Below are 724,584 nucleotides of genomic sequence, written 5' to 3'. Positions count from 1 at the left end.
ACGAAGCCGCCCACGACTCCGCCGACGAAGCCGCCCACGACTCCGCCGACGAAGCCGCCCACGACTCCGCCGACGACTCCGCCGACCACCCCGCCGACCGACAAGCCCGAGCTCCCCGAGACGGGTAGCGACCCCGCCCTCTGGGGGGCGGCCGCGGTCAGCGCCGCCCTCATCATCGGCGGTGCCGTAGTCCAGCTCCGGGGCGGCCGCCTCGTCCGGAGCCGGCGCCACTGACGTACACGTCCGCCTGACGTGACGTCAACGGAGGCCCCCGCCCTCACCGGCGGGGGCCTCCCGCGTTGCTGCACATGGGGGAACCCCGCGCGACGTTTCGGCCGAGTGCCTCGTTCACCCGGCATGACTCTGCGCTCTCACGCCGGCATGGGACTCCTCATGACCGCGCTCGCCTCCGCCGCCATGGCCGCCCCGGCCGCCGCCGTCGAGGCCCCGGTGATCGTCCCCCTCCAGGGACTGGAGCCGGTCCTCCCGATGGACGCCCCGACCGTCGCGACCGGCGTGCCGGTGCCGATCCCCGGCGCCCCCACCGGTTTCCAGAAGGGCTTCGGCGCGCTGCCCGACGTGACCCTGCCGTCCGTCCCGCTCACCGGCACCCTCCCCGAGACCGTCGTGGACGCCCCGCTCCCCGAGCTCCTGAAGGGCAGCGAGCCGGGCCGGGCCCTCCTCGCCTCCCCGCACTCCGAGATGAACGCCGCGACCCCCGGCGCCACCCTCGGCCACCCGGTCGAGGCGCCCCGGGGCAACGGCCTCGCCGGACTGCCCAAGCTCGCCGACCCCAAGCTCGGCCTCATCGCCCCGACGCTCAGCGGCGCCCTCGACTCCCAGCTCGGCCTCGCCCCCCAGCGCGGCTGACCCTTTCCCCTCCCTCTTCCGGAATTGCGTTCGACTTCATTCCGCGCGAGTGAAGACACGATTCTTCCCCGCTACCACAAGGGCCTTTCCTCGTTGCACCGGAAGGCTCGTCGCATGGCCGCGGCCCGCGGCCCGGGGCGTCGCCCCTCGTATCCGACGGGGGGCGGTCTCCGGGCCGCGGGCCACCTTTTCGGCCCAATGCCCGTGACCCTCTCCGTGGTACGCCGTTGAACGCACGTGACGGCCGTGATCCCTGCGGTCGCTCGACCCATTCAAGGAGTTCTGATGTCTCGCATCGCGAAGGCTGCCGCCGTTCTGGCCGGCACCGGTGCCGTCGCCCTCAGCGGAGCCGGCCTGGCCGTCGCCGACTCGGGCGCCGAGGCCGTCGCCGCCAACTCGCCCGGCGTCGCCTCCGGCAACGTCGTCCAGGTTCCGGTCCACGTGCCGATCAACCTCTGCGGCAACACCGTCAACGTCATCGGTCTGCTGAACCCGGCCTTCGGCAACCAGTGCGCCAACGTCAGCAGCCCGGACGACGACGGCCACGGCCACGGCGACGGTGGCTACGGCGGCTGACCGTCCCGCTTTCCCCGAGCGTCCCCCCGGTCCCGCCAGGGCCGGGGGGACGCCCGCGTCCGGGCCCGTCCCGTCAGGCGTACCGGTAGACGGCGCTGTGGTCGAACATCTCGGCCGGCGTCACGCCCCACGGCGCCATCGGCTGGTGCCTCGCCACCACCTTCCGGTACTGCGCGTCGCCCGGCGGCGGCGGCTCCGCCGGCAGATACGCGGCCTGCGGATTGCGCTGCTGCCACCGTGACCACACCAGGTCCACGAAGGAGTGGTGCAGCCAGAACACCGGGTCGTTCACCGAGCCGCCGCCGAGCATCAGACCGCCCACCCAGCGGTGCACCCGGTTGTGGATCCGGAACCGCTCGTTGCCCGAGCCCTGCGCCCACCCCTCCAGACGGTTGCGGAAGCCGTACGGGCTGGTTGAGTTCCACGGGGCCGTGTCGTACGTCCGCTCCCGCATCACCTCCTCCAGCTGGGCCGCCGTCGGCAGCGCCACGGGATCGCGCGGACGGCCGAAGTCCCTGGTCAGGAAGGAGATCTCGGTCATCGCGTGCTTCACCGTCCACTTCCCCTTGGCGTAGGCGAAGGGCCCGGTGGTCACCTGGAGGTCCGAGCGGCGGCCGTTGCCGCCCATGAAGTCCTCCGCCCAGAGCGAGGCCGCCGGGGTCGAGTCCCGGGTCCAGTCCCAGTACGGGACCGTCACCGTCGCGTCGATCCGGCGCAGCGCCCGCTCGAACTCCAGGAGGAACTTCCGGTGCCAGGGCAGGAAGCTCGGCGCCATGTGGGCGGTCCGCAGCCGGCCGGCGCCGTCGGCGACGTAGTGGTCGATGTGCGTCCGGACGAACTCGTCGTACGTGCCGCGGCGCTTCAGTTCGAGCACCGCGGCGACGAACCGGCGGCGCTCGGCCGTCGTCAGGTCGCGCTGGTTCTTACGCGTGTACACCACGCGGGTTCCCTCCCGTCGGGTCGGAGTGGAGGCCGTGCCCCGCCGCGTACCGGGAGAGCGGGGCCGACCCCGCCGCGTCCACGGCCGCGCGGGTGGCGGCGAGCGGGCTCGGGCAGGACTCGTAGTGGTCCAGCGGGGTCACCCAGCCGCCGTCGGCGCAGCGCATCAGGTGCAGCGGGCGCCCGTCGACCAGCGCCACCGGCTCGCCCCCCGGTCCGGTGAGGCCGCGGATCCGGCGGCCCGCGTACATCTCGTCGAAGGCGTACGGGTCCGGGTCCGCTCCCGTGTCCGGCGGGCGGGCGGCGATCCGGCCGAGGGTCCCGCCGGTGGCGGCGGTGACGGCCAGGGCGAACAGCGACCGGAGGGCGACACGGCGCGGGAAGGGCATCGGCGATCTCCTGGTGTCGACAAGGGGCCTCAGGGCACAACGATGAAAACCCGCGTTCGTTGCGGCCGGGAGTTCGAGCGGGGGAATGTGGGCCGGATGAGTGAATTCGGTACGGGGAAAGGGTGGTTGCCCCACTAGCATCCCGTTCCATGACCACTCCCCCCGTCCTTTCCCAGGCGCGCAGCGTCTCTCCGCTCGGCACGCTCACGGTGATTCCGTGGTCCAGTGAAGTCACCGAGGACTCCGCCGGAACGCCTTTCCTGATGGCGTATTCGCTCGGCGACGGCCGGGACGGACCGGAGGCGGGGCAGCAGGCCATGCGGGCCGCCCTGGAGTCGATGGGCCTCTCGGTCGGCGACCGGCTCTTCGACCTGGAGCAGGACGCGGGGATCAGCGCCTCGCTGCTGGTCGAGGCCGGCACGGCGGTCCTCACCCTGCCCTTCCTCAAGGTGCAGTGCCCGGTGCCCGCCGAGTGGCAGGCCGCCGCCCGCGAGACCGGCAAGGTCTACTTCCTCTGCTCGGTGCGCCCGTGGGCCGAGGCGGTCCCCGGGCAGCCCGTGGACGAGGACCGGCTGCGCGCCTTCGTCTCCGACGAGGGGACGCTCGCGGAGTGCGCCCACGTCATGCTGCCGGTCCGGCGCGTGCAGGTCTGAGCGGAAGGGGCGGCGCGATGACGACGCTCGGGGTACGGAGCGGGCTCCCGGAGCAGCGGCGGGAGGGCCGCGCGGCGGAGGCCGGGCGGCGGGAGGACGGCACGGTCGGCGCGGGACGGGGGCTCGGCCTGCTCCTCGTGATCACCGGCGCGGCCGGGATCCTGGCCGCGTGGGTGATCACGATCGACAAGTTCAAGCTCCTGGAGGACCCGGGCTTCCAGCCGGGGTGCAGCCTGAACCCGGTCGTGTCCTGCGGGAACATCATGAAGAGCGAGCAGGCGGCGGTCTTCGGCTTCCCCAACCCGATGCTCGGCCTCGTCACCTACGGCGTCGTCGTCGCGATCGGCGCCGGGCTGCTGGCGGGGGCCCGGTACCGGGGATGGTTCTGGCTCGGGCTGAACGGCGGGACGCTGTTCGGCGTCGGCTTCTGCACCTGGCTGATGCAGCAGTCGCTGTACGAGATCAACGCGCTCTGCCTGTGGTGCTGCCTCGCCTGGGCGGCGACCGTCACCATGTTCTGGTACGTCACCGCGCACAACGTGCGGACCGGGGTGCTGCCCGCCCCGGCCGCGGTGCGGGGTTTCCTCGGGGACTTCGCCTTCGCGCCGCCCGTGCTGCACCTCGGGATCATCGGGATGCTGATCCTGACCCGCTGGTGGGAGTTCTGGACCAGCTGACGTGCGTCCTCCCCGCCCCCGCCCCCGGCCGCGGGCCGCACTCCTGGTGCTGCTCGCGGCCGTCGCCGCGCTCGTGCTGATGCCCGGGCTCATCGGCCGGCTCGCGCCGGGCGAGCGGCACTCCGGGACCGCGACGGCGCCCGAGCCCCCGCCGCTGCCGGGGGTGCCGTCCGGCTTCTTCACCGGCTCCGACGCGGAGGGGGTGCGGCGGATCGCCGGGGCGCAGGCCTGGCTCGGCGGCGGGGAGCTGACCGTCGGACACACCTATCTGCCGGGCGACCGCTGGTCCAACATCGAGGGGCACCCGGAGCTCTTCGCGCCGTGGGCGCGGTGGAAGGCCGAGCGGCCGGGTCGGCTCTTCGTGCTCAACGTGCCGATGATGGACCGGAACGAGGCGGGGCTGGGCGACGCCGAGGTACGGGACGGGCTGCGGCGCGGGGCGGCCGGCGCCTTCGACGCGCACTTCGAGGCGCTGGGCGAGGGGCTGGTGGAGCACGGGCTGGAGGACGCGGTCCTGGTGCTCGGCTGGGAGATGAACGGCACCACGTACGGGCACCGCTGCGGGCCGGACCCGGCGGCCTGGAAGGCGTACTGGCGACAGGTGGTGGGGGTCCTGCGCGCGGTCGAGGGGCAGCGGTTCCGCTTCGACTTCACGCCGAGCCGGGGCCGGGACGCGGTGCCGTGGCCGGAGTGCTACCCGGGGGACGACGTCGTCGACATCATCGGGATGGACGCCTACGACCAGCCCGAGGGTGTCTCCTTCGAGGAGCAGGTGAGCGAGGAGTACGGGCTCGCGCACCACGTGGCCTTCGCGAAGGAGCGCGGCAAGCCCGTCTCGTACCCCGAGTGGGGGCTCTTCCGGAACGGGGACAACCCGGCGTACGTACGGGGGATGCTCGAATGGTTCGCCCTCCACCGGCCGGTCTACCAGACGGTGACCGACTACTGCCCGCACGGGGTGTGGGGGTGCGCGGACAATCCGCGCTCGGCCGAGGTGGTCAGGGGCGCGCTGGGAGCGTTGGGCCGGTCCTGAGGGTGTCGAGGGTGCGGTGCAGCAGCGCCGTGAGGTCCTCGGCGAGGCCGCGTTCTGCCCAGTAGAGGACGGCCTCGCGCAGCGCGCCGAGCACGGCGGCGGCGAAGACCCGGACCTCCAGGTCGTCGGGGGCGCGGCCGGTGCGGTCGGCGAGGGCGCGGGCGAGCCGGCGGCCGGTCTCGGCGGTGGTCTCGGTGAACCGGGCGCGGACGGCGGGGGTGTCGGCCATCAGCCGGGCGCGGACCCGGAGCTCCTCCGGGTCGGCGGCCAGGGCCGCGCCGATGGCCTCGACGGTGACGGCGCGGAGGGATTCGAGGGGTTCCTCGCCGGCCGGGCGGGCGCGCAGCAGGGCTTCGAGGTGCTCGTCGTTCTCGTCGGTGAGGAGGATGTCCTCGCGGACGGGGAAGTAGCGGACGACGGTGGAGGGGGAGACCTCGGCCTCGGCGGCGATGCGCTCGATGGTGGCCGCCTCCCAGCCGTGGGCGGCGGCGATCCGTCGTCCGGCCCGGCGGATCGCCGCGCGGGTCTTCTGCTTCTTGCGTTCCCTCAGACCGCTGTCCATGGGGTCGTTCTCCCGTGTCATGCCCGGTCAGGACTGGTAGGCGACCAGCGAGATGCCGACGTAGTGGACGATGAAGGCGGCGAGGGTGAGGGAGTGGAACACCTCGTGGAAGCCGAACCAGCGGGGGGACGGGTTCGGGCGCTTGATGCCGTAGATGACGCCGCCGGCGCTGTAGAGCAGGCCGCCGACGACGACCAGGACCAGGACGGCGATGCCGCCGGTCCGCATGAAGTCGGGGAGGAAGAAGACGGCGGCCCAGCCCATGGCGATGTAGCAGGGGGTGTAGAGCCAGCGGGGGGCGCCGACCCAGAAGACGCGGAAGGCGATGCCGGCGGCCGCGGCGGCCCAGACCGCCCACATGAGCGGCTTCGCGGTGGAGTCCGGGAGCAGCAGCAGGGTGAGCGGGGTGTAGGTGCCCGCGATGATCAGGAAGATGTTCGCGTGGTCGAGGCGGCGCAGGACGGCCTCGCCGCGCGGGCCCCAGTCGCCCCGGTGGTAGAGCGCGCTGATGCCGAAGAGCAGACAGGCGGTGAGGGCGTAGATCCCGCAGGCGATCCGGGCGCGCGGGGAGTCGGCGAGAGCGACGAGGACCAGGCCCGCGACGATCACGGCCGGGAACATGCCCGCGTGCAACCAGCCCCTGAGCACGGGCTTCAGGGGGAGCGACGGGGCGTGGGCGATCGGTTCGGGCTCGACCGGGGTCACTTCCGGCGTGGCTGCAGTCATGACACCGAATCGTACCTACGCGCCCGTAGGTCTCGGATATGAGTGGCGATGCTCACGTGTGCACCCCCCTGGACATATGGGCGTTTCCAGCGGATGATCAAATGAGTGCGGTCGGCACCGGATGAGCAGCTACGACGCATCCGGGTCGCGGCCCCCACGGGGCATACAGCGGAATACACCCCTCTACAAGGAGCAATCGTGGCGCGCGAAAACGCGGCTCCCCTTCCCACCCAGCACCAGGAGCTCGTCTCCTGGGTGAACGAGATCGCCGAGATCACGCAGCCGGACCGCATCGTCTGGTGCGACGGCTCGGAGGCCGAGTACGAGCGCCTGTGCGAGGAGCTCGTGGCCAAGGGCACGTTCACGAAGCTCGACCCGGTGAAGCGCCCGAACTCGTACTACGCCGCCTCCGACCCGACCGACGTCGCCCGCGTCGAGGACCGGACCTTCATCTGCTCCGAGAAGGAGGAGGACGCCGGCCCGACCAACCACTGGAAGGCCCCGGCGGAGATGAAGGAGCTCTTCGCGGGCTCCGAGGGCATCTTCCGCGGCTCCATGAAGGGCCGCACCATGTACGTGGTCCCCTTCTGCATGGGCCCCGTCGGCTCCCCGCTCTCCGCGATCGGCGTCGAGATCACCGACTCCGCCTACGTCGCGGTCTCCATGCGCACCATGACCCGCATGGGCCAGGCCGTCCTCGACGAGCTCGGCACCGACGGCTTCTTCGTGAAGGCCGTCCACACCCTCGGCGCCCCCCTCGCGGAGGGCCAGGAGGACGTGCCGTGGCCCTGCAACTCCACCAAGTACATCTCGCACTTCCCGGAGACCCGCGAGATCTGGTCCTACGGCTCCGGCTACGGCGGCAACGCGCTCCTCGGCAAGAAGTGCTACGCCCTGCGCATCGCCTCCGTCATGGCCCGTGACGAGGGCTGGCTCGCCGAGCACATGCTCATCCTGAAGCTGACCCCGCCGCAGGGCGAGGCGAAGTACGTGGCCGCCGCCTTCCCGTCGGCCTGCGGCAAGACCAACCTCGCCATGCTGGAGCCGACCATCCCCGGCTGGACCGTGGAGACCATCGGCGACGACATCGCCTGGATGCGCTTCGGCGAGGACGGCCGCCTCTACGCCATCAACCCCGAGGCCGGCTTCTTCGGCGTCGCCCCCGGCACCGGCGAGCACACCAACGCCAACGCCATGAAGACCCTCTGGGGCAACTCCGTCTTCACCAACGTCGCGCTCACCGACGACGGCGACGTGTGGTGGGAGGGCATGACCGAGACGGCGCCCGCGCACCTCACGGACTGGAAGGGCAACGACTGGACGCCCGCGTCCGACACGCCCGCCGCCCACCCGAACGCCCGCTTCACCGTCCCGGCCGCCCAGTGCCCGACGATCGCCCCCGAGTGGGAGGACCCCAAGGGGGTCCCGATCTCCGCGATCCTCTTCGGCGGCCGCCGCGCCTCCGCCGTCCCGCTGGTCACCGAGTCCTTCGACTGGAACCACGGCGTCTTCCTCGGCGCCAACGTGGCCTCCGAGAAGACCGCCGCCGCCGAGGGCAAGGTCGGCGAGCTGCGCCGCGACCCCTTCGCCATGCTGCCGTTCTGCGGCTACAACATGGGCGACTACATGGCCCACTGGGTCAAGGTCGGCGCCTCCGCCGACGCGGCGAAGCTGCCGAAGATCTACTACGTGAACTGGTTCCGCAAGAACGACGCCGGCAAGTTCGTCTGGCCCGGTTTCGGCGAGAACAGCCGCGTCCTCAAGTGGATCGTCGAGCGCCTCGACGGCAAGGCCGAGGGCGTCGAGACCCCGATCGGCGTCCTGCCGACCCGCCAGGCCCTGGACACCGACGGCCTCGACCTGGCCGACGAGGACCTGGACTTCCTGCTCACCGTCGACAAGGACGTCTGGCGCGAGGAGGCCGCCCTGGTCCCGGCGCACCTGGAGACCTTCGGCGAGCACACCCCGAAGGAGCTGTGGGACGAGTACCGCGCGCTGGTCGAGCGCCTGGGCTGATCCCGTAGCAGTATCGAGACTCGTGGTGGGCTGCCCCGACATACCGCCCTGACCAGTGGGGTCACGACGGTCCATCACGACGCATCCGGCCCCGGAGCCCCCTCAGGCTCCGGGGCCGGCGCATCTCCCCGTGCGGGGATCAGTCACCCCGGTCCTCCAGGTAGCGGGTGTGCGCCCGCTGACGGAGCTCCTCCGCCTCCTGGAGGGCCGCGGCGATCCGGCCGGCCTCCTCGCGCAGGGCGGCCAGCTGCCGCTCCAGATGACGCTCGGGAGGCTCGGAACCCGGGTTCACCCGGGTCCACCAGCGGGTGCGGACGAAGGCGTCGACCGCCTCCGGCACGTCCTGGCGGACCGCGCGGGCCAGCACGTGCAGATGCTCCGGGTCGTCGACCCACCCCGGTTCGAGCAGCGCCTCGAAGAGCGCGTCCAGCTCGTCGAGCCGCTTCCGGGACTCCTCCGGCAGCTCCACCTCGGCGAGGTACTCCCGCAGGGTGGCGTGGTCCGCGCGCAGCGACTCCAGCTGCTCGTCGGCGCTCGGGAAGGCCGGGGCGTCCGGCCGCTCCGGCGGGGCGATCAGCGCGCCCGCGCCGTACAGGCCGAGCACCACCAGCGGCCACAGGCCGCCGGCGGCGCCGGTGAGACCGATGCCGAGTCCGGCCAGGCCGCACAGGCAGCCCGTCAGGTTCTTGCGGGACTCCGCGTACCGGAGCACCCGGTCACTGGTAGCCACGGATCTCCTCGAAGGCGCCCTCCAGGGAGCCCGTCGTCGCGTCGAAGAGCTTGCCGCCGGTCAGCTCCGCGATGTGGTCGAGCTCGCTCCGGTCGGAGTCGCCGAAGAGGACCGGGAAGACCGGGGTGTGCCGCTGCTCGGCGGGCAGCTCCCGGAAGAAGGCGTCGAAGTCGGCGGCCTTCATCCCGTCGGTGTTCTCCCCGTCCGTCATGAGCACGACCGAGGTGAAGGTGTCGCGGGGAGCGGCGCCCAGGCTGCGGTAGGCCTCGCTCAGGCTGGAGTAGATCGCGGTGCCGCCGGAGGCGGACAGCCGTCCGGCGTCGGCGCGGATCGCGTCCCTGGCCTTCGCCGGGTCCGCCGGGTCGACCGTGTACGTGCGTACCTCGGCGCCCTTCACCGCGGAGCCGAAGGGCATCAGGGTGACCTCCTCGCGGTCCCGGAAGTCCTCGGTGAGCTCGGCGATCGCCTCCTTGAGGCGGGTCAGCCGCTCGCCGCTCATCGAGCCCGAGGTGTCCAGGACGTAGACCGTGCGGGAGGGCCGGCGCAGCGTGTTGTCGTACGCGTCGAGCAGCCCGTCCGCGACCGAGCGGCTGCCGGGGAACGGCAGTTCGCGCCGCAGGCCGCGGTCGAGCCGGGGCGCCGGGTCGACACCGGCGACGACCGGGCGGCGCAGGGTGGTCTCGGTGATCCGGCGCTGTGCCTCCGGGGTGCGGAGGTAGGTGGTGAGCCGCTGGGCCGACTCCTTGGCGGCGGCGGGGGCGGCGGTGAGCAGGGTGAGCGGGTAGTCGGCGGTGACGACGCCGTCGGCGGGGCGGATCACCGTGAGCGAGCCGGGTGTGGAGAGCAGCACCGACTCGTAGTTGACCAGCGCGTCGACGTCGGTGCGGCGGCCGTAGGCGGTGGCGAGCCAGCCGGAGGAGCCGGAGGTCAGCTTCTGGCCGGTGAAGAACTCGCGGAGCTTCGGGGTCGCCTTCGCCACGTCGCCGTCGCTCAGCGCGGACTGGGCTCCGGAGAGCCCGGAGGCGACCGAGACCAGCGCGGAGAAACCGGAGTGGGAGCGCTTGGGGTCGGTCATGCCGTACGTGAGCCTGCCGGCGGCGACGGCCTGGTGGAGCTGGGACCAGGTGACCTTCGCCGGGTCCCAGCCGAGCCGGGCGACGGCCTCGGGGCGGACGCCGAGCGCCACCGGGGAGGTCATCACCGGGGTCTCGTTGGTGATCCGTCCGGCGGTGTCCGGGCGCAGCCGCAGGTAGTCGTTGGAGGAGAGCCAGACGGCGTCGTACTCCTTCTCGGCCCGGCCCGAGGCGATCTGCTCGACGGCGTCGAGGGTGCCGGTGTAGGTGGCGCGGACGGTGACGCCGGTGGCCTTGCGGGCGTCCTCCAGGACCGGTGCCATGTCGGACAGTTCGGAGGAGGCGAGGACGCGGAGGGTGCCGGGCCCGGCGGCCGTGGTGTCGGTCCTGTCGCGCTGCTCGCCGGTGCCGCCGACCGAGTTGTCGATCGTGCCGCACGAGCCGGCGGTGGCCGTGAGGAGCAGGGTGAGCGCGAGGCCCGTCAGGAGGCGGGGGAGGACGCGGGGGCTCATGCCGAGGGCCCGCCTTCCAGCGCGCTCGTGCGGCGGCTTCGGTCCAGGTGCGCGCTCGCTTCCCGGAGTTCGCCCGTGAGGGAGGAGACGGTCGCCGCCATCGCCTCGGTCGCCTGGACCTTGTACGTGTCGATGGCGTCGAGCGTGCGGTAGATCTGCTGGAAGGCGGCGCGCAGGGTCTCGGCGCCGACCGCCGGGTCGGCGGCGATCCGCTGGATCTCGCCGGCCTGGGTGGAGAGCATTTCGGCGTTGCCGCGGATGAGGTCCTCGGTGGTCGAGCGGAGCACGTTCACCTGCTCGGTGACCTTGCGCTGGTTCTCCAGGGCGGAGGCGAGCATGACCGCGATGCGCAGTGCCGACAGGGTCGTCGTCGCGGCCCGGTCCACGCCCTTGATCAGTTCGTCGTTGTTCCGCCTGACCACGTCCATGGCGAGGTACCCCTGGGCGCAGACGGCGAGCTGGGTGAGCAGGTCCTGGTGCTTCTGGCGGACGGGGAAGAGGACGTCGGCGCGGAGCGCGTCCGCCTGGGCCGGGTCGGGGGTGGCCGCGATCCGCTGTGCGACGGCCGCGTCGAGGGCCTCGGTGAGGACGGCGAACTCCTGGAGCTTGCCCATGGTCTCCCAGAGCCGGGTCCGTTCGGTCTGCAGGGCGGCGTTGTCGCGCCGCAGCTCGTCCTGGCCGCTTCGGAGCGCGCCGACGATGCGGTGGAGCGTCGCCTGCGAGGAGGCGTACCGGGCGACGTGGTCGCGGAACCGGTTGCCGCCGGGCAGCTTGGCGAGGAGGCCCTTGAGGCCCTTGCCGGGGGTGTCCCTGGGGTCGAGGTCCTCGACGGTGCGACGGAGCTCGACGAGCGAGGAGCCGACGCGGGCGGAGGCGTCGCCGCCGCCCCGGCCGAGGGAGCGGACCGTGCGGTCCAGCATCCGGTTCGACTGCTGGGCGGCGGCCCGCATCTCGCCGGAGCCGAGCGCCGCGATCTCGCCGATGCGGGCCGCGAACTCCGGGGAGCGCGGGTCGAGTCCGGTGAGGGAGCCGACGTACTCCTCGGCCCGCCGGGCCGTCTCGGCGCGCACCGAGTCGTCGAGCGGCACCAGGCCGGTGGCCTGCTCGGCGCGGATCGCGGGAGCCGGGGCGGGCGGGGTGAGGACGAGCGGGGCGTCCTGCTCGGGCGGGGTCAGCAGGAAGGTGGCCTCGGGGGGGCCCGCGTAGGGGTTGCGGGGTCCGTCGGAGGCGCGCGGGTCGTTCGGTCCGGTCATGCGGTGCTGCCCCCCTGGTCACGGGCCCGCCGCGCCATGTCGCGCAGCACCGCGCCGGTGGGCACGGGCGCCTGGCGGACTCCGGTGAGTGTCTGGTTGAGGTATTCGCCGTAGGCGTTGGTGGCCTCGGTGAACTCGGCCGCGGCGCCCTGCGGCCGGAAGCCGTGCCGGACGGCGAGCCGGCGCAGCTCCGGGTCCTCGGCGAGCAGCCGGCCCAGCTCCTTGCCGCCCTCGGTGAGCGGTACGAGGGTGTGGTCGCTGTTCACCGTGGTGTCCGGGTAGAGCACGACGAGGTCGCCCATGGGCCGGCCGGCGAGGAGCTGGGCGGCGACCTGGGACTCGTACACGAGGACGAGGGGGTTGCCGACGCCGCTCACGAAGTCCCGGAAGGGGGCGTCGGAGCTGGTCTGCTGGGCGCCCTGCACCTGGGTGAGCTTGCGGAGGAGCGGGGCGGTGCGGGTGACGGCCTCCTTGCCGTCGGCGACCCGGCCGCCGTCGGCGACGTAGCTCGCGGCGGCGAGGTAGAGGGCGCCGGAGTTGGAGGCCACCGGGTCGGTGGAGGTGATGAAGAGCGTCCCGCTCAGCTCGGCGTGCTTGTCGGCGCCCTTGAGCTGGCGCCAGCCCCGGTCGGCGCGGACGGCGGCCAGGTAGGCGTCCATCCTCAGGATGCCGCTGGTGCCGCGGGCGCCGAGGGTGGCCAGGCCGTTGCCGGCGAGGACCCGGGCGGCGTTGCTGTGCGCGACCACCACCAGGGGCGAGTAGAACGGGCGCAGCGGCGCGGCGGCGGCCTTGTCGGGGGCCTTGGCGCGCAGCTCGTCGGCCGGTCCCTTCGAGGACGGGAACGCGAAGTCGTACCCCTGGAGGGGGAGTTGCTCCATGTCCCAGGACCCGGAGGTCTCGGTGCTCACGGTGAGGCCCTTGGCGGACAGGGCCTTCACGACGTCGGGGTCGGAGAAGAACTCGCTCTTCTCCGAGCCGATGACTCCTCGCACGGTCTTCGTTGCCGTGCCCTTGTCCTTTTCGCCGCCCGTCACGAGGACGACGGCCACGCCGCCGAGGAGCAGGACGGCAAGGACGATTCCGAGAATGCGTCTCACGCGGGCAGAGTGCTCGCGGAAACCCACATTCCGGAGGGAGTCGGGTGGACGGCGGGTGAAGGGGCGATCCCGGATGGGAACCGGAGGGGTGACCGCCGGATGGCGTCCGGGGGAGCACCGCGGGGGTGTGGGGCGGGGTGGGGTGTGGTGGTACGGGTGGGCGTGGACCCGGGGTGGATGGCTCCCGGGCCGGGCGGTTCGTGCCGCGCGGCCCGGGGCCGACTAGGGGGCGGCGGTGAGGGCCGCGGTGTGGGTGTCCATGCGGGTGGCCGCGAGGATGGCGGCGGAGGTGTCGGCGCGGGACGCGGCGACGAGCAGGGCCCGGCCGGCGAGGGCGTGGGCCTTGCGGTGGAGCGCCTCGCGGGAGGCGCCGCTCAGGGCGGCGTGCCGGGCGGGGGGTGCGCCGCGGAGCCGGGCCACCTGGCGGGCGATCTGCTCGCCGCCCTCGCCGTCACCGAGCTCGTCGGTGACCGCGAGCAGGGCGGCGAGGTGGCCGGCGAGCTGGATGTCGAGCTCCTCCTCGCGGGAACGGTGCGGGATGGTGCCGGACTCGCCGGCCGTCGTGTGGACCGACTTGGTGCGGATCGGTTCGTACATGGGGACGGCCTCCTCACTGCTCGGAGACCAGCCTACCTTAGATCTCGTCTAAAGTTGATTTTGGTCCGATTCAAGGGTGGGTCAAGGAAAGGGGGCGCCGCGCGGCGGGCCCCTCCGGGCCACGACGGCCGGTTCAGTGCTGGCTGTAGCCGTCCAGGAAGCGGCCGATCCGCGTCACCGCGTCCGTGAGGTCCGCGACCGACGGCAGCGTGACGATCCGGAAGTGGTCGGGCTCGTGCCAGTTGAAGCCCGTCCCGTGCACCACCATGATCTTCTCGGCCCGCAGCAGGTCCAGGACCATCTGCCGGTCGTCCTTGACCTTGTAGACGTTCGGGTCGAGCCGCGGGAAGAGGTACAGGGCCCCCTTCGGCTTCACGCAGGTCACGCCCGGGATCGAGGTCAGCAGCTCGTACGCGGTGTTCCGCTGCTCCAGGAGCCGTCCGCCCGGCAGCACCAGGTCCTCGATCGACTGCCGTCCCTGGAGGGCGGCGGCCACCGCGTGCTGGGCCGGCATGTTCGCGCACAGCCGCATGTTCGCGAGGATCGTCAGCCCCTCGATGTACGAGGAGGCGTGGTGCTTCGGGCCGCAGACCGCGAGCCAGCCGGAGCGGAAACCGGCCACCCGGTAGTTCTTGCTCATGCCGTTGAAGGTGAGGCAGAGCAGGTCGGGGGCGATCGCGGCGGTCGGGGTGTGGGTGGCGCCGTCGTAGAGGATCTTGTCGTAGATCTCGTCCGAGCAGACCACGAGGTCGTGGCGGCGGGCCAGGTCGGTCAGCGCGCGGAGCATCTCGTCGTCGTAGACGGCGCCCGTGGGGTTGTTCGGGTTGATGATCACGATCGCCTTGGTGCGGTCGGTGATCTTCCGCTCGATGTCGGCGAGGTCCGGCATCCAGTCCGCCTGCTCGTCGCAGCGGTAGTGCACCGCCGTACCGCCCGCCAGGGAGACGGACGCCGTCCACAGCGGGTAGTCGGGGGCCGGGACCAGCACCTCGTCGCCGTCGTCGAGCAGCGCCTGCATCGCCATCTGGATCAGCTCGGAGACGCCGTTGCCGAGGTAGATGTCCTCGACGGAGAGGTGGATGCCCTTGGTCTCGTAGTGGCTCATCACCGCGCGGCGGGCGGCCAGCAGGCCCTTCGCGTCGCCGTAGCCGTGCGCCTCGGACAGGTTCCGGAGGACGTCCTCCAGGATCGCGGGCGGGCACTCGAAGCCGAAGGCGGCCGGGTTTCCGGTGTTGAGCTTGAGGATGCGATGACCCGCGGCTTCGAGCCGCATCGCCTCTTCGAGCACCGGGCCCCGGATTTCGTAACAGACGTTGGCGAGCTTCGTGGACTGGATCACCTGCATGACGAGAGCTTACGGCGGGTGGGGGCGGGGCGCGTGGTGTTCTCGGACACGTCGGGCGGACTCGTCGGGCGGCGACGTGCCCGCTCCGGGTGATCACCGCCCTCCCTAGAATGCCGGGCCATGAGCTTCGAGGACCCTGAGAGACCCGCGCGCCGCCGGCACGCCTCCGCCCGGCGCGGGCGCGGGGCGCTGTGGCTGGTCGCCGTCGGCGGGGCCGCGGTGCTCGGCCTCGGCGCGGTGGCGCTGACCGGCGGCGGGGCGAAGCGTCCGGCCGAACGGGACGCCGACGGCGGCGGCGGCGGGCTGCCCGCGCTGATCCAGCCGGACCCGGACCGGAGCGGCGGCACGGCTCCGACCCCGTCGGCCTCGTCCTCGCCGGCGGCGAGCCGCGTCGCGAGCCGGCCGGAGAGCCCCGTGGCGTCGGCGGAGCCCGGGACGTCCGCCACCGCCTCCGCCGGGTCGTCCGCCGCGGCGGCGCCGTCGGCGGAGGCCGGGACGCCGACCGCGACGCCCGGCGCCGCCGTGGCGACCGGCAAGCCGGGCCGGGGGCGGGGCAACGGCAGGGGACGGCGCTGAGACGCCCCCGGCGGGGCGTCGGCCCACCGCGGGGGCGGTAGGTTTGCAGCTCATGTGGGTCGTGAGTGCTTCCGGGTGTCGGTGGCTGGGTGCGGGCGGGTCGCTCGCCGTGGCCGTCGGCGGGTACGCGGCCGGGGCGCTGCCCGTGGTCGGCGGCGGAGCCCTGTGGGCGCCGCGGGAAGGCGCCGTCGAGACCGTCGGGGCCGTCGTCGCGGCGGTCGGGCTGACCCTGCTCGTCGCGGCCTGGTGGCGGTACGGCGTGCTGCTCGCCCGAGGCGTCCGGGACCGGGTGCCGGTCACGCTCGCCGCGTGGGCCGCCCCGCTGCTGGCCGCCCCGCCGCTGCACAGCGCCGACGTCTACAGCTACATCGCGCAGGGCGCGATGGTCCTGGAGGGGTACGACGTCTACGGCGCCGGGCCCTCCGTGCTCGGGCCGGGACAGCTCGGGGCCGACGCGGCCGCGAGCGTCGGCGGGAACTGGACCGACACCCCGGCGCCGTACGGGCCCGTCTTCCTGCTCCTCGCGGAGGGCGTGGTGAAGCTGACCGGCGGGGCCGTCGTCCCCGCCGTCCTGCTGCTGCGGCTCGTCGCCGTCGGCGCGCTCGCCCTGACCGTCTGGGCGGTGCGCGGCTTCGGGCGCGGGGACGGGGCCCTGTGGCTGGCCGTGCTCAACCCGCTCTACCTGATCCACGTCGTCGGCGGGGCCCACAACGACGGGCTCATGATCGGGCTGATGCTCGGCGGGGTGCTGCTCGCCGTGCGCGGCCGGTGGGTCCTCGGCAGCGTGCTCGTCGGCTGCGCCGTGATGGTGAAGTCGCCGGCGGCCGTCGCGCTCCTCTTCGTCGCCGTGGTCGTCGCCCGGCGCGGCGGGCTCGTCAAGGGGCTGCTGCTTCCGCCGGCCGTCGCCGGCGCGGTGGCCGCCGGGGCGAGCCTCGTCTCCGGGACCGGCTTCGGCTGGCTGGGGACCCAGTCCGTCGCCGGGGCCATCCACACCCCGCTCTCGCTCACCAGCGACCTCGGCCTGGCGCTCGGCACGCTGGTCGCCGACGACCCCGAGCCCGTCAAGGCGGTCGTGCAGAAGCTGGGGCTGCTCGCCGCCGCCGCGGTCGTCGCGGCCCTCGCGTGGCGGGCGTACCGTGGGCGGATCGATCCCGTCCTCGGACTCGGGTACGGGCTCGTCGCGCTGGTCGCCCTCTCCCCGATGGTGCAGCCCTGGTACCTGCTATGGGGCACGGCCGCCGTCGCGGCCGCGGCGTGGCACAGCCGGGGTGGGCAGGTCCTCGCCGTCCTCTCGGCGGCCCTCGTGTACGAGACGCAGCCCTCCGGCCACACCCCCTGGTACGGCTTCGTCGCGGCGGGGCTCGTTCTCGCCCTGGGCCTGCTGTGGCTCCGGCGCGACCGCTGGCCCGCCGGCGCCGGGACCGCGGCGGAGCCCGGCGCGCCCGCTCAGGCCGGGTAGGCCGTCCGGCGGATCGCGCGCCCCGCGAGGGCGTCCGTCCGCCGGCCGTCCTCGATGACGAAGCGGCCGGCGACCAGGACGTGCGGGATGCCGACGGGGAGGGTGCGGGGGGCCTCGTAGGTGGCGCCCGCCGCGACCGTCACCGGGTCGAAGAGCACCAGGTCCGCCACGTACCCCTCCTTGACGAGGCCCCGGTCCGGCAGCCCGAGCCGGGCCGCCGGGCGCGAGGTCAGATGGGCCACGCACTCCTCCAGGGACAGGACGCCCTCCTCGCGCACGTAGCGCCCCAGGTACTCGGGGAAGGTGCCGTAGGCGCGGGGGTGCGGCTTCGCGCCCTGGAGGATGCCGTCCGAACCGCCCGTGTGGACCCGGTGGCGCATGATCGCCCGCACGTTCTCCTCGTGGCCCACGTGCTGGAGGACCGTCGTGCCGAGCCGGTCGCCGAGGAGCAGCGCCCGCGCCTCCTCCCAGGTGGTGAGCCGCCGGCCCACCCGGTCCGCGAGCGCCGGGTCCGTGACGCCCGAGACCTCCACCGTCCGCCAGTCGACCGGCACCCCGTGGCAGCCGTCCGAACCGGTCACCTCCAGGTCGTACCGGATCCGCTCCGCCGCCGCCCCGTCCGCGAGGCGCGCCAAGACCGCCTCCGGGCCGCCCTCCTGCGCCCACGAGGGGAGCAGCGCGAGCAGCGTCGTGCAGCCGGCGGTGTACGGGTACGTGTCGAGGCTGAGGTCGGCGCCCGCGTCGAGGGCCCGGTCGAGGAGGGCGAGGAGCTCGGGGGCGCGGCCCTCGTTCCCGGCGAAGTTCAGCGTGGCGTGCGCGAGGTGGAGGGCGCAGCCCGCCTCCCGGGACAGCGCGATCATCTCCTCGTACGCGCGCAGCGCTCCCGCCCCGTAACTGCGGTGGTGGGGGCAGTAGTAGCCGCCGTACGCGGCCACCACCCGGCAGAGCTCGGTCAGTTCGGCGTCGGGGGCGTACATGCCGGGGGTGTAGGTGAGGCCGGAGGACATGCCGACCGCGCCCTGCTCCAGGCCCTCGGCGACGAGCCGCCGCATCCGGTCGAGTTCGGCGGCGGTCGCGGGCCGGTTCTCCCAGCCCATCGCGTACATCCGGACGGTGCCCTGCGGGACGAGGTAGGCGGCGTTCACCGCGATGCCCTCGCCGCCGTGCGCGGAGTCGAGCCGGTCCAGGTACTCGCCGACCGTCCGCCAGTCGAGGTCCACGGCGGTGTCGTCCGGGCCGCCCCCGTTCCACCCGGCGATCGCCCGCCGCACCTCCTCGCGGGTGCGGTCGTCCACCGGCGCGTACGACAGCCCGTCCTGGCCGAGGACTTCGAGCGTCACGCCCTGCGCGGCCTTCGCGGTGTGCTCCGGGTCGCGGAGCAGCGCGAGGTCGCTGTGGGCGTGCATGTCGACGAAGCCGGGGGCCAGGACCAGGCCCTCCGCGTCGACGATCCGGGTGGCCGTCGGCCGCTGGCAGCCGGCCGCCGCGGCCTCCTTCACGATCGAGACGATCCGGCCGTCCTCGACCGCCACGTCGGCCCGGTAGGAGGGCGCGCCGGAACCGTCGACGACCTCGGCGTCCCGCAGGACCAGATCCCTCATCCCCGTCACCGGCCCCGGCTCAGAAGAAGGTGCGGACGTAGTCGACGACCGTGCCGTCCGCCTCGACCAGCGGGATCAGCTGCCACTTGTCGAAGGAGGTGCACGGGTGCGACAGGCCCATCCCGACCCAGTCGCCGACCTCCACGGCCGCGCCGTCCTCGGTGCGCAGCCAGGCGTGCTGGTCGGACAGGGCGGTCACGGTGATCCCGTCGGCGGGCCGGAGCTCGCCGGTCACGGCGTCCCGCACCACCTGCGCCTCCGGCAGGTGGAGGTCGTGCGCGGCGTCCCGCTTGCCCGCGTTGGTGAACGCCTGCCCGGCGGACGGCCGCGACACCACCTGCGACCAGAGGCGGAACGCCGGCTGGAGGGCGCCCTCCTCGGGGATCCGGTTGAACGGCGTCTTCTCGCGGTACTGGCCGTCGTCGTGCGAGACGTACGCGCCGGAGCGCAGCAACTTCAGGACGGGGAGGGAGAGTTCGGGGATCTCCGCGAAGACGTCGGCGACCGCGTCGAACCAGGCGCTGCCGCCGGCGCTCACCACGATCTCACCGGCGGCCGGGTCGAAGCGGCCGTCCTCGTCGAAGGCGACGGCGAGCCCGGTGAGCCGGCGCAGCCACGCGCGGACCGACTCCCCGTCGGCGCCGGGCACCTCGGCCTCGTAGCCGGCGACGCCGACGAGCCGCAGGGTGGCGGTCGCGGCGACCGCGTCGGCGACGGCCGCGCACTCCGCCTCCGTACGGGCTCCGGTGCGGGCCCCCTCGCCGGCGCCCAGCTCCACCACCACGTCCAGCGGGCGCCGGGCCCCGGCCGCGCGCAGCGCCGCGTCCATCAGCCCGACCCCCCGCACCGAGTCGACGTAGCAGACCAGCCGGAAGTCCGGGTGGGCGTCCAGCTCGGCGGAGAGCCAGCGCAGCGCCGCCGGGTCGACGACCTCGTTGGCGAGGAAGACCCGGTCGACGCCGTACGCCCGGCAGACCCGGACCTGGTGCGGGACGGCGGCGGTGATGCCCCAGGCGCCGTGCTCGATCTGGCGGTGGAAGAGGACCGGCGCCATCGAGGTCTTGCCGTGCGGGGCGAAGGCCAGGCCGTGGCGCTCGGCGTACGCCTCCAGGGCGCGGAGGTTGTGTTCGACCGACTCGGCGGAGAGGGCGAGGACCGGGGTGGTGAAGCCGCCGGTGAAGAGGGAGCGGCGCTGGGCGGCCAGCTCGCCGACCGTGAGGCCCTCGGCGTCCGGCGGGAGGCCCTTGAAGCGGTGGTCGACGCGCTCGCCCGCCAGGTCGGTCGGCATGGATCCCTCCTCCAGGGCGTTGCGTCATGTGCAACGTCCATTGCGTATATCGCTCACCGCTGTCTAACATCCGGGCCGAGGCCGGGTCAATGGACCGGACCCGGATGACCCGCAGGAGCGTGACCGTGACCGGACCACTCGTGGACGCCGTCTGCGTGGGCGAGTCCATGGTGACCTTCCTGCCCACCCGGCCGGGCCGACTCGCCGACGTCCCCGCCTTCACCCGCGCCGTCGGCGGCGCCGAGTCCAACGTCGCCTGCGCGCTCGCCGCCGCCGGACACCGCGCCCGCTGGGTCGGCCGGGTCGGCGCCGACGGCTTCGGCGACCACCTGCTCTCCACGATCACGGCGTACGGAGTCGACACCGCCGCCGTCCGCCGCGACCCGCACCGGCCCACCGGCGTCTACTTCCGCACCGACGCCGACCGCTCCACCGACGCGCACGAGGTCGTCTACTACCGGGCCGGCTCGGCCGCCTCGGCGATGTCGCCGGAGACCGTCCCGTACGACACCGTCGCCGACACCCGCATCCTCCACCTCACCGGCATCACGGCGGCCCTCTCACCCGGCTGCCGGGCCCTGCTGTACGAGCTGACCGAACCCCGCCCCGGCCGCCCGCTGATCTCCTTCGACGTCAACCACCGCCCCGCCCTCTGGCGGGACGGCGAGGCGCCGGAGGTGCTGCGGGAGCTCGCGAACCGGGCGGACGTGGTCTTCGTGGGCGCCGACGAGGCGCGGACGCTGTGGGGCGCGCACGGCTTCCGGGACGTCGCCGACCTCATCGACCGGCCCCGGACGCTCGTCGTCAAGCTCGGCGAGGACGGCGCCCGCGCCGCCGACCGGCGCCCCGGATCCCCCGCGCGCACCGAGGACGCCGACGCCGACGGCGCGGCCCCGGCGCAGCGACCGCCGCGCGTCGACGTCGTCTCCGCCGTCGGCGCCGGGGACGCGTTCGCCGCCGGGTTCCTCTCCGCCACCCTGCGCGGCCTCCCGCTGCGCGACCGCCTGCGCCACGGCCACCTCGGCGCCGCCGCCGCGCTCACCGTCCCCGGGGACCTCGCCCCGCCCCCCGGGCGCGCCCGCGCCGACCGGCTCGCCGCACTCGACGACGACGCCTGGGGGAGACTGCACCTCGGCCCCGGGTGGACGACCGCCGGCACGGAGGCCGACGAGGAGGTACGTACCCGATGAGCCAGACCGTCGACCGCGCGCTCAGCATCCTGCCGCTGCTCGCCCAGGGCCCCGCCGACCTCGGCCAGGTCGCCGACCGGCTCGGCGTCCACAAGTCCACCGCCCTGCGGCTCCTGCGCACCCTCCACGAGCACGGCCTCGTCTACCGGCAGCAGGACCAGCGCTACCGCCTCGGTGCCCGTCTCTTCGCCCTCGCCCAGGAGGCCGTCGAGAACCTCGACGTGCGCGAGATCGCCCACCCCCACCTCGTCGCGCTCAACGAACGCACCGGCCACACCGTCCACCTCGCCGTCCACGAGGACGGCGAGGTGCTCTACATCGACAAGGTCGAGAGCCGCTACCCCGTCCGCATGTACTCGCGGATCGGCAAGCCCGTCGCGATCACCGTCGCCGCCGTCGCCAAACTCCTCCTCGCCGACCTGCCCGAGCCCGAACGCCGCGCCCTCGCCGCCAAGCTCGACTACCCCCGCTACACGCCCCGGTCCACCCCCGACGCCGCCGCCTTCCTCCAGGAGCTGGCGGCCGTGCGCGCCCAGGGCTGGGCCACCGACCTGGGCGGCCACGAGGAGTCCATCAACTGCGTCGCCGCCCCGGTCCGCGGCGCCGACGGGCGCGTCGTCGCCGCGATGTCCGTCTCCGCGCCCAACGTGGTGGTCACGGCCGAGGAACTCCTCGCCCTGCTGCCGCTCGTGCGCCGCACGGCGGAGGCGATCAGCCACGACTACTCGGGAACCACCCCACCGAAGGAAGCAGAGGCCACCGACGATGACTGAGAAGACCGCGCTCACCCCCGCGACCCACACCACCCCGCCCGCGACGTTCTCGCACGGCGTGCGGAAGGGGAACATCCTCCAGGTCGCCGGCCAGGTCGGCTTCCTCCCGGCCGTCGCGGGACAGCCGCCGACGCCGGCCGGACCGACCCTGCGCGAGCAGACCCTCCAGACCTTCGCCAACGTCAAGGCGATCCTGGAGGAGGGCGGTGCGAGCTGGGACGACGTGATGATGATGCGCGTCTACCTCACGGACGTGGACCACTTCGCCGAGATGAACGCCCTGTACGACCAGTACTTCGAGGAGCAGGACCTCAAGGCCCCGCCGGCCGCCCGCACCACCGTCTACGTCGGCCTGCCGAAGGGCCTCCTCATCGAGATCGACGCGCTCGCCGTCCTCGGCTGACCCCTGTATGGGCCCTTCACAGCGGCGTCGGCCATACTGCCGCCGTGGAGCAGAGCAACGGACCCATACAGCAGCCCCTGCACGCCGCTTCGGCCGACCCGGCGTTCGTCCCCGGCCTCACGGGGGTCGTGGCGCCCCCCGCCGACGCGCCCGAGCCCGGGGACGCGCCCCGGGACACGGTCGCGGACGAGGCCGCGGACGCCGTCGAGGACGGCGCGGCCCCGGACGGCGTCGACGAGGACGCGGCTCCGGCGGCCGTCCCCGCCGACGGGCCCGTCTTCGAGGCCGCCGACCGGCGGGGGCGGATCGTCGCCGACGCCGGCGGCGTGCGGCTGAGCTACGACGAGGAGGCGTGCGAGTTCCACTGGGACGAGATCGCCGCCGTCGAGAGCGAGAAGGCCCGCTTCGGCAAGCGGTTCACCGTCACCGTGCACACCCCTGACCGGCGCTGGTACCCGATCGAGCTCATCGCGCCGGACAGGGGGCACATCGCGGGCTGGGAGACCGAGCTGGACGCGGTCCTGGACGCCTACTTCGACGAGACGTCCTGACGCCCGGCCGGCTCGCGGTCAGCTCGCGCAGTACTGCGCCTGCTTGCCGATGGAGCGGTACATGCAGTCCGCGTTCTCCAGGAGCTGGAGGACGGCGTCGCGGTTGCGGCTCGTCTCCCGCTCGATGACCTCGTCGGGCGGGTAGAAGCCGCCGTTCCAGGACGACGTCGGGTACATCTCGAAGGTGTACCCGAAGATCTTGTGGACGCCCCACAGGTAGTCGTCGATCGAGCCGTCCGTGATGTAGAGGTCGCTGGACTGCTCGGCGGTGTAGCCGTTGCTGGCGGCCATCTTGCCGCCGACGGTGGCGAAAGCGTCGCGGTCGTCCTGGGTCATGCCGGGGGCGGTGTCGGCGTTGGTCCAGCCGAACGGCCAGAGGACGAGTTCGCTGTAGGTGTGGAAGTCGACGCCGGCCTTGATCTGCTGCTTGCCGCCCACCACGCGGGAGCGGACGAAGTCGGCGACGACCTTCACCTCGGGGGCGGACTCGGGGGCGGCGCCCCGGTACGTCTCCGAGCTCTTGGAGCCGGAGGAGCCGCCGCAGCAGCCCCACTTGTAGTCCCAGTTCCGGTTCATGTCGGTGCCGACGTACGAGGAGCCGGCGTTGGGCTGCCGGTTCTTGCGCCAGCTGCGGTAGGAGCCGGAGGCGATGTCGTACTCGCCGCCGTCCGGGTTGAGGTCCGGCACGATCCAGATCTCGCGCTCGTTCACCATCTTCGTCACGCGGGCGTCGGAGCCGTATCCGGCGCCCAGCTCGCGCAGCAGGTACAGCGCCATCTCGACGGTGAGGTGCTCGCGGGCGTGCTGGTGGTGGGTGAAGAGGACCTCCGGCTCGTTCTCGTCCGCGGCCACGTTGTCGCTGATCTTGATGGCGACGATGTCGCGGCCCTGGTAGCTCTTGCCGATGACCCGCTTGCTCATGATCGACGGGTACGCGGCGAGCCGCTGGTCGATCTCCGCCGTCATCTCGGCGTGGTTGTGGTACTTCGCGTCGGCGGAGGGGAAGTCGAGCGGGCCGAGCGCGGAACGGCCGGCCTCGCCCCGGTCGGGCGGGCCGGGCAGGGCGACCGGCTCGTAGCCGAGGGCCCTGAGCCGGGCGAGCTCGCCCGCGTCGGCGCTGACCACCACCGACCGGGCGTCGACCTCGTCGATCGAGACGCCGGTGGCGGTGAGCGCGGAGCGGGCGGCCGGGGTGGCGGGTCCGGTGATCTCGTACTGCCGGATCACGTCCCGGTCGGTCCGTGCGGTCGTGGCCGGGTCGGCGCCGGCGGGTGAGGAGAGGGCGGAGAGGGGCGCCGCGAGGGCGAGCGCCACGAGGGCCGCGAGGGTGGCGGACCTTCTGCCGCTTCGGGGACGTCGCATGGTGTCTCCTGGGTGGGGAGTGTGGGGGAGTGCGACAACAGGTGCGGGTGTCCGGGGCACATCGTGACCCCGTGTCATGGACGGGTCAAGAGGGCGAGTTCGGCCATGGTCGGCCCACGGTAGGCGGCCCCGCCCGCAGACGCGCCGAGGCGCCGCCGGAGTGCCGGCGACGCCTCGGAGGAAGGGGCTGGACGGGTTACGGCAGGCCGTGGACGTGCGGGCCGACCGCGTTCGACCAGGCGTTGCCGGCCGTCGCGTCCCAGTTGGTGGACCAGGTCATCGCGCCCCGCAGGGTGGGCCAGGCCTGGGCGGGCTTGAAGGTGCCGCAGCCGGTCAGCTTGGTCAGGCAGTCGATCGCGCTGTTCACGACCGACGGGGCGACGTAGCCGCTGCCCGCGCCCCGCGTGGAGGCGGGGACGCCCAGGCCGACCTGGGACGGGTCGAGGCCGCCCTGGATCTGGATGCAGGCGAGCGCGGTGAGGAAGTCCACCGAACCCTGGCTGTACACCTTGCCGTCGCAGCCGAGCATCGAACCGCTGTTGTAGTACTGGGTGTTGACCACCGTGAGGATGTCCTTCACGGCGAGCGCGGTCTTGAAGTACTCGGTGCCGGTCGACTGCATGTCGATGGTCTGCGGGGCCATCGTCAGGACCATCTTCGGCCCGGCGAGGGCGGACAGCTGACGCAGCGCCTTCGTCAGGTACGTGGAGTTGATGCCGTGTTCGAGGTCGATGTCGATCCCGTTGAAGCCGTACTCCTGGAAGAGCGCGTAGGCGCTGTTCGCGAAGGCGGTGGCGCTGGCGTCGCTGTTGATCGTGACGTTGCCCTTCTCGCCGCCGACCGAGATGATCACCGACTTGCCGGCCGCCTTCTTGGCCGCGATGTCGGCCTTGAAGTCGGCGACCGAGGTGTAGCCGACGGCCGGGTCGAGATTGAAGACGATCTGGCCGGGCGTGGCCGTCGAGTCCGCGAAGGAGACGGCGATGATGTCGTAGGCGTTCTGGACGTCGCGGAGCTTCTGCTTGGCGGCGCCGTTGTCGAAGTTCTGCCAGTAGCCGGTGACCGCGTGCTTCGGGACGGCCGGGTTGTCGCCGCCGCCCCCGCCGGTCTTGGCCGTACGGGCGGTCACGGCGGCCGACTTGGCGGACTCGCCCGCCGCGTTGGCGGCCGCGACCTGGAAGGAGTACGCGGTGTCGGCGGTGAGGCCGGTGACCGTGGTGGCGGTGCCCGTCACGGTCGCGGCGAGGACGCCGTCACGGTAGACCTTGTAGCCCGTCGCGCCGGAGACCGCGTTCCAGCTCAGCGGGACCGCGCTGGCGGTCGGCGTGCCGGCGGCGAGCCCGGCCGGGGTGGCGGGGACGACCGGGTCGGGGTCCTGCGTGCCGCCGCCGTCGGGGCCGAAGACGCTCACGTCGTCCACGTGGTAGGCGGCGGTGCCGTACCACCCGTGGGTGAAGATCTCGACCGAGGTGGTCGAGGCGCCGGTGGTAAAGGTGGTGGTCAGCTGCTTCCAGGACGGGGAGTCGGGCGTCCAGGTGGAGACCGTGCCGGTGCCGGTCCCGGTGCCGCTCGCGCCGAGGTAGGCGTAGCCGCCCTGGACCCAGGCGCTCAGCGCGTAGGTGGAGTTGGGTCTCACGGCCACGGTCTGCACGCACTTGGCGTTGTCGAGACCGGCGGGGGTGGCCTTGAGGGCGCCGGCGCCGGTGCGGGTCGGGGTGGCGACGGCGGTGCCGCTGCCGGCCGAACACGACCAGTTGGCGAGGCCGTTCTCGAAGCCCGCGTTCCTGGCGTTGTTGACGTCGGCGGCGTAGGCGGTGCCGACGCCGCCGGCCAGGGCGAGGCCGGACCCGACGGCGAGCGCGAGGGCGCTGCCGAGCAGGCGGCGGCCGACGGGCCGGGAGGTGGTGGTGCGGTCCACGTGCGTCCTCCGGTGGGGGAGATCGGGGGGATCGGGGATCGGGGGAACAGGGATCAGGAGAGCGGCGCGATCGGGGATCGCGGGATCGGGCGTGATCGCGGAGTCGGTGTGATCGCGGGCTCGGTGTGATCGGGGAGGGATCCGGGGGATCGGGTTCTCGGGAGGTGGCCACCGCCGTCGTCGCACCAAGTTGGTCCAGACCAATTGCGTTGTCAAGACCTCTGACAACCGGAACTCGCGGGTCCGGCAGTCGAAATGGGGGGTGGGACTTGATGGATTGTGTGTTCACCACCCCGGTCCCCGTGGATAAGGTGCAGAACAGTCATGACGTGCGCCCCGAGGGGAAGGGGGTACGCGAAGACGGGGGGTCCGACGTGCCGACAGCGATCGTGGTCACCGGCGCCGACCTCGTGCTGCCGCCCACCGATCCCGCGACCCCCAACGCCGCCGTGCTCGCCGACCCCGCGGCCCGCACCCTCGACGACTCCGTCACCGAACTCCGGCGACTCGTCGACCGGTTCGGACACGTCCTCGTCGTCTGCCCGACCTCCGCGCCGCCCGCCGTCGCCCACCGCCTCCACACCGTCCGCGGCCTCCTGGAGAGCGACCGGATCGCGCTGGTCAGGACCGACCTGCCGCCGCTCGGCGCCGCCGTCCTCGTCCGCCAGCTCCGGCAACTCTCCACCTGCGACTTCAGCCCCGGAGTCCTCGCCTCCGCCGCCCGGCTCCTCGCCCACTACATCTACGCGGGCGCCGTCCTCGGCTCCGTCTCCCGTCTCGACCGCGTCCCCGTCACCCTCGGCTCCCACCTCAAGAGCTGGCTCCCCGGCGCCCACTTCGCCGTCCTCGCCGGACCCACCCCCCGCATCGTCCGCGTCGGCGCCGACGAGTCCGGCTTCACCGGGCCCGAGTTCGCCACCCGCCTCCTGATCGCCCGCGGCCAGCTCGCCACCGAATGGCCGACCACCGCCCTCGCCCCCCGCTGGGCCGTCGCCGGCCCCGTCGAGGAGACCGCCCTCCCCGCCTCCTCGCCCGCCTGGTGGGGCACCCCCAAACTCACCGAGTTCGCCGCCCACCTCCCCGACCTGCCCGTCCTCCACCGACTCGTCGCCTCGGTCCGCCGCGAGACCTGCCACTGGTGCGGCATGGAGCTCATCGGCGACCGCTGCGGCTTCTGCGCGGCCCCCCTGGCCGGCCCCACCGCGCCAGCCCAGGCGGGCCGCTGACCCGATGAACGGCGACCCGATGAACGAGGAAACCCGATGAACTCCCGCCAGCGCCGCGGCGTCATCCTGCTGCTGCTCTCCGTCCTGTGCGCCCTCGGCGCCTTCGCCGGCGTCCTCGCGGTCATCAGCGACGTCAACGCCAAGGTCGGACCGGAGACCACCGCCTACCGGGTCAAGAACGACATCAAGCCGTACGTCCGCCTGAAGGCCGGCGACTTCGAGAAGGTCTCCATGCCGGAGCGCTGGCTCTCCGGCACCGCCGTCACCGACCTCGCCCAGGTCGACGGCAAGATCGCCGTCACCACCCTCAAGGCCGGCTCGCTCCTCCAGAAGGACATGATCGTCGCCCGCCCCGCGCTGAAGCCCGGAGAGCAGGAGATCGCCATCATGATCGACGCCGCCACCGGCGTCGCCGGCAAGATCAACCCCGGTGCCACGGTCAACATCTACGCCACCTTCGCCGGCGACAAGAAGGGCGAGCCCGACCAGTCCCGCCTCCTCGTCGCCGCCGCCCGCGTCATCGACGTCGGCAAGCTGACCTCCATCGACACCAGGAGCAACCGCGTCAACCGCGACACCGAGGCCGTCCCCATCACCTTCGCCCTCTCCGCCCAGGACACCCAGCGCGTCGCCTACGCCGAGTCCTTCGCGGAGCACGTACGCCTCGCCCTCGTCGCCCCCTCGGCCGACGGCGCCCCCGCCGGGCCCGCCCCGGGCGACCGCACCTACACGCTCGACAAAGACAAGTGAGGCCCGGCCATGCCCACCAGGATCCTGCCGGCCGTCGGTGACCCCGACGCCGCCCGGGCCGTCGCCACCCTCCTCGGCCAGCTCCCCGACGCCGAACCCGCCCCGCCCGTCCCCGACTCCACCCAGCTCGTCGACGCCCTCGCCCGGCTCGCCGCCGAATCCCTCGACGCGCTCCCGGAGGTCGTCCTCGTCCACGAGCGGATCGGCCCCGTCCCCGCGCTCGACCTCGTCCGCGAGGTCGCCCTCCGCTTCCCCGCCGTCGGCGTCGTCCTCATCACCGCCGACTCCGGCCCCGGCCTCCTCTCCGCCGCCATGGACTCCGGCGCCCGCGGCCTCGTCTCCCTCCCGCTCGGCTACGAGGAACTGGCCGGCCGCGTCCAGGCCGCCGCCCAGTGGTCCGCCGGCTTCCGCCGCCACCTCGGCGGCGGCGCCGCCGAACTCCTCGCGGGCCCCGGCGGCACCGTCGTGACCGTCAGCGGCGCCAAGGGCGGCGTCGGCACCACCCTCACCGCCGTCCAGCTCGCCCTCGCCGCCCGCGCCTCCGGCCGCACCGTCGCCCTCCTCGACCTCGACCTCCAGAGCGGCGACCTCGCCTCCTACCTCGACGTCCAGTTCCGCCGCTCCGCCGCCGACCTCGCCGCCATCAACGACATCTCGCCCCGCGTCCTCCAGGACGCCGTCTACGTCCACGAGACCGGCCTCTCCCTCCTCCTCGCCCCCGCCGAGGGCGAACGCGGCGAGGAGGTCACCGACCGCGCCGCCCGCCAGATCGTCAGCGCCCTGCGCGGTCGCCACGACGTCGTCGTCGTCGACTGCGGCGCCCGCCTCGACAGCGCCAACGCCGCCGCCGTCGAGATGGCCGACACCGCCCTGCTCGTCACCACCCCCGACGTCATCGCCGTCCGCGCCGCCAAGCGGACCGTACGCATGTGGGAACGGCTCCAGGTCCGCAAGGCGGAGGAAACCGTCTCCGTCGTCAACCGCCACTCCCGCGGCAGTGAGATCCAGCCACCCCTGGTGCAGAAGATCACCGGCACCCGCATCGCCGGCGTCACCGTCCCCGCCGCCTACAAGGAACTCCAGGCCGTCGTCGACGCCGGCCGCCTCCACGAACTCGACGCCCGCTCCACCGTCAAGCAGGCCCTGTGGACCCTCGCCGCCGAACTGGGCCTCACCGGCCCCCCGGCCGACGCGCCCGCCACCCCCGGGAAGCAGCTCGCCCGCGCCGGCGACCGCGGCTCGCTGGGGCTGCGGCGGCGCGGCGGAGGGCGCTGAGCCATGGACGGGCAGCGGGGACGCGGTGACCGGGGCCAGGTGGCGGTGGAGTTCACCGGCATGGTTCCGGTCATCCTGCTCACCCTCGCCCTGCTGTGGCAGGTCGTGCTCGTCGGGTACTCCTACACCCTCGCCGCCAACGCGGCGGACGAGGCGGCGCGGGCCGCGGCGGTGGGCGACGACTGCGAACCTGCGGGGTCCCGGCACCTGGACGGCGCCTGGGCGGGGGATGTGCACTGCGGCCTTCCGGCGAACGGCATGGTCACCGTCACCGTCTCCGTCGACACCCCGATCCTCTTCCCCGGCTTCGGCGGCTTCCCCGGCGTGAAGGCGACGGCCGGCGCCGTGTACGAGGGGGAGGAGGCGGACCGATGAGGCGTACGGGACGGCCGCAAGTACGGCGCGGCGCCGGCGGCCCGGGTGCGGGCCCCGCCCAGGAGGCGGGTGCGCGTGACCCGGGGAGACGTGCGGAGAGGCGTGGGGGCACCGTCCGGGCGGCCGGTGCCGTCGGGGGCCGGGGCGGTGCGCCGCGGGACGGTGCCCGGCGGCCGGACGACGGCCCTCGGAGCCGTACAGGATCCCGTCCTCGGGTCCGCGACCGCGGTCAGGCGGCCATCGAGTACCTCGGCTTCCTGCCCATCCTGCTCCTCGTCGGGCTCGCCGGGCTCCAGCTCGGCCTCGCCGCGTACGCCGCGCAGCAGGCGGGGACGGCGGCGCGGGCCGCCGCGCGGGCTGCGACCAGCGACGAGGAGGACGCGCCCAGCCCCGAGGCGGCGGCAGCGGCGGCCGTCTCCGGATGGATCGAGACCGGCGTGGAACGGTTCGAGGGCGACGGCGAGGTCACCGTCACCGTGACCGTGCGCGTCCCCAAGGTCGTCCCCTTCTGGACCTTCGAACCGGTCAAGAGGTCCGCCACCATGCCCGACACCCCGCAGGAGGACGAGATCCCGTGAGCCTGCGCGCCCGCATCCACCACACCGGCGACGACCCGCGTGCCCTCGGGCCCGGAGGGGACCGGGAGGACGGCCACCTCGTGGCCTCCTTCCGGGCGAAACTCCTGGAGGAGATCGACCTCACCGAGATGTCCGCGCTCGCGGCGGCCGAACGCCGGGCCCGCCTCGAACGCGTCCTCGGCCACATCATCAGCCGCGAGGGCCCCGTCCTCTCCACCGCCGAACGCGGCCGGCTGATCCGCCGCGTCGTCGACGAGGCCCTCGGCCTCGGCGTCCTCGAACCGCTCCTCGAAGACGCCTCCATCACCGAGATCATGGTCAACGGCCCCGACCAGATCTACATCGAGCGCGCCGGCCGCGTGGAGCTCCTCCCGCTCCGCTTCGCCTCCCACGACCAGCTGATGCAGACCATCGAGCGGATCGTCTCCACCGTCAACCGCCGCGTCGACGAGTCCAACCCCATGGTCGACGCCCGCCTGCCCTCCGGCGAGCGCGTCAACGTCATCATCCCGCCGCTCTCCCTCACCGGCGCCACCCTCACCATCCGCCGCTTCCCCCGCGCCTACACCCTCCACGAGATGATCGGCCTCGGCTCCCTCGACGAGCAGATGCTGATGCTCCTCTCCGGCCTGGTCCAGGCGAAGTTCAACATCATCGTCTCCGGCGCCACCGGCACCGGGAAGACCACCCTCCTCAACGCCCTCTCCGGCCTCGTCCCCGAGGGCGAACGCATCATCACCATCGAGGACTCCGCCGAACTCCAGCTCCAGCAGTCCCACGTCATCCGCCTCGAAGCCCGTCCCCCGAACATCGAGGGCCGCGGCCAGGTCACCATCCGCGACCTCGTCCGCAACTCGCTCCGCATGCGCCCCGACCGGATCATCGTCGGCGAGGTCCGCGGCGGGGAGACCCTCGACATGCTCCAGGCCATGTCCACCGGCCACGACGGCTCCCTCGCCACCGTCCACGCCAACTCCGCCGAGGACGCCCTGATGCGGCTCCAGACCCTCGCCTCCATGTCCGAGGTCAAGGTCCCCTTCGAGGCGCTGCGCGACCAGATCAACAGCGCCGTCGACGTCCTCGTCCAGCTCACCCGCCACCCCGACGGCACCCGCCGCGTCACCGAGATCGCGATCCTCGCCTCCCACGGCCGCGAACGCTTCCTCCTCGCCACCGTCTGCCACTTCCGGGCCGAACCCCTCGCCGCCGACGGCCGCGTCCACGGCCACTACGTCCACCACCCGCTCCCGCGCCGCGTCGCCGAACGCCTCTACATGGCCGGCCAGCCCGTCCCGCCCGCCTTCGGCGTCGCCGCCGACGACGCCGCCCTCGCCGTCCGGGAAGCGACCTAGGAGCGCCGATGACCGACCCCTTCTGGCTGACGACCGCCGTCGCGCTGCTCGCCTGCGTCCTCGGCGTCACCGGCGTCCAGGTGTACGCGAACGGGGCCCGCCGCCACGCCGCGCTCGTCGCCCGCCTCGACGACACCGCCGCGCCCGAGGCGACCGGCCGCCGCAGGCGCCGCTTCCCGGCCCTGGACCGGCGGGTCAGGGCCACCGCCCTCGGCCGGAACCTGGAGCGCCGGATCGCCGCCACCGGACTCGACGTGACACCGGGCGAGTTCGTCGTCGGCCTGACGGTCACCGTCGCCGTCCTCTGGACGGTCGGCCAGGCGGCGCTCTCCCCCTTCTTCGGCCCGATCTGCGGCCTGCTGGGCGTCTGGGTGGCCCTCGGCTACCTCAACTGGCAGCGCCAGAAGCGCATCGAGCGCTTCATCAACCAGCTCCCCGAGCTCTCCCGGATCCTCGCCAACGCCACCCAGGCGGGCCTCGCCCTCCGCATGGCGATCAGCCTGGCGGCGGACGAGATGGAGTCCCCGGCCGGCGACGAACTGGAGAAGGTCGCGCAGCAACTGGCCGTCGGCACCCCGCTCGACGACGCCCTCGCCGAACTCGCGGAACGCCTCCCGTCCCGCGAACTGGTCGTCCTGGTGACGACCCTGGTCCTCGCCAACCGCGCCGGCGGCACCGTCGTCTCCTCGCTCCGCAACCTCACCGAAACCCTGGAACAGCGCAAGGAGACCCGGCGCGAGGTCCGCACCCAGCTCTCCCAGGTGAGCATGACGGCGTACGCGGTCCCCGTCATCGGCTTCGGCTCGCTGCTGCTGATCGACAACATGCAGCCGGGCGCGCTGGACCGCATGACCGGCTCGCCGCTGGGCCAGGGCGCGGTGGTGGTGGCGTGCGCGCTGTACGTCCTCGGCTTCGCGGTCATCCGCCGCTTCTCGAAGATCGACGTGTAAGGGCGGTTGCGACCGATGATCCTGGAACTCGCCCTCGCCCTCCTCGCGGGCCTCGCCGTCGCGGGCTTCGCCTACGGGCTCCGCCTCTACCGCGCCGACGCCCGCCTCCCCGACGACCTCCGCCTCGCCCTGGAGGTCGGCGCGACCCGCACCGGCGCCGTCGACTCCGCCGTCGACCGGCTCGGCATGCGCTGGTCCCCCACGGTCCTGCGCTGGATGGGCCCGAAGCGGGTCGGGGCGGTCCGCCGCCGCATCGACCTGGCGGGCAACCCCGGCGGTCTGACCATCGACCGCTACGGCGCGCGGCGCGCGGTGTACGGCTTCCTGGGAGGCCTGGGCGGCCTGCTGATGCTGAGCCGCGATGCGTACGTGACGGCGGCCCTCCTCTTCGCCTTCGGCGCGTTCTGGACGGAGGTGGGCATCTGGTCGGCCGTCCGCATCCGCAAGGACCAGATCGAACGCACCCTCCCGGACTTCCTCGACGTGCTCGCCGTCGTCGTCTCGGCGGGCCTGGGCTTCCGCCAGGCCCTGGAACGCGTCGCGGAGAGGTACGAGGGCCCCTGGTCCGACGAACTCCGGATCACCCTGCGCCAGATGGACATGGGCGTCCCCCGCCGCCAGGCCTTCGACGAACTCCGCCGCCGCAACGACTCCGAACAGGTGGCCCAGTTCGTGACCGCGCTCCAGCAGGGCGAGGAGCTCGGCGCGCCCATCGTCGACACGCTGATCCAGATCGCGGAGGACATGCGCCGCACGGACGCGCAGAACGCCCGCCGCAAGGCGGCGAAGGCGGTCCCCAAGGCGACCATGGTCATCACCACCCTGATGGTCCCCGCGACCATGATCCTGCTCGGCGCGGGCCTGTTCCTCGGCACGGGCACGGACCTCGGCTCGATCGCGGGGGAGTGAGCGCGGTGCGACGACGCATGAAACTTCCCCCAACTCCCCACGGAGCCCCCGCCCCAGGCCATACCCTGCCGGAGTGCACGGCCCCGCCCGAACCCGGAGCTGACGAACGACCCAGGCTCCCCTGTCCACCACAGGCCCCCCGGGCGTACCGTGCCACCACCGCACGAGCGTCAGACCTCGGAGGGGAGCACGATGTACGACGCCATGCTGAAGGCCCTGACCAGAGCCCGACTCCACACCACGTCCCGGGACGACCGGGGGCAGACGGCGGTGGAGTATCTGGGGATCATTGTGGTGGTGGTGGCGATCATCATCGCGATCACGGGGACGGACATCGGTACTTCCATCCTGAATGCGATTCGCGACAAGATCAGCGACATCACTGGTGGCGGTGGAGGGTAAGGCGCGTCCTGACGGATCGGGGCCAAGCGTTTCCCGCCTACGTGACAGTGATAGCGGGGTTGCTGTTCCTGGCCTTCGTCTATTTCGCCGTCGGACAGGCCGCAGTGCTGCGCAATGGCGCTCAGACAGCCGCTGACGCAGCGGCCCTCGGGGCTGCCCAGGACGCCCGTGACCAGCTTCGGGAGGGTTGGCTCGAAGTGATAGGCGACCCAACGCAGTGGTCTGGGTTCATCCGGGGTGAGGGGTATGTCGTGGAACGGGCCTGTCTCAGGGCCGGGGAACTTGCCGCTCGGAACGACGCCGCGCTCGTGCCCAGGGGCTGCGTATCGCTTGACTTCGGCTTCACGGTGACCGTACAGAGCGAGGGCACGGTCGGGGAATCGATCGTCCCGGATACGGCCGGCCGGCAAGCGACAGCGTCTGCCTCCGCCGTGATCGAACCGCTCTGCAGGTTCGTTCCGCCCGAACCGAGCACCGAGCCGAGTACCGAGCCCAGCGCAGAGCCGACCAATGAACCCGATCCGTCCAGCACTCCGCCTGAGGGACCTGAAGAGGAGGAGCCGGTTCAGATCGTGGTACTCACCTGTGACGGCGAGGACTGGGAGATCGACCCCGAAGAGCCCGTGCTCCCTGGTGTCGACGACCTCTTCCGCATCCGACTGACCGGCGACGACGAGTAAAGGAAACGCTCTTCATGAACGTCTCGTATGTGAGAGGGGGGTTTATCGCCCTCGCGGTAACCGCCTCCTTGACCGTTGCCGGCTGTGGCGCTGACGCCGAACCCAAGGCATCGCCGAAGCCGCCCACGGCGACTCAGTCCTCTCAGCAGTCCGCTCCTTCCCAGGAGGAACCGGCCACCGGAACGCCTACGGAGGCAGCAGAGCCGCTGCTGGTCGCCAAGGGGCGGAAGGGTGTCGAGCTGGCCATCGAGTCAGCGGAGCGGGACGCGGGCGGCTTCCTGACTATCAAGGGACGCCTTTCGAACCCGTCCGGCTCCTCGGTCGTCCTGCCGGGTGAAATGAGGGGGAATGAGACGGAGGTCGTGAAGCACGGGCTGTCCCTGGGCGGAGCGTCCCTCATCGACCCCGTCGGCAAGAAGCGCTACTACGTCCTCCGCGATACGGATGGCCGCCCCCTCACCACCACCGGTCTCGACAGCCTCGGTGCCGGCAAGTCCACCGCCGTCTTCATGCAATTCCCTGCACCCCCCGCCTCCACCACCGAGGTCTCGTTCCAGCTGCCCACCTTCGAACCCGCCACGCTCAAGCTCTCCTGAGGCGACGCCATGATGACGACGACAGGACGACGACGCAGGGTGGCCGCGCTGGTGGTCGTGGCGATGGTGGGATGGTCGGGGACGGCCGGCTCCGTGGCGTACGCCGACGACCCGCCCGGCAGCACCTCCACATCCCCGCCCCCCGCCATCGACACCAACTCCCCGAACCTGATGCTCCCCGACGGCGCCACGCTCGCGCCCGCGAAGGTGCTCGACATCAAGCAGATCGTCGAGGAGGAGGGCGGCGAGCAGCGCCGCGAGGACACGAACGTGGACGTGACGTTCGCGCTGCAGGCGGAGGTGCTGTTCCCGAAGGACAGCGCCAAGCTCAGCCCCGCCGCCGCGGCACGCATCCGCGCCATCGCGGCGGAGGTGCGGACGCAGGGGTCCGGGAAGGTGCGCGTCTTCGGCTTCACCGACAACCTCGGGACGTACGAGCACGGCCTGAAGCTCTCCAAGGAGCGGGCCGTCGCCGTGCAGCAGGTGCTGGCGCGCGAGCTGGACCCGGGGACCTCGTACGAGATCCGCGGCTACAGCGAGGACTACCCGATCGCCGACAACGGCACCGAGGAGGGCCGCAAGAAGAACCGCCGCGTCGAGGTCTCCTTCCCCCGCACCGCGCCACCCCCGCCCCAGTCCGCCACTCCCTGAGCACCCGCCGGTCCGGGCCGGCATCACTCGGGGCGAGGCGTTCCCGGAACTGTCTCGCCGCAGCGCCGGAAGAGCGCCGGCCCCGCGCGCGCCGCGGCGAGTTCCTCGTAGCGCCGGGTCCGGGCGAGCGGTCGCGGGTGGCCCACCAGCCCGGAGCCTCCAGCCCCGGCGGCGCCGTGTCGATGTCGAGCCGCGTCGCCCGGGCCGCACGCCCCCGACCGCCCCCGACGCCCCGCACGAGCCGTGCGCCGCCCCCTCCACACGAGCTCCCCGGTGCGTCAGGTCGATCGCGGGCCACCGTCCTTCCCGGCGGACAGGTCCGCCAGCGAGTTCGCGATCGTCGCCGTCATCCTCCCCGGCTCCGTGAAGACCTCTCTCGCCGTGAAGCGCAGCACGCGGCGGATCTCCGGGCAGGACTGGAGGGCGTTGAAGCGGGCGACGTCCCGTTCGTGGGCGCGGGGTGTGCCGTGGTACGCGTATCCCTCGACCTCCACCGCCAGGCCCGCGGACCGGAAGAGGAAGTCCGGGCGCAGGGTCCGGCCCCGCGGGGTGCGCAACGGCGGCTGGCACTCGGGGTGCAGGGAGGCGTCGGCCATGCGCAGGCGGGCCACCGTCTCCGCGGGGGAGCCGGACGCCGGCCGGCTGAGGGCGAGCCAGGCGCGGGCGCGCGGTGCTCCGGGGCGGCGGACCGCGAGCTGGGCGGCCAGGTCCTCGTAGCGCACCAGCGGGTCCCTGCGGACGCCTTCGACCACCCGGCGGGAGAGGGCCGAGTCCGCCGTCACCACCGCCGCCTCCCTGCTCCCGGCGGCCCGTATCAGGTCGGCGACCGTCCGCGCGGCCGTCGTCACCCGCAGGCCCCGGCGCAGGCAGACGTCCTCCGGCGGGAGGGAGGACCGGGAGGCCTCGGGCGGCGGCGGGCCCGTCAGGAGCTCGATGCGGTGGACGCGGGCCGCCGTGGCGTGGCGGCAGACCCGCCGCGGGCGCAGCAGTTGCAGCGCGGTCTCCCGGACCCGCCAGTCCGTCTCCTTGCCCGGCACCGCCCACGCGCCCGGGCAGATCCGCTGCCAGCCGTCCCGCCGCAGGCGCGCGGCGAGCCGGCCCGGCGTCCAGCCCGCGGCGAGCGCCCAGACCGTGAGGAGTACCCCGCCCCTCGCGAGGATCGCCAACTCGTACATACGCCCAACGATCCACGGAAGAGCGACACTTCGCACCCCCTGTGGAAAACCCCCCGAAAGTTATCCCCAGGAAAGCGTAAATGTGTCGGGACGGAGAGGCCGGGGAGGAGCATTCTGGACCGAAACACCACAACACCTCCGGGGCAGGCCACCGATGCCGCACTCCGCCACTCCTCAGACCGGCACTCCTCAGACCGTCACTCCTCAGACCGGCACTCCTCAGGCCGTCACTCCTCAGGCCGTCACTCCTCAGGCCCTCAGTGTCCAGACCGCTCCTGCGCAGACCCCCACTGTTCAGGCCGTCGATCCGCAGACCGTCACCTCTCAGGCCGTCACCTCTCAGACCGCCGCCCCGCCAACCGCCACCCCTCAGACCGTCACCGCGCCGCACGTCGCTCCTCTGGCCGATGCCCGCGCGTCCGGCGTGCGGCTCGTCCGCGACCTCGTCGCCCACGTGCCCTCGTTCCAGGGCGCCTACGACAGCCACGTCTTCCGGCAGGGCGACGTCCTGCCGCACGTCTTCTTCTGGGACGTCGTGCAGGGGACCGTCCGCTCCTACCTCGCGGAGGGGGAGGCGGCCGACTGGCGTCGCATCCTCGACTTGCTGGAGGAGCGGTGCGGGCGCGGCGACGCCGCCGTCGACGAGGTGATCGTGACCTCCTTCCTCGGCGACCTGCCGTCCCCGCACGAGCCGGGCCACGGCATCGTCCTGCAGCTCGGCCCCGTCCTGGCCGCTCGGTTCGGGCGGATGAGACCCCGAGGATGAGCCCCCGCGGGTGAGCACCTGCGGCCCGGCGGTCCGGTCGCGCAACCGTCCGGTCGTCCAGCGTCGGGTCAACCCAGGGCGCCCCCGGGGCGATCCGACCGCCCCCCGATAATCGAGCGCATGTCCCCGCCCTCGCGTCGCCCCTCCCCCCTCCTGCTCGCCCTCGGCGGGTACGCCGTCACCCGGGTGGTCGGGCTCGCCGTCCTCGCCGTCGTCGCCGCCGCGACCGGCAAGGACGGCTTCCACCGGCTCAGCGGGCGCTGGGACTCCGTCTGGTACGTGCGGATCGCCGAGCACGGATACGGGTACGAGACCACGCTCCCGAACGGCGACGTCCACTCCGACCTGGCGTTCTTCCCGCTCCTCCCCGCCCTCGAGCGGGGCCTCTCCGCCGTCCTCCCGCTCGACGCGGCCGGCGCCGGGCTCCTCGTCTCCTGGACCGCCTCGCTCGCCGCCGCCTGGGGGATCTTCCGCTGCGGCGAACACGTCGTCTCGGCGCGCGCCGGTGTCGTGCTCGCCGTGCTGTGGGGGGTGTACCCGACCGCGTTCGTGCAGTCGATGGCGTACACGGAGACGCTCTTCACCGCGCTCGCCGCCTGGTCGCTGTACGGGGTGCTGCGCGGGCGCTGGATCCTCGCCGGGTTCCTGTGCGCGCTCGCCGGGCTGACCCGGCCCACCGCCGCCGCGCTGATCGCCGCCCTCGCCGTCACGGCCGCCGTGACCCTCGTACGGGACCGGCGGCTGCCGCTCCGGACCCTTGCCGGGGTGCTGCTCGCGCCGCTCGGCTGGCTCGGGTACGTGGCGTACGTTGGCGTCCGCGAGTCGAGCGCCACCGCCTACTTCGACGTGCAAGCGGCGTGGGGGAACTCCATCGACGGCGGCGTCGCCCTCGCCCGCTTCATCGCCTCCCTGCCCCGGCCCGCCGCGCTCGGCCTCTGCGCCGCCCTCGCGCTCCTCGCCTGGCTGGTGGTGCTGTGCGTCCGGCAGCGGCAGCCGTTGCCGCTGCTCGTGTACACGGTGGGGGTGGTCGTGGTGTCCCTGGTCGGCGCCGCGTACTTCGGCTCCCGGCCGCGCCTGATGATGCCCGCCTTCGGGCTGCTGCTGCCGCCCGCCGTCGCGCTCGCCCGGCTCCGCACCGGCCGCGCGGCCGTGGTTCTCGCCGGGTTGGCGCTCGCCTCCGCCGGGTACGGGGCGTTCACGCTCCTGGGGGCGGGTCCGCCGTGAGCGTCAGCCGCGTGCCCGGCCGGACGCCCCACCGTGCCATCGCGCCGGCCTCGGCCTCCAGGACGTGCCGGGCGCGCGGCCGGGGAAGGCCGAGGCGGCCCGGGCGCATGGTGACGACGGCGAGCACCCGCAGCCGCCGGTCCAGGTAGGCCACGTCGATCGGGAAGCGCATGCCGAGGGTGTGGACGCTGTTCGCCGGGGTCAGCATCATCGCCCCCGCGATCCCGTCCCGGCCGAGCAGCCCGCGCCGCCGCGCCCGGTACGAGGCCGCGACCTCGACGGGGACCGCAGGTCCCTCCGGCACCGCGAGCGTTCCCGTCCCGTCCCGCCGACTCCGCCCCATGCGCCCGACCTTAGACCTAAGGTCGGGCCGTGTCCGCCTCGCCGATCGTCCTCGTCGTCCTCGCCGCCCTGTGGGGCGCCGCCGCCGGGCTGCTCGTGCCGCGGGCCGCGTACCGGCTGTCCGTGGCGCCCGAGGAGCCGTGGCGGGAGCGGTGTCCGGCGGGGCACGCCCTCACCGGCCCGGCGGGCGGCTGGCTCGGCGGTCCCGGCCGGGCCGCGTGCGCGACGACGCCGGCCCCGCTCGCCGCGCCGCTGCTGACCGCCGCGGTCTGCGCGCTGCTCGCCGCGGCCGCCGGAGGCCCCCGGCCGGAGCTCGCGGTGTGGCTGCTCGCGGCGCCCTTCGGGGTGCTGCTCGCCTGCGTCGACGTACGGGTGCAGCGGCTGCCGGACGGGCTGACGCTGCCGCTCGCGCTCGCCGTGCCGCTGCTCCTCGGGGCCGCCGAGCTCCTCCCGTACGACGCCGGGTCCTGGCCGTCGGCCCTGCTCGGGGCCCTGGCGCTCGGCGGCGGCTATCTCGCCCTGCACCTGGTCAACCCGCGGGGCCTCGGCTTCGGCGACGTGAAGCTGGCACTGCCGCTGGGCGCCGCGCTCGGCTGGTACGGCTGGGGCGTCCTCTTCACCGGCGCGTTCCTGGGCTTCCTGCTGGGCGCCGGATACGGCTTCGGGCGGGTCCTCCTCGGCCGCGCGGGCCGCTCCTCCGCGATCCCCTTCGGGCCCTTCATGCTCGCGGGCGCCCTGCTGGGGATCGCGCTCGGCGCCTTCACCGCCGTGCCCTGACGGGGGGCGACGTCAACGGGGGAGCGGCGGGGGGCGTTCCCCCGTCGGAGGGACGGAAGTCCGCCGCCACGCCGGGGCACAAAACCGCCACAGGGCCCCGGAACCCTTGCGGCGCCTGGGATCCGGGGAAATCCGCGCCGATCGTTCGGCGCACGTGGCGCGCAGCCCGACTATTGAAGGGTTATGGTGGAACCCCCCCCTCGGGCCGGTCCGTATCCCCCCCACGGACCGGCCCGTTTTTCTTCTCCCGCGCACCCCCGCCCCCCCCCGGCGCACCCGGGAGCCTCGGGTCAGCTCCGGCCGGCCCAGATGTTGGTGCCCTCGGTGTCGACGGCGAAGGAGTCGATCTCCTTCAGCTCCGCGTCCGTGAGCGGCGCGGAGGCCAGCGCCGCCACGTTCTCCTCCAGCTGCCCGACGCTCGACGCGCCGATCAGGGCCGAGGTCATCCGCGGATCGCGCAGCACCCACTTCAGCGCCAGCTGGGCCAGCGACTGCCCGCGCCGCTCGGCGATGGCCGCGAGGCCGGTCAGCCGGCGCAGCACCTCCTCGGAGAGCAGGTTCGGGTCGAGGGACTTGCCCTGGGTGGCGCGGGAGCCCTCCGGGATGCCCTTCAGGTACTTGCCGGTGAGCAGGCCCTGGGCGAGCGGCACGAAGGAGATGCAGCCCATGCCGGCCGTCTCCAGCGTGTCGAGCAGCCGGTCGTCCTCGATCCAGCGGTTGATCATCGAGTACGAGGGCTGGTGGATCAGGGCCGGGACGCCCATCTCCCGCAGGAGCCGCGCGGCCTCGGCGGTCTGCTCCGCGTTGTACGAGGAGACGCCGACGTACAGCGCCTTGCCCTGCTGCACCGCGGAGGCGAGCGCCCCCATGGTCTCCTCCAGCGGGGTCTCCGGGTCGAAGCGGTGGGAGTAGAAGATGTCGACGTGGTCGAGGCCCATCCGGCGCAGGGAGGCGTCGAGCGAGGACAGCAGGTACTTGCGGGAGCCCCACTCGCCGTACGGCCCGGGGTGCATCAGGTAGCCGGCCTTCGTCGAGACGATCAGCTCGTCCCGGTAGGGCGCGAAGTCCTGGGCGAAGATCTTGCCGAAGTTCAGCTCGGCGGAGCCGGGCGGCGGGCCGTAGTTGTTCGCCAGGTCGAAGTGGGTGACGCCGAGGTCGAAGGCGCGGCGCAGGATCGCGCGCTGCGAGTCGAGCGTGCGGTCGTCGCCGAAGTTGTGCCAGAGCCCGAGGGAGATGGCGGGGAGCTTGAGCCCGCTGCGGCCCGAGCGGCGGTACTCCATCGAGTCGTAGCGCTCCGCGGCGGCGCGGTAGAGGGGGGATTCAGTCACGTATCCCTGCTTATCACGGACTTGTGACAGTTCCGTGGGCGGTTGTGACACGCCCGGGCTGGGAGCCTTCACCCGACGGCAGTAGTGTGGCGGCTTGCGAACCGCCCGCCCATGGAGGGGTAAAGAACAGTGAACCTGCGCGACCTGGTGTACGGGCTCTACGCACGCCGGGTGGAAGGCCGTCTCGACCACGATCAGGTGCCCAAGCACATCGGGGTCATCCTCGACGGCAACCGGCGCTGGGCCAAGGCCTCCGGCGGCACTCCCGAGCAGGGACACAAGGCCGGCGCGGACAAGATCCGGGAGCTGCTCGGCTGGTGCGGCGAGACGGACGTCGAGGTCGTCACGCTCTGGATGCTCTCCACGGACAACCTGAGCCGTCCCGAGGAGCAGCTGGTGCCGCTGCTCGGGATCATCGAGGACGCGGTGAAGGCGCTGGCCTCGGACGGCCGCTGGCGGGTGCACCACGTCGGCACCATGGACCTGCTGCCCGCCAGGACCCAGACGGTCCTCAAGGAGGCCGAGGAGTCCACGCGGGGCAACGCCGGGATACTCGTCAACGTCGCCGTCGGCTACGGCGGCCGCCAGGAGATCGCGGACGCGGTCCGCTCCCTCCTCCTGGACCACGCCGAGCGCGGCACCAGCTTCGAGGAGCTGGCCGAGACCGTCTCCATCGACCTCATCTCGGAGCACCTGTACACCCGCGGCCAGCCCGATCCCGACCTGGTGATCCGCACCAGCGGCGAGCAGCGCCTCTCCGGCTTCATGCTGTGGCAGAGCGCGCACTCGGAGTACTACTTCTGCGAGGTCCACTGGCCGGCCTTCCGCAAGGTCGACTTCCTGCGCGCGCTGCGCGACTACGCGGCCCGGCACCGGCGCTACGGCGCCTGAGCCCCCGCACCCCCTCGGGCCCCGGGGGAGTCACCGGACGTTCACGAACACGCCGTCATATGCCGTGGCATGGCGAGGAGTGTTCGAGGGAATAAGCCTGGTGAAGTGAGCGGCACGGAGACCGCCACCCGGGAGGCCCCTTGCACCAGGACGACCGTGCGGGACACGCACGGGAGACGCGGAGGGCCGGCGTTCGGCCCGCGCTGGGCGGTCCGATCCCGGTCCCATTCCGCCGCGACACCGGTTGTTCCGTCGCACCCCGGCCTCATACGGGTCTTCAGAGGGGGTCAGTCCTTCCGTGGTGACCAGCACGAAGCGCCGCCTTTCCGACCGGCGCACCTATGTACTCGACACCAGCGTCCTGCTCGCCGACCCCAAGGCGATGTCCCGCTTCGAGGAGCACGAGGTCGTGCTCCCCATCGTGGTGGTGACCGAGCTGGAGGCGAAGAGGCACCACCCCGAGCTCGGCTACTTCGCCCGGCAGGCGCTGCGCCTGCTCGACGACTTCCGGGTCCGGTACGGCCGCCTTGACGCGCCGCTCCCGATCGGGGACCTCGGCGGCACGCTGCGGGTCGAGCTCAACCACTCCGACCCCTCCGTCCTGCCGGCCGGCTACCGGCTGGGCGACAACGACTCCCGGATCCTCGCGGTCGCGCGCAACCTCCAGGCGGAGGGGTACGACGTCACCGTCGTCTCCAAGGACCTGCCGCTGCGCATCAAGGCGTCCTCGGTGGGCCTGCTCGCCGAGGAGTACCGCGCGGAGCTCGCCATCACGGACGCCAACGGCTGGACCGGGATGTCCGAGCTGGCCCTCTCCGCCGAGCAGATCGACCTCCTCTACGACGAGGAGCGGCTGTACGTGCCCGAGGCGGCCGAGCTGCCCGTCCACACCGGCCTGGTGCTCCAGTCGGAGCGCGGCAAGGCCCTCGGCCGGGTCGGCGCGGACGGGAACGTGCGGCTGGTCCGCGGCGACCGGGAGGCCTTCGGGATCCGCGGCCGCAGCGCCGAGCAGCGCGTCGCCCTCGACCTGCTGCTCGACCCGGACGTCGGGATCATCTCGATGGGAGGCCGGGCCGGCACCGGCAAGTCGGCGCTCGCGCTCTGCGCGGGCCTGGAGGCGGTCCTGGAGCGCCGGCAGCACCAGAAGGTGATGGTCTTCCGTCCGCTGTACGCGGTCGGCGGCCAGGACCTCGGCTATCTGCCGGGCAGCGAGTCCGAGAAGATGAGCCCGTGGGCGCAGGCGGTCTTCGACACGCTCTCGTCGGTCGCGGGCCGCGAGGTGATCGAGGAGGTGCTGTCCCGGGGAATGCTGGAGGTCTTGCCGCTCACCCACATCCGGGGCCGCTCGCTCCACGACGCCTTCGTCATCGTCGACGAGGCCCAGTCCCTGGAGCGAAACGTCCTGTTGACCGTTCTGTCCCGTATCGGCGCGAATTCGCGGGTGGTGCTCACCCATGACGTCGCCCAGCGGGACAACCTCCGGGTGGGGCGGTACGACGGAGTCGTGGCCGTGGTCGAGAAGCTGAAGGGGCATCCGCTCTTCGCGCACGTCACCCTGACCCGTTCCGAGCGCTCCCCGATCGCGGCCCTGGTGACCGAGATGCTGGAGGACAGTCACCTGTAGTCCGATTCATACCGTTTGGCTCCCGTACGGGAGTTGGCGCCGCCCGGCGAAGCGCAGGAGCTTAGCCGGGCGGCGCCCCGCTGTCCGCAACATCCGTCAAAACACCTGCGTCCAATGAGGTGTGAGCTTTCACACGCAACACGGAATTGCCTTGCGGCGTCCGCGTCCGGCAAAGTCTTGCTTCCGTCAGGCCCCGCATACGGCACCCGTGCATCCTCGATCCCTTCGAGCGCACACCGCACCACCGCACAACTCCACAGACGTCGCCGTATGCCGCCCACAGCACCACGGGCCCGTGTCTTCTGTGACCGGTACGACGAAGACCAGCGCCAGGGGCACGATTTCGCCCGCGAGGTCACCACTGCGGGTGATGCTGGAAGGAAACCGTGTGAGCCGGATCTCGGTCCGGGGATTCGCGGTGGCATCTGCCACTGCGGTCACCACCGTCGGCGCCGTCGTCGGCGTCGCCACGGGCAACGCAGCCCAGGCCACCTCCGACGACAACTTCGAGGCCACCGCGGCCGACAGTACGCTGCTCGCGGACATTCCCGCGGGTGCCCAGGCCCAGGTCCAGGTCGCCTCCCTCGCGGAGCAGGCCGACGTCCAGGCCGCCGCCGCGGACGCCACCGCGCGCAAGGACGCCGAGGAGGCCGCCCGCCTCAAGGCCGCCCAGGACGCGGAGGCGAAGAAGAAGGCCGCCGACGAGAAGGCCGAGCGCGAGAAGAAGGAGCGCGAGGAGCGCGAGGCGCGGGAGGCCCGCGAGAAGGCCGAGGCCGAGCGCGCCAGCCGCGACGCCGTCCGCGACGCGTCCAGCTTCGCCGCCCAGGGCTCGTACTCCGTCTCCGAGGTCAAGGCGATCGCCCGCCAGATGGTCCCGGCCGCGCAGTTCCAGTGCTTCAGCAACATCGTGGACCACGAGTCCAGCTGGAACTACCGGGCGCAGAACCCTTCCTCCGGTGCCTACGGCCTCGTCCAGGCGCTGCCGGGCTCCAAGATGTCCTCGGCCGGCGCCGACTGGCAGACCAACCCCGCCACCCAGATCAAGTGGGGCCTCAGCTACATGAACGGCCGCTACGGCAGCCCCTGCGGCGCCTGGTCGTTCTGGCAGGCCAACCGCTGGTACTAGGCCGGCACCCGCTCAACCCCGGGAAGCCCCGCACCGTCCTACGGTGCGGGGCTTCCTGCGTGTAGGTTGCCAGGGACCGAACGGGGGGAAGAGGAACGAGATGTCGAGACTGCCAGGATGGCTGAGCCGACTGCGCGAGGGCATCAGCCGGGTGGGAGCGGAGCTGGACGCCCGACGCGCGGAGGCTGCCGAGGACACGGAGCACCACCGGCCGGCCGGACACGCCGGACCGGCCGACGGACCGGCGCCGGGGCGCCCGCCGACCGGGGAGAAACCTTCCGGTGAGGCCGCCGCCGAGCCGTCGGCCGGCGGGGACTCCGCCGTCGCCGTGACCGCCACCGTGCCCGCGCCGCCGGCGTACGCGCCCGCCGTCCCCGCCCGCCCCGACCCGGTCTCCGCCATCCCGTGGGGACTGCGGGTCGCCGGCGAGGCCGGCTGGCGGCTGCTCGTGCTCGCCGGAACCGTCTGGGTCCTGATGCGGGTCATCAGCTCCGTCCAGCTCGTCGTCCTCGCCTTCGTCGCCGCCCTCCTGGTGACCGCGCTGCTCCAGCCCACCGTGGCCCGGCTGCGCACCATGGGAGTGCCGCGCGGGCTCGCCACCGCCATCACCGCCATCTCCGGCTTCGTCGTCATGGGGCTGGTCGGCTGGTTCGTGGTGTGGCAGGTGATGGACAACATCGACAACCTCACCGACCGGGTCAGGGACGGCATCGAGGAGCTCAAGCGCTGGCTCCTCGACAGCCCCTTCCACGTGACCGAGCGTCAGATCAACGACATCGCGAAGAACCTCAGCGACACCATCGGCGCCAACGCCGAACAGATCACCTCCGCCGGCCTCCAGGGCGTGACCGTCGTCGTCGAGACCATGACCGGCATCCTGCTCGCCATGTTCTCCACCCTCTTCCTGCTCTACGACGGGAAGAGGGTCTGGGAGTGGACGCTGAAGCTCGTCCCCGCGCAGGCGCGGCCCGGGGTCGCTGGCGCCGGTCCGCGCGCCTGGCGGACCCTCACCGCCTATGTGCGCGGCACCGTCCTGGTCGCCCTCATCGACGCGGTCTTCATCGGCCTCGGCCTGTACTTCCTTGAAGTGCCGATGGCGGTCCCGCTCGCCGTCTTCATCTTCCTCTTCGCCTTCATCCCGCTCGTCGGCGCCGTCATCTCCGGCGCCCTCGCGGTGCTGGTCGCCCTCGTCACCAACGGCGTGTTCACCGCGCTGATGGTGCTTGTGGTGGTCCTCGCCGTGCAGCAGATCGAGGGCCACGTCCTCCAGCCGTTCATCCTCGGCCGGGCCGTCCGCGTCCACCCGCTCGCCGTGGTCCTCGCGGTCGCCGCGGGCGGGCTCACCGCCGGCATCGGCGGCGCCGTCGTCGCGGTCCCGCTCGTCGCGGTCGCCAACACCGTCGTCGGCTACCTGAAGGCGTGGAGCCAGGAGCCGGCGCTGCTCACCTCGCCCGAGCCGCGCGGCGCCACCGCCTTCGAGGTGGCCCCGACACCGGCGCCGGGTTCCGCCGACCGGAAGGGCCCGGCGTGATATCCGAACCCGAACTGGAGGGCGGCGCCCCCTTCGAGACGGCAGAGGTGCTGACCGAGGAGCGGGCCCCGCGCCCCCCGCGCCCGCGACGGGGCCGTATGCCCTGGCTGTGGGCGCTCGGCGGCGCTGCGATCGCCTCGGCGGTGTGGGGCGCCGGGCTGTACGCGTTCGCCGGGCGGCAGCCGGAGGGCGTGGACCTGCGGGGGTACACGTCGGTCGAGGACCTGTGCGCGCGGGCCGAACTGAAGAGCCTGGAAGCCGTGCTCGGCGACCGGAGCGGCTCCGGGGCGGGCCCGTACCTGGACGAGCCGACGCTGAGCGAGAGCTCCTGCTCGGTGAACTTCGGCAAGGGGGAGCGCGAGCAGGACGTCCAGATCACCTACACCCTGCACAAGCAGATCGATCCGGGGCCCGAGTTCGCCGCGCGGGCGAAGCAGGTCGACCTGATCGAGCCGGTCGGGGGCGTCGGCGAACAGGCGTTCTTCAGCGGCAGCGAGGACGGTGGAACGCTGCGGGTGCTCGACGGGCAGGCCGTCCTGGAGTTCTCCCTCTACCGCACCTACATCGAGAACGAGAAGGGCCAGACGGTCGAGCGCGGGGCGCCCGACCTCTCCGGGCTCGACGTCCCGCTGACCCAGGACGCCCTCGCGCTGCTCGCGGCGCTCCGGAAGTGACAGCGGGAAGGGCCCCGGAGCACGCATGCTCCGGGGCCCTTCCCGTACATCCAAGGCGTCCTACTCGGCGAGGACGGCCTCCGCGTCCAGGGTGACGGCGACCGCCTGGATCACCGCGGCGATCTTGAACGCCTCCTGGATCGTCTCGCGGTCGACGCCGGCCTTGCGCAGGACCTGCTCGTGCGAGTCCAGGCACTGGCCGCAGCCGTTGATCGCGGAGACGGCGAGCGACCAGAGCTCGAAGTCGACCTTCTCGACGCCCGGGTTGCCGATGACGTTCATCCGCAGGCCGGCCCGCATCGTCCCGTACTCGGGGTCCGACAGCAGGTGCCGGGTCCGGTAGAAGACGTTGTTCATCGCCATGATGGCGGCGGCGGACTTGGCGGCCTGGTACGCCTCGGGCTTCAGGTTCGCCTGGGCCTCGGGCTCCAGCTCCTTCAGCACCTTCGGCGAGCGCGAGGCGATCGCGCAGGCGAGGACGGTGCCCCACAGCTGCTGCTGCGGGAGCTCGCTGTTGCCGATGACCGAGCCGAGGTTCAGCTTCAGGTCCTTGGCGAAGTCCGGTATGGCGGCCTTCAGCTCATCGAGGGCCATGCTCACTCACCGGCCAGGAGCTTGCCGGCGTCGAGGGTGTCCTCGCCCTTGTTCCAGTTGCACGGGCAGAGCTCGTCGGTCTGGAGGGCGTCGAGGACCCGCAGGACCTCCTTGGGGTTACGGCCCACGGAACCGGCGGTCACCATGGTGAACTGGATCTCGTTGTTCGGGTCCACGATGAAGACCGCGCGCTGGGCGAAGCCGTCCTCGCCGCGGACGCCGCAGTCGCTCATGAGCTCGTGCTTCGAGTCGGCGAGCATCGGGAAGGGCAGGTCACGCAGGTCGGCGTGGTCCTTGCGCCAGGCGTGGTGGACGAACTCGGAGTCGCCGGAGACGCCGAGGATCTGGGCGTCGCGGTCGGCGAACTCGTCGTTCAGCTTGCCGAACGCGGCGATCTCGGTCGGGCAGACGAAGGTGAAGTCCTTCGGCCAGAAGAACACCACGCGCCACTTGCCCTCGTAGGACTTGTGGTCGATCTGCTCGAACTCCTTGCCGCTCTCCAGCGACACACAGGCGGTCAGGTCGTAGGTGGGGAACTGGTCACCGACAGTGAGCACGCGCTCTCCTTGCACAGGTCGGAAGCATCCCTTTTGAGCGCTTCCGTGAGGGGTTGGACGTCTCACATACTGGCACGGAGTGCATTGATCAGTGAAATAGCTAGAGTGGGTCGTGTTGATCGAAGGTGGTTATCAGTGGTTCCCGTCCGACGCGTGAAGCAACCCAGCCTGTCCCAGCTCAGAGCCTTCGCGGCGGTCGCGGAGCACTTGCACTTCCGGGACGCCGCGGCGGCGATCGGGATGAGCCAGCCGGCTCTTTCGGGCGCGGTTTCGGCTCTCGAAGAGGCACTCGGTGTCCAGCTCCTGGAGCGTACGACACGGAGAGTGCTGCTCTCGCCCGCCGGGGAACGGCTCGCGGCCCGGGCCCACGTGGTGCTCGACGCCGTCGGGGAGCTGATGGAGGAGGCCGAGGCCGCGCAGGCGCCGTTCACCGGGGTGCTGCGGCTCGGCGTGATCCCGACGGTCGCGCCCTATCTGCTGCCGACCGTGCTGCGGCTCGTCCACACCCGCTACCCGCAACTCGACCTCCAGGTCCACGAGGAGCAGACCGCGTCCCTCCTGGAGGGGCTCGCCGCCGGCCGGCTCGACCTGCTGCTCCTCGCCGTACCGCTCGGGGTGCCCGGTGTCGTCGAGCTCCCGCTGTTCGACGAGGACTTCGTCCTGGTGGCGCCCGAGGGGCACCCGCTGGCCGGCCGGGACGACATCCCGCGCGAGGCCCTCAGGGAGCTGCGGCTGCTCCTCCTCGACGAGGGGCACTGCCTGCGCGACCAGGCGCTCGACATCTGCCGCGAGGCCGGGCGGGAGGACGGCGCCGAGGTCACCACCACGGCCGCCGGCCTGTCGACCCTGGTCCAACTGGTGGCCGGCGGGCTCGGCGTGACGCTGCTGCCGCGCACCGCGGTCACCGTCGAGACCGCCCGCAACACGGCCCTGAGCACCGGCTCCTTCACCGCCCCGGCGCCCACCCGCCGGATCGCCCTCGCGATGCGGGCCGGCGCGGCCCGGCACTCCGAGTTCGAGGAGCTGGCGGGGGCGTTGCGCGAGGAGCTGGCGGCGCTGCCGGTACGGGTGCTGGGCGCGGATTCCTGAGACGCGCGGGGCGGGCTCCCGAGAGCCCCCTTCCCGAGACGCGCGGGCGCGGGCTCCCGAAACCCCCCGGTATCGGGAACCCGCGCCCTCTCCCTCGTACATCCGACCGAGGGGTCACTCCGTGCGCAGGCCGTCCGCGCGCATCAGCCGCCACAGCGGTGGCAGGCTCAGCAGCGTCACGGTCGCGATCAGCCCGAGGCCGATCCCGACGACGGGCAGGAACGCCCACCAGTCCCGCACCTGCTGGCCGCCGAGGCGCAGCAGGACGACCCCGAGGGCGAGGCCGCCCGCCACGGCGAGCGCGAGCCCGAGGAGGATCGGCACCGCAGTCTGCCACAGCACCGACCAGCTCAGGGTGGAGCGCCGGGTGCCGAAGGCGACGAGCGAGGACAGCAGCCGCTTGCGGTCCCGGAGTTGCTCCAGGGTCGAGACCAGGAGCGAGGCCGCCACCAGGAGCATCGTCAGGGTGGAGCCGACGAGGATGCCGGTGCGGACGCTGGAGAAGGCCGCGTCCCGCTCGGTGTCCTTCAGGTCGTGGACGTAGGACGTCGGGTCGATGTCCGCCGCCGTGTTCCGCACGAGCTCGGCGGCGTCGGGCACGGACGGGTCGAGCCGGACCATGACCTGCGCGTCGGGTTCGTCGAGGACGGCCGTGCCGAGCGCGGACGGGGTGGCGAGCACGCCGTACTCGTACATGCCCGTGGGGGCCGGCCGGGAGTCGACGACCCGGGCGTCGGCGGGGATCCGCCACAGCGGCGGGGCGCCGGCGGGGCGCTTCGGCGCGTCCGGGTGGGGGTGCGGGTCGCGCAGGGCGACCGTGGCGCCGGGCCGGGCGGCCCGGGTGACGTGGGAGTCGTCCGGGTTGCCCTGCGCGCCGTGCGCGAGGAAGACGAAGACGTCTCCGTCCTCGCAGGACGGCAGCGTGGCGTACTCCCGCAGGGAGGCGCAGTCGCCGACCCGGAGCGAGGTCATGGGGGCGAACTCCTCGCCCTTCTTGAGCGGTCCGGGCCGCCATACGTTCGACTGGACGGTGCCGATCACTCCGGCGACGCCCTGGGTCCGCGCGACGCGGTCGATGACCGCGCGGGCCTCCGCCGCGGTCTCCGCGTCGGTGCCGAACACGATCTGGGCGCGGGACGAGTCCTCGCCGGTGAGCTGGGTGAAGTCGCTCTCCATCGCCTGGAAGAGCATCTGGAGCGCGATCGCCCCGGTGGCCGCGACGACGATGCCGCTGACCGCGCGGGCCGCCGTGCCGGAGCTCAGCTGGAGCCTGCGGACCGCGAGCTGCCAGGCGACGGGACCCGTGCCCAGCCGTTTGACGCCCGCCTCGACGAGCCACGGCAGGAGCGTGGTGAGGCCGATCAGGGCGAGCGTGGTGCCGGTGACGACGCCCACGGTGTCGAGGTCGGTCCGGGTCACCTCCACGTCGCCCATGAGCGGGACGAGGAAGGCGGCGCCGGCCGCGAGGAGCAGCAGCCGCCACCACAGTCGGCGGCGGCGCGGGGCGGAGGCGCGGACGACGCCGAGCGGCTCGACCACCACGCCCCGCATGGCGAAGAGGGTGACCACGACGGAGGCGACCGGGACGACGACGAGGACGAGCGCGGCGAGCGCGGGCATCGGCACGACGTCGCCCGGGTAGGCGTTGACGTCCCAGATGGTGAAGGCGCCCGCGAACTGCCGGGCCGCCGCGAAGAGTCCGAGGCCCACCAGGAGGCCGAGCAGCGCGCCGGCGAGGGATTCGCCGGCCGCGATCCGCCGGGTCGAGGCGGTGTCGGCGCCGATCAGCCGGAGCGCCGCGAGCCGCCGGTCGCGCTGCTCGCCGCCGAAGCGGACGGCGGTCGCGACGAAGACGAGCACCGGGAGGAGGAGTACGACGCAGGCGACGACGACGAGGAGGATCAGGAACGCGTTCATCGGTTCCTCGGGCACCGACCAGCCGTAGCGGGTGCCGCGCCCGTCGAGGTCGTCGGCGTCCAGGAAGGCGGCGTGGGCGACGTACCGCAGTTCGGCGGGGCCGATGAGGCCGGCCTCGCCGATCGTCCCGGCGACCCGGAACGGCAGCCGTTCCCTGAGGAGGGCGCCCTCGGGGGAGTCGAGCAGTTCGCCGAGCGCGGGGGAGACCAGCATCTCGCCGGCCTTCGGGAAGGCGTCGGCGCCCGGTGGGACCGGGGGCGCGTCGCCCTCGGGGCGCAGCAGCAGTCCGCTGACCACGTCGTCGCGGTAGACCGTGGTCCGCGAGAGGTGGAGGAAGGAGTCGGGCCGGGGCGAGGTGACCTGTTCGCTGCCGTCGACGGCGCGGACCGACTCCCGCACCTCCCGCTGGAAGAGCATGTTCGGGAAGGAGGCGGCGAGCAGCAGCAGCGCCACGCCGAAGCCGACGCCGGCCGCGGTGAGCAGCGTGCGGAGCACGCCCGAGCGGCCGCCGGAGGCGGCGAAGCGGGCGCCGAGGGCGAGGTCGCGGGCCCAGAGGCGGGGGCTCACGCGGCCCACTCCGTGGACCGGACCGCGCCGTCGCGGACGACGACCTCGCGGTCGGACCAGGCGGCGACGCGGGCCTCGTGGGTGACGAGGACGACGGCGGCGCCGGTGTCCCGGGACGCGTCGGTGAGCAGCCGCATCACCCGCTCGCCGTTGAGGGAGTCGAGGGCGCCGGTCGGTTCGTCGGCGAAGATCACGCGCGGGGCGGTGACGAGGGCGCGGGCGACGGCGACCCGCTGACCCTGGCCGCCGGATATCTCGCCGGGGCGCTTGGCGGCGGTGTCGTCGACCTCCAGGCGGGCGAGCCACTCGGTGGCCCGGGCCTCGGCGGCCTTGCGCCGCTCGCCGTTCAGCCGGAGCGGCAGGGCGACGTTCTCCACGCAGCTGAGCTCGGGGACGAGCTGGCCGAACTGGAAGACGAAGCCGAAGTCGGTGCGGCGCAGGGCGCTGCGGGCGCCGTCGGAGAGGGCGGTGAGGTCGCGCCCGTCGTAGGTGAGGGTGCCCGCGTCGGGGCGGACGATGCCCGCGAGGCAGTGCAGCAGGGTGGACTTGCCGGAGCCGGACGGGCCCATGACGGCGACGACCTCGCCGGCGCGCAGGGCGAAGTCGGCTCCGGAGAGGGCGGTGGTGGGGCCGTACGCCTTGGTCAGGCCCTCGGCACGGAGGAGGGTCACCGGCGGACCTCCTCGGCGAGCCGGTCGAGGCGGGCGGCGGTGAGTTCGAGCCAGCGCAGGTCGGCCTCCAGGTGGAAGAGGGCGTGGTCGCAGATGAGCTGGTCGGCGAGGTCGCCGTCCCTCTTGCGGCGGGTCAGCTCGCGCATCAGGCGCAGGTGCTCGGCGCGCTGGGTGTCGAGCAGCTCGGCAGCCCCGCGGCCGGTCATCAGGGCGAGGACGACCTTGGTGTAGAGCGTGGACTGGAGGTACGGCTCCGGCTTCTCGGGGGTCGCGAGCCAGGTGGCGACGTCGGTGATGCCGGCGTCGGTGATCGCGTACCGCTTGCGTTCGGGGCCGCCGCCGGCCTCGATGCCGTCGACGACGACGAGGCCGTTCTTCAGGAGGCGGGACATCGTCGAGTAGACCTGGCCGTAGTGGAGCGGCCGGTCGTGGCCGAACCGCTCGTCGAAGGCGCGCTTGAGGTCGTAGCCGTGGCGCGGTCCCGATTCGAGGAGTCCGAGGAGGGTGTGACCGATGGACATGGCGTCACTCTACACGGCGTGTATACGCGCGATGTATAGCCGGGTGGAGGGGTGTCGTCGGCGCCCGCGCGGGAAGACGGAGCCCCGGTGGAGCGGCAGGGGATCCGGAGGGGGAGTCGGCGGAGCGTGGAGGCGTCACCGAAGCGGAGTCATTCCTTCACGCAACCATCACCTCCGCCCGGGCGTCGGTTCCCCTGGGAGTGGGTGCTGATTCTCACGTCCCGAAAAGGCGTGATCGGTTGCCCTTTGTCCGCAGTGTCGGTGTTAGCTTGCTGAGCTGATCCGGCGCGCCGGACGATCGGGACGACGGGACACACGACGAGCGGAGCGACACACGACATGGGCCGACCGGACGCGAAGGCGAAGAAACGGGGCATACGCCGCCTCTTCACCTGGAAGAAGCTGCTGGGCACCTTCTTCCTGCTCTGCCTCATCGGTGTCGGCGGCCTCTACACCGTCTACCTCCTGGTCCCCGTGCCCACGGCCAACGCCGAGGCGACCATGCAGAGCAACATCTACAAGTACTCCAACGGCAAGATCCTCGCCCGCACCGGCGAGATAAACCGCGAGATCGTGGGCCTGGAGAAGATCCCGCTCCCCGTCCAGCGGGCCTTCGTCGCCGCCGAGAACAAGACCTTCTACAAGGACAACGGCGTCGACATCAAGGGCACCACCCGCGCCGCCTGGAACACCCTCACCGGCCAGGGCAAGCAGGGCGGCTCCACGATCACCCAGCAGTACGTCAAGAACTTCTACCTGAGCCAGGACCAGACGGCGACCCGCAAGCTCAAGGAAATGGTCATCGCCGTCAAGGTCGACGAGGAGATGTCCAAGTCCGACATCCTCGCCGGGTACATGAACACCAGCTACTACGGCCGCTCCGCCTACGGCATCCAGGCCGCCGCCCGCTCGTACTACGGCACCGACGCCTCCCGCCTCACCACCGCCCAGGGCGCCTACCTCGCCTCACTGCTCCAGGCCCCCAACCAGTACGACTGGACCTCCGCCAACGCCACCGGCCGCAAGCTCGTCGAGGAGCGCTGGAACTACGTCCTCGACAACATGGTCGAGATGGGCTGGCTCCCCGCCGCCGAGCGCGCCGGACTGAAGTTCCCCGTCCCGCGGGCCCCCAAGCCGCTCCCCGGCATGGAGGGCCAGACCGGCTACATCGTCGAGGCCGCCAACCAGGAGCTGATGCGCCAGGGCGTCAGCGAGGAGGACATCAAGGCCGGCGGCTGGACCATCACCCTCACCATCGACGAGGACAAGCAGAAGGACCTCGTCGCCGCGGTCGACAAGGAGCTGGAGTCCAAGCTCGACCGCAAGGGCGACAAGAAGGCCGCCACCGTCCAGGCCGGCGCCACCTCCGTCGACCCGAGGACCGGCGCGGTCGTCGCGATGTACGGCGGCGTCGGCGCCACCGAGCACTGGATGTCCAACGCCACCCGGCGCGACTTCCAGCCCGCCTCCACCTTCAAGCCGATCGTCCTCGCCTCCGCCCTCGACAACGAGGCCACCACCCAGGACGGACGCGAGATAGGCCTCGGCACGATCTACGACGGCGACTCCCGGCGCCCGGTCGTCGGCAGCAAGATCCCCTACGCCCCCGAGAACCAGGGCGACTACTCGTACGGCCCCGTCACCGTCCAGCGGGCCACCGACAAGTCCATCAACTCGGTCTACGCCCAGATGATCGTCGACGTCGGCGCCGAGAAGACCAAGAAGACCGCCCTCGACCTCGGCATGAAGGACGGCCAGGACTTCGCCCCCACCCCGGCCATGGCGCTCGGCACGATGGGCGCCTCCACCCTCGACATGGCCGGCGCCTACGCCACCCTTGACAACCACGGCCGGAAGGTCACCCCGTCCCTCGTCAAGGCGGCCCAGCACCGCGACCGCCGGGTCGCGACCGTCCGGCAGACCGGCGAGCAGGTCATCAGCCGCCGGGCCGCCGACACCGTCACCAAGGCCATGCGGGGCGTCGTCGAGAACGGCTCCGGCTTCCGCGCCGCCGGTGACTACGAGGCCGCCGGCAAGACCGGCACCTCCGAGAACAACCGCGCCGCCTGGTTCGTCGGCTACACCCCCGAACTGGTCACCGCCGTCGCCCTCTTCGGCGAGGACACCTCCGGCAAGATCGCCGAGCAGGTCACCCTCACCGACACCATCGAGCCCGGCCGCGCCAACGGCGGCGGTTTCCCGGCCAAGATCTGGGGCGCCTACACCGAGCGCGCCCTGAACGGCGGCTCCGACGCCGAGTTCGACCTGGAGACCGACGGCGGCTGGGACGGCGACAGCCGCCTGCCGACCGGGACGAGCTCGCCGACCGCGACCGAGGAGCCCACCGAGGAGCCGACGGAGACGGCCACGACCCCGCCGGCCCGCACCCCCACCGCGCCGACCACCCCGCCCACGACGCCGCCGACGACCCGGCCGACGCCCACCCGGACGCCCACCACCACCCCGCCGGACCCGACCCGCGAGCCCACCGGCGAGCCGACCAACACGGCGACCGTCCAACCCCCGGACGGCGGCGGCCCGGACGGCGACGAGGGCACCGTCCGGCCCGACCGCACCACCCAGCAGCCCCGCTGACGTACGCGATTTCCGTACGCGACTTCCGTACGCGACGAAGGCCGGCCCCCACCACGGGGGCCGGCCTTCGTCGCGTACGGCGGTCAGACGCGCGTCGACAGCTCGAACCAGACGACCTTGCCGCCCGACAGCCGGGTCGCGCCCCAGCGCCGCGCCAGCCGGTTCACCAGGAACAGGCCGCGCCCGCCCTCGTCCGTATCGCGGGCCCGCCGCTGCCGTGGCAACTGCGGGGAGTCGTCGCCGACCTCGCAGCGCAGCACGTCCGTCCGCAGCAGCCGCAGGGTCACCGGCCGCTCCGCGTACCGCACCGCGTTCGTCACCACCTCGCTGATCAGCAGCTCCACCGAGTCCGTCAGCTCCTCCAGGTCCCACCGGGCCAGCGCCCGGCGGGCGAGCCGGCGGGCCCGGCCCGGGGCCGCGTCCTCCGGATCCAGGAACCAGTACGCCACGTCGCTCGGCGCGATCCCGTCGAAGCGGGCCGCGAGCAACGCGATGTCGTCGTCCCGGTCGCCGGGACCCAGCATGTCGAGCACGTCGTCGCAGAGCGCCTCCAGCGGCGGCGCGTGGTCGGGCCCGGTCAGCTGGGCCGCCGCCGTCAGCCGCTCCCGCAACAGCTCGATGCCGGTCCACACGTCCCGCAGCCGGGACTCCACCAGACCGTCCGTGTACAGCAGCAGCGTCGCACCGGCCGGGGCGTCCAGCTCGACCGCCTCGAAGTCCACGCCACCGACCCCGATCGGCGCGCCCGCGGGCACCCGCAGCACCTCCGCGTGCCCGTCCAGATGGAGCAGTATCGGCGGCGGATGACCGGCGTTGGCGACCGTGATCCGGTGCGAGACCGGGTCGTACACCGCGTACATGCAGGTCGCCATCCGGTTCTCGCCTAGCCGCTGGGCCTGCTCGTCGAGGTGGTGCAGCACCTCCTGCGGCGGCAGGTCGAGCCCGGCCAGGGTCTGCGCGGTGGTGCGCAACTGGCCCATGATCGCCGCCGACGTCATGGAGTGGCCCATGACGTCCCCGACGACCAGGGCGACCCGGCTGCCGGGCAGCGGGATCGCGTCGTACCAGTCGCCGCCCACCCGGGCCGTCTCGGCCGCCGGCAGGTAGCGGGAGGCGAGCTTCACGCCGGTCGGCTGCGGCAGCGAGTCCGGCAGCATGGTGCGCTGGAGCTCGTCCGCGATGTACGCCTCCCGGCCGTACAGCACCGCCTTGTCGATGCCGAGCGCGGTGTGGGTGGCCAACTGGGCGCCGACCAGCAGGTCGTCCGGGTCGAAGGCGGGCTGCTCGGAGCGGCGCAGGAAGACGGCCGCGCCGATCACCCGGCGGCGGCCGCGCAGCGGCGCCAGTATGGCCCGAAGGCCGCGCGGCAGCGGATGGTCGGGTCCCAGGAGCTCGCCGAGCGCGGCCCGGGCGGCCGCGGAGTCGCCGAAGACCGGCCGGACCCCGCGGAGCACCTCGGCCAGGGCGCTGCCGGAGCGCACCTCGCAGAGCTCGGCCGCGGGCGTCGGGTCGGGATCGGGCACGAGGACGAGCTCGTCGCCCTCCAGGTCCGTTAACCGCAGCCGGTCCGTGCGGCGCAGCCGCAGCACGAAGGGTGCCACCGGCCGCTCGTCGCCGACCGGCAGCGGATCGCGGAGGTAGACGAGGATCTCGTCGGAGAAGGCCGGCACGGTGGCGCGGCACAGGCCGAGGACGATCTCGTCGGGATCGAGGCCGCGGGCGATCCGCCGGGTCGCGGCGCCGACGAAGCGCAGCCGGTCGCCCTCGCGCCGCCCGGCCGGTTCCGCCCCCTTGGGGGAGACGGCGACGGCGACCGCGGGCGCCGAAGGGCCCGGCACCGACGGGGGCTCCGGCGGCTGCGCCGGCTGCTGCGCGGGGAGGTCGGAGGGCAGGCCGGCGGGCGCGGCCTCCTGGCGAGGCCGCGTCTGTTCCTGGGGCCGGTCGGCCAGCGGCTGCCGGCCTTCGTGGGAGGTGGGATGCTCCGTCACGCGTGGGATTCCGTCCGTCCGGGCCGGTGGTGCGATGCACTCGCTCTTCTCGCCGATGCCGCGCCTCCGGCGGGGATAAACCCTCCGGCGGCGGTGTTCGCGGTGGATACGGACGATCCGCGGACCGCGGCAGGGGCGGGGGGAGTGCGACCCGGGCACAGCTCCGGCACTGCTCCTCCCCCTCATCGATGACGTGCGGTGACGTGTGGTCAGTTGCTGCGCTGCGTTCGGTCGGTGACGTGGTGTCCGCCCGTTGTCGGCCGTGCGGAGGACGATCCTACGTTTCGACCCGGGGGGCGCGGCAAGGGTCTCATGGAGCGGTGTGCGCCGGGGTGCGATCCCAGTCCGCCGGCAGGGCGGGGACGGTCCAGGAGGGATCGGGCCGCCACTCCTCCCAGCCGTCCCGGAAGGGGGTTCCCCAGCTTTCCACCAGCCGTACGGCCGCCGCGCCGGCCTCCCGCACCCGGGCGGCGGCGGCCGGGTCCATGAGCCCGGCGCGCTGCGCCTGCTCGAACTCGTCCTCGTCCCGCCAGAGCCAGCTGCGGTCGGGGTAGACGGAGATGTCGAGGAAGTGGTCCTCGGAGTCGACGCCGCCGGCCCAGCGGCGGCGCGGCTCCTCCAGGTTGACGTACCAGCTGCGGAAGCGCCAGCCGCGCTCCCAGAAGAGCCAGACCGACCACGGGTCGCCGGGGCGCGCCAGTTTGAGGACCCCACTGCCGGCCCAGCGGGCGCGCTCGGTGGTGCGGGGCGCGGTGTAGCGGGTGGCGAGCGGCTCGTCGTGGACGGAGGTGCCGTCGGCGAGGACCGGCCGGACGCACTCGGTGCCGGGCGCCATCCACACGGCGAGCAGGTCTGGGGTGTCGCGGACCACGGTCACCGGCCGGCAGATGTGCACCTCGTCGGTGCCGACGCCACGGTAGCGCCACAGGATGTGCTCCCCGGGCGCCCAGCGCCGGATGTCGTCGTCCGAACCGTCCGCTCCTGTCATGCGCAGATCTTAGGGGCGCGCTCCCACCGGCGCTGCGGTACAGGTCACGCTTGAGTCACCCGGGGGCGGCCCCGGGTTCGGACCGGGGACACCTCCGGGTCATGTCGGGGTCACGGCCGGGTCATGCGCAGGACGTCGAGGGCCTCGTCGAGCTGGGCGAGGGTGAGGTCGCCGCGGTCCACGTAGCCGGACTCCAGGACGACCTCGCGGATGGTCTTCCGCTCGGCCAGCGACCGCTTGGCGACCTTCGCGGCCTCCTCGTAGCCGATGTACTTGTTGAGCGGAGTGACGACGGAGGGGGAGGACTCGGCGTACTCGCGGGCGCGTTCGACGTTGGCCGTGATGCCGTCGACGGTGCGGTCGGCGAGCAGCCGGGAGGCGTTGGCCAGGAGTCGTACGGACTCGAGGAGGTTCTTGGCCATCACCGGGAGCATCACGTTGAGCTCGAAGTTCCCGGCCGCGCCGGCCACGGCGACGGTGGTGTCGTTGCCGGTGACCTGGGCGGCGACCATGAGGACGGCCTCGGGGATCACCGGGTTGACCTTGCCGGGCATGATCGAGGAGCCGGGCTGGAGGTCGGGGAGGTTGATCTCGGCCAGTCCGGTGCGGGGGCCGCTGGACATCCACCGCAGATCGTTGGCGATCTTCGTGAGGGAGACGGCGATGGTCCTGAGGTGGCCGGACGTCTCCACCAGGCCGTCCCGGGCGCCCTGCGCCTCGAAGTGGTCGCGGGCCTCGGTGAAGGGCAGGCCGGTGGTGCGGGCGAGCTCGGCGACGACGGCGGCCGAGAAACCGGGCGGGGTGTTGATCCCGGTGCCCACGGCCGTGCCCCCGAGGGGGAGTTCGGCGAGCCGGGGGAGGGCGGAGCGCAGCCGTTCGATCCCGTACCTGACCTGGGCCGCGTAGCCGCCGAACTCCTGGCCCAGGGTGACCGGGGTGGCGTCCATCAGATGCGTACGACCCGACTTCACGACCGTCGCGAATTCGGCCGATTTTCGCTCCAGGGCGGCGGCCAGGTGGTCGAGCGCCGGGATGAGGTCGTGGGTGACGGCGGCGGTGGCGGCGATGTGGATGGAGGAGGGGAAGACGTCGTTGGACGACTGCGAGGCGTTCACGTGGTCGTTGGGGTGGACGGCCCGGTCGGCCGGCAGCCGCTCACCGGCCAGGGTGGCGAGGACCTCGTTGGTGTTCATGTTGGAGGAGGTGCCGGAGCCCGTCTGGAAGACGTCGACCGGGAAGTGGTCGTCCCAGCGGCCCTCGGCGACCTCCGCGGCGGCGGCCGCGATGGCCTCCGCGCGGTCCCGGTCGATCACCCCGAGCTCGGCGTTGACGGTGGCGGCGGCGGCCTTGACGCGGGCCAGCGCCTCGATGTGGGCGCGCTCCAGGCGCTGCCCGGAGACCGGGAAGTTCTCCACCGCGCGCTGGGTCTGCGCCCGCCACTTGGCGTGCGCGGGGACCCGTACCTCGCCCATGGAGTCGTGCTCGGTCCGGTAACCGTCTTCGTTGCTCATGATCCGTCAACCTCCTGGCCGTGTTCACCGGGGGGCGACCGCCGAAACCCCCGAAAAACTTGAGCACTTGTCTTGTTCGATGTATTCCCAAGGCGTCTACCGGCCAGTAAAAACCGTGGGTAACCCCACTTCCAGGAGGCGCAATGACGCGCACCAGGTACAGACTCCGGTGGCCCATCGCCGCCGTCGCCGCGGCGGCCGCCGCCCTCGGCTCCCTGACCGCCGCCCCCGCCGGAGCGGCCGACACCGGTACGAGGGCCGCCGTCGCCTCCGTACCCCTCCCGCCCGAGCTGGAGGCGATCCGGGCGGCCGAGGCCACCAAGATCTACGGCAGCCCCGAGGAACGCCCGATCGACCAGCGCAAGACCGGCCTGATCTCGCTCGGCGACAGCGAGATCTCCGGCGAGGGCGTGGGCAGCTACGAGCCTCCCACCAACGGCCCCACCAACTGGTGCCACCGCTCGCCCGACGCCGCCATCCACCGCACCGGCATCCCCGCGGACCTCACCTTCAACGTCTCCTGCTCCGGCGCCTACACCGGCAACATCCGGATCGGCGGGAGCAAGCAGTACGCGGACGAGCTGGTCCAGAGCGACAACCTCGCCGTCAAGGCCCGCAACACCCGGATCAAGATGGTCCTCCTGGTCGCCGGCGCCAACGACGACCTGCAGTTCGGACCCGTCATGACCGACTGCGTCACCCGCTTCGTCCTCAGCCAGGGCGCCTGCGAGCCCAAGTACGCCCCCGGCTGGCAGTCCCGCGTCGACGCCCTCGTCCCCAAGGTCGAGCAGACCGTCCGCGACCTGAAGTCGGTGATGCGGGACGCCGGGTACGCCGACGGCGACTACAAGCTCGTCGTCATGGGCTACCCCAGCCCCATCGGCCCCGACTTCTACGACAACCCGAACTTCTCCGGCAAGCTGGCCTGCGGCGGCATGGGCTACGACTCCGACACCAAGTGGGGCCGCAACACCGCCGTGCCCGCCTTCGAGCGCGGCATGCGCAAGGTGGCCGCCGCCACCGGCGCCGTCTACCTCGACAACTCGCGGCTCTTCCACGGCCACGAGGTCTGCATGGAGGACACCTGGGCCCGGGGCCTGTACATCGACCTCTCCAAGCCCGGCGGCATCGACGAGAACTCCACCCGCCAGTCCTTCCACCCCAACAAGGGCGGCCACGCCGCCTTCGCCTCCTGCCTGACCCAGCTCTACGGCTCCGGCCTGCGCGAGGCGAGCTGCGCCGACGTGAACTCCTCCGGCACCCCGACGCTCTTCCCGTTCGCCTGGGACGACGTCTACAAGCCGCTGCGGAACGGTGCCACCGGCGACTGCCTCGACGTGAACGCAGCCGAGTCCGCCAACGGCACCGCCGTCCTCGGCTGGGACTGCCACGGCGGACGCAACCAGGGCTGGTGGTACGACTCCGCCCGCAAGACCCTGCACACCGAACTCACCCAGGACCGCTGCCTGGACGTGCCCGGCGCCGCCTACCAGGCCGGCAAGGCGCTCATCGTCTGGAACTGCAGCGGCGCCGCCAACCAGAGGTTCGTCCGCGACGGCGCCACGATCCGGCCCGCCGCCGCGACCGGCCTCTGCCTCACGCAGGGCGCCGCGAAGGAGCCGGTGCGGCTCCAGACCTGCGACGGCTCGACGAACCAGCGGTTCGCCTAGCCCCCGGAACGCCGTGGCCCCCGTCCGGTGCGGGACGGGGGGCACGGCTTTTGTGTGTGCGGGGGTGGGGGGCAGGGCTTTTGCGGGTGGTGGGACGGGGTCGTGGGTCTGTCCACGCCGGGACGGGGTCCGGGGGTCTGCCCCCTGTCGCCTCAGGTGAGCTTGAGCGTCGACTTCGCCAGTTCGTACGCGGCGACCACCGCGTCCTCCTCCGCGTCCAGGCCCCCGAGCTCCACGATCACGACCGTGCCCTTCGGGGCCGCCACCGCGAAGGAACGCCCGTCCCGCCAGGCCTCGTCGAGCGCGCTGTACACCGAGTAGCGGGCCTCCACGGCGGGCACCGCGCCCGCCTTCACGTCGGTGAGGACGAGCTCCTTGCTCTCGTCCTCCTCGACGAAGGCCTTCAGCGCGCCCCGGACCGGCCCCTTCGGCGCCGTCCACACCCGCACGAAACCGATGTCCGGGGTCCCCTCCGACTTCGCCTCGCACACGATCGTGGCCGGCCCCTGCTCCACCAGCGCGGCGAAGTCCGGGTCGTCGGGCTTCTCGACCGTCTCCGGCTCCCAGCCCTCCATGAGGGAGAAGGAGACGGGCAGCGCGCAGGCGGTGCCGGGCCCGCCGACCGACACGGCGGCCTTCGGCGAAGGCGTCGCCGCCGGCGACTTCGCCGCGGTCGTCGGGGCCGCCGCCGGCGCGACCGCCTCCGGGGTCGTCCCGCAGGCGGTCAGCAGGGCCGCCGCGAGCAGGGCGGTACGCAGAAGGGGGGCTCTACCTGGCATGGCCCCATCATCCACGACGGCGTGCGTCACCCGGACGGCGGCAGCACAATGTGAGGACGGCCCGAAGGGGGGAAGTCCACACCCCGCCAGGGAGGCAGTCCATGAGCCGGAGCTTCAGGAGGATCGGCGCCCTCGGCGCCGCGACGGTCGCGGCCGTCACCTTCGCGTCCGCCGCACCGGTCGCGGCCGCACCCGCCGTGCCCGCCGACGGGTACGAGTTCACCCTGTACGCCAAGGAGGTCCCGGGCGACGACGGAGGACCCGGCTCGTCACCCGAGGTCGGCGACTCCTTCGCCTTCGCCGACGACCTCTCCCGCACCAAGGGCGGGGAGAAGATCGGCCGGGACGGCGTGGGCTGCACCGTGGTCCGCACCGGCGACCCGATGGACGTGCTCTGCGTCGGCACCTTCGTCCTGAACGGCGGTCCCGGCGGCCAGCTCACCGGGCAGACCCTGCTCTCCGTCGACCCCTCGGACCAGGCTCCGGCCGCGTTCGACATCGCGGTCACCGGGGGCACCGGCGACTTCGAGAACGCCCGCGGCTGGATCCGCTCGACCCCGGACGGGGACTACTCGCGCCTGGAGTTCCACCTCACCCGGTAGGGGTTGCACCGGTACCCGGTCGGGGTTCCAGCTCACCCGGTGGGGGCGTCCCGTGGCGTGGGACGTCCCCCCGGGTGCTCCCGGGTCCGGCGCGACCGGGTGAGTCCCGCGCGACCGGGTGAGCCCGGCGGGTTCAGGAGAGCTTGCCGTAGTCCGGCAGCTTGAAGGCGCGCTCGGCGTGGCCGCCGACGATGTCGGTCGTGTTGTTCCCGATGTTCGCGATGATCGTGTAGCCCTTGGCCTCGATCTCGGCGCGCTTCTCCGTCTTGTAGGCGCTCACCTCGGCGAAGAGGTCGGGCAGCGAGCGCACGTACAGGCCGTCGACGGGGTAGCCGACCTGCTTGAGGTTCCACTCGGTGAGGGAGTGGATGATCCCCGGCCGCGCGGTCACGAAGAAGACCTTCACCCCGCGCGCGTGCGCGTCCCGGACCAGCGAGTGGATCTCGGGGATGGCCGGCGTCGGCAGCTCCCAGAACGGGTGGAAGTCCGTCTCCAGGGAGCTGTTGTCGATGTCGAGGACGATCGCCTGCTTCTCCGTGCCGGCGTCCTCGGCGCGCTCCTCGATGTACGGGCGGGCCTGGGCGACCACCGCGGCCACGTCCCGGCGCCAGGTCGTGTAGTCCACGCCCTCGATCGCGGCGGCGGAGGTGAGGTGGGTGTCGGGATCGGCGGCGGAGGCGGCGGGCGCGGGCCCGACGACGAGGAGCGCGGTGAGGCCGAAGAGGCCGGTGGCGGTGGCCGCGGACCTGGCGGAACGCGGGGAGGGCGTGGAGGGCATGGGGGGCTCCCGAGTGGTCGACCGTCTCAGTGGTTGACATGCTCGCGACCCATACTGACCAGTAAGTGGCCGGCTGACTACCAGTCGGTAGCGACTTTCGGAGCGGGACGTGACGGCGCCCCCGGTCCCTCCGCGCGGGGGACCGGGGGCGCCGACGTGCCACAGGGGGCAGGGAGCCCGGAGGGTTACGACAGCTGGGAGCCCTGGCGCACCGGGATGTGGGTGAACGTCGGCTCCGGCGCCGGGTTCTGGAAGAAGTCGTTGCCCTTGTCGTCGACGACGACGAACGCCGGGAAGTCCTCGACCTCGATCTTCCAGACGGCCTCCATGCCGTCCTCCTCGTTGTCCAGGACCTCGATCTTCTTGATGCAGTCCTGGGCGAGGCGGGCGGCGGGGCCACCGATGGAGCCCAGGTAGAAACCGCCGTGCGTGCCGCACGCGTCCGTGACCTGCTGCGAGCGGTTGCCCTTGGCGAGCATCACCATCGAGCCGCCCGCCGCCTGGAACTGCTCCACGTAACTGTCCATGCGGCCGGCCGTCGTCGGGCCGAAGGAACCGGAGGCGTACCCCTCGGGCGTCTTCGCCGGGCCCGCGTAGTAGACCGGGTGGTCCTTCATGTACTGCGGCATGTCCTCGCCCGCGTCGAGCCGCGCCTTGATCTTGGCGTGCGCGATGTCACGGGCGACGACCAGCGGGCCGGTGAGCGCGAGGCGCGTCTTGACCGGGTACTTGGTCAGCTCGGCCAGGATCTGGTCCATCGGCTGGTTCAGGTCGATCTTCACCACGTCGCCGTCCTCGGCGAGGTGCTCGTCCGTGGTGTCCGGCAGGAAGCGCGCCGGGTCGGTCTCCAGCTGCTCCAGGAAGACGCCCTCGGCGGTGATCTTCGCGACGGCCTGGCGGTCGGCCGAGCAGGAGACGGCGATCGCGACGGGCAGCGAGGCGCCGTGGCGGGGGAGGCGGACCACGCGCACGTCGTGGCAGAAGTACTTGCCGCCGAACTGCGCGCCGATGCCGATCTTCTGCGTCAGCTCGAAGACCTTCTCCTCCAGCTCCTTGTCCCGGAAGCCGTGGCCGGTGGCGGCGTCGCCCTCGGTCGGCAGCTCGTCGAGGTAGTGCGCGGAGGCGTACTTCGCGGTCTTCAGCGCGAACTCGGCGGACGTGCCGCCGACCACGATCGCCAGGTGGTACGGCGGGCAGGCCGCCGTGCCCAGCGAACGGATCTTCTCCTCCAGGAACTTCATCATGGACGCCTCGTTGAGGACGGCCTTCGTCTCCTGGTAGAGGAACGACTTGTTGGCCGAGCCGCCGCCCTTGGCCATGAAGAGGAACTTGTACGCGCCGCCGTCCGTCGCGTACAGCTCGATCTGCGCGGGCAGGTTCGAGCCGGTGTTCTTCTCCTCCCACATGGTGACCGGGGCCATCTGCGAGTACCGGAGGTTGAGCTTGGTGTACGCGTCGTAGATGCCCTTCGACAGGGCCTCCTCGTCGCGGCCCCGCGTCAGCACGTTCTGACCGCGCTTGCCCATGACGATCGCGGTGCCGGTGTCCTGGCACATGGGGAGCACGCCGGCGGCGGCGATGTTCGCGTTCTTCAGCAGGTCGAGCGCGACGAACTTGTCGTTCGCCGACGCCTCCGGGTCGTCGATGATCTTCCGCAGCTGGGCCAGGTGGGCCGGGCGCAGGAAGTGCTGGATGTCGTGGATGGCCTCGGCGGCCAGCTTGCGCAGCGCCTCCGGCTCGACCTTGAGGAACGTACGGCCGTCGGCCTCGAAGGTGGAGACGCCCTCGGCGGTCACCAGGCGGTAGGGCGTGGTGTCCTCTCCGACGGGGAGCAGATCGGAGTACGCAAACTCTGGCATGACGGCAGCCATTCCTCACTCGGCAGACAGCAGCGCGCGCCTCCGTTGGCGGGCGCGCCCTCCAGCGTAGAACGCGGGCGCGACACCGATCCTGTGAGGTAAGGCTCACCCGGCACCGGGAACACGCCGAAGTGGAGTCTTCCGCGAGGGGAAGGCCCGCCGACAGGTTTCCGGGGGGAGGCGATCCGTTCTCGGCAAGTCCGGGTTGGGGGCGCTCGGTTTGGGCGGGGGCGACAGGGAGCGGCTCCTCCCGGGGGCGACGGGCTGGATCGGGCCGGGGCCGGGGCCGGGGCCGGGGCCGGGTACGGGTACGGGTCTGGGGTCCCGGGTCTGGATCGCGGGTCTCGGGTACGGGTCCCCGTGCGGTGCGGGTACGGGTTGGGGGCCCTGGGCCCGGTCCCCGTGCGGTGCGGGAGCGGTTTCGGGTCCCGGTGCGGGGCGGGGCAAGTCGTGTCCCCTAGGGGAGAGATGGGGGGTCGGATCCCTGGTCGCGACCTATCGCGTGTGCCAGGGTGGATGCGTGGACCTCGAAAAGCAGCCCGACCCCGCGCGGCCGTCCGACCCCGCGCAGCCACCCGCCGCGCCGGAAGCCCCCGCCGCCCCGACACCTCCCACCGCCCCGGCCGCACCGGAGGCCCCCGCCGCTCCCGAGGCGCCCGTGGCGCCCGCCGTTCCGGCTGCTCCCACTCCTCCCGCCGCGCCGACCGCTCCCGCCCGGCCCGCCGCACCGGCGGCTCCGGCACCGGCGGCTCCCGCACCGCAGGGGTACGCCGATCCGCAGGGGTCGCTCCGAGCCTCCGACGCCGACCGGGACCGGGTCGCCGACATCCTCGCCGAGGCGCTCGCGCAGGGGCGGCTCGACGCGGAGGAGCACGCGGATCGGGTCGAGGCGGTGTACCGGGCCAAGACCGTGGGCGAGCTGGAGCCGATCGTGCGGGACCTGCCGGCCGCCGACGGCGGACCGTCCGGCGCGCGGCCGGCCCCGGCCCCGGCCGCCTACGGCCCGGAGGACGCGGAGGGGAACGCGGACCAGCTGTTCGCCGTCTTCTCCAGCACCACCCGCAAGGGCCGCTGGCGGGTCGCCCGCCGCACCAACGCCTTCGCGATCTTCGGAAACGTGGAGATCGACCTGACGGAGGCGATCTTCACCCAGCCCCTCACCACCATCAACGCCACCTCGATCTTCGGGAACATCGAGGTCCGCGTCCCGGAGAACATCAGCCTGCGCGGCTCCGGCGCCGGCATCCTCGGGAACTTCGAGGTCACGACCCTGGAGGGGGTCGACCCGCAGGCGCCGCTGGTGGTCGTCAACGGCTACGCGGTGCTCGGGAACGTGGAGGCGAGACCCAAGCGCGGCAAGTGGGTCACCGACCTCCAGACCAAGGTCCGCAAGCACCTCGGGCACTGACGGGCCCGAGCCCGACGAGCCGCGCTCGGCGCCCCGCAACCGGCTCAAGCACGGGGCAAGGGCCCGCCCCGCGCCCGATCCCCGCCCCGGCCGACCCGCTCCCAGCTCGGGCCGGCCTGCGGGCGAGCCCCAGGCGATACCTGGCCGGTCCGCGCCCGACCCACGGGCGGTCCCCGGCCGCCCCGCGGCCGAACCTTCGTCGGCCCGCGGTCGATCCCCGGCCGCCCCGCGCCCAATCCCGGCCGATCCTCCGTCGGCCCGTGCCCGCGCCCCGGCCGACCCGCTTCCAGCTCGGGCCGGCCTGTGGGCGAGCCCAAGCGATCCCTGGCCGGTCCGCGCCCGAGCCCTGGGCGATCCCAAACCAGCCTGCGGTCGGGCTTCGGGTGAGCCCCGACCGCCCCCGGCCACCTCGCGCTCGGCCCGGGGCCGATCCTCGACCGCCCCGGCCGAATCCCCGACCGCCCGGCCGAATCCCCGACCGGCCCGCGGCCGATGCCCGGCCGGCCCGCGCCCGAGCCCCGGGCGATCCCCGGCCGCCCCGCGCCCCCGACCCCGGCCCCGGCCCGGCCGATCCTCCGTCGGCCTGCGCCCGCGCCCGGGCCGACCTCCGCCCCGCGCCTCCCGCCCCGCCCGCCCCCGGTCGCTCGACACCCACTCCACGGCCACCCCGCCGATCACCCGTCAGGTATCGGCCAGAAAACTGACCGGAATGCGTCGTCGGGGCTCCGGACTCCGGATGGGGGGCGCACGGAGTGCATAGGCGCGCGCACAGCGGGTAGGGCTGGTGCATCGCTGCTCGCTCGCGAAGCCGTCGTCAGGAGTAGACCGTGCTGGAACTGCCGCCTCAGCCCCTCCAGGTAGCCCCCGTGCCGCCCCAGCGTGCTCCGGCGCGGCAGGACGAGGACGGTCCCTGGCATGCGGACGCGGTGTGCCGCCGCGACGAGGCCGGGCTCTTCTTCGCCCCCTCCAAGGAGCCGACCGCCGCGCGGCTGGCGCGCGAGGAGGCGGCCAAGCGGGTCTGCGCGCGCTGCCCCGTGATGGTCGACTGCCGCGAGCACGCGCTGCTGCAGCCGGAGCCGTACGGCGTCTGGGGTGGGCTCACCGCCGCCGAGCGCCGCGTGGTGCTGGCCCGGCGCCGCCGCCGCGAGGTCGAGCTCCGCAAGGCCGCCGCGGCCGAGCGCGTCGCCCAGGCCGGCTGACGGGCGGACCGCCGGGGCCGACGGCTCCGGTGCCCGAGCCGCGTCCCGTACTCCGTGATCCGGACCCGTCGGAACGGAAAGGGGCGCCCCCACCGCACATGGGGGCGCCCCTCTTCGCTGCCGTCGCCGGACCGGGGTCAGTTCGCCCGGTCGAAGTCGATCTGGCTGTAGGCGCGCAGCTTCGCGAGCCGGTGCGTGGAGTCGATCTGGCGGATCGTGCCGGACTTCGAGCGCATGACGAGCGACTGGGTGGTCGCGGTCTCGGAGCGGTAGCGCACCCCGCGCAGCAGCTCGCCGTCGGTGATGCCGGTGGCGACGAAGAAGACGTTCTCACCGGCGACCAGGTCGGTCGTGGTGAGGACGCGGTCCAGGTCGTGGCCCGCGTCGAGGGCCTTCTGGCGCTCGGCCTCGTCCTTCGGCCACAGCTTGCCCTGGATCACACCGCCCAGGCACTTGATGGCGCAGGCCGAGATGATGCCCTCGGGGGTGCCGCCGATGCCCATGAGGAGGTCGACGCCGGTGCCCTCGCGGGCGGCCATGATCGAGCCGGCGACGTCGCCGTCGGAGATGAACTTGATGCGGGCGCCGGTCTCCCGGATCTCTTTGACGATGCCCTCGTGGCGGGGGCGGTCCAGGATGACGACGGTGACGTCCTCGGCGTTCATGCCCTTCGCCTTGGCGACCCGGCGGATGTTGACCGACACGGGCGCGTTGATGTCGACGAAGTCGGCGGCCTCGGGGCCGGTGACCAGCTTGTCCATGTAGAAGACCGCGGACGGGTCGAACATGGAGCCGCGGTCGGCGGCGGCGAGCACGGCGATGGCGTTCGGCATGCCCTTGGCGTTCAGGGTCGTGCCGTCGATGGGGTCCACGGCGATGTCGACCTCGGCGCCGGTGCCGTCGCCGACCCGCTCGCCGTTGAAGAGCATCGGCGCCTCGTCCTTCTCGCCTTCACCGATGACGACGACGCCGTTCATCGACACGGTCGAGATGAGGGTCCGCATCGCGTTGACCGCGGCGCCGTCCGCGCCGATCTTGTCGCCGCGGCCGACCCAGCGGCCGGCGGCCATGGCGGCGGCCTCGGTCACGCGGACCAGTTCGAGCGCCAGGTTGCGGTCGGGGGCCTCGGGGGAGACCTCGAGCTCGGGGGGCAGGTGGTGCTCGGTCATCGGAGCGCACCTTTCTGTACGACGACGGCCGGAAATAAGGAGGGTGCTGTGACTCTATCGCCAGGTCGACAAATTGAGCAGAGGGGCCCACGTATGAGCGCGGGACCCGGATGCGACCATATGGGGCGTGGCAGCTAAGCGAGGCAGGCAGACGGTACGCGGGATGTTCCAGTCCCTCGGGGTGATCATGGTCGCCGCGGGGGTCATGTATCTCTTCATCCCGCACGACGAGGACGCGGAGCCGGTCAAGGCCAAGGACTACCGCGTCGAGCTGGTCACGGCCCAGCGTGCGGCGCCCTACCCGGTGCTGGCGCCCGAGGGCCTCGGCGCGGACTGGAAGGCGACGGTGGTCTCGTACAAGCGCGAGCAGGGCAACGCCTGGCAGCTCGGTTTCCTCTCCCCGGACACCCAGTACGTCTCGGTCAACCAGTCGACCACCGAGCCGAAGAAGTTCGTGCCCAAGGTCACGCACTCGGCCAAGAACACGGGCCGGACGCAGACGGTGGCCGGGCAGGAGTGGCAGCGCTGGGAGGGTCCCAAGTACGACGCGCTGGTGCGCACCGAGGGCGGGGCGACCACGGTCGTGACGGGGACGGCGTCCTTCGACACGCTCGCGGAGATGGCCGCCGCGCTCCGGTCGAAGCAGGCCTGACCCGCCTCCGCGTACGACGAAGCCCCCGGTGCCTCGGCACCGGGGGCTTCGTCGTACGCGGAGGTCTGGCTCAGACGGTGGTGATGACGTCGTCGTAGGCCAGGCGCGGGGAGCGCGGGAACCAGGCGTCCTCGCCCGGCTTGCCGATGTTGATGACCATCAGCGGGGTGTGGTCGGCGTCCAGGAACTCCTTCTGCACGCCGCCGAAGTCCAGGCCGGTCATCGGGCCGGCGGCCAGGCCGGCGGCGCGGATGCCGACGATGAAGTACGCGGCCTGGAGGGCGGCGTTCAGCAGCGCGGAGCCCTCGCGGACCGGGCGCTCCGAGAAGAACATGTCCTTGGCCTGCGGGAAGTGCGGCAGCAGCTCCGGGAGCTCCTCGTGGAACTCGTTGTCGGCGGAGAGGATCGCGACGAGCGGCGCGGTGCGGGTCTTGGCCTGGTTGCCCTCGGCCATGTGCTTCACGAGGCGCTCGCGGGCCTCCTCGGAGCGGACCAGCGTGATGCGCAGCGGCGTCTGGTTGAAGGCGGTGGGGCCGTACTTCACCAGGTCGTAGATCGCCTGGACCTGCTCGTCGGTCACCGGCTCGTCGGTGAACGTGTTGGCGGTGCGGGCCTCACGGAAGAGGAGGTCCTGGGCGGCGGTGTCGAGAACGAGGGACATGCTGCGTACCTTCCGGACTGCAAGGGGACGTGCCCGGCGGGGAATGCGGGCGAGGTCTCGACAGTACGCCCGCGATTGGTGAAAATTCAACTATCCGATCCGGATAGTGATCCGTTTCACTTCGTCAGTGTAGCCCGGGCCCCGCCGGCCCCGCTCGGTTTTCCCTCACTCGGTTCTCCCTCGCTCTTCCCGGTCCCCTCGGTCCCCTCGCTCCTCCCGTTCGCCCTCGTGCCTTCCGGCCCTCCCGGTCTTCCCCCTCCTCCCCCCGGTTCTCTCAGTCCTCGGACTCCTCCGCCTCGCGCTCGGCCGCCAGCGAGGCGTCGAGCCGGGCGCGGGCGCCCTCCAGCCAGCGACGGCAGACCTTCGCGAGCTCCTCGCCGCGCTCCCACAGCGCCAGCGACTCCTCCAGGGTCGTCCCGCCCGCCTCCAGGCGCCGGACGACCTCGATCAGCTCGTCGCGCGCCTCCTCGTACCCGAGCGCCGCACCCGTCTCCGTACCGCTTGCCATGTCTTCTCCGTCCTCCGTGCCTTCTCGTGTCGCCGTCCCGCGCGCGCCCGTCACGCCCGCCGCACCGTGAACTCTCCTTCGGCCACCCGGGCCCGCAGCTCCTCGCCCTCCGCGACCTCGTCGGCCGCGCGGACCACGGAACCGTCCGCCTTCTGGAGCACCGCGTAGCCGCGCTCCAGGGTCGCGGCGGGGGAGAGGGCCCGCACCCGGGCGCGGGTGTGCGCCAGCTCCGACTCCGCCCGGTCCAGGAGGTGCCCGAGGACCCGCCGGCTCCGCGCCAGCAGGGCGTCCAGCTCGTCCTCCCTGACCTCCACCATCCGCTGCGGATGCTCCATCACCGGCCGGGCCAGCGCGTGCGCCAGTCCCCGCTCCTCGCGCTCCAGGAGCCCCCGGACCGTCCGCAGCGCGCGGTCGCGGAGCCCCCGTACCCGCTCCAGCTCCTCGCCCACGTCCGGGACGATCTTCTTCGCCGCGTCCGTCGGCGTGGAGGCGCGCAGGTCCGCCACCAGGTCGAGCAGCGGGGAGTCCGGCTCGTGCCCGATCGCGGACACCACCGGCGTCCGGCACGCGGCCACCGCGCGGACCAGCTGCTCGTCCGAGAACGGCAGCAGATCCTCCACGCTGCCGCCGCCCCGCGCCACCACGATCACGTCCACGTCCTCGTGCGCGTCCAGTTCCCGCACCGCCTGGATCACCTGCGGCACCGCCTTCACGCCCTGCACCGGCACGTTCCGCACCTCGAAGCGGACGGCGGGCCATCTGCGCCGCGCGTTCTCCAGGACGTCCCGCTCGGCCGCCGACGCCCGGCCGCAGACCAGGCCGATCAGCTGCGGCAGGAACGGCAGCGGTTTCTTCCGGTCGAGCGCGAACAGCCCCTCGGCCGCGAGCCCCCGCTTCAGCTGTTCCAGCCGGGCCAGCAGCTCGCCGATCCCGACCGGCTTGATCTCCACCGCCCGCAGCGACAGCTGCCCGCGCGGCGCGTACCACTCCGGCTTCGCGTGCACGACGACGCGCGCGCCCTCCGACACGATGTCGGCCACCGCGTCGAAGACCTGCCGGTAGCAGGTCACCCCGATGGAGATGTCGTACGAGGGATCCCGCAGCGTCAGGAAGACGACCCCGGCACCGGGGCGTCGCGAGAGCTGCGTGATCTGCCCCTCGACCCAGATCGCCCCCAGCCGGTCGATCCACCCCCCGATCATCCGGGAGACCTCACCGACGGGAAGCGGCGCTTCGGCGGACGTAGTCAGACCCATGCACCGAGCGTAACGGCGCCCTCCGACAACGTCACCGCCAGCCTCCGCCCACTGCCCGCCGCCCGCCGCTCCGGGAGCGACGCGCCTTCGTGCCTGGCTGCCCTACGGTGCCCGTCCGGCCCCCGGACCGGCGTCCTCCCCGCGTCGTCTCACCGCCGCCCGGTTCCCCCGGCCGGTCCCCGCCCCGCCCCCTGGACCGCGAGGACGACGAGGCCGATGCCCAGCCAGATCACACCGACCACCTGGGCGGCCACCGCGGCCTCCACGATCACGGCGATCAGGATCACCGCGCCGAGGGCGGGCAGGACGACGTGGCGCAGCCAGTGCGGCGGGCCTTCCGCGCGCTGGACGGCGAACCAGCCGATCACGCTCGCGTGCAGCAGCACGAAGGCGGTCAGCGCGCCGACGTCGACCACCGACACCAGGTGGTCCAGGCCGTCGTCCCGGCGCGCCGCCCACAGCGCCGCGATCATCGTCACCGTGGCGGACACGAGGAGCGCCACCCGGGGCACCCCCGAGTCGGTGCGCGCGAGCGCGTGCGGCAGCCGCCCCTCGCGGCCCATCGCGAAGAGCAGCCGCCCGCCGGCGGCCTGCCCGGCCAGCGCCGCGAACGCCGCGCCGATCGCCTTCGACACCGCGACCAGATCGTGCAGCCAGTCGCCGACCGAGACGTCGACGGCGTCGTAGAAAGCGGAACCCTGCTTCCCCGGATCGGCCGCGAGCTCCGCGGAGGAGACCGGTTCGAGGAGCGCGACCAGCCAGGTCTGGGCGACGAACAGGACACCGGCGAGCACCAGGCAGAAGAGCAGCGCCCGCGCCACCTTCGCCGAACCGCCGGTGACCTCCTCCGCGAAGGCCGCGATCGCGTCGAAGCCCAGGTACGACAGGACGGCCACCGAGACCGCGCCGATCACCGCCGCGAGCGAGAAGGTCCCGTCGCCGGTGAGCGGCGACCACCAGTCGCGCTGCGCCCCGTCCCGTACGAGCACGACGAGCGCCGACACCACGAACACCAGCAGCACCACGATCTCCATCGCGAGCACCGCGAAGCCGACCCGGGCGGCGGCCCGCACCCCCCACAGGTTGAGCAGGGTGGTCACCACCACCGCGATCCCGGTCCACACCCACCGGTGCACCTCCGGCACCAGCGCCTCCATCGCGATCCCGGCGAAGAGGTACGCGACGGCCGGGATCAGCAGGTAGTCCAGCATCGCCATCCAGCCGGCGATGAAGCCGGGCCCCTCACCGAGCCCCTTGCGGGCGTACGCGAAGACCGAGCCGGCCTGCGGTGCGACCCGGACCATCTGGGCGTAGCTGAAGGCCGTGAACGCCATGGCCACGGTCGCCACGACGTACACCAGTGCGACGGCCCCGTGAGACTTCGCGTCGAGCGTGCCGAAGACGCCGACCGGCGCCATCGGCGCGATGAACAGCAGCCCGTACACGACCAGATCGCGGAAGCCGAGCGTCCGCCGCAGCCCCGTGTGGTCCGGCCGCCCGCCCGTCTCCCCGTGCGCCGCCTGCGCGTCCTCAGCCATGGCGTCAGTTTCGGCCACGGCCGCCCCCGGACCGCTCACCGACGCGCCCCGTCCGCCGAACGCCCCGCGCACCACCACGGCCCCGGCCCGACCCCGACGCGCCCCCACCGGCGCGCCCCTCCCTCCCCCAGCGACCCACCCCCCCCCGACCCACCGACAGGCCCTCTCTCCCCCCCCACCGCCGCGCCGCTCCCGCCCGCCCGGCGTGCGACGGCCGTCCGCCGGCCCGGCCTTACGATGGGAGGCATGACTGCAACGCCCGCGACCAACCGCCCGAAGCGTGTCCTGCTCGCCGCTCCCCGCGGCTACTGCGCGGGCGTGGACCGTGCCGTGATCGCCGTCGAGAAGGCCCTGGAGCAGTACGGGGCCCCCGTCTACGTGCGCCACGAGATCGTCCACAACAAGTACGTCGTCCAGACCCTGGAGCGGAAGGGCGCGATCTTCGTCGACCAGGCCACCGAGGTCCCGCCGGGCAACATCGTGATGTTCTCCGCGCACGGCGTCGCCCCGACCGTCCACGAGGAGGCCCGCCAGGGCCGGCTCGCGACGATCGACGCGACCTGCCCGCTGGTCACCAAGGTCCACAAGGAGGCCATCCGGTACGCCAAGGAGGACTTCGACATCCTCCTCATCGGCCACGAGGGCCACGAGGAGGTCATCGGCACCTCCGGCGAGGCCCCCGACCACATCCAGCTCGTCGACGGCCCCGAGGACGTCGCCAAGGTCGAGGTCCGCGACCCCTCCCGGGTCGTCTGGCTCTCCCAGACCACGCTCTCCGTCGACGAGACGATGGAGACGGTCGACGCGCTCAAGGACAAGTTCCCGCAGCTGGTCTCCCCGCCGTCGGACGACATCTGCTACGCCACGCAGAACCGGCAGACCGCGATCAAGGAGCTGGCCGGCCAGGCCGAGCTCGTCATCGTCGTGGGCTCCAAGAACTCCTCCAACTCGATCCGCATGGTCGAGGTCGCCAAGCAGGCCGGCGTTCCCGCCGCGTACCTGGTGGACTTCGCGAGCGAGATCGACGAGGCGTGGCTGGAGGGCGTGACCTCGGTCGGCCTCTCCTCCGGCGCCTCCGTCCCCGACGTGCTGGTCCAGGAGGTCCTGGAGTGGCTGTCGCAGCGCGGCTACGTCGACGTGGAGATCGTCAAGACCGCCGACGAGCACCTCACCTTCTCGCTCCCCAAGGAGCTCCGCCGCGACCTGCGCGCCGAGGCCTCCGCACTCGTCGAGGAGTAGGACCCGGCCCGCCCGGTTAGCTTGAGTCCATGAACGTCTTCGGAGTGGACATCGGCGGCTCGGGCATCAAGGGTGCACCCGTGGATCTGAAACGGGGCGCCCTCGTCGAGGAGCGGTACAAGATCCTCACCCCGCAGCCCGCGACACCCGGTGATGTCGCGGGCAGCGTCGCGGAGGTCGTGGCGCACTTCGGCTGGACCGGCCCCATCGGCGTCACCTTCCCGGGCGTCGTGACCGGCAGCACGATCCGTACCGCCGCGAACGTCGACCCGTCCTGGGTCGACACCGACGCCGGCGCGCTGATCGGCGAGGCCGTCGGAGGCCTCCCGGTCACCGTCCTCAACGACGCCGACGCGGCCGGCCTCGCCGAGATGACCTTCGGCGCCGGCCGGGGCCGCACCGGCACCGTCATCATGCTGACCCTCGGCACCGGCATCGGCTCCGCCGTCTTCACCGACGGCCGCCTCGTCCCCAACACCGAGCTCGGCCACCTGGAGCTCAAGGGCCACGACGCCGAGAAGCGCGCCTCCTCCAAGGCGCGCGAGGACGAGGAACTGACCTGGGAGCACTGGGCCGGCAAGCGGCTCCGCAAGTACCTCGCCCACGTGGAGATGCTCTTCTCCCCGGAGCTGTTCATCCTCGGCGGCGGAGTGAGCCGCAAGGCCGACAAATTCCTCCCGTACCTGGACGGCATCCGCGCCGAGATCGTCCCCGCCGAACTGCGGAACGACGCCGGCATCGTCGGCGCGGCCATGGCCGCGAGCACGACACCCCCCGCCTGACGGCCCACCCGAGAGAGCTACGCCCTCGGGCCCGACCGACCACCGGGCGCGGTCGGCTCTCCGAGCCGAGCTCCTGCGCGGCTACGCCACCGGTCACCGGGCGCGGTCGGGTCTCCGAGCCGAGCCCCGCGGGGTCACGGCTCCGGGGCAGGCCGTGGGACAGGGCTACGGTTTCAGCCTGGCAGACCGGCGGGGCACGGCTCCAGACTCTGGCCGCTCGGCGGGGGTACGGCGTCCGGCACCGGCAGGCGCCGGACCCGGCCCACCTGCCGCCGGGCCCGTTACGGCATGGGTCCGGAAGACCGACCGGATTACGGCCCCAGGACCGGCCACGCCCAGAGGCAGGGCCCACGGCCCCCGCCCAGACGTAAGGCTCCCGGCCCCGCCGCCCGCCCGCGTCCGGCACAGGCAGCGCTACGGCGTGGGGCGTCGGTCCCGTCCTGGGGGCTGGGTGCCCCGGGCGGAGGCCTGACCGCTTTCCCGGGGGGAGGGCTGCCCCGCGGCTGCTCCCCGCCCGGGCGTCTGACCGCCCCGTACGGGCCCGGCGGCGCCCGCGACGCGGGGCGGGCGTTCTGCTCGTACGGGGTTCGCCGGGGCCGAGGGAACCGGGCGACCCCGGCGGCGGCCCATGTCGCGCACCTTGCGGACGCTCGCGATGAGGCCGGCGATCAGCGTGCCCCCGTACAGCCACCCGGCGTGCACGGCGAGCGCGGTGATCACGGCCATGGCCTGGCCGCCGAAGCCCCCGCTGCCGCCGGCGATCGGCACGACGCCGACGGCGAAGGCGATCGGGACGGCGATCGGCGCGGTGACCAGGTCGGCGGGGCGCACCCACAGCGCGGTGAGCGCGCTCACCGGCAGGAACAGCAGGCCGAACGCCAGCGGCGAGCCGTCCAGGACCAGCCAGTCGAGGAACCCGACGACCAGCATCGCCGCCGAGGCGAAGAGCCCCGCGCCGAGCCCGGTGAGCCGGGGCGAGGGCAGCCGCCGCAGGGCCTGCACCACGGGAGGCGCGGGCCGCCGGGCCGCCGTCGGCGCACCGACCCGGTAGACGGTGGCCGCCCCGGCCCCGGCGGCGGCCCCTTCCACCTCCACGAGCGGGCCGGGCGGCGGGAGGGGCGTCTGCGGCCGTCGGCGGCCTCGCGGCTGACTTGTCCTGTGCTGCTCCACCTCACCAACGTAGGTCGGGACACGGCGGGAGGGGCCCGGGACACGCCCTTCGGGTGACCTTGTGGCCACAGTTCGACCGATCCCGACCGTAGGTGGCCGGGAGGCGGTCCGGGCCGCGGCCCCTGCGGACGGCGAGGGCCCGCGCCGGGCGCCCGTAAACTGGGGGGATCGACCCACCGTCCGCCCCCCATCCGTATCTAGGGAAGTCGCCACCGTGTCGCTCACGATCGGAATCGTCGGCCTGCCGAATGTCGGCAAGTCGACCCTGTTCAACGCCCTGACCAAGAACGACGTGCTGGCGGCCAACTACCCGTTCGCCACGATCGAGCCGAACGTGGGCGTCGTCGGCGTCCCCGACCCGCGCCTGACGAAGCTCGCCGAGATCTTCGGCTCGCAGCGCGTGCTCCCCGCCACCGTCGACTTCGTCGACATCGCCGGCATCGTGCGCGGCGCGAGCGAGGGCGAGGGCCTGGGCAACAAGTTCCTGGCGAACATCCGCGAGTCCGACGCGATCTGCCAGGTCATCCGCGCCTTCAAGGACGAGAACGTCGTCCACGTCGACGGCAAGGTCTCGCCCAAGGACGACATCGAGACGATCAACACCGAGCTGATCCTCGCCGACCTCCAGACCATCGAGAAGGTCCTCCCGCGCCTCCAGAAGGAGATGCGGATCAAGAAGGACACGGCGCCCAAGGTCGCCGCCGTCGAGGCCGCCCAGGCGATCCTGGAGAAGGGCGACACCCTCTTCTCCCAGGGCATCGTCCAGGGCTCGGAGAAGGCGGAGCTCCTCCACGACCTCCACCTCCTCACCACCAAGCCCTTCCTCTACGTCTTCAACGTCGACGAGGACGAGCTGACCGACGACGCCTTCAAGGACGAGCAGCGCGCCCTGGTCGCCCCCGCCGAGGCGATCTTCCTCAACGCCAAGCTGGAGCAGGACCTCGCCGAGCTCGACGAGGAGGACGCCATGGAGCTCCTCCAGTCCGTCGGCGCCGAGGAGCCCGGCCTCGCCACCCTCGCCCGCGTCGGCTTCGACACCCTCGGCCTCCAGACCTACCTGACGGCCGGCCCCAAGGAGTCCCGCGCCTGGACGATCAAGAAGGGCGCCACGGCCCCCGAGGCGGCCGGTGTCATCCACACCGACTTCCAGAAGGGCTTCATCAAGGCCGAGGTCATCTCCTTCGCCGACCTGGTGGAAACGGGCTCGGTCACCGAAGCCCGCGCCAAGGGCAAGGCCCGCATGGAGGGCAAGGAGTACGTCATGCAGGACGGCGACGTCGTGGAGTTCCGCTTCAACGTGTGACGTCTCGTCAAGAACTGTGCCCGACCCGCCTGTTGGCAGGTCGGGCACAGGTGTCTGTCCGCGTGGAGTCCTTGCCCTGTGACGTGGGGCGGCGGCAGGTCCGGTCGGCGTCAGGCTGCCTCAGACCTTGACGACTTCCACGGAAGGGCCGCACAGGAGTGTCAGGTCCTCGGGGTCAGAGGTGAGGACAGTGACCGGCTGGGGCGCGTTGCGGGCGATGGCGGCGAGAGCGGCGTCGATGGCGTACTTGTGACCGTGAAGGTGATGGGTGCGAAGGAGGACGGCGGCCTGGTCGGTGATCTCCTTGGTGACGTCGTGAACGTCGATGCGGGAGAGGACCCACTTGATGCGGGCCGGGTGGATGCGCTCGTAGTCGGCCTCAAGCGTGGTCATGGCGCTGGTGGCGACGCGGACGCCCTCTTCCGAGGCCGCTTGGACCAGGGCCACGACGGTGCGGTCCTTGCGGTAGAGCTTCGAGAGTCCTTCGCTGTCGAGCAGGAGGGTGCCGGGCATCAGGCGGCGGCCCCGCCGGCCTGCCGGTGGTCGTGGCGCAGCAGCGCCCGGGCGGCCTCGACCTCCTCGCGGGTGAGAGCTTCGTTGTCGGTCTCGAAGTCGGTGACGATCTCCCGCAGCTTGTCCATGGCGACCCTCTGTTCGAGTGCCTCGGCGACATAGGCGGAGAAACCGCCGGGCCCGACATGGGCGCGTACGGCCTCGGCGAGATCCTCGGGCAGGCTGATCGAATACTTCCTACTACCGCTCATGGTGCCGATCCTACCGGCGGTCGTAAGACTTGGGGCGTGAATGACTGACCGGGGGTCGGCCATCCGCAGGGAGCAGCGAACGTCCGTCGAGGCCCGGTGTGGGCGGTGGGAAGACGTGGGGAGGGCCGGAGAGGGGCGGGAAGCGTGGGGCGTGGCGAGCGGGACACAGTCGCGAGGGGAGCGCGACTCTACGAGGCGGCGCAGGCCGTGGTCGGTGACCACGGAAGGGCAGTGGAGGCGGTACGGGCGGCACTGAAGCCCATCCACGATGCGGCGGTGAAGCGGGAGCTCGACGCCATTCCCGTCGGCCGTCTGCAGGATGTCACCGAAGGGCGGCTGCGGCTGGGGAGCGTCGAGAAGAGCGGACTGCGCACCCTGGGCAGTGTTCTCGAAGCAGGCCCCTACCGGCTGCGGCAGATTCCCGGTGTGGGCCAGCGCACCGTCGACCAGATGCTTGCCGCCGCCCGCCGGCTCTCCGAGGCTGTGCACGAGACCGTGGCCGTCCACATCGACGTGGACCGGCCGGAACCGCGAACCACCGCGCTCGTCATGGCCCTGCATGTCCTGGTGGAGGCCGGCCCGGACGCCCGGCGTGCGGTCGACAAGGCCACCGTCCTGGCGGAACGACTCGGTCCGTTACTGGTCGACGCCAGGCCCGCCGCCGGAAGGGTACGGATGCTTCTGGCCGGCCGGGAGAAGAAGGCTCGTGCGTGGGCGGCGGTCGCCGAGACCCGTTCACTGGTGGACGAGGCGGTGCAGGCCGGCCTGCCCGAGCTGCTGGCCCAGGCGTCGGTGGACCTGCTTCGGGGGCAATCGTCCGACGTCGCGGCCTGGGTGGACTTCGAACTCCGCTCAGCCGAGTACTACAGCCTGCTCGCCGAGATCTCCGGGCGGATGCCGGACGCGGCTGCCGCAGAGGGCTTTCTGCCGGACGAGATTGCGGAGCGGGTACGGACCCAGCACCTCGACGACACGCACCGGCGAGTCTCCCTGCGCGGTTACCAGGCGTTCGGCGCGCGGTTCGCGCTTGCGCAGCGGAAGGTGATACTCGGGGACGAGATGGGTCTCGGGAAGACCATCCAGGCGATCGCCGTGCTGGCACACCTGGCCGCCGAGGGGCAGAGCCACTTCATGGTCGTCTGCCCGGCGAGCGTTCTCGTGAACTGGACTCGGGAGATCGAGGCCCGCAGCGCCCTGCGCGTGATGGTGCTCCATGGTCCCGACCGGCGTGACGCGTTCGCCGACTGGAATGGGCGGGGCGGCGTCGGGGTGACCACGTTCGACGCGCTGCGCGGCTTTCCCGCACCCGGCGGCGGGGAGGTCGGGCTGCTGGTGGTCGACGAAGCGCACTCCGTGAAGAACCCGAAGGCCAAGCGGTCCCAAGCGGTCGGCCTGTGGGCGGAGCGTTGTGAGCGCACCCTCTTCATGACCGGAACTCCGATGGAGAACAGGGTCGTGGAGTTCCGCAACTTGGTCCAGATGCTCGACGGTGACGTCGCGGACTCCCTCGGTGAACGGGACGCGTTGGCCGGATCGGTCGCCTTCCGCAAGGCTGTGGCCCCGGTCTACCTGCGGCGCAACCAGGAGGACGTGCTGACGGAACTCCCGAGCCTTCAGCAGACCGACGGATGGGAGGAGCTGAGCGCTTCGGACGAGGAGGCGTACCGCGAAGCCGTGCGCGCGGGCAACTTCATGGCCATGCGCAGGGCCGCGTACATGCGCCCCGAGAAGTCGGCCAAGCTGGACCGGCTCCGGGAGATCGTTCAGGAGGCCGGCGAGAACGGGCAGAAGACGGTGGTCTTCTCCAACTTCAAGGACGTACTGGGCGTGGTGAAGGAGGCCCTCGCGGCCGGAACCGCCGGGGACGCTCCAGTGTTCGGTCCGCTGACCGGCGGTGTCCCGGCCCAGCGTCGCCAGGAGATCGTCGACGACTTCGCCGGTGTGCAGGGCCCGGCGGTGCTCCTGGGGCAGATCCAGGCAGCGGGCGTGGGCCTCAACATGCAGGCCGCCTCCGTCGTCGTCATCTGCGAACCCCAGATCAAGCCGACCATCGAACATCAGGCGGTGGCTCGGGCGCATCGTATGGGCCAGGTCAGGCCGGTTCGCGTGCACCGCCTCCTCGCCACCGGAGGCGTGGACGAACGCATGGTGAAGATGCTGGAAACCAAGACGCGCCTGTTCGATGCCTATGCCCGCCGCAGCGCCGTGGCCGAAGCCACCCCGGACGCGGTCGACGTGTCGGACACCGAATTGGCACGTCGGATCGTCGAGGAGGAACAGGCTCGTCTGGGTATGACGGGCGGGACACTCATGGCACCCGAGTGAGGGGTGGCCGGCCTTGGTCGGTGGCCCGGGCGGTCGGGGGTCCGGGGTCGTCGGCGGCGTGCGCGTGGCTCGGTTCGCTGGGACTCGGCCGGGAGCGCCGGGGCTCGTTCCGCTCGCCGTGCGATCCGGGGGGGCGAGGACCGGGGCCGTGGCCCTTCGCGCGTCGGTTTCGGCCGAAAACCTGGTTCCCGGGGGGATCGGTGCAGGTCGGGGGTGCGGAGCCGCGTATCCTCGGCTGCCGGGGGCAGCGGGGGAATCGGACGCGGAGGTACGGGTGGAGTTCCGGCTGCTCGGATCCGTCGCGGTCGTGACGGAGGGCGGCGACGTCGCCCCGGGGCCGGCCAAGCGCACCAGCCTGCTGGCCGCGCTGCTGCTGCGCCCCAACACGGCCGTGAACGTGACCGGGCTGATGGACGCGCTGTGGGAGGACGAGCCCCCGACGCACGCCAAGACGGTGCTCCAGGGGCACGTCTCCCGGCTGCGGGCGCTGCTCGCCGCGCACGGCGCCGAGGCGTACGGCGTGGAGCTCACCACGCAGGGTTCCGCCTATCTGCTGCGGATGCCCGAATCGCTGGTCGACGCCCACCGGTTCGAGGAGCTGGTCGGGCTCGCGGGCGCGCAGCGGAACGCCGCCGACACCGTACGGATGCTCCGCGAGGCGCTGTCGTACTGGCAGGGGCCCGCGCTGACCGGCACCGTCCCGAGCGGACCCCTGGAGGCCGCCGCGACCGCCCTGGAGGAGCTGCGGCTCTCCTCCGTGGAGGCGCTGGCGGAGGCGTACGGGAAACTGGGCGAGCACGGCCGGGCCGCCGCCGTCCTGCGGACCGAGGCCGTCGCGCACCCGCTCCGCGAATCGCTGGCCGCCGCCCTCATGACGGCCCTCGCCCGGGCCGGGCGCCGCTCGGACGCCCTCGACTGGTACCACCGCACCCGCCGGCTGCTCGCCGAGGAGCTGGGCGTCGACCCGGGTGCCGCGCTCGCCGACACGTACGCGGGGCTGCTGCGGGACGCGGGGGCGGTCCTCGTCCCGGCGCCCGCCCCGGCCCCGCCGCCGGCCGACCCGCCGGTGCCCGAGCCCGTCCTCGTACCGGAACTGCTGCCCCGGGCCCCGCGCGGCTTCACCGGGCGGGAGGCCGAGGCCGTGCTGCTCGACCGGGCGGCCGGTGACGGCGACGCGCCGGTCTGCCTGGTCACCGGGCCCGCCGGGGTCGGCAAGACCGCCTTCGCCGTGGACTGGGCGCACCGGCGGCGGGCCGCCTTCCCCGACGGGCGGCTCTTCGCCGACCTGCGCGGCTTCAGCGACACCCCGGCGCCCGAGACCGGCGTCGTGCTCCGCGAGTTCCTGCTCGCGCTCGGCGTGCCGCAGCAGCGCGTGCCGGAGACGGCGGTCGGGCGAGGGGCGCTCTTCCGCAGCCTCACCGCCGGCCGCCGGATGCTCGTCGTCCTCGACAACGCCCGCTCCTCGGAGCAGGTCAGGCCGCTGCTGCCGGGCGGCGACGGGTGCGTGACCGTGGTGACCAGCCGGGACCGGCTCGGCGGGCTCATCGCCTCCGACGCGGCCCGGCCCGTGCCGCTCCGGCAGCTGCCGCCCGCCGCCGCGACCGCGCTCCTCGCGACCGTGCTCGGCGAGGAGCGGGTCGCCGCGGAGCCGGACGCCGCCGAGCGGCTCGCCGGGCTCTGCGACGGGCTGCCGCTCGCGCTGCGGGTGACGGCCGCCCGGCTCGCCGAACGCCCGGGCCGCCTCCTCGGCGAGATGGTCGGCGAACTCGCCTGTGAGCAGGGACGCCTCGCGCTCCTCGACGTCGAGGACGTCGGCGTCTCCGCCGCGCTGCGTCTCACCGTGCAGCAGCTCCCCGAGTCCGCCGCCCGCGCCTTCCGCGCCCTCGGCCTGCACACCGGCTCCGACCTGGACCACTTCGCCGCCGCCGCGCTCACCGGCACCACCCCCGGCCGGGCCGCCGCCGACCTCGAACGGCTCGCCGCCGCCCACCTCCTCACCGAGGCGGTGCCCGGCCGCTGGACCCCGCACGACCTCGTACGCCTCTACGCCCGCGGCCTCGCCCCGCAGGCCGACCCGGAGGGGCTGCGCCGCCTCCTCGACCACTACCTGTACGCGGGCCTCGCCGCCGACGCCGCCGCCGAACCCGGCTCGCAGCCCTGCTACGCCCTGCCCGCCGACGCGCGCAGGCCCGCCGCGATCCCGGAGTTCGAGGGCCGTACCGCCGCCCTCGACTGGTACGCCGCCGAGCGCCCCGCCCTGGAGGGGGCCGTGGCCGCCTCCGCCGCCCTCGGCCTGCACGACCGGGCGTGGCGGCTCGCGCTCGTCGCCTGGCCGCTGATGCTGATGCGGCTCCAGGACGGCTGGACCCCGCTCCTGGAAGCCGGGCTCGCCTCCGCAGAGGCGGTCGGCGACCCCGACGCGCAGTCCCGGACGCGGGCACTGCTCGGCTGGATCCTCCACGAGGAGGGTCGGGACGAGGAGGCGCTGGTCCACCTGGAGCGGGCGCCCGACCTCGCCGCCCTGGCGGGTGACCCGATCAGCGAGGCCATCGCCGTCGTCAACCACGCGGCCGTCCTCGACGCCACCGGCGCGTACGCCCGGGCCCGGACGCTCATGGCGCGGGCGGTCGCGCTCGCCGACCGGACCGGGCACCCGTCGACCCAGGTGCTCGCCCTCCAGCACCTCGCGGGGCACTGCCTGCGAGCGGGGGAGTACGAGGAGGCGCTGGCGCACGTGCTGCGCGCGGGGGAGCTCGTCGCGCCCGACGCCGTCGTCGTCCAGGCCGAGCTGCGGATCGTACGGGGCGAGGCGCTGGCCGGCATCGGCCGGGTCGAGGAGGCCGCTCACCAGCTGGAACGCGCCGCGGCCGACGCGGAGGCGGCCGGTTTCACGGCGGGTTCGGCGCGGGCGGCGGAGCGCCTCGCGCGCCTCGCGGCGGGGCGTTAGCGGTACGCAAGCGGGACGGCAGTGCGCGGCGGGAGGGTGGACACCGCACCACCGACCGTTCGACGCACCACGCTTCACCGACCACGGGGGAACTCCGACATGCGTACCACCACCACCAGCAGCAGGACCGCCCTTCTCGTCGCCGCCGTCGCGGCCGTCTCGCTCGGCCTGACGGCCTGCGGCGCGGACGAGGGCGTCAAGGACGCCGGCAGCGCGAAGACCTCGGCCGGCGCACCGGCGGCGACGGCGACCGCCGGGACCGCGGGCGCGACCGGGGCGACCGGCGCGGCCGGGGCGACGGAGAGCGCGGCGCCCGCCGCCTCGGCCGGTTCCTCGGCGGGCTCCTCCGCCGGCTCCGGCTCCTCGGCCGCTCCCGCCGCCGGGAAGGGCACGGCGGGCGCCGCCGCGCAGGCCACTCCGGCCGCCGCCGGCTCCGATGCCGCCGCCAAGGCCGCGGTCTGCGCCCACGGCGACGTCAGGATCACCGCGGAGAAGGCCGACGAGGTGCCCACCGAGCACATCGTCCTCACCGCCACCAACACCTCGGGCCGCACCTGCCGCCTCCTCGGCCACCCGCTCATCGCCTTCGGCGAGATCCAGACGGCCAAGGACGTCCCGGCCGTCCCGGCGAGCAAGCCGGCCGCCCCGGTGGTCCTGGTGCCGGGCGCGCCCGCGTACGCCAACGTGCGGGTGTCCAACGGCGGGGTCCACGAGGACAACAAGGTGGTGAAGGAGTTCAACGTGAACCTCTTCGCCGCCGACGGTCCGGCCGAGGGCAGCGTCGTGGTGACCGCCCCGGCGGGCGGGATCGCCGTCGACGAGGCCGTGGCCAAGACGGGGTACTGGACGCCCGAACTCCGCAACGGCGCCGACGAGTTCTGAGCGGTTCGCGGATCCAGGCCCGAGGTACGCGGATCGCGGATCGAGGTCTGAGGTCTGAGGGTCTGGAGGTCCGGAGGCCCGAGATCCGAGATCCGAGATCCGAGATCCGAGGTTCGCGGTTCGCCGCGTGCCGGCCGGTTCCGAAGGGTCCGCGGTTCGCCGCGGACGACGGGCCCGTCTCCCGGGGATCGGGGACGGGCCCGTTCCGCGTGCGCCGGCTGTGTCGGCACTGTGAATTCCCCGTCTCCAGAAGGCGGTCGGCGGATGGCGGCCGGGTGGGGGAGGTTCGCAGGTGGGGGCGGTCGAGCCCGCGTCCGGGAAGCTACTGATCGGTCATGTCGGGCCTGTGGCAGGGGAGTTGCGGGCACGCACGTCCTCTTGCGGGATTCCTATGGATCGGTCAATCTTTCGGCGACGGCAGGGCGGCCGGGGTTCGTGAGGTTCCGCGTCGGACCGCACGAGTACTTGTCATGTCCCTGTCGTGATGCAGGACATCGGGCTCCCTCCCCACGGGAGCACCCCCCACCAGGAGGACACCTCACATGGCAGTGATGCGCGCATCGCGTCGCCGGATCAGCACCGCCGCGGCCATAGCCGTCACGGCGCTGGCCCTCGGTTCGCTCTCCGCCCTCCCCGCCACGGCCGCGCCGGCCGCCGCGGAGGGCGTCATCGAGAACGCCGGAGCCGCGGGCACCATCCCGGGCAGCTACATCGTCACCCTCGAAGAGTCCGCCCAGGCCGAGACCGCCGAGGGCCGCGCGGTCCCCGGCAAGTTCGGTGCCAAGATCAAGCGCACGTACACCTCGGCGGTGAACGGCTACGCCATCGAGGTCTCCGAGGCGCAGGCGAAGAAGCTCGCCGCCGACCCGGCCGTGAAGTCCGTCGTCCAGAACCGCGTCTTCACCATCGACGCCACCCAGCCGTCCCCGCCGTCCTGGGGTCTGGACCGCGTCGACCAGAGGGCCCTCCCGCTGAACCAGAGCTACACGTACCCGGACAGCGCGGGCCAGGGCGTCACGGCGTACATCATCGACACCGGTGTCCGCATCAGCCACAGCGACTTCGGCGGCCGCGCCGTCAACGGCTACGACGCCATCGACAACGACAACACCGCACAGGACGGCCACGGCCACGGCACCCACGTCGCCGGCACGGTCGGCGGCACCGCCCACGGCGTCGCCAAGAAGGCGAAGATCGTCGGCGTCCGCGTCCTCGACAACAACGGCTCCGGCACCACCGACCAGGTCGTCGCCGGCATCGACTGGGTGACCCGGAACGCCGTGAAGCCGGCCGTCGCCAACATGAGCCTCGGCGGCGGCGTCGACTCCGTCCTCGACCAGGCCGTCCGCAACTCCATCGCCGCCGGCATCACCTACGCGGTCGCGGCAGGCAACGACAACTCCAACGCCTCCAACTACTCCCCGGCGCGCGTCACCGAGGCGATCACGGTCGGCTCCACGACCAGCACCGACGCCCGCTCCAGCTTCTCCAACTACGGCAGCGTCCTGGACATCTTCGCCCCGGGCTCCTCCATCAAGTCGTCCTGGAACACCAGCGACACCGCCACCAACACCATCTCCGGCACCTCGATGGCCGCCCCGCACGTGGCCGGCGCCGCCGCCGTCTACCTGGCCGACAACCCGACCGCCACCCCGGCGCAGGTCTCCACGGCCCTCACCACCGCCGCCACGCCGAACGTGGTCACCAGCCCCGGCACCGGCTCGCCGAACAAGCTCCTCTTCGTCGGCGGGGGCGGCACCACCCCGCCGCCCGGCCCGAAGTTCGAGAACACCGCCGACTTCGCCATCGCCGACAACGCGACCGTCGAGTCCCCGGTCACCGTCAGCGGCGTCACCGGCAACGCCCCCTCGGCCCTCCAGGTCCCGGTGAACATCGTCCACACCTACATCGGTGACCTCCAGGTCCAGCTGATCGCCCCCGACGGCAGCGCGTACACGCTGAAGGCCTTCGGCACCGGCGGCAGCGCCGACAACATCAACACCACCTACACCGTCAACGCCTCCTCCGAGGTCGCCAACGGCACCTGGAAGCTCCGCGTGACGGACAACGCCAACGCCGACACCGGCAAGATCGACTCCTGGGCCCTGCAGTTCTGATCCGCACCTGAGGCCCTGAGCAGGTCAGGGGCGGCCACCGGCGGGTGGCCGCCCCTTCCGCGTGCCTACTCCCAGCCGTCGTCCTCATCGTCGTCGCCCTCGCCGTCGTCGCCGGGGTACGGCTCGTAGGCGTACTCCACCGGGTCGGCGACCCAGCCCGCCGACAGCACGAGGCGGGAGGTGCGGTGCACGGCGAGGAAGCCGAACGGCCGGTCCACCTCCAGCTCCACGCGGCGGACCCGGTACCGCGGGCGTGGCACGGCCGCGCCTCCGGGAATCCCGAGGAACGCGGTCACCGACGCCGCCTCGAAACCGTCCCGGGTGAAGCGGGCCGTCCCCGCCTGCGCCGCCCGGCCGATCGCCAGGGGGCCGTCGCTGACCCCGGGGAAGTGGCCGGCGTCGGCGTCGGTCGCGGCGGCCAGGCCGAACACCCCGGGAGAGGCCAGCAGGTCGTGCTCGGCGGAGAGGTCGAACGGCGAGGTGACGACCTGGAGTTGGTGGTCGCGCTCCGTGCTGAGCGTCCGGCCCGCGCGCAGACCCGGCCCCGCCTCGCCGAGCGGCAGCACGTCACCGGTCACCACGGGGTGCGCCCCGCCGGCCACCCCGACCCCGGCGGCGAGCACCGCGCCGGGCGCGGCACCCTCCTCGCCGAGCAGGAGGTGGACGTCGACGCCGGTGTCGCCCAGCACCCGCAGGACCGTCAGCGGCCCGGCGGGCGTCTCCGCGACGCCGACCCGGTCCAGGAGCGCGGTCAGGCGCCTCAGCCCCGACAGGTGACGGCCCGCCCAGGGGCCGCTCTCCGGGGCCAGCTCGTACTCCCGGAAGGGCTGCAGCCACCGGGTCCGCAGCGTCTGGGCCGCCGCGAGCACCAGCAGGGCGTCCTCGTCGACGCGCACCGGCATCGCCGGGACCAGTCCGCCGGTCCGCTCCGCCGCCCAGGCGTCCAGCGCCGCCTTGTCCGCCGCGTCGTCCCCGGTGAAGCGGCCGAACGCGGCGGCCGGCAGTCCGGCCACCCACCGCTCGCGCAGCGGCAGCCCGGGCCGGGCCCACAGACCGATCGCGGCCGACGAGCCGCGGATGCGGTCCAGCGCGTCCAGCAGCCCGCGCGCCGCCTCTCCGGCCCGGTCCCCCGGCATGCCGAGGGCGTCCTCCAGCTCGGCCCGCGCCGGGCCCGCCGCGCCCTCAGCGAGGAAGGCGAGCAGGGGCCAGACGGTGGCGGCGGACAGGACGGTGCCGCGCGGGGCGGCGGGGAGCGCGGCGGCCCAGCGCGCGGTGAGCCGGTTCACCGCGCGGACCGTCCCGCCGGGAACCGACGGCGTCCGGCTCACCCGCCCCGCCGGGACCGTCACGGCCGCGACCGAAGCGCTCCGGCCCGCCGCCCCCGCCGCCACGGACGCGCGGTCCGTCCTCCCCGTGCCCCGCATGGCCGCCCCCGCCCCCGGACCGCGTACGATGCGCGCCCGATCGTCTGTTCGTCCCGCCCCGACAGGAGCACCGTACCCGTGGAGCCGACCCAGCCGCCCCAGCCGCCCGAGCCGGGGGCGTCCGCCGCGCAGGGCACGCCCGTGCCGGCCGCGTACCCCCCGCCCGGCGCGCGGCCGGGAGCCGGTCCGTACGGGGCGTCCGGACCGTACGCGGCGCCGGGGCCATACACCTCGCCCGGGATGCCGTACGCGGGCGTGCCGGGCCCCTACGGGCCGTACGCGCCGCCGGTGGCGACCACCAACGGGCTCGCCGTCGGCTCGCTCGTCAGCGGCGTCGTCTGCTGCCTCCCGCCGCTCGGACTCGTCCTCGGGATCTTCTCGCTGCGCCAGATCAAGAAGCGCGGCCAGGGCGGCAAGGCCATGGCGGTCGCCGGCATGGCGCTCTCCGCGCTCAGCACGCTCCTCGTCCTCGTCGGCCTGATCACCGGTCAGATCCAGGACGGGTTCAAGGCGTTCAACGAGGGGATGCGGGAGGCTGCCTCCGCCCGCATGCCGATGGAGCTGCGCACCGGCGAGTGCTTCGTCGACGAGGCCGGACAGGGCGACTACACCCTCGGCGTCCGGGTCGTCGACTGCGACCAGCCCCACGACGGCGAGATCACCGGGCGGTTCGAGGCCACCGGCTTCGACGGCTGGCCCGGCGAGCGCGCGCTCACCGCCCTCGGCGAGAAGCGCTGCGAGACCATGGCCGCCGCCTACACGCGGGACACCTGGGCGCTGACCGCCGACACCCTCAGCCTGTACTACACCCCGGACCGTCGGGCCTGGCGCGGCGGCGAGCACCGCATCGCCTGCGGCATCGGCGGCTCGGAGCGCCTCACCGGCTCGCTGCGCTCCGACGCGACCACCCTCGACCCGGGCCAGCTGGCCTTCCTCGGTCACGTCAACCCCATCGAGGACGCCCTCTACGCGGAGCCGGAGGAGGACCCGGAGGACGACCTCCAGGCCAACCTCGCCTGGGCCGCCGAGGTGCACTCCGCCATCGACTCGGCGCGCACGGGGCTGGCGGGGCGCACCTGGGAGCCGTCCCGGCGCACCGCCGTGGACGGCTACCGGAAGAGCCTGGACGCCGCGTCGAAGCAGTGGGCGAAGCTGGCGCGCGCCGAGGACGCGGCGGAGTTCTGGGAGGCGTACGACCGCGCCTGGGAACTGGTGCCGGACGACGCGAGCGTCGAGGTCCGCAAGGCCCTCGGCCTCACCCACACGCCCCCGGACGGCTCCGGAGGGCACGGCGCCGCCTGAGTCCCCGGGTGGACGGTCGCGGGTACGCGGACGGGGCCGGGTCTCCGCGGGGGAGACCCGGCCCCGTCGTGTGCGGACCGGCGCCGGGCCGGCGGGCGGCCGGCGGGGCGGGGACGGCGGCCCGTGACCAGCCGCCGTCCCGCGCCCCGGGCGCGCCGTCGCCGGCGGCCCGGTCCGTGCCCCGCGGCGGCCGCCGCGGGGCGGCTCCGGGGGAGCGGGTGGTTCAGCGGCGGGTGAGGCCGCGGTCGATCGCGTGGATCAGTTCGCCGTCGGCGGTGTCGCCGTCGAGCGACCAGACCATGGCGCCGCCGAGGCCGTGCGTACGGACCCAGTTCGCCTTGGTGCGGAGCACGGACGGGTCGTCGTAGGTCCACAGGGTGGTGCCGTCGAAGAGCCAGGCGTGACCGTTCCGGTGGCCCCGGTAGAGCGTGTACGTGCCGGACGCGGCGAGCTTCTTGAGGTTCTTGTAGTCCTCGGAGCCGGGCGCCCAGGTCGCGGGGGCGGGGCCCGCGGCGGGCTGTCCGAGGCCGTCGCCGCCGCCGGTGACGCCGGTCCAGCCCTGGCCGTAGAACGGCATGCCGACCACGAGCTTGTGGGCGGGGGCGCCGCGCCGCAGCCAGGACCTGACGGTTCCCTCGACGCTCCAGTCGTTCTTCGCGAAGAGCGCGGACTGCTGGTCGGCGGTGGCCTCGCCGGAGACGTGGAAGTCGTAGCCCTGGAGGTTCACGAAGTCGAAGTCGCGCATGATCCTGGCGACCTCGAAGCCCGCGTCGATCTTGGCGGGGGCGGTGGGCACGTACGCGCTGAGCTCGTAGTGCCTCCGCTGCGGCAGGGAGCGCCCGTAGGCGTCGAGCTGGGTGCGGAACTCCCGTACGAGGGCGGTGAAGTTGACCTTGTCCTCGGGGCGGATGACGTTGCCCGGGTTGCCCTCGGAGCCGGGCCACTCCCAGTCGAGGTCGATGCCGTCGAAGAGGCCGGCGGCCGCTCCGGCGCCGCCGCGTGCGCCGTCCTGCGGCAGGTCGCCCTTGATGTAGAGGTCGATGCAGGAGGAGACGAGGGCCTTGCGGGACGCGGGGGTGCGCACGGCGTCGGAGAAGTACGCCGATCCGCTCCAGCCGCCCAGCGAGATCATGAGCTTGAGGTGGGGGTGCTTGGCCTTCAGCTCGCGCAGCTGGTTGAAGTTGCCGGCCAGCGGCTGCTCGGCCGTGTCGGCGGTGCCGTCCACGGAGGTGGCGGCGTCGACCGGGCGGACGTAGTCGGCCCAGGGGTCGGAGCCGGGGACGGGGCCGATGACGCACTTGCCGGCCTTGTCGACGATGCCGAAGGCGTAGTTGATGTGGCTCAGCCTGGCCGCGGAGCCGCTCGTGTCCAGGTCCTTGACCTGGTAGTTCCGCCCGTAGATGCCCCATTGGGTGAAGTAGCCGACCCGCTTGAGGGCGTGCTCGGCGGCGGGCGGGCGGTGGTCGGGGCGCGGGTGGGCGTCGGCGGCGGGGGCCAGGGTGGCGAGGAGGCCGAGGGCGGCGGCCGCGGCGGTGCCGAAGGTCAGCTTGGTCAGGGCTCTGGGACGCATGGGCTCGTTCCTGTGCGAGGCGGGTTGGAGCGTGGGCGCGCAGCCAGGAAGTTATTGGTCCAGACCAATAGGGGTCAAGGGGTCGGGAGGTGGCGATTCACCTTCATCACTTCGGGTGAAACTCTGGCCCATGCTTGCGGATGGCCACAATCGGTTGTCAGTCTGTAGCTGTCTGTCAACCTGAGGGGAGTGTCCAGTGACGTTCGGTGAGCAGCCCGCCTACTTGCGCGTGGCGAGCGATCTGAGGGAGAAGATCGCGAACGGCTCGCTCCCCCCGCACACCCGCCTCCCCTCGCAGGCGCGCATCCGCGAGGAGTACGGGGTGTCGGACACGGTCGCGCTGGAGGCCCGCAAGGTGCTCATGGCCGAAGGGCTCGTCGAGGGCCGCTCCGGCTCGGGGACGTACGTGCGGGAGCGTCCGGTGCCCCGGCGCGTCGCCCGCTCCGGCTACCGCCCCGCCACCGGCGCCACCCCCTTCCGCCAGGAGCAGGCGGCGGAGGGCGCGCGCGGCACCTGGGAGGCGAGCAGCGAGCAGGAGGCGGCGAGCGCCCCGGTCGCCGCGCGCCTCGGCATCGAGCCCGGCGACCGCGTGATGCGCACGCGGTACGTCTACCGGGACGGCGGCGAGGCCATGATGGTCGCCACCTCCTGGGAGCCGCTCGCCGTCACCGGCCGCACCCCCGTGATGCTCCCCGAGGAGGGGCCGCTCGGCGGCTGCGGCGTGGTCGAGCGGATGGCGGCGATCGACATCGTCGTGGACAACGTGGTGGAGGAGGTCGGCGCCCGCCCCGGCCTCGCCGAGGAGCTCCTCGTCCTCGGCGGCGTCCCCGGCCACGTCGTCATGGTCGTCGAGCGCACCTTCTACGCCTCCGGCCTCGCCGTCGAGACCGCCGACGTCGTCGTCCCCGCCGACCGCTACCGCCTCTCGTACCACCTCCCGGTCCGCTGACCGGGCCCCTGCCCGAACCCGCGCGCCCTCGAACCCCCGCCCGGCCCGTCCGGGGGTGCCCCGCCTTCCTCCGCGCCCGACCGGATCACCCGCTCCCGCTTCCGCCGCCGAACGCCGGACGGGTTTCGCGCCGCTGTAGTCGCGGTCCGGCCGCGTCCGGGCCCGCCCCGCCCCGTCCAGCCCGGGCCCGCCCCGCTCTGCCCCGCCCTGCCCCGTCCAGCCGGGGTCCGGCCCGGACCGGGCCGGACCCGCTCGCCGCGTCCGTCCCCATGTCGGGACCTGGTGTTCCCGGGGTGGCGCCCGGCATGGGTGGTTCGGCCGCCTTCCGTCGGTTCCTGGCCGTTCCGTATCTCTTGGTGAAAACCCGTATCCGGTGTGTGAAGGTCAGGCGTAGGCTCAGGCATATGCACATTGCGGTTTCCTGGAGATCCAGGGTGACGCCTGGCCCGGCGGAGGGAGAAGCCTGATGACCGACAGCGGCCCCGTCCATCCGTGGCTCGTTATACGGCAGGACGACAACGGCAACCGCTACCGGGTGGGCCGGTACGCGACCCAGGACGAAGCGCAGAAGGTCGCGGACACGCTCGACTCCCGCGGCCACAAGCAGCTCTACTGGGTGGAGCGCGTCGCTCCGACGCCCTGACGCCCCCGATACCCTCGCGGGCATGACCTCACGCACCCCGCACCACGGCACCGGAACCGACCTCGGGACCGGTGCCGTGGTCGTCGTCGCGGCCGCCCTCCTCGACGGCGGCCGCCTGCTCGCCGCCCGCCGCAGCGCCCCCGCCGAACTCGCCGGCCGCTGGGAACTCCCCGGCGGCAAGGTCGAGCCCGGCGAGCGCCCCGAGGACGCCCTCGTCCGCGAACTGCGCGAGGAGCTCGGCGTCGAGGCCGAGCCCGGCGAGCGGATCCCCGGCGAATGGCCCCTCAAGCCCGGCTACGTCCTCCGGGTCTGGACCGCCCGCCTGCTCTCCGGCGAACCCCGCCCGCTGGAGGACCACGACGCGCTCCGCTGGCTCGCCCGCGACGAACTCGACACCGTGGACTGGCTCGACCAGGACCGCCCGGCGGTCGCGGAGGCGGCGCGCAGACTCCCCGTCACGCGCCCCTGAACCGGGCGCGCGTCCCGCTCCCTACGCCGTTCGTGCCCCTGTGCGCCCGTGCCCGCCCCCAGTGGGATATTTCGCGAGTAATTACGGGTATGTCCCCTTTGATCCCTCGGGAGAGGGTGATCCTCTTCCTGCTGCACCGTGCCTGGGGAAGTGATCGCGTGTGATCGACACCGACGGCGCCCGCGCCGAGTGGAACTTCCCGGCGGAGGCCGACGCGGTGCGCAGCGCCCGCCACGCCGTACGCGAGACGCTCCGCACCTGGAAGGTCGACGCGGCCGTGGGGGACATCGCCGTCCTGCTGGTCAGCGAGCTGGTCACCAACTCCCTCCGGTACGCCTCCGGGCCGATCGGCGTGCGGATCCTGCGGGCCGAGGGCACCGCCACCGACCCGCCCCGGCACTCCGCGCTCCTCGTGGAGGTCTCCGATCCGCTTCCGGATCCGCCCACCGAACGGCCCGCGGGACCCGACGACGAGGGCGGCCGGGGGCTCGGTCTCGTCGCCTGCTCCGCGCGCCGCTGGGGCACCCGGCAGGGCGACACCGGGAAAACCGTATGGTTCGAGCTGGCTCTCCCTGGTGAGTAAAGAGAGAGGGACGACGATCACCGGAGCGAGTCGCGAGCCGACCGAGACCACCCTGTGATCGTGGACGTCGTGCCGCCGGGGCCCGCGTGCTGAATACTGCGGGGATGGCCGGTCCGGTGCGGTGAGCTGGAGGGGACGGTCGCGTGAGCGAGATATCCGAGACGGCGGGTGGCGTCGTGTGGCAGAGCAGCCCGCCCGGTTCGATCTACGACTACATCCGGGTCGCCTCCTTCTCGCTCGGGCCCGACGGGCGGGTCGACCAGTGGAGCCGCCGGGCCGCGGACCTCTTCGGCGTCGACGCCCGGGACGCACGCGGCAAGGACCCGGTCGAGGTCTTCATGCCCCCCGAGCTGCGGGAACGCGGCCACCGGCAGGTCAAGGAGGTCCTCGACGGGCGCGAGTGGACCGGCCTCGTCCCCTTCCGCATACCCGGCCAGGCCGGTCCTCCCGGACAGGACGGGGCGCACGGCGTCGCCGAGCTGTACGTCATGCCCAGCGAGACCGACACCGGCGAGCGGGCCGCGCTCTGTATCGTCGTCGACGTCCGCGCCCTGCGGAGGATCGAGACCGACCTCGCCGCCTCCCAGGCCATTTTCGGCCAATCGCCCTTCGGCTTCCTCCTCTTCGGCACCGACCTCACCGTCAAGCGCGCCAACCAGCGCTTCGCGTCCGTCTTCGGCGGCGACGCCGACGACCACCGCGGCCGGAGCGTCCACGACTACCTCGCCAAGCCCGAGGCCGACCGGATGACCGCCGCCCTCCGCCGCGTCCTGGAGACCGGCGAGTCCGTCACCGACCTCCGCATCACCGGCGCCGCCCCCGGCGCCCGGATCCGCCGCCACTGGTCCATCAACCTCTACCGGGTGCACAGCGGCTCCGGCCGCCCGATCGGCGTCGCCGGCCTCGGCGTCGACGTCACCCGCCGGCAGAACGCCGCCCGCGAGGCCGCCAGCGCCCGCCGCAACCTCGCCCTCCTCAACGAGGCCGGAGCCCGCATCGGGAACTCCCTCGACCTGGAGGCCACCGCCCGCGAACTCCTCGACGTCGCCGTCCCCGGCTTCTGCGACCTCGCCTCCGTCGACCTCTACCAGGGGCTCCTCACCGGCGACGAGGCCCCGCCCGGCCGCTGGGGCAGCTCCCACGACGTCGGCTACGGCGCGGGCAGCGCCGAACTGCGCCGGGTCGCCTTCGCCTCCGCCGTCTCCGACACCCCGCTCAGGACCGACGAGGGCCACGGACCGGCCGGCGACGGCGGCGCGCCCTTCCCCGTCGAGGTCGGCGCCGTCCACCGCTACCCCTTCCACTCGCCCCCCGCCGGAGCCCTGCGCACCGCCCGGGTCCGCACCGTGGCCGGCGGCGAGGGCGACCTCGTCCACTCCACCCTCGCCGTCCCGATGGTCGCCCACGACACCGTCGTCGGCCTCGTGCAGTTCTCCCGCACCAAGGGCAGCGAGCCCTTCGGGGACCGCGACCGCGCGCTCGCCGTCGAACTCGCCGCCCGCGCCGCCGTCTGCATCGACAACGCCCGCCTCTACCGCCGCGAGCACGAGCGCGCCCTCATCCTCCAGCGCAGCCTGCTCCCGCCCGGCGACCCCCAGGCCGCCGGCCTCGACATCGCCTGCCGCTACCTCCCCGGCACCGACGCCACCGAGGTCGGCGGCGACTGGTTCGACGTCATCGAACTGCCCGGCCACCGCACCGCCCTGGTCATCGGCGACGTCATGGGCCGCGGTCTGCGCGCCGCCGTCGCCATGGGCGAACTGCGCACCGCCGTCCGCACCCTCGCCCAGCTCGACCTGGAACCCGCCGAGGTCCTCTCCCACCTCGACGAGATCGCCCGCGGCCTCGGCGCCCCCATCGGCGCCCAGCAGTCCCGGGCGAACAAGAACCGCGGCCCCGAACTCGCCGAGGTCTACCTCGCCACCTGCGTCTACGCCGTCTACGACCCGGTGACCAGACGCTGCGTCTTCGCCAGCGCCGGCCACCTGCCGCCCGTCCTCGTCGCCCCCGGCGAGGAGGCCGTCCTCCTCGACGTACCCCCGGGGATGCCGCTGGGCGTCGGCGGCGAGCCCTTCGAGGAGGTCGAGGTCGAACTCCCCGAGGGCTCCCTCCTCGCGCTCTACACCGACGGGCTCGTCGAGTCCCGCGACCACCCCATGGAGGAGGGCCTCAGCGCCTTCCGGCGGGCCCTCGCCGACCGGGCCCGCCCCCTGGAGGACGTCTGCGACCGGGTCCTCGGCACCCTCGACACCGGCCACGGCGAGGACGACATCGCCCTCCTGATGGCCCGTATCCAGGGACTGCCCGCCGAGGCGGTCGGGGACTGGCGGCTGCCCCGCGAGCCCCGCTCCGTCGGCCGCGCCCGGGAACTCGCCCGCGGCCGGCTCACCGCCTGGGGACTCGACGCGCTCGTGGACACCGTCGAACTCCTCGTCAGCGAACTCGTGACCAACGCGCTCCGGTACGGCGAGGGCGAGATACGGCTCCGGCTGCTGCGCGACCGCACCCTGGTCTGCGAGGTCTGGGACGCCGGCCTCGTCCAGCCGCGCCGCCGCCGCGCCAAGGACACCGACGAGGGCGGCCGCGGCCTCCAGCTCGTCGGCCTGCTCTCCGCCTCCTGGGGCTCGCGCCGCACCCCGCGCGGCAAGACCGTCTGGTTCGAGCTGGCGCTGCCCGACGGCGGGTCCACGGCGGAACCCACCGTGGACCAGCTCCTCAGCATGTTCTAGTCAGGACGCCTCCGGCAGGACTCCCCGTCCGGACGCCTCCGGCAGGACGCCTCCGGCAGGACGTTCCCGATGGGATGTTCCCGATCGGGTGTTCCCGTCCGGACGTTCTCCTCAGGCGGTCTTGAGGGCGGCCAGGCGCGCCGCGATCTCCGCCTCGTCGCCCGCCGCGTCCAGCTGCTCGAACTGCGCGTCGAGCGAGGACGCGGCCAGCTCCTGCTTGCCCAGGGCCCGCGCCTCCTCCCGGCGCACCTTGTCCTCGAAGCGGCTCAGTTCGCTCGTCGGGTCCAGCACGTCGATGCTCTTCACCGCGTCCATCATCGTGTTCTGCGCCTGCGCCGACTTCGCGCGGGCGACCAGCTCGTCCCGCTTCGCCCCGAGCTCCGTCAGCTTCGCCCTCATCCGGTCGAGCCCCGAGGTCAGCTTGGCCACGACCTCCGTCTGCGCCGCGATCGTGGGCTCGGCCGTCCGCGCCTCCTTCTCCGACTGCAGCTGCCGGCCCAGCGCCACCTTGGCGAGGTTGTCGAAGCGGTCCGCCTCCGCCGCCTGCCCGCCGGCCCGCAGCTCGTCCGCCTTCCGGCTCGCGGCCAGCGCCTTCCCGCCCCACTCGGCCGCCGCCGCCACGTCCTCCGCGTGGTCCTGCTCCATCAGCCGCAGATTGCCGATGGTCGTCGCCACGGCCTCCTCCGCCTCCGCGATGTTCGCCGTGTAGTCGCGGATCAGCTGGTCCAGCATCTTCTGCGGATCCTCCGCCTGGTCCAGGAGGGCGTGGATGTTCGCCTTCGCCAGCTGGGTGACCCGGCCGAGGACGGTCTGCTTGCTGCTCATGCGCTGCTCCTTGAAGAGTCGTACGGGAGGAGGTCGGAGGGAGTTCGGGAGGTAGGGGCGGAGTCGTACGGGGCGGGGCCAGGGACGGGGGGACGCAGCCGGGACGCGGGGCCCGGGGGCCCGGGGAGTCAGAAGCGGCCGCCGCCGCCCCGCCGGCCACGCGTGCCGCCGCCGCCGAAGCTGCCCGGCCCGCCGCCCAGGCCGCCGCCCCCGAAACCGCCGCCGCCTCTGCCGGAGCCCCCGCCGAACAACCCGCCGAGGATGATGCCGCCGAGCACCGCCCCGCCGAGTCCGCCGCCCCCGCTCCCGCCCATGCCCGTCACTCCGCCCAGGCCGTTCGGGTTCCCGTACCGGCGCACGTCCTGCTCCGCCAGCTCCTGCGCCCGCCGGGCCAGCGCGTCCGCCTGCTGCGCCTCCGCCAGCGCCGCCTGCGGCTCGTCCGCCGCCAGCGCCCGCGCCCGCTCCAGGCGCCGCTGCGCCTCCGCCAGCCGGGTCCTCGCCTCGCTGCCCACCGCGCCCCGGTGCGTCCGTACGTAGTCCGAGGCCGCCCCCAGCTCCGCACGGGCCGTCAGCAGTGCCTGTTCCAGGAGCGTCCGGGCCCGCGCGTCCCCGGACTCGCGCTCCCGCGCCCCGGCGAGCGCGCCGTCCAGGGCCGCGTCCGCCTCCTCGACCCGGCGCAGCGCGTCCAGGGGGTCGTACCGTCCCGCCTCCACCGCCCGCCGCACCTCCGCCGCCACCGCCTCCGCCCGGGCGATCCGGCCCCGCAGATCGCCCGTCGAGGCACCCTCGGCGGTCCCTTCGAGGAGCCCCCGGGCCTCGGCGAGGTCGGCGTCCGTCTCGGTGAGCGCGCCCGGCAGCCGGTCGGCCGCCTCGTCCAGCTCCCGCGCGCGCCGGTCCACCGCCTCGATCAGCCGGGCGGCCTGGTCGACCGCGCCCTCGGCGGCCCGCACGTGCACCGCCGCCGCGCCGTTGTCGCCGCCGTCGACGGCCTGGCGGGCCTGGTTGACGCGTGCGGTGGCGAAGACCAGCCGGTCCTTCGCCTGCTCGACGCCGCCGGCGACCGGCGCGGCCGCCGACTCCGCGTACCGCTCCCGCATGGTCGCGAGGGCCGCCTCGGCGCCGCCGACCCGGCCGGTCTGCTCCCGGAACGCCGCCTCGACCTCGGCCAGCGCCGCCGGGGCGGTCCGCTCCAGGGCCCGCAGCCGGTCGAAGTCCTCGGTCTCCGCGTCGAGCCGGGCGTTCGCCTCGGCGCAGCGGCGCAGGATCTCGTCGAGCAGGGAGCGCCGGGTGGCGTCGTCCTCCGGGAAGGAGTCGTCGAGCTTCTGCCGCAGCCGGAAGGAGGCGGTCAGCTGCTCCTCGGCGAAGGCCACGGCCTCCTCGAAGGGCCGGGTGGCCTCCTCGCCGAACTGGGCGGTGGCGAAGCCGAGTTCCTCCTGGCTGGTGCGGACGGCGTCGTCGGTGGCGACCAGCGTCCGCCGCGCCTCACCGTCCAGCTCCTCCAGGGAGGGCGGCGCGGGCTGCCCCCAGCCCCGCCCGCCGCCGGGGGTGGTGCGGGTGGTGCTCCGCCGGCGCCTGCGGGCGTACGCGTACGCCGCCACCGCGCCGGCGCCCCCGACCAGGGCGATCGGGAGGACCAGGTCGCTGCCGGACGGCGAACCGGACCCGGAGCCGCCGGGGTCGGCGGGGCCGGGGGTGATCGCGGGGGAGGGGACGGGCCGGCCGGCGAGGACGGCGGAGTAGCCGTCCGCCGCGCCGATCGCGGCGCCCGCCCAGTCGTTCTGCCGCAGCGCCGGCTCGATCACGGTCCTCGCCACGTCGTCGAGCTGGTCCTGGGTGAGGCGGGAGTCGGGGTCGGCGGAGTAGCCGTACCGCCGGTCGTGGGTGGCGACGGCGAGCAGCACGTCGTCGACGCCGAGGCCGTTGCGGGCGGCGGTGGCGTCGGCCCAGTCCTGGCCGGAGCGGCCGGAGAAGTCCCGTACGTAGACCACGAAGAGCTGGACCCGACGGTCGTCGTAGAGCCGGTCGAGGGCCGCGGCGACCTCCGGGCGCCGGTCGCGCAGCGCGCCCACCCGGTCGAGGATCTGCCCGTCGGAGGGGAGGACGACGGGGTCGTCGGCGCGGGCGCCGGCCGCGGCGGGCGCGACCAGCCACCACGCCGCCACCAGCATCGCGAGGAGGGCTCGGGTGGCTGTTCGGGTCACAGAAGGGAGGCTATGGGCGGTTTCGCGCCCCCGCGACCGGACGGCCGCCGCGGAAACCGACCGGTGGGGGAGGGGCGTCCCCGTGAGGGCTGATCATCTCCGCGACGCTCTGGGGGCTCGGATGGACGGACGACTGAGGCGGATGTGGCGCAGGGGGCGCTGGTGGGTCCTGGGGCTGGTCCTCGTCCTGGTCGTGCCGCCGCTCTTCGGCGCGCTCGCGCTGCGGGTCGGTTACGCGGGCGACCTGCGCGACGACGCGCGCACGCGGGGGAGGGACGCGTACTGGATCGGGCACGCGTGGGTGGACGGCCGGAAGAAGGACGCCGACCTGCGGGTGCTGGCCGACCGGCTGAGGGGCACCGGCGTCAAGGACCTGTACGTGCACGCCGGGCCGCTCGAACACGACGGCACGCTGCCGGCGGCGCGGCACCCGCGGGCCCGGTGGCTGACCGACGGGATCCACCGGGTGCTGCCGGGGATCCGCGTCCAGGCCTGGCTCGGCGACGTCCTCGCCAACGACGGGCCGGTCGGCCTGCGGCTCTCCGACCCCGCGTCCCGGGCGGCCGTCACGGCCTCCGCCCGGCAGGTCCTGGACGCGGGCTTCGACGGAGTCCACTTCGACCTCGAACCCCTCCAGTCCGGCGACCCGCACTACCTGACGCTCCTCGACGACCTGGGGCGCCTGACCCGCGCCCGGAAGGCGCCGCTCTCCGTCGCCGCGCACCAGATCGACCCGCTGCCCGGTGCGCACTCCGCGCTCCGCGTCTTCTCCGACCAGGGCAAGTGGTGGTCGCAGGAGTACTTCGGGGAGGTGGCGCGGCGGGTCGACCAGATCGCGGTGATGTCGTACGACACGTGGATGCCGCTGGAGAGTCTGTACGGCGGGTACGTCGCCCAGCAGACCTCGCTGGCCCTGGAGGTGACTCCGGAGAGCACCGACCTGCTGATGGGGCTGCCCTTCTTCCACGAGGACGACCTGGGGCACCACGAGAACGCGGAGACGGTGGCGGCGGGGGTGCGGGGCGTGCGGCTCGGTCTGGGCCGCACCGATCCCACGCGCGAGCGCTTCGGCGTGGCCCTCTACGTCGACTTCGCCGAACGCCCCGAGGACTGGACCGCCTACCGCGCCTCCTGGTCCCGCCCGTAGCCGGACGCCTGCCCGCACGGGGAGCGGCCGGTCGGTTGGGCCGCACGGGTGGGTTCGGCGGGGGGCGTCGCCGTGTCGGCCCGGCCCCGTTCCGCGCGTGCCGTTCAGTGGGATGACCAATAGGTCTGATCATCTCCAAATGGCATGAAAACGGACGAAGGGGTAGAAGCATGTCCCAGGTCGGCGCCCCCCAGGGAAGGACATGGCCCGGTCCGGCCACGACCCCCCGCTCCCGGACCCTCCGCTCCGTCGCCACCCTCACCACCGCGGCCCTCGCCGTCACCGTCCTCGCCGGCTGCAGCTCCGACGAGGACGCCACCGGCCCCGCCGCCGCCCAGGACAACGCGCCCACCGCGCGCGCCCTCGTCGACGACGGCGGCACCCTCCGCTGGGCGGTCGACGCGCTCCCCGCCACCTTCAACGCCTTCCAGGCCGACGCCGACGCGGCCACCAGCCGGGTCGCCGGCGCCGTCCTGCCCGCCCTGCACACCCTGGACGAGCGCGGCCGGCCCCGGCTCAACCCCGACTACCTGGAGACCGCCGAGGTCGTCGAGACCGAGCCCCGCCAGGTCGTCCTCTACAAGCTCCACCAGCAGGCCGTGTGGAGCGACGGCCGCGAGATCGGCGCCGCCGACTTCGTCGCCCAGTGGCGCGCCCTCAGCGGCCGCGACACCGCCTACTGGACCGCCCGCAACGCCGGTTACGAGCGCATCGAGAAGATCGAGAAGGGCAAGAACGACCTGGAGGTGCGGGTCACCTTCGCCAAGCCCTACGCCGACTGGCGCGCCCTGTTCACCCCGCTCTACCCGAAGCAGGTGATGGGCTCCCCGAACTCCTTCAACGACGGCGCCCGCACCACCCTCAAGGCCACCGCCGGACCGTTCCTGCTGAGCAAGGTGGACCGGAAGACCGGCGACCTCACCCTCACCCGCAACCCCCGCTGGTGGGGCAGGCCCGCCAAGCTCGACAGCCTCGTCCTGCGCGCCGTCCCGCGCGCCGACCGGGAGGCCGCCCTCGCCGGCGGGAAGCTCGACCTCGCCGAGATCGACCGCTCCACCGCCGAGCGGATCGCCCTCGCCCTCAAGGACGCCGACGCGGGCCGCGGGGGCGCCGAGGCCGCCCGGCTGCACGGCCCCGGCTCCGCCGTCACCCCCGGCAAGGCCCTCAGGTCCTGGGCCCTCGCCCACGGCGAGGACGAGGAGCTGGCCGCGGAGATCAGGGCCGCCCGCGCCCAGAACGAGGCGGCCGTCGCCCGCTACGCCGCCGCCCAGGACACCCTCGCCGGCTACGTCGTCCGCAAGTCCCTGGAGCCCGCCTACACCCAGCTCTCCCTCAACGGCGAGTCCGGGCCGCTCGCCGACGAGCGGGTCCGCCGCGCGGTCGCCCGCGCCATCGACCGCCGGGAGATCGCCGAATCCGTGCTCAAGCCCCTCGGCCTCCCCTCCGAGCCGCCCGGCAGCCACCTGGCCCTGGCCGGCCAGCCCGCCTACGCCGACAGCAGCGACGCCCTCGGCGACCAGGACACCAAGGAGGCCCGCGCCCTCCTCGCCGACGCCGGCTGGGTCCCGGGCGGCGCCCAGAAGAAGCCGGCCGGCACCAAGGCGGGCTCGGAGGCGGAGAAGAAGGCGGAGGGGACGGCCGGGAAGGCGGCCGAGGGGGCCGGCTCCGAGAAGCGGGCCGAGCAGAGCGACACCGCCTCCGACGACGGCCTGTACATCGTCGGCGACGACAAGCCCGGCGGGACCGCCGCCGACGACAAGCCCGGCGAGCTCCGGGCCGGCCCCCGCATCGGCCCCGGCGGCCCCGAGGCCGGCACCCGGGTCCTCGCCCCGGCCCCCGCCGCCGCCCGCGAGAGCGCCGCCCTCCTTGCCCGCGCCGAGGCCCTCGACACCGGCACCCGCGCCGCCGCGGCGGCCGCCGCGCCCGCGAACGCCAAGCCGGACAAGGGCGTCGCCGGCGCCTACGCCCCCCTGGGCAGCGCCGCCCCGGCCGCCGCCCCCGCCGCCTCCCGGGCCCTCGGCAAGGACGGCAAGGCCCTCAGCCTCCGCTTCGTCCTGCCCTCGGGCCCCGGCTCGGAGACGCTGCGGGCGGTCGGCGACCGGATCGTGCGGATGCTGGACGCGGTGGGGATCCGCACCGAGGTGACCAAGGTCTCCGACGACAGCTTCTTCAAGGACCACATCGCCTCGGGCGACTACGACCTGGCCCTCTACTCCTGGCCCGCCTCCGCCTACCCGGCGACCGACGCCCGGCCGATCTTCGCCAAGCCCGAGCCCGCCTCGGACGGCTCCCTGCTCGTCGAGCAGAACTACTCGCGCGTCGGCACGGACCGCATCGACCAGCTCTTCGACCAGGCGGCCGGCACCCTCGACGAGGAGGAGGCGGGCGAGCTGATCCGCCAGGCCGACGCCCGGATCTGGGCCGCGGCCGGATCCATCCCCCTGTACCAGCGTCCCCAGCTGGTCGCCGCCCGGCAGGACGTGGTGAACGCCGGCGCCTGGGGCTTCGCCGCCCCCCAGTACCAGGACATCGGTTTCAAGAAGAGCGAAACGACCAAGGGTAACCCGTCGAAACACTGAAACCGCAGGCCACAACCTCAGAACCAGCTCAAGTTCCTTGCCCGCCGGGCCTCCCGGCGGGCAGGATCGCGTCGGCCCCTTGACCCGGACCGCATGATCTTCCCCACACCCTGAGACCCGCTCTGAAACGTCCCAGTAGACCCTCTCGGATCCCTCCGGGGAAGCCCCTTGCACGCCAGCCCCGTACCATAGGACATAGCCGTGGCGCGTCCGCCCGGCGGGCGTAAGAGGAACTGACGCCGATTCCCACGATCCGAGAGAAGCGCAAGCCACCCATGCCCACGCGCCACGACATCCGTAACGTCGCCATCGTCGCCCACGTCGACCACGGCAAGACGACCATCGTCGACGCCATGCTCAAGCAGGCCGGTGCCTTCGCCGCCCACCAGCAGCTCGACGACCGCATGATGGACTCGAACGACCTGGAGCGTGAGAAGGGCATCACGATCCTCGCCAAGAACACGGCGGTGAAGTACCACCCCAAGGACGGCGGGGCCCCGATCACGATCAACATCATCGACACCCCCGGTCACGCCGACTTCGGTGGCGAGGTCGAGCGCGGTCTGTCGATGGTCGACGCCGTCGTCCTCCTGGTGGACGCCTCCGAGGGCCCGCTCCCGCAGACCCGCTTCGTGCTGCGCAAGGCCCTCCAGCAGCGCAAGCCCGTCATCCTCTGCATCAACAAGACGGACCGCCCCGACTCCCGGATCGACGAGGTCGTCAACGAGACCTACGACCTCTTCCTGGACCTGGACGCCGACGAGGACCAGATCGAGTTCCCGATCGTCTACGCCTGCGGCCGCGACGGCATCGCCTCGCTGACCAAGCCCGAGGACGGCACGGTCCCGCAGGACTCCGACAGCCTGGAGCCGTTCTTCTCCACCATCCTGGAGCACGTCCCGGCCCCGTCGTACGAGGAGGACGCGCCGCTCCAGGCCCACGTCACCAACCTCGACGCCGACAACTTCCTCGGCCGCATCGCGCTGCTCCGCGTCGAGCAGGGCGAGCTGCGCAAGGGCCAGACGGTCGCGTGGATCAAGCGCGACGGCACGATCTCGAACGTCCGCATCACCGAGCTGATGATGACCGAGGCGCTCACCCGCAAGCCGGCCGAGGTCGCCGGCCCCGGTGACATCTGCGCCGTCGCCGGCATCCCCGACATCATGATCGGCGAGACCCTGGCCGACCCGGAGAACCCGGTCGCCCTCCCGCTGATCACGGTCGACCAGCCGGCGATCTCCATGACGATCGGCACGAACACCTCGCCGCTCGTCGGCCGCGGCGGCACCGGCAAGGGCGCGGACGCCAAGTCCGCGGTCAAGGACCGCAAGGTCACCGCCCGCCAGGTGAAGGACCGCCTCGACCGCGAGCTCATCGGCAACGTCTCGCTCCGCGTCCTGGAGACCGAGCGCCCCGACGCCTGGGAGGTCCAGGGCCGCGGTGAGCTCGCGCTCGCCATCCTGGTCGAGCAGATGCGCCGCGAGGGCTTCGAGCTCACCATCGGCAAGCCGCAGGTCGTCACCAAGGAGGTCGACGGCAAGATCCACGAGCCCGTCGAGCGCCTCACGGTCGACGTCCCCGAGGAGCACATGGGCGCCGTCACGCAGCTCATGGGCGTCCGCAAGGGCCGCATGGACAACATGTCGAACCACGGCTCCGGCTGGGTCCGCATGGAGTTCGTCGTCCCGTCCCGCGGCCTGATCGGCTTCCGCACGGAGTTCCTCACCCAGACCCGCGGCACCGGCATCGCCCACTCGATCCACGAGGGCCACGAGCCGTGGTTCGGCCCGCTCCAGACCCGTAACAACGGTTCGCTGGTCGCCGACCGCGCCGGTGCCGTCACCGCCTTCGCGATGACCAACCTCCAGGAGCGCGGCGTCCTGTTCACCGAGCCCGGCACCGAGGTGTACGAGGGCATGATCGTCGGCGAGAACTCGCGCTCCGACGACATGGACGTGAACATCACCAAGGAGAAGAAGCTCACGAACATGCGGTCCTCGTCGGCCGACTCGTTCGAGGCGATCGTCCCGCCGCGCAAGCTCTCCCTGGAGCAGTCCCTGGAGTTCTGCCGCGACGACGAGTGCGTCGAGGTGACCCCGGAGGCCGTCCGCATCCGCAAGGTCGTCCTGGACCAGAAGGAGCGCGCCCGCTCCGCCTCGCGCGCCAAGAACGCCTGAGCCGCGCCCGGCGCCGCAGCCGGGAGCAGCCGCGCCGAGAACGGCTGAGCCGCATCTCACACGAAGGGCCTGGCCACTCGCACACTGTGCGAGTGGCCAGGCCTTTTTCGTCAAACGCATTGCCCGGGGAGGGCGTCCGGATTCCGGTCATCGCTCTCCGGTACGTGTGTTAACGGTCCGTTTCGCGGGTGTCTGTCTGTGCTCAGTTTGTCCGGATTTCGGTATCTGGGGCCTTGGTGATGTTGTCAAAACGAGACCACTTAAGTGTGGTTTACAGCCCGGGCGTACTTAATAGTTGGCTCCATTGAGCTCGGGTCAATGGGTCACGCACTGTGGGGAGTGCCGACTCACGAGCACACTCGGGGTACCGGGGGATCAACGCCGTCAGGGGTGTCGGCAGGTCTCGAAGTGCCCTTCTTGTAGTGACAAGTGGACTCATGAGGAGGAAACCCATGCGCGGTGCCAAGAGCGCCAAGTGGGTAGCGGGCGCGATCATCGTCGCCCTGGCTGCCACCGCCTGCGGCGGGGGCAAGGACGACAAGGGCACGGACGCCGGGGGCAAGGTCGACCCGAACGGCATCTTCTCCATCGAGGTCGGTGAGCCGGAGAAGCCGCTGCTCACCGGTGACACGATGGAGTCCAACGGCTCGATCGTCATGGCCGGTCTGTTCTCGACGCTCGTCGACTACAAGGCCGACGGCTCGCTCGAGATGATCAACGCCGAGTCGGTCTCCACGACCGACTCGAAGCTGTGGACCGTCAAGCTCAAGAAGGGCTGGAAGTTCCACGACGGCACCCCGGTCACCGCCAAGTCCTACGTGGACGCGTGGAACTGGAACGCCAACGTCGAGAACGCCCAGGGCCTCGCCTCCTGGTACGCGGACATCGCGGGCTTCGAGAAGGTCCACCCCGAGGCGGAGGGCGCCAAGCCCACCTCGAAGACCCTCGACGGTCTGAAGGTCGTCGACGAGAACACCTTCACCATCGAGCTCGCGAAGCCGGTTCCGTACTTCGCCCACAAGCTCGCCTACATCTCCTTCGCTCCGCTTCCGGAGTCCTTCTTCAAGGACCCGAAGGCCGGCGGCGAGAAGCCGGTCGGCAACGGTCCCTACAAGTTCAAGAGCTGGGACCACAAGAAGCAGATCGAGATCGTCCGTTACGACGACTACCAGGGCCCGAACAAGGCGAAGAACGGTGGTGTGATCTTCAAGAACTACACCACCCTCGAGGCCGCGTACGAGGACCTGAAGTCCGGCAACGTCGACGTCCTGCGTCAGATCGCCCCGAAGGACCTGCCGGTCTACCGCCAGGACCTCGGCGACCGCGCCGTGGACCAGCCGTACTCCTCGATCCAGACCCTGGCCATCGCCTTCTACGCCGACCAGTGGAAGAAGCCGAAGCCGGTCGACCCGAAGGTCATCCAGGGCCTGTCGATGGCGATCGACCGCGCCACGATCACCAAGACGGTGCTCAACGGCACCCGCGAGCCCGCCACCGGCTGGGTCGCCAAGGGCGTGCTCGGCTACCAGCCGAACGCGGTCGAGATCACCAAGTTCGACCCGGCGAAGGCCAAGGAGCTCATCCAGGCCGGCGGTGGCGTCCCGAACAACAAGATCTCCATCCAGTTCAACGCCGACGGTGGCCACAAGGAGTGGGTGGACGCGGTCTGCAACTCCATCACCCAGGCCACCGGCGTCGAGTGTGTCGGCGACAGCAAGCCGGACTTCCAGGCCGACCTGACGGCTCGTAAGAACCAGCAGGTCAAGTCCCTGTACCGTTCCGGCTGGGTGCTCGACTACCCGGTGAACGCCAACTTCATCTCGGACCTGTTCCGCACGGGTGCGGGCGGCAACCAGGGCGGCTTCTCCAACAAGGAGCTGGACGCCAAGATCGCCAAGGCCGACTCCGCCAAGACCCTTGAGGAGTCCGTCAAGGAGTACCAGGCGATCGAGAAGGACCTGGTGAACTACATGCCGTCCATCCCGCTCTGGTACTACAAGGTCAACGCGGGCTTCTCGGAGAAGGTCTCCGGCGTCGCCTACGGCCAGGACGGCGACCCGATCCTGACCGGCGTCGAGGTCAAGAAGTAATCACCCGAGCGTAGTCCGCATGCCGTCACGGGACTGACGGAACGTCAGTCCCGTGTGCGGTGCCTTACGCAGTGGCTGGGGGGCCCTTCCGTGGCATCACGCTGTCCGAAAGCGGGCAGCCATGCCGTGGGAGGGCCCGTCGGCTGCGGCCGTCACATCTCAACGGAGGCATGATGGGGCGCTATGTCGCACGACGACTGCTCCAGATGATCCCGGTCTTCTTCGGGACAACCCTGCTGATCTTCCTCATGGTCTACAGCCTGCCCGGCGACCCCGTGGCCGGTCTGTTCGGCGACAAGGGCGCCAGCCCGTCGACCATCGAGGCGATCAGACACAAGCTCGGTCTGGACCAGCCACTGTGGAAGCAGTACTGGGATTACATGAGCGGCATCATCCTGCACTTCGACTTCGGGACGCAGATCCGCAACGATCGCCCCGTGACCGAAGTGCTGGGCGACGCGTTCCCGGTCACGCTCCAGCTGGCCACCATGGCCTTCGTGTTCGAGCTGATCTTCGGCATCGGCCTCGGCATCGTCGCCGGCCTCCGTGCCGGCCGCCTGGCGGACAACGCCGTTCTCCTCTTCACCCTGCTGATCATCTCGATCCCGGTCTTCGTCCTGGGCTTCTTCATCAAGATGATCTTCGCGGACAACCTGGGCTGGATCGCACCCAACGTCAGCAATGACAACCTGTGGACAGAGATGATCGCGCCGGCCGTGGTGCTCGGTGGTCTCTCACTCGCCTACGTGGCCCGGCTCACCCGCACCTCCATGGCGGAGAACCTGCGCGCCGACTACATGCGTACGGCGATCGCGAAGGGCCTCCCGAAGCGCCGCGTCATCGGCGTCCACCTCATGCGCAACTCGATGATCCCGGTCGTCACCTTCCTCGGCACCGACATCGGCGCCCTCATGGGCGGCGCGATCGTCACCGAGCGCATCTTCAACGTGAAGGGCGTGGGTGGTCTGATCGCCGAGTCGATCACCCGGCGCGAGGGCACGACCCTGGTCGGCCTCGTGACCGTCCTGGTGCTCGTCTACCTCGCCACCAGCCTGCTCATCGACCTGCTGTACGCGGTCCTGGACCCGAGGATCCGGTATGCCTGACGTGACCAAGACCGCCGCTTCCGTCGACGACGCCGTCGCGTCCCCCTCGGTGACGGAGCCGAAGGAGGCGCCGAAGCAGGAGAAGGCCCGCTCCCTCTGGGGCGACGCCTGGGCGGACCTCCGCCGCAACCCGTACTTCCTCGTCTCGTCGGTGCTGATCGCCTTCCTGCTCCTGATCGCCGCCTGGCCCACCCTCTTCACGAGCGCCTCGCCCACCGCGGGCGACCTGGTGAAGCACTTCCTGGGCAAGCCGGAGCTGGGGAACATCGGTTCCGAGGGCTGGTTCGGCTACGACCAGCAGGGCCGTTCCGTCTACGCCCGCCTGATCCACGGCACGCGTGCCTCGATCATCGTCGGCATCTGCGTCACCGCCATCGTCACCGTCCTCGGCGGCCTGATGGGCATGATCGCCGGCTACTTCGGCGGCGTCTGGGACGCGGTCCTCTCCCGGATCACCGACATCTTCTTCGGCATCCCGTTCCTGCTCGGCGCCATGGTCGTCCTGCAGTCCTTCACCGAGCGCACCGTCTGGGTCGTCGTCGGCGCCCTGGCCTTCCTCGGCTGGACGCAGATGGCCCGCGTCATGCGCGGTGCCGTGATCACGGTCAAGCAGGCCGACTACGTCCACGCGGCGAAGGCGCTCGGCGCCGGCACCAGCCGGATCCTCTTCCGGCACATCCTGCCGAACGCCATGGCACCGCTGATCGTCGTCGCCACCATCGCCCTCGGCGGCTACATCTCGGCCGAGGCGACCCTGTCCTACCTGGGCCTCGGTCTCGCCGCCCCGACCGTCTCGTGGGGTGTCGACGTCTCCACCGCGGTCGACCAGATCCGCGTCGCTCCGCACGTCCTGCTCTGGCCGTCGATCATGCTGAGCATCACCGTCCTGGCGTTCATCATGCTCGGCGAAGCCGTTCGCAACGCCCTCGACCCCAAGCTGCGCTGAGGAGGGCGTAAAACGTGAGCACCATCAACAAGACCGCGTCCGTCCCGACGCCGCGCGAGAGCGCAGAGCACAACGGGCCGCTGCTCGAAGTCAAGGACCTGCACGTCGAGTTCCACACCCGCGACGGTGTGGCCAAGGCGGTCAACGGAGTCAACTACTCGGTGAGCGCCGGCGAGACCCTCGCCGTCCTCGGCGAGTCCGGCTCCGGCAAGTCCGTCACCGCCCAGGCCATCATGGGCATCCTCGACATGCCGCCCGGCCGGATCCCCAAGGGTGAGATCCTCTTCCGCGGCGAGGACATGCTCAAGATGGCGGACGAGGAGCGCCGGAAGATCCGCGGCCGCAAGATCGCGATGATCTTCCAGGACGCGCTCTCCTCCCTGAACCCGGTCCTCACCGTCGGCTACCAGCTCGGCGAGATGTTCCGCGTCCACCAGGGCATGTCCAAGAAGGACGCCAAGCTCAAGGCCATCGAGCTGATGGACAGGGTCAAGATCCCCGCCGCCAAGGCGCGGGTCGGCGACTACCCCCACCAGTTCTCCGGAGGTATGCGCCAGCGCATCATGATCGCCATGGCGCTCGCCCTGGAGCCGGACCTGATCATCGCCGACGAGCCGACCACGGCCCTCGACGTGACGGTCCAGGCCCAGGTCATGGACCTGCTCGCGGAGCTCCAGCGCGAGTACAACATGGGCCTGATCCTGATCACCCACGACCTCGGCGTCGTCGCCGACGTCGCGGACAAGATCGCCGTGATGTACGCCGGCCGGATCGTCGAGCAGGCGCCCGTCCACGAGCTGTACGCGCGCCCGGCCCACCCGTACACCCGGGGTCTGCTCGACTCGATCCCGCGCCTGGACCAGAAGGGCCAGGAGCTGTACGCGATCAAGGGTCTGCCGCCCAACCTGCTCAAGGTCCCCACGGGCTGCGCCTTCAACCCGCGCTGCCCCAGGGCCACCGACCTCTGCCGTACGGAGATCCCGGCCCTGGTGCCGGTCACCGAGCAGGACGGCGCCGATCTGCCGGGCCGCAAGAGCGCCTGCCACTTCTGGAAGGAGACGATCCATGGCTGACCTCAGCAAGAACGACGAGGCCGTGGCCGCCGCCCTGGACGTCCCCGTCCAGCGTGGGGAGCCGATCCTCCAGGTGCGCAACCTGCAGAAGCACTTCCCGCTGACGCAGGGCATCCTCTTCAAGAAGCACGTCGGCGCGGTCAAGGCCGTGGACGGGGTCTCCTTCGACCTCTACCAGGGCGAGACCCTCGGCATCGTGGGCGAGTCCGGCTGCGGCAAGTCCACGGTCGCCAAGCTCCTGATGAACCTGGAGCGGGCCACCGCGGGCGAGGTCTTCTACAAGGGCCAGGACATCACCAAGCTGTCCGGGCGCGCGCTGAAGGCGGTCCGCCGCAACATCCAGATGGTGTTCCAGGACCCGTACACCTCGCTGAACCCGCGCATGACGGTCGGCGACATCATCGGCGAGACCTTCGACATCCACCCCGAGGTGGCCCCGAAGGGCGACCGGCGCCGCAAGGTGCAGGAGCTCCTCGACGTCGTCGGTCTGAACCCGGAGTACATCAACCGGTACCCGCACCAGTTCTCCGGCGGTCAGCGCCAGCGCATCGGCATCGCCCGGGGCCTCGCGCTCAACCCCGAGATCATCATCTGCGACGAGCCGGTCTCGGCCCTGGACGTCTCCGTCCAGGCGCAGGTCATCAACCTGATGGAGAAGCTCCAGGACGAGTTCAACCTGTCCTACATCTTCATCGCGCACGACCTGTCGATCGTCCGGCACATCTCGGACCGCGTGGGCGTCATGTACCTCGGCAAGCTCGCCGAGATCGGTACGGACTCGGAGATCTACGACCACCCCACGCACCCGTACACCCAGGCGCTGCTCTCCGCCGTGCCGGTGCCGGACCCGCAGGCCCGTGCCAACCGCGACCGGATCATCCTCACGGGCGACGTGCCCTCGCCGGCGAACCCGCCGTCGGGCTGCCGCTTCCGCACCCGGTGCTGGAAGGCCCAGGAGAAGTGCTCCACCGACGTGCCGGTCCTGGCGATCCCGGAGCGCTTCCGGGGCCAGGACACCCTCGCGGCCCACGAGTCGGCGTGCCACTTCGCCGAGGAGCGGGACGTCGTCCACGCGGGCTGAACGGCCGTGACGGTCCGCAGGACGGACCCGTAGGACCAGGGCCCCTCGCACCCCCGCCGGGTGCGGGGGGCCCTTTCCGTGCCGCCCTCTCCTCCCGGGTCCGGCCGTGCACTCCCTTGGGCGCCATGAAAGTGCACAACCGTCAATATGAGGTGATATTGGGCCCTAAGTCACGCTTAGGACAATCGGGAGGCACTCCATGCGCGGAGCCACGCACGCCAAGTGGGCCGCACTGGCCACCGCCGTCGCCCTCGCGGCGACCGCCTGCGGCGGCGGTGACGACAGTGGCGGCGGAGGGGCCGACGGCATCGTGAGCTCCTCCTGGGGCGACCCGCAGAACCCGCTGGAGCCGGCGAACACCAACGAGGTCCAGGGCGGCAAGGTCCTGTCGATGATCTTCCGCGGGCTCAAGCAGTACGACCCCAAGACCGGCGAGGCCAAGGACATGCTCGCCGAGAAGATCGAGACGACCGACTCGACCAACTTCACCATCACCGTCAAGGACGGCTGGACCTTCTCCAACGGCGAGAAGGTCACCGCCCAGTCCTTCGTCGACGCCTGGAACTACGGCGCCCACCTGAAGAACAACCAGAAGAACGCCTACTTCTTTGGCTACATCGAGGGCTACGACAAGGTCCACCCGGACGAGGGCGAGGCAAGCGCCGACACCATGTCCGGCCTCAAGGTCACCGGTCCGCGGACCTTCACGGTGAAGCTCACCCAGAAGTTCTCGACCTTCCCCGACACCCTCGGCTACGCGGCCTTCGCCCCGCTCCCGAAGGCCTTCTTCGACGACCACGCCGGCTGGCTCTCGAAGCCCGTCGGCAACGGCCCGTACACCGTCGACTCGTACTCCAAGGGCTCCCAGATGGAGCTCAAGCGCTGGGACGACTACCCCGGTGACGACAAGGCCCAGAACGGCGGCATCACCCTCAAGGTCTACACGGACAACAACACCGCGTACACCGACCTGATCGCCGGCAACCTCGACCTCGTCGACGACGTCCCCGCCGCCCAGCTCAAGAACGTCTCCGCCGACCTCGGCGACCGGTACATCAACACCCCCGCCGGCATCATTCAGACCCTCTCCTTCCCGTTCTACGACGATGCGTGGAACAAGCCGGGCCAGGAGAAGCTCCGCCAGGGCCTGTCGATGGCCATCGACCGCGAGCAGATCACCGAGACGATCTTCCAGAAGACCCGCACCCCCGCCGTCGACTGGACCTCCCCGGTCCTCGGCGAGGAGGGCGGCTTCAAGGACGTCTGCGGCGACTTCTGCAAGTACGACGCCGCCCAGGCGAAGAAGCTGGTCGCCGAGGGCGGCGGCATCCCCGGCGGCACGATGAAGATCTCGTACAACGCCGACACCGGCTCCCACAAGGAGTGGGTGGACGCCGTCTGCAACTCCATCAACCGGGCCCTCGGCGACAACAAGGCCTGCGTCGGCAACCCCATCGGCACCTTCGCCGACTACCGCAACCAGGTCACCACGCAGAAGCTCGACGGCCCCTTCCGGGCCGGCTGGCAGATGGACTACCCGCTGATCCAGAACTTCCTGCAGCCGCTGTACTACACCAACGCCTCGTCCAACGACGGCAAGTACTCCAGTGCCGAGTTCGACAAGCTGGTCGACCGGGCCAACGCCGAGACCGACACCAAGAAGGCCGTCGAGCTCTTCCAGCAGGCCGAGGAAGTCCTCCGCGACGACATGGGCGCGATCGCGCTCTGGTACCAGAACGGCAGCGCCGGCTACTCCGACCGGGTCGAGAACGTCACCCTCAACCCGTTCAGCGTCCCGGTCTACGACCAGATCAAGCTCAAGTGACGTCGTCGTAGGCCGGTGGCGCACGGCCCGGCACGCGGACCCCCGCGCCGGGCCGTACGCCTTTCCCCCTCCCTGGAGGTCCCCGTGGGTCGATATGTGCTCCGGCGGCTGCTGCAGATGATCCCGGTCTTCTTCGGCGCCACGCTGTTGATCTTCCTGATGGTGAACGTGATGGGCGATCCCATCGCCGGGCTCTGCGGCGACCGGGCCTGCGACCCGGCGACCGCCGCCCGGCTGAGGCAGGAGTTCGGCCTCGACAAGCCCGTCTGGCAGCAATACCTGACCTACATGGGCAACGTCTTCACCGGCGACTTCGGCACCGCCTTCAACGGGCAGCCGGTCACCGAACTGATGGCCAACGCCTTCCCCGTCACCATCCGGCTCACCATCGTCGCCATCCTCTTCGAGATCGTCATCGGCATCAGCCTCGGCGTCGTCACCGGCCTCAAGCGCGGCCGCCCCGTCGACACCACCGTCCTGCTGCTGACCCTGGTCGTCCTCTCCGTCCCCACCTTCGTCACCGGCCTGCTCGTCCAGCTGCTGCTCGGCGTGAAGTGGGGCTGGATCGACCCGGCCGTCTCACCCGCCGCCACCTTCGACGAGCTGATCGTCCCCGGCCTGGTCCTCGCCTCGGTCTCGCTCGCGTACGTCACCCGGCTCACCCGCACCTCGATCGCCGAGAACAAACGCGCCGACTACGTCCGCACCGCCATCGCCAAGGGCCTCCCGCGCCGCCGGGTCATCAGCCGCCACCTGCTGCGCAACAGCCTCATCCCGGTGGTCACCTTCATCGGCGCCGACGTCGGCGCGCTCATGGGCGGCGCCATCGTCACCGAACGGATCTTCAACATCCACGGCGTCGGCTACCAGCTCTACCAGGGCATCGTCCGGCAGAACACCCAGACCGTGGTCGGCTTCGTGACGATCCTCGTCCTGATCTTCCTGCTGGCCAACCTCCTGGTGGACCTCCTGTACGCCGTCCTTGACCCGAGGATTCGCTATGCCTGAGCCGCTCGAACCGCTGGAAGAGGGTCGCTCGATCGCCGCGACCGGCGCCGGTGGAGCCACCGACCTCGCCATGGACGAGGCCGAGACCCTGGAGAAGAACCCCGTCGGCCCCCGGGGCACCGGACCCGACAACAAGCCCCGCTCCCTCTGGTCCGACGCCTGGCACGACCTGCGCCGCAACCCGATCTTCATCATCTCCGGCCTGATCATCCTCTTCCTGGTCGTCATCGCGATCTGGCCGTCCCTGATCGCCTCCGGCGACCCCCTCGACTGCGACCTCTCCAAGGCGCAGGAGGGCTCCCAGCCCGGCCACCCCTTCGGCTTCAACGGACAGGGCTGCGACGTCTACACCCGCACCGTCTACGGGGCCAGGGCCTCCATCCAGGTCGGCGTCCTCGCCACCCTCGGCGTGACCCTGCTCGGCGCCGTCCTCGGCGGTCTCGCCGGCTTCTTCGGCGGCGCCTGGGACGGCTTCCTCTCCCGGATCACCGACATCTTCTTCGCCATCCCCGTCGTCCTCGGCGGCCTGGTCCTGCTCTCCGTCGTCAGCAACAACACCGTCTGGCCCGTCATCGGCTTCATGGTGCTGCTCGGCTGGCCGCAGCTCTCCCGCATCGCCCGCGGCTCGGTGATCACCGCCAAACAGAACGACTACGTGCAGGCCGCCCGCGCGCTCGGCGCCTCCAACTCCCGGATGCTGCTCCGGCACATCACGCCCAACGCCCTCGCGCCCGTCATCGTCGTCGCCACCATCGCCCTCGGCACCTACATCGCCCTGGAGGCGACCCTGTCCTTCCTCGGCGTCGGCCTGAAGCCGCCGACGGTCTCCTGGGGCATCGACATCTCCTCGGCCTCGCCGTACGTCCGCAACGCGCCGCACATGCTGCTCTGGCCCTCCGGCGCCCTCGCGATCACGGTGCTCGCCTTCATCATGCTCGGCGACGCCGTCCGCGACGCCCTCGACCCGAAGCTGAGGTAGGCACCCATGCTGCTCGAAGTACGCGACCTGCACGTGGAGTTCCACACCCGCGACGGGATCGCCAAGGCGGTCAACGGAGTGAACTACTCCGTCGACTCCGGGGAGACCCTCGCCGTCCTCGGCGAGTCCGGCTCCGGCAAGTCCGTCACCGCCCAGGCCGTCATGGGCATCCTCGACATGCCCCCCGGGAAGATCACCGGCGGCGAGATCCTCTTCCAGGGCCAGGACCTGCTCACCCTCAAGGAGGAGGAGCGCAGGAAGGTCCGCGGCGCCAAGATGGCGATGATCTTCCAGGACGCGCTCTCCTCCCTCAACCCCGTCCTCAGCGTCGGCGAACAGCTCGGCGAGATGTTCGTCGTCCACAAGGGGATGAGCAAGAAGGACGCGCGCGCCCAGGCCGTCGAGCTGATGGACCGGGTCCGCATCCCCGCCGCCAAGGAACGCGTCGGCCAGTACCCCCACCAGTTCTCCGGCGGCATGCGCCAGCGGATCATGATCGCCATGGCGCTCGCCCTCGAACCCGAGCTGATCATCGCCGACGAGCCCACCACCGCCCTCGACGTCACCGTCCAGGCCCAGGTCATGGACCTGCTCGCGGAGCTCCAGCGCGAGTACAACATGGGGCTCATCCTCATCACCCACGACCTCGGCGTCGTCGCCGACGTCGCCGACACCATCGCCGTCATGTACGCCGGCCGGATCGTCGAGAAGGCCCCCGTCCACGAGATCTACAAGGCACCCGCCCACCCCTACACCCGCGGCCTGCTCGACTCCATCCCGCGCCTGGACCAGAAGGGCCAGGAGCTGTACGCGATCAAGGGCCTGCCGCCCAACCTGCTGGCCATCCCGCCCGGCTGCGCCTTCAACCCGCGCTGCCCGATGGCCCAGGACGTCTGCCGCACCGACGTGCCCCCGCTGTACCAGGTCACCGACTCGCCCGCCCCGCGCTCCAGCGCCTGCCACTTCTGGAAGGAGTGCCTCCATGGCTGAGGCGATTCTCGAGGTCCGGGACCTGCACAAGCACTACCCGCTGACCCAGGGCGTCCTCTTCAAGAAGCAGGTCGGCGCGGTCAGGGCCGTCGACGGCGTCGACTTCGACCTCGCCGCCGGCGAGACCCTCGGGATCGTCGGCGAGTCCGGCTGCGGCAAGTCGACCGTCGCGAAGATGCTGGTCAACCTGGAGAGGCCGACCTCCGGGTCGATCAAGTACAAGGGCGAGGACCTCACCAAGCTCTCCCCGCGCGCCCTCAAGGCCGTCCGCCGCAACATCCAGATGGTCTTCCAGGACCCGTACACCTCGCTCAACCCGCGGATGACGGTCGGCGACATCATCGGCGAGCCGTACGAGATCCACCCCGAGGTCGCGCCCAAGGGCGACCGGCGCCGCAAGGTCCAGGACCTGCTCGACGTCGTCGGCCTCAACCCCGAGTACATCAACCGCTATCCGCACCAGTTCTCCGGCGGTCAGCGCCAGCGCATCGGCATCGCCCGCGGCCTCGCCCTCCAGCCCGAGATCATCGTCGCCGACGAGCCGGTCTCCGCCCTCGACGTCTCCGTCCAGGCCCAGGTCGTCAACCTGCTCGACCGGCTCCAGTCCGAGTTCTCCCTCTCGTACGTCTTCATCGCCCACGACCTGTCGATCGTGCGGCACATCTCGGACCGGGTCGGCGTCATGTACCTCGGCCGGATCGTGGAGATCGGCACCGGCGCGCAGATCTACGACCACCCCACCCACCCCTACACGCAGGCGCTGCTCTCCGCGGTGCCCGTGCCGGACCCCGAGGCCCGCGCCCACCGCGAGCGGATCATCCTCACCGGCGACGTGCCGTCCCCGGCCGACATCCCCTCCGGCTGCCGCTTCCGCACCCGCTGCTGGAAGGCGCGGGAGCGGTGCGAGCTGGAGGTCCCGCTGCTCGCCGTCCCGGCCGTCTTCCGCCTCACCGACAGCCCCGCCCACCACCCCTCCGCCTGCCACTTCGCGGAGGAGAAGCGGGTCGTCCCGCCGGAGGACTCCCTGATCCACCCGGACCCCCTGGCGGACGGCCCGGCCCCGCTGGAGGCGACCCGGGAGGCCCGGGCCCCGGAGGGACCGGGACCGGAGAGGCGGGGACCGGAGGGACGGGGTCCTGAGGGGCCGGGACCCGGGGGACCGCCGCCGGAGGGGCCGCCCGAGGAGCCGGGAAGTCCGAAGACCCTCTGACGCCGGGGCCCGACGCGGGCCGGATGCGGAGGCTGACGCGGGCCGGAGGCCGGGGCCTGACGCGGGGTCCGTCGCCGGGGTGTTTAACGCCTCGGCAATCACCGAGTATCGGATCCGATATACGAATACTGGATCCTGTCGGACATGCGGCCCGTGCGGGTGCCGTCGACCGGCGGGGGCTCCCCGAGCCCCCGCCGGGACACCGTTCCGCCGAACCGCTTGTCCCCGCCGCCCCTGACCGTGAGTATCGGCCCCGTGACTGTGACACGACCGGCACGTCTCACCGGCGGGGCGCTCGCCGCCGTCCTCGCGCTCGTCCCCTTCGTCTGGATCCTGTGCGACCTCGCCGCCCTCGGCTCGCCCGAGGACCTGTTCCGGTCCTGGGCCGGCCACCGCTTCCGCCCCGGCCCCGCCCGGGCGGCCACCACCCTGCTCGACCCGCTGCTCTGCCTCGCCGCCGCCGGCACCGCCCTCGCGGCCCTCCGGTCCCGGCACGCCGCCGCCGCGCTCGCCGCCACCGGCGCCGTCACCCTCGCCGTACGGCTCCCCGGCCTCTGGGCCCACGGCACCGGCCCCCTCGTCACCGCGCTCGCCGAAACCGCCCTGGGCGCCGGACTCCTCCTCACCGCCCTCGTCGGCCGCCGCCCGCCCGCGGGCCCCGGGGAACCGGTCCCCACCCGGCCCCGCCCCGCGCCGGCCGCCGCCGCGGGCGTCCTGCTCGCCGTCGCCGCCGTCGTCCTGCTGACCGGGGAGGTCGACCGGGTCACCGGCCTCGACCTCCGCCTCGCCGTCGACCGCTTCACCGGCGGCCGCTCCGCCCTCGGCCCCGCGCTCGGCGTGCCGCCCGGCTGGCTCGCCGCGGTCCTCGTCGCCCTCCACCTGACGGCCGCCGTCTCCGCCTTCACCACCGCCCGGCACACCCGCCCCCTCGGCCTCCTCGCCGGCGGCCTCCTCCTCGGCACCGGCCTCGCCGAACTCACCCGCCTCGCCCGCCTCCACCTCGGCGACGACATCCGCTACGTCACGGCCCCCGAACCCGACCTCGCCGCCCTCGCCACCGCCCTCTACTGCGCGCTCGCCGGGGCCGCCGTCCTCGCCCTCCTGGCCGGGCGCGGCGCCCCCGACGCCGCACCCGCACCGCGCCCGGCGGCGGCGACCCCGCCGCCCCCCTACCCGCGCCCGCCCGGCTGGTGATCCCGGAAGCCGCCCAGCGACCGCTTGAGGAAGTCGACCTGGAGCAGCAGCAGGTTCTCCGCCACCTGCTCCTGCGGGGTCATGTGCGTCACCCCCGACAGCGGCAGCACCTCGTGCGGGCGGCCCGCCGCCAGCAGCGCCGACGACAGCCGCAGCGCGTGCGCCACCACCACGTTGTCGTCCGCGAGACCGTGCACGATCATCATCGGCCGGGCCGGCTCCTCGGGCGCCGACAGGCCGTCGTCGCCGAGCAGCGACTGCGCCGCGTACACCTCGGGCTCCGCCTCCGGGGCGCCCAGGTACCGCTCCGTGTAGTGGGTGTCGTACAGCCGCCAGTCCGTCACCGGCGCCCCCACCACCGCCGCGTGGAAGACGTCGGGCCGCCGCAGCACCGCGAGCCCCGCCAGGTAGCCGCCGAACGACCAGCCCCGCACCGCGACCCGGTCCAGGTCCAGCGGGAACCGCTCCGCGAGCGCCCGCACCGCGTCCACCTGGTCCTCCAGGGTCACCGCGAAGTCCCGCAGCACCGCCTTCTCCCACGCGGGGGAGCGCCACGGCGTCCCCCGGCCGTCCGCCACCACCACCGCGAAGCCCTGCTCGGCGAACCACCGGGAGGTCAGGTGCGCGTTGTGCGCGGCCACCACCCGGGGCCCGTGCGGGCCGCCGTACGGATCCATCAGAACCGGCAGCGGCCCGTGCCCCTCCTCGTACCAGGACGGCAGCAGCACCGCGCAGGGGATGCGCCGCTCGCCGGCCTCCGTGAGCACCGGCCTGGCCCGCAGCGGCGGTTCGGCCGCGTACGAACCCACCACCGCCACCTGCCGGCCGGCGCGCAGCACCCGTGCCACCGAACCCGGCGCGTCCGGCCGGGAGGAGACCAGCACGGTCACCTCGCCGCCGCGCACCGCCCCGTGCCAGCCCACGCCCTCCGAGACCCGCTCCACGCCGGCCGCCGACACCCGGTACACGTGCGTCTCGCCCGTCTCCGGGGCCTCGGCCGCCTCGCCCGCGGACGCCGACACCAGCACGTCGTCCTCGCCGACGTCGAGCACCGCCCGCACGTGCAGCGAGGCGTCCGTCAGCCGCTCCCCGCCGACCGACAGGGCCCGTGCCCCGCTCTCGTCGCCGATCCGCACCAGCTCCCCGGCCGGCGACCAGCACGGCACCCCCGGCAGCAGCTCCAGCCAGGCCGGGTCCGTGTCCTCCCGAACGGTCGTCGTCGCGCCCGAGGCCGGGTCCACCGCGAGCACCCGCTGGCTGCGCTGGTCCCGGGTCTGGACGAGGAGCAGCGGCGCGCCCGCCGGGGACCAGTGGACGCGCGCGAGGTAGGGGAACCGCTCCCGGTCCCACACCACTTCGGCGCGGGAGCCGTCGAGGCCGAGGCGGAAGAGCCGCACCTCCGCGTTCGGAGTGCCCGCCGCCGGGTAGGCGACCCGTTGCGGCTCCCGGTCGGGGTGCGCCGGGTCCGCGATGTACCACCGGCGCACCTCGCGGTCGTCCGCGCGGGCCACCAGGAGGGCGTCCGACTCGGGGGACCACCAGAATCCGCGGTCGCGCCCCATTTCCTCCGAGGCGATGAATTCGGCCAATCCGTAGGTGGTGTTCGCGTCCTCCGGAACCGCCAGTTCCCGATCACCGGAACCATCGGCTCCGACCACCCGCAGGGCCCCGCCCGACACATACGCCACGAGGCGTCCGTCCGGCGACGGGCGCGGGTCGATCACCGGCCCCGGCACCGGCAGCTCCCGCGACGTCCCGGCTCGCAGCTCGGCCGTGAACAGCCGTCCGGACAGGGCGAACGCCGCCAGCTCCACCGCCGCGTCCACCGCGTAGCCGACGATCCCCGCCGACCCCTCGCGACTGCGCTCGCGCCGCGCCCGCTCCTCGGCCGACAGCTCCTCCTCGGCCCCCGCGAGCAGCGCGGACGGCTCCGCGGCGACCCGCTCCACCGGCTCCCCGCCGTCCGCCGGCAGGTCGAGCACCATCAGTGCGTGCGTCCGGTCCGTGCCCGAGGCGGAGCGGACGAAGGCCACCCGCCGTCCGTCGGGGGAGACCGAGAATCCGCGCGGCAGCCCGAGCGTGAACCGCTGGGTCCGGGCGTGCAGGCGCGGGAAGGAGAGCCCCACGGGTGGGGCGGCAGAGTGCTGCTGAGACAAGGTCATACGGCCGAAAGTAGCGCTGTACGCCCCCTCGCGCGCCTGTACGCCGATCAATGCGCGGGTACGGATAGTTATGATCCGTAGCGCTTGGTGGGTACCCCGCCGTGGGTATGCACTCGCGTGGGGTCCTCGGGCACATGCCCGAGGCCCGCACCGACCGCACGAGGCACGGGCACCCGCCCGGGCGCACCACCCGCACGCAACCGCACGCACGAACCGCTCGAACAACCGACCGAAGGTGGAGGTGAACCGCCGTGGCACTCTCGCTCTCGATCTCCGTGGTGGTGCTGCTGGCGATCGTCGTCTTCCTGCTGATCCGGAAATCCGGACTCAAAGCCGGACACGCCGTGGTCTGCGCGCTCCTGGGCTTCTACCTCGCCAGCTCCTCCCTCTCCGACTCGATCACCACCCTCACCACCAACGTGGCGAGCATGATCGCGGGGCTCAAGTTCTGACCCGGGCGGTCGGCGGCGGCCCCGCCTCGTAGGCTGGGGCCATGACCGATCTCCCCGCCCGTCGTCTGCTCCTCGTGCACGCGCACCCGGACGACGAGTCGATCAACAACGGCGCCACCATGGCCAGGTACGCGGCCGAAGGCGCCCTGGTCACCCTGGTCACCTGCACCCTGGGCGAGGAGGGCGAGGTCATCCCGCCCGAGCTCGCCCACCTCGCCCCCGACCGCGAGGACCGCCTCGGCCCCCACCGCGTCGGCGAACTCGCCGCCGCCATGGCCGCCCTCGGCGTCACCGACCACCGCTTCCTCGGCGGCGAGGGCCGCTTCCGCGACTCCGGCATGATGGGCGTCCCCCAGAACGAGCGTGCGAACGCCTTCTGGAACACCGACGTCGACACCGCCGCCGCCCTCCTCGTCGAAGTGATCCGCGAGACCCGCCCCCAGGTCCTCGTCACCTACGACCCCGACGGCGGCTACGGCCACCCGGACCACATCCAGGCCCACCGCGTCGCCATGCGCGCCGCCGACCTCGCCGCGGACCCCGCGTACCGCCCCGACCTCGGCCCCGCCCACGCCATCGCCAAGATCTACTGGAACCGGGTGCCCCGTCCCGTCGCCGAGGCCGGCTTCGCCCGCCTCGCCGCCGAGGGCTCCGCCTTCCCGAAGGACGCCGCCGTCGACGACCTCCCCGGAGTCGTCGACGAGGACCGGATCACCGCCGAGATCGCCGGCGGCGACCTCGCCGAGCCCGGCTCGTACGCGGCCCGCAAGAGCGCCGCCATGGCCGCCCACGCCACCCAGGTCGCCGTCGACGGACCCTGGTTCGCCCTCTCCAACGACCTCGGCCAACCCCTCCTCGCCACCGAGTACTACGAACTCGTCCGCGGCACCCCGGGCGCCCCGGCCGGCGAGCGCGAGACCGACCTCTTCGCGGGCCTCCCCGCCGGGGGCGAGGTGGCGGGCCGATGAACACCCCCGTCACCCGGTACGCCGCCTACGCCGGACTCCTCGTCCTCGGCGCCCTCGTCGGCACCGCCGGCGCCCTCGTGCAGGCCGCCTGGCTGCCCGTCGGGCTGCTCCTCGCCCTGCTCGCCACCGCCGCCCTCTTCTACGGCGGCATGCGCGCCACCGGCAACCAGGTCGGCCTCGCCGCGGCGGGCGGCGGCTGGCTCCTCGCCGTCATCCTGCTGAGCCTCGGCCGCCCCGAGGGCGACGGGCTCTTCGGCGGCGGCCTCGGCGAGCTGGTCTTCCTCTTCGGCGGCATGGGTGCCGCTGTGATCTGCGCCACCGTCAGCAGGCTGCCGCAGAACACCCCGTGACCCCCCGGAGAACCACCCGTGAGCTGCGGGACTTCCCACCGGGCGGATAACCTGCGGCGCCGGACAGTATGGTGGTGCGCGCCGCCGAACCGCCCGGGACCGTACGAGCATCAGCAAGAGCGGGCGGCGGAGCCAACCGGGAGATCCTGCTTTGAGTCGTGAAACTGGTCGAGAGACCGACAGTTCGTCCTCCGGCGCCCAGGGGCGCGGCGGGGCCGCCTACCCGTCGGGAACCCAGCCCTATGGATCCCGCGAGTATCCGCCGCTCCACCCGGCGCAGGACGCGCCGGCGGAGGCCTCCGCCGCGCCCGCGCCGCCGGAGGAGCCGAAGACCGAGACCACCCTGACGACCCGGATCCGCATCAACATTCCGGGTTCGCGGCCCATCCCGCCCGTCGTGGTCCGCACGCCCGTCGCGGAGGCCGAAGCCGCCCCGGTCGCACCGGAGCGGCCCGCCCCCGCGCCCGAGCCCGCGCCGGCCCCCGAGCCGGCCGCGCCCGAGCCGCCGCAGGCCGGCGAGGCTCCCCAGGGCAAGGAGACCAGCGACTGGTTCGCCCCCCGCAAGAACGCGGGCCCGGCGCCCACCGCCCCCACGAGCGGGCCCGCGACGCCCGCTCCGAAGGCCCCCGGCGGCCCGCAGACCTCCGGCACCGGCTTCGCGGGCTCCGCGACCGCGGGCGTGCCCACGGTCGGCAGCACGCCCTCCAGCCGCCCCGTGAGCAACCCGCTGTACGACACCGGCACCCTTCCCGGATACGAGGGCACTCCCGCCGCGGGCGTCCCCCTCTACGACGGGCCCCGTCCCGACGCCACCCCGGCCGAGGGCACCCCGCGGTACGACGGCACGCCCCCGGCCGGCACCCCCCGCTACGACGGCCAGCCCACCGGCCCCACCACCGGACCGGCCTCCGGCCTCGCCGACCTCGGCGGCGGCCAGGGCCCGCGCCCGCCGATGCCGCAGCGCCCCGGCGCCCCCCGCCCCGGCGCCCCCCGTGCGGGCGGTCCGCTCGCGGGCGCCCCGACGGCCGGCGGCGCCGGTGCCGGCGCACCGCGCATGTCCGACGACACCGCGATCCTGACGCCGCAGCAGCTCGGCTCCCTGCGCGGTCCCGGCGGCCAGGGCGGTCCGGGCGGCCAAGGCGGTCCCGGCGGCGGCCAGGGCGGTCCCGGCGGTGCGGCCGGCGGCGGCCGGATCTCCGGTGACACCCTCACCAGCGGCATCCCGGTCGTCCCCCCGGCCGGCGGCCGCCCCGACCCCGCCCCGCGGGCCGACGGCCACCGGGCACCGTCCCCGGCGGCGAGCCGGCAGCCGGCGCCGGGCCTCACGCCCGTGCCCAAGCCCGCCCCCGCCCAGGCCCCGGCCAAGAAGGGCCGCTCCAAGCTGGTCCTCGCCGCCGTCGGCCTCGTCGCCGTCGCGGGCGTCGCCTACGGCGCCGGGCTCCTCCTGAACCACTCCGACGTCCCCAAAAACACCACCGTCCTCGGCGTCGACATCGGCGGCGGCACGAAGGAGGAGGCCGTCGCCAAGCTGGAGGCGAGCCTCGGCAAGCGCGCCGCGACCCCGCTCCAGCTCACCGTCGGCGGCAAGAAGGTCCAGCTCGCCCCCGACAAGGCCGGGCTCGCCCTCGACAGCCAGGAGACCGTCCGGGGCGCCGCGGGCAGCGACTACAACCCCGTCTCGGTGATCGGCTCGCTCTTCGGCGGCGAGCGCGTCGCCAAGCCGGTCTTCCCGGTCGACGACGAGAAGCTCGCCGTCGCCCTGCGGGACCTCGCGGGCACCTCGTCCTCGGCGACCGAGGCGACGATCCTCTTCGCCCCGAACAAGGTCACCGCCGTGGAGGGCAAGCCCGGCCAGGGCCTCGACGTCCAGCGTTCGATGATCTCGGTCAAGGACGCCTTCCGCGCCCAGGTCGAGACCGGCGTGAACAAGGTCGTCGAACTCCCGGTCAGCGTCCGCCGGCCCACCGTCACCAAGGCCGAACTGGACCGGGCGATGAAGGAGTTCGCCGAGCCCGCCATGTCCGACCGGATCACCATCCGCGCCGGCGGCAGGTCCATCGACTTCGGCCCGGCCCGCTCGCTGCCGCAGATCCTCTCCATGAAGGCCGTCGACGGCCACCTGGTGGAGGTCTACGACAAGAAGGCGATCACCCGCCTCCTCGAAGGCACCTTCGACGGCGTCATGGTCACCAAGGGCGACGGCTCGAAGCACGAGGTCTCCGCCGACGACGTCGCCTTCGTCATGCGCGACGCCCTCCGGGGCAGGACCAAGGCGGAGCGCACCGCCACGATCGACCTCTCGGGCAACGGCTGACCCCCGGCGCGGCGCCCGCGCGAACGGCCCCCGTCCTCGTCCGAGGACGGGGGCCGTCCCCGTGCGGCCCGGCGCCCTCAGCCGGCGACCAGCACGGCGGACAGCGCCAGCGCCCCGGGCAGCGCCTGGGCGAAGAGGATCCGCCGGTTGGCGGTGGCGGCCCCGTACACCCCCGCGATCACGACGCACGACAGGAAGAACACCCGCACCCCGAAGCCGGTGGGATCGTCCGCGATCAGACCCCACACCAGCCCGGCGGCGATGAACCCGTTGTAGAGCCCCTGGTTGGCGGCCATGGCGGCGGTCTCCCGGGCGAGCCGCGCGTCGAACCCGGAGAACCGCCGCCCGGTGTCCTTCTCCCACAGGAACATCTCCATCACGAGGATGTAAAGGTGGAGCAGCGCGATCAGGGCGACGAGGATGTCCGCGGTCAGAGGCATGCCCCCATTGTGGGCGGGGGAGCGCCGGGGAGACGGCTGCGACGCGGCGTGGACGACCTCCACCGGGGAGGCGCCCCCCCTGGCCCGCCGACCGGTCCCGAGGGAACGCACGGACCCGAGAGGCCGGCCCACCGGAGGCCCCTCGCCGTCGCTCCACGCGCCGCCCGAAACCGTGTTGCCCCGCCCCAGGGGCCGCTCCTAGACTCGGCGGCCGGGGGAGCGGGGTCGTAGCACAGAGGTAATGCGCCGCGATGGCATCTCGGAGGACGCCGGTTCGAATCCGGTCGCCCCGCTCCCTCTTCGCGGCCCCACCGCCTACGCTCGGCCCATGATCGAGATCAGCCTCTCCGACGCCGAAGTCGCCGCCCTCGCCGCCCGCGTGGGGGCCGGAGTCGTACGGGACGCCTACGGGCGCGAACTCGAACGGATCGACAAGGGCGCGGGGGACTTCGCCACCGCCGCCGACCTCGCCGCCGAGCGGGCCATCCTCGACGTGCTGCGCGGAGCCCGGCCCGAGGACGGCGTCCTCGGCGAGGAGGGCGGCGCGCAGGGGCCCGGGGGCACCCGGCGCCAGTGGCTCGTGGATCCGCTCTGCGGCACCCTCAATCACGCCGTGGGGAACAAGCTCGTCGCCGTCAACGTCGCCCTGCGCGGCGGGGCGGCCGCCGTGGCCGACCCCTTCGCGGGCGAGGACGGCGAGGTGTTCCGCACCGACGGGAAGACCGCCTGGGGCGACGACGGCACGGTCCTGGCGCCCACCGCCGCCACCGGACTCGTGGACGTGAACCTCGATCCGCCGTTCCCCTCGGCGCCCGGCTTCCGGGCCGTCGAACTGCTCGCCCACCCCGACTTCGTCGCCGGCTTCCGGCCCCGGGTCGTCTCCACCTCGCTCGCCCTCGCCTGGGTGGCGACCGGGAAGCGGGCCGCGTACGTCACCGACGGCGGCGACCTCGCCGACAGCGTCCACTTCGCCGCCGGCATCGCCCTCTGCCGCGCGGCCGGCTGCGTCGTCACCGGCCTCGACGGCACCCCGATCGGCCAGGGGCCGGCCCGCGGCCTCGTGGCCGCCGCCGACGCGGAGACCCACGCCCGCCTCGTGGCGATGATCCGGAAGACGCCCTAGTTGAGGCGGGCCCTGGCCGCCCGGGCGCGGTGGCGGATCGCGGCGGCCGACTCCGGGTCGACCGCGTCCATGATCTCCGCGTACGCCTCCATCTCCGCCGCCCCGGCGAGGAAGTCGCCGCGCTGGACGAGGAGTTCGGCGCGTTCGTAGCGCAGGCGGGCCGGGTGGGAGGGGAGCAGCAGGGCCAGGTCCACCGCCCACAGGGCGACGTCGGAGCGTTCGGGGCGCGGGGTCGCCCAGGCGCGGATGTTGCCGAGGATGCGGAGCACGATGGCGCCGGGCTCGGCCGGTCGGAGCATCGAGCGGTCGAGGGCCTCGCCGGTCGCGCTCGCCACGAGCAGTTCGGCGTCCTCGGCGGTCATCGCGCGGCCGCCCGCGAAGGGGTCGACGAGGTCGAGGTCGGCCGGGTCGCCGAAGCCGACGACGAAGTGGCCGGGGAGGCCGAGCCCGTACACGGGGGCGCCGGCGCGCCGGGCGACCTCCATCCACACCACGGAGAGCAGGATGGGCAGGCCGCGGCGGCGCCGCAGCACCTCGTGGAGGAGCGAGGACTCCAGGCGCTGGTAGTCGGCGGGGACGCCCTCGAAGCCCTCGCGGACGCCGAGGAGCGCCGCCAGCTCCTCCTTCCAGGCACCGGTCCACCGGGTGCCGTACGGGACGAGTCCGGCGAGCCGGTCGAGTTCGACGTCCGCCTCGACGAGGTCGTGTTCGGTGACGGTCGGGTCGGCCACCGCGCAGATCAGCAGGCAGAGCCGGGCGAGGTCGGGCCGCTCGGCCCGGGCCTCCTCCGCGAACTCCCGCCGCCGGTCGGGCGACGGGTCCGGCGGTCGTCTCAGGGGGTCCTCCGCGCTCACGCCGCGCTCACGCCTCCGGCTGCCGGTAGTGGTGGTAGTGGTGGTGCACCGCGAAGTCCATCCCCTCGTACAGCGCCCGCGCGCCGTCGTTGTCGGCCTCGACCTGGAGCCAGGCCGCCGAGGCGCCCTCGTCGAGCGCCTGCCGGGCGAGCGCGGCCATCACCGCGGTGGCCAGGCCCCGCCGCCGCAGCGCCGGGTCGACCTCCACCGCCATGAACCCGGCCCAGCGGCCGTCCACGACGCAGCGGCCGATGGCCGCCGGCACCTCTCCCGTGCCCGCGACGGACGCGAACCACACACTCGGGCCGGACGAGAGCACGTGCCGCACCGCCGGGCCCGCCCCGGTGAACCGCTGGTAGCGGCGCAGCCACGGCTCGTCGAGCGTCCGCGACAGTCGCACCTCCGCGGGCCCCGGCTCGCGGTCGGCGAGCGGCGCGAGCGCGGCGATCCGCAGTTCGGCGGTGACCTCGCGCCGCCAGCCCAGCCGCTCCAGGTCGGCGCAGAGCAGCTCCTGGGCGGACTCGGCGCCGGTGCCGGCCTGGACGTAGGCGGGCAGCCCCCGGTCCGCGTACCACTTCCGCACCGCCTCCAGGGCCTCGGCGACCGGCCGGCCGGGATCGCCGTCCGGCAGGGCCGAGTTGGCGCGGCGGGTGAAGCCCACCCGCCGGCCCGCCACCGCCCCGCCGGGCCCGTCCGCCGGACTCCGCCCGGCGGGACCCGCGTCGCCCGGCTCCTCCACGATCGCCGCCCGCAGGGTCCACCCGCCGAGCGGCTCGCTCTCGACCGGCTGCCAGGCGCGCGCGGCGACCCGGGAGAGCTCCGGGAAGGTGGCGGCGGGGCCGCGTCGGCGGGCGGGCGCCGCGGGGACCACTTTGCCCGCTGCCAGGCGGAGTTCCGGGATGCGGACGGCTTCGCCGCTCTTTCGTGTGATCGTCAGCACACCGGCGTCCCAGGATGTGAGCACGCCGACCGCGTCGGAGAACCGCCCGCCCGGCGCGCCAGAGTCCGTCACGTACCGAACGGAGACACGTTTTCCCACGTCAGCCCTGGTGAGACGGACCTCGAGCCGCCCTCCGCCGATGATTTCCACAGCTTCTCCGCCCCTCCTGTTCGGATCGCCCCCGAGAACGGAGATACTAGGTGCGGGCATCGACGACACCGCGCTCCCGCGCAGACCAGCCCTACCGAGGAGGAACGACAGCGTGACCTACGTCATCGCGCAGCCTTGTGTCGACGTCAAGGACAAGGCTTGCATCGAGGAGTGCCCCGTCGACTGCATCTACGAGGGCAAGCGATCTCTCTACATCCACCCGGACGAGTGCGTCGACTGTGGAGCCTGTGAGCCGGTCTGCCCGGTCGAGGCGATCTTCTACGAGGACGACACCCCGGAGGAGTGGAAGGACTACTACAAGGCGAACGTCGAGTTCTTCGACGAGCTCGGTTCGCCCGGTGGCGCGTCCAAGCTCGGCGAGATCGAGCGCGACCACCCCTTCATCGCCGCCCTGCCGCCGCAGAACGGCTGATCTTTCGTTGCACCCGCTCTCGGTCCCGTACGGCTCCGCCGCCGTACGGGACCGACGCGTATCCGACGCGTACGCGTACGTACTGAGGAAGTGAGCCAACCCGTGAGCGCAGTCTCTTCGCGCCTGCCCGTCTTCCCCTGGGACAAGCTGGAGCCGTACAAGCAGACGGCCCTGGCCCACCCGGACGGGATCGTGGACCTGTCGGTCGGCACGCCGGTCGACCCGGTGCCCGCGCTGATCCAGGAGGCCCTGGTGGCCGCCGCGGACTCGCCCGGCTATCCGACGGTCTGGGGCACGCCGGAGCTGCGGGACGCGCTCACCGGATGGTGCGAGCGGCGCCTCGGCGCGGTCGGCTTCGCCCACGGGAACGTGCTGCCGGTCGTCGGCTCCAAGGAGCTCGTCGCCTGGCTGCCGACCCAGCTGGGGCTCGGCGCCGGCGACAAGGTGGCCTACCCGCGGCTCGCGTACCCCACGTACGAGGTCGGAGCCCGGCTCTGCGGCGCGGAGGCCGTCGTCTACGACGACCCGACGGAGCTCGACCCGGCCGGCCTGAAGCTGCTCTGGCTCAACTCCCCGTCGAACCCGACCGGCGAGGTCCTCCCGAAGGAGGACCTCGTCCGGATCGTCGCCTGGGCGCGCGAGCACGGCGTCCTCGTCCTCTCCGACGAGTGCTACCTCGAACTGGGCTGGGAGGCCGACCCGGTGTCGGTCCTGCACCCGGACGTCTGCGGCGGCTCGTACGAGGGGATCGTCGCCGTCCACTCGCTCTCCAAGCGGTCCAACCTGGCCGGGTACCGGGCGGCGTTCATCGCCGGTGACGCGGCGGTCCTCGGCGAGCTGCTCCAGATCCGCAAGCACGGCGGCATGATGACGGCGGCGCCGGTCCAGGCGGCGACCGTGGCCGCGCTCGGCGACGACGCGCACGTCGCGGAGCAGCGGGCGCGGTACGCGGCCCGGCGCGAGGCCCTGAAGACGGCCCTGGTGGCCCACGGCTTCCGCATCGAGCACTCCGAGGCCAGCCTCTACCTGTGGGCGACCCGCGACGAGCCGTGCTGGGACACCGTGGCGTACCTCGCGGAGAAGGGCGTCCTGGTGGCCCCCGGCGACTTCTACGGCGAGGCGGGCGCGCGACACGTCCGGGTCGCCTTCACCGCGACGGACGAGCGCGTGGCGGCGGCGGTCAAGCGCCTCGGCTGAGACCGCGGCGCGGCAACGCGGGACGTGGAAGGGCCCGGGCGCGTGGTGCGCCCGGGCCCTTCCGTCGTGGCGTCGGACCGTCAGCCGATCGGCAGACCGCCGAGCATCTGGCCGGCCGGGGCGCCGCCCAGCGCGCCGCCGGCCGGGGTGCCGCCGGCGCTGTCGGTGGCGGCACCGGCGGTCTCGCCGAGTGCCTCGCCCGCGCTGCCGGCGGTCTCGCCGGCGATCTTCTGGGCCGCCGGGGTGGCGGTCTTGCCGGCCGTGCCCACGGCCTTGCCGGCCGCCGGGACGGCCGTGCCGACGGCCTCGCCGCCGGTCGCCCCGGCGACTCCGGTCGCGGTCTGCGCGGCACCGTCGACGGCCGAGCCCGCGTTCGCCGCGTCGACGGCGGTCAGGCCGCCGAGGGCGCCGGCCGGCGCGAGGCTGTGGTCCAGGGCGCTCGCGGAGCCGGCCGCACCGACCACGGGGGCTGCGCCGGCCGCGACGATCAGGGCGGCGCGGGCGATCCGGCGGGTCAGGGGGAGGGACATGGTGCTCCTTCGACGAGGGGAGACGGTGGGACGTTGCCTTTGCGGGCTGCACAACCGAGGCGGGGGCGGGGGAGGTTGCGGGCGGCGCGGGTAAAGGCTGGGTAATGCGTCGTATTGTCGGGTGGGGAGGAAAGCGGACGAACGGCGCCGGACGTCATGCTCTGCCGAACCGTCTCTTCCCTTGCGCCCCAAGCCCCCCGCGTGCCCCCGCCGCATCCGGATTCCCGGCGCCCCCGTCCCCCTCCCGATCCCCTTCCCGAGCGACCCCTCGCACGCACGTCCATCCCCTGATCCCCCGTGTGGGCGGGGCGTACGCGGGAGCGGACGGGGCGCCGGCCCGGCGAGTGGGCGTCGGACCGCGGCGGCGGGGACGGTCGGTCAGGGGGTGAGGCGGAGACGGACCGTCGGGGTGCCGGAGGCGCCGGTGCCGGACGCCGTCGACCAGCCGCCCCCGGAGTCGTCCGCCCGCCACACCTTCCCCCCGTACGACACCTCCGCGACCCGCAGCGTCGCCGCCCGCGCGACCGCCCACTGCGCCAGCTCCCAGCCGCGCCGGGCGGAGCCGTCGCCGACGGGGACGACCAGGACGGCCGGTTCCGCCGCCGAGCGCCCCGCGCTGGCGCCGCCGGAGACGGAGGTGGGCGCCGCGGACTCGCCGAAGGCCCGTACCAGCTCCGCACGGACGAAGGCCGGATCGCCCGGGCGCCCGTCCTTGAGGTCCGCCGTGCACGACAGGGAGGCCGGGGCCCGGCCCGTCAGCGCCGCCGACAGCAGCGTCGCGTCCGGCTCGTGCTTGGCGTACGCCTGCGGGAAGCCGCTCTTCTGCACCTTCTGCGCCGCCACCGTCAGCGGCATCCGCGAGTAGCCGGGGACCTTCTCCAGGCCCTCGTAGAACTTCCCGGCCGAGTACACCGGGTCCATGATCTGCTCCGGCGTGCCCCAGCCCATGGACGGCCGCTGCTGGAAGAGGCCGAGCGAGTCCCGGTCGCCGTGCTCGATGTTCCGCAGCGCCGACTCCTGGAGCGCGGTAGCGAGCGCGATCGTGACGGCCCGCTCCGGCAGGCCGCGGGAGGTGCCGACCGCCGCGATCGTCGCCGCGTTCGACGCCTGCTCGGGAGTGAACTCGTACCGCTGGTCCCCACTGCCCACGGCGCACCGCGGCGCGCCTTTGCTGCCGGTCATCTGGTGGATCGCGATGTACGACGCGAGGCCGCACAGGACGGCGAGGGCGGCGGCCGAACGGGCGAGTCGGCCACGACGGGCGGGGCGGGGGGAGTCGGACACGGGGCCCACCGTACTGGAGGCCGGGTTAGGGTCGGCATATGGCTGACATCACCCCGCAGGAGACTGCTCAGGAGACCTCGCTCGACCTCGCCGGGGACGGGGCCGCGCTCACCGCCGACCTCGTCGACTTCGCGTCCGTCAGCGGGACCGAGAAGCCGCTCGCCGACGCCATCGAGCAGGCCCTGCGCGCCCTGCCCCACCTCTCCGTCGACCGGTACGGCAACAACGTCGTCGCCCGCACGCACCTCGGTCGCGCCGAGCGGGTCGTCCTCGCCGGCCACATCGACACCGTGCCGATCGCCGACAACGTCCCGTCCCGGCTCGACGCGGACGGCGTCCTGTGGGGCTGCGGCACCTCCGACATGAAGTCCGGTGTCGCCGTGCAGCTGCGGATCGCCGCGACGGTGCCGGAGCCCAACCGCGACCTGACCTTCGTCTTCTACGACAACGAGGAGGTCGCCGCCGACCTCAACGGCCTCGGGAAGATCGCCGCCGCCCATCCCGACTGGCTGGAAGGGGACTTCGCGGTCCTCCTGGAGCCCTCCGACGGGCAGGTCGAGGGCGGCTGCCAGGGCACCCTCCGCGTCATCCTGCGCACGGCCGGCGAGCGCGCCCACTCCGCCCGCTCCTGGATGGGTTCCAACGCCATCCACACCGCCGCGCCGATCCTCGCCCGCCTCGCCGCGTACGAGCCGCGCAGGCCGGTCATCGACGGCCTGGAGTACCACGAGGGCCTCAACGCGGTCGCGATCGAGGGCGGCGTCGCCACCAACGTGATCCCCGACGCCTGCTCGGTCACGGTCAACTACCGGTACGCCCCCGACCGCTCGCCGGCCGAGGCGCTCGCGCACGTCCGCGAGGTCTTCGCCGAGTGCGACATCGCCGAGTTCGTCGTCGACGACGAGAGCCCCGGCGCGCTGCCCGGCCTCTCCCACCCGGCGGCCGAGGCCTTCATGAAGGCGGTCGGCGGCACCGCGATGCCGAAGTTCGGCTGGACCGACGTCTCCCGCTTCAGCGCGCTCGGCGTGCCCGCGGTCAACTACGGCCCGGGGGACCCGATCTACGCGCACAAGCGGGACGAGCACGTGCACGTGGACCGCATCCACCACTGCGAGGCGCGGCTCCGCGACTGGCTGACCGCCCGTCTCCCGTAATTTCGCGTTTCGTCACCTCAGTGGTCCTACCCTGACCCAACAGAGATCGTGGAACGGCGGAGGGAGCAGGCCATGGGCATTCCCGAGGGAATGGCGAAGCCGGAGGAGCAGCGGCTGGGTCCGGTGCTGAGGCGGAGGGACCAGGTCCAGCCCGGCACGACGGACCAGCGGCTGCTCGACACCGAGGGCGACTCGGAGTGGGTGCACACCGACCCCTGGCGGGTCATGCGCATCCAGTCCGAGTTCGTCGAGGGCTTCGGCGCGCTCGCCGAACTGCCGAGCGCGATCAGCGTCTTCGGCTCGGCCCGCACGAAGCCGGACTCGCCCGAGTACGAGGCGGGCGTGCGCATCGGCCGGGCGCTCGTGGAGGCCGGGTTCGCGGTCATCACGGGTGGCGGCCCGGGCGCCATGGAGGCGGCCAACAAGGGGGCCCGGGAGGCCCATGGCATCTCGGTCGGCCTCGGCATCGAGCTCCCCTTCGAGCAGGGGCTCAACCCGCACGTCGACATCGGCGTGAACTTCCGCTACTTCTTCGTCCGCAAGACGATGTTCGTGAAGTACGCGCAGGGCTTCGTCGTCCTGCCCGGCGGCCTGGGCACCCTCGACGAGCTCTTCGAGGCGCTCACCCTGGTGCAGACCCGCAAGGTGACCCGCTTCCCGATCGTGCTCTTCGGCACGGAGTACTGGAAGGGCCTCGTGGACTGGCTGCGCGACTCGGTCGTCGCAGGCGGCAAGGCGAGCGAGCGCGACCTGCTCCTCTTCCACGTCACGGACGACGTGGAGGAGGCGGTCACGCTCGTCACCAAGGAGGTCGGCCGCTAGACGGTGTCCCGGTGTCCCGGTGTCCTCGAAGGATGATCGCCGGTGGTTCATGGTGACGTGAGTCCTCACCCTGAACCCTCCGGTGCCGGTGGGAGTCGTGGGGGGGGCGCCCCCCCCCCCCGGGGGGGGGGGGGGGGGGGGGGCCGCCCCCCGCGGCGGGGGGGGGGGGGGCCCCCCCCCCCCCGACTCCCGGGGCCGACGGATCACTCGTACAACCTTTCGGCCTCGACGGTGGTCCCACAGAGCGGCGCGACAAGATCAGGCGTCGACCCGCTGCGCAGGAGGAACCTTGCTGTCTCGATTCACGTCCCGTCGGAGTGTGGCCGCAGCTGTCACCACAGTCCTCGCGGTCACGCTCGGCGCAGGCGCCCTGGCCGCCCCGGCCGGCGCGACCCCGCTGCCCACGGCCGTGACGGCCGAAGCGGCGGCGCCCGTCCCGTACGCGGCGGGCGACGACCTCCCCGTCGCGGTGGGGAACACCGGCTTCCTGACCCGCGCGCGGCTGGACGGCAAGCCGGCGCTCCAGTGGACCCGGTTCGCGGACGGCAAGGTCACCACGATCGACGCCCCGGTGGGCGACTCCACCGGGACCGACGTGATCATGACGGGGCGCGGGTCGTCCCCCAGCCGCTCTCTGGTGCTGCAGCTGCGCGACATGGCTCCCGGCGGTGGCACGGTCACGATGGACCTCCGCCCGCTGAACGCCACGTACGTCAAGGCCGTCTCCAAGGACACGATCCTGGCGAAGGTGACGAAGACGGACGGCACCATGGAGCTGCGCCTGGTCACCAGCACCGGCGGTGCCCTCACCCAGCGGAAGGTCGAGGGCGTCCCGGCCACGGCCCAGTCCCTCGTCTCCACGCCGGCGCGCGACGGATCGGTCCTGCTCACGTACTCCCTGCAGGAGGGGACGACGTGGGAGCGCGAGCTCGCCATGGTGGACCTCGCCGCCGCCAAGGCCGTCCCCGTCCGCCGGCTCGCCTACTACCCGGGCTCCCCCGCGTTCTCCGCCACGCACCTGGTCTGGGAGGACGACATGGCCGGGGGCAAGGTCTACGCCCGGGACCGCGCCACCGGCGCGGAGACCGTGATCGACTTCGGTCTCGACGAGGACCAGGGCGCGATCGTCGGCCTGCTGGACTCGTGGCAGCTGTACGGGACCTGGGCGAGCCTGGAGGGTGACGGGACGGGCGACTCAAGGCCGCACGTCCCCTTCACCGCAAAGTCCCTCATCACCGGACAGACCGTCAAGCTCCTCGACTACGCCTACGGGCCGGTCATGCCGGGCCCCGACAACACGGCGTTCGTGCGCGGCGGCACCGTCGAGCAGGGCGACGGGCTCTACCGGATCTCGCTCGGCGCCGACGGCAGTCCCGCCGCCCAGGCGGTCGCCGTCACCGGGAAGCCGGTGGCGCTGCGCTACCTCGGGGCGCAGATACCCCAGCCGTTCGACCTCTCCTCCCCCGTCCCGCTCAAGTGGAAGCTGTCGCGGGAGAACGCGAACGTCGACCTGCGGATCACCCACCGGGCGACGGGCACGACGTTCTGGAAGACGTTGCACCTCTACAGCGAGTCCGCCGGCAGCCCGTACTACTACGGCGACGGCGTCTTCGGTATCACCTGGAAGCAGATCGCGGCCGAGTCCCGGCTGGGCAGGGACGCCGCGGCTGGGGTCTACGACTGGTCGTTCACGGCCCACTCGCAGAACGGCGTCGGACCGGATCTGGAGGCGTCCGGCAGCTTCACCGCCGCCAAGAGCGTCTCCTCCCCGCACGACCTCGACTGGGACGGTGCCCCCGACCTGCTGGCCCGTGACACCGCGGGCGCGCTGTGGCAGCTCGACAGCCGGTACGACGGCACCAGGAAGACCCTGGTGCCGCACTACTCGCCCTCCAAGATCGGACCCGGCTGGCAGACCTACGACCGGATCGAGACCATCGGCGGCATCGGCGGCGGCGCCGCCGACTTCGTCGCCCGGGACAAGAGCGGCTACCTGTGGCTGTACGACGTCACCGGCACCGGCTACACGAGCACGATCGCGGCCCGGAAGCGGATCGGCGGTGGCTGGAACACCTACACCCACCTCGCCGGCGGCAGCGACCTGGACGGCGACGGCCGCCTCGACCTGCTCGGTGTCGACAAGGCCGGCGCCCTGTGGTTCTACAAGAACACCGGGAACGTCGCCGCTCCGTTCGCCGCCCGCAAGAAGATCGGCACCGGCGGCTGGGGGATCTACAACCAGATCACCGCCACCGGCAACATCGGCGGTGCCGGAGCCGGCGACCTCGTCGCCCGCGACAAGGACGGCGTCCTCTGGCTCTACCTCGGCAAGGGCGACGGCACCTTCGCCGCCCGCAAGCAGATCGGCGGCGGCTGGGGCGCCTACACCGACACCATCGGCATCGGCGACGCCGACTACGACGGCCGCCCCGACCTGTTCGCGTACGGGCCGAACAAGACCGCGTACTTCTACGCCGGCACCGGCGACTACCGCAAGCCCTTCGGCCCCCGCGTCGCCAGCCCCGTCCTGACCGACCAGCCCCCCTACAACCACGTGTCCTGACCCGCCCCGCCCCCTGACGAAGGGGGCGGGCCCCGGCGGCGCCCGGGGTTCAGGCCAGGCCGCGCCGGGCCACCGCCGGCGGGCGGTGGCCCGCGATGGTCGCGACCATGTCCAGGACCTGCTTCGTCTCGGCGACCTCGTGGACCCGGTACACCCGGGCGCCCAGCCAGGCCGAGACGGCGGTGGTCGCCAGCGTCCCGAGGACCCGCTCCTTGACCGGGCGGTCCAGGGTCTCGCCGACGAAGTCCTTGTTGGACAGGGAGACGAGGACGGGCCACCCCGTCTCCGTCATCTCGCCGAGGCGGCGGGTCGCCTCCAGGCTGTGCCGGGTGTTCTTCCCGAAGTCGTGGCCCGGGTCGATCATGATCGCGTCGCGCCGCACGCCCAGCGCGGCGGCCCGCTCGGCCAGGCCGACGGTGACCCGCAGGATGTCGGCCATCACGTCCTCGTACTCGACCCGGTGCGGCCGGGTCCGCGGCTCGGCGCCGCCCGCGTGGGTGCAGACGAGGCCGGCGCCGTACTTCGCGGCGACCTCCGCGAGCCGGGGGTCGACGCCGCCCCACGCGTCGTTCAGCACGTCCGCGCCGGCCTCGCAGACCGCCTCGCCGACGTCCGCCCGCCAGGTGTCCACGCTGATGACCACGTCGGGATGGCGGCGGCGGACCTCCGCGACGAAGCCGACCGTGCGGCGGGCCTCCTCCTCGGCCGTGACCTCCTCGCCGGGGCCGGCCTTGACCCCGCCGATGTCGATGATCGCGGCGCCCTCGGCGACCGCCCGCTCGACGCGCGCGAGCGCCGGCTCGTCGCGGAAGGTCGCCCCCTGGTCGTAGAAGGAGTCCGGCGTCCGGTTCACGATCGCCATGATCACCGGCTCGTGCGGCCCGAACTCACGCCGTCCCAAGCGCAGCATCCCTTATGTCCTCCCTCGCCGCCGGTCACCTGCTCGTCTGTGACCCTAACCGTCGGTGGCACGTGGCACGATCGGCACGGGACGTTTTCCACTCCGGGGAGAGGCGCGCTGGTGTTCTGGTTTCTGCTCATCACGATGGTCGTGGTCGTCGCGGCGGTGACGCTCGCCGTCGTCGGCGGCGGCGACAGCGAGGTGCTGCCCGAGGTGGCCCCCGAGCAGCTGGTGGACCCGCTGCCGCTGAGCCGCCCGGTCGACGGCGCGGACGTCGAGGCGCTCCGGCTCCCGGTCGCCGCCCGCGGCTACCGCATGGAGGACGTCGACGACGTCCTGGACCGGCTCTCGGCCGAGCTCGCCGAGCGCGACGCCCGGATCGCGGAGCTGGAGGCGGCCCTCGCCGGCGCGCGGACGGGCGGCGGGGCGGCAGAGGGCGAGGAGCGATGAGCGGGGCGATCCCCGGCCCGGACGGGGTGGTGCGCTGCCCCTGGGGCCTCTCCGCGGAGGACTACACCGCCTACCACGACGAGGAGTGGGGACGCCCGGTCCGGGGCGACGACGCCCTCTTCGAGCGGCTCTGTCTGGAGGCCTTCCAGTCGGGCCTGTCCTGGATCACCATCCTGCGCCGCCGCGAGGGCTTCCGGCGCGCCTTCAAGGGGTTCCGCATCGCCTCCGTCGCCGCCTTCGGGGACGCCGACCGCGAGCGGCTCCTCGCCGACGAGGGCATCATCCGCAACCGCGCCAAGATCGACGCGACCCTCGCCAACGCGAAGCTGCTCGCCGACTGGTCGCCGGGCGACCTGGACGCCCTGATCTGGTCGTACGCCCCCGATCCGGCGAGCCGCCCGGCTCCGCGCACCCTCGCGGAGGTCCCGGCCATCACCGACGAGTCGACGGCCCTGTCGAAGGCCCTCAAGAAGAAGGGCGTCCGCTTCGTCGGTCCGACGACGGCGTACGCCCTCATGCAGGCCTGCGGCCTGGTCGACGACCACCTCGCGGACTGCGCGTCCCGGGGCGGGGAGTCGCACCCGCCCCGGTCGCGCGGGGATCAGAAGACGAGCACGCGCGGGGCGTAGTCCCAGCCCATGTCGGACTCCGGGGCGGTCACGCCGCCCCGGCCGGTGCCCGGGTAGAGGTACAGCTGCCCCCGGATGGGCCGCATCAGGTCCGGGCGGCCGTCGCCGGTCACGTCCCCGGTGGCGAGCACCGGTTCGTCCGAGGGCCAGGCGTACGGCATCCGGACCCGGCTGCCGAAGGCGCCCCGGCCGTTGCCCGGGTAGAGCCACAGCGTGCGCGAGCCGTCCCGGGCGACCAGGTCCGACCTGCCGTCCCCGTTCATGTCCCCGGGGGCGGCGAGCGCGGTCATCGCGTTCCAGCCGCCGCCGACCTTCTTGCGGGCGGCGAAGCCGCCGCGGCCGGTGCCGGGGTAGGTCCACAGCACGCCGGCGGTGTCCCGGGCGAGCAGGTCCCGCCGGCCGTCGCCGGTGAGGTCGCCGGCCGCCTCGATCTCCCGCATGGAGTTCCAGCCGCCGCCGACCGCGATGCGCGGCTTCAGGCCGCCGCGCCCGGTGCCGGGGTAGAACCAGAGGACGCCGGAGCGGTCCCGGGCGTAGACGTCCTCGGTGCCGTCGCCGTTGTGGTCGCCGTGGCGGACGAGCTGGGTCATCGCGTTCCAGCCGCCGCCGATCAGCAAGCCCGTGGTCCGGCCTTCGGCGTCGTACCTGCCGTTCAGGAGCCACAGCTTGCCGTCGTCGGCGCGTTCGAGCAGGTCGGCGATGCCGTCGGCGTTCATGTCGCCGAACCGGGAGACGGCCGGGAGGCCGGCCGGGCGGGGCCGGTGCATGGACGTCCAGTCCATCCAGCCGTAGCCGTAGTCGGCCTCCCAGGCGGTGCTGCCGAGCCGGATGGAGCTGATGGTGTTGTCGAGTTCGCCCTCGTAGCCGTGCCAGCCCAGGTCCTCGTTGCCGTAGTCCTGGTGGGGGTCGATCTGGATGCTGCTGTTGCCGGTGTAGTGGGCGTCGGTGTGCGCGACCACCCACTTGTCGCTGCGGTTGATGAAGGACGAGATGGAGTTGTTCCAGACGCCCAGGGTCGGCTGGCTCGACGAGATGATCTTCATCTGGCCGCCGAAGTTCGCGTACTGGAAGACGCAGAAGCTGCCCCGGGGGCAGCGGGAGGCGTCCGCGGAGGCGGAGGGCGCGGTGGTCAGCAGGGTGGCCAGGGAGGCCGCCGTGGTCACGACGGCCGCCAGGGCACGCCGGAGCCCGGTGGTGCGCTTCATGCGCGGGGTTCCCTTCGGGACGGGTCAGAAGACGAAGGTGGTGGACCGGAGCTGGCCGAGGTCGCGGGGAGCCCGGAGGCGGCCGTCGGCGGTGCCGGGATAGACGCGCAGGCCGTACGTCCACGAGGCGGAGGCGGTGCCGAGGTGGGCGACCAGGTCGGGGCGGCCGTCGCCGGTGACGTCGCCGAGGCCGGCGAGCTCCCGGTGGGCGTTCCAGCCGCCGTCGCCGAGGAGCTTGCGGGTGCCGAAGGCGCCGCGTCCGGTGCCCGGGTAGAGCCAGAGCCTCCCGGTGGTGTCGCGGGCGGCGAGGTCGGCCTTGCGGTCGGAGTTCATGTCCCCGGCGCCGACCAGCTCGTTGATCGCCTTCCAGCCGCCGCCGACCTTCTTGCGGGCGGTGAAGCCGCCGCGGCCGGTGCCGGGGTAGGTCCACAGGACGCCGTCGCGGTCGGAGGCGAGCAGGTCGCCCCGGCCGTCGCCGGTGAGGTCGCCGGCCGCGGCCAGGTCGCGCATGGAGTTCCAGCCGCCGCCGACCTGGCGGCGCGGCTTGAAGGCGCCGCGGCCGTCGCCGGGGTAGAGCCAGAGCACGCCGGCGCGGTCCCGGGCGTACGCGTCCTCCTTGCCGTCGCCGTCCTGGTCGCCGTGGCGGGTCAGCGCGGTCATCGCGTTCCAGCCGCCGCCGACGAGCCGGGTCGTGCCCGGGGTGTCGTAGGCGTGGGACGTCCAGAGCTGGCCCAGCATGTTGCGGCCGGCGACGTCGGCGCGGCCGTCGCCGTTCAGGTCGCCGAAGCGGCCCTCGGCGGGAAGCGTGGCGGGCCGGGTGCCCACGTAGTCGTAGAGGATCGGGTAGCGGCTCTCGCTCCCGCAGAAGTCGTCCGCCTCGGGGCCGATGTCGAGGGAGCTGACCGCCCGGTCGAGCTGCGGGTAGGGGCTCTGGTCGAACGAGTCGCCGGAGTAGAAGTGGACCGAACCCTCGGGGTCCAGCCCGGGGTTCGGATAGAAGCAGATGGCGTCGGAGTAGCCCCGCAGCTTGTTCGCGAAGGACCGGATGCGGTTGTCCCAGGCTCCGAGCGACGCCATCGGCCCCCGGACGACGAGCATGTCGCCCCGGTACAGGGGCTCGCTGAAGACGCAGACCGTGCCCTCGGGACAGCGGTCGTAGCCGTCCGCCGCCGAGGCGGGAGAGGACAGGGCCGTCGCGGGCAGGCCGAGGGCCAGACCCGCGACGAGGAGACCGCGCGACAGGCGCGCGGAAGGAGAAGGACGCACGGAACCCCCCAGGTGTGTGCGTACGAAGGTGGCCGGATCCTAGTGGGCCGGGCCACCCGCGCACGAACCGGGGCGCGCCCCTCCGTCACCTGCCGAGGTACTTCGGCTTCTCCTTCGCCAGGAAGGCGCGGACGGCGATGGTGTGGTCCTCGGAGGCGCCGGCGAGGGTCTGGAGTTCGTCCTCCTTGTCCAGGGCCTCGTCGAGGGAGTGGTCGGCGCCGTAGGCGACGGACGCCTTGAGGGCCGCGTACGCCACGGTCGGGCCCTCGGCGAGCTTCCGGGCCAGCTTCAGCGCCTCGGCGGGCAGGTCGGCGGCGGGGACCAGGCGGTTCACGATGCCCAGGTCGTACGCCTCCTGCGCGGTGAGCGTGCGCGGGAAGAACAGCAGGTCGGAGGCGCGGCTCTGGCCGATGAGGCGGGGGAGCGTCCAGGACACGCCGGAGTCGGCGGTGAGCGCGACGCCCGCGAACGAGGTGTTGAACGAGGCGGTGTCGGCGACGATCCGGTAGTCGGCGGCGAGCGCGAAGCCGAAACCGGCGCCGGCGGCGACGCCGTTGACGGCGGCGATCACGGGCTTCTTCATGCCGGTGATCGCGCGGACGATCGGGTTGTAGTGGTCCCGGACCGTGGTCATCGTGGCATTGGTGCCCGACTCCTGGTCCTGGAGCAGCAGGCCGACGTGCTCCTTCAGGTCCTGGCCGACGCAGAACGCCCGGTCGCCCGCGGAGGTCAGCAGCACCGCGCGGACCGCCGGGTCGGCGGCGGCCGCCTCGGCCGCGTCCCGGAGCGCCACCTTGGCGGCGATGTTCAGCGCGTTCATGGCCTCCGGCCGGTTGAGCGTGATGGTGGCGAGTCCGTCGCTCACTTCGTACAGGACCGTGTCGGCCATCGGGACCCCTTCGTCTCTGGGATGGGCTGATCAGCCCAGCATGACGGAGATCACCCGTACCGCCCATGTGAGCTGCGTCAAAGATTCCGGGTCCGCGGAGCGAGCCGCGGCGGCGAAGTATCGCAGGCCCGACGCCGAAATGTGGGGTTTTGAGAGAGCGCGTTGCGCAAGCGATGCCGATCGATGTTGGTCATCGGGTCCTGTGATGCGGGATAATGACCTGGAAGCAATGTGTTCGAAGCCGGTGACGCGTGCTCCACGCTATGGAGCTGCCCGGCTGAAGATGAGCTGGTTTCAGGAAGGGGAACGAGCATGGCGGCCATGAAGCCGCGGACGGGTGACGGCCCGCTCGAGGTGACCAAGGAGGGGCGGGGCATCGTCATGCGCGTTCCGCTCGAAGGCGGCGGTCGGCTCGTGGTCGAGCTGACCCCGGACGAGGCCGAGGCGCTCGGTGATGCCCTGAAGAAGGTCGTCGGCTGACCCTCCCTTATTCCTGACCCACCGCCCCGGTACGGCCCCGCCGCACCGGGGCGGTGGCGTATCCGGGGGAGAGAGACCGGGGGATCGGGGCGCAGACGGTCGGGGGAGAGAGTCCGGGCAGACCGGGGGGAAGAGGGGAAGCCAGGATCCGGGGGAGGGGCTCAGCCGCGCCGGACCGCGCACAGCAGGCCGTCGCCCACCGGCAGCAGGGTCGGCAGCAGCTGGGAGCTCTCCCGGACCGTGCGCAGCAGCTCCCTGACCCGCTGCACCTCGGCGGGCTGCGCCCCGGAGTCGACCGTCCGGCCGTCCGCGAAGACGCCCTCGAAGCAGACGAGACCCCCAGGTCGGAGCAGGCGCAACGATTCAGCGAGATAGTCCGGGTACTCGCCGCGGTCGCCGTCGCAGAAGACGAGGTCGTACCCGCCGTCCGCGAGCCGCGGCAGCACGTCGAGCGCCCGGCCCGGGATGAACCGCGCGCGGTTGCCGGCGAAGCCCGCCGCCCGGAACGCCGTCTTGGCGAACTGCTGGTGCTCCGGCTGCACGTCCACCGTGGTGAGGGTGCCGTCGGGGCGCATCCCCAGCAGCAGGTAGATGCCCGACACGCCCGTGCCCGTACCGATCTCGGCCACCGCCTTGGCGTCCGCGGACGCGGCCAGCAGACGCAGCGCCGCGCCCGTGCCCGGCGACACCGAGGGCAGCCCTGCCTCACGGGCCCTCTCGCGGGCCCAGCGCAGCGCTTCGTCCTCGGCGACAAAGGCGTCGGCGAACGCCCAGTTCGTCTGCCGGTTGGCGGTAATGGCCCTCTCCTGTCCCCATAGTTGGCGCAACGGTGACTGTATCCGCTGTCAGCGGGAACCCGCAGATGGGACCGGGCGTTCACCAGGGGAGGGACGAGCGCGGGAGCGGCCGACGACGCCGGTTCAAAAGCTCGTAAAGATTCTTATCCGGAGCTAACGGGCGAGGTGGCTATGGTAGGGGCTCCACTGGACACCACCAGAGCCGATAGGGGAGGTGCGGCTGCGCCTGTGGATCGGAGAGGGGCGCTGCGTCGCCTCCTCAGGTCGGCGGGTGAGCCGAAATCCGTGACCGACACCGCTGACCAGCTCCACACCACCGACGCCGCACCGACCACCGCGACCTTCGCCTCGGATGCGGAATCGCAGGCGTGGACTCCGCCCACCTGGGAGGAGATCGTCAGCACGCACAGCGGTCGCGTCTACCGACTCGCCTACCGTCTGACCGGAAACCAGCACGACGCCGAGGACCTCACCCAGGAGGTCTTCGTCCGTGTCTTCCGCTCGCTGTCGACGTACACCCCGGGCACCTTCGAGGGCTGGCTCCACCGCATCACCACCAACCTGTTCCTCGACATGGTCCGCCGCAAGCAGCGCATCCGCTTCGACGCGCTCGCCGACGACGCCGCCGAGCGGCTCCCCAGCCGGGAGCCCTCCCCCCAGCAGGTGTTCAACGACACCCACTTCGACGCCGACGTCCAGCAGGCCCTCGACACCCTGGCGCCCGAGTTCCGCGCCGCCGTCGTCCTCTGCGACATCGAGGGGCTGTCGTACGAGGAGATCGCCGCGACCCTCGGCGTGAAGCTCGGCACCGTCCGCAGCCGCATCCACCGGGGCCGCTCCCACCTCCGCAAGGCGCTCAAGCACCGTTCGCCCGAGGCCCGCGCCGAGCGCGCCCTGGCCACCGTCGGATGGGAGGCCGGGACAGCGTGAGCGGCACCCGTCCCCCGTCCCCGAGCCCCGCCGAGCACCACCTCGGGGACCGGCTCGCCGCGCTCGTCGACGGCGAGCTCGGCCACGACACCCGCGAGCGGGTCCTCGCCCACCTCGCCACCTGCGCCCGCTGCAAGGCCGAGGCCGACGCGCAGCGCGCCCTGAAGAACGTCTTCGCGTCGAGCGGCGCCCCCCAGCCCTCCGAAGGCTTCCTCGCCCGCCTCCAGGGACTCCCCGGCGGTCCCGGCGATCCCGGGCGCTCCCCGCTGGAACAGCTCCTCGAAGCACGGGGCGTGAAGAGCGACGGGTTCGCCACCGCGCCCCCCGCCAGGCCCGACACGGGCACCGGCTTCCGGGTCCACTCCGTCACCACCCCCGCGGGACGCGGCCGGCGCTTCGCCGTCGCCGCGGCCGGGGCCGTGTCCTTCGCGGCCATCGCGCTCGGCGGCGCCGTCCCCGCCGAGAGCTCCCTCACCGCCGCCGCGCGCGGCGGGCAGGGCACCGGCACCGCGGTCACCCCGCTGCGCGCGGGCGCCTCCGCGGCCCCCGGCACGGGCTCCGGTTCCGTCACCGCGCGTTCGGACCGCTCCGAGCGTTCCCCGGGCGGTGCCCAGTCCATCGCCGGCGCCCCGCTGGTCCCCGGCGGCACCGTCCCCTCGGGTGCGGTCCCGGTGGACGTGGACCGTGCGGGACCGGTGACGGCGGTGCGGTTCCGGGCGGCAGTGCAGGCGCAGTCGCTCCTCGCCCTCTCGCCGTTCGTACGACCGACGGCCCCCGCGCTCCAGCTGGCCCTCGGCCCGGCGCCCAGCCCGGCACCGAGCCCGCCCGGCACCCCGCCGGGCTCCCCCCGCTGACCTCCGACCTGGTTGAATCCTGGGTCAGGGCGCCCGAACGACCGGGCGCCCACGGGTCAGCGGTTGCGGGGAGAGCATGAACGACGGGAAGCCGAACTGGTGGAGCCGGCCCTCGACGCCCCCGGAGGCGGCGCGGATACCCACGCCGCCCCCGGCGGAACCGGAGGACTTCCCCCTCCAGGCCCCGGATCCGGCCGAGCCCGTGACGCCCGGGCGGACGCCGGAGGCGGCCGCCGAGGCGCCCGCCGCGCCCAGGGTCGACATGACGAAGGAGCCGGCGCCCGGCCACGCCTCCGCGCCCGCCCCCGCGGCCCCCGAAGCCGCGCCCGTCGAGCTCCCCGAGACCCCGGCGACGCCCGAACCGGCGCCCGCCCCGGTGGAGCCCGTACGCGACGAGGCGCCCGCCCCGGTGGAGCCCGTACGCGACGAGGCGCCCGCCCCGGTGGAGCCCGTACGCGACGAGGCCGCCGCCCCGCAGCCGCTGCACGCGCCCGACGAGTACCGGACGCCGCCCTACGGCGAGCCCGGGCCGTGGGCGCCCGCCCCGCCGGTGCAGCTGCCCGCCGCGCCCCTGCCCGCCCCGCAGGGCGCCGTCCCGCCGCCGCAGGGACCGGTGCCGCCGCAGGCCTGGGGCCAGTACGACCCCTGGGGCGCCGGCCGCCCGGCCGACGCCCCGCCCGCGCGGAAGAAGTCCCGGCGCGGCCTCGCCCTCGTCGGAGCCCTCCTCTTCGCCCTCGTCACCGGCGTCATCGGCGGCGGAGTCGGCGCCTACATCGAGCGCAACGGCAGCATCGACCTCGGCGCCGTCGAACTCCCGCAGTCCGGCGCCGGGACCACCGACCGCGCGCCCGACAGCGTCGCCGGCATCGCCGCCGCCGCCCTGCCCGGCGTCGTCACCCTGCACGTCAGCGGCGGCGGCTCGGCCGGCACCGGCACCGGCTTCGTGCTCGACAACCGCGGCCACATCCTCACCAACAACCACGTCGTCGACGCCGCCGCCACCTCCGGCGACATCACCGTCACCTTCTCCAGCGGCGAGACCGCCTCCGCCAAGCTCATCGGCAAGGACACCGGCTACGACCTCGCCGTCGTCCGGGTCACCGGCGTCACCGGCCTCAAGCCGCTCCCGCTCGGCAACTCCGACGACGTCCGCGTCGGCGACCCCGTCGTCGCCATCGGCGCCCCCTTCGACCTCTCCAACACGGTCACCTCCGGCATCATCAGCGCCAAGGAGCGCCCCATCACCGCCGGCGGCGAGAAGGGCGACGGCAGCGACATCTCCTACGTCGACGCCCTCCAGACCGACGCGCCCATCAACCCCGGCAACTCCGGCGGCCCCCTCCTCGACGGCAAGGGCCGCGTCATCGGCATCAACAGCGCCATCCGCGCCGCGGGCGGCGGCTCCGGCGAAGGGGACGGCGGCAGCGGCGGCCAGGCCGGGTCCATCGGCCTCGGCTTCGCCATCCCGGTCAACCAGGGCAAGCGGGTCGCCGAGGAGCTCATCAACACCGGCAAGGCCACCCACCCGGTGATCGGCGTCAGCCTCGACATGCAGTTCAACGGCGACGGCGCCCGCGTCGGCGACAAGGGCAAGGACGGCACGCCGGCCGTCACCCCCGACGGCCCCGCCGCCAAGGCGGGCCTGCGCCCCGGCGACGTCATCACCAAGGTCGACGGCCAGCGGGTGCACAACGGCGAGGAGCTGATCGTGAAGATCCGCGCCCACCGCCCCGGCGACGCCCTCGCCCTCACGCTGACCCGCGACGGCCGCGAACTCACCCGGACCGTCACGCTCGGTTCCGCCCAGGGCACCTGAGGACCTGCCCGAGTACATGTGGCGGACATCGCAAGGTACCCGTCCGGCAGCCCGGGCGGGTACCGTGGACCGGGCCGTCCTGGTCCGGCGTGAAGGAGCTATTAGGTGTTCAGCGACATAGGCGCACTCGAGCTGGTGACGCTCATCGTCCTCGCCGTGCTCGTTTTCGGGCCGGACAAGCTGCCGAAGGTCGTCCAGGACGTCTCGCGCTTCATCCGCAAGGTCCGGGAGTTCTCCGACAGCGCGAAGGAGGACATCCGCAGCGAGCTGGGGCCGGAGTTCAAGGACTTCGAGTTCGAGGACCTCAACCCGAAGACCTTCATCCGCAAGCAGCTCGACGGCAACGAGGACCTCGGCGAGCTCAAGGAGCTCCGCTCCACCTTCGACCTCCGCAAGGAGATGAACGAGGTCGCCGACGCGGTGAACGGCCGCGAGAGCACCCCCGCCCCCTCGCCCGCCGCCGCCCCCGCCGCGGCCCCGGCGGCGGTCAACGGCTCCGCACCCGACCTGATGAAGAAGCAGGACCAGTCGGCCGCTCCCGAGCGGCCGCCGTACGACTCCGACGCGACCTGACACGGGGTGTCACCGGCCGGTCGCTATCCTCCTTGAGTTGACGCAACGAGGAGGCGCCGGAATGAAGACGACGAGTCGGGTGGAAGCCGAGGGGTTTCTGCGCGCGCCCTTCGCCTGGTACGGGCTCGACGAGGCGTTCACCGGGCCCCGCAGGCTGATGCAGATCGGTACGGCGGCGGACGGCACCGTCCAGCACGGCTCGGTGGGCCACGGTGACGAGCCGTCGATAAAGTCCGAGGTCGCCGGCACGGACAAGGAGCGGTTCGCCGTCGTCGTGACGGTCGCCGCGAACCCGGTGCGGCGCACCGGCGACGGCACGGGCGTCCTCGACGCCACCACGGTCTCCTCCGCGGCCTGGCTGGCCGGCTCCGGGCTGCTCGCCCACACCTGGCCCGCGTCGCTCGACCACGCGCTGCGGGACCACTGGCTCGACCAGCAGACCGAGACGGCCTTCGAGCTCGCGGACGACCTCGACGGGCCCGCCTGGACCGCGCTGTCTCTGCCCGTCGACGGGGTGCCGGTGCCCTTCCACTACCGCGAGTCCGAGTTCGGCTGGGTGCTGGCCGGCTCCGCCGGGGACGTGCACCTGGGGGCGTACGGGCGGGGCATGAGCGCGTACGGGCTCGGCTTCGCGCAGATCAAGGACCTGGGGCTGTATGCCTGAGCCCCCGGGTACGGCGAAGGGCGCCCCGCGCGGGGCGCCCTTCGCCGTACCCGGAACCGGTGCGGTGTCTCAGAACTTGTTGCGCGGGGTGATGCCCAGGCTCAGGCCCGAGAGGCCGCGCTGCCGCCCGCCGAGCTTGCCGGCGATGGCGCGCAGGGCGGAGCCCGCGGGGGAGTCGGGGTCGGAGAGGACGACCGGCTTGCCGTTGTCCCCGCCCTCGCGCAGGCGCACGTCGATCGGGATCTGACCGAGGACCGGGACGGTGGCACCGGTGGTCTTCGTCAGGCCTTCCGCGACCAGCTGGCCGCCGCCCGTGCCGAAGACGTCGACCATCTCGTCGCAGTGCGGGCACGGCAGGCCCGACATGTTCTCGACGACGCCGACGATCTTCTGATGGGTCTGCACGGCGATCGAGCCGGCCCGCTCGGCGACCTCGGCCGCCGCCTGCTGCGGGGTCGTGACGACCAGGATCTCCGCGTTCGGCACCAGCTGCGCGACGGAGATCGCGATGTCGCCGGTGCCCGGGGGCAGGTCGAGCAGGAGGACGTCCAGGTCGCCCCAGTACACGTCCGCGAGGAACTGCTGGAGCGCGCGGTGCAGCATCGGGCCGCGCCACACCACGGGCGCGTTGCCCGGGGTGAACATGCCGATGGAGATGACCTTCACGCCGTTCGCCGAGGGGGGCATGATCATGTTCTCGACCTGGGTCGGACGGCCGTCCGCGCCCAGCATGCGGGGCACGCTGTGGCCGTAGATGTCGGCGTCGACGACACCGACCTTCAGGCCGTCCGCGGCCATCGCCGCCGCCAGGTTCACGGTCACCGACGACTTGCCGACGCCGCCCTTGCCGGACGCCACCGCGTAGACCCGGGTCAGCGAGCCCGGCTTCGCGAACGGCACCTCGCGCTCGGCGGTGGTGCCGCGCAGTGCCGCCGCCAGCTCCTTGCGCTGCTCGTCGCTCATCACGTCGAGCGTGACGTCGACACCGGTGACGCCCTCGACCCGCGCGACGGCCTCGGTGACGCGTTGCGTGATGGTGTCGCGCATCGGGCAGCCGGAGACCGTCAGGTAGACCGTCACCGCGACCCTGCCGTCCGGTCCGATCTCCACCGACTTGACCATGCCGAGTTCCGTGATCGGACGATTGATCTCGGGGTCGTTCACCGTCGCCAGTGCTTCAAGCACCGCGTCTTCCGTAGCCATGGGTCCGATGGTACGGGGACGACCACCTCGCTATGAAAGGGCTGTCAACGGTCGGGTACGTCACTCCGCCGCTCGCCGTCCGGCGGGAATAGATCACGTTCCTGTCCGCGCTCCTCCAGCTCCCTCACCAGATCCTGGAGTTCGGAGCGGATCCAGTCGCGGGTGGCGACCTCGCCCAGGCCCATCCGGAGCGCCGCGATCTCCCGCGTCAGGTACTCGGTGTCGGCGATCGAGCGCTCGTTCTGCTTGCGGTCCTGCTCCAGGTTGACCCGGTCCCGGTCGTCCTGCCGGTTCTGCGCGAGCAGGATCAGCGGAGCCGCGTACGAGGCCTGGAGAGAGAGCATCAGGGTCAGGAAGATGAACGGGTACTCGTCGAACTTCAGGGACGCCGGGGCGAAGATGTTCCACACCACCCAGGCGATGATGATCACCGTCATCCAGGCGATGAACCGGCCCGTGCCGAGGAAGCGGGCGATCCGCTCGGACATCCGTCCGAAGGCCTCGGGGTCGTACTCCGGCAGCAGCCGGGCACGGCGCATCCGCGGCTGGTCGAGCCGGATGCGGGGGAGCCGGGGCTGGTCCCGCTCCCGCTCCCGCTCGCGGTCCCGGTCCTGTGCCCGCTCAGCCACCCCGCACCCCCTCCTCGTGGAACTCCGTCTCCCGCCAGTCGTCCGGCAGCAGGTGGTCGAGGACGTCGTCGACGGTGACCGCGCCGAGCAGCGAACCGCTCTCGTCCACGACCGGCGCCGCCACCAGGTTGTACGCGGCGAAGTAGCTGGTCACCGCGGGCAGCGCGGTGTCCGGGCCGAGCGGCGGCAGATCGCTGTCGACCAGGGAGCCGACCAGGGTGAACGGCGGGTCCCGCAGCAGCCGCTGGAAGTGCACCGTGCCCAGGTACTTCCCGGTCGGCGTCTCGTCCGGCGGCCGGCACACGTACACCTGCGCCGCCAGCGCCGGCGACAGGTCCTGCTGCCGTACGCGGGCGAGCGCGTCGGCCACCGTGGCGTCCGGGCGCAGCACGATCGGCTCGGTCGTCATCAGGCCGCCCGCCGTCCGCTCCTCGTACGACATCAGTCGGCGCACGTCGGCCGCCTCGTCCGGCCGCATGAGGGTGAGCAATCGTTCCTTCTCCTCCTCGGGCAGCTCGTTGAGGAGGTCGGCGGCGTCGTCGGGATCCATCGCCTCCAGGACGTCGGCGGCCCGCTCCTCCTTCAGCTTGCCGAGGATCTCCACCTGGTCGTCCTCGGGCAGCTCCTCCAGGACGTCGGCGAGCCGGTCGTCGTCGAGGGCGGCGGCGACCTCGACGCGCCGCTTGGGGGAGAGGTGGTGCAGCGCGTTGGCGAGGTCGGCCGGGCGCAGCCTCTCGAAGGTGGCGACCAGGCTCTCGGCGCCCTGCCCGTGCTCCTCCAGGGAGAAGCCGGTGACGGCCGACCACTCCACGGTCAGCGTCTCCCCCTTGCGGCGCAGCGCCCCTGCCTTGCCCCGGCGGACGAAGACCCGGTCGATCTCCCAGTCGCGGCGGGCCGGGAGCTGCTGGATGGCGACGTCGAGGACGGTGACCTCCTCGCCGGTCTCGACGAGCGTCACCCGGCGGTCGAGGAGTTCGCCGAGGACGAGCCGCTCGGTGGGCCGCTGCTCGAAGCGCCGCATGTTGACCACGCCGGTGGTGATGACCTGCCCGGACTCGACGCCGGTGATGCGGGTCATCGGGACGAAGACCCGGCGCCGGCTCAGCACCTCGACGACCATGCCGAGCAGCCGGGGCGGGCGGCGGCCGACGCGGAGCATCGCCACCAGGTCGCTGACCCGGCCGACCTGGTCGCCGACGGGGTCGAAGACGGCGACGCCGGCGAGGTGGGAGACGAAGATCCGGGGGGCGCCTGCCGCCATGCCTCGGGCCTCCTCGGTGCCGCGCGATCCGGGTCGCCGCGCCGCCCCGGGGGGGCTTCACGGCCTTTGCGGCGTCCTGTGGCGACTCCGCAGGGTTCAGGCTAGCCCGTGGTGTTCCTCCCCGCTCCGGCAGCGCCGCCGTCCGGCTGCCTGCGGGGGCGCCGGGCCCGCACGGGTACGCTGCGGTCTGCCGCCCCCCACCGGCACCGGCCGGCCCGTCCGGCCGACCCCGGCGGCCCCTCCCCGCCGTGCGCGTGCGGCCGGGGCCCCGTCCCCCCGCACCGCAGAACGAGAGGCAGCGCAGGTGGCCGTCCGCACCCCGTCATCGCGTATCCCGTCCGTGCCGTCGGCACGCGCCCGCACGTCCCCCGCGGGCCGGTTCCGCAGGGCGGCCGTGCCGCTGGCGCTGTGCGCGGGGCTGACGGTGGGTCTGACGGCCTGCGGACCGGATCCCGACGAGGGGACGAACGGGGTGGGGAAGCTGTCGGCGCCGGAGATCGAGCGGGAGGCCCGCACGGCGGCGGACGCCGCGAAGGCGGTACGGCTCGCGGGCACCCTGGTCAGCAAGGGCGGCACCTTCAAGCTGGACATGCGGCTGAAGCAGAACGGTGCCACCGGCTCGGTGACCACGAAGAACAGCACCTTCGAGCTGCTGCGGGTCGGCGACGCGCTCTACCTCAAGGCCGACGCCGGCTTCTGGTCGCACGAGGAGGAGGGCGACGGCAAGCCGACCGAGGCGGACGCGGAGGCCGCCGACAAGCTCGACGACAAGTACGTGAAGGTGCCGAGCGACGACCCCTCCTACAAGCAGCTGCGCGGCTTCACGGAGATGGACCAGTTGCTGCGCGGGCTCATCGGGCTGCACGGCGAGGTCGTCAAGGGCGACCGGGACCAGATCGGCGGGGTCCGCACGGTGAAGGTGAAGGGCGGCGCGGAAGGCCAGGGCGGCATCCTCGACGTGGCCCTGGAGGGATCGCCGTACCCGCTCAAGTTCGCCCGCGGCGGCGGCGCGGGCCTGGTCGTCCTCTCCGAGTGGGACAAGGACTTCCCGCTCGCCGAGCCGGACCGCGAGGAGACCCTCGACTACGGCCGCCAGCTGCCCCGGGCCTGACCGGGCTCAGCCGGCCGCCGCGCCCCAGTCCCACAGCGCCTGGAGCACCGGCCCCAGCTCCCGGCCGCGCCGCGTGAGCGCGTACCGCACGGTCGGGGGCCAGCCCGGGTGCCGTACCCGCGTGACCACGCCCGCCTCGGCGAGCTGCGCCAGCCGCTCCGACAGCACCTTGTCGGAGAGCCTCGGCAGCGCCTCCCGCAGCTCGCTGTAGCCGCGCTCGCCGCCGAGGAGCTCCCGGACGACGAGGGTGGTCCAGCGGCCGCGCAGGGCCGCGAGGGCGATCTCCACCGGGCAGTCGGGAGCGGGCGCGTCGACGCGGGCACGGGGGTCGTCGTCCGGGAGGCCCGGCACGCGGCCAACCGTTCGGTGAGTCACGAGGCGGCCTCCTAGCGTGTCGGGAGTCCGATTCTCCCCGCACGGAAGGATCTCCGTCGACCATGCCCGAAAACCCGTCCGAAGCCCTGTCCGCAGCCCCGCCCGGCGCTCTGCCCGGCCTCCCGACCCGGCCCGAGGACGTGCCCGCCGTCTTCGCGGCCCGTTTCGACAGCGGCGACCCGGCGGCCCTCGCCGAGCTCTACGAGGAGGGCGCGCTCCTCGCCGCGGGCCCGGGCGGCGCCCCGCTCACCGGGTCCGCGCTGCACGCCGCCAACGCGCGGCTCCAGGCGCTGGGCGTGCCGATCGAGGTCCGCCCGCGCGCGGTGTACGCCACCGGCGACCTGGCGCTGCTCGTGGTGGACTGGCTGATGGAGGGGACGGACCCCGACGGCCGTCCGGTACGCGTCGGGGGCACCGCCACCGACGTCGCCCGGCGGGGTGCGGACGGGCGGTGGCGCTACGCGATCGACAGCCCGTTCGGCACGGCCCCGGCCGGGCTGCCCGAGGGCTGAGGGGCCGCTAGGGCCTGTCGTCACACTCCCGCCTGCCCCACGACGCCATGCACGCACTCTCGCCGCACCGGGCACAGGGCCGAGTACGTCCCGTACGAGGCCTCGCGCCCGGCACGCCGAGAGCACGCACCTGACGCCGCGGGGCCGCCCTCCGGGCGACGGCGGGAGTTCGACGACAGGCCCTTGGCTCGGTGCCGCTTCCGTCAGCGCTTCTTCCCGCGGCGGAAGAGCAGCTTCGGCAGGGCGGCCGGGACCGGCCGGCGGGTGGTCGCGGGGGACGGCAGGGGGACGGCGGCGAGCGAGCCGTCGGGCAGCGCGGTGGTGGCGGCGCGCGGGTCGAGGCGCAGCACGCGGCACTCGCGCGCCCACCGCTCGGGCATCGCCTCGCCGTCGGGGGCGTTGAGCCGCTTGCCCTTCAGCTCGGCGACGGCCGCGTCCCACTCCTCGGTGCCGGGGATGAGCTGGTGCACGGCGGCCGTCCAGGAGACGATCCGGCCGCCCTTGTCCTTGCTGCGGACGGTGACCTCGGCGGTGGCGCCGTCGGCGAGGCCGGGCAGCGGCTGCTCGCCGGGGCCGTCGCCGACCACGTGGGCGGCGCCGTCGTGCCAGACGTGCCAGAGCGCCCGGGCGGGCCCGGTGCCCCGGACCCACACGAGGCCGGACTTCTTGGTGGCCTCCTCGACGAGGAACAGCTCTTCAGTCATGGCCCGCAGCCTATCGGCAGGCCCCTCAGAGCCAGCCGTTGCGCTTCAGCGTGCGGTGGATCGCGAAGCAGATGGCGGCGATGCCGCCGAGGACCATCGGGTAGCCGTACTTCCAGTGCAGCTCCGGCATGTGGTCGAAGTTCATGCCGTAGACCCCGCAGACCGCCGTGGGGACGGCGACGATCGCCGCCCACGAGGTGATCTTGCGCATGTCCTCGTTCTGCGCGACGGTCGCCTGCGCCAGGTTGGCCTGGAGGATCGAGTTCAGCAGCTCGTCGAAGCCGACGACCTGCTCCTGCACGCGGGCCAGGTGGTCGGCGACGTCCCGGAAGTACTTCTGGATGTCGGGGTCGACCAGGCGCATGGGCCGCTCGGAGAGCAGCTGCATCGGGCGCAGCAGCGGGGTGACGGCCCGCTTGAACTCCAGTACCTCGCGCTTGAGCTGGTAGATCCGACCGGTGTCGGTGCCGCGCGTGGAGCCCTTCGCGGCGGGCGAGAAGACATCGATCTCCAGCTGGTCGATGTCGAGTTCGACGGCGTCGGCGACCGCGATGTACCCGTCGACGACGTGGTCGGCGAGGGCGTGCAGCACGGACGAGGGTCCCTTGGCGAGGAGTTCGGGCTCGCCCTCGAGGCGGTGGCGGAGGTTGCGCAGCGAGCCCTGGCCGCCGTGCCGGACGGTGATGACGAAGTCCGGGCCGGTGAAGCACATCACCTCGCCGGTCTCCACCACCTCGCTGGTGGCGGTGAGTTCGGCGTGCTCCACGTAGTGGATCGTCTTGAAGACGGTGAAGAGGGTGTCGTCGTACCGCTCCAGCTTGGGCCGCTGGTGGGCGTGGACGGCGTCCTCGACGGCGAGCGGGTGGAGCCCGAACTCGGCCGCGATGCCGGCGAATTCGGCTTCGGTCGGCTCGTGCAGACCGATCCAGGCGAAGCCTCCGGACTCCCGCACCTGCGACATCGCGCCGCGCGGGGTGAGGCAGGCGCGGTCGTCGACGCGCCGGCCGTCGCGGTAGACCGCGCAGTCGACGATGGCGCTGGAGGCCGTGTGGTCGCGGGTCGGGTCGTAGTTCGTGTACGTGGTCGGGGTCTTGCGCAGGCTCGGACGCAGGCTGGGCCGAACGGCGGCGCGCAGGTCACGGATCATCGACATGGGCGTGCTCCTTCACGGACAGGCCGTCGGCGAGCGTGGCGCAACCCGGAATGAGGACGGGAGAGGACGTCGTCCACAAAGCGGGCGGCACCGGAGGATCGCGGTGACGGCGTTCGCAACTCAGACAGGCAAAGAGGGGATGCTCTTCCGTCGTACGCGATGCCGGGGAAGGGGGGTCCGCGGTTCAGGGACCCGGTGTCACCGGAGGGGGGAACGCACCGGGCTCGGGTGCGGTGCGGCGGAAGAGCGGCTGGTACTGCCCGACCGACTTCGGTCCATCGCAGTCCCACCTCCTCCGGCCGGTCCCCCGTGAGGGATGACGTGTGACGCACAGTCGGGAAACCCGACCAGTGGCCAACACTATCAGCCGACCGAGGGTCAATCCCTTACTTTGCCCCTTCCATACGCGATCTATGCTCGCGGCATGGGAGAAGTTCTTGCACTGGTCGAGGCCCGGCTGCGTACGGCCCTGGGCGAACCGGACGCGCGGGCCGCGGTGACCTTCCTCGGCACCGACCGGATCGAGGTGCTCCGCTTCGTCGACGCGGACGCCGGGCTCGTCCGCTACGCCACCCTCGGCATGTCCGCCGCCCCGATGGCCGACCCGACCGCCGCCCTCGCCGACCCCGTCAAGGGCCCGCGCGCCGAGCTCGTCCTCACCGTCCGCCTCGGGCGCGCCGACACCGACAAGGTGCTGCGCCCGCTCGCGGTGCTCGCCGCCACCCCGCAGGTGGAGGGGGTGGTCGTGGCCCCCGGCGCCTCGCTGGACCTCGGCGAGCCGCTCTGGCCGGGGGCCGGCTTCAGCTCGGTGCTCGTCGCCGAGTCCGGCGGGCTCGTGGAGGACCTGGAGCTCGACGAGCCGATGGACCCGGTGCGCTTCCTGCCGCTGCTGCCGATGACGCCGAACGAGGCCGCCTGGAAGCGGGTGCACGGCGCGCAGGCGCTGGAGGAGCGCTGGCTCGCGAAGGGCACCGATCTGCGCGACCCGCTGCGCGGCTCCGTCGCCCTGGACTGAGGGGCGGCGCGCGCCGGGGTGAACGCTCCCGGCCGGACGGGTGATCGAACGCGGCCGTCCTTGACGGGAGGCGCGCGCGGGAGGACCGTTGAGCCCTATGAGGGGCGAACCCAGTTGTCCGAAGTGCGGTGGGCGGGTCAGGGCGCCCGGTCTCTTCTCCGACTCCTGGCAGTGCGACGTTCACGGACCCGTGCACCCGCTCCAGCCGGTGATCCCGCCCAGCATCGAGGGCCTCGGCGTCGTCGTGCACCGCTCCCAGGTGCCCGTCTGGATGCCCTGGCCGCTGCCCGTCGGCTGGCTCTTCACCGGCGTCGCGTACGCCGGTGACGACCGCAGCGGAGGCCGCGCCACCGCCGTCGCCTGTTCCGGTCCCGGCCCGCTCGGCGGGATCGGCGAGCTGCTGCTCGTCGCCGAGGAGCTGGGCGTCGGCCTCGGCGCCCGGTACGCGGGCATCGACGGCCCCGACCCCGGCTCCGGCATGGCCATCGACAAGCCGCCCGCGGCCAAGGTCCTCGCGGCGGGCCGCCCCGCCCCCCTCTGGCACGTCACCGGCACCCCCCACGACCGTGCGGTCTTCGCGGGCGAGGCCCGCGGACTCTGGCTCTGGGCCATCGTCTGGCCCGAGCAGTCCGGCCTCCTCATGTACGACGAACTGGTCCTCACCGACCTGCGCGACGCGGGCTCCGAGGTCGACCTCCTGCCCTGCGGCGCCCTGACCCCCCGCCTGCTCGGCTGACGACCCGGGCCCCCCGCGGGCCCGCTTGCCAGTGGGTAATGGGCGCCCGCTGGTTGGGATCCGTACAGCAGGGGGCGTATCGCCCGTTATGCTGGAGCGTCACCTGTCCGTGCCGAGCCCCTGGAGAACCGCGTCGTGCGCATCGACCTGCACACCCACTCCACGGCCTCCGACGGCACCGACACCCCCGCCGAGCTGGTGCGCCGCGCCGCCGCGGCCGGGCTCGACGTCGTCGCGCTCACCGACCACGACACCACCCGCGGGCACGCCGAGGCGATCGCCGCCGCGCCCGAGGGGCTGACCGTCGTCCCCGGCGCCGAGCTCTCCTGCCGCCTCGACGGCATCGGCCTGCACATGCTGGCCTACCTCTTCGACCCCGCCGAGCCCGCCCTCCTCGCCGAGCGCGAGCTGGTCCGCGACGACCGGGTGCCCCGCGCCCGGGCCATGGTCGCCCGGCTCCAGGAGCTCGGCGTCCCCGTCACATGGGAGCGGGTCGAGCGGATCGCCGGAGACGGCTCCGTGGGCCGCCCGCACGTGGCCGAGGCCCTGGTCGAGCTGGGCGTCGTCCCCGACGTCTCCGGGGCCTTCACCACCGAGTGGCTCGCCGACGGCGGCCGCGCGCACGTGCAGAAGCACGAACTGGACCCGGTGGACGCGATCCGGCTCGTGAAGGCGGCCGGCGGCGTCACCGTCTTCGCCCACCCGGGCGCCGTCAAGCGCGGCCGGGTCGTGCCCGAGTCCGCGATCGCGGCGCTCGCCGAGGCCGGGCTCGACGGCATCGAGGTGGACCACATGGACCACGACGAGCCCACCCGCGCGCGGCTGCGCGGGCTCGCGAAGGAGCTGGGCCTGCTGGTCACCGGCTCCAGCGACTACCACGGCAGCCGCAAGACCTGCCGGCTCGGCGAGTACACCACCGACCCCGAGATCTACGGCGAGATCACCCGCCGCGCGACCGGTGCCTTCCCCGTCCCCGGCGCCGGCGGAGCGCTCGCCGGCTAGACCGGGACCGGATCGCCCCGGGAGCCCGCCCCGCCCGCGGCCTCGTGCCGCGCCGGGCCCGTGTGCCGTCGTACCGGGCCGTCCCGCACCGACCCGTGCCGTGACGGCGCTGGGCACCCGCCCGCTCCGGCCCTCCTCGTACCGCCCCCGTGGCCCCGCGCGTCCGCCGCGCGGGGGCGGGGCACTCCTGCCCCGGCGCCGGAATCACTGATTCCGGTCCGGTGCCCCACACCCCACCGTTCGACCCTCACCGCAAGGCACCCCACCGTGTTCGACGTCGCCGTCTTCGGCTCGCTCTTCCTCACCCTCTTCGTGATCATGGACCCGCCCGGCATCACGCCGATCTTCCTCGCGCTGACCTCCGGCCGCCCGGCCAAGGTCCAGCGCCGGATGGCGTGGCAGGCCGTCGCCGTCGCCTTCGGCGTCATCACCGTCTTCGGCATCCTCGGCCAGCAGATCCTGGCCTATCTGCACGTCTCCGTCCCCGCCCTGATGATCGCGGGCGGCCTCCTGCTGCTGCTCATCGCGCTCGACCTGCTCACCGGCAAGACCGACGAGCCGAAGCAGACCAAGGACGTCAACGTCGCCCTCGTCCCGCTCGGCATGCCGCTGCTCGCCGGGCCCGGCGCCATCGTCTCGGTCATCCTCGCCGTCCAGCACGCCGACAGCGCCGCCGCGCAGGTCTCCGTCTGGACCGCCATCGCCGCCATGCACGTCGTGCTCTGGCTGGCCATGCGCTTCTCGCTGGGCATCATCCGCGTCATCAAGGACGGCGGCGTCGTCCTCGTCACCCGGCTCGCCGGCATGATGCTCTCCGCGATCGCCGTGCAGCAGATCATCAACGGCGTGACCCAGGTGATCCGGGGCGCCTGACCCGGGCCCGGACACCACTGCGCCCCCGTGCGGATTCCGCCTGAGCGGAGTCCGCGCGGGGGCGCGGTGCTGTCGTGTGGACCTGCCCCGTTACGAGGCGGAGGTCTCTGCGGGGCGGATCCAGATGCGCTGGCCGATCGATGCGGCCTGCTGCACGATCCGGTTGACGGAGGCGGCGTCCACGACGGTCGAGTCGACGGGCGTGCCGTCGACGTCGTCGAGTCGCAGAATTTCGAAGCGCATGGCTTCTCCCTTCGTCCGAGTTGATCCTCCACAAGGAGAACTGAGTACTGGCGTACCTCTGTGTCCAACAGAGGAACCATCGAGAACATTCCTTACGCTAAGGAAAATTTTCGGATGGCTAACTACTGGCGGGTAGCGCAGCCGACGACGGACAATGAGGGCTGATGAACGACGCCATGAACCCAGAACCGCCCACCGCCGCCCTCGCCGCCCTCGACGCCCGCCTGGAGCGCACCAACGAGCTCCTGCTGCGGATGCTGGCCGAGGTCGCGAAGACCCCGTCCACCCACGCCATCTTCGTCGACGCGGGTTACGTCCATGCTTCCGCCGGGTTGCTGGTGACCGGCACCGAGGACCGGCGCTCCTACGACCTCGACGCCGAGGGACTCATCGAGGCGTTCATCGACACCGCCCGCACGATCTTCGCCGACAGCCGACTGCTCCGCGTCTACTGGTACGACGGCGCCCGCCGCCGCATCCACACCCCCGAGCAGCAGTCCATCGCCGAGCTCCCCGACGTCAAGGTCCGCCTCGGCAACCTCAACGCCAACAACCAGCAGAAGGGCGTCGACTCCCTCATCCGCTCCGACCTGGAGTCCCTCGCCCGTCACCGCGCCATCAGCGACGCCGCCCTCATCGGCGGCGACGAGGACCTGGTCTCCGCCGTCGAGGCCGCCCAAGGCTACGGCGCCCGCGTCCACCTCTGGGGCATCGAGGCCGCCGACGGCCCCAACCAGGCCGAGGCGCTGCTCTGGGAGGTCGACAGCCAGCGCACCTTCGACCTCGACTTCTGCCGGCCGTACGTCACCCGCCGCCCGGTCACCCTGTACGAGAACGACGCCGAGCCGCCGCCCTCCCGCGACGAGGTCCGCTTCGTCGGCGCCCAGATCGCCGCCACCTGGCTCGGCGAACGCGGCCGCGACCGGCTCGCAGAACTCCTCCCCGGCGACCCGTACCTCCCCGCCGCCTACGACCAGGACCTCCTCGTCGAGGCCGAGTCCCGGCTCAGCCGCTCCCTGCGCGGCCACGGCGCCCTCCGCCGCGCCCTGCGCGACGGCTTCTGGCAGCACCTCAGGGCGCAGTACTGAGCGGGACCTCCCGGCGCGCCGGGGCGTCCACCCGCTGCCAGAAGGCGACGAGCCGCTCGGCCAGCTCGCGCGGGTGCGAGACGTTGGGGGAGTGACCGGCGCCCTCCACCACCGTGTGGTGCGCGCCGGTACGGGCGGCGACCGCCGCCAGCTCGGCCGGCGGCCAGACCATCTCCTCGGAGCCGTACGCCAGGTGCACGGGCATCGCCAGGCCGGCCAGCTCCGTCGCGCCGTCCGGGTCGCGCAGCAGCAGCCGTCCCGTGCCGGACAGCTGGGCGACCTTCGTCAGCATCCAGCGGCGCCGCAGGAAGCCCAGCACCTCCTCCGAGTCGAGGATCCCGTCCGGTGCCTCGCCCCGGCTGTCCAGCCAGCGCGTCGCCCGCCACACCCGGTCCTTCGCCAGCAGCGCGTGCCCGGCCCGCAGCGCCCGGATCCGGACCCGCTGCGGGCGGGCGACCCGGCCGGGACCGGAGGAGAGCAGCGTCAGCGAGCGGAAGGCGCGCGGGGCGAGGACCGCGGCCGAGCGGGCGACGATCCCGCCGAAGGAGTGTCCGAGCAGGTGCACCGGCCCGTCGCCCAGCGCGAGGGCCTGCGCGACCGCGTCCAGGGCGAGCGCCCGGCGGCTGTAGGCGGCGCGGCCCCGGGGACCGTACGACTCGTTCTGACCGCGCCCGTCGACGGCGACGGCGCGGTACCCGGCCTCGACCAGCGGGCCGAGCAGCGCCAGGAAGTCCTCCTTGCTGCCCGTGTACCCCGGCAGCATCAGGACCGTCCCCCGCCGCTCGCCGGCCGGCGCCGCGTCGAGCACGGCGAACGCGCCGCGCACGGTGTCGAGGCGGCGGGCGCGGGTGCCCGGCGGGAGGTCCAGGGAGCGGGGCTTGCTCATGCAAGGACTGTAACCGGAGGGCGGTCGCCGGTACGACGACGGCGGCCCGGCCCCTGGTGGGGGCCGGGCCGCCGTCATGCCCGGAGGTCCGGGCGGAGCGTCACGCCTCCGGCTGGGCCGGGGCGGCCTTCTTCGCGGCGCGCTTGCGCGGCGCCTTGGGCGCCTCCTCGGCCGGGGCCTCGGTGGTGGCCTCGGTCGTGGCCTTCTTGACCGTGCGCCGACGGGTCGTCGTCGCGGTCTGCGGCTCGGACGCGTCCGGCGCCACGGCGGCGGCGGTCTTCCTGGCGGCGCGCTTCCGGGGAGCCTTGGGGGCCTCCTCGGCGGGGGTGGCGGTGGCCTCGGCCTCGGCGGCCGGGGTGGCCTTCTTGGCGGTGGCGCGCTTGCGGGGGGCCTTGGGGGCTTCCTCGGCGGCCGGTGCCTCGGTGGCGGCCGGAGCCGCCTTCTTGGCGGCGGCGCGCTTCCGGGGAGCCTTGGGGGCCTCCTCGGCGGGGGTGGCGGTGGCCTCGGCCTCGGCGGCCGGGGTGGCCTTCTTGGCGGTGGCGCGCTTGCGGGGGGCCTTGGGGGCTTCCTCGGCGGCCGGTGCCTCGGTGGCGGCCGGAGCCGCCTTCTTGGCCGCGGCGCGCTTCCGCGGAGCCTTCGGGGCATCCGCCTGCGCGGCGACGTCGGCGGCGGGGGCCGCGGCCGGGGTCCGCTCGGCCACCGGGGCCGGGATGACCACGACGGCCTCGGCGGGGGCCGTGGTCGTCACCGGGCTGGACGCCTTGCGGACGGCGCGGCGGCGCGGGCGCGCGGCCGACTCATCCGCGACCGGGGCCTCGGGCGCCTCGGGGGCCTCGACGACGGCCGGAGCCGCCTCGACGACGGCACCCGGGGTGGTGGCCGGACGGGTCGCCCGGCGCCGGGCGCGCGGCGGCGCGGCCACGGCCTGCGCCGGGACGGCGGCCGGAGCGGCCTGGGCGGGAGCGGCCTGGGCCGGGGCCTCGGCGGCCGGGGCGGCCTTGACCGGGGCGGTGGCCGGGCGGGACGCCGGGCGAGCCTCCACGGCCTGGGCCGGCACCGCGGCGGACCGCTTGCGGGCGGCGGCCAGCTCGGCGGCGGCGGTCTCCACCGTCTGGAAGCTCACGGTGTCCTCGGCGCGCGGCCGGACCCGCCGCTTGCGCGGCGTGAAGGCCGGGGCCGGAGCGGCGGCGGGGGCGGCGGGAGCCGCCTTGGCGACCGGCGCCTGCACCCTCTCCGCGGTCTCCGTGCGACCGCCGCGGCCACGGCGGCGGCGCGGGGCGGCCGACTCCTCGGCCGGGGTCTCGACGGGCGCGGCCGGAGCGGCGGCCCGGACGGGCTCGGCCTTCTCGACCGCGGGGGTCTCGACGACGGCCTGGGCCGTCTCCGTACGACCTCCGCGGCCACGGCGGCGGCGCGGGGCGGCCGACTCCTCGGCGGGGGTGTCGACGGGCGTGACGGGCTCGGCGGGAGCCTCGGCGTGCGTGGCCGGGGTCTCGACGGGCGCGGCGGGCGCCTCGGCGGGGACCACCGGGGTGGCGCCGGCCACCGGGATGCCACCGGTCGACGGGCCGGTGCCGCGGGTGCGGCGGCGGCGCGGACGGCGGGGGCCGTCGACGGCCTCGGGGGCCTCGGCGGTCTCCGGGGCGGCGGTCGCCTGCGCGGCCTCGGCCTCGGCCTCCGTGCCACCACGGGTGCGGCGGCGCTGGCGCGGGGTGCGGGTGCGGTCGGGGCGCTCCTCGGCCGGGGCCTCGGTGCGGCCGCCGCGGCCACGACGGCCGCCGGGCTCGCCCAGGTCCTCCAGCTCCTCCGCGGCGAGACCCGCGCGGGTCCGCTCGGAGCGCGGCAGGATGCCCTTGGTGCCCTCGGGGATGTCGAGCTCGGCGTAGAGGTGCGGGGAGCTGGAGTACGTCTCCACCGGGTCGGCGAAGTCGAGTTCCAGCGCCTTGTTGATCAGCTGCCAGCGCGGGATGTCGTCCCAGTCGACCAGGGTGATCGCCGTACCGGTGTTGCCCGCGCGGCCGGTGCGGCCGGTGCGGTGCAGGTACGTCTTCTCGTCCTCGGGCGTCTGGTAGTTGATGACGTGGGTGACGCCCTCGACGTCGATGCCGCGCGCGGCGACGTCGGTGCAGACGAGGACGTCGACCTTGCCGTTGCGGAAGGCGCGCAGCGCCTGCTCGCGGGCGCCCTGGCCGAGGTCGCCGTGGACGGCGCCGGAGGCGAAGCCGCGCCGCTGGAGCTGCTCGGCGATGTCGGCGGCCGTGCGCTTCGTGCGGCAGAAGATCATGGCGAGTCCGCGGCCGCGGGCCTGGAGGATCCGCGCGACCATCTCGGGCTTGTCCATGTTGTGCGCCCGGTACACGCGCTGCGTGATGTTCGCGTGGGTCACGCCCTCGTTGTCGGGCGAGGTGGCGCGGATGTGCGTGGGCCGCGACATGTAGCGGCGGGCCAGGCCGATGACGGCGCCCGGCATGGTGGCCGAGAACAGCATGGTCTGGCGCTTCGCCGGAAGCATGTTGATGATCTTCTCGACGTCGGGCAGGAAGCCCAGGTCGAGCATCTCGTCTGCCTCGTCGAGGACGAGGGTCTTGACGTGCGACAGGTCGAGCTTGCGCTGGCCCGCCAGGTCGAGCAGGCGGCCGGGGGTGCCGACGACGACGTCGACGCCCTTCTGCAGCGCCTCGACCTGCGGTTCGTAGGCCCGGCCGCCGTAGATGGCGAGGACGCGCACGTTGCGCACCTTGCCGGCGGTCAGGAGGTCGTTGGTGACCTGCTGGCACAGCTCGCGGGTCGGCACGACGACGAGGGCCTGCGGGGCCTCGGTCAGCTGCTCGGGCGTGGCGCGGCCGGCCTCGACGTCGGCGGGGACGGTGACGCGCTCCAGGATCGGCAGGCCGAAACCGAGGGTCTTGCCCGTGCCGGTCTTGGCCTGGCCGATGACGTCGGTGCCGGTGAGGGCGACCGGAAGGGTCATCTCCTGGATGGGGAAGGGATTCACGATGCCGACGGCTTCAAGCGCTTCGGCGGTCTCGGGAAGGATTCCGAGCTCTCGGAACGTAGTCAGGGTGCTGCCTCTTCTGTGAGACGCGGTGCGAGGCGAACGAAGGGGGTCTCATCGTGCCGGGCTCTTCCCGCGGGATCCTGGGGAAGATCACCGCCGGGTGGCACGGGACCACTGCCGTCGCTCGAGCGTCGTACCGCTTGAGGGACCCTTCGGCAGGGCGCCGGAAGGGCTGTCGGGCCGGAGCCGATCGGGCCACCGACCGGGCATCCTCATTCATGCGTCGGCCCACCGGATACGTCCGAACGTGCGAAAGCATGTCCGCATACTCGGCAGGCGCAATATCACTGTACCCCGGAATCGCGCATGTGTGTCGGGGGAAATGGCGATGAGGGCACGGTCACACTCACTGACCAGCCCGGTCGGGGTGCGGAGGGCGGGCTATTGTGCCGTGCATGGAGACGCCTGACAACGCCACGCCCGCCGACGGGACCGACGCCGACACCAGCCCCACCGGCATCGCCGCCGAGGACTGGGCCACGGCCTCCGCCGAGCCGCAGTACCGCGCCGCCGTGATCGACCTCCTCGGGGCCCTCGCCTACGGCGAGCTCGCGGCCTTCGAGCGGCTCGCCGAGGACGCCAAGCTCGCCCCGTCCCTGGAGGACAAGGCGGAGCTGGCGAAGATGGCCTCCGCGGAGTTCCACCACTTCGAGCGGCTGCGCGACCGGCTGGCCGCCGTGGAGGCCGAGCCGACCGCCGCGATGGAGCCCTTCGCGAAGGCGCTGGACGACTTCCACCGCCAGACCGCCCCGTCGGACTGGCTGGAGGGTCTGGTCAAGGCGTACGTGGGCGACTCGATCGCCAGCGACTTCTACCGCGAGGTCGCGGCCCGCCTCGACTCCGACACCCGCGCCCTGGTCCTCGCGGTGCTCGACGACACCGGCCACGGCAACTTCGCCGTGGAGAAGGTCCGCGCGGCGATCGACGCCGACCCGCGCGTCGGCGGCCGGCTCGCGCTGTGGGCCCGCCGGCTGATGGGCGAGGCGCTCTCGCAGGCGCAGCGGGTGGTGGCGGAGCGGGACGCGCTCTCCACGATGCTCGTCGGCGGGGTCGCCGACGGGTTCGACCTGGCGGAGGTGGGCCGGATGTTCTCCCGGATCACCGAGGCGCACACCAAGCGGATGGCGGCGCTGGGCCTGGCGGCCTGACCCCTTCGTGCGACGGCCGCGTGGCCCGGACCCGACCGGGTCCGGGCCACGCGACCGTTCGCGCTCGCCCGCTCAGCAGGCGGCGGAGGATGATCGGCGCAGCCGGCGGGCGGCCGGGCGCACCAGGAGCGAGAGGAGCACCGCCGCCACGGCGACGGCCCCGACGAGGGTGGCGAGGAAGTGACCGGGGCCCAGCGCCCCGTGGGTGACGAGCGCCCCGAAGACGGCGCCGAGCGCACCGGTGACGAGGACGGTCCTCCGGGCGGGGAGGCGGTCGGGCAGGCGATGCGCGGCGGCCCAGGCCAGGGCGAGTCCGAGCAGGGCGGAACCCAGGGCTTCCAGGAACACGGTGGATCACCTCGCGAGGGGTGCGGGGCGGCAGGTGCGGTCAGCCCGTTCCTACCCCGGGCCACCGGAACGCAACCCTCCCGCCGCCCTGGTGGGAGGCCCCGTCCACGCGTCGGCCGCGGCCGGAACCCGAGGCCGGAGCACCCCCGGCGCGGGCCCTCGGCGCCACCCGGACGGACGCGCGGGACGGCCGTTCCCGGGCGTTCGGGAGGCGGCGGTTCCGGGCGCGGGCGCGGGCGCGAGACGGCGGCACCCGGAGCGTCCGCGCGAGGACGGGGCGGGCCGCACATGAGGGGAGGCCCGGAAGGACGGGTGTCCTTCCGGGCCTCCTCGGTGCCTCAGGGGCGCGAGCCGGGGCTCAGAGCGTGCCGAAGCCCACGCGGCGCACCGCGGCCTCGCCCAGCTCGACATACGCGATCTTGTCCGACGGGACGAGGACCCGGCGGCCCTTCTCGTCCTCCAGGCTGAGCAGCGGTGCCTTGCCGGACAGCGCGTCGGCGACGGCGCGCTCCACGTCCTCGGCGGACTGCCCGCTCTCCAGAACGATCTCCCGGGGTGCGTGCTGCACGCCGATCTTGACCTCCACGGCTATGTCCCTCCGAACGGTCAGCCATGCGCGATGAACCCGCGCCGTACGCTGCACACATTAGCCCGGTGAGGGGACGCGCACGGCTCAGCGGCGGCACGCCAGGAGCGAACAGCCCCCGGGAACAAAGCGGCGCTCAGTGGCCCTCGGCGCTCAGCTGGCCCTCCACGGCGTGCAGCGGGAAGCCCGCGATGCCGCGCCACGCCAGCGAGGTGAGCAGGGAGACCGCCGTGTCGCGGGGGATCGGGGACTCGCTGGACAGCCAGTAGCGGGCCACGACCTGCGACACCCCGCCGAGGCCCACCGCGAGCAGCATCGACTCGTCCTTGGACAGACCCGTGTCCTCGGCGATGACCTCGGAGATCGCCTCGGCGCACTGGAGGCTCACCCGGTCGACCCGCTCGCGCACGGCCGGCTCGTTGGTGAGGTCGGACTCGAAGACGAGCCGGAAGGCGCCGCCCTCGTCCTCGACGTAGGCGAAGTAGGCGTCCATCGTGGCCGCGACCCGGAGCTTGTTGTCCGAGGTGGAGGCGAGGGCCGTGCGCACGGACTGGAGCAGGGACTCGCAGTGCTGGTCGAGCAGGGCCAGGTAGAGCTCCAGCTTGCCGGGGAAGTGCTGGTACAGCACCGGCTTGCTGACCCCGGCCCGCTCGGCGATGTCGTCCATGGCCGCCGAGTGGTAGCCCTGGGCGACGAAGACCTCCTGGGCCGCGCCGAGCAGCTGGTTCCGCCGGGCACGGCGCGGCAGCCGCGTACCGCGAGGGCGTGCTGCCTCTGTCTGCTCGATGGCGCTCACGCGGCCTCCCAAGAATTCGATCCAGTGCGCTGACGCGCCGCGCGGCCATCGTACTTTTGGGTAACCCGGGTGTGCGCGGTGCGGACGCAGAATTTCACGGACCGGACGCCTGGGTCGACAGGCGATTCAAGATTAAACCGAACAAATCAACGATAGTCGTCGATCGAATGTCGATGAGGGTCCGGCCCTTCCGGCCGTCACGGGTCTTCGGCGGTCGCGCGCCGGCGTCGCGGTTCTTCCGCTGCCGCGCGACCGCCGGAGACGAGGGACCGCGTCAGCGGTAGTCGTCCTCGTCCAGCGGGACGACGCGCGCCTGCTCGGAGGCGTCGCCCTCGTCCGCCGCCACGTGGGTGCTGTCACTGAGCGGCTCGTCCTCCCCCGGGCGCAGTTCGGTCTGCTGCTCGGCAGCGTCGGCCTCCGGAACTTCCTCGTCGAGCACGGTTTCCTCCTCCTCGGGGAACGTGTCCGGCTCGGACGGATCGACAGTCATGGGGTTCCTTCCCGTCCTCCCCGCGCGTGGGCGGCCGCCCACGCGGATGAACTCCACCTCCGAGCGTAGGAGGAGTGGCGCCCGTCCGCACCCGAGCCGCCGCCGCGGGGAGGTGGACGGGCCCCGCGGGCGGGCGCCCGGCGGCTTGTGACCGCACCCACACGCGGGCCCGCGTGATCGTCTCGTAATATTGCGCCATGTCCTCGACCGAGCTGCCGGAAACCCGGTCCGCCGACACCGCTCCGGCGTCGCCGCCCCGGCGCGCCGTCCGGGTCGCCGAGGGCGAGGAGCTCCGCTCCGTCGCGCTCCCCGGCCTCACCCTCACCGTGCGCTCCCGGCCCGGCGTCCGCGAGGACCTGCCGCCCGCCCTCTACGTGCACGGCCTCGGCGGCTCCTCGCAGAACTGGTCCGCCCTGATGCCGCTCCTGGCCGACGTCGTCGACGGCGCGGCCGTCGACCTGCCCGGCTTCGGCGACTCCCCGCCGCCCGACGACGGCAACTACTCGGTCACGGGGCACGCCCGGGCCGTCATCCGGCTGCTCGACGCCTCCGGGCGCGGCCCGGTCCACCTCTTCGGCAACTCGCTGGGCGGCGCCGTCGCCACCCGGGTCGCCGCCGTCCGGCCCGACCTGGTCAGGACGCTGACCCTCGTCTCGCCGGCCCTGCCCGAGCTGCGCGCCCAGCGCACCGCCTGGCCGACGGCGCTGCTCGCCGTCCCCGGCGTCGCCGGGCTGTTCGCCCGCCTCTCGCGCGACTGGACCGCCGAGCAACGCGTCCGCGGCGTCCTCGCGCTCTGTTACGGGGACCCGGGCCTGGTCACCGACGAGGGCCTTCGGCACGCCGTCGAGGAGATGGAGCGCCGGCTCGAACTCCCCTATTTCTGGGACGTCATGGCCAGGTCCTCGCGCGGGATCGTCGACGCCTATACGCTCGGCGGCCAGCACGGCCTGTGGCGGCAGGCGGAGCGGGTCCTCGCGCCCACCCTCCTGATCTACGGCGGCCGTGACCGGCTCGTCTCGTACCGGATGGCCCGCAGGGCCGCCGCGGCCTTCCGGGGTTCGCGGCTGCTGAGCCTGCCCGACGCCGGACACGTGGCGATGATGGAGTACCCCGAGACGGTCGCCGCGGCCGCGCGGGAGCTGATCGCGGACCACGACGCGCGGCACGACGGGAGCTGAACCCGGGGTGGGACGACATAGCCGCAAGGGGCCCGCGCCCACGGCGGGCGACACGGGACGGGCGCCGGCGGGGGACGCCGGACGCGCTCCGGCGGCGGACACCGGACGCCCGCCCGCGGGGGACACCGGGCGCCCGCCGGCAGGAGACGCCGGGCGCCCGCCCGCAGGGGACCCCGGCGCCGGCACGGGACGCCGCCGCAGGGCCGCCGACGCACCGGAGCCGTACCCCGCGGCCCGTGCCACCGCCCGCACCCACGGCCCCTTCCACGGCCAGGGCACACCCGCCCAGGGCGCCCCGCCTCAGGGCGCCCCCGGACGCGGCGCCTCCGGCCAGGGCGCTTCCGCGCGCGGCGCCGGCCCCCAGGGGGCGCCCGCGTACGGGTTCCCCGCGCACGGCACGCCCGCGCACGGCACGCCCGCGCACGGCACGCCCGCGTACGGGGCCCCGGCTCACGGTGCTCCCGGGCGCGGTGTCGGTGCTCAGGGCGCTCCGGCGCACGGGGTGGCGGGAAGCGGGGCGCGGGGGCGCGGCGGGGTCGGGCACGGAGCTCCGGACACGCCCGCGTACGGCATTCCGGCCCGCGGGGGGCACCCCGCGGACGAGGAGACCGGGCGCCCGGCGCCCGAACGGTACGGGCCCGCCACCGGCGCCGCTCCGGTGATCCCCGGGCCCCGCAGGGCCCCCGCGGCCCCGCCGGTCGAGGCCGAAGCCGATACCGGGGCCGGGACCGTCGCGGGCCGCGGCGGCAAGGGCTGGGCGCTCACCGGGATCGCGGCCGCCGCCGTCACCACCTGCCTCGCCATCGTCGTGGCCGGACAGGTCGCCGACGGCGACGGAGGCGCGCCGTCCGCGCACGCCGCGCAGAAGCCCGCCGAGCGGGCCTCGGACGGTTCGGCCTCGCGCTCCGACGAGCGCCTCGCGCCGTCGAGCCCGGCCCCCGTGACGCAGGCCGCGCCCACGTACGAGCAATTGATGACCCGTCAGTTCCCGATCGATCCGCGCCTCACCGGCTCCGGTGAGTTCGAGGCCGTGGCCGGGCTCGACAAGGCGCCGGGTTCGGGGCGGAAGTACCGCTACCGGGTGGACGTCGAGAAGGGGCTCGACCTCGACGCCAAGCTGTTCGCGCGGGCCGTCCAGGAGACGCTCAACGACAGTCGCAGCTGGGCCGGTCGGGGCGCCATGACCTTCGAGCGGATCTCCAGCGGCCAGCCCGACTTCGTCATCACCCTCGCCAGCCCCGGCACCACCGGCACCTGGTGCGCCAAGTCGGGGCTCGACACCACCATCGACAACGTCTCCTGCGACTCCGCCTCCACCGAGCGCGTGATGATCAACGCCTTCCGCTGGGCGCAGGGATCGGAGACCTTCGGTCCGAAGGCGATGCACGCGTACCGGCAGATGCTGATCAACCACGAGGTCGGACACCGGCTCGGACACAACCACGTGTCGTGCCGGACCCCCGGCGCTCTGGCGCCGGTGATGCAGCAGCAGACGAAGTCCCTGGATGTCGACGGAATCAGGTGCAAGCCCAACCCCTGGGTGCATCCCGGGAGTTGATCCCGCCGTCGGGTGATTTCGGCCGGGGGCGCATTCGCCGCCTCCGGCCGTCGGCGTTTCGCCATTCCGGCTCTCCCGCGCGCGCTGCGGAATTCGCCTTTCCCGCCCGGTTTCCCGGCGGGTTTCCCGCCCCGTGACGTACTCCGGGCGAACGCGACCGGTCCCGGAAAGTCACGCGCATTCACCCCTTCCGGTGGTGCGGCGGACAACCGTCCGTCGCACCACCGGCCGCTGCGCTTACGTTCATCCCGCTGTGGGATTTCCGGCCCGGGAATCCCCGTCGACGACGACCGGGGGTGTGGACTCGTGCGGATCGGACTGCTCACGGAGGGTGGCGCGCCGAGCGCCACCGGTGACACCGGGGTCTGGTGGCGGCGGCTCGTCCGCGGCCTCGCCCCCCACGACTTCGACGTGTACGCCGTCGGCGGCCCCCTCCCTGCCATCCCGCTGCCCCCCAACACCCGGCCCGTCCCCGCCACCGGCGAAGGCGCCCCCGTGGCCGCCCCGCCCGAGCGCGCGGGCCGCCGCGCCTACGGCCGCCGGGACCGCCGCCGCTTCGCCGAGGGCTTCCACGCCCTCGCCACCGGCCTCACCGCCGAGGCCGCCCCCGGCACTGCGGAGGACGGGCCCGCGCGGGCCTTCGCCGACGGCCTCGGCGCCCTCGCCGACCTCGCCCGCGACAGCGGCGGAGTACCCGGCGCGCTCCGCTCCGACGAGGCCGTCCGCCTCCTGGAGGCCGCCTGCCGCGCGCCCGGCGCCCACCGCGCCGCCGCCGCGGCCGGCCTCCGCGACCACCTCGCCTTCGCCGACCACCTGGAGCGGGCCCTGCGTCCCCTCTCCCTCGACTGGTACGACGAGACCGCCCTCGGCGCCGCCGACCTCTGCCACGCCACCGCCGGCGGGTCCGTCGCCCTCCCCGGCCTCCTGGCCAAACGCTTCTTCGGCACCCCCCTCCTCGTCACCGAGTACGGCGTCGGCCTGCGCTCCCACTACCTCGACGGGGGCGCCGCCGACCGCTCCACCCCGCTGCGCACCCTGCTGGCCGCCCTCCACCGCCGCCTCGCCGGGGAGACGTACCGTGAGGCCGCCCTCCTCACCCCCGGGAACGCGCACGCCCGCCGCTGGCAGGAGCGCCTCGGCGCCGACCGGGACCGGGTCCGCACCATCCACCCCGGCATGCCCGCCGAGCGCTTCGCCGAGGTCGGCGAGGACGAGGAGAGCGGCGAGCCCGGCACCCTCGTCTGGATCGGCCGGGTCGAGCCCGCCAAGGACCTCGTGGGCCTCCTCCACGCCTTCGCCGAGGTCCGCGCCCGGCAGCCCGACACCCGGCTGCGGATCGTCTCCGTCCCCGCCGAGCGGGGCGAGGCCGACCACTGCGCCTACCTCGCGCAGTGCGCCGCGCTCGCCGCGCAGCTCTTCCCCGACGAGGCGGCCGGCGCCCACGCCGTCGGGGAGAACCCCGTCTCCTTCGAGGAACTCGGCGGACCCGAGGCGCCCACCCTGGAGGACGTCTACGCCTCCGCCGCCGTCGTCGTCCTCTCCAGCACCGTGGAGGGCTTCCCCGCGAGCCTCGTCGAGGCCATGTTCTGCGCCCGCGCCACCGTCTCCACCGACGTCGGCGCGGTCGTCGAGATCATCGGAGGGACCGGGCTCGTCGTGCCCCCGCGCAACCCCCGGGCGCTCGCCGACGCGTGCCTCGCGCTGCTGCGCGACCCCGAGCGCCGGCACCGGCTCGGCGCGGCCGCCCGCGCCCGCGCGCTCGAACTCTTCACGGTCGACCAGAACCTCGCCGCGTTCCGCGGCATCTACCTGGAACTCCTCTCCCACGCGCCGGCCCGCCACCACGCCGGGTCCGACGTGCCCTTCGCCCACCCCGCCGAGGCCCACCTCCCCGGCAGCTGGGCGCCGAAGGCCGTCCCCGCGGGCACTGGAGCCCCCGATGCCTGAAGGAGGCACCCCCATGCGCGGCTCCGCCGCCCCGACGAGCCCCGGAGCCTGGGACGCCCGCTCCGAGGCACTCCTCGGCGCTCCCGCGGTGGATGCGGGACCCATGCCCACGCCGTCCGGCATAGCCCGGGGGGCCGCCGGGGCGCTCCCCACCCTCGACCTCCACGCGGACCCCGCTCCCGTCCCCGGCGGGGAGACCGCTCTCGACGACCTCCTCTCCGCCTTCGGTCCGCCCCGCCCGACCCCGCACCCGCGCGTGCCCGCGGCCGAGGTGGAGACGGAAAGGGAGACCGAGGGCGGTGCCGCAGAGGCCGCGCCCGAGCCGGAGACCGGGGCCGGTGCCGGGAAGGCCGCCCCCAAGCGCACGCCCGTACCCGAGCCGGAGACCGTAACCGATCGGGAGGCCGTACCGGAGCCGGAGCCGGAGCCCGAGCCCGGGCCGGAGCCCGCGGCTGGTGCCGCGGAGGCCGCCCCCGAGCCCACCCCCGTGGCCGAGCCGGAGGCCGTATCCGTACCCGAGCCGAAGGCCGTGCCCGAGCCGAAGGCCGTGCCCGACCCGAAGGCCGTGCCCGAGCCGGAGCCCGTCCCCGCACCCCTTCCCGCGCCGGGCGGTGCCGTCGCGCCCGGGCCCGGGGTGGCCTGGGGCGAGCCGCCCGCCCCCGTCGCCGTGTCCGTCCCCGCGTCCGCGGCCGCCGGGAAGGCGCGTCGCGGTGGCGGGGATCCCGTCAAGGTGCTCCTGCACCGGCACCGGGAGCTGTGCGAGCGGGCCATCGACCCGCTGGAGGTGGCCGCCGGACTCGAAGCGCTGGGGTTCACCGACCGGACCGCCGCCCGCTACCGGCACCGGGACGTCTTCTCCCTCGCCGAGGAGCTCTACGCGCGCGTGCCGCGCGTGCACCGGGAGACCCCGCACGACGAGGACGCCGAGGCGCCCCGCGCCCCCTGGGCGCTCGCCGCGTGCGCCCCCGGGGCCGCCGCCGCGCTGCTCGTGCCCGCGCTGCTCCACCTCGACGGCGCCGCCCGCCTCCTCACCGGGACCGCCGGGGCGGTCGGCCTCGCCGCCGCGCTCGTGCTCGCCGTCCGGCGCGGCCCCCTGCACGCGCCCGCCACCGCGCCCGCCGCCCGCGTCTGGACCCTCTGGCTGCTCGCGTACGCCGTCGCCGGCGACGGGCTCCTGGAGGAGGTGCTCCGCGGCGGACCCGACGGAGCCTGGCGCCTCGACCCCGCCCCGCTCCTCGGCCTCGCGCTCGCCGTCGCTCCCGCCGCCTGGTGCGCCCACCTCTTCGCGGGCCGGGCCCGGCGGCGCATCGCCGAGAGCCGGGGCCTCGCCGACTTCGCCACCGCCACGCGCGCGTGGCTGCTGGCCGCCGTGCTCCTGCACCTCGCCGCCCTCGCCGCCCTGCTCGTGCTCACCGGTCCCAGCGCCGGGGCACTTGCCCTCGGCGCCCTCCTCCTGACCGCCCGGCTGCTCGCCGTCCACGGACACGGCGAGACCGCCGCCGCCGCACTCGCCGCCGCCTGCGCCGCCGAAGCCCTCGGCCTCGCGAGCGTGCTGGCCGCCCGGCTCCCGCTGCCCGGCTTCGACGCGCTCGCCGTCCCCGTACGGACCGCCGTCGACGCCTGGGGCGCCGGCGCCCTCCCCGCGCTCGTCTGCGGCGCCGCCGCGCTCGGCCTGCTGGCCCACGCGACCGGCGTCCTCGCCCGGGCCTCCGCCCACACCACCCCCTGACCCGTCGCACCCGCGGAGCCGACGCCGCGGGCGCGCGGCCCGACTCACCACCCGCAAGGAGAAACCAGACCATGACCCCTCACTCCCCAGCACCGGCCGGTCGGCACGAAGGGGCCGCACGATGAGGGTGCTACTGCTCGGAGCCAACGGCTTCATCGGCCGCTTCGTCGCCGACCGGCTGCTCGCCGACCCGGCGGTCCACCTCACCGCCCTCGGCCGCGGCGACGACGCCGACGTCCGCTTCGACCTCGCCACCGGCAGCCCCGGCGCGCTCACCCGCTTCCTGGACGCCGTCCACCCCGGCGTGGTCGTCAACTGCGCCGGCGCCACCCGCGGCGGCGCCCGCGACCTCACCCGGCACAACACCGTCGCCGTCGCCACCGTCTGCGAGGCGCTGCGCCGCAGCGGCTGCGGCGCCCGGCTCGTCCAGGTCGGCTGCGCCTCCGAGTACGGGCCCAGCCAGCCCGGCTCCTCCACCGCCGAGGACGCCGTGCCGCGCCCGGGAGGCCCGTACGGCGTCTCCAAGCTCGCCGCCACCGAACTGGTCCTCGGCTCCGGCCTCGACGCCGTCGTCCTGAGGGTCTTCTCGCCCGTCGGCCCCGGCACCCCGGCCGGCTCCCCGCTCGGCCGGCTCGCCGAGGCCATGCGCCGCGCCATGCAGGCCGGGGACGGCGAGCTCAAGCTCAGCGGCCTCGGCGTGCAGCGGGACTTCGTCGACGTCCGGGACGTGGCCCGGGCCGTCCACGCCGCCTCCCTCTCCGCAGCCCAGGGCGTCGTCAACATCGGGACGGGACGGGCCGTCCGGCTCCGCGACGCCGCCGCCGTCCTCGCCCGGGTCGCCGGCTACGCCGGCAACCTCCACGAGGTCGACGCCCCGCACGGCGTCCCGCAGCGGCCCGTCATCGGCGCCCCGCGCACCGAGGCGACCATCGCCGAACAGCTGGCCGCGGCCCCCTTCCCGTACCCCGACGGCTGCGGGCCCTGGCAGCAGGCCGACGTCCGCACCGCCCGCGACCGGCTCGGCTGGCGCCCCCGCATCAACCTGGAGGAGTCGCTCGCCGACATCTGGATGGAGGCGGCGTGTCGCATCTGACGCGCACCGGCACCGCGACCGGCACCGTCCGGACGCTCGGCGTCGGCGCCCCCGGCTACGCCCACCCGCTGCTCGCCCCCGTCGAGTGGGCCGAGCTGACCCGCCCCGGCACGCCCGTGCACTGGGCGGTGCTCAACGTCGCCGACGGCCCCGGCTCCCGCCCCGACCCGCACTGCCTGGAGACCGCCGGACGGCTGCGGCACGCGGGCGTGCGCGTGCTCGGGCACCTGGACCTGGCGCACGGCTCGCGGCCCTTCGGGGAGCTCGTCTCGCAGGCCCAGCGCCACCTCGACTGGTACCGCGTCGGCGGCTTCTACCTGGACCGCTGTCCCACGGACCGGACGGACCTGCCCGGAGTGCGGAGGGTCACCTCGACGCTCTCGGCGCTCCTCGGGGGCGACGCCCACCTCGTCCTCGGCCACGGCGTCCACCCCCACCCCGGCTACGCGGAGGCGGCCGACCAGCTGGTCACCTTCTCCGGGTCCTGGGTGGACTACCGCTGGTCGCAGGTGGCCGAGTGGACCGCGGACCACCCGGAGGGCAGGTTCGCCCACTTCGTCCACGGGGTGCCCCGCACCCACCTCGACGAGGCGCTGCGGATCGCCCGCTGGCAGGGCGCCGGGACGATCTTCTTCACCGACCGCGTGGCGGCCCCGGGACAGAACAGCCCATTTCACTCGCTGCCCGGCTACTGGGACGAAATCGTCTCGCGTATCGGACCGGGTGTCTCGGAATGAGGAGGGGCGTGGCAGTGTTACGGGGAGAACAACCGTACTGACATACCGACCAACGGAGTCCCCGTGTCGCTGCCACCCCTGGTCGAGCCGGCTGCCGAGCTCACCGTAGACGAGGTCCGCAGGTACTCCCGCCACCTGATCATCCCCGACGTGGGGATGGACGGGCAGAAGCGGCTGAAGAACGCGAAGGTGCTGGCCGTGGGCGCCGGTGGCCTCGGCTCGCCGGCCCTCATGTACCTGGCCGCGGCCGGTGTCGGCACGCTCGGCATCGTGGAGTTCGACGAGGTCGACGAGTCGAACCTTCAGCGCCAGATCATCCACAGCCAGGCCGACATCGGCCGCTCCAAGGCGGAGTCGGCGCGCGACAGCGTGCTCGGCATCAACCCGTACGTGAACGTGGTCCTGCACGAGGAGCGGCTCGAAGCCGACAACGTGATGGACATCTTCAGCCAGTACGACCTGATCGTCGACGGCACCGACAACTTCGCCACCCGCTACCTGGTGAACGACGCCTGCGTGCTGCTGAACAAGCCGTACGTCTGGGGCTCCATCTACCGCTTCGACGGCCAGGCCTCCGTCTTCTGGTCCGAGCACGGCCCCTGCTACCGCTGCCTCTACCCGGAGCCCCCGCCGCCGGGCATGGTCCCCTCCTGCGCCGAGGGCGGCGTCCTGGGCGTGCTCTGCGCGTCCATCGGCTCCATCCAGGTCAACGAGGCCATCAAGCTCCTCGCCGGCATCGGCGAGCCGCTGGTCGGCCGGCTGATGATCTACGACGCCCTGGAGATGCAGTACCGCCAGGTCAAGGTCCGCAAGGACCCGAACTGCGCGGTCTGCGGCGAGAACCCGACCGTCACCGAGCTCATCGACTACGAGGCCTTCTGCGGCGTCGTGTCCGAAGAGGCCCAGGAGGCGGCGCTCGGCTCCACGATCACTCCGAAGCAGCTCAAGGAGTGGATCGACGAGGGCGAGAACATCGACATCATCGACGTCCGCGAGGTCAACGAGTACGAGATCGTCTCGATCCCGGGCGCCCGCCTGATCCCGAAGAACGAGTTCCTGATGGGCAACGCCCTCCAGGACCTCCCGCAGGACAAGAAGATCGTCCTGCACTGCAAGACGGGTGTCCGCAGTGCGGAAGTCCTCGCCGTGCTCAAGTCCGCGGGCTTCGCGGACGCGGTGCACGTCGGCGGCGGCGTGATCGGCTGGGTCCACCAGATCGAGCCCGAGAAGCCCGTCTACTAGCCGGCACCACCGAAAGGCCCCGGACCGCACGGGCGGTTTCTAGGGGTCGGGGCCTTTCGCGCGCCCGCGCTAACCGCAGGTCGTGCCGTACGCGGGCACCTCGCCGTCGAGCAGGTACGCGTCGACCGTCCGCGTCACGCACGGGGAGGTGCCGTACGCGCCGTGGCCCTCGCCCTTGTTGGTGACCAGGACGCCGACGCCCTCGCCCAGCTCCGCCGCCATCCGCTCCGCGCCCTCGTAGGGGGTGGCCGGGTCGCCCGTCGTGCCCACCACGAGCACCGGGTCCGCGCCCGGGGCGGAGGCCGCCGGGGTCCTCGCCTCGCCCTTCACCGGCCAGCCGGCGCACCAGCCGGCCGTGTCCCAGGCGAGGAGGGCGCCGAAGACGGGGGAGAGCCGGCGGAACTCCGGCAGCAGCGCCTTCGCCCGCGCGGCCGTCGGGCGCTCGCTGGAGTCGGCGCAGGAGATCGCCCGCTGGGAGTGCGACTGGGTGGCGTAACGTCCCTGCTCGTCGCGGTCGTTGTAGGCGTCGGCGAGCCGCAGCAGCCCGCTGCCGTCTCCGGCCTCGGCCGCCTCCAGGGCCTCGGTGAGCAGCGGCCAGCTCGACTCGGCGTAGAGGGTGACCGCGATGCCGGTGGTCGCCAGGCCCTCGGTGAGCAGCCGGTCGCCGACCTTCAGGGGCCGCCGGTCGAGCGAGGCGAGCAGCGCGGTGATCCGCGCGGTGCCGGCTCGTGGGGTCTGCCCGGTGGACCTCAGGTAGTTGTCCAGGGCCCGCTGGAAGCCGACGGTCTGGTGCCGGGCGTGGCCCGCGGCGTCGGCCGTCGGGTCGACCACCGCGTCCAGGACCAGCCGGCCCACCCGGCGGGGGAAGAGGTGGGCGTACGTGCCGCCGAGCTGGGTGCCGTACGAGATGCCGAAGTAGTGCAGCTTCTCGTCGCCGAGGGCCCGGCGGATCACGTCCAGGTCGCGGGCGGTGGCGGAGGTGGTGGTGTACGGGATCACCGTGCCGGAGCGGCGGGCGCAGCCGGCCCCGAAGTCGGCGGCGTCCTTCAGATAGGCGGCCTCCTCGGCGGGCGTGTCCGGGGTGGAGTCGACCGCGGCCTCCGCGGCGGCCTGCTCGGCGTCGTCCCGGCAGACCACTCCGGAGCTGCGGCCGACCCCGCGCGGGTCGAAGCCCACCAGGTCGTACCGCTCGCCCAGCGAGGCGTACTCCCCGGCCAGCTGCGGCAGCATCTCCACCCCGGAGGCGCCCGGCCCGCCGAAGTTGAAGAGCAGCGATCCGATCCGCCGCTTCCGGTCGGTCGCCTCCTTGCGGATCAGGGCGACGTCCAGGGTGGCCCCGGCCGGCTTCGCGTGGTCCAGCGGGACCCGTACGGTGGCGCAGCGCCACTCGGCGCCGGCGTCGTCGCAGCGCTTCCAGTCGAGGCGCTGGGAGGCGGGGGAGCCCGGGGAGGTGGGGGAGCCGGTGGAGGTGGGGGAGGCGGAGGATCCGGTGGCGCCGGAGGAGGGCGCCGGGGTGTCCGTGGCCGTGCAGCCGGCGGCCAGCAGCCCGCCGGCGGCGAGCACCGCCAGACGCCTGCGGAGCGACCGGACGGAACGTATGGACCGCGGGGTCCGTAGGGAACGCGTGGACAAGGAGGACCCCCCGGGTTCGGGCCGAGACTGGCCGTCATCCTAGGGGGCCCGGTGGCGGCTACTTGCAGACGGTGCCCGAGGCCGGGACCTTGCCGTCGAGGAGGTAGCCGTCGACGGCCTTCTTCACGCAGGCGCTGCCGCCGTTGTACGCGCCGTGCCCCTCGCCCTCGTACGTCAGCTCCACGCCGACCCCCTTGCCGAGGGCCTGGACCATGGCGCGGGCGCCCTCGTACGGGGTCGCGGGGTCGCCGGTGTTGCCGACCACCAGGATCGGCGCGGAGCCGGGCGCGGAGACGTCCGGGTGCTCCCAGCCGCCCGGCACCGGCCACTGCGAGCAGGAGGAGAGGGCCCAGCCCATGAAGTCGCCGAAGACGGGGGAGGCCTCGCGGAACTGCGGGAGGCGCTCCTTGGCCTGGCCGAGCGTGTAGCGCTCCTTGAAGTCCACGCAGTTGATGGCGGCGTTCGCGGCCTGGATGTTGCTGTAGCTGCCGTTCTCGCCGCGGCCGTTCATCGAGTCGGAGAGGGCCAGGAGGAGGGCGCCGTCGCCGCCGTCCGCGGCCTCCAGGCCCTGCTCCAGGTACGGCCAGAACTCCTTCGAGTACAGCGACTGGGCGATGCCGTTGGTCGCCTGGGTCTGCGTCAGCTTCCGGCTGCCGATGCCGGCGATCGGCTTCTTGTCGAGCGCGGTGAGGAGATCGGTGACGCCCTCCTCGATCTCGGCGACCGTCGAGCCCGGCAGCGCGCACTCGTCGCCCCGGTCCACGCAGTCCTGCGCGAAGTTGTCCAGCGCCAGCTGGAAGCCCTTCGCCTGGCCGAGGGCGCCCTCCTCGACGCCCGCGTCCGGGTCCACGACCGCGTCGAAGACGGCCCGGCCGACGCGCTCGGGGAACAGGTGGGCGTAGACGCCGCCGAGCTCCGTGCCGTACGAGATGCCGAAGTAGTGCAGCTTGTCGTCGCCGAGGACCTGGCGGAGGAGGTCCAGGTCGCGGGCCGCGCTCTCCGTGCCCACGTGCGGGAGGACCGGCCCGGCGTCGGCTTCGCAGCCCGCGGCGTACTTCTTCTGCGCGTCGGACAGCGTCCGCTCCTCGGCCCGGTCGTCCGGGGTGAAGTCGAGGGCGTAGTACGCGTCCAGCTCCTTGTCCGTGGCGCACTCCACCGGCTCGCTGCGGCCGACGCCGCGCGGGTCGAAGGAGACCAGGTCGTAGCGGGAGCGGAGGGACTCGTAGTCGTTCGCGAAGCCCGGCAGGCCGGTGACGCCGGAGCCTCCGGGGCCGCCGAAGTTGAAGACCAGGGAGCCGATGCGGCGGGAGTTGTCCCTGGCCCGCGCGCGGATCAGGGCCAGCTCGATCGTCTCGCCCTCCGGCCGGGACCAGTCCAGCGGGGTGCGCAGGAAGGCGCACTCCCACGGGGTGCCGCCGGGGAGGGGGGTCGGGGCCGAGCCGCCGCCCTCCGCCGGGGACGGCGGCGGGCAGGTGTCCCATTCGAGCTGCTGGCTCGTGAGGGAGGAGAGGCCGTCGGTGCCGGTGGGGCGGGCCTGGGCGGCCTCGTCGCCGTCGTCCGAGCAGCCGGTCAGGCAGAGGAGGGTGCTGGCGGTGAGGAGGGCGGCGGCGCGCCGGCCGGCGGAGAAGGGCATGACCCCATGCTCGTCGCCCCCGCCGCGGCCCGCCCGTGGCGCACCCCCAAGCGGGTGCCCCGGCTCGGCGCGGCGCGCCGGCGAGCGCCGGGCCCCGACCGCCGGGCGGCTACAGCGCTTCCCGCCGCGTCAGCCAGTTGAAGCAGAGCCAGCCCGGCAGGACCGGCAGCCACAGGGTCAGCAGACGGTAGAGGAGGACCGCGGGGGTGGCGACCTCGACGGGCAGGCCCACCGCGACCAGGCCGCCGATGAGCGCGCCCTCGACCGCGCCGACACCACCGGGCGTCGGGGCCGCCGAGCCGATCGCGTTGCCCGCGAGGAAGACCACGGCCACGCTCGCGTAGCTGATGGACGCGGTCCCGTGTCCGAAGGCGCGGATCGAGGCGTCCAGGCAGAGGACGAAGGTGCCGGTGATCAGCAGCATCCCGCCGATGCCCGTCGCCAGCTTCAGCGGCCGCTGGAGCACGTCCAGCATGCGCGGCACCACGCCCGCGAAGAGCGAGCGCAGCCGGGTCGAGACGAACTTCCGCATGAACGGGATCGCCGTCACCACCAGGACCAGCACCGCGACCGTCAGCAGACCCGCGATGACCGTCCTCGACGGGGTGAACGACTGCGACTTCTCGGTGCCCGTCAGGTAGCCGAAGGAGAGCAGCAGCAGGATGTGCGCCCCGAGCCCGAAGAGCTGCGAGGCGCCGACGCTCGCCACCGCGAGCCCCGGGCGCACGCCCGCGCGCTGCAGGAAGCGGGTGTTGAGGGCGACGCCGCCGACCGCCGCGGGGGCGACGATCTTCACGAACGAGCCGGCGATCTGCGCCACCACCGTCCGCCAGAAGCCGACCCGCTCCGGCACGAAACCGAGCAGGCTCATCGCCGCCGCCACGTAGCTGAGCGCGGAGAACAGCACGGCCGCCGCCACCCACCGCCAGTCCGCCTCGCTCACCGTGGACAGCGGCGTCCGGGTGATCTGCGACAGCAGGAAGTACGCGGCGACGGCGCCCGCGATCAGCGAGATCAGCGTCCGCGGCTTGATCCGCTCCAGCCGGACCGGCTCCACCGGAGCCTGCGGCCGGATCAGCAGCACCTGCCGGCGGATCTGCGCGAGCAGGTCCTCCTCGCGGGCCTCGTCCAGGGCCTCGTCGAGCGCCCGCTTCTCCGCCTTCTTGTCCGCCCGCTTCTCGGCCTTCTCGGCCTTGGGGTCGGCGTCCGGCGCGGGCAGCCCCGCGTGGGCGGCCGCCTTGGCCCGCTCCCGCTCCCGCTTCGCCTCCTCCGAGGCGGCCAGGACCGCGTCCCGCTCGCGCTGCGAGCGCTCCCGCGCCAGCTTCCGCAGGGTCGCCCGGGTCGAACGGCTCAGCGCGATCGGCTGGAGCAGCGGCAGACAGTCCGCCACCGCGTCCGGGCCGAGGACGTCCACGGCCGCCGCCACCGCCCGCTCCGCCCCGACCCGCAGGCCCAGGGTGGTCAGGAACTGGGCGATGTCCATCCGCAGCACCAGGTCGCCGGCCGCGATCTCCCCGCCGCGCAGATCCGTCAGGAACACCCTGCCGGAACGATCCACCAGGATCGCGTCCCCCGACAGCCTGCGGTGCGCGATCCGGCGCGACTGCAGCGCCCGCACCTGCCGCCAGGCGCTGCGCACCAGCTCGTCCGTGATCTCGTCGTCGTCGAGCGAGTCCAGGCTCCGCCCGCCGATGTGCTCGTACACGAGCATCACCGCGTCGGGCCCCAGCTCGGAGGTGGCGATCAGCTTCGGCGCGTTCGCGCCCGCCGCGATCGCCGCGTACGCGAGGAGCGCCTCCTGCTCCAGCGCCTGCCGGAGGGAGACGATCGAACGGCGGGTCGTCACCGTCCGCAGGGTGATCCGCCGCCACAGCCGGTAGAAGAAGCCGTGCGCCTGCTGCTCCCGGTCGACGACCGTGACGTCCAGCGGCGGCCCTTCCTCCAGGGTCACGAGGTACCGGCGGCCCCGGTCCCCGCTCTCCGCGGTCTCCGGCACCTCCTCCGCGCGCAGCGCGGTCACCGGCCGGAAGCCGACCCGGCGCAGGCCCGCGAGGAGGGTCTGGCCGGTCGGCCGGACGTTCGGCGAGCCGACCGCGTACAGGGTGCCGTACGCCACCGTCCAGCCGATGAGGACGGTGAGGATGATCGAGAAGGCGGTGGTGTAGCCGGCCACCAGCATGGTGAAGGCGTCGAGCAGCAGCACCGTCCACAGCGAGAACCGCCAGCGCGGTCTTCGGGCCATCCCGACGGCCGTCATGTACGCGATCACCGGCGCGAGGTAGTTGTGCACCGGGTCGGTCAGCCCGCCGCCGCCCGCCGGCTGGGTCAGCGCGTCCTGGATGGTGTCCGGCGCCGCCTTGGCCACCCACAGGTCGATCGCCAGCGTGACGCCGTGCGCGAGCACCGCAGCGAGCACGCCGTCCGCGATCCGGAGCCCGTCCCGTTTCACCAGCCGCTCGATGGCGAACGCCACCGGCAGCACGAGGATCGCGATCGACGAGACCAGGCCGGCGATCTTGACGAAGACGTCGGAGGCGCCGACCGCCCCCTTGTTGATGTCCTGCTCCAGGCCGGACGTGGTGCCGTGGGCGAAGGCGGCGATGGCGAGGACGACGGCGATGGCGAGCGTCCCGGCGAGCAGGCGCATCAGGTCGGAGGGCCGGTGGACGCGCGCGGCGAGCAGCGGCTCGTCGCCGGAGACCCGTTCGGGCATGTCGGGCCGAGCCTCACCTGGAGGCTGTGTGTCCTGACCCATCACCATGTCCGTCTCTGCGTGTACTGCCGCTTGCGTCTGTCGCTGTCGATCTCGTATCACCGGTCACCGCCCGGACGATGGTGGCACGAAGAGCAGCCCGGCGGAGGCATCAGGGCCATGTCGGTGGGGTGAGGCAGGATGGCACGGACGAGCATGGAGGGACCCGTGGGACGGACCGGAGCGAGCGGAGCGGAAGGCTCCGGAGCGGCCGACGAGCTGCCCCCGTACGCGGAGGCGGTGCTCGACGCCGCCGACCGGATCCCACCGGGCCGGGTGATGACCTACGGGGACGTCGCCGAGTGGCTCGGCCAGGGCGGCCCCCGCCAGGTCGGCCGCGTCATGGCCCTCTACGGCGGCGGCGCCCCGTGGTGGCGGGTCGTCCGCGCCGACGGCACCCTGCTCCCCGGCCACGAGCTGCGCGCCCTCGACCACTACCGCGACGAGGGCACCCCGCTCCGCGAGCGCGGCCCGGCGGCCGAGGGGCACGTGCCGAGGATCGACATGCGCCGGGCCCGCTGGGACGGCGTCGAAGCGGAACCCGACGGCGAAGCGGAATGACCGGCGCGACGCGCGGCCCGGCCGGCGCGTGCGGGATCTCACACGCGCCCCCGGCACCCCCGTGGCGCCCGGGCCCCCGCCCGTCCGGTCCCGGAGACACGGGCCCGCGAGCGCCCGGTTTCGCGTAACGTCGACGGGCACGCCGCCGACGGCGCCGGACCCGGCACCGGATCCGACACCGGACGCGGCGGAGCCACGGAGAGCGGTACGGAGAGAGGTACGGGCCCCGGCACGCGCGCGTGCGCGCCCCCGGACCCGCACCCGTCCGCGTACCGCTCCCCGCGCCTCCGCCGCCGTCACCGCGCGCACCACCCGCACCGCACGCGTCACCTCACCACCGACCAGGACCGGCCCACCACGTGAGTTCCTCCTCCACCACCCGGCCGACGCCGCCGCACCAGGGACAGCCGTACCCGGGCGCGGGCAGGCAGCGGACCCCCGGCTCGTACCGGCTGGTGCGCACGGCGCCGGCCCCGGTGGATCCCCCTCAGCTGGACGCAGCCCAGCGGGCGGTGGTTGAGCACGACCGGGGACCCCTCCTCGTCCTCGCCGGACCCGGCACCGGGAAGACGACGACGCTGGTGGAGGCCGTCGCGACCCGCGTGGAACGCGGCGCCGACCCCGAGCGGATCCTCGTCCTCACCTTCAGCCGCAAGGCCGCCGTCGAGCTCCGCGACCGGATGGCCACCCGGCTCGGCGGCCGCCGCCCGCCCCAGGCCACCACCTTCCACTCGTACTGCTACGCCCTCATCCGCGCCCACCAGGACGCCGAACTCTTCGCCGAGCCCCTCCGGCTCCTGTCGGGACCCGAGCAGGACCTCGCCGTCCGCGAGCTCCTCGCCGGCCAGATCGACCTCGAACGGACCGGCCTCGGCGGCGTCCGCTGGCCCGACGAACTCCGCGCCTGCCTCACCACCCGCGGCTTCGCCGACGAGGTCCGCGCCGTCCTCGCCCGCTCCCGCGAACTCGGCCTCGGCCCCGACGCGCTGCGCCGCTTCGCCGACCGCGTCGGCCGCCCCGACTGGAAGGCCGCCGCCGGCTTCCTCGCCGAATACCTCGACGTCCTCGACCTCCAGGGCGTCCTCGACTACACCGAGCTCGTCCACCGGGCCGTGCTGCTCGCCGAAGAGATCACCCTCCCCGCGTACGACGCCGTGTACGTCGACGAGTACCAGGACACCGACCCCGCCCAGGTCCGGCTCCTCACCGCGCTCACCGGCGGCGGCCGGACCACGGTCGTCGCCTTCGGCGACCCCGACCAGTCCATCTACGCCTTCCGCGGCGCCGACGTGAACGGCATCCTCGACTTCCCCGCGGCCTTCGGCGGAGCCCCCGTCCGCGTCCTCGGCACCTCCCGCAGGGCCGGCGCCGACCTCCTCGCCGCCACCCGCCGGCTCACCGCGCGCATGCCGCTCACCCGGCTGCCCGCCGCCGCCGTGCGCGCTCACCGCGACCTCGCGCCGGTACGCGACGGAGGCCGGGCCGAGGCGTACACGTACCCCACCGCCTCCGCCGAGTCCGAGAACATCGCCGACCTGCTGCGCCGCGCCCACCTGGAGGACGGCGTCCCCTGGCACGACATGGCCGTCCTCACCCGCGCCGCCGCCCCCCTCACCTCCCTCCGCCGCGCCCTCACCTCGGCCGGCGTCCCCGTGGAGACGGACACGGCCGACACCCCCCTCCGCCACGAACCCGCGGTGGCGCCCCTGCTCCTGGCGCTGAGGGCGGTAGCCGCCCCGGCCGCGAGCGGACGCGCCGCGGGGACGGCAGAGACGGAAGGGGTGGAAGGGACGGCCGGGCCGGAAGCGGCGGCAGGGCCGGAAGAGCCGGAAGCTGCGGCAGGGGCGGTCGCCACCGACCCAGGCGCCGCGCCGGCCTCCGGGGCCGGCCCCGTACGAGCCACGGAGGCCGCTCCCGTACGCGGCTCGGAGTCCGGTGGCGTACGGGCTTCGGAGTCCGTTGCCGTACGGGGTTCGCAGGCCGACCCCGTACGGGCTCCGCAGCCCGCTCCCCAGCCGACGGCGGAGGCCGCGTCTTCGGAGGTCGCGCCCTCCGACCCCGCGTCCTCCGACCCCGCCCCGCACGAGCCCGCGCCGGAAGGCGGCTGGCTCGGCGTGGAGACCGCGCTCGAACTCCTGGCCTCGCCCCTCGGCGGCGTCGACCCGGCCGACCTGCGCAGGCTCGGCCGCGCCCTCCGTGAGGAGCACCGCGCCGCCGGCGACCGGCTCCCGCCCCCCTCCGACGTCCTCCTCGCCCGCGCCCTCGCCGAACCCGAGCGCCTCGCCGCCCACGACCCCGCCTACGCCCGCGGCGCCCAGCGTCTCGGCCGCCTCCTCCAGGAGGCCCGCGCCCTCCTCGCCGCCGGCGGCACCGCCGAGGAGGTCCTCTGGCTCCTCTGGAACGGCACCCCCTGGCCCGGCCGCCTGGAGCGCGCCGCCCTCCGCGGCGGCCCGGCCGGCCGCAACGCCGACCGCGACCTCGACGCCGTCTGCGCCCTCTTCGAGACCGCCGCCCGCGCCGAGGAGCGGCTCGGCGGCCGCGGCGTCCTCAACTTCCTGGAGGAGCTCGACGCCCAGGACATCGCCGCCGACACCCTGACCCGCCGCCACACCCGCCCCGACGCCGTCCGGCTGATGACCGCCCACCGCTCCAAGGGCCTGGAGTGGGGCCTCGTCGTCGTCGCCGGCGTCCAGGAGGGCCTCTGGCCCGACCTGCGTCGCCGCGGCTCCCTCCTCGAAGCCGACCGCATCGGCCGCGACGGCCTCGCCGAACCCCTCACCGCGGGCGCCCTCCTCGCCGAGGAGCGCCGCCTCTTCTACGTGGCCGCCACCCGCGCCCGCGAACGGCTCGTCGTCACCGCCGTGAAGGCACCCGCCGAGGACGGCGACCAGCCCTCCCGCTTCCTCGCCGAGCTGGGCGCCGAACCGAAGGACGTCCCCGGACGGCCCCGCCGCCCGCTCGCCGTCTCCGCGCTCGTCGCCGAGCTGCGCGCCACCACCGTCGACCCGGACGCCTCGCCCGCGCTCCGCGACGCCGCCGCCCGCCGCCTCGCCTCCCTCGCCTCCCTCGCCGACGAGGACGGGCAGCCGATGGTCCCGGCCGCCCACCCGGACCGCTGGTGGGGGCTGCACGAGCCCACCCGCGGCGAGGTGCCGCTGCGCGACCGGGACCGGCCCGTCGCGCTCTCCCCGAGCGCCCTGGAGAACCTCGCCGCCACCTGCTCCCTCCAGTGGTTCCTCGGCCGCGAGGTGAAGGCCGCCGAACCGGCCACCGCCGCGCAGGGCTTCGGCAACGTCGTCCACGTCCTCGCCGACGAGGTGGCCTCCGGCCGCACCCCCGCCGACCTGGACGTCCTCATGGCCCGTCTCGACACCGTGTGGGACGCCCTCGCCTTCGACGCCCCCTGGAAGTCCGCGCAGGAGAAGGAGCACGCGCGCGTGGCGCTCGAACGCTTCCTGCGCTGGCACGTGATGGACCGCGGCGGCCGCACCCCCGCCGCCTCCGAGCACGGCTTCGACGTCACCCTGGAGGCGGGGGAGTACCAGGTCCGCATCCGCGGCTCCATGGACCGCGTCGAGACGGACGCCGAGGGCCGCGCGTACGTCGTCGACTTCAAGACCGGCAAGTCCGCGCCCACCCGGGACGAGGTCGCCCACCACCCGCAGCTCGCCGTCTACCAGCTCGCCGTCCGCGAAGGGGCCCTGGACGAGGTCTTCGACGGCCGCCGCCCCGAACCCGGCGGCGCCGAACTCGTCCAGCTGCGCCAGGCCGCCCCCAAGAAGGAGGGCGGCGACGCCCTGCCCAAGGTGCAGGCCCAGGGTCCGCCGGAGGGCGAGTGGGTCGGGGAACTGCTCGCCACCGCCGCGGGCCGGGTTCTCGACGAGCGCTTCACCCCGACCGCCGGGCAGCACTGCGCGAACTGCTCCTTCCGCGCCGCGTGCAGTGCCCGACCGGAAGGCCGCCAGGTCGTCGACTGAGCGGGAGTGACGGGAGTCACCTTCCCGTCCGTGCATCCTTCGGCGACCCCGGCTTGTCATTCTCTGGGCGGCACCGCATAAGGTCGCCGTCAAGAAAAGCTGTGAATCTTCGCTTTCGAACACGCCGAAAGCACCACCAAGCACGCTGAGGAGTACGCGCATGAGGGCCAACCGGAAGCTCTGGGCCACCGCGGCGATCTGTCTGACCGTCGTCGCCGGTGTCACCGGCTGCGGCAAGGGCGACGACAAGCCCGCCGACCCCTTCGCGGGCCTCTCCGCCGACGACATCGCCAAGAAGGCCGTCGAGACGACCAAGGCCGTCACCTCCGTCCACATGAAGGGCGAGGGCAAGGAAGACGGCAAGGACATGAAGCTCGACTTCTCGGTCGACGACAAGGGCACCTGCCAGGGCTCGATGTCCATGGGCGAGGGCGGCAAGGCCGAGGTCATGCGCACCGGCGGCTTCACCTACATGAAGGGCGACGACGCCTTCTACAAGGGCACCGCGGGCGAGGACGGCTCCTCGGCCGAGGAGGCCGGCGCCATCGCGACCCTGCTCAACGGCCGCTGGATGAAGCTCCCCGCCGACGACGCCGACTCCAACGACCTCGGCGAGTTCTGCGACCTGAAGGCGCTCTTCGCCGACATGGACAAGGAGACCGAGACCACCGGTCTCACCCGCGAGGCCGACGCCGACGTCGACGGCGCCGCCGCCGTCGTCCTCAAGAGCAAGGCCGACAAGAAGGGCGAGACCACCACGCTGTACGTGGCCAAGGACTCCGCCAAGCCGTACATCCTCCGCTCCGTCACCGCCGGCGGCGACGACCCGGGCACGGTCACCCTCAGCGACTTCGACAAGCCGCTGAAGGTCACCGCCCCGCCGGCCGACCAGGTCATGGACATGGAGGCGCTCATGAAGGCCGGCGCCGGCAGCTGACCCCCGGCACCGAGTAGCGGCCACGCGCGCGTGGGGCGACCCTGGTGACAGGGTCCGGGGGGACGAGGAGGCTCGTATGCGGTACCGGTCCAGCCACCGGAGGCTCCGCGCCGCGGCCGTCGTCTGCGCCGTGGTCGCCGTCGCCGCCCCCGCTCCGGCGGGGGCCTGGGCGGCGACGGCGACGACGGCCCCCGCCGCCGCGGCCCCGACCCCGGATCCCTTCGACGGGCTCACCCCCGCCGAGATCGCCGACCGGGCCGTCGACGCCACCCGGTCCGCCGACTCCCTGCGCATGACCGGGCAGCTCGTGTCCGAAGGGCAGGACCTCGACATCGACTTCACCGTCGACGACCGGGGCTCCTGCCGGGGCCGCATCGGCGTCGACGAGGGCGACGCCGAACTCCGCCGGCTCGACGGCGTCACCTACCTGAAGGGCGACGCGGCCTTCTGGCGGATCTCCATGGCCACCCAGGGAGTCCCCGAGAACCGGATCGGGCCGGTCATCGAACTCGTCCAGGACCGCTGGCTCAAGATCGGCCCCGGTCAGGCCGGCAGCGCCGACCTCGGCGAGATCTGCGACCTGGACTCCCTCCTCGACGACCTCGGCGAGGACCGGGACGGCCGCGCGGGCCTCCGCCGCGGCCCCGACCGCGAGGTCGACGGCACCCCCGTCGCGACCCTCGTGGAGAAGGAGTCCCGCACGACCACCACCGTCTCCGTCGCCCAGGAGGGCAAGCCGTACATCCGCCAGGTCGTCAGGACCGGCGGCGACGAACCCGGCTCGATGACCCTCTCCGAGTTCGACCGCCCGGTGGGCGTCACCGCCCCGCCCGCCGACGAGACCGTCGACCTCTCCCGGCTCGACCCCGGCACCCGCGCCTGACCCCCGGGGCCGCCCCGACGGAGAAACCGCAGGCGGTACGGGCGGAGGACGGGAATGTCCGACCGCCCGGTTAGCCTCTTCAAGGTGACCGCACGCATCACCGACCCCGAGCAGCTCAAGGAGCTCCTCGGCATCCCCTTCACGCCGGAGCAGACGGCCTGCATCACCGCGCCGCCCGCCCCGCAGGTCATCGTGGCCGGAGCCGGCTCCGGGAAGACGACGGTGATGGCGGCCCGCGTCGTGTGGCTGGTCGGCACCGGGCAGGTCGCCCCCGAGCAGGTCCTCGGCCTCACCTTCACCAACAAGGCCGCCGGCGAACTCGCCGAGCGCGTCCGCACCGCCCTCGTCCGCGCCGGCGTCACCGACCCCGACCCGGTCGACCCCGAGAACCCTCCCGGCGAGCCCCGCATCTCCACCTACCACGCCTTCGCCGGGCAGCTCCTCACCGACCACGGCCTGCGCATCGGCCTCGAACCGACCTCCCGGCTCCTCGCCGACGCCACCCGCTACCAGCTCGCCGCGCGCGTGCTCCGCGAGGCCCCCGGCCCGTACCCCGCGCTCACCAAGTCCTTCCCGACCCTCGTCGAGAACCTGCTCGCGCTCGACGCCGAACTGGCCGAGCACCTCGTCGATCCCGAGGACCTCCTCGCGTACGACGCCGAGCTCCTCACCGCCCTCGCCGAGGCGAAGCTCACCAACGACGACCTGCGCAAGCTCCCCGAGACGGCCACCGCCCGCCGCGAGCTCGCCGGACTCGTCATCCGCTACCGCGCCGCCAAGCGCTCCCGCGACCTCCTCGACTTCGGCGACCAGATCGCCCTCTCCGCGCGCCTGGCCACCACCCGCCCCGAGGTGGGCGCGATCCTCCGCGACGAGTACCGGGTCGTCCTCCTCGACGAGTACCAGGACACCTCCGTCGCCCAGCGGCTCCTCCTCTCCGGCCTCTTCGGCCACGGCACCGGCCACCCGGTCACCGCCGTCGGCGACCCCTGCCAGGCCATCTACGGCTGGCGCGGCGCCTCCGTCGCCAACCTCGACGACTTCCCCGCCCACTTCCCGCACGCCGACGGCACCCACGCGAGCCGCCAGTCCCTCTCCGAGAACCGGCGCAGCGGCGGCCGCCTGCTCGACCTCGCCAACGACCTCGCGACCCCGCTGCGCGCCCTGCACGCGGGCGTGGAGGCGCTCCGCCCCGCGCCGGGGGCAGAGGCCGACGGCACCGTCCGCGTCGCCCTCCTCCCGACCCACGCGGAGGAGCTCGACTGGCTCGCCGACTCCCTCGCCCACCTCGTCCGCACCGGTCGCGAGCCCGGCTCCATGGCCGTCCTGTGCCGCACCGCCGGCGACTTCCCCGCCATCCAGGCGGCGCTCGTCGCCCGCGGCGTCCCCGTCGAGGTCGTCGGCCTCTCCGGCCTCCTCCACCTCCCCGAGGTCGCCGACCTCGTCGCCGTCTGCGAGGTCCTCCAGGACCCGGGGGCCAACGCCTCCCTGGTCCGCCTCCTCACCGGTCCCCGCTGGCGCATCGGCCCGCGCGACCTCGCCCTCCTCGGCCGCCGCGCCCGCCTCCTCGTCCACCACGGCGCCCCCGGCCCCGACCCGGAGCGGCGGCTCGCCGCCGCCGTCGAGGGCGTCGACCCCGCCGAGGTGACGTCGCTCGCCGACGCCCTCGACACCTTTCTCGACTCCGGCGGGCACCCCGACGACGGCCTGCCGTTCTCCGCCGAGGCCCGGGTCCGTTTCGCGCACCTCGCCGCCGAGCTGCGCTCGCTCCGCGCCTCCCTCGCCGACCCCCTCATGGACGTCCTGCACCGGATCCTGTCCGTCACCGGCCTGGAGGTCGAACTCTCCGCCTCCCCGCACGCCCTCGCCGCCCGCCGCCGCGAGACACTCGGCAACTTCCTGGACGTGGCCGCCGGCTTCGCCTCCCTCGACGGCGAGGCCAGTCTCCTCGCCTTCCTCGGCTTCCTGCGCACCGCCGTCCAGTTCGAGAAGGGCCTGGACAACGCCCTGCCGGGCGGCGAGAACACGGTGAAGGTCCTCACCGCCCACAAGTCCAAGGGCCTGGAGTGGGACGTCGTCGCCGTCCCGGGGCTGGTCGCCGGCCAGTTCCCGTCCGCACGCGCGCGCGAGTCCTGGACCTCCCAGCCCCAGGTCCTCCCGCACGCCCTGCGCGGCGACGCGGCGACCCTCCCGGACCTCGACACCTGGGACGCCGCCGCCATGAAGTCCTTCAAGGCGGCGATGGCGGACCACCAGCACACCGAGGAGCTCCGCCTCGGCTACGTCACCTTCACCCGCCCCCGCACCCTCCTCCTCGCCTCCGCCCACTGGTGGGGCCCCTCCCAGAAGAAGCCCCGGGGCCCCTCGGCCTTCATGGAGGCCCTGTACGAGCACTGCGCGCAGGGCCACGGCGACATCGAGGCGTGGGCGGAAGCCCCCGAGAAGGGCGCGGAGAACCCGCTCCTGGCGGAGGCGACCGGCGACCTCCCCTGGCCGCTCCCGCTCGACGCGGAGGCCCTGGCCCGCCGCCGGCAGGCGGCGGAGCACGTCAGGGCCGCCCTCCGGGCCCTCCCCCCGCAGGACGTCCGCGCCACCCGGCCGGGCCCCGCCGCCCCGGCCCTCCCGGGCCCGCCCGCCCCGGACGGCTCCGCCGAGGAGCTCTGGCTCCCCGGCGACCTCGCGGAGGAACCCCCGCACGAACCCGGGGACACCCCGTACGACGAGCCCCCGTACGAGCCCGGCGCCGCCCCGTACGCCTACGAGCCGGAGGAGGCTCCGACCCACGAACCCCCGGGCACCCGGACCGCGGTCGGCGCGCCCCCGCACGGCACCGTCCCGGCCGACGCGATCCCGCACCCCCGGGAGGCCTCGCTCACCCCGGAGGAGCTCCGCACCATCGCCTCCTGGGACAGGGACCTCACCGCCCTCACGGCGGAGCTGCACCGCACGCGCGCCACCACCCGGGACGTCCTCCTCCCCGCCTACCTCTCCGCCTCCCAGGTGATCCGCCTCGCCGAGGACCCGGACGCCTTCGCGCAGGAGCTGGCCAGACCCATGCCCAAGCGCCCGCAGCCCGCGGCCCGCCGCGGCACCCGCTTCCACGCCTGGGTGGAGTCCCGCTTCGAGGAGCTGCCGCTGCCGTTCCTCGCCCCGGACGAGCTCCCCGGCGGCGAGGACTTCGCGGGCGAGCCGGAGATCGTCGACGAACGGGACCTGGAGACCCTCAAGGAGGCCTTCGCCCGCACCCCGTACGCCCACCGCGCCCCGTACCGCGTGGAGGTCCCCGTCCACCTCACGCTGGCGGGCCGGGTGGTGCGGGGCCGGATCGACGCCGTCTACCGGGACCCGGACTCGGGGGCGTACGAGATCGTCGACTGGAAGACCAGCCGGCACCGCACCGCCGACCCCCTCCAGCTGGCGCTGTACCGGCTCGCCTGGGCCGAGCAGCACGGCCTCGACCCGGAGGAGGTGGCCGCCGCCTTCGTCTACGTACGGACGGGTGAGGTGGCCCGGCCGGCCCGGCTGCCCGGGCGGGCCGAGCTGGAGGCGATCCTGCTGGGCGGGGCACCCTCCGGCGCCGGATAGGCTCGGGACCATGAGCGAGACCCCGGACAGCGCCGTCCACCCCGTACGCGCCTACATCGAGCAGCACCGCGCCGCCTTCCTCGGCGACCTCGCCGAGTGGCTGCGGATCCCGTCCGTGTCGGCGCAGCCGGAGCGCGCCGGGGACGTGCGGCGCAGCGCCGACTGGCTCGCCGGCGCCCTGAAGGACACCGGGTTCACCACGGTCGAGGTGTGGGAGACGGCCGGGGCCCCCGCGGTGTTCGCCGAGTGGCCGTCCGCCGACCCGGACGCGCCGACGGTCCTGGTCTACGGACACCACGACGTCCAGCCGGCGGCCCGCGAGGACGGCTGGGACACCGACCCGTTCGAGCCGACCGTCGTCGGCGGGCGGATGTACGCGCGCGGGGCGGCCGACGACAAGGGCCAGGTCTTCTTCCACACGCTCGGCGTCCGCGCCCACCTCGCCGCGACCGGCCGCACGACGCCGGCCGTCCATCTGAAGCTGCTGGTGGAGGGCGAGGAGGAGTCGGGTTCGCCGCACTTCCGCGCGCTCGTCGAGGAGCACGCCGACCGGCTCGCCGCCGACGCCGTGATCGTCTCCGACACCGGCATGTGGTCCGAGACGACCCCGACGGTCTGCACCGGCATGCGCGGGGTCGCCGACTGCGAGATCGACCTGTACGGCCCCGACCAGGACATCCACTCCGGTTCCTTCGGCGGCGCCGTGCCCAACCCGGCGACCGTCGCCGGCCGGATCGTCGCCGCCCTCCACGACGCCGACGAGCGGGTCGCGATCCCCGGCTTCTACGACGGGGTGGCCGAGCTCACCGAGGCCGAGCGTCGGCTCGTCGCCGAGCTGCCCTTCGACGAGGCGGCCTGGCTGCGCACCGCCAAGTCCCACGGCACCCTCGGCGAGGCCGGGCACTCCACCCTGGAGCGGGTCTGGGCCCGCCCGACGGCCGAGGTCAACGGCATCGGCGGCGGCTACCAGGGCCCCGGCGGCAAGACGATCGTGCCCGCCTCCGCCCACATCAAGCTGTCGTTCCGGCTGGTCGCCGGACAGGACCCGGACCGCGTCGAGACGCTGGTGCGCCGGTGGCTGGCCGGACTCGTGCCCGCCGGGATCCGGTACGACGTCGTCTTCGGCGCCCCCACCCGCCCCTGCCTCACCCCGCTCGGCCACCCGGCCCTCACGGCGGTGGCCGGGGCGATGAGCCGCGCCTTCGACGGGGCCACCGTCCGCTACACCCGCGAGGGCGGCTCGGGACCGGCCGCCGACCTCCAGGACGTCCTGGACGCGCCCGTGCTCTTCCTGGGCATCTCGGTCCCGTCCGACGGCTGGCACGCGCCGAACGAGAAGATCGAACTCGACCTCCTCATGAAGGGCGTCGAGACGACCGCCTACCTGTGGGGCGACCTCCCGGCCGCCCTGCGGGCCGGGCGCTGAGGCGCGGAGCCGCAGCCGTAATGACCGACACCGAACCGGGGGAGTAGGAAAACACCTGTGAGCACCCTGAGCAACGCGTTCGCGGACCACCCGATCTCGCTCACCGCCCCGAGCGGGATCGACCGCGCCGCCCACCACCGCCTCGACGAGGCGTGGCTGGCGGCCGCCTGGAGCCACCCGACCACCCGTGTCTTCGTGGTCTCCGGCGGCCAGGTGCTGATCGACGACCGGCCCGACGGCACCACCGAGCTGGTGATGACCCCGGCGTTCGAGGCGCCGATGACCGAGACGCACCGCTACTTCCTCGGCACCGACGCCGACGGGGTCTCCTACTTCGCGCTCCAGAAGGACTCGCTCCCCGGCCGCATGGACCAGTCGGCGCGCCCGGCGGGCCTGCGCGAGGCGGGTCTGCTGCTCTCGCCGCGCGACGCGGGTCTGATGACCCACGCGGTGGCCCTGGAGAACTGGCAGCGGCTGCACCGCTTCTGCTCGCGCTGCGGCGACCGCACGGTGATCGCCGCAGCGGGGCACATCCGCCGCTGCCAGACCTGCGGCGCCGAGCACTACCCGCGGACCGACCCGGCCGTGATCATGCTGGTCACCGACGACCAGGACCGGGCACTCCTCGGCCGCCAGGTGCACTGGCCGGAGGGCCGCTTCTCCACCCTCGCCGGCTTCGTCGAGCCGGGCGAGGCGATCGAGGCGGCGGTGGTCCGGGAGGTCTTCGAGGAGGCCGGCGTCACCGTCGGCGAGGTCTCCTACGTGGCCAGCCAGCCGTGGCCCTTCCCGTCCAGCCTGATGCTCGGCTTCTTCGCCCGGGCCACCTCCCCGGAGATCGAGGTCGACGGCGAGGAGATCCACGAGGCCCGCTGGTTCTCCCGCGAGGACCTGGAGGCCGGTTTCGCCTCGGGCGAGATCCTCCCGCCGTACGGCATCTCGATCGCCTCCCGCCTCATCGAGCTCTGGTACGGCAAGCCCCTGCCGAAGCCCGGCGACGTCATCTGACCCGCCCCGGCCCCGCCGTCCCCGCGGCGGGCGCAGGCCCCCACACCGACGAAAGGGCCCCCGGCCAGGTGCGGCCGGGGGCCCTTCGCGCGGGCGGCGGAGGCGCTGTCAGGCGCCGAGCGCCTGCTTGACCTGGGCCAGGCTCGGGTTCGTCATGACGACCTCGGCGGCGCCGGAGGCGGGCACCACGCGGACGGTCGGCACGGTCTGGTTCCCGCCGTTGGCCTGCTCGACGAAGGCGGCCGACGCCGGGTCCAGCTCGATGTTGATCTCGGTGTAGGCGATGCCCTCGCGGTCCAGCTGGCCCTTCAGCCGGCGGCAGTAGCCGCACCACTCGGTGCTGTACATCGTCACGGTGCCCTGCATGGCCAGGTGCTCCTCTGGGGTCGGGGTCGGCGGTCGGTGCCGAAGGAAGAACGTACGCCACCGGGCCGGCCATTCCCGTACGCCGGGTGACCCGCGCCGCTTCCCGGGCGCCCCGGCCAGGGTGATCATGCGACGGTACGACCGCACGGCCGGGCCTGTGGACGACGTGCCGCACCGGCCCGCCCGACCTGGCAGCATGGCGGAGTGACAGCAGCAACGCACTCCCCTCTCTTCCCGCGGGTCCCGGAGACCGCGGACGCGGTGCTCGACGGGCTCGACCCGGAGCAGCGCGAGGTGGCCCTGGCCCTGCACGGACCGGTCTGCGTCCTCGCGGGCGCCGGCACGGGCAAGACGCGGGCGATCACCCACCGGATCGCCTACGGGGTGCGGGCCGGTGTGCTGGCCCCCGCGAGCGTGCTCGCCGTCACCTTCACCAACCGTGCCGCGGGCGAGATGCGCGGCCGGCTCCGCCAGCTCGGCGCGGGCGGGGTGCAGGCCCGCACCTTCCACTCGGCGGCCCTCCGGCAGCTCCAGTTCTTCTGGCCGAAAGCGATCGGTGGCCCGCTGCCCCGGCTCGTCGAGCGGAAGGCCCAGCTCGTCGCCGAGGCGGCGGCCCGCTGCCGGGTCCGGCTCGACCGCAGCGAGCTGCGGGACGTCACCGCGGAGATCGAGTGGGCCAAGGTCACCCAGACCGTGCCCGCCGACTACCCGGCGGCCGTCGCCCGCGCCCGGCGCGACGCACCCCGCGACCCGGCCGAGATCGGCCAGCTCTACGCGATGTACGAGCAGCTCAAGGGCGAGCGCTCGGTGATCGACTTCGAGGACGTGCTGCTGCTCACCGTCGGCATCCTCCAGGACCGACACGACATCGCCGAGCAGATCCGCGGCCAGTACCAGCACTTCGTCGTCGACGAGTACCAGGACGTCTCCCCGCTCCAGCAGCGCCTCCTGGAGCTGTGGCTGGGGGAGCGGGACAGCCTCTGCGTGGTCGGCGACGCCAGCCAGACCATCTACTCCTTCACCGGCGCCACCCCCGACCACCTGCTGGACTTCCGCCTCCGCCACCCACACGCCACCGTGGTCAAGCTGGTCCGCGACTACCGCTCCACCCCCCAGGTCGTCCACCTCGCCAACGGCCTGCTCAACCAGGCCAGCGGCCGGGCCGCCGACCACCGCCTGGAGCTGATCTCCCAGCGCGAGGCCGGGCCCGAGCCGGTCTACGCCGAGTACGGCGACGAGCCCGCCGAGGCCGAGGGCACCGCGCGCCGGGTCCGCGACCTGATCGCCGCCGGCGTCCCCGCCGGCGAGATCGCCGTCCTCTACCGGATCAACGCCCAGTCGGAGGTCTACGAGCAGGCCCTCGCCGACGCCGGCGTCCCCTACCAGCTGCGCGGCGCCGAGCGCTTCTTCGAGCGCCAGGAGGTCAGGGAGGCGGGCGCGGCCCTGCGCGGCGCGGCCCGCTTCGGGGCGAACGACTCGCTCCTCGACGGCGCCGACGACCTCCCCGCCCAGGTGCGAGCGGTGCTTTCCGGCCAAGGCTGGTCCAGCGAACCGCCGACCGGCTCCGGTGCCGTCCGCGACCGCTGGGAATCGCTCGCCGCGCTCGCCCGGCTCGCCGACGACTTCGCCGCCGCCCGCCCCGGCGCCACCCTCGCCGACCTCGTCGCCGAGCTCGACGAGCGGGCCGCCGCCCAGCACGCCCCCACCGTCCAGGGCGTCACCCTCGCCTCGCTGCACGCCGCCAAGGGCCTGGAGTGGGACGCGGTCTTCCTCGTCGGCCTCACCGACGGCATGCTGCCGATCACCTACGCCAAGACGGACGAGCAGATCGAGGAGGAGCGCCGGCTGCTGTACGTGGGCGTCACCCGCGCCCGCGTCCACCTCACGCTCTCCTGGGCCCTCTCCCGCTCCCCGGGCGGCCGCGCCTCCCGTGTCCCGAGCCGCTTCCTCAAGGGACTGCGCCCCGGCTCCGGCAGCCGGGCCGGCGGGTACGCCGCGGCCGGCGGCATCGAGCGGGGCGGCGCGGGCGGCCCGGCCGGCGCGGGCACCCGCCGCCGCCCCCGGGGCCCGGTCCGCTGCCGGGTCTGCGGCACCACCCTCACCGAGGCCGGCGCCATGAAGCTGCTCCGCTGCGAGGACTGCCCCTCGGACATGGACGAGGGCCTGTACGAGCGGCTGCACGCCTGGCGGGGCGAGCGGGCCCGGGAGCTCGGCCAGCCCGCCTATTGCGTCTTCACCGACAAGACGCTCATGGCGATCGCCGAGCGCGTCCCGTCCTCCGGCGGCGAGCTCGCCATGATCGCCGGGGTCGGCACCCGCAAGCTGGACCGCTTCGGAGCCGATGTCCTGGCCATCTGCGCAGGTGAAGAGCGTGCGACGGAGCCGGAGGAAGACTGATCGAAACTCGTGGGAAAAATAGTTTGCGCCCGCCCCGTCAAGCCCCATAGGTTCTTAACCACGCAGCAGCGGCTTCATATGAAGCACTGCCTCGTGCTGTACTTGTCCAAATGAACATCGAGAGCCCGGCTCACCCCCGAGCTCTCCGAGACGCCGAGAGGAGGCGATTCCAGTGATCAGCAACATCAAGAGCACCACCGTCATCAACGACACCGTCGTCAGCACCGCCAAAATGACCGATCGCTCGGTCGTCTCCACCTGCTCGCTCGGCGTCTCCGCCGTCGCGCTCCTTGGCAGTGGTCTGCCCGTCGCCGGTCTGCCGGTCGCCGGTCCGGCCCTCGCCGGTCTGCCCGTCGCCGGTCTCTCCGGCCGTGGCATGTCCGTCATCGAGCGCGACGAGCGACCGACCAAGGCACGGGTGGCTGAAGAGACCAAGGCCGGATTCACGGCCTATGGCTTTGCGGCGGCCGGTGCCGGCAAGCAGCAGACGACGACGCACCACCACATGATGTGGGCCTTCCGTGGGCTCGAACCCTGGAGTGATCCAGCCTGATTCGATCAGGCCGGCGCCTTCAGGGCCGCGGAACCCCACCCGGGATCCGCGGCCCTTCTGTTTGTCCCCGAACGGGGACGACGGAGCGAAGGGGCCTCGGGACGACACACCCGGTACCAGCCGAAGACCCGGCCGACCGGCCGGAACGACCAGACGAGGAAAGACACCCGTGCAACTCGAAGCGCACGCCCCGTCCGTACCGCCTTCCGAAACGATCCCCCCGTCCGGCCTCACGGAGGACCACGCCTTGACCCCCCTGACATCGCTCACCGCGCTCGACGACGCCATCGAGAACCTCGGCGTCCCGGTTCCCTGCCGGGCCTACGACCCGGAGGTCTTCTTCGCCGAGTCCCCGGCCGACGTCGAGTACGCCAAGTCCCTCTGCAAGACCTGCCCGCTGGTCGCGGCCTGTCTCGCCGGCGCCAAGGAGCGCCGTGAGCCCTGGGGTGTCTGGGGCGGCGAGCTCTTCGTCCAGGGCGTGGTCGTCGCCCGCAAGCGGCCCCGTGGCCGCCCGCGCAAGAACCCGGTCGCGGCATGACCGCCCTCACCTGGGACGCCGTACCCCACAAGGCCCCCAGGCGCACCGGAACGATCGACCACCCCCTCACGCACGATCCCCAGAAGCAGGCCCCGATGACCACGTCCGCCTTCGAGCCCAGCCGCTCCGCTACCCCCGACTTCTCCACCGCCGGCGCCCCCGCGTCGCGTCAGAACAGGACCCGTGACATGCAACTCATCCCAGAAGCCCTGGCCCGTGCCCATATGCGCGAGCGCCGGCATGAGGCCGAGGCGGAACGTCAGGCCGCGCGCCTGATCGCCGCCCGGCGCATGCAGCGCCGCGCCGAGCGCGCCTCGCTGCGCGCCCGCCGCGCGCTGGCCATGGCCGTCATGAACTGAGCGCCCCACAGGCGTCCCGCGGGGGCCGGTCCGAACGGACCGGCCCCCGCGGTGCGTTGCACCGCCGCGGCCGCTCCGCCGGGCTATCGTCACGAGGATGAACGAGCCCCGCGCCACGGAGGAGCCCGTGGCCTGCGCACGCTGCGGCAGGACCGCCGACCCCCTCCCGATCACCTGGACCTGCTCCGTCGAGAACGGCCGCCGCGAGTACTTCTGCGAGGAGTGCGCCCGCGCCAACATCCGGGCCATCGAGGGCCGCCTCGACTCCTCCTGGTGGTGAGCCCTCCTCAGGCCGCCGGGTCGAAACCGGGCAGCCACGCCGTCAGCTCGTCCCGCAGCCGCACCTCCGCGTTCAGCTGACAGAGCACCCCGATCGTCGACAGCGTCACCCGGTGGATCAGCAGGTACGACGGCGGCAGGTTCAACTGCCGTCCCAGCTGGTGCGCGGGGGAACGGGGGTCGGCGATCCGCGCCGCCTGCGTCCGCAACCAGCCCCGGGTGAAGACGAAGGAGTCCGCCTGCGCCGGCTCGATGATCGGCAGCAGGTACTCCAGGACCTCCTCCGGATCGAGCGCCACCGACTCCTTCACGAAGCCCTCGGACCGCAGCAGCCCGTAGACCGTCTCGGCCTCGCCGGCCAGCGTCATCCGCAGACACGTCCCGATCGTCTCCGGCAGCCCGCCCGGCAGCCGGTCCACCGTGCCGAAGTCCAGCACCCCGAGCCGCCACCCACCAGGACCGTCCGCCCCGCCGGCGCCGGCGGCCGGCAGCAGCCGGAAGTTCCCCGGATGCGGATCGGCGTGCAGCAGCCCCGTCCGTGCCGGCCCGGAGAAGAGGAAGCGGGCGAGCAACTGCCCGGCCGCGTCCCGCTGCTCCTGATCGCCCTCCGCGATCACCTCCGCGAGCGGGATCCCGTCCATCCACTCGGTCACGAGGACCTGCTCCGCCTGGTGCACCACCTCCGGCACCACCACGTCCGGATCGTCCGCGAAGACCTCGGCGTGCTCCCGCTGCGCCCGCGCCTCCAGGGCGTAGTCCAACTCCTCCGAGACCCGCTCGCGCAACTCCGCGATGAGCGGCTTCACCTCGATCCCCGGCACCAGCGGCCCGAGCAGCCGGGCGAACCTCCCCAGCTGCGCCAGGTCCGAGAGCAGCGCCTCACCGGCGCCCGGGTACTGCACCTTGACGGCGACCTCGCGGCCGTCGTGCCAGACCGCCCGGTGCACCTGACCGATCGACGCGGCCGCCGCCGGCTTGTCCTCGAACTCCAGGAACAGCTCCCGCCATCCGTCCCCGAGCCCCTCCTCCAGCACCCCGTGCACGGTCTTCACCGGCATGGGAGGCGCCGCCTCCTGAAGCTTCGTCAGCGCCGCCCGGTAGGGCCCGGCGACCTCCTCCGGCAGCGCCGACTCGAAGACCGACAGCGCCTGGCCGAACTTCATGGCCCCGCCCTTGAGTTCACCGAGCACCTTGAACAACTGCTCCGCCGTGCGCTCCTGGAGCTCCCGGGCCACGAACTCCGCGGACTTGCCGCCGATCCGCTTGCCGAGCCCCCACGTCGCCCGGCCCGCGAAGCCCAGCGGCAACGCGGCCAACTTGGCGGTCCGGGTGACCGCCTTCCGGGGAAGATCAGACATGCGCCCCTCCAATTCCCAGACTGCCGTGCCGCGCAGGGCTGTGCCCCGCCATTGTGGACCCAGCCTCCCCGGCTCCCGAGGTGCGCACCCCCACCCTGCCCCGGGCGGCCCCGCAAGGACAGGCCGGGTGCGGCGCCAGCCGCTCGGACCGCCACCCCAGCGAGGGCATCGCCGCCTCCCACCGGGTCCCGGTGCTCGCCGGCAACTCCCCGTCCAGGAAGGCGAGGGCGTGCCCCGCGGCCAGCCCCGCCACCGCCGTCGCCAGCGCGACGTCACAGGCCGGCAGCGGATGCGGCGCCCCCGAACGCCACTGCGCGAGCAACCGCGGCCACGCCGGGTCCCGGTCCGTCGCCTCCTCCTGGAGGCACCGGGCGCACGCCGTCCCGCCCGGCAGCACCAGCGGCCCCACCACCCCGGTCGCCTCCAGCACCCCCGCGTACAGATGGGGGACCCCGGCCGCCATCCACGGCTCCGCCGGCACCGGATCCGGCACCCGCACCCCGAGCCCGTCCCGGTCCGTCACCACCACGAGGGACACCGCCGCCCGGCCGCCCCCGTCACCCGGCGCGGCCCGCCGCCCCGTCCCCCGCACCGCCACCGGCCCGCGCGACCAGCGCCCCACGAGGCGCCGGGCCGCCGCCACCCGCCGCTCGCCGACCGCCTCGGCGGGCAGTCCGCCGGGCGCCGTCTCCCACGGCTCGACCCGGCCGCCGTCCACCACCTCGACCGCGCCGACCCCGGCCGCCGCGAGGAGCGCCGCCACCGCCGAGCCCACCCGCCCGGCACCCCGCACCCGCACCCGCCGCTCCCGCCGGGCCGCGAGCGTCCCCAGGGCGCGCTCCGGCTCCGGACACACCACCGACAGCGCGGCCAGGTCCGCCCGCAGCGGATCGAGCGCCGTGTCCACCGCACCGGCCTCCGGCCCCGCCCGCCCCGGCCGCCCGGCGGCGGCCTCCACGAGCAGTCCCACCGCCGAGAGCCGCCCGAGCAGCGCGTCGAGCCGCCCCTCCGGCAGCCCCAGAGCCGCCGCCTCCGCCCGCAACAGTGCCGTCCCGCGCGTCCCGTCCATCAGCCCGAGCAACCGGCCCGTCGCCGCGTCCACCGGATCCAGCACCACCGCGTGCGCCGGCGCCACCCCGTACTGCACACAGGTGAGGCTCCGCCACGCCCGGCGCAGTGCCGGCTTCACCATCGGATGCATCCCCGCCCCCGTCCTCGGCCTCCGCGGTCCCTCCGCGATCCGTGACCAGACTGCCCACCGCCGCCTCGTCGCGCCGAAAGTTGTCCACAGGACCGCTCGAAAGTCACATGAATGGAAGGTCGCACCGGCCGCGTGGAGGGGAATCCGTCGAGCCCGCCGGGTACCGTCGAGGGCGTGTCAGTCGAGATCCGCAGGAGCGCCCGCCGCACCCGATCCGTCTCCGCCTATCGCGAGGGGGACCGGACGATCGTCCTCATCCCGGCGCGGATGTCGGAGGCCGAGGAGCGCCGCTGGGTCGGCGTGATGCTGGAGAAGCTCGACGCCAAGGACCGGGACAAGGAGCGCCGCGCGACCCGCGGCGACGCCGAGCTCGCCGAGCGGGCGGCCCGGCTCTCGCAGCGCTACCTCGACGGCCGGGCCCGGCCCGCCTCGGTCCGCTGGGTCACCAACCAGAACGGCCGCTGGGGCTCCTGCACCCCCGCCGAGGGCACCATCCGGCTCTCCCACCGCCTCCAGCAGATGCCCGAGTACGTCGTCGACTACGTCCTCCTGCACGAGCTCGCCCACCTCCTCGTGCCCGGACACGGCCCCGACTTCTGGCGGCTCCTGGAGGCGTACCCCCGTACCGAGCGGGCCCGCGGGTACCTCGAAGGGGTGGTCGCGGCGGACCGCCTTCCCGGGTCGCCGGGCACGGAGCCCGCGTCCTGAGGCCCTTTTTCCCGATTCGGTACCGGTTCGGACCTCCGCTGTCTCAATGTCGTCCCCAGCGGTTAGCCTGGCGCGAGTCATTCGCCATCGGGATGGGGGACGGTCGTTACGCATGGCCAGGGAATTCCAACGCGGCCACAAGGCCAAGATCAGTGATCTGACCGCGGGCACCGATCTGTACGTGGGCGTGCAGATCTCCGCTCCCGGGCTCACCTTCGACATCAGCTGCTTCGGCCTCGACGCCGACGAGCGGCTGTCCGACGACCGGTACTTCGTCTTCTTCAACCAGCCGAAGTCGCCCGAGGAGTCCATCCAGCAGCTCGGGGCGCAGGCCGGGGACACCGAGTCCTTCCGCGTCACCCTCGACCGGATCCCCCCGCAGATCCACAAGCTCGCCTTCACCGCCACCATCGACGGCGACGGCCAGATGTCGCAGATCGGCCCCGGCTGGATCCGGATCGTCGCCGGCGGCGAGGAGGTCGCCCGCTACGCCTTCACGGGAGCGGAGTTCTCCACCGAGCGCGCGGTCATGCTCGGCGACTTCTACCTGAAGGACGTGTGGCGCTTCGCCGCCGTCGGCCAGGGCTTCGACGGCGGCCTGGAAGCGCTGCTGCGGAACTTCGGCGGAGAGGTCCTGGAAGAGGAGCCCGCCGCCCAGCAGCCCGCCGCCCCCCAGCAGGCCGCCCCCGGTTTCGCCGCCCCCGCCCAGGCCGCGGCCCCGCCCGCCTTCGGCGCCCCGGCCGCCCCTGCCCCGGCTCCGGCCGCCCCGGCCTTCGGCGCCCCGCAGCCCGGCTACGGAGCCCAGCCGCCCACGCCGCCGCCGGCCCCGCAGCCGGTGCACACCCAGCCCACGATGGTCGCGCCGCTCGCCCCCGCGCCCGTGCCGCCCCCGCCCCCGGCACCCGGCGCCTACGGCCAGCAGCCCCCGCAGGCCCCCTACGGGCAGGTCCCCGGCCAGACCCCGCCGCACGGCGCCCCCTACGGGCAGCCGCCGCAGACGCCGTACGGCCAGCAGCCCGGCTACGGCCAGCCCGCCCCGTACGGTCAGCAGCCCGGCATGCCGCCCCAGGGCATGCCGCCCCAGGGCATGCCGCAGGGCGCGCCCGCGCCCGGCGCCGGGCTGGCGGCCGCGCTCGCCCCGTTCAAGGAGACCGCCACCGGCGCCCGCTGGACCCCGCAGAACCAGCAGCTCATGCGGGTCGACCTCAGCATGGGCGGCACCCCCGTCCTCGCCCGCCAGGGATCGATGGTCATGTACCAGGGCAAGGTCGACTTCTCCTACAAGGGCGCGGGCTTCGCGGGCCGGATCGTCGGCAACGCCACCGGCCAGGAGATGCAGCTGATGCGCTGCACCGGCCGCGGCCAGGTCTTCCTCGCCGAGAACGGCGCCCATCTGCACCCGATCGAGCTCCAGGGCGACGCCATCTGCGTCTCCGCGGAGAACGTGCTCGCCTTCGACGAGTCCCTCCAGTACGAGGTCCGCCGCATCGAAGGCCACGGCATCCCCGGCGGCGCCCTGTTCACCATGCAGTTCCAGGGCACCGGCACCGTGATCGTCAAGACCCACGGCGTCCCCGTGGTCCTGCCCGTCACCCCGACGACCTTCGCGGACTGCAACGCGGTCGTCGCCTGGTCGGCCGCCTCACAGGTCATCCTCTCCAGCCAGGTCCGGCTCCGGCGCAACGCCTACCCCGGCCACAGCGGCGAGACGGTGAACCTGCAGTTCCGGGGCGCCCCCGGAAACTTCATCGTCGTCCAGCCGTACGAGGTCTGAGGGAGCCCGACACCATGAACCAGCAGCTCGCGGGCTACGCCCCGACCCCCATCGCGGCCCGCATGGGGAACCACGGCCGTACCATGCTCAAGGTCGCCATGGCCACCGGCCAGGACCTCTACGCCCGGGCCGGCTCGATGGTCGCCTACGAGGGCTTCATCAGCTACGAGCCCAACCCGCCGGCCGTCCGCCAGGTCGCCAGGGAATGGGCCACCGGCGAAGGCGCGCCGATCATGAAGTGCACCGGCGACGGCCTGCTCTACCTCGCCGACTACGGCGCCGACGTCGTCGTGATCAACCTCCAGAACGACTCGATCTCCGTCAACGGCACCAACCTCCTCGCCTTTGACGCGCACCTCCAGTGGGGCGTCGAGCGGGTCAAGGGCCTTGCCAAGTTCGCCGGACAGGGCCTGTTCAACGTGCAGATCTCCGGCACCGGCTGGGTCGCGCTCACCTCGCGCGGCACCCCGATCGTCGTCGACTGCGGCCGCGGCGAGGACGAGACGTACGTCGACCCCGACGCGCTCGTGGCCTGGTCCCCGACGCTCAAGGTCAAGGGCAAGCGCAGCTTCAAGGCGTCCTCCCTCATCGGGCGGGGCAGCGGCGAGGCATACCAGATGGCCTTCTCGGGCCAGGGCATCGTCGTCGTACAGCCCAGCGAGGACAGCAGCGACCGGCTTCGGGTCCGGGGCTGAGGGGGAGCGAGAACACATCATGCAGAGCCCGCTTTTCAACCACGCAGAACAGCAGAGCCAGGAGCGATACGTCGTCCAGAACCCGCAGCTGCTGCGGGTCAGCCTCACCGGCCACGACGACATCCTCGCCCGCAAGGGCGCCATGGTCGCCTACCAGGGCCTCGTCGACTTCGACGGCGAGTACCAGAACGCCAACCAGCGGCGGGCCCGCGCCCGCACCGGCGAGGGCCTCGACCTGATGCGCTGCTCCGGGCAGGGCACGGTGTACTTCGCCAACCTGGCGCAGTACATCCACGTCGTCGAGGTCGAGCAGGAGGGCCTCACCGTCGACAGCTCCTACGTCCTGGCGCTCGACACCAGCCTGCACACCGAGGTCATCGCCGTCGACAGCCAGTACGGCGTCTCCGGCACCGGCAAGTACCAGCTCAACATCACCGGCCGCGGCAAGGTCGCCCTCATGACCTCGGGCCAGCCGCTGATGCTCCAGGTCACCCCCGACAAGTACGTGAGCGCCGACGCGGACGCCATCGTCGCCTGGTCCACCTCGCTGCGGGTCCAGATGCAGGCGCAGACGCACAACAGCAGCGTCCGCAGCCGCCGCGGCAGCACCGGCGAGGGCTGGGAGCTCAGCTTCCTCGGCCAAGGCTTCGCCCTCGTCCAGCCGAGCGAGGTCCTGCCCCCGCAGAACGCCGCCATCGGACAGGGCGTCGCCGCCCAGTTCGGCGTGGGCCAGCAGGGCGCCCACGGCCAGAACCAGAACAACGCCTGGAACTGAGCGCACGGACCGCGCACGACGAAGGGCCCCCGGAGAGACCGGGGGCCCTTCGCCGTGCCGCCGCCCCGCTCACAGGCGGGCCAGCGTCGCCTCCGTCAGCCGCACCACCGAGGTGTCCGCCACGCCGGCCACCTCGTCGTACGCGAACCACTTCAGGTCCAGCGACTCCTCGCTGATCCGGGCCACCGCCTCGGCCGGGGCCAGCGCCGCGTACTGCACGTCCAGGTGCCAGTTGCAGGGCGCGGGGATCGGATGCCGGTCCAGTCGCACCGGGCCGCCGGGCAGCAGCGTGAGCCCCGGGATCCCCGACTCCTCGGCGGCCTCGCGCAGCGCCACCGCCTCCAGCCTCGGATCGCCCTCCTCGCAGTGGCCGCCCATCTGGAGCCAGAGGCCGAGCTTCTTGTGCAGGGTCAGCAGCACCCGCCCGCGCGCGGGGTCGACCACCAGCGCGCTGCCGGTGAGGTGCCCCGCCGAGCAGGGCTTGTACATGCCGTCCGGATGCGCGGCCAGGTGCTCCAGGTAGAGCTCGCGGAGCTCCGGCTGGTCCTCGTACCCCTTCAGGACGAGGACCGCGTCGTCGTGCAGCGTCACTTGGCGTCGTCCCCGTCCTCGGGCGTGTCGCCCTTGGCCGCGTCGCCGAGCAGCTTGTCCAGCTCGGAGAAGTCCAGGTGCTCGCGGTGGACGAAGCCGTCCGGGTCGTCGAGGTCGGTCGCCGTCGGCAGCATGTCGGGGTGCTCCCACAGCCCGTCGCGGCCGTCGACCCCGCGCGCGTCGGTGAGCGAGGCCCACAGCCGGGAGGCGTCCCGCAGCCGGCGAGGCCGCAGCTCCAGACCGATCAGGGTGGCGAAGGTCTGCTCGGCCGGACCACCGGTGGCCCGACGCCGCCGCAGCGTCTCGCGCAGCGCGTCCGCCGAGGTCAGCCGGGACTTGGCCGCCTCGTGGACCACCGCGTCCACCCAGCCCTCGACCAGCGCGAGCGCCGTCTCCAGCCGGGCCAGGGCCGCCTTCTGCTCGGGCGTGTCCTGCGGCTGGAACATGCCGGACTGGAGCGCCTCCTGGAGCTGCTCCGGGTGGGTCGGGTCGAGCTGGGAGACGGCCTCCTCCAGCTTCGACGTGTCGACCTTGATCCCGCGCGCGTACGACTCGACCGCGCCGAAGAGGTGCGCCCGCAGCCACGGCACGTGAGCGAAGAGCCGCTGGTGGGCGGCCTCGCGCAGGGCCAGGTAGAGCCGCACCTCGTCGGAGGGGACGCTCAGGTCCTTGCCGAACGCCGCCACGTTCAGCGGGAGCAGCGCCGCCCGGCCGGCCGGGCCGAGCGGCAGGCCGACGTCGGTCGAGCCGACGACCTCACCCGCGAGCGCGCCGATGGCCTGCCCGATCTGCTGGCCGAACATGGCGCCGCCCATCGACCGCATCATGCCGATCAGCGGACCCGCCATGGCCTGCATCTCCTGCGGCAGCACATCGCCCATGGCGGTGCCGACCCGCTCGGCGACCGGGTCCACCAGCGCCTTCCACGCCGGGAGGGTCGCCTCGACCCACTCGGCGCGGCTCCACGCCACCGCCGTGTTCGCCCCGGAGGGCAGCGAGGTGACCTGGTCCAGCCACAGGTCGGCGAGGCGGACCGCCTCCTCGACCGCGGACTTCTCGGCCGGGCCCACGCTGGCGTCCTTGACGCCGTCGGCGGTGCCCTGGGCGACCGCCTGGCGGGCGATCTGCTTGGCCATGTCCCAGTTCACGGGACCGCCCTCGTAGCTCAGCATCTGGCCGAGCTGCTGGAAGGCCGCGCCCAGGTCCGTCGGGTTCATCGACCCGAACATCGCCGCGAACGGGTTGTCCGCGCCGCCCTGGCCGCCGCCCATGCCGGGGAAGCCGAATCCGAACGGGTTCGCCCCGAACGGATTGCCGCCCTGGCCGCCGGACCCCTGGCCACCTCCGGCGGGGTCCTTCTTCTTGCCTTCGTCGCCGTCCTCCGGCTCCTCCGGCGGAAGGCCGAATCCGAATGGGGTGTCACTCACAGGTTTCCTCGGCTCCTCGGGCCACCGGCTCTCTGCCGGCGGCGACTGCCCGCTGCACAACACCAGCGTAGACATCCGGGTCGGATATGGGCTCATGTCTCCGCCGGGCCGTGCCCTGCGGCAGGATGGACGCCACCTGGTACGTACGCGTCATCCCCGTACGTACTGAAGACAACCACTGGAGTCGGTCGGTGAGTTCCCCAGATCCGCAGGTTCGCGGAGCGCGAAACCACTCAACCCGGTCCGCCGCGCGCGGTCCCGTCGTCGCGGTCACCGGCGCCGCCACCGGCGTCGGAGCCCTCCTGACCAGGCGTCTCGCCGATTCGGAGGAGGTCAGGCGGGTCATCGCCGTCGACGAGCGGCGCGGTGAGGTGGCCGAGGCGACCTGGCACGTCCTCGACGTGCGCGATCCGGCCATCGCGGAGAAGCTCCGCGGCGCCGACGTCGTCGTGCACCTCGCCGTCGACCTCGACCTGGAGACCGACCCCGCGGCCCGGTCGGCGTACAACGTGCGCGGCACCCAGACGGTCCTCACCGCCGCCGCGGCGGCCGGCGTCCACCGGGTCGTCCTGTGCACCTCGACCATGGTCTACGGCGCCCTCCCCGACAACGACATCCCGCTCTCCGAGGACGCCGAGCTGCGGGCCACCGCGGAGGCCACGGGCGTCGGCGACCTCCTGGAGATCGAACGGCTCGGCCGCCGCGGCTCCCGGGCCCACCCCGGCCTCAACGTGACCGTGGTCCGCCCGGCCGTCCTCGTCGGCGGTACGGACACGGCGCTGACCCGCTACTTCGAGTCGCCCCGGCTGCTCGTCGTCGCCGGGTCCCGCCCCACCTGGCAGTTCTGCCACGTGGAGGACTTGGTCAGCGCCCTGGAGTACGCGGCCCTGGAGAAGGTCGACGGCGAGTTCGCGGTCGGCTGCGAAGGCTGGCTGGAGCAGGAGGAGGTCGAGGAGCTGTCCGGCATCCGCCGCATGGAGCTGCCCTCGGCGGTCGCCCTGGGCGCCGCGGCCCGACTGCACCGGATCGGTCTCACCCCGTCCCCGGCCGGCGACCTCGCCTACACCATGCACCCCTGGGTGGTGAGCGTCGGTCGCCTCCACGACGCGGGCTGGCGCCCCCGCTGGACCAACGAGGAGGTCCTCGCGGCGCTCCTGGAGGAGGTCCAGGGCCGGCACACGGTCGCGGGCCGCCGCCTCGGCCGCAAGGACGCCACGGCGGCGGGCGCGGCGGGCGCCACGGTGGCCCTCCTGGGCACCGCGGCCCTGGTGCGGCAGATGAGGAAGCGGCGCGGCCTGTAGGACCCTCCTACGGAGGGTCCCGGTCCACCGGTCGAAAACGCTATTCCGGGATGTCGGAGGGGTGCGGCACCATGGACGGCATGACGACCACGCACGACCACCCCGGTGAGCAGGCCGCGGACGACCCGATCAAGCTGCTCGCGATCCGCGACACCCCGCTCTCGGTCGACGAGGTCTTCCGGGCCGTCGGCGACGACGCGGCGGGCGGCACGACCCTCTTCGTCGGCACCGTGCGCAACCACGACGGCGGCGCCGACGTCGACGCGCTGGGCTACTCCTGCCACCCGAGCGCCGAGGCGGAGCTGCGCCGGGTCGCCGAGAAGGTCGTCGCGAACTACCCGGTGCGCGCCCTGGCCGCGGTCCACCGCGTGGGCGATCTGAGGGTCGGCGACCTGGCGGTCGTCGTCGCCGTCTCCTGCCCCCACCGCGGCGAGGCCTTCGAGGCCTGCCGCAAGCTGATCGACGACCTCAAGCACGAGGTCCCGATCTGGAAGCACCAGACCTTCTCCGACGGCACCGAGGAGTGGGTGGGCGCCTGCTGAGCCTTCGCCCCGAGATTGGGGGTCCCCCCGGACGAAGTCTGGGGGAGGGTGGGCGCCTGCTGAGCCATCGCCCCCAGTCTCGACGGAGCCGTGCAAGCAGGCGCGCCGACACGGCGTAGCCGAACGCCCGATTTGCGTAACCGCCCCCCAGGCCCGAGCGTTGGTGGCACAGATGAATAATCTGCTGATCAACACACTGGGGATGGGAGGTCGGGATGGCAGTGCTGGCCTGGTTGCTGATTCCGCTTTTCGCAGTCGTCGGCGCGGCGATATGGGGAAGCTGGGTCCAGAGGAACAAGACGATAGGTGACGTGGCCGAGCTCGCCGGCTACGCCCGTTTCAGGGACGCCATGGAGCGTTCCCACCCCACGGCACCCGATTCCGCTCCGTTCCGGCACGCGGCCGAGCCGACCCCCGCGGAGTCCTGACCGCCGTCCTCCGGGCGAGGGCCGGTGGCGTCCCGGACGGACCGCCCCAGGGGTGCGCGCACAGGCGAGTCCCGTACTGTCGTTCCATGCCACGCCGCACCGCGACGATGCTCGCCTCCACCCTGGTTTTGATCTGCCTGCTCATCGCCGGCGTCCTGATCCCGGTGCCGTACTCGGAGATGAGCCCCGGCCCCACGGTCAACACCCTCGGCGAGGCGCGCGGCGAGCCGGTCCTCCGGATCTCCGGTCGCAAGACCTACCCGACCGACGGCCACCTCAACATGACCACGGTCAGGGTCACCAGCGCGGACTACAAGATGAACGCCGTCGAGGCGGTCTACGGCTGGCTGGCGCACGACAACGTGGTGGTGCCCCACGACACCCTCTACCCGGACGGGAAGACGGAGGAGGAGTCGAGCCAGGAGAACGCGGAGGAGTTCTCCCAGTCGCAGGAGAGCGCCAAGGTCGCCGCCCTCGACGAGCTGGGCATCCCCTTCACCACCCGGGTCGTCGTCGCCTCCGTGGTCAAGGACTCCCCGGCGGAGGGCACCCTGCACGCCGGGGACGTGATCAAGGCCGTCGACGGAGTGAAGGTGACGAAGCCGGCCGACGTCGCCGCGCAGGTGACCAAGCGCCGACCGGGCCAGAAGGTCGAGTTCACCATCGTCCCGGCCAAGGAGGCGGCCGCCGCCGAGAAGGCGCGCAAGGAGGCCACCGTCACCCGGAAGGTCGTCCTCACCACCGCGAAGTCCGAGGAGGGCGACCGGGCGATCGTCGGCATCCAGGCCGGCACCGACCACGTCTTCCCGTTCACCATCGACATCAAGCTCGCCGACGTCGGCGGCCCCAGCGCGGGTCTGATGTTCGCGCTCGGCATCGTCGACAAGCTGACCCCGGAGAGCCTCACCGGAGGGAAGTTCGTCGCGGGCACCGGCACCATCGACGACGACGGCAAGGTCGGCCCGATCGGCGGCATCCAGATGAAGCTGGTCGGCGCGCGGAACGCGGGCGCCGAGTACTTCCTCACCCCGGCCGACAACTGCGCGGCCGCGGCCGACGACACGCCCGAGGGGCTCACCCTCGTCAAGGTCGACACCATCGACGACGCCACGAAGTCGCTGGAGAAGCTCCGCAAGGGCGACACGGCGGGCCTCCCGAGCTGCTCGAAGGGCTGAAACCGGTACGGGGCCCCAGCGGGGCCCCGTACCCGTACCACTCAGCCCTCGAAGGTCGCCGCGAGCGCGTCGGCGAGCCCCGGCACCAGGTCCGGGCCGGTCAGCACCTCGGTGGGCGAGTCCTTCTCGCGCAGCCGGATCGCCGCCTCCCGGGCGCCGGTCCGCAGCACGGCCACCGTCATCCGGACCTCCTGGCGGTCCGGGTGCGCGGCCACCCACTTGTTCAGCTTGGCGCCGCTCAGGTCCTTGGGGACCTGGGCCTCCGCCGACGGCGGCAGCATCAGCCGCTCCACCGTGAGGGCGCAGCCGGCCACGGTCTCCGGCCACGCGATGGTGCCGAGGAACTCGTCGAGCGGCTTGCCCTTGGGGATCTCCTCCTGCTCGATGGGGGTGTAGGCGGTCGTGTCCTCGCCGAGCTTCAGCGAGGGCGCCTGGGCGCGCAGCCGGGCGGTGTCGACGAGGGCGAAGAGGCGGGCGGGCCGGTCCCAGCCGAGGCCCGAGGCGTACTCGTCGATCTCGAGCACCGCACGGGTGAGGGGACTGGAGGCCATCGGCGGGCCCGAGGGGGAAAGGTTGGACATGACCAATATCCTGCCTCCTCTTCCCCCGGAGACGGGAACTAGGTAAAGCGTCAGTAAGTTGCACCAGTGGGCTCTACGATCGCGGGGCCCGCTTTCCGACGCATCAACACCGAGGGGCGCACGTTGGCTTTCCAGATGCCGGACCGTGGCGGCAGCCCGTCCGGGCCAAGGATCAGAGTCGGCCGGCCGTCCCGGCGGGCCCGCACCCTGCTGATGACACTGGGCGTCCTGGCCGTCCTGGCCATGGCGTTCGTGATGTTCGCCGGGTTCTGGACGGACTGGCTCTGGTACCGCTCGGTCCACTACTCGTCCGTCTTCACCACCACCCTGTGGACCAAGATCGGCCTGTTCGCGGTCTTCGGGCTGCTGATGGGCCTCGCCGTCGGCCTGAACATCTGGCTGGCGTACCGGCTCCGCCCGCCGCTGAGCGCGATGTCGCTCGAACAGCAGAGCCTCGACCGGTACCGGATGGGCGTCGCCCCCTTCAAGAAGTGGGTGCTGCTCGCGATCACCGCCCTGGTGGGGCTGATCGCCGGCGCCTCCGCCTCCGGCCAGTGGCGCACCTGGCTCATGTGGGTCAACGGCGTCGACTTCGGCGAGAAGGACGTCCAGTTCGGCAAGGACGTCTCCTTCTACGCCTTCGACCTGCCCTGGTTCCGCTTCCTGCTGGCCTTCGGCTTCGCCGCCGTGGTGCTGTCGCTGATCGCCGCGGCGATCACCCACTACCTGTACGGCGGGCTGCGGGTCACCAGCCCCGGCGCCCGCGCGACCGCCGCCGCCACGGGCCACCTTTCGGTGCTGCTCGGCGTGTTCGTCGCGCTGAAGGCCGTGGCGTACTGGCTCGACCGGTACGGCCTGGCGGTGAAGTCCAGCGACTTCAAGGCCACCGGCAACTGGACGGGCCTCAGGTACGTCGACGCCAACGCCTACCTGCCGGCGAAGACGATCCTCTTCTGCATCGCCGTCATCTGCGCCGTGCTCTTCTTCGCCACCCTGTGGCGCCGCACCTGGCAGCTGCCGGTCATCGGCTTCGGCCTGATGGTGCTCTCCGCCGTCCTCATCGGCGGGCTGTACCCGGCCATCGTGCAGAAGTTCCAGGTCCAGCCGAACGAGCAGGCCAAGGAAGCCCCGTACATCCAGAACAACATCGACGCGACCCGCAAGGCGTACGCGATCGACGGCACCAAGCTGGAGAACTACTCCGGCAAGTCGACGGTGAAGGCCAAGGACAAGCTCCGCACGGACGCCGACACGGCGGCCGCGTACCGCATCCTCGACCCGAACATCGTCTCGCCGACGTTCCAGCAGCTGGAGCAGAAGCGGAAGTACTACCAGTTCCCGACGACGCTCGATGTGGACCGCTACAAGGGCCAGGACGTCGTCATCGGTCTGCGCGAGCTGAACATCCGCGGCATCCCGAAGCGGAACTGGATCAACGACCACTTCACCTACACGCACGGCTACGGCGCCATCATGGCCCGCGGCACGCAGACCGACGCCAACGGCTCCCCGGTCTTCACCGAGTCGGGCCTGCCGACCAGCGGTGAGCTCGGCAAGTACCAGCAGAAGATCTACTACGGCGAGAAGACGGACCAGTACTCGATCGTGGGCGGCCCCCAGAAGGAGCTGGACTACGAGGAGAACGGCGAGAAGACCACCAGCTACGAGGGCAACAGCGGCGTCAGCCTGGAGAGCGCCTTCAACCGCGCGGCCTACGCGGTGGCCTTCAGCGAGCCGCAGATCCTCTACTCCGGGGCCATCGGCGACGGTTCGCGGATCCTGTACAACCGCACGCCCAAGCAGCGCGTGGAGGCCGTCGCCCCCTGGCTGACCATCGACGGCGACGCCTACCCGGCGGTCGTCGAGGGCAAGATCCAGTGGATCGTCGACGCGTACACCACCAGCAACGGCTACCCGTACGCCTCGCGGACCACGCTCGGCGACACCACCGCCGACTCGCTGACCGTCGGCAACCAGCAGCGCGCGGTCGTCGCCCAGCAGAACCAGGTCAACTACATCCGCAACTCGGTGAAGGCGACCGTCGACGCCTACGACGGCACGGTCACCCTCTACCAGTGGGACACCGAGGACCCGGTCCTGAAGACCTGGATGAAGGCCTTCCCCGGCACGGTGAAGCCCAAGGCCGAGGTGAAGGGCGACCTCCTGGAGCACCTGCGCTACCCGCAGGACATGTTCAAGGTCCAGCGCGAGCTGCTGACCCGGTACCACGTCACCGACCCGGCCCAGTTCTACAGCGGCTCGGACGCCTGGCAGGTGCCGAACGACCCGACCAACAAGGACAACGTGGCGGTGCCGCCGTACTACCTGAGCATGAAGATGCCCGGGGACACGGAGCAGCGCTTCTCGCTGACCACGACGTTCACCCCGAACGGGCGGCCCAACCTGGGCGGCTTCATGGCGGTCGACGCCGACGCCACCAGCAAGGAGTACGGCCGTCTGAGGCTCCTGCGGGTCACCGAGGACGTGCCGGGCCCGGCGCAGGTCCAGAGCAAGCTCAACAGCCTCCCCGACGTCGCCACCTTCGTCCGCGACATGCGGGGCGCCGACTCGGACATCCAGTACGGCAACCTGCTCACCGTGCCGCTCGACGGCGGGTTCCTGTACGTGGAGCCGGTCTACGCACAGGGACGGAACGCGCTCTACCCGCTCCTGAAGAAGGTCGCGGTGTCGTACGTGGACGCCGACCAGCCGGGCGGTGACACCACCAAGGACACCACGGTGTTCGAGAACACCCTCACGGAGGCGCTCAACGCGGTCTTCGGCGTGGAGGGCACCACCCCGCCCCCCACCCCGCCGGGCACCGAGCAGCCGCCGACCACCCCGCAGCCGCCGGCCTCGGCGGACGCGGCGCTGAAGCAGGCCATCGCCGACGCCCAGAAGGCGTACGACGAGGGCGAGGCGGCGCTCGCGAAGCAGGACTGGGCGGCCTACGGCAAGGCGCAGGAGGCCCTCCAGGACGCCCTGGAGAAGGCCGCCGAGGCCGGCGCCAAGCTCCAGCCGTCCGGTGCCGGTGGCGCCGAGAAGCCGGCCGAGGGCAGCTGACCTGCGTGATTCACCCCGCGTCGTGATAGTGTTACTTCATCGACGCGGGGTGGAGCAGCTCGGTAGCTCGCTGGGCTCATAACCCAGAGGTCGCAGGTTCAAATCCTGTCCCCGCTACTGACACGAGGGCTCGGATCCATAAGGATCCGGGCCCTCGTCGCGTGTCGGCATGACGGAGGCCATCGAAGGGCGGTACGGAAGGGGCGAGTTGGGGCCTGACGTGTTTGACTTGTCTCTCTGTGGGCATGTCGACAAAACGCTGAGGTGACCTCACGGGCTGCGGTATACCGGCTGTGCGCGGGTTGCGGGTGGTGCGACGATGGTATTTATGGGGGACAGGGCAACTCTGTTGGAGACAGGGCGGTTTGTGCAGCGGCACGCCAGAAACGCCGCGGACGAGATCATCGAGGCCGTACCGGCCGTCGATGCGGTCGTCGTCGACAGCACCACCCCCCGAGCCGGAGCCCTCCCGGACGCCGGACCGGACACCGAGGCCGAGACCGAGGCCGAGACCGAGGGCCGGCACCGCAGGGCCGCCGAGCGCGGTGACACCGACGCCATGAGCGCCCTCGGCGCCCTCCTCCTCCGCCGCGGCGACCTCGACGGCGCCGAGCCCTTCCTGCGCGCCGCCACCGCCGAGGGCGACCGCGCCGCCGCCAACAACCTCGGCGTCCTCCTGCACCAGCGCGGCTACCCCGACGAGGCCGCCGGCTGGTGGCGGGTCGCCGCCGTCGCCGGCTCCGCGCCGGCCGCCCATGCCCTCGGCCGCCACCACCGCGAGCGCGGCGACGAGCCCGCCGCCGAGTACTGGCTCCGCCAGGCCGCCGAACAGGGCCACGCCCTGGGCGCTTACGCCCTCGCCGAACTCCTGGAGCACCGCAGCGACGTCGGCGCCGAGCGCTGGCTGCGCGCCGCCGCCGAGCAGGGCCACCGCGAAGCCGCGTACCGCCTCGCCCTCGCCCTGGAGCGGCGCGCCACCGAGACCCTCCGCGGCCCGCACGCCTACGGCCCCGCCCCCGCCGCGGGCCGCGCCGGTCACGCCTACGACACCGCCGGCCGCCTCCGCGCGGCCGATCCGGCGCGCCCCGGCGAAGACCGGCCGTCCGCCCCCGCCCCGCCCACGACCGGGGAGACCGGCGGCGCCGGGCCCCTCGCCGAGGCCGAGCAGTGGTTCCGGCAGGCGGCCGCCCGGGGACACCGGCGGGCCGCGCTGCACCTCGGAGCCATCCTGGAACAGCGCGGCGAGCTGAAGGAGGCCGGCCGCTGGTACCTCAGCTCGGCCAAGGAGGGCGAGGCCAAGGCCGCCTGCGCCCTCGGCTTCCTGCTGCGCGACGCCGGCGACGAGGAGAGCGCCGCCGTCTGGTGGCTGCGCGCCGCCCAGGATGGCGACGGGAACGCCGCCAACGCGCTCGGCGCCCTGCACGCCGCCCGCGGCGAGCAGCAGACCGCCGAGCGCTGGTACCGGGCCGCCATGGACGCCGGGGACGTCAACGGCGCCTACAACCTCGGCCTGCTCTGCGCCGCCCAGGACCGCCTCCCGCAGGCCGAGCAGTGGTACCGCCGCGCCGCCTACGCGGGCCACCGCGAGGCCGCCAACGCGCTCGCCGTCCTGCTCCTCCAGGCCGGGGACCCGGGCGGCGCCGAGCCCTGGTTCTCCAAGGCCGCCGAGGCCGGCTCCGTGGACGCCGCCTTCAACCTCGGCATCATCCACGCCGGCCGAGACGAGGACCGCTCCGCGCTCGCCTGGTACGAGCGGGCCGCCGCCGCCGGACACACCGAGGCCGCCCTCCAGGTCGGCATCGCCGCCCTGCGCGACGGCGACGAGCAGACCGCCGAGCGCCACCTGCGCTGCGCGGCGGGCGGCGGGAGCGCCGAGGCCGCCTTCCGGCTCGCCACCCTCCTCGACGCCCGCCGCCCCGAGCCCGGCCCGGTGGTCCTCGGCGCGCCCGTGGACCAGAAGACCGAGTGCGAGGAGTGGTACGAGCGGGCCGCCCAGCAGGGCCACCGGCGCGCCCAGGTCCGGGTCGGGATGCTCGCCGCCGACCGGGGCGACCTCGCCGGGGCCGCCCGCTGGTACCGGGAGGCCGCCGAGGCCGGCAGCCGCAACGGCGCCTTCAACCTCGGCCTGCTCCTCGCCCGCGAGGGCAGCGAGCGCGAGGCCGCCCTCTGGTGGACCCGGGCCGCCCGGGCCGGGCACGGCCGCGCCGCCCTCCGCCTCGCGCTGCTCGCCGCCCGCCGGGGCGAGCTCTCCGAGGGCCGCAAGTGGTGCGCCCGCGCCGTGGAGCTGGGCCCGGCCGAGGTCGCCGAGCGGGCGGCCCGGCTCAGCGAGGCGCTGCACCAGGAGCTCACGGCGTAGAAGCGATTTGCTCCTGTCACCGCACTCCCGTAGGGTGGTGTTTACCGACGCGGGGTGGAGCAGCTCGGTAGCTCGCTGGGCTCATAACCCAGAGGTCGCAGGTTCAAATCCTGTCCCCGCTACTCAGTAGCACGAAGGCCCGGACCACATGGTCCGGGCCTTCGGCGTTTCCGCGCGTCGTGGGCACGTGAGCGGAAGCGGGCGCGAAAAAGGGACGCCCCCATGGGGCGCCCCTCTTCGGTGTGCTGCTAGGCCGCCGCGCAGTTCGGGCAGAGGCCGCGGTAGGTGACCTCGACGTCCGAGATGGTGAAGCCGAAGCGCTCGGCGTCCGGCAGGTCCCGCAGCGGGTCGCCCGCCGGGTGGACGTCCCGGATCGCTCCGCAGCCCGCGCAGACCAGGTGCTGGTGCGGCCGGTGGGCGTTGGGGTCGTACCGCTTGGCGCGGCCGTCGGTGGCCACCTCGATGACCTCGCCGAGCGTCACCATCTCGCCCAGCGTGTTGTAGACGGTGGCACGGGAGATCTCGGGCAGGCGCTCGACGGCGCGGGCGTGCACCTCGTCGGCGGTGAGATGCACGTGGTCGCCGTCGAGGACCTCGGCGACGACACGGCGCTGCGCGGTCATCCGCCAGCCGCGTCCGCGCAGTCGTTCCAAAAGGTCGCTCATGAGGGCCAGGGTAACAGCGGGGGATAAATCACTCGGCAACGCTGTGGGCCGGGAGCCAGCAGCGGATGATGTCGCGGACCGAGACCATGCCGACCGGACCCAGGTCGTCGAGGACCACGAGGTGGCGGAAGCCGCCTCGGGTCATCGCCTCGGCCGCCTCCTGGAGGGTCCAGCCGGGGGCGGCGAAGACCACGTCGCGGGTGGTGTGGGAGCCGGCCGGCTCCCGGTCGGGGTCCTCGCCCCGGCCTATCGAGTTGAGGATGTCGCGCTCGGTGAGGATGCCGAGCCCGGCGTCGCCGTCCAGGACGACGGCCGCGCCGACCCGGCGGGCCGACATCAGCCGGGCGGCCTGCCGGAGGGTATGGGCGGGTCCGATGGTGAGGACGACCGTGCTCATGGCGTCACGGACGAGCATGGATGGAGCCACCTCCTCGGCGAACCGCCGCACGGCGGTTCACAAATGCACAAGTGGGGGCTCCAGAGTTGCACCGGGAAGTGGGTCCGACAAGGGGGCGTGCACGCATCCGCCGGGGCGGACGGGGGCGCGTTCAGGCGCCCGGCGTCCCCGCGGACCCCAGCCGGCCGAGCAGTTCCCCGTGCAGCAGGCCGTTGGAGGCCGCCGCGTTCCCGCTGTGCGGGCCGGGCTGCCCGTCGAGTCCGGTGTACGAGCCGCCGGCCTCCTGCACCACGATCGCCACCGCCGCCATGTCCCAGAGCGACAGCTCCGGCTCCGCGCACAGGTCCACTGTGCCCTCGGCCACCATCATGTACGGCCAGAAGTCGCCGTACGCCCGGGTCCGCCAGCACGCGCGCGTGAGGTCCAGGAAGGCGTCCAGCTTCCCGCGCTCCTCCCAGCCGCTCAGCGAGGAGTACGCGAACGAGGCGTCGGCGAGCGAGGCCACCTGTGACACCCCGATCCGGGTCCCCGCGTCCGGGCCGGTGCCGGTGAAGGCGCCGAGGCCCTTCGCCGCCCACCAGCGGCGGCCGAGCGCGGGCGCCGACACCACGCCGACCACCGGCTGGAAGCCGGTCTTGCCCTCCTCCATCAGCGCGATCAGGGTCGCCCAGACCGGCACCCCGCGCACGTAGTTCTTGGTGCCGTCGATCGGGTCGATCACCCAGCGGCGCGGGCCGGTGCCCTCGACGCCGTACTCCTCGCCGAGGATCGCGTCCCCGGGCCGCTCGTCCTGGAGCCCGGCCCGGATCAGCTCCTCGGCGGCGCGGTCCGCCTCGCTCACCGGGGTCATGTCGGGCTTGGTCTCGACCTTGAGGTCGAGGGCCCGGAAGCGGGCCATGGTGGCCGCGTCGGCGGCATCCGCGAGGGCATGGGCAAGACGCAGGTCATCGTGGTAATCGGCCATGTCCGGCACTCTAGCGCCGCCCGGACGCCCCCCGCCGACCCGTCTCGCGCCCCCGGCCGACCCGTCTGGCGCCCGCCCGCCGACCCGTCTCGCACGTCCGGCCGACCGGTATCGCCCGCCCCGCCGACCCGCCTGGCACGCCCGGGCAACCCGCCCGGCACGCCCCGCCGACCCGTCCCGCACGCCCCCGACCCGTCCCGCACGCCCCCGACCCGTCCCGCACGCCCCGCCGGCCCGTCCCGCACCCGCCCGTCGACCCTCTCGCGCCACCCGTCGAACCGATGCGCCCCTGCCCGGAGCCCGGTCCGGCGCCCCCGGTCCCTTGACAGCGCCCGTACGGCTTGTCGACGCTGGGGTGCCACCGTCCCGGTCCGGAGGCGCGCCCATGCCGACCGCCCGCGAGGCCCTCCTCGACGCCGCTCTCGCCGCCCTGTCGCGGCAGCCCTGGTCCGCCGTCCGAATGGCCGACCTCGCCGTCGCCGCACGGGTCTCCCGGCAGACCCTCTACAACGAGTTCGGCAGCAAGGAGGGGCTGGCCCGTGCCCTTGTCCGGCGGGAGGCCGACTCGTACCTCGACGGCGTCCGCCGGATCCTGACCGCTTCCGCGCCGCCCGGCCAGGGCCCGGACGCTCCCGGAACGCCCGGCCAGGGCGCGGACGCCCCCGGGCCGTCCGCGCGGACCCTCGCCGCCCTCGCCGAGTGGACCGTCGCCAGGGCCGGCGACCGGCCGATACTCCGCGCGCTGCTCACCGGCGCCTGGACCGAGGGCCTGCCCCGGCCGCGGCCCGCCCGGCCGGGCGCCCGCCCCGCCCCCGTACCGGCGCAGCGCAGGGCGGACACCGGGCCGCCGGCGCCCGGCGAGCTGCTCGCCACGACGGCGCTGTGCGCGGGGGAGCGGTGGGCGGCCCGCTGCGAGCTGGCCCTGCGGCTCGCCGTCAGCCATGTGGTGGCCCCGGAGCTGCCGCCGGAGGGTCAGTGCGCGGAGCCGGACAGCTGGAGGCCGATGACCCCCGCGATGACCAGCGTGATCGAGACGATCTTGAGCGTGGAGACCACGTCACCGAGGAAGACCATGCCGTAGATGGCGGTGCCGGCCGCCCCGATCCCGGTCCACACCGCGTACGCCGGTCCCACGTCGAGCTTCCGCAGGGCGAGGGTCAGCAGCCCGAAGCTGCCGAGGGCGAAACAGGCGAAGGCGATCGTCGGCCAGAGCCGGGTGAAACCGTGGGAGAGCTTCAGGCAGACCGCGAACCCCGTCTCCAGGATCCCGGCGACCACCACGAGCAGCCACGCCATCGCTCCCGCCTCCCACCCGGTCGGATTCATCGCACTTGTGCGGTTATGTCCATACCGGCCTGGGGGCGGGCGTAAACACCGGCCGGAAGCGTCAGTCGCCCTCGTGGCGCTCCCGGGTGGCGAGCAGCCGGCGCAGCGAGAAGAGCCGCGCCGGATCCGCGTGCCCCTCCGCCACCCAGGCGTCCAGGGCGCATTCCGGCTCGTCGTGGCTGCACGCGCGCGGGCAGTCCGCCGTACCGGGCTCCAGGTCGGGGAAGGCGTGGATGACCCGGGCCGGGTCGACGTGGTGCAGGCCGAAGGAGCGCACGCCCGGGGTGTCGATGACCCAGCCCTCGGCGGCGTCCAGGGGCAGCGCGAGGGCCGAGGTCGTGGTGTGCCGGCCGCGGCCCGTCACCGCGTTCACATGGCCGGTGATCCGCCGCTTCTCCACGGGCACCAGCGCGTTCACCAGCGTCGTCTTGCCGACGCCGGAGTGGCCGACGAAGGCGGTGACCCGCCCGTCCAGGTACTCCCGCACCCGGTCCGCCGCGCCGCCGTCGTACAGCTCCTCGCGGTTCACCACCACGTACGGGATGTCCAGGTCGCCGTAGAGCTCCAGGAGCTTCTCGGGGGGAGCCAGGTCCGACTTCGTCATCACCAGGAACGGCTCCAGGCCGCCGTCGAACGCGGCCACCAGGCAGCGGTCGATCAGCCGGGGGCGCGGCTCGGGGTCGGCGAGCGCGGTGACGATCGCCAACTGGTCGGCGTTGGCGACGACCACCCGCTCGTACGGGTCGTCGTCGTCGGCCGTGCGGCGCAGCACCGAGTCCCGCTCCGCGATCCGCACGATCCGGGCCAGGGTGTCCTTCTCACCGGAGAGGTCGCCCACCAGGGAGACCCGGTCGCCGACGACCGCCGCCTTGCGGCCCAGCTCGCGGGCCTTCATCGCGAGCACGGTCCGGTCCTCGACCAGACAGGTCAGCCGGCCGCGGTCCACGGTGAGGACCATGCCCTCGACGGCGTCCTCATGCTTGGGGCGGATGGAGGTCCGGGGCCGGGTGCCCTTGCGGTTGGGCCGCTGGCGGATGTCGTCCTCGTCGGTGTTCTTCCCGTAGCGCCGCATCGTTCAGGCTCCGAGCATTTCGGTCCACATCCCCGCGAAGTCCGGCAAGGTCTTGGCCGTTGTCGCCACGTCCTCGATCTCCACGCCCTTCACGGCCAGGCCGATGATCGCGCCCGCGGTCGCCATCCGGTGGTCGTGGTACGTGTGGAAGACGCCGCCGCGCAACGGGCGCGGGCGGATGTGGAGGCCGTCCTCGGTCTCCGTGACGTCGCCGCCGAGGCCGTTGATCTCCCGGGTGAGCGCCGCGAGGCGGTCGGTCTCGTGGAGCCGCAGGTGCGCCACCCCGCGCAGGGTCGAGGGGGAGTCCGCGAGGGCGGCGACGGCCGCGATCCCGGGGGTCAGCTCGCCGACCTCGCCGAGGTCCACGTCGATGCCGTGGACGCGGCCCGTGCCGGTGAAGGTGAGGCCGGCGTCCGTCAGCTCGCAGGCGCCGCCCATCTCGGTGAAGATCCGGCGCAGCTCGTCGCCCGGCTGGGTGGTGCGGGCGGGCCAGTCGGGGACGGTGACCCGGCCGCCGGTGATGAGCGCCGCCGCCAAGAAGGGCTGCGCGTTCGACAGGTCCGGTTCGACGACCAGGTCACGGCCGCGCAGCGCCGACGGGGCCACCCGCCACACGTCCGGCGCGCCGCCGTGCTCCGGCTCGTCGACCTTCGCGCCCACCGCGCGGAGCATGTCGACGGTCATCCGGATGTGCGGCATCGACGGCAGCCGGCCGCCGACGTGCCGGACCTCGACACCCTGGTTGAAGCGGGCGGCGGAGAGCAGCAGCGCGCTGACGAACTGGGAGGACGAGGAGGCGTCGATCTCCACGACGCCGCCCTCCAGGCCGCCGGTGCCGTGCACGGTCATCGGGAGGGCGCCGCGGCCCTCGTCGTCGATCCGGGCGCCGAGCGCGCGCAGCGCGTCGATCACGCCGTGCAGCGGGCGCTCGTGGGAGCGGGGGTCGCCGTCGAAGCGGACGGCGCCGTCGGCGAGCGCGGCGAGCGGCGGCAGGAAGCGCATGACCGTGCCGGCGTTGCCGACGTCGACCGTCGCGGGGCCGCGCAGCGGGGCGGGGATGATCCGCCAGGCCTCGCCGCTGCCGTCCGGGCCCACGCCCTCGTCGATCTTCACGCCCAGGGTCCGCAGCCCCTCGGCCATCAGGAGGGTGTCGCGGGAGCGCAGCGGGCGGCGCACCCAGCCGGGCTCGGCGGCGAGCGCGGCGAGCACCAGGGCGCGGTTGGTGACCGACTTCGAGCCGGGCACGGTCACGGTCGCGTCGACGGGGCCGCCCGCGTACGGGGCGGGCCACAGGTCCTGGGCTGCGGAGCGCGACGGATCGGGGTACGCGGAGGAAGCTGCGGTCATGCCCTCACTGTACGGGGGTGTCAGAGACCGAGAAGCCAGGTGGCGCCGCCGATCAGGCAGCTGAGCGACACGACGTGGAAGAAGGCCAGCCACACCCCGGCGGGCACATGGGTGAGCCGGGAGAGCTGGTCGGCGTCCGAGTCGGGGGCCCCGCCGCGCCGGCGCGCGGACTGGAGCTCGAAGGGCGGCCGCACCCCGCCCAGGAGCAGGAACCAGACCACCGCGTACGCGAACGCCGCCTGGACGTCCGGCGCGGCCAGCCAGGACACCAGGACGAAGAGCCCGCCGGTGAGGACGACGCTGAGGATCCCGTACGCGTTGCGGACCATGACCAGGACCGCGAGGAGCAGGGCGGTCGCCGCCCACAGCAGCACCGCGACCCGGCCCGCGCCGAGCAGTGCCGCCCCGCCGAGGCCGAGCAGCGGGGCCGCTGTGTAGCCGGCGGCCAGGGTGAGGACGACGCCGAGGCCGGTCGGGCGGCCCCGGGTGACGGTGAGGCCGCTGGTGTCCGAGTGGAGCCGTATCGCCTGGAGCCGGCGGCGGCAGGCGAGCGCGACCAGGGCGTGGCCGCCCTCGTGGGCGATGGTGATCGCGTTCCGCGCGAGCAGCCAGATCCGGCGGGGCACGGTGACGGCGAGCGCGGCGACGCCGGTGGCGATCACCAGCCACTCGGGCGGGGTGGCCTGCGGGCTGAAGAGGTCCATCCTTCGGTCCGCTCCTCTCGGGCTGGGGGATCGTGGCAGTGTGGCACGCATGTGCGGACGTTTTGCGGCCGGCCGGCGGCCCGAGGACCTCGTGGAGACCTTCGGGATCGAGAAGTGGGAGCCGGCGGAGACCCTGGAACAGGACTGGAACGTGGCCCCGACCAAGGAGGTCCACGTCGTTCTCGAACGCCCTCTGAAGGACGCCGCGAGCCGGCGTCCGGTTCGCCAGCTGCGCGCGTTGAAGTGGGGACTGGTGCCGTCCTGGTCGTCGTCGCCGGAGGGCGCGGCCCGGATGATCAACGCCAGGGCCGAGACCCTCCACGAGAAGCCCTCCTTCAAGAGCGCGTTCCGGTCCCGCCGCTGCATCCTGCCCGCCGACGGCTATTACGAGTGGGTGACCGGCGCCGCCGAGCGCGACCTGGAGGTCGAGGGGAAGAAGAAGCGGCCCCGCAAGCAGCCGTACTTCGTGACCCCCGCCGACGGCTCCGTCATGGCCCTGGCGGGCCTGTACGAGTTCTGGCGCGACCCGGCGCTGCCGCCCGAGCACCCGCACGCCTGGTGGGCCACCTGCTCGGTGATCACCACCGAGGCGGAGACCGCGCCGCTCGGCGTGGCGCCCGCCGAGGGCCCCGGCTCGCTCGCCGAGATCCACCCCCGGATGCCGCTGATGCTCACCGAGGACCGCTGGGACGCCTGGCTGGACCCGGCCACCACCGGCCTCGACGAGCTGCGCGCCCTGCTCGCCCCGCCGCCGGAGGGCCTGATGCGGGCCTTCCCGGTCGCCACCGCCGTCAGCAACGTCCGCAACAACGGGCCCGAGCTGCTCGCCGAGCTCGCGGGACCGGAGCTCGGCACGCTGTTCTGAACGTCCTCCTGGGCCGCCCGGGGTCGCCGGCGCGCGTTCCCGGGGGCGGGTTCGCTGCCGGGCCGCGTTCCGGGGGCCCGTTCCGAAGGCCCTTTTCGAGGCGCGCCGCTCCGAACGGCCCTCCGCGCCGCCGCCGGGGGCAGGATGGGGACGTGACGAAGATCGAGACCGTGCCCACCGACGCCGGTGAGGCCCGTATCACCTGGCACCCCGCCCGCGAGGCCCACCGGGTCCTCGCCCTCGGCCACGGCGCCGGCGGCGGAATCGAGGCCCGCGACCTCGCCGCGCTCGCCGCCGCCCTGCCCGCCCGAGGCGTCACCGTCGCCCTGGTCGAGCAGCCCTGGCGGGTCGCGGGCAAGAAGGTCGCGCCCGCGCCGAAGACCCTCGACACCGGCTGGCGCGGCCTCTGGCCGGCCCTCGCCAAGCCCGGCCTGCCGGTGGTCGCCGGCGGCCGCAGCGCCGGCGCCCGGGTCGCCTGCCGCACCGGCGCCGAGCTCGGCGCCGCCGCCGTCCTCGCCCTGAGCTTCCCGCTCCACCCGCCGGGCAGGCCGGAGAGCTCCCGGGCCGCGGAACTCCTCTCGGCCGCGGCGGACCTCCCCACCCTCGTCGTCCAGGGCGGCAACGACCCCTTCGGCAAGCCCGCCGAGTTCCCGTCCGGAGGCACCTACGAACTCGTCGAGATCCCGTACGGCGACCACGGCTTCGCCGTCCCCCGGCGCGCCCCGCTCGACCAGGACGAGGCCGTCCGACGGATCGTCGGAGCCGTCGCCGACTGGCTCGCCGCACCGCGCTGAACCCCACCGCGGGCCCGGGAATGCCGGGGTCCGGGGCGCTGTTGTGGAGAGCGTCGGTGTGAGAAGCGAGAGAGGGAGTCCGTCGCATGGGTACGACCATCTGCCCGGAGCGGGCCAGGTCCGCGGAGCTCGACTGGACCGTGCTGCCCGCCCCCAAGGCCGCCCCCGTTCGGGCGGCGGGCGGAGCCGTTCCTCGTCTATCCTCCGAAACGAGCGGGTCCGGCACCGGCCCCGTCACCGCGCTGGAGGAGGTGGGTCCGGTCACTGGGACCGACACAGGGACCGACGACGGCCCCGAGGAGACGACCGAGGAGCGCAACGCGCGCTTCGAGCGGGACGCCCTCGGCTACCTCGACCAGATGTACTCCGCCGCGCTGCGGATGACGCGCAACCCCGCGGACGCCGAGGACCTGGTGCAGGAGACCTACGCGAAGGCGTACGGCTCCTTCCACCAGTTCCGCGAGGGCACCAACCTCAAGGCGTGGCTGTACCGCATCCTCACCAACACCTTCATCAACTCGTACCGCAAGAAGCAGCGCGAGCCCCAGCGCAGCGCCGCCGAGGAGATCGAGGACTGGCAGCTCGCCCGCGCCGAGTCGCACATGTCGACCGGACTGCGCTCCGCCGAGTCGCAGGCCCTCGACCACCTCCCCGACTCGGACGTGAAGGCCGCGCTCCAGGCGATCCCCGAGGAGTTCCGTATCGCGGTCTACCTCGCCGACGTCGAGGGCTTTGCCTACAAGGAGATCGCCGACATCATGGGGACCCCCATCGGTACGGTGATGTCCCGCCTGCACCGGGGCCGCCGCCAGCTCCGCGGCATGCTCGAGGACTACGCCCGCGAGCGCGGCCTCGTCCCCGCCGGCGCCGGAGAGTCGTCCAAGGATCTGAAAGGCGCGGACTCATGAGCTGCGGAGACCCGCACGAGACGGACTGCTCGGAAGTCCTCGACCACCTCTACGAGTTCCTCGACCGGGAGATGCCCGACGGCGAGTGCACCAAGTTCGAGGTGCACTTCGAGGAGTGCTCCCCGTGCCTGGAGAAGTACGGCCTGGAGCAGGCGGTGAAGAAGCTCGTCAAGCGCTGCTGCGGCAGCGACGAGGTCCCCACCGACCTGCGCGCCAAGGTCATGGGCCGGATCGACCTGATCCGCGCCGGACACGTGGTGCCCGACCAGGACGCGGTCGCGCCCGAGGCGCAGACGCCGCAGACGCCGGCCGTCCAGGAGTGACCGGACGCGTGTGCGGGCCCCCCGCCGCGCATCCGTCAGCTTGTATCACCCGATGGTAGGAATCGACGGCGGCCCGCCTTGAGCGGCCGCCGTCCTCGCTAGCGTGCACCGCGTGACGGTCGTGAAGCCCCTCCCGCGAACGGCCCGCGCGTACATCGTCTGCGCCGCCCTCGGCGCCGGAGCGTGCGCCCTGCCCGCGTTCCTCCCCCCGTCGCCCACCCCCTGGGCGACCGCCGGCCTCCTCGCCGCCCTGTACGCGCTCTGCGAGCTGCCCGCCCGCTGCCGCCTCCTCGGCCGCTCCGCCGGCGTCCCCGTCCGCGTGGGCACCGGCACCTTCTACCCGGTGCTCCTCGCCGCCGCCCTGCTGCTGTCGCCGGCCGCCGCCGCGCTCACCGCCCTCCCCGGCGGCCTCCTCGCCCGCGTCGACGAACCCCCCGCCCGCTGGCGCCGCACCTGGCGCGCCGCCGCCACCGCCCTCGCCGTCTGGGCCGCCGCCCACACCGCCGCCGCCCTCGGCGCCCCCGCCGCCGCGCTGCCCCACGCGCTCCTCCCCGCCCTCGGCGCCGCCCTCGTCTTCTGCATCGTCCTCACCGCCCTCGACGGCGGCATCCGCGCCACCGCCGACGGCCTCCCGCCCCGCACCGCCTGGCGCGGCCTCCTCGGCCGCGCCCTCGCCCCGCACCTCGTCCACGGCCTCGCCGGACTCATGATGGCCGTCCTCTGGCGCAGCCCCCACGGCCCCGCCGCCGCCCTCCTCGTCCTGCTCCCCATGTACCTCTCCTGCTGGGTCTTCGCCCAGTACCACCACGAGCGCGCCGCCCACCAGGCCACCATCCGCGCCCTCGTCCAGGCCGTCGACCTCAAGGACAGCTACACCCGCGGCCACAGTGAACGCGTCGGCCACGCCTCCGTCCTGATCGCCCGTGAGCTCGGCATGGACGGCGACCGGCTCGACACCGTCCGCTTCGCCGGCATCCTCCACGACGTCGGCAAGCTCGGCGTCCCCACCCGCGTCCTGCGCAAGGACGGCCCGCTCACCCCCGAGGAACGCCGGATCATCGAACTCCACCCCGAGTACGGCCACGAGATGGTCCGCGGCATCGGCTTCCTCGGCGAGGCCCGCGCCGCCGTCCTCCACCACCACGAGCGGATCGACGGCACCGGCTACCCCTACGGCCTGCGCGGCGAGGAGATCCCCGAATGCGCCCGGGTCGTCGCCGTCGCCGACGCCTTCGACGCCATGACCTCCACCCGCTCCTACAGCCGCGCCCGGCCCGTCGCCGCCGCCCTCGCAGAACTGGAGCGGTGCGCCGGCAGCCACTTCGACCCCCGGATGGTCGCCGCCCTGGCCCGCGCGCTCGACCGCTGGGGCTGGCGGCCCGCCGTGACCGCCGACGAGGCCGGTACGCAGGTGCCCGCGCCCCGTGCCCGGGGAGCGCTCGCGCCCCGGACCAGGGAGTCCGCATGAGACCGGGCGCCGTCACCGTCGGCGCCGTCCGCGCCGCCGCCCTCCTCCTCGGCGCGGCCGGCCTCGCCGCCACGCTCTGGCACGGCCTCGCCGAACCCGGCAACGCCCTCGCCTTCGGCACCCTCATCGCCCTCGGCGAGCTGGCCCGCCGGGACGCCCGCCCCGGCCCGTGGGCACCTCCCGTGCCCGCAGCGCCGCGGGGGAGGGAACCCGCCCCCGTCGCCGCGGCCGCCGCCCTCGCCTACGCCCTGCTCGGCGCCGACGCCGGCACCCCCACCACCCACGGGGTCCTCCAGATCACCGCCGTCGTCTGCGCCGGCGGCCTCGCCGGGATCGTGCCCCACATCGCCCGCGGCCGGGCGCGCGGCGGCGACCGGGGCCCCGACCCCGACCACCTCGCCCGCCGGGTCCTCACCGTCGGCTTCGCCGCCCTCTGCTTCCAGCCGCTCTACAACACCGGCGCCCTCACCGGTCACCTCGGCACCGGCGCCCCCTACGTCCTCTTCCTCCTCCTCGTCCTCGTCCTCACCGGCCTCTGCGACGCCGTCCTCGCCGCCCTGCTGCTCCGCGCCCGCACCGCCTACCCGTACGGCCCCCTCCTCCGCGACGAACTGCGCGGACTCCTCGGCATCGGCTCCGCCGTCTGCGCCACCGGCGTCGTCATGGCCCTCGGCGTCGCCGCCGCCGGACTCTGGGCGCTGCCCGTCCTCGCCGTGCCGCTGCTGCTCACCCAGGTCTCGTACCGCCGGTACGAGACCGTCCGTACCGTCAACCGGCAGACCATCGCCTCCCTCGCCCGGGCGACCGAGATCGCCGGCTGCACCCCTCCGGGCCACGCCCGCCGGGTCGCCGCCCTGGCCACCGCCGTCGGCCGCGAGCTGGGCCTCGGCGGCTCCGAGCTGACCGTGCTGGAGTACGCCGCCCTCATGCACGACATCGGCCAGCTCTCCCTCGTCGACCCCGTCCCCGGCGGCGCCACCGCGCCGCTGCCCGCCGAGGACCAGCGCCGGATCGCCCTGCTCGGCGGCGAGGTGGTCCGGATGACCGGCGCCCCCGCCGCCGTCGCCCACGTCGTCGAGCGGCAGGCCGACCCGTACCGCGAGCAACCGCTCCCGGCCCGGATCGTCCGCACGGTGAACGCCTACGACGACCTCGCGGGCGAGGGAGCCGGCGCCGCCCTGGAGGCCCTGGAGACGCTCAGGCTCGGCACCGCCCGCGACCACCACCCCGAGGTCGTGGCCGGCCTGGCCCGGGTCCTGGCCCGTGACGGACTGCCGGGGGTGACCTCCGTCCCCACGGGGTAACCGATGGGTAATGAGCGCGCGTCCGACCCGGCATGGTTGGATGCGAACAAGAGGGTGAAGCGACCGGCAGGCGGGAATCGTGAGGATCTTCGGGAAGGTACGGCATCGGCCCTCCGCCTCGTGGCGGCAGGCCACCGACCGCGCGTTCACGCTGATCGGCGACGGCCGGTACGAGGACGCGGGCGCGCTGCTCACGCGGGCGGCCGATCTGGAGCCCTGGCTCTCCGAGTCCTGGTTCAACCTCGCGCTGCTGCACAAGTTCCGGCACGACTGGGAGCAGGCCCGCGCCGCGGGACTGCGGGCCGTCGCGCTGCTCGACAAGGAGACCGGCGCCCCCGACTGGTGGAACGTCGGCATCGCCGCCACCGCCCTCCAGGACTGGCCGCTCGCCCGCCGTGCCTGGCAGGCGTACGGCCTGAAGGTGCCCGGCGCCTCCTCCGCCACCGGCGAGCCCGCCGGCATGGAACTCGGCAGCGCCGCCGTGCGGCTCTCGCCCGAGGGCGAGGCCGAGGTCGTCTGGGGCCGTCGGCTCGACCCGGCCCGCATCGAGGTCCTCTCCATCCCGCTGCCGTCCTCCGGCCGCCGCTGGGGCGAGGTCGTCCTCCACGACGGCGTCCCCAACGGCGAGCGGACCACCACCGCCGGCCCCTCCTACCCGGTCTTCGACGAGATCGAGCTGTGGGCGCCGTCCCCCGTCCCCACCTGGGTCGTCCTCCTGGAGGCCGCTACCGAGGCCGACCGGGACGCCCTGGAGCAGCTCGCCGCCGAAGCGGGCTTCGCCGCCGAGGACTGGTCCTCGTCGGTACGGCTCCTGTGCCGCGCCTGCTCCGAGTCGACCATGCCCAGCGCCGAGGGCGAGGGCGACCACGTCGACCCGCACGACCACAGTGAGCCCGGCCACCCCGGACCGCTCGGCCACCGCACGCCCGGCGAGCTGTGGGTGCCCGAGCGCGAGTGCGGCATCGCCGCCCCGGCCGACCTCGTCCGCGGACTCCTCGACGGCTGGGTCGCCGACAGCCCCGACAGCCGGGAATGGCGCGATCTCGAAGAGGTCTGCTGAGCCTTCCGCCCCGGCCCCGTAGGCTGTCCTCGACGGAATCGGGTTTTCAGGAAGGCGCGGCGGCACATGGCGCAGCAGGACACGGGCGAGCAGATCTTCACGGGCTACGCCCTGGACGACGACGGCTACATCGTGGACACCGAGGACTGCGAGGCGCGGGAGCTCGCCCACCGCGAGCGGGGCACCTCCCGTCCCATCACGGTCGTCGGCAACCCGGTGCTGCACCACGAGTGCGCGGACGTCACCGAGTTCGGCCCCGAACTGGCCGCCCTGGTCGACGACATGTTCGCCAGCCAGAAGACCGCCGAGGGCGTCGGCCTCGCCGCCAACCAGATCGGCGTCGGCCTCAAGGTCTTCGTCTACGACTGCCCCGACGACGACGGCGTCCGCCACACCGGCCACGTGGTCAACCCCGTGCTCCAGGAGCTGCCGGCCGACCGCCGCCACCTCGACGACTCCAACGAGGGCTGCCTCTCGGTCCCCACCGCCTACGCGGAGCTGGCCCGCCCGGACTTCGCCGAGGTCCACGGCCAGGACCTGCTGGGCAACCCCATCAAGGTCCGGGGCACCGGCTACTTCGCCCGCTGCCTCCAGCACGAGACGGACCACCTCTACGGCTTCCTCTACATCGACAAGCTCTCCAAGCGCGACCGCAAGGACGCGCTGCGCCAGATGGAAGAGGGCACCCCGCGCTACCCGGTCGTCGCCAACGACTGACCCTGCGCCGCCACGCCGAAGGGCCCCGCACTCCACGCGTGCGGGGCCCTTCGGCGTACGACCGACGACTCAGAAGTCCTCGTCCAGGTCGACCGTGCCCTCGACCGCCACCTGGTAGGCGGAGGGGCGGCGCTCGAAGAAGTTGGTGAGTTCCTGGACGCCCTGGAGCTCCATGAAGGAGAACGGGTTCTCGGAGCCGTAGACCGGGGCGAAGCCGAGGCGGACCAGGCGCTGGTCGGCGACGCACTGGAGGTACTCGCGCATGGACTCGGTGTTCATGCCGGGCAGACCGTCGCCGCACAGGTCGCGGCCGAACTGGAGCTCCGCCTCGACGGCCTCCTTCAGCATGTCCGTGACCTGCTGCCGCAGCTCGTCGTCGAAGAGCTCCGGCTCCTCCTCGCGGACCGTGTCCACGACCTCGAACGCGAAGTTCATGTGCATGGTCTCGTCACGGAACACCCAGTTGGTGCCGGTCGCCAGGCCGTGCAGCAGGCCGCGAGAGCGGAACCAGTACACGTAGGCGAAGGCCCCGTAGAAGAACAGGCCCTCGATGCAGGCGGCGAAGCAGATCAGGTTGAGGAGGAAGCGGCGGCGGTCCGCCCGCGTCTCCAGCCGGTCGATCTTCTCCACCGAGTCCATCCAGCGGAAGCAGAACTGCGCCTTCTCACGGATGGACGGGATGTTCTCCACCGCCGCGAACGCCGCCGCGCGGTCCTCCGGATCGGGCAGGTACGTGTCCAGGAGGGTCAGGTAGAACTGGACGTGCACGGCCTCCTCGAAGAGCTGGCGGCTCAGGTAGAGGCGCGCCTCCGGAGAGTTGATGTGCTTGTAGAGCGTCAGCACCAGGTTGTTCGCCACGATCGAGTCGCCGGTCGCGAAGAACGCGACGAGGCGGCCGATCATGTGCTGCTCGCCCGGGGTGAGCTTGGCGAGGTCGGCGACGTCCGAGTGGAGGTCGACCTCCTCGACGGTCCAGGTGTTCTTGATGGCGTCCCGGTAGCGCTCGTAGAAGTCGGGGTAGCGCATCGGGCGGAGCGTCAGCTCGAAGCCCGGGTCCAGGAGGTTGTGCGTACGGGTGGTCATCACTGGCAGGCCTCGCAGGACTCGGGGTTCTCCAGGGAGCAGGCGACCGCGTCGGGGTCGGCGACCTGCTGGACGGGGAGGGGGGCGGTGGTGGTCGCGGACGCCTGGGCGGCGCGGGCGATCCTCGTCGCCGGGCGCGAGCGCAGGTAGTACGTGGTCTTCAGGCCGCGCTTCCAGGCGTACGCGTACATCGACGACAGCTTGCCGATGGTCGGCGTCTCCATGAAGAGGTTCAGGGACTGGGACTGGTCGAGGAAGGGCGTGCGGTCCGCGGCCATGTCGATCAGGCCGCGCTGCGGGATCTCCCACGCCGTCCGGTACAGCTCGCGGACCTCGGCCGGCACCCAGGAGAAGCCCTGCACGGAGCCGTTGGACTCGCGCAGCGCCTCGCGGGTCTGCGCGTCCCAGACGCCGAGCCGCTTCAGCTCCTGGACGAGGTACGAGTTGACCTGGAGGAACTCGCCGGAGAGCGTCTCGCGCTTGAAGAGGTTGGAGACCTGCGGCTCGATGCACTCGTAGACGCCGGCGATCGAGGCGATGGTCGCCGTCGGGGCGATGGCGAGGAGGAGGGAGTTGCGCATGCCGACCGCGGCGATCCGCTCGCGCAGCGCCGCCCAGCGCTCCGGCCAGGCGAGCTCGACGTCGTAGTGGTCCGGGTGCAGCACGCCCCGGGCGGTACGGGTCCGCTCCCAGGCCGGCAGCGGGCCGCTGCGCTCCGCGAGGTCCGCGGAGGCCTCGTAGGCCGCCAGCATGATCCGCTCGGCGATCTTCGCGGACAGCGCCTTCGCCTCGGGGGAGTCGAAGGGCAGCCGCAGCTTGAAGAAGACGTCCTGGAGGCCCATCGCGCCCAGGCCCACCGGGCGCCACTCGGCGTTGGACCTCCCGGCCTGCTCGGTCGGGTAGAAGTTGATGTCGACGACCCGGTCGAGGAAGGTGACGGCGGTGCGGACCGTGTCGTCCAGGCGGGCCCAGTCGATGCCCTGGATCTCGGGGTGGACGAAGGCGCCCAGGTTGATCGAGCCGAGGTTGCAGACGGCCGTCTCGCCGTCGTTCGTCACCTCGATGATCTCGGTGCAGAGGTTGGAGGAGTGGACGACCGCGCCGGGCTCGGCGGTCTGGTTGGCCGTCCTGTTCGAGGCGTCCTTGAAGGTCATCCAGCCGTTGCCGGTCTGCGCCAGGGTCCGCATCATCCGGCCGTACAGGTCGCGGGCCGGGATCGTGCGGCGGGCCAGGCCCTTCGCCTCGGCGGCGCGGTAGGCGGCGTCGAACTCCTCGCCCCACAGGTCGACCAGCTCGGGGACGTCGGCGGGGGAGAAGAGCGACCACTCGGCGTCCGCGTTCACCCGGCGCATGAACTCGTCCGGGATCCAGTGGGCGAGGTTCAGGTTGTGGGTGCGGCGGGCGTCCTCGCCGGTGTTGTCGCGGAGCTCCAGGAACTCCTCGATGTCCGCGTGCCAGGTCTCCAGGTAGACGGCGGCGGCGCCCTTGCGGCGGCCGCCCTGGTTCACGGCGGCGACCGAGGCGTCCAGCGTCTTCAGGAAGGGCACGATGCCGTTGGAGTGGCCGTTGGTGCCGCGGATCAGCGAACCGCGCGAGCGGATCCGGGAGTACGACAGGCCGATGCCGCCGGCGTGCTTCGACAGGCGGGCGACCTGGTGGTAGCGGTCGTAGATCGAGTCCAGCTCGTCCTGCGGGGAGTCCAGGAGGTAGCAGGAGGACATCTGCGGGTGACGGGTGCCGGAGTTGAAGAGCGTGGGCGAGGACGGCAGGTAGTCCAGGCGGCTCATCAGGCCGTACAGCGCCGCCACCTCGTCCAGGGCGCGGACGCTGTCGTCCTCGGCGAGGCCCGCGGCGACCCGGAGCATGAAGTGCTGCGGGGTCTCGATGACCTTGCGGGTGATCGGGTGGCGCAGCAGGTAGCGCGAGTACAGGGTCCGCAGGCCGAAGTAGCCGAAGCGGTCGTCGGCGGCCGGGTCGACGAGCGCGTCCAGGCGGTCCGCGTGCAGGGCCGTGAAGGCGGCGGTGCGGTCGGCGATCAGGCCCTCGCGGTGGCCGGTGGCGACCGAGGCCGAGAAGGAGACGGCGCCCTGGGAGACGGCCTCCTCGGCGATGGTGCGGGTGAGCAGGCGGGCGGCGAGCCGGGAGTAGGCGGGGTCCTCGGAGATGAGTCCGGCCGCCGCCTCGGTGGCCAGTTCGCGCAGCTCCGCCTCGTCCGAGCCGGCGTGCCGGCCGCGCAGCGCGGCGGCGGCGACCCGGCCGGGGTCGGTGTCGGCGAGGTCGGCGGTGAGGTCGGTCAGGGTCCGCAGCAGTACGGTCCCGGGGCCGTCGGTCGCGGCGGCCTCGGCAGCTGACGGACCCGCAGGCGCGATGGTCACGTGGGGGCTCTCCCTCGCTCGGCCCGGGTCAGGGCGGCGGGAGGCGGGCGGGCAGGCCTCCGCACGCGCGGAAGCGCCCGCGTCCACCGGCCCATTCCGCGAGGCCCGGACGTCGTCGGCACCCGGAACGGACGGACCGGGCGCACCGTCGGCAGGTCATCGGACTCCCTCCGCACGAAAGCGCACGGAGTACACCGTTGCGGGACAGTTCCGGATTCGCACCGGATTCCCCTGCGGCGACAGCGAGGTCGAGCATACATGTGGGGGGCGCCCCTCTCGGCACCCCCCACATGTTGTGTCCCGTCGTTCAGATGTCCAGGGAGAACGCCCACAGGGGCGAAAGGCCGGGCACCGGGGACCAGTCCCGCTCGGGGACCCGGACGAAGCCCAGGCGGCGGTAGATCCGGTGGGCGGTCGTCATCCGGTCCTGGGTGGAGAGCACCAGCCGGACGCAGCCGTCGAGGGACCGCGCCCGGTCGACGCAGGTCCGCACGAGCGCCTCGCCGACGCCCCGGCCGCGGGCGGGGCGCGCCACCGCGAGGAGCCGGAACTCGGCCTCGCCGGGGCCGGCGATGTCCGCCCACTCCCCGCCGCCAGCCGTGAAGGTGACCGCGCCGAGTACCGTCCCGTCGTGGTCCGCGGCGACCAGCACCTCGGCCTCGGCGGCCCGCCGGGCGACGTCCCGCATCAGCGGGAGGTAGTCGTCGTCCTCCCCGAAGGTGAGGTGCCCGTCGTCGAGGTAGGCGCGGGCGGTGAGCTCGCCGACCTCCTCGTACTCCTCCGGCCGTACGGCCCTGATCGTGAAGTCCATGCCCGCAGTGTGCCGTGCTCAGCCGCCGACGCCCACCGAGTTGTCGGGCGCCCCGTCGCCGACCGGCGGCAGGTCACCGCGCTCCACCGGGCCGTCCGGCCCGGTGGACTTCGGCAGGACGGCGTCGAGTTCGGCGTCGTCGGCCCGGTGGGCCTTCGCGGCGGCCCGCTTCAGCAGGTCGCGGGGGACGGCGAGCGGGGCGGCGACCTCGACGCGCAGGCCGTTCTCGTTGCGCAGGTAGGCGTGCCGGTCGCCGGTGCGGCGGTACCAGCCGTCGCCCTCGGTCTCGCAGCCGTCGCCGTCCGGGGGGCCGGCCACGCACTCCTCGGCGCGGAAGGGCCGCCGTTCGGCGCTGAGCGTGACGCTGCCGCCGTCCTTGTTCACGTACACGATCCGGAAGCCGTCGTCGCCGGCGACGACGGCGGACTGGAGCGCCGGCGCGTAGCCCTCGGCCTCGGTGACGTAGACGTGCTCGACGCGGGTCTGGGCGTACCGGGCGCGGGCCTCCAGGGCGGCGCGGTCGGGGGCGGGCGGGTCGGCGGCCGTCACGGTGCCGCAGCCGGTGAGCGCGGCCAGGCCGACGGCGAGGAGGAGCAGCTGCGGGGGAGTGGTCCGCGGTCGCATGGGGGCCCTTCGGTGGTGGGGACGCGGCAGGCCGCCCGGCCTGGGAGGCGGGCGGCCTGCGGGAGGGGCGGGACGGCTCAGTGGCCGGCGCCGACCTTCGGGAGGGGACGGACGCCGGCGTCGCCGGCGTCGGCCGTGTAGTCCGACGGCGAGGTCTCGTCGACGCCCTCGGGGGCCTTGACGGCCTTGAGGACGAAGGTGAGGACGACCGTGACCACGACGTTGAGCACGAAGGCGGTGAGGCCGATGTAGCCGATCTCGCCGATGCCGGGGATCTCGGCGGAGGAGCCGCCGAAGTGCTTCTGCTTCGGCGTCGACACGTTGTACGCGGCGATCGTTCCGTACACCATGCCGACGGCCCAGCCGGCGAGCAGCGCCCAGCGGTGGAACCAGCGGGTGAACAGGCCGCCGACCAGGGCGGGGAAGGTCTGGAGGATCCAGATGCCGCCGAGGAGCTGGAAGTTGATGGCGACCGTCTTGTCCATGGTGAGGACGAAGGCGAGGGCGCCGACCTTCACCAGGAGGGACACCAGCTTGGAGACCTTGGTCTCCTGCTCGGGGGTGGCCTCGGGCTTGATGAAGTCCTTGTAGATGTTCCGGGTGAAGAGGTTGGCCGCGGCGATCGACATGATCGCGGCCGGCACGAGCGCGCCGATGCCGATGGCGGCGAAGGCCACGCCCGCGAACCAGGCGGGGAACATGTCCTCGAAGAGCTGCGGGATGGCGAGCTGGCCGTTCTGGACCTTGATCCCGGCGGCGATCGCCATGAAGCCGAGCAGCGCGAGCAGGCCCAGCATCAGCGAGTACAGCGGCAGGATCGTGGTGTTGCGGCGGATGACCTCGCGGCTCTTGGACGACAGGGTCGCCGTGATGGAGTGCGGGTACATGAAGAGCGCCAGCGCGGAGCCGAGGGCGAGCGTCGCGTACGTCCACTGTCCGGCCTCGCCGGGCACGAGCGCGCCGGCCTTGGCGGTGGTGAACTTCTCGTCGGCGGCGGCGAAGATCTCGCCGAAGCCGCCCAGCTTGATCGGGATGTAGATGATCGCCACCGCGATGACGATGTAGATCAGGGTGTCCTTGACGAAGGCGATGAGCGCCGGGGCGCGCAGACCCGAGGAGTAGGTGTACGCGGCGAGCACGCCGAAGGCGATGAGCAGCGGCAGGTCCTTGATGAACCAGTGGGTGTTCTCGCCGCCGCCGACGCCCATCACGTCCAGGACGGCCTGGATGCCGACGAGCTGGAGGGCGATGTACGGCATGGTGGCGAGGATGCCGGTGACCGCCACCGCGAGCGAGAGGCCCTTGGAGCCGAAGCGGCCGCGGACGAAGTCGGAGGTGGTGACGTAGCCGTGCTTGTGCGACACCGACCAGAGGCGCGGCAGGAAGGTGAAGATCAGTGGGTAGACCAGGATGGTGTAGGGGACGGCGAAGAATCCGGCCGCGCCCGCCGCGTAGATGGCCGCCGGGACGGCGACGAAGGTGTACGCGGTGTAGAGGTCTCCGCCGAGCAGGAACCAGGTCACCCAGGTGCCGAAGGAGCGGCCGCCCAGGCCCCATTCGTCGAGGCTGTTCTCGTTCTCCGCCTTCCGCCACTTCGCGGCGAGGAAGCCCATGACCGTGACGGCCAGGAAGAAGAACACGAACACGCCGAGCGCGACGCCGTTGACGTCCTTCATCGCTGCTCACCACCCGCACGGCCGTGACGGGCGCGCTGGTCGCGCTGCCAGAGCTTGTACGCGACGACGGTGAGCCCGGTCGCGATCAGCACCCACAGCATCTGGTACCAGTAGAAGAACGGGATGCCGGCGAGCTGGGGATCGACCTTCGCGTAGGAACCGACCCAGAGCATCGCCACGAACGGGGCGAAAAGACAGAGGGCGATGACGACCCTGGCCGGTGTGACGACCGGTTGTTTCCCGGTTCCGGTTTCTGACATGGTGAAAGAAGTCCCCTCGCTGATCACCGGCTGATGCCGTGGAAATCTAGGGGACCGTCCAGGCCTTGGGAACCCTGGTCCGAATAACGGACTTGTATCGGGAAGGACATTCGAGCGAAACCCGATGTCCTCCGAGTTCTGGCCGAAAGAGACGTACCCCGACACATCACACGGATGCGCCGGGGTACCGGTTCAGATCGATTTTCGGCCGTTCAGCCGTTCGGTCGCTGGAGCCTCGCGACGAACTTGTAGCGGTCGCCGCGGTAGACCGAGCGGACCCACTCCACCGGCTCGCCCTGGGCGTCCAGGGAGTGCCGGGAGAGCATCAGCATCGGCAGGCCGACGTCGGTGCCGAGCAATCCCGCCTCGCGCGGGGTGGCGAGGGAGGTCTCGATGGTCTCCTCGGCCTCGGCGAGGTGGACGTCGTAGACCTCGGCGAGCGCGGTGTAGAGCGAGGTGTACTTGACCAGCGAACGGCGCAGCGCGGGGAAGCGCTTGGCCGAGAGGTGGGTGGTCTCGATCGCCATCGGCTCGCCGTTCGCGAGGCGCAGGCGCTCGATCCGCAGCACCCGGCCGCCGGCCGTGATGTCGAGCAGTCCGGCGAGGGTGTCGTCGGCGGTGACGTAGCCGATGTCGAGGAGCTGCGAGGTGGGTTCGAGGCCCTGGGCGCGCATGTCCTCGGTGTACGAGGTCAGCTGGAGGGACTGGGAGACCTTGGGCTTCGCCACGAAGGTGCCCTTGCCCTGGATGCGCTCCAGGCGGCCCTCGACGACCAGCTCCTGGAGGGCCTGGCGCACGGTGGTGCGCGAGGTGTCGAACTCGGCCGCGAGCGTCCGCTCGGGCGGTACCGGGGTACCGGGCGGCAGGGTCTCCGTCATGTCGAGGAGGTGCCTTTTCAGCCGGTAGTACTTGGGCACGCGCGCGGTGCGGGTCGCCGCCCCGCCCTCTGTCTCCGTGCTGCCCGCCTCCGTGGCCATGGCCTGCCTTCCCGACTGTGCTGCTGCCGTCACCGGCTCCTCCGTCTGTCGCGGCTCACATGGTGGCACGGACCGGTCACGGGTCGTCGGCCTCCCTCAGGTGTCGGTCCGATAACGGACGCGACTGCCCTTCTTATACACCCTTGACACCCCTAAAGGTCTAGGCCAAGCTCCGGGTACTGGTCTAAACCATTAAAGGCCAGGTCCCAGCCCCACGAGCACTACCTGACGTATGTCTTCGCGCGGTGGGCAGGGGTTGCAGGCATCCCTGAGGAGGGTGGCGTGAAGCGCAAGCTCATCGCGGCGATCGGCGTCGCGGGCATGATGGTCTCTATTGCCGCGTGTGGTGGTTCCGACAGCGGTGACAAGAAGGACAAGGCCGAGGGCGGCGACAAGTCGCTCACCGTCTGGGTCATGGACGGTTCCGCTCCCAAGGAGTGGATCGACGGCGTCAACAAGGAGTTCGAGACCGCCCACCCCGGCGTCAAGGTCAACGTCGAGGTCCAGCAGTGGACCGACATCCAGACCAAGGTCACCACGGCCCTCTCCGAGGACACCCCGCCGGACGTCCTGGAGCTCGGCAACACCCAGACCACGGGCTACGCCGTCACCGGCGGCCTCGCCGACCTCACCGGTGAGAAGGACAAGCTCGGGTACAACAACTGGAGCAAGGGCATGCTGCCCTCGGCCGAGCTGGACGGCAAGCTCTACGCCGCTCCGTGGTGGGCCGCCAGCCGCGTCGTGATCTACGACAAGGCCGCCTTCAAGAAGGCCGGCGTCACCCCGCCGAAGACCCGCGACGAGTGGATCGACGGCCTGAAGAAGCTCAAGGCCTCCGACGCCAAGTCGCAGCCCATCTACCTCCCGGGCCAGAGCTGGTACGTCCTCGCCGGCTTCCTGTGGGACGAGGGCGGCGAGCTCGCGGTCAAGGACGGCGACAAGTGGAAGGGCGGCCTGGCCACCCCGCAGGCCGCCGCCGCCATGAACTTCTACAAGGAGCTGCAGTCCTTCTCGACCGCTCCGAAGGACAAGGACGAGGCCACCCCGCAGCAGTCCGTCGACGTCGTCCCCAAGGGCGGCGTCGCCTCCTGGATCGGTCTCGGCTGGGAGGCCGGCGGCGCGGTCGCCGCCATCGAGAAGGCCGGCAAGAAGGCCGACTTCGGCTACTTCCCGATCCCGGGCAAGACGGCCGACAAGCCGGGCTCCGTCTTCTTCGGCGGCTCGAACCTCGCCGTCGCCGAGCGCTCCAAGAACCAGGAGCTCGCGAAGGAGTGGCTGGCCTTCGTCACGAACAAGAAGCAGCTCCAGTCGTACGGCACCGCCAACAAGGGCGGCATCATCCCCGTCGACACCTCCGCGCAGGTCACCCCCGAGGCCGGCTCCTTCGCCGAGGCCATGGTGAAGGTCGCCGAGGTCGGTCGCATCACGCCGATCACCGGCGGCTGGGCGAACGTCGAGACCGAGCCCAACCCGATCAAGGGCTACATGACCAAGGTCCTGAAGGGCGAGGACCCGCAGAAGGCCGGCGAAGAGGCCGACAAGGTCATCGCCGAGCGCATCAACCAGCAGTGATCCCCCGGTGGCGTGGCCGGTTCCCCCCGGCCACGCCACCTGGGCGTCGCAGTGATGTGCGGCCCGTTCGCCCGGGCCGCGTCCCGGTGGGCGCGGGAGCCCCAGAACCGCGAGGAAGAAGACCATGACCGTGGACTCCCAGGGGACGGCGACCGCCGGTTCCCAGGACGCGCCCGGGAGGGCGGCAGGGAAGTCGCAGACTCCGCCACCCCCTTCCGGCGCGAAGGAAGCCCTTCAGCCCTCGCGCGGCAGGCGTTCGCTGCCCGGTGGGCTACTGCCGTACCTGCTCGTCACGCCCGCCCTGCTGTCCATGGCGGTGCTGCTGCTCTACCCCCTGATCAGCAACCTGATCCTCTCCTTCCAGTCGGTCAACCGGCGTGAGCTGATCCGCCGCGAGACACCCTGGGTCGGCTTCGACAACTACGCGGAGCTCCTCGGGAACTCCGAGTTCTGGACCGTCGTCCTCCGCTCGGTCGCCTTCACCGCCGCCAACGTGGCCCTGATCATGGCCATCGGCACCGGCATCGGCCTGCTGCTCAACCGCCTCGGCAAGAAGATGCGCCTGGTGCTCTCGCTCGCGCTCGCCTTCGCCTGGGCCATGCCGATCGTCGCCTCCGTCACCGTCTTCCAGTGGCTCTTCGACGAGCAGTTCGGCGTCGCCAACTGGGTGATGCGCACGCTCGGCTTCTCCGGCTACGACCAGCACAACTGGTTCGAGACCGGCTTCTCCGCCTTCGTGATCATCACGGCCCTCGTCGTCTGGGGCTCCGTCCCCTTCGTCGCCCTCAACATGTACGCCGGCCTCACCACGGTGGGCAGCGAGCTCTACGAGGCGGCCCGCATGGACGGCGCGAGCGGCTGGCGGACCTTCTGGTCCGTCGTCTTCCCGAACCTGAAGCCCTTCTTCATGATCACCACCTTCCTGGAGATCATCTGGGTCTTCAAGGCGTTCACCCAGGTCTACGCCATGAACGAGGGCGGCCCCGACCGCGCCACCGAGACCCTTCCCGTCTTCGCGTACATCGAAGGCATGAGCCAGCAGCACTACGGCGTCGCGGCGGCCATCTCGATCCTCACCATCGTGATGCTCCTCGTGGCCATGTCCTTCTACTTCCGCCTGATCCTGAAGCAGGAGGACGAGCAGTGAGCACCACCGCACAGACCCCCGAGGCCCCGGCCCCGCAGAAGCTGCGCACCCGCAAGCCGCTGACCGTCGGAGTCGTCGCGAAGAACGCCGCCGCGCTCGTCCTGGCCGTGATCTTCGTCTTCCCGGTCTACTGGATGTTCTCGTCCTCGCTGAAGCCGCAGAGCGAGATCCTCAGCAAGGACCCGGTCTTCTTCTTCACGCCCACCTTCGAGAACTACGGCACCGCCACCGGCGTCGACCTCTTCTGGACGTACGTCACCAACAGCCTGATCGTCACGGTCGGCGCCGTCCTCCTGGCCCTGCTCGTCGCCCTCGCCGCGAGCTTCGCGATCGCCCGCATGAAGTTCAAGGGCCGCAAGGGCATCGTCCTCGTCGTGATGATGGCCCAGATGGCCCCCTGGGAGGTCATGGTCATCGCGATGTACATGATCGCCCGCGACAACGAGATGCTGAACAGCATCCCGCTGCTCACCGCGATCTACTTCGTGATGGTCCTGCCCTTCACCATCTGGACCCTGCGCGGCTTCATCGCCGCGGTCCCGGTGGAACTGGAGGAGGCCGCCCAGATCGACGGCTGCACCCGCGGCCAGGCCTTCCGCAAGGTCATCTTCCCGCTGCTCGCCCCGGGACTGATGTCCACCTCGCTCTTCGGCTTCATCACGGCCTGGAACGAGTTCGCCATGGTCCTCGTGCTCAACAAGGACAAGACGAACCAGACCCTGACGCTCTGGCTCACCCAGTTCCAGACCGCGTTCGGCGACGACTGGGGCGCCACCATGGCCGCCTCCACGCTCTTCGCCCTCCCCGTCCTCATCGTCTTCCTCTTCCTCCAGCGCAAGGCCGTCGGCGGCATGACCGCCGGCGCGGTGAAGGGATAACGGCGCCCCATGACCACACTGGTACACGGCTCGGACACGCTGACCCGTGACGCGCTCACGGTGCTCCAGCCCGGCTTCGTCGGCACCACCGCCCCCGACTGGCTGCTCCGCCGCATCGGCGAGGGCCTGTCGTCCGTCGGCCTCTTCGGGCGCAACGTCGCGGACCCCGAGCAGCTCGCCCGGCTCACCGCGCGGCTGCGCGCCGAGCGGGACGACGTCCTCGTCGCCATCGACGAGGAGGGCGGCGACGTCACCCGCCTGGAGGTCAACGAGGGTTCGTCCTTCCCGGGCAACTACGCCCTGGGCCGGGTCGACGACGTCGAGCTGACCCGGGCCGTCGCCCGCGAACTCGGCCGCCGGCTCGTCGCCTGCGGGATCGACCTCAACTGGGCCCCCTCGGCCGACGTCAACTCCGACGCCGAGAACCCGGTCATCGGCGTCCGTTCCTTCGGACCCGACCCGGACCTGGTCGCCCGGCACACCGTGGCGTACGTCGACGGCCTCCAGGCCGTCGGGGTCGCCGCCTGCACCAAGCACTTCCCCGGCCACGGCGACACCAACGTCGACTCGCACGACGCGCTGCCCCGGATCGATGTGGATCTCGCCACACTGCACGCCCGTGAGCTGGTGCCTTTCCGGGCGGCCGTCGCCGCGGGTACCAAAGCCGTCATGAGCGCGCATATCCTGCTCTCCGCGCTCGACACCGAACGTCCGGCCACCCTGAGCCCGCAGATCCTCACCGGTCTGCTCCGCCAGGAGCTGGGCTTCGACGGCCTGATCGTCACCGACGGCATGGAGATGCAGGCCGTCGCGGCGACGTACGGCATCGAGCGCGGATCCGTCCTCGCCATCGCCGCGGGCGCCGACGCCATCTGCGTCGGCGGCGGGCTGTGCGACGAGGACACCGTCCTGCGGCTGCGCGACGCGCTGGTCTCCGCGGTACGGGCCGGTGAACTGCCCGAGGAGCGGCTGGCCGACGCCGCGGCGCGCGTGCGCGCCCTGGCGGCCTGGACCCAGGCGCACCGGGCGAGGGGGGCTGGATCGGTGCCGGGCGCGGCAGTGCAGGAGGGGACCGCGCCCGGCGCCGACATCGGACTCGTGGCGGCCCGCAGGGCCCTGCGGATCACCAGGGGGAACGGGCTCTACACCCCCGTGTCGCGCGCTCCCTTCGTCGCCTCCTTCACCCCGGTCGCCAACTTCGCGGTCGGCGACGAGACCCCGTGGGGCGTCGCGGCCGAGCTGGACCGGCTGCTGCCGGGCACCCGCTCCGGCTCCTTCGGCGCCGAGGCCACGGTCGACTCCGTGCTCGCGGCGGCGGGGGAGCGGCGGATCGTCGCGGTCGTCCGCGACCTCCACCGCCACCCGTGGATGACGGCGGCCCTGGACGGCCTGGTCGCCACCCGCCCGGACACGGTCGTCGTCGAGATGGGCCTCGACGAGGCGGAGCCGCGCGGTGCCCTGCACATCGCCACGTACGGCGCCGCCCGGGTCTGCGGTCGCGCGGCGGCCGAGGCCGTGGTCGGCACCGGCGCCTGAGGCACGCACGGCGAGGGGCCCGGCACCTGATCCAGGTGCCGGGCCCCTCGGCGTCTGCCGGTGAGTGGTCCGGGGATCAGATGCCCTGCCAGGAGGGCTTGCTCGCGTACGTGTGGCGGAAGTAGTCGGCGAGCTTCAGCTTGGAGGCGGCGGCCTCGTCCACGACCACCGTGGCGTGCGGGTGGAGCTGGAGCGCGGAGGCCGGCACGACCGCCGCGACGGGGCCCTCGACGGTCTGCGCGACGGCATCGGCCTTGCCCTCGCCGGTGGCGAGCAGCACCAGGTGACGGGCCTCCAGGATGGTGCCGATGCCCTGGGTGATGACGTGGTGCGGGACCTGCTCGATGTCGTCGTCGAAGAAGCGGGCGTTGTCCACCCGGGTCTGCTCGGTGAGCGTCTTGATCCGGGTGCGGGAGGCGAGCGAGGAGCAGGGCTCGTTGAAGCCGATGTGGCCGTCGGTGCCGATGCCGAGGATCTGGAGGTCCACCCCGCCGGCGTCGACCAGCGCCTTGTCGTACGCCTCGCAGGCCGCCTGGACGTCCTTGGCGGAACCGTCGGGGCCCATGAAGTGGTCGTGGGGGAGCCCGAGCGGCTCGACGACCTGGCGCAGCACGGTCGAGCGGTACGACTCCGGGTGCCCCGCCGGCAGCCCGACGTACTCGTCCAGCTGGGCGATGCGGGCCCGGGAGGCGTCCACGGCGCCGGCCCGGACCTGGGAGATCAGGGCGTCGTAGATCGGGATCGGGGTCGAGCCCGTGGCCACGCCGAGCAGCGCGTCGGGCTTGCGGCGCAGGAGGTCGGCGATGCCGTCCGCGATGAGCTCTCCGCCCGCCTTGGCGTCCTTGACGATGACAACTTCCACGCTGTGCCTGCCGATCTGGTGAGGGGCTAGGGAGGGGCCGTGTGGTATAGACCAATCAAGGACCCAATCTAGCAGAGGGAGGCCCGCCTCCTCATGCCGTTCCGCACCCCGGACGGCCCGCGCCTCCCGGCCCCTCCATCGTCATCCGCCCGCCACACCCCAGCCACTCGGACCCCACGCTCACCCCCCTCGCCTACGCCTCCTGGTGTGGCCGCCGCGCCCCGCCGCCACGGCCCCTCGCGTACGCCTCCTCGTACGTCTCCTGGTGCGGCTGCCACGCCTCGCCGCCGCGTCCCTCGCCTACCCCCTGGTGCGGCCGCCCCGTCCCGCCGCCGAGCATCGTGACCGCGTCCCGGGGTCCTTCCCCCACGCTCCCGCCGGGGCGGCCCGACCCCCGTCCGGGCCGCCCCGGCTCGCCGCCGCCTCAGGTCAGCGAACCGCCCGTCGCGTCGATCCACGACCCGGTCACCCAGCGGGCGTCGTCCGAGGCGAGGAAGGCCACCACGTCGGCTATGTCGGCGGTGCTCCCGATCCGGCCCAGCGCCGAGTACGCCGCCACCCGCGCCTGGGCCTCCTCGTCGCCCTCCAGCCAGGCCGTGTTGTCGGTGGCCACGACGCCCGGCGCCACCGAGTTGACCGTGATCCCGCGGGGGCCCAGCAGCTTCGACAGATCGCGGGTGAAGACGTCCAGCGCCGCCTTCGACATCGAGTACGCGATCAGGTCCGGCATCAGCGCCGTCCTGCTCAGCCCCGTCGACACGTTCACGATCCGGCCGCCGTCGCGCAGCCGCTCCGCGCCCGACCGCACCAGGAAGAACGGCGCCTTCGCGTTCACCGCGAAGATCCGGTCGTACTCCGCCTCCTCGATGGAGGCGAAGGGGCTCGACGCTCCGATCCCCGCGTTGTTCACGAGGATGTCCAGCCCATCGGCCCGTGCGTCGAAGGCCGCCCACAGCGCCTCGACGTCCCCCGGCACCCCCAGCTCCTGGCCGATCGCGAAGGCCTCGCCGCCGGCCGCCTCGATCGCGGCGACCGTCTCCTTGGCCGCCGCCTCGTTCCTCCCGTAGTGGACCGCGACCCGCGCCCCGTCCCGGCCCAGCCGCTCGGCGATCCCGCGCCCGATGCCCCGGCTCGCGCCCGTGACCAGTGCCGTCCTGCCCGTGAGCACGCCCATGGCGACGCCCCCCTCATTTACTAGCGGTCGTTACAGAAAGACCGTACCCCACGATCCGTAACGCGCGCTATAGAATTCACCCCATGGCGACGAAACAGCGAGGCCGCCCCCGCTCCTTCGACCGGCCGACGGCCCTGGAGCAGGCGACGATGGCCTTCTGGGAGCACGGCTACGAGACGACCTCGGTCTCCGACCTCACCCGGGCCATGGGCATCAGCGCCCCGAGCCTCTACGCGGCCTTCGGCGACAAGCGGACCCTCTTCGAGGAGGTCGTGGCGGCCTACACGCTCTCGCACGGCGCCTTCGGCACCCGCGCCTTCGAGGAGGAGCCGACCGCCCGCGAGGCCGTCGCGCGCATGCTCCGGGAGGCCGCCGTCGCCTACACGGAGCCGGGCCACCCGCCGGGCTGCCTGGTGATCTCCGCCGCCGTCAACTGCTCCACCCCGGAGGTGGAGGAGGCCCTGCGGGACCGGCGCAACGCGAATCTGGCAGCCATCGAGAAGCGGATCCGCCGGGACGTGGAGGCCGGCGCGCTGCCCGCCGACACCGACCCCGGCACTCTCGCCCGCCTGAGCGGCGCCGTGCTCCAGGGCATGTCCGTGCAGGCCCGCGACGGGGCGACGGAGGAGGAGCTGGCGGCGGTGGCCGAGGCGGCGATGAGATTCTGGCCCCGGTCGGAGCCGCGGGCCGGGGCGCGAGGTCCGAGGTGACGGGCCGCGGCTCAAGACCCTAGAGCCGGCCGGCAGGCCCGAGGCCCAGTCGGCAGACCCGAGGTCCGGCCTTCCCGGCCGGCCTGAGGCCCACTGCCAACCGCAACCGCAACCGCAACCGCAACCGCAACCGCGCACCGCCCGCGGCCCACCGCCCCGGCGCCCCGACCCCGGAAAAGACCGCGGGCCGCGGCGCCCGGCGGGACCCTCAACCCGCCCGGCACCGCAGCCCGGGTGTGCTCGGCCGGGGGTGTGCGGTCCCGCGGCCGTGATGGGAGGTCTCGACGCAGTCAGGGCAGAGAGCGTCGGGAACCTCGTCCATCCTCCTGTGCGGGGAGGATGGAGGCTGTATGAAGTTCGATGCGTTCATTGTGGACTAGACCATTCTTGTCTGTCCATCCGCCTGAACGCAGTCTTTCCGGGGCCATCCTCCAACACGAAGCCCCGAAGAGCCAGGTTCACCGCCCGTTAATTCCGCGGGTACGCTCGCACCGTGCCCTCCATGAACGACCTCGTCCGCCAGCACACCGCCCTGAGCGACTCCGATCTGGAGTGGCTCCACCTGCTGGTGTCGGAGTGGCAGCTGCTCTCCGACCTCTCCTTCGCCGACCTCGTCCTGTGGGTCCCCACCCTCGACGGCACCCGGTACGTCTCCGTCGCCCAGATGCGGCCCAACACGGGCCCCACCTCCTACCAGGACGACATGGTCGGGCACCTGGTCCCGCGCGGCCGCCGCCCCCTGCTGGACGCCGCCCTCGACGAGGGCCGGATCGTCCGCGAGGGCGACCCCGAGTGGCGCGAGGAGGTCCCGGTCCGGGTCGAGTCCATCCCGGTGCGCCGCGACGGCAGGGTCCTCGGCGTGATCGCCCGGAACACCAACCTGCTGACCGTCCGCACCCCCTCCCGGCTGGAGCTCACCTACCTCCAGTCGGCCTCCGACCTCGCCCAGATGATCGCGGCCGGCTCCTTCCCCTACCCCGGCGAGCAGTCCGACATGGACTCGCTGCCGCGGGCCGGCGACGGCCTGGTCCGCCTGGACGCCGACGGCATGGTCCAGTACGCCTCGCCCAACGCCCTCTCCGCCTACCACCGGCTCGGCCTCGCCGCCGATCTGGTCGGCCAGCACCTCGGCCAGATCACCGCCGAACTGGCCCCCTCCCGCGGCCCGGTCGACGAGGCGCTGGTCAAACTCGCCTCCGGCTACGCCCCGAGGAACTTCGAGGTGGAGGGCAGCGGCGGGGTCATCCAGCTGCGCTCCATCCCGCTCAAGCCCAAGGGCAGCCGGATCGGCTCCCTCGTCCTCCTCCGGGACGTCACCGAACTCCGTCGGCGCGAGCGCGAGTTGATCACCAAGGACGCCACCATCCGGGAGATCCACCACCGGGTGAAGAACAACCTCCAGACGGTGGCCGCCCTGTTGCGGCTCCAGGCCCGCCGGATGGATTCCGACCGCGGCCGGGAGGCGCTCAACGAGGCGGTCCGCCGCGTCGGTTCGATCGCCATCGTCCACGAGACGCTGTCCCAGAACCTGGACGAGCGGGTGGAGTTCGACGAGATCGCCGACCGGGTCATCGCGATGGTCGCCGAGATCTCCCCGGGCAAGGTCACCTGCCGGCGCAACGGCCGCTTCGGCATCCTGGACGCCGAGGTCGCCACGCCGCTCTCCATGGTGCTCACCGAGATCCTGCAGAACGCCCTGGAGCACGCCTTCGCCCCCGGCGAGCACGGCACGGTCGAGGTCAGCGCGGTCCGCGGCGAGCCCCGCCCCGACTCCCGCCTCCTCATCACCGTCCGCGACGACGGCCGGGGCCTGCCCGAGGGCTTCGACCCGCAGACGGCCGGCAATCTGGGGCTGCAGATCGTACGCACCCTGGTGGAGGGGGAGTTGGGCGGCACGTTCGACATGCGGCCCGGCGGCGAGGGCGGCACCAAGGTGGTCCTGGACATCCCGGTGCGCCCGCAGAAGTGAACTGCCCCCGTGGTCCGTACCTTTGACCGCGCACAGCAGCGAGCCCCGGACCGAAGTGAATCGGTCCGGGGCTCGAATGCTGTGGGGTACTGCTTACTGCTGCGCGCTGCGGCTCGGGGGGCGGTGAATGCGTACACGGTGTACGCGCCGCGTGCCTCAGGCTGTGCAGGTGGCTCAGGCGCTGGCGTTGCGCGCCCGGTTGCGGGCGGCGCGGCGCTTCATCGCGCGGCGCTCGTCCTCGCTGAGGCCACCCCAGACGCCGGAGTCCTGGCCGGACTCGAGCGCCCACTGCAGGCACTGCTCCATGACGGGGCAGCGGCGGCAGACGGCCTTGGCTTCCTCGATCTGCAGCAGCGCAGGACCGGTGTTGCCGATGGGGAAGAACAGCTCGGGGTCTTCCTCACGACAAACGGCGTTGTGACGCCAGTCCATGGCTGCTACCTCTCTTGGTTATTACGTGCAAGTTGCTTGTGAATGTGAACGCTTTCACGAATCCCTCAACAAGTGAAGGGCCGACTGCCGGATGAACCGGTGTGGTCCGTGATTTGAGGAGGGGTTCTGGCTCTCAGTGGAGGCCGGTCTTGCGGGCCGTCCCGATCGCCAAGAAGAGACTCGCAAACCTCGGCAGCGGATACAACCCCTTCTGGAAAGTTTTTTTTGATTCCTCGGTGTCGGCTAGGTCACAGCCGTACTTCTAAGGGGTGGATGCGCGCCTAAACGTTCGAGTGCAAGGACTTTGGGCCCTTCCACTCACACAATCACACGCAGTGCACGGCGAACGCCTGTGAACGTCACGCTCGTACGCAGTCCGAGGTGGTCTCCGTCCATCTGGAGCGGGAGGGGAACCTTCGAATGCAAGGTGAAGTCGGTCAGGTCGTGCAGGGTCGTCGCATGCTTGCCGCGGGGGCCCCGTTCGGGGCTGGAAGTGAGCAGCTGGGTGGCGTAGCGGGCCACCGCCGGGGTGGAGAGCCGGCTCAGTCCGAGCACGTCGAGCGCGGTCTCGAAGGACGCCTCCGGGGACGCGTACACCGGGCGATTGCCCAGGTAGGTCCAGGGGGAGGTGTTGCAGATTATGGAGAGGACCAGATCCTCGACCGGCTCGGCGCCGGGCCGCTCCAGGGTGATCGTCCCGTGCCGCCGGTTCGGTTCCTCCAGGAACTGGCGGAACACCTGGCGCAGATACAGCGCGTGCGTGGACCGTTTCCCGCGCTCGCGCTGTTGTTCGACACGGCCGATCACGCTCGCGTCGAAGCCGAGACCCGCGCAGAAGGTGAACCAGCGGGCCGGCACCTCCTCGTCCGGGGTGCCCGGCGTCCCCGAGGCGAGACCCAGGCTCACCGTCCGGGCGCTCCGCTCGCGCAGCGCGTCGAGGAGGGCGCCGGTCGCCTCCACGGCGTCGTTCGGCAGTCCGAGCGCGCGGGCGAAGACATTGGTCGAGCCGCCCGGCACCACCGCCAGGCCCGGCAGCCGGTCCGGATCGGGCCCGCCGTGCAGCAGGCCGTTCACGACCTCGTTGACCGTGCCGTCGCCGCCGAGCGCCACGACCAGGTCGATCTCGCCCGACTCGGCGGCCCGCCGTCCGAGGTCCCGGGCGTGCCCGCGGTACTCGGTGCTGACGGCCTCCAGCTTCATCTCGCTCGCCAGCGCGTGGATCAGCACGTCACGGGTGCGGGCACTGGTGGTGGTGGCTGCCGGGTTGACCACGAGAAGTGCGCGCATGACCGCCAGCGTACCTACCCGGTGGTACCGATCCCACTCCCGCCCGGTCCCCGGACACCCCCGCCCGCCCCGTACGCTGCCTTGCATGAGCAGTACGGAGCAGACCCCCCGTCCCTCCCGCCTGGCCGCCGCCGCGGGCGTGGCCCTCGTCGAGGCCCTCGGGCTCCTCGCCGGCGGCGTCTACATGCTGGTGCGGACGCTGACCGACGGTGGGGACCTCACCGGCGGGGCGACCGGCGCGGTGACGATGATCGCGCTCGGACTGATCCCGCTCGCCGCCGCCCGGGGCCTGTGGAGGATGCGCTCCTGGAGCCGGGGCCCGGCCGTCATCACCCAGATCCTCGCCCTGCCCGTCGCCTGGCAGATGCTCCAGTCCGAGGGCGTGATCCCGTACGGGATCGTGCTCGCCGGCCTCGCCGTGACCGGGCTCGTCCTCCTGGTGAACCCGGCCACGACCGAGGCGCTCGGCATCCGGCGCCCCGGCCAGGACGCCTCCTGAGCCTCACTCCTCCACGAGGAGCTTCTCCCGGAGCTGCGCCAGGGTCCTGGCGAGCAGCCGGGAGACGTGCATCTGCGAGATGCCGACCTCCTGGGCGATCTGCGACTGGGTCATGTTCCCGAAGAAGCGAAGGAGCAGGATCCGCTTCTCCCGGGGCGGCAGGCCCTCCAGGAGCGGCTTGAGCGACTCCCGGTACTCGACCCCCTCCAGGGCCTCGTCCTCCGCGCCCAGCGTGTCCGCGACCGCCGGCGACTCGTCGTCGGTGTCGGGGACGTCCAGGGAGAGCGTCGAGTAGGCGTTGGCCGACTCCAGGCCCTCCAGGACCTCCTCCTCGGAGATCCCGAGCCGCTCGGCCAGCTCGTGCACGGTCGGCGAGCGCCCGTGCTGCTGGGACAGCTCCGCCGTCGCCGTCGTCAGCGAGAGCCGCAGTTCCTGGAGGCGGCGGGGGACCCGTACCGCCCATCCCTTGTCGCGGAAGTGGCGCTTGATCTCGCCGACCACCGTCGGCGTCGCGTACGTGGAGAACTCCACGCCCCGCTCCGGGTCGAAGCGGTCGACGGACTTGATCAGGCCGATCGTCGCCACCTGCGTCAGGTCGTCCAGCGGCTCGCCGCGGTTGCGGAAGCGCCGTGCCAGGTGCTCGACCAGCGGCAGGTGCATCCGCACCAGGCGATTGCGGAGCTCGGCCTTCTCCGGGGACCCCTCGGGCAGCGACCGCAGCTCCACGAAGAGCGCACGGGCGCCGCTGCGGTCCTGCGGGTGGTGACCCCGTACCGCCTCGTCACCCTCGGTCACGACCGCTTCCGGGAGCGCCGCCCCGGGGAGCGGTCCGTCCGACGGCGCCCCGTCCGTGGGCGTGCCCTCCGGGGGCGGGGCCGGTGCCGGGGGAGCCTCGTCGTGCTGCTGCTCGTGCTCGCTCATCTGGTCCGCCTGCTGCTCCGTAGCGACCTCGTGCGGCCCTGCCGCCTGCTGGCCGGGGATGCCGGCCGTCGCGTCCCCGCTCCTCACGCCGGGCCTGGCCCCGCGCCGCGCTGTTTGTACAGGCTGATCGAGACCGTGTTGTCGTCCGCGACCGAGGACTCGACCTTGCCGGCCAGCGCCGACAGCACCGTCCAGGCGAAGGTGTCCCGCTCGGGGGCCCGGCCGTCCGTCGTCGGCGCGGACACGGTCACGTCGAGGGAGTCGTCCACGAGCCGGAAGACGCAGCTCAGGACCGAGCCGGGCACCGCCTGCTGGAGCAGGATCGCGCACGCCTCGTCCACCGCGATCCGCAAGTCCTCGATCTCGTCGAGGGTGAAGTCCAAGCGCGCCGCGAGGCCGGCCGTGGCCGTACGCAGCACGGACAGATAGGCACCCGCAGCGGGCAGCCGGACTTCCACGAAGTCCTGGGTCCCGGGCTCGCCTGCGATCTGGGACACCCTCACCTCCAAGGTGGCACAAGCTCAATCGGGGTCCGGGGGGAGAGACCCCCGGACCTGCGGTCACGCAGGGCTGCGCGGTCCGCGGTGACGCTATCGCGATCCATCCTGCCGTGTCGCCGCAGGCCCCCGGGCCCCCGATCCCGGCCCGTCACTCATGGTAGGCCCATGGGCGCGGACCGTGGCCAGGGGTGTGCGGGGCCGAAATGCAACGGTGACCGGCGGAGGGGTGACGTACCCAACGGCCCGCCCCTCGAACCGCCCCGTCCCCAAGAGACCGTCCCTTCCTCGCGGGACCGACCCGGGCCCGGGGCCCGGGTCGGGGCGGCGGGACCGTCCGCCGCCCGCGGTACCGTCCGGGGACGGCGGCACCCACGGCCGCCCGCGGGACCCTCCCGGGGTGGCCGGAGGCCTCAGACCAGCGCCTCGTCCACGAAGCACCAGCGCCAGGCCTCGCCCGGCTCGAAGGTCCGCATCACCGGGTGCCCCGTCGCGTCGAAGTGCCCGGTCGCGTGCCGCCCCTGCGACGAGTCGCAGCAGCCCACGTGCCCGCAGGTCAGGCAGAGTCGCAGCTGCACCGGGCTCGTCCCGTCGGCCAGGCACTCGGGGCAGGTCTCGTGGAGCGGGGCCGGCTCGGGGCGCGGCATGTCTGCTACGTGCGGGCACTCGATCATGATGGCCAGGGTACGTGGCGGACGCCCCGGACCGGAGGGCCCGACGGGTCCCGCACCGGCCGGCGCACGGGACCGGCGCGTACCGGACGAACGGCGACACGGGACGGTGGAGGGGCGGCATGGACGCACTGCGACTGGTGGCACTGGTGGCGGCGAGCGCGGCGGTGGCGGGGCTCGCCCGCCGCACCCCCGTACCCGCCCCGCTCCTCCTCGTGGCGGTCGGTCTGGCCGCCTCGTACGTCCCCGGCGTCCCCGACTACACCCTCGACCCGCACATCGTGCTGCCGCTGATCCTGCCGCCGCTGCTCTACACGGCCGCCGTCGAGTCCTCCTACCTGGACCTGCGGGCCAACATCCGGCCGGTGGCGCTGCTCTCCGTCGGATACGTCCTCTTCGCCACCGTGGCCGTCGGCTGGCTCGCGTACGTCCTCGTCCCCGACCTGCCGCTCACCGCGGCGCTCGTCCTCGGCGCCGTGATCGCCCCGCCGGACGCGGTGGCCGCCACCGCCATCGCCCGCCGGCTCGGCCTGCCGCACCGGATCACCACGATCCTCCAGGGCGAGTCCCTGGTGAACGACGCGACCGCCATCACCGCCTTCAAGGTCGCCCTCGCCGCCGCCGTCGGCGAGGGCGTCAGCTGGGCCGGCGGGCTCGGCGAGTTCGCCCTCGCCGCGGTCGGCGGCGTCGGCGTGGGCCTGGTCCTCATGGTGCCGATCCACTGGCTGCGGACCCGGCTCACCGAACCGCTGCTCCAGAACACCCTCTCCCTGCTCATCCCCTTCATCGCCTACGCGGCGGCCGAGGAGGTGCACGCCTCCGGGGTGCTCGCCGTCGTCGTGGTCGGCCTCTTCCTCGGGCACAAGGCGTGGAAGGTCGACTTCGCCACCCGCCTCCAGGAGGAGGCCGTGTGGAAGATGGTCGCCTTCGTCCTGGAGTCGGCCGTCTTCGCCCTCATCGGCCTCCAGCTGCCCTACGTCGTCCAGGGCCTCGGCCCGTACGGCGTCGGGGAAGCGCTCTGGTACGCCTTCGGGGTCTTCGTCTTCGTGGTCGTGGTCCGCTTCGTCTGGGTCTTCCCCGCCACCTTCCTGCCCCGCCGGTTCTCCGCCAAGGTCCGGGAGCGCGAGCCCGGTGTCGACTGGAAGGCGCCGGTGGTGGTCGGCTGGGCGGGCATGCGCGGGGTGGTCTCCCTCGCCATCGCCTTCTCCATCCCGGTCGTCACGGACGGCGTCGAGTTCCCCGCCCGCAACCTCGTCCTCTTCCTCACCTTCACCACCGTCATCTCCACCCTCGTCGTCCAGGGACTCACCCTGCCCCCGCTGATCCGGGCCCTGAAGCTGCCCGGCCGTGACCGCTACCAGGAGACGCTGGCCGAGGCACAGGCCCAGAGCGAGGCCTCCCGCGCCGCCGAGGCCCGCCTCGACGAACTCCTCGCGGACGAGCGCAACACCCTGCCCGGCCCGCTCGCCGACCGCCTCCGCACGGTCCTGGAGCGCCGCCGCAACAGCGTCTGGGAGCGGCTCGGTGCGGTCAGCGAGCTCACCGGCGAGACCGCCGACGACACCTATCGCCGCCTCTCGCGCGAGATGATCGAGGCCGAGCGGGAGGTCTTCGTCCGACTCCGCGACGAGCGCCGCATCGACGACGAGATGATGCGCACCCTGCTGCGCCGCCTCGACCTGGAGGAGGCCGCCGCCTACCGCGAGGAGCTCGGCTGATCCCCGGGCCCGGGGCCGCCCGTGACCACCGCCGCGACCCTGCTCCCGGGCGGGAAGGCGCCCTCCTCGGCGAGGGACACCAGTGCGAGGAGCATTTTGGCGACATACAGCTGCTCGATGGCGAGTTCATGCCGCGCCTCGAAATCCAGTGCGAACGCGGTGAGTTCCGGGGTCGTCCGGCCGTAGCCGCCGCAGTGGAAGCGCTCGTCCAGCCACCAGTCGCCGCGCGGACCGCCGAAGGCCGCCTCCTGGAGGCTTCGGACCTCGCCGCCGAGGAAACCGCCCTTCAGCACCGGCACGCCCAGCGCCCGGCCGCCGAAACCGGCCGCCAGGCCCGCCAGGGTGCCGCCCGTGCCACACGCCACCGCCGCCACGTCCGCCTGCCCGGCCAGCTCCCGGCCGAGCGTCACGCACCCCTCCACCGCGAGCGCGTTGCTGCCGCCCTCGGGGACCACGTACGTCCCCTCGGGGGCCCGCTCCAGGAGCCCGGCGAGCACCTCCGGCTCGTGCTTCGCACGGTACGTGGCGCGGTCCACGAACACCAGGCGCATCCCGTCCGCCGCGCACCGCGCCAGCGAGGGGTTCAGCGGACGCCCGGCCAGCTCGTCGCCGCGCACGACCCCGATCGTGGGGAAGCCGAGCAGGCGGCCGGCGGCCGCGGTGGCCCGCAGGTGGTTGGAGTACGCGCCCCCGAAGGTCAGCACCGGCCGCCCGTCCGCCGCCCGCAGGTTGAGCGCGAGCTTGCGCCACTTGTTGCCGGGCAGGTCGGGATGGATGAGGTCGTCCCGCTTCAGCAGCAGCGTCAGTCCGCGCCGGGTGAACCGCTCGTCCGCCACCGGCTCCAGGGGGGACGGGAGCCGGGGCCGCAGGGCGGAGAGGTCGTACGTGTCCACCCGGCCATTCTCCCGGGCCACGCGCGCGGGGCGGGGGCGGGTACCGGGCCCGCCGGTACGCGCGCGTGGTCCGGGAACCGCGCCGGCGGGATCAGCGCAGCAGGTCGGCGATCCGCTCGCGCATCGCCGCCATCCCGAAGCCGCGCGGGTCCACCTTCCCCGGCTGCCACTCGCGGTGGCCGATCACCGAGCGGTGGGTCCAGCCGTGCGCCCGGCAGAGCGCCGCCGACGCCTTGGCGATCGCGTCCAGCTGCACCTTGGGCCAGGGGTCCTCGCCGTCGCCGAGGTTCTCGCACTCGAAGCCGTAGAAGTGGCGGTTGCCGTCGGTGGTGGCCTCGTCGTCCACCGGCAGGGCGTGCTCGGCGATCACGGCCCGCAGCACCTCGTCGTCGCCGAGCCCGGCGTGGTTGGCGCGCCCGTGGCCGACCAGATGGACCGTGCCGTCCTTGGCGATGACGCCGTGGCACAGCGGGCCCGGCAGCCCGGCGTAACCGTCCCGGCAGACGCGGACCGTGTGCGCGGTGCCCTGGGTGACGGTGTGGTGGATCATCACCCCGTGCACCGGCCCCCAGGGGCCCTTGTGGTTCCTGTTGTGGGTGGTCCAGTCTCCGACCTCGACGACCGAGAGGCCCTCGCCGCGCAGTGCGGAGAGGACCCTGCTCGCGGACAGCGGAACGGCCATGGCGTGCTCCTTCCAGAGGGAGGACGAACTTCCGGAATACCGGACTCCGCTCCTCCGCTGCCATCCGTTCGAGCCGCGTGCGAGCCGAACCGGACAACCCGGCCGAGTCACACGCTCCGCCGTCCGGCCGGAAAACGGCCGACATGCCCCGAAGATCACCGAACAGTCCCACCCGATTGTGTAATGGCGGCGGCACGCTCCGTGCTGAAAGGCTTCCTTCGCAGACCAGACGCACGAGAGGGAGTTCCATGTCCGTTGGTTCGGTTGATGACGAGGTCCTCGCGGAGCAGGCCCCCCGGCAGAGTCTGGGCACCGCCGCCGCGCGGAACCTCGCCTCGACCACCAAGTCGGCCCCGCAGATGCAGGAGATCACCTCCCGCTGGCTGCTGCGGACGCTGCCCTGGGTCGAAGCCAAGGGCGGTGCCTACCGGGTCAACCGGCGGCTCAGCTACGCGGTGGGCGACGGCCGGGTCACCTTCGTGCAGACCGGCGACCGGGTCGCGGTGATCCCCGCCGAGCTCGGCGAGCTGCCCGCCCTGCGCGGATACGAGGACGCGGCCGCCCTTGCCGAGCTCGCGTCCCGCTGCGTCCAGCGCGAGGTCCCCGCCGGCGAGGTCATCGCCGCCGCCGGCGCTCCGGCGGACCGCGTCTACCTCCTCGCGCACGGCCGCGTCGAGCAGCTCGGCGAAGGCCCCTACGGCGACGAGGCGGTGCTCGGCGTCCTCGCCGACGGCTCCTACTTCGGCGACGCCGCCCTCCTCGACGGGGCCGCCACCTGGGAGTGGACCGCCCGCGCCGCCACCGCCTGCACGGTCCTGGAGCTCACCCGCGCCGACCTGACTGCGCTCGCCGCCCGCGCCGGCTCCCTCGCCTCGCACCTCGCGGGCGTCGCGGGCCGCCGGGACCAGGCCGTCAACGCCTACGGCGAGGCCGCCATCGACCTCTCGGCCGGGCACGTCGGCGAGGCCGTCGTCCCGCACACCTTCGTGGACTACGAGCCCGCCCCGCGCGAGTACGAGCTGAGCCTCGCCCAGACCGTGCTCAAGGTCCACACGCGCGTGGCGGACCTCTACAACCACCCGATGAACCAGACCGAGCACCAGCTGCGGCTCACCGTCGAGGCCCTGCGCGAGCGCCAGGAGCACGAGCTGGTCAACAACCGGGAGTTCGGCCTCCTCGCCAACTGCGACTACGGGCAGCGGATCCAGCCGCACGACGGCGTCCCCGGCCCCGACGACCTCGACGAACTGCTCTCCCGCCGCCGCGGCTCCAAGCTCTTCCTCGCCCACCCGAAGGCCATCGCCGCGATCGGCCGCGAGTTCAACCGGCGGGGCCTGGTGCCCGACACCGTCGACGTCGCCGGCACCCGGATCACGACCTGGCGCGGGGTCCCGATCTACCCCTGCGACAAGATCCCGGTCACCTCCGCCGGCACCAGCTCCATCATCTGCATGCGTACCGGCGAGTCCGACCAGGGCGTCATCGGCCTGCACCAGACCGGCCTCCCCGACGAGGTGGAGCCCGGCCTGTCCGTCCGCTTCATGGGCATCGACGAGCAGGCGATCACCTCCTACCTGGTCACGACCTACTACTCCGCCGCGGTCCTCGTGCCCGACGCCCTCGGCGTCCTGGAGAACGTCGAGATCAGCCGCCGCCGTTGAACCCCGGGCGGGCCGGGGCCCCACCCCCGGCCCGCCCGGCTCCCGACGAGCCCCCGGCCGGCGCCGTGCCCCCGCGAGAGGCGGCACGCCCGCAGGGCCTGTCGTCGAACTCCCGCCTGCCCCACGACGCCCTGCACGCACTCTCGCCGCACCGGGCACAAGGCCGAGTACGTCCCGTACGAGGCCTCGCGCCCGGCACGCCGAGAGCACGCACCTGACGCCGCGGGGCCGCCCTCCGGGCGACGCCGGGAGTTCGACGACAGGCCCTAGCGGCCTCCGAGATGTGACAAGGCCGACGCCCGGCCGCCGTGGACGCGGTCGGCTGTGAAGAAGGACGACCAGACGTGACCTTGACGAGCGCGCCCCCCGTCACCGACGGGCCGGGCGCCGCGGCGCTCCTCGACCGTACGAGGACCGCCGTGGACCCCCAGATCCGCTCCACCGTCGAGACCCTGCCGGGCTCGATACGCCGTGTGGCGATGTACCACTTCGGGTGGGAGGAGGCCGACGGCACCCCCGCCTCCGGCCAGGCGGGCAAGGCGATCCGCCCCGCCCTGGTCCTCGCCGCCGCCCGCGCGCTCGGCGCGGAGGAGAGCCTCGCCGTGAAGGCCGCGGCGGCCGTCGAGCTGGCCCACAACTTCACCCTGCTCCACGACGACATCGTCGACGAGGACCCGACCCGCCGTCACCGGCCCACCGCCTGGACCGTCTTCGGCATCCCCGACGCCCTCATGGCAGGCGACGCCATGAGCGCGCTCGCGCTCCGGCTGCTCGCCGAGGACCCGCACCCCGCCTCCGCCGCGGCCACCGCCCGCCTCGCCGCCTGCGTCATCGAGCTCTGCGCCGGCCAGCAGGCCGACTGCGCCTTCGAGGCGCGCGGCCCCCGCGAGGTCTCCCTCGACGAGTGCCTCGCCATGGCCACGGCCAAGACCGGCGCCCTGCTCGGCTGTGCCTGCGCCCTCGGCGCGCTCTACGCGGGCGCGGGGGAGGAGGAGGTCACGGCTCTCGACTCCTTCGGCCGCGAGGCCGGGCTCGCCTTCCAGCTGATCGACGACCTCATCGGCATCTGGGGCGATCCCGAACGGACCGGCAAGCCGGCCGGCGCCGACCTGGCCGCGCGCAAGAAGTCGCTGCCGGTCGTCGCCGCGCTCACCTCCGGCACCGCCACCGGGGAGGAGCTGGCCGCGCTGTACTCCCGTACGACCCTGGACGACCGTGCCGTGCGGGCGGCGGCCGCCGCCGTCGAGCGGGCCGGCGGCCGGGACTGGGCGCAGGCCCAGGCGGCCGAGCGGATGGGACGCGCCGTCGAGCACCTGGCCCGAGCCGTGCCGGACCTGGCGGCGGCCGAAGATCTGCTGGCCCTCGCGGAGTTCGTCACCCGCAGGAACCGCTGACGGGGAGGCGTCACCGCGCACCCGTCGACGGGGTCCCGCGGACGGAGGGCGCGAATGAGGGTTGCGCTACCACTACAGATGAAGCACTATGTCTGTCGTGGTCGTGCTCGCGGTCACGCCTCCGACAGAATCAGGACCCGGTTTGCGCAAGCTGACGTACTACATCGCCTGCTCCATCGACGGCTTCATCGGTGACCCGCAGGGCGACGCCTCGTCCATGTACTCCTTCGTGAACGCGGAGTACCAGGCGTGGATGAACGCCGAGTACCCCGAGACCATCCCCACCCACCTGCGGGAAGCGCTCGGGATCGACGCGGACCACAAGCACTTCGACACGGTGGTCCAGGGCCTGGCCTCCTACCGCATCGCCCTGGACGCCGGCATCACCAGCCCGTTCGGCCACCTCCGCGAACTCGTCGCGACCCGCTCGCTCACCGAGTCGCCCGACCCGAACGTCGAGCTCATCGCCGACGACCTCGTCGGCCGCGTCCGGGAGCTCAAGGCCGAGGAGGGCGGGCTCGGCATCTGGCTCTGCGGCGGCTCCACCATCGCCGGCGCCCTCGTCGACGAGATCGACGAGCTGGTCATCAAGACGTACCCGCAGGTGTACGGCTCCGGCATGCCGATGTTCGGCGCCGGCTTCGAGCCCCGCGACTTCACGCTCGGCTCCGTCCGCGCCTTCGGCAACGGCGTACTGGTCCGCACATACACCAGGAAGCGGTAGCGGGCGCACCGCGGCGGGGCGGCCTACCCTGAAGCCATGGGTGACGAGACGCCCCGTACGACCCGGGACCCGCTGGCCGCGCCGAAGTGCCCGGCCTGCGGGCAGCCGCGCACCACCGTCGCCACCCGGCACAAGGTCCTCGGGGCCTGGGTGCCCGAGTGGGAGGCGCAGCCCTGCCGGAACACCCGGTGCGCGCTCCACGAACCCGTGGATCCCGACGGCACGGAAGCCACTACCACGCAGGTCACCGGCAAGAACGGCGAGAACGGGAGAAGTCCGGCCCCTGGGTGACCGGCCGCGCGCCGGAGCCGGTCATACCGCTACAGTCCGCGCATGTCATCGGAGTCGACAGAAGTCTGGACCGGTTGGTACCGGGACCGCCGTGGCGCGGAAGCGATCGTCATCACGGCCGACGGCGGGCACGTCACCGTCCGCGTCAGGGGAATCGAGTACACGGGCGCGGGATTCGCCGCACTCACCGCCGCGGGAGAGGGCGGGGAGGTCCTCACCGGCTGCGTCCTGGAGTGGGACCTGCCCCTCCCCGTCGTCGCCGGCGGCACCACCCAGGACGCCACCCTCGGCTGCCTGCTCACCCTCGGCGAGCGCGCCGACCTCAGCCTGACCCTGCACTACGGCGGCACCGCCTTCGAGGCGGTCGTCGCCGGCGGCGACTTCGAGGGAGCGCTGGCCCGGCTGCGCGGACAGCTCCCCGAGGGCGCCGACTTCGGCCGGCGCGTCCTGTCGGCCGCGTGACGACGGCGCCCCGAGCGGCGCCGGGCGGACCGGTCGGGGTGTGACGGCGGCGGGCCCGGCGACGCCGGACGGGTCGGTCGGCCTTCGGAGGCCGACCGGCCCGCCCTCGGAGCCCGTCAGCCCTTGAAGGCGGAAGCGAGCCCGTAGCGCCACAACTGGTCGACGCGGGAACGCTCCTGGGCGTTCGGCGTGGCGTTCTGGCAGGAGGTGCCGGGGCCGCCGCCCGACATCAGCTCGCTGCACGGCCCGCTGTAGTGGTCCGGGAGGCCGAGCACGTGCCCGGTCTCGTGGGCCGTCACGCGGGTCGAGTTGTACTGCTGGTTCTGCCGGTAGTCGAGGAAGATGTAGCCGCTGCCGTGCCCGTCGGTGCTCGCGTACGAGCCACGGGAGTCGTTCCCCTCGTAGTAGCGGAAGTCCGGGTTGGAACCCTCGACGAGCCGCACGTTCACCACCGAGCTGTTCCATATCTGCGTGGAGCGGGCGATCTGGGTGCGGAAGGTGGGGGCGTTGGCGGCGCTGTAGACGACGGTGACGGCCGCGGTGGCGCTCGGGTTCGCGGCCCGCTTCTTCGCCACCGACTTCATGACGGCGTCGAAGAACGCCTGATTGGCCTTGGCCTCCTCGGCCGAACCCGCGTAACCGGCGTAGGCGGCGGGGGCGTTGGCGGGAGCGGCGGTGTCGGGCGCGGCACCGGCCGGCGCGGCGGCACCGAGCGAGACCGCGAGACCGAGGCCGAGGGCGGCGGTCAGGGTACGGGTGAGGACCTTGGGGTGGCGCATGGGGGGCTCCTCCTGATCGGGGTCGGGAGAGAGTCTCGGCGCGCGCGGACCCGCGGGGAAGAATGCCACTCCCCGATAACACGACCGCATCACCGGCCCAGGAGACTCACCAATTGACGCCAGTTTCATGGGGGTTGAGCCGATCCGGACGTCTGGTGCGAGGCCGGAATCCCGTCCTACGCTCGGCTCCATGGAGCTGGAGGTGAGACACCTGCGGGCGCTCTGTGCCATCGCGGACACCGGCAGCCTGCACAAGGCCGCGCGCCAACTCGGCGTGAGCCAGCCCTCCTTGACCACCCAGCTGCGCCGCATCGAGAACGCGCTCGGCGCCGAGCTCTTCGCCCGCGGCCGCACCGGCTGCCGCCCCACCGCACTCGGCCGCTCCGTCCTCAGCCGGGCCCGCCCCCTCGTCGACGGCATGGCGGCGCTCGTCACCGAGACCCGCGCCGAGGCGGCCCGCGCCGACGGCCCCCGGCTCCGCGTCGGCTCCACCGCCAGCCGGGCCCTCCCGGGCTGGCTGCGGCGGCTGCGCGCCCGCTTCCCCGGCACGGACGTCGGCCTGCGCGTCGACGTCTCCGCGCGGACGCTGCTGCGCGAGGTGGCGGCCGGCCGCCTCGACGTGGCCTTCGTCCACGAGGTCGAGGGCAGCCCCCTCCCCGTGCCCGACGGCCTGGACCACCGCGTCCTCGTCGCCCGCGAGCCGCAGTTCGTCTCGCTCTCCCCGACCCATCCGGCCGCCGCCGACCCCGTGGTGGACCTCGCGGACCTGGCCGGCGACCACTGGATGGTCGACCCGGCCGTGGACGGGGAATGGGACGGGCTGCGCCGCGTCCTGACGGCGGCCGGGATCGACCCGCCGCTCCTCCACGGCGACTACCACACGGCCGCCTCCCTCATCGCGCTCGGCGAGGCGGTGGCTCCCTGCCAGCCGACCTCGGTCCCCCGCGAGGACCTGGCGGTCCGCCCCCTCCGCGGCGACCCCCTCGCCGTCCGCCTCCTCCTCTACGCCCGCCCCACCACCCCGCTGGCCCCCCTCCACGCCACCCTCGCCGACGCCTACCGCGAGGCCGCCCACCGCGCACCCCCCTACCGCGCCTGGCTGGCCGCCGGCGGCACGGCACCCCCCTGCCTACCCGCCCCCTGACGTCCCCTCCTCCCGCAGCCCCCGCACACGGCAACGGCCCGCGCCGGGGTGTCCGGGCGGGCCGTTCCGTCGTCCTCTGGCCTGCGGTGGGCAGGGGGAGGGAAAGCCTGGGTCAGGCCTTCTTGGTCTCCCAGAAGATGCGGTCGATCTCGGCGATGAGCTCGAGGGCCTTCTCGCCGGTCTTCGGGTCGGTGGACGCCTTGGCGGCCGAGAGGGCCTTCAGGGTGTCGTTGACCAGCTGGTTGAGCTCGGGGTACTTCTCGAAGTGCGGGGCCTTGAAGTAGTCGCTCCACAGGACCGAGACGTGGTGCTTGGCGAGCTCCGCGCGCTGCTCCTTGATGACCGTGGCGCGGGCCCGGAAGTGCGGGTCCTCGTTCGCCTGGTACTTCTCCTGGACAGCCTTGACGGACTCGGCCTCGATGCGGGCCTGGGCCGGGTCGTACACGCCGCAGGGGAGGTCGCAGTGGGCGCTGACCTTGACCTTGGGGGCAAACAGGCGGGAGAGCATTGAGCCGTCCTTCCTCGTGATCGTCTTCTCAGATGGGAGATTACTCGGTGAGAAGGGCGTTTTCGCGAGCGCCCCTGGAGCTTAGGGCAAAAGTCCGGGGTCAGGATGGGACTCGTGTACGAGTGGACGAGTCGACGAGGGGAGTGGGAGTGGAGCGCGAAGCCACCGCGGCGGCCGAGGCGCCGTTCGGGATCGCCGAGGTGACGGGGGTGTCGATGGTGCCCACGCTGCTGCACGGCGATCGGCTGTTCGTGCGGTACGGGGGGCGGGTCGGTGCCGGGGACGTCGTGGTGCTGAAGCATCCGCTCCAGCAGGATCTGCTCGTGGTGAAGCGGCTGGCCGAGCGGCGGGACGCCGGGTGGTGGGTGCTGGGGGACAACCCGGACGCCGAGGGGGACAGCCGGGTCTTCGGGGCCGTGCCGCCCGAGCTGGTGCTCGGGCGGGTGCTGGGCCGGTACCGGCCGGTGACGCCGGGGCGTCAGCGCTCGGCCGGGGTGGTGCTCTCCTGGCTGTTCTCGGCGGTGCGGCCGGTGAGGTCGGCCCGCTCGGCCTCCAGGCGCTTGCGGGCCCGGTAGGCGGCCACGTTGGCGCGGGTGGCGCAGCGGTCGGAGCAGTAGCGCCGGGAGCGGTTGGTGGAGGTGTCGAGGTAGGCGTTGCGGCAGGGCGGGGCCTGGCAGAGGCCCAGCCGGTCGGCGCCGAACTCCGTCAGGTGGAAGGCGAGGCCCATCGCGGAGATCGCCGCGTACCCGGCCGTGGCGTTGGACGAGTGGTCGGCGAGGTGCATGTGCCAGCGGGGCCGGCCCTCGTCGTCGAGGTGGTCGTGGCCGGAGATCTGCGGGCTCACCGGGAACTCCAGGAGGAGCGAGTTCAGGAGGTCGACCGCGCCGGTGTGGTCGCCCTCGTCCGCCGCCGCGAAGACGGCCCGCAGCCGGGTCCTGATCGAGCGGAAGCGGGGCAGGTCGGCCTCGGTGACCCGGCGGGCCATCTGGCCGGAGGGGCCGAACAGTTCCTTGACCGCTTCGACGGTGGTGAGGCTGTCCCTGCCGCGGGCCGGCTCCTCGGTGTTGACGAGACGCACGGCGTAATCCGAGTAATAGGCCAGTTCCACTTGTAGTCCTTACGGTGGCGGGCTAGGGTCGGCGTCGAGGGGGTAACCGGTGTTTCCCCTCTGAGGGTATTACGTTCTCGGGTTTTCTGTGGCGACGACGACGGAGGGTACGGGCATGGGCGACACCGACTGGGCGGGCTGGCAGCGGAGCTGGGACCGCCAGCAGGAGTGGTACATGCCGGACCGCGAGGAGCGGTTCCGCGTCATGCTCGACATGGTCGAGGCGCTCGTGGGGCCGAAGCCCCGCGTCCTCGACCTCGCCTGCGGTACGGGAAGTATCACGGACAGGCTCCTCCGGAGGTTCCCCGGCGCCGTCTCCACCGGCGTCGACCTCGACCCGGCGCTCCTCGCCATCGCCCGCGGCACCTTCGAGGGCGACGAGCGCGTCTCCTTCGTGACGGCGGACCTCAAGGACCCCGCGTGGACGCGGGCGCTGCCGTACGACACGTACGACGCCGTCCTGACCGCCACCGCCCTGCACTGGCTCCGCAGCGAGCCGCTGGCCGCCCTCTACGGGCAGATCGCCGGGCTCGTGCGGGAGGACGGGGTCTTCATGAACGCCGACCACATGATCGACCCGGCCACCCCGCGGATCAACGCCGCCGAGCGCGCCCAGCGGCACGCCCGGATGGACGCGGAGAAGGCCGCCGGTGTCCTCGACTGGGCCGACTGGTGGGCGCTCGCCGCGAAGGACCCGGTCCTCGCCGAGCCCACCGCCCGCCGCTTCGAGATCTACGGCGAGCACGCCGACGGCGACATGCCGTCGGTCGGCTGGCACGCCGACACCCTGCGGGCGGCCGGCTTCGGCGAGGCCCGGCCGGTGTGGTGCTCGCCCTCCGACACGCTGCTCCTCGCCGTGAAGTAGCCGCGGGGCATACACCCGTCGTACGCGGCGGCGGGGGACAGACGGAGGGGGCGGTACGGGCTTCGTGCCCGTACCGCCCCCTCGCGTGTCGTCCGCTACAGCACCTTCGACAGGAACGCCTTCGTCCGGTCGTGCTGCGGGTTCGTCAGGACGTCCCTCGGGTGACCAGACTCGACCACCACGCCGCCGTCCATGAAGACCAGCGAGTCGCCGACCTCCCGGGCGAAGCCCATCTCGTGGGTGACGACGATCATCGTCATGCCCGACTCGGCCAGGTCCCGCATGACGTCGAGGACGTCACCGACGAGCTCCGGGTCGAGCGCCGAGGTCGGCTCGTCGAAGAGCATCAGCTTCGGCTCCATCGCCAGCGCGCGGGCGATGGCCACGCGCTGCTGCTGGCCGCCGGAGAGCTGGGAGGGGTAGTTCCCCATCCGGTCGCTCAGGCCGACCCGGTCGAGCAGGCGCTCGGCCCGCTCGCGGGCGACGGCCTTCGACTCGCCCTTCACCTGGATGGGCGCCTCCATCACGTTGGCCAGGGCCGTCATGTGGGGGAACAGGTTGAAGCGCTGGAAGACCATGCCGATGTCCCGGCGCTGGGCCGCGACCTCGCTGTCCTTCAGCTCGTAGAGCTTGTCGCCCTTCTGGCGGTAGCCGACCAGATGGCCGTCGACCGAGAGCCGGCCGCCGTCGATCCGCTCCAGGTGGTTGATGCAGCGCAGGAAGGTCGACTTGCCGGAGCCGGACGGGCCGACCAGGCAGAACACCTCTCCGCTGCGGACCTCCAGGTCGATGCCGCGGAGGATGTGGGCGGCGCCGTAGGACTTGTGGACGCCCTCCGCCTTGACCATGAGCTCGCCGGTCATGCCGATGCCTCCGGGGAACGCTTGAACGTGGTGAGGTTCGTCTTGACCCGCTGCCAGGGGGTGGGCGGCAGGTTACGGGTCGAACCGCGGGCGAAACGACGCTCCAGGTAGTACTGGCCGACGCTGAAGACGCTGGTCAGCGCCAGGTACCAGATGGACGCCACGAAGAGCATCTCCATCACGGCGCCGGCGGTGGAGCCGATGTTCGAGGAGGCGCGGAGCAGCTCCGTGTACTGCACGGCCGAGACCAGCGACGAGGTCTTCAGCATGTTGATGAACTCGTTGCCCGTCGGCGGCACGATCACGCGCATCGCCTGCGGCAGGACGATCCGGCGCATGGTCTTCGTCTGGGACATGCCGAGCGCGTGCGCCGCCTCGGTCTGGCCCTCGTCGACCGACTGGATGCCGGCGCGGACGATCTCCGCCATGTACGCGCCCTCGTTCAGGCCCAGGCCCAGGAGGGCCACCATGAACGGGGTGAGGACCTGCGAGGTCTCGTCCTTGTAGATCGGACCGAGGTTGATGTACTCGAAGATCAGCGCCAGGTTGAACCAGACGAGCAGCTGGACGTAGACCGGCGTGCCGCGGAAGAACCAGATGTAGAGCCAGGAGACGGCCCCGGTGACCGGGTTCTTCGACAGCCGCATCACGGCGAAGACGATGCCGAGCACGAGACCGAGCGCCATCGCGGAGACGCTGATGAGGACGGTCTTCCAGAGACCGGAGAGGACGGACGGGTCGAAGAGCTTGTCTCCGACCGTCGCCCAGATGATGTTGCCCTGGGAGAAGGCGTAGACGAGCCAGCCGAGGAGGGCCACGACCACGACGCCGCTGACCCAGCGGCCGTAGTGCCGGACCGGGACGGCCTTGATCGCCTCGTACGGCGTGCCCGAGGGGGCGGACCCGGCCGGCGTGGCGGCCGGGCCCTTGCTGATCTTGTCAGTCATCACGACTGCCCTTCAGTGGTGCGAGGGGGAGCGAGCGGGTCACTTGCCGGCGTTGATGGTGGCCGACTTGACCGCGCTGCCCTCGACGTCCCACTTCTTCAGCGCCTCGGCGTAGCTGCCGTCCTTGATGCTGGCGTCGAGCGCCTCCTTGATGGCGTCGCGCAGCTGGGTCTTGTCCTTGGAGACGGCGATGCCCATGAGGCCGACGTCCGTCTGGTTGCCGACGACCTCGAAGTCCTTGCCGCCACCGGAGGTCTTCGCGATGTACGCGGCGACCGGGTAGTCGTTCAGGTCGGCGACCGCGCCGCCGGCCTTCACGCGGGTCTGGGCCTCGGCGTCGGTGTCGAACGCCTGGATCGTGAGCTTGTTCGCGCCGCACTTCTCGGCCTGGGCCTTGAAGGTGTCCTCGTAGATCGTGCCGCGCTGGACGGCGACCGTCTTGCCACAGAGGTCGTCGAGCGAGTTCACGCCCTGCGGGTTGCCCTTCTTGACCAGCAGGGAGACGCCGGAGGAGAAGTAGTCGACGAAGTCGACGCCCTTGCCGATCTTCTTCCCGTTGTCGTCCAGGCCCTCCTGGCGCTTCTTGTTGTCCGTCATGGAGGACATGACGATGTCCTGGCGGCCGGTCTCCAGGGAGGTGATCAGGCCGTCGAAGGTGCCCGAGGTGAACTCGAACTTCACGCCGAGCTGCTTGGAGAGGGCGGCGGCGATGTCGGGGTCGACGCCGACGATCTTGCCGTTCTCGGTGAACTCCATCGGCGCGTACGAGGCGTCCGTGCCGACCTTGATGACGCCGGCCTTCTGGATGTCGGCGGGCAGCTTGGAGAAGAGCGGGGCGGAGTTGGCCGCGGTGCCGCCCTCCTTCGTGGAGCCGCCGTCGGTCTGATCGCCGCAGGCGGTCAGCAGCATCGAGCCGGCGACCGCGATGGCGGCGACCGCGGCAAGACGGGAGGTGCGGGTCTTGGCGGCGGTCGTCCAGCGCGTGGAGCGTGCGGTCATGGTCGGGATCCTCCGGCGTGTGAGGGAGTTGCCATAGGCGTTGCCAATGGGCCGCGTACGCATCTTCGAGTGTCGCGACCTCGTGTGATTACGGCATCTTGCCATTCGGACCGCCTCAAACCGACGGCCACGGATGTCAAAATCGGGTAACGGGTCGCGCCCGAATCCCGACAGGCCGGTACATCAAGGCCGGACCTTCTTTCGTAGCCCTACCCGTTCACCGAAGAATCTGCGGTCGATCTCGCCATTCGGACGGCACGAACAGAGCCAAACGGACGCCGTCGGCATCTTTCCTGATATCGAGTGACGAGTCGTTCTCCGTCCGCGTCCGTGAGCACCCGGTATGAGTCGCGTCACCGACCGGATACGGACTCGTCTGCGGTGCCGTCCGTCCGGTAAGAAGGATCCTTACACCCCTCATCCGGGGCTCAGGGCGCGTTGTGCGGCGCGCCCGCGCGGCTGCCCGACACGGCGGCCGCGGGACCCGCCCACCGCTCCACACCAGGAGCGGAAACCCTCGAACAACAGACATAAGGGGTCTCACCCACATGGCAGCGGAGATCGTCAATCCTCTCAGCGAGAGCGCTACCGAAGGAGCTCCCGAGGAGCTCTTCGACCCGGCTTTCGCTCTTCACCGCGGTGGCAAGATGGCCATTCAGGCCACCGTCCCCGTCCGCGACAAGGACGACCTGTCCCTCGCGTACACGCCTGGCGTCGCCAAGGTGTGCACCGCCATCGCCGAGCAGCCCGAGCTGGTCCACGACTACACGTGGAAGTCCCAGGTCGTCGCCGTCGTCACCGACGGCACCGCCGTGCTCGGCCTCGGCGACATCGGCCCGGAGGCCTCCCTCCCGGTCATGGAGGGCAAGGCGATCCTCTTCAAGCAGTTCGGCGGCGTCGACGCCGTCCCGATCGCCCTCGCGACCACCGACACCGACGAGATCGTCGACACCGTCGTCCGGCTCGCCCCGTCCTTCGGTGGAGTGAACCTGGAGGACATCTCGGCGCCCCGGTGCTTCGAGATCGAGCGCAAGCTCCAGGAGCGGCTCGACATCCCGGTCTTCCACGACGACCAGCACGGCACCGCCATCGTCACCCTCGCCGCCCTGCGGAACGCGGCGAAGCTGACCGGCCGGACCCTCGGCGACCTGCGCGCCGTGATCTCCGGCGCCGGCGCGGCCGGTGTGGCCATCGCGAAGTTCCTCCTGTCGGCCGGCATCGGCGACGTCTGCGTCGCCGACCGCAAGGGCATCGTCAGCAGCGACCGCGAGGACCTCACCGACGTCAAGCGCGAGATCGCCGGCCTCACCAACAAGGCGGGCCTCACCGGCTCCCTGGAGACCGCCCTCGCCGGCGCCGACGTCTTCATCGGCGTCTCCGGCGGCACGGTCCCCGAGGCGGCCGTCGCCGCCATGGCCAAGGACGCCTTCGTCTTCGCGATGGCCAACCCGAACCCCGAGGTCCACCCCGACGTCGCGCACAAGTACGCGGCGGTCGTGGCCACCGGCCGTTCGGACTACCCCAACCAGATCAACAACGTCCTCGCGTTCCCCGGCATCTTCGCCGGCGCGCTCCAGGTCCGGGCCTCCCAGATCACCGAGGGCATGAAGATCGCCGCCGCCGACGCCATCGCCGGCGTCGTCGGTGACGAGCTCAGCGCGGACTGCGTCATCCCGTCGCCGTTTGACGACCGGGTCGCCCCGGCCGTCGCGGCCGCGGTCGCCGCCGCCGCCCGCGCCGAGGGCGTCGCCCGCCGCTGACCCCGTCCGCGGAAGGGTCCCCGAGAGGGCCCCTCCCCGGTCCGCCGCATCGGACCGGGGAGGGGCCCTTTCTTGTGCCCGGGGGGGAGTGGGCCCGTGCTCGTTGGCCGGGAGCGGGAGCCGGAGGGGAGAAGGGAAGGGGCGAGCGGGAGCCACTGGGCCCGCAGTGCGGGACGTGCGTCACACCGGAGTGAGGTTCCGTGCGCTCTCCGTCGCCCCTAGGGTCGGGGCCATGTTCGCTGCCTACGCCGCCCGAATCGACCGCGACCAGCCTCTGAACGGCCTCGAACTGGGCGAACGCCCCGAGCCCGAGGTGCGTCCCGGCTGGACCACCGTCACCGTCAAGGCCGCTTCCCTCAACCACCACGACCTCTGGTCGCTGCGTGGGGTCGGCCTGCCCGAGGAGAAGCTGCCGATGATCCTCGGCTGCGACGCCGCCGGGATCGACGAGGACGGCAACGAGGTCGTCCTGCACTCCGTGATCGGCCAGACCGGCCACGGCGTCGGACCCGACGAGCCCCGCTCCATCCTCACCGAGCACTACCAGGGCACCTTCGCCGAGCGCGTCGCCGTCCCCCGCTGGAACGTGCTGCCCAAGCCGAAGGAGCTCTCCTTCGCCGAGGCCGCCTGCCTCCCCACCGCCTGGCTGACCGCCTACCGGATGCTCTTCACCAACGCCGGGGTCCGCCCCGGCGACTCGATCCTCGTACAGGGCGCGGGCGGCGGCGTCGCCACCGCCGCGATCGTCCTCGGCAAGGCCGCCGGCCTGCGGGTCTTCGCCACCAGCCGGGACGAGGCCAAGCGGAAGCGGGCCGTGGAGCTCGGCGCCGTCGAGGCGTACGAGCCCGGGGCCCGGCTGCCGTACCGGGTGGACGCCGTCATCGAGACCGTCGGCGCCGCGACCTGGTCGCACTCGGTGAAGTCCCTGCGCCCCGGCGGCACCCTGGTGATCTCCGGCGCCACCAGCGGCGACCGCCCCTCGCACGCCGAACTGACCCGGATCTTCTTCCTGGAGCTGAAGGTGGTCGGCTCCACCATGGGCTCCAAGGACGAGCTGGAGGACCTCCTCTCCTTCTGCGCCGCCACCGGGGTCCGTCCGGTGATCGACGAGGTGCTGCCGCTGGACCGGGCCCGCGAGGGCTTCGTGAAGATGGCCTCCGGCGAACTCTTCGGAAAGATCGTGCTGGCGACCTCTTGATACGGGTCGGTCGACCTGATGGGATCTCCGGCACCGGAAAGGTGAACAACGCTCACTTCCTCGTGCCGGAGGTCCCCTTGCTGCGCACCACCCTTCTGACGGCCGCCCTCGCGGCCTCCCTGCTCGCCCCGACCTCCGCGTACGCGGGGACAGGAACCACCGGAGGCCCCGGGGGCGACCGGATCCCCGGGGGCGACCGGAGCTCCGCCCTCACCGACATCCCCGCCCTCACCGACTCCCGCGGCCGTGTCCTCACCCTGCGCGGCTGGAACGTGGAGGACAAGGCCAACCGCGGTGACGCCGCCCTCTCCGCCGTGACCGAGCGGCACTTCCGCGACATGCGCGCCAAGGGCTTCAACTTCGCCCGCCTCCTCGTCTTCTGGGACGACCTGGAGCCGCAGCCGGGCCGCTACAGCCAGGCCTATCTGCGGAAGATCGAACGGATCCTGGACTGGGCCGAGAAGTACGACGTCAAGGTCCTGATCGACGCTCACCAGGACGTCTTCGGCCCCGCCTTCGGACACCGCGGCATCCCCGCCTGGGCCACCCGCACCGACGGACTGCCCTTCACCCCCCGCCCCGACGACTGGTTCTCCGAGTACTTCGAGCCCGCCGTCCAGCGCGCCTTCACCCACCTCTACGAGGACGAGGACCTCCGCCGCGCCCAGGCCCGGATGTGGCAGGTGCTCGCCGCGCGCTTCCACGACCACCCGGCCGTCCTCGGCTACGACCCCATCAACGAGCCGATGGGCGAGATCCGCGAGGGCGAGGACCTGCCCACCGCCGCCCGCCGCATCGAGCGCGAGCAGCTCACCCCCCTGTACGACCGGATCGCCGACGCCATCCGCACGGCCGACCGGGACGCCTGGATCTTCGTCGAACCCACCCCGATCGTCGGCGAAGGGGTCCCCACCGGACTCGGCCGGATCGACGACCCGAAGATCGTCTACGCCCCGCACTTCTACAACACGGGCATGGAAGCCGGCGCCGACTACGACCCCGCCGCCGGCTGGATCGAGAGCTACGAGCAGGCCGTGACCCGCTATCCCAAGGAGCACAAGGTCCCCGTGGTGGTGGGGGAGTGGGGTCCGCTCAACAACTCCCTGCCGAACATGAACCGCTTCTACCGCGACGCCATGGCCTCCCTCGGCCGCTACACCTCAGGCTGGGCCGGCTACGTCTGGTGCTACGGCGGCGGCTACTGCGCCGTCGACTCCGCCGGTGCCTTCCGTACCAACAAGGAGCTGACCGCCGAGCCCTACGCGGAGGCCGTCGCCGGCCGCGTCCGCACCTCCGCCTACGACCCGGCGGCCGGTGTCTACCGCCTGGAGTACGACGCCGCCGGCCGCCGCGGCTCCCGCGTCACCGAACTGGCCCTGCCGCCCGGCGCCTGGAAGATCACCGCCCGCGGGGCCCTCGTCCTCCGCGACCAGGGCGGCGGCGCAGGGCACGGCCGCGGGTACGAACGGGTCCGCGTCCTCGCCGCCCCCGACGCCCGCGTCACCGTCACCGTGACCCGCACCGGCCCGGGGGCCCGCTGACCCGGCGCCGGCCCCCGGCGCGGGCCTGAGCGCCATCCCTGCCATCCCGGCCGGGGATGGCCGGGTCCCGTATCCGGGTCCCGTATCCGGGTCCCGTATCCGGGTCCCGTATCCGGGTCCCGTATCCGGGTCCCGTAACCGGGCCCCGTGGCCGGGCCCCCTCAGGACTTCGCGCGCGGGCGCAGTATCCCGGTGATCCGGGTCGCCGCCGTGGCCAGGTGGGCGCGGGCCTCGGTGAGCTGGGCGTCCGTGACGCCGTGGTCCCGGGCCGCGTCCCGCACCTCGTCCCGGAAGCGGTCGAGCAGCCGGTCCAGGTCACGGGCCGGGTCACCGGAGCCGGCGTCCTCCCGGGCCCACTCCGGGACCAGGGCCTCGCCGTCCGCGCCCGGCATCGACACGTCCACCGGGGCACCGCCCGCCGGAGGGGCACCCGCCGAAGGGGCGCTCCCCGCGCCCGCGCGGCCCTTGGTCTGGCCCGAGACCAGGTCGCTCAGCTGGGCGGTGATCCCCGAGAGCCCCTCCCGGACGGCCTGCGGCCACTCGCCCCTCGCGAAGCGGTTCTGGACCTCGTCCTGGACCTGCTGGGCGATCCGCTGGAACTCCTTCGCCTGCCGGGCCTGCTCCTTCCACTCCCGCCTGGCCTTGCGGAGCTCCTCCTTCACATCGGCGAAGGAGCCCTCCTCCGCCGTCCGGGCCCGGCCGGCGGCCGCGCGCATCTCGCTGCGCACGCGGCCGGCCGCGCCGCGCACGTCCTCCCGGATCTCGGAGGCGAGCGCCGCGACGGAGTCCCGGATCTCCCGCTCCAGGGCATCGAGCTCGGCCTCCCGGCCGGCCAGCTCGGCCCGGCCCGCGTCGGTCAGCGAGTAGACCTTCCGGCCGCCCTCGCTGGTGTGGGTGACGAGGCCCTCGGCCTCCAGCTTGGCCAGCCGGGGGTAGACCGTGCCTGCCGAGGGGGCGTAGAGCCCCTGGAAGCGTTCCTCCAGGAGCCTGATGACCTCGTAGCCGTGCCGGGGGGCCTCGTCGAGGAGCTTGAGGAGGTAGAGGCGGAGTCGGCCGTGGGCGAAGACGGGGGGCATGTCAGAGCACCTTTCCGGACGCGGGGGCGGAGGGCGTGGAGGGCGTTTCGGGCGCGGCGGGTGCGGGCTCCGGGGCCTCGGCGGGGTCCGGGCGACGCAGCAGGGCGATCGAGCCGGAGACCGTGGTCGCCTTGAGCGTGCCGCTGCCCGCGCCGAGCGTGCCGGTGATGGACTTGGTGCCCCACTCGCCGCCCACCCGCAGGTCCTCGAAGGCGTTCGACACCGCGCCGCTCGTGGTGCTCGCCTCGATCCGGGCGTCCGCCGGGTGCGGCAGCCGCACGGCGACCTCGCCGGAGACGCTGGTGAGCCGGATGTCGGCCGGCGGGGCCCCGGCCGGAGCCGGGTCCAGATCCAGGACCAGATCACCGCTGACGGTCTCCGCCCGCACCGCCGAGCCGGAGCCCTCGATCACCGTGACGTCACCGGTCACCGAGGCGACCCTCAGGGCACCGGTCACCGACTGGGCCTCCAGGGCGCCCGAGACGGTCTCGGCGCGGACCGGGCCGGAGAGCCCGACCAGCGTCGTCCCCCCGGTCACTCCGCGGACCTCGGTGCGGCCCCGCAGGCCCGAGATCACCGTGTCCGCCGACACCGCGCCCACCTCGACCTCGGCACCGGCCGGGACGGCGACCGAGACCACCGCGCGCCGCCGGTGGGCCTTGCTGTCGAGCCACTTGAGGACGCCCTTCCAGTGGAGGTCCTCGTAGGTCACGGTCAGGGTGGAGCCCTCCTGGGTGACGATCAGGGGCGGGCCCTCGATCTCGGAGATCTCCAGCCGGGCCGTGCTCTCCTCCGTGCCCACCACGTTCACCGCGCCGCCCACGACACGGACGCGCAGCCGTGTCACGGGGTCGGCGGGCGCGAGTTTCACCGGTTCGGTGACGGACCACTCGGTCATGGTGCTGTCCTCCCGCATCCTCGACACATCGCGACTCGACATATCGCGACTTCCGAGATTCACGATATATCGCAGTGAGGCCGAGTCAACCCTGAATCAACCCTGACAGGGTCGAGCCGAACACCTCCGTACACGGACAAACTGGCCTAGGTTGGAGGCCATGAACGCGACTTCCGGACCCAGCCCCGCCGGGGCGCTGCTGCTGTGCCGAGCCGATCCCCCCACGGTCCGGCCGCCCGCCCAGCTCCTGCGCGAGCCGCTGCTCCTCGCCCCCGCCGGAGACGGCTGGAGCGTCCTCGTACCGGAGGGAAAGCCCTGGCAGGACGGCGGGGAGCCGGTCGAGCGGGTCGTCACCGGCTGGGCCACGGCCCTCGCCGTCTCCGCCGCCGGCTGGCCCGTCCTCGCCCTCTGGTGGGACGCGGACCGCGCCGGGACCACCCTGGCCGCCGGCTTCCGCCGCACCGTCGGCTACACGTGGCTCGCCGCCGGCACCCCGGCGGGCGAGGACGAGGCCATGCGGACCCTCGCCGACCGCCTCGCCCTCGATCCCGTCCTCGACGTCCAGGCGCTGGAGCCGCTCACCCTCCCCGACCCCGAGGCCGACTCCCGTACCCGCCTCCTCGGCCTCGTCGCGGTCCTCGCCCGCACCGGCCTGGCCCTGCCCATCGGCCTCGATCCCGGCGAGGCCCCCGACCGGCTCCGCGCGGCCGCCCTCGCCGCCGGCGCCGAGCAGCTGGAGTGGCCCGGCTGGCGCGAGGCCGTCCTCGACGAGCTCGACGTGGTGGAGGAGGGCCCGCTCGGCCCGTACGTGCGCGGGCCCAGAGCGCGCTTCCTCGGCGGCGTCCAGCTCGCCGCGGGCGTGCCGCTGCTCCTGTGGGGCCTCGGCCGGCGCAGCGGCGGCTGGGCCACGGCGGGAGCCCTCCTCGTCGCCCACGGCGCCCTCGGCCTCGCCTACGACCGGCTGCGCGAGCGCTGACGGCCCCCGACGTGACGGCCCCCGACGTGACGGTGCCCCCCTCCGTGTCCGCACGGAAGGGGGCACCGCCAGGGGTCGGGCCTACTCGTCGTCGTCCTCGTCGTCCAGACGGGCCAGCCAGGTCGCGAGGCGCTCGACCGGCACCTCGAAGTCGGGGTTGAGATCGACGAAGGTCCGCAGCTGCTCGGCGAGCCACTCGAAGGTGACCTCCTCCTCGCCGCGCCGCTTCTCCAGTTCCTCGATGCCACGGTCGGTGAAGTACATGCGATCCAGGATAGGCCCGCCCGGACACGCCGGAGGCCCGGCACCCCTCGGGATCGAGGGGTGCCGGGCCTCCGCGCGAGGCGCCGACGTCAGGCGTCGAAGACCTCGTTGACCAGCTGCTGCTGCTCGGCCTGGTGACGCTTGGCAGAGCCGACCGCCGGGGACGAGGAGTGCGGGCGGGAGATCCGGCGCAGGCGCTCGCCCGCCGGGATGTCCGCGCCGACCGCCAGGTCGAGGTGGTCGATCAGGTTGAGCGCGATGAACGGCCACGCACCCTGGTTCGCCGGCTCCTCCTGCGCCCAGATGTACTTCGCCGCGTTCGGGTACTTGGCGATCTCGGCCTGGAGCTCGGCACCCGGCAGCGGGTACAGGCGCTCCAGACGGATGATCGCGGTCTCCGTGTCGCCGCGCTTCTGACGCTCGGCCTCCAGGTCGTAGTAGACCTTGCCGGCGCAGAAGACGACCTTGCGGACGTCGGCCGGGTTGGCCGTCGCGTCGCCGATGACGGGGCGGAAGCCGCCGGAGGTGAACTCCTCCACCTTGGACGCCGCGGCCTTCAGACGCAGCATCGACTTCGGGGTGAAGACGATGAGCGGCTTGTGGTGCGGGTTGTGCACCTGCCAGCGCAGGAGGTGGAAGTAGTTCGACGGCAGCGTCGGCATGGCGACCGTCATGTTGTCCTGGGCGCACATCTGGAGGAAGCGCTCCGGGCGGGCGGACGAGTGGTCCGGGCCCTGGCCCTCGTAGCCGTGCGGGAGGAGCAGGGTGACGCCGGAGGTCTGGCCCCACTTCTGCTCGGCCGAGGAGATGAACTCGTCGACGACGGTCTGCGCGCCGTTGACGAAGTCGCCGAACTGCGCCTCCCAGACCACCAGCGAGCTCGGGCGGGCCAGCGAGTAGCCGTACTCGAAGCCCATCGCCGCGTACTCGCTGAGCAGCGAGTCGTAGACGTTGAAGTGGGCCTGGTCCTCGGCCAGGTAGAGCAGCGGGGTGTAGTCCTCGCCGGTCTCCTGGTCGACCAGGACCGCGTGGCGCTGGCCGAAGGTGCCGCGGCGGGAGTCCTGGCCCGACAGGCGGACCGGGGTGCCCTCCATCAGCAGGGAGCCGATGGCGAGGGTCTCGCCGAAGCCCCAGTCGATGGTGCCGTCGTCGATCGAGGCCGCGCGACGCTGCATCTGCGGCATCAGACGGGGGTGGACCGTGATCCGCTCCGGGATGTTGACCTGCGACTCGGCGATCCGCTTCACGACCTCCTGGGAGACCGCGGTGGTGACGGCGACCGGGAACTCGGCCTGCGCGTCCGGCACGTGGGCCGGCGCCGGGGCGGCGGTGGCCTCGCGGACCTCCGCGAAGACCTTCTCCAGCTGGCCCTGGAAGTCCTGGAGCGCCTGCTCCGCCTCCTCCAGGGTGATGTCGCCGCGACCGATGAGCGACTCGGTGTACAGCTTGCGCACCGAGCGCTTCTTGTCGATCAGGTTGTACATCTGCGGGTTGGTGAACTGCGGGTTGTCGCCCTCGTTGTGACCGCGGCGGCGGTAGCAGATGAGGTCGATCACGACGTCCTTGTTGAACGTCTGGCGGAACTCGAAGGCGAGCCGCGCGACGCGGACCACGGCCTCCGGGTCGTCGCCGTTCACGTGGAAGATCGGCGCCTCGATCATGCGGGCCACGTCGGTGGCGTACATGGAGGAGCGGGACGACTCGGGAGCCGCCGTGAAGCCGACCTGGTTGTTGATGACGATGTGGACCGTGCCGCCGGTGCGGTAGCCGCGCAGCTGCGACATGTTCAGGGTCTCGGCCACCACGCCCTGGCCCGCGAAGGCCGCGTCGCCGTGGAGGGCGACGGGCAGGACGGTGAAGTCCGTGCCGCCCTTGTTGATGACGTCCTGCTTGGCGCGGACGACACCCTCCAGGACCGGGTCGACCGCCTCCAGGTGGGAGGGGTTGGCGACCAGGGAGACCTTGATCTCCTCGCCGTCGAGACCGGTGAAGGTGCCCTCGGCGCCCAGGTGGTACTTGACGTCGCCGGAGCCGTGCATCGACTTCGGGTCGAGGTTGCCCTCGAACTCGCGGAAGATCTGCGCGTACGACTTGCCGACGATGTTCGCGAGGACGTTGAGGCGGCCGCGGTGGGCCATGCCGATGACGACCTCGTCCAGGCGGGACTCGGCGGCGGAGTCGATGACCGCGTCGAGCAGCGGGATGACGGACTCGCCGCCCTCCAGGGAGAAGCGCTTCTGGCCGACGTACTTCGTCTGCAGGAAGGTCTCGAAGGCCTCGGCGGCGTTCAGGCGGCGGAGGATGCGGAGCTGCTCCTCGCGCTCCACGCGCGCGTGGGGACGCTCGACGCGGTCCTGAATCCACTTGCGCTGCTTCGGGTCCTGGATGTGCATGAACTCGATGCCGGTGGTGCGGCAGTACGAGTCGCGCAGCACGCCGAGGATGTCGCGGAGCTTCATCATCGACTTGCCGGCGAAGCCGCCGACCGCGAACTCCCGCTCCAGGTCCCACAGGGTGAGGCCGTGCTCGGTGATGTCCAGGTCGGGGTGCTTGCGCTGCTTGTACTCCAGCGGGTCGGTGTCGGCCATGACGTGGCCGCGGACCCGGTAGGAGTGGATGAGCTCGAAGACGCGGGCGGCCTTGGTGACGTCGTCGTCGTGCGAGGCGTCGATGTCCTTGAGCCAGCGGACCGGCTCGTAGGGGATCCGCAGCGACTTGAAGATGTCGTCGTAGAAGCCCTGCTCGCCGAGGAGGAAGTTGGCGACGATGCGCAGGAACTCGCCGGACGCGGCGCCCTGGATGACCCGGTGGTCGTAGGTCGACGTCAGGGTCATGACCTTGGAGATGCCGAGCTTGTTCAGGGTGTCCTGGGAGGTGCCCTGGAACTCCGCCGGGTAGTCCATCGAGCCGACGCCCATGATGACCGACTGTCCGGGCATCAGGCGGGGGACGGAGTGGACGGTGCCGAGGCCGCCGGGGTTGGTCAGCGAGACCGTGACGCCGGTGAAGTCCTCCATCGTCAGCTTGCCCACGCGGGCGCGCTTCACGATGTCCTCGTACGCCTGCCAGAACTCGAAGAAGTTGAGCGTCTCCGCCTTCTTGATGCCGGCGACGACGAGCTGGCGGTCGCCGTTCGGCTTCACCAGGTCGATGGCGAGACCGAAGTTCACGTGCTCCGGCTTGACCAGGGTCGGCTTGCCGTCCTTCTCCGCGAAGGAGTAGTTCATCGACGGCATGGCCTTGATGGCCTGCACCATGGCGTAGCCGATGAGGTGGGTGAAGGAGATCTTCCCGCCCCGGGCGCGCTTCAGGTGGTTGTTGATGACGATCCGGTTGTCGAAGAGCAGCTTCACCGGGACGGCGCGGACGGACGTGGCCGTCGGCATCTCCAGCGAGGCGTTCATGTTCTTCGCGACGGCGGCGGCCGGGCCGCGGAGCGTGATCAGCTCGGGGCCGGCGGGCGCCTCGGCGGCCGGGGCGGGCGCGGCGGCCGGGGCCGGCTTCGCGGCTGCCGGAGCGGCCGCGGCGGGCTTCGCCGGGGCAGCGGCGGCGGGAGCCGGGGCGGCGGCCGGAGCCGGAGCGGCCGGAGCGGCCGGGGCGGGCACGGCGGCGGCCTGAGCGGCAGGTGCGGCCTGTGCGGGGCCCGCCTGCGGCGCCGAGGGCGCGGCCGTGGTGGTGGCGGCCGGGGCGGACGGGGTCTCCGCCGCACCCGGCTTGTAGTCGGCGAAGAAGTCCCACCAGGCACGATCGACCGAATTCGGGTCCTGGAGGTACTGCTGGTAGATCTCGTCGACGAGCCACTCATTGGCGCCGAAGGCGGCTGCGGGGCTCACGCCACGCCCGTCTTGGTCGGCCGGGGAGCTCGGGGTACTGGGGGACTGAGACGACACGGCGGCAACCGCCCTCTTCCGCTTCGCAAGGTGATGGACAGCGGAAATAAAGGCTACGCCTGTCCGGCCGGGACGTGCAGGCCGGGCACTCCAACGTCGTGCAAGTCACACTTGACGGCGTGTTTCGATGCCATGAATGGCGGGAAACAACCGTGGTTCCGCTTCTGTGAGGGTACGGAAAAGCCCGGGCTGCGGCCTCCTTCGGCCGCTCCCTGACCACGTCTGCCCGTGAACACGCAGAACGTTCGCTTCCGGTTCGAACCCTACGTCAATCGAGAAGGGGAAGGCTGCCTGGAAGAGTGACCCGGATCCGGCATCCACGTGAGGATTCGGCCACGCCGATCCCGCCACCGTGGAGATCCACCGCCCAGCGCGCGATCGCCAGGCCGAGCCCCGTGCCGCCGTCGCTCCCCGGCCCCTGCCGGTCCGGCGCCGTGCCCCGGTTGAACCGCTCGAAGACCTTGTGCCGCTCCGACTCCGGGATGCCGGGACCCTCGTCCTCCACCAGCAGCTCCAGCGACTCCGGGTACGGGCCGCGCCGGGCCCGCACCGTCACGCGACCGTGCGGCGGCGAGTGCTTCACCGCGTTGTCGATCAGGTTCGCCATCACCTGGTGCAGCCGCTCCACGTCCGCGCACGCCGTCAGGTCGGACGGCGACACGTCCAGGTGCAGGTGCACGTCCGTGCGCCGGTGCAGACCGGACGTCGACGGCAGCCCGCGCTGAGCGGCGGCCAGGTTCGCCTCCCGCAGGACCCCGGACAGATAGGGCCACACCTCGAAACGGCGCGCCCGCAGCTGGACGACACCGTTGTCGAGCCGCGACAGGTCGAGCAGCGTCTCCACGAGCCGGCCCAGCCGCTCCGTCTGCTTCAGCGCCGAGCGCATCGTCTCCGGATCGGCCTCCGAGACCCCGTCGACCACGTTCTCGAGGACGGCCCGCAGTGCCGCGATCGGCGTGCGCAGCTCGTGCGAGACATTGGCGACCAGCTCCTTGCGGTGCCGGTCCACCGCCTCCAGGTCGTCCGCCATGCGGTTGATCGTCGAGGCCAGGTCGCCCAGCTCGTCGCGCCGGTCGGCGCCCCGCACCCGCCGCGAGAAGTCGCCCCGCGAGATCGACCCCGCCACCGTGTTCATCTCGTCCAGCGGCGCCGTCAGCGACTGCGCCACGAACTGGGTGATGAGCAGCGTCGCGATCATCGCGAAGATCGTGATGTACCGGAACTCGGTGGACGTGCGGATCGCCACCAGGGCCAGTCCCGAGGTCAGCAGCACCGCCCCGACGACCAGCGCCCCCAGCTTCGTCTTGATCGAGATCGCGATCCGGCGCCTGGACCCCCCCGGGCGCCGCGCCGGCCGGTTCACGACGCCGGGGTCTCCAGCGCGTATCCGACACCGTGCACCGTGCGGATCCGCTCGGCGCCGATCTTCCGGCGCAGGGCCTTGATGTGGCTGTCCACGGTCCGGGTGCCGGAGGCGTCCGCCCAGTCCCACACCTCGGCGAGCAGCTGCTCCCGGGAGAGCACCGCGCGGGGGGTGCCGGCGAGACAGACCAGCAGGTCGAACTCGGTCGGGGTGAGGTGCACGTCCTCGGTCCGCACCCGCACCCGGCGCTGCGCGTGGTCGATCTCCAGGTCGCCCAGGCGCAGGGTCCCGCTGCGGGGGGTCACGGCGGCGAGCGCCGCCCGCTCCACCCGGCGCAGCAGCACGTGGACCCGGGCGGCCAGCTCGCGCATGGAGAAAGGCTTCGTCATGTAGTCGTCGGCGCCGACGCCGAGCCCGACCAGCATGTCGGTCTCGTCGTCCCGGGCGGTGAGCATCAGCACCGGCACCGGGCGCCGGGCCTGCACGCGCCGGCAGACCTCCAGGCCGTCGAAGCCGGGCAGCATCACGTCGAGGACCATCAGGTCCGGCTGCCAGGCCTCGGCGGCCTCCACGGCCGCGGGGCCGTCGGTGGCCGTCTGCACCAGGAAGCCCTCGGCGCGCAGCCGGGCGGAGACCGCCTCCACGATCGTCGCGTCGTCCTCGACGACCAGGACGCGCCGCTGGGCCCCCGGAGTGGCCGCACCCTGATGACCGGTGTGTGTCTGCTCCATTGCCCCGCCTCGCGTCGCCGATGTCGGTGCAGCAGCCTAGAGGTAGCCGCGGCGTCCCGGCTACGCAGGCCTGATGCCGAGGTGGACCACGTCGGGGACGCCCCGGGCAACCGCGACCTCTTCGGTCCGTACCCCGCTGAATCCGGCATTCCGCAAGGACTCCTCGAAATCGGCGGACGGCCGCGCCGACCACACGGCGAGCACGCCGCCGGGGTTCAGACGGGCGGCGCAGAACGCCAAACCCCATGAGCCGTAAAGGGATTCGTTGTCCTGGGTGACGGTCCAGTCCGGGCCGTTGTCGATGTCCAGGCAGAGCGCGTCGTAGGTGTCGGCGGTGGTCTCCAGGTACGTCACGAGGTCCGTGTGCAGGATCACGGTCCGCTCGTCGGCGAGCGCGCGGCCGGACAGCGAGGCGAGCGGGCCGCCGCGGTGCCAGTCGATGATCGCGTCCTCCCGCTCCACCACCGCGATCCGGCCCCAGCGCGGGTCGGCGGCGGCGTGCGCCAGCGAGAAGCCGACGCCGAGCCCGCCGATCAGGACGGACGCGCCCACGCGCGCGTGCTCGGGCAGCGCCGCCATGGCCGCGTCCACGAGCAGCCGCTCCGAGCGCCCGTCGGAGGTGTCCATCAGGAACGTGCCGTTGGCGATGATCTCGAAGTCGGTGCGGTCCCCGGTGTCGCGGCGCCGCAGGACGACTTCGCCGTACGGACCCTCGCGGCGGTCGAGGGTGACGGGGGTGTTCATGGGCGGTCACTCCGCTTCTCGTCGTGTCGGTACGGGGCGTCCCGGCCATCCTCGCGGAGCACGGGCGCGCGGGACAAACACGTTGTGGAGTCACGGGGTGACGCTGGGGTGGGCGGACGAGGGCGCCGCGGGCGGGCGCCGCGCGGCTCAGGGCGCCGTGGGCGGGCCGCCCTCCGGGAGGGCGTCGAAGACGCGCTGGAGGGCGGCGGGGCGCTCGCCGTCGCCCGCGACGACCGTCCGGTCGTGGTACGTCACCGTGTACTGGAAGCCGTCGAAGACCGGCCGCTCGCTCGGCCGCTCGGGCACGCGCGCGTAGGCGGGGTCCTCCAGTGCGGCCCGCAGCCCGGCGAGCCCTGCGGCGTCCATCCGCCCCGTCCGTGGCTCCCCGCCCCGGGAGCGCAGGGTCCACGACCCGTCCTCCCGCACCGTGAGCCGGTTGTCCACGCCGGCGAATCCGCCGCTCACCGCGACCTCCACCAGGACGGCCCCGGAGCGCGGCTCGGTCGTCCGGGCCGAGGGGTCCGTGCTCGACCCGCTCTTCCCGCCGCCCGGCTCCGGCGGCACGTCGGCGTCCGCGCACCCGCCCACGCCCAGCACCAGCGCCGCCACGACCCCCGGCACCGCGCCCCACACCCGTCGCCGCCTCACCGCATGCTCCATGCGCCGAGCATGCCCGTCCCCGGCCCCCGCCGCAGCCGGAACACGCCACGCACCGGCCCCACGGGGCGGAGCCTCCGCGGCGCCATCCGTCCCACCGGCGGATTCGGCGCTCCCACGTGCGGCGATCCGGTGATCGCTCACAGCGAACAAGACGCGGGGAACATTCGCGGGCTCACATGCATTGAGTCGGCATAACTCAACTTGACTGCCGAAGGGGAGATCATGGCTTCTGAGTCCAAGCCGTCCGCACCGCTGACGCTGCCCGTGCTGCCGCTCGACGACGAGGTCGTGCTGCCCGGGATGGTGGTTCCGCTCGACCTCTCCGACAACGACGTGCGGGCCGCGGTCGAGGCCGCGCAGGCCGCGGCCAAGGGCAGCGGCGTGAAGCCGCGGGTGCTGCTGGTGCCGCGCGTGGACGGGACGTACGCCGGGACCGGCGTGCTCGGGATCGTCGAGCAGGTCGGCCGGCTGTCCGACGGCGACCCGGGGGCGCTCATCCGCGGCATCGGACGGGTGCGGATCGGGGCCGGGACGACCGGGCCCGGCGGGGCGCTGTGGGTCGAGGGGACCGTCGTCGAGGAGACCGTGCCCGACCCGCTGCCCGGCGCCGTGACCGAGCTGGTCACCGAGTACAAGGCGCTCGCCACCACCTGGCTCAAGAAGCGCGGCGCCTGGCAGGTCGTGGACCGGGTGCAGCAGATCGACGGCGTCGGCGCGCTCGCCGACAACTCCGGGTACTCGCCCTTCCTCACCGTCGAGCAGAAGGTGGCGCTCCTGGAGACCACCGACCCCGTCGCCCGCCTCAAGCTCGCCACCGCCCAGCTCCGCGAGCACCTCGCCGAGCAGGAGGTCGCCGAGACCATCGCCAAGGACGTCCAGGAGGGCGTCGACAAGCAGCAGCGCGAGTTCCTGCTCCGCCGCCAGCTCGAAGCCGTCCGCAAGGAGCTGCGCGAGCTCAACGGCGAGAAGGAGGGCGAGGAGTCCGACGACTACCGCGCCCGCGTCGAGGCCGCGGACCTCCCCGAGTCCGTCCGCGAGGCCGCCCTCAAGGAGGTCGACAAGCTGGAGCGGTCCAGCGACCAGTCGCCCGAGGGCTCCTGGATCCGGACATGGCTCGACACCGTCCTCGAACTGCCGTGGAACGAGCGGACCGAGGACCGCTACGACATCCAGGGCGCCAAGGACGTCCTGGACGCCGAGCACGCCGGCCTGGAGGACGTGAAGGAACGCATCACCGAGTACCTGGCCGTCCGCAAGCGGCGCGCCGAGCGCGGGCTCGGCGTCGTCGGCGGCCGCCGCGGCGGAGCCGTCCTCGCCCTCGTCGGGCCGCCCGGCGTCGGCAAGACCAGCCTCGGCGAGTCCGTCGCCCACGCCATGGGCCGGAAGTTCGTGCGCGTCGCCCTCGGCGGCGTCCGCGACGAGGCCGAGATCCGCGGCCACCGGCGCACCTACGTCGGCGCCCTGCCCGGCCGGATCGTCCGCGCGATCAAGGAGGCCGGGTCCATGAACCCCGTCGTCCTCCTCGACGAGATCGACAAGGTCGGCTCCGACTTCCGCGGCGACCCCGCCGCGGCCCTCCTCGAAGTCCTCGACCCGGCGCAGAACCACACCTTCCGCGACCACTACCTGGAGGTCGAGCTCGACCTCAGCGACGTGGTCTTCCTCGCCACCGCCAACGTGCTCGAAGCCATCCCCGAGGCCCTGCTCGACCGCATGGAGCTGGTCCGCCTCGACGGCTACACCGAGGACGAGAAGGTCGTCATCGCCCGCGACCACCTGCTGCCCCGGCAGCTGGAGCGGGCCGGCCTGGAGACCGGCGAGGTGACGATCGACGAGGCCGCGCTGCGCAAGCTGGCCGGCGAGTACACCCGCGAGGCCGGCGTCCGCACCCTGGAGCGGGCCGTCGCCCGGCTGCTCCGCAAGGTGACGGCCCAGCACGAACTCGGCGACCGCGAGCTGCCGTTCACGGTCACGCCCGAGGACCTGCGGGACCTCATCGGGCGCCCGCACCACGTGCCCGAGTCCGCCCAGGACCCGTCCGAGCGGCGCACCGCCGTCCCCGGCGTGGCCACCGGACTCGCGGTGACCGGCGCAGGCGGCGACGTCCTCTTCGTGGAGGCGTCCCTCGCCGACCCGGAGACCGGCGGCGCCGGGCTGACCCTCACCGGCCAGCTGGGCGACGTGATGAAGGAGTCCGCGCAGATCGCGCTCTCCTTCCTCCGCTCGCACGGCGCGGAGCTGGAGCTGCCCGTCACCGGCCTCAAGGACCGGAGCGTGCACATCCACTTCCCGGCGGGCGCGGTCCCGAAGGACGGCCCGAGCGCGGGCATCACGATGACGACCGCGCTGGCGTCGCTGCTCAGCGGCCGGCTCGTCCGCACCGACGTGGCCATGACCGGCGAGGTCTCCCTCACCGGCCGGGTGCTGCCGATCGGCGGCCTGAAGCAGAAGCTGCTCGCAGCGCACCGGGCGGGCATCACCACCGTGGTCATCCCCAAGCGGAACGAGGCCGACCTGGACGACGTCCCGGCCGAGGTCCTGGAGAAGCTGGAGGTCCACCCGGTGACCGACGTCCGCCAGGTCCTGGAGATCGCCCTGGCCCCGGCGGAGGTCCCGGTCCCGGTGGCCGCCTGATCCACCCCGGCCCCGCCGAGGCCCCCGGTACGCGCGCGTACCGGGGGCCTCCGGCGTCCACGGCCGGGGCGGTACGGCCCTTCACGGCCGGCGCCGTGCAGGCCCGTTCCCGCGTGGGGGGCGTACGGTCGCCACGACCCAGCGCCGTCCGACCGTTCCGGCCCGGGGGCCGTACGACCGTTCCGACCCGGGGGCCGTACGACCGTTCCGACCCAAGGGCCGTACGGCTGTTCCTGCCTGGAGGGCCGTACGGCTGTCTACGACCCCGACGCCGTACGACCGTTTCCCCGTGGGGCCCTAAGGCCGTCGCGCCCCCGGTGCCGTAGGCCGTTCCCGCCCGGGGCCCGTACGGCCGTCCACGACCCCGGGCGCGTGCGGACGCTCACGCCGGGGTCGTGCGGCGGACGGCTTCGACGATCACCGAGGCCAGGGTCGGGTCCCCGGCGCGGGCGGCCCGTTGGAGGTCCGCGCCGGTGCCTCGGGCGAGGAGGCGCGCCACGCCCGCCTCGGCGCGCTCCCGGTCGCCCGCGTCCTCCAGGGCGGGGCGCACGTGGTCGAGCAGCGCGTGCAGGACCTCGCCGGCCGGGCGCGGCCGCCAGCTGCGCGGGTCGAGCAGCTCGCCGCCGAGGCCGTACCGGCTGGCCCGCCAGGCCGCGAGCCGCAGCACGACCGTCGAGACCGGGTCGGGGAGCCGGCCCCGCCGCCACTCCCGGGCCGCGGTCTCGACCAGCGCGCGGCTCAGCACCGCGAGCAGGACCGTGTCCTCCAGGTCCAGGCAGACGTCGCCGACCCGGATCTCCACGGTCGGGTAGCGACGGGAGAGCCGGGCGTCGAAGTAGACCATGTGGTCGTCGATCAGCACGTCGCTGGCGAGCATCTCGCGCGTGGTCCGCTCGTACGCCTCCACGTCCCCGTACAGCTCGCTCGGGCCGGACATCGGCCAGCGCTGCCACAGCTGGTGGCGCCAGCTGGCGTATCCGGTGTCGACGCCCTGGAAGTAGGGGGAGTTGGCGCTGAGCGCGAGGAGCGGGGCGAGCCAGGGGCGGATCCGGTCCAGGACGCCCACGCCCTCCTCGGCCGAGGCGAGGTGGACGTGGACGTGGCAGGCGCAGGCGAACTCCTCGTCGACGAGGTGGGCGTACCGGTCGTGGATCCGGCGGTACCGCTCGTCGGGGGTGAGCAGCGGACCGAAGTCCATGGGCGCGGTGGCGAGGGCCGCGACCGCCACCCCGGCCTCCTCGGCGGCGGCCGCGGCCGCGCGCCTGGCCCGGCGCAGCTGGTCGGCGAGCTGGGCGGTGGTGGTGCAGGGGGTCGTGCCGATCTCCAGCTGCTCGGCGTACAGCTCGGGCTTCGCCGGTTCCGGTGCCTCGCCGCGGCGGGGCCCGGCGTCGGCGTGCCAGGCGGCGATCTCGGTGACGGTGCCGGAGAGGGGCTGGGGGAGTCCGGTGTCGGGATCGACCAGGAGGAGCTCCTCCTCCACCCCGAACGTGCGCAGCCCTTCCCCGCGGTGGTAGACCCACCGCTGCTGGTTCCGCATGGAGCGCTCTCCTTCACGGGCGGACGGTGGTGCGGACGGCCGTTCGAACAGAGCTTTCACCAAGGCTGTCCACGAACGTCCCGTCTTCCACCCGTCCCGGTGCAGATGGCGCGAAAACGCCCCCCGGAGCGGGCTCCGGGGGGCGGGGCGGGAGGGGGGCGAGCAACCCTCGGGGGCCGGGGCCTTCCCCGGGGGCCGCCGGAGGGGCGGGGCGGCCCCGTGCCGCGCCCGCCTCCCGCCGGGCCTCCGGCTCCTAGGAGCCGGAGGAGCCGGAGGAGCCGCGGCGGCGGCCCAGGAGGAGGCTGCCCGCGCCGAAGACGGCGAGCGCGCCGGCGCCGGCCAGGGCCATCGGCAGCGGGGAGGCGGGTGCGGCGGAGGCCTCGGCGGAGAGCGCCGGGGGCAGCTCGTCGCCGCCGTGTCCGGCGTGGCTGACCGTGGACAGCTCGGCACCGGCGGCCAGCTCGGCCTCGGTGGGCGCCTCGGCCCTGGCGGCCGTGGCCGCGGCGGCCGTGCCGAAGGTGACGTCCGAGCAGCTGTAGAAGGCCTCGGGGCTGTCGTTGCGCTGCCACACCATGTAGACGACGTGCCGGCCGGTGCGCGCGGGCAGGTTGCCGGTGAAGGAGTAGTAGCCGTCGGTGGCCGTGCGGGTGGTGGGGTACACGGCCGCCGGGGTGGCGTCGAGGTCCGACCACTTCAGCGGCTGGGTCGGGTCGAAGCCGGCCTTGGTGATGTACAGGGTCATCGTGCCGGAGTGGGCGGCGGTGGCGCGGATCCTGAAGTCGAAGGGGCCGGCCTTCACGGGGGTGGCCGCCCAGTCGGTGCGCGCCCAGTCCAGGGCCCGGTACTTCTCGCGGTTCGCCGAGCAGAGCTTGCCGTCCGGGATGACCGCCTTGTGGTTGCCGTCCGCGTTCGCGATGTTGACCTCGTTCCAGTCGTAGAGCGGCTGGGTGCCGGAGTCGGCGACGAGGTCCTTGCAGACCTGCGAGTCGGGGCTCTCGGGGCCCTCGGCGAAACAGGCGGCGATCCGGCTCACGGGGGTGAACACGGCTCCGTGGGCGGCGGCGGTCGTCGGGGTGAGGCCGACGAGGGCCGCGGCGGCGGACAGGGCGGCGACGCCGGCGGCGGTACGGCGGGAGGACGGCATGCGGGGGGCTCTCTCTCGTGCGTGGGGGAGTACGGAACGAGCAACGCGCGCGGGGCGCACGGAAGTTGAATCCCGTGCGGCCGGGTAGAGACTCGCATTGGTCCATACCAATCGGCAAGAGGGTGCACCGAAAAAGCCCCGGGCACGGGAACGGCGGTCCCGGGCGCCGCCGCGCCCCTGGACCGCCGTTCTCCGCGCCGGCGTCAGCCGTTGGCGAGCGCCTGGACGCGGGAGAGGTCGCCGTTGAAGTGGTTGTGGTCGCCGACCGTCGGGCCGGACGAGGTGTACTGCCACATCGTGTAGTACGGCCAGCCGGCGGGGAGTTCGCCGACCTCGGAGGCGTACCGCGCGATCCACAGCGGGTTGGTCGAGGCGAAGCCGGAGTAGTTGCCGGTGCACTGCTTCCACCAGCTGGTCGCCGTGTAGATGACGGCGTCGCGGCCGGTGCGGGCCTTGTACCGGTTGAGGAAGTCGCGGATCCAGGTGACCATCCCGGACTGGGTCTTGCCGTAGCAGGTGGCGCCGTACGGGTTCCACTCGATGTCGAGCACGCCGGGCAGGGTCTTGCCGTCCTTGGACCAGCCGCCGCCGTTGTTGACGAAGTAGTCGGCCTGGGCGGTGCCGGTGGTCGTGTCCGGGGTGGCGAAGTGGTACGTGCCGCGGATCATGCCGACGTTGTACGAGCCGGTGTACTGCTGCGTGAAGTAGGTGTTCTTGTAGTACGTGCCCTCCGTCGCCTTCACGTAGGCCCACTTGACGCCGCTGTTCCAGAGGGTCGACCAGGCGACGTTGCCCTGGTGGCTGGAGACGTCGACGCCCTCCGTCCAGGTGGCGAGGGCGGAGACGCCGCCGGAGGGGGCCGCGCCGCGGCCGTCGTGCTTGAGGACGCCCATGCCCATGTGGGCGGTGCCGCGCGCGGGGACGGCGGCGCGGGCACCGGGGTCGGCGGCGCCCGCCGGACCGGCGAGGGGCAGGACGAGGGCGGTGGCCGCGAGGCCGGCGAGCAGGGAGAGGGGGACGGATCTGCGCACACGCATGGCGTGACTCCCGGAGGTGGAAGTGGTGTGGACATGTCAGTCACGTGCTCGACGGCGACTCTACGCACGTAGACAGGGCGGTGGAAGAGGCCCCGGGTTCCGCCGTTGGTCTACTCCTGCGAAATACTGAAGGAGCTGCGGCGATGCCCGGGGCGACGGGAAACTTTCAGTCCACGAAACACGCGCGGGAGGTGCGGGGTGCACGCAGGCGGCACGACCGGCGAAGACGACACCGCGCCGGCCCCGGTCCCCGGCACGACCCGGCCCGGAGGCGACGCTCCCGACGCGGGGAAGTCCTCCGGCGCGGGGGCCACTCCGGGAGCGGCCGCGGGAGCAGGAGCGGCTTCCGGTGCGGGGGCCACTCCTGAGGCGGGGGCGGCTTCCGTCCCCGAGGCGAGCCCCGATGCGGGGAGGACCACGGCCGCGGGGGCGGGCCTGGATGCCGGGGCGGGCCCCGATGCGGGGACGCCCTCAGACGCGGGGGCGGGCCCCGGTGCCGCGACGAGCCCCGGTGCCGGGTCAGACCTCGATGCCGGCACGAACCGCGATGCCGGCACGAGCCGCGATGCCGGCACGAGCCGCGATGCCGGCACGAGCCGCGATGCCGGCACGAGCCCCGACGCCGGGACGAGCCCCCGTGCCGCGTCAGGCCCAGGTGCCGGGTCAGACCTCGATGCCGGCACGAACCGCGATGCCGGCACGAACCGCGATGCCGGCACGAGTCCCGACGCCGGAACGAGCCCCGATACCGGGTCAGGCCCCGATACCGAGTCAGGCCCCGATACCGGGTCAGGCCCCGATGCCGGGGCGGCCCCCGGCGTCCGCGCCGCTTCCCGTGCCGGACGGGGCCGGGCGTACGCGTCCGGCTTCGGCGAGGCGTCCGGGCGGCCGCCCGGGGGCGGGGCGGCCGAGCGGGAGTTCCTCGCCCTGGAGCGGGAGCTCGCGGTGTTCCTGCGGCGAGCACGGGCCCAGTCGGGGGAGATGGCGCGGGAGGTGCACCCGGAGCTGGAGCCGTCCGCGTACGGCCTGTTCGTACGGCTCGACGACGCCGGGCCGCAGCGGGCCACCGAGCTCTCCGCCTACTTCGGCGTCGGCAAGGCCACCATGAGCCGCCAGCTGCGCGCCCTCGAACAGCTCGGCCTGGTCGCCCGCGACCCCGACCCCGCCGACGGCCGCGCCTCCCTGGTGCGGCTCACCGACGAGGGCCGCGACCGCTTCCGGCACGTCCGGGACGCCCGCCGCGAGCGGTACGTCCGCAAGCTCGCCGACTGGGACCGCGCCGAGGTCGCCGAACTGGCCCGGCTGCTCCACCACTTCAACCAGCGCTCCGAGGGCTGACCCGCACCCGCCTCAGAACTCCACGTACACGGCCGTCGCGTCGTCGTGGCGCTTTCCGCGGCGCCCGCCGGGGTCCGCCCCCTCCAGGAGCCGGACCCGCCGGAGCAGCCCCGCCGGGCCCTCCTCGGCGAGGACGCCCGCGCACTCCGCCCAGTCGCCCGCGCCGAACCGCTCGACCCATCGGCTCGCCCCGTCCGTGAGCGCCGCGAGCGCCCGCACCTCCGCCAGCGGGGTCGTACCGGTCACCGCCCGCTCCGCGACCGACGGGTCCGCGGCCGCCGTGAAGAAGCCGCCCTCGCGGTTGCGCAGCCGGTCCGCCGCCTCGTGCGTGCGCAGCGCCTCCCGGGGGATCCGGTCCAGCCGGTCGTCCCGCACCGCCCGGACCGCGCCGTCCGGCGCCCGGAGCAGCAGCACCGCGTCGGAGAGGACCAGGTGCTCGACCGCGGCCGCGTCCCACCGCGCGAGGACCACGGTCGCCTGAGGCGTACGTACGTGAGAAAGGTCACAGGTGTCCGCGTGGAGCTCCGCGGTGCGCCGGATTGCCCGCGCCAGGATCTCGGACAGCGTCAGATCGGCCCGGGAAGCGGACAGTTCGGTCAAAGCGCCGCCCAGTCGCGCGGTGAACCAGGGCACCGTGTGCACACAGCCCGCCCCGCCCGCCGGGGGCGTGACGCCGTCCAGCAGGACCAGCGTCCCGCCGCCGCCCGACGCGGGCAGAGCTGCGGCGGCCCAGTCCTCGTTGGGCCGTTCGGGACTGCCCGGAAGGGTGGCGACCTCGCTGCGCATGATGTCCAGTGTGCCCGGCTCGCGCAGTCCCTTCGCAACACCTGCAAAGGGCCGAAAATGGCCTGTACCAACCGGCCATGGCCGTCCCGACAGGCGGAATCGCGAGCTCCGGCGAGCTGCGGGCGGGCATCCTGCCAAAGCCCGCCCCGAAGATCCAGCCGGGGGCGGTCGCGACCCGCCGCCGACGCCCCCCGGAAGTTGTTCGCCAACTCCGGATTGTTGTTCACTCGTTCGGGTGGCGGAGCGGCCGATGCCCGTCCCCTGCCGAGAAGCGCTGGAATGGTCGGAAGCCGTACCAGGGGTGGGGGCGGGACCTCATGACCGGCCGTCACCTCTGCTGTGTGGGCGGACGAGTCAAGAATGCGAGCACCGGTGCAGAAGAAGCGGCCTCGGAGCATGAACGGCGCGCGGAGCCAGACCCCCGGTGAGCCGCCGACCCCCGGCACCGCGCCGACCACCCCCGGCGCCCCGCCGAGCGCCCCCGGCACCGGCACCCCGTCGAACCCGGGAAGCACCCCCGCGGCCGCGCCCGCCGGAGCCTCCGCGCCGACCCCCGGCGGCCGTTCCAAGCGCGTCCGCACCCGCCTCGTCGCAGGCGTCGCCCTCGTCGGCGCCATCGTCCTCGGCGCCGGCGCCCCCGCCGTCCTCACCGCCTCCCGCGAGCTCAACGAGTCCCGGCGCCTGGTCACCCTCGCCGAGCTCGACCGGCAGGCCGTCACCCTCGCCCACTCCCTCGCCGACGAGCGCGACGAGGTCGTGGCCTTCGTCGCCGCCGGCCGCGAGGAGCAGACCGGCCCCAAGAAGAACCGGCGGGTCCTCACCCCCGCCAAGTCGGCCCGCGTCGACCGGCAGATCGACGAGATCCGCCCCACCGCCTCCGACGCGCTGCGCCGCGAGCTCGCCGGCGTCGCCTCCGTCCGCCGCGCCGCCGTCACCGGCAAGGGCACGGCCCTGGAGGCCCACAAGGCGTACAGCGACGTCATCGCCTCCCTCCAGGGACTCGCCGACGAGCTCGCCGAGCGCACCCCGCCGCGCGCCACCGACCCCGGCGTCACCGGCACAACCCGCGCCCCCGCCGACCTCGGCCGCGCCGTCGAACAGGCCTCCTCCACCCGGGGCCTGCTCATCGCCGCGCTCGTCACCCCGCAGCCCGAGGCCACCGGCGAGCTCCGCTACGACGCCACCACCGGCACCTACGTCGCCGAGGAGCCCGAGGGCAAGGAGGAGGCCGAGCGCGCCCGCGACCAGCTCAGCGCCGCCGCCCAGCAGGCCCGGGTCCGCGAACTCGCCGCCCTCGGCGACTTCGACCGCTCCGCCGGACCCGCCGCCCGCGACTCCCTCGCCGAGACCGTCACGGGACCCGAGGTCAAGACCGCCGAACTGGCCCTCGGCCGGCTCACCGACCAGCCCGCCCTCACCGAGGCCGAGACCCGCACCTCGCCGCCCGCCCTGGACGCCGCGCTTTCCGCCCGGATCGAGCAGATGCGCGGCGTCGAGTCCTCCCTCGCCGCCAAGCGGGTCGAGCGGCTCACCGCCCTGCGCGACGACGACGTCACCGCGCTCGAACTGCGCCTCGCCCTCCTCGGCGGCTGCCTGATCCTCGCCGTCGGCGTCTCCACCTACGTCGCCCGCAGCCTCACCCGGCCGCTCGCCGTGCTCCGCCGGGGCGCCGCCCGGCTCGCCGCCGCGCCCGACCCGGCCACCGAGGAAGCCGTCCGCTTCACCGGCCGCAACGACGAGTTCGCGCAGGCCGTCCGCTCCCTCAACACCCTCCACGGCCGGCTCGCCGCCCTCTCCGCGCACACCGGCCGGCTCACCGGCGAGCGGGCCGGCCTGGTCGCCGCCCAGGAAGCCGCCGAGGCCGAACTCGCCGCCCAGCGCGCCGAGCTCCAGGGCCGGATCGCCGTCCTCACCGCCGACCTCGAACGGCTCCGGGACACCGTCCACCACACCTTCGTCAACCTCTCGCTGCGCAGCCTCGGCCTCGTCGACCGCCAGCTCGCCGTCATCGAGAAGCTGGAGGAGCGGGAGCAGGACCCGGACCGTCTCGCCACCCTCTTCAAGCTCGACCACATGGCGACCGTCATGCGCCGCCACAGCGAGAACCTGCTGGTCCTCGGCGGCCACGAGCACGTCCACGGCCACGCGGGCCCGGTCCCGCTCGTCGACGTGCTGCGCGCCGCCGTCAGCGAGATCGAGCGGTACGAGCGGGTCACCATCCAGTCGCTGCCGCCGCACGCCCAGCTCGCCGGCTTCGCCGCCGACGACCTGAGCCACCTCGTCGCCGAACTCCTGGAGAACGCCACCTCGTTCTCCCCGCCGGACGCCGAGGTCCAGCTCTCCGGCTGGCTCCTGGAGACCGGCGAGGTCATGCTCTCCGTCCAGGACTCCGGCATCGGGATCCCCGAGCACCGCCGCGCCGACCTCAACGCCCGCCTCGCCGCCGCCGACCCGGAGGCCTTCGAGGGCGAGGGCCTCGGCATGCGGGTCGTCTCCCTGCTCGCCGCCCGCCACGGCGTCGGCGTCGAGCTGCGCGAGCAGAAGCCGGGCGGCACGGCCGCCGTCGTGGTGCTGCCGCTGCCGCTGCTGCCCACCGCGCCGCCGGCCGCCGTCGCCGAGCCGGTACGGGTCCCCGGCACCGGCCCCGTACCGGTCCTCCACCTTCCCGGCTCCGAGGCCGAGGCCAACTCCAACACCCTTCCGTCCCGCGCCCGCGACCCGCTCGTCGAGGCGGCGGAACGCGCCTTCCAGCAGACGCGGCCCGAGCCGGCGACGACGGAGCCCGCGCCCGAGCCGGAGCAGGCCCACGAGCCCGCGCCGGAGCCGGCGTACCAGCCCGAACCCGCCCCGGCGTATGAGCCCGCGCAGGCCTCCGCCCCGGCGTACGAGCCCGAGCCCACGCCCGCGTACCAGTCCGCGTCCGCCCCGGCGTACGAGTCCGCGACGCCCGACCCGGAGCCGTACGAGCACGTCGGGACCGCCGAGCGGCAGCCCGTCGAGTCCGTGTCGGAGACGACCCTCCAGGTCCGGCTCCCCGACCCGCCGCCCGAGCCGGACAGCCACGAGCGGACCGCCGAGACGCCCGTCGCGGCCGTGCCGGGGCAGGCCGGACCGGCCGACGAGGCCCAGGTGCCGGGGCCGCGCCCCGCGCAGTGGGAGCGGGTCACCGACAAGGGCCTGCCCAAGCGCACCCCCCAGGTGGTCCGGGCGCCGTCCGCGCCGTCCGCGCCCCGGCGGGGCTCCGTCGACGCCGAGGCGCTCCGCCGCCGGCTCGGAGGCTTCCACCAGGGCGCCGTGGCCGGACGCCGGGACGTCGAGGCGGAGATAGCCGCCGAGAGCACCACGCGTACAGAGGAGATGACGGGGGACACAGTCGAGGAGGCACGCAGTTGACCGCCACGGGAACGAGCACCACGAGCACGACCGCGCCGGCCGGCGCCTACGGATTGAGCACGGAGGCCCGCAACCTGCAATGGCTGCTGGGCAACCTCGTGGAGGAGGTGCCCGGCGTCCGCTCGGTCGCCGTCGTCTCCTCCGACGGGCTCCTGCTGCTCTCCTCCGACCCGGACGAGGGGCTCGGAGCCGCCGACGACGGGCCCGTCCGCCCCCGCGGCCCGCGCGGCTCCAGCGCCGACCTCGCCACCATCGTCTCCGGCATCGGCAGCCTCACCGTCGGCGCCGCCCGCCTGATGGAGGGCGGCGGGGTGAAGCAGACGATGGTCGCCATGGAGGAGGGCAGCGTCTTCGTCATGTCGATCAGCGACGGCTCGCTGCTCGGCGTGCACGCCGAACCCGACTGCGACATGAGCGTCGTCGCCTACCACATGGCGCTCTTCGTGGGCCGGGCCGGACACGTCCTCACCCCCGAAGTCCGCAGTGAACTGCGCAAGTCGATGGAGGGCCCCCGGTGACCTCGCTGACCGCCGCGGGCCACCGCCTGCCGGTACGCGGCGAAGGACGGCGCCCCGCGCGCGTGCGCCCGTACTCGCTCACCGGCGGCCGCACCCGCTTCGGACACGTGCTGCTCGTCGAGACCTTCGTGGCCGCCCTGGAGGCGCCGCTCGCCCGCAAGGTCCTCACCGACGGCGGCCCCGGCGCGCGCGGGCTCATGCCCGAGATGCGCGCCATCGTCGAGATATGCCGCCGGATGCGGACGGTGGCGGAGATCTCGGCCCTCCTCAAGATGCCGTTGGGCGTCGTCCGGGTGCTGCTCAGCGACCTGGCCGACCAGGGAAAGATCCGCGTGTACGGGACCGGTCACGACACCGGCCAGCCCGACCGCGCGCTCCTCGAAAGGGTGCTGAGTGGACTCCGCCGTCTCTGACGCCACCGCCGTCGACACCCCCGCCGCCGCTCCGGCGGAGGCCGTGCCCGCCGCCGCGATCCCCGCCCAGCCCGGGCCCGTCGGGGAGTCCGGGCAGGCCGGCCCGGAGAAACCCGACTCCGCCGCGGAGCCGGATCCCGAGGACGGCGCGCAGGACTGGCAGCTCGACCACTCCCGCGCCCCGATCGCGACGAAGATCGTGGTCGCGGGCGGCTTCGGCGTCGGCAAGACCACCTTCGTCCGCGCGGTCTCGGAGATCACCCCGCTCCAGACCGAGGCGCTGATGACCCGGGCCAGCGAGGAGACCGACGACCTCACCGCCACCCCGGACAAGCTCACCACCACCGTGGCGATGGACTTCGGCCGGATCACCCTCGACAACGACCTGGTCCTGTACGTCTTCGGCACGCCGGGGCAGCAGCGCTTCTGGTTCATGTGGGACGACCTGGTGCGCGGCGCGATCGGCGCGATCGTGCTCGCCGACACCCGCCGGCTCACCGACTGCTTCCCCGCGCTCGACTACTTCGAGAGCTGCGGCCTGCCGTACGTCGTCGCCGTCAACCACTTCGAGGGCACCGAGCGGTTCGAGCCGGAGGACGTCAGGGAGGCCCTGACGATCACCGCCGAGGTCCCCGTGGTGATCATGGACGCGCGCAAGCGCTACAGCGTCGTCGAGACGCTCCTCGCCATGGTCGAGCACGCCCTCTCCGCCACACCCGAATAGCCGCGCGCACAGCCACACCCGAACAACAGGCCGCGCCCGAACAGCCACGCCTGAGCAGCCGTGCCGAGGGGCGGCTCCCGGACCGCCCCGGGCAGCCGCCCCGCCGTCCCCGTGCGGCCCCCGGCAACCCCCGAGCAGTCACACCCGGGACGCCGCCCCGCCGCCCCCTCCCCCCCCGTTCTCGCCAGGAGCACCACCCATGCGGAAGATCCTCATAGTCGGCGCCGGACAGTCCGGTCTTCAGCTCGCCCTCGGCCTCCAGTCGCGCGGGTACGAGGTCACCCTGATGTCGAACCGGACGGCGGACGAGATCCGCTCCGGCCGCGTCATGTCCACGCAGTGCATGTTCGACACCGCGCTCCAGCACGAGCGCGACCTCGGCCTCAACTTCTGGGAGTCCCAGGCCCCGCGGATCCAGGGCCTCGGAGTCTCCGTCGCCGGCCCGGAGTCGGCCCGGATCATCGACTGGGTCGGGAAGCTCGACGGCTACGCCCAGTCCGTCGACCAGCGCGTGAAGATGGCCGGCTGGATGGAGACCTTCGCCCAGCGCGGCGGACAGCTCGTCATCCACGGCGTGGCCGTCGGCGACCTCGACTTCTTCGCCCGCCGCTACGACCTGGTGCTCGTCGCCGCGGGCAAGGGCGAGCTGGTCTCCATGTTCGGCCGGGACGCCGCGCGCTCCCCGCACACCGAGCCGCAGCGCGCCCTCGCCGTCGCGTACGTCAACGGCCTCGGCCCGCGCCCCGAGCACCCCGACTTCGACGCGGTCCGCTGCAACCTCGTGCCCGGGGTCGGCGAGCTCTTCGTGATGCCGACGCTCACCACCGGCGGCCGTGCCGACATCCTCTTCTGGGAGGGGATCCCCGGCGGTCCCGTCGACGCCTTCCGCGGCGTCAAGGACCCCTCCGAGCACCTGGCGCTCACGCTGGAGCTGATGGAGAAGTACACCCCCTGGGAGTACGCGCGCGCCACCAAGGTCGAACTCACCGACGCCTGCGGCACCCTGGCCGGCCGTTACGCCCCCACCGTCCGCAACCCCGTCGGCCGGCTGCCCGGCGGCGGCCTGGTCCTCGGCGTCGCGGACGTCGTCGTCGCCAACGACCCGATCACCGGTCAGGGCTCCAACTCCGCCGCCAAGTGCGCCGCGGCCTACCTCGACGCCATCGTCGAGCACGGCGACCGGCCCTTCGACGAGGCGTGGATGCGCTCCGCCTTCGACCGCTACTGGCGGACCGCCGAGCCCGTCACCAAGTGGACCAACGCCATGCTGGCGCCGCCGCCGGAGCACGTCCTGAACCTGATCGGCGCGGCCGGGGAGCTCCAGCCGATCGCCGACCGCTTCGCCAACGGCTTCAACGACCCGGCCGACTTCGAGAACTTCTTCTTCGACCCGGAGAAGGCCTCCGCCTACCTGGCCTCGGTGGCTTCCGGCGCCTGATCCGGGGCCACCCCCTCACCGTCGTACCCCTCGTCCGAACCCTCCCGAGCACCGTCCGGGAGGACGGGCGGGGTGTACGACTCCAGGGGCGTCCCGCCCGGGTCCGGCCGTACGGCCCCGAGCAGCGGGTTCGCGGCGACCGGGGACACCTTCACCCGGGCCCCGGGGCGCGGGGCCTGCACGACCAGGCCCTCGCCGAGGTAGAGGGCCACATGGGTGGCGCCGGGGAAGTACACCACCAGGTCCCCGGGCCGCAGCTCGTCCAGGGCCACCCGGGGCAGCTCCGCCCACTGCTCCTGGCTGGTCCGCGGGATCTCCCGGCCGGCCGCAGCCCAGGCCCGCTGGGTGAGCCCCGAGCAGTCGTACGCCTCCGGCCCCTCGGCCCCCCACTCGTACGGCTTTCCGAGCTGATCGACCGCGAAGCGCAGCGCCTCCGCGCCTGCCCGGGACGGGGTGCGGGCGGGGCCGAGGGCGCCGGAGTCGAGGAGTTCGCGCTGCGCGCCCGCCGTCTGCTGCCGCTCCAGCTCGGTGAGGCGCGCCAGCTGCTCGGGGGTGAGGGCGGCGAGCAGCGCCTCGACCTCCGCGAGCTTCTTCCGCACCTCGTCCCGGCGGGTCCGCTGCCGTGCCGCGAGGGTCCGCTGCCGGTCGAGGGCGGTCCGCGAGGCGTCGGCGAGGCCGGCGGCCCGCCGCTCGGCGGCGCGCAGCCGGGGGAGCGCGGAGGCCCGGTCGCGGGCCGTCCGGTCGAGGAGGTGCCGGGCGTCGAGCGCCGACTGCGGGTCGGGGGCGAAGAGCAGCCGCAGCGGCGAGGCGTACGAGGTGCGCCCCTGGTACTGCTCCCGGGCGAGCCGCCCCGCCTCGGCCCGCCCGCGCGCGAGTGCGGTGCGGGCGGTCTCCAGGTCCGCGGTGAGCCGCCGGGTGTCGGCCTGCTGGACCTTCAGCGCCTCCTCGGCGGCGTTGTACCGCTCCGTGGCCTCCTCCGCCTCCCGGTAGAGGGTGCGGAGCCGGGCGAGCAGGGTGGCGACGGAGCCCCCGCCGGCGGGGGGCAGGGCGGCGGCGTCGTCCTCGTCGACCGGGGGAGCCTCGGCCTCGGCACTCCTGCCCCCGGTCTCCTCGGCCTCGGTCTCCTGCGTCTCCCCGATCTCAGGGGTTCCCCCGGTCTCCGCGGTCCCCGGTGCCTCTGTGGCGGCCGGTCCGGGATCCGCGGCCGCCACGCTGTCCGGGTCCACCGGCCCGACGGGCTCCGCGGCGGGGTCCGCCAGGGCGAGGGGCGCGAGGGGTGCCGGTGGCTCGGGGGGTGCGGGGGCGGCCACCGCCGGGCCGGTCAGGGCCGTCAGGGCGGCCAGGGCTCCCGTACAGACCGGGCGCAGCAGCCTTCGCGACACGTCACCACCACCTCCAGAGCGGGCTCCGGAGGCATCATGGCGCGTCGGTTCATCCGATTACCGTACGAATCGGGGCGCGGCGCCCCGCATCACCCGTTCGGCTTGGACCACGGCCACTTCAGCTCGCGCCGCTCCCGCCCCTCGGGCGCGTACTCGTAGACCCAGCCGCGCTGGAGCCCGAGCCGCCGGGTGTGGCCGGCCGGTTCGCGGCGGTACGTGTGGAGCACGGCCGGCCGGCCGTCATGGGCCGGGACCGGCACCTCGTACCACTTCGGCGGGTGTCCGGTCATGCCGAGCAGGATGGGCAGCACCCGCCCGTCGAGGGGGCCGCCGCGGAAGGGGGTGTTCTCGCTTCTCACCCCACCAGTCTCTCCCGGCCACGTCCGTCGCGGGAGGTCACAGCAGGTGCGCGGCCGCGCCGGCGAGCGGCACGAGCCGCCCGGCCAGCTCGGCGACGGGCCCCTCGGCCCGCTCCTGGGCGAGCAGCCGCCGGACGACCCCGGCGGTCTCGGGGTCGCGGGCGGACCCGGCCGCCAGGACGGCGACCAGGTGGTCGACGAGCCAGTCGCGCAGCTCGTCGGCGGGCGGCCGCTTGCCGTCGTCCAGCCAGATGAGCGAGGCCGCCTCGACCGCCGCGATCCAGGAGCGGACCAGCATCGCGAGCCGCGGGCCCGGCCGCTCCGCGCCGAGGTGCAGGAAGATCTGCCCGGCGGCGGCCCGCCGCACCTCGTCCACGATCGACGTGGTGTTGGAGGTCGCGACGACGCTGCCGCCGCGCAGCAGTGCGCTGAAGCCGGCGTCGTGGCCGTCCACGAAGGCGAGGTAGCGGTCCAGGACCCGGCCGAGCCGCTCCGTGGGCGGCCCGTCCTCGGGCTCCGCGAAGCACCGGTTCAGGGCGTCGGCGGAGGAGCGCAGCGCGGCCTCGTACAGCTGCTGCTTGCCGCCGGGGAAGTAGCGGTAGACCAGCGGCCGGGAGACCCCGGCCGCCTCGGCGACGTCGTCGAGCGACACGTCCTCGGGGGCCCGGTGCGCGAAGAGCCCCAGCGCGGCCTCCAGGAGCTGGCCGCGCCGCTCCTCGACGCTGAGCCGGCGGTACGCGGGAGAGGCGGCGCTCGTCATGTCGGCAGCGTAACCCCGGGGCCTCCCGCTCCGGATCCCCTTCCGGCCCCCCGGCCCGAGGGGGGGACGCCCCTCAGGCCAGGAGGCCCGAGGAGCGCCAGAGGCGGCGGCCGGGGCCGCGCAGGACGCCGATGTCGTCGAGAAAGTCGGTCAGGCGCCGGGCGCCGGCCTGCATGACCTCCCGGCGGTGGCCGCTCGCCCGGACCTCGGCGACCGCCTGCCGGCGGTCCAGGCCCACCGCCTCGTACACGGCGGGGTTGACGAAGCAGGTGGAGAAGACCCGGGCGGCCTCGCCGCAGCTCAGCCGGGTGAACTCCCGCTCCCAGCGGGGCGCCGTCACCATCTGGCGGCGCAGCTCCTCGCGGGCGTACCGGACGTGCCGCGCCTCCTCGACCACGTGGATCCTGGTCACCCCGCGCACCAGCGGCTGGACCCGCTCGTCCGGGAAGGTCAGCCGCTGCATCCAGTCCAGGATCTCCTCGCCGAGGAGGGTCGCGGCGAAGGACCCGGGGGTGGTGGAGACGGTCTTCAGGACGCGGGCGAGGTTGTGGTAGACCCGCGGCACCGGGTACTCGCCGGTCCCGCTCTTCCGGATCAGCCGGGCGAACATCATCGAGTGCCGGCACTCGTCCGCGATCTCGGTGAGCGCGTAGCTCACGTGACGGCTGGTCAGCGGCTTGTCGTAGACGTGCCGGACGAGCAGCTGCATCAGGATGATCTCGAACCAGACGCCGAGCGAGGCGAGCGACGCGGCCTCGTGGCGGGAGAGGTCGATCCGCTGCTCCTCGGACATCCGGTGCCACAGCGGGGTGTCGTAGAGGGAGACCAGCTCCGGCGGCCAGTACCAGTGGCCGGGTTCGAAGGGGGCGTCCCAGTCGAGCTCGGTGTCGGGGTCGTACGAGTGCTTGCGGGAGGCCTCCAGGAGCCGTTCGGCGAGCCGCTCGCGGTCGCGGAGCGGCCCGAGCGCGTCCCGCAGCCGGGTGAAGTCGGGCTCGGTGAAGGGGCTCATGGCGGGACACCTCGCTGGCCTCGAACGCGGAGTTACCGTCGTCACTTGCTATCAGACTGCCCGTCAGCAAGCCCGTCAATCCCCTGTGCGCGACTTGTTGACGCTTCGTACAGCAACGTGTGAGCCTGCTGAAGGCGGCAGGACGCCGGTGGCCGAAGGAGTGGTCGATGTCGACGCACGAGCTCTACGTGAACCCCCCGTCCGGACCCGGCCGGCAGATCCCGGCGACCGGCGACGCCCGCTTCTCCTGGGAGTACGACATGGCCGACGCCGGCCGTGAACGGCTCCTCGCCCTCTACCAGAAGGGCAAGGACAAGCAGTGGGACGGCACCCGCCGGATCGACTGGGACCTGGAGGTCGACCCGTACGACCCGCTCGGCACGCCCGACGAGGCGCTCGCCCTGCACGGCACCCGGCACTGGGCGAAGCTCACCGAGAAGGACAAGGGCGACCTGCGCCGCCACTACGCGGCCTGGAACTTCAGCCAGTTCCTCCACGGCGAACAGGGGGCCATGGTCTGCGCCGCGCGGATCGTCGAGTCCGCGCCCGACCTCGACGCGAAGTTCTACTCCGCGACCCAGACGATGGACGAGGCCCGGCACGCCGAGATCTACGGCCGCTTCCTCCACGACAAGATCGGAATGCTGTATCCGATCAACGGCGACCTCCAGACCCTCCTCGACGACACGCTCCGCGACTCCCGCTGGGACATGCCGTACCTCGGCATGCAGGTGCTCATCGAAGGCCTGGCCCTCGCCGCCTTCGGCATGATCCGCGACACCACCGACAAGCCGCTGCCGAAGCAGATCCTGGCGTACGTCATGCAGGACGAGGCCCGGCACGTCGCCTTCGGGCGGATGGCCCTGCGCGACCACTACAAACAGCTCACCGACGCGGAGCTGCGCGAGCGCGAGGAGTTCGTCATCGAGGGCTGCCACCTCATGCGCGACCGGCTGCGCGGGGTCGAGGTCCTGGAGAACTTCGGGGTGTCGCGCAGGGAGGCCGAGGAGTTCAGCGAGCGGAACGAGTTCCTGCACCTCTTCCGGAAGCTCCTCTTCAGCCGGATCGTCCCCTGCGTCAAGGACATCGGCCTCTGGGGCGAACGCCTCCAGAAGGCCTACCTCGACATGGGCGTCTTCGACCTCGGTGACTCCAACCTCGACCTCCTCATGACCCAGGACGAGGAGATCGCCGAACGGCTCGACGCCGAGCGCTTCGCCGCCGAGGAACACGCCCGGGTCGCCGAGGTGGCGGAGGCGATCGCGGACGGCGCGAAGGAGTGACGGCACCGGGGTCCCCGGAGGCGCCCCCGGACACGGGGCCGCCCGGAAGTCAGTCCGACCCGTGGGTCCGGGGCGCGGAGCCCGGAGCGCCGCGCGGGCGGGCGGCCGGCACGTCCCCGGACGGCGAGGGCGTCACCGCCGGGGTACGGGCGCCCGGGGCGCCGCGCGGGCGGGCCGGGGGCATCGCCTCGGAGGCGCGGGGCGCACCGAACACTGCCGGTGCGCCCGGCACAGCGCGCGCCTCGGCCTCCAGGCGGAGGGCCTCGCGCATGACGTCGCGGGCGATCGGGGCCGCGCTGCCGCCGCCGCTGATGTCGGCGCGGGCCGCCTCCGCGTCCTCGACGACGACGGCCACCGCGACCGCGGGCCGGGCCGAGTCCTCCGCCTGGGCCCAGGCGATGAACCAGGCGTACGGGGTCCCCGTGTTGCCGAAGCCGTGCTGCGCCGTGCCGGTCTTGCCGCCGACCCGCGCCCCGGGGATCGCCGCGTTCGCCCCCGTGCCCTCCTCCACCGCCCGCACCATCAGCCGCTGGAGCTGGAGCGCCGTCGAGGGGTTCATCGCCTGCCGGTAGGGGCGGCGCGGGGTCCGGTCCACCGTGGTCCCGCGGGAGGTGGTCGTCCGGTCGACCAGGTACGGCCGCGCGATCTCCCCGGTGTTGGCGACGGCCGCCGCCACCATCGCCATCTGGAGCGGCGTCGCCGTCGTGTCGAACTGCCCGATCGAGGACAGCGCCAGCTGGTCCGGGCTCATGTCCCGGTCGAAGTGGGACTTCGCCACCCACGACGGCACCCGCAGTGAGGGGTCGTCGAAGCCGAACCGCTCCGCCGCGCCGACCATGCCCGCCAGGCCGACGTCCACGCCGAGCCCGGCCATCACCGTGTTGCAGGACCACTGGAGGGCGTACGCGAGCGAGGCGTCCTCGCAGCCCCGGGCCTCGTTCGGCAGCACCTGCCGGGTGCCGGGCAGCACGAAGGGGTCGGGGGTGTCCGTCGGCGCGTCCACGTCCCGTACGACCCCGGAGTCCAGCGCCGCCGCCGCCGTCACGATCTTGAAGGTGGAGCCGGGCGGATAGGTCTGCCGCAGCGCCCGGTTGAGCAGGGGCTGGTTCGGGGAGGTGGTCAGCCGGGCCCAGGCGTCCTTCACGTCCGCCCCGGTGCCGGAGAGCACGCCGGGCTCGTACGAGGGGGAGGAGACGAGCGCCAGGATCCGGCCGCTCGACGGTTCGAGCGCGACGACCGCGCCGCGCTTCCCGTCGAGCCCCCGGTAGGCCGCCTCCTGCATCGAGGCCCGGACGGTCGTCACCACGTCGCCGCCGGGGGAGCGGCCCCGGGTGAGGTCGTTCCAGAGCGGCAGCGGGGCGAGGATCGGGTCGGTGCCGGCGAGCAGCGCGTCCTCGGCGTGTTCGAGCAGGGTGGTGCCGTACGTCTGGGAGGCGTAGCCGGTCACCGGTGCGTACAGGGGGCCCCGGCGGTAGGTCCGTTCCCAGCGCAGCTGCTGTCCGCTGTCCCGGGAGCCGGTCACCGGCCTCCCGTCGACGACGATGTCGCCGCGCGGCTCGGCCCAGTGGGCGATGGCGCTCCGGCGGTTGGCCGGATTCGCGTCCAGCTCCTCGGCCTCGACGAGCATCACCCGCACCGCGTTCACCAGCAGCGCGGCGAGCAGCAGGAGGCAGAGCGCGGCGGCCCGCCGGATGTACCGGATCACCGGCCCGCCTCCACCCGCACCGGCTCCCCGGCGTCCGCGGTCTCCGGCTGCGGCGCCCGCGCCGAGTCGCTGACGCGCACCAGGAGGGCGACGATCACCCAGTTGGTCACCACCGACGAACCGCCCTGCGCCAGGAACGGCATCGCCATGCCCGTCAGCGGGATCAGCCCCATCACCCCGCCCGCGATCACGAAGACCTGGAGCGCCACGATCGACGCCAGCCCGACCGCGAGCAGCCGCCCGAAGGGGTCCCGCAGCGAGAGCCCGGCGCGGTAGCCGCGCGCCACGAAGAGCGCGTACAGCAGGAAGAGCGCGGTCAGCCCGACGAAGCCGAGCTCCTCGCCGGCCGTCGCCAGGATGAAGTCCGACTTGGTGGCGAAGCCGATGAGCACCGAGTGCCCGAGGCCGAGCCCGGTGCCGAGCATCCCGCCGGCGGCGAAGGCGAAGAGCGACTGGGCGAGCTGCCCCGGCCCGTCGCCGGCCCGGATGGAGGCGTACGGATCCAGCCAGTCCTGCACCCGGCTGTGCACGTGCGGCTCGACGGATCCGATGAGGAAGGCCCCGGCGGCGGCGAGCAGCAGCCCGATCGCGATCCAGCCGGTGCGGCCGGTCGCCACGTACAGCATGATCACGAAGAGGCCGAAGAAGAGCAGCGAGGTGCCGAGGTCCCGTTCCAGGACGAGGACGCCGACGCTCAGCAGCCAGATCGCCACGATCGGCCCGAGCACCCGCCAGGTCGGGAACTGGAACCTCCAGATCCGGCGTCCGGCGTAGGCGAGCGCGCTGAGGTTGGCCGAGAGGTACGCGGCGAAGAAGACCGCCAGCAGGATCTTCGCGAACTCCCCCGGCTGGAAGGAGAGCCCGCCGACCCGGATCCAGATCCTGGCTCCGTTCACCGCCGGGAAGAAGATCGGCAGGATCATCAGCGCCAGCGCGGCGGCCACGCAGACGTACGCGTACCCCTGGAGCGCGCGGTGGTCCCGCAGCAGCAGCACGACCACGATGAAGAGCGCGACCCCGAGCGTCGACCACACCAGCTGGGTGGTCGCCGCCTGGTCGCGGGGCGTCTCCAGGTCGAGCCGGTAGATCAGCACCAGGCCGAGCCCGTTGAGCAGCACGGCGATCGGCAGCAGGAGGGGGTCCGCGTACGGCGCCCGGAACCGTACGGCGAGGTGCGCGAGCAGCGCGAGGAGGCCGAGCCCCGCCCCGTACCGCGCGGCGTCCGGCGGCACGGCCCCGTCGTGGGCCAGGCCCACCTCGGCGTAGCCGCAGACGGAGATCAGGACGGCGCCCAGGAGCAGGACCAGCTCCACCCCGCGCCGTTTCGGGCCCCGGACACCGGGCGGCGACACGGCCGGGGACGCGTCCCGGATCCGAGGTGCGGTCATGGTCGGCAACGTAGCAAGCCGTATGCCCTATGTCCCTTTTGTGTGACGGTGTGCCGTGAGGGGCGTTCCCGCCGCCCGGCCGTCGCGTGCCTCCGTCCGCGGCGGGCCGGGGCCCTCCGGGGTCGTTCACGCCTCCGGCGGGCCACGACTCCGGGTCGTTCCCGCCTGGGGCGGGGTCACGTCTCCCGGGCGTTTTGCTCATGGCTCCGGCGGGGTCACGTCTCCGGGTCGTTTCGTTCGTGCCTCCGGTGGGGTCACGTCTCCGGGTCGTCGTCCGTCGCGAACCGTACGTACTCCGGCAGCCGGATCCGGGCCTCCGCGCCGCCGCCGTCCGGGACGTTCTCGAAGACCAGCTCCGCGCCGATCACCTCCGCCTGCCCGGCCGCGATCGTCAGGCCCAGGCCGTGCCCCTTGCCGCCGCTCTCGGTGCGGAAGCGCTGCGGGCCGGAGCTCAGGAGGTACTCCGGATAGCCGGGCCCGTGGTCCCGCACCGCCACCGTCGCCCCGTCCACGGTCACCACCACCGGCGGCCGGCCGTGATGGTGGGCGTTGGCGACCAGGTTGCCGAGGACCCGTTCGAGGCGCCGCCGGTCCGTCTCCACCGTCGCGTCCCGCACGATCCGCACCTCCGTCGCCGTGCCCGAGGCGCGCACCGACCGCTCCACCACCGGCCCGAGTTCGTGCACGGCCAGGTCGACCGTCTCGTTGCGGGCGTCGAGCCGGGAGATCTCCAGCAGGTCCTCGGTCAGCCCGCGCATCGCCCGCACCCGGTCCCGTACGAGCTCCGCCGGCCTGCCCTCCGGCAGCAGCTCGGCGGCGGCCGACAGGCCGGTCAGCGGGGTGCGCAGCTCATGGGCCACGTCCGCGGTGAACCGCTGCTCGCTCTGCAGCTTGCGCTGCAGCGAGGAGGCCATCGTGTCGAGGGCTCCGGAGACCGTCGCCACCTCGTCCTGCGGGCGCTTCGGGTCCTTCGTCCGGGGGTCGTCCACCCGCGCGTCCAGGTCCCCGGCGGTGATCCGGCGGGCCACCTGCGCGGTGGCGTGGAGCCGTCGGGTGACCCGGGTGACGGCGGCGACGCCGACGGCCAGGGTGGCCGCGATGGCCAGGACGGAGGAGCCGACGATCGACCGGTCGAGCGCGTCGATCGTCCCGGCGCCCACGCTGTGGTCGACGCGGACCGCGAGCGCGTGACCGTCCGCCGGGCCCGCCGCCCACATCGTCGGCCGGCCCTCGTGATCGGTGATCATCGTGCCGCGCTCGCCCCGCGCGGTCAGCCGCCGCAGCGGCTCCGGCAGCCCGGCCGGGTCGAGCCCGGCGAACGGCGGCAGCGGCTCGCCCGCCTCGTACGCCCGGGTGACCCCGGCCAGCCGCGACAGTGCCTTCTCCCGAGCGTCCCGCACGGTCTGCCCGGTCACGGAGACGTGCACGAGGGTGCCGAGCAGGGCGGCGAGCGCGCAGCACATCACGGCGATGAAGACGGCGGCCTTCCAGGTGAGCGTCGCGGTCCAGGCGGGCGGGCGGGGCCGGCGCGCACGGCGCGGCGTCACGACGCGGCCCCCGAGCCGCGGGAGGCCGCCTCCGGGGAGACCGGTGGCGACGGGCGGGGCGTTCCCGGTGCCGTACGCGGCGGGTCCGAGGCGCCGCCCCCTCGTACGGGGACGATCTCGTCCCGGGCCGGCAGCATGCTGTGCTGCCGCTCGTCCCACGACCAGGCGGTGCGGTACTCGTACCCCGGGATCCCCGCGGACACGGCCCGCACGATCAGGTCGCGCCCGGCCAGCTCCACGCCGACCACCTGCTCCACCGTCGACATGACCCGGGTGAGGCCGCCGTCCTCGGCGAGGTACACCCGCACGGCGACCTGCTGCTCCGGCAGCCGGATCCCGACGATCAGCTCCTCCCGGCCGTTCCCCGTGAGGTCCCGGTAGTACGGCGGGAGCACCGGGCACTTGGCCGGCGCGGTGCCGCAGGCGAGCACCGCCCGGGAGGTCTCCTCGTACAGCCCGTCCGCCCCGGTGTACGTGTCGGGGTGCGCCGCCACCTCGGCCCGCACCACCGCGACCGGGTCGACGGTCCGCACGTCGGCCCCCCGCACGGTGATCCCCGGCACCCGCTCGGTGTCGGTCTCGCCGTAGTCGACGGGCGGATCCGAGGCGGGCGGCAGGTCGGGCCAGAGCCGTACGGGCCCCTCCGCCACCTCCGCCGGCCCGTCGCTCACGAGCCCGCCCTGCCCGGCGCACCCGGCGAGCACCGGAAGGGCGGCAAGCGCGAGGACGGCGGCGAGGCGGGCGGTACGGGGTCTCACGCTGCTCCTCGAACGACGGACGGCGACCGTTGATGCACGGATAGTGCACTGAACGATAAGGATTGTCCTTTATCGATCGTTTGTCGCCATTAGCGTCATTGTCGGTTGTGGTTCGGGAGCGTCGGCAGGGCCCCACCGTCGGTCACGACGGAACCGCCCGTCGCCGCCCCTGGCCGCCCCTGCTCCCCAGCCCGCTCAGCGGTCCTGGTTCCCCCGGTTCCCCTGGTTCTCCCGGAGGCCCCGCAGCTCCATGCGGGACAGGGCGGCCCGGCAGAGAGTCAGGAGCTTCTCGTCGTGGTGGACGTCGTGACTGCCGGAGGCACCCTCCCGGGCGTTGTGCCGCCGGCGCCGGGTCAGCTCGGTGAGGATCGGCAGCTGTGCCGCCGACGCGGCCGGGCCCATCTCGGCGAAGCACTCCACGATCTCCACGCGCGCGTGCCGGTTCTCCTCCCAGGCCGCGAGCAGCACCGGAAGCGTCCGCTCCGTCTCCCCGGACACCCGCCACAGCGCCGTCGCGCACCGCACCCGCTCCCACAGGTCCCGGGACGTCAGACCGGGCCGCAGTGCCCGCGCCGCCTCGGCCGCCGCCGGGCCGATCGCCCCCAGGGCCTGGGCCGCCGCGCACCGGTCCGTCCCCGAGGAGCCGGGCCGCAGCCAGCGCAGCAGGACCGGCACCACCGCGTCCGCGTCACCCTCGACCGCCCACAGGGCGCGCGCCGCCGCGGCCGAGACCGCCGCCGTGCCCGAGCCGAGCAGGCCCCGCAGCTCCGGTACGGCCTCCCGGGCCGCGGGCCCGAACGAGCCGAGGGTCCGCGCCGCCGCCTCCCGCACGCACTCCCGCCGGTACTCCGGCGCCCCGCGCAGCACCCGCAGCACCTCCGGCAGCGCCTGGCTGCCGCGCACCGCGGCCAGCGCGTGCAGCAGCGGGCCGGCCCGGTCGTACAGGTCCTCGTCCAGCTCCACCGCCGCGAGCCGCCGCCGCAGCAGCGGCGCGAGGCCCACCGCCGCCGGACCGAGCCCACCGAGCGTGTACAGCAGCTCGCGCCGCACCTCGCCCGGCCCTTCGAGCGCCCGCGCGAGCAGCGGCACCGCCCGACTGTCACCGGACCGCGCGAGGGCGAGCAGCGCGCCGTCCCGCCCGGTCCGGCCCGTCGACCGCCCGAGCCCGCCGGGGGCGATCGCCGCCCCCGCGGGCCGGGCCGCGAGGGCGGCCGCGAGCGCGTCGGCGGCCGGGGCGCCCAGTTCGAAGAGACGCTCCAGGAAGGAGGTGGCCGCGTCCCGCAGCCGGGCGTCCGGATCGGCGAGCTGCGCGCCGACGAGCGCCACGACCTCCTCGTACCGCCCGCGCCAGAGCCGTATCAGCCCCCCGCACAGCCAGATCGCGTCCGACCGCTGCCCCGGGTCGGGGCTGCGCAACTGCGCCAGGATCAGCGCGATCCGGTCGTCCACCCGGTCGTCGAGCGCGCCGTGCAGGGTGCGCAGCAACTCCTCCGTCCACGGCGTCCGCCGCCCCGCCACCTGGTCCTCCAGGAGTTCCCGCACGTGGCCGACCAGGGTCGCCGGCATCCGCGCGGCCCCCGCCTCGCAGCCCATGTCCTCGGGCTCCGGGCGCGGCGCCGTCCGGATCTCCTCCAGGAGCTCGGTCACCCACCGCACGATGTCCTGCGGGATCCGCCCCGGCGCGCAGCGCGCGAGCTGCGCCAGGGCCGCGAGCCGCAGCCCCGGGTCCTGCGCCGCGCGCGCCAGCCACGCCAGCCAGTCGACGGTCTCCGCGCGGAGCGAGGCGTGCCGCAGCGCGATCCGCCCCACCGCGGCGACCAGCGCCAGCCGCACCTCCGTGTCCGGCTCCGTGGTGAGCCGCTCCCGCAGCAGGGTCAGGACGAGCGCCGGGTCCGGGTGCAGCGACGCCAGCGCCACGGGCGCGGCCAGCCGCGCCTCGGGATCGGGGCCGTCGAGCAGCCCGAGGAAGACGTCGGCGCCGGCGGCGACGGCGGCGGCGGCCATCGCGAAGTTGGCGGCCGGGACGAACTCGGCGTCGCCCGGCCCCGGTCCCGCCGGCCCGTCGAGGTCGTCGTCCTCGTCGTCGAGCTCGATCCCGCCGATACTGGTGAGGAGTTCGACGATGGCGCCGCGGTCCTGCACGGCGGGGTCGGCGACGAGTTCCAGGAGGAAGGGGATGCAGGCGAGGGTGGAGTCGTAGACGTCGCCCTGGTGGTGGACCGTGCCGTACATGCCGTCGAGGGCCGCCTCGCGCTCCGCGGGGTCGGGCGAGGCGAGACCGCGCAGCAGCTCCGGCACGTCGTCCGCCGGGCCGTAGGCGTGCCCCAACGACGCCCAGTCGACCTCCTCGATCCCCGTCAGCATGGCCAGGCCGCCTTCCCCGTGTGCGCTACCAGGGAGCAAGTGTGCACCAAGGGAAGGACAACGAAGCCGAACAGACGTCACGCACCGTTCCGGGGGCTGACGTTGCGCTCGGTTTGCGCCATGTACACGCCGTGGTCCGGCCGTTGCGGACGGTGCGCGCGTGAATCCGGGGTGACGGACGGTACAAGCGCGGGGGCGGTGGTGACGCGCTGTACGCGCGCGTGGGCCGGTCGAGGGCGTTCGGCACGCGCAAGGGGCGCGAGGGGACGTCGTGCGGGTTCCGCGCGGCGACCGAACGGCTCCGGCGGGCACGCGCGCGTGCGGCGAGGTGACGCAAAGCAGAGCCTTCGTGTCACACGCGAGATTCCTTGGATTGCGCTTCTAGGCGGGGGTTCGGGGAGGTCGGTGAGTCGCTGTTGGGGGCCGGGGCCGGGGCCGGGGTCGGGGTCGGGGTCGGGGTCGGGGTTCGGATCCCTCCCGGTGGGGCACGTCCCGTCGGGTCCCCTCCCGGGTCACACCCCCTCCCCCCGGAACCGTACGAACGCCGGAGTCCCGTGCCGTCCCGCCACCTGCCGCAGCTCCACCGTCGCCGGCCGGGCGATCCGCAGCACCGGCCCGTGCTCGGGATCCGTCTCCGCCGTCACGCCGCCACCGCTCGCGGCGACCGCGGTGGCGACCTCCCGGGCCTGCGCCGGGGTGAGCCGGGGCGTGGTCGTCAGGGTGCGCCCGTCCGCGAGCCGCACGAGCAGCGCCCGGGGCCGGTCGGCCGGCCCGACGAGCCCGATCAGCTGGGCGTCCACCGTGTCCGCGTGCCGGACCTTCCGCCAGGACCAGGTGGAGCCGGAGCGGTACGCCGAGTCCAGGCGCTTGGCGACGATCCCCTCCACGCCCGCCTCCCGCAGGTCGCGGAACCAGCCGTGCGCCGTCTCCTCGTCCTCGGTCGCCAGCACCCGCTGGAGCGGCGGGTCCGCCTCGCTCAGCGCCGTACCGAGCAGCTCCCAGCGGTCGCGCAGGGGCAGTGCCCGGACGTCCCGGCCGGGCACGGCGAGCAGGTCGAAGGCGATGTACGAGACCGGCACCCGGCCCCGTACCCGGTCGGCGTGCGAGCGCAGCAGGTCGGTGAAGCTGATCCGCCCCTCGCGGTACGCGCACAGCTCGCCGTCGAGCACGAGCCCGGGCGGCAATTGCCCGGCCAGCGCCGCCGCGATGTCCGGGAACTCGGGGGAGAGGTCGCGCCGGGACCGCGACTGGAGCACCACCCGCCCGCCCTCCAGGACGAAGGCGAGCGCCCGGAACCCGTCGAGCTTGAGGGAGTACTGGAGCTCCCGCGGCGCCGGTGCCTGCGGGGGGATCGCGTCGGCGGACCGCGGCCGCATGACGTCCACGGGCGGCACGAGCACGACCCCGCCGTCGGCGTGGCCGTCACCACTCCGGTCATCGGCCACCGCCCCGCCGCCTCGCCGGGCGACCCCGCCGCTGCGGCCGCTCCCGCCACCACGACGGGCGCTCCCGCCACCACGACGGCCGCTTCCGCCACCTCGATGGGCGCCCTCGCCACCACGGCGGGCGACCCCGTCCGCACCCCGACCGTCCCGCCCGTCCGCACCCCGGCCGTCGCTCCCGCCCCCACCCCGGCCGTCACTCCCGCCTCCGCTTCCGCTTCGGCCTCCGCTTCGGCCCCCGCCTCGCCTTCCGGCTCCGTCGCGGCCCGCGGCCCCGCTTCCGCCGCGGCCCACGACGCCCTCCGGGCGGTCGCCGCCCTCCCCGCCCGTGACGCTCACGGCACCTCCCCCGCCCGTCCGGCGTCGAAGAGGGGCCCGAGCAGCTCTCCGTACCGCTCCAGACGTGGCGCGATGTCGCCCATCACGAAGACGAGGTCGTCGGGGGCGGCGCAGGCCTCGATCTCCTCCCAGGTGATCGGCGCGGAGACGGTGGGCCGGGCGCGGGCGCGGAGGGTGTAGGGGGTGGCGGTGGTCTTGGCGGCGGCGTTCTGGCTGTGGTCGACGAAGACCTTCCCGGGGCGCAGGGCCTTCGTCATCCGGTGCGTGACGAGCCGCGGCAGCTCCGCCTCCGCCTCGACGGCGAGCCGCTTCGCGTAGGCCGAGACCGTCTCGGAAGGCGTCGGCACCACCGGGACGAGCAGGTGGAGCCCCTTCGCGCCGGAGGTCTTGGCGAAGGCCTCCAGGCCGTCCGCGGCGAGCCGCTCCCGCAGGTGGAGCGCGACCCGGCAGCACTCGACGACCGTCGCGGGCGCCCCCGGGTCGAGGTCGAGCACGAGCCGGTCGGCGACGGCGGGGGAGGAGGCCCGCCACTGCGGGGTGTGGAACTCCGGGACCAGGTTCGACGCCCACACCAGCGACGGCAGGTCCTGGATCATCACCTGCCGGGCCCGCGGGTCCTCGGTGCGCGGCACGGGGGTGGTGGCCACCCAGGCGGGCGTACCGGGCGGCGGATTCTTGGTGAAGAAGAGCTGGCCCCCGGGTCCGTCCGGATAGCGCAGGAAGGAGACGGGCCGGTCGCGCAGATGCGGCAGGATCACGGCCTCGACGGTGGCGTAGTAGTGCAGCAGCTCGCCCTTGGTGGTGCCGGTGGCCGGGTGGATGACCTTGCCGAGGTTACTGAGCGTGATGCGGCGCCCCGCCACCTCTGTGATGGGCGTCATACGATGAGACTCCCATGTTTCCCGTCATATCGGTACGAAGGGGATGAACCGTGCGATCGATCTGGAACGGCGCCATATCCTTCGGGCTCGTCAGCATCCCGATCAAGCTCGTGAACGCCACCGAGAGCCGTTCCGTCTCCTTCCGGCAGATCCACGTCGAGGACGGGGGCCGGATCCGCTATCGGAAGGTGTGCGAGCTGGACGGCGAGGAGGTCGCGCCGGCCGAGATCGGCAAGGCGTACGAGGACGCCGACGGGACCATGATCCCGATCACGGACGAGGACCTGGCCTCGCTGCCGCTGCCCACGGCCAAGACGATCGAGATCGTCGCCTTCGTCCCGGCGGGTGACATCGACCCGCTCCAGATGGACGCCGCGTACTACCTCTCCGCCAACGGCGTGCCGGCCGCCAAGCCGTACACCCTCCTGCGCGAGGCGCTGAAGCGCAGCGACAAGGTGGCGGTGGCGAAGTTCGCCCTGCGGGGCCGCGAACGCCTGGGCATGCTGCGGGTGGTGGACGACGTCATCGCCATGCACGGGCTGCTCTGGCCCGATGAGATCCGCGCACCGGAGGGCGTCGCCCCCGAGTCGCCGGTGACGGTCCGTGACGCCGAACTCGATCTGGCGGACGCCTTGATGGCCACCCTCGGCGAGGTCGACATCAGCAGCCTCCACGACGACTACCGCGAGGCGGTCGAGGAGATGATCGCGGCGAAGGCGGCGGGCGGCGAGGGCGTGGCGCCCCCGGAACCGGGCGAGGAGGGCGGCGGCGGTCAGGTGATCGACCTGATGGCGGCCCTGGAGAAGAGCGTCCGCGAGGCGAAGGAGGCCCGGGGCGAGCCGGCGGAGGTCACGGACATCAAGAGCCGCCCGGCGAAGAAGGCGCCGGAAGGGAAGGCGTCGGAGGAGGCGGCGCCGGACGAGGAGGCGACGCCGACCAAGAGAACCGCGCCGGCCAGGAAGGCGACGACGGCGAAGAAGGCCGCGTCCGAGAAGAAGGCGGCGACGACGGCGAAGAAGACCGCGTCCGAGAAGACGGCGACGAAGAAGGCCGCGACGGCGAAGAGGTCCTCATCCTCATCGCCATCCTCCTCGTCCTCGTCCGGGAAGGCGACGGCGAAGAAGACCGCACCCAAGAAGGCGGCCGCACCGAAGCGGAAGAGTGCCTGACTTCTCGTCACCAATCCCTCTACACAAGGCGTTTGCCCTACCCCTGAAGGCCCTCCAGCCGGCCTCACTGAACGGGCCCCCTCTCCTCCGAGGGGGCCCGTTCGGCATGCCGCATAGCGGACAGCTCTCGTCGTCCTTCGGACAACAGATGGTCAAATTCTTGTTGCATACCTGTCAAAAACCCGTTCTGGCTGGCACGCTCCCCTCCGCGTCACCCCCCACATGACCCCCACGCGTTTCAGCGAAGGAGCCCGCGTGATCCGCCAGCAGTCCTCGCACCGCCGGACCGCCGTCCGCACCGCCGCCCTCGTCGCCACGGCCGCCATGGTCGTCGTCGGCGTCCAGACCGGAACGGCCGGAGCCACGGTCGTCAACGAGACCGGCACCGAGGCGGCGGCCACCGCCGTCGTCCTCAGCGCCCCGCAGCGCGCGGCCGCGATCCGCCAGGCCCAGGCCTCGGCCCCCGAGACGGCGAAGGCGATCGGCCTCTCCGCCCGGGAGGCCCTGGTCGCCCGCGATGTCGTCAAGGACGCGGACGGCACCGTCCACACCCGCTACGAGCGGACCTACGAAGGCCTCCCGGTCCTCGGCGGCGACCTCGTCGTCCACCACAAGAAGAACGGCACCCGCACCACCACCAAGGCGACGAAGGCCCGCATCGCGGTCCCGACCACGACCACGGCCGGGGACAGGACCCGCGAGGGCGCCCGCAAGGTGATCTGGGCGGCCGACGGCAAGCCGGTCCTCGCCTGGGAGACCGTCGAGAAGGGCCTCCAGCACGACGGCACGCCGAGCGAGCGCCACGTCGTCACGGACGCTGCCACCGGCAAGGAGCTCCACTCCTACGAGGCGATCGAGACGGGCGTCGGCAACACCCAGTACAGCGGCCAGGTCACCCTCGGCACCTCCGCCGGCTTCACCCTCACCGACGCCGCCCGCGGCGGCCACAAGACGTACGACCTCAAGGGCGCCACGAGCGGCACCGGCACCCTCTTCACCAACTCCACCGACACCTGGGGCAACGGCCTCGCGAGCAACCGCGAGACCGCCGCCGCCGACGCCCACTACGGCGCGGCCGTCACCTGGGACTTCTACAAGAACGAGCTCGGCCGCAACGGCATCCGTGGCGACGGCGTCGCCGCCTACTCCCGCGTCCACTACGGCAACGCGTACGTCAACGCCTTCTGGTCCGACTCCTGCTTCTGCATGACGTACGGCGACGGCGCCGGCAACGCCAAGCCGCTGACCTCCCTCGACGTCGCCGGCCACGAGATGACCCACGGCCTCACGGCCTCCACGGCGAACCTCCGCTACAGCAAGGAGTCCGGCGGCCTCAACGAGGCCACCTCCGACATCCTCGGCACCTCGGTCGAGTTCTACGCGAACAACGCGACCGACGCCGGCGACTACCTCATCGGCGAGAAGATCGACATCCGCGGCAACGGCACGCCGCTCCGCTACATGGACAAGCCCAGCAAGGACGGCAACTCCGCCGACTACTGGTCCAGCAGCCTCGGCCGCCTCGACGTCCACTACTCCTCGGGCCCGGCCAACCACTTCTTCTACCTCCTGGCCGAGGGCAGCGGCACCAAGACGATCAACGGAGTCACCCACAGCTCCCCGACGTACGACAACTCCACCCTCACCGGCATAGGCCGCGAGAAGGCCTACCGGATCTGGTACAAGGCCCTCACCACCTACATGACCTCCTCCACCACCTACACCGGCGCCCGCACCGCCACCCTCTCCGCGGCCTCGGACCTCTACGGCGCCACCTCCCCCGAATACAACGCCGTCAACGCCGCCTGGAAGGCGGTCAACGTCAACTAGCCCTCCGAGAAGCCGCCCGGCACTCTCGCCGGGCGCTTACGGTGGACAAGCGAAGACACGTGAAACAAGGAGACCCCGCCGACAGCTTGCGCTGCGAGCGGGGTCTCTTGGCCGTTCTCCCGAAGCGCCCGGGCAGGATGCGAACCTGCGCATACGGCTCCCGAGGCCGTGATGAGCTTGCTCGTTTCCCCAGGTCACGGGGCTATGCTCGGCGCAGGGCCTACGGGTGCGCATCGGCTGAGGGGAGTCTTGCCCGAACCGCTTCTACCCCTCTGCCGTATCGGGTGCCCTGTGCTGCCGCAGTTGGGCTTGCTGGGTCGTCTCACAACCGACAGTTCTACTCCAAAGCCACTCGAACCAGCTCACCATGATCGACCACAGTCTCCGTAGTTGCCCCCTGCGCCGAGGAGGCTGCCCCCGCTCTTGCAGTCGACGCGGGCGTCCGTGGCGTACGACTTGGGTGCGAAGTCTCGGCGCGCGGGCACCCCAGCCCCCACCATGCAGATGACATAACCCGTTCCATTCAGCGCGATTCCGACAGACCGCTCCTCTTCTGGTGACTCCACCGCAGCGCCCCATGCGCAGAGGGGATCAGGAACCGGCCGATACGTCTCAATTTTGTATCCAGGAACCCACCGCTTTAGGAGAGAGGGAGGGTGGGGCTACACCTGACCTGCCCAGGTGTAGCGGGAGCTGAGCCACGCCCCACAGCCCGATCACGTCCGTCGTTCCCCGTGGTTCCCCGCACGATCTGGCACGGATCTGGCACGGTCTTTGCCCGCCGTCTATCAGTGCCTCGGGGTGTTGGCCGCGCACGCTTTTCAGCTGTGGTGCCGGCCTACGTACCGGGGGTAGCCAGGGGCCGCGGTGCTGGCGAGGGTGTTGGCCCGAGGGCTGGGCATGGTCGACAGATTGGAAAGCAGGGACCGGGGCCTTGTTGGCCCAGCCGTGACGTTGATGTGCGCTTGGGGGCGGATCAGCGATGACTTCTAGCCAAAGTTGGCCCCACAGCATTCGACGGCCGCCTTGCTGTGTGATCATCTTCGGGTTCATCAAACGCCCGAAGCTCAACAAAAAGGATTCTGGTGAAATCGTTTAAGGCTGGACGAGTCGCTGCGGCTATGGGAGTGGCCGCTTTTGCAACCCTCGGCCCCATTGCGGCGGCTACGCCGGCGTCAGCTATGTACTCCGGCTGCATCAACTACGTGAAGAGTAATGGATACGTGGTGGGCCCTAAGGTGTACAACGCCTGCTCAAAGCAGGCTCTGCGCGGCGGGATGTTTTGGATCCCTAACCCGGGTTGCATTGCCGACCTGGTCGCGATTCGGGTGAGGCAGAGCGTCGCTGCGGAAGCGTGCACCCGCGCCCACGGCTGACGCATCCTGCGCACCGCTCTGACGGCGGCGCCTTGCCGACACCGACCTCAACTCCCGTCCCGTCTGCCGTCGACCCATTCACCGTGTCTGCTCGGCTCTGTCTGGGGCGACGGCAGACGGGACGGGAGTCCCCACCGCTACACCCCACCGGTCGGCAACCGCCGGCGGGCCCCTCCCATCCCGGAGCCCGAGCGCCCCCGCCGGAGGCATGTCGGTGACCTTGGGGAACCGGCGGCCGTCGGCTCGGGCTCATGCCTTGGGGCCTCTCCCGTCTTGCAGGGGCGGGCGTCAGCGCAGCGGGCCGACGGCAGGAGCGGCGCCCCGGCGGAGCCGGAAGCCCGCCCGGCGGAGCGGAGCATCCTTACAACGCTGTGGATTAATACACCTAGGGCTAACTGGGTCGGCCGCTCAGCATTTCACGTAGTGCGGCCTTCATCTCTCGTTCGCTTTCTTTCAGCCCGATTCTGCGAAAGATTCGAATGGCTTCCTCGTAGTATGTCTTTGCTTGATCGGTGTCTCCCGACATCCACTCCGCAGCCCCTAGCAGCCCGAGTGAATTAGCCTCGAAATGATGACGTGAGGTGCTCTGGAAAAATCGGAGTGCTCGATGTAGGGAGCCTCGCGCCTCCTTGATTTTTCCGGATTTGAGTTGCGTATGCGCCAAGTTCATGTAGTTGAGATGGATTCCTGCTTCATCCTGCACTTCCCTGTATGCGGTAAATGCCTCCTGGAAACACTCTTCGGATTTCTCTTGCTGGCCTAGCTGGCCGAGGGCTACCCCCAGCCCGGCGTGTGCGGATGCTTCCTGTCTCCGGTTTCCCGAGGCGCGATGGTATGGAATTGATGAGCTGAGAGCTGCCACTGCCTGGTGCAGGAGGCCGGATTCGCGGTATGCAGAGCCAAGGTTGGTTAGAGACGCCCCGATATCGTTTGGGTCTCGATTCTCTCTTGAGAGTTTCACGGCTTCGATCAAGATCGGGATAGCCGCTCTAGGGCTGACGTGTTGGCGAACTGCCGCGCCAAGGCTGACTGCTGCGTCACATTGCCCATCCAGGAAACCGATCCTTTCTGCAATGGCGGCTGCCTTTTTGAGGGTTCGAATGGCGTCTTCCAGCCTGCCCTGGGAGGTGAGGTTGATTCCAATGTTATTGAGAGCTCTGACCTGCCGTTCGGCGTCACGCTCTTTGCGTGCCGCCTCGTAGGCGATTTGCGCCGACTGAAGGCCTTCGGCGACGCGCCCCCTTAGGTCGAGGTAGACGATGAGGTGCATCGAAATAGCGTAAGCCTGTCCGGTTAGATCGATGTCGCGAGCGGCCCGCGCTGAAGCCTGCAGATTTGCGCACTCTAGATCAAGCCAGTTCAGGGCTTCGGTAGTCGAATGGAACTGTGGCGGATTCCCTTCGGGGGTGCCGCGCAGCGTGAGGTCTGCGTTTAGTGAAGCCTGGCAATACACCTCGGTTAGGCGGCTGAAGGCTTGTTGGCGATCACTGGCAGAGATCGTTGTTTCACACTGCTCGGCAGCGAATAGATGGACAAGATCATGCATCCGCCATCGCGAGGCGGCGGAGCCGCGGGAGATGAGGCTGGCATGACTGAGCCGGCGCAGGAGTGAGCGAGTCTGTGGGACAGATACTCCGAGAACTGCCGAAGCTGCCTGTTCCGACATCTCGCTGCCCGGATGGATGGAGAGTCGGCAAAAGGGATCCCTCATGGCGCGATCGAGGCGAGTGAGCGAGACCTGAAGGGCTGCCCTTACGGCGGTGTCCCCAAAGTGCAGGACATCGAGCCGGCTCTTCTCTTCGCTCAGTTCGGCCAGTAGATCGTCGATCGTGAGGTCGGCGTCGTCTTTCAGGATCGCTGCCGAGATGCTAAGCGCCAGCGGAAGATGGCCACACAGGGTGCACAGATCGCGGATCGGGCCGGGGGTGTGGAGACGCTGATCCCCTGACCCCAAGATCTGAGTGAGCAGGACGCCTGACTCCTCCGGGCTGAGACAGTCGAGGTTGATCCTCTCGATTCCTTCAAGCACTCCCAACCTGCTACGAGAGGTCAGTACCGCGCCATGGGCCTCTCCCCTGGGGAGCAATTCGGCGACCTGAGAGAGCTCGGCTACGTTGTCGAACACCATCAACACCGGGTTGCCAGAGGCGTCGAGGGCGTCGAGCGTTCGGTGGTAGAGCGCAGCCTGACCTTCTGCGGTACGCGGGATCTCGTCACCCGGCACACCAAGAACTGACAGGAGAGGTCCATACGCGATTCCGGGGCGGGCCATGCGCGTGCGATGCGCCGAGAACCCGTGCATGTCTGCGACGATCACGCCGCCAGAGAACACCGTAGACACATCGTGGTGCCTGACCACTTGGTCCACCAAGGACGTCTTGCCGACACCGGCCATCCCTGAGACCAGGACTCGACGTCCCCCGGCGGTGGTCAGCATGTCCCTGATCGCCTGCTGCTCTTGCTTCCGACCTACGAACCGGGGGGAGGCGCTGAAGGTTCCTGACAGCCGAGTGACGTGCAGTGATGACTCTTCGATGCGTCCTTGTGAACGAGCCTCAACGAACTTGTGGGTCAGGGCCAGGAACGACTGGATCGTGTCCTCGTTCAGTTCCTGCTCCCGCGGTACTGCGATCCAGCTGGGCGCCTCCTCAGAAGACTCAAGGCACTCTGTGAGGTTCGCCCAGAACAACTTCCTTGTCGCTACGTCGAACACGACGCCCAGGACAGGCAGCAGGCCGTTCTTCCAGTCGTTCGCATGTCCGTCGACAGGGATCGCGTAACCATGCGCCCGCTTGTACTTGTCGCCGCTCTTCACCTGGATGGCGATCGCGACACCAGTTCGCTCGCCGTCCTTGGTGAGCATGACGAACAGGTCTTCCCCGTAGTCGTTGCCGCCGTCGATCTCCTGGACGATCTGATCGTGATCTTCGAGGAGTGTGCGTAGAGCGTTAACTCCCGCCCGCTCGATCCTTCTGCTCTGGGTGACCCTTGCCGGCACCGTTCCCCCAAGTCACTGGCCAGTCGATAGCTCGATCTTCGGCGAGGCTATCGGTGGTCTTGCGCCCGAGGAGGGGCTTTCGGACGCGATCGCGCCTCACGCACCACTCACGCGTGACCGGTGACAGACAACGACGAAGGGCCGGACTCAGTGAGACTGAGGCCGACCCTTCATCTTCGGCACTTCAGCAGGTCAGCGGCTTGATCACGCTGTCCGAGCTGGAGTGCCCCCGGCAGGATTCGAACCTGCGCACACGGCTCCGGAGGCCGCGTGAGCTAGGGGTATATCGGCAGCTCACCGGCTTGCAGCGGGCTGTACGAGGTCACCTGGTCCACAAATAGGCCGCGCTGCCCCGGTACCTACTCCAGCAGGATTTCCTCCGGTCGGCGGTTGGTGACCGCGGTCTCGCGGACACGCAGTATGTGTTCGATGCAGGCTTCGAGATCTCCGCCATGATCGTCCCGGGCCATGCTCCTGAGCTCCCGCGCCAGGTCCAGCCCGTTTACCAGAACGATCGGGTATTGGTCCTCGACCATCTCTGTTTGCGCCGGCACGGAGTAGGCCCCCGTCGTCACATAGACGCCGATCCAGCCACGACGGAGGCGGGCTACGACACGAGCAATCTGGTCGGCGGAGACAACGTGGTCGAGCCGGACGCACTTCGCCTGACCGAGGACGACGAGGCTGGTGCCGGCGAGTCCGCTGCCGATGTCGAGCCTGCCGACGAAGTCAGCCCCTCCGTCACCGGACCGCTGGGTCAACCAGCCTTCGAGGTAGCTGTTCCCGGCACCCCGTAGAACGCGCGCGGCGACCGCGGAGGCCACGGCCTCGAAGTCGTGTTTGCGCCCGTCGAAGTACTTGTAGATCAGCTCCAGGTCCTTGGCCTCGGGCGTACCCGGCTTCGGCCGCTGCTCGGGCACCTTGGTCACCTTGGCGCGCGCGACCCTCCGGCGGAGACGTGGAAGCTCGGAGCTGCCGTTCTTGGCCCACTCCCGCCACGCCCGCGGAGCTAGCGCGAGCGTCTCCGCGTCGCTTAGATCCTTGTTCCTGCGGGCGTGGATCCACTCCCAAGAGACCTTGTCATCCTCGTCGGCGAGATCGAGCAGGGCGATGTCGTAGACGTAATTAGTGAATGTGGTGTGGTCACTGCCACCCCACTGCACCAGCCGTTCGGCCCGCTCGATGATGCCGAGTCCGCAGAACTCGACGTGTCCCTTCACCCTCCCGCTGCGCGACACGGCCCGGAAGAGCAACAAGGGGACGGCGACAGCTCGTTCCTCAGGCGTGTGCCCCTGATGTCCCGCGAAGGCATCGAGCAGAGCGGCATTCCCGATGGTCTTGCCCGGCTCAGCTTGGGTTGTGGGCTTGTGGTCGCCAAAGTAGCGAACGTGCCCGTTGTCCATGTCGAACACGTCGTGCCAGGGGGTCTGCTCGGTCCCGGCCTTCCACGGGCTTGACCGTACGAGGATCACTGGTCGCCGTTCCCCGTTCGGCGTGGGCACCTTACGCATGCCGTTGATGCCTGCCTCTAGCAGCGCTCGTGGCAAACCGAGGGAATGGGTCACGTGATGAAAGTTGGGGTATCCCTCCAGCTCGACAGGCCCTGGGTCCTTCCCCGTGGCGTACCGATAGACCTGGCCAACACGCAACTGCCCACCCATGCGCCCCCCTGCTGCAGCTTCCGGACGATCGCCCTGACCTGAAGGTAGCGGATCCCGCTGACAATGGGACGGGCCAGACGCGGCAAGAGAGATGAGGCGGCTGGCATGTCTGTCTTCTTGCTATAGGGCATGGTCCATGCCGGAGGGGCCTCGTGCTACTCAGGCCTAAAACTCAGAATCTCCTGACAGAGTGGCAACGTCTCGTCGAAGATTCCAGCATGGAAGAGTGGAAGTTCACACTGCTCAACGGCGCCATATCGACCGCCGGAGCTGTCCTAGTTGGCCTGTTCGCCCTCTATGGGGTGTTGCGGCAATCGGCCAAGGCGTACGACAGTGCATCCAAGCAGGCTGTAGCCCTACTACAGCAAGTCGAGAAATCTGCCGAGGCTGCCAGAGAGCAGACTAAGTGGCAGCTCAGGCGCGATACTTTTGCTGAAATGTTGATCGCTTGCGAGAGGTATGAGGACGCTGTCGATAGGTGTGGATCCTTTCTGTCCGACCAGTATGACGAGCAAGGTAGGGTCATTTCTAATTTCAGTTCAGAGGAGGCGGAAGCGGTAACATCTGCACTCGATTCAATCCGGACGCGTGTTTTCATTCTTCGCCTGGAGGGGCCTAAGGAGCTTGATCCGCACATTAAAGAATTCCTGAAAGCTGCCAGTGGAATGTATCAAACGCTGCATACCTGGGCTGGCCTTCTTCAGGAAGGTAGAGATTCTGACTACAGCGATAACTGGGTTTTTCCGCAGGGTGATCTCATAGAGGCTCGGGAGCAGCTTTTCCAGGCGATGTACCTTGTGCTCCATGAGGATCATTAATGAATTCCCTGTTTGCTGCCTGCTGACGCTTTGTAACCACGCTTTCTATCGAGGGTGGTTACGCGCCTCAAGCGTCCCCTCAGACTCCCATCCCGTCTGCCGTCGACCCACACACCGTGGAGCAGGCGCGGTGCCGGGCGTCCAGGTGGAGCGCCCCGCTGGACGAACGACCTGGACGCCCGGTGCCGTGTCTGCTCGGCTCTGCCTGGGTCGACGGCAGGCGGGATGGGAGTTCCCCACCGCTACACCCCACCGGCCGGCACCCGCCCGCGGGCCCCTCCCATCCCGGAGCCTGAGCGCCCCCGCCGGAGGCATGTCGGTAACCTGAGGAACCGGCGGCCGTTGGGGCTCGGACTCATGCTCTTGGGCCTATCCCGTCTTGCAGGGGCGGGCGTCGGCGCAGCGGGGGCGGAGCGGGCCGAAGGCAGGAGCGGCGCCCCGAGCGGAGCCGGGAAGCCCGCCCGGCGGAGCGGAGCGCAGCCGGGTGCTTGATGAGGTAGAGAAACCTGTAACAGCTCCCCAGGAACGGGCGCTCTTGTGGGCGTAGTCGGCAGGTGCTGCCATAGGCATGGGGATCTGTCTGCAGGGGGGGCGACGGGTGAGTAGTGGTCTCACGGTGAAGTCGTGGAAGCGGCACGGCAGGGATCGGCTGTACGTGAATCTCCCGAACGGGACTGCGGTGGCCTGGGCGGATCGCGCGACCGGAGCCGTGACGATCAAGGTGAGGCAGTATCAGGAGGAAGCACTGGCCCTGCTTCGGGCGCAACTTGGCGATGGGCTCACTGTCGACACGGCTGGTTCGGCAACCTCGGCTTCGCCTGCCGCTGCACCACGCCAGGTACTCCCTCCTCCACACCGTGCGGCGCCGCCGGCCTCTCTCCCGCCCCTCACCCCCAGCGAAGATCTCGCCAGAAACCTGCCGGGCGCTCGGCTCATCGGGCTCATGGCTGAGCGGGGGCCGTCCGCTGTGCAGCGACTCCGTTCGAAACTGCTGCGGCAACCTTCGGAGTGGGACAGCTTCTACACCGGGCTCAAGGGAGAGAAGAAGGTCGGTCGGGAGCTCGCTCGCTTATCCCGTTCGGGCTGGTACGCGCTGCACGGGATCCAGAAGGGCAACGGCGGAGACATCGACCATTTGCTGATCGGGCCGGGCGGGGTGTTCACGATCAACACCAAGACCCACCGCGGGGCGACGGTCTGGGTGGGCGACACGATGGTCAAGGTGAACGGGGGCCCTCCTCGCCCCTACGCTGCCGCGAGCAGGACCGAGGCGGACTTCGTTCGGCGAGCCCTTCAGCGGTACTGCGACTTCGCCGTGTCGGTCGAGCCCATGCTGGTCTTCGTGGGCGTGGAGTCCCTGCATCAGTCGAACCCTCAGAGCGCGGTCCGCGTCTGTCAAGAGCGGGAGATAGCCGCGCTGGGGCCACTGGCCGGGCGTCTCACCGCTGAACAGGTCGAGGCCGTCTATGCGGTGGCTCGTCACCGCCGGGTCTGGCTGAGGGGCTGACCCTGATCGTCGCGGAGAAGGCGGCTGGTGAATCCGGCGTCGCGCAGACGTTCATACGCCGCGGCCACCTCTGCCGGCACCGGCTGGCTGATCATGAATCCCTGCTCCGGGTAGATGAGGAGCCGCTGCAGGGCGCCTACCAGCATGTCGATCACCAAGCGGGGGTCACCGATCGAGTCGACGTAGCCCTGGAGCGTCATCGGGCTTGAGGCGCTCACGATCTCGACATCGGGCCACACCTTCTTGGCTGTGGCGTAAGCGCGGCGCTCCTCGTACGGCTTGCTGATCAGCAGGACGGAGGACACCTCGACGCCGGCCTCGGAGAGGAGGTCCCGCGAGAACCGGATGTTCTCCCCGGTGTTCCGAGCACGTGGTTCCACGAGCACGGCCGATGCCGGGACGCCGAGTTCGAGGGCCCGCTCGCGGTAGTGGACGGCTTCGCCGCGGGGCATGCGCTCCCGTGTCGTGGGGCTGGTGGCTCCGGTGAAGACGAGAAGGGGAGCCAGGCCACGCCGGTACAGGTCGACTGCGGTGTCGGCTACGCCGAGGTCGTGGCTGCCGAGGCCGATCGCCACCGAGCAGGGCCGGGGGACGTGCCCCATCTGGTGGTACTCCCAGAGGAGCCGTGTGTCAGCCCAGTCCTGCGTCGAGATCACTGCTGGTCCTCCTGGAGCTGTGCCGAGTCGGGCACCTTGAAGTCGTACTCCCACGCGAAGCGCGAAGCTGCGTGTACCCCGATCGCGAACTCGACCACTGTGCCGGCGGCCGTGTACGTCGTGCGGTGGAGCTCGACCACGGGTTCGCCGGGGGGAAGCTGAAGCATCCGCGCTTCCTCCGCCGTCGGAACGCGGGCGAACAGGGATTCCTTCATGTGGTCGATCTCGTATCCGGCGTCGTAGAGAACGCGGAACCCGCCACCCCTGCCCGCCGGCCCCGGAGTCGGGTCGACCAAGCGGGTGCCCTCGACGTGCTCGGGGCGGTAATAGCTGGTCAGCGAATGCGTCGGCTGGTCGCCTTCCTTGACGAGCCGGGCCCGTGCGTAGACCGGTGCGCCCGGCTCCAGGCCGTGGGCGGACGCCACGACTGGCGGCGCCTCGACAAGGCTGACGGTCTGAGTCTGCTCGTTCCTGCGGTACGCCCGGCCTGAGGCGACGCGATCCGCGATGAAGGCGACTTCGTCTCCGTCACGCCATTTGGCCTTGTCGTACCGGGCGATGCCGAGCCGCTTGAGCGGTACGCGTTCGCGGACGACGGTCCCGTGGCCCCGGGAAGAGGTGACAAGCCCTTCGGACTCCAGTGCCTTGTAGGCGGCGTGGACCGTGGCCTTAGAGCCCTCTCCCGCCTCGACCAAGTCCCTGATCTGCGGCAACCGTTGACCGGGCTCGTACTCACCCCTCCGGATCTGCTCAGCCAGCTTGTCTGCCAGCTCCCGCCACTTGGGCGCCATCTCGAACCCCTCTCAACAGGAACCAGTCAAACACAGTCCTAGGACTGTTGACAGTCCTAGGACTGCTGGGCACTATCTATTCAAGCGCTCGCAGTCCTAGGACAGCGAGCATCGGCGGTCTCATTTGGGCTGCCCCACAACGTAGGAGTGCTGATGCCGTCCTTCAAGATCGACCTTTCTAGCGCTGTCGTGTTCGTCGCGACCGCTCCCACGCCGAAGCTCGTGAGCAAGCAGACCGGTGAGAGGGCGGTGGACCGGGAGACCGGGGCCGGGCTCTCGACGGTGGGCCTGCTGATCTCGGACGAGGGGGAGGGCAACCTCTACCAGGTGACGGTCCCGGAGACCGGTCTCCCGGACGGGCTCGCCCCGGGTATGCCGGTGACGGTCATCGGGCTCAAGGCCCGGGACTGGGAGAACACGTTCAACGGCCAGACCCGCCACGGCATCTCCTTCCGCGCCGTCGCGGTCACCCCGATGGGCGCCTGACCATGGCTGACATCTCGACCTTATGGGAGGTCGGCCTCCCGCTCGCCACAACCGCCGGCGGCCTCGGATACGCCAAGGCTCGAGCGCCCCGGGTGTTCTGGTCGCTGGTGGGTCTGCCGGTCACGCGGGTGCGGTTCGCGGTGAACTACCACGCGACGATGGACGTGTGCGGGCTGACGGTCCAGCCGTCCCGCCTGCGGGCGTTCATGGTCCGCAACGTCGCCCGCCGCTCCGAGGTGCAGCCCATTCCGCCGAAGGTCCGCCGCGTGCGGGGCACTTCGACCGGGATGCGGGTCACCCTGCGACTCCCGGCCGGTCTGGAGCCCGCCGACGTGATGACGGCCTCCGAACGGCTGCGGCACGCCTGGGGCGTCCACTCCGTGAACGTCGTGGAGACCAAGCCCGGCTTCGTGGAACTGCGGATGACCGGCTACGACGTTCTGCGCCGGGTCCGGATGCCGCGCTCCCGACGTCGCCCGTCCGGTTCGTTGGCGGTGCCGGTCGCGCTGCGGGAGGACGGTTCGGCGTTCGTACGGGACTACCTGAAGGTCCCGCACGCGCTGACCCTCGGCGCGAACCAGTCCGGCAAGTCGATGTATCAGCGCAACCTGATTGCCCAGCTCGCCCGCCTCGACGTGGCCCTGGTCGGCATCGACTGCAAGCGGGGTGTGGAACAGCGCGGGTACGCGCCCCGGCTGTCGGGGTTCGCCACCACCCCCGAGGAAGCGTCCGGCCTGCTGGACGCCCTGGTCGGGGAGATGGAAGCCCGCTTCGACCTGCTGAGCTTCGCCGGGGTCGCCGACATCTGGGCCCTGCCCGAGACCGCCCGCCCGGTCCCGGTGGTGGTCCTGGTGGACGAGGTCGCGGAGCTGTTCCTCGTCACGGGGAAGAAGGACGAGGAGCGCCGGGACCGGATGGTCATGCAGATGATCCGGCTCGGGCAGATGGCCCGCGCGGCCGGCATCTACCTGGAGGTGTGCGGGCAGCGCTTCGGCTCCGACCTCGGCCGCGGCGCGACCACCCTGCGGGCCCAGCTCACCGGCCGGGTCGTGCACCGGGTCAACGACAAGCAGACCGCCGATATGGGCCTGGGGGACATCGCCCCGGACGCGGTGGTGGCGGTGACCGCGATCCCGCCGGATCGGCCCGGCGTCGCGGTGGCCGGTGACACCTCCGGCGGCTGGACCCGCATCCGCACCCCCGAACTGTCCGCCGCCGAGGTCGCCGACATCTGCACCGCACACGCCGACCTCACCCCGGACCTTCCCGCCCTCGCTGCCTACCGCCCGGCCCTCCCGGACGACCCCAGCGCCGATCCGGCGTCGGCCCCGCTGGTAAAGCCGAACCCGGCCACCGCGTAACACCCCCACCCTCTCGGTCGGCGTGACCGTCTCACGCCAGGTCCCTACCCGACCCATGCCCGAAAGGAGACGGCCGCGTGTTCCGCCCCTTCCGTCTCGACGCCGTCCTGATCCAGGCCGTCATCGCCGGGGCCCTGTCCTTCGCCCACCTGCACGACCTGGCCGTAGCGGCCGGGCAGGACGGATGGAAGGCGTGGGCCTACCCGGTCTCCGTCGACCTCCTCCTGGTCGCCGCCTGGCGCCGGATGCGCACCGACAGCAGCAACCGGGACGCCTGGCTCTGGTTCGCCATCGCCCTGATCGCCTCCCTCGGCGCCAACGTCGCCACCGCCGGCCTCCTCGACATGACCAATGTCCCGGCCTGGCTGCGCATCCTCGTCGCCGGATGGCCCGCCATCGCCTTCCTCGGCGGCACCCTCCTCGCCCACACCCACCCCGCCCCCGCCGAACCCACCCACACCCCGGAACCTGTACCGGCCCCGGACCCGGTCGCCGAAGTGACCGTGGAACGGGCCCCGGAACCGGCTCCCGAACTCCCGCCGGCCGAACCCGAACCGGCGGAGATCCAGCCGGAACCCGCCGCGCAGGAAGAACAGCCCGCCCCCGCCCCCGTGCCTGCTGTGGTGGTGCCGCCCGCGCTGATGGCTCACGCCCAGAAGATCGCGGACGCGCACCGGGCCCAGACCGGTCGGCCGATCGACGCGGAAACCCTCCGCACCCGCCACGGCATGCCCCCGGCCCTCGCCGACTCCATCGCCCTCCAGCTCGCCTGACCCAGGAAGGAGGTAAGACCCGTGCGACCCAACCGCTTCCACAACGTCATCAAGATCGGCCCGGTGCAGGTCGGCACCCATCGCGACGGCCGCGGCCGGACCAAGCACACCGCCGTGTGCACGGCCCCCGGCTGCGACTTCTCCGCCGACTACAACACCCGCGCCGCCGCCGAGCTCGCCGCCCGCACCCACCGCTGCCAGCCCCGCTGAACCCGAAGGAGCCCGTCCCGTGGACGTTCCGCTCTGGCTCGCCCTGATCGTCATCGGCGGCCTCGGAATCAAGCTCATCCGCCCGCCCTGGTGGCTCGTCGCCGCCCTCCTCCTCGGCGGCTACCTCCTCGCCGACAGCCTCCTCACCCCGCTCATCGACCCCATCGCCAAGTAGGGAGACCTGCGTCATGCTCCAGCCCCGCATCCCGGTCAACCCGCTCCCGCCCGGCCACCCCGCCCCCAGGGCCCGAACCGAACCGGTCACCGCCCCGGCTTCGGTCGTGGTTCCGGCTTCCGCCCCCGTCCCGTCCCCCGCGCCTCGGGGCTCGGTCCAGCTCACCCCGGGCAGCGCGGTCGCCCTCGCCGCCGGCGGTGGCGCCGTCGTCCTGGTCGTCGGCGCCGTCCTGGTCTCCATGCTCCTCGCCGTCGCCATCAGCGCCGCGTCCATCGCCGTCGTCGCGATCGTCCTCCGCCTCCTGATCCGCGACATGCAGAAGGGCCGGTAGCTCCCGTGGACACGCAGACGATCGCCGCCGCGGGCTTACCGGCCCTGGGCTGGGCCCTGCACGGCGGACTGCTCTGGCGCCGCCTGGCCACCGCCCGCCGCGACCCGTTGACCGGCCTGCACACCCGCGCCGGATGGACCACCCGCGCCGAACACCTCATGGCCAAGCACCCGAACGCGCTCGTGGTCCTGGTCGACCTGGACGACTTCAAGGCCATCAACGACACCCACGGCCACGCCGCCGGAGACACGGTCCTCACCGAGACCGCAGCCAGGCTCACCGCCTGGTGTGGCCGGCAGGGAATCGCCGCCCGCCTCGGCGGGGACGAGTTCGCCGCCATCGTCACCGACCCCGCCCGTACGGCCGGCCTCGCCGAACTCCGGGCCGCGCTGGACGAGCCGGTCACCCACCGCGGGCACGTCCTGTCGGTCTCCGCCTCGGTCGGCCACTACCACCGCGACCAGCTGCCGGTCCCGGTCCTGACCGACGCCCTGTCGGCCGCCGACGCGTCGATGTACGCGGTCAAGGGCCACGGCAGGCGCAACACCCGCTAGCGGCCCCCGGGGCGGCTCTCTCGCCAAAGACCGCCGCCCCGGGCGCCTTCACCCCATCCAGATCCACCGGACCCGAAAGGGAGCACTCATCATGCCCGAGAACACCCACGCCCAGCGCGTCTGCCGCCACTGCGACGGCTTCCCCGTCGTCCACATCACCACCGGCACCACCACCCCGGAGGGCCGGCCCCGCACCCTCGCCGCCACCTGCCCGGCCTGCAAGGGCACCGGCACCCGCACCACCTCCGTCGCCCTCGCCCGTGCCGGGAAGTGACCGTGATGGCCAAGCTCACGCCCTCGCAGGACAGGCCCGGCCTGCACGTCAGCAAGCCGTCCCCGTCCGAGCCGGCCACCGCCTCCGCTGTCTGCCACTGCGGCGCCACCGCCACCGCCGAGGGAGACGCCCAGGTCGGCGCCCTGGTCGCCGGATGGAACACGAACCACGGCTCCGCCCACAGCCGAGGAGGCGCCGCGTGAACGCCCTGCCCCGGGTCCTGGACCTGTTCTCCTGCGCTGGCGGTGCCGCCATGGGCTACCACCTCGCCGGATTCGCGGTCGACGGTTGCGACATCGCCCACCGACCCAACTACCCCTTCGCCTATCACCACGGCGACGCCCTCGACTACCTCACCCACCTGATCACCAGCGGCGAGATCGAGCGCTACACCCTCGTCCACGCTTCCCCGCCCTGCCAGGCCGGCTGCGCCATCACCGTCGGCACCAACGCTTCCCAGGGCTGGGGCAACGCCCACGTCGACCTCGTCGCCCCGACCCGCGAACTCCTCGACGCCTGCGGCCTGCCGTATGTGATCGAGCAGCCCAACGGCCGGGCCGCGATCCGCAAGGACCTCACCCTGTGCGGCGAGATGTTCGGCCTTGGCGTCCTGCGGCACCGCAACTTCGAACTCGGCCGCTGGTCCACCCCCAAGCCCGCCCACCCGCGCCACCGCGGCTACGTACGCGGACACCGCCACGGCGTCCGCCGTGAGGGCCCCTACGTCGCCGCGTACGGCAAGGGCGGCGGCAAAGCCACCGTGCCCGAGATGCAGCAGGCGATGGGCATCACCTGGACCGACGTCCACGCCGAGCTGACCGAAGCGATCCCCCCGGCCTACACCCGCTGGATCGCCACCGCCTTCCTCACCGTCCGGCAGGAGGTCCTGGCGTGACCAACGCCGCCCTTGCGGCGGGCCTGGACCCGGCTACCCTGAGCGATCTGCTTCGGGTGGCCGGGTCCCCCGGCTTCGACCGCCTCACCGAACAACTCCGCCGCACCGGCGGCTGCACCGCCCCCATCCGCTTGACCGGCGGAACCAAGCTCCTCGACCCCGCCACCAAGACCGTCGTCCACGCCTACACCACCGACGCCGAACCCGGCGGCGTCCTCCGAGTCGCCTGCGGCAACCGCCGCGCCTCCCGCTGCCCGGCCTGCGCCTGGACCTACGCTGGCGACACCTACCACCTCATCCGCGCCGGACTCACCGGCGACCCCGACAAGGGCACCCCCGAGACGATCCGCGAACACCCCCGGGTCTTCGCCACCCTCACCGCCCCGTCCTTCGGCCCCGTCCACAACCGCCCCGGCACCCGCCCCTGCCGCTGCGGCACCCAGCACCCCGAGGACGCGCCCGAACTCGGCACCCCGCTCGACCCGGCCACCTACGACTACGCGGCCGCCGTGCTGTGGAACAACCACGCCTCCGAGCTGTGGCGGTACTTCACCATCTACCTCCGCCGTGAGATCGCCGCCCGCGCCGGCCTCACCCAGAAAGCCGCCCGCGAACAGTCCCGGGTCTCCTTCGGCAAGGTCGCCGAGTACCAAAAACGCGGCGCCGTCCACTTCCACGCCGTCATCCGCTTCGACGGCCCCGACGGACCGCACACCCCGCCCCCGCACTGGGCCACCCTCGACCTCCTCACCGACGCCATCCACGCGGCCGCCGCCCGCGTCCGCGTCACCGTCGACGCCGCCCCCGCCCACGGCATCGCCCAGGATCTGACGCTCACCTGGGGCACCCAGCTCGACGTCCAGCCCATCGGCGCCTTCGGCCAGGGCGAGGAGCTGACCGAACAGGCCGTTGCCGCCTACGTCGCGAAGTACGCCACGAAGGCCGCCGAGACCACCGGCACCGTCGACCACCCCGTCGGCAACAAGGAAGCCCTCATCCTCCTCGACGTCCCCGACCACCCCCGGCGGCTGATGGAAGCCTGCATGGACCTCGAAGCCGCCTACCCGGACCGCCGCCTGCGCGCCTGGGCCCACATGCTCGGCTTCCGCGGCCACTTCTCCACCAAGTCCCGCGCCTACTCCACCACCCTCGGCGCCTTACGCCAGGTCCGCGCCGACTACCGCGCCGCCCAGCAACGCACCGCCCTCGGCCTGCCCGACCCCGACGAACACCCCGAGTCCACCCTCCTCGTCGTCGCCCACTGGGCCTACGCCGGCCACGGCCACACCCCCGGTGAATCCTGGCTCGCCGCCAACATCCGCCGCGACATCCAGCACAACCGCGAACACGCCCGAGAGATCCGAACCGAACTTGAAGCTCAGGGGGATGAGTTGCTGTGAAGGACGAGCTGATGACTGTGCCGCAGATCCTTACCGAGTTGGGCGGGGTGTCGCGGCGGACCTTTTACCGGTGGCGTGAGCTGGGGCTGGGGCCGAACGCCTTCAAGCTGCCGAACGGGGAGCTTCGCGTCTGGCGCTCGGACTTCTCCGCCTGGCTCCGGGGCCTCGAAGGAGCCGCCGCGTGAAGTCGACCGATGTGCGAGTCTGGTCGATTCGCGCCAAGCAAGGAGCGCGGCCGTCCTATGAGGTTCGGTGGAAGGTGGCTGGCGAACCGTTCTCTCAGACGCGGAAGACCAAAGCGCTTGCCGACAGCTTCCGCTCGAAGCTGCTTCGAGCCGCGCGCGATGGCGAGGAATTCGACACCGAATCCGGACTTCCCGACTCGATGGCGGAGAAGAAAGCCACGCTGAGCTGGTACGAATTCGCCTTGAAGTACCTGGCCATGAAGTGGCCGCACGCCGCCCCCAACACCCGTGACGGCATCAACGAGTCGTTGACCGCCGTGACGATCGCGCTCCTGGAGGACCGGCCCGGTCGGCCCTCGGACGACATCCTTCGCAAGACGCTGCGGACGTGGGCCTTCGTGCTTCCCGCCCCGGGGGACAGGGAACTGCCCGTGGATGTCGGCAACACGCTCCACTGGGTCGCGAAGGCGTCTCGGCCCATGGCCGTCCTTGCCGACCCTGTGGTCGGACGGGCCGTCCTCGACTCCCTGAAACTCAAACTGGACGGCACCGCTGCGGCTGCCGAGACCGTACGGCGGAAGCGCCGCACTCTGGTCAACGCGCTGAATTACGCGGTCGATCTCGGGGAGTTCTCCGAGAATCCGCTGACCTCTGTCCGCTGGCAGAAGCCGAAAGTCTCCAGCGAAGTAGATCCGCGAGTCGTGGCCAATCCCGAGCAAGCCCGGTCGCTCCTCCACGCCGTCTCGTACATCGGCGGCTACCGGCGGGCCCGCGGCCGGCGCCTGGTCGGACTCTTCGCCGGGATGTACTTCGGGGGCTTCCGGCCTGCCGAAGCGGTCGGCCTGACCGAGCAGGACCTCACCCTCCCCGAATCTGGCTGGGGGACCGCCCTTCTCCACCGGACCCGCCCCAGCGTCGGCAAGCAGTGGACCGACTCCGGGGAGAGCCACGACGACCGCGGCCTCAAGAACCGGCCCGTGGAGGATGTCCGGCGGGTGCCGATCCCGCCCCAGCTCGTGCGGATCTTCCGGGAGCACGTCGAGACCTTCGGCACCGCGGACGACGGGCGGCTGTTCTTCAGCGAGAACGGGGGAGTGGTGTCCTCCTCCACCTACTACCGGGCTTGGCAGGAAGCCCGGGAGCTCGCGCTCCCGCCGGCCGTTGTGGCCTCGCCGCTCGCCCGGCGGCCGTACGACCTTCGGCACTCCGCGCTCTCCACGTGGCTCAACGCGGGCGTGGACGCCACCGAGGTCGCCGAACGCGCCGGCAACAGCGTGGAGGTGCTGCTGTCCCGGTACGCGAAGTGCCTCGACGGCCGCCAGGAGGTGGCCAACAGGCGCATCGAGGATCTACTGCGCGAGTACGAGTGACCGGCGAGTGAAGCACGCGTGAGGCCCTGGGACCCGTCCCGGGGCCTTCCTCGTTTTCAGGCTCCCACCTGGGACGATGCGCTGCGGCCCAGGCCGCGAATAGGCCGCGACCCCTGTCATACGGCTGCCCACCCCGGCACACGCCTGCGCATACAACAAGACCCCGCTCTCAGCGTTTCCGCTGATCACGGGGTCTGTGTGGCACTTCTGCGAAGTGCCCCCGGCAGGATTCGAACCTGCGCACACGGCTCCGGAGGCCGTTGCTCTATCCCCTGAGCTACGGGGGCTTCGTCGCTGCTTGGCGGCGACGGGTGAAACCTTACCAGGCGTCGCGGGGTGCCTGTGAACAGGTATTTCCGGGGCGTCACCTCGGGGGTGTTCGCTCGCACGGGTCGGAAGTGGGCAAAACCCGGACGCAGCCCCTCGGGGCGCCCTACTCTCGTTCATGTGTCAGGCATGTCCGGGCGGGTGCTCGTTGTCGACGACAACAAGGTCATCCGGCAGTTGATCAGGGTCAATCTCGAACTCGAGGGGTTCGAGGTCGTGACCGCGGCCGATGGTGCCGAGTGTCTGGACGTCGTGCATCACGTGCGGCCCGATGTCGTGACGCTCGACGTCGTCATGCCGCGGCTCGACGGGATCAAGACCGCCCAGCGGCTGCGGGAGGATCCGCGGACCCGGCATCTGCCGGTGGCGATCATCAGTGCCGGCGGAGAGGGCGAGGCGGCCCCGGCCGCGGACGCGTTCCTCGCGAAGCCCTTCGAGCCGGCGGAGCTCGTACGGGTGGTCCGGCAGCTTCTGCACCGCGAGCCCCGGGAGCGGCGTCAGGCCGGCGGGGCCGACGCGGGAGAGGAGCCCTCCGCAGGGGACGGCTCCCCCGAGAGACCCGCCCCCGGGGAACACACCCCGGAGAGACTCGCCGCCGAAGGGCCCGCCGTATAGCCGTATGGAGGATGGTTCTCGGTAGGTCGGTTGCCGAGGGACCTGCGGACGAGCTTCTCGCCGTCGGGAGGTCCGCGCCCGGACGTCTGCCGCCAAGACCCCCGCCGCCACGAGCTTCCGCCCGGGGGTGAACCCCTCGGGCGGATGCGCTTCTAACGCTCGTGATCAATACAGCTAGGGCCAGGGCCAAGGTCAGGTCCAGAAGCAAGGCCAAGATGCCGAGCCCCTTCCCCTCCCCCTGAGCCGCCCGCATCGCCCGTACCCGGCGCGCTGAACCCGCCCACGTTCCGCACCGCCCCGACCTCCCCCATCCCCCTCCCCGCCCCCACCAGTGCCCGTATGGCGAAACCGGTTCGCGTTCCTGCCCCCCTCCTCCCCTAGGCTGGGACCGTGACCCCCGCGGACCTCTCCCTCACCGTGCAGCACGCCGTGCGCCGTGCGGTCGACGACGGTGCGCTGCGGGTCGACGTTCCCTCGCGCGTGAAGGTCGAGAAGGCGCGGCCGGGAGGGGTGGGGGAGTACGCCAGCAGTGTGGCGCTGTCGCTCGCGCGGCCGGCCGGGCGGGCCGCCCTCGACGTCGCGTCCGTGCTGAAGGAGCGGCTCGACGGGGCCGACGGGATCCTCGCCGTGGACATCACCGGTCCCGGATTCCTCAACTTCACCCTGCGCCCCGGCGGCGGGGCCGGGCTCGTGGCGGCCGTGCGCGCCGCCGGGCTCTCGTACGGGCACGGGGACGGGCTCGCCGGGGAGGTCGTGCGGTTCGAGGCCGTCCGCGAGGAGCGGGCCGTCGTCGTCGTGGAGTGCCTCGTCCGGCTGCTGCGCGCGCAGGGCGGTGACGCCGGGGTCGCGGACGGGGGCGAGCGGGTGCACGTGCACCCGGGGACGTACGACGAGGGGGCGCTCGGGAGCGACGCCGCCCGGTGGCGGCTGCTGCGCGCCGCGCCCCACGACCGGCCCCTCGACGGAGCCCCGCTCCTCGTGCGGCACGAGCGGAACGCGCTCTTCCGGGTCCAGTACGCCCACTCCCGCGCCCGCCGGCTGCTCGTCAACGGCCGGCAGCTCGACGTCCTCCCCGAGTACGAGACGGATGTCAAGGATCCGCTGCTCGGGCTGGTCCGCGACCACCCCGCCGTGCTCCTCGCCGCCGCCCGCCACCGCGCCCCCGACCGGGTCGCACGGCACCTCGAAGCCGTCGCCGACGCGCTGCTCGGCTTCCAGCACACCGTTCTGCCGCTCGGCGACGAGAAACCCTCGGCCGCCCACCGCTCCCGGCTCGCGCTCGCCGAAGCCGCCGGGACGGTGCTCGCCGGCGGCCTCTCCGTGCTCGGCATCAGCGCACCCGACCGGATCTGAAAGAGCTGACCAGACATGAGCCGTTCCGCCCACCCCGCAGGCCCCCGCCACGCCGACGTCCTCCCCGAGGGCCACTACACCGCCCCGCCCGCCGACCTGAACACGCTCGACCCCAAGGTGTGGGCGCGGACCGTGGACCGGGACGAGCAGGGCGTCGCGACCGTCGGCGGGCTGCGCGTCACCGACCTCGCCGAGGAGTTCGGAACCCCCGCCTACTTCCTCGACGAGACCGACTTCCGCGCCCGCTGCCGCGCCTGGGCCGAGGCCTTCGGCACCGACGCCGACGTGTTCTACGCCGGCAAGGCCTTCCTTTCTCGCGCGATCGTCCGCTGGCTGCACGAGGAGGGCCTCAACCTCGACGTGTGCTCCGGCGGCGAGCTCGCCACCGCGCTCTCCGCGGGGATGCCCGCCGAGCGGATCGCCTTCCACGGCAACAACAAGAGCGAGGACGAGATCCGGCGGGCCGTCGAGGTCGGCGTCGGGCGGATCGTCCTCGACTCCTTCCAGGAGATCGTCCGGGTCGCCCACATCGCCCAGTCCCTCGGCAAGCGGCAGCGCGTGCAGATCCGGGTGACCGTGGGCGTGGAGGCGCACACCCACGAGTTCATCGCCACCGCCCACGAGGACCAGAAGTTCGGCATCGCGCTCGCCGGCGGGCAGGCCGCCGAGGCCGTGCGCCGGGCGCTGAAGCTCGACGGCCTGGAGCTCATCGGCATCCACTCGCACATCGGCTCGCAGATCTTCGACATGGCCGGCTTCGAGGTCTCGGCCCGCCGGGTCGTCCAGCTCCTCGCCGAGGTGCGCGACGAGCACGGCGTCGAGCTGCCCGAGATCGACCTCGGCGGCGGCCTCGGCATCGCGTACACCTCCGAGGACGACCCGCGCGAGCCGCACGAGATCGCCAAGGCGCTCGGCGAGATCGTGACGAGGGAGTGCGAGGCCGCCGGGCTGCGCACGCCGCGGATCTCCGTGGAGCCGGGGCGGGCCATCGTCGGGCCGACGGCCTTCACGCTCTACCGGGTCGGCACGATCAAGCCGCTCGACGGGCTGCGCACGTACGTGAGCGTCGACGGCGGCATGTCGGACAACATCCGCACCGCCCTGTACGACGCCGAGTACAGCGTCAGCCTGGTCTCCCGCGTCAGCGACGCCGAACCGATGCTCTCCCGGGTCGTCGGCAAGCACTGCGAGAGCGGCGACATCGTCGTCCGCGACGCGTTCCTCCCCGCCGACGTGGCCCCCGGCGACCTGATCGCCGTGCCCGCCACCGGCGCCTACTGCCGCTCCATGGCGAGCAACTACAACCACGCCCTCCGGCCGCCCGTGGTGGCGGTCCGGGACGGCGAAGCAAGGGTCATCGTCCGCCGTGAGACGGAGGAAGATCTCCTGCGTCTCGACGTCGGCTGATGAAATAGTCGGGTGGTGGAATAGATGTCTCAGGATCCGGACGGGCGGCGGAATCCGCCGTCCGGTGAGTGAGACTTGTTCCACCCCCGTGTGTTGTTCCCACCCCCGGTGTGAACCCGCAAGACCGTAGAGATACGAATCAGAAGTACGAGAGACGAGGTCGGATGATGCGTACGCGTCCGCTGAAGGTGGCGCTGCTGGGCTGTGGAGTTGTCGGCTCCGAGGTGGCGCGCATCATGACGACGCACGCCGACGACCTCGCCGCGCGCATCGGCGCGCCGGTCGAGCTCGCCGGCGTCGCCGTCCGCCGTCCCGACAAGGTCCGCGGCGGCATCGACCCCGCCCTGATCACCACCGACGCGACCGCCCTGGTCAAACGCGGGGACATCGACGTCGTCGTCGAGGTCATCGGCGGGATCGAGCCGGCCCGCACCCTCATCACCACCGCGTTCGAGCACGGCGCCTCCGTGGTCTCCGCCAACAAGGCGCTGCTCGCCCAGGACGGCGCGAACCTCTACGCCGCCGCCGAGCAGCACGGGCAGGACCTCTACTACGAGGCCGCCGTCGCGGGCGCCATCCCGCTGATCCGCCCGCTGCGCGAGTCCCTCGCCGGCGACAAGATCAACCGGGTCATGGGCATCGTCAACGGCACCACGAACTTCATCCTCGACAAGATGGACTCGACCGGCGCCGGCTACCAGGAGGCCTTGGACGAGGCCACCGCGCTCGGTTACGCCGAGGCCGACCCGACCGCCGACGTCGAGGGCTTCGACGCCGCCGCCAAGGCCGCCATCCTCGCCGGCATCGCCTTCCACACGCGCGTGCGCCTCGACGACGTCTACCGCGAGGGCATGACCGAGGTCACCGCCGCCGACTTCGCCTCCGCCAAGGAGATGGGCTGCACCATCAAGCTGCTCGCGATCTGCGAGCGGGCCGCCGACGGCGAGTCCGTCACCGCGCGCGTGCACCCGGCGATGATCCCCCTGAGCCACCCGCTGGCCTCCGTCCGCGAGGCGTACAACGCGGTCTTCGTCGAGGCGGAGGCCGCCGGCCGGCTCATGTTCTACGGCCCCGGGGCGGGCGGCGCGCCGACCGCCTCGGCCGTTCTCGGCGACGTCGTCGCCGTCTGCCGCAACCGTCTCAACGAGGCGACGGGCCCCGGCGAGTCCGCGTACACCCAGCTGCCCGTGAGCCCCATGGGCGACGTGGTGACGCGGTACCACATCAGTCTCGACGTGGCCGACAAGCCGGGCGTCCTCGCCCAGGTCGCGACGGTCTTCGCCGAGCACGGCGTATCGATCGACACCGTGCGCCAGCACGGTCGACAGGACGGCGGCGGCGAGGCTTCGCTCGTCGTCGTCACCCACCGCGCGGCCGACGCCGCCCTCTCCGGGACGGTCGAGGCGCTGCGCAAGCTCGACACCGTGCGCGGTGTCGCCAGCATCATGCGTGTTGAAGGGGAGTAAGGACCCATGACCCACAAGGGCACCCACCAGTGGCGCGGCATCATCGAGGAGTACCGGGACCGCCTGCCGGTCACGGACGCGACGCCCGTCGTCACGCTCCGTGAGGGCGGTACGCCGCTCGTCCCGGCCCAGGTCCTCTCCGAGCGCACGGGCTGCGAGGTGCACCTCAAGGTCGAGGGCGCCAACCCCACCGGTTCCTTCAAGGACCGGGGCATGACCATGGCCATCACCCGGGCGAAGGAGGAGGGCGCCAAGGCCGTCATCTGCGCCTCCACTGGCAACACCTCCGCCTCCGCCGCCGCGTACGCGGTGCGGGCCGGGATGGTCTCCGCGGTCCTGGTGCCCCAGGGCAAGATCGCGCTCGGCAAGATGGGCCAGGCCCTCGTGCACGGCGCGAAGATCCTCCAGGTGGACGGCAACTTCGACGACTGCCTGGACCTGGCCCGCGCGCTCTCCGACAACTACCCGGTCGCGCTGGTCAATTCGGTCAACCCGGTCCGCATCGAGGGCCAGAAGACCGCCGCGTTCGAGATCGTGGACATGCTGGGCGACGCCCCTGACATCCACGTCCTCCCGGTGGGCAACGCGGGCAACATCACCGCGTACTGGAAGGGGTACCGCGAGTACGCCGCGGACGGCCTCGCCACCCACCGCCCGCGCATGTGGGGTTTCCAGGCCTCCGGCTCGGCCCCGCTGGTGCGCGGTGAGGTCGTCAAGGACCCGTCCACCATCGCCACCGCGATCCGCATCGGCAACCCGGCCTCCTGGGACTACGCGATCGCCGCGCGCGACGAGTCGGGCGGCTTCATTGACGAGGTGACGGACCGTGAGATCCTGCGCGCCTACCGTCTGTTGGCCGCGCAGGAGGGCGTCTTCGTGGAGCCCGCCTCGGCCGCGTCGGTCGCCGGTCTGCTGAAGGCCGCCGAGCAGGGCAAGGTCGACCCGGGCCAGCGGATCGTCTGCACGGTGACCGGAAACGGCCTGAAGGACCCCGACTGGGCCGTCGCCGGCGCCCCGCAGCCGGTCACCGTCCCGGTGGACGCCGCGGCCGCCGCGCAGCGGCTCGGCCTGGCCTGAAATCGTTCCAGGTACGGAGATTCCTGATCGGCCGAAACCCGATCAGGAACCTACATAGATGCACAGGTTGGCGCGCGACACGCATCGTGCGCCTCCCGTGCGCCCTATGTCGCCGCAGAACCTTCCTTCGATAGGCTGTACCGAACCCGCCACGACGCATATGCGTGGTGCCGATGCCGTTGTCGCCTCCCCGCGACCGAAACGGCCGAAACGGTACTCCGGGTTCCCCCAGCACTTTCTTGAACACCACGTCGCCGCAGTCAAGGAGAGTCATCGAGCGATGGCCGGTCCCGCGTTCCGCGCCGCCGCCGTACGGGTGCGCGTCCCCGCCACCAGCGCCAACCTCGGCCCGGGCTTCGACGCCTTCGGCCTGTCGCTGGGCCTCTACGACGACGTCGTCGTCCGGGTGGCCGACTCCGGGCTGCACGTCGACATCGCCGGAGAGGGCGCCGAGACGCTCCCGCGCGACGAGAGGCACCTCCTCGTACGCTCCCTGCGCACCGCCTTCGACCTGCTCGGCGGGCAGCCGCGCGGCCTGGAGGTCGTCTGCGCCAACCGCATCCCGCACGGCCGGGGCCTCGGCTCCTCCTCCGCCGCCATCTGCGCCGGCATCGTCGCCGCCCGCGCCGTGACCATAGGCGGGGACGCCAAGCTCGACGAGGCCGCCCTCCTGGAGCTGGCCACCGAGATCGAGGGCCACCCCGACAACGTCGCCGCCTGTCTGCTCGGCGGCTTCACCCTCGCCTGGACCGAATCCGGCGCCGCGCGGGCCATCAGGATGGACCCCTCGGATTCCATCGTTCCGGTGGTTTTCGTCCCCGGGAAGCCGGTCCTGACCGAGACCGCCCGCGGTCTGCTGCCGCGCACCGTCCCGCACGTGGACGCCGCCGCCAACGCCGGGCGCGCCGCCCTCCTCGTCGAGGCACTGACCCGCCGCCCCGAACTGCTGCTCGCCGCCACCGAGGACCGGCTCCACCAGGAGTACCGGGCCCCCGCGATGCCGGAGAGCCTCGCGCTGGTCAACCGACTGCGGGCCGACGGCGTGCCCGCCGTCATCTCCGGCGCGGGCCCCACGGTCCTCGCGCTGGCCGACGAGAAGACCGCCGACAAGGTCGCCCTGCTGGCGGGCGAGGGCTGGGCCGCGAACCGGCTCGACCTCGACGCGCCGGGAGCGAGCGTGCTGCCGCTGGCGCCCTGAGGTGCGGCGGCGGGCGGTGCGGGGACGCCGGGCGCGTCCTGGACACGCGATTGCCGGTGAGTGAGAGGGGGAATGTTTGTTGGAGCCGGTAGTGTTAATCTCAAGTCTGCACCCGACCTCTTTGTGGAGCGGTGCGGAGTGTCCCCTCAGGGACCACACATTCTTCCGGGAGCCTCCCCAACTGCCTGCGCAGCCTGCCTGAGCAGTTTCGAGCACGCTCCGGAACCGGCACGACACCCCTCGCTCATTCCACGCGAGGGCCGAGCAGTGGGGCGCTCGGGCCGGACCCACAGCACGTTATCTCTCCTCTCGCCGCATCCCGGCGGGACCACCGCCCCGGACACGGTCCACCAACCAGGACCGCTGCCGGACAGCACAACCGGTCGCCGAGCCACAGGGCCGACGTCCGCTCCAGGGAAGGACCCTTCGTGAGCGACACCACCGATCTGATGGGCGTGCCTGCCGACAGCACTGTCGACGCCGCCGCGCCCGCCGCAGGTGCTGCCAGCGGCACCACACGGCGCCGCCGCTCCGGCACCGGCCTCGAGGGCATGGTCCTGGCCGAGCTGCAGCAGGTCGCGTCCGGCCTCGGCATCAGGGGCACCGCGCGGATGCGCAAGAGCCAGCTGATCGAGGTCATCAAGGAGGCGCAGGCCGGTTCCGGCTCCGCCGCCCCCGCCAAGACCGAGGCCGCCGCCGAGACCAAGCCGAAGCGCCGCGCCACCTCCAAGGCCCGGACGGGCGAGTCCGCCGAGGCCGCCGAGCCGAAGGCGGAGAAGGCCGAGCAGGCCCCCGCCCAGCAGCAGATCGACATCCCGGGCCAGCCGTCGAAGTCGGCCGGTGCCGACCAGGGCGACGAGCAGCCGGCCGGCGAGCGCCGCCGCCGCCGTGCCACCGCCCCCGCCGGTTCGCCCGAGGGCGCCGAGGGCGCGCAGGCCGTGAAGACCGAGGCCCGCACCGAGGTGCGCGCCGAGGCCAAGGGCGAGCAGGGCGACAGGGCCGAGGCCGCCGTGGACGGCGCCGAGGGCCGCACCCGCCGTGACCGCCGGGACCGCCGCGACCGCCAGCGCGAGCGCGGCAAGGGCGACGACCAGCAGCAGGGCGGCGGCCAGCGCAAGGACCAGCAGCGCCAGGGCCAGGGCCAGGGCGGCCAGGGCCAGCAGCAGGGTCAGGGCCACGGCCAGGGCCCGCAGGGCGGTCCGCAGGACGACGACGACTTCGACGGCGGCCGTCGTGGCCGTCGCGGCCGCTACCGCGACCGCCGCGGCCGTCGCGGGCGCGACGAGTTCGCCGCCGGCGAGCCGCAGGTCTCCGACGACGACGTCCTGATCCCCGTCGCGGGCATCCTGGACATCCTCGACAACTACGCGTTCATCCGGACCTCCGGCTACCTGCCCGGTCCGAACGACGTGTACGTCTCCCTCGCCCAGGTCCGCAAGAGCGGTCTGCGCAAGGGCGACCACCTCACCGGCGCGGTCCGCCAGCCCAAGGAGGGCGAGCGCCGCGAGAAGTTCAACGCGCTGGTCCGCCTGGACTCGACCAACGGCATGGCGCCGGACTCCGGCCGCGGCCGCCCCGAGTTCAACAAGCTGACCCCGCTGTACCCCCAGGACCGGCTCCGTCTGGAGTCCGACCCGGGCGTGCTGACCACCCGGATCATCGACCTCGTGTCGCCGATCGGCAAGGGCCAGCGCGGTCTGATCGTGGCCCCGCCGAAGACCGGCAAGACCATGATCATGCAGGCGATCGCCAACGCGATCACCCACAACAACCCCGAGTGCCACCTGATGGTCGTCCTGGTCGACGAGCGTCCGGAAGAGGTCACCGACATGCAGCGGTCGGTGAAGGGCGAGGTCATCTCCTCGACCTTCGACCGCCCGGCCGAGGACCACACCACCGTCGCCGAGCTGGCCATCGAGCGCGCCAAGCGCCTCGTCGAGCTGGGTCACGACGTGGTCGTCCTGCTGGACTCCATCACCCGCCTGGGCCGCGCGTACAACCTCGCGGCGCCCGCCTCCGGCCGCATCCTGTCCGGTGGTGTCGACTCGACCGCGCTCTACCCGCCGAAGCGCTTCTTCGGTGCCGCGCGCAACATCGAGGACGGCGGCTCGCTGACCATCCTGGCCACCGCGCTGGTCGACACCGGCTCGCGCATGGACGAGGTGATCTTCGAGGAGTTCAAGGGCACCGGCAACATGGAGCTGAAGCTCGACCGGAAGCTCGCCGACAAGCGGATCTTCCCGGCCGTCGACGTCGACGCCTCGGGCACCCGCAAGGAGGAGATCCTCCTCGGCAGCGACGAGCTCGCCATCACCTGGAAGCTCCGCCGCGTGCTGCATGCGCTCGACCAGCAGCAGGCCATCGAGCTGCTCCTGGACAAGCTCAAGCAGACGAAGTCGAACGCCGAGTTCCTGCTGCAGATCCAGAAGACGACGCCGGGCGCCAACAACGACTGACGCCGTCGGTGACGCGGGGAGACCCGCGTCACACCGCGGGTGACGGCCTCGGAGCCGTAACCCCTTCGTGACCTGCGCGAACACTGTGCCCACCGCTCCCCGAGCGGTGGGCACAGTGCGTGCGGGGCGGCTCGCTCATCGAAACCTCACAGAACGCCGTGCAACCCTTTCGGATGCTTCGCCGTCACAAAAGGTGAACCATAGGCCAGAGGGAAGACGATGACCGAGCAGACCAAGAGCGGGCGCGCACGCGGAGGCGCCACCGGACGCCGCCGCAAACCGACCGCCACACGCCGCCGCCGGATCGCCATCACCGCGTCCGGCGCCACCGCCGTGCTCGTCCTGGCCGGCGCCGGACTCGGCTACGCGTACCTCAAGCTCGACGGCAACATCGAGGGCGTCGACATCAACGCCCGGCTCGGCACCGACCGCCCCAAGAACGTCGACGACGGCTCGATGGACATCCTCGTCCTCGGCTCCGACTCCCGCTCCGGCGACAACGGCGCCTACGGCAAGGACGAGGGCGGCGCCCGCTCCGACACCGCGATGGTGCTCCACGTCTACGAGGGCCACAAGAAGGCCAGCGTCGTCTCCATCCCCCGCGACACCCTCATAGAACGCCCCGCCTGCACCGACGAGCGGGGCGACGAGGTCGCGGGCCGGAGCAACGCCATGTTCAACACGGCGTACGAGGTCGGCGGCCCCGCCTGCGCCGTCAAGACCGTCGAGTCCCTGTCCGGCATCCGCATGGACCACTACATCGAGGTCGACTTCACCGGCTTCAAGAAGCTCATCGACACCCTCGGCGGCGTCGAGATCACCACCACGCGGGCCATCAAGGACTCCAAGAGCCACCTCGACCTGGAGCCCGGCACCCACACCCTCGACGGCGAGCAGTCCCTCGGCCTCGTCCGCACCCGCAAGAGCGTCGGCGACGGCAGCGACCTCGGCCGCATCCAGCTCCAGCAGGCCTTCATGAAGGCCTTCATCAAGCAGGTCAAGGACGTCGGCGCCGGTACCAACCCCAAGAAGCTCCTCGACCTCGCCGACGCCGCCACCAAGGCCATCACCCCCGACTCCGAGCTCGACTCCGTCCAGGAACTCATGGGCTTCGCCCAGGGCCTGTCCGGGCTCGGCACCGACGACGTCGACATGATCACGATGCCGGTCGAGTACGCCGCCTGGGACCGCAACCGCGTGGTGCCGCTCGAAGCCCAGGCCGCACAGGTCTGGAAGGCCCTCAGGGCCGACCGCCCCATCCCCGCCTCCGCCACGAGCGACACGGCCTCCGGCAAGGCGGAGGGCGTGATCGGCTAGCCCGGGGAATACCGCCGCACCCACCCCGGTTTGGGGAGATGCGGCCAGTCCTGGCAGACTGGTACGTCGGCCCCGGTTCACGTCCACCGCAACCCGCGGTGACGACCCGGTGCCCTCCCGGAACTAGGAGACACCTTGAAGCGCGAGATCCACCCCGAGTACGTCGAGACCCAGGTCAGCTGCACCTGCGGCGCGTCGTTCACCACCCGCAGCACCCTGACCGACGGCACCATCCGTGCCGAGGTCTGCTCCGAGTGCCACCCGTTCTACACGGGCAAGCAGAAGATCCTCGACACCGGCGGCCGCGTGGCCCGCTTCGAGGCCCGCTTCGGCAAGGCCGCCGGCTCCGCCGCGAAGTAGCGAGCCCCCGCGCCGGTCACCGGACGCCCCCGCGCGGGGCGGCCGGGACCGGCGCTTTGGCGTCCCCGTAGCAACAGACGAAACCAGGAGCCCGAAGATGTTCGAGGCGGTCGAGGAACTGGTCGGCGAGCACGCCGACCTCGAGAAGAAGCTCGCCGACCCGTCGGTCCACGCCGACCAGGCCAACGCGCGCAAGCTGAACAAGCGCTACGCCGAGCTGACCCCGATCGTCGGCACGTACCGCTCCTGGAAGCAGACCGGGGACGACATCGAGACCGCGCGCGAGTTCGCGCACGACGACCCCGACTTCGCCGCCGAGGTCAAGGAGCTGGAGAAGCAGCGCGAGGAGCTCACCGAGAAGCTCCGCCTCCTGCTCGTCCCCCGCGACCCCAGCGACGACAAGGACGTCATCCTGGAGATCAAGGCCGGCGCCGGCGGCGACGAGTCCGCCCTCTTCGCCGGTGACCTGCTCCGGATGTACCTCCGCTACGCCGAGCGCGTCGGCTGGAAGACCGAGATCATCGACGCCACCGAGTCCGAGCTCGGCGGCTACAAGGACGTCCAGGTCGCCGTGAAGACCAAGGGCGGCAACGGCGCCACCGAGCCCGGCCAGGGCGTCTGGGCCCGCCTCAAGTACGAGGGCGGCGTCCACCGCGTGCAGCGCGTGCCCGCCACCGAGTCGCAGGGCCGCATCCACACCTCCGCCGCCGGCGTGCTCGTCACGCCCGAGGCCGAGGAGGTGGACGTCGAGATCCACGCCAACGACCTGCGCATCGACGTCTACCGCTCCTCCGGCCCCGGCGGCCAGTCGGTCAACACCACCGACTCCGCGGTCCGCATCACCCACCTGCCGACCGGCATCGTCGCCTCCTGCCAGAACGAGAAGAGCCAGCTCCAGAACAAGGAGCAGGCCATGCGCATCCTGCGCTCCCGCCTCCTCGCCGCCGCCCAGGAGAAGGCCGAGGCCGAGGCCGCCGACGCCCGCCGCAGCCAGGTCCGCACCGTCGACCGCTCCGAGAAGATCCGCACGTACAACTACCCGGAGAACCGCATCTCCGACCACCGCGTCGGCTTCAAGGCGTACAACCTGGACCAGGTCCTCGACGGCGAGCTCGACGCCGTCATCCAGGCCTGCGTCGACGCCGACTCCGCGGCCAAGCTCGCCGCGACCTGACCGGCCCGAGGCACCTCTCCCCGCCCCACCCCGCACCACGGAGGACCAGCGTGAACCTGCTGCTTGCCGAGGTGGCCCAGGCCACCCAGCGGCTGGCCGACGCCGGCGTTCCCTCACCGCGTTTCGACGCCGAGGAGCTCGCCGCGTTCGTGCACGGCGTCAAGCGGGGGGAGCTGCACAACGTCAAGGACGCGGACTTCGACGCCCGCTACTGGGAGGCCATCGCCCGCCGCGAGGCGCGCGAGCCGCTCCAGCACATCACCGGCCGGGCGTTCTTCCGCTACCTGGAGCTCCAGGTCGGCCCCGGGGTCTTCGTGCCCCGCCCGGAGACCGAGTCCGTGGTCGGCTGGGCCATAGACGCCGTCCGCGCGATGGACGTCGTCGAGCCGCTCATCGTCGACCTCTGCACCGGCTCCGGCGCCATCGCCCTCGCCATGGCGCAGGAGGTGCCGCGCTCGCGCGTCCACGCCGTCGAGCTCTCCGACGACGCGCTCGTCTGGACCCGCAAGAACGCCGCCGGCTCCCGCGTCACCGTCCACCAGGGCGACGCGCTCACCGCCCTCCCGGAGCTCAACGGCCAGGTCGACCTGGTGATCTCCAACCCGCCGTACATCCCCCTCACCGAGTGGGAGTACGTCGCCCCCGAGGCCCGCGACCACGACCCCGAGATGGCGCTCTTCTCCGGCGAGGACGGCCTCGACACCATCCGTGGCATCGAGCGCACCGCGCACCGGCTGCTCCGCCCCGGCGGCCTCGTCGTCATCGAGCACGCCGACACCCAGGGCGGCCAGGTGCCGTGGATCTTCAACGAGGAGGCCGGCTGGGCGGACGCCGCCGACCACCCCGACCTGAACAACCGGCCGCGCTTCGCGACCGCCCGCAAGGCGATGCCGTGAGCCGGCACCGCACCACCACGACTGAGGAGGAGCGCGACTGATGGCACGCCGATACGACTGCAACGAGGCGACCGACCGCGCGACCGGCCTGCGCGAAGCCGCGTCGGCGGTCCGCCGCGGCGAACTCGTCGTGCTCCCCACCGACACGGTGTACGGCATCGGCGCGGACGCCTTCGGCAGCGAGGCCGTCGCCGAGCTGCTGGCCGCCAAGGGCCGGGGCCGCGGCATGCCCACCCCCGTCCTCATCGGCTCCCCGAACACCCTGCACGGCCTCGTCACCGACTTCTCCGAGCAGGCGTGGGAGCTCGTCGACGCCTTCTGGCCCGGCGCGCTCACCCTGGTCGCCCGCCACCAGCCGTCCCTCCAGTGGGACCTCGGCGACACCCGCGGCACCGTCGCCATCCGCATGCCGCTGCACCCGGTCGCCATCGAGCTGCTCACCGAGGTCGGCCCGATGGCCGTCACCTCCGCCAACCTCTCCGGGCACCCGGCGCCCGAGGACTGCGACGCCGCCCAGCAGATGCTCGGCGACTCCGTCTCCGTCTACCTCGACGGCGGTCCGACGCCCGGCAACGTCCCCTCCTCCATCGTCGACGTCACGGGCAAGGTCCCGGTGCTCCTGCGCGAGGGCGCGCTGTCGGCGGAGGAGCTCCGCAAGGTCGTACCCGACCTCGAGGTGGCCAGTTGACCGCCCCTGAGGGGCGTGGCATAGCGGGGTACGAGCACGACACCACCTTCCGCATCCTCCACGTCAGCACCGGCAACGTCTGCCGCTCGCCCATCACCGAGCGGCTGACCCGCCACGCCCTGCTCCAGCGGCTCGGCGACGGGCTCGGCCGGGGCCTCATCGTGGAGAGCGCCGGCACCTGGGGCCACGAGGGCGCCCCCATGGAGACCAACGCGGAGCTGGTCCTCGCCGACTTCGGCGCCGACCACAGCGGCTTCGTCGGGCGCGAACTCCTCGACGAGCACGTCATCCGCGCCGACCTCGTCCTCACCGCGACCCGCGACCACCGCGCGCAGGTCATCTCGATGGGCCACTCGGCCGGACTGCGCACCTTCACCCTGAAGGAGTTCACCCGCCTGGTCCGCGCCATCGACCCCGCCACCCTGCCGGACCCGCGCGACGGGGTGGTCGAACGCGCCCGCGCCCTGGTCCGCGCGGCCGCCGCTCTACGCGGGTGGCTCCTGGCCCCCTCCGCCGAAGCGGACGAGGTCAACGACCCCTACGGCGCCCCCATCACCGTCTTCCGCTCCATCGGCGACGAGATCCAGGAGGCCCTGGACCCGGTCGTCACGGCCCTGACGGGCGTCCCGACGCGGCGCTGAGGCGACACCGTCGGCGGTCGGAGGCCGCCGCAGCGGCCCGAAGTGACATGTGCGGCTCCGCCGCGTGGCCGTAAGGCCCCCAGGGCCGAGCGGCGCGAGGGGTGCGTCGGGGAGGGGCTCCAGGAGGCCCTGGACCCGGTCGTCACGGCCCTGACGGGCGTGCCTACACGGCGCTGAGGGGGGTGAGGGCCCGGCGGCGCTCCGGGGGCGGGGGCGGGGGTGCGCGCCTACATTGGTGCTACGTCCCCCAGGCCCGGAGTGAGCCATGTCGGTCAGCGCGCCCCCAGAAGAGGTCCTCGACGTCCTGCGGCGGCAGGATCCGCAGATCGCCGACGTGCTGGCGGGGGAGGCGCGACGACAGGCCGAGACGCTCCAGCTGATCGCGGCGGAGAACTTCACCTCGCCCGCGGTGCTCGCGACGCTGGGTTCGGCGCTCGCGAACAAGTACGCAGAGGGGTATCCCGGCGCCCGGTACCACGGCGGCTGCGCGTACGCCGACGCGGCCGAGCGGATCGCCGTGGAACGGGCCACCGCGCTCTTCGGAGCCGACCACGCCAACGTCCAGCCGCACTCGGGCTCCGCGGCCGTCCTGGCGGCGTACGCGGCCCTTCTCAGGCCCGGTGACACGGTCCTCGCCATGGGCCTGGACCACGGCGGGCACCTCACGCACGGTTCGCCCGCGAACTTCTCCGGCCGCTGGTTCGACTTCGTCCCGTACGGCGTCGACGCCGAGACCGGGCTCATCGACTACGAGCAGCTCGCCGCCCTGGCCCGCCACCACCGGCCCACGGCGATCGTCTGCGGCTCGATCTCCTACCCCCGCCACCCCGACTACGCGCTCTTCCGGGCCGTCGCCGACGAGGTCGGGGCCTACCTCATCGCCGACGCCGCCCACCCCATCGGCCTCGTCGCCGGCGGGGCGGCGCCGAACCCGGTCCCGTACGCCGACGTCGTCTGCGCCACCACCCACAAGGTACTGCGCGGTCCGCGCGGCGGGATGGTGCTGTGCACGGCCGAGCTGGCCGCGCGGATCGACCGGGCGGTCTTCCCGTTCACTCAGGGCGGCGCCCAGATGCACACCATCGCGGCGAAGGCGGTCGCCCTGGGGGAGGCGTCGACCCCGGCCTTCACCGCGTACGCCCATCGGGTGGTCGAGCACGCGCGCGTGCTCGCGGCGGCGCTGGCCGCCGAGGGCTTCGCGGTGACCACCGGCGGCACCGACACCCACCTCATCACCGCCGACCCCGCCCCGCTCGGTGTCGACGGGCGCACCGCCCGCGCCCGGCTCGCCGCCGCCGGCATGGTCCTGGACACCTGCGCCCTGCCCCACGGGGACGGGCGCGGCATCCGGCTCGGCACCGCCGCGGTCACCACGCAGGGGATGGGCGCCCCGGAGATGGCCAGGATCGCCGCGCTCTTCACCTCGGCATTGCGCGACGAACCGGAGGAAACGGCTCGGGTACGTGCCGAAGTACGGGAGCTGACCAGCGGATTTCCCCCGTATGGACGGTGAACGGAAGAAGACCGGGGGCGGTCCGCAACCGTTCCGGGGCCCGGGGTGTCTCCAAGCACATGGACGGCACGGCTAGGGTGTGGGGCTGAGATGGCCAGCGATTCCTGTGGGGACAGCCCGTGCGTGATTACCTGCTGACGCTCTGTGTCACGGCCGCGGTGACCTATCTGCTGACCGGTCCGGTGCGGAAGTTCGCCATCGCGACCGGCGCGATGCCGGAGATCCGCGCGCGCGACGTGCACCGAGAACCGACTCCGAGGCTCGGTGGCATCGCCATGTTCTTCGGGCTGTGCGCCGGACTGCTCGTCGCCGACCACCTGCAGAACCTCAACAGCGTCTTCGACCAGTCGAACGAGCCCCGCGCGCTGCTCTCCGGCGCCGCCCTGATCTGGCTGATCGGCGTCCTGGACGACAAGTTCGAGCTGGACGCGCTGATCAAGCTCGGCGCCCAGATGATCTCGGCCGGCGTGATGGTGGCGCAGGGCCTGACGATCCTGTGGCTGCCCATCCCGGGCGTCGGCACGGTCGCGCTCACCCAGTGGCAGGGCACCCTCCTGACGGTCGCCCTGGTCGTCCTCACCATCAACGCGGTCAACTTCGTCGACGGCCTCGACGGCCTCGCCGCCGGCATGGTCTGCATCGCCACCGGCGCCTTCTTCCTGTACGCGTACCGCCTCTGGTACGGCTACACGATCGAGGCGGCCGCCCCCGCGACGCTCTTCGCCGCCATCCTCATGGGCATGTGCCTGGGCTTCCTGCCGCACAACATGCACCCGGCGCGGATCTTCATGGGCGACTCGGGCTCGATGCTGATCGGCCTGATCCTCGCCGCCTCCGCCATCTCGATCACCGGCCAGGTGGACCCGGACACCCTGAAGATCTTCGAGGGCTCGACCCGGCAGGCGACCCACGCGGCGCTGCCCGTCTTCATCCCGCTGATCCTGCCGCTGACCATCATCGCGATCCCGATGACCGACCTGGTCCTGGCGATCGTGCGGCGGACCTGGAAGGGCCAGTCGCCCTTCGCCGCCGACCGCGGCCACCTGCACCACCGGCTCCTGGAGATCGGCCACTCGCACAGCCGGGCCGTGCTGATCATGTACTTCTGGTCGGCGCTGATCGCCTTCGGCACGCTCGCGTACTCGGTCCACTCGGCGTCGATGTGGATCGTCCTCGCCATCACCGTGCTGAGCGCCCTCGGTCTGGTGCTGCTCCTGATGCCGCGCTTCTCGCCGCGGGCGCCCCGCTGGGCGGAGGCCGTGGTCCCGCCGCGGTACCGGCGCCGGAGCCGGGTCGTCGAGCCGGAGCCGGAGCAGGGGGCGACGGCGGAGGAGGAGCGGGTCCCGGTCCCGGCGGGGTTGCACGGCTCGACGGCCATCGGTCACCGTTCGCGCTTCACCGACCGGAGGAAGGCCGGAACGCCGAGTTGACGCCGCGTCAGCGGCGGTCGGCGAAAGCCTCAACGGGGGCCAATACCAGACAAGGTGCCCGGTTGTCGCGCACAATCGCGCGTTGTAACCCTCATGTGTGACAGTTGGCACACCCCCTGAGTAAAGACCTATTCAAATAGTTTGTGATACGGTTCACGAGACCCGGCGACAGTGCCGAAAGACCGTAGTGCGACGGTCTGTTGGCCCCGAGACCCACCTCGGACCGGGCTTACGCTCGTCCCAGACGACACCATCGCCCCCTCCATCACAGCGGAGACACCGCCATGCCTTCCAGCGACGCACGCCTCCTTCTCTCGGCCGTCGTACCCACTGCCGCCGTCGGCGCCATCGCCACGGTGATCAGCGGCATCGTCGCCGGCGGGAAGGGCGCGATCGGCGCCGCCCTCGGCACCCTGGTCGTCCTCCTCTTCATGGGCATCGGGATGCTGGTGCTGCAGCGGACGGCAAAGAAGCTTCCGCAGCTGTTCCAGGCCATGGGGCTCTTGCTCTACACGACCCAGCTGCTGGTTCTCTTCGTCTTCCTGGCCTTGCTGAAGGGCACCACGGTGTTCGACTTCAAGGCCTTCGCCTTCACGCTGCTCGCGGCGACCGTGGTGTGGGTCGCGGCCCAGGCCCGTGCCTACATGAAGGCCAAGATCGCGTACGTCGAGCCCGAGAAAACGGGTTCGAAGTCGTGAAGGGTAGGGCCGGGATAAAGGCGCGTTCGGCTTCCTGCTATCGTCCGGTGCCAACTGCGGCATTGCGGGCGCGGGCATCCGAAGCGGCGCCTGTCCCAGCGCGAGGCTCGAAGCCGACCCGCCGCCCCCCTATCCGTAAGACCAGTCCAGTGCCGACCCGCGGCTGCGTGCCGCGCCGACACAACGAGGTTGCCGTACCTATGCGCCACGCTGAAGGAGCCCGCGGTGAGTGCTGACCAGACGCTTGCCTTCGACCCGGATTGCCACATCTTCACCGGATGCGGCTTCCCGGCTCCGGGCCTGCACACGTTCATCTACGAGCCGATCGCGACGTGGGGCGGCTTCGAGCTGACCAAGCCCATGCTGCTCGCGGTCCTGAGCTCCCTCGTGGTGGTCGGTTTCTTCTGGGCGGCCTTCCGCAAGCCGAAGCTGGTCCCCGGCAAGATGCAGATGGTCGGCGAGGCCGGTTACGACTTCGTGCGCCGCGGCATCGTCTACGAGATCATCGGCAAGAAGGACGGCGAGAAGTACGTCCCCTTCATGGTCTCCATGTTCTTCCTCGTCTGGATGATGAACCTCTGGTCCATCATCCCGCTGGCCCAGTTCCCGGTCACCTCGCTGATCGCCTTCCCGGCGGCCCTCGCGCTGATCGTCTACGTGCTCTGGGTGACGCTGACCTTCAAGAAGCACGGCTTCGTCGGCGGCTGGAAGAACATCGTCGGCTGGGACAAGTCCCTCGGCCCGATCCTGCCGCTGGTCGTCGTCCTCGAGTTCTTCTCGAACCTGATCATCCGGCCCTTCACGCACGCGGTCCGACTGTTCGCGAACATGTTCGCCGGTCACCTGCTGATCGTGATGTTCTCGCTGGCCTCCTGGTACCTGCTCAACGGCATCGGCATCGTCTACGCGGGCACGTCCTTCGTGATGGTCCTCGTGATGACCGCCTTCGAGCTCTTCATCCAGGCCGTCCAGGCGTACGTCTTCGTGCTCCTGGCCTGCAGCTACGTCCAGGGCGCGCTCTCCGAGCACCACTGAGCCCCCTGCCACGGACCAGCTCCACCACCCACCCCGCAGTCTCCGGTGGCCAACCCCCACCGGGTCCTTGAAAGAGAAGGAAGAACCGGCATGTCCGCTCTCCAGACCCTTGCTGCTGTCGAAGGCAACGTCGCCGCCATCGGTTACGGCCTCGCCGCGATCGGCCCCGGCGTCGGCGTCGGCATCATCTTCGGTAACGGCACCCAGGCCCTCGCGCGCCAGCCCGAGGCGGCCGGCCTGATCCGTACCAACCAGATCATGGGTTTCGCCTTCTGTGAGGCGCTCGCCCTCATCGGCATCGTCATGGGCTTCGTCTACTAAGCCTGCTTCTCGACGACAGCCACATTTTCACGGAAGGCACTGATGTGAACGCTCTGCTTCTTGCGGCCGAGGGGGAGCCCCAGCCCCCCCTCCTCCCGCATCTTGACGAGCTCGTCATCGGCCTGATCGCCTTCGTCATCGTCTTCGGCTTCCTCGCCAAGAAGCTCCTCCCGAACATCAACAAGGTTCTGGTGGAGCGCCGCGAGGCCATCGAGGGTGGCATCGAGAAGGCCGAGTCGGCCCAGATCGAGGCTCAGAGTGTGCTGGAGCAGTACAAGGCACAGCTTGCCGAGGCCCGCCACGAGGCCGCGCGTCTCCGCCAGGAGGCGACGGAGCAGGGCACCGCGATCATCCAGGAGATGAAGGCGGAGGGCCAGCGCCAGCGCGAGGAGATCATCGCCGCCGGACACACGCAGATCGAGGCCGACCGCAAGGCCGCCGCCTCCTCCCTGCGTCAGGACGTCGGCAAGCTCGCCACGGACCTGGCCGGCAAGCTGGTCGGCGAGTCCCTCCAGGACGTCGCCCGCCAGAGCCGCACGATCGACCGCTTCCTCGACGAGCTCGAGGAGAAGGCTGAGGCCGTCCGATGAACGGAGCGAGCCGTGAGGCACTGGCCGCCGCCCGCGAGGCACTCGACGCGCTGACCGACAACACCTCGGTCGACGCGGCGAAGCTCGCGGACGAGCTGGCCGCAGTCACCGCCCTGTTCGACCGCGAGGTGTCGCTGCGCCGGGTCCTGACCGACCCCGCCCAGTCGGGCGAGGCCAAGGCCGCGCTCGCGCAGCGACTCCTGACCGGTCAGGTGGGCGGCGAGACCGTCGACCTGGTGTCCGGCATGGTCCGGTCCCGCTGGTCGCGCTCCCGCGACCTCGTCGACGCGGCCGAGGAGCTGGCGAACACCGCCGACCTCACCGCGGCCCAGAAGACGGGCGCCCTCGACGACGTCGAGGACGAGCTGTTCCGCTTCGGCCGGATCGTGACCTCCAGCACCGAGCTCCGCTCGGCGCTGACGGACAAGACCGCGAAGCCCGCCGCCAAGGGCGAGCTGCTGCGCACGCTGCTCGGCGGCAAGGCCAACGCCACCACCGAGCGCCTGGTCGTCCGTCTGGTGACCCAGCCCCGGGGACGTAGCCTGGAGGGGGGACTCGAGTCCCTGTCCAAGCTCGCCGCGGCGCGCCGGGACCGGATGGTCGCCGTCGTCACCTCGGCGGTGCCGCTGTCCGACCAGCAGAAGCAGCGCCTCGGCGCCGTACTGGCGAAGCTGTACGGCCGCGCGATGCACCTGAACCTGGACGTGGACCCCGCGGTCCTCGGCGGGATCTCGGTGCGGGTCGGCGACGAGGTCATCGACGGCACGGTCTCCGAGCGCCTCGGCGAGGCGAAGCGGCGGCTGGCCGGCTGACGGCTCACGCCGCCGGCAACACAACACGCATCACAGCGGCCCGGTTGGGCCGTGCAGAGATTGCAGAAGATTCCTGGGGGTCGGCCCCCAGACCCCTTAAGAACTTCGGGCCCAACAAGGAGAGCAGGGAACCCAGATGGCGGAGCTCACGATCCGGCCGGAGGAGATCCGGGACGCGCTGGAGACCTTCGTCCAGTCGTACCAGCCGGACGCGGCCTCGCGCGAGGAGGTCGGCACGGTCAGCCTGGCCGGTGACGGCATCGCGAAGGTCGAGGGTCTTCCCTCGGCCATGGCGAACGAGCTGCTGAAGTTCGAGGACGGCACCCTCGGTCTCGCGCTGAACCTCGAAGAGCGCGAGATCGGTGCGATCGTTCTCGGTGAGTTCAGCGGCATCGAGGAGGGACAGTCGGTGCAGCGCACCGGCGAGGTCCTCTCCGTCGGCGTCGGTGAGGGATACCTGGGTCGCGTCGTCGACCCGCTCGGCAACCCGATCGACGGTCTCGGCGAGATCGCGACCGAGGGCCGCCGCGCCCTCGAGCTGCAGGCCCCGGGCGTCATGGCCCGTAAGTCGGTCCACGAGCCCATGGAGACCGGCTACAAGGCCGTCGACGCCATGACGCCGGTCGGCCGCGGTCAGCGTCAGCTGATCATCGGCGACCGCCAGACGGGCAAGACCGCCCTGGCCGTCGACACGATCATCAACCAGCGCGACAACTGGCGCTCGGGCGACGTGAACAAGCAGGTCCGCTGCATCTACGTCGCCGTCGGCCAGAAGGGCTCCACCATCGCGTCCGTGCGCGGCGCGCTTGAGGAGGCCGGTGCGCTCGAGTACACGACGATCGTCGCGGCCCCGGCGTCCGACCCGGCCGGCTTCAAGTACCTCGCCCCGTACACCGGCTCGGCCATCGGCCAGCACTGGATGTACCAGGGCAAGCACGTCCTGATCGTCTTCGACGACCTGTCGAAGCAGGCCGACGCCTACCGCGCCGTGTCGCTGCTGCTGCGCCGCCCGCCGGGCCGTGAGGCCTACCCGGGTGACGTCTTCTACCTGCACTCCCGCCTCCTGGAGCGTTGCGCCAAGCTCTCGGACGAGCTGGGTGCCGGCTCGATGACCGGTCTGCCGATCGTCGAGACCAAGGCGAACGACGTCTCGGCGTTCATCCCGACCAACGTCATCTCCATCACCGACGGCCAGTGCTTCCTGGAGTCCGACCTGTTCAACGCCGGCCAGCGTCCGGCCCTGAACGTCGGTATCTCGGTCTCCCGAGTCGGTGGCTCCGCCCAGCACCCGGCCATGAAGCAGATCGCCGGTCGCCTCCGCGTGGACCTCGCCCAGTTCCGTGAGCTGGAGGCCTTCGCGGCCTTCGGTTCCGACCTGGACGCGGCCTCGAAGGCGCAGCTGGAGCGCGGTCAGCGCATGGTCGAGCTGCTCAAGCAGGCTCAGTACCAGCCGATGCCGACCGAGAACCAGGTCGTCTCCGTCTGGGCCGGCACGACCGGCAAGATGGACGACGTCCCGGTCGCCGACATCCGTCGCTTCGAGGCCGAGCTCCTGGCGTACCTCCGCCAGAACCACTCCGGTCTCATGACCTCCATCCGTGAGGGCAAGAAGATGTCGGACGACACCCTGACGGCCGTCGCCGACGCCATCGCGGAGTTCAAGAAGCAGTTCGAGACCTCTGACGGCAAGCTGCTCGGCGAAGACGCCCCGGCCGCCGTCAACGTCTCGAAGTGACGACGGAAGGGACCTGACTCATGGGAGCGCAGCTCCGGGTCTACAAGCGTCGCATCAAATCCGTCACCGCGACGAAGAAGATCACCAAGGCGATGGAGATGATCGCCGCCTCGCGCGTGGTCAAGGCTCAGCGCAAGGTGCAGTCCTCGACCCCGTACGCCACCGAGCTCACCCGCGCGGTGACCGCGGTGGCCACGGGTGCGAACGACAAGCACCCGCTGACCACGGAGGCCGAGAACCCGACCCGTGCCGCGGTACTGCTCCTCGCGAGCGACCGCGGTCTGGCCGGCGCCTTCAACTCCAACGCCATCAAGGCGGCGGAGCAGCTCATCAAGCGCCTGGAGGGCGAGGGCAAGGAGGTCGACGTCTACGCCGTCGGCCGCCGTGGCATCGCGCACTTCAACTTCCGTGAGCGCAAGCTGGCCGGCTCGTGGGCCGGCTTCACGGACGAGCCGACGTACGCGGACGCCAAGAAGATCGGCGCGCCGCTGATCGAGGCGATCGAGAAGGACACGGCCGAGGGTGGTGTGGACGAGCTCCACATCGTCTACACCGAGTTCGTCTCGATGATGACGCAGACGGCGGTCGAGGCCCGGCTGCTGCCCCTCAGCCTCGACGAGGTCGCGAAGGAGGCCGGCGCGTCGGACACGCTCCGCCCGCTGTACGACTTCGAGCCGTCGGCGGAGGACGTCCTGGACGCCCTTCTGCCGCGCTACGTCGAGAGCCGCATCTACAACGCGCTGCTCCAGTCGTCGGCGTCGAAGCACGCCGCGACGCGGCGCGCGATGAAGTCGGCGACCGACAACGCGGGAGACTTGATCAACAACCTCTCCCGACTTGCCAACGCGGCCCGCCAGGCCGAAATCACCCAGGAAATCAGCGAGATCGTCGGTGGCACCGCAGCCCTGGCCGACGCGACCGCGGGGAGTGACAAGTAATGACGACCACTGTTGAGACGGCCGCCGCCACGGGCCGCGTCGCCCGGGTCATCGGCCCGGTCGTCGACGTGGAGTTCCCCGTCGACGCGATGCCGGAGATCTACAACGCCCTCCACGTCGAGGTCGCCGACCCGGCCGAGGACGGCGCCAAGAAGACGCTGACGCTGGAGGTCGCGCAGCACCTCGGCGACGGCGTCGTCCGCGCCATCTCCATGCAGCCCACCGACGGCCTGGTCCGCCAGGCCCCCGTGGTGGACACCGGCGACGGCATCACCGTGCCCGTCGGCGACGTCACCAAGGGCCGCGTGTTCAACACGCTGGGTCAGATCCTGAACGAGCCCGAGGCGGAGTCGGAGGTCAGCGAGCGCTGGTCCATCCACCGCAAGGCCCCGGCGTTCGACCAGCTCGAGTCGAAGACCGAGATGTTCGAGACCGGCCTGAAGGTCGTCGACCTTCTCACCCCGTACGTCAAGGGTGGAAAGATCGGTCTGTTCGGTGGTGCCGGTGTCGGCAAGACCGTTCTGATCCAGGAAATGATCATGCGTGTGGCGAAGCTGCACGACGGTGTCTCCGTGTTCGCCGGTGTCGGTGAGCGCACCCGTGAGGGCAACGACCTCATCCAGGAGATGGAGGAGTCCGGCGTTCTGGACAAGACCGCCCTGGTCTTCGGCCAGATGGACGAGCCCCCGGGCACCCGTCTCCGTGTGGCCCTCGCCGGTCTGACCATGGCGGAGTACTTCCGCGATGTGCAGAAGCAGGACGTGCTGTTCTTCATCGACAACATCTTCCGCTTCACCCAGGCCGGTTCCGAGGTGTCGACCCTGCTCGGCCGCATGCCCTCCGCGGTGGGTTACCAGCCGAACCTGGCCGACGAGATGGGTCTCCTCCAGGAGCGCATCACCTCGACCCGTGGTCACTCGATCACCTCGATGCAGGCGATCTACGTCCCCGCCGACGACCTCACCGACCCGGCGCCGGCGACCACCTTCGCCCACCTCGACGCGACGACGGTTCTCTCCCGTCCGATCTCCGAGAAGGGCATCTACCCGGCCGTGGACCCGCTGGACTCCACGTCCCGGATCCTGGACCCGCGCTACATCGCGCAGGACCACTACGACGCCGCCATGCGCGTCAAGGGCATCCTGCAGAAGTACAAGGACCTCCAGGACATCATCGCGATCCTCGGTATCGACGAGCTCAGCGAGGAGGACAAGCTCGTCGTGCACCGTGCGCGTCGTGTCGAGCGCTTCCTGTCGCAGAACACCCACGCCGCCAAGCAGTTCACCGGTGTGGACGGTTCGGACGTTCCGCTGGACGAGTCGATCGCCGCGTTCAACGCGATCTGCGACGGTGAGTTCGACCACTTCCCGGAGCAGGCCTTCTTCATGTGTGGTGGTCTCGAGGACCTCAAGAAGAACGCCAAGGAGCTCGGCGTCTCCTGAGCCCCGTGCTCGCCCGAGGGGGGCGGGAGCCGTTCCCGCCCCCCTCTCCACGCCCCTTAGAATTGATCCCAACACCCGGCAGCACCGCCGGGTGGTGAACCGAGGAGCCCACCCTTGGCTGCTGAGCTGCACGTCGAGCTGGTCGCCGCGGACCGGAGTGTCTGGTCCGGCGAGGCCACCCTGGTCATCGCGCGTACCACCTCCGGCGACATCGGCGTCATGCCCGGTCACCAGCCGCTGCTCGGTGTGCTGGAGTCGGGCCCGGTGACCATCCGCACGAGCGAGGGCGCCACCGTCGTGGCCGCCGTCCACGGTGGTTTCATCTCCTTCGCCGACGACAAGCTGTCGCTGCTCGCGGAGATCGCCGAGCTGGCGGACGAGATCGACGCCCAGCGTGCCGAGCGCGCGCTGGAGCGGGCCAAGTCGGACGAGGACGCCGCCGCCGAGCGGCGCGCCGAGGTCCGGCTGCGCGCGGTAGCGGTCCGCTAGCGGACCGGATACCGAAGAGTAGTGCCCTCAGCCGCGGCACGGCTGGAATGTTCCAGACCGTGCCGCGGCTGAGGCGATGCAGATGCAGGTTGTATTCGGTTGAGGCCGGCGGCGCCGGTCACGGGACGCGGCGAGGAGGTCGGTGAAGATGTTCCTCGCGTTGCTCGTGTGCGGCCTGGTCGTCGCACTGGTGTTGATCGGGCTCTTCGTCTTCGGCTTGCGCCGACGGCTGATCCAGCGCGCCGGCGGCACCTTCGACTGTTCGCTGCGCTGGGACGTCCCGGAGGAGCCGGATCTGTCCGGCAAGGGCTGGGTGTACGGAGTGGCCCGGTACAGCGGTGACGAGATCGCCTGGTTCCGGGTCTTCTCGTACGCGCCCCGGCCGCGCCGTTTCCTGGAGCGCTCGGCCATCGTGGCCCTGGAGCGCCGGATGCCGGAGGGCGAGGAGGAGCTGGCGCTCCTCTCCGACTCGGTGATCCAGCCCTGCATGTACAACGGCGTCCGGCTCGAACTCGCGATGAGCGAGGACGCCCGGACGGGCTTCATGGCCTGGCTGGAGGCGGCGCCTCCCGGCCAGCGGGTGAACGTGGCGTAGGTACCGCGCGTACGGAAGCGGGGGACGGTGTGCTGCACCGTCCCCCGCTTCGTCGTACCGGTGGCCCGTTAGCTCAGGCCGCCGTTGATCGCGGAGACCAGCTCTCCGTTGGTGGTGTCACCGCTGAACTCCCAGAAGAACGCGCCGCCGAGGCCCTGGTTCTTGGCCCAGCCCATCTTGGAGGTGACGGTGGCGGGGGTGTCGTAGCTCCACCAGTTGGTGCCGCAGTGGGCGTAGGCGGTGCCGGCGACGGTGCCGGTGGACGGGCAGGAGCTCTTGAGGATCTTGTAGTCCTCGATGCCCTGCTCGTAGGTGCCCTGCGCCGGGCCGGTCGCCGTGCCGCCGGGGGCGGACTGGGTGACGCCGGTCCAGCCGCGGCCGTAGAAGCCGATGCCGAGCAGCAGCTTGTTGGCCGGGACGCCCTTGGCCTTGAACTTGGCGATCGCCTCTGCGGAGTTGAAGCCCGCCTGCGGGATGCCGGCGTACGAGGTCAGCGGGGAGTGCGGGGCGGTCGGGCCCTTGGCCTCCCAGGCGCCGAAGAAGTCGTACGTCATCACGTTGAGCCAGTCGTAGTACGGCGCGGCGCCCGCGTAGTCGGCGGCGTCGATCTTGCCGCCGGCGGAGGCGTCGGCCGTGACGGCCGCGGTGACCAGGTTGTTGGCGCCGAACTTGGCGCGCATGGCCTGCATCATGTTCTTGAAGGACGCGGCGCCGCTGGTGTCGCAGGTGAGACCGCAGGCGTTCGGGTACTCCCAGTCCAGGTCGATGCCGTCGAAGACGTCGGCCCAGCGCGGGTCCTCGACCAGGTCGTAGCAGGACTGCGCGAAGGCGGCCGGGTTCTGGACGGCCTGGCCGAAGCCGCCGGACCAGGTCCATCCGCCGAAGGACCAGAGGATCTTGATGTTCGGGTAGGCCTTCTTCAGCTTGCGCAGCTGGTTGAAGTTGCCGCGCAGCGGCTGGTCCCAGGTGTCGGCGACGCCGTCGACGGACTGGTCGGCGGTGTAGGCCTTGTCGTAGTCGGCGTAGGCGTCGCCGATGGTGCACTTGCCGCCCTGCACGTTGCCGAAGGCGTAGTTGATGTGCGTGATCTTGGACGCGGAGCCCGAGGTCACGATGTTCTTCACGTGGTAGTTGCGGCCGTAGACGCCCCAGTTGGTGAAGTAGCCCATCTTCACGGCGTTCGGGACGGGCTGGCCGCCGCCTCCGCCGGTGGTGCGGACCGCGACGGGGCCGGCGGAGGGGCCGGTCTGGTCGGCGGTGTCGCGGGCGACGACGGTGTAGCTGTAGTCGGTGCCGGCGGTGAGGCCCTGGTCCGTGTAGGTGAGGCCCGTGGTGGTGGTCACCTTGGTGCCGTCGCGCAGGACGTCGTAGTTCTTGACGCCCTTGTCGTCGGTGGCCGCGCCCCAGCTGAGCTTCACCGAGGTGTCGGTGACGTTCGAGGCGGTCGGGGTGCCGGGGGCCGAGGGCGGGGTGTCGCCCGGCTGCTGGGTGCCGTCGCAGGAGGCGCCGTTGATCTTACAGCCGGAGGGGGCGCCGGAGCCGGTGCCGTTGTAGCCGAAGGAGACGGAGGCTCCGGGGGCCAGGGTGCCGTTCCAGCCGACGTTCTTGGCGGTCCAGTGGTTGCCGCTGTTGGTGACGGTGGCGTCCCACGCGGAGGTGACCTTGGTGCCGGAGGGGTAGTCCCACTCCAGGTTCCAGGAGGAGATGGTGGTGGTGCCGGTGTTCTTGATGGTCCAGTTGGCGCCGAAACCGGTGCCCCAGTCCTGGGTCTTGGTATAGGTGGCGGTGACCGAGGTGGCGGCCTCCGCGGGGGAGGCGAGGCCGACCATCGCGGCGAGGGGGAGGGCCAGGGCCGTCAGGCCGGCGGCGGCCTTCGCCTTGAGTCCTCTTCGGCGCGTCGGTGCTTGAGTGCTCAACGGTGCTCCTCAAGTAGCGGACGTTCGGGGTGGGGGTGGTCCGTGGAGAGTTGCGCGCGCCCCGCGAGCGTAGGAAGGTCTGGACCAATCGTCAAGAGGTCCAGACCAACGTCGGCCCGCTTCCCTCAGAGACCCAACTCCCGCGCCAGCACCGCCGCTTGCACCCGGCTCCGCAACCCCAGCTTCCCCAGCACCTTGCTGACGTGCGTCTTCACCGTCGCCTCCGCCATGTCCAGACGCACCGCGACCTCCGCGTTCGACAGACCCGCGCCCAGCGCCGACAGCACCTCCCGCTCCCGGGGCGTCAGCCCGTCGAGGACCGCCGGATCCCTCGGCACCGGCGGAGCGGGGGAGGCGAACTCGGCGATCAGCCGCCGCGTCACCGCCGGCGCGATCAACCCTTCGCCGCGCGCCACCGTCCGCACCGCCTCGATCAGCTCCCGCGCCTCCGCGTTCTTCAGCAGGAAGCCCGAGGCCCCCGCGCGCAGCGCCCCGAAGACGTACTCGTCCAGATCGAAGGTGGTCAGCACCAGCACGTCCGCGAGCCCCTCGGCCACCACCCGCCGGGTCGCCGTCACCCCGTCCATCCGGGGCATCTGCACGTCCATCAGCACCAGATCGGGACGCAGCTCCCGGGCCAGCTCCACCGCCCGCTCGCCGTCCTCCGCCTCCCCGACCACCTCGATGTCCGGCGCGCTGCCCAGGATCAGCACCAACCCGGCCCGTACCGCGCTCTGGTCCTCGGCCACCACCACCCGCACCGTCATGCCCGCTCCTCCTCGCCCGCTCCCACGGGCAGCTCCGCCCGCACCCGCCACACCTCGCCGCCCCCGCCGTCCGCCACCGGGCCGGCCTCCAGCGCCCCGCCGAGGAGCGCCACCCGCTCCCGCATCCCCACGAGCCCCGCGCCCGAGCCCGGCGCGCGCGGCCCCGGCCGCTCCCCGTACGGACTCGTCACCGTCACCCGCAGCGCCCCGTCCGACCGGGCGAGCGCCACCCGCACCTCGCCGGGCACCGCGTGCTTGAGCGCGTTCGTCAGCGCCTCCTGCACGATCCGGTACGCGGCCAGCTCCACCGGCGCCGGAAGCCCGGGACCGTCCCGCCGCGCGTCGTCCAGCACGAAACGCAGGCCGCTCGCCGTGCCGTTGGCGCCCGCCTGCGCCACCAGCGCGTCCAGCCCCGCCAGCGAGGCCGTCGCCGCCGGCTCGGTCTCCGCGCCGCTCTCCCGGAGCAGCCCGATCAGCCGCCGCATCTCCGCGAGTCCCGCCACGCTGTTCTCCCGGATCACCGTCAGCGCCTGCCGGGTGGTGCCGGGATCGTCGAGGGAGAGCGCCGCCGTCGAGTGGATCGCGATCGCCGACAGGTGGTTGGCCACCACGTCGTGCAACTCCCGCGCCATCCGCGCCCGTTCCGCCGCCACCGCCTGCGTCCGGTCCATCTCGGCCAGCAGCGCGGTCTGTTCGGCACGCAGCCGGGCGGCCACCGCCGCCTCCCGGTGGTTGCGCACGATCGAACCGGTGACGGCCGGCAGGAAGGAGACCATGCCGGTGATGACGCCGACCAGCAGCGCGATCGCGTTCTGCCACCAGACCAGGAACGCCGCCGTGGTCGCGACCGTCACCAGCGCCGTCGTGTAGGGGATGCGGCGGGCCTGCGCCGGGGTGCCGTAGACGACCGCCGCGTAGACGACGTCCGTGAACATCAGGACCGTGGCCAGGTTCCCGTTGGTGAACTGGTCGGCCGCGATGGCCGACGTGCCCAGGAGCAGCGCCGTCCGCGGGGCCGCCCGGCGCAGCGCCTCCGCCGCGGCCATCACCGACAGCGGGACGAGCGCCGCCCACCGCTGGTCGAGGACGCGGTCGCCGGTCGTGTACAGCCCGTACGACCAGAGCAGCACGCCGACGGACAGACCGGCGAGGGCGATGAGCACGTCGTCGCGGTGCGGGCGGGGGAGGATCACGTACCCATCCAACACGCCCCGTGGCCCCAGGACGTCGACGTCAGGGCCGATCCGGGCCCGCCCGCGCCTCCGTCGAAGGATGTAGGCGGGTTTCCTCACCCGCGACGACGAAGCGGGCCCTCCCGCACGGGACGCTGGGAGGGACCCGACGGGGGAAGGAAAGGGGAAGCCCGTGATCGTCACCATGATCGTGGTCTGCGAGGTGGGGTTCTGGGTGCTGCTGGCCGCCGGACTCGGCGCCCGCTACCTGCTGCGCAGGCCGAGACTGGGCGCGGCGCTGCTGCTGTGCGAGCCGCTCCTGGAGGTCCTGCTCCTGGTCGTCTCCGCGATCGACCTCAGGAACGGCGCCGAGCCCAGCTGGCGGCACGGGCTCGCCGCGATCTACATCGGCTACACCGTCGGGCACGGGCACCGCACCGTGAAGTGGCTCGACGGCCACGCCGCGCACCGCTTCGGCGGCGCCCCGCCGCCCCCGAAGCCGCCCCGCCACGGCATGGCCCGCGCCCGCCACGAGGGCCGGATCTGGCTCGGCACGCTGGTCGCCGGCTCCGTCGCCTCCGCGCTGCTCCTCGCCGCCGTCTGGTACGTCGGCGACGCCGGCGACACCGCGAAGCTGGAGGCCTCGATCGGCGGCGTCTGGCGCGCCGTCGGCATCCACGGTCTGATCGCCCTCAGCTACACGGTCTGGCCGAAGAAGGCCCCGGCCGGCGAACCGGAGAAGCCCTCGGTGCTCCCCGCCCGCGACCAGAAGCACGCCGCCGACCGCTTGCCCTAGCGCTCCCCGCCCGCGACCAGAAGCACGCCGCCGACCGCTTGCCCTAGCGCTCCCCGCCCGGGACCCAGAGCACGTCGCCGACCTCCTTGTTGGCCACCCGCGCCAGGATGAAGAGCAGGTCCGACAGCCGGTTGAGGTAGGTGGCCGTCAGCGGGTTCATCGTCTCGCCGTGGACCTCCAGGGCCGCCCACGTCGAGCGCTCGGCGCGGCGGACCACCGTGCACGCCTGGTGCAGCAGCGCCGCGCCGGGCGTGCCGCCGGGCAGGATGAAGGAGCGCAGCTTCTCCAGCTCCTCCAGGAAGCGGTCGCAGTCCGCCTCCAGCTTGTCGACGTAGTACTGCTCCACCCGCAGCGGCGGGTACTCGGGGTTCTCGACCACCGGCGTCGCGAGGTCGGCGCCGACGTCGAAGAGGTCGTTCTGGACGCGGGTGAGGACCGTGACGACCTCCTCCTCCAGATGCCCGAGGGCGAGCGCCGTGCCGATGACGGCGTTGGCCTCGTTGGCGTCCGCGTAGGCCGCGATCCTGAGGTCGGTCTTGGCGGTGCGGCTCATGTCGCCCAGGGCCGTGGTGCCCTGGTCGCCGGTGCGGGTGTAGATGCGCGTCAGATTGACCATGGCCCCAGCCTAGTGACGCCCCCGCCCGCCGCGCCTGTCGCGAGTGTGACGTCCGTCAAAGAGAGCGTGACGCGCATTACTTCGCGGTCACACGGCGCCCCCGGCCCGCTAATCTCCGCCGGAGAGAGCCAGAAGTGAACAGGTGCAGAGGGGTGGAATTCGTGGCTGGGAAGCTCGCCGTCATCGGGGCCGGACTCATGGGATCCGGTATCGCGCAGGTCTCCGCGCAGGCCGGCTGGGACGTGGCCCTGCGGGACGTCACCGACGCGGCGCTGACCCGCGGCACCGACGGCATCAAGGCCTCGTACGAGAAGTTCGTCGCGAAGGGCCGGCTGGACGCCGCAGAGGCGGAGGCCGCCCTCGGCCGGATCACCACCACCACGGAGCTCGACGCGGTCGCCGACGCCGACATCGTCGTCGAGGCCGTCTTCGAGAAGATCGAGGTCAAGCACGAGATCTTCCGCTCCCTCGACAAGATCGCCAAGGACGGCGCGGTCCTCGCCTCCAACACCTCCGCCATCCCGATCACCAAGATCGCCGCGGTGACGGAGCGCCCCGAGGCCGTCGTCGGCGTCCACTTCTTCTCGCCGGTCCCGATGATGCAGCTCGTCGAGCTCGTCCGCGGCTACAAGACCAGCGACGAGACCCTCGCCGCCGCCCGCTCCTTCGCCGAGTCGGTCGGCAAGACCTGCATCGTCGTCAACCGCGACGTCGCCGGCTTCGTCACCACCCGCCTGATCTCCGCCCTCGTCGTCGAGGCCGCCAAGCTGTACGAGTCGGGCGTCGCCACCGCCGAGGACATCGACATCGCCTGCAAGCTCGGCTTCGGCCACGCGATGGGCCCGCTCGCCACCGCGGACCTGACCGGCGTCGACATCCTGGTGAACGCCACGAGCAACATCTACACGGAGTCCCAGGACGAGAAGTTCGCGCCGCCGGAGCTGATGCGCCGGATGGTGGACGCGGGTGACATCGGCCGCAAGAGCGGGCAGGGCTTCTACAGGTACTGAGCCGCGTCCGCCACACGGCCTCACTCCATGGAGTGAATTCAGGTATCGGTTCGACGACAGGGCGCAACGTATCCGCCGAGGCGGCAGTCAGTTGTTTGCGAAGACGGAGCATTCCCGGGGAGCGACTATGCACATCAGGGGCGACCATGCCGAGCTGGTCGTCGGGGGCCGCCTCGACGTCCGGAGCGCGGCGGACGCCCGTACGGTCCTGCACACGGCCGTCGACGACGGCGTCGGCGACCTCGTGCTGGACCTGACCGGACTCGACTCCTGGGACGCCACCGGCCTCGGCGTGATCATGGGCGCCCACCGACGGGCCGGCCGCTGCGGCCGCCGGCTCGTCCTGCGCGGGGTGCCGCCGCAGATGCAGCGGCTCCTCGTCGCCACCCGCCTCCACCGCATCCTCGCCATCGAGGGCGGCCTCGTCGTGGAGTCCCTGCCCCGGGTCTGAACGGACGGTGCGCGGGCGGCCGGTGGACGAACGCCGCCCCGCCGTCTGTGAAGCCGCCGTGAGAAACAGGCGTCACGCTCAATCCTCACAAGACCATGACGTCTTGGTCTCCACGGCACCCCGGCTGTTCCCGGGCGCCCGGCGACCGTCTAGGGTTCGGTCGCCCGCACCCGACGACGGACCCACCCGGCGGGCTCCGCACCACCGCTCTTGGGGGCTTTGACCATGGACCCGATACACCGGGGGCCGGACGAGTCCGGTCACGACACCGCGGCCGAGGACGCCCGCCCCGCCCAGTCCACCGCCCTGCCCGACCGTGCCGCCGCGGCACCCGCCCGGGCCCGCGTCACCCGGATCGTCTCCGGAGGGCTGCTCCTCACCGTCAACCCCGTCGACGGCAGCGAGATCGAGCCCTGCCCGCCGGGCGAGACGCCCCCGCCGGCCCGCCGCCGCACCCCCGAGGAGCGCGCCGAGGCCGACCGCGCCGCCGCCGCGGCCGTGCCGCCCGGCCCAGCCGCCCCCGAACTCCCCCTCCTCGAACGCGAGGAGCAGCGCGCCCGGCTCACCGAGACCCTCACCCGGGGCCGCTCGGCCCGCCTCACCGGCCCCGACGGCGCCGGCCGCACGGCTCTCCTCGACGTCGTCGCCGCCGACTGCGCGGATCTCGCCCCCGACGGCGTCGTCCGCCTCTCCGGCCACCACCGCACCGGCGGCGAACTCCTCCACGAGCTGCGCGCCGCCGTCCTGCACGCCCCCGGCCACCGGCCCGACGGCGACGGACTGCGCGCCGACCTCGCCACCGTCGGCGCCGTCGTGGTCGTCGACGACCTGGAGTTCGGCGGCGCAGCCCTCGACGAACTCCTCGCCGCCGCCCCCGAGTGCGCCTTCCTCCTCGCCGCCGCCCCCGGCGTCCTTGCCCCCTCGGCCGAGGCCCGGATCGAGGAGGTCGCCCTGCCCGGCCTCGGCCGCGCCGCCTCCCTCGCCCTCCTGGAGGCCGCCGTCGGCCGCCGCCTCACCGAGGAGGAGGCCAACTGGGCCGGCGACCTCTGGTTCGAGTCGGAGGGACTGCCGCTCCGCTTCGTCCAGGCCGGCGCCCTGCTCCGACAGCGCGACCGGCTGCGCGTCACCCCCGCCGAGTTCGACGCCTTCGGCGCCCTGGAGGAGGCCTTCGGCCCGTCCGGTACGGCCCCGGGGGCGGGCACCGGCGGCACCGCGCCCGCCCCGGACCCGTACGAGAACCCCGACGTCGAACTCCACGAGGTGCCGCTGCCCAGCCTCGGCGAGGGCGCCGCCCCCGCCGCGCTGCTCGCCTCCCGGCTCAGCCGCTCCGCCCAGACCACCCTCCGCTTCGCCGTCGCCCTCGGCGGCGAACTCCCGCACCACGCCCACCTCCCCGCGCTCGTCGGCGACACCCACGCCGACGCCGCCCTCGGCGAGCTGCGCGCCTGCGGACTCCTCAGCCCCGTCGGCTCCCGGCACCGGCTCGCCGGCGGCGTCCTCACCCAGCTCCTCGCCCACGGCTACGGCCACGACACCGCCGACCGCCTCCACACCGCCGCCCAGCACTACGCCTGGTGGGCCGGCCACCCCTCGGTGGGCCCCGAGCGGGCCGCCGCCGAGTCCGACGCCCTGCTCGCCGCGCTCGGCGGCCTCCTCGGAGACGGCGCCGGCACCGGCGAGGAGGCCGCCGAGCGGCGCGCCACCGCGGTCGCCCTCGCCCGCACCGCCGCCCCCGCCTTCGCCGCGGGCCTCCACTGGGGAGCCTGGGAGCGGGCGCTGCGCGCCGGCCAGGAGGCCGCCCGGCTTGCCGGGGACGTCGCCGAGGAGGCGTACTTCCACCACGAGCTCGGCGTCCTCGCGATCTGCGGCGGCAACCTCGCCCGCGCCCGCGCCGAGCTGGAGGCCTCCATCGGGCTGCGCGGCGCCCTCGCCGACAAGCGCGGCACCGTCGCCGGCCGCCGGGCCCTCGCCCTCGTCGCCGACCTCGGCCGCGAGCGGGAGCCCGCCACGGCCGCGCTGCCGGCCCGTACCGACTCGCCCGCCCGCGGCCTGCCCGTCGCGCGGCCCACGGCCACGGCCCCGGTTCCGCGGACGCCCGTGGAGCCGGCCACCGAGGTGCTGCCGCCGGTCGCGACGACCGCGGCCGCCACCCCTCCCGCGTTCCCGGCCTTCCCCGGCCGCGCCGACGTCACCGGCAAGGGCCCCGCGGTCACCGCCGCTTCGCCCGCCGCCAGGGCCGAGCCGGCCCGCAAGGGGCTCAAGGCGGTCGTCCTCGACGGCACCCGGCGCAACCTCGCCGCCGTCGGTGCCGGCGCGCTCCTCGTCGCCGTCCTCGGCACGGTCGTCACCCTCGGCGCCACCTCGGGCAACGACGACGCCCCCACCTCCGGCACCGTCAGCACCGACAGCACCGCCGACGCGGGCGTCGACGAGCTGCCCGACACCGGCGACGGCGCCCCCGCCGACGGCGAGCCCGGCGGCGGCCCCGCCGCGACCGGCATCCCGACCGCCTCCGGCTCGCCCGGTCCCACCAGCTCCGGTGCGACCCCCTCGCCGACCGCCACGGACCCCTCGGCGACCGGCTCCCCCTCGACCTCCTCCTCCGGCACACCGGCCCCGTCGACGACGAGCGCCCCGGGGACGACGAGCCCGCCGACGACGACCTCGGGACCGACGAGCACGAGCCCCGGCCCGACCCGGACCACGACGACGCGGCCGACGTTCCCGACCTCCTCCGCGCCTCCGCCGCCGACGCAGACGCCGACGCCCACGACGGCGCCGCCGACCACCACCTCGGCGCCCCCGGAGCCGACCGACACGGCCACCACCAGCCAGGCCGCCGGCTCCAGCAGCGCCTCCGAGCCGCCCGCCGGGGGCTGAGGGCCCACGGAAAGGGGACGGCCCCGGGCGCTCACCGCGCCCGGGGCCGTCCCCTTCGCCGCATCGGCCGGAGCCGTACGTCAGAACAGCCGCAGCTTGTCGTCCTCGATGCCGCGCAGGGCGTTGTAGTCGAGCACCACGCAGCCGATCCCGCGGTCCGTCGCCAGGACCCGGGCCTGCGGCTTGATCTCCTGCGCCGCGAATACGCCCTTCACGGGCGCGAGGTGCGGGTCGCGGTTGAGCAGCTCCAGATAGCGGGTGAGCTGCTCGACGCCGTCGATCTCGCCGCGCCGCTTGATCTCGACCGCGACCGTCGCGCCGTCCGCGTCCCGGCAGAGGATGTCGACGGGGCCGATCGCCGTCGGGTACTCGCGGCGGATCAGCGTCCACCCCTCGCCCAGCGTCTCGATGCGGTCGGCGAGCAGCTCCTGGAGGTGCGCCTCGACGCCGTCCTTGATGAGACCCGGGTCGACGCCCAGTTCGTGGGACGAGTCGTGGAGGATCTCCTCCATCGTGATGATCAGTTTCTCGCCCGCTTTGTTGATCACGGTCCAGACGCCCGCGCCACCGTCGTTGCTCTCGGGGCCCTCCTTGAGCGTGCACGGCGGCGACATCCAGTTGAGCGGTTTGTACGCCCGGTCGTCCGCGTGGATCGAGACGCTGCCGTCGGCCTTGATCAGGATGAGACGGGGGGCGGAGGGCAGGTGGGCCGTGAGCCGGCCCGCGTAGTCCACGGAGCAACGGGCAATGACGAGACGCATGGTCGGCAACGCTACAAGAGGAGCGCCCTTCTACGCGATTCGGGTACCGGCATGAGCCGAACACCCGTCGGTTATCGGCCTGTTGTGCGCCCATTCTCCTGGTGCGGGCAGCACCGCGCGCTTACCGTGGATGCTGGAGGTCGTCGTCCGTGCACGCTGCGTGGCGAACGTCGCCTTCGGCCCTGCCCGCACAGACCCCGTCCGCGGGGTCGCGAGAGGAGAACCCATGTCGCTCGACGTCTCACCGGCACTGTTGGAACAGGCCGAGCGAGGCGAGGTCGACGAAGCCGCCTTCGTCGACTGCGTCCGGACCTCCCTGCCCTTCGCGTGGGAGATGATCAGTTCTCTGGTGGCCCAGCTGGAGGTGGAAGGCGGAGAGTTCGCCGACAACCAGACGCCGCCGCCGAACGAGCAGGCACGTGGTCAGCTGCTGCGCGCGCTGGCGAGCGACGCGATCCGCGGTGCGCTCCAGCGTCACTTCGGAGTGCGTCTGGCCTTCCAGAACTGCCACCGCGTGGCGGTCTTCCCGCAGGACCCGGCGGTGGACGAGCGGCTCGCCCGCTTCACCTCCGTACGGGCCCAGCTGCTCAACCAGTCGCCCGAGCTCCGCGACTGCTGAGGCCCGACCGTCGTCACCGGGAACCGCCGGGACTCGAACGCCGCCGCTCCGCGTCGCGCGATCCGCGATCGGTGCGTGCCGACACGCACCGTCCCGCGGGGACGCGGGGGCGGCGGCGGGTCCCGGTGCTCAGGCCAGCCGGGGGAGGACCTCGGCGCCGAGCCGCCGCAGGTTCTCCTCGGTCGCCGCGAGGTCGCCGGAACCCTCGGCGAGCAGCGCGAAGCGGGTGATGCCGGTGCGCTCGGAAGTCGCCGCGAGGCGGTCCGCCGCGAGCGACGGGGTGCCGACCGGATGCAGCGAACACAGCAGCTCGGTGTACGCCACCGGGTCCCGCATCGCGCGGTGCCGGCCGTCCACCGTCACATGCGCGTCCAGCCCCTGCTTCAGCCAGCCCGGCATCGCCTTCACCAGGGCCTCCACCGCGTCCCCGGTCCGGTCCGCGAGCTGCGTCACCCCCGCGGAGACGTGGCCGGCCCCGATCCGCGCGACCTCGTCCGGGTCCCGCCCGGACTCCCGCGCCCAGCGCGCCCAGGCCGCGGTCATCTCCGCCTTCTCCTCGTCGCCGCAGTGCATGCCCAGCAGCATCGGCAGGCCGCGCTCGGCGGCCAGCCGGACGCTCTTCGGCGAGGTGCAGGCCACGACCACCTCCGGCGCGGGCTCGCCGCCGATGAGCTCGTCGGCCCGGGGCACCACCGCCACCTCGCGGAAGGAGAACCGCTCGCCGGAGGCGCCCACCCGGGGCTCGGTCAGCCAGCGCAGAAGCAGGTCGAGGGCCTCGGGGAAGCCGTGCTCGTACGCCTCCAGACCCGCGCCGAACACCTCCAGGTCCACCCACGGACCGCCGCGCCCGACCCCGAGGGTGAACCTGCCACCGGAGGCGATGTGCAGCAGTGCCGCCTGCTCGCCCAGGGCGACCGGATGGACGCTCGGCAGCACGCTCACCGCCGTCCCCACCCGCAGCCGCCGGGTGCGGCCCAGGAGCAGCGCCGCCAGCGTCACCGCCGAGGGGCAGACGCCGTACGGCACGAAGTGGTGCTCGGCCAGCCAGACCGCGTCCAGGTCCGCCTCCTCGGCCACCTCGGCGGTCCGCACCGCCCGGTGCAGCGCCTCTCCCTGGCCCTGGCCCGGAAACTGCGCCGCCAGAACGAACGTTCCCACCCGCATCGCCTTCTGCCTCCTCGCGGCCGACGCGTCACTGACCCTCGTACCGGCACCAACGCCTGACACGTGCCAAAGGCAACGGCCTCGCGTGAAGTTCTTGCGATTTTCGGCCTGGGGGCCGGGACCGGGCCTCCAGGCACCGCGTCGCGGCCCGTAGGCTTGAGGGAACGGTCCGTGTTCCCGACTTCGTGAGGTGTGCTGTGTCCCCGCGTCACAACCGCTCCCGCCGAGGCGCCGGCGCGGCGCAGGACGACCGCGACGACCGGTACGGCGGCTCGCAGCGCACCGAGAGCTGGCAGGGCGAGGAGTGGTACGTCCGCCTGGTCGCCGGCGCCAGCTCCCCGGGCAAGCGCTACCGCTGCCCCGGCTGCGACCAGGAGATCCCGGGCGGCGCCCCGCACGTCGTCGCCTGGCCCGAGTACGGCGGCGTCGACGACCGCCGCCACTGGCACAAGGCCTGCTGGAGCGCGAAGGACCGCCGCACCACCCGGGTGCAGCGGTCCCGCAACGCGCCGAGGTACTGAGGGGCGGACCGCCCGCTCAGACGTCCCGCTTGTTCAGCAGCGCGAACGCGCCGCCCAGTACCACGGCGGTGGCCCCGGCCAGGATCAGCAGCGTCTCCCAGCCCGCCGGGCCGCTGTCGCCGAACGGCGGCCGCGCGCTGTACAGCGCGATCAGCTGCGAGGGCACCGAGTAGGTGAAGAGCGCCTCCTGGAGCCCCTTCAGCGCCGGCGAGAACATGAAGAGCGCCGCCACCAGCGGCAGCAGCAGCACGCCGATCATCACCGTGATCGCGCCGGCCGAGTGCCGCACCAGCGCCCCCACCGCCATCGACAGCAGACCGAGCAGCGCCATGAACCCGGCCGCGCCGACCGTGGCCCGCGCCCACTCGGCGCCCGTCGGCTCCGCCGCGTCCACCATCGCCACCTGCGCCGTCGCCACCCCGAAGGCCACCACCAGGGTCACCGTGAAGACCAACAGGAAGAAGACGATCGCCTTCGCCGTGAGCACCCGGGACCGGCTCGGGCACGCCGTCAGCGTCGTCCGGATCATGCCCGTGCCGTACTCGGAGGAGATGGTGAGCACGCCCAGCGTGATCACACAGATCGACGCGGGCAGCATCCCGAAGAAGCCCAGCGGCAGCGCCGACTCCTCGCCCATGTTCCCGCCCTCGGAGGCGGCGACCGCGGCCACGCCCAGACCGATCACCAGCATCAGCACGACCATCGTGCCCAGCGTCCACACCGTCGACCGCACCGAGCGGATCTTCGTCCACTCCGAGGCGAGCGCGTCCCCGAGGTGCGCCCGGCGGACCGGGATGGGGGAGACGTAGCCGTACGGCGGGGCGGGCGTCGGGGTCGGCGCGGGGGCGGTCATCGGGCGTCCTCGGTGGTGTCGCTCGGCTTCTTCTGGAGGCCGCTCGGCAGCGGCGCGGCGGCCTGCGGCGCGGGCGGCACCGGGGCGGCCGGAGCCGCCGGGGCCGCGGGAGCGGCGGGAGCCGCGGGGGGCTGCGGGGCCGCGTAGGGGTTCTGTCCGGGCGGCGGCGGGGCGTACCAGCCCTGCTGCGGCACGTCCTCCGGGACCGACGGGCCCTGCGGCACCCCGTACCCCGGCCGGCCGGGCTGCGGTGGCGCCTGGAGGTGGGCCAGCCTGTCGTCGGTCGAGCGGTAGTCCACCGCGCCCTGGGTGAGGCGCATGTACGCCTCCTCCAGCGAGGCCTGGTGCGGGGACAGCTCCCAGAGCCGTACGTCCGCCCCGTGCGCCAGGTCGCTGATCCTCGGCAGCGGCAGACCGGTGACCCGCAGCGCCCCGTCCGGCTCGGACAGCACCTGGCCGCCGGCCTCGACGAGCACCCCCGACAGCTTGTCCCGCAGCGCGGGCTCGCCCTCCGGGACGCGGACCCGGGCGAAGTCCGCCGAGTTCGCCGAGATGAACTGCTTCACCGGCATGTCCGAGAGCAGCTGCCCCCGGCCGATCACGATCAGGTGGTCCGCCGTGAGCGCCATCTCGCTCATCAGGTGGCTGGAGACGAAGACCGTGCGGCCCTCCGAGGCCAGCTTCTTCATGAGGTTCCGCACCCAGAGGATGCCCTCCGGGTCGAGGCCGTTGACCGGCTCGTCGAAGAGCAGCACCTGCGGGTCGCCGAGCAGCGCCGCCGCGATGCCGAGCCGCTGCCCCATGCCGAGCGAGAAGCCCTTGGAGCGCCGCTTCGCCACGTCCTGGAGGCCCACCACGCCGAGCACCTCGTCCACCCGGCGGGCCGGGATCCCGGCCAGCTGGGCCAGCGACAGGAGGTGGTTGCGGGCGCTGCGGCCGCCGTGCACGGCCTTGGCGTCGAGGAGGGCGCCGACCTGGCGGGGCGCGTTCGGCAGCCGCCGGAAGGGGTGGCCGCCGATCGTCACGTGTCCGGACGTGGGGGTGTCCAGGCCGAGGATCATGCGCATGGTGGTCGACTTGCCGGAGCCGTTCGGGCCCAGGAAGCCGGTGACGACACCCGGCCTCACCTGGAAGGAAAGGTTGTACACGGCCGTCTTCGCGCCGTAGCGCTTGGTCAGGCCGACTGCCTCGATCATTCTCCAGCCCCATCGACGGCTCGGTGGTGTGCGATCGGGGGGCGCGCCGGCGCGTGCGGCCGCGAGGCCCCCGTACGAGTCAGGAGCTTATCCAGCCGTTGACGGTTCCCGCGCCCGTGATTCGAGACCGAAGCGAAACCTCAGGGAGAAATCCGGGACGCCCCCAGGAGCCCGGTGAGGGTCCCCGGGGGCGTCCCGGACGGGCGCCTTGGGGGGCGTGCGCCGTCAGGCGTCCCGCCGCTTCAGCACCAGATAGCCGCCGAGCAGCGAGGCCGCCACCCAGACCAGCATGATCCCGAGCCCGCCCCACGGCCCGTACGGCGCCTTCTCCGAGCCCAGCGCGTCCGGCACCACCTGCATGATCTTGGAGCCGGCCTGGTCGGGGAAGAACTTCGCGACCTCCTTCGCCTTCGGCACCGCCGACAGGATCTGGGAGATCAGGAAGAAGAACGGCACCAGGATGCCGAGCGACAGCATCGAGGAGCGGAGCATCGCCGCCACGCCCATCGAGAAGACCGCGATCAGCCCCATGTAGATCCCGCCGCCGACCACCGCCCGCAGCACGTTGTCCGCGCCGATCGTCGTCCGGTGCTCGCCGAGCAGCGCCTGCCCGAGGAAGAACGACAGGAAGCTCGTGACCAGGCCGACCGCCAGGGCGAGCACCCCGGCCACCGCGATCTTGGAGAAGAGGAAGGCGGCCCGCTGGGGGACGGCCGCGAGCGAGGTGCGGATCATGCCCGAGGAGTACTCGGTCCCCACCACCAGCACCCCGAAGACCACCATCGCCAGCTGACCGAGGACCATCCCGGAGAAGCTGACGAAGGTCGGGTCGAAGGTGGCCCGCTCCAGCTCGGACAGCTCGTCGAAGGTGGAGTTGAGGACCGCGGAGAGCGCCGCGCTCATCGCCACCGTGACGATCAGCGCGGACGCCAGCGTCCAGATCGTCGACGAGACCGTCCGGATCTTGGTCCACTCGGACCGGAGGACCGCGGGTACCGACGCCATCCTCAGACCCCCTCACCGTTCCGGCCGGCTTCCGCGTCCTGTGCGGGACCCCAGCCGGAGTTCGCGCCCCAGGCGGGGCCGGGCACGGCCGGCCCGCCGCCGTGCACGTCGGTGCCGTGCGCGTGGTACTCCACCGCGCCCGCCGTCATCTGCATGAACGCCTCCTCCAGGGACGCCCGCTGGGCGCTCAGCTCGTGCAGCGTCAGCTGGTGCGCGGCCGCCAGCTCGCCGAGCTTCTCCGTCGACGCCCCGTCGATCTCCAGGGTGCCGTTTCCGGCCTCGATCACCGTGAATCCCGCGCCGTGGAGCACATCCCGCAGCCGTTCCTGCTGCGGAGAGCGCAGCCGCACGAAACTCCGCGAATTCTGCAGGATGAAATCCGCCATCGACGTGTCGGCCAGCAGCTTTCCCTGTCCGATCACGATCAGATGATCCGCCGTCAGCGCCATTTCACTCATCAGATGACTGGAGACGAAGATCGTTCTTCCTTCGGCCGCCAGAGACTTCATCAGATTGCGGATCCAGTGAATTCCCTCGGGGTCCAGACCATTGACGGGTTCGTCGAACATCAGGATCTCGGGATCCCCGAGCAGCGCCGAGGCGATACCGAGCCGCTGGCCCATGCCGAGCGAGAAGCCCTTCGACTTCTTCCGCGCCACCGCCGTCAGCCCCACCAGGTCGATGACCTCGCCGACCCGCCGCTCGGGGATCCGGTTCGACTGCGCCAGGCACAGCAGGTTGTTGTACGCGGAGCGGCCGCCGTGCATCGCCTTGGCGTCGAGCAGCGCCCCGATGTACTTCAGCGGCTCGTCCAGCTCCCGGTAGTGCCGGCCGTCGATCCGCACCGTCCCGCTCGTCGGGTTGTCCAGATCGAGCATCATCCGCATCGTCGTCGACTTGCCCGCCCCGTTGGGCCCCAGGAAGCCGGTGATCATGCCCGGCCGGACCTGGAAGGAGAGATGATCGACCGCCGTCTTCGTCCCGTACCGCTTCGTCAGCCCCTCAAGCTCGATCATGCGTACCAAGCTAAGGGCGCGCGAAACCCCCCGCCACCGGAGTGACGGGGGGCTTTCACGGGGTCTCGGCGACGGGCCCGCGGGCCCGCCCGGTCGTGCCGGGCGCCGGTCCTAGCGGGTCTGCTGGGCCGGGACGCCCGCGGAGCGGTCCTCGTCCAGCGGGGAGCCGGCGGCGGCCACCGCGGCACCGGTCAGCGTCGCCAGCATCTCGCGGACGTTGGTCAGCTGCGCGTTGATGGAGTCGCGGCGGTTGGTGAGCGCCGCCAGCTCGCGCTCCGATTCCGAACGGATCCGGTCGGCCTTGGCGTTCGCGTCGGCCACGATGTCCTCGGCCTGGCGCTGCGCGGTCTCCACCGTCTGGCGGGCCCGGCGCTCGGCGTCCGTGCGGAGCTTCTCGGCCTCCAGGCGGAGCTGCTCGGCGCGGTGCTCGATCTCGGCCAGGCGCTTCTCGGCCTTGGCCTGACGGGAGGCCAGGTCGCGCTCGGACTGCTCGCGGCGCTTCGCCAGGTTGGTCTCGAAGTCCGCGGCGGCCTGGGCGGCCTTCGCGCGGGTCTCCTCGAAGAGGGCGTCCGCCTCCTCGCGCTTCGACTGCGCGTCCTTCTGCGCCTCGGCCCGCAGCGAGTTCGCCTCGCCCTGCGCCTTCTCGACGATCCGGACGCCCTCGTCCTCCGCCTTCGCCTTGCGCTCGGCGGCGAAGGACTCCGCGTCGTTGCGCACCTGCTGGGCGGCCGACTCGGCCAGCTCGCGGTGCTGCTCGGCGGCGCGACGGGCCTCCTCGCGCAGGTCCTTCGCCTCCTCCTCGGCGAGACGGAGGATCTTCTCGACACGCGCGCCGAGACCGGCGTACGACGGCTCCGCGTCACTCACCTGCGCCTGGGCGTTCTGCGTTTCGAGGTGGAGCTCCTCGATGCGCTTCTCCAGGGAGGTGATCCGGGCCAGAGCACTGTCACGGTCGGCGACCAGCTTGGTAATGCGGTCGTCCACCTGACCGCGGTCGTAACCACGCCGCACGAGCTCGAAGCCGAAGGGGGAGGATGTGTCGCTCATGGGGTTCCTGTCGAATGAGACCGGTGAGGTGTTAGAGGGAATCCTAGGGGCCGAAGCGGCGTGTCATCGAGCGTATGCCCGTTTGATCTGGAGAATGTCCAGCCTTTTGAGTGGCTAGCCGTCCTGGGACTTGCCACCCGAACGAGTGGAACCCGAGGAAGCGCCCGCCTTGAGTCCGTCCTTCGTGCCCGCCGACGGAGTCTCGAAAGACTCCAACGCCTCCAGAACGTCCTGGACACGGGAGATCTCGGCATTGATGTCGGTACGACGCCGGGTCAGGACCTCCAGCTCGCGCCGGCCCTCCTGCACCAGCCGGTCCGCCTCGGCCTCCGCCTCCGCCTTGATCCGCTCGGCCTCCGCGATCAGCGAACTCTTCTTCTGCTCGGCCTCCTTCAGCAGGGCGTCCGCCTTCCGCACGGCCGCGATCCGGACCTTGCTCGCCTCCGAACTCGCCTCCGAGACCAGCTCCTTGGCCTTCTCCTCCGCCTCGGCCCGCTGCTCCTCCGCGGCCTTCACCAGCTTGTCGACCCGCTCGCCGGCCGTCTTCATCTGCTCGGCCGACTCGCGCCGGGCCCGCTCGTGCAGCTCCTCGATCTCGCCCTCGACGCGGCTCCGCAGCTCCTCGGCCCGCTCCCTTATGGCGGTGGCGTCCTTCCGTGCCCCGACGAGGAGTTCGTCGGCGTCGGTCCGCGCCTTCTCCACCAGGGCGTTGCCCTCCACGGTCGCCTCGGCGACGATCCGGTCGGCCTCCTTGCGGGCGGCACCGACCATCGTGTCGGCCTGGGCCTCGGCCTCGGCGGTGGCGCGCAGCGCCTCCTCCCGGGCCTTGGCGATGAGCTGGTCGGCCTGCTCGGCCGCGTCGGCGCGCTTCTTCGCGCCGGCCTCGCGGGCCTCGTCCAGGGTCCGGTCGGCCTCCGCGCGGGCCTCCGAGCGCATCTGCTCGGCGGCCGCCTCGGCGTCCTCCTTGACCCGGGCCGACTCCGTGCGGATGCGCTCGGCGTCCTGACGGGCCGCTTCCAGCGCCTCGGCGCCCTCGGTCCGCAGGCGCTCGGCCTCACCGGCCGCGTCCGCCAGGGTCCGCTCGGCCTCGGCCCGGGCGTCGGCGGTCAGCGAGTCGGCCAGCTCGCCGGCCTCCTCCGTGATCCGGCCCGCCTCCGCGGTCGCCTCGCCGACCAGTGCGTCGGCCTGCTCGGCCGCGTCCTGCCGGCGCTTGTCGGCGGCCTGCCGGGCCTCGTCCAGGATCTGCTCGGCGTCGGCCAGGGCGGCCGTCCGCAGCGCCTGGGCGTGTGCCTCGCCGTCCGTCTTGACCTGCTCGGCCTCGCTCCGCAGCCGTGCCGCGTCCCGCTCGGTGGTCTCCCGCAGCTCGGCCGACTCCGCCGCGATCCGCGCGGCCTCGGCGGTGGCTTCGCCGATGAGGGTGTCGGCCTGTTCGGCGGCGTCCTGGCGGCGCTTGTCGGCGGCCTGTCGGGCGTCGTCGAGGACGAGGGAGGCTTCGGCGGCGATCCGCTCGGCTTCGGCGGTGGCTTCGCCGATGAGGGTGTCGGCCTGTTCGGCGGCGTCCTGGCGGCGCTTGTCGGCGGCCTGTCGGGCGTCGTCGAGGACGAGGGAGGCTTCGGCGGCGATCCGCTCGGCTTCGGCGGTGGCTTCGCCGATGAGGGTGTCGGCCTGTTCGGCGGCGTCCTGGCGGCGCTTGTCCGCCGTCTGCCGGGCCTCGTCCAGGACCAGGGACGCCTCCGCCGTGAGGCGCTCGGCCTCGGCCGTCGCCTCGCCGACGACGCCCTCGGCCTTCTCGGCCGCCTCCGAACGGATCCGGTTGGCGTCGTCCCGGGCGTCGGCCCGGGTGCGGGCCGCGTCCTGCTCGGCCGAGGCCAGCGCGTCCGTCGCCTCCGTGCGCACCCGCTGGGCGTACTCGGCGGTGTCCGCGCGGAGCTTCTCCGCCTCCGCGATGGCGTCGCCGACGGTCCGCTCGGCCAGCGCCTTCGCCGCCTCGGACTCCTCCTGGGCGCGCGCCCGCGTGCGGGCCGCGTCCTCCGAGGCCCGCTCCCGCTCCTCGTGCGCGTCGGCGCGGACCCGGTCCGCCTCCTCCTGCGCCTCCGTACGGGTCCGCTCCGCCGCGTGCTCCGCGGCCGAGCGCAGCCCGGCGATCTCCTCCTCGGCCTGCTCGCGCAGCCCGGCGACCGAGTCGCGGACCTCCTGCGCGGCTCGCGAGGCGGCCCCGACCATCTCGGTCGCCCGCGCGTCCGCCTCCTCGACCAGGCGCTGCGCCTCGGCCTGCGCCTCCTCCACCCGCTTGCGGGCGGCGGCCAGGAGCTCCTCGGACTGCTCGCGGGCGAGCTCGCGCTCGCGGCCGGCCTCGGCACGGGCCGACTCCAGCGTCTCCTCGGCCTCCCGGCGGCGCCGGACGGCCTCCTCCTGCGCGGCGGCGAGCGCCTCGGCGGCCTCGGCGGCCACCCGCTCGGCCGCGGCCGCGGCCTCGGCCCGCATCCGGTCGGCGGTCTCCTGGGCCTCGGAGCGCAGCCGCTCCGCCTCGGACTCCGCCTCGGAGGTCAGCCGCTGTGCCGTCGCCTCGGCCTCGGCACGGGCCGCCGACGCGTCCGCTGCGGCCTCCGACCGCAGCCGCTCGGCCTCCTGCTCGGCCTGCTCGGAGAGCGTCCTGATCCGCTCGGCGCCCTCCGCGCGCAGCCGCTCGGTCTCCTCGGCGGCCTCGCGCCGGATCCGCTCGCCCTCGGCACGGGCATCGGTCAGTTCGCGCCCGGCCGCCGCCACCTTCGCCTCGGCGTCGGCGTGCAGCCGGGTCAGCTCCTCGGCGGCCTCGGCACGGCGCGCCTCGGCGGCCCGCTCGGCGTCCGCGCGCAGCTCGGCGGCGGCCTTCTCGGCGGCCGCCCGTACCGCCTCGGCCTGCTCCTCGGACTCGGCGCGCAGCCGCTCGGCCTCCGCGCGGGTCCGCTCCAGGGTCTCCTCGGCCTGGGTCCGGAGCGTCTGGGCGCGCTCCATCGCCTCCGACCGGACCTTCTCGCTCTCGGCGCCCGCGCTGGAGCGCAGCTCGTCGGCGTCGGCCTTCGCCCTGGACAGCAGCTCCTCGGCGGTCTTCGCCGCCTCCTCGATCTGCTGGACGGCCTCGCGGCGGGCCTCGCCGCGGATCCGCTCGCCCTCGGCGACGGCCTCGGCGCGCAGCTGCTCGGCCTCGCCGCGCAGCCGGCGGGCCTCCTCCTGGAGCTCGACCGTCTTGGCCCGGTACTCCTTGGTGTCGTCCTTGGCCGAGCCGAGCAGTTCGTCGGCCTGCTCCTCGGCGCGGGAGCGCAGCCGGTCGGCCTCGGTCTCGGCCTCGCGGCGGATCCGCTCGGCCTCCTCGGAGGCCCTGCGGGTGGTCTCGGCGGCTTCCTCGGAGGCCTTGCTGAGGATCTCCTCGGCACCCCGGGCGGCCTTGGCGAGCGCGGCGGCGGAGTCCTCGGCGGCGCTGGCGCGGGCCTTCTCGGTGGCCTCGGCGAAGACCTTCTCGGTGTGGGCGGTGGCCTCGCGGAGCTTCTCCTCGGCCTCGGCCTTGAGCTGCTCGGCCTTCTCGGTGGCCTCGCCGACGAGGCGGGCGATCTCCGACTTGGCGGTACGGGTGCGCTGCTCGTTGACGGAGTCGGCGGAGGCCAGCGTCCTGGCGGCGGACTCCTTGGCCTCGGCGAGGGCCTTGTCGGCCTCGGCGCGGGCCTGCCGCAGCCGCTCCTCGGCCTCCTGCATCCGCTGCTCGGCGGCGCGGGTCAGCTCGGCGGCCTGGCGGCGGGCCTGGTCGGTCTCGGCGACGGCGGCGGTCCGCAGCTGCTCGGCGTGACCGGTGGCCTCCTGGGCCTGGGTGGAGGCGGCCGTCATCAGCCGCTCGGCGTCCTTGCGGGCGCGCAGCAGAATCGCTTCGGCCTCGGCGCGGGCGGCTTCGGCCTCGGCGCCGACGCGGCGGCCGGTCTCCTCGGTCAGCCGGGTGGCCTCGGCGCGGGCGGCGGCGATCGACTGCTCGGCCTCGGCGCGGGCCTCGTCCATGAGCCGGCGGGCCTGGGCCTCGGTGCGGGCCCGCAGTTGTTCGGCCCAGGCCACGTTCTCGTTGACGTGGGCCTCGACGGTCTGTCGGCGCTCGTTCAGCTCCTGGTCGAGCTGCTGACGGCGCTGCACGGCCTCGTTGTGGAGCTCGGCCTGGAGCCGGGCCTGGTGCTCGGCGTGCTCCTGGAGGATCCGCTGGGTCTGCGCCCGGGCCTCGCGCAGCTCGCGCTCGGCGTCCTGGCGGAGTTGCTCGGCCTGTACCTGCGCGTTGCGCAGCAACTGCTCGGCCTGGTAACCGATGTCCGCGCTGTCGTAGGCGGGGCGGGACGCGATGGTGCGCCGCGCCTCGTGGAGCTTCGCACGCAGGACCTCGACCTGGTACCCCAGGTCCTCGGCGTGCTGGACCGCCTTCTCCCGCTCCTTCTTCAGCCGGTCCATCTCGGCTTCGAACCGCGAGAGATGGTCGTCCTCGGCTCGCTGGCTCTCCTGCCGTTCGTAGCCCCGCACCGCGCGGTCCATCCTTCCCCGAGCTTGCGAGCGGGGGAGACCCCAACCCCTGGTCGCGACGTTCCGACGAGCACCGTTCACCGGACAGAACGGCCCCCCGGGGAATCGTGGCAGATCGGACGACCCCGACATCCCGACTACGGCGCCGCGCGAAGCGGCCCCGACCGGCCCCGGCCCGGAGCCGCCCACTCTACCGGGCCGGGAATACGGAGGTCAGTGCTCCGCTGAGGAGTGGTCAGCGGAAGCGGGCGCGGAGGTGACGAGTTCGGTGAGGACGCCGTGGCAGTCCTTGGGGTGGAGGAAGGTGATCCGGGAGCCCATGGAGCCGGTCCGGGGCTCGTCGTAGAGGACCCGGACGCCCTTGCCGCGGATGGCCTCGGCGTCCCCGTCGACGTCCGCGGTGCCGAAGGCGATGTGGTGAACGCCCTCGCCGTTCTTGGCCAGCCACTTGCCGACCGCGGAGTCCTCGCGGGTGGGTTCCAGGAGCTGGAGGTAGGAGGCGCCGCCGTCGTCCGTGGCGTTGATCCGCAGCATGGCCTCGCGGACGCCCTGCTCCTCGTTGACCTCCGAGTGGTAGACCTCGAAGCCGTACGTGGCACGGTAGAACTCGACGGTCCTGTCCAGGTCGAAGCAGGCGATCCCGATGTGGTCGATACGCGTCAGCATGGCTCCAGTGCACCCCGCCGGGGGTGGTTACGCAACGTGCGCGCCGTCACACCGGCAGGCCGGTGACCGGGCGCCGCACCGCTCAGTACATTGGCGGTAAACCCTCGTTCACTCCTCATCCCAAGGGGCCGTGCCTCATGTCTGGAACGACCGGTACCACCTCAGTGATCGTCGCGGGCGCCCGCACGCCCATGGGTCGACTGCTCGGCTCGCTCAAGTCCTTCTCCGGCGCCGACCTCGGCGGCTTCGCCATCAAGGCCGCCCTGGACCGGGCCGGCATCGGCGGCGACCAGGTGCAGTACGTGATCATGGGACAGGTGCTCCAGGCGGGCGCCGGGCAGATCCCCGCCCGCCAGGCCGCCGTCAAGGCCGGCATCCCGATGAACGTCCCCGCGCTCACCATCAACAAGGTGTGTCTGTCGGGCCTGGACGCCATCGCGCTCGCCGACCAGCTGATCCGCGCCGGCGAGTTCGACATCGTCGTCGCCGGCGGCCAGGAGTCCATGACCAACGCCCCGCACCTGCTGCCGAAGTCCCGCGAGGGCTACAAGTACGGCGCGATCGAGATGCTCGACGCGATGGCGTACGACGGCCTCACGGACGCCTTCGAGAACATCGCCATGGGCGAGTCCACCGAGAAGCACAACACCCGCCTCGGCATCGACCGCGCCTCCCAGGACGAGATCGCCGCGCTGTCGCACCAGCGTGCCGCCGCCGCGCAGAAGAACGGCGTCTTCGAGGCCGAGATCACCCCGATCGAGATCCCGCAGCGCAAGGGCGAGCCGGTGGTCTTCGCGAAGGACGAGGGCGTCCGCGCCGAGACGACCGTCGAGTCCCTCGGCAAGCTCCGCCCCGCCTTCACCAAGGACGGCACCATCACCGCCGGCACCTCCTCGCAGATCTCCGACGGCGCCGCCGCCGTGGTCGTGATGAGCAAGGCCAAGGCGGAGGAGCTGGGCCTGGAGTGGATCGCCGAGATCGGCGCCCACGGCAACGTGGCCGGCCCGGACAACTCGCTCCAGTCGCAGCCGTCCAACGCCATCCGGCACGCGCTGAAGAAGGACGGCCTGACCGTCGACGACCTCGACCTGATCGAGATCAACGAGGCCTTCGCCGCCGTCGCCGTACAGTCCATGAAGGACCTCGGCGTGTCCCCGGAAAAGGTGAACGTCAACGGCGGCGCCATCGCGCTCGGCCACCCGATCGGCATGTCCGGCGCCCGTGTGGTGCTCCACCTCGCGCTGGAGCTCAAGCGGCGCGGCGGCGGCATCGGCGCGGCCGCGCTCTGCGGCGGCGGCGGCCAGGGCGACGCGCTGATCATCCGCGTGGCCGGCAAGTAAGCACTTCCGACAGGAGAAGGCAGCATGGTGGACGTCCCCGCACTGGTCGCCCAGGCACGGGAGGGCAGGCCGCGGGCCGTGGCCCGGCTGATCTCGCTCGTGGAGGGGGCGTCCCCGCAGCTGCGCGAGGTGATGGCGGCGCTGGCCCCGCTCACCGGCAACGCGTACGTGGTCGGCCTGACCGGCTCGCCCGGCGTCGGCAAGTCCACGTCGACCTCGGCGCTGGTGACCGCGTACCGCCGGGCCGGCAAGCGGGTCGGCGTCCTCGCCGTCGACCCGTCCTCGCCGTTCAGCGGCGGCGCGCTGCTCGGCGACCGGGTCCGGATGTCGGAGCACGCCTCCGACCCGGGCGTCTACATCCGCTCCATGGCCACCCGCGGCCACCTGGGCGGTCTCGCCTGGGCCGCTCCGCAGGCCATCCGGGTCCTCGACGCGGCCGGCTGCGAGGTGATCCTGGTGGAGACCGTCGGCGTGGGCCAGTCCGAGGTGGAGATCGCCGGGCAGGCGGACACCTCGATGGTGCTGCTCGCGCCGGGCATGGGCGACGGCATCCAGGCCGCGAAGGCGGGCATCCTGGAGATCGGCGACGTGTACGTGGTCAACAAGGCCGACCGGGACGGCGCCGACGCCACCGCCCGCGAGCTCAACCACATGCTGGGCCTCGGCGAGGCCCGCGGCCCCGGTGACTGGCGGCCGCCGATCGTGAAGACGGTCGCGGCGCGCGGCGAGGGCGTGGACGAGGTCGTGGAGGCCCTGGAGAAGCACCGGGCCTGGATGGAGGAGCACGGGGTCCTGGCGGAGCGCCGCAAGGCCCGGGCGGCCCGCGAGGTGGAGACCATCACCATCACGGCGCTGCGCGAGCGGATCGGTGACCTGCACGGGGACCGGCGGCTCGACGCGCTGGCCGAGCGGATCGCGACGGGCGCGCTCGACCCGTACGCGGCCTCCGACGAGCTCCTGGCGAGCCTTACCGGCAACTGAGCCCCGGATGACGCAAAAGGGCCTCCCCGCCCCGGGGAGGCCCTTTTCCGTGGATCTGTCAGGTCACGGCTTGCCGCGCTTGCCGCGCAGCCGCTCGGCGATCGGCTTGAGCGACTCGTGGAGGCCGCCGAGCGCCTCGGGGGAGAGCCGGTCGATGAAGTGGTCGCGGACCGACTCCACGTGGTGCGGGGCGACCTTGCGCATGGTCTCCATGCCCTCGTCGGTGAGGACCGCGTACAGTCCGCGGCGGTCGGACTCGCAGTTCTCCCGCTGGACCAGACCGGCGTTCTCCATCCGGGTGATCTGGTGGGAGAGGCGGCTCTTGGACTGGAGGGTGGCGGCGGCGAGGTCGCTCATGCGGAGCCGGCGCTCCGCGGACTCGGAGAGATTGACGAGGATCTCGTAGTCGTTCATCGTCAGGCCGAAGGGCTGGAGATCGCGCTCCAGCTGGTGCGTCAGCATTCGCTGGACGTCGAGGAAGGTGCGCCACGCGCACTGCTCGGCGTCGGTGAGCCAGGGGGTGGCCGTCTCGGTGTCCATAGAGTGGATTCTACCTAAGAAGTTGAATACTTGACGAAATCTGCGGGGTGACGCGCGGCACCCGCGGTACCGGCCGCGGTCCCCGCGCGGCCGTTCGAAGGCGTCACGCTCCGCAGACTACCGCTCACAGCCCGAAGCGCCGCTGCAGGTCCCCGAGCTGGCCGGGAAGACGCGGTACCGCTCCCTGCGCCGCCTGGCCGGAACCGTGCGCCCCGTGCCCGCCCGGCACCCCCGGCTGGGCCGGCGGCGCACCGGTCGCCCGCTCCGCCATCAGCAGCTCCGTCGACTGGAGCAGCACCGTGCCCGCGCCGACGAACTCGAACTGGTGCTCCTCGCCCGAGGAGCCCCCGATGCCGGTCAGGGCCCGTACGCCGCCCATCACGCCCGTCAGGTAGCCGTGGTCGTAATGGTGACAGGGGGACGGGCAGTCCGCCCAGCCGACCAGCGCCTGCGGGTCCACCCGCAGCGGCGGCTCCATGAAGACCACCGGACCGTTCGACGCGGCCACGAACTTCCCGGTTCCGATCAGCGTCACGAAGCCCGGCACGATCGACTGCTTCAGCGCCAGCGTCGGCTGGTAGGCCAGCAGGTTCCCGGAGCGGATCGTCAGGTTGCCCTCGTCCAGGTCGTACGAGTTCACGTCGAAGGCCCGGTCCGCGAGCAGCATCTTCCCGGAGCCCTCGGCCACCACCCAGTCGCTCGCGTGCAGCGGCGAGTGGAAGGCGGTCCGCACCAGCCGGTCGAGCCGCCCGTGCCCGATCCCGTTGAACTCGATCCGCCCGTAATAGGCGATCATCTTCCCCTTCTGCAGGAACCACTGGGAGCCCTTGAGCTCCACGCAGAAGGTGTACGCGTCGACGTTGTCGTCCGACGGCAGGGTGTGCGGATCGTGGATGACAGGGGTGCTCACAGCTTCTCCTCCGACGCCTGGACGTACACCGCACCGCTGCCGCTCAGCTCCAGCTGGAAGGCCTCGCCCGAGCCGCGGCCCACCATGTCGCGCCAGCCCAGCGCGGTCGAGAGCTTGTTGCGCACGTCGCCGTGGTGGGCGACGTACGCCTGCGGGTCGACGTGCACCGGGCGGCCCGGGGTGATCGGCAGCTCGACGACCCCGCCGTGCGCCATGACCGCCACCGCGCCGTGGCCCTTCAGGGTGGTGGTGAAGAGGCCCTGGCCGGTGACCTGGCCGCGGACCAGGCCCATGACCCCGCCCTGCGAGCCCATGAACATGGTGCCCTGCTCCAGGGTGCCGTCGAAGGCCAGCAGCCGGTCCGCCTCCACGTAGAGGGTGTCGCCGGTCAGCGTGATCACCTGGATGTGGTGGCCGCCGTGCCCGAACATCACCGTGCCGCTGCCCTCCACGGTCATCAGCGGCGTCGCCTCGCCGGCCACCCGGCGGCCGATCATCGACATCAGACCGCCCTGCCCGCCCGCCGTGTTCGGCGTGAACGTGACGTCCCCGCGGTAGGCGAGCATGGCGCCGCGCTGGCTGAAGAGGCGCTGCCCGGGGACGACGGCCGCCTCGACCATCTTCGAGTTGATCTCGCGGAAGGGCATCAGACGTCGCCTCCGATCGTGTTCCGCTCGCTGGGCTGGACGTACACCAGGCCGTCGCCCTCGAAGCGGATCTGGAAGGCCTCGCCGCCGCCCTCGCCCAGCAGCGTGCGGAAGGTCACACCCGATTGGAAGTGCTGCTGGAGGTCGCCCTGGTGGGCGACGTACGCGCCCGGGTCGACCGACAGCGGGTACTGCGGGGTCACCCGGAGCACCACCGCGGGGCCGTCGGACATGATCGCCGCCTGGCCGGTGCCCTCCACCGTGGTGGTGAAGAGGCCGTTGCCGGTGGCGCCGCCGCGCATCCCCGTGAAGGTCGTGCCGGTGCGCAGCCCCGCGTCGGTGCAGAGCAGGTTGCTCGCCTCCACCCACAGCTTGTCGCCGTGCAGCCGCACGAGGTTGATCTCGGAGGCCCGGTCGGCGAACCAGCAGGTCCCCTGGCCCCTGACCTCCATCACCTCCATCTGCTCCCCCGTCAGCCGACGGGTGACCATGCCGCGCAGGCCCTCACCGCCGCCGCTCATCTTCTTGAACGCCATCTGCCCGTCGTAGGCGACCATCGAGCCGTTCTTCGCCTTGACGGCGTCGCCGGTCATCGTCACGGCGAGCACCTTGCTGCCTTGGAGTCGGAACGTAGCCACGGCCCGAAGGTAGCGGGGACCCGGATAAAGAGACAGCAAAGTCGCCGTGCACAATGGATCCGCCCACCCTTGTGCATCCGTTCACAAGATCGCGCCCGGCAGCTGTTCATCGGCTCGAACGAAGGTGACCCTCCGTGGACCTCAAGACCGCTTCCTCCCTCCACCGCCTCCGGCTCGTCTCCGCCCCCGAGGCCGTGTCGTTCCTGCTCCTGCTGGTCTGCTCGGTGCTCAAGCGGACCACGGACTTCAACGCGGTCCCGGTCATGGGCGCGGTCCACGGCCTGCTCTTCGTCCTCTACGTGCTCTTCTGGCTCGACGCCTGGAACCGCACCAGGTGGAGCCTCGGCACCGCCGCCGTCTACTTCCTCCTCTCCGTCGTGCCCTTCGGCGGCTTCTACGCCGACCGCCGGCTGAAGCGCGAGGCCGAGGCCGCCGTCATCGCCTCCCGCGCCCGCGCCGAGGCCGCCGAGGGCAAGGTGAACGCGTGATCGTCGCCTTCTCCGTCACCCCGCTCGGCGTCGGCGAGGAGGTCGGCGCCTACGTCGCCGACGCCGTCCGCGTCGTCCGGGAGTCCGGGCTCCCGAACCGCACCGACGCCATGTTCACGTCCATCGAGGGGGACTGGGACGAGGTCATGGACGTGGTGAAGCGGGCCGTCGCCGCCGTCGAGGCGCGCGCCCCGCGCGTCTCCGTCGTCCTCAAGGCCGACATCCGGCCCGGCGTCACCGACGGCCTCACCGCCAAGGTCGAGACGGTCGAGCGCCACCTCGGCGGCTGAGCCGCCCGCCCCCCCCGAGCCCCTGGCCGCCCGGCCAGGGGCTTCGCGCTGCCCGCCGGGACTTTGAGCGGGTGTTCGACATCGGTTACCGTCCTCCTTGAGCGATCGCTCAAGACGGGAAAGTGGCCGTGGGACGCCACCGGGCATCCCCGTTCCCGGCCGCCGCCGGCCCGGTGTCTCCGCGGGGGAGCGCCACCGGGCCCGCGGCACGCCGCGGGGGTCAGGAGGGCGGGCATGGCGCGGGACGCCAAGGGGCGGGAGACCCGCGAGAAGCTGCTCGACGGGGCGCTGCGGGCGCTCGTCGACCACGGCATCGCCGGGGCCTCCGCGCGGACCGTCGCGGCCGCCGCCGGGGTCAACCAGGCGCTCGTCTTCTACCACTTCGGCTCCGTCGACGACCTGCTCGCCGCCGCCTGCCGACGGGGCGCCGAGCAGCGGGTGGCCCGCCACCGCGACCGGCTCCGGGCCGTCACCAGCCTCACCGACCTGCTCGCCTTCGGACGGGCCATGCACGCGGAGGAGCGCGAGGCCGGACACGTCGCCGTCCTCGCCCAGCTGCTCGCCGGCGCCCAGACCCACCCCCGGCTCGCCCCGGCCACCGCCGCCGGGCTCGACCTGTGGGCGGAGGAGATCGAGGCCGTGCTGCGGCGCGTCCTCGCCGGCGGCCCGCTGGACGGGGTCACCGACCCGGCCGGCCTCGCCCGCGCCGTCGCCGCCTCCTTCATCGGCCTCGAACTCTACGAGGGCGTCGACCCGGACGGCGCCGACACCGCGCTCGCCGCCCTGGAGCAGCTCGGCGCGCTGCTCGCCGCGGTGGAGGAGCTGAACCCGGTGGCGCGGAAGGCGGTCGCGTACACGCTGCGTCGATCGGGTGGACGCGCACGGTAGAACGCCCTCACTCGGAGCACTCCAGTCGACACGCCGGGGCATCTCCCCTTTTGTGGGGATATCGACCCGTTCGACGACAGCTGGAGGCACCGTGCGGCCGGGAGGCTACGACTACGACACCTACAGCCGACTCGCCGGTCCCCTCACGGAACCGGACACGGCGGAGTACCAGGTGCGGTACACGAGTCTGCTCTCGAAGGAGCCGCGCCGAATACGCGCCGTCCTCCTCATGGCGCTCGCCCCGCTGCTCTCCGCGGTGCTCCTCGCCTACCTGGTCTGGCCCACCCACTGGACCGTCCGCGAGGGCGACGACACCTGGCGGGTGCCGTACGACACGGTGATGCTCGTGTCGATCGGGCTCATCTGCTTCTTCATGCTGGTGAACGTCACCTCCATCGCCCACGCCACCATGGTCGCCCGCGACCCCGTCCCGGTGTACCCGGAGAAGGGCACCCGGGCCGCCTTCCTCACCACCTACGTGCCCGGCAAGGAACCCCTCGCCATGGTGCGGGCCACCCTGGAGGCCGCCGTCCGCATCCGCCACGACGGCACCCTGCACGTGTGGCTCCTCGACGAGGGCGACAGCGACGAGGCCAAGGCCCTCTGCGCCGAACTCGGCGTCCGCCACTTCACCCGCGCCGGCGTCCCCGAGTGGAACCGCGCGAAGGGCGCCCACAAGGCGAAGACCAAGCACGGCAACTACAACGCCTGGCTCGCCATGCACGGCGACGCCTACGACTTCTTCGCCTCGGTCGACACCGACCACGTCCCGCACCCGGCCTTCCTGGAGCGGATGCTCGGCTACTTCCGCGACCCCGACGTCGCCTTCGTCGTCGGCCCCCAGGTCTACGGCAACTACACCGGCGCCGTCACCAAGTCCGCCGAGTCCCAGCAGTTCCTCTTCCACGCCCTCATCCAGCGCGCCGGGAACCGCTACCGCGCCCCCATGTTCGTCGGCACCAACAACGTCGTCCGGATCTCCGCCCTCAAGCAGGTCGGCGGCCTGTACGACTCCATCACCGAGGACATGGCCACCGGCTTCGAGCTGCACCGCCACAAGAACCCGGCCACCGGCCGGCGCTGGCGCTCCGTCTACACCCCCGACGTCCTCGCCGTCGGCGAGGGCCCGGCCTCCTGGACCGACTTCTTCACCCAGCAGCTCCGCTGGTCCCGGGGGACGTACGAGACGATCCTCAAGCAGTACTGGAAGGCGCCGTTCAGCATGCCGCCCGGCCGCCTCCTCAACTACACGCTCATGCTCGTCTACTACCCCATGACGGCCGTGAACTGGCTGCTCGGCATCCTCAGCTGCGTCCTCTACCTGTGGCTCGGCGCCTCCGGCACCCAGGTCTCCTCCCAGGTCTGGCTCATGATCTACAGCGACGCCGTCGCCCTCCAGATCGGCCTCTACCTCTGGAACCGCCGCCACAACGTCTCCCCGCACGAACCCGAGGGCTCCGGCGGCCTCGCCGGCATGGTGATGTCCGCGCTCTCCGCGCCCATCTACCTGAAGTCCCTCGGCTCCGCGCTGCTGCGCACCCGGGGCCGCTTCGTCGTCACCCCCAAGGGCGGCTCCGCCAGCCCCGACCGCGTCCTCACCTTCCGCATCCACCTCTACTGGGCGGTCGTCCTCGTCGCCTCCCTCGCCGCCTCGGTCCACTACGACCACACCCACGCGGCCATGCGCACCTGGGCGGTCCTCGCCCTCGTCATCACCCTCGCCCCCCTCACCGTGTGGGCCTGGACCCTGCTGCGCGACCGGCGCGCCCGGACGCAGCGCGAACGGGCCCGCGCCCGGACCCGCGACCGCCGCCTCGCCGTCGCCCGCACGGCGATCGAGCTGCGCACCGTACCGCCGCTGCCGCAGTTCCCGCCCCTGCCCCCGCACCCGCCCGCGACCCCCGCGCCCACGACGACCGGAGGGAACTGATCCATGGCCTACCGGCCGTCCAAGAAGTTCAAGAAGACCCTGCTCGGCAGCGGCGCCGTCCTCGTCCTCGCGGCCCTCAACGCCCCCGCGGCGGTCTCCTTCGCCTCGGAGAAGTACCACGCCTACAAGATCGCCCAGCCCGGGTACAAGAAGAAGTACGGCTCCTGGGGCGGCGTCTCCGTCCCCGACGGGGCCCGCATCAACGCCATCCACGCGGCCCTCCTGCACACCGGCAAGGTCCTGCTCATCGCCGGCTCCGGCAACGACCAGAAGAACTTCGACGCCGGGACCTTCGACACCGTCCTGTGGGACCCGGTGAAGAACACCTTCAAGAAGATCCCCACCCCCGAGGACTTCTTCTGCGCCGGCCACAGCCAGCTGCCCGACGGGCGGCTCCTGGTGGCCGGCGGCACCGCCCGCTACGAGGTCCTCGACGGCGGGGTGACGAAGGCCGGCGGCGGCATGCGGGTGAAGAACGAGAGCCCCGACAAGGCCGTCACCCTCAAGAAGGGCACCCGCTTCCGCTCCCCGTCCGGGGTCGAGTACGTCACCACCACCGACGTCACCGTCCCCAAGGCGAAGCGCGAGTTCGAGATCTCGTACTTCAAGAGCGGCCAGATGAAGCCGTGGAAGACCAAGGTGACCGCGGCCGAGGCCCGGGTCTTCGTCGAGGCCGTCGAGGAGGGGCCGCAGGGCCTCACCACCGAGGCCGCCCAGTACGAGGTCGTCGGCCTCAAGGGCGAGCAGGCGGACGACGTGTACGGCCTCGCGCAGAAGCTCACCACCGAGAAGCAGGACTTCCAGGGCATCAAGGCCGCCTACGAGTTCGACCCCAAGGCGGAGAAGTACATCCCGGTCGCCCCCATGAAGGACGCCCGCTGGTACCCCACCCTCGTCGGCCTCCAGGACGGCAGGGTCCTCGCCGTCTCCGGGCTCAACGACGTCGGCGACGTCGTCCCCGGCGACAACGAGATCTACGACCCGAAGACCAAGAAGTGGACCAAGGGCCCCTTCCGCTACTTCCCCACCTACCCCTCGCTCTTCCTCACCAAGGGCGGCAAGCTCCTCTACACCGGCTCCAACGCCGGCTACGGCCCCGCCGAGAAGGGCCGGGCACCGGGCCTGTGGGACCTGAAGACCAACAAGTTCACCCCCCTGACCGGCCTCACCGACCCCGACCAGCTGGAGACCTCCGCCTCCCTGATCCTGCCCCCGGCACAGGCGCAGAAGGTGATGGTCCTCGGCGGCGGCGGGGTCGGCGAGTCCGCCAAGTCCACCGCCCGCACCTCCATCGTCGACCTGAACACCGACAGCCCGGCCTTCCGGGACGGCCCCGCCCTCCCGCAGGGCACCCGCTACCTCAACAGCGTCCTGCTCCCCGACGACACCGTCTTCACCACCGGCGGCTCGCGCGACTACCGCGGCCGCAGCGGCAGCGACATCCTGAAGGCGCAGTTCTACGACCCCGCCACCAACGCCTTCGCCGCCGCGGCCGACCCCACCGTCGGCCGCAACTACCACTCGGAGGCGCTGCTGCTGCCCGACGGACGGGTCGCCACCTTCGGCTCCGACCCGCTCTTCGACGACAAGGACAACACCAAGCTCGGCACCTTCGAGCAGCGCATCGAGGTCTTCACCCCGCCCTACCTGCACAAGGCCGGCGCCGACCGGCCGGCGCTCGGCGAGGGCCCCCGGGAGCTCGACCGCAACGGCCGCGCCACCTTCAGGACCAAGGACGCCGGCCGGATCGCCAAGGCCCGCCTGATGCGGCCCAGCGCCGTCACCCACACCACCGACGTCGAACAGCGCTCGGTGGCACTGGAACTGACCCGCGGCAAGGACGGCCTCACGGTCACCGTGGACGCCCCCGAGGACCGCACCCTCGTCCCGCCCGGCTGGTACATGCTCTTCGTCACCGACGAGGCCGGCATCCCCTCCGAGGCGAAGTGGATCCAGGTCCCGGGGGAGTGAGGCCGACGGAGGCGAGGAGCGCCGGGGTCAGGAACCGGCGCGGCGGGCCAGGCCGAGCGCGTACTCGGGCCACCAGGTCCCCGCGGCGGGGCCGCCCCGGCACTGCCCGTCCGAATCCCCCGGACGCTTGATCCACAGATACGCGTCCACCAGCGCGTCCCCGGTCCGGTCCGTCGGCGGCACGCCGAGCGACCGGCCCGGGGGATTGCACCAGGCCTCCGCCCGGTCCCCCGGGAGGGGGCCGGCGCCGTTCCGGCTCGTGTCCACGGTGAAGTGCATCCCCCCGAGCAGCCCCGACAGGGTCGCCCCGAAGTCCCGCACCACCGACGTCTCCTGGAAGTTCGACACGTTCAGCGAGAAGCCGTCCGCGCGGGCGATCCCGGCCCGCCGCAGCGGCTCCACCAGCTTCCCCGGGTCGTCGATCCACGCCGGGTTCCCCGCGTCCAGGTAGACCCGGGTGCCCGGCTGCCGCTTCAGCCGCTCGATCGCCTCCGAGAGCAGCGCCGACCGCTCCTCGTGGTACTGCCCCGGCGTGCAGCCGTCCACCATGTGCGGCACCGCGTCCGGCTCCAGGACCACCACCGCGGAGGCGTCCCCGATCGCCGAGGCGAAGGCGTCCACCCAGGCCCGGTACGTCTGCGCGTCCCGCGCCCCGCCCGCCGAGTACATCCCGCAGTCGCGGTGCGGGATGTTGTACGCCACGAAGACCGCCGTCCGGTCCTCGGCCTTCGCCCCGCGCACCGCCCGCCGGATCTCCGGCACCGGATCGTCCCCGGCCGGCCACTCCGCGACCGGCTGCTCGGCGATCCGCTTCAGCACCCGGGCGTCGTCGGCGCGGCCCTGCGCCTCGTACCGCCGCACCTGCTTCGCCGCGTCGCTCTCCGGATCCACCCAGAACGGCGAACCGCCGGTCGGCGCCGGCGCCTCGCCCCCCGTCGCGGCCGGCGGACCGACGGGGGAACGGGCGGGTTCGTCGGCGGAGCAGCCGCCGCCGGCCAGCAGCAGGACGGCGGCCAGGGCGACGGCGGTGACGGTGGCGGTGCGGCGGGACATCCGGCCCCCAGGGTCGGCAACGTGGGGAGTACGGGCGCGAGGTCCGTCAGGAGATCACCGGACGAACGGGGCTCATCGTGACATGGCGGTCACCCGGCGTCCGGCTGCGACACCGCGATCCCCAGCGGCGTCCGCTCGTACAGCACCTGGTGGCCGTACCGCCGCGAGGTCAGCAGCCCCGCGTCCCGCAACACCGCCAGGTGCGCCGACACCGACGACGGCGCCCGGCCGAGCCGGTGCGCGAGCGCCGTCGTCCCGGCCGGCTCGTCCAGCGCGCACAGCACGTCCGCCCGCACCGGCCCCAGCAGCCGCGCCAGCGCCTCCGGCGTGCGCTCGCGCGGCGGGCTCCACAGACCGCCGACACCGCGCACCGGATACACCACCGTCGGCTGCCAGGGCTCGTCGAAGCCGCTGATCACCTCCGGCCAGATGAACACCGACGGCATCAGCACCAGCCCTCGGCCGCCCAGCGCCCGCACGTGCTCGCCGCGATAGGAACCGACCTCCAGGACCGCCGCCCCCGGATCCCAGGAGAAGGACGGGTGCAACTCGCCGAGCAGCCGCTCCAGACCACCCTCCGCGAGCCGCCGCGAGTGGTACGCCACGTCCGCCTCCAGAAGCGCCCGCAGCCGGGGCCACTCGGGCGCGACCAGCGCCTCCCAGGCGGCCCGGAGCAGCTCCGCGAGCCGTACGACGGAGGCGGCGGGATCGGCGAGCAACCGCCGCCCCTCGGCGCTCCCGGCCGCCCCCGGCGTACAGGCGAGGGCCCGCGCGAGGTCCGGCCCGGCCAGCGCCGGATCGACCGCCCGCACGGCGGCCAGCTCCTCCTCGAAGGAGGCGGCGGGCCCCAGCGGCGGCGGATACAGGAAGTCCGGCGAGTGCCCCCGCTCCGGCATCAGCAGCTGGAGCGGCGCCAGGTCGAGCTCCCGCGCGGCCCCGGCGATCCGCCGCAGCCACGGCAGGTGGTACCCCTGCTGCCGGGGCCGCGCCAGCACCCGCACGGCCGACTGCGTCTCCCAGAGCGGCGACACGGCGAACCGGATCCGCAGCGGATCGGACTCCCCGAAGAGCAGGTGATACGGCACGGGCCCCGTCCGGACGCTCGAAGATTCGGCTGGACCCGAAAGTCTAGGCCCGCGGCCCCGCCCGCCCGCAGGGTGCGGTCATGACTCCGACGGACAGCCCGCCCCCCGTCCCGACGCCGACCACCGTGGTCGGCGCTCGGGCCGAGACCTCGACCGATGCCCAAACCCCGGCCCCGACCGAGGCCCTGGTCGGTGCCCGGCCCGAGACCCCGACCGGCACCCCGACCTCGACCGGCACCCCGGCCGGCGCTCGGGTGGGGGCCTCGACGGGCACCCCGGCCTCGACCGGCACCCCTGCCGGCGCTCGGGTCGGGGCCTCGACCGGCACCCCGACCGAGCCCGCGACCGGCGGCGGGACCGAGGACCACCGGGCCGAGGCCTCGAAGCACGCCCCCGCCACCACCGCTACCGGAGCCGTCCCCGCCGGACCGGCCCCCGCCGCCACCGGGCCCGCCCCCGCCGCCGGTTACCTCGACGTCTTCCGCGTGCGGGAGTTCCGGTGGGTGTTCGGGGCGCACCTGCTGTCGTTGCTCGGGCTCGTCGTCAGCGAGATCGCGCTCACCGTCCTCGTCTACGACCTCACCCGGTCCCCGCTGCTCTCCTCCCTCACCTTCGCCCTCGGCTTCCTCCCCTACCTCCTCGGCGGCACCCTCCTCGCCGGGCTCGCCGACCGGCACCCGCCCCGCCGGGTGCTCGTCGTCTGCGACCTGGTCTGCGCCGGGGCCGTTGCGCTCATGGTGGTGCCCGCCACCCCCGTCGCCGGACTGCTCGTCCTGCGCTGCGCCGTCGCCGCCGTCGCGCCCGTCTTCCAGGGCACCCGCATGGCGACGCTCGCCGACATCCTCGGCGACGGCGACCTCTTCGTCCTCGGCCGCTCGCTCCTGCGGATCGTCTCCCAGTCCGCCCTCCTCGCCGGCTTCGGCATCGGCGGCGTCCTCCTCACCGTCGTCCCCGCCCGCGGCGCCATCGCGCTCACCGCCGCGACCTTCCTCCTCTCCGCCCTGCTGCTGCGCCTCGGCACCGCCCGCCGCCCGGCCCGCGCCGCCGAAGGGCGGGAGGGGCCCGGCGCCACCTGGTCCCTGCTGCGCGACCGCCGGATCCGCCGGCTGATGCTGCTCTTCTGGCTGCCGCCGTTCTTCGTCGTCGTCCCCGAGGCGCTCGCCGCCCCCTACGCCGACGGGCTCGGCGTCTCCACCGCCGCCCTCGGCCTCCTCATGTGCGCCCTGCCGGTCGGCACCATCGCCGGCGAACTCCTCGCCGGCGCCCTCCTGAGCCCCGCCACCCGCGTCCGGCTCGTCGCCCCCCTCCTCCTCGCCGGCTTCCTCCCCTTCCTCCTGTACGCGCTCCGTCCCGGCACCGCGCTCGCCGCGCTCGCGCTCGTGGCGGCCGGCGCCGCCGGCGCGTACACCCTGGGCCTCGACGCCCGGTTCGTCGCGGCCGTCCCCGAGGAGCGGCGGGGGAGGGCGATGACCCTGATGACGGCGGGCATGATGACCGTGCAGGGCGTCGGCATGGCCGGCGCGGGCCTGGTCGCCGAGTTCGTCCCCGTCCATCTGGTGGTCGCCGGCGCGGGCCTGCTCGCCCTCCTGACCCTCGGTGTCCTGCTCGCGACCGAAGGACGAGACGGGGCTGACCGTCATGTGACCAATCGGTAAGGTCGACGCGTGCCGAAGCCGCTGAGTCTCCCGTTCGACCCCATCGCCCGCGCCGACGAGCTCTGGCAGAAGCGCTGGGGTCCGGTCCCCTCGATGGCCGCGATCACCTCGATCATGCGCGCCCACCAGATCCTCCTGGGCGAGGTCGACGCCGTCGTCAAGCCGTACGGGCTGACCTTCGCCCGCTACGAGGCACTGGTGCTGCTCACCTTCTCCAAGGAGGGCGAGCTGACCATGTCGAAGATCGGCGAGCGGCTGATGGTCCACCCCACGTCCGTGACGAACACGGTGGACCGCCTGGTCAGGTCGGGCCTGGTGGCCAAGCGCCCCAACCCCAACGACGGGCGCGGCACCCTCGCCTCCATCACGGAGAAGGGCCGCGAGGTGGTCGAGGCGGCCACCCGCGACCTGATGGAGATGGAGTTCGGCCTGGGCGCGTACGACGCCGAGGAGTGCGCCGAGATCTTCGCGATGCTCCGCCCGCTGCGCGTCGCCGCGGGCGACTTCGACGAGGGCTGACCCCGGCCCCGGCCGGGGCGGACCCCCGCGAAGATCGCCCCGGAACGGGCGGTTACGCTCGACGGCATGAAATCCAGCGTGCTGACCCGCTACCGCGTCATGGCGTACGTGACCGCCGTCATGCTGCTCGTGCTGTGCACCTGCATGGTCTTCAAGTACGGCTTCGACATGGGCGAGGACGTGACCTTCGCGGTCTCCCAGGCCCACGGCGTCCTCTACATCATCTACCTGCTCTTCGCCTTCGACCTGGGCTCCAAGGCCCGCTGGTCGTTCGGCAGGATCGTGTGGGTGCTGCTCTCCGGCACGATCCCCTTCGCCGCCTTCTTCGTCGAGCGCAAGGTCGTCGCCGACGTGAAGCCGCTGGTCAGCGGCGCGCAGCCGGTTCCGGCCAAGGCCTGACCCCCGCCCCCGTACAACTGTGCGGGGGTTTCTCATCGACATTTACTAGGACGTCCTAGTAAATTCGAAGGCATGGACGCTGACGCCATCGAGGAAGGCCGCCGTCGCTGGCAGGCCCGTTACGACAAGGCCCGCAAGCGCGACGCGGACTTCACCACGCTCTCCGGGGACCCGGTCGAGCCGGTCTACGGGCCCCGGCCCGGAGACACGTACGAGGGGTTCGAGCGCATCGGCTGGCCCGGCGAGTACCCCTTCACCCGGGGACTCCACCCCACCGGCTACCGGGGCCGCACCTGGACCATCCGCCAGTTCGCCGGCTTCGGCAACGCCGAGCAGACCAACGAGCGGTACAAGATGATCCTCGCCGCCGGCGGCGGCGGGCTCTCGGTCGCCTTCGACATGCCCACCCTCATGGGCCGCGACTCCGACGACCCCCGCTCCCTCGGCGAGGTCGGCCACTGCGGCGTCGCCATCGACTCCGCCGCCGACATGGAGGTCCTCTTCAAGGACATCCCGCTCGGCGACGTCACCACGTCGATGACGATCTCCGGCCCCGCCGTCCCCGTCTTCTGCATGTACCTGGTCGCCGCCGAGCGCCAGGGCGTCGACCCGGCCGTGCTCAACGGCACGCTCCAGACCGACATCTTCAAGGAGTACATCGCGCAGAAGGAGTGGCTCTTCCCGCCCGAGCCGCACCTGCGCCTCATCGGCGACCTGATGGAGCACTGCGCGCAGGGCATCCCCGCGTACAAGCCGCTCTCCGTCTCCGGCTACCACATCCGCGAGGCCGGGGCGACGGCCGCGCAGGAGCTGGCGTACACCCTCGCCGACGGCTTCGGCTACGTCGAGCTCGGTCTCTCCCGCGGCCTCGACGTGGACGTCTTCGCCCCCGGCCTCTCCTTCTTCTTCGACGCCCACCTCGACTTCTTCGAGGAGATCGCCAAGTTCCGCGCCGCCCGCCGGATCTGGGCCCGCTGGATGAAGGAGGTGTACGGCGCCAAGACCGACAAGGCGCAGTGGCTCCGCTTCCACACCCAGACCGCCGGCGTCTCCCTCACCGCCCAGCAGCCGTACAACAACGTCGTGCGCACCGCGGTCGAGGCCCTCTCCGCCGTCCTCGGCGGCACCAACTCCCTCCACACCAACGCCCTCGACGAGACCCTCGCGCTCCCCAGCGAGCAGGCCGCCGAGATCGCGCTGCGCACCCAGCAGGTGCTGATGGAGGAGACCGGCGTCGCCAACGTCGCGGACCCGCTCGGCGGTTCCTGGTACGTCGAGCAGCTCACCGACCGCATCGAGGCCGACGCCGAGAAGATCTTCGACCAGATCAAGGAGCGCGGTCTGCGCGCCCACCCGGACGGGCAGCACCCGATCGGCCCGATCACCTCCGGCATCCTGCGCGGCATCGAGGACGGCTGGTTCACCGGCGAGATCGCCGAGTCCGCCTTCCGCTACCAGCAGGCCCTGGAGAAGGGCGAGAAGCGCGTGGTCGGCGTCAACGTCCACCACGGCTCGGTCACCGGCGACCTGGAGATCCTGCGGGTCAGCCACGAGGTCGAGTGGGAGCAGGTCCGGGTTCTCGGCGAGCGGAAGGGCCGGCGCGACGAGGCGAAGGTCCGCGCCTCCCTCGACGCCATGCTGGCGGCGGCCCGGGACGGCTCCAACATGATCCCGCCGATGCTCGACGCGGTCCGCGCCGAGGCCACCCTCGGCGAGATCTGCGACGTCCTCCGCGAGGAGTGGGGCGTGTACGTGGAGCCCGCCGGCTTCTGAGCCGCCGCGACGACAGCACGGAAGGGCCGGTACCCGTACCGGCCCTTCCGTGCTGCCGCTTCCGTTACTTCGCCGCCGTGCCCAGCACCTTCACGGGGGTGATCCGGATGACCACCCGGACCCGCTCCGGCGGCAGTTCCCGGTACTCCCGGCCGGCGCCCTCGCCCTCGTACGACTCCGCCAGCGCGACCGCCAGCTCCCGTCCCTCGTCCTCGGCGACCGTGGCCGTGCCGCGTATCTCCGCATAGACCAGCGGGTCACGACGGTCGTGGACGGTCAGGGAGACCCGGGCGTCCGCCCGCACGTTCTTCACCTTCCGGCGGCCGTCCTGGCTGGAGATCAGCAGGTCGTCGCCGTCCCGGCCCACCCAGACCACCGAGGTCTGCGGGGAGCCGTCGGGCTGGACGGTGGCCAGCACCGCGGGGTTCACGTCGTCGAGCAGGGCACGGACCCGGTCCGGGAGTCGTGTCGTCATCCCGGCACGCTAGGGCCTGTCGTCAAACTCCCGCCTGCCCCACGACGCCCTGCACGCGCTCTCGCCGCACCGGGCACAAGGCCGAGTACGTCCCGTACGAGGCCTCGCGCCCGGCACGCCGAGAGCACGCACCTGACGCCGCGGGGCCGCCCTCCGGGCGACGGCGGGAGTTCGACGACAGGCCCTAACCCAGCACCGCCACCGCGCCCAGGCCCCCCACGAGCAGCGCGGAGAGCCGGGCCACCCACTGGCCGTCCACCGGCTCGGCGCTCACCAGGGCACGGTGCACCACGGCGCCGGCGACCACGTCGAAGATCAGGTCGTCGATGGCGTCCACGGTCGCCGGATCCCGCTCCGCGGGCAGTTCGCCGCGCTCCTGGGCGCGCCGCCGTCCGTCGAGCACCAGCCGCTTCTGCCGCTCCACGATCGAGGCGCGGATCCGCTCGCGCAGCGGCGCGTCCCGGGTCGACTCGGCGACCACGGCCATCAGCGCGGTCTTGGTCTCGGGGCGCTCCAGGAGCGCCGCGAACTGGTGGACGACATGGGCGATGTCGGCCGGCAGGGAACCCAGGTCCGGCAGTTCGAGTTCATCGAAGAGGACGGCGACGGCGTCGACGACGAGTTCGCTCTTGTTGGCCCAGCGGCGGTACAGCGTGGTCTTGGCGACCCCGGCGCGGACGGCGACGTCGCCCATCGTGAGCTTGGACCAGCCCAGCTCCACCAGGGCCGCGCGGGTCGCCTCCAGGATGGCCTCGTCGGCCTCGGTGGAGCGGGGGCGGCCGGTACGGGTGCTGCGGGGGGTGGTGCGGCTACACATGAACGACGACCATACCCGCCGGTAGGTTCGGCGCCAGAGGCCCGCGATGTGAGGCAGTTCACGGAGTCCGGGCCCCCTCCGCCCCGGCCCCGGCCATTACGCTACGACCCGTAGCGAAAGGCTTTGAGCGGCCTGAGCGACAACCATGCAGGACGCCGGGTGGGGACCCGGCGAGCGGAAGCGCCCTCGGCGGAGGGCGCTGTTCAGCCACGGCTTACCGGATCCGCGCGCGGAAGGGGGAGGATGTACTCATGCAGCCCCGAAACATGTCCATGAGCGGCGTCGTCGACCTCGCCGCGGTGAAGGCGGCCGGAGAGGCCAAGGCGAAGGCGGAGCAGGCGCGCGCCGAGGCGGCGCGCCACGGCGGGCCCGCCGCGGTGCCGCCCTCCGCCCTCGTGATCGACGTCGACGAGGCGGGCTTCGAGCGCGATGTGCTCCAGCGTTCCGCCGAGGTCCCGGTCGTCCTCGACTTCTGGGCCGAGTGGTGCGAGCCCTGCAAGCAGCTCGGCCCCCTCCTGGAGCGGCTGGCCGTGGAGTACGCCGGCCGCTTCCTCCTCGCGAAGATCGACGTCGACGCCAACCAGATGCTGATGCAGCAGTTCGGCATCCAGGGAATTCCGGCCGTTTTCGCGGTCGTCGCCGGCCAGGCGCTGCCCCTGTTCCAGGGTGCGGTGCCGGAGGGTCAGATCCGCGAGACCCTCGACCAGCTGATCCAGATCGGCGAGGAGCGGTTCGGCCTCACCGGCCTGGCCGTGGACGCCGGCGCCGAGGGCGCCGCGCCCGCCGCCCGTCAGGTCGCCGGCCCGTACGACGCCCTCCTGGAGGCGGCCGCGTCCGCGCTGGACGCGGGCGACCTCGCCGGTGCGGTGCAGGCGTACAAGAACGTCCTCGCCGACGACCCGGAGCACCCCGAGGCGAAGCTGGGCCTCGCCCAGGCGGAACTGCTCGGCCGGGTGCAGGGCATGGACCCGCAGGCGGTCCGGAAGAACGCGGCGGACAACCCGGCGGACGTCGCCGCGCAGATCGCCGCCGCCGACCTGGACCTGGTGGGCGGTCACGTCCAGGACGCCTTCGGGCGGCTCGTGGAGACCGTGCGCCGCACCTTCGGCGACGACCGGGACGCGGCGCGGCTGCGGCTCCTTGAACTCTTCGAGGTGATCGGCCCGGAGGACCCGCGGGTGATCGCCGCCCGCCAGTCGCTGGCGCGGGTGCTGTTCTGACCCCTGAATTCCCGCCCCGCGACTAAGCGCCTGCTCAGAGCGGGGAAAGGCGCCGGATCGTCTGATGATTTGGCGACACGGTGACAAGTGGCGGCCGCGCTTTACCAAATCTTGATAAACGCGGCCGCTGTTACTTGCAGTAAATCGAACTCGTGGTTCTGTCCGGGTTCGCCTTCTCATAAGTGGATTTTCCGCACCACGCACCCCCACCCTGCGTACCCGGGTGGCAGCAACACGCCATGGCGCGGTCACGCATCCGTTACTAGCGAGTAATGAACCCCTTGTGCGGGCGCCGGGAATGGACCACGATCGGCCACGCTCGGTCCGAACCGCACGCCCCGGCAACCGCCAGGACGCGCGGCGAGGGTCCCCACCGGGCGGACCGGCGGCCCACGCGGCCGGTCATCGGACAGGGGGGTTCCTGCTCCCACCGGGCAGGACCTGTCCACCGGGCCGTGCGCACGCGCGGCACATGGTTGTCGCTCGGGGGTGATCGCCGGTGATTCGGACGCGCGTCGCGCCTCCTGACGCCTCGGCGCTCTCCTTCCCGAGGACGTAGCTCTTCTCCCATCCCAGGCCGGGCCCCGGGCCCTCCTGGAGATGTACGTCCGAGAAGGAGGATTCTCATGAAGTCCCAGGTTCGTGGCGGGACCAGATGGAAGCGTTTCGCCGTCGTCATGGTCCCGAGCCTGGCGGCCACGGCCGCGATCGGTGTCGGCCTGGCCCAGGGCGCGCTCGCCGCGTCCTTCGCGATCTCCGGCCAGGAGTTCAAGGTCACGACGGACCGCCTCAAGGGTGACGGATTCGTCCAGTACGGCAGCGTGGCCGAGGGCCACACCCTGGAAGGCAAGCCGTTCGGCGCCCCGGTCGCCGTGTCCGGCTTCGACCACGCCGAGATCACCAACATGTGCCAGTCGGTGGTCACCCCGAAGATCCCGTTCATCGGTGACGTGACGCTCCGGCTGACGGCGGGCACCGAGAAGAACAAGCCGGTCGTGGCCGAGGGCATCTACCTCGATGTCTCCTCACTGAAGGCCGACGCCGAGTTCGAGCAGATCGACATCGGCATCGCGGCGGGCGTGGCCGGCAAGGCCGCCGACGGCAAGACGGACCTGCCGGGCCGCCCGGGCATCCAGGCCGGGACCAAGGCCAACCCGCACGGCTTCGCGCAGCGTGCCAAGACCGCCACCCTCACCGGCGTCGAGCAGAAGGCGTGGGCGACCACGGCCGCGACGTTCAAGCTCCCCAACCTGAACCTGTCCCTGCACCGGGGCACGGACAAGGAGTGCTTCACGGGCTGACCCGGTCGGCCGGGGTGCGGGCCGTCGAGGCGGTCCGCACCCGCACCGGGGCATGCCCCCGGCCTCTTCACCTTTCTCAGCAACACCGCTTCCAGGGAGCTGTTTCCATGAGCGCCGAGACCCTTGCCTCCCGCGAAGTCCCCAAGAAGGAGAACCGGTTCAAGGTCTGGCGGCAGACCCGGCCCTTCTGGGCGGGACTTTTCACCATGCTCGGTGGTGTGCCGATCGCCTACCTTCCGTACGGGGACGTGAGGCTTGGCAACATCACCCTCGCCATGGCGACGACCGCGGGCGCGGGCGCGCTGATCATTGGTGTCCTCCTCGTCACCCTCGGCCTGACGATGTGGTTCCAGCCCGTCGTCCGGGTCTTCGCGGGTGTCGCGGCGATCGTCCTGGCCCTGGTGTCCATTCCGGTGTCGAATTTCGGCGGATTCGTCGTCGGGTTCCTCTTCGCCCTCATCGGCGGCGCCCTGTCGGCGTCCTGGGCGCCCGCGCCCGAGCCGGAGGAGACGGACGAGCCGGCGGGGGCGGAGTACGACGGTGGGCCGGCGCGCGAGGACGGGACCATCATGACGGCCGGCGTCCCGGACCAGCGCGGGGCGACCGAGACCAGCATCGACGCCAACGGCGGGAGGAACAGTGCGGGGTGACGACACCCAGCCGACTGTCGCGAGGAGCGGACCGCGCCACGCGGCCCCTCGCAAGACGCTGCTGAACAGGATCCAGGGCCCCGCGGGCAAGGCGATGGCGCTCGCCGCCATGCCCACCGCGGTGCTCATGGGCATGGGCCTCGCGCCCAGCCCCGCGCTGGCCGACGAGAAGGACATCCCCTTCGCGCCCGGCCCCTGTGTGAGCCGCTCCGACGAGCCGGTGGCGGAGGAGACGACGGCCACGCCCACGGCGAAGGCCACCGAGACCGCGAAGCCGGAGCCGACGGCGACGGCCACCGCCACGGCCACCCGGTCGGCGGAGCCGACCGGGCAGCCGACGGCGACCCCGTCCGCGACCGCCACGCCCACCGCGACGGCGAGCCCGTCCGCCACCGCGGCGGCCCAGGGCGGCGCCCAGGCGGTGGCCGCCGATGCGGCGACGACCGCCACGGCCGCGCCCACCCCCACGCAGTCGGTCAACCCGCTCGACCCGCTGGGCGTCGGCGACGCCCTGAAGGACCTCTTCGGCGGGCTCGCCCCGAAGGAGCCGACGGCGACCCCGACGGCCACCGCGACGCCGACCGCCTCCGCGACGACGGCCGCCCCGCAGCTCGGGACCACGCCGGACGGGACGCAGACCGCGAGCGGCACCGCGGCCACGACGGCGGCGGACCCGAAGGCGGCGGACCCGAAGGCTGCCGACACCAACCCCGTCGACCCGAAGGCGGACACGACCAAGGCCGCCATCAAGGATGCCGCGGAGAAGGCCGGCGTGGAGGTCCGGGAGCTTCCCGAGAGCGCGCAGGGCCTGGAGGCCAAGCCGGACACCGACATACCCGACGGGGCCAAGCCCCGCTTCCCGTGCCCCGAGCGCGACGACGCGGCCCTCGCCGCCGCCGAGCTGGAGCCCGGCATCCCGCTGCTGCCGGACGAGCCGTGGCGCCTGGAGTCCTCGCGGCTCACGCTCAGCGGCCTGAAGTACCACGGCATCGTCGAGGTGAAGACGTACGGCGGCAAGGTCAAGAAGGTCCTGAAGTTCACGGCGACCTACATCGGGATCAAGGACCTGCACCAGATCACGGAGCACTCCGAGGGCCGCGAGGCCCACGTCCGCTCCCAGCGCGGCTCGACGTCGACCATCACGGACGGCACGGTGACGATGTACACGGAGGAGCTGAAGGGCAACCTCCTCGGCATCATCCCGATCACCTTCGGCCCCGAGTCTCCGCCCCCGGTGGACCTCCCGGCGGTCTTCTTCACCAACGTCAAGCTCAAGCAGGCCGGCCAGTTCGGCGGAACCCTCAGGGTCAAGGACCTCCGCAACACCATCGAGCCGGTCTGACCCCCCCGTACCACTCCGGGAGCCGCGCAACGGCTGCGGGCCGCATCCATCTTGGTGGGTCGAGGCCCGCAGCGTTGTTCACGAAAGGCTTGAAAACCCATTCAGATAATCAAACTTAAGTTCTATTTTGGACTTGCCGAGGCCGACCACCCGGTGCCAGGGCGCTGGGGGGCGGCCGTCGTGCAGTGATCCTCTTGTGTCCCGGGCAGGCAACCCCTGTGAGGACCCAAAAACTTTCATGATTCGTCAGACCGACCGTCCGTTCCGCAGAACGGCGGTCTACGTGACGGTGGCCCTGAGCGGGCTGCTCGCCGCCCTGTTCGTGGCCGCGAGACCGTCACTTCCCTGGGCGGCCGACCGCACGGACGCGATCGCCACCGCGCAGGTCCAGGCCGCTCCCGGTCCCGTGATGTTCCCCCTCTTCGCCCGCAAATCCGGCCGCCTCTACGACTACGAGCCCAAGGGCACGGGTGGCGTTCAGCCCATGGTCGACATGGGCGGCGGCTGGGCCGAGGCGGACGCCCTCGTTCAGTCCAACGTCTCCGAAGGCGGCAAGGGCAACGACGTCTACCACCGGAGCGACGGCACGCTCTACTACACCGCCGAACACGGCAACGACACCAAGGTCGTAGGCGGGGGCTGGCAGATCTACGACGGGCTGATCTCCGTGGGCAACATGGGAGGTTCGGTCGAACCGGACCTCGTCGCCCGGCACACCGACGGCACGCTCTGGCTCTACGCGGCCCGGCCGGACGGCTCCCTCCAGGCCCGCATGCGGATCGGCAGCGGAGGCTGGAACACGATGACCGCGCTGGCCGGCCGCGGTGACTACACGGGCGACGGCAAGACCGACCTCCTCGCCCGCCACTCGGACGGCACGCTCTACCTCTACCCCGGCACCGGCAACTACGTGGAGGACGGCGTCCTCGGTGCGCGCATCACCGTCGGCAGCGGCTGGAACATGCACAAGCTCATCGTCTCCACCGGAGACAACACCGGCGACGGCAGGACCGACCTGATCGCCGCGGACACGACCGGCCTCCTCTGGCTCTACAAGGGCACCGGCAACCCCAGCGTTCCCCTCGCCGCGCGCGTGCAGATCGGCACCGGCGGCTGGGCCGCCTTCGACCACCTCTTCTGACGGCGTCCCGCCCGCCCTCCCGCCACTTCCGTACGAGAACGGTTGATCCACCATGCGCAAGTACGCACCCCCGGGCGGCCGCCGCGTCCCCCGCAGATGGACGCGGTTGCTGAGCGCCACCGCCCTGACCACCGCTGTGGCGGTATCTCTCACGAGCAACCCACTTCCCCTGACGGCCGATGCCATGACGCCCGTCGCCGCCCTGGCCGACGCTCCGGGGAGCGGCACCTACGACCTCGATGCCGCCGCCAGGGTGCGCGCCGATCAGTGCCTCCTCAACCTGACGATCCGCCGGGGCGGCCAGGAGATGAAGGCTCTTTCCCGGAAGGGCCTGAACGGCTCCGAGGCCGAACTGCATGCCGCGGCGGTCACGGAAGGGTGGTGGAACGGCAACACCCCTCTCACCCTCGCCTGGGACAAGGACGACGCGTGGCGGCAGGCCAAGGGCCGTGAAACGTCCGCCAGGCACGACGTGTGGGAAGAGTCCCTCTCCATCCCTTCACAGACCACTCCGCCCGGCTACACGGTGACCGGGTTCGAATGGATCTCCAACGACGAGAACCCTTTCAACACGACTGGGCTGGAGGAAGGTCTCGGAGCGATGTACCTCCGCGACGAGTCCGACATCTACTACACGGACCAGACACCAGTCGCGAACGAGGAGTCGGTGGCGGCGGTCAACGCGATCGCCGCGGCCCGCTACTCCGAGGAACGGCCCGAGGACCGCCCGGCGCTTCACGCGCTGGAGTGGGACATGACCTTCATGCACCCGATGTATGCGGACGACGCCCGCCTCTTCCTCCAGCACGGCGGCTTCCCGACGACCGCGCCCGAACCGGGCACCATGGAGTTCCGCCTCGACGTCGAGGCGCTCAAGGCGCGGTTCGCCTCCTGCACGACGCACAACCCGCTGGACCCCTACAACGTGCTGGGCGCCGAGGTCGTCCAGGCCTCCGTCGAGTGGCAGAACGAGCTGGCCGGGCAGAGGGTCCAGCGAGACGTGATCATGGATGCCGAAGCGAAGGCCTCCGGGCACCTGCGCGTGGCCTCCCAGGCCATGGGCGAAGCGCTGGCCCAGTCCCTCATCGCGAACAGGCTCACCGACTGGGAGGCCTACTGGCTCCGGGTACCGACCTCGACCAGCTGGTATCCCGAGCCTGCCGACTTCGCGAAGGTCAGAACGAACATCATCCGCGCCCGGGAGCGGGCGCAGGGCCGGGTCTTCGTCGCCGGGCGCGCGGCGCTCGCCGCCCAGGACGAGGCGGAGCGGGCGGACAAGGCGAAGCTCGAGGCCTACGCCGTCGCCGACGCCGCCGGCCTGCCGCGCGGCCGCGGCCTCATGTACGGACAGCAGGCTGTCCAGGTGGCCAAGGCGTCCGCCGCCGCCGCGCAGGCGGCTTTCAAGGCGACCGAGACCGCCGCGCACGCCACTCGCGCGTCTGCGGCCGACAGCAAGACTCTGCGCGCCCTCGCCGAGACGCAGGCGCACGCCTCCAAGGCGGAATTCCGTCGCAAGGCCGCCGAGGAAGCCGAGGCGCAGGCCAAGGCCGCTGCCGAGGGAGCGGCGTACCAGGCCAAGCTCGCCGCGGACAACGCGGCCAAGGCGAAGGCGGCCCAGGACCGAGCTGCCGCGGCCGAGGCGGAGGCCAAGGTCGCGGCAGACGACGCGACGGCCAAGCGGAAGAAGGCCGAGGCCGAGCGCGACTATGCCAAGTCCCAGAAGGAACTGGCAGATACGGAGCGGGCCAAGGCCGGCGCCGCGAGGCAGAAGGCGCAAGCCGAACGCCAGGTCGCAGCGGACAAGCTGAGTGCCGCGCAGACCGCCGGTTCCACAGCCGCCACGAAGAAGGACGAGGCGCTTGCCGCTGAACGGAACGCGGTGACGGCCAGGGACAAGGCCATCATCGCGGAAGGCCGGCGTGACGCCCTGGAGGCCAAGGCCTACGCGCTGGAAGCCAGAGCGGAGGCGGACGAGGGCACCGATGCCGCCGCCGCGTCTCGGGCCGCGGCCACGGAGGCGCGCAATGCCGCCAACGAAGCGCGCACCGCTGCGGCGAACGCCCGTGCTGCCGCGGATTCGGCCACGACGGCCTCGGCCAACGCCAGGGCGGCCGCCACTCGTGCCGACGCCGCGGCCAAACGCGCACAGTCCGCCGCCGACGCCGCCAAGCGCGATGTCGCCGTCACGGAGGCCGCCGTGGCGAAGGCCACCGTTGCCGTGGCGGACGCCATCGACGCCGCCGACCAGGCGAAATGGAACGCCATCACGGCGAAGGCGCAGGCCGCCACGGCTCGGGACAAGGCGGCCCAGGCCAAGGCGCATGCGAACGTCGCCCGCCAGGAGGCGGCAGCCGCGGTCGCGGAGTCCGTCCGTGCAGCCGGCTTCGCCCATGCCACCGCGCAGGCGGCAGCCGCGGCCCGGAGTTCCGCCCAGCAGGTGATCAAGCCCGCCAACGATGCCATCGAGCTCGGCTCTCCCTATGCGGAAACCGATACCTCAGCGGGCCTCGCGGTGCTCATCGGCCAGTCGTCCAAGACCCTTGCCCAGCAACAGGCAGCCCTTGCGAAGGCCAAGTCCGTGCAGGCCGCTGCCGCGGCGGCCGAAGCGAAGGCGGTCGCGGCCAGGGCGACCGCCGATGCGAAGGCGGCCGCGGAAGCCGCGGCCCGCAGCGCCGAGTACGCCGCGGCGGCCACTGCTTCCGCCGAGGCCGCGCAGACGTCCGCGAACGCTGCAGCGAAGTCGGTCGAGGCGGCCAAGCAGTCCCTGGCCAGGACAGCGGAGTATCACCAGCGGGCTACGGCGGATGCTGAAGCGGCGCAGGGGGCGGCGAACTCCGCAGGTGGCTATGCGTCGCAGGCGGATGCTGCGGCCACCGAAGCGGAGAGGGACGCGGCCTCGGCCCGAGCTTCGGCGACGGCGGCCGAGGGCGACGCCCGCACCGCCAACGGCGTGGCGACCCGGGCCGAGCAGGATGCGACCGCGGCCGAGGCCTCGGCCGTCAGGGCCGACGAGGCCGCGACCGCGGCAGAGGAGTCGGCGACCCGCGCAGAGAACGCCGAGGCTCAGGAAACCATCTCCACAGGCGGCGCGACCGGCATCGGCGGAGTCTTCACCAGGCAGAGCATGGAGCAGGTCGGTGAGGCAGAACCTCAGAATCCGTGTGTCTTGGACATCGGATTCGACGGCTGCACGGTCAAATTCAAGCTGACGTTCCACGTCGATGTCGATTTCTACCTCTGCCTGGACCCGGACATCGGATCCACTCCGACGGCAGCCACCTGTCCGACCGCGGCGACCACGTGGCTGGGCAGTCAGCGGTTCGAGAACCAGGTTTCCTATATCGACCACTACTTCAAGCGGTGGGAAATAGTCCTGGAGCTGGACAAGGCGTTCCTGAAGACCGTGTGGCACGTTCTGACGGACGACTTCGTGCAGTGCTCCAAGGGGAGCGTCTCCGGGTGCCTGTGGGCCGCAAGCAACTTCATCCCCGGCAAGAAGATCGCAGATGCGGTCGACGCGATTCGCGCGCTCGATGCGGCGTTGAACACCGGAATCGCCGTGACGGATGCGTACCGGGCTCTCAAGAACCTGGGCCTCGATCCCCAGATCATGGCCGCGATCACCAGAGAGGCGAATCTGGTCGAGGACGCTCTAGCCGCATGCACCACCAACAGTTTCCTCGGTGAAACGCCGGTCGTCATGGCCGACCGATCGATTCGGCCGATCCGTGACGTGCGGATCGGTGACCTCGTGCTCGCGGCCGATCCCGACAGCGGCGAACGCCGTGGGATGCGGGTCACCTCGACCTTCCGTCATGAGACGAAGGACTTTGTAGAGGTTCGCCTTGTCGATGGCTCCACATTGGTCACCACGCCGGGGCACAGGGTCCATGTCATGGGGCGAGGCTGGACATTCGCCTCGGACCTTCGGCCTGAGGATCTCGTGATCGGTGCCGATGAGGTCACCGGCAAGGTGGCTTCGGTGAGGGATCGGGGCGGCGACGCTGCGAACGTCGTTTATGACCTGACCGTGGAAGGCCTGCACACGTTCTTCGTCGGAACCCGAGGGGCATCTCCTCGGAGTGTCCTGGTTCACAACTGTCTGAACCTTCTTGCACATGAGGGGTCGAAGACTGGACACACGATCGCGGAGCACGTGAACCCCACGATGGAGCAAGCGATCGTTCTTGCGCGGGAAAAGCTCAAAAAGAATCCGAACGGCCCCGGTGTGAATTCCGTCTGGACTGACATGTCCACTGCTCAGGAATCTGTGGACGCGGCCATGAAGAAATTCCTTACGGGTGGGTCACCCGACCAGAATCAGAAGAATCGCAAGCGTCTGCAGAAATGGATGGCGGATAATCCAGCTGATTCTCCCCTTGCCCAGCTTCTCACGTTCAAGGTGAGGCTTGACAGCCCGGAGTCGCTCGGTACTGTCTATTCTCACGACAGAAGGGTTTGGAATGCCGGAAACACCGTCGTCATCAACCTGCAGCGGACATCTATGAACAAGCATGGCGGATACATCGTCTACACGGCCTACCCGGAGTAATGGATCATGGTGATGTCGCGCAGTGACATCTGGGTGGATTTCGGTCTCACCGGGCTTGCCAAGTGGCTTTCCGTGCAATCGGTGGGCGGTCTCGGTCCGCGTGACGTCGTCGGCGAAGCCATCAGATGGGGAGAGGGGGCCTACGCACCCACCCTGCTGTCGGACGCCGAGCTTCTCCTGGAGTCGTCATTGGCCACCGAGGTCGTCAACGTTCTGTGGAGTGCCGCGGTGAGACGGGCGTACGTGGAAGAGGATCCGTGGCTCGATGGAAGGGCCTGGCTGCGCGAGATCGTGAGGCTGGTCACGGAGCGGTACGGAGCGGGGGAGCTGAGCGATCTTCGCGGTGGCGGCCCGGGTGCCGGTCTGGCGATGAGGGATGCCGTTCTGGCGGAGATCGAGGTCATGGCCGCTCCCCTGGCGGCCGCGACCGAGAGTGACCGTTACGGTGCCGTCCGCGGCGTCGTGCCCGCTCTGCGGCGCGTCGTTACAGAGGTCGATCCCGACCTCGGCTTCCGGCTCTTCCTGAGGGCGCTGAAGGCCTACGGGGTTCCGATCACGGAATCCCGCTATGTCCGCTACCACGAACTCGGGGAACACCTCGGGTACCACGAGCTCGTGGTGGATGATGGCTCGCTCTGGGTGCTGGGCGAGGGGGAGTCCCCGCCGCCCCCGCAAGAGGCGTAGCGGAAACGGCCGGTGGGCCGCACCCCGAGAGGGGGTGCGGCCCACCGGCCGTTCACTGTCCGCGGGCGCGTCAGGCGCCCTCGCCGCCCAGGTGGTGGACGCGGACCATGTTGGTGGTGCCGGGGACGCCGGGCGGGGAGCCGGCGGTGATGACCATGGTGTCGCCGGCGTTGTAGCGCTGGAGCTTGAGGAGCTCGGCGTCGACGAGGTCGACCATGGCGTCGGTGTTGTCGACGAAGGGGACCAGGAAGGACTCGACGCCCCAGCTCAGGGCGAGCTGGTTGCGGGTGCCCTCGTCGGTGGTGAAGGCGAGGATCGGCTGCTGGGTGCGGTAGCGCGAGAGGCGGCGGGCGGTGTCGCCGGACTGGGTGAAGGCGATGAGGGCCTTGCCGTCGAGGAAGTCGGCGATCTCGCAGGCCGCGCGGGCGACGGAGCCGCCCTGGGTGCGGGGCTTCTTGCCGGGGACCAGGGGCTGGAGGCCCTTGGAGAGGAGCTCCTCCTCGGCCGCGGCGACGATCTTCGACATCGTCTTGACGGTCTCGATCGGGTAGGCGCCCACGCTCGACTCGGCGGAGAGCATGACCGCGTCCGCGCCGTCCAGGATCGCGTTGGCGACGTCGCTCGCCTCGGCGCGGGTCGGACGGGAGTTGGTGATCATCGACTCCATCATCTGGGTGGCGACGATGACCGGCTTGGCGTTGCGGCGGCACATCTCGACGAGGCGCTTCTGCACCATCGGGACCCGCTCCAGCGGGTACTCGACGGCGAGGTCGCCGCGGGCGACCATGACGGCGTCGAAGGCGGCGACGACCTCGGTCATGTTCTCGACGGCCTGCGGCTTCTCGACCTTGGCGATGACGGGGACCCGGCGGCCCACCTCGTCCATCACCTTGTGGACGTCCTTGACGTCGGCGGCGTCGCGGACGAAGGAGAGGGCGACCATGTCGCAGCCCATCCGGAGGGCGAAGCGGAGGTCCTCGACGTCCTTCTCGGAGAGGGCCGGGACGTTGACCGCCGCGCCGGGCAGGTTGATGCCCTTGTGGTCGGAGATCACGCCGCCCTCGATGACGACGGTCTTGACCCGGGGGCCCTCGACCTCGACGACCCGCAGTTCGACGTTGCCGTCGTTGATGAGGACCTGGTCGCCCTTGGAGACGTCGCCCGGGAGGCCCTTGTAGGTGGTGCCGCAGATGGACTTGTCGCCGGGGACGTCCTCCGTGGTGATGGTGAACTCGTCCCCGCGGACCAGCTCGACCGGGCCCTCGGCGAAGGTCTCCAGGCGGATCTTGGGGCCCTGGAGGTCGGCCAGCACACCGATGGCGCGGCCGGTGTCGGCGGCGGCCTTGCGGAGACGGTCGTACCGCTCCTGGTGCTCTGCCTGGGTTCCGTGGCTCATGTTGAAACGGGCCACGTTCATACCGGCCTCGATGAGAGCCTTCAGCTGCTCGTACGAGTCGACGGCGGGGCCCAGTGTGCAGACGATTTTGGAACGGCGCATGAGGCGGATCCTATCGGTTTGTTTCACTGCGGAATATTCCGGCTGGTGGAAAGTACAAATGGGCGGGGGCCCGCTCAGGCGTTTGTCGTACGAGTAACTTTTTCGGTCCCCTCCTCGTCGGTTTTCCCGCCCGTGCCCGCGGCCCTCTCCACGCCCCTACCCGCCTCCGCGCTCCCACTCGTCAGCGCGAAGGTCTGGCGGGCGATCTCCAGTTCCTCGTCGGTGGGCACCACGGCCACCGCGACCCGGGCGTACTCGGGCGAGATGATCCGCGGTTCGCCGGACCGCACGGCGTTGAGCCCGGCGTCCACGGCGAGGCCCAGCTCCTCCAGGCCGCTGATGGCGGCCTCCCGGACCGGTGCCGCGTTCTCGCCCACGCCCGCGGTGAAGACGACCGCGTCGACGCGGCCGAGGACCGCGTAGTACGCGCCAATGTACTTCTTCAGGCGGTGGACGTAGATGTCGAAGGCGAGCGCGGCCCGCTCGTCGCCCGCGTCGACCCGGCGCCGGATCTCGCGCATGTCGTTGTCGCCGCAGAGGCCGACGAGGCCCGACCTCTTGTTGAGGAGGACGTCGATCTCGTCGGCGTCCATGCCGGCCACCCGCTTGAGGTGGAAGGTGACCGCCGGGTCGATGTCGCCGGAGCGGGTGCCCATGACCAGGCCCTCCAGCGGGGTCAGGCCCATGGAGGTGTCCACGCAGCGGCCGCCGCGGACCGCAGAGGCGGAGGCGCCGTTGCCGAGGTGGAGCACGATCACGTTCACCTCCTCGGGCTCCTTGCCGAGCAGCCGCGCGGCCGCCCGGGAGACGTACGCGTGCGAGGTGCCGTGGAAGCCGTAGCGGCGGATCCGGTGGGCGTCGGCGGTCTCCACGTCGATCGCGTACCGCGCCGCCGACTCCGGCATCGTCGTGTGGAAGGCGGTGTCGAAGACGGCGACCTGGGGCAGGTCGGGGCGCAGTGCCATCGCCGTGCGGATGCCGAGCAGGTTCGCCGGGTTGTGCAGCGGGGCCACCGGCACGAGCCGTTCGATCTCGGCGATCACCTCCTCGTCGATGACGGTCGGCTCGGTGAAGCGGAGCCCGCCGTGCACCACCCGGTGGCCGATCGCGGCCAGTTCGGGGGAGTCCAGGCCGAGCCCGTCCGCCGCCAGCTCCTCGGCGACCGCCTTCAGCGCGGCCGCGTGGTCGGGGATCGGGCCGGTCCGCTCGCGCGGCGCGCTCCCGCCGGCCCGGAGCGGGGTGTGGGCGAGCCGGGAGGTCTCCTCGCCGATCCGCTCGACGAGCCCCTGCGCGAGCCGGCTGCCGTCGCTCATGTCGAGGAGCTGGTACTTCACCGACGAGGAGCCGGAGTTGAGGACGAGGACGCGGGTGGGGGTGCCGGTCATGCGGGGAGCTCCTGAGCCGGGGTCGGGACCTGGGACTGGCCCTGTGACGGGACCTGGGACTGGATCGCGGTGATGGCGACCGTGTTGACGATGTCGCTGACGAGGGCGCCGCGCGAGAGGTCGTTGACCGGCTTGCGCAGGCCCTGGAGGACCGGTCCGACGGCGATGGCGCCGGCCGAGCGCTGGACCGCCTTGTAGGTGTTGTTGCCGGTGTTGAGGTCCGGGAAGATCAGCACGGTCGCCTGGCCGGCCACCTCCGATTCCGGCAGCTTGGTGGCGGCGACGGAGGGCTCCACGGCGGCGTCGTACTGGATCGGGCCCTCGATCCGCAGCTCCGGGTGGGACGCGCGGACCAGCTTGGTCGCCTCGCGCACCTTGTCGACGTCGGCGCCGGAGCCGGAGGTGCCGGTGGAGTACGAGAGCATCGCGATCCGCGGCTCGACGCCGAAGCGGGCGGCGGTGGCCGCCGACTGGACGGCGATGTCCGCGAGCTGCTCGGCGTCCGGGTCCGGGTTGACCGCGCAGTCGCCGTACACGAGAACCTTGTCGGCGAGGCACATGAAGAAGACCGAGGAGACGATCGACGCCTCCGGCTTCGTCTTGATGATCTCGAAGGCCGGGCGGATGGTCGCGGCGGTGGAGTGGACCGCGCCGGAGACCATGCCGTCGGCGAGGCCCTCCTGGACCATGAGGGTGCCGAAGTAGTTGACGTCCGAGACGACGTCGTACGCGAGCTCCACGGTGACGCCCTTGTGGGCGCGCAGCGCCGCGTACCGCTCGGCGAAGGCGTCGCGCAGCTCGGAGGTCCGCGGGTCGATCAGCTGGGTGTCGCGCAGGTCGACGCTGAGGTCGGCGGCCTTCTTGCGGATGGTCTCGACGTCGCCGAGGAGGGTGAGGTCGCAGACGTCGCGGCGCAGCAGCACGTCGGCGGCGCGCAGCACCCGCTCCTCGGTGCCCTCGGGGAGCACCACCCGGCGCCGGTCGGCCCGGGCCTGCTCCAGGAGCTCGTGCTCGAACATCATCGGGGTGACCCGGCCGCTGGGCGCCACCGAGATCCGCTTGAGCAGGTCGGCGGTGTCCACGTGCCGTTCGAAGAGGCCGAGCGCGGTCTCCGCCTTGCGGGGGGTGGCGGCGTTGAGCTTGCCCTCCAGGGCGAAGAGCTCCGCCGCGGTGGGGAAGCTGTTGCCGGCGACGGAGATGACCGGGGTGCCGGGCGCGAGCCGGGCGGCCAGGGTGAGGACCGCGTCGGTGGGCCGTTCGTCCAGGGTGAGCAGGACGCCCGCGATCGGGGGCGTGCCGGCCGAGTGGGCGGCGAGCGCGCCGACGACCAGGTCGGCGCGGTCGCCGGGGGTGACGACGAGGCAGCCGGGGGTCAGCGCGGCGAGGAAGTTCGGCAGCATCGCGCCGCCGAAGACGAAGTCCAGGGCGTCGCGGGCGAGGCCGGCGTCGTCGCCGAGGACGACGGTCGCGCCGAGCGCGTGGGTGATCTGGGCGACCGTCGGGGCGGCGAGGGCGGGCTCGTCGGGGAGGACGTAGCAGGGGACGGGGAGCCGGGCGGCCAGCCGGTCGGCGATGGCGTCGCGGTCCTCGCCCGCGACCCGGTTGACGACCATCGCGAGGACGTCGCAGCCGAGGCCGTCGTAGGCGCGGAAGGCGTTGCGGGCCTCGGCGCGGACGGACTCGGCGGTCTGGCCCTTGCCGCCGACGACCGGGATGACGGAGGCGCCGAACTCGTTCGCCAGGCGGGCGTTGAGGGCCAGCTCGTCGGGGACCTGGGTGCCGGCGAAGTCGGTGCCGAGGACGAGGACGACCTCGTAGTCGCGGGCGACCGCGTGGAAGCGGTCGACCAGCCGGGAGAGCAGTTCGTCGGTGCCCTGCTCGGCCTGGAGCGCGGAGGCCTCGTGGTAGTCCATGCCGTAGACCGTGGACGGGTCCTGGGTGAGGCGGTAGCGGGTGCGCAGCAGGTCGAAGAGGCGGTCGGGGCCGTCGTGCACCAGCGGCCGGAACACCCCCACCCGGTCCACCTGTCGGGTGAGGAGCTCCATGACTCCCAGCTCGACGACCTGGCGGCCGTCCCCGCGGTCGATCCCGGTCACGTACACACTGCGCGTCACGCCGCGGTCTCCTGTCCCGTTCCTGCGGAAGGGGCCCGTCCGGTGGGAGGGCCGTCCTGCGGGAGGGCCCGGCCCGCCGGGGCCCGGCCCTCGCCTTCGTCAACCCTCCGGCGCTGGAAAGACACCGATAGGGTGGCATTACCCCCTTGACAATACCCCTGCACCTGGGTAGGTCGCCCGCCGTGCGAAGGTCCCGTTCCGAGGGACGGAAGGCCCCCGGAAGGACCCGTTCCCGGCACGCGCGGACCGGCCGCGGAAGGCCCGGGCGGATCCGGCGTGTGAGAATCGGAAGCGGCTCAAGGAACGGCTCAACGGCTCACACGGAATCTCGACGGAGCAGGAGACACAGCACGATGCGCATCGGAGTCCTCACCGCAGGCGGCGACTGCCCCGGCCTGAACGCAGTGATCCGGTCGGTCGTCCACCGGGCCGTCACGAACTACGGGGACGAGGTCATCGGCTTCGAGGACGGCTACGCCGGACTCCTCGACGGCCGCTACCGCCCGCTCGACCTCAACGCCGTCAGCGGCATCCTCGCCCGCGGCGGCACCATCCTCGGCTCGTCCCGCCTGGAGCGCGACCGCTTCGCCGCCGCCTGCGACAACGCCAAGGCGATCGTCGAGAAGAGCGGCTTCGACGCGCTCATCCCGATCGGCGGCGAGGGCACGCTGACCGCCGCCCGGATGCTCTCGGACGCGGGCGTGCCCGTCGTCGGCGTCCCGAAGACCATCGACAACGACATCTCCTCCACCGACCGCACCTTCGGCTTCGACACCGCCGTCGGCGTCGCCACCGAGGCGATGGACCGGCTGAAGACCACCGCCGAGTCGCACCAGCGGGTGATGGTCGTCGAGGTGATGGGCCGTCACGCCGGCTGGATCGCGCTGGAGTCCGGCATGGCCGGCGGCGCCCACGGCATCTGTCTGCCGGAGCGTCCCTTCGACCCGGCCGACCTGGTCAAGATGGTCGAGGAGCGGTTCGCCCGCGGCAAGAAGTTCGCCGTCATCTGCGTCGCCGAGGGCGCGCACCCGGCCGACGGCACGATGGACTACGGCAAGGGCGAGATCGACCAGTTCGGCCACGAGCGCTTCCAGGGCATCGGCACGGCCCTCGCGTACGAGCTGGAGCGGCGCCTCGGCAAGGAGGCCCGGCCGGTCATCCTCGGCCACGTCCAGCGCGGCGGCACGCCCACCGCGTACGACCGGGTCCTCGCCACCCGCTTCGGCTGGCACGCGGTGGAGGCCGTGCACCGCGGCGAGTTCGGCAACATGACGGCGCTGCGCGGCACCGACGTGAAGATGGTGCCGCTCGCCGAGGCCATCACCCGGCTCAAGACGGTCCCCGCGGACCGCATCCGCGAGGCCGAGTCGGTCTTCTGACCGCACCCGCCCCACGGCGACGGAGGCCCCGCCCGGCGGGACCTCCGTCGCCGTGTCTCCGGGTCCTACGGGTGGGGGAAGGGCGTCCCGCCGATCGGCACGATCCGAACGACACGCCCTAATGCCCCACGGCCGCCCAGAAGTGCTCGTTGATCGACTCCAGGTACGCGCGGCCCTCGTCGCCGGTCGCGCCCGAGGCGCCCCAGCTGGACGTCGCGGCCATCCGGGCGTGGTACTCCGCGTGCAGCCGCGCGAGAGCCGGTTCCACCACCCGCTTGGGCAGCGGCAGCATCCGGACCGCCGGCTTCACGTACGCCTGCCAGCGGGTCGTCGCCGCGTCCCGCAGCAGCTCCGCCAGCCGCCCGTCGCCGCCGGTCGCGGTGATCAGGGCGCGCGGCCCGAGCCCCAGGACCTCGGCGAGCGCGGCCGTCTGCCGCTCGGTGCCCTTCCAGGTGCCCGTGTCCTCCATCCGGGCGTACGCGGCCGCGGCGACGCCGACCCGCCGGGCCAGGTCCTCCACCGAGAGCCCACGCGCCACCCGGTGCTCGCGCAGCGTGGAGGCGACGGCGATCAGGTCGGCCGGCGAGCACCACAGGACGCCCGCGAGGGCGGTCAGCTCCTGTTCACTGGGCGCGAGGGTGCCGCGCTCCCAGGCGGCGACGGCGTCGGGGGTGACGGGGAGCCCGTACTGGGCCCGCAGGCCGTAGGCGACATGGGCGGGCGCCATGCCGAGCCCCTGCCGCAGGCGGCGCGCGGCCGGGGCGTCGAAGGGGGGAGAGGGATGGTGCACCCGGCCACGAAACCACGAATGGCCGAAAATGGCTACGGTGGGTTCATCTGAGGCCACAGCCTGTAGGAACGTCGGAACCGGCCGGTAATCCCCGGTGAGCGGTGCGTGACGTCCGGTGAGCGGCCGCGGACCGTCCTTCGACGCGGTGAGAAGCGGGTACGAGCTCCGCGGCGCGAGGCCCGGCAGGGCTGCCCGGCCGCCGGGCGCCCCGAGGGAGCCGCCGCCTCAGCGGATGGTTTCGCGCCAGCGGTACTGGAGCTCCGGGCGGCCGATCTGGCCGTACTGGGGGGCGCGGACGGCGCGGCCCTCGCTGACGAGGTGCTCCAGATAGCGGCGGGCGGTGATGCGCGAGATCCCGACGGCGGCACCGGCCTCGGCGGCGGTGAGTCCGGCGGGGGCCTCGCGCAGGGAGCGGGTGACGGCCTCCAGGGTCGGGCCGCTGAGGCCCTTCGGGAGGGTCGCCGGCTGCGGGGCGCGCAGCACGGCGAGGGCGCGGTCCACCTCGTCCTGCCCCGAGGCCTCCCCGGCCGCGCCGCGGAACTCGGCGTACCGCGTCAGCCGGTCCCGCAGCGTCGCGAAGGCGAAGGGCTTGAGGACGTACTGGACGACCCCGAGCGACACCCCCTCGCGGACCACCGCGAGATCGCGGGCCGAGGTCACGGCGATGACGTCCGCCGCGTGCCCGGCGGCCCGCAGCGCCCGCAGCAGCGCGAGGCCGTGCCCGTCGGGGAGGTACAGGTCGAGCAGGATCAGGTCGACGGGGACCCGGTCGAGGAGCCGTACCGCCGCCGCCCGCGAGTGCGCGACCCCGACCACCCGGAAGCCCTCGACCCGCCCCGCGTACAGCGCGTGCGCGTCCGCGGCGACGGGGTCGTCCTCGACGACCAGGACCCGGATCTCCTGTGCCCCGCTCACGCCTCTCCTCCGGTACGGGGGAGCGGCACCCGGACGGTGAAGCGGGCGCCGCCCCCGGGGGCCTCGGCGACGGTGAGGGTGCCGGCGGCCCGGGTGACGGCCTGGCGGACCAGGGCGAGGCCGAGGCCCCGGCCCGGGCCCCGGGTGGACCAGCCGCGGCCGAGGACCGCGTCGCGGTCGGCGGGCCGCACGCCGGGCCCGCTGTCGTCGACGCGGAGCAGCAGCTCGCCGTCGCCGGCGCGGGCCGCGACCGTGACGGTCACCCGCGCGTGCGGGGTCCCGCCGGCCGCCTCCACCGCGTTGTCGACGAGGTTGCCGAGGACCGTCACGAGGTCCCTCGGCTCCAGGGCCGGCGGCAGCAGCCCGTCGTCGATCCGGCTGTCCTCGGTGAGGACCAGCTCCACGCCCCGCTCGTTGGCCTGCGCCGCCTTCCCGAGCAGCAGGGCCGCGAGGACCGGCTCGCCGACCGCGTCCACCACCCGGTCGGTGAGCGCCTGCGCCAGCTCCAGCTCGGCCGTCGCGAACTCCACCGCCTCCGCCACCCGCCCGAGCTCGATCAGCGAGACCACCGTGTGGAGCCGGTTCGCCGCCTCGTGGGCCTGCGAGCGCAGCGCCTCCGTGAACCCGCGCTGGGAGTCCAACTCGCCGGACAGTGCCTGGAGTTCGGTGCGGTCGCGCAGGGTGACGACCGTGCCGCGGCGCTCCCCGCCCACCACCGGGCGGGTGTTGACGACAAGGACCCGCTCGTCCGTCAGATGCGTCTCGTCGACCCGCGGCTCCGAGGAGAGCAGCGCCCCCGTCAGCGGGGCCGGAAGGCCGAGCTCCGCCGCCGGCCGGCCCACCACCCCCTCGTCGAGGCCGAGGAGTTCGCGCGCCCCGTCGTTGATGAGCGCGATCCTGCGCCGCCCGTCCAGCATCACGAGCCCCTCCCGCACCGCGTGCAGCGCCGCCTCGTGGTAGTCGTGCATCCGGCTGAGCTCGGTGGCGTTCATCCCGTGGGTGTGCCGCCGCAGCCGCGCGTTGATCACGTACGTGCCGGCGCCGCCGAGCGCGAGCGCCGCGCCCGCCATCCCGAGCAGCGCCGTGACCTGCTCCCGCACCTGCGCGCTGATCCGCTCGATGGTGATGCCCGCGCTGACCAGGGCGACCACCCGCCCCTCGGAGAAGACCGGCGTGATCGTCCGCACCGACGGGCCGAGGGTCCCCGGATACGTCTCCGAGAAGGTCCCGCCGCGCAGCGCCGGCTCGATGTGCCCGAGGTAGTGGAGGCCGATCCGGTCGGGCTCCGGGTGCGTCCACCGGGTGCCGTCCGGCGCCATGACCACCACGAAGGCCAGGTCCGCCCGCCGCCGGAGCTCCTCCGCGTACGGCTGGAGCGCGGCGGACGGGTCGGCCGACAGCGCGGCCGCCCGCACGGACGGCGAGCCGGCGAGGGCCGTCGCGGCGGCCGTCGCCTGCCGGCGCGCGGTCTCCTCGGCCTGCGCCCGGTCCGTGAGGTACGCGAAGACCGCGCAGCCGGCCACGACCGCGGCCATCAGCACGACCTGCATGGCGAAGAGCTGGCCGGCCAGGCTGCGGGGCCGCGGCCTGCGGAAGGGGCGGAGGAGCGGGAGACGCATGCGTGCAAGTGTGCACGCCGGGATTTGCTGGAGCGCATCGCGTTCCCGAATCGTTCTCCGCACCGCACCGCACCGCACCGCACCGCACCGCTCTCGCGTGAGCGGCACGCGCACGTTTCGGCCATGAACGAAACGCACGCAACGGTGACCCCGGTCACAGGCTGATGGATAGTCGCGGAGTCCACCGGGACGTGGACGCCCCCATCAGCGCGAGGAGGACCCCGTGGCCGCACGCCGGGACCGCACCCATTACCTGTATCTGGCCGTGATCGGCGCCGTCCTGCTCGGCATCGGCGTCGGCTTCCTCGCCCCCGGCGTGGCCGTCGAGCTGAAGCCGCTGGGCACCGGCTTCGTGAACCTCATCAAGATGATGATCTCGCCGATCATCTTCTGCACGATCGTGCTCGGCGTCGGCTCCGTCCGCAAGGCCGCCAAGGTGGGCGCCGTCGGCGGCCTCGCGCTCGGCTACTTCATGGTGATGTCGACCGTCGCACTCGCGATCGGCCTCGTCGTCGGCAACCTCCTGGAGCCCGGCTCCGGCCTCCACCTCACCAAGGAGCTGGCCGAGGCCGGCGCGAAGCAGGCGGAGGGCGCGAGCGAGGGCACCGCCGACTTCCTGCTCGGGATCATCCCGACCACCCTGGTCTCCGCCTTCACCGAGGGCGAGGTCCTCCAGACCCTCCTCGTCGCCCTGCTCGCGGGCTTCGCCCTCCAGGCGATGGGCTCGGCCGGCGAGCCGGTCCTCCGCGGCATCGGGCACATCCAGCGGCTCGTCTTCCGCATCCTCGCCATGATCATGTGGGCGGCCCCGGTCGGCGCCTTCGGCGCCATCGCCGCCGTGGTCGGCGCCACCGGCCTCGACGCCCTGAAGTCCCTCGCGGTCATCATGATCGGCTTCTACCTGACCTGCGCCCTCTTCGTCTTCGTCGTCCTCGGCGCGCTGCTCCGGCTGGTCGCCGGGGTCAACATCTGGTCGCTCCTGAAGTACCTGGGCCGCGAGTTCCTGCTGATCCTCTCGACCTCCTCCTCCGAGTCGGCGCTGCCCCGCCTGATCGCGAAGATGGAGCACCTGGGCGTCTCCAAGCCGGTCGTCGGCATCACCGTCCCCACCGGCTACTCCTTCAACCTCGACGGCACCGCCATCTACCTCACGATGGCCTCGCTCTTCGTCGCCGAGGCGATGGGCGACCCGCTCTCGGTCGGCGAGCAGATCTCCCTCCTCGTCTTCATGGTCATCGCCTCGAAGGGCGCCGCGGGCGTCACCGGAGCCGGTCTCGCCACCCTCGCCGGCGGCCTCCAGTCGCACCGCCCGGACCTGGTCGACGGCGTCGGCCTGATCGTCGGCATCGACCGCTTCATGAGCGAGGCCCGCGCCCTCACCAACTTCGCCGGCAACGCCGTCGCCACCGTCCTGGTCGGCACCTGGACGAAGGAGATCGACCGGACGCGGGTGACCGAGGTCCTGGCGGGGAAGTTCCCCTTCGACGAGAAGACCCTCGTCGACGAACACACCGGACACGCCGAGCACGCCAAGCACGCCGGGGCCGGCGACCCCACCGCCGTACCCGACCCGCGCGACCAGGGCGAGGAGCGCGCCCGCACCGGAGTCTGACCCCCACCGAACCTCCTCCCGGGACCCGGGCCTTGAGCCGGATCCGGGCACCGGGAGGAACCCGCCCCCGCGAAAAGGCCCTTGACACCGTCAAGGGCCTCCGCGTGAGAATGGGGCTCCTCGCGTCGCGTGTCGGTCCGCGCTCGAAAGCGGAGACATGGAGGCAAGAGAACCGTAGGGACGGCAGTTGCCTCTCGACTTCAACACCTCGATCATCGAAGAATTCCGTACCCACGCCGGACGCCTCGGCGGCCCCTTCGAGGGATGGGTGCTCCTTCTCCTCACCACCACCGGCGCCCGGTCCGGAAAAGAACACACCACTCCGCTCGGATTCGCCGCGGACGGCGACCGGCTGCTCGTCGTCGGCTCGGCCGGCGGCTCCGACCGCCACCCGGACTGGTACCGCAACATCCTCGTCAACCCCACGGTGACCGTGGAGCTGGGCGCGGACACCTGGCAGGCGACCGCCGTCGCCGCGACCGGCGCCGAGCGCGACGAGCTCTTCGCCAAGGTCGTCGCGGTCGCCCCCGGTTACGCGGACTACCAGAAGGCGACGAGCAGGGTCCTGCCCGTCGTCGTCCTCCACCGGATCCCGGCCGACGACTACACCCCGCCGGACCGGCTGGACGCCCTCGCCGACGAGCTGGTGAAGGTCCACGACTGGCTGCGCGAGGAGCTCGCCGCCCTCGCCGAGGGCCTCGCCGTGCGGGGCACCGCCGAGCTGACGGTGGAGCTCCGCCGCCACTGCCTCACCTTCTGCTCCGGCCTCGCCCGGCACCACGGCGGCGAGGACGCCGGCCTCTTCCCGTACCTGGCCCGCGCGTTCCCCGGGAAGGCCGGGGTCTTCGAGCGGCTCCACGCCGAACACGCCACCGTCTCCCGCGCGCTCGACGGCCTGCGGGAGCTGCTCGCCCGGGTCGACGAGACGGGGCCGGAGCGGCTGCGCCCCGAATTCGAGCGGCTGCGCGCCGAGTTGGAGACCCACTTCGCGTACGAGGAGGCGGAGGTCGTCCCGCTCCTGAGGGCGGCCGTGCCAGACTCGCCCGCATGAACCATGATCACGACGAGGCGGGGCTGACCGTCGGGGACCGGGACCCGGACCTGGCGGCGCTTCTGGACCGCGGCCTCGACGCGTACAACTTCGCGGCCACCGGGACCACCGCCGAGGACCAGGGCGCGCTGTCCGTGCGGGCGCGGGACCCGGCGACGGGTGAGACCGTCGGCGGGCTGACCGCCTGGACCTGGGGCGGACTGCTCGGCATCGAGATGCTGTGGGTGCGCGAGGACCGCCGAGGGGACGGGTGGGGGAGCAGGCTGCTGCGCGCGGCCGAGGCCGAGGCCCGCCGGCGCGGCTGCGACCGCGCCACCGTCTCCTCCTTCACCTTCCAGGCCCCGGACTTCTACCGCCGGCACGGGTACGTCGAGACCGGCCGCACCCTCGGCATCCCGGGCGGCGCGGAGGACGTCCACTTCCACAAGAGCCTGACCTAGGACGGTCGAGGGCCGGACCCCGCGGGGTCCGGCCCTTCGTCGTGCCGGCCTTCGGCGCTTGACTTCCTCCGGGGACGTAGCGATACGATACGTCTCGTCTCGTTGAGTTCGACGGAAGGAGCGCGGCATGACGCGCGAACGGTTCGTGGACGTGGAGCCCGGCGTACGGCTCTGGGTCGAGGAGCAGGGCGACCCCGCCCTGCCCCCGCTGCTCCTCGTCATGGGGGCGCAGGCCTCCGGGCTCGCCTGGCCCGACGGGCTCGTGGAGCGGCTCGCCGCCCGGCACCGGGTGATCCGCTACGACCACCGGGACACCGGCCGTTCCACCTGGGTCTTCGACGAGAAGCCCTACCCGCTCTCCCGGCTCGCCGAGGACGCCGTCGCCGTCCTGGACGCGTGCGGTGTCGAGCGGGCCCACGTGGTCGGCATGTCGCTGGGCGGGCTGCTCACCCAGCTGCTGGTCGCCGACCACCCGGACCGGCTGCTCAGCGCGACGGTCATCGGCACCACCGCGCTCAGCGCCACCCCGTACACCGCCCCGGACGGCACCCGGATCCCGGTCGAGGAGCTGCCCGGCCCCTCCGCCGCGCTGCTGGAGCTGTGGTCCCGGCCGGAGGAGGAGCGGGACCTGGAGGGCGAGCTGGACGCCCGGGTCGCGCACTGGCGGGCCCTCGCCGGCGACGCCCTGCCCTTCGACGCGGAGTTCTTCCGCGCGCAGGAGCGCCGGATCGTCGCCCACACCGGTCACCACGTCGCGGGCACGGCCCATGCCCGCGCCGACTACTCCGGCCTCGTCCGCACGGAACGGCTCGCCGCCACCGAGGTGCCCATCCTGGTGATCTCCGCGCCGGCCGAGCCGGTCGCGCCGGCGCCGCACGCCGAGCACCTCGCGCAGGTGATCCGCGGCGCCCGGCTCGCCGAGGTCCCCGGCATGGGGCACGCCCTTCCGCCGGAGGTCCACGACCCGCTCGCGAAGGAGATCCTGCGCCACGCCGAATCCGCGTGACGGCACGAAAAAACCCCGGCTGAATTGACAGTCGGGGTGGTGCCGCGCCTATATTGGTGAATTCCGTGTGTTCACTCGCGAGCTTGTCGGGAGGAATTCATGGAGCATTTCACTAAAGGCACTGTATCGCGCTGGGAGTCGAATTGTCAACCGAGCCAATTCGGGACGAGCAGAAATTCATCACCTCGCTCTACGCGCGGCTCGACGACCTGAGGGACCGGGCCGAGGCCGCCGTGGGCGAGGCGCTCAGGACGCCCGGGACCGGGAGCGCCCAGTCTCGCCTGGAACGGGACGTCCTGGTCGCCGAGCAGTCCGGGCTGCTCGCCGCGTTCAACGCCGGCGAGTCCGGGCTCTGCTTCGGCCGGCTCGTCTTCAAGGACGGCCGCGACCACCACATCGGCCGCATCGGGCTGCGCGAGGACGACCCGCGGCGCACCCCGCTCGTGATCGACTGGCGGGCCGAGGTCGCCCGCCCCTTCTACCTGGCCACCGGCCACGAGCCCATGGGCCTCACCCGCCGCCGCCACATCACCACCCAGGGCCGCGAGGTCGTCTCGCTCCACGACGAGGTCCTCGACCTCGCCGACCGCAGCCGCTCCGGGCACGAGGGCCGGGACGCCGACGAGGTCCTCCTCGCCGCGCTCGACGCCGCCCGCACCGGCCGGATGCACGACATCGTGCAGACCATCCAGGCCGAGCAGGACGCCATCATCCGCTCCCCGCACCACGGCGTCCTCGTCGTCGAGGGCGGTCCCGGCACCGGCAAGACCGCCGTCGCCCTGCACCGGGCCGCGTACCTCCTCTACGCCCACCGGGAGCAGCTAGCCAAGCGCGCCGTCCTCATCGTCGGCCCCAACCCGGCCTTCCTCGGCTACATCGGCAACGTGCTGCCCTCCCTCGGCGAGACCGGCGTCCTCCTCGCCACCCCCGGCGAGCTGTACCCCGGCGTCCGCGCCACGGGCACGGACACGGCGCGCGCCGCCGCGGTGAAGGGCGACGTCCGGATGGCGGCCGCCCTCGCCGAGGCCGTACGCGACCGGCAGCGGGTGCCCGAGCGCGGGGCGCCGCTCGTCGTCGCGCACGACGACGGCGACCTCGTCATCGACTGGGACACGGCCCTGGAGGCCCGCCACAAGGCCCGGGAGACCGCCCTCCCGCACAACCTCGCCCGCCCCTACTTCGCCTTCCGGATCCTCGACGCGCTCGCCGCGCAGCTCGCCGACCGGATCGGCGCCGACCCGTACGGCGGCCCGAACTTCCTCGGCCCCGACGACATCGCCCTCCTCGCCAAGGGCATCGCCGCCAACCCCGACGTGCACGCCGTCATCGACGAGCTCTGGCCGGAACTGACCCCCGAGGCCTTCCTCGCCGACTACCTCGCCGAGCCCACCCACCTCCCCGAGGAGGACGCGGCGGCGATCCGCCGCGACGGCGGCGCGTGGACCCCGGGCGACGTCCCGCTCCTCGACGAGGCGGCCGAACTCCTCGGCCACGACGACTCCGCCGAACGGGCCGCCCAGGAGGCCGAGCGGCAGCGTCGGGTGCAGTACGCGCAGGGCGTCCTCGACGTCTCCTTCGCCTCCCGGACCTACGAGTTCGAGGACAAGGAGGAACTCGACGAGGACGCCTCCGAGGTGCTGTCCGCGCACGACATCATCGACGCCGAGCGGTTCGCCGAGCGCCACGAGGAGGCCGACCACCGCACCGCCGCCGAGCGGGCGGCCGCCGACCGCACCTGGGCCTTCGGACACATCATCGTCGACGAGGCGCAGGAGCTGTCCGCCATGCAGTGGCGGCTCCTGATGCGCCGCAGCCCCACCCGCTCCATGACGCTGGTCGGCGACCCGGCGCAGACCGGCGACCCGGCCGGCGTCGGCGCGTGGGAGCGGATCCTCGCCCCGTACGTGGAGGACCGCTGGCAGCACGTGAGGCTGGGCGTCAACTACCGCACGCCCGCCGAGATCATGGCGGTCGCCGCCGCCGTGCGCCGCGAGGACGACCCGTCCTTCGAGCCGCCCGGCTCCGTCCGCTCCACCGGCGTCGAGCCCTGGGACCGGACCGCCGAGGACCCGGTGAAGGAGACCGCCGACGCGGTCGCCGCCGAGCTCCGCGCCGAGGGCCGGCTCGCGGTGATCGCCCCGGCGGAGCTGCTGCCCGCCCTCGTCGAGGCGCTCCCCGAGGCCTCGTACGGCGAGCAGCCCGACCTCACCCGGCCGGTGGTCCTCCTCGACCCCCGGCAGGCGAAGGGCCTGGAGTTCGACACGGTCCTCGTCGTCGACCCGGACGGCATCCGGGCCGGCGCCCCGCACGGGACGAACGACCTGTACGTGGCGCTGACCCGGGCCACCCAGCGGCTCGGGATCGTCAGGCGGGCCTGAGGACCGTCAGGCCCGCCCGACGACCGTCAGGCGGGGCGGAGCCAGACCGTCGCGAGCGGCGGCAGCGTCATCCGGACGCTCGCCGCCCGCCCGTGCCACGGCACCGTCTCGGTCTTCACCGGGTCGGTGCCGACCACGTCCGAACCGCCGTACCGGGCCGCGTCCGTGTTCAGCACCTCGCCCCAGGCGGCGAAGGAGTCCGGCACGCCGATCCGGTAGTCCTGCCGGACGACGGGGGAGAAGTTGCAGACCGCGAGGAGCGGCGAGCCGAAGCCGTCGTAGCGGAGGAAGGCGAGGACGTTGTCGTCGGCGGCGTCGCCGACCACCCACTCGAAGCCCTCCGGCGCGGTGTCCCGCTCCCAGAGCGAGGGCGTCGCCGTGTACACCCGGTTCAGGTCCCGCACCAGGTCCTTCACGCCCCGGTGGTCGGCCTGCGCCCCGTAGCCCGGGTCGAGCAGCCACCACTCGGGGCCGTGGTCCGCCGACCACTCCGAGCCCTGGGCGAACTCCTGTCCCATGAAGAGGAGTTGCTTGCCCGGGTGGGCCCACATGAAGCCCAGGTAGGCGCGGTGGTTGGCGCGCCGCTGCCACCAGTCGCCGGGCATCTTCGACACCAGCGCCCGCTTGCCGTGCACCACCTCGTCGTGCGAGATCGGCAGGATGTAGTTCTCGCTGTACGCGTACACCATCGAGAAGGTCATCTCGTGGTGGTGGTACTTGCGGTGCACCGGCTCCTTCTCCATGTACTGGAGCGAGTCGTGCATCCAGCCCATGTTCCACTTCATGCCGAAGCCCAGGCCGCCGTGGCCGCCCGGCCCGACCAGGTCGGTCGCCCGCGTCACCCCGTCCCAGGCGGTCGACTCCTCGGCGAAGGTGACGATGCCGGGGCAGCGGCGGTAGACGGTCGCGTTCATCTCCTGCAGGAAGGCGACCGCGTCGAGGTTCTCCCGGCCGCCGTGCTCGTTCGGCAGCCACTCGCCGTACTCGCGGGAGTAGTCCAGGTAGAGCATCGACGCGACCGCGTCCACGCGCAGGCCGTCGACGTGGAACTCCTGGCACCAGTACACGGCGTTGGCGACCAGGAAGTTGCGCACCTCCTTGCGGCCGTAGTCGAACTCCAGGGTCCCCCAGTCCGGGTGGTGCGAGCGGCGCGGGTCCTCGTGCTCGTACAGCGGCCGTCCGTCGAACTCGGCCAGCGCCCAGTCGTCCTTCGGGAAGTGCGCGGGCACCCAGTCCATCAGCACCCCGATCCCGGCCCGGTGCAGCGCGTCCACCAGAAACTTGAAGTCGTCCGGGGTGCCGAGGCGGGCCGTCGGCGCGTAGAAGCCGGTGACCTGGTAGCCCCAGGAACCACCGAAGGGGTGCTCGGTGACCGGCATGAACTCGACGTGGGTGAAGCCGAGTTCGCTCACGTATGCGGGCAGCTCGTCGGCGAGCCGGCGATACGTCAGGCCGGGGCGCCAGGACGGCAGATGGACCTCGTACACGGAGATCGGCGCCTCGTGCGGCGGCCGGGCGCCGCGCCGCGCCATCCACTCCTGGTCGCTCCACTCGTAGTGCGACTCGGTGACGATCGAGGCGGTGTCCGGCGGGCACTCGGTGCGGCGGGCCATCGGGTCGGCGCGGAGCGTGTGGGAGCCGTCGGGGCGGGTGATGTCGTACTTGTACACCGCGCCCTCCCCGATGCCGGGCACGAACAGCTCCCACACGCCGGTGGAGCCCAGCGAGCGCATCGGCAGCCCGGTGCCGTCCCAGTGGGTGAAGTCGCCGGTGACGCGGACGCCCCGGGCGTTCGGCGCCCAGACGGCGAAACGGGTGCCGGTGACGCCGCCGTGCCGCATCACCCGCGAGCCCAGCGCCGTCCACAGCTCCTCGTGCCGGCCCTCGCCGATCAGGTGCAGGTCCAGCTCGCCGAGCGACGGCAGGTGCCGGTAAGGGTCCTGTACGGCGAGCTCGTCGTCCCCGTAGCGCACGCGGAGCTCGTACGCCGGGACCTTCCGCAGCAGCGGGACGAACGCGGAGAAGATCCCGTCGCCGTCGTGGGTGAGCTCCACCTTCCGCCCCTTCGGCAGGACGGCCGTCACCGCGCTCGCCCAGGGGCGCAGCGCGCGGATGACGAGCCCGCCCTTCACCGGGTGGGCGCCGAGGAGGGCGTGGGGGTCGTGATGCTCGCCGGCGAGCAGCCGCGCGCGCTCGCCGGGGTCGAGAGGGGGCGCTGTGCGGGGCGTCTTGGCGGTCACCGGTAAGCCTCCAGAAAGCTCGGAATATGTACGAACATGTCAACACCCCCACAACCCCCCCGGAAACTCCGCCGAACGGGCCATCTCCCCCCACCGCCGTCCCCGTGGGGGGCGGCGCCCCCGGCCGGGCCCGGGCTTCCCGCGCCTGAACCCGCACCGCGAGCTCGGCGCCGTACGGGCGCCGCGGTCACGGGGGTGTGGCGAGGCGGTGGATGGCGGCGAGGGGGACGGGGAGCCAGTCGGGGCGGTGGCGGGCCTCGTAGACGACCTCGTAGACCGCCTTGTCCGTCTCGTAGGCGCGGAGCAGCGCCGGATCCGTCCGGGGGTCCGCCCCCGCGACCTCCGCGTAGCCCGTGCAGTACGCCGCCCGGCACCGCGCCGCCCACTCCGCATTCCACGGCCGGTGCGTACGGGCCGCGTAGTCGAAGGAGCGGAGCATGCCGGCGACGTCGCGGACCGTCGGCTGCGGGCGGCGCCGCTCTTCGAGGGGCTTCGCCGGCTCGCCCTCGAAGTCGATGACGGCCCACCCCCCGTCGGAGCCGCGCAGCGTCTGCCCGAGGTGCAGGTCGCCGTGGATCCGCTGCACCGCGCCCGCCCCCTCCGCGTCGCCCGCCGCCGCGAAGACGGCCCGCAGCCCGGGGACGTACGGCAGCAGCGCGGGGACGGCCTGCGCGGCGGCGTGCAGCCGCCGGTCCATCGCGGCGGCGAGGCCCTCCGTCTCGGCGCGGGCGAGGCGCCGCGTGGGCAGCGCCTCGGCGAGCGCGAGGTGCACCTCGGCGGTGGCCCGTCCGAGGGCCCGCGCCTCCGCGGTGAACTCCCGCCCGGCGGCGAGCGCGTCGAGCGCGAGCCGCCAGCCGTCGCGGGAGTCGCGGAGGTAGGGCTGGAGGACGCCGAGCGTCGCCGCCCCCGACTCGAACCAGGCGACGGGCGCCGGGACGCGGGCGCAGCCGGCCTGCCCGAGAGCGAGGGGGAGTTCGAGGTCGGGATTGGCACCGGGGCTGACCCGGCGGAAGATCTTCAGGATGTACGCGTCGCCGAACACCAGTGAGGAGTTGGACTGTTCGGCGTCGAGGACCCTCGGAGCGAGCGCCCCGGGCAGGGCGCGGGTGGCGTGGAAGCGGAGCGGCCCGGTGCGGCCGGGCGTGCGCAGCCGTTCGTACAGGAGTCCGGCGAGGCGCGGGTCCCGCAGTCCCTCGTAGACGGCGCGGCCGGCGAGCGGGCCCTGCCGGATGCGCCCGATGAGGGCGGGCGCGAGGCGCGGCGGCAGCTGGGACCGTACGCCGAGGAGGATCTGGTAGCAGTCGGCGGGTTCGCCGGTGGGGCGGCCGGGCTGTTCGACCCGGACCAGGAGGTGGAGGAGGCCGGGGCCGGCGCCGTCCAGGGGCAGCAGCTCGGTGGCCGCGTCCAGCGTGAATCCGGTGACCCGGCGGCCCTTGCCCGCGAACCAGCGCTGCCGGGGCAGCCATTCGTGGAGCAGGGGTGTCAGGGACGGAAGGAGGGCGTCCGGGGCCCGGGTGGTGGATGCGGCGATCTCAGGCATGGCATCGCGTCCTTTCCCCGGGGTGCGCACAGGGTTGTCGTAAGTGTTCAAATGCGCAGATTGTCCCGGATGGCGGCTGGGGCTGTCCGGATGTGCGGGACGTGTCGGAAAGGGAAGATCCATACGGATGGGGCCGGATGGACCCGTATGGGGGTGGTTCGTGTGTGGGACACCGTTCCCAGAGTGGGACGGAGGAAACCGTCCCACCCGGGCCGAGGCCGAATCGGCCTCCCCTCAACTCCGCTTCATGCGGAACCAGTAGAAGCCGTGACCCGCCAGCGTCAGCAGGTACGGCAGCTCGCCGACGGCGGGGAACTCCACCCCGCCGATCAGCTCGACGGGCCGCATCCCGGCGAAGCGCCGCAGGTCCAGCTCGGTCGGCTGTGCGAACCGCGAGAAGTTGTTGACGCAGAGCACGAGATCGGCGTCCTGGCCCTCCTCCGGAGCGGCCTCGCGGATGAAGGCGAGCACCGCCGCGTTGGAGGACGGCAGTTCGGTGTACGTCCCCGTCCCGAAGGCGCGGTTCTGCTTACGGATCTCGATCATCCGCTTCGTCCAGTGCAGCAGGGAGGACGGCGAGGCCATCCCCGCCTCCACGTTGGTCACCTGGTAGCCGTGGACCGGGTCCATGATGGCCGGCAGGTAGAGGCGGCCCGGGTCGCAGGAGGAGAAGCCCGCGTTCCGGTCCGGGGTCCACTGCATGGGGGTGCGCACCCCGTCCCGGTCGCCGAGCCAGATGTTGTCGCCCATGCCGATCTCGTCGCCGTAGTACAGCACCGGGGAGCCCGGCAGCGAGAAGAGCAGCGCGGTGAACAGCTCCATCTGGTTGCGGTCGTTGTCGAGGAGCGGGGCGAGTCGCCGCCGGATGCCGATGTTGGCCCGCATTCGCGGGTCCTTGGCGTACTCGGCGTACATGTAGTCCCGCTCCTCGTCCGTGACCATTTCGAGCGTGAGCTCGTCGTGGTTGCGGAGGAAGATGCCCCACTGGCAGCCGGCGGGGATCTCCGGCGTCTTCGCCAGGATCTCGGAGACCGGGTAGCGCGACTCGCGCCGCACCGCCATGAAGATCCGCGGCATGACCGGGAAGTGGAAGGCCATGTGGCACTCGTCGCCGCCGGAGCGGAAGTCGCCGAAGTAGTCGACGACGTCCTCGGGCCACTGGTTGGCCTCGGCGAGCAGCACCGTGTCCGGGTAGTGGTCGTCGATCTCCTTGCGGACCCGCTTGAGGAAGGCGTGGGTCTCCGGCAGGTTCTCGCAGTTGGTGCCCTCCCGCTGGTACAGGTACGGCACCGCGTCGAGCCGGAAGCCGTCGATCCCGAGGTCGAGCCAGAACTTCAGCGCCGACAGGATCTCCTCCTGCACGGCCGGGTTCTCGTAGTTGAGGTCCGGCTGGTGCGAGAAGAAGCGGTGCCAGAAGTACTGCTTGCGGACCGGGTCGAAGGTCCAGTTGGAGGTCTCCGTGTCGACGAAGATGATCCGGGCGTCGGGGAACTGCTTGTCGTCGTCGGCCCAGACGTAGTAGTCGCCGTACGGTCCCTCCGGGTCGCGCCGCGACTCCTGGAACCACGGGTGCTGGTCGCTGGTGTGGTTCATGACGAAGTCGATGATCACGCGCATCCCGCGCTGGTGCGCCGCGTCCACGAACTCCACGAAGTCGGCGATGTCGCCGAACTCGGGGAGGACCGAGGTGTAGTCGGCGACGTCGTAACCACCGTCGCGCAGCGGGGACTTGAAGAAGGGCGGCAGCCACAGGCAGTCCACGCCGAGCCACTGGAGGTAGTCCAGGCGGGACGTGATGCCCTTCAGGTCGCCGACGCCGTCGCCGTTGCTGTCCTGGAAGGACCGGACGAGGACTTCGTAGAAGACGGCCCGCTTGAACCAGTCGGGATCGAGGTCCTTGGCGGGTGTGGACTCGAAGGTGTCGGGGACGGGATCGTTGACGGTCATGAGGTGGGTGACCCTCCGGTCTGCGGGGACGGTCGCAGGACGAGCACGTGCGCGGGCGCGACGCCCGGTTCTAGGCGCACGTAGGCGTTCCTGCCCCAGTGGTAGGTGTCGCCGGTGAGCTCGTCGCGCACCGGCACGGTCTCGTGCCAGCCGAGGCCGAGTTCCGGCATGTTCAACGAGACCGTCGCCTCCTGGGTGTGGTGCGGGTCGAGGTTGACGACCACCAGAACGGTGTTCGAACCCTCCTTCTTCGAGTAGGCGATCACCTGCGGGTTGTCGACGTCATGGAAGGTCAGGTTCCGCAGTCGGCGGAGCGCCGGGTTGCGGCGCCGGATCCGGTTCAGAGCGGTGATCAGCGGAGTGATGGTCGCGCCCGCGCGCTCCGCAGACTCCCAGTCCCTGGGCCTCAGTTGGTACTTCTCCGAGTCCAGGTACTCCTCGCTGCCGGGACGCAGCGGGGTGTTCTCGCACAGCTCGTAGCCGGCGTAGATCCCCCAGGTCGGCGAGAGCGTCGCCGCGAGCACCGCGCGCGCCTCGAAGGCCGGCCGGCCGCCCTCCTGGAGGTAGGCGTGCAGGATGTCCGGGGTGTTCACGAAGAGGTTGGGCCGCATCTGCGCCGCCACGTCCCCGGACAGCTCCGTGAGGTACTCGGTCAGCTCGTCCTTGGTGTTGCGCCAGGTGAAGTACGTGTAGGACTGCTGGAAGCCGATCGCGCCGAGGGTCCGCATCATCGCCGGGCGGGTGAAGGCCTCCGCCAGGAAGATCACGTCCGGGTCGCGGTCGTTGATCTCCCCGATGACCCGCTCCCAGAACACCACCGGCTTGGTGTGCGGGTTGTCCACCCGGAAGATCCGCACCCCGTGGTCCATCCAGTGCCGCAGCACCCGGACCGTCTCGGCGACGATCCCGTCCATGTCCTTGTCGAACGCGATCGGGTAGATGTCCTGGTACTTCTTCGGCGGGTTCTCGGCGTAGGCGATCGAGCCGTCCGGGCGGTGGTGGAACCACTCCGGGTGCTTCTCCACCCACGGGTGGTCCGGCGAGCACTGGAGCGCGAAGTCCAGCGCGACCTCCAGGCGCAGGTCCCGGGCGCGGGCCACGAAGGCGTCGAAGTCCTCGATCGTGCCCAGGTCCGGGTGGACCGCGTCGTGCCCGCCCTCCGGCGAGCCGATCGCCCACGGCACGCCGACGTCGCTCGGCGACGCCGACAGGGAGTTGTTCGGGCCCTTGCGGTGGGTCTCGCCGATCGGGTGGATCGGCGGCAGGTAGACCACGTCGAAGCCCATCGCCGCGATGGCCGGAAGCCGTTCGGCGGCGGTGCGGAACGTGCCCGGGACCGTACGCCCCTTGACCTTCCGCACGCCCTCCGAGCGCGGGAAGAACTCGTACCAGGCGCCGTACAGGGCCCGTTCCCGCTCCACCCGGAGCGGGAACGCCGGGGAGGCGGTGACCAGTTCGCGCAGCGGATGCCGGTCCAGGGTCTCCGTGACCCGGGGCGCCAGCGCGGCGGCGAGGCGCGCGGCCGCCGGCCGGGACTCGTCGCGCAGCGCGTCGGCGGCCGCGAGCACCGCCTCCCGCCCGCCGCCCTTCTTCGGGACGCCCTTCGCGGCCCGCTCGTGCAGTTCCGCGCCCTCGGCGAGGACGAGCTCGGAGTCGATCCCGGCCGGGATCTTGATCTTCGCCGCGTGGCGCCAGGTCGCCAGCGGGTCGCTCCACGCCTCGACGGTGTAGGTCCACAGCCCCTCGGCGTCCGGGGTGACCTCGGCACCCCAGCGGTCGGAGCCCTCGGCCAGCTCGCGCATCGGGGTCCACGGCCCCGGGCGGCCCGTCGGGCCGGTGAGTACGACATTGGCGGCGACCGCGTCGTGGCCCTCGCGGAAGACGGTGGCCGTCACCTCGAAGGTCTCGCCGGCCACCGCCTTCGCGGGGCGCCGGCCGCAGTCGACCAGCGGGCGGACGTCCAGTACGGGAATGCGTCCCATGAGCGGATTCACAGCATCACCTGACGGTTTACGGGGGTGCGGGTGGTGGTGCGCTCTTTCTAGCCGCGCCGGAGGCCGGTGGGAGGCGGGCATCGCCGCGCCCCTCCGCGTTCACTCGGATGGCGGGCCCACAGGGATGAAACGGGGTGCGGAGACGGGTCTGGGGACGGGACGGGAACGAGGGATTCGGGCGAGTACGCGGGGAGCTTCCCCGGGTTCACGCGTGGGCAATCCGGCCCTTTGTTAACTACTAGGGCGTAGGGGGTGCGGCAAGGCGTGAGTCGGCCGAAACCCGCCGGCTGCCGTGCGGCGGACCGCGAACCGGCGCCGCCGCTCGTTACGCTGACGGTCCGTCGTCACCGGAGAAGACGGGAGACGCGCATGGACACGCAACCGGCCCGGGCCGTCCTCCACCACGTGCTGGCCGGGCGGTGCAGACTCGACCTCGGGGGCGCGGGCCCCCTCGACCTCACCCCCGGTGACCTGGCACTCCTGCCGACCGGCACCCCCCACCGGCTCACCGCGGGCCCCGCCGGCCCGACCCCCGACGGACCGCCGGCCGACCGCCCCGGCGCTTCGCCCCCCGGCGCGCCGCCCGCGGAGGTGCGCCTGGTCGGCGGGACGGAGGAGGAGGGCGCCCGGGTGCTCACCGTACGGGCCGGCTACGACCTCCGGGGCGCGCCGCCCCTCATGGCGGCGCTCCCGCGCGCGCTCCGGCTCGAACGGCGGCGCGTCGAGGGCGCGCCGCTGCTGCGCGAGACCCTCGGGGCGCTCGCCGCCCCCGGCCGCCGCGCGGGCCCCGGGGACCGGCTGCTCGCCCTGCGCGTCCTGGAGACCGCGCTCGTCCTCGCCGCCCCGCACCCCCCGGACGGCCCGTGCGCCCACCCCGGCATCGCCCGCGCCCTCGCCGCCATCGAGCACCGCTACGCCGAGCCGTGGACGGTGGTGACCCTCGCCCGCGAGGCCGGCATGGGCCGCTCCGCCTTCACCGCCGCCTTCCGCGCGGCCGTCGGCACCTCCCCGGCCCGCCACCTGACGGCCCGCCGGATGCGCGAGGCCGCCCGGCTGCTCGCCGGGACCGGGCTCCCCCAGTCGGCCGTACCCGCCCGCGTCGGCTACCGGAGCCGCGTGGGCTTCCACCTCGCCTTCCGCACCGCCCACGGCATGACCCCGGGCGAGTACCGGGCCGCGGCGCCCCGCAGGATCTGAACCGCCGGCGCGTCCCGCGCGCCCCCGGCGCCCCGCCCGTGCGCCCGGGACCCGGGGGTGCACCGTGGCCGGAGCGGGGCCGGCGGACCTACGCTCGGAGCGGCACGCCGGGCGCACAGCGTGGTGCGTCCGCTCCGTAGCGTCACCGGCCTGCGAAGGTGGGACACGTGAAGGCAATCCGTCGATTCACCGTGCGTCCTGTCCTCCCCGACACCCTTCGACCCCTCGCCGCCCTGGCGCGCAACCTGCGCTGGTCGTGGCACGAGCCGACCCGTGCCCTCTTCGACTCCCTGGCCCCCGAGGGGCTCGCGGGCGCCGACCCCGTCCGCGTCCTCGGCGCCCTGGAGGCGCCGCGGCTCGCCGCCCTCGCCGCCGACCGGGACTTCCTCGACCGGCTCGCCACCGCCGCCGAGGACCTCGACGGCTACCTGGAGCGGCCCCGCTGGTACCAGGAGCGGGTCTCCGGCGACGGGCCCGCCGCCCTCGCCTACTTCTCGCCCGAGTTCGGCGTCGCCGCCGCACTGCCCCAGTACTCCGGCGGGCTCGGCATCCTCGCCGGCGACCACCTCAAGTCCGCCAGCGACCTCGGCGTGCCGCTCGTCGGCGTCGGGCTGCTCTACCGCCACGGCTACTTCCGCCAGTCCCTCGGACGGGACGGCTGGCAGCAGGAGCAGTACCCCGTCCTCGACCCCGGCGAGCTGCCGGTCTCGCTGCTCCGGGAGGCCGACGGCGGGCCCGCCGGCATCGCGCTCGCCCTGCCCGGCGGCCGGAGCCTGCACGCCCAGATCTGGGTCGCCCAGGTCGGCCGCGTCCCGCTGCTGATGCTCGACTCGGACGTCGAGGAGAACGCCCCCGGCGAGCGGTCCGTCACCGACCGGCTGTACGGCGGCGGCAGCGAGCACCGGCTCCTCCAGGAGATGCTGCTCGGCATCGGCGGCGTCCGCGCCGTCCGCACGTACACCCGGCTCACCGGCCACCCCGAGCCCGAGGTCTTCCACACCAACGAGGGCCACGCCGGCTTCCTCGGGCTCGAACGGATCCGTGAACTCCAGGGCGCCGGGCTCGACTTCGACGCCGCCCTGGAGACCGTCCGGGCCGGGACCGTCTTCACCACCCACACCCCCGTGCCCGCAGGCATCGACCGCTTCGACCGGGAACTCGTCGCCCGCCACCTCGGCGACGACGGCGCCCTGCCCGGCCTCGACACCGGCCGGATCCTCGCCCTCGGCGACGAGACCCCGCTCGGCGGCCAGCCCGGCGTCTTCAACATGGCCGCCATGGGCCTGCGCCTCGCCCAGCGCGCCAACGGCGTCTCCACCCTCCACGGCGCCGTCAGCCGCGAGATGTTCGCCGGACTCTGGCCCGGATTCGACGCCGAGGAGGTGCCGATCACCTCCATCACCAACGGCGTCCACGCCCCCACCTGGACCGCCCCCGAGGCCGCCCGCCTCGGCCCCGACGCGAGCGACCGCGAGCTGTGGGAACTGCGCCGCACGCTGCGCGCCCGGCTCGTCGCCGACGTCCGGGACCGGCTGCGCGCCTCCTGGCGCCAGCGCGGCGCGGCCGCCGCCGAACTCGGCTGGACCGACTCCGTCCTCGACCCCGACGTCCTCACCGTCGGCTTCGCCCGCCGGGTCCCCTCCTACAAGCGGCTCACCCTGATGCTCCGCGACAAGGAGCGGCTGCGCGCCCTGCTGCTCCACCCCGAGCGGCCGGTGCAGCTCGTCGTCGCCGGCAAGGCCCACCCGGCCGACGACGGCGGCAAGAAGCTCGTGCAGGAGCTCGTCCGCTTCGCCGACGACCCGCGCGTCCGGCACCGGATCGTCTTCCTGCCCGACTACGGCATGGAGATGGCCCGCGGCCTCTACCCCGGCTGCGACGTCTGGCTCAACAACCCGCTCCGTCCCCTGGAGGCGTGCGGCACCAGCGGCATGAAGGCCGCCCTCAACGGCTGCCTCAACCTCTCCGTCCTCGACGGCTGGTGGGACGAGTGGTACGAGCCCGAGTTCGGCTGGGCCATCCCCACCGCCGACGGGGCCGCCGCGGCCGACGAGGAGCGCCGCGACGACCTGGAGGCCGCCGCCCTCTACGAGCTGATCGAGCGCCGGGTCGCCCCCCGCTTCTACGACCGGGGCCCCGACGGCGTCCCCGCCGCCTGGACCGCCATGGTCCGCCGCACCCTCACCGAACTCGGCCCCAAGGTCCTCGCCGACCGGATGGTCCGCGAGTACGTGGAGCGGCTGTACGTCCCCGCCGCCGCGGCCCGCCGGGTGCTCACCCCCGACCGGGCGCGCGAGCTCGCCGCCTGGAAGGCCCGGGTCCGGGCGGCCTGGCCGGGCGTCTCGGTGGACCACGTCGAGATCGGCGACGACCTCGCCGAGACCGGGGCGGAGCTGGGCGCCACGCCCTGCGTCCGGGTGCGGGTCGCGCTCGGCGGCCTCTCCCCGGACGACGTCGAGGTGCAGGCCGTGACCGGCCGCGTGGACGCCGACGACACCCTCACCGGCACCCGCACGGTCGCCCTCAAGCCCGTCGGCGGCCCGGACCTGGACGGCCGCCAGCCCTACGCCGGCACCCTGGAGCTCGACCGCACCGGCCCCTTCGGCTGCACCGTCCGCGTCCTGCCCTCCCACCCGCTCCTCGCCCACCCCGCCGAACCCGGCCTGATCGCGCTGCCGGAGGACCCGGGCAGTGAGGGGGCGGGGGTGCTCCTGAGGTAGCCGCCGGGGGGACCCGGGCGGGTGCCTAGGCTGGACGGCATGATCAGGGTGCTGCTGGCCGACGACGAGACGATGATCCGCGCCGGGGTGCGGGCCATCCTCACCACCGACCCGGGGATCGAGGTGGTCGCCGAGGCGGGCGACGGACACGAGGCGGTGGAGCTGGCCCGGCTCCACCGGCCCGACGTCGCCCTCCTCGACATCCGGATGCCCCGGCTCGACGGCCTCGCCGCCGCCGACGCGCTCCGCCGCACCCTGCCGGGGACCGCGGTCGTCATGCTCACCACCTTCTCCGAGGACGACTACATCGCCCGGGCCCTCGGCACCGGCGTCGGCGGCTTCCTCCTGAAGTCCGGCGACCCGCGGGAGCTGATCGCCGGGGTCCGCGCGGTCGCCGCCGGCGGCGCCGCCCTCTCGCCGACCGTCGCCCGCCGGGTCATCGACACCCTCGGCGGCGAGCGGCTCACCCGCGCCGCCGCGGCCCGGGCCCGGCTCGCGCCGCTCACCGGCCGCGAGCGGGAGGTCGTCTCGCTGCTCGCGGCGGGCTGCTCCAACCAGGAGATCGCCGCCCGCATGCACGTGGTCGAGGGCACCGTGAAGGCCCACGTCAGCGCCGTCCTCGCCCGCCTCGGCCTGCGCAACCGGGTCCAGCTCGCGGTCCTCGCCCACGAAGCGGGACTCGCCGCCGACCCCGGGCCCTCCGGTGCCTGAGGTCTCGGCGGCGCGCCGGCGCCTCTTCGACCTGGCGCTGTGGCTGCTGCTCTCGCTCCCGGTGCTGCTGCGCTCCGACCCGAACGACGGCGGGTCCTGGTTCCAGGTCGCCGCCGGGGTCACCGTCCTCGGCGGCTGCGTCGCCGTCAGCCGCCGGTGGCCGCTGCTGCCGCTCGCGGTCACGGTCGCCGCCAGCCTGCCCGCCTCCCTGGAGCTGTTCACGCCCTCGTACAGCCTCGCCCTGGTCGCCTTCGGCTATCTCGCCGGGCGGCGGCAGGACCACACCCGCGGCTCGCTCTGGCTGTTCGGGGCGGTGGCCGCCGTGGGCCTGGTGCTCACCCGGTTCACCGGCACCTCCCTCGGCCCCTGGTTCACCCTGCTGCTCGCCCTGGCCCTGGCCGTCGTGGCGCCCTGGCTGATCGGCCGGTACGTCCGCCAGTACGACCGGCTGGTGCGCAGCGGCTGGGAGCTCGCCGACCGGATGGAGCGGGAGCAGGCGGCGGTCGCCGACCGGGAGCGGCTGCGGGAGCGGTCGCGGATCGCCGGGGACATGCACGACTCCCTCGGCCACGACCTGGCGCTGATCGCGGTGCGGGCGGGCGCCCTGGAGGTGGATCCGGGCCTCGGGCCCGAGCAGCAGCGGGCGGCGGGCGAGCTGCGGCGGGCGGCGGCGGAGGCGACCGAGCGGCTGCGGGACGTCGTCGGGGTGCTGCGGGAGGAGGGGGAGGGGGCGCCGACGACGCCGGCCGGGGAGACGGTCGGCGAGCTGGTGGACCGGGCCAGGGCCTCCGGGCTCGACGTGACCCTGCGCGGTGACGGCCCGGTGCCGGAGCCGCCGGGCATGGCGGGCATGGCGCTGCGCCGGGTGGTGCAGGAGGGGCTGACGAACGCGGCGAAGCACGCGCCGGGCGCCGCCGTCACCGTCGAACTGCGGGAGACCGCGGCGCGGGTGACGGTACGGGTGGCGAGCGGGCCGGGCGACGGGCCTGGGGAGCCGTCCTCCGGGGGCTTCGGGCTCGTCGGCCTGGACGAGCGGGTCCGGCTCGCGGGCGGCACCCTGACCCACGGCCCGGTGCGCGGCGGCGGCTTCGCGCTGACGGCGGTGCTGCCGCGGCGGGCGCCGGCCGCGGTGCCGGCCGCGCCGACCTCGGCCCGGGAGCTGGACCGGGCCCGCCGCCGGGTCCGGCAGGACCTGGTGCGGGCGATCTGGATCCCGCTGGCGCTGCTCGCGGCGTTGTCGGTGCTGACGGCGGGCGTGGCGCTGTGGTCGCAGTCCCGTTCGTACCTGGAGCCCGACAACTACGCGCGGCTGCTGGTCGGCCAGGCGTACGCGGAGCTGGTGGACGACCTGCCCGACCACGCTCTGGAGGCGCCGCCGGCGGGGCTGCCGCCGGAGCCGGCGGGCGCGGACGAGTGCCGGTACTACCGGGCGACGGTCTTCGCGGAGGTGCCGGTCTACCGGCTGTGCTTCACCGGCGGGCGGCTCGGCTCGCGGGACGAGCTGGGGTGAACGGGCGGACGCCCGGAGGGATGGGATCCCTCCGGGCGTCCGTCGTGTGTGTGCTCCGGGCCGTGCCTCCCGGGTTACGGGAAGGTCAGCTTGAAGCTGTTGATGTAGCCGGTGTCGGCGCCGGCCTTGTCCTGGACGCGGAGCTTCCAGGCACCGTTGGCGACCTCGGAGGAGGCGTTCACGGTGTAGGTCTGGACGATGTTGTCCGCGCTGCCGCCGGAGCGGTTGTGCAGGTTGTAGACCGAGCCGTCGGGGGCGACGAGGTCGACGACCAGGTCACCGATGTAGGTGTGGACGATGTTCACACCGACGGAGAGGTTGCTGGGGGCGTTGCCGGTGACGCCGGTGACGTTGACCGTCGAGGTGACCGCGGCGCCGGGGGAGTCCGGGATGGCGACGTCGGCCGTGTTCTCGAAGACCTTGCCGTCGGGCGGGGTGGTGCCGCCGGGGCGGGTGCCGACGTTGACGGCGGCCCAGGCGTGCTGGACGGCGAGGGCCTCGGGGCTGCCGGCCCCGTACAGCTCCTCGGCGGCCGCGACCGTGCCGGTGCGGGCGCCCGCGTAGTTGGTGGACGAGGTCCACTTCGTGGTGAGCGCCTTGAACCAGATCATCCGGGCCTTGTCGATGCCGATGCCGGTGACCGGGAGGCCGTCGGAGGTCGGCGAGTCGTACGTCACGCCGTTGACGGTCTTGACGCCGCTGCCCTCGGAGAGCAGGTAGAAGAAGTGGTTCGCCGGGCCCGAGGAGTAGTGGACGTCGATCGAGCCGATGCCCGAGTACCACGCGTCCTTGGACGAGCCGTCCTTGCTGGGCTTGTCCATGTAGCGGAGCGGGGTGCCGTTGCCGCGGATGTCGATCTTCTCGCCGACGAGGTAGTCGCCCTTGTCGTTGGGGTTGTTGGCGTAGAACTCGACGGCCGCCGCGAAGATGTCGGAGGTGGCCTCGTTGAGGCCGCCGGACTCGCCGCTGTAGACGAGCTTGGCGGTGACCGAGGTCAGGCCGTGGGTCATCTCGTGGGCGGCCACGTCGATGGACGTGAGCGGCTTGGCGTTGGCCGCGCCGTCGCCGTACGTCATGCAGAAGCAGGAGTCCTGCCAGAAGGCGTTGACGTACGCGTTGCCGTAGTGGACCCGGGAGTACGCGCCGACGCCGTCGCCGCGGATGCCGCTGCGGCCGTGCACGTTCTTGTAGTAGTCCCAGGTGAGCGCGGCGCCGTAGTGGGCGTCGGCGCCGGCCGTCTCCAGGTTGGACGGCGTGCCGTCGCCCCAGACGTCGTCCGAGCCGGAGAAGAGCGTCCCGGTGCCGGAGGTGCCGCGGTTGAGGTTGTACGTCTTGTGGTTGCCGCGGGTGGTGTCGGTCAGGGTGTACGACGGCGCGGTGCCGAGCGTCACCTGGCCGCTGTACTGGGTGTTGCCGGTGCCGGTGTGCACGGCCTGCCACTCGTACAGCTTGGCGCCGGACTTGGCGTCCGTGACGACGTGCAGCTCGTTCGGAGTGCCGTCGTGCTGGAGGCCGCCGACGACGGTCTCGTACGCCAGGACCGGGGAGCCGCTCTGCCCCATCCAGACGACCTTGCGCGGGGCGCGCTCGCTCTTGGTGGCCTTCGAGCCCTCGGCGGCGGCCAGGCCGACGGCCTGCTTCTCCGCGGCGGCGGGGGCGACGGTGGCCGACAGGTCGACGTTCTTCAGCTCCGCGCGGGAGGACTTGGCGACGCCGGTGGTGGCGCCCGCCTTGGACTCGGCCACGATCAGGTCGCCGCCGAGGACCGGGAGGCCCGCGTAGGTGCGCTCGTAGCGCGTGTGGGTGGTGCCGTCGCGGTCCTGGACTACGTCGCGGACGACGAGCTGCTCCTGGCTGCCGAGGCCCAGCTCCTTGGCCGTCTCGGCCTTGTCGGCGTCGGCGGCCTTGATCAGCGCGGTGCGCTGGGCGGGGGAGAGGTCGGCGGGGAGCTTGCCCGGGTTGACCTTCCCGAGGGCCGAAGCCGGGGCGGCGGTCGTGCCGGTGACGCCGGCGGAGGCGCTGCCGGCCTGGACGCCGACGGCGATCATGGCGGCGGCTGCGACGAGAGCGCCGGTCGCGGTGGCACGGCGGCTGGGCGTGGATCTCACGCGGACTCCTTTTGCGAGGGGGGTACCGGTCCGTTGGGTGGGCGGGCCGGGTGGTGCAAGCAGAGCGGTGACACACGAACGGGTGATGCGGCGAACGCGATTGCGAGGAACCTGGGAGAGAGTGGCAGCTACCGCCGGTACCTGTCAGGAGCGCGTCAACAACTTGGCCGGAAGTCGTCCGGTGCGCGTACGGTCACGTTCGTTAACCGGACGTTTCATCGATCTTGGGTGAAGCGGCACACCCCGTTCGGCGTGCGGGAACGCCGCGCGGGCCGCCCGGCGTTCGGTCGGCGCGCCGTTACCCGTCCCGCCCTTCGGACACGAGACGGCTTTACCGGCGCGATGGCCGAAACATTTCGGCGGGAACAGGACCCTCCGCGTCCGCGCCCCGGGCCGTCCGGCGAGAACGGTCGCGCGGCACGCCCGGTCGCGGTCCGCACCGCCGGGCGCCCGCCCGAACGCGGTCCCTGTCGCCGGGCGCGTACCCGGTCGGGGTCCGTGCCGCTGGGTGCTGGGCGCGCCCGGACCTGGTCCGCACCGCCGGGCGCCCGCCCGAACGCGGTCGGGCCCCCGGCCCCGTCGCCCCCGTACGCGTGCCCGGCACCCCGTCGCCCTGCACGCGCCGCGGCCCCTCGCCCCGTACGCGTGCCCCGCCAGGGCGCCCCGTACGCCCTCCGGGGGCCCCACCCCGCCGTCAGCCCGCCAGCGAGTCCCGCCAGGCGCGGTGGAGGCCCGCGTAGCGGCCCTCGCCGCCGACGAGTTCGGCCGGAGCGCCGTCCTCGACGATCCGGCCCGCCTCCATCACCAGGACCCGGTCCGCGACCTCCACCGTGGACAGGCGGTGGGCGATGACCACCGCCGTGCGGCCCGCCAGGACCGTGTCCATCGCGTGCTGCACCGCCCGCTCGCCCGGCACGTCCAGGGAGCTCGTCGCCTCGTCCAGGATGAGCACCGCCGGATCCGCCAGGAGCGCCCGCGCGAAGGCCACCAGCTGGCGCTGACCGGCCGAGATGCGGCCGCCCCGCTTCCGTACGTCGGTGTCGTAGCCGTCCGGCAGGCCGGCGATGAACTCGTGCGCGCCGATCGCCTTCGCCGCCCGCTCGATCTCCTCCCGGGACGCGTCCGGGCGTCCGATCGCGATGTTCTCCGCGACCGTGCCGGAGAAGAGGAACGCCTCCTGCGTCACCATCACCACCCCCCGCCGCAGTTCGGGCGTCGACAGCTCGCGCAGGTCCACGCCGTCGAGCAGGACCCGGCCCTCCGTCGGGTCGTAGAAGCGGGCGAGCAGCTTCGCCAGCGTCGACTTGCCCGCGCCGGTCGCGCCGACCACCGCCACCGTCTGCCCGGCCGGGATCCGCAGGGAGAAGCGGGGCAGCACCTCGCCGCCCGTCCGGTAGGCGAACCGCACCCCGTCGAAGACGACCTCCCGGCCCGGCGCCGCCCCCGCCCGGGCCGGCAGCTCGCGCGGGGCCTCCGCCTCCGGCACGCCCGGCTCCTGCGCGAGCAGCCCCGCGATCTTCGTGAGCGAAGCGGCCGCCGACTCGTACGAGTTGAGGAACATCCCGAGCCGGTCGATCGGGTCGTACAGCCGCCGCACGTACAGCACCGCCGCCGCGAGCACGCCCAGCTCCAGGGAACCCTCCGCGACCCGGTAGGCGCCCCACAGGCACATTCCGGCCACCGCTGTGTTCGCCACGAGGCGCGAGCCCACCACATAGCGGGCCATCTCCAGGAGCGCGTCCCCGTTGCTCCGCTCGTGCCGGCGGTTCAGCCCCGCGAACTCCGCGTCGTTCACCCGCTCCCGGCGGAAGGCCCGCACCGGCCGGATGCCGTTCATCGTCTCCGCGAACTTCACGATCACCCCGGCGATCGCCGTCGACCGCTCCGCGTACACCGCGCCCGCCCGCCGCCGGTAGCTCCGCACCAGCAGGTACAGCGGCCCGAACGAGGCCACCGCCACCGCGCCGATCCCCAGGTCCAGCCAGAGCAGCACCAGCGAGATCGACACGAACGACAGCACCACCCCGACCAGTTCCTGCAGCCCCTCCGACAGCAGCTCCCGCAGCGACTCCACGTCCGTCGTCGACCGCGAGATCAGCCGCCCCGAGGTGTACCGCTCGTGGAAGTCCACGCTCAGCACCTGCGCGTGCCGGAAGATCCGGCCCCGCAGGTCGAGCAGCACGTCCTGGTTGATCCGCGCCGCGCCCCGCACGAAGCCGTACTGGAGCGCCCCCGCGCCCACCGCGCACAGCAGGTAGCCGACCGCCACCGCGACCAGCGGCCCGTGGTCACCGGCCCGGAAGGCCGGCACGCCCCGGTCGATCGCGTACGCCACGAGCAGCGGGCCCGCCTGCACCGCGGCCTCCTTCACCAGCAGCACCAGCGCCGCCACCGCCACCCGGAACCGGTGCCCGGCCAGCAGCGAGCGCAGCAGCGCCCCGGTCGCCCCGCGCGGAGCCGGCAGGTCGTCCCGGTCGAACGGGTCGCCCGGACCGGACGCCTCCGCCCGCTCCTCCTCGTCGTCCGGGCGCGCGAGCGTGGTCTCCGTCATCGTTCCCCGTCCCCCTCGCCGGCCATCAGCCACGCGTACTCGCCGCTGCTCCGCAGCAGTTCCTGATGGGTGCCGACCGCCGCGACCCGCCCGCCCGAGAGCAGCGCCACCCGGTCGGCCAGCATCACCGTCGACGGCCGGTGCGCCACGACCAGCGCCGTCGTCTCCTTCAGCACCTCGCGCAGGGCCGCCTCCACCCGCGCCTCCGTGTGCACGTCGAGCGCCGACAGGGGATCGTCCAGGACCAGGAAGCGCGGCCGGCCGACCACCGCCCGGGCCAGCGCGAGCCGCTGCCGCTGCCCGCCCGACAGGCTCAGCCCCTGCTCGCCGACCTGCGTCGCGGTGCCCTCCGGCAGCCGGTCCACGAAGCCCTCCGCCTGCGCGATCCCGAGGGCGCGCCGCAGCTCCGGACCGCCGGCGTCCGGACCCGCGCCCATCAGCACGTTCTCCCCGACGCTCGCCGAGAACAGCGTCGGCTCCTCGAAGGCCACCGACACCAGCGACCGCAGCCGCTCCCGGTCCATCAGGGCGATGTCCTCGCCGTCCAGCAGGATCCGTCCGCCGGTCGCCTCGTGCAGCCGCGGGACGAGCGCGGTGAGCGTGGTCTTGCCGGAACCCGTGGCGCCGACCAGGGCGAGGGTCTCCCCGGGCCGGATGTGCAGGTCGATGCCGTCCAGGACCGGCGGCGTCCCCTCCGGGGCGTCCGGGTACCGGAACGAGACCCCTTCGAAGCGCACGCCGTCCGGGCCCGCGCCCGCGCGCCCGCCGCCCGCCGCCGTGTCCGGCTCCACCTCCGCGTCCATCACCTCGAAGTACCGCTCGGTGGCCGTCGCCGCCTCCTGGCTCATCGCGAGCAGGAAGCCGATCGACTCCACCGGCCAGCGCAGCGCGAGCGCCGTCGACAGGAAGGCGACGAGCGTGCCCGCCGACAGGTCGCCGTCCGCGACCTCGACCGTGCCGAGGACCAGCGTCGCCCCGATCGCCAGCTCCGGCAGGATCGTGATGAGCGCCCAGATCAGCGCGAGCAGCCGCGCCTTGGCCAGCTCGGTGGAGCGCAGCAGCCGGGCGAGCCGGCGGAAGGACTCCGCCTGGCTGCGGTGCCGGCCGAAGCCCTTGACGACGCGGATGCCGAGGACGCTCTCCTCGACGACCGTTGTCAGATCGCCGACCTGGTCCTGGGCGCGGCGCGTGACGACCGCGTACCGGCTCTCGAAGAACGAGCAGAGGACCACCACCGGCACCACGGGCGTCAGCAGCACCAGGCCGAGCGACCAGTCCTGCGCGAGCAGCAGGGCGCAACCGGCCAGCAGCGTCACCCCGTTCACCACGAGGAAGGTCAGCGGGAAGGCGAGGAACATCCGGACCAGCATCAGGTCCGTCGTCCCGCGCGAGAGCAGCTGGCCGGACGCCCACCGGTCGTGGAAGGCGATCGGCAGCCGCTGGAGCCGCCCGTACAGGTCCTCCCGCATCCGCGCCTCCACCGAGGACAGCGGGCGGGCCACCAGCCACCGCCGCAGCCCGAAGAGACCGGCCTCCGCGAAGCCGAGCAGCAGCAGGTACAGCGCCCCCAGCCACACTCCGCCCGGGTCCCGGTCCGAGACCGGCCCGTCCACCAGCCACTTCAGGACCAGGGGGATGACGAGCGACAGACAGGAGGCGACGATCGCGACGGCGGCGGCGCTGAAGAACCGCCCGCGCACGGGCCGGACGTACGGCCAGAGCCGCAGCAGGACCCGCACCGCCGATCGGTCGGCGGGGCGGTCCTCGGGGGTGGCAGGTTTCTCGGGCATCAGGCCCGACCCTACGGTTCACCACTGACACCCCTCACCCGATTTTCAGCCCCGGCCCCCCTCGGCCCCCTCCGCCGCCGCGGCGCCGTCGCCGCCTCCGTAGGATCCCTGCCCTGTGCACGTATCAGGGGTGGGAGAGACACGATGAGGGCACGTCAGAGATTCCGCGCGGCGGTCGTCGCGCTGCCGTTGCTGCTGGCCGTCGCCGGCTGCGAGAGCGGCGCGGAGAAGGCCGACGGCCCCCGGGACAAGGCCCCGACCGCGACCGCGACCGCCTCCCCGACCCGGCTGCCCGTCTTCGAGATGCCTCCGCGGCGGCAGCCCGCCGCCGCGGGCGAGGTGCTCGCGGACATCGGGACGGCCCGCTTCACCCAGACCGTCACCTACCGGACCTCCGGCGGAAGCGCCGTGGAGCGGACGGCCGGCGTCCTCGACTGGGGGAAGGAGGCCGCCCGCGTGGAGCGGACCCGCCGCGTGCCGGCCGGTTTCTCGGCGTCCGTCGCGGACGACCTGGACTTCACGCCCGGCCGGACCGAGCGGCACGAGTACGCGGTCGAGGGCAACGAGATCGCGTACCGCCAGGAGAGCGGGGTCTGGCTGCGGTACGCCGCCTCCGACCCCAAGGAGTTCGCCGACGCCGCCGGGGGCGTCCTCGGCCTGGCCGGCGACGCGGCCCCGTGGGGAGGCACCCTCGCGGAGGTCCTGAAGGTCTCCTCCGCCGTCGACTCCGAGACGCTGCCCGGCGGTGGGCGCCGGTACCGCGCGCACGTCGACGACCTGACGGCGCGGAGCGCGCTGCCGCCCGCCGTCGCCGGACACGTGGAGGGGCGCGGCCCCGCGCAGACGGTCGTCGTCGAGCTCGACCGGCGGGGCCGGCTGGTCCGCGCCGAGGCCGACTTCGGGAAGCTCCTCGCGCACCTGCACGACGAGGGGACGCTGCGCCGGCTGACCGGCCTCCGCGTCGAACTCGCCCTCACCGGTCACGGCGCCCCGGTCACGGCCCTCGTCCCGGCCACCCAGCGTTCCGAGACCGCGAGGACGGTGCTCACCGCGATGACCGGGGTCGAGCCGGGCGCCTGCGCGTCCACCGACACCGGCCTCGACCACACCGGCCTCGTCCGCGTCGTCCCCTGCCGCGGCGCCGACCTGCGGGTCTTCGCCCAGCAGCGGATCGACGAGACCGTCCGCGACGCGGACCCCGAGGGCGTCGGGGACCGGCTCGCCGTCGAGCGGTGCCGTACCGCCTTCCGGAAGGCCCCCGCCGCGTGGAAGGCCGGCGCCCGGCCCGCCGACACGTTCTGGACCAGCGGCCACGAGAGCATCAGCTTCGTGTACACCGGGCCCGACGCCCACGCCCGCGGCGACTTCACCTGTTACGTCGCGCTCCGCTGACCCCGTCGCCCGCGGGTCTACCCCGCCACCCGCAGCAGCACCACCGACCGCCCCTCCACCCGGAGCACCGCGCCGCCCGGGTGGAGGGTGCCCGGGGGTGCGGTCTGGTCGTCCAGGGAGGTGTCGAGGACGCGTTCGTAGGTCTGGGCCCAGGGCGGGCCGGGGAGGCGGAAGTCCAGGGGGTCGGGGCCCGCGTGGAGGACGGCGAGGAAGCTGTCGTCGAGGACCTGCTCGCCCCGCTCGTCGCGGCCCGGTATGTCGCGGCCCGACAGGTAGAGGGCGAGCGTCGCCGAGGGCGCGTACCAGTCCCGTTCGGTCATCTCCCGGCCGTCGGGGCCGAACCACGCGAGGTCCCGCAGCCCGTCCGCGCCCTGCGGCCGGCCGGAGAAGAAGGCGCGGCGGCGCAGCACCGGGTGGCGGTGGCGGAGGGCCAGCAACCGCCGGGTGAGGGCGAGGAGCTGGGCGCGGCCGGGGTCGTCCGGCAGCGACCAGTCGAGCCAGCTGGTCTCGTTGTCCTGGCAGTAGGCGTTGTTGTTGCCGCCCTGGGTGCGGCCCATCTCGTCGCCGGCGACCAGCATCGGCACGCCGGTGGAGAGCAGCAGCGTGGTGAGCAGGTTGCGGAGCTGGCGCAGCCGGAGGGCGCCGATGGCGGGGTCGTCGGTCTCGCCCTCCGCGCCGCAGTTCCAGGAGCGGTTGTCGTGGGTGCCGTCGCGGTTGCCCTCGCCGTTGGCCTCGTTGTGCTTGCGCTCGTAGGTGACGAGGTCGCGGAGCGTGAAGCCGTCGTGGGCGGTGACGAAGTTGACGGAGGCGTAGGGGCGGCGGCCGCCCCAGGCGTACAGGTCGCTGGAGCCGGAGAGCCGGTAGCCGAGGTCCCGGACGTCGGGCAGCGCGCCGCGCCAGAAGTCCCGTACGGCGTCCCGGTAGCGGTCGTTCCACTCGGTCCACAGCGGCGGGAAGGCGCCGACCTGGTAGCCGCCGTTGCCGACGTCCCAGGGTTCGGCGATGAGCTTGACCCGGCGGAGCACCGGGTCCTGGGCGATGACGGCGAGGAACGGCGAGAGCATGTCGACGTCGTGCATCGAGCGGGCGAGCGCGGCCGCCAGGTCGAAGCGGAAGCCGTCGACGCCCATCTCGGTGACCCAGTACCGCAGGGAGTCGGTGATGAGCCGCAGCACCTGCGGCTGGACGACGTGGAGCGTGTTGCCGCAGCCGGTGTAGTCGGCGTACCTCCGCGCGTCGGACTGGAGCCGGTAGTAGCCGCGGTTGTCGATGCCCTTCAGCGACAGCGTGGGGCCGAGCTCGCCGGCCTCCGCCGTGTGGTTGTAGACGACGTCGAGGATCACCTCGATGCCCGCCGCGTGCAGCGCCCGCACCATCCGCTTGAATTCGCCGACCTGCTGGCCGGTGGTGCCGGACGAGGAGTAGCCGGCGTGCGGGGCGAAGTAGCCGATCGAGTTGTAGCCCCAGTAGTTGGTGAGGCCGCGCCGCAGCAGGTGGTCCTCGTGGGCGAACTGGTGCACCGGCAGGAGCTCGACCGCCGTCACGCCGAGCCGGACGAGGTGGTCGATCGCGGCCGGGTGGGCGAGCCCCGCGTAGGTGCCGCGCAGCCGCTCGGGGATGCCGGGGTGCCGGGCGGTGAAGCCCTTGACGTGGAGTTCGTAGATGACGGAGTCCTGCCAGGGCGTCTTGGGCCTGCGGTCGTCGGACCAGTCGTCGTCGTCCCGCACGACGACCCCCTTGGGCACGTGCGGGGCGGAGTCCCGCTCGTCGCGGACGGTGTCGGCGACGTGCTGCTGGGGCCAGTCCCTGACGTGCCCGTACGCCTCCGGGGGCAGCGCCGCGAAGTCGCCGTCGACGGCCCGCGCGTACGGGTCGAGGAGCAGCTTCGCCGGGTTCCAGCGGGCGCCGGTCCACGGGTCCCAGCGGCCGTGCACCCGGTAGCCGTACCGCTGCCCGGGGCCGACGCCCGGGACGAAGCCGTGCCAGATCTCGTGGGTGAGTTCGGTCAGCGGCAGCCGGGTCTCGGTGCCGTCGGGCGCGAAGAGGCAGAGCTCCACGGCCTCCGCCCCGCCCGCCCAGAGCGCGAAGTTGGTGCCCCGGGTCCCGTCGGGGCCGGTCCGGCAGCGGGCCCCGAGCGGGGTGGGCGTCCCCGGCCACACCGGGGGCGCGGTCCGTCCCGGGGCATGCTCCGGTACCGCCTGCTGTTCGGCTGCGCTCGACACCGCCCTGGCCTCCCGCGGCTCCGGCGGGGCCCGCGTGACGGGGCGAGGGCGTCCCGGCCCCTGCCCCGCGCGTCCTCCCGCACCCTCGTGTGCTCCCGGTCGTACTCCCCTGTTCTTCCCGCGCCGGGGTCCCCCCAACATGGCCCGCACGGACGTTTCCCCTGGAGGGGGGTCGTCGTTGGGCCACGCGTGACACGTGTATGGGAACGGGCCGGGCAATTCCTCGCGGTGGCGGGGCTCCTGGTGGGCCTCGCCGGCTGCACCGGATCGGACGGGGGAGGGGGCCTCGGCCTGGACCTCCCGGGCAAGGCGAGGGCCCCCGGCGACGTGATCCGGGTGAGCCCGGAGGACGGCAGCCGGGCGGTCGCCGCGGACGGGCCCCTGGAGGTGCGGGTGGACAGCGGGCGACTCGAACGGGTGAGCGTGACCCAGGTGGCGGACGGCCGCCGGGCCGCCGTGCCCGGGGCGATCGCGGCCGACGGGCTGCGCTGGCGGCCCGCCGACGGCACCCGGCTCGCGCTCGCCGCGAAGTACAGCGTGGACGCGGTGGCGCTCGACGCCCACGGGCGCCGCTCGGCCCGGCACACCACCTTCACCACGGTGGTGCCGGAGAGCCGCTTCATCGGCTACTTCACTCCGGAGAACCGTTCCACGGTCGGCGCCGGCATGATCGTCTCCTTCGGCTTCAACCGGCCGGTCGAGAACCGCGCCGAGGTGGAACGGGCCATCCGGGTCACCGCCGACCCACCGGTGGAGGTCGTGGGCCACTGGTTCGGCAAGGAGCGGCTCGACTTCCGCCCGGCCGCGTACTGGGCGGCCGGCACGAAGGTGACGGTCGAACTCGGCCTGCGGGACGTGGAGGGCGCCCCCGGCGTGTACGGCATCCAGCGCAAGACGGTCGGCTTCACCGTCGGCCGCTCCCAGGTCTCCCTGGTCGACGCCGCCGCCCACACCATGGAGGTGCGCCGGGACGGGCGGCTGCTCGCCACCCTGCCGATCACCGCGGGCGCCCCGAAGACCACCACGTACAACGGGAAGATGGTGGTGACCGAGCTGTACGACGTGACGCGGATGAACGGCGCCACGGTCGGCTTCGGCGGCGAGTACGACATCAAGGACGTGCCGCACGCCATGCGGCTCACCGAGTCGGGCACCTTCATCCACGGCAACTACTGGGCCGACGCGTCCACTTTCGGCTCGGCCAACGTGAGCCACGGCTGCGTGGGGCTGCGGGACGTGAAGGGCGGCGGCGCCGACACCCCGGCGGGCTGGTTCTTCGACCGGAGCCTCGTCGGCGACGTCGTCGAGGTGGTCAACTCCCGGGACCGCGCGGTCGCCCCGGACAACGGCCTGGGCGGCTGGAACATGGACTGGGAGGAGTGGCGGAAGGGCTCCGCGCTCCGCTGAACCGCCCCCGGCCGCCGGGCCGGACGCGAGCCGCTCCCCGCCCGCCTCCGGCCTCGTCCCGACTGGAACTGAACGGTGACATTCACGTGGAACTTTCGTGTCTTCCGGTGTGATTATCTAACGCCGTGCGCGGGACGTGCGTACAGGGGGTGGGGCCCGGCCGGCGGCCGGGTCGTGCGAGGGGAGAACCAGAGTGAACGGGCAGCCGATATCGGGGACGCCGGCACGGCGGCGGGGCGTCCGGCTCGGAGCGCTGGCCGCGGGGGCGCTGATGGTGGTCCTCACCGCCTGCGGCGGCGGGGAGCAGGCCGGGTCCGGCGCGGGCGCGGGCGGCAAGGGCGCCGGTCAGGGGAGCACCGCCCCCGACAACGCCGCCTCCCAGGCGGTCGTCACCGTCCTGCCGAAGGACGGCGCCGACGCGGTCGCCACCAGCGGGGCCCTCAAGGTCACCGCGGCGCAGGGCAAGCTGACCACCGTGACCGTCGCCGACTCCAAGGGCGCCGCGGTCGAGGGGAAGATCTCGGCGGACGGCGCGAGCTGGGAGCCGCTGGCCCACCTGTCGGCCGGGACCCAGTACAAGGTCCACGCGATCGCGAAGGACGCCGAGGGCCGGGAGTCCGCGAAGGACACCACCTTCACCACGCTGACCCCGAAGAACACCTTCATCGGCCACTACACGCCGGAGGCCGGGACGACCGTCGGCGTCGGCATGCCGGTCTCCGTCAACTTCACCCGGGGCATCACCGACCCGGAGGCCGTGGAGAAGGCCATCAAGGTGACGGCCGAGCCGGCCGTCGAGATCGAGGGCCACTGGTTCGGCAACGACCGCCTCGACTTCCGCCCCGAGCAGTACTGGAAGGCGGGGACGAAGGTCACCGTCGAGCTGAACCTGGACGGCGTCGAGGGCCGCCCGGGCGTCTACGGCAAGCAGAAGAAGACGTACTCCTTCACCATCGGCCGCCGACAGGTCTCCACGGTCGACGCGAGCGCCAAGACGATGAAGGTCGAGCGCGACGGGAAGATCATCAAGACCCTCCCGATCACCGCGGGCGCCCCGTCCACGACCACGTACAACGGCCAGATGGTCATCAGCGAGAAGTACAAGGTGACCCGCATGAACGGGGCCACCGTCGGCTTCGGCGGCGAGTACGACATCAAGGATGTGCCGCACGCCATGCGGCTGTCCACCTCCGGCACCTTCGTGCACGGCAACTACTGGGCCCCGAAGTCCACCTTCGGCTCCCAGAACGTCAGCCACGGCTGCGTCGGCCTCTCGGACACCCGGGGCGCGGGCGACAGCTCCACCCCGGCCGCCTGGTTCTTCGACCGTTCGATCATCGGTGACGTCGTCATCGTGAAGAACTCCAAGGACAAGCAGATCAAGCCGGAGAACGGCCTGAACGGCTGGAACATGTCGTGGGCGGAGTGGACCGCCTGATCCGCGCGTGACCCGGGGCCCGGTGCCGTCGCTCTGTGAGCAACGGCACCGGGCCCCGCGCCGTTAACGGCCACTAACCTTCACCCCATGACTGTGAACCTCGAAGTCGCCGACGGCGTCGGCACGATCCGCCTCGACCGCCCGCCGATGAACGCGCTGGACATCGCCACCCAGGACCGGCTGCGCGAGCTGGCCCAGGAGGCCACCGACCGCGACGACGTGCGGGCCGTGGTCCTCTACGGCGGCGAGAAGGTCTTCGCGGCCGGCGCGGACATCAAGGAGATGCAGGTCATGGACCACGTGGCCATGGTCGAGCGGTCGCGCGCCCTCCAGGACTCCTTCACCGCCGTCGCCCGCATCCCCAAGCCGGTCGTCGCCGCCGTCACCGGCTACGCCCTCGGCGGCGGCTGCGAGCTCGCGCTCTGCGCCGACTACCGGATCGCCGCCGACAACGCCAAGCTCGGGCAGCCCGAGATCCTGCTCGGCCTGATCCCCGGCGCCGGCGGCACCCAGCGGCTGTCCCGGCTCGTCGGCCCCTCCAAGGCCAAGGACCTCATCTTCACCGGCCGGATGGTGAAGGCGGACGAGGCCCTCACGCTCGGTCTGGTCGACCGGGTCGTCCCGGCCGTCGAGGTGTACGAGCAGGCGCACGCCTGGGCCGCGAAGCTCGCCCAGGGCCCGGCGGTGGCGCTGCGCGCCGCCAAGGAGGCGATCGACCAGGGCCTGGAGGCCGACATCGACACCGGCCTCGCCCTCGAAAGGACCTGGTTCTCCGCGCTGTTCGCCACCGCCGACCGCGAGACCGGCATGCGCAGCTTCGTCGAAGAGGGCCCGGGCAAGGCGAAGTTCGCCTGACCGCCGCCGGACGGCCCGTCAGCCGACGGACCGTCACGGCGACATGCCGTCCCGCGGGGGCCATTCCACCGGAACGGCCCCCGCGGGCCGTCTCCTGCGGCCATCATGGAGCACATGGCGGGCCTGGAGAGCAGGGAACAACCACGGCAGGGCGGCGTGCCCGCCGCCCGGTGGACACCGACCCTGGAGGACGAAGAGGCCCTCGCGGCGATGGACCGGTACGGCAATCCCGCGGAGACCGACGTGCGGATGCCGTCGCTCCCGGAGTCGGCGAGGATCGCCCGCCGCATGACCCGGTACGTGGTGCTCCGCCAGTGGGGGCTCGGCCCGAACCTCGCCGAGCACGCCGTCCTGCTGGTCTCCGAGCTCGTCGGCAACGCGGTCCGGCACACCGGCGCCCGGGTCTTCGTGCTGCGCGCCCAGCGCCGCCCCGGCCGGATCCGGATCGAGGTGCGCGACCCCTCGCGCGGGCTGCCCTGCCTCATGCCGGTGGCCGAGCTCGACGTCAGCGGCCGGGGCCTCTTCCTCGTCGACAAGCTCTCCGACCGCTGGGGCGCGGACCTCGGGCCGCGCGGCAAGACGACCTGGTTCGAGATGCGGGTCACCGACCGCTGACGGGCCCCGGACGCACGAAAGCCCCCGTGCGCCGTGGTGGGGCCGCGTGGGGGCTTCCGTGTGATGCGCCGTGGACGGGGGGGTGTATCCACGGCCGCAGAGGCGACCTTGCCCGGGTCAATGGGGGTCGTGTCACCGACTATGACAGACGGCAGGCCACACCGCCAAACGTCCATATAGCCACCAAGAGGGACATATAGTGACGTTTTAATAGTGAATCGTTGGTGACATGCGGCACGCGCCTTGCAAACCATGAATGACTATGCGGTTCATTGATTGTTTCTCTCGATCATCCACATAGTGGACGCCCCGCCGCCCGGTCCCGCGTCCCGCTCGTCCGGCCGCGCGCCGCGGCCTCGGGGACGCGGGTCGCGCCCGTGCTCGTACCGCCCTCATCGGACACCGCGCGGCCAGCTAATCTGACCCCCGTCATAACAGCACCGAGAAGGGGCGGAAGCAGTGGCGGACATCGAGTCGGCACGGACGGCATTCAACCGGTACGACGTGGACGGGGACGGCTTCATCACCGCCGCGGAGTACAAGAGCGTCATGGCCCAGCTGGGCGACTTCAACGTCACCGAGACGGTGGCCGAGGCCCTCATCAAGCAGCGCGACGACAACGGCGACGGGCAGCTGTCGTGGGACGAGTTCTGGGCCCACCTCAACAAGGCCTGACCCCGGCCCCGGCCGGCGACGGGACCGGGACGGGGCGGTGTCCACCCTGAGTTGCCGCCCCTCCCGGGCTCGGTGACGATCGTCCGGTGACGCTTCCCGGACCCTTCGGCACCCCCAGCCGCCGAGGCGCGGTGGCCCTCGCCGCCGCCGTCCTCGGCGTCCTCGCCGTCGCCGTCCTCGGCGCGGGCCTCGCCCGCGCCGGCACCGGCGAACTGCGCATACCCGCGGCCGGAACCACCACCCTGCTCCGGCTCCTCCTGCTGACCGGCCTCGCCGTCGCCGTCGGCGAACTCGCCGGCCGCCGACTCGCGGGCCAGGGGGTCCTGCCGCGCCCCCTCGCCGTCCCCGGCGCCCTCCTCGCCGCCGGCGCCGCCGCCGGCCTCCTGCTGCTCCTCGCCGCCGTCAGCGGCCTCGACCTCCCCGTCGTCTACGGGCTCCGCGAGGGCCGGCTGCTGCTCCTCACCGCCAACGCCTGCCTCCTGGCCGCCGTCTGCGCCGCCTCCCGTCGCCCCGGCCTCGCCGCCCTCCCGCTCGCCGCCGCGATCGTCGCCGAGGCGCTGCGCGCCCACCCCGAGACCGCCGGCTTCGGCGTCGGCACCGCCCTCACCGTCGTCCACCTGACCGCCGCATCGCTCTGGACCGGGACCCTGCTGTACGTCCTGCGGGTCCTGCGGCCGCGCGGCGAGGGCGGCCGCGCGGTGCTCCTGCGGTACGCCCGGATGGCCGCCTGCGTCTACGCGGCCCTAGCCGTCACCGGCACCGTCTCCACCCTGCGCCGCCTGCCCGCCGAGGCGGTGTTCGCCACCGCCTACGGCCGGGTCCTGCTGGTGAAGCTCGCCCTCTTCGGCGGCGCCAGCCTGCTCGCCCTCGCGGCCCGCGCGCGGCTGCGCTCCGGCGCCGACGCGGTCCCTCCGGCCCGCGTGGAACTCGCCGTCCTCGCCGTGATCGTGGCCCTCTCCGCCCTCCTCACGGTGGTTCCGGACCCGCACTGGCTGCGGCTCTGACGCCGGGCCCGAAGCGGCGAGAACCGGCCGTTCTCAGCGTTTTCGGACATCCATCCGAGGATTGGCCTAGACCTATTGCCGGGCCGGGGGTGCGCCGATACGTTTCGTCCCGGCTGCGCAGCCGTCGGGAACCGCCCGAGACCCCCACGCACCACATCGCATCGTTCATTTCAGGAGGACATGCCATGTACCGTCGCGTCGCAGCCGCGCTCGCCACCGCGGCCACCGCCGGAGCCCTCGCCCTCGGCACGGCCGGCTCGGCCGAGGCCGCCGGCCCCGGCTTCTACCCGCGCAGCCACCACTCCTCGTACGCCGAGTGCCAGGCCGCCGGCCAGGCCGGCTACACCCTCTGGGGCCCGATCTTCCTCTGCGAGCCCTTCACCTCCACCCGCCCGGACGTCATCGTCCTCTGGGTCCGCTACTGACCCGAACGCGCGACGGCCGGTCCCGTGGGGGCGGGACCGGCCGTTCGTCACGAGCGCGCGCGGATCAGCACTCGATGATGTTCACCGCGAGGCCGCCGCGGGCGGTCTCCTTGTACTTGACGCTCATGTCGGCGCCCGTCTCCTTCATGGTCTTGATGACCTTGTCGAGGGAGACCAGGTGGCTGCCGTCGCCGCGCATCGACATCTTCGCCGCCGTGACGGCCTTGACCGCCGCCATGCCGTTCCGTTCGATGCACGGGATCTGGACGAGGCCGCCGACCGGGTCGCAGGTGAGGCCCAGGTTGTGCTCCATGCCGATCTCGGCGGCGTTCTCCACCTGCTCGGGGGAGCCGCCCAGGACCTCGGCGAGGGCGCCGGCCGCCATCGAGCAGGCGGAGCCGACCTCGCCCTGGCAGCCGACCTCGGCGCCGGAGATCGAGGCGTTCTCCTTGAAGAGCATGCCGACCGCGCCGGCGGCGAGGAGGAAGCGGACGATGCCGTCCTCGTCGGCGCCGGGCACGAAGTTCATGTAGTAGTGCAGGACCGCCGGGATGATGCCGGCCGCGCCGTTCGTCGGGGCGGTGACCACCCGGCCGCCCGCCGCGTTCTCCTCGTTCACGGCCATCGCGTAGAGGGTGATCCACTCCATCGCGTGCATCGCCGGGTCGCCTTCGGAGCGCAGCCCGCGGGCCAGCGTCGCGGCGCGGCGGCGGACCTTCAGACCGCCGGGGAGGATGCCCTCGCGGGACATGCCGCGCGAGACGCAGGCCTGCATGACCCGCCAGATCTCCAGGAGGCCGGCCCGGATCTCGTCCTCGGTGCGCCAGGCCTTCTCGTTCTCCAGCATCAGGGAGGAGATCGACAGGCCGGTCTCCTTGGTGAGGCGGAGCAGCTCGTCGCCGGTGCGGAAGGGGTACTTCAGGACGGTGTCGTCCGGGATGATCGGGTTCTCGCCCGCCACCGCGTCCTCGTCGACCACGAAGCCGCCGCCGACGGAGTAGTACGTCTTCTCCAGGACGAGCCCGCCCTCGGCGTCGTACGCGAAGACCGTCATGCCGTTGGCGTGGTACGGCAGCGCCTTGCGGCGGTGCAGGACCAGGTCGTCGTCGAAGGAGAACGGGATGTCGTGGGCGCCGAGCAGGTTGATCCGCCCGCTCGCCTTGATCCGCTCGAACTCCTCGTCGGCGTGCTCCACGTCGACCGTGCGGGGCGAGTTGCCCTCCAGGCCGAGGAGGACCGCCTTCGGGGTGCCGTGGCCGTGGCCGGTGGCGCCGAGCGAGCCGTACAGCTCCGCCCGCACCTTGGCCGTGTGGGCGAGCAGGCCCTCGTTCTTCAGCCGGCGGGCGAACATCCGGGCCGCGCGCATCGGGCCCACCGTGTGGGAGCTGGACGGGCCGATGCCGATCGAGAACAGGTCGAAGACCGAGATGGCCACGGGAGGACTCCTTGTGGGGGCTAGACGCCGTTGTCTGCCGGGGTGGAGCAGAAAAGCGTGGGAGAAAGGGGTGGAGACATGGGGCGGGGCACCGCGCTCACCCTCCAGTGTGCGCGGTGCCCCGGAGCTTTCGTACGAACAAAAGCGTACGAAATTACTTCAGGCCGGGGTACAGCGGGTGCTTCTCGGCCAGCGCGGTCACGCGGGCCTTCAGCGACTCGGCCTTCTCCGCGTCGAAACCGGGCTTCAGCGTCTCGGCGATGACGTCGGCGACCTCGCGGAAGTCCTCGACCGTGAAGCCGCGGGTGGCGAGGGCCGGCGTGCCGATGCGCAGGCCGGAGGTGACCATCGGCGGGCGCGGGTCGTTCGGAACGGCGTTCCGGTTGACCGTGATGCCGACCTCGTGGAGCCGGTCCTCGGCCTGCTGGCCGTCGAGCTCGGAGTCGCGCAGGTCCACCAGGACCAGGTGCACGTCCGTGCCGCCGGAGAGGACCGAGACGCCGTGCGCCGTGACGTCGTCCTGGACCAGGCGCTCGGCCAGGATCCGGGCGCCGTCCAGGGTGCGCTGCTGGCGCTCCTTGAACTCCTCCGAGGCCGCGACCTTGAAGGAGACGGCCTTGGCCGCGATCACGTGCTCCAGGGGGCCGCCCTGGAAGCCCGGGAAGACGGAGGAGTTCAGCTTCTTCGCGAACTCCTTCTTCGCCAGGATGATGCCGCCGCGCGGGCCGCCGAGCGTCTTGTGCGTGGTGGAGGTCACCACGTCGGCGTACTCGACCGGGTTCGGGTGCAGACCGGCCGCGACCAGGCCCGCGAAGTGGGCCATGTCGACCCACAGGTACGCCTCGACCTCGTCGGCGATCCGGCGGAACTCCGCGAAGTCCAGCTGGCGCGGGTACGCCGACCAGCCGGCGATGATCACCTTCGGGCGGTGCTCCTTGGCGAGGCGCTCGACCTCGGCCATGTCGACCAGGCCGGCCTCGTCCACGTGGTACGCGACCACGTTGAACTGCTTGCCCGAGAAGTTCAGGCGCATGCCGTGGGTGAGGTGGCCGCCGTGCGCCAGGTCGAGACCCAGGATCGTGTCGCCCGGCTGGGCGATCGCGAAGAGCGCGGCCTGGTTGGCGGAGGCGCCGGAGTGCGGCTGCACGTTGGCGTACTCGGCGCCGAACAGGTCCTTGATCCGGTCGATCGCGATCTGCTCGGCCACGTCGACGTGCTCGCAGCCGCCGTAGTAGCGGCGGCCCGGGTAGCCCTCGGCGTACTTGTTGGTGAGGACGGAGCCCTGGGCCTCCATGACCGCGACCGGAGCGAAGTTCTCCGAGGCGATCATCTCGAGGGTGGACTGCTGGCGGCGGAGCTCGGCGTCGACGGCGGCGGCGACGTCCGGGTCCAGCTCGTGGAGGGGAGTGTTCAGAAGCGACATGAAGCGATCCCTAGGGGGTCTCGGTCAGCCTGCGGTGAAGGCGGTGTACTCGTCGGCGGTGAGCAGGTCGTCCTGCTCGGCCGTGAGGCGCACCTTGAACAGCCAGCCACCCTCGAACGGGGCGGAGTTCACCAGCGACGGGTCGTCGACGACGTCCTGGTTCGCCTCGACGACCTCACCGGTCACCGGGGAGTACAGCTCGCTCACGGACTTGGTGGACTCCAGCTCGCCGCACTCCTCGGTGGCGGTCACGGTGGAGCCGACCTCGGGGAGCTGGACGAAGACGATGTCACCGAGCGCGTTGGCCGCGTGCTCCGTGATGCCGATCGTGGCGACGCCGTCCTCGACGGCCGACAGCCACTCGTGCTCCTTGCTGTAGCGAAGCTGCTGGGGGTTGCTCATGACCTGATTCTCCTGTACCGGGGGAGTGCGGATGTACGGGGGTCTTGCGGGGTGAGACGGGATCCGGGACGACCGTGTCACTTCTGTCGCTTGTAGAACGGCAGCGCCACGACCTTGTACGGCTCGTGGGTGCCGCGGATGTCCACGCCGACGCCCTCGGTGCCGGGGGCCGCGTGGGCCGCGTCGACGTACGCCATCGCGATCGGCTCGCCGAGCGTGGGGGAGGGGGCGCCCGAGGTGATCTCGCCGACGACCTCGCCGCCCGCGACCACCCGCATGCCGGCGCGCGGGACGCGGCGGCCCTCGGCGACCAGGCCGACCAGCTTGCGCGGCGGGGCGGTCTCGGCGCGCTCGGCGGCGGCCTCCAGCGCCTTGCGGCCGACGAAGTCGCCCGGCTTCTCGAACTTCACGACCCGGCCCAGACCGGCGTCGAAGGGGGTGAGCGAGGTGGTCAGCTCGTGCCCGTACAGCGGCATGCCCGCCTCCAGGCGCAGCGTGTCGCGGCAGGACAGGCCGCAGGGGATGAGGCCGACGTCCGCGCCCGCCTCGGTGAGCGCCTTCCACACGCCCTCGGCGTGCTCCGGCTTCAGGAAGAGCTCGAAGCCGTCCTCGCCGGTGTAGCCGGTGCGGGCGATCAGCGCCGGGACGCCGGCGACGGTGCCGGGGAGGCCCGCGTAGTACTTCAGGCCGTCCAGGTCGGCGTCGGTGAGCTGCTTCAGGATGCCGGGGGACTCGGGGCCCTGCACGGCGAGCAGGGCGTACGCGTCGCGGTCGTCGCGGACCTCGGCGTCGAAGCCCCCGTTGTGCCGCGAGCGGGCCACCAGGGCGTCCAGGACGGTCTGGGCGTTGGAGGCGTTCGCGACGACCATGTATTCAGGAGACCCGGTCCCGGTCTCGCCGAGGCGGTAGACGATCAGGTCGTCGAGGATGCCGCCGTCCTCCTGGCAGATCATCGTGTAGCGCGCGCGGCCGGGGCCGATGGTGGACATGTTCCCCACCAGGGCGTAGTCGAGCAGGTCGACCGCCTGCGGGCCGGTGACGGTGATCTCGCCCATGTGGGAGAGGTCGAAGAGACCGGCCCTGGTGCGGACGGCGTTGTGCTCATCGCGCTCGCTGCCGTACCGCAGCGGCATGTCCCAGCCGGCGAAGTCGGTCATGGTCGCGCCCAGGGAACGATGCAGGGCATCGAGGGCGGTGAGACGGGGGGTGGTGCTCATGGTGGACGTGGCTCCCGGTTCCCGAAGGCGGAAAACATGACAGGCAAGGATGTTCCTCCCCATCTGTCATGGAACCTGAGAGGTTCACCGGGGGCATCCCCGGCTTGCACCTTGGGTGGGGACACGACGGGTGTCCCGCTTTTCAGATCTGCCTCGTCCACGCGGTACGGGGCCTGAGAGATTCAAGGGAGGGTCTTGCTCCTTCGGCGCCCGGGCGGCCCAGCGGGCCGGTCCGGAACTCTCCCGCGCGGATTCGAGCGGCCGGTATGCGGTTGTGGGGCGCTGCGCGCGCCTGGCGCGCACATCCTCGCACACGGTGTCGGCGCCGCAAATCGCTTGTCTCGGATTACCGTTTCTTTACACTTCGTGGGCAAGGGTCTCCGTGAGGTCCCCGACACGTCCCCCGGGGACCCGACAGGGGGAGCAGCGATGAGGATGCAGCACACCGGCGCCTTCGCGGGCGATGCCGCCATACCGGTCCAGCGGGCCCGCGCCAGGACCCGGCGGGGCGGGCGCGTGGTGCGGGACCTGCGCGACCGGGGCGGCCGCGGACCGCGCGTCCTCACCTTCGCCGCCGGCGACGTGGTGGTCGTCTCCGGGCTGCCGGGCAGCGGCAAGTCCACCCTGCTGCGGCGGGCCGCCGCCGGCCTCGGCATCGACTCCCAGGACGTCCGGGAGCGCTGGGAGGCGCGGATGCCCTCCTTCGTGCCGTACGCGCTCTACCGCCCGCTGGTCAGGATCGCGCACTACGCCGGGCTCCACCGGGCCCTGCGCTCGGACGCCGGGGTCCTCGTCCACGACTGCGGCACCCAGTCCTGGGTCCGCGGCTGGCTGGCCCGCGCGGCCGCCCGGCGCGGCCGCGCCCTCCACCTCGTCCTCCTCGACGTCGACCCGGACACCGCCAGGGACGGCCAGCGGGAGCGGGGCCGGGGGGTGTCCGCGTACGCCTTCGCCCGGCACCGCAGGGCCGTCGGCCGGCTCGTCGCCGCCGTCGAGGCGGGCCGCCCGCCGCGCGGCTGCGCGTCCGCCACCCTCCTCGACCGGGACGCGGCGGCCGCGCTGCGCCGGATCGGCTTCCGCGCCCCGGTGTGAGGCCTCGGGCCGGGTTCTGGTCACAGCCGGGGCGGGGCGGCGTTAGGGTGCTGCGGGACGGCCGGGACCAGGGCCGTACGAGAAGGGGACGCAACCACCGTGGACGTGACGTGGCCGGGCAACGAGCTGGAGGAGGCGCTCGCCGCCGCGCTCGGGGAGCCCGCGGCCGGGGGCCGGCTCATCGAGGTGCTCGGTCGCAGTCAGGTGTGGGTCCCGCTGCCGAACGGCGGCGGCCCCGACAGCCCCGATCTGGACCTCCCCACGATGGAGATCGGCGGCGGCGCCTTCGTCCCCGTCTTCAGCTCCCAGGAGCAGTTCCTCGCCTGCGTCGGCACCCACATGTCCTTCACCGTCGCGCCCGCCCGTGACTTCGCCCGCGGCCTGCCGCCCCAGCTCGGGATCGCGGTGAACCCCGGCGGCACCGTCGGCGTCCCGCTGCCCCCGCCCGCCGTCGCCGAGCTCTGCCGGGTCGGCCGCACCGCCCTGGACGGCCCCGCGTCCGGCGGCCGGGTCCGGCTCTTCGAGCCCGACTGGCAGGACGACCCCGTCGACTTCCTCGCCGCCGCCTCCGCCGAGTTCGAGGCCGGCGGCGTCGTCGCCACCGCCCGCCGCGCGCTCGCCAGCGTCGAGGGCACCGAACCCGCCCTCTTCATCGGCGTCCAGCTCGTGGGCTGGGACGGCGTCGACCGCAACGCCCCGCTGGACGCGCTGGGCCGCGCCCTCGGCCGGGTCGAGGTCGCCTGGCCGGTGAACCTGATCCTCCTCGACATGGCGGCCGACCCCGTCGGAGACTGGATGCTGGAGCGGGTGCGCCCCTTCTACCAGCGCGCGGTCCACTGATCCACCGAACACCGAACACGAGCCGTACGAGACAGACAGAGGGGCGGGACCCAGGGTGAGCGCGTCAGGCAGCGCCGCGACCGGAGAGGTCGAGCAGATGCTGCGCCAGGTGGCGCCCGGACGCTACGACGCGTACGAGGGCCTGCTGCACGCCCTCGCCGACGGCGAGTTGTACATGCTGCTCTGGCAGGGCGCCCCCGGCTCGCCGGACGCCCAGTACGGCAACATGGAGGTCGACGGGCACGGCTACGCGCCCTGTGTGACCTCGCCCGGCGAACTCGCCGCCTCCGGCTGGCACCGCGCCCACGAGCGCGTCACCGGCCGCGAGATCGCCCGCTCCCTCTACCCCGAGCGCTGGGGCGTCTGGCTCAACCCGCACGCCCCCGGCGGCGGCGTGGGCATCCCGTGGGCGGACCTCCGCCGGATCGCCACCGGCCTCGACCGGATGCCCGCCGGACCGCTCCGGGTCTCCGAACCCGCCCTGGAGATGCCGCAGTTCTACGCCCAGCTCACCCAGAACGCACACCGGACCCCGGCCGTCCGCTCGCTGCGCCGCGGCTGGGTGCAGCCCGCGCTGGGGACCCCGTACCTGGTCATCGGCCTCGACCTGTACGACGGTTCGGCCGCGGCCGTCGACGAGGTGCGGGCGATGATGCGCCAGTCGATCGGCGCGGTCCCCGAGGGGCTGCCCGTCTCGACGGTCGCGCTCTCCGACGCGTACGACCCGGTGGCGCTCTGGCTGAAGGCCCACGCCCGGCCCTTCTACGACCGCGACGCGCACGGAGCGCCGTCCCAGCATGCGGGATCCGCTCGTCCGGGATACGGCTACCCGCCCGCGCAGCACCGCTGACCGTCCGCTGTCCCCTCCTGCCCCGTTCTGGCCGAATTTCCTTGCCAGGACGGGGTTTTGCGTCCGCTTTGAGACCGCTCAGGCCGTCGATGTCCGGCAACGGACCGTTTTGGTGAGTGTCCGGGTCTCAGGTTGGTATCACCGCTATGCGGACTGTTCTCTGCCGCGTCACTCGCCAGTAGCGTTCGGCCGGTCAAGACCAGACAGGGCGACCCAGGGGTGGACCCATGCGCATACTCAATTCCCGGTCGACCCGGGCTCTGACGGCGGCCATCGCGGTCGGCCTCATCGCCACGGGTTGTGCGAGTGAGCGGAAGGAGGGGGACAAGGGCGGGGCCAAGGACACCTTCGTGTTCGGCGCCCCGGGCGACCCGGCCTCCCTCGACCCGGCCCTCGCGAGCGACGGCGAGACCTTCCGGATCACCCGTCAGGCGTTCGAGGCGCTCCTGGAGCACGAGCCCGGCGGCAGCAAGCTCGTCGGCGGTCTGGCCGAGAAGTGGTCCAGCAACCCCGAGGGCACCGTCTGGACCTTCAACCTCCGCAAGGGCGTGAAGTTCCACGACGGCGAGGCGTTCGACGCCAAGGCGGTCTGCGCCAACTACGACTACTGGTTCAACTGGAAGGGCACCTACCAGTCGAGCGCGGTCTCGTACTACTGGCAGACCATCATGGGCGGCTTCAAGGCCAACGAGGACAAGGAGACGCCCAAGGCGAACTACAAGTCCTGCACGGCCAAGGACGACTCCACCGCCGTCATCGAGGTCTTCGAGCCCTCCGCCAACCTGCCCGGCGGCTTCTCCCTGAACGCCCTCGCGATCCACTCGCCGAAGGCCCTCACGGAGTACGCCAAGCAGCAGCTCACCGAGGCCGGCGACGCCATCTCGTACCCCAAGTACAGCCAGGAGGCCGGCACGGTCGCCGGCACCGGCCCGTACAAGATCACGAAGTGGAACAAGGGCAACAAGGAAGTCAGCCTGGAGCGCTTCGACGACTACTGGGGCGAGAAGGCCAAGGTGAAGAACCTGGTCTTCCGCACGATCGACACCGAGGAGGGCCGCCGCGCGGCGCTCCAGGCCGGGGACATCGACGGCTACGACCTCGTCGCGCCCGCCGACATCAAGACCCTGGAGGGCGAGGGCTTCCAGGTCCCGACCCGTGACGTCTTCAACCTGCTCTACCTCGGCATGACGCAGGGGGCCAACCCGGCGCTGAAGAAGCCCGAGGTCCGCCAGGCCATCGCGCACGCCGTCGACCGCGAGAACATCGTCAAGACCCAGCTGCCCGAGGGCGGCAAGGTCGCGACCCAGTTCATGCCCGACACCGTCGCCGGTCACTCGGACAAGGTGAAGCAGTACCCGTTCGACACCGCCAAGGCCAAGTCGCTCCTCGCCGGCGCCGGCGCGAGCGGCCTGTCGATCGACTTCTGCTACCCGACCGAGGTCACCCGCCCGTACATGCCCGCCCCGCAGGACATCTTCGAGCTGATCAAGGCCGACCTGGAGAAGGCCGGCATCAAGGTCAACCCGAAGCCGAAGAAGTGGAACCCGGACTACGTCGACGCGGTGGAGAGCGGCGACTGCGCCCTCCACATCTTCGGCTGGACCGGTGACTTCAACGACGGCTACAACTTCATCGGCACCTGGTTCGCCGGCCCCGGCAAGCAGTGGGGCTTCGACGACAAGAAGGTCTTCGACGCGGTGAAGGCCGGATCGCTCCAGGGCGACCCGACCAAGCGCACGGACCTCTACAAGGCCGCCAACGAGACGATCATGGAGTACCTCCCGGGCGTCCCGCTGACCTCCTCCCCGCCGGCCATCGCGTTCGGCAAGAACGTGGTCCCGCCGAAGGTCTCCCCGCTGACGCAGGAGAACTTCGCCGAGGTCTCCTTCAAGTAACACACCCGTAAGCGCTCCGCCCGGTCACGCGCTCCTGTCGTGACCGGGCGTCCGCGCATCCACCCTCCACACGCAAGAAAGGGGCACGCGGGGTGTTGCGACTCGTCGTACGACGACTTCTCCAGCTCATACCCACCCTGCTCGGCCTGTCGGTTCTGCTCTTCATCTGGCTGAACCGGCTGCCCGGCGGACCCGCCTCAGCGATCCTGGGCGAGCGGGCGACCGAGGCCGACGTGGCGCGCATCAACCGCGCGCTGGGACTCGACCAGCCGATCTACGTCCAGTACGGACGCTTCCTCAAGCGACTCCTCGACCTCGACCTCGGCACCTCGGTGCAGACCGGACAGCCCGTCTGGGACGAGTTCGTGCTGCGCTTCCCCGCCACCGTCGAACTCAGCCTCGCCGCCATGCTCATCGCCATCAGCGTGGGCATCCCGCTCGGCTACCTCGCCGCCCGCAAGCGCGGCGGCTGGCTCGACGTGGCCTCCGTCTCCGGCTCCCTCGTCGGCATCTGCATCCCGGTCTTCTTCCTGGCGCAGCTCCTCAAGGCCGCCTTCGGCGACATCTTCGGCACCTACGGCCGCCAGACCACCGGCATCGACGCCACCAGCGTCACCGGCCTCGCCGTCCTCGACGGCGTCCTCACCGGCGAGCTCGACGCCGCCTGGGACGCCCTCATGCACCTCGTGCTGCCCGGCATCGCCCTCGCCACCATCCCGCTCGCGGTCATCGTCCGCATGACCCGCGCCAGCGTCCTGGAGGTCCTCGGCGAGGACTACGTCCGCACCGCCGAGTCCAAGGGCCTGGAGCGCCGGGTCGTCCGCGGCCGGCACGTCCTGCGCAACGCGATGCTCCCCGTCGTCACCGCCGTCGGCCTGCTCACCGGCAGCCTCCTCTCCGGCGCGGTGCTCACCGAGTCCGTCTTCACCTTCGGCGGCATCGGCTCCTTCATCCGGACCGCCATCGACGCCCGCGACTACCCGGTGCTCGTCGGCTTCATCCTGTTCATCGCCATGATCTACGTGGTGATCAACATGCTCGTCGACCTCGCCTACAGCGTCATCGACCCGAGGGTGCGGGTGCACTGATGAGTCTCACCACCACTGCTTCCAAGATCGACCGGCTCGCCCAGCTCACGGCGAAGACCGAGACCTCCAGCGGCGCCAGCCTCTGGCGCGAGGCCATGCGCCGCATGCGCGGCAGCAAGATGGCGATCATCGGCGCCGTGATCATCGCCGGCTTCGTCCTGCTCGCGATCATCGGCCCGTGGATCGCCCCGTACGGCCCGGCCGAACAGACCTGGCGCGGCGAGGTCTTCTCCAACCGGGGCCAGTTCGTCGGCGCCCGCGCCGAGAACTGGTTCGGCCTCGACCACCTCGGCCGCGACCTCTTCTCCCGGATGCTCGTGGGCGCCCGCCAGACCCTGCTCGTCGGCGTCGTCTCCATGCTCATCGGCCTGCTGATCGGCGCCCTCGTCGGCATCGTGTCCGGCGCGGCGGCCACCCTCGGCGGAAAGGCCGGCCGGCGGATCGACGACGCCATCATGCGCGTCACCGACATCCTCCTCGCGCTGCCCTCGCTGCTCCTCGCCGTCTCCGTCGCCGCCGTGATGGGCCAGTCCCTCACCACCGTGATGATCGCCGTCGGCGTCGTGCAGATCCCCGTCTTCGCCCGCCTCCTGCGCGGCTCGATGCTCGCCCAGGGCGGCAGCGACTACGTCCTCGCCGCCCGCTCGCTCGGCATCCGCAAGCGGCGGATCGTCGTCACCCAGATCCTGCCGAACTCGCTGAGCCCGGTGATCGTCCAGGCGACGCTCAGCCTCGCCACCGCCATCATCGAGGCCGCCGCCCTCTCCTACCTCGGACTCGGCAACCCCGACCCCGCGGTGCCCGAGTGGGGCGTCATGCTCTCCGCGGCCCAGCGCTTCTTCGACAACGAGCCGATGATGTCCATGTACCCGGCGGTCGGCATCGTCATCACCGCCCTCGGCTTCACCCTGCTCGGCGAGGCCATGCGCGAAGCCCTCGACCCGAAGCTGCGAGGCTGACATGGCACTGCTCACCGTGGACGAACTGACCGTCACCTTCGGCGGCCGCGGCCGCAAGGACGTCCGGGCGGTCAACGGCGTCTCCTTCAGCGTCGACCAGGGCCAGGTCGTCGGCCTCGTCGGCGAGTCCGGCTGCGGCAAGTCCGTGACCTCGCTCGCCCTCATGGGGCTGCTGCCCGCCAAGGGCGTCACCCTCGGCGGCCGCGCCGAACTCGACGGCACCGACCTGCTGAAGCTCCCGCCCTCGAAGCTGCGCGACCTCCGCGGCCGCGAGATGGCGATGATCTTCCAGGACCCGCTGTCCTCGCTGAACCCGGTCGTCCCCATCGGCGTCCAGGTCACCGAGATCCTCCAGCGCCACCGCGGCCTGAAGGGCGAGGCCGCCCGCAAGGAGGCCGCCCACCTCCTCGACCGGGTCGGCATCCCCGACCCGGACCGGCGCCTCAAGGAGTACCCGCACCAGCTCTCCGGCGGCATGCGGCAGCGCGCGCTCATCGCCATGGCGGTGGCCTGCGCCCCCCGCCTGCTCATCGCCGACGAGCCGACCACCGCGCTCGACGTCACCATCCAGGCCCAGATCCTCGAACTCCTCAAGGAACTGGTCGACCAGGAGGGCACCGCGCTGCTGATGATCACCCACGACCTGGGTGTCGTCGCCGGCCTCTGCGACCAGGTGAACGTCCTCTACGCCGGCAAGGTCGTCGAGTCGGCCGGCCGGCGCGAGCTGTTCGCCCACCCGACGCACCCGTACACCCACGGCCTGCTCGGCTCCATCCCCCGGCTCGACGCCCCGCGCGGCGAACCGCTCCACCCGATCCGCGGATCCATCAACGACCAGATCGCCTGGGCCGACGGCTGCGCCTTCGCCCCGCGCTGCGACCGGTACGAGATGGAGTGCCTCACCGGCACGCCCGAACTGACCGAACCGCGCGCGGCCGGCCACCGCGCCCGCTGCGCGAACCCGGTCCTCGCCACGACGGAGGTACCGGCATGAGCCTGCTCGAACTCGACGGCGTGAAGGTCCACTTCCCCGTCAAGAAGGGCATCCTCTTCGACCGCACCGTCGGCCACGTGTACGCCGTGGACGGTATCTCCCTCAAGGTCGAGGCGGGCCAGACGTACGGCCTCGTCGGCGAGTCCGGCTGCGGCAAGACCACCCTCGGGCGGGCCGTGCTGCGGCTCGTGGACGTCACCGACGGCTCCGTCGTCCTCGACGGCACCGACGTGGCCAAGCTGCCGGAGAAGGAGCTGCGCTCCTTCCGCCGCAGGCTCCAGATGGTCTTCCAGGACCCGCTGGGCAGCCTCAACCCGCGCCAGAACATCGAGTCGATCCTCAGCGAGGGCATGGCCGCGCACGGGATCGGCGCGAACCAGGACGAGCGGCGGGAGAAGATCCGGGAGATCCTCGCCAAGGTGGGCCTGCCCGCCAACAGCCTCTCCCGCTACCCGCACGAGTTCTCCGGCGGCCAGCGCCAGCGCATCGGCATCGCCCGCGCGCTGGTCCTGGAGCCCGACCTCATCATCTGCGACGAGCCGGTCTCCGCGCTCGACGTCTCCATCCAGGCGCAGGTCATCAACCTCCTGGAGGAGCTCCAGGAGTCGATGGGCCTGACCTACCTGGTCATCGCCCACGACCTCGCCGTCGTCCGGCACATCTCGGACGTCATCGGCGTGATGTACCTCGGCTCCCTGGTCGAGGAGGCGCCGAGCGACACGCTGTACGAGGAGCCGCTGCACCCGTACACGCGGGCGCTCATGTCCGCCGTGCCCGTCCCCGACCCGGAGGTCGAGGAGCGGCGCGAGCGGATCCTCCTCACCGGCGACCTGCCCTCCCCGGCGAACCCGCCGGCCGGCTGCCGCTTCCACACCCGCTGCCCGTGGGCCCAGCCGAAGTGCTCCGAGGAGCGCCCGGAGCTCACGGACGTGGGCGACGGCCACAAGGTGGCCTGCCACTTCACCCGGGAGATCCGGTCGGGCGAGCTCCCCATGGCGGGCGGCACCGGCGCGGTCGTGATCCCGGCGCAGGCGGACGCGCCCAGGTCCGAGGACGCCTCCGGGGGCACCGCCCCGGACCCCTCCGGGGACACCGCCCGGGACGCCTTCGAGAAGGAGTAGGACACCCGGGGAGGGCCCGGCCGCCGTCGCGCGGCCGGGCCCCTTCCGTACGCACGGCACAATTGTCCGGTGCTCCACGATCTGTTCAGCCCGTCGGTCCAACACACGCTCGACCTCGTCGGCATCTTCGTCTTCGCCATCTCCGGCGCCCTCCTCGCCGTCCGGAAGAACTTCGACGTCTTCGGCATGGCGGTCCTCGCCGAGGTCACCGCGCTCGGCGGCGGCCTCCTGCGCGACCTCATCATCGGAGCCGTACCCCCGGCCGCCTTCACCGACCTCGGCTACTTCCTCATGCCGCTGGTCGCCACCGCGCTCGTCTTCTTCCTCCACCCCGAGGTGGAGCGCACCCAGACCGCGGTGAACGTCTTCGACGCGGCGGGCCTCGGCCTCTTCTGCGTGACCGGGACGACGAAGGCGTACGACTACGGGCTGGGCCTCACCTCCTCCGCGGCGCTCGGCCTCGCCACGGCCGTCGGCGGCGGCGTGCTGCGCGACGTCCTCGCCAACGAGGTGCCCTCCCTGCTCCGCTGGGACCGCGACCTCTACGCCGTGCCCGCGATCGTCGGCGCGACCATGGTCGTCCTCTGCATCCGCTTCGAGGTCCTGAACGCCTTCACCAGCGGCACCGCCGTGCTCACCGCCTTCCTCCTGCGGCTGCTCGCGATGCGTTACCACTGGCGTGCCCCGCGCGCCTGGAACCGCCGCTCGTCCGCCCGCGAGGAACCCCAAAAAGCTACCGCTCAGTAGTTTCCTGCTGTACCGTCGGCGCATGAGCACGAGCACCGAGACGAGCCCCGCCGCCGAGGCCGCGGCGCTCAGCGAGTTCGACCGGGACACCGCCGTCACCCCGCGCGAGCCCGGGGTCTACGACGCCGACCTCTCGGCCGGCTGGACGATCATCCATGCCGTCAACGGCGGCTACCTCCTCGCCCTGCTCGGCCGCGCCCTCGGCCACCACCTGCCGCACCCCGACCCCTTCACCATCTCGGCGCACTACCTCACGCCGTCGGTGCCGGGCCCCGCGGTCATCCGCACCGAGACCGTCCGCACCGGCCGGACCCTCTCCACCGGCACGGCCTCCCTCTACCAGTACGCCGAGGACGGCACCGAGGTCGAGCGGATCCGCGTCCTCGCCTCCTACGGCGACCTCGACGCCCTCAGCGACGACGTCCGCACCAGTGCCGTCCCGCCCGCCCTCGCGCCGATCGACCGGTGCTTCAGCGCCTCCGACGGCCCGGCCCCGCCGATCCCCGGCTCCTCCGCCATCACCGACCGGCTCGACCTGCGCCTCGACCCCGCCTGTGTCGGCTGGGCCGTCGGCGCGCCCTCCGGCAAGGGCGAGATGCGCGCCTGGTTCGGCCTCGCCGACGGCCGCGAGCCCGACGCGCTCTCCCTGCTCCTCGCCGTCGACGCGCTGCCGCCGACCTCCTTCGAGCTGGGCCTCAGGGGGTGGACGCCGACCGTGGAGCTCACCACCCACGTCCGCTGCCGCCCCGCCCCCGGCCCGCTGCGGGTCTCCATCACCACCCGCAACCTCGCCGGCGGCTTCCTGGAGGAGGACGCCGAGGTCTGGGACAGCGCCGACCGCCTCGTCGCCCAGTCCCGCCAGCTGGCCCGCGCCCCGCGCGGCTGAGCCCGCACGCCCCCGGCGCCCGCCCGCACCCGTCCGGACGGGCGCCGGGGACGGCTCGCACGGAGCGCCGGGGACGGCTCGTACGGGAGCGCCGAGGACGGCTCGTACGGGAGCGCCGTGCCCGGGCTCGTAGAATCGACCCACCATGGCATACCTCGACCACGCCGCGACCACGCCCATGCTCCCCGAGGCGATCGAGGCGATGACCGCCCACCTCGCCGTCACGGGCAACGCCTCCTCCCTGCACGCCGCGGGGCGGCGCGCCCGGCGGACCGTCGAGGAGGGCCGCGAGATCCTCGCTGCCGCGCTCGGCGCCCGCCCCAGCGAGGTGGTGTTCACCTCCGGCGGCACCGAGGCCGACAACCTCGCCGTGAAGGGCCTGTACTGGTCCCGCCGCGCCGCCGACCCGCGCCGCACCCGCGTCCTCGCCAGCCCCGTCGAGCACCACGCCGTCCTCGACGCCGTCGACTGGCTCGCCGGCCACGAGGGCGCCGACGTCGAGTACCTGCCGGTCGACGCGTACGGCAGGGTCCACCCCGACGCGCTGCGCGAGGCGATCGCCCGCGACCCGGAGTCCGTCGCCCTCGCCACCGTGATGTGGGCCAACAACGAGATCGGCACCGTCATGCCGGTCCGCGCGCTCGCCGACACCGCCGCCGAGTTCGGCGTCCCGCTGCACGCCGACGCCGTCCAGGCCGTCGGCCAGCTGCCGGTCGACTTCGCCGCCTCCGGCCTCGCCGCCATGACCGTCTCCGGCCACAAGATCGGCGGCCCCTACGGCATCGGCGCCCTGCTCCTGGGCCGCGAGCACACCCCCGTCCCCGTGCTGCACGGCGGCGGACAGGAGCGGCACGTCCGCTCCGGCACCCTCGACGTCCCCGCCGTCGCCGCCTTCGCCGCCGCCGCCCGCGTCGCCACCGAGGGACAGGAGGCCTTCGCCCGCGAGATCGGCGCCCTGCGCGACGCGCTCGTCGCCGCCGTCCGCGCCGCCGTCCCCGACGCGGTCCTCGGCGGCGACCCGGCCGACCGGCTCCCCGCCAACGCCCACTTCACCTTCCCCGGCTGCGAGGGCGACTCCCTGCTGCTCCTCCTCGACGCCGCCGGCATCGCCTGCTCCACCGGCTCCGCCTGCACCGCCGGCATCGCCCAGCCCAGCCACGTCCTCCTCGCCACCGGCGCCGACCCCGACCTGGCCCGCGGGACCCTCCGCTTCTCCCTCGGCCACACCTCCACCGAGGAGGACGTGAAGGCCGTCGCCGACGCCATCGGCCCGGCGGTCGAGCGCGCCCGCACCGCGGGGCTCAGCTAGGGACCGGCTTGGTCAGCTCCCGCCGCACCAGCTCCATGTACCGGTCCCAGTCCCAGTGCGGGCCGGGATCGGTGTGGTCGGTGCCCTCGACCTCGACGTGACCGATGACGTGCTCGCGGTCCGCCGGTATCGCGTACCGCCGGCAGATGTCCGCCGTCAGCCGCGCCGAGCCCGCGTACATCTCCGCCGTGAAGTCCTGGGGCCGGTCCACGAAGCCCTCGTGCTCGATGCCGATGCTCCGCTCGTTCATGCCCCGGTTCCCGGCGTGGAAGGCCACGTCGAGCTCCCGGATCATCTGCGCCACGTGCCCGTCCTTGCGGACCACGTAGTGCGTGGCCGCCCCGTGCAGCGGATTGCGGAAGACCTTCAGCGCCGTCGCGTACGAGCCCTGCACCACGTGGATCACCACCCGGTCGATCCCGTAGTCGTCCGGCCGGTCCGCCCGCCGCCAGTTCGCCTGGTGCGCCGCCGTCCACTCGGCCGCCCCGTGGTCGAGCGCCCCGTCCGTGCGCGGCTTCTCCATCCCCGGCAGTCGCCACCAGGCCCGCGCCAGCTCCTCGCGCGCCAGGACCGCCGTGCCCGCCACCGCGACGCCGCCGCCGAGCAGCACGGTGCGGCGCCGGACCCCCCGCTTCTTTCCGGCCTTCTTCGCGCCGTTCTCGCTCCCCATGCCTACCGGAACGCTCGGTCCCGGCCGGACGGTTCCCGCCGCCCCGTACTCTGGTAGGGCTATGACTGAGACTCCGCGCCCCCTTCGCGTCCTCGCCGCCATGTCCGGCGGCGTGGACTCCGCCGTCGCCGCCGCCCGAGCCGTCGAGGCCGGCCACGACGTCACCGGTGTGCACCTCGCGCTGTCCGCGAACCCGCAGTCCTTCCGTACCGGAGCCCGCGGCTGCTGCACCATCGAGGACTCGCGCGACGCGCGCCGGGCCGCCGACGTCATCGGCATCCCCTTCTACGTGTGGGACCTGGCCGAACGCTTCCGGGCCGACGTCGTCGACGACTTCGTCGCGGAGTACGAGGCGGGCCGCACGCCCAACCCGTGCCTGCGCTGCAACGAGAAGATCAAGTTCGCTGCCCTGCTCGACAAGGCGCTCGCGCTCGGCTTCGACGCCGTCTGCACCGGCCACTACGCCACCGTGGTCCTCAACGAGGACGGCAGCCGCGAGCTGCACCGCGCCTCCGACATGGCCAAGGACCAGTCGTACGTCCTCGGCGTCCTCGACGAGCAGCAGCTCGCCCACGCGATGTTCCCGCTCGGCGACACCCTCACCACCAAGGACGAGATCCGGGCCGAGGCCGAGCGGCGCGGCCTCGCCGTCGCCAAGAAGCCCGACAGCCACGACATCTGCTTCATCGCCGACGGCGACACCCAGGGCTTCCTCGCCGGCCGCCTCGGCAAGGCGGAGGGCGACATCGTCGACGAGTCCGGTACGAAGCTGGGCACCCACGAGGGCGCGTACGGCTTCACCATCGGCCAGCGCAAGGGCCTCCGCATCGGCCACCCGGCCGCCGACGGCAAGCCCCGCTACGTCCTCGACATCTCGCCCGTGAACAACACCGTCACCGTCGGCCCCGCCGAGGCCCTCGACGTCACCGCCCTCACCGCGATCAAGCCCCGCTGGTGCGGCACCGCCCCCGAAGGACCCGGCCGCTACACCGCCCAGCTCCGCGCCCACGGCGGCGAGACCGAGGTGAGCGCGGTCCTGGAGGACGGCGAACTGAAGGTCGCCTTCGACGAGCCCGTCCGCGGCGTCGCCCCCGGCCAGGCGATCGTCCTCTACGACGGCACCCGCGTGGTGGGCTCGGCGACGATCGCCACCACGGTGCGCCGCACGGCCGCCGCCCCCGCGTAGCGGGGACGGGACGGCCCCGGCTCAGGAGACGTCGGCCGGCTCCACGGCGTCCGCCACGAAGTCCATGAGGACCGGCGCCAGCACGTGCGGCGCCACCTCGTGGGTCTGCCCCGTCAGCGTCCGGTGCCGGGCGCGCGGCAGCCGTGCCGTCAGCTCCCGGGCCGCCCGCCGCACCGGCGCCGGGCTGGCGCCGCCGTCGACCACCAGCACGCGCGCGTGCACCTCGGGCACGGGCCGACGCCCGTCGTACGGCGGCTCGAAGACCGAGACGGCCCCGATGGGCACCCCCGCCGCCGCGGCCGCCAGCGCGAGGACCCCGCCCGTCCCGGTGCCGTGTACCGCCGTGTGGGGACCCGCCGCCGACAGGACCGCCGCCAGGTCCTCGACCTCCCGCTCAAGGGGGTGGCCGCTCCCGCCGTGCCCCCGGCGGTCGTACACGTACACGGGGTGGCTGCGGGCCAGCAGGCGGGCGAGCGGCACCCCGTCCGCGCCCGACCCCGGCGTCCCGCTCACCAGCACCACCGCGGGCCGGTCCGCGGCCCCCGGCCCGTACCGCGCGTACGCGATCGGCGTCCCGTCCCGTGACACGACCCTCTTCACCTCGTCCATGGCAGGGCAGACCGACGGACGCGCCCCAACTCATCGCCGCGGCCCGGAAATTCCCGAAGAAACATGGAACCCGCAGGTCAGAGCCGTGGAGAAAACGGGGCCGAGGAGAGAAGGGACGTGTCCTACGGTGGCGGCATGAACATCTGCGTCTTCCTCTCCGCCGCCGACCTCGACGAGCGCTACACCGCCCCCGCCCGCGACTTCGCCCGCCTCCTCGGCAAGGCGGACCACACCCTCGTCTGGGGCGGCTCCGACACCGGGCTGATGAAGGTCGTCGCGGACGGCGTCCAGGAGGCCGGCGGCCGGCTCGTCGGCGTCTCCGTCGACTTCCTCGCCGCCAAGGCCCGGACGAACGCCGACGAGATGACCATCACCAAGGACCTCGCCCAGCGGAAGGCGCTCCTCCTCGCCAAGTCCGACGCGATCGTCGTCATGGCCGGCGGCACCGGCACCCTCGACGAGGCCACCGAGATCCTGGAACTGAAGAAGCACGGCAAGCACGCCAAGCCCGTCGTCTTCCTCAACACCGCCGGCTTCTACGACGGCCTCAAGCTCCAGTTCCGGCGCATGGAGGAGGAGGGCTTCCTCCCGCGCCCCCTCGCCGACCTCGCCTTCTTCGCCGAGGACGGCCCGGCGGCCCTGGCGTACCTGGAGCGGCAGCTGAGCTGACCGCCCGGCTCGGCTTCGCGATTGCGTACTCCGGAACGAGCTCCGCTAAGGTCGCCGTGCGCACATGACACGCAACGGGGATCGGGGGATCGTGAGCCCAACGCAGCGTTGGCAGGACATCTTCGGGACGGTCGGGGACGACACCCGGACGAATCTGGCCTCCACGGATCCGGGCGGCCCCTCGGGCACGTCCGGAACGGGCAACCTCAAGCACAGCGACGGCCCCTGGACCAGCGCCTCCGGCACGGCGGGCGCCGTACGGACCAGCACCGAGACGAGCCGCGCCGCCCTCGGCCCCGGCCACGAGGGCGTCTCCTCCGGAGCCGCCGGCCTCTCCGCGCTCGCCGCGCTGAACGACGTGCGCCGGTCGTGGGAGGACCGCCTCGTGTCCGTACGCGACGAATGCGAGGCGCTCCAGGGGACGCTGCTCGCGGTCGCGAAGGAGATGGGCGAGACCGACGCCTCGGTGAAGAGCTCCCTCGCCTCCATCGACACCAAGCCGGGGGAGGAGAAGCGATGACCGCCGCCACCCTCACCTGGCAGCAACTGCGCGACCTGAGGACCTCCGAGCTCACGGAGGCGGGCGACGCCTGGCACCAGGTGTCGAACCGCTCGGACGCCGACCGGACCCGGGTCGACCGGGCCATGTCCGCGAAGCTCCGCGAGACGCAGGAGAGCGAGTCGGCGGAGGCCGCCCTCGGCCGGCTCAAGCGCCTCAGCCGCAACTTCCAGTACCTGCACAGCGAGTGCGGCCTCGTCAGGACGACGCTCAACGGCCTCGCCGCCGACCTCGCCGAGCCGCAGACGCAGCTGAAGAACGCCCTCGCCGACGCCTCCGCCCAGGGCCTCACCGTCCACGAGGACGGCTCCGTGAGCTACCCCGCCGCCGAGGTCACCGACCTGGCCGGCACGGCGAAGCAGGCCCCCGGCGGTACCGTCCGGGGCAGCGCCCGGCTCCCCCTCGAGGCGCCGCCCCTCGGCAGCCCCCAGGGCGGCTTCCCGGGCTTCCTGCCGCTCAACCCGAACCAGGCGAAGGCCCAGTCCGTCGCCGATCGCATCGCCCGAGCCCTGCGCTCCGCCGGCGAGGTCGACGCCCGGTACGCCAAGACCCTGATCGGCCTGAAGGCGGAGAAGGGCCTCGACGTCACCGAGGCCACCCTGAAGGACGTCCGCCTGGACACCGCCGACGTGCGCGGCACGGCCGGCATGTACCTCGGCGAGGACGTGCCGACCGACAAGAGCCCCGCCGAGCGCAAGAAGTGGTGGGACGGCCTGACGGACGAGCAGCGCGAGGAGTACCTGGAGGTCGCCCCGGACCTGGTCGGCAGCCTGGACGGCATCCCGGCCACGGCCCGCGACGAAGCCAATCGCACCTACCTGCCGATCCTCATGGACGAGCTGGCCCGGGAGGGCGGCGACGACGCGAAGACGAAGCTGGACGCGCTGCGCGGCATCCAGGAGAAGCTGAACGCGCCGAGCGACCCGCCGATGTTCCTCCTGGGCATCGGCGACGAGGGCAACGGCCGCGCGATCGTCTCGTACGGCAACCCGGACACGTCGAAGAACGTCTCGGCGTACGTCCCGGGCCTGGGGACGAAGCTGAACGAGGAGTTCGTCGACGACACCATGAAGCGGGCGCAGGACACGGCCAGGGGCGCCCGGCGCCTCGACCCTTCCAGCGCGTCGATCATCTGGCTCGGCTACGACGCTCCACAGCACGTGGACGTCATGACGAGGGGCGACGCCCAGCGGGGCGCCCCGGCGTACAACGAGTTCATGGCAGGGCTCTCGGCGACCAACCAGAACAAGGACCCCCACGTCACGGCGATCGGCCATTCCTACGGGTCGCTCACCGTGGGAACGGCCGCCCAGCGGTCCGGTGGGATCCCGGGCGCCGACGACATCATCCTCCTCGGCAGCCCCGGCGTGGACGCGCAGAAGGCCGAGGAGCTCGGGGTCGGCAAGGACCACGTCTTCGTAGGCGCGGCCGACAATGATCCGGTCACCCACCTGCCGAGCAAGGACGAGGCGGCCATGGGCTGGCTGACATCGGGGCCGGTGGGCGTGCTGGTCGCCCGCGACCTCTGGGACATCGGCGACGACGACGTGTACTTCGGCAAGGACCCGGCGAGCGAGGCCTTCGATGCCCGCCGCTTCAAGGTCGACGACGGTCCGCGGATGGTCTGGGACAGAGGAGGGTTCGACGCCCACTCCCAGTACTTCACCCCGGAGCTGGATCCCGAGTCCGCCAACAACGTCGCCAGGATCGTCGCCGGGCGACCCGAGAAGATCACCACGGAGGAGCACCGATGAAGCGACCGGGGCGGATCGTAGGGGCGGCCGTCTCCGTCGTCATGACGGGCGCGGTGCTCGCGGGGTGCGGGGGGCAGGACGGCGATGGACGAGTGAGGAAAGACATGAACATGCAGGAAGCGGCGGAGCGGGCGGACGCGATCCTCGACGCCACGCTGGGAGCGGTCGTGCCCGAGGTCCAGTGGGCCCACGACACCTGGACCAGCGGAAGCTGCACGGTGACGCGGCGCCGGACCGTCACCACGGTCATCTCCGAAGAGAGGCGCGGCAGCTTCCTCGGAGTGATCGAACGCTTCTGGAAGAAGAGCGGCTACGAGATCACCGGCGTGAACCAGGACCGTGAGATGCCGTCCGTCTTCGCCCGGAGCACCGACGGCTTCCTGTTCGATCTCACGATCGGGTACAAGGGCCAGGCGTTCTTCGACCTCACCACCCCGTGCGTCGAGAAGTCCGACGTCGCCGACCCGACCACCAAGCCCAACGGCCCCGTCTACCCCTACGGCAAGATCCCCACCCCCCACGTCCGCTCCGACTTCTGGTCCGCCACGACCCCGGCCTCCCCGCCCGCCCCCGCCCCCTCCTCCTGAGCGCAGGTGGGAGCATGGGCCCATGGCTACTCATGTGATCACCGGCGCCGGTTCCGGCATCGGCGCCGCCGTCGCGCGGCGGCTGCACGCGCGCGGGGACGAACTCGTGCTGCACGCGCGCGACGCGGGGCGGGCGAAGGAGCTGGCGGCGGAGTTCCCCGGCGCCCGGACGCTCGTCGGGGACCTCGCCGACCCGGACCGGCTCTCCTGGGCGTTCTCGCACCAGAGCCTGCCCGACCGGATCGACTCGCTGCTGCACATCGCCGGCGTCGTCGACCTCGGCGGAGTGGGGGAGCTGACCCCCAAGGCCTGGCACCACCAGCTGAACGTCAACCTGGTCGCCCCCGCCGAGCTGACCCGGCACTTCCTGCCGCAGCTCCGCCTCTCCCAGGGACACGTCCTCTTCGTGAACTCCGGCGCCGGGCTGAACGCGCACGCCGAGTGGAGCGCGTACGCCGCCTCCAAGCACGGCCTGAAGGCGCTCGCCGACGCGCTGCGCCACGAGGAGCACGGCAACGGCGTCCGCGTCACCTCGGTCTACCCCGGCCGCACCGCCAGCCCCATGCAGGCCAAGGTGCACCAGCAGGAGGGCAAGGAGTACGACCCCGGGAAGTGGATCGACCCGGAGTCCGTGGCGACCACCATCGTGATGGCCCTCGACCTCCCACGGGACGCCGAGGTCAACGACCTGACGGTCCGGCCGGGACGGTAACCCCACCATGAACGAGATCGCACAGTGGGGCCCCGCCACCGGCGTCGGGTCCCTGCCCGGCGGCGACGCCCGCGAGGCCGCCAAGACCGTCACCGGCTCCTTCGAGGACTTCCCCTTCCTCGCCGAGCTGCCCGCCCGGGGCCCCGGCGCCGACATGATCGGCCGCACCCTCGGCATGCTCGTCGACCTGTACGCGCACGTGGAGCCCAGCGGCTGGCGGATCAGCGACCGGCCGGGCCGCGACACCCGCCGCGCCCGCTCCTGGCTCGGCGAGGACCTCGACGCCCTGGAGGAGTTCACCCAGGGGTACGAGGGCCCGCTCAAGGTCCAGGCCGTCGGGCCGTGGACGCTCGCCGCCGCCCTGGAGCTCCGCGGCGGCGAGGCCGCCCTCGGTGACGCGGGCGCCTGCCGGGACCTCGCCGCCTCCCTCGCCGAAGGCCTGCGCGAACACCTCGCCGACGTCGCCAAGCGCGTCCCCGGCGCCAGGATCGTGCTCCAGCTCGACGAGCCCTCGCTGACCGCCGTCCTCCTCGGGCAGGTCCGCACGGCCAGCGGCTACCGCACCCACCGGGCCGTCGACCGGCAGGTCGTCGAGTCCGCCCTGCGGGACGTGATCGCGGTCCACGACGGGCCCGTCACCGTCCACTCCTGCGCCCCCGGAGTGCCCTTCGCGCTGCTCCGCAGGGCCGGGGCCGCCGGCGTCTCGTTCGACTTCGACCTGCTCACCGAACGTGACGAGGAGCCGATCGGCGAGGCCGTGGAGGCCGGTACGAAGCTCTTCGCCGGTGTGGTGCCGTCCACCGACACGGCATTGTCCGACCCGGGAGGTAGCGTCATGGGTGTCAGGACGCTGTGGCGCAGGCTGGGGCTGAATCCGGGGACTCTCGCCGAGTCCGTGGTCGTCACCCCCTCCTGCGGGCTGGCCGGCGCCTCGCCCGCGTACGCCCGGGCGGCGCTCGCCCACTGCGCCCGGGCGGCGAGATCACTCGCGGACAACCCAGAGTGACCGGGTGCTGAAGGCACGGGAGGACGGACGAAGGTGGCAGTCGAACAGGGGGCCCTGCCCGACGGAGGGTCGGTCGTGCCCGCGGAGGCGCGCGAGAAGCACGCCGACCTGGCCGAGCAGGTCGAGGAGCACCGCTTCCGGTACTACGTGAAGGACCAGCCGGTCGTCAGCGACGCGGAGTTCGACCGGCTCCTGCGCGCCCTGGAGGCGCTGGAGGAGGAGTACCCGGAGCTGCGTACGCCCGACTCGCCGACCCAGAAGGTGGCGGGGCAGTACGAGACCGACTTCGCCTCCGTCGAGCACCGCGAGCGCATGCTCTCGCTGGACAACGCCTTCGACGACGAGGAGCTGGCGACCTGGGCCGAGCGCGTGGCCCGGGACGTCGGCACCCCCGACTTCCACTTCCTGTGCGAGCTCAAGGTCGACGGCCTCGCCGTCAACCTCACCTACGAGCACGGCCGGCTCACCCGCGCCGCCACCCGCGGCGACGGCCGCGCCGGCGAGGACATCACGCCCAACGTCCGGACGATCGCCGACATCCCCGAGCGCCTCCGCGGCGAGCGGATCCCGGACCTCGTCGAGATCCGCGGCGAGGTCTACTTCCCGATGGAGGCCTTCGAGGCGCTCAACGCCCGTCTGGTCGAGGCCGGCGACAAGCCCTTCGCCAACCCGCGCAACGCCGCCGCCGGGTCGCTGCGCCAGAAGGACCCCAAGGTCACCGCCACCCGCCCGCTCCACATGGTGGTGCACGGCATCGGCGCCCGCGAGGGCTTCGAGATCACCCGGCTGTCCGAGGCGTACGACCTGCTGCGCGAGTGGGGCCTGCCCACCTCCACGCACAACAAGGTCGTCGCCGGCCTCCCCGAGGTGCGCGAGTTCATCGCGTACTACGGGGAGCACCGCCACTCCGTCGCCCACGAGATCGACGGCGTCGTCGTCAAGCTCGACGAGATCGCCCTCCAGGGCCGGCTCGGCTCCACCGCGCGCGCCCCGCGCTGGGCCATCGCCTGGAAGTACGCGCCGGAGGAGGTCAACACCAAGCTCGTCGACATCAAGGTCGGCGTCGGCCGCACCGGTCGCGTCACCCCCTACGCCCAGGTCGAGCCGGTCACCGTGGCCGGCTCCGAGGTCGAGTTCGCCACCCTCCACAACCAGGAGGTGGTGAAGGCCAAGGGCGTCCTCATCGGCGACACCGTGGTGCTCCGCAAGGCCGGCGACGTGATCCCGGAGATCCTGGGCCCGGTCGTCGACCTGCGGGACGGCACCGAGCGGGAGTTCGTGATGCCGGCCGAGTGCCCCGAGTGCGGCACCGCGCTGAAGCCGATGAAGGAGGGCGACATCGACCTCCGCTGTCCGAACGCCCGGACCTGCCCGGCCCAGCTGCGCGAGCGGGTCGAGTTCCTCGCCGGCCGCCAGTGCCTGGACATCGAGAACTTCGGCGCGGTGGCCGCCGCCGCCCTCACCCGGCCCCTGGAGCCCGCCGAGCCGCCGCTGACCGACGAGGGCGACCTCTTCGACCTCACCATCGAGCAGCTGCTGCCGGTCAAGGCGTACGTCCTCGACGCCGACTCCGGGCTGCCCAAGCGGGACCCGAAGACCGGCGAGGAGAAGATCGTCACCGTCTTCGCCAACCAGAAGGGCGAGCCGAAGAAGAACGCCCTCGCCATGCTGGCGAACATCGAGGCCGCCAAGACCCGCCCGCTCGCCCGCTTCATCAACGGCCTCTCCATCCGCCACGTCGGCCCCGTCGCCGCCGAGGCGCTCGCCCGCGAGTTCCGCTCCCTGGAGCGGATCGAGCAGGCCACCGAGGAGGAGCTGGCCGCCGTCGACGGCGTCGGAGGCATCATCGCCGCCGCCGTGAAGCAGTGGTTCTCCGAGGAGTGGCACCGCGAGATCGTGCGGAAGTGGCGCGCCGCCGGCGTCACCCTGGAGGACGAGGGCGCCGGGGAGGACGAGGGGCCGCGCCCCCTGGAGGGCCTCACGGTCGTCGTGACCGGCACCCTGGAGCAGTTCACCCGGGATGGCGCAAAAGAATCGCTCCAGAGCCGCGGAGCCAAGGTCACCGGTTCCGTTTCCAAGAAGACGAGCTTCGTCGTCGTGGGGGAGAACCCGGGCTCCAAGTACGACAAGGCGATGCAGCTGAAGGTTCCGGTTCTGGACGAGGAAGGCTTCAAGATCCTGCTCGAACAGGGTCCCGAGGCCGCTCGCGCGGCCGCACAGACGATCGAGGAATAACCCTCGGAGACCCCGTCCCGTCCCCGGAAGCTCACCCGTTCGGCGCATACCAGATCGTTACGGGTGGCCAGGCCGCATTCGGGCAAGAGAGGGAGAGCGCTGCCCCTCGGCGCCCTCGGCGGCCTAGTGTGGTGACCGTGCGTCTCGTCCCGCACCGCCGCGCGAGGGCTCTGCGCGGTCGTGCCCCAGGACGAACGGCCCCGCGCCCTGCGTCCCGCCCCGAAGCCGGCGGGACGCACCAGCGGCGGCCGGACGCCACCACGGCCGCCTCGCCGCGGCCCATCGGACAGCGACGGCGCCGCCGCCTGTGAGAGGGACGGGAATGGAACCGACCGAGAGTGCCGCACCGGTGTCACGGCCGCGTGGCCAGGTGCTCCCAGCGGGCTTCACCGGCCTGCCCGCCGCCGTGCTGGGCACGGCGGCCGCCGTGCTCGTCACCGGCCTCCAACGGGCCCTGACGTCCGGCCACCCGCTCTTCCCCGGCGGCGTCGCCGGCTGGTCCCTCGCCCTCCTCACCGGGCTCATCGTCGGCCACCTCGTCGCCCTCGGCCGCGAACGCTGGTGGGGCGGCACCGGCTCCGGCGCCGCCCTCACCCTCGCCGTCCTTCTCCTCTACGGCTGGGTCCCCGCCGGACTCGTCTCGCTCACCGTCGTCGTCCTGGTCAGCGCCGCCCGCCGGCACCGCTGGCGGCAGGGCCTGCTGCACGGCGCCGCCGACATCCTCGGCGTCGGCGCCGCCGCCCTCGTCCTCGCCCTCTTCGGCGACGTCCCCAGCGTCGACCGCCCCTGGCAGCCGCTCGACTGGGGGATCGCCGACGCCCCCGAGATCGTCCTCGCGGCCGGCGCCTACCTCCTCGCGACCCGCCTGCTCCTGTGGTACACCCTCGCCCCGCCCGGCCGCGGCCTGCCCACCGTCGCCCGCACCGCGCTCCTGCGGCAGGGGCTCGTCGCCGTCGCCCTGCTCGGCATCGCCCCGCTGATCTGCGTCGTCGCCGCCGCCTACCCGGTCCTGCTGCCGCTCTTCGCGATCCCCCTGATCGCCCTCGACTCCACCCTCTGGATCGCCCGCGCCCGCGCCGAGGAACAGCTCAAGGACCCGCTCACCGGCCTCCCCAACCGCCAGTGGCTCCTGGAGCGCACCTGGACCGCCCTGGAGGACGCCGAGGCGCAGGCCCGCGCCGCCCTCGTCCTCATCGACCTGGACCGCTTCCGCTCGGTCAACGACACCCTCGGCCACCTCGCCGGCGACCGGCTCCTCCTCCAGATCGCCGACCGGCTCCGCCTCGCCCTGCCGCGCGGCGCCGAGGCCGCCCGGCTCGGCGGCGACGAGTTCGCCGTCCTGCTGCCCGTCGCCGACTCCACCACCAGCGCCCAGCGGGTCGCCCGCCACCTCGTCGCCGAGCTCTCCTCCCCGCTCGACCTCGACGGCCTCGTCCTCGTCCTGGAGGCCAGCGCCGGCGTCGCCGTCTACCCCGACCACGCCCGGGACGCCGAGGGCCTGCTGCGCCGCGCCGACGTCGCCATGTACCAGGCCAAGCGCGACCGCACCGGCGTCGAGGTGTACGAGTCCAAGCGCGACTCCAACACCCCCGACCGCCTCGGACTCCTCGGGGACCTGCGCCGCGCCCTGGACGCCGGCGAGGTCGAGCTCCACTACCAGCCGAAGGTCCGCTTCGACGGCCAGGTCGCCGGTCTGGAGGCCCTCGTCCGCTGGGTCCACCCCGAGCGAGGAAAGGTTCCACCGGACGAGTTCATCGCCATCGCCGAGTCCTCCGGGCTGATGCCGCACCTCACCGAGTACGTCCTGGAGACCGCCCTCGCCCAGGTCGCCCGCTGGCGCGCCCAGGGCCTGGAGGTGCCCGTCGCCGTCAACGTCTCGCCCCGCGACGTCCACACCCCCGGCTTCGCCGGCGCCGTCGCCGCCCGCCTCGCCCGCCACGGCGTCCCGGCCGGCTCCCTCCAGCTGGAGATAACGGAACACGTCCTCCTGGAGGACCCCCAGCGCGCCGCCGACACCCTCAACGGCCTCACCGGCCACGGCGTCAAGATGTCCCTGGACGACTTCGGCACCGGCTACTCCTCCCTCGTCCACCTGCGCCGGCTCCCGGTCAGCGAGCTGAAGATCGACCGCTCCTTCGTCGCCCGGCTCGCCGTCGACACCGAGGACGCCGAGATCGTCCGCTGCACCGTCGACCTCGCCCACTCCCTCGGCCTGCTCGTCGTCGCCGAGGGCGTCGAGGACGACGAGACCTGGGAGCGGCTGCGCGACCTGGGCTGCGACGCCGTCCAGGGCTGGCTGGTCTCCGCCGCCATGCCGCCCGCCGAGACCACCGCCTGGCTGCTCGCCCGCGGCGAGCACGGCTGGCGTCGGGCGGTCGACACGGCCCCCGTGACCGAGCCTTCCCCGGCCCCCGGACACGTCGTGCAGTGACCCCGGCGGGGCCCGGCGGAGGCGGCCCCGCGGGCCGTCCGGGCCGACCGTTTCACGGTGAGGGGTGAGGGCCCCCTAGGATTGGCCCCACACCATCAGACTCACCCCAGAGGATCGCTGCATGCCTGGCATCACGCGCGAGGAGGTCGCACACCTCGCTCGGCTGGCGCGTCTGGAACTCGCCGAAGAGGAACTCGACCACTTCGCCGGTCAGCTCGACGACATCATCGGCGCGGTCGCCCGCGTCTCCGAGGTCGCCGAGCAGGACGTACCGCCGACCTCCCACCCGCTGCCGCTGACGAACGTCATGCGCGCGGACGAGGTCCGCCCTTCGCTCACCCCCGCGCAGGCGCTCTCCGGCGCCCCCGCCCAGGAACAGCAGCGTTTCAAGGTGCCGCAGATCCTGGGGGAGGACTGATCATGACGGACATCATCAAGCTCACCGCCGCCGAGACCGCCGCGAAGATCGCTTCCGGCGAGCTGACCGCGGTCGAGGTCACCGAGGCCCACCTGGCCCGCATCGACGCCGTCGACGAGAAGGTCCACGCCTTCCTGCACGTCGACCGCGAGGGCGCGCTCGCGCAGGCCCGCGCCGTCGACGAGAAGCGCGCCCGCGGCGAGAAGCTCGGCCCGCTGGCCGGCGTCCCGCTGGCCCTCAAGGACATCTTCACGACCCAGGGCGTGCCCACCACGGTCGGCTCCAAGATGCTGGAGGGCTGGATCCCGCCGTACGACGCCACGCTGGTCAAGCGCCTCAAGGCCGCCGACGTCGTCATCCTCGGCAAGACCAACATGGACGAGTTCGCGATGGGCTCCTCCACCGAGAACAGCGCCTACGGCCCGACCGGCAACCCCTGGGACCTCACCCGGATCCCCGGCGGCTCCGGCGGCGGCTCCTCGGCCGCGCTCGCCGCCTTCCAGGCCCCGCTGGCCATCGGCACGGACACCGGCGGCTCGATCCGCCAGCCCGCCGCCGTCACCGGCACCGTCGGCGTCAAGCCGACCTACGGCTCGGTCTCCCGCTACGGCATGGTGGCCTTCTCCTCCTCCCTCGACCAGGGCGGCCCCTGCGCCCGCACGGTCCTGGACGCGGCCCTGCTGCACGAGGCGATCGCCGGCCACGACCCGCTGGACTCCACCTCCATCGACCTGCCGGTCCCGCCGGTGGTCGAGGCCGCCCGCAACGGCTCGGTCGCCGGGATGCGCGTCGGCGTCGTCAAGCAGTTCCGCGGCGAGGGCTACCAGGCCGGCGTCATGCAGCGCTTCGACGAGTCCGTCGAGCTGCTGAAGGAGCTGGGCGCCGAGGTCGTTGAGCTGGACTGCCCGACCTTCGACCTGGCCCTCTCGGCGTACTACCTGATCGCGCCGTCGGAGTGCTCGTCCAACCTGGCCCGCTTCGACGGCCTGCGCTACGGCCTCCGGGCCGGCGACGACGGCACCCGCTCCGCGGAGGACGTCACCGCCCTGACCCGCGAGGCCGGCTTCGGCCCCGAGGTGAAGCGCCGCATCATCCTCGGCACGTACGCGCTCAGCTCGGGGTACTACGACGCGTGGTTCGGCTCGGCCCAGAAGGTCCGCACCCTCATCACCCGCGAGTTCGAGAAGGCCTTCGAGCAGGTCGACGTGATCGTCTCCCCGACGACCCCGACCACCGCCTTCCCGATCGGCGAGCGCGCCGACGACCCGATGGCGATGTACCTCGCGGACCTGTGCACCATCCCGACCAACCTGGCCGGCAACGCCGCCATGTCGCTGCCCTGCGGCCTGGCGCCCGAGGACGGCCTCCCGGTCGGGCTGCAGATCATCGCCCCCGCCATGCAGGACGACCGGCTCTACAAGGTCGGTGCCGCCGTCGAGGCCGCCTTCGTGGAAAAGTGGGGACACCCGCTGCTCGAGGAGGCTCCGTCGCTGTGAGTGCCATGGCAAAGAAGGCCAAGAACTTCAAGAAGTCGAAGACCGGCATCTACGTCTCGCTCGCGACCACCGCGTTCGGTGCCGTCAGCGTCGCCAAGCAGGCCAAGCTGGCCCGCAACGACCACGACGTGCTGCGCCTGATCGACTCCGCCGTGTCCGCCGCCGCCATCGTCACCGGCCTCGCGATCCTGTACCGCGAGCTGAAGCGCCTCGGCGACGACGACGTCCTGCTGGGCTGAGAGGGAAAGTTCCACCGTGACTGTCACTGAACTGCTGTCGTACGAGGCGGCACTGGCCTCGTTCGACCCCGTCATGGGCCTGGAGGTCCATGTCGAGCTCGGCACGAAGACCAAGATGTTCTGCGGCTGCTCGACCGAGCTGGGCGCCGAGCCCAACGCGCAGACCTGCCCGACCTGCCTCGGTCTGCCCGGCGCGCTGCCGGTCGTGAACGAGATCGGCGTCGAGTCCGCCATCAAGATCGGTCTCGCGCTGCACTGCGAGATCGCCGAGTGGTGCCGCTTCGCCCGGAAGAACTACTTCTATCCGGACATGCCGAAGAACTTCCAGACCTCCCAGTACGACGAGCCGATCGCCTTCAACGGCTACCTGGACGTCCAGCTGGAGGACGGCGAGGTCTTCCGCGTGGAGATCGAGCGCGCCCACATGGAGGAGGACACCGGCAAGTCCACCCACATCGGTGGCGCGACCGGCCGCATCCACGGCGCCTCGCACTCGCTGCTCGACTACAACCGGGCCGGCATCCCGCTGATCGAGATCGTCACCAAGCCGATCGTCGGCGCCGGCGACCGCGCCCCCGAGGTCGCCAAGGCCTACGTGGCCGAGCTGCGCGAGGTCATCCGCTCCCTGGGCGTCTCCGAGGCGCGCATGGACAAGGGCCAGATGCGCTGCGACGTCAACCTGTCGCTGATGCCGAAGGGCTCGACCACCTTCGGCACCCGCTCGGAGACGAAGAACGTGAACTCGCTCCGTTCGGTGGAGCGGGCGGCGCGCTTCGAGATCCAGCGCCACGCGGCGGTCCTGGAGTCCGGCGGCACGATCGTGCAGGAGACCCGTCACTTCCACGAGGACGACGGCTCCACCACCTCCGGCCGCATCAAGGACAACGCCGAGGACTACCGCTACTTCCCCGAGCCGGACCTGGTCCCGGTCGCCCCGGCCCGCGAGTGGGTCGAGGAGCTGCGCAAGGGCCTCCCGGAGCTGCCGCGCGTGCGCCGCAACCGGCTGCGCGAGGAGTGGGGCGTCTCCGAGCAGGAGATGCAGTCCATCCTCAACGCCGGCGCCGTGGACCCGATCGTCGCCACCATCGAGGCGGGCGCGGACGCGGCCTCGGCCCGCAAGTGGTGGATGGGCGAGCTGGCCCGCAACGCCAACGAGAAGGGCGTCTCCCTGGAGGAGCTGCCCATCACGCCGGCTGACGTGGCCCGGGTCTCGGCCCTGGTCGCCGGCGGCGACCTCAACGACAAGCTGGCCCGCCAGGTCATCGAGGGCGTCCTCGCCGGCGAGGGCACCCCGGACGACGTCGTCGAGAAGCGCGGCCTGAAGGTCGTCTCCGACGACGGCGCGCTCGGCGCGGCCGTCGACGAGGCCATCGCGGGCAACGCGGCCATCGCCGACAAGATCCGCGGCGGCAAGGTCGCGGCGGTCGGCGCGCTGGTCGGCGCGGTCATGAAGGCCACCCGTGGCCAGGCCGACGCGGCGAAGGTCAAGGACCTGATCCTGGAGAAGCTGGGCGTCAGCGAGGGCTGAGTCCTCCTGCCCGTACGCGTACGAGAGCGGCCCCGCACCGGGAATCCGGTGCGGGGCCGCTCTCGTGCCGCGCGGGGGCTACCGCTTGAGCACCGGGGCGGCGATGACCACGAGCGCCTCCTGCGAGAAGGAGCAGGTGTCCTCGACGCGGATCCGCAGGCGCAGGGCGCCCTTGACCGAGATGCTCTTGGTGACCGGCTTGCCCAGCGACACCGCCTGGGCGAAGGGGGCGGGCTGGTCGTCCACGGAGATCGAGATCCGCGCCTCCTCGGTCGGCGAGTCGTCGTCGATGCCGGCGGTGAACTCCAGCGTCTCCCAGGCCCGGCCGAGGTTGAACTCCATGTACGACTCGTCGGAGCAGCCGGCCACGAAGGCCGAGCCGTAGTCCTTGGCGTTGAGCGTGGCGGCGGAGGTCACGGTGAACCCGTCCAGGCCGTCGACCGGCGTCAGACTGGTCAGGTCGGCCTGCTTGCTGTCCGGCACGGAGCCGGGGTCCACGGACGGGCTCGCGCCGTCGGCGGGGGCGTCCGTGCTCGGCTCCCCGGTCGGCGCCTCGCTGGTCGGCTCGTCCGTGGGTGCCTCGGTGGACGGCTCGCCGGTGGGCGACCCGCTCGTCGCCTCCGCCTGTGCCGGGGCCGAGGTGGTGGAGCCTCCGGCCCGGTCGTTCTTGCCGTCCTCGGCGTCCTTGTCGGCGAGCAGCCGGACCCCGGCCACCGCCAGGACGGCGACCAGCAGGACACCGGCGACGGCGCCGATCAGCGGTCCCTTGCGCCGCTTGCGCGGCTCGGGCTGCCGGGTCTGCTGGGGCCCGGCCGGTCCGCCGGGCCCGCCGACGGTGGGCATCCCGGCCGTCGGAGGCCCGAACCCCTGACCGCCGTGGCCTGGCCCGCCGTACGCGGGGACACCGGCGGTCGGCGGACCGTACGCGCCGTGCCCGGCGTCGTAGCCGAGAGGCGCGGCGGAGGTGGGGGCGGCGGGTGCGGGGGTGGCCGAGGTGGGGGCGGTAGTGGCCACCGGCGTGGAGACCACCGGTTGCGCGGACTGGACCGGCTGGACCGGAGGGGCGGGCGGGGGAGTGGGCGCGGCGTCCTGGACCGGCGGGGCCGGTGCGGCCGGCCGGGCGGGCGGTTCGGCCGGCGGGGGGCCCACGGGCGGGGCGACCGGGAGCGGCGGAACGGCCGGGGCGCCGACCGGACGCGGCGGGACCGCGTCCTGAGGAGCGGCGTCCTTCGGGGGCGCGTCCTGCGGGGTCGCCGGGCGGGAGGTCGTCGTGGTGGAGACGACCCCGTGCCGGACCTCCTTGACCCACGCCGACAGCGACAGCGGGCGCCGGTCCGCGTCGGCCGCCGCGATGGCCAGCACCTTCCGGCGCTGGTCCTCGGGCAGGGCGGCGATCTGCGGGACCGTGGCGAAGGCGGCCGCCAGCTGCTCGGGCGTGGCCGGCGGCGACTGGCCGCTCAGCAGGAAGTAGGCGATGGCCCCGAAGGCGTACCGGTCGGTGGCCGGGGTCCGCTTGCCCTCGAAGATCTCCGGCGCCGCGTAGCCCGGGGTGAACCACACCTCGGCGGTCTGGTGGTCAGCGGTCAGCTTGCTCAGACCGAAGTCGACGAGGGTGGCCTGGCCGTGCTCGTCGACCATCACGTTGCCCGGCGAGAGGTCGCCGTGGACGACGATCCGGCCGGACGGCGTGGCCTTCCCGGAGTGCAGCCAGTCGAGGACGTCGGCGAGCTGCTCCAGCGTCCGCATGACCTCGCGCCGCTCCGCCGGGGTGGCCAGCGTCCGCTCGGCGCGCCAGTCGCGCAGGTCGAGGCCGTCGACGTGGTTCATGACGAGGACGAGGGCCCGGCCGGTGAGGGTGCCGGACTCACCGGGCGCGTGGATGGGCGCCCCCTGGAAGTGCTCGCGCACACCGACGACCCCGGGCCGGCTGACGAACCGCAGGAGCTCCGCCTGCTCGTTCCACTTGCGGCTGACCCGCTCGAAGATCTCCGGCGTGATCGTCGTCTTCGAGTCGAGGACCTTGACGACGACCGGCTCGGTACCGCCCGCGAGCTCGATCTCCGCGAGATAGAGCACCGCCTCGCCGCCGCGCCCGATGGAGCGGAGCAACCGGTAGCGGTCCGGCGCGGAATCAGGTCCGATGTGGTGTGCCGACTTGCTCAACGTTCCCCCAGGGCACAGTGAATGACAGGAGGTCAGCTTGCCGTTCGGGGGAGTCGGGGGTCAACCGAGCTGCGCCACGGCGCCCGGCCCCGGCGAACGCGCTCCGCGGTCCGGCGCCACCATGCTCCCTTCGCACCCGCACACGGCCGGCGCGGTTCCCCGGGCCGGTGCGGCACGGCCGTGTTGCTACGGTGAAGCGAGCGACTCGCGCGCGTCGGGTCCGAGGTCCGGTCGCAGGGGCGAACGAGGGGGAGCAGGATGTCCTGGGACGAGTGGGAACAGCTCAAGACCGACTCCGCGCAGCGGCAGTCGACTGGAATGACACTGAACGGACTTGACGGAAACGCGGCCGCGACGGCGGGCTCCGGGGACCTCGTGGTGAACCGCGACGACCTCGGGGCGATCGGCCACGAGGCCTACCTGCTCCACGGCAGGCTCTCCCGGGACGGCGACCACGCGAGGCCCGCGACCTTCGACGCGTCGATCGCCCTCACGAACGGCAACTTCACCAGCGGCTCGGAGCTGCTGAAGGTGCACGACCGGTGGAACAGCCAGCTGCGGACGCTCCTGGACGCCTGCGCCCGGATCTCCAACCACCTCGACTACACCAAGTCCACCCACGCCAAGGACGACGTGGACATCGCGGGCGACCTGCTCTCCACGTCCAAGATCGACGAGTACTTCAAGTAGACGACCCGGGGGAACCGCCGTGCTGACATTCGACGACGTCGTCAACGCGCCCGTCGCCAAGCTGAAGGAGGCCGCGGACGACTGGTCCGAAATGGCGGCCAAGCTGAAGACGCTCGCCGCCGACGCCCGCGACGGCATGAAGGCCAAGACCGACAAGGCCCAGTGGCAGGGCGTCAACTCCGACGTCACCCGGCCCTTCATCGACAAGACGGTCAAGGAGTTCGGGGACGCCGAGGCGCAGGCCAAGGGCATCCAGCTGCTGCTCGCCGACGCCCACACCGCCTTCCTGGCGGCCCGGGACGCCCTCGTCAGGATCAGGGACGAGGAGGGCCCGGCGGCCGGCGTCCACGTCGACGCGCAGGGCAGGGTCACGCCGCGGCACGACCTGTCGAAGGACGTAGCGGCGCGCCACGACCCGGACTATCCCGGCTACGCCGCCGACGTGCGGAAACAGCAGGAGGCCGTGGCCGCCTGGCAGGCGAAGATCGACCGCATCGTCGAGGACTGCGCCGACGCCGACGACTCGCTGCGGCGCGCGCTCGCGGCGAACGTGAAGGACGCCCACGACTTCAGCGCCCCCACCTACCAGAGCCTCGACGAGGAGCAGGTCGCCCGGGCCGCGGAGCTGCTGAAGAAGGTCACCGGCGACGGCGGCACGGCCCGGAACGTCGCCGAACTGAAGGAGCTGGAGGACCTCCTCGACGACAACCGGAGCGACCCCGAGTTCGCGACCGGCTTCTACCGATGGGTGGGCGCGGAGGGCACGCTCGACGCGTACGCGAAGATGTCGCTGAACGCCACGTCCCTCGGCCCGGCGGGCCAGGACCGCGTCGACATGGTCCGCAACATCCAGTCCGACATGGGCGCCATGCTCGGCCTCGCCACCCAGCGGACGACCCCGAACCACCTCGACGTGGCGTGGACCGAAGGACTCCTCAAAGCGGGCCGCAAGGAGCTCGACGTCCCCGGCGTCGGCTTCTCGAAGATCTACGGCTACCAGGCACTGAGCGGCCTCCTCAGGGAGGGCACGTACGACAAGGACTTCCTGGTCTCCGTCGGCCGGGACATGGTCGCCATGGACCGGGAGGACCCGGGCCGCTGGTCCCAATCCCTGCCCACGAACATGGACGTGCGCATCAACCTCGACGAGAACGGCGGCAAGGGCTTCAACCCCCTCACCGGCCTCATGGAGGCCATGGCCAACAACCCGGCCGCCTCGACGGCCTTCTTCGACGAGCAGCTCCGCGGCGACACGAACAAGGACGGCATCGTCACCCTCGCCGACGAGGAGCTCACGGGCAAGGACGCCAAGAGCGTCGTCGACTACATGCTCGACAAGAAGCCCACGGAGGACTACTACGACACCGTCTCCGGCGGCGAACCGAATCCCGGCCAGGCGGCCACCGGCAACGCCCTGGAAGCCGCGGTCACCGGCCGCGTCCCCGGCGACGAGGACGCCAAGCCCGTGGAACACACCAAGGCCATGGCGAGCATCATGGAGAAGGTCGTCGAGAAGATCGGGAACTCGCCCGAGCTCGTGACGGACGGAGGATCCCTCAGCGGACTCGCCCCGACCTTCGGCAACATGGCGGCGGAGTACATGCCCGATCTCCAGGCCGCCGCGGAGAACGGTGCGAACCAGGCCATGCCCTTCGGTGAGATGGCGGAGTTCAAGAAGAACGAGATGGCCTTCTTCCTCGGCGCGGTCGGCCAGGATCCCGACGCGTACGGTGCGATCACCAACGCCCAGCAGGCGTACACGACCATGCTGGTGGCCGATGTCTTCCAGCATCCCGAACGGCACGGCGACCCCAGTGACGCGCTGAAGAACGCAGTCCATCCCGGAGGCGAGATCGCCGGAATCATGACGGAGGCGAGGGCTCAAGCCGTCCACGAGGCCAAGGCCCACGAGGCGGAGGAGTACAACAAGGGCACGGAAGAGAACGCGAAGTGGACGAACCGCATCATCGACATGGTCGGCGGCAAGTACATCGAGATGATTCCCGTGGGCGGTGACGTCATCACCTGGATCAAGGAGGACGTCACCGAATCCGCAGTGGAAAGCGCGAAGCAGGACAATACGGCCGAGGGCAGCAAGGAGGCGGCCCGGGACTACACGCAAGCCGAGTCGGCTGCGAAGGAGGCGGCTGCCAAGGCGGTCGATGCGGCCGCGCGGGGCACCGATCTCACTCCCGAGCAGATCGAGGAATATCGAGGCATTGCGTCCGTCGACGCCGGCACCGCCCATTCGGTCGGGCGCGATCTGGTTTCCAGTGCGAAGGGGTAAGGCGATGACGCGCGTGCGTCGGTCGAAGAATCTGGCCATGGCCGTGGTGGCCGGTGCGGTGACGCCGGTGCTTCTGGCGGGCTGCTCGGAGGACGAACCGAAGGCGGTTCCCGAACTGCCCGCACGCGTCTGCTGGGGCGCCTTCTCCGGCAGCGACCTGACCCCCTTTCTGCCCGCCGGGGAAAAGGTCACCGTCAGTGACGGGGACTTCGCGATGGACGAAAGCCTGGACGCGGAGACCTGCAGTGTCGACGTCGACGGGATCACCCGGTTCATGGCGCATGCCGTTCTTCGGGAGTTCGAGGGGGAGATCGAATGGTCCTCCTGGGACGGGCGCGACCCCCGCCCTCTCGACATGGGCGAGAAAGGCCTCATCTGGGACGGCGGCGCCGCCACGCACTTCGTCTGCGAGCCGTCGAAGTCCCCGTCCGACCCGGGGAAGTACATCGCCCTGTACGTCGACACCCTCTGGCAGGTCGACACGGCGAAGACTCAGAGCGCGGTGCCCGGGCTCCTGGAGAGGTTCATGACCTTCGCCCAGCGCGAGCTGAAGTGCCCCGCAGGGTGACGCGCGTGTCCCGTCGCAGCGGCGCGGCCACCGCCGTGGCTCTCGCCGGTCTGCTGGTCGGCTGCGCGCAGACGAGCCGAGGGCGGCGCCGGAGCTGCCCGAGCGCGTCTGCCGGGGGGCCTTCTCGGGGCCGGAGGTGAACCGGCTCCTGGCGCCGGCCGAGAAGTTCGACCACTAGGCGAGGCCCTTCGTGCTGACCGAGGAGGGCGACCACGCGTCGTGCCAGGTCTACGCCGACCGGGCCACCTCGTTCATGGCCGGGGTCGAGCTCCTGGCTTCCGAGGACGAGGCGGAACGGGAGATGTGGCGCTTCCCGGACGTGCTCGGGGCTCCTGAGGGACTTCCTGGCCTTCACCGAGCGTGAGCTCCGCTGCGGCGGAGGGGCCGCCGAGAGGTGGTGAGGGGGGCGCCGGCCGCCTTACCGGGCGATCTGTGAGGATCGACACGAAACGGTCAAACGATCACGTTTGGCTGCCACAGTGGGCCGCGAGCACCGATCCAGGCAGGGAGCACGTCCTTTGGCAGCCATCGCACGGTGGTTCATCCGGCACCGCCTCGTCGCCGTCATCCTGTGGGTCCTCGCCCTCGTCGGGGTCGGTGGCGCCGCCGCCTTCGCCGGCAGCGCGTACTCCAACGACTACGAGGTGCCCGGCACCGAGTCCGGGCGGGCGGCCGCCCTCCTCGACCGGGGCTTCCAGGGGCTCGGCGGCGACGTCGACACCATCGTCTGGCACACCGAGCGCGGCAGCGTCCGCGCCGACGCCGTGCAGGAGCGGGTCGGGCCGATGCTGGCGGAGGTCGCCGGACTGCCCGGCGTCGCCGCCGTCACCTCCCCGTACGGGGCCGGGGCCGCGCCCGGGCAGGTGAGCGAGGACGGGCGTACCGCCTACGCCACCGTGACCTTCCACGAGCAGGCCGACGACATCCCCGTCGAGCAGGCGCGGGCGCTCGTCGACACCGCGAAGGCCGCCGGGGCCGACGGGCTCCGGGTCGAGCTCGGCGGCAGCGCCGTCGCTCTCACCGAGGCGCCCGGCGGGCACCTCGCCGAGGCGGTCGGCGTGGCCGTCGCCGCCGTCGTCCTCTTCCTCGCCTTCGGCTCCCTCGCCGCGTCCCTGCTCCCCATCGCCACGGCCCTCGTCAGCGTCGGCATCGCCTACGGCGGGATCGTGCTCCTCGGGCACGTGATGACGGTCGCGGACTTCGCCCCCATGCTCGGCATGCTCATCGGCCTCGGCGTGGGCATCGACTACGCGCTCTTCATCGTCACCCGGCACCGCAAGGGCCTGAAACGCGGCCTGGGCGTCGCCGAGGCTGCCGAGACCGCCGTCGCCACCACCGGCAGGGCCGTCGTCTTCGCCGGCGCCACCGTCTGCATCGCCCTCCTCGGCATGCTCATCCTCCGGCTGAGCTTCCTCAACGGCGTCGCGCTCGCCGCCTCCCTCACCGTCGTCCTCACCGTCGCCGCCTCCGTCACCCTGCTGCCCGCGCTGCTCTCCCTCATCGGCATGCGCGCCCTCTCCCGGCGCGAGCGGCGCGCGCTCGCCGAGCACGGGCCGCAGCCCGAGCTGCCCACGGGCTTCGCCGCCCGCTGGTCCGCCTTCGTCGAGCGCCACCCGAAGCTCCTCGGCGCCGTCGCCGCCGTCGTCATGGGCGTCCTGGCGCTGCCGACGCTCTCGCTCCACCTCGGTACCTCCGACCAGGGCAACGGTCCGGCCACCGCCACCACCCGGCAGGCGTACGACCTCCTCGCCGAGGGCTTCGGGCCGGGCGTCAACGGCCCGCTCACCCTCGTCGCGAGCCTCGACGGCGCCGACGACCGGGTCGCCCTCGACCAGCTGCCGGCCGCGCTCGGCGCCACCAAGGGCGTCGCCTCGGTCTCCCCGGTCGCCTACAACGGTTCCGGCGACACCGCCGTCCTCACCGTCGTCCCCGACTCCTCGCCGCAGTCCGAGGCCACCAGCGAGCTCGTCGACCGCCTCCGCCAGCACGTCGTCCCGGCCGCCGAGGCCGGCACCTCCCTCGACGTCCACGTCGGCGGCATCACCGCCTCGTACGACGACTTCGCCGAGATCATCGTGGGCAAGCTGCCGCTCTTCGTCGGCGCCGTCATCGCCCTCGGCTGCCTGCTCCTGCTGCTCGCCTTCCGGTCCATCGGCATCCCGCTGAAGGCCGCCGCGATGAACATCGCCGCAGTCGCCGCCGCCTTCGGCATCGTCGTCGCCGTCTTCCAGTGGGGCTGGGGCGGCGAACTCCTCGGCCTCGGCAGCTCAGGCCCGATCGAGCCCTTCCTTCCCGTGATCATGGTCTCGGTCCTCTTCGGCCTCTCCATGGACTACCAGGTCTTCCTGGTCAGCCGGATGTACGAGGAGTGGCTGGAAACCGGTGACAACCGACGGGCGGTCCGGGTCGGTCTCGCCGAGACCAGCCGGGTGATCAACTCCGCCGCGGTCATCATGATCTCGGTCTTCCTCGCCTTCGTCCTCTCCGGCGACCGGGTCATCGCGATGTTCGGCATCGCCCTCGCCGCGGCCGTCGCCCTCGACGCCTTCGTGCTGCGCACCCTCCTCGTCCCCGCCCTCATGCACCTGCTCGGCGGCGCCAACTGGTGGCTGCCCCGGAGCCTCGACCGGATCCTGCCCCGGATCAGCATCGAGCCCCCGGAATGCCGGCTCGCCGCCGACACCCGCGCGGACCTGCCCGCCCAGCGGACGCCCGACGGCGGCGACACCGACGGCGACACCCACGCCGGGACCGGTACGGGGACGGAGAAGGGGACCGGTACAGGGACGGGGACAGCGAAGGGGACCGGTACAGGGACCGGGAGCGGGGCCGTACGGATCACTGAGGACACCGTCTGAGGCACCCCACCTCAGCCCCCCCGCCCGCGGCACCCCCGCCTAAGGCGTCCCCCGCCCCTCCCTAAGGACCCCCGCGCCGCGAACATGCGGCACTCGCCCGATGCCCCGGCACCGGCTGGGCGAGGAAGGTGGAGGCATCGCAAGGAGCGACACCGACACCACAGCCCAGGGAGCACCCCATGTTCGCGTACGAACTCCACCGCGCCGCCCACGCCGAGCTGGTCCGCGAGGCCGCCGCCCAGCGCCTGGTCCGCGAGGCCGCCCGCGCCGCCAAGGCCGCCCGCGCCCCGCGGGCCGGACACCGGGAACCCGAGGGGCGGGTGAGTACGGACCGCGACCGCTACGCCCGGGTCGCGTGACCCCGTATGAGTGAGCGGCAGGGCGCCTGTGCGATGCTCGGCGCCGTGGAGACCAGGTCCGTCAGTCCCGTCTTCGTCGGCCGCGCCGGCGAACTCACCGCCCTCACCGAGGCGCTCTCCCGTGCGACCGCGGGAGAGCCCCAGGCGCTGCTCGTCGCCGGCGAGGCCGGTGTCGGCAAGACCCGGCTCGTCGAGGAGTTCCGCGACGCGGCCTGCGAGGCCGGTGCCGTCGTCGCCCTCGGCGGCTGCGTGGAGCTCGGCGCCGACGGACTGCCCTTCGCCCCCTTCTCCACCGCGTTGCGCACCCTGCGCCGCCGGCTCCCCGAGGAGCTGACCGCCGCCGCCGACGGCCACGAGGGCGAACTGGCCCGCCTCCTGCCCGAGCTCGGCGACCCCGGCACCGCCGACGCCGGCGACGAGGACGCCACCGCCCGCCTCTTCGAGCTCACCGTCCGCCTCCTGGAGCGGATCGCCGCCGACCGCACCCTCGTCCTCGTCCTCGAAGACCTCCACTGGGCGGACACCTCCACCCGCCACCTCCTCACCTATCTGCTGCGCACCCTGCGCCGCGGCCGGATCGTGGTCGTCGCCACCTACCGCGCCGACGACATCCACCGCCGCCACCCGCTGCGCCCGCTGCTCGCCGAACTCGACCGGATGCGCACCATCCGCCGCATCGAGCTCTCCCGCTTCACCCGCGCCGAGGTGCACCGCCAGCTCACCGGCATCCTCGCCGCCGAGCCCGCCCCCGGCCTCGTCGACGAGATATTCGACCGCTCCGACGGCAACGCCTTCTTCGTCGAGGAACTCGTCGCCTCCCGCTCCTGCGGCGACGGCGCCCACCCGCTCAGCGACTCCCTCCGCGACCTCCTCCTGGTCCGCGTCGAGGCACTCCCCGAGCCCGCCCAGCGGGTCGCCCGGATCATCGCCGAGGGCGGCTCCACCGTGGAGCACGGGCTCCTCGCCGCCGTCTCCCGCCTCAGCGAGGACGAACTCATCGAGGCCCTGCGCGCCGCCGTCGGCGCCAACCTCCTCCTCGCCGTCCCCGACGGCGACGGCTACCGCTTCCGCCACTCCCTGGTCCGCGAGGCCGTCAGCGACGACCTGCTGCCCGGCGAACGCTCCCGCCTCAACCGCCGCTACGCCGAGGCCCTGGAGGCCGACCCGGGCCTCGTCCGCCCCGACGAACGGGCCACCCGCCTCGCCACGTACTGGTACCACGCCCACGACCCGGCCAAGGCGCTCCCGGCCGTCCTCGACGCCTCCGTCGCGACCCGCAAGCGCCACGCCTACGCCGAACAGCTCCGCCTCCTCGAACGGGCCATGGAGCTCTGGGACGAGGCGCCCGCCGAGGTGCGGGCCGGCCTGCGCCCCATCGACTACGCCGAGTCCTACCCCGCCTGCGGCTGCGACCCCGAGACCACCCCGCTGCGCCACCTCGACCTGCTCGCCGAGGCCGCCGTCGCCGCCCGCCTCTGCGGCGAACGCGAACGCGCTCTCAAGATCGGCAAGATGGCGCTGCGCATCCTCGACGGCGAGGACGAGCACGACCCGCTGCGCGCCGCCTGGTTCTGGGCCGAGCAGGCCCGGCTCCAGTCCAACCTCGGCCGCGGCGACGGCTGGGCCGAGATCTCCCGCGCCCAGGAACTCGTCAAGGGCCTGCCGCCGTCCGCCGTCCACGCCACCGTCCTGGCCGGCGCCGCCGGCTGGGGCATGCTGCGGAAGCCCGGTCCGGAGGCCCTCGCCGCCGCCGAACGCGCCGTCGAGTACGCCCGCCTGGTCGAGGCGGAGGCGACCGAACTCAACGCCCGCCTCACCCTCGGCACCATCATGGTCGCCGCCGGGGACCGCGAGGAGGGCCTCGCCGAGATGCACGCGGTACGCGAACGGACCACGGCGCTCGGCCAGTTCCACGAGGCGGCCCGCGCCCACATCAACATCGTCTCCGCGCTGGAGTCCCTCGGCCGCTCCGCCGAGGCCGTCGCACTCGCCGACGCGGGTCTCGAACTGACCCGCACCCGCGGCCTGGTCGAGTCCGCCGGCTGGATCCGCGGCAACCGGGCCGAGTCCCTCTTCTCGCTCGGCCGCTGGGACGAGGCGCATGCCGAGGCCGAAGGCCTCCTCGCCGCCGTCACCAGCACCAAGCCCCGCGCCTCCGCCCACGTGCGGCTCGCCCAGATCGCCGTCGCCCGCGGCGAGACCGCCACCGCCGCCCACCACCTCGACGAGGCCCGCGCCGTCTACGGCGGCCGCGACCCGATCCCGCAGTACACCCTCCCGCTGGCCTGCGTCGACGTCGCCGCGGCGGCCGCCGAGGGCCGGCTCGCCGACGTCCGCGCCCGGCTCGCCGCCGTCGCCGAGGCCGGTTTCCCGCCGGGGACCCACCGCTACGCCTGGCCCCTCGTCCTCGTCGCCGTCACCGCCGAGGCCGACAGCCGCGGCCTGCCCGCCGCCGAGGAGGGCCGCGCCGAGGCGCTGGCCGCCGTCCGCCGCTGCGTCCGGGTCCTCGCCGCCCCCGCCCCCGTCTGGACCGCCCACGCGGCGCAGGTCGCCGAGGAGCTGGCCCGCGCCGAGGGCCGCGGGACGGCCGCCCGCTGGGCCGAGGTCGTCGAGGCGTGGACCCCGCTCGGCCAGCCCTACCCGCTGGCCTGCGCCCGCCACCGGCTCGCCGACGCCCTCCTCGCCGAGGGCGGCCGGCGCGAGGAGGCCACGGCCCTGCTCCGGCAGGTCCACGCCGCCGCCGTCGCCCTCGGCGCACGGCCGCTGCGCGAGGACGTCGACCTGCTCGCCGCCCGCGCCCGGATCCCGCTGACAAACGACCCGGGCCCCGCCGCGCCGGACCCGGAGCCCGAGGCCGACGCCTTCGGCCTCACCCCCCGCGAACAGGACGTCCTGCGCCTGGTCGCGGCCGGCCGCACCAACCGGCAGATCGCCGAGGAGCTGTTCATCTCACCCAAGACGGCGAGCGTCCACGTCTCCAACATCCTCGCCAAGCTCGGCGTCTCCGGCCGGGGCGAGGCCGCCGCCCTCGCCCACCGCCTCCACCTCCTCGCCACCCCCCGCTGAGGCAGCGCCCGGCCCGGGGACCCGTATCGTCACCCGCCCCGACGCCAGGTCCACCGGCCCCCGGGCGGGGTCGGCGGCCCCCGGGTCCTCCCGGGTCAGGGCGAGGCGCCGCCGCTCCTCCTCCGCGTGCCTTCGCCCCGGGGCGAAGAAGGCGTCGAGGCCGCCGAACCCGCCCACCCTCACCTCACCTCCAGCCGGAGGATCCGGTCGTCCCCGGTCTCGGGCGTGCCCCGGCCGTCGGTCTCGCTGGTCATCAGCCACAGGCGGCCCGCGCCGTCCGCGAGGACCGTGCGCAGCCGGCCGTGCTCGCCGTCCAGGAAGGCCTCCGGCGCGCCGGAGCGCTCCGCGCCCGACAGCGGGATCCGCCACAGCCGCTCGCCCCGCAGGCCCGCCATCCACACGGCTCCGCGGGCGTACGCGATCCCGCTCGGCGAGGCCTCCGAGGTCGGCCACTGCGCCACCGGGTCCACGAACCCGGCCTTCCCCGCCCGCCCCTCGGCCGCCGGCCAGCCGTAGTTCCGGCCCGGCTCGACCAGGTTCAGCTCGTCCCAGGTGTTCTGCCCGAACTCGGCGGCCCACAGGCGCCCTTCGCCGTCCCAGGCGAGCCCCTGGACGTTCCGGTGGCCGTACGAGTACACCACCGAGCCCGGGAAGGGGTTGCCCGGCGCGGGCTTCCCGTCCGGGGTCATCCGCAGGATCTTCCCGCCCAGCGACCCCCGGTCCTGGGCGAGCCCGGTCTCTCCCGTCTCGCCGGTCCCCGCGTACAGCATCCCGTCCGGTCCGAAGGCGATCCGCCCGCCGTTGTGGACGGTGCCCTTGGGGATGCCGGTGAGCACCGGATCCGGCGTCCCCAGGCGGTCGCCGTCCCCGCCGCCGTACCGCATCCGCACGATCCTGTTGTCCGCTTCGGCGGTCAGGTAGGCGTACACCCACCCCTCGCGCACCGCGAGGCCCATCAGCCCGCCCTCGCCGCCCGGCACCACGCCCGGCACCTCGCCGAGCGGGGTCCGTTCCCCGCTCCGGCCGTCCACCCGGGTGACCGTCCGCTCGTCCCGCGAGGAGACCAGCAGGTCGCCGCCGGGCAGCGCGGCCAGCCCCCAGGGCGAGCGCAGTCCCTCGGTGAGCGTCCCCGCCACCGTCACCCGGCCGCCCCCGGCCGGCGCGCCGGAGGAGGGCGTGGCGGAGGACGGGGCGGCGGGGGAGGAGGCGGCCGGCGGCGAGGCGCTCCCGGCGGCGGGGTCTCCGGGGGCGCTGGTCGAGGAGCAGCCGGCCACGAGCGCCAGCGCGGCGGCGCCCCACAGGACCTTGGGTACGGCGGGACGTCTCATGATCCGATCCCCTTCGGCAGAACGGGCGTGCGAGCGGCATCCGTCCCTCCTTGATACACCGCCCGGCCCGCCGACGGGCCCGGCCCGGGGCGGTGTCTCAGTCCCAGGACTCCCGGGCGCCGGGCAGCGCGGCGAGCTCCGCCAGGTCGCCGGGCGTGAGCCGCAGCCCGGCCGCCGCGGCGTTCTCCACCGCCCACCGCGCCCGCTTCGTGCCCGGCACGGGCACCACGTGCCGTCCCTGCGCGAGCACCCAGGCCAGCGCCACCTGCGCCGGGGTCACCCCGTCGCCGTGCCGCTCCGCCACCCGGCGCAGCCCGGCCACCAGCGGCTGGTTCGCCGCCATCATCTCGGAGGTGAAGCGGGGGTGCCGGGCCCGCGGATCGTCCGGCTCGAAGCCACCGCCCGGCGTCAGCGTCCCGGTCAGGAACCCGCTGCCCAGCGGCATGGCCGCGAGCAGCCCGACGCCGCGCGCCGCGCACCAGGGCAGCAGCCGCGCCAGCGCCTCGGGCGCCCACAGCGACAGTTCGGCCTGCACCGCCGCCACCGGGAACACCTGCTGCACCCTGGCCAGTTGGCGGATCGTTCCCTCGTACAGATCACCGGCACGCGAACGCCGGCTCCGCCGCACCCCGACCGCGCTCAGCCCGAGCGCCCGCACCTTCCCCGCCGCCACCAGGCCCGCCATCGCGCCCCAGGTCTCCTCCACCGGGACCTCGGGGTCCGCGCGGTGCAGGAGGTAGAGGTCGAGGACGTCCGTCTGGAGCCGCCGCAGGGAGGCGTCGCAGGCGCGACGCACGTACTCCGGCCGTCCGTTCGCCACCACGTGCCCGTCGCCGACGAGGAGTCCGCACTTCGTCGACACGAAGACGTCCGAGCGGCGCTCCTTCAACACCCGCCCGAGCAGCAGCTCGTTGGTGAACGGCCCGTACATGTCGGCGGTGTCGAGCAGGCTCACCCCGGCGTCCAGGGCCGCGTGCACCGCCCGCAGCGAGCGGTCACCGCGCTGCTGCGAGCGGCTGTAGCCCCAGTTCATCGGCATGCAGCCGAGCCCCACTGCCCCCACGCCGAGCGCCGTCGCCCCGATAGTCCTGCGCTCCACGTGCCGCTACCCCTCCTTGTGCCGCCCCCCAAAGTAACCAATGGCGCACGGGATTCTTCGCATAGCCTCCCGGTCATGACACTCGCACCCACCACCGCCGACGTGTGGCTCCCGATCCCCGCCGACGAGATCGACGGGCTGCCCGACCCGGGCGCGTCGGGACTGAACTACCGCTTCTGGGACGGCGGAGCCGACTTCCCGGCCGATCCGGCCGACTGCGGTTTCTACGTCGTCCCGTACATGAAGGGCTCCGCGGTCGCGGTCCGGCCGCTCGCCGCGATGACCTCGCTGCGCGTCGTCCAGACCCTCTCGGCCGGCATCGACCACGTCGTCCCCGGCCTGGGCGACCTCGGCCCCGGCGTCTCGGTCTGCAACGCCAAGGGCGTCCACGAGGCCAGCACCGCCGAGCTCACCCTCGCCCTGATCCTCGCCTCGCTGCGCGGCATCCCGCGCTTCGTGCGCGGCCAGGACGCGGAGGAGTGGCGGGACGGCTTCTACCCGGCGCTCGCCGACAAGTCCGTGCTGATCGTCGGGTACGGGTCGATCGGCGCGGCGATCGAGGACCGGCTCGCGCCCTTCGAGTGCGCGCGGGTGGCGCGCGTGGCGCGCTCCGCGCGCACCACGGCGCGCGGTCCGGTGCACCCCTTGGCCGATCTCCCCTCCCTGCTCCCCGAGGCGGACGTGGTGGTGCTGTCCACTCCGCTCACGCCCGAGACCCGGCACCTGGCGGACGCGGGGTTCCTGGCCCGGATGAAGGACGGGGCGCTGCTCGTCAACGTCGCGCGCGGCCCGGTGGTGGACACGAACGCCCTGCTCAAGGAGGTGGAGAGCGGACGGATCACGGCGGCGCTGGACGTCACCGACCCGGAACCGCTGCCGGCCGGGCACCCGCTGTGGCACGCGCCCGGGGTGCTGGTGACGCCGCACGTCGGCGGTTCCACCTCGGCGTTCATGCCGCGGGCGAAGCGGCTGATCGCGGCGCAGGTCGGACGGTACGCGGCCGGGGAGGAGCTCGCGAACGTCCTCCGCACCACCTGAGGACCACCTGTCCGGGGGTTCCGGGGGCCCGTGCGCCCGAGTGCGCCCCGTGCCGCGCCGCCCGCAAGCCCCCCTCGCCGTCACGGAGAGTACTGCAACCCTGTCCCTGAGTGACGGTCCTGGTGTATCGTCCCGGATCGGGGGACATGCGTCTGTACGGGCTGACGCTGGGGAGTGAAGTGACGGGCCATCAGATTCCGAGGGGGGTGACGGGTGAAGCACGGCCGACGGACCGCCGGTCCGGCGCGGCGACGCCGCCGGGACCTCTCCCGCCCTTCCCTGCCGACCTCGCGCGTCCGGTGCCGGACCAGGCCGCGCCGCACCGCGCGGAGCTCCTGGACGGCACGCCGGGCGCCGACGCCGCGGGCCTGCCGCGGCTCCCGGCGCCCGGGACCGAACCGACCGCCCCGGGGCCGTACGCCCACGGCTCCGGCACACCCGGCCCGGCCCCGGCGCGCCCGGCGCGCGACGTGCCCGCCCCCCGCGGCGCCGCGGACGCCGCGCCCGGTGCCCGGAGCGCGCACGCCTTCGGTCCGCCGGACGGCGAGGCCGGCGGCCTCGGACACGACACGGGGCGGGGGAGCCGGGTGAGCGGCACCGGCGCCCCCGCGCTGATGCGGCGCGGGCCCGCCCCCGCGGGGCCGCGCGGACCCGAGCGGCCCGACCACGGTCCCGGACACCGGGCCACCTGGGCCGGCTCGCTCCTCGCGCAGATCGGCCTCGGCCTCGTCTGCGCCGGCTACACCACCGGCGCGGCGCTCGGCTGGGGCTCGCCCCGGCTCGCCCTGTTCATGGGCGACTTCGGGCTGAGCGCCGCCGCCCTCACCGCCGCCGTCTCCTGCTTCCTCTACGCCGGGACCCAGGCCGGCGGCACCCGCCCCGCCTGGCTCCTCTTCGCCTTCTCGTCCTTCATGGCCGGCGCCGGGAACGCCGTCTGGGGCTGGTACGAAGTCGTGCTCGGCCGGGACGTCCCCGAGTCCTCCGTCGCCGACCTGTTCTTCTTACTCTTCGCCCCGCCCGCCATCGTCGGCCTCCTCGTCCTCGCCAAGAAGCCCATGACCCGGGCCGGCTGGGTCTGCCTGGGGCTCGACGCCTGGCTCATCGCCGGGTCCCTGCTGACCCTCTCCTGGAGCCTCGCCCTCGCCCACACCGCCCACTTCCAGGGCGAGTCCGTGGCCCAGGCCGCGCTGTCGCTCGCGTACCCGCTGCTCGACATCGTGCTCGTCAGCATGGTCCTCGCCCTCCACTTCCGGCGCTCCCCGGGCAACCGCTCGGCGGTCAACACCGCCATCGCCGCGCTCGCCCTCACCGTGCTCTGCGACGCCCTCTTCACCTCGCCGCTGCTGCGCGCCAGCTACGTCTCGGGCCAGCTGCTCGACGCCGGCTGGTTCGCCGGCTCCCTGCTGCTCGCCTACGCGCCCTGGGGCGCCCACCGCCCGCCGGACACCGCGGCGGCCCGCCCGCCGGGGCCCGTCAGCCGTCCCATCGCCGGCTCGCTCGCCGCCCTCACGCCGTACCTCGCCGCCGCCGTCTGCACCCTCGGCATCCTGTACAACGTCGTCGAGGGGCGCCGGGTCGACCGCGTCGTCGTCCTCACCGGCTGCGCCGTCGTCCTCGCCCTCGTCGTCCGCCAGGGCATCATGCTGATCGACAACATCGCCCTCACCCACGAACTGGCCCAGAAGGAGAACCACTTCAGGTCGCTCGTACAGAGCTCCAGCGACGTCATCATGATCGCCGCGCCCAACGGCGTCCTGCGCTACGTCAGCCCCGCCGCCACCGGGGTGTACGGCCGGGACGCCGAGGAGCTCATCGGCTCGGAGCTGGCCGCGCTCATCCATCCCGAGGACCTCGGCGCCGTCGTCCACGAGATCCGCCGCTTCCTCGCCGCCTCGCCCGCGGAGGAGCCCACCACCCGCATCGAGTGCCGGTTCCGCTCCGGCCACGCGGGCCGGCCGGGCGAGTCGGACGGCGGGGTGGAGTGGCTCCACGTCGAGTCCACCGTCAACCGCCACCAGGGCGGCCTGATCTTCAACAGCCGCGACGTCACCGAGCGGGTCCGCCTCCAGGCGCAGTTGCAGCACAACGCCGAGCACGACCCGCTCACCGAGCTGCCCAACCGCGCGCTCTTCACCCGCCGCGTCGGACAGGCCCTCGGCGGCCGCCGCTCCTCCGACCCCGGCACCGCCGTGCTCTTCATCGACCTCGACGGCTTCAAGGCGGTCAACGACCGGCTCGGCCACCAGGCCGGGGACGACCTCCTGGTCCAGGCCGCCCGCCGCCTCCAGGAGGCCGTCCGCGCCGGGGACACCGCCGCCCGGCTCGGCGGCGACGAGTTCGCCGCCCTCATCCTCGGCGACGGGCTGCGCGACCGCACCGCCCGCGAGACCCAGGTCCAGGAGATCGCCGACCGGCTCCGGCTCACCCTCTCCCGCCCCTACCGCGTCGACGGCGGCACCGAGGTCAAGGTCGCCGCGTCCATCGGCGTCGCCTTCGCCGAGCCCGGCATCGGCGCCGCGGACCTGCTGCGCAACGCCGACCTCGCCATGTACCGCGCCAAGGCCGGCGGCAAGGACCGGGTCGAGCTGTACGTCCCCCAGATGCAGGCCGAGGTCGCCCGGCGCACCGAGCTCGCCGCCCGGCTGCGCAGCGCGCTCCACGACGGCGAGTTCGCGCTCCTCCACCAGCCCGTGGTCGACCTCGCCACCGGCCGGGTCTCCGCCGTCAGCGCGCAGGCCCGCTGGCGCTCCGCCCAGGGCATCCTCTTCACCCCCGGCGAGTACCTCCGGGTCACCGACGGCGGCGAGCGCACCGCGGAGCTCGACCGCTGGCTCCTGGAGGAGGCCGTCGAGCAGGCCGCCGAGCGGGCCGCGGCCGGCCACCGCACCCCGGTCTCCGTCCGGGTCTCCGCCCGCCGGCTGCTCGACCGCTCGCTGCCCCTCGGCTCCGTCGAGGCCCTGCTCGCCCGGCACGGGCTGCCCTCCGGATCCCTCGTCGTCGAGCTGGCCGACACCGGCGAGCGGACCCCCCTCGACGAACTGGAGCAGCGCCTGGTCGCCCTGCGCCGCCTCGGCGTCCGCATCGCCCTCGACGGCTTCGGCAGCGGACACGTCGCCGTTCAGGCCCTCCGGCGCCTCCCCGTCGACATACTGAAACTGGACAGGGCACTCGTCGAAGGAGTGGTCGAATCCGCCCGGCTCCGCAAGATCACCAACGGGGTGCTCCGGATCGCCGGCGAGCTGGGCCTGCAGACCGTCGCCGAGGGCGTCGACGCCCCCGAGCAGGTGCTCGCCCTGCGGTCCATGGGCTGCCGGCACGCCCAGGGCACGGCCTTCTCGGGCCCGCTCGACGAGTACCGGCTGCGGCGCGCCCTCGTCCGGGGCGACTATCCGCTGCCCGGAGCCGTCTCCGTACCGGCCGGCAAGGGGTCCGGGGAGCGGCGGAATCCCTCCCCCGATCAGCTCACATGATGAGACGCGCGTCCCACCCACTTGACAGTGGTGCGGCCCGGGAGGGAGGGTCATTGCCATGCGCACCCGAATTCTCGTACTTGGAAAGCGCGTCGGCTGAAGCCGGGCCCCTGAAGGCCGGCTGAGAACCACCCGACGCGCTCCCCTCGCTTGCCTTCCGGCACGAGGGGTTTTTTGTTGCACCGGTTCTCCCGGAAGTCGACGCCGAACCCCATCGAACCCCCGCAAAAACCCTCCGCCTCGAGAAGAGATGCTGATGACCGAGCAGGCCACCGGGCACCATCCGCAGCCGCGGCCCCGCAGCGGCGCGACGCCCGCCCCCACCGTCGAGCACGTCACGGGTGCGCAGTCCCTCATCCGCTCGCTCGAAGAGGTGGGTGCGGACACCGTCTTCGGCATTCCGGGCGGCTGCATCCTCCCGGCGTACGACCCGATGATGGACAGCGAGAAGGTCCGTCACATCCTGGTCCGCCACGAGCAGGGGGCCGGCCACGCCGCCACCGGCTACGCGCAGGCCACCGGCAAGGTCGGCGTCTGCATGGCCACCTCGGGACCCGGGGCCACCAACCTCGTCACCCCGATCGCCGACGCGCACATGGACTCGGTCCCGCTGGTCGCGATCACCGGTCAGGTCGCCTCCAAGGCGATCGGGACCGACGCCTTCCAGGAGGCGGACATCGTCGGCATCACCATGCCGATCACCAAGCACAACTTCCTGGTCACCAAGGCCGACGACATCGCGAGGACCATCGCCGAGGCCTTCCACATCGCCTCCACCGGCCGCCCCGGCCCGGTCCTGGTCGACATCGCCAAGGACGCCCTCCAGGCCAAGACGACCTTCTCCTGGCCGCCGCAGACCGAACTGCCCGGCTACCGCCCGGTGACCAAGCCGCACGCCAAGCAGATCCGCGAGGCCGCCAAGCTGATCACCGGCGCGAAGCGTCCGGTCCTGTACGTCGGCGGCGGTGTGATCAAGGCCGGCGCCACGGCCGAGCTGAAGGTCCTCGCCGAGCTGACGGGCGCCCCCGTCACCACCACCCTGATGGCCCTGGGCGCCTTCCCCGACAGCCACCCGCAGCACGTCGGCATGCCCGGCATGCACGGCGCCGTCACCGCCGTCACCGCGCTCCAGAAGGCCGACCTGATCGTCGCCCTCGGCGCCCGCTTCGACGACCGCGTCACCGGCAAGCTGGACAGCTTCGCCCCCTACGCCAAGATCGTCCACGCGGACATCGACCCGGCCGAGATCGGCAAGAACCGCGCCGCCGACGTCCCGATCGTCGGGGACGCCCGCGAGGTCATCGCCGACCTGGTCCAGGCCGTCCAGGCCGAGCACACCGAGGGCAACAAGGGCGACTACACCGCCTGGTGGTCCGACCTGAACCGCTGGCGCGAGACCTACCCGCTCGGGTACGACCTGCCGGAGGACGGCAGCCTCTCCCCGCAGCAGGTCATCGAGCGCATCGGCCGGCTCGCCCCCGAGGGCACGATCTTCACCGCCGGCGTCGGCCAGCACCAGATGTGGGCCGCCCACTTCATCGACTACGAGAAGCCCTCCACCTGGCTCAACTCCGGCGGCGCCGGGACCATGGGCTACGCCGTCCCGGCCGCCATGGGCGCCAAGGCCGGCATGCCCGAGCGCACGGTCTGGGCGATCGACGGCGACGGCTGCTTCCAGATGACCAATCAGGAGCTCACCACCTGCGCCCTGAACAACATCCCGATCAAGGTCGCCATCATCAACAACGGCGCCCTCGGGATGGTCCGCCAGTGGCAGACCCTGTTCTACAACCAGCGCTACTCCAACACCGTCCTGCACTCCGGCCCGGACGACGTCAACCCGGACGCCAAGGGCACCCGCGTCCCGGACTTCGTGAAGCTCTCCGAGGCCATGGGCTGCGTCGCGCTGCGCTGCGAGTCCCCGGAGGACCTCGACAAGGTCATCGCCGAGGCCAACGCGATCAACGACCGGCCGGTCGTCGTCGACTTCATCGTCCACGAGGACGCCCAGGTCTGGCCGATGGTCGCCGCCGGCACCTCCAACGACGAGGTCATGGCCGCGCGGGGCGTCCGCCCCGACTTCGGCGACGGCGAAGACGACTGAGCACGCAGAGCGAAGAAGGAAGAGACCCAGACATGTCCACCAAGCACACGCTCTCCGTCCTCGTCGAGAACACGCCCGGCATCCTCGCCCGGATCGCCGCCCTGTTCTCCCGCCGCGGCTTCAACATCGACTCCCTCGCCGTCGGCGTCACCGAGCACCCCGACATCAGCCGCATCACCATCGTGGTGGGCGTCGAGGACCTGCCCCTGGAGCAGGTGACCAAGCAGCTCAACAAGCTGGTCAACGTCCTGAAGATCGTCGAACTCGAGCCCAGCGCCGCGATCCAGCGCGAGCTCGTCCTGGTGAAGGTCCGCGCCGACAACGAGACCCGCTCCCAGATCGTCGAGATCGTCAAGCTCTTCCGCGCCAAGACCGTCGACGTCTCGCCCGAGGCCGTCACCATCGAGGCCACCGGTTCGAGCGACAAGCTGGACGCCATGCTCAAGATGCTGGAGCAGTTCGGCATCAAGGAACTCGTCCAGTCGGGCACCATCGCCATAGGGCGCGGCGCCCGGTCCATCACGGACCGGTCCCTGCGGGCGCTCGACCGTTCCGCCTGACGAGACCAGAAGACTTTCCGTCCCCCTCCCGCCGTACGGTGGGACGCAACACCAGCACACCAAGGAGAATCCCAGTGGCCGAGCTGTTCTACGACGCCGACGCCGACCTCTCGATCATCCAGGGCCGCAAGGTCGCGGTGATCGGTTACGGCAGCCAGGGCCACGCCCACGCGCTGTCGCTCCGCGACTCGGGTGTCGACGTCCGCGTCGGTCTGCACGAGGGCTCGAAGTCCAAGGCGAAGGCCGAGGAGCAGGGCCTGCGCGTCGTCAGCCCCGCCGAGGCGGCGGCCGAGGCCGACCTCATCATGATCCTGATCCCGGACCCGATCCAGGCCAAGGTCTACGAGGAGTCCATCGCGCCGAACCTGAAGGACGGCGACGCGCTGTTCTTCGCCCACGGCTTCAACGTCCGCTTCGGCTTCATCAAGCCCCCGGCCGGTGTCGACGTCGCCCTGGTCGCCCCGAAGGGCCCGGGCCACCTGGTCCGCCGCCAGTACGAGGAGGGCCGCGGCGTCCCCGCGATCGCCGCCGTCGAGCAGGACGCCACGGGCAACGCGTTCGCCCTCGCCCTGTCGTACGCGAAGGCGATCGGCGGCACCCGCGCCGGCGTCATCAAGACCACCTTCACCGAGGAGACCGAGACCGACCTCTTCGGCGAGCAGGCCGTCCTCTGCGGTGGCGCCTCCGCGCTCGTCAAGGCGGGCTTCGAGACCCTGGTCGAGGCCGGCTACCAGCCGGAGATCGCCTACTTCGAGTGCCTCCACGAGCTGAAGCTCATCGTCGACCTGATGTACGAGGGCGGCCTGGAGAAGATGCGCTGGTCCGTCTCCGAGACCGCCGAGTGGGGCGACTACATCACCGGCCCGCGCGTCATCACCGCCGACACCAAGGCCGAGATGAAGAAGGTCCTCACCGAGATCCAGGACGGCACCTTCGCCAAGAACTGGATGGACGAGTACCACGGTGGTCTGAAGAAGTACAACGAGTACAAGACCCAGGACGAGAAGCACCTCCTGGAGACCACCGGCAAGGAGCTGCGCAAGCTCATGAGCTGGGTGAACGACGAGGAGGCGTAAGCCTCTCGGCACGGGGCCGGACATGTCGTCCGGCCCCGTGCCGCATCCTTGGACACCCCGTCCAACCACGGACGGGTGATCCTTCCGATGAGGCGTACGACGTGCGCCGATGCGGCACTACACTGCTCAACAACATCGCGTCTGGCCCACAGCGTCGTGCGCTTTCACGCGGCAAGCCCCCTCCACCGCCTGCGGCCGTCGGGACGGCCGTCCGCACTGCCTCTGTGAGGACTCACGTGAGCTCGAAACCTGTCGTACTCATCGCTGAAGAGCTGTCGCCCGCCACCGTCGACGCCCTGGGACCGGACTTCGAGATCCGGCACTGCAACGGCGCCGACCGCGCCGAGCTGATCCCCGCGATCGCCGACGTCGACGCCATCCTCATCCGCTCGGCGACCAAGGTCGACGCGGAGGCCATCGCCGCCGCCAGGAAGCTCCGGGTCGTCGCCCGCGCCGGCGTCGGCCTGGACAACGTGGACGTGTCCGCCGCCACCAAGGCCGGCGTGATGGTCGTGAACGCGCCGACCTCCAACATCGTCACCGCCGCCGAGCTGGCCTGCGGCCTCCTCGTCGCCACCGCGCGCAACATCCCGCAGGCCAACACCGCGCTGAAGAACGGCGAGTGGAAGCGGAACAAGTACACGGGCGTCGAGCTCAGCGAGAAGACCCTCGGCGTCGTCGGCCTCGGCCGCATCGGCGTCCTGGTCGCCCAGCGGATGTCCGCCTTCGGCATGAAGATCGTCGCCTACGACCCCTATGTGCAGCCGGCCCGCGCCGCCCAGATGGGGGTGAAGCTGCTGACCCTGGACGAGCTCCTGGAGGTCGCCGACTTCATCACCGTCCACCTGCCGAAGACCCCCGAGACCCTCGGCCTCATCGGTGACGAGGCGCTGCACAAGGTCAAGCCGAGCGTCCGCATCGTCAACGCCGCCCGCGGCGGGATCGTCGACGAGGCCGCCCTGTACTCGGCCCTCAAGGAGGGCCGCGTCGCCGGCGCAGGCCTCGACGTGTACGCCAAGGAACCCTGCACGGACTCCCCGCTCTTCGAGCTCGACCAGGTCGTCTGCACCCCGCACCTGGGCGCCTCCACCGACGAGGCCCAGGAGAAGGCCGGCATCGCCGTCGCCCGCTCGGTGCGCCTCGCGCTCGCCGGCGAGCTGGTGCCGGACGCGGTCAACGTCCAGGGCGGCGTCATCGCCGAGGACGTCAAGCCGGGCCTGCCGCTCGCCGAGAAGCTCGGCCGGATCTTCACCGCCCTCGCGGGCGAGGTCGCGGCCCGTCTCGACGTCGAGGTGTACGGCGAGATCACCCAGCACGACGTCAAGGTGCTGGAACTCTCCGCGCTCAAGGGCGTGTTCGAGGACGTCGTCGACGAGACCGTGTCCTATGTGAACGCCCCGCTCTTCGCGCAGGAGCGCGGTGTCGAGGTCCGCCTCACCACCAGCTCCGAGTCGCCCGACCACCGCAACATGGTCACCGTGCGCGGCACCCTCTCCAGCGGTGAGGAGGTGTCGGTCTCCGGCACCCTGGCCGGCCCCAAGCACCTCCAGAAGATCGTCGCCGTCGGCGACTACGACGTGGACCTGGCGCTCGCCGACCACATGGTCGTGCTGCGCTACGAGGACCGTCCCGGTGTCGTCGGCACCGTCGGCCGGATCCTCGGCGAGGCCGGTCTCAACATCGCGGGCATGCAGGTCTCCCGTACGGAGGAGGGCGGCGAGGCGCTCGTCGTGCTCACCGTCGACGACACCGTCCCCGCCGCCGTGATCGCCGAGATCTCCACGGAGATCGGCGCCAACTCGGCCCGCTCGGTCAACCTGATCTGACGCACGCCCCCGCGCCCGGTCGTCGGCCGCTCGTCCCGCACGAGCCCGACGGCCGGGCGCCGTGCTGCCGCGACCACCTCAGCGCCCCCGCGCGTACCAGGAGCCGTACGCCGCTCCCGCGAGACCCCTACAGCCGGGCCGACTTCAGGGACATGTGGAGCAGCAGTCGGTCCTCGCCGTCGTCCAGGTCCAGGCCGGTGAGCTGCTCGACGCGGGACAGGCGGTAGTAGAGGGTCTGCCGGTGGATGCCCAGGGCCGCCGCCGTGCGGCCCGCCTGGCCCGCGTGGTCGAGGTACGCCTCGGCCGTGCGGGCCAGTTCCGTGTGGGCGGGGGCCAGCAGCGGCGCCACGACCGGGTCGACCTCGGGGTGGTAGAGCGCCGCCAGGAGTCGGTACGGGCCGATCCCCGCCCACTGCGCGACCGGGCCCAGTCTCGGCTGCGCCGCTGCGGCACGGGCCGCCGTGCTCGCCTCCCGCCAGGCCGCCGGAAGCTCCGCGAGGCCCCGCCGCGGGGTGGCGATCCCGGCCGGGGCGCCCCCGCGCAGCCGCTCGGCGGCCGAGCGGGCGGGGGCCGGGTCCTCGGCCGTGCGCAGCCGTACCAGGAGGGCGAGGGAGGCGGCGTCCGGGAGGGCGGCGACCGCCGCCACGCCGGGGACGGCCCGCACGGAGGGGGCGTCCCCCTGCCACGGGGTCACGCACACGACGGCGTGCACCCCGTCCGCGCTGGGACCCAGAGCCGCCCGCAGCGCCGCGACCGCCATCTCGCTCTGCCAGCCGCGCCCGGCCGTCAGGGCCGCGGCGAACTCGCGCGAGAGGTCCGCGCCGGCCCGTTCCTCGTCGGCGAGGAGCCCGCCGATCCGGGCGGCCACCTCCATGGCCGCCGCGAGCTGCTCGCGCGTGGGCCCCGGCTCGGCGTCGAGCAGCCACACGTACCCGAGGACGACACCCCGATGGCGTACGGGGAGGCAGACGCGGTCCCGGAAGACGCCCGCGTCCGGGGAGGCGGGGATGCGGACCGGCCCCTCTGCCCGGGTGATGCCGAAGCCCTCGAACCAGGCGCGGACCGCCGGGGTGGACCTGCGGGTGAGGATCGAGCGGGTGCGGACCGGGTCCATCGCGCTGTCGTCGTCGCTGTCGTGGGCCCCGAAGGCGATCAGCCCGAAATCACGGTTCTCCAGGGTCGCCGGGGCCCCGAGGAGCGCGGAGATCTCGTCCACCAGGTCTTGGTAATCGCCCTTCACCGATCCATTCTCGCACCCCCTCAGACAGATGTATGAGAGGCGGGCCACGGATGCGTGACAGGTGTAGGTGGCGGACGATCGGACCGATTCGTAGGTTTCGCAGTGGTTATCCGTGCTGTTCCGGTTCGTTCGCTTCGTTCGGGTACGGCCTCGTTCTACCCTTGCCCTCTGGAGGTGCCCCGTGCTGGGTCCCGTGATCCTCGCCGCGTCGCGCAGCGACAAGATGCGCCGTCTCGTGTCGGCAGCGCCCGGGACCAAGCAGGTCGTGGCGCGCTTCATCGCCGGCGAGATCGTGGACGACGTCGTCCCGATCGTCCGGGACCTGACCGACCGCGGCCTGGAGGTCACCCTCGACGTCGTCGGCGAGGACATCACCACCGTCGAGCAGTCCTACGCCGCCCGGGACGCCTACCTGGAGCTGATCGGCCGCCTCAAGGAGCTGGGCCTCGGCGAGCGCGCCGAGATGTCCGTCAAGCTGTCGATGTTCGGGCAGTCCCTGGAGGACGGGCACGAGCTGGCCCTCTCCAACGTCCGCCCGGTCGTGGTCGCCGCCGCCGAGATCGGCACCACGGTCACCCTGGACGCCGAGGACCACACCACCCTCGACTCGATGTTCGCCATCCACGAGGAGCTGCGGAAGGACTTCCCGCAGACCGGCTGCGTCATCCAGGCCTACCTCTTCCGCACCGAGGAGGACGCCCGCCGCCTCGCCGCCAACGGCTCCCGCGTGCGCATCGTGAAGGGCGCCTACAAGGAGCCCGCCGAGGTCGCCCTCCAGGACAAGGCCGAGATCGACAAGGCGTACGTCCGGATCATGAAGATCCTGATGGACGGCGAGGGCTACCCGATGATCGGCTCCCACGACCCGCGCCTGATCGCCATCGGCCAGGAGCTGGCCCGCCGCGCCGGCCGCAAGCTGGACGAGTACGAGTTCCAGATGCTGTACGGCATCCGCTCCGAGGAGCAGAACCGCCTGGCCGCCGAGGGCCACCGCATGCGCGTCTACACGGCCTACGGCACCGACTGGTACGGCTACTTCATGCGCCGTCTCGCCGAGAAGCCGGCCAACCTGCTCTTCTTCGTCCGCTCCATCCTGACCAAGGGCTGAGCCCACCTCCCCCTCTTTGAAGGAGTCACGACCCTCATGGACGCTGTGACCCAGGTCCCCGCTCCCGTCAACGAGCCGGTGCACGGCTACGCCCCGGGTTCCCCCGAGCGCGCCCGTCTGGAGGCCAAGCTCAAGGAGCTGGCCGACAACCCGCGCGAGCTGCCGATGACCATCGGCGGCGTGAAGCGCATGGGCGGCGGCGACGAGTTCAAGGTCGTGCAGCCGCACAACCACAAGTCCGTCATCGGCACCTTCCGCGGCGCCACCGAGCAGGACGCCCAGGACGCGATCGACGCGGCCCTGGCCGCCGCCCCCGCCTGGCGCGCGATGTCCTTCGACGACCGTGCCGCGATCATCCTGCGCGCCGCCGAGCTGCTCGCCGGCCCGTGGCGCGAGACGCTGGCCGCCTCCACCATGCTCGGCCAGTCGAAGACCGCCCAGCAGGCCGAGATCGACACCCCGTGCGAGCTCGTCGACTTCTGGCGCTTCAACGTCGCCTACGCCCGCCAGATCCTGGCCGAGCAGCCGCCGGCGAACTCCCCGGGCGTGTGGAACCGTCTGGACCACCGCCCGCTGGAGGGCTTCGTCTACGCGATCACGCCGTTCAACTTCACGGCCATCGCCGGCAACCTGCCCACCGCCCCCGCCCTCATGGGCAACGTGGTGGTCTGGAAGCCGTCCCCGACGCAGACCCACTCCGCCGTGCTCCTCATGGAGCTCCTGGAGGAGGCCGGCCTGCCGAAGGGCGTCATCAACCTGGTCACCGGCGACGGCATCGCCGTCTCCGAGGTGGCGCTCAACCACCGCGACCTGGCCGGCATCCACTTCACCGGTTCGACCAAGACCTTCCAGCACCTCTGGAAGACGGTCGGCACCAACATCGAGAAGTACCGCTCCTACCCGCGGATCGTCGGCGAGACCGGCGGCAAGGACTTCGTCGTCGCCCACCCCAGCGCCGACCGCGCCGTCCTGAAGACCGCGCTGACCCGCGGCTCCTTCGAGTTCCAGGGCCAGAAGTGCTCCGCTTCCTCGCGGGCGTACATCCCGGCCTCCATCTGGAACGACGGCTTCAAGGAGGAGTTCGCGGCCGAGGTCGACGGCATCAAGATGGGCGACGTCACCGACCTGTCCAACTTCATCGGTGCCGTGATCGACGAGCGCTCGTTCGCCAAGAACAAGGCGGCGATCGACCGTGCCTCCTCCGACCCGAGCTGCACGATCGTCGCCGGCGGCACCTACGACGACTCCGAGGGGTACTTCGTCCGCCCGACCGTCATCGAGTGCACCGACCCGGAGAACGAGGTCTTCAAGGCCGAGTACTTCGGCCCGATCCTCGCGGTGTACGTGTACGACGACAGCTCCGCCGAGAAGTACGACGAGATGCTGGAGCAGATGGAGTCGGTCTCCGACTACGCCCTGACCGGCGCCGTCATCTCCAACGACCGCGCCGCCGCCGCGCACACGATGGAGAAGCTCCGCTTCGCCGCGGGCAACTTCTACATCAACGACAAGTCGACCGGCGCCGTCGTCGGCCAGCAGCCCTTCGGCGGCGGCCGCGCCTCGGGCACGAACGACAAGGCCGGCGCCCCGCAGAACCTGATGCGCTGGACGCTGACCCGCGCCATCAAGGAGACGCTGGTCCCGCCGACCGAGTACGGCTACCCGCACATGGGCTGACGCCCGCCCGCCGCGTGAGCGGCCCCTGATCACCGCCCCCCTCCCCGGTCCCCCCAGGCCGGGGTCGGGGGCGGTACTCATTCCCCCACGGTGCGGCGCAGGAAGTCGCCGATCAGTTCGGCGACGCGCGGCGCGTGGGTCTCCAGGGCGAAGTGGCCGGTGGGCAGGAGGTGGATCTCGGCGTCCGGCAGGTCGCGGCGGAAGGCCTCGGCGCCGGCCGGGACGAAGACCTCGTCGCCCTCCCCCCAGACGGCGAGGAGCGGCACCCGGGAGGTGCGGAACCACTCCTGGAAGGCCGGGTAGAGGGCGAGGTTGGAGCCGTAGTCGGAGATCAGGGCGAGCTGGATGCCGTCCTGGCCCTCCCGGGCCATCAGGGCGGCGTCGTGGTGCCAGGCGTCCGGGCTGAGGAGGTCCCGGTACGCGGCGGGGACGCCCGTCTCGTACTGCCACCGGATGCCGTCGAGGGAGCGGATGGCCCGGACCGGCTCCTCGGTCTCGGGGGTGCGCTTCTCGATCAGGGCGAGGACGGGGGCCCAGGCCTCGGCGCCGAGACCCTCCTCGTACGCGTTGCCGTTCTGGGTGACGACCGCGGTGATCCGCTCGGGGTGGGCGAGGGCGAGGCGCAGGCCGATGGGGGCGCCGTAGTCCTGGACGTAGATCGCGAACCGGTCGAGCCCGAGCGCCTCGGTGAACTCGCCCGTGAGCGCGGCCAGTTCCGCGAAGGAGTAGGGGAAGGCGTCGGCGGGCGGCGCGGCGCTGAGGCCGAAGCCCAGGTGGTCCGGGGCGATCAGCCGGTACCTGTCCGCGAGGCGGGGTATCAGGTCGCGGAACATGTGCGAGCTGGTCGGGAATCCGTGCAGCAGGAGCAGGACGGGCGCGTCGGCCGGTCCCGCATCCCGGTAGAAGATCTCGTGGCCTCGGACCGTGACGGTGCGGTGACGGGTGGGCAGGACGGGCGCGGCGGATAACATTTCTAACCCCTCAACTTTTCGATCCCGGTTACAGCGGGATTCGATCAGGGTATGCCTAACCTGTCAAGCGCTATAAAGAAGTTAGATTCGCTCGCCCTCCCGCTCCGCCGCGTCCGTCCCGCTCCGCCGCGTCCGTCCTACTCCGCCGCGTCCGTCCTACTCCGCCGCGGCCTGGCGCTCGCGGCCGGCGGCCGTCTCCAGGGAGGCCGTCCACACGCCGAAGAGGGACGAGGCCAGGGCGATGGCGAGCATGAACCCGGGCGTGCCGAGCCCGCCGAGGAAGAACGCCACCGTCGCGCCGCCCATCAGGAGCATCCACACGGCGAGCGCCGCCTTGCCGCGGCGGCTCAGGAACAGCCACTGGCGCGGGGCGGCCGGCGGGGCCGCCACCGCGCCCGCGGGCCCGGCCGTCGCCGCGGCCGGCCGCTTGAAGTAGCCGTACACGAGCCACTCGCCGCACAGCTCCCAGCCCTCGGGTGTCAGCGCGCCCTCGACCCGGGCGCGCCGGCGGCCGGCGATCACCTCGCGGCGGTACTCCCAGCGGAGCGCCGTGCCGGGGGTGCGGCGGCAGACGAAGCGGCCGAGGGGGTCGAGGGACACGACCTCCCAGCCCTGGGCGCCGTGTACCGCCAGCATCCGCCGGTCGTTGAAGATGTCCGCGGTCCACGTCCAGTGCTCGGCCGCCTCGTCGGGGGCGTCCGGCTCGGGGGCCCGTCCGCCGAGCCGGGCCGCGAACACGGCGGCGGGCCCGAACTCCTCCTCGGGCGGGGCGCCGGTCTCGGCGAGGTGGGCCCGCAGGTCCTCCACGGTGGCCTCGATCTGCGGGGCCGGGACCCCGCCGGCGGCGAGGGCCCCGGCCACCTCGGTGAAGTAGTCGTCGTCGGTCATGTGGTGCTTCCCCCTGGATCGTTCATGCGGTGCCTCCGCCCGGAGGCGGTGCGGTGTCCGTCGGTGCCGTGTCCGGCGGCGCGGTGTCGTGCGGCGCGGTGTCGTGCAGCGCGGCGTCGACGGTGCGGTGGAACTCCCGCCATGCCCGGCTCTCCGCGGCGAGGCGCTCGCACCCCAGCGGGGTCAGCCGGTAGTAGCGGCGGCCCGGTCCGCGCTCGGCGGCCCGGAACTCGGCCTCCACCAGGCCGGCCTCCTCCAGGCGGTTCAGCACGGGATAGAGCGTCCCGCCCTTGATCTCCCCGAGTCCCGCCTCGGCGAGCGCCTTGGCGATCTCGTACCCGTAGCTCTCCCCGTCGGTCAGGCGGGAGAGGACGAGCAGGTCGAGGACTCCCTTGAGCCAGCTGGATCTGCGGTCTGCGGCCATAGTCGCATTGCATCACCACCTAGGTAGGAACGCAAGCTATGTAGTCGTGGTGAGGTGCTGACCGTGCGAAAGCGGGCGTCTCAGATAGTAGGAAGTCCGAGTAACTGTGGAGACAGAAGCGGTTCGCTGTCCTAGCTTTGTAGGAGCCGAACGTCTCGCTTCATCAGCGAATGGCGGCCGAGAGCGCGATGCCCCTGTGCAGGCAACCCCTGCGGCGGCGCTCCCCGCCCCTTCCGGCGCCTTCGATCACCACTGATCTCCGCACGCCCGGATCACCACTGATCTCAAGGAGTCGATTCCCCATGGCCGTCCAGACCGCCCCCCGCGTCCGCCACTCCGCCGCCCGCCCCAGCGACGAGGCCCGGCAGAACGCCGCCGCCGCCCTCCAGCGCGCCCTCGACCGCCGCGACAACGGCGGCTCCACCGGCCACTGACCGTCCGCCCGTCCCCCGCGCACCTGTCCGTTCGTCCACATGGTGGACGTGCCGTGTCAGTCGATGGGACGAAGAGTAGGGTGCCGCCATGTCTCACAGCATCGATCTCGCAGTCATTCCCGGCGACGGCATCGGCCAGGAGGTCGTGGCCCAGGGCCTCAAGGTCCTCGCGGCCGTGCTTCCCCAGGACGTGAAGCTGGAGACCGAGGAGTACGACTTCGGCGCCCGGCGCTACCACGCCACCGGTGAGACCCTCACCGACGCCGACCTGGACTCCCTCAAGAAGCACGACGCCATCCTGCTCGGCGCGATCGGCGACCCCTCGGTCCCGTCCGGCGTCCTGGAGCGCGGCTTCCTCCTGAAGCTGCGCTTCGCCTTCGACCACCACGTCAACCTGCGCCCCTCCAAGCTGCTGCCCGGTGTCGCGACCCCGCTCGCCGGTCAGCCCGCGATCGACTTCGTCGTCGTCCGCGAGGGCACCGAGGGCCCGTACACCGGCAACGGCGGCACCATCCGCAAGGGCACCGAGCACGAGGTCGCCACCGAGGTCTCGGTCAACACCGCCTTCGGCGTCGAGCGCGTGGTCCGCGACGCCTTCGCCCGCGCCCAGGCCCGCCCGCGCAAGAAGCTGACGCTGGTCCACAAGAACAACGTGCTGACCTTCGCCGGACACCTCTGGACCGACACCTTCAACCGGGTCGCCCAGGAGTTCCCCGAGGTCACCACCGACTACCTGCACGTCGACGCGGCGACGATCTTCCTCGTCACCGACCCGGCCCGCTTCGACGTCATCGTCACCGACAACCTCTTCGGCGACATCATCACCGACCTCGCCGCGGCCGTCTCCGGCGGCATCGGCGTCGCCGCCTCGGGCAACATCAACCCGAGCCGCGACTTCCCGTCCATGTTCGAGCCGGTCCACGGCTCCGCGCCGGACATCGCGGGCCAGGGCAAGGCCGACCCCACGGCCACCGTCCTCTCCGTCGCCCTCCTGCTGCGCCACCTCGGCTACGAGGCCGAGGCCGCCCGCGTCGAGGCGGCCGTCGAGGCCGACCTCACCGAGCGGGGCACCGCCGGCAAGGTCGCCCGCACGACGGACGAGATCGGCGACGCGCTCGCCGCGCGAGTAGCGAGCTGACCCGCGCGTCACTGACACCACTCAGCAGCCGCCGGGTCTCCCACGCACCCGGCGGCTGCTCTCGTACGGTCGCGGGGTGCCGCCATCGACCCCGGACCGCCTCACCCGCCTTTCGTACCCGGGTTCCCACGCGCGATAATCGGACGTGGGCCGCCACATGCGGGAAAGCTCGGACGTCCTAGCAGTCATGCCGGGCGTGCGCGGGCGCGGTCCGACACACACAACCGGTGAAGGACAAGCACCCATGACGACGATCGAGCTCAAGCCCTCCTCCAGCCCGCTGTCCGACGCGGAGCGCGCGGCGATCCTGGCCGACCCGGGATTCGGCCGCCACTTCACCGACCACATGGTCACCGTGCGCTGGACCGAGGGCCGCGGCTGGCACGACGGCCAGCTCGTGCCGTACGGCCCCCTCTCCCTCGACCCGGCGACCAACGTCCTCCACTACGCCCAGGAGATCTTCGAGGGGCTGAAGGCGTACCGCCGGCCCGACGGCTCGGTCGCCTCCTTCCGTCCCGACGCCAACGCCCGCCGCTTCCAGCGCTCCGCGCACCGGCTCGGCATGCCCGAACTGCCGGTCGAGACCTTCATCGAGGCCTGTGACGCGCTGGTCCGCCAGGACGAGGCCTGGGTCCCCGAGCACGGCGGCGAGGCGTCCCTCTACCTGCGCCCGTTCATGATCGCGACCGAGGTCGGCCTGGGCGTCCGCCCGGCCAACGAATACCTCTTCGTCGTCATCGCCTCCCCGGCGGGCCCGTACTTCCCCGGCGGCGTCAAGCCGGTCTCCATCTGGGCCTCCGAGGACCGCGTCCGCGCCGTCCCCGGCGGCATGGGCGACGCCAAGACCGGCGGCAACTACGCGGCCTCCCTGCTCGCGCAGGCCGAGGCGGCCGCCAAGGGCTGCGACCAGGTCTGCTACCTCGACGCGGTCGAGCACAAGTGGGTCGAGGAGCTCGGCGGCATGAACCTGTACTTCGTGTACGGGAACAAGATCGTCACCCCGAGCCTGAGCGGCTCGATCCTGGAGGGCATCACCCGCGACTCCCTCCTCAAGCTCGCCGCCGACCTCGGCCACGAGGTGGAGGAGGCCCGCGTCTCCATCGACCAGTGGCAGGCCGACACCGAGAACGGCACCCTCACCGAGGTCTTCGCCTGCGGCACCGCCGCCGTCATCACCCCGGTCGGCACGGTCAAGTCCGCCCGGGGCGAGTGGCGGCAGTCGGGCGGCGAGCCCGGCGAGGTCACGATGAAGCTGCGCGAGGCGCTCCTCGCCATCCAGACCGGCAAGGCCGAGGACACCCGCGGCTGGATGCACGAGCTCGGCCGGTAGTCACTCCGTCGCCGCCCGGACCTCCGGGGCCGTCGTCACGGTCCCGGAGGCCCCGCGCGGCGTCAGGGCGGCGTACAGCGCGCCGCCCACCACGCCCGACAGCACGAAGCTGCAGTCGATCCCGCCGGTCAGGGCCAGCAGCGGACCCTCGTACAGCGGGGTGGAGACGGCCGCGAGGCCGACCGCCGCGCCGAGTGCCCAGGAGGCGGTGGCGCGCGGGTGCCAGCCGGCCGCGTACCAGTAGATCCCGCCGCGCGAGCGCCGGTTGTGGACCTGGAGCGCCTCGCGGTCGTACTCCCCTCGGCAGCGCGCGTGCCCGATGAGGGTGATGACCGCCCACGGCGTCCCGATCGCCGTCAGGAGCAGGACGAACGAGGTCATCGCCGACTGGGCGTCCGAGGCGAAGTGGCCGAGGAAGACGAAGCCGGTGGCGACCGCCGCGACCACGACGGTGGCCCGCGCCCGGGTGGCCCGGGGCAGGATCGCGTCCAGGTCGAGGCCCATCGAGTACAGCATCAGACCGGCGTTGCCGACCGAGCCCGCGGTGGCCGCCAGCAGCAGCGGGACCAGGTACCAGCCGGGGGAGACGGCGACCAGCGGCCCCGCGTAGTCGAGGCCCGCGCGGGCGGCCAGCGCCGTGTACGTACCGAAGAGCTGCGGGACGAGCAGGCCGACGAGGAGGCCGAGCCAGGTGGCCCGGTGGACCGTCCGGGCGCTGTGCCGGGCGGGGGAGACGTAGCGGGTGTAGTCGCCGAGCAGGGTGATGAAGGCGACCGGACCGCTGAGGCCGGCCGCGACCGCCGAGAGCAGCCAGGTCGGCCAGAAGGAGCCGAGCAGGTACGGGGTGTCCGGCGCGGGCGCGGCGGTGAGATCGCCGGCGTACGCGACGAGCCCGAGCGCCAGGAGCGCGGTCATGCCCACGGCGAGCGCCTTGCTGAGCCGCAGCAGCAGCCGGTATCCGTACACCGCGCCCACCGCCGTGCAGGCCGCGAGCAGCGCGTAGACGACGGCGTGCGCGCCGTCCCCGGTGGAGGCCCCGGTGAGGCGGGCGAGCACGCCCACGACGACGTCGCCGCCGATCCACAGGGTCAGGGCGGTGTAGCCGAGCGAGAGCAGCAGCCCCACCACCGAGCCGACGAGCCGGCCGCGGACGCCGAAGAAGGCGCCGGAGGAGGTGGAGAGGTTGGTGGCGGTCCGCAGCGAGACCAGCGCCAGCGGGGCGGTCACGGCCACGCCGACCAGGGTGCCGGCGAGCACGGAGGTCACCGAGCCCCACAGGCCGAGACCGAAGGAGACCGGCAGCCAGCCGAAGACGATCACGCCCAGGCAGAGGTTGGAGCCCAGCAGGATCGCGACGAGGTCGCGGGGACCGCTGGTGCGTTCGGCCTCGGGAATGGTGTCGACTCCGCGCTGTTCGATCGTCGCCATGGGACCTCCGGGGGAGCGGAAGGGATGCTTTTGAGTGGCGCTCAATGTGACCTGTGCCTGACGGGCACGTCAATACTTGGAAGCACTCCGTCCAGCATTTAGAGTGTCGCTCAAACAGGAGGTGCATGACGTGCGACTGACCCCCACGGAGCGCGACCGGCTGCTGCTCTTCGGTGCCGCCGAACTCGCCCGGGCCCGCCGGGCCCGCGGGCTGCGGCTCAACGTCCCCGAGGCGACCGCCCTCGTCGCGGACACCGTCTGCGAGGCGGCCCGCGACGGCCGGCGGCTCGCCGAGGCCATCGAGGCGGCCCGCTCCGTCCTCGGCCCCGACGACGTCCTGCCCGGCGTCGCCGACGTGGTGACCGAGGTCCACGTCGAGGCCGTCTTCGACGACGGCTCCCGGCTCGCCGTCGTCACCGACCCGATCGGCGGGGGCACGCTCGGCGCCGGCGCGCCCGGCGCCCTGCTGCCCGGCCCCGGCCACCCCGAGCAGGAGCCCGCGCTCACCCTCCCCGTGCGGAACACGGCGACGGTCCCGGTCAGCGTCACCTCCCACTTCCACTTCTTCGAGGCCAACCCGCGCCTCGACTTCGACCGCGCCGCCGCCTACGGCATGCGCCTCGCCATCCCCGCCGGGGCCTCCTTCCGCTTCGACCCGGGCGGCGCCGCCGAGGTCGGGCTCGTGCCCATCGGCGGCGCCCGCGTCGCCATCGGCTTCGCCGGCCTCGTCGACGGGCCGCTGGACGCGCCCGGCGCCAAGGAGGAGGCCCTGCGGCGCGCCGCGGCCTGCGGCTACCTGGGCGTCACGGCCCCGAAGGAGGACGACTGATGGACCCGTACGAGTACGCCTCCGTGCACGGCCCGCGGGCCGGCGACCGGGTGGTCCTCGGCGACTCCGGGCTCGTCGTCCGGGTCGAGGCCGACTCCCAGAAGCCCGGCGACGAGTTCCTCGCCGGCTTCGGCAAGACCGCCCGCGACGGCCTCCACCTCAAGGCCGCGGCCGTCCGCGAGACCTGCGACGTCGTCATCAGCAACGTCCTGCTGATCGACGCCGTCCAGGGCATCCGCAAGGTCTCCATCGGCATCCGCGAGGGCCGGATCTCCGGCATCGGCCGGGCCGGCAACCCCGACACCCTCGACGGCGTCGACGTCGTCGTCGGCACCGGCACCTCGATCGTCTCCGGCGAGGGCCTCATCGCCACCGCCGGCGCCGTCGACACCCATGTCCACCTGCTCTCGCCCCGGATCATGGAGGCCTCGCTCGCCAGCGGCGTCACCACGATCATCGGCCAGGAGTTCGGCCCCGTCTGGGGCGTCGGCGTCAACTCGCCCTGGGCGCTGCGCCACGCCTTCGCCGCCTTCGACGCCTGGCCCGTCAACATCGGCTTCCTCGCCCGCGGTTCCTCCTCGGACCCGGCACCGCTCGTCGAGGCCCTCGCCGAGGGCGGCGCCTCGGGCTTCAAGGTGCACGAGGACATGGGCGCCCACACCCGTGCCCTGGACACCGCGCTGCGGGTCGCCGAGGAGCACGACGTGCAGGTCGCCCTGCACTCGGACGGCCTCAACGAGTGCCTGTCCGTGGAGGACACCCTCGCCGTCCTGGAAGGCCGTACGATCCACGCCTTCCACATCGAGGGCTGCGGCGGCGGGCACGTCCCCAACGTCCTGAAGATGGCGGGCGTGCCGAACGTCATCGGCTCCTCCACCAACCCCACCCTGCCCTTCGGCCGCGACGCGGTGGCCGAGCACTACGGGATGATCGTCTCCGTCCACGACCTGAAGACCGACCTCCCCGGCGACGCCGCCATGGCGCGCGACCGGATCCGGGCCGGGACGATGGGCGCGGAGGACGTCCTGCACGACCTCGGCGCGATCGGGATCACCTCCTCCGACGCGCAGGGGATGGGAAGGGCCGGCGAGACCGTACGCCGGACCTTCGCCATGGCCGGGAAGATGAAGGCCGAACTCGGCCCGCTGGACGGCGACGGCGCGCACGACGACAACGCGCGCGTGCTCCGCTACCTCGCCAAGCTCACCATCAACCCGGCCATCGCCCACGGCCTCGCCCACGAGATCGGCTCCGTCGAGGTCGGCAAGATGGCCGACCTCGTGCTGTGGCGGCCCGAGTACTTCGGCGCCAAGCCGCAGATGGTGCTGAAGGCCGGCTTCCCCGCCTGGGGCGTCACGGGCGACCCCAACGCCGCCACCGACACCTGCGAACCGCTCGTCCTCGGCCCGCTGTTCGGCGGCCACGGCGCCACCGCCGCCGAGCTCTCCGTCGCCTTCGTCGCCCGGGCCGCCGTCGACCTCGGCGGCGACCGGCTGCCGACCCGGCGCCGCCGCGTCCCGGTGCGCGGCACCCGGGGGATCGGCCCCGCCGACCTCCTCCTCAACTCCCGCGTCGGCGACGTCCAGGTGGACGACCGCACCGGCCTCGTCTCGCTCGACGGCTCCCCGATCCGCTCCGAGCCGGCCGACTCCGTCTCGCTGAACCGCCTCTACTTCCTCTAGGACCCGCCCCATGACCTCGTACCGCATGCCCGCCGAGTGGACCCCGCACGAGCGGACCTGGATGGCCTGGCCGAGCCCGAACCCCACCTTCACCAGCGACGAGGAGCTCGCCGAGGCCCGCCGGGCCTGGGCCTCCGTCGCCCGCGCCGTCCGCCGCTTCGAGCCGGTGACGATGGTCGTCGCCCCCGGCGACGCCGAGGGCGCCCGGGCCCTCCTCGGCGCGGACGTCGAGCTCGTCGAGCGGGAGCTCGACGACGCCTGGATGCGCGACATCGGCCCCACCTTCGTCACCGACGGCACCTCCCTGGCCGCCGTGGACTGGGTGTTCAACGGCTGGGGCGCCCAGGACTGGGCCCGCTGGGAGCACGACTCCAAGATCGCCCGCCACGTCGCGGACGCGGCCGACGTCCCCGTGCTGAGCAGCGAGCTGGTCAACGAGGGCGGCGGCATCCACGTCGACGGCGAGGGCACCGTCCTGCTCACCGACACCGTCCAGCTCGGCTCCGGCCGCAACCCCGAGTGGACCCGCGAGCAGGTCGAGCGGGAGATCCACGCCAAGCTCGGCACCACCAAGGCGATCTGGCTCCCGCACGGTCTCGCCGGCGACTACGGCCTGTACGGCACCCAGGGGCACATCGACATCGTCGCCGCCTTCGCCCGCCCCGGCACCGTCCTCGTCCACAGCCAGCAGGACCCCCGCCACCCCGACTACGGACGCTCCCGGCTGTACGTGGACATCCTCCGCGCCCAGACCGACGCCCGGGGCCGCCCCCTGGAGGTCATCGAGGTCCCCGCCCCCACGGTCCTCACCGACGAGGAGGGCGACTGGGTCGACTACTCCTACATCAACCACTACCTCTGCAACGGCGCCGTGATCCTCTGCGCCTTCGACGACCCCCACGACGAGCTCGCCGCCGAGATCTTCCGCCGGCTCTTCCCGGACCGCGAGGTCGTCCTCGTCGACGCCCGGACGATCTTCGCGGCCGGTGGGGGCATCCACTGCGTCACCCAGCAGCAGCCCTCGGTGTAGAACGTACGAGTGAGTCAGCAGAGCAACCAGGCCCCCGCCCCCCGCCGCCGCAACCAGGCGGCACCGCCCCGGGAGGACGTCTTCGCGGCGGCCATGGACACCGTGGCCGAGCGAGGGCTCGACGGGCTGACCATGGCCGGGCTCGGCCGGCAGGTGGGGATGAGCAGCGGCCACCTCCTCTACTACTTCCGCACCAAGGACGAGCTGCTGCTCCAGACCCTGGAGTGGAGCGAGGGCCGGCTCGGGGCCGAGCGGGGCGCACTGCTCTCCCGGCCCGGCAGCGCCCGCGAGCGGCTCGACGGATACGTCGAGGTGTACGTGCCGGACGGGCCGCGCGACCCCCACTGGACCCTCTGGCTGGAGGTCTGGAACCGCTCGCAGAACGCCGACGACCAGGCCCGGGCCCGGCAGGCCGCCATCGAGCGCGCCTGGCACCGGGACCTCGTCGCGATCCTCGCCGAGGGCGTCTCGCGCGGCGAGTTCCGGGCCGTGGACCCCGACCGCTTCGCGAGCCGGATGCGAGCCCTCCTCGACGGCTACAGCGTGCACGTGGCGGTCGGCCTCCCGGGTACCGGGCGGAGCGAAGTCCTCGCGCAGGTCAGGGAGTTCATCGACGAAACCCTGATTCCGCGAACGTAACGCACGCAAGTACTCCCGATCGTTGCCCCTGCGCCCTTGCCCGCCGGGGGCGGGGTCCGGCACGGTTCCGGGCCATGGGAAGAGATCACTGGAAGAAGATCTGGGTCGGCTCCGCCGGGAACATGGTCGAGTGGTTCGACTGGTTCGTGTACGCGAGCTTCGCCACCTACTTCGCGGGCGCCTTCTTCCCCGAGGGGAACGACACCGCCAAGCTCATGAACACCGCCGGCATCTTCGCCGTCGGCTTCTTCATGCGGCCCGTCGGCGGCTGGCTCCTCGGCCGGGTCGGCGACCGCAAGGGCCGCAAGGCGGCGCTCACCCTCACCGTCACCCTGATGTCCGCCTCGGCGCTGCTCATCGCCGTCGCCCCCACCTACGCGGTCGCCGGCTACGGCGGCGCCGCCGTCCTCCTCGTCGCCCGCCTCCTCCAGGGCCTCTCCGTCGGCGGCGAGTACGCGGCCAGCGCCACCTACCTCACCGAGGCCTCCGCGCCCCGGCACCGGGGCTTCGCCTCCAGCTTCCAGTACGTCTCCATGACCGCCGGACAGATCCTCGGCCTCGGCCTCCAGATCGTCCTCCAGCGGACCATGTCCACCGAGGCCCTGCACAGCTGGGGCTGGCGCATCCCCTTCATCGTGGGCGCCCTCGGCGCCGCCGTCGTCTTCTACCTGCGGCGGAACATGCTGGAGACCGAGGTGTACGAGGAGACCGCCGACGACGGCGTCGGGCACGGGGAGAAGGGCACCCTCAAGGCCCTGTGGGCGCACCGGCGCGAGGCCTTCCTCGTCGTCGCGCTCACCATGGGCGGCACGGTGGCCTACTACACGTACACCACCTACCTCACCAAGTACCTCTCCAACTCCGCCGGGCTCTCCAAGCAGACCGCCACCCTCGTCTCCTTCTGCGCCCTGATCGTCTTCGCCTGCCTCCAGCCGCTCGCGGGCCGGCTGTCCGACCGGATCGGCCGCCGCCCGCTGCTCATCACCTTCGCGGTCGGCTCGACGTTCCTCACCGTGCCGATCATGACGCTGCTGCAGCACGCGGGCTCGTTCTGGCCGGCCCTCGGCCTCTCGCTGCTCGCCCTGCTCGTCATCACCGGCTACACGTCGATCAACGCCTGCGTGAAGGCCGAGCTCTTCCCCACCGGCATCCGGGCCCTCGGCGTCGCGCTGCCCTATGCCATCGCCAACGCCCTCTTCGGCGGCACCGCCGAGTACGTGGCCCTCTGGTTCAAGGACGCCGGCATCGAGTCCGGCTACTACTGGTACGTCGCCGGCTGCGCGGCCGTCTCCCTGATCGTCTACCTCACCATGCGGGAGACCCGCGACATCGACCTCGGCCGGGTCGGGAAGACGGCGCCCGAGCGGCGGGAGGACCGGCTGCCCGTATCGTGAGACCGGCGTCCGGCCGGACCCCGGGCTGTGGCAGACTTCCGGCGTGCTTGCTACCACGATGATTATCGGCAGCAGCGCGCCGGTCCGCAGTGACCGCTGATCCGTGGAACGACCCCCCGCGGCAGTGGACACCGTGCCCCAGACCCGCGCGCAGACCTCTCGCACCCGCGAGGGGTTTTTTCGTTTTCCGGCCCCACCCGTGCCGGAGACGGACGGCGCGTGAGAATGGGGGCAAGTGGATCCATACCTTCCGGAGCCACATCCGACAGGAGCCATCAGAGCCATGACCACGGAGAACGCCGAGGGCGCGCGCCCCGACGACAGTTTCCATGTCTTCGACACCACGCTGCGCGACGGGGCGCAGCGCGAGGGCATCAACCTCACCGTCGCGGACAAGCTGACCATCGCCCGGCACCTCGACGAGTTCGGCGTGGGCTTCATCGAGGGCGGCTGGCCCGGCGCCAACCCGCGCGACACCGAGTTCTTCGCCCGCGCCCGCCAGGAGATCACCTTCCGGCACGCGCAGCTCGTCGCCTTCGGCGCCACCCGCCGGGCCGGCGGCAGCGCCGCCGAGGACCCGCAGGTCAAGGCGCTCCTGGACTCCGGAGCCCCGGTGATCACCCTGGTCGCCAAGTCCCACGACCGGCACGTCGAGCTGGCCCTGCGCACCACCCTCGAAGAGAACCTGGAGATGGTCCGCGACACCGTCTCCCACCTGGTCGCCCAGGGTCGCCGCGTCTTCGTCGACTGCGAGCACTTCTTCGACGGCTACAAGGCCAACCCCGACTACGCCAAGGCCGTGGTCACCGCCGCCCACGAGGCCGGCGCCGACGCGGTCGTCCTCTGCGACACCAACGGCGGCATGCTCCCCGCCCAGGTGCAGGCCGTGGTCTCCACCGTCCTCGCCGACACCGGCGCCCGCCTCGGCATCCACGCCCAGGACGACACCGGCTGCGCCGTCGCCAACACCCTCGCCGCCGTCGACGCGGGCGCCACCCACGTCCAGTGCACCGCCAACGGCTACGGCGAGCGGGTCGGCAACGCCAACCTCTTCCCCGTCGTCGCGGCCCTGGAGCTCAAGTACGACAAGCGGGTGCTGCCCCCGGGCGCCCTCGCGGAGATGACCCGCATCTCGCACGCCATCGCCGAGGTCGTCAACCTCACCCCCTCCACCCACCAGCCGTACGTCGGCGTCTCCGCCTTCGCCCACAAGGCCGGCCTGCACGCCTCCGCCATCAAGGTCGACCCCGACCTCTACCAGCACATCGACCCCGAGCTGGTCGGCAACACCATGCGGATGCTCGTCTCCGACATGGCGGGCCGCGCCTCCATCGAGCTCAAGGGCAAGGAGCTGGGCGTCGACCTCGGCGGGGACCGCGCGCTCGTCGCCCGGGTCGTCGAGCGGGTCAAGGAGCGGGAGCTCCAGGGCTACACGTACGAGGCCGCCGACGCCTCCTTCGAGCTGCTGCTGCGCTCCGAGGCCGAGGGCCGGGCCCGCCGCTACTTCCGCACCGAGTCCTGGCGGGCGATCACCGAGAACCGCCCCGACGGCACCCACGCCAACGAGGCCACGGTCAAGCTCTGGGCCAAGGGCGAGCGGATGCTCGCCACCGCCGAGGGCAACGGCCCGGTCAACGCCCTCGACCGCGCCCTGCGGGTCGCCCTGGAGCGGATCTACCCGCAGCTCGCCAAGTTCGAGCTGGTCGACTACAAGGTCCGCATCCTCGAAGGCCGGCACGGCACCGAGTCCACCACCCGCGTCCTCGTCACCACCAGCGACGGCAACGCCGAGTGGTCCACCGTGGGCGTCGGCGAGAACGTCATCGCCGCCTCCTGGCAGGCCATCGAGGACGCCTTCACCTACGGGCTGCTGCGGGCGGGAGTCGACCCCGCCGAATGAGCGATGCCGCCCCCTATGTCTAGTTCGAGCCCGTTCGGGTAATTTCGAACCATGAAGACCAGGGCGATTTCGGTGTGGTCGGCCCTCGCCGGGCTGATCCTCCTGCTGCTCCTGGCCCTGGCCCCCGCGTCGGCGGGTGCCAGGGCCACGGGCGTCCCGGACGCGGCCGCCGCCCTGAGACAGGGCCCGGTGTACGTCGACCCGGGCGCCGCCGGGCAGCTCTCGGCGGCCGAGGCGGCCGCCCTCGCGGAGAAGATCGAGGACGCGGACAAGCCGCTCTTCGTCGCCGTCCTCCCGGAGGGCGCGCAGTACCCGCCGAACGGGCTCATCGAGAACCTCCGCGAGCAGACCGGCCTCGCGGGCGTGTACGCCGTCCGGCTCGGCGACGAGTTCGCCGCCAAGGCCGACAGCCGGGTCCTCTCGGCCGCCGCCGTGGACAACATGGTCTCCGTGGCCGACCGGCCCGGCACCGACGCCGCCACCGAACTGAACGCCTTCGCCGACCAGGCCCTGCCCGCGATGCGCGGCTCGGCGCCCGCCGCCTGGCCCGGCGGCGCCGCGGAGGACTCCGGCGTCCCGGTCGGCGGCCTCGTCACCCTGGGCGCGGTGGCCGCCGTCGGCGGCACCGCCGCCTACGCCGTGGTGCGCGGTCGGCGCAAGCGGAAGGAGGCCGAGGAGCGGGCGGCCCTGGAGCGGCTGCGGGTCGTCGTCGACGAGGACATCACCGCCTTCGGCGAGGAGCTGGAACGGCTCGACTTCCACCCCGCGGAGGCGGGCGCCACCGAGGCGATGCGCGCCGACTACGAGCAGGCCCTCGACTCCTACGACCGGGCGAAGGCCCTGATGGGCGGGGTGCGGCACCCGCACGAGGTGCGCGCGGTCACCCAGGCACTGGAGGACGGGCGCCACTCGCTGGCCGTGCTCGACGCCCGCCGCTCCGCCCGGCCGCTGCCCGAGCGCCGGCCCCCGTGCTTCTTCGATCCCCGCCACGGCCCGTCCACCGAGGACCGCACCTGGACCCCGGCGGGCGGCGCCTCCCGCGAGGTCCCGGTCTGCGCCGCCGACGCGGCCCGCCTGGACGACGGCCGGGACCCCCGCGTCCGCACCGTCGAGACCGACGGCGGCCGCCGCCCCTACTGGGAGGCGGGTCCGGCCTACGGCCCCTGGGCGGGCGGCTACTTCGGCGGCGGCCTCCTCCCCGGCCTCCTCGTCGGGACGCTGCTCGGCACCTCCCTCGCCACCCCGGCCTACGCGGCGGAGTACGGCGGCGGCGACTTCGGCGACCCCGGCGGGGACATCTCCTCCGGTGACTTCGGCGGCAGCGACTTCGGCGGCGGGGACGGCGGAGGCTTCGGCGACTTCGGCGGGGGCGGCGGCGACTTCGGAGGAGGCGGCGGCTTCTGAGCGCCGGCGCCCGGCCGGCAGCCCTCAGACCAGCGGCTTCACCGACATCAGCAGGTGTCGGTGGCCGCCGTCGGCGCCGTCGGCGAGGAGGGCGCGCTGGCCGGGACCGATCAGGTGGAGCCGCACCTCCTCGGCGGTGAAGCGGGTGAGGGCGTCGAGCAGATAGCCCGGGTTGAAGGCGACCGTCATCGCCCCGGCGCCGTCGAGGGCGGCCGGGAGGAGTTGGGAGGCGACGTCGTCCTCGTACCCGGCGCGCAGCCGGAGCGTCGTCCCCTCGAAGGCGAGCTGGACCGGGCTGTCGCCCTCGGCGACCACCGCGACCCGTTTCACGGCCTCCACCAGGGCGGCCCGGCCGGTGACCGCGACGGCGTGGTCGCCGAGGGCGAAGAGCTTGTCGTGGCGGGGGAGCCGGCCGTCCAACAGCCGGGCGGTGGTGCGCCGGCCGGCGTGCTCGAAGCCGAGGGAGTGCGCGTCGAGCCCGATCCTGGCCCGGCCGGCGCCCGCGAAGGAGCGGGCGATCTCGGCGAGGCGGCGGGCGGGCACGACCACGTCGGCGGGGTCCGTGAGCTCCGCGCCCGGGTGCCACTCCAGGGTGCGGACCGCGTACCGGTAGCGGTCCGTGGCGGCCAGCGTCATCACGGCCCCGTCCAGGGCGAGCCGTATCCCGGTGAGGACCGGCAGCGAGTCGTCCCGGCCGGCCGCCGCCGCGACCTGGCCGACCGCCTCCGCGAAGGCGCCGCCGTCGACCTCGCCGAGGACCGGCGGCGGCGCCGGGGCGGCCGGGTAGGAGTCCAGCGGCAGCAGCGAGAGCCCGAAGCGGACGTCCCCCGCGCCGACCGAGAGCCGGGACTCCTCCACGGCGAGCGCGATCCGGCCCGGGGGCAGGACCTTGCAGATGTCGAGCAGCCGCCGGCCGAGCACCAGCACGCGCCCCGCCACCACGGTCTCCGCCTCGACCGCCACGCGGGCGGAGGCCTCGTGGTCGAGTCCGGAGACGCTCAGCGTGCCGTCCTCGCCGGCCTCCAGGAGGAGCCCGCCGAGCACGGGCATCGGGGAGCGGGCGGGCAGCACGCGCGCGGCCCAGGCGACGGCATCGGCCAACACGGCGCTGTCGATACGGATTTCCATGCGCCCGACGCTAACGACCCCCACTGACAACGCCCCGTCCGACCGCTCCGGGAGACGCCGAGCGCCCGCCGTCCGCGTCGTCGCGGAGGGCGGGCGCGCTCGTGTCACACCGGTGCCGGGGGAGGAGGGTCAGGCGGCGTTCTTGATGGCGGAGATGTCGAAGTTCAGCTTGACCTTGTCGCTGACCATGACGCCGCCGGTCTCCAGGGCCGCGTTCCAGGTGAGGCCCCACTCGGAGCGGAGGATCTCGGCCGAGCCCTCGAAGCCGACGCGCTCGTTGCCGTAGGGGTCGGTGGCGGTGCCGTTGAACTCCAGGTCGATGGAGAGCGGCCTGGTGACGTCCTTGATGGTCAGGTCGCCGGTGATCCGGTACGTGTCGCCGCCCAGGTGGGCGGCCTCGGTGGAGCGGAAGGTCATGAGCGGGAACCGCTCGGCGTCGAAGAAGTCGTCGCCGCGCAGGTGGTTGTCGCGGTCGCCGATGCCGGTGTCGATCGAGGCGATCTTGACGTCGATGGCTGCGCTGGACGCGGACGGGTCGCTGCCGTTGAGCGTCAGGCTGCCCTCGTGCTCCCCGAAGGAGCCGCGCACGTTGGTCACCATGGCGTGGCGGACGGTGAAGCCGATGGTGCTGTGGGCGGCGTCGATGGTGTAGTCGCCGGTCAGGGCGGCGAGGGCCGGGTCCACCGGGCGGGGGGCGGTGGTGACGGCGGACGAAGTGTTCTTGCGGCCGAAGATGCCCATGACGTGACTCCTTGATGGGGGTGCTTGTTGAACCTTCAACGAGAATGACTGTAGCGCCATTCCGTTCAACATTCAACATCTTTGGCGAAGGTTCATCCGGACGGCCCCGTACCGGTGCCCTACGCCCTCTGGCGGACGCGCGTAGAACTGCGGCATCATCCCCGTGCGCACAGAGCACCACCTGCACCGCCGTCCCCGTCCCCACGGTCACCAGCAGGAGGCATCCCCGTGAAGCTCCGCTCCGTCCTCACCGCCCTGGCACTCGTCCTCGGCGCCCTCTTCGCCCCCGGCTTCGGCGTCCTCACCGCCGGCGGCGAGGCCCACGCCGTCACCAAGATCAGCCACGCCACCGCGACCTCGATGTTCCGCAACGCGGGCATCACCTGGTCCTCCTCCGGCGGCTGCTCCGACCGGTACAACTCCACCTGCACCTCGTTCGAGCAGCTCAACCTCGCCACCGCCCAGGGCGCCCAGACCCTCAAGAGCGCCAGCGGCTGCGCCCTCAACATCACCGGCGGCACCGAGACCGGCCACGCGAGCGGCACCTACTCGCACTGGAACGGCTACAAGCTGGACTTCAGCAAGTACACCTGCGTCGGGAACTACATCAAGAACACGTTCACCTACATCGGCCTCCGCGGGGACGGCGCCCCGCAGTGGCGCTCCGGCGCGGGCAACGTCTACGCCGACGAGGGCAACCACTGGGACGTGACCTTCTACAACTGCGGCGGCTGCTGAACCGGACGCCACCCCCGAGCGCGGGCCCCCGGAAACCCGGAGGCCCGCGCTCTGTTTTTGTTCACTCCCCACAAGCAAAGGGGCCCCCGGGCTGTGGACTCGCTCCGGTGGCCCCACGGTTCTGTCCGTCCCCGCCAGGAATCGACACGCGAGACTGTACGGAGTCGACGGCGGGGTTTCCTTGGTCGAGTTCGTAGGGTCGGTACATGACCCTTGTCGACGAGATCCCGAGCGAGCCCACCGACGCACGTGGCCGCGTCGCCGAACTGCACGTGCTGCGCGAGCAGGCGCTGGCCGGCCCCAGCGAGCGCGCGACCGCGGCCCAGCACGCGAAGGGCAAGCTGACCGCGCGCGAGCGCATCGAGCTGCTCCTGGACGCGGGGTCCTTCAACGAGGTCGAGCAGCTGCGCCGGCACCGCGCGCAGGGCTTCGGCCTGGAGGCCAAGAAGCCGTACACCGACGGCGTCATCACCGGCTGGGGCACGGTCGAGGGCCGCACGGTCTTCGTCTACGCCCACGACTTCCGCATCTTCGGCGGCGCCCTGGGCGAGGCCCACGCCACCAAGATCCACAAGATCATGGACATGGCCATCGCGGCCGGCGCCCCGCTGGTCTCCCTGAACGACGGCGCCGGCGCCCGCATCCAGGAGGGCGTCTCCGCCCTCGCCGGCTACGGCGGCATCTTCCAGCGCAACACCAAGGCCTCCGGCGTCATCCCGCAGATCAGCGTGATGCTCGGCCCCTGCGCCGGTGGCGCGGCCTACAGCCCCGCCCTCACCGACTTCGTGTTCATGGTCCGCGAGACCTCGCAGATGTTCATCACCGGCCCGGACGTCGTCAAGGCGGTCACCGGCGAGGAGATCAGCCAGAACGGCCTCGGCGGCGCCGACGTCCACGCCGAGACCTCCGGCGTCGCGCACTTCGCGTACGACGACGAGGAGACCTGCATCGCCGAGGTCCGCTACCTCCTGTCGATGCTCCCGCAGAACAACCGCGAGAACCCGCCGACCGTCGCCTCCGAGGACCCGGCCGACCGCCGCTCCGACGTCCTGCTCGACCTGGTGCCCGCCGACGGCAACCGCCCGTACGACATGCACAAGGTCATCGAGGAGCTCGTCGACGACGGCGACTTCCTGGAGATCCACGAGCGCTGGGCCCGCAACATCATCTGCGCGATGGCCCGCCTCGACGGCCAGGTCGTCGGCATCGTCGCCAACCAGCCGCAGTCCCTCGCCGGCGTCCTGGACATCGAGGCCTCGGAGAAGGCTGCCCGCTTCGTGCAGATGTGCGACGCGTTCAACATCCCGATCATCACTCTTCTGGACGTCCCCGGCTTCCTGCCCGGCGTCGACCAGGAGCACGGTGGAATCATCCGCCACGGCGCGAAGCTGCTGTACGCGTACTGCAACGCGACCGTGCCCCGGATCTCGCTGATCCTGCGCAAGGCGTACGGCGGCGCGTACATCGTCATGGACTCCCAGTCGATCGGCGCCGACCTGACGTACGCGTGGCCCACCAACGAGATCGCGGTCATGGGCGCCGAGGGCGCCGCCAACGTGATCTTCCGCAAGCAGATCGCGGAGGCCGAGGACCCCGAGGCCATGCGGGCCCGCATGGTCAAGGAGTACAAGGCCGAGCTGATGCACCCGTACTACGCGGCGGAGCGCGGCCTGGTCGACGACGTCATCGACCCCGCCGACACCCGCCAGGTGCTCATCCGGTCCCTCGCCATGCTCCGTACCAAGCACGCCGACCTGCCCTCCCGCAAGCACGGCAACCCGCCCCAGTAACCCGCCCCGGCCACAAGGAGTCCACAGAAGTGACCACGCCTGCCACGGCCAACCTTCTCCGCGTCGAGAAGGGCCACGCCGACCCCGAGGAGCTCGCCGCCATCACCGCGGTCCTGCTCGCCCGCGCCGCCTCGCAGCCCGAGCCGGCCGTCGCCGGCCACGGCCGCACCGCCGCCGGCTGGCGCCGCCTGGAGCGCGAGGGCGGCTTCCGCGCCCCGCACAGCTGGCGCTGACGCCCCGCACACACACGGGAAAGGGCCCCCGCTCCTTCGAGGAGCGGGGGCCCTTTCCCGTGGCGTCGCGCCGACGCGCCGTCGGGACGGTTACCGCAGACGGGCCATGAGGGCGTGCTCGACGAGGGTGATGAGCGCGCTCTTGGCGTCCGCGCGGTGGCGGGCGTCGGTGGTGATGATCGGGGTGTCCGGACCGATCTGGAGGGCCTCTCGGACCTCCTCCGGGGCGTACGGCTGGTTCCCGTCGAAGCCGTTGAGGGCGATGACGAACGGGAGACCCGAGTTCTCGAAGTAGTCGACCGCGGGGAAGCAGTCGGCGAGGCGGCGGGTGTCGACGAGGACGACGGCGCCGATCGCGCCGCGGACCAGGTCGTCCCACATGAACCAGAAGCGGTCCTGGCCGGGGGTGCCGAACAGGTACAGGATCAGGTCCTGGTCCAGCGTGATGCGGCCGAAGTCCATGGCGACAGTCGTCGTCGTCTTGTCGCCGGTGTGCGTGAGGTCGTCGATGCCCGCGGACGCGGACGTCATGACGGCCTCGGTACGCAGCGGGTTGATCTCCGAGACGGCACCCACGAACGTGGTCTTGCCCACGCCGAAGCCACCCGCCACCACGATCTTCGCGCTGGTGGTTGAACGGGCCGCGCCGCCGCTAGAGCTTGCGAAGTCCACTGAGCACCCTTTCGAGCAGTGTCACGTCTGGCTGACCGCCGGCGGCCTCGTCGCCGCCGGGCTGGTGAATGGCGACAAGTCCGGCCTCGGCCAGGTCGGCGACGAGGATCCGGGCAACGCCGAGGGGGATGGAGAGAAGGGCCGAGATCTCCGCGACCGACTTGATCTCGAAGCACAGCCGGCAGATCCGCTGGTGCTCGGGCAACTGCCCCTGCAGCCTGGCCGGATCCGCGGTGGTGCTGACCAGCGCCTCGATGGCGAGCTGGTAGCGCGGCCGGGTCCGGCCGCCGGTCATCGCGTACGGCCGCACGAGCGGGTTGTGCCCGCCGCCGGAGGCCGAGGACCCCGCCGCACGCGGGGGCACCGGCTGCGCCTGCGGCTGCCCGTAGGACGGGGAAACACCCTGTCTGCTGGGTGCGGAAGGGAAGTTGTACCGGTTCTGCGCGGTGTCGCTGGGCGGCGCCTGATGCGCGTCGTAACCGTTGTAGGGGTTCGCCCCCGGGGGTGTTCCCACGTCTCCTCCTCCGACTGCCTCGCGGTCCATGTCCCTTGGAGCCGCGTCACCGCACCCTAACGGTGCGGTGACGTGAAACGCACTGTCTGTCTGTTAGTTGAGAAGGCTTCCCTGGAGCTCCGCCCGCAGGTCCGGGGTGAGGACGGACCCCGCGCGGTCCACGAGGAGGGCCATCTCGTAGCCCACGAGACCGATGTCGGACTCGGGGTGGGCGAGGACGGCCAGCGAGGAGCCGTCCGAGACCGACATGATGAAGAGGAAGCCGCGCTCCATCTCCACCACGGTCTGGTTGACCGCGCCGCCCTCGAAGATCCGGGACGCACCCGCCGTCAGCGAGGTCAGCCCGGAGGCCACCGCCGCCAGCTGGTCGGCCCGGTCCCGGGGAAACCCCTCGGACATGGCCAGCAGGAGTCCGTCGGCGGAGACCACCACCGTGTGGGACACCCCAGGGGTGTTGTCCACGAAGTTGGTGATCAACCAGTTCAGATTCTGCGCCGCCTGGCTCATCGCGCTCACACTAACGCTCCTGGTCGTAGGTACTGCCCGGGCCGAAGCCCGATCCGTTCGTGTCCGATCCCGCGGTGCGGCCCTGCTGGACCCCGCGACGCAGGTTGCTCAACCTGCCCCGCACGTCCTCGGGTGCCCGGGAGACCTGGGGGCCGCCCTGCGGCGTCTGCTCCGCCGTGCCCTCGACCAGGTTGGCCTTGGGGACGCGCCGGGGGAGGCCGGAGGAGGTGACCCCGCCCGCCTTCGGCTCGCGGAGCTTCTTGGCCTGCTCCCAGCGCTCGTCGTTGGCCGAGCGCCATGCGTCGGGGGCATCGTTCTGGTTCTGCTCGTCCTGCCCCACCGGCTGGGCGGCCTGGGCCGGCGGCACGGGCCGCTGCGCCTGGGGCGCCTGCGGGGCGACACCGCCGCGGCGCGGCAGACCGGCGTCGGTCAGACCGTGACCGGTGTCCGGAGCGGGACTCGGAGCCGGGGCCGGACGGTCGAAGCCTACGCGCTCAGCGCCCTGTTCGGGAGCGCGCTGCGAAGATTCCGATTCCGGACGGTAACCCTGGTCGAAAGCACCCTGGTAGGAGCTCTGCTCCGGCCACTCGCCCTGGTGGGACTGGGGTTCGAACGCCTGGTCGTAACCGCCCTGGGCCGGCTCCTGAGTGCCGTACGCCGCTTCCGCATACGCCTGCTGCGGGTACGCGTCACCCTGCGGGGCGTACTCCTCGTAGCCCTGCTGCGGGGGGAAGCCGTAGCCGTCCTGCGGCTGCTGCTGGTACCCCTGCTGCTCCTGGTCGTACTCGGGGGCGTACCCCTGGCCCTGCTCGTAGCCCTGGGCGTACTCCTGGCCGTAGCCCTGCTCCTGGCCGTACTCGGAGCCGTACGCCCGGCCCTGCTCGGGCTCCTCGTACGGCCCGGAGTCCGCGCCGTGGACCTGGGCCTCCAGGGCCGCGCGGCGCTCCTCGCGCATCAGCGAGCGGTTGACCGGGTCGAGCTGCTGGCCTTCGCCCTGCTGCTCGTAGCGCGAGTCGTCGAAGCCGAGCTCGGCCGCGGTGCGCATCGGGGCCGGCTGGGCCTCGAAGGCGCCCTGCTGCTGGTGCGGGATGATCTGGGAGACCGTGAAGTCGTCCTGGACCGGCTGCTCGCCGCCGCCGCCGTGGGTGATCGCGTCCGGCAGCATGACCAGCGAGGTGGTGCCGGCCTGCTCGCCCGAGGGGCGGAGCTGGACGCGGATGCCGTGCCGGTCGGAGAGCCGGCCGACCACGAAGAGGCCCATGCGCTGAGAGACGGCCGCGTCCACGGTGGGCGGGTTCGCCAGCTTGTGGTTGATGTCCGCGAAGTCCTCGGCGGTGAGGCCGATGCCCTTGTCGTGGATCTCGACCATCACCCGGCCGTCGGGGAGACGGGTCGCGGTCACCCGGACCTTGGTCTGCGGGGAGGAGAACGTGGTGGCGTTCTCCAGGAGCTCGGCGAGCAGGTGCACGAGGTCGGTCACGGCCTGGCCGTGGATCTCCGCCTCCGGCACGCCGGCGATCTCGATGCGCTCGTACTGCTCCACCTCGGAGGAGGCGGCGCGGAGCACGTCGACGAGCGGGACCGGCTGGTCCCAGCGGCGGCCCGGCTCCTCGCCCGCGAGGACCAGGAGGTTCTCGCCGTTGCGGCGCATGCGGGTCGCGAGGTGGTCCAGCTTGAAGAGGTTCTCCAGCTGGTCCGGGTCGGCCTCGTTGTTCTCCAGGTCGGTGATGAGGGTCAGCTGGCCCTCGATGAGCGACTGGTTGCGGCGCGACAGGTTGGTGAAGATCGCGTTGACGTTGCCGCGGAGCATCGCCTGCTCGGCGGCGAGCCGCACGGCCTCGCGGTGGACCTGGTCGAAGGCGCGGGCGACCTCGCCGATCTCGTCCTGGGAGTCGATCGGGATGGGCTGCACCCGGGTGTCGACCCGGCCGGGCTCGGTGCGGGAGAGCTGGTCGACCAGCATGGGCAGGCGCTGCTCGGCGATACCGAAGGCGGCGGTGCGCAGCTCGCGCATCGAGCGGCTCATCTGCCGGGCCATCATCCCGGCGAGGATGAAGGCGGCGAGCAGGGCGACGACGACGCTGGCGCCGGTCACCCAGGCGTCGGTCTTGGCCTCGTCGGAGATCGCGGTGGCCTCGGCCACGGCCTTGTCGACGAGGGTCTTCTCGACCTCGCTGTAGCCGTCGAACTTGGCGGTGGCGATCGCCATCCAGGTCTCGGCGTTGATCTTCTTGGCCGCGAGGGCCTTGATCGCGTCCGCGTCCTCGGCGGAGCCGATCGCGGTGGCGACGCCGGAGTAGACCGAGCCGTCCTTGCCCTTGGGCAGGGTGATGTCGGCGGCCTGCATCTTGCGCTCGCCCTCGGCGGCCTTGCCCGCCATGACCTTCTTCAGGCGCTCGACGTCCTCGGCCGTGCCACCGGAGTTGTACTCGCCGAGGGCGATCTGCTCCAGGTAGTTGTACGAGTTGAAGGCGACCGACTGCTGGGCGAAGACCGCGTCCTTGGCGCTGGGCCGGACGAGCAGCTGGGTGCCGATGGAGCGCTGGAGCGAGCCGGCGGCCTTGGCCAGCTGGATGGCGTAGACGGTCCGGCCGTAGCTGGTGATGTTGCCGGTGCCCAGGCCGAGCTCGTTGGAGAACTCCATGAGGTAGTGCTGCACGCCGGTGTAGCCGAGCTGGGTGTTCACCGGGTCGAGCGCGGCCGTGTAGGCGGCCTTGCGGAGGCCCGCGAGCTTGGGCTCCTCGTTCTTGAACGCCTGCAGGCGACGCTCCAGGCCCTGGCCCGAGGGCATGTTGCGGATGGCCTCGTCGAACGCGGCGCGGGCCGCGTCGGTGGCGGCGTACGCCTGGGTGATCTCGGCGGAGGTCCGGTCCTTGCCGGAGAGCAGCGGAACGGCCGTCTGGTCGCGCTCGTTGAGGAGGGCGGTGGAGTACTGGGAGGCGGCGCGCACGATGAGCGCCGTCTTCTCGGCGTCCTGCGCCTCCTGCCAGGTGTCGATCGACCCCTTGACCTGGAAGCCGCCCATGACGAGGCCGACGAGCACGGGTATGAGGAGGATGGCGTTCAGCCGGGTGGGCACCCGCCAGTTGCGCGGGGACAGCTTGCTGGAGCTGCCCTGGGGGGCGGGCGCGGGTACGGGAGTCACCGGTACGTCCGCGGGCGACAGCGCGCTGCGCGACGGCGGGGTGAAGTTGCCCCGCGCCTCCTGCTCCGCGGAGCCATCCATGCTTCGCCTCACTCGACCAACAACCTCTCCGCGTCGGCACCTACGTCGTGCCGGTGTTTCGTTCAGGGCCGTACTACTCGGGAGTTCATGAATTGCAGCACGTGAAGGGGGTCCCTTCCAAACAGTGGGACGGCCCGGGTTCCCGTGGCCCACGCCTCACATAAAACGGGCATAAAGAACGAGCCCCGCCAAATGGCGGGGCTCATGTGAGCACAGCGACACGGAGCGGATGCGTCGGGTGTCCGACCCGCCCGAATTCTCTGTCGAAATGTTATGAAGCCCAGGGCAGGCCGTGTCGAAGGCCACAGATCGACTCCGGCCGCCCCCGAGCGGCGGCATATGACAACTGCCTTGGCCGAAACCCTACTTGAGACGGGCCATGAGAGCGTGCTCGACAAGGGTGATGAGCGCGCTCTTGGCGTCCGCGCGGTGGCGGGCGTCGGTGGTGATGATCGGGGTGTCCGGACCGATCTGCAGCGCCTCCCGGACCTCCTCCGGGGCGTACGGCTGGGCACCGTCGAAGCCGTTGAGCGCGATGACGAACGGCAGACCCGAGTTCTCGAAGTAGTCGACCGCGGGGAAGCAGTCGGCGAGGCGGCGGGTGTCGACGAGGACGACGGCGCCGATCGCGCCGCGGACCAGGTCGTCCCACATGAACCAGAAGCGGTCCTGGCCCGGGGTGCCGAACAGGTACAGGATCAGGTCCTGGTCCAGCGTGATGCGGCCGAAGTCCATGGCCACCGTGGTGGTGGTCTTCCCGCCGGTGTGCGTGAGGTCGTCGATCCCGGCCGAGGCCGCGGTCATCACGGCCTCGGTGCGCAGCGGGTTGATCTCCGAGACGGCGCCCACGAACGTGGTCTTGCCCACGCCGAAGCCACCGGCCACCACGATCTTCGCGCTGGTGGTCGATCTGGCCGCGCCGCCGTTAGAGCTTGCGAAGTCCACTGAGCACCCTTTCGAGCAGTGTCACGTCCGGCGTGCCGCCGGCTTCTCCGTTGCCCGGCTGGTGGATGGCCACCATGCCCGCCTCGGCCAGGTCGGCCACGAGGATCCGGGCGACGCCGAGCGGCATCGACAGCAGGGCGGACACCTCGGCCACCGACTTGACCTCACGGCACAGGTGGCAGATGCGCTGGTGCTCGGGCAGGAGCGTGGCGAGGTGCGCCGGGTCGGCCGTGGTGCTGACCAGTGCCTCGATGGCGAGCTGGTAGCGCGGCCGGGTCCGGCCGCCGGTCATCGCGTACGGACGGACCAGCGGCTGGTCGCCCTCATGACCGTACGGGTCGTCCAGCGACGAGCCACCGTACGGATCGTGAGAGGCGGGGGGCGGGGTCATGAATCCTCCGGGCGTGACGGCGAGCCTTCTGCCGTCTGATGGGGCCGGTGGGGGGCCGGATGGGGCGGCCGGACGATGAACGGTGCCGGGGGCGGTACGCGTGGGGGGAGTACCGCCCCGTCGAGGGGACAGGTGCCGCGGGCGGGTGGGGACCGCTAGTGCAGCAGGCTGCCCTGGAGCTCCGCGCGGAGATCCGGGGTGAGGACGCTGCCGGCCCGGTCGACCAGCAGCGCCATCTCGTAGCCCACGAGGCCGATGTCGCACTCCGGGTGCGCGAGCACGGCGAGCGAGGAGCCGTCCGAGACCGACATGAGGAAGAGGAAGCCGCGCTCCATCTCCACCACGGTCTGTGCCACGGGACCGCCCTCGAAGATCCGGGAGGCGCCCGCGGTCAGCGAGGTGAGCCCGGACGCGACCGCCGCCAGCTGGTCGGCTCGGTCGCGGGGGAATCCTTCGGACATGGCCAGCAGAAGGCCGTCGGCGGAGACCACCACTGTGTGGGACACCCCGGGGGTGTTGTCCACGAAGTTGGTGATCAACCAGTTCAGGTTCTGCGCCGCCTGGCTCATCGCGCTCAACTATCGCTCCTGCTGGTGGTTCGGACCGAGGTGGAAGCTACCCGTGGTCGAGTTGCCCGCCTGTCGGCCCTGCTGGATACCGCGGCGCAGATTGGTGAGCCGGCCGCGGACGTCGTCGGGTGCACGCGAGACCTGGGGGCCGGCCGTGTGGGCCTGCTCCTGGGCGGTCCCGGGTACGAGGTTGGCCTTCGGCACACGGCGCGGAAGACCGGAGGTGGTGACCCCGCCGGCGGAGGGCTTGCGCGCCCGCTCGGCCTGGCGCACCAGATCGTCGTTGGGCGAGGGCCGCCAGGTGGTCGGCCGTCCGCCGTCGGGGTTCTGCCGCTGCGCCGGGCCGGGCTGCGGGACGACCGGGGTCTGCATGGTCCGGTCGAGCTCGGGCGCCTGCTGCGGCTGCTGCGGCTGGGCCTGCGGGGCGGCCGGGGCCTGCTGCTGACCCTGCTCCTGCTGGAACCAGTTGGTCTCCAGCGTGTCGTACAGCGGGGTCCGCCCGTCGCCCGCGGCCGGCGCCGGCGGCAGGGCCTCCGGACGACGCGGCCGGCCGAGCTGCGGCTGACCGGGCTGCGGCTGACGCGGCCCGGGCTGCTGAGGGGCGGCCTGCTGCGGACCGGCCTGCGCGAAGCCCTGCTGCGGGTGGCCCGCCTGCGGGAGGCCGGGCTGCCGCGCGCCGAAGTCGTCGCCGGTGCGCTGCTGCGGGGCCTGGGGGGCCTGCGGGGCCATGGGCGCCTGGGGGGCCTGCGGTACGAAGGGCTGGCTGCCGTACGGCGGCTGGGCCTGGTACTGCGGGGCCTGGGGGGCCTGCGGCGCCTCGAAGTCCGGACGGGCGAACGCCGCGGTGGACGCCGGGTCCTGGTACTGCGGGGCCTGCGGCGCCTGGCCTGCCCGCGGAGCCGAGGGCGCCTGCGGGGCGTCGAAGTCCGGCCGCGGGAACTGGCCCGTCGAACCCGGGCCCTGCGGGGCGCCGGGCGCGGCGAACGAACCCGTCGCCTCCCGGTCGTCGTGACCGCGCGGGGCGTCCAGCGGCGTCATGTCCTGCTGCGGACGGCGCACCGGCTGCTGGGCCGGGTCGCTGCCCCAGCTCGCGGCCTGCGGACGCTGCGGCTGCGGGTTGCCGCCGGGCAGCTCCGCGCGCGGGAAGCCGTTCGGGGCACCCAGCGGGTCCTGCTGCTGGGGCGGCTGCGGGGCCTGGGGCGGCTGCGGGGTGCGCGGGCTGCCGCCCCACACGTCCGTGCGGGACGGGATGGCGCTGGCCGCGCCGCCGATGAGACCCGCGCCCGGGCCGGGCTGCGCCGGCTGGGAGAGCTGCGGCAGCTGACCGGTCTGCTCCAGCTGCGCGTGGGCGGGCTGGGGCTGCTGCGGGGCCTGCGGGGCGCCGTCCCGGGCGGGCAGCGCGGTGCGCGGTCCGCCGGCGGGGCCCACCTGGGGCCGCGCGCCGGCCGGGCCCGCGCCGAGCCGGCCGGCCGGGGCCGAGGGGCCGCCGAGGCCGGGACGTCCGGCACCCGGGCCGCCGGCCGCGCCGGGGCCGCCGGGGAGACGGCCGCCGGGGGCGTTGCCGCCCTGCGGGGCCCCGCCCTGGGCGCCGGGACCCGACTTGGGGGCCGGCTTGCGGCCGCCCTGGGCGACGTCGACCGGGAGCATGACGAGCGCGGTGGTGCCGCCCGAGTCGGACGGGCGCAGCTGGATGCGGATGCCGTGTCGCAGGGACAGGCGGCCGACCACGAAGAGGCCCATGCGGCGGGAGACGGAGACGTCCACGGTGGGCGGCGAGGCGAGCCGCTCGTTGATCGCGGCGAGGTCCTCGGGGGAGAGGCCGATGCCGGTGTCGTGGATCTCGACGAGCACGCGGCCGTCGGGCAGCGCGTGACCGGTGACCCGGACCTTGGTCTGTGGGGAGGAGAACGAGGTGGCGTTCTCCAGCAGCTCGGCGAGGAGGTGCACGAGGTCGTTGACGACCCGGCCGGCGACGTCCGTCGCCGGGACCGCGGCCAGTTCGACGCGCTCGTACTGCTCCACCTCGGAGGCGGCGGCGCGCAGGACGTCGACCAGCGGGACCGGGCGGGTCCAGCGGCGGCCGGGCTCCTCGCCGGCGAGGACGAGGAGGTTCTCGCCGTTCCGGCGCATACGGGTCGCGAGGTGGTCGAGCTTGAAGAGCGAGGAGAGCTGGTCCGGGTCGGCCTCGCGGGACTCCAGCTCGGAGATGAGCGAGAGCTGGCGCTGGATGAGGCCCTGCGAACGGCGCGAGAGGTTGGTGAACATCGCGTTGACGTTGCCCCGGAGGAGGGCCTGCTCGGCGGCGAGGCGGACGGCCTCGCGGTGCACGTCGTCGAAGGCCGCGGCCACCTGGCCGATCTCGTCCCGGGAGTGCACGCCGACGGACTCGACGGAGGTGTCGACGTCCTGCGGGTCGGCCTCGGAGAGCTGCTTGACGAGCTCGGGGAGGCGTTCCTGGGCGACCTTGGTGGCGGTGTCCTGGAGCCGGCGCAGCGAGCGGATCATGGACCGGGCCACGACGAAGGCGCCGATGAGCGAGACGCCGAGGACGAGCAGGATCAGCGCACCGTTGATGATGGCCTCGCGCTGCGACTCCTGGCGCAGCTCGCGGGCCATCGTCTCCATGTCGCCGAGGAGCTGGTTCTCGATGCGGCCCATGGCCGCGATCTTCGTCTCGTACTCGTCGGTGAAGTTGAGGTAGCCGCGGCGCACGCCGCCCGGCATGGCGCCGTCGGAGGCCAGCACGCGCTCGGCGTACTTCTCGGCGTCCAGGATCGTCGGGTTGCCGGAGTGCAGCGAGTCGGTGAGGTCCGTGGCGTCGCCGCCGGTCCCCTCGTAGATCGCCGTGAACGTCTTGAAGGCGTTGTTCTCACTCTTGAGCGCGGCCTCGCCGTAGAGGCGGTCACCGGGCTGGATCCGGCCGGCGGTCTTGTCGCTGGCCGGCAGGGCGCCCGCGATGATCGCCTGCTGGATGGAGGCGTACTCCTTGGCGGACGAGAACGCGGCGAGCGCGCGGGTCCGCTTGATCATCTCGGGGTTGCTGGTCGCCTGCGCCATGTCCTGCGAGAGGCTGAGCAGCGAGCGGATGAGGCGGCTGTACGCCTCGACCGTCACCGAGTGCTGGACGCCCTTCTGGTAGGCGTTCGTCCGGATGTTGTGGAGGTCGATGACCTGCGCGGCGATGGTGCCGACGTTGGAGCGGATGCTCTGCAGCGCCTCGTCGTCCTCGCTGTTCGGGATGGCCCGGGTGGCGTCGAGGAAGGCGTCGTAGGAACGGTCCGTACGGCGTCGCGGGTTGGCGACCTGGTAGTCGCTGACCGGACGGCCGTTGGCGAGGGGGCCCGCGGAGAGGTCGCGCTCGGCCTGGAGGGCCTGGGCGAGCGCGGTCGCCTCGCGGGTGAGCTTGGTGAGCAGCTGCATGTGGTCGAGCTGCTGCATGTCCTGGAGCGACTCGCTGATGCGGATGCCGCCGAGGCTGGTGGCCGCGACCACGGGGAGGGTCAGCAGGGCCACGAGGCGGGTGGAGATGCGCCAGTTCCGCAGGGCTATTCGAGAGCCGGCCGCGTTCTCGGGCGTGGCGGAGGCGGCGCCCTTGTCGGCGCGCGCGGTCGCGGCCGTGCCGGACTGCTCGCCGGCCTCGGCGTTCGGCCGCGTCCCCTTGCCCTTCCCCTTCCCCTTGCCCGGGGCCTTGCCCTGGCCGCCCGCGCCGGGCGCCTGCTGGGTGGGGTGCGGGGCCGCGGGACCGCGGTCGGTCCCGGCACGCGGTTCCTGCTCCGACGGAGCCTCCGCGCGGCCCTTGCGGGCCTGGGCAGAGCCCGTGCCATCCCTCTTGAAACGTCCCTGCACTAGCGTCGCAACCTCTGGACCAGGCGTCCTTCCGGGTGGAACCGGAGTGGACGGTGTCGGCGTCGTCGGGACGCATCGGTGCGCCCCAGGTGGTCGTCGGTGACCGGCGCAGATCCCCCTTCTCCGCCACTCGGCCGGCGCTGCGTTGCGCCCCCTGCGTGCCGGCTTCGAACCCGCGGCGGTGCGTGGAATTCCAGCACAGTGCCGGAACTCCAACAAGGGCCGCGGTCTGTACCGCAGGGTGGATGACCAACCGTACGCGACGGATCACGGGGTGTAGAAGATGATCACGGAGGTTTCGGACTTTTCCGCGCCAAAGGCCCGGCATCCCCGTGTGTCCCAGTCGCGATGATCAGGAGCGGAATAGCTGGTTCAGTGGCGGAATGTCCCTTTCCGTGACTTGACATACCTGTCCGTAATGCCCGGAAAATCCACTCAGTGGTGAGCAAACTCACACCGGAATCGATGTCTTAGCCATGCATTCGAAGGGAACGCCTTGATTTAGCCTGACGCTTTACATCATTCTCGCGCCCGCACGGGCGCCCGTCCCGGACAAGGTCTGCCAGCGCGATGACTGCACCCACGCCCGCCACCACGGCCAACCCGCGCCGTTCCACCCTCGCCCACCTCGCGGACGCCGCCGCCCTCGGCCGCGGCGCCACCCCCGAGTACGCGACGGAGCTCCCCGGCGCGACGGCCAACCCGCGCCGCACCGTCCTCATGCGGGCCCCCGAGCCGCACGTCCCGGCCTACCTCGCCGAGGCCTGATCGGGCGCTCCACCCGCCCGCCACCGGCGAAAACCGCCGGGAGGCCGCCCCGCGCCGCGTTAGCCTGGAGCGTCAGACTCCAGCCAGTACCAAGTGAGGGGCGACAGCACTCGTGCGCATCGCCAGATTCTCCATCGACGGCAATGTCGCCTTCGGCGCGGTCGAGGGCGAGGGGACCGTCGAGTCCGGCGGCCTCGTCCTGGACATCATCAAGGGCATCCCGTACACCGACTTCGAGCTCAGCGGCACCAAGGTCCCGCTGAGCAAGGTACGGCTCCTGCCGCCGGTGCTCCCCAACAAGGTCGTGGCCATCGGCCGCAACTACGCGGAGCACGCCAAGGAGCTCGGCAACGAGGTCCCCGAGGTCCCGGTCGCCTTCTTCAAGCCGACCACCTCGGTCATCGGCCCCGGCGACGCCATCGAGTTCCCCTCCTTCTCCAGCGAGCTGCACCACGAGGCCGAACTGGCCGTGGTGATCGGCCGCATGTGCCGCGAGGTGCCCCGGGAGCGCGTCAAGGACGTGATCTTCGGCTACACCTGCGCCAACGACGTGACCGCCCGCGACGTCCAGAAGCGCGAGGCCCAGTGGGCCCGCGCCAAGGGCTTCGACACGAGTTGCCCGCTGGGCCCCTGGGTGGAGACCGACCTCGACCCGAGCGACCTCGCCGTCCAGGCCACGGTCAACGGCGAACAACGCCAGCTCGGTCGGACGAGCGACATGATCCGCTCCATCGAGGACCTGGTCGTCCACATCACCGAGGCCATGACGCTGCTCCCCGGCGACGTCATCCTCACCGGCACCCCCGCCGGGGTCGGCCCCCTCACCGTCGGCGACGAGGTCGCCGTCACCATCGAAGGCATCGGCACTCTCACCAACAGGGTGATCAAGCGTGGCTAACGCGATCCGCGTCCGTTTCTGTCCGTCCCCGACCGGCAACCCCCATGTGGGCCTGGTCCGCACCGCCCTCTTCAACTGGGCTTTCGCCCGGCACAACCAGGGCACGATGGTCTTCCGCATCGAGGACACCGACGCGGCCCGTGACTCCGAGGAGTCCTACGAGCAGCTCCTCGACTCGCTGAAGTGGCTCGGCCTCGACTGGGACGAGGGCCCCGAGGTCGGCGGCCCGCACGCCCCGTACCGCCAGTCGCAGCGGATGGACATCTACCGCGACGTGGCCGAGAAGCTGCTCGCCGGCGGGTACGCGTACCGCTGCTACTGCACCACCACCGAGCTCGACGACCGCCGCGAGGCCGCCCGCGCCGCCGGCAAGCCGTCCGGCTACGACGGCCACTGCCGCGAGCTGTCGGCCGAGCAGGTCGCGCGGTACGAGGCGGAGGGCCGCGAGCCGATCGTCCGCTTCCGGATGCCCGACGAGCCCATCACCTTCACCGACCTGGTCCGCGGCGAGCTCACCTTCACCCCGGAGAACGTGCCCGACTACGGCATCCTCCGGGCCAACGGCGCCCCGCTCTACACCCTGGTCAACCCGGTCGACGACGCCCTCATGGAGATCACCCACGTCCTGCGCGGCGAGGACCTGCTCTCCTCCACCCCCCGCCAGATCGCCCTCTACAAGGCGCTGATCGAGCTGGGCGTCGCCAAGGAGATCCCGCACTTCGGCCACCTGCCGTACGTGATGGGCGAGGGCAACAAGAAGCTTTCCAAGCGCGACCCCCAGGCCTCCCTCAACCTCTACCGGGAGCGCGGCTTCCTCCCCGAGGGCCTGCTGAACTACCTGTCCCTCCTCGGCTGGTCCTTCTCCGCCGACCAGGACATCTTCACCATCCCCGAGATGGTGGCGAAGTTCGACATCGCGGACGTCAACGCCAACCCGGCCCGCTTCGACCTCAAGAAGGCCGAGTCCATCAACGCGGACCACATCCGCATGCTGGACGTGAAGGCCTTCGCCGAGGCCTGCGAGCCCTGGCTCCGCGCCCCGCACGCCCCCTGGGCGCCCGAGGACTTCGACCGCACGGCCTGGGAGCGGATCGCCCCGCACGCCCAGACCCGCCTGACCGTCCTCTCCGAGATCACGGCCAACGTCGACTTCCTCTTCCTGGCCGAGCCCGTCTTCGACCAGCCCTCCTGGGACAAGGCGATGAAGGGCGAGCCCGCGGCCCTCCTCACCACCGCCCGCGAGAAGCTGGTGGACGCCGACTGGAACGACCCCGAGTCGCTCAAGGGCGCCGTCCTCGCCGCCGGCGAGGCCCACGGCCTCAAGCTCGGCAAGGCCCAGGCCCCGGTCCGCGTCGCCGTCACCGGCCGCACCGTCGGCCTCCCCCTCTTCGAGTCCCTGGAGATCCTGGGCAAGGAGAAGACCCTGGCCCGCATCGACGCGGCCCTGGCCAAGCTCTCCGCGTGACCGCGTGACCGCGTGACCGCGTGACCGCGTGACCGCGTGACCGCGTGACTGGTACGCCCACGGGGGCGGCACCCGGGACACCCTCCGGGCGCCGCCCCCGTCGGCGTCCCGGGATCCGTCGGGCCCCTCCCGGCCCGGCCGCCCGGGGCGTACGGTCGGTTCCATGACCATCCGCGCCGTCCTCTGGGACGTGGACGACACGCTCTTCGACTACGCGGCGGCCGACCGCGCCGGGATGCGCGCCCACCTCGCCGCCGAGGGCCTCACCGGCCTGCACGGCTCCGTCGAGGACGCCCTGCGCCGCTGGAAGGAGCTCACCGAGCTCCACTGGCGGCGCTTCGAGGACGGCTCCGGGGGAGGCTGGCAGGACCAGCGGCGGCACCGCGTCCGCGACTTCCTCGGCCGCCCGGCCCTGACCGACCCCGAGGCCGACGCCTGGTTCGGTCGGTACGTCACCCACTACGAGGCCGCCTGGGAGCTCTTCCCCGACGCCCTGCCCGTCCTCGACCTCCTCGCCGCCGAGTACCGCCAGGCCGTCCTGTCGAACAGCAGCGTCCACGCCCAGGAGCCCAAGCTGCGCGCCCTCGGCGTCCGCGACCGCTTCGAGGCCGTCCTGTGCGCCGCCGAGCTGGGCAGCGCCAAGCCGGCCGCCGAGGCCTTCCACGCCGCCTGCACCGCCCTGGCGCTCGCCCCGCACGAGGTGGCGTACGTGGGGGACCGGCCGGACATCGACGCGCTCGGCGCCCAGGAGGCGGGGCTCCGCGGCATCTGGCTGGACCGCGCCGGCGTCGGCGGGCAGCCCGGCCTGCACCGGATCACCGACCTCCACCAGCTCCCCCCGCTGCTCCGCGGGGATACCCGTTTTGGAGCACCGTCCACCTTCGGGTAATGTTCTTCCTGCGCCGAGGGGAGCAAGCCGAAAGGCAAGAACCCGGAAAGCGCAAGCCGAGCAAGATCCCCTTCGCGGGGAAGTTGCCCCGGTGGCCTATGGTGTAATTGGCAGCACGACTGATTCTGGTTCAGTTAGTCTTGGTTCGAGTCCAGGTAGGCCAGCTCGCAGAGCTCATCTGCAAACCAGTGGATTGGCATCCACGAGCCCCCGTTGTGTAGCGGCCTAGCACGCCGCCCTCTCAAGGCGGTAGCGCCGGTTCGAATCCGGTCGGGGGTACAGATCCTTCCCGCGGGATCACCTGGGTAGCTCCCGGTGACACCGATGCAGGATCGCTAGGGCCCCCGTTGTGTAGCGGCCTAGCACGCCGCCCTCTCAAGGCGGTAGCGCCGGTTCGAATCCGGTCGGGGGTACGACGCTGGTCTAACCACGTATTGGTCTATGGTGTAATTGGCAGCACGACTGATTCTGGTTCAGTTAGTCTAGGTTCGAGTCCTGGTAGACCAGCTCGGATCAGCGGCGGAGACGCCCGCATGATCCAAAGCCCCCGTTGTGTAGCGGCCTAGCACGCCGCCCTCTCAAGGCGGTAGCGCCGGTTCGAATCCGGTCGGGGGTACGCGAAACGAAGAAGCCCTTCCCTTCGGGGGAGGGCTTCTTCGCTGTTCTCCGGCACTGCGCACGCACAACTCCGGCCCACCGCTGCGGCGTTGGAGCGGCGGGCCGGAGAACGTACAGGTGAACAGAGGAAGATCAGCCGTTGCGGCGGAGCGCCTCGCTGAGGCGGGCGGCGGCGTCGATGACCGCCTGGGCGTGCATACGGCCCGGGTGGCGGGTCAGGCGCTCGATCGGACCCGAGACCGACACGGCGGCCACCACGCGGTTCGACGGGCCCCGCACGGGCGCGGAGACGGACGCGACGCCCGGCTCCCGCTCACCGATCGACTGGGCCCAGCCCCGGCGCCGCACGCCCGACAGGGCCGTCGCCGTGAAGCGGGCGCCCTGGAGGCCGCGGTGCAGCCGCTCGGGCTCCTCCCAGGCCATCAGGATCTGTGCCGAGGAGCCGGCCTTCATGGTCAGCGTCGAGCCCACCGGGACCGTGTCCCGCAGGCCGGACAGCCGCTCGGCCGCCGCCACGCAGATCCGCATGTCGCCCTGGCGCCGGTAGAGCTGCGCACTCTCCCCGGTCACGTCCCGCAGGTGCGTGAGCACCGGCCCGGCCGTCGCGAGCAGCCGGTCCTCGCCGGCCGCCGCCGCGAGCTCCGCGAGCCGCGGACCGAGAATGAAACGGCCCTGCATGTCACGGGCCACCATCCGGTGGTGCTCCAAAGCCACGGCCAGTCGGTGGGCCGTGGGTCGTGCGAGTCCCGTCGCCGCGACCAGTCCTGCGAGGGTGGCCGGACCGGACTCCAGGGCGCTCAGGACAAGGGCTGCCTTGTCGAGAACGCCTACGCCGCTAGAGTTGTCCATGCAACGATATTCGCGTCTCACTCTGTGAAACGCAAGTTCAATTTTCCGAGGAACTTGTCACTCTGGTGAGGCGGCCGCACGACGGACCGCACAACGGTCTCTAGTGGTGCCGGCGCAGCCGCCGGCCGGAGGGAAAGCGATGGGTAGGACACTCGCGGAGAAGGTCTGGGACGACCACGTCGTCCGGCGCGCCGAGGGCGAGCCCGACCTCCTCTTCATCGATCTTCACCTGCTGCACGAGGTGACCAGCCCCCAGGCCTTCGACGGCCTCCGGCAGAACGGCCGGCAGGTGCGGCGCCTCGACCTCACCCTCGCCACCGAGGACCACAACACCCCCACCCTCGACATCGACAAGCCGATCGCCGACCCGGTCTCCCGCGCCCAGCTGGAGACCCTGCGCAAGAACTGCGCCGAGTTCGGCGTGCGCCTCCACCCGCTCGGCGACGTCGAGCAGGGCGTCGTCCACGTGGTGGGACCGCAGCTGGGTCTGACCCAGCCCGGCATGACCGTGGTGTGCGGCGACTCCCACACCTCCACCCACGGCGCCTTCGGCGGCCTGGCGTTCGGCATCGGCACCAGCCAGGTCGAGCACGTCCTGGCCACCCAGACGCTGCCCATGGCCCGCCCGAAGACCATGGCGATCACGGTCGACGGCGAGCTGCCCGCCGACGTCACCGCCAAGGACCTGATCCTCGCCGTCATCGCGAAGATCGGCACCGGAGGCGGCCAGGGCTACGTCCTGGAGTACCGGGGCTCCGCCATCGAGAAACTCTCGATGGAGGGCCGCATGACCATCTGCAACATGTCCATCGAGGCCGGTGCCCGCGCGGGCATGATCGCCCCCGACGAGACCACCTTCGCCTACCTCAAGGGCCGTCCCCACGCCCCCGAGGGCGAGGACTGGGACGCCGCCGTCGCCTACTGGAAGACCCTGAAGACCGACGAGGACGCCGTCTTCGACGCCGAGGTCGTCATCGAGGCCGCCGACCTGGCCCCCTTCGTCACCTGGGGCACCAACCCCGGCCAGGGCGCCCCGCTTTCGGCGAACGTCCCCGACCCGGCTTCGTACGAAGACCCCTCGGAGCGCCTCGCCGCCGAAAAGGCCCTGGAGTACATGGGGTTGACCGCCGGGCAGCCGCTGCGCGACATCAAGGTCGACACCGTCTTCGTAGGCTCCTGCACCAACGGCCGCATCGAGGACCTGCGCAACGCGGCCTCCCTCCTGGAGGGCCGCAAGGTCGCCGACGGCGTCCGCATGCTGGTCGTCCCGGGCTCCGTCCGGGTCGCCCTGCAGGCCGTCGAGGAGGGCCTGGACAAGGTCTTCAAGGAGGCCGGCGCCGAATGGCGGCACGCGGGCTGCTCCATGTGCCTGGGCATGAACCCGGACCAGCTGGCCCCCGGCGAGCGCTCCGCGTCCACCTCCAACCGCAACTTCGAGGGCCGGCAGGGCAAGGGCGGCCGCACCCACCTGGTCTCCCCCCAGGTCGCCGCCGCCACCGCCGTCCTCGGCCACCTGGCCTCCCCGGCCGACCTGTCCGACACCGTCACCACCGCGGGGGTCTGAGCATCATGGAAGCCTTCACCACGCACACCGGCCGCGCCGTCCCGCTGCGCCGCAGCAACGTCGACACCGACCAGATCATCCCGGCGCACTGGCTGAAGAAGGTCACCCGCGACGGCTTCGAGGACGGCCTCTTCGAGGCCTGGCGCAAGGACGCCGAGTTCGTCCTCAACCGCCCCGAACGCGAGGGCGCCACGGTCCTGGTCGCCGGCCCCGACTTCGGCACCGGCTCCTCCCGCGAGCACGCCGTCTGGGCGCTGCAGAACTACGGCTTCAAGACCGTCATCTCCTCCCGCTTCGCCGACATCTTCCGGGGCAACTCGCTGAAGAACGGTCTGCTGACGGTCGTCCTGCCGCAGGAGACGGTCGACGCCCTCTGGGAGCTGACCGAGGCCGACCCCACCGCCGAGATCACGGTCGACCTGCAGACCCGCAAGGTCCTGGCGGCCGGGATCGACGCCGACTTCGAGCTCGACGAGAACGCCCGCTGGCGGCTCCTGAACGGCCTCGACGACATCAGCCTCACCCTTCAGAACGAAGCCGACATCGCGGCCTACGAGGCGGCCAGGCCGTCCTTCAAGCCCCGTACAATTACGGCCTGAGCAGCGCTTTTCCAAGACTGCGCCCCCCACCCTCCGGTGGGGGGCGCAGTCGCTTGTTGAGACCCTGTCGGGCGACAACTCGCCCTAGATGGCACAATCGGTGCATGGAACGCGACAACCAACTCAAGCTCTACGAGGAAGTCGCCGACCGATTGAAAGAAGCGCACTCCCGGGTGCGCGCACTGCAAGTCCCGGAGGGCGTAAGGATGGCGCTGTCCCGGAAGCTGCTGGTCGTCACGGCCGCGGCGAAGCACGATCTCGCGGACGCGGCGACGCGTCTGGACCGGTTGATGAAGGACCTCGACGAGGGTCGATTCCCTGAAGACGACTGACACCAGGAACTCCGCAACCGCACTTCCGCGTTGCGGCACTAGGGTGATTAGACCGTTTCGTGTTTGATTTGCGGTATATACATGCCTAACGTGCGAAAAAGCTTGAACAGTTTCGTTCCGGCAAAGTCTCCGAAGGGGAAGACGTGAACAAGGCGCAGCTCGTAGAAGCGATTGCCGACAAGTTGGGCGGTCGCCAGCAGGCCGCCGAAGCCGTCGACCACGTGCTCGACGCCATCGTGCGCGCCGTGGTCTCCGGCGACCGTGTCTCGGTCACGGGCTTCGGCTCGTTCGAGAAGGTCGACCGCCCGGCCCGCTACGCCCGCAACCCGCAGACGGGCGAGCGCGTGCGGGTCAAGAAGACCTCCGTTCCGCGCTTCCGCGCGGGTCAGGGCTTCAAGGACCTGGTCAGCGGGTCGAAGAAGCTCCCCAAGGGCGGCGAGGTCTCCGTCAAGAAGGCCCCCAAGGGCAGCCTGACCGGCGGCGCCTCCGCCACCGTGAAGAAGGCCGCGGCGAAGAAGGCCACCACGGCCAAGAAGGCCGCCGCCAAGAAGGCCACGCCGGCCAAGAAGACCACGGCCACCGCCACCAAGAAGGCGACCCCGGCCAAGAAGACCACCACCGCGGCCGCGAAGAAGACGACCGCCACCGCCACGAAGGCCGCCGCCAAGAAGGCGACCCCGGCGAAGAAGGCCACCCCGGCCGCCACGGCCAAGAAGACCACGGCCAAGAAGACCGCCCCGGCGAAGAAGACCGTGGCGAAGAAGGCGCCGGCCAAGAAGACCACGGCGCGCAAGACCGCCACGGCCAAGAAGGCCGCCGCCAAGAAGTAGGACGGTCACCGCACGTCCGCCGGGCCGGGCTCCCCCCACGGGAGCCCGGCCCGCGGCGCGTTCCGGAGCCGCACGGCCGTAGGGCGGCGGGGGTGCCGGTGCCGCGCACGGTTCCGGAGCCGTACGGCGGGGGTGCCGGCGTCGCGATGCAGGGGTGCCGGAGCCGTACGGTGGCGGCGGCGTGCCGCGCGCGGGGTGCCGGAGCCGTGTCGCGGGGGCGCCGGTCAGAAGGTCTGGAGCGTCACCAGCGTGATCCGCGGGGCCGCGCCCGGGGCGCCGGGCTCCGTCTCGATCCGCACCCGCTGCCCCGGACGGAGCAATCGCAGCCCGCCCGCGTCGAAGGCCTCCGCCCCGAACCCCACCGGGGTGCCGTCGTCGAGCAGCACACTGCCGCTGCGGGTCTCGGGGTCGTACGTGTACGCGGTCGCCTGCATGGACCGCAGCCTATCCGGCCGTCGCCGGCAGCCGGGCCGCCGTCCGCGGGCCCAGGCCCAGCGAACCCGCCGCCGCCAGGTCCTCGCCGGTGTCCACGTCCCGGCGCACGGAATCCACCCCGGCCAGCGTGATTTCCACCGCCCCCGAAGACAAATGCCGAAGCCGCGACGCACCACCGAATGCCGGTTCCAATTCCACCCCCGGAGCCGCCGAGAGGAATGTCGTACCTATTTCGGCGGCATCCGCGAGAAATGCCCTCGGGAATTGCCGGGCGGCCGCCAGGACCCGCGCCAGCTCCGCCGGACGCAGCGCCGGCAGATCGGCGTTCAGCGCCGCCACGCGCGCGTGCGGCCGCCGCTCCCGTACCGCCCGGGCGCCGTGCGCGAGCGCCGCGTTGAGCCCCGCCGCCGGGACGTCCGGCACCACCCGTGCGCCCAGCGCGGTCAGCGCCCGCCCGGCCGCCGGGTCGTCCGTGACCACCACCACGTCCCGGACCTCCGGGCAGTCCAGGGCCGCCGCCACCGTGTCCTCGGCGAACGCCAGGGCGAGGCGGGGCCGCAGCAGCTCCCCGGCCGCGGGGGCCAGCCGGCTCTTCGCCCGGGCCAGGGGCTTCAGGGGTACGACCAGGGACCAGCCGTCGTCCGCTTCCGTGTTCATCGCGGCCCATTCTGTCCCGCCCCGGCGGTACCGGCCGGGCCCCGGGGCGTACGGTGTCACTCGACACAGCAGGAGCATGGGGCGACACTTGACCCCCTGCCAGCAAGACCCGGAGAAAGGTGCGCCGAGTGCCCCGCCGCAGAATCGGCTTCTGGTACCGCCTCGCGGCGGTCATCGCCAAACCCCCCCTGGTGGTTCTGTTCAAGCGGGACTGGCGCGGCATGGAGCACATTCCGGCCGACGGCGGCTTCATCACCGCGGTCAACCACAACTCCTACCTGGACCCGCTCTCCTACGCGCACTACCAGTACAACACCGGCCGGGTGCCCCGGTTCCTGGCCAAGGCGGGGCTCTTCAAGGGCGGGTTCGTGGGCACCATGCTCCGCAACACCGGCCAGATCCCCGTCTACCGCGAGACCGCCAACGCCCTCGACGCCTTCCGCGCCGCCGTGGACGCCATCGAGCGGGGCGAGTGCGTCGCCTTCTACCCCGAGGGCACCCTCACCCGGGACCCCGACATGTGGCCCATGCCGGGCAAGACCGGCGCCGCCCGCGTCGCGCTGCTCACCAAGGTGCCCGTCATCCCGGTGGCCCAGTGGGGCGCCAACCTCGCGATGCCGCCGTACGCGAAGAAGGACAAGTTCAGCTTCTTCCCGCGCAAGACGCTGATCGTGCAGGCCGGCCCGCCGGTCGACCTCTCCCGCTTCGACGGCCTGGAGCCCACCCCCGAGGTGCTGCGCGAGGCCACCGAGACGATCATGGCCGCCATCACCGCCCTCCTGGAGGAGGTCCGCGGCGAGAAGGCCCCCGCCGAGCCGTACGACCCGCGCCGCGCCCGCCGGGCCCTGCGCCGCAAGGCCGTCGAGGGAGACGCCGCATGACCAAGGCCGCCGTCTTCGGCAACGGTTCCTGGGGCACCGCCTTCGCCATGGTGATGGCCGACGCGGGCTGCGAGGTGAGCCTCTGGGGCCGCCGCCCCGCGCTCGCCGAGACCATCAATGAGACCCGCTCCAACCCCGACTACCTGCCCGGTGTCGAACTCCCCAAGGGCATCACGGCCACCGCCGACGCGGCCGAGGCCGCCGAGGGAGCCGACTTCGCCGTCCTCGCCGTCCCCTCCCAGACGCTCCGCGAGAACCTCGCCGCCTGGGCGCCGAAGCTCGGCCCCGGCACCGTGTTCGTCTCCCTCATGAAGGGCATCGAACTCGGCACCGCCAAGCGGATGAGCGAGGTCATCGGCGAGGTCGCCGGCGTCCCCGCCGAGCGCGTCGCCGTCCTCACCGGCCCCAACCTGGCCCGTGAGATCGCCGCCCGACAGCCCGCCGCCGCCGTCGCCGCCTGCGTCGACGAGTCGGTCGCCCAGCGGCTCCAGGCCGCCTGCATCACCCCGTACTTCCGCCCGTACACCAACACCGACGTGGTCGGCTGCGAGCTCGGCGGCGCGGTGAAGAACGTCATCGGCCTCGCCGTCGGCATCGCCAACGGCATGGGCCTCGGCGACAACTCCAAGGCCACGCTCATCACCCGCGGCCTCGCCGAGACCACCCGCCTCGGCCTGGCGATGGGCGCCGACCCGCTCACCTTCTCCGGTCTCGCGGGCCTCGGCGACCTCGTCGCCACCTGCTCCTCGCCGCTCTCCCGGAACAACACCTTCGGCACCAACCTCGGCCGCGGGATGACCCTCCAGGAGGCCGTCGCGGCCACCAAGCAGACCGCCGAGGGCGTCAAGTCCTGCGAGTCGGTGCTCGATCTGGGCCGCCGCCACGGCGTCGACATGCCCATCACCGAGACCGTCGTGTCGATCGTCCACGACGGGAAGCCGCCGACGGTCGCCCTGAAGGAGCTCATGTCGCGCAGCGCCAAGCCCGAAAGGCGCTGACCGGGAGCGCTGCGCCGTCCGCGCGAGGCGGTGCGCGGGGCGCTCAGGAGTTCGGACACCGCAAGGTACGCTCATCGCGATATGAGCGAGAACACCCAGAGCCCCCGCAAGCCGCGCGTGGCCGTCGTCTTCGGCGGACGCAGCTCCGAGCACGCCATCTCCGTCGTCACCGCCGGCGCCGTCCTCAAGGCCATCGACCGGACCAAGTACGACGTGCTGCCCATCGGCATCACCCGGGAGGGGCGCTGGGCCCTGACCGCCGACGCCCCGGAGCGGATGGCGATCGCCGAGCGCTCCCTGCCGGACGTCGCCCAGCTCGCCGAGTCCGCGACCGGCGGCGTGGTCCTCCCCGTCGACCCGGCCAGCCGCGAGGTCGTCCTGCACGAGCCCGGCTCCCTGCCGCAGGCGCTCGGCGAGGTCGACGTCGTCTTCCCCATGCTCCACGGCCCCTACGGCGAGGACGGCACCCTCCAGGGCCTCCTGGAGCTCTCCGGCATCCCGTACGTCGGCGCGGGCGTCCTCGCCTCCGCCGTCGGCCAGGACAAGGAGTACATGAAGCGGGTCTTCGTCTCCTACGGCCTGCCCGTCGGCCCGTACGAGGTCATCCGGCCGCGCGAGTGGGACCGCAACCCGGCCGAGGCCCGCAAGAAGATCGTCGAGTTCGCCGCCGACCACGGCTGGCCGCTCTTCGTGAAGCCGGCCCGCGGCGGCTCCTCCGTCGGCATCACCAAGGTCGACGACCTCTCCGGCCTCGACGAGGCCGTCGAGGAGGCACGCCGCCACGACCCGAAGATCATCGTGGAGGCGCTGCTGCGCGGCCGCGAGATCGAATGCGGCGTCCTGGAGTTCGAGGACGGCCCGCGCGCCAGCGTGCCCGCCGAGATCCCGCCCGTCACCGACCACGACTTCTACGACTTCGAGGCGAAGTACATCGACTCGGCGTCCGGCATCGTGCCCGCCCCGATCGGCGACGAGGCCACCGCCGAGATCCAGCGCCTGGCCGTCGCCGCCTACGAGGCCGTCTCCTGCGAGGGCCTGGTCCGCGCCGACTTCTTCCTCACCGAGGACGGCGACTTCGTCATCAACGAGATCAACACCATGCCCGGCTTCACCCCGATCTCCATGTACCCGCGCATGTGGCAGGAGAGCGGCGTGAGCTACCCCGAGCTGGTCGACCGGCTGATCCAGGCCGCGCTGACCCGCTCCACGGGCCTGCGCTAGCCGCGCCCGGCCCCGGTCCGGCGGGACCGGGGCCACGCCCTAACGGCACTCGGGCTCCAGGGCGCAGGGCACCGCCCGGTCCACCGGTCCCGCCAGGTCCACCAGGGGGCCGATGTCGTGGGCGTACCGTTCGTCCAGGACGACCTCGACGTAGGTCTTCCGGTACACCGAGGTGAAGCGGGGGCCGCCGGCCTCGGGCTGCTCCAGCATCCAGCGCACGGCCTCGACGGAGACGCCCCGCGCCTGCGGATCGCTCATCTTTTCGGGCCGGTCGACCCCGCAGCGCAGTACGATCGCTCCGTCTCCCCACCCGGCGGTCAGCTCGGAGTCGGGAGACGGATCGCTCCGCTCCTGCCCCGCGACGGCGTCCGGGAGTTCCTTCGCCAGCGCACGGCAGAGCGCCGCCTCCGCCGCGGGCGGAGTCGGCACCGGCACGGACGCCTGGGCGCCGGAGGAGCAGCCGGTCACGGCCAGCAGCAGGGCGGCGGCCGCGACGGGCAGGCCGAGGGGCCGGTGGGAAGAGGTCACCGGCCAAGGGTAGACGGGGGCTACAGATGGACGACCGGGCAGGTCAGGGTGCGCGTGATGCCGTCCACTTGCTGGACCTTCGCGACCACCATGCGGCCGAGCTCGTCGACCGTGTCGGCCTGCGCCCGCACGATCACGTCGTACGGACCGGTCACGTCCTCTGCCTGGATCACCCCCGGGATCTTGGAGATGGTGTCGGCGACGGTCGACGCCTTGCCCACCTCGGTCTGAATCAGGATGTACGCCTGTACCACGGAACCTCCAGGGCGGCCACGAGGATCTTGTGGGAGAAAGAGACGCCACGGTACCGCGTCGCCGGAAGCCGCGGGGAGACCCGCGCCTTCCGGAGCGCTCGGGGTGTGGCGTACACAGGACGGAAGTTGACGGTCAACTTGACGGTACCCAGCACGGTGACGGCCCGCGACCCGCGGCGCGAGCGGACGCTCCGCCGGCGGCCGGCCGGCACGACGACACGAGGTGAGACGCGGTGAAGGGCACAGTCGGAGAACTGGGCGAGTTCGGGCTCATCAGAGAGCTCACGTCCCGGCTCACCTCCACCCCGGCGGTACGGATCGGGCCGGGCGACGACGCCGCCGTGGTCTCCGCCCCGGACCGGCGCGTGGTGGCCAGCACGGACATCCTGCTCGAAGGACGGCACTTCCGCCGCGACTGGTCGACGGCGTACGACGTCGGCCGCAAGGCCGCCGCGCAGAACCTCGCCGACATCGCCGCCATGGGCGCGGTCCCCACCGCCCTCCTCCTCGGCCTCGTCGTCCCCGCGGAACTCCCCGTCACCTGGCCCACGGAACTCATGGACGGGCTGCGCGACGAGTGTCAGGTCGCGGGCGCCGCGGTGGTCGGCGGCGACGTCGTCCGCGGCGACACGATCATGGTCTCCATCACCGCCCTCGGCGACCTCCGCAACGCCGACCCGGTCACCCGGGGCGGCGCGCAGCCCGGCGACGTCGTCGCCTACACCGGCTGGCTCGGCTGGTCCGCCGCCGGCTACGCCGTCCTCTCCCGGGGCTTCCGCTCCCCGCGCGCCTTCGTCGAGGCCCACCGCCGCCCCGAACCGCCGTACCACGCGGGCCCGGCCGCCGCCGGGCTCGGCGCCACCGCCATGTGCGACGTCAGCGACGGCCTCATCGCCGACCTCGGCCACATCGCCGAGGCCAGCAACGTCCGCATCGACCTGCGCTCCGGACTCATCGACATCCCCGGCCAGATGCACGACATCGGCCAGGCCGTCGGCGTCGACCCGCTCCAGTGGGTCCTCACCGGCGGTGAGGACCACGCGATCGTCGCCACCTTCCCGCCGGACGTGAAGCTGCCCGCCCGCTGGAAGGTGATCGGCGAGGTCATCGCACCCTCCGCGCTGCCCCAGGTGACCGTCGACGGCGCCCCCTGGCACAGCGCCGGCGGCTGGGACCACTTCGGGGAGACCGAGTGAACGCCCGGCCGCCGCTGGTCCTCACCGTCGCCGGATCCGACTCCGGCGGCGGCGCCGGCATCCAGGCCGACCTCAAGACCATGCTCGCCCTCGGCGTCCACGGGATGAGCGTGGTCACCGCCGTCACCGCGCAGAACTCGCGCGGCGTCCACGGCGTCTGGGAGCTCCCCGAGGAGGCCGTCCGCGCCCAGTACCGGGCCGTCGTCGACGACATCGGCGTCCACGCGGTCAAGACCGGCATGCTGGCCTCGGCCGCGCTCGTGGAGACCGTCGCCGAGCTCCTCGCCGGCGCGGACGTGCCCCTCGTGGTCGACCCGGTCGGCGTCTCCAAGCACGGCGACCCGCTGCTCGCCCCCTCCGCCCTGGAATCCGTGCGCCGCGCGCTGCTGCCGGTCGCGACCGTCGCCACCCCCAACCTGGACGAGGTGACGCAGCTCACGGGCGTGCACGTCGTGTACGAGAGCGACATGAGGAACGCCGCGGACGGCGTGCTGTCGTACGGGCCGGAATGGGTCCTGATCAAGGGCGGCCACCTCCCCACCGGCGCCGAGGCCGTCGACCTCCTCACCGACGGCACCGAGGAGCACTGGCTGCGCGCCCCCCGCTACGACAACCGGCACACCCACGGCACCGGCTGCACGCTCGCCTCGGCGGTCGCGTCCGGCCTCGCCAAGGGACTGCCCGTCCCGGAGGCCGTACGCCAGGCGAAGGCGTACGTGACCGGGGCCCTCGCCGCCGGCTTCGCCCTGGGAGAGGGCATCGGGCCCGTCGACCACGGGTGGGAACGGCGCCGCTGAGCACGACGAAGGGCGGGTCCGGCCCCCGAGGCCGGACCCGCCCTTCGCGCTATGCGGGCAAGGCGTGTGACGCAGACAAGGCGGAAGGCCGGTCCACCGAGGTGGACCGGCCTTCCCAGGCAACCGCAGGGGCTGCGCTACGACACGGAAACGTCGCGATTAGCGCGAGACCTTGCCGGCCTTGATGCACGAGGTGCAGACGTTGAGCCGCTTCGGCGTCCGACCGACCACGGCACGCACACGCTGGATGTTCGGGTTCCAGCGACGAGACGTACGGCGGTGCGAGTGCGAAATGTTGTTGCCGAAGCCCGGCCCCTTGCCGCAGACGTCGCAGTTGGCAGCCACGGGTCACTCCAAAGACTTCAGATTTACAGTGAGATCCGGCGCACCGGAATCAGGAGTCTGAAGTGGCTTGCCGGGGATGGCCTGGCGAGTGCCAGGCAACCGAAACAGCATACAACGACTGCTTCGGTGGAACGAAACTACCACGGTCCGGTCGGGCGCCGTCCCGCCCCCCGGACCCGGAAGCCCCCGGTCTACCCTGCGGTGGACTTCACCGCCGAAGGAGGACCCCCGTTGTCGCGAGCCCTGCAGCCCTTCGACTCCGCCGCCCGAGGTGACGAGCGTCTCGTCCTCGACGCCGAGGCGGTCCGGGCCTGGAGCGCGCGGACGGCCGAGGTCCTCGGCCGGGAGCGGGCCGCGATCGACGCCATCAACGTCTTCCCGGTCGCCGACGGCGACACCGGCACCAACCTCTACCTGACCGCCGACGCCGCCCACCGGGCCGTCGAGGCCGTCTTCGCCGCCCCCGGGGCCGCCGGAACCTCCGCGCCCGACACCGCCGACGCCGTACGCGCGCTGGCCCACGGCGCGCTCCTCGGCGCCCGCGGCAACTCCGGCACCATCCTGTCCCAGCTGCTGCGCGGCATGGCCGCCGTCCTCGCCGACGGCGCCGACGGCGACCACCTCGCCCGCGCCCTCGCCACCGCCGCCGCCTCCGCCCGCGCCGCCGTCGCCCGCCCCGAGGAGGGCACCATCCTCACCGTCGCCGCCGCGGCCGCCGGCGGCTGCGCGGACGGCGGCACCCTCCCCGAGGTGGCGAGGAAGGCCTACGACGGCGCCAGGACGGCCCTGGCGGCCACCCCCGGCCAGCTGGCCGTGCTCGGCCGCGCCGGGGTCGTGGACGCCGGGGGGCAGGGCCTGGTGACGGTCCTCGGCGCGCTCCTGGAGACGGTGACCGGACGGGCCCCGGAACCGCTGCCGCCGTCCCCGGCGGCACGCCCGCTGCCCGAGCGGCCGGGGGAGGGCTGCGGTCACGACGGCGAGCAGGGCCCCGGCTACGAGGTCCTGTACCTCCTGGAGGCCGAGGACGCCGCCGTGGAACTCCTCAAGGCCCGGCTCGACGCCCTCGGCGACTCCCTCGTCGTCGTCGGCGGCGACGGACTCTGGAACGTGCACGTCCACGTCGACGACGCCGGTGCCGCCGTCGAGGCCGGGATCGAGGCCGGCCGGCCGCACCGGATCCGCGTCACCCACTTCGCCGCCCCCGCCCCCGCCTCCGCTCCCACGGACCGGGAGACCGCCGACGCGCGCGGGGAGCGGGCCCACCGGGCCGTCGTCGCCGTGCTCCCCGGCGAAGGCCTCGCCGGACTCTGCGCCGAGGCCGGCGCGACCACCCTCCAGGCCAGGCCCGGCGAACCGCCCACCGGCGACGAGCTCCTCGACGCCGTACGCCGCGCCCACGCGCGCGAGGTGGTCCTCCTGCCCAACGACACCGACCTGCGGGCCGCCGCCGCGTCCGCCGCCGAACAGGCCCGCGCCGAGGGCATCCGGGTCGCCCTCATCCCGACCCGGGCCGCCGTCCAGGGCATCGCCGCCCTCGCCGTCCACGAACCCGAGCGCAGCTTCGACGAGGACGTCGTCGCCATGACCGCCGCCGCCGGCGCCACCCGCTACGCCGAACTCGCCGTCGCCGCCCGCCAGTCCTTCACCAGCGCCGGCGTCTGCCAGGCCGGCGACGTCCTCGGCCTCATCGAGGGCGACGTCGCCGTCATCGGCCAGGACCTCACCGCCACCGCCCGCACCGTCCTCGACCGGATGCTCCAGGCCGGCGGCGAACTCGTCACCCTCGTCGTCGCCGACAGCGCCCCGCCCGGCCTCGCCGACACCCTCGAAGCCCACGTCCGCCGCGGCTACCTGGCCGTCGACACCGTCACCTACCACGCCGGCGAGGGCGCCCCGCCGCTCCTTGTCGGCGTCGAGTGACCGGGCCCGGCCCGGCGGCCCGTCCACCGGCCCGAACCCTCGTGTCCTCCGGATCGGAACCGGTCCGAAGGACACGCCCTCGCCCCCTCTGTCGGTCCCGTGGTGTGCAATGGAACACGTGCCCGCGCTCGACGAACCCCTCAAGAAGTCCCTCGGCCCCGCCACCGCCAAGGTCATGGCCGAGGCCCTCGACCTGCACACGGTCGGCGACCTCCTCCACCACTACCCCCGGCGGTACGCGGAGCGGGGCGAGCTGACCACCCTCTCCGACCTGCCCCTCGACGAGCACGTCACGGTCGTCGCCCAGGTCGCCGACGCCCGCGTGCACACCTTCAACGGCGCCAAGGGCCGCGGCCAGCGCCTCGAAGTGACCATCACCGACGGCTCCGGCCGCCTCCAGCTGGTCTTCTTCGGCAAGGGCGTCCACAAGCCCCACCACGACCTGCTGCCCGGCACCCGCGCGATGTTCTCCGGCAAGGTCTCGCTCTTCAACCGCCGCCTCCAGCTCGCCCACCCCGCCTACGAACTCCTGCGCGGCGAGGGCGACGTGGCCGTCGACGCCTGGGCGAGCGCCCTCATCCCGATCTACCCGGCCACCACCAAGCTGGAGTCCTGGAAGATCGCCAAGGCCGTCGACGCCGTGCTGCCCAGCGCCACCGACGCCGTCGACCCGCTCCCACCCGCCCTGCGCGAGGGCCGCGGCCTCGCCGAACTCCCCGACGCCCTGCGCCTGATCCACCGCCCCCGGAACAAGGCCGACGTCGCCGCCGCCCGGGAACGGCTCAAGTGGGACGAGGCCTTCGTCCTCCAGGTCGCCCTCGCCCGCCGCCGGCACGCCGACACCCAGCTCCCCGCCGTCCCCCGCCGCCCCGCCGCCGACGGCATCCTCACCGCCTTCGACGCCAAGCTCCCCTTCACCCTCACCGACGGCCAGACCAAGGTCTCCAGGGAGATCTTCGACGACCTCGCCACCGACCACCCCATGCACCGCCTCCTCCAGGGCGAGGTCGGCAGCGGAAAGACCCTGGTGGCCCTGCGCGCCATGCTCGCCGTCGTCGACGCCGGGGGGCAGGCCGCGATGCTCGCGCCCACCGAGGTCCTCGCCCAGCAGCACCACCGGTCGGTCACCGAGATGATGGGCGAGCTCGCCGAGGGCGGCATGCTCGGCGGCGGCGAGCGGGCCACCAAGGTCGTGCTGCTCACCGGCTCCATGGGGGCCGCCGCCCGCCGGCAGGCCCTGCTCGACCTGGTCACCGGCGAGGCGGGCATCGCCATCGGCACGCACGCCCTCATCGAGGACAAGGTCAAGTTCCACGACCTGGGCCTGGTCGTCGTCGACGAGCAGCACCGCTTCGGCGTCGAGCAGCGCGACGCGCTCCGCGGCAAGGGCAAGCAGCCCCCGCACCTCCTCGTCATGACGGCCACCCCGATCCCCCGGACCGTCGCCATGACCGTCTTCGGCGACCTGGAGACCTCCGTCCTCGACCAGCTCCCCGCCGGACGCTCCCCGATCGCCAGCCACGTCGTCCCCGCCGCCGACAAGCCGCACTTCCTCGCCCGCGCCTGGGAACGGGTCCGCGAGGAGGTCGAGAACGGCCACCAGGCGTACGTCGTCTGCCCCCGCATCGGGGACGACGTCGACCGGGCCGCCGAGAAGAAGGCCGCCGCGCGCAAGTCCGCCGCGGAGGACGAGGCCGAGAAGCGCCCCCCGCTCGCCGTCCTCGACGTCGCCGAGCAGCTCGCCCGGGGCCCCCTCGCCGGGCTGCGCGTCGCCGTCCTGCACGGGCGCATGCACCCCGACGACAAGGACGACGTCATGCGCCGCTTCGCCGCCGGCGAGCTCGACGTCCTCGTCGCCACCACCGTCATCGAGGTCGGCGTCAACGTGCCCAACGCCACCGCCATTGTGATCATGGACGCCGACCGCTTCGGCGTCTCCCAGCTCCACCAGCTCCGCGGCCGGGTCGGCCGCGGCTCCGCCCCCGGCCTCTGCCTCCTCGTCACCGAGATGCCGGAGGCGAGCCCCGCACGCCAGCGCCTCGGCGCTGTCGCCTCCACCCTCGACGGTTTCGAGCTCTCCCGGATCGACCTCGAACAGCGCCGCGAGGGCGACGTCCTCGGCCAGGCCCAGTCCGGCGTCCGCTCCTCCCTGCGGGTCCTCGCCGTCATCGAGGACGAGGAGGTCATCGCCGCCGCCCGCGAGGAGGCCACCGCCCTGGTCCTCGCCGACCCCGGTCTGGAGGACCACCCGGGGCTGCGCACCGCCCTGGACGCCCTGCTGAGCGAGGAGCGGGAGGAGTACCTGGAGAAGGGCTGACCGAGGCGGCCGCCCTAAGCTGGTTACGTATTGCGTACGCAACACATAACCAGCATCTGAGGACGAGAAAACCGATGACCCGCGTGATCGCCGGCACCGCCGGCGGGCGGCGCCTGGCCGTGCCTCCGGGCAACGGCACCCGCCCCACCTCCGACCGGGCGCGCGAGGGCCTCTTCTCCACCTGGGAGGCGCTCCACGGCATCGAGGGCAGCCGGGTCGCCGACCTGTACGCCGGCTCCGGCGCCGTCGGCCTGGAGGCGCTCTCCCGCGGCGCCGTCCACGCCCTGCTGGTCGAGGCCGACGCCCGCGCCGCCCGCACCGTCCGGGAGAACGTGGCCGCGCTCGGTCTGCCCGGCGCCGAGGCCCGCACCGGCAAGGCCGAGCAGGTCGTCACGGGACCGGCCCCGGCCGAGCCGTACGACCTGGTCTTCCTGGACCCGCCCTACGCGGTCGCGGACGAGGAGCTGCGGGAGATCCTCCTCACACTGCGCTCGGGGGGCTGGCTGAGCGAGGATGCGGTCGTCACCGTGGAACGCAGCACCCGAGGCGGCTCCTTCGGCTGGCCGGACGGCTTCGAACCACTGCGGTCCCGCCGCTACGGCGAGGGAACGTTTTGGTACGGTCGCGCCGCCTCTACGTGCGAAGACGCACGATGACCGGACCGGAGAGCGAGGGAATCAGGTTGCGCCGCGCCGTCTGCCCGGGGTCGTTCGACCCCATCACCAACGGACATCTCGACATCATCGCCCGCGCCTCCAAGCTGTACGACGTCGTGCACGTCGCGGTGATGATCAACCAGTCCAAGAAGGGCCTGTTCGCGGTCGAGGAGCGGATCGAGCTGATCCGCGAGGTCACCGCCGACTTCGGGAACGTCGAGGTGGAGTCCTTCCACGGCCTGCTCGTCGACTTCTGCAAGCAGCGGGACATCCCCGCCATCGTCAAGGGCCTGCGCGCGGTCAGCGACTTCGACTACGAGCTCCAGATGGCCCAGATGAACAACGGCCTGTCGGGCGTCGAGACGCTCTTCGTGCCCACCAACCCCACGTACAGCTTCCTGTCGTCCTCGCTGGTCAAGGAGGTCGCCGCCTGGGGCGGCGACGTCTCCCACCTGGTGCCCCCGGCGGTGCTCGGCCGGCTCACCGAGCGGCTCGCGCAGAAGTGACGCGCGGCCACCGCCGCTGACGCTCCGTCACCTGGTGTCGGACGGGCCACGACTGCCCTTACAGTCGTCCCGTCCGTCTCCATCCAGCTGTAGAGAGTGGCGAGCACCCGGTGGACGTGCAGAAGAAGCTCGACGAGATCGTCGCGACCGTACAGAACGCCCGCTCGATGCCCATGTCGGCCTCCTGCGTGGTGAACCGCGCCGATCTCCTCGCCCTCCTCGAAGAGGTACGGGACGCCCTGCCGAACTCCCTCGCCCAGGCCCAGGAACTGATCGGCGGGCGCGAGCAGCTGGTCGAGCAGGCCCGCCGGGAGGCCGAGCGGATCATCGAGGCCGCCCACGCCGAGCGCGGCACCATCGTCTCCGACACCCAGATCGCCCGGCAGTCCCAGGAGGAGGCCGACCGGATCCTCGCCGAGGCCCGCCGGGAGGCCGAGGAGGTCAGGGCCGAGGCCGACGAGTACGTCGACTCCAAGCTCGCCAACTTCGAGGTCGTCCTCAACAAGACCATCGGCTCCGTCGACCGCGGCCGCGAGAAGCTCCTCGGCCGCGGCCCGGGCCTGGACGAGCGGGGCTACGCCGACGAGGACGCCCCCGAGTACAGCGCGGACCCGCAGACCCTGATCGCCCGCGCCGACGAGTACGTGGACGCCAAGCTGGGCGCCTTCGAGGCGGTCCTCTCCAAGACCCTGGAGGCCGTCGGCCGCGGCCGACAGAAGCTGCACGGCCGGATCGCCACCGACGCCCTCGGCGAGCACATGGCCGCCCAGGAGGGCCTCGGCCACTCCGTGCACACCAGCGACGCCGACTACCTCGCCGGCCTCGCGGAGCTCGCCGACCCGGCGCCCGCCGCCCCCGCGGCCGCCCCGGCCCCGGTCGCCGCGCAGATCCCCGCGCAGCAGGACCCCTACGGCTACCAGCAGCAGCCGCAGCAGCCCCAGCAGACCGACCCGTACGGCTACCAGCAGCAGGACCCGTACGCCTACCAGCAGCAGGACCCCTACGCGTACCAGCAGCCGCAGCAGAGCGACCCGTACGGGTACCAGCAGCAGCCGCAGGCGGCAGCGCTCGACGAGACCAGCTTCTTCGACACGAGCATGATCGACCTGGAGCAGCTGCGCCGCTACGAGCAGGGGCAGTAGCCGGGAGCGGGGGCCGATTGGGCCCAGGGCGAAGCGTCCAGTATCCTGGCTCTTCGGTCGTGTGTATCCCCGCGATCCCTGCTGCCCGCAAGCGGCAGCCCGTGAAGACTTTGCGACGCGAACGATCCGAAAGCAGGAAGAACCCTGAGCACGCGCCTCGACCACCGCAACCCCCTCGTGTTCGACACGCACGAGCTGGGGCGGCGTCCCGGTGCCCTCCAGCGGATCTCCCGCACGGTCGACGCGCCGGCCGATCTCGGTGTCGCCGGGGTCGTCGGAGTGCCCGAGGGCGCTCCGGTGGAGATCGAACTCCGACTCGAATCCGTCATGGAAGGGGTGCTTGTCACAGGCACCGCCCGTGCATCGGCCGAGGGGGAGTGCGTAAGGTGTCTGGAGCCCGTCGAGCTGGAGCTCGACGCGGACTTCCAGGAGATGTTCTCGTACCCCGAATCCGACGACCGGGGCCGTGTCAAAGCGGCCGCGGACGACGAGGACGATGAAGACGAGAGCATGACCCCCCTCGAGGACGGCATGTTCGACCTCGAACCCGTGCTGCGTGACGCAGTGGTACTCGCGCTGCCCATGCAGCCGGTGTGCCGGGAGGACTGTGCGGGTCTGTGTTCCGAGTGTGGAATCAACCTGAACGACCACCCCGACCACCACCACGACGCCACCGACATCCGTTGGGCGGCACTGCAGGAACTCGCCGGTTCGCTGGGAGCCGACGAGAAGGACAACATGAGCGACGCCGCTACCGGTGTCGACGAGAAGCAGGAGAAGTAGCCGTGGCTGTTCCGAAGCGGAAGATGTCGCGCAGCAACACGCGCCACCGCCGGTCGCAGTGGAAGGCTGCGGTCCCCACCCTGGTTTCGTGTGAGCGTTGCCAGGAGCCGAAGCTGCAGCACATCGCGTGCCCGAGCTGCGGCACCTACAACAAGCGCCAGGTCCTCTCGGTCTGAGCGGGCTGGTGAGAGGCACGATGTCTGACAACATCAACAGCGCCTCGTCCCACACGCTTCTGGAAGGGCGGCTCGGGTATCACCTCGAGTCCGCCCTTCTGGTGCGTGCGCTGACCCACCGCTCGTACGCGTACGAGAACGGCGGTCTGCCCACCAACGAGCGTCTGGAGTTCCTCGGGGACTCCGTGCTCGGCCTGGTGGTCACCGACACCCTCTACCGCACCCACCCCGATCTGCCGGAGGGCCAGCTGGCCAAGCTCCGGGCGGCGGTGGTCAACTCGCGTGCGCTGGCGGACGTCGGGCGCGGCCTCGACCTGGGCTCCTTCATCCGGCTCGGCCGGGGCGAAGAGGGCACGGGCGGCCGGGACAAGGCTTCCATCCTCGCCGACACCCTCGAAGCGGTGATCGGCGCGGTCTATCTCGACCAGGGTCTCGAAGCGGCGTCCGAGCTGGTGCACCGGCTCTTCGACCCGCTGATCGAGAAGTCCTCGAACCTCGGTGCCGGCCTGGACTGGAAGACCAGCCTCCAGGAGCTCACCGCGGCCGAGGGGCTCGGTGTTCCGGAGTACCTCGTCTCCGAGGAGGGACCGGACCACGAGAAGACCTTCACTGCTGCCGCCCGCGTCGGTGGTGTCTCGTACGGCACCGGCACCGGCCGCAGCAAGAAGGAGGCGGAGCAGCAGGCCGCCGAGTCCGCGTGGCGCGCCATCCGCGCGGCCGCGGACGAGCGGGCGGCAGCGGCGGCCGAGGCCGAGGCCGAGGCCGGCGTGACCGGCGAGCAGGACCGGACGGACGGGGCCACCCCGGCCACCGCCTGAACGCCGCAGCCCGGGCCCGATCGCTCGCGCGACCACGCCGACCTCGCGTGAGCGCACCCGCGTCCTTCAACGGAGTTCTTCCCGCCCGCCCCCACCAGGGGCGGGCGGAGCCGTTTCCGCACACTGCCCCCGGGGGCGACCCCGGCGGAGAGGCCGTGGCTTGCCGGGTCTGCCCGGCCGTCGCCAGGGCCTTCCCCCCGGCACCCGGCCCGAGGAGATGCCGGGGCCTCCCGGGCGGGAGGCCGGGTCCTTCCCGGGGGATTCCGGGGACTTTTCCCGGGGTGACCGGGCGGTAGGCTGCGAGGGCCACCACCCGTACCCCTCCGGAGGAGTCCCGTGCCCGAGCTGCCCGAGGTCGAGGTCGTCCGGCGCGGACTGGAGCGCTGGGTCGCCGGCCGGACCGTGGCGGGCGTGGAGGTCCTCCACCCCCGGGCCGTCCGGCGCCACCCCGCGGGCGGGGATGACTTCGCGGCCCGGTTGACCGGACAGCGCTTCGAGCCGGCCCGCCGCCGCGGCAAGTACCTGTGGGTGCCGCTCGCCGGCACCGGCACCTCCGTCCTCGGCCACCTCGGGATGAGCGGACAGCTCCTGGTGCAGCCGGAGGGCGCCCCCGACGAGAAGCACCTCCGGATCCGGATCCGTTTCGACGACCGGGTCGGCACGGAGCTTCGCTTCGTCGACCAGCGCACCTTCGGCGGGCTCTCGCTGCACGACACGGCGCCCGACAGCGCCGACGGACTGCCGGACGTCATCGGCCACATCGCCCGCGACCCGCTCGACCCGGCCTTCGACGACGCCGTCTTCCAGGCCGCGCTGCGTCTGCGGCGCACCACCGTCAAGCGGGCGCTCCTCGACCAGTCGCTGATCAGCGGCGTCGGCAACATCTACGCCGACGAGGCGCTGTGGCGGGCCAGGCTGCACTACGACCGGCCGACCGCCACCCTCACCCGCCCGCGCTCGGCCGAGCTCCTCGGCCACATCCGCGACGTGATGAACGCGGCCCTCGCCGCCGGCGGCACCAGCTTCGACAGCCTCTACGTGAACGTGAACGGCGAGTCCGGCTACTTCGACCGCTCGCTCGACGCCTACGGGCGCGAGGACGAGCCCTGCCGCCGCTGCGGCACCCCGATGCGCCGCCGCGCCTGGATGAACCGCTCCAGCTACTTCTGCCCGCGCTGCCAGCGCCCGCCGCGCGTCAGCCCGTGACGGCGGCGCGCTCGGAGTCGTACGCCTCCCGGGCCGCGACGACCTCCGGCATCCGCCCCTCGACCAGGGCGATCAGCCCGACGAGGCGCTCGGCGACGTCCCGCCCCAGCGGGGTCAGCCGGTAGTCGACCCGGGGCGGATTGACCGGCTGCGCCTCCCGGTGCACCAGGCCGTCCCGCTCCAGCGCGTGCAGGGTCTGCGCCAGCATCTTCTCGCTGACGCCGTCGACCCGCCGCCGCAGTTCGTTGAAGCGGAAGGAACCCTCGTACAGGGCGGAGAGGGTGAGGCCGCCCCACCGCCCGGTGATGTGCTCCAGCGTCACCCGCGAGGCACACCCGCGCGCGAACACGTCGAAGGCCGGATCGTCGCTCATACCCCCACGGTAACCGTGGGGGCGGCGGGTTCAGTAGCCGAAGTCCTGCGTCCACCACGGGCCGCCGTCGGCGAAGTGGACGCCGACGCCGAGGCTGGTGAAGTCGCAGTTGAGGATGTTGGCGCGGTGACCGTCGCTGTTCATCCAGGAGACCATCACGGCGGTCGCGTCGACCTGGCCGCGGGCTATGTTCTCGGCGCCGAGGCTGGTGATGCCGGCCGCCTGGGCGCGCGACCAGGGAGTGGCGCCGTCGGGGTCGGTGTGGTCGAAGAAGTTCCGGGCGGCCATGTCGGCGCTGAAGGCGCCGGCGAGCCGGGCCAGACCCGCCGAGGGCTGGACCGCGGAGCAGCCGACCTTCGCGCGCTCGGCGTTCACCAGGCGCAGCACCTCGGCCTCGGCCGCGTCCGCGCGGTCCGCGGTGGAGCCGGCCGGCGCGGCCGTCTCCTCGACCGGGGCCCGCGTCGTGCGGGTGGGGGCCGGGGCGGCCTGGGTGGCGGCCGGGGCCTTCGCCGTCTTCGACGGCTTCGGCTTCGCCGGGGTGGTGGCGGGCGCGGGGGCCTTCGCGGTGCGCGTCCTGGACGGCGCGGGGGAGGGGGCCGCGGTCTTCGTGGGGGTGGGCGTGGCCTCGGGGGAGGCCGGGGCGGCGGACTTCCTCGCGCTCCGGGTGGCCTCGCCCGTGCCGCTCGTGCCGCCCGTGCCGCCGGTGGCCGTCGAGGCCCCGGCCGGGGTGCGGGTCGCCCCGCCCTGGGTGGTCAGCTCGGGGGTCCGCCGGGTCTCCGCGGCGGCGGGTCGGCTGCCGCCGGCGTCGCCCGCCGTGAGCTTCTCGCCGCCGGGGAGGATCCCCGGGGCGGCGACCGCGACGGCGGCGGCGCCGACGACGACGGCCGCCGAGGCGCCGATCAGTCCGGTGCGGACCGGGCGGCGACGCTTGCGGCGGGTACCCCCGTGACCGCGGTCGGTGCCGGTCGCGTAGTCTGCCTCGGCGGGCGCGGCGCCGGAGCGACGGTGGCGTCCCATCTGCCCTGCCTCCCTGAGCTGGCTGTGCGGGATCCCGAGGGATCCCCGCTGCTGGATCTTCGCTACTGGATCTTTGCGCCCTTTGCTTTCGGCATGGATTCCCGCGGAGCGTGACGCTCCGTGCGGACGGCCGAGCGGTGTGCACCCGTGTGGGTGAGGCGCATTCCGTGGGACTGTACGCCATGGGAAGCCGCCGTGACGTGCTCTTCGGGCAATCCGCCCGCTAGCGTGCAGCCATGAGTGACGATGTACGGATGACCGCCTGGGTACGCGGACGGGTACAGGGAGTGGGCTTCCGCTGGTTCACCAGGGCAAACGCTCTGGAGATCGGCGGCCTCACCGGCTTCGCCCTGAACCTCGACGACGGCCGGGTGCAGGTCGTGGCCGAGGGCCCGAGTGACCATTGCCACCGTCTGCTGGAGTGGCTGCGGACGGGGGACACGCCCGGCCGCGTGGACGGTGTCACCGAGATATGGGGCACACCCCGCGGCGGATACGACGGCTTCGCCATCCGCTGAGCCCGCGCGCCCGACCCCTCCGCCGGCCCCCTCCGGACGCCCCCTCGACGGGCCCGGGACCGGGGGCCGGTTTCGCGCCGGTGAACGCGGGTGAACGAGCGTCCTGCCTGGTGGTTGCCAAGTTTCGGCACCCGTGAAAGGCTTCCCTGGTAAGGATCATCACCACGCCCCGGAGCGCACGGGTCGAGAGGCGCCGCCGCCCGCGTCGCGGCTGCGAACTCCCCGTCCGCCACGCCCGTCGGGGCGTGATCGTGTTGACCGTCAAACTTTTTGGTGAGACTCTGGAAGCCCCGCGCACCTTAGCTGTGTGGCAGTAGAAACCGGCACGACTCAGGTACTGCCGAGCACCGCGGGTGCGAATCCATCCCTCACGACCCACACCGCAATCGGTCGGTCACTCAGTGTGGAGGACCACTCATCATGGCAAAGGCGCTTCTCGGTTACGTCGGCGGCTCCGACCCGCGACTCCTCGCCGAGATGCGACGGCTTCAGCAGCGCGTCCAGGATCTGGAATCCGAGCTCGTTCGGATCCAGAGCGAGAACGACGCGCTCAACGCTGCCGCCGCTCAGCAGGGAGAGTCGCTGCTCGACCGCATCGACCTCGACGTACCCCAGGCGGAGCCTGCGCTCACCTGACACCCATGTCCGACGGGCTCAGGTGAGAACAGCTGAATAGGCAAGGGACGCTCCGGCGTCCCTTCTTTTCTGAACCCCCTCGTGCCCCCGGCGACCCGCCCCCGCGTGTCGCCCCAGTACACCCTCGTCACGGCACTTCTCACCCGAGGGTCTGCCCTGCGCGATCACGGGCGAAACGCGACACCCCGGGTAGAGTCCCGTGGGTGCACCTCAAGGCCTTGACGCTCCGCGGATTCAAGTCGTTCGCCTCCGCCACCACGCTGAGGTTCGAACCGGGAATCACCTGCGTCGTCGGCCCCAACGGCTCCGGCAAGTCCAACGTCGTCGACGCCCTCTCCTGGGTCATGGGCGAACAGGGCGCCAAGTCGCTGCGCGGCGGCAAGATGGAGGACGTCATCTTCGCCGGCACCACCGGGCGGCCACCGCTCGGCCGCGCCGAGGTCTCGCTCACCATCGACAACTCCGACGGCGCCCTGCCGATCGACTACGCCGAGGTGACGATCACCCGGATCATGTTCCGGGGCGGCAGCAGCGAGTACCAGATCAACGGCGACACCTGCCGGCTCCTCGACATCCAGGACCTCCTCTCCGACTCCGGCATCGGCCGCGAGATGCACGTCATCGTCGGCCAGGGACAGCTCGACTCGGTGCTGCACGCCGACCCCATGGGCCGGCGCGCCTTCATCGAGGAGGCCGCCGGCGTCCTCAAGCACCGCAAGCGCAAGGAGAAGGCGCTGCGGAAGCTCGACGCGATGCGCGCCAACCTCGCGCGCGTGCAGGACCTCACCGACGAACTGCGCCGCCGGCTCAAGCCGCTCGGCCGGCAGGCCGCCGTCGCCCGCCGCGCCGTCGTCATCCAGGCCGACCTCCGCGACGCCCGGCTCCGCCTCCTCGCCGACGACCTCGTCCGCCACCGGCGCGCCCTGGACGCCGAACTCGCCGACGAGGCCGCCCTCCTGGCCCGCAAGGAGGCCACCGAGGAGGAACTGCGCGCCGCCCTCGCCCACGAGGCCGCCCTGGAGGCCGAGGTCCGCGCCCTCGCCCCGCGCCTGGAGCGCGCCCAGCAGAGCTGGTACGCCCTCTCCCAGCTCGCCGAGCGCGTCCGCGGCACGATCTCCCTCGCCGACGCGCGCGTGAAGAGCGCCACCGACGCCCCCGCCGAGGAGCGGCGCGGCCGCGACCCCGAGGACCTGGAGCGCGAGGCCGCCCGCGTCCGCCTCCAGGAGGCCGAGCTGGAGGCCGCCCTGGAGGCCGCCGAACGGGCCCTGGAGGACGCCGTCGACCACCGGGCCGCGCTGGAGCGGGCCCTCGCCGCCGAGGAGCGCCGCCTCAAGGACGCCGACCGCGCCCTCGCCGACCGCCGCGAGGGCCTCGCCCGGCTGCACGGCCAGGTCAACGCCGCCCGCTCCCGCGCCGCCGCCGCCCAGGCCGAGATCGACCGCCTCGCCGCCGCCCGCGACGAGGCCGCCGACCGGGCCGTCACCGCGCGGGAGGAGTACGAGCGGCTCAAGGCCGAGGTCGACGGACTCGACGCCGCCGACGCCGCCCACGGCGAGCGGTACGAGGAGGCCCGCCGGGCCCTCGCCGACGCGGAGGCCGCGCTGGGCGCCGCCCGCGAGGCCGCCGCCGACGCCGAGAGCCGCCGGGCCGCGGCCCGCGCCCGGCACGACACCCTCGCCCTCGGCCTGCGCCGCAAGGACGGCACCGGCGCCCTGCTCTCCGCGGGACTCGCCGGGATCCTCGGCCCCGCCGCCGAACTCCTCACCGTCACCCCCGGCTACGAGGTCCCCGTCGCCGCCGCGCTCGGCGCCGCCGCCGACGCCCTCGCCGCCGAAGGCCCCGCCGCCGCCGTCGAGGCCCTCCGCCTGCTCCGCAAACAGGACGCCGGCCGCGCCACCCTGCTCCTGGCCGCCGACCACGAGGACGACCCCGCACCCCTGCCCCCGGGGGCTGTGCCCGCCGCGGGACTCGTCACCGGCCCCGCCGGTCTCGTCGCCGCCGTCCGCCGGCTGCTCGACGGCACCGTCGTCGTCCACGGCCTCGACGAGGCCCTGGAACTCGTCCGCGCCCACCCCCGCCTCACCGCCGTCACCGCCGAGGGCGACCTGCTCGGCGCCCACCACGCCCAGGGCGGCTCCGCCGGCGCCCCCAGCCTCCTCGAAGTCCAGGCCCAGGTCGACGAGGCCGCCGCCGAGCTCGCCGAACTCACCGTCCGCTGCGAGGAGACGGCCCGCGCCAAGGAGGAGGCCGCCGGGCACCGCCGGGCCGCCGCCGCCCGGGCCGACGAGCTCGACGTCCTCCGGCGCAGCGCGGAGAAGGAGAAGGCGGCCGTCGCCCAGGCCCTCGGCCGGCTCGCCGGCCAGGCCAGGGGAGCGGCCGGCGAGGCCGAGCGGACCGCCGCAGCCGTCGCCCGCGCCCAGGAGGCACTGGAACGCGCCGGCGCGGAGGCCGAGGAACTCGCCGAACGGCTCCTCGTCGCCGAGGAGGCCCCCGCGGAGGAGGAGCCCGACACCTCCGTCCGCGATCGGCTCGCCCTCGACGGCTCCCAGGCCCGCCAGACCGAGATGGAGGCCCGCCTCCAGGTCCGCACCCACGAGGAACGGGTCAAGGGCCTGGCCGGCCGCGCCGACTCCCTCGACCGGGCCGCCCGCGCCGAACGCGAGGCACGCGCGCGTGCCGAGCAGCGCCGCGCCCGCCTCCACCACGAGGCCCGCGTCGCCCGCGCCGTCGCCGGCGGAGCCCGTACCCTCCTCGCCCACGCCGAGGTCTCCCTGGAGCGCGCCGAGCGCGAGCGCGCCGCGGCCGCCGCGGCCCGCGCCGACCGCGAGCAGCGCCTCGCCGCCGCCCGCACCCGCGGCCGCGAGCTCAAGACCGAGCTGGACAAGCTCACCGACTCCGTCCACCGCGGCGAGGTCCTGGGCGCCGAGAAGCGGCTGCGGATCGAACAGCTGGAGGCGAAGGCGCTGGAGGAGTTCGGCGTCGAGTCGGGCGCGCTCACCGCCGAGTACGGCCCCGACCAACTCGTCCCGCCGTCGCCGCCCGCCGAGGGCGAGACCCTCCCCGAGGACCCGGACGACCCCCGCAACCAGCCCCGCCCCTTCATCCGTTCGGAGCAGGAGAAGCGACTGAAAGCGGCCGAGCGCGCCTTCCAGCAGCTCGGCAAGGTCAACCCGCTGGCCCTGGAGGAGTTCGCCGCCCTGGAGGACCGCCACCGCTTCCTCTCCGAACAGCTGGAGGACCTGAAGAAGACCCGCGCCGACCTCCTCCAGGTCGTCAAGGAGGTCGACCAGCGGGTCGAGCAGGTCTTCACCGAGGCGTACCACGACACCGCCCGTGAGTTCGAGGGCGTCTTCTCCCGCCTCTTCCCCGGCGGCGAGGGCCGGCTCGTGCTGACCGACCCCGACAACATGCTCACCACCGGCGTCGACGTCGAGGCCCGGCCGCCCGGCAAGAAGGTCAAGCGGCTCTCGCTGCTCTCCGGCGGCGAGCGCTCGCTGACCGCCGTCGCCCTCCTCGTCTCCATCTTCAAGGCCCGCCCCAGCCCCTTCTACGTCATGGACGAGGTCGAGGCGGCCCTCGACGACACCAACCTCCAGCGGCTCATCGGGATCATGCGGGAGCTCCAGGAGTCCTCGCAGCTCATCGTGATCACCCACCAGAAGCGGACGATGGAGGTCGCCGACGCGCTGTACGGCGTCTCCATGCAGGGCGACGGCGTCTCGAAGGTCATCAGCCAGCGGCTCCGCTGAAGTGGTGGCGGGACGGAAGGTGTGCGCCACTGGAAATCCTGGGTAACCGGAAGCCTCCCGGCCACCCGGGAAGAGGACCGCAGCACCGCACCCCGAGGAGTCCATGTGACCAGCACCGAGCAGGCTCCGCCGCCCCCGTCCGAAGGCCGGGCGGCGCACCCGGACCACCTCGGCCACGTCATCTTCATCACCGCCTCCGCCGCCATGGGCGGATTCCTCTTCGGCTACGACAGCTCCGTCATCAACGGCGCCGTCGAAGCCATCCGCGACCGGTACGACATCGGCTCCGCGACCCTCGCGCAGGTCATCGCCATCGCCCTGATCGGCTGCGCGATCGGCGCCGCGACCGCCGGCCGGATCGCCGACCGCATCGGCCGCATCCGCTGCATGCAGATCTCCGCCGTGCTCTTCACCGTCAGCGCCGTCGGCTCCGCCCTCCCCTTCGCCCTCTGGGACCTGGCCTTCTGGCGGATCGTCGGCGGCTTCGCCATCGGCATGGCCTCCGTCATCGGCCCCGCCTACATCGCCGAGGTCGCCCCCGCCGCCTACCGCGGCCGCCTCGGCTCCTTCCAGCAGGCCGCCATCGTCATCGGCATCGCCATCTCCCAGCTCGTCAACTACGGCATCCTCCAGCTCGCCGACGGCGACCAGCGCGGCGAGATCGGCGGCCTGGAGGCCTGGCAGTGGATGCTCGGCGTGATGGTCGTCCCCGCCCTCCTCTACGGGCTGCTCTCCTTCGCCATCCCGGAGTCCCCCCGCTTCCTCATCTCCGTCGGGAAGACCGACCGGGCCAAGGCGGTCCTCGCCGAGGTCGAGGGGAAGGGCGTGAACCTCGACCACCGGGTCGCCGAGATCGAGCTGGCCATGCGTCGCGAGCACAAGTCCACCTTCAAGGACCTGTTCGCCCCCGGCAGCCGCTTCCGCCTGCTGCCGATCGTCTGGGTCGGCATCGGCCTCTCCGTCTTCCAGCAGCTCGTCGGCATCAACGTCGCCTTCTACTACTCCGCGACGCTCTGGCAGTCCGTCGGCATCGACCCGTCGAGCTCGTTCTTCTACTCCTTCACCACCTCGATCATCAACATCATCGGCACCGTGATCGCGATGGTCCTGGTCGACCGCGTCGGCCGCAAGCCGCTCGCCCTCGTCGGCTCCATCGGCATGGCGATCGCGCTGGCCTTCGAGGCTTGGGCCTTCTCCGCCGACCTCGTCGACGGCAAGCTCCCGGAGACCCAGGGCGTCGTGGCGCTCGTCGCCGCCCACGTCTTCGTGCTCTTCTTCGCCCTCTCCTGGGGCGTGGTCGTCTGGGTCTTCCTCGGCGAGATGTTCCCCAACCGGATCCGCGCCGCCGCCCTCGGCGTCGCCGCCTCCGCCCAGTGGATCGCCAACTGGGCCATCACCGCCAGCTTCCCGTCCCTGTCCGACTGGAGCCTCTCCGGCACCTACGTCATCTACACGGTCTTCGCCGTCCTCTCGATCCCCTTCGTGCTCAGGTTCGTCAAGGAGACCAAGGGCAAGGCCCTGGAGGAGATGGGCTGACGGCCGCCGCACCCGTCTCAGGCGCTCAGGCGGGGCAGCACCTGGTCGCAGAACAGGCGCAGGCACCGCCACCCCTCCTCCACCGGCATACCGCCGCACTGGGGTCCCCCCACGCAGCAGCGGGGTCACCGGACCCGGCATCATCGTCCGGCCCTCGGTGCCGTACTCCGCGCACCGCGCCCGGTAGTACGCCGCCAGGTCCGGCAGGTGGGGGTCCCCTCCGCGGGTGGGCTGCCGGCGAGGGGCGACCCTAGCTGACAGAGCGTCAGATGAAAACGGTTCCGGCACGCCCGTGACCCGCGACCCACACCGCGTGCGTACGGCGTCACCGGGCGGGTCGTGGCCGATACTGGATGACGTTATGGAACTCATCCTTGCTGTAGTCATCGCTCTGGTCGTCGCGGTCGCCGTGACCAGCGGGCTCGTGATCAGCGGCCGCAAGAAGAAGCAGCTGCCGCCGGCCGAACCGCCGTCCACCACGCCGACCATCACCGCTCCGCCCGCCGAGCCGCACGTCGGCGACGAGGCGGAGACACCGCGGGAAGAACCACGCCGCACCGTCGAGGAGGTCGGCCTCCCGACCGCCGAGGAGGCGGTCGAGACCCCCGCCGCCGTCGAGGACCCGGTCGTCCCCGAGGCGCCCCCCGCGCCCGAGATCGAGGTGCCCGAGCCCACCGCCGGACGCCTCGTCCGCCTCCGGGCCCGACTCGCCCGCTCCCAGAACTCGCTGGGCAAGGGCCTGCTGACCCTGCTCTCCCGCGAGCACCTCGACGAGGACACCTGGGAGGAGATCGAGGAGACCCTCCTCACCGCCGACGTCGGCGTCGCCCCCACCCAGGAACTGGTCGAGCGACTCCGCGAGCGCGTCAGGGTGCTCGGCACCCGCACCCCCGACGAGCTGCGCGGCCTGCTCCGCGAGGAACTGATCGCCCTCCTCGGCGACTACGACCGCACCGTCCGCACCGAGAGCCCCGAGGACGTCCCCGGCGTCGTCATGGTCGTCGGCGTCAACGGCACCGGCAAGACCACCACCACCGGCAAGCTCGCCCGCGTCCTCGTCGCCGACGGCCGGTCGGTCGTCCTCGGCGCCGCCGACACCTTCCGCGCCGCCGCCGCCGACCAGCTCCAGACCTGGGGCGACCGAGTCGGTGCCCGCACCATCCGCGGCCCCGAGGGCGGCGACCCCGCCTCGATCGCCTACGACGCGGTCAAGGAGGGCATCGCCGAGAAGGCCGACGTCGTCCTCATCGACACCGCCGGCCGCCTGCACACCAAGACCGGCCTCATGGACGAGCTCGGCAAGGTCAAGCGCGTCGTCGAGAAGCACGGCCCGCTCGACGAGATCCTCCTCGTCCTCGACGCCACCACCGGCCAGAACGGCCTCATCCAGGCCCGCGTCTTCGCCGAGGTCGTCGACATCACCGGCATCGTCCTGACCAAGCTGGACGGCACCGCCAAGGGCGGCATCGTCGTCGCCGTCCAGCGCGAGCTGGGCGTCCCGGTCAAGCTCGTCGGCCTCGGCGAGGGCCCTGACGACCTGGCCCCGTTCGAGCCGGCCGCCTTCGTCGACGCCCTCATCGGCGACTGACCCGCGTACCGGCCCCGGCGGAAGGGCCCCCGCTCCGTCCCGGAGCGGGGGCCCTCCTCGTGCCCGCAGGGCCACGGCCGGCCGTGCGCCGCGCCCGCCGGACCACGGCTAGCCGTGCGTGCGATGGCACATGTACGCCAAGGTGCCGAGCAGCAGCCGGGCCTGCGGCGGCGCTCCGGCCGTGTCCAGCGTCGGCGGCCGCAGCCAGCGCACCGGGCCGAGCCCGCCCAGCTGCGACGGGGGAGCGGTGATGTGACTGCCGGGCCCCAGGCAGTGCAGGTCCAGGTCCGCGTCGTCCCAGCCCATCCGGTACAGCAGCCGCGGCAGCTCCTCCGCCGCGCCAGGCGCGACGAAGAACTGCGCCCGGCCCGTCGGCGTCGCGCAGACCGGGCCCAGCGGCAGCCCCATCCGCTCCATCCGGACCAGCGCCCGCCGGCCCGCCGCCTCGGCCACGTCGATCACGTCGAAGGCGCGGCCCACCGGCAGCAGCAGCGCCGCGCCCGGGTACTCCGACCACGCCTTGGTCGCGTCGTCGAGGCCCGCGCCCGCCGGGACAGGCGGCGCGAAGGAGAGGGGATGCGCGCCCGGGGCCGTACAGGCCCGGTCGCCGCAGGAGCACTGGCCGCCGGCGGCCAGCGCGCCGGGCTGGACGTCCCAGCCCCAGAGTCCGGTGTACTCGGCCACCGCTGTGCACTCGGTGGTGCGTGCGCGGCGACGTGAGCCGGACCGCATCTCACGAATGCCGCCGATCGTGAAGCCCATGCCCCCTCCAACGGGTCGGACGCGCCGGTGGTTACGAGCCGGAACACTCCCATCACTGTCCGTCACGACACGCCCGGGCTCGTCGCCCAGGGTGGCGCATGGACGTGCGCGGGGTGGTGCGCACGGGGGCGCGCGCCTCTTCGCGCTTCCGTCCGCCGACTCCGGTTCGTCGCATGTCAAGTGAATCGTGCGCAGCCCCCGGCGAGTTCATTCGAAGGGGTGGCGAATGGTGGCGTTTCTTGTGACGCGCTCACGGCAGGGGTGATCGTAGGATTACTTTCGGTACCCGAAGCCCCTGAGGGGCGTGCGCGGGTGGGTATGCCGGAGGCAAGCCGGTTTCCCGTTCGAAGGAGTCGGAACACCGAGCGGGGAGCCGCGGGACGCGGCATTCTGATAGGGGTTCGCACGACAGGCAATCAGGTGGATGGGGGCGTTCCAGTGGGCGGCAACGGCACAGACGGTACGACTGCCGGCAAGCGCCCCAACGAGCGGCTCGGCTCGTGGTTCGTGCGCAGCGGCTGGTCCAAGGGCGAACTGGCCCGTCAGGTCAACCGCAGGGCCCGCCAGATGGGCGCCCACCACATCTCCACCGACACCTCCCGCGTCCGCCGCTGGCTCGACGGCGAACAGCCCCGCGAACCCATCCCGCGCATCCTCTCCGAGCTGTTCTCCGAGCGCTTCGGCTCCGTCGTCGCCATCGAGGACCTCGGACTGCGCACCGCCCACCAGACGCCCTCCGTCTCCGGCGTCGACCTCCCCTGGGCCGGACCGCAGACCGTCACCCTGCTCAGCGAGTTCTCCCGCAGCGACCTCATGCTCGCCCGGCGCGGCTTCCTCGGCTCCTCGCTCCAGCTCGCCGCGGGACCCGCCCTCATCGAGCCCATGCAGCGCTGGCTGGTCCCCACCCCCGCCGGCGAACCGGCCCCCGCCGAACAGGCGCCCGGCGGCCGCCCCCGCCGGCTCTCCGCCATCGAGCTCGACCTCCTCGAATCCACCACCGCCATGTTCCGCAAGTGGGACGCCCAGTGCGGCGGCGGACTGCGCCGCAAGGCCGTCGTCGGCCAGCTCCACGAGGTCACCGACCTCCTCCAGGAGTCCCAGCCGGCCGCCACCGCCAAACGCCTCTTCACCGTCGCCGCCGAACTCGCCGAACTCGCCGGGTGGATGAGCTACGACGTGGGCCTCCAGCCCACCGCCCAGAAGTACTTCGTCCTCGCCCTGCACGCCGCCAAGGAGGCCGGCGACAAGCCGCTCGGCTCGTACATCCTCTCCTCCATGAGCCGGCAGATGATCCACCTCGGCCGCCCCGACGACGCCCTCGAACTCATCCATCTGGCCCAGTACGGCAGCCGCGACTGCGCCACCCCCCGCACCCAGGCCATGCTGTATGCGATGGAGGCCCGCGCCTACGCCAACATGGGCCAGCCCTCCAAGTGCAAGCGGGCCGTCCGGATGGCCGAGGACACCTTCGCCGACGCCACCTTCGAAGGCGGCCCCGAGCCCGACTGGATCCGCTTCTTCACCGAGGCCGAGCTCAACGGCGAGAACTCCCACTCCTACCGCGACCTCGCCTACGTCGCCGGACGCTCCCCGAGCTACGCCTCGCTGGCCGAGCCCGTCATGGAACGGGCCGTCGAGCTCTTCGAGAAGGACCCCGACCACCAGCGCTCGTACGCCCTCAACCTCATCGGCATGGCCACCGTCCACCTGCTCAAGCGGGAACCCGAGCAGTCCGTCGTCCTCGCCGAGAAGGCCCTCGGGGTCGCCCGCTCCATCCGCTCCGAGCGGGTCAACAACCGGCTCCGCAAGACCGTCGACACCGCCGCCCGCGACTTCGGCGACGTCGCCGAAGTCGTCGACCTCACCGACCGGCTCACCCTGCTCCTGCCCGAGTCCGCCGAGGCCGTCTGACCGCGCCACCCGCTCCCGAGAGCCCCACGACCCCGGCCGCGCCGGACGTCCCGAACTGCCCGACCGGCTCCCCCGCCGCACAGGACACCCGGACGCCGACGCGGCCGGTCCGCGTCCCTGAAGGCCCCGGGGGCGGACCCACCGGATCGGGCCGGCTCGCGGCGCCGCCCGCCCGGCACCGCCGGAGAGTACGCCCGTCGCCCGCCCGCGACCCGGCCGTTCACGGTCACGTAACACACCCCCGTCCTTCGTCACTGCGCCGAAACATCGAGCGGCATCGTCGGAAACCGCGCTGCGCGAATCTCTGGCGCATAACCGGCCACCCCTCAGGCCGCCGCTCACCGCCGGCCCCGCCCCGCACAGGCCGCATCCGACGACGAGGAGACGCCGATGGCACCAGCCATCACGACCCTGGCAGCAGACGCCCCCGCGCTGTCCGCCGCCAACACCGGGTTCATGCTCATCTGCTCCGCCCTGGTCATGCTGATGACCCCGGCCCTCGCCTTCTTCTACGGAGGCATGGTCCGCGTCAAGTCCACCCTCAACATGCTGATGATGAGCTTCATCAGCCTCGGGATCGTCACGGTCCTGTGGGTGCTCTTCGGCTTCAGCGTCGCCTTCGGCACCGACTCCGGCGGCCTCGTCGGCTGGTCCTCCGACTACCTCGGCCTCAGCGGCATCGGCGTCACCGAGCTCTGGGACGGCTACACCATCCCGGTGTACGTCTTCGCCGTCTTCCAGCTCATGTTCGCCGTCCTCACCCCGGCCCTGATCAGCGGCGCCCTCGCCGACCGGGTCAAGTTCACCGCCTGGGCCCTCTTCGTCACGCTCTGGGTCACCGTCGTCTACTTCCCCGTCGCCCACTGGGTGTGGGGCGCCGGCGGCTGGCTCTTCGAGATGGGCGTCATCGACTTCGCGGGCGGCACGGCGGTCCACATCAACGCCGGCGCCGCGGCCCTCGGCGTCATCCTCGTCATCGGCAAGCGCGTCGGCTTCAAGAAGGACCCGATGCGCCCCCACAGCCTCCCGCTGGTCATGCTCGGCGCCGGCCTCCTCTGGTTCGGCTGGTTCGGCTTCAACGCCGGCTCGTGGCTCGGCAACGACGACGGCGTCGGCGCCGTCATGTTCGTCAACACCCAGGTCGCCACCGCCGCCGCCATGCTCGCCTGGCTCTTCTACGAGAAGATCCGGCACGGCGCCTTCACCACCCTCGGCGCGGCCTCCGGCGCCGTCGCCGGCCTCGTCGCCATCACCCCCGCCGGCGGCTCCTGCTCCCCGCTCGGCGCCATCGCCATCGGAGCCATCGCCGGCGTCGTCTGCGCCATGGCCGTCGGCCTCAAGTACAGGTTCGGCTACGACGACTCCCTCGACGTCGTCGGCGTCCACCTCGTCGGCGGCGTCCTCGGCTCCCTCCTCGTCGGCTTCTTCGCCACCGGCGGCGTCCAGTCCGACGCCAAGGGCCTCTTCTACGGCGGCGGCCTGGAGCAGCTCGGCAAGCAGGCCGTCGGCGTCCTCGCCGTCCTCGCCTACTCTCTGGTCGTCTCCGCGATCCTCGCCCTGATCATCGACAAGACCATGGGCATGCGGGTCGGCGAGGACGACGAGGTCTCCGGCATCGACCAGGTCGAGCACGCCGAGACCGCCTACGACTTCAGCGGGGTCGGCGGCGGCGCCTCCGGGCGCTCCACCGCCGTCACCGCGCCGGTTGCCACGGAGAACAAGAAGGTGGACGCATGAAGCTCATCACCGCGGTCGTGAAGCCGCACCGGCTCGACGAGATCAAGGAGGCCCTCCAGGCCTTCGGGGTCCACGGCCTCACCGTCACCGAGGCCAGCGGGTACGGACGCCAGCGCGGCCACACCGAGGTCTACCGGGGCGCCGAGTACACCGTCGACCTCGTCCCCAAGATCCGCATCGAGGTCCTGGTCGAGGACGAGGACGCCGAACAGCTCATCGACGTCGTCGTGAAGGCCGCCCGCACCGGCAAGATCGGTGACGGAAAGGTGTGGAGCGTCCCCGTCGAGACCGCCGTCCGCGTCCGCACGGGCGAGCGCGGACCCGACGCGCTCTAGCCGCACGGCCCGGCGGACCCACCGGTCCGCCGGGCCCTTCCCGCAGCCCCGTCCGCGAAGAAGGAGCCGCCGGTGACCACCCTCGAACCCCAGGACACGACCGACGAGCAGGGGCGCGGGTCCCTCCCGGCCGGGCCGGGCCGGGAACCCGACGCAGGGGGCTACGCGGCGGCCCGGCTGCGGCTCCTCCAGGAGAGGACGCCGGCCGGCCCCGAGCGCCGTACCGCCCTCGCCCGCCTCACCGACGACTGGCTCGCCGGCCTCTTCGCCGCCGCCGCCCCGCCCCGCGGGGTCGCCCTCGTCGCCGTCGGCGGCTACGGCCGCGCCGAACTCTCCCCGCGCAGCGACCTCGACCTCCTCCTGCTCCACGACGGCACCGCGCCCAAGGAGGCGATCGCCGCCCTCGCCGACCGCCTCTGGTACCCGGTCTGGGACCTCGGCCTCGCCCTCGACCACTCCGTCCGCACCCCCGCCCAGGCCCGCGCCACCGCCGCCGACGACCTCAAGGTCCACCTCGGCCTCCTCGACGCCCGGCCGCTCGCCGGCGACACCGCCCTCGCCTCCGCGCTGCGCTCCACCGTCCTCGCCGACTGGCGCAACCAGGCCGTCCGCCGCCTCCCGGAACTCGCCGAGCTCTGCCGCGACCGCGCCGAACGCTCCGGCGAACTCCGCTTCCTCCTCGAACCCGACCTCAAGGAGGCCCGCGGCGGCCTCCGCGACGCCCAGGCACTGCGCGCCGTCGCCGCCTCCTGGCTCGCCGACGCCCCCCGCGACGGCCTCGACACCGCCCGCCGCCGCCTCCTCGACGCCCGCGACGCCCTCCACCTCGCCACCGGGCGCGCCACCGACCGCCTCGCCCTGCAGGAACAGGACGCCGTCGCCGGGGAACTCGGCCTCCTCGACGCCGACACCCTGCTCCGCGGCGTGTACGAGGCCGCCGGCACCGTCACGTACGCCTCCGACGTCACCTGGCGCGAGGTGGGCCGCGTCCTCAAGGCCCGCTCGGCCCGCCCCCGGCTCCGGACCCTCCTCGGCGGCCGGTCCCCGCAGAAGGCCCCCGCCGAGCGGACCCCGCTCGCCGAGGGCGTCGTCGAGATGGACGGCGAAGCCGTCCTCGCCCTCTCCGCGCGGCCCGAACGCGACCCCGCGCTCCCGCTCCGCGCCGCCGCCGCGGCCGCCCAGCACGGCCTCCCGCTCTCCCCGCACGCCGTCCGCCGGCTCGCCGCCACCGCCCGGCCGCTGCCCGTGCCCTGGCCCGCCGAGGCCCGCGAGGCCCTGGTGACCCTCCTCGGCGCCGGCGCCCCCGCCGTCCCCGTCTGGGAGGCCCTGGAGGCCGAAGGGCTCGTCACCCGCCTCCTGCCCGACTGGGAACGCGTCCGCCACCGCCCCCAGCGCAACCCCGTGCACACCTGGACCGTCGACCGCCATCTCGTCGAGACCGCCGTCCGCGCCGCCTCCCTCACCCGCCGCGTCGGCCGCCCCGACCTCCTCCTCGTCGCCGCCCTCCTCCACGACATCGGCAAGGGCTGGCCCGGCGACCACTCCGTCGCCGGCGAGACCATCGCTCGCGACCTCGCCGCCCGCGTCGGCTTCGACCGCACCGACACCGCGACGGTCGCCACCCTCGTCCGCCACCACCTCCTCCTCGTCGAGACCGCCACCCGCCGCGACCTCGACGACCCCGCCACCGTCCAGGCCGTCGCCGCCGCCGTCGGCACCGTCGGCACCCTCGAACTCCTCCACGCCCTCACCGAGGCCGACGCCCTCGCGACCGGTCCCGCCGCCTGGTCCGCCTGGCGCGCCTCCCTCGTCGCCGACCTCGTCAAGCGGGTCTCCGGCGTCCTGGCCGGCGAGCCGCTGCCCGACCCCGAGGCCGCCGCCCCCAGCGCCGAGCAGGAACGGCTCGCCGTCGAGGCCCTGCGCACCGGGGAACCCGCCCTCACCCTCCACACCCGCGACGAGCAGCCCCTCGACCCCGACGAACCCGAACCCGTCGGCGTCGAACTCGTCATCGCCCTCCCCGACCAGCCCGGCGTCCTGCCCGCCGTCGCCGGCGTCCTCGCCCTCCACCGCCTCACCGTCCGCGCCGCCGACCTGCGCGCCGTGGACCTCCCCGACGACATCGGCACGGGCCCCGGCCCGGTCCTCGTCCTCGACTGGCGGGTGGCCGCCGAGTACGGCTCCCTGCCCCAGGGCCACCGGCTCCGCGCCGACCTGCTGCGGGCCCTCGACGGCTCCCTCGACATCCCCGCCCGGCTCGCCGAGCGCGAGGCCGCCTACCCGCGCCGCCGCGGCGTCCAGGCGCCGCCACCGCGCGTCACCGTCGCCCCCGCCGAGTCCCGCCTCGCCACCGTCCTGGAGGTCCGCGCCCAGGACGCCCCCGGCCTGCTCCACCGGATCGGCCGCGCCCTGGAGGGAGCGGCGGTACGGGTCCGCAGCGCCCACGTCTCCACGCTCGGCGCCAACGCCGTCGACACCCTCTACGTGACCCGCCCCGACGGCTCCCTCCTCCCGGACGAGGAGGCGATCGACCTGGCCCGGGCCCTGGAGGCGGCACTGGCGTGACGAGGGCCTCGCCCGCCCAATCCGACGGGCACGGCCAGGGCCGTCCCGGGGCCGGATACCCTGGGTGGCGACCATCCGCCCCGACCCGAGGATCGCGACCACCGTGTTCGATACGCTTTCCGACCGCCTCAGCGCGACTTTCAAGTCCCTCCGGGGCAAAGGCCGCCTCTCCGAGCAGGACATCGACAGCGCGGCCCGGGAAATCCGTATCGCCCTCCTCGAGGCCGACGTCGCCCTGCCGGTCGTCCGCGCGTTCATCAAGAACGTCAAGGAGCGGGCCCTCGGCGCCGAGGTCTCCAAGGCGCTGAACCCCTCGCAGCAGGTCATCAAGATCGTCAACGACGAGCTGGTCTCGATCCTCGGCGGTGAGACCCGCAGGCTGCGGTTCGCCAAGACCGCGCCGACCGTGATCATGCTCGCCGGTCTCCAGGGTGCCGGTAAGACCACCCTCGCCGGAAAGCTCGGCCTCTGGCTGAAGGGGCAGGGCCACTCGCCGCTGCTCGTCGCCTGCGACCTCCAGCGCCCCAACGCCGTCAACCAGCTCTCGGTCGTCGCCGACCGCGCCGGCGTCGCCTTCTACGGCCCGCAGCCGGGCAACGGCGTCGGCGACCCGGTCCAGGTCGCCAAGGACTCGATCGAGTACGCGCGCACCAAGCTGTACGACGTCGTCATCGTCGACACCGCCGGCCGTCTCGGCATCGACCAGGAGCTGATGCAGCAGGCCGCGGACATCCGCGACGCCGTCAGTCCCGACGAGATCCTCTTCGTCGTCGACGCCATGATCGGTCAGGACGCGGTCAACACCGCCGAGGCCTTCCGCGACGGCGTCGGCTTCGACGGCGTCGTGCTCTCCAAGCTCGACGGCGACGCCCGCGGTGGTGCCGCGCTCTCGATCGCGCACGTCACCGGCAAGCAGATCATGTTCGCCTCCAACGGCGAGAAGCTGGACGACTTCGACGCGTTCCACCCGGACCGCATGGCGTCCCGCATCCTCGGCATGGGCGACATGCTGTCGCTCATCGAGAAGGCCCAGCAGACCTTCGACGAGGAAGAGGCCGCCAAGATGGCCTCGAAGCTCGCGTCGAAGAAGGGCCAGGACTTCACCCTGGACGACTTCCTCGCCCAGATGGAGCAGGTCCGCAAGATGGGCTCCATCAGCAAGCTCCTCGGCATGCTGCCCGGCATGGGCCAGATGAAGGAGCAGATCGCCAACATCGACGAGCGGGACGTGGACCGCACCGCGGCCATCATCAAGTCGATGACCCCGGCGGAGCGCCAGGACCCGACCATCATCAACGGCTCCCGCCGCGCCCGTATCGCCAAGGGTTCCGGCGTCGAGGTCAGCGCCGTGAAGGGCCTGGTCGAGCGGTTCTTCGAGGCCCGCAAGATGATGTCCCGCATGGCCCAGGGAGGCGGGATGCCCGGCATGCCCGGCATCCCGGGCATGGGCGGTGGCCCCGGCCGGCAGAAGAAGCAGATCAAGCAGGCCAAGGGCAAGCGCAAGAGCGGTAACCCGATGAAGCGGAAGGCCGAGGAGCAGGCCGCGCAGCAGAAGCGGGAGCAGGCCCAGCAGGGCGGCGCCTTCGGGCTGCCGGGCGCCGGTCAGGTCCCGCAGGACTTCGAGCTGCCGGACGAGTTCAAGAAGTTCATGGGCTGACCCGACTCCGAGAAGTCCATGGGCTGACCCCAGCCGTCGAGGGGCCCGGACCGGTTTCGGTGGTACGAAACCGGTTCGGGCCCCTTTTCGTCCGCCCGGACCATCCGGAATGCCGCCTTGATCCGCTTCTCCGATACTGGGGCCACTGCCGCCCCGAGGAGAGCCCAGTGGCCAACCCCGTACCGCCGCGCGACCGGACCGATCAGCCCTGGCGCTCGGAGGGGGCGCCGCCGCCCCCGTCGCCGAAGAAGCGGATGCCGGGCGGCTGGGGCAGCCTCGTCCTGACCGCCCTCGCCGTGTACCTGATCACCAACATCGTGCTGTCGTTCTTCAACGAGGGCGACGGTCCGACGATCTCGTACACGGAGTTCGACAAGCAGGTCGCCGCCGGGAACGTCACCAAGATCTACTCCAAGGGCGACGCCATCCAGGGGCAGCTGAAGGAGAAGCAGCCCGTGCCCGACGGCGAGGGCGACTACACCAAGTTCCAGACCCAGCGGCCCGCCTTCGCCGACGACGACCTGTGGGCGCAGCTGACCAGACAGAAGGTCACCGTCACCGCCGAGCCCGTCGTGCAGGAACGTTCCTTCCTCGCCAATCTGCTGCTCTCCCTCGCCCCGATGCTCCTCCTCGTCCTCCTCTGGGTCTTCATCGCCCGCCGGATGAGCGCCGGCATGGGCGGAGCCGGCGGGATGCTCGGCCGCAAGCAGCCGCCGAAACCGGTCGAGGTGGAGGGCGGCAAGCGCACCACCTTCGCCGACGTCGCCGGCATCGACGAGGTCGAGGGCGAACTCAACGACGTCGTCGACTTCCTGAAGAACCCGCAGGCCTACCGGGCGATGGGCGCCAAGATGCCCCGCGGCGTCCTCCTCGCCGGCCCGCCCGGCACCGGCAAGACCCTCCTCGCGCGGGCCGTCGCGGGCGAGGCCGGGGTGCCGTTCTTCTCCGCCTCCGCCTCCGAGTTCATCGAGATGATCGTCGGCGTCGGCGCCTCCCGCGTCCGCGAACTCTTCGCCGAGGCCCGCAAGGTCGCCCCCGCGATCATCTTCATCGACGAGATCGACACCATCGGCCGGGCCCGCGGCGGCGGCTCCGGCATGGGCGGCCACGACGAGCGCGAACAGACGCTCAACCAGATCCTCACCGAGATGGACGGCTTCACCGGCTCCGAAGGCGTCATCGTCCTCGCCGCCACCAACCGCGCCGACGTCCTCGACCCCGCCCTCACCCGCCCCGGCCGCTTCGACCGGATCGTGCACGTCAACCCGCCCGACCGCGGCGGCCGCGAGGCCATCCTCCGGATCCACACCCGGCAGATCCCGCTCGCCAAGGACGTCGACCTGGAACAGGTCGCCCGCACCACCCCCGGCATGACCGGCGCCGAACTCGCCAACCTCGCCAACGAGGCCGCGCTCCTCGCCGTCAAGCGCGAACAGCGGGCCGTCACCCAGTCCGACCTCTCCGACGCCCTGGAGAAGGTCCAGCTCGGCGCCGAACGCCCCCTCGTCATGCCCGAGGAGGAGCGCCGCCGCACCGCCTACCACGAGAGCGGCCACGCCCTCCTCGGCATGCTCCAGCCCGGCGCCGACCCCGTCCGCAAGATCACCATCGTGCCGCGCGGCCGCGCCCTCGGCGTCACGCTCTCCACGCCCGACGCCGACAGATACGCCTACACGGAGGAGTACCTGCGCGGCCGGATCATCGGTGCCCTCGGCGGCATGGCGGCCGAGCAGGTCGTCTTCGGCGTCATCACCACCGGCGCCGAGAGCGACCTCGAACAGGTCACCGCCATCGCCCGGGGCATGGTCGGCCGCTGGGGCATGAGCGAGACCGTCGGCCGCCTCACCGCCATCCCGAGCGACGCCCAGCAGGCGTACGGCCTCTCCGCCGCCCCCTCGACCCTCGACACCGTCGACGCCGAGATGCGCCGGATCGTCGACGAGTGCTACGAGGACGCCGTACGCCTCCTGAACGAGCACCGCGACAGGCTCGACGCCCTCTCCACCGCCCTCCTCGCCGACGAGACCCTGGAGGAGGAGGCCGCCTACCGCGCCGCCGGCATCGAACGCCCCGACCCGAACGCCCCCGAACCCGGCGTCGGCCCCCGCCCCGAGCGCCCGCCCGCCTGAGACCTCCGGGGCGGCGGGGTGGCGGGGCAGCAGGACGGTGGGTCGGCAGGGCGTGGGTCGGGGCGGCAGGTCGGCGGGGCGGTGGCCGGCGGGGCGGCCTACGGCACGCGCGCGATGACGTACCGGAAGACGTTCGGCATCCACACCGTGCCGTCGGGCCGCCGGTACGGGGTCAGGGCCTCCCCGATCTCCTTCTCCACCCGGGAGGGGTCGGACGCCCGCACGGCCGCGTCGAAGATGCCGGTGGAGAGCAGCCCGCGCACCGCGCTGCCCTCGTCCGCGTACCCGAAGGGACAGGCGACCCGGCCGTCGCCCACCGGCCGCAGCCCGGCCCCGACCGCGAGCGCGCCCAGGTCGGCACGGGGCGAGGGGCGCCGGTCCGCCAGCCGGTCCGCGAGCCGCAGCAGCGGCTCCGTCGCGCACCGCTCCGGCGGCCCCCAGCCCGCCAGCACGACCGCCGTGCCCCGCTGCGCCGCCCGGGTGAGCCCGTCCGGCCCGAAGGCCGTCCGGTCGGCCGCGTGGAAGGCGGTGATCACGTCGTACGGGCCGTCCTCCGGCACTCCGGAAGTCACCGTGACGGAGTCGGGCAGACGGGTTCTGGCCAGTTCCACGCGCGCGTGGTCCGCCTCCGCCCCCGTGGCCCGGGCGCCCCTGGCCACCGCCATCAGCAGCGCCAGGCCGGTCCCGCAGTCCAGGTCGAGCAGGCGGGTCCCGGGGCCCACGCCGAGGCGTTCGTGGACCGCCTCGTAGAGCGGGACGAGCATCCGTTCCTGGATCTCGGCCCAATCGCGCGCGGGGTGGTGCGGGACGAGCGTAGGTGTCATGGATCAGGCCCCAATCCGTGCCGGACGACAGCCCCCCGTAGCCAGGGAACTGCGCTTCGGGTCCGGCGTCCAGTGCTCGGGCCGGACGACCGGGGGCGAGTTCGGGCCACACCCTCGGAAAGGACGGCGTCGAAGAGGGGGGCCGGTGCCCGAACTCGGGCACCGGCGCGGTAAGGTCCCCTCCCGCGAGGGCCGGGCGCGCGTGGAACGACCGCACGCCGGGGCGTATGCGCCCTGTGCACCAGCTGTGGACGCCTGGGTACCGACTGACGGGTACGTGCAAAATATTTGAGTTGCCCCGTAATGGAACCCGGAGGGGATCCAGCTCGTTGTACCCGACGTGAGCACGACACCACCTGTCCTCGCCGCAGAGCTGGCGCAGGCGTGGGCCGACATTCAGCGGCACCACCCCGAGCTGCCGGACCTCGCCGCGCCCGAGTCCCTGATCGGAGAGTCCTCGTCCGCCTGTGGCGCCGAGCTCTCCTTCGAGCGACTGCTCCACGAGGCAGTCCACGGCATCGCCGCCGCCCGGGGTGTCCGCGACACCTCCCGCGCCGGCCGCTACCACAACCGCAGATTCCTCGCGATCGCCGAGGAGATGGGCCTCGACCATCCCGAGGAGCCGCACGCCAGCAGCGGCTTCTCCCTGGTCACGCTCAACCCCGAGGCGAAGCGGCGGTACCGGCCCACCATCGAGCGGCTCCAGCGGGCCCTCAAGGCCCACACCGTCGCCACCGCCGGCGACACCAAGCGCTCCTTCCGCGGACCAGCCGCCCGGCACGGCTCCTCGGGCGGCGGCGTCCGCGTCAAGGCCGTCTGCGACTGCGGGCGGAACGTGCGCGTGGTGCCCTCGGTGCTCGCCCAGGCCCCGATCGTCTGCGGAGGCTGCGGCAAGCCGTTCCGGATCCCGGAGACGGTGGGCGCCGCCGGCTGACCTGGCGGCGAGCGGCACAGCGGCGTGTGGCACAATGGACAGCTGTACTCGACAGTCGAACAGGACCCCTCTCTCCTCCGGCTGACGCGTCCATCGGGCACCCGAGTACCGCAACCCCACGTGGCATCTCAAGTGCCCAACCACGTCAAGACCAGGAGACACCACTCCAGTGGCAGTCAAGATCAAGCTCAAGCGCCTCGGCAAGATTCGCCAGCCGCACTACCGCATCGTCGTCGCCGACTCGCGCACCCGCCGTGACGGCCGCGCGATCGAGGAGATCGGCCTCTACCACCCGACGTACAACCCGTCGCGTATCGAGGTCGACTCCGAGCGCGCGCAGTACTGGCTCTCCGTCGGCGCCCAGCCGACCGAGCCCGTCCTCGCCATCCTGAAGCTCACCGGCGACTGGCAGAAGCACAAGGGCCTGCCGGCCCCGGAGAAGCCGCTGCTCGCCCCGGCGACCAAGGAAGAGAAGCGCGCTTCCTTCGACGAGTTCGCCAAGGCCCTCGAGGGCGCTGAGGACAAGGGCGAGGCCATCACCCCGAAGGCCAAGAAGGCGAAGGCGGACGAGGCCGAGGCCGAGTCCACCACCGAGGCCTGATCATGCTCGAGGAGGCTCTCGAGCACCTCGTGAAGGGCATCGTCGACAACCCCGACGACGTGCAGGTGGCCTCGCGCAACCTGCGTCGCGGCCGCGTGCTGGAGGTCCGGGTCCACCCCGACGACCTCGGCAAGGTGATCGGCCGCAACGGCCGCACCGCGCGTGCGCTGCGGACCGTCGTGGGCGCCATCGGCGGTCGTGGCATCCGCGTCGACCTCGTCGACGTGGACCAGGTCCGCTGAAAGTTTGACACCGGCACGGGCCGGGGAGGGCAGACCGCCCACCCCGGCCCGTTGCCGTACGACAGGAAGAGTTACCAGTGCAGTTGGTAGTCGCGCGGATCGGCCGCGCCCACGGCATCAAGGGCGACGTCACCGTCGAGGTGCGCACCGACGAGCCCGAACTGCGGCTCGCCCCCGGCGCCGTCCTGCTCACCGACCCGGCCTCCGCCGGTCCGCTGACCATCGAGTCCGGCAAGGTGCACAGCGGCCGGCTGCTGCTCCGCTTCGAGGGCGTCCGCGACCGCAACGCCGCCGAGGCGCTCCGGAACACCCTCCTCATCGCCGAGGTCGACCCGGCGGAACTCCCCGAGGAGGAGGACGAGTACTACGACCACCAGCTCGTCGACCTCGACGTGGTCCTCGCCGACGGCACCCTCGTCGGCGCCATCACCGAGATCTCCCACCTGCCGTCGCAGGACCTCTTCATCGTCGAGCGGCCCGACGGCACCGAGCTGATGATCCCCTTCGTCGAGCAGATCGTCACCGAGATCGACCTGGAGAACCAGCGGGCCGTCATCGACCCGCCGCCCGGTCTCATCGACGACCGCGCCGAGATCGCCTCCGCCCGCGACGCCGAGTCCGACGAGTCCGCCGCATCCGCTGAGGCCGACGCCTCCGACGTGTCCGCTGACGCCGAGGCCGACGTCGACGGGGCCGGCAGGGCCGACGCCGAAGAGGGCGATCAGGCATGAGGCTCGACGTCGTCACGATCTTTCCCGAGTACCTCGAACCGCTGAACGTCTCCCTCGTCGGCAAGGCACGCGCGCGCGGACAGCTCGACGTCCACGTGCACGACCTGCGGCAGTGGACCCACGACCGGCACAACACCGTCGACGACACCCCGTACGGCGGCGGCCCCGGCATGGTCATGAAGACCGAGCCCTGGGGCGAGGCCCTCGACCAGACCCTCGCCGACGGCTACGACGCCGGAGCCCACGGCCCCGTCCTCGTCGTCCCCACCCCCAGCGGCCGCCCCTTCACCCAGGCACTCGCCGTCGAGCTCTCCGAGCGGCCCTGGCTGATCTTCACCCCGGCCCGCTACGAGGGCATCGACCGCCGCGTCATGGACGAGTACGCCACCCGCATGCCCGTCTACGAGGTCTCCATCGGCGACTACGTGCTCGCCGGCGGCGAGGCCGCCGTCCTGGTGATCACCGAGGCCGTCGCCCGGCTGCTCCCCGGCGTCCTCGGCAACGCCGAGTCGCACCGTGACGACTCCTTCGCCCCCGGCGCCATGGCCAACCTCCTCGAAGGCCCCGTCTACACCAAGCCCCCGGAGTGGCGCGGCCACGGCATCCCCGAGGTGCTGGTCAGCGGCCACCACGGCAAGATCGCCCGCTGGCGCCGCGACGAGGCCTTCCGCCGCACCGCCGCCAACCGCCCCGACCTCATCGAGCGCTGCGACCCCGCCGCGTTCGACAAGAAGGACCGCGAGACCCTCTCGATCCTCGGCTGGGCCCCCGAGCCCGGCGGCCGATTTTGGCGCAGGGTCGAGGGCGTGGAAGAATAGGCGACTGCCGTCCGTCCGGCGCGCGCCCCTGCCACAGGGGGAGCCGCCCGCCATCGACCGGACGGCGTCTCCATCGATTCGTACCTCACCGCTGATGGCCTGTGGCATCGGCGAGGAAAGAGACCTCCATGGCCTCCCTGCTCGACCAGGTGAACGCGGCTGCGCTCCGCTCCGACCTGCCCGCCTTCCGTCCCGGCGACACGGTGAACGTCCACGTGCGCGTCATCGAGGGCAACCGCTCCCGTATCCAGCAGTTCAAGGGCGTCGTCATCCGCCGCCAGGGCTCCGGCGTCTCCGAGACCTTCACCGTCCGCAAGGTCTCCTTCTCCGTCGGCGTCGAGCGCACCTTCCCGGTGAACAGCCCGATCTTCGAGAAGATCGAGCTCGTCACCCGCGGTGACGTCCGTCGCGCCAAGCTCTACTACCTCCGTGAGCTGCGCGGCAAGGCTGCCAAGATCAAGGAGAAGCGCGACAACTGAGCTCCGGCTCACCCCTCGCGCGAGGCTTCACGCTCCACGTACAGGCGGGCCGGATAGGCTCACCCCCCGATGGACACCGAAGCACAGCACACGGAGCGCGACCCCTCCTCCCCGGCGGAATCCCCAGCGGATCCCGCCCCGGAGGACGGGTCGCGCTCCGTGCGCGTTTCCGGCACCACCGGACCCTCCTGGCGCAGGACCGGGCTGGTCGGAGCCGCCTGTGTGCTCTTCCTGCTGCTCCTCAGCCACTTCGTCGCCCAGCCGTTCCTGATCCCCAGCGGCTCCATGGAACCCACCCTCCAGGTCGGGGACCGGATCCTGGTCGACAAGCTGGCGTACCGTTTCGGCGACGAGCCGCGCCGCGGCGACGTCGTGGTCTTCGACGGCACCGGGTCCTTCGTCCAGGAGGAGCCGGCGGCCAACCCTGTCACCGGGCTGCTGCACGACGCGGCGGCCGCCCTCGGGCTCGCGGCGCCCGACGAGACCGACTTCGTGAAGCGGGTCGTCGGCGTCGGCGGCGACCGGGTCGTCTGCTGCGACCGGGACGGCCGCATCACCGTCAACGGCGGCCGGGTCGAGGAGCCGTACCTCACCCCGGGCGACCGGCCCTCCGACGTCCCCTTCGACATCGTCGTCCCGCCGAACACCCTCTGGGTGATGGGCGACCACCGGAGTCAGTCCAGCGACTCCCGCGACCACCTCGGCAGTCCCGGCGGCGGCGTCGTCCCCGTCGACCGGGTCGTCGGCCGCGCCGACTGGATCGTCTGGCCCTTCGCCCGCTGGACCACCGTGCCCGACACCGACGCGTACGACTCCGTACCCGCGCCACCCGCCGGCGGGCACCCCTTCGGCCCGCGGGGGACCGGACGCGAGAGCGGGCAGGGGAACGGCCGGGAGGAGGCGGGGAGCACCGGCCGGGGCGGCGCGCCGGAGGACGTACGGGGGAGCGGCGGCGCGCCGGAGGACGTACAGGGCACCGGCCGGAGCGGCGGGCCGGAGGACGTACAGGGCACGGCGCGGGGCGATGGGCCGGAGAGCGCGCGGGGGAGTGGGCATGGGTAGCCGCGGGCGTCCCCGGGACGGCGCCGCGCCGGACGGGGCGCAGGCGCCGCCGCCCGGTCGCGCCGAACGCCGCAGGCTCGCCCGCAAGGTCAAGCGGCGCCGGCGGCGCTCCGCGATCCGCGAGATCCCCATCCTCGTCGGCGTCGCCGTGCTGATCGCGCTCGTCCTCAAGACCTTCCTCGTCCAGGCCTTCGTCATCCCGTCCGGCTCCATGGAGCAGACGATCCGGATCCACGACCGGGTCCTGGTCGACAAGCTCACCCCGTGGTTCGGCTCGAAGCCGCAGCGCGGGGACGTCGTCGTCTTCGAGGACCCCGGGGGCTGGCTCCACGAGGACACCGCCCCCGCCGCCGAGGACCCCGTCGGGATCAAGCAGCTCAAGCAGGCGCTGACCTTCATCGGCCTGATGCCCTCGGCCGACGACCGGGACCTCATCAAGCGGGTGGTCGCGGTCGGCGGCGACACCGTCCGCTGCTGCGGCGAGGACGGCCGCATCACCGTCAACGGCGTGCCGCTGGACGAGCCCTACCTCAACCCCGGCGACAAGCCGTCCACGATCCCCTTCGACGTGAAGGTCCCCGAGGGCCGCGTCTTCGTCCTCGGGGACCACCGATCCGACTCCGCCGACTCCCGCTACCACCTGGACGAACCGGGCCGGGGCACCATCGCGGAGGAACAGGTCGTGGGCCGCGCCGTGGTGATCGCCTGGCCACTCGGTCACTGGCGCGGCCTGGAGGAGCGGGAGACCTTCGCCGCCGTGCCGGACGGACGTACGACCTCCGAGACCGCGCTCGGCATGTCGCATAGTGTGTCCACGCGGAACGTGAACGGAATGCCCTGGCCGCCGACCCCTGCGGAACTCCTGCTCGTTATGGGAGTGGCGGGCCTGTCCCTGTTCCGGGACGGGCAGTTGCACGGAGTGAGGAGTGGATGTGGGGGAAGTGGCCGTCGGCGCACGTTCCGGACACGAAGGGCCCGAGGACAGGGCCGACGGGGCCAGAGGTGAGAACGTGACGGAAGAGAACAACAGCGGCGGCGGCGCGTCGCCGGCCGGCGACCGGCCGGACCACGGCGACGGCGCGGACGGTGCCGACGGCGTCGAGGGGACGGGCACGCGGCCCAGGAAGCAGCGTTCCTTCTGGAAGGAACTGCCGCTCCTCATCGGCATCGCGCTGATCCTCGCCCTGCTGATCAAGACCTTCCTGGTGCAGGCGTTCTCGATTCCCTCGGAATCGATGATGAACACCCTGAAGAAGGGCGACCGGGTCCTCGTCGACAAACTGACCCCCTGGTTCGGCTCCGAGCCCGAGCGCGGCGAGGTCGTCGTCTTCCACGACCCGGGCGGCTGGCTGGAGACCGCGGAGACCCCCAAGCCGAACGCGATCCAGAAGTTCCTCAGCTTCATCGGCCTCATGCCGTCCGCCGAGGAGAAGGACCTCATCAAGCGGGTCATCGCCGTCGGCGGCGACACCGTCTCCTGCAAGGAGGGCGGCAAGGTCGTCCTCAACGGCAAGGAACTCGACGAGACCGCCTACCTCTACCCCGGCTCCGTGCCCTGCCAGGACTCCTTCGGCCCCGTCAAGGTCCCCCAGGACCGCATCTGGGTCATGGGCGACAACCGGCAGAACTCGCTCGACTCCCGCTTCCACCAGGAGCTCCCGGGCGGCGGCACCATCGCCAACGACCAGGTCGTCGGCCGGGCCGTGGTCGTCGCCTGGCCGCTCACCCGCTGGGCGACCCTGCCGGTCCCGGACGTCTTCGACCAGCCGGGCCTCTCCCCGGCCGCGGCCGCCGCGCCGGCCATGGCCCCGGCGGCGGCCGGCCTCGCCGGAGCGCTCCCGCTGGTGCTCTGGCGACGCAGGAAGCGCTCCACGCGCCATACCGCCGAGTAGCTTCGCGCGGGTAGGGTGCCGTCCCAGATCGTCGACGGACCTCTGGGGTGCACATGAGCGCAGCGACCAAGAAGACCGACGGCCGCGGCCGTCTCGGCAGCGTGCTGTCGGGACTGGCCGTGGCCGTCGGCTGTCTGCTCTTCCTCGGCGGCTTCGCCGCGGGCGCCGTGCTCTACCGGCCGTACACGGTGCCCACCGGCTCCATGGCCCCCACCCTGGAGATCGGCTCCAAGGTGCTCGCCCAGCGCGTCGACGGCGCCGACGTGCGCCGCGGCGACGTGGTCGTCTTCGAGGACCCGCTGTGGGGCGGCGCGACCATGGTCAAGCGGGTCGTCGGCGTCGGCGGCGACACCGTCGCCTGCTGCGGCGCCGACGGCCGCCTCACCGTCAACGGCACCCCGCTCGACGAGTCCTACCTGGGCGCCCAGTCGGGCGGCCCCGGCGGGATCGTCCCCGCCGAGTTCAGCGCCACCGTCCCCGAGGACGGCCTCTTCCTCCTCGGCGACGACCGCACCACCTCGCTCGACTCCCGCAGCCACCTGGACGACGCCGCCCAGGGCTCCGTGCCCCGCTCCGCCGTCGTCGCCCGCGTCGACTCCGTCGTCTGGCCGCTCACCGGCGGCCTCGTCGAACGCCCGGCGGCCTTCGCCGCCCTGCCCGGCGGCGTCTCCACCCCCGGCCCCGTCGCCCTCCTCCTCACCGCCATCGGCGCCGGAGCCGCCCTGATCCTGGGCGGCGCCGCCCACGGACCGGTCACCGACCGGCTGCGCGGGCGCGGCAAGGCCGCCCGGGAGAAGGTGAAGGCATGACGGAGGGCGCGGGCGTCGCGGACGGCGGTGTGGGTACGGGGGCCGGGGCCGGTGTTGGCGGGGGTACGGGTGCGGGTGCGGGCAAGGGGGTCGGTGGTGGCTCCGTCGAGGCCGGGCCCGGAGGCGGGGGCGGCGGTACGGGCGAGGCCGGGCGGGAAGTGCGGCAGGTCGCGCGGGTGATCCTGCTCGACCCCGACGACCGCGTCCTGCTCCTGCACGGACACGAACCCGACGACCCCGGCGACGCCTGGTGGTTCACCCCCGGCGGCGGCGTCGAGGGCGACGAGACCCGCGCCGAGGCCGCCCTGCGCGAGCTCGCCGAGGAGACCGGCCTCACCGACGTCGAACTCGGCCCCGTCCTCTGGCGGCGCCACTGCTCCTTCCCCTTCGCCGGCCGCCAGTGGGACCAGGACGAGTGGTACTACCTCGCCCGCACCCGCCACACCGGCCCCGTACCCGGCCCCCGGGCCCTCACCGAACTGGAGACGCGCAGCCTCTCCGGCCTGAGATGGTGGACCTGCGCCGAACTGTCGGCGGCACATGAGACCGTGTACCCCATCAGGCTCGCCGGGCTGCTGCGCACGCTGCTCGACGAGGGACCCCCGAGCACGCCCGTCGTCCTCGCCCCGGAAATCGTCCAGGGCAACGGACCGGCTGGCGCACAATAGGGGGACGCACGGCTGAAGGGGAACATGCCATGAGCGCCGAGGACCTCGAGAAGTACGAGACCGAGATGGAGCTGAAGCTCTACCGGGAGTACCGCGATGTCGTCGGGCTGTTCAAATACGTGATCGAGACCGAGCGGCGCTTCTACCTCACCAACGACTACGAGATGCAGGTGCACTCGGTCCAGGGCGAGGTCTTCTTCGAGGTCAGCATGGCCGACGCCTGGGTCTGGGACATGTACCGGCCGGCCAGGTTCGTCAAGCAGGTCCGCGTCCTCACCTTCAAGGACGTCAACATCGAGGAGCTCAACAAGAGCGACCTCGAACTGCCCGGCAGCTGATCTCCGCTCGTCTCACCCGTGTGAGTGACGCGGTTCCCCGGGACCGCCCACTCGTCCACAGCCCCGCACACACCCAGGACCACCTCCGTCACAGTCGGTGACGGAGGTGGTCCCATGAACGCGACCCAAGCACTCGGACGGTACGGAGAAGAGCTGGCGGCCCGCCGACTCACCCAGACCGGCCTGCACATCCTCGCCCGCAACTGGCGCTCCGGCCGCGCCGGAGAGATCGACATCGTCGCCCGCGACGGCGACACCCTCGTCATCTGCGAGGTCAAGACCCGCCGCATCGGCACCTTCGAACACCCCATGGCCGCCGTCACCCCCGACAAGGCCGCCCGCCTCCGGCACCTCGCCGCCTGCTGGCTCGACCACACCGGCACCCCGCCCCCCGCCGGCGGCGTCCGCATCGACCTCGTCGGCATCGTCCTGCCCCGCCGCGGCGCCCCCGCCCTCACCCACGCCCGGGGGGTGGCCTGAGATGGGCTTCGCCCGCACCTGCTCCGTCGCCCTCGTCGGCGTCGAAGGCGTCGTCGTCGAGGTCCAGGCCGACCTCGAACCCGGCGTCGCCGCCTTCACCCTCGTCGGCCTCCCCGACAAGAGCCTCAGCGAGAGCCGCGACCGCGTCCGCGCCTCCATCGTCAACTCCGGCGCCGAATGGCCCCAGAAGAAACTCACCGTCGGCCTCAGCCCCGCCTCCGTACCCAAGAGCGGCAGCGGCTTCGACCTCGCCGTCGCCGCCGCCGTGCTCGGGGCGGCCGAGCGCATCGACCCCCGCTCCATCGCCGACCTCGTCCTCATCGGCGAACTCGGCCTCGACGGACGCGTCCGCCCCGTCCGCGGCATCCTCCCCGCCGTCCTCGCCGCCGCCGACGCCGGCTACCACCAGGTCGTCGTCCCCGAACAGACCGCCGGCGAGGCCTCCCTCGTCCCCGGCGTCTCCGTCCTCGGCGTCCGCACCCTCCGCCAACTCATCGCCGTCCTCGCCGACGAACCCGTCCCCGACGAGGACCCCACCGAACTCGGCCGGCCCGACGCCATGCTCGCCGGACTCCTCGTCCCCGGCGCCGGCATCGGCACCGGCCTCGCCCCCGACCCCGGCGAAGGCCCCGACCTCGCCGACGTCGCCGGCCAGCACACCTCCCGCCGCGCCCTGGAGATCGCCGCCGCCGGCGGCCACCACCTGCTCCTCACCGGACCACCCGGCGCCGGCAAGACCATGCTCGCCGAACGCCTCCCCGGCATCCTCCCGCCCCTCACCCGCCAGGAATCCCTCGAAGTCACCGCCGTCCACTCCGTCGCCGGCATCCTCCCGCCCGGCGAACCCCTCGTCCGCCGCGCCCCCTACTGCGCACCCCACCACTCCGCCACCATGCAGTCCCTCGTCGGCGGCGGGAACGGCATCCCCCGGCCCGGCGCCGTCTCCCTCGCCCACCGAGGCGTGCTCTTCATGGACGAAGCGCCCGAGTTCTCCACCAAAGCCCTCGACGCCCTCCGCCAACCCCTCGAATCCGGACACGTCGTCATCGCCCGCGCCGCGGGCGTCGTCCGCCTCCCCGCCCGCTTCCTCCTCACCCTCGCCGCCAACCCCTGTCCCTGCGGCCGCCACACCCTCCACGGCGCCGGCTGCGAATGCCCGCCCTCCGTCATCCGCCGCTACCAGGCCCGCCTCTCCGGCCCCCTCCTCGACCGCGTCGACCTCCGCGTCGAAGCCGAACCCGTCACCCGCTCCGACCTCCTGGGCCAAGGCCGCCGAGGCGAATCCACCGCCACCGTCGCCGACCGCGTCCGCGAGGCCCGCGCCCGCGCCACCGCCCGGCTCACCGGCACCCCCTGGACCCTCAACAGCGAGATCCCCGGCCACGAACTCCGCACCCGCTACCTCGCCGCCCCCGGCGCCCTCGCCCACGCCGAACGCGACATCGAACGCGGCCTCCTCACCGCCCGCGGCCTCGACCGCGTCCTCCGCGTCGCCTGGACCATCGCCGACCTCGCCGGACACGACCGCCCCGACCACGACGACCTCGCCCACGCCCTCGAACTGCGCACCGGCATCACCCGAGGCGTCCCCCTCACCCCCGGAGACCGCCCATGAACCCCCGCCCCCCGGACTCCGAACGCCTCGCCCGCGCCGCCCTCACCCGCATCGTCGAGCCCGGCGACCAACAAGCCGGCCTCGCCCTGCGCACCCACGGCCCCGACGGCCTCCTCGCCCTCCTCCGCGACCCCCGGGAACCCCCGCTCCCCGGCACCGGCCCCCGCCGCCTCGCCGGCTGGCGCCACCGCGCCCGCACCACCACCCCCGAAGCCGACCTCGACCGCATCAACCGGCTCGGCGGCCGCTTCCTCGTCCCCGGCGACCCCGACTGGCCCACCCAACTCGACGACCTCGGCGACGCCCGCCCCCTCGGCCTGTGGACCCGCGGCCCCGCCCCCCTGCGCACCTGGGCCCTGCGCTCCGTCGCCCTCGTCGGCGCCCGCGCCTGCACCCCGTACGGCGCCCACACCGTCGCCGACCTCGCCGCCGGACTCAGCCGCCACGGCTGGGTCGTCGTCTCCGGAGGCGCCTACGGCATCGACGGCGCCGCCCACCGCGGCGCACTCGCCGCCGGCGGAGCCACCGCCGCCGTCCTCGCCAGCGGCGTCGACACCCCCTACCCCCGCGGCCACACCGAACTCCTCGACCGGATCGCCGGCCAAGGACTCCTCATCGGCGAACTCCCACCCGGCAGCCACCCCACACCGAGCCGCTTCATCCTCCGCAACCGCGTCATCGCCGCCCTCACCCGCGGGACCGTCGTCGTCGAGGCCCAGCACCGCAGCGGCTCCCTCGTCACCGCCCGCGCCGCCACCCGACTCGGCCGCCACACCATGGGCGTCCCCGGCCCCGTCACCAGCGCCCTCTCCGCCGGAGTCCACGAACTCCTCCGCGACGGCGCCACCCTCGTCACCGACGCCGACGAGATCATCGAACTCGTCGGCGCCATCGGCGACCTCGCCCCCGCACGACGCGGCCCCGTCCTCCCCCGCGACCTCCTCGCCCCCGCCACCGCCCAGGTCCTCGAAGCCCTCCCCGTCCACCCGCCCGCCCCCACCACCGAGATCGCCCGCCGCGCCGGCACCACCCCCGACGAGGCCCTCGCCCGGCTGTACGAACTCCACGCCCTCGGCCACGCCGAGCGGGACGGCGACGGATGGAGGTTGACGAACACCGGCAAGCCGCGGTCGAACGCGCGGCGAGGCGATCCTTGACCTGGCGCAATCGGGTGAAAAGGTGAAGCCGATGACCCACCGAGCCCACTCGGCCGCCCCAGCGGGGCCGACGCGCCCCCCGGCCCCGGTTCGAAGATGTGGCCGAGCACGGCCCCCCGGACCGGCGCCATCCCCTCCTGTTCGCTCACCGCGACAGCACACTCACGCTACGCTCACCAGGATTCCCCACAGGACACCCAGACCGACGCACCCGACAGCAGAACGGCTCAAGGCAACGCATGCCCCAGCACACCTCCGGGTCTGACCGCGCTGCGGTGCCCCCAGCCGCCCGGGGCACCGTGCGGCCGGCCGCGCCGACCTCGCTCGACGAGCTGTGGCGCTCCTACAAGTCCACCGGCGACGAGCGGCTGCGGGAGCAGCTGATCCTGCACTACTCGCCGCTCGTCAAATACGTCGCCGGACGCGTCAGCGTCGGCCTGCCGTCCAACGTGGAACAGGCGGACTTCGTCTCCTCCGGGGTGTTCGGCCTCATCGACGCCATCGAGAAGTTCGACGTCGAACGCGCCATCAAGTTCGAGACCTACGCCATCACCCGCATCCGCGGCGCGATGATCGACGAACTCCGCGCCCTCGACTGGATCCCCCGCTCCGTGCGCCAGAAGGCCCGCAACGTCGAGCGCGCCTACGCCACCCTGGAAGCCCAGCTCCGCCGCACCCCCAGCGAGAGCGAGGTCGCCGCCGAGCTCGGCATCCAGCTGGAGGAACTCCACGCCGTCTTCAGCCAGTTGTCCCTCGCCAACGTCGTCGCCCTCGAAGAGCTGCTGCACGTCGGCGGCGAAGGCGGCGACCGGCTGTCCCTCATGGACACCCTGGAGGACACGGCCGCCGACAACCCCGTCGAGGTCGCCGAGGACCGCGAGCTGCGCCGGCTGCTCGCCCGCGCCATCAACACGCTCCCCGAGCGCGAGAAGACCGTCGTCACCCTCTACTACTACGAGGGCCTGACCCTCGCCGAGATCGGCAACGTCCTCGGCGTCACCGAGAGCCGCGTCAGCCAGATCCACACCAAGTCCGTCCTGCAGCTCCGCGCCAAGCTGGCCGACGTGGGACGCTGACCGCGCCGCACCGGTCGTACAGTGGAGCCGTGCCCAGGATTCGAGCGGCCTCCGTGGCCGAGCACCGGACCATGCAGCGCGGCGCCCTCCTGGACGCCGCGCGTTCCCTGCTGTCCGAGGGCGGGACGGAGGCGCTGACCTTCCCCGCACTCGCCGAGCGCACCGGCCTCGCCCGCTCGTCGGTCTACGAGTACTTCCGCTCCCGCGCCGCCGTCGTCGAAGAACTCTGCGCGGTCGACTTCCCCGTCTGGGCCGCCGAGGTCGAACGCGCCATGGCCGGCGCCGCCACCCCCGCGGACAAGGTCGCCGCCTACGTCCGCACGCAGCTGGAACTCGTCGGCGACCGCCGCCACCGCGCCGTCGTCGCCATCTCCGCCGGAGAACTCGACGACGGCGCCCGCGAGAAGATCCGCGCCGCCCACGGCGGCCTCGTCGCCATGGTCGTCGACGCCCTCGCCGCCCTGGGCGTCCCCGAGCCCCGCCTCGGCGCCATGCTCCTCCAGGGCGTCGTCGACGCCGCCGTCCGCCGCATCGAACTCGGCGCGGCCGAGGATCCCACCGCCATCGCCGAAGCGGCCGTCACCATGGCCCTCCACGGCGTCACCGGCCCCCACAGCTGAACCAGGCGGCCCCGCCCCTTCCCCCCTCCCTCCCCCCCCCGCCCCACCCACCCCCTCCCTCCACCCCCACCTCCGGCGCCGCCCCCTAGTCGTAGACCGGCAGCAGGCGTGACCGCGCGTGGGGTGCCAGCAGGAGGGGGTTCAGATAGGTGTCGCCGCGGAGGAGGCCCCAGTGGAGGCAGGGGGTCGTGCAGTGGGTGTCGGACGTGGTCTCGGGGGCGGTCTCGGCGATGGGGGTGCCGGGGGTGACGTGGGTGCCGGCGGTCGTCAGGGGGGTGACGGGGGAGAACGTCGTGCGGAGCGGGGGAGTGCCGGTACCCGTGAGGGTGACGGTGACGACTCCGCGGCCGCCCACCGGGCCGGCGAAGGTGACGGTGCCGGCGGCGGGGGCGAGCACCGGGGTGCCGGGGGGTGCGGCGAGGTCGACGCCGCGGTGGCCGGCGGCGTAGGGACCCGGCGGCGGGTGCCAGCCGCGCAGGATGGGGGGCGGGGGCGGGGCCACCGGCCAGAGGAGGGCCAGGGCGAGGAAGACCGTGGTGAGCTGCATGGGGAGAGCGTGTCCCGGCGGGGCGGCGCGGGACGGCCGCGGGTGTTTTCTGTGGACAAACGGCGGCCTGTGGACAGCGTCGTCACCCGCCGCTCCCGGGGTCCCGTACACTTCCTATGGCGACCCGGGTCACCGGGTCGACTTCGCACGCCCCGCCACTCGTCTCCGAGAGCACGGTGGCAGCGCCTTTCGGTCCTTCGTGGCACGGCGCGTCGGGGCGTCAGGAACACAACCGAGAAACTCAAGGAGATACGGCCATGGCCGTCGTCACGATGCGGGAGCTGCTGGAGAGCGGCGTCCACTTCGGTCACCAGACCCGTCGCTGGAACCCGAAGATGAAGCGTTTCATCTTCACCGAGCGCAACGGCATCTACATCATCGACCTGCTCCAGTCGCTGTCGTACATCGACCGCGCCTTCGAGTTCGTCAAGGAGACCGTCGCGCACGGTGGCTCCGTGATGTTCGTCGGTACGAAGAAGCAGGCCCAGGAGGCCATCGCCGAGCAGGCGACGCGCGTCGGCATGCCCTACGTCAACCAGCGCTGGCTGGGCGGCATGCTCACCAACTTCTCCACCGTCTACAAGCGTCTGCAGCGCCTCAAGGAGCTCGAGCAGATCGACTTCGAGGACGTCGCGGCCTCGGGTCTCACCAAGAAGGAGCTCCTGGTCCTCTCGCGCGAGAAGGCCAAGCTGGAGAAGACCCTCGGTGGTATCCGCGAGATGCAGAAGGTGCCGAGCGCCGTCTGGATCGTCGACACCAAGAAGGAGCACATCGCCGTCGGCGAGGCTCGCAAGCTCAACATCCCGGTCGTCGCGATCCTCGACACCAACTGCGACCCCGACGAGGTCGACTACAAGATCCCGGGCAACGACGACGCGATCCGCTCCGTCACCCTGCTCACCCGTGTGATCGCCGACGCCGTCGCCGAGGGCCTCATCGCCCGCTCCGGTGCCGCCACCGGTGACTCGAAGCCGGGCGAGAAGGCCGCCGGCGAGCCGCTCGCCGAGTGGGAGCGCGACCTGCTCGAGGGCGAGAAGAAGGACGAGGCCGCCGAGGTCCAGTCCTCCGCCGAGACCGAGAAGGCCGTCGAGGCCGAGGCCCAGGTCGAGACCCCGGCCGCCGAGGCCGAGGCCGAGGCCGAGGCTCCGGCCGCCGAGCAGGCCTGATCCTTCCGCACCCCGGAACACCGCGGAGGTGACGGCGGGGGCTCAGGAAGCCCCCGCCGTCCCGCCGTAGATCTTCGTAGATCTTTCTGACTTCGAGAGAGAAACAGACTCATGGCGAACTACACCGCCGCTGACGTCAAGAAGCTCCGTGAGCTCACCGGCGCCGGCATGATGGACTGCAAGAAGGCCCTCGAGGAGGCCGACGGCGATGTCGACAAGGCCGTAGAGGCCCTGCGCATCAAGGGCCAGAAGGGTGTCGCCAAGCGCGAGGGCCGCTCCGCCGAGAACGGCGCCGTCGTCTCCCTCATCGCCGACGACAACACCTCCGGCGTCCTCGTCGAGCTGAAGTGCGAGACGGACTTCGTCGCCAAGGGCGACAAGTTCCTCGCCGTCGCCGACGCCCTCGCCGCCCACGTCGCCGCCACCAAGCCGGCCGACATCGAGGCCCTGCTCGCCTCCGAGATCGAGGCCGGCAAGACCGTGCAGGCCTTCGTGGACGAGGCCAACGCCAACCTCGGCGAGAAGATCGTCCTCGACCGCTTCGCCGCCTACGCCGACGGTTACGTCTCCGCGTACATGCACCGCACCATGCCCGACCTCCCGCCGCAGATCGGTGTCCTCGTCGAGTTCGACAAGGAGAACGCCGAGGTCGCCAAGGGTGTCGCGCAGCACATCGCCGCCTTCGCGCCGAAGTACCTCACCCGTGAGGACGTCCCGGCCGAGGTCGTCGAGTCCGAGCGTCGCATCGCCGAGGAGACCACCCGCGCCGAGGGCAAGCCCGAGGCCGCGATCGCCAAGATCGTCGAGGGTCGCGTCAACGGCTTCTTCAAGGACGCCACGCTGCTCGGCCAGCCGTACGCCCTGGACAACAAGAAGTCCGTCCAGCAGATCCTGGACGAGGCCGGTGTCACCCTGAAGCGCTTCACCCGCATCAAGGTCGGCATCTGAGTCCGTCCGTCCTCGCGAACGCGACGGACACCGGACCCGGGTAGGGTCTGAGACAGTCGTCCCGCCCCGGGCGGGACGACCGCAGATGTGACGAGGAGGCCATTGCCGTACGGGAAACCCACGAGGACCCAAGGCAATGGCCTTCTTCGTATGTGTACGAGGAGATCTCCATGAATCAGGGCGCCGAACAGGGCCACGACGACAACAGCGGCAAGAAGCTCGGCCGCTACATGCTGAAGCTCTCCGGGGAGGCCTTCTCCGGCGGTACCGGTCTCGGTGTCGACCCCGACGTCGTGCACGCCATCGCGCGTGAGATCGCGGCCGTGGTCCGCGACGGCGCCCAGATCGCCATCGTCATCGGCGGCGGCAACTTCTTCCGCGGCGCCGAGCTTCAGCAGCGCGGCATGGACCGCGCCCGCTCCGACTACATGGGCATGCTCGGCACCGTGATGAACTGCCTCGCCCTCCAGGACTTCCTGGAGAAGGAGGGCATCGACTCCCGCGTCCAGACCGCCATCACCATGGGCCAGGTCGCGGAGCCGTACATCCCGCTGCGCGCCGTGCGCCACCTGGAGAAGGGCCGCGTGGTCATCTTCGGCGCCGGCATGGGCATGCCGTACTTCTCCACCGACACGACCGCCGCCCAGCGGGCCCTGGAGATCGACGCCGAGGCCCTCCTCATGGGCAAGAACGGCGTGGACGGCGTCTACGACTCCGACCCCAGGACCAACCCCGCCGCGGTCAAGTTCGACGCCCTGGAGTACAGCGAGGTCATCACCCGCGACCTCAAGGTCGCCGACGCCACCGCCATCACCCTGTGCCGCGACAACAAGCTCCCGATCCTCGTCTTCGAACTGCTCGCCGCAGGCAATATCGCGCGCGCCGTCACGGGTGAGAAGATCGGCACACTCGTGAGCGACCAGGGCACCCGGGCCTGACCCAGGCCCGCCCTCAACCGACACAACGCGACGACACGCAGGAGCATGTGGTGATCGAAGAGACCCTCCTCGAGGCCGAGGAGAAGATGGAGAAGGCGGTCGTGGTCGCCAAGGAGGACTTCGCCGCGATCCGCACCGGCCGTGCGCACCCGGCGATGTTCAACAAGATCGTGGCCGACTACTACGGGGCCGTCACCCCTATCAACCAGCTGGCGTCGTTCTCGGTGCCGGAGCCGCGCATGGCCGTGGTGACCCCGTTCGACAAGAGCGCGCTGCGCAACATCGAGCAGGCCATCCGCGACTCGGACCTCGGCGTCAACCCGAGCAACGACGGCAACATCATCCGGGTGGTCTTCCCGGAGCTGACCGAGGAGCGCCGCCGCGACTACATCAAGGTCGCCAAGGGCAAGGCCGAGGACTCCAAGATCTCGATCCGCTCCGTGCGCCGCAAGGCCAAGGAGACCATCGACAAGCTCGTCAAGGACGGCGAGGTCGGCGAGGACGAGGGCCGCCGTGCGGAGAAGGAGCTCGACGACACCACCGCGAAGTACGTGGCGCAGGTGGACGAGCTGCTGAAGCACAAGGAAGCCGAGCTCCTCGAGGTCTGATGAACGACTCATCCTGGGGGGCGCCGGCGGCCGGTTCAGGTCTCGGCGGACCCGACCAGGGGCCTGCCCCGGCGGGTCCCGCCCACGATCGGCACCGGGCGGCGCAGACTCGCCCCATGCCCATCGTGCCCGACGTACCCGCCGGCGGTTTCCAGGACGGACACGGACGGGGGGCCGCCCACCCGGGCGGTCCCCTGTTCCGTGACGAGACCCCGCACGAGCACCCGCAGGAGCCCATGCCCAGCCCCGTCCCGCCTCCTCCGCCGTCGGCGGCCCCCGGGCCCCGGCAGAAGAAGAGCGCGGGCCGGGACCTGGGCGCGGCCATAGGGGTCGGCGTCGGTCTCGGGGCGGTCATCATCGCCTCGCTGTTCATCTGGAAGCCGGCCTTCGTGGGCGTCATCGCGGTGGCCGTGGTCGTGGGGCTCTGGGAGCTGACCTCGCGGCTCCAGGAGCGCAAGGCGATCAAGGCGCCGCTGGTGCCGCTCGCGGTCGGCGGCGCCGCGATGGTCGTCGCCGGGTACGTGCGGGGCCCCGAGGGCGCCTGGGTCGCGATGGCCCTCACGGCGCTCGCGGTGCTCGTCTGGCGGATGACGGAACCCCCCGAGGGGTACCTGAAGGACGTCACGGCGGGCGTCTTCGCCGCGTTCTACGTGCCGTTCCTGGCGACCTTCGTGGCGATGCTGCTGACCGCCGACGACGGACCGTGGCGGGTACTGACCTTCCTGCTGCTCACCGTGGTCAGCGACACCGGGGCGTACGCGGTGGGCTGGCGCTTCGGCAAGCACAAGCTGGCGCCGCGGATCAGCCCCGGCAAGACCCGCGAGGGACTCTTCGGCGCGGTGGCCTTCGCGATGGCGGCCGGCGCGCTGTGCATGCAGTTCCTCATCGACGACGGCACCTGGTGGCAGGGCCTGCTCCTCGGCCTCGCGGTCGCGGCGAGCGCGACGCTCGGCGACCTCGGCGAGTCGATGATCAAGCGGGACCTCGGCATCAAGGACATGGGGACGCTGCTCCCCGGGCACGGCGGCATCATGGACCGGCTGGACTCGCTGCTGCCGACGGCGCCGGTGGTGTGGCTGCTGCTGGCGTTGTTCGTCGGGACGGGTTGACCGGTCGGGTGGTGGGTCCTGTTCGTCAGGGTCTGCCGCCCGGGCACGGCGCCTCGCGGCGGAGCCGCACGTGGACACAGCATGGACCGGCTGGACTCGCTGCTGCCGACGGCGCCGGTGGTGTGGTTGCTGCTCGCGCTCTTCGTCGGAACGGGTTGACGGACAGCGGGTACTCTGGAAGGGCTCGGACCTGTGGTCCGGGCCCTTCGTCGTCCTCGCCACCGCGGGGACGGTCCAGTGAGGTCGCCCGGCATCGCCCTGCCGCACTCCCCGCCGACGCGGGACGTCCGACCTCGTTCCTGTTTGAGGAGAGACGCCGTCGTGGCCCGTCCGCTGCCCGGAGAACTCACATTCGTCGCCCCGCGCGGAGCCAAGAAGCCGCCGCGGCACCTCGCCGACCTCACGCCCGCCGAGCGGAAGGAGGCCGTCGCCGCGATCGGCGAGAAGCCCTTCCGCGCCAAGCAGCTGTCGACGCACTACTTCGCGCGGTACGCGCACGACCCCGCCGAGTGGACCGACATCCCGGCCGCCTCGCGGGAGAAGCTGGCCGGGGAGCTGCTGCCCGACCTGATGTCGGTGGTGCGGCACATCTCGTGCGACGACGACACCACCCGCAAGACCCTGTGGCGGCTGCACGACGGCACGCTCGTGGAGTCGGTGCTGATGCGCTACCCGGACCGGGTGACGATGTGCATCTCCTCGCAGGCCGGCTGCGGCATGAACTGCCCGTTCTGCGCGACCGGGCAGGCCGGTCTCGACCGGAACCTGTCGACCGCCGAGATCGTGCACCAGATCGTCGACGGCATGCGCGCGCTGCGCGACGGCGAGGTGCCCGGCGGTCCCGCGCGACTGTCGAACATCGTCTTCATGGGAATGGGCGAGCCGCTCGCCAACTACAAGCGGGTCGTCGGCGCGATCCGCCGGCTGACCGACCCCGAGCCCGACGGCCTCGGCCTGTCGCAGCGCGGCATCACCGTGTCGACCGTGGGCCTGGTGCCGGCCATGCTGCGCTTCGCCGACGAGGGCTTCAAGTGCCGCCTCGCGGTCTCGCTGCACGCCCCCGACGACGAGCTGCGGGACACGCTGGTGCCGGTGAACACCCGCTGGAAGGTGCGGGAGGTACTGGACGCGGCGTGGGAGTACGCCGAGAAGTCCGGCCGCCGGGTCTCCATCGAGTACGCCCTCATCCGGGACATCAACGACCAGGCGTGGCGCGGTGACCTGCTGGGCAAGCTGCTCAAGGGCAAGCGGGTGCACGTCAACCTGATCCCGCTGAACCCGACGCCGGGCTCGAAGTGGACCGCCTCCCGGCCGGAGGACGAGAAGGCCTTCGTCGAGGCCATCGCCCGGCACGGCGTGCCGGTGACCGTCCGGGACACCCGTGGCCAGGAGATCGACGGCGCCTGTGGACAGCTCGCCGCGTCCGAGCGCTGACCTTGTACCCTGTGCTCGAACACACCTGCATATTCCGACAGGGGAGCGCCACAGCGCTGAGAGTGCGGTAACCGTAGACCGCAGACCCTCTGAACCTCGCCCAGGTCATTCTGGGTAGGAAGTTCGGTCGTACCTCGAGCTGTTGCGCCCTGCCCGCGTCCGGTCCCCGGTCGCGGGCAGGGCCGCGTCTCTTCCTGGTCCCACCCAGGAGGACCACACATGCACACCAAGAAGGCCGCCGTCGCGGCGCTGGCCGCGGCGCTCGGCGTCACGGGCCTGGCCGCCTGCTCCACCGAGTCCGCCCGCGACGCCGCGGGGAAGAGCGGGGAGCCCGCGCCGAAGACCGTGACGCTCGTCAGCCACGACTCCTTCAACGCCTCCAAGGAGGTGCTGGCCGAGTTCACGAAGCGGTCCGGCTTCACCGTGAAGGTGCTGAAGGCCGGTGACGCGGGCGAGGCCGTCAACAAGGAGATCCTCACCAAGGGCTCCCCGCAGGGCGACGTCTTCTTCGGCGTCGACAACACCCTGCTGTCCCGCGCCGTCGACAACGGCATCTTCGTGCCGTACGAGGCGAAGGGCGCCGAACGGATCCCGGACACCTTCAAGCTCGACAAGCGGGTCACGCCGATCGACACCGGCGACATCTGCGTGAACTACGACAAGAAGTACTTCGCGGACAAGAAGCTGGCGCCGCCGCAGTCCTTCGACGACCTGGTGAAGCCGGAGTACAAGGACCTGCTCGTGGTCGAGAACCCGGAGCGTTCGTCCCCGGGCCTCGGCTTCCTCCTCGGCACGGTCGCGAAGTACGGCGACTCCGGCTGGCAGGAGTACTGGTCGAAGCTGAAGGCGAACGGCGTGAAGACCGTCGACAGCTGGGAGCTCGCCTACAACCAGGAGTTCTCCGGCTCGGCCGGCGGCAAGGAGGCCAAGGGCGACCGTCCGCTGGTCGTCTCCTACGCCTCCAGCCCGCCCGTCGAGGTGCTGTACGCCGAGCCGCAGCCGAAGGAGGCGCCCACCGGGGTGTCCACCGGCACCTGCTTCCGGCAGATCGAGTTCGCCGGCCTGCTGGACGGGGCGAAGAACCCCGAGGGCGGCAAGGCGCTGATCGACTTCCTGATCTCGAAGAGGTTCCAGGACGACATGCCGCTCCAGATGTTCGTGAACCCGGTCGCGAAGGACGCGGCCCTGCCGGAGCTGTTCACGAAGCACGGCGTGGTGATCGAGAAGCCGGAGACGGTGGCGCCGGAGAAGATCGCCGCGCAGCGCGAGGCGTGGATCCGGCAGTGGTCGTCGCTCGTCCGCAAGTGAGCCGCGACCCGAGGGGGAGCGCGGCGCGGCTGGGGCTGATGGCCCTGCCCGTCGCGTTCTTCGCGGTCTTCTTCGCCTGGCCCGTCGTGTCGATCGTCGAGCGCGGGCTGCGGCCCGACGGCGCCTGGGACCTCGGGGCGATCGGGGCGACCCTGGGCCGCTCGGACATCCTCGACGTGCTGGGCTTCACCGTCTGGCAGGCGGCCGCCTCCACCGGGCTCACGCTGCTCGTGGCGCTGCCGGGCGCGTACGTCTTCGCCCGCTTCGACTTCCCCGGGAAGGGCGTGCTGCGGGCCGTCGTCACCGTGCCGTTCGTGCTGCCCACGGTCCTCGTCGGCACGGCGTTCCTGGCCCTGGTGGGCCGGGGCGGGTTCACCGACGTGCTGTGGGGGCTGCGGCTCGACACCACGGTGTGGGCGATCCTCCTCGCCCACGTCTTCTTCAACTACGCGGTCGTCGTCCGGACCGTCGGCGGGCTGTGGGCCCAGCTCGACCCGCGCCAGGAGGAGGCGGCCCGGGTGCTCGGCGCGTCCCGGTGGACGGCGTGGCGGTCGGTGACGCTGCCGGCGCTGGTGCCGGCGGTGTCGGCGGCCGCCCTCATGGTCTTCCTCTTCACGTTCACGTCCTTCGGCGTCGTGCAGATCCTCGGCGGGGACGCGTACACGACGCTGGAGGCGGAGATCTACCGGCAGACGGCCCGGCTGCTGGACCTGCGGACGGCGGCCGTGCTGACGCTCGTGCAGTTCGTGGCGGTCGGCGTGATCCTCGCCGTGCACGCCCGGACGGTGCGGCGCCGGGAGACCGCGCTGCGGCTGGTGTCCCCGGAGACGACCGCGCGCCGGCCGCGCGGCGTGGGGCAGTGGGCGCTGCTCGGCGGGGTGCTGGCCTCGGTGGCGGTGCTGATCCTGCTGCCGCTCGGGGTGCTGGTGGAGCGTTCCTTCGCGACGCCGGAGGGGTACGGGCTCCGCTACTACCGGGCGCTCGGCTCGCTCGACGAGGCCGGGACGTTCCTGGTGCCGCCGCTGGAGGCGGTCGGGAACTCGCTGCGGTACGCCGTCGCGGCCACCGCGATCGCGGTGGTGATCGGCGGGCTCGCGGCGGCGGCGCTCACGAGGCGGGCGGGACGGCTCGTGCGGGGCTTCGACGCGCTGCTGATGCTGCCGCTCGGGGTGTCGGCGGTGACCGTCGGCTTCGGGTTCCTCATCACGCTGGACGAGCCGCCGTTCGACCTGCGGGCCGGCTGGATCCTCGTCCCGCTCGCACAGGCGCTGGTCGGCGTGCCGTTCGTGGTCCGCACGATGCTGCCGGTGCTGCGGGCGGTGGACCAGCGGCTGCGGGAGGCGGCGGCGGTGCTCGGGGCCTCGCCGTGGCGGGCCTGGCGGGAGGTGGACCTGCCGCTGGTGCGGCGGGCGCTGCTGATCGCGGCCGGGTTCGCCTTCGCCGTGTCGCTCGGCGAGTTCGGGGCGACCGTCTTCATCGCGCGGCCCGACAACCCGACGCTGCCGGTCGCGGTGGCGCGGCTGCTGGGCCGGCCGGGCGAGCTCAACTACGGGCAGGCGATGGCCCTGTCGACGATTCTGATGGTGGTGTGCGCGGTCTCCCTGCTGCTGCTCGAACGGCTGCGGACCGACCGGACCACCGGGGAGTTCTGATGCTGACCCTTGACGGAGCGACGGTACGGTTCGGGGCCCGGGCGGTCCTCGACGCGGTGGACCTGGAGGTCGCCGACCACGAGATCGTGTGCGTCCTCGGGCCGAGCGGGTCCGGCAAGTCGACGCTGCTGCGGGCCGTCGCCGGGCTCCGGGCGCTGGACGGGGGCCGGGTGCTGCTGGGCGGCGCGGACCAGGCGGGGGTGCCGACGCACCGGCGGGGGGTGGGCCTGATGTTCCAGGACCACCAGCTCTTCCCGCAGCGGGACGTCGCGGGGAACGTGGCGTTCGGGCTCCGGATGCACGGAGTGCCGAAGGAGGAGCGGACGGCGCGGGTCGAGGAGCTGCTCGACCTCGTCGGGCTGCCGGGCGCCGGCCGGCGGTCGGTGGCGGCGCTCTCCGGCGGCGAGCAGCAGCGGGTGGCGCTGGCGAGGGCGCTGGCGCCGAGGCCCCGGCTGCTGATGCTCGACGAACCGCTGGGGCAGCTCGACAGGGGGCTGCGGGAGCGGCTCGTGGTGGAGCTGCGGGCGCTCTTCGGGCGGCTCGGCACGACGGTCCTCGCCGTCACCCACGACCAGGGCGAGGCGTTCGCGCTCGCGGACCGGGTGGTGGTCATGCGGGACGGGCGGATCGTCCGGTCGGGCACGCCGGTGGACGTGTGGCGGCGTCCCGGCACGGAGTTCGTCGCCCGCTTCCTCGGTTTCGAGAACGTCGTCCCGGCGACGGTGTCCGGGGCCGTCGCGGACACCCCGTGGGGCCGGATCCCGGTCCCGGAGGGTTCCCCCCAGGGCGAGCGGACGCTGCTGGTCCGCCCGGCGGGCGTGCTCCTCACGGACGAGGGCCTCGCCTGCCGGGTCGAGTCCCGGACCTTCCGGGGCCACCACGTCACGGTCGGCCTGCGCCCGGCCGACGGCCCCCCGCTGGAGGCCGAACTCCCGCTGCGGGAGGTGCCGGAGGTGGGCGCGGAGGTGACGGTGACCTTCGGGGCCGAGGAGGTCGTGGTGCTGGACGGTTCCTGACCTGCGCGGCCGCCGGCCGGGCCGGGGCCGGGGGCCGGTCGGGAGGTCAGGCCGTCAGGGGCAGGGCGGCGAGTTCGCCGACGATCCAGGTCAGCGGGAGGAAGACGGCGAGCAGGGCGCCGGCCCGCAGCAGGGCGGCGGTGCGCAGCACGGACGGCGGGGCGCCGAGCCGGGCGAGGGCCTCGGTGGTGTGGGCCCGGCACTGGCGGGACTCCACGGCGGCGGTGAGCAGGGTCGCCGTGGTGCAGGTGAGGACGACGCCGGCGCCGAGGCCGGTGAGCGGTCCGAAGGCGGTGCCGCCGTTCCCGGCTTCGTACAGGGTGGCGGCGGCGAGGGTGCCGGAGAGGACCGCGCAGACGACGCCGAGGGGGCGGCCGATGCGGCCGGCCTCGTCCATGAGCACCCGGCCGGCGAGCAGGCGTACGGCTCCGGGGCGGGCGGTCTGCAGCAGCCGGCCGCTCAGGTGGGTGAGGCCGGGTCCGGCGAGCGCGAGTCCGGCGGCGGTGAGGACCCACCCGGCGAGGACGCCGGCGGGGGAGCCGTCGAAGCGGCCGGGCAGGGCGACGCCACCGGCGCCGCCGCGGCCCGCGTACGTCTCCACGGCGAGGCCGACGGCGACGAGCGCCACGCCCCACGGCAGGCCGTTGGGGACCGGCCGGGCGGCGCCCTCGGGGGCGGGGGTGCCGGTGCGGGGGCGCAGGGCGAGTCCGGCGGCGGTGGCGCCGGCGACCGGGACGACGGCGAGCAGGGTGAGGGCGCCGGCCAGCGGCAGCGGCTGGTCGGCGGCGAGGAGTCCGGCGGCGGCCCCGTCGAAGGGCAGGCCGGTGATGTCGCCGCGCAGGTGCAGGTAGACGAGGAGGGCGACCATCGAGCCGAGGGTGCAGGCGACGGCGGTCGAGGCGGCGGCGATGGCGGTGAGCCGGGCGGGGCCGAGGCCGATCGAGGAGAGCCCGGGGCGGGGCCGGGTGGCAGGGTCGGTGCGGGCGACGGCGACGGCGAACTGGACGGTGGCGGCGACCGGCAGCGCGCACCAGAGCAGCCGCAGCGCGGAGGCGGTGGAGTGTTCGGGGTGGCCGACGGCGTAGCCGAGGGTGCAGAGCAGCAGGAAGCCCACGCCGGCGGCGGCCGCGGCGACGAGGAGCCGTCGCAGCTGGACCAGCGGGCGGGAGCCGCGGACTAGACGGAGAGCGAGCACGCCGCGACGCCCTCCGCCCCCGTGGCGGGCGGCACGCTGCCGGCCCGGCGACCGTCGAGCAGGGTGACCGTGCGGTCGGCGAGCGCCGCGACCTCCGGGTCGTGGGTGGCGAGGAGCACGGTGATGCCGTGCGAGCGGGCGGCGGCGGTGAGGGTGCGGAGCACCTGGGCGCCGTCGGCCCGGTGCAGGGCGGCGGTGGGTTCGTCGGCGAAGAGGACCGAGGGGGCGGCGGCGAGCGCGCGGGCGATGGCGGTGCGCTGGCGCTGGGAGCGGGTGAGCGCGTGGGGGCGGACGCGGGCGCAGGCGCCGGTGTCGAGGCGGTCGAGCCATTCGCAGGCGGTGGTCCGGGCGGCCCGGTGGGGGACCCCCCGCAGCAGCAGCGGCAGGGCGGTGTTCTCCCAGGCGGTGAGTTCGGGGACGAGGCCGTCGTCGGGGCCGATCCAGCCGAAGCGTTCCCGGCGGAGCCGCTCGCGGCCGGCCGCGGGGAGGGTGTGCACGGGGGAGCTGTTGAACCAGACCTCGCCCCGCTGGGGGGCGAGCTCGCCGGAGAGGCAGCGCAGGAGGGTGGTCTTGCCGCTGCCGCGGGGACCGGTCACGGCGAGGATCTCGCCCTCGCGGACGCCGACGGAGACGCCGCTGAGGGCCTCCGTGCCGTTCAGGGAGCAGTGCAGGGAACGCGCCCAGAGCACGTCGTTGTCCGGTGGGGCCATCGCGCACACCTCGATGTCGGTTCCGATTCTTGCCGTTCCCCCGTCCGGGGGAACGAGGGCCGGGCCTGTCGGTCACTGGGCACCGTAAGTATTCGGATCCGGTTGTACGGACGGCACGCGGCCCGGGCCTCCGCCATCCACTCGGATGGCGGAGGCCCGGGCCGGGGGCCACGCCGTGAGGGCGGCGTGGCGCGGGGGGACCCGCGGAGGCGGGGGGTCCTCGGGGCGGGTCCCCTGGGGGCGGGGAGCCCTACAGCTTGGTCCACGCCTCGGTGAGCACGCTGCGCAGGATGCCCTCGATCTCGTCGAAGGTGCCCTGGTCGGCGATGAGCGGCGGGGCCAGCTGGATGACCGGGTCGCCGCGGTCGTCGGCACGGCAGTACAGGCCGGCGTCGTACAGCGCCTTGGAGAGGAAGCCGTACAGGACGCGCTCCACCTCCTCGTCGTTGAAGGACTCCTTGGTGGCCTTGTCCTTGACGAGCTCGATGCCGTAGAAGAAGCCGTTGCCGCGGACGTCGCCGACGATCGGGAGGTCGTGCAGCTTCTTCAGGGTGTCGAAGAAGTTGCCCTCCTGGTCGAGGACGTGCTGGTTGAGGCCTTCCTTGTCGAAGATGTCCAGGTTGGCGATGGCGACCGCCGAGGACACCGGGTGGCCACCGAAGGTGTACCCGTGCAGGAAGGTGTTGTCGCCCTTGTAGAACGGCTCGGCGATGCGGTCCGAGATGATGCAGGCGCCGATCGGGGAGTAGCCCGAGGTCATGCCCTTGGCGCAGGTGATCATGTCCGGGACGTAGCCGAACTTGTCACAGGCGAACATCGTGCCGAGGCGGCCGAAGGCGCAGATCGTCTCGTCGGAGACGAGGAGCACGTCGTACTGGTCGCAGATCTCGCGGACGCGCCGGAAGTAGCCGGGCGGCGGCGGGAAGCAGCCGCCGGCGTTCTGCACCGGCTCCAGGAAGACGGCCGCGACGGTGTCGGGGCCCTCGAAGAGGATCTGCTGCTCGATCTGGTCGGCGGCCCAGCGGCCGAAGGCCTCCGGGTCGTCGCCGTGGATCGGGGCGCGGTAGATGTTGGTGTTCGGCACCTTGTGCGCGCCGGGGACCAGCGGCTCGAAGGGGGCCTTCAGAGCCGGCAGGCCGGTGATGGACAGGGCGCCCTGCGGGGTGCCGTGGTAGGCGACCGCACGCGAGATGACCTTGTACTTGGTGTGCTTGCCCTGGAGCTTGAAGTACTGCTTGGCGAGCTTCCAGGCGGTCTCGACGGCCTCGCCGCCACCGGTGGTGAAGAAGACCTTGTTGAGGTCGCCCGGGGCGTAGTCGGCGAGGCGCTCGGCGAGCTCGACGGCCTTCGGGTGGGCGTACGACCACACCGGGAAGAAGGCGAGCTCCTGGGCCTGCTTGTACGCGACCTCGGCCAGCTCCTGGCGGCCGTGACCGGCGTTGACCACGAAGAGGCCCGCGAGACCGTCGAGGTAGCGCTTGCCCTTGTCGTCGAAGATGTAGGTGCCCTCACCTCGGACGATGGTGGGGACGGGGCTGTTCTCGTACGACGACATGCGGGTGAAGTGCATCCACAGGTGGTCGTAGGCGGTCTTGGAGAGATCGCTGCGGGACTGGGTCACGGTTATCGGGTTCCCCACATATAGGTCTGCTTCTTGAGCTTCAGGTAAACGAAGCTCTCGGTGGAGCGCACGCCGGGGAGCGTGCGGATCCGCTTGTTGATCACGTCCAGAAGGTGGTCGTCGTCCTCGCAGACGATCTCCACCATCAGGTCGAACGAGCCCGCGGTCATCACCACGTACTCGCACTCGGGCATGTCGGTCAGCGCCTCCGCGACCGGATCCAGGTCGCCCTCGACGTGGATGCCGACCATCGCCTGGCGCCGGAGGCCCACGGTGAGCGGGTCGGTGACGGCGACGATCTGCATGACGCCCTGGTCGAGGAGCTTCTGGACGCGCTGCCGCACGGCCGCTTCGGAGAGGCCGACGGCCTTGCCGATGGCGGCGTAGGGGCGGCGGCCGTCCTCCTGGAGCTGCTCGATGATCGCCAGGGAGACGGCATCGACCGTAGGGGACGAACCGGTTCCGGTTCTGGAGTCTGTGCTTCGACTGGCCACGTCTTCACTGTGCACCGAGATGCGCAGTCGCGCAACCCCGGAGCGATGAAATTCGTTGCCGGAGGCCCCTGTAGTCACTGAATCCGAAGTGGAGGGGGCTCGGGGCTGTTGAAAGCGTCAGCCGAACCAGTAGGCTGAGGTGTCTCACCCATCGGGACGACCGCACAAGGCCGTGCGGAACAAACGTGACAGGAGGGGTGGCAAGTGACCACCGAGCTGCGCCGGCTGCGCAACTACATCGACGGGGAGTTCCGCGACGCGGCCGACGGCCGCACCATCGAGGTGATCAACCCGGTCACCGGCGAGGCGTACGCGACCTCCCCGCTCTCCGGCCAGGCCGACGTCGACGCCGCCATGGAGGCCGCCGCGGCCGCCTTCCCCGCCTGGCGCGACACCACGCCGTCCGAGCGCCAGAAGGTGCTCCTCAAGATCGCGGACGCGTTCGAGGACCGCGCCGAGGAGCTCATCGCCGCCGAGGTCGAGAACACCGGCAAGCCGGTCGCCCTCACCGCGAGCGAGGAGATCCCGCCGATGGTGGACCAGATCCGCTTCTTCGCGGGTGCCGCCCGGCTGCTCGAAGGCCGCTCGGCCGGCGAGTACATGGAGGGCATGACCTCCATCGTCCGCCGCGAGCCCGTCGGCGTCTGCGCGCAGGTCGCGCCGTGGAACTACCCGATGATGATGGCCGTGTGGAAGTTCGCCCCGGCCCTCGCCGCGGGCAACACGGTCGTCCTCAAGCCCTCGGACACCACCCCCGCGTCCACCGTCCTGATGGCCGAGATCATCGGTTCGATCGTCCCCAAGGGCGTCTTCAACGTCGTCTGCGGCGACCGCGAGACCGGCCGCGCGATGGTCGAGCACCCGACCCCGGCGATGGCCTCCATCACCGGCTCCGTCCGGGCCGGCATGCAGGTCGCCGAGTCGGCGGCCAAGGACGTCAAGCGCGTCCACCTGGAGCTGGGCGGCAAGGCCCCGGTCGTCGTCTTCGAGGACACCGACATCGAGAAGGCCGTCGAGGACATCGCGATGGCCGGCTTCTTCAACGCCGGCCAGGACTGCACCGCCGCCACCCGGGTGATCGTCCAGGAGTCCATCCACGACGAGTTCGTCGCCGCCCTCGCCAAGGCCGCCGCCGAGACGAAGACCGGGCAGCCCGACGACGAGGACGTGCTCTACGGCCCGCTCAACAACGCCAACCAGCTGAAGCAGGTCGCCGGCTTCATCGACCGCCTCCCGGCCCACGCCAAGGTCGAGGCCGGCGGCCACCGCGTCGGCGACAAGGGCTACTTCTACGCCCCGACCGTCGTCTCCGGCCTCCAGCAGGACGACGAGATCGTCCAGAACGAGGTCTTCGGCCCGGTCATCACCGTCCAGTCCTTCGCCGACGAGGCGCAGGCGCTGGAGTACGCCAACGGCGTCGAGTACGCCCTGGCCTCCTCCGTCTGGACCAAGGACCACCAGCGCGCCATGCGCATGTCCCGCTCGCTCGACTTCGGCTGTGTGTGGATCAACACCCACATCCCGCTGGTCGCCGAGATGCCCCACGGCGGCTTCAAGAAGTCCGGCTACGGCAAGGACCTCTCCGCGTACGGCTTCGAGGACTACACGCGCATCAAGCACGTGATGACCTCGCTGGGCTGAACCGCCCGGTAGCACCCCCACGGCCCCGGCACCCGTCGATCCGATGATCGACAGGGTGTCGGGGCCGTGCCGTGCCGCTCGACGGACCGTCCATTGCGGCGGCTCGGAGCCCGGCGGGATGCTCGGCGGGTGAGAGCGACAGCCAGGAAACCCATGACCCGCCGGTCCGTCCTGACGGGACTCGCCGCCGCCGGCGCCAGCGGCCTCCTCGCCGCCTGCGGCGTGAAGCCCGCCCACGTCCCCGAGGACCGGCGCGCCGCCCGGGACCTGTCGGACCGCGAGCGGACCGTCACCTTCGCCAACTGGCCGCTCTACATCGACACCGACGACGACGATCCGCGCAGACGGCCCAGCCTCGACGCCTTCCGGGAACGGACCGGGATCTCCGTCCACTACACGGAGGAGATCAACGACAACGACGAGTTCTTCGGGAAGATCGGCCCGGCCCTCATGAACGGCCAGGCCGTCGACCGCGACCTCGTCGTCGTCAGCGACTGGATGGCCGCCCGCCTCGTCCGCCTCGGCTGGGTCCAGAAGATGGACCGCGCCGCGCAGCCGAACGTCGTCGGCCACCTCGACCCACAGCTGCTCCGCCCCGCCTTCGACCCCGGCCGGCTGCACTCCGTGCCCTGGCAGTCCGGCATCACCGGCATCGCGTACAACCGCCGCGGGCTCGGCCGCGAACTGCGCTCCACCCGCCAGCTCTGGGACGCCGACCTGCGCGGCAAGGTCACCCTCCTCTCCGGCCTGGACGAGGCCGTCCCGCTGCTCATGCAGGGCGACGGAGCGGACGTCACCCGCTGGACCCAGGACGACTTCCACGCCGTCTGCGACCGCGTCGAGGACCTGGTCCGCAGGAAGCACATCCGCCGCTTCACCGGCAACGACTACATCAAGGACCTGGCCGCCGGCGACGTCCTCGCCTGCCAGGCGTACTCCGGCGACGTCGTCCAACTCCAGGCCGACGACCCCGACATCGCGTTCGTCGTCCCCGAGGAGGGCGGCGAACTGTGGGCCGAGTCCCTCCTCGTCCCCAACCTCGCCCGCCACAAGGCCAACGCCGAGAAGCTCGTCGACCACTACTACGAGCCCGAGGTCGCCGCCCGGCTGGCCGCCTGGGTCAACTACGTCTGCCCCGTCCCGGCCGCCCAGGCCGTCCTCGCCGACTCCGGCGACGAGGAACTGGCCGCCCTCGCCGAGGACCCGCTGATCTTCCCGGACCGGGAGATGCGCGGCCGGCTCGCCATCGCCCGCGACATCACCTCCGGCGAACGCAAGGCCATGGCCGCGCGCTGGAACGGCCTCGTCGGCCTGTGAGCGCCCCCTGCGCGGGCACCGACCCCACCGCCCCGCACCCCGACGGGCCGTCAGAGAAGAGCGACCCCCGTTTCTGAACGCGTTCAAGGAGGGCGTACGCTGCCTTCATGAGCGACTCGAACGGGCCGAGAGCCCTTCTCGCGCGCATCCGCGCATGGCTGATCCTCTTCGTCGTCTGCCTCGTCCTGAGCGGGGCCACCGCCTTCCCGCTCGTCACCGAACTCCGCTGGCTCGACTCCTCGCTGACCGGCTGGGCCGCGCCCGTCGCGGACGCCCTCCCCGGCCTCGCCGAGTGGATCCACAAGGTCGCCGGCGGGGTCGAGGCGGCCGGCGAGGGAGCCCCGTACCTCCTCTACGGCACCGACTGGCTCGCCTTCGCCCACCTCGTCATCGCCGTCGCCTTCTACGGGCCCTACCGCGACCCGGTCCGCAACGTCTGGGTCGTCGAGTTCGGCATGATCGCCTGCGTCGGCATCATCCCGCTCGCCCTGATCTGCGGACCGATCCGCGACATCCCCTTCTGGTGGTCGGTGATCGACATGTCCTTCGGGGTCTTCGGGATCCTGCCCCTGCTCCACGTCCGCCGGCTCATCAAGCGGCTGGAAGCCGCCGAGGCGGTCACTCCGACGGCGGTCCGCACCTCGCCCGCATGAGCTCCGGGGCGTCCGCGATCCGCGGGCGCCCCGCACCTCCCGCCCGCGCCCGCGCCGCACCTCCCGCCCGTGCCCGCCCCAGCCCCCCCTGCCCGCCTTACGGCTTGCGTCCCACCGCGCCGAACTGGGCCACCTCGGCGGCCTCCGGGGCGCCCCAGCGGGAGCAGGAGACGACACCCGGCGCGAGGAGGTCCAGGCCGTCGAAGAAGGAGGTGAACTCCTCGCGGGTACGGGCGGTGATGGGCGGGGTGGCGTTCTCGTTCCAGAAGGCCATCGCCGCCTCGTTGCCCTCGCCGCCCAGTTCCGGTTCCAGGGTCGGGTGGGTGAGGACGAGGTGGCTGCCGGACGGCACGGCCGCCATCAGCGTGCGCACGATCCCGCGGGCCTCGTCGGTGTCCAGCACGAAGTTGAGGATGCCGAGCATCAGGACCGCGACCGGGCGCTCCAGGTCGAGCACCTCACCGGCGGCCGCCAGGATGCTCTCCGGGTCGTGGGCGTCCGCGTCGACGTACTCGGTGACGCCCTCGGGGGAGCTGGTCAGCAGCGCGCGGGCGTGCGTGAGGACGATCGGGTCGTTGTCGACGTAGACGATCCTGGCGTCCGGCGCGACCCGCTGCGCCACCTCGTGGGTGTTGTCGGCGGTCGGCAGCCCGGTCCCGATGTCGAGGAACTGGCGCGTCCCCTCCTCGGCCAGCCGGGTCACCACGCGGCCGAGGAACGCCCGGTCGGCGCGGGCGACTTCGCCGATGCCCGGGTGGAAGGCGGTGACCCGCTCGCCCACGGCGCGGTCCACCGGGTAGTTGTCCTTGCCGCCCAGCCAGTAGTTCCACACCCGGGCGTTGTGGGCGATGTCGGTCCGGATCCGGTCGTTCATCAGGCAGCCTTTCGCAGGACGGCGGCGAGGACGTCGACCCGGTTCGTGGTGATCGAGTCGACCCCGTGGGCGATCAGCCTACGCATGCTCCTGCGGGTGTCCGGCGTCCAGGTGGAGACCAGCAGGCCGTCCCGGTGCAGCCGCTCGGTCAGCTCCCGACCGACCAGTCCCCAGCGGTAGTTGAGCCACTTGGGGCGCACGCGGTCGAGGAGCACCGGGCGCGGCGGGGCGAGCGAGGTCCAGGTGAGGGCGATCTCCGCGTGCGGGTCGGCGTCCCGGACCCGCAGCATCGCGACCGCGCCGGCGCAGTAGAGGACGCGCTCGCCCGCGCCGGCCTCGCGGACCGTGCCGACGATCCGCCGGACCGACTCCTCGTTCCCGCCCGGCAGATCGAGCATCAGCCGGTGCGGCCCGGCCGCGACCAGGGCCTCGCGGAGCGTCGGCACGCCGCCGGAGGTCAGCTCGCGCACCTGCTCGTGGGTGAGCGAGGAGAGCGGCCGGTCGTGGCCCCACAGCCGTTTGAGGGTGTCGTCGTGGAGGAGGACCGGCACGCTGTCCTTGGTGAGGCGGACGTCGACCTCGACCGCGTCCGCGCCCCGCTCGAAGGCGGAGCCGATCGAGGGGAGGGTGTTCTCACGGGCGCGGTACGGGTCGCCGCGGTGGCCTACGACAGTGACGGATCGCATGGGGCCATTCTTCGCCGGTGCTCAGCGCGCCAGCCAGTCCTCCGTGTACGTGTCGATCTCGGCGGCCAGCCGCTCCTTGCCGGCCGGGTCGAGGAAGGACGCCTCCACCGCGTTCTTCGCGAGGGCGGCCACGCCGCGCTCGTCGAGGCCGAGGAGGCGGGCGGCGACGGCGTACTCGGTGTTCAGGTCGGTGCCGAACATCGGCGGGTCGTCGCTGTTGACGGTGACCAGGACGCCCGCGTCGACCATGGCCCGGATCGGGTGCTCGTCGAGGGTGGCCACGGCGCGGGTCGCGATGTTGGAGGTCGGGCAGACCTCCAGGGCGATCCGGTGCTCCGCCAGGTACGCGAGCAGCTCCGGGTCCCGGACGGAGCTGGTGCCGTGGCCGATGCGCTCGGCCCCCAGCTCGCGGAGGGCGTCCCAGACGGTCTCCGGGCCGGTGGTCTCGCCGGCGTGCGGCACCGAGTGGAGGCCGGCCGCCCTGGCCCGGTCGAAGTACGGCTTGAACTGCGGGCGCGGCACCCCGATCTCCGGGCCGCCGAGACCGAAGGAGACCAGGCCCTCGGGGCGGATCCCGTCCGTGGTGGCGAGCCGCGCGGTCTCCGCCGCGGACTCCAGGCCGGCCTCGCCGGGGATGTCGAAGCACCAGCGCAGCACGGTGCCGAACTCGGCCTCCGCCGCCTTGCGGGCGTCCTCGATCGCCGCCATGAAGGCGCGCTCGTCGATGCCGCGGCGGGTGGAGGAGTACGGGGTGACGGTCAGCTCGGCGTACCGGATGTTCTGCCTGGCCATGTCACGGGCCACCTCGAAGGTCAGCAGCCGGACGTCCTCGGGGGTGCGCACCAGGTCGACGACGGAGAGGTACACCTCGATGAAGTGCGCGAAGTCGGTGAAGGTGAAGTAATCGGCGAGCGCCTCCGGGTCCGTGGGCACCTTGGAGTCCGGGTGCCGGGCGGCCAGCTCGGAGACGATCCGCGGGGAGGCGGAGCCCACGTGGTGGACGTGCAGCTCGGCCTTGGGCAGGCCCGCGATGAAGGGGTGGAGATCGGTCATCGGGTCATCGTAGGCCGGTCGGGGAGGGGCCGTCCTGAGGCCGTAGCATGACGGGACCACGGAGGGAGCCCCGATTGTCCGAGAACGCAGAGCCGCGCCCGCAGGACCGGGAGACGGCCGATCCGTGGGCCCCGCCGGAGCGGCGGGACGGACCGGCCGACCAGGCCGGACCGGTGGACCTGGGCAAGCGGCCGGATGCCGGCGCCCCCGTCCACCAGCAGCCGACCGTCACCTCGATACCCACCGGCCCCGCCGACGGAGAGCTGCCGCCGCCGCCCGTGGCCCCCGGCGGTCCGGGCGCCTACGGCGCGCCGGCGCCCCCGCCCGGCTACGGCCACCCGGCCGCCCCGCCGGCCGCGTACGGCTACCCGCCGGCCGGCCCGAGCGCCTACGGCTACCCGCCGGCCCACCCGGCCGCGTACGGGCCGATGCCCGGCCAGTACAACGGCATGGGCACGGCCGGCATGGTGCTCGGTATCGTCGGCACCTGCCTCTTCTGGTTCTACGGCGTCCCGTCGATCGTCCTCGGGATCCTCGCCCTGATCTTCGGCATCCTCGGCCGCAAGCGCGCCCGGCGCGGCGAGGCGTCCAACGGCGGCGCCGCCACGGCGGGCATCGTCCTCGGCGTCGTCTCCATGGTCCTCGGCGCCGCGCTGATCGCCTTCCTCGTCTGGGCCGTCACCAGCTACGACGAGTACGAGGGCACCGACGTGCAGGAGTCGACCTCGGCGGCCCTCGTGGTCGACGCCCCCCGCTGACCGGAGGGTCAGGACGTACGCAGCCGCTCCCGGGCCTCCATCAGCGCGAAGCCCAGGAGGTTGAGCCCGCGCCAGCGGGCCGGGTCGTGGGCGCCGGGGTCGCCGGCGGCCAGGCCGATGCCCCAGACCCGGTCCAGCGGGCTCGCCTCCACGAGCACCCGGGAGCCGGTTCCGAGCAGGAAGCCCCGCAGCCCCTCGTCCGAGGCGAACTTGTGGACGCTGCCGGCCACCACGATCCCGGCCCGCTCCCGTGCCCACACGGTCTCGTCGAAGCCGCGGACCAGCCGGCCGGCGTTCTTCGCCTCCGCCGGGGTGCGGGCGGCCAGCGCCGTCCGCTCCGCCTCGGCGTCGCCGAAGAGGCGCGCCTTCCCGGCCATCATCCAGTGCTCGGCCGTCGCGTAGCGTACGCCGTCGACCTCGAAGGGTGACGGCCACCACTGGCTCAGACAGCTCTGCGTGAGCCGTCCGTCCGGGGCCGGCCGGTGGCCCCAGAAGTGCAGCCACTTCACCTTCACACCCCTGCTGACCTGCTGCGTCAGCTCTTCGACCGTCATCATGCACGCGAGTCTGGCATCCGCGAGCGACAGACCGTACGAAGATTTTCCCGCGACCTCGACACTTGGTCGACCGATTCCGTCGAGTAACCAAAAGGCAACAACGGAATCACTTGTTCGAGCCGTATCCCTCTGCCAGGATCGGCACTCAATTCGAGCTGGGACAACGGAGAGCGTCATGGGCAACCGCTTCCAGGTGACGGACCGCTTCGCGGACGGCGCGCAGTACATCGGCGGAAAGCTCCGCGCCGGAACCTCGGGACGGACGCACAGCGTCGTCGACCCGGCCACCGGCGAGAGCGTGTACACCTACGAGCTCGCCTCCACCGCGGACGTCGACGAGGCCGTGGCCGCCGCCAAGGCCGCCTTCCCCGGCTGGGCGGGCGCCACCCCCGGTGAGCGCTCCGACGCGCTGCACCGCCTCGCCGGGATCCTCGCCGAGCGGGCCGAGGACTTCGCCCGCGCCGAGTCCCTCCAGTGCGGCAAGCCGATCCGGCTCACCACCGAGTTCGACGTGCCCGGCACCATCGACAACACCGCCTTCTTCGCCGGCGCGGCCCGCCACCTCCAGGGCCAGTCCGCCGGCGAGTACTCCGGCGACCACACCTCGTACGTCCGCCGCGAGCCGATCGGCGTGGTCGGCTCCATCGCCCCCTGGAACTACCCCCTCCAGATGGCCGCCTGGAAGATCCTCCCGGCGATCGCCGCGGGCAACACCATCGTCCTGAAGCCGGCCGAGCTGACCCCGCTCACCTCGCTGATGTTCGCCGAGGCCGCCAAGGACGCCGGCATCCCGGACGGCGTGGTCAACGTCGTCACCGGCAGCGGGCGCGAGGCCGGGGAGCACCTGGTCGGCCACCCCGACGTCGTCATGACCTCCTTCACCGGCTCCACCGCGGTCGGCAAGCGGGTCGCCGAGGTCGCCACCGCCACCGTGAAGCGGCTCCACCTGGAGCTCGGCGGCAAGGCGCCCTTCGTCGTCTTCGACGACGCCGACCTGGAGGCCGCCGCCCACGGCGCCGTCGCCGCCTCCCTCATCAACTCCGGCCAGGACTGCACCGCCGCCACCCGCGCCTACGTCCAGCGCCCCCTGTTCGACGCCTTCGTCGCCCGGGTCGCGGAACTGATGGAGACCGTCCGGCTCGGCGACCCCGCCGACCCGGCCACCGACCTCGGCCCGCTGGTCTCCCACGTCCACCGCGACCGGGTCGCCGGATTCGTCGAGCGGGCCCGCGGCTACGCGACCGTCGTCACCGGAGGCGAAGCCCCTGGTGACGAGCTCGCGAACGGCGCATACTATCGGCCCACCCTGATCACCGGCGCCGCGCAGGACAGCGAGGTCGTGCAGTCGGAGATCTTCGGACCGGTCCTGGTGGCCCTGCCCTTCGACACCGACGACGAGGGCATCCGGCTCGCCAACGACACCCCGTACGGCCTCGCCGCCTCCGCCTGGAGCCGCGACGTCTACCGGGCGAACCGGGCCACCCGCGAGATCAAGGCCGGCTGCGTCTGGGTGAACGACCACATCCCGATCATCAGCGAGATGCCGCACGGCGGATACAAGGCCTCGGGCTACGGAAAGGACATGTCGGCCTACTCCTTCGAGGAGTACACGCAGGTCAAGCACGTGATGTTCGACAACACGGCGGTGGCGGCCAAGGACTGGCACCGCACGATCTTCGGGGACCGTCTGTAATCGATATGCGGCTACCGCCGCCTGGCACCAGCCGCCCGACCAGCGGCGCAACCATCCCGAAAGGGCACAGCGCATGGAGCAGTACGAGCCCGACAGCCTGTCCGCCGCCCAGCTCGCGGCGATCCGGCGCAGCATGACGAGCGGCCGTGGTGCCCTCAGCCGCCGGTCGCTGCTGCGGGCGGGCGGCGTGGGCGCGCTGACGGTCGGCGGTCTCGCCGGCCTCACGGCCTGCGGCATCCCGCCGGCCAAGCGGGAGGGCCAGGGCCCGGCGTCCACCGACCGGTCGGCCAAGGAGAAGACCCTCAGCTTCTCCAACTGGACCGAGTACATGGACGTCAGCGAGGACGAGAAGTCCCGTCCCACCCTGGAGGCGTTCACCCGGCGCACCGGGATCAAGGTCAAGTACACCGAGGACATCAACGACAACGTCGAGTTCTTCGGCAAGATCAAACCGCAGCTCGCGGCCGGCCAGGACACCGGCCGCGACCTGATCTGCGTCACCGACTGGCTGGCCGCCCGCATCATCCGCCTCGGCTGGGCGCAGAAGCTCGACCCGGCGAACCTCCCTCACGCGTACGCCAACCTGTCCGCGCAGTTCCGCCGCCCCGACTGGGACCCGGGCCGCTCGTACTCGTACCCGTGGACCGGCATCTCCACCGTCATCGCCTACAACGTGAAGGCGACCGGCGGGAAGAAGATCGAGTCGGTCAGCCGGCTCCTCGACGACCCCGCGCTCAAGGGCCGGGTCGGCTTCCTCACCGAGATGCGCGACACCGTCGGCATGACCCTGCTCGACATGGGCAAGGACCCGGGCACCTTCACCGACGCCGACTACGACGCGGCCGTCGGCCGCCTCCAGAAGGCCGTCGACAAGAAGCAGATCCGCCGCTTCACCGGCAACGACTACACCTCCGACCTGGACAAGGGCGACCTCGCCGCCTGCCTCGCCTGGGCCGGCGACGTCATCCAGCTCCAGGCCGACAACCCGGACATCCAGTACGCCATCCCCGACGCCGGGTACATCACGTCCACGGACAACCTGCTCGTCCCCGCGGAGGCCGGCCACAAGGCCAACGCCGAGAAGCTCATCGACTTCTACTACGAGCTCCCGGTGGCCGCCCAGCTCGCCGCCTACATCAACTACGTCTGTCCCGTCGACGGGGTCAAGGACGAACTGGCGAAGATCGACCCCGAGCTCGCCGCCAACACGCTGATCCTCCCGGACAAGGCCATGGCGAAGAAGTCGCGCGCCTTCCGCTCGCTGAGCAGCGAGGAGGAGACGGCGTACGAGGAGAAGTTCGCCAAGCTCATCGGCGCCTGAGCCGTCGTCCACCGTCACCAGGCCACGAAGCCACGAAGATCCGGGACCGCGAACCCATGACTGAGAACACCACCGGCGGCGACGTCCGACTCACCGGCATCAGCAAGACCTACGGCTCCTTCACCGCCGTCCACCCGCTCGACCTCACCGTCCCGCAGGGCTCCTTCTTCGCCCTGCTCGGCGCCTCCGGCTGCGGCAAGACCACCACCCTGCGCATGATCGCCGGCCTGGAGGACCCCTCCACCGGCACCGTCTTCCTCGGCGACCGCGACGTCACCGACCTCCCGCCCTACAAGCGTCCCGTCAACACCGTCTTCCAGTCCTACGCGCTCTTCCCGCACATGGACATCTCCGAGAACATCGCCTTCGGCCTCCGCCGGCGCGGCATCAAGTCGGTGAAGAAGCAGGTCGACGAGATGCTGGAGCTCGTCCAGCTCGGCGACAAGGCGAAGCACAAGCCGCACCAGCTCTCCGGCGGCCAGCAGCAGCGCGTCGCCGTCGCCCGCGCCCTCATCAACCACCCGCAGGTGCTCCTCCTCGACGAGCCGCTCGGCGCCCTCGACCTCAAGCTGCGCCGCCAGATGCAGCTGGAGCTCAAGCGGATCCAGACCGAGGTCGGCATCACCTTCGTGCACGTCACCCACGACCAGGAGGAGGCCATGACCATGGCCGACCAGGTCGCGGTGATGAACGGCGGCCGGGTCGAGCAGCTCGGCGCCCCCGCCGACCTGTACGAGAACCCGCGCACCACCTTCGTCGCCAACTTCCTCGGCACCTCCAACCTCATCGAGGCCGAGGTCGTCGAGACCGGTGCCGACGTCGTCGTCACCGCCGGCGGCGGCAGGCTGAAGGTCCCCGGCGACCGCTGTACGGACGCCGTCCGCCAGGGCGGCAAGCTCCTCGTCGGCGTCCGCCCGGAGAAGATCTCGCTCGCGCACGCCGACGACGCGGGCTCGATCCCCGACGGCCGCAACCGGGTCACCGGCCGGATCGTCGACTCCTCCTTCATCGGCGTCTCCACGCAGTACGTGGTGAACTCGCCGGCGGGCGCGGAGCTCCAGGTGTACGAGCAGAACGTCGACAGGCGCGCGGGACTCCTTCCCGGGGCCGAGGTCGTCCTGCACTGGAACCCCGCCCACACCTTCGGCCTCGACGCGGCGCAGTCCCTGCTCGCCGGGACCGTGAGCGACGCGGGCGTGGAGACGGTGGAGGACGCCGCGTGAGCACCACCCTGACGAAGGAGGCCCCGCGACCGGTCGAGGAACCGGTGCTGCGCAAGCCTCCCGCCCGCAAGCGGCTCGTCCCCTACTGGCTGCTGCTCCCCGGCATCCTCTGGCTGCTCGTCTTCTTCGCCCTGCCGCTCGTCTACCAGGCCTCCACCTCGGTCCAGACCGGCTCCCTCGAACAGGGCTTCCAGGTCACCTGGCACTTCCGGACCTACGCCGACGCCTTCGCCGAGTACTGGCCGCAGCTGCTGCGCTCGCTGCTGTACGCGGGCACCGCGACCGCGCTCTGCCTGCTGCTGGGCTACCCGCTCGCGTACCTCATCGCCTTCAAGGCGGGCCGCTGGCGCAACCTGCTGCTCGTCCTGGTGATCGCGCCCTTCTTCACCAGCTTCCTCATCCGGACCCTGGCGTGGAAGACGATCCTCGCCGACGACAGCGTCGTCGTGGACGCGCTCAACGCGCTGCACGTCCTCGACGTCACCAGCTGGCTCGGCCTCACCGAGGGCGAGCGGGTCCTCGCCACCCCGATGGCGGTCGTCTGCGGCCTCACGTACAACTTCCTGCCGTTCATGATCCTGCCGCTCTACACCTCCCTGGAGCGGATCGACGGCCGGCTGCACGAGGCCGCGCAGGACCTCTACGCCTCCCCGGCGACCACCTTCCGCAAGGTGACCTTCCCGCTGTCGATGCCCGGCGTCGTCTCCGGCACCCTGCTCACCTTCATCCCGGCGAGCGGCGACTACGTCAACGCCGAACTCCTCGGCTCCACCGACACCAAGATGATCGGCAACGTCATCCAGTCGCAGTTCCTCCGCGTCCTCGACTACCCGACGGCCGCCGCCCTGTCCTTCATCCTCATGGCGATCGTGCTGTTCATGGTCACCGTCTACATCCGCAAGGCCGGAACGGAGGACCTCGTCTGATGACCTGGCTGCGCAAGAACCTCGTCGTCATCGCGGGCCTGCTGACGCTCGCGTACATGATCCTGCCGAACGTCGTGGTCATGGTGTTCTCGTTCAACAAGCCGAACGGGCGCTTCAACTACTCCTGGCAGCAGTTCTCCCTCGACGCCTGGAAGGACCCCTGCGGCGTCGCCGACATGTGCGAGTCGCTCACGCTCTCGCTCCAGCTCGCCGCCTGGGCCACCGTCGGCGCCGTCGTCCTCGGCACCATGATCGCCTTCGCCCTGGTCCGCTACCGCTTCCGGGCGCGCGGCGCGATCAACTCGCTGATCTTCCTGCCGATGGCGATGCCCGAGGTCGTCATGGCCGCCTCACTGCTCACGCTCTTCCTCAACATGGGGATCGAGCTGGGCTTCTGGACGGTCCTCATCGCCCACGTCATGTTCTGTCTGTCGTTCGTCGTGACGGCGGTCAAGGCCCGGGTCATGTCCATGGACCCGCGCCTGGAGGAGGCCGCGCGCGACCTCTACGCGGGGCCGGCGCAGACCTTCCTGCGGGTCACCCTGCCGATCGCCGCGCCCGGCATCGCCGCCGGCGCGCTGCTCGCCTTCGCGCTCTCGTTCGACGACTTCATCATCACCAACTTCAACGCGGGCTCCACCGTGACCTTCCCCATGTTCGTCTGGGGCTCGGCCCAGCGAGGAACCCCCGTTCAGATCAACGTGATCGGCACCGCGATGTTCGTCCTCGCGGTACTGATCGTCGTGACCGGTCAGATCGTCACGAACCGGCGCAAGAAAACAGCAACAGCCTGAGCGAAGGCCGTCTCAGGCACCGAAGGAGTTGGAAACCATGGCCCCAGTCGCCATGCGTCTCGCTGCACAATCTCTCTCCGACGCCCAGCCCGTCCCCTTCTGGCTGGAAGACCCCGGCAAGCCCGGCGCCCTGCCCGCCCTCACCGGCACCGAGAAGTGCGATCTCCTGGTGATCGGCGGCGGCTACAGCGGACTGTGGACCGCGCTCCTCGCCAAGGAGCGCGACCCGTCCCAGGACGTCGTGCTGATCGAAGGCCACGAGGTGGGCTGGGCCGCCTCGGGCCGCAACGGCGGCTTCTGCGCCGCCTCCCTCACCCACGGCTTCGGCAACGGGCTCTCCCGCTGGCCGGGGGAGCTGCCGAAGCTGGAGCGGCTCGGCGCGGCCAACCTCGACGCCATCGAGGAGGCCGTCGCCCGCTACGGTCTCGACTGCGAGTTCGAGCGCACCGGCGAGATCGACGTGGCCACCGAGGCCTACCAGGTGGACGAGCTCCACGAGTGGTACGAGGAGGCCGACCGGCTCGGCCTCGCCGGCGGCCTCACCCTCCTCGACCGGGACGCCATGCGGGCCGAGGTGAACTCGCCGACCTTCCTCGGCGGCCTCTGGGACCGCGACGGCGTCGCCATGCTCCACCCGGCGAAGCTCGCCTGGGGCCTGAAGCGGGCCTGCCTCGACCTCGGCGTGCGGATCTTCGAGAACACCCCGGGCCTCGACCTGGTCCCGGCCGGCGCCGGCATGGCCGTCCGCACCCCCTACGGCAGGGTCGCCGCCCGCCGGGTCGCCCTCGGCACCAACGTCTTCCCTTCGCTGGTCAAGCGGCTGCGCCACTACACCGTCCCGGTGTACGACTACGCGCTGGTCACCGAGCCGCTGAGCGAGGAACAGCTCGCCGCCGTCGGCTGGCGGGGCCGGCAGGGCCTCGGCGACTCCGCCAACCAGTTCCACTACTTCCGCATCACCTCCGACAACCGGATCCTGTGGGGCGGTTACGACGCCGTCTACCGCTTCGGCGGCAAGGTGCAGGCGGAGATGGACCACCGCCCGGAGACGTACCTCAAGCTGGCCGAGCACTTCTTCACCTGCTTCCCGCAGCTGGAGGGCCTCCGCTTCAGCCACGCCTGGGGCGGCGCGATCGACACCTGCTCGCGCTTCTCGGCCTTCTTCGGCACCGCCCACCACGGGAAGGTGGCGTACGCGGCGGGCTACACCGGGCTCGGTGTCGGCGCCACCCGCTTCGGCGCCGAGGTGATGCTGGACCTGCTCTCCGGGCAGCGCACCGAGCGCACCTCGCTGGACATGGTCCGTTCCAAGCCGCTGCCGTTCCCGCCGGAGCCGATCGCCTGGGCCGGCATCGGGATCACCAAGTGGTCGCTGGCCCGCGCGGACGCCAACGGCGGCCGGCGGAACCTCTGGCTGAAGGCGATGGACAAGCTCGGCCTCGGCTTCGACAGCTGACCCCCCTCGCTGGAGTGGTGTGACGCAGGTCACATCGCACGGTCGGGAAACCCGCGTAAGAGCCGGGGCCCCCGGCGCTCTCTCCGTGTGGACGCGCACCGCCGCGCGTCCCCACGGAGAGGAGTTCGCACGATGACATCTACGGGGGCCTCCGGCGTCAGGGCCGCGGTCGAGTGGCTGGCCGCGGTCGCACCGGATCCCGACGCCTGCCGCTGGGAGTGGGAGCGCAACCCGCACGGGGTCGCCCTGCTGCCCGCCGGCCGGCGCTGGGACGTACTGATCCTGCCGGGCGCGCTCGGCCGCGCCACCCTCGACGTCCTGGTCCGACTCGTCGACCGGCCGGGGCCCGTCCTCGCCGACTTCGGCGACGCCCGGATCGGCTTCTTCGTCCCGCCCGGCACCACCGCCCGCTGGCTCGGCACCGGGGTGCGCGGCGCCGGGCCCGGCACCTGGATCGTCGTCCCGCACCCGGGACGCGCGACCGGCGCCGCGCGCTGGCTGGTCGCGCCCGACGGGCTCGGCACGCTCACCGACGCCCCGCTGCTCGAACTGGCCATGCACGAGGCGGCGGGCGCGCTCGCCGGGGAGCAGGCGCACGGGGGGAGTGCCGGCTGATCGCCCCGCGCCGGCGGAGCCCCCGGGCCCGTCCCCCGAGCCGTCCCGCGTACGTGCCCGCCTCCCCCCCCCGGGCCCGTCCCGCACCGTCCGGCGCGGCTCTTCGCACCACGATGCGACTCCCTTTCCGTACAGAGGTCTTGACCACTCGATTGGTCTGGACCATGCTGTGCCGCGCTCCACTCCGATCCCCCACCCCCGGAGGCAGTCGTGGACCGCACCAGACCCCTCACCCTGCTCCTGGCGGGCGCGCTCGCCATGGGCGGGCTCGCCGCCCTCTCCCCGGCCGCCCAGGCCGCCGACTCCGAACTCGCCCGCAACGGCGGCTTCGAGGTCGGTCTGGACGGCTGGAGCTGTACGGCCGGCAGCGGCACCGTCGTTTCCTCACCCGTGCACGGCGGGACGAAGGCCCTCCGGGCCACCCCCGCCGGAAACGACAACGCCAAGTGCTCCCAGACCATCACCGTGCGCCCCAACTCGGCGTACACGCTGAGCGGCTGGGTCCGCGGCGGCTACGTCTACCTGGGCGTCACCGGCACCGGCACCACCGACGGGTACACCTGGACCCAGTCGGCCCCGGACTGGCAGAAGCTCAGCACCTCCTTCACCACCGGCGCGAACACCACCTCGGTGACCGTCTACACCCACGGCTGGTACGGCACCCCCGCCTACCACGCCGACGACCTCTCCCTCCACGGCCCCGGCGGCGCCCCGGTGGAGATTCCCGCCACCCCCACGGGCCTCACCGCCGGCAGCCCCACCTCCACCTCGGTGCCGCTCAGCTGGCCCGCGGTCGCGGGAGCCACCTCGTACCGGATCTACCGCGGCGGCACCGCCGTCGGCACGTCCACCGGCACCTCCTACACCGCCACCGGCCTCACCCCGAGCACCGCCTACAGCTTCCAGGTCTCGGCCGTGAACAGCGCCGGCGAGTCCGCCCGGTCCACGGCCGTCACCGCCACCACGACCTCCGGAGGCGGCGGCGGAGGCGGCGAACTGCCCGCCCGCGCCCTCGTCGGCTACCTCCACGCCAGCTTCGCCAACGGCTCCGGCTACACCCGCATGGCCGACGTGCCCGACTCCTGGGACGTCATCAACCTCGCCTTCGGCGAACCGACCTCCGTCACCTCCGGGGACATCCGCTTCAGCCTCTGCCCCGCGACGGAATGCCCGAACGTGGAGTCCCCCGCGGACTTCAAGGCGGCGATCAAGGCCAAGCAGGCCGCCGGCAAGAAGGTCCTCATCTCCATCGGCGGCCAGAACGGCCAGGTCCAGCTCGCCACCACCGCCGCCCGCGACGCCTTCGTCTCCTCCGTCTCGAAGATCATCGACGAGTACGGCCTCGACGGCCTCGACATCGACTTCGAGGGCCACTCGCTCTCGCTCCAGAACGGCGACACCGACTTCCGCAACCCGACGTCGCCGGTGATCGTCCACCTCATCCAGGCGGTCAAGACCCTCAAGGCCAAGTACGGTGCCCGGTTCGTCCTGACGATGGCCCCCGAGACCTTCTTCGTCCAGCTCGGCTACCAGTACTACGGCTCCGGTCCCTGGGGCGGCCAGGACCCGCGCGCCGGCGCCTACCTCCCGGTCATCCACGCCCTGCGCGACGACCTCACCCTGCTGCACGTCCAGGACTACAACTCGGGCTCCATCATGGGCCTCGACAACCAGTACCACTCCATGGGCGGCGCCGACTTCCACATCGCCATGACCGACATGCTGCTCACCGGCTTCCCGGTCGCCGGCAACAGCGAGCGCTTCTTCCCGGGCCTCCGCCCCGAGCAGGTCGCCATCGGCCTCCCGGCCTCCACCCAGGCGGGCAACGGCCACACCAGCCCCGCCGAGGTGAACAAGGCCCTGGACTGCCTCACGAAGAAGCAGAACTGCGGCACCTACCAGACCCACGGCACCTGGTCGTCGCTGCGCGGCCTGATGACCTGGTCGATCAACTGGGACCGCTTCAACCAGTGGGAGTTCAGCCGGAACTTCGACGCGTACAACTGGAACTGACGCCCAGGATCAGGAAACCGAGGCAGCCACTGGCCACCACGTCCAGCGGCCAGTGGAAGCCCCGCAGGACCAGCCCCGTCCCCGTCACCACCGTCAGCACGGCGGCGACGGGGACGAGCCGCCGGGACACCAGGCAGGCGGCGCCGACGTACGCCACCATCGCGGTGGCGGTGTGACCGGAGGGGTAGTAGCCCTGGGCCCACGGTTCGAGGGGCCCGGGCCGGGCCGTCCACTCCTTCAACGGCACGACGAGGAGCGGTACGGCGGCCATCGCGAGACCGGCGTACAGGGCCTGCCGCCGCCGGCCGCGCCACACCGCGTACGCCATCGCGGCGGCGAGCACGGGCAGGGCGACCGTCAGATTGCCGAGGTCGGAGGCGAGTTCGCTCAGCCACCGGGGGACGGTGTCCACCAGGGAACGGGACACCCGCTCGTCGAGCCTGGTCAAGGGGCCGTGGACGAGCACCTGCCAGGTCACGACGGCGAGGGCGACGAGCGCCGAGAAGAGAGCCGGCCGCCCTGGAACAGGGGGGGTGGTTCCGGGGCGGCCGGGAGGACCGGGCTGCCGCGCGCCCCGGGGGGTGTGGGGCGGGCGGCCATCCGATCGGTGAGGAGTCCCGGAGCACGAGGCTCCGGCGGTGTGCGCTTCGGCACGGTCCGGGCGGTGCTGGGGGTGCTCCGCCCCGGGGGTTTCTCTCATCTGGGAACGACCGTACGGCACGCGACGGGGGGCCGACAGCGGGAAACGCGTCCCGCCATCGGCCCCCCACAGAGTCTTCACCCTTTGCGCCGAACCCTCCGCCGGAGGACCGCTGCGCGCGCCGCACCGAGGACCTCGGAGCACCCCCTCACAGGGCCGCTCAGAGCGCGGCGAGCGCCGCCTCGATGACGTCCAGACCCTCGTTGAGCAGGTCCTCGCCGATGACCAGCGGCGGGAGGAAGCGCAGCACGTTGCCGTAGGTGCCGCAGGTGAGGACGAGCACGCCCTCGTTGTGGCAGTACTTGGCGAGCGCGGCGGCGGCCTCGGCGGCCGGCTCCTTCGTCTCCGGGTCCTTGACGAGCTCGATGGCGATCATGGCGCCGCGGCCGCGGATGTCGCCGATGACCGGGAACTTCTCCTGCATCGCGGTGAGGCGGGCCTTCATGACCTCCTCGATGCGCTTGGCCTTCCCGTTGAGGTCGAGCTCCTTCATCGTCTCGATGGCGCCGAGCGCACCGGCACAGGCCACCGGGTTGCCGCCGTAGGTGCCGCCGAGGCCGCCGCCGTGGACGGAGTCCATGATCTCGGCGCGGCCGGTGACGGCGGCGAGCGGCAGACCGCCCGCGATGCCCTTGGCGGTGGTGATGAGGTCCGGGACGATGCCCTCGTCCTCGCAGGCGAACCACTGGCCGGTGCGGCAGAAGCCGGCCTGGATCTCGTCGGCGACGAAGACGATGCCGTTGTCGTTGGCGAACTTCACGATCGCCGGCAGGAAGCCCTTGGCCGGCTCGATGAAGCCGCCCTCGCCGAGGACCGGCTCGATGATGATCGCGGCGACGTTGTCGGCGCCGATCTGCTTGGTGATCTGGTCGATCGCCTGGGCGGCGGCCTCCGGACCGGCGTTCTCGGCACCGGTGGGCCAGCGGTAGCCGTAGGCGACCGGCACGCGGTACACCTCGGGGGCGAACGGACCGAAGCCCTGCTTGTACGGCATGTTCTTGGCGGTGAGCGCCATCGTCAGGTTCGTCCGGCCGTGGTAGCCGTGGTCGAAGACGACGACGGCCTGGCGCTTGGTGTACGAACGGGCGATCTTGACGGCGTTCTCGACGGCCTCGGCGCCCGAGTTGAACAGCGCGGACTTCTTGGCGTGGTCGCCCGGGGTCAGCTCGGCCAGCGCCTCGCAGACCTCCACGTAGCCCTCGTACGGCGTCACCATGAAACAGGTGTGGGTGAAGTCCTGCAGCTGCGCGGTGGCGCGGCGCACGACGGCCTCGGCGGAGGCGCCCACGGACGTCACGGCGATGCCGGACCCGAAGTCGATCAGCAGGTTGCCGTCGACGTCCTCGATGATCCCGCCGCCCGCGCGCTTGGTGAACACGGGCAGCGTGGAGCCCACGCCCCCGGCGACCGTGTCCAGCCGACGAGCCTGAAGCTCCTGCGACTTCGGACCGGGAATGGCGGTGACGACGCGCCGCTCCTGCGGGACAGCGTTCATGCGGGGCTCCTGGGGTGTTCTGGACGCTCTTGCGGGTTTCCTCCGCAGGCTAGGCGGGGCCGCATGCCCGGCGCATGCTACGGATGGGAGTGGTCCCGGCGTTTCCTTGTCCGTATCGGCCATACGCGCACTTGTCCCGGGCCGCTCCGTGCCATCGCCCTGATCCGGGGCATGATCCGGGACCGAGGCTCTAGATTGGGCCCGGACGACAGCGCCGCGGAGTCGAAGGGCCAGGGGGCAGGGGAACATGGAGTTCGAGGGCACGCACGGCTCGCGCAGGACGCACGACGGCCCCCCGCACGCGGACATCCCCCGTCCGGCGGGCCCGCCCCCCGGCGCCCCTCCGATTCCGGGCACCACACCGCCCCCCGCCCCGCCCCGGCCGTCCGCCCCGCCCAGCGCGCGCGCCGCGTCCACGCTCGTCGACTGGCTGCGCACGCCCCGCCCCGAGGCCGCGCCCGGCGTCTGGCGGTACGGACACGTGCCACGGCCCGAGCGCGCACCGGACGAGACGCCGCTGCGGACCGTGCTGGCGGGCGCGACGATCTCCTTTCTCGTCGCCGTCCTGCTCTGGTCGCTGCTCCGCAACGGCTACATTCCCTACTGGAGCGTCCCGATCCGGCTCTTCACCCCCGCCGACTGGTGGCGCCCCCTCGGCGGCGCGCCCGTGCCCGGCACCGGCGGCCCGATCGCCCTCGCCGTCTACCGCTTCGTCCTCTTCGCCGGCGTCTTCGGCGGCATCGGCCGCTTCGGCCGCTGGCCGTACGCCTGGAGCCGGCTCGTCCGGGAGTACGGGCGCCGGGCGCAGTTCGCCCTCGCCGTCCTCCTGGGCCTGATCACCATCGCCCTGGTCCGCGGCGACTGGCTGCCACTCCGCCCGCTCGTCCTCTCGATGCTGCCGTACGACCTGACCAGCCCCGCCGCGATCTACGCCAACCTGGAGATGGAGGACACGGCCACCCTTCTGCTCACCGTCGCCACCGCCCTCCCCTTCGTATGGCTCGCGCTGCGCCGCACCGCCCCGCGCCCCGGGACGCCCGCAGCCCTGCCGGCCCCCGCCACCGGGAACGGCGACCCCGCCTCCTGGCCCGAACTGAGGGCCGCCGGGTTCGGCGAAGCGGCCGACCGGCTCGCCGCGGAGGCGGCCGGCGGAGGGATGAACGACGTCGACTACGCCCGCATCCGGGCCGCCTGGGAGGCGGCGGGCCCGGCGCACGCGAGGCAGGCGGCCTTCGTCCACGAGGTCCTCGCCCGCGGCGCGGCGGCCTTCCCGCACCCCTCCGGGGCCCGCTTCCTCGTCGGCCGGAGCGCCACCCACGACCTCGCCCTCCGCCAGGTCCGGCTCGGCACCGTCGCGGACACCGTGCGCAACCCGTACGCGCGCCGCACCACCGGCCTCGCCCTCGACCCGGAGGTGCTCGGTACCGGCATGCTCGTCGTCGGCCCCTCGGGCAGCGGCAAGACGACCCGGATCGTCCGCCCCCTCGTCGAGTCCCTCTCCCTCCAGGCGCTCGCCGGCCAGGCCGCCGTCGTCCTGGTCGGCTCCGACACCGCGCCCCTCGGTCCGGACGAGGCCTACGACGTCGTCATCCGGATCGGCGACCCCGCCTCGCCGCACGACCTCGACCTCTACGGCGGCAGCTCCGACCCGGACCGCGCGGCCACCCTGCTCGCCGACGTCCTGGCCGGTGACGCCGCCGACACCCGCCCGGCCACCACCGCGCTGGCCCAGCTCCTCGGCCCGTTCCACGCCGTCCACGGCCGCTTCCCCTCCGTCCCCGAGCTCCGTGAACTCCTCGACGGCGACCCCGACCGGCTGGGAGCCCTGCGCACCTCCCTCGAAGCCGCCGGCCAGGCCTCCCTGATCCGCGAGCTCGACGCTCGGGCGCGCCAGCAGGGCTCCGCCGGAGACCCGGCAGGCCGCCTCGCCGACCGGATCGCCCTCCTCGACCGCCCCGCCTTCGCCGGCTTCTTCGACACCACTGGGGCGTCCACGCCGTTCACCATGCGCGCCCTGGAGCACCCGGTCCGCGTCCGGATCGACCTGCCCGAGTCCGGGCACGCCGAGGCGTCACGGCTCCTCACCCGGCTCGTGCTCGCCCAGTTCCTCGGCCGGGCCGTGGAGCGGCCGGACCGCTCCCGCTTCGCCTGCCTCGTCCTCGACGACGCCGCGCACACCCTGACCGCCGCGACCGTCCGCGGCCTGCAGCGGCTGCGCTCCGCGCACGCGGGCGTCGTCCTCGGGCTGCGCACCGTCGAGGACGTCCCCGAGCACCTGCGGACCCCGCTGTTCGGGGCGGTCGGCTGCCGGTTCGCCCTCGCCGGGGTCACCACCTGGGACGGCAAGCGGTTCGCGGAGACCTGGGGCACCGAATGGGTGGAGACCCGGGACGTCACCAGCCGCACGGTCCGCTCCGACGAACCCCTCACCCGGGTGGCACACGCCGTGCGCAAGCTCGTCACCGGCAGGGCCGTCACCACCGACGCGGTGACCGTCCGCGAGGTCGAGCGGGAGCGGTGGTCCGCCTCCGACCTGGCCCACGGCGTGCCGCCCGGCCACGCGGTCCTCTCCCTCACCCATGTGCGGGGCGAACACACACCCCCCCTCCTCGTCGACCTCCGCGCCTGACCGCGGTCCCGCGCGGCGGGCCGGGGGGCCTGGCACAATCGGGGGCGCCGCGCTCCCCAGCGGCGTTCCCCCGCCGGGCGCGGTTCTCGCGCTCCGGCCTCCGCTCGTAAGGTCCGCCGGTTCCCGATGCCGCCCACCCTCGCCTCGCTCGTCCACAACTCCGCGCTCCGGCTCCTTGCCCGGGCGGGGGAGGACCGTCTCGACACGCCCGTCCGGTGGGCGCACGTCAGCGAGCTGGCCGATCCCGTCCCGTACATGGAGGGCGGCGAGCTGCTGCTCACCACCGGACTGACGCTCGACGCCGAGGACCCGGAGGCGATGCGCCGGTACGTGCGGCGGCTCCTCGGCGCCGGTGTGGTGGGGCTGGGGTTCGCCGTGGGGGTGAACTACGAGGAGATCCCGGGCGCGCTCCTGGACGCCGCCCGCGCCGAGCACCTGCCGCTCCTGGAGGTGCCGCGCCGCACCCCGTTCCTCGCCATCAGCAAGGCCGTCTCCGCCGCCATCGCCGCCGACCAGTACCGGGCCGTGACCGCCGGCTTCGAGGCGCAGCGCGAGCTCACCCGGGCCGCCCTCGCCGAGGGCCCGGACGCGGTCGTCGCCCGGCTCGCCGCGCACGTCGACGGCTGGGCCGCGCTCTTCGACACCGCCGGGGCCGTCGTCGCGGTGTCGCCCGAGTGGGCGGCCCGCCGCGCCGCCCGGCTGACCCCGGACGTCGAGCGGCTGCGCGAACGCCCCGCCCCCGCCAGCGCCGTCGTCGGCGGCACGGACGACCGGGTGGAGCTGCAGTCCCTGGGGACCGGCCGCCGGGTCCGCGGCGCCCTGGCCGTCGGCACGGCCGCCCCGCTGGGGACGGCCGAGCGGTACGCCGTCCACTCCGCGATCGCGCTGCTGACCCTCACCACCGAACGCTCCCGCTCCCTTCAGGCCGCCGAGCACCGCCTCGGCGGTGCCGTGCTGCGCCTGATGCTCGCCGGTCAGCCGGACCACGCTCGTACCGTCGCCGGCGACGTCTACGGGGGCCTCCTCGACGCCCCCTTCCGGATCCTCGTCGCCGAGCCCGCCTCGGCCGCCGAGTCGCCGGAGCCCCCGCTCCCGGTGCTCGCCGAGGACCTGGAGGCCGCCGCCGCCCGGGCCGGCGAGGCCGTGCTCACGGTCCCCGAGGGCGAGGAGCGGCTCGTCGTCCTCGCCGGCGACGGCGGCGCGGTCGTCGCCGCCTGCGCCGGGTACGCCGAACGCGAGGCCGAGGACGCCGGCGTCGTCGTCGGGCTCTCCGCCCCCGCCGGCCCCGGCACCGCCGCCGCCGCGTACCGGCAGGCGGAGCAGGCCCTCTCGGTGGCCCGCCGCCGCGGCCGCGCCCTCGTCGAGCACGAGGACCTGGCGGCCGGCTCGGTCCTGCCGCTCCTCGCCGACGACGCCGTCCGGGCCTTCGCCGACGGCATGCTGCGGGCGCTGCGCGAGCACGACGCGACGGGCCGCGGCGACCTGGTCGCCAGCCTGCGCGCCTGGCTCTCCCGGCACGGGCAGTGGGACGCCGCCGCCGCGGATCTGGGGGTGCACCGGCACACCCTGCGCTATCGGATGCGGCGCGTCGAGGAGATCCTCGGGCGTTCGCTGGACGACCCGGACGTGCGGATGGAGCTGTGGCTGGCGCTCAAGGCGACGGGGGAGGAGGGGGAGTAGGCAGGGGGTGGAGGAGAGGGAGCTCCGGATCTCCGTGGATCGGGTCGGTCCTGCCCGCTCGCGGGCAGGATTCCTGGTCGGAAGCGGGCCGATTCCCTAGTCTCCTGCTCATGACAAGCCCTGCCGTCGATCCCGATCCCGCCTCGGGTCCTCCCGCCTCCGCTCCTCCCGCCCCTGTTCCTCCCGCCGGCGCTCCCGGCGCCCGCAAGCCGCTTGCCGACGCCCCCGCTCCCCGCATCGGCGGGGCCGTCTGGGCCGCCCTCGCCATCGTCTACGTCGTCTGGGGCTCCACCTACCTCGCCATCCGCTTCGTCGTCGAGACCATCCCGCCCTTCCTCGCCTCCGGCTCCCGCTTCATCGTCGCCGGGCTCCTCCTCGCCGCGCTGGTCGCCTGGCGCCACGGCCCCGCCGCCCTCAAGGTGGACCGGCGCCGGCTCGGCTCGGCCGCCCTCGTCGGCCTCCTGCTCATCCTCGGCGGCAACGGGCTCGTCAACCTCGCCGAGACCACCGTCCCCTCCGGTCTCGCCGCCCTCCTCATCGCCGCCGTCCCCGTCTTCGTCGTCCTGCTGCGCACCGCCGCGGGCGAGCGCCCCGGGCTCGGCGCGTACGGCGGCGTCCTGATCGGCCTCGGCGGCCTCGCCGTCCTCACCGTCCCCGGGCTCAGCGGCGAGGTCGGCATCGGAGGCGTGCTGCTCGTCCTCCTCGCCGCCCTGCTCTGGTCGGCCGGCACCGTCTCCTCCGCGCGCCTGCCGATGCCCGCCAACCCCTTCACCGCCAGCGTGTACGAGATGCTGGCCGGCGGCATCGCCGGCGTCGTCGTGGGCCTGCTCCGGGGCGAGCACCGCGGCTTCGACCCGGGCGAGGTCGCCACCGGTTCCTGGGTGGCCCTCGGCTACCTGGTCGTCTTCGGCTCCCTGATCGCCTTCACCGCCTACGCCTGGCTGATCCAGTCCGCCCCGGTCTCGCTCGCCGCCACCTACGCCTACGTGAATCCGGTCGTCGCGGTGCTGCTCGGCACGCTGATCCTCGGCGAGGCCCTGACCTGGCCGATCCTCCTCGGCGGCGGGATCGTCGTGGCCGCCGTCTGCCTGATCGTCTCCACCGAACGGAGACGGTGACCGCGAAGATCACCGTGGCCCTACCCTGATCCCTCGTAGCGATCGGTCGTGAGCATGACGACAAGGGGTGGGGTCCGGATGGCGACAGCGACGAAGGCCGGCAGAGCGACCGGCCGGAAGCCGGGCGGCGGCAGCGGCGGCGCCCCGCCGAAGCAGGGCTCGCGCCTCGTCCGCCTCTCCGTCGTCGGCGGCGTCCTCCTCGCCGTACTCGCCGGCTGCGGCGGCATCACCGCGGGCGTCCTCGCCGGCGAGGGGTACCTCCCCGGAGACTCGATGCGCCAGGTCTGGAGCACCCCGGCCGAGGGCGGCGTCCGCGCCTCGGGCGACGCCGCCTGGGCCACCGGCGACACCCTCGTCCACAGCCGCGCCGACGGCGTCTCGGGCTTCGACGCACGCACCGGCGAGCGGCGCTGGCGGTACCGGCCGGGAGGCGCCGCCGCGATCTGCTCCGCCGGTCGCACCGCCGCCGACGGCGTCGCCGTGATCGCGCAGGGCACCCCCGGGCTCCCGGGGGCGGGTGGCGGGGGCCGGGGCTGCGACACCGTCGTCGCCCTCGACCTCACCACCGGCCGGGAACTGTGGCGCACCTCCCGGACCCCCGCCGACGACGAGATCCGCGCCGAGCACGACCTCGTGGCCGCCGGCGGCGGCCTCGCCGTCCTGCGCGACGAGGACGCCGACTGGCGCCACGCCTCCTCCGCGTCCGACGACCCCGGCCGGCTCGACCCCGACCGCGCCCTGCGCGCCTTCGACCTGCGGACCGGCAGGCCCCGGTGGTCGGCGCGGATGCCGCGGGGCTGCGTGCCGTACGGCGTGGCCGCGGGCGACCGCCGGGTCGCGGCGCTCCTCGTCTGCGACCGCCGGGACGTGCGCCTCGCCGTCCTCGACCCCGCGGACGGGCGGGTGCGCGGGGTCTCGCTCCTCGACCCGCGGCGGATCGTCGACCCCACGGCCCACACCCCGGCGTTCGTCTCCGCGGACCCGATCGTGGTCGGCGCCGAGAACCTCGACGAGAGCGGCTACGCCACCCTCCTCTCCTTCGACGACGAGGGCCGCGCCCAGGGCACGTTCGCGTCGGGCGCCGCCCACGGGAGGATCAGCTCCCCGCTCCGGGAGCCGGCGCTCACCCGAGTCGCCCACGGACGCCTCTACACCGTCACCACGGAGTACGACCACGACGACGTGGTCACCGCCTTCGACCTGCGCAGCGGACAGCGGCTCTGGCGCGCGGAGCTCGGCGACACGGAGGACGTCATGGGGCTCCGGGTGAGCGGCGGCCGGGTCACCGCCCTGGTCGACCTCTACGGGAGGGCGGGGGAGGACGGTCTCCTCGTCCTGGACGCCGACGACGGCGAGGAGCGCGACGCGCGCACCTTCCCCGACTCGGTGGGCGGCACGTCCGGCGAGATCAAGGACGTCCTCGGCCACGGGGACCGGCTGCTCGTCGCCCGCTGGGGGGACGGGTACCTCTCGCCCTTCACCGCGTACGAGGAGCGCTGACCGCGCCGCCCCCCGACCCCCGAGCCCCTCCGACCGCCGGTCCCCCCGAACCCCGGCGTCCTTCGGCCCCTCGCCGTTCGGACGAAGCGGACAGGCCGCGGTCCGTACCACTCCACCACGGACAAACGCCACGCGCCGGTCGCGGCCCTAACGTGTCTGGAGAGCAACCGCTCGCACCCCGAAACGGAAAGGGCCGGGACACGCAATGACGACCACCCACGCCTTCTGGGTCGCCGGCCGCGAGGCCACCGGCGACACCACCTTCGACGTCACGAACTCGTACGACGGACGTCTGGTCGGCAAGGTCGCCGTGCCCACCGAGGCCCAGGTCGAGGAGGCCGTCGCCGCCGCCCACGCGGTCGTCGACGAGTTCGCCGCCACCCCGGCGCACGTCCGCGCCGCCGCCCTCGACCACGTGTCGAAGCGGCTCGCCGAGCGCACCGAGGAGATCGCCCAGGTCATCTCCGCCGAGAACGGCAAGCCCATCAAGTGGGCCCGCGGCGAGGTCGGCCGCGCCGTCTCCGTCTTCCGTTTCGCCGCCGAGGAGGCCCGCCGCTGGAACGCCGGCGAGGCCCAGCGCCTGGACACCGAGGCCGGCGGCGCGGGCCGCCTCGCCCTCACCCGCCGCGTGCCCAAGGGCGTCGTCCTCGGCATCGCGCCCTTCAACTTCCCGCTGAACCTCAGCGCCCACAAGGTCGCCCCGGCCATCGCCGTCGGTGCCCCGATCATCCTCAAGCCGGCCCCGGCCACCCCGATCTCCTCCCTCATCCTGGGCGAGATCCTGGCCGAGACCGACCTGCCGGCAGGCTCCTGGTCGATCCTCACCGTGCCGAACGACCGGATGCCCGCCCTCGTCCAGGACGAGCGCCTCCCGGTCATCTCCTTCACCGGCTCGGACAAGGTCGGCTACGCCATCCAGGCCTCCGTGCCGCACAAGCACTGCACCCTGGAGCTCGGCGGCAACGCCGCCGCCGTCGTCCTCGCCGACTGGTCCTCCGAGGCCGACCTGGACTGGGCCGCGACCCGCATCGCGACCTTCTCCAACTACCAGGGCGGCCAGTCCTGCATCTCCGTGCAGCGCGTGATCGCCGACGCGTCCGTCTACGACCGCCTGCTCCCGAAGATCGTCGCGGCCGTCGAGGCCCAGGTCACCGGCGACCCGGCGGACGACGCCACCGACGTCGGCCCGCTCGTCGACGAGGCCGCCGCCCGCCGCGTCGAGTCCTGGGTCGACGAGGCCGTCGCGGCCGGCGCCAAGCTCCTCGCCGGCGGCAAGCGCGAGGGCGCGAGCTACGCCCCGACCGTCCTCACCGAGCTCCCGGCGGACGTCACCCTGGCGCGCGCCGAGGTCTTCGGCCCGGTCCTCACGGTCGCCAAGGTCGACGGCGAGGCCGAGGCCTTCGCCGCCGTCAACGACTCGGACTTCGGCCTCCAGGCCGGCGTCTTCACCCACGACCTGCAGACCGCCTTCCGCGCCCACCGCGCCCTGGAGGTCGGCGGCGTGATCGTCGGCGACGTCCCCTCGTACCGCGCCGACCAGATGCCGTACGGCGGCGCCAAGCGCTCCGGCACCGGCCGCGAGGGCGTCGCGTACGCCATGGACGACTACACCTACGAGCGCGTGCTGGTCCTCACCGGCCTCGCCCTCTAAGCCCCCTCCGGGCACGCGTCCCACGAGACCAGACGGTCCGAGCCCACTGTGCGGGGGCTCGGGCCGTCTTCCTTGTCCATGCCCCGACCCGCGGCGATGGCGGGGCGTCGGCGGTTCCCGCGCACCCTTGGGAACGCGGTGGGAACACACGGCCTCGCCCCACGTCCGTCCACGGAGCGGACCGTGCCGACGGGCGACCCGGCGCGCGCGGCAGGATGACCGGCGTGACCGTCATCGACATCCCCGGCTCCAAGTCCGTCACCGCCCGCGCGCTCTTCCTCGCCGCCGCCGCGGAGGGCACCACCACCCTCCTGCGCCCGCTGGTCTCCGACGACACCGAGGGCTTCGCCGAAGGCCTCGGCGCCCTCGGGTACGCCGTCCGGCGGGAGCCCGGCGCCTGGCACATCGAGGGCCGCCCCGCGGGGCCGGGGACCGCCGAAGCCGACGTGTACTGCCGCGACGGCGCCACCACCGCCCGCTTCCTGCCCACCCTCGCCGCCGCCGGCCACGGCACCTTCCGCTTCGACGCCTCCGCGCAGATGCGCCGCCGCCCGCTCGGCCCGCTCTCCACCGCCCTGCGCGAGCTCGGCGTGGACCTGCGGCACGGCGGGCGGGACGGCCACCATCCGCTCACGGTGCGCGCCGCCGGCGTGAAGGGCGGCGCGCTCACCCTCGACGCCGGCCAGTCCTCCCAGTACCTGACGGCCCTGCTGATGCTCGGCCCGCTCACCGCCGAGGGCCTCGCCGTCACCGTCACCGACCTGGTCTCGGAGCCGTACGTCGAGATCACCCTGGCGATGATGCGCGCCTTCGGCGCCGAGGTCACCCGCGAGGACGACGAGCGGGGCCGCACCTACCGGGTCGCCCCCACCGGCTACCGCGCCCGCGCCTACGACATCGAGCCCGACGCCTCCACCGCGAGCTACTTCTTCGCCGCGGCCGCCCTCCAGCCGGGCCGCGAGGTCACCGTCCCCGGCCTCGGCACCGGCGCCCTCCAGGGCGACCTCGCCTTCGTCGACGTCCTGCGCCGCATGGGCGCCGACGTCCGGGTGACCGCCGACGCCACGACCGTCCGCTCCACCGGCACCCTCCGCGGCCTCACCGTCAACATGCGGGACATCTCCGACACCATGCCGACCCTCGCCGCCATCGCCCCCTTCGCCGACGGGCCCGTCCGCATCGAGGACGTCGCCAACACCCGCGTCAAGGAGTGCGACCGGCTCGACGCCTGCGCCGAGAACCTCCGCCGCCTCGGCGTCACCGTGGCCACCGGCCCCGACTGGATCGAGATCCGGCCGGGCACCCCCGCGAGGCCGGCCGAGATCGCCACCCACGGCGACCACCGGATCGTCATGTCGTTCGCCGTCACCGCCCTGCGCACCCCGGGCATCGCCTTCGACGACCCCGGCTGCGTGAAGAAGACCTTCCCGGACTTCCACCGCGTCTTCGGCGCGTTCGGCGCGTTCCCCGGGACCGCGTGAAGAGCCCACCGCGTTTGGGGCAAGAATGGGGGGCATGAGCGACCGCCCCTCTCCTCTCGCCGACCCGCACATCGCCTTCGATCCGGCCGAAGGCCGCCGGGACATCGTCGTCCTCGGCTCGACGGGATCCATCGGCACCCAGGCCATCGACCTGGTGCTGCGCCACCCCGACCGCTTCCGGGTCACCGCCCTGGCGGCCTCCGGCGGCCGGATCGGCCTGCTCGCCGAGCAGGCCCACCGGCTCCGGGTCGCCCAGGTCGCCGTCGCGCGCGAGGAGACGGTGCCGGAGCTGCGTACGGCCCTGAAGGCGCTGTACGGCTCCGAGCCGCTGCCCGAGCTCCTGGCCGGCCCCGACGCCGCCACGGAGCTCGCCGCCTCTCCCTGCCACACCGTGCTCAACGGCATCACCGGCTCCATCGGCCTCGCGCCGACGCTCGCCGCCCTGGAGGCCGGCCGCACCCTCGCCCTCGCCAACAAGGAGTCGCTGATCGTCGGCGGCCCGCTGGTGAAGGCGCTCGCGAAGCCCGGCCAGATCATCCCGGTCGACTCCGAGCACGCCGCGCTCTTCCAGGCGCTCGCCGCCGGCACCCGCGCGGACGTCCGCAAGCTGGTCGTCACCGCCTCCGGCGGCCCCTTCCGCGGCCGCACCCGGGCCGAGCTGGAGCACGTGACCCGCGAGGACGCGCTGGCCCACCCCACCTGGGCGATGGGCCCGGTCATCACGGTCAACAGCGCGACCCTGGTCAACAAGGGCCTGGAGGTCATCGAGGCGCACCTCCTCTACGACATCCCCTTCGACCGCATCGAGGTCGTCGTCCACCCGCAGTCGTACGTGCACTCCATGGTCGAGTTCACCGACGGCTCCACCCTCGCCCAGGCCACCCCGCCGGACATGCGCGGCCCCATCGCCATCGGCATCGGCTGGCCCGAGAGGGTCCCGGACGCGGCGCCCGCCTTCGACTGGACCAAGGCCTCCACCTGGGAGTTCTTCCCGCTCGACGACGAGGCCTTCCCGTCGGTGAACCTCGCCCGGCACGTCGGCGAGCTGGGCGGCACCGCCCCCGCCGTCTTCAACGCCGCCAACGAGGAGTGCGTCGAGGCGTTCCTCGCCGGCCGGCTCCCCTTCACCGGCATCATGGACACCGTCACGGCGGTCGTCACCGAACACGGACGGCCCACCGGGGGAACCTCCCTGACGGTGCCGGACGTCCTGGAAGCGGAGACCTGGGCCCGTGCCCGGGCCCGAGAGCTCGCAGCGAAGGCAACCGCGGAGGCACGCGCATGACGGAAGCGCTCCTGTACGTCCTGGGCATCGTCCTGTTCGCCCTGGGACTGCTCGTCTCCATCGCGTGGCACGAGCTCGGCCACCTCTCCACGGCCAAGCTCTTCGGCATCCGCGTGCCCCAGTACATGGTCGGCTTCGGCCCCACCATCTGGTCGAAGAAGCGCGGCGAGACCGAGTACGGCATCAAGGCCATCCCGGCCGGCGGCTACATCCGCATGATCGGCATGTTCCCGCCCGGCGCGGACGGCAAGATCGAGGCCCGCTCCACCTCGCCCTGGCGCTCCATGATCGAGGACGCCCGCGAGGCCTCCTACGAGGAGCTCCGGCCCGGCGACGAGACCCGGCTCTTCTACACGCGCAAGCCGTGGAAGCGCGTGATCGTCATGTTCGCCGGACCGTTCATGAACCTGGTCCTCGCCCTCGGCCTCTTCTACGGCTCGCTGATGACCCTCGGCACCGAGGTCCAGACCACCAAGGTCGCCGGCGTCCAGAAGTGCGTCATCAAGCAGAGCGCGAACCGCGACACCTGCGCGGCGGGCGACGCGCCCTCCCCGGCGCACCGGGCGGGCCTGCGGGAGGGCGACACCATCGTCGCCTTCAACGGCACCCCGGTCTCCGACTGGGACACCCTCTCGGACCACATCAGGGACACCATCGGCCCCGCCACGATCACCGTCGAGCGGGCCGGGCAGCGCCTCGACCTGCACCCGACCCTGGTCTCCAACGAGGTCCTGAAGAAGGACGAGGACGGCCAGATCGTCCGGCCCGTCGCGTACGTCCCCGCCGGCTACCTCGGCTTCCAGGCGAGCAGCGAGGTCGCGCCGCTCTCCTTCGGCGAGACCACCGAGCGCATGGGCGACCTCCTGGAGAACGGCGTCGAGTCGGTCATCGCCCTCCCCGGCAAGATCCCCGGCCTGTGGGACGCCACCTTCGGCGACGGCGAGCGCGCCGACGACTCCCCGGTCGGCGTCGTGGGCGCCGCCCGCATCACCGGCGAGCTCATGACCGTGGACGCCCCACCGGAGCGGATCCTCGTCATGTTCATGAACCTGCTCGTGTACTTCAACGTCTCGCTGTTCCTGTTCAACATGCTCCCGCTGCTGCCGCTCGACGGCGGCCACATCGCGGGCGCCCTGTGGGAGTCGGTCCGCCGGCACACCGCCCGCCTCTTCAAGCGCGCCGACCCCGGCCCGTTCGACGTGGCCAAGCTGATGCCCGCCGCCTACGTGGTCGCCGGCGTCTTCGTCTGTTTCACGCTGCTGGTGCTCGCCGCCGACCTCGTCAACCCGGTGAAGCTGACGTAGCCCTCAGGGGGGCCGGGCACCGCCGTGTCCGGCCCCCCGCCCCCGGGGCGGTAATCTCGGAAGCCCGAGCCCGCCGACGCACGACCTTGAGGTTGCACACACTCATGACCGCGATTTCTCTCGGTATCCCCACTGTTCCGACCCGGCTCGCCGAGCGCCGCAAGAGCCGGCAGATCCAGGTCGGCAGCGTGGCCGTCGGCGGTGACGCACCCGTCTCGGTGCAGTCGATGACCACGACCCGCACCTCCGACATCGGCGCCACCCTGCAGCAGATCGCCGAGCTGACCGCCTCCGGCTGCCAGATCGTCCGGGTGGCCTGCCCGACCCAGGACGACGCCGACGCGCTCGCCGTCATCGCCCGGAAGTCCTCGATCCCGGTGATCGCCGACATCCACTTCCAGCCGAAGTACGTCTTCGCCGCGATCGACGCCGGCTGCGCCGCGGTCCGGGTCAACCCCGGCAACATCAAGCAGTTCGACGACAAGGTCAAGGAGATCGCCCGGGCGGCGAAGGACGCGGGCACCCCGATCCGCATCGGCGTCAACGCCGGCTCCCTCGACGCCCGCCTCCTGAAGAAGTACGGCAAGGCCACCCCCGAGGCGCTCGTCGAGTCCGCCCTCTGGGAGGCGTCCCTCTTCGAGGAGCACGACTTCCGCGACATCAAGATCTCGGTCAAGCACAACGACCCGGTCGTCATGGTCGAGGCCTACCGCCAGCTCGCCGCCCAGTGCGACTACCCGCTGCACCTCGGCGTCACCGAGGCCGGCCCCGCCTTCCAGGGCACCATCAAGTCGGCCGTCGCCTTCGGCGCCCTGCTCTCCCAGGGCATCGGCGACACCATCCGGGTCTCCCTCTCCGCCCCGCCGGCCGAGGAGATCAAGGTCGGCATCCAGATCCTGGAGTCGCTCAACCTCCGCCAGCGCCGCCTCGAGATCGTCTCCTGCCCGTCCTGCGGCCGCGCCCAGGTCGACGTCTACAAGCTCGCCGAGGAGGTCACCGCCGGCCTCGACGGCATGACCGTCCCGCTCCGCGTCGCCGTCATGGGCTGCGTCGTCAACGGCCCCGGCGAGGCCCGCGAGGCCGACCTCGGCGTCGCCTCCGGCAACGGCAAGGGCCAGATCTTCGTCAAGGGCGAGGTCATCAAGACCGTCCCCGAGTCGAAGATCGTCGAGACCCTCATCGAGGAAGCCCTCAAGATCGCCGAGCAGATGGAGAAGGACGGCGTCGCCAGCGGCGAGCCGACCGTCGCCATCGCCGGCTGAGCATCCTCCCCGAATCCCCGCCGCCCTCCCGGGCGGCGGGGATTCGCCCGTGCGGGGGCCCGTCGCGGATCCTGGGGGTAAGGTGCCAGGACCAGAACCCGCACGGTGAGGCCCCCCTCGTGTTGACACAGACCACCACCCGGGTCCTCGAACCCGCCGACCTCGGCGCCGCGCTCGCCGTCCTGGAGAGCGCCCCCGTCGAGAACGCCTTCGTGACCGCCCGCGTCCGGGTCGCCGGGCTCGATCCGTGGCGGCTGGGCGGCGAGATGTGGGGCTGGTACACCGAGGGCCGGCTCACCTCGCTCTGCTACTCCGGCGCCAACCTCGTCCCGATCTGCGCCACCCCCGAGGCCGTCCGCGCCTTCGCCGAGCGGGCCCGCCGGATCGGCCGCCGCTGCTCCTCCATCGTCGGCCCCGCCGGACCCACCGCCGAGCTGTGGCGGCTCCTCGAACCCTCCTGGGGCCCCGCCCGCGACGTCCGCGCCCACCAGCCCCTCATGATCGCCGAGGAGCCCTCCGCGACCGTCGCCCCCGACCCGCTGGTCCGACGGGTCCGCAAGGAGGAGATGGAGGTGATCATGCCGGCGTGCGTCGCCATGTTCACCGAGGAGGTCGGCGTCTCCCCGCTCGCCGGCGACGGCGGCCTGCTCTACCAGGCCCGCGTCGCCGAGCTCGTCACCGCCGGCCGCTCCTTCGCCCGCATCGACGACGGCAAGGTCGTCTTCAAGGCCGAGATCGGCGCCGCCACCCGCCAGGCCTGCCAGATCCAGGGCGTCTGGGTCGCGCCCGAACACCGCGGCAAGGGCCTCTCCGAGACCGGCATGGCCGCCGTCCTCCAGTACGCCCTCGCCGACGTCGCCCCGGTCGTCAGCCTGTACGTCAACGACTACAACACCCCCGCCCGCGCCGCCTACCGCCGCGTCGGCTTCCGCGAGACCGGCGCCTTCATGAGCGTGCTGTTCTGAACCCCCGGCCGCTTGTAGGGTGCGCCGCATGGACGCCGCCGCCCTCGCCGTGATCGGACCCGTCAACCTCGCCGCCCGGGTGGACGAGGCGCTCGCCGTGCAGGCGGTCGCCTTCGGCCTCGACGCCGCGGAGGTCGCCGTACGCCGCCACATCGTGCTGCGGCACCTGATGAACCCCGGCGCCCGCGCCTACGGGGCCACCACCTCCGACGGACGGCTCGTCGGCTTCGTGTACGGGATGCCCAACGACCGCGGCCACTGGTGGTCCACCGTGGTGGAGCCGTACCTGCGCGCCACCGGCACCGCCGACTGGCTCGACGCCTCCTTCGTCATCACCGAACTCCACGTCCACCCCGACTTCCAGGGCCTCGGCCTCGGCCGCGGGCTGATCACCACCATCACCGACACCGCCGACGAGAAGCGCTCCATCCTCTCGGCCATCGACACCGAGTCCCCGGCCCGCGGCCTCTACCGCTCCCTCGGCTACACCGATCTCGCCCGCCAGGTCCACTTCCCGAGCGCCGCCCGCCCGTACGCCGTGATGGGCGCGCCGCTCCCGCTCCCGCGCCGGAACTGATTTCTCGCCGACGGCGCGGCCCGGCTAACCTCGGGCCCATCACTTTCAGTCCCGGCAGGAGTACGAGAACCATGGCCAACGCACCGGTCCAGCGCATGTCCCAGTTGATGGCGAAGACGCTGCGCGACGACCCGGCGGACGCCGAGGTCCTCTCCCACAAGCTCCTCGTCCGCGCCGGCTACGTCCGCCGCACCGCCGCCGGCATCTGGAGCTGGCTGCCGCTCGGCAAGAAGGTCCTCGCCAACGTGGAGCGGATCGTCCGCGAGGAGATGGACGCCGTCGGCGCCCAGGAGGTGTCCCTGCCCGCGCTGCTGCCCCGCGAGCCCTACGAGGCCACCGGCCGCTGGAACGAGTACGGCGCCGAGCTCTTCCGCCTCCAGGACCGCAAGGGCGGCGACTACCTCCTCGGCCCCACCCACGAGGAGATCTTCACCCTCCTGGTCAAGGACCAGTGCTCGTCCTACAAGGACCTGCCGGTCATCCTGTACCAGATCCAGACCAAGTTCCGTGACGAGGCCCGCCCCCGCGCCGGCATCCTGCGCGGCCGCGAGTTCCTCATGAAGGACTCCTACTCCTTCGACACCGAGGACGAGGGCCTCGCCCGCTCCTACGGCCTGCACCGCCAGGCCTACCAGCGGATCTTCGAGCGCCTCGGCCTCGACTACCGCATCTGCGCCGCCACCGCCGGCGCCATGGGCGGCTCCAAGTCCGAGGAGTTCCTCGCCCCGGCCGAGGCCGGCGAGGACACCTTCGCCGACTGCCCGAACTGCGACTTCGCGGCCAACACGGAGGCGGTGTACCAGGAGGTCAAGGCCGTCGACGGCTCCGCCGTCCCCGCCGCCGAGGAGATCCCCACCCCGGACACCCCCACCATCGAGACCCTCGCCGCCTCCCTCGGCGTCCCGGCCTCCGCCACCCTCAAGAACCTCCTGGTGAAGGTCGACGGCGAGATCGTCGCGATCGGCGTGCCCGGCGACCGCGAGGTCGACATGGACAAGGTCGAGGAGCACTTCGGCCCGACCGCCACGGTCGAGCTGGTGACGGAGGAGGACTTCGCGGTCCGCCCCGACCTCGTCCGCGGCTACGTCGGCCCCCAGGGCCTGGAGAAGGTCACCTACATCGCCGACCCGCGCGTGGCGCCCGGCACCTCCTGGATCACCGGCGCCAACAAGGCCGGCACGCACGCCAAGAACGTCGTCGCGGGCCGCGACTTCGAGGTCTCCGAGTACGTCGACGTCGTCGTCGTCCAGGACGGCGACCCCTGCCCCAAGTGCGGCACCGGCCTCAAGCTGGACCGCGCGATCGAGATCGGCCACATCTTCCAGCTCGGCCGCAAGTACGCGGACGCCCTGAAGCTCGACGTCCTCGGCCAGAACGGCAAGCCCGTCCGCGTCACCATGGGCTCCTACGGCATCGGCGTCTCCCGCGCCGTCGCCGCCCTCGCCGAGCAGACCGCCGACGACAAGGGCCTGTGCTGGCCGGCCGAGGTCGCCCCCGCCGATGTCCACGTCGTCGCCGCCGGCAAGGCGCTCCAGACCGAACTGGCCCTGGAGGTCTCCGACAAGCTCGCCGCCGCCGGCCTCCGCGTCCTGGTCGACGACCGCGCGGGCGTCTCCCCGGGCGTCAAGTTCACCGACGCGGAGCTGATGGGCGTCCCCAAGATCCTCGTCGCCGGCCGCCGCGCCGCGGAAGGCGTCCTGGAACTGAAGGACCGCCGCACCGGCGAGCGCGAGGAACTCACCGTCGAGGACGCCCTGACGGCCCTCACCGCGTAGCACCGGGCGCCACACCGTACGAGCGGCCGCGTCCAGGCACCGGAGCCTGGACGCGGCCGCGCACACGAAGGAGCCCCTTCACGCGGCCGTGCCGCCCTCGCGCCTCGGGCGCGGCGCCGGGTCCACCGACGGGCCCGTGAGGTCTTCTATGGGCGGGAGCGGCTCCGGGGGCGGGGGTGCGGGTGGGGGCGGGGGTTCCGGGGTGGCTCGTTCCAGGAAGCGGAGGAGTTCGACCGGGATGGGGAGGACCAGGGTCGAGTTCTTCTCCGCCGCCACGGCCATGACCGTCTGGAGGAGCCGGAGTTGGAGGGCCGACGGGGCCTCCGCCATCTGGTGGGCCGCCTCCGCCAGTTTCTTCGAGGCCTGGAGTTCCGCGTCCGCGTTGATCAGGCGGGCGCGGCGCTCACGGTCCGCCTCCGCCTGGCGGGCCATGGAGCGCTTCATGGTCTCCGGCAGCGAGACGTCCTTGATCTCGACCCGGTCGATCTGTACGCCCCAGCCGATCGCGGGGGAGTCGAGCATCAGCTCCAGGCCCTGGTTGAGCTTCTCGCGGTTGGACAGCAGGTCGTCGAGGTCGCTCTTGCCGATGATCGACCGCAGCGAGGTCTGCGCCATCTGCGAGACCGCGAACTTGTAGTCCTCGACCCGCACCAGCGCCTCCGCCGCGTCGACCACCCGGAAGTAGACGACGGCGTCGACGCGTACCGTCACGTTGTCCCGGGTGATGCCCTCCTGCGCGGGCACCGGCATCGTGACGATCTGCATGTTGACCTTGTGGAGCCGGTCCACCACCGGGACGATCATCGTGAAGCCGGGCGACCGCACCCGGCCGCGCAGCCGGCCGAAGCGGAAGACGACGCCCCGCTCGTACTGCTTCACCACACGGGCCGCCGCACCGACGTACACGACGGCGGCCGCACCCGTCGCCGCTGCGGCCGTCAGGAGTTCTTCGATCATCACGGCCCCCTGGGAAAGGGATACACCCAGGGTATGCCCCCTCCCGGAGGCCGCGAACGCGCGGCCGGGCCGGGAAGCTCAGAGCCAGCCGGCGAACTCCAGGAGCCATTCGGCCTCCTGCCGGCGCCCGCCGGCCAGCGCCCGGGTGCCGGACTCGACGGCCCGGAAGAGGGTCCAGCCGCGCAGCCGCTCCCGGTCCACGTCGAGCGAGTCGGCCAGCTTGTTCACCCGCCGCCGGGCCGCCGGCGCGCCGGCGGAGGAGGCCACCAGGTCCTCGACCCGGTCGCGGACCAGCCGGGCCAGGTCGTAGGCCCGCTCGCCGACGAGCGGGTCGGGGCCGACGGCGAGCCAGGGCGCCCGGTCGCCGGCGAGGACCTTGCCCTGCCGGAAGTCGCCGTGCAGCAGCAGCTCCTCCGACGTCCCGGCGAGCAGCTCCTCGCGGGCGCCGAGCGCCGACGCGACGAGCTCGCCGGCGGTGGCGTCGGAGCCGTGCGACCGCATCGCCTCTGCCTGCCGCGCGGTCCGCTCGGCCACCGACTCGAAGCCGTGTCCGGCCGGCGGCTCGACCCACAGCTTCCGTACCGTCCCTGCGGCCTCCAGGAGCGCCTTGGCCTCCGGCAGCGAGCGCAGCGACACCTCCGGGTGCAGCCGTTCGAGGACGAGGGCGTCCTCCGGGGCCTCGGCGCGCAGCTGGACGACGCCCCAGCCGTTCCAGAGCGCGAGGGCGTCCCGCTCCAGGGCCGGCCGGGTGAACGGCGGCGCGATCTTCAGCGCGGCCGGCGTGCCGTCGGCCTCGCGGACGAGCAGCACCAGGCTGCCGCGTCCGCCGGGGGCGACCGTCCGCTCGACGGTCAGTCCGGCCTCCTCGGGGAGCCGCGCGGCGAGGCCGGGGAGCCGCCCGAGCCACTCGGCCGCGGCGGCCTCGCCGTACCTCTCGTGGAGCGCCGTGACCAGTCGTCGGGGCGCTTCGAAACCCATGTGCGTGCCTTGTTCCTTCTCCTTGGGCGGGGCGATCAGAGCGGGTGGGGGCCGGGCTCACACCCGCTCGGCGAGCCCAGGAAAGGTTACGTCGCTGCCGCGCCACCGCACCGCGCGGACGGCCGCCTCCCGGAGCGCGGCGGCGGCCTCGCGGCGCACGGCGCCGTCGGCGGCCCGCACCAGGTCGGAGTAGACGCCGGCCACCCGGTCCTCCAGGACGGCCGCGAGCCGCTCCGCGCCGGCCGGGTCGGCCACCCGGAACGGCAGCTCGTACGCGGCGGCCGCGGCGACCGGCGTGCCGCCGAGGTCGCGGACGGTGCGGCGCAGCGCGTCGCGGCGGGCCCGGTGCGCCTCGTAGCCGGCGGTCGCGTCGGCCCGGCGCTTCTCGGCGACCCGGGCGCCGACGACCCCGTAGCCGTAGACGGCGGCGTGCTCGGCGGCGAGGGCGGCCTGGGCCGCGCGGAAGAGGGCGCTCATGCGCGGGCTCCTTCGGTGAGGAGGTAGGCGTGGGCGGCGCCGGCGGCGGCGACGGAGGCGAGCAGCCGGGCGTACTCGGGCGGCGCCGCGAGCAGCTCGGCGGTGTGCGCGTCGGAGGCGGCCCGCGCGGCGGCGGCCAGCTCCCGCAGCGCGGCCGCCGGGTCGGCGGGCACGGCGGAGTCCGCACCGATGCTCGGTGCCGGGGAGGCGGTGCCGGTGCTCGGGCTCGCGGCACCGGGGGCCGTGGCGGCGGCCGGGGTGGCGGCGGAGCCCGTACCGCCGTCCGGGGTCCCGGTGGACGTGTCCGGGGTCGGGCGGTCGCCCTCGCCGAGGGCGCTCGCGTGGGCGGCGGCGGAGGCGCGCAGCGGGGCCACGCGCGCGTGGAGCCCGGGATGGGCGGCGAGGACGGCGTCGTAGCGGGCGAGGAGGGTCCGCGAGGCGGTCACGGCGCGGCGGCGGAGGGCCGCCTCGGCGCGGGCCACCCGTTCGGCCTCGCGGGCCGCCGCCTCCTCCGCGGCGTCGGGCCGGCGCGGCCCCGCCTCCTCGGAGGTGCATCCGGTCAGGGCCGCCGCGGCGGCCGAGGCCCCCGCCACGAGCAGGGCGCGTCTGCCCGTCGTCGTCACGCTCTCTCCCTCAGCATTCCGGACCCCTCCCGGCCGCCCGTCGAAGATCACCGCAGGCGAGCGTACCCGCGGGCCCCCCGGCGGTGGACGGCAACACCCTCCGGGACCGGATACCCTTGATCCGACACGCAGCGAGAAGCAGCGACGAGCGACGTACCCACAACAGCACACGCGGCCGAGGAGTCACCCGGATGAGCACCACCCAGAGCGACAGGCTGCGCGGACTCATTGAGCCGCTCGTCCACGCGGAGCACCTGGATCTGGAGGAGATCGAGATCTCCCGGGCCGGCCGCCGAGGACTGCTGAGGATCGTCGTCGACTCGGACGAGGGCGTCGAGCTGGACGCCTGCGCGGAACTGAGCCGCGCCATCTCCGCCAAGCTGGACGAGACCGACGCCATGGGCGACGGCGAGTACGTCCTGGAGGTCAGCTCCCCGGGTGCCGACCGTCCGCTCTCCGAGCACCGCCACTACGTCCGGGCCATCGGTCGCCTCGTGAAGCTCCAGCTCACCGAGGGCGGGGACCTGGTCACCCGCATCGTGGCCGTGGACGAGGGCGGCATCGACACCGAGGTCCCGGGCGTGAAGGGCCGCAAGGCGACCGCCCGCCGCGTGGAGTTCGCCGAGATCGCGAAGGCGCGTGTCGAGATCGAGTTCAACCGCAAGGACAAGAAGGAAGAGGAGGCGTAGCCGTGGACATCGACGTGAAGCTCCTGAAGGGCTTGGCACAGGAGAAGGAAATCTCCTTCGAGATGCTGGTCGAGGCGATCGAGTCGGCCCTCCTCATCGCGTACCACCGCACGCCGTCCGCCCGGCGCCACGCGCGCGTGGAGCTGGACCGGCTCACCGGTCACGTGACGGTGTGGGCCGAGGAGGACCCGGCCGACCTGGAGGAGGGGCAGGAGCCCAAGGAGTTCGACGACACCCCGTCGGACTTCGGCCGCATCGCGGCGAGCACCGCCCGCCAGGTCATCCAGCAGCGGCTGCGCGACGCCGAGAACGACGTCACCTTCGGCGAGTACGCCCGCCGTGAGGGCGATGTCGTCGCCGGTGTGGTGCAGCAGGGCAAGGACCCGAAGAACGTCCTCGTCAAGCTGGACGACAAGCTGGAGGCCATCCTGCCGGTGCAGGAGCAGGTGCCGGGCGAGGAGTACACCCACGGCCTGCGGCTGCGCACGTACGTCGTCCGGGTCGCCAAGGGCGTCCGCGGTCCGTCCGTGACGCTCTCCCGCACCCACCCCAACCTGGTGAAGAAGCTCTTCGCCCTGGAGGTGCCGGAGATCGCCGACGGTTCCGTCGAGATCTCCGCCATCGCGCGTGAGGCGGGTCACCGCACCAAGATCGCGGTCCGTTCCACCCGTTCGGGTCTGAACGCCAAGGGCGCCTGCATCGGCCCCATGGGCAGCCGGGTGCGGAACGTGATGGCCGAGCTGCTGGGCGAGAAGATCGACATCGTCGACTGGTCGGACGACCCGGCCGAGATGGTGGCGAACGCCCTCTCCCCGGCCCGGGTCTCCAAGGTCGAGGTCGTCGACGCCGCCGCCCGGTCCGCCCGGGTGACGGTCCCCGACTACCAGCTCTCCCTGGCCATCGGCAAGGAGGGGCAGAACGCCCGCCTGGCCGCCCGCCTCACCGGCTGGCGGATCGACATCCGCCCGGACACCGAGGTCCAGGGCGAGGAGGGCTGAGCGGCCCGCCGCAAGCCTTCGATCGTTTTTGGCCAACAGATGTTCGATTTTTGCCCCAAACGGGTGAGGTCGGCCCGGGGAGGTAGACTTAATCGTGTCTGGCCGGACGCATGCCCGCGCGTGCCCTGAGCGAACCTGTGTGGGATGCCGGGAGCGAGCGGCCAAGAGCGAACTGCTGCGGATCGTGATGGATAAGGACGAGTGCGTCCCCGATCATCGCGGTACGCTGCCCGGCCGGGGTGCGTACGTGCACCCCGCCTTGCACTGTCTCGACCTGGCGGTCCGCCGACGGGCGTTCCCGAGGAGCTTCAAGGCCCCGGGACCGCTCGACACGGCGGTCCTGCGGGAACACATCGAGCAGGCCGCCCAGGCGGCACCGCAGTGAACAGGAAGTACGGCACGGATACACCGTGCGGTCAGGTACCTCGCGAGTCGGAAGTAGGTCGAGATTGCGATGAGCACTCGATGAGTACGCGATGAGTACGCCCATGAAGTAGCGACGGTCCGGCGGTAACCGGACCTATAAAGGAGCGATGTGGCTAAGGTCCGGGTATACGAACTCGCCAAGGAGTTCGGTGTAGAGAGCAAGGTCGTCATGGCCAAGCTCCAGGAACTCGGTGAATTCGTCCGTTCGGCGTCCTCGACGATCGAGGCGCCGGTCGTGCGCAAGTTGACTGACGCTTTGCAGGGTCCCGGCGGTTCCGCCGGCAAGACCGCTGCCAAGCCCGGAGCGCCCCGCAAGGCGGCGCCCGCCCCCAAGCCGGCCGCGCCGGCGCCTTCGGCGCCCGCCGCCGCACGTCCCGCCGCCCCGAAGCCTGGCGCGCCCACCCCGGCGCCCAAGCCCGCGGCGGCCGAGAAGTCCGCGACGCCGGCCCCCGGCCCGCGTCCGACCCCGGGTCCGAAGCCCCCGGCCCCGGCCCCGGCTGCCAAGCCGGCGCCCGCCTCCCCGGCTCCGACCAACCCGGAGTTCACCGCGCCTCCGGCGGCTCCGGCCGCGGGTGGTCAGCGTCCCGGTGGGTCCGCCCCCGGCCAGCGTCCGACCGGTGCCCGTCCGGGCCAGTCCGCGCCGCGTCCGGGCCAGCAGGCCCCCCGTCCCGGCCAGCAGGCCCCGCGTCCGGGCGCCCCGCGTCCGGCCGGCCCGCGTCCGGGCAACAACCCCTTCACCTCCGGCGGCTCCACCGGCATGGCGCGTCCGCAGACGCCCCGCCCCGGTGGCGGTGCCCCGCGTCCCGGCGGCCCCGGTTCCGTTCCGGGCGCCCCGCGTCCGCAGGGCGGTCCCGGCGGCGCTCCGCGTCCCGGCGGCGCCGGCGCGGGCGGCGCGCGTCCCACCCCCGGTGGCATGCCGCGTCCGCAGGCTCCCCGTCCGGGCGGCGCGCCCGGTGGCAACCGTCCCAACCCGGGCATGATGCCGCAGCGTCCCGCTGCCGGCCCGCGTCCCGGCCCCGGCGGTCGTGGCCCGGGTGGCCCCGGCGGTCGTCCGGGCGGTCCCGGCGGTGGCGGCGGCGGTCGTCCCGGCTTCGCCGGTCGTCCGGCCGGTCCCGGCGGCGGTGGCGGCGGCTTCGCCGGCCGTCCCGGCGGTCCCGGTGGCGGCGGCGGTCGCCCGGGTGGTCCCGGCGGCGGTGGCGGCGGCTTCGGCGGTCGTCCCGGCGGCTTCGGCGGCCGTCCCGGCGGCCCGGGTGGCCGTGGTGGCACGCAGGGCGCCTTCGGTCGTCCCGGCGGTCCCGCGCGTCGCGGTCGCAAGTCGAAGCGTCAGAGGCGCCAGGAGTACGAGGCCATGCAGGCCCCGTCCGTGGGCGGCGTGATGCTGCCTCGCGGCAACGGCGAGACCATTCGCCTGTCGCGCGGTGCGTCCCTCACCGACTTCGCGGAGAAGATCGGCGCCAACCCGGCGTCGCTCGTCGCGGTCATGATGAACCTCGGCGAGATGGTCACGGCCACGCAGTCCGTCTCCGACGACACGCTGGTCATGCTGGCCGAGGAGATGAACTACGTCGTCCAGGTCGTCAGCCCGGAGGAGGAGGACCGCGAGCTTCTCGAGTCCTTCGACATCGAGTTCGGCGAGGACGAGGGTGGCGAAGAGGCCCTGGTCTCCCGTCCGCCGGTCGTGACCGTCATGGGTCACGTCGACCACGGAAAGACCCGACTCCTCGACGCGATCCGCAAGACGAACGTCGTCGCGGGCGAGGCCGGTGGCATCACCCAGCACATCGGTGCCTACCAGGTCTCCACCCAGGTCAACGACGAAGAGCGTCGCATCACCTTCATCGACACCCCGGGTCACGAGGCGTTCACCGCCATGCGTGCCCGTGGTGCGAAGTCGACCGACATCGCGATCCTCGTGGTCGCGGCCAACGACGGCGTCATGCCGCAGACGATCGAGGCGCTCAACCACGCCAAGGCCGCCGGCGTCCCGATCGTCGTCGCGGTCAACAAGATCGACGTCGAGGGCGCGGACCCGGTCAAGGTCCGCGGTCAGCTGACCGAGTTCGGTCTGGTGGCCGAGGAGTACGGCGGCGACACCATGTTCGTCGACATCTCCGCCAAGCAGGGTCTGCACATCGACTCCCTGCTGGAGGCCGTGGTCCTCACCGCCGACGCCTCGCTCGACCTCCGGGCCAACCCGGACCAGGACGCGCAGGGCATCGCGATCGAGTCCCACCTCGACCGCGGCCGCGGCGCCGTCTCGACGGTCCTGGTCCAGCGCGGAACGCTGCGCATCGGCGACACCATCGTCGCCGGCGACGCGTACGGCCGCGTCCGGGCCATGCTCGACGACAAGGGCAACAACGTGGAGGAGGCGACCCCGTCGACCCCCGTCCTCGTCCTGGGTCTCACCAACGTCCCGGGTGCCGGTGACAACTTCCTCGTCGTCGACGAGGACCGCACCGCCCGCCAGATCGCCGAGAAGCGTGCCGCCCGCGAGCGCAACGCGGCCTTCGCCAAGCGCGTCCGCCGCGTCTCGCTCGAGGACCTGGACAAGGTGCTCAAGGCCGGCGAGATCCAGCAGCTGAACCTGATCATCAAGGGTGACGCCTCTGGTTCCGTCGAGGCCCTCGAGTCCTCCCTGCTCCAGCTGGACGTCGGCGAGGAGGTCGACATCCGCGTCCTGCACCGCGGCGTGGGTGCCGTCACCGAGTCGGACATCGACCTGGCGATGGGCTCCGACGCCATCGTGATCGGCTTCAACGTGCGCGCCGCCGGGCGTGCGCAGCAGATGGCCGAGCGCGAAGGCGTGGACGTCCGGTACTACTCGGTCATCTACCAGGCGATCGAGGAGATCGAGGCGGCCCTCAAGGGTCTGCTCAAGCCGGAGTACGAGGAGGTCGAGCTCGGCACCGCGGAGATCCGCGAGGTCTTCCGCTCCTCCAAGCTCGGCAACATCGCCGGTGTCCTCATCCGCTCCGGCGAGGTCAAGCGCAACACCAAGGCGCGCCTCATCCGCGACGGCAAGGTTATCGCCGAGAACCTCAACATCGAGGGTCTGCGTCGCTTCAAGGACGACGTCACCGAGATCCGCGAGGGCTTCGAGGGTGGTATCAACCTCGGAAACTTCAACGACATCAAGGTCGACGACGTCATCGCGACGTACGAGATGCGCGAGAAGCCGCGCGCGTAACACGCGGTGAAGTGCCGGGGCCGGTCGGCGGAGGTTATTCCGTCGATCGGCCCCGGCCGTTCCGTGTACGGTTTCGGTGTTCCCGTCCAGCGGTGGGCGGGGCCACTGACCCCGAACCGGCGGGACATCCGGACACACATGTATGTGGGGACTCTGTCCTTCGACCTGCTCCTCGGCGACGTCCACTCGCTCAAGGAGAAACGCTCCCTCGTGAAGCCGATCGTCGCCGAGCTCCAGCGGAAGTTCTCGGTGAGCGTGGCGGAGGTGAGCGGCCAGAACCTCCACCGGAGGGCCGAGATCGGCGTCGCGATGGTGTCGGGGGACCTCGGACACCTCAACGGCGTGCTGGACCGCTGCGAGCGGCTGGTGGCCGCCCGGCCCGAGGTGGAGCTGCTGTCGGTGCGCCGAAGGCTCCACACTGATGAAGACTGAATGAGCAAGGCAAAGAAGGAGACGGACCAGTGGCCGACAACGCGCGGGCGAAGAAGCTGGCGGACCTCATCCGGGAGGTGGTCGCCGAGAAGCTGCAGCGCGGGATCAAGGACCCCCGCCTGGGTACGCACGTGACCATCACGGACACCCGCGTCACCGGTGACCTGCGGGAGGCCACGGTCTTCTACACGGTCTACGGCGACGACGAGGACCGGGCGAGCGCCGCGGCCGGCCTGGAGAGCGCCAAGGGCATCCTCCGTTCGGCCGTGGGCCGGGCGGCGGGGACCAAGTTCACCCCCACCCTGGCCTTCGTGGCCGACGCCCTCCCGGAGAACGCCCGGACCATCGAGGACCTCCTCGACAAGGCGCGGACCTCCGACGCCCAGGTGCGGGAGGCGTCCTCGGGCGCCGCCTTCGCGGGCGACGCCGACCCGTACAAGAAGCCGGGCGAGGACGACACCGCCGAATGAGCGACACGACCCCCACGCCCGACGGCCTCGTCATCGTCGACAAGCCGTCGGGCTTCACTTCGCACGACGTCGTGGCCAAGATGCGCGGGATCGCCAAGACCCGCCGCGTCGGCCACGCCGGCACGCTCGACCCCATGGCCACGGGCGTCCTCGTCCTCGGCGTGGAGCGGGCCACCAAGCTGCTCGGTCACCTCGCGCTGACCGAGAAGGAGTACCTGGGCACCATCCGCCTGGGCCAGACCACGATCACCGACGACGCCGAGGGCGAGATCACGGCGTCGGTCGACGCGTCGAAGGTCACCCGCGAGCAGATCGACGCGGGCGTCGCGGAGCTGACCGGCGACATCATGCAGGTGCCGTCGAAGGTCTCCGCGATCAAGATCGACGGAAAGCGGTCCTACGCGCGCGTGCGCGGCGGCGAGGAGTTCGAGATCCCGGCCCGTCCGGTGACCGTCTCCTCCTTCCGGGTGTACGACGTCCGCCAGGAGACCGCCGAGGACGGCACCCCGGTCGTCGACCTCGTCGTCTCCGTGGTCTGCTCCTCCGGTACGTACATCCGGGCGCTGGCCCGGGACCTCGGCGCCGGGCTCGGCGTCGGCGGTCACCTCACCGCGCTGCGGCGCACCCGGGTCGGCCCGTACAAGCTGGACGGCGCCCGCACCCTCGACCAGCTCCAGGAGGAGCTGACCGTGATGCCGGTCGCCGAGGCCGCGGCGGCGGCCTTCCCGCGCTGGGACGTCGACGAGAAGCGGGCCCGGCTGCTGCTCAACGGGGTCCGCCTGGAGATGCCCGCCTACCCCAAGGGCGCCGTGGCGGTCTACGGACCGGACGGGAAGCTGCTCGCCCTGGTGGAGGACCACCGGGGCAAGGCGAAGAGCCTGGCCGTCTTCGGCTGACGGAGCCGGCACGACGAAGGGGCGGGTGCGCGCGGCGCACCCGCCCCTTCGGGTTCTCCCGACCCGGGTGCGCCTTTTTCGCGTCCGGGTCGGCGGACGCGCCCGTTGACGTCCGGGTCGGCGGACGAGCCCCTTCCGCGGCGCGGCCGCACGCCCACCCTCCCGCGCGTCTCCGCCCCGCCCGCGGCGCGTGTCCGCAGCGCGCCTGCTCCCCCTCCCGTTCGCGGCGCGGTCCGCACGCCCGCCCCCTCCCGCTCGCGGGCGCGGCCCGCACGCCCGCCCTGTCGGCGCGGCCCGCACGCCCGCCCTCTCGCGTGTCCGCAGCGCGCCCCGCCCCCTCCCGCTCGCGGCGCGGCGGGCCCACCCTCTCGCGTCTGCGACGCGCCCGCGCTTTCGTGTTTCTTCACCCCATCGGGGAGGCGCTTGGAGTGAACCGGGGGAGTGCGAGGGGGCGCCTTGGCCGCGCGGCCCCCTGCGGAGGCCCTCGCCGACCTACCCTCCCCCTCATGGGACGCGGGGACCTGGCGGAGCCGGTTGGGCTGGTACGCATCTGCGATCTGGCGGGCCGGCCGCGCGGCACCGGATTCCTCGCCGACCACGAGGGCACCCTCGTGACCAGTCACGAAGCCGTCGACGGGCTGGCGCGCGTCGTGCTGCACGCGCCGGGGGAGCGGATCCGGCTCGCCGAGGCCGACGCGATCACGCCCTTCCCCGAGCAGGGACTGGCCCTGATCCGCACCGACGGCCTAGGCGTCCCCCCGCTGCCCCTCGCCACCCGCGCGGCCGTCGAACCCGGCACGTATGTCAGGATCGCCGCGCACGGCTGGCGGGAGGCCCGCGTCCTCGGCCCCGCCGCCGTCACGTACACCGCCACCGACCGCTGGCACGTCCTGACCGACGCCCTCGAACTCGCCATCGGCACCGAGGGCGCGGAGGCGCTGCGGCTCGGCGGCCCGGCCGCGGGCGGCCCCGTCGTCGACAGCGCCACCGGCACCGTCCTCGGCGTCCTCGGCACCGCCCTCCAGGGCGACCCGCGCGCCGCTGGGCACGCCGTCCCGATCCGCCCCGACGGGCCCCTCGGCGCGCTGGTGCGCCGCAACTCCGCCACGATCCCCGCCCACGGCCCCGACCTGAACCTCGCCGCCCTCCTGGAACTCACCGCCCCCACGGCGCTCGCGCCCGCGGAGCCCGCCCCCTGGCCCGCCCCGGTCGCCCGCCCCACCGCGCTGCGCACCGTCACCGGCTTCGCCCGCGGCGCGGCCCCCTCCGGCGGCGCCCCCGTGCTCACCGTCGTCGGCGAGCCCGGGTGCGGGCGCACCACCCTCCTCGGAGCGGCCTGCGCGGCGCGGACCCGGGGTGTCGCGCCCGCGCCGACCGTGCGGCTGCGCGGCGCCGACCTGCGGGAGGACGACGGCTCGCTCGCCGACGCCGTCGGGCGGGTGCTGGAGCGGGCCGCGCGGATCGCCGCCGCCTCGGGGGACGCAGGCGACCCCGTCCCCGCCGACCGGGCCGCCCTCCTCGCCCGGGAGGCCGGCCGGCCCCTCCTCGTCGTCCTCGACGGGCCCGAGGAGATGCCGCCGTCCCTCGCCCACCGGCTCGCCGGCTGGACCGCCGCCACCGAGCGCTGGCTGCGCGCCCACGGCGTCCGGCTCGCCCTCGCCTGCCGCCCCGAGTACGCCGAGCAGGCCGCACCGCTGTGGAGCGCGGCGCCTGCCGTGCTCCGGCTCGGCGACCTCACGGAGGACGAGGCCACCGCCGTACGCCAGGGGTACGGCATCGGGGACGAGGACCTGGCGGAGGCGGACGCCCGGCACCCGCTCGCCCTGCGGCTGCTCGCCGAGGTGCGGGCCGCGCTCCCCGGCGACGTGCCGGGCCGGCCCGGGCGGGCCGAGATCTTCACCGCCCATCTGGACCTGCAGTGCCTGCGGATCGCGGTCAGGATCGCCGCCGGGACCAGCCCCCGGCCCGGCGGCCGCGCCGTCCGCCGGCTCGCCGCGCGCGTCACCGGCCAGGTCCACGAGGCCGCCCGGCGCTGCCTCGGCCCCGGCCACGGCCTCCTCGACCGCGCCTCCTTCGAGGAGCTCTTCCCCTGGCGCGACGGCTGGGCCCCCGCCGTCCTCACCGAGGGCCTCCTCGTCCCCGCCGGCCCCGGCTACCGCTTCGCCCACGAGGAGCTCGCCGACTGGCTCCAGGCCGCCCACCTCGACCTCGACACGGCCCTCGACACCCTGGTCCCCGACCCCCGCGAGACGCACCCCGCGACGGACCCCGCGACGGACCCCGGCGAGCGGGCCGGGGACGACGCCGGGACAGGTGCCGGGACGTGGGCCGGGGACGATGCCGGGGGCGGAGCCGGGACCGAGGCCGCGCCGCGGGCCGGGATCGAGGCCGGGACGCGGGCCGGGATCGAGGCCGGGACGCGGGCCGGGGACGATGCCGGGGGCGGAGCCGGGACCGAGGCCGCGTCCGGAGCCCGGACCGGAGCCGCGTCCGGAGCCCGGACCGGAGCCGGGGCCGAGGCTGGGGACGGAACCAGCCCCCGGCCCGGCACCGAAGGCGGGGACGACGTCGGGGCCCGGGTCGGCGGCGAGCGGGCCGTGGTGCCTCGGCACCGGGTCGGGATCGTCCTCCAGGCGCTGCTGCTCGTGCACCGCGAGGGCGGGCCCGCCGCGCTGGCGCCCCGCCTCGATCGGCTCGTCGGCGCCCTCGCCGGATGCGCGGAGGAGACGCCGGAGGAGGCCGTCTGGTGGGGGCGCACGCTGCTCGCCCGGGCCCTCGACCGCGTCGGCGACCCGCGGCCGTACCTGCCCGTGCTGCGCCGGCTCGCCGACCGGGTGGGGGAGGGCGCCCGCCGCGCGGACGCCTTCGACGGCCTCGGGCCCGACTGGTGGGGGCGGCTCGCCGTCGGCGAGGACGAACGGCTCGACCTGCTGCGCCGGACCGTCACCGCCGACCCGGCGGGCTGTCTCGCCCTCGTCGAGGAGCTGCTCGTCGCCCGCACCCGGGAGGTCCAGCCCCTGCTCTGCCGCTGGTTCACCGACGGCCGGGGCCTGCCGGGGCGGCCGTACGTCACCGTGGGCACCGTCGCGCAGGAACTGCTCCACGCCCACCGCGGGCTCGCCGCCGACGACCTCTGCGAGGCGCTCGTCGCCACCGCGCACCCGCTCGCCGAAGGGCTGCTCACGGCGCTCGTCGACGACGAACCGGCCGCGCTCTGCCGCGCCGTGGACCGGTGGGCGCACGACGACGGCCGGCCGGAGCGGCGGATCGCCGCCGCCCTCCACGGCACCCTGCTCGCCGCACGCCGCCAGGACGGGCAGGCACGGGAGCTGCTGCGGTACGCGGCGCGCGCGCTGCTCGACCGCGCCGCCGACCGGGCGCTGCACGGGGCCGCCCTCGGCATCCTCGTCCGGGACCCCGACGCCCGCGGCGACCACCTCGCGCGCGCCCTCGCCGACCCCCGGGTGCCCGCCGACGCGCTCGTCGGGGCGCTGCCCGAGCACCCGGGGGCCGTGCTCGACGCCTTCCGGGACCGCCTCGACCAGGGGCGGGACCCCGGCGGCGCGCTGCGGGCCCTCGCCGCCGTCGACGCGCCCGCCCTCACCCGGCGGATCGCCGGCCTCGTCCGGGAGTACGCGCACCGCCACCCCGAGGGCGCCGCCCACGTCGCCGGCTACGTCGACCTGCGGTTCGAGGAGGGGCCCACCGCGCGGGCCGTGCTCTTCCCGCTGGTCGTCGGACTCGTCCACGGCCCGTCCGCCGACGTCCGGCGCGCCCTCGCCCCCGTGCTCGCCGCCCCCGGCACGGGCGCCTCCCGCCATCTGCGGGCCGAACTCCTCGACGTCCTCCTCGACCACGAGACGTACGCGACCGGGTCCGGCGACCTCGCCGTGGCGGACGCGCTGCTGACCGCCACCGCCGAGGGCGCCGCCCGCCGTTCGCTCCCGCGCAACCGCGCGCTGCTCGCCAGGACCGCCGCCCTCCACGCCCGCCACCCGGACGGCGCGGCCCACCGCAACCGGCTCCTCGCCGCGCTCGCCACCGACCGTCCGGCCTTCGCCGCCCTGCTCGCGCACACCCTGCCGGCACCCCGAACACCCGGCACTTCCATGCCGATGCGGACCGACGGGCGTGGGCATGGCAGTCTTAGACCTGCGTAATGGGCGTACAGGGCGAACAGGCGGACGAGGAGCGGTCACAGTGCAGCGCTGGCGTGGCTTGGAGGACATCCCCCAGGACTGGGGGCGCAGCGTCGTCACCATCGGCTCCTACGACGGTGTGCACCGAGGGCACCAGCTGATCATCGGGCGGGCCGTGGAGCGCGCCCGCGAGCTCGGCGTCCCCGCCGTCGTCGTCACCTTCGACCCGCACCCCTCCGAGGTGGTGCGCCCCGGCAGCCACCCGCCGCTGCTCGCCCCGCACCACCGGCGCGCCGAGCTGATGGCCGGACTGGGCGTGGACGCCGTCCTCGTGCTGCCGTTCACGGCCGAGTTCTCGCAGCTGTCGCCGGCCGACTTCATCGTCAAGGTGCTCGTCGACAAGCTGCACGCCCGGGCCGTCGTCGAAGGCCCCAACTTCCGCTTCGGCCACCGCGCCGCGGGCACCGTGGAGTACCTCACCGAACTGGGCGCCACCTACGACTACGAGGTCGAGGTGATCGACCTGTACGTGAGCGGCTCCGCCGGCGGCGGACAGCCCTTCTCCTCCACCCTCACCCGGCGGCTCGTCGCCGAGGGCGACGTGACCGGCGCCGCCGAGATCCTCGGCCGGCCGCACCGCGTCGAGGGCGTCGTCGTGCGCGGCGCCCAGCGCGGCCGCGAACTGGGCTTCCCGACGGCCAACGTGGAGACCCTGCCGCACACCGCGATCCCCGCCGACGGCGTCTACGCCGGCTGGCTGACCGCGGACGGCGAGCGGATGCCGGCGGCCATCTCCGTCGGCACCAACCCGCAGTTCGACGGCAAGGAGCGGACGGTGGAGGCGTACGCGATCGACCGCGAGGGCCTCGACCTGTACGGCCTGCACGTCACCGTCGACTTCCTCGCCTACGTGCGCGGCATGCTCAAGTTCGACACCCTCGACGACCTGCTCGTAGCCATGGCCGGGGACGTCGCCACGTGCCGCACCCTGACGGCCGAGTACGACGCCGCGGCGCACTGACCCCCCCGCCGGGGGCCGTCACCAGGTGACGTACAGCTCCCTCGGACCGCGGATCAGGCCCTTGGACTGGAACGGCACCGACTCGGGCGGGCCCGCGAGCCGCAGCTCCGGGTAGCGGGCGAGCAGGGTGGAGAGCATCACCTCGGACTCCATCCGGGTCAGCATCGCGCCCATGCAGTGGTGCGGCCCGTGCCCGAAGGAGAGGTGACCGGTGCCCGCGCGGTCGAAGTCGAGGACGTCCGGGTCGGGGAAGACCTCCGGGTCCCGATTGGCCGTCAGGTAGGAGGCGTACACCGCCTCGCCCGCCCGGATCAGCACCCCGCCGACCTCGACGTCCTCCGTCGCGATCCGCGGCAGCCCCACGCCGTTGCGGTGCGGGATCCACCGCAGCAGCTCGTCCACGGCCTGCGGCAGCAGCTCCGGCTCCGCCCGCAGCCGGGCCAGCAGCTCCGGACGGCTGAGCAGCACGTAGACCATGTTGGCGCTGTTGTTGCGGACCGCGTGGGCGCCGCTGATCAGCACCGCCATCGCGAGCGACACGGCCTCGTCGGCGCCGATCCGGCCCTCCGCGAGCGCCTCGGCCAGCTCACCCGCCAGGTCCTCCCGGGGCTCCGCCATCCGGTGGTCGAGCAGCCGGGTGACGTAGCCGTGGATCTGCGCCTTGGCGGCGCGGCTGCTCTCCGGGCCGGGCCCCGAGGAGAGGATCAGGTCCGGCCAGGACGCCAGCTCGGCCCGGTCTTCCTCAGGGATGCCCAGCAGGTCGCAGACGACCGCCATCGGCAGCGGCCCGTGCAGATGGGCCATCAGGTCGGCCGGCCGGCCCGCCGCCTCCATGGCGTCCAGGAGGCGGTCGCAGGCCGCCTGGGCGAGGGGCCGCAGCCGCTGGACGCCGCGGCCCGTGAACGTCTTGGTCACCGCCTTGCGCAGCCGGGTGTGGTGCGGCGGATCGGCGTAGTTGAGGGCCGCCTTCGACGCCACCATGTGGCCGGTCATCTTGGTGACCTGGCGGTCGAGCAGCGCCGTCCGGCTGAACCGCGGGTCGGAGGTCACGGCCCGCACGTCGGCGTACCGGGTGACGAGCCAGGCCTCGTTCTCCGCGGCGAACGGCAGGCTGATCCGGGAGACGGGTTCCTCGGCGAGCAGCTCGGCCAGGAGCGGGTCGAAGTCCAGGGCGGGCAGGTCCTCCACGGCCCACACGCGGGCCGGCCGGGCGGCGGCGGGGCAGCCGGCCGGGGCGGCCCCGGGCGCGGCCGGTCCGGTGATGGGAGCCCCGGACGGCGGAGGGGCGGCCGTCCGAGGAGCGGCGGACGAGGGGGCGGACGGCGACGGCCGGGGCGCGGGGCGCCCGGGCGGTGGCGGTTCGGACGCCGGCGGCTGCGACGTCAGGGGTTCGGAGGTCATGCGGTGCCTCTTCCCGGTGGCGGACGGACGCGACACGCCGAAGGCCGCACAGCCCCCCGTACGGCCGAGCCCGCCGCTCACCCTCCGTGACCGGTCGGATGCGTCGCGGTTGCGGGCTCGGGAACGCGGGGCGAGTGTGGGCCGCAGTTCGCCCGATCGACAAGAAGGAGCGAGTGCCGTGGTGACCTTGTGCAAACCCGCGGTGGCCGTGCCGGAGCACGTGATCACGATGGAGGAGACCCTCGACCTCGCCCGTGCGCGCCACGCCGACCATCCCCAACTCCCCCTGGCGCTGCGCCTGATCGGCAACACCGGGGTCGCCAAGCGGCACATCGTGCAGCCCATCGAACGGACCCTGGAGCATCCCGGCTTCCAGGAACGCAACGAGCTGTACGAGGCCGAGGCCAAGGCGAGGGTGCCCGCCGTCGTCGAGGAGGCGCTCGGCAACGCGGGCCTCCGCCCGGCGGACATCGACATGATCGTCTACGTGTCCTGCACGGGCTTCATGATGCCCTCGCTCACCGCGTGGATGATCAACACCATGGGCTTCCCCAGCCACACCCGGCAGATGCCCATCGCCCAGCTCGGCTGCGCCGCCGGCGGAGCCGCGATCAACCGGGCGCACGACTTCTGCACCGCGTACCCGGACGCCAACGTCCTCATCGTGGCCTGCGAGTTCTGCTCGCTCTGCTACCAGCCGACCGACCTCGGCGTCGGCTCGCTGCTCTCCAACGGCCTCTTCGGCGACGCCGTCGCCGCCGCCGTCGTGCGCGGCCGGGGCGGCTCCGGCATCGCCCTGGAGCGCAACGACTCCCACCTGGTGCCCGACACCGAGGACTGGATCGCCTACAGCGTCCGCGAGACCGGCTTCCACTTCCTGCTCGACAAGCGGGTGCCCACGACGATGGAGCCGCTCGCCCCCGCGCTCCGCGAGATCGCCGGCGCGCACGGCTGGGACGCGGGCAACCTCGACTTCTACATCATCCACGCGGGCGGGCCGAGGATCCTCGACGACCTCAGCCTCTTCCTCGAAGTCCCGCCGGACGCCTTCCGGTTCAGCCGGGCGACCCTCACCGAGTACGGCAACATCGCCAGCGCCGTGGTCCTCGACGCGGTCCGGCGGCTCTTCGAGGAGGGCGGGCAGCCGGAGGGCGCCCGCGGCATCCTCGCCGGCTTCGGCCCCGGCATCACCGCCGAGATGTGCCTCGGGCGCTGGACCGCCGCCGCCCAGCCTGCCGAACCGCCGCTGGCCGCCCGCCGGATCGTCGGCTACTCGCCCCGCTTCCAGCACGCCCGCAGCCGGGCCTGACACCCGGCACGTCGCTCCCCGCTCCTCCCCCCACCCCCACCCCCGCCCGATCCGGCCCGGACCGGATCGGGCGGAGCAACCTCCCACACCCGCCAAGGAGTACCGCATGTCCGCCACCCCGCCGTCCCGCCGCCTCCGCGCGTCCGCCGCGCTCGCCGCACTCCTCGCCGGCACCGCCGCCTCGTTCACCGCCGCGCCCGCCCAGGCCGCCGCCCCCGGCGGAGCCCGGGTGCCGATGCACCAGTGCTGGGTCAACGGCGTCTCCGCGCCACCCGGCGACATCGTCAACGGCACCCCGAACGACGACCACATCTTCTGCGACAGCGACCTGGAGAACGTCACCGTCTGGGGCGGCGACGGCAACGACATGATCGAGGTGCGCGGACTGGTCATCGACTCGGCCGTGATGGGCGGCGACGGCGACGACGTCATCCGCGCCAAGCACCTCGTGCCGCAGAACGCCTCCAGCATGGTCCGCGGCAACCGCGGCAACGACGTCATCAAGGTGGCCACGGTCGTCGGCGAGGGCGCCGAGCACGGGGCCGTCGTGCACGGCGACGACGGCGACGACAAGATCACCACCGGTTCGGTGAGCGGCGCGCCCGGCAAGTTCAACCGGGGCGGCGGGATCGTCACCGGCAACGACGGCGCCGACACCATCAAGGTCGGGGTCGTCGACTTCTCCGGACGGGTGCTCGGCGGCAGCGAGGCCGACATCATCGAGGCCGCCGGCCTCGGCCCCGAGTCGGGCGGCCTCATCCAGGCGGGACCCGGCGACGACAGGATCAGCGGTCCCGGCGGCGCGATCCTCACCGTCGGCCCGCACTGGGGCATGCTCGACGCGGGCGTCGGGAGGGACACCTGCACGGTGAAGTCCGTCTCGACGCGGACCTCCATCAGCGCCTGCGAGGTGCTGCCGAAGGCCGACCACCCGTCGGGCGCGAAGCCGCAGGCCCCGTCCGGCGCGAAGCCCGCGCAGCCCGCCGCCCCCGAGGGCGCCGGGCAGGCCGCCCCGGCGGACGCCGAGCAGGCGGCTCAGGCCGACGGCCGGGACACGGCCCCCGTGGGAGCCCCGCCGGCCGGCTGAGCCCGCCCCCGCACCACCGCCCGGCGACCCGCCGCCCCCCAGGGTCGCCGGGCGGTTCCGCGTGGAACGGCGGTCAGCCGTCGTCGTCGGCCGACGCCCAGTGGCAGGCCACGCCCCGCTCCCCGCCGCCCGCGCGCAGCACCGGAAGCGGCTCCGTCCGGCAGCGGTCGGCGACCGGGGCCGCCTCGCCCGACGCCAGGACGTGACAGCGGGCGTGGAAACGGCAGCCGCCGGGGATCCGGGCCGGGTCCGGAGGCTCGCCGGCCAGGACCACCGGGGCCGTCTCCGACTCCGGCAGCACCGAGAGCAGCGCGCGGGTGTACGGATGGCGGGGCGCGGTCAGCACCGACTCGACCGGGCCCGTCTCCACCACCCGGCCCAGGTACATGACCGCCACCCGGTCGGCGATGTTCCACGCCAGGCCCAGGTCGTGCGTCACCACCAGCGCGGAGAGGCCGAGCTCGTCGCGCAGCCGGAGCAGCAGCGCGAGGATCTCGCCGCGTACCGAGGCGTCCAGGGACGCCACCGGCTCGTCCGCGACGATGAGTTCGGGCTCCAGGACGAGCGCACCGGCGATCACCACCCGCTGGCGCTGCCCGCCGGACAGCTCGTGCGGGTAGCGCAGGAAGAACCGCTCGGGCGGCCGCAGCCCGGCGCGGGCGAGGGCCTGCGCCACCGCCGCGCGCTCGTCGGCCCCGCTCCGGTGGACCCCGTGGATCCGCAGGCCCTCGGCGACCGCCTCGTACACGGTGTGCCGGGGGTTGAGGGAGCCGCTCGGGTCCTGGAGGACGAGCTGGGCGCGCCGCCGGTACGCCTTGAGCGCCCGGCCGGAGTACGCGAGGGGCCGCCCCGCGAAGGAGACCGTGCCCGCCCCGGGCCTCACCAGGCCGAGGAGGGTGCGCGCCAGGGTCGTCTTGCCGCAGCCGGACTCGCCGACCAGGGCCACGATCTCGCCCGCGCCGATCTCCAGGTCCACCCCGTCGACGGCCCGGGAGGGCGGCGCGCCCCGCCGCCCGGGAAAGGCGACGTGCACCCCGCTCGCCGTCAGCAGCGCCTCCGTCATCCGCTCGCCCTCCCCACGTGGACGCAGGCGGCCCGGTGCCCGGCGCCCGCCGTCCGCAGCTCCTGGTCGTCCTCGGCGCACGCCGCCACCGCCACCGGGCAGCGCGGGTGGAAGGCGCAGCCGTCCGGCAGCGCCGCCGGGTCCGGCGGGTCGCCCGGCAGGCCGCGCGGTGCCCGCCGCGAGGCCGGGTCCCCGATCCGGGGGAACGCCGAGGACAGCGCCCGCCCGTAGGGGTGGGCGCCCGCCCGGTACACCTCGCGGGCCGGGCCCTCCTCGACGATCCGGCCCGCGTACATCACGGCGAGCCGGTCGCAGGTGTCGGCGAGGACCGCGAGGTCGTGGCTGATCATCATCAGGCCGAGCGACTCCTCGGCGACGAGCCGCTCGATCAGCCGCAGGATCTGCGCCTGGATCATCACGTCGAGCGCGGTGGTCGGCTCGTCGGCGACGATCAGGCGCGGCTCGCAGGCGAGCGCCATCGCGATCATCACGCGCTGGCGCTGCCCGCCGGACAGCTCGTGCGGATAGCCGGCCGCCCGGGAGGCCGGCAGGCCGACCTGTTCGAGGAGGGCGGCGACCCGCTTGCGGGCCCCGGCGGGGGTGGCCCGCCCGTGTACCAGCAGCGGTTCGGCGATCTGGTCGCCGATCCTGCGCACCGCGTTCAGCGAGTGCATCGCGCCCTGGAAGACGATCGACGCGCCCGCCCAGCGGACCGCGCGCAGCCGTCCCCACTTCATGGCGAGGACATCCTCCCCGTCGAGGAGGATCTCCCCTTCGAGTCGGGCGGTGGCCGGCAGCAGCCGCAGCAGGGCGAGCGCCAGCGTCGACTTGCCGCAGCCGGACTCGCCCGCGACGCCCAGCTTCGCCCCGGCCTCCAGGCGCAGGTCGACCCCGCGCACGGCCGGTACGGCCCCGGCCCCGGAGCCGTACGTGACCCTCAGGTCCCTGATCTCCAGGAGGCTCAACGCCCCACCCCCAGCCTCGGGTTGAGCACGGATTCGACGGCCCGGCCGCAGAGCGTGAAGGCGAGTGCGACCAGCGCGATCGCGATCCCGGGCGGGGCCAGGTACCACCAGTGCCCGGCGGAGACCGCGCCGGCCTCGCGCGCGTCCTGGAGCATGCCGCCCCAGGAGACGACCGTCGGGTCGCCGAGTCCGAGGAAGGCGAGGGTGGCCTCGGTGAGGATCGCGGTGGAGATGCCGAGGGTGGTCTGCGCGAGCACCAGCGGCATCACGTTCGGCAGCACGTGCCGGGCCATGACATGTCCGTGGCCGCCGCCGAGCGCGGTGGCCCGCTCGATGTACGGGCGGGACTCGACGGCGATGGTCTGCGCCCGGACGAGCCGGGCGGTGGTCGGCCACGAGGTGACGCCGATGGCGAGCACCACCGTCCACATCGACCGGGACAGCACCGTCGCGAGCACGATCGCCAGGACCAGGGCCGGCATCACCAGGAACCAGTCGGTGATCCGCATGACGACCGTGGAGAGCCAGCCGCCGTAGTGCCCCGCGAGGACGCCGACGAGGGTGCCGATGGCGACCGACAGGGTGGCCGCGAGCAGCCCCACGAGCAGCGAGATCCGGGCGCCCCAGACCAGCAGGCCGAGCAGTGAGCGCCCGAACTGATCGGTGCCCAGGGGGAATTCCGTGCTCGGCGGCTCCAGGGCCGTGCCGGGCGCGTGCGTCACCGACTGGACGTCGGCGCCGACGGTCCACGGGGCGGTGAGCGCGAGCAGCGCGATCAGCGCCAGGCCGGCGAGCCCGTACAGGCCCGCCCGGTGGGTGCGGTACGCCTTCCAGAAGCGCGCCGCGGAGCCCCTGCGGCGCTCCCATGCGAGAGAGGTCATCGGCCCACCCGGGGGTCGAGCAGCGGATAGAGCAGGTCGGCGATCAGGTTCATCAGGATCATCGCCCCGGCGAAGACGACGAACAGGCCCTGTACCAAGGGGAGGTCGGGCACGCTGAGCGCCTGGTAGAAGAGACCGCCGAGCCCCGGCCAGGAGAAGACGGTCTCCACCAGGATCGAACCGGCCGCCACGTGACCCAGGTTGATGAAGACCATGGTGACGGTCGGCAGCAGGGCGTTCGGCACCGCGTGCCGGCGCCGCACCTCGTCGTCCTTGAGGCCCTTCGCCCGGGCGGTCGTCAGGTAGTCGCCGCCCATCTCGTCGAGGAGCGAGGAGCGCATCACGAGCAGCGTCTGCGCGTAGCCGACCGCGACCAGCGTGACCACCGGAAGGACGAGGTGGTGGGCGACGTCGAGGACGTACGCGAAGCCGGTCTCGCCCGTCCCCGACTCCATGCCTCCGGTCGGGAAGAGCCCGGGGACCGGGCCCATGCCCACCGAGAAGACGATGATCAGGAGCAGTCCCAGCCAGAACGACGGCACCGACCACAGGGTGAGCGCGATCCCGGTGTTCACCTTGTCGCCGAGGCGGCCGTGCCGCCACGCCGAGCGCGTGCCCAGCCACAGGCCGAGCGCCGAGTAGAGCACCACGGCGACGCCGGTGAGCAGCAGCGTCGCGGGCAGCTTCGCCGCGATCAGCTCGCCGACCGGCGCGCGGAACTGGAAGGAGGTGCCGAGGTCGCCGCCGAGCGCCTTGGCGCAGTAGTCGGCGAACTGCTGCCACAGCGGCAGGTCGAGGCCGAACTGGCGCCGCAGGGTCGCGAGCTGCTCGGCGGAGGTGGGGATGCCGTGGGTCATCGCCTTCACCGGGTCACCGGGGATGATCCGGAAGAGGAAGAAGCTGGTGACCAGGACGGCGAAGAGGGAGACGAGCGCGCCGCCCAGCTTCCCCGCCGCGTGGCGGAGGTAGCCGGAGGCGACGCCGGTGCGGGGTGCGCCGTCCGTGGCGCGGGCCTCCTCGGCCCGCGCCACGCCGGCGGGGGTGCTTGCCGTCGTCATCGCTACTCGCGGTCGTCGGCGGTGGCGCGCCGCCGCGTCCGGAGGAGGAGCAGGCCCCCGGCGGCGACGACCACGGCCGCCCCGACGCCGATCAGGACGCCGGTCGAGGAGGAGCCGGAGCCGTCGTGGGAGCCGGAGGCCGCCGGCACGGCCGACCACCAGGACCAGTAGCCGTCCTGGCCCCACAGGTTGCCCGCGGCCGCGGGCATGGTGGTGATCGACGCGATGTGGTCGGTGCGGTACGCCTCCAGGGCGTTCGGGTAGGCCATGACGTTCATGTACCCCGTGTCGTACAGCCGGGACTGCATCCGCTTGACCAGGTCCGCCCGCTTGGCGGTGTCGTACTCCACCGCCTGCTGCGCGTAGAGCTCGTCGAACTCCTTGTCGCAGATGAAGTTGTCGGTGGCCCCGGTGTCCTTCGGGGTGGCCGGGAGGGTGCCGCAGGTGTGGATGGAGAGGACGTAGTCCGGGTCGGGGTTGACCGACCAGCCGTCGAAGGCCAGGTCGTAGTCGCCCTTGACCCAGGGGTCGGAGACGCTGTCCAGGCATTCGACGGTCAGGCCGATGCCGAGCGCGCCCCACCACTCCTGGAGGTACTTCCCGACCGCCTTGTCGTTCGGGTCGGTGGCGTGGCAGAGGATCCGGAAGTCCAGCGGCCTGCCGTCCTTGCCGAGCCGCTTCCCCTCGCCGTTCTTCCGGTACCCGGCGGCGAAGAGCAGCTTGTCGGCCGCGACCGGGTCGTACCCCCGCTTCTGCTCGGGGCCGGGCTTCCAGAAGTACGAGCCGAAGCGCGGCGGGATGTACCCCTCGCCCTCGACGGCGTGCCCCTGGAAGACCTTGTCGACGAGGGTGGCGCGGTCGACGGCGAGGAAGAGCGCCTTGCGCACGGCCGGGTCGAGGAGGGCCGGGTGGCCGTTGCCGAAGGTCCTGCCGTCCTTGGCGCGGGCGCCGGGGTTGGTGGCGAGTGCGTAGAAGCGGCGGCCGGGGGCGTCGTTGACCTTGATGTCCTTCTGCGTCCTCAGCGCCGCGGCCTGGGCGGGCGTCAGGTTCGGGACGAAGGAGACCTCGCCCTTCTGGAGGGCGGCGACGGCCGCGTCGCCGTCCTTGTAGTACTTGAAGACCAGCTCGTCGAACTTGGGGGCGCCGCGCCAGAACGTCTTGTTCGGCTTCAGCTTGATGTACTGGTCGACCTTGAAGTCGGTGATGACGAAGGGGCCGTTGCCGACGATCGGGAACCGCTGGTCGTTGTTGAACTTCGAGAAGTCGCCGACCTTCTCCCACACGTGCTTCGGCACGATCGGTACGTCCAGGGCGGTCATCGTCGCCTGCGGCTTCTTCAGCCGGATGACGAGGGTGCGCGGGTCGGGGGCGGTGACCTCGGCGAAGTTCGCCGTGAAACTGCCGTTCGCGGTGGCCGCGTCCGGGTCGGTCATCATCGTGCGGAAGGTCCAGGCCGCGTCCTCGGCGGTGGCCGGCTTCCCGTCGGACCAGGTGGAGTTCTCACGGATCTTGTACGTCCACGTCAGCTTGTCCGCCGAGGAGGACCACTCGGTGGCGAGGCCCGGGACGGTCCTCGCGTCCTCGGCGTCGTAGTTGGTGAGGTACTCGTAGGCCAGCCGGTGGATGCTGGTCGAGGTGAGCTTCTGGGCCAGGAACGGGCTCAGCGAGTCGATGCTCTGCGAGACGGCCACCGTGAGCGTCGTACCGCCGGACTTCCCGTCCTCGGTGGCGGTCCGCGCGGCGGCCGGGGTGGCGGTCGCGGGGGCGGGGAGGGCCGTGAGCGAGGCGGTGGCGAGGACGGCGGCGAGCAGGAGGCGTGCGGTGCGGCGGGGCCGGTCCGGCCGGCGGGCAAGGGGGCGGGAGGGAACCTTCGTGACCATGACCATGGACGTGACCTCGCGTCGGGGGATCTGTCGTGGAGTCGTGGATCTTGGGCTGACGTCAAGTGAAGCGAAGATGTATCAGCGGTGGTCTGCCGTCGTCAACGATGACTCAAACCCCTTGTGGGCTGCGGGAACGCAAGGAGGCTCCGTACCGGTGAACCGGTACGGAGCCTCATTGGTCTACTCCTGTGACGCGCTACTGCTGAGGGGCTGGCGGCGCCTCCGGGGGCGCCTGCGGCGGGGCCTGCGGAGGCAGCGGCCGGCCGAACGCCTGCCCGGGATCCGGCTGCTGCCCGTACGGCTGCGGGGGCTGGCCGGGCTGCCCCGGCTGGCCGGAAGCCGCCGCCGACGGGTACGGCTGCTGCCCGTACGGCTGTCCGGGATGCCCGGCCTGCCCCGGCGTGCCGGGCGCACCCGGCTGGGGGTAGGGCTGCGGCTGGCCCTGCGTCGGGTACGGCTGACCGGGCGCGGGCTGTCCGGGGGCGTACTGCCCCGGCATCGGCTGGGCGGGGTACGGCTGCCCGGGCGCGGGCGGAGCGCCGTACGGCTGACCGGGAGCGGGCTGACCGGGCATCGGCTGACCGGGAGCGGGCACCGCCTGACCGGGCGCCGCCTGGCCCGGCAGCGGCTGGGAGGGGTAGGGGGGCTGCCCCGGCATCGGCTGGGCGGGGTACGGCTGCCCGGGCGCGGGCGCCGCTCCGTACGGCTGACCGGGCGAGGGCTGGCCGGGCATCGGCTGACCGGGGGCGTACTGCCCCGGCATCGGCGGCGCCATGTGCGGCGGCATGCCGCCCTGGGCGTCCCCGGTCCACAGGCCCTGCGCCTGCTGCGCCCGCGCGAAGTCCTCGGCCACCATCGCCGAGAGGTCGAAGTACGCCTCCCGGGTCTTGGGCCGCATCATGTCGAGGTCCACCTCGGCACCGGCCGCCAGGTGCTCGTCGAAGGGAACCACGATCACCCCGCGGCAGCGGGTGCGGAAGTGCTGCACGATGTCCTCGACCTTGATCATCTTGCCGGTCTCGCGGACCCCCGAGATGACCGTGATCGAGCGCTGCACCAGATCCGCGTAGCCGTGCGCCGACAGCCAGTCCAGCGTCGTCGAGGCGCTGGAGGCGCCGTCCACCGACGGCGTGGAGATGATGATCAGCTGGTCGGCGAGGTCCAGCACCCCTCGCATCGCGCTGTAGAGCAGACCGGTGCCCGAGTCGGTCAGGATCACCGGGTACTGCTTGCCGAGGACGTCGATCGCCCGCCGGTAGTCCTCGTCGTTGAAGGTCGTGGAGACCGCAGGGTCCACGTCGTTGGCGATGATCTCCAGACCGGACGGCGCCTGCGAGGTGAACCGGCGGATGTCCATGTACGAGTTGAGGTACGGGATCGCCTGCACCAGGTCGCGGATGGTCGCCCCGGTCTCGCGCCGCACCCGGCGGCCGAGCGTGCCCGCGTCCGGGTTGGCGTCGATCGCCAGGATCTTGTCCTGCCGCTCGGTGGCCAGCGTCGCGCCGAGCGCCGTCGTCGTCGTGGTCTTGCCGACGCCGCCCTTGAGCGAGATGACCGCGATCCGGTAGCAGGAGAGGACGGGGGTGCGGATCAGCTCCAGCTTCCGCTGCCGCTCCTGCTCCTCCTTCTTGCCGCCCAGCTTGAAGCGGGAGGCCGCGCCCGGGTTCCGGCTCGACTTCGGCTTCTGCTTGTTGTTGCGCAGCAGGCGGTCGGAGGAGAGCTCGACGGCCGCCGTGTACCCGAGCGGGGCGCCCGGCACGGACCGCTCCCGCTGGTCGTGCGTGACCGACTGCGGCCAGGCCGACCCGGTCCGCGGGTCCACGCCGCCCGCCGGGTAGCCGTAGCCCTCGGGCCCCTGCGGCGCCTGCGCACCCTGCGCGCCGGGTCCCTGCGGGTAGCCGTATCCGCCGGGAACGGGAGCCTGCGGCGGGAGCCCCGGCCCGGCGGGCGCCGGCGCGGCCGGGTGGGGCTGGGGCTGCGGCTGCTGGCCGGGGTGCGGGTAGCCGTACCCGCCCTGCGCGGCGGCCGGCGGCTGCGGATAGCCGTACCCGGCGGGCGCGCCCGGAACGGGGGCCGGCCCCGAGGGCTGCGGCTGGGCCTGGGGCTGCGCCTGCGGGGGCAGGGCGCCGCCCTGGGGGTACCCGTACCCGCCCTGCGGAGGTACGGCTCCGGGCGCGGCGGCCACCGGCTGCCCGGGCCACTGCTGCGCGGGCGCGGGAGCCTGCGGCGCCTGCGGGACCTGGGCCTGCGGCGCTTCGGGGGAGGCGGGCGGGAAGTCCGGCGGCAGCGGCGGCAGCGCACCGCCCGCGTCCGCCGGGACGACCGGGGCGGAGGCCTCGGTCGGGGCGTCCTCGGCGGGCAGCGGCGCGGCGGCGGGGACGGCGTCGGCGGGGACGGCGTCGGAGGGCACCGCTTCGGAGCGCGCGGCTTCGGAGTGCGCGGCCTCCGCCCCGCCCTCCGCGTCGGCGCCGGGCTCGTCCGGCTCCGCCTCGGCGGCGTGGGTGCCGGGGGCGCCGGAAGAGCCGGAGTCGGAGGAGGAGCGGGGCTCGGCGTCGGAGGGGGACTCGGCGTCGGAGTCGGAGGGGGACTCGGTGTCGGCGTCGGCTCCGGCCGGGAGTGCCGATCCGGCCTCCGGCACGGCCTCGGACTCCGTCCTCGCCTCCGGCACGGCCTCGGACTCCGTCCTCGCCTCCGGCACGGCCTCGGACTCCGTCCTCGCCTCCGGCTCGGGCGTCTCGGGCGTCCGGGCCTCGGCGGAGGGGGACTCCGGTGTGCGCGGGTCCTCCTGCTCGGCGGCGGGGGCGGACGCGTCCGTCGCGGCCACCGGCGGGACGTCCGCGCGGGTCAGGCCCGCGGCCTCCGGAGAGCCCGGCGGGGGGCCGTCCTGACCGGCCGCCGCCTCGGCCGCCGGCCCTTCGGCCGCGTCCTGCCGCAGCGCGGCCGGGTTGAAGCGCATGGTGGAGCCGCTCTCCAGCTCGCCGCCGCCGAAGGGCGCCGCCGGGACCGGCTGCGCGGGCGCGGGGACCTGCCCGGGCGCGGACGCCGGGTACGCGGGCGGCATGCCGGGAGCGGCGGCCTCGGAGCCGTACCCCTCGTACGGACCGGGCGCGGGCGCCTGACCCGGGATCGGGCCCGGCGCGGGGTACGCGGGCGGTGCGCCTGGGGCTCCGGCCTCGGGTCCGTACCCTCCGTGGGGTCCGGGCGCGGGCGCCGCCGAGTGGCCGGGGTGCGCGCCCGGGGCGCCGGCCTCGGAGCCGTACGCCCCGTAGGGGCCCGGCGGCGGGGTCTGCGGCGCGGGCTGCGTCCAGCCGGGCTGGAGGCCGGCCGGAGGCGTCCCGGGCACCGGGAGCGGCGCGCCCGTCGGCGGCGGGGGAGTGGCACCGACGCTTCCCGAACCGCCCGGCGCGCTCTGCGTGTACCAGGCCGGCGGGGTGTAGTCGATGGTGAACTCACCCGTCATCTCGGCGGGATCCGCGTCGGACTCGTCGGCGGGCACGTCCCAGCCCCCGCGGATCTCGTCACGATCGCCGTTCACTTTGCCTCCTGGTGTGGTCGAGCACCCTTGTGCCGTCGTGCGTCGGGGCCACCGTTCGCTGCCGGTCGGGCGGCTCTCCCCCTCGGACCCGGCGACCGTTCCGAGGGATACTCCGCCGCGCCCCCACCCACCCTAAACGCCCCCGCCGTCAGGGCGGCAGGCCCGTCCTCCCCCTTCCGGCCGCGGCCGGACCCGGGAACGCGGCCCGGGTGACACCGGTGCGGCGGAGCGTGAGGGAGGACCGGGGCGAAACCGTACGAGAGGGGACAACGGGGGGTCCCGCGCACCGCCTTGCCGGACCCGTGCCGGCCCCCGCCCCCTGCCCGATCGGGTGATGCGACGAACCGGCGGCCGCGCACCCGTCCCCGGGCACCCGACCGCCGGCTCGACACGGTCCCCGCCACCGGAGGGCGGGGCCGCGGGCTCACTTCAGGTCGAACTCGCCGTCCCGCGCGCCGAGCACGAACGCCGTCCACTCCGCCTCCGTGTACCGCAGCACGGTGCCGTGGTCCAGCGAGGAGCGCATGGCGACGGCGCCGTTCGGCAGATGGGCGATCTCGACGCGCTCCTCGTCCGGGCTCGTGCCGGGGGCGCCGATCCACTCGACGTCCGAGATGTCGAGGGCGTACAACTCGTCCTTCTCCTGCGCGCTCCCCATGGGAGTTCCTTTCGCTCACGGCCTGTCGGCGGACCATGTGTCCCGTGGCGCGGGGGAGTCGGGCCCCGCCCGTGCCACCAGGGGAAATACTAGGGACACCGGCTTCCGCGCGGGGGGCGCTTCGGCGAACCGGCGCCCTTCCTCAGTCCATGCGGCGGGCCGCGCCCAGCAGGCCCGACTCCGCGTCCGTGGCGTGGGTGATGACCCAGTGCCGCTCGCCGCCCGCGCACCACAGCGTCACGCCGTCCGCGAGCGTCGGCAGCGCGTCGACCTCGGTCCGCGTCAGACCCAGGATCCGCCCGGTCTGCTCGGCCTCCTGCGGCGAGACGCGCTGGATGCCGACGAGCGTCGCCGCGCGCATCAGCCGCGGGGCGACCGGGCTGAGGTACGGAAGCAGCGTCAGCACCGACTGCCACGGCGAGGACACGACCCGGCCGCGCGGCGGCCGCATGCCGCAGTCCCGCACCACGACCGCCGGGCTGCCGACGGTCGCGCCCAGCGGCGGCACCCGGCCCACGTCGTGCAGGGTGATGCACTCCAGACCCGCTCCCGCCGCCTGCGCCAGACCCACCCACGCGTGCGGGCGGCCGGTCTCCACGACGACCCGGGAGCCGGTGGCGGCGGCGCGCAGCGCGAGCACCTGCGCCGTCCACAGCCCGCCGATGAGCAGGACGTCGTACGGCGTCGAGCGGTGGAAGCCCACCAGCTGCGCGCGGCCCTCCGAGTCCTCGCCGATCACCACGCCGTCGTCGCCCACCGGGAGGGAGAGCGCGCCGAGTTCGGCCGTCGGCACGGTGTGCCCCGCGTGCCGCGGGCCGATCAGACCGCGCAGCCCCTTCACCGCTCCGCCGCGACCCATCATCGAGCACCCCCGAGAGGCATCGTCGCCAGCACGCCCGGCAGCTGCTCGCGGTCCAGTCGCAACAGGCCGACCTTCGCGGTCCGCGCCGCCTGCTCCAGGGTCCGGCGCACCCGGACCAGTTCGTTGTCGGAGCCGCCGGTGACCCGCACGTGGCCGCCGACCTCCATCGTGCCCTGGCGCGCCCCGCGCCGGACGGTGAGGCTGAAGGTCGTCGCGTACGCGGGGACCGAGGTCAGCAGCGAGACGAGCCGCGGCAGCGGCGCCGCGCCCCGGCCCAGCTCGGGCCAGCGCCCGACCGCGTACGTGGTGTGCCAGCGGTCGTCGCACCGCCACACCCGGGAGGTCTCGGCCGTCCGCCGCTGCGGCGCCGCGTCCGCCCGGCCCGCCCGCGCGGCCGCGTGCGGACTCGTGCAGGCGGCGGTCGCGATCGTCGAGTTGACCTCCTCCTGGTCCAGGACGACCGCCTGGAAACCGGCGCCGGTGATCCGGCTCGCCAGATGGTCGGCGATCCGCACCAGGCAGCGCTGCGCGCCCTCCAGGCCGCCGCCGCGCGCCGCGACCGCCTCCTTGCAGCGCTCGGGATCCAGCTTCACCGCCACCCAGGTCAGCCGCAGCGCGGGCGCCCCGGTCCGCTCCTGGAGAGGGGTGTACGAGAGGCGGGCCACGGCCTGCTGAGGGAGGTGCGGCGCCGGGGCCGGCCGGACCTGCTGCACCAGCTGGACCGACTCGACCACGATGTCGTCGACCTCCAGGGCGTCGCCGAGGAGGGTCATCGGGAAGGCGCGGGCGCCGAAGACCGGCCGCAGCGCCGAACCGCTCGCCTCGACGCGCAGCACCGCCGTCAGGAACGAGCCGTCGCTCAGCATGCCGACGGTGCGGTGGTTGCGGTCGACGTACGGCCGGGCGCCGAAGCCCCGCACGCTCTCGGTGACCGGGGCGAGGGACGGGTCCGCGTCGGACGCCGAGGGCGCGGTGTCACGCCGGCGCGCACGCAGCGCGAGGGCCGTCCCCAGCCAGTCCTGAACGGCCTGGCCGCGGCGCCGTATCACCGCGAGGAGCACGAGGACTCCGGCCACGACGCACGTCGGGACCAGCCAGAGCCCGCCCATCACGAAACCGACGGCCACCAGCGCGAGCGCCGCCTCGACCAGCACGAGCTGACGGAGATGGAGGGGGCCGACCCGGCTCGTGCGCGACAGCGGGCGGAGCGTCGTCGTCGCCGGGACGGCCGTCTGCGCGGCTCCCCGCGCCGGTGCGTCGCGCCGCGCCTCACCGCGCTCGTTGCTGCGTTGCCGTCGGGAAGATTGAGGCGCCCGGCCGCTGGTCCGCCGCCCGTCGCGCGCACGCGTCGCCGTACCCATCGCCGCGTTGCCCCCTCGTGTCCGTAATAGCCGAATTCCCTTGGGCGTTGACCGGGCGATCACCCTACCTGAGCGGTGAGACACGGGTGCCGCCAGGCATAGTAGGGGGCGGCGGGACGGCGGAAGGACCCGCCGAGCGTGGCAGACCGGTCGGCCGGCGGGGAGAGGGACGACTCAACAGATGGCATCACGACGCGACGAACTGAACGCCTACACCTTCGCGAAGCGGAGATTGGTCGCGCAGTTCGTGCAGCCGAACTCGACGGGCTCCGAGGAGGGCGCGCCGCGCCCGCTGCGCGCGGTGGTGCCGGGCGCCATCGTCGGCGTGGTCGTCCTCGCCGTCTTCGGGGCCTGGGGCATGTTCAAGCCCGTCGCCCCCAAGGACTGGGACAAGCCCGGCCAGAACGTGATCATCGCCGACAAGTCGACGACCCGGTACGTCGTCCTCAAGACGGGTGACAAACTCCAGCTCCACCCCGTCCTCAACATGTCGTCGGCGAGGCTCCTCCTCGACCCCGACAAGGAGAAGATCATCACGGTCGCCGAGTCGGTGCTCGACAGCGGCAAGATCCCGCACGGCGCCACCCTCGGCATCCCGTACGCCCCCGACCGCCTCCCCGACCCGAAGGAGGCCGGCGCAGCCAAGCGCTGGGCCGTCTGCGAGCGCCCCGGCGAGGGCGGCCGCGCCATCCAGAAGGCCGCCTTCGTCCTCGCCGCCCGCGAGGAGGGCAGGACCGACGGCAAGGAACGCCTCACCGGCGGCGAGCTGCTCTACGTCGAGGGCCCGGACCGCACCCGCTACGTCGTCGACGCCCAGGGGACCGCGTACCCCGTGGAGAAGGACGAACTGCTGCTCCGCCAGCTCGTCGGCCAGGGACGCGTCGCCCAGCGCGTCTCCGACGCCTGGCTGAAGACCCTGCACAAGGGCGACACCATCTCCTTCCCGAAGATCCCCGGCGAGCCGGGCGCCCGCGCCGAGGTCGGCGGTCTGTCGCCCGAGGTCGCCGGGCTGGCCAAGGTCGGCATGGTGCTCTCCGCGTCCGACGGCACCAGCAGGAAGATGTACGTCGTCCTCCAGGACCGGGTCGCGCCCATCACCGACTTCACCGCCAAGCTGCTCCTCAACAGCCGCCAGCTCGTCGAACTCGGCCAGGCCGGCAAGGCCACCGAGCTCAGCGGCGGCGCCTTCCAGCCGGGTGACGCCTTCGGCAAGGACAAGAAGTGGCCGAAGGCCGAACCGGTCCCCGTCAATGAGGCGGGCACCGGCGACGGCAGCCGCAACACCGTCTGCAACGTCCTCCGCAAGGTCGACCCCGACAACGGCCGCACCACCCTGAGCACCTGGGCGGGCAAGGACTTCCCCGCCACCCTGCCGACCGGCTCCAGCAGCGCCTACGTCACCCCCGGCTCCGGCCAGCTCTTCCGCCAGTTCACCGGCTCCACCACCACGACCGGCTTCCTCTTCCTCGTCACCGACACCGGCCTGCGCTACGCGATGCAGTCCAACGGCGACACCGTCACCGACGACTCCGGCATCGGCTCCTCCGGGTCCGAGGAGGAGAAGCAGGCCCGGCAGGCCGAGGCCCAGCAGGCCCAGAACCGCCTCGGCTACAAGAACATCGAGCCGCTGCCCGTACCCGCCGAGTGGTCCACCTTCCTCCCGACCGGCCCCCGCCTCTCCACCGGCGGCGCGCGCCAGCCCCAGGGCTCATGAGGACGCCGCCGCGCCGACCCCGGCGCCTCCCGCCGCTCCGCCGTCTCCCGCTGCTCCTCCGCCTTCCGCTCCTCGGGGCGGCGACGACGCTCTGCGCCCTCGGCCTGCCGCTCGTCCCCGCCTCCCCCGCGGCGGCCGACGACGGCGGCCAGTGCACCTACCCCAACAAGAAGTACGAGGGACGCCCCTGGTCCCTCCAGCGCGTCCAACTCGACGAACTCTGGGCGCAGTCCACCGGCAAGAACGTCCGCGTCGCCGTCATCGACACCGGCGTCGACGTCCGCAACCCCCAGCTCGCCAAGGCCGTCGACGCCAAGAGCGGGATCAACCTGATCCCGAAGAACGCCAAGGACGCCAACGGCTACAAGCTGAAGCGCGGCAAGGAGAACGGCACCACCGACACCGTCGGCCACGGCACCAAGGTCGCCGGTATCATCGCCGCCCGCCCCGCCAAGGGCACCGGCTTCGTCGGCCTGGCCCCCGACGCCACGATCATCCCCATCCAGCAGAACGACGCCGACGGCAACGGCACCACGACGACCCTGGCCACCGCGATCCGCCACGCCATCGCCAAGGGGGCGCACGTGATCAACATCTCCCAGGACACGGCGGACGCGGTCAAGCCCACCCCGCTCCTGGAACAAGCCGTCAAGGCCGCCCTGGACAAGGAGATCGTCGTCGTCGCCTCGGCCGGCAACGACGGCCTCGGCGGCAACGTCAAGCCCACCTACCCCGCCTCGTACGAGGGCGTCCTGGCCGTCGCCGCCTCCGACCGCAACAACGAACGCGCCGCGTTCTCCCAGTCCGGCGACTTCGTCGGCGTGGCCGCCCCCGGCGTCGACATGGTCTCCACGGTCCCCCTCGGCGGCCACTGCGCCGACAACGGCACCAGCTTCTCCGCCCCCTACGTCGCTGGCCTCGCCGCCCTGATCAAGTCCAAGCACGACGACTGGACCCAGGAGCAGATCGTCGCCCAGATCCAGCAGACCGCCGAACGCTCCGTCGCCGGCCACGACCGCCTCGTCGGCTGGGGCGTCGTCGACCCGGTCCGGGCCCTCACCGAGGACGACAAGCCCATCGAGAAGCCGGTGGCCCGCGAAGGCGTCACCCGCGCCGAGGCCCCCACCCCCGCCGCCGTCCACCTCGGCGAGACCCCGGAACAGCGCGCCACCCGCCTGGCCACCTATGTCGTCGTCAGCGGAGGCGTCCTGGTCGCCGCCATCGCCGGCTCCGCCGTGGCCGTCCGGGACCACCGCCGCAGACGCGGCACCGCGACCGCGGGCCGGTGATCGGCCGCGGGCCGGTGATCAGCCGCGGGACAGTCAACAGCCGCAGGCCGGTGATCATTGCAGACGCACATGCCTGATAGCGTCCGGTGAGCAGTGCGGTTGTAGAAGTCTCGTGACGAACAAGAGACTTGGGGCTGTCAGTCGCAATCACTAGAGTGGTAAGCACGCGAACGGGGATGGCGAGTCTCCACGATCGCAATGCAGGACAGCAGGAGCAAACGGGGAGGATTGGCTCGTGTTTCACGTGACGGGTGACGGGGGTGGCGACCGTGAGTAACCTCAAGCGCGGCGTTGACGCACTGGTGAAGTTCCAGCGCGACATCGATCACGTCATCGAGAACCTGGAGAAGGGCGCCGGCGGCTCCGCGCAGCTGAACCAGAACCGCGTGACGCGCCAGGCGTTCGGCACCGGCATCCCCTTCGCGGAAGCGGACGGCTTCTTCACGGAGTACGAGCGCGTCCACGCGTCCCTCGTCTCCCTGTCGAAGAACCTCGGCGGCCAGATCGAACTGCTCCGGATCGGCGTCCACGCCGCCGACGTCGGCTACGACAACGTCGAAGAGGACCAGCGGCGCCAGTTCCACGACATCCAGGCCCGACTGAGCCGGGAGCGCGCCGAGGCCATCGAGCGCGAGGAGCAGGCCCGCACGAAGGACCCGGCACAGCCGGCCCAGCGCCGTGGCCAGGCCGACACCGCGACGGAAGGGATCGGGTGACGCACGATGAGTGAAGAGAAGTCTCCGAACACCAACCCCAACCTGACGCCGCAGGAGCAGCAGCAGGCGAAGGACACGGCCCAGATCGAGGCCAAGCACCAGACGACCGACATGCTGGAGAAGCTGGACGACATCCGCTTCCCCTTCCCCTTCGGAGGCGACTTCCGCCTCAGGCCCAAGGGCAGCGTCTACGGTGAGACGTCCTTCGAGGGCCACAAGCTCAACGCCATGCTCGATCTCCTCGACAGCGCCGATCCCTCCCAGCTGTCCACCGCCGGAGACGCCCTGCAGACGGCGACCAAGGAGCTCAACGCGGCCGCGAAGGCCCTGAGCAAGTTCGTCGGCAGCGTCGACTGGGAGGGCGAAGCCGCCGTCGAGTTCCAGCGGTACGGCTCCGATGTCGCGAACTACGCCTGGGCCATCGGCAAGGTCGCCAACGCCGTCGGCTCCCAGATGAAGGTCGCCAACGACGGCCTGACCTCGGTCCGCAACGCGGCCCCGCCCCGCGACACCCGCGCCGACCAGCGCAAGCCCTCTGAATTCTCGGAGCTGGAGAAGACCGAGAAGAAGGAGGAGTACGAGAAGGCCGTAGCGGTGGAGAAGGACCGCCAGGAGGCCATCAACCAGATGAACCGCCTGGCGTCGTTCTACGCGGTGTCGCAGAGCACGCTGGCCAGCCAGGAGATGCCTAAGCCGCCGGAGGCATATCAGGCGCCGGTGCCGCCGCCGACTGGGCGGGTGCACGAGCCCGCGCATTCCGGGCAGCCGGGCACCAGCTCCATTCGCGACGGCCTGTCGAGGGAGTCCTCCGGGCCCATTGGTGCCGTCGAGGACCGCACCACCCCGACGATGCCCCGCACCGGCGACCAGCTCGACGGCTCCGAGCCGATCCGCGAGAAGCCCGCGGACGACACGCGGGTCCAGATCGACACGGTCAAGACGCCGCCGGTGCCCACCCTCCCGAACACCGCGCCGACTCCGACCGCGCCCACGAACACCGCGCCGCCGACCGGCCCCGGAATGCCTCCGCCGCTCTCGCTCGGCACCCCGCCGCGCGCCACCGGACCCAAGATCACCGGGAACCCGGCCGGGCCGCGCACGGCCACCGGCCGGACCGGCTTCGGCCGCCCGGTCGGCCCCACGACGGCACCGGCCGTCGGCCGCGCCGGTGGACCGAAGGGCCCGCAAGGCCCGCAGGCCTTCGGCCGTTCCGGCGGTCCCACGGGCTCCCCGACGGTGGGCCGTCCGGGCAGCCCCACGAGCTCTCCCATGGCGGGCCGTCCGGGCAACCCGACGAACTCCCCGGCAACGGGCCGGGCCAACGGCCCGATGGGGCGCGCGGCCGGACCGCAGGCCGCCTCGCAGTCCACCCCTGCGGGCCGCGCCACGCCGCAGACCGGACGCCCCGGGCAGCCCGCCACGGGCCGTCCGGCCGGCGGCAAGGCGAGCCCCATCATGGGCGGTACCCCGCAGCGCCCCATTGGCGGGAGCACCGGCTCGCGGATCCCGAGGGGCACGGTCGTCGGCAGCGAGGGCCCGGCCGCGGGCCGTACGGCCGCGGCACGCCCCAGCCAGGCCGGCGTGGTCGGCGCCAACAACGCCAAGGCGGCACCGCGCCCCGCCGGACGAGGCACCCCCAGCTCCAACGGAGTGGTCGGGACGCCCCGCGGCATGGCCGGCCGCGGCAGCCAGCGCCCGGACCGCGACGAACAGGACCGCGACGGCTCTTCGCGCCCCGACTACCTGACGGAAGACGAAGAGACCTGGACGAACCGTCGGCGCGGCGCCGTACCGCCGGTGATCGACTAACCACTCGGAAGGCTCGGAAGTCAGGATGACGGCACGAATGATCGAGAGCGGCGGCAGGCTCCGGCGGGCGCTCCTCGGCACCACGGCGATCGCGGTGCTGACGACGTCGCTCGTCGGGCTCGCCCCGGCGGCAGTCGCCGCCGACGCACGGTCGCAGCAGTGGTACCTGGACGCCATGAAGGCCGAAGAGATCTGGAAGAAGGCGACGGGGAAGGGCATCACCGTCGCCATCATCGACACCGGCGTCAATCCGGACACCCCTTCTCTTAAGGGCAAGGTGCTAAAGGGATGGGACGCGTCCGAGTCCAAGGGTGACGAGACGGACGATTACACCGGTCACGGCACGTCCATGGCCGAGATGATCGTCGGATCGGGGGCGGGTGGCGGCATCAAGGGCCTGGCACCGGACGCCAAGGTCATTCCCTATCGTGTGGCTGACACCGAGCGTCAGAACGAGCAGGCCGTCAACGCCTTCGACATGGCGGAGTCGATCAAAGCCGCTGCCGACAGCGACGCGCAGATCATCAATATCTCCTTCGCCTCCGATTACTACAACGAACTCGCTCGGGAAGCTGTCAAGTACGCTCAGAGCAAAGGCAAGTTGGTCTTTGGTGGCGCTGGCAACAACGCCACGAAGGGCAACAAGGAGCAATTCCCAGCGAGCTACCCCGAAGCCATCGCCGTCGCGGCGACCGACCGGGACGGATCGGTGGCCGAGTACTCGCAGCACGGCGACACCATCGACATCGCCGCACCAGGAACCGACATCCCCGGGTACTGCGACAAGAGCCTCACGAAGTACTGCATGAGCGACGGCACCAGCAACTCCACCGCCATCGCCTCCGCCTCCGCCGCCCTCATCTGGTCCATGCACCCGGACTGGACGGGCAACCAGGTCCTCCGCGTCATGCTCGACTCCGCGGCGCGCGGAAAGGGCTGGGAGCCGGGTACCGTCAGTGACTACCTCGGCTACGGCATCGTCCGTCCGAACGCCCACGTCTCCCGAGGCGAGGGCAACCCTGGCGAACCGAACATCAGCCCCCTGACCAACAAGTCCACCCTGGCGACCCCCTCGGCCTCCGCATCCGGATCTGCGTCCGCTTCGGCTTCCGCCCCCTCCGGCACGTCGACGACCGCCCCCTCCGCAACAGCTTCGACACAAGCTCCCGACGGCAAGCAGGCGTCGGACGCACCTGTGGCAGGCTCCAACGGGAGCGCGGCCGAGGACGCGGACGGCGGCAGCAACACCGGCCTCGTCATCGGCGTCGCCGCAGCGGTGGTGGTCGTCGTGGCGGCCGCGGGCGTCGTCATCGCACGCCGCCGACGCACGAACGCCTGACGGCGGCAGCAACCACAAACCTCCCTGCGCCCGCGCGAGTCTGCGGGCGCAGCCTCAACAGAGAACCCGAGAAAGGGAGAGCGACACATGTCAGTCTTGAAGGTTGGCGATCAGAGTCTCAAGGATTTCCAGGACGAGCTCACCCGCAAGTTCGATGACGTGAAGGGCCAGCTGACGGCCCTCCAGGGCGTCATCGACAGCCTCGAAGGCCGCTGGAAGGGCATCGGCGCCGGCGCCTTCGACGCCAAGCAGACCGAGATCAACCAGGGCATGGTGCGCATCGCCAAGCTGATGCTGAACTTCCAGGAGGCCATCCAGGTCACCCGGACGACGTCCAGCAACACGGACGACGAGGTCGAGGCGGCCCTGCGCGGCGTCGACGTGACCGCGGGCTTCTCCGGCGACGCGGGCGCCGAGAAGGCCGCCCGTTCGGGCATCGCCGGCCTCTGACCTCCGGGTCGGAGCCACGCACCAACCCCACCTGAACGACACCACCCAAAAACGGAGGGAACATGGCCGGCAACGACGGCATCATGCTCGTCACGTACGCGTCGCTCGACGACGCGGCGAACCAGATCGACGCGCAGGCGAAGCGCCTGGACGAGGCCCTGGAGGCCATCCAGTCGAAGATCCGCTCGGTCTCCAACACCTGGGAGGGTGAGGCCAAGACCGCCGCCGACGGCGCCCACGCGAAGTGGGACCAGGAGACGCGCGCGATCCACCAGGCCCTGCAGAGCATCTCCAAGGCCGTCCGCCAGGCCGCCCCGGCCTACCAGGCCGGCGACAAGCGCGCCGCGGGCTTCTTCTAAACCGAGGCCACACAAGCGAACAGGGTGGGCGTGCACGGGAGGCGCCCACCCTGTCGCGTTCTCCGGACCGGCCGGCGTCCTACTTCCGCACGCACTCCGGAGAAGCCGAAACGCTCTTCGCGTACGCCTGGATGAGCTTCTCCATCGCGGCCTCGTCGGGCCTGGCATCGTTCGCAATGTAGATCTGGGCGTACAACTCCATCTCGTCCTTGCGCGTGGGGATTCGCGGCTCGGAGCAGGTGACGCGGCTGACGCCGCCCTCGGCTGCGTACGTGTAGGTTCCGTCTTCGCTGACATGCTCGTCGAGCTTGACGCCCCGCATGGACGCGGCCACTTGTGTCGTGCGCTTGCCTTTGCCCCACCAGGACCATTCGGCGTGCAGCGCAGAGGTGCCGTCGACCGAGACCGTGCAGTACTGCGCACCATGTTTGTCTTCGCGTTCTGCCGCGACCCGCGCGCCACCGGCCGGAAGCACCAGTGAGAGCAGCTCTGCGGGCACTGGTGTCCCGCACAGGGAGTCCGGGACTTCGAATGCCCGCTTCTCCTCCTTCGCAGGGGAGCATCCGGAGGCAAGGAGGACGAGTGCGACAGCGGCCACGATGCGTTCCTTTGCGTGCTTCATCATGCGCTTTCTGGTCGGCGGGAGGAGGGAGGCGGGACCCCGCGGTGCCGGCGTCGGCGCGGCAGCCGGCGGGTGGTCGAGAGGGGTGATCAGCCCGGCAGGACCTCTGTCTCGAGTTCGTCGGCCATGTGACGGGCGTTGTCCGAGGCGTCGTTGAAGCCGTTCTGGCCACCTGCCTTGGCCCAGTCCGCGACCTGGTGCGCGTACGGGAGGTCGTGGGCCTTCGCCGCCTCTTCGGCCGCCAACTGGTTCATGTCGAAGGCCTCCTTCCGGGCGGTTCCCCACAGTTCGCCGGCGTTCTTGGACGCCTCCTTCAGCACATCCGTTTCGGACTGCTGGAAGACGTGCTCCAGCACCATGGAGCTGACCGTGCCGGCGACACCGCTGGCGACCGCGCCGCCGACCGGGGTGGCGATGAAGCTGACGCCGACGCCGACTCCCGTGCCGATCGCGCCTGACCAGGCGTTCTTCTGCTGGGCGACGCCGTCCGCGAAGTCCTTGGCCTCCTTGGCCGCCGGGCCGACGATCGCCTCCTGGCGGCCGACCGCCAGGGTGCCGCTGATCTCGGCCGACCGACGCGAGATCTCCTCGATCGTCGTCTGAGGCGACTGCGGATAGCGCAGCTCCTCCGGCGTGTTCGGGTTCAGGTGGTAGTCCATGAGGTTGCCCAGGTACGCGGCCTGGCCGACCTCCACGGCCGCGTTGGCCTTGGGGTCCTGGCCCAGTGTGACCAGGAGGCGGGTGACGTCCGAGTGCTGCAGGTCCGCGGGCGTACCCGCGACGGGGAACAGCTTGTCGGTGTTGCCGCGGCTGTCGTCGGACATGGCGCGGTTGACGTCGGGGAGGTACTCGGAGGTGATCTGCCCGATGCTGTCCGACATGTAGCCGTGCTTGGTCAGGCGCCCGGGGTCGTCTGAGACGGACGCGACGAGCCTCTGCATGAGTTCCGCCTGGTCCCTGCTGTGCGGCGGGGTCTCCTCCGTGGGCATCTGCCCGGCCGGATGACCGGTCGTCGCGGCTTCCAGCGCCATCGCGAGGTTGTTGCGGCCCTCGGTGCTGTCCTCGCCCTTGTCGGTGCTCTCCTTCGGCCAGTCGCGCTCTTCGAAGAGGTAGTCGAAGTTGGTCAGCGAGCGCTTCTCCTTCTTGCCTTCCTCCTCCTTGAACTCGTGGTCCTCGTCCTTGGTGACGAAGTCCGCGTTGAAGAAGTCCGTGGCGGCGCCCGGGCTGTTCGACAGCGCGGCCAGGAAGCCGGTCATGGGGTCGGAGCCGGAGTCGGTGCCCGTGTGGTTCAGCTTCGTGTCCATGCCGAAGGTCTGCCACGCCATGGGAACCTGCCGGCCGTTGAGCGAGTACTTCTTCTCGGCCTCGATCAGCTTCGTGCCGTAGCTCGTGAGGAACTGGTCGTCGTAGTTGCCCCAGCGCATCAGATTGCTCATCACCTGGAAGCCCTGGGAGAGGTTGTTCTTGCCGACCGGCTGGTCGCCCAGGTGGATGATGTCGCTCTTCCAGCGCGACATCTCGGGCGTGTCCGCCTGTGTCGCGGCGGCGAGGGTGAGGCCCAGGTTCTTCTGGAGCTCGGCGAACTGCTTCTGCCGGTCGTGGTTCAGCTCGGGGTGCTCGTAGGGCTGGCTGAGGCCGGACCAGAAGTCCAGCGTCTGCTTGGCGCCCAGCCGCGTCGCGAAGCGTTCGGCGAAGATCGGGTCGCCCGCGTACTTCTTCAGCCCGGCGTTGAGCGCGTCGAAGTCCGCCGTGGTCAGGTCCCCCGGCTCCTTCTTCGCCAGCTTCGCCAGCCGCTCCGCCTCCTTGACGGCGCTGACCGCCGAGTCGCGGTCCTGGTACGACGCGTCCGAGAAGCCGTGATCCGTCAGGTCGACGAGGGCCTTCAAGGCCGCGGAGGCGGTGGTGTCGATGTCGGTGGCCGCGCTGACGATGCCGTCCAGTTCGTCACGTAACGCGTTGACGTCGCTCTGACCGTTCGGGGCCTTCTTGTCGGGGTTCTCGCTGACGGTGAAGGAACCGCCGGACACGGTGACGGTGAGGTTCTTGCTCCGACCGCGCTCGATCGCGTCCTTGAGCCGACGCTGCTGTTCCTTCAGGTCGTCCCGGGTGTCCTTCATGATGTTCCGGATCGACGTGGCCTGGGTGAGCGCGTCACCGAACTCGCCGGCGGTCTTGCCGACGAACGCGCGTGAGATCTCCGCGTTGTCGCCCGCCCAGTCGGCCGTGAGTGCCTTCTTGTGCAGTCCGTCGTGCGCGTCCTTCTTCAACGCTTTCAGCTTGGTCAGCATGGTCGTCCAGTCGCTGACGGTGTCGTCGAGAAGCTTGAAGTTCGCCGAATAGAGGTCTTCGAAGTTCATCGGTTCTTCCCCCGCGTTCAGTCCTTCTTGTCTTTCTCGTCCTTCTCGTCCGGCTTGTAGATCTCGTTCGGCTTCCCGGCCTTGGCCCAGTCGTCGTCGAAACCGGCGTCGAGGGTGGCGATGCCGCTGACGTGTCGCTCGATGAAGATCTCGTCGCCGGCGTGCGCGTTCTGCGTGAAGTCCATGTGGTTCGAGATCAGCGCGCAGGCGTCCATGACGGACCCGAGCTGTCTGTCCCACCGCGTCGACACGTGCGACAGCGCGGCGCCGAGCGCGAACCCCTGCCCGCTGAGGTCGGATGCGGCCGAGTCCATGGAGGTGACGCGTGCCTCCTTCCACAGCCGGTTGTACAGCTTGAACGCCTCGTTCCCGATGGCGGCCAGGTCCTGCTGGCTCACCTTGAGGAATCCGCCCGAGGGGCTGCCGGCGTTCGGCCGGTCCTCGGGCGGCAGCCCGTTCAACCGCATCCGCCCCGCGTCCTGCTCGGCCGCCGAAGACTTCAGCCGCTCCCACTCGTCCCATGCCATGGACGTCACCGCTCCTTGTGGCTCGACCTCATCGGATCCGCTTCGAGGAAGCCCGCCGGGACCTTCCCGAGGCTTCTGACACTCTCCGACGTCGTGGGCATGCCGGGCCACCGGTGAAGTGGAGTCGGCCACGATCTGGCGCAATGGGGAGCCTGCGGCATCGGCGCGACTGTGCCGGATTCCGCCTCACCTGAAAGGAGGGGCCGGCCCGTCCTTACGTCACACCACGGGGTGAAGGCAGCTGACCCCGCCCCGCCCCGCTCCGGCCGCCCGCCCCCGGCTCACCCCCCCCGCGAGCGCCCGCCCCGGCTTCCGGCTCTCACCCCCACCCCGCCGCGAGCCGGACCGAGTCCACGCACTGCCAGCCCGACACCAGGGCGAGGGCCGCGAAGAGCAGGCGGGCGCCGCGGTGGCGGGTGCGGAGGGCGGCCCGGGCTTCGGGGGTGCGGGGGCGCCTGAAGAAGGCGTCGGCCCTCTCCAGACCCCCGCACGCCAAGATCGCGAACAGCGCCGCCATGCCCCCGAACACGAACGCCACCAGTCGCACCGCCGTACCTCCACCGTCCGCGACACCGGGATTCCCCCGCCGCCGCCCGTCCTACAACTCCGGCATCCGCCCCGTCTGCACCAGCGGGTTGCCCCGCTGGCGGGAGACGTAGATGCCGCGGCCCGGGGGCATCGGGCGCATGCGGACGCCGCCGAGGACGTCGCCTTCCTGGGGGTCGCCGGAGAGGAGGACGCCCTGGGCGCCAAGTTCCATCATGCGCTGCATGAAGGACTCGTACGCCGAGCGGCTGGCGCCCGCCGCGCTGCGGGCGATGATGAAGCGGACGCCCACGTCCCGGGCGAACGGCAGCAGTTCCGTCAGCTTCGCCAGCGGGTTGCCGCTCGACGTGGAGACCAGGTCGTAGTCGTCGACGACCACGAACAGGTTCGGCCCCGACCACCAGCTGCGGTCGCGCAGCTGCTGGGCCGTGACGTCCGCCGACGGGGAGCGGCGGCGCATCAGGTCGGCGAGGGCGTCGACGTGGTGCTCCATGTTGTTGGACATGGGCACGTACTCGGCGAGGTGGCTCGCCGGCGTCACGTCGAGCAGCGCGCGCCGGTTGTCGATCACGAAGAACTTCGCCGAGGCCCCGTCGTACCGCTCCGTGATCTGCTTGATCATCAGCCGCAGCAGGTTCGACTTGCCCGACTCGCTCTCGCCGAAGACGAGGAAGAAGGGGTCGCGGTCGAAGTCGACGAAGACCGGCTCCAGGTTGTTCTCGTCGATGGCGAACGCGACGCCGCGCTGCGGCTCCGCGTAGCCCGCCGGCAGGGTTCGCGCGTCCAGCTCGCGCGGCAGCAGCCGCACCTCGGGCGCGCCCGGCGCGGTCCAGTGCCGGGTGACCTCCTGCGTCATCGCGGCCGTCGCCTCGGCGAGGTCGCTGTCGGAGCTGATCCCGTCGATGCGCGGCACGGCGGCCATGAAGTGCAGCTTCTCCGGGGTCAGACCCCGGCCGGGGACGCCGGTCGGCACGTTCGCGGCGATCTTGCGGTCGAGCTCGGAGTCCATCGTGTCGCCCAGCCGCAGCTCCAGGCGGTTCATCAGGTGGTCCTTCAGGTTCGCGCGGACCTCCATGGAGCGCGAGGCGGTGATGACCACGTGGATGCCGTAGCCGAGGCCGCGGGCCGCGATGTCGACGACGGCCGGCTCCAGGCCCTCGTACTCGGTGCGGAAGTTGCCCCAGCCGTCGATGACGAGGAAGACGTCGCCCCACGGCTGATCGGTGACGGAGATGTCGCCGCGGGCCCGCAGCCGGCGGTAGGTGCCGATGGAGTCGATGCCGGCGCTGCGGAAGTACTCCTCGCGCCGCGACAGGATGCCGTACACCTCGGCGACCGTGCGCCGCACCCGCTCGGGGTCCAGCCGGGAGGCGACCCCGCCGACGTGCGGAAGGCCCGCCACCGAGGCCATGCCGCCGCCACCGAAGTCGAGGCCGTAGAACTGCACCTCGTGCGGCGTGTGCGTCAGCGCGAAGGCCGAGATGAGGGTCCGCAGCAGCGTGGACTTGCCGGACTGCGGACCGCCGACGATCTGCATGTGGCCGGCCGCGCCGGAGAAGTCCCGGTAGAGCGTGTCGCGGCGCTGCTCGTACGGCTTGTCGACGACGCCGAGCGGGACGACGAGCCGGCCCGCGCCCTCGTAGCCGGGCTGGGTGAGCCCCCGGCCCTCGACGCCGGCGAGCCCCGGCAGGACCGAGTCGAGCGCCGGCGGGTTGTCCAGCGGCGGCAGCCACACCTGGTGCGCCTCGACGCCGCGCCCTTCGAGCCGGCGCACGATCACGTCGAGCACCGAGTCCGCCAGCGCGTCGTCCTCCGCCTCCCGCGCCTCGGGTACGCGCGCCCGCGCCTCCGGCTCCAGGTAGCGCACCGGCACCGGCGCGGCGGTGAACGGCACCGGCCGCCGGTCCACCGGCAGCGGCCCGCCGGGCAGCGCCGCGTGCTGGTTGGCGCGGTAGGTGCCGGAGACGTACGCGGCCTTGAACCGCACCATCTCGTCGGTGCCGTACTTGAGGTAGCCGGAGCCCGGCACGTTCGGCAGCGAGTAGGCGTCGGGCACGCCGATCGCCGCCCGCGACTCGGCCGCCGAGAACGTCCGCAGACCGATCCGGTACGAGAGGTACGTCTCCAGGCCGCGCAGCCGGCCCTCCTCCAGGCGCTGCGAGGCGAGGAGCAGGTGGACGCCGAGCGACCGGCCGATGCGGCCGATCTGCACGAACATCTCGATGAAGTCCGGCATGGCCGTCAGCAGCTCGGAGAACTCGTCGATGACGAGGACGAGCGAGGGGATCGGCTGCAGCGGGGCGCCGGCCGCGCGCGCCTTCTCGTAGTCGTGGATGTTCGCGTAGTTGCCCGCGTCGCGCAGCATCTCCTGGCGCCGGTTGAGCTCGCCGCGGATGGAGTCGCCCATGCGGTCCACCAGCGTGAGGTCGTCCGCCAGGTTGGTGATCACCGCGGCGACGTGCGGCATCTGGGACATGCCCGCGAAGGTGGCACCGCCCTTGAAGTCCGCGAGGACGAAGTTCAGGGTCTCCGAGGAGTGCGTCACCGCGAGCCCGAGGACCAGTGTGCGCAGCAGCTCCGACTTGCCGGAACCGGTGGCGCCGACGCACAGGCCGTGCGGGCCCATGCCCTCCTGCGCCGCCTCCTTGAGGTCGAGCATCACCGGCACGCCGTCCTCGCCGACGCCGATCGGCACGCGCAGCCGCTCCGAGCGGGACCGCGGCCGCCAGGTGCGGCTCACGTCGACGGAGGCCGCGTCGCCGAGGTTCAGCAGGTCGGTGAAGTCGAGGTTGGCGAGCAGCGGCTCGTCGTCGTCCGAACCGCCCGCCATCCGCAGCGGCGCCAGCTGCCGGGCCAGCGCCTCTGCCGCGTCCGGGCTCAGCGCGTCCGGGCTGCCCTCGTACACGTGCCCGTGCCCGGATTCGAGGCGCAGCGACCCGCCCTCGACGATGACGGACAGGTCGCCGCGGGCACCGGCGCGACCCTCCACGACCTCGATGATCGTGACGCCCTGGATGCCCTCCGGCGAGGCGAGCGGCGAGGTCTGCGGCACGGACTGGCCGTCGAGCACCACCACGAGGTGCGGGTGGTCGAGCAGCGGGTGGTTGGGACCCTGGAAGCGGGGCCGACCGTCGAGGCGCTCGGCGACCAGGTCCTCCAGCTCCCGCGGGTCCGTCGTGATCAGCCGCCGGCTGCCGGCGCCGTCGCCGGGACCCGGGGCCTGCACGTGCGGCAGCCACTTCGTCCACTCCCAGGCGGGGGCCGCGCCGTCACCGGTGGCGACGACGAGGACCAGGTCCTCGGGGGAGTGGAGCGCCGTCAGCGAGCCCACCATCGCGCGGGCCGTCGACCGGGCCGCGTCCGGCTCCCCGCCCACCGTGAGGTGGTAGAAGGCGCGCAGCGACACCGCCATCGGCAGGCCGTCGAGGGTGCTGTGCGCGTTGAGGAACTGCTGCATCGCCCCGGCGGTCAGCGGTTCGAGCTCGTCCACCGGCGCCGTCTCGGGGGCGATCAGCGGCGTCGCCAGCTGCTGGCTGCCGAGCCCGACCCGGACCTGGCCGAAGTCCGCGTCCCCGAGCCGCCGCTCCCAGACCCGGCTGCCCTCGGCGACGAGCGCCCACAGCTGCTCGGGCGAGGGGTGCAGGTAGTACTGCGCGTCCCGCTGGAGCCGCGCCGTCCGCAGCACGGCGCGGCGCGTCTGCGTCAGGTACTTCAGGTAGTCGCGCCGCAGGTCCGCGAGCTGCCCCTGCGTCCCCCGCCGGTAGCGGACCAGCATCGCGATGGCCATGGCCACCGTCGACGCGATCATCACCATGCCCATGATCCGCATGATCGGGTTCGGCGTCATGAAGAAGAACACCACGGAACCGCCCATGCCGAGCATCGGCAGGAGCTGCATCAGGGCGCCCTCCTGCTGCCCGCGGGGCAGCTCCGGAGGGGGTTGCAACTGCACCTGCTCGTCAGGCACTTCGGACGGCAGGGCCCGCGGTGGGCGCTTGACGACGATCTGGCTCACAGCTCACCAATTTCCGTTGCCGGACGGAAAGTTCCTCTAGACGCCCCCGTGGCGAAGGGATCCATCCGCGGGGAGGGATCCTACTTTGGTGCGGGGTCACGGGTGGGCGGTAGGGTGGCCCGAACTATTTGCGTGGCCATGAACTATCGCAAAAAACGGGTCATTCGGAGCGCAACATCCGCGGCTCCCCGACCCCGGTCCGCGAGCCGCTCCGCGGTCCCGCGCCGGCGGCCGGACCCGCCGGCCAGGAGCACCAGGATCACCACGAGGGGAAGCAGCAGGTGAGTATGACGGCCCCAGCCACGGCCGGCGGAGCCGGCCAGTCGGCTCCCACCACCGTGTTCCACGGCGGCACCGGCTTCTGCCGGATCACCGTCGTCGCGCCCGACGGCCGCGTCGACGTCGCCCTCCCCGAGGACGTCGCCCTCGCCGACCTCTACCCGGAGGTGCTCCGCCTCTCCGGCCAGACCCCGGCGCCGGGCGCCCCCGTCGGCTACCACCTGGTGCGCCGCGACGGCACCGTCCTCGACGGCAGCCGCTCGCTGGCCGCCCAGCGCATCCTCGACGGCGAACTGCTGTCCCTGCGCCCCTTCGCCGAGTCGCTGCCCCCGGCCGTCTTCGACGACGTCTCCGACGCGGTCGCCTCCGCCGTCGCCAAGGACCGCACCCTGTGGTCCGACGCCCTGATGCGCGGCGCCGGCCTCTTCGGCGGCGCGGTCCTCCTCGTCCTGCTCGCCTTCGTCCTGTGGACGTCCGAGCCCCGGCACGACATGCACGGCCTGCCCGGCGTCCTGGCCGGCGTCACCGCCGTCCTGCTGCTCGCGCTCGCCGCCGTCCGCGCCCGCGTCTACGACGACCGCGGGTCCGCCGTGGCCCTCGGCACCGGCGCGATGGCGAACGCCGCCGTCGCCGGCTCCGGAGTGCTCGCCCTCGCCTCCGGCCAGGGCATCGGCAAGCTCCAGTTCCTCCTGGCCTGCACCGCCGTCCTCGTCTGCGCGGTGATCCTCATGATCGTGTCGCCGAGCGGCGACGGTCCCTTCGTCGCCTTCGTCTTCGCCTCCGCCGTCGGCATGCTGGTCGCCTTCGCCGCCATCCTCACCCGGCTCACCCCGGCCGAGACCGCCGCCGTCTGCGCCCCCTTCGCGGTCGGCGCGCTCGCCTTCCTGCCCGGCCTCTCCACCCGCTTCGCCCGCCTCCCCATCGGCTTCGAACCGCCCCGGACGGCCATCGGCGGATACGGCTCCGAGGCCGAGCCCCAGGGGCCGGTCGACGCCGTCCGGATCGCCGCCCAGGCCCGCCGCGGCCACGAGCTGCTCGTCGGCCTCGTCGGCGGCTGCGCGCTCGTCGCCGTCGGCTCCGCCGCCGTCCTCGGCTTCTCCGACACCGTCTGGGGCCAGCTCCTCGCCCTCGCCACCGGCGTCGCGATGCTGATGCGCGCCCACCTCTTCCGCTACACCGCGCAGGTCGGCTGCGCCCTCGCCGCCGGCCTCGGCTCGCTCGTCCTCCTCGGCCTCGGCCTCGCCCTGAACCCGCCGACCGAGCTCCTCCTGGAGGCGCTGAAGGGCGACGGCACCGCGCTCGACATCCGTACCGTGTGGCTCTCCGCCGCGATCGCCGGCGTCGCCGCGCTGCTCACGGCCATCGGCCTGATCGTCCCGCGCAAGGGCGTCACCCCCTTCTGGGGCCGCTTCCTGGAGATCGCCGAGACGTTCGTGCTGCTCACGCTGCTGCCGCTCTGCCTCGCGGTCTTCGACGTCTACCACTCCATCCGGGCGCTCACCTCCTGAGCCGCCTGGTACGCTGTGTGACGGCCGTTAGTGTGCGCCCTCCCGGAAGCAGGCGAGATCCCGCCCGGGGGAAGCAGCGCTCATCGGACCTCCGCTCCCGAGTCACGGAAGCTCCCCTGAGATGTAGACCAGGGGCACTCGTGGGCACGAAACCTGAGGAGAACCGCGTGGCTCTCGACGCCGCTGTCAAGAAGCAGATCATGGCCGAGTTCGGCACCAAGGAGGGCGACACCGGCTCCCCCGAGGTCCAGGTCGCCATGCTGTCCCGCCGCATCTCGGACCTGACCGAGCACCTCAAGACCCACAAGCACGACCACCACTCCCGTCGTGGTCTGCTGATCCTGGTCGGTCAGCGCCGCCGCCTGCTGCAGTACCTGGCCAAGAAGGACATCCAGCGCTTCCGTACGCTGGTCGACCGCCTCGGCATCCGCCGCGGTGCGGCCGGCGGCGCCAAGTAAGACGCCGTGGAGGGAGCGGTTCCCACATTCAGGGGGCCGCTCCCTTTGCTGTACGTGCGCGAAGTACCGACCGGCAATTACTCTGGTCGCAGAACGCCACAAGAACGACCGCGCGAGAGGCAGCCGGCACGCCGCCGGTCCTCGGTAGTGGCCCCCGGGCATCGTTCCCGGGTGCTTCGATCGAAGACCGGCCCGCCACTTCACCGCTTCTCCCGCACCCGTCCCGCGTCACACGGGCGCGCGGACCAAAGACGAACGTAGGAGAAACCCATAGTGGAGAACGAGACCCACTACGCCGAGGCCGTCATCGACAACGGTTCCTTCGGTACCCGCACCATCCGCTTCGAGACGGGCCGTCTGGCCCGTCAGGCCGCCGGCTCCGCCGTCGCCTACCTGGACGACGACACCATGGTGTTGTCGGCGACGTCCGCCTCGAAGCGCCCCAAGGACCAGCTCGACTTCTTCCCCCTCACGGTGGACGTCGAGGAGCGGATGTACGCGGCCGGCAAGATCCCCGGCTCCTTCTTCCGCCGCGAGGGCCGCCCCTCCGAGGACGCGATCCTCACCTGCCGCCTGATCGACCGCCCGCTGCGCCCGTCCTTCAAGAAGGGCCTGCGCAACGAGATCCAGGTCGTCGCCACGATCATGGCGCTCAACCCCGACCACCTGTACGACGTCGTCGCGATCAACGCCGCGTCCGCGTCCACCCAGCTGGCCGGCCTGCCCTTCTCCGGCCCGATCGGCGGCGTCCGCGTCGCCCTGATCCAGGGCCAGTGGGTCGCCTTCCCGACGCACACCGAGCTCGAGGACGCCGTCTTCGACATGGTCGTCGCCGGTCGCGTCCTGGAGGACGGCGACGTCGCGATCATGATGGTCGAGGCCGAGGCAACCGAGAAGACCATCGCCCTCGTCCAGGGCGGCGCCGAGGCGCCGACCGAGGAGGTCGTCGCCGCGGGCCTCGAGGCCGCGAAGCCGTTCATCAAGGTCCTGTGCAAGGCGCAGTCGGACCTCGCCGCCAAGGCCGCCAAGCCCGAGGCCGAGTTCCCGATCTTCCTGGACTACCAGGACGACGTGTACGCCGCCCTCGAGGAGGCCGTCCGCGGCGAGCTGGCCCAGGCCCTCACCATCCCGGGCAAGCAGGACCGCGAGGCCGAGCTCGACCGCGTCAAGGAGCTCGCCGCCGAGAAGCTCCTCCCGGCCTTCGAGGGCCGCGAGAAGGAGATCTCCGCCGCCTACCGCTCCCTGACCAAGGCCCTGGTCCGCGAGCGCGTCATCAAGGACAAGGTCCGCATCGACGGCCGCGGCGTCACGGACATCCGTACGCTCGCCGCCGAGGTCGAGGCCATCCCGCGCGTGCACGGCTCCGCCCTGTTCGAGCGTGGCGAGACCCAGATCCTGGGCGTCACCACCCTCAACATGCTCCGCATGGAGCAGCAGCTGGACACCCTCTCCCCGGTGACCCGCAAGCGGTACATGCACAACTACAACTTCCCGCCGTACTCCGTCGGCGAGACCGGCCGCGTCGGCTCCCCGAAGCGCCGCGAGATCGGCCACGGCGCGCTCGCCGAGCGCGCGATCGTGCCGGTCCTCCCGTCCCGCGAGGAGTTCCCCTACGCGATCCGCCAGGTGTCCGAGGCCCTCGGCTCCAACGGCTCGACGTCCATGGGCTCGGTCTGCGCCTCCACCATGTCGCTGCTGAACGCCGGTGTGCCGCTCAAGGCCCCCGTCGCCGGCATCGCCATGGGTCTGATCTCCCAGGAGATCAACGGCGAGACGCACTACGTCGCCCTCACCGACATCCTCGGTGCGGAGGACGCCTTCGGCGACATGGACTTCAAGGTCGCCGGTACGAAGGAGTTCGTCACCGCCCTCCAGCTCGACACCAAGCTGGACGGCATCCCGGCCTCCGTCCTGGCCGCGGCCCTCAAGCAGGCCCGTGACGCCCGCCTCCACATCCTCGACGTGATGATGGAAGCGATCGACACCCCGGACGAGATGTCCCCCAACGCCCCGCGGATCATCACGGTCAAGATCCCCGTGGACAAGATCGGTGAGGTCATCGGCCCCAAGGGCAAGATGATCAACCAGATCCAGGAGGACACCGGCGCCGAGATCACGATCGAGGACGACGGCACCATCTACATCGGTGCCCAGGTCGGCTCGCAGGCCGAGGCCGCCCGCGCCACGATCAACGGCATCGCCAACCCGACCATGCCGGAGGTCGGCGAGCGGTACCTGGGCACGGTCGTCAAGACCACCACCTTCGGTGCCTTCGTCTCCCTGCTCCCGGGCAAGGACGGCCTGCTGCACATCTCGCAGATCCGCAAGCTCGCCGGCGGCAAGCGCGTGGAGAACGTCGAGGACGTGCTCGCGATCGGCTCCAAGGTCCAGGTCGAGATCGCCGAGATCGACCAGCGCGGCAAGCTCTCCCTGATCCCCGTGATCGAGGGCGAGGACGAGCAGAAGGACGACGCCTCCTCGTGACGTCCCGTAGTTCCGCGACGACGGCCCGCCCCTCCTCCGAGGGGCGGGCCGTCGCCCGTACCCAAACGCTTCTCCCGGGCAAGGACGGCATCGGCACCGTCCGCCGCACGACCCTCCCCGGTGGCCTCCGGATCGTGACCGAGACCCTTCCCTCGGTGCGCTCGGCGACCTTCGGCATCTGGGCCCACGTCGGCTCCCGCGACGAGACGCCGGCGCTCAACGGCGCCACCCACTACCTGGAGCACCTCCTCTTCAAGGGCACCGCCAAGCGCTCCGCCCTCGACATCTCCTCCGCGATCGACGCGGTCGGCGGCGAGATGAACGCCTTCACGGCGAAGGAGTACACCTGCTACTACGCCCGGGTCCTCGACACCGACCTGCCGCTGGCGATCGACGTCGTCTGCGACATGCTCACGGGCTCGCTCATCCTCGACTCCGACGTGGACGCCGAGCGCGGCGTGATCCTCGAGGAGATCGCGATGACCGAGGACGACCCCGGTGACGTGGTGCACGACCTGTTCGCGCAGACCATGTTCGGCGACACCCCGCTGGGCCGCCCGGTCCTCGGCACCGTCGACACGATCAACGCGCTCTCCCGCGGCCAGATCGCCCGCTTCTACAAGAAGCACTACGACCCGACCCACCTGGTCGTCGCCGCCGCGGGCAACGTGGACCACGCCACGGTGGTGCGCCAGGTCCGCCGCGCCTTCGAGAAGGCCGGCGCCCTCACCCGTGCCGACGCGGCCCCGATCGCCCCGCGCGACGGCCGGAGGACGATCCGCACGGCCGGCAAGGTCGAGCTGCTCGGCCGGAAGACCGAGCAGGCGCACGTCGTCCTCGGCATGCCCGGCTTGGCCCGCACGGACGAGCGCCGCTGGGCGCTCGGCGTGCTGAACACCGCCCTCGGCGGCGGCATGTCCTCCCGCCTCTTCCAGGAGGTTCGGGAGAAGCGCGGCCTCGCCTACAGCGTGTACTCGTACACCTCGGGCTTCGCCGACTGCGGCCTCTTCGGCGTCTACGCGGGCTGCCGCCCCGGCCAGGTCCACGACGTGCTGCGGATCTGCCGCGACGAGCTGGCCCAGGTGGCCGCCGACGGGCTCACGGACGAGGAGATCACCCGTGCCGTCGGCCAGCTCTCCGGCTCCACCGTCCTCGGCCTGGAGGACACCGGCGCGATCATGAACCGGATCGGCAAGAGCGAGCTGTGCTGGGGCACCCAGATGTCGGTCGACGACATGCTGGCCCGGATCGCGGCCGTCACCCCGGACGAGGTCCGGGAGGTCGCCCGGGACGTGCTGACCCAGCGGCCCTCGCTCTCGGTGATAGGCCCGCTGAAGGACAAGCAGGCGGACCGCCTCCACCTGGCCGTCTCCTGACCATCCCCTAAGGAAGAAGTGCGATGAGCAAGCTGCGCGTGGCGGTCCTCGGCGCCAAGGGCCGGATCGGCTCCGAGGCCGTGAAGGCCGTCGAGGCCGCCGAGGACATGGAACTGGTCGCGGCCCTGGGCCGCGGCGACGGCCTGGAGACCCTCGCCGAGGCGGGCGCCCAGGTCGTCGTCGAGCTGACCACCCCCGACTCGGTCATGGCCAACCTCGAGTACTGCGTGGGCCACGGCATCCACGCCGTCGTCGGCACCACCGGCTGGACCGAGGACCGCCTCGCGCGGCTGAACGGCTGGCTCGCCGCCTCCCCGGAGACCGGCGTGCTCATCGCCCCGAACTTCTCCATCGGCGCGGTCCTCACCATGAGGTTCGCCCAGCTCGCGGCCCCCTACTTCGAGTCCGTCGAGGTCGTCGAGCTGCACCACCCGAACAAGGTGGATGCCCCCTCCGGCACCGCCACCCGCACCGCCCAGCTGATCGCGAAGGCCCGCGCCGAGGCCGGTCTGGGCGCCCAGCCGGACGCCACCGCGACCGCCCTCGACGGGGCCCGCGGCGCGGACGTGGACGGCGTGCCGGTGCACGCGGTACGGCTCCGGGGCCTGCTGGCCCACCAGGAGGTGCTGCTCGGCGGCGAGGGCGAGACGCTCACCGTCCGCCACGACTCGCTGCACCACTCCAGCTTCATGCCGGGCGTGCTGCTCGGTGCCCGCCGCGTGGTGAGCACCCCGGGCCTCACGTTCGGCCTGGAGCACTTCCTGGACCTGGGCTGACGGTCATGGGCGGCAAGATCACGTACGTCTTCCTCGCCACCGTCCTCGTGCTGGTCTTCGGGGTGGTGGCGATGGAGGGCGTCCTGCTCCTCCTGACCGGTGAGCCGGCGGCCATGGGCATGGGCGCGGTGGCGTTCCTGCTGCCCTGCGTCGGCGGCTGGTTCCTGTGGAAGAACACCAGCTTCGCGCGCCGGGCGAACCGGCTGGCCGCAGAGCTGGAGGCCGAGGGCGGACTGCCCGTCGACGAGCTGAAGCGCACCCAGGGCGGCCGGATCGACCGCGACTCCGCGGACGAGGTCTTCGCCCGGCGCAAGGCCGAGACCGAGGAGACCCCCGAGGACTGGCGCTGCTGGTTCCGGCTCGCGGTCGCCTACCACGACGCCCGCGACACCCCCCGGGCCCGCAAGGCGATGCAGCGGGCCATTGCCCTCCACGAGGACCGGACGGTCAGCGCCTGACGCCGTATTCGGCGTGCCAGGCCTCGACGGTGTCGGCGGCCCGGTCGAAGGCCTCGGTCCGGGAGAGGAAGTCGGCGTTGTGGTCGGTGAGCAGCACCAGCTGCTCGCCGGCCGTCCGGTCGAGGAGCAGGGCCTGGCCCTGGACCGTCCGGGGGAAGTTCAGCCAGCGCACCGGCTGCTGCGCGGTGCGGACCTCGGCCACCTTCGCCCAGGGCGTGGTGCCGGTGGTGAGGAAGCCGACGCGGCGCACGCCGGCGCGGCTGACCCAGGTGCCCATGCGCAGCAGGCGCAGCGCGGCGAGGATGATCAGCACGGCGATGCCGAAGGTGACGCCGGCCCCGCCGACGGCGCCCGCGGCGGCGATGATCACGGCGGCGAGCAGCACGAAAGAGGCGAGCAGCAGCGCGAGCGCCGCCGCCCCGACCCGGTAGGGCCCCGGACGGTACGGACGGCGCCACTGGTCGTGGTCGTCGAACGGCAGCGCGACGGCGTCGTCGGCGTCGGCGTCGAAGGCACGGTCGGCCGTCAGGAAGGGCAGGGGCACGGCGGTTCCTCACTCACAAGCACGCTCGAAGGGGCAGTGCCCGGTGAGGCTACCTCAGCGGTTGTCGGAGGCTTCGGACTGCTGCCGGTGCGCGGGCGAGTCCGTGCTGTCGAGGGAGGGCATCCCGAGGAGCAGGGAGCCGACGAGCCCGGCGGCCACGGTGAGTCCCAGCAGCGTGCGCCCGACGACCTGCCCGGGCCTGAGCCGCTCCCGAGGCGGCGGAGTGACGTTACTGCGGAATTCGTCGGCCTCCGCCACGAACGCGAACGGTACGGCCTCGTCCCGCCTGTACATGGGTGTCACTCTCCTCGGTGGTCGTCGTGCGCCTCACAGGTACAGACGATCGAACAGATGGTTTGGTGCCGTTTTTCACCGAAGCGGCCCAATCTCATCCTTCCGACGGACTCGCGCTAACCTGGGCCCGCCCCACAGACGACTGGAAGGTACTCCTGGTGACCGACACCCCCACCGAGCCGGCGAAGATCGACCTCAGGAGCGACGTCACCGTCGAACTGGTCAAGAGCGCCGCGGCCGACTCCGACGTCCTCTGGGCGGCCCGGGTCTCCACGGCGGGGGAGCAGTCCCTCGAAGAGCTCCAGAAGGACCCGGAGCGTTCGAAGGGCCTGATCAACTACTTGATGCGGGACCGCCACGGCAGCCCCTTCGAGCACAACTCGATGACCTTCTTCATCAGCGCCCCGATCTTCGTCTTCCGCGAGTTCATGCGGCACCGGGTGGGCTGGTCGTACAACGAGGAGTCGGGCCGCTACAGGGAGCTCCAGCCGGTCTTCTACGTCCCCGACGCCTCCCGCAGGCTGGTCCAGGAGGGCCGCCCGGGCAAGTACGTCTTCGTCGAGGGCACGCCCGAGCAGCACGAGCTGACCGGCCGCGCGATGGAGGACTCCTACCGCCGGGCGTACGAGACGTACCAGGAGATGCTCGCCGCCGGCGTCGCCCGGGAGGTGGCCCGCTCGGTCCTCCCGGTCGGCCTCTACTCCTCGATGTACGCCACCTGCAACGCCCGCTCGCTGATGCACTTCCTCGGTCTGCGCACCCAGCACGAGCTGGCCGCGGTCCCCTCCTTCCCGCAGCGGGAGATCGAGATGGTCGGCGAGAAGATGGAGGAGCACTGGGCGCGCCTCATGCCGCTGACCCACGCGGCCTTCAACAAGAACGGCCGTGTGGCGCCGTAGGGCACAGATGTTCGTCCACTCTCCCGAAGTGTCCGTATTGCGACGTTTCGTGAAGTTCATCTAGGCTGATCAAACGGACCCGGCACTGCTTGAACCCCCGAGCAGGCAGTGCCGGGCTCCACTTCTCACGTCCCCCGAGGGGACACCCGGCGCTGAGCAGCGAGTAGCGTGTTACCCATGGCTCCGATCTCCACTCCGCAGACCCCCTTCGGGCGGGTCCTCACCGCCATGGTCACGCCCTTCACGGCGGACGGCGCTCTCGACCTCGACGGCGCCCGGCGACTCGCCACCCACCTGGTGGACGCAGGCAACGACGGCCTCGTCGTCAACGGCACCACCGGCGAGTCCCCCACCACCAGCGACGCGGAGAAATCGGAGCTCGTACGCGCCGTACTGGAGGCGGTCGGCGACCGCGCCCACGTCGTCGCCGGCATCGGCACCAACGACACCCGCCACTCCATCGAGCTGGCCCGCGCCGCCGAGCGCGACGGCGCCCACGGCCTCCTCGCCGTCACGCCGTACTACAACAAGCCCCCGCAGGAGGGCCTGTACCGGCACTTCACGGCCATCGCCGACGCCACCGGCCTCCCGGTGATGCTCTACGACATCCCCGGCCGCTCCGGCGTCCCGATCGACACCGAGACGATCGTCCGGCTCGCCGAGCACCCCCGGATCGTCGCCAACAAGGACGCCAAGGGCGACCTCGGCCGCGCCAGCTGGGCCATCGCCCGCTCCGGCCTCGCCTGGTACTCCGGCGACGACATGCTCAACCTGCCGCTCCTGTCGGTCGGCGCCGTCGGCTTCGTCTCCGTCGTCGGCCACGTCGTCACCCCGGACCTCCGCGCCCTCCTCGACGCCCACCTCGCGGGCGACCACGAGAAGGCCACCGAGATCCACCAGAAGCTGCTCCCCGTCTACACCGGCATGTTCCGCACCCAGGGCGTCATGACCACCAAGGCCGCGCTCGCCCTCCGGGGCCTCCCGGCCGGCCCGCTGCGCCTCCCGCTCGTCGAGCTCTCCGACCGGGAGACCGACCAGCTCAAGGTGGACCTCGCCGCGGGCGGGGTAGACCTCTGACATCCGACTTCACAACTGAACAGTGACAACTGAAAACCGTGATGAACGAACACCCACAACAGCAAGTGCACGATTGTCATGCGCGCCACGTGTCGACTGGTACGTGGCGCGTGTGGTGAGGAGAGTCTTTTGAGTCATCCGCATCCCGAACTCGGCGCCCCGCCGAAGCTCCCCCAGGGCGGCCTGCGCGTCACCCCGCTCGGCGGCCTGGGCGAGATCGGCCGCAACATGACCGTCTTCGAGTACGACGGCAAGCTGCTGATCGTCGACTGCGGCGTCCTCTTCCCCGAGGAGGAGCAGCCCGGCGTCGACCTGATCCTGCCCGACTTCACCACCCTCCAGGACCGCATCGACGACGTCGTCGGCATCGTCCTGACCCACGGCCACGAGGACCACATCGGTGGCGTGCCGTACCTGCTGCGCCTGCGGCAGGACATCCCCCTCATCGGCTCCAAGCTGACCCTCGCGCTGATCGAGGCGAAGCTCCAGGAGCACCGCATCCGCCCCTACACGCTGGAGGTGGCCGAGGGCCACCGCGAGCGCCTGGGCGCCTTCGACTGCGAGTTCATCGCGGTCAACCACTCCATCCCGGACGCCCTGGCGGTCGCGATCCGCACCCCCGCGGGCATGGTCGTCCACACCGGCGACTTCAAGATGGACCAGCTGCCGCTGGACAACCGCCTCACGGACCTGCACGCCTTCGCCCGGTTGAGCGAGGAGGGCATCGACCTCCTGCTCACCGACTCGACGAACGCCGAGGTCCCCGGCTTCACGGCACACGAGCGGGACATCTCCAACGTCCTGCGGAACGTGTTCGCCAACGCCCAGAAGCGGATCATCGTGGCGAGCTTCGCCAGCCACGTGCACCGCATCCAGCAGATCCTCGACGCCGCCCACGAGTACGGCCGCCGGGTCGCCTTCGTCGGCCGCTCGATGGTCCGGAACATGGGCATCGCCCGCGACCTCGGCTACCTGAAGGTCCCGGCCGGTCTCGTTGTCGACGTGAAGACCCTGGACGACCTCCCGGACGACGAGGTCGTGCTCGTCTGCACGGGCTCGCAGGGCGAGCCGATGGCGGCGCTGTCCCGGATGGCCAACCGCGACCACCAGATCCGGATCGTCCCCGGCGACACGGTCATCCTGGCCTCGTCCCTCATCCCGGGCAACGAGAACGCGGTCTACCGCGTGATCAACGGCCTGACCCGCTGGGGCGCCAACGTCGTCCACAAGGGCAACGCCAAGGTCCACGTCTCGGGCCACGCCTCGGCCGGCGAGCTGCTGTACTTCTACAACATCTGCAAGCCGAAGAACCTCATGCCGGTCCACGGCGAGTGGCGCCACCTGCGGGCCAACGCCGAGCTCGGTGCGATGACGGGCATCCCGAAGGACCACATCGTCATCGCCGAGGACGGCGTCGTCGTCGACCTGGTCGACGGCCGCGCCCGCATCACCGGCAAGGTCCAGGCGGGGTACGTGTACGTGGACGGCCTCTCGGTCGGCGACGTCACCGAGACCTCCCTGAAGGACCGCCGGATCCTCGGCGAGGAGGGCATGATCTCGGTCTTCCTGGTGGTGGACTCCACCACCGGCAAGATCACCGGCGGCCCGCACGTCCACGCGCGCGGCTCCGGCATCGAGGACTCCGCCTTCGACGCGGTGCTCCCCAAGATCGAGCAGGCGCTGAACAAGTCCGCCCAGGACGGCGTCGTCGAGCCCCACCAGCTCCAGCAGCTGATCCGCCGCGTCGTCGGCAAGTGGGTCTCCGACACCTACCGCCGCCGGCCGATGATCCTCCCGGTCGTCGTCGAGGTCTGAGCCCGAAGGGCCTGACCAGCACTGTCACGGAGCGGGCCGCCTCGATTTGCATCGAGGCGGCCCGCTCCAGTACGTTTACGGCTCCACCAGAACGGGAAGCCGCAGCGCCGCAGTGCGCTCGGACGGCCGACCGGGAGGCGGAAAATCCGACCGAGATCATCTGATAAAGTCGGAAAGCGCCGGAAGGCCCCGAGGAATTGAAACTCAGGACCGGAAAGCACCGAGGAAATCGGATCGGAAAGATCTGATAGAGTCGGAAACGAAGGAAGCGCCCGGAGGGCCTGGAGACAGGAACGAAGGAAGCGTCCGCACCTTGAGAACTCAACAGCGTGCCAAAAATCAACGCCAGATTAGTTGATACCCCGTCCAGCCGGTTTCGGTT

At 72.7% G+C, this 724,584-nt stretch carries 631 protein-coding genes, 11 tRNA genes, 3 pseudogenes and 3 riboswitches; of the genes and pseudogenes, 411 read left to right on the top strand and 234 right to left on the bottom strand.

Translation table 11 applies throughout. From position 1 onward, the window contains the following. The first annotated feature begins 357 nt into the window (after positions 1-357). Together ACFZCF_RS08570 and ACFZCF_RS08565 are read left to right on the top strand one after the other, a co-directional pair. The gene (locus ACFZCF_RS08570; RefSeq protein WP_391285498.1) at positions 358-870 is read left to right on the top strand and encodes a hypothetical protein; all 513 of its coding nucleotides are present in this window, start codon (positions 358-360) and stop codon (positions 868-870) included. A 285-nt stretch (positions 871-1,155) separates the two neighbouring features. Further along, positions 1,156-1,446 carry a chaplin gene (locus tag ACFZCF_RS08565; RefSeq protein ID WP_388437086.1) on the top strand — a complete coding sequence of 97 codons (291 nt, stop codon included), beginning with the start codon at positions 1,156-1,158 and terminating at the stop codon, positions 1,444-1,446. A 73-nt stretch (positions 1,447-1,519) separates the two neighbouring features. Here ACFZCF_RS08565 and ACFZCF_RS08560 read toward each other — a convergent pair whose 3' ends face one another. Next, the gene (locus ACFZCF_RS08560; protein WP_391285495.1) at positions 1,520-2,386 is read right to left on the bottom strand and encodes a tyrosinase family protein; all 867 of its coding nucleotides are present in this window, start codon (positions 2,384-2,386) and stop codon (positions 1,520-1,522) included. After that, the gene (locus ACFZCF_RS08555) at positions 2,370-2,774 is read right to left on the bottom strand and encodes a tyrosinase family oxidase copper chaperone (protein WP_391285493.1); all 405 of its coding nucleotides are present in this window, start codon (positions 2,772-2,774) and stop codon (positions 2,370-2,372) included. Before ACFZCF_RS08555 ends, ACFZCF_RS08560 begins: the two co-directional genes overlap by 17 nt. A gap of 149 nt (positions 2,775-2,923) precedes the next feature. Here ACFZCF_RS08555 and ACFZCF_RS08550 point away from each other — a divergent pair, with 149 nt between their 5' ends. Genes ACFZCF_RS08550 through ACFZCF_RS08540 form a run of 3 tightly spaced genes read left to right on the top strand, consistent with a single transcriptional unit; the run spans position 2,924 to position 5,137 of the window. Continuing rightward, positions 2,924-3,427, top strand: coding sequence for a DUF5949 family protein (locus ACFZCF_RS08550; protein WP_388437077.1), 504 nt, complete (start codon positions 2,924-2,926; stop codon positions 3,425-3,427). Between the two features lie 17 nt (positions 3,428-3,444). Then, a complete protein-coding gene (locus ACFZCF_RS08545) occupies positions 3,445-4,104 on the top strand; it encodes a vitamin K epoxide reductase family protein (protein ID WP_391285491.1) in 660 nt (219 codons plus the stop codon). A gap of 1 nt (position 4,105) precedes the next feature. Beyond that, the gene (locus ACFZCF_RS08540; RefSeq protein WP_391285489.1) at positions 4,106-5,137 is read left to right on the top strand and encodes a glycosyl hydrolase; all 1,032 of its coding nucleotides are present in this window, start codon (positions 4,106-4,108) and stop codon (positions 5,135-5,137) included. Here the strand turns inward: ACFZCF_RS08540 and ACFZCF_RS08535 are convergent. After that, a complete protein-coding gene (locus tag ACFZCF_RS08535) occupies positions 5,103-5,699 on the bottom strand; it encodes a TetR family transcriptional regulator (RefSeq protein ID WP_391285487.1) in 597 nt (198 codons plus the stop codon). The two genes, ACFZCF_RS08540 and ACFZCF_RS08535, sit on opposite strands and share 35 nt — an antisense overlap. 27 nt (positions 5,700-5,726) lie before the next feature. Continuing rightward, a complete protein-coding gene (locus ACFZCF_RS08530) occupies positions 5,727-6,425 on the bottom strand; it encodes a hemolysin III family protein (protein WP_388437065.1) in 699 nt (232 codons plus the stop codon). A gap of 198 nt (positions 6,426-6,623) precedes the next feature. Between ACFZCF_RS08530 and ACFZCF_RS08525 the strand changes: the two genes are divergently transcribed. Then, entirely contained in the window at positions 6,624-8,441 is a 1,818-nt protein-coding gene (locus tag ACFZCF_RS08525) for a phosphoenolpyruvate carboxykinase (GTP) (RefSeq protein ID WP_388437062.1), read from the top strand. A gap of 139 nt (positions 8,442-8,580) precedes the next feature. Here the strand turns inward: ACFZCF_RS08525 and ACFZCF_RS08520 are convergent, their stop codons facing one another. The 6 genes from ACFZCF_RS08520 to ACFZCF_RS08495 form a co-directional block, all read right to left on the bottom strand. After that, positions 8,581-9,171: a hypothetical protein gene (locus ACFZCF_RS08520; RefSeq protein WP_391285484.1), complete on the bottom strand. Its 591-nt coding sequence runs from the start codon at positions 9,169-9,171 to the stop codon at positions 8,581-8,583. Then, positions 9,158-10,756, bottom strand: a complete 1,599-nt coding sequence (locus tag ACFZCF_RS08515) for a substrate-binding domain-containing protein (RefSeq protein ID WP_391285482.1) — start codon at positions 10,754-10,756, stop codon at positions 9,158-9,160. Before ACFZCF_RS08515 ends, ACFZCF_RS08520 begins: the two co-directional genes overlap by 14 nt. Beyond that, entirely contained in the window at positions 10,753-12,009 is a 1,257-nt protein-coding gene (locus ACFZCF_RS08510) for a toxic anion resistance protein (RefSeq protein ID WP_391285480.1), read from the bottom strand. The genes ACFZCF_RS08515 and ACFZCF_RS08510 overlap by 4 nt, the downstream gene beginning before the upstream one ends. Beyond that, positions 12,006-13,133 (bottom strand): hypothetical protein, encoded by a 1,128-nt coding sequence (locus tag ACFZCF_RS08505; RefSeq protein ID WP_391285478.1) that lies wholly within the window; start codon positions 13,131-13,133, stop codon positions 12,006-12,008. The genes ACFZCF_RS08510 and ACFZCF_RS08505 overlap by 4 nt, the downstream gene beginning before the upstream one ends. A gap of 195 nt (positions 13,134-13,328) precedes the next feature. Further along, the gene (locus ACFZCF_RS08500) at positions 13,329-13,703 is read right to left on the bottom strand and encodes a hypothetical protein (RefSeq protein WP_388437048.1); all 375 of its coding nucleotides are present in this window, start codon (positions 13,701-13,703) and stop codon (positions 13,329-13,331) included. Between the two features lie 133 nt (positions 13,704-13,836). Further along, positions 13,837-15,048, bottom strand: a complete 1,212-nt coding sequence (locus ACFZCF_RS08495; protein WP_388437045.1) for a pyridoxal phosphate-dependent aminotransferase — start codon at positions 15,046-15,048, stop codon at positions 13,837-13,839. Positions 15,049-15,168: 120 nt separating this feature from the next. On the opposite strand from ACFZCF_RS08495, the gene ACFZCF_RS08490 reads away from it, so the two are divergent. Both ACFZCF_RS08490 and mptB read left to right on the top strand, forming a co-directional pair. After that, positions 15,169-15,624 (top strand): hypothetical protein, encoded by a 456-nt coding sequence (locus ACFZCF_RS08490; protein WP_391285476.1) that lies wholly within the window; start codon positions 15,169-15,171, stop codon positions 15,622-15,624. Positions 15,625-15,676: 52 nt separating this feature from the next. Continuing rightward, on the top strand, positions 15,677-17,083 hold the full coding sequence (mptB, locus tag ACFZCF_RS08485) for a polyprenol phosphomannose-dependent alpha 1,6 mannosyltransferase MptB (protein ID WP_391285474.1): 1,407 nt from the start codon (positions 15,677-15,679) through the stop codon (positions 17,081-17,083). Here the strand turns inward: mptB and ACFZCF_RS08480 are convergent. Further along, positions 17,071-18,684, bottom strand: a complete 1,614-nt coding sequence (locus ACFZCF_RS08480) for an amidohydrolase family protein (RefSeq protein ID WP_391285472.1) — start codon at positions 18,682-18,684, stop codon at positions 17,071-17,073. The genes mptB and ACFZCF_RS08480 overlap by 13 nt on opposite strands. 19 nt (positions 18,685-18,703) lie before the next feature. Then, positions 18,704-19,972 carry an alanine racemase gene (locus tag ACFZCF_RS08475; RefSeq protein ID WP_391285470.1) on the bottom strand — a complete coding sequence of 423 codons (1,269 nt, stop codon included), beginning with the start codon at positions 19,970-19,972 and terminating at the stop codon, positions 18,704-18,706. A 104-nt stretch (positions 19,973-20,076) separates the two neighbouring features. Between ACFZCF_RS08475 and ACFZCF_RS08470 the strand changes: the two genes are divergently transcribed. From ACFZCF_RS08470 to ACFZCF_RS08455, 4 genes are read left to right on the top strand one after another with little or no spacing between them, the layout of a single operon-like run. After that, entirely contained in the window at positions 20,077-21,162 is a 1,086-nt protein-coding gene (locus ACFZCF_RS08470; protein ID WP_391285468.1) for a PfkB family carbohydrate kinase, read from the top strand. Further along, the gene (locus tag ACFZCF_RS08465) at positions 21,159-21,935 is read left to right on the top strand and encodes an IclR family transcriptional regulator (RefSeq protein WP_388437007.1); all 777 of its coding nucleotides are present in this window, start codon (positions 21,159-21,161) and stop codon (positions 21,933-21,935) included. Before ACFZCF_RS08470 ends, ACFZCF_RS08465 begins: the two co-directional genes overlap by 4 nt. After that, positions 21,928-22,338: a RidA family protein gene (locus ACFZCF_RS08460; protein WP_388437004.1), complete on the top strand. Its 411-nt coding sequence runs from the start codon at positions 21,928-21,930 to the stop codon at positions 22,336-22,338. The genes ACFZCF_RS08465 and ACFZCF_RS08460 overlap by 8 nt, the downstream gene beginning before the upstream one ends. Before the next feature lie 44 nt (positions 22,339-22,382). Further along, positions 22,383-22,889, top strand: coding sequence for a hypothetical protein (locus ACFZCF_RS08455; RefSeq protein WP_391285466.1), 507 nt, complete (start codon positions 22,383-22,385; stop codon positions 22,887-22,889). 18 nt (positions 22,890-22,907) lie between these two features. Here ACFZCF_RS08455 and ACFZCF_RS08450 read toward each other — a convergent pair whose 3' ends face one another. Together ACFZCF_RS08450 and ACFZCF_RS08445 are read right to left on the bottom strand one after the other, a co-directional pair. Then, positions 22,908-24,251, bottom strand: coding sequence for a M14 family metallopeptidase (locus ACFZCF_RS08450; RefSeq protein WP_388436998.1), 1,344 nt, complete (start codon positions 24,249-24,251; stop codon positions 22,908-22,910). 196 nt (positions 24,252-24,447) lie between these two features. Further along, complete coding sequence (locus tag ACFZCF_RS08445) at positions 24,448-26,169, bottom strand: chitinase (protein ID WP_388436995.1); 1,722 nt, start codon at positions 26,167-26,169, stop codon at positions 24,448-24,450. A gap of 374 nt (positions 26,170-26,543) precedes the next feature. Between ACFZCF_RS08445 and ACFZCF_RS08440 the strand changes: the two genes are divergently transcribed. The 12 genes from ACFZCF_RS08440 (at position 26,544) to ACFZCF_RS08385 (ending at position 35,913) form a co-directional block, all read left to right on the top strand. Beyond that, on the top strand, positions 26,544-27,395 hold the full coding sequence (locus ACFZCF_RS08440; RefSeq protein ID WP_391285463.1) for a hypothetical protein: 852 nt from the start codon (positions 26,544-26,546) through the stop codon (positions 27,393-27,395). A gap of 36 nt (positions 27,396-27,431) precedes the next feature. Beyond that, complete coding sequence (gene cpaB / locus ACFZCF_RS08435) at positions 27,432-28,145, top strand: Flp pilus assembly protein CpaB (protein ID WP_388436989.1); 714 nt, start codon at positions 27,432-27,434, stop codon at positions 28,143-28,145. Between the two features lie 9 nt (positions 28,146-28,154). Next, positions 28,155-29,420 (top strand): P-loop NTPase, encoded by a 1,266-nt coding sequence (locus ACFZCF_RS08430; RefSeq protein ID WP_391285462.1) that lies wholly within the window; start codon positions 28,155-28,157, stop codon positions 29,418-29,420. Between the two features lie 3 nt (positions 29,421-29,423). Continuing rightward, positions 29,424-29,795, top strand: coding sequence for a TadE/TadG family type IV pilus assembly protein (locus tag ACFZCF_RS08425; protein WP_391285461.1), 372 nt, complete (start codon positions 29,424-29,426; stop codon positions 29,793-29,795). Beyond that, positions 29,792-30,373 (top strand): TadE/TadG family type IV pilus assembly protein, encoded by a 582-nt coding sequence (locus tag ACFZCF_RS08420; protein ID WP_391285459.1) that lies wholly within the window; start codon positions 29,792-29,794, stop codon positions 30,371-30,373. Before ACFZCF_RS08425 ends, ACFZCF_RS08420 begins: the two co-directional genes overlap by 4 nt. Continuing rightward, on the top strand, positions 30,370-31,725 hold the full coding sequence (locus ACFZCF_RS08415; protein WP_388436977.1) for a CpaF family protein: 1,356 nt from the start codon (positions 30,370-30,372) through the stop codon (positions 31,723-31,725). Before ACFZCF_RS08420 ends, ACFZCF_RS08415 begins: the two co-directional genes overlap by 4 nt. An 8-nt stretch (positions 31,726-31,733) precedes the next feature. Next, positions 31,734-32,675 (top strand): type II secretion system F family protein, encoded by a 942-nt coding sequence (locus tag ACFZCF_RS08410; RefSeq protein ID WP_391285457.1) that lies wholly within the window; start codon positions 31,734-31,736, stop codon positions 32,673-32,675. Between the two features lie 21 nt (positions 32,676-32,696). Next, the gene (locus tag ACFZCF_RS08405) at positions 32,697-33,584 is read left to right on the top strand and encodes a DUF5936 domain-containing protein (protein ID WP_388438882.1); all 888 of its coding nucleotides are present in this window, start codon (positions 32,697-32,699) and stop codon (positions 33,582-33,584) included. Between the two features lie 192 nt (positions 33,585-33,776). Further along, positions 33,777-33,986: a Flp family type IVb pilin gene (locus ACFZCF_RS08400; RefSeq protein WP_391285455.1), complete on the top strand. Its 210-nt coding sequence runs from the start codon at positions 33,777-33,779 to the stop codon at positions 33,984-33,986. An 8-nt stretch (positions 33,987-33,994) separates the two neighbouring features. Next, on the top strand, positions 33,995-34,666 hold the full coding sequence (locus ACFZCF_RS08395) for a pilus assembly protein TadG-related protein (protein WP_391285999.1): 672 nt from the start codon (positions 33,995-33,997) through the stop codon (positions 34,664-34,666). A gap of 14 nt (positions 34,667-34,680) precedes the next feature. Continuing rightward, positions 34,681-35,262 (top strand): hypothetical protein, encoded by a 582-nt coding sequence (locus tag ACFZCF_RS08390; RefSeq protein ID WP_391285454.1) that lies wholly within the window; start codon positions 34,681-34,683, stop codon positions 35,260-35,262. Between the two features lie 12 nt (positions 35,263-35,274). Next, a complete protein-coding gene (locus tag ACFZCF_RS08385) occupies positions 35,275-35,913 on the top strand; it encodes an OmpA family protein (protein WP_391285997.1) in 639 nt (212 codons plus the stop codon). A 278-nt stretch (positions 35,914-36,191) separates the two neighbouring features. Here ACFZCF_RS08385 and ACFZCF_RS08380 read toward each other — a convergent pair whose 3' ends face one another. Beyond that, positions 36,192-37,088 (bottom strand): hypothetical protein, encoded by an 897-nt coding sequence (locus ACFZCF_RS08380; RefSeq protein ID WP_388436965.1) that lies wholly within the window; start codon positions 37,086-37,088, stop codon positions 36,192-36,194. Positions 37,089-37,242: 154 nt separating this feature from the next. Here ACFZCF_RS08380 and ACFZCF_RS08375 point away from each other — a divergent pair, with 154 nt between their 5' ends. Both ACFZCF_RS08375 and ACFZCF_RS08370 read left to right on the top strand, forming a co-directional pair. Then, positions 37,243-37,854, top strand: a complete 612-nt coding sequence (locus ACFZCF_RS08375; protein WP_391285452.1) for a hypothetical protein — start codon at positions 37,243-37,245, stop codon at positions 37,852-37,854. Between the two features lie 120 nt (positions 37,855-37,974). After that, positions 37,975-39,078, top strand: a complete 1,104-nt coding sequence (locus ACFZCF_RS08370) for a mannosyltransferase family protein (protein ID WP_391285450.1) — start codon at positions 37,975-37,977, stop codon at positions 39,076-39,078. Here the strand turns inward: ACFZCF_RS08370 and ACFZCF_RS08365 are convergent. After that, positions 39,050-39,421, bottom strand: a complete 372-nt coding sequence (locus ACFZCF_RS08365; RefSeq protein ID WP_391285448.1) for a DUF192 domain-containing protein — start codon at positions 39,419-39,421, stop codon at positions 39,050-39,052. The genes ACFZCF_RS08370 and ACFZCF_RS08365 overlap by 29 nt on opposite strands. Positions 39,422-39,450: 29 nt before the next feature. On the opposite strand from ACFZCF_RS08365, the gene ACFZCF_RS08360 reads away from it, so the two are divergent. After that, positions 39,451-40,197, top strand: a complete 747-nt coding sequence (locus ACFZCF_RS08360) for a prepilin peptidase (protein WP_391285446.1) — start codon at positions 39,451-39,453, stop codon at positions 40,195-40,197. A gap of 290 nt (positions 40,198-40,487) precedes the next feature. On the opposite strand, the gene mgrA is transcribed toward ACFZCF_RS08360, so the two are convergent. Continuing rightward, complete coding sequence (mgrA, locus tag ACFZCF_RS08355; RefSeq protein ID WP_388436951.1) at positions 40,488-41,525, bottom strand: L-glyceraldehyde 3-phosphate reductase; 1,038 nt, start codon at positions 41,523-41,525, stop codon at positions 40,488-40,490. Between the two features lie 129 nt (positions 41,526-41,654). Here mgrA and ACFZCF_RS08350 point away from each other — a divergent pair, with 129 nt between their 5' ends. The 5 genes from ACFZCF_RS08350 to ACFZCF_RS08330 all read left to right on the top strand — a co-directional run bounded on the left by ACFZCF_RS08350 (position 41,655) and on the right by ACFZCF_RS08330 (position 47,371). Next, positions 41,655-42,416, top strand: coding sequence for an isoprenyl transferase (locus tag ACFZCF_RS08350; RefSeq protein WP_388436948.1), 762 nt, complete (start codon positions 41,655-41,657; stop codon positions 42,414-42,416). A 298-nt stretch (positions 42,417-42,714) separates the two neighbouring features. Then, positions 42,715-44,040, top strand: coding sequence for a PhoH family protein (locus ACFZCF_RS08345; RefSeq protein WP_388436945.1), 1,326 nt, complete (start codon positions 42,715-42,717; stop codon positions 44,038-44,040). A 388-nt stretch (positions 44,041-44,428) separates the two neighbouring features. After that, positions 44,429-45,166, top strand: a complete 738-nt coding sequence (locus ACFZCF_RS08340) for a transglycosylase SLT domain-containing protein (protein WP_388436942.1) — start codon at positions 44,429-44,431, stop codon at positions 45,164-45,166. A gap of 100 nt (positions 45,167-45,266) precedes the next feature. After that, entirely contained in the window at positions 45,267-46,697 is a 1,431-nt protein-coding gene (locus tag ACFZCF_RS08335; protein ID WP_391285442.1) for an AI-2E family transporter, read from the top strand. Next, positions 46,694-47,371 (top strand): hypothetical protein, encoded by a 678-nt coding sequence (locus ACFZCF_RS08330; RefSeq protein WP_391285441.1) that lies wholly within the window; start codon positions 46,694-46,696, stop codon positions 47,369-47,371. Before ACFZCF_RS08335 ends, ACFZCF_RS08330 begins: the two co-directional genes overlap by 4 nt. A gap of 60 nt (positions 47,372-47,431) precedes the next feature. On the opposite strand, the gene ACFZCF_RS08325 is transcribed toward ACFZCF_RS08330, so the two are convergent. Both ACFZCF_RS08325 and ACFZCF_RS08320 read right to left on the bottom strand, forming a co-directional pair. Next, the gene (locus ACFZCF_RS08325) at positions 47,432-47,965 is read right to left on the bottom strand and encodes an alkyl hydroperoxide reductase (RefSeq protein WP_169087320.1); all 534 of its coding nucleotides are present in this window, start codon (positions 47,963-47,965) and stop codon (positions 47,432-47,434) included. Between the two features lie 2 nt (positions 47,966-47,967). Next, the gene (locus ACFZCF_RS08320) at positions 47,968-48,522 is read right to left on the bottom strand and encodes a peroxiredoxin (RefSeq protein ID WP_189946495.1); all 555 of its coding nucleotides are present in this window, start codon (positions 48,520-48,522) and stop codon (positions 47,968-47,970) included. Between the two features lie 135 nt (positions 48,523-48,657). Here ACFZCF_RS08320 and ACFZCF_RS08315 point away from each other — a divergent pair, with 135 nt between their 5' ends. Then, a complete protein-coding gene (locus ACFZCF_RS08315; RefSeq protein WP_391285438.1) occupies positions 48,658-49,611 on the top strand; it encodes a LysR substrate-binding domain-containing protein in 954 nt (317 codons plus the stop codon). A 114-nt stretch (positions 49,612-49,725) separates the two neighbouring features. On the opposite strand, the gene ACFZCF_RS08310 is transcribed toward ACFZCF_RS08315, so the two are convergent. From ACFZCF_RS08310 to ACFZCF_RS08300, 3 genes are read right to left on the bottom strand one after another with little or no spacing between them, the layout of a single operon-like run. Continuing rightward, positions 49,726-52,095: an FtsX-like permease family protein gene (locus ACFZCF_RS08310; RefSeq protein ID WP_388436928.1), complete on the bottom strand. Its 2,370-nt coding sequence runs from the start codon at positions 52,093-52,095 to the stop codon at positions 49,726-49,728. After that, positions 52,092-52,766 (bottom strand): ABC transporter ATP-binding protein, encoded by a 675-nt coding sequence (locus ACFZCF_RS08305; RefSeq protein ID WP_388436925.1) that lies wholly within the window; start codon positions 52,764-52,766, stop codon positions 52,092-52,094. The genes ACFZCF_RS08310 and ACFZCF_RS08305 overlap by 4 nt, the downstream gene beginning before the upstream one ends. Beyond that, on the bottom strand, positions 52,763-53,287 hold the full coding sequence (locus ACFZCF_RS08300) for a helix-turn-helix transcriptional regulator (protein WP_391285435.1): 525 nt from the start codon (positions 53,285-53,287) through the stop codon (positions 52,763-52,765). Before ACFZCF_RS08300 ends, ACFZCF_RS08305 begins: the two co-directional genes overlap by 4 nt. A 339-nt stretch (positions 53,288-53,626) precedes the next feature. On the opposite strand from ACFZCF_RS08300, the gene ACFZCF_RS08295 reads away from it, so the two are divergent. Further along, positions 53,627-55,882 (top strand): transglycosylase domain-containing protein, encoded by a 2,256-nt coding sequence (locus ACFZCF_RS08295; protein WP_388436922.1) that lies wholly within the window; start codon positions 53,627-53,629, stop codon positions 55,880-55,882. A gap of 83 nt (positions 55,883-55,965) precedes the next feature. Here ACFZCF_RS08295 and ACFZCF_RS08290 read toward each other — a convergent pair whose 3' ends face one another. The 3 genes from ACFZCF_RS08290 to ACFZCF_RS08280 all read right to left on the bottom strand — a co-directional run bounded on the left by ACFZCF_RS08290 (position 55,966) and on the right by ACFZCF_RS08280 (position 60,369). Then, the gene (locus ACFZCF_RS08290; RefSeq protein WP_388436919.1) at positions 55,966-57,870 is read right to left on the bottom strand and encodes a SpoIIE family protein phosphatase; all 1,905 of its coding nucleotides are present in this window, start codon (positions 57,868-57,870) and stop codon (positions 55,966-55,968) included. Positions 57,871-58,180: 310 nt separating this feature from the next. Continuing rightward, positions 58,181-58,858 carry a DUF402 domain-containing protein gene (locus ACFZCF_RS08285; RefSeq protein WP_388436916.1) on the bottom strand — a complete coding sequence of 226 codons (678 nt, stop codon included), beginning with the start codon at positions 58,856-58,858 and terminating at the stop codon, positions 58,181-58,183. A 110-nt stretch (positions 58,859-58,968) separates the two neighbouring features. Beyond that, positions 58,969-60,369, bottom strand: coding sequence for a class II fumarate hydratase (locus tag ACFZCF_RS08280; RefSeq protein WP_388436913.1), 1,401 nt, complete (start codon positions 60,367-60,369; stop codon positions 58,969-58,971). 143 nt (positions 60,370-60,512) lie between these two features. On the opposite strand from ACFZCF_RS08280, the gene ACFZCF_RS08275 reads away from it, so the two are divergent. Continuing rightward, a complete protein-coding gene (locus ACFZCF_RS08275) occupies positions 60,513-62,039 on the top strand; it encodes a ricin-type beta-trefoil lectin domain protein (protein WP_388436910.1) in 1,527 nt (508 codons plus the stop codon). A gap of 152 nt (positions 62,040-62,191) precedes the next feature. On the opposite strand, the gene ACFZCF_RS08270 is transcribed toward ACFZCF_RS08275, so the two are convergent. Beyond that, positions 62,192-62,818, bottom strand: coding sequence for a lipoprotein (locus ACFZCF_RS08270; RefSeq protein ID WP_391285431.1), 627 nt, complete (start codon positions 62,816-62,818; stop codon positions 62,192-62,194). 101 nt (positions 62,819-62,919) lie between these two features. On the opposite strand from ACFZCF_RS08270, the gene ACFZCF_RS08265 reads away from it, so the two are divergent. Further along, positions 62,920-63,420, top strand: a complete 501-nt coding sequence (locus tag ACFZCF_RS08265; RefSeq protein WP_388436904.1) for a hypothetical protein — start codon at positions 62,920-62,922, stop codon at positions 63,418-63,420. A gap of 133 nt (positions 63,421-63,553) precedes the next feature. Here the strand turns inward: ACFZCF_RS08265 and ACFZCF_RS08260 are convergent, their stop codons facing one another. Both ACFZCF_RS08260 and ACFZCF_RS08255 read right to left on the bottom strand, forming a co-directional pair. Next, positions 63,554-64,198, bottom strand: a complete 645-nt coding sequence (locus ACFZCF_RS08260; protein WP_388436901.1) for an HAD family acid phosphatase — start codon at positions 64,196-64,198, stop codon at positions 63,554-63,556. 185 nt (positions 64,199-64,383) lie between these two features. Continuing rightward, the gene (locus ACFZCF_RS08255; protein WP_391285428.1) at positions 64,384-66,057 is read right to left on the bottom strand and encodes a FumA C-terminus/TtdB family hydratase beta subunit; all 1,674 of its coding nucleotides are present in this window, start codon (positions 66,055-66,057) and stop codon (positions 64,384-64,386) included. 658 nt (positions 66,058-66,715) lie between these two features. Between ACFZCF_RS08255 and ACFZCF_RS08250 the strand changes: the two genes are divergently transcribed. Both ACFZCF_RS08250 and ACFZCF_RS08245 read left to right on the top strand, forming a co-directional pair. Continuing rightward, positions 66,716-67,465, top strand: a complete 750-nt coding sequence (locus ACFZCF_RS08250) for a DUF1707 domain-containing protein (RefSeq protein WP_391285995.1) — start codon at positions 66,716-66,718, stop codon at positions 67,463-67,465. A gap of 827 nt (positions 67,466-68,292) precedes the next feature. After that, positions 68,293-68,664 (top strand): WhiB family transcriptional regulator, encoded by a 372-nt coding sequence (locus tag ACFZCF_RS08245; protein ID WP_388436895.1) that lies wholly within the window; start codon positions 68,293-68,295, stop codon positions 68,662-68,664. Between the two features lie 137 nt (positions 68,665-68,801). On the opposite strand, the gene glpX is transcribed toward ACFZCF_RS08245, so the two are convergent. Further along, on the bottom strand, positions 68,802-69,833 hold the full coding sequence (glpX, locus tag ACFZCF_RS08240; RefSeq protein WP_388436892.1) for a class II fructose-bisphosphatase: 1,032 nt from the start codon (positions 69,831-69,833) through the stop codon (positions 68,802-68,804). A 127-nt stretch (positions 69,834-69,960) separates the two neighbouring features. Here glpX and ACFZCF_RS08235 point away from each other — a divergent pair, with 127 nt between their 5' ends. Then, a complete protein-coding gene (locus ACFZCF_RS08235; protein WP_391285426.1) occupies positions 69,961-70,485 on the top strand; it encodes a DUF4245 family protein in 525 nt (174 codons plus the stop codon). Between the two features lie 70 nt (positions 70,486-70,555). Here ACFZCF_RS08235 and ACFZCF_RS08230 read toward each other — a convergent pair whose 3' ends face one another. The 4 genes from ACFZCF_RS08230 to ACFZCF_RS08215 all read right to left on the bottom strand — a co-directional run bounded on the left by ACFZCF_RS08230 (position 70,556) and on the right by ACFZCF_RS08215 (position 74,448). Next, positions 70,556-71,146, bottom strand: coding sequence for a malonic semialdehyde reductase (locus tag ACFZCF_RS08230; RefSeq protein WP_388436886.1), 591 nt, complete (start codon positions 71,144-71,146; stop codon positions 70,556-70,558). 274 nt (positions 71,147-71,420) lie between these two features. Continuing rightward, positions 71,421-71,654 carry an exodeoxyribonuclease VII small subunit gene (locus ACFZCF_RS08225; RefSeq protein ID WP_388436883.1) on the bottom strand — a complete coding sequence of 78 codons (234 nt, stop codon included), beginning with the start codon at positions 71,652-71,654 and terminating at the stop codon, positions 71,421-71,423. A 50-nt stretch (positions 71,655-71,704) separates the two neighbouring features. Next, complete coding sequence (gene xseA, locus ACFZCF_RS08220; protein ID WP_388436880.1) at positions 71,705-72,910, bottom strand: exodeoxyribonuclease VII large subunit; 1,206 nt, start codon at positions 72,908-72,910, stop codon at positions 71,705-71,707. A 149-nt stretch (positions 72,911-73,059) separates the two neighbouring features. Further along, positions 73,060-74,448, bottom strand: coding sequence for an amino acid permease (locus ACFZCF_RS08215; protein WP_391285422.1), 1,389 nt, complete (start codon positions 74,446-74,448; stop codon positions 73,060-73,062). A 237-nt stretch (positions 74,449-74,685) separates the two neighbouring features. Between ACFZCF_RS08215 and ACFZCF_RS08210 the strand changes: the two genes are divergently transcribed. Beyond that, complete coding sequence (locus ACFZCF_RS08210) at positions 74,686-75,687, top strand: 4-hydroxy-3-methylbut-2-enyl diphosphate reductase (protein WP_388436874.1); 1,002 nt, start codon at positions 74,686-74,688, stop codon at positions 75,685-75,687. Between the two features lie 29 nt (positions 75,688-75,716). Beyond that, positions 75,717-76,469 carry a polyphosphate--glucose phosphotransferase gene (gene ppgK, locus ACFZCF_RS08205; RefSeq protein WP_388436871.1) on the top strand — a complete coding sequence of 251 codons (753 nt, stop codon included), beginning with the start codon at positions 75,717-75,719 and terminating at the stop codon, positions 76,467-76,469. A 414-nt stretch (positions 76,470-76,883) separates the two neighbouring features. On the opposite strand, the gene ACFZCF_RS08200 is transcribed toward ppgK, so the two are convergent. Further along, a complete protein-coding gene (locus ACFZCF_RS08200) occupies positions 76,884-77,474 on the bottom strand; it encodes a DUF6542 domain-containing protein (RefSeq protein ID WP_391285992.1) in 591 nt (196 codons plus the stop codon). A 379-nt stretch (positions 77,475-77,853) separates the two neighbouring features. Here ACFZCF_RS08200 and ychF point away from each other — a divergent pair, with 379 nt between their 5' ends. After that, positions 77,854-78,942, top strand: a complete 1,089-nt coding sequence (gene ychF, locus ACFZCF_RS08195) for a redox-regulated ATPase YchF (RefSeq protein ID WP_388436868.1) — start codon at positions 77,854-77,856, stop codon at positions 78,940-78,942. Positions 78,943-79,062: 120 nt separating this feature from the next. Here the strand turns inward: ychF and ACFZCF_RS08190 are convergent, their stop codons facing one another. Both ACFZCF_RS08190 and ACFZCF_RS08185 read right to left on the bottom strand, forming a co-directional pair. After that, the gene (locus ACFZCF_RS08190) at positions 79,063-79,455 is read right to left on the bottom strand and encodes a DNA-binding protein (protein ID WP_391285419.1); all 393 of its coding nucleotides are present in this window, start codon (positions 79,453-79,455) and stop codon (positions 79,063-79,065) included. Beyond that, positions 79,455-79,706: a hypothetical protein gene (locus ACFZCF_RS08185; RefSeq protein WP_355367704.1), complete on the bottom strand. Its 252-nt coding sequence runs from the start codon at positions 79,704-79,706 to the stop codon at positions 79,455-79,457. The genes ACFZCF_RS08190 and ACFZCF_RS08185 overlap by 1 nt, the downstream gene beginning before the upstream one ends. A 144-nt stretch (positions 79,707-79,850) precedes the next feature. Between ACFZCF_RS08185 and ACFZCF_RS08180 the strand changes: the two genes are divergently transcribed. The 4 genes from ACFZCF_RS08180 (at position 79,851) to ACFZCF_RS08165 (ending at position 87,977) form a co-directional block, all read left to right on the top strand. After that, entirely contained in the window at positions 79,851-82,031 is a 2,181-nt protein-coding gene (locus ACFZCF_RS08180) for an SNF2-related protein (RefSeq protein ID WP_391285416.1), read from the top strand. A 274-nt stretch (positions 82,032-82,305) separates the two neighbouring features. Next, the gene (locus ACFZCF_RS08175) at positions 82,306-84,978 is read left to right on the top strand and encodes a BTAD domain-containing putative transcriptional regulator (protein WP_391285414.1); all 2,673 of its coding nucleotides are present in this window, start codon (positions 82,306-82,308) and stop codon (positions 84,976-84,978) included. Positions 84,979-85,077: 99 nt separating this feature from the next. Next, complete coding sequence (locus ACFZCF_RS08170) at positions 85,078-85,860, top strand: DUF4232 domain-containing protein (RefSeq protein WP_391285412.1); 783 nt, start codon at positions 85,078-85,080, stop codon at positions 85,858-85,860. Between the two features lie 542 nt (positions 85,861-86,402). Continuing rightward, positions 86,403-87,977 (top strand): S8 family serine peptidase, encoded by a 1,575-nt coding sequence (locus ACFZCF_RS08165; protein ID WP_388436860.1) that lies wholly within the window; start codon positions 86,403-86,405, stop codon positions 87,975-87,977. A gap of 65 nt (positions 87,978-88,042) precedes the next feature. Here ACFZCF_RS08165 and ACFZCF_RS08160 read toward each other — a convergent pair whose 3' ends face one another. Further along, positions 88,043-89,263 carry a serpin family protein gene (locus tag ACFZCF_RS08160; protein WP_391285410.1) on the bottom strand — a complete coding sequence of 407 codons (1,221 nt, stop codon included), beginning with the start codon at positions 89,261-89,263 and terminating at the stop codon, positions 88,043-88,045. A gap of 216 nt (positions 89,264-89,479) precedes the next feature. On the opposite strand from ACFZCF_RS08160, the gene ACFZCF_RS08155 reads away from it, so the two are divergent. Beyond that, entirely contained in the window at positions 89,480-90,703 is a 1,224-nt protein-coding gene (locus ACFZCF_RS08155; protein WP_391285408.1) for a DUF4190 domain-containing protein, read from the top strand. A 223-nt stretch (positions 90,704-90,926) separates the two neighbouring features. Here ACFZCF_RS08155 and ACFZCF_RS08150 read toward each other — a convergent pair whose 3' ends face one another. Further along, a complete protein-coding gene (locus tag ACFZCF_RS08150) occupies positions 90,927-92,273 on the bottom strand; it encodes a glycoside hydrolase family 18 protein (RefSeq protein ID WP_388436851.1) in 1,347 nt (448 codons plus the stop codon). 196 nt (positions 92,274-92,469) lie between these two features. Here ACFZCF_RS08150 and ACFZCF_RS08145 point away from each other — a divergent pair, with 196 nt between their 5' ends. The 5 genes from ACFZCF_RS08145 (at position 92,470) to ACFZCF_RS08125 (ending at position 97,646) form a co-directional block, all read left to right on the top strand. Continuing rightward, a complete protein-coding gene (locus ACFZCF_RS08145; RefSeq protein ID WP_388436848.1) occupies positions 92,470-93,222 on the top strand; it encodes a GntR family transcriptional regulator in 753 nt (250 codons plus the stop codon). A gap of 466 nt (positions 93,223-93,688) precedes the next feature. Continuing rightward, positions 93,689-93,865 carry an SPOR domain-containing protein gene (locus ACFZCF_RS08140; protein WP_189946526.1) on the top strand — a complete coding sequence of 59 codons (177 nt, stop codon included), beginning with the start codon at positions 93,689-93,691 and terminating at the stop codon, positions 93,863-93,865. Between the two features lie 22 nt (positions 93,866-93,887). Further along, positions 93,888-94,334 carry a (deoxy)nucleoside triphosphate pyrophosphohydrolase gene (locus ACFZCF_RS08135; protein ID WP_388436844.1) on the top strand — a complete coding sequence of 149 codons (447 nt, stop codon included), beginning with the start codon at positions 93,888-93,890 and terminating at the stop codon, positions 94,332-94,334. 160 nt (positions 94,335-94,494) lie between these two features. Next, positions 94,495-94,917, top strand: a complete 423-nt coding sequence (locus tag ACFZCF_RS08130; RefSeq protein WP_388436841.1) for an ATP-binding protein — start codon at positions 94,495-94,497, stop codon at positions 94,915-94,917. Between the two features lie 143 nt (positions 94,918-95,060). Beyond that, positions 95,061-97,646, top strand: a complete 2,586-nt coding sequence (locus tag ACFZCF_RS08125) for a SpoIIE family protein phosphatase (protein ID WP_391285405.1) — start codon at positions 95,061-95,063, stop codon at positions 97,644-97,646. Between the two features lie 111 nt (positions 97,647-97,757). Here the strand turns inward: ACFZCF_RS08125 and ACFZCF_RS08120 are convergent, their stop codons facing one another. Continuing rightward, the gene (locus tag ACFZCF_RS08120) at positions 97,758-98,471 is read right to left on the bottom strand and encodes a PspA/IM30 family protein (protein ID WP_391285403.1); all 714 of its coding nucleotides are present in this window, start codon (positions 98,469-98,471) and stop codon (positions 97,758-97,760) included. 128 nt (positions 98,472-98,599) lie between these two features. Continuing rightward, on the bottom strand, positions 98,600-100,639 hold the full coding sequence (locus tag ACFZCF_RS08115) for a TPM domain-containing protein (protein WP_391285990.1): 2,040 nt from the start codon (positions 100,637-100,639) through the stop codon (positions 98,600-98,602). 154 nt (positions 100,640-100,793) lie between these two features. Between ACFZCF_RS08115 and ACFZCF_RS08110 the strand changes: the two genes are divergently transcribed. The 14 genes from ACFZCF_RS08110 (at position 100,794) to ACFZCF_RS08045 (ending at position 120,077) form a co-directional block, all read left to right on the top strand. Then, positions 100,794-101,819, top strand: coding sequence for a hypothetical protein (locus ACFZCF_RS08110; RefSeq protein ID WP_391285401.1), 1,026 nt, complete (start codon positions 100,794-100,796; stop codon positions 101,817-101,819). Positions 101,820-101,989: 170 nt separating this feature from the next. Continuing rightward, positions 101,990-104,398, top strand: a complete 2,409-nt coding sequence (locus ACFZCF_RS08105) for an ABC transporter family substrate-binding protein (RefSeq protein ID WP_388436830.1) — start codon at positions 101,990-101,992, stop codon at positions 104,396-104,398. Positions 104,399-104,673: 275 nt separating this feature from the next. After that, on the top strand, positions 104,674-106,575 hold the full coding sequence (gene typA / locus ACFZCF_RS08100) for a translational GTPase TypA (RefSeq protein WP_388436826.1): 1,902 nt from the start codon (positions 104,674-104,676) through the stop codon (positions 106,573-106,575). 452 nt (positions 106,576-107,027) lie between these two features. Next, positions 107,028-108,665: an ABC transporter substrate-binding protein gene (locus tag ACFZCF_RS08095; RefSeq protein WP_388436823.1), complete on the top strand. Its 1,638-nt coding sequence runs from the start codon at positions 107,028-107,030 to the stop codon at positions 108,663-108,665. Positions 108,666-108,838: 173 nt separating this feature from the next. Further along, positions 108,839-109,771 carry an ABC transporter permease gene (locus tag ACFZCF_RS08090; protein ID WP_388438867.1) on the top strand — a complete coding sequence of 311 codons (933 nt, stop codon included), beginning with the start codon at positions 108,839-108,841 and terminating at the stop codon, positions 109,769-109,771. Beyond that, the gene (locus ACFZCF_RS08085) at positions 109,764-110,717 is read left to right on the top strand and encodes an ABC transporter permease (RefSeq protein WP_388436820.1); all 954 of its coding nucleotides are present in this window, start codon (positions 109,764-109,766) and stop codon (positions 110,715-110,717) included. The genes ACFZCF_RS08090 and ACFZCF_RS08085 overlap by 8 nt, the downstream gene beginning before the upstream one ends. Before the next feature lie 14 nt (positions 110,718-110,731). Beyond that, complete coding sequence (locus ACFZCF_RS08080; RefSeq protein ID WP_391285396.1) at positions 110,732-111,790, top strand: oligopeptide/dipeptide ABC transporter ATP-binding protein; 1,059 nt, start codon at positions 110,732-110,734, stop codon at positions 111,788-111,790. After that, the gene (locus ACFZCF_RS08075; protein WP_391285394.1) at positions 111,783-112,871 is read left to right on the top strand and encodes a dipeptide ABC transporter ATP-binding protein; all 1,089 of its coding nucleotides are present in this window, start codon (positions 111,783-111,785) and stop codon (positions 112,869-112,871) included. The genes ACFZCF_RS08080 and ACFZCF_RS08075 overlap by 8 nt, the downstream gene beginning before the upstream one ends. Positions 112,872-113,070: 199 nt before the next feature. Further along, positions 113,071-114,696, top strand: a complete 1,626-nt coding sequence (locus ACFZCF_RS08070) for an ABC transporter substrate-binding protein (RefSeq protein ID WP_388436811.1) — start codon at positions 113,071-113,073, stop codon at positions 114,694-114,696. An 84-nt stretch (positions 114,697-114,780) separates the two neighbouring features. Continuing rightward, entirely contained in the window at positions 114,781-115,704 is a 924-nt protein-coding gene (locus tag ACFZCF_RS08065; protein WP_391285392.1) for an ABC transporter permease subunit, read from the top strand. Further along, on the top strand, positions 115,697-116,683 hold the full coding sequence (locus ACFZCF_RS08060; protein ID WP_391285390.1) for an ABC transporter permease subunit: 987 nt from the start codon (positions 115,697-115,699) through the stop codon (positions 116,681-116,683). The genes ACFZCF_RS08065 and ACFZCF_RS08060 overlap by 8 nt, the downstream gene beginning before the upstream one ends. A 6-nt stretch (positions 116,684-116,689) precedes the next feature. Then, positions 116,690-117,673: an oligopeptide/dipeptide ABC transporter ATP-binding protein gene (locus ACFZCF_RS08055; protein WP_391285387.1), complete on the top strand. Its 984-nt coding sequence runs from the start codon at positions 116,690-116,692 to the stop codon at positions 117,671-117,673. Then, positions 117,666-118,883, top strand: coding sequence for a dipeptide ABC transporter ATP-binding protein (locus tag ACFZCF_RS08050; RefSeq protein WP_391285385.1), 1,218 nt, complete (start codon positions 117,666-117,668; stop codon positions 118,881-118,883). Before ACFZCF_RS08055 ends, ACFZCF_RS08050 begins: the two co-directional genes overlap by 8 nt. 255 nt (positions 118,884-119,138) lie before the next feature. Then, the gene (locus ACFZCF_RS08045; RefSeq protein WP_391285383.1) at positions 119,139-120,077 is read left to right on the top strand and encodes a hypothetical protein; all 939 of its coding nucleotides are present in this window, start codon (positions 119,139-119,141) and stop codon (positions 120,075-120,077) included. Here ACFZCF_RS08045 and ACFZCF_RS08040 read toward each other — a convergent pair. Beyond that, positions 120,053-122,239 carry a prolyl oligopeptidase family serine peptidase gene (locus ACFZCF_RS08040; RefSeq protein WP_391285381.1) on the bottom strand — a complete coding sequence of 729 codons (2,187 nt, stop codon included), beginning with the start codon at positions 122,237-122,239 and terminating at the stop codon, positions 120,053-120,055. The two genes, ACFZCF_RS08045 and ACFZCF_RS08040, sit on opposite strands and share 25 nt — an antisense overlap. 251 nt (positions 122,240-122,490) lie before the next feature. Here ACFZCF_RS08040 and ACFZCF_RS08035 point away from each other — a divergent pair, with 251 nt between their 5' ends. The 4 genes from ACFZCF_RS08035 to ACFZCF_RS08020 all read left to right on the top strand — a co-directional run bounded on the left by ACFZCF_RS08035 (position 122,491) and on the right by ACFZCF_RS08020 (position 126,323). Beyond that, the gene (locus ACFZCF_RS08035; RefSeq protein ID WP_169087190.1) at positions 122,491-122,691 is read left to right on the top strand and encodes a hypothetical protein; all 201 of its coding nucleotides are present in this window, start codon (positions 122,491-122,493) and stop codon (positions 122,689-122,691) included. Between the two features lie 41 nt (positions 122,692-122,732). Continuing rightward, positions 122,733-123,659, top strand: a complete 927-nt coding sequence (gene mshB / locus ACFZCF_RS08030) for an N-acetyl-1-D-myo-inositol-2-amino-2-deoxy-alpha-D-glucopyranoside deacetylase (RefSeq protein WP_391285379.1) — start codon at positions 122,733-122,735, stop codon at positions 123,657-123,659. After that, positions 123,656-124,009 carry a DUF6113 family protein gene (locus ACFZCF_RS08025; protein WP_391285378.1) on the top strand — a complete coding sequence of 118 codons (354 nt, stop codon included), beginning with the start codon at positions 123,656-123,658 and terminating at the stop codon, positions 124,007-124,009. Before mshB ends, ACFZCF_RS08025 begins: the two co-directional genes overlap by 4 nt. A 151-nt stretch (positions 124,010-124,160) precedes the next feature. Then, positions 124,161-126,323, top strand: coding sequence for a hypothetical protein (locus ACFZCF_RS08020; RefSeq protein WP_391285376.1), 2,163 nt, complete (start codon positions 124,161-124,163; stop codon positions 126,321-126,323). Positions 126,324-126,400: 77 nt separating this feature from the next. On the opposite strand, the gene ACFZCF_RS08015 is transcribed toward ACFZCF_RS08020, so the two are convergent. After that, entirely contained in the window at positions 126,401-126,763 is a 363-nt protein-coding gene (locus ACFZCF_RS08015) for a DUF1304 domain-containing protein (protein ID WP_388436781.1), read from the bottom strand. 219 nt (positions 126,764-126,982) lie between these two features. Here ACFZCF_RS08015 and ACFZCF_RS08010 point away from each other — a divergent pair. Together ACFZCF_RS08010 and ACFZCF_RS08005 are read left to right on the top strand one after the other, a co-directional pair. Continuing rightward, positions 126,983-127,057, top strand: a tRNA-Ala gene (locus ACFZCF_RS08010). A gap of 34 nt (positions 127,058-127,091) precedes the next feature. Next, complete coding sequence (locus tag ACFZCF_RS08005) at positions 127,092-127,886, top strand: inositol monophosphatase family protein (protein ID WP_391285373.1); 795 nt, start codon at positions 127,092-127,094, stop codon at positions 127,884-127,886. Here ACFZCF_RS08005 and ACFZCF_RS08000 read toward each other — a convergent pair. Next, positions 127,883-128,740, bottom strand: a complete 858-nt coding sequence (locus ACFZCF_RS08000; RefSeq protein ID WP_391285371.1) for a tetratricopeptide repeat protein — start codon at positions 128,738-128,740, stop codon at positions 127,883-127,885. The two genes, ACFZCF_RS08005 and ACFZCF_RS08000, sit on opposite strands and share 4 nt — an antisense overlap. A gap of 7 nt (positions 128,741-128,747) precedes the next feature. Beyond that, positions 128,748-129,830, bottom strand: a complete 1,083-nt coding sequence (locus tag ACFZCF_RS07995; RefSeq protein ID WP_391285369.1) for a GNAT family N-acetyltransferase — start codon at positions 129,828-129,830, stop codon at positions 128,748-128,750. 112 nt (positions 129,831-129,942) lie between these two features. Between ACFZCF_RS07995 and fdxA the strand changes: the two genes are divergently transcribed. Together fdxA and ACFZCF_RS07985 are read left to right on the top strand one after the other, a co-directional pair. Next, the gene (gene fdxA / locus ACFZCF_RS07990) at positions 129,943-130,263 is read left to right on the top strand and encodes a ferredoxin (protein ID WP_015035968.1); all 321 of its coding nucleotides are present in this window, start codon (positions 129,943-129,945) and stop codon (positions 130,261-130,263) included. 102 nt (positions 130,264-130,365) lie between these two features. Then, positions 130,366-131,460, top strand: coding sequence for a bifunctional succinyldiaminopimelate transaminase/glutamate-prephenate aminotransferase (locus ACFZCF_RS07985; protein WP_391285367.1), 1,095 nt, complete (start codon positions 130,366-130,368; stop codon positions 131,458-131,460). 80 nt (positions 131,461-131,540) lie between these two features. Here the strand turns inward: ACFZCF_RS07985 and ACFZCF_RS07980 are convergent, their stop codons facing one another. Together ACFZCF_RS07980 and ACFZCF_RS07975 are read right to left on the bottom strand one after the other, a co-directional pair. Beyond that, on the bottom strand, positions 131,541-131,990 hold the full coding sequence (locus ACFZCF_RS07980) for an ATP-binding protein (protein WP_391285365.1): 450 nt from the start codon (positions 131,988-131,990) through the stop codon (positions 131,541-131,543). A gap of 378 nt (positions 131,991-132,368) precedes the next feature. After that, positions 132,369-133,283, bottom strand: coding sequence for a hypothetical protein (locus ACFZCF_RS07975; protein WP_391285363.1), 915 nt, complete (start codon positions 133,281-133,283; stop codon positions 132,369-132,371). A 29-nt stretch (positions 133,284-133,312) separates the two neighbouring features. On the opposite strand from ACFZCF_RS07975, the gene dapE reads away from it, so the two are divergent. The 3 genes from dapE (at position 133,313) to ACFZCF_RS07960 (ending at position 137,813) form a co-directional block, all read left to right on the top strand. Further along, positions 133,313-134,428, top strand: a complete 1,116-nt coding sequence (dapE, locus tag ACFZCF_RS07970) for a succinyl-diaminopimelate desuccinylase (RefSeq protein ID WP_391285361.1) — start codon at positions 133,313-133,315, stop codon at positions 134,426-134,428. A 72-nt stretch (positions 134,429-134,500) separates the two neighbouring features. Further along, complete coding sequence (locus ACFZCF_RS07965) at positions 134,501-135,250, top strand: TIGR00730 family Rossman fold protein (protein ID WP_391285359.1); 750 nt, start codon at positions 134,501-134,503, stop codon at positions 135,248-135,250. Between the two features lie 319 nt (positions 135,251-135,569). Further along, positions 135,570-137,813 carry an FG-GAP-like repeat-containing protein gene (locus tag ACFZCF_RS07960; protein WP_391285357.1) on the top strand — a complete coding sequence of 748 codons (2,244 nt, stop codon included), beginning with the start codon at positions 135,570-135,572 and terminating at the stop codon, positions 137,811-137,813. 49 nt (positions 137,814-137,862) lie between these two features. Here ACFZCF_RS07960 and folP read toward each other — a convergent pair whose 3' ends face one another. Then, a complete protein-coding gene (gene folP, locus ACFZCF_RS07955) occupies positions 137,863-138,723 on the bottom strand; it encodes a dihydropteroate synthase (RefSeq protein WP_388436752.1) in 861 nt (286 codons plus the stop codon). A gap of 111 nt (positions 138,724-138,834) precedes the next feature. Here folP and ACFZCF_RS07950 point away from each other — a divergent pair, with 111 nt between their 5' ends. Both ACFZCF_RS07950 and ACFZCF_RS07945 read left to right on the top strand, forming a co-directional pair. Continuing rightward, positions 138,835-139,164 carry a DivIVA domain-containing protein gene (locus ACFZCF_RS07950; RefSeq protein WP_388436749.1) on the top strand — a complete coding sequence of 110 codons (330 nt, stop codon included), beginning with the start codon at positions 138,835-138,837 and terminating at the stop codon, positions 139,162-139,164. Continuing rightward, positions 139,161-139,793: a DNA-3-methyladenine glycosylase I gene (locus ACFZCF_RS07945; protein ID WP_388436746.1), complete on the top strand. Its 633-nt coding sequence runs from the start codon at positions 139,161-139,163 to the stop codon at positions 139,791-139,793. Before ACFZCF_RS07950 ends, ACFZCF_RS07945 begins: the two co-directional genes overlap by 4 nt. Here the strand turns inward: ACFZCF_RS07945 and ACFZCF_RS07940 are convergent. From ACFZCF_RS07940 to ACFZCF_RS07930, 3 genes are all read right to left on the bottom strand, one after another. Further along, complete coding sequence (locus ACFZCF_RS07940) at positions 139,766-140,998, bottom strand: FG-GAP-like repeat-containing protein (protein ID WP_388436743.1); 1,233 nt, start codon at positions 140,996-140,998, stop codon at positions 139,766-139,768. The genes ACFZCF_RS07945 and ACFZCF_RS07940 overlap by 28 nt on opposite strands. Positions 140,999-141,022: 24 nt before the next feature. Further along, positions 141,023-142,264: an FG-GAP-like repeat-containing protein gene (locus ACFZCF_RS07935; protein WP_391285354.1), complete on the bottom strand. Its 1,242-nt coding sequence runs from the start codon at positions 142,262-142,264 to the stop codon at positions 141,023-141,025. A gap of 85 nt (positions 142,265-142,349) precedes the next feature. Continuing rightward, positions 142,350-143,153: an enoyl-CoA hydratase/isomerase family protein gene (locus ACFZCF_RS07930; RefSeq protein WP_388436737.1), complete on the bottom strand. Its 804-nt coding sequence runs from the start codon at positions 143,151-143,153 to the stop codon at positions 142,350-142,352. Between the two features lie 312 nt (positions 143,154-143,465). Here ACFZCF_RS07930 and ACFZCF_RS07925 point away from each other — a divergent pair, with 312 nt between their 5' ends. Then, entirely contained in the window at positions 143,466-143,633 is a 168-nt protein-coding gene (locus tag ACFZCF_RS07925; protein WP_009997451.1) for a DUF3117 domain-containing protein, read from the top strand. 161 nt (positions 143,634-143,794) lie between these two features. On the opposite strand, the gene ACFZCF_RS07920 is transcribed toward ACFZCF_RS07925, so the two are convergent. Further along, the gene (locus ACFZCF_RS07920) at positions 143,795-144,460 is read right to left on the bottom strand and encodes an O-methyltransferase (RefSeq protein WP_388436732.1); all 666 of its coding nucleotides are present in this window, start codon (positions 144,458-144,460) and stop codon (positions 143,795-143,797) included. Between the two features lie 141 nt (positions 144,461-144,601). On the opposite strand from ACFZCF_RS07920, the gene sigE reads away from it, so the two are divergent. The 5 genes from sigE (at position 144,602) to ACFZCF_RS07895 (ending at position 149,267) form a co-directional block, all read left to right on the top strand. After that, positions 144,602-145,360, top strand: a complete 759-nt coding sequence (sigE, locus tag ACFZCF_RS07915) for an RNA polymerase sigma factor SigE (protein WP_388436729.1) — start codon at positions 144,602-144,604, stop codon at positions 145,358-145,360. Beyond that, positions 145,357-146,214, top strand: a complete 858-nt coding sequence (locus ACFZCF_RS07910) for a zf-HC2 domain-containing protein (RefSeq protein ID WP_388436726.1) — start codon at positions 145,357-145,359, stop codon at positions 146,212-146,214. The genes sigE and ACFZCF_RS07910 overlap by 4 nt, the downstream gene beginning before the upstream one ends. A 76-nt stretch (positions 146,215-146,290) precedes the next feature. Next, positions 146,291-148,030: a trypsin-like peptidase domain-containing protein gene (locus ACFZCF_RS07905; protein ID WP_391285350.1), complete on the top strand. Its 1,740-nt coding sequence runs from the start codon at positions 146,291-146,293 to the stop codon at positions 148,028-148,030. A gap of 105 nt (positions 148,031-148,135) precedes the next feature. After that, positions 148,136-148,603: a sec-independent translocase gene (locus tag ACFZCF_RS07900; protein ID WP_388436720.1), complete on the top strand. Its 468-nt coding sequence runs from the start codon at positions 148,136-148,138 to the stop codon at positions 148,601-148,603. A 61-nt stretch (positions 148,604-148,664) separates the two neighbouring features. After that, the gene (locus ACFZCF_RS07895) at positions 148,665-149,267 is read left to right on the top strand and encodes a hypothetical protein (protein ID WP_388436717.1); all 603 of its coding nucleotides are present in this window, start codon (positions 148,665-148,667) and stop codon (positions 149,265-149,267) included. A gap of 69 nt (positions 149,268-149,336) precedes the next feature. Here ACFZCF_RS07895 and ACFZCF_RS07890 read toward each other — a convergent pair whose 3' ends face one another. From ACFZCF_RS07890 to ACFZCF_RS07880, 3 genes are read right to left on the bottom strand one after another with little or no spacing between them, the layout of a single operon-like run. After that, positions 149,337-150,470, bottom strand: a complete 1,134-nt coding sequence (locus ACFZCF_RS07890; protein ID WP_388436715.1) for an Mrp/NBP35 family ATP-binding protein — start codon at positions 150,468-150,470, stop codon at positions 149,337-149,339. A gap of 44 nt (positions 150,471-150,514) precedes the next feature. Beyond that, entirely contained in the window at positions 150,515-151,099 is a 585-nt protein-coding gene (locus ACFZCF_RS07885; RefSeq protein WP_388436712.1) for a DUF1003 domain-containing protein, read from the bottom strand. Further along, positions 151,092-152,360: a magnesium transporter MgtE N-terminal domain-containing protein gene (locus ACFZCF_RS07880; RefSeq protein WP_388436709.1), complete on the bottom strand. Its 1,269-nt coding sequence runs from the start codon at positions 152,358-152,360 to the stop codon at positions 151,092-151,094. The genes ACFZCF_RS07885 and ACFZCF_RS07880 overlap by 8 nt, the downstream gene beginning before the upstream one ends. Positions 152,361-152,700: 340 nt before the next feature. Between ACFZCF_RS07880 and ACFZCF_RS07875 the strand changes: the two genes are divergently transcribed. Next, entirely contained in the window at positions 152,701-153,471 is a 771-nt protein-coding gene (locus tag ACFZCF_RS07875; protein WP_388436706.1) for a hypothetical protein, read from the top strand. A 6-nt stretch (positions 153,472-153,477) separates the two neighbouring features. Here ACFZCF_RS07875 and ACFZCF_RS07870 read toward each other — a convergent pair whose 3' ends face one another. Continuing rightward, positions 153,478-153,822: a winged helix-turn-helix transcriptional regulator gene (locus ACFZCF_RS07870; protein WP_391285346.1), complete on the bottom strand. Its 345-nt coding sequence runs from the start codon at positions 153,820-153,822 to the stop codon at positions 153,478-153,480. 86 nt (positions 153,823-153,908) lie between these two features. On the opposite strand from ACFZCF_RS07870, the gene ACFZCF_RS07865 reads away from it, so the two are divergent. Further along, entirely contained in the window at positions 153,909-154,358 is a 450-nt protein-coding gene (locus tag ACFZCF_RS07865) for a YybH family protein (protein ID WP_388436700.1), read from the top strand. A 203-nt stretch (positions 154,359-154,561) separates the two neighbouring features. Here the strand turns inward: ACFZCF_RS07865 and ACFZCF_RS07860 are convergent, their stop codons facing one another. Next, positions 154,562-155,062: a hypothetical protein gene (locus ACFZCF_RS07860; RefSeq protein ID WP_388436697.1), complete on the bottom strand. Its 501-nt coding sequence runs from the start codon at positions 155,060-155,062 to the stop codon at positions 154,562-154,564. 25 nt (positions 155,063-155,087) lie between these two features. Continuing rightward, on the bottom strand, positions 155,088-156,215 hold the full coding sequence (locus ACFZCF_RS07855) for a magnesium and cobalt transport protein CorA (RefSeq protein WP_388436694.1): 1,128 nt from the start codon (positions 156,213-156,215) through the stop codon (positions 155,088-155,090). A gap of 424 nt (positions 156,216-156,639) precedes the next feature. Here ACFZCF_RS07855 and ACFZCF_RS07850 point away from each other — a divergent pair, with 424 nt between their 5' ends. The 4 genes from ACFZCF_RS07850 to ACFZCF_RS07835 all read left to right on the top strand — a co-directional run bounded on the left by ACFZCF_RS07850 (position 156,640) and on the right by ACFZCF_RS07835 (position 159,841). Beyond that, a complete protein-coding gene (locus tag ACFZCF_RS07850; protein ID WP_388436691.1) occupies positions 156,640-157,230 on the top strand; it encodes a suppressor of fused domain protein in 591 nt (196 codons plus the stop codon). Between the two features lie 97 nt (positions 157,231-157,327). After that, the gene (locus tag ACFZCF_RS07845; RefSeq protein WP_388436688.1) at positions 157,328-157,966 is read left to right on the top strand and encodes a DUF6758 family protein; all 639 of its coding nucleotides are present in this window, start codon (positions 157,328-157,330) and stop codon (positions 157,964-157,966) included. A 135-nt stretch (positions 157,967-158,101) separates the two neighbouring features. Then, positions 158,102-158,968, top strand: coding sequence for a PHP domain-containing protein (locus ACFZCF_RS07840; RefSeq protein ID WP_391285341.1), 867 nt, complete (start codon positions 158,102-158,104; stop codon positions 158,966-158,968). A 267-nt stretch (positions 158,969-159,235) separates the two neighbouring features. After that, positions 159,236-159,841 carry a MarC family protein gene (locus ACFZCF_RS07835; protein WP_388436682.1) on the top strand — a complete coding sequence of 202 codons (606 nt, stop codon included), beginning with the start codon at positions 159,236-159,238 and terminating at the stop codon, positions 159,839-159,841. Positions 159,842-159,931: 90 nt separating this feature from the next. On the opposite strand, the gene ACFZCF_RS07830 is transcribed toward ACFZCF_RS07835, so the two are convergent. Continuing rightward, the gene (locus ACFZCF_RS07830) at positions 159,932-160,084 is read right to left on the bottom strand and encodes a hypothetical protein (RefSeq protein ID WP_200427788.1); all 153 of its coding nucleotides are present in this window, start codon (positions 160,082-160,084) and stop codon (positions 159,932-159,934) included. 164 nt (positions 160,085-160,248) lie between these two features. Between ACFZCF_RS07830 and ACFZCF_RS07825 the strand changes: the two genes are divergently transcribed. Beyond that, a complete protein-coding gene (locus ACFZCF_RS07825) occupies positions 160,249-161,172 on the top strand; it encodes an NYN domain-containing protein (RefSeq protein ID WP_388436678.1) in 924 nt (307 codons plus the stop codon). Here the strand turns inward: ACFZCF_RS07825 and ACFZCF_RS07820 are convergent. Next, positions 161,156-162,058, bottom strand: a complete 903-nt coding sequence (locus ACFZCF_RS07820; RefSeq protein ID WP_388436675.1) for an alpha/beta fold hydrolase — start codon at positions 162,056-162,058, stop codon at positions 161,156-161,158. The two genes, ACFZCF_RS07825 and ACFZCF_RS07820, sit on opposite strands and share 17 nt — an antisense overlap. A gap of 100 nt (positions 162,059-162,158) precedes the next feature. Beyond that, positions 162,159-165,029: a DEAD/DEAH box helicase gene (locus ACFZCF_RS07815; protein ID WP_391285988.1), complete on the bottom strand. Its 2,871-nt coding sequence runs from the start codon at positions 165,027-165,029 to the stop codon at positions 162,159-162,161. 482 nt (positions 165,030-165,511) lie between these two features. Here ACFZCF_RS07815 and ACFZCF_RS07810 point away from each other — a divergent pair, with 482 nt between their 5' ends. Continuing rightward, positions 165,512-166,264, top strand: a complete 753-nt coding sequence (locus ACFZCF_RS07810) for a ferritin-like fold-containing protein (protein ID WP_388436672.1) — start codon at positions 165,512-165,514, stop codon at positions 166,262-166,264. Positions 166,265-166,336: 72 nt separating this feature from the next. Here the strand turns inward: ACFZCF_RS07810 and ACFZCF_RS07805 are convergent, their stop codons facing one another. The 4 genes from ACFZCF_RS07805 to ACFZCF_RS07790 form a co-directional block, all read right to left on the bottom strand. After that, complete coding sequence (locus ACFZCF_RS07805; RefSeq protein WP_388436669.1) at positions 166,337-166,612, bottom strand: hypothetical protein; 276 nt, start codon at positions 166,610-166,612, stop codon at positions 166,337-166,339. A 358-nt stretch (positions 166,613-166,970) separates the two neighbouring features. Further along, positions 166,971-167,198 carry a DUF3107 domain-containing protein gene (locus ACFZCF_RS07800; RefSeq protein ID WP_388436666.1) on the bottom strand — a complete coding sequence of 76 codons (228 nt, stop codon included), beginning with the start codon at positions 167,196-167,198 and terminating at the stop codon, positions 166,971-166,973. A 136-nt stretch (positions 167,199-167,334) separates the two neighbouring features. Then, the gene (locus tag ACFZCF_RS07795) at positions 167,335-167,994 is read right to left on the bottom strand and encodes a TetR/AcrR family transcriptional regulator (RefSeq protein WP_360606004.1); all 660 of its coding nucleotides are present in this window, start codon (positions 167,992-167,994) and stop codon (positions 167,335-167,337) included. 274 nt (positions 167,995-168,268) lie between these two features. Next, entirely contained in the window at positions 168,269-168,484 is a 216-nt protein-coding gene (locus ACFZCF_RS07790; RefSeq protein WP_388436662.1) for a hypothetical protein, read from the bottom strand. 197 nt (positions 168,485-168,681) lie between these two features. On the opposite strand from ACFZCF_RS07790, the gene ACFZCF_RS07785 reads away from it, so the two are divergent. From ACFZCF_RS07785 to moeZ, 7 genes are all read left to right on the top strand, one after another. Then, entirely contained in the window at positions 168,682-169,662 is a 981-nt protein-coding gene (locus tag ACFZCF_RS07785; protein ID WP_391285334.1) for an alpha/beta fold hydrolase, read from the top strand. 658 nt (positions 169,663-170,320) lie between these two features. Further along, positions 170,321-171,220: a DUF3152 domain-containing protein gene (locus ACFZCF_RS07780; protein WP_391285331.1), complete on the top strand. Its 900-nt coding sequence runs from the start codon at positions 170,321-170,323 to the stop codon at positions 171,218-171,220. Positions 171,221-171,526: 306 nt separating this feature from the next. After that, on the top strand, positions 171,527-173,167 hold the full coding sequence (locus ACFZCF_RS07775) for a glycosyltransferase (protein WP_391285329.1): 1,641 nt from the start codon (positions 171,527-171,529) through the stop codon (positions 173,165-173,167). Between the two features lie 13 nt (positions 173,168-173,180). Then, positions 173,181-174,896: a hypothetical protein gene (locus ACFZCF_RS07770; RefSeq protein ID WP_391285327.1), complete on the top strand. Its 1,716-nt coding sequence runs from the start codon at positions 173,181-173,183 to the stop codon at positions 174,894-174,896. Positions 174,897-175,017: 121 nt separating this feature from the next. Further along, complete coding sequence (locus tag ACFZCF_RS07765; protein WP_030747407.1) at positions 175,018-175,989, top strand: NAD(P)-dependent oxidoreductase; 972 nt, start codon at positions 175,018-175,020, stop codon at positions 175,987-175,989. Continuing rightward, positions 175,977-176,726, top strand: a complete 750-nt coding sequence (locus ACFZCF_RS07760) for a spherulation-specific family 4 protein (protein WP_388436647.1) — start codon at positions 175,977-175,979, stop codon at positions 176,724-176,726. Before ACFZCF_RS07765 ends, ACFZCF_RS07760 begins: the two co-directional genes overlap by 13 nt. Before the next feature lie 63 nt (positions 176,727-176,789). Continuing rightward, a complete protein-coding gene (moeZ, locus tag ACFZCF_RS07755) occupies positions 176,790-177,968 on the top strand; it encodes an adenylyltransferase/sulfurtransferase MoeZ (RefSeq protein WP_150231474.1) in 1,179 nt (392 codons plus the stop codon). A gap of 69 nt (positions 177,969-178,037) precedes the next feature. On the opposite strand, the gene ACFZCF_RS07750 is transcribed toward moeZ, so the two are convergent. The 3 genes from ACFZCF_RS07750 to ACFZCF_RS07740 form a co-directional block, all read right to left on the bottom strand. Further along, a complete protein-coding gene (locus ACFZCF_RS07750; RefSeq protein WP_391285985.1) occupies positions 178,038-179,567 on the bottom strand; it encodes an alpha/beta fold hydrolase in 1,530 nt (509 codons plus the stop codon). A 91-nt stretch (positions 179,568-179,658) separates the two neighbouring features. After that, positions 179,659-181,233, bottom strand: coding sequence for an alpha/beta fold hydrolase (locus ACFZCF_RS07745; RefSeq protein WP_391285323.1), 1,575 nt, complete (start codon positions 181,231-181,233; stop codon positions 179,659-179,661). A gap of 109 nt (positions 181,234-181,342) precedes the next feature. Continuing rightward, positions 181,343-183,988 (bottom strand): lysylphosphatidylglycerol synthase domain-containing protein, encoded by a 2,646-nt coding sequence (locus ACFZCF_RS07740; RefSeq protein ID WP_388436638.1) that lies wholly within the window; start codon positions 183,986-183,988, stop codon positions 181,343-181,345. Positions 183,989-184,141: 153 nt separating this feature from the next. Here ACFZCF_RS07740 and ACFZCF_RS07735 point away from each other — a divergent pair, with 153 nt between their 5' ends. The 7 genes from ACFZCF_RS07735 (at position 184,142) to nudC (ending at position 196,359) form a co-directional block, all read left to right on the top strand. Then, positions 184,142-184,546, top strand: coding sequence for an MGMT family protein (locus ACFZCF_RS07735; RefSeq protein ID WP_388438862.1), 405 nt, complete (start codon positions 184,142-184,144; stop codon positions 184,544-184,546). Between the two features lie 359 nt (positions 184,547-184,905). Continuing rightward, on the top strand, positions 184,906-188,523 hold the full coding sequence (locus ACFZCF_RS07730) for a UvrD-helicase domain-containing protein (protein WP_391285320.1): 3,618 nt from the start codon (positions 184,906-184,908) through the stop codon (positions 188,521-188,523). Positions 188,524-188,683: 160 nt separating this feature from the next. Then, positions 188,684-189,460, top strand: coding sequence for a hypothetical protein (locus ACFZCF_RS07725; RefSeq protein WP_388436632.1), 777 nt, complete (start codon positions 188,684-188,686; stop codon positions 189,458-189,460). A gap of 76 nt (positions 189,461-189,536) precedes the next feature. Beyond that, a complete protein-coding gene (locus tag ACFZCF_RS07720; protein ID WP_391285317.1) occupies positions 189,537-190,343 on the top strand; it encodes a hypothetical protein in 807 nt (268 codons plus the stop codon). 84 nt (positions 190,344-190,427) lie between these two features. Then, entirely contained in the window at positions 190,428-193,928 is a 3,501-nt protein-coding gene (locus ACFZCF_RS07715) for a UvrD-helicase domain-containing protein (protein WP_391285315.1), read from the top strand. Between the two features lie 10 nt (positions 193,929-193,938). Next, complete coding sequence (locus tag ACFZCF_RS07710; RefSeq protein ID WP_388436622.1) at positions 193,939-195,354, top strand: dipeptidase; 1,416 nt, start codon at positions 193,939-193,941, stop codon at positions 195,352-195,354. Between the two features lie 57 nt (positions 195,355-195,411). Then, complete coding sequence (gene nudC, locus ACFZCF_RS07705; protein ID WP_189946596.1) at positions 195,412-196,359, top strand: NAD(+) diphosphatase; 948 nt, start codon at positions 195,412-195,414, stop codon at positions 196,357-196,359. A gap of 108 nt (positions 196,360-196,467) precedes the next feature. Here the strand turns inward: nudC and ACFZCF_RS07700 are convergent, their stop codons facing one another. Beyond that, a complete protein-coding gene (locus tag ACFZCF_RS07700; RefSeq protein ID WP_388436618.1) occupies positions 196,468-196,725 on the bottom strand; it encodes a mycoredoxin in 258 nt (85 codons plus the stop codon). 204 nt (positions 196,726-196,929) lie between these two features. Here ACFZCF_RS07700 and ACFZCF_RS07695 point away from each other — a divergent pair, with 204 nt between their 5' ends. The 5 genes from ACFZCF_RS07695 (at position 196,930) to ACFZCF_RS07675 (ending at position 200,852) form a co-directional block, all read left to right on the top strand. Continuing rightward, positions 196,930-199,122 (top strand): UvrD-helicase domain-containing protein, encoded by a 2,193-nt coding sequence (locus tag ACFZCF_RS07695; RefSeq protein ID WP_391285311.1) that lies wholly within the window; start codon positions 196,930-196,932, stop codon positions 199,120-199,122. Positions 199,123-199,354: 232 nt separating this feature from the next. Beyond that, positions 199,355-199,675, top strand: a complete 321-nt coding sequence (locus ACFZCF_RS07690) for a hypothetical protein (protein WP_391285983.1) — start codon at positions 199,355-199,357, stop codon at positions 199,673-199,675. 169 nt (positions 199,676-199,844) lie between these two features. Continuing rightward, positions 199,845-200,213 (top strand): WhiB family transcriptional regulator, encoded by a 369-nt coding sequence (locus ACFZCF_RS07685; protein ID WP_031013886.1) that lies wholly within the window; start codon positions 199,845-199,847, stop codon positions 200,211-200,213. Next, positions 200,210-200,572: a hypothetical protein gene (locus ACFZCF_RS07680; protein ID WP_388436612.1), complete on the top strand. Its 363-nt coding sequence runs from the start codon at positions 200,210-200,212 to the stop codon at positions 200,570-200,572. Before ACFZCF_RS07685 ends, ACFZCF_RS07680 begins: the two co-directional genes overlap by 4 nt. A 97-nt stretch (positions 200,573-200,669) precedes the next feature. Next, positions 200,670-200,852, top strand: a complete 183-nt coding sequence (locus tag ACFZCF_RS07675; RefSeq protein WP_391285308.1) for a hypothetical protein — start codon at positions 200,670-200,672, stop codon at positions 200,850-200,852. Positions 200,853-200,859: 7 nt separating this feature from the next. On the opposite strand, the gene ACFZCF_RS07670 is transcribed toward ACFZCF_RS07675, so the two are convergent. Further along, positions 200,860-202,209 (bottom strand): AarF/UbiB family protein, encoded by a 1,350-nt coding sequence (locus ACFZCF_RS07670; protein WP_391285306.1) that lies wholly within the window; start codon positions 202,207-202,209, stop codon positions 200,860-200,862. After that, positions 202,202-203,410 (bottom strand): ThiF family adenylyltransferase, encoded by a 1,209-nt coding sequence (locus ACFZCF_RS07665; protein WP_391285304.1) that lies wholly within the window; start codon positions 203,408-203,410, stop codon positions 202,202-202,204. Before ACFZCF_RS07665 ends, ACFZCF_RS07670 begins: the two co-directional genes overlap by 8 nt. Before the next feature lie 111 nt (positions 203,411-203,521). Here ACFZCF_RS07665 and ACFZCF_RS07660 point away from each other — a divergent pair, with 111 nt between their 5' ends. The 4 genes from ACFZCF_RS07660 to ACFZCF_RS07645 all read left to right on the top strand — a co-directional run bounded on the left by ACFZCF_RS07660 (position 203,522) and on the right by ACFZCF_RS07645 (position 207,362). After that, a complete protein-coding gene (locus tag ACFZCF_RS07660) occupies positions 203,522-204,118 on the top strand; it encodes a SprT-like domain-containing protein (RefSeq protein WP_391285302.1) in 597 nt (198 codons plus the stop codon). Positions 204,119-204,230: 112 nt separating this feature from the next. After that, a complete protein-coding gene (locus ACFZCF_RS07655) occupies positions 204,231-205,892 on the top strand; it encodes a TerD family protein (protein WP_391285300.1) in 1,662 nt (553 codons plus the stop codon). A gap of 14 nt (positions 205,893-205,906) precedes the next feature. Further along, positions 205,907-206,587, top strand: a complete 681-nt coding sequence (locus ACFZCF_RS07650) for an AIM24 family protein (RefSeq protein ID WP_391285298.1) — start codon at positions 205,907-205,909, stop codon at positions 206,585-206,587. 19 nt (positions 206,588-206,606) lie between these two features. After that, the gene (locus ACFZCF_RS07645; protein WP_391285296.1) at positions 206,607-207,362 is read left to right on the top strand and encodes an AIM24 family protein; all 756 of its coding nucleotides are present in this window, start codon (positions 206,607-206,609) and stop codon (positions 207,360-207,362) included. 69 nt (positions 207,363-207,431) lie between these two features. Here the strand turns inward: ACFZCF_RS07645 and ACFZCF_RS07640 are convergent, their stop codons facing one another. Both ACFZCF_RS07640 and ACFZCF_RS07635 read right to left on the bottom strand, forming a co-directional pair. Further along, positions 207,432-207,953, bottom strand: coding sequence for an NUDIX domain-containing protein (locus ACFZCF_RS07640; protein WP_391285294.1), 522 nt, complete (start codon positions 207,951-207,953; stop codon positions 207,432-207,434). After that, entirely contained in the window at positions 207,950-209,380 is a 1,431-nt protein-coding gene (locus tag ACFZCF_RS07635; RefSeq protein WP_388436585.1) for a zinc-dependent metalloprotease, read from the bottom strand. Before ACFZCF_RS07635 ends, ACFZCF_RS07640 begins: the two co-directional genes overlap by 4 nt. Positions 209,381-209,571: 191 nt before the next feature. Between ACFZCF_RS07635 and ACFZCF_RS07630 the strand changes: the two genes are divergently transcribed. The 4 genes from ACFZCF_RS07630 to ACFZCF_RS07615 all read left to right on the top strand — a co-directional run bounded on the left by ACFZCF_RS07630 (position 209,572) and on the right by ACFZCF_RS07615 (position 212,826). Continuing rightward, on the top strand, positions 209,572-210,681 hold the full coding sequence (locus tag ACFZCF_RS07630) for an SDR family oxidoreductase (RefSeq protein WP_189946609.1): 1,110 nt from the start codon (positions 209,572-209,574) through the stop codon (positions 210,679-210,681). 80 nt (positions 210,682-210,761) lie between these two features. Then, positions 210,762-211,223 carry a molybdenum cofactor biosynthesis protein MoaE gene (locus tag ACFZCF_RS07625; RefSeq protein ID WP_388436582.1) on the top strand — a complete coding sequence of 154 codons (462 nt, stop codon included), beginning with the start codon at positions 210,762-210,764 and terminating at the stop codon, positions 211,221-211,223. A 215-nt stretch (positions 211,224-211,438) separates the two neighbouring features. Beyond that, positions 211,439-211,651, top strand: coding sequence for a hypothetical protein (locus tag ACFZCF_RS07620; RefSeq protein ID WP_388436579.1), 213 nt, complete (start codon positions 211,439-211,441; stop codon positions 211,649-211,651). An 86-nt stretch (positions 211,652-211,737) separates the two neighbouring features. Continuing rightward, entirely contained in the window at positions 211,738-212,826 is a 1,089-nt protein-coding gene (locus tag ACFZCF_RS07615; RefSeq protein WP_388436576.1) for a PDZ domain-containing protein, read from the top strand. A gap of 41 nt (positions 212,827-212,867) precedes the next feature. On the opposite strand, the gene ACFZCF_RS07610 is transcribed toward ACFZCF_RS07615, so the two are convergent. Next, positions 212,868-213,407 carry a PPA1309 family protein gene (locus tag ACFZCF_RS07610; RefSeq protein ID WP_388436573.1) on the bottom strand — a complete coding sequence of 180 codons (540 nt, stop codon included), beginning with the start codon at positions 213,405-213,407 and terminating at the stop codon, positions 212,868-212,870. Between the two features lie 135 nt (positions 213,408-213,542). Between ACFZCF_RS07610 and ACFZCF_RS07605 the strand changes: the two genes are divergently transcribed. The 4 genes from ACFZCF_RS07605 (at position 213,543) to ACFZCF_RS07590 (ending at position 218,948) form a co-directional block, all read left to right on the top strand. Continuing rightward, entirely contained in the window at positions 213,543-216,470 is a 2,928-nt protein-coding gene (locus ACFZCF_RS07605; RefSeq protein WP_388436571.1) for a UPF0182 family protein, read from the top strand. A 43-nt stretch (positions 216,471-216,513) separates the two neighbouring features. Further along, positions 216,514-216,587: transfer RNA gene (locus ACFZCF_RS07600), tRNA-Met, on the top strand. A gap of 202 nt (positions 216,588-216,789) precedes the next feature. Further along, positions 216,790-218,826, top strand: a complete 2,037-nt coding sequence (locus ACFZCF_RS07595) for a sel1 repeat family protein (protein WP_391285289.1) — start codon at positions 216,790-216,792, stop codon at positions 218,824-218,826. A gap of 48 nt (positions 218,827-218,874) precedes the next feature. Beyond that, positions 218,875-218,948, top strand: a tRNA-Met gene (locus tag ACFZCF_RS07590). A gap of 126 nt (positions 218,949-219,074) precedes the next feature. Here the strand turns inward: ACFZCF_RS07590 and ACFZCF_RS07585 are convergent. The 3 genes from ACFZCF_RS07585 to hisN form a co-directional block, all read right to left on the bottom strand. Next, positions 219,075-219,491 carry a Fur family transcriptional regulator gene (locus ACFZCF_RS07585; protein WP_030492734.1) on the bottom strand — a complete coding sequence of 139 codons (417 nt, stop codon included), beginning with the start codon at positions 219,489-219,491 and terminating at the stop codon, positions 219,075-219,077. Between the two features lie 28 nt (positions 219,492-219,519). Further along, positions 219,520-219,906 carry a cyclic nucleotide-binding/CBS domain-containing protein gene (locus tag ACFZCF_RS07580; protein WP_388436565.1) on the bottom strand — a complete coding sequence of 129 codons (387 nt, stop codon included), beginning with the start codon at positions 219,904-219,906 and terminating at the stop codon, positions 219,520-219,522. Positions 219,907-220,039: 133 nt separating this feature from the next. Then, the gene (gene hisN / locus ACFZCF_RS07575; protein WP_391285286.1) at positions 220,040-220,852 is read right to left on the bottom strand and encodes a histidinol-phosphatase; all 813 of its coding nucleotides are present in this window, start codon (positions 220,850-220,852) and stop codon (positions 220,040-220,042) included. A gap of 385 nt (positions 220,853-221,237) precedes the next feature. On the opposite strand from hisN, the gene ACFZCF_RS07570 reads away from it, so the two are divergent. Further along, complete coding sequence (locus ACFZCF_RS07570; RefSeq protein ID WP_391285284.1) at positions 221,238-221,933, top strand: TetR family transcriptional regulator; 696 nt, start codon at positions 221,238-221,240, stop codon at positions 221,931-221,933. Here the strand turns inward: ACFZCF_RS07570 and ACFZCF_RS07565 are convergent. From ACFZCF_RS07565 to ACFZCF_RS07550, 4 genes are all read right to left on the bottom strand, one after another. Further along, complete coding sequence (locus ACFZCF_RS07565; protein ID WP_169087028.1) at positions 221,825-222,148, bottom strand: multidrug efflux SMR transporter; 324 nt, start codon at positions 222,146-222,148, stop codon at positions 221,825-221,827. The genes ACFZCF_RS07570 and ACFZCF_RS07565 overlap by 109 nt on opposite strands. Positions 222,149-222,239: 91 nt before the next feature. Further along, positions 222,240-223,250 (bottom strand): ribosome small subunit-dependent GTPase A, encoded by a 1,011-nt coding sequence (gene rsgA / locus ACFZCF_RS07560; RefSeq protein WP_388436555.1) that lies wholly within the window; start codon positions 223,248-223,250, stop codon positions 222,240-222,242. A gap of 3 nt (positions 223,251-223,253) precedes the next feature. Further along, positions 223,254-224,597 (bottom strand): 3-phosphoshikimate 1-carboxyvinyltransferase, encoded by a 1,344-nt coding sequence (gene aroA, locus ACFZCF_RS07555; RefSeq protein WP_388436552.1) that lies wholly within the window; start codon positions 224,595-224,597, stop codon positions 223,254-223,256. 20 nt (positions 224,598-224,617) lie between these two features. After that, positions 224,618-225,301 carry a M50 family metallopeptidase gene (locus ACFZCF_RS07550; RefSeq protein ID WP_388436550.1) on the bottom strand — a complete coding sequence of 228 codons (684 nt, stop codon included), beginning with the start codon at positions 225,299-225,301 and terminating at the stop codon, positions 224,618-224,620. A 49-nt stretch (positions 225,302-225,350) separates the two neighbouring features. Between ACFZCF_RS07550 and ACFZCF_RS07545 the strand changes: the two genes are divergently transcribed. The 8 genes from ACFZCF_RS07545 (at position 225,351) to def (ending at position 232,740) form a co-directional block, all read left to right on the top strand. Next, positions 225,351-226,166 (top strand): SOS response-associated peptidase, encoded by an 816-nt coding sequence (locus ACFZCF_RS07545; RefSeq protein ID WP_388436547.1) that lies wholly within the window; start codon positions 225,351-225,353, stop codon positions 226,164-226,166. Between the two features lie 152 nt (positions 226,167-226,318). Beyond that, entirely contained in the window at positions 226,319-226,960 is a 642-nt protein-coding gene (locus tag ACFZCF_RS07540; protein ID WP_388436545.1) for an alpha/beta family hydrolase, read from the top strand. 251 nt (positions 226,961-227,211) lie between these two features. Continuing rightward, positions 227,212-227,868 (top strand): sigma-70 family RNA polymerase sigma factor, encoded by a 657-nt coding sequence (locus ACFZCF_RS07535; protein ID WP_189946678.1) that lies wholly within the window; start codon positions 227,212-227,214, stop codon positions 227,866-227,868. After that, positions 227,865-228,191 carry a mycothiol system anti-sigma-R factor gene (rsrA, locus tag ACFZCF_RS07530; protein ID WP_382801659.1) on the top strand — a complete coding sequence of 109 codons (327 nt, stop codon included), beginning with the start codon at positions 227,865-227,867 and terminating at the stop codon, positions 228,189-228,191. Before ACFZCF_RS07535 ends, rsrA begins: the two co-directional genes overlap by 4 nt. 121 nt (positions 228,192-228,312) lie before the next feature. Further along, a complete protein-coding gene (locus tag ACFZCF_RS07525) occupies positions 228,313-229,659 on the top strand; it encodes an HD domain-containing phosphohydrolase (protein WP_391285980.1) in 1,347 nt (448 codons plus the stop codon). Next, a complete protein-coding gene (locus ACFZCF_RS07520; RefSeq protein WP_391285279.1) occupies positions 229,656-230,963 on the top strand; it encodes an HD domain-containing protein in 1,308 nt (435 codons plus the stop codon). The genes ACFZCF_RS07525 and ACFZCF_RS07520 overlap by 4 nt, the downstream gene beginning before the upstream one ends. A gap of 79 nt (positions 230,964-231,042) precedes the next feature. Further along, entirely contained in the window at positions 231,043-232,023 is a 981-nt protein-coding gene (locus ACFZCF_RS07515; RefSeq protein ID WP_189946627.1) for a hypothetical protein, read from the top strand. Positions 232,024-232,089: 66 nt separating this feature from the next. After that, positions 232,090-232,740: a peptide deformylase gene (gene def / locus ACFZCF_RS07510; protein ID WP_388436537.1), complete on the top strand. Its 651-nt coding sequence runs from the start codon at positions 232,090-232,092 to the stop codon at positions 232,738-232,740. A gap of 69 nt (positions 232,741-232,809) precedes the next feature. Here the strand turns inward: def and ACFZCF_RS07505 are convergent, their stop codons facing one another. The 7 genes from ACFZCF_RS07505 to ACFZCF_RS07475 form a co-directional block, all read right to left on the bottom strand. After that, positions 232,810-233,823: a ribonucleotide-diphosphate reductase subunit beta gene (locus ACFZCF_RS07505; protein ID WP_388436534.1), complete on the bottom strand. Its 1,014-nt coding sequence runs from the start codon at positions 233,821-233,823 to the stop codon at positions 232,810-232,812. Then, positions 233,823-236,198 (bottom strand): ribonucleoside-diphosphate reductase subunit alpha, encoded by a 2,376-nt coding sequence (locus tag ACFZCF_RS07500; protein ID WP_391285276.1) that lies wholly within the window; start codon positions 236,196-236,198, stop codon positions 233,823-233,825. Before ACFZCF_RS07500 ends, ACFZCF_RS07505 begins: the two co-directional genes overlap by 1 nt. Before the next feature lie 132 nt (positions 236,199-236,330). Continuing rightward, positions 236,331-236,471, bottom strand: a riboswitch (cobalamin riboswitch). Positions 236,472-236,505: 34 nt separating this feature from the next. Next, on the bottom strand, positions 236,506-237,009 hold the full coding sequence (locus ACFZCF_RS07495; RefSeq protein WP_388436528.1) for a GNAT family N-acetyltransferase: 504 nt from the start codon (positions 237,007-237,009) through the stop codon (positions 236,506-236,508). 18 nt (positions 237,010-237,027) lie between these two features. Next, on the bottom strand, positions 237,028-237,633 hold the full coding sequence (locus tag ACFZCF_RS07490; RefSeq protein ID WP_391285273.1) for a hypothetical protein: 606 nt from the start codon (positions 237,631-237,633) through the stop codon (positions 237,028-237,030). 77 nt (positions 237,634-237,710) lie between these two features. Further along, positions 237,711-239,309, bottom strand: coding sequence for a monocarboxylate uptake permease MctP (gene mctP / locus ACFZCF_RS07485; RefSeq protein WP_388436523.1), 1,599 nt, complete (start codon positions 239,307-239,309; stop codon positions 237,711-237,713). Further along, the gene (locus ACFZCF_RS07480; protein ID WP_388436519.1) at positions 239,306-239,569 is read right to left on the bottom strand and encodes a DUF3311 domain-containing protein; all 264 of its coding nucleotides are present in this window, start codon (positions 239,567-239,569) and stop codon (positions 239,306-239,308) included. The genes mctP and ACFZCF_RS07480 overlap by 4 nt, the downstream gene beginning before the upstream one ends. A gap of 212 nt (positions 239,570-239,781) precedes the next feature. Further along, a complete protein-coding gene (locus ACFZCF_RS07475) occupies positions 239,782-240,546 on the bottom strand; it encodes a GntR family transcriptional regulator (RefSeq protein ID WP_031013165.1) in 765 nt (254 codons plus the stop codon). 282 nt (positions 240,547-240,828) lie between these two features. Here ACFZCF_RS07475 and ACFZCF_RS07470 point away from each other — a divergent pair, with 282 nt between their 5' ends. From ACFZCF_RS07470 to ACFZCF_RS07455, 4 genes are all read left to right on the top strand, one after another. Beyond that, positions 240,829-242,118: an extracellular solute-binding protein gene (locus ACFZCF_RS07470; RefSeq protein WP_388436516.1), complete on the top strand. Its 1,290-nt coding sequence runs from the start codon at positions 240,829-240,831 to the stop codon at positions 242,116-242,118. A gap of 124 nt (positions 242,119-242,242) precedes the next feature. Further along, a complete protein-coding gene (locus ACFZCF_RS07465; protein WP_391285269.1) occupies positions 242,243-243,265 on the top strand; it encodes an ABC transporter permease subunit in 1,023 nt (340 codons plus the stop codon). 41 nt (positions 243,266-243,306) lie between these two features. Then, a complete protein-coding gene (locus ACFZCF_RS07460) occupies positions 243,307-244,143 on the top strand; it encodes a carbohydrate ABC transporter permease (protein WP_388438850.1) in 837 nt (278 codons plus the stop codon). Between the two features lie 9 nt (positions 244,144-244,152). Further along, entirely contained in the window at positions 244,153-245,679 is a 1,527-nt protein-coding gene (locus tag ACFZCF_RS07455) for a glycoside hydrolase family 3 N-terminal domain-containing protein (protein WP_391285267.1), read from the top strand. Between the two features lie 76 nt (positions 245,680-245,755). Here the strand turns inward: ACFZCF_RS07455 and nagB are convergent, their stop codons facing one another. After that, complete coding sequence (gene nagB, locus ACFZCF_RS07450) at positions 245,756-246,541, bottom strand: glucosamine-6-phosphate deaminase (RefSeq protein WP_391285265.1); 786 nt, start codon at positions 246,539-246,541, stop codon at positions 245,756-245,758. Between the two features lie 424 nt (positions 246,542-246,965). Next, complete coding sequence (locus tag ACFZCF_RS07445) at positions 246,966-247,715, bottom strand: SDR family oxidoreductase (protein WP_388436504.1); 750 nt, start codon at positions 247,713-247,715, stop codon at positions 246,966-246,968. 83 nt (positions 247,716-247,798) lie between these two features. On the opposite strand from ACFZCF_RS07445, the gene ACFZCF_RS07440 reads away from it, so the two are divergent. Then, the gene (locus ACFZCF_RS07440) at positions 247,799-248,425 is read left to right on the top strand and encodes a TetR family transcriptional regulator (protein WP_391285263.1); all 627 of its coding nucleotides are present in this window, start codon (positions 247,799-247,801) and stop codon (positions 248,423-248,425) included. 502 nt (positions 248,426-248,927) lie between these two features. Further along, entirely contained in the window at positions 248,928-250,394 is a 1,467-nt protein-coding gene (locus ACFZCF_RS07435; RefSeq protein WP_391285260.1) for a histidine kinase N-terminal domain-containing protein, read from the top strand. Between the two features lie 174 nt (positions 250,395-250,568). On the opposite strand, the gene ACFZCF_RS07430 is transcribed toward ACFZCF_RS07435, so the two are convergent. Next, positions 250,569-250,826: a WhiB family transcriptional regulator gene (locus tag ACFZCF_RS07430; protein WP_003953983.1), complete on the bottom strand. Its 258-nt coding sequence runs from the start codon at positions 250,824-250,826 to the stop codon at positions 250,569-250,571. Positions 250,827-251,144: 318 nt separating this feature from the next. Further along, a complete protein-coding gene (locus ACFZCF_RS07425; protein WP_169086975.1) occupies positions 251,145-252,113 on the bottom strand; it encodes a diacylglycerol kinase family protein in 969 nt (322 codons plus the stop codon). 85 nt (positions 252,114-252,198) lie between these two features. Here ACFZCF_RS07425 and ACFZCF_RS07420 point away from each other — a divergent pair, with 85 nt between their 5' ends. After that, the gene (locus ACFZCF_RS07420; protein WP_388436494.1) at positions 252,199-252,612 is read left to right on the top strand and encodes a hypothetical protein; all 414 of its coding nucleotides are present in this window, start codon (positions 252,199-252,201) and stop codon (positions 252,610-252,612) included. Between the two features lie 3 nt (positions 252,613-252,615). Here ACFZCF_RS07420 and ACFZCF_RS07415 read toward each other — a convergent pair whose 3' ends face one another. From ACFZCF_RS07415 to ACFZCF_RS07405, 3 genes are all read right to left on the bottom strand, one after another. Next, positions 252,616-253,620: a SigB/SigF/SigG family RNA polymerase sigma factor gene (locus tag ACFZCF_RS07415; protein WP_391285257.1), complete on the bottom strand. Its 1,005-nt coding sequence runs from the start codon at positions 253,618-253,620 to the stop codon at positions 252,616-252,618. Further along, positions 253,617-254,030: an anti-sigma regulatory factor gene (locus ACFZCF_RS07410; RefSeq protein ID WP_189946643.1), complete on the bottom strand. Its 414-nt coding sequence runs from the start codon at positions 254,028-254,030 to the stop codon at positions 253,617-253,619. The genes ACFZCF_RS07415 and ACFZCF_RS07410 overlap by 4 nt, the downstream gene beginning before the upstream one ends. A gap of 413 nt (positions 254,031-254,443) precedes the next feature. Beyond that, entirely contained in the window at positions 254,444-254,704 is a 261-nt protein-coding gene (locus ACFZCF_RS07405) for a UBP-type zinc finger domain-containing protein (protein ID WP_388436491.1), read from the bottom strand. 119 nt (positions 254,705-254,823) lie between these two features. Here ACFZCF_RS07405 and ACFZCF_RS07400 point away from each other — a divergent pair, with 119 nt between their 5' ends. Beyond that, the gene (locus tag ACFZCF_RS07400; protein ID WP_388436488.1) at positions 254,824-256,419 is read left to right on the top strand and encodes a Na+/H+ antiporter; all 1,596 of its coding nucleotides are present in this window, start codon (positions 254,824-254,826) and stop codon (positions 256,417-256,419) included. On the opposite strand, the gene ACFZCF_RS07395 is transcribed toward ACFZCF_RS07400, so the two are convergent. After that, entirely contained in the window at positions 256,398-257,312 is a 915-nt protein-coding gene (locus ACFZCF_RS07395; protein WP_391285253.1) for a pyridoxal-phosphate dependent enzyme, read from the bottom strand. The two genes, ACFZCF_RS07400 and ACFZCF_RS07395, sit on opposite strands and share 22 nt — an antisense overlap. A gap of 91 nt (positions 257,313-257,403) precedes the next feature. Next, positions 257,404-257,994 carry an N-acetylmuramoyl-L-alanine amidase gene (locus ACFZCF_RS07390; protein ID WP_388436482.1) on the bottom strand — a complete coding sequence of 197 codons (591 nt, stop codon included), beginning with the start codon at positions 257,992-257,994 and terminating at the stop codon, positions 257,404-257,406. Between the two features lie 248 nt (positions 257,995-258,242). Here ACFZCF_RS07390 and ACFZCF_RS07385 point away from each other — a divergent pair, with 248 nt between their 5' ends. From ACFZCF_RS07385 to ACFZCF_RS07365, 5 genes are all read left to right on the top strand, one after another. Beyond that, the gene (locus ACFZCF_RS07385) at positions 258,243-259,655 is read left to right on the top strand and encodes a family 2B encapsulin nanocompartment shell protein (protein WP_391285251.1); all 1,413 of its coding nucleotides are present in this window, start codon (positions 258,243-258,245) and stop codon (positions 259,653-259,655) included. A 344-nt stretch (positions 259,656-259,999) separates the two neighbouring features. Further along, complete coding sequence (locus ACFZCF_RS07380; RefSeq protein ID WP_391285249.1) at positions 260,000-261,049, top strand: family 2 encapsulin nanocompartment cargo protein polyprenyl transferase; 1,050 nt, start codon at positions 260,000-260,002, stop codon at positions 261,047-261,049. A gap of 142 nt (positions 261,050-261,191) precedes the next feature. After that, positions 261,192-261,773 carry a dihydrofolate reductase family protein gene (locus ACFZCF_RS07375; RefSeq protein WP_391285247.1) on the top strand — a complete coding sequence of 194 codons (582 nt, stop codon included), beginning with the start codon at positions 261,192-261,194 and terminating at the stop codon, positions 261,771-261,773. Positions 261,774-261,809: 36 nt separating this feature from the next. Then, positions 261,810-262,064, top strand: a complete 255-nt coding sequence (locus ACFZCF_RS07370) for a hypothetical protein (protein WP_388436470.1) — start codon at positions 261,810-261,812, stop codon at positions 262,062-262,064. Between the two features lie 42 nt (positions 262,065-262,106). Next, positions 262,107-262,526, top strand: a complete 420-nt coding sequence (locus ACFZCF_RS07365) for a DUF6304 family protein (protein WP_388436467.1) — start codon at positions 262,107-262,109, stop codon at positions 262,524-262,526. Positions 262,527-262,642: 116 nt separating this feature from the next. On the opposite strand, the gene snpA is transcribed toward ACFZCF_RS07365, so the two are convergent. Continuing rightward, on the bottom strand, positions 262,643-263,305 hold the full coding sequence (gene snpA / locus ACFZCF_RS07360) for a snapalysin (RefSeq protein ID WP_388436464.1): 663 nt from the start codon (positions 263,303-263,305) through the stop codon (positions 262,643-262,645). Positions 263,306-263,495: 190 nt separating this feature from the next. Between snpA and ACFZCF_RS07355 the strand changes: the two genes are divergently transcribed. After that, positions 263,496-264,449, top strand: coding sequence for a LysR family transcriptional regulator (locus tag ACFZCF_RS07355; protein ID WP_388436461.1), 954 nt, complete (start codon positions 263,496-263,498; stop codon positions 264,447-264,449). Between the two features lie 112 nt (positions 264,450-264,561). Here the strand turns inward: ACFZCF_RS07355 and sodN are convergent, their stop codons facing one another. Then, entirely contained in the window at positions 264,562-264,957 is a 396-nt protein-coding gene (gene sodN / locus ACFZCF_RS07350; protein WP_030207400.1) for a superoxide dismutase, Ni, read from the bottom strand. Between the two features lie 149 nt (positions 264,958-265,106). Between sodN and sodX the strand changes: the two genes are divergently transcribed. After that, positions 265,107-265,532 carry a nickel-type superoxide dismutase maturation protease gene (sodX, locus tag ACFZCF_RS07345; RefSeq protein WP_388436456.1) on the top strand — a complete coding sequence of 142 codons (426 nt, stop codon included), beginning with the start codon at positions 265,107-265,109 and terminating at the stop codon, positions 265,530-265,532. On the opposite strand, the gene ACFZCF_RS07340 is transcribed toward sodX, so the two are convergent. Beyond that, a complete protein-coding gene (locus ACFZCF_RS07340) occupies positions 265,436-266,065 on the bottom strand; it encodes a CGNR zinc finger domain-containing protein (RefSeq protein WP_388436453.1) in 630 nt (209 codons plus the stop codon). The genes sodX and ACFZCF_RS07340 overlap by 97 nt on opposite strands. Positions 266,066-266,180: 115 nt before the next feature. On the opposite strand from ACFZCF_RS07340, the gene ACFZCF_RS07335 reads away from it, so the two are divergent. Next, complete coding sequence (locus ACFZCF_RS07335; RefSeq protein WP_391285242.1) at positions 266,181-266,930, top strand: methyltransferase domain-containing protein; 750 nt, start codon at positions 266,181-266,183, stop codon at positions 266,928-266,930. A 95-nt stretch (positions 266,931-267,025) separates the two neighbouring features. Here the strand turns inward: ACFZCF_RS07335 and ACFZCF_RS07330 are convergent, their stop codons facing one another. The 3 genes from ACFZCF_RS07330 to ACFZCF_RS07320 are packed head-to-tail and all read right to left on the bottom strand — an operon-like array spanning position 267,026 to position 269,739. Then, positions 267,026-267,793, bottom strand: coding sequence for an amino acid ABC transporter ATP-binding protein (locus ACFZCF_RS07330; protein ID WP_388436447.1), 768 nt, complete (start codon positions 267,791-267,793; stop codon positions 267,026-267,028). Then, positions 267,790-268,740 carry an ABC transporter permease subunit gene (locus tag ACFZCF_RS07325; RefSeq protein WP_391285239.1) on the bottom strand — a complete coding sequence of 317 codons (951 nt, stop codon included), beginning with the start codon at positions 268,738-268,740 and terminating at the stop codon, positions 267,790-267,792. Before ACFZCF_RS07325 ends, ACFZCF_RS07330 begins: the two co-directional genes overlap by 4 nt. A 39-nt stretch (positions 268,741-268,779) precedes the next feature. Next, on the bottom strand, positions 268,780-269,739 hold the full coding sequence (locus ACFZCF_RS07320) for a transporter substrate-binding domain-containing protein (protein WP_391285237.1): 960 nt from the start codon (positions 269,737-269,739) through the stop codon (positions 268,780-268,782). 548 nt (positions 269,740-270,287) lie between these two features. On the opposite strand from ACFZCF_RS07320, the gene ACFZCF_RS07315 reads away from it, so the two are divergent. From ACFZCF_RS07315 to ACFZCF_RS07305, 3 genes are all read left to right on the top strand, one after another. Continuing rightward, a complete protein-coding gene (locus ACFZCF_RS07315; protein ID WP_382839622.1) occupies positions 270,288-271,499 on the top strand; it encodes an NADP-dependent malic enzyme in 1,212 nt (403 codons plus the stop codon). A gap of 232 nt (positions 271,500-271,731) precedes the next feature. Continuing rightward, positions 271,732-272,697: a zinc-binding dehydrogenase gene (locus ACFZCF_RS07310; RefSeq protein WP_391285234.1), complete on the top strand. Its 966-nt coding sequence runs from the start codon at positions 271,732-271,734 to the stop codon at positions 272,695-272,697. A 182-nt stretch (positions 272,698-272,879) separates the two neighbouring features. Continuing rightward, complete coding sequence (locus ACFZCF_RS07305) at positions 272,880-274,238, top strand: cellulase family glycosylhydrolase (protein WP_391285978.1); 1,359 nt, start codon at positions 272,880-272,882, stop codon at positions 274,236-274,238. A 161-nt stretch (positions 274,239-274,399) separates the two neighbouring features. Here the strand turns inward: ACFZCF_RS07305 and ACFZCF_RS07300 are convergent, their stop codons facing one another. Both ACFZCF_RS07300 and ACFZCF_RS07295 read right to left on the bottom strand, forming a co-directional pair. Next, positions 274,400-275,314, bottom strand: a complete 915-nt coding sequence (locus ACFZCF_RS07300) for a helix-turn-helix transcriptional regulator (protein WP_391285232.1) — start codon at positions 275,312-275,314, stop codon at positions 274,400-274,402. 1 nt (position 275,315) lies between these two features. Further along, entirely contained in the window at positions 275,316-276,212 is an 897-nt protein-coding gene (locus ACFZCF_RS07295; RefSeq protein ID WP_388436434.1) for a DUF4097 domain-containing protein, read from the bottom strand. A gap of 160 nt (positions 276,213-276,372) precedes the next feature. Between ACFZCF_RS07295 and ACFZCF_RS07290 the strand changes: the two genes are divergently transcribed. Next, on the top strand, positions 276,373-277,188 hold the full coding sequence (locus ACFZCF_RS07290) for a hypothetical protein (protein ID WP_391285230.1): 816 nt from the start codon (positions 276,373-276,375) through the stop codon (positions 277,186-277,188). A gap of 81 nt (positions 277,189-277,269) precedes the next feature. Here ACFZCF_RS07290 and ACFZCF_RS07285 read toward each other — a convergent pair whose 3' ends face one another. The 6 genes from ACFZCF_RS07285 to ACFZCF_RS07260 form a co-directional block, all read right to left on the bottom strand. Continuing rightward, positions 277,270-277,452, bottom strand: a complete 183-nt coding sequence (locus ACFZCF_RS07285) for a DUF6104 family protein (RefSeq protein ID WP_019075209.1) — start codon at positions 277,450-277,452, stop codon at positions 277,270-277,272. 89 nt (positions 277,453-277,541) lie between these two features. Then, positions 277,542-281,342 (bottom strand): multifunctional oxoglutarate decarboxylase/oxoglutarate dehydrogenase thiamine pyrophosphate-binding subunit/dihydrolipoyllysine-residue succinyltransferase subunit, encoded by a 3,801-nt coding sequence (locus ACFZCF_RS07280; RefSeq protein ID WP_391285228.1) that lies wholly within the window; start codon positions 281,340-281,342, stop codon positions 277,542-277,544. A gap of 268 nt (positions 281,343-281,610) precedes the next feature. Beyond that, complete coding sequence (locus ACFZCF_RS07275) at positions 281,611-282,705, bottom strand: ATP-binding protein (protein ID WP_388436427.1); 1,095 nt, start codon at positions 282,703-282,705, stop codon at positions 281,611-281,613. Continuing rightward, positions 282,702-283,436 carry a response regulator transcription factor gene (locus ACFZCF_RS07270; protein WP_388436424.1) on the bottom strand — a complete coding sequence of 245 codons (735 nt, stop codon included), beginning with the start codon at positions 283,434-283,436 and terminating at the stop codon, positions 282,702-282,704. The genes ACFZCF_RS07275 and ACFZCF_RS07270 overlap by 4 nt, the downstream gene beginning before the upstream one ends. A 60-nt stretch (positions 283,437-283,496) precedes the next feature. Next, on the bottom strand, positions 283,497-284,180 hold the full coding sequence (locus ACFZCF_RS07265) for a spermidine synthase (protein WP_391285224.1): 684 nt from the start codon (positions 284,178-284,180) through the stop codon (positions 283,497-283,499). 147 nt (positions 284,181-284,327) lie between these two features. Further along, positions 284,328-284,840, bottom strand: a complete 513-nt coding sequence (locus ACFZCF_RS07260; RefSeq protein WP_388436419.1) for a hypothetical protein — start codon at positions 284,838-284,840, stop codon at positions 284,328-284,330. Between the two features lie 222 nt (positions 284,841-285,062). Between ACFZCF_RS07260 and lon the strand changes: the two genes are divergently transcribed. Beyond that, positions 285,063-287,474, top strand: coding sequence for an endopeptidase La (gene lon / locus ACFZCF_RS07255; protein ID WP_391285221.1), 2,412 nt, complete (start codon positions 285,063-285,065; stop codon positions 287,472-287,474). Positions 287,475-287,856: 382 nt separating this feature from the next. On the opposite strand, the gene ACFZCF_RS07250 is transcribed toward lon, so the two are convergent. The 3 genes from ACFZCF_RS07250 to ACFZCF_RS07240 form a co-directional block, all read right to left on the bottom strand. Continuing rightward, a complete protein-coding gene (locus tag ACFZCF_RS07250) occupies positions 287,857-289,011 on the bottom strand; it encodes a glutamate--cysteine ligase (protein ID WP_391285219.1) in 1,155 nt (384 codons plus the stop codon). A 253-nt stretch (positions 289,012-289,264) separates the two neighbouring features. After that, complete coding sequence (locus tag ACFZCF_RS07245; protein ID WP_391285217.1) at positions 289,265-290,155, bottom strand: lytic polysaccharide monooxygenase; 891 nt, start codon at positions 290,153-290,155, stop codon at positions 289,265-289,267. 203 nt (positions 290,156-290,358) lie between these two features. Then, complete coding sequence (locus tag ACFZCF_RS07240; RefSeq protein ID WP_391285215.1) at positions 290,359-291,192, bottom strand: GH25 family lysozyme; 834 nt, start codon at positions 291,190-291,192, stop codon at positions 290,359-290,361. Between the two features lie 927 nt (positions 291,193-292,119). Here ACFZCF_RS07240 and ACFZCF_RS07235 point away from each other — a divergent pair. After that, the gene (locus ACFZCF_RS07235) at positions 292,120-292,530 is read left to right on the top strand and encodes a MarR family winged helix-turn-helix transcriptional regulator (protein ID WP_388438842.1); all 411 of its coding nucleotides are present in this window, start codon (positions 292,120-292,122) and stop codon (positions 292,528-292,530) included. Between the two features lie 12 nt (positions 292,531-292,542). On the opposite strand, the gene ACFZCF_RS07230 is transcribed toward ACFZCF_RS07235, so the two are convergent. Further along, the gene (locus ACFZCF_RS07230; protein WP_388436400.1) at positions 292,543-293,316 is read right to left on the bottom strand and encodes a hypothetical protein; all 774 of its coding nucleotides are present in this window, start codon (positions 293,314-293,316) and stop codon (positions 292,543-292,545) included. Positions 293,317-293,676: 360 nt separating this feature from the next. Here ACFZCF_RS07230 and ACFZCF_RS07225 point away from each other — a divergent pair, with 360 nt between their 5' ends. The 5 genes from ACFZCF_RS07225 to ACFZCF_RS07205 all read left to right on the top strand — a co-directional run bounded on the left by ACFZCF_RS07225 (position 293,677) and on the right by ACFZCF_RS07205 (position 299,802). Next, positions 293,677-296,709 (top strand): nitrate- and nitrite sensing domain-containing protein, encoded by a 3,033-nt coding sequence (locus ACFZCF_RS07225; protein WP_391285213.1) that lies wholly within the window; start codon positions 293,677-293,679, stop codon positions 296,707-296,709. Then, complete coding sequence (locus ACFZCF_RS07220) at positions 296,706-297,227, top strand: roadblock/LC7 domain-containing protein (protein ID WP_391285211.1); 522 nt, start codon at positions 296,706-296,708, stop codon at positions 297,225-297,227. Before ACFZCF_RS07225 ends, ACFZCF_RS07220 begins: the two co-directional genes overlap by 4 nt. Then, positions 297,224-297,640, top strand: coding sequence for a DUF742 domain-containing protein (locus ACFZCF_RS07215; protein ID WP_169086847.1), 417 nt, complete (start codon positions 297,224-297,226; stop codon positions 297,638-297,640). Before ACFZCF_RS07220 ends, ACFZCF_RS07215 begins: the two co-directional genes overlap by 4 nt. Further along, positions 297,621-298,364 (top strand): ATP/GTP-binding protein, encoded by a 744-nt coding sequence (locus tag ACFZCF_RS07210; RefSeq protein WP_391285208.1) that lies wholly within the window; start codon positions 297,621-297,623, stop codon positions 298,362-298,364. The genes ACFZCF_RS07215 and ACFZCF_RS07210 overlap by 20 nt, the downstream gene beginning before the upstream one ends. A 199-nt stretch (positions 298,365-298,563) precedes the next feature. Continuing rightward, the gene (locus ACFZCF_RS07205) at positions 298,564-299,802 is read left to right on the top strand and encodes a styrene monooxygenase/indole monooxygenase family protein (RefSeq protein WP_388436387.1); all 1,239 of its coding nucleotides are present in this window, start codon (positions 298,564-298,566) and stop codon (positions 299,800-299,802) included. Here ACFZCF_RS07205 and ACFZCF_RS07200 read toward each other — a convergent pair. The 4 genes from ACFZCF_RS07200 to ACFZCF_RS07185 all read right to left on the bottom strand — a co-directional run bounded on the left by ACFZCF_RS07200 (position 299,772) and on the right by ACFZCF_RS07185 (position 303,312). Continuing rightward, positions 299,772-301,184 carry an NlpC/P60 family protein gene (locus ACFZCF_RS07200; protein WP_391285205.1) on the bottom strand — a complete coding sequence of 471 codons (1,413 nt, stop codon included), beginning with the start codon at positions 301,182-301,184 and terminating at the stop codon, positions 299,772-299,774. The two genes, ACFZCF_RS07205 and ACFZCF_RS07200, sit on opposite strands and share 31 nt — an antisense overlap. A gap of 89 nt (positions 301,185-301,273) precedes the next feature. Then, the gene (locus ACFZCF_RS07195) at positions 301,274-301,543 is read right to left on the bottom strand and encodes a hypothetical protein (protein ID WP_382799345.1); all 270 of its coding nucleotides are present in this window, start codon (positions 301,541-301,543) and stop codon (positions 301,274-301,276) included. A gap of 37 nt (positions 301,544-301,580) precedes the next feature. Further along, the gene (locus ACFZCF_RS07190) at positions 301,581-302,303 is read right to left on the bottom strand and encodes a TetR/AcrR family transcriptional regulator (protein WP_388436380.1); all 723 of its coding nucleotides are present in this window, start codon (positions 302,301-302,303) and stop codon (positions 301,581-301,583) included. Positions 302,304-302,376: 73 nt separating this feature from the next. Beyond that, the gene (locus ACFZCF_RS07185) at positions 302,377-303,312 is read right to left on the bottom strand and encodes a diiron oxygenase (protein ID WP_391285203.1); all 936 of its coding nucleotides are present in this window, start codon (positions 303,310-303,312) and stop codon (positions 302,377-302,379) included. Between the two features lie 167 nt (positions 303,313-303,479). Between ACFZCF_RS07185 and ACFZCF_RS07180 the strand changes: the two genes are divergently transcribed. Then, on the top strand, positions 303,480-304,595 hold the full coding sequence (locus ACFZCF_RS07180) for a diiron oxygenase (RefSeq protein ID WP_391285201.1): 1,116 nt from the start codon (positions 303,480-303,482) through the stop codon (positions 304,593-304,595). A gap of 49 nt (positions 304,596-304,644) precedes the next feature. On the opposite strand, the gene ACFZCF_RS07175 is transcribed toward ACFZCF_RS07180, so the two are convergent. From ACFZCF_RS07175 to ligD, 7 genes are all read right to left on the bottom strand, one after another. Further along, the gene (locus ACFZCF_RS07175; RefSeq protein WP_391285200.1) at positions 304,645-306,300 is read right to left on the bottom strand and encodes a penicillin-binding transpeptidase domain-containing protein; all 1,656 of its coding nucleotides are present in this window, start codon (positions 306,298-306,300) and stop codon (positions 304,645-304,647) included. Next, a complete protein-coding gene (locus ACFZCF_RS07170; RefSeq protein ID WP_388436369.1) occupies positions 306,297-307,688 on the bottom strand; it encodes an FtsW/RodA/SpoVE family cell cycle protein in 1,392 nt (463 codons plus the stop codon). The genes ACFZCF_RS07175 and ACFZCF_RS07170 overlap by 4 nt, the downstream gene beginning before the upstream one ends. Positions 307,689-307,942: 254 nt before the next feature. Then, entirely contained in the window at positions 307,943-309,235 is a 1,293-nt protein-coding gene (locus ACFZCF_RS07165; RefSeq protein ID WP_391285197.1) for an ATP-binding protein, read from the bottom strand. Further along, positions 309,232-309,993: a hypothetical protein gene (locus tag ACFZCF_RS07160; RefSeq protein WP_391285195.1), complete on the bottom strand. Its 762-nt coding sequence runs from the start codon at positions 309,991-309,993 to the stop codon at positions 309,232-309,234. The genes ACFZCF_RS07165 and ACFZCF_RS07160 overlap by 4 nt, the downstream gene beginning before the upstream one ends. A gap of 195 nt (positions 309,994-310,188) precedes the next feature. Further along, the gene (locus ACFZCF_RS07155; protein ID WP_391285193.1) at positions 310,189-312,357 is read right to left on the bottom strand and encodes a HEAT repeat domain-containing protein; all 2,169 of its coding nucleotides are present in this window, start codon (positions 312,355-312,357) and stop codon (positions 310,189-310,191) included. Positions 312,358-312,869: 512 nt separating this feature from the next. Continuing rightward, a complete protein-coding gene (locus tag ACFZCF_RS07150; protein WP_391285191.1) occupies positions 312,870-313,802 on the bottom strand; it encodes a DNA ligase in 933 nt (310 codons plus the stop codon). Positions 313,803-314,134: 332 nt separating this feature from the next. After that, on the bottom strand, positions 314,135-315,019 hold the full coding sequence (gene ligD, locus ACFZCF_RS07145) for a non-homologous end-joining DNA ligase (protein ID WP_391285189.1): 885 nt from the start codon (positions 315,017-315,019) through the stop codon (positions 314,135-314,137). Positions 315,020-315,069: 50 nt separating this feature from the next. On the opposite strand from ligD, the gene ACFZCF_RS07140 reads away from it, so the two are divergent. Both ACFZCF_RS07140 and ACFZCF_RS07135 read left to right on the top strand, forming a co-directional pair. Further along, entirely contained in the window at positions 315,070-316,188 is a 1,119-nt protein-coding gene (locus ACFZCF_RS07140; RefSeq protein WP_391285187.1) for a Ku protein, read from the top strand. Between the two features lie 222 nt (positions 316,189-316,410). Further along, entirely contained in the window at positions 316,411-318,018 is a 1,608-nt protein-coding gene (locus ACFZCF_RS07135; RefSeq protein WP_391285185.1) for a M4 family metallopeptidase, read from the top strand. A 123-nt stretch (positions 318,019-318,141) separates the two neighbouring features. Here ACFZCF_RS07135 and ACFZCF_RS07130 read toward each other — a convergent pair. The 4 genes from ACFZCF_RS07130 to ACFZCF_RS07115 form a co-directional block, all read right to left on the bottom strand. Further along, positions 318,142-318,233 (bottom strand) — tRNA-Pro (locus ACFZCF_RS07130). A 1,552-nt stretch (positions 318,234-319,785) separates the two neighbouring features. Beyond that, the gene (locus ACFZCF_RS07125) at positions 319,786-322,392 is read right to left on the bottom strand and encodes a tetratricopeptide repeat protein (protein ID WP_391285183.1); all 2,607 of its coding nucleotides are present in this window, start codon (positions 322,390-322,392) and stop codon (positions 319,786-319,788) included. 224 nt (positions 322,393-322,616) lie between these two features. Further along, positions 322,617-322,694 (bottom strand) — tRNA-Arg (locus tag ACFZCF_RS07120). Between the two features lie 57 nt (positions 322,695-322,751). After that, the gene (locus ACFZCF_RS07115) at positions 322,752-323,957 is read right to left on the bottom strand and encodes a restriction endonuclease (protein ID WP_391285181.1); all 1,206 of its coding nucleotides are present in this window, start codon (positions 323,955-323,957) and stop codon (positions 322,752-322,754) included. A 314-nt stretch (positions 323,958-324,271) separates the two neighbouring features. Between ACFZCF_RS07115 and ACFZCF_RS07110 the strand changes: the two genes are divergently transcribed. Next, positions 324,272-324,871, top strand: a complete 600-nt coding sequence (locus ACFZCF_RS07110; protein WP_391285179.1) for a hypothetical protein — start codon at positions 324,272-324,274, stop codon at positions 324,869-324,871. Between the two features lie 709 nt (positions 324,872-325,580). Continuing rightward, on the top strand, positions 325,581-326,378 hold the full coding sequence (locus ACFZCF_RS07105) for an NERD domain-containing protein (RefSeq protein ID WP_391285177.1): 798 nt from the start codon (positions 325,581-325,583) through the stop codon (positions 326,376-326,378). Here ACFZCF_RS07105 and ACFZCF_RS07100 read toward each other — a convergent pair. Continuing rightward, positions 326,351-327,034 (bottom strand): ElyC/SanA/YdcF family protein, encoded by a 684-nt coding sequence (locus ACFZCF_RS07100; RefSeq protein WP_391285175.1) that lies wholly within the window; start codon positions 327,032-327,034, stop codon positions 326,351-326,353. The two genes, ACFZCF_RS07105 and ACFZCF_RS07100, sit on opposite strands and share 28 nt — an antisense overlap. After that, entirely contained in the window at positions 327,031-327,825 is a 795-nt protein-coding gene (locus tag ACFZCF_RS07095) for a UTRA domain-containing protein (RefSeq protein ID WP_391285173.1), read from the bottom strand. The genes ACFZCF_RS07100 and ACFZCF_RS07095 overlap by 4 nt, the downstream gene beginning before the upstream one ends. Positions 327,826-327,978: 153 nt before the next feature. Between ACFZCF_RS07095 and ACFZCF_RS07090 the strand changes: the two genes are divergently transcribed. The 13 genes from ACFZCF_RS07090 (at position 327,979) to ACFZCF_RS07030 (ending at position 335,839) form a co-directional block, all read left to right on the top strand. Continuing rightward, a complete protein-coding gene (locus ACFZCF_RS07090; RefSeq protein ID WP_391285171.1) occupies positions 327,979-328,311 on the top strand; it encodes a hypothetical protein in 333 nt (110 codons plus the stop codon). 2 nt (positions 328,312-328,313) lie between these two features. Then, a complete protein-coding gene (locus ACFZCF_RS07085) occupies positions 328,314-329,672 on the top strand; it encodes an FtsK/SpoIIIE domain-containing protein (RefSeq protein ID WP_391285169.1) in 1,359 nt (452 codons plus the stop codon). Positions 329,673-329,749: 77 nt separating this feature from the next. Further along, positions 329,750-330,445 (top strand): DUF2637 domain-containing protein, encoded by a 696-nt coding sequence (locus ACFZCF_RS07080; protein WP_391285167.1) that lies wholly within the window; start codon positions 329,750-329,752, stop codon positions 330,443-330,445. Positions 330,446-330,466: 21 nt separating this feature from the next. Continuing rightward, positions 330,467-330,655: a mobile element transfer protein gene (locus ACFZCF_RS07075; RefSeq protein WP_169094251.1), complete on the top strand. Its 189-nt coding sequence runs from the start codon at positions 330,467-330,469 to the stop codon at positions 330,653-330,655. A gap of 19 nt (positions 330,656-330,674) precedes the next feature. After that, a complete protein-coding gene (locus ACFZCF_RS07070) occupies positions 330,675-330,830 on the top strand; it encodes a hypothetical protein (RefSeq protein WP_190223725.1) in 156 nt (51 codons plus the stop codon). 13 nt (positions 330,831-330,843) lie between these two features. Then, positions 330,844-331,161 carry a SpdD-like protein gene (locus ACFZCF_RS07065; RefSeq protein ID WP_391285164.1) on the top strand — a complete coding sequence of 106 codons (318 nt, stop codon included), beginning with the start codon at positions 330,844-330,846 and terminating at the stop codon, positions 331,159-331,161. Between the two features lie 5 nt (positions 331,162-331,166). Next, positions 331,167-331,715: a diguanylate cyclase domain-containing protein gene (locus tag ACFZCF_RS07060; RefSeq protein WP_391285162.1), complete on the top strand. Its 549-nt coding sequence runs from the start codon at positions 331,167-331,169 to the stop codon at positions 331,713-331,715. A gap of 91 nt (positions 331,716-331,806) precedes the next feature. Beyond that, complete coding sequence (locus tag ACFZCF_RS07055; RefSeq protein WP_391285160.1) at positions 331,807-331,989, top strand: hypothetical protein; 183 nt, start codon at positions 331,807-331,809, stop codon at positions 331,987-331,989. A 5-nt stretch (positions 331,990-331,994) separates the two neighbouring features. Continuing rightward, on the top strand, positions 331,995-332,192 hold the full coding sequence (locus ACFZCF_RS07050) for a hypothetical protein (protein WP_391285158.1): 198 nt from the start codon (positions 331,995-331,997) through the stop codon (positions 332,190-332,192). Next, a complete protein-coding gene (locus ACFZCF_RS07045; protein WP_391285156.1) occupies positions 332,144-332,884 on the top strand; it encodes a DNA methylase in 741 nt (246 codons plus the stop codon). The genes ACFZCF_RS07050 and ACFZCF_RS07045 overlap by 49 nt, the downstream gene beginning before the upstream one ends. Beyond that, positions 332,881-334,284, top strand: coding sequence for a replication initiator protein RepSA (repSA, locus tag ACFZCF_RS07040; protein WP_391285154.1), 1,404 nt, complete (start codon positions 332,881-332,883; stop codon positions 334,282-334,284). The genes ACFZCF_RS07045 and repSA overlap by 4 nt, the downstream gene beginning before the upstream one ends. 11 nt (positions 334,285-334,295) lie before the next feature. Next, on the top strand, positions 334,296-334,469 hold the full coding sequence (locus tag ACFZCF_RS07035) for a helix-turn-helix transcriptional regulator (RefSeq protein WP_391285975.1): 174 nt from the start codon (positions 334,296-334,298) through the stop codon (positions 334,467-334,469). Further along, positions 334,466-335,839 (top strand): tyrosine-type recombinase/integrase, encoded by a 1,374-nt coding sequence (locus tag ACFZCF_RS07030; RefSeq protein ID WP_391285152.1) that lies wholly within the window; start codon positions 334,466-334,468, stop codon positions 335,837-335,839. The genes ACFZCF_RS07035 and ACFZCF_RS07030 overlap by 4 nt, the downstream gene beginning before the upstream one ends. Positions 335,840-336,054: 215 nt before the next feature. Here the strand turns inward: ACFZCF_RS07030 and ACFZCF_RS07025 are convergent. Beyond that, positions 336,055-336,126: transfer RNA gene (locus tag ACFZCF_RS07025), tRNA-Arg, on the bottom strand. Between the two features lie 169 nt (positions 336,127-336,295). Here ACFZCF_RS07025 and ACFZCF_RS07020 point away from each other — a divergent pair. The 25 genes from ACFZCF_RS07020 (at position 336,296) to ACFZCF_RS06900 (ending at position 362,412) form a co-directional block, all read left to right on the top strand. Next, positions 336,296-336,781, top strand: a complete 486-nt coding sequence (locus tag ACFZCF_RS07020; RefSeq protein ID WP_391285973.1) for a response regulator — start codon at positions 336,296-336,298, stop codon at positions 336,779-336,781. A gap of 390 nt (positions 336,782-337,171) precedes the next feature. After that, the gene (nrtL, locus tag ACFZCF_RS07015; RefSeq protein WP_391285150.1) at positions 337,172-338,134 is read left to right on the top strand and encodes an ArgS-related anticodon-binding protein NrtL; all 963 of its coding nucleotides are present in this window, start codon (positions 337,172-337,174) and stop codon (positions 338,132-338,134) included. A 15-nt stretch (positions 338,135-338,149) separates the two neighbouring features. Beyond that, positions 338,150-339,541: a diaminopimelate decarboxylase gene (gene lysA, locus ACFZCF_RS07010; RefSeq protein WP_388436333.1), complete on the top strand. Its 1,392-nt coding sequence runs from the start codon at positions 338,150-338,152 to the stop codon at positions 339,539-339,541. 164 nt (positions 339,542-339,705) lie between these two features. After that, entirely contained in the window at positions 339,706-341,007 is a 1,302-nt protein-coding gene (locus ACFZCF_RS07005; RefSeq protein WP_388436330.1) for a homoserine dehydrogenase, read from the top strand. A gap of 6 nt (positions 341,008-341,013) precedes the next feature. Continuing rightward, positions 341,014-342,084 carry a threonine synthase gene (gene thrC, locus ACFZCF_RS07000; RefSeq protein ID WP_388436327.1) on the top strand — a complete coding sequence of 357 codons (1,071 nt, stop codon included), beginning with the start codon at positions 341,014-341,016 and terminating at the stop codon, positions 342,082-342,084. Between the two features lie 280 nt (positions 342,085-342,364). Beyond that, positions 342,365-343,282 carry a homoserine kinase gene (gene thrB / locus ACFZCF_RS06995; RefSeq protein WP_388436324.1) on the top strand — a complete coding sequence of 306 codons (918 nt, stop codon included), beginning with the start codon at positions 342,365-342,367 and terminating at the stop codon, positions 343,280-343,282. Positions 343,283-343,710: 428 nt separating this feature from the next. After that, the gene (gene rho, locus ACFZCF_RS06990) at positions 343,711-345,738 is read left to right on the top strand and encodes a transcription termination factor Rho (protein ID WP_388436321.1); all 2,028 of its coding nucleotides are present in this window, start codon (positions 343,711-343,713) and stop codon (positions 345,736-345,738) included. Positions 345,739-345,957: 219 nt separating this feature from the next. Continuing rightward, the gene (locus ACFZCF_RS06985; protein WP_388436318.1) at positions 345,958-347,055 is read left to right on the top strand and encodes an LCP family protein; all 1,098 of its coding nucleotides are present in this window, start codon (positions 345,958-345,960) and stop codon (positions 347,053-347,055) included. Positions 347,056-347,190: 135 nt separating this feature from the next. Then, the gene (rpmE, locus tag ACFZCF_RS06980) at positions 347,191-347,415 is read left to right on the top strand and encodes a 50S ribosomal protein L31 (protein WP_388436314.1); all 225 of its coding nucleotides are present in this window, start codon (positions 347,191-347,193) and stop codon (positions 347,413-347,415) included. A gap of 97 nt (positions 347,416-347,512) precedes the next feature. Further along, complete coding sequence (gene prfA / locus ACFZCF_RS06975) at positions 347,513-348,589, top strand: peptide chain release factor 1 (RefSeq protein WP_388436311.1); 1,077 nt, start codon at positions 347,513-347,515, stop codon at positions 348,587-348,589. Between the two features lie 50 nt (positions 348,590-348,639). Next, complete coding sequence (prmC, locus tag ACFZCF_RS06970) at positions 348,640-349,485, top strand: peptide chain release factor N(5)-glutamine methyltransferase (RefSeq protein ID WP_359523374.1); 846 nt, start codon at positions 348,640-348,642, stop codon at positions 349,483-349,485. A gap of 40 nt (positions 349,486-349,525) precedes the next feature. Then, positions 349,526-350,173, top strand: coding sequence for an L-threonylcarbamoyladenylate synthase (locus tag ACFZCF_RS06965; RefSeq protein WP_388436307.1), 648 nt, complete (start codon positions 349,526-349,528; stop codon positions 350,171-350,173). Next, positions 350,170-350,814: a protein-tyrosine-phosphatase gene (locus ACFZCF_RS06960; RefSeq protein WP_362179956.1), complete on the top strand. Its 645-nt coding sequence runs from the start codon at positions 350,170-350,172 to the stop codon at positions 350,812-350,814. Before ACFZCF_RS06965 ends, ACFZCF_RS06960 begins: the two co-directional genes overlap by 4 nt. A gap of 265 nt (positions 350,815-351,079) precedes the next feature. Beyond that, positions 351,080-352,327, top strand: coding sequence for a serine hydroxymethyltransferase (glyA, locus tag ACFZCF_RS06955; protein WP_391285143.1), 1,248 nt, complete (start codon positions 351,080-351,082; stop codon positions 352,325-352,327). 119 nt (positions 352,328-352,446) lie between these two features. Continuing rightward, positions 352,447-353,757, top strand: coding sequence for an MraY family glycosyltransferase (locus tag ACFZCF_RS06950; RefSeq protein ID WP_388436301.1), 1,311 nt, complete (start codon positions 352,447-352,449; stop codon positions 353,755-353,757). Between the two features lie 284 nt (positions 353,758-354,041). Next, positions 354,042-354,455: a hypothetical protein gene (locus tag ACFZCF_RS06945; protein ID WP_383460101.1), complete on the top strand. Its 414-nt coding sequence runs from the start codon at positions 354,042-354,044 to the stop codon at positions 354,453-354,455. Positions 354,456-354,680: 225 nt separating this feature from the next. Continuing rightward, complete coding sequence (atpB, locus tag ACFZCF_RS06940) at positions 354,681-355,490, top strand: F0F1 ATP synthase subunit A (RefSeq protein WP_391285140.1); 810 nt, start codon at positions 354,681-354,683, stop codon at positions 355,488-355,490. A gap of 90 nt (positions 355,491-355,580) precedes the next feature. Further along, a complete protein-coding gene (atpE, locus tag ACFZCF_RS06935; RefSeq protein WP_006346597.1) occupies positions 355,581-355,811 on the top strand; it encodes an ATP synthase F0 subunit C in 231 nt (76 codons plus the stop codon). A 44-nt stretch (positions 355,812-355,855) separates the two neighbouring features. Continuing rightward, a complete protein-coding gene (locus tag ACFZCF_RS06930) occupies positions 355,856-356,401 on the top strand; it encodes a F0F1 ATP synthase subunit B (RefSeq protein WP_189947032.1) in 546 nt (181 codons plus the stop codon). Continuing rightward, positions 356,398-357,213, top strand: a complete 816-nt coding sequence (locus ACFZCF_RS06925) for a F0F1 ATP synthase subunit delta (RefSeq protein WP_391285138.1) — start codon at positions 356,398-356,400, stop codon at positions 357,211-357,213. Before ACFZCF_RS06930 ends, ACFZCF_RS06925 begins: the two co-directional genes overlap by 4 nt. Before the next feature lie 136 nt (positions 357,214-357,349). After that, positions 357,350-358,948 (top strand): F0F1 ATP synthase subunit alpha, encoded by a 1,599-nt coding sequence (gene atpA, locus ACFZCF_RS06920; protein ID WP_189947030.1) that lies wholly within the window; start codon positions 357,350-357,352, stop codon positions 358,946-358,948. A gap of 20 nt (positions 358,949-358,968) precedes the next feature. Continuing rightward, a complete protein-coding gene (locus tag ACFZCF_RS06915; RefSeq protein WP_388436288.1) occupies positions 358,969-359,886 on the top strand; it encodes a F0F1 ATP synthase subunit gamma in 918 nt (305 codons plus the stop codon). After that, on the top strand, positions 359,886-361,328 hold the full coding sequence (atpD, locus tag ACFZCF_RS06910; protein ID WP_189947029.1) for a F0F1 ATP synthase subunit beta: 1,443 nt from the start codon (positions 359,886-359,888) through the stop codon (positions 361,326-361,328). Before ACFZCF_RS06915 ends, atpD begins: the two co-directional genes overlap by 1 nt. Before the next feature lie 114 nt (positions 361,329-361,442). Continuing rightward, positions 361,443-361,817: a F0F1 ATP synthase subunit epsilon gene (locus ACFZCF_RS06905; RefSeq protein ID WP_031006240.1), complete on the top strand. Its 375-nt coding sequence runs from the start codon at positions 361,443-361,445 to the stop codon at positions 361,815-361,817. A gap of 148 nt (positions 361,818-361,965) precedes the next feature. Further along, positions 361,966-362,412 carry a DUF2550 domain-containing protein gene (locus tag ACFZCF_RS06900; protein WP_169087561.1) on the top strand — a complete coding sequence of 149 codons (447 nt, stop codon included), beginning with the start codon at positions 361,966-361,968 and terminating at the stop codon, positions 362,410-362,412. 68 nt (positions 362,413-362,480) lie between these two features. Here the strand turns inward: ACFZCF_RS06900 and ACFZCF_RS06895 are convergent, their stop codons facing one another. The 3 genes from ACFZCF_RS06895 to ACFZCF_RS06885 form a co-directional block, all read right to left on the bottom strand. Then, a complete protein-coding gene (locus ACFZCF_RS06895; RefSeq protein WP_391285971.1) occupies positions 362,481-364,241 on the bottom strand; it encodes a glycosyl hydrolase family 18 protein in 1,761 nt (586 codons plus the stop codon). Between the two features lie 212 nt (positions 364,242-364,453). Further along, on the bottom strand, positions 364,454-365,095 hold the full coding sequence (locus ACFZCF_RS06890; protein WP_388436281.1) for a response regulator: 642 nt from the start codon (positions 365,093-365,095) through the stop codon (positions 364,454-364,456). Further along, a complete protein-coding gene (locus ACFZCF_RS06885; RefSeq protein WP_388436278.1) occupies positions 365,092-366,288 on the bottom strand; it encodes a sensor histidine kinase in 1,197 nt (398 codons plus the stop codon). The genes ACFZCF_RS06890 and ACFZCF_RS06885 overlap by 4 nt, the downstream gene beginning before the upstream one ends. 172 nt (positions 366,289-366,460) lie before the next feature. On the opposite strand from ACFZCF_RS06885, the gene ACFZCF_RS06880 reads away from it, so the two are divergent. After that, the gene (locus ACFZCF_RS06880) at positions 366,461-367,063 is read left to right on the top strand and encodes a hypothetical protein (protein ID WP_391285132.1); all 603 of its coding nucleotides are present in this window, start codon (positions 366,461-366,463) and stop codon (positions 367,061-367,063) included. A gap of 43 nt (positions 367,064-367,106) precedes the next feature. On the opposite strand, the gene ACFZCF_RS06875 is transcribed toward ACFZCF_RS06880, so the two are convergent. Beyond that, complete coding sequence (locus ACFZCF_RS06875) at positions 367,107-367,679, bottom strand: cob(I)yrinic acid a,c-diamide adenosyltransferase (protein ID WP_360602096.1); 573 nt, start codon at positions 367,677-367,679, stop codon at positions 367,107-367,109. Positions 367,680-367,840: 161 nt separating this feature from the next. On the opposite strand from ACFZCF_RS06875, the gene ACFZCF_RS06870 reads away from it, so the two are divergent. The 3 genes from ACFZCF_RS06870 to ACFZCF_RS06860 all read left to right on the top strand — a co-directional run bounded on the left by ACFZCF_RS06870 (position 367,841) and on the right by ACFZCF_RS06860 (position 372,020). Beyond that, positions 367,841-368,689 carry a 3-hydroxyacyl-CoA dehydrogenase NAD-binding domain-containing protein gene (locus tag ACFZCF_RS06870; RefSeq protein WP_391285129.1) on the top strand — a complete coding sequence of 283 codons (849 nt, stop codon included), beginning with the start codon at positions 367,841-367,843 and terminating at the stop codon, positions 368,687-368,689. Positions 368,690-368,816: 127 nt separating this feature from the next. Then, positions 368,817-369,140, top strand: coding sequence for an STAS domain-containing protein (locus ACFZCF_RS06865; protein ID WP_169086744.1), 324 nt, complete (start codon positions 368,817-368,819; stop codon positions 369,138-369,140). A 225-nt stretch (positions 369,141-369,365) separates the two neighbouring features. Then, positions 369,366-372,020, top strand: a complete 2,655-nt coding sequence (locus tag ACFZCF_RS06860) for an ATP-binding protein (protein WP_391285126.1) — start codon at positions 369,366-369,368, stop codon at positions 372,018-372,020. An 80-nt stretch (positions 372,021-372,100) separates the two neighbouring features. Here the strand turns inward: ACFZCF_RS06860 and nucS are convergent, their stop codons facing one another. Further along, positions 372,101-372,781 (bottom strand): endonuclease NucS, encoded by a 681-nt coding sequence (gene nucS, locus ACFZCF_RS06855; RefSeq protein WP_388436265.1) that lies wholly within the window; start codon positions 372,779-372,781, stop codon positions 372,101-372,103. A gap of 226 nt (positions 372,782-373,007) precedes the next feature. Here nucS and ACFZCF_RS06850 point away from each other — a divergent pair, with 226 nt between their 5' ends. Then, positions 373,008-373,400 (top strand): SCO5389 family protein, encoded by a 393-nt coding sequence (locus ACFZCF_RS06850; RefSeq protein WP_189947022.1) that lies wholly within the window; start codon positions 373,008-373,010, stop codon positions 373,398-373,400. 129 nt (positions 373,401-373,529) lie between these two features. On the opposite strand, the gene ACFZCF_RS06845 is transcribed toward ACFZCF_RS06850, so the two are convergent. Then, positions 373,530-374,564, bottom strand: a complete 1,035-nt coding sequence (locus ACFZCF_RS06845) for an LLM class flavin-dependent oxidoreductase (RefSeq protein WP_391285122.1) — start codon at positions 374,562-374,564, stop codon at positions 373,530-373,532. A gap of 197 nt (positions 374,565-374,761) precedes the next feature. Here ACFZCF_RS06845 and ACFZCF_RS06840 point away from each other — a divergent pair, with 197 nt between their 5' ends. Then, entirely contained in the window at positions 374,762-375,085 is a 324-nt protein-coding gene (locus ACFZCF_RS06840; protein WP_388436258.1) for an ATP/GTP-binding protein, read from the top strand. Positions 375,086-375,101: 16 nt separating this feature from the next. Here ACFZCF_RS06840 and ACFZCF_RS06835 read toward each other — a convergent pair whose 3' ends face one another. The 7 genes from ACFZCF_RS06835 to mce all read right to left on the bottom strand — a co-directional run bounded on the left by ACFZCF_RS06835 (position 375,102) and on the right by mce (position 385,395). After that, a complete protein-coding gene (locus tag ACFZCF_RS06835) occupies positions 375,102-375,938 on the bottom strand; it encodes an ABC transporter permease (RefSeq protein ID WP_391285120.1) in 837 nt (278 codons plus the stop codon). Further along, the gene (locus ACFZCF_RS06830; protein ID WP_391285118.1) at positions 375,935-377,134 is read right to left on the bottom strand and encodes an ATP-binding cassette domain-containing protein; all 1,200 of its coding nucleotides are present in this window, start codon (positions 377,132-377,134) and stop codon (positions 375,935-375,937) included. The genes ACFZCF_RS06835 and ACFZCF_RS06830 overlap by 4 nt, the downstream gene beginning before the upstream one ends. 225 nt (positions 377,135-377,359) lie before the next feature. Beyond that, entirely contained in the window at positions 377,360-378,139 is a 780-nt protein-coding gene (locus ACFZCF_RS06825; RefSeq protein ID WP_388436250.1) for an ABC transporter permease, read from the bottom strand. 2 nt (positions 378,140-378,141) lie between these two features. Further along, complete coding sequence (locus tag ACFZCF_RS06820) at positions 378,142-379,155, bottom strand: ATP-binding cassette domain-containing protein (RefSeq protein WP_391285115.1); 1,014 nt, start codon at positions 379,153-379,155, stop codon at positions 378,142-378,144. A 111-nt stretch (positions 379,156-379,266) separates the two neighbouring features. After that, complete coding sequence (locus tag ACFZCF_RS06815; RefSeq protein WP_169086726.1) at positions 379,267-380,202, bottom strand: cellulose-binding protein; 936 nt, start codon at positions 380,200-380,202, stop codon at positions 379,267-379,269. A 114-nt stretch (positions 380,203-380,316) separates the two neighbouring features. Then, positions 380,317-384,729: a polarized growth protein Scy gene (gene scy, locus ACFZCF_RS06810; RefSeq protein WP_391285112.1), complete on the bottom strand. Its 4,413-nt coding sequence runs from the start codon at positions 384,727-384,729 to the stop codon at positions 380,317-380,319. A 213-nt stretch (positions 384,730-384,942) separates the two neighbouring features. Continuing rightward, positions 384,943-385,395 carry a methylmalonyl-CoA epimerase gene (gene mce / locus ACFZCF_RS06805; RefSeq protein ID WP_319009550.1) on the bottom strand — a complete coding sequence of 151 codons (453 nt, stop codon included), beginning with the start codon at positions 385,393-385,395 and terminating at the stop codon, positions 384,943-384,945. 137 nt (positions 385,396-385,532) lie between these two features. On the opposite strand from mce, the gene ACFZCF_RS06800 reads away from it, so the two are divergent. Next, positions 385,533-386,735, top strand: a complete 1,203-nt coding sequence (locus tag ACFZCF_RS06800; protein WP_388436239.1) for an acetyl-CoA C-acetyltransferase — start codon at positions 385,533-385,535, stop codon at positions 386,733-386,735. 24 nt (positions 386,736-386,759) lie between these two features. Then, complete coding sequence (gene meaB, locus ACFZCF_RS06795; RefSeq protein ID WP_169086720.1) at positions 386,760-387,716, top strand: methylmalonyl Co-A mutase-associated GTPase MeaB; 957 nt, start codon at positions 386,760-386,762, stop codon at positions 387,714-387,716. Between the two features lie 63 nt (positions 387,717-387,779). Here meaB and ACFZCF_RS06790 read toward each other — a convergent pair whose 3' ends face one another. The 4 genes from ACFZCF_RS06790 to ACFZCF_RS06775 form a co-directional block, all read right to left on the bottom strand. Further along, complete coding sequence (locus ACFZCF_RS06790) at positions 387,780-388,256, bottom strand: MarR family winged helix-turn-helix transcriptional regulator (protein ID WP_388436236.1); 477 nt, start codon at positions 388,254-388,256, stop codon at positions 387,780-387,782. 124 nt (positions 388,257-388,380) lie between these two features. Further along, positions 388,381-389,166, bottom strand: coding sequence for an AIM24 family protein (locus ACFZCF_RS06785; protein WP_388436233.1), 786 nt, complete (start codon positions 389,164-389,166; stop codon positions 388,381-388,383). Beyond that, complete coding sequence (locus tag ACFZCF_RS06780) at positions 389,163-389,813, bottom strand: AIM24 family protein (RefSeq protein WP_388436230.1); 651 nt, start codon at positions 389,811-389,813, stop codon at positions 389,163-389,165. Before ACFZCF_RS06780 ends, ACFZCF_RS06785 begins: the two co-directional genes overlap by 4 nt. Then, the gene (locus ACFZCF_RS06775) at positions 389,813-390,451 is read right to left on the bottom strand and encodes an AIM24 family protein (RefSeq protein ID WP_388436228.1); all 639 of its coding nucleotides are present in this window, start codon (positions 390,449-390,451) and stop codon (positions 389,813-389,815) included. The genes ACFZCF_RS06780 and ACFZCF_RS06775 overlap by 1 nt, the downstream gene beginning before the upstream one ends. A 134-nt stretch (positions 390,452-390,585) precedes the next feature. On the opposite strand from ACFZCF_RS06775, the gene ACFZCF_RS06770 reads away from it, so the two are divergent. From ACFZCF_RS06770 to ACFZCF_RS06750, 5 genes are all read left to right on the top strand, one after another. Beyond that, complete coding sequence (locus tag ACFZCF_RS06770) at positions 390,586-390,939, top strand: DUF3817 domain-containing protein (RefSeq protein WP_391285107.1); 354 nt, start codon at positions 390,586-390,588, stop codon at positions 390,937-390,939. Continuing rightward, the gene (locus tag ACFZCF_RS06765) at positions 390,936-391,229 is read left to right on the top strand and encodes an MTH1187 family thiamine-binding protein (RefSeq protein WP_388436222.1); all 294 of its coding nucleotides are present in this window, start codon (positions 390,936-390,938) and stop codon (positions 391,227-391,229) included. Before ACFZCF_RS06770 ends, ACFZCF_RS06765 begins: the two co-directional genes overlap by 4 nt. Before the next feature lie 234 nt (positions 391,230-391,463). Beyond that, positions 391,464-392,117, top strand: a complete 654-nt coding sequence (locus ACFZCF_RS06760) for a TetR family transcriptional regulator (protein ID WP_391285104.1) — start codon at positions 391,464-391,466, stop codon at positions 392,115-392,117. 91 nt (positions 392,118-392,208) lie between these two features. Beyond that, positions 392,209-394,047: a glycosyltransferase family 2 protein gene (locus ACFZCF_RS06755; RefSeq protein WP_388436216.1), complete on the top strand. Its 1,839-nt coding sequence runs from the start codon at positions 392,209-392,211 to the stop codon at positions 394,045-394,047. Positions 394,048-394,050: 3 nt separating this feature from the next. Further along, the gene (locus ACFZCF_RS06750) at positions 394,051-396,018 is read left to right on the top strand and encodes a galactose oxidase-like domain-containing protein (protein WP_391285101.1); all 1,968 of its coding nucleotides are present in this window, start codon (positions 394,051-394,053) and stop codon (positions 396,016-396,018) included. A 27-nt stretch (positions 396,019-396,045) separates the two neighbouring features. On the opposite strand, the gene ACFZCF_RS06745 is transcribed toward ACFZCF_RS06750, so the two are convergent. Then, positions 396,046-397,071: a glycoside hydrolase family 6 protein gene (locus ACFZCF_RS06745; protein WP_388436210.1), complete on the bottom strand. Its 1,026-nt coding sequence runs from the start codon at positions 397,069-397,071 to the stop codon at positions 396,046-396,048. A gap of 89 nt (positions 397,072-397,160) precedes the next feature. Beyond that, positions 397,161-398,156, bottom strand: coding sequence for a DUF5937 family protein (locus ACFZCF_RS06740; protein WP_391285100.1), 996 nt, complete (start codon positions 398,154-398,156; stop codon positions 397,161-397,163). An 80-nt stretch (positions 398,157-398,236) separates the two neighbouring features. Between ACFZCF_RS06740 and ACFZCF_RS06735 the strand changes: the two genes are divergently transcribed. The 4 genes from ACFZCF_RS06735 to ACFZCF_RS06720 all read left to right on the top strand — a co-directional run bounded on the left by ACFZCF_RS06735 (position 398,237) and on the right by ACFZCF_RS06720 (position 402,502). Further along, positions 398,237-399,811: an MFS transporter gene (locus tag ACFZCF_RS06735; protein ID WP_391285098.1), complete on the top strand. Its 1,575-nt coding sequence runs from the start codon at positions 398,237-398,239 to the stop codon at positions 399,809-399,811. Positions 399,812-399,820: 9 nt separating this feature from the next. After that, complete coding sequence (locus ACFZCF_RS06730) at positions 399,821-400,330, top strand: MarR family winged helix-turn-helix transcriptional regulator (RefSeq protein WP_388436201.1); 510 nt, start codon at positions 399,821-399,823, stop codon at positions 400,328-400,330. A gap of 66 nt (positions 400,331-400,396) precedes the next feature. Next, complete coding sequence (locus tag ACFZCF_RS06725) at positions 400,397-400,729, top strand: DUF3817 domain-containing protein (RefSeq protein WP_391285095.1); 333 nt, start codon at positions 400,397-400,399, stop codon at positions 400,727-400,729. A gap of 72 nt (positions 400,730-400,801) precedes the next feature. Beyond that, positions 400,802-402,502, top strand: a complete 1,701-nt coding sequence (locus tag ACFZCF_RS06720; RefSeq protein ID WP_388436194.1) for a methylmalonyl-CoA mutase — start codon at positions 400,802-400,804, stop codon at positions 402,500-402,502. 64 nt (positions 402,503-402,566) lie between these two features. Here the strand turns inward: ACFZCF_RS06720 and ACFZCF_RS06715 are convergent, their stop codons facing one another. Together ACFZCF_RS06715 and ACFZCF_RS06710 are read right to left on the bottom strand one after the other, a co-directional pair. After that, positions 402,567-402,977 carry a TIGR03618 family F420-dependent PPOX class oxidoreductase gene (locus tag ACFZCF_RS06715; protein ID WP_391285092.1) on the bottom strand — a complete coding sequence of 137 codons (411 nt, stop codon included), beginning with the start codon at positions 402,975-402,977 and terminating at the stop codon, positions 402,567-402,569. Between the two features lie 184 nt (positions 402,978-403,161). After that, positions 403,162-403,794 (bottom strand): TetR/AcrR family transcriptional regulator, encoded by a 633-nt coding sequence (locus tag ACFZCF_RS06710; protein WP_388436188.1) that lies wholly within the window; start codon positions 403,792-403,794, stop codon positions 403,162-403,164. A 251-nt stretch (positions 403,795-404,045) separates the two neighbouring features. Here ACFZCF_RS06710 and ACFZCF_RS06705 point away from each other — a divergent pair, with 251 nt between their 5' ends. From ACFZCF_RS06705 to ACFZCF_RS06675, 7 genes are all read left to right on the top strand, one after another. After that, positions 404,046-405,014: a tetratricopeptide repeat protein gene (locus ACFZCF_RS06705; RefSeq protein WP_391285090.1), complete on the top strand. Its 969-nt coding sequence runs from the start codon at positions 404,046-404,048 to the stop codon at positions 405,012-405,014. A gap of 626 nt (positions 405,015-405,640) precedes the next feature. Then, positions 405,641-406,315 (top strand): DUF6230 family protein, encoded by a 675-nt coding sequence (locus ACFZCF_RS06700; protein ID WP_391285089.1) that lies wholly within the window; start codon positions 405,641-405,643, stop codon positions 406,313-406,315. 107 nt (positions 406,316-406,422) lie between these two features. Further along, entirely contained in the window at positions 406,423-406,965 is a 543-nt protein-coding gene (locus ACFZCF_RS06695) for a DUF6114 domain-containing protein (RefSeq protein ID WP_391285086.1), read from the top strand. Then, positions 406,955-408,307: a hypothetical protein gene (locus tag ACFZCF_RS06690; protein ID WP_391285084.1), complete on the top strand. Its 1,353-nt coding sequence runs from the start codon at positions 406,955-406,957 to the stop codon at positions 408,305-408,307. Before ACFZCF_RS06695 ends, ACFZCF_RS06690 begins: the two co-directional genes overlap by 11 nt. A 238-nt stretch (positions 408,308-408,545) precedes the next feature. Beyond that, on the top strand, positions 408,546-409,448 hold the full coding sequence (locus ACFZCF_RS06685) for an FG-GAP-like repeat-containing protein (protein ID WP_391285082.1): 903 nt from the start codon (positions 408,546-408,548) through the stop codon (positions 409,446-409,448). 106 nt (positions 409,449-409,554) lie between these two features. Beyond that, complete coding sequence (locus ACFZCF_RS06680; protein ID WP_391285080.1) at positions 409,555-414,000, top strand: polymorphic toxin-type HINT domain-containing protein; 4,446 nt, start codon at positions 409,555-409,557, stop codon at positions 413,998-414,000. A gap of 12 nt (positions 414,001-414,012) precedes the next feature. Further along, complete coding sequence (locus ACFZCF_RS06675; protein WP_391285078.1) at positions 414,013-414,684, top strand: hypothetical protein; 672 nt, start codon at positions 414,013-414,015, stop codon at positions 414,682-414,684. A gap of 70 nt (positions 414,685-414,754) precedes the next feature. On the opposite strand, the gene pyk is transcribed toward ACFZCF_RS06675, so the two are convergent. The 3 genes from pyk to pta all read right to left on the bottom strand — a co-directional run bounded on the left by pyk (position 414,755) and on the right by pta (position 419,681). Continuing rightward, positions 414,755-416,182 carry a pyruvate kinase gene (gene pyk / locus ACFZCF_RS06670; RefSeq protein ID WP_391285076.1) on the bottom strand — a complete coding sequence of 476 codons (1,428 nt, stop codon included), beginning with the start codon at positions 416,180-416,182 and terminating at the stop codon, positions 414,755-414,757. A gap of 74 nt (positions 416,183-416,256) precedes the next feature. Next, positions 416,257-417,567 carry an acetate/propionate family kinase gene (locus ACFZCF_RS06665; protein ID WP_391285074.1) on the bottom strand — a complete coding sequence of 437 codons (1,311 nt, stop codon included), beginning with the start codon at positions 417,565-417,567 and terminating at the stop codon, positions 416,257-416,259. Further along, positions 417,564-419,681 (bottom strand): phosphate acetyltransferase, encoded by a 2,118-nt coding sequence (gene pta / locus ACFZCF_RS06660; protein ID WP_388436157.1) that lies wholly within the window; start codon positions 419,679-419,681, stop codon positions 417,564-417,566. The genes ACFZCF_RS06665 and pta overlap by 4 nt, the downstream gene beginning before the upstream one ends. A 353-nt stretch (positions 419,682-420,034) precedes the next feature. Between pta and ACFZCF_RS06655 the strand changes: the two genes are divergently transcribed. After that, positions 420,035-421,060: a 6-phosphofructokinase gene (locus ACFZCF_RS06655; RefSeq protein ID WP_388436154.1), complete on the top strand. Its 1,026-nt coding sequence runs from the start codon at positions 420,035-420,037 to the stop codon at positions 421,058-421,060. Between the two features lie 118 nt (positions 421,061-421,178). Here ACFZCF_RS06655 and ACFZCF_RS06650 read toward each other — a convergent pair whose 3' ends face one another. The 3 genes from ACFZCF_RS06650 to ACFZCF_RS06640 all read right to left on the bottom strand — a co-directional run bounded on the left by ACFZCF_RS06650 (position 421,179) and on the right by ACFZCF_RS06640 (position 424,384). Then, entirely contained in the window at positions 421,179-421,787 is a 609-nt protein-coding gene (locus ACFZCF_RS06650; RefSeq protein ID WP_388438837.1) for a helix-turn-helix domain-containing protein, read from the bottom strand. Between the two features lie 288 nt (positions 421,788-422,075). Further along, positions 422,076-422,765, bottom strand: a complete 690-nt coding sequence (locus ACFZCF_RS06645; protein ID WP_391285071.1) for a response regulator — start codon at positions 422,763-422,765, stop codon at positions 422,076-422,078. Beyond that, positions 422,762-424,384: an ATP-binding protein gene (locus tag ACFZCF_RS06640; protein ID WP_391285068.1), complete on the bottom strand. Its 1,623-nt coding sequence runs from the start codon at positions 424,382-424,384 to the stop codon at positions 422,762-422,764. The genes ACFZCF_RS06645 and ACFZCF_RS06640 overlap by 4 nt, the downstream gene beginning before the upstream one ends. A 223-nt stretch (positions 424,385-424,607) precedes the next feature. Here ACFZCF_RS06640 and ACFZCF_RS06635 point away from each other — a divergent pair, with 223 nt between their 5' ends. The 5 genes from ACFZCF_RS06635 (at position 424,608) to ACFZCF_RS06615 (ending at position 430,871) form a co-directional block, all read left to right on the top strand. Next, a complete protein-coding gene (locus tag ACFZCF_RS06635) occupies positions 424,608-425,996 on the top strand; it encodes a cation:dicarboxylate symporter family transporter (protein ID WP_391285066.1) in 1,389 nt (462 codons plus the stop codon). Between the two features lie 187 nt (positions 425,997-426,183). Then, positions 426,184-427,047, top strand: coding sequence for a nitroreductase/quinone reductase family protein (locus ACFZCF_RS06630; protein WP_391285065.1), 864 nt, complete (start codon positions 426,184-426,186; stop codon positions 427,045-427,047). Then, positions 427,044-427,487, top strand: a complete 444-nt coding sequence (locus tag ACFZCF_RS06625; RefSeq protein ID WP_391285063.1) for a GNAT family N-acetyltransferase — start codon at positions 427,044-427,046, stop codon at positions 427,485-427,487. Before ACFZCF_RS06630 ends, ACFZCF_RS06625 begins: the two co-directional genes overlap by 4 nt. 127 nt (positions 427,488-427,614) lie before the next feature. Beyond that, positions 427,615-428,493 (top strand): alpha/beta fold hydrolase, encoded by an 879-nt coding sequence (locus ACFZCF_RS06620; protein ID WP_391285061.1) that lies wholly within the window; start codon positions 427,615-427,617, stop codon positions 428,491-428,493. Between the two features lie 143 nt (positions 428,494-428,636). Continuing rightward, complete coding sequence (locus ACFZCF_RS06615; RefSeq protein WP_391285059.1) at positions 428,637-430,871, top strand: UvrD-helicase domain-containing protein; 2,235 nt, start codon at positions 428,637-428,639, stop codon at positions 430,869-430,871. A 26-nt stretch (positions 430,872-430,897) separates the two neighbouring features. Here the strand turns inward: ACFZCF_RS06615 and glgB are convergent, their stop codons facing one another. The 4 genes from glgB to ACFZCF_RS06595 form a co-directional block, all read right to left on the bottom strand. Continuing rightward, on the bottom strand, positions 430,898-433,111 hold the full coding sequence (gene glgB, locus ACFZCF_RS06610; protein WP_391285057.1) for a 1,4-alpha-glucan branching enzyme: 2,214 nt from the start codon (positions 433,109-433,111) through the stop codon (positions 430,898-430,900). Between the two features lie 187 nt (positions 433,112-433,298). Beyond that, the gene (locus ACFZCF_RS06605) at positions 433,299-434,651 is read right to left on the bottom strand and encodes a maltokinase (RefSeq protein ID WP_388436126.1); all 1,353 of its coding nucleotides are present in this window, start codon (positions 434,649-434,651) and stop codon (positions 433,299-433,301) included. 234 nt (positions 434,652-434,885) lie between these two features. Further along, entirely contained in the window at positions 434,886-436,598 is a 1,713-nt protein-coding gene (treS, locus tag ACFZCF_RS06600) for a maltose alpha-D-glucosyltransferase (protein ID WP_388436124.1), read from the bottom strand. Next, on the bottom strand, positions 436,595-438,580 hold the full coding sequence (locus ACFZCF_RS06595; protein ID WP_391285055.1) for a maltotransferase domain-containing protein: 1,986 nt from the start codon (positions 438,578-438,580) through the stop codon (positions 436,595-436,597). Before ACFZCF_RS06595 ends, treS begins: the two co-directional genes overlap by 4 nt. Before the next feature lie 381 nt (positions 438,581-438,961). Between ACFZCF_RS06595 and ACFZCF_RS06590 the strand changes: the two genes are divergently transcribed. The 4 genes from ACFZCF_RS06590 to ACFZCF_RS06575 all read left to right on the top strand — a co-directional run bounded on the left by ACFZCF_RS06590 (position 438,962) and on the right by ACFZCF_RS06575 (position 444,730). Then, on the top strand, positions 438,962-439,789 hold the full coding sequence (locus ACFZCF_RS06590; RefSeq protein ID WP_391285053.1) for a helix-turn-helix domain-containing protein: 828 nt from the start codon (positions 438,962-438,964) through the stop codon (positions 439,787-439,789). Between the two features lie 167 nt (positions 439,790-439,956). Then, a complete protein-coding gene (gene glgP / locus ACFZCF_RS06585; RefSeq protein WP_391285051.1) occupies positions 439,957-442,509 on the top strand; it encodes an alpha-glucan family phosphorylase in 2,553 nt (850 codons plus the stop codon). A 39-nt stretch (positions 442,510-442,548) separates the two neighbouring features. Further along, the gene (locus ACFZCF_RS06580) at positions 442,549-443,220 is read left to right on the top strand and encodes a response regulator (RefSeq protein WP_388436112.1); all 672 of its coding nucleotides are present in this window, start codon (positions 442,549-442,551) and stop codon (positions 443,218-443,220) included. After that, positions 443,213-444,730: a sensor histidine kinase gene (locus tag ACFZCF_RS06575; RefSeq protein ID WP_388436108.1), complete on the top strand. Its 1,518-nt coding sequence runs from the start codon at positions 443,213-443,215 to the stop codon at positions 444,728-444,730. Before ACFZCF_RS06580 ends, ACFZCF_RS06575 begins: the two co-directional genes overlap by 8 nt. 74 nt (positions 444,731-444,804) lie before the next feature. On the opposite strand, the gene ACFZCF_RS06570 is transcribed toward ACFZCF_RS06575, so the two are convergent. The 3 genes from ACFZCF_RS06570 to ACFZCF_RS06560 all read right to left on the bottom strand — a co-directional run bounded on the left by ACFZCF_RS06570 (position 444,805) and on the right by ACFZCF_RS06560 (position 451,179). Next, complete coding sequence (locus ACFZCF_RS06570; protein WP_391285047.1) at positions 444,805-446,838, bottom strand: M4 family metallopeptidase; 2,034 nt, start codon at positions 446,836-446,838, stop codon at positions 444,805-444,807. 694 nt (positions 446,839-447,532) lie between these two features. Next, positions 447,533-449,389, bottom strand: coding sequence for an ATP-binding cassette domain-containing protein (locus tag ACFZCF_RS06565; RefSeq protein WP_391285045.1), 1,857 nt, complete (start codon positions 449,387-449,389; stop codon positions 447,533-447,535). Continuing rightward, the gene (locus tag ACFZCF_RS06560) at positions 449,386-451,179 is read right to left on the bottom strand and encodes an ABC transporter transmembrane domain-containing protein (protein WP_391285043.1); all 1,794 of its coding nucleotides are present in this window, start codon (positions 451,177-451,179) and stop codon (positions 449,386-449,388) included. The genes ACFZCF_RS06565 and ACFZCF_RS06560 overlap by 4 nt, the downstream gene beginning before the upstream one ends. A 144-nt stretch (positions 451,180-451,323) precedes the next feature. Here ACFZCF_RS06560 and ACFZCF_RS06555 point away from each other — a divergent pair, with 144 nt between their 5' ends. Further along, entirely contained in the window at positions 451,324-452,571 is a 1,248-nt protein-coding gene (locus ACFZCF_RS06555) for a hypothetical protein (protein WP_391285040.1), read from the top strand. Between the two features lie 17 nt (positions 452,572-452,588). Here ACFZCF_RS06555 and glgX read toward each other — a convergent pair whose 3' ends face one another. Continuing rightward, positions 452,589-454,793, bottom strand: a complete 2,205-nt coding sequence (gene glgX / locus ACFZCF_RS06550; RefSeq protein ID WP_388436093.1) for a glycogen debranching protein GlgX — start codon at positions 454,791-454,793, stop codon at positions 452,589-452,591. A gap of 189 nt (positions 454,794-454,982) precedes the next feature. On the opposite strand from glgX, the gene ACFZCF_RS06545 reads away from it, so the two are divergent. From ACFZCF_RS06545 to ACFZCF_RS06515, 7 genes are all read left to right on the top strand, one after another. Beyond that, the gene (locus ACFZCF_RS06545; protein WP_388436090.1) at positions 454,983-456,200 is read left to right on the top strand and encodes an Ig-like domain-containing protein; all 1,218 of its coding nucleotides are present in this window, start codon (positions 454,983-454,985) and stop codon (positions 456,198-456,200) included. A 193-nt stretch (positions 456,201-456,393) separates the two neighbouring features. Beyond that, on the top strand, positions 456,394-457,638 hold the full coding sequence (locus ACFZCF_RS06540; RefSeq protein WP_388436088.1) for an Ig-like domain-containing protein: 1,245 nt from the start codon (positions 456,394-456,396) through the stop codon (positions 457,636-457,638). Positions 457,639-457,725: 87 nt separating this feature from the next. Next, complete coding sequence (locus ACFZCF_RS06535) at positions 457,726-458,493, top strand: enoyl-CoA hydratase-related protein (protein ID WP_391285037.1); 768 nt, start codon at positions 457,726-457,728, stop codon at positions 458,491-458,493. A gap of 114 nt (positions 458,494-458,607) precedes the next feature. Beyond that, a complete protein-coding gene (locus tag ACFZCF_RS06530) occupies positions 458,608-459,108 on the top strand; it encodes an ATP-binding protein (protein WP_388436082.1) in 501 nt (166 codons plus the stop codon). 459 nt (positions 459,109-459,567) lie between these two features. Then, the gene (locus ACFZCF_RS06525) at positions 459,568-459,783 is read left to right on the top strand and encodes an EF-hand domain-containing protein (protein ID WP_169086627.1); all 216 of its coding nucleotides are present in this window, start codon (positions 459,568-459,570) and stop codon (positions 459,781-459,783) included. Positions 459,784-459,869: 86 nt separating this feature from the next. Beyond that, a complete protein-coding gene (locus ACFZCF_RS06520; protein WP_388436080.1) occupies positions 459,870-460,787 on the top strand; it encodes a CopD family protein in 918 nt (305 codons plus the stop codon). 185 nt (positions 460,788-460,972) lie between these two features. Next, entirely contained in the window at positions 460,973-461,212 is a 240-nt protein-coding gene (locus ACFZCF_RS06515; RefSeq protein ID WP_388436077.1) for a hypothetical protein, read from the top strand. A 64-nt stretch (positions 461,213-461,276) separates the two neighbouring features. Here the strand turns inward: ACFZCF_RS06515 and ACFZCF_RS06510 are convergent, their stop codons facing one another. The 4 genes from ACFZCF_RS06510 to gcvT form a co-directional block, all read right to left on the bottom strand. Continuing rightward, a complete protein-coding gene (locus tag ACFZCF_RS06510) occupies positions 461,277-462,647 on the bottom strand; it encodes an L-serine ammonia-lyase (protein WP_388436074.1) in 1,371 nt (456 codons plus the stop codon). Positions 462,648-462,801: 154 nt separating this feature from the next. Then, a complete protein-coding gene (glyA, locus tag ACFZCF_RS06505) occupies positions 462,802-464,070 on the bottom strand; it encodes a serine hydroxymethyltransferase (RefSeq protein WP_388436072.1) in 1,269 nt (422 codons plus the stop codon). Positions 464,071-464,094: 24 nt separating this feature from the next. Beyond that, positions 464,095-464,472, bottom strand: coding sequence for a glycine cleavage system protein GcvH (gcvH, locus tag ACFZCF_RS06500; RefSeq protein WP_189946960.1), 378 nt, complete (start codon positions 464,470-464,472; stop codon positions 464,095-464,097). A 77-nt stretch (positions 464,473-464,549) separates the two neighbouring features. Then, positions 464,550-465,689, bottom strand: coding sequence for a glycine cleavage system aminomethyltransferase GcvT (gene gcvT / locus ACFZCF_RS06495; RefSeq protein WP_391285033.1), 1,140 nt, complete (start codon positions 465,687-465,689; stop codon positions 464,550-464,552). A 152-nt stretch (positions 465,690-465,841) separates the two neighbouring features. Then, positions 465,842-465,945, bottom strand: a riboswitch (glycine riboswitch). 173 nt (positions 465,946-466,118) lie between these two features. On the opposite strand from gcvT, the gene ACFZCF_RS06490 reads away from it, so the two are divergent. The 11 genes from ACFZCF_RS06490 to ACFZCF_RS06440 all read left to right on the top strand — a co-directional run bounded on the left by ACFZCF_RS06490 (position 466,119) and on the right by ACFZCF_RS06440 (position 477,470). Beyond that, positions 466,119-466,781 (top strand): AAA family ATPase, encoded by a 663-nt coding sequence (locus ACFZCF_RS06490; protein WP_388436065.1) that lies wholly within the window; start codon positions 466,119-466,121, stop codon positions 466,779-466,781. Positions 466,782-466,880: 99 nt separating this feature from the next. After that, positions 466,881-467,621, top strand: a complete 741-nt coding sequence (locus ACFZCF_RS06485; RefSeq protein ID WP_388436062.1) for an enhanced serine sensitivity protein SseB — start codon at positions 466,881-466,883, stop codon at positions 467,619-467,621. A 55-nt stretch (positions 467,622-467,676) separates the two neighbouring features. Continuing rightward, positions 467,677-468,471: an enhanced serine sensitivity protein SseB C-terminal domain-containing protein gene (locus tag ACFZCF_RS06480; protein WP_388436059.1), complete on the top strand. Its 795-nt coding sequence runs from the start codon at positions 467,677-467,679 to the stop codon at positions 468,469-468,471. 227 nt (positions 468,472-468,698) lie between these two features. Beyond that, positions 468,699-470,366 (top strand): ABC transporter substrate-binding protein, encoded by a 1,668-nt coding sequence (locus tag ACFZCF_RS06475; RefSeq protein ID WP_391285030.1) that lies wholly within the window; start codon positions 468,699-468,701, stop codon positions 470,364-470,366. 92 nt (positions 470,367-470,458) lie between these two features. Continuing rightward, positions 470,459-471,454 (top strand): ABC transporter permease, encoded by a 996-nt coding sequence (locus ACFZCF_RS06470; RefSeq protein ID WP_388436053.1) that lies wholly within the window; start codon positions 470,459-470,461, stop codon positions 471,452-471,454. Beyond that, positions 471,454-472,413 carry an ABC transporter permease gene (locus ACFZCF_RS06465; RefSeq protein WP_388436050.1) on the top strand — a complete coding sequence of 320 codons (960 nt, stop codon included), beginning with the start codon at positions 471,454-471,456 and terminating at the stop codon, positions 472,411-472,413. Before ACFZCF_RS06470 ends, ACFZCF_RS06465 begins: the two co-directional genes overlap by 1 nt. A 1-nt stretch (position 472,414) precedes the next feature. Beyond that, on the top strand, positions 472,415-473,407 hold the full coding sequence (locus tag ACFZCF_RS06460) for an ABC transporter ATP-binding protein (protein ID WP_388436047.1): 993 nt from the start codon (positions 472,415-472,417) through the stop codon (positions 473,405-473,407). Continuing rightward, a complete protein-coding gene (locus ACFZCF_RS06455; RefSeq protein WP_391285027.1) occupies positions 473,404-474,528 on the top strand; it encodes an oligopeptide/dipeptide ABC transporter ATP-binding protein in 1,125 nt (374 codons plus the stop codon). Before ACFZCF_RS06460 ends, ACFZCF_RS06455 begins: the two co-directional genes overlap by 4 nt. 69 nt (positions 474,529-474,597) lie before the next feature. Next, the gene (locus ACFZCF_RS06450; protein WP_388436040.1) at positions 474,598-475,275 is read left to right on the top strand and encodes a trimeric intracellular cation channel family protein; all 678 of its coding nucleotides are present in this window, start codon (positions 474,598-474,600) and stop codon (positions 475,273-475,275) included. Between the two features lie 22 nt (positions 475,276-475,297). Continuing rightward, on the top strand, positions 475,298-476,161 hold the full coding sequence (locus tag ACFZCF_RS06445; RefSeq protein ID WP_391285024.1) for an acyl-CoA thioesterase domain-containing protein: 864 nt from the start codon (positions 475,298-475,300) through the stop codon (positions 476,159-476,161). A 145-nt stretch (positions 476,162-476,306) separates the two neighbouring features. Next, entirely contained in the window at positions 476,307-477,470 is a 1,164-nt protein-coding gene (locus ACFZCF_RS06440; protein WP_391285022.1) for an aminotransferase class V-fold PLP-dependent enzyme, read from the top strand. Here the strand turns inward: ACFZCF_RS06440 and ACFZCF_RS06435 are convergent. Beyond that, on the bottom strand, positions 477,463-478,140 hold the full coding sequence (locus tag ACFZCF_RS06435; protein WP_388436032.1) for an N-acetylmuramoyl-L-alanine amidase: 678 nt from the start codon (positions 478,138-478,140) through the stop codon (positions 477,463-477,465). The two genes, ACFZCF_RS06440 and ACFZCF_RS06435, sit on opposite strands and share 8 nt — an antisense overlap. Before the next feature lie 61 nt (positions 478,141-478,201). On the opposite strand from ACFZCF_RS06435, the gene mnmA reads away from it, so the two are divergent. After that, positions 478,202-479,326: a tRNA 2-thiouridine(34) synthase MnmA gene (gene mnmA, locus ACFZCF_RS06430; RefSeq protein WP_388436029.1), complete on the top strand. Its 1,125-nt coding sequence runs from the start codon at positions 478,202-478,204 to the stop codon at positions 479,324-479,326. A 21-nt stretch (positions 479,327-479,347) separates the two neighbouring features. On the opposite strand, the gene ACFZCF_RS06425 is transcribed toward mnmA, so the two are convergent. After that, the gene (locus ACFZCF_RS06425) at positions 479,348-479,935 is read right to left on the bottom strand and encodes an alpha/beta fold hydrolase (protein ID WP_391285019.1); all 588 of its coding nucleotides are present in this window, start codon (positions 479,933-479,935) and stop codon (positions 479,348-479,350) included. Between the two features lie 135 nt (positions 479,936-480,070). On the opposite strand from ACFZCF_RS06425, the gene ACFZCF_RS06420 reads away from it, so the two are divergent. The 12 genes from ACFZCF_RS06420 (at position 480,071) to gatB (ending at position 493,569) form a co-directional block, all read left to right on the top strand. Beyond that, positions 480,071-480,604, top strand: a complete 534-nt coding sequence (locus ACFZCF_RS06420; RefSeq protein ID WP_391285968.1) for a TIGR00730 family Rossman fold protein — start codon at positions 480,071-480,073, stop codon at positions 480,602-480,604. A 91-nt stretch (positions 480,605-480,695) separates the two neighbouring features. Then, on the top strand, positions 480,696-481,124 hold the full coding sequence (locus ACFZCF_RS06415; protein ID WP_388436020.1) for a hypothetical protein: 429 nt from the start codon (positions 480,696-480,698) through the stop codon (positions 481,122-481,124). Beyond that, a complete protein-coding gene (locus ACFZCF_RS06410) occupies positions 481,121-482,917 on the top strand; it encodes an alpha/beta hydrolase (RefSeq protein WP_388436017.1) in 1,797 nt (598 codons plus the stop codon). Before ACFZCF_RS06415 ends, ACFZCF_RS06410 begins: the two co-directional genes overlap by 4 nt. 104 nt (positions 482,918-483,021) lie before the next feature. Next, positions 483,022-483,504 carry a hypothetical protein gene (locus ACFZCF_RS06405; RefSeq protein WP_388436014.1) on the top strand — a complete coding sequence of 161 codons (483 nt, stop codon included), beginning with the start codon at positions 483,022-483,024 and terminating at the stop codon, positions 483,502-483,504. 22 nt (positions 483,505-483,526) lie between these two features. Beyond that, on the top strand, positions 483,527-484,216 hold the full coding sequence (locus ACFZCF_RS06400) for an SDR family oxidoreductase (protein WP_388436011.1): 690 nt from the start codon (positions 483,527-483,529) through the stop codon (positions 484,214-484,216). 7 nt (positions 484,217-484,223) lie between these two features. Next, entirely contained in the window at positions 484,224-485,222 is a 999-nt protein-coding gene (locus ACFZCF_RS06395) for a methionine synthase (RefSeq protein ID WP_388436008.1), read from the top strand. Between the two features lie 33 nt (positions 485,223-485,255). Next, complete coding sequence (gene ligA / locus ACFZCF_RS06390) at positions 485,256-487,457, top strand: NAD-dependent DNA ligase LigA (RefSeq protein ID WP_391285015.1); 2,202 nt, start codon at positions 485,256-485,258, stop codon at positions 487,455-487,457. A gap of 322 nt (positions 487,458-487,779) precedes the next feature. Further along, positions 487,780-489,888, top strand: coding sequence for an EAL domain-containing protein (locus tag ACFZCF_RS06385; protein ID WP_391285013.1), 2,109 nt, complete (start codon positions 487,780-487,782; stop codon positions 489,886-489,888). 121 nt (positions 489,889-490,009) lie between these two features. Further along, on the top strand, positions 490,010-490,306 hold the full coding sequence (gatC, locus tag ACFZCF_RS06380; protein WP_030750846.1) for an Asp-tRNA(Asn)/Glu-tRNA(Gln) amidotransferase subunit GatC: 297 nt from the start codon (positions 490,010-490,012) through the stop codon (positions 490,304-490,306). Positions 490,307-490,308: 2 nt separating this feature from the next. Next, positions 490,309-491,802, top strand: a complete 1,494-nt coding sequence (gatA, locus tag ACFZCF_RS06375) for an Asp-tRNA(Asn)/Glu-tRNA(Gln) amidotransferase subunit GatA (protein WP_391285012.1) — start codon at positions 490,309-490,311, stop codon at positions 491,800-491,802. Between the two features lie 5 nt (positions 491,803-491,807). Next, on the top strand, positions 491,808-492,041 hold the full coding sequence (locus tag ACFZCF_RS06370) for a hypothetical protein (RefSeq protein WP_189800629.1): 234 nt from the start codon (positions 491,808-491,810) through the stop codon (positions 492,039-492,041). 16 nt (positions 492,042-492,057) lie between these two features. Further along, positions 492,058-493,569: an Asp-tRNA(Asn)/Glu-tRNA(Gln) amidotransferase subunit GatB gene (gene gatB / locus ACFZCF_RS06365; RefSeq protein WP_388435995.1), complete on the top strand. Its 1,512-nt coding sequence runs from the start codon at positions 492,058-492,060 to the stop codon at positions 493,567-493,569. A gap of 78 nt (positions 493,570-493,647) precedes the next feature. Here the strand turns inward: gatB and ACFZCF_RS06360 are convergent, their stop codons facing one another. Next, positions 493,648-495,732 (bottom strand): protein kinase, encoded by a 2,085-nt coding sequence (locus tag ACFZCF_RS06360; protein WP_391285010.1) that lies wholly within the window; start codon positions 495,730-495,732, stop codon positions 493,648-493,650. Positions 495,733-495,990: 258 nt separating this feature from the next. Between ACFZCF_RS06360 and ACFZCF_RS06355 the strand changes: the two genes are divergently transcribed. The 6 genes from ACFZCF_RS06355 to ACFZCF_RS06330 all read left to right on the top strand — a co-directional run bounded on the left by ACFZCF_RS06355 (position 495,991) and on the right by ACFZCF_RS06330 (position 505,560). Continuing rightward, positions 495,991-496,422 carry a hypothetical protein gene (locus tag ACFZCF_RS06355; protein ID WP_391285007.1) on the top strand — a complete coding sequence of 144 codons (432 nt, stop codon included), beginning with the start codon at positions 495,991-495,993 and terminating at the stop codon, positions 496,420-496,422. A 19-nt stretch (positions 496,423-496,441) separates the two neighbouring features. Continuing rightward, entirely contained in the window at positions 496,442-498,709 is a 2,268-nt protein-coding gene (locus ACFZCF_RS06350; protein WP_391285005.1) for a hypothetical protein, read from the top strand. 4 nt (positions 498,710-498,713) lie between these two features. Further along, positions 498,714-499,277: a hypothetical protein gene (locus tag ACFZCF_RS06345; protein ID WP_391285003.1), complete on the top strand. Its 564-nt coding sequence runs from the start codon at positions 498,714-498,716 to the stop codon at positions 499,275-499,277. 518 nt (positions 499,278-499,795) lie between these two features. Further along, a complete protein-coding gene (locus ACFZCF_RS06340) occupies positions 499,796-502,135 on the top strand; it encodes an MMPL family transporter (protein ID WP_391285001.1) in 2,340 nt (779 codons plus the stop codon). Between the two features lie 179 nt (positions 502,136-502,314). Beyond that, positions 502,315-502,494 (top strand): hypothetical protein, encoded by a 180-nt coding sequence (locus ACFZCF_RS06335; RefSeq protein WP_388435980.1) that lies wholly within the window; start codon positions 502,315-502,317, stop codon positions 502,492-502,494. Positions 502,495-502,500: 6 nt separating this feature from the next. Next, positions 502,501-505,560: an AAA family ATPase gene (locus tag ACFZCF_RS06330; protein WP_391285000.1), complete on the top strand. Its 3,060-nt coding sequence runs from the start codon at positions 502,501-502,503 to the stop codon at positions 505,558-505,560. Here the strand turns inward: ACFZCF_RS06330 and ACFZCF_RS06325 are convergent. The 3 genes from ACFZCF_RS06325 to ACFZCF_RS06315 form a co-directional block, all read right to left on the bottom strand. Then, positions 505,444-505,737 (bottom strand): DUF6191 domain-containing protein, encoded by a 294-nt coding sequence (locus ACFZCF_RS06325; protein ID WP_388435974.1) that lies wholly within the window; start codon positions 505,735-505,737, stop codon positions 505,444-505,446. The genes ACFZCF_RS06330 and ACFZCF_RS06325 overlap by 117 nt on opposite strands. 2 nt (positions 505,738-505,739) lie before the next feature. Next, complete coding sequence (locus ACFZCF_RS06320) at positions 505,740-506,888, bottom strand: PQQ-dependent sugar dehydrogenase (RefSeq protein WP_391284997.1); 1,149 nt, start codon at positions 506,886-506,888, stop codon at positions 505,740-505,742. Between the two features lie 97 nt (positions 506,889-506,985). Beyond that, positions 506,986-507,987, bottom strand: coding sequence for an aldo/keto reductase (locus ACFZCF_RS06315; protein ID WP_388435967.1), 1,002 nt, complete (start codon positions 507,985-507,987; stop codon positions 506,986-506,988). 75 nt (positions 507,988-508,062) lie between these two features. On the opposite strand from ACFZCF_RS06315, the gene ACFZCF_RS06310 reads away from it, so the two are divergent. From ACFZCF_RS06310 to serA, 6 genes and pseudogenes are all read left to right on the top strand, one after another. After that, a complete protein-coding gene (locus tag ACFZCF_RS06310; protein WP_391284995.1) occupies positions 508,063-509,025 on the top strand; it encodes an NAD(P)-dependent oxidoreductase in 963 nt (320 codons plus the stop codon). Positions 509,026-509,639: 614 nt separating this feature from the next. After that, positions 509,640-512,520: pseudogene (locus ACFZCF_RS06305) on the top strand (putative bifunctional diguanylate cyclase/phosphodiesterase). 231 nt (positions 512,521-512,751) lie between these two features. Next, positions 512,752-514,599, top strand: a complete 1,848-nt coding sequence (locus ACFZCF_RS06300) for an acetolactate synthase large subunit (RefSeq protein ID WP_388435961.1) — start codon at positions 512,752-512,754, stop codon at positions 514,597-514,599. 32 nt (positions 514,600-514,631) lie between these two features. Next, on the top strand, positions 514,632-515,159 hold the full coding sequence (gene ilvN / locus ACFZCF_RS06295; protein ID WP_189946927.1) for an acetolactate synthase small subunit: 528 nt from the start codon (positions 514,632-514,634) through the stop codon (positions 515,157-515,159). A 74-nt stretch (positions 515,160-515,233) separates the two neighbouring features. After that, positions 515,234-516,235, top strand: a complete 1,002-nt coding sequence (ilvC, locus tag ACFZCF_RS06290; RefSeq protein ID WP_388435955.1) for a ketol-acid reductoisomerase — start codon at positions 515,234-515,236, stop codon at positions 516,233-516,235. A gap of 236 nt (positions 516,236-516,471) precedes the next feature. Continuing rightward, the gene (gene serA, locus ACFZCF_RS06285) at positions 516,472-518,061 is read left to right on the top strand and encodes a phosphoglycerate dehydrogenase (protein ID WP_388435952.1); all 1,590 of its coding nucleotides are present in this window, start codon (positions 516,472-516,474) and stop codon (positions 518,059-518,061) included. A gap of 127 nt (positions 518,062-518,188) precedes the next feature. Here the strand turns inward: serA and ACFZCF_RS06280 are convergent, their stop codons facing one another. Continuing rightward, positions 518,189-519,301 (bottom strand): PucR family transcriptional regulator, encoded by a 1,113-nt coding sequence (locus tag ACFZCF_RS06280; protein WP_388435949.1) that lies wholly within the window; start codon positions 519,299-519,301, stop codon positions 518,189-518,191. A gap of 181 nt (positions 519,302-519,482) precedes the next feature. Here ACFZCF_RS06280 and ACFZCF_RS06275 point away from each other — a divergent pair, with 181 nt between their 5' ends. Together ACFZCF_RS06275 and pruA are read left to right on the top strand one after the other, a co-directional pair. Beyond that, positions 519,483-520,409 (top strand): proline dehydrogenase family protein, encoded by a 927-nt coding sequence (locus ACFZCF_RS06275; RefSeq protein ID WP_189946922.1) that lies wholly within the window; start codon positions 519,483-519,485, stop codon positions 520,407-520,409. A gap of 36 nt (positions 520,410-520,445) precedes the next feature. After that, entirely contained in the window at positions 520,446-522,086 is a 1,641-nt protein-coding gene (gene pruA / locus ACFZCF_RS06270; protein ID WP_388435945.1) for an L-glutamate gamma-semialdehyde dehydrogenase, read from the top strand. A 77-nt stretch (positions 522,087-522,163) separates the two neighbouring features. On the opposite strand, the gene ACFZCF_RS06265 is transcribed toward pruA, so the two are convergent. The 3 genes and pseudogenes from ACFZCF_RS06265 to ACFZCF_RS06255 form a co-directional block, all read right to left on the bottom strand. After that, entirely contained in the window at positions 522,164-523,057 is an 894-nt protein-coding gene (locus tag ACFZCF_RS06265) for an alpha/beta fold hydrolase (protein WP_391284989.1), read from the bottom strand. Between the two features lie 156 nt (positions 523,058-523,213). Continuing rightward, entirely contained in the window at positions 523,214-523,945 is a 732-nt protein-coding gene (locus tag ACFZCF_RS06260) for a hypothetical protein (RefSeq protein WP_391284988.1), read from the bottom strand. A 103-nt stretch (positions 523,946-524,048) separates the two neighbouring features. Further along, a pseudogene (locus ACFZCF_RS06255) lies at positions 524,049-524,369 on the bottom strand (PadR family transcriptional regulator); the annotation flags it as partial. A gap of 302 nt (positions 524,370-524,671) precedes the next feature. Between ACFZCF_RS06255 and ACFZCF_RS06250 the strand changes: the two are divergent. The 3 genes from ACFZCF_RS06250 to ACFZCF_RS06240 all read left to right on the top strand — a co-directional run bounded on the left by ACFZCF_RS06250 (position 524,672) and on the right by ACFZCF_RS06240 (position 527,271). Next, entirely contained in the window at positions 524,672-524,803 is a 132-nt protein-coding gene (locus ACFZCF_RS06250) for a hypothetical protein (protein ID WP_268256548.1), read from the top strand. Between the two features lie 88 nt (positions 524,804-524,891). Further along, entirely contained in the window at positions 524,892-525,941 is a 1,050-nt protein-coding gene (locus tag ACFZCF_RS06245) for a 3-isopropylmalate dehydrogenase (RefSeq protein WP_391284985.1), read from the top strand. A 244-nt stretch (positions 525,942-526,185) separates the two neighbouring features. Further along, positions 526,186-527,271 carry a branched-chain amino acid aminotransferase gene (locus tag ACFZCF_RS06240; protein ID WP_388435931.1) on the top strand — a complete coding sequence of 362 codons (1,086 nt, stop codon included), beginning with the start codon at positions 526,186-526,188 and terminating at the stop codon, positions 527,269-527,271. On the opposite strand, the gene ACFZCF_RS06235 is transcribed toward ACFZCF_RS06240, so the two are convergent. After that, on the bottom strand, positions 527,272-528,699 hold the full coding sequence (locus ACFZCF_RS06235) for a cytosine permease (RefSeq protein WP_391284983.1): 1,428 nt from the start codon (positions 528,697-528,699) through the stop codon (positions 527,272-527,274). Between the two features lie 130 nt (positions 528,700-528,829). On the opposite strand from ACFZCF_RS06235, the gene ureA reads away from it, so the two are divergent. From ureA to ACFZCF_RS06200, 7 genes are all read left to right on the top strand, one after another. Beyond that, positions 528,830-529,528: an urease subunit gamma gene (ureA, locus tag ACFZCF_RS06230; RefSeq protein WP_388435925.1), complete on the top strand. Its 699-nt coding sequence runs from the start codon at positions 528,830-528,832 to the stop codon at positions 529,526-529,528. Then, entirely contained in the window at positions 529,528-531,210 is a 1,683-nt protein-coding gene (locus ACFZCF_RS06225) for an urease subunit alpha (RefSeq protein WP_391284980.1), read from the top strand. The genes ureA and ACFZCF_RS06225 overlap by 1 nt, the downstream gene beginning before the upstream one ends. Before the next feature lie 10 nt (positions 531,211-531,220). Further along, complete coding sequence (locus tag ACFZCF_RS06220; protein WP_391284978.1) at positions 531,221-532,240, top strand: agmatine deiminase family protein; 1,020 nt, start codon at positions 531,221-531,223, stop codon at positions 532,238-532,240. A gap of 93 nt (positions 532,241-532,333) precedes the next feature. Next, positions 532,334-532,879 (top strand): TetR/AcrR family transcriptional regulator, encoded by a 546-nt coding sequence (locus ACFZCF_RS06215; protein ID WP_388438832.1) that lies wholly within the window; start codon positions 532,334-532,336, stop codon positions 532,877-532,879. Positions 532,880-532,953: 74 nt separating this feature from the next. After that, positions 532,954-534,273, top strand: a complete 1,320-nt coding sequence (locus tag ACFZCF_RS06210) for an MFS transporter (RefSeq protein WP_388435916.1) — start codon at positions 532,954-532,956, stop codon at positions 534,271-534,273. 283 nt (positions 534,274-534,556) lie between these two features. Then, positions 534,557-536,173, top strand: a complete 1,617-nt coding sequence (cimA, locus tag ACFZCF_RS06205) for a citramalate synthase (RefSeq protein WP_391284975.1) — start codon at positions 534,557-534,559, stop codon at positions 536,171-536,173. Positions 536,174-536,224: 51 nt separating this feature from the next. Continuing rightward, positions 536,225-537,577 carry a hypothetical protein gene (locus ACFZCF_RS06200; protein ID WP_391284973.1) on the top strand — a complete coding sequence of 451 codons (1,353 nt, stop codon included), beginning with the start codon at positions 536,225-536,227 and terminating at the stop codon, positions 537,575-537,577. A gap of 24 nt (positions 537,578-537,601) precedes the next feature. Here the strand turns inward: ACFZCF_RS06200 and dnaN are convergent, their stop codons facing one another. Both dnaN and ACFZCF_RS06190 read right to left on the bottom strand, forming a co-directional pair. Further along, the gene (gene dnaN, locus ACFZCF_RS06195; protein WP_391284971.1) at positions 537,602-538,705 is read right to left on the bottom strand and encodes a DNA polymerase III subunit beta; all 1,104 of its coding nucleotides are present in this window, start codon (positions 538,703-538,705) and stop codon (positions 537,602-537,604) included. A gap of 129 nt (positions 538,706-538,834) precedes the next feature. Beyond that, a complete protein-coding gene (locus ACFZCF_RS06190) occupies positions 538,835-539,446 on the bottom strand; it encodes a YceI family protein (RefSeq protein WP_391284969.1) in 612 nt (203 codons plus the stop codon). 228 nt (positions 539,447-539,674) lie between these two features. On the opposite strand from ACFZCF_RS06190, the gene ACFZCF_RS06185 reads away from it, so the two are divergent. The 3 genes from ACFZCF_RS06185 to ACFZCF_RS06175 all read left to right on the top strand — a co-directional run bounded on the left by ACFZCF_RS06185 (position 539,675) and on the right by ACFZCF_RS06175 (position 542,207). After that, on the top strand, positions 539,675-540,184 hold the full coding sequence (locus ACFZCF_RS06185) for a hypothetical protein (protein WP_388435902.1): 510 nt from the start codon (positions 539,675-539,677) through the stop codon (positions 540,182-540,184). 206 nt (positions 540,185-540,390) lie between these two features. Then, complete coding sequence (locus tag ACFZCF_RS06180; protein ID WP_388435899.1) at positions 540,391-541,974, top strand: acyl-CoA carboxylase subunit beta; 1,584 nt, start codon at positions 540,391-540,393, stop codon at positions 541,972-541,974. Between the two features lie 29 nt (positions 541,975-542,003). Beyond that, positions 542,004-542,207: an acyl-CoA carboxylase subunit epsilon gene (locus ACFZCF_RS06175; RefSeq protein WP_388435896.1), complete on the top strand. Its 204-nt coding sequence runs from the start codon at positions 542,004-542,006 to the stop codon at positions 542,205-542,207. Positions 542,208-542,297: 90 nt separating this feature from the next. On the opposite strand, the gene ACFZCF_RS06170 is transcribed toward ACFZCF_RS06175, so the two are convergent. From ACFZCF_RS06170 to ACFZCF_RS06135, 8 genes are all read right to left on the bottom strand, one after another. Continuing rightward, on the bottom strand, positions 542,298-542,879 hold the full coding sequence (locus ACFZCF_RS06170) for an ATP/GTP-binding protein (RefSeq protein ID WP_346170986.1): 582 nt from the start codon (positions 542,877-542,879) through the stop codon (positions 542,298-542,300). Next, complete coding sequence (locus ACFZCF_RS06165) at positions 542,860-543,393, bottom strand: DUF742 domain-containing protein (protein ID WP_388435893.1); 534 nt, start codon at positions 543,391-543,393, stop codon at positions 542,860-542,862. The genes ACFZCF_RS06170 and ACFZCF_RS06165 overlap by 20 nt, the downstream gene beginning before the upstream one ends. Before the next feature lie 93 nt (positions 543,394-543,486). After that, positions 543,487-543,900: a roadblock/LC7 domain-containing protein gene (locus tag ACFZCF_RS06160; RefSeq protein ID WP_030496939.1), complete on the bottom strand. Its 414-nt coding sequence runs from the start codon at positions 543,898-543,900 to the stop codon at positions 543,487-543,489. A 10-nt stretch (positions 543,901-543,910) separates the two neighbouring features. Further along, positions 543,911-547,138 (bottom strand): nitrate- and nitrite sensing domain-containing protein, encoded by a 3,228-nt coding sequence (locus tag ACFZCF_RS06155; protein WP_391284964.1) that lies wholly within the window; start codon positions 547,136-547,138, stop codon positions 543,911-543,913. Positions 547,139-547,489: 351 nt separating this feature from the next. Further along, positions 547,490-548,071, bottom strand: a complete 582-nt coding sequence (locus tag ACFZCF_RS06150; protein WP_359523040.1) for an ATP/GTP-binding protein — start codon at positions 548,069-548,071, stop codon at positions 547,490-547,492. After that, the gene (locus ACFZCF_RS06145; protein ID WP_031013914.1) at positions 548,052-548,462 is read right to left on the bottom strand and encodes a DUF742 domain-containing protein; all 411 of its coding nucleotides are present in this window, start codon (positions 548,460-548,462) and stop codon (positions 548,052-548,054) included. The genes ACFZCF_RS06150 and ACFZCF_RS06145 overlap by 20 nt, the downstream gene beginning before the upstream one ends. A 155-nt stretch (positions 548,463-548,617) precedes the next feature. Then, a complete protein-coding gene (locus tag ACFZCF_RS06140; protein WP_030496942.1) occupies positions 548,618-549,031 on the bottom strand; it encodes a roadblock/LC7 domain-containing protein in 414 nt (137 codons plus the stop codon). A 9-nt stretch (positions 549,032-549,040) separates the two neighbouring features. After that, positions 549,041-552,877 carry a nitrate- and nitrite sensing domain-containing protein gene (locus ACFZCF_RS06135; RefSeq protein ID WP_391284962.1) on the bottom strand — a complete coding sequence of 1,279 codons (3,837 nt, stop codon included), beginning with the start codon at positions 552,875-552,877 and terminating at the stop codon, positions 549,041-549,043. A gap of 570 nt (positions 552,878-553,447) precedes the next feature. Between ACFZCF_RS06135 and ACFZCF_RS06130 the strand changes: the two genes are divergently transcribed. From ACFZCF_RS06130 to ACFZCF_RS06090, 9 genes are all read left to right on the top strand, one after another. Next, the gene (locus ACFZCF_RS06130) at positions 553,448-553,645 is read left to right on the top strand and encodes a hypothetical protein (RefSeq protein WP_388435882.1); all 198 of its coding nucleotides are present in this window, start codon (positions 553,448-553,450) and stop codon (positions 553,643-553,645) included. A 112-nt stretch (positions 553,646-553,757) separates the two neighbouring features. Continuing rightward, the gene (locus ACFZCF_RS06125; protein WP_030496945.1) at positions 553,758-554,543 is read left to right on the top strand and encodes a fumarylacetoacetate hydrolase family protein; all 786 of its coding nucleotides are present in this window, start codon (positions 553,758-553,760) and stop codon (positions 554,541-554,543) included. Further along, positions 554,536-556,008 (top strand): glutamate--tRNA ligase, encoded by a 1,473-nt coding sequence (gene gltX, locus ACFZCF_RS06120; protein WP_391284960.1) that lies wholly within the window; start codon positions 554,536-554,538, stop codon positions 556,006-556,008. Before ACFZCF_RS06125 ends, gltX begins: the two co-directional genes overlap by 8 nt. A gap of 163 nt (positions 556,009-556,171) precedes the next feature. After that, complete coding sequence (locus ACFZCF_RS06115) at positions 556,172-556,897, top strand: HAD-IA family hydrolase (protein WP_391284958.1); 726 nt, start codon at positions 556,172-556,174, stop codon at positions 556,895-556,897. 92 nt (positions 556,898-556,989) lie between these two features. Further along, positions 556,990-557,061 (top strand) — tRNA-Gln (locus ACFZCF_RS06110). A 42-nt stretch (positions 557,062-557,103) separates the two neighbouring features. Then, positions 557,104-557,176: transfer RNA gene (locus tag ACFZCF_RS06105), tRNA-Glu, on the top strand. A 61-nt stretch (positions 557,177-557,237) separates the two neighbouring features. After that, positions 557,238-557,310: transfer RNA gene (locus ACFZCF_RS06100), tRNA-Glu, on the top strand. A 22-nt stretch (positions 557,311-557,332) separates the two neighbouring features. After that, positions 557,333-557,404: transfer RNA gene (locus tag ACFZCF_RS06095), tRNA-Gln, on the top strand. Positions 557,405-557,440: 36 nt separating this feature from the next. Continuing rightward, positions 557,441-557,513, top strand: a tRNA-Glu gene (locus tag ACFZCF_RS06090). A 134-nt stretch (positions 557,514-557,647) separates the two neighbouring features. Here ACFZCF_RS06090 and ndgR read toward each other — a convergent pair. After that, positions 557,648-558,364 carry an IclR family transcriptional regulator NdgR gene (ndgR, locus tag ACFZCF_RS06085; protein ID WP_005311436.1) on the bottom strand — a complete coding sequence of 239 codons (717 nt, stop codon included), beginning with the start codon at positions 558,362-558,364 and terminating at the stop codon, positions 557,648-557,650. A 139-nt stretch (positions 558,365-558,503) separates the two neighbouring features. On the opposite strand from ndgR, the gene leuC reads away from it, so the two are divergent. From leuC to ACFZCF_RS06065, 4 genes are all read left to right on the top strand, one after another. Then, the gene (leuC, locus tag ACFZCF_RS06080; protein ID WP_388435871.1) at positions 558,504-559,928 is read left to right on the top strand and encodes a 3-isopropylmalate dehydratase large subunit; all 1,425 of its coding nucleotides are present in this window, start codon (positions 558,504-558,506) and stop codon (positions 559,926-559,928) included. A 5-nt stretch (positions 559,929-559,933) separates the two neighbouring features. Beyond that, entirely contained in the window at positions 559,934-560,527 is a 594-nt protein-coding gene (gene leuD / locus ACFZCF_RS06075; RefSeq protein WP_388435868.1) for a 3-isopropylmalate dehydratase small subunit, read from the top strand. A 104-nt stretch (positions 560,528-560,631) separates the two neighbouring features. Next, positions 560,632-560,859: a hypothetical protein gene (locus ACFZCF_RS06070; protein ID WP_030750706.1), complete on the top strand. Its 228-nt coding sequence runs from the start codon at positions 560,632-560,634 to the stop codon at positions 560,857-560,859. Positions 560,860-561,002: 143 nt separating this feature from the next. Beyond that, positions 561,003-561,689, top strand: a complete 687-nt coding sequence (locus tag ACFZCF_RS06065; RefSeq protein ID WP_388435864.1) for an HU family DNA-binding protein — start codon at positions 561,003-561,005, stop codon at positions 561,687-561,689. A 224-nt stretch (positions 561,690-561,913) separates the two neighbouring features. Here ACFZCF_RS06065 and ACFZCF_RS06060 read toward each other — a convergent pair whose 3' ends face one another. Together ACFZCF_RS06060 and cofC are read right to left on the bottom strand one after the other, a co-directional pair. After that, the gene (locus ACFZCF_RS06060; protein WP_388435861.1) at positions 561,914-562,123 is read right to left on the bottom strand and encodes a hypothetical protein; all 210 of its coding nucleotides are present in this window, start codon (positions 562,121-562,123) and stop codon (positions 561,914-561,916) included. Between the two features lie 10 nt (positions 562,124-562,133). Then, positions 562,134-562,781, bottom strand: a complete 648-nt coding sequence (gene cofC / locus ACFZCF_RS06055; RefSeq protein WP_391284953.1) for a 2-phospho-L-lactate guanylyltransferase — start codon at positions 562,779-562,781, stop codon at positions 562,134-562,136. A 128-nt stretch (positions 562,782-562,909) separates the two neighbouring features. Here cofC and ACFZCF_RS06050 point away from each other — a divergent pair, with 128 nt between their 5' ends. The 3 genes from ACFZCF_RS06050 (at position 562,910) to ACFZCF_RS06040 (ending at position 565,881) form a co-directional block, all read left to right on the top strand. Continuing rightward, a complete protein-coding gene (locus ACFZCF_RS06050) occupies positions 562,910-563,662 on the top strand; it encodes a 1-acyl-sn-glycerol-3-phosphate acyltransferase (protein WP_189949721.1) in 753 nt (250 codons plus the stop codon). Then, on the top strand, positions 563,659-564,660 hold the full coding sequence (locus ACFZCF_RS06045) for an NAD(P)H-dependent glycerol-3-phosphate dehydrogenase (protein ID WP_388435855.1): 1,002 nt from the start codon (positions 563,659-563,661) through the stop codon (positions 564,658-564,660). The genes ACFZCF_RS06050 and ACFZCF_RS06045 overlap by 4 nt, the downstream gene beginning before the upstream one ends. Positions 564,661-564,741: 81 nt before the next feature. Beyond that, complete coding sequence (locus ACFZCF_RS06040; protein WP_391284951.1) at positions 564,742-565,881, top strand: D-alanine--D-alanine ligase; 1,140 nt, start codon at positions 564,742-564,744, stop codon at positions 565,879-565,881. Positions 565,882-565,920: 39 nt separating this feature from the next. On the opposite strand, the gene ACFZCF_RS06035 is transcribed toward ACFZCF_RS06040, so the two are convergent. Together ACFZCF_RS06035 and ACFZCF_RS06030 are read right to left on the bottom strand one after the other, a co-directional pair. After that, positions 565,921-566,409 (bottom strand): DUF3515 family protein, encoded by a 489-nt coding sequence (locus ACFZCF_RS06035; RefSeq protein WP_391284949.1) that lies wholly within the window; start codon positions 566,407-566,409, stop codon positions 565,921-565,923. A 20-nt stretch (positions 566,410-566,429) separates the two neighbouring features. Next, the gene (locus ACFZCF_RS06030; RefSeq protein ID WP_017947604.1) at positions 566,430-566,663 is read right to left on the bottom strand and encodes an Lrp/AsnC family transcriptional regulator; all 234 of its coding nucleotides are present in this window, start codon (positions 566,661-566,663) and stop codon (positions 566,430-566,432) included. A gap of 233 nt (positions 566,664-566,896) precedes the next feature. On the opposite strand from ACFZCF_RS06030, the gene ACFZCF_RS06025 reads away from it, so the two are divergent. Together ACFZCF_RS06025 and thiD are read left to right on the top strand one after the other, a co-directional pair. After that, positions 566,897-567,859 (top strand): thiamine-phosphate kinase, encoded by a 963-nt coding sequence (locus tag ACFZCF_RS06025; protein WP_189949731.1) that lies wholly within the window; start codon positions 566,897-566,899, stop codon positions 567,857-567,859. Continuing rightward, positions 567,856-568,656, top strand: coding sequence for a bifunctional hydroxymethylpyrimidine kinase/phosphomethylpyrimidine kinase (thiD, locus tag ACFZCF_RS06020; protein WP_391284946.1), 801 nt, complete (start codon positions 567,856-567,858; stop codon positions 568,654-568,656). Before ACFZCF_RS06025 ends, thiD begins: the two co-directional genes overlap by 4 nt. 159 nt (positions 568,657-568,815) lie before the next feature. Here the strand turns inward: thiD and rpmB are convergent, their stop codons facing one another. Continuing rightward, entirely contained in the window at positions 568,816-569,001 is a 186-nt protein-coding gene (gene rpmB / locus ACFZCF_RS06015) for a 50S ribosomal protein L28 (RefSeq protein WP_003957616.1), read from the bottom strand. 231 nt (positions 569,002-569,232) lie between these two features. On the opposite strand from rpmB, the gene ACFZCF_RS06010 reads away from it, so the two are divergent. From ACFZCF_RS06010 to mutM, 9 genes are all read left to right on the top strand, one after another. Further along, complete coding sequence (locus tag ACFZCF_RS06010; RefSeq protein WP_391284944.1) at positions 569,233-570,921, top strand: DAK2 domain-containing protein; 1,689 nt, start codon at positions 569,233-569,235, stop codon at positions 570,919-570,921. Between the two features lie 109 nt (positions 570,922-571,030). Then, positions 571,031-573,238, top strand: coding sequence for an ATP-dependent DNA helicase RecG (gene recG / locus ACFZCF_RS06005; protein WP_391284942.1), 2,208 nt, complete (start codon positions 571,031-571,033; stop codon positions 573,236-573,238). Between the two features lie 74 nt (positions 573,239-573,312). Further along, positions 573,313-573,894: a 16S rRNA (guanine(966)-N(2))-methyltransferase RsmD gene (rsmD, locus tag ACFZCF_RS06000; protein ID WP_365074726.1), complete on the top strand. Its 582-nt coding sequence runs from the start codon at positions 573,313-573,315 to the stop codon at positions 573,892-573,894. 26 nt (positions 573,895-573,920) lie between these two features. Further along, complete coding sequence (gene coaD / locus ACFZCF_RS05995) at positions 573,921-574,400, top strand: pantetheine-phosphate adenylyltransferase (protein WP_189949970.1); 480 nt, start codon at positions 573,921-573,923, stop codon at positions 574,398-574,400. Between the two features lie 110 nt (positions 574,401-574,510). After that, positions 574,511-575,542 (top strand): ATP synthase F0 subunit B, encoded by a 1,032-nt coding sequence (locus tag ACFZCF_RS05990; RefSeq protein ID WP_391284939.1) that lies wholly within the window; start codon positions 574,511-574,513, stop codon positions 575,540-575,542. A 144-nt stretch (positions 575,543-575,686) separates the two neighbouring features. After that, positions 575,687-576,325: a DUF177 domain-containing protein gene (locus tag ACFZCF_RS05985; RefSeq protein ID WP_359523618.1), complete on the top strand. Its 639-nt coding sequence runs from the start codon at positions 575,687-575,689 to the stop codon at positions 576,323-576,325. 2 nt (positions 576,326-576,327) lie between these two features. After that, a complete protein-coding gene (gene rpmF / locus ACFZCF_RS05980; RefSeq protein WP_015036448.1) occupies positions 576,328-576,501 on the top strand; it encodes a 50S ribosomal protein L32 in 174 nt (57 codons plus the stop codon). 20 nt (positions 576,502-576,521) lie between these two features. Then, on the top strand, positions 576,522-577,319 hold the full coding sequence (gene rnc / locus ACFZCF_RS05975) for a ribonuclease III (RefSeq protein WP_388435830.1): 798 nt from the start codon (positions 576,522-576,524) through the stop codon (positions 577,317-577,319). A 336-nt stretch (positions 577,320-577,655) separates the two neighbouring features. After that, positions 577,656-578,525: a bifunctional DNA-formamidopyrimidine glycosylase/DNA-(apurinic or apyrimidinic site) lyase gene (gene mutM, locus ACFZCF_RS05970; RefSeq protein ID WP_388435827.1), complete on the top strand. Its 870-nt coding sequence runs from the start codon at positions 577,656-577,658 to the stop codon at positions 578,523-578,525. Here mutM and ACFZCF_RS05965 read toward each other — a convergent pair. Together ACFZCF_RS05965 and ACFZCF_RS05960 are read right to left on the bottom strand one after the other, a co-directional pair. Then, positions 578,515-578,898 carry a helix-turn-helix domain-containing protein gene (locus tag ACFZCF_RS05965; RefSeq protein ID WP_169086440.1) on the bottom strand — a complete coding sequence of 128 codons (384 nt, stop codon included), beginning with the start codon at positions 578,896-578,898 and terminating at the stop codon, positions 578,515-578,517. The two genes, mutM and ACFZCF_RS05965, sit on opposite strands and share 11 nt — an antisense overlap. Before the next feature lie 30 nt (positions 578,899-578,928). Then, a complete protein-coding gene (locus ACFZCF_RS05960; RefSeq protein WP_391284935.1) occupies positions 578,929-579,915 on the bottom strand; it encodes a CAP domain-containing protein in 987 nt (328 codons plus the stop codon). Positions 579,916-580,151: 236 nt separating this feature from the next. On the opposite strand from ACFZCF_RS05960, the gene ACFZCF_RS05955 reads away from it, so the two are divergent. The 5 genes from ACFZCF_RS05955 to ftsY all read left to right on the top strand — a co-directional run bounded on the left by ACFZCF_RS05955 (position 580,152) and on the right by ftsY (position 587,942). Next, positions 580,152-580,433 carry an acylphosphatase gene (locus ACFZCF_RS05955; RefSeq protein WP_365074714.1) on the top strand — a complete coding sequence of 94 codons (282 nt, stop codon included), beginning with the start codon at positions 580,152-580,154 and terminating at the stop codon, positions 580,431-580,433. A gap of 420 nt (positions 580,434-580,853) precedes the next feature. Continuing rightward, positions 580,854-581,069: a hypothetical protein gene (locus tag ACFZCF_RS05950; RefSeq protein ID WP_388435819.1), complete on the top strand. Its 216-nt coding sequence runs from the start codon at positions 580,854-580,856 to the stop codon at positions 581,067-581,069. 203 nt (positions 581,070-581,272) lie between these two features. Further along, positions 581,273-584,818: a chromosome segregation protein SMC gene (gene smc / locus ACFZCF_RS05945; protein WP_391284932.1), complete on the top strand. Its 3,546-nt coding sequence runs from the start codon at positions 581,273-581,275 to the stop codon at positions 584,816-584,818. Positions 584,819-584,923: 105 nt separating this feature from the next. Beyond that, positions 584,924-586,354, top strand: a complete 1,431-nt coding sequence (locus ACFZCF_RS05940) for a sugar porter family MFS transporter (protein ID WP_388435813.1) — start codon at positions 584,924-584,926, stop codon at positions 586,352-586,354. Positions 586,355-586,715: 361 nt separating this feature from the next. Then, positions 586,716-587,942, top strand: a complete 1,227-nt coding sequence (gene ftsY, locus ACFZCF_RS05935) for a signal recognition particle-docking protein FtsY (RefSeq protein WP_388435810.1) — start codon at positions 586,716-586,718, stop codon at positions 587,940-587,942. 108 nt (positions 587,943-588,050) lie between these two features. Here the strand turns inward: ftsY and ACFZCF_RS05930 are convergent, their stop codons facing one another. Continuing rightward, positions 588,051-588,704 carry a bifunctional DNA primase/polymerase gene (locus ACFZCF_RS05930; RefSeq protein WP_388435808.1) on the bottom strand — a complete coding sequence of 218 codons (654 nt, stop codon included), beginning with the start codon at positions 588,702-588,704 and terminating at the stop codon, positions 588,051-588,053. Positions 588,705-589,142: 438 nt separating this feature from the next. On the opposite strand from ACFZCF_RS05930, the gene ACFZCF_RS05925 reads away from it, so the two are divergent. The 6 genes from ACFZCF_RS05925 (at position 589,143) to ftsH (ending at position 599,038) form a co-directional block, all read left to right on the top strand. Beyond that, a complete protein-coding gene (locus ACFZCF_RS05925) occupies positions 589,143-590,615 on the top strand; it encodes a hypothetical protein (protein WP_388435805.1) in 1,473 nt (490 codons plus the stop codon). 390 nt (positions 590,616-591,005) lie between these two features. Then, on the top strand, positions 591,006-592,352 hold the full coding sequence (locus tag ACFZCF_RS05920; protein ID WP_391284928.1) for an ammonium transporter: 1,347 nt from the start codon (positions 591,006-591,008) through the stop codon (positions 592,350-592,352). Next, positions 592,349-592,687, top strand: coding sequence for a P-II family nitrogen regulator (locus ACFZCF_RS05915; RefSeq protein ID WP_015036464.1), 339 nt, complete (start codon positions 592,349-592,351; stop codon positions 592,685-592,687). Before ACFZCF_RS05920 ends, ACFZCF_RS05915 begins: the two co-directional genes overlap by 4 nt. A gap of 177 nt (positions 592,688-592,864) precedes the next feature. Continuing rightward, positions 592,865-595,252 (top strand): [protein-PII] uridylyltransferase, encoded by a 2,388-nt coding sequence (locus ACFZCF_RS05910; protein ID WP_391285963.1) that lies wholly within the window; start codon positions 592,865-592,867, stop codon positions 595,250-595,252. A 103-nt stretch (positions 595,253-595,355) separates the two neighbouring features. Next, positions 595,356-596,909 carry a signal recognition particle protein gene (ffh, locus tag ACFZCF_RS05905; RefSeq protein ID WP_388435796.1) on the top strand — a complete coding sequence of 518 codons (1,554 nt, stop codon included), beginning with the start codon at positions 595,356-595,358 and terminating at the stop codon, positions 596,907-596,909. A 167-nt stretch (positions 596,910-597,076) separates the two neighbouring features. Then, positions 597,077-599,038: an ATP-dependent zinc metalloprotease FtsH gene (gene ftsH, locus ACFZCF_RS05900; protein WP_388435793.1), complete on the top strand. Its 1,962-nt coding sequence runs from the start codon at positions 597,077-597,079 to the stop codon at positions 599,036-599,038. 98 nt (positions 599,039-599,136) lie between these two features. On the opposite strand, the gene ACFZCF_RS05895 is transcribed toward ftsH, so the two are convergent. Then, a complete protein-coding gene (locus tag ACFZCF_RS05895; RefSeq protein WP_391284924.1) occupies positions 599,137-599,862 on the bottom strand; it encodes a class I SAM-dependent methyltransferase in 726 nt (241 codons plus the stop codon). A 340-nt stretch (positions 599,863-600,202) separates the two neighbouring features. Between ACFZCF_RS05895 and ACFZCF_RS05890 the strand changes: the two genes are divergently transcribed. The 17 genes and pseudogenes from ACFZCF_RS05890 to ACFZCF_RS05810 all read left to right on the top strand — a co-directional run bounded on the left by ACFZCF_RS05890 (position 600,203) and on the right by ACFZCF_RS05810 (position 613,384). Then, the gene (locus ACFZCF_RS05890) at positions 600,203-600,796 is read left to right on the top strand and encodes a hypothetical protein (RefSeq protein ID WP_388435787.1); all 594 of its coding nucleotides are present in this window, start codon (positions 600,203-600,205) and stop codon (positions 600,794-600,796) included. Positions 600,797-600,965: 169 nt separating this feature from the next. After that, positions 600,966-601,397 (top strand): 30S ribosomal protein S16, encoded by a 432-nt coding sequence (gene rpsP, locus ACFZCF_RS05885; protein WP_030496986.1) that lies wholly within the window; start codon positions 600,966-600,968, stop codon positions 601,395-601,397. A 2-nt stretch (positions 601,398-601,399) separates the two neighbouring features. Then, on the top strand, positions 601,400-601,639 hold the full coding sequence (locus ACFZCF_RS05880; RefSeq protein WP_005311361.1) for an RNA-binding protein: 240 nt from the start codon (positions 601,400-601,402) through the stop codon (positions 601,637-601,639). A 77-nt stretch (positions 601,640-601,716) separates the two neighbouring features. Then, positions 601,717-602,370 carry a ribosome maturation factor RimM gene (gene rimM, locus ACFZCF_RS05875; RefSeq protein WP_391284922.1) on the top strand — a complete coding sequence of 218 codons (654 nt, stop codon included), beginning with the start codon at positions 601,717-601,719 and terminating at the stop codon, positions 602,368-602,370. After that, the gene (gene trmD, locus ACFZCF_RS05870; protein ID WP_388435779.1) at positions 602,367-603,188 is read left to right on the top strand and encodes a tRNA (guanosine(37)-N1)-methyltransferase TrmD; all 822 of its coding nucleotides are present in this window, start codon (positions 602,367-602,369) and stop codon (positions 603,186-603,188) included. Before rimM ends, trmD begins: the two co-directional genes overlap by 4 nt. Before the next feature lie 128 nt (positions 603,189-603,316). Beyond that, entirely contained in the window at positions 603,317-603,667 is a 351-nt protein-coding gene (gene rplS, locus ACFZCF_RS05865; protein ID WP_388435776.1) for a 50S ribosomal protein L19, read from the top strand. Between the two features lie 69 nt (positions 603,668-603,736). Continuing rightward, positions 603,737-604,510: pseudogene (gene lepB / locus ACFZCF_RS05860) on the top strand (signal peptidase I); the annotation flags it as partial. Between the two features lie 211 nt (positions 604,511-604,721). Further along, positions 604,722-605,735 carry a signal peptidase I gene (lepB, locus tag ACFZCF_RS05855; protein ID WP_388435770.1) on the top strand — a complete coding sequence of 338 codons (1,014 nt, stop codon included), beginning with the start codon at positions 604,722-604,724 and terminating at the stop codon, positions 605,733-605,735. Continuing rightward, positions 605,671-606,621 (top strand): signal peptidase I, encoded by a 951-nt coding sequence (lepB, locus tag ACFZCF_RS05850; RefSeq protein WP_388435767.1) that lies wholly within the window; start codon positions 605,671-605,673, stop codon positions 606,619-606,621. The genes lepB (ACFZCF_RS05855) and lepB (ACFZCF_RS05850) overlap by 65 nt, the downstream gene beginning before the upstream one ends. A 53-nt stretch (positions 606,622-606,674) precedes the next feature. Continuing rightward, entirely contained in the window at positions 606,675-607,430 is a 756-nt protein-coding gene (lepB, locus tag ACFZCF_RS05845) for a signal peptidase I (RefSeq protein ID WP_391284918.1), read from the top strand. Then, entirely contained in the window at positions 607,427-608,098 is a 672-nt protein-coding gene (locus ACFZCF_RS05840) for an NUDIX domain-containing protein (protein WP_391284916.1), read from the top strand. Before lepB (ACFZCF_RS05845) ends, ACFZCF_RS05840 begins: the two co-directional genes overlap by 4 nt. Positions 608,099-608,127: 29 nt before the next feature. Beyond that, positions 608,128-608,436: a DUF2469 domain-containing protein gene (locus tag ACFZCF_RS05835; RefSeq protein ID WP_005311352.1), complete on the top strand. Its 309-nt coding sequence runs from the start codon at positions 608,128-608,130 to the stop codon at positions 608,434-608,436. A gap of 114 nt (positions 608,437-608,550) precedes the next feature. Beyond that, on the top strand, positions 608,551-608,916 hold the full coding sequence (locus tag ACFZCF_RS05830; RefSeq protein ID WP_391284914.1) for a YraN family protein: 366 nt from the start codon (positions 608,551-608,553) through the stop codon (positions 608,914-608,916). Position 608,917: 1 nt separating this feature from the next. Next, positions 608,918-610,531 carry a YifB family Mg chelatase-like AAA ATPase gene (locus tag ACFZCF_RS05825; RefSeq protein ID WP_388435758.1) on the top strand — a complete coding sequence of 538 codons (1,614 nt, stop codon included), beginning with the start codon at positions 608,918-608,920 and terminating at the stop codon, positions 610,529-610,531. Then, positions 610,528-611,688, top strand: a complete 1,161-nt coding sequence (gene dprA / locus ACFZCF_RS05820) for a DNA-processing protein DprA (RefSeq protein WP_391284913.1) — start codon at positions 610,528-610,530, stop codon at positions 611,686-611,688. The genes ACFZCF_RS05825 and dprA overlap by 4 nt, the downstream gene beginning before the upstream one ends. Before the next feature lie 239 nt (positions 611,689-611,927). Then, a complete protein-coding gene (whiG, locus tag ACFZCF_RS05815; protein ID WP_169094468.1) occupies positions 611,928-612,764 on the top strand; it encodes an RNA polymerase sigma factor WhiG in 837 nt (278 codons plus the stop codon). A gap of 53 nt (positions 612,765-612,817) precedes the next feature. Then, entirely contained in the window at positions 612,818-613,384 is a 567-nt protein-coding gene (locus ACFZCF_RS05810; RefSeq protein ID WP_391285961.1) for a TetR family transcriptional regulator, read from the top strand. A gap of 85 nt (positions 613,385-613,469) precedes the next feature. Here the strand turns inward: ACFZCF_RS05810 and ACFZCF_RS05805 are convergent, their stop codons facing one another. Beyond that, a complete protein-coding gene (locus ACFZCF_RS05805) occupies positions 613,470-613,931 on the bottom strand; it encodes a M23 family metallopeptidase (protein ID WP_388435751.1) in 462 nt (153 codons plus the stop codon). A gap of 257 nt (positions 613,932-614,188) precedes the next feature. On the opposite strand from ACFZCF_RS05805, the gene rpsB reads away from it, so the two are divergent. The 9 genes from rpsB (at position 614,189) to ACFZCF_RS05760 (ending at position 624,110) form a co-directional block, all read left to right on the top strand. After that, complete coding sequence (gene rpsB, locus ACFZCF_RS05800; RefSeq protein ID WP_391284911.1) at positions 614,189-615,097, top strand: 30S ribosomal protein S2; 909 nt, start codon at positions 614,189-614,191, stop codon at positions 615,095-615,097. Positions 615,098-615,208: 111 nt separating this feature from the next. Continuing rightward, positions 615,209-616,045 carry a translation elongation factor Ts gene (gene tsf, locus ACFZCF_RS05795; RefSeq protein WP_031008633.1) on the top strand — a complete coding sequence of 279 codons (837 nt, stop codon included), beginning with the start codon at positions 615,209-615,211 and terminating at the stop codon, positions 616,043-616,045. Between the two features lie 170 nt (positions 616,046-616,215). Then, entirely contained in the window at positions 616,216-616,983 is a 768-nt protein-coding gene (gene pyrH, locus ACFZCF_RS05790) for a UMP kinase (protein WP_388435745.1), read from the top strand. Between the two features lie 50 nt (positions 616,984-617,033). Continuing rightward, a complete protein-coding gene (gene frr, locus ACFZCF_RS05785) occupies positions 617,034-617,591 on the top strand; it encodes a ribosome recycling factor (protein WP_388435743.1) in 558 nt (185 codons plus the stop codon). Next, positions 617,591-618,700 carry a phosphatidate cytidylyltransferase gene (locus ACFZCF_RS05780; protein ID WP_388435740.1) on the top strand — a complete coding sequence of 370 codons (1,110 nt, stop codon included), beginning with the start codon at positions 617,591-617,593 and terminating at the stop codon, positions 618,698-618,700. Before frr ends, ACFZCF_RS05780 begins: the two co-directional genes overlap by 1 nt. Positions 618,701-619,021: 321 nt before the next feature. Continuing rightward, positions 619,022-620,134, top strand: coding sequence for a 23S rRNA (adenine(2503)-C(2))-methyltransferase RlmN (rlmN, locus tag ACFZCF_RS05775; protein WP_388435737.1), 1,113 nt, complete (start codon positions 619,022-619,024; stop codon positions 620,132-620,134). 29 nt (positions 620,135-620,163) lie between these two features. Next, positions 620,164-620,273, top strand: a riboswitch (TPP riboswitch). An 80-nt stretch (positions 620,274-620,353) separates the two neighbouring features. Then, complete coding sequence (locus tag ACFZCF_RS05770; RefSeq protein WP_391284907.1) at positions 620,354-621,442, top strand: thiamine ABC transporter substrate-binding protein; 1,089 nt, start codon at positions 620,354-620,356, stop codon at positions 621,440-621,442. Between the two features lie 38 nt (positions 621,443-621,480). After that, entirely contained in the window at positions 621,481-623,094 is a 1,614-nt protein-coding gene (locus tag ACFZCF_RS05765; RefSeq protein ID WP_391285959.1) for an ABC transporter permease subunit, read from the top strand. After that, complete coding sequence (locus tag ACFZCF_RS05760) at positions 623,094-624,110, top strand: ATP-binding cassette domain-containing protein (protein WP_391284905.1); 1,017 nt, start codon at positions 623,094-623,096, stop codon at positions 624,108-624,110. The genes ACFZCF_RS05765 and ACFZCF_RS05760 overlap by 1 nt, the downstream gene beginning before the upstream one ends. A 46-nt stretch (positions 624,111-624,156) precedes the next feature. Here ACFZCF_RS05760 and ACFZCF_RS05755 read toward each other — a convergent pair whose 3' ends face one another. From ACFZCF_RS05755 to ACFZCF_RS05740, 4 genes are all read right to left on the bottom strand, one after another. Beyond that, positions 624,157-625,305 carry a hypothetical protein gene (locus ACFZCF_RS05755; protein WP_388435728.1) on the bottom strand — a complete coding sequence of 383 codons (1,149 nt, stop codon included), beginning with the start codon at positions 625,303-625,305 and terminating at the stop codon, positions 624,157-624,159. Continuing rightward, positions 625,287-626,015, bottom strand: a complete 729-nt coding sequence (locus ACFZCF_RS05750) for an ATP-binding cassette domain-containing protein (protein WP_391284902.1) — start codon at positions 626,013-626,015, stop codon at positions 625,287-625,289. Before ACFZCF_RS05750 ends, ACFZCF_RS05755 begins: the two co-directional genes overlap by 19 nt. Positions 626,016-626,265: 250 nt before the next feature. Continuing rightward, positions 626,266-627,654, bottom strand: a complete 1,389-nt coding sequence (locus tag ACFZCF_RS05745; protein ID WP_388435721.1) for an aspartate aminotransferase family protein — start codon at positions 627,652-627,654, stop codon at positions 626,266-626,268. Further along, a complete protein-coding gene (locus tag ACFZCF_RS05740; protein WP_229851417.1) occupies positions 627,639-628,130 on the bottom strand; it encodes an Lrp/AsnC family transcriptional regulator in 492 nt (163 codons plus the stop codon). The genes ACFZCF_RS05745 and ACFZCF_RS05740 overlap by 16 nt, the downstream gene beginning before the upstream one ends. Positions 628,131-628,334: 204 nt before the next feature. Here ACFZCF_RS05740 and ACFZCF_RS05735 point away from each other — a divergent pair, with 204 nt between their 5' ends. From ACFZCF_RS05735 to ACFZCF_RS05725, 3 genes are all read left to right on the top strand, one after another. Next, entirely contained in the window at positions 628,335-629,771 is a 1,437-nt protein-coding gene (locus ACFZCF_RS05735) for a gamma-aminobutyraldehyde dehydrogenase (RefSeq protein WP_388435717.1), read from the top strand. 153 nt (positions 629,772-629,924) lie between these two features. Further along, positions 629,925-631,088, top strand: coding sequence for an extracellular solute-binding protein (locus ACFZCF_RS05730; protein ID WP_391284898.1), 1,164 nt, complete (start codon positions 629,925-629,927; stop codon positions 631,086-631,088). Between the two features lie 107 nt (positions 631,089-631,195). Beyond that, positions 631,196-631,741 carry a hypothetical protein gene (locus ACFZCF_RS05725; protein ID WP_391284896.1) on the top strand — a complete coding sequence of 182 codons (546 nt, stop codon included), beginning with the start codon at positions 631,196-631,198 and terminating at the stop codon, positions 631,739-631,741. A gap of 97 nt (positions 631,742-631,838) precedes the next feature. Here ACFZCF_RS05725 and ACFZCF_RS05720 read toward each other — a convergent pair whose 3' ends face one another. Genes ACFZCF_RS05720 through ACFZCF_RS05710 form a run of 3 tightly spaced genes read right to left on the bottom strand, consistent with a single transcriptional unit; the run spans position 631,839 to position 634,354 of the window. After that, positions 631,839-632,615 (bottom strand): SAM-dependent methyltransferase, encoded by a 777-nt coding sequence (locus tag ACFZCF_RS05720; protein ID WP_388435709.1) that lies wholly within the window; start codon positions 632,613-632,615, stop codon positions 631,839-631,841. Next, positions 632,615-633,301 carry a glycerophosphodiester phosphodiesterase family protein gene (locus tag ACFZCF_RS05715; RefSeq protein ID WP_391284894.1) on the bottom strand — a complete coding sequence of 229 codons (687 nt, stop codon included), beginning with the start codon at positions 633,299-633,301 and terminating at the stop codon, positions 632,615-632,617. The genes ACFZCF_RS05720 and ACFZCF_RS05715 overlap by 1 nt, the downstream gene beginning before the upstream one ends. A 21-nt stretch (positions 633,302-633,322) precedes the next feature. Continuing rightward, positions 633,323-634,354 carry an adenosine deaminase gene (locus ACFZCF_RS05710; RefSeq protein WP_388435704.1) on the bottom strand — a complete coding sequence of 344 codons (1,032 nt, stop codon included), beginning with the start codon at positions 634,352-634,354 and terminating at the stop codon, positions 633,323-633,325. A 74-nt stretch (positions 634,355-634,428) separates the two neighbouring features. Here ACFZCF_RS05710 and ACFZCF_RS05705 point away from each other — a divergent pair, with 74 nt between their 5' ends. Continuing rightward, positions 634,429-635,112: a DUF4190 domain-containing protein gene (locus tag ACFZCF_RS05705; RefSeq protein WP_388435701.1), complete on the top strand. Its 684-nt coding sequence runs from the start codon at positions 634,429-634,431 to the stop codon at positions 635,110-635,112. 8 nt (positions 635,113-635,120) lie between these two features. Here ACFZCF_RS05705 and ACFZCF_RS05700 read toward each other — a convergent pair whose 3' ends face one another. Beyond that, a complete protein-coding gene (locus ACFZCF_RS05700; protein ID WP_388435698.1) occupies positions 635,121-635,669 on the bottom strand; it encodes an NADAR family protein in 549 nt (182 codons plus the stop codon). Positions 635,670-635,844: 175 nt separating this feature from the next. Here ACFZCF_RS05700 and ACFZCF_RS05695 point away from each other — a divergent pair, with 175 nt between their 5' ends. The 8 genes from ACFZCF_RS05695 to ACFZCF_RS05660 all read left to right on the top strand — a co-directional run bounded on the left by ACFZCF_RS05695 (position 635,845) and on the right by ACFZCF_RS05660 (position 645,710). Next, complete coding sequence (locus ACFZCF_RS05695) at positions 635,845-637,362, top strand: gamma-aminobutyraldehyde dehydrogenase (RefSeq protein ID WP_388435695.1); 1,518 nt, start codon at positions 635,845-635,847, stop codon at positions 637,360-637,362. 73 nt (positions 637,363-637,435) lie between these two features. After that, positions 637,436-638,683, top strand: a complete 1,248-nt coding sequence (locus tag ACFZCF_RS05690; protein ID WP_391284891.1) for an extracellular solute-binding protein — start codon at positions 637,436-637,438, stop codon at positions 638,681-638,683. Positions 638,684-638,739: 56 nt separating this feature from the next. Beyond that, on the top strand, positions 638,740-639,906 hold the full coding sequence (locus ACFZCF_RS05685) for an ABC transporter ATP-binding protein (RefSeq protein ID WP_388435689.1): 1,167 nt from the start codon (positions 638,740-638,742) through the stop codon (positions 639,904-639,906). Next, positions 639,903-640,832 (top strand): ABC transporter permease subunit, encoded by a 930-nt coding sequence (locus ACFZCF_RS05680; protein WP_391284889.1) that lies wholly within the window; start codon positions 639,903-639,905, stop codon positions 640,830-640,832. Before ACFZCF_RS05685 ends, ACFZCF_RS05680 begins: the two co-directional genes overlap by 4 nt. After that, positions 640,832-641,626, top strand: a complete 795-nt coding sequence (locus tag ACFZCF_RS05675) for an ABC transporter permease subunit (RefSeq protein WP_391284887.1) — start codon at positions 640,832-640,834, stop codon at positions 641,624-641,626. The genes ACFZCF_RS05680 and ACFZCF_RS05675 overlap by 1 nt, the downstream gene beginning before the upstream one ends. Positions 641,627-641,663: 37 nt before the next feature. Continuing rightward, complete coding sequence (locus ACFZCF_RS05670) at positions 641,664-643,082, top strand: NAD(P)/FAD-dependent oxidoreductase (protein ID WP_388435680.1); 1,419 nt, start codon at positions 641,664-641,666, stop codon at positions 643,080-643,082. Positions 643,083-643,214: 132 nt separating this feature from the next. Then, complete coding sequence (locus ACFZCF_RS05665) at positions 643,215-643,697, top strand: hypothetical protein (RefSeq protein WP_391284886.1); 483 nt, start codon at positions 643,215-643,217, stop codon at positions 643,695-643,697. A 258-nt stretch (positions 643,698-643,955) separates the two neighbouring features. Then, positions 643,956-645,710 (top strand): carbohydrate binding domain-containing protein, encoded by a 1,755-nt coding sequence (locus ACFZCF_RS05660; protein WP_391285957.1) that lies wholly within the window; start codon positions 643,956-643,958, stop codon positions 645,708-645,710. Here ACFZCF_RS05660 and ACFZCF_RS05655 read toward each other — a convergent pair. Both ACFZCF_RS05655 and gabT read right to left on the bottom strand, forming a co-directional pair. After that, positions 645,676-646,188: a phosphatase PAP2 family protein gene (locus ACFZCF_RS05655; RefSeq protein ID WP_388435675.1), complete on the bottom strand. Its 513-nt coding sequence runs from the start codon at positions 646,186-646,188 to the stop codon at positions 645,676-645,678. The genes ACFZCF_RS05660 and ACFZCF_RS05655 overlap by 35 nt on opposite strands. Before the next feature lie 382 nt (positions 646,189-646,570). Further along, a complete protein-coding gene (gabT, locus tag ACFZCF_RS05650) occupies positions 646,571-647,905 on the bottom strand; it encodes a 4-aminobutyrate--2-oxoglutarate transaminase (protein ID WP_388435672.1) in 1,335 nt (444 codons plus the stop codon). A gap of 247 nt (positions 647,906-648,152) precedes the next feature. On the opposite strand from gabT, the gene ACFZCF_RS05645 reads away from it, so the two are divergent. The 12 genes from ACFZCF_RS05645 (at position 648,153) to ACFZCF_RS05590 (ending at position 665,132) form a co-directional block, all read left to right on the top strand. Further along, the gene (locus ACFZCF_RS05645; RefSeq protein ID WP_391284884.1) at positions 648,153-650,534 is read left to right on the top strand and encodes an ATP/GTP-binding protein; all 2,382 of its coding nucleotides are present in this window, start codon (positions 648,153-648,155) and stop codon (positions 650,532-650,534) included. A 126-nt stretch (positions 650,535-650,660) separates the two neighbouring features. Then, entirely contained in the window at positions 650,661-652,214 is a 1,554-nt protein-coding gene (locus ACFZCF_RS05640) for a PucR family transcriptional regulator ligand-binding domain-containing protein (protein WP_391284882.1), read from the top strand. Between the two features lie 110 nt (positions 652,215-652,324). Further along, positions 652,325-653,332 carry an EamA family transporter gene (locus tag ACFZCF_RS05635; RefSeq protein WP_391284880.1) on the top strand — a complete coding sequence of 336 codons (1,008 nt, stop codon included), beginning with the start codon at positions 652,325-652,327 and terminating at the stop codon, positions 653,330-653,332. A 78-nt stretch (positions 653,333-653,410) separates the two neighbouring features. Beyond that, a complete protein-coding gene (locus ACFZCF_RS05630) occupies positions 653,411-654,832 on the top strand; it encodes a PQQ-binding-like beta-propeller repeat protein (protein ID WP_391284878.1) in 1,422 nt (473 codons plus the stop codon). A 205-nt stretch (positions 654,833-655,037) separates the two neighbouring features. Continuing rightward, the gene (locus ACFZCF_RS05625) at positions 655,038-656,483 is read left to right on the top strand and encodes an aldehyde dehydrogenase family protein (protein ID WP_388435658.1); all 1,446 of its coding nucleotides are present in this window, start codon (positions 655,038-655,040) and stop codon (positions 656,481-656,483) included. 224 nt (positions 656,484-656,707) lie between these two features. Further along, a complete protein-coding gene (gene aroA, locus ACFZCF_RS05620) occupies positions 656,708-657,964 on the top strand; it encodes a 3-phosphoshikimate 1-carboxyvinyltransferase (protein WP_391284875.1) in 1,257 nt (418 codons plus the stop codon). 34 nt (positions 657,965-657,998) lie between these two features. Further along, a complete protein-coding gene (gene dxr, locus ACFZCF_RS05615; protein WP_388435652.1) occupies positions 657,999-659,249 on the top strand; it encodes a 1-deoxy-D-xylulose-5-phosphate reductoisomerase in 1,251 nt (416 codons plus the stop codon). Next, positions 659,246-660,553 (top strand): M50 family metallopeptidase, encoded by a 1,308-nt coding sequence (locus ACFZCF_RS05610; RefSeq protein WP_388435649.1) that lies wholly within the window; start codon positions 659,246-659,248, stop codon positions 660,551-660,553. Before dxr ends, ACFZCF_RS05610 begins: the two co-directional genes overlap by 4 nt. 104 nt (positions 660,554-660,657) lie before the next feature. Further along, positions 660,658-661,815: a flavodoxin-dependent (E)-4-hydroxy-3-methylbut-2-enyl-diphosphate synthase gene (gene ispG, locus ACFZCF_RS05605; protein ID WP_123455666.1), complete on the top strand. Its 1,158-nt coding sequence runs from the start codon at positions 660,658-660,660 to the stop codon at positions 661,813-661,815. 119 nt (positions 661,816-661,934) lie between these two features. Beyond that, positions 661,935-662,780, top strand: a complete 846-nt coding sequence (locus ACFZCF_RS05600) for a GNAT family N-acetyltransferase (RefSeq protein WP_388435645.1) — start codon at positions 661,935-661,937, stop codon at positions 662,778-662,780. A gap of 28 nt (positions 662,781-662,808) precedes the next feature. Beyond that, positions 662,809-663,357 carry a GNAT family N-acetyltransferase gene (locus tag ACFZCF_RS05595; RefSeq protein ID WP_391284871.1) on the top strand — a complete coding sequence of 183 codons (549 nt, stop codon included), beginning with the start codon at positions 662,809-662,811 and terminating at the stop codon, positions 663,355-663,357. A 71-nt stretch (positions 663,358-663,428) separates the two neighbouring features. After that, a complete protein-coding gene (locus ACFZCF_RS05590; protein WP_388435639.1) occupies positions 663,429-665,132 on the top strand; it encodes a proline--tRNA ligase in 1,704 nt (567 codons plus the stop codon). A gap of 78 nt (positions 665,133-665,210) precedes the next feature. Here the strand turns inward: ACFZCF_RS05590 and ACFZCF_RS05585 are convergent, their stop codons facing one another. The 4 genes from ACFZCF_RS05585 to ACFZCF_RS05570 form a co-directional block, all read right to left on the bottom strand. Next, complete coding sequence (locus ACFZCF_RS05585; RefSeq protein ID WP_388435636.1) at positions 665,211-666,089, bottom strand: slipin family protein; 879 nt, start codon at positions 666,087-666,089, stop codon at positions 665,211-665,213. Between the two features lie 78 nt (positions 666,090-666,167). Further along, entirely contained in the window at positions 666,168-667,067 is a 900-nt protein-coding gene (locus ACFZCF_RS05580; RefSeq protein ID WP_391284868.1) for an aminoglycoside phosphotransferase family protein, read from the bottom strand. A gap of 57 nt (positions 667,068-667,124) precedes the next feature. Next, entirely contained in the window at positions 667,125-667,544 is a 420-nt protein-coding gene (locus tag ACFZCF_RS05575) for a DUF4439 domain-containing protein (protein ID WP_391284867.1), read from the bottom strand. After that, positions 667,541-668,167: a hypothetical protein gene (locus ACFZCF_RS05570; RefSeq protein WP_391284865.1), complete on the bottom strand. Its 627-nt coding sequence runs from the start codon at positions 668,165-668,167 to the stop codon at positions 667,541-667,543. The genes ACFZCF_RS05575 and ACFZCF_RS05570 overlap by 4 nt, the downstream gene beginning before the upstream one ends. A 191-nt stretch (positions 668,168-668,358) precedes the next feature. Here ACFZCF_RS05570 and rimP point away from each other — a divergent pair, with 191 nt between their 5' ends. The 9 genes from rimP to ACFZCF_RS05525 all read left to right on the top strand — a co-directional run bounded on the left by rimP (position 668,359) and on the right by ACFZCF_RS05525 (position 680,428). After that, on the top strand, positions 668,359-668,856 hold the full coding sequence (rimP, locus tag ACFZCF_RS05565; RefSeq protein ID WP_391284863.1) for a ribosome maturation factor RimP: 498 nt from the start codon (positions 668,359-668,361) through the stop codon (positions 668,854-668,856). Between the two features lie 2 nt (positions 668,857-668,858). Further along, positions 668,859-669,854, top strand: a complete 996-nt coding sequence (gene nusA, locus ACFZCF_RS05560) for a transcription termination factor NusA (RefSeq protein WP_388435620.1) — start codon at positions 668,859-668,861, stop codon at positions 669,852-669,854. 94 nt (positions 669,855-669,948) lie between these two features. Next, positions 669,949-670,239: a YlxR family protein gene (locus tag ACFZCF_RS05555; protein WP_388435617.1), complete on the top strand. Its 291-nt coding sequence runs from the start codon at positions 669,949-669,951 to the stop codon at positions 670,237-670,239. 150 nt (positions 670,240-670,389) lie between these two features. Then, positions 670,390-673,470: a translation initiation factor IF-2 gene (infB, locus tag ACFZCF_RS05550; protein ID WP_391284861.1), complete on the top strand. Its 3,081-nt coding sequence runs from the start codon at positions 670,390-670,392 to the stop codon at positions 673,468-673,470. A gap of 138 nt (positions 673,471-673,608) precedes the next feature. After that, complete coding sequence (locus ACFZCF_RS05545; protein WP_031008504.1) at positions 673,609-673,902, top strand: DUF503 domain-containing protein; 294 nt, start codon at positions 673,609-673,611, stop codon at positions 673,900-673,902. Between the two features lie 29 nt (positions 673,903-673,931). Further along, on the top strand, positions 673,932-674,372 hold the full coding sequence (gene rbfA, locus ACFZCF_RS05540; protein WP_388435609.1) for a 30S ribosome-binding factor RbfA: 441 nt from the start codon (positions 673,932-673,934) through the stop codon (positions 674,370-674,372). Next, positions 674,369-675,268, top strand: a complete 900-nt coding sequence (truB, locus tag ACFZCF_RS05535; RefSeq protein WP_388435605.1) for a tRNA pseudouridine(55) synthase TruB — start codon at positions 674,369-674,371, stop codon at positions 675,266-675,268. Before rbfA ends, truB begins: the two co-directional genes overlap by 4 nt. Before the next feature lie 506 nt (positions 675,269-675,774). After that, positions 675,775-679,428 (top strand): trypsin-like peptidase domain-containing protein, encoded by a 3,654-nt coding sequence (locus ACFZCF_RS05530; RefSeq protein ID WP_391284858.1) that lies wholly within the window; start codon positions 675,775-675,777, stop codon positions 679,426-679,428. 40 nt (positions 679,429-679,468) lie between these two features. Beyond that, positions 679,469-680,428, top strand: coding sequence for a bifunctional riboflavin kinase/FAD synthetase (locus tag ACFZCF_RS05525; protein WP_391284856.1), 960 nt, complete (start codon positions 679,469-679,471; stop codon positions 680,426-680,428). Between the two features lie 18 nt (positions 680,429-680,446). On the opposite strand, the gene ACFZCF_RS05520 is transcribed toward ACFZCF_RS05525, so the two are convergent. After that, positions 680,447-681,616 carry a cytochrome P450 gene (locus tag ACFZCF_RS05520; protein WP_391284854.1) on the bottom strand — a complete coding sequence of 390 codons (1,170 nt, stop codon included), beginning with the start codon at positions 681,614-681,616 and terminating at the stop codon, positions 680,447-680,449. Positions 681,617-681,689: 73 nt separating this feature from the next. Between ACFZCF_RS05520 and ACFZCF_RS05515 the strand changes: the two genes are divergently transcribed. Continuing rightward, a complete protein-coding gene (locus ACFZCF_RS05515) occupies positions 681,690-683,138 on the top strand; it encodes a 3-oxoacyl-[acyl-carrier-protein] synthase III C-terminal domain-containing protein (RefSeq protein WP_391284852.1) in 1,449 nt (482 codons plus the stop codon). 106 nt (positions 683,139-683,244) lie between these two features. Continuing rightward, the gene (locus tag ACFZCF_RS05510) at positions 683,245-684,225 is read left to right on the top strand and encodes a hypothetical protein (protein WP_388435590.1); all 981 of its coding nucleotides are present in this window, start codon (positions 683,245-683,247) and stop codon (positions 684,223-684,225) included. Positions 684,226-684,298: 73 nt separating this feature from the next. Here the strand turns inward: ACFZCF_RS05510 and ACFZCF_RS05505 are convergent, their stop codons facing one another. The 9 genes from ACFZCF_RS05505 to eccE form a co-directional block, all read right to left on the bottom strand. Further along, positions 684,299-685,288 (bottom strand): oligopeptide/dipeptide ABC transporter ATP-binding protein, encoded by a 990-nt coding sequence (locus ACFZCF_RS05505; RefSeq protein ID WP_391284849.1) that lies wholly within the window; start codon positions 685,286-685,288, stop codon positions 684,299-684,301. Further along, positions 685,285-686,253: an ABC transporter ATP-binding protein gene (locus ACFZCF_RS05500; RefSeq protein ID WP_388435584.1), complete on the bottom strand. Its 969-nt coding sequence runs from the start codon at positions 686,251-686,253 to the stop codon at positions 685,285-685,287. The genes ACFZCF_RS05505 and ACFZCF_RS05500 overlap by 4 nt, the downstream gene beginning before the upstream one ends. Then, entirely contained in the window at positions 686,250-687,134 is an 885-nt protein-coding gene (locus ACFZCF_RS05495; RefSeq protein WP_388435581.1) for an ABC transporter permease, read from the bottom strand. Before ACFZCF_RS05495 ends, ACFZCF_RS05500 begins: the two co-directional genes overlap by 4 nt. Beyond that, on the bottom strand, positions 687,131-688,192 hold the full coding sequence (locus ACFZCF_RS05490) for an ABC transporter permease (protein ID WP_388435578.1): 1,062 nt from the start codon (positions 688,190-688,192) through the stop codon (positions 687,131-687,133). Before ACFZCF_RS05490 ends, ACFZCF_RS05495 begins: the two co-directional genes overlap by 4 nt. Positions 688,193-688,194: 2 nt before the next feature. Continuing rightward, a complete protein-coding gene (locus tag ACFZCF_RS05485) occupies positions 688,195-690,072 on the bottom strand; it encodes an ABC transporter substrate-binding protein (protein ID WP_391285955.1) in 1,878 nt (625 codons plus the stop codon). A 199-nt stretch (positions 690,073-690,271) separates the two neighbouring features. Next, a complete protein-coding gene (locus ACFZCF_RS05480) occupies positions 690,272-693,610 on the bottom strand; it encodes an SCO5717 family growth-regulating ATPase (RefSeq protein ID WP_391284847.1) in 3,339 nt (1,112 codons plus the stop codon). Between the two features lie 424 nt (positions 693,611-694,034). Next, the gene (locus ACFZCF_RS05475; RefSeq protein WP_189949914.1) at positions 694,035-694,268 is read right to left on the bottom strand and encodes a DUF397 domain-containing protein; all 234 of its coding nucleotides are present in this window, start codon (positions 694,266-694,268) and stop codon (positions 694,035-694,037) included. Between the two features lie 142 nt (positions 694,269-694,410). Next, positions 694,411-695,130 carry a hypothetical protein gene (locus ACFZCF_RS05470; RefSeq protein ID WP_388435571.1) on the bottom strand — a complete coding sequence of 240 codons (720 nt, stop codon included), beginning with the start codon at positions 695,128-695,130 and terminating at the stop codon, positions 694,411-694,413. After that, positions 695,127-696,491 carry a type VII secretion protein EccE gene (gene eccE / locus ACFZCF_RS05465; protein ID WP_391284844.1) on the bottom strand — a complete coding sequence of 455 codons (1,365 nt, stop codon included), beginning with the start codon at positions 696,489-696,491 and terminating at the stop codon, positions 695,127-695,129. The genes ACFZCF_RS05470 and eccE overlap by 4 nt, the downstream gene beginning before the upstream one ends. A 181-nt stretch (positions 696,492-696,672) precedes the next feature. On the opposite strand from eccE, the gene eccB reads away from it, so the two are divergent. The 7 genes from eccB to ACFZCF_RS05430 all read left to right on the top strand — a co-directional run bounded on the left by eccB (position 696,673) and on the right by ACFZCF_RS05430 (position 704,167). After that, positions 696,673-698,205, top strand: a complete 1,533-nt coding sequence (gene eccB, locus ACFZCF_RS05460) for a type VII secretion protein EccB (RefSeq protein ID WP_388435565.1) — start codon at positions 696,673-696,675, stop codon at positions 698,203-698,205. Next, complete coding sequence (mycP, locus tag ACFZCF_RS05455) at positions 698,202-699,494, top strand: type VII secretion-associated serine protease mycosin (protein WP_391284842.1); 1,293 nt, start codon at positions 698,202-698,204, stop codon at positions 699,492-699,494. The genes eccB and mycP overlap by 4 nt, the downstream gene beginning before the upstream one ends. Before the next feature lie 269 nt (positions 699,495-699,763). Beyond that, complete coding sequence (locus ACFZCF_RS05450; RefSeq protein WP_388435560.1) at positions 699,764-700,210, top strand: hypothetical protein; 447 nt, start codon at positions 699,764-699,766, stop codon at positions 700,208-700,210. Positions 700,211-700,216: 6 nt separating this feature from the next. Further along, entirely contained in the window at positions 700,217-702,019 is a 1,803-nt protein-coding gene (locus ACFZCF_RS05445) for a hypothetical protein (protein ID WP_391284839.1), read from the top strand. A 37-nt stretch (positions 702,020-702,056) separates the two neighbouring features. Then, positions 702,057-703,358 carry a S8 family serine peptidase gene (locus tag ACFZCF_RS05440; RefSeq protein WP_391284837.1) on the top strand — a complete coding sequence of 434 codons (1,302 nt, stop codon included), beginning with the start codon at positions 702,057-702,059 and terminating at the stop codon, positions 703,356-703,358. A gap of 87 nt (positions 703,359-703,445) precedes the next feature. Continuing rightward, positions 703,446-703,808, top strand: coding sequence for a WXG100 family type VII secretion target (locus ACFZCF_RS05435; RefSeq protein WP_043230526.1), 363 nt, complete (start codon positions 703,446-703,448; stop codon positions 703,806-703,808). Between the two features lie 62 nt (positions 703,809-703,870). Continuing rightward, positions 703,871-704,167, top strand: coding sequence for a WXG100 family type VII secretion target (locus ACFZCF_RS05430; RefSeq protein WP_391284835.1), 297 nt, complete (start codon positions 703,871-703,873; stop codon positions 704,165-704,167). A 79-nt stretch (positions 704,168-704,246) separates the two neighbouring features. Here ACFZCF_RS05430 and ACFZCF_RS05425 read toward each other — a convergent pair whose 3' ends face one another. The 5 genes from ACFZCF_RS05425 to eccCa all read right to left on the bottom strand — a co-directional run bounded on the left by ACFZCF_RS05425 (position 704,247) and on the right by eccCa (position 712,234). After that, positions 704,247-704,792 (bottom strand): hypothetical protein, encoded by a 546-nt coding sequence (locus ACFZCF_RS05425; protein ID WP_391284833.1) that lies wholly within the window; start codon positions 704,790-704,792, stop codon positions 704,247-704,249. An 86-nt stretch (positions 704,793-704,878) separates the two neighbouring features. After that, positions 704,879-707,146 carry a hypothetical protein gene (locus tag ACFZCF_RS05420; protein ID WP_391284831.1) on the bottom strand — a complete coding sequence of 756 codons (2,268 nt, stop codon included), beginning with the start codon at positions 707,144-707,146 and terminating at the stop codon, positions 704,879-704,881. 17 nt (positions 707,147-707,163) lie between these two features. Next, positions 707,164-707,673: a hypothetical protein gene (locus tag ACFZCF_RS05415; protein WP_388435546.1), complete on the bottom strand. Its 510-nt coding sequence runs from the start codon at positions 707,671-707,673 to the stop codon at positions 707,164-707,166. A gap of 319 nt (positions 707,674-707,992) precedes the next feature. Continuing rightward, on the bottom strand, positions 707,993-708,220 hold the full coding sequence (locus ACFZCF_RS05410; protein ID WP_391284829.1) for a hypothetical protein: 228 nt from the start codon (positions 708,218-708,220) through the stop codon (positions 707,993-707,995). A 51-nt stretch (positions 708,221-708,271) separates the two neighbouring features. Then, positions 708,272-712,234 (bottom strand): type VII secretion protein EccCa, encoded by a 3,963-nt coding sequence (eccCa, locus tag ACFZCF_RS05405; RefSeq protein WP_391284827.1) that lies wholly within the window; start codon positions 712,232-712,234, stop codon positions 708,272-708,274. Between the two features lie 287 nt (positions 712,235-712,521). Here eccCa and eccD point away from each other — a divergent pair, with 287 nt between their 5' ends. The 6 genes from eccD to ACFZCF_RS05375 all read left to right on the top strand — a co-directional run bounded on the left by eccD (position 712,522) and on the right by ACFZCF_RS05375 (position 719,573). Further along, on the top strand, positions 712,522-714,021 hold the full coding sequence (eccD, locus tag ACFZCF_RS05400) for a type VII secretion integral membrane protein EccD (protein ID WP_388435537.1): 1,500 nt from the start codon (positions 712,522-712,524) through the stop codon (positions 714,019-714,021). 167 nt (positions 714,022-714,188) lie between these two features. Next, positions 714,189-714,479, top strand: a complete 291-nt coding sequence (rpsO, locus tag ACFZCF_RS05395; RefSeq protein WP_128976159.1) for a 30S ribosomal protein S15 — start codon at positions 714,189-714,191, stop codon at positions 714,477-714,479. A gap of 273 nt (positions 714,480-714,752) precedes the next feature. Further along, positions 714,753-716,963 carry a polyribonucleotide nucleotidyltransferase gene (locus ACFZCF_RS05390; RefSeq protein ID WP_388435534.1) on the top strand — a complete coding sequence of 737 codons (2,211 nt, stop codon included), beginning with the start codon at positions 714,753-714,755 and terminating at the stop codon, positions 716,961-716,963. After that, positions 716,960-718,339: a M16 family metallopeptidase gene (locus tag ACFZCF_RS05385; protein ID WP_388435531.1), complete on the top strand. Its 1,380-nt coding sequence runs from the start codon at positions 716,960-716,962 to the stop codon at positions 718,337-718,339. Before ACFZCF_RS05390 ends, ACFZCF_RS05385 begins: the two co-directional genes overlap by 4 nt. 23 nt (positions 718,340-718,362) lie before the next feature. Further along, a complete protein-coding gene (gene dapB / locus ACFZCF_RS05380; protein ID WP_388435528.1) occupies positions 718,363-719,115 on the top strand; it encodes a 4-hydroxy-tetrahydrodipicolinate reductase in 753 nt (250 codons plus the stop codon). A gap of 5 nt (positions 719,116-719,120) precedes the next feature. Beyond that, on the top strand, positions 719,121-719,573 hold the full coding sequence (locus ACFZCF_RS05375; RefSeq protein ID WP_391284822.1) for a hypothetical protein: 453 nt from the start codon (positions 719,121-719,123) through the stop codon (positions 719,571-719,573). On the opposite strand, the gene ACFZCF_RS05370 is transcribed toward ACFZCF_RS05375, so the two are convergent. Further along, positions 719,563-720,117 carry a hypothetical protein gene (locus ACFZCF_RS05370; RefSeq protein ID WP_388435525.1) on the bottom strand — a complete coding sequence of 185 codons (555 nt, stop codon included), beginning with the start codon at positions 720,115-720,117 and terminating at the stop codon, positions 719,563-719,565. The two genes, ACFZCF_RS05375 and ACFZCF_RS05370, sit on opposite strands and share 11 nt — an antisense overlap. A 54-nt stretch (positions 720,118-720,171) precedes the next feature. Further along, positions 720,172-720,411, bottom strand: coding sequence for a hypothetical protein (locus ACFZCF_RS05365; protein WP_388435522.1), 240 nt, complete (start codon positions 720,409-720,411; stop codon positions 720,172-720,174). Positions 720,412-720,569: 158 nt separating this feature from the next. Here ACFZCF_RS05365 and thyX point away from each other — a divergent pair, with 158 nt between their 5' ends. The 3 genes from thyX to ACFZCF_RS05350 all read left to right on the top strand — a co-directional run bounded on the left by thyX (position 720,570) and on the right by ACFZCF_RS05350 (position 724,202). Then, positions 720,570-721,310, top strand: a complete 741-nt coding sequence (gene thyX, locus ACFZCF_RS05360; protein ID WP_391284820.1) for an FAD-dependent thymidylate synthase — start codon at positions 720,570-720,572, stop codon at positions 721,308-721,310. A gap of 177 nt (positions 721,311-721,487) precedes the next feature. Then, entirely contained in the window at positions 721,488-722,387 is a 900-nt protein-coding gene (gene dapA / locus ACFZCF_RS05355; RefSeq protein ID WP_388435517.1) for a 4-hydroxy-tetrahydrodipicolinate synthase, read from the top strand. A gap of 129 nt (positions 722,388-722,516) precedes the next feature. After that, on the top strand, positions 722,517-724,202 hold the full coding sequence (locus tag ACFZCF_RS05350; RefSeq protein ID WP_388435514.1) for a ribonuclease J: 1,686 nt from the start codon (positions 722,517-722,519) through the stop codon (positions 724,200-724,202). Positions 724,203-724,584 lie beyond the last annotated feature (382 nt).

The sequence above is a fragment of the Streptomyces sp. NPDC007945 genome, from assembly GCF_042958885.1.
Classification (GTDB): Bacteria; Actinomycetota; Actinomycetes; order Streptomycetales; family Streptomycetaceae; genus Streptomyces.
Note: the sequence above shows the minus strand (reverse complement) of the source record. Positions and strands in the feature narration are given on the sequence as shown.

Coding starts and splice junctions, on each gene's coding strand:
- ACFZCF_RS06820 (WP_391285115.1), bottom strand. CDS start 379,155: ATGATCGAGCTTGAGGGGCTGACGAAGCGGTACGGGACGAAGACGGCG.
- ACFZCF_RS07290 (WP_391285230.1), top strand. CDS start 276,373: ATGAACGCGACTTCCGGACCCAGCCCCGCCGGGGCGCTGCTGCTGTGC.
- ACFZCF_RS07035 (WP_391285975.1), top strand. CDS start 334,296: ATGACTGTGCCGCAGATCCTTACCGAGTTGGGCGGGGTGTCGCGGCGG.
- ACFZCF_RS07925 (WP_009997451.1), top strand. CDS start 143,466: ATGGCGGCCATGAAGCCGCGGACGGGTGACGGCCCGCTCGAGGTGACC.
- ACFZCF_RS06395 (WP_388436008.1), top strand. CDS start 484,224: ATGAACGAGATCGCACAGTGGGGCCCCGCCACCGGCGTCGGGTCCCTG.
- ACFZCF_RS07190 (WP_388436380.1), bottom strand. CDS start 302,303: ATGACGAGCGCCGCCTCTCCCGCGTACCGCCGGCTCAGCGTCGAGGAG.
- ACFZCF_RS05495 (WP_388435581.1), bottom strand. CDS start 687,134: ATGACCTCTCTCGCATGGGAGCGCCGCAGGGGCTCCGCGGCGCGCTTC.
- ACFZCF_RS06160 (WP_030496939.1), bottom strand. CDS start 543,900: ATGAGCCAGGCGGCGCAGAATCTGAACTGGTTGATCACCAACTTCGTG.
- ACFZCF_RS07300 (WP_391285232.1), bottom strand. CDS start 275,314: ATGCCCCCCGTCTTCGCCCACGGCCGACTCCGCCTCTACCTCCTCAAG.
- ACFZCF_RS08280 (WP_388436913.1), bottom strand. CDS start 60,369: ATGAGCAACGAAGACGGTTACCGGACCGAGCACGACTCCATGGGCGAG.
- ACFZCF_RS06115 (WP_391284958.1), top strand. CDS start 556,172: ATGACCATCCGCGCCGTCCTCTGGGACGTGGACGACACGCTCTTCGAC.
- ACFZCF_RS05915 (WP_015036464.1), top strand. CDS start 592,349: ATGAAGCTCATCACCGCGGTCGTGAAGCCGCACCGGCTCGACGAGATC.
- ACFZCF_RS07565 (WP_169087028.1), bottom strand. CDS start 222,148: ATGGCGTGGCTGCTCGTGGTGGTCGCCGGGATCCTGGAGACGGGGTTC.
- ACFZCF_RS08370 (WP_391285450.1), top strand. CDS start 37,975: ATGTCCCCGCCCTCGCGTCGCCCCTCCCCCCTCCTGCTCGCCCTCGGC.
- ACFZCF_RS08555 (WP_391285493.1), bottom strand. CDS start 2,774: ATGCCCTTCCCGCGCCGTGTCGCCCTCCGGTCGCTGTTCGCCCTGGCC.
- pyrH (WP_388435745.1), top strand. CDS start 616,216: ATGAATCAGGGCGCCGAACAGGGCCACGACGACAACAGCGGCAAGAAG.
- truB (WP_388435605.1), top strand. CDS start 674,369: ATGAGCGACACGACCCCCACGCCCGACGGCCTCGTCATCGTCGACAAG.
- rnc (WP_388435830.1), top strand. CDS start 576,522: ATGTCTGACAACATCAACAGCGCCTCGTCCCACACGCTTCTGGAAGGG.
- ACFZCF_RS06370 (WP_189800629.1), top strand. CDS start 491,808: ATGGCAAAGAAGGCCAAGAACTTCAAGAAGTCGAAGACCGGCATCTAC.
- ACFZCF_RS08380 (WP_388436965.1), bottom strand. CDS start 37,088: ATGTACGAGTTGGCGATCCTCGCGAGGGGCGGGGTACTCCTCACGGTC.
- mycP (WP_391284842.1), top strand. CDS start 698,202: ATGAGGACGCCGCCGCGCCGACCCCGGCGCCTCCCGCCGCTCCGCCGT.
- ACFZCF_RS07385 (WP_391285251.1), top strand. CDS start 258,243: ATGTCCGTTGGTTCGGTTGATGACGAGGTCCTCGCGGAGCAGGCCCCC.
- ACFZCF_RS08300 (WP_391285435.1), bottom strand. CDS start 53,287: ATGTCCATCGGTCACACCCTCCTCGGACTCCTCGAATCGGGACCGCGC.
- ACFZCF_RS07740 (WP_388436638.1), bottom strand. CDS start 183,988: ATGGGTCAGGACACACAGCCTCCAGGTGAGGCTCGGCCCGACATGCCC.
- ACFZCF_RS08450 (WP_388436998.1), bottom strand. CDS start 24,251: ATGCGACGTCCCCGAAGCGGCAGAAGGTCCGCCACCCTCGCGGCCCTC.
- ACFZCF_RS08430 (WP_391285462.1), top strand. CDS start 28,155: ATGCCCACCAGGATCCTGCCGGCCGTCGGTGACCCCGACGCCGCCCGG.
- ACFZCF_RS07670 (WP_391285306.1), bottom strand. CDS start 202,209: ATGTCTGATCTTCCCCGGAAGGCGGTCACCCGGACCGCCAAGTTGGCC.
- ACFZCF_RS06750 (WP_391285101.1), top strand. CDS start 394,051: ATGGCCTACCGGCCGTCCAAGAAGTTCAAGAAGACCCTGCTCGGCAGC.
- ACFZCF_RS06915 (WP_388436288.1), top strand. CDS start 358,969: ATGGGAGCGCAGCTCCGGGTCTACAAGCGTCGCATCAAATCCGTCACC.
- ACFZCF_RS07965 (WP_391285359.1), top strand. CDS start 134,501: ATGGGCATTCCCGAGGGAATGGCGAAGCCGGAGGAGCAGCGGCTGGGT.
- ACFZCF_RS07230 (WP_388436400.1), bottom strand. CDS start 293,316: ATGCGCAGCGAGGTCGCCACCCTTCCGGGCAGTCCCGAACGGCCCAAC.
- ACFZCF_RS08325 (WP_169087320.1), bottom strand. CDS start 47,965: ATGGCCCTCGATGAGCTGAAGGCCGCCATACCGGACTTCGCCAAGGAC.
- ACFZCF_RS08115 (WP_391285990.1), bottom strand. CDS start 100,639: ATGCTGGTGGCGGCGTGGTGGCTGGTCGCGCCCGCCGCGGCCGGCGCC.
- ACFZCF_RS08260 (WP_388436901.1), bottom strand. CDS start 64,198: ATGCCCTCCACGCCCTCCCCGCGTTCCGCCAGGTCCGCGGCCACCGCC.
- leuD (WP_388435868.1), top strand. CDS start 559,934: ATGGAAGCCTTCACCACGCACACCGGCCGCGCCGTCCCGCTGCGCCGC.
- ACFZCF_RS06465 (WP_388436050.1), top strand. CDS start 471,454: ATGAGTCTCACCACCACTGCTTCCAAGATCGACCGGCTCGCCCAGCTC.
- ACFZCF_RS08425 (WP_391285461.1), top strand. CDS start 29,424: ATGGACGGGCAGCGGGGACGCGGTGACCGGGGCCAGGTGGCGGTGGAG.
- ACFZCF_RS08105 (WP_388436830.1), top strand. CDS start 101,990: ATGTCCCAGGTCGGCGCCCCCCAGGGAAGGACATGGCCCGGTCCGGCC.
- ACFZCF_RS07495 (WP_388436528.1), bottom strand. CDS start 237,009: ATGGACTTCACGATCAGGGCCGTACGGCCGGAGGAGTACGAGGAGGTC.
- ACFZCF_RS08530 (WP_388437065.1), bottom strand. CDS start 6,425: ATGACTGCAGCCACGCCGGAAGTGACCCCGGTCGAGCCCGAACCGATC.
- ACFZCF_RS08055 (WP_391285387.1), top strand. CDS start 116,690: ATGCTGCTCGAAGTACGCGACCTGCACGTGGAGTTCCACACCCGCGAC.
- ACFZCF_RS07650 (WP_391285298.1), top strand. CDS start 205,907: ATGAACCAGCAGCTCGCGGGCTACGCCCCGACCCCCATCGCGGCCCGC.
- ACFZCF_RS06895 (WP_391285971.1), bottom strand. CDS start 364,241: ATGGTCGGCCTCGCCTCCCCCGCGGAGGCCGCCACCTCGGTCACCGCC.
- ilvN (WP_189946927.1), top strand. CDS start 514,632: ATGTCCACCAAGCACACGCTCTCCGTCCTCGTCGAGAACACGCCCGGC.
- ACFZCF_RS08500 (WP_388437048.1), bottom strand. CDS start 13,703: ATGTACGAACCGATCCGCACCAAGTCGGTCCACACGACGGCCGGCGAG.
- ACFZCF_RS06580 (WP_388436112.1), top strand. CDS start 442,549: ATGATCAGGGTGCTGCTGGCCGACGACGAGACGATGATCCGCGCCGGG.
- ACFZCF_RS08015 (WP_388436781.1), bottom strand. CDS start 126,763: ATGCCTCTGACCGCGGACATCCTCGTCGCCCTGATCGCGCTGCTCCAC.
- ACFZCF_RS05485 (WP_391285955.1), bottom strand. CDS start 690,072: ATGGTCACGAAGGTTCCCTCCCGCCCCCTTGCCCGCCGGCCGGACCGG.
- ACFZCF_RS06845 (WP_391285122.1), bottom strand. CDS start 374,564: ATGCGGGTGGGAACGTTCGTTCTGGCGGCGCAGTTTCCGGGCCAGGGC.
- ACFZCF_RS06535 (WP_391285037.1), top strand. CDS start 457,726: ATGACTGTGAACCTCGAAGTCGCCGACGGCGTCGGCACGATCCGCCTC.
- ACFZCF_RS08110 (WP_391285401.1), top strand. CDS start 100,794: ATGGACGGACGACTGAGGCGGATGTGGCGCAGGGGGCGCTGGTGGGTC.
- ACFZCF_RS06335 (WP_388435980.1), top strand. CDS start 502,315: ATGTTCGCGTACGAACTCCACCGCGCCGCCCACGCCGAGCTGGTCCGC.
- ACFZCF_RS05640 (WP_391284882.1), top strand. CDS start 650,661: ATGCCGCCCACCCTCGCCTCGCTCGTCCACAACTCCGCGCTCCGGCTC.
- ACFZCF_RS07585 (WP_030492734.1), bottom strand. CDS start 219,491: ATGAGCGACCTTTTGGAACGACTGCGCGGACGCGGCTGGCGGATGACC.
- ACFZCF_RS06715 (WP_391285092.1), bottom strand. CDS start 402,977: ATGACGACACGACTCCCGGACCGGGTCCGTGCCCTGCTCGACGACGTG.
- ACFZCF_RS08040 (WP_391285381.1), bottom strand. CDS start 122,239: ATGACCTTGTCTCAGCAGCACTCTGCCGCCCCACCCGTGGGGCTCTCC.
- ACFZCF_RS06405 (WP_388436014.1), top strand. CDS start 483,022: ATGAACATGCAGGAAGCGGCGGAGCGGGCGGACGCGATCCTCGACGCC.
- ACFZCF_RS07660 (WP_391285302.1), top strand. CDS start 203,522: ATGGAAGGTCGCACCGGCCGCGTGGAGGGGAATCCGTCGAGCCCGCCG.
- ACFZCF_RS05440 (WP_391284837.1), top strand. CDS start 702,057: ATGATCGAGAGCGGCGGCAGGCTCCGGCGGGCGCTCCTCGGCACCACG.
- ACFZCF_RS08515 (WP_391285482.1), bottom strand. CDS start 10,756: ATGAGCCCCCGCGTCCTCCCCCGCCTCCTGACGGGCCTCGCGCTCACC.
- ACFZCF_RS06330 (WP_391285000.1), top strand. CDS start 502,501: ATGAGTGAGCGGCAGGGCGCCTGTGCGATGCTCGGCGCCGTGGAGACC.
- ACFZCF_RS07180 (WP_391285201.1), top strand. CDS start 303,480: ATGTCGACGCACGAGCTCTACGTGAACCCCCCGTCCGGACCCGGCCGG.
- ACFZCF_RS06745 (WP_388436210.1), bottom strand. CDS start 397,071: ATGTCCCGCCGCACCGCCACCGTCACCGCCGTCGCCCTGGCCGCCGTC.
- ACFZCF_RS06220 (WP_391284978.1), top strand. CDS start 531,221: ATGACCTCGTACCGCATGCCCGCCGAGTGGACCCCGCACGAGCGGACC.
- ACFZCF_RS08275 (WP_388436910.1), top strand. CDS start 60,513: ATGACGCGCACCAGGTACAGACTCCGGTGGCCCATCGCCGCCGTCGCC.
- lysA (WP_388436333.1), top strand. CDS start 338,150: ATGAGCCGTTCCGCCCACCCCGCAGGCCCCCGCCACGCCGACGTCCTC.
- ACFZCF_RS05730 (WP_391284898.1), top strand. CDS start 629,925: ATGACCCGCCGGTCCGTCCTGACGGGACTCGCCGCCGCCGGCGCCAGC.
- ACFZCF_RS06070 (WP_030750706.1), top strand. CDS start 560,632: ATGGAACGCGACAACCAACTCAAGCTCTACGAGGAAGTCGCCGACCGA.
- ACFZCF_RS06215 (WP_388438832.1), top strand. CDS start 532,334: ATGGACACCGTGGCCGAGCGAGGGCTCGACGGGCTGACCATGGCCGGG.
- leuC (WP_388435871.1), top strand. CDS start 558,504: ATGGGTAGGACACTCGCGGAGAAGGTCTGGGACGACCACGTCGTCCGG.
- ACFZCF_RS07765 (WP_030747407.1), top strand. CDS start 175,018: ATGAGGGTGCTACTGCTCGGAGCCAACGGCTTCATCGGCCGCTTCGTC.
- ACFZCF_RS05920 (WP_391284928.1), top strand. CDS start 591,006: ATGGCACCAGCCATCACGACCCTGGCAGCAGACGCCCCCGCGCTGTCC.
- ACFZCF_RS08170 (WP_391285412.1), top strand. CDS start 85,078: ATGCGTACCACCACCACCAGCAGCAGGACCGCCCTTCTCGTCGCCGCC.
- ACFZCF_RS08570 (WP_391285498.1), top strand. CDS start 358: ATGACTCTGCGCTCTCACGCCGGCATGGGACTCCTCATGACCGCGCTC.
- ACFZCF_RS07490 (WP_391285273.1), bottom strand. CDS start 237,633: ATGCGACCGCGGACCACTCCCCCGCAGCTGCTCCTCCTCGCCGTCGGC.
- ACFZCF_RS06640 (WP_391285068.1), bottom strand. CDS start 424,384: ATGCGTCTCCCGCTCCTCCGCCCCTTCCGCAGGCCGCGGCCCCGCAGC.
- ACFZCF_RS06705 (WP_391285090.1), top strand. CDS start 404,046: ATGCAGCCCCGAAACATGTCCATGAGCGGCGTCGTCGACCTCGCCGCG.
- ACFZCF_RS07810 (WP_388436672.1), top strand. CDS start 165,512: ATGGAGACGCCTGACAACGCCACGCCCGCCGACGGGACCGACGCCGAC.
- ACFZCF_RS06790 (WP_388436236.1), bottom strand. CDS start 388,256: ATGGACACCGAGACGGCCACCCCCTGGCTCACCGACGCCGAGCAGTGC.
- ACFZCF_RS07820 (WP_388436675.1), bottom strand. CDS start 162,058: ATGAGCAAGCCCCGCTCCCTGGACCTCCCGCCGGGCACCCGCGCCCGC.
- whiG (WP_169094468.1), top strand. CDS start 611,928: ATGCCCCAGCACACCTCCGGGTCTGACCGCGCTGCGGTGCCCCCAGCC.
- ACFZCF_RS08490 (WP_391285476.1), top strand. CDS start 15,169: ATGAGCTTCGAGGACCCTGAGAGACCCGCGCGCCGCCGGCACGCCTCC.
- ACFZCF_RS06250 (WP_268256548.1), top strand. CDS start 524,672: ATGGCCGTCCAGACCGCCCCCCGCGTCCGCCACTCCGCCGCCCGCCCC.
- eccE (WP_391284844.1), bottom strand. CDS start 696,491: ATGGGTACGGCGACGCGTGCGCGCGACGGGCGGCGGACCAGCGGCCGG.
- ACFZCF_RS05365 (WP_388435522.1), bottom strand. CDS start 720,411: ATGTACAGGCGGGACGAGGCCGTACCGTTCGCGTTCGTGGCGGAGGCC.
- ACFZCF_RS06965 (WP_388436307.1), top strand. CDS start 349,526: ATGGCACGCCGATACGACTGCAACGAGGCGACCGACCGCGCGACCGGC.
- ACFZCF_RS05825 (WP_388435758.1), top strand. CDS start 608,918: ATGGGCTTCGCCCGCACCTGCTCCGTCGCCCTCGTCGGCGTCGAAGGC.
- ACFZCF_RS06180 (WP_388435899.1), top strand. CDS start 540,391: ATGACCCTTGTCGACGAGATCCCGAGCGAGCCCACCGACGCACGTGGC.
- ACFZCF_RS07155 (WP_391285193.1), bottom strand. CDS start 312,357: ATGCTGACGGGGATCGAGGAGGTCGACTGGGCGTCGTTGGGGCACGCC.
- ACFZCF_RS08120 (WP_391285403.1), bottom strand. CDS start 98,471: ATGAGCAGCAAGCAGACCGTCCTCGGCCGGGTCACCCAGCTGGCGAAG.
- ACFZCF_RS05430 (WP_391284835.1), top strand. CDS start 703,871: ATGGCCGGCAACGACGGCATCATGCTCGTCACGTACGCGTCGCTCGAC.
- ACFZCF_RS06875 (WP_360602096.1), bottom strand. CDS start 367,679: ATGGTCAATCTGACGCGCATCTACACCCGCACCGGCGACCAGGGCACC.
- ACFZCF_RS07400 (WP_388436488.1), top strand. CDS start 254,824: ATGGACGCACTGCGACTGGTGGCACTGGTGGCGGCGAGCGCGGCGGTG.
- ACFZCF_RS07610 (WP_388436573.1), bottom strand. CDS start 213,407: ATGTCCAACCTTTCCCCCTCGGGCCCGCCGATGGCCTCCAGTCCCCTC.
- gcvH (WP_189946960.1), bottom strand. CDS start 464,472: ATGAGCAACCCCCAGCAGCTTCGCTACAGCAAGGAGCACGAGTGGCTG.
- ACFZCF_RS07825 (WP_388436678.1), top strand. CDS start 160,249: ATGAACGACGCCATGAACCCAGAACCGCCCACCGCCGCCCTCGCCGCC.
- ACFZCF_RS06345 (WP_391285003.1), top strand. CDS start 498,714: ATGACGCGCGTGCGTCGGTCGAAGAATCTGGCCATGGCCGTGGTGGCC.
- ACFZCF_RS05715 (WP_391284894.1), bottom strand. CDS start 633,301: ATGCGATCCGTCACTGTCGTAGGCCACCGCGGCGACCCGTACCGCGCC.
- mptB (WP_391285474.1), top strand. CDS start 15,677: ATGTGGGTCGTGAGTGCTTCCGGGTGTCGGTGGCTGGGTGCGGGCGGG.
- dapB (WP_388435528.1), top strand. CDS start 718,363: ATGAGCAAGCTGCGCGTGGCGGTCCTCGGCGCCAAGGGCCGGATCGGC.
- gatC (WP_030750846.1), top strand. CDS start 490,010: ATGCCTGGCATCACGCGCGAGGAGGTCGCACACCTCGCTCGGCTGGCG.
- ACFZCF_RS06605 (WP_388436126.1), bottom strand. CDS start 434,651: ATGCCTGAGATCGCCGCATCCACCACCCGGGCCCCGGACGCCCTCCTT.
- cimA (WP_391284975.1), top strand. CDS start 534,557: ATGACCACGGAGAACGCCGAGGGCGCGCGCCCCGACGACAGTTTCCAT.
- ACFZCF_RS06565 (WP_391285045.1), bottom strand. CDS start 449,389: ATGACGGAGACCACGCTCGCGCGCCCGGACGACGAGGAGGAGCGGGCG.
- ACFZCF_RS05490 (WP_388435578.1), bottom strand. CDS start 688,192: ATGACGACGGCAAGCACCCCCGCCGGCGTGGCGCGGGCCGAGGAGGCC.
- ACFZCF_RS08410 (WP_391285457.1), top strand. CDS start 31,734: ATGACCGACCCCTTCTGGCTGACGACCGCCGTCGCGCTGCTCGCCTGC.
- ACFZCF_RS08050 (WP_391285385.1), top strand. CDS start 117,666: ATGGCTGAGGCGATTCTCGAGGTCCGGGACCTGCACAAGCACTACCCG.
- ACFZCF_RS06140 (WP_030496942.1), bottom strand. CDS start 549,031: ATGAGCCAGGCGGCGCAGAACCTGAACTGGTTGATCACCAACTTCGTG.
- ACFZCF_RS07615 (WP_388436576.1), top strand. CDS start 211,738: ATGCCACGCCGCACCGCGACGATGCTCGCCTCCACCCTGGTTTTGATC.
- ACFZCF_RS06850 (WP_189947022.1), top strand. CDS start 373,008: ATGTCGCTCGACGTCTCACCGGCACTGTTGGAACAGGCCGAGCGAGGC.
- ACFZCF_RS07430 (WP_003953983.1), bottom strand. CDS start 250,826: ATGGACTGGCGTCACAACGCCGTTTGTCGTGAGGAAGACCCCGAGCTG.
- ACFZCF_RS08475 (WP_391285470.1), bottom strand. CDS start 19,972: ATGCCGACCGACCTGGCGGGCGAGCGCGTCGACCACCGCTTCAAGGGC.
- ACFZCF_RS06410 (WP_388436017.1), top strand. CDS start 481,121: ATGACCGCCGCCACCCTCACCTGGCAGCAACTGCGCGACCTGAGGACC.
- ACFZCF_RS07310 (WP_391285234.1), top strand. CDS start 271,732: ATGTTCGCTGCCTACGCCGCCCGAATCGACCGCGACCAGCCTCTGAAC.
- ndgR (WP_005311436.1), bottom strand. CDS start 558,364: ATGGACAACTCTAGCGGCGTAGGCGTTCTCGACAAGGCAGCCCTTGTC.
- ACFZCF_RS08565 (WP_388437086.1), top strand. CDS start 1,156: ATGTCTCGCATCGCGAAGGCTGCCGCCGTTCTGGCCGGCACCGGTGCC.
- ACFZCF_RS08545 (WP_391285491.1), top strand. CDS start 3,445: ATGACGACGCTCGGGGTACGGAGCGGGCTCCCGGAGCAGCGGCGGGAG.
- ACFZCF_RS07295 (WP_388436434.1), bottom strand. CDS start 276,212: ATGACCGAGTGGTCCGTCACCGAACCGGTGAAACTCGCGCCCGCCGAC.
- glyA (WP_388436072.1), bottom strand. CDS start 464,070: ATGTCGCTTCTGAACACTCCCCTCCACGAGCTGGACCCGGACGTCGCC.
- gatA (WP_391285012.1), top strand. CDS start 490,309: ATGACGGACATCATCAAGCTCACCGCCGCCGAGACCGCCGCGAAGATC.
- ACFZCF_RS07855 (WP_388436694.1), bottom strand. CDS start 156,215: ATGTCGATGATCCGTGACCTGCGCGCCGCCGTTCGGCCCAGCCTGCGT.
- ACFZCF_RS06515 (WP_388436077.1), top strand. CDS start 460,973: ATGTACCGTCGCGTCGCAGCCGCGCTCGCCACCGCGGCCACCGCCGGA.
- ACFZCF_RS06400 (WP_388436011.1), top strand. CDS start 483,527: ATGGCTACTCATGTGATCACCGGCGCCGGTTCCGGCATCGGCGCCGCC.
- ACFZCF_RS06455 (WP_391285027.1), top strand. CDS start 473,404: ATGAGCCTGCTCGAACTCGACGGCGTGAAGGTCCACTTCCCCGTCAAG.
- recG (WP_391284942.1), top strand. CDS start 571,031: ATGGAACACGTGCCCGCGCTCGACGAACCCCTCAAGAAGTCCCTCGGC.
- ACFZCF_RS07320 (WP_391285237.1), bottom strand. CDS start 269,739: ATGACCGCACGCTCCACGCGCTGGACGACCGCCGCCAAGACCCGCACC.
- ACFZCF_RS05830 (WP_391284914.1), top strand. CDS start 608,551: ATGAACGCGACCCAAGCACTCGGACGGTACGGAGAAGAGCTGGCGGCC.
- ACFZCF_RS07890 (WP_388436715.1), bottom strand. CDS start 150,470: ATGGCTACGGAAGACGCGGTGCTTGAAGCACTGGCGACGGTGAACGAC.
- ACFZCF_RS06385 (WP_391285013.1), top strand. CDS start 487,780: ATGGAACCGACCGAGAGTGCCGCACCGGTGTCACGGCCGCGTGGCCAG.
- ACFZCF_RS07390 (WP_388436482.1), bottom strand. CDS start 257,994: ATGGCCGTTCCGCTGTCCGCGAGCAGGGTCCTCTCCGCACTGCGCGGC.
- ACFZCF_RS08210 (WP_388436874.1), top strand. CDS start 74,686: ATGGGAGGCATGACTGCAACGCCCGCGACCAACCGCCCGAAGCGTGTC.
- ACFZCF_RS05955 (WP_365074714.1), top strand. CDS start 580,152: ATGAGTGACGATGTACGGATGACCGCCTGGGTACGCGGACGGGTACAG.
- ACFZCF_RS08270 (WP_391285431.1), bottom strand. CDS start 62,818: ATGCCAGGTAGAGCCCCCCTTCTGCGTACCGCCCTGCTCGCGGCGGCC.
- ACFZCF_RS07045 (WP_391285156.1), top strand. CDS start 332,144: ATGGAACACGAACCACGGCTCCGCCCACAGCCGAGGAGGCGCCGCGTG.
- ACFZCF_RS08060 (WP_391285390.1), top strand. CDS start 115,697: ATGCCTGAGCCGCTCGAACCGCTGGAAGAGGGTCGCTCGATCGCCGCG.
- ACFZCF_RS05725 (WP_391284896.1), top strand. CDS start 631,196: ATGAGCGACTCGAACGGGCCGAGAGCCCTTCTCGCGCGCATCCGCGCA.
- ACFZCF_RS07980 (WP_391285365.1), bottom strand. CDS start 131,990: ATGTCCCTCCCCCTGACCCGCCGGATCGCCCGCGCCGCCCTGATCGTC.
- ACFZCF_RS06425 (WP_391285019.1), bottom strand. CDS start 479,935: ATGGACGAGGTGAAGAGGGTCGTGTCACGGGACGGGACGCCGATCGCG.
- pyk (WP_391285076.1), bottom strand. CDS start 416,182: ATGCGCCGTTCCAAAATCGTCTGCACACTGGGCCCCGCCGTCGACTCG.
- dxr (WP_388435652.1), top strand. CDS start 657,999: ATGAGCGACCGCCCCTCTCCTCTCGCCGACCCGCACATCGCCTTCGAT.
- ACFZCF_RS06890 (WP_388436281.1), bottom strand. CDS start 365,095: ATGACGGTGCGGGTGGTGGTGGCCGAGGACCAGAGCGCGGTACGGGCC.
- ACFZCF_RS05415 (WP_388435546.1), bottom strand. CDS start 707,673: ATGGCATGGGACGAGTGGGAGCGGCTGAAGTCTTCGGCGGCCGAGCAG.
- mce (WP_319009550.1), bottom strand. CDS start 385,395: ATGCTGACGCGTATCGACCACATCGGGATCGCCTGCTTCGACCTGGAC.
- ACFZCF_RS05580 (WP_391284868.1), bottom strand. CDS start 667,067: ATGGGTTTCGAAGCGCCCCGACGACTGGTCACGGCGCTCCACGAGAGG.
- ACFZCF_RS07370 (WP_388436470.1), top strand. CDS start 261,810: ATGGGTGACGAGACGCCCCGTACGACCCGGGACCCGCTGGCCGCGCCG.
- ACFZCF_RS05765 (WP_391285959.1), top strand. CDS start 621,481: ATGGCCCTGCCCGTCGCGTTCTTCGCGGTCTTCTTCGCCTGGCCCGTC.
- ACFZCF_RS05625 (WP_388435658.1), top strand. CDS start 655,038: ATGACGACCACCCACGCCTTCTGGGTCGCCGGCCGCGAGGCCACCGGC.
- ACFZCF_RS07785 (WP_391285334.1), top strand. CDS start 168,682: ATGTCCTCGACCGAGCTGCCGGAAACCCGGTCCGCCGACACCGCTCCG.
- ACFZCF_RS05960 (WP_391284935.1), bottom strand. CDS start 579,915: ATGGGACGCCACCGTCGCTCCGGCGCCGCGCCCGCCGAGGCAGACTAC.
- ACFZCF_RS05780 (WP_388435740.1), top strand. CDS start 617,591: ATGAACGACTCATCCTGGGGGGCGCCGGCGGCCGGTTCAGGTCTCGGC.
- ACFZCF_RS05375 (WP_391284822.1), top strand. CDS start 719,121: ATGGGCGGCAAGATCACGTACGTCTTCCTCGCCACCGTCCTCGTGCTG.
- ACFZCF_RS05590 (WP_388435639.1), top strand. CDS start 663,429: ATGGCCAACGCACCGGTCCAGCGCATGTCCCAGTTGATGGCGAAGACG.
- ACFZCF_RS08185 (WP_355367704.1), bottom strand. CDS start 79,706: ATGAGCGGTAGTAGGAAGTATTCGATCAGCCTGCCCGAGGATCTCGCC.
- ACFZCF_RS06620 (WP_391285061.1), top strand. CDS start 427,615: ATGACGCGCGAACGGTTCGTGGACGTGGAGCCCGGCGTACGGCTCTGG.
- ACFZCF_RS07580 (WP_388436565.1), bottom strand. CDS start 219,906: ATGCTCGTCCGTGACGCCATGAGCACGGTCGTCCTCACCATCGGACCC.
- ACFZCF_RS05965 (WP_169086440.1), bottom strand. CDS start 578,898: ATGAGCGACGATCCGGCCTTCGACGTGTTCGCGCGCGGGTGTGCCTCG.
- ACFZCF_RS07675 (WP_391285308.1), top strand. CDS start 200,670: ATGAACGAGCCCCGCGCCACGGAGGAGCCCGTGGCCTGCGCACGCTGC.
- ACFZCF_RS08085 (WP_388436820.1), top strand. CDS start 109,764: ATGCCTGACGTGACCAAGACCGCCGCTTCCGTCGACGACGCCGTCGCG.
- typA (WP_388436826.1), top strand. CDS start 104,674: ATGCCCACGCGCCACGACATCCGTAACGTCGCCATCGTCGCCCACGTC.
- ACFZCF_RS06240 (WP_388435931.1), top strand. CDS start 526,186: ATGACGACGATCGAGCTCAAGCCCTCCTCCAGCCCGCTGTCCGACGCG.
- ACFZCF_RS08255 (WP_391285428.1), bottom strand. CDS start 66,057: ATGCCAGAGTTTGCGTACTCCGATCTGCTCCCCGTCGGAGAGGACACC.
- ACFZCF_RS07325 (WP_391285239.1), bottom strand. CDS start 268,740: ATGACTGACAAGATCAGCAAGGGCCCGGCCGCCACGCCGGCCGGGTCC.
- ACFZCF_RS07090 (WP_391285171.1), top strand. CDS start 327,979: ATGCCGTCCTTCAAGATCGACCTTTCTAGCGCTGTCGTGTTCGTCGCG.
- ACFZCF_RS07690 (WP_391285983.1), top strand. CDS start 199,355: ATGACCGATCGCTCGGTCGTCTCCACCTGCTCGCTCGGCGTCTCCGCC.
- ACFZCF_RS06190 (WP_391284969.1), bottom strand. CDS start 539,446: ATGGGCATCTTCGGCCGCAAGAACACTTCGTCCGCCGTCACCACCGCC.
- ACFZCF_RS05880 (WP_005311361.1), top strand. CDS start 601,400: ATGCTCGAGGAGGCTCTCGAGCACCTCGTGAAGGGCATCGTCGACAAC.
- ACFZCF_RS06060 (WP_388435861.1), bottom strand. CDS start 562,123: ATGCAGGCGACCGCGTACACGTACGACCCCGAGACCCGCAGCGGCAGT.
- ACFZCF_RS05530 (WP_391284858.1), top strand. CDS start 675,775: ATGGGACGCGGGGACCTGGCGGAGCCGGTTGGGCTGGTACGCATCTGC.
- ACFZCF_RS07845 (WP_388436688.1), top strand. CDS start 157,328: ATGAGGGGCGAACCCAGTTGTCCGAAGTGCGGTGGGCGGGTCAGGGCG.
- ACFZCF_RS06200 (WP_391284973.1), top strand. CDS start 536,225: ATGAAGACCAGGGCGATTTCGGTGTGGTCGGCCCTCGCCGGGCTGATC.
- ACFZCF_RS06760 (WP_391285104.1), top strand. CDS start 391,464: ATGGCGCGGGACGCCAAGGGGCGGGAGACCCGCGAGAAGCTGCTCGAC.
- ACFZCF_RS08135 (WP_388436844.1), top strand. CDS start 93,888: ATGACCTCACGCACCCCGCACCACGGCACCGGAACCGACCTCGGGACC.
- ACFZCF_RS07440 (WP_391285263.1), top strand. CDS start 247,799: ATGGCGACGAAACAGCGAGGCCGCCCCCGCTCCTTCGACCGGCCGACG.
- gcvT (WP_391285033.1), bottom strand. CDS start 465,689: ATGAGCACCACCCCCCGTCTCACCGCCCTCGATGCCCTGCATCGTTCC.
- ACFZCF_RS05685 (WP_388435689.1), top strand. CDS start 638,740: ATGACTGAGAACACCACCGGCGGCGACGTCCGACTCACCGGCATCAGC.
- ACFZCF_RS06145 (WP_031013914.1), bottom strand. CDS start 548,462: ATGACCCCGCCCCCCGCCTCTCACGATCCGTACGGTGGCTCGTCGCTG.
- ACFZCF_RS07700 (WP_388436618.1), bottom strand. CDS start 196,725: ATGCAGGGCACCGTGACGATGTACAGCACCGAGTGGTGCGGCTACTGC.
- ACFZCF_RS07860 (WP_388436697.1), bottom strand. CDS start 155,062: ATGACTGAAGAGCTGTTCCTCGTCGAGGAGGCCACCAAGAAGTCCGGC.
- lepB (WP_388435770.1), top strand. CDS start 604,722: ATGGGTAGCCGCGGGCGTCCCCGGGACGGCGCCGCGCCGGACGGGGCG.
- ACFZCF_RS06900 (WP_169087561.1), top strand. CDS start 361,966: ATGTTCCTCGCGTTGCTCGTGTGCGGCCTGGTCGTCGCACTGGTGTTG.
- mctP (WP_388436523.1), bottom strand. CDS start 239,309: ATGAAGGACGTCAACGGCGTCGCGCTCGGCGTGTTCGTGTTCTTCTTC.
- ACFZCF_RS07205 (WP_388436387.1), top strand. CDS start 298,564: ATGCGGAAGATCCTCATAGTCGGCGCCGGACAGTCCGGTCTTCAGCTC.
- ACFZCF_RS05690 (WP_391284891.1), top strand. CDS start 637,436: ATGGAGCAGTACGAGCCCGACAGCCTGTCCGCCGCCCAGCTCGCGGCG.
- ACFZCF_RS06695 (WP_391285086.1), top strand. CDS start 406,423: ATGAGCGCCGAGACCCTTGCCTCCCGCGAAGTCCCCAAGAAGGAGAAC.
- ACFZCF_RS08495 (WP_388437045.1), bottom strand. CDS start 15,048: ATGCAGGTGATCCAGTCCACGAAGCTCGCCAACGTCTGTTACGAAATC.
- ACFZCF_RS07595 (WP_391285289.1), top strand. CDS start 216,790: ATGGTATTTATGGGGGACAGGGCAACTCTGTTGGAGACAGGGCGGTTT.
- ACFZCF_RS07265 (WP_391285224.1), bottom strand. CDS start 284,180: ATGAACACCCCCGTCACCCTCGACCGCCGCGAGGGTCCGTACGGCGAA.
- ftsY (WP_388435810.1), top strand. CDS start 586,716: ATGGAACTCATCCTTGCTGTAGTCATCGCTCTGGTCGTCGCGGTCGCC.
- ACFZCF_RS08215 (WP_391285422.1), bottom strand. CDS start 74,448: ATGGCTGAGGACGCGCAGGCGGCGCACGGGGAGACGGGCGGGCGGCCG.
- dnaN (WP_391284971.1), bottom strand. CDS start 538,705: ATGGAAATCCGTATCGACAGCGCCGTGTTGGCCGATGCCGTCGCCTGG.
- ACFZCF_RS07475 (WP_031013165.1), bottom strand. CDS start 240,546: ATGGCCACGGAGGCGGGCAGCACGGAGACAGAGGGCGGGGCGGCGACC.
- ACFZCF_RS07945 (WP_388436746.1), top strand. CDS start 139,161: ATGAGCGGGGCGATCCCCGGCCCGGACGGGGTGGTGCGCTGCCCCTGG.
- ACFZCF_RS06300 (WP_388435961.1), top strand. CDS start 512,752: ATGACCGAGCAGGCCACCGGGCACCATCCGCAGCCGCGGCCCCGCAGC.
- ACFZCF_RS08550 (WP_388437077.1), top strand. CDS start 2,924: ATGACCACTCCCCCCGTCCTTTCCCAGGCGCGCAGCGTCTCTCCGCTC.
- ACFZCF_RS07240 (WP_391285215.1), bottom strand. CDS start 291,192: ATGCGTGTGCGCAGATCCGTCCCCCTCTCCCTGCTCGCCGGCCTCGCG.
- ACFZCF_RS07330 (WP_388436447.1), bottom strand. CDS start 267,793: ATGACCGGCGAGCTCATGGTCAAGGCGGAGGGCGTCCACAAGTCCTAC.
- xseA (WP_388436880.1), bottom strand. CDS start 72,910: ATGGGTCTGACTACGTCCGCCGAAGCGCCGCTTCCCGTCGGTGAGGTC.
- ACFZCF_RS07170 (WP_388436369.1), bottom strand. CDS start 307,688: ATGACCGCACCTCGGATCCGGGACGCGTCCCCGGCCGTGTCGCCGCCC.
- ACFZCF_RS08460 (WP_388437004.1), top strand. CDS start 21,928: ATGACTGAGAAGACCGCGCTCACCCCCGCGACCCACACCACCCCGCCC.
- ACFZCF_RS06720 (WP_388436194.1), top strand. CDS start 400,802: ATGGACGCTGACGCCATCGAGGAAGGCCGCCGTCGCTGGCAGGCCCGT.
- ACFZCF_RS08150 (WP_388436851.1), bottom strand. CDS start 92,273: ATGCGTCCCAGAGCCCTGACCAAGCTGACCTTCGGCACCGCCGCGGCC.
- ACFZCF_RS05895 (WP_391284924.1), bottom strand. CDS start 599,862: ATGACACCTACGCTCGTCCCGCACCACCCCGCGCGCGATTGGGCCGAG.
- rimP (WP_391284863.1), top strand. CDS start 668,359: ATGAGCACCACCCAGAGCGACAGGCTGCGCGGACTCATTGAGCCGCTC.
- ACFZCF_RS06625 (WP_391285063.1), top strand. CDS start 427,044: ATGAACCATGATCACGACGAGGCGGGGCTGACCGTCGGGGACCGGGAC.
- ACFZCF_RS07770 (WP_391285327.1), top strand. CDS start 173,181: ATGCGCGGCTCCGCCGCCCCGACGAGCCCCGGAGCCTGGGACGCCCGC.
- ACFZCF_RS05630 (WP_391284878.1), top strand. CDS start 653,411: ATGGCGACAGCGACGAAGGCCGGCAGAGCGACCGGCCGGAAGCCGGGC.
- folP (WP_388436752.1), bottom strand. CDS start 138,723: ATGCTGCGCTTGGGACGGCGTGAGTTCGGGCCGCACGAGCCGGTGATC.
- glpX (WP_388436892.1), bottom strand. CDS start 69,833: ATGACCGAGCACCACCTGCCCCCCGAGCTCGAGGTCTCCCCCGAGGCC.
- ACFZCF_RS05445 (WP_391284839.1), top strand. CDS start 700,217: ATGAGTGAAGAGAAGTCTCCGAACACCAACCCCAACCTGACGCCGCAG.
- ACFZCF_RS07055 (WP_391285160.1), top strand. CDS start 331,807: ATGCCCGAGAACACCCACGCCCAGCGCGTCTGCCGCCACTGCGACGGC.
- ACFZCF_RS06265 (WP_391284989.1), bottom strand. CDS start 523,057: ATGTTATCCGCCGCGCCCGTCCTGCCCACCCGTCACCGCACCGTCACG.
- ACFZCF_RS06225 (WP_391284980.1), top strand. CDS start 529,528: ATGGACCCGTACGAGTACGCCTCCGTGCACGGCCCGCGGGCCGGCGAC.
- ACFZCF_RS06925 (WP_391285138.1), top strand. CDS start 356,398: ATGAACGGAGCGAGCCGTGAGGCACTGGCCGCCGCCCGCGAGGCACTC.
- ACFZCF_RS06865 (WP_169086744.1), top strand. CDS start 368,817: ATGCACATCAGGGGCGACCATGCCGAGCTGGTCGTCGGGGGCCGCCTC.
- ACFZCF_RS06735 (WP_391285098.1), top strand. CDS start 398,237: ATGACTCCGACGGACAGCCCGCCCCCCGTCCCGACGCCGACCACCGTG.
- ACFZCF_RS07625 (WP_388436582.1), top strand. CDS start 210,762: ATGACGACCACGCACGACCACCCCGGTGAGCAGGCCGCGGACGACCCG.
- ACFZCF_RS07665 (WP_391285304.1), bottom strand. CDS start 203,410: ATGCATCCGATGGTGAAGCCGGCACTGCGCCGGGCGTGGCGGAGCCTC.
- aroA (WP_388436552.1), bottom strand. CDS start 224,597: ATGACCGCAGCTTCCTCCGCGTACCCCGATCCGTCGCGCTCCGCAGCC.
- ACFZCF_RS08285 (WP_388436916.1), bottom strand. CDS start 58,858: ATGACAGGAGCGGACGGTTCGGACGACGACATCCGGCGCTGGGCGCCC.
- sigE (WP_388436729.1), top strand. CDS start 144,602: ATGGTAGGGGCTCCACTGGACACCACCAGAGCCGATAGGGGAGGTGCG.
- ACFZCF_RS07545 (WP_388436547.1), top strand. CDS start 225,351: ATGTGCGGACGTTTTGCGGCCGGCCGGCGGCCCGAGGACCTCGTGGAG.
- ACFZCF_RS08070 (WP_388436811.1), top strand. CDS start 113,071: ATGCGCGGAGCCACGCACGCCAAGTGGGCCGCACTGGCCACCGCCGTC.
- ACFZCF_RS06685 (WP_391285082.1), top strand. CDS start 408,546: ATGATTCGTCAGACCGACCGTCCGTTCCGCAGAACGGCGGTCTACGTG.
- ACFZCF_RS08465 (WP_388437007.1), top strand. CDS start 21,159: ATGAGCCAGACCGTCGACCGCGCGCTCAGCATCCTGCCGCTGCTCGCC.
- ACFZCF_RS08535 (WP_391285487.1), bottom strand. CDS start 5,699: ATGGACAGCGGTCTGAGGGAACGCAAGAAGCAGAAGACCCGCGCGGCG.
- ACFZCF_RS08390 (WP_391285454.1), top strand. CDS start 34,681: ATGAACGTCTCGTATGTGAGAGGGGGGTTTATCGCCCTCGCGGTAACC.
- ACFZCF_RS08375 (WP_391285452.1), top strand. CDS start 37,243: ATGCCGCACTCCGCCACTCCTCAGACCGGCACTCCTCAGACCGTCACT.
- ACFZCF_RS06655 (WP_388436154.1), top strand. CDS start 420,035: ATGCGCATCGGAGTCCTCACCGCAGGCGGCGACTGCCCCGGCCTGAAC.
- ACFZCF_RS06310 (WP_391284995.1), top strand. CDS start 508,063: ATGACACTCGCACCCACCACCGCCGACGTGTGGCTCCCGATCCCCGCC.
- ACFZCF_RS07850 (WP_388436691.1), top strand. CDS start 156,640: ATGGGAGAAGTTCTTGCACTGGTCGAGGCCCGGCTGCGTACGGCCCTG.
- ACFZCF_RS05475 (WP_189949914.1), bottom strand. CDS start 694,268: ATGGGGAGCGCGCAGGAGAAGGACGAGTTGTACGCCCTCGACATCTCG.
- ACFZCF_RS06435 (WP_388436032.1), bottom strand. CDS start 478,140: ATGGGGAGCGAGAACGGCGCGAAGAAGGCCGGAAAGAAGCGGGGGGTC.
- ACFZCF_RS05695 (WP_388435695.1), top strand. CDS start 635,845: ATGGGCAACCGCTTCCAGGTGACGGACCGCTTCGCGGACGGCGCGCAG.
- eccB (WP_388435565.1), top strand. CDS start 696,673: ATGGCATCACGACGCGACGAACTGAACGCCTACACCTTCGCGAAGCGG.
- ACFZCF_RS07355 (WP_388436461.1), top strand. CDS start 263,496: ATGGAGCTGGAGGTGAGACACCTGCGGGCGCTCTGTGCCATCGCGGAC.
- ACFZCF_RS07895 (WP_388436717.1), top strand. CDS start 148,665: ATGAAGACGACGAGTCGGGTGGAAGCCGAGGGGTTTCTGCGCGCGCCC.
- ACFZCF_RS06440 (WP_391285022.1), top strand. CDS start 476,307: ATGGCATACCTCGACCACGCCGCGACCACGCCCATGCTCCCCGAGGCG.
- ACFZCF_RS06245 (WP_391284985.1), top strand. CDS start 524,892: ATGTCTCACAGCATCGATCTCGCAGTCATTCCCGGCGACGGCATCGGC.
- ACFZCF_RS08075 (WP_391285394.1), top strand. CDS start 111,783: ATGGCTGACCTCAGCAAGAACGACGAGGCCGTGGCCGCCGCCCTGGAC.
- ACFZCF_RS05670 (WP_388435680.1), top strand. CDS start 641,664: ATGGCCCCAGTCGCCATGCGTCTCGCTGCACAATCTCTCTCCGACGCC.
- ACFZCF_RS08420 (WP_391285459.1), top strand. CDS start 29,792: ATGAGGCGTACGGGACGGCCGCAAGTACGGCGCGGCGCCGGCGGCCCG.
- ACFZCF_RS07830 (WP_200427788.1), bottom strand. CDS start 160,084: ATGCGCTTCGAAATTCTGCGACTCGACGACGTCGACGGCACGCCCGTC.
- ACFZCF_RS08510 (WP_391285480.1), bottom strand. CDS start 12,009: ATGACCGGACCGAACGACCCGCGCGCCTCCGACGGACCCCGCAACCCC.
- ACFZCF_RS05950 (WP_388435819.1), top strand. CDS start 580,854: ATGGCAAAGGCGCTTCTCGGTTACGTCGGCGGCTCCGACCCGCGACTC.
- ACFZCF_RS07930 (WP_388436737.1), bottom strand. CDS start 143,153: ATGGCCGACACGGTCCTGTACGAAGTGAGCGACGGACTCGCCACCATC.
- ACFZCF_RS06830 (WP_391285118.1), bottom strand. CDS start 377,134: ATGATCGAGGCAGTCGGCCTGACCAAGCGCTACGGCGCGAAGACGGCC.
- rsrA (WP_382801659.1), top strand. CDS start 227,865: ATGAGCTGCGGAGACCCGCACGAGACGGACTGCTCGGAAGTCCTCGAC.
- ACFZCF_RS07520 (WP_391285279.1), top strand. CDS start 229,656: ATGAGACCGGGCGCCGTCACCGTCGGCGCCGTCCGCGCCGCCGCCCTC.
- ACFZCF_RS06355 (WP_391285007.1), top strand. CDS start 495,991: ATGTCCTGGGACGAGTGGGAACAGCTCAAGACCGACTCCGCGCAGCGG.
- ACFZCF_RS07110 (WP_391285179.1), top strand. CDS start 324,272: ATGGAAGAGTGGAAGTTCACACTGCTCAACGGCGCCATATCGACCGCC.
- ACFZCF_RS07250 (WP_391285219.1), bottom strand. CDS start 289,011: ATGCGGAACCAGCAGCGGTGGGTCTACCACCGCGGGGAAGGGCTGCGC.
- ACFZCF_RS08335 (WP_391285442.1), top strand. CDS start 45,267: ATGTCGAGACTGCCAGGATGGCTGAGCCGACTGCGCGAGGGCATCAGC.
- ACFZCF_RS08295 (WP_388436922.1), top strand. CDS start 53,627: ATGGGCCGACCGGACGCGAAGGCGAAGAAACGGGGCATACGCCGCCTC.
- ACFZCF_RS05665 (WP_391284886.1), top strand. CDS start 643,215: ATGACATCTACGGGGGCCTCCGGCGTCAGGGCCGCGGTCGAGTGGCTG.
- ACFZCF_RS05835 (WP_005311352.1), top strand. CDS start 608,128: ATGAGCGCCGAGGACCTCGAGAAGTACGAGACCGAGATGGAGCTGAAG.
- trmD (WP_388435779.1), top strand. CDS start 602,367: ATGAGGCTCGACGTCGTCACGATCTTTCCCGAGTACCTCGAACCGCTG.
- glyA (WP_391285143.1), top strand. CDS start 351,080: ATGTCGGTCAGCGCGCCCCCAGAAGAGGTCCTCGACGTCCTGCGGCGG.
- ACFZCF_RS08365 (WP_391285448.1), bottom strand. CDS start 39,421: ATGGGGCGGAGTCGGCGGGACGGGACGGGAACGCTCGCGGTGCCGGAG.
- ACFZCF_RS07735 (WP_388438862.1), top strand. CDS start 184,142: ATGGAGGGACCCGTGGGACGGACCGGAGCGAGCGGAGCGGAAGGCTCC.
- ACFZCF_RS07455 (WP_391285267.1), top strand. CDS start 244,153: ATGACCACACTGGTACACGGCTCGGACACGCTGACCCGTGACGCGCTC.
- ACFZCF_RS07550 (WP_388436550.1), bottom strand. CDS start 225,301: ATGGACCTCTTCAGCCCGCAGGCCACCCCGCCCGAGTGGCTGGTGATC.
- ACFZCF_RS05595 (WP_391284871.1), top strand. CDS start 662,809: ATGGACGCCGCCGCCCTCGCCGTGATCGGACCCGTCAACCTCGCCGCC.
- ACFZCF_RS06460 (WP_388436047.1), top strand. CDS start 472,415: ATGGCACTGCTCACCGTGGACGAACTGACCGTCACCTTCGGCGGCCGC.
- nucS (WP_388436265.1), bottom strand. CDS start 372,781: ATGCGTCTCGTCATTGCCCGTTGCTCCGTGGACTACGCGGGCCGGCTC.
- ACFZCF_RS06835 (WP_391285120.1), bottom strand. CDS start 375,938: ATGACCGCCCCCGCGCCGACCCCGACGCCCGCCCCGCCGTACGGCTAC.
- ACFZCF_RS06665 (WP_391285074.1), bottom strand. CDS start 417,567: ATGACCGGCACCCCCACCCGCGTCCTCGTCCTCAACTCCGGCTCCTCG.
- ACFZCF_RS08225 (WP_388436883.1), bottom strand. CDS start 71,654: ATGGCAAGCGGTACGGAGACGGGTGCGGCGCTCGGGTACGAGGAGGCG.
- treS (WP_388436124.1), bottom strand. CDS start 436,598: ATGACCGTCAACGATCCCGTCCCCGACACCTTCGAGTCCACACCCGCC.
- cofC (WP_391284953.1), bottom strand. CDS start 562,781: ATGAACACGGAAGCGGACGACGGCTGGTCCCTGGTCGTACCCCTGAAG.
- ACFZCF_RS07445 (WP_388436504.1), bottom strand. CDS start 247,715: ATGGGCGTGCTCACGGGCAGGACGGCACTGGTCACGGGCGCGAGCCGG.
- mnmA (WP_388436029.1), top strand. CDS start 478,202: ATGACTGAGACTCCGCGCCCCCTTCGCGTCCTCGCCGCCATGTCCGGC.
- rpsB (WP_391284911.1), top strand. CDS start 614,189: ATGGCCGTCGTCACGATGCGGGAGCTGCTGGAGAGCGGCGTCCACTTC.
- dapA (WP_388435517.1), top strand. CDS start 721,488: ATGGCTCCGATCTCCACTCCGCAGACCCCCTTCGGGCGGGTCCTCACC.
- ACFZCF_RS07095 (WP_391285173.1), bottom strand. CDS start 327,825: ATGGCGCCCAAGTGGCGGGAGCTGGCAGACAAGCTGGCTGAGCAGATC.
- prfA (WP_388436311.1), top strand. CDS start 347,513: ATGTTCGAGGCGGTCGAGGAACTGGTCGGCGAGCACGCCGACCTCGAG.
- ACFZCF_RS06860 (WP_391285126.1), top strand. CDS start 369,366: ATGGACCCGATACACCGGGGGCCGGACGAGTCCGGTCACGACACCGCG.
- ACFZCF_RS07645 (WP_391285296.1), top strand. CDS start 206,607: ATGCAGAGCCCGCTTTTCAACCACGCAGAACAGCAGAGCCAGGAGCGA.
- ACFZCF_RS07135 (WP_391285185.1), top strand. CDS start 316,411: ATGACCCCCACGCGTTTCAGCGAAGGAGCCCGCGTGATCCGCCAGCAG.
- ACFZCF_RS07480 (WP_388436519.1), bottom strand. CDS start 239,569: ATGTCAGAAACCGGAACCGGGAAACAACCGGTCGTCACACCGGCCAGG.
- ACFZCF_RS06825 (WP_388436250.1), bottom strand. CDS start 378,139: ATGGCGTCGGTACCCGCGGTCCTCCGGTCCGAGTGGACCAAGATCCGG.
- ACFZCF_RS08090 (WP_388438867.1), top strand. CDS start 108,839: ATGGGGCGCTATGTCGCACGACGACTGCTCCAGATGATCCCGGTCTTC.
- ACFZCF_RS07710 (WP_388436622.1), top strand. CDS start 193,939: ATGAGCGAGACCCCGGACAGCGCCGTCCACCCCGTACGCGCCTACATC.
- ACFZCF_RS05510 (WP_388435590.1), top strand. CDS start 683,245: ATGTCCGCCACCCCGCCGTCCCGCCGCCTCCGCGCGTCCGCCGCGCTC.
- ACFZCF_RS05770 (WP_391284907.1), top strand. CDS start 620,354: ATGCACACCAAGAAGGCCGCCGTCGCGGCGCTGGCCGCGGCGCTCGGC.
- ACFZCF_RS05805 (WP_388435751.1), bottom strand. CDS start 613,931: ATGCAGCTCACCACGGTCTTCCTCGCCCTGGCCCTCCTCTGGCCGGTG.
- ACFZCF_RS05700 (WP_388435698.1), bottom strand. CDS start 635,669: ATGATGACGGTCGAAGAGCTGACGCAGCAGGTCAGCAGGGGTGTGAAG.
- ACFZCF_RS07725 (WP_388436632.1), top strand. CDS start 188,684: ATGAGGGCCAACCGGAAGCTCTGGGCCACCGCGGCGATCTGTCTGACC.
- ACFZCF_RS08005 (WP_391285373.1), top strand. CDS start 127,092: ATGATCGAGATCAGCCTCTCCGACGCCGAAGTCGCCGCCCTCGCCGCC.
- ACFZCF_RS06235 (WP_391284983.1), bottom strand. CDS start 528,699: ATGGCGACGATCGAACAGCGCGGAGTCGACACCATTCCCGAGGCCGAA.
- ispG (WP_123455666.1), top strand. CDS start 660,658: ATGACCGCGATTTCTCTCGGTATCCCCACTGTTCCGACCCGGCTCGCC.
- rplS (WP_388435776.1), top strand. CDS start 603,317: ATGGCCTCCCTGCTCGACCAGGTGAACGCGGCTGCGCTCCGCTCCGAC.
- ACFZCF_RS07940 (WP_388436743.1), bottom strand. CDS start 140,998: ATGAAGCGCACCACCGGGCTCCGGCGTGCCCTGGCGGCCGTCGTGACC.
- thrB (WP_388436324.1), top strand. CDS start 342,365: ATGGCCGGTCCCGCGTTCCGCGCCGCCGCCGTACGGGTGCGCGTCCCC.
- ACFZCF_RS08470 (WP_391285468.1), top strand. CDS start 20,077: ATGACCCGCAGGAGCGTGACCGTGACCGGACCACTCGTGGACGCCGTC.
- atpE (WP_006346597.1), top strand. CDS start 355,581: ATGTCCGCTCTCCAGACCCTTGCTGCTGTCGAAGGCAACGTCGCCGCC.
- ACFZCF_RS06780 (WP_388436230.1), bottom strand. CDS start 389,813: ATGCCCTTCCGCGAGATCAACTCGAAGATGGTCGAGGCGGCCGTCGTC.
- ACFZCF_RS07270 (WP_388436424.1), bottom strand. CDS start 283,436: ATGGAGCAGACACACACCGGTCATCAGGGTGCGGCCACTCCGGGGGCC.
- ACFZCF_RS07315 (WP_382839622.1), top strand. CDS start 270,288: ATGGCAGCGGAGATCGTCAATCCTCTCAGCGAGAGCGCTACCGAAGGA.
- ppgK (WP_388436871.1), top strand. CDS start 75,717: ATGAACGTCTTCGGAGTGGACATCGGCGGCTCGGGCATCAAGGGTGCA.
- ACFZCF_RS07365 (WP_388436467.1), top strand. CDS start 262,107: ATGTCATCGGAGTCGACAGAAGTCTGGACCGGTTGGTACCGGGACCGC.
- ACFZCF_RS06595 (WP_391285055.1), bottom strand. CDS start 438,580: ATGGGACGCATTCCCGTACTGGACGTCCGCCCGCTGGTCGACTGCGGC.
- ACFZCF_RS06040 (WP_391284951.1), top strand. CDS start 564,742: ATGAGCGAGAACACCCAGAGCCCCCGCAAGCCGCGCGTGGCCGTCGTC.
- ACFZCF_RS08480 (WP_391285472.1), bottom strand. CDS start 18,684: ATGAGGGATCTGGTCCTGCGGGACGCCGAGGTCGTCGACGGTTCCGGC.
- ACFZCF_RS06815 (WP_169086726.1), bottom strand. CDS start 380,202: ATGAGCGACACATCCTCCCCCTTCGGCTTCGAGCTCGTGCGGCGTGGT.
- ACFZCF_RS07005 (WP_388436330.1), top strand. CDS start 339,706: ATGATGCGTACGCGTCCGCTGAAGGTGGCGCTGCTGGGCTGTGGAGTT.
- ACFZCF_RS07815 (WP_391285988.1), bottom strand. CDS start 165,029: ATGACCCTTCCGGTCGCCCTCACCGGCACCGACGTCATCGGCCAGGCC.
- snpA (WP_388436464.1), bottom strand. CDS start 263,305: ATGCGCCACCCCAAGGTCCTCACCCGTACCCTGACCGCCGCCCTCGGC.
- ACFZCF_RS07505 (WP_388436534.1), bottom strand. CDS start 233,823: ATGACCACCCGTACGCACAACCTCCTGGACCCGGGCTTCGAGCTGACG.
- ACFZCF_RS07050 (WP_391285158.1), top strand. CDS start 331,995: ATGGCCAAGCTCACGCCCTCGCAGGACAGGCCCGGCCTGCACGTCAGC.
- ACFZCF_RS07905 (WP_391285350.1), top strand. CDS start 146,291: ATGAACGACGGGAAGCCGAACTGGTGGAGCCGGCCCTCGACGCCCCCG.
- ACFZCF_RS07285 (WP_019075209.1), bottom strand. CDS start 277,452: ATGTACTTCACCGACCGTGGCATCGAGGAACTGGAGAAGCGGCGCGGC.
- ACFZCF_RS05720 (WP_388435709.1), bottom strand. CDS start 632,615: ATGAACGACCGGATCCGGACCGACATCGCCCACAACGCCCGGGTGTGG.
- ACFZCF_RS07405 (WP_388436491.1), bottom strand. CDS start 254,704: ATGATCGAGTGCCCGCACGTAGCAGACATGCCGCGCCCCGAGCCGGCC.
- ACFZCF_RS06590 (WP_391285053.1), top strand. CDS start 438,962: ATGGACACGCAACCGGCCCGGGCCGTCCTCCACCACGTGCTGGCCGGG.
- ACFZCF_RS05610 (WP_388435649.1), top strand. CDS start 659,246: ATGACGGAAGCGCTCCTGTACGTCCTGGGCATCGTCCTGTTCGCCCTG.
- ACFZCF_RS07465 (WP_391285269.1), top strand. CDS start 242,243: ATGACCGTGGACTCCCAGGGGACGGCGACCGCCGGTTCCCAGGACGCG.
- ACFZCF_RS08400 (WP_391285455.1), top strand. CDS start 33,777: ATGTACGACGCCATGCTGAAGGCCCTGACCAGAGCCCGACTCCACACC.
- ACFZCF_RS08140 (WP_189946526.1), top strand. CDS start 93,689: ATGACCGACAGCGGCCCCGTCCATCCGTGGCTCGTTATACGGCAGGAC.
- ACFZCF_RS06320 (WP_391284997.1), bottom strand. CDS start 506,888: ATGAGACGTCCCGCCGTACCCAAGGTCCTGTGGGGCGCCGCCGCGCTG.
- ACFZCF_RS05660 (WP_391285957.1), top strand. CDS start 643,956: ATGGGCGGGCTCGCCGCCCTCTCCCCGGCCGCCCAGGCCGCCGACTCC.
- ACFZCF_RS06530 (WP_388436082.1), top strand. CDS start 458,608: ATGGCGGGCCTGGAGAGCAGGGAACAACCACGGCAGGGCGGCGTGCCC.
- ACFZCF_RS07605 (WP_388436571.1), top strand. CDS start 213,543: ATGCCGGACCGTGGCGGCAGCCCGTCCGGGCCAAGGATCAGAGTCGGC.
- rsgA (WP_388436555.1), bottom strand. CDS start 223,250: ATGCGGCGCTACGGGAAGAACACCGACGAGGACGACATCCGCCAGCGG.
- lon (WP_391285221.1), top strand. CDS start 285,063: ATGGCTTCTGAGTCCAAGCCGTCCGCACCGCTGACGCTGCCCGTGCTG.
- ACFZCF_RS05760 (WP_391284905.1), top strand. CDS start 623,094: ATGCTGACCCTTGACGGAGCGACGGTACGGTTCGGGGCCCGGGCGGTC.
- ACFZCF_RS07335 (WP_391285242.1), top strand. CDS start 266,181: ATGGGCGACACCGACTGGGCGGGCTGGCAGCGGAGCTGGGACCGCCAG.
- ACFZCF_RS06260 (WP_391284988.1), bottom strand. CDS start 523,945: ATGACCGACGACGACTACTTCACCGAGGTGGCCGGGGCCCTCGCCGCC.
- ACFZCF_RS05645 (WP_391284884.1), top strand. CDS start 648,153: ATGGAGTTCGAGGGCACGCACGGCTCGCGCAGGACGCACGACGGCCCC.
- ACFZCF_RS06130 (WP_388435882.1), top strand. CDS start 553,448: ATGACTGCACCCACGCCCGCCACCACGGCCAACCCGCGCCGTTCCACC.
- ACFZCF_RS05545 (WP_031008504.1), top strand. CDS start 673,609: ATGTATGTGGGGACTCTGTCCTTCGACCTGCTCCTCGGCGACGTCCAC.
- ACFZCF_RS07425 (WP_169086975.1), bottom strand. CDS start 252,113: ATGCGCGCACTTCTCGTGGTCAACCCGGCAGCCACCACCACCAGTGCC.
- ACFZCF_RS07620 (WP_388436579.1), top strand. CDS start 211,439: ATGGCAGTGCTGGCCTGGTTGCTGATTCCGCTTTTCGCAGTCGTCGGC.
- ACFZCF_RS06490 (WP_388436065.1), top strand. CDS start 466,119: ATGAGGATGCAGCACACCGGCGCCTTCGCGGGCGATGCCGCCATACCG.
- ACFZCF_RS08385 (WP_391285997.1), top strand. CDS start 35,275: ATGACGACGACAGGACGACGACGCAGGGTGGCCGCGCTGGTGGTCGTG.
- ACFZCF_RS08165 (WP_388436860.1), top strand. CDS start 86,403: ATGGCAGTGATGCGCGCATCGCGTCGCCGGATCAGCACCGCCGCGGCC.
- ACFZCF_RS05930 (WP_388435808.1), bottom strand. CDS start 588,704: ATGGGCTTCACGATCGGCGGCATTCGTGAGATGCGGTCCGGCTCACGT.
- ACFZCF_RS05635 (WP_391284880.1), top strand. CDS start 652,325: ATGACAAGCCCTGCCGTCGATCCCGATCCCGCCTCGGGTCCTCCCGCC.
- ACFZCF_RS05515 (WP_391284852.1), top strand. CDS start 681,690: ATGGGAGCCCCGGACGGCGGAGGGGCGGCCGTCCGAGGAGCGGCGGAC.
- lepB (WP_391284918.1), top strand. CDS start 606,675: ATGAGCGCAGCGACCAAGAAGACCGACGGCCGCGGCCGTCTCGGCAGC.
- ACFZCF_RS06555 (WP_391285040.1), top strand. CDS start 451,324: ATGAGGGCACGTCAGAGATTCCGCGCGGCGGTCGTCGCGCTGCCGTTG.
- eccD (WP_388435537.1), top strand. CDS start 712,522: ATGACGGCCCCAGCCACGGCCGGCGGAGCCGGCCAGTCGGCTCCCACC.
- ACFZCF_RS07720 (WP_391285317.1), top strand. CDS start 189,537: ATGCGGTACCGGTCCAGCCACCGGAGGCTCCGCGCCGCGGCCGTCGTC.
- ACFZCF_RS05575 (WP_391284867.1), bottom strand. CDS start 667,544: ATGAGCGCCCTCTTCCGCGCGGCCCAGGCCGCCCTCGCCGCCGAGCAC.
- sodN (WP_030207400.1), bottom strand. CDS start 264,957: ATGCTCTCCCGCCTGTTTGCCCCCAAGGTCAAGGTCAGCGCCCACTGC.
- meaB (WP_169086720.1), top strand. CDS start 386,760: ATGGTGGACGTCCCCGCACTGGTCGCCCAGGCACGGGAGGGCAGGCCG.
- ACFZCF_RS06420 (WP_391285968.1), top strand. CDS start 480,071: ATGAACATCTGCGTCTTCCTCTCCGCCGCCGACCTCGACGAGCGCTAC.
- atpD (WP_189947029.1), top strand. CDS start 359,886: ATGACGACCACTGTTGAGACGGCCGCCGCCACGGGCCGCGTCGCCCGG.
- dprA (WP_391284913.1), top strand. CDS start 610,528: ATGAACCCCCGCCCCCCGGACTCCGAACGCCTCGCCCGCGCCGCCCTC.
- ACFZCF_RS07245 (WP_391285217.1), bottom strand. CDS start 290,155: ATGCCGTCCTCCCGCCGTACCGCCGCCGGCGTCGCCGCCCTGTCCGCC.
- ACFZCF_RS07260 (WP_388436419.1), bottom strand. CDS start 284,840: ATGGAGCATGCGGTGAGGCGGCGACGGGTGTGGGGCGCGGTGCCGGGG.
- ACFZCF_RS06210 (WP_388435916.1), top strand. CDS start 532,954: ATGGGAAGAGATCACTGGAAGAAGATCTGGGTCGGCTCCGCCGGGAAC.
- ACFZCF_RS08230 (WP_388436886.1), bottom strand. CDS start 71,146: ATGTCCCTCGTTCTCGACACCGCCGCCCAGGACCTCCTCTTCCGTGAG.
- def (WP_388436537.1), top strand. CDS start 232,090: ATGGCGCAGCAGGACACGGGCGAGCAGATCTTCACGGGCTACGCCCTG.
- ACFZCF_RS07880 (WP_388436709.1), bottom strand. CDS start 152,360: ATGGCGGCAGGCGCCCCCCGGATCTTCGTCTCCCACCTCGCCGGCGTC.
- ACFZCF_RS06725 (WP_391285095.1), top strand. CDS start 400,397: ATGAAATCCAGCGTGCTGACCCGCTACCGCGTCATGGCGTACGTGACC.
- ACFZCF_RS06675 (WP_391285078.1), top strand. CDS start 414,013: ATGTCGCGCAGTGACATCTGGGTGGATTTCGGTCTCACCGGGCTTGCC.
- ACFZCF_RS06445 (WP_391285024.1), top strand. CDS start 475,298: ATGAGCACGAGCACCGAGACGAGCCCCGCCGCCGAGGCCGCGGCGCTC.
- cpaB (WP_388436989.1), top strand. CDS start 27,432: ATGAACTCCCGCCAGCGCCGCGGCGTCATCCTGCTGCTGCTCTCCGTC.
- ACFZCF_RS06710 (WP_388436188.1), bottom strand. CDS start 403,794: ATGTGTAGCCGCACCACCCCCCGCAGCACCCGTACCGGCCGCCCCCGC.
- ACFZCF_RS05675 (WP_391284887.1), top strand. CDS start 640,832: ATGACCTGGCTGCGCAAGAACCTCGTCGTCATCGCGGGCCTGCTGACG.
- ACFZCF_RS06985 (WP_388436318.1), top strand. CDS start 345,958: ATGACCGAGCAGACCAAGAGCGGGCGCGCACGCGGAGGCGCCACCGGA.
- ACFZCF_RS05585 (WP_388435636.1), bottom strand. CDS start 666,089: ATGATCGAAGAACTCCTGACGGCCGCAGCGGCGACGGGTGCGGCCGCC.
- ACFZCF_RS05750 (WP_391284902.1), bottom strand. CDS start 626,015: ATGGCCCCACCGGACAACGACGTGCTCTGGGCGCGTTCCCTGCACTGC.
- ligD (WP_391285189.1), bottom strand. CDS start 315,019: ATGACGCCCATCACAGAGGTGGCGGGGCGCCGCATCACGCTCAGTAAC.
- ACFZCF_RS08190 (WP_391285419.1), bottom strand. CDS start 79,455: ATGCCCGGCACCCTCCTGCTCGACAGCGAAGGACTCTCGAAGCTCTAC.
- ACFZCF_RS08265 (WP_388436904.1), top strand. CDS start 62,920: ATGAGCCGGAGCTTCAGGAGGATCGGCGCCCTCGGCGCCGCGACGGTC.
- ACFZCF_RS08095 (WP_388436823.1), top strand. CDS start 107,028: ATGCGCGGTGCCAAGAGCGCCAAGTGGGTAGCGGGCGCGATCATCGTC.
- ACFZCF_RS08025 (WP_391285378.1), top strand. CDS start 123,656: ATGAACACCCCCGTCACCCGGTACGCCGCCTACGCCGGACTCCTCGTC.
- ACFZCF_RS07020 (WP_391285973.1), top strand. CDS start 336,296: ATGTCCGGGCGGGTGCTCGTTGTCGACGACAACAAGGTCATCCGGCAG.
- ACFZCF_RS05470 (WP_388435571.1), bottom strand. CDS start 695,130: ATGATGGGTCGCGGCGGAGCGGTGAAGGGGCTGCGCGGTCTGATCGGC.
- ACFZCF_RS07745 (WP_391285323.1), bottom strand. CDS start 181,233: ATGCCCTTCTCCGCCGGCCGGCGCGCCGCCGCCCTCCTCACCGCCAGC.
- ACFZCF_RS06560 (WP_391285043.1), bottom strand. CDS start 451,179: ATGCCCGAGAAACCTGCCACCCCCGAGGACCGCCCCGCCGACCGATCG.
- ACFZCF_RS05840 (WP_391284916.1), top strand. CDS start 607,427: ATGACGGAGGGCGCGGGCGTCGCGGACGGCGGTGTGGGTACGGGGGCC.
- ACFZCF_RS07085 (WP_391285169.1), top strand. CDS start 328,314: ATGGCTGACATCTCGACCTTATGGGAGGTCGGCCTCCCGCTCGCCACA.
- hisN (WP_391285286.1), bottom strand. CDS start 220,852: ATGGCCGATTACCACGATGACCTGCGTCTTGCCCATGCCCTCGCGGAT.
- pruA (WP_388435945.1), top strand. CDS start 520,446: ATGGACGCTGTGACCCAGGTCCCCGCTCCCGTCAACGAGCCGGTGCAC.
- ACFZCF_RS05710 (WP_388435704.1), bottom strand. CDS start 634,354: ATGACCGATCTCCACCCCTTCATCGCGGGCCTGCCCAAGGCCGAGCTG.
- ACFZCF_RS06475 (WP_391285030.1), top strand. CDS start 468,699: ATGCGCATACTCAATTCCCGGTCGACCCGGGCTCTGACGGCGGCCATC.
- ACFZCF_RS07420 (WP_388436494.1), top strand. CDS start 252,199: ATGAGCAGTACGGAGCAGACCCCCCGTCCCTCCCGCCTGGCCGCCGCC.
- ACFZCF_RS07655 (WP_391285300.1), top strand. CDS start 204,231: ATGGCCAGGGAATTCCAACGCGGCCACAAGGCCAAGATCAGTGATCTG.
- ACFZCF_RS05435 (WP_043230526.1), top strand. CDS start 703,446: ATGTCAGTCTTGAAGGTTGGCGATCAGAGTCTCAAGGATTTCCAGGAC.
- ACFZCF_RS06650 (WP_388438837.1), bottom strand. CDS start 421,787: ATGGCGCCCGCCCATGTCGCCTACGGCCTGCGGGCCCAGTACGGGCTC.
- mshB (WP_391285379.1), top strand. CDS start 122,733: ATGACCGATCTCCCCGCCCGTCGTCTGCTCCTCGTGCACGCGCACCCG.
- rsmD (WP_365074726.1), top strand. CDS start 573,313: ATGACCCGCGTGATCGCCGGCACCGCCGGCGGGCGGCGCCTGGCCGTG.
- thrC (WP_388436327.1), top strand. CDS start 341,014: ATGACCCACAAGGGCACCCACCAGTGGCGCGGCATCATCGAGGAGTAC.
- tsf (WP_031008633.1), top strand. CDS start 615,209: ATGGCGAACTACACCGCCGCTGACGTCAAGAAGCTCCGTGAGCTCACC.
- ACFZCF_RS05505 (WP_391284849.1), bottom strand. CDS start 685,288: ATGACGGAGGCGCTGCTGACGGCGAGCGGGGTGCACGTCGCCTTTCCC.
- ACFZCF_RS07865 (WP_388436700.1), top strand. CDS start 153,909: ATGCCCGAAAACCCGTCCGAAGCCCTGTCCGCAGCCCCGCCCGGCGCT.
- ACFZCF_RS07435 (WP_391285260.1), top strand. CDS start 248,928: ATGAACGACCTCGTCCGCCAGCACACCGCCCTGAGCGACTCCGATCTG.
- ACFZCF_RS06800 (WP_388436239.1), top strand. CDS start 385,533: ATGTCTGGAACGACCGGTACCACCTCAGTGATCGTCGCGGGCGCCCGC.
- atpA (WP_189947030.1), top strand. CDS start 357,350: ATGGCGGAGCTCACGATCCGGCCGGAGGAGATCCGGGACGCGCTGGAG.
- gabT (WP_388435672.1), bottom strand. CDS start 647,905: ATGAACGCTGTCCCGCAGGAGCGGCGCGTCGTCACCGCCATTCCCGGT.
- ACFZCF_RS05425 (WP_391284833.1), bottom strand. CDS start 704,792: ATGATGAAGCACGCAAAGGAACGCATCGTGGCCGCTGTCGCACTCGTC.
- ACFZCF_RS06045 (WP_388435855.1), top strand. CDS start 563,659: ATGACCAAGGCCGCCGTCTTCGGCAACGGTTCCTGGGGCACCGCCTTC.
- ACFZCF_RS07790 (WP_388436662.1), bottom strand. CDS start 168,484: ATGACTGTCGATCCGTCCGAGCCGGACACGTTCCCCGAGGAGGAGGAA.
- ACFZCF_RS06945 (WP_383460101.1), top strand. CDS start 354,042: ATGCCTTCCAGCGACGCACGCCTCCTTCTCTCGGCCGTCGTACCCACT.
- ACFZCF_RS07225 (WP_391285213.1), top strand. CDS start 293,677: ATGCGAGCACCGGTGCAGAAGAAGCGGCCTCGGAGCATGAACGGCGCG.
- ACFZCF_RS06700 (WP_391285089.1), top strand. CDS start 405,641: ATGAAGTCCCAGGTTCGTGGCGGGACCAGATGGAAGCGTTTCGCCGTC.
- ACFZCF_RS07185 (WP_391285203.1), bottom strand. CDS start 303,312: ATGAGCCCCTTCACCGAGCCCGACTTCACCCGGCTGCGGGACGCGCTC.
- ACFZCF_RS05420 (WP_391284831.1), bottom strand. CDS start 707,146: ATGAACTTCGAAGACCTCTATTCGGCGAACTTCAAGCTTCTCGACGAC.
- dapE (WP_391285361.1), top strand. CDS start 133,313: ATGGCTGACATCACCCCGCAGGAGACTGCTCAGGAGACCTCGCTCGAC.
- ACFZCF_RS07680 (WP_388436612.1), top strand. CDS start 200,210: ATGACCGCCCTCACCTGGGACGCCGTACCCCACAAGGCCCCCAGGCGC.
- ACFZCF_RS07570 (WP_391285284.1), top strand. CDS start 221,238: ATGCCGACCGCCCGCGAGGCCCTCCTCGACGCCGCTCTCGCCGCCCTG.
- ACFZCF_RS07065 (WP_391285164.1), top strand. CDS start 330,844: ATGCTCCAGCCCCGCATCCCGGTCAACCCGCTCCCGCCCGGCCACCCC.